General features: G+C 62.8%; 874 protein-coding genes, 5 tRNA genes, 17 pseudogenes and 2 riboswitches (2 of these 898 only partly in view). Of the genes and pseudogenes, 489 read left to right on the plus strand and 407 right to left on the minus strand.

Annotation, left to right across the window (positions count from 1 at the left end):
- The 3 genes in view from AC3CB8_RS12835 to AC3CB8_RS12845 are tightly spaced (at most 14 nt apart) and all read right to left on the minus strand, a layout consistent with a single transcriptional unit that may run on beyond the window.
- A protein-coding gene (locus tag AC3CB8_RS12835; protein WP_023782377.1) for a CgeB family protein crosses the window boundary here: on the minus strand, positions 1-959 show its 5' portion. The gene continues 142 nt to the left of window position 1, outside the view; only the first 959 of its 1101 coding nucleotides appear in the window; its start codon is at positions 957-959; its stop codon lies off the left edge, out of view.
- Positions 960-973: 14 nt separating this feature from the next.
- Positions 974-1570: a histidine phosphatase family protein gene (locus AC3CB8_RS12840; protein ID WP_023782376.1), complete on the minus strand. Its 597-nt coding sequence runs from the start codon at positions 1568-1570 to the stop codon at positions 974-976.
- Positions 1567-2670, minus strand: a complete 1104-nt coding sequence (locus AC3CB8_RS12845) for an inositol-3-phosphate synthase (protein WP_352595111.1) — start codon at positions 2668-2670, stop codon at positions 1567-1569. Before AC3CB8_RS12845 ends, AC3CB8_RS12840 begins: the two co-directional genes overlap by 4 nt.
- Before the next feature lie 156 nt (positions 2671-2826).
- On the opposite strand from AC3CB8_RS12845, the gene AC3CB8_RS12850 reads away from it, so the two are divergent.
- Entirely contained in the window at positions 2827-4572 is a 1746-nt protein-coding gene (locus AC3CB8_RS12850) for a hypothetical protein (RefSeq protein ID WP_352595114.1), read from the plus strand.
- Positions 4573-4578: 6 nt separating this feature from the next.
- Here AC3CB8_RS12850 and AC3CB8_RS12855 read toward each other — a convergent pair whose 3' ends face one another.
- The 9 genes from AC3CB8_RS12855 to AC3CB8_RS12895 all read right to left on the minus strand — a co-directional run bounded on the left by AC3CB8_RS12855 (position 4579) and on the right by AC3CB8_RS12895 (position 13809).
- Positions 4579-4779 carry a hypothetical protein gene (locus AC3CB8_RS12855; protein ID WP_015319152.1) on the minus strand — a complete coding sequence of 67 codons (201 nt, stop codon included), beginning with the start codon at positions 4777-4779 and terminating at the stop codon, positions 4579-4581.
- A gap of 79 nt (positions 4780-4858) precedes the next feature.
- On the minus strand, positions 4859-5905 hold the full coding sequence (locus AC3CB8_RS12860; RefSeq protein ID WP_023782373.1) for a UDP-glucuronic acid decarboxylase family protein: 1047 nt from the start codon (positions 5903-5905) through the stop codon (positions 4859-4861).
- A 23-nt stretch (positions 5906-5928) separates the two neighbouring features.
- Positions 5929-7032, minus strand: coding sequence for a CgeB family protein (locus AC3CB8_RS12865; RefSeq protein ID WP_023782372.1), 1104 nt, complete (start codon positions 7030-7032; stop codon positions 5929-5931).
- A complete protein-coding gene (locus AC3CB8_RS12870; protein ID WP_352595117.1) occupies positions 7029-8123 on the minus strand; it encodes a CgeB family protein in 1095 nt (364 codons plus the stop codon). Before AC3CB8_RS12870 ends, AC3CB8_RS12865 begins: the two co-directional genes overlap by 4 nt.
- Positions 8120-9250 (minus strand): CgeB family protein, encoded by a 1131-nt coding sequence (locus tag AC3CB8_RS12875; protein ID WP_023771271.1) that lies wholly within the window; start codon positions 9248-9250, stop codon positions 8120-8122. The genes AC3CB8_RS12870 and AC3CB8_RS12875 overlap by 4 nt, the downstream gene beginning before the upstream one ends.
- A 2-nt stretch (positions 9251-9252) precedes the next feature.
- Complete coding sequence (locus tag AC3CB8_RS12880; protein WP_352595122.1) at positions 9253-10353, minus strand: glycosyltransferase family 4 protein; 1101 nt, start codon at positions 10351-10353, stop codon at positions 9253-9255.
- Complete coding sequence (locus tag AC3CB8_RS12885) at positions 10338-11630, minus strand: TIGR04295 family B12-binding domain-containing radical SAM protein (protein ID WP_352595124.1); 1293 nt, start codon at positions 11628-11630, stop codon at positions 10338-10340. Before AC3CB8_RS12885 ends, AC3CB8_RS12880 begins: the two co-directional genes overlap by 16 nt.
- Complete coding sequence (locus AC3CB8_RS12890; protein ID WP_352595127.1) at positions 11627-12706, minus strand: GDP-mannose 4,6-dehydratase; 1080 nt, start codon at positions 12704-12706, stop codon at positions 11627-11629. Before AC3CB8_RS12890 ends, AC3CB8_RS12885 begins: the two co-directional genes overlap by 4 nt.
- Complete coding sequence (locus AC3CB8_RS12895) at positions 12703-13809, minus strand: NAD-dependent epimerase/dehydratase family protein (protein ID WP_352595130.1); 1107 nt, start codon at positions 13807-13809, stop codon at positions 12703-12705. The genes AC3CB8_RS12890 and AC3CB8_RS12895 overlap by 4 nt, the downstream gene beginning before the upstream one ends.
- A 215-nt stretch (positions 13810-14024) precedes the next feature.
- Here AC3CB8_RS12895 and AC3CB8_RS12900 point away from each other — a divergent pair, with 215 nt between their 5' ends.
- Positions 14025-14297, plus strand: coding sequence for a hypothetical protein (locus AC3CB8_RS12900; protein ID WP_023771266.1), 273 nt, complete (start codon positions 14025-14027; stop codon positions 14295-14297).
- Between the two features lie 172 nt (positions 14298-14469).
- Here AC3CB8_RS12900 and AC3CB8_RS12905 read toward each other — a convergent pair whose 3' ends face one another.
- Entirely contained in the window at positions 14470-15066 is a 597-nt protein-coding gene (locus AC3CB8_RS12905; RefSeq protein ID WP_023782367.1) for a response regulator, read from the minus strand.
- A 4-nt stretch (positions 15067-15070) separates the two neighbouring features.
- Complete coding sequence (locus AC3CB8_RS12910) at positions 15071-15298, minus strand: hypothetical protein (protein WP_156939358.1); 228 nt, start codon at positions 15296-15298, stop codon at positions 15071-15073.
- Between the two features lie 69 nt (positions 15299-15367).
- Here AC3CB8_RS12910 and AC3CB8_RS12915 point away from each other — a divergent pair, with 69 nt between their 5' ends.
- Together AC3CB8_RS12915 and AC3CB8_RS12920 are read left to right on the plus strand one after the other, a co-directional pair.
- On the plus strand, positions 15368-18508 hold the full coding sequence (locus AC3CB8_RS12915) for a CheR family methyltransferase (RefSeq protein WP_352562922.1): 3141 nt from the start codon (positions 15368-15370) through the stop codon (positions 18506-18508).
- A complete protein-coding gene (locus AC3CB8_RS12920) occupies positions 18505-18879 on the plus strand; it encodes a response regulator (RefSeq protein ID WP_023782365.1) in 375 nt (124 codons plus the stop codon). The genes AC3CB8_RS12915 and AC3CB8_RS12920 overlap by 4 nt, the downstream gene beginning before the upstream one ends.
- 23 nt (positions 18880-18902) lie before the next feature.
- Here the strand turns inward: AC3CB8_RS12920 and AC3CB8_RS12925 are convergent, their stop codons facing one another.
- The 3 genes from AC3CB8_RS12925 to AC3CB8_RS12935 all read right to left on the minus strand — a co-directional run bounded on the left by AC3CB8_RS12925 (position 18903) and on the right by AC3CB8_RS12935 (position 21362).
- Positions 18903-19142, minus strand: a complete 240-nt coding sequence (locus AC3CB8_RS12925) for a hypothetical protein (protein WP_023771261.1) — start codon at positions 19140-19142, stop codon at positions 18903-18905.
- Positions 19143-19274: 132 nt separating this feature from the next.
- Entirely contained in the window at positions 19275-20453 is a 1179-nt protein-coding gene (locus AC3CB8_RS12930; protein ID WP_352562923.1) for a zinc-dependent alcohol dehydrogenase, read from the minus strand.
- 123 nt (positions 20454-20576) lie between these two features.
- Positions 20577-21362 (minus strand): SDR family NAD(P)-dependent oxidoreductase, encoded by a 786-nt coding sequence (locus tag AC3CB8_RS12935; RefSeq protein WP_031240530.1) that lies wholly within the window; start codon positions 21360-21362, stop codon positions 20577-20579.
- Positions 21363-21715: 353 nt separating this feature from the next.
- On the opposite strand from AC3CB8_RS12935, the gene AC3CB8_RS12940 reads away from it, so the two are divergent.
- The 4 genes from AC3CB8_RS12940 to AC3CB8_RS12955 all read left to right on the plus strand — a co-directional run bounded on the left by AC3CB8_RS12940 (position 21716) and on the right by AC3CB8_RS12955 (position 23230).
- On the plus strand, positions 21716-21982 hold the full coding sequence (locus AC3CB8_RS12940; RefSeq protein ID WP_023771258.1) for a hypothetical protein: 267 nt from the start codon (positions 21716-21718) through the stop codon (positions 21980-21982).
- Positions 21979-22203 (plus strand): hypothetical protein, encoded by a 225-nt coding sequence (locus AC3CB8_RS12945; RefSeq protein ID WP_023771257.1) that lies wholly within the window; start codon positions 21979-21981, stop codon positions 22201-22203. The genes AC3CB8_RS12940 and AC3CB8_RS12945 overlap by 4 nt, the downstream gene beginning before the upstream one ends.
- A gap of 322 nt (positions 22204-22525) precedes the next feature.
- Entirely contained in the window at positions 22526-22744 is a 219-nt protein-coding gene (locus AC3CB8_RS12950; RefSeq protein ID WP_352562924.1) for a hypothetical protein, read from the plus strand.
- A 258-nt stretch (positions 22745-23002) separates the two neighbouring features.
- Entirely contained in the window at positions 23003-23230 is a 228-nt protein-coding gene (locus AC3CB8_RS12955; protein WP_023771255.1) for a hypothetical protein, read from the plus strand.
- 1 nt (position 23231) lies between these two features.
- On the opposite strand, the gene AC3CB8_RS12960 is transcribed toward AC3CB8_RS12955, so the two are convergent.
- Positions 23232-23366, minus strand: a complete 135-nt coding sequence (locus AC3CB8_RS12960; protein ID WP_023771254.1) for a hypothetical protein — start codon at positions 23364-23366, stop codon at positions 23232-23234.
- A gap of 417 nt (positions 23367-23783) precedes the next feature.
- Here AC3CB8_RS12960 and AC3CB8_RS12965 point away from each other — a divergent pair, with 417 nt between their 5' ends.
- Genes AC3CB8_RS12965 through AC3CB8_RS12980 form a run of 4 tightly spaced genes read left to right on the plus strand, consistent with a single transcriptional unit; the run spans position 23784 to position 25997 of the window.
- Complete coding sequence (locus AC3CB8_RS12965; protein ID WP_352562925.1) at positions 23784-24086, plus strand: hypothetical protein; 303 nt, start codon at positions 23784-23786, stop codon at positions 24084-24086.
- Positions 24083-25303, plus strand: coding sequence for an NRAMP family divalent metal transporter (locus tag AC3CB8_RS12970; protein WP_023771252.1), 1221 nt, complete (start codon positions 24083-24085; stop codon positions 25301-25303). Before AC3CB8_RS12965 ends, AC3CB8_RS12970 begins: the two co-directional genes overlap by 4 nt.
- Entirely contained in the window at positions 25303-25662 is a 360-nt protein-coding gene (locus AC3CB8_RS12975) for a hypothetical protein (protein ID WP_015319130.1), read from the plus strand. The genes AC3CB8_RS12970 and AC3CB8_RS12975 overlap by 1 nt, the downstream gene beginning before the upstream one ends.
- Positions 25662-25997, plus strand: a complete 336-nt coding sequence (locus tag AC3CB8_RS12980) for a hypothetical protein (protein WP_352562926.1) — start codon at positions 25662-25664, stop codon at positions 25995-25997. The genes AC3CB8_RS12975 and AC3CB8_RS12980 overlap by 1 nt, the downstream gene beginning before the upstream one ends.
- 35 nt (positions 25998-26032) lie before the next feature.
- Here the strand turns inward: AC3CB8_RS12980 and AC3CB8_RS12985 are convergent, their stop codons facing one another.
- Positions 26033-26350: a hypothetical protein gene (locus AC3CB8_RS12985; protein WP_023771250.1), complete on the minus strand. Its 318-nt coding sequence runs from the start codon at positions 26348-26350 to the stop codon at positions 26033-26035.
- Positions 26351-26420: 70 nt separating this feature from the next.
- Complete coding sequence (locus AC3CB8_RS12990; RefSeq protein ID WP_352595139.1) at positions 26421-26675, minus strand: DUF982 domain-containing protein; 255 nt, start codon at positions 26673-26675, stop codon at positions 26421-26423.
- 251 nt (positions 26676-26926) lie between these two features.
- Between AC3CB8_RS12990 and AC3CB8_RS12995 the strand changes: the two genes are divergently transcribed.
- The 5 genes from AC3CB8_RS12995 (at position 26927) to AC3CB8_RS13015 (ending at position 30778) form a co-directional block, all read left to right on the plus strand.
- Positions 26927-27670: a DUF4142 domain-containing protein gene (locus AC3CB8_RS12995; RefSeq protein WP_023771248.1), complete on the plus strand. Its 744-nt coding sequence runs from the start codon at positions 26927-26929 to the stop codon at positions 27668-27670.
- Positions 27671-27691: 21 nt separating this feature from the next.
- Positions 27692-28294 carry a general stress protein gene (locus tag AC3CB8_RS13000; protein WP_023771247.1) on the plus strand — a complete coding sequence of 201 codons (603 nt, stop codon included), beginning with the start codon at positions 27692-27694 and terminating at the stop codon, positions 28292-28294.
- Positions 28295-28583: 289 nt separating this feature from the next.
- Complete coding sequence (locus AC3CB8_RS13005) at positions 28584-29393, plus strand: nucleotidyltransferase family protein (RefSeq protein WP_023771246.1); 810 nt, start codon at positions 28584-28586, stop codon at positions 29391-29393.
- Positions 29386-30135 (plus strand): metallophosphoesterase family protein, encoded by a 750-nt coding sequence (locus AC3CB8_RS13010; protein WP_023771245.1) that lies wholly within the window; start codon positions 29386-29388, stop codon positions 30133-30135. The genes AC3CB8_RS13005 and AC3CB8_RS13010 overlap by 8 nt, the downstream gene beginning before the upstream one ends.
- A 211-nt stretch (positions 30136-30346) precedes the next feature.
- Positions 30347-30778, plus strand: a complete 432-nt coding sequence (locus tag AC3CB8_RS13015) for a hypothetical protein (protein WP_023771244.1) — start codon at positions 30347-30349, stop codon at positions 30776-30778.
- 58 nt (positions 30779-30836) lie between these two features.
- Here AC3CB8_RS13015 and AC3CB8_RS13020 read toward each other — a convergent pair whose 3' ends face one another.
- From AC3CB8_RS13020 to AC3CB8_RS13030, 3 genes are all read right to left on the minus strand, one after another.
- Entirely contained in the window at positions 30837-31001 is a 165-nt protein-coding gene (locus tag AC3CB8_RS13020) for a hypothetical protein (protein WP_023771243.1), read from the minus strand.
- A 142-nt stretch (positions 31002-31143) separates the two neighbouring features.
- The gene (locus AC3CB8_RS13025) at positions 31144-31413 is read right to left on the minus strand and encodes a hypothetical protein (RefSeq protein WP_352562928.1); all 270 of its coding nucleotides are present in this window, start codon (positions 31411-31413) and stop codon (positions 31144-31146) included.
- A gap of 130 nt (positions 31414-31543) precedes the next feature.
- Entirely contained in the window at positions 31544-32614 is a 1071-nt protein-coding gene (locus tag AC3CB8_RS13030; RefSeq protein ID WP_352563026.1) for a YihY/virulence factor BrkB family protein, read from the minus strand.
- A 149-nt stretch (positions 32615-32763) separates the two neighbouring features.
- Here AC3CB8_RS13030 and AC3CB8_RS13035 point away from each other — a divergent pair, with 149 nt between their 5' ends.
- From AC3CB8_RS13035 to AC3CB8_RS13065, 7 genes are all read left to right on the plus strand, one after another.
- Positions 32764-33123 (plus strand): DUF768 domain-containing protein, encoded by a 360-nt coding sequence (locus AC3CB8_RS13035; protein ID WP_023771240.1) that lies wholly within the window; start codon positions 32764-32766, stop codon positions 33121-33123.
- The gene (locus AC3CB8_RS13040; protein WP_023794695.1) at positions 33120-33302 is read left to right on the plus strand and encodes an immunogenic protein (bcsp31-1); all 183 of its coding nucleotides are present in this window, start codon (positions 33120-33122) and stop codon (positions 33300-33302) included. The genes AC3CB8_RS13035 and AC3CB8_RS13040 overlap by 4 nt, the downstream gene beginning before the upstream one ends.
- Before the next feature lie 209 nt (positions 33303-33511).
- Entirely contained in the window at positions 33512-33922 is a 411-nt protein-coding gene (locus AC3CB8_RS13045; RefSeq protein WP_352562929.1) for a DUF427 domain-containing protein, read from the plus strand.
- Positions 33923-34192: 270 nt separating this feature from the next.
- Positions 34193-34813 carry a (2Fe-2S)-binding protein gene (locus tag AC3CB8_RS13050; protein WP_023782360.1) on the plus strand — a complete coding sequence of 207 codons (621 nt, stop codon included), beginning with the start codon at positions 34193-34195 and terminating at the stop codon, positions 34811-34813.
- 1 nt (position 34814) lies between these two features.
- The gene (locus AC3CB8_RS13055; protein ID WP_023782359.1) at positions 34815-35837 is read left to right on the plus strand and encodes an FAD binding domain-containing protein; all 1023 of its coding nucleotides are present in this window, start codon (positions 34815-34817) and stop codon (positions 35835-35837) included.
- 2 nt (positions 35838-35839) lie between these two features.
- The gene (locus tag AC3CB8_RS13060) at positions 35840-38119 is read left to right on the plus strand and encodes a xanthine dehydrogenase family protein molybdopterin-binding subunit (protein ID WP_023771236.1); all 2280 of its coding nucleotides are present in this window, start codon (positions 35840-35842) and stop codon (positions 38117-38119) included.
- A 402-nt stretch (positions 38120-38521) separates the two neighbouring features.
- Positions 38522-38686: a hypothetical protein gene (locus tag AC3CB8_RS13065; RefSeq protein ID WP_015319110.1), complete on the plus strand. Its 165-nt coding sequence runs from the start codon at positions 38522-38524 to the stop codon at positions 38684-38686.
- A gap of 22 nt (positions 38687-38708) precedes the next feature.
- On the opposite strand, the gene AC3CB8_RS13070 is transcribed toward AC3CB8_RS13065, so the two are convergent.
- From AC3CB8_RS13070 to AC3CB8_RS13100, 7 genes are all read right to left on the minus strand, one after another.
- Positions 38709-38984 carry a hypothetical protein gene (locus AC3CB8_RS13070; protein WP_023782357.1) on the minus strand — a complete coding sequence of 92 codons (276 nt, stop codon included), beginning with the start codon at positions 38982-38984 and terminating at the stop codon, positions 38709-38711.
- A 67-nt stretch (positions 38985-39051) separates the two neighbouring features.
- On the minus strand, positions 39052-39570 hold the full coding sequence (locus tag AC3CB8_RS13075; RefSeq protein WP_015319108.1) for a YciE/YciF ferroxidase family protein: 519 nt from the start codon (positions 39568-39570) through the stop codon (positions 39052-39054).
- 122 nt (positions 39571-39692) lie between these two features.
- Positions 39693-40694: an ATP-dependent DNA ligase gene (locus AC3CB8_RS13080; protein WP_352726320.1), complete on the minus strand. Its 1002-nt coding sequence runs from the start codon at positions 40692-40694 to the stop codon at positions 39693-39695.
- A gap of 56 nt (positions 40695-40750) precedes the next feature.
- The gene (locus AC3CB8_RS13085; RefSeq protein WP_023771231.1) at positions 40751-41194 is read right to left on the minus strand and encodes a PPC domain-containing DNA-binding protein; all 444 of its coding nucleotides are present in this window, start codon (positions 41192-41194) and stop codon (positions 40751-40753) included.
- A gap of 26 nt (positions 41195-41220) precedes the next feature.
- Positions 41221-41538, minus strand: a complete 318-nt coding sequence (locus AC3CB8_RS13090; protein WP_023771230.1) for a hypothetical protein — start codon at positions 41536-41538, stop codon at positions 41221-41223.
- A 308-nt stretch (positions 41539-41846) separates the two neighbouring features.
- Positions 41847-43559: an HAD family hydrolase gene (locus AC3CB8_RS13095; RefSeq protein ID WP_352595145.1), complete on the minus strand. Its 1713-nt coding sequence runs from the start codon at positions 43557-43559 to the stop codon at positions 41847-41849.
- 10 nt (positions 43560-43569) lie between these two features.
- The gene (locus tag AC3CB8_RS13100; protein WP_352546886.1) at positions 43570-44541 is read right to left on the minus strand and encodes an SDR family oxidoreductase; all 972 of its coding nucleotides are present in this window, start codon (positions 44539-44541) and stop codon (positions 43570-43572) included.
- Positions 44542-45297: 756 nt separating this feature from the next.
- On the opposite strand from AC3CB8_RS13100, the gene msuE reads away from it, so the two are divergent.
- Positions 45298-45858, plus strand: coding sequence for an FMN reductase (gene msuE / locus AC3CB8_RS13105; RefSeq protein ID WP_023794687.1), 561 nt, complete (start codon positions 45298-45300; stop codon positions 45856-45858).
- Positions 45859-46074: 216 nt separating this feature from the next.
- Here the strand turns inward: msuE and AC3CB8_RS13110 are convergent, their stop codons facing one another.
- A complete protein-coding gene (locus tag AC3CB8_RS13110; protein ID WP_352562931.1) occupies positions 46075-47358 on the minus strand; it encodes an NAD(P)/FAD-dependent oxidoreductase in 1284 nt (427 codons plus the stop codon).
- Positions 47359-47661: 303 nt separating this feature from the next.
- Between AC3CB8_RS13110 and AC3CB8_RS13115 the strand changes: the two genes are divergently transcribed.
- From AC3CB8_RS13115 to AC3CB8_RS13145, 7 genes are all read left to right on the plus strand, one after another.
- Positions 47662-48435, plus strand: a complete 774-nt coding sequence (locus AC3CB8_RS13115; protein ID WP_352562932.1) for an SDR family NAD(P)-dependent oxidoreductase — start codon at positions 47662-47664, stop codon at positions 48433-48435.
- A 79-nt stretch (positions 48436-48514) separates the two neighbouring features.
- Positions 48515-49837 carry a histidinol dehydrogenase gene (gene hisD / locus AC3CB8_RS13120; protein WP_023771223.1) on the plus strand — a complete coding sequence of 441 codons (1323 nt, stop codon included), beginning with the start codon at positions 48515-48517 and terminating at the stop codon, positions 49835-49837.
- A 15-nt stretch (positions 49838-49852) separates the two neighbouring features.
- Complete coding sequence (locus tag AC3CB8_RS13125; RefSeq protein ID WP_352562933.1) at positions 49853-50881, plus strand: zinc-dependent alcohol dehydrogenase; 1029 nt, start codon at positions 49853-49855, stop codon at positions 50879-50881.
- Position 50882: 1 nt separating this feature from the next.
- Positions 50883-51614: a histidine utilization transcriptional repressor HutC gene (gene hutC / locus AC3CB8_RS13130; RefSeq protein WP_023771221.1), complete on the plus strand. Its 732-nt coding sequence runs from the start codon at positions 50883-50885 to the stop codon at positions 51612-51614.
- A gap of 245 nt (positions 51615-51859) precedes the next feature.
- Positions 51860-52870, plus strand: a complete 1011-nt coding sequence (locus AC3CB8_RS13135) for an ABC transporter substrate-binding protein (protein ID WP_023782347.1) — start codon at positions 51860-51862, stop codon at positions 52868-52870.
- A gap of 28 nt (positions 52871-52898) precedes the next feature.
- Entirely contained in the window at positions 52899-53762 is an 864-nt protein-coding gene (locus tag AC3CB8_RS13140; protein WP_023771219.1) for an ABC transporter permease, read from the plus strand.
- Positions 53763-53772: 10 nt separating this feature from the next.
- Positions 53773-54555 (plus strand): ABC transporter ATP-binding protein, encoded by a 783-nt coding sequence (locus AC3CB8_RS13145; protein WP_015319092.1) that lies wholly within the window; start codon positions 53773-53775, stop codon positions 54553-54555.
- Between the two features lie 219 nt (positions 54556-54774).
- Here the strand turns inward: AC3CB8_RS13145 and AC3CB8_RS13150 are convergent, their stop codons facing one another.
- Both AC3CB8_RS13150 and AC3CB8_RS13155 read right to left on the minus strand, forming a co-directional pair.
- Positions 54775-56664 carry an ABC transporter ATP-binding protein gene (locus AC3CB8_RS13150; protein ID WP_352562934.1) on the minus strand — a complete coding sequence of 630 codons (1890 nt, stop codon included), beginning with the start codon at positions 56662-56664 and terminating at the stop codon, positions 54775-54777.
- Positions 56664-58517, minus strand: a complete 1854-nt coding sequence (locus AC3CB8_RS13155) for an ABC transporter ATP-binding protein (RefSeq protein ID WP_352562935.1) — start codon at positions 58515-58517, stop codon at positions 56664-56666. Before AC3CB8_RS13155 ends, AC3CB8_RS13150 begins: the two co-directional genes overlap by 1 nt.
- 245 nt (positions 58518-58762) lie before the next feature.
- On the opposite strand from AC3CB8_RS13155, the gene AC3CB8_RS13160 reads away from it, so the two are divergent.
- Positions 58763-60220 (plus strand): NAD(P)-dependent oxidoreductase, encoded by a 1458-nt coding sequence (locus AC3CB8_RS13160; protein WP_245276075.1) that lies wholly within the window; start codon positions 58763-58765, stop codon positions 60218-60220.
- An 8-nt stretch (positions 60221-60228) separates the two neighbouring features.
- Here the strand turns inward: AC3CB8_RS13160 and AC3CB8_RS13165 are convergent, their stop codons facing one another.
- The 5 genes from AC3CB8_RS13165 to AC3CB8_RS13185 all read right to left on the minus strand — a co-directional run bounded on the left by AC3CB8_RS13165 (position 60229) and on the right by AC3CB8_RS13185 (position 66503).
- Positions 60229-61725 (minus strand): HAL/PAL/TAL family ammonia-lyase, encoded by a 1497-nt coding sequence (locus AC3CB8_RS13165; RefSeq protein ID WP_023771214.1) that lies wholly within the window; start codon positions 61723-61725, stop codon positions 60229-60231.
- 148 nt (positions 61726-61873) lie between these two features.
- Complete coding sequence (locus AC3CB8_RS13170; RefSeq protein WP_023782344.1) at positions 61874-62968, minus strand: alcohol dehydrogenase family protein; 1095 nt, start codon at positions 62966-62968, stop codon at positions 61874-61876.
- 9 nt (positions 62969-62977) lie between these two features.
- A complete protein-coding gene (locus tag AC3CB8_RS13175) occupies positions 62978-64357 on the minus strand; it encodes an aspartate aminotransferase family protein (protein WP_023771212.1) in 1380 nt (459 codons plus the stop codon).
- Positions 64358-64391: 34 nt separating this feature from the next.
- Positions 64392-65882, minus strand: a complete 1491-nt coding sequence (locus AC3CB8_RS13180; RefSeq protein ID WP_023771211.1) for an NAD-dependent succinate-semialdehyde dehydrogenase — start codon at positions 65880-65882, stop codon at positions 64392-64394.
- 129 nt (positions 65883-66011) lie between these two features.
- A complete protein-coding gene (locus AC3CB8_RS13185) occupies positions 66012-66503 on the minus strand; it encodes an Lrp/AsnC family transcriptional regulator (RefSeq protein WP_023782343.1) in 492 nt (163 codons plus the stop codon).
- 83 nt (positions 66504-66586) lie between these two features.
- On the opposite strand from AC3CB8_RS13185, the gene ehuR reads away from it, so the two are divergent.
- The 11 genes from ehuR to AC3CB8_RS13240 all read left to right on the plus strand — a co-directional run bounded on the left by ehuR (position 66587) and on the right by AC3CB8_RS13240 (position 77206).
- Positions 66587-67972, plus strand: coding sequence for a MocR-like ectoine utilization transcription factor EhuR (ehuR, locus tag AC3CB8_RS13190; RefSeq protein ID WP_023782342.1), 1386 nt, complete (start codon positions 66587-66589; stop codon positions 67970-67972).
- A 181-nt stretch (positions 67973-68153) separates the two neighbouring features.
- Positions 68154-68945, plus strand: a complete 792-nt coding sequence (gene ehuA / locus AC3CB8_RS13195; RefSeq protein WP_023782341.1) for an ectoine/hydroxyectoine ABC transporter ATP-binding protein EhuA — start codon at positions 68154-68156, stop codon at positions 68943-68945.
- A 91-nt stretch (positions 68946-69036) separates the two neighbouring features.
- Positions 69037-69888 carry an ectoine/hydroxyectoine ABC transporter substrate-binding protein EhuB gene (gene ehuB / locus AC3CB8_RS13200; RefSeq protein WP_352562937.1) on the plus strand — a complete coding sequence of 284 codons (852 nt, stop codon included), beginning with the start codon at positions 69037-69039 and terminating at the stop codon, positions 69886-69888.
- A gap of 202 nt (positions 69889-70090) precedes the next feature.
- Complete coding sequence (ehuC, locus tag AC3CB8_RS13205) at positions 70091-70750, plus strand: ectoine/hydroxyectoine ABC transporter permease subunit EhuC (RefSeq protein WP_352550275.1); 660 nt, start codon at positions 70091-70093, stop codon at positions 70748-70750.
- Positions 70751-70784: 34 nt separating this feature from the next.
- Complete coding sequence (gene ehuD, locus AC3CB8_RS13210) at positions 70785-71444, plus strand: ectoine/hydroxyectoine ABC transporter permease subunit EhuD (RefSeq protein WP_015319077.1); 660 nt, start codon at positions 70785-70787, stop codon at positions 71442-71444.
- A 3-nt stretch (positions 71445-71447) separates the two neighbouring features.
- Entirely contained in the window at positions 71448-72227 is a 780-nt protein-coding gene (eutA, locus tag AC3CB8_RS13215) for an ectoine utilization protein EutA (protein WP_352562938.1), read from the plus strand.
- A gap of 5 nt (positions 72228-72232) precedes the next feature.
- Complete coding sequence (eutB, locus tag AC3CB8_RS13220; protein WP_352595149.1) at positions 72233-73225, plus strand: hydroxyectoine utilization dehydratase EutB; 993 nt, start codon at positions 72233-72235, stop codon at positions 73223-73225.
- Positions 73222-74214, plus strand: coding sequence for an ectoine utilization protein EutC (eutC, locus tag AC3CB8_RS13225; RefSeq protein ID WP_352550273.1), 993 nt, complete (start codon positions 73222-73224; stop codon positions 74212-74214). The genes eutB and eutC overlap by 4 nt, the downstream gene beginning before the upstream one ends.
- Positions 74215-74350: 136 nt before the next feature.
- Positions 74351-75529, plus strand: coding sequence for an ectoine hydrolase DoeA (doeA, locus tag AC3CB8_RS13230; protein ID WP_352550272.1), 1179 nt, complete (start codon positions 74351-74353; stop codon positions 75527-75529).
- A 5-nt stretch (positions 75530-75534) separates the two neighbouring features.
- Positions 75535-76536 (plus strand): N(2)-acetyl-L-2,4-diaminobutanoate deacetylase DoeB, encoded by a 1002-nt coding sequence (gene doeB / locus AC3CB8_RS13235; protein WP_352562940.1) that lies wholly within the window; start codon positions 75535-75537, stop codon positions 76534-76536.
- 376 nt (positions 76537-76912) lie between these two features.
- Positions 76913-77206 carry a hypothetical protein gene (locus AC3CB8_RS13240; protein ID WP_352562941.1) on the plus strand — a complete coding sequence of 98 codons (294 nt, stop codon included), beginning with the start codon at positions 76913-76915 and terminating at the stop codon, positions 77204-77206.
- On the opposite strand, the gene AC3CB8_RS13245 is transcribed toward AC3CB8_RS13240, so the two are convergent.
- The 8 genes from AC3CB8_RS13245 to AC3CB8_RS13280 form a co-directional block, all read right to left on the minus strand.
- On the minus strand, positions 77179-77628 hold the full coding sequence (locus tag AC3CB8_RS13245; protein ID WP_031240523.1) for a MaoC/PaaZ C-terminal domain-containing protein: 450 nt from the start codon (positions 77626-77628) through the stop codon (positions 77179-77181). The two genes, AC3CB8_RS13240 and AC3CB8_RS13245, sit on opposite strands and share 28 nt — an antisense overlap.
- Positions 77625-78701 (minus strand): Gfo/Idh/MocA family protein, encoded by a 1077-nt coding sequence (locus tag AC3CB8_RS13250; protein WP_023794673.1) that lies wholly within the window; start codon positions 78699-78701, stop codon positions 77625-77627. The genes AC3CB8_RS13245 and AC3CB8_RS13250 overlap by 4 nt, the downstream gene beginning before the upstream one ends.
- Positions 78694-79023: an L-rhamnose mutarotase gene (locus AC3CB8_RS13255; protein WP_023782331.1), complete on the minus strand. Its 330-nt coding sequence runs from the start codon at positions 79021-79023 to the stop codon at positions 78694-78696. Before AC3CB8_RS13255 ends, AC3CB8_RS13250 begins: the two co-directional genes overlap by 8 nt.
- Before the next feature lie 9 nt (positions 79024-79032).
- Entirely contained in the window at positions 79033-80145 is a 1113-nt protein-coding gene (locus AC3CB8_RS13260) for a mandelate racemase/muconate lactonizing enzyme family protein (RefSeq protein ID WP_023771198.1), read from the minus strand.
- A 5-nt stretch (positions 80146-80150) separates the two neighbouring features.
- Positions 80151-81248, minus strand: coding sequence for an ABC transporter ATP-binding protein (locus AC3CB8_RS13265; protein WP_023771197.1), 1098 nt, complete (start codon positions 81246-81248; stop codon positions 80151-80153).
- 4 nt (positions 81249-81252) lie between these two features.
- On the minus strand, positions 81253-82119 hold the full coding sequence (locus AC3CB8_RS13270) for a carbohydrate ABC transporter permease (protein ID WP_023782328.1): 867 nt from the start codon (positions 82117-82119) through the stop codon (positions 81253-81255).
- A gap of 2 nt (positions 82120-82121) precedes the next feature.
- Positions 82122-83018: a carbohydrate ABC transporter permease gene (locus tag AC3CB8_RS13275; RefSeq protein ID WP_023771195.1), complete on the minus strand. Its 897-nt coding sequence runs from the start codon at positions 83016-83018 to the stop codon at positions 82122-82124.
- Positions 83019-83144: 126 nt separating this feature from the next.
- The gene (locus AC3CB8_RS13280; RefSeq protein WP_023771194.1) at positions 83145-84464 is read right to left on the minus strand and encodes an ABC transporter substrate-binding protein; all 1320 of its coding nucleotides are present in this window, start codon (positions 84462-84464) and stop codon (positions 83145-83147) included.
- A 157-nt stretch (positions 84465-84621) separates the two neighbouring features.
- Between AC3CB8_RS13280 and AC3CB8_RS13285 the strand changes: the two genes are divergently transcribed.
- Both AC3CB8_RS13285 and AC3CB8_RS13290 read left to right on the plus strand, forming a co-directional pair.
- Positions 84622-85407, plus strand: coding sequence for an IclR family transcriptional regulator (locus tag AC3CB8_RS13285; RefSeq protein ID WP_023771193.1), 786 nt, complete (start codon positions 84622-84624; stop codon positions 85405-85407).
- Positions 85408-85471: 64 nt separating this feature from the next.
- A complete protein-coding gene (locus tag AC3CB8_RS13290) occupies positions 85472-86311 on the plus strand; it encodes an amidohydrolase family protein (RefSeq protein ID WP_023771192.1) in 840 nt (279 codons plus the stop codon).
- 9 nt (positions 86312-86320) lie between these two features.
- Here AC3CB8_RS13290 and AC3CB8_RS13295 read toward each other — a convergent pair whose 3' ends face one another.
- From AC3CB8_RS13295 to AC3CB8_RS13305, 3 genes are read right to left on the minus strand one after another with little or no spacing between them, the layout of a single operon-like run.
- Positions 86321-87448, minus strand: coding sequence for an extracellular solute-binding protein (locus tag AC3CB8_RS13295; protein ID WP_352563027.1), 1128 nt, complete (start codon positions 87446-87448; stop codon positions 86321-86323).
- Between the two features lie 32 nt (positions 87449-87480).
- Entirely contained in the window at positions 87481-88641 is a 1161-nt protein-coding gene (locus AC3CB8_RS13300) for a CaiB/BaiF CoA transferase family protein (RefSeq protein WP_352595152.1), read from the minus strand.
- Between the two features lie 2 nt (positions 88642-88643).
- A complete protein-coding gene (locus AC3CB8_RS13305) occupies positions 88644-89195 on the minus strand; it encodes a MaoC family dehydratase (protein ID WP_023771189.1) in 552 nt (183 codons plus the stop codon).
- A gap of 65 nt (positions 89196-89260) precedes the next feature.
- On the opposite strand from AC3CB8_RS13305, the gene AC3CB8_RS13310 reads away from it, so the two are divergent.
- Positions 89261-89800, plus strand: coding sequence for a lactonase family protein (locus AC3CB8_RS13310; protein WP_352562943.1), 540 nt, complete (start codon positions 89261-89263; stop codon positions 89798-89800).
- Between the two features lie 25 nt (positions 89801-89825).
- On the opposite strand, the gene AC3CB8_RS13315 is transcribed toward AC3CB8_RS13310, so the two are convergent.
- The 3 genes from AC3CB8_RS13315 to AC3CB8_RS13325 all read right to left on the minus strand — a co-directional run bounded on the left by AC3CB8_RS13315 (position 89826) and on the right by AC3CB8_RS13325 (position 92361).
- The gene (locus tag AC3CB8_RS13315) at positions 89826-90812 is read right to left on the minus strand and encodes a Tim44 domain-containing protein (RefSeq protein ID WP_488377312.1); all 987 of its coding nucleotides are present in this window, start codon (positions 90810-90812) and stop codon (positions 89826-89828) included.
- A 74-nt stretch (positions 90813-90886) separates the two neighbouring features.
- Positions 90887-91186 carry a TFIIB-type zinc ribbon-containing protein gene (locus AC3CB8_RS13320; RefSeq protein ID WP_023771186.1) on the minus strand — a complete coding sequence of 100 codons (300 nt, stop codon included), beginning with the start codon at positions 91184-91186 and terminating at the stop codon, positions 90887-90889.
- A gap of 185 nt (positions 91187-91371) precedes the next feature.
- A complete protein-coding gene (locus tag AC3CB8_RS13325) occupies positions 91372-92361 on the minus strand; it encodes a zinc-dependent alcohol dehydrogenase family protein (RefSeq protein WP_352562945.1) in 990 nt (329 codons plus the stop codon).
- Positions 92362-92464: 103 nt separating this feature from the next.
- Between AC3CB8_RS13325 and AC3CB8_RS13330 the strand changes: the two genes are divergently transcribed.
- The gene (locus tag AC3CB8_RS13330; RefSeq protein ID WP_023771184.1) at positions 92465-93367 is read left to right on the plus strand and encodes a LysR family transcriptional regulator; all 903 of its coding nucleotides are present in this window, start codon (positions 92465-92467) and stop codon (positions 93365-93367) included.
- Between the two features lie 94 nt (positions 93368-93461).
- A complete protein-coding gene (locus tag AC3CB8_RS13335) occupies positions 93462-95108 on the plus strand; it encodes an acetolactate synthase large subunit (protein ID WP_352595158.1) in 1647 nt (548 codons plus the stop codon).
- Between the two features lie 37 nt (positions 95109-95145).
- Here AC3CB8_RS13335 and AC3CB8_RS13340 read toward each other — a convergent pair whose 3' ends face one another.
- The 8 genes from AC3CB8_RS13340 to AC3CB8_RS13375 all read right to left on the minus strand — a co-directional run bounded on the left by AC3CB8_RS13340 (position 95146) and on the right by AC3CB8_RS13375 (position 104203).
- A complete protein-coding gene (locus AC3CB8_RS13340; protein WP_352595161.1) occupies positions 95146-96315 on the minus strand; it encodes a substrate-binding protein in 1170 nt (389 codons plus the stop codon).
- A gap of 78 nt (positions 96316-96393) precedes the next feature.
- On the minus strand, positions 96394-97095 hold the full coding sequence (locus AC3CB8_RS13345) for an ABC transporter ATP-binding protein (protein WP_023771181.1): 702 nt from the start codon (positions 97093-97095) through the stop codon (positions 96394-96396).
- A gap of 2 nt (positions 97096-97097) precedes the next feature.
- On the minus strand, positions 97098-97802 hold the full coding sequence (locus AC3CB8_RS13350) for an ATP-binding cassette domain-containing protein (protein WP_352572487.1): 705 nt from the start codon (positions 97800-97802) through the stop codon (positions 97098-97100).
- Positions 97802-98785, minus strand: coding sequence for a branched-chain amino acid ABC transporter permease (locus AC3CB8_RS13355; protein ID WP_352572485.1), 984 nt, complete (start codon positions 98783-98785; stop codon positions 97802-97804). Before AC3CB8_RS13355 ends, AC3CB8_RS13350 begins: the two co-directional genes overlap by 1 nt.
- Entirely contained in the window at positions 98782-99699 is a 918-nt protein-coding gene (gene urtB / locus AC3CB8_RS13360; protein ID WP_352595164.1) for an urea ABC transporter permease subunit UrtB, read from the minus strand. Before urtB ends, AC3CB8_RS13355 begins: the two co-directional genes overlap by 4 nt.
- On the minus strand, positions 99644-100765 hold the full coding sequence (locus AC3CB8_RS13365; RefSeq protein ID WP_352562949.1) for a class II histone deacetylase: 1122 nt from the start codon (positions 100763-100765) through the stop codon (positions 99644-99646). The genes urtB and AC3CB8_RS13365 overlap by 56 nt, the downstream gene beginning before the upstream one ends.
- 76 nt (positions 100766-100841) lie before the next feature.
- A complete protein-coding gene (locus tag AC3CB8_RS13370) occupies positions 100842-103487 on the minus strand; it encodes a winged helix-turn-helix domain-containing protein (protein ID WP_352595166.1) in 2646 nt (881 codons plus the stop codon).
- Positions 103488-103555: 68 nt separating this feature from the next.
- On the minus strand, positions 103556-104203 hold the full coding sequence (locus AC3CB8_RS13375; RefSeq protein WP_023771175.1) for a GNAT family N-acetyltransferase: 648 nt from the start codon (positions 104201-104203) through the stop codon (positions 103556-103558).
- Positions 104204-104381: 178 nt separating this feature from the next.
- On the opposite strand from AC3CB8_RS13375, the gene AC3CB8_RS13380 reads away from it, so the two are divergent.
- From AC3CB8_RS13380 to AC3CB8_RS13395, 4 genes are read left to right on the plus strand one after another with little or no spacing between them, the layout of a single operon-like run.
- Entirely contained in the window at positions 104382-105683 is a 1302-nt protein-coding gene (locus AC3CB8_RS13380; RefSeq protein ID WP_352595169.1) for an ArgE/DapE family deacylase, read from the plus strand.
- Positions 105680-106738 (plus strand): phosphotransferase, encoded by a 1059-nt coding sequence (locus AC3CB8_RS13385; RefSeq protein ID WP_352595172.1) that lies wholly within the window; start codon positions 105680-105682, stop codon positions 106736-106738. Before AC3CB8_RS13380 ends, AC3CB8_RS13385 begins: the two co-directional genes overlap by 4 nt.
- On the plus strand, positions 106739-108043 hold the full coding sequence (locus tag AC3CB8_RS13390; protein WP_352562953.1) for an aspartate aminotransferase family protein: 1305 nt from the start codon (positions 106739-106741) through the stop codon (positions 108041-108043).
- 15 nt (positions 108044-108058) lie between these two features.
- Complete coding sequence (locus tag AC3CB8_RS13395) at positions 108059-108715, plus strand: GntR family transcriptional regulator (protein WP_352562954.1); 657 nt, start codon at positions 108059-108061, stop codon at positions 108713-108715.
- Between the two features lie 22 nt (positions 108716-108737).
- Here AC3CB8_RS13395 and AC3CB8_RS13400 read toward each other — a convergent pair whose 3' ends face one another.
- The 5 genes and pseudogenes from AC3CB8_RS13400 to AC3CB8_RS13420 form a co-directional block, all read right to left on the minus strand.
- Positions 108738-110042, minus strand: coding sequence for an NAD(P)/FAD-dependent oxidoreductase (locus tag AC3CB8_RS13400; protein WP_488377313.1), 1305 nt, complete (start codon positions 110040-110042; stop codon positions 108738-108740).
- A pseudogene (locus AC3CB8_RS13405) lies at positions 110039-111021 on the minus strand (branched-chain amino acid ABC transporter permease). Before AC3CB8_RS13405 ends, AC3CB8_RS13400 begins: the two are co-directional and overlap by 4 nt.
- Positions 111018-111926 (minus strand): branched-chain amino acid ABC transporter permease, encoded by a 909-nt coding sequence (locus tag AC3CB8_RS13410; protein ID WP_023771168.1) that lies wholly within the window; start codon positions 111924-111926, stop codon positions 111018-111020. Before AC3CB8_RS13410 ends, AC3CB8_RS13405 begins: the two are co-directional and overlap by 4 nt.
- Positions 111923-112672: an ABC transporter ATP-binding protein gene (locus AC3CB8_RS13415; protein ID WP_352553531.1), complete on the minus strand. Its 750-nt coding sequence runs from the start codon at positions 112670-112672 to the stop codon at positions 111923-111925. Before AC3CB8_RS13415 ends, AC3CB8_RS13410 begins: the two co-directional genes overlap by 4 nt.
- A complete protein-coding gene (locus AC3CB8_RS13420; RefSeq protein WP_352562955.1) occupies positions 112669-113469 on the minus strand; it encodes an ABC transporter ATP-binding protein in 801 nt (266 codons plus the stop codon). The genes AC3CB8_RS13415 and AC3CB8_RS13420 overlap by 4 nt, the downstream gene beginning before the upstream one ends.
- A gap of 126 nt (positions 113470-113595) precedes the next feature.
- Between AC3CB8_RS13420 and AC3CB8_RS13425 the strand changes: the two genes are divergently transcribed.
- From AC3CB8_RS13425 to AC3CB8_RS13455, 7 genes are all read left to right on the plus strand, one after another.
- Positions 113596-114330, plus strand: coding sequence for a GntR family transcriptional regulator (locus tag AC3CB8_RS13425; RefSeq protein ID WP_023771164.1), 735 nt, complete (start codon positions 113596-113598; stop codon positions 114328-114330).
- Positions 114327-114809 (plus strand): DUF3830 family protein, encoded by a 483-nt coding sequence (locus AC3CB8_RS13430; protein ID WP_352562956.1) that lies wholly within the window; start codon positions 114327-114329, stop codon positions 114807-114809. Before AC3CB8_RS13425 ends, AC3CB8_RS13430 begins: the two co-directional genes overlap by 4 nt.
- A 1-nt stretch (position 114810) precedes the next feature.
- Positions 114811-115164: a TIGR04076 family protein gene (locus AC3CB8_RS13435; RefSeq protein WP_023782304.1), complete on the plus strand. Its 354-nt coding sequence runs from the start codon at positions 114811-114813 to the stop codon at positions 115162-115164.
- Complete coding sequence (locus AC3CB8_RS13440; protein ID WP_352562957.1) at positions 115161-116216, plus strand: aldo/keto reductase; 1056 nt, start codon at positions 115161-115163, stop codon at positions 116214-116216. Before AC3CB8_RS13435 ends, AC3CB8_RS13440 begins: the two co-directional genes overlap by 4 nt.
- A gap of 5 nt (positions 116217-116221) precedes the next feature.
- Positions 116222-116644, plus strand: a complete 423-nt coding sequence (locus tag AC3CB8_RS13445; protein WP_156939356.1) for a DUF4440 domain-containing protein — start codon at positions 116222-116224, stop codon at positions 116642-116644.
- A 47-nt stretch (positions 116645-116691) separates the two neighbouring features.
- Positions 116692-117951 carry an ABC transporter substrate-binding protein gene (locus AC3CB8_RS13450; protein ID WP_352562958.1) on the plus strand — a complete coding sequence of 420 codons (1260 nt, stop codon included), beginning with the start codon at positions 116692-116694 and terminating at the stop codon, positions 117949-117951.
- 214 nt (positions 117952-118165) lie between these two features.
- Entirely contained in the window at positions 118166-119560 is a 1395-nt protein-coding gene (locus tag AC3CB8_RS13455; protein ID WP_352562959.1) for an FAD-binding oxidoreductase, read from the plus strand.
- Between the two features lie 3 nt (positions 119561-119563).
- Here AC3CB8_RS13455 and AC3CB8_RS13460 read toward each other — a convergent pair whose 3' ends face one another.
- The 8 genes from AC3CB8_RS13460 to AC3CB8_RS13495 form a co-directional block, all read right to left on the minus strand.
- Positions 119564-120364: an ABC transporter permease gene (locus tag AC3CB8_RS13460; RefSeq protein ID WP_023771157.1), complete on the minus strand. Its 801-nt coding sequence runs from the start codon at positions 120362-120364 to the stop codon at positions 119564-119566.
- Positions 120361-121194: an ABC transporter permease gene (locus AC3CB8_RS13465; protein WP_245273840.1), complete on the minus strand. Its 834-nt coding sequence runs from the start codon at positions 121192-121194 to the stop codon at positions 120361-120363. The genes AC3CB8_RS13460 and AC3CB8_RS13465 overlap by 4 nt, the downstream gene beginning before the upstream one ends.
- Positions 121195-121229: 35 nt before the next feature.
- Positions 121230-122339, minus strand: coding sequence for an ABC transporter ATP-binding protein (locus AC3CB8_RS13470; protein ID WP_023771156.1), 1110 nt, complete (start codon positions 122337-122339; stop codon positions 121230-121232).
- A gap of 76 nt (positions 122340-122415) precedes the next feature.
- A complete protein-coding gene (locus tag AC3CB8_RS13475) occupies positions 122416-123441 on the minus strand; it encodes an ABC transporter substrate-binding protein (protein ID WP_023782299.1) in 1026 nt (341 codons plus the stop codon).
- A gap of 53 nt (positions 123442-123494) precedes the next feature.
- On the minus strand, positions 123495-124493 hold the full coding sequence (araD1, locus tag AC3CB8_RS13480) for an AraD1 family protein (protein ID WP_023771154.1): 999 nt from the start codon (positions 124491-124493) through the stop codon (positions 123495-123497).
- 33 nt (positions 124494-124526) lie between these two features.
- Positions 124527-125306 (minus strand): SDR family NAD(P)-dependent oxidoreductase, encoded by a 780-nt coding sequence (locus AC3CB8_RS13485; RefSeq protein WP_023782297.1) that lies wholly within the window; start codon positions 125304-125306, stop codon positions 124527-124529.
- 11 nt (positions 125307-125317) lie between these two features.
- Positions 125318-127045: an IlvD/Edd family dehydratase gene (locus AC3CB8_RS13490; protein ID WP_023771152.1), complete on the minus strand. Its 1728-nt coding sequence runs from the start codon at positions 127043-127045 to the stop codon at positions 125318-125320.
- The gene (locus AC3CB8_RS13495; RefSeq protein WP_352562960.1) at positions 127042-127842 is read right to left on the minus strand and encodes a FadR/GntR family transcriptional regulator; all 801 of its coding nucleotides are present in this window, start codon (positions 127840-127842) and stop codon (positions 127042-127044) included. Before AC3CB8_RS13495 ends, AC3CB8_RS13490 begins: the two co-directional genes overlap by 4 nt.
- Positions 127843-127894: 52 nt before the next feature.
- On the opposite strand from AC3CB8_RS13495, the gene AC3CB8_RS13500 reads away from it, so the two are divergent.
- Positions 127895-128824: an aldose 1-epimerase gene (locus AC3CB8_RS13500; RefSeq protein WP_352562961.1), complete on the plus strand. Its 930-nt coding sequence runs from the start codon at positions 127895-127897 to the stop codon at positions 128822-128824.
- A gap of 179 nt (positions 128825-129003) precedes the next feature.
- On the opposite strand, the gene AC3CB8_RS13505 is transcribed toward AC3CB8_RS13500, so the two are convergent.
- Both AC3CB8_RS13505 and AC3CB8_RS13510 read right to left on the minus strand, forming a co-directional pair.
- On the minus strand, positions 129004-130287 hold the full coding sequence (locus AC3CB8_RS13505; protein ID WP_023771149.1) for a D-tagatose-bisphosphate aldolase, class II, non-catalytic subunit: 1284 nt from the start codon (positions 130285-130287) through the stop codon (positions 129004-129006).
- Entirely contained in the window at positions 130284-131237 is a 954-nt protein-coding gene (locus tag AC3CB8_RS13510) for a tagatose kinase (RefSeq protein ID WP_352562962.1), read from the minus strand. Before AC3CB8_RS13510 ends, AC3CB8_RS13505 begins: the two co-directional genes overlap by 4 nt.
- Positions 131238-131496: 259 nt before the next feature.
- On the opposite strand from AC3CB8_RS13510, the gene AC3CB8_RS13515 reads away from it, so the two are divergent.
- Entirely contained in the window at positions 131497-132531 is a 1035-nt protein-coding gene (locus AC3CB8_RS13515; protein WP_023771147.1) for a LacI family DNA-binding transcriptional regulator, read from the plus strand.
- Here AC3CB8_RS13515 and AC3CB8_RS13520 read toward each other — a convergent pair.
- The 3 genes from AC3CB8_RS13520 to AC3CB8_RS13530 form a co-directional block, all read right to left on the minus strand.
- A complete protein-coding gene (locus AC3CB8_RS13520) occupies positions 132519-133472 on the minus strand; it encodes an alpha/beta hydrolase (RefSeq protein WP_352562963.1) in 954 nt (317 codons plus the stop codon). The genes AC3CB8_RS13515 and AC3CB8_RS13520 overlap by 13 nt on opposite strands.
- A gap of 77 nt (positions 133473-133549) precedes the next feature.
- A complete protein-coding gene (locus AC3CB8_RS13525; protein ID WP_352562964.1) occupies positions 133550-134698 on the minus strand; it encodes a Gfo/Idh/MocA family protein in 1149 nt (382 codons plus the stop codon).
- Positions 134699-134962: 264 nt separating this feature from the next.
- Entirely contained in the window at positions 134963-135724 is a 762-nt protein-coding gene (locus AC3CB8_RS13530; RefSeq protein ID WP_352562965.1) for a DeoR/GlpR family DNA-binding transcription regulator, read from the minus strand.
- A gap of 162 nt (positions 135725-135886) precedes the next feature.
- Here AC3CB8_RS13530 and AC3CB8_RS13535 point away from each other — a divergent pair, with 162 nt between their 5' ends.
- From AC3CB8_RS13535 to AC3CB8_RS13590, 12 genes are all read left to right on the plus strand, one after another.
- A complete protein-coding gene (locus tag AC3CB8_RS13535) occupies positions 135887-136687 on the plus strand; it encodes a beta/alpha barrel domain-containing protein (protein ID WP_023771143.1) in 801 nt (266 codons plus the stop codon).
- Between the two features lie 3 nt (positions 136688-136690).
- The gene (locus AC3CB8_RS13540; protein WP_352562966.1) at positions 136691-137641 is read left to right on the plus strand and encodes a PfkB family carbohydrate kinase; all 951 of its coding nucleotides are present in this window, start codon (positions 136691-136693) and stop codon (positions 137639-137641) included.
- Positions 137642-137729: 88 nt separating this feature from the next.
- Entirely contained in the window at positions 137730-138875 is a 1146-nt protein-coding gene (locus AC3CB8_RS13545) for an ABC transporter ATP-binding protein (RefSeq protein WP_023771141.1), read from the plus strand.
- Between the two features lie 110 nt (positions 138876-138985).
- Complete coding sequence (locus AC3CB8_RS13550) at positions 138986-140233, plus strand: ABC transporter substrate-binding protein (protein WP_023771140.1); 1248 nt, start codon at positions 138986-138988, stop codon at positions 140231-140233.
- Positions 140234-140352: 119 nt separating this feature from the next.
- The gene (locus AC3CB8_RS13555; protein WP_023771139.1) at positions 140353-141249 is read left to right on the plus strand and encodes a carbohydrate ABC transporter permease; all 897 of its coding nucleotides are present in this window, start codon (positions 140353-140355) and stop codon (positions 141247-141249) included.
- 6 nt (positions 141250-141255) lie between these two features.
- Positions 141256-142098, plus strand: coding sequence for a carbohydrate ABC transporter permease (locus AC3CB8_RS13560; RefSeq protein ID WP_023782289.1), 843 nt, complete (start codon positions 141256-141258; stop codon positions 142096-142098).
- A gap of 50 nt (positions 142099-142148) precedes the next feature.
- Positions 142149-142970 carry a sugar phosphate isomerase/epimerase family protein gene (locus AC3CB8_RS13565; RefSeq protein WP_023771137.1) on the plus strand — a complete coding sequence of 274 codons (822 nt, stop codon included), beginning with the start codon at positions 142149-142151 and terminating at the stop codon, positions 142968-142970.
- A 4-nt stretch (positions 142971-142974) separates the two neighbouring features.
- On the plus strand, positions 142975-144051 hold the full coding sequence (locus AC3CB8_RS13570; protein WP_352726311.1) for a Gfo/Idh/MocA family protein: 1077 nt from the start codon (positions 142975-142977) through the stop codon (positions 144049-144051).
- The gene (locus AC3CB8_RS13575; RefSeq protein ID WP_352562967.1) at positions 144051-144869 is read left to right on the plus strand and encodes a sugar phosphate isomerase/epimerase family protein; all 819 of its coding nucleotides are present in this window, start codon (positions 144051-144053) and stop codon (positions 144867-144869) included. The genes AC3CB8_RS13570 and AC3CB8_RS13575 overlap by 1 nt, the downstream gene beginning before the upstream one ends.
- Positions 144869-145699 carry an alpha/beta fold hydrolase gene (locus tag AC3CB8_RS13580; protein ID WP_352562968.1) on the plus strand — a complete coding sequence of 277 codons (831 nt, stop codon included), beginning with the start codon at positions 144869-144871 and terminating at the stop codon, positions 145697-145699. Before AC3CB8_RS13575 ends, AC3CB8_RS13580 begins: the two co-directional genes overlap by 1 nt.
- Complete coding sequence (locus tag AC3CB8_RS13585) at positions 145696-146418, plus strand: ribulose-phosphate 3-epimerase (RefSeq protein WP_352562969.1); 723 nt, start codon at positions 145696-145698, stop codon at positions 146416-146418. Before AC3CB8_RS13580 ends, AC3CB8_RS13585 begins: the two co-directional genes overlap by 4 nt.
- Positions 146418-147440: an ROK family protein gene (locus AC3CB8_RS13590; protein ID WP_352562970.1), complete on the plus strand. Its 1023-nt coding sequence runs from the start codon at positions 146418-146420 to the stop codon at positions 147438-147440. Before AC3CB8_RS13585 ends, AC3CB8_RS13590 begins: the two co-directional genes overlap by 1 nt.
- Positions 147441-147592: 152 nt before the next feature.
- Here AC3CB8_RS13590 and AC3CB8_RS13595 read toward each other — a convergent pair whose 3' ends face one another.
- A complete protein-coding gene (locus tag AC3CB8_RS13595) occupies positions 147593-148921 on the minus strand; it encodes a dicarboxylate/amino acid:cation symporter (RefSeq protein ID WP_023771131.1) in 1329 nt (442 codons plus the stop codon).
- A gap of 303 nt (positions 148922-149224) precedes the next feature.
- Between AC3CB8_RS13595 and AC3CB8_RS13600 the strand changes: the two genes are divergently transcribed.
- Genes AC3CB8_RS13600 through AC3CB8_RS13610 form a run of 3 tightly spaced genes read left to right on the plus strand, consistent with a single transcriptional unit; the run spans position 149225 to position 152848 of the window.
- Positions 149225-151042 (plus strand): sensor histidine kinase, encoded by a 1818-nt coding sequence (locus AC3CB8_RS13600; protein ID WP_435052988.1) that lies wholly within the window; start codon positions 149225-149227, stop codon positions 151040-151042.
- Positions 151039-152394, plus strand: coding sequence for a sigma-54-dependent transcriptional regulator (locus AC3CB8_RS13605; RefSeq protein ID WP_352562972.1), 1356 nt, complete (start codon positions 151039-151041; stop codon positions 152392-152394). Before AC3CB8_RS13600 ends, AC3CB8_RS13605 begins: the two co-directional genes overlap by 4 nt.
- A 28-nt stretch (positions 152395-152422) precedes the next feature.
- Positions 152423-152848 carry a GNAT family N-acetyltransferase gene (locus AC3CB8_RS13610; RefSeq protein ID WP_352562973.1) on the plus strand — a complete coding sequence of 142 codons (426 nt, stop codon included), beginning with the start codon at positions 152423-152425 and terminating at the stop codon, positions 152846-152848.
- Here the strand turns inward: AC3CB8_RS13610 and AC3CB8_RS13615 are convergent, their stop codons facing one another.
- From AC3CB8_RS13615 to murA, 9 genes are all read right to left on the minus strand, one after another.
- On the minus strand, positions 152849-153970 hold the full coding sequence (locus tag AC3CB8_RS13615; protein WP_352563028.1) for an anhydro-N-acetylmuramic acid kinase: 1122 nt from the start codon (positions 153968-153970) through the stop codon (positions 152849-152851).
- Entirely contained in the window at positions 153970-154929 is a 960-nt protein-coding gene (locus AC3CB8_RS13620; RefSeq protein ID WP_352563029.1) for a serine hydrolase domain-containing protein, read from the minus strand. Before AC3CB8_RS13620 ends, AC3CB8_RS13615 begins: the two co-directional genes overlap by 1 nt.
- Before the next feature lie 91 nt (positions 154930-155020).
- Positions 155021-156769, minus strand: coding sequence for an ABC transporter ATP-binding protein (locus AC3CB8_RS13625; protein ID WP_352562974.1), 1749 nt, complete (start codon positions 156767-156769; stop codon positions 155021-155023).
- Positions 156766-157605, minus strand: a complete 840-nt coding sequence (locus AC3CB8_RS13630; RefSeq protein ID WP_352546576.1) for an ABC transporter permease — start codon at positions 157603-157605, stop codon at positions 156766-156768. The genes AC3CB8_RS13625 and AC3CB8_RS13630 overlap by 4 nt, the downstream gene beginning before the upstream one ends.
- The gene (locus tag AC3CB8_RS13635) at positions 157605-158564 is read right to left on the minus strand and encodes an ABC transporter permease (RefSeq protein ID WP_352562975.1); all 960 of its coding nucleotides are present in this window, start codon (positions 158562-158564) and stop codon (positions 157605-157607) included. Before AC3CB8_RS13635 ends, AC3CB8_RS13630 begins: the two co-directional genes overlap by 1 nt.
- A 31-nt stretch (positions 158565-158595) precedes the next feature.
- On the minus strand, positions 158596-160107 hold the full coding sequence (locus AC3CB8_RS13640; RefSeq protein ID WP_352562976.1) for an ABC transporter substrate-binding protein: 1512 nt from the start codon (positions 160105-160107) through the stop codon (positions 158596-158598).
- A 120-nt stretch (positions 160108-160227) separates the two neighbouring features.
- On the minus strand, positions 160228-161151 hold the full coding sequence (murQ, locus tag AC3CB8_RS13645) for an N-acetylmuramic acid 6-phosphate etherase (RefSeq protein WP_023794640.1): 924 nt from the start codon (positions 161149-161151) through the stop codon (positions 160228-160230).
- A gap of 164 nt (positions 161152-161315) precedes the next feature.
- Positions 161316-162197: a glucosamine kinase nucleotide-binding domain-containing protein gene (locus AC3CB8_RS13650; protein ID WP_352562977.1), complete on the minus strand. Its 882-nt coding sequence runs from the start codon at positions 162195-162197 to the stop codon at positions 161316-161318.
- Positions 162194-163450, minus strand: a complete 1257-nt coding sequence (gene murA / locus AC3CB8_RS13655; RefSeq protein ID WP_352562978.1) for a UDP-N-acetylglucosamine 1-carboxyvinyltransferase — start codon at positions 163448-163450, stop codon at positions 162194-162196. Before murA ends, AC3CB8_RS13650 begins: the two co-directional genes overlap by 4 nt.
- Before the next feature lie 152 nt (positions 163451-163602).
- Here murA and AC3CB8_RS13660 point away from each other — a divergent pair, with 152 nt between their 5' ends.
- Positions 163603-164463, plus strand: coding sequence for a MurR/RpiR family transcriptional regulator (locus tag AC3CB8_RS13660; protein WP_023771118.1), 861 nt, complete (start codon positions 163603-163605; stop codon positions 164461-164463).
- Between the two features lie 5 nt (positions 164464-164468).
- On the opposite strand, the gene AC3CB8_RS13665 is transcribed toward AC3CB8_RS13660, so the two are convergent.
- The 3 genes from AC3CB8_RS13665 to AC3CB8_RS13675 all read right to left on the minus strand — a co-directional run bounded on the left by AC3CB8_RS13665 (position 164469) and on the right by AC3CB8_RS13675 (position 169009).
- Positions 164469-165824: a glutamine synthetase family protein gene (locus AC3CB8_RS13665; protein WP_352562979.1), complete on the minus strand. Its 1356-nt coding sequence runs from the start codon at positions 165822-165824 to the stop codon at positions 164469-164471.
- A gap of 240 nt (positions 165825-166064) precedes the next feature.
- Positions 166065-166763: a GntR family transcriptional regulator gene (locus AC3CB8_RS13670; RefSeq protein WP_023771116.1), complete on the minus strand. Its 699-nt coding sequence runs from the start codon at positions 166761-166763 to the stop codon at positions 166065-166067.
- 185 nt (positions 166764-166948) lie between these two features.
- Positions 166949-169009: a N,N-dimethylformamidase beta subunit family domain-containing protein gene (locus AC3CB8_RS13675; protein ID WP_352562980.1), complete on the minus strand. Its 2061-nt coding sequence runs from the start codon at positions 169007-169009 to the stop codon at positions 166949-166951.
- 436 nt (positions 169010-169445) lie between these two features.
- Here AC3CB8_RS13675 and ftsZ point away from each other — a divergent pair, with 436 nt between their 5' ends.
- A complete protein-coding gene (gene ftsZ, locus AC3CB8_RS13680; RefSeq protein ID WP_023771114.1) occupies positions 169446-170483 on the plus strand; it encodes a cell division protein FtsZ in 1038 nt (345 codons plus the stop codon).
- A 480-nt stretch (positions 170484-170963) separates the two neighbouring features.
- Here ftsZ and AC3CB8_RS13685 read toward each other — a convergent pair whose 3' ends face one another.
- On the minus strand, positions 170964-171284 hold the full coding sequence (locus AC3CB8_RS13685) for a hypothetical protein (RefSeq protein ID WP_245273867.1): 321 nt from the start codon (positions 171282-171284) through the stop codon (positions 170964-170966).
- Between AC3CB8_RS13685 and AC3CB8_RS13690 the strand changes: the two genes are divergently transcribed.
- The 10 genes from AC3CB8_RS13690 to AC3CB8_RS13735 all read left to right on the plus strand — a co-directional run bounded on the left by AC3CB8_RS13690 (position 171213) and on the right by AC3CB8_RS13735 (position 183023).
- Entirely contained in the window at positions 171213-172187 is a 975-nt protein-coding gene (locus tag AC3CB8_RS13690; protein ID WP_352562981.1) for a sugar-binding transcriptional regulator, read from the plus strand. The two genes, AC3CB8_RS13685 and AC3CB8_RS13690, sit on opposite strands and share 72 nt — an antisense overlap.
- 45 nt (positions 172188-172232) lie before the next feature.
- Complete coding sequence (locus tag AC3CB8_RS13695; protein WP_023771112.1) at positions 172233-173678, plus strand: ABC transporter substrate-binding protein; 1446 nt, start codon at positions 172233-172235, stop codon at positions 173676-173678.
- Between the two features lie 154 nt (positions 173679-173832).
- Positions 173833-174756, plus strand: coding sequence for a carbohydrate ABC transporter permease (locus AC3CB8_RS13700; protein WP_015318968.1), 924 nt, complete (start codon positions 173833-173835; stop codon positions 174754-174756).
- Positions 174757-174765: 9 nt separating this feature from the next.
- Positions 174766-175623 (plus strand): carbohydrate ABC transporter permease, encoded by an 858-nt coding sequence (locus tag AC3CB8_RS13705; protein WP_023771111.1) that lies wholly within the window; start codon positions 174766-174768, stop codon positions 175621-175623.
- 2 nt (positions 175624-175625) lie between these two features.
- Complete coding sequence (locus AC3CB8_RS13710; protein WP_023771110.1) at positions 175626-176744, plus strand: ABC transporter ATP-binding protein; 1119 nt, start codon at positions 175626-175628, stop codon at positions 176742-176744.
- Positions 176741-177865: an ABC transporter ATP-binding protein gene (locus AC3CB8_RS13715; RefSeq protein ID WP_023771109.1), complete on the plus strand. Its 1125-nt coding sequence runs from the start codon at positions 176741-176743 to the stop codon at positions 177863-177865. Before AC3CB8_RS13710 ends, AC3CB8_RS13715 begins: the two co-directional genes overlap by 4 nt.
- Positions 177865-179418 carry an FGGY-family carbohydrate kinase gene (locus tag AC3CB8_RS13720; protein WP_352562982.1) on the plus strand — a complete coding sequence of 518 codons (1554 nt, stop codon included), beginning with the start codon at positions 177865-177867 and terminating at the stop codon, positions 179416-179418. The genes AC3CB8_RS13715 and AC3CB8_RS13720 overlap by 1 nt, the downstream gene beginning before the upstream one ends.
- Before the next feature lie 10 nt (positions 179419-179428).
- On the plus strand, positions 179429-180469 hold the full coding sequence (locus AC3CB8_RS13725) for a 2-hydroxyacid dehydrogenase (protein ID WP_023771107.1): 1041 nt from the start codon (positions 179429-179431) through the stop codon (positions 180467-180469).
- Between the two features lie 46 nt (positions 180470-180515).
- A complete protein-coding gene (locus AC3CB8_RS13730; RefSeq protein ID WP_352562983.1) occupies positions 180516-182033 on the plus strand; it encodes a glycerol-3-phosphate dehydrogenase in 1518 nt (505 codons plus the stop codon).
- Between the two features lie 48 nt (positions 182034-182081).
- Positions 182082-183023, plus strand: a complete 942-nt coding sequence (locus AC3CB8_RS13735) for a sugar phosphate isomerase/epimerase family protein (protein ID WP_352572388.1) — start codon at positions 182082-182084, stop codon at positions 183021-183023.
- A 54-nt stretch (positions 183024-183077) separates the two neighbouring features.
- Here AC3CB8_RS13735 and fba read toward each other — a convergent pair whose 3' ends face one another.
- Positions 183078-184142, minus strand: a complete 1065-nt coding sequence (gene fba, locus AC3CB8_RS13740; protein WP_352546564.1) for a class II fructose-bisphosphate aldolase — start codon at positions 184140-184142, stop codon at positions 183078-183080.
- 273 nt (positions 184143-184415) lie between these two features.
- On the opposite strand from fba, the gene AC3CB8_RS13745 reads away from it, so the two are divergent.
- Genes AC3CB8_RS13745 through derI form a run of 3 tightly spaced genes read left to right on the plus strand, consistent with a single transcriptional unit; the run spans position 184416 to position 186429 of the window.
- Positions 184416-185186 (plus strand): DeoR/GlpR family DNA-binding transcription regulator, encoded by a 771-nt coding sequence (locus AC3CB8_RS13745; RefSeq protein ID WP_023782261.1) that lies wholly within the window; start codon positions 184416-184418, stop codon positions 185184-185186.
- Positions 185187-185204: 18 nt separating this feature from the next.
- Entirely contained in the window at positions 185205-185963 is a 759-nt protein-coding gene (locus tag AC3CB8_RS13750) for a triose-phosphate isomerase (protein WP_352546563.1), read from the plus strand.
- Positions 185964-185988: 25 nt separating this feature from the next.
- Entirely contained in the window at positions 185989-186429 is a 441-nt protein-coding gene (gene derI, locus AC3CB8_RS13755) for a D-erythrulose-4-phosphate isomerase (RefSeq protein ID WP_023771101.1), read from the plus strand.
- Here the strand turns inward: derI and dhaL are convergent.
- The 4 genes from dhaL to AC3CB8_RS13775 form a co-directional block, all read right to left on the minus strand.
- A complete protein-coding gene (dhaL, locus tag AC3CB8_RS13760; protein ID WP_352562985.1) occupies positions 186426-187061 on the minus strand; it encodes a dihydroxyacetone kinase subunit DhaL in 636 nt (211 codons plus the stop codon). The two genes, derI and dhaL, sit on opposite strands and share 4 nt — an antisense overlap.
- 10 nt (positions 187062-187071) lie before the next feature.
- Positions 187072-188085, minus strand: a complete 1014-nt coding sequence (locus tag AC3CB8_RS13765; RefSeq protein WP_198019187.1) for a dihydroxyacetone kinase subunit DhaK — start codon at positions 188083-188085, stop codon at positions 187072-187074.
- Positions 188086-188154: 69 nt separating this feature from the next.
- Positions 188155-188628: a 6,7-dimethyl-8-ribityllumazine synthase gene (locus AC3CB8_RS13770; RefSeq protein WP_023771098.1), complete on the minus strand. Its 474-nt coding sequence runs from the start codon at positions 188626-188628 to the stop codon at positions 188155-188157.
- A gap of 77 nt (positions 188629-188705) precedes the next feature.
- Positions 188706-188850: riboswitch (FMN riboswitch) on the minus strand.
- Between the two features lie 99 nt (positions 188851-188949).
- A complete protein-coding gene (locus AC3CB8_RS13775; RefSeq protein ID WP_352562986.1) occupies positions 188950-190125 on the minus strand; it encodes an MFS transporter in 1176 nt (391 codons plus the stop codon).
- Between the two features lie 48 nt (positions 190126-190173).
- Here AC3CB8_RS13775 and AC3CB8_RS13780 point away from each other — a divergent pair, with 48 nt between their 5' ends.
- Positions 190174-190713 carry an Lrp/AsnC family transcriptional regulator gene (locus tag AC3CB8_RS13780; protein WP_023782257.1) on the plus strand — a complete coding sequence of 180 codons (540 nt, stop codon included), beginning with the start codon at positions 190174-190176 and terminating at the stop codon, positions 190711-190713.
- 17 nt (positions 190714-190730) lie between these two features.
- Here the strand turns inward: AC3CB8_RS13780 and AC3CB8_RS13785 are convergent, their stop codons facing one another.
- Positions 190731-192053 carry a four-carbon acid sugar kinase family protein gene (locus AC3CB8_RS13785; protein WP_023782256.1) on the minus strand — a complete coding sequence of 441 codons (1323 nt, stop codon included), beginning with the start codon at positions 192051-192053 and terminating at the stop codon, positions 190731-190733.
- An 8-nt stretch (positions 192054-192061) separates the two neighbouring features.
- Positions 192062-193312: a 3-oxo-isoapionate-4-phosphate decarboxylase OiaX gene (gene oiaX / locus AC3CB8_RS13790; RefSeq protein WP_023782255.1), complete on the minus strand. Its 1251-nt coding sequence runs from the start codon at positions 193310-193312 to the stop codon at positions 192062-192064.
- A 209-nt stretch (positions 193313-193521) separates the two neighbouring features.
- On the opposite strand from oiaX, the gene AC3CB8_RS13795 reads away from it, so the two are divergent.
- On the plus strand, positions 193522-194235 hold the full coding sequence (locus AC3CB8_RS13795; RefSeq protein WP_023782254.1) for a transcriptional regulator NanR: 714 nt from the start codon (positions 193522-193524) through the stop codon (positions 194233-194235).
- Here AC3CB8_RS13795 and apnL read toward each other — a convergent pair.
- The 10 genes from apnL to AC3CB8_RS13845 form a co-directional block, all read right to left on the minus strand.
- A complete protein-coding gene (gene apnL, locus AC3CB8_RS13800) occupies positions 194211-196070 on the minus strand; it encodes a D-apionate lactonase (protein WP_352562987.1) in 1860 nt (619 codons plus the stop codon). The two genes, AC3CB8_RS13795 and apnL, sit on opposite strands and share 25 nt — an antisense overlap.
- Positions 196067-197101 carry a Gfo/Idh/MocA family protein gene (locus tag AC3CB8_RS13805; RefSeq protein WP_352562988.1) on the minus strand — a complete coding sequence of 345 codons (1035 nt, stop codon included), beginning with the start codon at positions 197099-197101 and terminating at the stop codon, positions 196067-196069. The genes apnL and AC3CB8_RS13805 overlap by 4 nt, the downstream gene beginning before the upstream one ends.
- A gap of 2 nt (positions 197102-197103) precedes the next feature.
- Positions 197104-198168 (minus strand): ABC transporter permease, encoded by a 1065-nt coding sequence (locus AC3CB8_RS13810; RefSeq protein WP_023771090.1) that lies wholly within the window; start codon positions 198166-198168, stop codon positions 197104-197106.
- Positions 198168-199709, minus strand: coding sequence for a sugar ABC transporter ATP-binding protein (locus tag AC3CB8_RS13815; RefSeq protein WP_023771089.1), 1542 nt, complete (start codon positions 199707-199709; stop codon positions 198168-198170). The genes AC3CB8_RS13810 and AC3CB8_RS13815 overlap by 1 nt, the downstream gene beginning before the upstream one ends.
- Positions 199706-200368, minus strand: coding sequence for a DUF2291 family protein (locus tag AC3CB8_RS13820; protein ID WP_352562989.1), 663 nt, complete (start codon positions 200366-200368; stop codon positions 199706-199708). The genes AC3CB8_RS13815 and AC3CB8_RS13820 overlap by 4 nt, the downstream gene beginning before the upstream one ends.
- A 138-nt stretch (positions 200369-200506) precedes the next feature.
- Positions 200507-201448 carry a D-ribose ABC transporter substrate-binding protein gene (locus tag AC3CB8_RS13825; protein WP_023771087.1) on the minus strand — a complete coding sequence of 314 codons (942 nt, stop codon included), beginning with the start codon at positions 201446-201448 and terminating at the stop codon, positions 200507-200509.
- A gap of 269 nt (positions 201449-201717) precedes the next feature.
- Positions 201718-202545 carry a phosphogluconate dehydrogenase C-terminal domain-containing protein gene (locus AC3CB8_RS13830; protein ID WP_352562990.1) on the minus strand — a complete coding sequence of 276 codons (828 nt, stop codon included), beginning with the start codon at positions 202543-202545 and terminating at the stop codon, positions 201718-201720.
- Between the two features lie 107 nt (positions 202546-202652).
- On the minus strand, positions 202653-203687 hold the full coding sequence (locus AC3CB8_RS13835) for an ABC transporter permease (protein WP_023771085.1): 1035 nt from the start codon (positions 203685-203687) through the stop codon (positions 202653-202655).
- Entirely contained in the window at positions 203684-206158 is a 2475-nt protein-coding gene (locus AC3CB8_RS13840) for an ATP-binding cassette domain-containing protein (RefSeq protein ID WP_352595187.1), read from the minus strand. Before AC3CB8_RS13840 ends, AC3CB8_RS13835 begins: the two co-directional genes overlap by 4 nt.
- Positions 206159-206232: 74 nt before the next feature.
- Positions 206233-207255, minus strand: a complete 1023-nt coding sequence (locus AC3CB8_RS13845) for an ABC transporter substrate-binding protein (protein WP_031240494.1) — start codon at positions 207253-207255, stop codon at positions 206233-206235.
- 348 nt (positions 207256-207603) lie between these two features.
- Here AC3CB8_RS13845 and nanR point away from each other — a divergent pair, with 348 nt between their 5' ends.
- From nanR to AC3CB8_RS13865, 4 genes are all read left to right on the plus strand, one after another.
- A complete protein-coding gene (gene nanR / locus AC3CB8_RS13850) occupies positions 207604-208320 on the plus strand; it encodes a transcriptional regulator NanR (protein WP_023771082.1) in 717 nt (238 codons plus the stop codon).
- Positions 208321-208392: 72 nt separating this feature from the next.
- Complete coding sequence (locus AC3CB8_RS13855) at positions 208393-209688, plus strand: ribulose-bisphosphate carboxylase large subunit family protein (RefSeq protein WP_435052985.1); 1296 nt, start codon at positions 208393-208395, stop codon at positions 209686-209688.
- Between the two features lie 45 nt (positions 209689-209733).
- The gene (locus AC3CB8_RS13860) at positions 209734-210579 is read left to right on the plus strand and encodes a phosphogluconate dehydrogenase C-terminal domain-containing protein (protein ID WP_023771080.1); all 846 of its coding nucleotides are present in this window, start codon (positions 209734-209736) and stop codon (positions 210577-210579) included.
- A gap of 141 nt (positions 210580-210720) precedes the next feature.
- Positions 210721-211422, plus strand: a complete 702-nt coding sequence (locus AC3CB8_RS13865) for a sugar phosphate isomerase/epimerase family protein (protein ID WP_245275500.1) — start codon at positions 210721-210723, stop codon at positions 211420-211422.
- Positions 211423-211433: 11 nt separating this feature from the next.
- Here the strand turns inward: AC3CB8_RS13865 and mtnA are convergent, their stop codons facing one another.
- Both mtnA and mtnK read right to left on the minus strand, forming a co-directional pair.
- Positions 211434-212528: an S-methyl-5-thioribose-1-phosphate isomerase gene (gene mtnA, locus AC3CB8_RS13870; RefSeq protein ID WP_023771078.1), complete on the minus strand. Its 1095-nt coding sequence runs from the start codon at positions 212526-212528 to the stop codon at positions 211434-211436.
- Positions 212525-213799, minus strand: a complete 1275-nt coding sequence (mtnK, locus tag AC3CB8_RS13875; RefSeq protein WP_352562993.1) for an S-methyl-5-thioribose kinase — start codon at positions 213797-213799, stop codon at positions 212525-212527. Before mtnK ends, mtnA begins: the two co-directional genes overlap by 4 nt.
- Positions 213800-213935: 136 nt before the next feature.
- Between mtnK and AC3CB8_RS13880 the strand changes: the two genes are divergently transcribed.
- The 3 genes from AC3CB8_RS13880 to AC3CB8_RS13890 all read left to right on the plus strand — a co-directional run bounded on the left by AC3CB8_RS13880 (position 213936) and on the right by AC3CB8_RS13890 (position 217624).
- Positions 213936-215447, plus strand: a complete 1512-nt coding sequence (locus AC3CB8_RS13880; RefSeq protein WP_023771076.1) for a sugar ABC transporter ATP-binding protein — start codon at positions 213936-213938, stop codon at positions 215445-215447.
- Positions 215448-215528: 81 nt separating this feature from the next.
- Positions 215529-216524, plus strand: a complete 996-nt coding sequence (locus AC3CB8_RS13885; RefSeq protein WP_023794630.1) for an ABC transporter permease — start codon at positions 215529-215531, stop codon at positions 216522-216524.
- A 50-nt stretch (positions 216525-216574) separates the two neighbouring features.
- Positions 216575-217624: a substrate-binding domain-containing protein gene (locus tag AC3CB8_RS13890; protein WP_023771075.1), complete on the plus strand. Its 1050-nt coding sequence runs from the start codon at positions 216575-216577 to the stop codon at positions 217622-217624.
- A gap of 160 nt (positions 217625-217784) precedes the next feature.
- On the opposite strand, the gene AC3CB8_RS13895 is transcribed toward AC3CB8_RS13890, so the two are convergent.
- A complete protein-coding gene (locus AC3CB8_RS13895; RefSeq protein ID WP_352562994.1) occupies positions 217785-219839 on the minus strand; it encodes a bifunctional aldolase/short-chain dehydrogenase in 2055 nt (684 codons plus the stop codon).
- Between the two features lie 86 nt (positions 219840-219925).
- On the minus strand, positions 219926-220891 hold the full coding sequence (locus AC3CB8_RS13900; RefSeq protein WP_023771073.1) for a sugar-binding transcriptional regulator: 966 nt from the start codon (positions 220889-220891) through the stop codon (positions 219926-219928).
- Positions 220892-221094: 203 nt separating this feature from the next.
- Here AC3CB8_RS13900 and AC3CB8_RS13905 point away from each other — a divergent pair, with 203 nt between their 5' ends.
- The 4 genes from AC3CB8_RS13905 to AC3CB8_RS13920 all read left to right on the plus strand — a co-directional run bounded on the left by AC3CB8_RS13905 (position 221095) and on the right by AC3CB8_RS13920 (position 228121).
- Positions 221095-222735 carry an acyl-CoA synthetase gene (locus tag AC3CB8_RS13905; protein WP_352546543.1) on the plus strand — a complete coding sequence of 547 codons (1641 nt, stop codon included), beginning with the start codon at positions 221095-221097 and terminating at the stop codon, positions 222733-222735.
- Positions 222736-222924: 189 nt separating this feature from the next.
- On the plus strand, positions 222925-223530 hold the full coding sequence (locus AC3CB8_RS13910) for a TetR/AcrR family transcriptional regulator (RefSeq protein ID WP_015318925.1): 606 nt from the start codon (positions 222925-222927) through the stop codon (positions 223528-223530).
- Positions 223531-223584: 54 nt separating this feature from the next.
- On the plus strand, positions 223585-224727 hold the full coding sequence (locus AC3CB8_RS13915; RefSeq protein WP_023771071.1) for an efflux RND transporter periplasmic adaptor subunit: 1143 nt from the start codon (positions 223585-223587) through the stop codon (positions 224725-224727).
- Positions 224728-224974: 247 nt separating this feature from the next.
- Positions 224975-228121: an efflux RND transporter permease subunit gene (locus AC3CB8_RS13920; protein WP_023794626.1), complete on the plus strand. Its 3147-nt coding sequence runs from the start codon at positions 224975-224977 to the stop codon at positions 228119-228121.
- Between the two features lie 68 nt (positions 228122-228189).
- On the opposite strand, the gene AC3CB8_RS13925 is transcribed toward AC3CB8_RS13920, so the two are convergent.
- The 16 genes from AC3CB8_RS13925 to AC3CB8_RS14000 all read right to left on the minus strand — a co-directional run bounded on the left by AC3CB8_RS13925 (position 228190) and on the right by AC3CB8_RS14000 (position 245755).
- A complete protein-coding gene (locus tag AC3CB8_RS13925; protein ID WP_023771069.1) occupies positions 228190-229899 on the minus strand; it encodes a trimethylamine N-oxide permease in 1710 nt (569 codons plus the stop codon).
- 252 nt (positions 229900-230151) lie between these two features.
- Positions 230152-232521 carry a trimethylamine N-oxide demethylase gene (locus AC3CB8_RS13930; RefSeq protein WP_352562995.1) on the minus strand — a complete coding sequence of 790 codons (2370 nt, stop codon included), beginning with the start codon at positions 232519-232521 and terminating at the stop codon, positions 230152-230154.
- A gap of 105 nt (positions 232522-232626) precedes the next feature.
- Complete coding sequence (locus AC3CB8_RS13935; protein WP_023771067.1) at positions 232627-233250, minus strand: sarcosine oxidase subunit gamma; 624 nt, start codon at positions 233248-233250, stop codon at positions 232627-232629.
- Entirely contained in the window at positions 233243-236224 is a 2982-nt protein-coding gene (locus AC3CB8_RS13940) for a sarcosine oxidase subunit alpha (protein ID WP_352562996.1), read from the minus strand. Before AC3CB8_RS13940 ends, AC3CB8_RS13935 begins: the two co-directional genes overlap by 8 nt.
- Positions 236225-236444: 220 nt before the next feature.
- Positions 236445-236720 carry a sarcosine oxidase subunit delta gene (locus tag AC3CB8_RS13945; protein WP_023771064.1) on the minus strand — a complete coding sequence of 92 codons (276 nt, stop codon included), beginning with the start codon at positions 236718-236720 and terminating at the stop codon, positions 236445-236447.
- A 15-nt stretch (positions 236721-236735) separates the two neighbouring features.
- Positions 236736-237989 (minus strand): sarcosine oxidase subunit beta family protein, encoded by a 1254-nt coding sequence (locus AC3CB8_RS13950; RefSeq protein ID WP_352562997.1) that lies wholly within the window; start codon positions 237987-237989, stop codon positions 236736-236738.
- A gap of 34 nt (positions 237990-238023) precedes the next feature.
- On the minus strand, positions 238024-239331 hold the full coding sequence (gene glnT, locus AC3CB8_RS13955; protein ID WP_023771062.1) for a type III glutamate--ammonia ligase: 1308 nt from the start codon (positions 239329-239331) through the stop codon (positions 238024-238026).
- A 32-nt stretch (positions 239332-239363) separates the two neighbouring features.
- Entirely contained in the window at positions 239364-240692 is a 1329-nt protein-coding gene (locus AC3CB8_RS13960; RefSeq protein WP_015318914.1) for an FMN-binding glutamate synthase family protein, read from the minus strand.
- A 6-nt stretch (positions 240693-240698) separates the two neighbouring features.
- Positions 240699-241421, minus strand: a complete 723-nt coding sequence (locus AC3CB8_RS13965; protein ID WP_023771061.1) for a GltB/FmdC/FwdC-like GXGXG domain-containing protein — start codon at positions 241419-241421, stop codon at positions 240699-240701.
- A 4-nt stretch (positions 241422-241425) separates the two neighbouring features.
- On the minus strand, positions 241426-242322 hold the full coding sequence (locus AC3CB8_RS13970; protein ID WP_352562998.1) for a class II glutamine amidotransferase: 897 nt from the start codon (positions 242320-242322) through the stop codon (positions 241426-241428).
- A gap of 83 nt (positions 242323-242405) precedes the next feature.
- Entirely contained in the window at positions 242406-242735 is a 330-nt protein-coding gene (locus AC3CB8_RS13975; protein ID WP_023771059.1) for a hypothetical protein, read from the minus strand.
- Positions 242732-243421 carry a hypothetical protein gene (locus tag AC3CB8_RS13980; RefSeq protein WP_352562999.1) on the minus strand — a complete coding sequence of 230 codons (690 nt, stop codon included), beginning with the start codon at positions 243419-243421 and terminating at the stop codon, positions 242732-242734. Before AC3CB8_RS13980 ends, AC3CB8_RS13975 begins: the two co-directional genes overlap by 4 nt.
- A gap of 45 nt (positions 243422-243466) precedes the next feature.
- Positions 243467-244870, minus strand: a complete 1404-nt coding sequence (locus tag AC3CB8_RS13985; protein ID WP_031240484.1) for an APC family permease — start codon at positions 244868-244870, stop codon at positions 243467-243469.
- Between the two features lie 14 nt (positions 244871-244884).
- Positions 244885-245046 (minus strand): hypothetical protein, encoded by a 162-nt coding sequence (locus tag AC3CB8_RS13990; RefSeq protein ID WP_015318908.1) that lies wholly within the window; start codon positions 245044-245046, stop codon positions 244885-244887.
- Between the two features lie 32 nt (positions 245047-245078).
- On the minus strand, positions 245079-245456 hold the full coding sequence (locus AC3CB8_RS13995; protein ID WP_352563000.1) for a hypothetical protein: 378 nt from the start codon (positions 245454-245456) through the stop codon (positions 245079-245081).
- Between the two features lie 11 nt (positions 245457-245467).
- Positions 245468-245755: a hypothetical protein gene (locus AC3CB8_RS14000; RefSeq protein ID WP_023771055.1), complete on the minus strand. Its 288-nt coding sequence runs from the start codon at positions 245753-245755 to the stop codon at positions 245468-245470.
- A gap of 285 nt (positions 245756-246040) precedes the next feature.
- Here AC3CB8_RS14000 and AC3CB8_RS14005 point away from each other — a divergent pair, with 285 nt between their 5' ends.
- Genes AC3CB8_RS14005 through AC3CB8_RS14020 form a run of 4 tightly spaced genes read left to right on the plus strand, consistent with a single transcriptional unit; the run spans position 246041 to position 249825 of the window.
- Positions 246041-247174, plus strand: coding sequence for an aminomethyl transferase family protein (locus AC3CB8_RS14005; RefSeq protein ID WP_023771054.1), 1134 nt, complete (start codon positions 246041-246043; stop codon positions 247172-247174).
- A 42-nt stretch (positions 247175-247216) separates the two neighbouring features.
- Positions 247217-247813: a dimethylamine monooxygenase subunit DmmA family protein gene (locus AC3CB8_RS14010; protein WP_352563001.1), complete on the plus strand. Its 597-nt coding sequence runs from the start codon at positions 247217-247219 to the stop codon at positions 247811-247813.
- Positions 247810-248775 (plus strand): PDR/VanB family oxidoreductase, encoded by a 966-nt coding sequence (locus tag AC3CB8_RS14015; protein ID WP_352563002.1) that lies wholly within the window; start codon positions 247810-247812, stop codon positions 248773-248775. Before AC3CB8_RS14010 ends, AC3CB8_RS14015 begins: the two co-directional genes overlap by 4 nt.
- A 9-nt stretch (positions 248776-248784) precedes the next feature.
- The gene (locus AC3CB8_RS14020) at positions 248785-249825 is read left to right on the plus strand and encodes a heme-dependent oxidative N-demethylase family protein (RefSeq protein WP_023771051.1); all 1041 of its coding nucleotides are present in this window, start codon (positions 248785-248787) and stop codon (positions 249823-249825) included.
- 124 nt (positions 249826-249949) lie between these two features.
- Here AC3CB8_RS14020 and AC3CB8_RS14025 read toward each other — a convergent pair whose 3' ends face one another.
- Positions 249950-250666 (minus strand): helix-turn-helix domain-containing protein, encoded by a 717-nt coding sequence (locus tag AC3CB8_RS14025; protein ID WP_023771050.1) that lies wholly within the window; start codon positions 250664-250666, stop codon positions 249950-249952.
- A gap of 48 nt (positions 250667-250714) precedes the next feature.
- Here AC3CB8_RS14025 and AC3CB8_RS14030 point away from each other — a divergent pair, with 48 nt between their 5' ends.
- Entirely contained in the window at positions 250715-250927 is a 213-nt protein-coding gene (locus AC3CB8_RS14030; protein WP_156939860.1) for a hypothetical protein, read from the plus strand.
- Positions 250924-252282, plus strand: coding sequence for a trimethylamine monooxygenase (locus tag AC3CB8_RS14035; RefSeq protein ID WP_352563003.1), 1359 nt, complete (start codon positions 250924-250926; stop codon positions 252280-252282). The genes AC3CB8_RS14030 and AC3CB8_RS14035 overlap by 4 nt, the downstream gene beginning before the upstream one ends.
- A gap of 10 nt (positions 252283-252292) precedes the next feature.
- Here AC3CB8_RS14035 and AC3CB8_RS14040 read toward each other — a convergent pair whose 3' ends face one another.
- The 6 genes from AC3CB8_RS14040 to AC3CB8_RS14065 form a co-directional block, all read right to left on the minus strand.
- The gene (locus AC3CB8_RS14040; RefSeq protein ID WP_352563004.1) at positions 252293-254272 is read right to left on the minus strand and encodes an ABC transporter permease; all 1980 of its coding nucleotides are present in this window, start codon (positions 254270-254272) and stop codon (positions 252293-252295) included.
- Entirely contained in the window at positions 254269-255336 is a 1068-nt protein-coding gene (locus tag AC3CB8_RS14045; protein WP_023794614.1) for a quaternary amine ABC transporter ATP-binding protein, read from the minus strand. The genes AC3CB8_RS14040 and AC3CB8_RS14045 overlap by 4 nt, the downstream gene beginning before the upstream one ends.
- A gap of 73 nt (positions 255337-255409) precedes the next feature.
- Entirely contained in the window at positions 255410-256384 is a 975-nt protein-coding gene (locus tag AC3CB8_RS14050; protein ID WP_352563005.1) for an ABC transporter substrate-binding protein, read from the minus strand.
- 473 nt (positions 256385-256857) lie between these two features.
- Positions 256858-257622 carry an SDR family oxidoreductase gene (locus AC3CB8_RS14055; protein ID WP_023771045.1) on the minus strand — a complete coding sequence of 255 codons (765 nt, stop codon included), beginning with the start codon at positions 257620-257622 and terminating at the stop codon, positions 256858-256860.
- Between the two features lie 74 nt (positions 257623-257696).
- The gene (locus AC3CB8_RS14060; protein ID WP_352563006.1) at positions 257697-258494 is read right to left on the minus strand and encodes a DUF427 domain-containing protein; all 798 of its coding nucleotides are present in this window, start codon (positions 258492-258494) and stop codon (positions 257697-257699) included.
- Between the two features lie 92 nt (positions 258495-258586).
- Complete coding sequence (locus tag AC3CB8_RS14065; protein WP_352563007.1) at positions 258587-260242, minus strand: ABC transporter substrate-binding protein; 1656 nt, start codon at positions 260240-260242, stop codon at positions 258587-258589.
- Between the two features lie 116 nt (positions 260243-260358).
- Here AC3CB8_RS14065 and AC3CB8_RS14070 point away from each other — a divergent pair, with 116 nt between their 5' ends.
- Positions 260359-261261 (plus strand): LysR family transcriptional regulator, encoded by a 903-nt coding sequence (locus tag AC3CB8_RS14070; protein ID WP_023771042.1) that lies wholly within the window; start codon positions 260359-260361, stop codon positions 261259-261261.
- A gap of 13 nt (positions 261262-261274) precedes the next feature.
- Here the strand turns inward: AC3CB8_RS14070 and AC3CB8_RS14075 are convergent, their stop codons facing one another.
- The 9 genes from AC3CB8_RS14075 to AC3CB8_RS14115 all read right to left on the minus strand — a co-directional run bounded on the left by AC3CB8_RS14075 (position 261275) and on the right by AC3CB8_RS14115 (position 274710).
- Positions 261275-263338, minus strand: a complete 2064-nt coding sequence (locus tag AC3CB8_RS14075) for a dipeptide ABC transporter ATP-binding protein (protein ID WP_352563008.1) — start codon at positions 263336-263338, stop codon at positions 261275-261277.
- A complete protein-coding gene (locus AC3CB8_RS14080; protein ID WP_023771040.1) occupies positions 263331-264209 on the minus strand; it encodes an ABC transporter permease in 879 nt (292 codons plus the stop codon). The genes AC3CB8_RS14075 and AC3CB8_RS14080 overlap by 8 nt, the downstream gene beginning before the upstream one ends.
- Positions 264206-265159: an ABC transporter permease gene (locus tag AC3CB8_RS14085; RefSeq protein ID WP_352563030.1), complete on the minus strand. Its 954-nt coding sequence runs from the start codon at positions 265157-265159 to the stop codon at positions 264206-264208. The genes AC3CB8_RS14080 and AC3CB8_RS14085 overlap by 4 nt, the downstream gene beginning before the upstream one ends.
- Before the next feature lie 70 nt (positions 265160-265229).
- A complete protein-coding gene (locus AC3CB8_RS14090) occupies positions 265230-266894 on the minus strand; it encodes an ABC transporter substrate-binding protein (RefSeq protein ID WP_023771038.1) in 1665 nt (554 codons plus the stop codon).
- Between the two features lie 265 nt (positions 266895-267159).
- A complete protein-coding gene (locus AC3CB8_RS14095) occupies positions 267160-268344 on the minus strand; it encodes a mandelate racemase/muconate lactonizing enzyme family protein (RefSeq protein ID WP_352563009.1) in 1185 nt (394 codons plus the stop codon).
- Between the two features lies 1 nt (position 268345).
- Complete coding sequence (locus AC3CB8_RS14100) at positions 268346-269452, minus strand: mandelate racemase/muconate lactonizing enzyme family protein (protein ID WP_023782218.1); 1107 nt, start codon at positions 269450-269452, stop codon at positions 268346-268348.
- Between the two features lie 33 nt (positions 269453-269485).
- The gene (locus AC3CB8_RS14105; protein ID WP_352563010.1) at positions 269486-270178 is read right to left on the minus strand and encodes a GntR family transcriptional regulator; all 693 of its coding nucleotides are present in this window, start codon (positions 270176-270178) and stop codon (positions 269486-269488) included.
- Between the two features lie 188 nt (positions 270179-270366).
- Positions 270367-271518 (minus strand): efflux RND transporter periplasmic adaptor subunit, encoded by a 1152-nt coding sequence (locus AC3CB8_RS14110; protein ID WP_023794610.1) that lies wholly within the window; start codon positions 271516-271518, stop codon positions 270367-270369.
- A 15-nt stretch (positions 271519-271533) separates the two neighbouring features.
- Positions 271534-274710, minus strand: a complete 3177-nt coding sequence (locus AC3CB8_RS14115) for an efflux RND transporter permease subunit (RefSeq protein WP_352563031.1) — start codon at positions 274708-274710, stop codon at positions 271534-271536.
- Positions 274711-275201: 491 nt separating this feature from the next.
- Here AC3CB8_RS14115 and AC3CB8_RS14120 point away from each other — a divergent pair, with 491 nt between their 5' ends.
- Positions 275202-275789: a TetR/AcrR family transcriptional regulator gene (locus AC3CB8_RS14120; protein WP_352563032.1), complete on the plus strand. Its 588-nt coding sequence runs from the start codon at positions 275202-275204 to the stop codon at positions 275787-275789.
- A 313-nt stretch (positions 275790-276102) separates the two neighbouring features.
- On the opposite strand, the gene AC3CB8_RS14125 is transcribed toward AC3CB8_RS14120, so the two are convergent.
- From AC3CB8_RS14125 to AC3CB8_RS14145, 5 genes are all read right to left on the minus strand, one after another.
- A complete protein-coding gene (locus AC3CB8_RS14125) occupies positions 276103-277125 on the minus strand; it encodes a LacI family DNA-binding transcriptional regulator (protein WP_352595190.1) in 1023 nt (340 codons plus the stop codon).
- A gap of 31 nt (positions 277126-277156) precedes the next feature.
- Positions 277157-277948, minus strand: a complete 792-nt coding sequence (locus tag AC3CB8_RS14130) for an ATP-binding cassette domain-containing protein (protein ID WP_015318877.1) — start codon at positions 277946-277948, stop codon at positions 277157-277159.
- 3 nt (positions 277949-277951) lie between these two features.
- A complete protein-coding gene (locus AC3CB8_RS14135) occupies positions 277952-278938 on the minus strand; it encodes an ABC transporter permease (RefSeq protein ID WP_023771030.1) in 987 nt (328 codons plus the stop codon).
- Between the two features lie 118 nt (positions 278939-279056).
- Positions 279057-279992, minus strand: a complete 936-nt coding sequence (locus tag AC3CB8_RS14140; protein WP_023794606.1) for a substrate-binding domain-containing protein — start codon at positions 279990-279992, stop codon at positions 279057-279059.
- Positions 279993-280285: 293 nt separating this feature from the next.
- The gene (locus AC3CB8_RS14145; RefSeq protein ID WP_023771029.1) at positions 280286-281437 is read right to left on the minus strand and encodes a fumarylacetoacetate hydrolase family protein; all 1152 of its coding nucleotides are present in this window, start codon (positions 281435-281437) and stop codon (positions 280286-280288) included.
- A gap of 346 nt (positions 281438-281783) precedes the next feature.
- Between AC3CB8_RS14145 and AC3CB8_RS14150 the strand changes: the two genes are divergently transcribed.
- From AC3CB8_RS14150 to AC3CB8_RS14180, 7 genes are all read left to right on the plus strand, one after another.
- Positions 281784-282668 carry an ABC transporter permease gene (locus AC3CB8_RS14150; protein ID WP_352595193.1) on the plus strand — a complete coding sequence of 295 codons (885 nt, stop codon included), beginning with the start codon at positions 281784-281786 and terminating at the stop codon, positions 282666-282668.
- A complete protein-coding gene (locus tag AC3CB8_RS14155; RefSeq protein ID WP_352595196.1) occupies positions 282665-283486 on the plus strand; it encodes an ABC transporter permease in 822 nt (273 codons plus the stop codon). Before AC3CB8_RS14150 ends, AC3CB8_RS14155 begins: the two co-directional genes overlap by 4 nt.
- Before the next feature lie 25 nt (positions 283487-283511).
- The gene (locus AC3CB8_RS14160) at positions 283512-284582 is read left to right on the plus strand and encodes an ABC transporter substrate-binding protein (protein ID WP_023771026.1); all 1071 of its coding nucleotides are present in this window, start codon (positions 283512-283514) and stop codon (positions 284580-284582) included.
- A gap of 281 nt (positions 284583-284863) precedes the next feature.
- A complete protein-coding gene (locus tag AC3CB8_RS14165; protein ID WP_352546522.1) occupies positions 284864-285472 on the plus strand; it encodes a cupin domain-containing protein in 609 nt (202 codons plus the stop codon).
- The gene (locus AC3CB8_RS14170; RefSeq protein WP_352563013.1) at positions 285462-286547 is read left to right on the plus strand and encodes an ABC transporter ATP-binding protein; all 1086 of its coding nucleotides are present in this window, start codon (positions 285462-285464) and stop codon (positions 286545-286547) included. The genes AC3CB8_RS14165 and AC3CB8_RS14170 overlap by 11 nt, the downstream gene beginning before the upstream one ends.
- A gap of 649 nt (positions 286548-287196) precedes the next feature.
- Positions 287197-287550, plus strand: coding sequence for a SnoaL-like domain-containing protein (locus tag AC3CB8_RS14175; RefSeq protein WP_023771022.1), 354 nt, complete (start codon positions 287197-287199; stop codon positions 287548-287550).
- Between the two features lie 338 nt (positions 287551-287888).
- The gene (locus AC3CB8_RS14180) at positions 287889-288242 is read left to right on the plus strand and encodes an ArsC family reductase (protein ID WP_023771021.1); all 354 of its coding nucleotides are present in this window, start codon (positions 287889-287891) and stop codon (positions 288240-288242) included.
- Positions 288243-288298: 56 nt separating this feature from the next.
- Here AC3CB8_RS14180 and AC3CB8_RS14185 read toward each other — a convergent pair whose 3' ends face one another.
- From AC3CB8_RS14185 to AC3CB8_RS14195, 3 genes are read right to left on the minus strand one after another with little or no spacing between them, the layout of a single operon-like run.
- Positions 288299-288655: a DUF488 domain-containing protein gene (locus tag AC3CB8_RS14185; RefSeq protein WP_023782206.1), complete on the minus strand. Its 357-nt coding sequence runs from the start codon at positions 288653-288655 to the stop codon at positions 288299-288301.
- 14 nt (positions 288656-288669) lie between these two features.
- Positions 288670-289935, minus strand: coding sequence for an aminopeptidase (locus AC3CB8_RS14190; protein WP_352563014.1), 1266 nt, complete (start codon positions 289933-289935; stop codon positions 288670-288672).
- Positions 289932-290924, minus strand: a complete 993-nt coding sequence (locus AC3CB8_RS14195; protein WP_352546518.1) for a LysR substrate-binding domain-containing protein — start codon at positions 290922-290924, stop codon at positions 289932-289934. The genes AC3CB8_RS14190 and AC3CB8_RS14195 overlap by 4 nt, the downstream gene beginning before the upstream one ends.
- Before the next feature lie 93 nt (positions 290925-291017).
- Between AC3CB8_RS14195 and AC3CB8_RS14200 the strand changes: the two genes are divergently transcribed.
- The 3 genes from AC3CB8_RS14200 (at position 291018) to sbmA (ending at position 293848) form a co-directional block, all read left to right on the plus strand.
- Positions 291018-291236 (plus strand): hypothetical protein, encoded by a 219-nt coding sequence (locus AC3CB8_RS14200; RefSeq protein WP_023782203.1) that lies wholly within the window; start codon positions 291018-291020, stop codon positions 291234-291236.
- A gap of 78 nt (positions 291237-291314) precedes the next feature.
- Positions 291315-292475 (plus strand): YbfB/YjiJ family MFS transporter, encoded by a 1161-nt coding sequence (locus AC3CB8_RS14205; protein ID WP_023782202.1) that lies wholly within the window; start codon positions 291315-291317, stop codon positions 292473-292475.
- Between the two features lie 113 nt (positions 292476-292588).
- A complete protein-coding gene (gene sbmA, locus AC3CB8_RS14210; RefSeq protein ID WP_023771015.1) occupies positions 292589-293848 on the plus strand; it encodes a peptide antibiotic transporter SbmA in 1260 nt (419 codons plus the stop codon).
- Positions 293849-293879: 31 nt separating this feature from the next.
- On the opposite strand, the gene AC3CB8_RS14215 is transcribed toward sbmA, so the two are convergent.
- Complete coding sequence (locus tag AC3CB8_RS14215) at positions 293880-294887, minus strand: polysaccharide deacetylase family protein (RefSeq protein ID WP_435052986.1); 1008 nt, start codon at positions 294885-294887, stop codon at positions 293880-293882.
- Between the two features lie 420 nt (positions 294888-295307).
- Here AC3CB8_RS14215 and AC3CB8_RS14220 point away from each other — a divergent pair, with 420 nt between their 5' ends.
- Both AC3CB8_RS14220 and der read left to right on the plus strand, forming a co-directional pair.
- Positions 295308-295973: a tetratricopeptide repeat protein gene (locus AC3CB8_RS14220; protein WP_023771013.1), complete on the plus strand. Its 666-nt coding sequence runs from the start codon at positions 295308-295310 to the stop codon at positions 295971-295973.
- Between the two features lie 61 nt (positions 295974-296034).
- On the plus strand, positions 296035-297465 hold the full coding sequence (der, locus tag AC3CB8_RS14225) for a ribosome biogenesis GTPase Der (protein ID WP_023782200.1): 1431 nt from the start codon (positions 296035-296037) through the stop codon (positions 297463-297465).
- Between the two features lie 37 nt (positions 297466-297502).
- On the opposite strand, the gene AC3CB8_RS14230 is transcribed toward der, so the two are convergent.
- The gene (locus tag AC3CB8_RS14230; RefSeq protein WP_023782199.1) at positions 297503-298423 is read right to left on the minus strand and encodes a LysR substrate-binding domain-containing protein; all 921 of its coding nucleotides are present in this window, start codon (positions 298421-298423) and stop codon (positions 297503-297505) included.
- Between the two features lie 116 nt (positions 298424-298539).
- On the opposite strand from AC3CB8_RS14230, the gene AC3CB8_RS14235 reads away from it, so the two are divergent.
- The 7 genes from AC3CB8_RS14235 to AC3CB8_RS14265 all read left to right on the plus strand — a co-directional run bounded on the left by AC3CB8_RS14235 (position 298540) and on the right by AC3CB8_RS14265 (position 304108).
- Positions 298540-299907 carry an MFS transporter gene (locus AC3CB8_RS14235; RefSeq protein WP_352563016.1) on the plus strand — a complete coding sequence of 456 codons (1368 nt, stop codon included), beginning with the start codon at positions 298540-298542 and terminating at the stop codon, positions 299905-299907.
- Positions 299908-299975: 68 nt separating this feature from the next.
- Complete coding sequence (locus tag AC3CB8_RS14240) at positions 299976-301157, plus strand: cell wall hydrolase (RefSeq protein ID WP_023771010.1); 1182 nt, start codon at positions 299976-299978, stop codon at positions 301155-301157.
- A gap of 256 nt (positions 301158-301413) precedes the next feature.
- A complete protein-coding gene (locus tag AC3CB8_RS14245; protein ID WP_023771009.1) occupies positions 301414-301815 on the plus strand; it encodes an AtpZ/AtpI family protein in 402 nt (133 codons plus the stop codon).
- Positions 301816-301872: 57 nt separating this feature from the next.
- Entirely contained in the window at positions 301873-302631 is a 759-nt protein-coding gene (locus tag AC3CB8_RS14250; protein ID WP_023771008.1) for a F0F1 ATP synthase subunit A, read from the plus strand.
- An 88-nt stretch (positions 302632-302719) separates the two neighbouring features.
- A complete protein-coding gene (locus AC3CB8_RS14255; RefSeq protein ID WP_013896722.1) occupies positions 302720-302944 on the plus strand; it encodes a F0F1 ATP synthase subunit C in 225 nt (74 codons plus the stop codon).
- Between the two features lie 62 nt (positions 302945-303006).
- The gene (locus AC3CB8_RS14260) at positions 303007-303606 is read left to right on the plus strand and encodes a F0F1 ATP synthase subunit B (protein WP_023771007.1); all 600 of its coding nucleotides are present in this window, start codon (positions 303007-303009) and stop codon (positions 303604-303606) included.
- A gap of 10 nt (positions 303607-303616) precedes the next feature.
- Positions 303617-304108, plus strand: coding sequence for a F0F1 ATP synthase subunit B (locus AC3CB8_RS14265; protein WP_023771006.1), 492 nt, complete (start codon positions 303617-303619; stop codon positions 304106-304108).
- A 129-nt stretch (positions 304109-304237) separates the two neighbouring features.
- Here the strand turns inward: AC3CB8_RS14265 and rnhB are convergent, their stop codons facing one another.
- Together rnhB and AC3CB8_RS14275 are read right to left on the minus strand one after the other, a co-directional pair.
- Positions 304238-304933: a ribonuclease HII gene (gene rnhB, locus AC3CB8_RS14270; protein WP_023771005.1), complete on the minus strand. Its 696-nt coding sequence runs from the start codon at positions 304931-304933 to the stop codon at positions 304238-304240.
- A gap of 152 nt (positions 304934-305085) precedes the next feature.
- Positions 305086-306240: a PA0069 family radical SAM protein gene (locus AC3CB8_RS14275; protein ID WP_488377372.1), complete on the minus strand. Its 1155-nt coding sequence runs from the start codon at positions 306238-306240 to the stop codon at positions 305086-305088.
- Positions 306241-306390: 150 nt separating this feature from the next.
- Between AC3CB8_RS14275 and AC3CB8_RS14280 the strand changes: the two genes are divergently transcribed.
- Complete coding sequence (locus tag AC3CB8_RS14280) at positions 306391-306912, plus strand: glycosyltransferase (RefSeq protein WP_023794600.1); 522 nt, start codon at positions 306391-306393, stop codon at positions 306910-306912.
- 93 nt (positions 306913-307005) lie between these two features.
- Positions 307006-307170 (plus strand): hypothetical protein, encoded by a 165-nt coding sequence (locus tag AC3CB8_RS14285; protein WP_352563037.1) that lies wholly within the window; start codon positions 307006-307008, stop codon positions 307168-307170.
- On the opposite strand, the gene moaB is transcribed toward AC3CB8_RS14285, so the two are convergent.
- From moaB to AC3CB8_RS14315, 6 genes are all read right to left on the minus strand, one after another.
- Complete coding sequence (gene moaB, locus AC3CB8_RS14290; RefSeq protein WP_023772967.1) at positions 307121-307675, minus strand: molybdenum cofactor biosynthesis protein B; 555 nt, start codon at positions 307673-307675, stop codon at positions 307121-307123. The two genes, AC3CB8_RS14285 and moaB, sit on opposite strands and share 50 nt — an antisense overlap.
- The gene (locus AC3CB8_RS14295; protein WP_198026142.1) at positions 307662-308585 is read right to left on the minus strand and encodes a 4-(cytidine 5'-diphospho)-2-C-methyl-D-erythritol kinase; all 924 of its coding nucleotides are present in this window, start codon (positions 308583-308585) and stop codon (positions 307662-307664) included. Before AC3CB8_RS14295 ends, moaB begins: the two co-directional genes overlap by 14 nt.
- A gap of 5 nt (positions 308586-308590) precedes the next feature.
- Complete coding sequence (locus tag AC3CB8_RS14300; RefSeq protein ID WP_023772965.1) at positions 308591-308776, minus strand: membrane protein; 186 nt, start codon at positions 308774-308776, stop codon at positions 308591-308593.
- An 82-nt stretch (positions 308777-308858) separates the two neighbouring features.
- The gene (locus AC3CB8_RS14305) at positions 308859-309722 is read right to left on the minus strand and encodes a S49 family peptidase (protein ID WP_352563034.1); all 864 of its coding nucleotides are present in this window, start codon (positions 309720-309722) and stop codon (positions 308859-308861) included.
- 78 nt (positions 309723-309800) lie between these two features.
- A complete protein-coding gene (locus AC3CB8_RS14310) occupies positions 309801-310601 on the minus strand; it encodes a tRNA1(Val) (adenine(37)-N6)-methyltransferase (RefSeq protein ID WP_023772963.1) in 801 nt (266 codons plus the stop codon).
- Complete coding sequence (locus tag AC3CB8_RS14315; protein ID WP_352563035.1) at positions 310601-310825, minus strand: putative signal transducing protein; 225 nt, start codon at positions 310823-310825, stop codon at positions 310601-310603. The genes AC3CB8_RS14310 and AC3CB8_RS14315 overlap by 1 nt, the downstream gene beginning before the upstream one ends.
- Positions 310826-311010: 185 nt before the next feature.
- Here AC3CB8_RS14315 and AC3CB8_RS14320 point away from each other — a divergent pair, with 185 nt between their 5' ends.
- The 5 genes from AC3CB8_RS14320 (at position 311011) to AC3CB8_RS14340 (ending at position 315857) form a co-directional block, all read left to right on the plus strand.
- Positions 311011-312027: a polyprenyl synthetase family protein gene (locus AC3CB8_RS14320; protein ID WP_023772962.1), complete on the plus strand. Its 1017-nt coding sequence runs from the start codon at positions 311011-311013 to the stop codon at positions 312025-312027.
- A gap of 97 nt (positions 312028-312124) precedes the next feature.
- Entirely contained in the window at positions 312125-312793 is a 669-nt protein-coding gene (locus AC3CB8_RS14325) for a GntR family transcriptional regulator (protein ID WP_023794595.1), read from the plus strand.
- Positions 312794-312899: 106 nt separating this feature from the next.
- On the plus strand, positions 312900-313493 hold the full coding sequence (locus AC3CB8_RS14330; RefSeq protein WP_023794594.1) for a biotin transporter BioY: 594 nt from the start codon (positions 312900-312902) through the stop codon (positions 313491-313493).
- Complete coding sequence (locus AC3CB8_RS14335) at positions 313490-313939, plus strand: DUF1284 domain-containing protein (RefSeq protein ID WP_352563017.1); 450 nt, start codon at positions 313490-313492, stop codon at positions 313937-313939. Before AC3CB8_RS14330 ends, AC3CB8_RS14335 begins: the two co-directional genes overlap by 4 nt.
- A gap of 142 nt (positions 313940-314081) precedes the next feature.
- The gene (locus tag AC3CB8_RS14340) at positions 314082-315857 is read left to right on the plus strand and encodes a tetratricopeptide repeat protein (RefSeq protein ID WP_352563036.1); all 1776 of its coding nucleotides are present in this window, start codon (positions 314082-314084) and stop codon (positions 315855-315857) included.
- 84 nt (positions 315858-315941) lie between these two features.
- On the opposite strand, the gene AC3CB8_RS14345 is transcribed toward AC3CB8_RS14340, so the two are convergent.
- Positions 315942-316403: a GNAT family N-acetyltransferase gene (locus AC3CB8_RS14345; protein ID WP_488377315.1), complete on the minus strand. Its 462-nt coding sequence runs from the start codon at positions 316401-316403 to the stop codon at positions 315942-315944.
- Positions 316404-316605: 202 nt separating this feature from the next.
- Between AC3CB8_RS14345 and AC3CB8_RS14350 the strand changes: the two genes are divergently transcribed.
- Complete coding sequence (locus tag AC3CB8_RS14350; protein ID WP_352563018.1) at positions 316606-317550, plus strand: glycine--tRNA ligase subunit alpha; 945 nt, start codon at positions 316606-316608, stop codon at positions 317548-317550.
- 3 nt (positions 317551-317553) lie between these two features.
- Here AC3CB8_RS14350 and AC3CB8_RS14355 read toward each other — a convergent pair whose 3' ends face one another.
- Positions 317554-317730: a hypothetical protein gene (locus tag AC3CB8_RS14355; RefSeq protein ID WP_023772957.1), complete on the minus strand. Its 177-nt coding sequence runs from the start codon at positions 317728-317730 to the stop codon at positions 317554-317556.
- 195 nt (positions 317731-317925) lie between these two features.
- Here AC3CB8_RS14355 and glyS point away from each other — a divergent pair, with 195 nt between their 5' ends.
- A complete protein-coding gene (gene glyS, locus AC3CB8_RS14360) occupies positions 317926-320157 on the plus strand; it encodes a glycine--tRNA ligase subunit beta (protein ID WP_352563019.1) in 2232 nt (743 codons plus the stop codon).
- 175 nt (positions 320158-320332) lie between these two features.
- Positions 320333-320629, plus strand: a complete 297-nt coding sequence (locus tag AC3CB8_RS14365; protein ID WP_023772955.1) for a hypothetical protein — start codon at positions 320333-320335, stop codon at positions 320627-320629.
- A 73-nt stretch (positions 320630-320702) separates the two neighbouring features.
- Here AC3CB8_RS14365 and AC3CB8_RS14370 read toward each other — a convergent pair whose 3' ends face one another.
- Together AC3CB8_RS14370 and AC3CB8_RS14375 are read right to left on the minus strand one after the other, a co-directional pair.
- Positions 320703-321089, minus strand: a complete 387-nt coding sequence (locus AC3CB8_RS14370) for a hypothetical protein (RefSeq protein WP_023772954.1) — start codon at positions 321087-321089, stop codon at positions 320703-320705.
- A gap of 175 nt (positions 321090-321264) precedes the next feature.
- A complete protein-coding gene (locus AC3CB8_RS14375) occupies positions 321265-321741 on the minus strand; it encodes a hypothetical protein (RefSeq protein ID WP_245273834.1) in 477 nt (158 codons plus the stop codon).
- 154 nt (positions 321742-321895) lie between these two features.
- On the opposite strand from AC3CB8_RS14375, the gene AC3CB8_RS14380 reads away from it, so the two are divergent.
- The 3 genes from AC3CB8_RS14380 to AC3CB8_RS14390 all read left to right on the plus strand — a co-directional run bounded on the left by AC3CB8_RS14380 (position 321896) and on the right by AC3CB8_RS14390 (position 325067).
- Positions 321896-322870: an L-threonylcarbamoyladenylate synthase gene (locus AC3CB8_RS14380; RefSeq protein WP_352566444.1), complete on the plus strand. Its 975-nt coding sequence runs from the start codon at positions 321896-321898 to the stop codon at positions 322868-322870.
- Positions 322871-322879: 9 nt separating this feature from the next.
- Positions 322880-324310 carry an FAD-binding oxidoreductase gene (locus tag AC3CB8_RS14385; RefSeq protein ID WP_352566446.1) on the plus strand — a complete coding sequence of 477 codons (1431 nt, stop codon included), beginning with the start codon at positions 322880-322882 and terminating at the stop codon, positions 324308-324310.
- 190 nt (positions 324311-324500) lie between these two features.
- Positions 324501-325067, plus strand: coding sequence for a DUF6101 family protein (locus tag AC3CB8_RS14390; protein ID WP_023772950.1), 567 nt, complete (start codon positions 324501-324503; stop codon positions 325065-325067).
- Between the two features lie 37 nt (positions 325068-325104).
- On the opposite strand, the gene ubiA is transcribed toward AC3CB8_RS14390, so the two are convergent.
- Both ubiA and AC3CB8_RS14400 read right to left on the minus strand, forming a co-directional pair.
- Positions 325105-326088: a 4-hydroxybenzoate octaprenyltransferase gene (gene ubiA / locus AC3CB8_RS14395; protein WP_023772949.1), complete on the minus strand. Its 984-nt coding sequence runs from the start codon at positions 326086-326088 to the stop codon at positions 325105-325107.
- 82 nt (positions 326089-326170) lie between these two features.
- The gene (locus AC3CB8_RS14400; protein WP_023772948.1) at positions 326171-327082 is read right to left on the minus strand and encodes a LysR family transcriptional regulator; all 912 of its coding nucleotides are present in this window, start codon (positions 327080-327082) and stop codon (positions 326171-326173) included.
- Positions 327083-327172: 90 nt separating this feature from the next.
- Between AC3CB8_RS14400 and AC3CB8_RS14405 the strand changes: the two genes are divergently transcribed.
- Both AC3CB8_RS14405 and purD read left to right on the plus strand, forming a co-directional pair.
- Positions 327173-327994, plus strand: a complete 822-nt coding sequence (locus AC3CB8_RS14405) for a phytanoyl-CoA dioxygenase family protein (protein WP_352566448.1) — start codon at positions 327173-327175, stop codon at positions 327992-327994.
- Positions 327995-328146: 152 nt separating this feature from the next.
- Entirely contained in the window at positions 328147-329424 is a 1278-nt protein-coding gene (gene purD / locus AC3CB8_RS14410) for a phosphoribosylamine--glycine ligase (protein ID WP_352566450.1), read from the plus strand.
- A gap of 19 nt (positions 329425-329443) precedes the next feature.
- Here the strand turns inward: purD and AC3CB8_RS14415 are convergent, their stop codons facing one another.
- Positions 329444-330556, minus strand: a complete 1113-nt coding sequence (locus tag AC3CB8_RS14415) for a glycoside hydrolase family 25 protein (protein WP_352566508.1) — start codon at positions 330554-330556, stop codon at positions 329444-329446.
- Positions 330557-330689: 133 nt separating this feature from the next.
- Positions 330690-330926 carry a hypothetical protein gene (locus AC3CB8_RS14420; protein WP_023783488.1) on the minus strand — a complete coding sequence of 79 codons (237 nt, stop codon included), beginning with the start codon at positions 330924-330926 and terminating at the stop codon, positions 330690-330692.
- Between the two features lie 210 nt (positions 330927-331136).
- Between AC3CB8_RS14420 and AC3CB8_RS14425 the strand changes: the two genes are divergently transcribed.
- Complete coding sequence (locus AC3CB8_RS14425) at positions 331137-332906, plus strand: acyl-CoA dehydrogenase family protein (protein WP_352566452.1); 1770 nt, start codon at positions 331137-331139, stop codon at positions 332904-332906.
- Between the two features lie 19 nt (positions 332907-332925).
- A complete protein-coding gene (locus tag AC3CB8_RS14430) occupies positions 332926-333678 on the plus strand; it encodes a crotonase/enoyl-CoA hydratase family protein (protein WP_023772943.1) in 753 nt (250 codons plus the stop codon).
- Between the two features lie 8 nt (positions 333679-333686).
- Here the strand turns inward: AC3CB8_RS14430 and pdxH are convergent, their stop codons facing one another.
- Positions 333687-334304: a pyridoxamine 5'-phosphate oxidase gene (gene pdxH, locus AC3CB8_RS14435; RefSeq protein ID WP_023772942.1), complete on the minus strand. Its 618-nt coding sequence runs from the start codon at positions 334302-334304 to the stop codon at positions 333687-333689.
- A gap of 40 nt (positions 334305-334344) precedes the next feature.
- Here pdxH and AC3CB8_RS14440 point away from each other — a divergent pair, with 40 nt between their 5' ends.
- The 4 genes from AC3CB8_RS14440 (at position 334345) to AC3CB8_RS14455 (ending at position 337403) form a co-directional block, all read left to right on the plus strand.
- Positions 334345-334806 carry an RT0821/Lpp0805 family surface protein gene (locus AC3CB8_RS14440; RefSeq protein ID WP_023772941.1) on the plus strand — a complete coding sequence of 154 codons (462 nt, stop codon included), beginning with the start codon at positions 334345-334347 and terminating at the stop codon, positions 334804-334806.
- 100 nt (positions 334807-334906) lie between these two features.
- Positions 334907-335839 (plus strand): DnaJ C-terminal domain-containing protein, encoded by a 933-nt coding sequence (locus AC3CB8_RS14445; RefSeq protein WP_023772940.1) that lies wholly within the window; start codon positions 334907-334909, stop codon positions 335837-335839.
- 105 nt (positions 335840-335944) lie between these two features.
- Complete coding sequence (gene fabI, locus AC3CB8_RS14450; RefSeq protein WP_023772939.1) at positions 335945-336763, plus strand: enoyl-ACP reductase FabI; 819 nt, start codon at positions 335945-335947, stop codon at positions 336761-336763.
- Positions 336764-336815: 52 nt separating this feature from the next.
- Positions 336816-337403: a histidine phosphatase family protein gene (locus tag AC3CB8_RS14455; protein ID WP_352566454.1), complete on the plus strand. Its 588-nt coding sequence runs from the start codon at positions 336816-336818 to the stop codon at positions 337401-337403.
- Between the two features lie 21 nt (positions 337404-337424).
- Here the strand turns inward: AC3CB8_RS14455 and AC3CB8_RS14460 are convergent, their stop codons facing one another.
- Positions 337425-337688: a DUF1344 domain-containing protein gene (locus tag AC3CB8_RS14460; RefSeq protein WP_023783490.1), complete on the minus strand. Its 264-nt coding sequence runs from the start codon at positions 337686-337688 to the stop codon at positions 337425-337427.
- 183 nt (positions 337689-337871) lie between these two features.
- On the opposite strand from AC3CB8_RS14460, the gene aroC reads away from it, so the two are divergent.
- A complete protein-coding gene (gene aroC / locus AC3CB8_RS14465; RefSeq protein ID WP_352726873.1) occupies positions 337872-338969 on the plus strand; it encodes a chorismate synthase in 1098 nt (365 codons plus the stop codon).
- A gap of 108 nt (positions 338970-339077) precedes the next feature.
- Positions 339078-340178, plus strand: coding sequence for a 3,4-dihydroxy-2-butanone-4-phosphate synthase (gene ribB, locus AC3CB8_RS14470; RefSeq protein WP_140661422.1), 1101 nt, complete (start codon positions 339078-339080; stop codon positions 340176-340178).
- A gap of 20 nt (positions 340179-340198) precedes the next feature.
- Here the strand turns inward: ribB and AC3CB8_RS14475 are convergent, their stop codons facing one another.
- The gene (locus tag AC3CB8_RS14475) at positions 340199-341419 is read right to left on the minus strand and encodes an MFS transporter (protein ID WP_023783492.1); all 1221 of its coding nucleotides are present in this window, start codon (positions 341417-341419) and stop codon (positions 340199-340201) included.
- A gap of 120 nt (positions 341420-341539) precedes the next feature.
- On the opposite strand from AC3CB8_RS14475, the gene AC3CB8_RS14480 reads away from it, so the two are divergent.
- Positions 341540-342148: a TetR/AcrR family transcriptional regulator gene (locus AC3CB8_RS14480; protein ID WP_352566458.1), complete on the plus strand. Its 609-nt coding sequence runs from the start codon at positions 341540-341542 to the stop codon at positions 342146-342148.
- An 89-nt stretch (positions 342149-342237) separates the two neighbouring features.
- Positions 342238-343221 carry a hypothetical protein gene (locus AC3CB8_RS14485; RefSeq protein WP_352566460.1) on the plus strand — a complete coding sequence of 328 codons (984 nt, stop codon included), beginning with the start codon at positions 342238-342240 and terminating at the stop codon, positions 343219-343221.
- A gap of 116 nt (positions 343222-343337) precedes the next feature.
- Here AC3CB8_RS14485 and bluB read toward each other — a convergent pair.
- Positions 343338-344012, minus strand: a pseudogene (gene bluB, locus AC3CB8_RS14490) (5,6-dimethylbenzimidazole synthase); the annotation flags it as partial.
- Positions 344013-344015: 3 nt separating this feature from the next.
- Positions 344016-344197, minus strand: a riboswitch (cobalamin riboswitch).
- Positions 344198-344375: 178 nt separating this feature from the next.
- On the opposite strand from bluB, the gene AC3CB8_RS14495 reads away from it, so the two are divergent.
- From AC3CB8_RS14495 to AC3CB8_RS14520, 6 genes are all read left to right on the plus strand, one after another.
- Positions 344376-345302 (plus strand): histone deacetylase family protein, encoded by a 927-nt coding sequence (locus AC3CB8_RS14495; protein WP_023772932.1) that lies wholly within the window; start codon positions 344376-344378, stop codon positions 345300-345302.
- Positions 345303-345305: 3 nt separating this feature from the next.
- Positions 345306-345557 (plus strand): exodeoxyribonuclease VII small subunit, encoded by a 252-nt coding sequence (locus tag AC3CB8_RS14500; RefSeq protein WP_015318808.1) that lies wholly within the window; start codon positions 345306-345308, stop codon positions 345555-345557.
- A 91-nt stretch (positions 345558-345648) separates the two neighbouring features.
- On the plus strand, positions 345649-345915 hold the full coding sequence (locus tag AC3CB8_RS14505) for a DUF2277 domain-containing protein (protein WP_352566462.1): 267 nt from the start codon (positions 345649-345651) through the stop codon (positions 345913-345915).
- A 39-nt stretch (positions 345916-345954) separates the two neighbouring features.
- Entirely contained in the window at positions 345955-346875 is a 921-nt protein-coding gene (locus AC3CB8_RS14510) for a pirin family protein (protein WP_488377316.1), read from the plus strand.
- A gap of 72 nt (positions 346876-346947) precedes the next feature.
- Positions 346948-348885, plus strand: a complete 1938-nt coding sequence (dxs, locus tag AC3CB8_RS14515; protein WP_352566466.1) for a 1-deoxy-D-xylulose-5-phosphate synthase — start codon at positions 346948-346950, stop codon at positions 348883-348885.
- 148 nt (positions 348886-349033) lie between these two features.
- Entirely contained in the window at positions 349034-349315 is a 282-nt protein-coding gene (locus tag AC3CB8_RS14520; RefSeq protein WP_352566468.1) for a hypothetical protein, read from the plus strand.
- On the opposite strand, the gene AC3CB8_RS14525 is transcribed toward AC3CB8_RS14520, so the two are convergent.
- Positions 349312-349713, minus strand: a complete 402-nt coding sequence (locus tag AC3CB8_RS14525) for a GFA family protein (RefSeq protein ID WP_023772927.1) — start codon at positions 349711-349713, stop codon at positions 349312-349314. The genes AC3CB8_RS14520 and AC3CB8_RS14525 overlap by 4 nt on opposite strands.
- 174 nt (positions 349714-349887) lie before the next feature.
- On the opposite strand from AC3CB8_RS14525, the gene AC3CB8_RS14530 reads away from it, so the two are divergent.
- On the plus strand, positions 349888-350652 hold the full coding sequence (locus AC3CB8_RS14530; protein WP_023783499.1) for a TlyA family RNA methyltransferase: 765 nt from the start codon (positions 349888-349890) through the stop codon (positions 350650-350652).
- Complete coding sequence (locus AC3CB8_RS14535; protein WP_352566470.1) at positions 350649-351890, plus strand: class I SAM-dependent RNA methyltransferase; 1242 nt, start codon at positions 350649-350651, stop codon at positions 351888-351890. Before AC3CB8_RS14530 ends, AC3CB8_RS14535 begins: the two co-directional genes overlap by 4 nt.
- A 93-nt stretch (positions 351891-351983) precedes the next feature.
- Here the strand turns inward: AC3CB8_RS14535 and AC3CB8_RS14540 are convergent, their stop codons facing one another.
- Both AC3CB8_RS14540 and AC3CB8_RS14545 read right to left on the minus strand, forming a co-directional pair.
- The gene (locus AC3CB8_RS14540; protein ID WP_023772924.1) at positions 351984-352373 is read right to left on the minus strand and encodes a type II toxin-antitoxin system VapC family toxin; all 390 of its coding nucleotides are present in this window, start codon (positions 352371-352373) and stop codon (positions 351984-351986) included.
- Entirely contained in the window at positions 352360-352635 is a 276-nt protein-coding gene (locus AC3CB8_RS14545) for an AbrB/MazE/SpoVT family DNA-binding domain-containing protein (protein ID WP_023772923.1), read from the minus strand. The genes AC3CB8_RS14540 and AC3CB8_RS14545 overlap by 14 nt, the downstream gene beginning before the upstream one ends.
- Positions 352636-352816: 181 nt before the next feature.
- Here AC3CB8_RS14545 and AC3CB8_RS14550 point away from each other — a divergent pair, with 181 nt between their 5' ends.
- Complete coding sequence (locus AC3CB8_RS14550) at positions 352817-353101, plus strand: hypothetical protein (RefSeq protein WP_031241070.1); 285 nt, start codon at positions 352817-352819, stop codon at positions 353099-353101.
- Positions 353102-353126: 25 nt separating this feature from the next.
- On the opposite strand, the gene tldD is transcribed toward AC3CB8_RS14550, so the two are convergent.
- Positions 353127-354539, minus strand: coding sequence for a metalloprotease TldD (tldD, locus tag AC3CB8_RS14555; protein WP_023772921.1), 1413 nt, complete (start codon positions 354537-354539; stop codon positions 353127-353129).
- A gap of 167 nt (positions 354540-354706) precedes the next feature.
- Positions 354707-355267, minus strand: a complete 561-nt coding sequence (locus tag AC3CB8_RS14560; protein WP_023772920.1) for an invasion associated locus B family protein — start codon at positions 355265-355267, stop codon at positions 354707-354709.
- Positions 355268-355645: 378 nt separating this feature from the next.
- On the opposite strand from AC3CB8_RS14560, the gene coxB reads away from it, so the two are divergent.
- The 13 genes and pseudogenes from coxB to AC3CB8_RS14625 all read left to right on the plus strand — a co-directional run.
- Positions 355646-356512, plus strand: a complete 867-nt coding sequence (coxB, locus tag AC3CB8_RS14565) for a cytochrome c oxidase subunit II (RefSeq protein ID WP_023794584.1) — start codon at positions 355646-355648, stop codon at positions 356510-356512.
- A 38-nt stretch (positions 356513-356550) separates the two neighbouring features.
- Complete coding sequence (ctaD, locus tag AC3CB8_RS14570) at positions 356551-358203, plus strand: cytochrome c oxidase subunit I (protein ID WP_352566472.1); 1653 nt, start codon at positions 356551-356553, stop codon at positions 358201-358203.
- 77 nt (positions 358204-358280) lie between these two features.
- Positions 358281-359225 carry a heme o synthase gene (locus tag AC3CB8_RS14575; protein WP_023772918.1) on the plus strand — a complete coding sequence of 315 codons (945 nt, stop codon included), beginning with the start codon at positions 358281-358283 and terminating at the stop codon, positions 359223-359225.
- Entirely contained in the window at positions 359222-359389 is a 168-nt protein-coding gene (locus AC3CB8_RS14580; RefSeq protein ID WP_023772917.1) for a hypothetical protein, read from the plus strand. The genes AC3CB8_RS14575 and AC3CB8_RS14580 overlap by 4 nt, the downstream gene beginning before the upstream one ends.
- Positions 359389-360021, plus strand: a complete 633-nt coding sequence (locus AC3CB8_RS14585; RefSeq protein ID WP_023772916.1) for a cytochrome c oxidase assembly protein — start codon at positions 359389-359391, stop codon at positions 360019-360021. Before AC3CB8_RS14580 ends, AC3CB8_RS14585 begins: the two co-directional genes overlap by 1 nt.
- Before the next feature lies 1 nt (position 360022).
- The gene (locus tag AC3CB8_RS14590) at positions 360023-360904 is read left to right on the plus strand and encodes a cytochrome c oxidase subunit 3 (RefSeq protein WP_015318792.1); all 882 of its coding nucleotides are present in this window, start codon (positions 360023-360025) and stop codon (positions 360902-360904) included.
- An 85-nt stretch (positions 360905-360989) separates the two neighbouring features.
- Positions 360990-361208, plus strand: coding sequence for a L,D-transpeptidase family protein (locus AC3CB8_RS14595; protein ID WP_023772915.1), 219 nt, complete (start codon positions 360990-360992; stop codon positions 361206-361208).
- A 21-nt stretch (positions 361209-361229) separates the two neighbouring features.
- Positions 361230-361616, plus strand: coding sequence for a DUF983 domain-containing protein (locus tag AC3CB8_RS14600; RefSeq protein WP_023783506.1), 387 nt, complete (start codon positions 361230-361232; stop codon positions 361614-361616).
- Positions 361613-362368 carry an SURF1 family protein gene (locus AC3CB8_RS14605; RefSeq protein WP_352566477.1) on the plus strand — a complete coding sequence of 252 codons (756 nt, stop codon included), beginning with the start codon at positions 361613-361615 and terminating at the stop codon, positions 362366-362368. Before AC3CB8_RS14600 ends, AC3CB8_RS14605 begins: the two co-directional genes overlap by 4 nt.
- Positions 362369-362456: 88 nt before the next feature.
- A complete protein-coding gene (gene ispH, locus AC3CB8_RS14610) occupies positions 362457-363467 on the plus strand; it encodes a 4-hydroxy-3-methylbut-2-enyl diphosphate reductase (RefSeq protein ID WP_015318789.1) in 1011 nt (336 codons plus the stop codon).
- Between the two features lie 6 nt (positions 363468-363473).
- A complete protein-coding gene (locus AC3CB8_RS14615; RefSeq protein WP_023772913.1) occupies positions 363474-364451 on the plus strand; it encodes a homoserine kinase in 978 nt (325 codons plus the stop codon).
- A complete protein-coding gene (gene rnhA, locus AC3CB8_RS14620; RefSeq protein ID WP_352566480.1) occupies positions 364448-364981 on the plus strand; it encodes a ribonuclease HI in 534 nt (177 codons plus the stop codon). Before AC3CB8_RS14615 ends, rnhA begins: the two co-directional genes overlap by 4 nt.
- A gap of 44 nt (positions 364982-365025) precedes the next feature.
- Positions 365026-365568 (plus strand): annotated as a pseudogene (locus tag AC3CB8_RS14625) (histidine phosphatase family protein); the annotation flags it as partial.
- Between the two features lie 325 nt (positions 365569-365893).
- Here the strand turns inward: AC3CB8_RS14625 and AC3CB8_RS14630 are convergent.
- From AC3CB8_RS14630 to AC3CB8_RS14640, 3 genes are all read right to left on the minus strand, one after another.
- Positions 365894-366370, minus strand: a complete 477-nt coding sequence (locus tag AC3CB8_RS14630; protein WP_023783510.1) for a DUF2938 domain-containing protein — start codon at positions 366368-366370, stop codon at positions 365894-365896.
- An 89-nt stretch (positions 366371-366459) separates the two neighbouring features.
- On the minus strand, positions 366460-366942 hold the full coding sequence (locus AC3CB8_RS14635) for a peroxiredoxin (RefSeq protein WP_015318782.1): 483 nt from the start codon (positions 366940-366942) through the stop codon (positions 366460-366462).
- Positions 366943-367114: 172 nt separating this feature from the next.
- Positions 367115-367921: a protein-disulfide reductase DsbD domain-containing protein gene (locus AC3CB8_RS14640; protein ID WP_352566484.1), complete on the minus strand. Its 807-nt coding sequence runs from the start codon at positions 367919-367921 to the stop codon at positions 367115-367117.
- Positions 367922-368093: 172 nt separating this feature from the next.
- Between AC3CB8_RS14640 and AC3CB8_RS14645 the strand changes: the two genes are divergently transcribed.
- Entirely contained in the window at positions 368094-368702 is a 609-nt protein-coding gene (locus AC3CB8_RS14645; RefSeq protein ID WP_015318780.1) for a YqgE/AlgH family protein, read from the plus strand.
- A 497-nt stretch (positions 368703-369199) separates the two neighbouring features.
- Positions 369200-369340 (plus strand): hypothetical protein, encoded by a 141-nt coding sequence (locus tag AC3CB8_RS14650; RefSeq protein ID WP_348524177.1) that lies wholly within the window; start codon positions 369200-369202, stop codon positions 369338-369340.
- Between the two features lie 179 nt (positions 369341-369519).
- Here the strand turns inward: AC3CB8_RS14650 and AC3CB8_RS14655 are convergent, their stop codons facing one another.
- Genes AC3CB8_RS14655 through thrC form a run of 4 tightly spaced genes read right to left on the minus strand, consistent with a single transcriptional unit; the run spans position 369520 to position 375725 of the window.
- A complete protein-coding gene (locus AC3CB8_RS14655; protein WP_023772909.1) occupies positions 369520-372408 on the minus strand; it encodes an EAL domain-containing protein in 2889 nt (962 codons plus the stop codon).
- 3 nt (positions 372409-372411) lie between these two features.
- Positions 372412-373008 carry a GNAT family N-acetyltransferase gene (locus tag AC3CB8_RS14660; protein WP_023783511.1) on the minus strand — a complete coding sequence of 199 codons (597 nt, stop codon included), beginning with the start codon at positions 373006-373008 and terminating at the stop codon, positions 372412-372414.
- A gap of 12 nt (positions 373009-373020) precedes the next feature.
- Positions 373021-374313, minus strand: coding sequence for a M16 family metallopeptidase (locus AC3CB8_RS14665; protein ID WP_023772907.1), 1293 nt, complete (start codon positions 374311-374313; stop codon positions 373021-373023).
- 14 nt (positions 374314-374327) lie between these two features.
- The gene (gene thrC, locus AC3CB8_RS14670) at positions 374328-375725 is read right to left on the minus strand and encodes a threonine synthase (protein ID WP_352548439.1); all 1398 of its coding nucleotides are present in this window, start codon (positions 375723-375725) and stop codon (positions 374328-374330) included.
- A 129-nt stretch (positions 375726-375854) separates the two neighbouring features.
- Here thrC and AC3CB8_RS14675 point away from each other — a divergent pair, with 129 nt between their 5' ends.
- Positions 375855-376586, plus strand: a complete 732-nt coding sequence (locus AC3CB8_RS14675; protein ID WP_352566488.1) for a hypothetical protein — start codon at positions 375855-375857, stop codon at positions 376584-376586.
- Positions 376587-376628: 42 nt separating this feature from the next.
- On the opposite strand, the gene AC3CB8_RS14680 is transcribed toward AC3CB8_RS14675, so the two are convergent.
- Positions 376629-377318 (minus strand): HAD family hydrolase, encoded by a 690-nt coding sequence (locus tag AC3CB8_RS14680; protein WP_023772904.1) that lies wholly within the window; start codon positions 377316-377318, stop codon positions 376629-376631.
- A 179-nt stretch (positions 377319-377497) separates the two neighbouring features.
- On the opposite strand from AC3CB8_RS14680, the gene AC3CB8_RS14685 reads away from it, so the two are divergent.
- Positions 377498-378631: a site-specific DNA-methyltransferase gene (locus tag AC3CB8_RS14685; RefSeq protein WP_023772903.1), complete on the plus strand. Its 1134-nt coding sequence runs from the start codon at positions 377498-377500 to the stop codon at positions 378629-378631.
- Positions 378632-378695: 64 nt separating this feature from the next.
- Here AC3CB8_RS14685 and AC3CB8_RS14690 read toward each other — a convergent pair whose 3' ends face one another.
- Positions 378696-379307 carry an HAD family hydrolase gene (locus tag AC3CB8_RS14690; protein ID WP_352596849.1) on the minus strand — a complete coding sequence of 204 codons (612 nt, stop codon included), beginning with the start codon at positions 379305-379307 and terminating at the stop codon, positions 378696-378698.
- On the minus strand, positions 379300-380454 hold the full coding sequence (gene mutY, locus AC3CB8_RS14695) for an A/G-specific adenine glycosylase (RefSeq protein WP_051407648.1): 1155 nt from the start codon (positions 380452-380454) through the stop codon (positions 379300-379302). The genes AC3CB8_RS14690 and mutY overlap by 8 nt, the downstream gene beginning before the upstream one ends.
- A gap of 54 nt (positions 380455-380508) precedes the next feature.
- Here mutY and AC3CB8_RS14700 point away from each other — a divergent pair, with 54 nt between their 5' ends.
- From AC3CB8_RS14700 to smc, 3 genes are all read left to right on the plus strand, one after another.
- Positions 380509-381009 carry a DUF721 domain-containing protein gene (locus tag AC3CB8_RS14700; RefSeq protein ID WP_352548447.1) on the plus strand — a complete coding sequence of 167 codons (501 nt, stop codon included), beginning with the start codon at positions 380509-380511 and terminating at the stop codon, positions 381007-381009.
- A gap of 266 nt (positions 381010-381275) precedes the next feature.
- Complete coding sequence (locus AC3CB8_RS14705) at positions 381276-382019, plus strand: DsbA family protein (protein ID WP_352596851.1); 744 nt, start codon at positions 381276-381278, stop codon at positions 382017-382019.
- Positions 382020-382142: 123 nt separating this feature from the next.
- Positions 382143-385601: a chromosome segregation protein SMC gene (smc, locus tag AC3CB8_RS14710; RefSeq protein WP_352596853.1), complete on the plus strand. Its 3459-nt coding sequence runs from the start codon at positions 382143-382145 to the stop codon at positions 385599-385601.
- A 205-nt stretch (positions 385602-385806) separates the two neighbouring features.
- Here smc and AC3CB8_RS14715 read toward each other — a convergent pair whose 3' ends face one another.
- From AC3CB8_RS14715 to AC3CB8_RS14740, 6 genes are all read right to left on the minus strand, one after another.
- Positions 385807-386175, minus strand: a complete 369-nt coding sequence (locus tag AC3CB8_RS14715) for a VanZ family protein (protein ID WP_023772897.1) — start codon at positions 386173-386175, stop codon at positions 385807-385809.
- Positions 386176-386410: 235 nt separating this feature from the next.
- On the minus strand, positions 386411-387190 hold the full coding sequence (locus AC3CB8_RS14720) for a GGDEF domain-containing protein (RefSeq protein WP_352596855.1): 780 nt from the start codon (positions 387188-387190) through the stop codon (positions 386411-386413).
- A gap of 120 nt (positions 387191-387310) precedes the next feature.
- Entirely contained in the window at positions 387311-387973 is a 663-nt protein-coding gene (locus AC3CB8_RS14725; protein ID WP_084056239.1) for a thermonuclease family protein, read from the minus strand.
- 46 nt (positions 387974-388019) lie between these two features.
- Positions 388020-389222 (minus strand): type 1 periplasmic-binding domain-containing protein, encoded by a 1203-nt coding sequence (locus AC3CB8_RS14730; RefSeq protein ID WP_023794577.1) that lies wholly within the window; start codon positions 389220-389222, stop codon positions 388020-388022.
- Positions 389223-389251: 29 nt separating this feature from the next.
- On the minus strand, positions 389252-389620 hold the full coding sequence (locus tag AC3CB8_RS14735) for a hypothetical protein (protein ID WP_023783518.1): 369 nt from the start codon (positions 389618-389620) through the stop codon (positions 389252-389254).
- 72 nt (positions 389621-389692) lie between these two features.
- Entirely contained in the window at positions 389693-398962 is a 9270-nt protein-coding gene (locus tag AC3CB8_RS14740; RefSeq protein ID WP_488377317.1) for a DUF5801 repeats-in-toxin domain-containing protein, read from the minus strand.
- Positions 398963-399285: 323 nt separating this feature from the next.
- Here AC3CB8_RS14740 and AC3CB8_RS14745 point away from each other — a divergent pair, with 323 nt between their 5' ends.
- Positions 399286-400239, plus strand: coding sequence for a transglutaminase-like cysteine peptidase (locus tag AC3CB8_RS14745; protein WP_023794574.1), 954 nt, complete (start codon positions 399286-399288; stop codon positions 400237-400239).
- A gap of 134 nt (positions 400240-400373) precedes the next feature.
- Here AC3CB8_RS14745 and AC3CB8_RS14750 read toward each other — a convergent pair whose 3' ends face one another.
- From AC3CB8_RS14750 to AC3CB8_RS14775, 6 genes and pseudogenes are all read right to left on the minus strand, one after another.
- Positions 400374-401015 (minus strand): ribbon-helix-helix domain-containing protein, encoded by a 642-nt coding sequence (locus AC3CB8_RS14750; protein WP_023772889.1) that lies wholly within the window; start codon positions 401013-401015, stop codon positions 400374-400376.
- Positions 401005-402294: an HlyD family type I secretion periplasmic adaptor subunit gene (locus tag AC3CB8_RS14755; protein WP_352596472.1), complete on the minus strand. Its 1290-nt coding sequence runs from the start codon at positions 402292-402294 to the stop codon at positions 401005-401007. The genes AC3CB8_RS14750 and AC3CB8_RS14755 overlap by 11 nt, the downstream gene beginning before the upstream one ends.
- Positions 402295-402344: 50 nt before the next feature.
- Positions 402345-404477, minus strand: coding sequence for a type I secretion system permease/ATPase (locus AC3CB8_RS14760; protein WP_023783522.1), 2133 nt, complete (start codon positions 404475-404477; stop codon positions 402345-402347).
- A 36-nt stretch (positions 404478-404513) separates the two neighbouring features.
- Entirely contained in the window at positions 404514-405962 is a 1449-nt protein-coding gene (locus AC3CB8_RS14765; RefSeq protein ID WP_023772887.1) for a TolC family protein, read from the minus strand.
- A gap of 511 nt (positions 405963-406473) precedes the next feature.
- A tRNA-Gln gene (locus AC3CB8_RS14770) sits at positions 406474-406548 on the minus strand.
- 126 nt (positions 406549-406674) lie between these two features.
- Positions 406675-407018: pseudogene (locus AC3CB8_RS14775) on the minus strand (VOC family protein).
- 222 nt (positions 407019-407240) lie between these two features.
- On the opposite strand from AC3CB8_RS14775, the gene ppdK reads away from it, so the two are divergent.
- The 3 genes from ppdK to AC3CB8_RS14790 all read left to right on the plus strand — a co-directional run bounded on the left by ppdK (position 407241) and on the right by AC3CB8_RS14790 (position 412041).
- Positions 407241-409919 carry a pyruvate, phosphate dikinase gene (ppdK, locus tag AC3CB8_RS14780; RefSeq protein ID WP_023772885.1) on the plus strand — a complete coding sequence of 893 codons (2679 nt, stop codon included), beginning with the start codon at positions 407241-407243 and terminating at the stop codon, positions 409917-409919.
- A gap of 91 nt (positions 409920-410010) precedes the next feature.
- A complete protein-coding gene (locus tag AC3CB8_RS14785) occupies positions 410011-411141 on the plus strand; it encodes a glycosyltransferase family 9 protein (RefSeq protein WP_352727039.1) in 1131 nt (376 codons plus the stop codon).
- 159 nt (positions 411142-411300) lie between these two features.
- Entirely contained in the window at positions 411301-412041 is a 741-nt protein-coding gene (locus tag AC3CB8_RS14790) for a polysaccharide deacetylase family protein (RefSeq protein WP_352596551.1), read from the plus strand.
- Between the two features lie 54 nt (positions 412042-412095).
- On the opposite strand, the gene AC3CB8_RS14795 is transcribed toward AC3CB8_RS14790, so the two are convergent.
- The 3 genes from AC3CB8_RS14795 to AC3CB8_RS14805 all read right to left on the minus strand — a co-directional run bounded on the left by AC3CB8_RS14795 (position 412096) and on the right by AC3CB8_RS14805 (position 413723).
- Positions 412096-412485, minus strand: coding sequence for a DUF427 domain-containing protein (locus AC3CB8_RS14795; RefSeq protein ID WP_023783523.1), 390 nt, complete (start codon positions 412483-412485; stop codon positions 412096-412098).
- 128 nt (positions 412486-412613) lie between these two features.
- Positions 412614-412967 (minus strand): hypothetical protein, encoded by a 354-nt coding sequence (locus AC3CB8_RS14800; protein ID WP_352552770.1) that lies wholly within the window; start codon positions 412965-412967, stop codon positions 412614-412616.
- Positions 412968-413132: 165 nt separating this feature from the next.
- Entirely contained in the window at positions 413133-413723 is a 591-nt protein-coding gene (locus tag AC3CB8_RS14805) for a biotin transporter BioY (RefSeq protein ID WP_352552768.1), read from the minus strand.
- 115 nt (positions 413724-413838) lie between these two features.
- On the opposite strand from AC3CB8_RS14805, the gene AC3CB8_RS14810 reads away from it, so the two are divergent.
- Positions 413839-414747 (plus strand): MBL fold metallo-hydrolase, encoded by a 909-nt coding sequence (locus tag AC3CB8_RS14810; RefSeq protein WP_023772880.1) that lies wholly within the window; start codon positions 413839-413841, stop codon positions 414745-414747.
- Between the two features lie 63 nt (positions 414748-414810).
- Here the strand turns inward: AC3CB8_RS14810 and AC3CB8_RS14815 are convergent, their stop codons facing one another.
- Both AC3CB8_RS14815 and AC3CB8_RS14820 read right to left on the minus strand, forming a co-directional pair.
- A complete protein-coding gene (locus AC3CB8_RS14815) occupies positions 414811-415596 on the minus strand; it encodes a DUF1499 domain-containing protein (protein WP_023772879.1) in 786 nt (261 codons plus the stop codon).
- Positions 415597-415662: 66 nt separating this feature from the next.
- A pseudogene (locus tag AC3CB8_RS14820) lies at positions 415663-417292 on the minus strand (fatty-acid--CoA ligase).
- 539 nt (positions 417293-417831) lie between these two features.
- Here AC3CB8_RS14820 and AC3CB8_RS14825 point away from each other — a divergent pair.
- The 24 genes from AC3CB8_RS14825 (at position 417832) to AC3CB8_RS14940 (ending at position 447756) form a co-directional block, all read left to right on the plus strand.
- The gene (locus AC3CB8_RS14825; protein WP_023783527.1) at positions 417832-419109 is read left to right on the plus strand and encodes a sugar transferase; all 1278 of its coding nucleotides are present in this window, start codon (positions 417832-417834) and stop codon (positions 419107-419109) included.
- 21 nt (positions 419110-419130) lie between these two features.
- On the plus strand, positions 419131-420405 hold the full coding sequence (locus AC3CB8_RS14830; protein WP_352618388.1) for a nucleotide sugar dehydrogenase: 1275 nt from the start codon (positions 419131-419133) through the stop codon (positions 420403-420405).
- Positions 420405-421430, plus strand: a complete 1026-nt coding sequence (locus tag AC3CB8_RS14835; protein ID WP_488377318.1) for an NAD-dependent epimerase — start codon at positions 420405-420407, stop codon at positions 421428-421430. Before AC3CB8_RS14830 ends, AC3CB8_RS14835 begins: the two co-directional genes overlap by 1 nt.
- An 84-nt stretch (positions 421431-421514) precedes the next feature.
- A complete protein-coding gene (locus AC3CB8_RS14840; RefSeq protein ID WP_198019193.1) occupies positions 421515-422210 on the plus strand; it encodes a methyltransferase domain-containing protein in 696 nt (231 codons plus the stop codon).
- On the plus strand, positions 422188-423492 hold the full coding sequence (locus AC3CB8_RS14845) for a glycosyltransferase (RefSeq protein ID WP_198030275.1): 1305 nt from the start codon (positions 422188-422190) through the stop codon (positions 423490-423492). Before AC3CB8_RS14840 ends, AC3CB8_RS14845 begins: the two co-directional genes overlap by 23 nt.
- 22 nt (positions 423493-423514) lie before the next feature.
- Positions 423515-424663, plus strand: coding sequence for a glycosyltransferase (locus AC3CB8_RS14850; protein WP_280790488.1), 1149 nt, complete (start codon positions 423515-423517; stop codon positions 424661-424663).
- Positions 424664-424698: 35 nt separating this feature from the next.
- Positions 424699-425511, plus strand: coding sequence for a class I SAM-dependent methyltransferase (locus AC3CB8_RS14855; protein ID WP_352617993.1), 813 nt, complete (start codon positions 424699-424701; stop codon positions 425509-425511).
- Positions 425512-425639: 128 nt separating this feature from the next.
- Positions 425640-426881, plus strand: coding sequence for a hypothetical protein (locus AC3CB8_RS14860; protein WP_352617990.1), 1242 nt, complete (start codon positions 425640-425642; stop codon positions 426879-426881).
- On the plus strand, positions 426874-428220 hold the full coding sequence (locus AC3CB8_RS14865; protein ID WP_352617987.1) for a lipopolysaccharide biosynthesis protein: 1347 nt from the start codon (positions 426874-426876) through the stop codon (positions 428218-428220). Before AC3CB8_RS14860 ends, AC3CB8_RS14865 begins: the two co-directional genes overlap by 8 nt.
- Before the next feature lie 176 nt (positions 428221-428396).
- Positions 428397-429347, plus strand: a complete 951-nt coding sequence (locus AC3CB8_RS14870; RefSeq protein ID WP_352617984.1) for a glycosyltransferase family 4 protein — start codon at positions 428397-428399, stop codon at positions 429345-429347.
- A 34-nt stretch (positions 429348-429381) separates the two neighbouring features.
- Entirely contained in the window at positions 429382-430509 is a 1128-nt protein-coding gene (locus AC3CB8_RS14875; protein ID WP_352617982.1) for a glycosyltransferase family 4 protein, read from the plus strand.
- Between the two features lie 437 nt (positions 430510-430946).
- Entirely contained in the window at positions 430947-431441 is a 495-nt protein-coding gene (locus AC3CB8_RS14880) for a hypothetical protein (protein ID WP_031247794.1), read from the plus strand.
- A 311-nt stretch (positions 431442-431752) separates the two neighbouring features.
- Entirely contained in the window at positions 431753-432073 is a 321-nt protein-coding gene (locus AC3CB8_RS14885; protein ID WP_023771474.1) for a hypothetical protein, read from the plus strand.
- A 125-nt stretch (positions 432074-432198) separates the two neighbouring features.
- Entirely contained in the window at positions 432199-433011 is an 813-nt protein-coding gene (locus tag AC3CB8_RS14890) for a tyrosine-protein phosphatase (protein WP_352617976.1), read from the plus strand.
- A gap of 32 nt (positions 433012-433043) precedes the next feature.
- Positions 433044-433781, plus strand: coding sequence for a polysaccharide biosynthesis/export family protein (locus AC3CB8_RS14895; protein ID WP_352617973.1), 738 nt, complete (start codon positions 433044-433046; stop codon positions 433779-433781).
- Positions 433782-433825: 44 nt separating this feature from the next.
- A complete protein-coding gene (locus AC3CB8_RS14900; protein WP_352617971.1) occupies positions 433826-436207 on the plus strand; it encodes a GumC family protein in 2382 nt (793 codons plus the stop codon).
- Positions 436092-437354 (plus strand): tetratricopeptide repeat protein, encoded by a 1263-nt coding sequence (locus AC3CB8_RS14905; RefSeq protein ID WP_352617968.1) that lies wholly within the window; start codon positions 436092-436094, stop codon positions 437352-437354. The genes AC3CB8_RS14900 and AC3CB8_RS14905 overlap by 116 nt, the downstream gene beginning before the upstream one ends.
- Positions 437351-438685, plus strand: a complete 1335-nt coding sequence (locus AC3CB8_RS14910; protein WP_352617965.1) for an O-antigen ligase family protein — start codon at positions 437351-437353, stop codon at positions 438683-438685. The genes AC3CB8_RS14905 and AC3CB8_RS14910 overlap by 4 nt, the downstream gene beginning before the upstream one ends.
- Before the next feature lie 151 nt (positions 438686-438836).
- On the plus strand, positions 438837-439718 hold the full coding sequence (gene rfbA / locus AC3CB8_RS14915; RefSeq protein ID WP_023784586.1) for a glucose-1-phosphate thymidylyltransferase RfbA: 882 nt from the start codon (positions 438837-438839) through the stop codon (positions 439716-439718).
- Positions 439719-440273, plus strand: a complete 555-nt coding sequence (gene rfbC, locus AC3CB8_RS14920) for a dTDP-4-dehydrorhamnose 3,5-epimerase (protein WP_023784587.1) — start codon at positions 439719-439721, stop codon at positions 440271-440273.
- 25 nt (positions 440274-440298) lie between these two features.
- Positions 440299-441369 carry a dTDP-glucose 4,6-dehydratase gene (rfbB, locus tag AC3CB8_RS14925; protein ID WP_352617962.1) on the plus strand — a complete coding sequence of 357 codons (1071 nt, stop codon included), beginning with the start codon at positions 440299-440301 and terminating at the stop codon, positions 441367-441369.
- A complete protein-coding gene (gene rfbD, locus AC3CB8_RS14930) occupies positions 441366-442274 on the plus strand; it encodes a dTDP-4-dehydrorhamnose reductase (RefSeq protein WP_352617959.1) in 909 nt (302 codons plus the stop codon). Before rfbB ends, rfbD begins: the two co-directional genes overlap by 4 nt.
- Positions 442271-446776, plus strand: coding sequence for a glycoside hydrolase family 99-like domain-containing protein (locus AC3CB8_RS14935; RefSeq protein WP_488377319.1), 4506 nt, complete (start codon positions 442271-442273; stop codon positions 446774-446776). Before rfbD ends, AC3CB8_RS14935 begins: the two co-directional genes overlap by 4 nt.
- Positions 446773-447756, plus strand: coding sequence for an NAD-dependent epimerase/dehydratase family protein (locus AC3CB8_RS14940; protein WP_352617952.1), 984 nt, complete (start codon positions 446773-446775; stop codon positions 447754-447756). The genes AC3CB8_RS14935 and AC3CB8_RS14940 overlap by 4 nt, the downstream gene beginning before the upstream one ends.
- Before the next feature lie 90 nt (positions 447757-447846).
- Here AC3CB8_RS14940 and AC3CB8_RS14945 read toward each other — a convergent pair whose 3' ends face one another.
- From AC3CB8_RS14945 to AC3CB8_RS14965, 5 genes are all read right to left on the minus strand, one after another.
- Positions 447847-448536: a glycosyltransferase 61 family protein gene (locus AC3CB8_RS14945; protein WP_352617949.1), complete on the minus strand. Its 690-nt coding sequence runs from the start codon at positions 448534-448536 to the stop codon at positions 447847-447849.
- Between the two features lie 556 nt (positions 448537-449092).
- Positions 449093-449491 carry a hypothetical protein gene (locus AC3CB8_RS14950; protein WP_352727026.1) on the minus strand — a complete coding sequence of 133 codons (399 nt, stop codon included), beginning with the start codon at positions 449489-449491 and terminating at the stop codon, positions 449093-449095.
- Between the two features lie 346 nt (positions 449492-449837).
- Positions 449838-450578, minus strand: coding sequence for a class I SAM-dependent methyltransferase (locus AC3CB8_RS14955; protein WP_352727028.1), 741 nt, complete (start codon positions 450576-450578; stop codon positions 449838-449840).
- Between the two features lie 58 nt (positions 450579-450636).
- Positions 450637-451377, minus strand: a complete 741-nt coding sequence (locus AC3CB8_RS14960) for an ABC transporter ATP-binding protein (RefSeq protein ID WP_352676587.1) — start codon at positions 451375-451377, stop codon at positions 450637-450639.
- Between the two features lie 7 nt (positions 451378-451384).
- The gene (locus AC3CB8_RS14965; RefSeq protein ID WP_352727030.1) at positions 451385-452272 is read right to left on the minus strand and encodes an ABC transporter permease; all 888 of its coding nucleotides are present in this window, start codon (positions 452270-452272) and stop codon (positions 451385-451387) included.
- A gap of 318 nt (positions 452273-452590) precedes the next feature.
- Here AC3CB8_RS14965 and AC3CB8_RS14970 point away from each other — a divergent pair, with 318 nt between their 5' ends.
- From AC3CB8_RS14970 to AC3CB8_RS14985, 4 genes are all read left to right on the plus strand, one after another.
- A complete protein-coding gene (locus tag AC3CB8_RS14970; protein ID WP_352617933.1) occupies positions 452591-454579 on the plus strand; it encodes a UDP-N-acetylglucosamine 4,6-dehydratase in 1989 nt (662 codons plus the stop codon).
- Between the two features lie 41 nt (positions 454580-454620).
- Complete coding sequence (locus tag AC3CB8_RS14975) at positions 454621-455052, plus strand: hypothetical protein (RefSeq protein ID WP_488377320.1); 432 nt, start codon at positions 454621-454623, stop codon at positions 455050-455052.
- A 5-nt stretch (positions 455053-455057) separates the two neighbouring features.
- Complete coding sequence (locus AC3CB8_RS14980; RefSeq protein WP_352616587.1) at positions 455058-455990, plus strand: glycosyltransferase family 2 protein; 933 nt, start codon at positions 455058-455060, stop codon at positions 455988-455990.
- Between the two features lie 118 nt (positions 455991-456108).
- Positions 456109-456648, plus strand: coding sequence for a sugar transferase (locus tag AC3CB8_RS14985; RefSeq protein WP_023771498.1), 540 nt, complete (start codon positions 456109-456111; stop codon positions 456646-456648).
- A 40-nt stretch (positions 456649-456688) separates the two neighbouring features.
- Here AC3CB8_RS14985 and AC3CB8_RS14990 read toward each other — a convergent pair whose 3' ends face one another.
- Positions 456689-457636: an NAD-dependent epimerase/dehydratase family protein gene (locus tag AC3CB8_RS14990; RefSeq protein WP_352616584.1), complete on the minus strand. Its 948-nt coding sequence runs from the start codon at positions 457634-457636 to the stop codon at positions 456689-456691.
- A 17-nt stretch (positions 457637-457653) separates the two neighbouring features.
- Positions 457654-459006: an O-antigen ligase family protein gene (locus AC3CB8_RS14995; RefSeq protein ID WP_352616581.1), complete on the minus strand. Its 1353-nt coding sequence runs from the start codon at positions 459004-459006 to the stop codon at positions 457654-457656.
- 470 nt (positions 459007-459476) lie between these two features.
- Here AC3CB8_RS14995 and cysD point away from each other — a divergent pair, with 470 nt between their 5' ends.
- Genes cysD through AC3CB8_RS15015 form a run of 4 tightly spaced genes read left to right on the plus strand, consistent with a single transcriptional unit; the run spans position 459477 to position 464455 of the window.
- Positions 459477-460382 carry a sulfate adenylyltransferase subunit CysD gene (gene cysD, locus AC3CB8_RS15000; protein WP_023771502.1) on the plus strand — a complete coding sequence of 302 codons (906 nt, stop codon included), beginning with the start codon at positions 459477-459479 and terminating at the stop codon, positions 460380-460382.
- Positions 460383-460384: 2 nt separating this feature from the next.
- Positions 460385-462322 carry a sulfate adenylyltransferase subunit CysN gene (cysN, locus tag AC3CB8_RS15005; protein ID WP_023784600.1) on the plus strand — a complete coding sequence of 646 codons (1938 nt, stop codon included), beginning with the start codon at positions 460385-460387 and terminating at the stop codon, positions 462320-462322.
- Positions 462323-462332: 10 nt separating this feature from the next.
- A complete protein-coding gene (gene cysQ / locus AC3CB8_RS15010; protein ID WP_032922624.1) occupies positions 462333-463133 on the plus strand; it encodes a 3'(2'),5'-bisphosphate nucleotidase CysQ in 801 nt (266 codons plus the stop codon).
- A 59-nt stretch (positions 463134-463192) separates the two neighbouring features.
- Complete coding sequence (locus tag AC3CB8_RS15015) at positions 463193-464455, plus strand: O-antigen ligase family protein (protein ID WP_352726738.1); 1263 nt, start codon at positions 463193-463195, stop codon at positions 464453-464455.
- Between the two features lie 81 nt (positions 464456-464536).
- Here the strand turns inward: AC3CB8_RS15015 and AC3CB8_RS15020 are convergent, their stop codons facing one another.
- The 4 genes from AC3CB8_RS15020 to AC3CB8_RS15035 form a co-directional block, all read right to left on the minus strand.
- A complete protein-coding gene (locus AC3CB8_RS15020; protein ID WP_352675690.1) occupies positions 464537-465679 on the minus strand; it encodes a DegT/DnrJ/EryC1/StrS family aminotransferase in 1143 nt (380 codons plus the stop codon).
- A 230-nt stretch (positions 465680-465909) separates the two neighbouring features.
- On the minus strand, positions 465910-466833 hold the full coding sequence (locus tag AC3CB8_RS15025; RefSeq protein WP_023771507.1) for a carbohydrate kinase family protein: 924 nt from the start codon (positions 466831-466833) through the stop codon (positions 465910-465912).
- Positions 466830-467276 (minus strand): RbsD/FucU family protein, encoded by a 447-nt coding sequence (locus AC3CB8_RS15030; RefSeq protein WP_023784605.1) that lies wholly within the window; start codon positions 467274-467276, stop codon positions 466830-466832. The genes AC3CB8_RS15025 and AC3CB8_RS15030 overlap by 4 nt, the downstream gene beginning before the upstream one ends.
- Position 467277: 1 nt before the next feature.
- Positions 467278-468504 (minus strand): ROK family transcriptional regulator, encoded by a 1227-nt coding sequence (locus tag AC3CB8_RS15035; RefSeq protein ID WP_023771509.1) that lies wholly within the window; start codon positions 468502-468504, stop codon positions 467278-467280.
- Positions 468505-468693: 189 nt separating this feature from the next.
- Between AC3CB8_RS15035 and AC3CB8_RS15040 the strand changes: the two genes are divergently transcribed.
- The 10 genes from AC3CB8_RS15040 to bglA all read left to right on the plus strand — a co-directional run bounded on the left by AC3CB8_RS15040 (position 468694) and on the right by bglA (position 484771).
- The gene (locus tag AC3CB8_RS15040) at positions 468694-469749 is read left to right on the plus strand and encodes a sugar ABC transporter substrate-binding protein (RefSeq protein ID WP_411908817.1); all 1056 of its coding nucleotides are present in this window, start codon (positions 468694-468696) and stop codon (positions 469747-469749) included.
- A 157-nt stretch (positions 469750-469906) separates the two neighbouring features.
- Positions 469907-470968, plus strand: coding sequence for an ABC transporter permease (locus AC3CB8_RS15045; RefSeq protein WP_023771511.1), 1062 nt, complete (start codon positions 469907-469909; stop codon positions 470966-470968).
- Positions 470965-471747, plus strand: a complete 783-nt coding sequence (locus AC3CB8_RS15050) for an ATP-binding cassette domain-containing protein (RefSeq protein WP_023771512.1) — start codon at positions 470965-470967, stop codon at positions 471745-471747. The genes AC3CB8_RS15045 and AC3CB8_RS15050 overlap by 4 nt, the downstream gene beginning before the upstream one ends.
- Positions 471748-471879: 132 nt before the next feature.
- Positions 471880-474342: a glycogen/starch/alpha-glucan phosphorylase gene (locus AC3CB8_RS15055; protein ID WP_023771513.1), complete on the plus strand. Its 2463-nt coding sequence runs from the start codon at positions 471880-471882 to the stop codon at positions 474340-474342.
- Positions 474343-474413: 71 nt separating this feature from the next.
- Positions 474414-476627, plus strand: a complete 2214-nt coding sequence (glgB, locus tag AC3CB8_RS15060) for a 1,4-alpha-glucan branching protein GlgB (protein WP_023784606.1) — start codon at positions 474414-474416, stop codon at positions 476625-476627.
- A 51-nt stretch (positions 476628-476678) separates the two neighbouring features.
- On the plus strand, positions 476679-477944 hold the full coding sequence (gene glgC, locus AC3CB8_RS15065) for a glucose-1-phosphate adenylyltransferase (protein ID WP_023771515.1): 1266 nt from the start codon (positions 476679-476681) through the stop codon (positions 477942-477944).
- 101 nt (positions 477945-478045) lie between these two features.
- Positions 478046-479491, plus strand: a complete 1446-nt coding sequence (gene glgA, locus AC3CB8_RS15070) for a glycogen synthase GlgA (RefSeq protein WP_023771516.1) — start codon at positions 478046-478048, stop codon at positions 479489-479491.
- A gap of 3 nt (positions 479492-479494) precedes the next feature.
- The gene (locus tag AC3CB8_RS15075; RefSeq protein ID WP_352564944.1) at positions 479495-481123 is read left to right on the plus strand and encodes an alpha-D-glucose phosphate-specific phosphoglucomutase; all 1629 of its coding nucleotides are present in this window, start codon (positions 479495-479497) and stop codon (positions 481121-481123) included.
- Between the two features lie 16 nt (positions 481124-481139).
- The gene (gene glgX / locus AC3CB8_RS15080; protein WP_023784608.1) at positions 481140-483140 is read left to right on the plus strand and encodes a glycogen debranching protein GlgX; all 2001 of its coding nucleotides are present in this window, start codon (positions 481140-481142) and stop codon (positions 483138-483140) included.
- Positions 483137-484771: a beta-galactosidase BglA gene (gene bglA / locus AC3CB8_RS15085; protein ID WP_023771519.1), complete on the plus strand. Its 1635-nt coding sequence runs from the start codon at positions 483137-483139 to the stop codon at positions 484769-484771. The genes glgX and bglA overlap by 4 nt, the downstream gene beginning before the upstream one ends.
- Positions 484772-484799: 28 nt before the next feature.
- Here the strand turns inward: bglA and AC3CB8_RS15090 are convergent, their stop codons facing one another.
- Together AC3CB8_RS15090 and AC3CB8_RS15095 are read right to left on the minus strand one after the other, a co-directional pair.
- Positions 484800-486569: a Tad domain-containing protein gene (locus AC3CB8_RS15090; RefSeq protein WP_352564947.1), complete on the minus strand. Its 1770-nt coding sequence runs from the start codon at positions 486567-486569 to the stop codon at positions 484800-484802.
- Positions 486570-487016 carry a TadE/TadG family type IV pilus assembly protein gene (locus AC3CB8_RS15095; protein WP_023771521.1) on the minus strand — a complete coding sequence of 149 codons (447 nt, stop codon included), beginning with the start codon at positions 487014-487016 and terminating at the stop codon, positions 486570-486572.
- A gap of 282 nt (positions 487017-487298) precedes the next feature.
- Here AC3CB8_RS15095 and AC3CB8_RS15100 point away from each other — a divergent pair, with 282 nt between their 5' ends.
- The 4 genes from AC3CB8_RS15100 to AC3CB8_RS15115 all read left to right on the plus strand — a co-directional run bounded on the left by AC3CB8_RS15100 (position 487299) and on the right by AC3CB8_RS15115 (position 492777).
- Positions 487299-488891 (plus strand): peptide ABC transporter substrate-binding protein, encoded by a 1593-nt coding sequence (locus tag AC3CB8_RS15100; protein WP_023796078.1) that lies wholly within the window; start codon positions 487299-487301, stop codon positions 488889-488891.
- 164 nt (positions 488892-489055) lie between these two features.
- Positions 489056-489979, plus strand: coding sequence for an ABC transporter permease subunit (locus AC3CB8_RS15105; protein ID WP_015318681.1), 924 nt, complete (start codon positions 489056-489058; stop codon positions 489977-489979).
- The gene (locus tag AC3CB8_RS15110; protein WP_023784610.1) at positions 489972-491093 is read left to right on the plus strand and encodes an ABC transporter permease; all 1122 of its coding nucleotides are present in this window, start codon (positions 489972-489974) and stop codon (positions 491091-491093) included. Before AC3CB8_RS15105 ends, AC3CB8_RS15110 begins: the two co-directional genes overlap by 8 nt.
- 64 nt (positions 491094-491157) lie before the next feature.
- Positions 491158-492777 (plus strand): ABC transporter ATP-binding protein, encoded by a 1620-nt coding sequence (locus AC3CB8_RS15115; protein ID WP_352564950.1) that lies wholly within the window; start codon positions 491158-491160, stop codon positions 492775-492777.
- A gap of 39 nt (positions 492778-492816) precedes the next feature.
- Here the strand turns inward: AC3CB8_RS15115 and AC3CB8_RS15120 are convergent, their stop codons facing one another.
- The 5 genes from AC3CB8_RS15120 to AC3CB8_RS15140 all read right to left on the minus strand — a co-directional run bounded on the left by AC3CB8_RS15120 (position 492817) and on the right by AC3CB8_RS15140 (position 495561).
- Positions 492817-493152: a hypothetical protein gene (locus AC3CB8_RS15120; RefSeq protein ID WP_023771525.1), complete on the minus strand. Its 336-nt coding sequence runs from the start codon at positions 493150-493152 to the stop codon at positions 492817-492819.
- 146 nt (positions 493153-493298) lie between these two features.
- On the minus strand, positions 493299-493736 hold the full coding sequence (locus AC3CB8_RS15125) for a hypothetical protein (RefSeq protein ID WP_023771526.1): 438 nt from the start codon (positions 493734-493736) through the stop codon (positions 493299-493301).
- Positions 493737-493738: 2 nt separating this feature from the next.
- The gene (locus AC3CB8_RS15130) at positions 493739-493954 is read right to left on the minus strand and encodes a hypothetical protein (RefSeq protein ID WP_023771527.1); all 216 of its coding nucleotides are present in this window, start codon (positions 493952-493954) and stop codon (positions 493739-493741) included.
- Between the two features lie 605 nt (positions 493955-494559).
- Positions 494560-494850, minus strand: coding sequence for a hypothetical protein (locus AC3CB8_RS15135; RefSeq protein ID WP_023784612.1), 291 nt, complete (start codon positions 494848-494850; stop codon positions 494560-494562).
- A 634-nt stretch (positions 494851-495484) separates the two neighbouring features.
- Positions 495485-495561, minus strand: a tRNA-Pro gene (locus AC3CB8_RS15140).
- Positions 495562-495760: 199 nt separating this feature from the next.
- On the opposite strand from AC3CB8_RS15140, the gene AC3CB8_RS15145 reads away from it, so the two are divergent.
- Positions 495761-497281, plus strand: coding sequence for a phosphomannomutase/phosphoglucomutase (locus tag AC3CB8_RS15145; RefSeq protein ID WP_352596543.1), 1521 nt, complete (start codon positions 495761-495763; stop codon positions 497279-497281).
- 10 nt (positions 497282-497291) lie between these two features.
- Positions 497292-499526, plus strand: coding sequence for a mannose-1-phosphate guanylyltransferase/mannose-6-phosphate isomerase (locus AC3CB8_RS15150; protein WP_488377321.1), 2235 nt, complete (start codon positions 497292-497294; stop codon positions 499524-499526).
- Between the two features lie 6 nt (positions 499527-499532).
- On the opposite strand, the gene betB is transcribed toward AC3CB8_RS15150, so the two are convergent.
- The 5 genes and pseudogenes from betB to betI all read right to left on the minus strand — a co-directional run bounded on the left by betB (position 499533) and on the right by betI (position 505843).
- Positions 499533-500996, minus strand: a complete 1464-nt coding sequence (betB, locus tag AC3CB8_RS15155; RefSeq protein WP_023771534.1) for a betaine-aldehyde dehydrogenase — start codon at positions 500994-500996, stop codon at positions 499533-499535.
- Positions 500997-501081: 85 nt separating this feature from the next.
- On the minus strand, positions 501082-502734 hold the full coding sequence (gene betA, locus AC3CB8_RS15160; protein ID WP_352564957.1) for a choline dehydrogenase: 1653 nt from the start codon (positions 502732-502734) through the stop codon (positions 501082-501084).
- Positions 502727-503730: pseudogene (locus AC3CB8_RS15165) on the minus strand (threonine/serine dehydratase family protein). The gene betA and the pseudogene AC3CB8_RS15165 overlap by 8 nt, the downstream one beginning before the upstream one ends.
- Entirely contained in the window at positions 503727-505256 is a 1530-nt protein-coding gene (betC, locus tag AC3CB8_RS15170) for a choline-sulfatase (RefSeq protein WP_023771537.1), read from the minus strand. The pseudogene AC3CB8_RS15165 and the gene betC overlap by 4 nt, the downstream one beginning before the upstream one ends.
- Positions 505253-505843: a choline-binding transcriptional repressor BetI gene (betI, locus tag AC3CB8_RS15175; RefSeq protein ID WP_023771538.1), complete on the minus strand. Its 591-nt coding sequence runs from the start codon at positions 505841-505843 to the stop codon at positions 505253-505255. The genes betC and betI overlap by 4 nt, the downstream gene beginning before the upstream one ends.
- Before the next feature lie 193 nt (positions 505844-506036).
- Between betI and AC3CB8_RS15180 the strand changes: the two genes are divergently transcribed.
- Together AC3CB8_RS15180 and AC3CB8_RS15185 are read left to right on the plus strand one after the other, a co-directional pair.
- The gene (locus tag AC3CB8_RS15180; RefSeq protein WP_352564960.1) at positions 506037-507203 is read left to right on the plus strand and encodes an acetyl-CoA acetyltransferase; all 1167 of its coding nucleotides are present in this window, start codon (positions 506037-506039) and stop codon (positions 507201-507203) included.
- 26 nt (positions 507204-507229) lie between these two features.
- A complete protein-coding gene (locus tag AC3CB8_RS15185) occupies positions 507230-508234 on the plus strand; it encodes an asparaginase (protein ID WP_352564962.1) in 1005 nt (334 codons plus the stop codon).
- Positions 508235-508243: 9 nt separating this feature from the next.
- Here AC3CB8_RS15185 and AC3CB8_RS15190 read toward each other — a convergent pair whose 3' ends face one another.
- Positions 508244-509620 (minus strand): TIGR03808 family TAT-translocated repetitive protein, encoded by a 1377-nt coding sequence (locus AC3CB8_RS15190; protein ID WP_352564964.1) that lies wholly within the window; start codon positions 509618-509620, stop codon positions 508244-508246.
- 117 nt (positions 509621-509737) lie between these two features.
- On the opposite strand from AC3CB8_RS15190, the pseudogene greA reads away from it, so the two are divergent.
- Positions 509738-510210 (plus strand): annotated as a pseudogene (gene greA / locus AC3CB8_RS15195) (transcription elongation factor GreA).
- Here greA and AC3CB8_RS15200 read toward each other — a convergent pair.
- The 4 genes and pseudogenes from AC3CB8_RS15200 to AC3CB8_RS15215 form a co-directional block, all read right to left on the minus strand.
- Positions 510207-510596, minus strand: coding sequence for a type II toxin-antitoxin system death-on-curing family toxin (locus AC3CB8_RS15200; RefSeq protein WP_352564966.1), 390 nt, complete (start codon positions 510594-510596; stop codon positions 510207-510209). The pseudogene greA and the gene AC3CB8_RS15200 sit on opposite strands and share 4 nt — an antisense overlap.
- Positions 510593-510739: pseudogene (locus AC3CB8_RS15205) on the minus strand (AbrB/MazE/SpoVT family DNA-binding domain-containing protein); the annotation flags it as partial. The gene AC3CB8_RS15200 and the pseudogene AC3CB8_RS15205, both read right to left, overlap by 4 nt.
- Before the next feature lie 37 nt (positions 510740-510776).
- Complete coding sequence (gene scpA / locus AC3CB8_RS15210) at positions 510777-512897, minus strand: methylmalonyl-CoA mutase (protein WP_352596545.1); 2121 nt, start codon at positions 512895-512897, stop codon at positions 510777-510779.
- Entirely contained in the window at positions 512894-514336 is a 1443-nt protein-coding gene (locus tag AC3CB8_RS15215; protein WP_023771546.1) for a methylmalonyl-CoA mutase subunit beta, read from the minus strand. Before AC3CB8_RS15215 ends, scpA begins: the two co-directional genes overlap by 4 nt.
- Before the next feature lie 343 nt (positions 514337-514679).
- Between AC3CB8_RS15215 and AC3CB8_RS15220 the strand changes: the two genes are divergently transcribed.
- Entirely contained in the window at positions 514680-516227 is a 1548-nt protein-coding gene (locus tag AC3CB8_RS15220; RefSeq protein WP_023771547.1) for a helicase HerA-like C-terminal domain-containing protein, read from the plus strand.
- A 35-nt stretch (positions 516228-516262) separates the two neighbouring features.
- On the opposite strand, the gene AC3CB8_RS15225 is transcribed toward AC3CB8_RS15220, so the two are convergent.
- Both AC3CB8_RS15225 and AC3CB8_RS15230 read right to left on the minus strand, forming a co-directional pair.
- Positions 516263-517087 (minus strand): L,D-transpeptidase, encoded by an 825-nt coding sequence (locus tag AC3CB8_RS15225; RefSeq protein ID WP_023771548.1) that lies wholly within the window; start codon positions 517085-517087, stop codon positions 516263-516265.
- A 171-nt stretch (positions 517088-517258) separates the two neighbouring features.
- Positions 517259-517921 (minus strand): haloacid dehalogenase type II, encoded by a 663-nt coding sequence (locus tag AC3CB8_RS15230; RefSeq protein WP_023771549.1) that lies wholly within the window; start codon positions 517919-517921, stop codon positions 517259-517261.
- A 155-nt stretch (positions 517922-518076) separates the two neighbouring features.
- On the opposite strand from AC3CB8_RS15230, the gene AC3CB8_RS15235 reads away from it, so the two are divergent.
- The 4 genes from AC3CB8_RS15235 to AC3CB8_RS15250 all read left to right on the plus strand — a co-directional run bounded on the left by AC3CB8_RS15235 (position 518077) and on the right by AC3CB8_RS15250 (position 521283).
- The gene (locus AC3CB8_RS15235) at positions 518077-518955 is read left to right on the plus strand and encodes a branched-chain amino acid aminotransferase (RefSeq protein WP_352548117.1); all 879 of its coding nucleotides are present in this window, start codon (positions 518077-518079) and stop codon (positions 518953-518955) included.
- A gap of 172 nt (positions 518956-519127) precedes the next feature.
- Positions 519128-519730: a superoxide dismutase gene (locus AC3CB8_RS15240; RefSeq protein ID WP_352564971.1), complete on the plus strand. Its 603-nt coding sequence runs from the start codon at positions 519128-519130 to the stop codon at positions 519728-519730.
- A gap of 155 nt (positions 519731-519885) precedes the next feature.
- Positions 519886-520323, plus strand: a complete 438-nt coding sequence (locus AC3CB8_RS15245) for a c-type cytochrome (protein ID WP_352564973.1) — start codon at positions 519886-519888, stop codon at positions 520321-520323.
- 9 nt (positions 520324-520332) lie between these two features.
- Positions 520333-521283, plus strand: coding sequence for a cytochrome c (locus AC3CB8_RS15250; RefSeq protein ID WP_352564975.1), 951 nt, complete (start codon positions 520333-520335; stop codon positions 521281-521283).
- Here the strand turns inward: AC3CB8_RS15250 and AC3CB8_RS15255 are convergent.
- From AC3CB8_RS15255 to AC3CB8_RS15265, 3 genes are all read right to left on the minus strand, one after another.
- Entirely contained in the window at positions 521280-521681 is a 402-nt protein-coding gene (locus AC3CB8_RS15255) for an SET domain-containing protein (protein ID WP_023771554.1), read from the minus strand. The genes AC3CB8_RS15250 and AC3CB8_RS15255 overlap by 4 nt on opposite strands.
- A gap of 139 nt (positions 521682-521820) precedes the next feature.
- Complete coding sequence (locus tag AC3CB8_RS15260) at positions 521821-522447, minus strand: LysE family translocator (RefSeq protein WP_352564977.1); 627 nt, start codon at positions 522445-522447, stop codon at positions 521821-521823.
- Positions 522448-522466: 19 nt separating this feature from the next.
- Positions 522467-524566 carry a S9 family peptidase gene (locus AC3CB8_RS15265; protein WP_352564979.1) on the minus strand — a complete coding sequence of 700 codons (2100 nt, stop codon included), beginning with the start codon at positions 524564-524566 and terminating at the stop codon, positions 522467-522469.
- A 114-nt stretch (positions 524567-524680) separates the two neighbouring features.
- Here AC3CB8_RS15265 and AC3CB8_RS15270 point away from each other — a divergent pair, with 114 nt between their 5' ends.
- Complete coding sequence (locus tag AC3CB8_RS15270; RefSeq protein ID WP_352564981.1) at positions 524681-525049, plus strand: SH3 domain-containing protein; 369 nt, start codon at positions 524681-524683, stop codon at positions 525047-525049.
- A 468-nt stretch (positions 525050-525517) separates the two neighbouring features.
- Positions 525518-525946, plus strand: coding sequence for a Ros/MucR family transcriptional regulator (locus AC3CB8_RS15275; protein WP_015318648.1), 429 nt, complete (start codon positions 525518-525520; stop codon positions 525944-525946).
- An 87-nt stretch (positions 525947-526033) separates the two neighbouring features.
- Here the strand turns inward: AC3CB8_RS15275 and AC3CB8_RS15280 are convergent, their stop codons facing one another.
- Positions 526034-526462, minus strand: coding sequence for a SufE family protein (locus AC3CB8_RS15280; RefSeq protein ID WP_023784298.1), 429 nt, complete (start codon positions 526460-526462; stop codon positions 526034-526036).
- Between the two features lie 100 nt (positions 526463-526562).
- Positions 526563-526910, minus strand: coding sequence for a DUF5330 domain-containing protein (locus AC3CB8_RS15285; RefSeq protein WP_023771560.1), 348 nt, complete (start codon positions 526908-526910; stop codon positions 526563-526565).
- 533 nt (positions 526911-527443) lie between these two features.
- Here AC3CB8_RS15285 and AC3CB8_RS15290 point away from each other — a divergent pair.
- The 3 genes from AC3CB8_RS15290 (at position 527444) to AC3CB8_RS15300 (ending at position 530373) form a co-directional block, all read left to right on the plus strand.
- Positions 527444-529195, plus strand: coding sequence for a sensor histidine kinase (locus tag AC3CB8_RS15290; RefSeq protein ID WP_352564983.1), 1752 nt, complete (start codon positions 527444-527446; stop codon positions 529193-529195).
- Positions 529170-529952 (plus strand): peptidoglycan-binding domain-containing protein, encoded by a 783-nt coding sequence (locus tag AC3CB8_RS15295; protein WP_023794930.1) that lies wholly within the window; start codon positions 529170-529172, stop codon positions 529950-529952. Before AC3CB8_RS15290 ends, AC3CB8_RS15295 begins: the two co-directional genes overlap by 26 nt.
- Positions 529953-530025: 73 nt before the next feature.
- A complete protein-coding gene (locus AC3CB8_RS15300; RefSeq protein WP_023771563.1) occupies positions 530026-530373 on the plus strand; it encodes a DUF1491 family protein in 348 nt (115 codons plus the stop codon).
- Here AC3CB8_RS15300 and AC3CB8_RS15305 read toward each other — a convergent pair.
- The 15 genes from AC3CB8_RS15305 to AC3CB8_RS15375 all read right to left on the minus strand — a co-directional run bounded on the left by AC3CB8_RS15305 (position 530351) and on the right by AC3CB8_RS15375 (position 546726).
- Positions 530351-531406, minus strand: coding sequence for a hypothetical protein (locus tag AC3CB8_RS15305; RefSeq protein WP_352564985.1), 1056 nt, complete (start codon positions 531404-531406; stop codon positions 530351-530353). The two genes, AC3CB8_RS15300 and AC3CB8_RS15305, sit on opposite strands and share 23 nt — an antisense overlap.
- Before the next feature lie 479 nt (positions 531407-531885).
- Positions 531886-532455, minus strand: coding sequence for a DUF1254 domain-containing protein (locus tag AC3CB8_RS15310; protein WP_352548139.1), 570 nt, complete (start codon positions 532453-532455; stop codon positions 531886-531888).
- Complete coding sequence (locus AC3CB8_RS15315) at positions 532448-533032, minus strand: DUF1214 domain-containing protein (RefSeq protein WP_023794927.1); 585 nt, start codon at positions 533030-533032, stop codon at positions 532448-532450. The genes AC3CB8_RS15310 and AC3CB8_RS15315 overlap by 8 nt, the downstream gene beginning before the upstream one ends.
- A 109-nt stretch (positions 533033-533141) precedes the next feature.
- Positions 533142-535295, minus strand: a complete 2154-nt coding sequence (locus AC3CB8_RS15320; protein WP_023794926.1) for a transglycosylase domain-containing protein — start codon at positions 535293-535295, stop codon at positions 533142-533144.
- A gap of 204 nt (positions 535296-535499) precedes the next feature.
- Complete coding sequence (locus AC3CB8_RS15325) at positions 535500-536756, minus strand: Zn-dependent hydrolase (RefSeq protein ID WP_023771569.1); 1257 nt, start codon at positions 536754-536756, stop codon at positions 535500-535502.
- Positions 536753-537601, minus strand: coding sequence for a BtpA/SgcQ family protein (locus AC3CB8_RS15330; RefSeq protein ID WP_023771570.1), 849 nt, complete (start codon positions 537599-537601; stop codon positions 536753-536755). Before AC3CB8_RS15330 ends, AC3CB8_RS15325 begins: the two co-directional genes overlap by 4 nt.
- Positions 537598-538509 carry a ribokinase gene (locus AC3CB8_RS15335; RefSeq protein ID WP_352564988.1) on the minus strand — a complete coding sequence of 304 codons (912 nt, stop codon included), beginning with the start codon at positions 538507-538509 and terminating at the stop codon, positions 537598-537600. Before AC3CB8_RS15335 ends, AC3CB8_RS15330 begins: the two co-directional genes overlap by 4 nt.
- 3 nt (positions 538510-538512) lie before the next feature.
- Entirely contained in the window at positions 538513-539283 is a 771-nt protein-coding gene (locus tag AC3CB8_RS15340; protein ID WP_023771572.1) for a glutamine amidotransferase, read from the minus strand.
- A gap of 30 nt (positions 539284-539313) precedes the next feature.
- Positions 539314-540402: a phosphotriesterase family protein gene (locus AC3CB8_RS15345; protein WP_352564990.1), complete on the minus strand. Its 1089-nt coding sequence runs from the start codon at positions 540400-540402 to the stop codon at positions 539314-539316.
- 1 nt (position 540403) lies between these two features.
- Positions 540404-541423: an ABC transporter permease gene (locus AC3CB8_RS15350; protein WP_352564992.1), complete on the minus strand. Its 1020-nt coding sequence runs from the start codon at positions 541421-541423 to the stop codon at positions 540404-540406.
- Positions 541420-542220 carry an ATP-binding cassette domain-containing protein gene (locus AC3CB8_RS15355; RefSeq protein ID WP_435053045.1) on the minus strand — a complete coding sequence of 267 codons (801 nt, stop codon included), beginning with the start codon at positions 542218-542220 and terminating at the stop codon, positions 541420-541422. The genes AC3CB8_RS15350 and AC3CB8_RS15355 overlap by 4 nt, the downstream gene beginning before the upstream one ends.
- Positions 542221-542312: 92 nt before the next feature.
- A complete protein-coding gene (locus AC3CB8_RS15360; RefSeq protein ID WP_023771576.1) occupies positions 542313-543254 on the minus strand; it encodes an ABC transporter substrate-binding protein in 942 nt (313 codons plus the stop codon).
- A 132-nt stretch (positions 543255-543386) separates the two neighbouring features.
- Complete coding sequence (locus tag AC3CB8_RS15365) at positions 543387-544004, minus strand: cupin domain-containing protein (RefSeq protein ID WP_352564994.1); 618 nt, start codon at positions 544002-544004, stop codon at positions 543387-543389.
- 161 nt (positions 544005-544165) lie between these two features.
- Positions 544166-545098 (minus strand): dimethylarginine dimethylaminohydrolase family protein, encoded by a 933-nt coding sequence (locus AC3CB8_RS15370; RefSeq protein WP_352564996.1) that lies wholly within the window; start codon positions 545096-545098, stop codon positions 544166-544168.
- A gap of 41 nt (positions 545099-545139) precedes the next feature.
- On the minus strand, positions 545140-546726 hold the full coding sequence (locus tag AC3CB8_RS15375; RefSeq protein ID WP_352564998.1) for a zinc-binding metallopeptidase family protein: 1587 nt from the start codon (positions 546724-546726) through the stop codon (positions 545140-545142).
- Positions 546727-546802: 76 nt separating this feature from the next.
- On the opposite strand from AC3CB8_RS15375, the gene AC3CB8_RS15380 reads away from it, so the two are divergent.
- The 5 genes from AC3CB8_RS15380 to AC3CB8_RS15400 all read left to right on the plus strand — a co-directional run bounded on the left by AC3CB8_RS15380 (position 546803) and on the right by AC3CB8_RS15400 (position 551770).
- Positions 546803-547699: a LysR substrate-binding domain-containing protein gene (locus AC3CB8_RS15380; RefSeq protein WP_023771579.1), complete on the plus strand. Its 897-nt coding sequence runs from the start codon at positions 546803-546805 to the stop codon at positions 547697-547699.
- A 122-nt stretch (positions 547700-547821) separates the two neighbouring features.
- Positions 547822-548916 carry an ABC transporter ATP-binding protein gene (locus AC3CB8_RS15385; protein WP_023784308.1) on the plus strand — a complete coding sequence of 365 codons (1095 nt, stop codon included), beginning with the start codon at positions 547822-547824 and terminating at the stop codon, positions 548914-548916.
- 70 nt (positions 548917-548986) lie between these two features.
- Positions 548987-550099, plus strand: coding sequence for an ABC transporter substrate-binding protein (locus AC3CB8_RS15390; RefSeq protein WP_023784309.1), 1113 nt, complete (start codon positions 548987-548989; stop codon positions 550097-550099).
- A 22-nt stretch (positions 550100-550121) separates the two neighbouring features.
- On the plus strand, positions 550122-550955 hold the full coding sequence (locus tag AC3CB8_RS15395; protein ID WP_023784310.1) for an ABC transporter permease: 834 nt from the start codon (positions 550122-550124) through the stop codon (positions 550953-550955).
- Positions 550955-551770 (plus strand): ABC transporter permease, encoded by an 816-nt coding sequence (locus AC3CB8_RS15400; protein ID WP_023784311.1) that lies wholly within the window; start codon positions 550955-550957, stop codon positions 551768-551770. Before AC3CB8_RS15395 ends, AC3CB8_RS15400 begins: the two co-directional genes overlap by 1 nt.
- Here AC3CB8_RS15400 and AC3CB8_RS15405 read toward each other — a convergent pair.
- On the minus strand, positions 551767-552555 hold the full coding sequence (locus AC3CB8_RS15405; protein ID WP_023784312.1) for a 2-keto-4-pentenoate hydratase: 789 nt from the start codon (positions 552553-552555) through the stop codon (positions 551767-551769). The genes AC3CB8_RS15400 and AC3CB8_RS15405 overlap by 4 nt on opposite strands.
- A gap of 321 nt (positions 552556-552876) precedes the next feature.
- On the opposite strand from AC3CB8_RS15405, the gene AC3CB8_RS15410 reads away from it, so the two are divergent.
- From AC3CB8_RS15410 to AC3CB8_RS15475, 14 genes are all read left to right on the plus strand, one after another.
- Positions 552877-553284: a DUF3168 domain-containing protein gene (locus AC3CB8_RS15410; RefSeq protein WP_023784313.1), complete on the plus strand. Its 408-nt coding sequence runs from the start codon at positions 552877-552879 to the stop codon at positions 553282-553284.
- A 171-nt stretch (positions 553285-553455) separates the two neighbouring features.
- Positions 553456-553755, plus strand: a complete 300-nt coding sequence (locus AC3CB8_RS15415) for a hypothetical protein (protein WP_023784314.1) — start codon at positions 553456-553458, stop codon at positions 553753-553755.
- A gap of 77 nt (positions 553756-553832) precedes the next feature.
- A complete protein-coding gene (locus AC3CB8_RS15420; RefSeq protein ID WP_015318627.1) occupies positions 553833-554498 on the plus strand; it encodes a response regulator transcription factor in 666 nt (221 codons plus the stop codon).
- Positions 554482-555915: an ATP-binding protein gene (locus AC3CB8_RS15425; protein ID WP_023784315.1), complete on the plus strand. Its 1434-nt coding sequence runs from the start codon at positions 554482-554484 to the stop codon at positions 555913-555915. The genes AC3CB8_RS15420 and AC3CB8_RS15425 overlap by 17 nt, the downstream gene beginning before the upstream one ends.
- 187 nt (positions 555916-556102) lie before the next feature.
- Positions 556103-556543: an RT0821/Lpp0805 family surface protein gene (locus AC3CB8_RS15430; protein ID WP_023784316.1), complete on the plus strand. Its 441-nt coding sequence runs from the start codon at positions 556103-556105 to the stop codon at positions 556541-556543.
- A 123-nt stretch (positions 556544-556666) separates the two neighbouring features.
- Positions 556667-557803 carry a c-type cytochrome biogenesis protein CcmI gene (ccmI, locus tag AC3CB8_RS15435; protein WP_023784317.1) on the plus strand — a complete coding sequence of 379 codons (1137 nt, stop codon included), beginning with the start codon at positions 556667-556669 and terminating at the stop codon, positions 557801-557803.
- An 8-nt stretch (positions 557804-557811) separates the two neighbouring features.
- On the plus strand, positions 557812-558255 hold the full coding sequence (gene ccmE / locus AC3CB8_RS15440; protein WP_015318623.1) for a cytochrome c maturation protein CcmE: 444 nt from the start codon (positions 557812-557814) through the stop codon (positions 558253-558255).
- A gap of 32 nt (positions 558256-558287) precedes the next feature.
- Positions 558288-560273: a heme lyase CcmF/NrfE family subunit gene (locus AC3CB8_RS15445; protein ID WP_352565004.1), complete on the plus strand. Its 1986-nt coding sequence runs from the start codon at positions 558288-558290 to the stop codon at positions 560271-560273.
- The gene (locus AC3CB8_RS15450; RefSeq protein ID WP_352548169.1) at positions 560270-560737 is read left to right on the plus strand and encodes a cytochrome c-type biogenesis protein; all 468 of its coding nucleotides are present in this window, start codon (positions 560270-560272) and stop codon (positions 560735-560737) included. Before AC3CB8_RS15445 ends, AC3CB8_RS15450 begins: the two co-directional genes overlap by 4 nt.
- Before the next feature lie 132 nt (positions 560738-560869).
- Positions 560870-562420, plus strand: coding sequence for a Do family serine endopeptidase (locus AC3CB8_RS15455; protein ID WP_352565006.1), 1551 nt, complete (start codon positions 560870-560872; stop codon positions 562418-562420).
- Between the two features lie 352 nt (positions 562421-562772).
- Positions 562773-563447, plus strand: coding sequence for a response regulator transcription factor (locus tag AC3CB8_RS15460; RefSeq protein WP_023771592.1), 675 nt, complete (start codon positions 562773-562775; stop codon positions 563445-563447).
- An 8-nt stretch (positions 563448-563455) separates the two neighbouring features.
- A complete protein-coding gene (locus tag AC3CB8_RS15465; protein WP_023784321.1) occupies positions 563456-564931 on the plus strand; it encodes an ATP-binding protein in 1476 nt (491 codons plus the stop codon).
- Positions 564931-567891, plus strand: a complete 2961-nt coding sequence (locus AC3CB8_RS15470) for a bifunctional [glutamine synthetase] adenylyltransferase/[glutamine synthetase]-adenylyl-L-tyrosine phosphorylase (RefSeq protein WP_352565009.1) — start codon at positions 564931-564933, stop codon at positions 567889-567891. Before AC3CB8_RS15465 ends, AC3CB8_RS15470 begins: the two co-directional genes overlap by 1 nt.
- A 50-nt stretch (positions 567892-567941) precedes the next feature.
- Positions 567942-568415 carry an EF-hand domain-containing protein gene (locus AC3CB8_RS15475; protein WP_023771594.1) on the plus strand — a complete coding sequence of 158 codons (474 nt, stop codon included), beginning with the start codon at positions 567942-567944 and terminating at the stop codon, positions 568413-568415.
- 45 nt (positions 568416-568460) lie between these two features.
- On the opposite strand, the gene AC3CB8_RS15480 is transcribed toward AC3CB8_RS15475, so the two are convergent.
- Entirely contained in the window at positions 568461-570782 is a 2322-nt protein-coding gene (locus tag AC3CB8_RS15480) for a PAS domain-containing sensor histidine kinase (RefSeq protein WP_352565011.1), read from the minus strand.
- 195 nt (positions 570783-570977) lie between these two features.
- Positions 570978-573623, minus strand: a complete 2646-nt coding sequence (pepN, locus tag AC3CB8_RS15485; protein WP_352565013.1) for an aminopeptidase N — start codon at positions 573621-573623, stop codon at positions 570978-570980.
- A 148-nt stretch (positions 573624-573771) separates the two neighbouring features.
- Between pepN and AC3CB8_RS15490 the strand changes: the two genes are divergently transcribed.
- Both AC3CB8_RS15490 and AC3CB8_RS15495 read left to right on the plus strand, forming a co-directional pair.
- Entirely contained in the window at positions 573772-573897 is a 126-nt protein-coding gene (locus tag AC3CB8_RS15490) for a hypothetical protein (protein ID WP_023784326.1), read from the plus strand.
- Positions 573894-574859 carry a DMT family transporter gene (locus AC3CB8_RS15495; RefSeq protein WP_023794916.1) on the plus strand — a complete coding sequence of 322 codons (966 nt, stop codon included), beginning with the start codon at positions 573894-573896 and terminating at the stop codon, positions 574857-574859. The genes AC3CB8_RS15490 and AC3CB8_RS15495 overlap by 4 nt, the downstream gene beginning before the upstream one ends.
- On the opposite strand, the gene AC3CB8_RS15500 is transcribed toward AC3CB8_RS15495, so the two are convergent.
- The 3 genes from AC3CB8_RS15500 to AC3CB8_RS15510 form a co-directional block, all read right to left on the minus strand.
- Positions 574860-575672, minus strand: coding sequence for a helix-turn-helix domain-containing protein (locus AC3CB8_RS15500; protein ID WP_352565016.1), 813 nt, complete (start codon positions 575670-575672; stop codon positions 574860-574862).
- 53 nt (positions 575673-575725) lie between these two features.
- Positions 575726-576592 (minus strand): uracil-DNA glycosylase, encoded by an 867-nt coding sequence (locus AC3CB8_RS15505; RefSeq protein WP_023784328.1) that lies wholly within the window; start codon positions 576590-576592, stop codon positions 575726-575728.
- Positions 576593-576682: 90 nt separating this feature from the next.
- Positions 576683-577327: a hypothetical protein gene (locus tag AC3CB8_RS15510; protein ID WP_023771602.1), complete on the minus strand. Its 645-nt coding sequence runs from the start codon at positions 577325-577327 to the stop codon at positions 576683-576685.
- A 220-nt stretch (positions 577328-577547) separates the two neighbouring features.
- Between AC3CB8_RS15510 and AC3CB8_RS15515 the strand changes: the two genes are divergently transcribed.
- Both AC3CB8_RS15515 and AC3CB8_RS15520 read left to right on the plus strand, forming a co-directional pair.
- Positions 577548-579227 (plus strand): electron transfer flavoprotein-ubiquinone oxidoreductase, encoded by a 1680-nt coding sequence (locus AC3CB8_RS15515; protein ID WP_352565018.1) that lies wholly within the window; start codon positions 577548-577550, stop codon positions 579225-579227.
- A gap of 137 nt (positions 579228-579364) precedes the next feature.
- Complete coding sequence (locus tag AC3CB8_RS15520) at positions 579365-579961, plus strand: DUF922 domain-containing Zn-dependent protease (protein ID WP_023771603.1); 597 nt, start codon at positions 579365-579367, stop codon at positions 579959-579961.
- A gap of 63 nt (positions 579962-580024) precedes the next feature.
- On the opposite strand, the gene AC3CB8_RS15525 is transcribed toward AC3CB8_RS15520, so the two are convergent.
- The 5 genes from AC3CB8_RS15525 to AC3CB8_RS15545 form a co-directional block, all read right to left on the minus strand.
- Positions 580025-581035 carry an endonuclease/exonuclease/phosphatase family protein gene (locus tag AC3CB8_RS15525; protein ID WP_352565042.1) on the minus strand — a complete coding sequence of 337 codons (1011 nt, stop codon included), beginning with the start codon at positions 581033-581035 and terminating at the stop codon, positions 580025-580027.
- 144 nt (positions 581036-581179) lie between these two features.
- Entirely contained in the window at positions 581180-582640 is a 1461-nt protein-coding gene (locus AC3CB8_RS15530; RefSeq protein WP_245273873.1) for an AMP nucleosidase, read from the minus strand.
- Between the two features lie 117 nt (positions 582641-582757).
- On the minus strand, positions 582758-582952 hold the full coding sequence (locus AC3CB8_RS15535; RefSeq protein ID WP_015318605.1) for a hypothetical protein: 195 nt from the start codon (positions 582950-582952) through the stop codon (positions 582758-582760).
- Positions 582953-582992: 40 nt separating this feature from the next.
- A complete protein-coding gene (locus tag AC3CB8_RS15540) occupies positions 582993-583148 on the minus strand; it encodes a hypothetical protein (protein ID WP_023794910.1) in 156 nt (51 codons plus the stop codon).
- Between the two features lie 208 nt (positions 583149-583356).
- Positions 583357-583698, minus strand: a complete 342-nt coding sequence (locus AC3CB8_RS15545; RefSeq protein WP_352565021.1) for a DUF2147 domain-containing protein — start codon at positions 583696-583698, stop codon at positions 583357-583359.
- Positions 583699-584137: 439 nt separating this feature from the next.
- Between AC3CB8_RS15545 and AC3CB8_RS15550 the strand changes: the two genes are divergently transcribed.
- Both AC3CB8_RS15550 and AC3CB8_RS15555 read left to right on the plus strand, forming a co-directional pair.
- The gene (locus tag AC3CB8_RS15550; RefSeq protein ID WP_010915070.1) at positions 584138-584404 is read left to right on the plus strand and encodes an SEL1-like repeat protein; all 267 of its coding nucleotides are present in this window, start codon (positions 584138-584140) and stop codon (positions 584402-584404) included.
- Positions 584405-584830: 426 nt separating this feature from the next.
- Positions 584831-585952, plus strand: coding sequence for a branched-chain amino acid ABC transporter substrate-binding protein (locus AC3CB8_RS15555; RefSeq protein WP_352565023.1), 1122 nt, complete (start codon positions 584831-584833; stop codon positions 585950-585952).
- A 77-nt stretch (positions 585953-586029) separates the two neighbouring features.
- Here AC3CB8_RS15555 and AC3CB8_RS15560 read toward each other — a convergent pair whose 3' ends face one another.
- The 8 genes from AC3CB8_RS15560 to AC3CB8_RS15595 all read right to left on the minus strand — a co-directional run bounded on the left by AC3CB8_RS15560 (position 586030) and on the right by AC3CB8_RS15595 (position 594490).
- Positions 586030-588015, minus strand: coding sequence for an acetyl/propionyl/methylcrotonyl-CoA carboxylase subunit alpha (locus tag AC3CB8_RS15560; protein ID WP_023771609.1), 1986 nt, complete (start codon positions 588013-588015; stop codon positions 586030-586032).
- A 49-nt stretch (positions 588016-588064) separates the two neighbouring features.
- On the minus strand, positions 588065-588439 hold the full coding sequence (locus AC3CB8_RS15565) for a hypothetical protein (RefSeq protein ID WP_023771610.1): 375 nt from the start codon (positions 588437-588439) through the stop codon (positions 588065-588067).
- Between the two features lie 120 nt (positions 588440-588559).
- On the minus strand, positions 588560-589090 hold the full coding sequence (locus tag AC3CB8_RS15570) for an O-acetyl-ADP-ribose deacetylase (RefSeq protein WP_023771611.1): 531 nt from the start codon (positions 589088-589090) through the stop codon (positions 588560-588562).
- Position 589091: 1 nt separating this feature from the next.
- Positions 589092-590699 (minus strand): carboxyl transferase domain-containing protein, encoded by a 1608-nt coding sequence (locus AC3CB8_RS15575; protein ID WP_352565026.1) that lies wholly within the window; start codon positions 590697-590699, stop codon positions 589092-589094.
- 1 nt (position 590700) lies between these two features.
- Positions 590701-591864, minus strand: a complete 1164-nt coding sequence (locus AC3CB8_RS15580) for an isovaleryl-CoA dehydrogenase (RefSeq protein WP_352565028.1) — start codon at positions 591862-591864, stop codon at positions 590701-590703.
- A 74-nt stretch (positions 591865-591938) separates the two neighbouring features.
- Positions 591939-592586 carry a TetR/AcrR family transcriptional regulator gene (locus AC3CB8_RS15585; protein ID WP_352565030.1) on the minus strand — a complete coding sequence of 216 codons (648 nt, stop codon included), beginning with the start codon at positions 592584-592586 and terminating at the stop codon, positions 591939-591941.
- Between the two features lie 62 nt (positions 592587-592648).
- Positions 592649-592933, minus strand: a complete 285-nt coding sequence (locus tag AC3CB8_RS15590; RefSeq protein ID WP_023771615.1) for an acylphosphatase — start codon at positions 592931-592933, stop codon at positions 592649-592651.
- Positions 592934-593377: 444 nt separating this feature from the next.
- Positions 593378-594490, minus strand: coding sequence for a pyridoxal phosphate-dependent aminotransferase (locus AC3CB8_RS15595; protein WP_352565032.1), 1113 nt, complete (start codon positions 594488-594490; stop codon positions 593378-593380).
- A gap of 597 nt (positions 594491-595087) precedes the next feature.
- On the opposite strand from AC3CB8_RS15595, the gene AC3CB8_RS15600 reads away from it, so the two are divergent.
- Positions 595088-595178 (plus strand) — tRNA-Ser (locus AC3CB8_RS15600).
- 312 nt (positions 595179-595490) lie between these two features.
- A pseudogene (locus AC3CB8_RS15605) lies at positions 595491-595820 on the plus strand (tyrosine-type recombinase/integrase); the annotation flags it as partial.
- Between the two features lie 61 nt (positions 595821-595881).
- Here AC3CB8_RS15605 and AC3CB8_RS15610 read toward each other — a convergent pair.
- Together AC3CB8_RS15610 and AC3CB8_RS15615 are read right to left on the minus strand one after the other, a co-directional pair.
- Positions 595882-596767, minus strand: a pseudogene (locus AC3CB8_RS15610) (alpha/beta fold hydrolase).
- A gap of 107 nt (positions 596768-596874) precedes the next feature.
- Complete coding sequence (locus tag AC3CB8_RS15615; RefSeq protein WP_488377322.1) at positions 596875-598905, minus strand: lytic transglycosylase domain-containing protein; 2031 nt, start codon at positions 598903-598905, stop codon at positions 596875-596877.
- Positions 598906-599315: 410 nt separating this feature from the next.
- Between AC3CB8_RS15615 and dapA the strand changes: the two genes are divergently transcribed.
- The 3 genes from dapA to AC3CB8_RS15630 all read left to right on the plus strand — a co-directional run bounded on the left by dapA (position 599316) and on the right by AC3CB8_RS15630 (position 601612).
- The gene (gene dapA, locus AC3CB8_RS15620; protein WP_023794885.1) at positions 599316-600197 is read left to right on the plus strand and encodes a 4-hydroxy-tetrahydrodipicolinate synthase; all 882 of its coding nucleotides are present in this window, start codon (positions 599316-599318) and stop codon (positions 600195-600197) included.
- Between the two features lie 151 nt (positions 600198-600348).
- Entirely contained in the window at positions 600349-600828 is a 480-nt protein-coding gene (gene smpB / locus AC3CB8_RS15625) for an SsrA-binding protein SmpB (protein WP_006202221.1), read from the plus strand.
- Positions 600829-600901: 73 nt separating this feature from the next.
- Complete coding sequence (locus tag AC3CB8_RS15630) at positions 600902-601612, plus strand: glycoside hydrolase family 25 protein (RefSeq protein ID WP_352565047.1); 711 nt, start codon at positions 600902-600904, stop codon at positions 601610-601612.
- Between the two features lie 61 nt (positions 601613-601673).
- On the opposite strand, the gene AC3CB8_RS15635 is transcribed toward AC3CB8_RS15630, so the two are convergent.
- Positions 601674-602597: a DMT family transporter gene (locus AC3CB8_RS15635; protein WP_352565049.1), complete on the minus strand. Its 924-nt coding sequence runs from the start codon at positions 602595-602597 to the stop codon at positions 601674-601676.
- A 145-nt stretch (positions 602598-602742) separates the two neighbouring features.
- On the opposite strand from AC3CB8_RS15635, the gene AC3CB8_RS15640 reads away from it, so the two are divergent.
- Positions 602743-603216, plus strand: coding sequence for an Lrp/AsnC family transcriptional regulator (locus tag AC3CB8_RS15640; protein WP_015318584.1), 474 nt, complete (start codon positions 602743-602745; stop codon positions 603214-603216).
- 33 nt (positions 603217-603249) lie between these two features.
- On the opposite strand, the gene AC3CB8_RS15645 is transcribed toward AC3CB8_RS15640, so the two are convergent.
- Together AC3CB8_RS15645 and AC3CB8_RS15650 are read right to left on the minus strand one after the other, a co-directional pair.
- The gene (locus AC3CB8_RS15645) at positions 603250-603906 is read right to left on the minus strand and encodes a uracil-DNA glycosylase (protein ID WP_023771625.1); all 657 of its coding nucleotides are present in this window, start codon (positions 603904-603906) and stop codon (positions 603250-603252) included.
- 11 nt (positions 603907-603917) lie between these two features.
- Complete coding sequence (locus AC3CB8_RS15650; RefSeq protein ID WP_015318582.1) at positions 603918-604499, minus strand: LabA-like NYN domain-containing protein; 582 nt, start codon at positions 604497-604499, stop codon at positions 603918-603920.
- 320 nt (positions 604500-604819) lie between these two features.
- Here AC3CB8_RS15650 and rpoZ point away from each other — a divergent pair, with 320 nt between their 5' ends.
- The 19 genes from rpoZ (at position 604820) to AC3CB8_RS15745 (ending at position 623068) form a co-directional block, all read left to right on the plus strand.
- Positions 604820-605221, plus strand: a complete 402-nt coding sequence (gene rpoZ / locus AC3CB8_RS15655) for a DNA-directed RNA polymerase subunit omega (RefSeq protein ID WP_023771626.1) — start codon at positions 604820-604822, stop codon at positions 605219-605221.
- A 129-nt stretch (positions 605222-605350) separates the two neighbouring features.
- Complete coding sequence (locus AC3CB8_RS15660; RefSeq protein WP_023771627.1) at positions 605351-607579, plus strand: RelA/SpoT family protein; 2229 nt, start codon at positions 605351-605353, stop codon at positions 607577-607579.
- A 24-nt stretch (positions 607580-607603) separates the two neighbouring features.
- Positions 607604-608182 (plus strand): orotate phosphoribosyltransferase, encoded by a 579-nt coding sequence (gene pyrE / locus AC3CB8_RS15665; RefSeq protein WP_352596392.1) that lies wholly within the window; start codon positions 607604-607606, stop codon positions 608180-608182.
- A 13-nt stretch (positions 608183-608195) separates the two neighbouring features.
- Positions 608196-608576 (plus strand): VOC family protein, encoded by a 381-nt coding sequence (locus tag AC3CB8_RS15670; protein ID WP_023771629.1) that lies wholly within the window; start codon positions 608196-608198, stop codon positions 608574-608576.
- Between the two features lie 334 nt (positions 608577-608910).
- Positions 608911-609510, plus strand: coding sequence for a DUF2062 domain-containing protein (locus AC3CB8_RS15675; protein ID WP_352565055.1), 600 nt, complete (start codon positions 608911-608913; stop codon positions 609508-609510).
- Positions 609507-609920: a holo-ACP synthase gene (gene acpS, locus AC3CB8_RS15680; protein ID WP_023771632.1), complete on the plus strand. Its 414-nt coding sequence runs from the start codon at positions 609507-609509 to the stop codon at positions 609918-609920. Before AC3CB8_RS15675 ends, acpS begins: the two co-directional genes overlap by 4 nt.
- Before the next feature lie 78 nt (positions 609921-609998).
- Positions 609999-610748 carry a signal peptidase I gene (gene lepB / locus AC3CB8_RS15685; protein ID WP_023794881.1) on the plus strand — a complete coding sequence of 250 codons (750 nt, stop codon included), beginning with the start codon at positions 609999-610001 and terminating at the stop codon, positions 610746-610748.
- Positions 610748-611464 carry a ribonuclease III gene (gene rnc, locus AC3CB8_RS15690; RefSeq protein ID WP_023771634.1) on the plus strand — a complete coding sequence of 239 codons (717 nt, stop codon included), beginning with the start codon at positions 610748-610750 and terminating at the stop codon, positions 611462-611464. Before lepB ends, rnc begins: the two co-directional genes overlap by 1 nt.
- Positions 611461-612381 (plus strand): GTPase Era, encoded by a 921-nt coding sequence (era, locus tag AC3CB8_RS15695; protein WP_023771635.1) that lies wholly within the window; start codon positions 611461-611463, stop codon positions 612379-612381. Before rnc ends, era begins: the two co-directional genes overlap by 4 nt.
- Before the next feature lie 749 nt (positions 612382-613130).
- The gene (locus AC3CB8_RS15700; RefSeq protein ID WP_352565057.1) at positions 613131-614294 is read left to right on the plus strand and encodes a porin; all 1164 of its coding nucleotides are present in this window, start codon (positions 613131-613133) and stop codon (positions 614292-614294) included.
- 131 nt (positions 614295-614425) lie between these two features.
- Positions 614426-615202: a DNA repair protein RecO gene (gene recO / locus AC3CB8_RS15705; protein ID WP_023771637.1), complete on the plus strand. Its 777-nt coding sequence runs from the start codon at positions 614426-614428 to the stop codon at positions 615200-615202.
- Between the two features lie 260 nt (positions 615203-615462).
- A complete protein-coding gene (locus tag AC3CB8_RS15710; protein ID WP_245276187.1) occupies positions 615463-615534 on the plus strand; it encodes a hypothetical protein in 72 nt (23 codons plus the stop codon).
- Positions 615535-615581: 47 nt separating this feature from the next.
- Positions 615582-615707, plus strand: a complete 126-nt coding sequence (locus AC3CB8_RS15715; RefSeq protein ID WP_352565059.1) for a hypothetical protein — start codon at positions 615582-615584, stop codon at positions 615705-615707.
- 82 nt (positions 615708-615789) lie between these two features.
- Positions 615790-618543, plus strand: a complete 2754-nt coding sequence (locus tag AC3CB8_RS15720) for a DUF2339 domain-containing protein (RefSeq protein ID WP_352565061.1) — start codon at positions 615790-615792, stop codon at positions 618541-618543.
- A gap of 162 nt (positions 618544-618705) precedes the next feature.
- Positions 618706-619224: a sigma-70 family RNA polymerase sigma factor gene (locus AC3CB8_RS15725; RefSeq protein WP_352565063.1), complete on the plus strand. Its 519-nt coding sequence runs from the start codon at positions 618706-618708 to the stop codon at positions 619222-619224.
- Positions 619221-620012, plus strand: a complete 792-nt coding sequence (locus tag AC3CB8_RS15730) for an anti-sigma factor family protein (RefSeq protein ID WP_352565065.1) — start codon at positions 619221-619223, stop codon at positions 620010-620012. Before AC3CB8_RS15725 ends, AC3CB8_RS15730 begins: the two co-directional genes overlap by 4 nt.
- Positions 620013-620220: 208 nt before the next feature.
- Positions 620221-621318, plus strand: coding sequence for a peptidase C39 family protein (locus tag AC3CB8_RS15735; protein WP_352565067.1), 1098 nt, complete (start codon positions 620221-620223; stop codon positions 621316-621318).
- Positions 621318-622781, plus strand: a complete 1464-nt coding sequence (locus tag AC3CB8_RS15740) for a RimK family ATP-grasp domain-containing protein (RefSeq protein WP_023771642.1) — start codon at positions 621318-621320, stop codon at positions 622779-622781. The genes AC3CB8_RS15735 and AC3CB8_RS15740 overlap by 1 nt, the downstream gene beginning before the upstream one ends.
- Positions 622745-623068: a DUF3303 domain-containing protein gene (locus tag AC3CB8_RS15745; protein ID WP_348626370.1), complete on the plus strand. Its 324-nt coding sequence runs from the start codon at positions 622745-622747 to the stop codon at positions 623066-623068. Before AC3CB8_RS15740 ends, AC3CB8_RS15745 begins: the two co-directional genes overlap by 37 nt.
- Positions 623069-623083: 15 nt before the next feature.
- Here AC3CB8_RS15745 and AC3CB8_RS15750 read toward each other — a convergent pair whose 3' ends face one another.
- A complete protein-coding gene (locus AC3CB8_RS15750) occupies positions 623084-624001 on the minus strand; it encodes a LysR substrate-binding domain-containing protein (RefSeq protein WP_352565070.1) in 918 nt (305 codons plus the stop codon).
- A 110-nt stretch (positions 624002-624111) separates the two neighbouring features.
- On the opposite strand from AC3CB8_RS15750, the gene AC3CB8_RS15755 reads away from it, so the two are divergent.
- Positions 624112-625002 carry a fatty acid desaturase family protein gene (locus AC3CB8_RS15755; protein ID WP_023771645.1) on the plus strand — a complete coding sequence of 297 codons (891 nt, stop codon included), beginning with the start codon at positions 624112-624114 and terminating at the stop codon, positions 625000-625002.
- 16 nt (positions 625003-625018) lie between these two features.
- Here AC3CB8_RS15755 and AC3CB8_RS15760 read toward each other — a convergent pair whose 3' ends face one another.
- The 3 genes from AC3CB8_RS15760 to ygfZ all read right to left on the minus strand — a co-directional run bounded on the left by AC3CB8_RS15760 (position 625019) and on the right by ygfZ (position 628721).
- Complete coding sequence (locus AC3CB8_RS15760; RefSeq protein WP_023771646.1) at positions 625019-627160, minus strand: putative bifunctional diguanylate cyclase/phosphodiesterase; 2142 nt, start codon at positions 627158-627160, stop codon at positions 625019-625021.
- A gap of 65 nt (positions 627161-627225) precedes the next feature.
- Positions 627226-627861 carry an HD domain-containing protein gene (locus AC3CB8_RS15765; RefSeq protein ID WP_023771647.1) on the minus strand — a complete coding sequence of 212 codons (636 nt, stop codon included), beginning with the start codon at positions 627859-627861 and terminating at the stop codon, positions 627226-627228.
- Entirely contained in the window at positions 627861-628721 is an 861-nt protein-coding gene (gene ygfZ / locus AC3CB8_RS15770) for a CAF17-like 4Fe-4S cluster assembly/insertion protein YgfZ (RefSeq protein ID WP_352546642.1), read from the minus strand. The genes AC3CB8_RS15765 and ygfZ overlap by 1 nt, the downstream gene beginning before the upstream one ends.
- Positions 628722-628803: 82 nt before the next feature.
- Here ygfZ and AC3CB8_RS15775 point away from each other — a divergent pair, with 82 nt between their 5' ends.
- From AC3CB8_RS15775 to AC3CB8_RS15785, 3 genes are all read left to right on the plus strand, one after another.
- Positions 628804-630129 carry a dihydroorotase gene (locus AC3CB8_RS15775; protein WP_435053046.1) on the plus strand — a complete coding sequence of 442 codons (1326 nt, stop codon included), beginning with the start codon at positions 628804-628806 and terminating at the stop codon, positions 630127-630129.
- 83 nt (positions 630130-630212) lie between these two features.
- On the plus strand, positions 630213-630419 hold the full coding sequence (locus AC3CB8_RS15780) for a hypothetical protein (protein ID WP_245273871.1): 207 nt from the start codon (positions 630213-630215) through the stop codon (positions 630417-630419).
- A gap of 69 nt (positions 630420-630488) precedes the next feature.
- Positions 630489-631226, plus strand: coding sequence for a nucleotidyl transferase AbiEii/AbiGii toxin family protein (locus tag AC3CB8_RS15785; RefSeq protein ID WP_352565073.1), 738 nt, complete (start codon positions 630489-630491; stop codon positions 631224-631226).
- Between the two features lie 53 nt (positions 631227-631279).
- On the opposite strand, the gene AC3CB8_RS15790 is transcribed toward AC3CB8_RS15785, so the two are convergent.
- The 4 genes from AC3CB8_RS15790 to AC3CB8_RS15805 all read right to left on the minus strand — a co-directional run bounded on the left by AC3CB8_RS15790 (position 631280) and on the right by AC3CB8_RS15805 (position 633673).
- Entirely contained in the window at positions 631280-632065 is a 786-nt protein-coding gene (locus AC3CB8_RS15790) for a hypothetical protein (RefSeq protein WP_352565075.1), read from the minus strand.
- A 70-nt stretch (positions 632066-632135) separates the two neighbouring features.
- Positions 632136-632393, minus strand: coding sequence for a hypothetical protein (locus AC3CB8_RS15795; RefSeq protein WP_015318556.1), 258 nt, complete (start codon positions 632391-632393; stop codon positions 632136-632138).
- A 350-nt stretch (positions 632394-632743) separates the two neighbouring features.
- Positions 632744-633121 carry a TIGR02301 family protein gene (locus AC3CB8_RS15800; protein WP_023771652.1) on the minus strand — a complete coding sequence of 126 codons (378 nt, stop codon included), beginning with the start codon at positions 633119-633121 and terminating at the stop codon, positions 632744-632746.
- A gap of 129 nt (positions 633122-633250) precedes the next feature.
- The gene (locus tag AC3CB8_RS15805; RefSeq protein WP_352565077.1) at positions 633251-633673 is read right to left on the minus strand and encodes an NUDIX hydrolase; all 423 of its coding nucleotides are present in this window, start codon (positions 633671-633673) and stop codon (positions 633251-633253) included.
- A gap of 128 nt (positions 633674-633801) precedes the next feature.
- Between AC3CB8_RS15805 and AC3CB8_RS15810 the strand changes: the two genes are divergently transcribed.
- Positions 633802-634563, plus strand: a complete 762-nt coding sequence (locus AC3CB8_RS15810) for an SOS response-associated peptidase (protein ID WP_023784354.1) — start codon at positions 633802-633804, stop codon at positions 634561-634563.
- A 75-nt stretch (positions 634564-634638) separates the two neighbouring features.
- Here the strand turns inward: AC3CB8_RS15810 and AC3CB8_RS15815 are convergent, their stop codons facing one another.
- A complete protein-coding gene (locus AC3CB8_RS15815; RefSeq protein WP_023771655.1) occupies positions 634639-634794 on the minus strand; it encodes a hypothetical protein in 156 nt (51 codons plus the stop codon).
- Positions 634795-635208: 414 nt separating this feature from the next.
- On the opposite strand from AC3CB8_RS15815, the gene cysS reads away from it, so the two are divergent.
- The 8 genes from cysS (at position 635209) to rarD (ending at position 642161) form a co-directional block, all read left to right on the plus strand.
- A complete protein-coding gene (cysS, locus tag AC3CB8_RS15820; RefSeq protein ID WP_352565080.1) occupies positions 635209-636660 on the plus strand; it encodes a cysteine--tRNA ligase in 1452 nt (483 codons plus the stop codon).
- 175 nt (positions 636661-636835) lie between these two features.
- Positions 636836-637231: an endonuclease domain-containing protein gene (locus AC3CB8_RS15825; protein WP_352565202.1), complete on the plus strand. Its 396-nt coding sequence runs from the start codon at positions 636836-636838 to the stop codon at positions 637229-637231.
- Positions 637228-637614 (plus strand): VOC family protein, encoded by a 387-nt coding sequence (locus AC3CB8_RS15830; protein WP_023771658.1) that lies wholly within the window; start codon positions 637228-637230, stop codon positions 637612-637614. Before AC3CB8_RS15825 ends, AC3CB8_RS15830 begins: the two co-directional genes overlap by 4 nt.
- Before the next feature lie 6 nt (positions 637615-637620).
- Complete coding sequence (locus AC3CB8_RS15835) at positions 637621-638112, plus strand: GFA family protein (protein WP_023771659.1); 492 nt, start codon at positions 637621-637623, stop codon at positions 638110-638112.
- Complete coding sequence (locus tag AC3CB8_RS15840) at positions 638109-638585, plus strand: GFA family protein (RefSeq protein ID WP_023784358.1); 477 nt, start codon at positions 638109-638111, stop codon at positions 638583-638585. Before AC3CB8_RS15835 ends, AC3CB8_RS15840 begins: the two co-directional genes overlap by 4 nt.
- On the plus strand, positions 638582-639532 hold the full coding sequence (gene pip, locus AC3CB8_RS15845) for a prolyl aminopeptidase (RefSeq protein ID WP_352565083.1): 951 nt from the start codon (positions 638582-638584) through the stop codon (positions 639530-639532). The genes AC3CB8_RS15840 and pip overlap by 4 nt, the downstream gene beginning before the upstream one ends.
- Entirely contained in the window at positions 639529-641151 is a 1623-nt protein-coding gene (gene cimA / locus AC3CB8_RS15850; RefSeq protein ID WP_198026146.1) for a citramalate synthase, read from the plus strand. The genes pip and cimA overlap by 4 nt, the downstream gene beginning before the upstream one ends.
- Positions 641152-641234: 83 nt before the next feature.
- Positions 641235-642161 carry an EamA family transporter RarD gene (rarD, locus tag AC3CB8_RS15855; protein WP_352565085.1) on the plus strand — a complete coding sequence of 309 codons (927 nt, stop codon included), beginning with the start codon at positions 641235-641237 and terminating at the stop codon, positions 642159-642161.
- On the opposite strand, the gene AC3CB8_RS15860 is transcribed toward rarD, so the two are convergent.
- From AC3CB8_RS15860 to AC3CB8_RS15875, 4 genes are all read right to left on the minus strand, one after another.
- On the minus strand, positions 642139-643137 hold the full coding sequence (locus AC3CB8_RS15860) for a transporter (protein ID WP_352565204.1): 999 nt from the start codon (positions 643135-643137) through the stop codon (positions 642139-642141). The genes rarD and AC3CB8_RS15860 overlap by 23 nt on opposite strands.
- A gap of 104 nt (positions 643138-643241) precedes the next feature.
- Positions 643242-643322 carry an SDR family oxidoreductase gene (locus AC3CB8_RS15865; protein WP_352565206.1) on the minus strand — a complete coding sequence of 27 codons (81 nt, stop codon included), beginning with the start codon at positions 643320-643322 and terminating at the stop codon, positions 643242-643244.
- Entirely contained in the window at positions 643289-644020 is a 732-nt protein-coding gene (locus tag AC3CB8_RS15870; RefSeq protein ID WP_352565087.1) for an SDR family NAD(P)-dependent oxidoreductase, read from the minus strand. Before AC3CB8_RS15870 ends, AC3CB8_RS15865 begins: the two co-directional genes overlap by 34 nt.
- Positions 644021-644178: 158 nt before the next feature.
- Positions 644179-644469, minus strand: coding sequence for a muconolactone Delta-isomerase family protein (locus tag AC3CB8_RS15875; protein ID WP_023771667.1), 291 nt, complete (start codon positions 644467-644469; stop codon positions 644179-644181).
- A gap of 117 nt (positions 644470-644586) precedes the next feature.
- On the opposite strand from AC3CB8_RS15875, the gene AC3CB8_RS15880 reads away from it, so the two are divergent.
- Positions 644587-645474, plus strand: coding sequence for a LysR family transcriptional regulator (locus AC3CB8_RS15880; protein WP_352726562.1), 888 nt, complete (start codon positions 644587-644589; stop codon positions 645472-645474).
- Positions 645475-645524: 50 nt separating this feature from the next.
- Here the strand turns inward: AC3CB8_RS15880 and AC3CB8_RS15885 are convergent, their stop codons facing one another.
- On the minus strand, positions 645525-646136 hold the full coding sequence (locus tag AC3CB8_RS15885) for an LOG family protein (RefSeq protein WP_023784364.1): 612 nt from the start codon (positions 646134-646136) through the stop codon (positions 645525-645527).
- A 127-nt stretch (positions 646137-646263) separates the two neighbouring features.
- Here AC3CB8_RS15885 and AC3CB8_RS15890 point away from each other — a divergent pair, with 127 nt between their 5' ends.
- The 4 genes from AC3CB8_RS15890 to AC3CB8_RS15905 all read left to right on the plus strand — a co-directional run bounded on the left by AC3CB8_RS15890 (position 646264) and on the right by AC3CB8_RS15905 (position 650531).
- A complete protein-coding gene (locus tag AC3CB8_RS15890; protein ID WP_352596397.1) occupies positions 646264-647754 on the plus strand; it encodes a LysM peptidoglycan-binding domain-containing protein in 1491 nt (496 codons plus the stop codon).
- A gap of 79 nt (positions 647755-647833) precedes the next feature.
- Entirely contained in the window at positions 647834-648181 is a 348-nt protein-coding gene (locus tag AC3CB8_RS15895; RefSeq protein WP_023773364.1) for an ArsR/SmtB family transcription factor, read from the plus strand.
- 24 nt (positions 648182-648205) lie between these two features.
- Complete coding sequence (locus tag AC3CB8_RS15900) at positions 648206-650089, plus strand: ABCB family ABC transporter ATP-binding protein/permease (protein WP_352565092.1); 1884 nt, start codon at positions 648206-648208, stop codon at positions 650087-650089.
- Positions 650090-650183: 94 nt separating this feature from the next.
- Positions 650184-650531, plus strand: a complete 348-nt coding sequence (locus AC3CB8_RS15905) for a hypothetical protein (RefSeq protein ID WP_023782871.1) — start codon at positions 650184-650186, stop codon at positions 650529-650531.
- Here the strand turns inward: AC3CB8_RS15905 and AC3CB8_RS15910 are convergent.
- The gene (locus AC3CB8_RS15910) at positions 650528-651394 is read right to left on the minus strand and encodes an SMP-30/gluconolactonase/LRE family protein (RefSeq protein ID WP_031248126.1); all 867 of its coding nucleotides are present in this window, start codon (positions 651392-651394) and stop codon (positions 650528-650530) included. The genes AC3CB8_RS15905 and AC3CB8_RS15910 overlap by 4 nt on opposite strands.
- A 404-nt stretch (positions 651395-651798) precedes the next feature.
- Between AC3CB8_RS15910 and AC3CB8_RS15915 the strand changes: the two genes are divergently transcribed.
- Complete coding sequence (locus tag AC3CB8_RS15915; protein ID WP_015318533.1) at positions 651799-652497, plus strand: phosphatidylserine decarboxylase; 699 nt, start codon at positions 651799-651801, stop codon at positions 652495-652497.
- Between the two features lie 2 nt (positions 652498-652499).
- Positions 652500-653318: a CDP-diacylglycerol--serine O-phosphatidyltransferase gene (gene pssA, locus AC3CB8_RS15920; RefSeq protein ID WP_023773368.1), complete on the plus strand. Its 819-nt coding sequence runs from the start codon at positions 652500-652502 to the stop codon at positions 653316-653318.
- Between the two features lie 27 nt (positions 653319-653345).
- Here pssA and AC3CB8_RS15925 read toward each other — a convergent pair whose 3' ends face one another.
- Positions 653346-655568, minus strand: coding sequence for an AMP-binding protein (locus AC3CB8_RS15925; RefSeq protein WP_023773369.1), 2223 nt, complete (start codon positions 655566-655568; stop codon positions 653346-653348).
- Positions 655569-655670: 102 nt separating this feature from the next.
- Positions 655671-656078 (minus strand): tautomerase family protein, encoded by a 408-nt coding sequence (locus tag AC3CB8_RS15930; RefSeq protein WP_023782873.1) that lies wholly within the window; start codon positions 656076-656078, stop codon positions 655671-655673.
- A gap of 112 nt (positions 656079-656190) precedes the next feature.
- Between AC3CB8_RS15930 and AC3CB8_RS15935 the strand changes: the two genes are divergently transcribed.
- Complete coding sequence (locus tag AC3CB8_RS15935; protein ID WP_352565096.1) at positions 656191-657054, plus strand: LysR substrate-binding domain-containing protein; 864 nt, start codon at positions 656191-656193, stop codon at positions 657052-657054.
- A gap of 214 nt (positions 657055-657268) precedes the next feature.
- Here the strand turns inward: AC3CB8_RS15935 and AC3CB8_RS15940 are convergent, their stop codons facing one another.
- Positions 657269-658174, minus strand: coding sequence for a DMT family transporter (locus tag AC3CB8_RS15940; RefSeq protein WP_352565098.1), 906 nt, complete (start codon positions 658172-658174; stop codon positions 657269-657271).
- 60 nt (positions 658175-658234) lie between these two features.
- Positions 658235-659122 carry a DMT family transporter gene (locus AC3CB8_RS15945; protein WP_352565100.1) on the minus strand — a complete coding sequence of 296 codons (888 nt, stop codon included), beginning with the start codon at positions 659120-659122 and terminating at the stop codon, positions 658235-658237.
- A 335-nt stretch (positions 659123-659457) separates the two neighbouring features.
- On the opposite strand from AC3CB8_RS15945, the gene AC3CB8_RS15950 reads away from it, so the two are divergent.
- The 3 genes from AC3CB8_RS15950 (at position 659458) to AC3CB8_RS15960 (ending at position 661776) form a co-directional block, all read left to right on the plus strand.
- Positions 659458-660039, plus strand: a complete 582-nt coding sequence (locus tag AC3CB8_RS15950) for a VOC family protein (protein WP_023773374.1) — start codon at positions 659458-659460, stop codon at positions 660037-660039.
- Positions 660040-660065: 26 nt separating this feature from the next.
- On the plus strand, positions 660066-660902 hold the full coding sequence (locus AC3CB8_RS15955) for a glutathione S-transferase family protein (protein WP_352565102.1): 837 nt from the start codon (positions 660066-660068) through the stop codon (positions 660900-660902).
- Between the two features lie 166 nt (positions 660903-661068).
- Positions 661069-661776, plus strand: coding sequence for a response regulator transcription factor (locus AC3CB8_RS15960; RefSeq protein ID WP_352565104.1), 708 nt, complete (start codon positions 661069-661071; stop codon positions 661774-661776).
- A gap of 13 nt (positions 661777-661789) precedes the next feature.
- Here AC3CB8_RS15960 and AC3CB8_RS15965 read toward each other — a convergent pair whose 3' ends face one another.
- The 3 genes from AC3CB8_RS15965 to AC3CB8_RS15975 all read right to left on the minus strand — a co-directional run bounded on the left by AC3CB8_RS15965 (position 661790) and on the right by AC3CB8_RS15975 (position 665746).
- Positions 661790-662893: a polyamine ABC transporter substrate-binding protein gene (locus AC3CB8_RS15965; RefSeq protein WP_352565106.1), complete on the minus strand. Its 1104-nt coding sequence runs from the start codon at positions 662891-662893 to the stop codon at positions 661790-661792.
- A gap of 69 nt (positions 662894-662962) precedes the next feature.
- Positions 662963-664069 (minus strand): agmatine deiminase, encoded by a 1107-nt coding sequence (gene aguA, locus AC3CB8_RS15970; RefSeq protein WP_352565108.1) that lies wholly within the window; start codon positions 664067-664069, stop codon positions 662963-662965.
- A 159-nt stretch (positions 664070-664228) separates the two neighbouring features.
- Positions 664229-665746, minus strand: coding sequence for a S10 family peptidase (locus tag AC3CB8_RS15975; protein ID WP_352565110.1), 1518 nt, complete (start codon positions 665744-665746; stop codon positions 664229-664231).
- 193 nt (positions 665747-665939) lie between these two features.
- On the opposite strand from AC3CB8_RS15975, the gene AC3CB8_RS15980 reads away from it, so the two are divergent.
- Entirely contained in the window at positions 665940-666446 is a 507-nt protein-coding gene (locus AC3CB8_RS15980; RefSeq protein ID WP_352565112.1) for an OsmC family protein, read from the plus strand.
- A gap of 48 nt (positions 666447-666494) precedes the next feature.
- On the opposite strand, the gene AC3CB8_RS15985 is transcribed toward AC3CB8_RS15980, so the two are convergent.
- The 13 genes from AC3CB8_RS15985 to rpsF all read right to left on the minus strand — a co-directional run bounded on the left by AC3CB8_RS15985 (position 666495) and on the right by rpsF (position 678335).
- Positions 666495-666713, minus strand: coding sequence for a hypothetical protein (locus tag AC3CB8_RS15985; RefSeq protein WP_015318519.1), 219 nt, complete (start codon positions 666711-666713; stop codon positions 666495-666497).
- A 171-nt stretch (positions 666714-666884) separates the two neighbouring features.
- On the minus strand, positions 666885-667526 hold the full coding sequence (locus tag AC3CB8_RS15990; RefSeq protein WP_488377323.1) for a hypothetical protein: 642 nt from the start codon (positions 667524-667526) through the stop codon (positions 666885-666887).
- A 77-nt stretch (positions 667527-667603) separates the two neighbouring features.
- Positions 667604-668344 (minus strand): SDR family NAD(P)-dependent oxidoreductase, encoded by a 741-nt coding sequence (locus AC3CB8_RS15995; protein WP_352565115.1) that lies wholly within the window; start codon positions 668342-668344, stop codon positions 667604-667606.
- A 48-nt stretch (positions 668345-668392) separates the two neighbouring features.
- Positions 668393-669862 (minus strand): amidophosphoribosyltransferase, encoded by a 1470-nt coding sequence (gene purF / locus AC3CB8_RS16000; RefSeq protein WP_023773383.1) that lies wholly within the window; start codon positions 669860-669862, stop codon positions 668393-668395.
- Between the two features lie 104 nt (positions 669863-669966).
- Positions 669967-670626 (minus strand): CvpA family protein, encoded by a 660-nt coding sequence (locus AC3CB8_RS16005; protein ID WP_023773384.1) that lies wholly within the window; start codon positions 670624-670626, stop codon positions 669967-669969.
- 47 nt (positions 670627-670673) lie between these two features.
- Positions 670674-672077 carry a DNA repair protein RadA gene (radA, locus tag AC3CB8_RS16010; protein ID WP_352565117.1) on the minus strand — a complete coding sequence of 468 codons (1404 nt, stop codon included), beginning with the start codon at positions 672075-672077 and terminating at the stop codon, positions 670674-670676.
- A gap of 136 nt (positions 672078-672213) precedes the next feature.
- Positions 672214-673704: a replicative DNA helicase gene (locus tag AC3CB8_RS16015; protein ID WP_023782882.1), complete on the minus strand. Its 1491-nt coding sequence runs from the start codon at positions 673702-673704 to the stop codon at positions 672214-672216.
- Between the two features lie 245 nt (positions 673705-673949).
- On the minus strand, positions 673950-674915 hold the full coding sequence (locus tag AC3CB8_RS16020) for a small ribosomal subunit Rsm22 family protein (RefSeq protein WP_352546615.1): 966 nt from the start codon (positions 674913-674915) through the stop codon (positions 673950-673952).
- 2 nt (positions 674916-674917) lie between these two features.
- On the minus strand, positions 674918-675241 hold the full coding sequence (locus tag AC3CB8_RS16025) for a YnfA family protein (protein WP_352565119.1): 324 nt from the start codon (positions 675239-675241) through the stop codon (positions 674918-674920).
- A gap of 89 nt (positions 675242-675330) precedes the next feature.
- The gene (locus AC3CB8_RS16030) at positions 675331-676623 is read right to left on the minus strand and encodes a cyclopropane fatty acid synthase (protein WP_023782885.1); all 1293 of its coding nucleotides are present in this window, start codon (positions 676621-676623) and stop codon (positions 675331-675333) included.
- A 177-nt stretch (positions 676624-676800) separates the two neighbouring features.
- A complete protein-coding gene (gene rplI, locus AC3CB8_RS16035) occupies positions 676801-677385 on the minus strand; it encodes a 50S ribosomal protein L9 (protein WP_023773390.1) in 585 nt (194 codons plus the stop codon).
- 213 nt (positions 677386-677598) lie between these two features.
- Positions 677599-677847 (minus strand): 30S ribosomal protein S18, encoded by a 249-nt coding sequence (rpsR, locus tag AC3CB8_RS16040; RefSeq protein ID WP_006203718.1) that lies wholly within the window; start codon positions 677845-677847, stop codon positions 677599-677601.
- Positions 677847-678335 (minus strand): 30S ribosomal protein S6, encoded by a 489-nt coding sequence (gene rpsF / locus AC3CB8_RS16045; RefSeq protein WP_015318508.1) that lies wholly within the window; start codon positions 678333-678335, stop codon positions 677847-677849. Before rpsF ends, rpsR begins: the two co-directional genes overlap by 1 nt.
- A gap of 459 nt (positions 678336-678794) precedes the next feature.
- On the opposite strand from rpsF, the gene AC3CB8_RS16050 reads away from it, so the two are divergent.
- Positions 678795-680441 carry a pilus assembly protein TadG-related protein gene (locus AC3CB8_RS16050; RefSeq protein ID WP_352565122.1) on the plus strand — a complete coding sequence of 549 codons (1647 nt, stop codon included), beginning with the start codon at positions 678795-678797 and terminating at the stop codon, positions 680439-680441.
- Between the two features lie 52 nt (positions 680442-680493).
- On the opposite strand, the gene AC3CB8_RS16055 is transcribed toward AC3CB8_RS16050, so the two are convergent.
- On the minus strand, positions 680494-682455 hold the full coding sequence (locus AC3CB8_RS16055) for an LTA synthase family protein (protein WP_352565124.1): 1962 nt from the start codon (positions 682453-682455) through the stop codon (positions 680494-680496).
- 243 nt (positions 682456-682698) lie between these two features.
- On the opposite strand from AC3CB8_RS16055, the gene fabD reads away from it, so the two are divergent.
- From fabD to gmk, 8 genes and pseudogenes are all read left to right on the plus strand, one after another.
- Complete coding sequence (fabD, locus tag AC3CB8_RS16060; RefSeq protein ID WP_023773393.1) at positions 682699-683649, plus strand: ACP S-malonyltransferase; 951 nt, start codon at positions 682699-682701, stop codon at positions 683647-683649.
- A 22-nt stretch (positions 683650-683671) separates the two neighbouring features.
- A pseudogene (locus AC3CB8_RS16065) lies at positions 683672-683794 on the plus strand (type II toxin-antitoxin system RelE family toxin); the annotation flags it as partial.
- 31 nt (positions 683795-683825) lie between these two features.
- Entirely contained in the window at positions 683826-684563 is a 738-nt protein-coding gene (gene fabG / locus AC3CB8_RS16070) for a 3-oxoacyl-[acyl-carrier-protein] reductase (RefSeq protein ID WP_023782888.1), read from the plus strand.
- 211 nt (positions 684564-684774) lie between these two features.
- Entirely contained in the window at positions 684775-685011 is a 237-nt protein-coding gene (locus AC3CB8_RS16075; protein WP_006203723.1) for an acyl carrier protein, read from the plus strand.
- A gap of 34 nt (positions 685012-685045) precedes the next feature.
- Positions 685046-686308 carry a beta-ketoacyl-ACP synthase II gene (fabF, locus tag AC3CB8_RS16080; RefSeq protein WP_023773396.1) on the plus strand — a complete coding sequence of 421 codons (1263 nt, stop codon included), beginning with the start codon at positions 685046-685048 and terminating at the stop codon, positions 686306-686308.
- A gap of 102 nt (positions 686309-686410) precedes the next feature.
- Complete coding sequence (gene mltG / locus AC3CB8_RS16085) at positions 686411-687691, plus strand: endolytic transglycosylase MltG (RefSeq protein ID WP_352565126.1); 1281 nt, start codon at positions 686411-686413, stop codon at positions 687689-687691.
- Between the two features lie 155 nt (positions 687692-687846).
- Positions 687847-688737 (plus strand): YicC/YloC family endoribonuclease, encoded by an 891-nt coding sequence (locus AC3CB8_RS16090; RefSeq protein WP_023773398.1) that lies wholly within the window; start codon positions 687847-687849, stop codon positions 688735-688737.
- 21 nt (positions 688738-688758) lie between these two features.
- Positions 688759-689415, plus strand: coding sequence for a guanylate kinase (gene gmk, locus AC3CB8_RS16095; RefSeq protein ID WP_352565208.1), 657 nt, complete (start codon positions 688759-688761; stop codon positions 689413-689415).
- A gap of 51 nt (positions 689416-689466) precedes the next feature.
- On the opposite strand, the gene rsmA is transcribed toward gmk, so the two are convergent.
- The 6 genes from rsmA to lptF form a co-directional block, all read right to left on the minus strand.
- Positions 689467-690303 carry a 16S rRNA (adenine(1518)-N(6)/adenine(1519)-N(6))-dimethyltransferase RsmA gene (rsmA, locus tag AC3CB8_RS16100; RefSeq protein ID WP_352565129.1) on the minus strand — a complete coding sequence of 279 codons (837 nt, stop codon included), beginning with the start codon at positions 690301-690303 and terminating at the stop codon, positions 689467-689469.
- The gene (gene pdxA / locus AC3CB8_RS16105) at positions 690303-691316 is read right to left on the minus strand and encodes a 4-hydroxythreonine-4-phosphate dehydrogenase PdxA (RefSeq protein WP_352565131.1); all 1014 of its coding nucleotides are present in this window, start codon (positions 691314-691316) and stop codon (positions 690303-690305) included. Before pdxA ends, rsmA begins: the two co-directional genes overlap by 1 nt.
- Before the next feature lie 13 nt (positions 691317-691329).
- Entirely contained in the window at positions 691330-692262 is a 933-nt protein-coding gene (locus tag AC3CB8_RS16110; protein ID WP_023773401.1) for a peptidylprolyl isomerase, read from the minus strand.
- Positions 692263-692350: 88 nt separating this feature from the next.
- On the minus strand, positions 692351-694795 hold the full coding sequence (locus tag AC3CB8_RS16115; protein ID WP_023773402.1) for an LPS-assembly protein LptD: 2445 nt from the start codon (positions 694793-694795) through the stop codon (positions 692351-692353).
- On the minus strand, positions 694795-695880 hold the full coding sequence (gene lptG / locus AC3CB8_RS16120) for an LPS export ABC transporter permease LptG (protein WP_352565210.1): 1086 nt from the start codon (positions 695878-695880) through the stop codon (positions 694795-694797). Before lptG ends, AC3CB8_RS16115 begins: the two co-directional genes overlap by 1 nt.
- Positions 695877-697079: an LPS export ABC transporter permease LptF gene (gene lptF / locus AC3CB8_RS16125; RefSeq protein ID WP_023773404.1), complete on the minus strand. Its 1203-nt coding sequence runs from the start codon at positions 697077-697079 to the stop codon at positions 695877-695879. Before lptF ends, lptG begins: the two co-directional genes overlap by 4 nt.
- A gap of 363 nt (positions 697080-697442) precedes the next feature.
- Here lptF and AC3CB8_RS16130 point away from each other — a divergent pair, with 363 nt between their 5' ends.
- Both AC3CB8_RS16130 and AC3CB8_RS16135 read left to right on the plus strand, forming a co-directional pair.
- Positions 697443-699002 carry a leucyl aminopeptidase gene (locus AC3CB8_RS16130; RefSeq protein ID WP_352565212.1) on the plus strand — a complete coding sequence of 520 codons (1560 nt, stop codon included), beginning with the start codon at positions 697443-697445 and terminating at the stop codon, positions 699000-699002.
- A gap of 9 nt (positions 699003-699011) precedes the next feature.
- Positions 699012-699461, plus strand: a complete 450-nt coding sequence (locus tag AC3CB8_RS16135) for a DNA polymerase III subunit chi (protein ID WP_023773406.1) — start codon at positions 699012-699014, stop codon at positions 699459-699461.
- A 231-nt stretch (positions 699462-699692) separates the two neighbouring features.
- Here AC3CB8_RS16135 and AC3CB8_RS16140 read toward each other — a convergent pair.
- The 4 genes and pseudogenes from AC3CB8_RS16140 to AC3CB8_RS16155 form a co-directional block, all read right to left on the minus strand.
- Positions 699693-700061, minus strand: a pseudogene (locus AC3CB8_RS16140) (hypothetical protein); the annotation flags it as partial.
- A 15-nt stretch (positions 700062-700076) separates the two neighbouring features.
- The gene (locus AC3CB8_RS16145) at positions 700077-701126 is read right to left on the minus strand and encodes a glycosyltransferase family 2 protein (protein WP_352565133.1); all 1050 of its coding nucleotides are present in this window, start codon (positions 701124-701126) and stop codon (positions 700077-700079) included.
- The gene (locus AC3CB8_RS16150) at positions 701123-702040 is read right to left on the minus strand and encodes a lysylphosphatidylglycerol synthase domain-containing protein (protein WP_245273910.1); all 918 of its coding nucleotides are present in this window, start codon (positions 702038-702040) and stop codon (positions 701123-701125) included. Before AC3CB8_RS16150 ends, AC3CB8_RS16145 begins: the two co-directional genes overlap by 4 nt.
- A 361-nt stretch (positions 702041-702401) precedes the next feature.
- Complete coding sequence (locus AC3CB8_RS16155) at positions 702402-702872, minus strand: carboxymuconolactone decarboxylase family protein (protein WP_352565135.1); 471 nt, start codon at positions 702870-702872, stop codon at positions 702402-702404.
- Positions 702873-702957: 85 nt separating this feature from the next.
- On the opposite strand from AC3CB8_RS16155, the gene AC3CB8_RS16160 reads away from it, so the two are divergent.
- From AC3CB8_RS16160 to AC3CB8_RS16180, 5 genes and pseudogenes are all read left to right on the plus strand, one after another.
- Complete coding sequence (locus tag AC3CB8_RS16160) at positions 702958-703635, plus strand: TetR/AcrR family transcriptional regulator (RefSeq protein ID WP_023782902.1); 678 nt, start codon at positions 702958-702960, stop codon at positions 703633-703635.
- Positions 703636-703654: 19 nt separating this feature from the next.
- On the plus strand, positions 703655-704266 hold the full coding sequence (locus tag AC3CB8_RS16165) for a hypothetical protein (RefSeq protein WP_023773411.1): 612 nt from the start codon (positions 703655-703657) through the stop codon (positions 704264-704266).
- A complete protein-coding gene (locus tag AC3CB8_RS16170) occupies positions 704263-705126 on the plus strand; it encodes a 23S rRNA (adenine(2030)-N(6))-methyltransferase RlmJ (protein WP_352565137.1) in 864 nt (287 codons plus the stop codon). Before AC3CB8_RS16165 ends, AC3CB8_RS16170 begins: the two co-directional genes overlap by 4 nt.
- A gap of 185 nt (positions 705127-705311) precedes the next feature.
- Entirely contained in the window at positions 705312-705764 is a 453-nt protein-coding gene (locus tag AC3CB8_RS16175; protein ID WP_352726565.1) for a hypothetical protein, read from the plus strand.
- Between the two features lie 148 nt (positions 705765-705912).
- A pseudogene (locus AC3CB8_RS16180) lies at positions 705913-706157 on the plus strand (EamA family transporter); the annotation flags it as partial.
- A 51-nt stretch (positions 706158-706208) separates the two neighbouring features.
- Here the strand turns inward: AC3CB8_RS16180 and AC3CB8_RS16185 are convergent.
- The gene (locus AC3CB8_RS16185) at positions 706209-706520 is read right to left on the minus strand and encodes a transcriptional regulator (protein ID WP_023773416.1); all 312 of its coding nucleotides are present in this window, start codon (positions 706518-706520) and stop codon (positions 706209-706211) included.
- A 543-nt stretch (positions 706521-707063) separates the two neighbouring features.
- Here AC3CB8_RS16185 and AC3CB8_RS16190 point away from each other — a divergent pair.
- Positions 707064-707534 (plus strand): hypothetical protein, encoded by a 471-nt coding sequence (locus AC3CB8_RS16190; protein WP_032924885.1) that lies wholly within the window; start codon positions 707064-707066, stop codon positions 707532-707534.
- 427 nt (positions 707535-707961) lie between these two features.
- A complete protein-coding gene (locus AC3CB8_RS16195) occupies positions 707962-708558 on the plus strand; it encodes a glutathione S-transferase family protein (protein WP_352565140.1) in 597 nt (198 codons plus the stop codon).
- Between the two features lie 60 nt (positions 708559-708618).
- Here AC3CB8_RS16195 and AC3CB8_RS16200 read toward each other — a convergent pair whose 3' ends face one another.
- Complete coding sequence (locus AC3CB8_RS16200) at positions 708619-709275, minus strand: outer membrane protein (RefSeq protein WP_023773420.1); 657 nt, start codon at positions 709273-709275, stop codon at positions 708619-708621.
- A 411-nt stretch (positions 709276-709686) separates the two neighbouring features.
- On the opposite strand from AC3CB8_RS16200, the gene AC3CB8_RS16205 reads away from it, so the two are divergent.
- From AC3CB8_RS16205 to AC3CB8_RS16225, 5 genes are all read left to right on the plus strand, one after another.
- Entirely contained in the window at positions 709687-710451 is a 765-nt protein-coding gene (locus AC3CB8_RS16205) for an SDR family oxidoreductase (protein WP_023773421.1), read from the plus strand.
- The gene (uvrC, locus tag AC3CB8_RS16210; protein WP_352565143.1) at positions 710448-712532 is read left to right on the plus strand and encodes an excinuclease ABC subunit UvrC; all 2085 of its coding nucleotides are present in this window, start codon (positions 710448-710450) and stop codon (positions 712530-712532) included. Before AC3CB8_RS16205 ends, uvrC begins: the two co-directional genes overlap by 4 nt.
- Positions 712533-712630: 98 nt before the next feature.
- Positions 712631-713227, plus strand: coding sequence for a CDP-diacylglycerol--glycerol-3-phosphate 3-phosphatidyltransferase (gene pgsA, locus AC3CB8_RS16215; protein ID WP_023773423.1), 597 nt, complete (start codon positions 712631-712633; stop codon positions 713225-713227).
- 1 nt (position 713228) lies between these two features.
- Positions 713229-713486 (plus strand): molybdopterin converting factor subunit 1, encoded by a 258-nt coding sequence (moaD, locus tag AC3CB8_RS16220; RefSeq protein WP_023773424.1) that lies wholly within the window; start codon positions 713229-713231, stop codon positions 713484-713486.
- A gap of 5 nt (positions 713487-713491) precedes the next feature.
- A complete protein-coding gene (locus tag AC3CB8_RS16225; RefSeq protein WP_023782909.1) occupies positions 713492-713974 on the plus strand; it encodes a molybdenum cofactor biosynthesis protein MoaE in 483 nt (160 codons plus the stop codon).
- A gap of 364 nt (positions 713975-714338) precedes the next feature.
- Here AC3CB8_RS16225 and ndk read toward each other — a convergent pair whose 3' ends face one another.
- Positions 714339-714761 carry a nucleoside-diphosphate kinase gene (gene ndk, locus AC3CB8_RS16230; RefSeq protein ID WP_023782911.1) on the minus strand — a complete coding sequence of 141 codons (423 nt, stop codon included), beginning with the start codon at positions 714759-714761 and terminating at the stop codon, positions 714339-714341.
- A 295-nt stretch (positions 714762-715056) separates the two neighbouring features.
- Here ndk and AC3CB8_RS16235 point away from each other — a divergent pair, with 295 nt between their 5' ends.
- The gene (locus AC3CB8_RS16235) at positions 715057-715317 is read left to right on the plus strand and encodes a DUF2934 domain-containing protein (RefSeq protein ID WP_352546600.1); all 261 of its coding nucleotides are present in this window, start codon (positions 715057-715059) and stop codon (positions 715315-715317) included.
- A 90-nt stretch (positions 715318-715407) separates the two neighbouring features.
- On the opposite strand, the gene AC3CB8_RS16240 is transcribed toward AC3CB8_RS16235, so the two are convergent.
- On the minus strand, positions 715408-716100 hold the full coding sequence (locus AC3CB8_RS16240; RefSeq protein WP_352565146.1) for a glutathione S-transferase family protein: 693 nt from the start codon (positions 716098-716100) through the stop codon (positions 715408-715410).
- Between the two features lie 65 nt (positions 716101-716165).
- On the opposite strand from AC3CB8_RS16240, the gene AC3CB8_RS16245 reads away from it, so the two are divergent.
- Positions 716166-716678, plus strand: a complete 513-nt coding sequence (locus AC3CB8_RS16245; RefSeq protein WP_023773430.1) for a DinB family protein — start codon at positions 716166-716168, stop codon at positions 716676-716678.
- A gap of 60 nt (positions 716679-716738) precedes the next feature.
- Here the strand turns inward: AC3CB8_RS16245 and AC3CB8_RS16250 are convergent, their stop codons facing one another.
- Entirely contained in the window at positions 716739-717698 is a 960-nt protein-coding gene (locus AC3CB8_RS16250; RefSeq protein ID WP_352565148.1) for a LysR substrate-binding domain-containing protein, read from the minus strand.
- Between the two features lie 110 nt (positions 717699-717808).
- On the opposite strand from AC3CB8_RS16250, the gene AC3CB8_RS16255 reads away from it, so the two are divergent.
- From AC3CB8_RS16255 to AC3CB8_RS16285, 7 genes are all read left to right on the plus strand, one after another.
- Positions 717809-718642 carry a hypothetical protein gene (locus AC3CB8_RS16255; RefSeq protein WP_023782915.1) on the plus strand — a complete coding sequence of 278 codons (834 nt, stop codon included), beginning with the start codon at positions 717809-717811 and terminating at the stop codon, positions 718640-718642.
- 45 nt (positions 718643-718687) lie between these two features.
- Positions 718688-719614 (plus strand): DMT family transporter, encoded by a 927-nt coding sequence (locus AC3CB8_RS16260; RefSeq protein WP_352565150.1) that lies wholly within the window; start codon positions 718688-718690, stop codon positions 719612-719614.
- Positions 719607-719810: a hypothetical protein gene (locus AC3CB8_RS16265; protein ID WP_023773434.1), complete on the plus strand. Its 204-nt coding sequence runs from the start codon at positions 719607-719609 to the stop codon at positions 719808-719810. Before AC3CB8_RS16260 ends, AC3CB8_RS16265 begins: the two co-directional genes overlap by 8 nt.
- Positions 719811-719970: 160 nt before the next feature.
- The gene (locus tag AC3CB8_RS16270) at positions 719971-720423 is read left to right on the plus strand and encodes a Ros/MucR family transcriptional regulator (RefSeq protein WP_023773435.1); all 453 of its coding nucleotides are present in this window, start codon (positions 719971-719973) and stop codon (positions 720421-720423) included.
- A 135-nt stretch (positions 720424-720558) separates the two neighbouring features.
- A complete protein-coding gene (locus AC3CB8_RS16275) occupies positions 720559-722436 on the plus strand; it encodes an ABC-F family ATP-binding cassette domain-containing protein (RefSeq protein WP_023773436.1) in 1878 nt (625 codons plus the stop codon).
- A gap of 212 nt (positions 722437-722648) precedes the next feature.
- Positions 722649-724769, plus strand: coding sequence for a molybdopterin-containing oxidoreductase family protein (locus AC3CB8_RS16280; RefSeq protein WP_352565153.1), 2121 nt, complete (start codon positions 722649-722651; stop codon positions 724767-724769).
- A 59-nt stretch (positions 724770-724828) separates the two neighbouring features.
- Positions 724829-724957 (plus strand): hypothetical protein, encoded by a 129-nt coding sequence (locus AC3CB8_RS16285; protein WP_352565155.1) that lies wholly within the window; start codon positions 724829-724831, stop codon positions 724955-724957.
- Here the strand turns inward: AC3CB8_RS16285 and AC3CB8_RS16290 are convergent.
- Complete coding sequence (locus AC3CB8_RS16290; protein ID WP_352565157.1) at positions 724946-725101, minus strand: hypothetical protein; 156 nt, start codon at positions 725099-725101, stop codon at positions 724946-724948. The two genes, AC3CB8_RS16285 and AC3CB8_RS16290, sit on opposite strands and share 12 nt — an antisense overlap.
- Between AC3CB8_RS16290 and AC3CB8_RS16295 the strand changes: the two genes are divergently transcribed.
- The gene (locus AC3CB8_RS16295; RefSeq protein WP_352565214.1) at positions 725036-725638 is read left to right on the plus strand and encodes an arginase family protein; all 603 of its coding nucleotides are present in this window, start codon (positions 725036-725038) and stop codon (positions 725636-725638) included. The genes AC3CB8_RS16290 and AC3CB8_RS16295 overlap by 66 nt on opposite strands.
- 15 nt (positions 725639-725653) lie before the next feature.
- On the opposite strand, the gene AC3CB8_RS16300 is transcribed toward AC3CB8_RS16295, so the two are convergent.
- Positions 725654-726796: a flavin-containing monooxygenase gene (locus AC3CB8_RS16300; protein WP_352565159.1), complete on the minus strand. Its 1143-nt coding sequence runs from the start codon at positions 726794-726796 to the stop codon at positions 725654-725656.
- A 60-nt stretch (positions 726797-726856) separates the two neighbouring features.
- Entirely contained in the window at positions 726857-727336 is a 480-nt protein-coding gene (locus AC3CB8_RS16305) for an Lrp/AsnC family transcriptional regulator (protein WP_352565161.1), read from the minus strand.
- Positions 727337-727441: 105 nt separating this feature from the next.
- Between AC3CB8_RS16305 and AC3CB8_RS16310 the strand changes: the two genes are divergently transcribed.
- The 4 genes from AC3CB8_RS16310 (at position 727442) to AC3CB8_RS16325 (ending at position 731559) form a co-directional block, all read left to right on the plus strand.
- Positions 727442-728650, plus strand: a complete 1209-nt coding sequence (locus AC3CB8_RS16310) for a diaminopropionate ammonia-lyase (RefSeq protein ID WP_488377324.1) — start codon at positions 727442-727444, stop codon at positions 728648-728650.
- 32 nt (positions 728651-728682) lie between these two features.
- The gene (locus tag AC3CB8_RS16315) at positions 728683-729930 is read left to right on the plus strand and encodes a Zn-dependent hydrolase (RefSeq protein WP_352546659.1); all 1248 of its coding nucleotides are present in this window, start codon (positions 728683-728685) and stop codon (positions 729928-729930) included.
- On the plus strand, positions 729923-731083 hold the full coding sequence (locus AC3CB8_RS16320; protein ID WP_352565165.1) for a M20 aminoacylase family protein: 1161 nt from the start codon (positions 729923-729925) through the stop codon (positions 731081-731083). Before AC3CB8_RS16315 ends, AC3CB8_RS16320 begins: the two co-directional genes overlap by 8 nt.
- 305 nt (positions 731084-731388) lie before the next feature.
- Complete coding sequence (locus AC3CB8_RS16325; protein WP_245276104.1) at positions 731389-731559, plus strand: hypothetical protein; 171 nt, start codon at positions 731389-731391, stop codon at positions 731557-731559.
- Positions 731560-731577: 18 nt separating this feature from the next.
- On the opposite strand, the gene AC3CB8_RS16330 is transcribed toward AC3CB8_RS16325, so the two are convergent.
- Positions 731578-731718, minus strand: coding sequence for a hypothetical protein (locus AC3CB8_RS16330; protein ID WP_023782926.1), 141 nt, complete (start codon positions 731716-731718; stop codon positions 731578-731580).
- 109 nt (positions 731719-731827) lie between these two features.
- Between AC3CB8_RS16330 and AC3CB8_RS16335 the strand changes: the two genes are divergently transcribed.
- From AC3CB8_RS16335 to AC3CB8_RS16360, 6 genes and pseudogenes are all read left to right on the plus strand, one after another.
- Positions 731828-732001: a hypothetical protein gene (locus AC3CB8_RS16335; RefSeq protein ID WP_015318449.1), complete on the plus strand. Its 174-nt coding sequence runs from the start codon at positions 731828-731830 to the stop codon at positions 731999-732001.
- 68 nt (positions 732002-732069) lie between these two features.
- Positions 732070-734163 (plus strand): annotated as a pseudogene (locus AC3CB8_RS16340) (ATP-dependent helicase).
- Between the two features lie 9 nt (positions 734164-734172).
- Positions 734173-734955: a 4-hydroxy-tetrahydrodipicolinate reductase gene (dapB, locus tag AC3CB8_RS16345; protein WP_352565169.1), complete on the plus strand. Its 783-nt coding sequence runs from the start codon at positions 734173-734175 to the stop codon at positions 734953-734955.
- A gap of 168 nt (positions 734956-735123) precedes the next feature.
- Entirely contained in the window at positions 735124-736128 is a 1005-nt protein-coding gene (locus tag AC3CB8_RS16350) for an ABC transporter substrate-binding protein (protein WP_435053048.1), read from the plus strand.
- A 107-nt stretch (positions 736129-736235) separates the two neighbouring features.
- Positions 736236-737045 (plus strand): ABC transporter ATP-binding protein, encoded by an 810-nt coding sequence (locus AC3CB8_RS16355; RefSeq protein WP_023773447.1) that lies wholly within the window; start codon positions 736236-736238, stop codon positions 737043-737045.
- An 11-nt stretch (positions 737046-737056) separates the two neighbouring features.
- Positions 737057-737935, plus strand: coding sequence for an ABC transporter permease (locus AC3CB8_RS16360; RefSeq protein WP_352565173.1), 879 nt, complete (start codon positions 737057-737059; stop codon positions 737933-737935).
- A gap of 19 nt (positions 737936-737954) precedes the next feature.
- Here the strand turns inward: AC3CB8_RS16360 and AC3CB8_RS16365 are convergent, their stop codons facing one another.
- From AC3CB8_RS16365 to purM, 5 genes are all read right to left on the minus strand, one after another.
- Positions 737955-739313: a sensor histidine kinase gene (locus AC3CB8_RS16365; protein WP_023773449.1), complete on the minus strand. Its 1359-nt coding sequence runs from the start codon at positions 739311-739313 to the stop codon at positions 737955-737957.
- Positions 739310-739987 carry a response regulator gene (locus AC3CB8_RS16370; RefSeq protein ID WP_023773450.1) on the minus strand — a complete coding sequence of 226 codons (678 nt, stop codon included), beginning with the start codon at positions 739985-739987 and terminating at the stop codon, positions 739310-739312. The genes AC3CB8_RS16365 and AC3CB8_RS16370 overlap by 4 nt, the downstream gene beginning before the upstream one ends.
- Before the next feature lie 299 nt (positions 739988-740286).
- Positions 740287-740796, minus strand: a complete 510-nt coding sequence (locus tag AC3CB8_RS16375; protein WP_352565175.1) for a SixA phosphatase family protein — start codon at positions 740794-740796, stop codon at positions 740287-740289.
- 15 nt (positions 740797-740811) lie between these two features.
- Complete coding sequence (gene purN / locus AC3CB8_RS16380) at positions 740812-741525, minus strand: phosphoribosylglycinamide formyltransferase (protein ID WP_023773452.1); 714 nt, start codon at positions 741523-741525, stop codon at positions 740812-740814.
- Positions 741522-742601, minus strand: coding sequence for a phosphoribosylformylglycinamidine cyclo-ligase (purM, locus tag AC3CB8_RS16385; protein WP_023773453.1), 1080 nt, complete (start codon positions 742599-742601; stop codon positions 741522-741524). The genes purN and purM overlap by 4 nt, the downstream gene beginning before the upstream one ends.
- Before the next feature lie 209 nt (positions 742602-742810).
- On the opposite strand from purM, the gene AC3CB8_RS16390 reads away from it, so the two are divergent.
- The 4 genes and pseudogenes from AC3CB8_RS16390 to AC3CB8_RS16405 all read left to right on the plus strand — a co-directional run.
- A complete protein-coding gene (locus AC3CB8_RS16390) occupies positions 742811-743365 on the plus strand; it encodes a CDP-alcohol phosphatidyltransferase family protein (RefSeq protein WP_352726568.1) in 555 nt (184 codons plus the stop codon).
- Positions 743340-744620, plus strand: coding sequence for an AI-2E family transporter (locus AC3CB8_RS16395; RefSeq protein ID WP_435053047.1), 1281 nt, complete (start codon positions 743340-743342; stop codon positions 744618-744620). The genes AC3CB8_RS16390 and AC3CB8_RS16395 overlap by 26 nt, the downstream gene beginning before the upstream one ends.
- 1 nt (position 744621) lies before the next feature.
- Positions 744622-745326: a DnaA regulatory inactivator HdaA gene (gene hdaA, locus AC3CB8_RS16400; protein WP_352551309.1), complete on the plus strand. Its 705-nt coding sequence runs from the start codon at positions 744622-744624 to the stop codon at positions 745324-745326.
- Positions 745327-745652: 326 nt separating this feature from the next.
- A pseudogene (locus tag AC3CB8_RS16405) lies at positions 745653-745718 on the plus strand (type II toxin-antitoxin system prevent-host-death family antitoxin); the annotation flags it as partial.
- A gap of 72 nt (positions 745719-745790) precedes the next feature.
- Here the strand turns inward: AC3CB8_RS16405 and AC3CB8_RS16410 are convergent.
- The 12 genes from AC3CB8_RS16410 to AC3CB8_RS16465 all read right to left on the minus strand — a co-directional run bounded on the left by AC3CB8_RS16410 (position 745791) and on the right by AC3CB8_RS16465 (position 751446).
- A complete protein-coding gene (locus AC3CB8_RS16410) occupies positions 745791-746126 on the minus strand; it encodes a hypothetical protein (RefSeq protein ID WP_051407658.1) in 336 nt (111 codons plus the stop codon).
- 68 nt (positions 746127-746194) lie between these two features.
- Positions 746195-746271: transfer RNA gene (locus tag AC3CB8_RS16415), tRNA-Pro, on the minus strand.
- Positions 746272-746392: 121 nt separating this feature from the next.
- A complete protein-coding gene (locus AC3CB8_RS16420; RefSeq protein WP_352679115.1) occupies positions 746393-747472 on the minus strand; it encodes a site-specific integrase in 1080 nt (359 codons plus the stop codon).
- Between the two features lie 200 nt (positions 747473-747672).
- A complete protein-coding gene (locus AC3CB8_RS16425) occupies positions 747673-748065 on the minus strand; it encodes a DUF968 domain-containing protein (RefSeq protein ID WP_352679111.1) in 393 nt (130 codons plus the stop codon).
- A complete protein-coding gene (locus tag AC3CB8_RS16430) occupies positions 748065-748379 on the minus strand; it encodes a hypothetical protein (protein ID WP_352679108.1) in 315 nt (104 codons plus the stop codon). Before AC3CB8_RS16430 ends, AC3CB8_RS16425 begins: the two co-directional genes overlap by 1 nt.
- Positions 748379-748588: a hypothetical protein gene (locus AC3CB8_RS16435; RefSeq protein ID WP_352679105.1), complete on the minus strand. Its 210-nt coding sequence runs from the start codon at positions 748586-748588 to the stop codon at positions 748379-748381. Before AC3CB8_RS16435 ends, AC3CB8_RS16430 begins: the two co-directional genes overlap by 1 nt.
- Positions 748585-749112 (minus strand): hypothetical protein, encoded by a 528-nt coding sequence (locus AC3CB8_RS16440; RefSeq protein WP_352726570.1) that lies wholly within the window; start codon positions 749110-749112, stop codon positions 748585-748587. The genes AC3CB8_RS16435 and AC3CB8_RS16440 overlap by 4 nt, the downstream gene beginning before the upstream one ends.
- A 50-nt stretch (positions 749113-749162) precedes the next feature.
- On the minus strand, positions 749163-749822 hold the full coding sequence (locus tag AC3CB8_RS16445) for a lambda exonuclease family protein (RefSeq protein WP_352679099.1): 660 nt from the start codon (positions 749820-749822) through the stop codon (positions 749163-749165).
- The gene (locus tag AC3CB8_RS16450) at positions 749819-750595 is read right to left on the minus strand and encodes an ERF family protein (protein WP_352679096.1); all 777 of its coding nucleotides are present in this window, start codon (positions 750593-750595) and stop codon (positions 749819-749821) included. The genes AC3CB8_RS16445 and AC3CB8_RS16450 overlap by 4 nt, the downstream gene beginning before the upstream one ends.
- Positions 750592-750822, minus strand: coding sequence for a hypothetical protein (locus AC3CB8_RS16455; RefSeq protein ID WP_352679093.1), 231 nt, complete (start codon positions 750820-750822; stop codon positions 750592-750594). The genes AC3CB8_RS16450 and AC3CB8_RS16455 overlap by 4 nt, the downstream gene beginning before the upstream one ends.
- Positions 750823-750934: 112 nt before the next feature.
- Entirely contained in the window at positions 750935-751150 is a 216-nt protein-coding gene (locus AC3CB8_RS16460; protein ID WP_352549114.1) for a hypothetical protein, read from the minus strand.
- Positions 751150-751446 (minus strand): hypothetical protein, encoded by a 297-nt coding sequence (locus AC3CB8_RS16465; RefSeq protein WP_352679090.1) that lies wholly within the window; start codon positions 751444-751446, stop codon positions 751150-751152. The genes AC3CB8_RS16460 and AC3CB8_RS16465 overlap by 1 nt, the downstream gene beginning before the upstream one ends.
- Positions 751447-751706: 260 nt before the next feature.
- Here AC3CB8_RS16465 and AC3CB8_RS16470 point away from each other — a divergent pair, with 260 nt between their 5' ends.
- Positions 751707-752462, plus strand: coding sequence for a DUF5131 family protein (locus tag AC3CB8_RS16470; protein WP_352679087.1), 756 nt, complete (start codon positions 751707-751709; stop codon positions 752460-752462).
- Here AC3CB8_RS16470 and AC3CB8_RS16475 read toward each other — a convergent pair.
- Both AC3CB8_RS16475 and AC3CB8_RS16480 read right to left on the minus strand, forming a co-directional pair.
- Positions 752446-753333 (minus strand): three-Cys-motif partner protein TcmP, encoded by an 888-nt coding sequence (locus tag AC3CB8_RS16475; protein ID WP_352679084.1) that lies wholly within the window; start codon positions 753331-753333, stop codon positions 752446-752448. The genes AC3CB8_RS16470 and AC3CB8_RS16475 overlap by 17 nt on opposite strands.
- 375 nt (positions 753334-753708) lie before the next feature.
- Positions 753709-754083 carry a helix-turn-helix domain-containing protein gene (locus tag AC3CB8_RS16480; RefSeq protein ID WP_352549122.1) on the minus strand — a complete coding sequence of 125 codons (375 nt, stop codon included), beginning with the start codon at positions 754081-754083 and terminating at the stop codon, positions 753709-753711.
- A gap of 71 nt (positions 754084-754154) precedes the next feature.
- Between AC3CB8_RS16480 and AC3CB8_RS16485 the strand changes: the two genes are divergently transcribed.
- The 14 genes from AC3CB8_RS16485 (at position 754155) to nusG (ending at position 761011) form a co-directional block, all read left to right on the plus strand.
- Positions 754155-754340, plus strand: a complete 186-nt coding sequence (locus tag AC3CB8_RS16485) for a helix-turn-helix domain-containing protein (RefSeq protein ID WP_352549124.1) — start codon at positions 754155-754157, stop codon at positions 754338-754340.
- On the plus strand, positions 754337-755179 hold the full coding sequence (locus AC3CB8_RS16490; protein ID WP_352679081.1) for a DUF2312 domain-containing protein: 843 nt from the start codon (positions 754337-754339) through the stop codon (positions 755177-755179). The genes AC3CB8_RS16485 and AC3CB8_RS16490 overlap by 4 nt, the downstream gene beginning before the upstream one ends.
- Positions 755176-755361, plus strand: a complete 186-nt coding sequence (locus AC3CB8_RS16495; RefSeq protein ID WP_352549128.1) for a hypothetical protein — start codon at positions 755176-755178, stop codon at positions 755359-755361. Before AC3CB8_RS16490 ends, AC3CB8_RS16495 begins: the two co-directional genes overlap by 4 nt.
- 377 nt (positions 755362-755738) lie before the next feature.
- Positions 755739-756059, plus strand: coding sequence for a hypothetical protein (locus AC3CB8_RS16500; protein ID WP_352549130.1), 321 nt, complete (start codon positions 755739-755741; stop codon positions 756057-756059).
- Positions 756060-756075: 16 nt separating this feature from the next.
- Positions 756076-756333, plus strand: a complete 258-nt coding sequence (locus AC3CB8_RS16505) for a hypothetical protein (RefSeq protein ID WP_352679078.1) — start codon at positions 756076-756078, stop codon at positions 756331-756333.
- Positions 756330-756935 (plus strand): GcrA family cell cycle regulator, encoded by a 606-nt coding sequence (locus tag AC3CB8_RS16510; RefSeq protein WP_352679075.1) that lies wholly within the window; start codon positions 756330-756332, stop codon positions 756933-756935. Before AC3CB8_RS16505 ends, AC3CB8_RS16510 begins: the two co-directional genes overlap by 4 nt.
- Positions 756932-757153: a hypothetical protein gene (locus AC3CB8_RS16515; RefSeq protein WP_352549135.1), complete on the plus strand. Its 222-nt coding sequence runs from the start codon at positions 756932-756934 to the stop codon at positions 757151-757153. The genes AC3CB8_RS16510 and AC3CB8_RS16515 overlap by 4 nt, the downstream gene beginning before the upstream one ends.
- A gap of 2 nt (positions 757154-757155) precedes the next feature.
- Positions 757156-757992: a DNA cytosine methyltransferase gene (locus tag AC3CB8_RS16520; RefSeq protein ID WP_352726585.1), complete on the plus strand. Its 837-nt coding sequence runs from the start codon at positions 757156-757158 to the stop codon at positions 757990-757992.
- Positions 757989-758525 (plus strand): hypothetical protein, encoded by a 537-nt coding sequence (locus AC3CB8_RS16525; protein ID WP_352679069.1) that lies wholly within the window; start codon positions 757989-757991, stop codon positions 758523-758525. The genes AC3CB8_RS16520 and AC3CB8_RS16525 overlap by 4 nt, the downstream gene beginning before the upstream one ends.
- A gap of 34 nt (positions 758526-758559) precedes the next feature.
- Positions 758560-758781, plus strand: a complete 222-nt coding sequence (locus tag AC3CB8_RS16530; RefSeq protein ID WP_352679066.1) for a hypothetical protein — start codon at positions 758560-758562, stop codon at positions 758779-758781.
- A 203-nt stretch (positions 758782-758984) separates the two neighbouring features.
- Complete coding sequence (locus AC3CB8_RS16535; protein WP_352726587.1) at positions 758985-759221, plus strand: HNH endonuclease; 237 nt, start codon at positions 758985-758987, stop codon at positions 759219-759221.
- Positions 759218-759745 (plus strand): hypothetical protein, encoded by a 528-nt coding sequence (locus AC3CB8_RS16540; protein ID WP_352679060.1) that lies wholly within the window; start codon positions 759218-759220, stop codon positions 759743-759745. Before AC3CB8_RS16535 ends, AC3CB8_RS16540 begins: the two co-directional genes overlap by 4 nt.
- Entirely contained in the window at positions 759705-760373 is a 669-nt protein-coding gene (locus AC3CB8_RS16545) for a hypothetical protein (protein WP_352679058.1), read from the plus strand. Before AC3CB8_RS16540 ends, AC3CB8_RS16545 begins: the two co-directional genes overlap by 41 nt.
- Positions 760370-761011, plus strand: a complete 642-nt coding sequence (nusG, locus tag AC3CB8_RS16550) for a transcription termination/antitermination protein NusG (RefSeq protein ID WP_352679055.1) — start codon at positions 760370-760372, stop codon at positions 761009-761011. Before AC3CB8_RS16545 ends, nusG begins: the two co-directional genes overlap by 4 nt.
- A gap of 5 nt (positions 761012-761016) precedes the next feature.
- Here the strand turns inward: nusG and AC3CB8_RS16555 are convergent, their stop codons facing one another.
- Both AC3CB8_RS16555 and AC3CB8_RS16560 read right to left on the minus strand, forming a co-directional pair.
- On the minus strand, positions 761017-761559 hold the full coding sequence (locus AC3CB8_RS16555; protein WP_352679052.1) for a hypothetical protein: 543 nt from the start codon (positions 761557-761559) through the stop codon (positions 761017-761019).
- A gap of 456 nt (positions 761560-762015) precedes the next feature.
- Complete coding sequence (locus AC3CB8_RS16560) at positions 762016-763209, minus strand: HWE histidine kinase domain-containing protein (RefSeq protein WP_352679049.1); 1194 nt, start codon at positions 763207-763209, stop codon at positions 762016-762018.
- Between the two features lie 201 nt (positions 763210-763410).
- Here AC3CB8_RS16560 and AC3CB8_RS16565 point away from each other — a divergent pair, with 201 nt between their 5' ends.
- The 8 genes from AC3CB8_RS16565 to AC3CB8_RS16600 all read left to right on the plus strand — a co-directional run bounded on the left by AC3CB8_RS16565 (position 763411) and on the right by AC3CB8_RS16600 (position 770684).
- Positions 763411-763875 (plus strand): DUF2280 domain-containing protein, encoded by a 465-nt coding sequence (locus AC3CB8_RS16565; protein ID WP_352679046.1) that lies wholly within the window; start codon positions 763411-763413, stop codon positions 763873-763875.
- On the plus strand, positions 763862-765250 hold the full coding sequence (gene terL / locus AC3CB8_RS16570; RefSeq protein WP_352679043.1) for a phage terminase large subunit: 1389 nt from the start codon (positions 763862-763864) through the stop codon (positions 765248-765250). The genes AC3CB8_RS16565 and terL overlap by 14 nt, the downstream gene beginning before the upstream one ends.
- An 8-nt stretch (positions 765251-765258) precedes the next feature.
- Positions 765259-767094, plus strand: a complete 1836-nt coding sequence (locus AC3CB8_RS16575; protein ID WP_352726573.1) for an anti-CBASS protein Acb1 family protein — start codon at positions 765259-765261, stop codon at positions 767092-767094.
- Positions 767095-767345: 251 nt separating this feature from the next.
- On the plus strand, positions 767346-768488 hold the full coding sequence (locus tag AC3CB8_RS16580; RefSeq protein ID WP_352679037.1) for a DUF2213 domain-containing protein: 1143 nt from the start codon (positions 767346-767348) through the stop codon (positions 768486-768488).
- Positions 768489-768491: 3 nt separating this feature from the next.
- Positions 768492-768929 (plus strand): structural cement protein Gp24, encoded by a 438-nt coding sequence (locus AC3CB8_RS16585; protein ID WP_352679034.1) that lies wholly within the window; start codon positions 768492-768494, stop codon positions 768927-768929.
- 14 nt (positions 768930-768943) lie between these two features.
- On the plus strand, positions 768944-769897 hold the full coding sequence (locus AC3CB8_RS16590; RefSeq protein WP_352679031.1) for a DUF2184 domain-containing protein: 954 nt from the start codon (positions 768944-768946) through the stop codon (positions 769895-769897).
- 10 nt (positions 769898-769907) lie between these two features.
- Positions 769908-770192, plus strand: a complete 285-nt coding sequence (locus tag AC3CB8_RS16595; RefSeq protein ID WP_352679028.1) for a hypothetical protein — start codon at positions 769908-769910, stop codon at positions 770190-770192.
- A gap of 6 nt (positions 770193-770198) precedes the next feature.
- On the plus strand, positions 770199-770684 hold the full coding sequence (locus tag AC3CB8_RS16600) for a DnaT-like ssDNA-binding protein (RefSeq protein ID WP_352679025.1): 486 nt from the start codon (positions 770199-770201) through the stop codon (positions 770682-770684).
- A gap of 12 nt (positions 770685-770696) precedes the next feature.
- Here the strand turns inward: AC3CB8_RS16600 and AC3CB8_RS16605 are convergent, their stop codons facing one another.
- A complete protein-coding gene (locus AC3CB8_RS16605) occupies positions 770697-771062 on the minus strand; it encodes a VanZ family protein (RefSeq protein ID WP_352679022.1) in 366 nt (121 codons plus the stop codon).
- Between the two features lie 49 nt (positions 771063-771111).
- On the opposite strand from AC3CB8_RS16605, the gene AC3CB8_RS16610 reads away from it, so the two are divergent.
- Positions 771112-771477 carry a hypothetical protein gene (locus AC3CB8_RS16610; RefSeq protein WP_352679019.1) on the plus strand — a complete coding sequence of 122 codons (366 nt, stop codon included), beginning with the start codon at positions 771112-771114 and terminating at the stop codon, positions 771475-771477.
- On the opposite strand, the gene AC3CB8_RS16615 is transcribed toward AC3CB8_RS16610, so the two are convergent.
- Both AC3CB8_RS16615 and AC3CB8_RS16620 read right to left on the minus strand, forming a co-directional pair.
- Positions 771474-771728, minus strand: a complete 255-nt coding sequence (locus AC3CB8_RS16615; protein WP_352679015.1) for a hypothetical protein — start codon at positions 771726-771728, stop codon at positions 771474-771476. The genes AC3CB8_RS16610 and AC3CB8_RS16615 overlap by 4 nt on opposite strands.
- 40 nt (positions 771729-771768) lie before the next feature.
- On the minus strand, positions 771769-772371 hold the full coding sequence (locus AC3CB8_RS16620) for a hypothetical protein (protein WP_352679006.1): 603 nt from the start codon (positions 772369-772371) through the stop codon (positions 771769-771771).
- 54 nt (positions 772372-772425) lie between these two features.
- On the opposite strand from AC3CB8_RS16620, the gene AC3CB8_RS16625 reads away from it, so the two are divergent.
- From AC3CB8_RS16625 to AC3CB8_RS16695, 15 genes are read left to right on the plus strand one after another with little or no spacing between them, the layout of a single operon-like run.
- Positions 772426-772833 (plus strand): hypothetical protein, encoded by a 408-nt coding sequence (locus AC3CB8_RS16625; protein ID WP_352679003.1) that lies wholly within the window; start codon positions 772426-772428, stop codon positions 772831-772833.
- A complete protein-coding gene (locus AC3CB8_RS16630; protein WP_352679000.1) occupies positions 772833-773144 on the plus strand; it encodes a hypothetical protein in 312 nt (103 codons plus the stop codon). Before AC3CB8_RS16625 ends, AC3CB8_RS16630 begins: the two co-directional genes overlap by 1 nt.
- 44 nt (positions 773145-773188) lie before the next feature.
- Positions 773189-773596, plus strand: a complete 408-nt coding sequence (locus AC3CB8_RS16635) for an HK97 gp10 family phage protein (protein WP_352678997.1) — start codon at positions 773189-773191, stop codon at positions 773594-773596.
- Between the two features lie 2 nt (positions 773597-773598).
- Entirely contained in the window at positions 773599-774012 is a 414-nt protein-coding gene (locus tag AC3CB8_RS16640; protein WP_352678994.1) for a DUF4128 domain-containing protein, read from the plus strand.
- Between the two features lie 60 nt (positions 774013-774072).
- On the plus strand, positions 774073-774807 hold the full coding sequence (locus AC3CB8_RS16645; protein ID WP_352678993.1) for a hypothetical protein: 735 nt from the start codon (positions 774073-774075) through the stop codon (positions 774805-774807).
- A 12-nt stretch (positions 774808-774819) separates the two neighbouring features.
- Entirely contained in the window at positions 774820-775008 is a 189-nt protein-coding gene (locus AC3CB8_RS16650) for a hypothetical protein (RefSeq protein WP_352678990.1), read from the plus strand.
- The gene (locus tag AC3CB8_RS16655) at positions 775005-775352 is read left to right on the plus strand and encodes a hypothetical protein (protein ID WP_352678987.1); all 348 of its coding nucleotides are present in this window, start codon (positions 775005-775007) and stop codon (positions 775350-775352) included. The genes AC3CB8_RS16650 and AC3CB8_RS16655 overlap by 4 nt, the downstream gene beginning before the upstream one ends.
- Before the next feature lie 38 nt (positions 775353-775390).
- Positions 775391-775588, plus strand: coding sequence for a hypothetical protein (locus AC3CB8_RS16660; protein WP_352678984.1), 198 nt, complete (start codon positions 775391-775393; stop codon positions 775586-775588).
- A gap of 9 nt (positions 775589-775597) precedes the next feature.
- A complete protein-coding gene (locus tag AC3CB8_RS16665; RefSeq protein WP_352678982.1) occupies positions 775598-778684 on the plus strand; it encodes a phage tail length tape measure family protein in 3087 nt (1028 codons plus the stop codon).
- 3 nt (positions 778685-778687) lie between these two features.
- Positions 778688-779446 (plus strand): hypothetical protein, encoded by a 759-nt coding sequence (locus tag AC3CB8_RS16670; RefSeq protein WP_352678979.1) that lies wholly within the window; start codon positions 778688-778690, stop codon positions 779444-779446.
- A gap of 3 nt (positions 779447-779449) precedes the next feature.
- Positions 779450-780082, plus strand: a complete 633-nt coding sequence (locus AC3CB8_RS16675) for a hypothetical protein (RefSeq protein ID WP_352678976.1) — start codon at positions 779450-779452, stop codon at positions 780080-780082.
- An 8-nt stretch (positions 780083-780090) separates the two neighbouring features.
- Positions 780091-780498 carry a DUF6950 family protein gene (locus AC3CB8_RS16680; RefSeq protein WP_352678973.1) on the plus strand — a complete coding sequence of 136 codons (408 nt, stop codon included), beginning with the start codon at positions 780091-780093 and terminating at the stop codon, positions 780496-780498.
- Positions 780483-782774 carry a phage tail protein gene (locus tag AC3CB8_RS16685; RefSeq protein WP_352726576.1) on the plus strand — a complete coding sequence of 764 codons (2292 nt, stop codon included), beginning with the start codon at positions 780483-780485 and terminating at the stop codon, positions 782772-782774. The genes AC3CB8_RS16680 and AC3CB8_RS16685 overlap by 16 nt, the downstream gene beginning before the upstream one ends.
- Before the next feature lie 52 nt (positions 782775-782826).
- On the plus strand, positions 782827-784704 hold the full coding sequence (locus tag AC3CB8_RS16690; RefSeq protein ID WP_352678967.1) for a hypothetical protein: 1878 nt from the start codon (positions 782827-782829) through the stop codon (positions 784702-784704).
- Positions 784705-784720: 16 nt separating this feature from the next.
- Entirely contained in the window at positions 784721-784996 is a 276-nt protein-coding gene (locus tag AC3CB8_RS16695) for a hypothetical protein (protein ID WP_352678964.1), read from the plus strand.
- Here AC3CB8_RS16695 and AC3CB8_RS16700 read toward each other — a convergent pair whose 3' ends face one another.
- Positions 784997-786070, minus strand: coding sequence for an acyltransferase family protein (locus AC3CB8_RS16700; RefSeq protein ID WP_352678961.1), 1074 nt, complete (start codon positions 786068-786070; stop codon positions 784997-784999).
- A 96-nt stretch (positions 786071-786166) separates the two neighbouring features.
- Between AC3CB8_RS16700 and AC3CB8_RS16705 the strand changes: the two genes are divergently transcribed.
- Complete coding sequence (locus AC3CB8_RS16705) at positions 786167-788047, plus strand: acyltransferase family protein (RefSeq protein WP_352678958.1); 1881 nt, start codon at positions 786167-786169, stop codon at positions 788045-788047.
- 104 nt (positions 788048-788151) lie between these two features.
- Here AC3CB8_RS16705 and AC3CB8_RS16710 read toward each other — a convergent pair whose 3' ends face one another.
- From AC3CB8_RS16710 to AC3CB8_RS16730, 5 genes are all read right to left on the minus strand, one after another.
- Positions 788152-788490 (minus strand): hypothetical protein, encoded by a 339-nt coding sequence (locus AC3CB8_RS16710; RefSeq protein ID WP_352678955.1) that lies wholly within the window; start codon positions 788488-788490, stop codon positions 788152-788154.
- A 150-nt stretch (positions 788491-788640) separates the two neighbouring features.
- Positions 788641-789669: a glycosyltransferase family 2 protein gene (locus AC3CB8_RS16715; RefSeq protein ID WP_352678952.1), complete on the minus strand. Its 1029-nt coding sequence runs from the start codon at positions 789667-789669 to the stop codon at positions 788641-788643.
- Complete coding sequence (locus tag AC3CB8_RS16720; protein ID WP_352678949.1) at positions 789666-790310, minus strand: hypothetical protein; 645 nt, start codon at positions 790308-790310, stop codon at positions 789666-789668. The genes AC3CB8_RS16715 and AC3CB8_RS16720 overlap by 4 nt, the downstream gene beginning before the upstream one ends.
- Before the next feature lie 17 nt (positions 790311-790327).
- Entirely contained in the window at positions 790328-791197 is an 870-nt protein-coding gene (locus AC3CB8_RS16725; RefSeq protein ID WP_352726578.1) for a methyltransferase domain-containing protein, read from the minus strand.
- Positions 791198-791392: 195 nt separating this feature from the next.
- Positions 791393-791749, minus strand: a complete 357-nt coding sequence (locus tag AC3CB8_RS16730; protein ID WP_352679479.1) for a hypothetical protein — start codon at positions 791747-791749, stop codon at positions 791393-791395.
- Between the two features lie 88 nt (positions 791750-791837).
- On the opposite strand from AC3CB8_RS16730, the gene AC3CB8_RS16735 reads away from it, so the two are divergent.
- The 3 genes from AC3CB8_RS16735 to AC3CB8_RS16745 all read left to right on the plus strand — a co-directional run bounded on the left by AC3CB8_RS16735 (position 791838) and on the right by AC3CB8_RS16745 (position 793514).
- Positions 791838-792653 carry a glycoside hydrolase family 108 protein gene (locus tag AC3CB8_RS16735; RefSeq protein ID WP_352726580.1) on the plus strand — a complete coding sequence of 272 codons (816 nt, stop codon included), beginning with the start codon at positions 791838-791840 and terminating at the stop codon, positions 792651-792653.
- The gene (locus AC3CB8_RS16740) at positions 792650-792943 is read left to right on the plus strand and encodes a hypothetical protein (RefSeq protein ID WP_352679473.1); all 294 of its coding nucleotides are present in this window, start codon (positions 792650-792652) and stop codon (positions 792941-792943) included. Before AC3CB8_RS16735 ends, AC3CB8_RS16740 begins: the two co-directional genes overlap by 4 nt.
- Positions 792944-793142: 199 nt before the next feature.
- Positions 793143-793514: a DUF1515 family protein gene (locus AC3CB8_RS16745; protein ID WP_352549227.1), complete on the plus strand. Its 372-nt coding sequence runs from the start codon at positions 793143-793145 to the stop codon at positions 793512-793514.
- Positions 793515-793527: 13 nt separating this feature from the next.
- On the opposite strand, the gene AC3CB8_RS16750 is transcribed toward AC3CB8_RS16745, so the two are convergent.
- On the minus strand, positions 793528-793830 hold the full coding sequence (locus tag AC3CB8_RS16750) for a hypothetical protein (protein WP_352679471.1): 303 nt from the start codon (positions 793828-793830) through the stop codon (positions 793528-793530).
- Between the two features lie 417 nt (positions 793831-794247).
- Here AC3CB8_RS16750 and AC3CB8_RS16755 point away from each other — a divergent pair, with 417 nt between their 5' ends.
- From AC3CB8_RS16755 to AC3CB8_RS16810, 12 genes are all read left to right on the plus strand, one after another.
- Positions 794248-795279 (plus strand): hypothetical protein, encoded by a 1032-nt coding sequence (locus AC3CB8_RS16755; protein ID WP_352679468.1) that lies wholly within the window; start codon positions 794248-794250, stop codon positions 795277-795279.
- Positions 795280-795486: 207 nt separating this feature from the next.
- Complete coding sequence (locus AC3CB8_RS16760) at positions 795487-795765, plus strand: hypothetical protein (RefSeq protein ID WP_352679465.1); 279 nt, start codon at positions 795487-795489, stop codon at positions 795763-795765.
- A 211-nt stretch (positions 795766-795976) separates the two neighbouring features.
- Entirely contained in the window at positions 795977-796897 is a 921-nt protein-coding gene (locus AC3CB8_RS16765) for a glycosyltransferase (RefSeq protein ID WP_488377326.1), read from the plus strand.
- A gap of 20 nt (positions 796898-796917) precedes the next feature.
- Positions 796918-797868, plus strand: coding sequence for a sulfotransferase (locus tag AC3CB8_RS16770; protein ID WP_352679460.1), 951 nt, complete (start codon positions 796918-796920; stop codon positions 797866-797868).
- A 152-nt stretch (positions 797869-798020) separates the two neighbouring features.
- Positions 798021-799016, plus strand: coding sequence for a DegT/DnrJ/EryC1/StrS family aminotransferase (locus AC3CB8_RS16775; RefSeq protein WP_352679457.1), 996 nt, complete (start codon positions 798021-798023; stop codon positions 799014-799016).
- Positions 799013-799651 (plus strand): NeuD/PglB/VioB family sugar acetyltransferase, encoded by a 639-nt coding sequence (locus tag AC3CB8_RS16780; protein ID WP_352679456.1) that lies wholly within the window; start codon positions 799013-799015, stop codon positions 799649-799651. Before AC3CB8_RS16775 ends, AC3CB8_RS16780 begins: the two co-directional genes overlap by 4 nt.
- Positions 799652-800059: 408 nt before the next feature.
- Positions 800060-800365, plus strand: coding sequence for an ETC complex I subunit (locus AC3CB8_RS16785; protein ID WP_015318428.1), 306 nt, complete (start codon positions 800060-800062; stop codon positions 800363-800365).
- Positions 800366-800408: 43 nt separating this feature from the next.
- A tRNA-Arg gene (locus tag AC3CB8_RS16790) sits at positions 800409-800485 on the plus strand.
- A 252-nt stretch (positions 800486-800737) separates the two neighbouring features.
- On the plus strand, positions 800738-800959 hold the full coding sequence (locus tag AC3CB8_RS16795) for a hypothetical protein (protein WP_023773459.1): 222 nt from the start codon (positions 800738-800740) through the stop codon (positions 800957-800959).
- A gap of 200 nt (positions 800960-801159) precedes the next feature.
- Positions 801160-801948 carry a GGDEF domain-containing protein gene (locus tag AC3CB8_RS16800; protein WP_023773460.1) on the plus strand — a complete coding sequence of 263 codons (789 nt, stop codon included), beginning with the start codon at positions 801160-801162 and terminating at the stop codon, positions 801946-801948.
- Positions 801949-802119: 171 nt separating this feature from the next.
- The gene (locus AC3CB8_RS16805; RefSeq protein ID WP_352565179.1) at positions 802120-803118 is read left to right on the plus strand and encodes a glycosyltransferase family 4 protein; all 999 of its coding nucleotides are present in this window, start codon (positions 802120-802122) and stop codon (positions 803116-803118) included.
- 153 nt (positions 803119-803271) lie between these two features.
- Positions 803272-804498, plus strand: a complete 1227-nt coding sequence (locus AC3CB8_RS16810; RefSeq protein ID WP_352565180.1) for an anion transporter — start codon at positions 803272-803274, stop codon at positions 804496-804498.
- Between the two features lie 2 nt (positions 804499-804500).
- On the opposite strand, the gene AC3CB8_RS16815 is transcribed toward AC3CB8_RS16810, so the two are convergent.
- The gene (locus AC3CB8_RS16815; RefSeq protein ID WP_352565182.1) at positions 804501-805088 is read right to left on the minus strand and encodes a TetR/AcrR family transcriptional regulator; all 588 of its coding nucleotides are present in this window, start codon (positions 805086-805088) and stop codon (positions 804501-804503) included.
- A gap of 82 nt (positions 805089-805170) precedes the next feature.
- Here AC3CB8_RS16815 and AC3CB8_RS16820 point away from each other — a divergent pair, with 82 nt between their 5' ends.
- Positions 805171-806067, plus strand: coding sequence for a crotonase/enoyl-CoA hydratase family protein (locus AC3CB8_RS16820; protein ID WP_352726582.1), 897 nt, complete (start codon positions 805171-805173; stop codon positions 806065-806067).
- On the opposite strand, the gene AC3CB8_RS16825 is transcribed toward AC3CB8_RS16820, so the two are convergent.
- From AC3CB8_RS16825 to AC3CB8_RS16845, 5 genes are all read right to left on the minus strand, one after another.
- Positions 806013-806333 (minus strand): cupredoxin domain-containing protein, encoded by a 321-nt coding sequence (locus AC3CB8_RS16825; RefSeq protein ID WP_352565184.1) that lies wholly within the window; start codon positions 806331-806333, stop codon positions 806013-806015. The genes AC3CB8_RS16820 and AC3CB8_RS16825 overlap by 55 nt on opposite strands.
- Complete coding sequence (locus tag AC3CB8_RS16830) at positions 806330-806854, minus strand: DUF4142 domain-containing protein (RefSeq protein ID WP_023782940.1); 525 nt, start codon at positions 806852-806854, stop codon at positions 806330-806332. Before AC3CB8_RS16830 ends, AC3CB8_RS16825 begins: the two co-directional genes overlap by 4 nt.
- A 106-nt stretch (positions 806855-806960) precedes the next feature.
- Positions 806961-807647 (minus strand): RNA polymerase sigma factor, encoded by a 687-nt coding sequence (locus AC3CB8_RS16835; RefSeq protein WP_031240863.1) that lies wholly within the window; start codon positions 807645-807647, stop codon positions 806961-806963.
- An 89-nt stretch (positions 807648-807736) separates the two neighbouring features.
- Complete coding sequence (locus tag AC3CB8_RS16840) at positions 807737-808816, minus strand: HPP family protein (RefSeq protein WP_023782942.1); 1080 nt, start codon at positions 808814-808816, stop codon at positions 807737-807739.
- A gap of 204 nt (positions 808817-809020) precedes the next feature.
- Positions 809021-810208, minus strand: coding sequence for a cystathionine beta-lyase (locus AC3CB8_RS16845; protein WP_488377327.1), 1188 nt, complete (start codon positions 810206-810208; stop codon positions 809021-809023).
- 343 nt (positions 810209-810551) lie between these two features.
- Between AC3CB8_RS16845 and AC3CB8_RS16850 the strand changes: the two genes are divergently transcribed.
- The 7 genes from AC3CB8_RS16850 to AC3CB8_RS16880 all read left to right on the plus strand — a co-directional run bounded on the left by AC3CB8_RS16850 (position 810552) and on the right by AC3CB8_RS16880 (position 817562).
- Complete coding sequence (locus AC3CB8_RS16850; RefSeq protein WP_023773469.1) at positions 810552-811187, plus strand: DUF1326 domain-containing protein; 636 nt, start codon at positions 810552-810554, stop codon at positions 811185-811187.
- A 9-nt stretch (positions 811188-811196) separates the two neighbouring features.
- A complete protein-coding gene (locus AC3CB8_RS16855) occupies positions 811197-812072 on the plus strand; it encodes a DUF2182 domain-containing protein (protein ID WP_023782944.1) in 876 nt (291 codons plus the stop codon).
- Positions 812073-812507: 435 nt separating this feature from the next.
- Positions 812508-813536, plus strand: coding sequence for an amino acid ABC transporter substrate-binding protein (locus tag AC3CB8_RS16860; protein WP_015318414.1), 1029 nt, complete (start codon positions 812508-812510; stop codon positions 813534-813536).
- Between the two features lie 62 nt (positions 813537-813598).
- Entirely contained in the window at positions 813599-814786 is a 1188-nt protein-coding gene (locus tag AC3CB8_RS16865) for an amino acid ABC transporter permease (protein WP_023773471.1), read from the plus strand.
- Between the two features lie 4 nt (positions 814787-814790).
- Positions 814791-815948, plus strand: a complete 1158-nt coding sequence (locus AC3CB8_RS16870) for an amino acid ABC transporter permease (protein WP_023782945.1) — start codon at positions 814791-814793, stop codon at positions 815946-815948.
- A 79-nt stretch (positions 815949-816027) separates the two neighbouring features.
- Positions 816028-816777, plus strand: coding sequence for an amino acid ABC transporter ATP-binding protein (locus AC3CB8_RS16875; protein WP_031240865.1), 750 nt, complete (start codon positions 816028-816030; stop codon positions 816775-816777).
- A gap of 119 nt (positions 816778-816896) precedes the next feature.
- Positions 816897-817562, plus strand: coding sequence for a TIGR02117 family protein (locus tag AC3CB8_RS16880; protein ID WP_352565188.1), 666 nt, complete (start codon positions 816897-816899; stop codon positions 817560-817562).
- 18 nt (positions 817563-817580) lie between these two features.
- Here the strand turns inward: AC3CB8_RS16880 and AC3CB8_RS16885 are convergent, their stop codons facing one another.
- Complete coding sequence (locus tag AC3CB8_RS16885) at positions 817581-818819, minus strand: FAD-dependent monooxygenase (protein WP_352565190.1); 1239 nt, start codon at positions 818817-818819, stop codon at positions 817581-817583.
- A 10-nt stretch (positions 818820-818829) separates the two neighbouring features.
- Positions 818830-819075, minus strand: coding sequence for a zinc-finger domain-containing protein (locus tag AC3CB8_RS16890; RefSeq protein ID WP_015318409.1), 246 nt, complete (start codon positions 819073-819075; stop codon positions 818830-818832).
- Between the two features lie 167 nt (positions 819076-819242).
- Here AC3CB8_RS16890 and AC3CB8_RS16895 point away from each other — a divergent pair, with 167 nt between their 5' ends.
- Positions 819243-821435: an RNA degradosome polyphosphate kinase gene (locus AC3CB8_RS16895; protein WP_023795269.1), complete on the plus strand. Its 2193-nt coding sequence runs from the start codon at positions 819243-819245 to the stop codon at positions 821433-821435.
- The gene (gene ppx, locus AC3CB8_RS16900; protein ID WP_023773475.1) at positions 821435-822970 is read left to right on the plus strand and encodes an exopolyphosphatase; all 1536 of its coding nucleotides are present in this window, start codon (positions 821435-821437) and stop codon (positions 822968-822970) included. The genes AC3CB8_RS16895 and ppx overlap by 1 nt, the downstream gene beginning before the upstream one ends.
- Here ppx and AC3CB8_RS16905 read toward each other — a convergent pair whose 3' ends face one another.
- From AC3CB8_RS16905 to AC3CB8_RS16925, 5 genes are all read right to left on the minus strand, one after another.
- A complete protein-coding gene (locus AC3CB8_RS16905; protein ID WP_352565192.1) occupies positions 822971-823393 on the minus strand; it encodes a DoxX family protein in 423 nt (140 codons plus the stop codon).
- Positions 823394-823609: 216 nt separating this feature from the next.
- Positions 823610-824032, minus strand: coding sequence for a DoxX family protein (locus tag AC3CB8_RS16910; protein WP_023795267.1), 423 nt, complete (start codon positions 824030-824032; stop codon positions 823610-823612).
- A 178-nt stretch (positions 824033-824210) separates the two neighbouring features.
- Positions 824211-825608: a class II fumarate hydratase gene (fumC, locus tag AC3CB8_RS16915; RefSeq protein WP_023773478.1), complete on the minus strand. Its 1398-nt coding sequence runs from the start codon at positions 825606-825608 to the stop codon at positions 824211-824213.
- A 134-nt stretch (positions 825609-825742) separates the two neighbouring features.
- Positions 825743-826516, minus strand: a complete 774-nt coding sequence (locus AC3CB8_RS16920) for an SDR family NAD(P)-dependent oxidoreductase (protein ID WP_023782950.1) — start codon at positions 826514-826516, stop codon at positions 825743-825745.
- Between the two features lie 225 nt (positions 826517-826741).
- Positions 826742-827515 (minus strand): NIPSNAP family protein, encoded by a 774-nt coding sequence (locus AC3CB8_RS16925; protein ID WP_023773480.1) that lies wholly within the window; start codon positions 827513-827515, stop codon positions 826742-826744.
- Between the two features lie 149 nt (positions 827516-827664).
- Between AC3CB8_RS16925 and AC3CB8_RS16930 the strand changes: the two genes are divergently transcribed.
- Both AC3CB8_RS16930 and AC3CB8_RS16935 read left to right on the plus strand, forming a co-directional pair.
- Positions 827665-828297, plus strand: a complete 633-nt coding sequence (locus AC3CB8_RS16930) for a TetR/AcrR family transcriptional regulator (protein WP_051407659.1) — start codon at positions 827665-827667, stop codon at positions 828295-828297.
- A 277-nt stretch (positions 828298-828574) separates the two neighbouring features.
- Positions 828575-828697: a hypothetical protein gene (locus AC3CB8_RS16935; RefSeq protein WP_023773482.1), complete on the plus strand. Its 123-nt coding sequence runs from the start codon at positions 828575-828577 to the stop codon at positions 828695-828697.
- Between the two features lie 28 nt (positions 828698-828725).
- Here the strand turns inward: AC3CB8_RS16935 and AC3CB8_RS16940 are convergent, their stop codons facing one another.
- The gene (locus AC3CB8_RS16940; protein ID WP_015318399.1) at positions 828726-828911 is read right to left on the minus strand and encodes a CsbD family protein; all 186 of its coding nucleotides are present in this window, start codon (positions 828909-828911) and stop codon (positions 828726-828728) included.
- 167 nt (positions 828912-829078) lie between these two features.
- Between AC3CB8_RS16940 and AC3CB8_RS16945 the strand changes: the two genes are divergently transcribed.
- The 8 genes and pseudogenes from AC3CB8_RS16945 to AC3CB8_RS16980 all read left to right on the plus strand — a co-directional run bounded on the left by AC3CB8_RS16945 (position 829079) and on the right by AC3CB8_RS16980 (position 833409).
- Complete coding sequence (locus AC3CB8_RS16945) at positions 829079-829747, plus strand: glutathione S-transferase family protein (RefSeq protein WP_023773484.1); 669 nt, start codon at positions 829079-829081, stop codon at positions 829745-829747.
- 83 nt (positions 829748-829830) lie between these two features.
- A complete protein-coding gene (locus AC3CB8_RS16950; RefSeq protein ID WP_352565196.1) occupies positions 829831-830583 on the plus strand; it encodes an SDR family NAD(P)-dependent oxidoreductase in 753 nt (250 codons plus the stop codon).
- Positions 830584-830859: 276 nt separating this feature from the next.
- The gene (locus tag AC3CB8_RS16955; protein WP_010915421.1) at positions 830860-831069 is read left to right on the plus strand and encodes a cold-shock protein; all 210 of its coding nucleotides are present in this window, start codon (positions 830860-830862) and stop codon (positions 831067-831069) included.
- 343 nt (positions 831070-831412) lie between these two features.
- The gene (locus AC3CB8_RS16960) at positions 831413-831640 is read left to right on the plus strand and encodes a hypothetical protein (RefSeq protein ID WP_023773486.1); all 228 of its coding nucleotides are present in this window, start codon (positions 831413-831415) and stop codon (positions 831638-831640) included.
- Complete coding sequence (locus tag AC3CB8_RS16965) at positions 831640-832047, plus strand: hypothetical protein (RefSeq protein ID WP_023773487.1); 408 nt, start codon at positions 831640-831642, stop codon at positions 832045-832047. The genes AC3CB8_RS16960 and AC3CB8_RS16965 overlap by 1 nt, the downstream gene beginning before the upstream one ends.
- A 1-nt stretch (position 832048) precedes the next feature.
- On the plus strand, positions 832049-832216 hold the full coding sequence (locus AC3CB8_RS16970) for a hypothetical protein (protein WP_023773488.1): 168 nt from the start codon (positions 832049-832051) through the stop codon (positions 832214-832216).
- A 100-nt stretch (positions 832217-832316) separates the two neighbouring features.
- The gene (locus tag AC3CB8_RS16975) at positions 832317-832604 is read left to right on the plus strand and encodes a YkgJ family cysteine cluster protein (RefSeq protein WP_352565218.1); all 288 of its coding nucleotides are present in this window, start codon (positions 832317-832319) and stop codon (positions 832602-832604) included.
- Positions 832605-832796: 192 nt separating this feature from the next.
- Positions 832797-833409, plus strand: a pseudogene (locus AC3CB8_RS16980) (LysE family translocator).
- Between the two features lie 14 nt (positions 833410-833423).
- Here AC3CB8_RS16980 and AC3CB8_RS16985 read toward each other — a convergent pair.
- Complete coding sequence (locus tag AC3CB8_RS16985) at positions 833424-833810, minus strand: nuclear transport factor 2 family protein (protein WP_023773491.1); 387 nt, start codon at positions 833808-833810, stop codon at positions 833424-833426.
- A 17-nt stretch (positions 833811-833827) separates the two neighbouring features.
- Positions 833828-834262 (minus strand): OsmC family protein, encoded by a 435-nt coding sequence (locus AC3CB8_RS16990; RefSeq protein WP_023773492.1) that lies wholly within the window; start codon positions 834260-834262, stop codon positions 833828-833830.
- Between the two features lie 184 nt (positions 834263-834446).
- On the opposite strand from AC3CB8_RS16990, the gene AC3CB8_RS16995 reads away from it, so the two are divergent.
- Positions 834447-835058, plus strand: a complete 612-nt coding sequence (locus AC3CB8_RS16995) for a TetR/AcrR family transcriptional regulator (protein ID WP_023773493.1) — start codon at positions 834447-834449, stop codon at positions 835056-835058.
- Between the two features lie 407 nt (positions 835059-835465).
- On the opposite strand, the gene groL is transcribed toward AC3CB8_RS16995, so the two are convergent.
- From groL to AC3CB8_RS17010, 3 genes are all read right to left on the minus strand, one after another.
- The gene (gene groL / locus AC3CB8_RS17000) at positions 835466-837121 is read right to left on the minus strand and encodes a chaperonin GroEL (RefSeq protein ID WP_352551260.1); all 1656 of its coding nucleotides are present in this window, start codon (positions 837119-837121) and stop codon (positions 835466-835468) included.
- 65 nt (positions 837122-837186) lie between these two features.
- A complete protein-coding gene (gene groES / locus AC3CB8_RS17005; RefSeq protein WP_006203049.1) occupies positions 837187-837483 on the minus strand; it encodes a co-chaperone GroES in 297 nt (98 codons plus the stop codon).
- 196 nt (positions 837484-837679) lie between these two features.
- Complete coding sequence (locus tag AC3CB8_RS17010; protein ID WP_352597235.1) at positions 837680-838594, minus strand: class I SAM-dependent methyltransferase; 915 nt, start codon at positions 838592-838594, stop codon at positions 837680-837682.
- A gap of 51 nt (positions 838595-838645) precedes the next feature.
- Between AC3CB8_RS17010 and AC3CB8_RS17015 the strand changes: the two genes are divergently transcribed.
- On the plus strand, positions 838646-839413 hold the full coding sequence (locus tag AC3CB8_RS17015) for an ATP-grasp domain-containing protein (RefSeq protein ID WP_245276107.1): 768 nt from the start codon (positions 838646-838648) through the stop codon (positions 839411-839413).
- 18 nt (positions 839414-839431) lie between these two features.
- Here AC3CB8_RS17015 and AC3CB8_RS17020 read toward each other — a convergent pair whose 3' ends face one another.
- On the minus strand, positions 839432-840058 hold the full coding sequence (locus tag AC3CB8_RS17020; RefSeq protein WP_023774570.1) for a TetR/AcrR family transcriptional regulator: 627 nt from the start codon (positions 840056-840058) through the stop codon (positions 839432-839434).
- 124 nt (positions 840059-840182) lie between these two features.
- Here AC3CB8_RS17020 and AC3CB8_RS17025 point away from each other — a divergent pair, with 124 nt between their 5' ends.
- The 4 genes from AC3CB8_RS17025 (at position 840183) to AC3CB8_RS17040 (ending at position 844846) form a co-directional block, all read left to right on the plus strand.
- The gene (locus AC3CB8_RS17025) at positions 840183-841370 is read left to right on the plus strand and encodes an MFS transporter (protein WP_023774569.1); all 1188 of its coding nucleotides are present in this window, start codon (positions 840183-840185) and stop codon (positions 841368-841370) included.
- Between the two features lie 5 nt (positions 841371-841375).
- Complete coding sequence (locus AC3CB8_RS17030; protein WP_023782963.1) at positions 841376-842677, plus strand: D-arabinono-1,4-lactone oxidase; 1302 nt, start codon at positions 841376-841378, stop codon at positions 842675-842677.
- A complete protein-coding gene (locus AC3CB8_RS17035) occupies positions 842674-843819 on the plus strand; it encodes an alanine racemase (protein ID WP_352563039.1) in 1146 nt (381 codons plus the stop codon). The genes AC3CB8_RS17030 and AC3CB8_RS17035 overlap by 4 nt, the downstream gene beginning before the upstream one ends.
- Positions 843820-843895: 76 nt before the next feature.
- Positions 843896-844846, plus strand: coding sequence for a bifunctional helix-turn-helix transcriptional regulator/GNAT family N-acetyltransferase (locus AC3CB8_RS17040; RefSeq protein ID WP_023782965.1), 951 nt, complete (start codon positions 843896-843898; stop codon positions 844844-844846).
- Between the two features lie 7 nt (positions 844847-844853).
- Here the strand turns inward: AC3CB8_RS17040 and AC3CB8_RS17045 are convergent, their stop codons facing one another.
- The 6 genes from AC3CB8_RS17045 to AC3CB8_RS17070 all read right to left on the minus strand — a co-directional run bounded on the left by AC3CB8_RS17045 (position 844854) and on the right by AC3CB8_RS17070 (position 850819).
- Positions 844854-845687 carry an AraC family transcriptional regulator gene (locus AC3CB8_RS17045; protein ID WP_023782966.1) on the minus strand — a complete coding sequence of 278 codons (834 nt, stop codon included), beginning with the start codon at positions 845685-845687 and terminating at the stop codon, positions 844854-844856.
- Between the two features lie 151 nt (positions 845688-845838).
- A complete protein-coding gene (locus AC3CB8_RS17050) occupies positions 845839-846891 on the minus strand; it encodes an ABC transporter permease (protein ID WP_023782967.1) in 1053 nt (350 codons plus the stop codon).
- The gene (locus AC3CB8_RS17055) at positions 846888-847685 is read right to left on the minus strand and encodes an ATP-binding cassette domain-containing protein (protein ID WP_352563040.1); all 798 of its coding nucleotides are present in this window, start codon (positions 847683-847685) and stop codon (positions 846888-846890) included. The genes AC3CB8_RS17050 and AC3CB8_RS17055 overlap by 4 nt, the downstream gene beginning before the upstream one ends.
- Before the next feature lie 85 nt (positions 847686-847770).
- Positions 847771-848784, minus strand: a complete 1014-nt coding sequence (locus AC3CB8_RS17060; protein WP_023774562.1) for a substrate-binding domain-containing protein — start codon at positions 848782-848784, stop codon at positions 847771-847773.
- A gap of 95 nt (positions 848785-848879) precedes the next feature.
- Positions 848880-849785, minus strand: a complete 906-nt coding sequence (locus AC3CB8_RS17065) for a sugar phosphate isomerase/epimerase family protein (protein WP_023782969.1) — start codon at positions 849783-849785, stop codon at positions 848880-848882.
- A 2-nt stretch (positions 849786-849787) separates the two neighbouring features.
- Positions 849788-850819, minus strand: a complete 1032-nt coding sequence (locus tag AC3CB8_RS17070; RefSeq protein ID WP_023782970.1) for a Gfo/Idh/MocA family protein — start codon at positions 850817-850819, stop codon at positions 849788-849790.
- 169 nt (positions 850820-850988) lie between these two features.
- On the opposite strand from AC3CB8_RS17070, the gene AC3CB8_RS17075 reads away from it, so the two are divergent.
- The 5 genes and pseudogenes from AC3CB8_RS17075 to AC3CB8_RS17095 all read left to right on the plus strand — a co-directional run bounded on the left by AC3CB8_RS17075 (position 850989) and on the right by AC3CB8_RS17095 (position 856068).
- A complete protein-coding gene (locus AC3CB8_RS17075) occupies positions 850989-852014 on the plus strand; it encodes a LacI family DNA-binding transcriptional regulator (protein ID WP_023782971.1) in 1026 nt (341 codons plus the stop codon).
- A 184-nt stretch (positions 852015-852198) separates the two neighbouring features.
- Positions 852199-852402 (plus strand): annotated as a pseudogene (locus AC3CB8_RS17080) (iron chelate uptake ABC transporter family permease subunit); the annotation flags it as partial.
- A 171-nt stretch (positions 852403-852573) separates the two neighbouring features.
- Positions 852574-853053: a MarR family winged helix-turn-helix transcriptional regulator gene (locus AC3CB8_RS17085; RefSeq protein ID WP_023795544.1), complete on the plus strand. Its 480-nt coding sequence runs from the start codon at positions 852574-852576 to the stop codon at positions 853051-853053.
- Complete coding sequence (locus AC3CB8_RS17090; protein WP_023774556.1) at positions 853050-854228, plus strand: HlyD family secretion protein; 1179 nt, start codon at positions 853050-853052, stop codon at positions 854226-854228. The genes AC3CB8_RS17085 and AC3CB8_RS17090 overlap by 4 nt, the downstream gene beginning before the upstream one ends.
- Positions 854229-854535: 307 nt before the next feature.
- A complete protein-coding gene (locus tag AC3CB8_RS17095; protein ID WP_015318371.1) occupies positions 854536-856068 on the plus strand; it encodes a DHA2 family efflux MFS transporter permease subunit in 1533 nt (510 codons plus the stop codon).
- A gap of 47 nt (positions 856069-856115) precedes the next feature.
- Here the strand turns inward: AC3CB8_RS17095 and AC3CB8_RS17100 are convergent, their stop codons facing one another.
- On the minus strand, positions 856116-856646 hold the full coding sequence (locus AC3CB8_RS17100; RefSeq protein WP_023795545.1) for a CAP domain-containing protein: 531 nt from the start codon (positions 856644-856646) through the stop codon (positions 856116-856118).
- Between the two features lie 77 nt (positions 856647-856723).
- Positions 856724-857947 (minus strand): TadE/TadG family type IV pilus assembly protein, encoded by a 1224-nt coding sequence (locus AC3CB8_RS17105; RefSeq protein WP_023774553.1) that lies wholly within the window; start codon positions 857945-857947, stop codon positions 856724-856726.
- Positions 857948-858187: 240 nt separating this feature from the next.
- Between AC3CB8_RS17105 and AC3CB8_RS17110 the strand changes: the two genes are divergently transcribed.
- A complete protein-coding gene (locus AC3CB8_RS17110; protein ID WP_023795546.1) occupies positions 858188-859012 on the plus strand; it encodes a DUF2189 domain-containing protein in 825 nt (274 codons plus the stop codon).
- A 4-nt stretch (positions 859013-859016) separates the two neighbouring features.
- Here the strand turns inward: AC3CB8_RS17110 and AC3CB8_RS17115 are convergent, their stop codons facing one another.
- A complete protein-coding gene (locus AC3CB8_RS17115; protein WP_023774551.1) occupies positions 859017-859649 on the minus strand; it encodes a LysE family translocator in 633 nt (210 codons plus the stop codon).
- A 123-nt stretch (positions 859650-859772) separates the two neighbouring features.
- Complete coding sequence (locus AC3CB8_RS17120) at positions 859773-861758, minus strand: pilus assembly protein TadG-related protein (RefSeq protein WP_352563042.1); 1986 nt, start codon at positions 861756-861758, stop codon at positions 859773-859775.
- A gap of 258 nt (positions 861759-862016) precedes the next feature.
- Between AC3CB8_RS17120 and AC3CB8_RS17125 the strand changes: the two genes are divergently transcribed.
- Positions 862017-862877: a TIGR01459 family HAD-type hydrolase gene (locus AC3CB8_RS17125; protein ID WP_352563043.1), complete on the plus strand. Its 861-nt coding sequence runs from the start codon at positions 862017-862019 to the stop codon at positions 862875-862877.
- 6 nt (positions 862878-862883) lie between these two features.
- Positions 862884-863864, plus strand: a complete 981-nt coding sequence (locus AC3CB8_RS17130) for a bifunctional riboflavin kinase/FAD synthetase (RefSeq protein ID WP_352563180.1) — start codon at positions 862884-862886, stop codon at positions 863862-863864.
- Positions 863865-863893: 29 nt separating this feature from the next.
- Here AC3CB8_RS17130 and AC3CB8_RS17135 read toward each other — a convergent pair whose 3' ends face one another.
- A complete protein-coding gene (locus tag AC3CB8_RS17135) occupies positions 863894-864448 on the minus strand; it encodes an HdeD family acid-resistance protein (protein ID WP_023795547.1) in 555 nt (184 codons plus the stop codon).
- Between the two features lie 187 nt (positions 864449-864635).
- Between AC3CB8_RS17135 and AC3CB8_RS17140 the strand changes: the two genes are divergently transcribed.
- The 3 genes from AC3CB8_RS17140 to AC3CB8_RS17150 all read left to right on the plus strand — a co-directional run bounded on the left by AC3CB8_RS17140 (position 864636) and on the right by AC3CB8_RS17150 (position 869601).
- Positions 864636-865448: a MipA/OmpV family protein gene (locus AC3CB8_RS17140; RefSeq protein WP_031248393.1), complete on the plus strand. Its 813-nt coding sequence runs from the start codon at positions 864636-864638 to the stop codon at positions 865446-865448.
- Between the two features lie 285 nt (positions 865449-865733).
- On the plus strand, positions 865734-868718 hold the full coding sequence (gene ileS / locus AC3CB8_RS17145) for an isoleucine--tRNA ligase (RefSeq protein WP_352563044.1): 2985 nt from the start codon (positions 865734-865736) through the stop codon (positions 868716-868718).
- Between the two features lie 205 nt (positions 868719-868923).
- A complete protein-coding gene (locus tag AC3CB8_RS17150) occupies positions 868924-869601 on the plus strand; it encodes a metal ABC transporter substrate-binding protein (RefSeq protein WP_352563045.1) in 678 nt (225 codons plus the stop codon).
- 36 nt (positions 869602-869637) lie between these two features.
- Here AC3CB8_RS17150 and AC3CB8_RS17155 read toward each other — a convergent pair whose 3' ends face one another.
- Positions 869638-870087, minus strand: a complete 450-nt coding sequence (locus AC3CB8_RS17155) for a nucleoside deaminase (protein ID WP_023795549.1) — start codon at positions 870085-870087, stop codon at positions 869638-869640.
- A 181-nt stretch (positions 870088-870268) separates the two neighbouring features.
- Between AC3CB8_RS17155 and AC3CB8_RS17160 the strand changes: the two genes are divergently transcribed.
- The 5 genes from AC3CB8_RS17160 (at position 870269) to AC3CB8_RS17180 (ending at position 876609) form a co-directional block, all read left to right on the plus strand.
- The gene (locus AC3CB8_RS17160; protein ID WP_352563046.1) at positions 870269-872281 is read left to right on the plus strand and encodes a pseudouridine synthase; all 2013 of its coding nucleotides are present in this window, start codon (positions 870269-870271) and stop codon (positions 872279-872281) included.
- The gene (rsmD, locus tag AC3CB8_RS17165) at positions 872278-872832 is read left to right on the plus strand and encodes a 16S rRNA (guanine(966)-N(2))-methyltransferase RsmD (RefSeq protein WP_352563047.1); all 555 of its coding nucleotides are present in this window, start codon (positions 872278-872280) and stop codon (positions 872830-872832) included. Before AC3CB8_RS17160 ends, rsmD begins: the two co-directional genes overlap by 4 nt.
- Before the next feature lie 119 nt (positions 872833-872951).
- A complete protein-coding gene (locus tag AC3CB8_RS17170; RefSeq protein WP_023782981.1) occupies positions 872952-874340 on the plus strand; it encodes a M16 family metallopeptidase in 1389 nt (462 codons plus the stop codon).
- 2 nt (positions 874341-874342) lie between these two features.
- Positions 874343-875740 (plus strand): M16 family metallopeptidase, encoded by a 1398-nt coding sequence (locus AC3CB8_RS17175; RefSeq protein WP_023782982.1) that lies wholly within the window; start codon positions 874343-874345, stop codon positions 875738-875740.
- Positions 875737-876609, plus strand: coding sequence for a patatin-like phospholipase family protein (locus AC3CB8_RS17180; RefSeq protein ID WP_352563048.1), 873 nt, complete (start codon positions 875737-875739; stop codon positions 876607-876609). Before AC3CB8_RS17175 ends, AC3CB8_RS17180 begins: the two co-directional genes overlap by 4 nt.
- An 82-nt stretch (positions 876610-876691) precedes the next feature.
- Here AC3CB8_RS17180 and efp read toward each other — a convergent pair whose 3' ends face one another.
- Positions 876692-877261, minus strand: coding sequence for an elongation factor P (gene efp, locus AC3CB8_RS17185; protein ID WP_023782984.1), 570 nt, complete (start codon positions 877259-877261; stop codon positions 876692-876694).
- Positions 877262-877375: 114 nt separating this feature from the next.
- On the opposite strand from efp, the gene epmA reads away from it, so the two are divergent.
- Positions 877376-878422 carry an EF-P lysine aminoacylase EpmA gene (epmA, locus tag AC3CB8_RS17190; RefSeq protein WP_352563049.1) on the plus strand — a complete coding sequence of 349 codons (1047 nt, stop codon included), beginning with the start codon at positions 877376-877378 and terminating at the stop codon, positions 878420-878422.
- Positions 878423-878444: 22 nt separating this feature from the next.
- On the opposite strand, the gene AC3CB8_RS17195 is transcribed toward epmA, so the two are convergent.
- The gene (locus tag AC3CB8_RS17195; protein ID WP_023782986.1) at positions 878445-878861 is read right to left on the minus strand and encodes a VOC family protein; all 417 of its coding nucleotides are present in this window, start codon (positions 878859-878861) and stop codon (positions 878445-878447) included.
- A 173-nt stretch (positions 878862-879034) separates the two neighbouring features.
- On the opposite strand from AC3CB8_RS17195, the gene AC3CB8_RS17200 reads away from it, so the two are divergent.
- The 6 genes from AC3CB8_RS17200 (at position 879035) to lpxK (ending at position 884627) form a co-directional block, all read left to right on the plus strand.
- On the plus strand, positions 879035-880378 hold the full coding sequence (locus AC3CB8_RS17200) for a TldD/PmbA family protein (RefSeq protein WP_352563050.1): 1344 nt from the start codon (positions 879035-879037) through the stop codon (positions 880376-880378).
- Positions 880365-881168: a 3'(2'),5'-bisphosphate nucleotidase CysQ gene (locus tag AC3CB8_RS17205; RefSeq protein ID WP_023774533.1), complete on the plus strand. Its 804-nt coding sequence runs from the start codon at positions 880365-880367 to the stop codon at positions 881166-881168. Before AC3CB8_RS17200 ends, AC3CB8_RS17205 begins: the two co-directional genes overlap by 14 nt.
- 76 nt (positions 881169-881244) lie before the next feature.
- Entirely contained in the window at positions 881245-881490 is a 246-nt protein-coding gene (locus AC3CB8_RS17210) for a DUF4170 domain-containing protein (RefSeq protein ID WP_015318348.1), read from the plus strand.
- A 5-nt stretch (positions 881491-881495) separates the two neighbouring features.
- The gene (locus tag AC3CB8_RS17215; RefSeq protein WP_023774532.1) at positions 881496-882287 is read left to right on the plus strand and encodes a lysophospholipid acyltransferase family protein; all 792 of its coding nucleotides are present in this window, start codon (positions 881496-881498) and stop codon (positions 882285-882287) included.
- A complete protein-coding gene (gene waaA / locus AC3CB8_RS17220) occupies positions 882284-883600 on the plus strand; it encodes a lipid IV(A) 3-deoxy-D-manno-octulosonic acid transferase (protein ID WP_023774531.1) in 1317 nt (438 codons plus the stop codon). The genes AC3CB8_RS17215 and waaA overlap by 4 nt, the downstream gene beginning before the upstream one ends.
- 1 nt (position 883601) lies before the next feature.
- A complete protein-coding gene (lpxK, locus tag AC3CB8_RS17225) occupies positions 883602-884627 on the plus strand; it encodes a tetraacyldisaccharide 4'-kinase (RefSeq protein ID WP_352550394.1) in 1026 nt (341 codons plus the stop codon).
- Between the two features lie 93 nt (positions 884628-884720).
- On the opposite strand, the gene AC3CB8_RS17230 is transcribed toward lpxK, so the two are convergent.
- Positions 884721-884954 (minus strand): DUF2093 domain-containing protein, encoded by a 234-nt coding sequence (locus AC3CB8_RS17230; RefSeq protein WP_023774529.1) that lies wholly within the window; start codon positions 884952-884954, stop codon positions 884721-884723.
- A 114-nt stretch (positions 884955-885068) separates the two neighbouring features.
- On the opposite strand from AC3CB8_RS17230, the gene AC3CB8_RS17235 reads away from it, so the two are divergent.
- Positions 885069-885668, plus strand: coding sequence for a hypothetical protein (locus AC3CB8_RS17235; RefSeq protein ID WP_023795559.1), 600 nt, complete (start codon positions 885069-885071; stop codon positions 885666-885668).
- A gap of 61 nt (positions 885669-885729) precedes the next feature.
- On the opposite strand, the gene AC3CB8_RS17240 is transcribed toward AC3CB8_RS17235, so the two are convergent.
- Entirely contained in the window at positions 885730-886656 is a 927-nt protein-coding gene (locus AC3CB8_RS17240; protein WP_023795560.1) for a LysR substrate-binding domain-containing protein, read from the minus strand.
- 90 nt (positions 886657-886746) lie between these two features.
- On the opposite strand from AC3CB8_RS17240, the gene AC3CB8_RS17245 reads away from it, so the two are divergent.
- A complete protein-coding gene (locus tag AC3CB8_RS17245) occupies positions 886747-887640 on the plus strand; it encodes a DMT family transporter (protein ID WP_023795561.1) in 894 nt (297 codons plus the stop codon).
- Positions 887641-887744: 104 nt separating this feature from the next.
- The gene (locus AC3CB8_RS17250; protein WP_023774525.1) at positions 887745-888536 is read left to right on the plus strand and encodes a hypothetical protein; all 792 of its coding nucleotides are present in this window, start codon (positions 887745-887747) and stop codon (positions 888534-888536) included.
- A gap of 22 nt (positions 888537-888558) precedes the next feature.
- On the opposite strand, the gene mutL is transcribed toward AC3CB8_RS17250, so the two are convergent.
- Together mutL and AC3CB8_RS17260 are read right to left on the minus strand one after the other, a co-directional pair.
- Entirely contained in the window at positions 888559-890448 is a 1890-nt protein-coding gene (gene mutL, locus AC3CB8_RS17255) for a DNA mismatch repair endonuclease MutL (protein WP_023774524.1), read from the minus strand.
- A gap of 55 nt (positions 890449-890503) precedes the next feature.
- Complete coding sequence (locus AC3CB8_RS17260) at positions 890504-891466, minus strand: GlxA family transcriptional regulator (RefSeq protein ID WP_352726510.1); 963 nt, start codon at positions 891464-891466, stop codon at positions 890504-890506.
- 113 nt (positions 891467-891579) lie between these two features.
- Between AC3CB8_RS17260 and AC3CB8_RS17265 the strand changes: the two genes are divergently transcribed.
- On the plus strand, positions 891580-891888 hold the full coding sequence (locus tag AC3CB8_RS17265) for a putative quinol monooxygenase (protein WP_352563051.1): 309 nt from the start codon (positions 891580-891582) through the stop codon (positions 891886-891888).
- Between the two features lie 54 nt (positions 891889-891942).
- Here the strand turns inward: AC3CB8_RS17265 and AC3CB8_RS17270 are convergent, their stop codons facing one another.
- Positions 891943-892845, minus strand: coding sequence for a LysR substrate-binding domain-containing protein (locus AC3CB8_RS17270; protein WP_023774521.1), 903 nt, complete (start codon positions 892843-892845; stop codon positions 891943-891945).
- A gap of 92 nt (positions 892846-892937) precedes the next feature.
- Between AC3CB8_RS17270 and AC3CB8_RS17275 the strand changes: the two genes are divergently transcribed.
- The 6 genes from AC3CB8_RS17275 (at position 892938) to AC3CB8_RS17300 (ending at position 900610) form a co-directional block, all read left to right on the plus strand.
- Entirely contained in the window at positions 892938-894488 is a 1551-nt protein-coding gene (locus tag AC3CB8_RS17275; RefSeq protein WP_352726508.1) for a trimethylamine methyltransferase family protein, read from the plus strand.
- Between the two features lie 45 nt (positions 894489-894533).
- Positions 894534-896180: an ABC transporter substrate-binding protein gene (locus tag AC3CB8_RS17280; RefSeq protein ID WP_352563052.1), complete on the plus strand. Its 1647-nt coding sequence runs from the start codon at positions 894534-894536 to the stop codon at positions 896178-896180.
- A 74-nt stretch (positions 896181-896254) separates the two neighbouring features.
- On the plus strand, positions 896255-898237 hold the full coding sequence (locus AC3CB8_RS17285; protein ID WP_352563053.1) for an oxidoreductase: 1983 nt from the start codon (positions 896255-896257) through the stop codon (positions 898235-898237).
- A 52-nt stretch (positions 898238-898289) separates the two neighbouring features.
- The gene (locus tag AC3CB8_RS17290) at positions 898290-899399 is read left to right on the plus strand and encodes a mandelate racemase/muconate lactonizing enzyme family protein (protein WP_352563054.1); all 1110 of its coding nucleotides are present in this window, start codon (positions 898290-898292) and stop codon (positions 899397-899399) included.
- Positions 899400-899523: 124 nt separating this feature from the next.
- Complete coding sequence (locus AC3CB8_RS17295; protein ID WP_023774516.1) at positions 899524-900000, plus strand: DUF3828 domain-containing protein; 477 nt, start codon at positions 899524-899526, stop codon at positions 899998-900000.
- Between the two features lie 4 nt (positions 900001-900004).
- Positions 900005-900610 (plus strand): hypothetical protein, encoded by a 606-nt coding sequence (locus AC3CB8_RS17300; RefSeq protein WP_352550403.1) that lies wholly within the window; start codon positions 900005-900007, stop codon positions 900608-900610.
- Between the two features lie 8 nt (positions 900611-900618).
- Here AC3CB8_RS17300 and queF read toward each other — a convergent pair whose 3' ends face one another.
- Positions 900619-901080, minus strand: coding sequence for a preQ(1) synthase (gene queF, locus AC3CB8_RS17305; RefSeq protein WP_023773362.1), 462 nt, complete (start codon positions 901078-901080; stop codon positions 900619-900621).
- A 57-nt stretch (positions 901081-901137) separates the two neighbouring features.
- Here queF and AC3CB8_RS17310 point away from each other — a divergent pair, with 57 nt between their 5' ends.
- Positions 901138-901310 carry the 5' portion of an oxidoreductase gene (locus AC3CB8_RS17310; RefSeq protein WP_352550404.1) on the plus strand. It continues 1873 nt past the right edge of the window, so only the first 173 of its 2046 coding nucleotides appear in the window; it begins with the start codon at positions 901138-901140; the stop codon falls past the right edge of the window.

Raw genomic sequence — 901310 nt, forward strand, 5'->3', positions numbered from 1 at the left:
AACTCCGGCAATTGCAGTGCCGCGACAACATCATCCGTGTCGCGCGCCAACAGCACTTCGCGGCCGGGTTCGAAGAATTCCACAAGCCCTGGCCATGCGTCGGTGATGATGGCAGCTCCGCACGCGGCCGCTTCGAAGAGCCGTCCCGACGGGCACCAGCCCTTTTGCGCCATCGCTTCGCGGGTGACGTTCAGTGTAAGTCGCGACGAGGAGAAGAACGCCGGATGGTCGGCGGGCGGCAGATGTCTGACAAAGAAGATGTTGTCGCTCCATGGGAATTCCTGCGGATATTGGGCGCCGCCGATGATGAAGCGCTGGTCGGGCAGGCGCGCGGCCGGGCGGACCAGGAGCTCTTCGACGCCGGCCTGGCGATCCGCCGCGTAGGTCCCGAGATAGGACAGATCACCGGCGAATTCGGCCCGCTTCTCTGCCGGCCGGTGCTGGTCCGGATCGACATGCCCGTAGAGCGGCATCACGCGGCGCGCCCCCAGCACCGTCTTCAGCGCCTCGATTGCCGGGCCGCCGGTGTAGCTCAGGACGAGGTCGTAGTCGGCAAGGCCTTCAGGTCCGAAATAGGGCGGACGCTCACCTTGTTCGACGCGGGCAAGCGTGACTGGAGTATCGAGATCGTAAAAGACACGCAGTCCGCGGCTTGCCTGCTGCGCGAGGCGCGAAGCCTCGACGGCGTCGGGACAGTAAGAGGTGACGACCACGACATCCGCTTGCTTCATCGCCCGTTCCGCGACGCGGCGGATGTCCTCCCAGTCCGGATAGATGACGACGTTGCCTCCGTCGAGCTGATCCAGATCGCGGGTCCCGGCATAATAAGGAGTGTCGCGTTCGAAAAAGGTGATCGACCAGCCCAGCCGGGCGAGGGCGCGGATCAGCCCACGCCACAACGTGGCATGGCCGTTTCCCCATGAAGACGTGACGGTGAGACCAAAAATGACCATCCGCATCGGGAATTTCCTCGTCAGGCAGCTTCGTTCAATCGCAGAAGCTTCGAGCCCCAGTCGCCCGATACGATCGTCGTGATCGAGGCGGGATCGATGTCGAAGCGAAAGCAGTCGCCCACCGGCAAGCCAAGCACCTTGCAGACGGCGGCCTTGATCACATCGGCGTGGCTGATCAGGGCGACACATTGGTTCTGATGCAGCTCGCGGACGCCGTTCATCAGCGAGACGATGCGCTGCTGGACATCCAGCATGGTTTCGCCGCTCGGAGTCCTGGCCTCCTGCCGCTGATCGTTCCACGCGCGCCAACTGGCATCGCCGTTCAATTCGTCGAAAGTCTTCCCCGACCAGTCGCCGAAGTCGATCTCATCGAGTTCGGCGCAGATCGCGATTTCGCCGACACCGCAAGCGAGAGCGATCGGCACTGCCGTCTCCTGCGTGCGCTCGCGCGGGCTGCATAGAATGGCTGCAATCGTCTCACGAGCCATGCGGCCGCCAAGCTGCTCGGCTTGAGCCTTGCCGGCCTCGCCGAGACATACGCCGGCCATGCGCCCCGCGAGGTAGGAGCCGACATTGTCGTGCGCCGCATGGCGGATCAAGAAGAAGGTCGTCGTCATTCCGCGGCATCCAGCAATGGCTCGTCCTTGCCAGCGATGAAAGCGAGCGTGCGCTGGCGCGCTTCGGCGTCGGTGAACTGTTCGGGAGGCGATTTCATGAAATAGCTGCAAGGACCCGTCAGCGCCCCGGCAATGCCGCGATCGAGCGCAAGCTTGGCGCAGCGCACCGCATCGATCACCACGCCGGCTGAATTGGGCGAATCCCACACCTCCAGCTTGAGCTCGGCATTCAGCGGCACGCCGCCGAAGGTTGTCCCTTCGACGCGGATGTAGGCCCATTTGCGATCGGTGAGCCAAGGCACATGATCGCTGGGTCCGACATGGATGTTCCCCGGTTCCAGGGGAACATCCAGCTGGCTGGTTACCGATTGCGTCTTGGAGATTTTCTTCGATTCCAGCCGCTCGCGTTCGAGCATGTTGAGAAAATCGGTGTTGCCGCCGAAATTCAGCTGATAGGTGCGATCGATGCGCACGCCGCGCTCGCGAAAGAGATTGGCCAGCAACCGGTGCACGATGGTGGCGCCGACCTGGCTCTTGATGTCGTCGCCGACCAGCGGCAGCCCGCGTTGCTCGAAGCGCCGTCGCCATTCCGGACGCGAGGCGATGAAAACCGGTATGCAATTGACGAAGGCACAGCCGGCCTCGAGCGCGCATTCAGCATAGAACTGCGTCGCCTCCTCCGAACCCACCGGCAGGTAGGAGACCAGCACATCGGCTCCGCTGTCGCGCAGGATCTCGCTGACATTGGCAACCGGTTCGGACGCTTCTTCGATTTCGTCGCGCAGATATTTGCCGATCCCGTCAAGCGTCGGCCCGCGTTCGACGCGAACGCCGGTCGTTGGCGCGTCGGCAAAGCGGAACGTGTTGTTGGGGGGAGCGTAGATCGCATCCGCGACGTCACGGCCGACCTTGCTTCTTGCGACATCGAACGCACAGACAATTTCGATGTCGTCGACGTGATAGCCACCGAGATCGGCATGCATCAGCCCCGGGATCGGTTCGTTGCTTTTAGCATGACGATAATAGGAAAGGCCCTGCACCAGGGAGGATGCGCAATTGCCCACTCCAACGATGCCAACACGAACTTTTTTCGATCCCACGAAACTGCCGCCCTATGCTGTTCAAAGGTAAGTTCCTTGCGCCGAACCGCCACCGTGCCGGAATGTTCCTTGGCTTGGTTAAAAATTGCGCGAAGCAGCATGGATCGAAGCTGCACGCGCCGCGTTGCCCGCACGGCAAGCATCGGAAATCGACCAATGATCGTCTACGGCGACCACAAGCGCCCCAAGAACGCACGACAGCTTCAGGAGGCGGCGATCGAAATGGCGCAAGGCCTCGATCGCTTGCCTTGCGGCATCCGGCGCCATGCCGCATTGGTCGGGCTGTTCGTCAGCGTGTCGGAACTGGTCCAGGGGCTCGCCGATGCCGACTTCAAGGCCCGGGGTGTCGACACCAATTCGCCTTCGCAACGGCAAGGCGCCAGGCTACTGGTCGGGCTTGCGGCAGAGGTGGCGAGGTCGTGGCGAAACGGGTTCGCCGTGGATGGTGGCATCGACCCGCGACTTCTCCAAATGCTGGCCGGGCTCGATTGCAAGGCAGAGGTTTTGACCGGTTCGGCCGAGGGCTACGCGCACTATGCGCTTTATCCAGAGAGTTATCTCGGCGCGGCGCGGATATCAGGTCTCGATGCGAACACATGCGTGATCGGCATCCGCAGCATCGGCCTGGGGCTCGCGGCCGTGGTGGCGGCCGCGATCGGTGCGCCGGCGCCCATTAGCGTGCGCCCGATTGGGCATCCTTTCGATCGGTGCCTCAATGCCGATCCGCGTTTGGTCGCGGCCTGGAGGAACGAGCCGTCGGCTCGCTTCGCCGTCGTCGACGAAGGTCCTGGCCTGTCGGGAAGTTCGGTCCATGCCGTCGTCGCGTGGCTGAGAAGACAGGGCATCGGTACGGACCGCATTCACCTGTTCCCCAGCCATTCGGGCGATCCGGGCGCCGAAGCGTCGCCGGAGGTTCGGGAGACATGGGTGCGCTGCCGCAAGCATGTGGCGATGACGTTCGAACGCACCTTTCCCGAAAGCTCGCAAAGTCCAACACTGCGCGATTGGGTAGCCGAGGCGGTCGGCAGTCCGAAATTGCGCTTGACCGAAATATCCGGCGGCGCGTGGCGACCCCTTCACTATACCGACGAAAAGTGCTGGCCACCGAGCACACGTGGCACCGAACGGCGAAAGTTCCTGGCCTCCGCGGGTCAAGATCGCTGGCTTGTCAAATTCGTCGGCCTCGGCGAAACCGGGCTGCGCAAGACGCAAGCCGCCAAGATGTTGCATCAAGCCGGATTCGGGCCGCACGTCATCGGGTTCTGCCACGGTTTTCTGGTCGAACGGTGGGCCGATGGCACGACGATGGATCAGCTACCGCTGTCCAGGCAGGGACTTATCACGGCGTTCACACGCTATCTAGTCTGGCGCGCGACCAATCTGCGAACCCGCGAAGCCGGTGCATCATTGCTCGCCCTCGCGGAAATGGCCGTTCACAATGCTTCCGAAGCTTTGGGCGAAAGCCGGGCGGCGAGACTGCGGACCTGGTTCTCGAAGCACACGCCCACAGAGGTGTTGGAACGGGCCGAGATCGACGGCAGGCTGCATCCCTGGGAGTTTCTGGTCGGTTCCGATGGCACGCTGATCAAGACGGATGCTGTCGACCATTGCCGAGGACACGATCTGATCGGCTGCCAACCGATAGAATGGGATATTGCAGGCGCCTGCGTAGAATATGACTTGTCCGAAGCCGAGGCGGCGACGTTGATCGGCGGCATGGGTAGCCGCATCGAGACCGGGCTCATCGATTATTTCAAACCTTGCTATTTGGCGTTTCAGCTCGGGCTGTGGAGCATGGCCGCTCAATCCGAGAATGGCCGGGAAAAAGCAAGGCTCGAGGAGACGGCAAACCGATATGCGGCAGGACTGACACGGTTCCTGGGCAAGGCCAGGGGGGGATAGCCGCCGTCAGTCCAGCCTTCGCAACATGTCTGCTTCCTGCTCGAGAATACTGGCCACCTCCTCCCGCTGCAGATGCGTCATCATCAGGCTGACACAGCATTCCAGATAGGTGATAGAGGCTCGCCGCAAATACGCGGCCGTCTCTCGTTCCGCCATCTTGTCGATATCGGTCCGAGATCGCTTGGGGTGCATGAGGAGGTCCTCCATATCTGGTCTTCTCGTCAAACCACAAGCTTGCGCCGATGTTCCGCGCGAATCCGTGCGAAGATGTGGCTGCGGTCCGGCATCAGGCAGGGAGGTTCTGCAGCCCACCTGACGTGGGTCTCGCTCTTGTGGAGCGTTCTGCCATTTGATCCCCGATCGAGCCGCCTTCAAGCGCGACGAAATAGCTGATCGTTCGGGCGAGCCCCTCGTTGAGAGGCACTCTTGGCGTCCAGCCGAGCAGCGCTTTCGCGCGCGAGATGTCGGGCTGCCGGCGTCGAGGATCATCCTGCGGCAGCGGCAGGAACGTCATATCCGATTTGGTGCCGGTCATAGCCTTGATCATTGCCGCCAGTCGCACAATGGTGAATTCGCCGGGATTGCCCAAATTGACCGGCTTGCCCGGATTAGGATTGATATCCATAAGACCCATCAACCCGTCGATCAGATCGGAGACGTAGCAGAAAGATCGCGTCTGCATGCCGTCGCCGAAAATCGTCAACGGGCGCTTCTCGAGCGCCTGCATGATCAGGTTCGAGACGATGCGGCCGTCCGCCGGATCCATTCTCGGCCCGTAGGTGTTGAAGATACGCGCGACACGAACATCGGCCTTGCCGGCTCGCAGATAATCGAAGCAAAGTGTCTCGGCCGTGCGCTTACCCTCGTCGTAACAGGCGCGTGGGCCGGTGCAGTTCACATGGCCGACATAATCCTCCCTCTGCGGATGTTGCTCCGGATCGCCATACACTTCACTGGTGGAGGCCTGCAGCAATCGCGCGTCGTTGCGGGCCGCGAGTTCGAGCAGGTTCAACGTTCCGATGACACAGGTTCGCGTGGTGTGGATCGGATCGGCCTGGTAACGCGGCGGTGAGGCGGCGCATGCCAGGTTGAAAATGCGATCCACCGGCTCGCCAAGCTCTAATGGACGGCAGATATCCTGCTCGATCAACCGGAAACCCGGCTGGTCCATGATCGCGTTGATGTTCTCCATGCGACCGGTAAGAAAATTGTCGGCGCAGATCACACGCCAGCCATCGCGTAACAATGCTTCGCAAAGATGCGAACCGAGGAAGCCCGCGCCACCGGCGACGAGCACCGTCTTTGCCCTTTGCGCTTTTTTTGTTTGTCGCATCGCGATTTTCTCCTGTCTGCCAGTCATGCTGCACTTCCGATATCGAGATCGAGGACCACCGCCCCCTTTTGCGTAAGCGCCGTGAGGAATTCGCGAGCCCTGGCCACACCCGTGTGGGAGGCAAGAACGAGTTCGCGTGCCCGGTCGGCCATGGCGAGACGTGTACGAGTCGATTCCCGGGACAGGATCGCGACGATCTCGTCCGCCTTCTTGGCTGTGTGGATCGTCGATGCGGGGAAGAAGCTGTCGAGGCCTGGCCAGCGGTCGCTGATGATCGGCGTGCCGCAAGCAGCGGCTTCGAAAAGCCGCACGCTGGGCGACCATCCCGCGGCGATCATGGAACTGCGTGTGACGTTTAGCGTGTAGCGTTGACGGCTGTAGAATGCGGCATGATCGGCCGGCGGCAAGTGTTCGATGCGCTCGACGTTGTCGGGCCAGTCGATATCGGACGGATATTGCGAGCCGGCCACGACGAAACGCCGATCCGGCATGCGCCGTGCAGGCTCCAGCAGAAGCGCATTGAGCGTGGCTTGCCGGTCGGCGCTGTAGGTGCCGAGATAACCGAGGTCCCAGCCGATCGGATCGGCGGTGCGGTGATGTCGTTCCGGGTCGACCGAACAGTAGAGCGGCTCGGCGCGGCGTGCGCCGAAGGTCTGTGTCAGATCGGCAAGCATCGGCCCGCCGGCAAAAGAGAAATAGATGTCGAAGTAGGGGATCTGGCGCCAGCTCAGATAGTCGCAATCGTCCGCCGACAGCTTCGCCAGGGTCACCGGAGTGTCGATGTCGTAAAAGCAGAGTTGTCCTTTGCTAAGAGAAGCGACGGTGTCGATCACCGCGCGCCCTTCCGGCACGAAGGAGCCGATCACCACGACATCGGCCTGTTGCAGACACCGTGCGTAGTCGCTTTGCAGTTCGTGCACGGTTTCGTAGTAGCGCAAGGCGCAGAAATCCGGATCGCGCAAATCGCGGTGATTGGCGTACCACGGCACATCGCGCTCCAGAAAAGTCACGCGATGGCCGAGTTGGTGGAGACCTTTCAGCAGACCTCGAAAAGTGGTGGCATGGCCGTTTCCCCAGGACGAGGAAAGCGACAGGCCGAGAAAGACGATGTCCAACTGCCTGGTCATTCGGCCGCCTCCACGGTCCCCTGCGTCAAATGCCGTTTGAAGACCGCATCAGCCACGGCCGCTCGCAATGCGTAGCTATGATCGGCGAGAACGCGCCGAAGTGCGGCCTGGCCGATCGCCTTTGCCCGGGCGGGGGTCAGCGCCTCCATGATTTCGGCGACATCGCTGCCGTCGCGCGCCACAAGGATCTCCTCGTCGGGTTTCAGGAACAGCTCGACGCCGAGCCAAGCATCGGTGATCAGGCAAGCGCCGGCGCCAGCCGCCTCGAAGACACGCGTGGCGGGTGAAAAACCGTTCGCGGCCATGCTGTCGCGGCTGATGTTCAGCACCGCCTTTGGCGTGACATTGAAGGCGTTGTGATCGCGGGTGCCGACATGGCCGAGCCAGCCGACATTGGCGGGGAGCGGCTTGTCGCCCCACCCAGATCCGCCGAGCAGAAACCGTTGTTGCGGCAGCTGGCTTGCCGGATCGAGGAAGAACGATCCCACACGCGCTTCACGGTCCGGCAGCCTGTTTCCGAGGAACGCCAGATCGCAGGCAAAACGCGCATTGCTGGCGACCGGGTGGTGCGTTTCGGGATCGAGCGCATTGTAGATGGGCACGCACTCATTCGCGCCCATGGCACGGTAGGCCCAGACCACGGGATCGCCACCGCCATAGGTCAACACAAGGTCGATTTCTTGCAGCGCACGATGCAGCGGGTGGTCCGGCTCGTCGCGCAGCTGGGCGAGCGTCGCCGGCGCGTCGACGTCCCAGAATACGATGAGCGCGTCGCTGCGGGCGTGGTCGAGCACGGCGCGCAGCAGCGCCTCGTCCTCGAAGCCGACGCCACTCGCCTTGACGACGATATCGGCCTCGGCGGCACGCGCCGCCACCTGCATCAGGGCATGGTGGGTTGCCTCGTAGACGACGACCGAGCACCAGTCAGGCGCCTCGATGTCGCGGTTCTTTTGCCGGTCATATACGTCAGGCTCATAGAAGGTGATTTCGTAGCCCAGTTGCGAAAGCGCCTTCAGCAAACCTCGGTAATAGGTCGCGGCGCCGTTCCAGTAGGACGACAAAAGGCTCGATCCATAGAATGCGATCTTCATGCTGCGGCTTCCTTTGCGGAGGTCAGCTCGGCGGTGTGCAGGGTCGTGCATTGCCTGAGCACGTCGACCAACTCGTCGACGCGGTGGCGGCAGGTGTGCCGTGAGCGGATGGTCTCAAGACCCGAGGTCACCAGGGAGGCCGCAAAATCCGGATCGGCCAAAACCGCCTGGAGGTGTTGCCGCATTTGCGATCCATCCTCGGCAAACAGGAAGTCGACGCCGGGCCTGAAAAGCTGCTCGACATCGGACCAAGGCGCTGAAATCAGCGGGATGCCGCAGGCAAGTGCCTCGAACATGCGGATTGTCGGAATTCCAGGCAAGCCTTCACGATAAGGACGCCGCGGGATGTGCACGGTGACACGATGCGCGGCGAACGCCTTCGGCACGTCGGCATTGGCGATCCACCCTTCATAACGCAGACCGGCGGCGGCCAGATCGGCAAGTGCCGGCTCGGGATAGCGGACACCGTGAACAGTGGCCCGAAGACCGAGATCGCGCACTGGTTCGATTAGGAACTCCTGGATCTCGGCCGTCCGCTCGTCGTCGCCCCAGTTTCCGATCCAGACCAGGTCGGACGTCGCGTGGATTTCCGGGTGCGGCTTGAATAGGCGATCGTCCGCCGCTTCATGCCAGGTGAAGACACGCTTGCCCCAGCCGGCGCGCAGATAGCTCTCGCGCAGCGCTTCGCCAAACGCGAGAACGCCATCATAATGTTCCAGGCGGAGCGCCGAGATTGCCTCGGTGGCCGACACGGCGCGGTGATGGGTGTCGTGAAACAGCAAGGTGAATTCGCCGCCATCGGCCCGGGCACGGCCGATGCGAGCGACAAGCTTCGGGTCGGTCCATTCGTGGACGATCACCACGTCGGCCTCGGCGATCCAGGCTTCATGGTCGAACCCGGCATCATAGGTCACCGGCATCAGTTCGGGGAAATCCTTGCGAAAACGTTCGATCGCGAAGGATCCCTTCTCGGCCAGCAGGTTCGATCGGCTCCAGCCGTCCGCCGGCTCCAGAGCGATGGCCTGATGCCGGCGCGCCACCAGTTCGCGCATGACGCCTCGAAGGAAATGGGCATTGCCGTGGTTCCAGTCGGAGACGAGCGAGTGGGTGTAGAACAAGAAGCGCATGATCAGCGCTCCGCAACGGCCAGCGCCGCCTTTTCGTAGACATCGCGCATGGCCGCTGCCTGCCTCGCCAGCGTGTACCCGCGGCTTCGGCGGAGGGCGGCGTGGCCGAGCTCTCGCCTATGCCCGGCATCGCTGGAAAGACGATTGATGCAGGCAGCGAGATCATGCGGGTCGCGCCCGTCAAAGAACATCGCGGCCCCATCCCATAACTCGCGATAGGTCGGGATGTCCGAGAGCACCAGGGGCGTCGCCGACATGGCCGCTTCCAGCGCCGCCAGGCCGAACGGTTCGTAGAGCGACGGAGACACGAAAATACCGGCGCGGGCCATCAAGGAGCGCACCTCGTCATGCGGCAGTGCTCCGAGAGGAACGGCATGCTTGACGATGGCGCGCTCGCCGTTCGGGCCGTGAAGCGAACCGGCTGTAAAGAGAGGCCATTGCGTCAACGAGGCGGCCTGGTCGACCACCGCCACATTCTTTCCCTCGTCCCACCAGCGGGCGGCGGCGAAGACGAGCGGCTGGCGGGCTTCTGCTGTCGGGACCGGGTGTGCGGCATTTCCGACGACGTGAACGCGTGCGATCGGGCCATAGCAGGTCTCGAGCATCTCGGCATGGCTGCGGCTTGGGGCGATGACTGCGTCGGCCCTGTCGAAGCCGCGCCTGTTGCGCTCTTTCTGCCAGCTCCATGCGCCATCCAACGCCTGGCCCTTGACGGAATGGAACCATGTCGTCACGCATGAATGCGAGACCGCTATAACTGGGCAAGGCGCGTCCAACCCCACGGCCTGCGTCGGTCCGTTGAGATGGACAAGGTCTATGGCGTAGTCGCGTATGGGCGCACGCAATTCCAGCGGCAGACCGTCGAGGTCGCCGGCGCTGCGGGTCATCCAGTCCAGAGGCGTATTCAGCCAGGTGAGCGTCGCGAAAGACCGTGCCTCTTCGGCCTGTTGCTTGGATGGTTGCGGCCCCAGACCGGCGAACACAACGCTGTCGCCGCCATTGACCAGTTCCCGGCCGAGATCAAGCGCATAGCGCCATACTCCGCCCATGGCGTCGACGGTCATCAGGATGCGGCGCTTGCGTGGCGTCAGTGTCCGCAACATGCCGCCTCCAGTTCCGCCAGCGGGCGCGGGCGCTTTTCCTGGATGTCGCTGAACTTCTGGAACGATGCGAGGTAATGGTCATGGGCGCGCTCCCAGGCAAGGTCGTCGGGTTCGCCCCAAAGCTCGCGATAGCTGGGCGAACTCGGATATGGATAAAGCGGTACGGGTTCATTGGCCCACACGCCATTGTCGATCAGGTGGGCGCGCCAGTGATCGACAAGGGCAGGATCGTCCTCGACGACGCCGATCAGATTGGCCTGGACGAAGGGAACGTGGCGTCTGGCCTTGACCAGTAGCGCGGCAAGCTCCTCGGTGCCCAGCCGGCAACGCTTCGCCAGCATGGCCCGCCCTTCCACCGTCAGGCTTTCGAGGCCGGCTTCGATGGACACGCAGCCTGCCGCGCCCAGCAGTTCCAGCAGCTCGGGTTTCCACAGATCGATGCGGGTCTGGACGCCGAATTTCACATCGCGGCCGACCAACGCCTCCAGCAACGCTTTTTGCGGAAGGAAGATTTCGTCGATGAAGTAGATGTAGCCGACACCTTGGGCGATCAGCCGATCGATTTCAGTTACCACCGCTTCGTGGTTGCGGCGGCGATAGGCATCGCGGAAATCGATCTTGGCGCAGAAGCTGCAATTGTAGGGACAGCCGCGCGAGGCCTCGACCTCGGCGCCGAATCCAAGCTGTTGGTTATCGAACCGGTGATGGTGGTGTGAATGGGCCCCAATCCAGTCGGATGGCCATTCCAGCGGCGGGTGATCGACAAACGAACTGGCATGGACGCCTCCGTTGGACACCAGCTTGGCGTCCCGCAGATAGGCGGTCGACGGTACCGCGCTCCAATCGTCGCGTCGTGCAAGTTCCGCGACGACTTCCTCGCATTCGCCGCGCACGACAATGTCGACGCCCAGCTTGCGCAAGGCCGGCGCCGGCGTCGCCGAACCATGTGGGCCGACCGCGACCGTGCGTCCGCCACGCCCGGCCAGACGATTGAGGAAGTCGGCCGGCACCCGCAATTCGGGCGGTGCGCAGCGCCAGAACAGATAGGTCGGCGCGGTGCTGACGACCGTCATTGCCGGTGCGAAATCAACCACGCGTTCGCAGAGCCCGGAATTATCGAGCTTCTGCAATTGCCCGTCCAGCATCAGCACCTCATGGCCGGCCGCTTCGAGCAGGGCTTTCGAATAGCCTAGTTCCAGCGGCAGATGCGGTTGGCGGCAGCCGAAATAGATGCTGTCGTCATATGTCCAGGACGGGTTGACCAGGGCTATTCTCATGCGACGTACCTCACGGCTTCGGGGCGGGGCTCGAGCCGGTGGCGCTGCAGCCAGTCGGCGAGATCGCGAATGCCCTCGCGCCACCCAACCTGGGCCTTCCAGCCAAGCGCGGTCTCGATCTTGCGGGTATCGGCGACGAAGAAGGGCTGGTCGCCGGTCCGTTCCCCATCGTGGCGGACCGAGAGTTCGCGGCCGGTCAGGCTGCCGATCTCGCTCAACAGCATACGCAGGCTGAGCGCATTTTCTGGTCCGCCGCCAAGATTGAATGCCTGGCCCGTGGTGATCTCGATCCGGTCCAGCACGGCCTTGTAGGCGGCGACCGCATCGGAAACGTGCAGGATGTCGCGCACCTGCCTGCCGTCGCCATAGATGGTGATTTCCCGTCCCCTCAGGGCGCTGAGCAGAAAGTGCGCTACCCAACCCTGGTCCTCGGTTCCAAACTGGCGCGGTCCGTAGATGCAGCTCATCCGCAGCACCGCCGTGGGCATGCCGTAGGATTTGGCATAGTCGAGCACATACTGGTCCGCCGCGCCCTTGGAGCAGCCATAGGGTGTGCAGAAATCCAGACCGCGGGCCTCATTGATGCCGCCAGCCTGGATCGCGCTATCGCAAGGTATGTAGCGGTCGTCGTCCGCGCGAACCGCGATGTCGGGGAGGCTGCCGTAAACCTTGTTGGTGCTGGCGAAAATCACCGGGATGGGCTCGCCGCTCAGCCGCGCCGCTTCCAGCACGTTGAACGTGCCGCGAAGGTTGATGTCGAAATCCTCGTCCGGCCGGACCAGGCTCGTGGTGACGGCTGTCTGCGCGGCCAGATGGAAAATCGCCTTGGATCTCATCAGAACTGGCGCCAAGGCATTGGCGTCCCGCACATCGGTGGTCTCGACTGTTAGGCGGCCACCGTGTTTCTGGGCAAGCCATTGCAGGTTCTGTTCGACGCCGGGACGGCTGAGATTATCGACCACCAGCACCGGCTCGCCATCCGACAACAGGCTGTCGGCCAGGTTTGATCCTATGAAGCCGCTGCCGCCGATGATGGCGACGGGCGCTTCGCGTCGGTTGCGTGCGCCCGGGCTCATGACACCAACCCGCGCTCTTCGAGTTCGCGCTTCATTTCGGCGCCGCGGTCGACGGCGGCCGTGTTGCGCACCCAGGAAACGAAATCCCCGAGAGAGTTCTCCAATCGCAGGCCGGGTTCGAAACCGAGCAACTCACGTGCCTTGGAGATATCGGCAAAGCAGTTGCGAATGTCACCGGAGCGCGCCTTGCCGAGCAGGTCGGGCGAACGGTTCGGGGTTCCCATGGCTTCGGCCAGCAATCGCGCGACTTCGCTGATCGCATAGGCGCGGCCGCTGCCGATGTTGATGACGTGGCCCTTTGCCTGACGTTGCTGCAGCGCAAGGCAAAAGGCGCGGGCGACGTCATGCACATGAACGAAATCGCGCTTCTGTTCGCCATCCTCGAAGATCATCGGCCGTTGGCCATTGGCGAGACGTGAAGCGAAATTGGCCAGCACGCCGGTATAGGGATTTGATAGCGCCTGGCCGGCACCGAAGACATTGAACAGGCGCAACGCGACCGCATCGATGCCGTAGGCTTCGCCGAAGATCAGCACGGCGCGTTCCTGGGCGTATTTCGTCAGCGCGTAGATCGAGGCGAGGTCGACCGGTTTTTCTTCATCCGTAGGCAGCGGCGAAAGGGGTTCGCCTTCCGGCGACAGCGGATTCCACTGTCCGCTTTTGATGTCGCTCGTCTTGCGCCTTGCGTTGTCGATGCGCTGGCCCTCGGGCGTGGCATAGAGGCCCTCGCCATAGACGCTCATCGAGGAGGCGACGACAATCCTTTCGACCGGATGCTTGATCAGCGCTTCAAGCAGTGTCGCCGTGCCCAAATCGTTGGTGCCGACATAGCGCGCGATCTCGTACATTGATTGTCCGACGCCGACTTCCGACGCCAGATGAATGACAGCGTCGACGCCTTCCAGCGCCTCGGCAACGGCCTCGCGGTCGCGAATGTCGCCCTTGATCAGTTCGGCACCGGCGGGAAGCGCGACTGCTTCGCCTGCATGCACCTGCTCCAGCAGGGCGTCGAGAATACGAACTGAATAATCCTGAGCGATGAGTTCTTGTGTGACGTGGCGGCCGATGAAGCCGCAGCCTCCTGTAACCAATATGCGTTTCACGACGACTCCTCGGACAAGTGACCTCGGCGCCCCGAACTTTTCGGCAAAAGGTTTGTTCCCTGTGCTTCAACAAAGTTCCCTTCGCGGGCTTCGTCTGAAAGCAAGCGCAACGCCATCGGGCCGCAATGCGGGAACATTGCCGCCGGTATGCTGTTAGGGCGCTCGACAGCCGCCGTGGCGCCGAAAGGCGAAGCCGATGATCAAGGGAGATTTCAATGTCGCAGTCCCAGACGACCACCAATCACGACGAAATTCGCAAATGGGCCGAGGAGCGACAAGGTCGTCCGGCGGTGGTCCGCACCAAGGGGGAGGGCGGCATCTTGCGGATCGACTTTGGCGAGCCCGAGGAAGCATTCGACCCTATCGATTGGGACGAGTTCTTCCGGATATTCGACGAGAATGATCTGGCCTTCCTCTATCAGGCCAAGACCAGCGACGGAAAATCCAGCCGTTTCAACAAATTCGTCGAGCGTGATCGCAAGAGTTGAGAAAGGCTGGCCTACGGCCGGTGCCGCGGGCCCTAGAAAATCTCGAAATTCGCTGGAACAATCGACGGCCCCATTGCTTCGGGCCCTGAGCCAGAAAATGCTTCGGGCCCTGAGCCAGAAAAGCGATCCAGCAATCCCCCAGGGAAGCGCCTTGGCTTCGGCCCAGGAGAATTCAATGCATCAGCTTTGCGCCGCGGGCTTTTGCCACTTCTCGCATGACGTCGTTGAGCCAGTTTTCGGTGGACTGGCCAAGCTGCCGGTGGTCCACGTCCCGGATCGCTTGCTCGAGTGTCCTCTCGACCAGCCGGTCCGATGCGTTGACGTCCCCCAGCAGAAGACGCGCCGCGAGGCGCAGTTTGGGCAAAAGCGTGAAAACGTCGTCTGGCGGGGAGGGCACGGAGATGTCCGCTTGTTCGGACCCCTGCGGCGGAAAAAGGGCATTGAACACAGCCTTGCTGCCCGAGGATTTCCGCAAATTGCTGGCGTAACGGAGATGCTCGGGGATGGCGATGTCGTTGTCGCCGCTAAAGAATACGAACGGGATACCGCGGCGCATCAACTTGTCGGCGATCGGAAACACGCGTCGGCCGTTAAGATTGACGTCCAGGATCGCAGCTTCGGCTTGATCGGTATGTTCAGACGCTTGCTCGACGGTAGCCGCGGGCCCGAGGATGATAGCACCCATGTTGCTGAAAAACCTCGCAAGATCTCCCGCCATCGACCATTCGTCTTCAACAATCAGAATATGCAACCCCCGCAGATCGCGCACGTCGTCATCCTTTCTTCGAACGGAGTTTAGGATGCAAAGAAGCCACTTCCGCTTTCCTGTCATCCAGCGCCGCCTGCAATCGTTTCGCAAGCGCCAGCATGCGATCCGGGACGGGCCCATCGAGACCTTCGATTAATTCAGGCGCCCCCGGCACCATTGGCGCCAGGAGTTTCAGGCCAGCAGAGCGTTTTGTCATTGAACCACCATGGATATCGGGTTCAACGTCATGCATGCTGACTTGTTCCATCCTCCCTGCGCGCTATATGGTTGTGTCCTGTCCGATCCGACCTTGAGAGACTTCATGTCGGTCGGGCGAAAGGGGGGACATGCCGTGACAACCCGATCAATCAAGTTCCCCATCGTCGGCATTGGTGCGTCCGCGGGTGGCATTCCCGCAATGGAAGGGTTTTTCAAGGGCATCACCGATCGGCCCGGCATGGCGTTCGTGATCATCACGCATCTCAGTCCCAAGCGCAACAGCCTGCTGCACGAGGTCATCGACCGCTACACCGAGATGCCTGTCGTGGTGGTCGAGGACGGCGTGGCTGTTGAACCCGACCATGTCTATGTGATGCCGGAAAACGTCACTCTGGTCATCGAGAATGGCGTGCTGCACCTGCGGCGGCCCAATGGGCTTACCCAGGAGCGCAAACCTATCGACATCTTCTTCAGCGCACTCGCCGAAGACCAGGGAGAATACGCGGTCGGCGTCGTACTGTCGGGAGGTGATTCCGATGGAACCTTGGGTGCGAAGGCCATCAAGGAGCGGGGCGGGCTCACCGTGGCGCAAGCGCCGGACGGCTACGGTCCGCGCAATCCCGACATGCCGCAGAGCGCTATTGCCAGCGGGCTCATCGATGTTGCCGTGCCCGCCGAGGAGATTGGGGCGAAGCTCGAGGCTTACGCCCGCGGCTTCGACACGCTGGACGGGCTGACGAACGAAGAAGACGACCATACGGCCGACATAGATAAAGTCCGCGAACAGATATACGGCATTCTACGCAGCCACTCCGGCCACGACTTTTCAGGCTATAAAACCAAGACGTTCCTACGCCGGATCAAGCGGCGCATGCAGATCGCCCAGATTCAGTCCATCAGCGCCTATATCGACTGGCTGAAGAAGGACCCTCGCGAGGTGATGAACCTGTTTCGCGATCTGCTGATCAATGTCACTAACTTCTTTCGCGATCCCGATGCCTTCGAATTGCTGGAACAAAAGATCATCCCGAGGCTGTTCGAGGGCAAGACCGCGACCGACACGGTTAGGGTCTGGGTTCCCGGCTGCGCCACCGGCGAGGAGGTGTTCTCCATCGGCATCCTGCTGCGTGAACACATGGAAACGCTTTCTGCCGTTCCGCGCGTCCAGATATTCGCCACCGACATAGACGAGCCGGCCCTGGCGGTGGCGCGCGCGGCACGCTATCCCGAAGCCTTGATGCAGGGTCTTTCCCCGGAGCGCAAACAGCGGTTTTTCAACGGCGATGGCGAGAGCTACGTCATCAGCAACGAGATCCGGGAACTGTGCATCTTCTCGCCGCATAGCGTCATCCGCGATCCGCCCTTTTCGCGCATGGATCTGGTTTCGTGCCGCAACCTGCTGATCTATTTCGGCCCGGCCATTCAAAGCCGCGTTCTTCCTGTCTTCCACTATTCGCTGAAGCCGGGTGGCTATCTTTTCCTCGGCACGTCCGAAAGCGTCGGGCAGCACGAAAATCTGTTTGCCACCGTCGACAAGAAACATCGCCTCTTCCAGGCACGGGAGCATGCCTCGCCACATATCAGGCTGCCGGCCCTTATTGGGGATGTCCCTTCCGGCGTCTTTCCCGCCGAAACCGCTGGCTTGAAGAAGGGCACGATCGGATATCCGCTGCGCCAAGCTGTCGAGGCGCAGGTGCTGGAGCGGTTCGCGCCGCCGCATGTCCTCGTCAACGCCGAAGGCGACGTCGTCTACTATTCGGCGAGGACCGGCAGATACCTCGAAGCGCCGCAAGGCATCCCCAGCCGGCAGTTGCTGACGATGGCGCGCCGCGGGCTTCGGTTGGACCTGCGCGCCGCATTGAGGGAGGCGACGACGACACGCCGCACTGTTGTGCGGGACAACCTCGCCGTCGAGGAAGACGACGAACGCGTCCAACCGATCAGGCTGACGATCGAACCGCTCGCCGAGAGGGGCAATGGTGAGCCGCTTTACCTTGTCCTCTTCGAGCCGTCTGGCCCGACCATGGCCCGGTCCGATGAGGACGATGGCAGCCGTGACAGCGACAGCACCGCCGATCTCGAGCGGGAACTGCGAGACACAAGAGAGCGTCTTCAATCCACCATAGAGGAATACGAGACGGCCCTCGAAGAGGTGAAATCGTCGAACGAGGAACTCGTCTCCGTCAACGAAGAGGCGCAATCCACCAACGAGGAGCTTGAAGCGTCCAAGGAAGAGATGCAGTCGCTGAACGAAGAACTCAACACGATCAACGCGGAGTTGACCAGCAAGATAGAAGAGCTCGATCACGCCAACAGCGATCTGCGCAATCTGTTCGAAAGCACCGACATCGCGACCATTTTTCTCGATCGCAGTCTTGTGGTGCGGACCTTCACGCCGGCGGCCTCATCCTTCTTCAGTCTGCGCCCCTCCGACGTCGGCCGGCCGCTGACGGATCTGTCGAGCCAACTCGACTATCCTGAGTTGAAGCAGCACATCGACAAGGTTTTCGAGACAGGCGAGATCCTGAACCACCATCTTGCGCGCGATTCCAGGGGTCTGTTTCACATGGTCCGAATCAATCCCTATCGGGACAAGGGCAACAGGATACAGGGCGTCGTGGTGACACTTGTCGACGTTACCACCCTGGCGCGGGCGGAAGAGCATCAGCAGGTGCTCATCTCGGAGCTCAACCATCGCGTCAAGAACATGCTGGCGGTGATCGCCAGCATCGCCAACCGGACGCGGGACAGTTCGGATACAAAGGAAGAGTTCGCGGAGGCCTTGATCGGCCGGCTGCATGCCATGTCCCGGGCCTACGGACTGCTGACCCGCGAGAGGTGGAAAGAAGCTTCGGTCAAGGAACTGCTCCACCAGGAACTCGAGCCGTTCGGCATCGAACGGATCGAACTCGATGGCGACGACGTAAGACTCGGCCCGCAACAGGGACTTTCCCTCAGCATGGCCATCCATGAACTGGCAACCAATGCGGCCAAGTATGGCGCCCTGTCCAAGCCTCGAGGCAGGATCGGCGTCAGATGGGCGATGGATGGCGATAATTTCACGCTTGGCTGGCGCGAAAAGGACGGCCCTCCAGTCAAGGAGCCGTTGAACAACGGCTTCGGCCTGAACCTGTTGAAGGGGGAAATCGGCTACAGGCTCGGCGGCCAGGTCGACACCTCCTTCCGCAAGGACGGCCTCGATGTCCAGATCGCTTTTTCGGCAAACCACAAGGACGCGCCGTGAGCGACAGACCTCGCGTTCTTGTGGTGGAGGACGAGTGGCTGATCGCGGAGGACGTCGCGTCTGACTTGCGTGCAGCGGGCTATCCTGTGGTCGGGCCTGTTTCGTCCGTTGCCGCCGCACTTCGGCTGGTCGAGGCCGACAAGGTCGACATGGCATTGCTGGACGTTCAACTTAACGCCGAAACGAGCCTGCCGATCGCGGAGATATTGCTGGCTCGCGGCACTCCTTTCGCGTTCGTAACGGGATATGGGCAGGGCGATCTTCCCGCCCGGTTCCGAAACTGCAAATTCGTGGCAAAACCCGCAAGCGAAGCGGCTATCCTCACTGCCGTGGCCGACCTGGCGTCGCTTCGCGCCAAGAAGTCGTCATGATCTAAAGAGCCAGCCCGTCGCGATCAATCCAGCGGCTTGTCGGTGGGCCGGGGCGTGGTGCTCGCCTGGCGCGGCCGACCGGCATTTCGGTTGGCGACCGGATTGTCCAATGGAACGCTCGACGGACGCGACGCGCCCGAGGTCCTTGGCGTCAGCGGTTTTGCACCGGCATCCGTGTCGCTGGCATCCCTCCTTGGGTGCGGCAGGCCCTCGGCGTTCGGTGACCGGACGGCGGGTTTCGAGGCAGAATCTTCCTTGGCCATGATGGTTCCTTTCCTTGCACGAAACGATCTCAATCATCGGCAAGATTGAAAGTTCCGCGACCGCGACGGCACCGACGCCGTCAACGGGAGAGCACGAGCGAAGACGAAACGGTTCTCGTGCCGATGAACGGCTCACCCATGCGGCCGCATGACCACCTTGATGCAGCCGTCCTGCTTGTCGCGAAAGGTCTTGTAGAGATCAGGCCCGGCTTCGAGGCCGGCCCTGTGCGTGATCACGAAGGACGGGTCGATCTCGCCGGTCTGGACCTTGGCCAAAAGCGGTTCGAGATACCGTTGCGTATGGGTCTGGCCCATACGGAACGTCAGGCCTTTGTTCATCGCGGCGCCGAAGGGGATATGATCGACGAGGCCGATATACACGCCGGGGATCGAAATGGTGCCGCCCTTGCGGCAACAGTAGATTGCTTCGCGCAGCACATGTGGCCTGTCGGTGCCGAGGAAGGCAGCCGCCTTGACCTTGTCGAGCATGGAGTCGGCACTGGCGCCGGCGTCGGCTTCGGTGCCCACGCAATCGATACAGCGATCCGGCCCGCGGCCATCGGTCATCGCCATCAGGGCGTCGTAGATATTTGAATTGCTGAAATCGAGTGTCTCGGCCTTGCCATGCTCGCGAGCCATGGCCAGTCGTTCCGAAACCTTGTCGATCGCGATTACGCGACCGGCGCCGAGCATCCATGCGCTCTGGATGGCGAACTGGCCGACCGGACCGCAGCCCCAGATCGCGACCGTGTCGCCGGGCTCGATGCCGGCGTTCTCCGCTGCCATGTAGCCGGTCGGAAAGATGTCGGAAAGAAACAGCACCTGCTCGTCATCCATGCCTTCCGGCACCTTGATCGGGCCGACATCGGCGAATGGAACGCGCAGATATTCGGCCTGGCCGCCCCAATAGCCGCCGACCAGATGCGAATAGCCGAACAGGCCGGCCGGCGATTGTCCCATCACCTCCGCCGCTTGCTTGGCATTGGGATTGGACCGATCGCAAAGCGAGAACAGCCCCTTCTGGCAAAACCAGCACTCGCCGCACGAAATGTTGAACGGCACCACGATGCGGTCGCCCTTCTTGAACTTGGAATGGCCACGGCCGACCTCCACGACCTCTCCCATGGTCTCGTGTCCAAGCACGTCGCCCGATTCCATGGTCGGCATGTAGCCGTCCATCAGATGCAGGTCCGAGCCGCAAATGGCGCAGCAGGTGACCTTGATGATGACGTCACGGTCATCCTCGATGGACGGATCCTGCACCTGATCGCAGCGTATATCGCCTTTGCCGTGCCATGTGAGGGCTTTCATCGTGTTGCTCCTGCGTTGACTATTTTGAGGTGTCGGCAAATTCATCGTTCAGCCGAAGTGGGCTGCCACCGACGATTATCTTGCGATACTCACAAAGGGCCTGCGTTCGCGGACAGGAAGAGATCAGTCTCTGGACGCCGAACCCGGCTCGGCCATTTTGCGGTGCTGTTCGGCCAGCGTGCCTGCCGGGGTGATATGCGCGGCGGCGACCTGCAACTTGTTCTTCCAGCCGCTGATCACTTGTTCCTCTCCCGCCATCATCGCCTCATAGCCGGTTTTGGCGACGTCGGCCGGATTGTCCTTCTCATCGGTGCCGACCTTTGTATCCATCATTTCGGCGCGTTCGAAGAACCGCGTCTGCGTCGCCCCGGGCATCAGCACCGTGACTGTGACGCCGGTGTCCTGCATCTCATGGCGCAGTGCGATCGAGAAGGAATCGATGAACGCCTTGGTGCCGTTGTAGACCGCCTGGAAAGTGCCGGGCATGAAGCCGGCAATCGATCCGGTGAACAGAATTCGGCCACGGCCGCGGCGAGCCATCCTGGCGCCGAGTTCATGCGCGAGGTAGACCGTGCCGGTAATGTTGGTGTCGATAACCCGGCGAACTTTCTGCCAATCCTGGTCGAGAAAGCCGTCGCCGAGTCCGCGTCCGGCGTTCAGGAACAGAAGGTCGACGTCGCGATCGCCGATCTGCATGATGAGTTGATCGACGCCCTCGACGGATGCCAGATCTGCCTCGATGGCTTCAACAGTCACATTATGCGAAGCCAGAGCCTCGGCCGCCTGTTGGACCGCGGGCTCGTCGGCGGCTATGATCAGGTTATAGCCGTCCTTGGCGCATAGTTTGGCAAGTTCCTTGCCGATGCCGCTCGATGCGCCCGTCACCACGGCCAGCTTTGCATTGGTCATCATGTCCTCCGAAAACCGTTCTGGCCGAACCAGCGGGGTCCCTGATTGTTCCGCGTGGACCAGATCGAAATGCTGGCTGCCGGAGGACCATGCCAGTCGACTCCCTTGGCGCGTTCAGGCGCGAACGACTCGGGGACGGCGAAGTGGAACAACTGAGGTCGATCCATGTTCGGTGTCGTGCGGCGTCGTCGCTCCCCTTGTTTGACGCCGCGCGATCGGGTTCCCCTCAGCCTGATCAGCCCGCGCGCTCCCCTGCCGGGAGGCGCGGGCTTTCTCACGAGCTTGGCGGTCATGTCTTGAGTTCATCTGGGAACAACCCACACACTCGGCAGTTCGGCCGCAGGAGAAACGAAATGCGATATGCCGATGAAATCGCGCTCAGGCGCGTGAAGATGCTGGTCGAACAATATGTATCCGCCAGAAGCAGGAGATATGATTTCGTCTCGACCGAGCTGGCGTGCAAGGCCATTCGTCAGGTGGTTCGCAGCCCCATCGACGATAGCGAGCTGGATCATTTGCTGGCTAAAAGTGCCGTCAAACAAGGGCTTTCCATCCGGTTCGACCGGATAGGATCCTTGCAGGCTGCTTCACCCGAACTCATCCAGGAAAAGTCAGTATGAAAGCGATGTGGTTGATTTGGTCGGCGTCGGCGTTGCTCGTTTTGGCGGCGTGCAACAACAATGCCGACCCCGTCAAATCCAAGACGGATACGATGAACAGCCAGCCGGTCGACAAGAATCCAACCACGGATACCAATCCGACACCGCAGTCCAGTACCGGCGGGGACCAGCAAGGCACGCAGCCGAGGCAACCGGCATTACCGAAGCCGTCTGGTGGTTAGGGGCAGCGTTGTTGCTTGTCGGGTTGTAACGCCGGCGAGAGTCGTAAGTCGCGCATGAGCCGACAGCAAAGCGACGCCGCGTCTGGTTTCGACAGATCGGCAACGGCAGATTTCATGACGCTCTTGCGAATGCGAATTTCAAACCTCGCGCCTCCTTGACCTTCCGGAGCCCGCGAAGCGCGCGGCGCTGGCGCGACCCGGCCGCGCTCGATCCCTTAAGTTGCCACGCTGCTGGGGCGACGGCCGGTGCCCGGCCTCGGTGCCACCTGGCTGTGGAACTATTTTCGTCATTGGCTGTTCGGCAGGCTAAGGGAGCCGCAGGATGGAACGACGCAACGCACTACTCTCGCTGGTGATAGCCGGGGTCATAATTGTCGGTTTCCTGATCGGCTTTCTCTACGTCGATATGGGGTGGCGCACCTCGCCCCTGAAACGAGCGCCTGAACAGAACCAGGGCGGCAACGCTCCGGCCGACACCTCACCGGCCGCGGGAGTCAAGAAAGAGCCCAAGGAAAATACCGAGATGCCGGGGCAGCAGTGATTCACCGCTCGCCAACAGCCGCAACTTGGTCAACAGTCCCGCCGTCCTTCATATCACAGCCGAGGGCGTTGTCTGTCATCCACCGTGTTGTGTCTGACGCTTCTTCTGCTCCCGGTCTGGTTGGCCGCTGGTTTTTCCCACTGGCTCTGGCTCGCGCTTCGCATATCGGACCGACGACAGGAGCTTGCGTGCTTCTCGGAACATCTCCGCTGGACTGACCTTTATCAGGATGGAGAGCAAAAGCTATGGAGCTTGGTGATGGGTATACTTTCCGATCTGGACAAGAAGCTGACGGACAACATGTATGAACATGGCAGCGAGCTCACCGACGCAGTTGCGGACCTGCCGCGGCCCGTCGTTGAAACCGTCGACCAGCTGATGGTTTTCATTCAGCCCGAAGCGCGCGAGACAGTGAGAAAACAGGTTCTTGGCCTGGTCCACGAATACAGGATCGAGAACCCTACAGACCCAACAGAGCAGGATTGAACTAGCCGTTCTGGTCGATCGCGTGGGGCGCGGGCTGGCTGCCGCCATCGTTGCTCGGTCTATGGCTGCCGAACCACAACCAAGCCGCAATGACGACGACTGCCACGATGGCTATCCAGACTATCAGACGAGGCATTGCGGAATCCTCTGTGCCAGCAGCCCATCACGTCGACGATCAGGACGGGTCGCCACTTTCCCCCCTGTTCCAATCCCACAATCGATGCTTTGTTCCGCTTGAATTGGTTCTGTCGTGGCCTGCGGGCCACTGTCGCTGGTCCTCATGTCCCGCGGTCGGCGCCTGTCCGAGCGGTGGCGTTTGATTGACGGGCAAACCGGGCGCTCTAGATCAATTCACGCCGACCGCGACTTCCATCGGCTCGGGGAGACCAGTCTCGTGGCGCATCAAACGCGGGCTTTGACCTTTAGTGGCCCTTATCCCAGGCTGAGTTGTTTGTGCGTGCTGTTGCTCACGGGCGTCTTGGCGGGATGCTCGTCTTCCGACCAGATCAAGCAGCAATCACAAACGGTGGCCTCCGCGGCACAGACCGTATCGATGGTGCTCGATGCCTGGATGGATGGGGCGGCGCCGTTCGCATACACATCCGGCACGCTGCGGTCGACCGGCAAGACCCTGGCCGACGCCGAGGCACAAATCCGATCGGCCGGGACGGCCGAACCCGCCGAGCAATCTGCTTTGGCGGCAGCGGTCAAGGATCTGTCGGCCGCGGTGGCTCGCGCCGAGGCGGGATTGCAGGCGGACAGTCGAGCGGAGGTCCAAAACGCAAGGCAGGATCTTCGGCAGGGCTCGCGCACGCTTGCCACCGCCTATGCCAGATATTTCGCGCCGAAGCCATGAAGAAGCTCGTGGAAATATCGCTCGGCGTGGTTACCAGCGTTGGCGGCTTCCTCGAAGTCGGATCGATGGCGACGGCGGCCCAAGCGGGCGCAACCTTCGGTTTCCAGTTGATCTGGGCCGTGGTCCTCGGCACCATCTGCATCATCTTTCTGGTGGAAATGGCCGGCCGGTTCGCCGCGGTGAGCCATCACACGATCTGCGACGGCATTCGCGAGAGATTTGGTTTCAACGTCTTTGTGTGGCCGTTGCTTGCCACCTTGCTGCTCAGTCTCATGGTGCTCTCCGCCGAGATCGGCGGCGTTGCCATCGCACTCGAACTTGCCTCGGGCATAGGCTTCCAGTGGTGGGCTCTGCCGGTGGCTTTTCTGGCATGGCTGCTGCTCTGGAAAGGCACGTTCGGTTTCATCGAGAAAGGCGTGTCGATGCTGGGCCTGGTGACGTTGTGTTTCGTGGTCGCGGCCGTGATGCTGAAACCCGATTGGACGGCGGTCGCGGCTGGCGCGGTGCCTTCGCTGCCAGCCCACGATACCGCCAATTACTGGTTCATGGCGGTCAGCATTCTCGGCGCCTCGATATCGCCCTACCTGTTCATGTTCTATTCCTCGGGGGCTATCGAGGACCAGTGGGACAAGAGCTATCTCGGCGCCAATCGGGCCATAGCGGGACTGGGGATGACCTTCGGCGGCACCATTTCGATCGGCGTGTTGATCGTGGCCGCTCTCGTGCTGGCGACGCACGGCATCAACCAGGTCGACGACTATCACCAAATGCCGTTGATGCTGATCCCGGTATTCGGCTTCTGGGGTTTCATCCTGTTCGTAGCCTCTCTCGCCATTGCCTGCTTTGGCGCTGCACTCGAAGTCGCGCTGCAACAGGCTTACCTCGTGGCGCAAGGTTTCGGCTGGACCTGGGGCGAGGACCGCAAGCCGCGCGACGATCCAGGCTTCAGCGCCGTGTATACGGTATCCCTGTTGCTTGCGGCCCTCCCGATCATGCTTGGTGTCGATCCGTTGAGGCTCACCATATTTTCCATGGCGCTGACGGCAGCCAGCCTGCCGTTGACGGTGGTTCCATTCCTGTTTCTGTTGAACGACGAACGCTACGTCGGCGAGCATCGCAACGGCATTCTCTCGAATGCCGCGGTCATCTTCATCATCGCGCTCGGCTTTGTGCTGGCCGTGGTGACGATCCCGCTGCAGATATTCGGAGGCACCTGATGGAGTTGCTGCGTGATCTCCTGGACAAGCAGGTGGTCGACCGCCGCCAGGTCAAAATCGGCAAGGTCGACGGGTTGGTGGCCGAATTGCGCCAGGGCAAGCCCCCAAGGATCGTCGCGATCGAACTCGGCTCCATCACTTTGGCGCGTCGCCTTGGCACATGGCCGGGACGATGGATGGCGCAACTCGCGGCAAAGCTGGGTGGTAAGCGCCATGGCGAGCCGCATCGGATCGCCTGGCACAAGGTGAAGGATATCGGCGTCGACATCGAGTTCGATATCGATGTGCGTCGGACGACGATCTTCGCCTGGCAGGACTGGTTGCGCGATCATGTCATCGGACGCATTCCGGGAGCTTGATGATGACCATCGTCAATCTCGAACATCTGGCTGGGCGACGCGTGCTTTCGCAGCGGGGCAAGAGCATCGGCTATATCGAGGAAATCCGCGCCGAACCGGATGGCGACGATTTCGTCGTTACCGAATTCCATGTCGGCGTCTACGCTGCTTTCGAGCGTCTTTCGGCCTCGGCCATAGGCGTGGCCGTGCTCGATCTTTTTGGGCTCCGCCGTCGCGGTGGCCTATACCGCATCCCCTGGGACAAGCTCGACATCTCTAATCCTGCGCGGCCGCGCCTGCTGTGCCCGATGACCGAACTTCCCGGTATGAAGAGCGCACCCGATCTTCCCGAATAGGCCGTCGCCGCGCTTCCTCGCAGACCTTGTCACCGTCACCGTAGCATGCTCGCCGCCAGAAAAACCGCGGCCGCTACCAAAACGACGGCTGCAACGACCAACAGCGGCCAGTTGCTGCGAGGCCGCGGTTCCGGCTCGCCTTCGACCGGCCGCATCGCGTTGGCGAAGCTCGCTTCATTTTCGAATTTCGGCCGGCGGGAACGTGGCGGCTCTGTTGGGGGCGGATTTTGTGTGTCCGCCGCCTCGGCATCGGTCTCCATCGGAGCAACGGCAGGATCGAAGCCCGGCGTTTTGTCCTGCGTCTCTCCCGACTGGATCTCGCCTCTGGCAGAGACCGGTGTAGGAATTGACATCTTGGCACTGACCTCTCGTTCGAACCAGGCTCTACCAAATCAGCGGCTGCGGTGCACATGGGCCCAAGGGCTAAATTTGATCGCCGAGCAGAATCCTGACGTCCTTGGCCGCGACGATGAACGCCTGCCGTGCAACCCTTGGAGGCTTTTCGCCACGCATGACCGCAAGGCAGGCCTTGATGGCCGCAAGACGCCTTTCCGAGGTCGGCTTCGGCCAGTCCCGCAGCAGCACTTCGGCGGCATCGGACACAGAGACCACAACCCTGTCGCGGTCTATGCGGCCAGGTTGAATGACGATCGGCTTTCTGAAATGGCCTGTGCGCACCCGCCCCTCCAAGACCTTCCCCTGTTGCTCCACGAAGCCCTTCCGCGGACGGCCTCTAACGCCGCGACGGTCGATTTGTTCCAGTGCACCTGGCGTTGGAATTTGGAATAAACGACGCCTGAGCCACTCGTCTCCACCATGGTTTTCTGGCTCTGCCGGGGTCTGGTGCATGGGGCTTGGAGAGCGGAACAAAGCGCATCTTGGCTTGTTAGGACGCAGCGCAAATTCGCTCACTGACAAGGACAAAGCCAATGAAAACACGACACCTTCTCGCATCCCTCGCGGTTGCTTCCACGGTTCTCGCAATGCCTGCCTTCGCGGCCGACAGCGCCCAGGATTTTGTCGACAGGGCTGCCGTCGGCGGCAAGTTTGAAGTGGACTCGAGTCAGATTGCCTTGGGCAAGGCCCAGGACCAGCGCGTCAAGGATTTTGCCCAGATGATGATCCGGGACCACGGCGCCGCCAACACCAAGCTGCAAGCGGTCGCCGGTGAACAAAAACTGAAGGTGCCCTCAGCGCTCGATGCTCAGCATCAGGGCGATCTGGATAAGCTCAAGAACGGGCAGGGGCCGATTGATCCGGCCTATGTCGACGCGCAGCGCAAGGCGCATGACGAAGCCGTCAAGCTGTTCGAGGATTATGCAAGCGGGGGTGACAACGCCGCGCTCAAGACTTTTGCCCAGCAAACGGTCGGCACGCTGAAGATGCACCAGCAGGCGATCGAAAAGATCGCCGCCGGGCAAGATTCCATTACGGGAGCGACAACGCCGGCGGTGAAGACCGACAACACTGCCAACGCCGCCGCTCTTGTCCCCGGCGCAAACAGCTTCACCGAATCCCAGGCCAAGAGCCGGATCGAGAATGCGGGATATTCGAACGTATCGAAGCTGACCAAGGACGATCAGGGCATCTGGCGTGGCCAAGCGGCCAAGGGAGGCGAAAACCTAAACGTCGGGCTCGACTACCAGGGCAACATCGTTGCCGCAAGCAAGTGAGCGTGGATCAGGAGAAATCACATGAAGACGGTAACTGGACTGTTCGACAATTATGACGACGCGGCCGATGCGGTCGGCGAGCTTGAGGCGACGGGAGTCCCACATTCCAATATCAGCATCGTCGCCAACAACTCGGATGACTGGTACGACACAAATCGTTCGGAGGCCGCTGAAGACGCTGGCAGCGGTGCCGGAATCGGAGCCGTGATCGGCGGCGCCGGGGGCTTGCTCACGGGACTGGGCGTCATGGCCATTCCGGGTGTTGGCCCGGTGGTCGCGGCCGGATGGCTCGCCGCCACCGCCGCCGGCGCGGTTGCCGGTGCCGTGGCCGGTGGAGCGGCCGGCGGCATCATCGGCGGTCTGACGGAGTCGGGTGTGCCCGAGCGCGATGCACACGTCTATGCGGAAGGTGTACGCCGCGGCGGTACCTTGGTGACGGCTAGGGTTGAGGACCAACTTGTGCCGAATGCCGAGGAGATTTTGGGGCAATCCCGATCGGTGGACCTGGCCGAACGCCGCAGATCGTACGAGGCCGATGGCTGGACCGGCTTCGATGCCAATGCTGGCGAATACGTGCCGGGCGAGATCGATCGCGACGGCGGACGCGCAATCAATCGACCCTGAAAGCGCTCACGTTCCTCTGACTGGCACGCAGCGACGAGATCGCGGAAATCGATCTTGCCGCGCTATGCCGGGGCGCTTTGCGGCGTTTAAGCACCATCGAACCCATCTCGAGGGTATCGGGTTGGGTTCGATCTCATTTGAGGCCATATTCCCTGCGGAATCTCCGCCGCTCAGAACGGATCGCTCCGTGACCAACCGGGCACCCCGCCCGCAAGGCGGAACCATGGAGGGGTCGACGTTGTTGTCCCAGCGGCCGACTTGTCGGTTGGCGGGCTAGGAGCAATCATTGATGACCACGGATCGATCACGCGAAAACGTCCTGGTTTCGCTCCCGTTGATCAATGCAAAGGCGGCGCCGACCCTTAAGCACGCCGGGGCGGAAGTTTTCTACATGGAAGCGATCCGCGAACTCACCGCCACGGACATTCCCTTTCTGGTTGCTGGAACCTATGCGGTAAGCGCCTATACCGGCGTCACTCGCCAGACCAAGGATCTCGATATCTTCTGCAAGGCCGGTGACTACGCGCGGATCCTCGCCCATTTCAAGGAGCTTGGATATGCCGTCGAAATCGAGGACGACCGGTGGCTTGGCAAGGTGTTCAAGGGCAGGCATTTCTTCGACGTCATCTTCGGATCGGCCAACGGCATGATGCCTGTCGGCGATCGATGGCTGGAACATGCCCGACAGATCGAGTTGCTGGGCAGCCGTGTGCGGATCATCGGACCGACCGAACTCATCTGGTCCAAATGCTTCATTCAAGACAGGGGCCGGCACGACGGCGCCGATATCGCCCACACGATCCTCAAGGCACACGACCAGATAGATTGGCACCGGCTGCTTTCCTATCTGGAGGTTCATTGGGAGGTCCTGCTGATGCAGCTCATCAACTTCAGATGGATTTACCCAAGCGAGCGCGATCACATCCCGGCATGGCTCCTCGATGAACTGCTCGACCGCCTCGCAAAGCAACGGCAATTGCCGTCCCCCAGGATGAAGATCTGCCGCGGGCGGCTGCTGTCGCAATCCGACTACGAGATTGATGTCAAGGAATGGGGCTTCGCCGGCGTCGGAGGTGTGGGGGATTTTCGTGATGCCTGACCGCCTGGAGAACGTCGCGCCGAAGGATAGCGCACGGACACTTAAAGTTGCCGCCATGGGGGATCTGCATGTCAGGGAAGATCCCCGAACCTCGTATCGCGATCTCTTCGGCGAGATATCCAGGGAAGCCGAGATTCTCGTCCTGACGGGAGATCTCACCAATCTCGGCAAGCCTCGTGAGGCGGAGATGCTCGCCGAGGACCTGCGTAACTGCTCGATCCCGGTAGTGGCGGTGCTCGGCAATCACGACTACGAATCCGGCGCGGTGGACGACGTCGCAAACATCCTGCGCCAGGCGCATGTTCACCTTCTCGACGGCCATGCGGTCGAAATCGAGGAGGTCGGCTTCGTCGGCGTGAAAGGGTTCGTTGGCGGCTTCGGATCGCGCATGCTCGGCTCCTTCGGCGAACCCACGATCAAGGCGATGGTCTCGGAAAGTGTCAACGAGGCGATGCGCCTCGAAAACGCGATGCGCCAGGTACGGGCGAAGCGGACGCTCGTGGTCCTCCACTACGCGCCGATCGCTGAAACCGTCGAGGGTGAACCGCTGGAGATATTTCCGTTTCTTGGCTCTTCACGCCTTGCCGAGACGATCGATCGGTTCAAGGTCAGCGCGGTCGTGCACGGTCACGCGCATCGCGGCTCCTACGAAGGCCACACGCCTGGGGGCGCCAAGGTCTACAACGTCGCCATGCACGTGGCCAAACCGAACGGTCGCCCCTATGCCTTGCTGGAACTCTGACGCCACGGCATCGTGCGAGCATTCAGTTTGAAGGCTCCGCCAGGAAGTGGCGGCGCAGTAGTGCGAGCTGACCACGGTTGTTTGCCGGCGATATCATTTTGGAGTTCGTCGCCAGTGGCGAATTCGTCAAACCTCCGTCTTGTCGAAGCTCCGCCGGGCGATAATTCTTCAGAAGGCGTGGGTGCTTCTCCCTCTCAGACAGGAGCCGACCATGAAACATCAGACACTCGACCAGCTCCAAACCGTCGCCAGGATTGAGCCGCTGGCGCCGTTTTCGGTAATGACACGTAATGAACGCATCGCGCGTTGGGCTGAACTTCTCGAGCAAAATCCCGAACGATGCCTCGGTGCGCTAACCGGCACGGAACATTTGCGTCCCGAAGCACGCGCCATCGCACGTGGGGAAGGATCGGCACTCGCGGTTGCCTTCGAAGACCCGATCTTGCGTGCATCGGGTCTGGGGGACGACACATATGGCGAGGCAAAGCGCTTCTTCGAATTGAGCGACTGGCAACTCCACGACATTGTCTGTGATTGCCACGTCGGTGCCACCATGAAAGCACGATGGGCCGCGGCTCGGGTCCGTGCAACGATCAGCGGGAACAGGCTCTTTGCATTCTTGAGGCGGTGCTTGATGCGGTGAGACCAGCGGGAGGTCGTTGCATGTCCGCGACGACCTCCTACACCGCCCAATGCGCAAGCTATCGCCGATCGTCCTCGCGGTAGAGCTGGTCGGTAGCGCGGTCGCTTTCCCTGCGTTCAACCGGACCACGGTTACGGCGGGTTACCAGGACATAGGCAATCAGTATGATCAGCAGCGCTGGCCCGCCGGCGACGACGATTAGCCACATGATACCGTCAGACATTGGAAATCTCCTTTCCTCCACAACCGGCAAGGAGACGATCCGTTCCGCTTGGATCGCGGCGCTGACCGGCGATCGGTTCCCGTCATCCAGGGGGTCCAGACGCCCAGCTATTGCCACAGGCCGATCGCCACCACCGCCATGATCAGGTATCTTGGCTGGACGATGCGACATCGGGGTAGGGAAGATATTGGATCTGGCAAGCCAGCGAGCCGAGGGAAATTCCATCGGCTTCGGCAAGGAAGGTCGCCAGTTCGTTGTTTTGGCGGCCCGATTGTATGAAATCCGCGGTCACCGCCTCGGCGTCGCCTTTGATATTGGCCGCATCGACACCATGGCTTTCCCACAGTGCTCTATAGTGGCGGATCAAGGTCGAGTCATCGGCTGGAGAGCCCGCGCGAATAGTGTAGATCATGGCCTTGCAACGCCCACGGATCTGGGCCGTTCCCACGCCGACACAACGGGCCAATATTTGAGGCTCGACTGAGCGGGAGAGCCTTGGCGCTCGTGCGGGTGGCGATGGCGCAATCTACCTGAAAGTTCCGTCAGTCCGCAGTCTTGCCCAAAGTGTCGGCGACGACCGCGCCGCGCTCACCCATGGGAACCGCAGGGCCTGTGGTCGAGTCACAGGCTGTCTGATGTTCCATTTCCGCGTTGATGGCGGCGCCGGCGATCAGGATGATGACTGAAATCCATGTCCACATCATCAGGCCGACCACGGCACCGAGCGAGCCGTATGTCGCGTTATAGTTGGCAAAATGCTGGAGATAGAACGAGAACAGCCACGACGCGATGATCCATGCCGCGGTTGCCGCAAGCGCTCCCCAGCTCAACCATCGCCATTTCGCATGTTCCCGACTTGGCCCGAAACGGTAGAGCAAGGAAATGCCGGTCAGGATCGACACCACCAGGATGGGCCATCGGGATACCGCAACCACGGTTTCTGTCCAGGCATCAAGGTAGAAAAAGCGCAACAGCGACGGAACAACACCCACCGTAAGCAGCAGCACGATGCCGATGAGCAGGGCTCCGGCCGTGAACAGGATCGACATCAGATTGAGGACAAGGAACGAGCGTTTCTCACGCTCTTCGTAGGCGATGTTCATCGCGTCGAAGAGTGCCTTCATGCCGCTATTGGCGCTCCAGAGGGCGATTGTCAGCCCAATGAAAAAGCCTGTGCCGAGAGCGCCTGCTTTCTGGCGGGCCAAGGCCTGCAGCTGATCGCGGATGAGATCGAGCCCACCCTGCGGTAACAATCCCTCGAGGTAAGCGACATCGTCGGCGACCGTGACCGGGTCCGCGACGAAGCCATAGATCGAGATGAAGGCCGCCAGGGCGGGAAACAAGGCGAGCAGGAGATAGAAGGTCGCGCCGGCAGCCACCAGCAGAACCCGGTCCTTGTTGAACTCTTCCCAAAGTCGCCAGAAGATGTCCTTCCACCCCAGCCCAGTGATTTGAGATGGCCATGTGGCGTCGCGCCCCCGGCTTCCTGGCTCCCGCCCTGCTGGGGCATTGCCGTCCTTGGTTGTCGAGGCCGCGCGGCTGGCTGCTTCCTCATCGATCAGCGAGGGCTGCTTGTCGTTCGGCGGAGAACCTCGTTGTGGTTTCAAAGCCATTACCGGGTTCGAGGATGTCCAAAGCGTGGCTGACAACGCGGGACAAAGACACCCGTTCCCGCCGTGCGGCCGATCATGATTTTCCTCCTTACCTGCATCTTTTGCGGCCGAGCGGCGTTTGAAATTGGTCAAGTGAACGGGTGTGTCCGATGAGAACGACAACCAGGGATAAGCTCAGGCGCGAAGCGGCGTTGTCCGAGGACGCCGACCTGATCGTCAATCGAACAGCCCACTTCATTGGGGATTGGATCGAAGAACATGTCGTTGACAAGTCTATCCCTATGTCCGGCATCGATGTCGCGGAGGAACTCGCAAGTCAGTGCGTCGCGGATGCGCAAGACGAGGGGATCGCGGCGCAGGACATCCAGGATGAGGTGGGCGATCTTACTGAATACATCGCGGAAACAATCGATGAAGGGAACGGCTCCCCCTTGGAAGGCGTGGCCACGGTGGCAACCAGAATCGCGGAACCTCGTTTGTCGAGTGTCAGCCCGAGGAGATGGCGATGACGAGGTTCCTGTCCTTTCTGGTCCTGGCAACGGGTCTTGCGCTCACCGCATGTGACAACAGCACCGAGCCGACGAAGGCCAACACCGACACCGTCACCAAGAACCCGCCGGTCGACCAGGACGCCAGACCGAAGTCGACGACCGGTGGCGATCAGCCAACTGCCCCGGCGACCAAATGAACCCGATTTCCTATTGCGATACGCCGCTGCTGCGTGCGTGGCCTGAACGATGAGGCTCCGGTGATTTCCCCGGCGCGGCTAGGCTGATGACTGCACAAGCCAGGATTTACGGAGGGACCGGAACCTCAATCCACTGCTGCGCATTTCGACTTCACGCTTGGAAGACAAAATGTCATCCAACATCAAGACGCTGGCCAAGGAGAATTCAGATGCAAGGTTCAGAAGCGATTTCCAGGCGCCCTACCGGCGGCATGAGCATAGAACCATTCCTCGGCACGGTGACGGTCCGGTTCTCCGACGCGATAGTCGCCGCAAGCGACCGTGCGAAAATTCTTCGGGAGGAGGGCCATGAGCCGGTATTCTATATCCCCTTCGAGGATATCTATTTCGACCTCTTCGAGAAGACCAACACCACCAGCGAATGCCCGTTGAAGGGAACAGCGAGCTATTGGCGCGTTCATGCTGTCGGCGGCTCGGCCGATGACTTCATGTGGGCATATGAGACGCCGGATACCGCGGCCCTGGCCATCGCGCGTCATGGCGCCTTCGATCCGAAAAAGGCACGTATTGACGTCGATCCCAAGGAGGACAAGCGGCACACTCCACATGTCATGGAGTAGGATGCCGCCTCGACCTTCGTTCTTCTTGCTTGTCGCCATGCCGGCAAGTCGCCGCCGCCGGATCAGCGGCAGCGGTGCGAGTCCGAGCCTTCCCCACATCGATCCACTCTCTAGAAGCCTCGTTGCGGCCGCTTCGATCGGTTTTAGCCGCGCCTCACCGACCCGCGGGAGCAAATCACCCTTTCGCGATCAGGCAGGGTTTTGTCGCGCTGCATTCGGAACAATGCCCGGAGTAAAAGGTTAGCGGCGAAACCAGTCAGGAGCGGAGCCATGTCCGAAACCCTCGTCTCAAAGCCAATTGGCCTCAGCCGGAGACGTTTCATGACGGGCACGGTTTCGGCCGCTGCGGTCGCACCGCTCCTGCCTCCTAAGGCCAAGGCGGATGAAGTGGCCGCGCCCCGTTCCAAGCTCCGGGAGCCGGTCGTCACCTCGCTTCGTATCAACAGGCAGGCTTACGAGCTTTCGCTCGACACTAGGACCAGCCTGCTCGACGCCTTGCGTGACCACGTTGGGCTGACCGGGACGAAAAAAGGCTGCGACCATGGGCAATGCGGCGCATGCACCGTGCTCGTCGACGGAAAACGGGTCCTCTCCTGCCTGAGCTTCGCGGTGATGATGCAGGGCAAGGATGTGACGACCGTGGAGGGGCTCGCCTCGCGCGACGGCGCCCTGCATCCGATGCAGCAGGCCTTTATCGACCATGACGCCTTCCAGTGCGGCTATTGCACGCCGGGCCAGATTCTGTCGGCCATAGGCTGCGTCAACGAAGGCCACGCCGGTTCCGAGGCCGATATCCGGGAATATATGAGCGGCAACATCTGCCGGTGCGCCGCATACCCCAACATCGTGGCGGCGATCGTGCAGGCTCGCGACGAAACCGGGAGAGCCTGACATGCGTCCTTTCGTTCTCGAGCAACCGGCCAACATCCCGGCGGCTGTCGCCCTCGCTTCGAATTTTGCCGCGCCGGATCGGCCGCCGACCCAGTCAGACATGCAATTCATCGCTGGCGGCACCAATCTAGCCGACTACATGAAGCTCGACGTTGCCCAACCGAGCCGCCTCCTCGATCTCAATCGTCTCTCCGAGCCGGCGCTTCGGCAAATCCGCGTCACCGCCGAAGGGGTTCGTTTCGGGGCGCTGGTGCGGATGGGCGAGGCGGCTGACGATAAAGACGTCAGGCTTTATTATCCGGTCATTGCCGACAGCCTCAGGCTGGCAGCCAGCGGTCAACTCCGCAACATGGCCAGCCTTGCCGGCAACGTGCTGCAACGGACGCGGTGCGAGTATTTCAGGGAGATCTCATGGGCCTGCAACAAGCGCCAGCCGGGTTCGGGCTGCGCGGCAATGGACGGTTTCAATAGGCAACACGCGGTGCTGGGCGTCAGTGACGCCTGCATCGCCACCTATCATGGTGATTTCGCCCAGGCACTGATTGCCCTTGACGCCAACCTCCATGTCGAGGGTTCGCGTGGCGCGCGCGAAATCCGGTTCGCCGACCTGCATCGCTTGCCCGGCGATACCCCTCATGTCGAGACCGGTCTCGCTGCTGACGAGATCATCACTGCCATCGACGTGCCCGCGGGTCCTTGGACCCGGCGTTCCCGCTACCTTAAGGTCCGTGACCGCGAATCCTATGCCTTCGCTCTGGCTTCCGCGGCGGTCGCTCTCGACCTCGACGGCAACAACGTTCGCGAGGCACGCATAGCACTTGGCGGCGTCGCCACGGTGCCGTGGCGGGCGAGGGAAGCGGAAGCGGTCCTGCACGGCAAGATACTGGATGAGGCAACGGCGCGGGCGGCCGCGGAGACGGCTTTCGCCGATGCCAGGCCGCGCGACCACAACGCGTTCAAGATCGAGCTTGGCAAAAGGACGCTGGTGCGGGCGCTCCTCGAAACCCGTGACATGAAGGTGTGATCATGAACGCAGCCGCTCCGCAGCCCAAGGAGAACATGGGTGCCCCGCTGCCGCGCATCGACGGGCGGCTGAAGGTGACCGGTCAGGCGACTTATCCGGCGGACCTCCCGGCGGCCAACGTCGCCTATGGCGCGCTGGCCACCAGCAGTATCGCCAGGGGCAGGGTGACGGCACTTCACCTGGACAATGCCCGAGCGGTGCCGGGCGTGCTCGACATCGTGACCTATGGCGACATGGACGCGGTGGACAAGCCGAAATTCGGCAACACCGCCGCCGCCTCGATCGCGCCCCTGCATGACCGGAAGGTCTTCCACGACGGGCAGATCATTGCCTTGGTGGTCGCCGAGACCTTCGAGGCGGCGGAGGAAGCTGCGCTGCTGATCCGCGCCGACTACGCCGAGGAGAAACCGAGTGCGGGCTTCGACAGCCCTGGAGCAACGACCGTTGCCGCCGCGGGCAAAAGCCCGATGTTCAAGGAAGACGTCAAGTCTGGCGATTTCGACGCCGCCTATGCCGCTGCTCCGGTCAGGATCGATGCACGCTATTCGACACCGACGCAGCACCACAACCCGATCGAACTGTTTTCGACGACGGCAATGTGGCAGGGCGATCAACTCACCATCCATGAGCCTTCCCAGAACGTCACCGGCTGGAAGGCCGAACTTGCCAGGCAGTTGAAGATCGATCCGGCAAAGGTGCGCATCGTCAGCCCATACATCGGCGGCGCATTCGGCTCGAAGGGGCCGATGACGGCCCGCACGGCGATCGTCGCGGTCGCTGCAAGGCGTCTCGGCCGGCCGGTGCGTTGCGTGGTCAGCCGCATGCAGGCGTTTGGTACCCAGACCTATCGCGCCGAGACCAGACACCGGATCCGAATGGGCGCCGACAAGGACGGCCGCATAACAGCTTTCGCGCATGAGGGCTGGGAGGTGACATCGCGACCCGATCCCTATGTGGTCGGGGGAACGTCGGCGACCGGCCGTATGTATGATTACGGCGCGGTGCTTACGCAGGTGTCGCTGGTCCAGGCGGACCGCAACACGCCCGGCTACATGCGTTCGCCTCCCGAAACGCCTTACGTCTATGCGCTGGAGAATGCCATGGACGAGATGGCGGTGGCGCTGGCCATGGACCCGGTGGAGTTCCGAAGGGTGAACGAGCCAAAAGCCGAACCGATCGGGAGAAAGCCGTTCTCGAGCCGCTCGCTGATGCAATGCTACGACCAGGCGGCGGACGCATTCGGCTGGGCGAAGCGGGACGCCAAGGTCGGATCGATGCACGACGGCGACTGGTTGATCGGCATGGGTTGCGCGACGGCGATCTATCCGACCTCATCGGCTCCCTGCGCTGCGCGCGTGTGGCTGACCGTCGACGGCGATGTACGTGTCCAGAGCGGCTCGCATGAAATCGGCACCGGGGTGCGCACGGTCGCCGGCCAGATGGCAGCAGAGCGCCTCGGTGTCGCCATGGACAGGGTCAGCGTCGAGATGGGCGACAGCACCTTGCCTCCGGCGCCCGTGTCGGGAGGGTCTATCTCCACCGCAAGCGTCTGTTCGGCGGTACTCAAGGCCTGCGACGCGATCAGGACGAAGCTGTTTGCCGCGGCGATCGGCGAAGGTGGTCCGCTTGCCGGCGCCCACAATGAGGAACTGGATATCCTCGATGGCAAAATCATTGCCAAGGGCGGCGCTTCGGCAAAGGTCGAGGACGTCTTGAAAACCCTGCGGGTGGGGGCGATCGAGGAGTATGCCGAGTATGCGCCCAAGGGGGCGAGCCCCGAAGCGCTCAAGAAGCTCTATGCCGGCCAGCCGGAGTTTCACGGCGGCGAGCAGGACGAGGATTCGGTGAAATATGCATTCGGCGCGGAATTCGTCGAAGTTCGCATCAATCGCCTTACCAGGGAAATCCGCGTGCCGCGCATTGTCGGGGCCTTTGCCGCCGGCCGCATCATGAACACGCGCACGGCGCGCAGCCAACTGATGGGCGGAATGATCTGGGGCATCGGCCAGGCGCTGCATGAGGCGACCGAGGTAGACAGCCGCTATGCGCGATACGTCAATCGAGATCTGCAGGACTACCTCGTGCCGGTCAACGCCGACATCAAGGATCTCCAAGTGATCCTGGTTCCGGAGATTGACCGAGAGGTCAATCCGGCAGGCGTGAAGGGCCTCGGAGAACTGGGCAATGTCGGCACGGCGGCCGCCGTTGCGAGCGCGGTATACCATGCGACTGGCAAACGAATCCGCGATCTTCCCATCAGGATCGAGCAGCTTATCGCCTGATCGGGCTTACCCATGGGCGGTCTGATTCACGAATTATTACGTGAGGGAACGTCCGGGCCGCCAGCGTCTTTCGTCCCGTAGGCGGGTGGTCGTCTCGCACAACTCAATGGAGATGAAGATGCCCAATCAAGGCGGTAGCCACGAACAACACGTGAAAGCAGGCCAGCAAAGCCATAAGAAACATGGACGATAAGAACCGACGTCAGCGGCAGGAAGCCGGTGACAATCAGCGCCAACAAGGCGGCGACAGCGTCGGCACGACGCGTGGCGGAACCCATGAACAGATGTGAGAGCTGGCGAGCAAGCTCCGTGCCCGTCCCGAGCGCTGGGGACGGGCTCCGGAGTGATAGTGCTGCGCCAGAGTCGACGCCGCATGCTTAAGCCGAAAGAGAGACAGATTTGATGCCCGATCCGAGAGAACCCGACCCTAACCGCGACGTACCCATGCCGGCTCCCAATTGGAAGCCCAAGCCGATCGGCGAACCGGAGCCGGAAGGATTGCCCGACGAGGCGCCGTTGCCCAATCCTGACGAGAACGAAGAGCCCCCGATGCATGCGGTCGGCTGAGCGGAATCCGCCCTTCGTTTGGTCACTCCTCGTCGAAGCGGCCGCCTTCCCTTGAAGGATCGCGTGAGAGCACCGCTTCCTCGACATCGTCGGGCAATGCCTCGTCGCTTTCCTGGTAGGGGTTGTCGTCATCTTCCTCGGGCAATTCGCCGTCGGCCTCGTCTTCCACCTCGACGTCATCCGGAAGGATTCTCGCGCCTGCGAGCGCGTCCCAATCCTGCTGCTCTACCGTGGGACCTTCAGTCTCCGTCGGGTCTTCGTTCTGAACTGCGGGTTGCTCTCTTTTGCGGGGGGCCATCGTCGTTCTCCGAAATCCGGGGAGTTTGCCCCGGATCGCCTGAAGCGCCGGGGCAACAGCTCGCCAGCTAGGCGGCCTGTTCCAGGGCACGTTCGTTGACACCGCCCTCGCCAAGGCTGGAAAGTGCCTCGTCGGTCGCCGTCTCCTCCTCGAGGGTCTCGTTAAGGAGTTTGACCACGTCGCTCTTGCCGAGCTGTTCGGCCCAGGCGATCAGCGTCCCGTAGCGCGCGATCTCGTAGTGTTCGACGGCCTGCGCCGCCCCGACCAGCCCAGCATCCAGCGCCGGGTCGCCCTTATATTCCTGGAGGATTTCCGAACCCTCCTCGATGATGCCGTCGATGGCCGGACAGGTTTTGCCCCGGGCCGGCTTGTCGAGCAGTTCGAAGATTTGTTCGAGGCGGTCGACCTGGCCCTCGGTCTCCTGCAGGTGTTTCTCGAATGCTGCCGAAACATCTTCGGATTCGGCGCCTTTTGCCATTTTCGGCAGTGCCTTCAGGATTTTCTTCTCGGCGTAGTAGATGTCCTTCAGCCCGTCGAGGAACAGGGCTTCAAGGCCTTTCGTTGCCGCTTTCTTCGCAGTCGCCATGATTTTTATCTCCAATTGTCGTGAAGCCCACCAGCGGTGTAGCTGGAGCACAACTTGCTGTGAGGACGGTTGTTCCAGCCATCTCGCAATGACGCGCAAGCGTGTCCGCGGCGCGAACTCCGTCACTGGATCTGTTGCATGGTGCATTGACGCGGCGCCTTGTCCGGCCGCCAGCGCAACAGTTTGGTGCCATGCCGGAACCTGTCGCCGGTGACATGGTCGAAGCGGACCTCCACCACCAGTTCCGGCCGCAGGGGCTCCCATTCGCCGCTGCGCTGCGTGCTCCAGCGGCTAGGCCCACCCGGCGCCTTGCCGGTGAAGCCGGGCCCGCCACGCAGCTTTTCCAGCTTTCGGGTGACGCCAGCCCGGTCATCCCTGCCAATGGTCGAGGTAAAACCGACATGGTCGAGTTTGCCGCTCTCATCATAAAGGCCGAGCAGGAGCGAGCCGACCTCCTTGCCGCCGGTCAGATAGCGGAATCCTCCAACCACGCAGTCGGCCGTACGCAGCCGTTTGACCTTGACCATCGCGCGTTCCCCCGGCCGGTAGGGGGCGGCCAGCAATTTGGCGACCACGCCGTCGGTGGAACCATGGCCGGCTTCCTCAAGCCAGCGTCTGGCGGTCGCCGGATCGGTCGTGCGGGGCGAGAGCCGCAACCCAGGCTTGGCGCAGTCCTGAACGAAGCCCTCGACTGCCAGGCGTCGTTGCGTCAACGACTCGCCGAGCAGGATCGTGTCGCCTGGCGCGACCGGCATGTCGAACAGGATCAGCCGGGCAGGCGTTTGCGCGCTCAGCTTGCGGATGCGGCTTTCGGCTGGGTGAAGCCGCATCTGTAGCGCGTCGAAAGAAAGCTGGCCTTCGAGCTCGATGACGATCTCGCCATCGACGACGAAATTGCGGGCCTCGACCTGCCGCAGCATGGCGACGAGCTCCGGGAAGTAACGGCCGAGAGGTTTGCCGGATTTGGCGCGCAAGTAGACATCCGTGTCGCCTTTGAAGGCGAGGCAGCGAAACCCGTCCCATTTGGGCTCGTATTGCCAAAGGCCTTCCCCATCCGGCAGGATGTCGGCTGCCTTGGCCTCCATGGGGGGCGTGTCCAGGGGTAGGGCAAACCTGTCCGTCATTGCCTTTACTTTCTGGGGCACGGCGCCAGCGGCGAAGCCCGCCAGCCGCAGGAGCTTCAGGCACCGAGATCGATCAAAGCCACACCGAATTCAGCTCGCTTGCGGCGGCGCAGGTGACCCGGCGCTTCCACCACGGTGATTTCCAATGTCGGCCGAACGGTGCCTTCGAGCAGGTGGCCGCCTTTGGTCGCGCCGTCGCTCAAACCAAGCACCGCGTGGACATGAAGGCTTGGCTTGCCATCATCGCCCGTCGCGACATCACCGATCGCGCTCAGGACCTCGCATTGTTCGTCGACCGGGATTTTTCGATAGGTCTTCGCCTCCAGGTCGAACCAACCGACGGTGGCCCGTTGGAACGCGCCGATCGCCGTCAGGGAGGCGCTACCGATCTTCTGCTCGACCGCGAAGCTGGTCAGCGCCGCGAACGCTTCCTCGCCGGGGTCGAGCACCACGACAAATGTCCGTTGGCCATTGGCCTCGTTGACGAGTCGCGATTTCATGCCGGCGTTCCAATCCTCGCGGTCGGTCAGTGGGCGTGGTGTTCGGCGTTCCTCTTGCGGGTCGCCGCCGCCTTCTTTGCCGATTCGGACCGGCTGGCGGCCGATCGGGAAGCGGACGCCTTTCCGCCGCTTTTGCCGCCCTTGTGCGCCGCTGGGTGCCCCGTGTGCTTGCCACGCCCGGAGCCGCCTTCCTTCTTGCCGCCACCATCGTCCTTGTTGACCGTCGCCCATGCGCGTCGCTCGGCTTCCTTGTCGGAGACGCCACGCTTCTCGTAGCCTTCGGCAATATGATCGGCCTTGCGTTCCTGCTTGTCGGTGTATTTGGATTTCTCGCCTCGGGGCATGATCGTTTCTCCTTCTCGATGGAGGTTGAACGCCAAGCCGGCGCCCGGGTTCCAAGCGCGGTCAGCCTTGCCCGATACGCCCTATCGCGGCGGCTGTTGCAGCCAAGTAGGTTCAACCGATCGCGAACCTGACCACCGCCGCCAGGGTCAGGATGCCGACCAGTCCTGCCACGAAGATGATCCGGCGCGTGCGGGTTCGCAGGATGATCTCGCCTTGGCGCGCTGGGAAGACAGTCCATTTTCGCCGCGTCCGTCTTTATCGTCTTTGCCATGCCGGTCATCGCTCATGACCGCCTCCTGTCGGGCTGTTACGCCTCGGGCGCAGTCGCGGGTGCCGTGTAGCGCCGCCGAACGGCATCGAGCACCCGTTTGCGGCTCTCGTCCGCCGAAAGCTTGCTGTCCTTTTCCGCCTCGGCGGTTTCGCGGGCGAGGTCCTTGTCCCTGATCTGGTGGCGGAACCATTTCGAATAGTCGCCCGCGCGCAAATGGAACTCCCAGGTCTTGTCGTCTATGCCTTCGGCCATCTGAGCAAAGATCATCAGATTATGGGCCCTGAGGTTCATCGCATCGTCGGGATCGCGGAAATAGAAGCTGCCGGTCTCATCGAGTTGACCCTCGGCGTATTTGCGGCTGTGGCGCTTGAGAGACTGGCGAGGTTCTATGACCTTGACCGTCGTGATTTTTTTGCGCGCCCCCGGCCGCCAGAACAGAACCCGATCGCCCTTGGGCGTGGGAATGTCCTTCGGCGGCTCGATGCCGGTCTCATGGCAGAAGGTCTTCACCACGTCCTTAGCCTTCGGGCCAAGGGCGATGACGGCCGTCATCAGACGCAGGGCGTCGGTCGAAATCGCCTCGGGATGGACGGTGATCAGGATCGTGGCCGGCAATTCCAGGGAGAGCACGGCGCGGGTGTCGTCGCGCCGCTTCGGAAGAAGATGGTGCGCTTCGTCGATGACCAGCCAATGCGGCCTTGCGGTGCGGCGACGGAAACTGCCAAGGCCAGGCAGCAGGTCGGCAAAGAAGTCAGGCCGTTCGTTGACACGCAGCGCCAGCCCGTTGACGACGACATTGCTGTCGGCCTTGGCGATCAGGTCGAGCACCTGTGCCTTTGTCGGCGCGCTCGATGCATCCCCCAGCCGAACGGCGCCCTCGAGGCCGTCATAGTCACCCTCCGGGTCGAAGACGCAAAACTGAAATCGGCTGTCGACGAAGCGTTCTGTCAGCGCGGTGGCCAAAGTGGATTTGCCGATGCCCGAACTGCCGGCGATGAGCACGCTTTCGGTCGGCGACAGATAGATGTCGTCGCCACCGGACGATCCCAGGACAATCCCGTCGTGACGTTTCGGCACGATCCCGTGGTCGCTTTTGATCAGCTTGACGATCAGTTCCTCGACGCCTTTGCCGCGTGCACCGCGCGTGACCAGGTCCGCGGTGCTTTTGACCGCGGGAATGGCATTGTCTACCGCAACGCTGCAGCCGCAGGCTTTCAGGAAGGCGTGATCGTTCTCGGCGTCGCCGATACCCACAACATTGTGCGGCGACAGGCGAAGGTCCTCGAGTGCTGCCGCCAGCCCGGTGGCCTTGTTGACGCCGCTCGGCAGGATCATTACCGCGCCCTTGTTGAAGATGATCTCGAGTTCGAGCCCCATCTGCTTGATGACCTCGAGCACGGTCGCCTGATGCGGTTCCCAGGTGGCGACGATTGACCGTCCCACCGAAAGCGGCTTCACCCCCTGCTTTTTCAGCCTGGCGACGAATTCGGGCTCCGGCGATGGTGAGATCGCCCGCTCTTCCTCGCTGGCCGGTGTGTAGATCAGGGCGCCGTTTTCGGCGACGACCTTGTCGAACAGGCCGACATCGGGAAACACGCGCTTAAGGTCGGGCAACTCGCGGCCGGTGACCAGAAGCAGTTTGCGGCCACTTTTCTTGAACCGCTCCAGCGCGGCGAGCGTCTTGTTGGAGACCGTCCCGTCATGTGCGAGGGTCCCATCATAGTCGGTCGCCAAGGCAATGAAATACATTGCGATGACCTCAGTAGCCGCCGACGATCGGCAGGATCTCGCCGGTGATGTAACTTGAGCAGTGCGGGGAGGCGAGGAACACATAGGCTGGAGCCAGTTCCTCCGGTTGGGCCGGCCGTTTCATCGGCGTGTCGGCGCCAAATTTCGAGACGTCGTCGGCTTCCTTGTCGGACGGATTGAGCGGCGTCCACACCGGGCCAGGCGCGACCGCGTTCACCCTGATGCCCTTGGCGATGAGGTTGCCCGAAAGCGCTCGCGTGAAGGCATGGATGCCGCCCTTGGTCATCGAATAGTCGACCAGCTGCTTCGAGCCTTCTATGCCGGTTACCGAACCAGTGTTGACGATCGCCGAGCCCGGCTTCATATGCGGCACGGCTTCCTGCGCCATATGGAAATAGCCGTAGAGATTGGTCTTCAGCGTCGTGTCGAAATGTTCTTCGGTCAGGTCGCTGAAGTCGCTGGAATGGATCTGGAAGGCGGCGTTGTTGACCAGCACGTCGATGCGGCCGAATGCTTCGACCGTGGTCGCCACGGCATCGTGGCAGTCCTGGCGTTCACTGACGTCGGCCTTCAACAGGATGCAGCGCCGGCCTTCTTTTTCAACAGCGGATTTTGTGTCTTCGGCGTCTCTGTCCTCGGCCAGGTAGACGACCGCGATGTCGGCGCCTTCGCGGGCGAACAACACCGCCACCGCGCGTCCGATGCCCGAGTCGCCACCAGTGATGAGAGCCACCTTCCCTTCGAGTTTCTTTGATCCGACATAGTAGGGTGCATCGTAGAGCGGAGCGGGCTCGATCGCCGCTTCATGCCCGGGTTTCGCCTGATGTTGCTTGGGGAAGGGCGGCTCGGGATAGGTCCGGGCGCCTGCCTGCATGGCGTGCTCCGCCTTTCCGTTGCGCTTCGATTTGTCCTTGGCATCGATGCCGCGCTGGATATGGCGCTGCTTGGCGGCTTCACCGGCCGTTTGTGACTTCGTCTGCATGATCGTCTCCTCGGCTGAAGAAAGTTCAACGCGCGGCAGACCGGCGGGTCTGCGCGACGCATAGGCTTGTCAGAAGGTATCGTCGCCCGTCCGTGTCAGTCCTTGACGTAGGCGCCGGGTTGGCGGCCCGACCTTGGAGCCTTCGCGTCCTTCGAGTGCTCGGAGATCGCCGGACCCGCGCCGGATGTCTTCTGTGTCGCGGGGCTGGGCGTCGCCTTGCGAGGCGGGTTCTGTCCTTCTGACTGATGTGTCTCTTCATTTGTCTGATCCGCCGGTCGCGTAAGCCCCATTCCACCTGCCGGCGGCTTGTTGCCCGCTGCGTCAGACGAGAAATCATCGTTCGGATCCGGGCCGGTCCTAGCGGGATACTTCCGTGCGCCGGTTTCATATTCGGTTCTGTCGCGTGCCATGGCGTCCTCCATGTTTGACTGAACGGAAAACAGCCGCCGGGCGATCAGGTTCCGAACAAACGGTAATGGTCACCCCTTTTCGCCAACGGTCGCATCGCCCTCCGCGTGCGACAGTTGCCAAGTACATTGGATCGGGTGACGTCATCATCCGGCATGCAGACGGGCGATCGCGAACGACGTTTGCGCGCTGCCAACCTCGCGGCTTTTTCAAAGGCGGCTCCGCGGGAGAAAAAATCTTTCCCGATTTCGGCACACGGCGACCGTGAATTCCTTTTGTTCGGCAGCAATGTCTATAAAAACTATGGACATTGGCGAACTGGTTCGAAAAGATCACAGGGCATCCATCATGACCAATCCGGCCATTGTCGGCTTCTCCGGCAACTTCACGCGGCCCTCCAAGACCCGTGGCTTCGTGGACCATATCGTGACGGAGATCGCCGGACGATACGGCCTCGCCGCCAATACCCACGACATCGTCGATCTCGGTCCCAGCCTTGGCAATGCCAAAGCCACGCGCGACTTGGACGTACAGGCTCGCGCCATCCTCGAGCGGATCCTGGCCGCCGACGTCCTGGTGGTCGGCTCGCCTACCTACAAGGGCAGCTATACCGGTCTGTTCAAGCATTTCTTCGATCTCGTCGATCCGGCGGCCCTCCGGGGCAAGCCGGTGCTGTTGGCGGCGACCGGCGGCGGCGATCGCCATGCATTGATCGTCGAGCATCAGCTGCGGCCGCTCTTCGGCTTTTTCGAAGCCTTTGCGCTGCCGACGGCCGTATACGCCTCGGAGAAGGATTTCGCTGATGGCGTGCTGGCATCCGAAGCGATCCGGGCCCGCATTGGCCTCGCCGTGGACGATGTCGGTGTGGCGCTGTTCGGCCGGCAGCACGCCAGGATAGCCGCCGAGTAGCGTGCTCGGAACATATCCAGCTCCGACCCCTGGCGCGCGCTGGAGCGCTTGTCTGAAGCCCCGCCGTTGAACGCGCCTGTGCGCCGCAGGGTGACTTCCATTGCACCGCCTGGCCGCCCGGTCGCAATCAGCGGACGCTGATGCTCCGCATGCACGGACGACCACGCCCGAAGATTATCCGCTGCTAAGACCGGAGCATAGCGGCGTGCTCTTCCGTCAGAGGCCGAACCGGTCCTTCACCCGGCCCGAAATGATCGCCGCCCTGACGCCAAGCGGCCAGAAGCGGTGGAGCCGGATTGGCTTCAGTCCCGATATCGGCATCGGGAAGGGAGTGGTCTCGTCGCCGCGCAGGCGGTTTGGCAGCGCATTGCCCATCGCCGAGGCCATGGCAACACCGCGGCCATTGTAGCCAAGGCAGATCAGCACGCCGTCTTCCGGCTCATGAACGTGCAGAAGATGGTCTTTAGTGATCGCAACCCGGCCGTTCCAGCCATGTGTCCACCCCGTTCCAGCAAGCGCCGGCCAGAGCCGTAGCGCATAATCGGTGAGATAGCGGATGGCGGAAGCATCGCCGATGGGCCTCATCGGTCCCCGTCCGCCCATGAGGAGCCGGTTCTGGGCGTCGATGCGGTAGTAGACGGTGATGTTGCCGGCTTCGTAGACGACCGGTCTTTCGGGAAGAATTGCATCCGCGACCGTGGGCGACAGCGGTTCGGTCGCCGCGATGGCGCTGAACACTGGAACCAGCGACTGCTCTAGGCCCGGCCACAAGTTTCCCGTATAGCCGTTTGTCGCGACAAGGACCTTCTCGGCGCTGACGGATCCGTTTGCGGTCTCGAGGACCCAGCGCCCGGCCTGCCTGCTCAGCGAGAGAACCTCGCTGCCGCCAAATATCCGCGCGCCGGCCTTCCGCGTGGCGGCCGCCAGGCCAAGCGCGTATTTCGAGGGATGGAGGTCGCCGCCCCGAGCATCGAACATGCCGAACATGTATCTGTCCGTGCCGGTTCGCGCCGCCATCGCCTTTGCGTCAAGCAAGCCGACCGGCATCCCACGCCGCTCGCATTGGTTGGCCGTGGCCCGCACCGCGGCCGCCGGCTTCGGCCGGATGGCCGCGCGTATGGTGCCGTTCTGCCGGACCTCGCAATCGATCGACAGGCGCTTGATTAGGTTGAAGGTGAAATCCGGAGCACCGTAGGAGAAGTCGATCATCCGCGCCCCGAGCTCGGGGCCGAACATCGCTTCAATCGTGTCGGGATCGTATTTGAGGCCCGGATTGACCTGGCCGCCATTCCGGCCCGACGCTCCCCATCCCGGCTGATAGGCATCGAGCACGCAGACGTCGTCGCCGGCTTCCGCCAGATGCAGGGCGGTCGACAGGCCGGTGAAGCCAGCACCGACGATGGCGACCCTCGCCCGCCGCGCGCCGGCAAGGGAGGGGTAATTGCCGATGCTGCCAGCCGTATCGCGATAGAGGCTCCGGGGCGGGCTGCTTTCGTTCATGGACGGAGGCTTTCACGACAAGGCGGCCGGCTTGAGGGCACGATAGCTCTCAATGGCCGATATCCTGCACGCGCGGCAGACCCAGACTTTCGTGTTGGATACGCCAGCAATCCTGCATGCTTTCGGGAGGTCTCGACATTTACAACAGGCCTGCCGCCCGTGGCATGTCGTATGAGGAGCCAATTATGTGATCGCGCGTGCGACGGATGACGTCCTGCTATCGCAATCAAGTTGTTTGTACATGCTTGTACATGTAAATCGATCTGATAGTCTCTGCGCCAAGGAGCGGCCAAGGAGGATCACATGCGCAACGCTTCTCTTTTCGACCTCTCCGGCAGGAAGGCGCTTATCACCGGCGCCAGCCGTGGCATTGGCCGCAGCATCGCCGAGGCGCTGAGCGCGGCCGGCGCCGACGTCGCGGTCACGGCCCGTAGCCTGGACTCGCTTGACGGGACGACGGCGGCCATCCGCGCGGCCGGCGGGGTTGCGCACGCCATTGCGCTTGACGTAACCGATGTCGGCCACTGCCGAACGGCTGCTGCCGAGGCAGATCGCCTGCTTGGCGGCCTCGACATTCTCGTCAACAATGCCGGACTGGAAGAGGTCCGGCCCTCGCTCGACGTTGACGAGCCGCTGTGGGACCGGATCGTCGACACCAATCTCAAAGGCGCGTTCTTCTGCGCTCAGGCGGCGGCACGGCAGATGCGGGACGCCGGGCGGCCCGGCGCCATCATCAATCTCTGCTCGTTGACTTCAGAAGTCGGCATTCCGACGGCGGTGCCATACGGCTCGTCCAAGTCGGGCCTGCTCGGCATGACCCGGGCGCTGGCAGCGGAATGGGCGCAGCTTGGCATCAGGGTCAACGCCATCGCCCCAGGTTATTTCAGGACAGCGATGACAGAGGTGTTCTACGCCAACGAGGCGTGGCGGCAATCCATGCTCGGCAAGATCCCGCAGCATCGTTTCGGCGATCTGCGCGACTTGCACGGCGTCGCCGTGTTCCTTGCTTCGGACGCCTCAGCCTACATTACCGGCCAGTCCATTCCGGTGGATGGCGGTTTCCTCGCATCGATCTGAGGCGGCTCGCCCAGTTCGGGAACAAAGTCTTCCGCAATGTGACCGGCCGGCGCATTGCTCTGAACAGAAGGAGCACCCCATGTCCGACATCAGCTTCCACGATCTGTCATCCCTAGATACCGCGCAACGGGCCGGTCTGCTGAAACGCGCCGAGGGCGATCTGTCGGCCTTCGTCGAAAAGGTCCGCCCGATCATCCAGGCCGTCAGGGAAGAGGGTGACGCCGCCCTGATCCGCTTCGCCAGGGAGTTCGACAAGGCCAATGTGGCGGAAGGCGGACTGAAAGTGTCGGAAGCGGAGTTCGACGCGGCCTTCGACAAGGTCGAGAAGGATGTCGTGGAGAGCATCAGGTTCGGCATCGAGAATATCAGGCATTTTCATGAGGAGCAGAAGCCGGAAACCATGTGGCTCAAGGAGATCCGGCCAGGCGCCTATGCCGGCGACAGGTACACGCCGATCGCATCGGTCGCGCTCTACGTGCCGCGCGGCAAGGGCGCCTTTCCGTCGGTGACGATGATGACGTCGGTTCCGGCTGTGATTGCCGGCGTGCCGCGGATCGCGATCGTGACGCCGCCAACCCCGGATGGGTCGGTGGACGCGGCCACGCTGGTCGCCGCTCGCCTTGCCGGCGTCGGGACCGTCTACAAGTGCGGCGGCGCTCAAGCCGTTGCCGCCGTCGCCTACGGCACCGAGACGGTGAAGCCGGCACTCAAGATCGTCGGCCCGGGCAGCCCCTGGGTGGTGGCGGCCAAGAGCGTGCTGTCCTCGATCATCAATACGGGCCTGCCTGCCGGACCGTCGGAAGCCATCATCTTTGCCGACGACAGTGTCGACGGAGGCCTTGCCGCGCTCGATCTGCTGATCGAAGCCGAGCACGGGCCGGATTCTTCAGCCTATCTGGTGACGCACAGCCGCAAGGTCGCCGAGGCAGCACTTGCTGCACTTCCCGACCACTGGTCGCGGATGACCGAACAGCGTGTGGAATTCTCGCGGGCGGTGCTGACCGGAAAGCGCGGCGGCATCGTGCTGACGGCGTCGCTGCAGGAAAGCTATCGCTTCATCAACGACTACGCGCCCGAACATCTGGAAATCCTGTCGAAGGAGCCGTTCGCGCATCTCGGCCCCATCACCGAGGCGGCCGAAATCCTCATGGGCCCGCATACGCCGGTCACTCTTGCCAACTTCGTCCTGGGGCCGAATGCGGTGCTGCCGACCAGCCGCTGGGCGCGAACCTATGGGCCGCTTTCGGTGACGGATTTCGTCAAGCGCTCCTCGGTCGGCTATGTCACCTCGGCCGCCTATCCGGAACTGGCGCAGCATGCTCGCCGGCTCGCCCGCTACGAGGGGTTCAGCTCGCACGAAAACGCGGTCTCGGAGATCCGCGACCGCTATCTCGCCGGTTGAGCGGAGACGATCGCGATGAAGGCGGCACGACTTTATGGACAGGGCGATCTGCGCGTCGAGGACATCGCCGCGCCAGGCATTCCCGATGGCGGCTGGGTAAAGCTCAGGGTCGATGCCGCCGGCATCTGCGGTTCGGACCTGCACAATTTCCGCACCGGTCAATGGATAAGCCGGTCGCCCTCGACGGCCGGCCATGAGTTGACCGGCACGGTGATCGCCCTGGGCGAGGGGGTCGATACCATCGCCGTCGGCGACAGGGTCGTCGCCGATTCCCGTTTCTGGTGCGGAGACTGCGCGCAATGCCGTGCCGGCAAGCGGCAACTCTGCGTCACGCTGGGCTTCGTTGGTGAAATCTGCGACGGGGGTTTTGCCGAACAGGCGGTATTGCCCGCACGTCTGCTGCATGTAATCGACGCCAGCCTTGACGAGCGTGTCGCGGCGATGGCCGAGCCGCTTGCCGTCGCGCTGCACGCGGTGCGGCGTCTGCCGAAGACGGCAGGTTCGGTTCTGGTCGTCGGCTGCGGGCCGATCGGCGGTCTTGCCGCGCTGTTGCTTTCGCGAACCTTCGCCGGCACGGTGCTTGTCGCCGACCGCAACCAGGCGCGCTGCGCCCGCGTGGCGCGGGTGACGGGCGCCACGATTGTCGGTCTCGACCGCGATGCCCTTGCAGCCGCTACCGCCAGCGTCCCGCTGCTGGCGGCCGTCGAGGCGACCGGCAGCGTCGCGGCGTTCGGCCAGCTACTCGGCGTTCTCGATCCTGGTGGCGCGATAGCGATGGTCGGCATCTTCCATGGCCGCCTCGACATCGACCCCAATGTTCTTGTCGAACGCGAGATCGCGTTGCTCGGCTGCCATGCTTTCGCGGACGAATTGCCCGACGCTGTGCGGATGCTGGGTGAACTGAGTGAACCGCTGCTGGCCCTTGTCGATTGCGAGATCGGTCTGGACGACATTCCAGCCGCCTATGAGCGGCTGTTGGCGGGAAGCAGCGATGGCTTGAAAACAATCATCCGCATGCGGCAACCTGCCGGAAAGGGTTTTTGAAATGATCGATTTGCCCGACACGGCAAGCCCCCTCTACGAGAAGGTGAAGGACTACATCCTGACCAACATCGGGACGGGCCGGTGGGGCAAGGACCGCAAGCTGCCGTCCGAGAATGAGCTGGTGGCCTCACTGGGCGTGTCGCGGATGACGGTTCACCGGGCCCTGCGGGAGCTGACCTCGGCGGGATTCCTGATCCGGCTGCAAGGTGTGGGAACATTCATCGCGCCGCCCCGGCCGCAGTCGACGCTGATCGAGATCAACAATATCGCGGCGGAGATCGTCGAGCGCGGCAACAGCCATCGTTCCGAAGTTCTCGTTCTCGAAGCGATGATGCCGACCAAGGAACTGGCACTGTCGTTCGAGTTTGCGAAGCGGGTTTCGATCTATCACTCCGTCGTTGTCAATTTCGAGAACGACTTGCCGGTGCAACTGGAAGAGCGTTTCGTCAATCCGGACCTGATCCCCGACTACGACAAGCAGGACTTCACCAAGACCGCGACCTATGACTACCTGATGCAGAAGACGCCGGTGACCGAGGTCGAGCATATCATCTCCGCGATCCCGGCTGACAAGGAGACGGCACAGCATCTCGGCATCGATGTCGGCAGTTGCTGCCTTCTCCTGCATCGCAGGACATGGACGGGGGCAGTCGTGGCCACGATCAGCAAGCTGACCTATGCCGGCAGCCGCTACTCGCTCGGCAGCCGCTACTCGCCTTCCAAAGCGAGCTGAAGGCGACGAGCCAATGCAAGCCGCCGAGCTGGATCAACCTGAAATTTGAGTCCCTCCAACTTGTATATGCATGTATGTATTTCAGCCTTGACATCCGCTGCCGCTGCCGCTGAAATATGTTAGCGCTTCAACCATGAAGTGGCGGGCAAGACGCCGAGGCACAGTGCCGCAAGAGCAGAACCCCGCAGTCTCACCAGACCGGATGCCTGGGTAAAAAGCGGTCTGATCATCAAGGGGAACGAAAGATGACGCTTAACCTAGCAGGACAATTTCGCGCGCTCGTGATGGCCGCCGCGATCGGGCTCGCCACCGCCCCGGTGGCCCACGCAGCCGATGCTGCCATCCCGACGACACCTGAAGCTGGATCGTTCAAGATAGGCATCGAGCCGTGGCTTGGATATGGCCAGTGGCACGTCGCCGAGGCCAAGGGACTGTTCAAGACAAACGGTCTGTCGGACGTCCAGATCGTCAATTTTGCCGAGGACAAGGATATCAACGCGGCGCTCGCAAGCGGCCAGCTCGACGCCGCCAACATCGCCACCCACACGGCGATGGGCATGGTTGCGGCCGGTCTGCCGGTGAAGATCGTGCTGCTGCTCGATGTCTCCATGACCGCCGACGCCATCGTCGCTGGCAAGGATGTCACCTCCATCGCCGATCTCAAGGGCAAGCAGGTCGCTTTCGAGGAAGGCACGACGAGCGACATCCTGCTCAAATACGCGCTGGCCAGGAACGGCATGTCGGTCGCCGATATCCAGCCGGTTCCGATGCCGGCCGCCGACGCCGGCGGCGCCCTGATCGCGGGCCAGGTGCCGGTCGCGGTCACCTACGAGCCGTACCTCACTGTCGCCATGGCGCAGAACAAGGACGTCAAGCTGCTGTTCACCGCCGGCGAGGATCCCGGCCTGATCAGCGACGTGCTGGTGGTGCGCGATGAGGTGATTAAATCGCGACCCGGCCAGGTGCTGGCCATGATCAAGAGCTGGGACGCCGCGCTCAAGGACTATAACGCCGACACCCCCGGCGGCCGCGCCATCATCGCCAAGGCGGTCGGTTCCGACGTCAAGGACCTCAACACCGCTTTCGACGGGGTGCGCTACTATTCGCTCGCCGAAAACAAGACGGCGCTCACCGGAGAGTTTACCACCAAGACATTCGCCGATGTCGAAGCGGCCGCCAAGAACGCCAAGCTTCTGCAGGCCGATGTGACGCCGGAGCAGATGATCGATCCGTCCTTCGTCAAGGCGGCGCGGTGACGAGATCCGGATCGCGGTGGTAACGCGGATGTCCGGAGAGCCTCCCGCGAAAACCGGCTTGGCCCGCCCGGCACGAGCGCCCGCCGCAAAACAGGCAAGGCGACGCCGGTCCTCCGGGATCGGCGTGCCCATCGCCCGGTCGCGTTTCCTGGCGATAGCGGTGGCCGTCTTTGTCGGCCTTGGCCTCGCCTGGTGGGCGGCGACCGGGCTGGGATGGGTGAAACCCATCTTCCTGCCGTCGCCGGGCAGCGTTGCGACCCAGATCGCCAAGCTCGCCGCCGACGGCACCTTGTGGCTCGACCTCAGGGCCTCGATGTACCGCATTTCCATCGGCTTCCTCCTCGCCTCGGCACTGTCCATACCGATCGGGGTGCTGATCGGCAGTTTCCGCTCCTGGGAGGCGGCCATCGAGCCGCTGGTGGATTTCATCCGCTACATGCCGGTTGTCGCCTTCGTGCCGCTCTCCATCCTGTGGGCTGGTACCGGCGATACCCAGAAATTCCTGATCATCTTCATCGGCACTTTTTTCCAGCAGGTGCTGATGATCATGGACAATGTGAAACGGGTTCCCACCGACTTCATCGGCCTTGGGCGCACGCTCGGGCTGCCGGACCGCAAGATCCTGACGCGCATCGTCGTTCCCAGCGCCTTGCCGGGCATCTGGGACACGCTGCGCATCAGCCTCGGCTGGGCATGGACCTGGCTGGTGCTGGCCGAACTCGTCGCGGCGACATCCGGCCTTGGCTATCGCATTACCGTGTCGCAGCGCTATTTCCAGACAAACACCATCATCGGTTACATCCTGCTGCTTGGCGTGCTCGGCCTCATCACCGACCAGGCCATGAAGGCCCTGGAGAAGGTGCTGTTCCGACAGGAAGGCCACCCGCAATGAGGAACCGCCGGTGACTGTTCCCAAATTGCGCATCGCCGGTCTCGACAAGAGCTTCGGCACCGGAGAGCGGCGCACGCAAGTGCTGCGGGACATCAATCTCGACCTCGCCGACAACGAGTTCGTCTCCCTCGTCGGCACGTCGGGCTGCGGCAAGAGCACGCTGCTGTCGATCGTCGCGGGACTGCAGGATTTCGACGCCGGCGATCTCAGCATCGATGGCGCGCCGATCCTGCAGCCGGGCCTCGACCGTGGTGTTGTCTTCCAGTCCTATACGTTGCTCCCCTGGCTGACGGCGCGGCAGAATATCGAGTTTGCCCTGAAGGCCGCCGGCTATGATCGCGCCGCCTGCCGCGAGATCGCGCTCGAGCATCTCGACCTCGTCAAGCTCACGCAAAGCGCCGATCGCTTCCCGTCCGAACTGTCGGGCGGCATGAAGCAGCGCGTCGCTATCGCCCGCGCTCTCTCCTATCGCCCCAAAATGCTGCTGATGGACGAGCCCTTCGGCGCGCTCGATGCCTTGACCCGACACCAGATGCAGGAACTGCTGACCCAGATCTGGGAGGAGCACCGGCTCACGGTGCTGTTCGTCACGCATGACGTGGAGGAGGCCGTTTATCTGTCGGACCGCATCGTCGTCATGGGGATCGGCCCGGGACGCATCATGCAGACCTTCAACGTCGATATCGAACGCCCGCGCCGGGAAGAGGTCATGGAGACCCCGGCCTTCATGGATTTGCAACGCGGCGTGCACAAGGCGATCCGCGAGGCGTCGAGACGTCCCGAAATGGCGTGACGCCAGCAACCTTCGTCGGCCCCGCGCCAGCCTTGGCGGCGTGCTGCAACAGCGCAGCGGGTCGCTCGGCGTGTTGATCGCCGCGATGCTGCTGGGCCTGATAGCGGCAAAGCCACGTCCTGACGCAGGAACTCGTTGGCGGCCACGTCCTGGGATCTCGCAAATAGGTCTTGTCGGAGGCATCAGGCAATCCGTCGGCTCGCACCCTGCCGGCACCGGTCACGTCGCTTTGCCGACCGAAGCGTCCGTTCCCATTTCTTCCTCGGAAATGTCGTCGAAGGAAGCGTAGTTCATGTTGTAGAGGCGGGCGTAAAGACCTTTTCTCTTCATCAACTGTTCATGGTTGCCGCTTTCGACGATCTCGCCATTCTGCAGCACGATGATGCGGTCGGCGCCCCGTATGGTCGCCAGCCGGTGCGCGATGACCAACCCTGTGCGCCCTTCGAGCAGCTTGATCAATGCCTTCTGGATCAGCATCTCGGTGTAGGAATCGATGCTGGCGGTGGCTTCGTCGAGCACCAGGATCTTGGCGTCGGCCACCAGCGCCCGTGCGAAGCTGATCAGTTGGCGCTGGCCGAGCGAGAGATTGCCGCCGCGCTGCTCGAGTTCGGTGTCGTAGCCGTCAGGCAGTTGCTCGATGAAGTCATGCGCGCCGACGGCCTGTGCGGCGCGCACCACCTCTTCGCGGCTGGCGCCGGTCTTGTGATAGCGGATGTTCTCCAGCACCGTGCCGGAGAACAGGAACGGCTCCTGCAGCACCATGGCAACCTGATCGCCGAGCGAATCCTGCGTCAGGTCGCGCACGTCATGGCCGCCGACCAGGACCTCACCCGACCAGACATCGTAGAAGCGGTGCACCAGCGCCATCGAACTCGACTTGCCTGATCCGGTCGGTCCGACAAGCGCGACCGTCTCGCCTGGACTGACGCGGAAGGAGATGTTCTTCAGCACCGGCTGGTTAGGCCGGTAGCCGAAGGTGACATTCCGGAACTCGACCGAACCGTCCATGTCGCGCGACAGCGCCACCGCATCTTCCTTGTCGCTGACCTCCACGGGCACGTCGAGCACTTCTGAGATGCGCTGGCCCGACGCCATGGCGCGCTGCATGACGCTGTATTGCATGGTGAGCGAGCGGATCGGGTCGAAGAAGCGCTGGATGTAGAACAGGAACGCCACCATCACGCCGATGTCGAGACTGTGCGACAGCACCATCGACCCGCCGACGACGATCACGGTCGCCATGGCGATGCCGGTCAGTGTGTCTACGATCGGCACCATCACCTGCGCGTATCGCGCCGACCGCAGATGGGCGTTGAGATTGGCCAGCACCTTCTCGTCATAGAGATCGAAATTGACGTGCTGGCGCTCCAGGCTCTGCACCGTACGCACGCCGTGGATGCCTTCGGCCAGCGCCCCGTTGGCGATGGAGTTGGTCTCGTGCGCGGCCATGAAGGCGACCTTGGCGCGCGGCAGCCAGAACAGGCGCACGATGAACAGCGCCGGCATGGTCGACAGCGTCAGCAGCCCGAGCCGGAAGTCGAGCCACAACAGGACGGTGACGATGCCGAAAAGAAGCACGATGTCGCCAACCGACATCACGGACGTCTCGAGGAATTCCTGCATCGAATTGACGTCGCCCTGCAGGCGCGACATCAGCCGGCCGACCTCGGTCTTGTCCATGAAGCCCAGAGAGACCCGCTGCAGGTGGCTGAACATGGCGCGGCGCAGGTCGGACAGCACGTTCTCCGCCACCTTGCCGACGACGCTCTCCTGGACATGGCTGGCGGCATAGTTGATGAGGATGATCGCGGCAAAAACGGCGATCGCGGTGATCATCACTGAACGGTCGAGCCTGCCTGGCGCCATGCCGTGATCGATGGCGTAGCGGATGACCAGCGGAATCGCCAACTGCGTCAGCGTGAACACCAGCACCGCCGCGACCGAGATGAAGATCCGGCCCCCATATGGTCTGACGAAGCTCCAGATGCGCCTGACGATGCGCGGATCGTAGGCCTTGCCGAAGACCTCTTCCTCATCGCGGTGCGAGCCGACGACGGCCTTGGTCGGGCGTCGGCTTGTGTCTTCCTTCTCGTCGTCCTGTGTCGACATCAGGCGGCTCCCTCGAGCCGATCGTCGTCCGGCCGCAACTGCAGGTCGTAAAGCGCGCGGTAACGACCGTCGAGCGCCAGCAATTGCTCATGCGTGCCGCGTTCCGCGATCCGGCCGCCCTCGACGAACAGGATCTGGTCGGCATGCATCAGCGAACTCAGCCGATGCGAAATGATGAGCGTCACGCGATCCCTGGCGAAGCGCTTCATCGCCACCCGGATCCGCTGCTCGGTGCCGGCGTCGACCGCGGCCGTGGAATCGTCGAAGACCAGCACCGATGGTCTTAGCATCAGGCTGCGCGCGATGGTCAGGCGCTGCCGCTGGCCGCCGGAAAGCGAGGCGCCGCGTTCGCCTACGACCGTGGTGTAGCCGGCCGGAAGCCCGATGATGTAATTGTGCAGCTGGGCATATTCGGCGGCCTGGCCGATGCGGGTCTCGCGCGCCCAGGGATTGCCGTAGGCGATGTTGTTCTCGATCGAGGTGGTAAACAGGAACGCATCCTGCTGCACGACGCCGACCGCCTTGCGCAGCGATTGCAGCGTGACCTTGCGGATGTCTTGTCCGTCGATGGTGATCGCGCCCGAGGTCACGTCGTAGAAGCGCGGGATCAGATGCGCGATGGTCGATTTGCCGCTGCCTGGCGGCCCGACGATGCCGGCGGTTTCGCCGGGCCTGGCTTCGAAGGAAACGCCGGAAAGCGTCGGACGCTCGCCCGCGCCCTCATAGCGGAAACCGACATTGTCGAAGCGCAGCACGCCCTCGGTGATGACGAGCTCCCTTGCGTCGGGCGCGTCCTCGATGTCGAGCTCCGCGTCGAGCAGTTCGAACAGCCGCGTGCCGCAGGTCGAGGCGCGCGCGAAGGAGTTGACCATCAGGCCGAGCTGGCGCACCGGCATCTGCAATATCGTCATGAAGGTGAGGAACTGGGCCAGCGTGCCGACGCTGATCTGACCCGCGATCACCTTCTGGCCGCCGAACCAGAGCACCAGGCCCATGGCGGCAAGGAAGGAAAAATTCATGGCGCTGGTGTTCGAGACGCGGATCTCGACGCGCTCATTGGCGAGGTCCAGTGCGTCCCGTTTGGCACGGTCGAATTTTGCCAGTTCATGCCTTTGAGCCGCGAAGGCGCGCACGACACGGATGCCGCCGAGATTCTCGTCCATCACTCGGCTCAGCACCGACAGCCGCTCCTGCAGCGTCAGCCAGGTGCTGCGCAGTCGGAGCTGCGTCACCGATGAGCGCCAGGCAACAAACGGCACGAAGCTGAGGCTCAACAACCCGAGCACGAGATCGGTGCTGATCAACAGATAGGCGCCGACACCGATCAGCACGCCAAGCAGCACCACGCGCAGGATACCGGTCGAAAAGAACATGCGCACGCCGTCGAGGTCGAGCAGCCCGAGGGTGATGAGATCGCCGGTATGGACCTTGTCGTGGAAGGAAAAGCTCAGCCGCTGGATCTTCTCGTAGAAAGCGAGCCGCAGCTCATAGCCTGTCCGGTGGCCGACGGCCTCGCCATAGTAATTCTGCGCCATGGTGAAGAGGCCGCGCAGGATGCTGACGACCAACAGCGTCAGCGCCGTATTCCACAGCGCCTGCTCGGCCGCGGTGCCGGCACCGGCCGCCATCACTCCTTGCGCCTGGTCTATGGCGCGCCCCAGGAGACGCGGAATGAAGAGCTGCAGCGTCGCCGCGATAAAGGTCGAGATGAGGGTGATGGCAACCTGCCAGGGATGGCGCAGCGTCATGCGCACGATGCGCAGCAAGGTGCTGAGGCCCTTGCCCCAGGAGGCTTCCGCCACATGGGCAAATGATTTGCCGCGCCTGGCCGCGCTGGTCGCATCCGTGTGCAAGGAAATACCCAGACCGATCCGGGCATTAGCCCGAACGAATGTAGCAGACTCAATCAGATAGCGCGATTTTACGCGCGTCCGACCTGCCCGTTCAAGGGCCAATGGCGGCATCGCACTGTACCTGAACGGCGAGATCGTGTCGCAACTCGCCGCTGGTCTGCCGCCGGTGATCGATCTCGCGCCGTTCCGGGCGGATAGGTTCTGATTGTTCAAAGCCTGCCGGACCAGCAGGAATCCGTTCTCGCATGAGGGAAACCGACGTGATCGCAAATACCGACACCCGCGCCGTTGAACCGGTCGATCCCCAACGCGCCTACGCCGTGCTGGTCTGCGATCTGATCGGGCTGCGTTTCGATGCCGACGGAAAGCCCGACCCTTCGGAGGTGCGTGCGCATATCGAAGCCAAGGGCGGCCGCTTTCATGCGGCTGTGCTTGGCGACAAAGCAGGGCTTGAGCGTGGCCGCGTGCATTTCTTCTATCAGCCGGACCTCAGTACCCGCGAAGAGCTGATCGAAGTCGCCGGCGATGGACGCTATGATGCCGTCATCGCCGCCGCGACCTTCCTGCCCGCCGAAACCGTCTTTCCGCTCGCCGGCGTGCGCATCGGCGCCGGCACCGGCAATATGGGCTCGCATTCCTGGGGCGGCGGCAGCGGCGAGGGCGGTACGGCCGTGCTGATGAATACGCCCGGCATCAACAGCCGCGCCACGGCGCAGATGGTGATGAAGGCGATCCTGAAAGTGCTGCCGGATCTCCCGGTGGACTTGCTTCACAACCGGGTGGCGCACGGCGCCTTCGACACCGGCAGGGAGCTGCGCGATTTCCCGACCGAAAAGCTCGAAGGCAAGACGATCGCGATCGTCGGCTACGGCAATATCGGCCGCGAGGTCGCCAAACTGGCCCGGGCCTTCGGTATGCGCGTGGTGATCCACGCACGGCCCCGGCATCGGGACTGGATTGAGGCCGAAGGCTTTGTCTATGTGGCGGACCTCGTCGATGCGGCTGATGGTGCCGATGTGTTGAGTGTTCATGTCGGCCTGGGTAAGCAGGATGCACAGACCGGCCGCTACGCCAATGCCGGGCTCATCGGCGCGGATGTCCTGTCGCGCATGAACAGAGGCGCGGTGCTGATCAACTACGATCGCGGCGAGCTTGTCGACGTTGCGGCCCTCGGCGAAGCCTTGTCCTCGGGCAGGGTGCGTCATGCCGCCATCGATGCCGACCTGTTCAAGGATGCCGCGACCGGACGCCTTTCCGGGCCGATGCTGCCCTATCTCGGCCTCGTCGAGAAGCATGGCGCCAGGCTTGAGCTCCTCCCGCATGCGGCAGCCGATACGGATCATCCCTCGCGCGTCGCCGGCGCCAAGCAGGCCGTCGACCAGATCTTCGATGTCATCAGCCGAAAGTCGGTGACGAACGCAAAAGGCAGCGTGCCGCCGGCCTATCTTTCCCTTGGAGCAACCACGCCTCCAGGCATTGGACCGGTGACCTCCGGCCAGCTCGTGAAACTGACCGCTAGCCAATGTTCCGAGCTGGCGGATCTCTGCGATCGCCAAGGCCGGTTGTGGAAGGCTCTCTCCGATACCTCGCCTGCCGAGCGAGGCGCCGTTGTCGCCGAGCAGGGCGAAGACCTTGTCCGGTTGATCGACCGCTTCTGTCTTCTGGCCGAGAACCTCAACCTCAGAGGACCTTTCCAGCGATAAGCCGGAACTCAGTCTCGGGGACCCGCCACCATCCGGGCGACCCGCGTCATGTCCGCGCTCATCTCGCGGTCGTCGTCGAGCGGGCTGACGAGCGCACGCACGGCGGCATAGGTGCGCCGTGGTCCTTCGCCCATGCTGGCGACGACGCCGCGCAACTCCACGCCCGTCGCCGCGAAGATCAGCTCCATCGCCACGAGATAGCGCAGGCGTTCGACAATCTCGGCTGTCTTGGCAACCACCCGTGGTGCCATCGACGACTGATCCTCGATCCCATCCGATACGGCAAGCGGGCTGAGCGAAATCGGATTGGCCAGATGCCGGATCTCGGCTTCCAGCGCGGCAAGCGGTTTCTGCAATTCGGCGTAGCCCTGGCGGCTGCCGCCCCTGGCCGACAGGAAGCGCGGCAGTTCCGCCACGGTCGGCGACATCAGCTTCATGCAGCGATTGGCCGTGCCCACGGCGCAATGCGCAAGCGCCTGGCCGAGTTGCTCCCAGGCTAGCGTCATCGCGGTGAGGTCGAAATTGCCGTTCGAGACGACGCGTCCGTCCTCAGGTAGGATCACCGGGTTGTCGCCGGAATGGGTCAGTTCGATCTCCGTTGCCAGCTTTGCCTGTTCGAACGCATGCAACAGGCCGCCCCATGCCTGCGGCACGCAGCGATAGCTGAGCGGATCCTGAAGCCGCCGCGCGGCGTTCTCCTTCCACAGCCCGCTTCCTGCGAGTTCCGCCCGCAGCCGTGCCCCGATCTCCCGCTGGCCGAACGCTGGTCGCGCCGACAGCGCAGCTTCATCGATGGCGGTGAGTGACGAGCGGAACGCTTCGTGGTTGAGCGCCACCGCGGCCAGCGACCAGTCGATGAGGTGGGCGACATCCTCCAGGCAGAGGCACGCCGTGCCGGTCGACAGGCTGTTGGCGACGATGATGGCATGGCCGTCCTTCTCGCGCAGGTCGAGCGGTTCGAGCCCGGCCAGCGCGAGCGCCTCGGCCGACGGCATGATCCTGCCCTGGAACTCCGTCTCGCCGTCGCCGCGCAGCGCTCGCGCCATGTGGCCGAGATGGGCGAGGTCCGCAGCTCCGATCGATCCCCAGGTCGGGATCACCGGATGAACGCCGGCGTTGAGTGCCGCCACAAGGCCTATCACCACGCGTTCGGAAGTACCGGTGCCGCCGGCGGCCATGCCCGAAATGCGCGCGGCCATCAGCGCGCGGACCGCCTCGGTCGGAAGGGCCGGGCCGACGCCCATGCTGTGGCTGAGCGGCACGCTGTGCTGGAAGGCGATCAGATCGGCCTGCGCGAGCGGGGTGTCGACACAGGCGCCAAGGCCTGTGGTGACGCCGTACATCGGCTTGCCGAGTTGCGTCAGCTGCTCGATGAGCGCGCGGCTCGTCCGGATCCGGCGTATCGCCTGCTCGCCCAACATCAGCCGCGCATTGCGCCGCGCGATCTCGGCGACATCCTCGACGCCAAGCGGCTTGGCGTCGAGGAGTATCATTCGGGCTGTCATGTCTCGCCTGTATCCCGTGACCGTCTGCCCGGGCCGACGGCGCGGCGGGCGTCACCGTTTGTGGCGGCTTACCGGCTGGTCCGCAAGCCATTGCGGTTGTGACAGCAGCGGCGAGGGGAGCTTCAGGTGAAATGCAGGTTTCGACAGGTCACCTCGCGAGGGCGTCGGGCACCACCACCAGCTTGCCGACGAAATCCTTGGCGATGAAATCGGCTTGCGCGCGGTGGAAATCGGAGAGTTTGTAGACGCCGCCGACAAGCGGCCGGATCTTGCCCTCTTCGATGTAGCGAACGATACGGCGGAAATCGGCGCGCGTGCCCTGGCTCGAGCCGTGCAGCTGCAACTGTTTCAGATACATGGTCCTGAGATCGAGCTGGACGACCGGACCTGCGATCGCGCCGGCCGTGGTGTAGCGGCCCTCGGGCCTCAGGATGCGCAGCAGATCGTTGAAGATGGCGCCGCCAACGAGGTCGGCGACCACATCGATCGGCTGGCCGCCGGTCGCCTCGGTCACGGCTTGCGGCAGGTCAGCGACACCACGGGTGATGACCGCCTCTGCGCCGATGTCGCGCACCGCCTTTTCCTTGCCTTTGCCCACGACAGCAAAAGGAATGGCTCCGCGAGCCCGCGCCAGTTGCACGATGCCGGAGCCGACGCCGCCCGACGCGCCGGTGACCAGCACGCGCTCGCCCGCCTTGAGGTTGGCCCGCTCCAGCATCTGTTCGCCGGTGAGATAGGCGCAGCAGAAGGTGGCGAGTTCGACGTCGCTCAAAATGGTGTCGACAACATGGGCGTTGTCGGCCGGCACGGTCTGATACTCGGCATAACCACCGTCGCGGCCATGGCCCATATAGTCGATGTCGGCCAGTGAATCGTCGTCGTGGTTGTAGATGGAGAAATCGACCATCACCCGTTCGCCGATTCGATCGGGCGAAACGCCTTCGCCGACGGCAACGATGGTGCCGACAGTGTCGGTGCCCTGGATGCGCGGGAAGGTCAGCGTGTTGCCCTGGCGGCGCCATGTCGAAACGGCGGCCGCGTCCTCTTCCGTGCCATAGGCGCCCTGGCGCACCCAGACATCGGTATTATTCATGCCGCAAGCGGTGACTTTCACCAGCACTTCACCTGGCGCGGGCGCAGGCACTTTCACGTCGGTTCGGTAGACGAGCTTTTCCGGTCCGCCGTGCCCGGTGAGCAGCACGGCGGCCATGGTGGCGGGGAGGGTTTTGGTCATGGCATTCATGGGTCGGTCTCAGAGATTGGCAAATACGCTGTTCACGGCATCGGCGGTCTTGGCCACCACGATGTCGGCTTCGTCGCGGGTCAGGCACAGCGGCGGCGCAAAGCCGAGGATGTCGCCCTGCGGCATGGCGCGGCCGATGACGCCGCTCGCGGCAAGGGCCGTGGCAATTTGCGGTCCGATCTTCAGCGAAGCATCGAAGAAGACGCGGTCGTCGCGGTCTTTGACGAATTCCACCGCCGCCAGCATGCCGTCGCCACGCACCTCGCCGACATGTTTGTGACCTCCAACGGCCTTGGCCAGTTCGGCACGGAAATAAGCGCCGGTCTCGCCGGCATTCCGCACCAGGTCCATCTCATCGATCAGTTCAAGATTGGCGACGCCGGCGGCAACGCAGATCGGATGCGCCGAATAGGTCCAGCCATGGCCGAGCGAGCCGAGCTTGTCGGAGCCTTGCACCAGCACCTGCCACATCTTGTCGGCGACGATGACGCCCGACAGCGGCGCATAGGCCGAGGTCAGGCCCTTGGCGATGGTGATCAGGTCGGGCTTGATGCCATAATGGTCGGAGCCGAACATGGTGCCCAGTCGGCCGAAGCCGGTCACCACCTCGTCGGCGACCAGGAGCACGTCGTACTTCTTCAGCACCGCCTGGATCTTTTCCCAGTAGCCTGCGGGGGGCGGCACGATGCCGCCGGTGCCGAGAATCGGCTCGCCGATGAAGGCGGCCACGGTTTCAGGTCCTTCGGCGAGGATCATCTCCTCGAGCTTGTCGGCGCAATGCCGCGAGAACTGCTCCTCGCTCATCGAGCGGTCGGCGCGACGGAAATAGTAGGGCGCCTCGGTGTGCAGGATCGGCGCGCGCGGCAGGTCGAAGGCATTGTGAAACAGGTCCAGCCCGGTCAGCGAGCCCGTCATCACACCCGAGCCGTGATAGCCGCGCCAGCGTGAGATGATCTTCTTCTTCTCCGGCCGCCCCAGCACATTGTTATAGTACCAGATCAGCTTGATGTTGGTTTCGTTGGCATCTGAACCGGAGAGGCCGAAATAGACCCTCGACATGCCCTTCGGCGCGCGGTCGATGATCATCTTGGCGAGCGTGATCGAGGCCTCGGTGCCGTGCCCGACATAGGCGTGGTAATAGGCGAGGTTCTTCGCCTGGGTCGCGATGGCATCTGATATCTTCTGGCGGCCATAGCCAACATTGACGCAATAGAGGCCGGCGAACGCATCGATGCTCTTCCTGCCATTGTTGTCCCAGACGGTGACGCCTTCACCGCCGGCCATGATCCGCGTCGGCGATTCTCCGCGTGCGTGGGTGCCCATATGCGTTGAGGGATGAAAGAAATGGTCGCGATCCCATGCGGCGAGTTCGTTGGATTGGTCGAGCATTTTTTAACTCCTTGAAAGAGATCCGGGTGCGAGCCTACGCCACATCGAGGCAGAGGTATTTGAGGTCGGTGAAAGCTTCCAGCCCGTGGCGCGAACCTTCGCGGCCGATGCCGGACTGCTTGACGCCACCGAACGGGATCGGCGCGCCGGTGATCTTCACACGGTTGATGGCGACCATGCCGTAGTCGAGCGCGCGGCCCATGCGCTGCTGGCGCGCGCCGTTCTCGGTCACCAGATAGGCGACCAGGCCATATTCGGTCGCATTGGCGCGTGCGATGACTTCGTCCTCGCTGTCGAAAGGCGTGACGGCGGCGACCGGACCAAAGGTCTCTTCGCGCATGATCAGCGCGTCCTCGGCGACATCGGCCAGCAGCGTCGGCTGGTAGAAGAGCGGTCCGGCCTGATGGCGCTTTCCGCCGGCGAGGCAACGCGCGCCGAGGGCCACGGCGTCGGCGACCTGTTCCTCGACCTTCTTGACGGCGCGCTCATGCATCAGCGGCCCGATGTCGACGTCATCGAGGCCATTGCCGGCCCGCAGCGCCTCGATGCGCTTGGCGAAAGCGGCGCAGAAGCGGTCATAGAGCGGACGCTGGACATAAATGCGGTTGGCCGCAAGGCAGTCCTGGCCTGATGTGGCGAATTTAGCGTCGATGGCGATGGTCACCGCTTTGTCGAGATCTGCATCGGCAAAGACGATCAGCGGCGCGTGACCACCAAGCTCCATCACCAGCCGCTTCATCGTCGGCGCACTTTGGGCGGCGATCAGCCGGCCGATCTCGGTGGAGCCGGTAAAACTCAGGGCGCGCACGCGCGCATCTTCGCAAATGCGTCCAACGATCGTCGCGGCCTTGCCGGTGACGATGTTGAAAACGCCTGCCGGCAGTCCGGCGCGTTCGCCGAGTTCGGCCAGCGCCAGCGCCGAAAGTGGCGTCTCAGAAGACGGATGCGCAACGATGGTGCAGCCGGCGGCAAGCGCGGCGGCTGCCTTGCGGGTCAGCATCGCCGAAGGAAAATTCCACGGCGTGACCACGCCGACGACGCCGATTGGTTCGCGCCGCACCATCATTTCCGCGTTCGGCAGATGGCTGGTGACGTTCTCAGCGTTCAGGCGTTTTGCTTCCTCGGCATACCACTCCACGAAAGAGGCGGCATAGTCGATTTCGCCGAGCGACTCCTTGAGCGGCTTGCCCTGCTCGAGCGTCATCAGCAGAGCGAGGTCGTTTTTCGCTGCGATGATCAGCTCGAACCATTTTCGCAGGATTTTCGAGCGCTCCTGCGGCAGCAGCGCCCGCCAGCCCGGAAAGGCGCGCGTCGCGGCGTCGATGGCTTTTGCCGTCTGGCCGGCATCGAGCGCTGCGACGAAGGCCACCGTGGTGCCGGTCGCCGGATCGGTGACCTCGAAACTCTCGGCTGCCTCGCTTGCCGTCCAATGGCCGTCGACATAGGCAAGCTCGCGCAGCAGCCGGCGGTCGGCCAGCCGGTCGAGCGCTTCGTGGCGATGCGAGCGGGCGAAATGCGCGGACATGGTCGAAGCCTCCCGGTTCGGTTTGATGCGGGGAGACTACCTATTACCGGCAGACAAAGAGGCTGTTTGGACGCTTGGCCGTAGAGAGAGTCTCTCTATTGCGACGAGGGGGTAGTCGATCTCTCCGGCCTACGTCGACGCCGGCAGCAGGTCCGCTATCGGCAGCGCGATATCATCCTTCACCGTCTTGATGACGATGTAGGTGAAGTAGCGGTCGATGCCGATCTCGCGATCGAGCAAGCCGTCGACCAGCCGCTGATAGGCGTCGATGTCGCGCGCCATCACCTTCAGCACATAGTCGACGCCGCCGCCCACCGACCAGCAGGCGACGATTTCGGGAACATCGCGGACGGCGCGCTCGAATCGGTCGAAATCGGCCTGGCGGTGACTGGCCAGCGTCACCTCCATCAGCACGGTGGCGACTGGCGCCACAACGCGCATGGCGATCCGGGCATGATAGCCCGAGACAATCCCGGCCTTTTCCAGCTTGCGCAGCCGCATCCAGCACGGCGTTGGCGACAGCCCGACCTGCTCGGCCAACGCCAACTTGGTGATGCGTCCATCACGCTGAATCGCGTCGAGGATTTTGAGGTCGATCGCGTCGAGTTTCGCGGCAGTCATCGGTATCCACTTTTTAGTACAGACTACCATGATTACCCATTATTTCGATTGTCAATTGCACTGATTTCGATCTCTAATAAGTCATGACATTGTGGCAACCCGATCCCGCGCTCATCCGGCGGCCTGCCTATCAATCGTTGGCCGACCAGTTCGCGCGCGCTATCCACGACGGCCGCCTCGCCAACGGCGCGCGGCTGCCAACCCATCGCCGCTTGGCCGACGACCTCAAGCTTTCAGTGCAGACGGTAAGCCGTGCCTATGAGGAACTGATCCGGCGCGGCTTGATTTCGGGCGAGATCGGCCGCGGCAGCTTTGTGCAGACGCAGCGCCGCGAACCGGAGCCGCCTTATCTGCCGGAGCGCCTGGGCGAAGTCATCGACCTGTCGATCCTGAAGCCGGTCTGCGAGCCGATGCACCTGGAACGGATGAAGCAGGCGCTGGGCTGGCTCGCCGAAAACCTGCCGTCGAGTTCGGCACTGTCGTTCCGGCCAAACATGGTGTTCCCGCGCCACCGTGCCGTGGCTGTCGAATGGCTGAAGCTGTGCGGGCTGGACGCCTCCGCGCAGAACATCAGCCTCACCAATGGCGCCACCGCCGGCATGACGGTGGCGCTGATGAGCGTGGCGCCGCCCGGCTCCACCGTTGCCACCGAGGCGATCGGCCATCACACGCTGGTGCCGCTGGCGCGCTATCTCGGTTTCAACCTTCAAGGCCTGCCGATCGACGGCAATGGCCTGATCCCGGAGGCGCTGGACGAAGCCTGCCGGCAGTCCGACATCCGCGCCGTCTTCGTGCAGCCTTCCGTCATAAATCCCACGGCAACGCTCATGGATGCGGTGCGCCGCGAGCAGATCGCGGCGGTGGCGCGCAAGCACGACATCGCCATCATCGAGAACGACGTGCTGGGTCCGTTGGTCGAGGATCGGCCGCCGCCGGTCGCCGCTTTCGCGCCCGAACGGACGCTTTACGTCACCTCCTTCACCAAGATCACCGTGCCCGGCTTGCGCATCGGCTATCTCGCCGCGCCCGATCGCTACGTTGCCGCCGTCGCCAACCGGCATCTCGTCTCGAACTGGATGGCGACACCGCTGGTGGCCGAGATCGCCACCAAATGGGTGACCGACGGCACCGCGATGGAGCTGGTGCGGTGGCAGCGCGCGGCGTTGCGGCGGCGGCAGGACATCGCTGGCGAGGTGCTGGCCGGCGTCGACTACCGTGCCCGTCGCGACGGGTTGCATATCTGGCTGCAACTGCCGGCCGACCGTTCCGAGGAAAGCTTTGTCGCCCAGGCCCGGCTGCAAGGCGTGGCCATTGCACCGGGCACCTCCTTCCGTATTTCGGACACCCCCTGGCATCCGGCGGTGCGCATCTCGCTGGGTTCGACCACCGAGGGGGAACTGCGCGCAGGTCTCGGCGTTGTCACCAAGCTCTTGCTTGGCGATCCGGAGCATCTGCTGCTTGCAATCTGAGCATGCCGCTCAACTACACCAAGGCATCCTAAGACAAAGGCATGTCTAAAAAGCGGGCTGTGACTGACCGGAAATGTGCGCAATCAGAATAATTGTCATGATATTATTTTCTCAATTGACATGATTTGACGCGTTCCGCATCGTTAGGGGCACCAGGCTTCTCCAGCACGGGGAAATTCATTTGTCCGCAACCGCGCCCATCATCAAAGTCGACAGCATCTCGAAGAGCTTTGGCAGCTTCAAGGTTTTGGACGGCCTGTCGATGCAGGTCATGCCGCGTGAGAAGCTGGCGCTGATCGGCCCCTCCGGCTCGGGCAAGACGACGATCCTGCGTATCCTGATGACGCTGGAGCGCATCGACGGCGGTCACATCCAGATCGACGGCGAGCAACTCTACCACATGGAGCGCAACGGTCAGCTGCTGCCGGCCGACGAGCGCCATCTGGCGCGGATGCGCCAGAAGACCGGCATGGTCTTCCAGCTGTTCAACCTGTTTCCGCACAAGAGCGTCATCGACAATGTGACCCTGGCGCCGATGCTGACCAAGGGCACCCCGCGCGCCGCCGCGCAGAAGCGGGCGATGGAACTGCTCGAGATGGTCGGCATGGCCGACAAGGCGAAGGCGATGCCGGCGCAACTGTCAGGCGGTCAGAAGCAGCGCGTGGCGATCGCCCGTGCGCTCGCTTTGCAGCCGAAGATCATGCTGTTCGACGAGGTGACGTCGGCGCTCGACCCGGAACTGGTCGAGGAGGTGCTCAACGTTTTGTGGCGGCTCTGCGCCGAGACCGACATGACCATGCTGCTGGTCACCCATGAGATGGGTTTCGCCCACGACTTCGCCGACCGGGTGCTGTTCTTCGACCGCGGCAGAATAGTCGAGGAAGGCAAACCCGACGAGATTTTCCGCAATCCCAAGCAGGAGCGCACGCAAGGGTTCCTGAAGAAGATCATCGCGGCCGGACACCGTGTCTGACCGCATGCCAAAGGCCGCAATGCCGTCCCCATGGGCGGTTGAGCCGTCCTAAGATCACGCAAACCAAGACAAGAACAAGGAGTTGGGAACAATGAAGAAACTGGGCACTCTGGCCGGCGTTGCCGGTTTCGCGCTTTCGGCGGTTCTGGCCGCCTCGATCCCGGGTTCGGCCGACGACAGCAAGCTCGAACAGCTGAAGTCGCAAGGCTTCGCACGCTTGGCGATCGCCAATGAGCCGCCCTATACGGCTGTCGCCGCCGACGGCAAGGTTTCGGGTGCCGCGCCCGACGTCGCGCGCGAGATATTCAAGCGACTGGGCGTCGCCGATGTCGCTGCCTCGATCTCGGAATATGGCGCCATGATTCCCGGCCTGCAAGCCGGCCGCTTCGACGTCGTCACCGCGGGCCTGTTCATGAAGCCGGAGCGTTGCGCTGCGGTTGCCTATTCCGAGCCGGTTCTATGCGACGCCGAGGCGATGCTGGTGAAGAAGGGCAATCCGAAAGGCTTCAAGAGCTACGAGGATGTCGCCAAGGACACGTCCGCCACCATCGGCGCGCCGGGCGGCGGCACCGAGGAGAAGCTTGCGCTCAATGCCGGCGTGCCACGCGAACGCGTCATCGTCGTGCCGGACGGCCAGAGCGGCCTGAAGATGGTGCAGGACGGCCGCATCGACGCCTATTCGCTGCCTGTGCTTTCGATCAACGACCTGATGAAGAAGGCCGCCGATCCGAACCTCGAAGTCATCGCCCCGGTGCAGGGCGCGCCGGTCTATTGTGACGGCGCCGCCTTCAAGAAGGGCGACGAGGCGTTGCGTGACGCCTTCGACGTCGAACTCGCCAAGATGAAGAAGTCAGGTGAGTTCGCAAAGATCATCGAGCCCTACGGCTTCTCGGCGGCGGCGGCTATGTCGACCACGCGCGACAAGCTCTGCGCTGCGAAATAGGGGCTCTCTTTTCCTTCTCCCCGTTCACGGGGGTGAGGCGTGGTCCGCTCAGCGGACGAAAAGCCAATTGCTTGGCTTTTTCGAATAACGAACGCCCGAAGCGACAGCGAAGGGCTGTCGTCATGGCACTAGGAGGGGCTGCGCCGAGAATTGGCTCCGCCCCTCGTCCGCCTGGCGATCAATGTAGGGAAACTTCTAATCCATGACCCAGTGGTCCGGCTATTTCGGCCTGATATTGCAGGGAGCGCTTGTCACCATCGAGCTGACGCTGATGGGGTCGGTGCTCGCCCTGATCATGGCCTTTCTCGCCGGCATGGGGCGCCTGTCGCGCTTCTTCGTGCTACGGGCCCTGGCCACGGCCTATATCGAGTTTTTCCGCGGCACCTCGATCTTCGTGCAGCTGTTCTTCGCCTATTTCGTGTTGCCGCTGGTGGGCTTCGAACTGACTCCACTGCAGGCCGGTGTGTTGGCGCTGGGCTTGAATGTGGGCGCCTATGCAGCCGAGGTGGTGCGCGGCGCCGTGCAGTCGATCGGCCGCGAACAGCATGAGGCCTGCATCGCGCTCAATCTCGGCCGTTGGCAAGGCATGCGCCACGTCATCCTGCCGCAGGCGTTTCTGGTGATGCTGCCGACCTTCGGCAACAATGCCATCGAGCTGCTCAAGGCGACATCGGTGGTCTCGCTGATCTCGCTCGCCGACCTGACGTTCCAGGCGCAGGTGGTGCGTGCCCAGACCGGCAACACCATGGTGCCGTTCACCACCATTCTCATCCTCTATTTCATCCTGGCGCTGCTCATCTCATGGGGTGTCCGCTCGCTGGAACGCCGCATGGCCCGCGGCCTCGACGGAGTGCGCGTCTGATGGCCAGAGCATTCCTGATGAATTGGGTCCGCTGATGGATTGGGACTGGGACTTTGTCCGGCAGATCCTGCCGACGCTGATCCAGGGGGTGAAGATCACCATCCTGGCGACGCTGCTCGGCTCGGTGCTGGCCGCGATCGTCGGTCTGGGCATCGCGCTGGCGCGCCGCTCGCCCAACAAGGCGCTGTCGCGCACCGTCGGTTGGGTGGCCGAATTCATCCGCGGCACACCGCTCCTGGTGCAGCTCTATTTCATCTTCTACGTCTTGCCCGACATCGGCATTCTATTGCCGCCCCTGGTCGCTGGCGTCATCGGACTTGGCCTGCACTACGGCACCTACACCGCGGAGGTCTACCGCGCCGGCATCGACAATGTGCCGCGTGGTCAGTGGGAGGCCGCCAAGGCGTGCAACCTCAGCGCGCGGCAGACCTGGTCCCACATCATCATCCCGCAGGCTATTCCGCCGATGATCCCGGCGCTGGCCAACTACTTCATCGCCATGTTCAAGGAGACGCCGCTGCTCTCGGCGATCACAGTGCTGGAACTGATGAACCAGGCGAAAAGCGTCGCCAACACCTACTATCGCTACCTTGAGCCGATCACGCTGGTCGGCGCCTTCTTCCTCGCCATCAGCCTGATTTCGGTCGTGCTGCTGCGCTGGCTGGAACGCCGCTACGGCAAGATCGAAAGATAAAAGATGAAGCCCTTGTCCGAGATCAAGCTTGTGCCCGGCCGGCCAGCGCTCGATGAGCGTCCGCTGGAGCGGCGTGTCGGGCTGATCATCCTGGCCACCGACCACACGACCGAGCCGGATTTTCGCCGCATGGTGGCGAGCGAACGCATCGGCGTCTATGTCGCGCGCATTCCCTACGCCAACCCGACGACGCCTGAGAACCTGCGCAAGATGCAGCCGGCGCTGACGGCGGGCGCTGCCTTGATCCTGCCAGACGAGCCGCTCGACGCCATCTGCTACTCCTGCACGTCGGCCTCGGTGGTGATTGGCGATGCCGAGATCGAGACGGCGATCCAGGCCGCCAAACCCGGTATACCCGTTGTCACTCCTCCGATGGCTGGCATGCGCGGGCTGAACGCCTTCGGCGTGCGCCGGATCAGCATCCTCACGCCCTATACCGTCGAAACCTCCAGGCCGATGGCGACCTATTTCGCCGAACGTGGCTTCGAAGTCCTAAGCTTCACCTGTCTCGGCTTCGAGGACGACCGCGAGATGGCGCGCATTTCCCCGGCAGCCCTCGTCGATCTCGCGCGTCAGGCGACGCATCCGCAAGCCGACGCGCTGTTCGTGTCGTGCACGGCGCTGCGCGGCGCGCTCGCGGTCACCGGCATGGAACAGGCGATCGGCCGCCCGGTGGTAACTAGCAACCAGGCGACCGCCTGGAACTGTCTGCGCCTTTCCGGTGATGAAACAGCCCATCCCGAATTCGGCCGTCTGATGACGCTGCCCTTGCCGGGCGGTTGACGACCATGGCGACCGTGACCCTTGGCGATATCCGTGCCGCGCGCGAGCGAATTGCCGGCAAGATCGAGCGCACCTCGATCGTGCTTTCTGCAAGTCTCTCCGAAGGGCTGGGCGTTCCGGTTCAACTCAAGCTCGAGCACCGCCAGACCACCGGCAGCTTCAAGCTGCGCGGCGCTTCCAACGCCGTCGCTTCGCTTGATGCCGAGGAGAAGGCGCGCGGCGTCGTCGCGGCATCGACCGGCAATCATGGCCGTGCGCTTGCGCATGCGGCAAAGCTCGAGGGCATGCGTGCTGTGATCTGCATGTCTCGACTGGTACCCAAGAACAAGCTGGACGAAATCCGCCGCCTCGGCGCGGAAATCCGTATCGTCGGCAACAGCCAGGACGATGCCCAGCAGGAGGTCGAGCGGCTGGTGACGGAGGAGGGGCTTGTCATGCTGCCACCCTTCGATCATCCGGCCATCATTGCCGGTCAAGGCACGCTCGGGCTGGAGGTGATGGAGCAGGTCCCGGATGCCGCTCTGGTGCTGGTGCAACTGTCCGGAGGTGGGTTGGCCTCGGGTGTGGCGGCCGCCGTCAAGGGCATCCGTCCCGGAACAAGAGTCGTCGGCGTGTCGATGGCGCGCGGGGCGGCAATGAAGGCCAGCCTCGATGCGGGCCGCCCCGTGCTGGTCGAGGAACTGCCGACGCTGGCGGATTCGCTCGGCGGCGGCATCGGCCTCGACACCCGGCTGACTTTCGCCATGTGCCGTAACCTGCTCGACGATGTCGTCCTGCTCAGCGAGGACGAAATCGCTGCCGGCATTCGCCACGCCTATGAACAGGAACGCGAGATCGTCGAGGGGGCCGGTGCGGTAGGCATCGCGGCGCTGCTCGCCGGCAAGGTCAAGGCGGAGGGGCCGGTAGTGGTTGTGCTTTCCGGCCGCAACATCGACATGCAACTGCACAGGAAAATCGTCTGCGGGGAAATGCCAGCGATTTCGGAGCGCGCCGCATGAGCAGGATGACCATCCTCACCGAAGCTCAACTGCGCACAATCGTGACGCTCGATCTCGACGCCGTCGCCTGCATCGAGAACGCTTTTCGCGCGCTCGCCACGCTGCCGGTGGCGATGCCGCCGATCCTGCGGCTCGATATCCCGCAGCATCGCGGCGAGGTTGATGTCAAGACCGCCTATGTGCCTGGTATCGATGGCTTCGCCATCAAGATCAGCCCCGGCTTCTTCGACAATCCCAAACTTGGCCTGCCCAGCGTCAACGGGATGATGGTGCTGCTGTCGTCGAAGACAGGGTTGGTCGAGGCCTTGCTGCTCGACAACGGCTATCTCACCGATGTTCGCACCGCTGCTGCGGGAGCCGTCGCGGCCAAGCATCTGTCGCGGCCGGACTCGTCGGTCGCCTCGATCTTCGGCGCCGGCGTCCAGGCCGGGCTGCAACTGCAAGCGCTGATGCTGGTGCGGCCGATCACGCAGGCCCGCATCTGGGCGCGCGATGGCGCCAAGGCCGAAGTGACCGCGGTCGCCTTACGCGAAAGGCTTGGCATCGACGTACGCGCCGAGACTGACGCAGCCGACGCTGTTGCCGGTGCCGACATCATCGTCACGACCACACCGTCGACCGAACCGCTGATCAAGGCAGGGTTTGTCTCGGCCGGCCAGCACATCACCGCCATGGGTTCGGACGCCGAGCACAAGAACGAGATAGCGCCGGCGATACTACGCATGGCCGATCTCTATGTCGCCGATAGCGCGAGACAGACGCGGCGCCTGGGCGAATTGCACCATGCCATCGCGGCGGGCGTGATGGCTGGAGACGTGGAGGTGACCGAGCTCGGCCAGATCATCGCCGGCGCGAGGCACGGCCGGCGCTCGGCCGGCGACATTACCATTGCCGATCTGACCGGCACGGGCGTGCAGGATACAGCGATCGCCACGCTCGCCCGCGACCGTGCACTGGCCGCGAAAGCCGGAACGATCTTCGAAAGCTGACGCCGGCCGCGGGAGCATGATCCGGAAAATGGCAACCGGTTTTCCCCGCAGATCATGCTCAATCAACAAAATTCCTTGGAGCCAGATTCAACGGAGTTGAAACGGGCTCCAGCCCCAACAAACGAGGACCAACAAAATGCAGCCGAACCTGAAATTCTCGCGAAGCGAATATGCGGAACGCCTCGCCAAGACGCGGAAAGCCATGGAGGCAAAAGGCGTCGATCTTTTGATCGTCAGCGATCCCTCCAACATGGCCTGGCTGACCGGCTATGACGGCTGGTCCTTCTACGTCCACCAGGCGGTCATCGTGCCGCCATCGGGCGAGCCGGTCTGGTATGGCCGTGGACAGGACGCCAACGGCGCCAAGCGCACCGCCTACCTCGCCGATGGCAACATCGTCGGCTATGCCGACCACTATGTGCAGTCGACCGAGCGCCACCCGATGGATTTCCTGTCGAGTGTGCTGACCGATCGCGGCTGGGGCAAGCTCACCGTCGGCGTCGAGATGGACAATTACTGGTTCTCCGCCGCCGCCTTCGCCTCGCTGCAGAAGCATCTGCCCAACGCCCGCTTTGTCGATGCCACCGCGCTGGTCAACTGGCAGCGCGCGGTGAAGAGCCCAACCGAGATCGACTACATGCGCAAGGCCGCTCGCATCGTCGAGGCGATGCACCAGCGCATCGTCGACAAGATCGAAGTTGGCATGCGCAAGAACGATCTCGTCGCCGAGATCTACGATGCCGGTACGCGCGGCGTCGACGGCATTGGCGGTGACTACCCCGCGATCGTGCCCCTGCTGCCCTCGGGCGCCGACGCCTCCGCGCCGCACCTGACCTGGGACGATAAACCGATGAAGTCGGGCGAGGGCACTTTCTTCGAGATCGCCGGCTGCTACAACAGGTACCATTGCCCATTGTCGCGCACCGTCTTCCTCGGCAAGCCGACGCAGGAATTCCTCGATGCCGAGAACGCAACGCTGGAAGGCATGGAAGCCGGCCTTGCCGCCGCAAAGCCGGGTAACGCCTGCGAGGACATCGCCAATGCCTTCTTCGCCGTGTTGAAGAAATACGGGATCGTCAAGGACAACCGCACCGGCTATTCGATCGGGCTTTCCTATCCGCCGGACTGGGGCGAGCGCACGATGAGCCTGCGCCCCGGCGATCGCACCGAACTCAAGCCCGGCATGACCTTCCATTTCATGACCGGCCTGTGGCTGGAGACGATGGGGCTGGAGATCACCGAATCCATCCTGATCACCGAAACCGGTGTGGAGTGCCTGGCCAATGTGCCGCGCAAGCTGGTGGTGAAGGATTGAGCCCGATGTCAAGTCTTCGCCCGTCGCCGGTCGCGCCGACCGTCGATTTCGATCGTGACGGCGTCCAGCATGGTTTCCTGCGCTTGCCCTACAGCCGTGACGATTCGGCCTGGGGCTCGGTGATGATCCCGATCTGTGTCATCCGCAACGGCACAGGGCCGGCGGCGCTGCTGACCGGCGGCAATCATGGCGACGAGTATGAAGGGCCGCTGGCGCTATACGAGCTCGCCCGCACGCTCGATCCCAGCCAGGTCAGCGGCACCGTGATCATCGTGCCGGCGATGAACTATCCCGCTTTTCGAGCCGGCACGCGCACCTCGCCGATCGACAAGGGCAACATGAACCGCAGCTTTCCCGGTCGGCCCGACGGCACGGTGACGCAGAAGATCGCGGATTATTTCCAGCGCGAACTGCTCCCCCGCGCCGACATCGTCTTCGACTTCCATTCCGGTGGCAGGACGCTCGACTTCGTGCCGTTCTGCGCCGCACACACCTTGCCCGACAAGGCGCTGGAACAGAAAGCCTTCGATGCGGTGGCGGCATTCTCGGCACCATTCTCGATGCGCATGATCGAGATCGACTCGGTCGGCATGTACGACACGACGGCCGAGGAAATGGGCAAGGTCTTCGTCAGCACGGAACTGGGCGGCGGCGGCACCTCGCGGGCGCAAACCGTGCGGATCGCACGGCGCGGCATCCTCAATGTTCTGCGTCATGCCGGCATTGTCGATGGTGCGGTCGAGACGGGCAGAACACAGTGGCTCGACATGCCGTCGGGCGATTGCTTCTCCTTCGCCGAGGACGACGGCATGATCGAAACCATGGTCGATCTCGGCGAACCTGTCGAAGAAGGCGCGGTGCTGGCCCGCATCCATTCCACCGGCCGCACCGGCGTTGCGCCGCGGGAAATCCGGGCCAAAATGTCGGGGATGCTGGCGGCGCGGCATTTTCCAGGCTTGGTCAAGGCTGGCGACTGCGCCGCTGTGGTCGCCGTGAAGGTCGATTGACTAATATGATTTCCTGCCCGGGACCATGCCGGGCGGGCCCACTCTTCTGCTCGAGATCAAACCGTTCTCGCACACGGGATACTTATATCCTCGATGGTTTTCCATTAGGCCGAGGCTCACCGATACAGGAGCTTCGATTGCGCGGATTCACGGAAGGCCTGATCGAGAAACCGCATGCTGTGGCGGAACAGGTCGCCAATGTCCTGCGAGAGGCCATTGCCAGCCTGGATCTCTGAGGGACGGCACCACATTGCGCCAGGATGACCCGGCCGGGCAGTTTGGTTTCAGCCGCATGCCCATCCGGGACGCGCTTCGCCAATTGTAGGTGGAAGGCATTCTTTCCATTTATCCCACGAAGGTCGCGCATGCTGCTGGGATGGACGGCGCCGAAATCGCCGAAATCTACGCGGTCCGCGAACTGCTTGAATGCGAGGCCCTCCGGCGGTCTGTTCCCGCACTGTCCAGTGGCAAGCTTAAAGAGGCCGAGCAGGCGCTGCCGGTGTCGATTTTCTCGCTGACCGATCGCGGCGACATCTTTGCCGGGGCGGCACTCACCAAGATCCTGGTGGCGGCAATGCTGGTCCTGCTGCTCGGTCTGGAGCGCATCACCAAGCGCGCTACCGGCGCATGGCGGACATTGCGTCAGGCCGGCTGGCGTTCGACGATGTAGATGTGGTCGGCCGCCAGCACCACCTCGCCGCGCTGGTTGATCACTTCGCAGCGCTCGATCACGCGTCCGGAACCCGGTCGCTTGGGGTCGTCCTCCTTGGCCGCGATGGTTGTGCGTGTGCGGATCGTGTCGCCTATGAACACGGGCTTGATAAACCGCAGCCGGTCGTAGCCATAGGAAAAAGCGACGGGATTGATGACCGTTGCCGTCAGCCCGATGCCGACCGAGAACACCAGCGTGCCATGCGCGATGCGCTGGCCGAACGGTGTTGTCTTCATGAACTCGGCGTCCATGTGGTGCGGGAAGAAATCGCCGGTGTGACCGGCATGGACGATGAAGTCGGTCTCGGTAATCGTGCGGCCGCTGGTCAGCCGCGTCGAGCCGATCTCGTAGTCCTCGAAATACTTGATCTGTTCCATCAGGGCCTTTCCGCGATCGGCGTCGCCGGCGCCGCACTCGAACGATAGGCGGCTTCCACCAGCGCCATTGTGTTCCATGCGTCCTCGACCGAACTGATCAGTTCGGCGTCTTCGCCGGATGCAAAGCGCTGGACATTTGCCATGCGCCCGACAAAGGCGTCGGGAAACCACTCGCCGGTCAAGGGCACCGCGATCCAGTCCGACCCGCCTTTCGGATAGATTTCCAGAATGTCCGCCTCGCCCCGGGGATAATCGAGATTGAGACCGAGCTTGAGATAGGCGGCGCCCTCGGTGCCGCAGATGCGGAACTCGCAGGCCTGATGCCGGCGCCCGAACTTGTGGTCGTGGTTGATCGACAGGGCGCACCGCACCGTGTCGCCATAGTCGAGAATGGCGCTGGTGCGCGTCTGCGCCACGGAATGACTGGGATGGCCGAGCGTCTTGGCATGCACGCCCTTGGGGTCGCCGAGCAACTGCCGGATCAGGTCGAGATAGTGGATCGAGTGCATGGCGATCTCGACACGCGGCGCCTTGAGCAGGAATTCCCACAACTGCCAAGGCGTCGCCAGCGCCAGCCAGGCATCGAAGTCGACGACCTCGCCGAGCCAGCCCTTGGCGATGGCGTCCTTCAGCGCCAGCATCATCGGCGCGAAACGGAGCTGGAAATTCACCGCCGCCTTGAGCTTCTTGGCGCGGCAGATTCCGAGGATTTCGCTTGCCTCGCCGAGATAGTTGCCCATTGGCTTCTGGATCAGGGCGACCGCATCGTCGGGCAGAGCCTTCAGGATATCGGCGTGCCGCCCCGGTGGCGTTGCCAGATCGAAGATCGCGTCCTTAATTCCAGCGGCTTCTTCCATCGAGCGGAACGCCGTCACGTCCCATTTATCGGCCAGGGCCTGCGCCTTGGCCTGGTGCGGATCGTAAAGACCGGCGATCGGAAACCCCGCTTTTCGGTAGGCGGGGAAATGCGCGTCGCCGACAATCGACCCTGCACCGAAAGTGACGATCGGTCGGGGTTGTGAGGGTTTGGCCCAGGCCTGGACGAGTGAGGCAGGGTCGAAACCGGCATCAGTCATGGTGGAAGACCTCGTCCATCGAAGCCCACCATTCACCCTCTTTGCGGGTCGCCAGCGGCTCCTGGCAAGGTATGCAGACGGCCCACCATTCCTGCGTCCTCGGATCGGCCGCCATCTTGGCCATGTCAGCCTCGTAGTCGGCGCCGTGGTATTCGAAGGTGCTGAACAGCAGGTTTTCCGGCCGCTTCAGGTAAATGGAATAGTTCTTGATGTTGCATGCCGAAATCATGGTCAGCACGTCAGGCCAGACGGCGGCATGGAGACGAACATAGTCCTCGACCTTCTCCGGCTTCAGCCCGAGTACAAATCCCATCCGCTGCATATCAGCTCCTTATGTCGTGATCGCCGTGGTGAATTCGGCGATGCTCATGGCCTTGACCGCGTCCCAGTCCCAATCGATGCCGATACCGGGCTCGTCGGGCGCCAGCGCATGCCCATCCTCGATGCGCATGCGCTTGCCGGTCAATTGGTCGAGTTGCGGAATGTACTCGACATACCTGCCGTTCTGAACAGCGCAGGTCAGGCTGACATGCAATTCCATCAGGAAATGCGGGCAGACCGGAATGTCGAAGGCCTCCGCCGCATGGGCGATCTTGAGCCAGGGCGTGATGCCGCCGATGCGGCCGACATCGACCTGCACGATCGAGCAGGCCCCTTTCTGCATGTATTCGCGAAAGTGCCTGACGGAATAGAGCGACTCGCCGATGGCGATCGGCGTCGGCGTCGAATTCGACAGCCTGACATGCCCGTCCATGTCGTCGGCCGGCAGCGGCTCCTCGATCCAGGCGAGATCGAGTTCTCGAAGCCTCGCCGCACGCCGGATCGCCTCGTCGACGGAGAAACCCTGATTGGCGTCAGTCATGATCTCGTAGCCGTCGCCCACTGCCTTGCGCACCGCCGAGAGCCGCGCGAGGTCCTCAGAGCCATGCGGCCTGCCGATCTTCACCTTCGAGCCGCGAAACCCCTTGGCCTTGGCGGCCACCGCATCGTCGACCAGCGCCTGCGTCTCGATGTGCAGCCAGCCGCCTTCGGTCGTGTAGAGCGGGCAGCGGTCCTTGGCGCCGCCGGCGAGCTTCCATAGCGGCAGGTTCTGTTTCTTCGCCCTGAGGTCCCAGAGCGCAGTGTCGATCGCCGCGATGGCGATTGCCGTGATGGCGCCGATAGTGGTGGCGTGGGAGGCGAATTCGAGATCGTGCCAGATCGCCTCGATCATATCAGGATCCCGGCTGATCAGGCGCGGTGCCAGATGGTCGGACAGGAGCCGCATCACCGACGAGCCGCCGGTGCCGATCGTGTAGCTGTAACCGGTTCCGACCGCGCCGTCGGAATCGGTGATGGTGACGATTGGCGTCTCTTGGCTGACGAAGCTCTGGATCGCGTCGGTGCGCTTGACCTTGGGCACAAGGTCGACCATGCGCAATTCTATCTTTTCGATCTTGGCCATGTCGGTCAGCTCCGCAATGTCTTTCCGGTCTCAGCGGCAAACAGATGTGCCTGCGACAGGTCGAGGCTCATGGCGACGCGCTCGCCTGGCTTCAGCGACCTGGGGTTCAGCATGCGAGACACCCAGTCACTACCGTTGAACTCGACGAACACCAACGTCTCGTTGCCGAGCGGTTCGGTGACGGTGATCGGCAGTTCGATCTGATGCACGTCGGCCGCGCCGCCGGAACTGATACCATGGCCGGTCGGATAGATGTCGTCTGGCCGCAGCCCGAACGCGACCTTGTCGCCGACAGCGACATTGGCCTTGAACTGACCGGGCAGGGGCAGCTTGGCGCCGCTGGCGAAAACCAGCTGGCCGTCGTCGACCGTCGCCTCGTGCAAATTCATCGGCGGTGAGCCGATGAAGCCGGCAACGAAGCGCGTCGCCGGCCGGCGGAACACTTCATCTGGGGTGCCAACCTGTTCGATATGGCCGTCGCGCATGATGACGATACGGTCGGCAAGCGTCATCGCCTCGACCTGATCGTGGGTGACGTAGATCACCGTCGATTGCACCTTGGCATGCAGCTTCTTGATCTCGGTGCGCATCTGCGTGCGCAACTTGGCATCGAGGTTGGAGAGCGGCTCGTCGAACAGGAAGACATCGGGGTCGCGCACGATGGCACGACCCATGGCGACGCGTTGGCGCTGGCCGCCGGACAGTTGCGATGGCCGACGGTCGAGCAAAGCATCCAGCCCGAGGATGGCCGAGGCCTCGGCGACGCGGCGATCCATGTCGTCCTTGGCGGCGCCGGCGATCTTCAAGGAGAAGCCAAGATTTTCGCGCACGGTCATATGCGGGTAGAGCGCGTAGGACTGGAACACCATCGAGATGTTGCGCGAACGCGGCGGCAAATCGTTGACGACGCGCCCGCCAATCTCGATCGAACCGGCGCTGATCTCTTCCAGCCCGGCGATCATGCGCAGGGTTGTCGACTTGCCGCAGCCGGAAGGGCCGACCAGCGCGATGAATTCGCGGTCGGTGATATCGAGGTCGATGCCATGCACGATCTCCATATTGCCGTAGCGCTTGGTCAGCTCTTTGAGGGAAACCGTTGCCATGAGATCAGCCTTTCACCGCGCCGGAGGTCAGGCCGCCGACAAGGTGCTTCTGGACGATGAAAGTGAGGGTGAGCGCCGGAATGATCATCACCACGGCGAGCGCGCACATGCCGCGCCAGTCGATGGTGAACTCGGCCGTGTAGTCGAGCAGGCCGACCGGCAGCGTCTTGGCGCTGACCGAGCGGGTCAGTTGGGAGGCCAGCGCGAACTCGTTCCAACAAGTCAGGAAGGCGAAGATCGCGGCCGATGCGATACCTGGTCCGGCGAGCGGGAACTCGACCTGCCAAAAGGCCTGCCAGCGCGTGCAGCCGTCGATTTGTGCCGCCTCCGCGAGATCCTTCGGCACTTGGCGGAAGAAGCCGTCGATCAGCCAGATGGTGAACGGCACGTTGAGCGCGACATAGGCGAGGATGAGCCCGAAATGCGTGTCGATTATGCCGAGCCGCACATAGAGGAAGAACAGTGGCAGCGACAGCGCGATGCCAGGCACCGTGCGCGTCAGCATCAGGCCGAGGAAGACGCTCGACTTGCCGCGAAAACGGTAGCGCGCGAAGGCATAGCCGCCCGCCATGCCGATGGCGACCGCGATAACCGTCGAAGTCACAGAGATGATCAGCGAATTGCGGAAATATTCGATGACAGGGATGCCGCCCTTGCCGATGCCTGAGAACATCGCGACATAGGCGTCGAACGAAATGTCCTGCGGGATCCACACCGGCGGCTTGGCCATGATCTCGACGGTCGGCCGCAGCGACGATAGCACGATCCACAGGCCCGGCAGGCAGATGGTCAGCATCGCCAGGAGCAGGCCGATGCGATAGACGATATCAAGCAGCCTGCGCTTTAGGCGGGCGGAAGAATTCTCGTCCATCTTCACCACTCCGCGCCGATTTGCGTGCGCGCCGCCGCGAGCTTGTTAAAGAAATAGACGGTGAAGGCGATCGACAGCAGGATCGAGAAGTAGGCCATGGCGTTGGCCATGCCCATGCGCCCGTCGCTGTAGGCGGTGCGGGCCACCAGAGTCCACAAAAGCTCGGTGCGGCCGGCCGGCCCGCCATCGGTCATGATCTTGACGATGTCATAGGCACGCGCCACGTCGAGCGAGCGGATGGTCATGGCGATGTAGGCGAAGGGCATGACGAACGGCCAGGTCACATAGCGGAATGTCTGCCACGGCGTGCAGCCATCGACGCGCGCCGCCTCGATCGGCTCCTTGGGCATGGCGAGCAGCCCGGCGAGGATCAGGATGGCGAAGATCGCCGTCGACGACCAGATCTCGGCAATCGAGATGGCGATGAAGGCGAGGTGGCCCTCGATCAGCCACGGGATGGCGTCGCTGGTGATGCCAAGCGACTGCAGCGCATTGTTCACCAGGCCGATATTGTCGTTGAACATGAACTTGAACTGGAAGCCGACGAGGATCGGCGAGAACATCATCGGAAACATCATCAGCGTGCGCAGGATGCGCTGGCCGCGCGTCGCCTTCTCAACCAGCATGGCGAGACCAAGGCCAAGCAGCATTTCAAGATTGAGCGCGATCGTCAGCAACAGAACGGTACGGCCGAATGCCCACCAGAAATCGGTGTTGGCCAGGATCGACAGGTAATTCCTGAGGCCGATGAAGACGAAGAACGTCTCGGGCTTGGTCAGGCGGAACGGGGTGAAGCTTGAATAGAGCGACAGAAGCAGTGGCACCACGACGACCGCCGCCAGAACGACGATGGCCGGAAGCAGCAGCAGTAACGGCGCGGATGGCTTGCGGCCCTTCATCGGGCTCCTCTGGTATCTGGCATTCAGATTTTGGGCCGAGGCCCGACATGATGAAACGGGCAACGCCGGCAAAAGGCGATCGCCTCCCTCATTTCACGATGGGGGAGGCAATCTTGTGAGCAATGCTTACAGTTTGCCGGCGTCCTGCAGGATCTGCTTCGCCTTGGCGGCGGCTTCGTCCAGTGCCTGCTTGGAGGTCTTGTCGCCGAGGATCGCGGCCTGCAACTCGGGATAGACGGCGTTCGAGATCTCGATCCACTCAGGCGTCTGCGGCACGGCAAAGGCGTGCTTGGCTTCCTCCTGGAAAGCCGACAGAACCTCCTTCTTGTAAGGGTCGTTGGCGGCTTGCTGCAGGTCCCAATCCCAGACCGCGGTGCGCGTCGGCAGCGGCCCGGCGGTGGCCTCGAGCTTCTGGCTGTCCTCGTTGGTCAGCCACCATACGAGCGATGCCGCTGCCTCCTTGTTCGGGCAGTTCTCGGTCACCGAAAAGCCATGGAATCCCGACCAGCCGGTGCGCACTCCGGCGGAGCCTTTCGGCGCGACCTTGACGCCGACATTGCCCGCGACCTTGGACGATTTCGGATCGTTGAAGAAGCCGGCCCAGCCCGGCCAGTCCAGATTGATGGCGACGGTGCCCGAGGCAAAGCCTTGGCCGAGATCGTCCCAGAGGTAGTTGGTGGTTCCGGCCGGCACGGCCTTGGCCTTGTAGAGGTTGACGAACCAGTCGAGCGCCCGGATGCCGGCTTCGGAATTGAAGACCGGCTTGCCGTCCTTGTCGAGATATTCGCCGCCCTCGGCGACGACCATTTCGTAGAAGCGGCCGTTGATCGCCTCTTCCTTGCCGGCAAACTGCGTGCCGTAGAAATTCGGCGGGTTGGCGAAGAACTCAGCCTGGTCGGTGACTTCCTTCCAGGTGTCCGGCGGCACCAGATCATAGCCGTATTTGGCCTTGAACTTGGTCTTATTGTCGGCGTTCTCGTACAGGCTCTTCTGGTAGTAAAGCGCCGATACGTCGAACTGCGCACGCGGCAGCATTTCCAGCTTGCCGTCGATGGTTGCCGCCTTGATCGTCGACGGCACGAAGGCGTCGATCTCCGACTTCGGCAGGAGCTTGCTGAGGTCGGTGTAGAGGCCGGTGTATTGCGGCGCGAAGGAGGAATGATTCCAGCCGACGCACCAGCTGGTGCTGCCCGAGGCGATGTCGGACTTCAATTCCTTGTCGATGTCGAAGCCGTTCTTCTTGGTCAGGATGTTGACCTTGGCGCCTGTCGCCTTCTCCCATTCGGGAATGCGCTCGTAGAGCTTTTCATATTGCTGGCCGCCGATCAGCTTCACGTCGACGGTAACGCCGTCGAACTTGCCGGGCAGGTCGCCGGCAAGGGCGGTGCCTGCGCCTGACGCAAGCATCAATGCGCCGGCGCATACGCCGGAAAGCAGTCTGTTCATTGGTATCCTCCCTGGGTGCGCCCGCAACTCGTCACGTGACAAGAAGTGCTACATTCATATACAAACAAAACATTCACCCGTACGTCAAGGCGAAATTTATTTCCATAGGCTGTGTTCCTGCGTATATGAAGAGACGAATTCACTGGAGGGACGAGCCATGGACGACAGTGAAGATGAGCGTTATCGCGCACCGGCGCTCGACAAGGGGCTTGACATCCTTGAGCTTCTAGCGGGCGTGGACGGTGGCCTGACCCAGGCGGAAATCGCCAAGAAGCTCGACCGCAGCCCCAATGAATTCTACCGCATGCTCGACCGGCTGGTGCGGCGCGGCTACGTCACGCGGCTCGATGGCGACCGCTATTCGCTGACGCTCAAGCTGTTTGGCCTGGCACAATTGCACGCGCCGGTGCGGCGGCTGGTTTCCTATGCGACGCCGCTGATGCGGGAGCTGGCCGAGACCTCGCAGCAGGCCAACCAACTCGTTGTTTTTGATCGCGGTTCCGCCGTGGTGATAGGCCAGCAGGAGGCGCCGAACTACTGGGGGATTTCGATCCGGGTCGGGTCCCACATCAGCCTGTTCGACACCGGTTCAGGCCATGTCCTGCTCGCCTTCCGTTCACCGGAAGAGCGGCAGATGATGATCTCGGAGCACGTCCGCAGCACCGACAAGACCGCGCAGCCGGCCGAGTTCTTCGCCCGTCTCGACCAGATCCGCGACCGCGGCTACGAGATGATGGCTTCCATGCAGACCGCGGGTGTCTTCAACCTTTCCGCTCCGGTGCGCGGGTCCGACGGCAAGGCCATAGCGGCGCTGTCGATCCCCTACATAACCGTCGTCAACGCGCCCTCGGCACCCGACATCACACGGACCATCGAGTTGCTGCTGGCAACCTGCGAGAAGCTGTCTCACCTGGCTGGGTCGGCCGTCGGATCATCGGCATAAATTCTTATTTGAATGAAGAATTCCTCCGTGAGAGGATCGAAAAAAGCTGCAGGAGGAGCCCGCCATGATCATCGACACCCATTTGCATCTCATCGATCGCTCGGCGCTTCAGTACCCCTGGCTTGCCGGCGTACCGGCACTGAACCGCGATTTCTCCTATGAGGAATACGCCACGGAGGCAAAGCGCGCCGGTATCGAACGCGTGCTGCACATGGAGGTCGATGTCGACCCGGCCGACATCGAGGCGGAAACCGCCCGTATCGAGGGCCTGTCGCGGCAAGCGGGCAGCATGCTCTCTGGGGCGATAGCATCCTGCCGTCCCGAAGGCGCTGACTTTGCCGCTTATCTCGCACGCCAGCGGACAAACCCCTTCGTCAAAGGGTTCCGCCGCGTCCTTCACGTCGTCCCGGACGAGCTATCCGAAGGCGCACTGTTCCGTGACAACATCAAGCGGCTTGGTGGCACCGGCCTGACCTTCGATCTCGTGGTGCTGCCGCACCAGATTCCGAAAGCGATCGCGCTCGCCGACCTTGCGCCCGACGTCCAGTTCGTCCTCGACCACTGCGGCGTTCCCGACATCAAGGGCGGAGCCGAGCACCCCTGGCGCGAACACATGAGCGAGATCGCACGGCGCCCGAACGTGATGGCCAAGATTTCCGGCGTGGTCGCCTATGCCGACCCCGCCAATTGGACTGTCGATACGCTGCGGCCTTACGTCGAACACACCATCAATTCATTCGGCTGGGACCGTGTCGTCTGGGGCAGCGACTGGCCGGTCTGCACACTTGGAGGCGGTCTCTCGACCTGGGTGGCGGCGACCCATGCGCTGCTTTCGGGTTGCAGCGTTTCGGAGCGTGACGGGCTGTTGTCGGATAATGCCCGCAGGCTATGGCGGTTGAAATAGCGACCTCCCTCAGCTCTCGCCAAGCGAGGGGGAACTGGCCCGGAACAGGCCAATGAGATCGGCGACGACCTGGCTGGCACGATGGCCCGAGGTCAGGCCGGAATTGATGCGGTCGGACGCCGCCTGCTGGAACGCCATGTAGCCGTCATGGCGCGGCCGCACCCAGGCGCTCTCCAGCGTCGCGCGCGTGCCCCGATAGAAGTTGCCGGCCAGTTCATTGATAGTCTGGTCTTCCCAGGCAGCCGCATGGCCCGGCTGCCCGCCGGCGGCGGCATAGATGCCACGCTGGACATCGCCGCTGGCGACCCAATAGGCAAAATCGATCGCTGCCTCTTTGGCCTTGGAGAAGGCTGATACGGCTATGCCTGTGCCGCCGAGCGCCGAGCCGATCGGACCATTGGAACCGACGACCGGGATGTCGGCGAAAGCCAACCTGTTGGCGCGAAAACCCGACGCCGCATAAGACGCGTAGCCATAGATCAGCGGCGCGCAGACGATGCGCGAACCAGCCTCGGCCATGAGTTCCGAAACGGCAATCGGGTCCATGTCGAAGCAGGTCGGGTCGACCGACGCCGCGATCTCACGCATCATCTCGAAGACTTCACAGCCCGTCTCGACATCGATGAGATCGCCCGACGGATCGGTCGCGCAGGCATGCCCGAGATTACCGGCCAGCGTGTAGAAGGTCATCAGGCAATGCGGCGGCCGCAACGGCAGAAGCACGCGGCCCTGCCGAGCGAGATCGAGCACTTCGCTCCATCGCGATGGCGGTTGGTCGAGCGCATCGGGTCGCCAGGCCTGAACCTGCGTTGCCGCATCGATGGGAAACGCCCACTGCCGTCCTTGCCATGTGTAACTCGGATAGGACTGGCCGACGCTGCCTGAGGCGAGGGCGACGCGTTCCGCCTCGCGGCCGACGAGATCAAGCGGCTCAAGGCAGCGCTCCGCGGTAATCTGGCCGACATGCGGATGATCGATGACGATCAGGTCATAGGCGCGCGCCAGCTCCTCGACCGGGAAGGACTCGAAATCCTGCAGCGAGCGCTTGTCCCATTCGACGGCAATGCCCGTCTTCTGCTTCCACACCGACGAGCAGGCGACCATCGGATCGAAGCCGCGCGGATGGTTCCAGGTCATGCCCCTGAGCGTGGGCTTGAGGGAGCGCGTGGTCACAGGCCGAACTCCTCGCGGATTGCGGCGCTATGCTCGCCAATCCGCGGTGCTGCCCGGTCGACCTTGGCCCTGACGCCATCGACCCGCAGCGGTGAACTGGTGGTGAGGATCGAGACATCGTCCTCGCGCGTCACCGTCTGCAGCATGCCGAGCGATTGGAAGCCCTCGCTTGCCAGCATCTCCGGCCAGGTCAGCACCTTGGCGCACCAGATGTCGGCAGGCTCGAGAATGGCCAGCCAGTCGTCGATGGTCTTGGTCGCGATCCTCTGGGCGATGATCGCCTTGATATCGTCGCGCGCGGTGAACCAGGATGCCGGCCTGTCACGATAGGGAGCCAGTTCATCGAGCGACAAAAGGTCGGCCAACTTGGGGATCGGCGTCATGGCGATGGCGAGATAGCCGTCCCTGGCCGGATAGACTCCGTAAGGCGCCGAGAGATAGGCATGCGCGCTGCGGAAGCTCGAGCGCCTGGGCAGGCGGCGCCCGTCATTGAGATGCGTGGTCAGCACCTCGAACTGGAAGTCGACCAGCGCTTCCAGAAGGCTGGTCTCGATATGGCTGCCCTGGCCGGTGATGCCGCGCCGCACAAGTGCTGCGAGAATGCCTTGCGCGCAGGCCGCACCCGCCAGCATGTCGCCGATGGCGAGGCCGAACGGCACCGGCCCCTGGTCTTCGTCGCCGTTCAGCCACATCACCCCGGAGCGCGCCTGCGCCAACAGATCCTGGCCGGGCCGCTTGAACCATGGGCCGTCCTCGCCATAGCCGCTGATCGAGGCATAGACCAGGCGCGGATTGATCTGGCGGACGGCCTCGTAGTCGAGGCCAAGGCGCTCGATGACACCCGGCCGGAAATTCTGGATCAGCACATCGGCCTTGGCCAGCAGCCCGCGCAATGTAATGAGGTCCGCCTCGTTCTTCAGATCGATGGCGAGGCTTTCCTTGGCCCGGTTGATGGCATGGAAGATGGTGGAATCGCCGCCGATCTCGGTGTCGCTGAGATAGAGCCGGCGCGACAGGTCGCCGCCGTCTGGACGCTCTATCTTGATGACGCGGGCGCCGAGATCGAGCAGCCTAAGCGAGCAGTAGGGCCCGGACAGGAACTGGCTCATGTCGACGACGATGACACCGGCAAGCGGCAATTCGGCTGCTGCCGGCATCTCTATTTCTCCGTCTTGCCGAGGAAATCGGCCGGGTTGCGGTACTTCACCGTCTGCAGATGCTCGCAATAGAGAACGAGCTCGCCTTCTCCCTTGAACACCTCGTAGCTGGCGCGGATCAGGCCCATCTCCTTGTAGCGGGGCTTCTTGTCGAGGTTGGAACGGATCGAATAGATCGTATCCCCGATGAAGACAGGCTTTATGAACCGTAGCTTGTCATAGCCATAGGAAAAAGCGTTGACGCAGTTGGTGGCGACCAGCCCTAGGCCGGCCGAGAAGACGAACGCGCCGGCAATCAGCCGCTTGCCGAAAATGCCGTCGCTCTCGGCAAACATCTGGTCCTGCACGTAAGGATGGATGTCGAGCACCAGCGTGTTGAAAAGGTGGCTGTCGCCCTCGGCCATGGTGCGGCGCAGCGAGCGGATCTTTTGGCCGACCGGCCAGTCCTCATAGAACCAGTTCTCGGCGTTCCACACCGGCAGGGCGGCATGATCGGCGGGCATATTCCTAGGGTGCGTCGAGACAACTCCAACGGTTGGCGCGAAATCGCTCATGGCGTAGTCCAGCGGGCTCGAGAAAGCGCCCATCCAGCCATTCGAGCACGCTTCAAAGCGCCTGAGTGCACGACGTCCTCCTCCCATCAATCTTCTTTTGTAAATACTATTTTCACATATGGGTTTGCGTTGCAAGCGAGGACAAGCGAAATTTTGGCGGTCCCACGCGCCGCTTTGTCTTTGTCATGAACGAGCTGGATTCGACTGTCGCGTCGATGGCGCTCGACAATGCGACTGGCAGGTTATCGATCATCGACACGAAGCCGGCGGTGCCGGCCGAGGCCCGCGACAGCAATCACAGCGCCGATATCCAGATCTCGCCGGACGGCTGTTTCGTCTATGGCGGCAACCGTGGCCACGACAGCGTCGTCATCATGGCGGTCGACCAGGAGACCGGCAGCTTAAGTCTTGTCGGCTATATCCCTTGCGGAGGCGCCACGCCGCGCAATCTGGCGCTGACGCCTTCGGGCGGCCATCTGTTCTCCGCCAACCAGAATGCCGACCGCATTTCGATCTTCGTCCGCGACGCCCGCAAGGGCATGCTGACCGATACCGGGCGCGGCATCGAGATCGGCACGCCGATGTGTGTCAAGATCGTCGCATGACCACCGGCCAGCAGACTAGCCGGGCTCAAGCCTCTAGGATGGCCGAGAGTTTCCAGCTCGAGCCATTCTGGCGCGTGAACGTCCACAACTCGGTCGTCTCGGTCGGCTGCTCCTCATCGCCCTCGACGACCTTGCCGCTCGCCCGTTCGCGCATCACGTCACGGGACTCGTAGCGCAACGCCGCCGTGGCGTAGTCGCGGTCATCCTCGCGCCAGCTTTCCGCGATGTCGGCCTGCAGCAGCGTGACGTCGGATACTTCGTTCCTGAGACCTTTCTGGGCATTGTCTGCCAGCTCCTCCGACAGATAGGACACCATCTCGGGCGTCACCGACCGGCGCAATGCCGCATGGTCTTCGCGGCCGAATGCTTCCTGAATCTCGGTCAGCAACTGCTGGAACGCGTCGAGGTCGGCTTGGGCCAGCGTGATCTCTTCGGATCGGGTGGTCTCGTAGCCTCCGCCCGATCCGCCGCCAAACCCCGGAATTGTGAAGGAGCCAGCGCTTCCCGTCTCCTGTTGTGCGCGGTTCTCGAACCGTGAAGCCTGGGTATTGCCTATGCCGGCGAGCGCGGGCGCGGGGCCACGCGCGGATTGCGATCGGAAGAACCTGATGGCCAGCATGATCGCGCCACCGAAGAGCAGGGCTTGGAGCAGGAATCCGAACATGCCGGCAAGGCCGCCGAAACCTTGGCCAAGGAGCAGTCCGATCAGGCCGCCGATCAGCAGGCCGCGCATCATCGTTCCACCGAAGCCGCTCATGAAGCCGGGCCTCTGCAGTCCGGCCGGCGGCTGCCGGGCAGCATTGTTCACGCCGGTATTGGGTGTCATCGAACGCTCGACCGGCGCGGTCGGCGCCGGCGCGGTCCGGGTCGGCGGGGCCGATTGGAACGTGCGCGTGCCGCGACTGCCGAAACTGCCGCCGCGCCGCGCCTCGGCATGATCGATCGCAACCATGGAGAATGCAAGGAACAGGCCGGCAAAGAGTGTGGCGAATTGGCTTGTGCGGGAAATCATCGGGTGACCTTTATCGCTGTGGTTTGGGGCGTTTTCGGCAAAGGGCCGGCCTTGGAAAGACCGGCCTCATATGGTCAATCGAACAGCTCTTCGAAAAATGATTTCTTCCGCTTCGGATAGCGGTGGCCATGCGAGCGGGAATAGTCGTCATCGCGGTCCCGGCCACGGGGCGGCGGGGAGAACGCTGCCGGCTGTGGCTGCGGCGCGGGCGATGTGTCCCTGCCGGACCGTTCGATGATCTTGTCGAGTTCGCCACGATCAAGCCAGACGCCGCGGCACTGCGGACAGTAGTCGATCTCGATCCCCTGGCGTTCGCTCATCACGAGGGCGACGCGGCAGGAGGGGCAAACCATGCCAAGGAGGGAAGATGTCATGTGGGGCTCCTAACCAGAAAGGAATGAGCCCGCTTAACCGAAAGGAATGGAAACGGGCCCGTTGAAGCGGTCCGACATCACGGTCGCCAAAGCGACAGTCAGAGGGGCCCGGCCCGCACACGGGAGTTAGGAATGCGGAGCGAAGCCTTCAAGGGGCAATGTTGCCGGCGAGAGCGATTTGCTGCTTAAACCGTCACCACGATCTTGCCGAACTGCTCGTTCGATTCGAGATAGCGATGCGCCTCGACGATCCGGTCGAAGGGAAAGATCCTGTCGATGATCGGCCTGAGCGTGCCGTCCGCCAGGCCTTCGAGGATGAATGCCTTGGCCGCCTCCAACTTCTCCGGGTTGCCGGTGATCTCGTGCACGAGATAGCCGCGCAATGTCAGCGTCTTGCCCAGTATCGCAGGTAAGGGGAAAGGGGTCGGCTCGCTGCTGAGGCCGCCATACTCGATCAGAATGCCGCCTCGCGACATCGCCGCCGTCAACGGCTCGAAGATCGGCCCGCCGATCGCGTCCAGCACCACACGCACGCCTTGCGGTCCGGCGATCTGGCTCAGTCTTTCCGCAAGTTCCTCTTCCTCGAGGACCACGACATGTGCTGCGCCGGCGTCGAGCAGAGCCTGCTTCTTCACCGATGTCCGCGTCACCGCGATCGCTATCGCACGAACGCTGTTGGCGATCTGGATCGCCGCAAGCCCGACGCTGCTCGAAGCCGCCGTGATGACGACGACTTCTCCGGGGCGCAGCCTGGCGATGTCGATCAGCGCGCCGTAGGCGGTGAGGTACGGCATCCAGGCCGCCGCCGCGGTTTGCCAGTCGAGGGACGCCGGATGCTTGACGATGAGCCCCGCGGGAAAGGTGACAAGCTCACCGTAAGCCGGCCAGCGAACCATCGATTGCGGCGGGATGACACTGACGGCATCACCAGCCGCCAGCCTCGTCACGCCTTCGCCGATTGCCTCGATGACGCCCGCCGCTTCCAGCCCGAGCCCGGAGGGGAGCCCAGGCGTCTCGATATAGCTGCCCGCGCGCAGCAGCGCCTCGGCGCGGTTGAGGCCGAGCGCCTTGACGCGGATTTGAACCTCGCCCGGGCCGGGTGGCGCTAGGTCGACCTCCTCGATGCGCAGGACCTCGGGACCACCATGCTGGTGGAAGCGAATGATACGGGCCATTCGGTTCACTCCAAATTATCTGACACCTAATGAGCTATGACGCGAAAGCTTTGTGCGATAAACGGCTGTTCGGATTATGCAGTAGAAACCCGGAGTTTCGAATATGGATAGGCTCGAGAGCATGGCCGTGTTCGTCAGGGCGGTCGATCTCGGCTCGTTCGCGGCAGCGGCCACTGCGCTCGATCTATCCGCACCGATGGTCGGCAAGCATGTCCGGTTTCTCGAGGAGCGGCTTGGCATGCGTCTCATCAACCGGACCACGCGCCGCCAGAGCCTGACCGATTTCGGCCGCGCCTATTATGAGCGGTGCCGCCTAGTGCTGGCCGAGGCCGAAGCGGCCGATGCGCTCGCCGCCGACCAGCTCTCGGAGCCGCGCGGAAAACTGCGCGTCACCATGCCGGCGCATTTCGGGCGCCACTGCGTCACCCCCGTGCTGCTGAAGCTGGCAGGGCAATATCCGATGCTGGAACTCGACCTGTCGCTGAGCGACCGTTTCGCCGATCTCGCCGAGGACGGTTTTGACCTCGCCATCCGAACCGGCGGTCTGGACGACAAGGCCGGTGTGATCGCCCGTCGCGTTGCACGCCAGGACATGGTCGTCTGTGCCGCGCCTTCCTATCTGGAAATTCATGGCGAGCCGCGGCGGATCGACGACCTCGCCGATCACCAGGCGATTGTCTACCGCCGGCCCGGCATGATCGTTCAGCCGTGGCTATTTCCGCGCGAGGCGCAGACTGCGCTCGAGCTTATCCCAAACGGCCGGCTGCGGCTCGACGATCTCGATGCTATCGCCGATGCCGCCGTCGACGGCATGGGGCTGGCGTGGTTGCCTTACTGGCTGGCTCGTGAGCGCATTCAGGCCGGCACGCTGGTCGAGCTGTTGCCGGACCAGCCACGATATCCCTACGATTGTCATGCGCTCTGGCTGCGGACGCCGCATCTGTCGCTCAAGGTCAGGCTGGCCGTCGACGCATTGGCGGCCGCCTTACCGAAAATGATGGCGTGATCGCCAACTGACGACTTGCGCTCTTTGAGGCGTGGCGTTCGGGTGCCATATGAAGGTGGCTTATGGAATGCGCGCATCGCAGGAGAGACGGTTCATGACCAAGGGTTCGGATCTGTTCGTGGCGGCCCTCGAAAATGAAGGGGTCGAACGAATTTTCGGCATTCCGGGCGAAGAAAATCTCGACATCGTCGAATCCATCCGCCACTCGTCGATCCAGCTGATCCTGACGCGCCACGAGCAGGCGGCGGCCTTCATGGCCGCCACCTATGGCAGGCTCACCGGCAAGCCGGGTGTGTGCATCACAACGCTTGGCCCCGGCGCCCTCAATCTGACGACCGGCTCTGCCTATGCGCTGCTTGGCGCAATGCCGATGATCATGATCACCGGCCAGAAGGGCATCCTGTCGTCCCGGCAGGCGCGCTTCCAGATCGTCGACATTATCGCGGCGATGAAGCCGCTGACCAAGCTGTCGCGCCAGATCGTCTCGCCCAGGATGATCCCGTCGCTGGTGCGTGAAGCCTTCCGCGTCGCCCAGGAAGAGCGCCCCGGCCCCGTGCATCTCGAACTGCCGGAAGACATAGCGGCGGCGGAATGCGAGCCGATCGCCCTGGTGCCGACGCATCCGGTCGAATTGCCCCTGGCCAGCGCTGGCGCGCTCGATCGCGCCGCCCGCATGATCATCGAGGCCAAGCGTCCGCTGCTGATGTTCGGGGCCGCGGCGTCGCGCCCGCGCGTCACTCCCGATGTCGCCCAGTTCGTGCTGCGCACGCAAATTCCCTATTTCACCACGCAGATGGGCAAGGGCACGGTGCCCGGCGGTACCGAACTCTATATGGGAACGGCGGCCCTTTCGGAACGCGACTACGTGCACGAGGCCATCGAACAGGCCGATCTGATCATCACCATCGGCCACGACACGGTCGAGAAGCCGCCCTTCATCATGGGGGCGAAGGGGCCGAGGGTTATACATGTCGGCTACCAGACGGCTGATGTCGAGCAGGTCTATTTCCCGCAAGCCGAGATTGTCGGCGACCTCGGCCCATCGCTGGCGCTGCTGGCGGACCGCATTGAGGGCAAGATTCCCAACGCGCAGGCCCTGCTGCCGCTGCGCGAAGGCATTTTGAGCCGCATCGCCGCGCGCGCCACCGAAGACCGTTTCACGCCGCAACGCATCGTGCATGACGTGCGCGCCGTGATGCCGGCGGACGGGATCCTCGCGCTGGACAACGGCATGTACAAGATCTGGTTCGCGCGCAACTACCGCACGCGCATGGCCAACACGCTGCTGCTCGACAATGCGCTGGCGACCATGGGCGCCGGGTTGCCGTCGGCGATGATGGCGGCACTGCTCTATCCCCAGCGTCGCGTCATGGCCATTTGCGGCGACGGTGGCTTCATGATGAACAGCCAGGAACTGGAGACTGCTGTCCGGCTCAAGCTCAACCTCGTCATCCTGCTGCTGGAAGACCATGCCTATGGCATGATCCGCTGGAAGCAGGCTGTCGACGAATTCCCGGATTTCGGCATGACCTTCGGCAATCCCGACTTCGTCAAATACGCCGAAGCCTATGGCGCCAAGGGGACCAGGGTTGGCGAAGTTGCCGACCTGCTGCCGGCACTGGAACAGGCCTTCGCCGGCGGCGGCGTGCATCTCGTCGTCGTGCCCATGGACTATTCCGAAAACACCAGGGTGCTTGTCGACGAATTGCGCGAGCGCTTGCCCGCGCCAAAGGCACCCTGACGGCAGCGGCAAAGCCGCCGTCAGGATCGGTTGATGCCTACAGCTTGCAGTAAGGCGTTACCGGCGCGATCGTTCCGAAATCCTTGACGATCTCGTAGCCGATGCCGTCCGCCGCCGCCTTGCCGACATAGGAATGGCAGAGCGTGTGGTTGTTGCTGGCATCGACCCGGATCTTGCCTTGTGGCGCATCGAACTCGATCGTCGGCAGCGCCTTGAGCACATCGTCGTCCTTCAGCGAGCCGGCCTTCTCGGCCGCCAGCGCGTAGAGATGCAGGCCGTCATAGCCGGCCTCGCCGATGCCATTGACCATCTTCTCCTGGCCGAATTTCTCGCGGAAGTTCGCGATGAACTTCTTGTTGACCGGGTTGTCGAGCGCCATCCAGTAGGGCTGCGGCGCGTAGGTGCCGGCGGCGACGCCAGGCGGCAGCGCGTCCTTGTTGAAGACCTCGTCGAGCGGTGCGATCAGAGGCTGCTTGATGTCGAAGCTACGATACTGCTTGAGCTGAGTGACGGCGTCGTTGCCGACCACCATCGACCACACGACATCAGGCTTCAACGACTTGATCTTCTGGAAGGCCGGGCCGAAATCCGTGGTGCCGAACGGATAATAGTCGGCGCCGACGATCTTGCCGCCGGCCATTTCATAGGCCGCTGTGATCGCCTCGGTCATCTTCTGCGGCCAGGCATAGTCGGACGCCATGATGTAGATGGTCTTGCCGAGGTTTTCGGCCACCCACGGCATCATCGGGTCTACCTGCTGCATCGGGATAGGTCCGGTGGCGACGAAGTAGCGATTGCATTCGCCGCCCTCGAAATTGGTCGGGTAGAAGAACAGCTTCTTGGCCTTCGAGGTGACGGAAAGCGTGGCGCTGCGCTCGGGCGAAATGATCGTTCCCATGATCACGTCGACCTTGTCCTCGTTGAGGAGCTTGCGGGCCTTGTCGATGGACCCCTTGGTCGTGGTCTGGTTGTCCTCGATGAAGAGCTCGACCTGGCGCCCGCCAATGCCATTGGCGGCGTTGAGCTCGGCGGCGGCGAGCTTGTAGCAATTGAGCAGCGTCTCGCCCAGGATCGCCTGCAGCCCTGTGATCGGGATCGATAGCCCGACCTTGACCGTATCTGCAGCGCGCAGGATTCCAGGCGCGCCGACCATTGCGAAGGCGGCCGCGGCGCCGCCGGATTTCAGAACAGTTCTTCTGTTTATCATTGTTGTGTTCCCTTCCAGTCCAGGCGCGCCCCATGCACGCCTTACAAGTCAACAAGCTCCCAGGCGCTTCAGGCGCCCCTATAGGGCCAACAGGTCCTTCAGTAGGGTCTCGTCGGCGAATGCTTCCGGCGTGCCCTCATGCACGATCCTGCCCTTCTCCATCACCAGGCAGCGATCCGCCGCCTTGAGAACGAGATCGAGATTCTGCTCGACCAGAACGATGGCGATGCTACGCTCACGCGCGATGCGCGGCACCAGCTCGGCAATCGATTGCACGACGTTCGGCTGGATGCCTTCCGAAGGCTCGTCGAGCAGCAGCACCGACGGCAGGCCGCACAGCGCGCGGCCTATCGCCAGCATCTGCTGCTGGCCCCCCGAGAGCGTACCGGCGATCTGCGCCTCGCGCTCGCGAAGGATGGGAAAATAGCCAAAAATATCGGCTGGAATGTCGCCGTCGCCACGATCCTTGGCGGCGCGCGTGCCGACTTCCAGATTCTGTCGCACGGTCAGCTGATTGAAGATGCCTCGGCCCTGCGGCACATGGGCGATGCCCACGCGTGCGCGGCGGAAGGCCGGCGCGTTGGTGAGATCCTGGTCGCCGAGAACCACCGCGCCGCCGCTCGCCTTCAGGCCGCCAGCGATGACGCGCAGCAGCGTTGTCTTGCCGGCACCGTTGCGGCCGAGCAGGCCGACCACTTCGCCCGCCGCGACGCCGAGGTCGATGCCGTTCAGCACTGGGAGCGGGCCGTAGCCGGCCGAAACGGCAAGTGTCCGCAGCATGCTCAGCGCCTCCCTAGGTAGACGTCGCGGACCATCTCGTCGGCCTCGATGTCGCGGAAGGGACCGCTGCGAAGCAGGCGCCCCTGGTGCAGCACGAGCGTCTCGCAATTCAGCGCCCGCACGAAGCGTATGTCATGCTCGACCGCGACAATCGAGAACTCGCCCTTCAACCGCAGCAGCATTTCGGCCGTCGCCAGCGTCTCCTGCGGCGTCATGCCGGCGGTTGGCTCGTCGAGCAAAAGTAGCCGTGGCTCGATGGCCAGCGCCATACCGATCTCCAGCCATTGCTTCTGGCCGTGCGCCAGTTCGCCGGCTAATGTGGCGGCACGATTGGTCAGCGCGACCAGTTCCATCAATTCACCGATTGTCCGGGCCGGGGAGGGGGCGCCCCATCGTGCGACCTTGAGGTTGTCCTCAACCGAGAGGCTCGGGAAGACGGACGGGATCTGGAACTTGCGGGCAATGCCGAGCCGGGCGATGCGATGCAGCGGCAGGCCGGCAATGTCTCGGCCGAGGAAATGGACGCTGCCGCTGGTCGGGCGCAGCGTGCCGGTCAGAACGTTGAGGAACGTGCTCTTGCCGGCGCCGTTCGGCCCGATGATGCAGCAGAGCTCCTTGTCGCGGACCGTCAGGTTCAATCCTTCGAGGGCCTGCAGCCCTCCGAAGCGGATGCCGACATTTTCGGCCTGGAGCAGGACGTCGCTCATCAGGCCTGCCTCCTGCCTTTGAACAGGCTCCTCAGCCGCGCATAGATCGACAGGATGCCGTCCGGCAGGACAAAGACGATGATGACGAAGACGCAGCCCAGCAGCAGCGGCCACAGGCTCGGATTGAAGCTGCTGATCGTCTGCTGCGCGCGCTGGATGAAGATTGCGCCCAGCACTGGGCCAAGCAGCGTGCCGCGCCCGCCGACCGCCACCCAGACAATGACCTCCGTCGACAGAAGCAGTCCGGACAGATCGGGGGCAACCAGCCCGGCCATGCAGACATAGAGCGCGCCGGCAAGCCCGGCGATGGCTGCCGAAAGGATGAAGGTGACGAGCAGCCGTAACGGCGCATTATGGCCGAGTGCCGCCGCCCGGACCTCATTGTCCTGAATGGCGGTCAGCACCGTGCCCCAGCGGCCACGGCTGATCGACCACAGCGCCAGCACGACCACGGCGACGACAGCCGAGACGAAGATATAGCTCGGCAGGTCCTGGCTGAGGTCGACATTCCGGCCACCAACATCGAATTCGATCGGCGGAATGCCGATCAGGCCGCTGTCGCCACCGGTGACCGAACTCCACGAGACCGCGGCCTGCTGGCAGATGACGCCCATGGCGAGCGTGACAATGGTGAAGTAGCTGCCGCGTATGCCGCCGAAGAACAGGAAGTAACCGATGATGGCGGCGACGAAGGCAGCACCCGCAATGGCGCCCACGATGCCGAGCAAGCCGCCGAAAGGATTGGCGTCGTTGAGGGTGACCAACGCCATGACGTAGCCGCCTATACCGAAGAACGCGGCGTGGCCGAAGCACAATATGCCGGTGCGGCCCCAGAAGAAGTCGAGGCTCGCCGCGAACAGGCCGAAGATCAGCGCGTCGCGGATCACCGTCAGTTGGTAGCCGTCGGCGAGGAAGGGATATAGGATCGCGAGCGCCACGCAGACGACGAAGATCAGCAGCCAGTTGCGGTCCCGGGCGATCATCGCGAAGCCCCGTTGAACAGGCCGTTGGGCCGCAGCCGCACGGCGACGATGGCCGCCAGCAGCACGATCGCCTGCGCCAGCGATGGCGAGATCTGGTAGTTGAGGATGCTTGTCAGCCCGCCGACGAAGACGCTGCCGGCGACGAGGCCGGCAATCGAGCCGACCCCGCCGACGATCACGACGAAGAAGGCGTTGGCGAGATAGTTCACCCCCATCTGCGGCAGCACGATCGCCAGCGGCGCGACCAGCCCACCCGCAAGGCCCGCGATGGCCGCGCCGAAGGTGAAGGCGATGGCGTAGGTGCGGCGCGTGTTGATACCGACGCCCTCCGCCATTTCGCGGTTCTGGATGACGGTGCGGATGTCGAGGCCGAAGGATGTGCGGCTGATCAGCAGGATGACGCCGAGCAAGGTCGCCATGGCGATGCCGATCAGGATCAGCCGATAGGCCGGATAGACGGTGAAGAAGAGGTCGAGCGTGCCCTCGATCGGCGGCGTCACCGGCTTGGCGCCGAGCCCAAAGGTCAGTTCCAGCCCCTGCTGGAGGATGAGGCTGACGCCCCAGGTGGCAAGCACCGTCGACACCGGCCGCGAATAGAGGTGGCGAATGATGGCGAACTCCAAGATGCAGCCGACCACGGCGCCGGCGATCGGCGCCGCCGCCAGGCCCAGCCAGAACGAGCCGCCCATGCTCTGGATGAAGTATACCGCGAAGGCGCCGACGGTGACGAACTCGCCATGCGCCAGATTGGTCACGTTCATCAGGCCGAAGCTGATCGCCAGCCCGAGCCCGACCAGCATCAGGATGCTGATCAGCGTCAGCGCATTGAGCAATGTCGTGATGGCGAAATCCATCGCTTCAGGCCGCGCTGGCGAGGCGTTGGCGCAAGCCCGCGAGCAGGCCTTCAGCGGCATCGATCACCGCCGCCTGATGCGGCTGCAGGTCCTGCCCCGCCCACTCGTCGATATGGTCCGACAGCGGGTCGACCACCTCGGTGCGGTGATTGGCCAGCGTCTCGATGACGGCGTGGCCGCAAAATGGCACATAGCCCTCGGAATAGCCGCCTTCATGGCTCATCATCAGCCGTCCGTTCGAGACTTCGGCCGCGAGCGCCACCATGCGCGCGGCAAGGCGGCGAAAACATTCGCTGTTGAGCATCATGCGGCCGAGCGGATCGAAGCCGGACGCGTCGAAACCGGAAGCGACGATGACGAGGTCGGGCTTGAACGCGCGCAAGGCAGGGCCGATGACGCGGTCGAACGTGGCTTCATAGGCGCCTGTGCCGCTGCCGGCCGGCAGTGGGATGTTGATGTTGTAGCCTTCGCCTTCGCCCTTGCCATTGTCGGCCAGCGCGCCGCGTCCGGTCGGGTAGAGATTGTCCTGGTGGAGCGAAATCGTCAGCACCGACGGATCGGAATAAAACACCGTCTCTGTGCCATTGCCGTGATGCACGTCCCAGTCCACCACGGCGGCACGGCCGAGCAGGCCCTCGTGCTGCAGCCGCCGCACGGCGACGCCGATGTTGGAAAACAGGCAATTGCCCATGGCCTGGTCGGGTTCGGCATGGTGCCCGGGCGGCCGCGCCAGCGCATAGGCGTTGTCGACGCGGCCGGTCAGCACCGCACGCATCGCGGCATAGGTGGTGCCGGCGGACAACAGCGCGATGTCGAAACTGTTGAGGCCGATCGGTGCCTGAGGCCCGGCGAAACCGGATCCGCCTTCGCTCAGCATCCTGATATCATCGACGTGGCGCTGCGTGTGGACGCGCAGCAGGTCTTCCGCCGTTACCGGTTCGGCAATGATCGGAACCAGATGGCGTGCCAGGCCGCTGACCTGGATGAGATTGTTGAGCCGTCGCTTCGATCCAGGCGATTCCAGGTGGCGTCCGGGTTCCACGAAACGGCCGGGAGGCATCATGTCGGCGCTGGAGCCGGTATCATGCCACATCAGCTGTTCGTGAAAAACGTAGCCTGTCGCCATCCGCGGCATCCTCTAAAAACCAGACGCTAGCAGGCTAACAATCGCCCGGCCCGACCCTAAAGAGGGGCCACGTCTGTTATCTATGCCCCTCCTTTCGGAGGGTACGGAGGTTTGCGGCGACCTGCGCCGCGCGCACCGCCTGGACGCGGTTCGATACCGAGAGCTTGCCGAAGATGTTTTTCAAATGCCACTTCACCGTCGTTTCGCTTACCGACAGTGCAACGGCGATATCGCGATTGGACATGCCTTCCGAAAGAAAGTGCAGCAACTCGGACTCGCGCTGGGTGAGCTGTTCTTTCTCGACCGTCGGGGCGGCTGGTTTGCGCGTCGTCACGGGCATCGTCTGCGCTGCATCGATGATGCGCTTCGCATAGGCCGACAGTGACGGGTCGGCCTTTGCCTGGGCCGCCCGCAGTCGCATCAAACCTTCGACGACAGACCTGCCCTCGTCGACGAAGGAGCGGATGAAGCCCGAGGGTTGCGCAAGGCGCAATGCTTCGTGCAGATGGCGGTCTGCCTCCCGCTGGTCATGGCCGGCGCTCTTGGCGCGCAGGATCAGCGCCAGTATGTGCCGGCGCATGCGCCCGCTGCTTTTCGTTCGCTCCAGCAGCGCGTCGAAAATTGCCGCCGCCGCCGCGTAGGATTTTTCCGCCGTAAGCAGCCGGCCTTCGGCGAAGAACTCGAATTCGTTGGCGACGGTAGAGGCGGTTTCAGCGCTTTCGCGGCGATGCTCGTCGAGCAACACGCGGGCTTCGGGGATGCGGTTCTGGTCAAGAAGCAGCCGGATACGATCGTGCACCAGCACCGAAGCGAGGCGGCGGTAGACGGAGCCGCGCGCGCGCTGGTAGACGCGCTCCAGCATGTCGAGGGCGGCTTGGCCGCGACCGGTCAGCTGCAGCGCCCGGGCATAGGTCGGCACGCTGGCGAGGGGATAGACAATGACCGCGGCGCCCTCGATCAGCGGCCCGAGATTCTCCACCAGCGCCAGTGCCTCGCCGGATGCGTTGGTCTCATAGGCGAGTTCGGCAAGCAGCGTTCCGGCGAGGGCCTCGGCATAGGAGTTGGCGCCGATCCGCGTCCTGGCCTCGATGATCGCGTTGCGCAGCAGCCGTTCGGCCGCGGGCAGGCGGCCGGCCGAGCGCTCGATGACGGCCATGTAGCAGTTGGCGATGGTGACGCCGAGCAGGCTGCCGCTTCGCTCATGGGCCTTGCGCGCCGCGTCCACGGCAGCGCGAGCGCCCTCAAGGTCGCCAAGCGCGTAGAGATTGTAGCCGATGACGTTTGCGGTCGCGCCTTCCATGAACCACGCATCGGGGGCGATGATGCGCAGGGCCGCCAGTGCGGTGTCGCGCGCGTCCTCGAACTGTTCCAGCGTGCTGTGCACGGCCGCTGCAAGGACCTCGAGTTCAGCCTCGATGGTCGTGCCGGTCAGCGTGCCCGGGTCCTTTCTATCGGTCGGCCCGGTTTCGACGAGCTGGCGCGCGTTGGCGAGGGTCTGCTGGGCAATCTCGGGCTGGCTGCTGTGCACCGCAAGCCATAGCACGACGAGTTGCAGCCGGATGCGCTGGTCGATCAGTTTCCTTGGCAGCAGCGCCAGCAGTTGGCGCACATAGAGAAGCTGGCATTGAGCGATGAGTTCTAGCGCGTTGTTCTCGATGAACACCGCGGCGCGGGCTTCGTCGCCGGCGGCAAGCGCATGGCCGATGGCCTCGGTCAGCATCTTGCGTTCGCCGAACCATTCCGAAGCCGCCAAGTGCAGCGGTGCGATCATCTCCGGCTCCCGCCGTTCCATTTCACGGCTGAGGAAGTCGTGGAAAAGGTGATGATAGCGGAACCAGCGCCGTTCCTCGTCGAGCGGCACCAGGAACAGGTTGCGGGTTTCGATCTCGGTGATGGCAACCTCGGCGTCCGCCTCCCGAATCACCGCCCGGCAGGCCTCGGCGCTGAAGCGCTCGAAAATCGAGGAATAGAGCAGGAACTTCGCCAGCACCGGCGGCAGTTCCAGGAACACTTCTCCCATCAGGAAGTCGGCGACGTTGCGGTTGGCGCCGGTGAAATTGCCGATGACGGTTTCGGGCGCATGGGCCGCACCGAGCGACAGCGAGGCGAGCTGCAGGCCGGCGGCCCAGCCTTCGGTGCGCGAGCACAGTGTTTCCACCGTGCCGCTGCTGACAGAGAGGCCCAGCTTGTCGTTGAAGAAGGCTTCGGCTTCCGACGAGGCGAAACGCAGATCGTCCGGGCCGATTTCAAAGATATCGCCGAGCACCCTGAGCTTGCCGAGCTGCAGCTCGGGCAGGTTGCGCGAACCGATGACGAAGACGACGTTGGTTGGTGCCTGCCGGGTCAGCCGTTCCATGAACCGCTTCACCGCCGGTGCATCGATGGCGTGATAGTCGTCGAAGAACAGGGTGATGTCGGCGTGGCGTGCCGCGAAACCCGACACGAGTGCCGCAAGCACCACGTCGAGCTGCGGGATGGGGCTCGACTGGAAGGCGAGGTCGAGCTCGGCCGGGTTCTGGACGAGATGGCGCAACGCCCCCACCAGATGCGACAGGAAGGCGCCTTCGTCATTGTCCGTCGCCTCGCAGGACAGCCAGGCCGTCAGCCGGCCGTGGCGCGCGACCTCGGCCGCCCATTGCGCCATCGTCGTCGATTTGCCGAAGCCGGCGGGCGCGGCGAACAGCACGATGCGCGTGTCGACATTCCGCTCCAGCCTCGACAAGATGCTCTCGCGCCGTACCCACCGGCGGTGGTGAGGCGATGCCAGGCTGGTGGGTTGCGACGATGGTCTCATCTGGCGCCGGGCACCCATTCCGTTTCGATCAGCGGAATTTGCGGCGCGCAATCGCGCGGCAGGGTTCCCTTGATCCTGGGATCATCGGTGATTTCGAAACCGGTTGCATAGGGTTCAAATCCGCAAGCCCTGTAAAAACCGATGACGCTGTGATGATCGAAGCTGCTGGTGTGCAGCCAGATGCGGATGGGACCTAGGCGCCATGCCTGGTCGAGCGCGCCCGCCATCAGCCGTTTGCCGAAGCCTTGGCCAGTCAAGGAGGGAAACAGGCCGAAATAGGTGATCTCGATCTCGTTGCTGTCGGCGAGAGAGAATTCGACCATGCCGACCTGGCCCCCACTCTCATCATGGCCGTAGTAGAGATGCTGACGTGGGTCGGCGAAATGCGCCGCGATGTCGGCGTCCGACATTTCGGCGGCGCGGTCCCAGAGCCAGGGAGCGCCGATCTCGAGGAAGACTGCGCGGTAGACGGCGGGATCGGGCTTGGTGACGCGGCTCATCGTCAGCGGATGCACGAGACCGGGCACCGGGGCACGCGCCTCCATCCACGTCACCGCATTGATGATTTTGCCTGCCGGCACGCGCCGGTAGCCCGGCGCGAGATCGGTGGTTTCATCCGGCAATGAGCCTTCAGTGACTTGCATCTGTCCTCGGTCTTCCGCCGCGCAGCCTGGGCGGCATGTCAAGAAGCTGATGCCAACTCTGCGACCGCCTGCCAAGTGGCTCCAGAGGTGGGCCATCATTTTGGCCCGCCTGTCGCCTTGCCTTTTTGGAGAATGGCATATGAGATATGATACACCATCCATGGAGAAGCGGAATATCATGCCTGAGCGAATTGCGGACGAGGCCATCTTGCGGGCGGTCGACGATGGCTTCGACCGCCAGCTCGCCTTCCTGGCGGACCTCGTACGCTTTCCCTCGCAGCGCGGTGAGGAACACGCCGCGCAATCCTTCATGGCGGCTGCCTATGAAGCCAATGGCTATGCGGTCGATATGTGGCGTGTCGACGTCAATGCGATCCGCGACCTGCCCGGATTCTCGCCCGTAGCCGTTTCGTACGATGACGCGTTCAACGTCGTCGCCACCCACACGCCGAAAAACGTCACCGGTCGCTCGCTGATCCTAAACGGCCATGTCGATGTGGTGCCGACCGGACCGCTCGACCGCTGGGTGCGCGATCCCTACGATCCGGCGATCGAGGATGGCTGGATGCACGGCCGTGGCGCCGGCGACATGAAGGCCGGCCTGTCGGCCTGTCTCTATGCGCTCGCCGCCTTGCGCGGCCTCGGCTATCAGCCGGCGGCGAACGTGTTCCTGCAGTCGGTGGTCGAGGAGGAGTGCACCGGCAATGGCGCGCTCGCTTGCCTGCAGCGCGGTTATCGCGCCGACGCCGCCTTCATTCCCGAACCGCTGGAACCAAGACTGATGCGGGCCCAGGTTGGGCCGATCTGGTTCAGGGTCGAGGTCGACGGCGATCCGCAGCACGCGTCGGGCGCCTTTTCCGCCGGCGCCAATGCCATCGAAAAGGCCTTCCTCATCGTCCAGGCGCTGAAGAAACTCGAAATCGTCTGGAATGCCAGAAAGGTTGACGACAGGCATTTCTGTAGTCACCCGCACCCGATCCGATTCAACCTCGGCAAGATCGAAGGCGGCGAATGGACATCGAGCGTTCCCGCGCGCTGTGTCTTCGAGATGCGGGTCGCGACCTATCCCGGCCAGAAGCTCGAGGACGCCAGGGCCGAACTGGAGGCCTGCATCGCCGATGCCGCCCGCGCCGATCCGTTCCTCGCCAATCGCCCGCCCAGGATGACCTATAACGGCTTCATGGCCGAGGGCTATGTGCTGGAAGGCGCCGACGAGATGGAAGCCGTGCTGCGCCGCAGCCATACCGCCGTGTGGGGTGAGCCGTTGACGGAACATGTCACCTCGGCCACCACCGATGCGCGCTTCTTCGGCCTCTATGCCGACACGCCGGCAATCGTCTACGGCCCGATCTGCCGCATGCCGCATGGCTATGACGAAGCCGTCGATCTCGACTCGGTGCGCAAGGTCACCCAGACCATCGCGTTGTTCATCGCCGACTGGTGCGGCCTCGAGCCGATCGATCCCGAGGTCAGGCCATGAACGCGGCCATATCGGATGCTTTCGGCGAGACGCTCGCGGACGATGCGCCCGATGTCTCGATCGCCGAGGCGCTTGCCCTGTTGCGCCGGCACTATGGGCTCACTGGCAGCGCGCGCACGCTGCCAGGCGAACGCGACCACAATTTTCACGTCCAGGCGGAAGGCGAGGGCGAATTTGTCCTGAAGATCTCGCATCCGGCGGAAGAGGCTGATTTCACCGATTTCCAGAACAAGGCGCTCGACCACATACTGACGGTCGACCCGGCTTTGCCGGTTCCTTCGGTGCGCAAGAGCCTCGAAGGCGAAGCGCAGTTCATGGTCGGCATCGGCGGATCGGCGCCGCGCATCGTGCGGCTCGTGACCTATCTGCCGGGACAGCTGCTTTCGCGCTCGCCCACCTCATCGGCACAGGATCGCAATCTCGGCATCTTCCTCGCCAGGCTTGGCCGGGCGCTGCGCGGGTTCTTCCATCCGGCCGCCGGCAGCGACCTTTTGTGGGACATCCGCAAGGTCGCCAAGACGCGGCCCATGCTGGCGCATATCGCTGATGCCGGCCAGCGCGCCATGGTCGAGCGCGTCATCGACGCCTACGAGGAGCACGCGGCACCGGTTATTCCGGGGCTGCGCGCCCAGATCGTCCACAACGACATGAACTCCTACAATGTGGTGATGGACGCTTCGCGACCCGAAATGGTCAACGGCATCCTCGATTTCGGCGACATGATCCATTCGCCGCTGATCTGCGATCTCGCCATCGGGGCCGTCTATCGCTGGCCGGCCGAAGGTCATCCGCTGGCGCCCGCCGCGCGCTTCGTCGCCGGCTATCAGTCCGTGCAGCCGCTCGAGATCGAAGAACTTCGCATCCTCTTTCACCTCATTCGTGCCCGCCTCGCACTCATCGCCAACATCGCCAGCTGGCAGGCCGAGCGTTTTCCGGCCAAACGCGACTATGTCCTGCGCCTCATCACCGAGGTCTGGGCCTCGCTTGAGCGGCTGGACGGACTGTCGTCCGCGGACGCCCGCCACTATTTTCTCGACCATTCCAAGCCGGAGTAGATGCCCGTGTCCCTGTCCTCGCCATACCCTGCAAATGTCGATCCGGCGGCATCCGAGCAAGCGCTGCTCGAACGCCGTGCCAGATTACTCGGGCCGACCTATCGCGCCTTCTACCGCAGCCCCATCCATCTGGTGCGTGGCAGCGGTGTCTGGCTCTACGATGCCCAAGGCCGAAAATACCTCGATGCCTATAACAACGTCGCCTCCGTCGGACACTGCCACCCGCGCGTCGTAGAGGCGCTGTCTGTGCAGGCCGCCACGCTCAACACGCACACGCGCTATCTCAGCGAGATCATCCTCGACTACGCGGAAAGGCTGCTCGGCACGCTTCCTTCCCATCTCGGCCATGCGATGTTCACCTGCACCGGCAGCGAGGCCAACGATCTCGCCATCCGGATCGCCCAGCACTCGACGGGCAACACCGGCGTGATCATCACCGACTTCGCCTATCACGGCGCCACCATCGCGACAGCACAGCTGTCGCCGGCGGCGGTCGGGGCAGCGGGCGTGCCCGCGCGGCATCGAGCCGTGGCGGCGCCGGACACGTTCCGCGACGGCGGCCGCGCCGCGCATGATTTCGCCAGAAATGTCGCCGCCGCCATCGAGGATATGCGCGCGCAAAACATCCGCCCGGCGGCGTTGCTGCTCGATTCCGCCTTTTCCAGCGACGGCATTTTCTTTCCCAACGCGTCCGTCATGCGCGAGGCCGCCGATCACGTCAGGAAAGCAGGCGGCATCGTCATCGCCGATGAGGTCCAGTCCGGCTTCGGCCGGCTTGGCCAGGGCATGTGGGGCTTCGCCAACTATGGCCTCGCGCCTGACATCGTCACCATGGGCAAGCCGATCGGCGACGGGCATCCGATGGGCGCGGTAATCGTGCGGCCGCAACTGGTGAGCTCGTTCGGTTCGAACACCGGCTACTTCAACACTTTCGGCGGCAATCCAGTGGCGGCCGCCGTCGGCATCGCCGTGCTCGATGTGATCGAGGGCGAGGGGCTGATCGAGAACGCGCGGACGGTTGGCGCCTACACCGGGGAATTGCTGCGCGCCTTGCAAGGCCGGCACGGCATGGTCGCCGATGTCAGGCAGAACGGCCTCTATTTCGGCGTCGAGCTGACGGAGGATGGGGCCACTGCTGCTGCCAAGACTTCATCGGTCGTTGAAGCCATGCGCGAGGACGGCGTGCTGATCTCGTCGTGCGGTCCGCGCGGCAATGTGCTGAAGATCAGGCCGCCACTGCCCTTTGCCAGGGACAATGCCGAGCAGCTGGCCGAGGCGCTCGATCGCGCACTGTCGAACTGGTGAGCCGAGCAGACACGCATGCTGAAGCTCGAGCATCAAACCCTCAATGACCGCGCCTACGGTGCGCTCAAGCAGGAATTGATCTCGGGCGGCTTCAGCCCGGGCCAGACGCTGGTCATTCGCAAGCTCGCCGAAACTTTTGGCATTTCGACCACACCGATCCGCGAGGCGCTGCAAAGACTGGTCGCCGAGCGGCTTCTGGAAATGCAGAACAACCGCTCGATCATCGTGCCCTTGCTCTCCGCGCCCGCTTTCGCGGAACTGACGCGCATCCGCATCGCCGTCGAGGGACTGGCGGGCGAGATGGCCACGTCACGGATGACTGAAAGCGGGCTGGTCGACATCCAAGCCGCGCTCGCCGGCATGCAGCGGACCATCGAGACGCAGGACCCCACGGCCTATCTTTCCCTGAACGAAGCCTTCCATTTTGCTATTTACGAGCACGCCGGCGCGCCGATCCTCTTGAACATGATCCGCGATCTCTGGGGGCGCGTCGGACCCTATCTCAAGCTGCTGATGCGGGCCGATTGCTACATTCCGCAGTCCAATGACGCACACGGCAGGATCGTCGCCGCATTGGAACAGGGCAACGGTCCGGCCGTTCGGGCTTCCCTTGAAGAGGATATCTCCGTGGCGGCCGCGGTCCTCTCCGACAATCTTCACATGGCGCACTGATCGCAGGGCAGGCTCGGTCGGCCTATGCCGTCTCGTCCATCCGGTCGCGCAGGATGCTCCAGCCGAGCAGCATGTTGGGCGCGTGCCGCAGCAGGGCATGGAACGGAATTGGCGCCGGCGGTGCGAAGGGCACCGGCAAATCACGCGCTTCGGCTCCAGCGGCCCAGTCGGCCAGCACCTTGCCCATCGCCGTGGTCATGGCAATGCCGCGTCCATTGCAGGCGCGACCGGCGATCAGCCCCGGTCCGAGGTCCAGGAGATGCGGCAGGAAATCCAATTCGACCGCCGCCATCCCCGACCAGCCATAGGCAAGGGGGGGCAGATCAGGCAGGTCGAGGTGCCGGCCGAGCCGTCGCCAGATTGTTTGGGGCACGCGCGTATCGGCGCCGGCGCCAAGAATATGCATGCCGCCGCTGATCAGCCGGTTGTCGGCGTCGAAGCGGAAGGTGAAGAGATTGCGCCTGGTGTCGCCGACGCCTTGTCCCCCAGGCAGCAGACGCGTGCGGATTTCATGCGGCAGGGGCGCGGTCGCGATCTGGAAGACCTTCAGGGGAATATAAGTTCGCCCCAGCAACGGATCGAGGGAGCCGCCATAGGCGTTGGTAGCGACCAGCACCTTGGCCGCGCGTACCAAGCCCAACCGTGTTTGAAGTGCCCAACCATCGGCGACGCGATCGATCGAGGCGACCGGCGTGTGCTCGAAAATCTTCGCGCCGGCCTTCTCCGCCCCATCGGCCAGCCCCAGCGCATAGGCGACTGGATTGAGGACGCCGCCGGAACGATCCGTCCAGCCACCGACATAGCCGCGCGCGCCGGTCAGCGCTTCGACTTCTTGCCGATCCAGGGTGACGACAGGCCGGCCGCGCCGCGCCCATTGGTCCGCGCGGGATCTGACCTTCTCCAGGGCCGCCGGCGAGTGCGCCGGCTGGATCCATCCGTTCTGCACCGCGTCGCAGTCGATGCCGTGCCGCCGGATCAAGTCGAAGACGTGATCGGCACTGCCGGCGGCAAAATCGATGAGGCGTTCGCCGCGCTCGGCGCCGAGATGCGCGAGGATGCTGTCTGGATCCATCCTGGCGAAGTTCGGCACCACGAAACCGGCATTCCTGCCGGTCGCGCCCCAGGCGATGATCTCGGCTTCGAGCACAGCGACCGAGATGCCTTTTTCGGCGGCGTGCAGCGCGGTCGACAGACCGGAAAATCCACCGCCCACAATGGCGAGGTCGACGTCGAGCCTGCCTTGCAGCACCGGCCGCTTGCGGCGCTCGCGGCTGATGGCATGCCAGAGCGAAATGCCGTTCGCACCCTGCCGGACCGAGGCATTCATGAACCGGAACTGCTCTTGTCCGTGGCGATCCGCCTGCGCTTGCCAAAGCGCGTCCGCGGGGGCCTGTCGCCGAACAATCCGTTCGGCCGCATCAGCAGGATCACGCAGAGCATCACGCCGATGGCGACGATCTGCAGCGAGGCTGCGCGCGCCTGCTGCTCGGGCGGGAAGAACACGCTGGTCAGCGTGCCCGATCCGGCCCAAATCCCCCAGACCAGGACACTGCCGATGACCGCGCCGAGATTGCTGCCCGAGCCCCCGACGATCAGCATCACCCAGACCTGAAAGGTGAGGATCGGCAGGTAATTGTCCGGCGCGATGAAGCCGGTGAAATGCGCTTGCAGCGCGCCGGCCAGCGCCATGATCGCGCCGCCGACGGCAAACGCCTGGACGCGGTAGAAGCGCGCGCTCTTGCCGAGAGAAATCGCGGCCCGCTCGTCCTCCCGCAGCGCTTTCAGCACACGGCCCCACGGACTGCGCGACAGGTGCTCCAAGGCGAGATAGGCAATCAGCGTCACAGCGCAGACGACCGCAAGGTTCGCAGGTTGAACAGCAGCGGCGTCTCCGCAAGGCCGCCGAAGGGGCGCGGGATGAAGCCGATGCCGAAGGGGCCGCCGGTCAGTTTCTGCGCGTTGAGTGCGACCAATTGCACGACGACGGCCACGCCGAAGGTGGTGATCGCCAGATAGTCGGATCTAAGACGCAATGTCGCCATGCCGGTAAGCGCGGCCGCAATGCCGCCAACGACCATGGCACCCACCCAGCCGGCGAGGATGGGCAGGCCGAAGCCGCCGAGCCGCGCGGGATCGTCCGGTGTCGTCAGCAGCGCCGAGGTGTAGGCGCCGATGGCGACGAAGCCCGCCAGGCCGACATTGAACAGGCCGGTCAGGCCCCATTGCAGGTTAAGCCCCAGCGTGACCAGCGAGAAGATCAGCGCCGTGGTCAGGAAGAAGGCGCCGTAGCCGACCAGATCGATCATCTTTCCCGAACTCCGAAAAGGCCGATCGGCCGCACGAACAGCACAGCCATCAGGATGACGAAGGACACGGCGGCGCGCCATTCGGCGCCGATCAACTGCACCGCGCCGGCTTCGGCGAGACCGATGATCAGGCCGCCGAGCACCGCGCCCGGGATGCTGCCGATGCCGCCGAGGATGGCGGCGGCGAACATCGGCAGCAGCATGTCGAAGCCCATGAACGGGCGGATCTGCACCAGGATGCCGATCATCACGCCAGCCACGCAGGCGAGCGCGCCGCCGATGATCCACGTCACCCGCACCACGCTGGCGACGTCGATCCCAACGACGCGGGCCAGTGCCGCGTTCTGGCTCAAGGCCTGCATTGCGCGGCCAGTCTGCGTGCGCGTCATCAACAGATGCACGCCGAGCACGAGTATGGCGGTCAACACGAGCAACGCGATCTGGTCGGGCGTGATGCGGATGCCGAAGCCGACCGGCATGGCGATCTGGATCGCCCGGCTGAAGTAGGTCGGCCGTGAGGTGAAGGTGAATTCGAGCAGGCTGCGTAGCGCCATCGAGGCGCCGAAGCTCGCCATCACCACGATGATCGCCTGGCCTTGCGAGCGCAGCCGCGAAAACAGGATCTTGTCGAGCAGCAGTGCGAGCAAGGCGGTGAATGCCATGCCGACGATCAGGGCGACTAGAAGCGGCCAGCCGAAGGACAGCGGTCCGATCGGCGCCACCTTGCCGAACATCGCACCGATGGCACTGACCACGGCCAGCGTCGCATAGGTGCCCCAGGCCATGAAGTCGCCATGGGCGAAGTTGGAGAAGCGCAGGATCGAATAGGTGAGCGTCACGCCGATGGCGCCGAGGCCGATCATCGAGCCCGTCAGCAATCCGTCGACGATGAATTGCAGGCTCATCCCGCGCCTCCCTTGCCTGTGTGAGAAGGGCGCTGGCCAAGATAGAGTTCGGCGACGACAGGGTCGTTCCACAATTCGGAGGCTATGCCCTCGTGCCGGTCCTTGCCTTCAGCCAGCACATAGGCGCGGTCGCCGATGGCAAGCGCTGCCTTGGCGTTCTGCTCGACCAAAAGGATGGTGACTCCGGACTTGCGGATGCCGGCCAGCATCTCGAATACCATCGCGACGAACTTCGGCGACAGGCCGGCGGACGGCTCGTCCAGCACCAGCACCTTGGGATGGACGATCAACGCCCGCGCCACGGCAAGCATCTGCCGCTGGCCTCCCGACAGATTGCCGGCGGCGGTGCGGCGCTGGCGGACAAGGTCGGGGAAGGCGGCATACATTTCCTCGATGCGGGCCGGGATGTCGCGCCGCTCGAGGATGCCGCAGGACACCTTGAGATTGTCCTCCACCGACATCAGCGGAAAGATGTTCTCGGTCTGCGGTACGAAGGCGAGGCCAAGCCGCACCATGGTGTGGGCCGGCGCCGCGGTGATGTCCCTGCCGTCCAGCAGCACCGTGCCGCCGGTGATCGGCACGAGGCCGGCGATCGCCTTGATCAGGCTCGACTTGCCAGCGCCGTTGGGGCCGAGTACGACGACGATCTCGCCTCTGTCGACGGTGATCGAGGCGCCGCGCACGATCGGCACGCCGGGCTCATAGCCGGCTTCGAGGTCGCGTACATCGAGGACGGTCTCGCTCATGCGGTGCCTCCGAGATAGGCATCGATGACGCGCGGGTCGCGCGCGACCTCTTCTGCCGTGCCTTCGCTCAGCAGTTGGCCGCTCGCCATGACAAGGACGCGGTGACAGAGCCGCGTCACCATGTCGATGTTGTGCTCGATCAGCAGGAAGGTGATGCCGCGCACGTTGATGTCGCGGATGCGGTCGATGATGACTTCGAGCAGCGTCGCGTTGACGCCGGCGGCAGGTTCGTCAAGCAGGATGATCGCCGGGTCGGCCATCATGACCCGGGCGAGTTCGAGCAGCTTGCGCTGGCCGCCGGACAGCACGCGCGCCGGCTCATGGGCGAGATGGCTGAGGGTGACGAGTTCCAGCAGGTCGAGGGCTTTCGTCCGGGCGGCTTTTTCCTGTGCGGCCACTCGCCACGGCGTGAGGAAGTTAGCCAGCAGCTTTTCGCCGGCCTGGCCCTGTGCCGCGAGCATGATGTTTTCGATCAGCGTCAGATTGGGCAGCGGGCGCGGGATCTGAAAGGTGCGGCCAAGGCCACGGCCGATGCGCAGGTGAGCGGCTTCGCCGGAGACGCGCGTGCCGTTGAGAAGGATGTCGCCGCTGGTGGGCAGGATGCTGCCAGCCAGCAGGTCGAACATGGTCGTCTTGCCCGCGCCGTTGGGTCCGATCAGGCCAAGGATTTCGCCCGGTTTGACATGAAACGAGACATCGTTGACGGCGACAAGGCCGCCGAACCGCCTGACGACGTTGCTTGCCGTCAGAACCGGGACACGGGTCTCCTTCCCCTGCCTTTCCGCTGCCTCGCTCATCAAACCCTCTGGCCGAAGACGGTCGTTGCCGTCTTCTGATTATGATTTGTGATCACACTTGCTTTGATCACGCTATTCGGCTTTAATTTCATCCGCAAGCCGAAAACCCGCCGAGTACGGAATTCCATGCAAAAGGCTGCCATCGAAAAAAACAACGAGGCGATCGCGGCCCAGCTCGCGCCGGTGGGCCGCGAGACGGTGCAGGATCGCGTCTATTCCGAGCTGCGTCGGGCCTTGATAGGCGGCCTGTTCGAGCCAAGCCAGGTGCTGACCATCCGCGGTCTGGCCGATGCGCTGGTCACTTCGACCATGCCGGTGCGTGAGGCGCTTGGCCGGCTGATCACGGAAAAGGCGCTGGAGGCGCTGCCCAACCGTTCGGTGCGGGTGCCGCCAATCACGCTGGAGCGCCTCGACGATCTCTTGCGAGCCCGTATCCTGATCGAGGGCGAGGCGATCGCGCTGGCCGCCGTCCGCATGGGGCCGCGCCAGATCACCACCATCGAAACCATTCTCGGCGAATGGGACGAGATGCGGGCGCTGAAACACAAGAAGGATGTCGACCGCGAAGTGACGCTCAACCAGAGCTTTCACTTCGAGATCTATCGCTCCTGCGGCTCGGCCGTTTTGATCCCGATGATCGAGAGCCTGTGGCTGCAATCAGGTCCATGCATCCGCGTCGCCATCTACGCCTTCTCGGAAGCCGGCGAGGTCGACACCGCCCAGTATCACCGCCGCATTGTCGAGGCGCTGGCCAAGCAGGATGCTCGGGCGGCGCGCGAAGCGCTGGTCGCCGACATCAGCCGGCCCTTCACCTTCCTGCGCAGCAAGCTGCAATCCGCCGCCGCGAAAGGCCAGATATGACCTCCATCAGGATCAGCGAGCCGCGCTCCAAGCTTTCCGTCACTGCGCTGCTGCTGCCGGAAAGGGCGCCGGAGAACGCGGCCTTTCTCACAGCCTATCTCGCCACGCCACGTGTCGTCCCCGCCATTCACGCCATGTGGACGGGACCTGAGATCTCCTGTCCGGTTCCATCAGCCGATCTCGAGGGGCAGGCCTATGCCCGGCCGCTGTCGGCGGAGAACGCGACCCTGACGCCGCAGCCGGGCGACATCGTGTTGTCTTACGTGCCGCCGCGCATGTGGGGCGGCAATCCCAACGCGATCTTCGACGTCGGCCTGTTCTACGGACAGGGCGCGCGTCTGCTGTTCCCGATCGGCTGGCTGGCCGGCAGCGTCGTCGCGCAGGTGCGCGCCGATCAGCGCGATCAATTCGCGGCTGCCTGCGGCATTATCCGCCGCAACGGCGCCTGCGACATCACCTTCAGCCTGGTGGAGGCCTGAAATGGCTGACGACAGTTTCGAACTCTTCGATCTCCGCGTCGAGGCGGTCATTCCGCAGGGCAAGCCGATCTATTGCGGCGCCAGGGCCGGCGACTATTTCGAACTCAAGGGCGAGATGCTGTCGATGCCGGCGGGGCAGGGCTTTTCGATCTATTCGATCTCGGCGGTGCTGCCGCTGCTGGCGGCGAAGCAGCGTCCGACCCACCCGAATGACTGGATGACCTCCGACGCCGAGATCGCCTGTCCCGATCCCAACTGCGCCAGTCGGCTAAGGATCGTCAGGCTGGCCAAGCGGCGGTTCAGCCATGCCGAAACCACGGCCGTGCCGCTGCCGAAGGGGAATGACCTGACATGACCGCCAAGACATTCGAGCTCAGTCCGGGCTACGCGATTTCGCGCGTCATACGCGGTGGCTGGCAACTGGCCGGCGGCCATGGCGCTATCGATCGCAGCCAGGCCGTGAGCGACCTGATCGTCACTTTCGATGCCGGCATCTGGACTTATGACTGCGCCGATATCTACACCGGCGTCGAGGAATTGATCGGCGCCGCGCGCTTGCGGCTGGCCAATGAGCGCGGTCTCGCTGCAGCGGCCAAAATGAAGGTGCACACCAAGCTCGTGCCCGACCTTGAACGGCTCGCTACGATCAGCCGCGACTATATCAGGGGCATCGTCGACCAGTCGCTGCGCAGGCTTAAGACCGAGCGGCTCGACCTCGTGCAGTTTCACTGGTGGGATTATGCGCAGCCGCGCTATGTCGAGGCGATGGGTTGGCTCAACGAGCTTCGGCGCGAGGGCAAGCTGCGCAATCTCGGCACCACCAATTTCGATACGCCCCGGCTTGCCGAAATCCTGTCAGCTGGCATCCCGCTGGTCAGCCAGCAACTGCAATATTCGGTGCTCGACCAGCGTCCGGCGAACAGCCTCGCCGCGCTTGCGGAGGAAAACGGCGTCAGCTTCCTCTGCTACGGTTCTGTGGCCGGTGGCTTTCTCAGCGACAAATGGCTTGATGTCGCCGAACCCGGCACGCCGCTCGAAAACCGCTCGCTGGTCAAATACAAGCTGATCATCGACGATTTCGGCGGCTGGGACCTGTTCCAGCAACTGCTTCGCGCACTGAAGGCGGTGGGCGACCGCCACGCCGTCGACATCGCCACCATCGCCAGCGCCTGGGTGCTGGAGCAGCCGCGAGTCGCCGCGGTCATCGTCGGTGCCCGCAACCAGGCGCACGCGCTGGCCAACGCCAAAATCATGGATGTCGTACTCGACGCTGATGACCGTGCGCGGATTGCAGCCGTGATAGCCAGGGGCAACGGCCTTGAGGGAGACGTCTACACGCTGGAGCGTGACCGCCACGGCCGCCACGGCTCTATCATGCACTACAATCTCAACGCGGGCCGGATATGAAAACCATGGACGATAGGTTGTTTTCGCAGGCCAGCACCGAAGTCGTCGCCCTGCATCGCTTTTTCGTCGACTGGTTCGTCGCCTCGCGCGCCGACAAGGTGGATTTCGGCCGCTTCGAAGCCGTCATGGGCGAAGGCCTGACCATGATCGCACCAGGCGGCCAGATCCTCGACCGCGATGCCGTGATCGACCATGTGCGCTCCAGCCGCGCCACTTGCGACGACGGCTTTGCCATTTCGATCGAGGACATCAAGCCCGGCTGGCAGGATGGCGATACCATCGTCGTCCTCTATGTCGAGGCGCAGCTGCGCGCGGGCAAGCACAGCCGCCGCCGGTCGAGCGCGGTCTTCACCACCAGTTCATCGGCGCCCAACGGCGTCCAATGGCGGCATCTGCATGAAACCTGGCTGCAGGTGCCGGAACACTGAGACTTTCCAGACGTCAAATCAGTTCGTGTAACTCAAGGGGAACAACAATGAGAAAGACGATACTCCAGCTCACCACGGCACTTGCTCTCGCGACGATGGCGGGTGCCGCTCAGGCCGCCGACTGCAAGATCACCGTCGGTCTCGTCATGGAACTGACCGGTCCGGCCGGTGAATACGGGCAGGCCGGCGCCAAATCGGTCGAAATGGCCTTCGGCGACATCAACGAAGCCGGCGGCGTGCGCGGCTGCGATCTCATCACCGATACTCGCGACAGCCAAAGCCAGGGCAACATCGCGGTCGATGCCGCCACCCAGCTGGTACAGGTCAAGAAAGTGCCTGTGATCATCGGCGGCATCATTTCCTCGGTGTCGATCCCGATCCTGACCTCGGTGACCGCGCCGGCCAAGATCGTCCAGGTCTCGCCGGCGTCGTCCTCGCCGACGCTGACGACACTCGGCCGCGACGGCAAGACCAACGGCATCTTCTTCCGCACCATTACCTCGGACGCGCTGCAGGGCGTGGCCGCCGCCAAATATGCGGTCGACAAGGGTTTCAAGAAGCTGGCGATCATCCACGTCAACAACGACTTCGGCGTCAACATGGTGGCCGAATTCTCGCGTGCCTACAAAGCGCTCGGCGGCACCATCGTCTCCGACACGCCCTACAACGAGAAGCAGTCGAGCTACGCCTCGGAAGTCACCGCGGCGATGGGTGGCGAACCGGATGGACTTTACCTGGTCAGCACGCCCGTCGACGGCGCCACCATCGCCCGCACCTGGATCTCGCAGGGCGGCGTGCAGAAATTCCTGCTCAATGACGGCATGAACAGCCCTGATTTCATAGAGTCCGTCGGGGCCGATTATCTGAAGGACGCCTATGGCACGTCTTCAGGCACCAGCCCGACCGCCTCGACGGAGTATTTCACCAAGAACTACAAGGCGTTTTCCGGTATCGAACCGTCAAATCCCGCGGCAGACCGCTCCTATGATGCCGGAGCCATTGTCGGGCTCGCCATCGCGATTGCCGGCTCCGAGGACCCGGCCAAGATCAAGGACGCCATGTACAAGGCGGTCGATCCCGCCGGCACGCCGATTTATGCGGGCAAGGAAGAATTCGCCAAGGCGCTCGGCCTGATCAAGGACGGCAAGCCGATCCGCTATGAAGGCGTCATCGGCCCCGTCGCCTTCGACAAGTTTGGCGACATCACCGGCCCGTTCCGGCTGTGGAAGATCGCCGACGGCAAGGTGACGACCGATGGTGAAATGACCACCGACGACGTCAACGCGCTGCAGGCCAAGCTTCAGTAAGCCGGCGCTGTACTTCCGGCATCGATCTCGCCCATCGCGATCGATGCCGGCGTCACCTGAGGCGGGTCGATATCGCTTGCACGACAAGCGGGCGCGAATAGGATCGGCCGGCTGCAATTCAAGGGATGGCGAGCGTGCTGGACAAGGATACTCATCGGGCCATCCGGTTGTTGGACGCTGACGATGCGCCTTGTCACGCAGGCGGCTGATCCGGATGTCGCCTGAAACACAACGGCTGCTGTCCGCGCTTGGCAACAGGCTGGGCTCGGGCGGCATGCTCGCCGGCTCCGACGTGGACCAGCGCTACCGCGATGATCCCGACGGCAAGCTCGGCGCGCTTACCGAAGCAGTGCTGCGCCCGCCCGATACCGAGGGTGTCGCGGCGGCACTCGCCATATGCAACGCTCTTGGCCAGCCGGTCGTCGTCCAGGGCGGTCGCACCGGGCTGGCCGGTGGCGCGCGCGTCCAGCCGGGCGAGATCGTGCTGTCGCTGGAGCGCATGACCGGCCTTGCCGCCCCGGACCGTCAAGCCGCCACCATCGTCGCCGAAGCTGGCGCGACGCTGCAATCGGTGCAGGAAGCGGCAGACGGCGCCGGGCTGATGTTCGGCGTCGATATCGGCGCGCGCGGCTCCGCCACGGTCGGCGGCAACATCGCCACCAATGCCGGCGGCATCCGCGTGCTGCGTTACGGCATGTACCGGGCACAGGTGCTGGGGCTGGAGGCGGTACTTGCCGATGGCACGGTGCTGACGTCGCTCAAAGGCCTGCCCAAGGACAATTCCGGCTACGACCTCGGCCAACTCTTCATAGGCGCGGAAGGGACGCTTGGCGTCGTCACCCGCGCCGCGCTCCGGCTGCATCACAAGCCCGCATCGGAGGTGAACGCCTTCTGCGCGCTGCCTTCGCTCGATGCCGCGATCGTCCTGCTCGGGCTGCTGCGGCAAAAGCTCGGCCCGCTTTTGTCCGCCTATGAGGTCAATATCGCGCCGCTCTATGACGTCATGGTCGCCAGCATGGCCATGCCGGCGCCGCTTCCGGCTGGCTCACCCGTCTACGTGCTGGCCGAAATCCAGGGCAGCGAGCCAGAACGCGACGGCGAGCGATTCGCCGAGGTCTTGATGCAGGCGGTCGAGGACGGCATCGTCGACGATGTTGTCGTCTCCCAATCGCCGCGCGAATTCCGCGCGCTGTGGGATGTGCGGGAGGACGCCAACCGCGTTCTGTTTTCGATGAAAGGCCTGATCGGCGTCGACATCAGCATCCCGTTGGCGCGAATGGGAGCGTTCCTGCAAGAAGCGGATGCCGCCATCCGCGCGGTCGATCCCGGAGCCGACATCTATGTCTTCGGCCATCTCGGCGACGGCAACCTGCACTATCAGGTGCTGACGGTGGATCCGGCGGCGGCCTACGGTATCATCTATCGCGGCGTGGCGGCGGCCGGAGGCGGCGTGTCGGCCGAGCACGGCATCGGCCTCGACAAGAAGCAGTGGCTGAATCTGGTGCGCAGCGACGCCGAGGTCGCCACGATGCGGCGGCTGAAAACGGCGCTCGATCCGAAGAACATCCTCAATCCCGGACGAGTCTTCGACCTTGACCCAACCGCCTGAAACTCAGCTACGTTCCGTCGCCATTTGCCTGGGAATGAGAAAACGGGCGGCGAGCACGCAGAGCAGGACGGTGAACATCAAGATCAGCGCCACCAGCGCGTTGATGTCGGGCGAGAAGCCAAGCCGCATCATCGCCCACAGCCTGACCGGCAGCGTGCTTTGCGTGCCGGTGACCAGGATGGTGATCATCGTCTCGTCGAACGACAGGGCGAAAGCCAGGATGGCGCCGCCGACCATGGCGCTCGACAGGTTCGGCAGTATGATGCGCCAGAAGGTCTGCCAGCCGCTGGCGCCGAGATCGTAGGAGGCTTCGACCAGCGTGCGGCTCATCGACTGCAGCCGCATCAGCACGGTGCGGTAGACGATCGCCAGCACGAACACGGTGTGGCCGATGACGACCGTCAGCAGCGAGCGTTCGAGGCCGATCTCGCGGAAGAAGATCAGCAGCGCCAGGCCGCTTATGATAGGCGGCATCAGGAATGGCAGGAAAATGATGAACTGCAGAACCGAACGTCCTGAGCGGCGGCTGTGATAGTAGAGCGCCAGCAGCGTCCCGCTGACCACCGACAGGATTACGGTACAGACGCCGACGATCAGCGTGGTGCGCAGCGCGGCCAGAATCTCATGGTTTCCAGCCAGCGCCACATAGGTCGAAAGGGTCGGCGACGACCAGTCGACATTGCCATGTGAAATGGTGAAGAACGACGACACGATCGGCACGAACAGTGGGCTGTAAAGCAGCACAGCGACCAGCGTCGTAATCGAGGCCAGGAAGATGGTGGAAGGCCGGGGCAGCGCGCTCATACCGACGTCCCCCGGCTGCGCCCGAACCGTTCGCCAATGAGAATGGCGGCGATCACCACGATCGCAAGCGCCACCGATAGCGCGGCGCCGAACGGCCAGTTATAGGCCGTGCCGAACTGGCTGTAGAGGATGCGGCCGAAGGTGAAGCCGCTGATCCCGCCGACCATCTGGGGCGTCAGGAAATCGCCGATCGCCAGTACGAAGACGAAGCTCGCCGCCGAGGCGACGCCGGGCAGGCTGAGCGGCAACGTGATGCGCAGGAATGTCTGCAGGCTGCTGGCGCCCAGGTCATCCGAGGCGCGCAGCAAGGTTTGCGGAATCCGCTCCAGCGACAGGAAGATCGGCAGGATGGCGAACGGGATCAAAAGCAGGCTCAGCGTCAAAAGGATGGCGTTCATGTTGAAGACGAAAAGCGTCGATGGCTGATCCAGGATGCCGAGCGCCACCAGCGCCTTGTTGAGGAAGCCGTTGAGTCCGAGGATGCTGCGGATCGCGTAGATCTTGATGACGTAGCTCATCAGCAGCGGCACCAGCAGCAACATCAGCAGGGCGTACCGCCACCGCCCTTTCAGCGTCGTCAGGAAATAGGCAGCTGGATAGGCGAGAAGGATACAGATGACGGCCACCGATACGCACAGCACGATGGTGTTCCAGAACACCGGCAGAAAGATCGGATCGGTGAAGAACCTGATATAGTTGCCGAGGGTCGGTGCATGGACGATCGTACCCTGGTCGACGCTGAAGAAACTGTAGACCAGGAAGATCGCCAGTGGCACGAGGACGAAGATAACCGGCAAGACGAATGCCAGCGCCGTGACCAGCTGCGACAAGCGCCGCTCCTCGGAAGATGTCGAGCCAGCCGCGCTCATGCCAGCACCAGATGGCCTTCATGCGGTGCAAAGCAAAGCGAGACCGTTTCGCCTGACTTGAGAGCACTGCCGTCGATCCGGCTCGGCATGCGCAGCCGCAGGCGCAGGCGCAGCGCGGCATTGTCCGCACCTGCCGTGATCGTGGCGACGGTCGATGAACCGGCAAAGGCCAGATCGGCGATGGTGCCGGAAAAGCGGTTGCCGCCGTCCTTGGTGTCCGCGAGATGCAAGGCTTCGGGGCGGAACGCCGCGAAAGCCTCGGCGCCATCCGGCGCGATCTTCAGATGCGGCTGGTCGCTGATCGAGCAGACCAGCCGTCCGAGTGCCGTCTCGATCGGTCGTTGCTCGCCTTGCACCGGACCGAGTTTTCCAGCCACCAGATTGTTCTCGCCGAAGAAGCGCGCCACGAATTCGCAATTCGGCTTGTAGTAGAGCTCATGCGGCGTGCCGAGCTGGCGGATATGTCCGGCCTGCATGACGCAGATCCTGTCGGCCATGCCGATCGCTTCTTCCTGGTCGTGGGTGACGAACAGGAAGGTGGTCTTGATTTCGCGCTGGATGGATTTTAGGAACTCCTGCATCTGCCGGCGCAATTCGAGATCGAGTGCCGCCAGGGGCTCGTCGAGCAAGATCAGGCGCGGCTGGCAGATCAGCGCCCGGGCGAGCGCGACACGCTGGCGCTGGCCGCCGGAAAGCTGTGCCGGAAAGCGCTCGGCGAAACGTCCGAGCTGGACCAGATCGAGGGCTTGCGCCACGCGGCTGGCGATCTCCTTGCGCTTGATATGGCGCACCGAGAGCCCATAGCCGACATTGCCGGAGACGGTCATATGCGGGAACAGCGCATAATCCTGGAACACCGTGTTGAACGGCCGCTTGTTGATCGGCATGCGGCTGATGTCCTGGCCGTCGAGCCGGATCTCGCCTGACGTCAGTGGCTCAAGCCCGCCGATCAGCCGCAGGACCGTGGTCTTGCCCGAGCCTGATGGCCCAAGAACGGTCAGGAACTCACCGTCCCGGATCGACAGGTCGATGTCGTGCAGCACGGGAACCGTGCCGTAGGATTTCGAGACGGACCGCAGCGTCAACAGGTCGGTGTTCTGGCTCATGGGATATTCTCGCATACGCTTCGGCGGTCCGGAACGTCCGGACCGCCGGGTCCTTCGAAGTCAGGCTTGGAAGGGATCAGGGCGTCGCCTTGACCTCGTTCCACAAGTCCGAACGCTTGAGCGGATCCTCGACATTGTTGAGCCAGACCAGCTTGTCGTTGCCGCCGGCGCTGCTCGACTCGACCACCGTGTTGCCGAATCCGGTGCGCTCGGAAAGCGCGCCGCTGACCTTCTTCGTCAGCATGAAGTCGATCCACTTCTCGGCCGCGGCATTGTCGCGGACGCCCTTGGAAATGACCCAGTTGTCGAGCCAGGCAAGCGCGCCTTCGCTCGGATTGACGTAGGCGACATGGGCGCCGATCTTCTGCAGTGCCTTGACCTGCTGCTGGCCATAATTGGCCCAGATCAGCGCAACGTCATTGTTCTGGTAGATCTGCTGCGCCTCGTCGGCGGTGGTGTAGAAGCTCAGCACATTGCGCTTGAGCTCGACCAGCTTGGCCTTGACCGCCGCCATTTGTTTTTCGTCGAGGTTGAACGGATCCTTGTAGCCGAGCGTCAGCGCGGTGAACGAGAAATTGTGCTCGCCATTGTCGTAGGCGAGGATCTTGCCCTTGTAAGCCGGATCCCACAGGACGGACATCGAGGTCGGCGCCGGCTTGACCTTGTCGGTGTCGTAGATCAGCCCGATGGAATCGAAGCAGAACGGAATACCGTAGACCTTGCCGTCCTTGGTGTCGCCGCTGACCTGAGACAGATCACGGAAGCGCGGCAGCACGTCCTTCTGGTTCGGCAGCTTGGTGATGTCGATCGGCGACACCAGATCGGCCTTGATGTAGCGCTGCAACTGGGCGGTATTGACCGCGAAGACGTCGAAGTCCTGCCCTTCGCTGCCCTTGATCTTGGCCCAGATTTCGTCATCGCTGCCGATGAAGACTACATCGACACCGATGCCGGTGGCGGCGGTGAAGTCCTTCACCCAATCCGGGTCGGCATAACCGTCCCAGGCCAGCACGCGAAGGTTCGCGGCCAGCGCCGCCGACGTCATCAGGCCGATGCCGAGCCCGATGGTCGCTAGTCTCAGAAACGCTTTCTTCAGTCCCATTTTTAATCTCCCATTGTCATTCTGGTGGACCGTAATTTCCGGGGCTATCGCCGTCACAGCTGGGTGACGGCAACCAGTCCCTCGTCCGGCACCGACACCATCCGGTTGCGCAGCGGCTTGCCGAATGTCTGTGCCTGGATTTCATACTCGTCCCCGGAAGCCGTCTTGACGCCGGAGGCGTAGCTCATCACCGCCGCTCCGAAGAAATAGGCGTGCAGGTCGCCCGCCCTGCGGTGCATCGGGTAGCGGAAATGGAAGTGTTCGAGATTGGCGATCGAGTGCGACATGTGCGCTTCGCCCGACAGGAATTCCTGTTCCCAGATAACAGTGCCGTCGCGCAGTATGCGGGAATGGCCGCGCACTTCTTCGGGCAGGTCTCCGATCAAAAGCTCCGGTCCGATCGAGCAGGAGCGGAGTTTCGAGTGGGCGAGATAGAGGTAGTTCTCGGCCTCCGTCACATGGTCGGAATATTCGTTGCCCAACGCATAGCCGATGCGATAGGGGCGGCCATCCGGCCCATTGAGGTAAAGGCCGACGATCTCGGCCTCTTCCGCGCCGGCTTTCGCGAATGCAGGCATCGGCAGATCGGCGCCAGGCGGCACGACACAGGTGCCGACGCCCTTGAAGAACCATTCTGGTTGAATGCCGATCTTGCCGGCACCGGGCTTGCCGCCTTCCAGGCCCATGCGGAAGATCTTCAGCGAATCCGACTCCTCGGCGTCCTCGCCATGGGTCAGCACATGCATCTTGTCGCGCGCGGCGGCACTTCCGGTGTGAGTGAGGCCGGTGCCGGTGACCAGGAACCGCGCCGGTTCCGGATGGTCGACGGGAGCGAGCACGCGGCCATCGCGCAGCAGTTCGCCATAGTCGATCGTGGCCGCGCCCGTCCGCTTCTCGACCAGCGCCGCGATCGACGCACCCTGCGCGATCGCCGCTTCGGCGAGCTCCAGCACGGTGCTTGTCTTGTCGAGTGGATGCAGGCGATCGCCGTCATCGGAAACGAGGCCGACCCGCCTGCCGCCGTCGATCGTTATGTACTGAACAAGACGCATGAAATACCCTTCTTCCCTAGAGGCCGTACGGGGTCACACCCAGCCGGCGTCAACGATGAACTGCTGGCTCGTGCACATCAGGCTGTCGTCGGCGGCGAGGAACAGCGCCATGCGCGCAATGTCGGATGGCTGCAGCCGGTCGGGCAGGCACTGCCGCTCCGCGATCTGGCGTTCGCCAGCGGGGTTCAGCCACAGCCGCATCTGGCGCTCGGTCATCACCCAGCCCGGCACCATGCAGTTGACGCGGATGCGCTCGGGGCCGAGTTCGCGGGCCAGCGCCCGCGTCATGCCATACACCGCCGCCTTTGCGGTCACATAGGCAGGGCAGTCGGGATCGCCGACCATCCAGGTGATGGAGCCGAAATTGATGATCGAGCCACCGCCATGCGCACTCATCTGTGGACGCACCGCCTGGGCGGCGAAGAACTGGTGGCGCAGATTGACCGCCATGCGGTCGTCCCAATAGGCCACCGTGACGTCTGTGGTCTGGTGGCGGTCGTCATTGCCGGCATTGTTGCACAGCGCCTGGATCGGGCCGTTGTGCCGCATCGCCTCGACGGTCGCCGTCTGCAACTGCTCTACATTGCGCAGGTCGCAGGGAATGAACAGCGGCGCGGCACGCCCTTCGGCCGCGATCGCATCGACCAGGCGCCGTGAAGGCTCCTCGGCCAGATCGACGAAGGCGACGCGGCTGCCTTGCGCGCAGAAATGGCGCACCAGGCTTTCGCCGATGCCGCTGCCGCCACCGGTTATGAACACGCTGCGGCCCTTGAGGCTGGGGTAGGTCGCGTAGCTGCCGATCTGATCAGTCATCGCGCGCCTCTCTAGTGGGAATGCCGGGGTATGCCGGCATCGCGCCGGCCGACGAGAAAGTCGAAGTCGCAGCCCTTGTCGGCCTGCAGCACGCGCTCGACATAGAGGCTCTGGTAGCCACCCTGCGGCGGCTCCGGCGGCTTCCAGTCACGGCGGCGGATCGCCAGCTCTTCATCCGAAACCAAAAGCTCGAGACGGCGGCCGGCGACGTCGAGCTCGATGAGATCGCCGTCGCGCACCAGGGCCAGCACACCACCGGCCGCGGCCTCCGGCGCAACATGCAGCACCACCGTGCCGTAGGCGGTACCGCTCATGCGCGCGTCCGAAATGCGCACCATGTCGGAGACGCCTTCTCTGAGCAGCTTGGCCGGCAGCGGCATGTTGCCGACCTCTGCCATCCCGGGATAACCGCGCGGTCCGCAATTCTTCAGCACCATCACCGAGGAGGCGTCGATATCCAGCTCCGGATCGTCGATGCGGGCATGGTAATGCTCGATGTTCTCGAAGACGACGGCCTTGCCACGATGCTGCATCAGTTCGGGCGTTGCCGCGGACGGCTTGATGACCGCGCCGTTGGGAGCCAGGTTGCCACGCAGGATCGAGATGCCGCCCTCCTTGGTCAGCGGCTCGCGCAGCGGCCGAATGACCTCACGGTTGTAGTTGGGCGCGCCGTCGATCAGTTCACCGATGGTCTTGGCGCTGACGGTCATGGCGTCGCGATGAAGAAGCCCCGCTTCATCAAGCGCCGCCATGACCGCAGCTAGCCCCCCGGCATAGTAGAAATCTTCCATCAGGAACCGACCCGACGGCATCAGGTCGACAATGGTTGGCACGCCGCGGCCAAGGCGGTCCCAGTCATCGAGGCCGAGATCGACACCGACCCGGTTGGCGATGGCGATCAGATGCAGCACCGCGTTGGTCGAGCCGCCGATCGCGCCATTGACGCGAATGGCATTCTCGAAGGCTTGCCTGGTAAGGATCCTTGCAATCGTCACGTCGCGGTGGACAAGATCGACGATCTGCCGTCCGGCCAACTGGGCAAGCACGCCTCGGCGCGAATCCACCGCCGGGATCGCGGCGTTGTCCGGCATGCCGATGCCGAGCGCTTCCACCATGCTGGCCATGGTCGAGGCGGTGCCCATCGTCATGCAGCTGCCGGCCGACCGGCTCTGGCCCTGTTCGGCGGCGAGGAAGTCGGCGACCAGCATGCGGCCGGCCTTGACCTCCTCGGCGAATTTCCAGACATGCGTGCCCGAGCCGATATCCTGTCCGCGGAACTTGCCGTTCAGCATCGGTCCACCGGAGACGGCGATGGTTGGCAGGTTGCACGAGGCAGCCCCCATCAAGAGCGCCGGCGTGGTCTTGTCGCAGCCAACAAGCAGGATGACGCCGTCGATCGGATTGCCGCGGATGGATTCCTCGACATCCATGCTGGCCAGGTTGCGAAACAGCATGGCGGTGGGGCGCATGTTGCTCTCGCCGAGCGACATGACAGGGAATTCCAGCGGCAGGCCGCCAGCCTCGTAGACGCCGCGCTTGACGTGATCGGCCAGCGCCCGCAGATGCGCATTGCACGGCGTCAGTTCCGACCAGGTGTTGCAGATGCCGATCACCGGCCGGCCGTCGAAAGCGTCGGCGGGAATGCCCTGGTTTTTCATCCAGCTGCGGTGCATGAAGGCGTTCTTGCCTTCACCGCCGAACCAGGCTTCGGACCGCAATTTGCGTTTGGTCTCGGTCACGATTGCAGGCCCCGCTCGTTGCGGTGTTTGTTGCGGTTCTCGACGCTGCGGCGCACGTCATCCTCGGCATTGTCGATGAGCACCAGCAATGCCTTTTGCGCGCCGGCGGCGTCGCCGGCGGCGATCTTCTCGGCGACTTCCCGGTGCAGCGGCAAGGAATGGCGCTGCCCTTCCGGATTGTCGTTGGAGAGGCGAAAGCTCATTACCAACGCGGTCTCGACCAGTGCGGCCAGCGAGCCGATCAGCTCGTTGCCGGTCATGCGCAATATGGTCTGGTGGAACACCAGATCGGGCTTGGCGAAGCGGTCGCCGTCGTCGCTCAGTGCTTCCATTTCGGCCAGCGCTGCGTGGATCTCGGCGATCTGCGCCGGCGTCGCGCGCTGCGCGGCAAGGGCCGCCGCCATCGGTTCGATGGCGCGGCGCAGTTCAAACAGCGCTCGCACATCCTCGGCACTGACCCCGCCGGCATAGCGCCAGGACAGGACGTCGGGGTCGAGGAAATTCCAGTCGGCGCGAGGACGCACCCGCGTGCCGGTCTTCGGCCGCGATTCGACCAGCCCCTTGCCCGCCAGCACCTTGATCGCCTCGCGCAGCACTGTGCGGCTGACCCCCAGCATCTCGCTGGAATCGTCGGCATTGGGCAGCGCCTCGCCGGGCTGGAAGTCGCCCTGCACGATGCGCAGCCCGATCTGCTCGACGACGGTGGCGTGCAGCGCGGTGGAACCGCTGGAAACCGCGACCGCGGCCCGTGACGTGCGGACCGTAATGAACGATTTTCTATTCTTCATACTATTCATATGATATGTCTTATAACCGTGGCGATTGGAGTCAAGGGATTGGGGAGTGCCGATGACAGAAAATTCCTTTGTGGCCGTCCCTCCGCACACGGAACTGGTCTCGATCAGTGATGGCATCGCGACCGTCGAAGTTGCTTCCGCCGCTGGTGGAGCGCTGGCTTCGTATCGATGGTGGCGGGATGGCTCCGCCGTGGATTGGCTGCGTCCGGCCGAGCCAACGGCGATCGGTCGCCGCGATCCCGGCGCCATGGCCTGCTTTCCGCTCGTGCCCTATTCCAACCGCATAAGGAATGGCCGCTTCGATTTCGCGGGACGCCCCATTCAATTGCCGACGGCCTCGGACGATCCACACCATGAGCACGGCCATGGCTGGCGTCACCCATGGACGGTCGTGAGCCATGAAGCGCGCATGATCGTCCTGCGCTATCGCCACGCCGCCGATTCCTGGCCGTGGAGCTATGAGGCAGAGCAAGCGATCTCCCTGGCCGACGGCAGGCTTTGCTTGACCATTGCCGTGCGCAACCTGTCGGACGCACCGATGCCGGTCGGCCTCGGTTTCCATCCTTATTTCCCGTCGACACAGTGGACGCATGTCCAGGCACGGGTATCAGGCATGTGGGAAAACGATGCGGAGGTGCTTCCCATCCGCCATGTCCCGCCGCCCGTGGGGGCCCATCCATCCATCGGCTTTGACGTATCGGAAGTGGACTTCGATACGGTCTTCACCGGATGGACGCGCCGCGCCCGGATTACGTGGCCCGAACACGGACGGCAGCTGGACATCGAGGCCGAGGCGCCGATGGACTTCCTCGTCCTCTACACGCCGCCGGGCGAACCGTTCTTTTGCGCCGAGCCGGTCAGCAACATCACCGATGCTTTCAACCGGATGGGCGACAAGGAGATCGACACCGGCTGCATTGTGCTGGCCCCTGGCCAGAAACAATCCGCCAGCGTCCGCTTCATACCGTCGCTGGCTGTTTGATCTTCCGCGAGCGAGGCCTCAATCGTCACCCAGCGCAAATCGGTGCATTCGGCGATCGGGCCTTGCCGCCGAAGCGACCATAGCCGGAGCCCTTGACGCCGCCGCTGACGCGCAGCGCGGTCTGGAGTTGCGCCGTACCAACGGGCGCCCTGCTCCTGGTGCCGCAGCCATGACGGGGATCAGCCGGTAGCGCTGGCATAGATGTCGAGAACGTCCGTCACGCCTGCGATGAGGAGTTCCCTGGCCTTTGGCGTGACGGATCCGCTCGCCACCGCGCTATCGAGGCGGCCGAGATACTGGCTGATCAGGGGTGAGGGGATGTCACGCTCGCCCAGCGCCTGCATCAGCGCGTTCACGGCCTGCCGCGCCGCCGACGCGGGCCAGTAATAGCGGATGCGGTCGCTGTAGGAAAAATGCCGCTCGATCCGCTGCTCGGCCTCGGCGCCGTGATAGTAACTCTTCCAATTGCCGGGCGCCGCCAGCATGACGCGCTCCATGGCCGCCGGCAGACTTTCCCTCGATGGGTCGGGAACCAGAATGTCGGCGATGTGGCCCAAGCCGTAGAGGGCTTCGCGCAGCGCGAAGGTCAGCCATGGCCCGACCTTGAGTATGGCAAAACCGTCGTCGACCAGTGCGCTCAACGCCGCAGTGGGCTGGTAGTCGGTCGAGTGGGCCTCGAAGACGAATTGCGGCAGGTCTCGCAGCGTGCCAGCAAGCGCCCGGGCGCGTTCCGGCCGGTAGGCGATGACCTCGGCATTGCCGAACTCGACGCCCGGCTGCACGACGACGCCGATCGCCCGCGAGAAGGCTTGGTCGAGGCGGCGCCGGCTGAAGGCATCGCGGTGGATGCGAACCGTCTCACCCGCGGCCTCCGGTGTCGTCACCGCCAGATGGTCCATCGCCTCCTGTGCGCCGCCCGGCACCGGCACTTCCGTGCCGATGACATAGACAGGCCTGGTGCCGCCTGTTCGTTCAACCGCGGCCTCCGCCACCTCGGCCAGTTCGGCGGCGCGCGCGGCGATGGTGGCGTCGGGCGGTGCCGCACCTTCGCCGGCGCAGCCCATGCTGGCGTCCAGGTGGATCTTGGTGAAGCCGGCCTCGGCATAGGCATCCACCATGCGTGCGGCCTTTTCCATCGCCTCCGGCGCCGGCAGGTGCTTCCAAGGATTGGGGCCCAGATGGTCGCCGCCGAGCACCAGCCTGTCCAGGGGAAAGCCGGCCTTGCCGGCGATCGTCTCGACGAAGCGGCGGAACTCGCCCGGTGTCATGCCGGTATAGCCGCCCTCGTGGTTGACCTGGTTGCAGGTGGCCTCGATCAGCACGTCGGCGCCGCGCGCCTTGCCGTGGCGCAGCGCCGCTTCGACGACCAGCGGATGGGCCGAGCAGATCGAGGCGATGCCACAGCGTTCGCCGGCCGCACGGCGCGTGGCGATGCTAGCCAGTCGACCGGTCGCCTGGCTCATGCCGGTGCTCCGGTCCGGGCGGTCTCGATGAACGCCTCGACGGTGGCGAGCGACGCGATGCCTTCCATTGGTCCCTTCTTCGTCACCGCCAGCGCGCCGCAGCCATTGGCTATTCGCAGCGCCTTCTCCGGTGCCTCTCCACGCAGCCAGAAGGAGACGAAGGCTGCGGCAAAGCAGTCTCCGGCGCCGGTCGGATCGATTTCCTCGACGACGAAGCCGGGTAAAGCCGTGCGCCCCGACTGGTCGTAGTGAACGGCGCCCTGCGCGCCCTTCTTGACGACGATAGTGGAGATGCCGCGGTCCAGCATTTCGCGTACCGCGCTTTCCTCGTCGGTTGCCTCGGCGAAGGTGAAGAGTTCCGCCCCGCTCGGCAGGAACACGTCGGTCTTTGACAACACGAAGTGCAAGGCGTCGCGCATGCCCGGTAGATCGAGCATCTCCTTGCGGATGTTGGGGTCGAAAGAGACGGTGCCGCCGCGCGTTTTGACGGCTTCGATGCCGTTGCGGGCAATTTCGATCACCTCGGGCGAGAACAGCGATGTACCCATGACGTGAAAATGGTCGGCGCCGGCCAGCAGCTCGCGCGCCTCCGCGCCCATCTCGATCAGGCCGGCGGCACTCTGCTTGATGTTGTAGACGAAGTGTCGGCTGCCATCGCTCTCATAGGTGACGAAGGCGGTTCCGGTCGCGGCGCCCTGATGGACGGTGATGGCCGAGATGTCGGCGCCGTCGGCACGCAGGCGCTCGATGTTCAGATGGCCGAAATCGTCGTCGCCCACTGCCGCGATCAGCCCCGCCGGCTGGCCGAGCCGCGCCGCCTGATCGATGAAGATGGCGGGAGCGCCTGACGGAAACGGGCCGACCAGCGGGCCGGGAGCGCGAAAACTCTGGCCGATCCGCTCGGCCATGATCTCGACCAGGATCTCGCCGGCACAAACCAGTTTCTTCATGTCCTCACCATCTGCCGGACGGACGGCCTCCCCTTTGGCCAGAACTTTCTTTGCCCGTGCATGTTCAAAACCTAAATTGTCGTTTTCGGAGCGTCAATAAACAATTTGACGTGCGCAATGCTTCTGCGTTGTACTGGAAACATGAAAATTTGACTGAATAAGTTCGCTCAAGCAATGCTGCCTCACCGCGACGATCGCAAGACTGATTCTGGCCAGAGCGTTAAGGCTGGCATCGAGGATAAGGGGGCCTGAAACATAGATGGCGGAAAAGACCCACCGGACGATGGATGATTTCGCCAGGGCGTCCGGCGTTTCGCGACCGACCCTGTCGAAGTATTTCGACGATCCGGCCAGCGTGAAGCCGGCGACACGGGCGCGCATCGAGGCGGCGCTTAGTTCGTCCGACTATCAGCCGAATGTTTTTGCCCGGAATCTCAACCGCAAGCGCACCCGTAATGTCGGCATCGTCGTACCGGCGATCACCGATCCCTTCTACGCCGAGATGGTCAGCCGCATCGAACGGCGCTGTCGCGACGAAGGGTTTTGGCCGATCGTCATCTCCTCGCACGGTTCGCCGAAGCTGGAGGCGGAATCGGTCAGGACGCTGATGTCGCTGAAAGTAGCCGGCGCCATCGTCGCGCCCTTGGGCTTAGTCTCCGAACCCGGCGTCTTCGAACGAATGAGCGAGGACATCCCGATCGTCTATTTCGACACCTATATCGAAGGCGACACACCATTCGTCGGCAATGACAACCACCAGAGCACCTCGACCATCGTCGATTATCTCTGCCGGTCCGGCGAACCGCCTGTCTATGTCGACATCCCGCACGTCAACCACAATTCGGGCGAACGCCTGCAGAGCTATATCGACACGATGCAGGCCGCGGGCCTGGAGCCCACCGTTCTCAAGGCGGCGGGCGACTATAGCTGGGACTTCGAGCGCATCGGCCACGAATGGATGGACAGGACGCTCGAGAAAGGCGGTCTGCCGGCCCGCACGCTGCTCTGCGCCAATGACCGTCTCGCCTTCGGTGTGATGGCGGCCGCCTTTTCGCGCGGGCTGAAGATCGGCCGCCGTGCCGATTGTGATTTTCGGGTCGCCGCCCACGACGATCATCCGCTGAGCCGCTACACCTGTCCCGCGCTGACCACCATGGCACAGGACTTCGCCGCCATGGCCGGCCGCAGCGTCGAGATCCTGCTGGCGTTGCTGGACGAGGCCGATCCACCCGGCCATGATCTGGCGCGCAACGTCAAGCTTGGCGCGACCCTTGTGATGCGTCAGTCGGCCTGAGTGATCGGCTCCGGCGTCTGCAGGCGGAGCCAGGCCGCCGCCTCGCTTGCCGTTTGCCGCGCGGCCAGGATGTGGCGGCCCATCGAGACGAAGCCGTGGATCTGACCCGGCCAGTGTCGCAACACCAGCGGCACTCCGTCGGCGCGCAGGCGCTCGGCATAGGCCGTGCCTTCGTCGGCAAGGATGTCGTGGCCGGCGATCACGACGAAGGCCGGCGGTGCACCGGCGAGGCTGGAGGCCAGCAGCGGCGATACGCGCCAATCCGCGATATCCTCGGGCGTTCGCACATAATGATCGCGGAACCAGGCCATGGTGGCGGCGGTGAGTCCGAAGCCGTCGCCGAAACGCCGGTAGCTGTCCGCCGTCTGGCGGGCATCGGTGTTGGGATAGATCAGGATCTGGGCGGCGAGCGGCGGCGCCAGCCTGTCGCGGGCAAGCAATGCCAGCACGGCGGCAACGTTGCCGCCGGCACTGTCGCCGCCGACGGCAATGCGGGTCGGGTCGATTCCGAGTCCTCCAGCAGCCGTGAAGCGCAGCGCTGTCGCGCAATCGTCTAGCCCGGCGGGAAACTTGTGCTCCGGCGCCAGCCTGTAGTCCGGGCAGATGACGACGGCGTTGCCGAGATTGGCCAGCCAGCGGCAGATCTCGTCATGCGAGGAGAGATTGCCGATCACCCAGCCGCCACCGTGGAGATAGAGCACCGCGCGCGCCCCGGTCCGCGGCGTGCCGATACCGCGATGGATGCGGATCGTCACCGGGCCGTTCGGCCCGTCGATCTGCCGCTGCTCGGTTGCCGCGACTGGCTCGTGCTCGCCCTGCAGCGTCGGGAACGAAGCGTTGTACGTGGCCCGCGCCGCCGCGACACTGCCGTTCTCGAAGGGTTCGCCGCCGGCGGCACGGCCGATTTCCAGGGCACGCAGCGCATCTGGGTCGAGCGTCATCGTTATCTCCGTCAAAGCAATTCCAGGAAAAGTGTGCAGCGGTTTTCCGTCCGGAATTGCGTGAAAACATGGAACGCTTAGGCGAGCAGGCCGCGCGCTTCGTCTTCGCCGAGCAGGGCCGGCTGGACGACGTCACCTGTTATGGCGACCGAACTTTTCGTCTCGCCCGAATGCAGGATCGCTTCCATGATCTCCAGCACATGCAGCGCCAGATTGCCGGAAGCGCGGGGCGTCGCGCCTGTCTGTAGCGAACGCACCAGGTCGGCGACGCCGAGCATGCGGTAGTTGGCGCGGTCGGGCGCCGCGTAAGGCCAGTTGCGGGCGCCGTAGAGTTCGCCTTCGCTGGCGAAATCCTTCCAGTCGGCGCCGCGTTCCGACAGCGACACCGTGCCGCCGAACGTATCCGGGTCGGGCAACCGCAGCGAGCCTTCCGTGCCGTGCAGTTCGATCGGATGGTTGGAATGCCTGAAGACATCCCATGACGCGCCGAAAGTGACGGTCGCGCCGGAACGGAATTCGAGCAGCGACAGCACATTGGTCGGCGTGCCGACCTTGAATGTGGTGTTCTTGAACGGCCCTTCGGCCGATATCAGCCGTTCCTCCTGGCCCCTCGTCGCCATCGCCATGACGCGCGCGACCGGGCCCAGCAGGTTGACCAGCATCGTCAGATAGTAGGGACCCATGTCGAACACCGGGCCGCCGCCCGGCTGGTAGTAGAATTGCGGATTGGGATGCCAGTGTTCCATGCCGCGCCCCATCATGAAGGCGGTGCCGGTGACAGGGCTGCCGATGGCGCCCTCATCCATCAGGCGGCGCGCTTTGCGGCCCGCTGCGCCAAGGAAAGTGTCCGGAGCCGAGCCGAGCAGCAGGCCGCGTTTGGCCGCCTCCGCCACCAGACGGCGGCCATCGCTGGCCGAGGTTGCGAGCGGTTTTTCAGTGAAGACATGCTTTCCCGCCGAAAGGGCGGAGAATGAAATGTCGAAATGCGCCGCCGGAATGGTCAGGTTGAGGACGAGGTCGATCTGTGGATCGGCCAGCAGCGCATCGACTCCAAGGGGCCGGATGCCGTATTCCTTGGCCCGCAGCGCCGCCATCTCGGCTGAAATATCGGCGCAGGCGCGCAATTCGATGCCGCCGAAAAGCGCGGCATTGCGCAGGTAGGTCATCGAGATGTTGCCGCATCCGATGACACCGATGCCGAGTTTGGCTTCTGATTTTGCCTGCATTTTCCGTCTTACCTCCCAATGCGATCATCTGCCTGATCTCTCGCGACGGTGCCGGATCGCGCTCGAAATGGCTATACAACATTTTAAATATTGACGCGCGTAAAATTTTTATGGAACATGCGTAAATGCTGCCGGAGCATCGGGAGGCTGCTGGCCTTGGGAGGAGAAAATGACGGACATGAAAAACGGCCGATCGCGGGCGCCAAAGCCGGTGGGTCATTCGCGCGTCGGATATTTCGAGGGCGCCCAGCTACCGCGACGGGTTCAGGCATAGATCACCGTGGCCCCGATCCTATCAAGCTCGCTGCGTATTGTACCGGGCAGGCCATCGTCGGTGATCACCACATCGACGCCCGACAGCGAAAAGGCCTTGGAGGTCCCGCTGACGCCAAATTTGCTCGAATCCGCCAGGAGGACGACGCGCCGGGCCATGCGCACTAGGATTCGCTTCGTTCGCGCCATGTCTTCGTTCACGTCGACCACATCCAGTGACGAGTCGATCGCGTGCGCTCCGACAAAGACCTGATGCGCTACCAAGCCGCCGAGAGCCGTGTCGGCATCGGTAATCAGCGTGCTCACCGTGTCTGGATAGACCCGGCCACCGATCATGTGAACGTCAAGCCCAGGCCGATGCATCAGATGCTGAACGATATTCATCGCCGTGGCCGCGACCACGACGTTGTTGAGCGGCGGTAACTGCATGGCAACCTGCATCAATGTCGAGCCGCCGTCGAAGATGACCGACTGGTTGTCCTCGAACAGCTCTACCGCTGCCCGGGCGATGCGTTTCTTCGCATCGAGGTTGGTTTGCATCCGGCGGGCGAACGCGGCCGTGGTCGAATCCGTGGTCCGGGTCACCGCCCCTCCACGGGTCTTGGTCAGCAGTCCCTTGCGGTCCAGTATCTCGAGGTCGGAGCGCACCGTGACTTCCGACACGCCAAAATCGTCTGACAGGTCCTTGATGCGAACCTGTCCGCTGCGTTGCACCTCACTCAGGATCGATTGGCGTCTCTGCTCTGACAACATTGCCTTGTCCTTGCCTCCATCTGCCAAGCAACCGCCCTGGCCTCGGCTCACTCTACCGAAAATACGCGAATTCGAAAGATTTCGAAAGATTGCATTTATTCTTTCTTTCGAAAACACTGGGTCCAGCATTTGGAAATCAATCGACTGGAGAATTTTGCACTCATGAGCCTCGGAACCCAGGTGCGCCTTGCGCGCCTCTTCTCGCATCCATCGGGCAATCTTTTCGGCGGCGCGGTCGACCACTTTGTCGGCTATGGCGACGTGCGCAAAGGAGGTCTTGCCGATCTGCCGGGCGCCCTGGCTCGCGTCATGGTGGGCAAACCCGACTATGTCAGCATCCAGCCTGGCACAGCGCGCCATCTATGGCCGCAATACGCGGGCAAGGCCTGCCTGGTGATCCAGGCCGGCTGCTTCACCCCGGACGATCGCATCAGTGAGCTGATCGCAACGCCCGAGGATGCCGTGCGCGCCGGCGCCGATGCCTTGGCCGTGGCCATTCCGGTACGCGGCGCGACCGAGGGCAAATACATACGCTGGCTGACCGATTCGGTGAATGCAGCGGCCCGCTACGGCATGCCGGTAGTCGCGCATATCTACCCTCGCGATTTCACCGACGGGGCAAAAATCGTCTTCACCCCCGACGAGATCGCCTATGCGGCGCGCATCGGCTACGAGTCCGGCGTCGACGTGATCAAGATCGGTTACACGGGCGATTTCGAATCGTTCCGAGAGACCGTTCGGACCTGCCCGGTGCCGGTTGTGATCGCGGGTGGCCCGAAGACAGATACGCTGCTCGGCGCCCTCCAGCAGACGGCGGACGCCATCCGTGCCGGTGCGCGCGGTGCCGTGGTGGGCCGCAATCTCTGGGGGCATGGCGATCCGGAGAAGGCAGCGATTGCCTTTCGGGGCGTCATCCATGACGGCCTTTCGGCGCAAGACGCCCTGGCAAGGGCGGGTGCCTGAACGATGCCCGCCGTCTCTTCAATCCTCGGCTTCGGAGCTATTGCGATCGACGACATCGTCTATGTCGATCAGCCGTTGTCGGCGGGCAAGGGGAAGGTTCTGCAAAGCGCCCGGGCTTTCGGCGGAAATGTCGCGACGGCCCTTGCCGCCGTCGCGCGGCTCGGCGGCACCGCCGGGTTCGTCGGATGGCTGGGCAGTGCCGCGGACGATGCCGTGCTGTGCGATCTCGTAGCGAGCGGCGTTGAAACTGCATTCGCGCCGCGCCACCCGCACGCCCGCCCGGTGCGCTCGCGGATCACCGTCGGCTCGGATGGCGAGCGGTTCATCGCCTATGACGACGAAGCGATGCTGGGCACCGCTCCGGACTTTCCGGACGAGGTCCTCAGCCGCGCGACAGTCCTGATCATCGATAGTTACGCGATCCGGTCGCTGGATGTCGTGGCACGGGCTCGCGATCTCGGCCTTGCGATCCTCGGTGATATCGAATGGAGCGCCGGCCCGGCCACCGAGAGGCTGATCGCGCTCTGCGACCATCTCATTCTTCCCCTGGGCTTTGCACAGACCGCTACGGGCTGCAGATCGCCGGCCGAGATGCTCGATGCATTGTGGTTGCCGTCGCGGTCCGCCGTGGTTCTGACGGATGGCGGCAGGGGCGTCTACTACCGCGGACGCAACGAGGCAGGGCTTTGGCACTTGCCTCCGCACCGGGTTGCCGTCGTCGATTCGACCGGCGCCGGCGACTGCTTTCATGGCGCCTATGCGCATGCACTGGCGCGCGGAGCCGACACCGCGGGCCGGGTCGCGTTCGCGGCCGCGGCGGCGGCGCTGTCGATAACGGGTCGGGGCGGGCGCGAGGCGCTTCCGACCGGCGCCCAGGTCACGGAATTATTGGCATCGGCGAACGCTCCGTCGGCGGTCGGGCTGAAATATGCGCGGCACGAGACCGGAACATAGGCTGGAAAGATCCGAGGAGACGTTTCGCAGGCAAAAAATGGCCACGAATAATCAAAAATCAGTGGCTTGGACTTGTGGAGGGAGGAAGATGGCAGAAGTCGTTCTTGAGAATATCTGCAAGACCTACGGGAACAATTTTCGAGCGATCGATCAATTGAACCTGGCGGTCGAGGACGGCGAGTTCTTGATTCTCGTCGGGCCGTCGGGCTGCGGCAAATCCACCGCGTTGCGAATGATCGCGGGATTGGAGGACATCACCAGCGGCAGCCTGCGGATCGGCGGCGTCGACGTCGTCGATATGCCGCCAAAGGACCGCGACATCGCGATGGTCTTCCAGAGCTACGCGCTCTACCCGCATATGACGGTATTTGAAAACATCGCCTTTTCGATGCGTCTGGCAGGCAAGCCGAAGGCCGAGCGCAAGAAGCGCGTCGACGAGATCGCCAAAACCCTTCAGCTAACGTCGCTGCTGGACAGCAAACCCGCGAACCTTTCAGGCGGACAGCGTCAAAGGGTTGCCATGGGCCGTGCCATGGTGCGCGAGCCGGCGGCCTTTCTCATGGACGAGCCGCTTTCCAATCTGGACGCGAAGCTGCGTGTTCAAATGCGCGCCGAAATCACCAGCCTGCAAAAGCAGCTCGGCGTCACGACCATATACGTGACCCACGACCAAATCGAAGCGATGACGATGGGGGACAGGGTCGCGGTGTTGAAAGGCGGTGTGCTGCAGCAGGTCGACACACCCAAGAGGCTCTATGAATCACCGGTGAACGCCTTCGTTGCCGGCTTCATCGGCTCTCCTTCGATGAACCTTTTCGAGGCCACGCTGAAGGGCGACGAACTGACGTCCGCCGCCTTCGCCATCCGGCTGCAGGAGGCAGCCTTCGTGCGCAGGCCGGGCTTGCGGTCTTATGCCGGGCGCAAGGTCGTGTTCGGGATCCGGCCGGAGGATCTCTATGACAGCAGTCTCGACTCCGGGCGCAAGTATCAGACGATACCGGCAAAGGTGACCTCGATCGAGGAACTCGGCTCCGAACAGATTGTCCACCTGAACATCGACGCGGTCCGGGTGGACTCCGGCGATCCGGACGCGGTGGACGATTTTGGCCTGGCATCGAACGCGGTGGCGAGGTTCGAGCCAATCAGCGCCGTCCGCTCAGGCTCGGAAATCCGGTTGGCGGTGGATGATGCCAAGTTCCATTTCTTCGATCCCGAGACGCATCTGGCGATCTGAAGAACCCCGGCAAGGCCCGCAGGCGAGGGCGAGGCGCCTGCGTAAGAAGACTTCTGAATAACCAGACGATCGGCAGCATTGTGCGGTCGATCCCAGAGAAGGAGGAGAAAATGATGTTTCGTATAAAACCCGCGATGCTGAAGATGGCCGCGGCCGCATGGTTGCTTGGTGCGACCGGCGCCATGGCCGACACGACGCTGGAATTCACCCAATGGTGGGAGCCCGAACTGCCGGCCGGCTCGCTCAGGGCAATCATGAATGACTTCGAGGCCGCAAACCCCGGCATCAAGGTGACACTGGTCAGCGGCCCCTATGCGACGACGCGAGACCAAATCTCGGTTGGTGCCGCAACCGGAACGCTGAGCGACGTCGTCGGTCTTGACGGCGCCTGGGTGAACAATCTGAATGCGCAGGGTGCGCTGGCCGACATGAACCCGCTGATGGATGCGAGCAAGTTCGACAAAGCCCAGGTCGCGGATATCATCAAGGTGGACGGCAAGGCGGTGATGTTCCCGGTCGCTTCGTTCGTCTATCCGGTCTTCGTGAATTTGGACCTCGCCGCCCAGGCAGGCGTGACCAAGCTGCCGTCGACGCGCGCGGAATTTCTCGAAGCCGCCAAGAAGATGACGCACGCCGACAAGAACCAGTATGGCTGGGTGCTGCCTCTGTCGCTGCAAACGCCGTCCGGTGTCCAGAACGACATGATGTCGTGGGTCTGGGCTTCGGGCCAATCGATGATGGCGAACGGCAAGCCCGACCTCGAGGGCAAACCGGTGGTGGATATGCTCACCTTCGTCAAATCGCTCAACGACGCCGGCACCATCTCGCCCGGCATTGCCACCAAGACCGAACAGGAAAAGGTCGAGGAATTCGTCAACGACCGCGTCGGGATGATGATCGACTCGCTCGCCCATGTGAACCTCATCCGCAAGCGTAATCCCAAGCTGAACTTCGACCTAATCCCGGTCCCGGTTGTGGAGAACTATACCGGAAAGCGCGGCCTTCCCTATGCCTCCTGGGGTATCGGCATCTCGGCGGCCTCGAAACATCAGGAGGAGGCCTGGAAACTCGTCCAGTATTTAATGAGCGAAAAGGTCAACGCCAAGCTCGTTTCGCTTGCCAACGCCTTCCCGGGCAACGTCAACGCCAAACCCGACTTCGTGACATCAGACAAGGCTTTCGGCAAGGCTTTCGAGATCTTCAAGACCGGCTACCTCGCCAACGAGTTCACGGGCCTGCCGGTGGCTGAAGACCTGATGACCCAGTTCGACGTGCAGGCTCAAAAGATGCTTGCCGGCGAGCAAACGCCGGAAGAAGCGGCCGCTGCCGCGCAAAAGGGCTGGATGGCGAAATTCTGATCGTCGTCCTCCGCTCTTGCGGCCCATTTATCGGTTGGCCTGCCATTAGGCGGGCCAGCCGGCAAATGACGACTCTGAATGGTATTTGAAGCTCATTTCTCTGTCGCGAGGTTGGCACCATGACCCAGCGGAAGCGCTCCCATCACAAGCTCAAACGAGCTGTGGCGCCCTATCTCTACCTGTCGCCCTCGCTGCTCATAATCGGCCTTTTGATGCTGTTGCCGATGGCGACGGTGATTGCCTACTCGTTCCAGAACAGCGCGGTGCTGCGTCGTGATCCATCCTTTGCCGGGCTAAAGCACTACCAGGCGATCTTCGACGATCCTGTGTTTTGGGCTTCGCTGTGGCATACGCTCTATTTCACCTGCATGAGTGTCGTTTTCCACATGACCATCGGCATGGTCTTCGCGCTCATGCTGAACAGCGACCGCATCAATCCGACGTTGCGCAATGTCTTGCGCGTGCTCTACATTCTGCCCTGGCTGTTCACGGCGGTGATCATCGCGGTGATCTGGCGCCTGCTGCTCGAGCCGAATGGTGTCGTGAACAGCATTCTCATGCAGTTGGGCTTCATTGGTTCCAAGGTCGAGTGGTTTTCCTCGCCGCAGACCGCGCTGCACGCCGTCACTTTCGCCAATATCTGGGCGGGCTATCCGCTTTTCATGGTCAGCCTGCTCGCAGGCTTGCAGGGCATTCCCAAGGATTTCTACGAGGCCGCCGATATCGACGGGGCGAAGGCCTACCAGAAGCTGATCTTCATCACCATTCCGCAGCTGATGCCGATCATCATCAGCATCTCGCTGCTCGACTTCATCTGGACCATGCAGGTCTTCCCGTTGATCTGGATAACGACGGGCGGTGGTCCGATCTACTCGACCGAGGTGCTCAGCACCTACACCTACAAGCTGGCGTTTTCGAGCTACAACCTGTCTCAAGCGTCGGCGAGTGCCGTAGTCATCCTGTTGATCTCTCTGGGCCTGACGCTGTTCTATATTCGCTATCAGCGGGCTAGGTAGGACGCCATGAGAAGACGAAACACCGGCAAAGACAAGCTGATCACCGTCGCGCTGCATATTGCTCTTGCGGCAGGGCTGTTCTTCGCGGCCTTCCCGATCTATTGGATGCTCAGCAGCTCATTCAAGTCGAATACCGAAATCTTCGCTTTGCCGCCAACCATCCTGCCGAAGGCCTTCACCCTGGAAGCCTACGCGGCCATCCTTGGCGACCCGGTAAAGCTGCGCTTCTTCTTCAACAGCTACTTCGTCGCGGGAGCGGTGACCGTGCTCACGGTGCTGATCGCCTTGCTGGCGGCCTATGGGTTCAGCCGCTTCAATTTCCGTGGCAAGGGCAGCCTGAACACGCTCATCATCAGCACGCAGACGATACCGCCGATCACGCTGCTGATCCCCTTCTTCGGGCTTGTCGTCTCATACGGTATCTTCGACACCTATGTCGCATTGATCCTGACTTACCTGGTGTTTACGCTGCCCTACGCGATCCTGCTGATGACGGGATATCTGAACACCTTGCCCCGCGATCTCGATGAAGCGGTGGCTGTCGATGGCGGCACCAGTTGGACAGCGCTTTGGCGGGTCATCGTCCCGATTTCACTGCCTGGTATCGTGGCGACATCGGTCTACACATTCCTGTTGTGCTGGAACGAATTTCTTTTTGCGCTGACGCTGACCAAGTCGACGTCCATGCGCACCGTGCCGATCGGCATCCAGCTGCTGATGGGGCAGCACGCCTTCGAATGGAACCAGATGATGGCAATGAGCGTGCTCGGCTCGCTACCCTTGTTGCTCATCTACCTCGTTGCCCAGAGGTACTTCCTCGCCGGCATGACCGCGGGTTCGGTCAAGTAGGATGTCGCACGGACAACTGATGGAACAGATCGGTATCAAGGAATGAAAGGATGAACGTGAAAGACCTCAAAGTCGGCTGCCAGACCTTCACCTGGGAAATGCTCGGAGACCGGTTCACCGGCGGCCCCGACGACCTGTTGAAGGCGATCGGCGATGGCGGCTATGCCGGCATCGAGATCACCGACACCATGATCGGCCACTATGGCGGCAAACCCATCGAGTTCGCCGCCGCGCTGAAGTCGTCCGGTCTGGCGCTCGTATCGTTCGCCTTCGGCTCCAGGAGCGGCTTCACGCTCAAGGACGGGATCGGCACCGATCTCGAAACCGCCAGGCGCTGGATCGATTTCGCCGCCGCCTTTCCGGGCGCACTGGTGTCGATGGGCTCGGCCACCGTCGTCTCCGACGGGCCGCGCGACGGCAAGTTCGCCATCGCCGCGGAGGTCTACAACAAGGCCGGCGAGATCGGCCGCAAGGCGGGTGTCCAGGTGGCGGTGCATCCGAGTTCGCACCACAACACGCTGCTGTTCGACCGTGCCGACTATGACGCGATGTTTGCCTTGCTCGATCCCGGTCTGGTCGGCTGGGTGCCGGACACCGGCCACATCCTGCGCGGCCACAAGGACATGGCCGACACGCTCTCCACCTATCGCGACCGCATCCGCTACATCCATTTGAAGGACGTCGACGCCAACGGCTCCTGGGCGATGCTTGGCCAGGGCGTCTGCGACACACCTCAAGTGATCGAGATCGCCGGTACCGCGCCGAACTTCAACGGCTGGCTGGTGCTGGAAGAAGAATCCGACACCGCCGCCGCCGATCCGGCCGGCGCGGTCAAGACCAACCGCCAGACCATGCGCGGCTACGGGGCCTGAGACGATGATCAAGAAACAGGACAGACGCCTCAGGGTCGGTGTGCTCGGCTGCGGCCCGATCGCCCAGTTCGCGCATCTGGAATCCTGCGTCAAGGCCGGCAATGCCGACCTCTACGCCATTTGCGATGCGGCACCCGATTTGCTCGCCCGCATGGGCGCCTCCTATGAACCTGGGAAGATGTATGCCGACTATGATGCCATGCTCGCCGATCCCGAGCTCGAAGCAGTCATCGTCGCCACGTCGGATGCCTATCACGTGCCGATGTCGATCAAGGCGCTCGATGCCGGCAAGCATGTTCTCTGCGAAAAGCCGATCGGTACCTCGGTCGAGGAAGGCGAAGCGCTGGCCGAGGCGGTGAAGCGCTCCGGCAAGGTGCTGCAGGTCGGCCACATGAAGCGCTTCGATCCGGCGCTGGAGGCCGCCCGCGACTTCGTCCGCGACGAGATGGGCGAGGTTCTGGCACTGAAGGCCTGGTATTGCGATTCCACCCACCGCTACACCAACACAGATGCCGTGCAGCCGCTGCCCGTCACCAGTAAGCTCGCGAAAAAGCCCGGCGGGAATCCCAAGGCTGATCTCAGGCAATATTTCATGCTGGCGCACGGATCGCATCTGGTTGACACCGCCCGCTTCCTCTGTGGCGACATCGTTGCCGTGCGCGCCCGCCTCAACGAGCGCTTCGGCGCCTATTGCTGGTTCGTCGAAACCGAATTCGCCAGCGGCGCGCTTGGCCATCTCGACCTCACCGTCGCCGTGCGCATGGACTGGCACGAAGGGTTTCAGCTCTACGGCGAGAACGGTTCCGTCATCGCCAAGACCTTCAATCCCTGGTACTTCCGCGCCAGCGAGGTCGACATCTTCCATGAGAAGGACGCGACCTCGCGAAAACCGCTTGGCGCCGACGGCCACTTCTTCCGCCGCCAGCTCGAGGGCCTTGCCGATACCGTGCTCACCGGCGCGCCGATGCGCGGCGCCAATGTCGGGGACGGCATCGCGTCGATCCGCGCCATGGTGGCGATTGCGCGCTCTGTCGAGACTGGCGAGCGGATCGAGCTTGCCTCGGTTTCGGGTGCGGTCTGATGTATCTAGGCATCTTCGCCAAGACATTTGCGGGTACCGACCCGGCCGCCGTGCTGGCTGCCGTGAAGCAGGCCGGCTATGAGACGACGCAGTTCAATCTCGCCTGCGCCGGCCTGCCGTCGATGCCGGATGCGGTGCCAGCGAATGCCGTCGCCGCCATTGGTGCCGCCGCGCGATCGTCAGGCGTTTCCCTGGCCGCGCTGTCGGGAACCTACAACATGGCGCATCCCGACAAGGCTGCGCGCGACGACGGGCTGAGGCGCCTGGCGGGGGTCATCTACACTGCGGCCACACTCGACATCCCACTGGTGACGCTCTGCACCGGCTCGCGCAACGCAGCCGACCAATGGGCATACCATCCCGACAATGCTGATCCGTCCGCCTGGTCCGACATGGCCGTCGAAATGGCGAAGGCACTGGCGCTGGCCGAGGAGGCCGGCGTCGATCTCGGCATCGAGCCCGAGCAGGCCAACGTCGTGACCTCGGCCATGGATGCGACCCGGCTGATCGCCGAGATGGGTTCGAAGCATCTGAAGATCGTGCTCGACCCCGCCAACCTGTTCGAGCATGCAAAGCCCGATGAAGCGAGAGCCGTCGTCGCCGCCGCGATCGATGAGGCCGCTGGCCACATCGCCATGGCGCACGCCAAGGATCGTTTTGCCGACGGCCGCTTCGCCACATCAGGCCAGGGCGTCGTCGACTTCCCGGATTTCGTCGCGCGGCTGAAGGGGGTGGATTTCGATGGCGCGCTGGTCACGCACGGCTTGCCCGCCGTCGAAGCCCCTGGCGTCGCTATCTTCCTGCGAGGGCTACTCTGATGGGTGCCGCGCCGACGATCATGCTGCGCGACGACGCTGCGCTCCACGTCTTGGACACAGGGCAGGGGCTTCCCATCGCCTTCCAGCATGGTCTCGGCGGCGATGCCGCGCAGGTGGCGCTGAACTTTCCCGACAGTCCGTCGCGCCGCCGGCTGACCATTGAATGCCGTGCGCAAGGCGGTTCCGGCGCCGGCGGCAAGCGTCCCTTCTCGATCGCGATGTTCGCCGACGACGTGCTGGCCGCCGCCGATGCGGTTGGAATGGAGCGCTTCGTCGCCGGCGGTATCTCGATGGGCGCCGCCATTGCACTGCACCTGGCGGCCCACCACCCGGATCGCGTCACAGGTCTTGTGCTGGTGCGCCCGGCCTGGACCTTCGGTGCGGCGCCGCGAAACATGCGCCCTTACGTCGAAGTGGCGGAACTCATCAGCCGGCTGCCGCTGGACGAGGCGCGCGACGCCTTCGCTTCCTCCGCGACTGCAACCCGCTTTCGCAGCGAGGCGCCGGACAATCTCGCCTCGTTGCTCGGCTTCTTCGCGCGTGACAACGCGACCGTTTTTGCCGAGGTGATGCAAGCGATCGCAAATGATGGGCCTAGCGTGACGCGGGCCACGGCGACCGGCCTCGCAATCCCGACGCTCGTCATCGGCAGCGGCATCGACCTCGTCCATCCCTTGGCGACCGCCCGCGAACTGGCTGAGACCATCCCCGGCGCCGTCTTCGCCGAGGTGACGCCGAAAGCCGTCGACAAGGATCGCCATTTCACCGAAATCCGCGCTGCCATCGGCGGCTTTCTCGATAGAAATTTCAACAACCAGGACCAATCATGATCTCGAAACCTTTGTCAGGCCCGGCCGCCATCGCCGCATTGCCGCGCGACCGTCTGATCGCCGAATTCTCATCGTGGTCGGCCAATCTCGCCAATTTCGAGAGCGACTTGCAGCGCATCGAACCCTATGTCGATATGCACCACATCGACGTCGCGGACGGCCATTTCGCGCCGTCCTTCCTGTTCTTCCCCGATCTCGTCGCCCGTATCGCCAAGCTGACGGCCAGGCCGATCCACGTCCATCTGATGATCGACCAAGCAATCGTCGAAGAACAGACGCGCCAGTTCATCGAGGCCGGCGCCGACATGGTCAGCGTCCATGCCGAGAACGGCGAAGCGGGTCTGCGCGCGGTGCGGCTGGCGCATGAACTCGGCGCCGAGGCCGGCGTCGTGCTGAGGCTGGAGACCCCGGTAGAGGCGGTGAAGCCCTTCGTCCAAGAGGTGGCGTTCGTCACGCTTCTTGGAACCGCGATCGGCGTCAAGGGCCAAGGCCTGTCGGAGAAGGCCTGTGACAGGCTGGGCGAAGCCCGCGTCGTCCTGAGGAACGCCGGTCGCGAGTCGGCCGTGGTGCTCGCCGCCGATGGCGGCATCCGCCAGGAAACCGTGCCGTTGCTGCGCGCCGCCGGCGCCGAGACCGTGGTGCTCGGTTCGCTCGCTTTCGGCGACAAGGATCTCGCCGGCCGCATCGGCTGGCTGCATGGTTTGAAGGTCGCGGCCTGATGAGCATTGAAGTCGCCCTCGCGATCGATCTTGGCGGCACCGAGCTTCGTGCCGCCCTGGTCGACCGTGACGGCAAGATCCTGGCCTTCGCTGCTGTGCCGACGCAGGCGCAGGCCGGCCCCGAAGTGGTGATCGGCCAGATCGAGGCGCTGGCCGCGACCGTTCATGCCGAAGCGCCGGGGCTGTCGATCCTCGGCGTCGGCATCGGCGCGCCGGGGCCGCTCGATCCGCTGGCCGGCATCGCCGTCGGACCGCCGACGCTGGCCGGCTGGCACGATGTGCCGCTGGCCGACATCCTCGGGCGGCGGCTCGGCCTGCCGGTGCGGCTGGAGAACGACGCCAATGCGGCAGCGCTCGGCGAATGGCGCTTCGGCGCCGGACACGGTGTGCGCTCCCTGGTCTTCGTCACCGTCTCGACCGGGATCGGCGGCGGTGTGGTTGCCGACGGACGCATCCTGCACGGCCGCCGCGGCCTTGCCGCCGAGATCGGCCACATGACCATCACCAACGAAGGCGAGCGCTGCGTGTGCGGAGTCGTCGGCTGCTTCGAGGCCATCGCTTCGGGAACCGCGCTCGGCCGCCGCGCCAATGCCGCAACGTCTCCTCTGGACGGTTCGACGCTGCGCCGCCTCTCGGCCAACGCCGAGGTCACGGGTCGCCACGTGGTCGAAGCCGCGCGGCTGCAGGACGACCTCGCTCTGGCTCTGCTCGAGGAGGAGGCGCGGTGGCTGGGGCTTGGCTTCACCAACCTTTTGCACCTCTATTCGCCCGACGTGCTGGTCGTTGGCGGCGGCATCGCCAATGGCCTCGACCTGATGGCGCCCGTCATCGGCGCGACCATCCGCCAGCGCGCCATGCGCGCCTATCGCGACGTGCCGGTCGTCCAGGCCCAGCTCGGCCGCCATGCCGGGCTGGTCGGCGTGGCCAGCCTCGTCCTGTTCGATGATTTGGGCACGTTGGCGGCTCCCATGCCTGTCGGCCCAAGCACATGTCTGGACGCGAGGAGGGACTTCAAGGGCTGAGCTCAAGCTTGCGCGGCCCTGTCTCTGCCATCTCTTCGCGGCCGATGGCAAGGCCCTGCCGCCGCTGCGCAAAGCCGCCTGATAGCGATGACACATGACCATGGCCGCAAGCGGCGTGCTTGCGGCCATGGTCCGTGGCATGAAGCCGTGGATCACTCGGCGGGAACGATGTCCGCCGGGAGGCTGTCGTCGGCGCTCCCAGCCAGCGCTCTCGCCAGCTTGGCTTCGTCGAGTTCGCCTTCCCAGCGCGCCACGACCAGCGTCGCCACCGCATTGCCGACGAAGTTGGTCAGCGCCCGGCATTCCGACATGAAGCGGTCGACGCCGAGGATCAGCGCCATGCCGGCGACCGGCACCGAGGGAACCACCGAAAGCGTGGCGGCCAAGGTGATGAAGCCTGCCCCGGTGATGCCAGCGGCACCCTTCGACGACAGCATCGCCACCAGCAGCAGCAGGATCTGGTCTGATATCGACAGATGGATGTTCGTCGCCTGGGCAATGAACAGGGCGGCAAGCGTCATGTAGATGTTGGTGCCGTCGAGATTGAAGGAATAGCCGGTAGGGATGACCAATCCGACCACCGAGCGCTTGGCGCCGGCCTTCTCCATTTTCTCCATCAGCGAGGGCAATGCCGCCTCCGACGACGAGGTGCCCAGCACCAGCAGCAGCTCTTCCTTGATGTAGCGGATCAGGGACAGGATCGAGAAGCCGTTGTAGCGGCAGACGGCACCGAGCACGACGAACACGAACAGGAACGAGGTCGCGTAGAAGGTTCCGACCAGCATGGCGAGGTTTATGACCGAGCCGATGCCGTATTTGCCGATGGTGAAGGCCATCGCACCGAACGCACCGATCGGGGCTGCCTTCATCAGCACGCTGACCAGCTTGAACATCGGCGCCATCAGCGCCTGCAGGAAATTGAGCACCGGCGTGCCCTTGTCGCCGACCAGCGCCAGCGCGATGCCGAACAGCACCGAGAAGAACAGCACCTGCAGGATGTCGCCGTCGGCGAAGGCGCCGACGATCGTGCCGGGAATGATGTTCATCAGGAAGCCGGTGACCGACTGGTCATGTGCCTTGGCAGCGTAAGTGTTCACGGTCGAGGCGTCGAGCGTCGCCGGGTCGATGTTGAAGCCGGCGCCCGGCTGCACGACATTGGCCACGACAAGGCCGATGATCAGTGCCAGCGTCGAGAAGGTGAGGAAGTAGAGCATCGCCTTGCCGGCGACGCGGCCGACCTTCTGCAGGTCGCTCATGCCGGCGATGCCGGTTGCGACCGTCAGGAAGATGACCGGGGCGATGATCATCTTGACCAGCTTGATGAAGGCGTCGCCCAACGGCTTCATGCTCTCGCCGATCGATGGATAGTAGTGGCCGAGCAGGATGCCGACGGTGATCGCCGCCAGCACCTGCACGTAGAGCTGGGCATAGAGGGGCTTGCGCTGCGCCGCGGGCGCGGCGGATTGGTCTGCGATATGCATCGAACTCTCTCCCTGGCCGGATAGGCGGAACCCGCCCTGCGTGACTTCTCCCATCGCGGCGTTCCGGTCGCCCGCCGCTGCAAGAACTTTGCAAGCGCTGTGCCAGATGCCGGATAGGCCGGAATCCCTGGGTTCAGCCGTTTCTGTCCTGCCTGCGACGGGGAGTTGTGCGGATTTCCGCACAGGTCTTGTTTGCCCTGGCGGAATTTCGCATTAGACTGGGCAAAGCCGGGGAGCAAAGGGAGAGAGCCGACGCCACGACAGCGCATCGATAGCGGATCTCCGGGGTCTGCAGGCCGCGACCTGCTGCGCGAAGCGGTAGCGCGCCTGCGCGGCCGTTGGCTGTTTGCGGCAATAGCGCTCGCTGTGCTTGCCGGCGCGGTTGCCACCGCCGGGCGCATCGCCGAGGGTCAGGCCGCCGATGACCTGCGCAATGGGGCATTGGCCGCCTTGCCGCTGGCGGCCGGAACCTTGACCGGCGAAATCGAAAAGCAACGTCTCGTGCCGCTGGTGCTGGCGCGCGACGATGCGGTGCGTGATGCGCTGCGCCGCGCCGGGAAAGTCGAGGAAACAGCGCTCGACGCCAAGCTGAAGGCCATAGCCAGCGATGCGTCGGCCTCGGCCATCTATGTCATCGATACAGCGGGCATGGCGATATCGGCCAGCAATGCCGGCCAGCCGGACAGCTTTGTCGGCAGCGATTATAATTTTCGCCACTATTTCACCGATGCGATGGCCAAGGGCGCAGCCAGTCAATATGGCCTCGGCACGATCAGCGGCAAGCCGGGACTCTACCTTGCCGGCCGTGTCGACGATGGTGGCAAACCGCTTGGCGTCGCGGTTCTGAAGGTCGAACTCGGCGGCGTCGAAGCCAATTGGCGGGCGAGCGGCTTTCTCGTTTTCGTCACCGACGAGCGCGGCGTCGTTCTGGCCACCAGCCAGCCCGACTGGCGGTTCCATGCGCTGGCGCCGCTCTCCGCCGCGGATGCCGCCGCGGCGCATGACCAGCTTCAACTGGTCGAAGCCGCCTTCGATCCGCTGCCGATCCGGCGTGGCGCCGGTGACGGTCTGGCGACAATAGACGAAGCCGGAAAATCGCGCCGGTTCGTCGAAGTGGTGCAGGGCCTGCCCGGTGCCGTCCCCGGCTGGCGCCTGTGGTTGCTGACGCCCGCCGATGCCACCTTGGCCGCCGCCGCCAACACGGCGCGCCTGACGACACTGCTCGGGCTGCTGCTGATGGGGTTGCTTGCCTATGTGTTCACCCGGCGCCGGCGCACACGCCGGCTGCGGCAGGAGGCGCTGGGGCGCATGAATGCCGAACTCGAAAGCCGGGTCAGCACGCGGACCGCCGAGTTGACGCGCTCGAACACGGCTCTTGCCGGCGAAATCGCCGAGCGCGAAAACGCCGAGGCCAAGGTCCGCCGGCTGCGCGACGATCTCGCTCAGGCCAACCGGCTCTCCATCCTCGGGCAGATCGCCGCCGGCGTGGCGCATGAGATCAACCAGCCGGTCGCCGCGATCCGCACTTATGCCGAGAATGCCGGCCGTTTTCTCGAGGCCGGCAGGACCGAACCGGCGAACGGCAATCTGACCTCGATCGTGTCGATGACTGAACGCATCGGCGCGATCACCAGCACGCTGCGCACCTTTGCGCGACGACCTGGCGTCGCTGCCTCGCCGTTGCCGGTAGGCGAGGCGATCGACGGCGCGCTGTCGCTTCTATCCGGCCGCATCCGCGATTCCGGCGTCACCATCGTCAAGCCGCGCGGCACCACATCGCCCGTGGTCATGGCCAGCCGCATCCGGCTGGAGCAGATCCTCGTGAACCTGTTGCAGAACGCGCTGGACGTCATGAAGGACCGACCCGATCCCCGCATTGAGATCGACCTCGCCGAACGCGGCGACCGCGTGCTGATTTCCGTGCGCGACAACGGTCCCGGCCTCGGCCCGGACGCGGCTACCAATCTGTTCATGCCGTTCCAGACCACCAAGGAGAAGGGGCTTGGCCTCGGCCTGGTGATCTCGCAGGAGATCGCCCAGGAATTGGGCGGCACGCTGCGGCTCGACCCCGGCACGGCCAGCGGTGCATCCTTCACCATCGACTTGAGGCGGATCGAATGACGCAGGGATCAGGGCTGGTCGCGCTTGTCGACGACGATGCGGATCTGCTGCATGCCACCACGCAACTGCTCGAACTTGCCGGCTTCACGGTGATCGGGTTCGACAACGCCGAGGCAGCGCTTGGTGTCGTCGACCGGAACTTCGAGGGTGTGGTCGTCAGCGACATCCGCATGCCCGGCATGAATGGGCTGCAACTCTTCGACCGCGTCAAGGCTGTTGATCCCGACTTGCCGGTGATCCTGGTCACCGGGCATGGCGATGTCGATCTTGCGGTCGCCGCGCTCAAGGATGGCGTCTATGATTTCATCCCGAAACCATATGCGGGGGAGCGTCTGGTGGAGGCGCTGAAGCGTGCATCGGAGAAGCGGCGGCTGGTGATGGAAAACCGGCGGCTGCGCGAAGCCGCCGCACTTGCCGCGGACGGCATGCCGTTGATCGGCGAAGCGCTCGCCATAAGGCGGTTGCGCGAGACCTTGCGCCAGATTGCCGACATGGACGTCGACGTGCTGGTGGAAGGCGAGACCGGAACCGGCAAGGAAGTGGTGGCCGACCTCCTGCACCGGTGGGGCCGACGGCGTGCAAAGCCGCTCGTCGCACTGAACTGCGGCGCTCTGCCCGAGACCGTCATCGAAAGCGAGCTGTTCGGCCACGAGGCCGGCGCGTTTACCGGGGCGCAGCGACGGCGGATCGGCAGCATCGAGCATTCCAGCGGCGGCACGCTGTTCCTCGACGAGATCGAATCCATGCCGCCGGCCCTGCAGGTCAAGCTGTTGCGGGTGCTGGAGACGCGCAGCCTCACCCCGCTCGGCTCGAACGAAACAAGGCGCCTCGATCTCCGGGTCGTCGCGGCGACCAAGGTCGATCTCGGCCGCCAGGACCAGCGCGGCGATTTTCGCGAGGATCTCTATTTCCGCCTCAACGTGGTGACGCTGCGCATTCCGCCGCTGCGCGAGCGGCCCGGCGATATCGAGATGCTGTTCGGCCATTTCTTAGGCAAGGCGGCGGAACGGTTTGGCCGGCCTATCGCCAAGGTGAACGCCGCCGTGAGCCATCATCTCCAGTCGCACGACTGGCCGGGCAATGTGCGCGAGCTCGCCCATTTCGCCGATCGCGTCGCGCTCGGTCTTGGTCCCGATGACGAAACCAGGTCCTCGCCCCCACGATCGCCAGCGCCTGCAGCCGCACTGCCGGAGCGGGTCGGGCATTACGAGGCACAGCTCATCCGTGACGCGTTGCGCGACCATGCCGGCGACGTGCGCGGCGCCATCGACGCGCTCGGCGTGCCGCGCAAGACGTTCTACGACAAGCTCAAGCGCTATGGCATCGCCGCATCTGATTTTCGTCCCTCTTGACGTTTCCAAGCGAGTATCCGGAAAAGCCATGAACACGACATTTGAAACGACCGCCGATCCCCTGCCGGAAGAACTCGCTTTTCTCAGTGAACGGCTGACGGCGTTCAACGACGGCGATGTCGGCGCGTCCGAAAGGAAGGCGCTGGCCGTGTTCGTGCGCGACGAGATCGGGGCGATCGTCGCCGGCATTTCAGGCTACACCGCCTGGGGTTGGCTCTACGTACAGTGGCTGTGGGTCGACGAAAGGCTGCGCGGCCAGCACATGGCAGGCCGGATACTCGACGCGGCTGAACGCGAAGCCGTGGCGCGCGGCTGCCAAAACGCCTGGATCGATACATTCAATCCTAACGCCGCCAAGGTCTATCAGAGGCAAGGCTATCAGCCGTTCGGGACGCTGGCCGATTTCCCTGTCGGCCGCAGCCGCATCTTCCTGCGGAAGAAACTGGTCGACTGATCAGCCAGCCAGCTTTCCGCCACGCATCGGCTGCGGCGCGCCCGTCGTGCTCGGGAAACTGATCGGCAGGCCGCGCAGCACGCGAACCGCGAGGAAGGCAAAACACTCCGCCTCCACAGCGTCGCCGCTCCAGCCGAGGCTTTCGGCCAGCACCACCTCGACGCCGGCGCGGCTGGCGAGCATCGCCATCATCGTCGGGTTGTGGCGGCCGCCCCCGCTGACCACCAGCTTCTTCGGCCGGCTTGGCAGAAGGTCGAGCGCCTTGCCGACAGCCGACGCGGTGAAGGCGGTGAGCAGGGCCGCGCCATCCTCGGCGCTCAGGCCATCGGCCATGGCCGCGCCGAAGTCGAAACGGTCGAGTGACTTTGGGTACGGCTTGGTCAGATAAGGATGCTGCAACAGCTTGGCGAGCCGGGCTTCGTCCACCTTTCCCGCGCGGCCAAGCGCGCCGTCGCGGTCCATATCGCCGAGCCCTTTCGACTTGATGAAATCGTTGAGCGGGGCATTGGCGGGGCCGGTGTCGAAGGCGATGACATTGTCGGCGCCGTCCCACCAGGTGATGTTGGCGACGCCGCCGAGATTGAGCACTGCCACCTCGCCACCGGCGCCGGCGCCGGCGCCGCGCATCAGCGCGGTGTGATAGGCAGCGGCCAAAGGCGCGCCTTGTCCGCCGGCGCGCATGTCGGCCGAGCGGAAATCATAGGCGACCTTGGTGCCGAGGATGGCATGCATCAGCTCGCCGTCGCCGAGCTGCCGGGTCTGGCCGAGCCGTCCGACCCGCGGCGCGCGATGCAGCACGGTCTGGCCGTGAAAGCCGACGACCCCGATCTCGGCCATCGTCATGCCGTAACCTTCCACGAGTTCCTTCACCGCCGCCGACTGCGCGCGCGTCAGCGCCTCTTCGGCCCCGCGGAAAATCGCGGGTTCCGGCCCGGTGAAATTCCAGGCTCGCGCCGCCGCCAGCGTCTCTTCCAGCAGCGAACGGATCGACGCGGGATAAGGCATCAGCCGGTAAGTGCCGAAATCGTCTATCCGCTCGCCATCGGTCTTGATCAGGGCGACATCGATGTTGCCGTCAAGCACCGTGCCGGTCATCAGGCCGACGGCCCAGATAGCTTCCATCATTGAGCTCCATTTATTAGGTCGCCGACCGCTTGCCGAAGCTGAACGATCCCGCTGTCGAAATGACGTGTCGGATGGATCCGGTTGGTGAGCAAGGTCCAAGCCTTGCCCCGGTGGAAGTCGATCCACAGCCCGGTGCCGGTAAAGCCGGTGTGGCCGATCGTTCCCGGACTGCACAGCGCACCGCCGGACCAGCCTTCGTAAGGGCGCTCCCAGCCATGGGTGCGGGTGGCCGACAGGGGCTCGCGCATCAGCGCGATCGATTGTTCGGATGCGCCCGTTCCGTCCAGCAATCCCCGGGCGAAATCGAGCACCGAAGCTGCCGTGCCGAACAGGCCGGCATGGCCGGCACCATGCAGCGCCGAGCAATTGTCGTCGTGAACCTCGCCGGACAGCACGCGATGGCGCCAGGTGCAGTCCTCGGTCGCCGCGGCGGTATCGGGTTCCGCGAACCAGGCAAAGCCTGGGCCGGGCTCCATGGCGCGGATGCTCTTGCCCGACAGTCGCTCCATCGCGAAGCCGAGCAGGATGAAATTGATGTCGGAATAGACAGGGTCACGCGCCCGCCATTCCCGCTGCAGGATGAAGGCGCGGAGCAGTTCAGGGTCGCGCCCATAAGTGTAGATCGGCTCGACGGCGGGGAACGGCGTCTGGTGGCCAAGGCACTGGCGAAAGGTCACCTTCCGCTCCCATGCGTTCGCGTCATACTGGCGAAGGTCGGGAAGCAGGGAGATCAGCGGCGCGTCGAGATCGATGATACCGTCCTGCGCCAGCGCCAGGATACGCGGCGTGGCGAAGATCACCTTGGTCAGCGACGCCAGGTCGAACCAGGTGTTTTCCCGCATCGGGCGCGGCTTCGGCACGAGCTGCGCTGAGCCGGTCGCGCGGATGATACGTTCCCCGTTTTTGTCGACAATTCCGAGCACGCCGCCGGGGATTCGCTTGGCGGCTACTGCCATTGCAAGGGGCTGGAATGCGCTATCGAAAATCTCGGGGAGGTCGCTCAATGCCGGCCACCCTCGGAGAGATGGCGCTGTCCCGCAAACATCTCTAAGCCTCCGCCCTCGCCACATGATCCACCCCAAACCGCTCCCATTTCGCCGGCGCCGGCTCGAATCCTGGCGGGCGCACCAGCGAGGGCACCTGGCGCGTGTCGATCTCGAAATGCTCGCGCCGACGGTCGATGGCCGGAACGGCTGATATCAGCTTCTTCGTATAGGAATGCCTCGGCTTCGACAGCACGGATTGTGCGTCGCCGATCTCGACGATCTGGCCGGCATAGATGACCGCGATGCGGTGCGCTATCCGCTCGACCACCGCCATGTCATGCGAGATGAACAGATAGGCCAGCCTAAACTCGCGCTGCAGGTCGACCAGCAGCTCCAACACCTTGGCCTGCACCGACACATCGAGCGCCGACACTGCTTCATCGAGGACCACGACGGACGGGTTGAGCATCAGCGCTCGGGCGATGCACAGCCTTTGTCGTTGGCCGCCGGAGAATTCATGCGGATAGCGCTCAAGGCTGTTCTTGGGCAGGCCGACGCGTTCCAGCAGGCACGCCATTCTGGCCCGCGTTTCGGCATCCACCCGGCCGCCGGTGGCGATCACGGGTTCCGCCAGAATGCTCTCGATCGTCAGCCTCGGATTGAGAGAGGCGTAAGGGTTCTGGAACACCATCTGAATGGGCTTGGCGCTGCGCCTCGGCGAGGCCGCTCGGGCGCTGACCGAGAAGCTGCCGCGCGTCGACCGCACAAGCCCTAGCATCGCCTTGGCCGCAGTGGATTTGCCCGAACCGCTCTCGCCGACTATGGCCAGCGTCTCGCCGTGCATCAGGTCGAAATCGACGCCATCGACGGCATGCACCGCGCCGGTGGCGCGGCTGAAGAAACTGCTTTTGAGGGGAAACCGCACCACCAGGCCATCGACCTTCAAGGCCGGTTCGGCGCTCGCGCCGTTGTCACGTTGCCCATCCGAGCGCGTCGCGCGACCGCTGGCGAAATGTGGCACGGCATGCAGCAGATGCTGGGTGTAGGGATGCTGGGGGCTGTCGAGGACACGGTTGAGCTCACCCTGTTCCACGGCCTGCCCGTTCTGCATCACCATCACCTTGTCGGCGATGCCGGCAACCAGGCCGATATCGTGGGTGATGAAGATAACGGACATGCCGCTTTCGCGCTTCAGCTCGGCAAGCAGCGCCATGATTTGCGCCTGCACGGTAACATCGAGCGCCGTCGTCGGCTCGTCGGCGATCAGCAGGCGCGGGTTGCAGGCGAGGGCAATGGCGATCATCACCCGCTGCAGCATGCCGCCGGACAGCTGGTTGGGCGTGTATTTCAGCCGGCGCGCGGCATCGGGAATGCGCACGCGGTCGAGCGCGTCCCTCGCTGCCGCCGTGGCCTGCCGGCCGGTCAAGCCGCGATGCAGGCGGAACGATTCCTCGATCTGGGTGCCGATGGTCAGCACAGGGTTGAGCGAGGTCATCGGTTCCTGAAAGATCATGCCGATCTCGGCGCCGCGAATGCCGGTCAGTTGCGGTTCGGTCGCGGTCGTCAACTCGAAGATGGTCCCATCGGTCCGCTTGAGCTTCATCGAGCCACCAGTGATGCGGCCGCCACCGAAATCGACGAGCCGGTTGATCGACAGCGCCGTCACCGACTTGCCCGAGCCGCTTTCGCCCACAATGGCCAGCGTCTCGCCGTCGGCGATATCGAAACTGACGCCGCGCACCACCTCGTTGGCCCAGGGATTGCGGCTGAAGCCGACGCGCAGGTCCGAGACTGACAAGAGCGCGGTCATGCGAACGCGCTCCGCGTCCTCGGGTCGAGTATGTCGCGCAAGGCGTCGCCCAGAAGGTTGAAGCCGAGAATGCTGATCATGATCGCCAGGCCCGGGAAGATCATCAGCCAGGGTGCCGTCTCCATCAGATTGCGGCTGTCGCTCAGCATAAGTCCGAGCGACGCGGCGGGCGGCTGCGTGCCGAGGCCGAGAAAACTCAAGCCGGCTTCGGTCAGCAGCGCCCAGGCGAGTGCCAGCGTCACTTGCACGGTCAGCGGCGCCACCAGGTTGAGCAGCAGGTGGCGCGTGACGATGTAGCTTGAACTGCTGCCGAAGGTACGCGCGGCATCGACGAATTCGCGTGTCTTGAGCGACAGCGCGGGGCCGCGCACCACGCGGGTGAAGATCGGCGTGTAGACGATGCCGATGGCAACGACGCTGGTCCAGGTGCCGGGTCCGGCGACGGTGACGATGAGCAGTGCCAGAAGGATCGCCGGGAAGGCCAGCAGCACGTCCATGATCCGCATAACGACGCTGTCCCAGCGGCGCCCGAGCCAGGCGGCGGCCAACCCCAGGATCGTTCCGGCAAGCGCCGCGAAGGCCACCGAGAAGAAGGCGACGGTAAAAGACTGGCCGATGCCCGCCATCAGGCGGCTGGCGACGTCGCGGCCGAACAGGTCGGTGCCCATCCAGTAGGCGGCGCTGGGCGCATGTAGCCGGTCGATACGGTACTGCGTGATCGGATTGTGCGGCGTCAACCCGAGCAGGCCGAGGATGGCAAGCAGCAGATAGACGCACACGATGACGCCACCGATGCGGCCGCTGCCATGGCCGAAGATGGCACGCAGGATGCGCATCACTGTTCCCCCAGTCGGATGCGCGGATCGAGCGCGACATAGGCGAGGTCGACCAGGAGATTGACGATCATGAAGTTGAAGGCGATGAACAGCACGCTGCCCTGCACCAGCGCGTAATCGCGTTGCAGGATGGCGTCGAGCACCATGCGTCCGAGGCCGGGCAGGGCGTAGATCTGCTCGACGATGACGGCGCCGCCCAGGAGATAGCCGAATTCCATGCCGCTCAGCGTCACCACCGGAATCAGCGCATTGGGAAGCGCGTGCCGCCAGATGACGCTGCGCGCCGAAGCGCCCTTGCTGCGCGCGGTGCGCACATAATCGTCGCTCAACACGTCGAGCATTGCCGATCGCGCAATGCGGGTGACCGATGCCGCGAAGGCGAAGCCGAGCGTGATGGCTGGCAGGATCAACTGGCTGAGATTGCGCAAGGGATCCTGCCAGAGCGGCACGAATTCGCCCATCGCCGGCAGCACGCCGAAGCCCGCCGACAGCGTGTAGATGATCAACAAGCCAAGCACGAAGCTCGGCGTCGATTGGCCGATCATGGCGGCGACGCGCACACCGAGATCCGACAGCTTCTCATTGTGCGTGGCGGCGTGGATGCCGGCCGGCATACCGACCAGGAGCGCGATGATCATTGACAGCACGGCCAGTTCCAGCGTCAGCGGAAAGCGCTCGAGGATGACGTCGAGAACCGGCCTGCCATAGGTGACGGATATGCCGAAATTGCCGTGCAGGATGCCGCCGATCCAGTGCCAGTACTGGACGAACCAGGGCTGGTCGATGCCGAAATAGGCGGCGAGCGAATCCCGTTGCGCCGGCGTCAGCAGGCCGGCCTCGGTGCCCAGCATTGCCGTGATCGAATCGCCAGGCACCATCCGGATCGCCACGAAGACCAGGATGGACACGCCAAGCAGGACGAGAGGAAACGTCGCCAGCCGTCGCAAGAGATAGTTCACGCCAGGAAGACCTCTCGTCCCGTTGCCGAAGCTACTGGATCGTCACCTTGCTCAGGCTGAACAGCGTGCCGGTCGGCGTCGGCACGAATCCGGATATGTTCTTCTGCTGGGCCGTGTAGCTGTACGAGGTGTAGAGCCAGATCCACGGCGACATTTCGGCGAGATGCTTCTCGAATTCGGCGAAGATCGCTTTGCGTTTGGCCGGATCGGTTTCTGCACGGCCCTGCTGCATCAGGCTGTCGAGCGTATCGTCGATGTAGTTCGCCACCTTCTGCAGATTGCCTGATTTGGTCCAGTAACGGTTGTACATGGTATAGGGGTCGGCCCGGCCGCCATTGAGCGCGATCGCCATGTCGAAATCGCCCTTCAGCCAGGCGTCGACATAGACGTTGAGCTCCATCATCTTGATATCGAGTTTGACGCCGATTTCGGCGAGCTGCGACTGGATGACCTGCGCTTCGGCCACTGCCGTCGGCGGCTCGCCTGTGGCGCCGATCACCGTCGCCGAAAAGCCGTCGGCAAAGCCGGCCTCGGCCATCAGCTTCTTGGCCTTTTCGACATCGCGCTTGTAGCAGAACAACTGGTTCGGATCGGTCGCCAGCGCCGGGATGGTCAGCGGTCCGGTGACCTTGCCTTCGCCGAGCGAAGCGGTGTCCAGCACCTCCTGCCGGTCGATGGCGCAGGAGATCGCCTGGCGCACCTTGAGCTCGGTCATCGGTTTACGCGACGGGTTGAGCTGCAGCACGTGATAGGCCAGCACCGGCACGCGGTTGAGTTGCAGGCTGGCTTCCTTCGGCACCAGCGTGGCGACGAGCGGGTCATTCAGCAGCGCGAAATCGATCTGCTTGGTGCGCATGGCGGCGAGGATCGCCGCCTCATCCGGCAGCACGCTGATCTCGATGCCGTCGACGCCGGTCGCGCCGCCGGCCCAGTTCTTGTTAGCGCTCAAGACTTCCTTGGCATTGGGATCCCATTTGTCGAGCTTGAACGGGCCCGAACCGACCGTCTTGGTGCCGATCGAGCCGGCCTTGATCTCGGACGCCGGAACGATGGCCGCGTTGACGTCGCTCATCGCCGTCAGGATCGGCACGTCGGGTTGCGACAGGTGGAACACGACGGTCGCCGGATCGGGTGTATCGATGCTGGCGATGGACAGGAAGTTGGCGCGGGCGGCGGCGCCGGTCTTCTCGTCGAGAATGCGCTCGAACGACGCCTTGACGTCGGCCGGGGTCACGGCCGTGCCGTCCTGGAATTTCGCCTTGGGATCGAGCTTGAAGGTCAGCTCCTTGCCGTCCTTCGAAAACTCCCAGGAGGAGGCGATGGCGGGGATGATCCGCAGGCTGGCGTCGACGCGCACCAGCGGCTCATAGATCAGCTCCAAGAGCCGCAGCGACGAAAAGGCCGTCTGCTTGTGCGGATCAAGCCCGGTGGCGTCTTGGGACCAGGCCATATGCAGCGTCGCCGCCTGCGCCGAAACCGTCGCGATGCCGAGCATCGCGGCAAGGGTGATGCCCGAAAGCAGCCTTCTTGTAAGATGAACCATTCTCGTCTCCCATTATTGAACTCGATGCCTTGCAGTTTCCGAGGACCGCTTCCAAGGCACACATGCTATGGAGTGTCGGCCCAGTCTATGCGGCTTGACGCCGTCTTGTCTAAAGCGGCTTCAGGTCGCTTCGTCACCGATCGCCTTTCGCAGGAACCCTCCGGCCCTGGTCAAAGCAGCCCGCGCCGCGTCCACGTCGAGGCCGGTGATGGTCACCAGGATCGCCAGCTTGACGTCATTGCCGGTCCGGTCGAGCGACTCTCGTGCCTGTTGCGGAGTACAGCCGGTGGTCTGCATGATGATCCTGATCGCCCGGGCCACCAGCTTCCTGTTCGACGGGTTCAGGTCGACCATCAGATTCTGGTAGCTCTTGCCGATCCGGATCATCGAGGCCGTGGTCAGCATGTTGAGCACCAGCTTCTGCGCGGTTCCCGATTTCAGCCGCGTCGAGCCGGTCAGCACTTCGGGGCCGACGACGGGCGAGATGGCGATGTCGGCGATGCCGGCAATGGCCGATGCCGGATTGCAGGAGAGGGCGACCGTTGTCGCGCCCACCCGCTTGGCATAGTTCAGCCCGCCGATGACGTAGGGCGTGCGTCCGCTGACCGCGATGCCGACCACCACGTCGTCGGGTGTGAGTCCGATCCCTTGCAAGGCCTTGGTGGCCATCTTCGGGTCATCCTCGGCGCCTTCGAGCGAGCGCACCAGCGCGTCGGGCCCGCCGGCAATCAGGCCGACCACCATGCGTTCGGGCACGCCGAATGTCGGCGGGCATTCCGAAGCGTCGAGCACGCCAAGCCGGCCGCTGGTGCCGGCGCCCATGTAGATGAGGCGCGCGCCCCTCTGGAAGGCAAGCACGATCCGATCCACCGCGGCGGCAATTTCGGGCAGCACCTTTTCGACGGCCGCAGGGACGATCTTGTCCTCGTCATTGATCCTGCGCAGCACGTCGATGGTCGGCAGCAGATCGATGTCGACGGTCCTTGGGTTCCGACCCTCGGAAACCAAGCGATCCAGCTCGGACATCAACCCTTGCTCGGTCATCCCAGCGCTTTCAAAAATTCTGCCGCACGGCGCCCGGCAACACTCGTCTGGCAACCAGTGCGGACGGTCCTTGGTCCGTCATCGCAGTCTCTATGTTAACTTTTTAGAATTTGATATTCACATCGTCAACAGAGGTTTGGAATATTTTATTCCTGTCCCTGTGGCTATCCCTTGCAAACCGAACGCTTGGCAAGAATGATCGCGCCGGATACGGCGTCGCCGTCGGCGGGCTTCAGGCGGCGCCGCACATCGGGCGAAAGCCATGGTTCGAGCGGGCTGGCGAGGCCGCCCAGCAACGTCACGCGCGGCGCGCCCTTCTCGAACAGCACTCGCACCAGCGTGTCGATCTGTTCGGCGGCACCTTGCACGATGCGGCGCCCAACGGGATCGCCCTGGTCGGCATGGCGCATCACCATGGGTGCAAGCGCGGCATAGTCCGTGGCGCTGGCGCGGTCCATCCAGGCGACGGCCTCCATTGGGTCGCCCGCGAAGCGCTGCATGACCTCCGCCAGCAGCGCCGTGCGCTCGTGGCGGCCGTCATGGGCGCGCAATGCCAGTTGCACGGCTTTCAATCCAAGGTCGGCGCCGCTGCCCTCGTCGGAGATCGGAAACCCGTAGCCGCCGGCGCGCAGGTCGCGGCCCTCGACGAAGCCGAGGCCGATCGAGCCGGTCCCGGCGATGACGATGGCGCCGTCCTGGCCGGAATGCGCGCCAAGGCAGGCACCGATGCCGTCGCTGACGAAGTCGATGCCGGCAAAGGGGTGCGCGATTGCCCGCAACGCCTCAAGCGCGCCTTTGCGACCGATGCCGGCAAGGCCGACGCCGGCATGGATCTTGGCGGTTTCGGCTGGCGCGAAACCTGCGTCCTCGATCGCCGCGCCGAAAGCTTTGGCGATGGAGGCCCAGGCTGCCTCGATGCCGAGCCGCGTCGTCGCCGGCCCCGACAGGCTCTGTCCCAGCACCTTGCCTTGCGCGTCCTCGACACGGGCGCGGCAACCGGTGCCGCCGCCATCGACGCCGAGAAAATAATCCGCTTCGGTATTCATGCGCCCAGCCGCTCGATGTCGGCGCCGCATAGGCGCAGCTTGCGGTCCAGTTGCTCGTAGCCGCGGTCGAGGTGATAGACGCGGTTGATTGTCGTCTCGCCTTCACAGACCAGCGCGGCCAGCACCAGAGACACCGAAGCGCGCAGATCGGTGGCCATCACCTGCGCGCCGTGCAATTTCTCGCCGCCGCGCACCAGCGCCATGGTGCCTTGCAGCTTGATGTTGGCGCCGAGCCGCATCAGTTCGGGCACATGCATGAAGCGGTTCTCGAAGATGGTTTCGCGCAGCAGCGACGCACCCTGCGCGCAGCACATCAGCGCCATGAACTGCGCCTGCAGGTCGGTCGGAAAGCCCGGATAAGGTTCCGTCGTCAGATCCGCGGCCTTGAGCGGTCGGTCGCGCGAGACGATCAGACCGCGATCGCCTGGCCAGACGCTGACGCCGGTAGCCTCCAGCAATTGCACGACAGAGGCCATGTGCTCGAGCCGGGCATGCGTCAGTTCGAGCTGGCCGCCGGTGATTGCGGCCGCGATGGCATAGGTGCCGGCCTCGATGCGGTCGGGGATGATGTCATGCCTGGCGGCATGCCAGCTGGTGTCGCCCGCGATCAGGATACGGTGCGTGCCGGCGCCCTCGATGCGCGCGCCCATGGCAACGAGGCAAGCGGCGAGATCGGCTACTTCCGGCTCGCGCGCCGCGTTCAGGATCTCGCTTTCGCCCTTGGCCGCGGTCGCCGCCATCATCGCGGTTTCCGTCGCCCCGACCGATGGCGAGGGGAGCACGATGCGCGTGCCGGTCAGCCCGTTCGGGGCCGCGGCGACGATCAGGCCGTTCTCGACGGCGATCCTGGCGCCGAGCGCGGCGAGTGCGGCGACATGCATGTCGAGCGGCCGCGCGCCGATCGCGCAGCCGCCCGGCAGCGAAACCCGGGCATGGCCGAACCGCGCCAGCAACGGCGCCAGGACAAGCACCGTCGCCCGCATTTTCCGAACCGTGTCGTAGGACGTCTCCTTGGAAACGGCGGTACTTGTGTCGATGGTGGCGGCATGGGCGGACCGGGTGATTTCGGCGCCGTGAAGTCGCACCACGCCGAGCATGTTTTCGACGTCGGTCACATCGGGCAGATTGGTCAATTCCAGCGGATAGGGGCTGAGCAGCGCAGCCGCGATCTGCGGCAAAGCGGCATTCTTGGCGCCCGAAATGGTGACCGCGCCCTGCAGTCTCTGTCCGCCGACGATCCGCAATCTGTCCATGGCTGGAACCTTGACGGCCACATCCGGTGACCTGCCCGGGAATCCCGAGCGACGACCCCGGGCCAAGTCGAGAATTAATTCTGCGTTCTTGGCTGTCAATCAAAATTGGAATAATTTATTCCTCTTCTTGCAAGGAAGAGCGAGGGATTTCCGTGTCCGTCTTAAGCAGGATCAGTGCCGAGCTCGACGGCATGGCGCCCGGCGATCGCGAGATAGGCCGTTACATCATCGGAAATCCCGACCAGATGCTGCGGCTGTCGACGGCCGCACTCGCGGCCGAGATCGGCCGCAGCCAGTCTAGCGTCGTCAAGTTCAGCCAGAAGCTCGGCTATGCCAGCTACCAGGAGCTCAAGCTCGCCGTCAGCGAGGCCAAGGCGCAGGATTGGCAGGTGCCGGCCGGCGTCATCCACGGCTCGATCGAGGTGGGTGACGGTTTTCCGGTCATCCTGAAGAAGCTGATCGGCAGCAAGCTGCTGTCGATGCAGCAGACCGTCGCCGCCAACAGCGAGCGCATTCTCTCCCGGACGCTGGACCTGCTGGATGGCGCGCGGCGCATCCATCTGGTCGGCGTCGGCGCTTCCTCGCTAGTGGCACGTGATTTTTCCTACAAGCTGATGAAGCTCGGCCGCAATGTGCTGCATGACAGCGACAGCCACATCCAGATGGCCAACGCCTCGACGCTCGGGCCTGACGATGTGCTGTTCGCGCTGTCCTATTCCGGCGCCAGTATCGAAACCTTGCGCATCGCCGAACTTGCCAGCAAGCGTGGCACGACGGTGATCGCCGTCACCGGCCTGCACGACAATCCGCTGAGCCGCGTCGCCGACATCCGCCTCTACACCCTCGCTGACGAGGAACGTGCGCGCTCTTCCTCCATCACCGCGCGCGACGCCCAGCTGACGCTGACCGACCTTCTGTTCATCTTGCTGGTTCAGAAGCAGCCCGACGCCAACGACTACGTTCACAACAGCGAGGCCGCGGTCACGGTGCTGAAGGCCGAGCGCTCGTCGTAGAGGCCTCAGACGCTTTCGAGATAGGTCTCGATCTCGAAATCGCTCACGTTGAGGGCAAACGTATTCAATTCCTGGCGTTTGCAGGCGACGAAGGAGTCGCGCAGGATCGACGGGAAGATCTCCGCCACATGCGTCCCGCCTTCAAAGGTTGCGATCGCCGACGCCCAGTCCGGCGGCAGTTTGGCCGGGGCGACGCCTTGCCCGTCATTCCCCGCCGGGTCGCCTGGCGACATCTGCTTCTCGATGCCGATCAGCGCGGCGCCCAGTATGGCGGCAAGCACGAGGTAGGGGTTGGCGTCGGCTCCCGAGACGCGATGTTCGATGCGGCGCGCGCCGGTCGGGCCGCCGGGGATGCGGATCGCGACCATGCGGTTCTCGTAACCCCAGGCGACCGCGGTCGGCGCGTAGGATCTCGGGCGCAGCCTGCGGTAGGAATTGAAATGCGGCGCGAACACCAGCGTGCTTTCGGCCATCGCCGCCAGCAGCCCGCCGACCGCGTGTCGCATGATGTCGGAACCCTGGTCGGTGCCGTCGTCGAACACGTTGCGCCCATCGGCATCGACCAGGCTGAAATGGACATGGAAGCCGTTGCCGGCGCGGTCGCCATAGGGCTTGGCCATGAAGCAGGCGGCAAAGCCGTGCTTGCGGGCAATGCCCTTCACCGTGCGCTTGAACAACACCGCATCGTCGGCCGCCCGCAACGCGTCGGCGACATGGTTCAGGTTGATCTCGAACTGGCCGACGCCGTTTTCGGCGATGGCCGTATCGACGGGAATGCCTTGCGCGCGGCAGGCTTCATAGATGTCGTGGATGAAGGCTTCGAAATCGTCGATTTCGTCGATCGACAGCGCCGCGTCGGAATCGAGACGCCGCCCGGTGACCGGGGACACGGGCCCGACCGGCCGCTGTGATTGCGGATCGACCAGGTAGAATTCCAGTTCGGTTGCCGCGACAGGAGTGAGGCCGAGCGCCTTGTAGCGATCGAGGATGCGGGCGAGTGCCCGCCGGGGGTCGCCGAGATAGGGCGCTCCGCTCTCATCGGCTAGCCAGAGCGGGACGAGCGCCGTCGGATGCGCCGTCCATTCCACCGGCAGAATGCCGCGACCCGTCCATTGGCAAAGACCGTCGGCATCGCCGGTCGAGAAGACCAGGCTGTTGCCTTCGATGTCCTCGCCCCAGACATCGAGCCCGATCAGCGAGTAGGGCATGCGCAGCTTGCCCTCCAGCGCCTTGCGGGCCTGCTCGACGGGGATGCGTTTTCCCCGCATGATGCCGTTGAGGTCGCACACCGCGGCCCTCAGGCTCAGGATGTCGCTTCGGCTTTCAAGCCAGTTCAAAACGTCCGTAATTGCATCGCTCAATTTCAAACCTCTGGTTCCCTGCGGTGTCGCGTCTGAGGCGAGCACCCTATTTTCTACGACAAAGCAGCTGACGAGTTCATGAAGGCATCTCCGACATAGGTCGGAAATTTTCCTTCATCTTTTCAAGTCATTAGCCGGTATGTCGGGAGGCATTTCAGGAACCAATTGCGCGATCTGCGATCGCAACATAGCGACAAGGCAAGGGAAAGCCAAGTGGTCTGGGGTGCAGGAGACATCGGCCTAGCTCCTCGCTTCCGGGAATCTGACCTGCCGCAGGATGTGGGCAGCACCCTCGTCGATGTCGCGAACGATGGCCGCCCGCGCTCGCCCACCGTCCTGCGCCTCGATCGCGGCAACGACTTCCTCGTGATAGTCGATATCCAGAATGGAGGAGAGGTCGTCCTCGAATCCCATGGCGAGGTTTCTGAGAAACGGGCCGACCTGCATCCACACCGTCTCGATCAGGAAAATCATCTGCTCGTTGCCGCAATGGCGATAGATCGAGAATTTAAAATCGTGGTTCTTCCTGAGATAGTCGCCAATATCGCCTTTGCTGGCCGTCAGGGTCAGTTCTGTGCAATGGCGTCGGATCGTCCGCAGATTGTTGCCGTTGATCAGTTTCGTCGCAAGTTCGGTTGCCGGGCCTTCGAGCAGTGTGCGCACGGCGGTCAATTGCGAGAACCGCTCGGCCGAGATCACCGGCACCTCGACGCTGCCATTCGGCATCGGGCTCAGTGCCCGCAATGCCTGCAGCCGCATGAAGGCACTGCGCACCGGCATGTCGCTGGTGCCGAGTTCCTTGGCGAGTTTGCGCGAGGTCAGCTTCTGGCCGGGCAGGAATTGCCCCGACATCAGGGCTCGCACAAGCTCCAGATAGACCTTCTCGTGCAAGGGCACGGTGTCTACGGCGGTCAAACCGAAATGTGTTCTGCCGGCCATTGGCGGGGCGCACCTTCATCCGTTCTGAAAATGACCTGACGACACGCGCCGCGGACAAAGCTTAGGCCTGGCACGGCGGGAACACCCAAGCCGCCGATTGATCGAGCATGATAGACGCTTCGATCGTTGCGCGGCAAGCCAACCGCAGGAGCCGGCTCGGTGCGGCGGGCTGCCTTCCTTTCCGCCTATCGATCCGGAACCGGCCCGCTCTTCTCCAATGCCATATGCGTCAGCAAATTCCTGGTGATCCGGCCGACGTCGTTCATGGCATCGCTGACAGGCAAGGCGCCGCACCAAGCGACCGAACTCGCGCAGAAGATCAGGCCGCCCGAGGGCAGATGGCGCAGCGTCATCTCCGCGCAACGGCGCCCGTCGCGCTCTCTGTCACCTCCCTCGTACCATCGCGTGGCGTCATGGACGAAGCTGTCCGGGAACCCGGTCGCGCGCGCAATGACCATGGTGTCGGGGGATGTGCCCAGATGCGGGTCGGTGGCATCCACCTCGTAGCCGGCGGCGCCTCCAAGCACGATGCCCTCGTCGCCGAAGGTCTCGTTGGCGACGCCGTCGAACAGCCATGCAGCGGAAGCTTCATGGCTTTGAGGCGTGCGTGTGAAGGGCCGCGCGCCGTCGAACCCCATCAGCGAGATGGCGACGCCGGTCAGCGAGAACTCGCCGCGCCCGCTGGCGCGCAGGTACCCTCCCGGCTGGTTGGTAATCGACAGTGACTGTTCGGCGATAGAGCCGTCCCAGGTCCGGCCCGCCTCGAGCGGCGAGCGGCGCAATTCCATCAGATCGTCCTGGAACGCCACCTTGCCGGCAAGACCATTGCCGCCGAGATAGGCGATGCTGCCACCCGCCGCCGCGAATTGGCGCAGCGCATGCTCCATCTCGACCGACATGTATTCGGGATGGCTGCCGGTGATGACCGCCTCGTAGCCCTGCAGGCAGGCAAGACCCAGTTCGTGCAGGTCGCGGTCGGTGATGAGATCGAAGCCGATATCATTCTTGTGGCAGAAGCGCAGAAAATGCAGGTCGACGGGCAGGTTGTGCGGGCAGCCGCAGAGCGGATAATTGTAGTCGTCGCGCAGCGTCGCCTTGGGCTTCCTCGTGGAACAGATCGACACGCCGCTGAGATCGCTGTGATAGTCGTAGAGCGACTTCAGATTGTTATCGATCGCGAAGCGATGGCCGCGATCCTCGCACATCCATTCGTAGAGATGCGCCGGCAGGAATTCATCGGCATAGGCGAGATAGGTGGCCGTCGGCACCAGGAACAGCAGCGGTGCCCGGCGTGCCGTCGAGGTGATGAAGAAGACGATGCGCTCCGATCCACCGTCATGGCTGACTTCGAAGGCATAGACGCCGGCAGAGGCATCGGCAGGGATCTGCAGATGATAAGAGGGGGGCCAGCCCAACGCGCCCATGTCGTCGTCATGGCAATGCACGGCGTCGTAATGCGATGGCACCAAGCGGGGATCAAAGCTCGACCCATCCCAACGGCGTGAGGTCATGCAGAAGGCGGGCTGGTTGATCGTCTCCAGCAAGAGGACGCGATCGGTGCCTGTCGAGGCGAGCGGGCCGCTCGGCAGCAGGGTCGGAAAAATCCAGGCGATACGACCGGCCGCGGTTCGCAGCGAGATCGCCGAGAACTTGGCGTTCAGCGACCTTACATCGTTTGCCGTGCTGGTGCCGAAGACCATGTCACCGGTCAGGGGCCGCCACGGCAGGTCGAATCGATGATCCACGCGAAACGGCGACAGGAGATCGTCCGAGTCGATCCGCAGCACGGTCGCGCCGTCGTTCGACGAAATCTCGACCTTGAGCCAGGTGTTTGCCGGCAAGACCACGCCGCTATCGAGCGAGTTGCCGTCGGCGGCTGACATCAGCCGCCCGTCCTGCAAGCCGAGGCGCAGGTTCCCGCTTTCGAACAGCACGCGGGCGCCATCGTTGCGGGTCAAGTATACTTCGAAGGCGACGCCTTCGATCTCGGTGGCCTTGGCAAGTTCCGCCGCCGCGATCTTCAGGAAGGATCCGTGATCGAAATCGCGGTGAGACACGGCATTTCCCGTCGGCTCGACGCGCCAGCCCATCGGCTCGGCCGCGGGCGTGTCGAGCCGCACGACGTGCACGTGGCATACCTGCCGCGACGCCGAGACATGAAGGGCGACCGGTGTTCCGGCCGCTGTATGCCAGGGAACGGTATAGCCTGAGACGGCCATGGCGCCGTGGTCGACGGGGCGCTTCATCGCCGCGAAAATCCGCGTCGCGATCCCGGCTGTCGCAATCTCATCGATGGCAAACTGGACAATGCTTTCAAACCTTTGGGTCTGGAGGTCGTATATACCCCACGGCCTTGATTGCTGACGAAGTCCGTAGGAATCTCGCTCAGCCATCGATGGCCATCGGCAATGCGAGTTCTACGCATCCATCGCAGGCATCCGCTTGGTGCCTGATCGACGACGACATTATCGCGATCGTGCGAAACCGGACAGTCGTCCTCGCAGCTCGGCCTCTTCATCACAAAACTTGACCTTCACGCACTTGCACGTCCGGCCGCTCTCTGGCTTTTTGGGGCACCCATCCGAACGGACTGATTCGCGTCATGCCGCTCGATTGCAATGTCTTGTAGGCAGTCTGCTTGTGGGTCGTGAAGCGCACGCAATTGGCGAAGGAGAAGCAGGCATGGCCGAGTTCAAGAAGCCGGAAATCTCCGAGATGAGACCCAAGATCACCGTGATCGGCGTCGGCGGCGGCGGCGGCAACGCGATCAACAACATGATCGTGGAACAGCTTCAGGGAACCGAGTTCATTGCCGCCAACACCGATGCCCAGGCGCTTACCATGTCGAAGGCGACGCGGCTGATCCAGCTTGGCGCCCACGTCACGGAAGGCCTTGGCGCCGGCTCGTTGCCCGAGATCGGCCGTGCCGCGGCCGAAGAATCGCTAGACGAGATCATGGATCATCTGGCCGGCACCCACATGTGTTTCGTCACTGCCGGCATGGGCGGCGGCACCGGAACCGGTGCGGCCCCGATCATCGCCCAGGCGGCGCGCAAGGCCGGCATCCTGACGGTCGGCGTCGTCACCAAACCGTTTACCTTCGAGGGCAGGCGCCGCATGCAGATGGCGGAAGAAGGCATCGAGCGGCTGCGCGAAGCCGCCGACACCGTCATCGTGATCCCCAACCAGAACCTGTTCCGCATCGCCGATGCCAAGACCACCTTTGCCGATGCATTCGTCATCGCCGACAGGGTGCTTTATTCCGGCGTCAGCTGCATCACCGACCTCATCGTCAAGGAAGGCCTGATCAATCTCGACTTCGCCGACGTCAAATCGGTGATGCGCGGCATGGGCCGCGCCATGATGGGAACGGGCGAGGCCTCCGGCGACGGCCGGGCGATGAAGGCGGCGGAAGCCGCGATCGCCAATCCGCTGCTCGACGAAATGTCGATGAAGGGCGCCAAGGGCGTGCTGGTGTCGATTTCGGGCGGCCGGGACATGACCCTGTTCGAGGTCGACGAGGCGGCCACGCGCATCCGTGAAGAGGTCTATGAGGACGCCGACATCATCGTCGGCGCCATCTTCGACAAGAGCATGGAAGGCCGCTTCAGGGTCTCGGTGGTGGCGACGGGCCTCGATCGTTCGCTCGGCGAGGGTGATGCCGATGCCGGCATGGCACATGGCCATTCCATGCCGTCCGCCGCACGGACCTTGCAGTAGCCTTCCGTTCGAATTAACACTCCCGGGCAGGCGACCCGCGGTATCTGTCGCGTGCCAGGGCCGGAAACGGTGCTCTTCAGGACGCCTTCTCGCCGATGAGCTCGAATCGCTCGATCTCGCATTCGCGGGCGACCAGTGCCAGGATTGCCGTCTAGGGTTCGGGTCGCATCGGGCTGTCTCCATTCGAGATTGAACGAGTACACGAAGCGGTCGCGGCTGGAGTGATTCTCGACCTTGGCAAGGCGCGCGCCATAGCCGAGCGGCCGCACCCTCTTGGGAAGGTCAGGTGGGGATCCTTTTGCCCAGGAAACCGACAGGACCGCATAGTGGTCGCGCGGCAACTTGAGGTCGACCCATTTCAACACCTGAAGTGTCAGTAGCGTCAGCACGGTTGCAATTGCCGCAAGACCAAACTGGCCCCGCCAAAGGCAAGTCCGATCATCGTCATGATCCACATGGTGGCCGCAGTGGTGATCCCAGTCAGAGATCGCCGCGCCGAAGGATGGCGTCGCCGCCGATGAAGCCGACGCCGGTCAGCACGCCAAGCGGCAGACGAAGCACGTCCACGCTGGCGAAGAAGTAAGAACCTCTTGCCCTCCTGAGGTGCCCGGCCGAACCGTCGCGCGGCAGCCGACCAGACGCGACGCCATTTGAAGGTGGCGCTTGACTTCGGCCAAGCCATGTGAAAAATTTTGCAGCAACTGATAAAAATATCATCGGGACGGAAACGTGGTTGGTTTTGGAAACGGCCTTTTTCGGGACGACGATGCCAGCATGGCGGCGCGGGCCGCGTGGCTTCATTACGCCGGCGGCCTGACCCAGTCCGAGGTTGCCAAGCGGCTGGGGCTGACCAGTCTCAAGGCGCACCGCCTCATCACCAAGGCCAACCAGGAAGGGCTGGTGAAGGTCTATATCGACGGCGAAGTGTCGGAATGCGTCGAGCTCGAGGACGAATTGTCCCGCCGCTACGGCCTCGACTATTGCGAGGTGGTCCCGGATTTCGATTCCGAGGATCTGCCGCTCAAGGCGCTCGGCATCGCCGGCGCGCAGTTCCTCAAGCGCGAGATCGAGCGCGGCGAGCAGGCGCTGATCGGCGTCGGCCATGGCCGCACGCTCGCGGCCTGCGTGGAATATCTGCCGCGCACCACCACCGACCGCATCCGTTTCGTGTCGCTGCTTGGTGGCCTGACCCGGAAATTCTCGGCCAACCCGCATGATGTCATCCACCGTCTCGCCGAACGCACCGGTGCCGAAGCCTATGTGATGCCGGTGCCGATGTTCGCCAACACGGCGGAGGACCGCATCGTGCTGCTGGGCCAGAAGGGGATCAGCGAGGTCTTCGATCTCGCCAGATCGGCCGACCTGCTGTTTGCTGGGATCGGCACCGCCGAACGCGAGGCTTCGCTTGTCGCCACCGGCATGATCGAGAAGGGCGAGATGGAGGAGATCCGTCGCAATGGCGGTGTCGGCGAATTGCTCGGCCATTTCTTCGACGAGGCCGGCAAGGCAGTGGCGACAACCGTTTCCAACCGGGCGCTGGCCCTGGCGCGCGAGGATATCGCCAGCCGCCGGATTGTCGCCGTCGCCGGCGGCAGGATCAAGGTTCGCGCCATCAAGTCGGTGCTGGAGGGGCGCTATCTCGAGGGCCTGATAACGGACGAGCGCACGGCGCGATCGCTCGTGGAAGAGACGCCGGTCGGGTAGCCGGCAACAGTCCAGTTGAAACTACCCTGTGGAGGAGAAGACGAAATGCATGAGAAAGAGAAAGACCTGATAGACGCCTTCCTGCGCGGACAAGTCGACCGTCGTGGACTGATCAAGGGCCTGGGTGCCATGGGCCTCGCCGCCGGCACCGCCGGCACGCTGCTCAACCTGGGCCAGACCCGCGCGCTCGCCGCGGACTTCGACTGGCAGGCGCATAAGGGCAAGACCATCAAGCTCTTGCTCAACAAGCATCCATATGCCGACGCCATGATCGCCAATCTTGAGAACTTCAAGAAGCTGACCGGCATGAACGTCGTCTACGACGTATTCCCCGAAGACGTCTATTTCGACAAGGTGACGGCCGCATTGTCGGCGAGCTCGCCCGAATACGACGCCTTCATGACCGGCGCGTACATGACCTGGACCTATGGCCCAGCCGGCTGGATCACCGACCTCAACGAATGGATCAAGGATCCGGCCAAGACCAACCCGAACTATGCTTGGGACGACTTCCTGCCAGGCGTCAAGAATTCCTGCGCATGGAACGGCAAGCCGGGCGGAGCTTTGGGATCGGAAGACGCCAAGCAGTGGTGCATTCCGTGGGGGTTCGAGCAGAACAACATCACCTACAACAAGGCGATGTTCGACAAGGCGGGCGTCAAGGTTCCCGGCAACATGGACGAGATGGTGGCCGCTGCCGCCAAGCTCACCAAGGATGTCGGTGGCGGCGTCTACGGCATTGGTGTGCGCGGCTCACGCTCCTGGGCGACCATTCACCCGGGGTTCCTGTCGGCCTACGCCAATTTCGACCAGAAGGACCTGAATGTGTCGGCCGACGGCAAATTGTCGGCCGCCATGAACACCGCCCAATCCAAGGCTTTCCACAAGCAGTGGGTGCAGATGATCCAGCAGAGCGGCCCGAAGGACTGGTCGACCTATACGTGGTACCAGGTCGGAACCGATCTCGGCGCCGGCGCCTCGGCGATGATCTTCGACGCCGATATCCTCGGCTACTTCATGAATGGCGGCGACAACAAGATGGCCGGCAAGCTTGCCTTCGCCGCCTTCAAGGCGAATCCGGAGGCCAAGGCACCAACGCCGAACATCTGGATCTGGTCGCTGTCGATGTCCAACTTCTCCAAGGACAAGGACGCCACATGGTACTTCATGCAATGGGCCTCCGGACCCGAGCATGCGCTGTTCGGCGCCACCAAGATGGATTTCGTCAACCCAGTCCGCCAGTCGGTCTGGAAGGATGAGGTCTTCCGCGAGAAGCTGAACAAGAGCTATCCGGGCTATGTCGAGATGTTCGACGCCTCGGCACCCGGCGCCTCGATCAAGTTCACGGCGCAGCCGCTTTTCTTCGATCTCACCACCGAATGGGCGGCGACGCTGCAGAAGATGGTGTCCAAGGAAGTGCCGGTCGACGAGGGCCTCGACAAGCTCGCCGAGAGCATCAACGGCCAGCTCAAGGAAGCCGGCCTCGGTTAAGTCGCAACGAGGGCCGGCCTGCTTGGCGGTTCGGCCCTCGCCACATCTTTCATGTTTGCGATGCGGTGCCGAAAGGTGCCATTTCGCCCCACCGGCCGCCTTGCTCCCTTGGGCGGCCAGCAGGGCGAAGCGACAGCAACAACGGAGCAGCTCGATGACTGCGGTGGTATCGCAAAGGCTCAAGCCATCCGGCTTCAGGATCAGCAAGCGGGTGCTGCCCTATGTTCTCAGCCTGCCGGCCTTGCTGGTCTGCATAGGCATCCTGATCCCGTTCCTGACCTCGGTGGTCTATTCGTTCCAACGCTATCGTCTGAGCCAGCCCTGGGCGCGCCAGTTCAACTGGGGCGACAACTATATCTCCTTCTTCACCGATCCGAAGTTCTGGAACACGTTGAAAGTGTCGCTGCTCTATGCCGGCACCACGGTCGTGCTGGAACTGCTTCTCGGTCTCGCCATCGCGCTGCTGCTGCAGAAGCGCTCGACACTCAACAACTTCATCTCGATCATGCTGTTGATGCCGCTGATGACGGCACCCGCGCTGGCGGCACTGATGTGGAAGCTGATGACCAATCCGGGCTTCGGCGTGCTGAGCTATCTCGCCAGCCTCATCGGGCTGCAGGATTTTCGCTGGGCGTCGTCGCCGTCGACGGCGCTGTTCACCGTCGTGCTGGTCGACATCTGGGTCTACACTCCATTCATCATGATCCTGCTGCTCGCTGGGCTGCGCAGCCTGCCGACGCAGCCCTTCGAGGCCGCCGCGCTTGACGGCGTGCCGAGGAGCTTCGTCTTCTTCCGCATCACGCTGCCGATGCTGACGCCCTACATCCTGACAGCGACGCTGTTCCGGCTGCTCGATTCCATTCAGCAGTTCGACATCATCTACGCGATGACCCAAGGCGGGCCGGGCGACACGCTGACCGTGTTCCAGGTCGAGGCCTATCTCAACTTCTTCCAGTCGACCAATGTCGGCCGCTCGGCGGCGCTCATGATCATCCTGTGGGCGATCACCTATTTCCTCTCCAACATCTTCATCAAGAACTGGCTCAGGCTGCGCGAACGCGCCCGCGGCCAGGCATAGGAGGCGGCGATGGAACATACCTCGCTTCTCGAACGCATCCTGCGCGGCGCGGCACTGACGCTGGTCGTGATCTTCTTCATGTTCCCGATCCTGTGGATATTCATGATGTCGTTCCAGACCAACGAGACCATTCTGCGCATCCCGCCGCAGCTCATCTTCGATCCGACGCTCGCCAACTACACGGCGTTGATCACCGGCAAGCTGATGACCGCCGCCGGCACGCTCGACATCGCCTTCATGCGCAATCTCTGGAATTCGGTGTTCCTGTCGGTGACCTCGGTCGCCGTTTCGCTGCTGCTCGGCGTGCCGGCGGCTTACGCCTTCGCGCGTCACAAATTCCGCGGTTCGGAGGACATCGCCTTCACGCTGCTGTCGTTCAAGTTCGCGCCGGCACTTCTGGTCCTGCTGCCGCTGACCCTCTATTTCCAGAAGCTCGGCCTTGCCAACACCTATATCGGCCTGATCTGGGTCTACCAGTTGATATGCCTGCCGCTGATCCTGTGGATCGTGCGCGGCTATTTCGAGGACATTCCGGCCGACATCGAATATGCCTACCGCATCGGCGGCCATTCCTGGTTCGCCACCTTCCGCAAGATCGCGCTGCCGCTCGCCGGCCCCGGCATCGCGGCGGCAGGCCTGCTCGCCTTCATCTTCGCCTGGAACAATTTCGTCTTCGCGCTGGTGTTGGCTTCGGCCGACAAGCAGCCGGTGACGGTCGGCGCGCTGGCCTTCATCACTTCATCGGGCATCCAGTACGGCCAGATTTCGGCGGCCATCGTCTTGTCGATCACGCCGACGCTGGCGCTCGCCCTTTACGCACAGCGCTATCTGGTCGAGGGCTTGTCGCTCGGCGCGGTGAAAGGATAGAAATGGCCAGCCTCGAACTCAGAAACGTCGTCAAGCGCTACAAGAGCCAGACCGTCCTCGACAATCTGTCGCTGACGGTCGCCGATGGCGAGACGCTGGTGCTGTTTGGTCCCTCGGGCGCCGGCAAGACGGTGCTTTTGCGGCTGGTCGCCGGCGTCATCGATCCGGACGAAGGCAAGATCCTTATCGGCGGCGAGGACATGACCGATGTCGACGCGGAATTCCGCGGCGTCGGCATGGCGTTCCAGAATTTCGCGCTGTTTCCGCATATGAGCGCTTTCGACAATATCGCGACGCCGCTGGCGGCCAAGCGCTCGTCGCAGAGCGCGATCAAGGCCGGGGTCGAGAGCGTCGCCAAATTGTTGAAGATCGGCCATGTGCTGAGCCACAAGCCGCGCGCTCTCTCCAATGGCCAGAAGCAGCGCACGGCCCTTGCCCGCGCTTTGGTCGGTTCGCCGCCGCTCCTTCTGCTCGACGATCCCTTGCGCAATGTCGACGCCAAGCTGCGTTTCGAGATGCGGCTCGAACTGCCGCGGCTGCTCGCCGATCGCGGCGCCACCGTCGTTTACGTTACTCAGGACTACAAGGAAGCCATGGCGCTCGGCGACCGCATCGCGGTGATGTCGCAAGGCGTCATCAGGCAGCTTGGTACGCCCGAGCAGATCTATCGTGAGCCGGCCAACGTCGAGATCGCGCGGCTGTTCGGCGATCCGACCATCAATCTGCTCGACGTCAAGCCCGCGCGCGATGCCCGGGGGGTCTATGTCGGCCTGTCCAATGTACAGGTCCATCTCACCGATGCTCCGGAGGCCGCCATCGGCCGCGACTGCATCATCGGGCTGAGACCCGAGGCCCTGCATTTCGTTGGCGAGAACGAACCCGGCGCCATTCCGGTGACCGTCGAGGCGGAGACGCCGCTCAACGAAAAGATCGTCACGCTGGTGCGCACCGTGCGCGGCCGTGAAATTTTGGTCTCGCGCCCGGCCGGAACGCCGGGGCGCAGCGAAGGCAAGGCGCATATCGCCGTCGACGGCAGGAGCGCCCTGCTGTTCGATCGGGCGAGCGGCGAGCGCATCGGCGCCAGGAATGTCGTCAAACTGCGCAACGGAGAAGCGGCATGAGCCCGAGCGCGCTCACCATATCAGGCGTCGACAAATTCTATGGCCCGATCGACAGGGGCGTTCACGCCGTCAAGAACCTGACGATGGAGATCGGCAAGGGCGAGATCGTGGCGCTGCTCGGCTCTTCGGGCTGCGGCAAGACCTCGACCTTGCGCATGATTGCCGGCTTCGAGGAGGTGTCGCGCGGCGCGATCGCGGTCGCGGGCCGCAAGGTACACACCTTGCCGCCGGTCAAACGCAATGTGGCGATGGCCTTCGAGGGCTATTCGCTCTATCCGCCGCTCACCGTGCGCGAGAACATGGCCTTCGCGCTCAAGGCCGCCCGGCTGCCCAGGAGCGAGGTCGACGCCAAGGTCGCCAGCATCGCCAAGCTGCTGGAGATCGAGGACATATTGGAGCGCTATCCCAGCTCCATTTCCGGCGGCCAGCAGCAGCGCGCCAGCCTCGGCCGGGCGCTGATCCGCGAGGCCGACCTGCATCTGCTCGACGAGCCGATGGGCCAGCTCGAACCGCAGCTTCGCGCCGTGCTGCGCGGCCGCATCAAGCACTTCATCAAGGAGCGTGGCCTGACCGCGATCCTGGTCACCCACGACCAGACCGAGGCCAATGCGCTGGCCGACCGCATCGCGGTGATGGAGGGTGGCGTGCTGCAGCAGTTCGACACGCCGGACCGGATCAAGGAGCGCCCGGCGAACCTGTTCACCGGCACCTTCGTCGGCGAGCCACCGATGAACGTCTTCGAGGCCTTTGTCGGCACGGCCGCCGGCCGCATCAATCTCAGGCTGCCCGACGGGCTGTCGCTCGACTACGACAAGGACGCCTTCAGCGCTCCGGTTCGCGACCAGCTGCTCAGCCGTGAGCGGGTGGTTATCGGCATCAGGCCCTACGCGGTCCGGCGCTCGAAGGAGGGTGTTCCGGCCAGGGTCTCGGCCAACCAATGGCTCGGCGACCAGACCCACATCGCCGCCGACTTCGCCGGCGGCTCGCTGGTACTGGTGGAGCATGACCGCACCCGGCTCGACCTCGGCGCGCCGATCAATGTCAGCATAGATCCCAAAAACCTGCACGTCTTCGACCAAGCGAGCGGCATTGCGATCTCGCACGGCATGGAGCTCGCGTGATGCGCGACGTACTGATCGGCATAGATGCCGGCACCTCTGTCATCAAGTCCATCGCTTTCGATACGAAGGGCCGCCAGATCGCGGCCGCGGCAACGCCGAACCACTATGAGACGCTGCCGGGCGGCGGCGCCGAACAGGATCTGTCCCGCACATGGGCCGATGCCGCCACGACCCTGCGCCAGCTTGCCGACAAGGTGCCCGATCTCGCCAGCCGGACCGTCGCCATCGCGGTGACCGGGCAGGGCGACGGGACCTGGCTGATCGACGGCAAGGGCGAGCCGGTGGCCAAGGGTTGGCTCTGGCTCGACGCGCGCGCCGCCGGCATCGTCGAAGAAATCCGTGCGCGGCCCGATGACCGGCTGCGCTTCGAAAAGACCGGCAGCGGTCTTGCCGCCTGCCAGCAAGGCTCGCAGTTCGCCTTCATGAAGCGCACCATGCCCGAAATGCTCGGCAAGGCGGCGACCGCGTTCCATTGCAAGGACTGGCTTTATTTCAAGCTGACCGGCGAACGCGCCACCGATCCGTCCGAAGGGACCTTCACTTTCGGCGACTTCCGCACCCGTGACTACAGTGGGGAGGTGCTCGACGTCCTCGGCGTCGCCGATCTCAGGCACCTGCTGCCGCCGATCATCGACGGCACGAGGCACAGCGCCGGACTGTCGCCGGCCGCCGCCGACGTCACCGGCATGTTTGCCGGCACACCCGTCGTGCTCGGTTATGTCGACGTCGTCTGCACCGCGCTCGGCGCCGGCCTCCTCGACCGTGAACGCAAGCCCGGCTGCTCGATCATCGGTTCCACCGGCATGCACATGCGGCTGGCCGAGACCCCGGATGATGTGCAGCTCAACGAAGCGGCGACCGGTTACACGATGGCGATGCCGGCGCCGGGCGTCTTCGCGCAGATGCAGTCCAACATGGCGGCGACGCTCAACATCGACTGGGTGCTTGGCCTCGCTTCGGGCATCCTCGCCTCGCAAGGCATAACCCGCAGCAATGGCGAGATGATCGCGCTGGTCGATGCCTGGATCGCGGCCACGCGGCCAGCTTCGCTGCTCTACCAGCCCTACGTGTCGGAAGCCGGCGAGCGGGGACCGTTCGTCGATGCCAACGCCAGGGCAGGCTTCGTCGGCATTTCGTCGCGCCACGGCTACGCCGATCTGGTGCGCGCCGTCTTCGAAGGCTTGGCCTTCGCGGCGCGCGACTGCTACGCCGCCATGGGCCCGCTGCCTCGCGAAATTCGCCTGACCGGCGGCGCCGCCAGAAGCCCGGCGCTGCGCAGGATCCTGGGGGCCGCCATTGGTGCCGACACGCGCACCAGCGCGCGAGAGGAGGCCGGTGCGGCGGGTGCCGCAATGATCGCCGCCGTCTGCGTCGGTCAATACGCCTCCATGGACGAATGCGTCGGCGAATGGGTGACGCCGCTGCTCGGCGAGGCCGAGCCAAGCGACCCGGGCCTCGCCGCGATCTACGACAGGATGACCCCGTCCTACATGCTGGCGCACCAGGCCCTGCGGCCGGTCTGGCGTTCCATGGCGACATCGCAGGAAAATTGAGAAGTCGAGTATGCTGAGGAAAATAGCGATCATTGGCGACAACTTCATGCTGCCGGAGGTGTTTCGCGCCAAAGTCGAGAAGGTCGCCGGTGGCGACCTCGATATCAGGACATTGCAGACGGCCTGGCCCGACGAGCCGATGGAGTTCGGCAACGCCGCGCTCGGCCTCGACAAGGTCAAGGAATATTTTGGCCAGCCCGACGAGGTCGTCGATTTCATCGGCGATGCCGAAATCCTCGTCACGCAGCTAGCGCCCCTGTCGGAAGGCATGATGCGGCGTCTGCCGGGGCTCAAGCTGGTCGCGGTGTCGCGCGGCGGCCCGATCAACATCGACATGGAAGCGGCTAGGGCGCATGGCATCACCGTGGTCAATGTGCCCGGCCGCAACGCCACGGCCGTGGCCGAGTTCACCATCGGCGCCATCCTTGCCGAGACGCGGCTGATCCGGGTCGGCCACGAGGCCTTGCGCAAGGGGGAATGGCGCGGCGATCTCTACCGCGCCGACCGCACCGGCCGCGAACTCGGCGAAATGACCGTCGGCGTGGTCGGCTACGGCAATATCGGCACGAAGGTGGTGCGCCTGCTGCGCGCCTTCGGCTGCCACGTCCTGGTCAGCGATCCCTATGTGCAACTGAGCGCCGAGGATCGCAACGCTGGCGTCGAACTGGTTGCGCTCGACGACCTCCTGTCGCGCTCCGATGTGGTCACGCTGCATTCGCGGGTGACGCAGGAGACACGCGGTCTGATCGGCAAGGACACCATCGCGCGGATGAAGCCGGGCGTGATCTTCGTCAATACGGCGCGTGGCCCGCTGGTAGACTACGACGCACTTTACGAGGCGCTGGTTTCAGGGCAGATCGCCAGCGCCATGCTGGAAACCTTCGCGGTCGAACCGGTGCCCTCGGACTGGCCCTTGCTGCAGCTGCCAAACGTGACGCTGACGCCGCATATCGCCGGCGCTTCGGTGCGCACCGTGACCTATGCCGCCGAGCAGGCCGCCGAGGAAGTGCGCCGCTACCTGGCTGGCCTGCCTCCGGTCAATCCGTGCTGAGAGCGATGGCCATGATGCGAGAATTCGGCAGCGGGGTGACGGCAAGATGAGCGTCGGCCCTGACATCGTCGACCTCTTCGTCATCGGCGGCGGCGTCAACGGCGCCGGCATCGCGCGCGACGCCGCCGGCCGCGGGCTTTCCGTCATCCTGTGCGAAAAGGACGATCTCGCCGAAGGCACCAGCTCGCGCTCGGGCAAGCTCGTCCATGGCGGTCTGCGCTACCTCGAATATTACGAATTCCGCCTGGTGCGCGAGGCGCTGATCGAGCGCGAGGTGCTGCTGGAATCGGCGCCGCACATCATCTGGCCCATGCGCTTCGTGCTGCCGCACAGCCCGGACGACCGGCCGGCATGGCTGGTGCGGCTCGGCCTCTTCCTCTACGACCATCTCGGCGGCCGCAAGCGGCTGCCCGCCACCCGGACGCTCGATCTGCGCACAGCGCCCGAGGGGGCGCCGATCAAGGACGGCTTCAAGCGCGGTTTTGAATATTCGGACTGCTGGGTCGACGATGCCCGCCTCGTCGTCATCAATGCGCTCGACGCCGCCGAACGGGGAGCGAAGGTCCTCACCCGCACCGCCTGCACCGCGGCCCGCCGCGAGGGCGGCCTCTGGGTTGTCGAGATGCGCGACGTCAGGACCGGCATCAAAACCAGTGTACGGGCCCGCGCGCTGATCAATGCCGCCGGCCCTTGGGTCAACGACATCGTCAACCGCGTTGCTGGCCAGAACTCCAGGCGCAATGTCCGCCTCGTCAAGGGCAGCCATATCGTCGTACCCAAATTTTGGGATGGAAGGCAGGCTTATCTCGTCCAGAACAACGACAAGCGCGTCATTTTCATCAATCCGTACCAGAACGATCTGGCCTTGATCGGAACCACCGATATCCCCTACGAGGGCCGGCCCGAGGATGTGAGAGCGGATGAGAGCGAGATCGATTACCTCATCAAAGTGGTCAACCGCTATTTCAAGCGCGGCCTTGCGCGGGGCGACGTGGTCCATTCGTTCTCCGGTGTCCGGCCGCTCTATGACGACAATGCCGACAATCCGAGCGCGGTGACGCGCGACTATATTTTCGAACTCGACGCGCCGGACGCGCAGGCGCCGCTGCTCTCCGTCTTCGGCGGCAAGATCACCACCTTCCGCAAACTCGCCGAGCATGCGCTGGACAGGATCGCACCGTTCTTTCCCCGCATGGGCAAAGCCTGGACCGCGAAGGCGCATCTGCCGGGCGGCGACATCGCCAATGCCGACTTCGAACAGTTTCTTGGCAGCCTCGCAAACGAGTATCCATGGATGCCGGCATCGCTGCTCAAGCATTACGGCCGGCTCTACGGCACCAGGACGCGGTCCGTGGTCGGCGGCGCCCGATCGCTCGCCGCACTTGGGCGGTGCTTCGGCAAGGATTTCTTCGAGCGCGAGGCGAACTACCTCTTCGAACAGGAATGGGCTGAAGACGCGGCCGACATTCTCGAACGGCGCACCAAGCATGGCCTGCATTTGTCCGCCGAGGAGAAGGCGGCCTTCGAGCATTGGTGCGCGAGCCGGCAGGCGAGGGCAGGCTGATGGCGCTCATTGCCCCTGTTCCGCGCCAGCGTTGAAGGGATCGCGACCTTGCCTTTCACGCTCTCCCTCAACACCAATCCGCTGGTCAACCGCTTCGCCGAGCCGGACGATCTGATCGATACCGTCGCCTATGAGATCGGCATTCGCGACGTTCAGCTCACGCATGAATTCGTCAACCCAGGCTGGCCGGCGGCGACGATCGTCAAGTTCGTCCGCCTGTTCCGCAACGCCTTGAATCGCACCGGCGTGCGCGTCACCTCTGGCATGACCGGCCCCTATGGCCGGCTGAACCATTTCGGCCATCCGGATGCCGATGTGCGCCGCTACTATGTCGACTGGTTCAAGACCTTCGCCGATATCTCGGCCGAGCTTGGCGCCGACGGCATGGGCACGCAGTTCGCCATCTTCACGCATCGGGACTATGACGACCCCGCCCGTCGCGCCAGGCTGTTCGACATCGCGCTGGACTGCTGGCGCGAGGTCGCCGAGCACGCCCGGGCGGCAGGCCTGACTTATCTATTCTGGGAGCCGATGTCGGTCGGTCGCGAATTCGGCCACACCATCGAGAATTGCCGGATGCTGCAGGAGGCGATCGACGCGGCCGGCATGGCCATTCCGCTGGAGATGATGGTCGACATCGACCATGGCGACGTCACTTCCTCCAATCCGGCCGACATCGATCCCTATGCCTGGGCCGAAGCTTTCCCTCTGAAGTCGCCGATCATCCACATCAAGCAATCGTCGATGAACAAGGGCGGCCATTGGCCATTCACCGCGGCCTACAACAAGGACGGCCGCATCACGCCTGAGAAGCTGCTGGAGACGGTGCGACGCGGCGGCGGCACCGACAACGAAATCTGCCTCGAACTATCCTTCCGCGAGCGCGAGCCGGTCGACCATCAGGTGGTCGCCATGATCCGCGAGTCGGTCGACTTCTGGGCACCGTTCATCGAGACCGGCAGGCCTGGCCTGCTGCCGAAAGCCGGATAGAGATCGGACAGGAGCCCACGTGGCTCCTGTCCATGAAATGCAACCCGATCGAACTCAGGCGAATTTCGGATCGAGGCTGCCCGACTTGTAGCGCTTGGCCATGTCCGAAACCGGCAGCGGCTTGATCTTCGGCGCATTGCCGGCGGTGCCGAACTGCTCGAAGCGCTCCTTGCAGAGCTTCCTCATCGCCGCCATCGCCGGCGTCAGATATTTGCGCGGATCGAACTCGCTGGGATTTTCGGTCAGCACCTTGCGGATAGCGCCGGTCAGCGCCATGCGGTTGTCGGTGTCGATGTTGATCTTGCGCACGCCATGCTTGATGCCGCGCTGGATCTCCTCCACCGGGACACCCCAGGTCGGCTTCATCTGGCCGCCATATTTGTTGATGATCTCCTGCAGATCCTCCGGCACCGAGGATGAGCCGTGCATGACCAGATGCATGTTCGGCAAGCGGCGATGGATCTCCTCGATCACGTTCATCGCCAGCACCGCGCCGTCGGGCTTGCGCGAGAATTTATAGGCGCCGTGGCTGGTGCCCATGGCCACCGCCAGCGCATCGACATGGGTGTCGCGCACGAACTGTTCGGCCTGCACCGGATCGGTCAGGAGCTGGTCGTGGCTGATCGCGCCTTCGACGCCGTGGCCGTCTTCCTGCTCGCCGCCGCCGCTCTCGAGCGAGCCCAGCACGCCGATCTCGCCTTCCACCGACACGCCGCCCCAATGCGCCATGTCGACGACGCGCCGTGTGATGCCGGAATTATAGGCATAGTCGGCCGGCGACTTGCCGTCTTCCTTGAGCGAGCCGTCCATCATCACCGAGGTAAAGCCGTGCTGGATCGCGGTGACGCAGGTGGCTTCGTTGTTGCCATGGTCGAGATGCATGCAGACCGGGATGTCGGGATGGATCTCGACCAGCGCGTCGATCAGCTTGGCCAGCACCACGTCATTGGCATAGGCACGGGCGCCGCGGCTCGCCTGCAGGATGACCGGGGACTTAGTCTCCTCGGCAGCCTCCATGATGGCGAGGCCCTGTTCCATGTTGTTCATGTTGAAGGCCGGCACGCCATAGCCGTATTCGGCGGCGTGATCGAGCAATTGTCTCAGTGTGATGCGAGCCAACGATTAGTCTCCCGTATCTGGTTTCGAACCTGTGGTTGCGGGCCGCCCGCGCATCGTTCAGCCCACCGATGCTTCTGGCCGGAATCCTGCGCAACCGCAACCGTGACAGACCGTCCCGGCAGCAATTCTTGTTACAGCGGCGTGATAAAAGCCGGCGAAATATCCCACGGAAATATCTCATTATCACAAAAACTATGATACTTACGCGATCATATCTGTTATATCTTCGCTCGATCAAGGAGCCAGGGGTTCTGCGTTGGCGGGTCGGCGAGAATGAAGAGCGACAACAGACGCCAAGGGATCATGGACTTCCTGGTGGACGCCGGCGCGGCGAGCGTCGACGATCTTGCCTCCCGCTTTGGCGTATCCAGGATGACCGTGCATCGCGACCTCGACGAGCTCGAGGAGAGCGGTTTGCTGCGCAAGGTGCGCGGCGGCGCGTCGATTCAGCCGAGCAGTCTGTTTGAAAGCGATTTTCGCTACCGGCAGAAGCAGGCGATCGGGGAAAAACAGCGCCTTGCGGCGGCGGCCGTGACCATGATCGAACCCGGCCAGACGGTCATCATCGACGACGGCTCGACCGCGGGCGGTATCGCGCGGTATCTCGCCGATTTCAGGCCACTGACGGTGATCACCAACAACCTCGCCGTCATCCAAGATCTGGCCGGTGCCGCAGGCATCAACATGATCGCGCTGGGCGGCCAGTACTCGAAGAAATTCCACGGCTTCTTCGGGCTGCTCGCCGAGGCTTCGCTGCGGTCGCTGCGCGCCGACGTCGCCTTCCTGTCGTCGTCCGCCATCCATGGCGCCTCCGCCTTCCATCAGGACCAGGAAGTGGTGCAGGCCAAGCGACTGATGATGGCCGCCGCGACACGCAAATATCTGCTTGTCGATCACGGCAAGTTTGGCCGCAGCGCTCTGCATTTCCTGACCGATCTCAAGGCATTCGACGCCGTCTTCACCGGGCGCGAGCCGGGGCCCGGAATGCAAGACACACTGGATGCGGCCGGCGTCTCGCTCACGGTGGTCGCCGACAAGGATTGAGGATCAAGGAGTGTACGCGTGGTTTACTGGGTCGGTACAAGCTGGAAGATGAACAAGACGCTCGCCGAGGCGCTTGATTTTGCGGGCGCACTGGCCGGCTTCGTGGCGGGTTTCGACGATCGCATCCAGCCTTTCGTCGTCCCGCCTTTCACGGCGGTACGCGAGGTCGGGCAGGCGCTGTCGGCGACGCGCATCAAGGTCGGCGCGCAGAACATGCATTGGGCCGACGCCGGCGCCTGGACCGGCGAGATCTCGCCGGTGATGCTGAACGATTGCGGCCTAGACCTGGTCGAACTCGGCCACAGCGAAAGGCGCGAGCACTTCGGCGAGACCGACCGCACGGTCGGGCTGAAGACGGCGGCAGCGGTCAAGCACGGACTGATACCGCTGATCTGCGTCGGCGAGACGCTGGCCGAGCGCGAAAGCGGCAAGGCCGATGAGGTACTGACCAGCCAGGTCGAGGGCGCACTGCGATTCATCGAGGGCGGGGCCAGGGAAGCAAAAATCCTGTTCGCCTACGAGCCGGTCTGGGCGATCGGCGACAAGGGCATTCCGGCCAGTTCCGACTATGCCGACAAGCAGCAGGCGCTGATCAAGAAGGTCGCCGGCGGTCTGCTGCCGACCGTGCCGCCGGTGCTCTATGGCGGGAGCGTCAATCCGGGCAATGCCGCGGAACTGATCGCCCAGCCCAACATCGACGGCCTGTTCATCGGCCGCTCGGCCTGGCAGGCCGAAGGCTACATCGACATCCTGCGCCGCGCGTCGGCCGCCATCTGAATCATCGAACCGGAAAGGACAAAAGATGAAAATAGCCATTGGAGCCGACAGCGCTGGCAAGCCGCTGCTCGACGTCATATCAGCGCATCTGGCGACCAAGCCGGGGCTCACCGTCAGCGACCTCAGCCAGGCCGGCTTTTATGCCGACCTGTCACGGAAACTTGCCCAGACGATCGTCGACGGCGAGAACGATCGTGGCATCCTGTTCTGCGGCACCGGCATCGGCGTCTCGATCTCGGCCAACAAGGTGCCGGGCATCCGCGCCGCACTCACCCACGACACCTATTCGGCCGAACGCGCGGCGAAATCCAATAATGCCCAGATTATCACCATGGGCGCCCGCGTCATCGGCCCGGAACTGGCCAAGGCCATTGTCGATACCTGGCTGGCCTCGGAGTTCGACGAGAAGGGACCGTCGGCCGGCAACGTTGAGGCGATCAACAAGCTCGACACGGCGAAGAGCTAAGCGAGACTGTCGCGCATCGCGCCGATGACGGTGACGGCCGAAGCCGCACCGGGATCGATATGGCCGAGCGAGCGCTCGCCGAGCCGCGACGAGCGGCCCTTGGCGGCAATCATGTCCTTGGTCGATTCCGCGCCGCGCTCGGCGGCGGCAAAAGCTGCCTGGAGGCTTTCGGCAAGGTTCTTTCCTGCTGCATTGCTGGCGCCGGCTGCTTCCGCCGCCGGTTGCCAGGCGTCGACCATTGTCTTTTCGCCGGTTTCGGCCTTGCCGCGATCCTTGATGCCTTGCGCCATGGCCTGCAGCAGCGCGACGACATCGGCATCCGCCAGCGTCGCCTTGCCCTTGACGGTGGCGGCGGCGCGCATGAAGGCGGTGGCATAGAGCGGGCCGCAGGACGCGCCGACCGCATTGAGGAATGATTTCGCCGCGGTGTTGAGGAGCGCGGTCGGCTCGGCCGCCGCAAGGTCGAGCGACGCCAGCGCATCGCGCACGGCGTTGAACCCAAGCGCCATGGCAATGCCATGGTCGGCGTCGCCGATGACGCCGTCGAGCTGGCAAAGCCGGTCCCTGTCGGCTTCCATCGCCACCGCGATCGCATCGAACATTCTTTTCAGGTCGAACGCAGCGATGGTCATGGAGCGGTCCTCAGCCGGCACGGAACATGGCGCAGTCGCAGGGGTGGTCGAGCATCGCCTGCAATTCTTCGTCGAGATGGAAAAGCGTCACCGAAGCGCCGGCCATTTCCAGCGACGTGCAGTAATTGCCGACCCAGGTCGCGTGGATGGAAACGCCGATGGCGTCGAGCCTCTGCTTGACCCGGCGGTTCATGATGTAGAGCTCCATCAGCGGCGTCGATCCCAGCGAATTGATCAGCACCGCGACCTTGTCGCCGCGCTTCGGCGCCATCTCGGCGAAAATCTTGTCGAGCATCTCGTCGGTGATTTCGTCGGCGGTCCCGAGCTTGCCGCGGGCGATGCCGGGTTCGCCATGAATGCCCATGCCGATTTCCATCTCGTCGGCGCCGATCTCGAAATTCGGCCGCCGGGTCTGCGGCAGCGAGCAGGGCGACAGCGCCACGCCCATGGTGAAGGTGTGGTCGTTGGCCTTGCGCGCGACGCGCTCGACCTCGTCGAGGGAGAGCATCAGGTCGCAGGCGGCACCGGCCGCCTTGAAGATGAAGAAATTACCGGCGACTCCACGGCGCTTCCGCCGCTCGTCACGCGGCGCGGAGGCGACGTCGTCGGTGGTCAGCACCGTGCGCACCTCGATGTCGTCCATGGCGGCCATTTCGGCGGCCATGTCGAAATTCATCACGTCGCCGGCATAGTTGCCGTACATGAAGAGCACGCCGGCGCCGCCGCTGACCGCCTTGGCGCATGCCAGGATCGGATCGGGCGGCGGCGAGGCAAAGACGTTGCCGACAGCCGCCGCGTCCGCCAGCCCCTTGCCTACAAAGCCGAGAAAGGTCGGCTCGTGGCCGGAGCCGCCGCCGATCACCAGCCCGACCTTGCCGGGCCGTGGTCCGTCGCGGGCGATGATCGAGCGCGGGCTGCCGTCCACGCTTGTGAGATGGCGAGGATGCGCGGCGAGGATCCCTTCGAGCATTTCGTCGACGGCACGGTTGCCGTCATTGATGATCTTCTTGGTCTGCACCGGCATCCTCCCGAACTCGGTATTTTCCGGGATACTACAGCCCGTTACCGGGATTTCCACCCCGGCAGCGGCGCTTCAGGCCGCGATCTTTTCCCGCGCGGCGAGTATCTGCACACAGGCGTTGGCCGCTTCCTTGCCCTTGACCGTGAAATGCTCGAAGAAGAAGCGATGATGCTCGGCGCTGTCGTGAAAATTGTGCGGCGTCAGCACCGCCGAAAGCACGGGCACGCCGGTCGAGAGCTGCACGTTCATTATGCCGTCGATAACGGCGTTGGCGACGAAGTCGTGCCGGTAGATGCCGCCATTGACGACGAATGCCGTGCCGAGGATCGCGGCGTAGCGGCCGGTGCCGGCGAGCGTCTTGGCATGGAGCGGAATCTCGTAGGCGCCAGGCACGTCGAAGATGTCGACGGCAAAGCGTCCGCCGCCAATCTCGGCCAGTTCCGCCCCAAAGGCTTGCACACACTGGTCGACGATGTCGGCATGCCAGCGCGCCCTGATGACGGCAATGCGGGTTGTTTCATAGTCTTTGTGGGAATGCTGATTCATGGGTCCATCCTTCCGTTTCGAACCAGAATCAGGACGCACGATACGAAATCCGGCCCGCCGGGGCGGTCCGTCTCCCGTTTCGTTCTCTTTCATCCGGACTCTAACCGTCGGCTCCGGAATCACACCGGATCTGCTGACCTCTCCGATACCGGAAAGCGCTCGCGGGCTTCGGCCGAGACCGTTACCGCCGGTGGGGACTTTCACCCCGCCCTGAGAACATTGACGCGCTTTGTATGGAAGGCAGGGGTGCCGGTGTCAACTACGCGAAAGTCCGCTGGCCAATCACGTTGTACCGGCTGGAGCAATGCCAGGAGGAAGGTTCTATCGGGTGCGCCATGCCGCCGCGCCAGCGGCAATCAGCATCAGCAAGGCCGCGACCGCCGCGCATGTGGCGAAGCCGAAGCCGGAATAGAGCGGCCCGAAGCCGGTGGTGCCGACGAACACCGCGAGGTAGGTCACCGCGCTGTTCAGCCCCATGATCGTGCCCCGCCGCGACGGATCGAGCGCCGACAGGCGCATCACCAGCACGTTCAGCCCGAAATGATTGGCAAGTCCCCAGGCCGCGACCATGGCGAGCGTCAAGCCATAGCTGTCGCTGGTCGAGGCGATCGCCACGTGGATCATGGCGACCAGAAGATAAGCGAAGGGCATGACGCGCCGGGCGCCCAGCCGGTCGATGATGCCGTCGAAGAGCGCCGCGGTGCCAAATCCCGCGCCATAGGCGAGGGCGGCCAGGCCATTGGCGCTGACCGGCTGCCCCAGCCCGCTGTGAAGGTGATCGCCGAGATAGCCATAGACGCCGTAAAAGGCGGTCATGAAAGCGCCGCAGGCAACCAGGAGGGGCACAATGCCGGGAATGTTCAACGCGGCCAGCGGGGCGGGTGCCGGTCCGGCCTTCCTGACATCCGGGAGCGACGATGCGCTCAAGCCGCCGAGCGCCAGGGCGGCCAGCACGGCCACGGCGACAAAGACGGCGCGCCAGTGCACGAGATCGGCGAGCACCGCCGACAGCGAAACGCCGGCCACCATGCTGAGCGTCCATCCGGTCAGCACCACGCCGATCGTGCCGCTTTCCCGCCCGGGCGGGGCGATGGCCGCGGCACTGGCATAGATTGCCGGCATGGCGACGCCGGCGGCGATCCCAGCGACAAGCTGCGCGGCAACCAGCGCGCTCACCGTCGGCGCGGCCGCGCTGGCGACCAAGGCCAATGCCAGCAGCAGCAAGGCCGCCTGCAACATCCGCCGCGCGCCGAGCCGGTCGATATGGCGTGCCAGGAACAGGGCGCTCGCCGATGTGCCGAGGCCGAACGCGGCCGCCGCCATCATCACCATGGGAACGCTGGTCGAGAACGACACGGCAACTGCCGGAGCGATCGGGCCCAGCACCAGCGAATTCGAGCCGATCACGGCGATGCACCCGGTCAAGAGATAGGCGAGGGCCGGGATAGGCGGCCTGGTGTCCGCGCCCAAGGCTGTAGCTTGATCGTTGTTCGACATATCATCATAATGGCCGTATTAAATTCGGTGACAATCGGGAATACCGCTATGGATGAAGAAACAGATGGCATTCCGCGGAACAGGCCGGCGCCCCGGGATGTCGACGCGACCGACCGAAAAATATTAGGCGTTCTGGTCGACGACGCGACCGTCAGCTATGCCGAGCTCGGCGATCGCGTCGGCCTGTCGCCGCCGGCCGCGCATGAGCGCGTCAAGCGGCTTCGGCGCAGCGGCGCCATTCGCAACACGGCCGCCATCATCGATCCCAACGCGGTGCGAAAGCCTCTACTCACCTTCGTCCACATCGACACCAGCGGCTGGGGCAAGACCCCTGAACTGATGGCGATCTCGGAATATCCCGAAGTCGAGGAGATCCACACCGTCGCCGGCGATACATGCGTATTGCTCAAGGTGCGCACCGAGGACACCAAGGCGCTCGAAGGCCTGTTGTTGCGTCTCTACGAGACACCCGGCGTCACCTCGACGCGCAGCTACGTGGTTCTGGCGACCTATCTCGAACGGCCGGTGCAACCCGGCATCACGGCGCAGTGGCCGACGCCGAAGCACATGGGCAAGCCGCTTTATTGAACGACCTGGGTCGTCGCCTAGCTTCCCAGCCGGATCGTCTCGAAATAGGCGTCGGTGCCAACCTGGCCGCCTTTCAGCGCGATCTCAAGACCGTCGATTTCACCGCCGCCATGGGCCACACAGAGCGGTGATCCCGGCGATTGCGGCAGCGGCATGCGCACGGTCAGCGCGTCGATGGCCAATTGTCCGAGTGCGTGGCTGGACGTATCGCCACCGGCGATCACCGCGCGCTTGAGTTTCTGCTCGGCGATCAGACGGCGCAGGATGGTCCCCAGCGCCCGCCCGAGCGTGTTCCGGGCGCCCTCGATTCGGTCGATCTCGGCGCCGCGATCGGCCTGCGGACCAAGCGCGGTGTAGAGGACGACGCTGTGGCCCTTGGCAAGGCTGGCCAGCCCGGCCGCGACCGCCTGCTCGATCGCTTCGCCGGCGCCTTCGCGGACCAGTCGCATCGCATCCATCTCAATACCCTCGAACCCGTGGGCGAGTGCGTGGCGGATTTGCTTTTCCGTGGTTGGGGAGACGCTGCCCGACACAACGGCGAGCCGATCCACCGGACCGGGCGATGGGAATGCCGCATGCCCCGACACGATGCCTTTGGCGGCCCACGCGGCAAGCAAGGCATATTCGGCGCCGGATGATCCGACGACAAAACCATGGCCCTTTTCATGGATGCGCCAGAGTTGCTCGCCGACTCGCTGCTGAGTCCGGAGGCTATCGACGTCGAACAGCACGATGTCCTTGTCTCGCAGGATCTGATCGACCGTTTGCGAGAGATTGTCCGCCTGCAACGTCGCCAGGTTGACCAAGCCGGAACCGAGGCTGGTCTGGCGCGAAAGGTGGACGAGCAGGTCGGCCTCGTCCATCGGCGTCACCGGATGCCTGCTCATCACCGGATGCCGGTCGATGCGGAAAAACGCGCCGCGGAATGCCGCGAAGAGATTGCCGAAGGCCGTGTAGCGCTTGAGCTGCGGCGCCCCGACCACCATCGGCACGCTCGCCTCGCCGAAAATGCGCCTGCCGATCTCGGTGGCGCGGCCGATGCTGCCGACCGCCGGGCTGGAATCGAAGGTAGAGCAGATCTTGTAGTGGCAGATCGCCGCCCCGAGGGCTTTGAGCCATTCGAAGGCCGGCGTCAGGTTTTCCTCCATCCATTGCGGCGTTTCGCTTCGGCTGGTGCCCGCTAATCCAACCGCGCGGCAATGCGAAAATCGCGCCAGCAAGGACGGGTCGGGCTGGCGCATGAACAGCACCGTCGGCACGCCGCCGAGCTCAAGCGCCTCCATGACATCAGTTGAACCGGTGAGGTCGTCGCCATAATAACTGAGGAGCAGGTTTTGCACGGCCATGCTCATGCTGTCTTGCCGTCGCCGAACTTTTCGATCGATCGGGCCAGTTCGATGTGATCGCGGGCATAATCCGCCAGCGCAATGCCCTCGACCGCGGCCTGCCAGGCTTGCAGCACGGCCCGCACGCCGGCGCCGGGCCCGTCCGGATGGCTGACGATGCCGCCGCCGCAGAGGTAGAGGAGGTCGACCGTGCGGCCGGTTCGCTCATAGGTTTCGGGTGCCTGGCCGCCCCATTGGCCGGAGCAGGCCACGGGCAGCGCGCAATCGTCTGATGAAAACAGCGGCGTGGTCACCGCCTCGAAAGAGCGGATGAAAGAATCGTCCGGCTCCCAATATTTCGAGCCGATGCCGTTGATCTGGAACTGGTCGACGCCCAGCAGCCGCCAGAATTGCTGCCAGACCTTGAAGTCCATGCCGAGGCCGGGGTGGCGAGTGAGGATGTCCCAGCCATTGCGGTGGGCATGCAGCACCAGGCCGGAGCGCTTCCTCAGATAAGCCATGCCGCCGAAGCCAATGGAGTTGATGTTGACGACCGCGCAATTGCCGCCGGCTTCGAGCACGAGATCGTGGTTGCGCATCATCTCGTCGGGATCGGCATGCGAGATGCCGAAGGCATACATCACCTTCTTGCCGGTCTTCTGCTCATTGTCGAGAATTCTTGGCATGATCGCCTTCACCCGCTCCGCCAGGGGCGAATAGGCCGGGCTCATCAGCTTCTCGTCGTCCTTGATGAAATCGACGCCGGCCTCGATCAGTTCTCCCACCATAGCTGCTGTCTCGTGTGGCCTGAGACCCAGCGCCGGTTTGACGATGGTGCCGATGATCGGGCGGCCCTCGACACCGGTTAGCCCGCGGCTGCCCGCAACGCCGAATTGTGGACCCGGATGGGCGCCCCGATACTGTTCCGGCAGCTTCATGTCGATGACGCGGATGCCGGACAGGCCCCTGATCGAAAAGGTGCCGCCGATGGCGATGGTCATCAGTGCCGACAGGTCGGTGCCGATGGCGTCAAAGGGGAAGCCGATATCGACATCGGCGCGCCGGAAAGGGCCGCTGCCGGATCCCGGGAGAGAGGGTTGCGCGGCATCCGGCAGGTGCCGGATCGCCAGAACGCGCGCCGCCACGCGCGCCTTCAGCTCCTCGGTCTCGCCCGGCAGCGCGACGAAGGTGCCGGTCGACTGGTCGCTGGCGATCTTGGCGGCTAGCGCCTCGATGCTGCCAGGGGTTTCGATGCGATAGGTAAGCGTGATCATGGTCGGTCGGCCGCTCGAAAAGGTTCGAAAAAAGTTTCGTCGCGCAGGAAGTCTGGTATAATGAGTACATAAGCATTGCAAGAGATATCCGAGCTCGGCAGGACTGGTGGGCTGCGGCAAAGCTGGAGCGAACCGCTCCAGGCGCGGGCATTCCGGTAATCCTGCCGGGAATGCTAAACAGGAACCGGGCCAGGGAGTGATTCGTCACGATGAACCGTTCGGAGCCGATCGTCCGGCGCAAACTTTCCGACGAAGTCTTTGCAAGACTGAAGCGGCTGATCACCAGCGGCGAACTGCAGCCGGGCAACGACATGCCGTCCGAGCGCGAGTTGATGGAGCGCTTCGAGGTCGGCCGGCCGGCGATCCGCGAGGCCATGCAGGCGCTGAGCAACATGGGGCTCGTCGCCATCTCGCATGGCGAGCGCGCCAAGGTGCTGCAACTCACCGCCAAGTCGATCATCAAGCAGGTCGACGGCGCGGCCAAGATCATCCTGTCCTCGTCCAGGGACACGCTGGAGCACCTGAAGACCGCGCGCATCTTCTTCGAGCGCGGCATGGTCAGGGAAGCCGCGGAAAAGGCCAAATCAGAGGATGTGCAATTGCTGAAGGCGACCGTGGCCGAGCAGCGCGCCGCGCGCGGCGATTCCGAAGCCTTCATCTCCGCCGACATGAAATTCCATACCCAGATCGCGTCCATTTCAGGCAATCCGATCTATGTCGCCGTCAGCGAAGCCACGCTGGGGTGGCTGAAGGAATACCATACCGAAATGCTGATCTGGACCGGCAAGGAAAAATACACGCTGACCGAGCACGAAGAGATCATCGACCGCATCGAGCACGGGGATGCCGACGGCGCCGAGAAGGCGATGATCAAGCACCTCGAGCGCTCGCGTGCGCTCTATGTGATGAATTCCGAGAAGTAACCGATCCTGGTGATCGCATAGGGCGGCATTACGAGATCGCCTTGGCCAAGCGCGGAAGCGTCGACCCGCATGTCGTTCGGTGTCAGGTTCGCCAGCCAGACGATGGTCTCGCCCGACGCCGAGCGGCCGGCCAGTCCCAGGACCCGCGTCTCGTCGCTCGTCGTGGCGGAAACATGCGTCAGCCCGGCCAACTCACAAAGCCCTTTGATGGCCTGGAAAATCGGCCGCGGCGATCCCTCTGCGACGGGTTCGCCCGATCCCGCGACCACGCCGAACGGTCCGGCGAAACTGGACAGTGTCAGCATCTCCAGTACCGCCGGCGCGACGCGCGCGGCATAGCCGATCGTCCATGCGGCGGCGAACTGCGCAGCGTGGCGCGGGTCGCGGTTCGCCATGGCGATGCGCTGCCCCTGAGGATTGTCCTTGGTCGCGCCGCCATACGGGTTCTGGCGCATGGCAATCGTCGATGGGCCGATCCGGTACGGCTTTGTCCCGAAGATCGCCCGCGTGGACCGGGTGATAAAGGGCAACGCCTCCAGAGACTGCATCACGCTGAGATCGTCGGCGGCGTGCACGATCGGGTTGGTGCAGTGGGTGATGAAGTCGAGCTGGCCGGCTGGAACGCGCTTGCGGTTGAGCTCGGTGAAATAGCTGAACATCCCGCCGCCGAGGCGGAGGCCGGGAAAGGCGCGGCGGGCGGCCGCGTAGACGTCCTCGAGCGGTGGGCATGCCGGCCAGGCACTGCCGGGCGGCGTCGACTGGCGGTCGACGGCAGGCGACACCGCGATGGCGTCGAGCCGCAGGCCTGCCAGGCGCACCATGTCGGCGACCTCGGAAAGTTCGGCGTCCAGATCGCCGGCACAAGCGACCACGCATTCCAGCGTCGTCGAAACAGGATAAGCGGCGGCGAGTCGGGCGTGGGCGCGTAGCGCATCGATGCCGTGGCCGCGCGTCGGGTCGAAGTGGAAAAGCAGTTGCCGGGGACCGAACCCTCGCAGCAACGGCAGATCGGCAAGTGTGGCCTCGACATCCTCGGGATAGACCATGATGCCGATATCAGGCAGCTGCGCGCCGGCTTGCCCAAGCTCGACGCGGACCGGTTCGGCCGGCGCCGCCGAGGCAGGCACACTGGCATCGCCGGTGATGCGCAGGCTGATCGTCTGGCGCAACGCCTGCCTTGCCGGCAGCACATAGGGCCATGGCAGCGCCAGCGGCCGCACATAGGTTTTGTAGGAGGCGTCGGACCAGTTGCGCTGGTCTTCCATCTCGAATGTGTCGCCTTTCATCCGGCATTCGGCGAAAACGCCGGGCCGTACCTGATGCGTGATGGCGCGCAAATCCTTGAACGGCTGCCAGGGGTCGATCAGATCGGGGAGTTCCGTCTCGACCACGCTGCCGTCGGTGTGCTCGACCGTCACCGGGCTGCCGGCGAGGCCGGCGATCGGGTGCAGGATGCAGAAGCCGCAGCGATTGGTTTCGAAATCCCTCTCCGGCAATGCGGTCACATCGAAAACCAGCCTGCCGTCGGCGGAGCCTTCGATCGTGGCGTGGAAGCCGAGCCGGCTGCCGTCCGGACCAAGGCAGCTTGCCGCGTAGGTGACGGAGAAGCGGTCGCCCTGCTGGTCGATGGTAAGGTCCGTCAGGTCAGGCTCATAGGTGCCCCAGTCGCGGTCGCGCACGATGTAAGCTATGGCACGCAGTACTTCGGTGCCGCCGTGGCGGATGTTGCGCAAATTGCCGTTGTCCAGTTCCGCGCTCAATGCACCCGCACGCAGCGTGACCGGCTTTGGCTCGGCCGCGCGCGTGCCGTAGAGCTGGAAAGCGTCCGCCTTCATCTGAGCAGCGCGTCGATCTGCACCGGTTCTCGACTGGCGGCACCGGCATAGGCGGCCTCGACCAGGGCGAATGTCTTGAGATTGTCCGCGCCTGAAGTCGCCGGTTCCTGGCCTGATGCAAGGCAGTCGACCCAGTGCTGCTGGATGGCGGCGACGCTTTCCTGGATATTGTGCCAAGGCCGCGAGGCCCAGGGCAGCAGCGGCGGCGAGACGTCGCTCACCTTGGTTCCGCTCTTGCCGGTGACGGTCAGCCGGTAGCCTTGCGCCAGCCGGATCGTGCCGTCGCTGCCGTCGAGTTCGATGAGCGTCTCCGGGAACGGCTCCACGGCAAGCTTGGTCGCATAACTGCAATCGACCACCGAGGTGGCGCCGCCAGCGTGGTCCATGAGGATCGTGGCGACATCCTCGCCGGCGATGGCCGGGTTGATGCGTTTGGTCCGCGCGGTCAGGCTCGACACGTCGCCGAGCAGGAAGCGGGCGATATCGAGGATATGGATGCCGAGGTCCTCGATGATGAAGCGCTTGCCCGTCGCGAGATAGGGCTGGCCGGAGAACACGTCGTAGCCGGAGCGGAAGGAGATGCGGCCGAAGAAAGGCGTGCCGATCTCGCCGCTGTCGAGCACGGCGCGCACCGCCTGGATCGGCGACTGCCAGCGAAAGTTTTCGTGGACCATCAGCGGGACGCCGGCATCCGCGCAAGCCTTCACCATCGCCTTGGCGTCGGCCAGCGTTGGCGCGAACGGTTTCTGGCAAATCACCGGAACGCGGTTCTCCGCAGCCATCTCGACCAGCGCCCGATGGCTGCCGACCGTCGTGGCGACGTCGACGAAGTCGAGTTTCTCCGCTGCAAACATCGCTGCAGCGTCCGTGTAGCGCCGGGCCACGCCGAACTGGTCGCCGACGAGCCTGAGCCGCTCCGGGTCCCGGTCGCAGATGGCGACGATCGAGACGCCTTCGATGTCACGCCAGGCATGCATCTGGTTGACGGCGAAGAAGCCGCAGCCGATAAGCGCTCCACTTAAACCCGCCATGCTCAACCCGCCTTGGCCATCTGCATCAGGGTAACGCGCTGCTGGAGCCGGCGCTGCGCCTGGTCCACCACGACGGCGACGATGATGACCAGCCCCTTGATCACCATCTGCCAGAACGAACTCACGCCCATCATCACCAGCCCGTCCGACAGGATGCCGATGACGAAGGCGCCGACGATGGTGCCGCCGATCGTGCCGCGCCCGCCCGACATCGAGGTGCCACCGAGCACCGCCGCGGCGATGGCGTTCAATTCGAAACTCTCGCCCGTTGCCGGATGCGAGGCCATCAGCTCCGACGAGATGATCAGCCCGACGATCGCTGCGCAGAAGCCGGAGAACATGTAAACGAACATCTTGACCATGTTGACGCGCACGCCCGAGATGCGCGCGGCGCGCTCATTGCCGCCGACGGCGAAGATGTGGCGGCCGAGCGGGGTGTAGCGGGCGAGATAGGCAGCCCCCAGCGCCACCACGACCAGAATCCAGATCGACACCGGCAGGCCGAGCAGCCGGCCGGCACCGAGGAAGCCGAAGCCGGTGGTGCCAAGTTCCGGCTTGCCGACCAGGTTGGGGAAGGTGCGGCCGTCGGACGACAGCAGCGCGAAACCGCGCGCGACGTAGAGCACGCCGAGCGTGGCGATGAAGGGCGCGACGTTGAGCCTGGTGATCAGCAGCCCGTTGACGGCGCCAATCGCGATGCCGACCAGAAGCGTGATCAGGGCGATCTCGACGACGTTGAAATAGATGGTGTAGCCGATCTGCAGGTCGATGCCGTTGAGCACGAGATAGCCGGCCACCATGCCGCACAGGCCGACGATCGATCCGACCGAGAGGTCGATGCCGCCGGTGATGATGACGAAGGTCATCCCCATGGCCAGGAAGGCGTTGAGCGCCACGTGCTTGGCCATCAGGATGAGGTTCGCCGCCGACAGGAAGTTCGGCGCCGCGATCGAGAAGAACACCAGCACCGCGATCAACGCGATAAAGGTCCTGAGCTTCATCAGCGTCAGCAGCGCGGAGCCGCTGGAGGCGGAAGGAGCGGCCGCCTTGGCCGGAATGTCAGTCATCAGCGTTGCTCCCCATGTGCGGCCGGTCCGTGGCCCAGCGCCGACGCGGCGACGATCGCCGCCTCCGTCGCTTCGGCGCGGTCGAACATGCCGGTCAGTCTGCCATTGCTCATCACCGCGATGCGGTCGGACAGCGCCATCACCTCGTCGAGGTCTGAGGTGGCGAACAGGATTCCCAGCCCGTCGCGCGAAAGCTTGCGCATGGTGCGGAAGACATCGGCCTTGGCGCCGACATCGATTCCGCGGCTGGGCTCGTCCATCAGGAGCACTTTCGGACCGGTGAGCAGCGCCTTGCCGATCACCACCTTCTGCTGGTTGCCGCCTGACAGCGACGAGACTTCCTGCGCCGGGTCGGCGACCTTGATCGCCAATTCCCCCACCATTTGCATCACGGCCTGCCGCTCGGCGCCGCCTCGGATATGGAACAGGCGCACGAAACGCGACAGGCTCGCCAGCGTCAGGTTGCTGGCCACCGAGAGGATCGACACCAGGCCTTCGCGCTGGCGATCCTCGGGGATCAGTGCAAGCCCGCGCTGGATACGGCGCGTCGTGTCGCGCTCCTTCACTTGCCTGCCGGCGATGAAGATCTTGCCGCTGGCATGGCCGTGACGGCCCATGATGCAGTCGAACAATTCGCTGCGCCCGGCGCCCATCAGCCCGTATATGCCGAGGATTTCGCCGGAGCGCAGCGACAGCGAGACATGGTCGACCGCCAGTCCGCCGGTGACGCGCGGCAGGCAGATCTCCTCGGCGCGGAAGATTTCCTCGCCTGGCTGGTGACCGTCGGCCTTGGCGAAATCCTTGGCATCCGAGCCGATCATCTGCCGCACGATCCACTGCGTGTCGACGTTCTTCATTTCCTCCTGGCCGGTGATGCGGCCGTCGCGCAGCACGGTGACCGTGTCGCCGATACGGATCAGTTCCTCAAGCCGGTGCGAGATGTAGACGATGGCGACGCCGCGCGCCTTGAGGTCGGCGATCACCTTGAACAGGATTTCGACTTCCGTAGCACTCAGCGCCGAGGTCGGCTCATCCATGATCAGGATCTTGGCGTCGAGCGAAACCGCCTTGGCGATCTCGACCAGCTGCTGCTGGCCGATGCGTAAATCCTCGACCAGCATGTCGGGTCGGATGCCGGCTTCTAGCCGGTCGAGGAATTCGCCCGCCCGCTCTTCCTGTGCCTTGCGATCGATCTTACCCAGGCGGTTGGTGATCTCGCGTGTGGCGAAGATGTTCTCGGCGACGGTCATGTTGCCGAACAGGTTCAGCTCCTGGAACACCATGCCGATGCCGCGCGCCACCGCGTCTCCCGACGAGGAGAAGGAAACCTCTTCGCCTTCGAGCAGGATACGGCCGAGGGTCGGCTGCTCGACGCCGGCGATGATCTTCATCAGCGTCGACTTGCCGGCGCCGTTTTCACCGACCAGCACGTTGACGGCCCCCTTGCGCACCTCGAAATTCGCCTGCTTGACCGCGACCGTGCCTGCATAGACCTTCGAGACGTCCTCCAGCTTGAGGATGACCTCGTGAGCGGGGCTCATGGCTTCGGCCCGATCTCGGCCTCCGCCGGGGTCACCAGCGGCAGGTCCTGGCCGCCTTCGATCGTATAGGCGCCGAGCACCTTGGCGGTGCGGCCTTCAAGGGCCTCGCGCGGCAGCTTGGACAGCACGGTCTTGCCGGCATAGGCGTTGAAGGCCTTGCCGAACTGGGCGAAGTCGATCTGGTTGGTGAAGTCGTTGAACTGGACGAAATCGAGGCTGTCTCTAAGTGCAGTGCCGCGCATCGCCGGCCCCATCTGGACGCGCGCATCGGCCTTGCCGTCGCCGTCCACGTCGATGTCCATCGTGCCCGCGCGCGACTGCGTGTTGGCGGCGACGATCTTGCCCTCGACGCGGACCGCGAAGGTCCATGGCGAATTCGCCTGCTTCCTTGGATTGCCGTATTTGGTGCCGGCCGCCGCCGGATCGGTTTTCGCCAAGGCATGGACCTCGGCGAACGGCCCAGCCTTCTGCCTGAGGTAGGGGATGACCTTCGAGGCCCAGATGTCCTCGACCATCTTGTCCGGATTAAAGGCAGACGCGCTGTTTTCACTCCGCGCCACCGGCGTCGGCAGGATTTTGCAACCGCCGAGGCCAAGGCCCGCGAGCGCGACAAGCGTCAGCCAACTAAAAGGGGTTAGCCAGGTCAATGTCTTCGGCATGGCGGTCAAAAGCACCCGGAACGTGAAATTAGAGCAATTCCAGGAAAACTGTGAAACGGTTTCCCGTCCGGAATTGCATCAAAATAAAGCACTGAGGGGCGAACGCGTGTCCGCCCCTCGCAATTATATCGCGCCGGCTCAGTTCTTCAGCGCGAAGGTTTCCAGCTTGGCGGCATTTTCGCCATTGATGAGCACGCAGTCCATCAGCTGCTTTTCCTTCTCGGGCGACTTCTTGTTCTTGATGAAGTCGTTGGCCTGTTCGACCGCCATCTGCGCCTGGGCGTAGGCCGGCTGCAGCACCGTCGCCTTGATGCCGCCCGAGGTGATGGAATCACGCACGTCGTTCGAACCGTCGAAGCCGACGACGATGACATCCTTGCGGTTAGCCGCCGCGAGCGCCGCATAGGCGCCCATCGCCATCGTGTCGTTGCCGGAGATGACGCCCTTGATGTCGGGGTTGGCCTGCAGGATCGATTCCATCTTGGAATAGGCCTCGGTCTGGCTCCAGTTGGCCGACTGCTGCGCGACCATCTTCAGGTCGGGGTAATCGTCGATGACGTCATGGTAGCCCTTCGAGCGGATGCCGGCATTGGTGTCGGATTCCTTGCCGACCAGTTCGACGAAATTGCCCTTCTCGCCCATCAGCTTGACGAACTCCTGCGCGCCGAGCTGGGCGCCCTGGTAGTTGTTGGAGACGATCTGCGCCACGGCAACGCCTGTGGCGTTGATCTCGCGGTCGATCAGGAAGGAGGGAATGCCGGCGTCCTTAGCCTTCTGCACGGCGGCGACGGTCGCGTCGGCGCCGGCATTGTCGAGGATGATCGCCTTGGCGCCGCGGCCGATCGCGGTATCGATCAGCTCGGATTGCTTGTTGGCGTCGTCGTCATGCACCAGCACCAGCGCCTCGTAGCCGAGTTCCTTGGCCTTGGCTTCGGCGCCGACGGCTTCCGCCTTGAAGAACGGATTGTCGTGCGATGGCGTGATGATGGCGATGAGGTCCGCCGCGTAGGCGGGCATCGCCGTGCCGAGCGCCAGCACGCCGGCGAAGGCGGCAAGCGTCATTCTGCGTGTTAGTTTCATGAAGTCCTCCCGTTTGAAAAGCCTGTGTCTCGATCGTTCGAGGCACTTGTCTGCGTTTGAATTCGTCAGCGTGTGAAGGGTCCGGACCGCCTGGGGCTCAAGCCGCCGGCTCCGCCAAGGCAAGTTCCTGTCCCCATCCTCTATTCGTCTCAGCATCGAACTCCCGGCGAAGCGTGATCCGAGCGAACATTAGCTTAGCTAACTGGTATGATGAGTCAACCACTAATTCAGGTGATCTGTACCTAAAGGCAGATCTGTACCGAAGGCTCTCAAGTGATCCGCTGGATGCTGGCCGCGATCTCTTCGGGCTCGAAGACGCGCTTCCAGTCGTCGCGCATCAGCACCGGCTTGCCAAACTCGATCGCCTTGTTGCAGGCATCCGAGAACACGCCCTTGGTTTCGCCGAAGATGACTGCGCCGAGCACGTTCATGTGGCCAAGCAGGAAGTCGAGCGCCGCCTGCTGGTCGACGCCGCGCGCCACCACCTCGTCGACGGCTTCCTTCATGACCACCAGCAGCGAGGCGCACACCGTTTCCGAAAGGCCTGGCTCAAGCAGCGCCATCTGTTCGACGGAAACGCGGTGCGAGCGCATTACCGGCGCCCAGATGATCTTGGCGATGGCCTCGCCTTTGGCGTAATCCGCTTCTGGTCCCTGCATCAGCGCGCTGACCATGTGCTGCTTGGCCTTGACGCCGCCGAAATAGTCTTTCTTGGCCGCCATGTCGGTTTCGTCGTTGAAGATCGGGGGATGACAGGGATGGGTGACGAAGTAGGTCAGGTCGGGACGATTAGGCAGATGGCCGGCAAACGGTGCGGCGGCATCCAGCACGATGACCATCGTGCCCGACGCAAGCTTGCTCTCGATGCCGGCCGCGACCTTGCCGATATGGGTGTCCGGCACGGCCAGGATCACCACGTCGACGCCTTCCAGCGCCTCCTCGGCGCTGACCGTGTCGAAGCCCAGTCCGTTCTTCAGCCGCTCGCGCCCGGCCTCGCTGACCTCGACATGGCGGATCGTATAGGGCGAACCGCGGAAATTGGTCGAAAGGCGGTAGCCCATTTTGCCGCCGGCACCGAACAGCGCAATCGTCGTCATCTAGCCCTTGCTCCCTAGTCGCGGACGCCGGCATTGCCGATCGTCATCTTGCCTACTGGTATGATCACTCTACCACAGCTTGGCAAGAGAAATCATCATCCCGAGTGTTATTCCGGCCGGATCGCCGCCGCACCTGACTCGGATTTCAGCGTGTCCTCGTCGCCTGCGCGGTCGACGGCGGCTCGCCGCGACAGCACCTGCCGGCCGGCCAGCGCCAGAACGAAGATCACGACGATGCCTTGCACGATGTCCTGTGCACCTGGCGGCAAGCCGACGATCTGCATGGTGGTGACGATGAGGATCAAAAGGATGCTGGCGAACAGCGTGCCGACGGCGCTGGCCGAGCCGCCGAAGATCAGCGTTCCGCCCAGAACCACCGCGGCGATCGACTGCAGGAGATAGGGCTGGCCCATCTCCAGGAAAGCGCCGCCTATATAGGCGCCGAGCAGCAGCCCGTTGAGCGAAGCCAGCACCGACGAGATGATGAACGCCGACGCGATGATCCGGTTGTTGCGGATCGCCGCCAATCGCGCGGCGGTGCGATTCTGGCCGACCGCCGACAGCAACTGTCCGAACACCGTGTAGCGCAGCACGAACGCGGTCGCCGCGACGCCGATAATGGCGATGACGGCCATGATCGGCACGCCGGAGACGCGGCCCGTCGCCAGCGTCTTCAAGAGCGGACTGACGGCGAAACCCGATATGGCGCGGTTCGACAGCAGCGTTGCCGTCGCCAGCACATAACCTGTCGCCAGCGTGGCGATGATAGCTGGTATGTTCAGCCCGACGACGAGCAGCGAATTCAAGCCGCCGACCGCGAGGCCGAGCAGGATCGCCGCACCCACGCCGATGGCGAGGTTAGCATCCTGGCCCTTGATGGTGAGCAGCGCCACGAAGGCGCTGAGCGTGATCACCGAGGCCACCGAAAGGTCGATATTGCCGCGCCCGGTGGTGACGACGAACATCTGGCCAATGCCAACCACGGTCAGGAACGACGCTGATAGAATGATGCCCGACAAGCTGGAGAGGCTGAACCGGTTGGTGACGATGGACAGCACCAGCCAAAGCACGAGCACGCCGATCGCCGACCAGACCCAGCGGTTTTTCTGCGCCCAGAGGCTGAAGGCGGCAAGGCCGTTCATTGTTCGCTCCTGCGATCGGCGGTCAGGCTGCGCAGCGTCAGCAGGGCAATGAGGATCAGCCCCTGCGTTGCCGCGTTGAAGTCGCTGCTCACGTTCAGCGTGCCGAGCAAGGCGCCGATCAAGGCCAACGTGACCGCGCCGGCGACCGCGCCGACTGGCGAGATGACGCCGCCCAACAGCGAGCAGCCGCCCATCACCACGGCGGCGACGCTGAGCAGCGTGAACGAATTGCCGGAATTGATGTCGCTTGCCGTGTTGATCGCGGTCAGCGACAGGCCGGCGGCAGCCGCGAACAGTCCGGCGACGAGGTAGCGCACCAGCGCGTAGCGCGTCGGCGACCAGCCGGAGCGGACCATGGCGGTTGGATTATTGCCGAAGCCGCGCAGCACCACACCGAGCGGCAGCCGGTCGATCAACAGCACCACAAGCGCGACCGCGGCGATGAGGATGATGGAGGTGGGCAGGAAACCCAGAGACCAGCTGAACATCGCCGACAGCCATTCGGGGCTGGCGCCGCCCGGCGTCGGCTGCAGCGCGTAGCCTAGTCCCATCCAGATGAAGGAGGCGCCAAGCGTGACGACGATGGCTGGGATCTTACGTGCCTGGATCAGGCCGCCAAGCCCGGCATAGGCGGCGACCGCCGCCACCAGCGCCAGCGCTCCGAGCCATGGCTGATCGTAGAGCAGCGTGGCGGAAAGCACGCTGACCAGGCCGGCAAAGGCGCCGACGCCGAGATCGATCTCGCTGCCGCCGACGATGAACATCTGCGCCGCCGTCACCAGCACCAGCGACAGCGCCGGCATCAGGAGCAGGTCGAGCCCGAAGATCGAGGCGACCGCCGGGTTGGCCGAGATCATCACCGCCAGCACTGCGGCGAGGCCGATGAAGGGAGCCGCGTTCACCAGCCGCCGGGCAAGCCCGGTGCCGGCGGTGCTGTGTCGCGGGCGGGCGCGCGTGTCCGCCTGCTGGGCGAAGGATGCGCCGACGACGGCCGATTCCGTGATCGCCTCTCCGCTCAATTCCTTGACGATGTGCCCACCCGAAAACACCAGCACGCGGTCGCAGGCCAAAAGCTCGGCATCTTCGGTCGTGTGCCAGACCAGCGTGCGCCCGCTGCGCGCGATCTCGTTGCAGAGCCTGTAGAAGTCCTGCTTGGTGGCGATGTCGACGCCGCGAGTCGGATCATCGAGCAGCAGGATCGGAGTGTCGGCGACGAGCGCGCGCGCAACCAGCGCCTTCTGCTGGTTGCCGCCGCTGAGTTCCAGGATGTTGGAGGCGAAGCGCTTGTCGTCGAGCCGCAGCCGGCCGGCCGCTTCGGCCGCCGCCTCCCGGTTGGCACGCTCCGAAACCAGCCCCAGTGCCGGACGGCGGGCAAGGCTGCCGATGCTGATGTTTCCAAGCACGCTCCACAGCGGGAACACGCCTTCCTTCTGGCGGTCGCCGGCAATGAAACCGGCATCGCCGCTCCTGGTCACCGCGGCCCACCTGGTGGAATCCGGCTCGAAAATGGCGTGCAGCAACTCCTTCTGGCCGCTGCCCTCGAGCCCTGCCAGTCCGATGATCTCGCCGCGGCCGATCTCGATGTCGCGGCCGAGCCCGGCGGTCAGGAAGCCGGACAATTTGACCAGCGCCTCGCCGCTGCTGGCTGCGGCGGCGCTGTGCTGGTGGATCGAATTGGCGTCGCCGCCCATGAGCTGCACAAGTTGGCCGATCGAAGTGCCGGCGACATCGCCGCGCCAGGCGGTGCGCCCGTTGCGCAGCACCATCACCTGCGTGGCGATGTCGATGATTTCCTGCAGCTTGTGGCTGATGAAGATGAAGGCAAGGCCGGATTTGGCCCGCTCGCGGATGAAGGCCCGCAACTGCCTCGAGCGGTCGAGGTCGAGCGAGGAGGTCGGCTCGTCGAGCACGATCAGCTTGACACCGGGCGTGGCGGCGGCGCGCGCGATCTCGACCATCTGCCGCTCGGCGATGGAGAGATGGCCGACTTCGGCGTTCACATCGATGCCGTTGGCGGGAAAGACGGCGTCCAGCGCCGCCCGGGCGCGGGCTCGATAGAGCGCTCGCCATCCCGGCCGGTTGGCCGCTTCGCCTGGCGTCTCCAGGAAGAAGTTCTCGGCGACGGAAAGGTTGGCGCACAGCGACAGTTCCTGGTGCACCATGCGGATGCCGCGCCTTTGCGCCGCCGCCGTGTCGTAGTCGGCGAAGCCCACATCCTGGCCGGTGAATGAAATCGAGCCGAGGGTCGGTGACGTCGCCCCGCACAAGATACGCATCAGCGTCGATTTGCCGGCGCCGTTGCCACCGACCAGGCCGATGATTTCGCCGGCCGAGACGGCGAGGTCGATCTGCGCATTCGCCAGCGTCGGGCCGAAGCTCTTGGTGATCCGCGACAGCGAAACGACGTTTGGCCTGGTGTCGGGCACCGTAGTGGCTGCGCCCTCCGGATCGGTCACGGCAAGATGGGACATTCGTCCTCCGATTCTTACGGGCAGGGACCGGGCGCGGCCGTCTGGCGCGCGCCCGGTCCCTGGCAATGGCGATCTTACTTGCTGAGCAGGTTCTGCTTGACCCAGTCGAGCGAATAGCTGGGGCTGATGATCTGGCCGCCCGGCAGCTTGGCATATTCCTTGAGGTTGCCGGCATCGACGGTAGCCACCGGCATGATCATCATCTTCGGCGCCTTGGCGCCCTTGAGCAGCGACAGGCCGAGCCAGAAGGCGGCGCCGCCGATGCCGGGCGTGGTGTTCATCGAGACCGTCTGGTAGCCGTTCTTGGCGTTCTCCTCGGCCCACCATTTTACGAAGTCGGTGCCGCCGCCCCCTTCGATGACGGGCATCTTGCCCGCATAATCGCCGCCATACTGGACGAAGGCCTGGGCGATGCCGACATCGTCGCTGCCGCCTTGAGCGAGCACTGCGTCGACATGTGGCAGCGAGGGCAGGACGTTGGCGATCGCCGCCTGCGCGACCGAGGCGGTCGCCTGGCCGTAGACGGTCGCGACAACCTTGACGTCGGGATATTTCGCCAGCACCGACTGCTGCGCGTTGAACATGTCGTTGTCGGGCGCAGAGCCCTTCACGCCGCGCACCTGGATGACGTTGCCCTTGCCGCCGATCATCTTGAAGACGGCTTCGGCCTGGGCCGCTTTGTAGCCCTTGAAGTCGAAGTTGAGCTGGTAGTTGCAGGGCGCCGAAGCAACCGAATCGAAGGAAACGACGATGATGCCGGCCTTGCAGGCCTTTTCGATGATGCCGTTGACCGCGGTCTCTGAGGCGGCGTCGACGGCGAGTACATCGACCTTCTTGAGGATCAGCTCGGCGATCTGGCTGTTCTGCTGCGCCACCGAGCCGTCACCGTTCATGATGATGTAATCGGCGATTTGGCCACCCGCCTTGGCTTCCTTGGCCGAGGCCTCGAACGCCTCCACCATCTGGTGGCGCCAGGTGTTGCCGTAATAGGCGTTGGCGAGCGCGATCACCGGTTTGTCCGACGATGCCATCGCCGGTAAAACAGAAACACTGGCCAGCGCGGCGCCGACAAGCGCCGCCACAATTGAAAACTTCATGATTTCTCCTCCCAAAAACCGGCCGACCTGGATCGGCTCGTCTGTCACTCCGTAATGCTGTCTCTTCCGAAAGACACCATACCAGCTACATGTTATACCAGCATACCAAATAGGCAAGCCGCTCGGAACTTCATTTGATTGCGTCGACAGGGCAACGCGCGCCCGCCGGGTTTTCTTTCTCATCCCTGGCAGCCGGTCGGGGCGACCATGTTGCCATCATGCGCCGCGTTGAGACTGGCCACACTGGACGCTAGGTCATCATATATGTAATGTCAATCACAGCGGGGACCTTGCCTGTCCGTGCGACTCGGGGTCGATTGCCTCGAGAAACGATCAGGAGAGATGCGGATGGAACCGGTCCAGAAGAAGAAATTGTATGTCGAGGTTCTCGATCGGCTGATGGCGGCGATCTCGACGTCCGAATTTCCGCCTGGTTCCCAATTGCCGTCGGAAAAGGAATTGATGACGATGATCGGCGTCGGACGGCCGTCGATCCGGGAGGCGATGCTGACGCTGCAACAGATGGGGCTCATCAGGATTTCGCACGGCGAACGCGCGCGCGTCATCAACCCGACGCCGGAGGTGATCGTCGATCAGGTCTCAGCGGCTATGGTCATGATGCTGGCGACGAACTCTCGCGGGCTTGAAGACCTAAAGGAAGTCAGGCTCTTGCTGGAAACTGGCCTGGTCCGGATCGCCACCCGACGTGCAACGGCCAAGAGCCTGGAACGGCTTGCCGAGACCTTGCGCCATCTGCGCGAGGCAAAGGGCGACCAGGCTCGGTTTGTAACCGCCGACATGGAATTCCACGCCGTCATCGCTGAAATGAGCGGCAATTCGATGATCGCGGCCGTGGCCAAGGGCATGCTCGAATGGCTGTCGCGCTTCAAGCGCGATCTCGTGGCGGTGAAAGGCGCCGAGCGTCTGACGGTCGAGGAGCACGAACGCATCTACAAGGCGATCGCCGGCGGCGACGCCGAAGGCGCCAGCGCCGCCATGGCGGACCATATAGGCCGCGCCAATGAACTCTATTCGAAACTGGCCGGCAGCGACGGCGGGAGCTGACAGCCGCAAAATTTTTTGATCGAGAAAACTCATGTGATGACATGATATCTTTTTGATGCTATCGCTCCCGCCATGAAGTTCATTCCAGCCGGGAAGCCTGCATTGACCGGTCGCCTTAACGCCACCTACCTGATCGAAACCCGCTATCCCATGGAGGTCGCCGCGGCCGCGATGGCGGGTGAGCAATCGAGCGGGACATTCCGTCCCATCCCTGGGGAGACGCCGGAACTGCTGCTCAGATTCGGCGCGCGCGTCGAATTAATCGAGGATCTTGGCGAGGTCGATGGCGAGGCGTTGCCGTTTTCGCGCGCGCCCCGAGATACGGCGGCCGTCAGGCCGCGCCGGGCCAAAGTGGGTCTTTCCTGGAACGTCGAGAACATGGGCACCGTGCTGGCTTCGGTCTGGTCGACGGTTCTCGGCAATCTGTTCGAGCTGCATCATTTCTCGGCCATGCGTCTGCTCGACGTCAGCTTTCCCGATGTCTTCGCTAATGCCTATCCGGGGCCGGCTTTCGCTGTCGAAGGCACGCGTCGTCTGACCGGCGTCGCGGGACGGCCGCTGGTCGGCACCATCGTCAAACCGAGCGTCGGTCTTACGCCAGCGGATACCGCGACCCTGGCCGATACGCTGATCTCATCTGGCCTCGACTTCATCAAGGACGACGAACTGATGGGAGATCCCCCGCATTCGCCGTTCGAACAGCGGTTCGAGGCGGTCATGGCTGTCATCGACCGGCACGCCGACAGGACCGGGCGCAAGGTCATGTACGCGGCCAACATTTCCGGGGACATCGACGCCATGCGCCGCCAGCTTGATCTGATCGAGCGCCGTGGCGGCACCTGCGCCATGCTGGTCCTGAATTCCGTCGGCCTGTCGGGTGTCGTCGAGATGCGCCGGCATTCCGCCGTTGCGCTTCACGGCCATCGGGCGGGCTGGGGCCTCTTCAGCCGTTCTCCTGATCTCGGCATGAGCTATCTCGCCTACCAGAAATTCTGGCGCCTGGCCGGCATCGACCACATGCACGTCAACGGGTTGTCCAACAAATTCTGCGAGCTCGACGGTTCGGTGATGGCATCCGCCCACGCCTGCCTCACTCCGATGTTCGGCCGGGCCGACCGTCCCGATACGGTGATGCCGGTGTTTTCGTCTGGACAGACCGCGGTGCAGGCGGGCGAGACCTATGAAAGGCTCGGCTCGAACGATTTCATCTATTGCTGCGGCGGCGGGATCATGGCGCATCCGGGCGGTCCGGCCGCCGGTGTTCAAAGCCTGCACGATGCTTTCGAAGCCGCGGCGGCAGGCATTCCCGCGCGCGACTACGCCGCCACGCGTCCGGAGCTCGAGGCCGCGCTGCAAGCGTTCGGCTGAATCTGCGTCATCGGCGCGCCATCAAGATAAAATGGGAGAAGAGATATGAGGATATCCGTAGCGGTGCTTGGAGCAGGCGGGAAGATGGGCTTCCGCGTGACACGTAAGCTGATCGAAGCGGGCTACGATGTCCGCGCCGTGGAGATCGGAGAGGCCGGCCGCAAGCGGCTGGGAGAAGCTGATATCGCCGCCGTCGCCATGGAGGAAGGCATTCCCGGAGCCAAAGTGGTGGTCATGGCCCTGCCGGACAACATCATCGGCCAGGTGACGCGGCAGGTCTCGCCGATGCTTGCCAAGGGCACCATGATCCTCGTTCTGGATGCCGCGGCGCCCTATGCCGGCGACCTGCCCGGCGATCGACCGGATCTCACCTATTTCGTCGGTCATCCCTGCCATCCGCCCTTGTTCGGCGACGAGACGGAGTGGGCCGCGCGTCGCGACTATCATGGCGGCATCGCCAGGCAGTCGATCGTCTGCGCCCTGATGCAGGGACCCGAAGAGGACTACGCGCTTGGCGAGGAGGTGTGTAAGGCAATGTGGTCGCCGATCATCGACAGCCACCGGGTGACGGTCGAACAGCTGGCAATCCTGGAGCCCGGCCTGTCCGAAATGGTCGCCATGCCTTTCGTCGACACGATGGTCGAGGCCGTCGAGGAGTGCGAGCGCAAATACGGCATTCCAAGGCAGGCCGCGCTCGACTTCCTGATCGGTCATCTAAATGTCGAGATCGCCATGTGGTTCGGCTTCTCGCCGAAAGTGCCGTCCGACGCCGCTCTGCGCCTGATGCGCTTCGCCAAGGGCGTCGTGGTCCGTGACGATTGGCGCGAGGCACTCTCGCCGGCCAAGGTGAAGGAAGCCTCGGAACTGATCGTCTACGGCAAGGGAGCCTGAGCCCTGCCTTCGCGGATCGTATCGGTATCGACCGCTCTCTTCGACGGCTATTCCATCGATTTCGCCATCGAGGAGATTGCCGCTGTGGGTGTCCATGTCGAGCCGGCCTTTATCAGCGGCTATGTCGATTTCGACGAGGATATGTTTGCCGAGGCGCAGGCATTGAAGCTGCGCCGGACGGCGCAAAATGCCGGGCTTGGCATCAACGCCGTGTCGGCTCATCTCGACCTGTCGGGGCCCGATGCGATCGAAGCGTTGTCCCGGCGGATCGGCTTTGCCGCCGGGCTTGGCGCTTCGTTCCTGATCACCAATACCGGTTCGGCGAGAAACAGCGCGGCTATCCGCGCGACGATCGATGCCGTTCTGCCGCGGCTGGAACAGGCTGATGTTGTTATGGCGCTCGAGAACCCCGGGCATGGGAGCGGCGATCTGCTCGGCAGCGCTCAATCAGGGGCAAGCTTCGTCCGCGATATCGGATCGCCGTACGTCCGCCTGAACCACGATGCCGGCAACGTCTTCACCTACAGCGGCGAGACGATGCAGCCGGCTCAAGATATCGCTGATGCCATCGATACGGTTGGACATGCTCATCTGAAGGATGTCGTCAGCACCGGGGCGGGGTGGGCGTTCTGCGCCATCGGCGACGGCTCTGTCGACTATGCATCCTACTGGGCCGTGTTGCCCGCCACGCTGCCAGTCAGCATCGAACTGCCGTTGCGGCTGCAGCGCCCGCGGCGCAGTGATCCCCAGCGGCGAAGCACGCCGGTGGATATCGGCACCATTCGCGGCGCCTTGCGGCGCTCGCTGGAATTCGTGAACGCGCTGGACAACGCCGAGTTCTGAGCGCGGCCCGACTACCCCCGCTCGGGGAACATCGCCTTCAGCCCTTCGCGCGACGCCTTGGCGACGCCGCGTTCGGTGATCAACCCGGTGACCAGCCGCGCCGGCGTCACGTCGAAGGCGGGGTTTGCCGCAGGCGTTGCTTCGGGCGAGACGCGTACCTGGGCGATCTCGCCGCTCGCTGTCTTGCCCCACACCAGCGAAACCTCGTCGCCGGAGCGTTCCTCGATCGGGATTTCGGCAAGTCCGTCGCCCACCGTCCAGTCGATGGTCGGCGAAGGCAGCGCGACGTAGAACGGCACGTCGTTGTCCGCGGCGGCGAGTGCCTTCAGATAGGTGCCGATCTTGTTGCAGACGTCGCCGTCGGCGGTGGTGCGGTCGGTGCCGACGATGACCATGTCGATTGCGCCGCGTTGCATCAGATGGCCGCCGGCATTGTCGACGATCAGCGTGTGCGGCACGCCGTGGCCGGCCATCTCCCAGGCGGTGAGTTGGGCGCCCTGGTTGCGTGGGCGTGTTTCATCGACATAGACATGGACCGGAATGCCGGCTTCGACAGCGAGGTAGATCGGTGAAGTGGCTGTCCCGTAGTCGACCGTCGCCAGCCAGCCGGCATTGCAGTGGGTGAGGATATTGACCGTCTCGCCCGGCTGCTTGCGCGCCGCGATATCCTTGATGATGGCGAGACCGTTCTCGCCGATGGCGCGGTTGAGCCCGACATCCTCGTCGGCGATCTCGTTGGCACGCCGGTAGGCGGCCGCGGCGCGTTCACCAAGCGGCAACGGCCGCAGGAAACGGCGCATCTCGTCAAGCGCCCAGCGCAGGTTGATTGCCGTTGGCCTGGTATCGTGCAGTACCTCCCACACAGTGTCGAGCGCTTCGTCGGATGCATCATCCGTCATCTGCATGGCGACGCCATAGGCCGCGGTGACCCCGATCAGAGGTGCGCCACGCACCCACATGTCGCGGATCGCGGTGGCGACGCCGGCGACAGTGACGAGCTTCTCGATGCGGAATTCATGTGGCAGCCAGCGTTGGTCGATGATCTCCACCGAGCGGCCGTCCTCGCTGAGCCAGATGGTCCGGTAGTGGCGGTCGCCGACGTTCAAATGCTGTTCTCCTGTTCGATAAGCGCGGCCAGATTATTGATCTCGTCGATGCTGTGGATCTGGCGCCGGTTGACGGCGATGTGGCGGCCGAATTTCAGTGCCTTCGCCTCACAACTGGCGCGCAGATCTTCATCGGCAATGGTCTCGAAGTCGGCATTGTGGGCGAGGCCAAGGATGCGCCTGTGCACCTCGATGCCGGCAAAACCGAGCAGATCGTCCCAGATCTGGTGCAGGACGTTGTCGAGCGCCTGCTCGGCGCCCAGCCGGTCGCCCTGATCCTCGAACAGGCTTTTTTGATAGAGCATGCCGGTGCGCTCGGTGTGCCATAACAGCGAGAACTCGGCGCGGAACACCGCCCAGGTTTCAGCCGTGACGCCGAGCAGATAGGCGCGCATGGCGTCGCGCTTCCCGTTCTGCTCATGCCCGCGCTGCGAGAAGAACGACATCCAGAAATTGGCGAGCAGCATGCCGACATCGAAGGCCATCGGACCGTAGAAGGCGAACTCCGGATCGATCATCCGCGTTTCCTGATCGGTGACCATGATCGAGCCGGAATGCAGGTCGCCATGCAGCAGCGTCTCGGCATTGGCGGCGAACATATGCTTCAGCCGCTGCGCCTCCACCTTGAGGTCGCGGTCGGCGCGCAGTTCGGCGACCAGCCCGTCGAGCTGCGGACTGGTGTGGCGGTTCATCTTGGCGTCGAAATAGGGGTCGGAAAACACCAGGTTCTCGGTGATGTCGCAAAGCTCGACATTGTCGGCGAACAGCGCCAAATCCGCCTTGCGGTCCTTGGTCACCATCGACAGGTCGGAACCGCGAAACAGCGTGCGGGCCATGAACAGACCGATATCCCTGGCAATGTTCGGCAACTGGCGCCCGTCGATCAGGGCGCGCCTGAGAATGATGTGTGGCGGCGCCAGATACTCCATGATGATCAGCGCCTGGACCTCGTCGAAGTAGTAGATCGCCGGCACCGAGCCCGGCGCGCGCGCCTCTTGCCGGGTCAGTGCATGGTATTCGAAGAAAGAACGTTTGAGCGGCAGCGGCCAGCTGTCGCCGACGAGGCGGACATAGGGCAGGGCCTGCTTGACGATGGCGCCGCCACTGGCGCCTTCGACGATGAACACCAGGTTGAGATTGCCGTCGCCGACCTCGCGAACTTTCCAGGCGCTGGTGTCCTTCCCGATCCTGGCACACAAGGCCTCGTTCGCGCCCAGACGTGTTGCGAGCGTCTCCACCGACAATGCTTCGAACGGCAAGTTCCCAGTCATTCTTGTCCCTCCCGCCTATGTGCTCCGATCATAGGGAGCCCTAGCGGCGGGGCCAAGCTAGGAAGCTGTCTGGCAATTGTCAATCGTGTTGACAATTGCCGACATTGACCATAGCGTCATCACCAGGGAGGAACGCATGGTCGGTAATGCCGTGTTCCGCGTAGAGGGACTGAGGAAATCCTTTGGCCGTAACGAGGTGCTTGGCGGCATCGCGCTGGACCTCCATGCCGGTGAAGTGACCGTGCTGATGGGCGCCAACGGCGCCGGCAAATCCACCCTCGTCAAGATCGTCAGCGGCGTTTACGAGCGTGGCGGCGGCGCCATGACGCTCGCCGGGGAGGACTTCGCGCCGAACACTCCGGCGGAAGCTATCCGCGCCGGCGTCGTCACCGTGCACCAGAACATCAATGACGGCGTCGTCGCCGACCTTGATGTCGCCACCAATCTCACGCTCGACAGGCTGAGCGGCCGGGGCGTGCCGACCCTGTTCAATCCCGCTCGCGTGCGCCGTGAGGCCAGGGCGGTCGCCGACCGCATGGGGCTGGCCATCGATTTGAAGGCGCGCGTCAGCGATCTTTCGCTGGCCGACCGCCAGATGGTGGCGATTGCCCGGGCGCTGGCGCACCAGCCGAAAGTGCTGATCCTCGATGAGCCGACCTCGTCGCTCTCCAGTGCCGAGGCCGACAGGCTGTTCGCGCTGGTCGACCGGCTGCGCGAGCAGGGCGTGGCGATCCTCTACATCTCGCACCGCATGTCGGACATCAGGCGGCTCGCGGATCGCATCGTCTCGATGCGCGACGGTGTCGTCTCCGGCGCCTTCGATACCAAGCCGCTCGACTATGAAGGCGCGGTCAACGCCATGCTCGGCCGCAAGATCCATCTCGACCGGATCGTGGCCAGGAGTTCCGCCAGGGCGGTCCTGAGCGTCGAAGGCCTGCGCATCGCGCAGGGCGCCAAGCCGATGTCGCTGACACTCGGCGATGGCGAGGTCGTCGCCATCACCGGCCTCGTCGGCGTCGGCAAGACCGCTCTTGCCGAAACGCTGTTCGGTGTGCGCCGGCCGCTCGCCGGCACCATGACGATGAACGGCAAGCCTTACGCGCCGCGCTCGGCTGGCGACGCGATCGCAGCCGGCGTGTTCCTCGTCGCCAAGGATCGTGCGACCAGCGGCATCGTCGACGGCTTCAACATCGAGCGCAATGTCAGCCTGCCCTTTCTGAAGCGCATGTCCAGTCTGAGTGTGCTCAGGGGCCGCCTCGAACGCGCCACCGCACGCAGGCAGATCGAGCAACTAGGCATCGTCTGCCGCTCCGAAAAGGACGAGATGTCGGCGCTGTCGGGCGGCAACCAGCAGAAGGTGATGGTCGCCCGCTGGATGGCGCAGAATGCCGCGCTGTTCATCCTCGACGAGCCGTTCCAGGGCGTCGACATTTCGGCCCGGCGCGATATCGCCGCCAAGCTGAGGGCAAGCGCCAATGGCCGCGCCACGCTTCTGTTCGTCACCGAACTCGACGAAGCGCTGGAGACGGCCGACCGCATCCTGGTGATGTCGGAGCACACGATCGTCGGCGAACACCGCAATGCCGATGTCGACCTCGACCGCCTGTTGGCCGAGGTTGCCGGTGGACCGCTGCACAGCGCTGCCTGAGCGTGGCGGCCGATGGAATTGGAATGGAGAGACCATGGCTTCGAGTTGGGTAAAAACGGCAGCGGCGCCGGGGTGCGCCGAATGACGCTGCGCGACTACGCCATCCGCTATGGGTTCATCGTGCTGCTGTTCGGATTGGTTGCCTATTTCGCGATCGCCGCCGACGGGTTCGTCTCGCCGCAAAGTGCCGTCTTCATCTTCCAGTCTGTCGCCATCACCGGCGTGCTGGCGCTCGGTGTCACCGCCACGCTTGTCGTCGGCGGCTTCGACCTGTCGATCGGTTCGGTCGCAACCTCGGCCATGATGGCGGCGGCCTACGTGATGGTGGTGCTGGAGCAGAATGCATTCGTGGCGGTCATCGTCTGCCTGTCGATCGGCGCCATTGTCGGCCTGATCAATGGCTGGCTGATCGTCTACATGCGCGTACCCGATCTCCTGGCGACGCTCGGCATGATGTTCCTGCTGGTCGGTCTGCAGCGCATCCCAACGGAAGGCCGCTCCATCGCCACCGGCATGACCATGCCCGATGGCTCGGTCGCCGGGGGCAAGTTCTCCGATGCCTTCCTGGCGCTTGGCCGCCACCGCTTCGACTTCTTCATCCCCAACCTCATCCCGGTCTCGGTCGTCGTGCTTCTGGTGCTGGCGGTGCTCATCTGGTTCTTCCTCGAATACACCCGCTTCGGCCGCATGATGTATGCGGTCGGCAGCAATGAGCGCGCCGCCGAACTCGCCGGCGCGCCTGTCAAGGCATACAAGATCTGGGCCTACGTTATTTCAGGCGTTTTTGCCTCGATCGGTGGCATTTTGCTCGCCGCCCGGCTTGGACGTGGCGACATCGCCTCGGGTAATAATCTGCTGCTCGATGCGGTTGCCGCGGCGCTGATCGGCTACGCGGTGCTCGGCGCCGCCAAGCCAAACGCTTTCGGAACCGCCATCGGCGCGCTGTTCGTCGGCATCTTGCTGCAAGGCCTGACAATGATGAACGCGCCCTACTACACGCAGGATTTCGTCAAGGGCGTGGTTCTGGTCGTCGCCCTTGTCTTCACCTTTGCCCTTTCGGGCAGGGGCAGGAACTAGCATTCGGCCGGACAGGATTTTGGGTTCAACAAAAAGTGGAGGAAAACAAGGTGAACATCACAAGAAGACTTCTGGGGAAAGTGGCGCTCGGGCTCGCCGGCGCAACCATGCTGATGCAGGGGGCATTTGCCGCCGACAAGCCGGCGCCGTTCGACAAACCTGGCGTGAAGATCGCGCTGGTCCGCTATCTCTCGACCGGCGACTTCTTCCAGGCCTATCTGTCGGGCGTCGAGGCGCAGTCGAAGGCGCTCGGTATCGACCTGCGCGTGCTCGACAGCCGCCAGGACGCCGCCCTTCAGTCCGACATGGTCGATCAGGCCATCGCGCTCGGCGTGCAGGGCATCATCATCCAGCACGGCCTGACGGAATCTATGAAGGACGCCGCCCAGCGCGCCGTCGACGCGGGCATCAAGGTGGTGGCATTCGACGTCAATGTCGAAAACCCCAAGATCCCGCAAATCGAACAGTCGGACAAAGACCTGGCACGGCTGGCGCTTGAACAGGCAGTCAAGGACAATGGCGAGAGCTGGAATGCCGGCTATGTCTATGTCGCCGGCATCGCGCCGCTCGACCGCCGCAACGAGACCTGGGTAGACGTCAAGAAAAAGCATGCCGGCATCAAGGAAGCCGCCATGTTCGGCACGCTCGACAATCCGATCGCCAACTCCGTCGCCAACCAGGCGCGCTCGGTCCTGTCGGCACACCCCGACATCAACGTGATGTTCGCGCCCTATGACGAGTTCGCCAAGGGCGTGAAGATCGCCGTCGACGAAGCCGGCCTGAACAAAAAGATCAAGATCTATTCGGCCGACATTTCGACGTCCGACATCGCGGCGATGCGCGAGCCCGACAGTGCCTGGGCGGCAACCGCCGCCACCAACCCGGCCGTCGTCGGGCAGGTCTCGGTGCGCGCCCTGGCGCAACTGCTCGCCGGCGAAGATCCCGGCCACAACGTGATCGTGCCGCCGACGCTGATCACCCAACAGGAGCTGATCGACAAGGACATCAAGAACATGGAAGACTTGTCGGCCAAGCTGCCGCAGTTCGCCCATGCCGACGTCGCCATGCCGGCCTGGATGCCGAACCCGAACGCGAAGTAGGTTTCGCTGCAAGCGATAAGGCTAACAACTGAGAGCCGCCTGCAGCAATTGTTGCAGGCGGCTTTTCTATCGAAGACTGTCTTCACTCACGGAACAGGTCGGAATGCGAACCGGTACCAGCAAGCTGCAATTCGTCGCCGACAACGCGGTTCTTGCAAACCTACCGTAGCGCCGCCGCTATGTTGCCGCCGTCGACCGTCGTCACATCAGCGGTCGTCCGGTCGGCCAATGCATGGTGCAGGAAGGCCTGCGCCACATCCTGCGCCGTTACTTCCTGGCCGAGCAGATTGCCGGACATGTATTCCTTCTCCGACACGCCGCGCGCGCCGGAGCGGCTGGCGATCATGGCGTCGGTCAACAGGCCCGAGCGGATGCGGTCGGCGTTGACGGCGTTGGAGCGGATGCCATGGGCGCCGTAGTCGAGCGCGTATTGCCTTGACAGGAACAGCGTCGCCGCTTTCGGCACGCCATAGGCGCCGAATTTTGGACCCGGATTGACCGCCTGCTTGGAGGTGTTGAACAGGAGTGCGCCTCCGGTGCCCTGTTCCAGCATGATCCGCACGGCGTTCTGCGCTGCCGACTGGTGGGCGAAGAAATTGAGCTCGAAGCTCTTGCGCAGCAGCGTATCGTCAAGCTCGCCGATGCGGCCTTCCCAGGCAGCACCCGCATTGGACACCAATATGTCGACGCCGCCGAAGACGGCGACCGCCTTGTCGAAGGCGGCACGCATCTGGTCCGGGTCGGTGATGTCGGCGCCGACGCCAATCGAATTGTTGCCGGCTTTCTTGGCGGCATCAGCGGCCTTTTCGGCGTCGAGATCGACGACGACGGCATGAGCGCCATTGTCGGCGAACAGTTTTGCGGTCGCCGCACCAATTGCACCGGCGCCGCCGGTGATCAGCATCACTTGGCCGGTCAGCGGCTTCGGCTTGTTGGAGGCAAGCTTGGCCTGTTCCAGCGACCAGTATTCGAGCGGGAACAGGTCGGCCTTGGATAGCGGGTGGAAACGGCCGACGGCCTCGGCGCCGCGCACGGCCTCGATCCACATCTCGCCAACGTCCGAGGCGATCCTTGCGTCCTTCAGCGTGCGGCCGTGGCCGAACATGCCGAGCCCCGGCACCAGCGTCAGCCGGGGCATCGGATCGAGCATGGTGCGCTTGACGTCGTCGAGCGCGTCATTGGTCTCGAAATAGGCGCGGTAATCCTTGGCGAAAGCGTCGACATGGTTCTGGATTACGGCCTTGTAGTCGCCGATCTTGTCGGCGTCGGGCGCTGGCACGGCCATCGGCCCGGTCTTGATGCGGATCGACAGATCCGGCGTCGACACGCCGCGTCCTGCATAGTCGGCGATCTCTGCAGAACTGATGAAATCGACGATCGCGTCCGAGGTGCGGAAGTCAGAGATCATGCGGTCGAAGCGACCTTCGCCGCGTGGCGCCGCTACAGCGCCGCGCAGCATGGGCGCGATCGCCGCCGGTGACGATAGCCTTGCCGGCAATGCCGCCTTTGCAGCCTTCGGCTTGGCATGCTCGGCCACATAAGCCTCGGCTACGTTCACATAGTGGATCATCCGATCATAGGCCTGCCTGGCATCCTCGCCGAAAGTGAAGATGCCGTGCTTGTCGAGGATCAGGCCTTCTACCGTCGGGTCGGCGTCGAACACATCGGCGGCCGCCTTGGCGAGATCGAAGCCTGGCATGATGTAGGGCACATAGCCCATTTGTGCTCCGAACACCTTTGCCACCAGCGGCTTGCTGTCTTCCTGGTCGACGATGGCCAGGATGGCGGTGGAGTGGGTGTGGTCGACGAATTTATGCGGCAGGAAGGCATGTAGCAGGGTCTCGACCGAAGGGTTGGGCGAGGCGGGGTCGATCAGGTTGGCCCGCTGCAACGCGACCATGTCCTCGTCGGAAAGCCTGTCCAGCTTGCGCGCCTTGAGCAGGGCGCCCATCTTGACGGCGGGCAGGCCCTGCGGCTCGATGACGGCCATGTCCCAGCCGCTGCCCTTGACGCACAGCACGTCCCATTCGTCGCCGACGAGGTCGGTCGCCTTGATTTTGCAGGAGGTGTTGCCGCCGCCATGCAGGACCAGTTGTGGCACACCGCCCAGAAGCCGCGTCGTGTAGACGCGCAAGGCGAGGTCGCGGCCGACGCCCTTCTTCGCATAATCGGCAACGAGTTTTTCGGCCGCGTCGTCGTTCCACAGATTCTTCATGTTCGTTTCGTCCAGTTGCTATCTTTGATGGTGAACAGGAATGCCGCAACGCCTTGATGACAAATGCGTCGGCAAAGCGTTGGTTTTCAGGATGCCTTTTCTGCTGACATTCCGGCATGATCGAGCAGCCGCTGCGCCATATGCGCGCCGACCACCAGATGCGTGCAGAGGCCGCCGGCGATCGCCGCGAGCAGCGGCTCGAACTTGCTGTCTTCCTGCACGACCATCAGCCGCTTCCCGATAACGCGCAGTGAAGCAAGCCCCGCCGAGATGACCCGCCGGTTGTAGCTGCAGTCGAGCAACTCGCCACCGGCATCGATGATCTGCCCGGCAATAACACCCGCGGCACCTTCCCTGCGCAGCGCCGCCATCTCGGCCGCCGTCAGCGCGCCGCACTTCACCAGATGGCTGTCGGCATCGACCGCGCCGATGGAGTAGAGCGCAAGATCGCAGTCGCTGATCCCGGCAAGCTGGTCGCGGATCACAGGTTCGGCGCGCAGGCCTTGCGCCAGTTCCTCGGTCGACAGCACCAGGGGCGCGTAGAAGTTGAGGCCCTTGGCATTGAGCCGTCGCGCGATTTCCATCGTGCATTGATCGGGACGGTAGGAATACGGCGCGCCGAGATTGCCGCAGAGCTGCACCACGGTGACGTCCTGCAGGTCGGCATAGGACATGATGTCGGCGATGGTGTAGACGGTGCGGCCCCAGGCGACGCCGATGCGGTCGCCTTTCCCGACGAGTTCCAGGAAAACGCTTGCCGCCAGCACCGCGATATCGGTCGAGGGGTCGGCGAGATAGGCGTTCTCAGGCGCGATCCAGACGGCGTCGAGCTTCAGGGCGTCTTCCAGCCTGCGCGCCATGACGTCGTCCGTGAAGAGTTGCGTCGAGGTCGAGATGTTGACGATGCCTGTCTCACGCGCCTTGCGCAGATACATGGCGACGGAAGCGCGCGAAATGTTGAGTTGATTGGCCACTTCGTCCTGGCGAAGCCCATGGGCATAGTAAAGCCAGGCCGCCTTGTGGATGAGCTGTTCTGCCGGTCGGATCGCCATGCCGCCTCCTTGGCTGACATTAGTCACGGCTCTCGACAAAAGTCAAATTTGGACAAACATGAAGAGATCTCATGCTGGCGCGGCACAATCGAGATTCCCATTCTAGCAAGTCGGTGCAGGATAGCATTCTCAGCCCTTCAGGGGGGATAGCGTGACGACGAGTGTAAGGTTAGAAAGCTCGAAAAGAGTTTGGGGAGAATGGGATGGCCAATCCCTACGAACAGGATCTCGACAGGAACGCCGCCAACCACCAGCCACTGACGCCGCTCACCTATCTGGAGCGCGCGGCAAGAACCTATCCCGACCATGTCGCCATCATCCATGGCAGTCAGCGCATCAGTTACCGCGGTTTCTGGCGCCGTTCGTTGAAGCTCGCCTCTGCCCTGCACAAGCATGGCATCGGCAAGGGCGACACGGTGACGGTCATGCTGTCGAACACGCCGCCGATGCTGGAGGCGCATTTCGGCGTGCCGATGACCAAGGCGGTGCTGCACTCGCTCAACACGCGTCTCGACGCCGCCGTCATCGCCTTCCAGCTCGACCATGCCGAGACCAAGGTGCTGATCGTCGATCGCGAGTTTTCCAGCGTGGTGCGGGAAGCGCTCGGTCTGGCCGGGGTCAAACCGCTGGTCATCGACTACGACGATCCCGAATACGCCACCGACGCGCCCTATCCGAAAGGCGAGCGGGTCGGCACGGTGGACTATGAGGCCTTTGTCGCCAATGGCGACGAGGCGTTCGCCTGGTCGATGCCCGACGACGAATGGGATGCGATCTCGCTCAATTATACGTCGGGCACCACAGGCAATCCCAAGGGCGTCGTCTACCATCACCGAGGTGCTGCGTTGATGGCCTACACCAACACCATCCATGCCGGCATGGCCAAGCACGCGGTCTATCTCTGGACCCTGCCGATGTTCCACTGCAATGGTTGGTGTTTTCCCTGGACGCTCGCCGTCCAGGCCGGCACCCATGTCTGCCTGCGCTGGGTGCGACCGAAGCCCATCTTTGACGCTATCGCCGATCATGGCGTCACCCATCTGTGCGGGGCGCCGGTGGTCATGTCGGTGCTGGTCAACGCCAGGGACGAGGACAAGCGCGCGTTTGCGCAAACCGTAACCTTCAACACGGCCGCCGCCCCGCCGCCCGAAGCCGTGCTGTCGGGCATGGCCGATGCCGGCTTTGCCGTCACTCATCTCTACGGCCTGACAGAGACGTATGGTCCCGCAGTCGTCAACGAATGGCATAATGGCTGGGACGCACTCGACAAAGGGGCGAGGGCGGGCAAGAAGGCACGACAGGGCGTGCGCTATGCCGCGCTCGAAGGCCTGACGGTAATGGATCCGGAGACCATGGCCGAGACGCCCGCCGATGGCAAGACCATGGGCGAGGTGATGTTTCGTGGCAACATCGTCATGAAGGGTTATCTGAAGAACCGCAGGGCGACTGACGAGGCTTTCGGCGGCGGCTGGTTCCACTCTGGCGATCTCGGCGTCATGCACCCGGATGGCTATATCCAGCTCAAGGACCGCTCCAAGGACATCATCATCTCCGGGGGCGAGAACATTTCCTCGATCGAGGTCGAGGAAGCGCTCTACAAGCATCCTGCCGTCGCCTCCTGCGGCGTCGTGGCGCGCCGTGACGACAAATGGGGCGAGGTGCCTGTCGCGTATGTGGAACTGAAGCCGGGCAAGGAGGCGAGCGAGGCCGAGATCATCGAGCACTGCCGGACGCTGCTCGCCCGCTTCAAAGTGCCGAAAGCGGTGATCTTCGCTGAGATACCGAAGACCTCGACCGGCAAGATCCAGAAGTTCCGGCTGCGGGAAATGGCCAAGGTCGGCTGAAGCCCCCCGGCGGTCTTCGAGAGAATATTTTCAATGGCCCGCATCCTGAGCGCGCCTTGTGACATCTACTAGATGTCACCATTTGTCACCTATCGTACGCGTACATCGAATCGGTGTTGACACCCTGCTCATTTGGATTTACGAGTGATGAAAATCGAAATTCGTCACTCGTTATTTGACAGAGAGCTAATGTCCGAAGCCGCCAACATCGTCGCCGACGTCGCCCGACAGGAAAATGTAACGCGCATTCTCGATTGCGCCGAGCGCCTGTTCCGGCACTATGGCTACGGCAAGACCAATGTCGCCGACATCGCCCGTGAACTCGGCATGTCGCCGGCGAACATCTATAGGTTCTTCGCTTCCAAGGTCGAAATCCACCAGGCCGTATGTGGCCGGATGCTCGGCGCCAGCTACAAGATGGCGTACGAGATCATGCACCTGCCGATCAGCGCCGAGGAGCGGCTGCGTCGTTATGTGCATGCACAGTACAAGCTGACGATGGAGGTCATGCTCGACGACCAGAAGGTCCACGAGATGGTCATCGTCGCGCTCGAGCGGGACTGGGGCGTGATCGACAAGCATGTCGACAGCATTCACGATCTCTTCGCCGAGGTGATCGGCGAGGGCATCGAGGCCGGCGAGTTCAGAAAGCAGGACCCGGTTACCGCATCGCGGTGCTTCGGTGCCGCCACCGTCATCCTGTGCCATCCGCAGATGGTGGCGCAGTGCCTCGCCAAGACCAATCGGGCAATGCCCGACGACCTCATCGATTACGCCATCAGAGCCTTGAAATAGCCGCCGCCAGCCGGTGCCGGTGTCGACAGTCCGTCTCCAGTCGGGAGTACCAAGATGTTTTTGCCCAGTTCCATCCTTCGCAAGCTGCCGGCTGCCGGCCTGATCGTCGCGTCGCTTGCGCTCGCCGCCTGCTCGCAGGAAAAAGCCGAGGTGACGGACATCGTCCGCCCGGTCAAGGTCGTCGAGATCGCCCAGGCGCATGACACCCGCACGCTGTCCTATTCCGGATCGGTGCGCGCCCGCACCGAGAGCACGCTGGGTTTCCGGGTCAATGGCAAGATCACCGAGCGTCTCGTCGACATCGGCCAGCACGTGGCGCCTGGCGACGTGCTCGCCCGCATCGATCCCTCCGACTATGACCTGTCGGTCAAGAGCGCGCAGGCAGCACTCGATGCCTCCGAACGGCAGGTCGAGACGGTCGAACTCGCCCGCAAGCGCGCCGAACAGCTTTTCGCCAAGAATTTCGCGCCGAAATCGCAGCTCGAACAGGCGACACTGACCTACGACCAGGCAGTCGCCACGCGCGACTCCGCCCGCTCGACGCTTGCCCAGGCCAGGAACCAGGTCGGCTATACCGACCTCAAGGCCGACAGGGATGGCATCGTCACGGCGGTAAACGCCGATGTCGGCCAGGTGGTCGGCTCGGGCACGCCCGTGGTCACCGTCGCGGTCGACGGTGAAAAGGAAGTGCTGATCGCGGTTCCGGAAATGGAGATCGCCGAGTTCAAGCCGGGCAAGGACGTCAAGGCGGGCTTCTGGTCGGACGATCGGCTGAAGCTCGGTGGCAAGGTTCGTGAGGTCGCCGGCAGCGCCGATCCGCAGTCGCGCACCTTTGCCGTCCGCGTCAGCCTGCCCAACGACCCACGCGTGCTGCTCGGCATGACCGCCAATATCGAAGCGTCGGCGGCTAACGAAAAGCAGCTCGTGTCCATCCCGCTCAGTGCGCTGGCCGAGAAAGACAGCCAGTCAATCGTCTGGACGGTCGATCGTGACGCCGACACCGTCCATGCCCGTTCGGTCAAGGTCGCAGAGTTCGCCCCCGACGGCGTGCGTGTCGCGGAGGGATTGAAACCGGGTGACGTCGTGGTCGCCGCCGGTACGCAGTTCATGACCGAGAACCTGAAGGTGAAACTCCCTGGCGGCACCGCACAGCAGTCCGCCTCGGCCGAGGGCGACGAAGCCAGCCAGTTGCGCTGACGACAGACAGGTCGGCCGCGCGTTCCCGCGGCCGCGGGTTTCCGGGCGGCGTGCCCGAAGGTCGAGACGTCAAGGCCGATGTACCCCCCGCATCGATCCTCGCGTCCCACCGCGATGAGTGTCTCTCCGCTCGAGAGCAACGCCGCCCGGAAGCCAGTATCGAACGCAGATGATTCGTTCCGTGCGCCGCGCTTCCTAGAAGCCCCTTTTCGAAGCGCCGGCACCCAAGCAAAGTGGACCACCACCGATGACGACCCCCACTGAAGAAAAGCGGCCCTTCAACCTGTCGCGTTGGGCCATCGGCCATCCCTCCATCGCACGGTTCCTGTTCGGGCTGATCATCATCGCCGGCGCGCTCGGCTTGATGCGCATGGGCCAGAAGGAGGATCCCGACTTCACCTTCCGCGTCATGGTCGTGCAGGCGATCTGGCCGGGCTCCTCGATCCAGGAGATGGAGGACCAGGTCGTCAACAAGATCGAGCGCAAATTGCAGGAGACGCCGCATCTCGATTTCGTGCGTTCCTTCACCCGCGCCGGCAGCGCCATCATCACCGTCCAGATCAAGGGTGACACCAACGCCGCCGAAGTGACGGATGCTTTCTACCAGGTGCGCAAGAAGGTCGGCGATATCCAGGGGGATCTGCCGCAGGGCCTGCTCGGCCCGTATTTCAACGACGAGTTCGGCGACACGTTTATCACCCTGCATTCGATCAGCGGGGACGGCTTCTCCTTTCCCGAATTGAAGAAGTTCGCCATCCAGGCGCGCGATATGCTTTTGACGACGCCCGGCGTCGAAAAGGCCGTCATCATCGGCGACCAACCGGAAAAGCTCTATATCGATGTCTCGTCCAAGGCGCTGGCCGAACGCGGCCTGACGCTGACCGACCTGCAGAACGCGATCAAGGGCCAGAACAATGTCGACCCCTCGGGTTCAGTCGATACCGGCGTCAATTCGGTGCGCATCTCGGTTGAAGGCGACGTCGCCAAGGCGGCCGACATCCGCGAACTGCGCCTGCGCGCCGGCGGCCAGGTTACCCGGCTGGGTGACATCGCCACCGTCACTTCGGGCCTGGAGGACCCCTTCCAGCGCAAATACCGCTTCAATGGCCACGACAGCGTGCAGCTTGGCGTGGTCATGGCCAAGGGTTTTAAAGTCACCGATGTCGGCAAGGATGTCGAGGCGACCTACAAGCGCTTCGAGGAGGCGCTGCCCTATGGCGTTTCGGTCGACCAGATTTCCGACCAGCCGGGCGTCGTCACGGACGCCGTCAGCGAATTCATGCATGCGCTCGGCGAAGCGCTGCTGATCGTGCTCGTCGTCTCGTTCCTGTCGATCGGCTGGCGCTCGGGGCTGGTCATCGCCATCGCCATACCGCTGGTGCTCGCCGCCACCTTCGCCATCATGTACGAGATCGGCATCGACCTGCAGCGCATTTCGCTGGGCGCTCTGATCATCGCGCTCGGCCTGCTTGTCGACGATGCCATGATCGTCGTCGAGATGATGGAGCGCAAGCTCGAGGAGGGGCTGGTCAAGATCGAGGCGGCGAGCTTCGCCTATTCATCGACCGCCTTCCCGATGTTGACCGGCACACTGATCACCACCGCCGGCTTCATACCGGTCGGGTTCGCTGCTTCGACGGCTGGCGAATATGTGCGCACCTTGTTCTATGTCGTCGGCATCGCGCTGATCGTGTCGTGGTTCGTGGCGGTCTATTTCACGCCCTGGCTCGGCTATATGATCCTGAAGCAGCGCAAGCATGCCGGCAGCCATCACGACGCCTTCGATACAGGCTTCTATCGTCGGCTGCGCGCCACGGTCAGCTGGGCCGTGCGCCATCGCATCATCGTTTTGGTGATGACGCTGGCGACCTTCGGCACCAGCCTTTGGGCGTTCCAGTTCATCCCGCAGAATTTCTTCCCGCAATCGTCGCGGCCCGAAATTCTCGTCGACCTCTGGCTGCCGGAAGGCACCAGCATCAAGGAGGTCGAGGCGCAGGCCAAGGCCCTGGAAGCCAAGATGATGGACGACAAGGACAAGCGTTTCATCGCCACCTATATCGGCGAGGGCGCCCCGCGCTTCTTCCTGCCGCTCGACCAGCAACTGCGCAACCCGAACTTCGCCCAGATGCTAGTCATGGCCAATGACGAGCCGGCGCGCGAGCGGCTGATCGTCAAGCTGCGCACGGTTCTGGCTCAGGACTTCCCCTCGATCCGTGCCAAGGTCGACCGCCTGTTCCTCGGACCGCCGACCGGCTGGCCCGTGCAGATGCGCGTCATGGGTCCGGACCGCCAGGAGGTGCGCCGCATCGCCGACCAAGTGAAGGCGAAGTTCCGGCAGGATCCCCTGCTCGGCGCCGTCCATGACGACTGGCTGGAGCCCGTTCCGGCGATGAAGCTGGTCATCGATCAGGACCGCGCCCGTGCGCTCGGCGTCACCTCGCAGCGCATCCGCCAGATGCTGCAGGCGACGATGTCCGGCGCGCCGCTCGACGATTTCCGCGACGGCGAGGAGACGGTGTCGATCGTCGCCCGCGAGCCGGATGCCAGCCGCAGCCTGCTGTCCTCGGTGGACTCGGTCTATATCCCGACCGATTTCGGCGGCTTCGTGCCGCTGTCGCAGGTGGCCAAGGTGGTGCCTGTGCTGGAGCAAGGCATCGAGTGGCGCCGCGACCGCCTGCCGACGATCAGCGTGCGCGCCACCTTGCCAGACGGCGTGCAGTCAAACGATGTCGTCACCAAGATGTACAAGGACATGCAGGGCCTGCGTGATGGCCTGGCGCCCGGGTACAAGATCGAGATCCAAGGCGGGGCCGAGGATTCGGCCGAAAGCCAGGCTTCGATCGCCGCCAAGGCGCCGATCATGCTGGCCGTCATCGTCGTGCTCCTGATGATCCAGCTGCAGAATTTCGGCAAGGCGATGCTGGTGCTGGCTACCGGCCCGCTCGGCATCATCGGTGCGGCCGCGGCTCTGCTGATCAGCGGTGCACCGTTCGGCTTCGTCGCCATCCTCGGTGTCATCGCCCTGCTTGGCATCATCATGCGTAACTCGATCATCTTGGTCGACCAGATCGACCAGGACATTGCCAAGGGCATGGACCGTTCCGAAGCGATCGTCGGCTCGGCCGTGCGCCGCTTCAGGCCGATCGTGCTGACGGCGATGACGGCGGTGCTGGCACTGATCCCGATCTCGCGCGGCGTGTTCTGGGGACCGCTCGCCTATGCCATGATGGGCGGCATTCTGGTCGCCACCGTGCTCACCATCCTGGTGCTGCCGGCGGGCTATGCGCTCTTCTTCGGCCGCGAGCCGAAGAAGGCGAAGACCGACGAGCAGGCGCCGGATCAAGGAGAGATCGAACGCATCGAACGGCCGCAACTGCCGTTGGCGGCGGAATAAAAACCGGCCGGTCGATTTGCGACCGGCCGGTTTCCCTTGCTGCGGTGGCTTGGGCCGCGGTCAGACCATCAGATGACGAATACCCAATTGGCGATGAGCATGACCGCCACGCCGGCAACCAGCGTCAGATAGGGCAGCATGCCCGCCTTCTTGACCGAAAGGTCGGCTCCCGTCATGCCGAGATCGGCCAGCATATGGTCGGGGAACTTTCCGCCATCCTGGATGTAGTGGCGGAAGCAGAACACCGGGATGATCAGCGCCGCCGTGATCAGTCCAGCCCACAGCGCCATCGGGTTCCACACCTTGGCGCCTGCGCCCATGAAGATCGCGTTGACGTAGGCGAAGATCGCTCCGATCCCCAAGAGCCAGCTCGGTGCTTTCCATGGCCGTGCGATATGGCCGTTGTCGATGCGGTGGATCCAGCCGGCATTGAGGTTGAGGAAGTTGAAGATGATGTAACCGCAGTTCGACACGGCGAGGATGAAGAAGAAGCTCGTCGCGTCGGCCGAGGCGATCGCCAGCACGACCAGATTGAAGCACAGATCGGTCCACATGGCCCGCGTCGGCGCGCCGTGCTCGTTGACGTGGCTGAGATAACGGGGCAGCCAGCCGTCGACCGAGCCCTGGTAGAGCGTGCGCGACGAGCCGGCCATCGCCGTCATGATGCACAGCACCAGCGCCAGGATCATCAGCATCACCAGCAGGCTGTGGATAAGCCTGCCGCCGCCGACCATGCCGGCCAGCGCATCGGCCACGCCGGAGCCGTCGACGATCGGTGTTGCCAACATGCCGTTCAAGCCCAGCACGCCCTGGAAGGTGAAGGGCACCAGGATGAACAAAAGCATGCAGAGCAGGCCGGAATAGAAGATGGCCTTGAACGTGTCGGTACCCGGGTTCTTGAACTCCGACGTGTAGCAGACGGCGGTTTCGAACCCATAGGTCGACCATGCGGCGATGAACATGCCGCCGAGCGCCAATGTCCAGCCGGCGATGTTCCAGGAGCCGGGCTCAGGTGCATAGGCGGCGGCGAGCGGCACCAGCGGCGAAAAGTTCGACCAGTCGATCTGGCCGGTGAAGATCGGCACCACGCCGACGATCAGCATCGGGATGATGACCAGCAGTCCGATATATTTCTGCACGCTGGCAGTGCCCAGGATGCCGCGGTGCTGGATCGAGAAGATGATAAGCATCAGCACCGCGCCGATGAAGAAGGTCGCATTGAGCGTGAATGACACCGGGCCTAGCGTGTGGCTCCACAGCGTCCAGTTGCGGATCGCCGGCGTCGCGGCGGCGGTTACCGCGGTAATGGCGTCGGCAGGCGCCGTTCCGGCATGCGCGGCGATGTAGGCGACGACATCGGGCGAGGCCTCGGTGAACAGCGGCACCGGCGCCAGCGCATTGAGGATATAGGCGGCGGCGATCGAGCAGCCCAGCGACAGCACCGGCGACCAGGCGAACCAGTTGCACCACACCGACAGCGGCGCGATGAACTTGGAGTAGCGCAGCCAGGCGGTGGCGCCGTAGATCGAGGCACCGCCGGACTTGTTCGGGAACAGGCCGGCGATCTCGGCATAGGTGAAGGATTGCAGGAAGCCCATGATCATGGACACCGTCCAGATCAGGAACGCCAGCTTTCCCGTCGTGCCGGCAATGCCGCCGATCGAGAACAGGACCAGCGCCGGAACGCCGCTCGCCACCCAGAAGGCGCCGCGCCAGTCGATATGCCTGAGCAGCTTGCTTTCGGCAGGCTGGTCCAGGACCGTACTTATTGTGCTCATGTGGATAAGTTCCCCTTTTTCGATGTTCCCCGCCAGTGGTGCCTCGGCTACGCGAAACTTACTCCCCGGCAAATGATCGTTCCGGCCGCGGTGTTTCCACTCAGTCGTATTTTTTTCTTAAGAGTGAAGATTGATCCGGCGCGCTGTCACGTCAAGCGATTTGTGAAACCATGCACATCACGCTTGCGCGCGGGAACGGCAAAGCGTCCGGAGGTGCGGCCGGCGGGCGCTTTGCTAGCCCAAAAGGGCAGGTCAGGAACGTGGTTTGGTTTTTTGCGGATCGTAGTGGGCAAGGGCCACGACCCGAGCCGGCAGCCGCTTGGCATGGCCGTCGAGTTTGCCGATCTCGACCTCCGCGCCGATAGCGGCATGAGTGACGTCGAGCCGCGCCAGCGCGATGTTCTTGCTCAGCACCGGCGAACGCATGCCCGACGTGACGACGCCGATCTGGGCGCGGCCGACATGGACGCAGTCGCCGTGGCCGACGGCGACATTGCTGTCGACGTCGAGGCCGACCAGTTTCGTCTGCGGATGATCCTTGCGCCCGATCAGCGCCTCGCGGCCGATGAAATCGTCGGTCTTGCTCTTCAGCGGCACGGTGAAGCCGATACCGGCCTCGAAGGGGTCGGTCTGGTCGGAAAATTCGTAACCGGCGAAGATCAGTCCCGCCTCGATGCGCACCATGTCGAGCGCCTGCAAGCCCATCGGCTTCAGCCCATGCGGCTGTCCGGCCTCCCAGATCGCGTCGAAAACCTTTTGCGCGTCGCGCGGATGGCACCAGATCTCGTAGCCGAGTTCGCCGGTATAGCCGGTGCGTGAAACGACGACGGGGATGCCGTTGCCGCCGCCGATCCTGGCGACGGCGAAGCGAAACCATTCGAGTTCCTCCATCGACGGCTGCAGCGGCGAGGTCCAGATCACCTCCTTCAGGATGGCGCGGCTCTTTGGCCCTTGCACGGCGATGTTGTGCATCTGATCGGTGGACGAGCGCACCAGCACATTGAGGCCGAGCTTTGTCGCCGTCTCGCGCAGCCATTCGCCGGACAGATCGTCGCCGCCAATCCAGCGGAAATTGTCCTTGCCTAGCCGCAGAAGCGTGCCGTCGTCGATCATGCCGCCATGCTCGTAGCACATGGCGGAGTAGACGACCTGGCCGACGCCGAGCTTCTTGACGTCACGCGTCAGCGTATATTGCAGCAGCGCTTCGGCATCCGGGCCGGTCACTTCGAACTTGCGCAGCGGCGACAGGTCCATGATCACGGCATCCTGCCGGCAGGCCCAGTATTCGGCGATGGCGCCTCCCCGGGCGAACGAATTGGCCAGCCAATAGCCCCTGTACTCGACGAAGTCGCGCGTGTGTTTGGCAAAGCTCGAATGGAAAGCTGTCTCGCGGGTCATTTTCGGTTCCGAATCGGGCGTCATGCGTCTGGCGATCGCTCGCGAGAATTTGTGCTGGCCGGAATAGGTCCGCACGTGGATGTCGGTCAGGTCCCAGCCATTGGCCGGCGTCGTGTCGTCGGGGCAGGCGGACGAGACGCAGACGATGTCGGTCAGCGCTCTGAGCAGAACATAGTCGCCGGCCCGCGACCATGGCTCGTCCGACACCATGACACCATGGGCGTCGATCGCCGTGTTGAAGAAGAAGTTGATCGCCATCCAGCCGGCGCGGGGATTGACGCCCTTGCCGTCCAGCGCGCGATTAAAGTTCTCCGAGCAGTTGATGTGGCCGGGATAGCCGATGTCGTCGTAATATTTCGCCGCGCAGGCGAGCGCGAAGGCATCGTGCCGGCCGCATGTGTCCTGCACCACCTCAACCAGCGGTTCCATGTCCTGATCGTAATATTTCGAATGCAGGCCAGGCATCGGATAGCTCGCGCCCATCAGCGTGCGTGTCGTCGTGACGTCGAGCGGATGGTCGAGCCCCTTGTCAAGCTTGCGCGCCGAGAAACACTGGAAGTCGGTGCACTGGCGCCCGTCGACATCGATGATCTGCAGATAGTCGCCCGCCTTGACGAAATACGATCCCGCCGTCGCCGAATGGACGCGCAGGTCGAGCACCGGATCGGCCAATGGATCGGCAAGCCGGGACTTTGTTTTCAGGCGGATCGTGTTGCGCCGCACGACGACGCTGAGCGGCGTCGCTGTGTCGTGCCCATCGACCAGCATCGGACCGCCGGGTGCGGCGATCAGCATCGCACCGTCGCGCGCGACGGTGAATGCCTGCTCGGTACCGGCTGGTGTGGTGCCGCCAAACACGCGCACCGCCTCGGCCTGCCCAAGCTGAACCTGGCGACGTTCGAGGCCGCGGCGCACAGCCGAAAGACTGTCGTCGCCCTCGGTGAGCAGCGCCTTGATGCCGGCGGCATTGCTGTTGGATTTTTCACCGAGAATGCCGGGATCACTGGCGCCTGACCTGTCCCAGGCCAGCAACTCGCAGGCCTGGCCACCCTCGGCGTTGCGAACGGTGATCGTATCGCCGGCCTCGACCTCGATCAGCACCGCGCCGTTCCCCTGTACGGTATAGCGCTCCATGCCGGCCGGCAGCGAGATCTGGCCGGGCCGCAGGATCAGGCTTGGCCTGGGCGGTCCGGCTGTCACGGTGGGGTAGGGCGACTGGCTCATCTCAGCCTTGCGGTTCGAGAAACAAGTTTGCCTGTGCGTGAAATTATTTTAGCAGCAAGAATAGCAGCGGAGCGGAGTTTGGCAAGGCGGGGAAGAAGCGCAGTGCTACGCCAAGTCCTCCGAATGCCCGATCTCGACACCATACTCGGCAGCCGAGTCCAGCATCGTGTGCCACAGGCTTTCGGCGAAGGTCGAAAACACCAGAGCGGTGAAAACAGCCTGTCCGTCCGGCGCATCATTGCCGCGCCACAGCGTGACGCTGGTGTGATCCATCGAGGTGGTTGCCGCGGCTCCGACCGGGAACGCCGCCGGATACAGATCGATCGACGACAGCTTGGCGAGCAGGGCGCGCGCCTTGTTGCCGGAAATGCTGATCAACACCCGCGCATGTGACTGGTCCGATAGCGAAGCCGAGGTCGCGAAAACCAGGGCCAGCGACTCCACTGTGTGCCTGCCCTTCGACAGCACGAAGAACTGATCCGGTCCCGACCAGATGAGCGTTGCTTCGACTGCTGCAGCCGTCTTCGGCGTTTCCGGGACCGCCACGCCGAAATGCGCGTTCGCGGCGCTCGCCATCTCGGCCGTCTTGCCGCGCCGCGCCATCACCTGGACGAGGTCGAAATTGCGGATCTCGCTCAGGGTCACGCCGGCGTCGCCCCGCGCGCCATGTGGACCGGCGACGAGTGCGCGGTGGAGAGGGCTGCGGGTTTCCCAGGCAAACTCAGCCACGCTGGCGCCCTCCATCCGGGTCATAGAAGACGGGGTTGCACAGTTCCAAATCGTAATCCTCGCCGCGTAGAGGATCGTGCGCATGCACGATCTCGCCGAACCGCTCGCGGCCGCGTTCGACAAGTGCAAGCCCGATCCATTGGTCTGATGTCGGCGAGAAGCAGACCGAGGTGACGTAGCCCTGGTCGTTGTCGGGCCCGGGTGTCTGCCCCTTCGGAATGATGTGCGCGCCGGAACGCAGGCGCCGGGCCTTGTCGGTCGGCTTGATGCCGACGACGACCTGACGATCCGCTGCGATCAGCGCCTCGCGTCCGGCCATGACGCGGCCGATGAAATCCTTCTTGGTCGACATCATCTTGCCGAGGCCGAGGTCGGCCGCGGTGGTCGTGCCGCTGAGTTCCGGACCCGCGACGTGACCCTTTTCGATGCGCATGACGCCGAGTGCCTCGGTGCCGTAAGGCGTCACGCCGAACGGCTTGCCCGCAATCATCAGATTGCGCGCCATCGCCTCGCCGTAGCGCGCCGGCACCGAAATCTCGAACGCCATTTCGCCCGAGAACGAAATGCGGAACAGCCGCGCCCTGACGCTGCCGCGCAACGCGACTTCGCGCGCGCCCATGAAGGGAAACCCTCCGTTGGAAAGGTCTTCCGAAGGATCGACGATCTCTTTCAACAGGTCGCGGGTTTTGGGGCCGGCAATCGAAAATTGCGCCCACTGGTCAGAGACCGAGGTTAACTGCACATCGAGTTCCGGAAACAGCACCTGCCGGCAGAATTCGAGATGCTGCATCACCAGGCCGGCCTTGGCCGTGGTGGTGGTGAGGAAATAGTGGTCCTCGGCCAGCCGCGACGTGGTGCCGTCGTCATAGACGATGCCGTCCTCGCGCAGCATCAGCCCGTAGCGCGCTTTTCCCACCGCAAGACTGGAGAAGGTGTTGATGTAGACACGGTCGAGGAAGGTGCCGGCGTCCGCGCCATGCACGTCGATCTTGCCCAGCGTCGAGACATCGCAGAAGCCGACGCCTGAGCGCACCGCCTTGACCTCGCGGGTCACCGATTCCAGCCAGTCCTTCTCGCCGGCGCGCGGATACCATTGCGCGCGCTTCCACAGGCCGGTGTCGACGAAGATCGCGCCCTGTTCGGCGGCCCAGTGATGCGACGGCGTCAGCCGCGTGGCGTGAAAATTCTCGTCACGATGATGGCCGGCGAAGGCGCCGATGGCGACCGGCACATAGGGAGGCCGGTAGATTGTCGTGCCGGTCTCGGGAATGGATTTGCCCGTGACCGCCGCCATGATGGCAAGGCCGGCGACGTTCGAGGTCTTGCCCTGGTCGGTCGCCATGCCGAGCGTGGTGTAGCGCTTTAGGTGCTCGACCGATTCGAAACCTTCGCGCTGTGCCAGCTCGATATCCGATGCGGTGACATCATGCTGCTGGTCGACGAAAGCCTTGCCCTTGCCGGCGACGTGCCAAAGCGGCGTCAGCGAAAAGGCTTCGTCGTCGGCCACCGGCGTGGAGCCTGAACCTTTGCCGTGTCCAGCATCACGTGCCGCGGCCTCGCCCGCCGCAAATCCATCGCGCAAGCAGGCGCCAAGCCCGAAGGCGCCGTCGGCGGCACCAGCCGCGACCATTCCCGGAGGCGCGCCGTCGGGCACGAAGGCGGCGATATCGTCGCGCCATTTCGGCCGGCCGCGATGATAGGAGGTGAGCCCGACCGCCGGGTTCCAGCCGCCGGAAACGGCAAGCCCGTCGGCTTCCACTTCGGCCCGCGCGCCGCCGGTGAGTGAGACGGAAATCTTGCGCACGCCATTCTTGCCGCCATCGATGCCGCTGACGGAGCCATGCAGAACCGCAAAGCCGCCCTTGCTGGCAAGCGAGCGGTGCTCGGACGAGATTTCCGCGCGCGCGTCGATCACGGCGGCGACCTGCAGTCCGGCCCCGAGCGCTGCCTCGACGGTGCGCCAGCCGTCCTCATTGTTGGTGAACAGCGCGATGCGCCTGGCCGGTGCCGCGGCATAACGTGCGATATAGCTGCGCACGGCGGACGCCATCATCACGCCCGGCGTGTCGTTGCCGGCAAAGACGATTGGCCGTTCGAGCGCGCCTGCCGCGACGACGCAGCGCTTGGCCACGATCCGCCATAGTCGCTGGCGCACCTGGTGCTCCGGCGGCGAGGGTAGATGGTCGCTGACGCGCTCGATCGCGCCATAGGTGCCGCCATCATAGACGCCGAACAGCGTAGTGCGCGTCATGATGCGGACAGCAGGCATGGCGGCAAGCTCACTGAGCGTGCGCGCGATCCATTCGTCGGCAGCCATGCCGTCGATCGTGCCGCCATCGGCAAGCAGACGTCCGCCGGGAACAAAATCCTCTTCGCACAGGATGACGCGAGCGCCGCCGCGGCCTGCCGCGAGGGCGGCTGCGAGGCCCGTCGGGCCAGACCCGGCGATCAGCACGTCGCAATGCGCCCAGGCCTTGTCGTAATGATCCGGGTCGGCAATGCCGGCTGCACGGCCGAGACCCGCGGCGCGGCGGATCGCCGGCTCATAGATCGCTTCCCAGAACTTCGCCGGCCACATGAAGGTCTTGTAGTAGAAGCCGGCGACGAAGATCGGCGCGAACAGCTGGTTGACCGACATCACGTCGAAGGCGAGCGACGGCCAGCGGTTCTGGCTGGCGGCGTCGAGCCCTTCATAGAGCTCCGCTGTCGTCGCCTTGGTGTTCGGCTCGCGCCGTGCACCGCTGCGCAGTTCCACCAGCGCGTTAGGTTCTTCCGATCCCGCGGTCAGGATGCCGCGCGGGCGATGGTACTTGAACGAGCGGCCAACCAGCTTCACGCCGTTGGCAACCAGTGCCGAGGCAAGCGTGTCGCCCTGGAAGCCTGAGAAAGTCTTGCCGTCGAAGCGGAAGCTGAGCGGCGCCGAGCGGTCGATCAGGCCGCCTGATGTCAGGCGATGGGATTGGAAGGAAGTCACGATGCTTGACCCTCATGCGGGAGCGTCGCGCCGCCCCTCATCGCCCTGCCGGGCACTTCTCCCCGTATAGTGACGGGGAGAAGGAAGCTGTCGTCGAAGATTTCGCCGATCATCGACGTTCCCAAAAGGGCGCGGAGGTCGCGGCCAGCCCCCCTCTCCCCGTCTCTACACGGGGAGAGGACAGGCAGGTGAGGGGCGGCGCTGACCTGGCGAAAATAATTCATTTCACAACCTGCCTCGCGCCGGCACCCGCCGCCGGTTCAACCGCCGAAATCTCGTGCGTCAGCGTGTTGCGGGTGACCTTCAGCCAGGCCCGGCAGCCGCCGCCATGATACCAGTTCTCATCCATTACGCCGGCGATGTTGTCGCGCAGATAGACGTAATCGTAGACCTCGTCTTCCGATGCCCCAGGTGCTGGCCGCACCGGCCTGGCGTCGCCGAGATAGGTGAACTCGCCGAGCTCGCGTTCACCGCAGAAGGGACAGACAATACGCATGTTTTTCGACTGTCCTCAGTGCAGGTTCGGTTGGGCGCCCTGGCCCTTCTCGTCGATGACAGCACCAGACCGGAACCGGTCGAGCCGGAAGCGCGCGGCCTCGGCATGCGATTCGTCCCGAGCAAGCAGATGGGCGAAGACGAAGCCTGAGCCGGGTGTCGCCTTGAAGCCGCCATAGCACCAGCCGGCATTGAGGTAGAGCCCGTCGACCGGTGTCTTGTCGATGATCGGCGAGCCGTCCATCGACATATCCATGATGCCGCCCCATTGGCGCAACAGGCGCACGCGGCCTATCATCGGCATCAGCGCCATGCCGCCTTCGCAGACATCTTCCATGACAGGCATGTTGCCGCGCTGGGCATAGGAATTGTAGCCGTCGATGTCGCCGCCGAAGACCAGCCCGCCCTTGTCGGACTGGCTGACATAGAAATGGCCGGCGCCAAACGTCATGACGCCGGGAATGAGCGGCTTGATCGCCTCCGAGACGAAGGCCTGCAGCACATGACTTTCGATCGGTAGCCGCAGGCCAGCCATCGCCGCGACGCGCGATGAGGATCCGGCCACCGCCATGCCGACCTTGCCGGCGCCGATCCTGCCGCGCGAGGTCTCGACGCCAGTCACCTTGCCGTTGGTGTCCCTGACAAAGCCCGTGACTTCGCAATTCTGGATGATGTCGACGCCGAGTTCGCTGGCAGCGTGGGCGTAGCCCCAAACCACCGCGTCGTGCCGCGCCGTGCCGCCGCGCCGCTGCAAGAGCCCGCCTTGCACCGGGAAACGCGCATGGTCGAAATTCAGGAACGGCAGCATCTTCTTCAGTGCTGCCTGGTCGAGCAGTTCGGCATCGATGCCGTTGATGCGCATGGTGTTGCCGCGTCGCGCATAGGCGTCGCGCTGCGCGTCGGAATGATAGAGATTGAGAACGCCGCGCTGGCTGACCATGGCGTTGTAGTTGAGGTCCTGCTCCATCCGTTCCCAAAGCTTCATCGACAATTCGTAGAAGCCGGTATTGCCGGGCAGGCCGTAATTGGATCGGATGATGGTGGTGTTGCGGCCGGCATTGCCGGAGCCGATCCAGCCCTTTTCCAGCACGGCGACGTTTCTGACGCCGTACTCGCTGGCAAGAAACCAGGCGGTGGCAAGCCCATGGCCGCCGCCGCCGATGATCACCACGTCGTAGTGGTCTTTCGGGCTGGCGTCGCGCCAGGTGCGCCGCCAGTTCTTGTGGCCGGATAGAGCCGCACGTGCGAGCGAGAAGATCGAATATTTCATCAGGTCATTCCGAGGTCGCTCGCACTGCTGGTGCTCAGATGTCCAGCGTGTGGTCGCGCTCCCATTGCGTGAAGTGGGAAGCATAGGAATTCCATTCCTGGTGCTTCAGCTTTAGATAAGCCGACGAGAATTCCTCACCCAGCGCCGCCTTGAGCGATTTGTCCTTGTCGAACTCGCGCAACGCATCGAGCAGGTTGAGCGGCAGCTTAGGCGCGCCCTTCACCGTGTGGCCGTGCTGGTACATGTCGATGTCGTAGCGCTTGCCCGGATCGGCCTTCGAACGGATGCCGTCGAGGCCGGCGGCGATGATGACCGCCTGCAGGAGATAGGGGTTGGCAGCGCCATCCGGCAGGCGCAATTCGAAGCGGCCGGGGCCGGGCACGCGCACCATGTGGGTGCGGTTGTTGCCGGTCCAGGTCACCGTGTTCGGCGCCCAGGTCGCGCCCGAAATGGTGCGCGGCGCGTTGATGCGCTTATAGGAATTGACCGTCGGGTTGGTGATCGCGGCGAGCGCCGAAGCGTGCTTCATGATGCCGCCAAGGAAGTTCTTGCCCTTGGCGGAAAGACCGAGTTCCATCGAATTGTCGGCGAAGACATTGGTCTTGCCCGACTTGTCCCAGACAGAGATGTGGGCATGGCAGCCATTGCCGGTCAGGCCCTGGAACGGTTTGGGCATGAAGGTGGCGCGCAGCCCATGTTTTTCCGCGATCGACTTGACCATGAACTTGAAGAAGGAATGCTTGTCCGCGGTCGGCAACGCATCGTCGAACGCCCAGTTCATCTCGAATTGGCCGTTGGCGTCCTCGTGGTCGTTCTGGTAAGCGCCCCAGCCGAGCGCCAGCATGTGGTCGCAGATCTCGGCGATGACGTCGTAACGGCGCATCACCGCCTGCTGGTCGTAGCAAGGCTTCGATGCCGTGTCGTATTCATCAGAGATCGTCTTGCCGTCCGGCGAGATCAGGAAGAACTCGGCCTCGACGCCGGTCTTGACATGCATGCCGTCGGCGGCTGCCTCCGCGATCAGCCGCTTCAGTGTGTTGCGCGGCGCCTGGTCGACCTCCTTGTCGTCCATGATGCAGTTGGCGGCGACCCAGGCGACTTCCGGTTTCCATGGCAACTGGATGACCGAGTCCGGATCCGGCACCGCCAGCATGTCGGGATGCGCCGGCGTGAGATCGAGCCAGGTGGCGAACCCGGCAAAGCCGGCACCGTCCTTCTGCATGTCGGCGATGGCTTGCGCCGGTACCAGCTTGGCACGCTGGCCACTGAACAGGTCAGTGTAGGAAATCATGAAATATTTGACGCCGTTCTTCTTGGCGAAATCGGCGAGATCGTTCCCCATTATATTTCCTCGCTTATGTCTTTGGATGTGTTCTAGAAGCCGTTCTTCCCCGGTATCCAGTTGGTGCCGGCCAGCGGCACGCCGGCCATGGCGGCAGCCTCGATCGTCAATGCGACGAGGTCCTCGGGTTCGAGATTGTGCAGGCTGTTCTTGCCGCAGGCGCGGGCGATGGTCTGCGCCTCCAGCGTCATCACCTTCAAGTAGTTCGCCAACCGGCGCCCGGCGGCCACGGGGTCGACCCGCTTCATCAGTTCGGGGTCCTGCGTGGTGATGCCGGCAGGGTCCTTGCCCTCATGCCAGTCGTCATAGGCGCCCGATGTGGTGCCGAGTTCGTTGTACTCCGCCTCCCAGCGGGGATCGTTGTCACCGAGCGCCACGAGTGCCGCGGTGCCGATCGACACGGCGTCGACGCCGAGCGCCAGCGCCTTGGCCACATCGGCGCCGTTGCGGATGCCGCCTGAGACGATGAGCTGCACCTTGCGGTGCATGCCGAGATCCTGCAGCGCCTGCACCGCCGGCCTGATGCAGGCGAGCGTCGGCTGGCCGACATTCTCGATGAACACTTCCTGCGTCGCCGCCGTTCCGCCCTGCATGCCGTCGACCACGACGACGTCGGCGCCGGCCTTCACCGCAAGCGCTGTGTCGTAGTAGGGCCGGGCGCCGCCGACCTTGACGTAGATCGGTTTTTCCCAGTCGGTGATTTCGCGCAGTTCGAGGATCTTGATCTCGAGATCGTCCGGACCGGTCCAGTCGGGGTGGCGCGAGGCCGAGCGCTGGTCGATGCCTTTGGGCAGCGTGCGCATTTCGGCGACACGGTCGGAAATCTTCTGGCCGAGCAGCATGCCGCCACCGCCGGGCTTGGCGCCCTGGCCGACGACCACTTCGATCGCATCGGCGCGGCGCAGGTCGCGCAGGTTCATGCCGTAACGCGAGGGCAAGTACTGATAGACCAGTTGCTTGGAATGGCCGCGCTCTTCCTCTGTCATGCCGCCATCGCCGGTCGTGGTCGAGGTGCCCGACAGCGTCGCGCCGCGCCCGAGCGCTTCCTTGGCGGGACCGGACAGCGAGCCGAAGCTCATGCCGGCAATGGTGATCGGGATCTTCAGTTCGATAGGCTTCTTGGCGTGGCGCGAACCGAGCACCACGGATGTGTCGCAGCGCTCGCGGTAGCCTTCCAGCGGGTAGCGCGAGATCGAAGCGCCGAGGAACAGAAGGTCATCGAAATGCGGCAGCTTGCGCTTGGCGCCGGCACCTCTGATGTCGTAGATGCCGGTCGCCGCGGCGCGGCGGATTTCGGAGAGCGTGTAGTCGTCGAAGGTCGCGGATTTGCGCGGCGTCGTCGGCGGGTTGCGATAGGTCATGCTGCCTCAATACGCGTCGGCGTTGTCGATATTGAAATTGTAGAGCGTGCGCGCCGAGCCGTAGCGCTTGAACTCCGACGGCTTGACGCCGGTCACGCCGGCGCGGTCGAGCAGATCCTGCAGCAGTTCCAGATGCTCGGGCCGCATCTCCTTGGCGATACAGTCTGCACCAAGACTATCGACCTTGCCGCGCACGAAGAGCCGCGCCTCGTAGATGGAATCGCCCAGTGCATCGCCGGCATCGCCCAGAACAACGAGGTTGCCGGATTGCGCCATGAAGGCCGACATATGGCCGATATTGCCATGCACGACGATGTCGATGCCCTTCATCGAGATGCCGCAGCGCGACGAGGCATTGCCTTCGATGACCAGCAGCCCGCCCTTGCCGGTGGCGCCTGCATACTGGCTGGCATCGCCCTTGATGACGATGGAACCCGACATCATGTTCTCGCCAACGCCCGGGCCGGCCGAGCCGTGCACGGTGATGGCGCTGCCGGAGTTCATGCCGCCGCAGTAATAGCCGACGCTGCCGCGCACATCGATGCTGACAGGGTGGTCGACACCGACGGCGACCGAATGGCTCCCTTTCGGGTTGAGCACTTCCCACGCCGTCTCGTTCGAACCCGGAGCCAGATTGTGGAGCGCTTGATTGAGTTCGCGCAGCGACAGGATGTCGAGGTCGAAGACGCGCGCATGGCTGTCGCGCGTTGCCTTGGAGGTTGCCGGCATGAACTCAATGCTCCCAGAAATACACGGTTGCGGGCTCCGGTTCCCAGACCCTCGCATTGTCTATACCGGGCAGTTTGGTCAGCGCGCGATATTCCGAGCCGAAGGCGACATACTGGTCGGTCTCGGCCATCACGGCAGGCTTGCAGGCAATCGGATCGCGCACCACGCCAAAACCATTCTTGGTGCCGACGACGAAGGTGAAGAAGCCGTCGAGGTCGGACAGCGTGCCTTCCAGTGCCTCGCCGAGGTTCTTGCCATGCGCCATTTGCGAGGAAAGGTAAGCGGCCGCCACTTCGGTATCGTTCTCGGTCTCGAATTTCATGCCTTCGCGGATCAATTCGCGGCGGACATTGTTGTGGTTCGACAATGAACCATTGTGCACAAGACATTGGTCGGCACCGGTCGAGAAAGGATGCGCACCCATCGTCGTCACTGCCGATTCCGTCGCCATGCGGGTATGACCGATGCCATGCGTGCCGGTCATCTTGCGCACGTCGAAGCGATCGACGACGGCTTCGGGCAGGCCGACTTCCTTGTAGATTTCCACCGCTTCGCCGGCGCCCATGATGCGGATGTCGGGCCTGAGCGACTGGAGGGCTTCACGCGCCACGTCGACCTTGTCCGGCGTGGTCCTGACCACTGCGTGGGTCGATTTCACCGCAATGCTCACCGGCGCTCCGACGGCCTTCGCGAGTTCGGCGTCCAGGCCGCGGAAATCGCGCTCCGGCTTCGGCGACTGGATGGTGATCTTGGCCTCGTTGCCGGATGTCGCGCCATAGATGGCGATGCCGGCACTGTCAGGGCCGCGATCGCTGAGCGATACCAGCATCTCCGACAGCATCGCGCCGAGCTTCGGCTCCAGCGCCTTGTCCTTCAGGAAAAGTCCAACGATTCCGCACATGTCAGCCTCCCGACGTTTGTGACTAAGATGATGTATCGAATGAAATCCTCGAATTCAATGGCATGAAAGAAATTTTCCTCTGGTTACGTATGCGGCTCAATGCCGCTCTGTGTATCGTTTCCTTCCGGCCGGGCATTGTGAGCCCACTTGGCGGTACGGATGCGGGCGATCTTGTAGGCGTCGAGGATCGACAGCGCATAGATCAGGAAGCCGCCGGCGTGACGGCCGACGAAGCTGGCGTCCGGCGGCGAAATCTTGGCGGTCACCCAGGCCAGGATGACCATGAAGAAAAGAAATTGCAGTCCGCGCACAGGGACGCCCAGAATGACATGACCGCTTGCCGGCAGCACGATTGCGGCGCCGAGGACGAGATAGGGGCTCACCGGCGGCGGCGAAGTGTTTGAAGTGCTCATGCGGCCTGCCGTTCGCTTCCGTTGATGGCGTCGCGCAGATCCGAGAGTGATACGAGCAACCGCTCGATCAGCGCAGAATCGATCCGTGTGTCTCCGAACGCGGCTTGCCGGAAGACACCGTAGCGTGCCCGCTCGGCCTCGGCCAGCAGCCACACGATGCGCACTCCGTTCGGCGTGATCAGCAGCTCCTTGGCGCGGCCTTCTGAAAACGGCTCCATATGGTCGGCGATGATGCCCTGCGGGAACCGTGTGCCCCTGCGGTCTGTCCGCAGCACCGCCTCGGCCGGAAAACCGGGCGCCTTCGGCAACGTATGCTGGAGATGGTCGAAATTGGAGAACGTGGTCGGCGAGCCCGGCCGCATCATCATATCGAAGATGGCGGGTACCGAGACCTTCTCGGTGATCGATACGCTAAGCCAGCGCGCCGGCAGTTTCCGCGTCGCCAGCGTGTCGACGATGGTGCGCACCTGCACACGTTGGCCGTTCCACGATCCTTCCCAGGTGATGACGCCGGCGGTGCCGTCCGAGACATTCTCTGCATCCGCGACAATCGCGCGAATGCCCGCCTCGTCGGCCGCGAGCGATGCCGAGGCCCTGTCGCGGCTGCGGCGTGCCTGCCACGCAAGGTGAAGGACGAGAGCCAGGACAATTGCCCCGGCAAGCAGTGCTGATGTCACGTCGGACATTTTATCGTGCAAGGCCCGTCCAGATCCAGGACGGGCCTACTCCCATCAATAGCCCTGCGGTTTCGGCCACGGCATGGTGAACTGGTCCCCACGCCGCACGAATTTGTAGCGATAGAAATGGAACCACAGCGAAATCAGGAAATAGAAGGCGACCATGGCGATCAACTGAGAGCCGAAGCCGAGGAAGATGGCGAAGAAGGTCACCACGCACAGGCAGAACAGGACGATTGCCGGCAGCGGATGGAAGGGATGCGTGTAGCCGCGGCGGATCGAGCCCAGCGGCCACTTCTTCCTGAACATCATGATGTTGATGCTCATGAAGGTGTACTGCAGCACGCCCGACAGGATAGAGAAGGTGATCGCCTGGTTGAGATCGGCGATGAAGGCGAAGGCCAGCGCGATCGGCAGCAGGAACAGGATCGAGCGATAGGGCGTGCGGTATTTCGGATGCACCGCCGAAAACCAGCTCGGCAGATAGCGGTCGCGGCCGAGCGAGAACCAGGCGCGCGCCGCGTCGTTGATGCAACCATTGGCCGAGGCAAGCGCGGCGAGCAGCGTCGCTATGAACAGGAGGTTCTCGAGCAGCGGGCTGCCGGTCAGTTTGCCGGCGTCCCACAGCGGATAATAGGTGATGCCGAGATATTCCCAAGGCATAAGCGAGGCGCAGACATACCAGGTCATGGCGGCGGCGATCAGAAGCGTGATCATGCCGGCCATGGTGCCGTAGGGCAGGGAGCGTGCCGGCGAGCGCACTTCCTCGGCGGCCTGGGTGGTTCCTTCGATGCCGAGATAATACCAGATGCCGAACTGGAAGGCGGCGATGACGCCGATCCAGCCATAGGGCAGCGCGTTGCCTGGGGTGACCAGTTCGTTGAGCTTCAGCACCGCGCCTTGCGTCCACGGGCTGACCGAGAAGAACAGGACGACGATCGAGACATAGGCGATGGCCGTGATGACGAAGTTGACGTTGAGCGTCATCAGCACGCCGCGATAGTTGAGCCAGGCCAGCACCACGATGGTGGCGGCGATGAAGGAATTGTGGGTTAGCCCTTCTACACCTGCCTTGGCGACGATGGTGTCGCCGAGCAGGATGGCGTCGGACACTTCCAGCATCGTATAGGCAAAGACCAGGAACAGCGCGACGTTGAACGCCATCAGCGGCCCGACAATGTGCTTGGCCTGCGCATACTGGCCGCCGGCGGCGGCCACTGTCGACGTTACCTCGGAATCGATCATGGCCACCGAGGTGTAGAGCAGCCCGACGACCCAGCACACGATCAGGGCAGCCAGCGCGCCGCCCTTGTCGGCCGAGAAATTCCAGCCGGTGAACTCGCCGACCAGAACGATGCCGACGCCGAGTGCCCAGACATGGGCCGGGCCAAGCACCCGAAGCAGCGACACCCGGTCGCCGTGAATTGTGGTGGTGGTGTTTTCAATCGCGACCGTCATCGATCAATCCCCACTCAGATCCGGTGTTTTTCGGAAGCGGCTTCAAGCTCGCCTTCACGCGACGAGGTCAAAACGTCCTCGGAGTAGTTCGTATCGACCTTGAACCAGTCGTAGAGCATCCACAGCGCGAGCACGATCGAGATGCCCCAGCATGCGTAAGAGAGTGCCACCCACATGATCGTGTCCCCAAAATCTTCGTCGTCAAACTTTACTTATCGTCGAACTTCTCGTTGATGACATCGCGATATTCGCGGTCGGATGCCCGGAACAGGAACACGAAATAACCGATCAGGACGGCCGCCATGATGATCAGCGTCGGCCAGTCGATGATGTAGTGGAACCGGTTCTGGATGACGTCGTGCGCGGTCTCGGGCGTATAGCCGAGCTTTTCCCAGATCGACGCCATGGTTGGATTCTGCCCGAGCGCTTCCCAGGTCTTGGCCTCGAGCGCGTCGATCGATTTTGCGGCACCGGCAAGACCAAGCTTCAGCGGCAGCCACAGCGCCACGAAGATGGCGACCACGACAACGGCGATGTCGAAGACTTGCCCGGCCTTGCTCTGCTCCGGCGGCGTATAGCGGGACATTGTTTCTCCCCTCAGGACTTGCGGTTGCGGGATGCGTCGGCGTTCTTGATGTCGAGCCCGTAGATGAACTCCTTGTCTTCCTTGTAGTGTTTGACCATCGCCAGGATGGCTGCCGTGTTGAAGATGAGCACGGCGGCGGCGGCAATGGCGACGACGGCCTTGATGCTGCCCTGAGGAATGTATGGCCATGTCATGAAGAGGACGAAGAGGATCGTCGCCCACAGGCAGATGATCAGGATCGCGGATCCACGCAAGTCGGAGCGGTACAGCGCCTCGATGCGCTGCTGCAGGTCTGCCATCGGTTTTTCCCCTTTTTTGCCGACGCCCGGTTCCGAATCCACCGCCCGCCGCTCTCTTTCAAGAGAGTGAAATTTTTTTCATAAATTCAGGCCGAATTCCGCAATTGTCAAGATGAATTTACGCTGAGTTAACCGCTTGCTTCGACCTGCCGATTTTGCCTGACAATGAAATTATTTGCTTTAGGGGGATTGCGGGCCTCTCGCGTTTGCGATCAATATTCGACCAGGCTCCCGGCCTTGCGCACGGGAGCAGGGAACAGCAGCATTTTCGATGGAGACGAGCGGATGACGGCATCCTGGAGATTTTCGACCCTGGCGGATCGCCATCGTGCGCTGGGTTCGAAACTCGAAGACTGGAGCGGTATGGGTACCGCCTGGACCTACGACAAGGATGCCGACGAGGAATATATCGCCATCCGCACCAAGGCCGGGCTTATGGATGTTTCCGGCCTGAAGAAGGTTCACATCACAGGGCCACACGCCTCGCATCTGATCGACCTCGCCACCACGCGTGACGTCGAAAAGATCTATCCCGGCAAGTCGGCCTATGCCTGCATGCTGAACGAAGCGGGCAAATTCACCGACGACTGCATCCTCTACCGCACGGGACCGAATTCCTGGATGGTGGTGCACGGCTCGGGCACCGGCCATGAGGAACTGCAGCGGGCGGCGATGGGACGGGACGTGTCGTTGCGCTTCGACGACAATCTGCACGATTTGTCGCTGCAGGGGCCAACAGCGGTCGACTATCTGGCCAAGCACGTGCCCGGCATCCGCGACCTCAACTACTTCCATCACATGCAGACGCAACTGTTCGGCTTCCCCGTCATGATCTCGCGCACCGGCTATACCGGCGAACGCGGCTACGAAATCTTCTGCCGTGGCCAGGATGCGGGCACGATCTGGGACAGGATTCTCGACGAGGGCAAGAGCGCCGGCATCATTCCGTGCCGCTTCACCACGCTCGACATGCTGCGGGTCGAAAGCTACCTGCTGTTCTACCCCTACGACAATTCCCAAAAGTATCCGTTCGAGAATGAAGGACCCGGCGATACGCTTTGGGAGCTCGGCCTCGACTTCACCGTCAGTCCCGGCAAGACCGGCTTTCGCGGTGCCGAGGAGCACTATCGCCTGAAAGGCAAGGAGCGCTTCAAGATCTATGGCGTCCTGCTCGACGGCAGAGAGCCGGCGGACGAGGGCGCTCCGGTCTATCGCGACGGCAAAAAGGTCGGCGTTGTCACCTGCGCCATGTATTCGCCGCTGGTCGAGAAATCGATGGGCATCGCCCGGCTCGACGTCGACTGCGCGGTCAAGGACACCACGCTCGAAATCCGCAACAAGAGAGGATCGATCCAGGCGACGGCGCAGCCCTTGCCGTTCGACGATCCCAAGAAGACCAAGCGCACGGCGAAAGGCTGAGGTATAATCGACAGCGAGGGGTTTCGAGGCACGAAGACTTAAATGGCAGTCAAGACCATCATCAGCCGGCCCATCTACGGGACCCTGTCTCCGCAACCCGGCAAGCATCATCTTTTCGTGGCGGATGCGGAAGGCGCGCTCGCGATAAGAGACATGGCCGCCAGGGCTCTGGCCAGGTTCTTCGATGCAGCCGAAATCGTCTTCATTCCCGGTCCTGACGGCAAATATGTTGCCGCTCTCGAAGCATTGAAGCCGGCGCGGCTTCATCTGGCGCCGTCCTTCGCCAGCCTGCTGCCGCGTCTGAAGCAGACGCTGACCAACGCGCATATGGGTCTGCGCCTTTATCTCGCCGGCACCGAAGGGCTGATCGGCCAGGCCATGCAGGTGGCGCTCGAAGCCGGCGTCGACCACACCTCGGTGCAGACCGAGCATCGCGGCTCGCTGGCGCGCCGCATGCAATGTGTCCACTGCAAGGGCATCACCGAGAATGTGACGACACAGCCGGCGACCTGCTCGCATTGTGGCCTGCTGCTTCTCGTGCGCGATCACTATTCCCGACGCCTTGCCGCGTTCCAGGGCGTCTGCATCAATGCCGAAGATCGCAGTGAAATTCCTCCGATGGAGGAGATATTTCGATGAGCACCGGCACCACCAAGCTCGACGTCGTCGTCAGCGACGTCGTCCCGGTCAATGAGTTGGTCACCCGGTTCCATTTTCGCCGACGTGATGGCGAGCTGTTGCCGACCTTTTCCGGCGGCGCCCATGTCGTGGTCGAGATGCGCGATGGCGAGCGCACAAGGCTCAATCCCTATTCGCTGATGGGCTCGCCGCTAGACACGCGCGAATACACCATCTCGGTGCGCCGCGACGATGTCGGTCGCGGCGGCTCGCTGTTCATGCACAGGTCGGTCAAGCCGGGCCTGGAGATGGTGATCAGCTATCCTGTCAATCTTTTTTCGCTCGATCTGCGCGCCAAAAAACACCTGATGCTGGCCGGCGGCATCGGAATCACCCCGTTCATGGCCCAGACCGCGCAACTGGCGGGGGAGGGCGGCAATTTCGAACTGCACTACACCTGCCGCACCGCTTCGCTTGGCACCTATGCCGACGTGCTGCGGGAACGCTACGGCCGTCGCGTTCGGCTCTACCATGATGACCTTGAGGAGCGGATCGAACTCGACCGGTTGCTATCCTCGCAGCCGCTCGGGACGCACCTCTATGTCTGCGGCCCCGCAGGCATGATCAACTGGGTGCGCGACCGCGCAGCTAGCCTGGGCTGGCCGCCGGAGACCGTCCACTACGAGCATTTCGCGGCGCCGCAGCCCGGCCTGCCATTCGACGTGACGCTTGCCATCAGCGGCAAGACCATCCGCGTCGGCGAGCAGCAGAGCCTGCTGGAAGCCATCGAAGCCGCTGGCGTCGATCCGCCCTATCTCTGCCGTGGCGGCGTCTGCGGCCAGTGCGAGACCAACGTTATCTCGTGTGACGGCAAATTCATCCACAACGACCATTGGCTGAGCGAGGAAGAGCACCGTTCGGGCAATAAGATCATGCCGTGCGTGTCGCGCTTCGAGGGCAGGTCTCTGGTCCTGGAAAGATAGGAGGCGAGAATGGGCATCACCTTTCGCAAGGAAACGTTCCGCGACGACTTCACCTTCAAGAACAGCCCGGAGCATATCAGGCGGTTTCCGTTCCCCTTCCACGAGGATGCCTACATGTATGCGGTCAACATCGAGCCGCATGTCGTCGGGCCCAAGGGCTCGGTGCTCGAAAACCTGATCGACGTCGACGAACACTATGTCGCCGAGATGCAGGACCGCGCGATGGTGCTGGCCGAGGATCCCCTGCGCTGCCAGTCGCTGCCGCACATGACGCTCGCCGGCTGGGACCTGCTGGAACTTTTGATGGAGCAGCAGGCGCTGGGCTATCCCGAGCATTTCACGCTGACGCGCGACGGCGACCGCTGGCGCTGGATCAATCGGCCGCTCGGCATCGACGACACCTTCACCTTCGGTGACACCTCGACGCTGCCCTACGGGCCGATGGAGTATATCACCCGGCAAAGCCAAGGCGATTTCTGCATCCTCGATCAGCGCGACGGCAATCTGTGGATGGACGCCGGCATGGTCACCACCCAGGCCGACTGGTCGCTCGATTTCGACATCGGCATGAATTTCTTCGAATGGCACGCGCCGGTGCCGCTGGCGCATGAGAAGGGTATTTTCACGCGCGCCCTGAAGTTCCTCACCAACATCCAACAGGGCAAGCCGGCACGGCGCCTGAACTGGACGATGACCATCAATCCGCGGCTGGACACCAGCCCTGAGAATTATCACAAATGGGGTCCGGACCGCGCGACGGTCACGTCGGAGAATGTCGGCGACAAGGTGCATCTGCGTGTCGAACTGCAGAGTTTCTGGCGGCTGCCGCGCTCCAATGGCATCGTCTTTCCGATCCGCTGCTACCTGATCAAGATGGACGAACTGGTGACGCAGCCGAAATGGGCACGGCGCCTGCACCGCGTCATCCGCGACCTGCCCGAGGAACTCGCCAGCTACAAAGGCCTCACGCGCTTTCGCCCGACACTGGTCGAGTGGCTGTCGAAGCTGGACGATGGGAGCCCGACGAGCCCGGGGTTCGGGCCGGATTGAAAGGCCTCCCACATCCGGCCGCTTCGCGGCCACTTTCTCCCCGAGGGGAGAAGAGATCGCCAATGCTGGCGTCAGGCTCCTCTTCCCTTGGGGCAATCCAGGTGAGGAGGCTGCGGCGGCCCGCCTACCCAGCACTGCCCTGCGGGTAGCATATAATCGACAAATAACGCATCGGCAGTTTCGTCAGTCGCTCCGGTCCATGCGGTGCGTCGGCGTCGAAGAACAGGCTGTCGCCTGGCTTCATCGGATAGAGATTGCTACCGTGCCGGTAAACGACCTCGCCCTCGAGCATGTAGAGAAACTCCATGCCTTCGTGCTGGAAGGTCGGGAACACGTCGGAATCCTCGGTCAGCGTGATCAGATAGGGCTCGACGACGACGCCACTGGTGTTGGAACCGATATGGCCAAGCAGATTGTACTGGTGACCAGCGCGCGTGCCGCGGCGCTCGACGTCGAGGCCTTGGCCCGCCTTGACGAACACGGCGCTGCGTTCTTCCTCGAAGCGCCGGAAGAAGGCGGTGACGGGAACGCCGAGCGCCCGCGACAGTGCCTGCAAGGTGGTCAGCGACGGCGAGGTGATGCCGTTCTCGATCTTCGACAACATGCCCAGCGAAATATCGGTGGCGACCGCGAGATCCGCCACGGTGATGCCGAGCTTCTTGCGGAAGGCCCGCACCTCGCGGCCGATCGCGACCTCAAGCACTTTTTCGCGGGTATCGCGAATGGCGTGGGGGTTTTGTGTCAGCGGCGCGCGTATGGTCCTGCCGTCCGCCGACACTTTCGGCGACGGCTTTGCCTTTGCGCTCGCGGGAGCCTTGGAATCCGAATTCGCCTTTGCCATGTCGCCCCCAATCGTCAGGATTTATTTCACTCAAGGTGAACATGTCAGGTGCCGATACAGGAGCGCAACCGCAACGGCAAGCCATCTTATGTCGCGCGCGGCAGTGCGACCATCGCGGCGCCCGTGGGTTTTCCGCCAGGAATCCTCTGCGCGCAAACGCCGTTCCAGCAGATGTCTGTTGACAGCACCAAGAGGCCAATTACTGTCACTGCCAGTGAAATTTGTTTCGCTGGGGAAATCAAAAAAGGAGGCCCGGAATGAACAATCGCGTTGCCGTCATCGGAGCCGGACCGTCCGGTCTGGCTCAACTCAGGGCTTTCAAGTCGGCGGCCGACAAGGGCGCCGAGATTCCCGAGATCGTCTGCTTCGAAAAGCAGTCCGACTGGGGTGGTCTGTGGAACTACACCTGGCGTACCGGCCTCGACGAACATGGCGATCCCGTGCACGGCTCGATGTACCGCTATCTCTGGTCGAACGGGCCGAAGGAATGCCTGGAATTCGCCGACTACACATTCGAGGAGCATTTCGGTCGGCCGATCGGCTCCTACCCGCCGCGTGCGGTGCTGTGGGACTACATCAAGGGCCGCGTCGAGAAGTCGGGTCTGCGCAAATGGGTGCGCTTCAACAGCCCGGTGCGGATGGTCACCTTCTCGGACGAGACGAAGAAATTCACCGTCACCGCGCATGACCGCACCAACGACGTGACTTACTCCGAGGAGTTCGACAATGTCGTCGTCGCCTCCGGGCATTTTTCTGTGCCCAACGTTCCCTATTTCGAGGGCTTCTCGACCTTCAACGGCCGCATCCTGCACAGCCACGATTTCCGCGACGCGATGGAGTTCAAGGGCAAGGACATCCTGATTATCGGCCGCTCCTACTCGGCCGAGGACATCGGTTCGCAGTGCTACAAATATGGCGCCAAGTCGATCACCTCCAGCTATCGTTCCAAACCGATGGGCTTCAAATGGCCCGAGAATTGGAAGGAAGTGCCGCTGCTGCAAAAGGTCGTCGGCAAGACCGCCCATTTCAAGGACGGCACGACCAAGGATGTCGACGCCATCATCTTGTGCACCGGCTATCTCCATTCCTTCCCGTTCCTGACCGACGATCTCAAGCTCAAGACCGCCAACCGCATGTGGCCGTTGGACCTCTATGAGGGCGTGGTCTGGGAGAAGAACCCGAAGCTGTCCTATATCGGCATGCAGGACCAGTTCTACACCTTCAACATGTTCGACGCGCAGGCCTGGTACGCCCGCGACGTCATCATGGGCCGCATCAAGCTGCCGTCCGCCGAGGCGATGGCGGCGCATGGTGCCAAATGGCGCGCCCGCGAGGAGACGCTGGAGGATGCCGAGCAGATGATTTGGTTCCAGGGCGACTACACCAAGGAACTCATGGACCAGACCGACTATCCCGGCTTCGACGTCGAGGCGGTCAACCAGACCTTCATGGCGTGGGAGCACCACAAGGCCGAAGACATTATGAGCTTCCGTGACCATTCCTACCGCTCACTGATGACCGGCACCATGGCTCCGCTGCATCACACGCCGTGGCTGCAGGCACTGGACGATTCCATGGAAAGCTATCTCGAGGTGAAAGGAGTGGCGGCCGAGTAGGCCGCCGCCGCTATCCAAGCCTCGCCCGCGCCTTGGCCGTCCAAGCATTGAACAGCCGGTCGGCGACGATGCCGATGAAGGCGATGGCGAGGCCGGCGACGATGCCGCGGCCGGAATCGGCCTTCGACAGCGCGATGAACACTTCCTGGCCGAGATCGCGCGTGCCGACCATGGCGCAGATGATGATCATCGCCAACGCCATCAGGATGGTCTGGTTGACGCCCAGCATGATTTCCGGCAACGCCAGCGGCAGTTGCACACGAAAGAAGGTCTGGCGCGGGGTGCAGCCCGACACTTTCGCTGCCTCGATCAGTGCCGACGGCACCTGCCTTATGCCGTGATTGGTGTAACGGATCGCCGGCACCACGGCGAAGGCTATCGTTGCAATCATCGCCGTCACGTCGCCGACCCTGAACAGCATCACGACCGGGATTATGAAACAGAAGGACGGCAGCACCTGCAGGGTGTCGATGACGGGTGTGACGATCTTTTCGAAGCGGTCGCTACGGGCAGCCATCAGGCCGACGGGAATGCCGATCAGGCAGGCGAGGAAGGCGGAGATGCCGCAGAGATAGACCGTCGCCATGGTCTTTTCCCACAGGCCGGTGACCGCGCAGAAAGCGGTCAGCATTGCCACCAGGACGGCCAGCCGCGGGCCGGAAAGCTGGTAGCCGGCAAGACCGAGCAGGAACGCCGCGCCCAGCCAAGGGAAGCCTTCGCAGAAGGCGCGCACCGGATTGAGCACATTGAGGATCAGCGCCACGCGGAAGGCTTCGATGACATCGAAGAAGTTTATCGTCACCCAGTTCACCGCCGCTTTCCACAGTGGCGCGGTGGTGAAGGTGATCGCCTTCGGCACGGTCGCGAGGGCGGGAACGAACAGGCCGAGCAGAGTGGTGACAGCAAGGATGGCGATGGCGAGCGTCAGATTGGGATGGCGGCGCCAGAAACCCGGGCTGCCGGACCGGTGGACATTGCCCTTCGCCTGCTTGCGGGCGATGGCCTGGCTCAGCCGGTCGAGCGCGATGGCCAGTGCCACGATGGCAAGCCCGGCTTCCATGGCCTCGCCGACCTTGAGCGCGCGAAGCGCCAAAAGCACGTCGTAGCCTAGGCCGCCGGCGCCGATCATCGAGGCGATGATCACCATGTTGAGTGCCAGCATGATCACCTGGTTGACGCCGACCATCAGCGTCGGCCGCGCCGATGGCAGCAGCACACGCCACAATTTCTGCCGCGCCGTGCAGCCTGCCATCTCGCTGAAATCGTCGATCTCGGACGGCACCCGAGACAGGCCCAGCATCGTTGCCCGAACCATCGGGGGCGTGGCGAAGATGGCGGTGGCGATCATCGCCGAGACCGGGCTGTTGCCGAACAGCAGCAGCATCGGGATGAGATAGGCGAAGGTGGGGATCGTCTGCATCAGGTCAAGTGCTGGGGAAACCACAAGCCGCTCGGCCCACGGCGTGCGCCAAGCCCAGATGCCGGCGAACAGCCCGGTGAGAATGCAGAACGGCACCGCGATCGAGATCAGCGCCAGGGTCAGCATGGCGCTCGTCCATTGGCCGAACAGCGCGATGTAGAGGAAACATCCACCAACCAGCAGGCTGAGCTTCCTGCCTCCTGCCGCATGGCCGGCGAGGAAGGCGACGGCGCAGACGCCAACCCAGGACAAACGCGGCAGCACGAAAGCGTCGGCGCCATGGCCGAACTTGAAATTCTTGGCCAAGAGATTGAGCGCGAAGTCGAGCGGCACGCCGAGCACCGCGGTGACCGAGCGCGTCAGCCAGGACAGGTTCGACTTGATCCAGCCCATCAGCGCGCTGACCCAGTCGGCGACGGGGACGACCGCCTCGACCGGGTAGTTGACGGCCCATGGCAGCCTGTCCTGCAGCAGGAACATCACCAGCACGGCGGCAAGCGCGAGCACCCAGATCACCAGCCACCGTTGGATCGGCGGCCTTGTCTGGCTGGCGTTTGCCGTTACCGTCATGCGCCGCCTCGCTCGATGCCGGCCAGAAGATCGATCACCGCTTGCGGCGTCACTTCGCCGATGGGCGTGCCGGTGCCGTTGATCACGGCGAAGGGTTTGCCGGCGGCAACGATGCTGGCCGAAAAACTCGATATCTTGGCCTCGGGCGCCACCGTGCCGCCGTGCTCGGCGCTAGCGCAGGTACGCATCAGGCTGCGCGCTGAGATCACCTTGGCGCGGTCGACGTCGCGGGTGAACTCGGCGACATAGTCGGTCGCCGGATTGACCACCAGTTCCTCCGGCGTGCCGATCTGGATGACTTGGCCGTCCTTCATGATGGCGATGCGGTCGGCCAGCCTGATGGCCTCGTCGAAATCATGGGTGATGAAGACAATGGTCTTGTGCAGCATGGTCTGCAGCCGCATCAACTCGTCCTGCATCTCGCGGCGGATCAGCGGATCGAGCGCGGAGAACGGCTCGTCGAGAAACCAGATCTCCGGCTTGGTGGCGAGGCTGCGGGCGATGCCGACGCGCTGCTGCTGGCCGCCCGACAGTTCGCGCGGATAGAAGTGCTCGCGGCCGCGCAGACCGACAAGTTCGATGACTTCCCGGGCGCGCGCCTCGCGTGTCGGCCGATCCTGCCCCTGGATACTCAGAGGAAAGGCGATGTTCTCGAGCACGTTGAGATGCGGCAACAGCGCGAAATTCTGGAACACCATGCCCATGCGATGGCGCCTGAGTTCGATCAGGGCGGCATCGGAAATCTTGAGCAGGTCCTTGCCTTCGAATTCGACCTTGCCGTGTGTCGGCTCGACTAGCCGCGACATGCAGCGCACCAGCGTCGACTTGCCGGAGCCGGACAGGCCCATGATGATGAAGATCTCGCCCTGGCGGATTTCGAGGTCGACGGCGCGCACCGCACCCACAAGGCCTGCCGCCGAGACCTCCGCCATGCTGGCCTTGCCGTCACGCTCGCGAATGAAATTGGCGGCGTTCGAGCCGAACAGTTTCCAGACGTTGCGGCAAGCAAGTTTTATCGGGCGGGCATCCGTCTCGTCGCATGCCTGTTCAATCGCTTCCGTCATTCAGTCGTCCTTCTGGAACATCAGGAATTGAGGCCGGCCGGTCAACAGCCGGGCCCCCCTTTCCAGTCGGAGGTCACTGCGCCCAGGCTTTCCAGTCCGCCTCGTGAGCCGCGATCCAGGCGGCGGCGACGTCTTCCGGCGTCTTGCCGTCAAGATCGATCTCGCCGCTCATCTTGTTCAACTCGTCGGTGTCGATCGTGTAGGCCTTGGCCACTTTGTAGGCGACCGGCCATTTGTCTTTCATCCCGTTCCAGGAGTACTTCCAGATCTCGCCATGCGGCTTGCCGCAATCGTATTTGGCGTCCGGGTTCACGCCCCATTTCGGGTCGCTGTAGCATTCGGGCGTGTATTCGGGAAACTGCACCCATTCGCCCTTGTATTTTGCAGGCGCCCAATGCGGCGAATAGATCCACAGCATGATCGGCGCCTTGCGCTGATAGGCGGAGTCCAACTCGGCGAACATCGCGGCATCAGTGCCGGCATGGATCACGGTGAAGGGCAGCTTCAGCGCCGCGACACGCTCGTCGTCAAAGCCTTCCCAGGTCACCGGGCCGCCGAGATAGCGCCCCTTTGGCGCCGTCTCGGCGGTCGAGAACGATGCCGCGCAGGTGGCGTCGAGCAGAGCGTGCCAGTCCGGCAAGGAGGGACATTTCTCCTTCATGTATTCGGGAAACCACCACTCTTCCTTGGCCTTCGGGCCGAGCTTGCCGAGCCTTTCGGTCTGGCCGGTGGCGTCCGAGGCCTTCATCGCTTCGCCAGCCGTCGTATCCCAGAATTCCAGGCCGACATCGATATCGCCATTGGTGAGGCCGGTTGTCAGGCTGGAGAGATAATCGGCGGTCGGGTATTCGACGGCATAGCCGAGCTTTTCCAGGATGCCGCCGAGGATCTTGGCGTTGAGATTGACGCTGGTCCAGTCGAACAGCGCGATCTTGATCGGGTCGTTCGATTCCGGCGCCGCTGCCTGCGCTGTCGGCGTCAGGACACTTGCCGCGGCAAGTGCAAAAGCTCCCATTGAGAATTTCGATATCACACTGCGAAATGACATGCTTGGTTCTCCTTCAAGCTGTGACGGTTATTGGTCGTTCCATTGTTGCGTCTTTTCTTGATTGTGTTGGAAAGGCAGGCTGTTGCGCAAGACCGTTCTCGCCATGCCGGAGCCAAAGCCGGCACAGGCGCGATGATGCTCGATTTCGGTGATGACGGACGCTGCCGAGACAGCCAGTCTCATGGCCGATCGATCGCCGCGAGAGCGATCATCCGCGGATCAATAGCGATCATCCGCCGATCAACTGCCAGTCCTGCGGCGCCCTGCAGGGTGCGAGCCATCAAGGTCCATGATCCCGAGCATTTCCGGCGGATTTGCTCTCGGCTATCGCCTGGCAAGTCCCATCTCGCCAGCGCGGTTTCATAGGATGAAAATATATATACCAACGTTCATGCAGCGCAACGATTAACGCCGCGAAGAAGCAGAATTCCGGACTGCATGCGCAGCCGGCGGGACACGGGTCCACGCCGTGTTTACCAGCAGACGTAGCCGCCATCGACGATCAGGTCGAGCCCGGTGACGAAGCTCGACGCGCGGCTGGCCAGGAAAACCGTCGGCCCGACCATTTCCTCCGGCGCCGCCATGCGCCCCATCGGCGTGTCGCGTTTGAAGATCTTCACCTCTTCGGCCACCTCCGGCCTTTTGTTCATCGGCGTCAGCGTATAGCCTGGGCTGACGACGTTGACACGCAGCCCACGATCGGCCCACTCCATGGCGAGGCTCTTCGACATGTGGATGACGGCGGCCTTCGAGGAATTGTAATGCGCCTGCGTCAATCCGCGATTGACGATGGTGCCCGACATCGAGGCGATGTTGATGATCGAGCCCTTGCCTCGCGCCAGCATCTTGCGCGCTTCTGCCTGGCAGGACAGGAACACGCCGGCGACATTGACCTCGTGCACCTTTCGCCATTTATCCAGCGCCAGTGTCTCCGCTGGTTCGGAACCGGCAATGCCGGCATTGTTGACGGCGACCGTCAACGGGCCGAGTTCGGCTTCGACGCGATCCATGGCCGCGGCCAGGTCGCCCTCCGACGTCACCGTGCCCGTCAGCACCAGCGCCCTGCGGCCGAGTGCCGTGATCCGGTGAGCGGTTTCGTCCAGCCCACCCTTCGACGCATGGCCAAAACAAGCGACATCGGCGCCTGCCTCGGCCAGTCCGATCGCGATTGCCTGGCCAATGCCGCTGCCAGCGCCGGTGACCAGCGCAACATCGCCGTCCAGTTTGAAAAGATCCATCGATAGCCCTCCCTGCTCAAGGAAGGTATGCGCTGACCTATATCTCGATCAAGCCTCAGCGGGCTGCGGCGTGCCTAGAAATATCCGTCGGACGCGGCCGTGGCTTCCTTCGAGATTTCGACGCCATCGACCAGGATCTTGTCGACCAGTTCGTGGTGGAAGCAGACCAGTCCCTTGATGCGTTCTGCCTCGTGCACCGGCTCCGGATAATACCAGACCATGTTCTCGTGCCGTTTCTTGGGCGTGGTCACGTGATAATAGTTGGAAATGCCCTTATAGGGGCAGCGTGATATGTAACGGCTGGGCGCGAACATATCGAGCCGCGTGTCGGAGATCGGCAGATAGTGGCGCACCGGGTGGCCGGTTTCGAACAGGAACACGCCGCGCCGTGAATCGGCGACTTGCTCGCCATCGAGGATGACCTGGACGCGCCGCGACGACGGCAGGCAGTCGACGCGGCGGAACGGGTCGCGGGCATGCACGAAGATCTCCTCGTCTTCCTCGAACCAGTGGCCCATCTTGCCCCACACGAACGACATGTAGCCCGAGATCGGCGGACAACCCTTGACGGGATCGAGATAGCGCCATGCACCATCTTCGACCAAGGTGATGCCTGTATTGAGCGAGTAGTGCGTGGCGATGCCCTTGTACGGATCTTCCGTCGTCGTCTTTGAGGGCAGCAGGAATTCCTCGCGCACGTCCTCGATCGGGAAATAGTAGACCGGCAGATGGTCGGATTCGTACAAAACCAATGCCCTGGTGGTGTCGGCAACGGTCATCGAACCGACCTGGACCCGGAGCCGCTTCAGCGACGGCATTGTGAAGGCGACATAGCCCGGCTCGAACTCGTACTGCTCGATAGTGTCGAGCACGGGGAAATGCGGTCCGCGACCGCGCAGATGAGGCTTGCGAATGGTAGTCTCCCGTTTCTGTCTGTCGTGGCCGAACGTTGGCGCGGCAGCCTCTATCCCAGCGACACTCGATCGAGCAGCAGCCCGGCGGCGATCGGCGGCAAGCCGCTGACATTCTTGCGCACCGGCACCAGGAGATCGGGGAAGTAGCTGAAGATGACGGGTGTCTCGTCGAGCAGCAGTTTCTGGATGTCGGAGGCTGCCGCGCGCTGCGCGCCGATATCCAGCGCCTTGAGATAGCTGGTGACCGTGTCGTCATAGGCAGGGTTCTTGAAATGCGCCGCGTTCCACGGACCGTCGCTGACCAGCGGGCTCTTGAGGAACACATTCGGCACGCTGCGATGAGCGTAGTCGGTGATGCCGAGCGGGCTGTCCAGCCAGTCTGATTGGCCGAATACAGCCTTGCCGTAATATTTGTCCTGATCTTCGATGTTGAGCGAGATGCGGGCGCCGATCTCCTTGGCGAAGTTCTGGAACAACTGCGCGTAGCCGGGGATATCGGAGTAGCGCAACGTCGTCAGTGTGATGTCGAAACCATCGGCAAGCCCCGCCGCCTCCATGAGTTGCTTGGCCTTGGCGATATCCTGCGTGCGTTGCGGCACCGATTTGTCGGTGGCCGGGAAGGCCGGCGCGAACGGGCTGTCATTGCCGGTCGCCGCCATGCCGCGGCACAGTCCGTCGACCAGCTTGGACCGATCGATGCTGAGCGCCAGCGCCTGGCGCACGCGCTTGTCGGTGAAGGGCGCCATGTCGCAGCGCATGTGCAACTGGCGATGCGCGGTCGAGGCGACGCGCAGCACCGTGATGTCGGGGCTGTTCAGCACCACCTGGCTGACGTCGAGCGGCACCGCGTCGAGAATGTCGACCTCGGCGGCCTGCAGCGCCAGGATGCGCGGCTGCACGTCGTTGTAGAACTTGAATTCGAGCCGGTCGGGCAATGCCTTCTCGCCCCAATAGTCGGGATTGCGCACGAAGGTCGCGCCGACCTTCGGCGTGTAGGTCTCCATCCGGAACGGCCCAGTTCCCTCAAAGGTCTTTTCATAATCGCCTTTGTAGCTCGCCGGCAGGATGACGGCGTTGTAATTGTCGATCGACACCGAATAGGGAAAGCTGCCGTTCGGCGCATCGAGATGGAAGGCGACGGTGTGATCGTCGACCTTCCGGGTTCCACCCTTCGACAACAGGCCCTTGAACACCGACAGCGCGTTGGAGGCGCCGTTCGGATCGGCCAGCCGATCGAACGTTGCGACGACGTCGTCGGCTTTGAACTCCTCACCATTGTGGAATTTCACGCCCTTGCGCAGCTTGAAGGTCCAGACGCTGCCGTCGGCATTGGGCGACCAGCTTTCCGCCAGAACCGGCTTCAAGGTCAGATCCGGCTGGGTGATGCAAAGGAATTCGGCGGTCTGGAAAACCAGCTGATAGCTGCCACTGTCATAGAAGGTAACAGGATCGATGGCACCGCCGGGCGTGGCCACGCCGGCGCGCACCGTGCCGCCCGGCTTGCCCTCGGCGCGGGCCTTCCGCGTGCCGAAACCGGCCGCTCCCAAAATGCCGCCAAGCAACGGCAGCGATAGGCCAAGCATGCTGCCGTGGCGGAGAAAATCACGCCGGTCGAGCCTGCCTGCCATGAACTCGTCGACAGCGGAATTTTCGATTTCCGTGAGGCTTTCGCGGGCGGCGTCGATCGTCACGAAATGCCTTGGCATGGCTGCATTCCTCGCTTGCCCTCGGGAGAGTGGCCATTTAGGTCATTGTTGACCGCGACCGGAAAGCGATATTTTTTGATGGGGTCCATCGAAATTTTCGATGCTGGAGAGATGGCATGGATACCGAAAATCTGCGCAGCTTCCTGGAGGTCGCCGAGCATGGCAGTTTCACCGTCGCGGCCAGCCGGCTCAATCTCGCGCAGTCAACCGTCAGCGCCCGGATAAGGGGGTTGGAGGAGCAGTTGGGGCGCCGGCTCTTTGTCCGTGACCGCGACGGCGTCACGCTGACGCCGGCTGGCCGGCAGTTCCTCCCGCACGCCTCCTCGATCACCCGCACTTGGGAGCAATCGCGGCAGGACATCGCCGTTCCCGACGGCTACGAGTCGCTGTTGCGCTTCACCGCGCCCGCCTATCTCTGGGATCGCGTCACCTCGCCATGGATCGCGTGGATGCGAGCCCAGCGGCCGAACGTGGCGCTGCGGCTCGAAGGAAGCTTTCCCGACCTGGCGATCGACCAGTTGGCCCAAGGGCTGCTCGACATCTGCATTCTCTATCTGCCGCGGCCGCATCCCGGCATCGTCTACGAGACGCTGGCCGTCGATCAGGTCGTGCTTGTCCAGCATTCCGCGCAGGCAGGACCGTGGACGCAGAACTATATCCTGATGGATTGGGGGCTCGAATTCCGCATCGAGCACGATCGCGCCTTCGCCGGGATGGTGCAGCCGGCAATCTCGGCCGGGCTGGTATTCATCGGCCTGCAGCACGTGCTGTCGCAAAAAGCCGCGGCCTATCTGCCGCTCAGTGCCGTCAGCGGCTACATCGAGAACGGTGAGATGAAACGCATAGAGGATGCGCCTGTGTTTCAGCGGCCGATCTATCTCGCCTATCCCAGCAATCCCGCATCGTCGGATGTGCTCGACGTCGCGTTGACCGGATTGCGGACGCTGGCAAGGGACTGGACCGGTGAGCAGGGCTTTGCCGAGGGCGACCGCTCCTTCAGCATGAGCGGCCAGGCCTAATGGATACGGGCCGCTACGCCGGCAGGGCCGCGACCGCCGCCGGTTTCTGCAGCCGCCTCAACTCGGCATAGGGAATGTGGCAACGGATCGAATGCCCCGGCTGGGCCTCGGCGAGCGGCGGCTCCTGTTGTTCGCAGATCGGCCCGATCTTGCGTGGGCAGCGCGTGTGGAAGACGCAGCCCGATGGCGGGTTGCTGGCGCTGGGGATTTCGCCATCGAGCCGGATGCGCGCTGTCTCGGCCTGATCGAGCTTGGGTACGGCCGATAGCAGCGCCTCGGTGTAGGGGTGATGCGGTCCGGAAAAAACGTCTTCCGATGGCCCGATCTCCAGGATGCGGCCGAGATAGAGCACGGCGATCTTGTCGGATAGATAACGCACCACGCCAAGGTCATGCGAAATAAAGATGTAGCTGACGTCCTCCTTTGCCTGCAGGTCGGCGAGCAGGTTGAGGATCGCCGCCTGGACGGAAACGTCGAGCGCCGAGGTCGGCTCGTCGCAGACGACGATGCGCGGATCGCCGGCGAAGGCACGCGCAATGGCGACTCGCTGCTTCAGCCCGCCCGAAAGCTGGCGCGGCTTGACCGCCAGATGCCGGTCGGTGAGCCGCACCGAGCGGACGAGATCGTTGAGGCGTGCCTCCAGTGCGGCACCCCTCAAGCCTGCCAGCCGCTTCAGCGCACGGCCGATCAGATGGCGGATCGAATGCGAGCGGTTGAGGGCGGAGTCCGGGTTCTGGAACACGATCTGCATCGCCTTGACCTGGTCGTCGCCGCGGTTCTCCAGCTTCGGCGCCAGCGCCTTGCCCTCGAGCTCGATGGTGCCGCCCTCATCGGGAGGCACCAGCCCGAGCAGCAGCCTGGCGAAGGTGGTCTTGCCCGAGCCGGATTCGCCGACGAGCCCGAGCGTCTCACCGGGCCTGAGATCGAGCGAAACGTCCTTGACGGCGCGCAGTGCATGGCCGTGGCTGGCGTAGGTCTTGTTCAGCCCGGCGACGCGCAGCACCGGCGCCGTTGTGGGTTTCGGTGCGGGCACCACGTTGGCGGGCGTGGCGCGTGGCAGGGCCTGCGCCTGGTCGTGGTAGTGGCAGCGCGACAGCCGCCTCCCGCGCTCGTCGGTCAGATCATAGAGCGGCGGCAATTCGGTGCGGCAGCGGTCGGTGGCCAGCGCGCAGCGGTCGGCGAAGGCGCAGCCCTTGATGTCAGCGCCGATGCCGGGCAGGAAGCCGGGGATGGTGTCGAGCCGGCCCTGGTCCTTGCGCTGGCCGCCGCGCGGCAGGCAACGCAGCAACGCCACCGTGTAAGGGTGGCGCGGATCGTTGAAGACGACGTCTGTCGGTCCTTCCTCCACCAGCATGCCGGCATAGAGCACGCCGACCCGGTCGCACATGTTGGAGACGACCGCGAGGTTGTGGCTGATGAACAGGATCGAGGCCGAGAGCTCTTGCCTGAGCTGCGCGATGAGGTCGAGCACCTCGGCCTCGACCGTCGCATCGAGCCCGGTGGTCGGCTCGTCGAGGATCAGCATCGAGGGATCGTTGGCCAGCGCCATGGCGATCGCCACGCGCTGCTGCATGCCGCCCGACAGCTGGTGCGGATAGCGCTGCATGACGCTTGGCGGATCGGAGATGCGCACGCGGTTCAGCATGGCGATGGCGCGATCGGTGGCCGCTTGGCCCGTGATGCCGCCAAGCTCGAAAATTTCGGTCAATTGCCGGCCGATGCGGATCGACGGGTTTAGCGCCTTTCCCGGATCCTGATAAACCATGGAGACGCTTTCGGCACGCGCGCGCCGAAGCGCCTCCGCGTCGAGCTTCATCACGTCCTGGCCGTCGAGTGAGATGGCGCCACCCGATATCGAGCCGTTGCGCGGGAGATAGCGCACCACGGTGAGGGCTACCGTCGACTTGCCGCAGCCGGATTCGCCGACCAGTCCATAGGCCTCGCCCTGGCCGATGGTGAGGCTGAGATCGCGCAGCACCGCGCGATTGCGGCCGGCGACCCGGTAGGCGACCGACAGATTCTTGATTGCGAGCGCGTCCTTTGCTTTCCCAATCGATGCATTGGCGGGTTCAGTCATTGAAGGCCCCATGCACGCCGTCGGCGGCCAGGTTGACGCCGATCACCAGCGAGGCGATGGCGAGCGCGTCGAACAGCACCGTCCACCAGAAGCCGCCGCCGATCATGCCGTAATTGCTGGAGATGGAGAGCCCCCAGTCGGGTGACGGCGGCTGAATGCCAAAGCCCATGAAGGAGAGGGTAGCGACCGCGAAGATGGCGTAGCCCAACCGCACCGTGGTCTCGACCAGGATCGGCGGGATGACGTTGGGCAGGATCTCGATGAACATCGTATGCAGAGCGCTCTCATGCCTGAGCTGTGCGGCGGCGACATAGTCGAGCTCGCGCTCGGCCAGCACCGCCGAACGCACGGTGCGCGCGATGATCGGCGCGAAGCTCAGGCCGATGACGATGATGACGGTGGTCTTGGACGTGCCCAGCGCGACGATCGCAAGCAGCGCCACGATCACCACGGGGACCGCCATGAAGGCTTCAAGGATGCGGCTGACGACGTCGTCGACGATGCCGCGGAAGTAGCCGGTGAGCAGGCCGAGCGCGGTGCCGGCGACCGTCGCCAGCAAGGTCGCCAGCGGCGCGACCGTCAGGATATCGCGCGAGCCGACGATGACGCGCGAGAACACGTCGCGGCCGATCTGGTCGGTGCCGAACCAGTGTTCGCGCGAAGGCGGCGCCAGGGCGTTGATGATGTCGTCGGCGAGCGGATCGTAGGGGACAAAATGTTCGCCAAACAGCGCGCAGGCAACCCAGAACAGCACGATGGCGATGCCGACCAGGAACGTTCGCGAGCGCAGCAGGGAGAAGAAGACTTCGGCCAGCGGGCCGCGGCGCCGCATGTCGTCCTGTGCGGGGGAGGGGGTCTGGACGGCGCTCATTGGTCTGACCCCAGGCGGATGCGCGGATTGAGCACGGAGTAGAGGAAGTCGGCGATCAACGTGGCCACCGCATAGACGATGCCGATGGTGAGGATGCCGGATTCCAGCATCGGAAAATCCTTGCCGCGCGCGGCGGTGAAGATCAGCGAGCCGATGCCCTGGTAGCGGAACAGCGTCTCGATCACGACCAGGCCTCCGATGAGATAGCCGGTCTGGGTGGCAATCACCGTGATGGTCGGCAGCAGCGCATTGCGCAGCACGTGGCGCCAGATCACCGTGCGCCACGGCAGGCCCTTGAGCACCGCCGTTCGCGTATAGTCGGAATCGAGCGCCTCGATCATGCCGGAACGCGCCATGCGCGCGATATAGCCGAACAGCACCAGGAATAGTGGCAGCGATGGCAGGATCAGGTAATAGAGTTGGGTGAAGACGCCGGCATCCCTGGGCCATGCGGCAGAGATCGGCAGCCAGCGCAGCCACACGCCGAAGATCAGGATCAGGATGATGCCGGTGACGAATTCCGGCAGCACCGTCACCGACAGGCCGCCGAGGCTGATGATACGATCAAGCGTGCGGTTGAGGTTGAGTGCGGCAATGACGCCGCCGAGGATGCCGATCGGCACCACCAGCACGAAGGCGACCGCCGCTAGTTTCATCGAATTGCCAAGCGCGCCGATGACGAAGGGCGCTACCGGCGAGCGGAATATGTAGGAGGTGCCCATATCGCCCTGGACGAAGTTCGAGATCCAGCTCCAGTACTGGATGAGCAGCGGGCGATCGACGCCGAGCGTGTGATTGAGCGCGTCGACCGCGCGTTGGTCGGCGAACGGGCCGAGGATCGCGCGCCCGACATTGCCAGGCAGGACCTGGCCACCCAAGAACACCATGATGCTGAGCAGGAACAGCGTCACCAGCGACAGGGACACACGCCGCGCAAAGAAGGAGAGAATGGCTAAGACTCCTTGCAAAGCCAGTCCCCCGCGGGAGCTGGCTGTTAGAGGACTGGCTTTCCCTTTTCGCTTACGCCTTCGATGCCTTTTCGAGGAACAGCTGCGACATGGCTGTCGGTTGCACGCCGGCCACGCCTTTCGCCGTCGCCGTCAGGTAGTCGTAGAAATAGCCGAAGATGACAGGCGTTTCCTCGAGCAGAAGCTTCTGGATCTTCCCGGCGTCGGCCTTCTGTGCCTCGAGGTCGAGCGCCGCGATATAGCTGGTCGCCAACGCATCGTAATCCTTGTTCTTGAAGTGCGCGGCATTCCAGGTGCCGTCGCTCTTCAGGGGAGCGGCAAGATAGACATTCGGCACGCCGCGATGGCCGTAGTCGGTGATGCCCATCACCGAATCCAGCCAGTTCGATTTGCCGAACACCGCGTCGCCATAATAGGCGCTCTGGTCGAGGATGTTGAGTTCGAGCTCGATGCCGATCTCCTTGACCCAGTTCTGGATGAGCTGGGCATATTCGGGGATTTCGAGATAGCGCTCGGTGGTCAGCGTGATCTTGAAGCCCTTGCCGGCACCGGCTGCTTCCATGAGCTGCTTGGCCTGCGCGATGTCCTGCTTGCGCTGCGGTATGCTCGTATCGGTCGAGGGGTAGACCGCGGCGAATGGGCTGTCATTGCCCAGCGACGAGCGTCCCTTCATCAGACCGGCGGCGAGCTTGTCGCGATCGAGGCAGAGCGCGATGGCGCGGCGCACACGTGCATCCTTCAGCGGACCGTCGTCGCAGCGCAGATGCAGTTGCTGGTGAGCCGACGACTTCAGGCTGATGATTTCGAAGCCCGGATCGTTGAGCAGGGCCACGCCGGCCAGCACCGGCATCTGGTTGATGACGTCGACCTGCCCACCCTGCAGCGCCAGGATCATCGGCTGCACGTCGGTAAAGAAGGTGAACTCGGTACGGTCAGGCAGCGCCTTCGCTCCCCAGTAGTTCTCGTTGCGGACGAAGGAAGCGCCGACCTTCGCTGTGTATTTCTCCACCTTGAACGGGCCGGTGCCGTCGAAGCTCTTCTCGTAGTCGCCCTTGTAGTCCGCCGGGATGATGACGGCGTTGTAATTGTCCGACGAGACCATGTAGGGAAAATTGCCGTTCGGCGCGTCGAGGTGGAATTCCACCGTGTAGTCGTCGACCTTCTTGCTGGCTCCTTTCGACAGGATACCGGTGAACACCGACAGCGCGTTGGACGAGTTTGCCGGATCGGCCAGGCGGTCGATGCTCGCCACCACGTCCTCGGCCTTCATCTCGCCGCCGCTGTGGAATTTGACGCCCTTGCGCAATTTGAAGGTCCAAACCGAGCCGTTGTCGTTCGGCTTCCAGCTCTCGGCCAATGCAGGCTGCAGCACCAGGTCGGGGCCGTCGACGCAGAGGAATTCCGCAACCTGCTGCATGATCAGCAGGCCGCCGGCGTCGGCGATCGTGACGGGATCGATGGCTGCCGCCGGCACGCTGCTGGCGACACGGATGGTGGCACCGGGCGCGCCCTGGGCGCGGGCCAGAGACGGCATGCCGCCAAGGCCGGCAGCCGTGGTGATGCCTCCAAGCAGCGGCAGCGACAGGCCAAGCAGGCTGCCATGGCGGATAAAATCGCGGCGGCTGACACGGCCGTCGACGAGACCGTCGATCAGGTGATTTTCAAGCGGCGAGCGATTGCGCCGGATCAGGTCGAGAATGCGGTAGTTCTTGATCATGGGTTTAACCCTTCCCCTGTTTCTTATGGTTTGATGAACGCGTCTCTCAGTTGAGGAAGTCCGTGGAATTCTCCTGTCCCCGGCCATCAACGATGTCAGTCGACCGGGACTGTAGCATGCGGTTTTCCCTGGTCCATCCGATCCCTGCGGCGCGGGGGTCAGATTTTCTTGAGCAATGCTTCCACCCGTCCGGTCCTGCCGTCGCCATCGATCGCCGCGGCGGACTCTTGTTCTTGAATTATGTTTCCTTTCCCGTGTCGTTCTCCTAGTTCAGCGGCAAACGGCGATATGTCCCGGGCTTGGCCGGGTCATGATATTTGTTGCAAGGGCCGTTCTCGGCAAAGTCGCGATGGCAGGCGGCGAGATTTTTCCGCGACAAGGTGACACCAAGACCGGGACCTTCCGGGACACGCACCGTATTGTTCCTGGGGTAAAACGGCCCCTCCTCGGTGATGTCCATGGGTTGCATACGAAACAGCGACTGGTTCGGCTCCCGGATCCAGCCCAGGGCCGCGCACAGATGCAGGTAGGCCGCGCTGCCGATGCCGCTGTCGCCGCTGTAGCACCAGAAATCGATGCCCGCGTGCTCGCAGGCGCCGACAAAGCGCAGCATCCGGCCGATGCCGCCATGCGCGGTGGGATTGCCGACGAATGCATCCGGCACCTTGAGGTCCATGGCGCGCGCGATGTCGATATTGTGGGTCGAGAAAGGGATCGAGCAATGCTTTCGCAACTGCCGCATCTCCTCGATCGTGGCCACCGGATCCTCCCAGTTGCGCACGCCGAGCTCTTCCAGCGGCCGCGCCAGCCGCCGCGCCGTGCTGAGCGAATAGGCCTGGTTGGAATCGATGCGTATCATCGCATCGTCGCCGAGTTGTTCGCGGATCAATTCGACCATTCTCAGCGAGATTTTTGGGTCGTCGGTCGAGAACTTACCTTCGAAGAAGGTCGTGCCATGTCTCTCGTGCAGTTCCACGCAATAGTCGGCGACTTCTTCCGGCGTCGTCTCGCCCTTGACACCATCCCCATCGCCGCGCAGCGAGAAATAGTCGGTGAACGGGATGTCCTTGCGCACGGCCCCGCCGAGCAACTGATAGAGCGGCTGGTTCCAGGCCTTGCCGCGCAGGTCCCAAAGCGCCATCTCGATGGCGCCGAAGGCCATGATGCGGGTGCGGTCGTTGATCGACTGCACGCCGGTCCAAAACGGCAGGCAGACATGTTCGGCGCCGGCAATGTCGAAGGCATCGCGGCCGACCAGCCGCTGGGCAAGAACATCATTGATGATGGCGGCCGCTGCCGGCGTTGGCGCTTCGCCCAGCCCGACAAGGCCTTCCTCGGTCTCGACTTCGACGATAACAGGGGAAAAACCGTCGAGTTCGCCGAACACCCAGGCATAGGGCGCTTCGAGGCGAAGATTGATCGGCGTGGCCTTGATGCCGCGGATCTTCATCTCAGCGTCCAACTTCGAAGAAGGGTTTGCCGAGCAGGTCGGGAACGACGTCGATGCCAAGGCCTGGACCGGCGGGAATACCCATGCGGCTGCCGGTGACCAGCGGTGCGTTCGACGCGGTGCGCACCGTCACCCATTCATGGAAGGCGATCGCGTGCAGCCGGCGCTCCTCCGGCGTCGAAAGCGACAGATGCGCCATGGCGGATGTGTCGATCTCGGCGCCGCCGGTGTCCTCGACCGTGATCATGAAGCCGAGATCGACGGCGACGTCACGGATCAGCCGGGTTTTGGTGACGCCGCCGAGCCGCGAGATCTTCAATGTCAGCCCGTCCGCCGCGCCGAGGCGATGGATTTCCAGCATAGCCTCCAGCGAGGTGACGGATTCGTCGAGCACCATCGGCTTGTCGAGCATGCGCCGCACCGACATGTTTTCGTCGATCGTCGTGCAGGGCTGCTCGAACGTATAGTCGATCGCCCGCGTCGCATCGGCGAACTGCCGCGCCTGGTATGGCGTCCACCCGGCATTGGCGTCGCAGAAAATGACAGTGCCTTTCGGCACCGAGGCGGCGACCGCCGTGACGCGCTCGACGTCGTCATGGACATTGCCGCCGACCTTGACCTGAAGCCGGCGGAAACCGTCCTCGACGATGCGCTTGGCAAGTGCGGCCATTTGATCGACCGTGCCATGGGTGACGACTTTGTAGAGTTCGGCCGTGTCGCTTTCCCTGCCGCCGAGCAGCGTCACCAGCGGCACGCCGGCGGCACGCGCCGCCAGATCCCAGCAGGCCATGTCGAGCGCCGATTTGATATAGGGATGGTCCTTGAATACCGTGTCCATCAGTCGGCCGATGCTGGCCAGCCCGCGCGGGTCCCGGCCGATAAGATGCGGTGCGATCTCCGGCACGCCGGCCCGGGTGCCGGCCGGGAAGGCGGCCGAGTAGAAATTGCCGAGCGGCGCCATCTCACCCCAACCGGTGATGCCGCTGTCGGAGGTGATGGAGACGATCACAGCGTCGAAGCAGTCGGCCATACGCCCCTTGGACATACGATAGGGGCCGTCCACGAAAGGCTGCACGACGTGATAGGCTTTGATGGTTTCGATCTGCACGTGGGGTATCCATTATCCGCGATGAGGGGAGGGTCAGGCGCCTTTCGACGAACGCTTTTCGAGGCCGCGCGCATAGGCAAGAAGCTCTTCGAAATCGTGGTCGATATGCTCTCGTGCGTGGCGCTGGGCGGCACGCATGTCGTCGCCCTTGAGCAGCGCCACATAGGTTTCATGAACGTGTTCGGCGGGCACGGCTTCCTTGCGCGCCTGCTGGTGCATGGCGAAGTACATCTGCAAACGGCTGGTCAGCCTTTGCCAGGTTTCCAAGAGCACTGAATTGTCGGCCCATTCATGGATCAGGCCATGCAGTTGCAGCGCGGTCTCGATCTGCCTTGTGGTGTCGCGGTCGCGCGTCGCCTGCTTGACCGCCTCGTGGCGCCCGTCGAGCTCATCGAAAAAGCGCTGGTCGCGCAGTTCCCACGTCCGCTCGATGGCGAATTCGTCGAGCACCTTGTTGAGTGAATAGGCGTCGTGGATGTCCTTGGCGGTGACATTGATGACGAAGGTGCCGGCATAGGGAATGCTGGTCAGGATGCCTTCCTGGACCAGCTCGCGCATCGCTTCGCGCAACGGCGCGCGGCTGACCCGCATCTGTTCGGAAATCCTGAGCTCGTTGAGCTTCTGGCCCGGCTCGAGCTGACCGGTCAGGATCGCGCGTCTGAGCAGTGCCACGATCTCGGCACGGCGTGTCGTGTCGGCAATCGGACTGAATTCCGTCGTCACCATCCGGCCCACTCCCGCGAGAACAGAAGCAGAGACAATCAGATTGTCGACAATCTGACAAGAGCCAACAATCGGGGTTTTCCACTTCCCAGCGCCGACGTCGCCGCTCTGGTCGGTCTGCTCGTGAAAACGGCGCCCGCGACCGGAGAAAAGGTCGGGGGCGCCGCGCGGAAACCGGGCCTGCGGGGGATTCAGGTAGCCGGTTTCTGTGGCAGGGGCGAAATCGGCATTCCGGGGCCGATCTTCTGCAGATTGCCTGTGATCACCTGGTCGCCTTCAGCGACGCCGCTGAGGATGGCGATCATGTCGCCGCTGGTCGGCCCCAGCGAAACCAGCCGCTGGTCGACCGTATTGCCCTTGCCGACGACATAGAGATACTTGCCGAGCTGGCTTGATCCCAATGCGACCTGCGGCACCATCAGCGCATCGGGCTGTTGCTTGACGTGCAGCCGCACGCGAACATACTGGCCAGGCAAGAGTGTGAACTTGGCGTTGCCGATGGTGGCGCGTGCGGTGATCGTGCCGGTCGAGTGATCGATCGTGTTGTCGATAAAGGTGAGCTCGCCCTTCTGGTGGGCCTCCGTCTCACCGGGAAGCAGGACCTCGACCTCGATCGGGCCGGCGGCACGCGCTTCCTCGATCTGCGCCAGATCCGTCTCGCTCGGATTGAAGGTGACGTAGATCGGATCGAGCTGCACCAGCGTGTTGAGAACGGTGCCGGCAACGCTGACCAGCGTTCCCACGGAAGCCTGGTTGCGGCCCAGACGTCCAGCGAACGGTGCGTGGATTTCAGCGTAGCTCAAATTGAGCTCGGCCGTGCGCACAGCCGCCTGGTTCAGCGCCAGCGACGCCTGCGCCTCGCGCAAGGTGCTGGTGCGCTGGTCGAAGCTGTCCTTGTCCAGGTAGCCGCTCTTGGCCAGCTCGGTACCGCGGCCGAGATTGGAACGTGCATAATCGAGGGTCGCCGTGTCACGCTCAACCTGTGCCTTCGCCTGGTCGAGCGAGGCCTGGAAGTCATCGGGCGATATCCTGTAGAGTAGGTCGCCCTGCCGCACGTCGGCGCCGTCTTGCGCCGTCTGTTCCTGCAAATAGCCGGGCACGCGTGCCTGCAGCGTGATGCTGCGGATCGGCTCGGTCCGCGCGGCATAGTCAAGATAGATCGGGATCGTCTTCTTGACCACGTTCGCTACCGGCACCGGCATGACGAACGCTGCTGGAGCCGGCGCGGCTCCGGCCGTGCCGGCATTCAGGCTGAGATTGCCCATGTCCAGCAGGTGGACACTCGCCACCGAGATCGCACCCAGCGCGACAGCCGTTCCCAACGCGATTTTCCATTTACGCATAATGATTCTCCAATATTATTCGGCCGCTTCCGCCAAGGGGGGGAAGGCGGGTTTGGCCGTTGGTTCAGTGTGTTGAGAAGCGGGCTCGTCGCCGCCGCGCCGTTCGCGCAGCTGTTCGATGACCGCGTAGAAGACCGGCACGAACACCAGCGACAGGATGGTCGCGGCGACCATGCCGCCGAACACGGTGGTGCCGATGGACTGGCGGCTGGCGGCACCCGCACCGGTGGCGATCATCAGCGGCACCACGCCTAGGATGAAGGCAAACGCGGTCATCAGGATCGGCCGCAGTCTCAGCCGGGCGGCCTCCATTGAAGCCTCGACGATGCTGAGGCCTTCCTCGCGCCGCCGTCTTGCGAACTCGACGATCAGGATCGCATTCTTGGCCGCAAGGCCGATCAGCATGACGAAGCCGATCTGCGAATAGACGTCGATCTGCATGCCGCGCACCCAAAGTGCGGCGAACGCGCCGAACAGGGCGAGCGGCACCGCCAGCAGCACCATGAACGGCATTGCCCAGCTCTCGTACTGCGCCGCCAGGATCAGGAAGACGAAGACGATGGCGAGGGCAAAGACCACCGACGCGATCGACCCCGCCTTGAGCTCCTGGAAAGTGATTCCGGTCCATTCGAAACCGAAATCCCTGGGCAGCGCGGTTGCCGCGGCCCGTTCCATGGCGGCGACCGCCTGGCCCGACGAGAAGCCGGGAGCGGCGCCGCCATTGATGGTGGCCGAGGCGTTGTTGTTGTAATGCGGCACGGTTTCCGGGCCGACGAACGGCACCAGCTTACCCAGCGTGCTGAGCGGCACCATGCCGCCGGAAGCATTGCGCACATAGAGCCGTGAAATGTCGGCTGCACCGGCACGTGAATCCTTGTCGGCCTGGATGGTCACCCGGAAGGTGCGGCCAAACAGGTTGAAGTCGTTCACGTAGAGCGAGCCGAGATAGATCTGCAGCGTGTTGAAGACGTCGGGCAGGTTGAGACCGAGCAGCTTCGCCTTGGGGCGGTCGAGATCGTAGTTGAACTGTGGCGTCGAGGTCGAGAACGGCGAAAACAGTTGCTGCGGATTGATTTCAGGCTGCTTGCGGGCCTCGGCGATCACCGCTTGCGTGGCGTCGTTGAGGGCCGTGCTGCCGCGGCCGGTGAGGTCCTCGACGACGAATTCGAAGCCGCCCGTGGTGCCGATGCCGGGGATCGAGGGCGGATCGAAGGAGAGCGCGAAAGCTTCAGGAATCTGCATCAGCTTGCCACGCACGTCGCCGACGAGCTTCGAGGCGCTCTGGTCGGGGCCACGCTCCTCCCACGGCTTGAGGATGGCGAACTCGACCGCCGAGTTCGACTGCGCCGCGCTGGTGAGGAAGTTCAGGCCGCTGATCGAGCCGACGATGTCGACGCCTGGCGTCGCCTGCAGGATGTCGCGCGCCTTCTGGGCCACCGCATCGGTACGCTCCAGCGAAGCGCCGTCGGGCAGCTGGATGACGACGAAGAAATAACCCTGGTCCTCAACCGGAAGGAAGGTCGAGGGCAGCTTTTGCCAGACGAAGTAGGTGGCGACCAGGCCGGCCGCGAACAGGCCAAGCATGATCCAGCGCAGCCGGATAAGGATGCGCACGCCATGGGCATACGCATGCGACAGTCTGTCGAAGCCCGTATTGAACCAGCGGAACAGGAAGAATTGCGTTTCGCCGCGATGGCGCAGGAAGGCTGCACTGAGCGCCGGGCTAAGCGTCAGCGAGTTGAAGGCGGAGATGCCGACAGAGATCGCCACCGTCAGCGCGAACTGGTTGTATAGCTTGCCGGAAACACCGGGAATGAAGGCAACCGGCACGAACACCGCCATCAGCACGGCGGTGGTCGCAATGATCGGGCCGGTGACCTCGGCCATGGCGGCCTTTGTCGCCGCCAGTGGTTTCAGTCCGGCCTCGAGCTGTCGTTCGACATTCTCGACCACGACGATGGCATCGTCGACGACAAGGCCGATCGCCAGCACCATGCCGAGCAGCGAGAGCATGTTGAGCGAGAAACCCATCATCTCCATGATGACAAGCGTCGCCACCAGCGACACCGGAATGGCAATGGTCGGAATGATGGTCGTTCGCCAGCTCTGCAGGAAGATGAACACCACGGCGACGACGAGCACCAGGGCTTCGCCGAGCGTGATCAGCACGTCATGCATCGAGGCCGAGACGAAGCGCGTCGTATCGTAGTGCATCGCATAGTCGACGCCCTTGGGAAAACGGGCCGAAAGTTCCTGCATCTTGTCCTTGACGCGCTGCTGCAGATCGAGCGCGTTGGAGCCGGGCATCTGATAGACGGCGAGCACCACGGTCGGGTCCTTGCCGAAAAAGGCCGAGGACGAATATTGCAGCGCGCCAAGCTCGATACGGGCGACGTCGCGCAGCCGCACCAGCGAACCGGTATCAGTGTTGGCACGCACGACGATGTCGCCGAATTCCTTCGGGTCGCTCAACCGGCCGACGGCGTTGACCTGCATCTCGAATGCGGTGCCGGCGGGCGCCGGCGACTGGCCGATCTTGCCGGCCGCCACCTGGACGTTCTGTTCGGCGATGGCATTTTGCACATCGACGGCGGTGATGCCGAGATTGGCGAGCTTGTCCGGATCGAGCCAGACGCGCATCGAATAGCGCCGTTCGCCGAAAATCTGCACGTCGCCGACACCAGGCAGCCGCTTCAGCGGGTCCACCACCTGCAGATAGGCAAGGTTGGAGAGCGCCACCGGATCGACCGAATGGTCGGGCGAGGTCAGGTTGACGATGAGCACGAAGTTCGGGTTCTGCTTCTTGATCGTCACGCCGCCCTGGTTGACGATCGCCGGCAGCGACGAGGCTGCCTGCGAGACGCGGTTCTGGACGTCGACGGCGGCCGTGCTCAGGGAATAGCCGACATCGAAGGTGATGGTGATGGTCGATGAGCCGTCATTGGAGCTCGTCGAGGACATGTAGGTCATGCCTTGCACGCCGTTGATCTGCTGCTCCAGCGGCGTCGTCACCGTGTCTGCCACCACTTGCGCGCTGGCGCCCGGATAGTGGGCGCTGACCACGACTTGCGGCGGTGTGATGTCGGGGAACTGCGAGACGGGCAGCAGGAAATAACAAATCGTGCCGGCGAGCACCATGATGATGGCGATCGCCGAGGCGAAGATCGGACGATGGATGAAAAAGTTTACCACGACACGCACGCCTCTCCGGCCGCTCTTGCCCGCCCGAAGGCGCTGGCGACCCTGGATAACTGGCCGCGCCCGTCCCGGGACCCTTCCTGTGAACGCAGCAACGGCACCTCGCGACGCTGCCCATCGGCAAGCGAGCGCAACATGTTCTCGAACGCGCGGGGGTCGACCCCATCTGCTTTCATGACCAGCCGGATCATCGGATCCCGGACGGCCTCATCTATGGTAAGATCGCGGCGCTGTGGCATTGGCCGGCTCCTTGTCTGTCGATTCGCAGCCCATGCTCGCGAACCGTTTTTTCATCTCTTCACCGGCCGAGGCCGCATGATTGGCAATCTTTTTGTCCATCTGATCTGGTAGGACCAGTTCACGACCTTGTTATTGACGACGGACGCTATAGGTGTTACCAGTAAGTAACATTCTGGAAGTTACAGACCGGTAACACCCTAGTCAAGAGGTGGCCGAGGGTTTTTTGGAAACGAAAGGAGATCATGATGACAGATGGCGTCGTGGAGCGCTCTCGTCCCCGGGATCGGATTCTGGAGACGGCGCGTGACATGTTCCACAAGCACGGCATCAAGGGCGTCGGCGTCGACGCCATCACCGAGGCTGCCGGCACGAACAAGATGACGCTCTATCGTCACTTCGAATCCAAGGACGAACTGATCGTCGAATGCCTGCGCGCCAACGCACTGAAAGCCGGCGCGATGTGGGAAACGTTCGAGGCCGAGCATCCGGGCGACAAACTCGCTCAACTTCATGCCTGGGTTCGCAAGGCCGCCGCCATGCTCAACACCGACGGCCGTGGCTGCGACATGGCCAACGCCGCCGCCGAGCTGACCGAACCCGATCATCCGGCAAGGCGCGTCATCAAGGAACTCAAGGAAGCCCAGCGCGAACGCCTGGTCGGGCTCTGCCGGGATGCCGGCATCGGCCAGGCCGAGCTTCTCGCCGATACGCTGTCGCTGCTGTTTGAAGGCGCGCGGGTCAGCGTGCAGACCGTCGGTGCCGAGGGCCCGAGCACGCAGTTCGTGCGGATGGCTGAAGGACTGATCGTTTCCTTCCGGGGCACCGCCGGTTAAGTATTGCCGTGGCTGGTGATTTGCGGTCGCGTGACCGACGATGCTTGGCTGCACGGTATCTCACCAGACCGCACCGTATCTCCCATTGACCGAACGAAAAAAGCCCGCTGCCGGGAGGAGGTGGCAGCGGGCTCGATTTCGAATGTGGCGCGGGAGGAGGTGCACCCCATTCAGCGTCGGCATCGCATCTGGGAGGAGTAGATGGCCGACAACCAGAACCTACGAGTTGCCCAATGATTCGGCAACAATGAATTGTGCATAGCTGCTGTGCAGATTTGCCGGGGCGGTCAGGTTCACCAGGAGATGCGGGATATCACTGCACGGGCACGTTTTCCCGGAAGATCAGTCGCGGCTCGATGAATTTGCGGGTGAGATAGGGCGCCGATGATGCGATCGAGCCGAGCAGTTGGATGACCGACTGCTCCGCGATCAGCCTGGCGTTCTGGTCGATGACGACGTCGGCGAGGTCGTCGACGAGGTAGCCGCGTGTCTCCCTTGTCAGGTCGTGGCAGATGAACACCGGCTTGCGGTTGGGCCTGGTTTCCCGGATCGCCTTGGCAATGCCGGAGCGCCCGGCGCCGACGCAATAGATGCCGAGCAGTTCCGGCTCGTTGCGCAACGCTTTCATGGTTGCCGCATAGCTGGCATCGGGCTCGTCATTGATCTCGACGGCGCTGCTGACGGTGAGGTTGGGAAACTCCTCGCCAAGCACGGAGCGGAAGCCCATTTCGCGCTCTTCATGGCCGCGATAGGAACGCGAGCCGACGACCATCGCCAGCTGCCCCTCGCGGCCGCCGAGGAAGCGTCCCATCAAAAGTGCCGCGGTCCGTCCCGCCACGCGGTTGTCGATGCCGACATAGGCCGAGCGAGGTGCGGCCGGAATATCGGACACCAGCGTCACCAGGCGGATGCCGGCCTCCACCATGTCGCGCAGGATGTTACGTGTCCTGGGATGATCGACCGCGATGACACCGACGCCGTTGGCGCGCAGCGACAGCTTTTCGACCGCGTTCTGCAAGGCATTGGGCGAGATACCGGCGAGATTGTGAATCCGGCAGGACGCCACCAATGGCAGGCGCGATGCGTAGTCCTCGATGTGCTTTGCCAGCTCGTGCATGAAGTCGTTCGAGCCGATCGGCAGGAAGAATTCGAGGTTTGCCGGCTTCGAGGGAAGCGTCACCTGGTCGGCGACCGGCAGATAGCCGAGCTGCTTGGCGGCCTCCATGACGCGTTGCCGGTTGGCGGCACTCGCTCCGGGCCGGTTGTTGAGCACCCTGTCGACCGTGGCGGTCGACAGCCCGCAGTTCCTGGCGATGTCGGAGACGGTAGCCTTCATGCCGCAGCCCTACACGTCGATCCGTACGTCCTCAGTGCGCCGGCTTGCCGTCGGCGAGGGCGTCGCGGATGTCCTTGTCCGACATGCCGGTGATGATGCGCTCGACTTCAGTCACGGTTGTCGTCTTCGGATCGATGTCGTCGGCGACAACCTTGCCCCTGCGCATGACGACGATGCGGTCGACCACCTGGAAGACATGGTGGATATTGTGCGCGATGAAGATGCAGGAGTGGCCGGAATCGCGGGCGTTGCGCACGAAGCTGAGCACGCCTTGGGTCTCGGCCACGCCGAGATTGTTGGTCGGTTCGTCGAGGATGATCAGGTCGCTGTCGAAATGCATGGCGCGCGCGATCGCCACCGCCTGCCGCTCGCCGCCGGAGAGCGAACCGATCGGCGTCGTTGGCGGGATGTTCTTGGAGATGCCGACCTGTTTGAGCAGATCGCGGGCCACGGTGTTCATGGCGTCCTGGTCCATGCGGTTGAGGAAGCGCGGCGGTTTGATCGGTTCTCGACCCAGGAACAGGTTGCGCGCGATCGACAGTTGCGTGACCAGGGCGGAGTCCTGGTAGATGGTCTCGATGCCGTGGGCGATGGCGTCGCTGGTATCGCGCAAGGTGACCTTCTTGCCGCGGATGAAGATATCGCCGCTGGTCAGCGGCACCGCGCCGGAGAGAACCTTGATCAGCGTCGATTTGCCGGCGCCATTGTCGCCGAGCAGGCCGACGATCTCACGCTCGTTGACATGGAAATTGGCGTCCACCAGCGCCTGGACGCGGCCGTAGGACTTGCGGATGTTGTGCATGCGGATCAATGGCTCGGCCATGATTTAAGTCCCCGCCTGGTGCCGGCGTTCCAGCCATGAATGCAACGCCATCATGCCAAGGATGATCGCGCCGATGAAGATGTTGTAGGCAAGGCCGGGCACGCCGACCAGCACGATGCCGTTGCGCATCACGCGCAGGATCAGGATACCGAGCACGGTGCCGATGATGGTGCCGCGCCCGCCGGTGAGTGCGGTGCCGCCGATCACCACCATGGCGATTACCTCGAGCTCGTAGCCGGTACCGCTGTTGGGGTTGGCGGCGGATGTGCGCAGCGAGGAGATGACGCCGGCAAGCGAGGCCATGACCGACGACAGGACGAACAGGCCGACCTTGACACGATTGACATTGACGCCGCGGGCACGCGCCGCGTTGGGATTGCCGCCCGCCGCCTGGATCCAGTTGCCGGTCCGGCTTTGCGTCAGGACATAGCCGAGCGCGATCGCCGCGGCGATGAACCAGAACAGCGACATGTAGATGCGGAACGGCCCGATGAAGAAGTCGCCGACCAGAGCCTCCGCCAGCCAGCTGCCTTCGGCACTCCAGGTGCGCTGCGGAAACCCGTCGGTGATAAAAAGCGCGCTGCCGCGCACCACGAGCAGCATGCCGAGCGTCACCAGGAAGGACGGGATCTTGAGCTGCGTGACGAACCAGCCATTGACCAGGCCGATCAAGGCGGCAACCACCAGTGCGACAAGGAAGCCCATTTCCAGCGAGGTGACGCCGGCATTGAACAGCGTCCACATCAGCACCGGCGAGAAGCCGAACAGGGACCCGACGGAAAGGTCGAATTCGCCCGACGTCATCAGCAGCGTCATCGCCAGCGCGATCAGGCCGAGCTCGACCGTGAAGGCCAGCGTATTGGAAATGTTCTGCGGCGACAGGAAGTCGTGGTTGAAACCCCAGAAAACGGCAATCTCCACGATGAGCAGAATGAAGGGTCCGAATTCCGGCCGCGCGATCAGGCGTTGGATGAGCGAATGATTTTCCACTGGGAACCCGCGACATGGTTGGGACGGGCCGCGGGCTCCACCGCATCGGGTGGATGAGCCACGGCGCAGGAAGATATCTGGCGCCGTGCGAAAACGCGCGGCGCCAGGGGATCGCGGATTATTTGCCGGACAGGATCTTGTCGTAGACCGCCGCGGTGTCCTTCTCATAGAGGGCGCCGGTTATGACGTTGAAGCCCGGAGGAATGCCGCTGGCCGCCATGTTGGCGAGCGACAGCGCCACATAGCTGGTCGCCTGCGGATCCTGCCACTGGCCGGCATTGACATAGCCGTTCAGCACTTCCTGGGTGGTGTCGAGCGAGTTGCCCCAGCCGACCACCGGGATTTCGCCCGGCTTGACGCCGACCTGGTCGAACACGCGCTTGATCGAACCGGTTACGAGGTCGCCCAGGCCGATGATGGCTTTGACCTTGCCCTTGTGGGCGGTGAGGTAGTCGACCATGCGGTTGATCACCTCGGCCTGGTCGAGCGTCGCTTCGGTCACTTCATAGGTGATGCCGAGTGGGCCGAAGACGCTCTTGATGCCTTCCTCTTCCTGCACGCCGTAGGTGGCGCCGGGGATCTCGACCGGCATCCAGACGAAGTCGCCCTTCTTCACCAGGCCCTTGTCGACCAGATACTGCGCCCAGTGCTTGCCGAAAGTGACGTTGTCGCCGCCGACATAGGCGTTGAAATTGGCCTTGGGATCGGGCGTGTTGAAGTTGATGATCGGGACGTTGGCAGCGCGCGCTTCCTTGACGATCTCGACCAGGCTGCCCGGATCGGGGCTGGTGGTGACGATGCCGTCGGCCTTGGCCGAGAGGGCGGCGCGGACAGCCTCCTGCTGCGAGGCGACGTCGCCATTGTGGAACGAGGTGTTGACGGTGTTGCCGGTGTCCTTGGCCCATTGCTTGGCGCCTGCGAGGAAGTAGGTCCAGACCGGGTCGGCCGGCCCGCCATGTGAAATCCAGTAGAACGTCTTGGCCTGCGCGGCTGCCGGAATGACCGTCAGCGCGATCAGCAGGCCGTAGAGCACAAGTCTTAGTCTCGTCAGCATTTGATTTCCTCCCGGTTGAAGATGATCCGTCCTTTGTTCCGGCTTCAGCCGGATTGCGTCTTTTTGCCAGCGCCGCTCGGATGCCTAAGAGCATTCCCTTTTTCGGCGAATGGCAAGCCTCCATCTGCAGATGTAGTTGGCGCCTGACGCGGCGCCATCAGCGACCCCATCAGATCGCATCAGTCGGGATGATTTTTTCCGGGCAGTCGGATGATTGTCGCCGAGAGCTCAACCGGGCGGACTGTCCCGATCATGTCTGGGCGGTCACTTGGGGCGAGAACCCCAAGAGCCGCCTAGAGCAGGCCGGCCTTGGCCAGGTCGCGCATCAAATGGCTGGCGCCATAGGTCCAGTGCGGACAATCGGGCGACAGCCGCACGCGGTTAACCAGCGCGCCGAATTTTTCCGACGAGATGGTAACGATGTCGCCGACCTTGTGCGTAAAACCCTTGCCCTTTTCGCCGCGATCCTTCGACGGCACGAACATCGTGCCGAGATAGAGCGCCAACCCGTCGGGATACTGGTGGTGCGGCCCCATCGCCGCGGCAACAAGCTCCTCCGGCGAGCGGCTGATCTCGGCCATCGAGCTTGCCCCCTCCAGCGAAAACCCGTCCTCGCCCTCCACCTTGAGGCGCACGACGGCCTGCTTCACGTCGGCGATAGAGAACACGTCGTCGAACAACCGGATGAAGGGGCCAAGCGAGGCCGAGGCGTTGTTGTCCTTGGCCTTGCCGAGCAGCAGCGCCGAACGCCCCTCGACGTCGCGCAGATTGACGTCGTTGCCGATGGTGGCGCCGACGATGCTGCCGCTCGAGCCGGCGATCATGGCGATCTCCGGCTCCGGATTGTTCCAGGTCGACACCGGGTGGAGGCCGACATCGGCGCCGAAGCCGACCGAGGCCATCGGCTGGCACTTGGTGAAGATCTCGGCATCCGGGCCGATGCCCACTTCCAGATATTGCGACCAGGCGCCGCGCGAAATCAGCTTGGCCTTGATCTCCATCGCTTCGGGCGAACCGGGCTTGAGCTTCGACAGGTCGTGGCCGATCAGCCCGGCAATGTCGGCGCGGATGGCGTCCGCCTTGTCAGCCGAACCGCGCGCCTGTTCCTCGATCACCCGCTCGAGCAGGCTGACGACGAACGTCACGCCCGATGCCTTGACCGCCTGCAGGTCGACCGGGGAGAGGAGATAGGGTTTTGCCGGATCGCGTTTGGCCGCAAAACTGTTGGCCGCGATGTCGTCGAGCGAGCCGATCGGCTTGCCCCTGGCTGAGCGCACGTGGCCGGCCGGGTCGGCCAGTTCGCAGACGTCGCGCACGGTGGGCGCCGCGCTCGATGTGATGTCGAAGACGGTGCCGTCGCGCACGGTGACCACCAGGGGGTGCGAGGCGCTTTTGGCGCGGCCGACAAAAAGGCCTTCAGCGGGCAGATGTGTCGGGTTGGTCATGTGTGCGCTCCTTTGATCATCGAAAGATACGGCCGTGCCGGGTCGGCGCGGCACTTTCACCGGAATCCTTGCAAAGGTCTATCCCATCGATGGTGATCAAAGGTGCTGTGTTTTTGGTTGCGAAATCCCGGATTCGCGGCGACCGGTCTGTCATGTGCAGGAGAGAAGTGGAGGGATTTTTCAAGAGCATGAAACCTCGATGGATTTGCTTGCGGTGTATTCAACCTCTGTCGCGACGGCCTCGGTGAGACGTTGAGCACAACCATCCCCTCATCGGGATTCCGCTTGACAGATTTCATGAATATGAAAAAGTCTTGGACAATTTCAAATCTCGGTGAGCAGGTCGATGGCGACCGTCGTTGCAACACAAGCGCAGGAGGCTCGCTCTTCATCGGGCTTCCGGCTCGCCATGCTGCTGCCGGGCGCGTTGGTCACTTTCCTGCTGATCCTGTTTGCGCTTGGCCTGGTGCTGTTTCTCGCCTTCCGCGGCAATGACGGCTCGCTGCTCGGCGTTGGGTTGACCATCGCAAACTTCGTCGCCGTGGCCACCGATCCGCTTTACTGGACGGTGACGCTGCGCTCGCTGGTCATCGCCAGCCTGGTGACGCTGGCAACAGTCGTCACGGCCTATCCCGTCGCATACTATCTCGCTTTCCACGCCGGGCGGCGGCGCGGCCTGCTCTTGTTCCTGGTGACGCTGCCGTTCTGGACCAGCTACCTGCTGCGCGTCTTCGCCTGGAAGATCGTGCTTGCCTATAATGGCGTGCTGAACTCGGCGCTGATCGAAAGCGGCATCTGGTCCCAGCCGACATTGGCCTTTCTGAATACGCCGGCGGCGGTGGTCGTCACGCTTGCCCATGCTTATGCGCCTTTCGCCATCCTGCCGATCTATGTGGCGCTGGACACCATCCCGAAATCGCTGCTCGAAGCCGCTTCCGACCTCGGCGCGCGGCCATTCACCGCTTTCCGCCGCGTCGTGCTGCCCAATTCAATGCCAGGCGTGCTGGCCGCGGCGCTCGTCGTCTTCGTACCGACGGTCGGCGACTATGTCACTCCCGCTATGGTCGGCGGCCCGGCCAGCACCATGATCGGCACGCTGATCCAGTCGCAGTTCGGCAAGGCCAATGACTGGCCGTTCGGCGCGGCGCTTTCGGTCTGCGTCATGCTGGTCATCCTGGTCGTGGTGCTGGTCGCACGCGGCGCCGACCGCAGATTTGGCAGCCGCACATGAAAGCCGAACGCGCAGGTACGAAACGGGATGGCCGCTGGCTCGCCCTGTACGTCCTTGCCTATCTCGTCTTCCTCTATCTGCCGGTCCTGCTGATCCCGCTGTTTTCCTTGAACGATTCCATCCAGGCGGCGTTCCCGCTGCAGGGGTTTACGCTGCAATGGTACAAGACGCTTTATGGGAACCCGGCGCTGTCGGGCGCGCTGTTGAACAGCCTCGTCATCGGCGTCATCGCGGCTTCCGGCGCCACGCTGTGCGGCATCACCGTTTCCTACATGGACCTCTACGGCCGCTCGCCATTGGCAACCACCATCAGCGCCATCGCCCGGCTGCCGATCCTCATCCCCGGCGTCATCGTCGGCATATCGCTGCTGATCCTGGTCAACCTCATCGGTCTCGGGCCATCACGCGTCGCCATCGTCCTCGGCCATATCCTCGTGGCCCTGCCGACCACGGTGGTGATCATGCGCAGCCGTTTCGCCGCCATCCCGAAAACCATTCGCGAGGCGGCGCTCGACCTCGGCGCCACCGACTGGACGACGTTCCGGCGGGTGATGCTGCCGCTCAGCCTGCCTGCCGTGCTGTCGGCCTTCATGCTCGCCTTCCTGATCTCCTTCGACGAATTCATCGTCGTCTTCTTCCTTGCCGGCACCGAGCCGACCCTGCCGCTCTATATCTGGAGCCAGCTACGCTTCCCCCGCTCGCTGCCGACCGTCATGGCGCTCGGAACGGTGATTCTGGCCGTATCCTTCATCATCGCCGGCACCGCCGAGATCCTGCGCCATCGCGGGCTCGGAGCCGCGCGCCGCAATCCAGCCTGACCACAACAATGAGAGGAGAACGAAAATGGCATTCCACCTGAAATCCATATCAGGGCACAAGGCCCGGGCCGGCCTTGCCGCACTGGCGCTCGCACTGTCGTCAACCGTGGCGCTGGCCGCCGAAAAGCTGCAATATTTCACCTGGTCGGGCTACGAACTGCCCGATTTCAACAAGAGTTTTCTTGCCGCCCACCCGGACGGCGTCGAGGCCTCTATCTTCGGTGACGACGACGACGCCTTCACCAAGGTCAAGGCCGGCTTCCGTCCCGACATTGCCCATCCCTGCTACGACAAGGTGGCGCGCTGGAACAAGGAAGGCCTGCTGCAGCCGATCGACACCAAGCGCATCAAAAACTGGGATTCGATCTTCCCGGTATTCAAGAACCTGCCTGATCTGCAGGCGGGCGACGGCAAGGTGTGGATGGTGCCATGGGACTGGGGCAACACCTCGATCCTCTACCGCACCGATCTGGTGAAGAACCCCGAGGCCAGCTGGAACCTTCTGTGGGACAAGCAATATGCCGGCCGCATGGCGACCATCGACGCCGTGCACGATACGCCGATTGTTGCCGCGCTTCTGGCTGGCGTCAATCCGTTCGACATGACGCCTGCTCAGATGGACAAGGTCGCGGCAAAACTGCGCGAACAGCGTCCGCTGCTCTCCAACTACACCACCGACATGACCTCGGTCGAACAGGCGCTGGCCAGCGGCCAGCTGGTCGCCGCCATGACCTGGAACGCGTCGGCCACCTCGCTGAAGAAACAGGGCGTGCCGGTCGAATTCATGAAGCCGAAAGAAGGCATGCTGACCTGGGCCTGCGGCTTCGTCATGCTGAAGGACGCCAAGAATGTCGATCTCGCCTATGACTTCATCAACAGCCGGCTCGACGCCGATTCGGGCAAGTTCCTGATCCAGTCCTACGGCTATGGCAGTTCGCTGAGCACTGCTTTCGCCGGCGTGTCGAAGGAGGAACTGGAGAAGCTGCAGCTGCCGGCCGACCCGGATGTCATGCTGAAGAGCACGATCTTCACCGGACCGATGAAACAGAATGACGATATGGCGAAGATGTTCGAGAAGGTGAAAGCGGGGGGCTGAGGGCCAATCGCCGATGCTGGTGCTGCCCCTCACCTGCCTACCGGCATCCTCTCCCCGTATAGGGACGGGGAGAGGGACGCTGTCATCGCAGATTTCGCCAATCGCCAGCGTTGCAGGAAGAAAGACGACGCGGGGGCAGCCACTTCTCCCCGTCACTATACGGGGAGAAGTGCCCGGCAGGGCGATGAGGGGCGGCGCCGGCTTCCGGCAAGATACGATCCTACTCTGATGCCGGCCTTCTCAGCCGTCGGCGCAGATGACTGCAATCGAAGGACCAACGGATGGATATAGTCGATGAAGCCGCCGAGAAACCCAAGGACGATGCCGACGTTCGCGTCGGCCGGCGCGTGCGGGCGCTGCGGCTTGAGCGCCGCCTGTCGCTGGCCGAACTGGCGGCAAAAGCCGGCGTGTCAATCGGTGCGCTGAGCCAGATCGAGCGCGGCATGTCCTCGCTGCGGGTCAAGGTGATCTGGCCGCTGGCCGCCGCACTCGATATCGAGCCGTCGGCGCTGATCGGCGACGGCAACGATGCCGTCAACGATCTCTATTGCGTGCGCGCCAACAGCCGCCGCGCGATTCCCGTAAAATCGGAAGGCATCGCCAAGGCGCTGCTGTCGCCGCCCGGTGCGACGCTCACCGGCATGCTGGTGACCGTGGAAGCCGGCGGCGGCACGGCGGAAGCCTACGCCCATGCCGGCCATGAATTCGGCTATGTGCTTTCGGGCGAGGTCGAACTGGTGGTGGATTCGACGACATACGGGCTGAAGACCGGCGACAGTTTTGCCTTCAAGAGCACGCTGTTGCACGCTTTCCGCAATCCCGGCGCCGAGCAATGCCAGATCCTCTGGGTCAACACCACGAAGCCCTCCGAGGTTCGCGATGGCGCCTGATCCACTCGTCAGGCTTGAGGCCGTCTCGAAGGTTTTCCCAGGCGGCATCGTCGGGCTCGATGCTGTCGACCTCGACATTATCAGCGGCGAATTCATCACGCTGCTCGGGCCGTCGGGCTGCGGCAAGACCACCAGCCTGCGCGTCATCGCCGGCTTTGAAAGCCCGTCGAGCGGCAAAGTCTTGCTCGACGGCCGAGACATCACGGCCCTTAGGCCGTTCGACCGGCCGGTCAACACCGTGTTTCAGGACTACGCGCTGTTTCCGCATATGAACGTCGCCGAAAATGTTGGCTTCGGCTTGTCCCTGCGAAAACTCACCAGTGCCGAGCAGGCAAAGCGCGTCGGTGAAGCCCTCGACATGGTCGGTCTCGGCGACAAGCTTCGCGCCCGCGTTTTGGAACTCTCGGGCGGCCAGCGCCAGCGCGTCGCGCTCGCCCGCGCCATCGTCTGCGAACCGCGCGTGCTGCTGCTCGATGAGCCGCTGTCGGCGCTCGACGCGCATTTGCGCGAACAGATGCAGATTGAGCTGAAGCGGCTGCAGTCGCGGCTCGGCACCACCTTCGTCATGGTCACCCACGACCAGACCGAGGCGCTATCGATTTCCGACCGCATCGTCGTCATGAACAAGGGCCGCATCGAGCAGATCGCGCCGCCGGCAACACTCTATGACCGGCCCGCGACCAAGTTCGTTGCCAGCTTCATCGGCACGATGAATCTCCTGCAGTCGCGCTTTCTCGGCCGAGATGGCGAGCGTTTGCGCTTTGCCGCCGGTGACCTGCCGCTGGAGGCTACCTCCGACAATGGCGAGACGCCGGCCGCGGGCGATACACGTACCATCGGCGTGCGCCCGGAGGATTTGCTGGCGGCCGCCAAAGCAGCCGACGGCACCGCGCCGGCGCGGGTGAGCGGGGTTGTCTTCCACGGTCGCACGTTGCGCCTTCATGCCCAGATCGGTCAGGGAACCTCCGTCGTCATCGATGCCCCGCGCCAGGCCGAAGGCTTTCAATTCAACGTCGGCGACGTGGCGCATATCAGCCTGCGCCGTGGTGCCAACTGCCCGATGCTCTCCGCATAGTTCGGCGGCTACAAGCAGTCGGCAACGGCCGCGAATATGCCGACTGGGGCGATCTTACGATTTTCTGAAGGTCACGGGCATCATCGCTACGGCGCGTGGGGTATGCGGATGTACCAAGGCGAGTTCGATTTCGGAATCATCTTTGCTGCCGCCCAATCGGGGCGGCGCATCGCGATGTCTGAGTTTGAGGTCACCCTTTCGTCATTCGGGAGCTTTCCCGGTTGCCCGGCAACGAGGGGCCCTTGGCCAAGCCTCCTTTCGTGCTTCTCGCCGATGACGGACCGGTTTGTGAATTGAGCAGGAAACCCGGCGCTGAAATGTTGCGCGAGGGCCTCAAAGCTTCGGACGGTTTCGTTCCACATTTGACGCTGGCCTATGACCAGAAACTTATTCCGCAACGGCCTATCGGCCCAATCAGCTTTGTCGCCCGGCAGTTCGTTCTTGTGCACAGTTTGCGCGGACTGAGGAGGTACGTTTTCCCGGGATGTCGGCCGCTGAGTGCGATTTGATGCCCCGATCCTCAAATCGTCGTCACATAGCCGCGCTATATCTATCGTGCTGACAAGCCTTGTCAGCTGTCGTGCGGGCAGGGGTGGCAGGCCAGCAAGTGCTTCCCTACTTCGAATGCGTCTGAACAGGAGGAACACCCATGACTATTACGGAAATTGCCAAGGATTTCACCGAGCTCCTCAAGCAGGGAGACAACAATGGTGCTGCCGAAAAATACAACGCCGACGATATCGCCAGCTATGAAGCCATGGAAGGGCCAATGGCCGTCAGCCATGGCAAGGAAGCCCTCAGGCAGAAAAGCCAGTGGTGGCAAGAGAACCACGAAGTGCATGGCGGCTCGGTAGAGGGCCCTTATGTCAATGGCGACCAGTTCGCGGTGCGCTTCACCTTTGACATAACGCCCAAGGCCACGGGCGAGCGTGTCACCATGGATGAGGTTGGCCTGTACACGGTCAAGAACGGCAAGATCACCGAAGAGCGCTTTTATTACTGAGGCCGGAACAGGCCTACCTAACTTGCTCTCTTTGCGGCAAGGTTGAAAATGAGCACGGCGGCCAGAGCGATCCTCTGGCCGCTGGGGGCGCTCAAATTGTCTTTCACATACTGCGCAAGTTCATCGCCACGGTGCCCCAGCCGTCGAAGAACCCATTTTTCATGGTTGTCGCGGGTGGAGGCGGGTCATCGAAAGTCCCGGGTCGTCAAAAAGCCGTTAGCGACAATTAGGTAATTTCCTTAGTGTTTCCGGTAATGCTGGCCAAGCTGCTGGCCAAGCGGAAAGGGCGGTTTTAGGCTGCGAAAAAGATTCGACTGTCAGCCTAGGGAAAGCGCGTCTTGACGACCACCATGTACGGCATCACCAATTGCGACACGATCAAGAAGGCGCGCGTCTGGCTGGAGGGCCATGGGGTTCCCTATCGTTTCCACGACTATCGGGCCGAAGGGATCGAGGCGGGCAAGCTGGATAGCTGGGTCGGCAAGGTCGGTTGGGAAAAGCTGCTCAACAAGGGCAGCACGACGTTTCGCGAACTGCCGGAGGCGGACAAGCAAGGCCTCGACGAGAAGAAGGCGAAAGCGCTGATGCTGGCCAAGCCGACAATGATCAAGCGGCCGGTGCTGGAGGTCGGCGACACAATTCTGGTCGGTTTCAAGCCGGATGTTTATGAAGGGGCGGTGGGCGGGAAATAGAACCGACTCTCACCGCGCTCCTTTGCACCCCCCGCTGTCCCGCCGGCGTCGCGATATTACGTGTGGGCTCGCAAATACCCCGTCAAAGCGACGGCGTTGTTATGCGCTTCGTCATGGGCGCCATAGAGCAGCGTCACCTTGCCGCGGCCGAGCATCGCGCGCAGTTGCGCCACGGTCTTTTCATTCGCATCCAACTCGCCACGGTACCGCTTCTGAAACTCCGCCCAGCGCGCCGGCTCGTGGCCGAACCATTTGCGCAACGCGTCGCTCGGCGCGATCTCCTTCAGCCACAGGGTCAACGCGGCATCCTTCTTGGCGACGCCGCGCGGCCATATTCGATCCACCAGCACCCGCTGGCCATCGGCCTGCCCGGGTGTCTCGTAGACGCGCTTGACTGCGATATCGAAGGCCATCACACCTCCGCTGGCTAGACCCGTTGGGCCCACTCGCCCTTGCGCATCACCGGCACGCGGCCGCCATCCTTGGCGACGCCGTCAATGTCGATCTTGTCCGACCCGATCATCCAGTCGATATGGATGAAGCTCTTGTTGCCGCCGCGCGCCGCGATTTCGTCCTGGCTGAGCGAGGCGCCCTCGACAAAGCATTTCGAATAGCATTGGCCGAGCGCGATGTGGCATGCGGCGTTTTCGTCGAACAGCGTGTTGAAAAACAGCAGGCCGCTGGCCGAGATCGGCGAGGAATGCGGCACCAGCGCCACTTCGCCCAGGCGGCGCGCGCCCTCGTCGGTGTCGAGCACCTTCCTCAGGACGTCCTCACCTTTCGACGCCTTGGCCTCGACGATCCTGCCGCCCTCGAAGCGCACCGAGATGTCATCGATCAGCGTGCCCTGGTAGGACAGCGGCTTGGTCGAGGAGACATGGCCCTCGACGCGCCGCGCATGGGGGGTGGTGAAAACTTCCTCGGTCGGGATGTTGGGATTGCAGGTGATGCCGTTCTTGGCGGTAGAGGCGCCGCCCATCCACTCATGGCCGTCCGCCAGCCCGACCGTCAGGTCGGTGCCCGGTCCGGTGAAATGCAGGGCATGAAAATTATGGCCGTTGAGCCATTCGGTGCGGCCGCGCAGCGCCGCATTGTGCGCCGTCCAGTTGCCGATCGGGTCTTCCACATCCACCCGCGAGGCGGCGAAGATGGCGTCGGCGAGCTTCGCAACCGCCACGTCGTCGGCATCGCCGGGGAAAACCTGCCTTGCCCAAGCGAGATCAGGATAGGCGACGATGTTCCAGTTGATGTCGAAGCCGGTGATCTTCTCCAGCGCCGGCTGGTAGGCCATCGAATTGGCCTTGTTGGCGCGCGCCACCTTCGCCGGATCCTGCGCCGACAGGAGCGACGGATCCTCGCCGCGCACGGCAAGCCGGGCTGCGTTGTTGGAGAAGGCCTTCGCCATGCCTTCGTAGAGCCAGCCGGCGGCGTGGTCGAAGCCAGCATCGGCGCCGAAGCGGTAGCGCGCCAGCGTCATCTCGTCATCGTTGAAGATCGGCGTCACCAGCCCGGCACCGGCCCTGTAAGCGTGTTCGACGATGCGCCTGGTCAGCGGCAGGGCCGCGATCGACGATGTCAGCACCAGGTCCTGTCCGGGCTGCAATTGCAGCCCCACCTTGATGGCGACTTCCGCCAGCCTGTCGAGCTTCACCGGGTCGATCGTTGCGGAAACGCCGCGCGAATGTGTGGTCATGATCCTGCCTGTCGTCTTGGGATGTCTGATTGAACATAGACCGGTGCCGCGGTGCTTTCCACCGCGATCGTGCCGCTGGGCTCGGCGACCGACGATCCGAACCGCGCCATCGTCGCCGCGATCTCCTCCTTGATCCAGGCCTTGAAGTCCCGGACCTTGCGGCTTTCGGCCTTTGTGGTGGAGGTCACCAGCCAGTAGCCGAGGCCGCTCTGGGCGCGGATTCCGAACGGCGCCACCAGGCGCCCGTCGGCCAGCGCATCGGCCGCAAGCAATTGCCAGCCTAGCATCACGCCATGGCCGGCGATCGCCGATTCCAGGCACAGCATCGGATCGGTGAAGCGGGCGCCTTTCTGGAAGGTGACGGGTTCAACCCCGGCGGCCGCGAACCAGCTTTCCCAGTTGATCATCGCCCGCTCGTCCGTGATGGCGCAGGTCTGGGCGAGGTCACCGATCGACGTCAGTTTTCTGGCAATCCCGGGCGCGCAGACCGGGAAGACTTCCTGCGCCAAGAGCAACTCCGCCCTTCCACCCGGCCATTTGCCGTCGCCAAGCCGGATGGCAATGTCGACGTCCGAGTGATCGAGATTGGCCAGCCGCACCGAAGCGTCGATACGCAGCAGCACGTTGGGATGCCTGTCGAAGTGCCGCGACAGCCGTGGCAGTAGCCATTTGGAGGCAAAGGCCGGTGCCGCCGAAACAACCAATGTGCATTGGCTGGCTTCGTCGGCCAGTGCCACGGCCTGGGCAAGCTCGCGAAATCCGGCGCCAAGGCGGGCCGCGAAGACGGCGCCGAATTCGGTCAGCACGAGGCCGCTTGTCGTGCGCTCGAAGAGTGCCTGGCCGAGCTGTTTTTCGGTGCGGCTGATCTGCTGGCTTACGGCGCTGACGGAAACATTGAGTTCGCCGGCGGCGGTCGCGAGCGAGCCGAGACGGGCGACGGTTTCCACGGCGCGAAGGCCGTTGAGATGAACGCGGTTGAGCATGGCCATTTGAGATTTTCTAAACCGATCCGGCCGAAATCTCAATTGAAAGAATATCGAAACGGCAGACTTTACGGGTCGAAACAGGCACACGGAGCCGGAATGCTGAGCATGTTGCTGAAGGCCCTGGTCGCGGCCAATTCGCCGGGTGACACGCGCTGCGACTTCGATACGCTGAGCTGGCTCACCGATCCGCTTGCCCATCCCGCGCTGGATGTGATGTCGGAGCGCGAACTCGGTGATGTGCCGTTCCGGCTGACAGCGCGCCGGACCGTGCATGAGACTGTTTCACCGAGCGCCGGTTTCGGCGAGCGCTGCTGAGCGCGCGATTACGAACAAGGCCCTGGCCCAACACGAGGCGGATTGTTTCACCCGCTCGCACATCTATTGTGCACTGCAATGACTTCGCCCCAATCGACAGCGCTGCGTTACGCCTTCGCCGGCATGATCGCCATGGCCGTCGCCATGGGCATAGGCCGCTTCGTCTACACGCCAATCCTGCCTGGCATGATGGAGGAACTGCATCTGTCGCCGGCCGATGCCGGCTGGATCGCCTCGGCAAATTATCTGGGCTATCTCGTTGGCGCGTTGGTGGCGGCGGGCAGCTGGGCGCATCGACGCGAGCGTTTGCTGATGCTGGGCGCCCTCGGCGCCAGCGCCGTGCTGGCCGCCTCGATGGGGCTGACCGACGCCATGGCCGCCTTCGTCGCCATCCGTTTTCTAGCCGGTCTAGCGAGCGCTTTCGTCATGGTGTTCATGGCCAGCATCGTTTTCAGCCATATCGCGGCGGTGGGGCGCGGCGACCTGCAGGCCTGGCATTTCGGCGGTGTCGGCCTTGGCATAGCGATATCGGCGGCGATGATGGCGGTGCTGGTCACCGAACATGCCGGCTGGGCGCAGGGCTGGCTGTGGTCGGGGGCGATTTCGGCTTGCGGCTTCGTCGCCGTGGGGCTGCTGGTGAACCAGGGTCCGCTCACCAACGGCGAGGTCCGCCGTGAACCGGCGCTGCCGAAAGATCGGTCGCTGATGAAGGTGATCGTCGCCTATGGCCTGTTCGGTTTCGGCTATGTGGTGACGGCAACCTTCCTCGTCGCCATCGTCCGCCAAGCCGGCGGCAGCCGCGTCTTCGAGGCCGTGGTGTGGATGGTTGCCGGTCTTGCCGGTTTCCCTTCGGTCTGGCTGTGGCAGAAGATAGCGGCGCGGATCGGCCTTTATGCCGCCTATGCCTTGGGATGCTTCGTCGAAGTTGTCGGCGTGACCGCGAGCGTCGCCGCCGGCGGGCGCATAGGGCCGCTGCTTGGCGGCGTGCTGCTCGGCGGCACGTTCATAGCCATCACCGCACTTGGCCTGCAGGCCGCCAGGCAGCAGGCCCCAGCGTCGCCCCGGCGTATCTTTGCCCTAATGACCGCCTCGTTCGGTCTTGGCCAGATCATCGGCCCGATCGCGGCCGGATTATTGGCCCAGGCGTCGGGCGATTTCTTCCTCGCCTCGATCGTCGCCGCGGCCGTCCTGGTCGTCTCCGGCGCCGTCACATGGTCGGCTGCGCCAAAATCGCCATGATTTGTGGTCTTGCTCTGCACCGGCATCGGGCAGGCATTTTCTTTCCTCCTAATGTGTGACCTTATGCCCGCCGAACCCACCTGATTTGCGCATAGATCGAGGAATTCGCCACAGTGTTCGTATCCTTCTTCCCGCAGCCGAAGCTGTTCTTCTCTTCGGCCGCCATCTGGAGCCTTGCGGCAATCCTGTTCTGGTTTTTCGGCGGAGAGCAATTGGGGGCGGTTTTCGGCATGCCTCCCGCTGCTCCCGGCGCGCCACCCATCATCGGCATCGCCATTCTGGTATCGAAGCCATTCCTCTGGTTCTACATCTACTTCGTGCTGTGCGTGGCCATCTTCTATGCGTTCTGGAGCTGGTATTCGCCGCACCCATGGCAGCGCTGGTCGATCCTGATGACGGCGGTCATCCTGTTCTTCATCTATTTCAACGTGCAGGTCAGTGTCGCCGTCAACGCCTGGTACGGCCCGTTCTTCGACTATGTACAGGGGCTGATGTCGGGCACCGGAAAGTCGACGGACGCCGAGTTCTATACCGGATTGGCCGACTTCTCATGGCTGGCCCTGGTCGGCATGAACGTGCAAGTGGTCAACGCCTTCGTCGTCAGCCATTGGATCTTCCGCTGGCGCACAGCCATGAACAATTATTTTATCGAGAACTGGAGCAGGCTGCGCCATATCGAGGGCGCTTCGCAGCGCATACAGGAAGATACGATGCGGTTCTCGCAGATCATGGAGGATCTCGGTTCCAGCTTTGTCCAGTCGATCATGACCCTGATCGCCTTCCTGCCGGTGATGATCCAGTTGCAGGCCCATATCAGCGAACTGCCGATCATCGGCGCGATCCCGCAGCCATTGGTGGTCGCGGCACTTGCCTGGTGTCTGTTCGGCACGATCTCTGTGATGATTGCCGGCATGAAGCTTCCCGGCCTGCAGTTCCGCAACCAGCGCGTCGAAGCCGCTTACCGCAAGGAGCTGGTCTATGGCGAGGATCATGCGGACAGGGCGCAACCCGCCACCACCGCCGAGCTGTTCGCCAATGTCCGGCACAATTATTTCCGGCTCTATTTCCACTACATCTATTTCAACGTCGTCCGGTACACCTACCTGCAGGCCGACAACATTTTCTCGCTGCTGATCCTGGGTCCGTCGCTGGTCGCGCACAAGATAACGTTCGGCGCGCTGAACCAGATATCGAACGCGTTCGGCAAGGTGACGGGTTCGCTGCAGTTCCTGCTTACCTCGTGGTCGACCATCGTCGAGCTGCAATCGGTGCACAAACGCCTGCGCGCCTTCGAGGCGACGCTGCAGGGCGAGCCCCTGCCTGACATTGATCAGCGCTATCTGGCAAGGCAGGGCGCCGAGGATCCGGCTTGACGACAATCTGAACGAAACGCCGGTTGGCGGGTCAGCCGCCGACTGTCGCCTGCTTCTGGCCGCCATCCTGCCGCGAGACGTAATCGTGAAAACTGATGCACTCGACATCTGATTTGACGCAGACCTCGCCCGCAAAACGTTCCAGCGCGTTCCAGTAGGCGCCGTCATTCATCAGCGTGAAGTGGAAGCCGAGTTCCAGCGGAATGCGCTTGCCCCGATATTGCGCGTCGAAGGCGGCGTGAAACGCCTGGTAGGTCCGGTCCGCGAACTCGCCGGCGTTGCTCGGCCGCTCGAAGCCGCCGGAATGGCGGACGTACAGATTGTAGTCCATGGCGATCACCGGCCGTGATTTTGGCCCTTCCGGTATCTGCGGCAGGGAAAAGTTGGTGATGCCGCCAACGGTCAGCGGCAGGGCAGGCCCCATTGAAACGCCGCTGGCGTCGAACCGATAGCCGGCTGCCGGGAGTGCCTCGTAAAGCGCTTTGCCGGTCGACAGATACGGCGCCCGGAAACCCGCCACCGCATGCCGCGCGAATTCCCGCCAGCCCTCGGGTTCGGGCGCAATGCCGTTGATGGCATAGGCGTTCTCGAAAATGTGCTCGAAGGAGGCGAACTCCTTCAGCCAGTCGGCCTTGCTCCAATCCTTGCCGTCGAAATGGCCGCAGGCGTGGCTGGCAATGTCGTGACCCTCATGGGCGGCGAGGCCGATCTGTTCCAGCCGCTCGGCCACGTCCTGCCTTGATGCGGCAAAGCCGATGTTGGATTTGCCCGCCGTCTTCCCAGGCGCGGTGTATTGGCCGCGTGTCTCGGGCGACAACAGGAAGACACAGGACAGGAAATAGGTGAAATGCGCGCCGGTGCGCTGGGCCAGCGCCCGGCTGCGCTTCCACTGCGAGATGTCGCGCGCGCTGTCGAAGGAGATGATCACGATCTGCTTCGGCCTTGCCGGTGCTGGTGGCGCGGGCGGATCGGCCAGGGCCGCGCCGGCGGTGGCGAGCGAGGCAAGCGAGAACAAAACAACGCGGGACAAACAAGGCACTGGCAAATTCACGGGCTCCGGGTGGTCGGCAAGCCGGCTATCGCGCAAATGTGGCGCCGGTGCGATTGGGTTTTCGTGGGTTTGCCCTGGGACAAACATTGGTTTGCCCCTGGGACAAACATTGGTTTGCCCCTGGGACAAACATTGGTTTGCCCCTGGGACAAACATTGGTTTGCCCCTGGGACAAACATTGGTTTGCCCCGGGGACAAACATTGGTTTGCCCCGGGGACAAACATTGGTTTGCCCCGGGGACAAACATTGGTTTGCCCCGGGGACAAACATTGGTTTGCCCCGGGGACAAACATTGGTTTGCCCCGGGAATAGCCGATTTTCCGGCCGAACCCCTTCCATGCCGACAAAATTTCGCTAAAACGCGGGCTCATGAACCGCCCCGGCCCGGGGCAGGAATGGTTTGATTGATGTCCGACGACAGTTTTATTCGCGAAGTCAATGATGAGATGCGTCGCGAGCAGGCGCAGAAGCTGTGGGACCGTTTTGGCCCGGCCTTGCTTGTCATTGCGGTGCTTGTGGTGCTCGGCACCGCGGCCTTCGTCGGCTATCGCTATTGGGACGAGACGCGCGCCAATCGCTCCGGCGATGCCTTCTCGCAGGCGCTGAAGCTTGCCAATGATGGGAAGAACGATGACGCGCTGGCCGCGCTCGATCAGCTGGAAAAGGATGGTTACGGCGCCTATCCGCTACTCGCCCGCATGCGCGCCGCGACCGTCAAGGCCAACAAGGGCGACGTCGATGCCGCCGTCAAGGACTTCGACGATGTCGCCGCCGACACCGCCATTCCCCAGGGCCTGCGCGACATGGCGCGGCTGAGGGCGGCGCTCCTGCTCGTCGATCATGGCTCCTTCGCCGACGTGTCGAGCCGCGTCGAGGCGCTGACATCGGACACTAACACCCTGCGCCACAGCGCGCGCGAGGCGCTTGGCCTTGCCGCCTGGAAGGAAGGCAAGACCCAGGATGCGCTGAAACTGTTCGATCAGATCGCCTCCGATGATGGCGCCCCACGCAACACGCGCGAGCGGGCGACCTTGATGTCCGAGCTGATCCGCGGGTCGGGCAGTGCATCGTGACCTCTTGCCCAAAGCGCGCGGCGGTTTGGGACCACGACGTGCATGGAAGATGTAGGGTCGGATGACATTCAAAGTCGCCATCATCGGCAGACCTAACGTCGGCAAATCGACGCTTTTCAATCGGCTGGTGGGAAGAAAGCTGGCGCTCGTCGACGACACGCCGGGCGTCACCCGCGACCGCCGCGTCCACGCCGCCAAGCTTTACGATCTGCATTTCGATGTCATCGATACCGCGGGCTTCGAGGACGCCGGCGCTTCGACCTTGCCGGGCCGCATGCGCGCGCAGACCGAAATCGCCATCCGCGAGGCGGATCTGATCTTTTTCACCATCGACGCCAAGTCCGGCCTGCTGCCGGATGACAGGACCTTTGCCGAGATCGTGCGAAAATCCGGCAAGCCGGTCGTGCTGGTCGCCAACAAGGCCGAGGCGAAGGGTGCCCAGGGCGGCATGCTGGAGGCCTGGGAACTTGGCCTTGGCGAACCGATCCCGGTTTCTGCCGAGCACGGCCAGGGCATGCCCGACCTGCGCGACGCCGTGATCGAAGCGCTCGGCGAGGCGCGCGCCTTCGGTGAAGACGAGGATACAGACGACGAAGAGGCCGCCGCCAGCGAGGTGCTGATCGGCGAGGACATCGCCGATCCGGACGCCGAGCCATCCTATGACGACACCAAGCCGATGCGCATCGCCGTCGTCGGGCGGCCGAACGCCGGCAAATCGACGCTGATCAACGCGCTGATCGGCGAGGAGCGGCTGCTGACCGGACCGGAAGCCGGCATCACCCGCGATTCCATTTCGGTCGACTGGGACTGGCGCGGCCGCCGTATCAAATTGTTCGACACAGCCGGCATGCGCCGCAAGGCCAGGATCCACGAAAAGCTGGAAGTGATGTCGGTGCAGGATGGCCTGCGCGCCATCCGTTTCGCCGAGATCGTCATCATCGTACTCGACGCCACCATTCCCTTCGAGAAGCAGGACCTGCAGATCGCCGATCTGATCATCCGCGAGGGCCGGGCACCGGTGATCGCGTTCAACAAATGGGACCTGATCGACAACCCGCAGGAACTGTTGGCCGAATTGCGCGAGAAGACCGAGCGGCTGTTGCCTCAGGCGCGCGGCATCCAGGCTGTGCCGGTCTCGGCCGAGACCGGACGCGGCCTCGACAAGCTGATGGATGCGGTGTTGAGGACGCACAAGGTCTGGAACAGCCGTGTTTCGACCGGCAAGCTCAACCGCTGGCTTGAAGCCATCCTGACGCATCACCCGCCGCCCGCCGTTGCCGGGCGCCGGCTGAAGGTCAAATACGTCACCCAGGCCAAGACCCGGCCGCCGGGCTTCGTGGTCCAGTGTTCGCGGCCGGACGCGATGCCGCAAAGCTATGTCCGCTATCTCTCCAACAGCCTGCGCGAAGCCTTCGACATGCCGGGCGTGCCGATCCGCATCGCGCTGCGCACTTCGGACAATCCGTTCGCCGGCCGCGCGAAGAAGCGTTGAGGATGCGGGTGGCAACCCCCCTCCGTCGGGAGCTGCACTAAGCGACTTTTAGCGGGGTCTCTTTCATCTCGGCGCCCTCGGGCAACGCCTCGAACGCCGATTGGAGCAGGATGTCGGCCAGCCGCGCCGCGACCGGCTCGAGCTCGGCGTCCTTCTGATGCAGGTGCAGCGCCATCTTCGGCAGCGACGGCAGCCCGAGCATTCCGGGCGCGAGCGCCCGGACATTCGCGGGCAGGCCGATGTCGGTGCGGATCGTCAGCCCGAGGCCAGCCGCCACCGCCGCCCATATGCCGCCAAGGCTGGGGCTGGAGAACGCCATCCGCCAGGGCCGCCCGGCACGATCCAGCGTCTCGGTCGCCACGGTGCGCAGCAGGCAAGGCGCCTCGAACACAACCAGTTGCAGCGCCTCGCCATTGTGGGGGCCTGCCTCCATCGGTTTCGCCGGCCCGATCCAGCGCGCCTGCACGTCGGCGACATGCCGGCTATACGGCAGCGTCGTGCCATCATGCCAGGCGAGCGCAATGTCGAGGTTGCCGGAAAGGACACGCTCGGCCAATTCGTGGCTGCGTCCAATCCGTGCTTCGATCCGAACCTTGGGGTGGGCGCGAGCGAAGCGACCGAGCACCTCCGGCAACACGGCCTCGCCGAAATCCTCCTGCAAGCCGAGCCGCACCCAGCCCTCTAGTTCGACCTCGCGGATCGCCAGGGCTGCCTCGTCATTGAGCTCGATCAGGCGCCGCGCATAGCCGAGCATCGTCTCGCCGGCTTCGGTCAGTGACAGGCCGCGCCCCGCCTTGCGGAAGATCGGTGTATCGGCCTGCTCTTCCAGTTTCTTCAGCTGCGCGCTGACGGCGGAGGTCGAGCGGCCAAGCCGCTCAGCTGCCCTGGCAAAACTTCCCAGTTCCATCCCGGTGACGAAAGTCCTGAGCACGTCGAGATCGAATGTGACGCGGCGCATGAGATCATCCTTATTTTCAGGATTATCGATCAAAATATTCCTGATTTTATGGATGAAGCTATGGCGCTACATGCCTCCCGTCAAGGCCGCTCGACCGGCGTCACGGGAATGGAATCATGTCTGCCACCGTCATTCGCAACGATTGCCAGCTATCCGGGCGAGGCACCATCACGACCGCGGCCGGCCGGACCTTCGGCCCCAACCACCGCTGGAAGGTCTTGGGCATCGGAGTTGCCGCGAATGCCGGTTTCTCGGCTACTTTCTCCGGCATACCGGCAACGGCGGTCGTGCTTCGTCAGGGCTATCACTTGAGCAATGCCGAGCTTGGCCTGGTGCTCGGTCTTCTTGGACTGGGGGTTGCGCTCAGTGAACTGCCATGGGGCCTGCTCACCGACCGCTGGGGGGATCGCCGCGTGCTTCTGATCGGCCTCGGTGCAACGGCGGCCTGGCTGCTCGCGATAGCGATGCTCGTCGTGCCGACAAGGTCAAGCATTCCCGATGTCACGTTGCTGGCGGCAAGCCTGCTCGTCACGGGATTGCTCGGCGGAAGCGTCAATGGCTCGAGCGGCCGCGCCATCATGGCCTGGTTCCGGGAGAATGAGCGCGGTTTTGCCATGAGCATCAGGCAGACGGCGGTGCCGCTTGGCGGCGGCCTCGGCGCACTCGTCCTGCCTTCCCTTGCCCTGGCTTTCGGGTTCGCCGCGGTGTTCGGGCTTTTGGCGGCGGCATCCGCTCTCTCCGCCCTGTTCGCCTGGCGTTGGCTGCACGAACCGCCGATGGCGGGTGGCGGCCACGCCGCTTCATCTGAAGCGGCAGGCCCGGCGCCGTTGCGCAACATCGAGGTCTGGCGCATCTCGACCGCCATCGGCCTGCTCTGCTTTCCGCAGGTGGCGGTCCTCACTTTCGCGTCGGTGTTCCTGCACGACTTCGCCGGGCTTGGCACGACGGCGATCAGCGCCAGCCTCGCCGCTGTACAGGTCGGCGCCATGGTCATGCGCGTCTGGAGTGGCTGCTTTACCGACCGCCACGGTAACCGTCGTCAATTTCTCCGCTTGTGCAGTGCGCAGAGCGCGCTGGCCTTCGTGGTGCTCTGGTTGCTGGTTCTGGCCGCTCCCGCAATGCCTGCCAGCCAATCCTTCCTGATCGCTGTCCTGCCCCTGGTGCTTGTCGTTGCCGGCATCTCGGTCTCCGCCTGGCACGGCGTTGCCTATACCGAGCTTGCCACGCTTGCCGGTGCCGGCCATGTCGGAACCGCGCTCAGCCTTGCCAACAGCTTTGTCTTTGTCGGCTTCTTCCTGGTTCCGGTGGCCATCCCAGGGCTGCTGCACCTCTGGTCATGGCCTGGCGTGTGGCTGTCGGCAGCCGCCTGCGCCCTGGTCGCTTGGCCGATCTTCCTGCCGCGGACTGAGCCTCCCGCCGCAAAATCGCCAGACTTCGAAACCACGACCTCCAGCCGACCGAGAAAACCTGACCGACCTCGTTAACGTCCCATCAAGGTTAATGCATCATTTTGCTCTCCAGTGGGGTCAGTTGCGTTCCTGGAGAGAGTTCCGTGCATCGACGTGTCTTGAAGCGGCTGATGGCCGCCGCCGGTGAGAAACGCAGCCTTGTGTCTCCGTTCATCATCGGTCTCGGTATCTGGATCGGCTTTCCGACCGTCGCTGCCTACCAGGACATGACCAGCCTCGTTTCCGGCCTTGAATCGCCGACCACGCGCTGGAATTCCTATGTCGAGAAATCCGTCGCCGGTTCGGTCCATGCCGCCGAGATGCCGTTCGTCGATTCCGACGTCACCAGTTCGATCTCGGGTTCCGGCGTTCGCCTTCCCGGTGTCGGCGCGGTCTCGTTTCGCGGCAAGGGCGGCAAGGTCAGCGGGTCGCCCGACGAGGATCGCGTCGTGCGCGCCGACAAGAAGGGCCGCATCGTCCAGGTCTCTCCCGTGGCACCACCGAAGAACTTCAATGCCGGCTCGATCTTCCAGCGGACCTCCTCGCTGATGCGGCCGAGCATGGACGGCGACCTGAAAATGGCCTTCGCCAAACCGCGGATCAAAGGCAAGGAAATCCAGATCGCCGCGGCATTTCATGCGCGTGAGGACAAGAAGCCGGATCCCGGCGTGCCGGCCATGCTTGCCGCCCTGGTCAACAACGACCATCCCGATGTGCTGGCGACCGCCTATGCGCAATCCGCGCCCGACTATGCCAAGGCCTCACCCTTTGAGGCCCTGCTTCAGGATGAAGAGCCCAACAGCGGCCGCTTCATTCCGCCGATGGCCAAGGGCGACCACGCCTGGATCCAGAATCCGCTTCCGGCCAGCGTCTTCTCCAAGCCGGAGCAGAAGTGCCTGGCCAACGGCATCTATTTCGAGGCCCGCGGCGAAGCCGTGCGCGGTCAGGCCGCCGTTGCCCAGGTGATCCTCAACCGGGTCCGCAATCCTGCCTATCCCAATTCGATCTGCGGCGTCGTCTACCAGAACGACAGCTGGTTCAACCGCTGCCAGTTCTCCTTCGCCTGCGACGGCAGGAAGAAGCGCATCGACAATCCGGTCGCCTACAAGACCGCTCAGGATGTCGGCATGGCCGTCACCGCCGGCAAGATCTTCATTCCGGAAGTGGGATCGTCGACCCACTACTATGCCAATTACGTCCATCCTGGCTGGGCGCGCACGATGCAGAAGATGACCAAGATCGGCCTGCATATCTTCTACCGGACCTATGGTGGTGGCTGGAGCTGAGCGGTCCGCCGCCGCCCGTGTTTTCGCGCGGTCGCACGGTCGATCGGAGAGCCATTGTCGGGGGGATTCGCGCGGCGCATCCCGCCGATCGCAAAGGGCACGATGTCGCACCTTTCTAATTATCTGATTTTACTAGGTAAAATACACAGCGCGGAACTTCCCTCCGTGGCTTGACGGGCGCAAACCCTCTAACTATGTTGCCGGCGACTTTAGAAACGGACGGACGGTGACGGTCTGCCCGGGCAGGGGGGTTGCGATGGCCGAGAAAAACAGGCCAGACGGAACCGGAGAAACCGGCCGCGGCAAGCAGCATGACCCTGAAATCCGCGACGACGATCTTGAGCGACGTCGGCGTGAACTTGGAGCATCGCTTGCGACAAGGCTGCCGAACCGGCTCGAGGGGAAAGACGACGCGAGACCAGTGACCGGATACGGTCAGGCGATCAAACTATCCAGCGAGTTTATCGCCGGGGTGGTGGTAGGCGCCGGCATCGGCTGGATCATCGACCGTATGGCGGGGACATCGCCGTGGGGTCTGATCGTTTTCCTGCTGCTTGGCTTTGGCGCCGGCGTGCTCAATGTCATGCGTTCAGCTGGCGTTGTGGCGGAATTCGGACAGGGCAACAAATCGCGCCCTGACCGGGACAACAGCAAATAGCCGCTCTCGCGCGGCAATGATAAATTTGGCCGTACGCGGCATTGACGGGGTTAGAACGTGGCAGCTGACAAGGTCGATCCGATCCACCAGTTCCATATCATCAAGCTGGTTCCGATTAATATCGGCGGCTACGACCTGTCTTTCACGAATTCCGCACTGTTCATGGTCGCGACCGTGGTCGTTGCGGCGGCCTTCCTGCTGCTGACGACGTCGAGCCGCAGCCTGGTCCCCGGCCGGCTGCAGTCGGTCTCCGAGATGGCCTATGAGTTCGTCGGCAACATGCTGCGCGACGCCGCCGGCACGCAGGGCATGAAGTTCTTCCCCTTCGTGTTCTCGCTGTTCATGTTCGTGCTGGTCGCCAATCTGCTCGGCCTGTTCCCCTATTTCTTCACCGTCACCAGCCACATCATCGTCACTTTCGGTCTCGCCGCATTGGTGATCGGAACCGTGGTGGTCTACGGGTTCATGAAGCATGGTTTCGGTTTCCTGAAACTGTTCGTGCCGCATGGCGTGCCGGTGTTCCTGCTGCCGCTGGTTGTGTTGATCGAAGTCATTTCCTTCGTGTCGCGCCCGGTCAGCCTCTCGGTTCGTCTGTTCGCCAACATGTTGGCGGGCCACATCACGCTCAAGGTGTTCTCCGGCTTCGTCGTCAGCCTCTCCGCACTCGGCGCGGTCGGCGTCGCGGGCTCGGTCCTGCCGCTGGCCATGGCGGTGGCGCTGACGGCGCTTGAATTGCTGGTCGCCTTCCTGCAGGCCTACGTCTTCGCGGTATTGACCTGCATGTATCTCAACGACGCCCTGCATCCCGGGCACTAAGGCCCCAAGAGTTTCCGGCCCAAGGGTTTCCAACACTGGCGCCGGATGGAAATCGCAACGGAATTTCAGATCCAAAGGAGTTGAACAAATGGACGCAGAAGCAGCAAAGTACATCGGCGCCGGCATCGCTTGCCTGGGCATGGGTGGCGCGGGCATTGGCCTGGGCAACATCTTCGGCAGCTACCTCTCGGGCGCGCTGCGCAATCCGTCGGCTGCCGACGGCCAGTTCGGCCGCCTGATCTTCGGCTTCGCCGTGACCGAAGCTCTGGGCATCTTCTCGCTTCTCATCGCACTTCTGGCCCTGTTCGGCTGAGTACTGAGAAGATTGGACAGGCCGGCCGCGCAAGCGGCGGGCCTGATATCTGGGGATAGTCCATGTTCGTGACATCTGCCTTCGCGCAAGAGTCCGCGCCATCAGCTGACACCAGCCACGCTGCGACCGGAGGCGACACGCATTCCGGCACCAGCGTGCCTGCCGAAGCGCACGGCACGTTTCCGCCATTCAATCCGGAGACGTTTCCGTCGCAGCTTCTGTGGCTGGCGATCACGTTCGGGCTGTTCTACCTCTTCCTGAAGCGGGTCGTGATGCCGCGCGTCGGGGGCATCATCGATGTCCGCAACGACCGCATCAGCCAGGATCTCGACCAGGCAGCCAAGTTGAAGGGCGAGGCCGACGCCGCCGTTGCCGCTTACGAGCAGGAACTGGCGGAAGCCAAGAAGAACGCGAACTCGATCGGCCAGCAGGCCAACGATGCGGCCAAGGCGGAAGCCGACACCGCGCGCAAGAAAATCGAGGCCGCGCTCGATGAGAAGCTTGGCGAGGCCGAGGCACGCATTTCTTCCATCAAGGCCAATGCCATGAAGGAAGTCGGCAGCATCGCCGAGGATACCGCTTCGGCGATCGTCGAGGCACTCGTTGGCGGCAAGGCCAGCAAGGCCGAGATCGCGGCCGCGGTCAAATCCGTGGCCCGGTGAGGAGCGCATCATGGACGCTACATCTCTCGCAACGCTCTGGGCCACGATTGCCCTGATCATCTTCCTGGCCATCGCCGTCTACATCAAGGTGCCCGGCATGATCGCCAAGGCGCTCGACGCCCGCGCCGCCAGGATCAGCAGTGAGCTCGACGAGGCCCGCAAGCTGCGCGACGAAGCCCAGCAACTGCTCGGCCAATACAAGAAGAAGCGCAAGGAAGCCGAGCAGGAGGCCGCCGACATTGTAGCGGCCGCCAAGCGCGAGGCCGAATTGCTGGCCGCTGACGCCCACAAGAAGACCGAGGATTACGTTGCCAGGCGCACCGCGCTTGCCGAGCAGAAGATCGGCCAAGCCGAGCGTGACGCGGTTGCCGAAGTGCGCGCCAGCGCCGTCGACATAGCCGTCGAGGCGGCTCGCGCATTGCTCGCCGCCAAGGTTGACGCCAAGGCCGGAGCCGACCTGTTCAGGTCCGCGCTGCAGGACGTGAAGGCCAAGCTGAACTGAGCGTTCTTCAGTCGCTGACATGAAGCCGCCCGGGCAACCTGGCGGCTTTTTTTGTTGGGAGAAAGCGGCGCGTCAAAGCGGCCAATCTCCGCCCTCGTGGGCAAGATCGGCATTACCACTGCCGTCGCCTTACTCCAGCCCGGCCAAGCTCTCTTCCTCAACCACATCCGTCCCGCCCAGTCGGAACGGCGCAAACGAGGAGCGATGCAGTCGAGCCACTGGCCCATGCGCCTCGATCGCCGTGCGGTGCCGGACCGTGGCGTAGCCCATATGGACTTCGAAGCCGTAGCGGTCGTGATGATTGCCGCAGCCGCGCATCATGCGGTCGCGCATGACCTTGGCGACGATCGAGGCCGCGGCGATCGACTGGGAGCGCTGGTCGCCCTTGATCAGCGCGCGCCCCTCGCAGGGCAACCCCGGCGGCACGTCGCGCCCATCCGCGAGCGCGAGCTTAGCCTGCACCGGCAGCCCGACCAGTGCGCGGCGCATCGCTTCGAGGCTCGCCTTGAGGATGTTGCTGCCATCGATGCCCTCGGCGCTGATCGACGCCATCGAGACGCCGAGAGCGGAGCCGATGATGTGCAGGAACAGCGCTTCGCGCTGCAAGTGGCTAAGCCGCTTGGAATCGTCGAGACCCTCGGGAATATTGGCGGGGTCGAGCACCACTGCCGCCGCGACCACAGGACCCGCGAGCGGGCCGCGGCCGGCTTCGTCCATCCCCGCGACCGGCCACAAACCATCGGCCATCGCCTTCGTCTCGAAGGAGAAATCGGGTTTCTCGACGATTTCGAAGAGAGGCGGAGAATCAGAACGCGCGCGAGCCATGTTGCGGCGAGGTTCGCATCGGCTCCGATTCTCCGCAAGTCCCTCCGGGTCGGGTGGGGCGCCGGACCGGGAGGGCACCGTCTGCAGGCCGGGGCAGGCCGGACGGGATTTCTTTGCCACGGCGGCAATGAACAGCCGAGGCGATTTTCGGTTCAGAGCAGCATCAACTGCTCCTGGTCCTTGCCGGCAGCGACGAACTGGTCGGTCCGCAGCGTACGCCGCTCGGCATTGAGGCCGAGCCGCTTGGCGGTGATTTCGAAGCGCCGGCCGATCTGCCAGGCATAGGGTCCGGCGCCCTTCATGCGCTTGCCCCATTCCGAATCGTAGTCCTTGCCGTCGCGCATCGAACGGATCAGCGACATGACGTGGCGGTAGCGGTCGGGATAGTGGCGCAGCAGCCAGTCCTTGAAGATCGGGCTGACCTCCAGCGGCAGGCGCAGCACCACGTAGCCAGCCTCGCGCGCCCCGGCATGGTGCGCCGAATCGAGGACGCGTTCCATCTCCTGGTCGGTCAGGCCCGGAATGATCGGCGCCACCATCACCGAGGCGGGGATACCGGCATCCGAAAGCTGCCTGATCGCCTCCAGCCGCTTGGTCGGCGTCGATGCGCGAGGCTCCATCGTCCTGGCCAGCATGCGGTCAAGCGTCGTCACCGACAGCGCCACTTTGGCCAAGCCCCGCTCCGCCATGCGCGACAGAATGTCGATGTCGCGCACGACCAGGGCTGATTTGGTGACGATGCCGACCGGGTGGCCGCGCGCCTCCAGCACTTCGAGGATTTCGCGCATGATCCGGTACTGCTTCTCGATCGGCTGATAGGGATCGGTGTTGGTGCCGATGGCGATGGTGCGCGGCTGGTAGCCATCCTTTGACAATTCCTTGTCGAGCAGGCGTGCCGCGTCGGGCTTGGCGAACAACTTGGATTCGAAGTCCAGGCCCGGCGACAGGCCCATGAACGAGTGCGTCGGCCGCGCGAAGCAATAGACGCAACCGTGTTCGCAGCCGCGATAGGGATTGATCGACCGGTCGAAGGAGATGTCGGGCAATTCGTTGCGGGTGATGATGGTGCGCGGCTTTTCCACCTGCACCTCGGTCTTGAAGGGAGGAAGTTCCTCCAGCGAACTCCAGCCGTCGTCGAAGACATGCCGGCTGACAGGTTCGAACCGGCCGGACGGATTGATGCCTGCCGACCGGCCGCGGTTGCGGTCCGGACGGACCCGCATGCCGCTCTGCTCGATCATTGCATTGGCCATTTCGGCTCGTCCTGCTCCGAAGGCTGCAATGTCGGCGCGCATGATCGGTTCCATCTTCGCCCGCTCCCAAGGACTGTTCATGTTGTGTCGAATCGCTCTGCTCATGAAATTATTCCTATTTCGTCGATGAGAACAAATCAAGAACTTTCTATGGTGCGCCGCGAAAACTGGCGCCGATCGACGCTTTCCGGTATTCGGCTAATCATGCTCAGTGTTCTGATTGAAACGCACAATGACGAGGAGGGGCTCGCCCGTACGCTGTCGACGCTGATTGGCGGCGCGGTCGAGGGCGTGGTGCGCGAGGTCGTCGTCTGCGACACCGGCTCCAGCGACCAGACGCATCGCGTCGCCGAGCATGCCGGCTGCCACTATGTGGGGAGCGGCGGCATCGCCGCCGGCATCCGCCAGGCAAAGGGTGACTGGCTGCTGTTTCTCGAGCCGGGTGCGAGGCTGGTGGAGGGCTGGATCGACGCCGTCCTCGCCCATACGGCTAGGCAGACAATGGCGGCCCGGTTCTCGCGGGCGCGGGGCAGCCGTCCACCGTTCCTGGCCCGGGTCTTTTCCGCGAACCGCGCGCTCGCCGACGGACTGGTAATCAGCAAGCGACAGGCGGCATCTCTGTCCAAGAATGCCGGCAGCGCCGAGGCGTTGGCACGAGGTCTGGCGACAAAGAAACTCGACGCCGAGATCTGGGCGGCGCCGCCCAGGTACAAGCGCCGCCGGTAGTGTGCTGAGAGTTCTGCAAATTCGCTGAGAGAGGGCGTTCATGGCAGGCTGGTGATGTTCAACGTCACCTGATTCCCGCGAAGGAACGCCACCATGACCAAGACCGAAGATAAATCCGCCATCGCTGCCGTCAAAGACATTCTGCTTTCGAACCCGGATGGGCTGCACGAAGTGATCCGCGCGGTGATGCAGGAGGTGCTGGAGGCTTTTACGGGGCCGATTTGCCGCGCCGCAGATGTTCGTCCAGGCGCGGCATGATCTCGACGAAGTTACAGGGCATGTGCCGGTAGTCGAGCTGTGGCTCGAGGATGCCGTCCCAGGCGTCCTTGCAGGCGCCGGGCGAGCCCGGCAGCACAAAGACGAAGGTGGCGTTGACGACACCGCCGGTCGCCCGGCTCTGGATCGTCGAGGTGCCGATCTTGTCATAGGAAATGCGGTGGAACACTTCCGAAAAGCCGTCCATGCGCTTTTCGAAGATCGGCTCCAGCGCCTCGGGCGTCACATCGCGTCCGGTAAAACCGGTTCCGCCAGTGGTGATCACGACGTCGATGGCCTTGTCCCGCGACCATGCCAGAACGGTGTCGCGGATTCTTTCGCGGTCGTCGGTGACGATATCGCGGGTGGCCAGGATGTGGCCGGCCTTGGTGATGCGATCGACCAGTGTCTGGCCGGATTTGTCGTCGGCAAGGCTGCGTGTGTCGGAAACAGTCAGCACCGCGATGCGCACCGGAATGAAGGCACGGCTCTCGTCAATTCTGGCCATCTCGCCCAGCCTCCGACGCCATGCTGCGCGTTGCCGCGACGAACCAGTCGGGCTGGCGGCTGCGGATCTCGGCCGCCGCGCGCTTGGCGACATTGCCGGTCTCGAACAGGCCGAAGCACGTCCCACCCGATCCGGACATTCGTGAAAAGCCCGATCCGGCCTTATCAAGCCATGAAAGCGCCCTGCCTATGGCGGGCTGCATCGTAAGGGCTGGCTGCTCGAGATCGTTGCGGGTGATTTCCAGCCAGTTGCGCAGGCTGTGAAAATCGATACTGCGCGGCAGCGGCGGCAGCGGCTCACTATCGCGATGGGAAAGCGCGGCGAAGATTTCCGACGTCGAGACCGGAACGCCCGGATTGACCAGCACGAGACCCAGTGCCGAAAAATCCGGCACTATCGACAGTTCCTCGCCGATGCCGCGCGCGATCAGCGGCTTTGCCGCCAGGCACATCGGCACATCGGCGCCGAGCGAAAGACCGATCCGCGCCAGCTCAACGCTATCGAGCTCTAGCCCCCAGCTCTCGGTCAGCCCGCGCAGCACGGCTGCCGCATCGCTCGAACCTCCGCCCACGCCGGATGCGACCGGAAGGTTCTTTTCGAGCCTGATGCATACGGGCGGCGTGCTCCGAACGCCGGCGGCCTGCCGCAAGGCGTCGCGAGCCTTCAGCACCAGATTGCCGCCATCGAGCGGCACGTCCGCCGCAAAGCGTCCGGACACGCTGAACTCATCGGCGTCGGCCGGCGCGATCTCGATCCTGTCGCCAAAGCGCGTGAACACAGCCAGGCTGTCGATGAGATGATAGCCATCGGCGCGCCTGCCGGTGACGTGCAAAGCTAGGTTTATCTTGGCGGGTGCGGCCCATGTCCGGACACGCTGACCGGATTCCGCGGTCTCGATTGCGAGTAAAATGAGGGTCAGTCCTTGGCCAGCCGGTATTCGCCGGTCCGCGGATCCTTGACCAGCGTTCCCATCGCGCCGTTGGCCGCCTGTTTTTCGGTACGCCGCACCTTGGCCGTCACGCGTTCAGCCTCGCGCACGAAGGTGCGGTAGCCGAAATAGGCGGCGACGCCGACGACGGCGAAGAAAATGATCTGCGGCATGTCAAGCTCCTACCACGCTGGGCCGGTAAGACCGGCCGGTCGGGTCTTTCGGGCAACCATGCTAGACGCTTTCATGGCTTTTTCAAAGCCCGAAGCGCGCCCACGATGCGCGCTCTTCCGCCGCATCGATGACGCCGCTGGCGGCAGCCGCGGCGATATCGGGCGCCGAAAAGCCCTTGCTCGAGCCGAACAGGCCGAAGCGGCCGAACAAACCGCGCGGCGCCGCCACCAGCCTGAGCTGGGTCTTCGGCCCGAAGCGGGTCTTCAGCACCGTGCGCATGTCGCCCAGCGCATCGACGAGGCCGAGCTCCAGGCCTCGCTTGCCGGTCCAGAACAGCCCGGTGAACAGATCCGGATCGTCCGCCAGCTTCGTACCGCGGCGCTCCTTGACCAGATCGATGAAGGTCTCGTGCACTTCGAGCTGCAGCACCTTGAGCCGCTGGACGTCTTCCTTCTTCTCGGGCTTGAATGGATCGAGCACCGCCTTGTTCTGGCCGGCGGTGTGGACACGGCGCTCAACGCCGATCTTCTTCATCAGTTCCGGGAAGCCGAAGGAAGCCGATACCACGCCGATTGAGCCGACGATGGAGGAGGGATCGGCGAAGATCTCATCGCCTGCGACCGCGATCATGTAGCCGCCGGACGCCGCGACATCCTCGACGAAGACCAGGACCTTTTTATTCTTCTCGACCGCAAGGTCGCGGATGCGCTTGAAAATCAGCCGCGACTGCACCGGCGAGCCGCCCGGCGAATTGATCGAGATCGCGACCGCCGGCGCCTCGAAGGAAAACGCTTTTTCGATCAGTCCGGCGGTGGAAGCAAGCGACAGGCTCGGCCGGAACTGCCCCCCGCCGGCCATGATGGTGCCGTGCAGTCGGATGACCGGAACCGTAACGACGGTGGAGCGCCAGGACTTCGGCAGCAGGCGGTTGAAAAGACGTTTCACGATGGCGTGGTCTCCGGCGATGGTTGCAGGCATGTAGGGATTTCCGGGCCAACGGCAATGTGCGGGCCAGGCAACAGTTCAGTCTCCGAACAGCGAGGCGAGCCCGTTGGTGATCATTTCGCTGCGCTCGTCGGGGCCGTTGCCCGATCGCGCGTGAAGCATCAGGGGCGGACGGATGGCGAGCTTTCCTCGTGCCCCAAGGGCCGCCCGCACGATAATGCGGATTGCGGCCGCGTCCGGGCGAGGGTGCACGGCGAGCATCTCGGCTTCGCCGAAGCGGCCTGAAATCGCGTCGAGAATGGCGCCGAGCTGTTCGGGCCGGGCGATGACGGCAAGCCCGCCGCGCGGCCTGACAACCGCCGCCGCACTGCGGATCCAGCTTTCGAACAGCCCATCCTCCATGACGTGCGCTTCCTTTCTTAGCGGCTCGGGAGTGGCGCGGTCCCGTGCGGCGTTGAAAGGCGGGTTCATGATGACGAAGTCGAAATCATTGTCGGCAAGGCCGGTGGCGGCCCGTGCGCGGCCCGACACGGTGACATCGGCGACGAGCACGGCAGCGCGATCGCTGAGGTGCGCATTGCCCGGATGGGCAAGCGTGGCTGCCGCGAAAGACGCCATCTCAGGCGCGCGTTCGACCAGCACAGCCTGGGCACCCGGACAGCGCGACAGCACCGCAAGACCGGCAGCACCGGCGCCGGCCCCGAAATCGGCGAGCCGTCCGCCAAACGAGGATGGTACGGATGCGGCCAGCATCATTGCATCCATCCCGGCGCGATGGCCGCCATGCTTGGGCTGCACGAGCCAGAACCGGCCGCGGTGGAACGCATCGACCGTATGAGCCGGCGTATCCGGGACAAGGGCGGCTGGCGCGGCCGACATTATTTCCCCCGGATCTCGTTGGCGATGCCGGCATCGGTCAGGATGCGGCGCGCGGCGTCGGCCTGGTCGGCATCGACCATGAGGCGTCGCGGCAGGATACCAAGCGAGCCGTCGAGCACGCTCATGTTCTGGTCGGCCACGAAGCAGCCGATCCCGGCATCGCGCATCAGCGATTCGACAAAGGAGATGATGACGGCGTCGTTGGTGCGGATGAGCTCTATCATCGCAAGAAACTCGCAGGTTGCGGCGTGCATGTAAACGTGCGGCCGCATTCCCGCATTTCCCGGCGTTGACACGCTGTCGCCGCCGCGCCAATTCGCCACTTGCCGTGGCCGTGCCAGCGGCCCTAGAGTCTTGTCGGGACTAAGGGTGCCGTCGCACGCGTTATACCAAGACGGGAGTGATTGTCGTGGGTGTCGTTCTCAACATCGAAAACGGGAAGCGGGAGCCCGCCTCCATCAAGGATCTCATCGATCTGACTGCTGCCGATATGGGACGTGTCAACGAGCTGATCCTGTCCAAGGCCGGCTCCGACGTCGAGATGATCCCCGAGGTCGCCAACCACCTGATCTCGTCCGGCGGCAAGCGGCTCAGGCCAATGCTGACGCTAGCTGCGGCGCAGATGTTCGGCTATGCCGGCGAGGGCCACGTCAAGCTCGCCACTTCGGTCGAATTCATGCATACGGCCACGCTTCTGCATGACGACGTGGTCGATGAAAGCGGCATGCGGCGCGGCAAGAAGACCGCCCGCATGATCTGGGGCAACCAGGCCAGCGTGCTGGTCGGCGACTTCCTGCTTGGCCAGGCCTTCCGCATGATGGTCGATGTCGGCTCGCTCGAAGCGCTCGACATCCTGTCTAGTGCAGCCTCGATCATCGCCGAGGGCGAAGTCATGCAGCTGGCCGCCGCCAAGAACCTCGAAACCACCGAGGACGAGCATTTTGCCGTCATCAAGGCCAAGACCGCCGCGTTGTTTTCGGCCGCCGCCGAGGTTGGCCCGGTCATCGCCCAGGCGACCCGCAACGACCGTGCGGCGCTGCGTTCCTACGGCATGAATCTCGGCCTTGCCTTCCAGCTGATCGATGATGCGCTGGACTATGGCGGCACCAGCAAGGATCTCGGCAAGAATGTCGGCGACGATTTCCGCGAGGGCAAGGTGACCTTGCCGGTCATCCTCGCCTACCGGCGCGGCAGCAAGGCCGAACGCACCTTCTGGAAGCGCGCCATCGAGGACAATGTCACCGACGACGCCGGGCTGGAAAAGGCGATCGGCCTCATGACCCGCCACGGCGCCATTGCCGATACGATAGGGCGCGCCCGCCATTTCGGCGAAATCGCCCGCGACGCCTTGGCGCCGCTTGAAGAGACGTCGCAGAAATCGGCGCTGATCGACGTCATCGATTTCTGCATCAGCCGGGTGAACTGAGCGCCTGAAGGTTCCTAAGGGGCCGTCAGTAAAAAGACGCCTGTGAATCCGCCCTGCCGTCTCGACAAGCCGCACCACCGCAAATTATCTATAAATCATGGCAAAAGGCACGGACGACACCATAGCGGTGCGCATCGGCAAGGCGTTGGCGGACCGCATCATCTCCGGCGCGATCGAGCCGGGGGCGAGGTTGCGGCAGGATCATGTCGCCGAGGAATTCAACACCAGCCACGTTCCCGTGCGCGAGGCCTTTCGCCGCCTCGAGGCGCAGGGCCTCGCCGTCAGCGAGCCGCGCCGTGGCGTGCGTGTCGCGGCCTTCGATCTGGGCGAGGTCAAGGAGGTCGCCGAAATGCGGGCCGCGCTCGAAGTGCTGGCACTGCGCCACGCCGCGCCGCATCTGACCTCGGCCATTCTGGACCAGGCCGAGGAGGCGACAAAGGCCGGCGACAAATCCCGTGACGTCAGGTCGTGGGAGGAGGCCAATCGCGCCTTTCACCGGCTGATCCTGGCGCCCTGCGGCATGCCGCGCCTGCTTGCCACCATAGACGACCTGCACGCGGCAAGCGCGCGCTTCCTGTTCGCGGCCTGGCGCTCGGAGTGGGAGACGCGCACCGACCAGGACCACCGGGCGATCCTCACCGCCTTGCGGCAGGGAAATACCGAATCGGCCGCGGCAACATTGGGACGGCATGTCCAATGGATTGGCCGCAAGCCGGTCAGGACAGCCTCCGGCGCCACGCGCGAAGCTTTCGCCATCGTGGGTTAAGGTGCCTTTTTCCAAGCCCGGGCTTGCTATCACTCAAGAAATGTGGATTCGATAATAGATCGAAAGCAAAAATTATCTATAATTTGGATCGACCGAAGGGAAGCTTATGACCAACCTCGCATTCTCGTCCGCCAGACCGTCCTTCAGCCCGTTGCGCCTGCAGCAGCGATCGCTCGGCTGGCAGGCCGGCGCCGTCGTGCTCGGCACGCTGTTCCTGGCGCTGTGCTCCTACATCGAGGTGCCGATGGTGCCGGTTCCGGTGACCATGCAGACCTTCGCCGTGACGATGATCGGTGCGCTCTATGGCTGGCGGCTTGGCGCGGTGACGATCGCCGCATGGCTGGTCGAAGGTGCTGTCGGCTTTCCGGTCCTGGCCGGCGGTGCTGCCGGCATTCAGCATTTCGTCGGCCCGACGGGTGGCTATCTCTTCGCCTTTCCTGTCACCGGCGCGCTGGTCGGCTGGATGGCCGAGCGCGGCTGGAACGGCAACAGGGTTTTGCTTGCCTTCGCCGCCATGCTGCTCGGCAATCTTGCCTGTCTAGCGCTCGGCACAGCCTGGCTTGCCGTCATGATCGGCGCCGAAAAGGCCATCGCCTTCGGCTTCGTGCCGTTCATCGTCGGCGGGTTGCTGAAATCGGCGCTTGGCGCCGCGACGCTGATGGCGCTCCCGCGCGCCAAGATGAACTTGCCGAAGCCGTGACGATCAGGTTGCGCGCCCACCATCTCCTTTGCCTGCTCACCTATGTGGGCAAGGGCTACAGCCCCGTTTTCACCGCCAATTATGACGGGATCGCGGAGCGTCTGAGCCGGGGCGAGGACATCGTCCTCGTCGCCGGCTCGGACGACATCTGCGCACCGTTGCTTTATGAGCCGGAACCGCACTGCCTGCGAGAGGGCGCGGCCGAGCGGGACCGGCAGGCCGCGGAAGACGTGGAAGCGCTGCTGGCTCGGCCCATCCGGGACGGCGCACGCCTCGATGTCGATGCGCCCACCCTGATACGGCTGCGGCAGGCGTTTTCGGCCGGCCACGTGCGCAAGGCCTGCGGCGGCTGCGACTGGAGCGTGCTGTGCGGCGCGGTGGCAAGCGGCGGCTATCGCGATACGCGGCTGCAGCGGCCTGTTGACGCGCAAAACCGTCCCATTTAGCCATGGTTTGTTAATCGGGTGACCCGATTGTGAATTTCAGGCGGATTGAAGCGCGACCCCAAAAAGGCCATGCTTTGCCCGGAAAGATCGAGTCTGGGTCGATCCGCTGACGCGGAGATGGCGCCTGGCTGAAAGGGATATGATGCAGCAAGGACGTGCGCGCTGGCTGACAAGGCTGGCAATTGTGACGGGCGTGGCGATTTCCGCATTGCCGGCCTATGCCAAGCAATCCACCGAACCGGTCAAGATCTCGTCATTTTCGGGCGCCTATCTGGCTGCCAGGATCGCCGAGGGCGACAACGACCTCGACAGCGCCATCGCCTATTACAAGCAGGCCCTGGCCTTCAATCCTGGTGACACAGCCCTGCAGCAGAGCTTGATGCTGTCGCTGATCGCTCAAGGCCGCTTCGATGAATCGCTGGTCTATGCCGACAAGCTCAAGGAAGTGCCGGATGTCGAGCGCTTCTCGCGCTTGGCGCTTGCGGTCGATACCTTCCACAAGAAGGATTTCACGAAGGCGCAGTACTGGCTCAAGCTGTCGCTGGAATCCGATCTCGACCGGCTGATCTCCGGCGTCATGTCCGGCTGGGCCGAACAAGGTGCCGGCCAGGCCAGCGAAGCGATGGCTTCGATCGACAAGCTGCAGGGGCCGGACTGGTTCGGCCTGTTCAAATCCTTCCACCGCGCCTTGATCGCCGATGCGTCTGGTATGCCTGAAAAGGCCGAGGCTATTTATGCCGCGACGATGCAGGACACCACCGCCGGCGGTGCGGCGCCTGAAACCTGGATGCGCAATGCGCAGGCCTATGCCTCGTTTCTGGCCCGCAAGGGCGACAAGGCCAAAGCGATGTCGGTTCTCGACCAGGCCGAGGCGTTCTCGCCGGGCAAGCTGGAAATCGTCGCCTTGCGCGACAGGATCAGCAAGGGCGACAAGATCGCGCCCTTCGTGTCCGGTCCGTCCGACGGTGCTTCCGAGATCCTGCTCGATCTTGCCACCGCGCTCAACCGTGGCGGCGGCGAGCCATTCGTGCGCCTCTATTTGCAATATGCCTTGGCCCTGAAGCCCGACAGCGACGCTGCCCTCGTGCAACTCGCCGCCGTAGCCGAACAGCTGAAGAACGGCGAAGGCGCCATCGCGCTCTATCGGCGCATCCCCGACACTTCGCCGCTGAAGGAGATTTCGGACCTGCAGCTTGGCCTCAACCTTGCCGATCTCGACCGCCATGACGAGGCGATCACGCATCTGAAGGCCTTTGTCGAAGCTCATCCCAACGACATGCGCGCCTATCTGGCGCTCGGCGGTGTCTACTCCTCGAAGGACGATTTCCGCTCCGCCGCCAATCTCTACGACAAGGCCGTCGAGGTGCTGAAGACACCGACCGCCGCCAACTGGAACATCTTCTATCAGCGCGGCATCGCCTATGAACGGCTGAAGGAATGGCCGAAGGCCGAGCCGAATTTCCGCAAGGCGCTGGAATTGCAGCCAGACCAGCCGCAGGTTCTGAACTATCTCGGCTATTCCTGGGTCGACATGAACACCAACCTGAAGGAAGGCCTGGAGATGATCCAGAAGGCCGTCGATCTCAGGCCGAGCGACGGCTATATCGTCGATTCCCTGGGTTGGGCTTATTTCCGCCTCGGCCGGTTCGATGACGCGGTGCGCGAGATGGAACGCGCTGTCTCGCTGAAGCCGGAAGATCCGGTTCTGAACGACCATCTCGGCGACGCCTACTGGCGCGTCGGTCGCAAGCTGGAAGCCACCTTCCAGTGGAACCAGGCCCGCGACTTGAAGCCTGATCCGGATGTGCTGGCCACCCTGCAGCAGAAGCTGATGAAGGGCCTGCCGCCGATCGAGTCCAACACGGCGCAGGAAACCCCAAAGGTCAAGCCGGAGCCGGTTCCCGCCCCGAAGGGGTGAAACCGCCTTTTTGGAATGCGAACGGGGCTCTCGGAGCCCCGTTTTCGTTTGATATCCGTCCGCTTAAAACGCCTGCCGACGCGCTCAGAACATCTTTCGATAGACGACGAAGCCAGAGCGTTCGCCGACCTTGTCATAAAGCTTCATCGCCGTGTGATTGGTTTCATGCGTCAGCCAGTATACTCGGCCGGAACCGGCCGCCTGGGCGCGCTCGTAGACGCCTTCGATCAGCGCACGGCCGACGCCTTTGCCGCGCGACAATTCGTTGGTGAAAAGATCCTGCAGATAGCAGTTCGGGGCGATCGCCGTCGTGCTGCGGTGGAACAGGTAGTGGACGAGGCCAAGCAACTCGCCTTCGTTTTCCGCGACCAGCGCATGGACAGGCTCGTAGGCGTCGAAGAAGCGCGACCACGTCATTGCGGTGATCTCGCTTGCCAGCGCCGTCTCGCCCGAACGGCCGTAGAACGCGTTGTAGCCGTCCCACAGCGGCAGCCATCGGTCGAAATCCAGGGGCGTGAGGGGGCGGATGCTGATCGGGCTGGACATGGCTGAACCTGCTGTGCTTGGAAGGGACGCTTCGTCGAATTGGATCGCGGACCGTGGCGGCGGGCAATGGGCCAGTCGCTCGCAAAATCTTCAACATCGCCCGGCATGCTCACGGCGGGCCGCATCGGACGCGCTTGCTTGACGCTTTGCCGCCGTGTCTCTAGGACGTGGCCGCAAGCTAGCCTGTGTCGCCGAGGCCACCGTGACGATTGAAATCCCAGCCCATATGCATCCCAGCCGCTCGTTCCAGGGGCTGATCCTCACTTTGCACAATTACTGGGCGGCATATGGCTGCGTCATTCTCCAGCCTTATGACATGGAGGTCGGCGCCGGCACTTTTCACCCGGCAACGACGTTGCGCGCGCTAGGGCCCAAGGTCTGGAACGCCGCCTACGTCCAGCCTTCGCGCCGTCCCAAGGACGGCCGCTATGGCGAGAATCCCAACCGGCTGCAGCACTACTACCAGTACCAGGTGATCCTGAAGCCCAATCCACCGAACCTGCAGGAGCTTTATCTCGGCTCGCTTGCGACGATCGGCGTCGATCCTCTGTTGCACGACATACGCTTCGTCGAGGACGACTGGGAAAGCCCGACGTTGGGCGCCTGGGGCCTTGGCTGGGAATGCTGGTGCGACGGCATGGAAGTCTCGCAGTTTACCTATTTCCAACAGGTCTGCGGCATCGAATGCGCGCCGGTGGCGGGTGAACTCACCTACGGCCTGGAGCGCTTGGCCATGTATGTGCAGGGCGTCGACAATGTCTACGATCTCAACTTCAACGGCCGCGAGGGCGCCGACAAGGTAACCTATGGCGATGTTTTCCTGCAGGCCGAGCAGGAATATTCGCGCCACAATTTCGAATACGCTAACACGGCGATGCTGCTCAGGCATTTCGAGGACGCCGAGGCCGAGTGCAAGGCGCTGCTCGAGGCCGGCGCGCCGGCGTCGAACGACAATCTGCCGATGCACAAGATGGTCTTCCCGGCCTATGACCAGTGCATCAAGGCCAGCCATGTCTTCAATTTGCTGGACGCGCGTGGCGTGATCTCCGTCACCGAGCGCCAGAGCTACATCCTGCGAGTGCGCAATTTGGCGAAGGCCTGCGGCGAGGCGTTCTTGAAGACGCAGGCGGGTGGGTTGGCGGCCTGAGCCTCAAGCGTCCTCGATCATTTCGAGGGAAGCACTGATCGGCGGCAGGATCTGGCCGCTCGGACCAGCCATTGTCCTTAGCGCCTGCCGCACGCCCGGCATCGAGAAGGCGCCGTGGGCCTGCGCGGTGAAGCAGGCGCTGAGCGCAAGGATCTGAAGAAGTCTGGATGCCGTTTTCATCGTCGTTCAGCCAATAGTCCCCTGCCTGAGCGTGGGTCGCTTCAGCGCAGCCTTCGGTTCATGGAAATCTTTGATCCAAGGACGGGCGGGTTCGGCTCGTCCCGACAGGCCTATTGAAATTTATGGAAAGGGTGACAGCGGCCAGCCGAGTTGCTATGCCCCGCGCGGACCACTCTCCCGCATGAGCTGACCCCGATGCCTGACCTGCTTCTTGAACTTCGTTCCGAGGAAATTCCTGCCCGCATGCAGCGCAAGGCGGCGGGTGATTTGAAGAAGATGCTGACCGACGGTCTGGTCGAGGCGGGTCTCACCTATGAGGCCGCGCGTGAGTATTGGACGCCGCGGCGCCTGACGCTGGATATACGCGGACTCAACGCACGCTCGAAAGACATTCACGAGGATATCAAGGGGCCGTCGACATCGGCGCCAGAACAGGCCGTCCAAGGCTTCCTGCGCAAGGCCGGCCTGTCTTCGATCGCCGAGGCGCACGTCCATTCCGACCCGAAGAAAGGCGACTTCTACGTCGCCCATATTTCCAAGCCGGGCAGGGCGGCCGAAGAGATCATCGCCGGACTGGTGCCTGACATCATTCGGAATTTTCCGTGGCCGAAATCGATGCGCTGGGGACCAGCTTCGGCCAAGCCGGGCTCGCTGCGCTGGGTGCGGCCGCTGCAATCGATTCTATGCACCTTCGGCCCCGAGACCGAGGAGCCGGTGGTGGTCGATTTCGAGATCGACGGCATCCGTTCGGGCAACATCACCTACGGCCACCGTTTCCTCGCGCCCGGCGAAATCACCGTGCGCCGCTTCGATGATTATGTGGGCAAGCTCGAGGCGGGCAAGGTCGTGCTCGACGCCGACCGTCGCAAGGAGATCATCCTCGCCGACGCCCGCAACCTCGCCTTCGCCAACGGGCTCGACCTGGTCGAGGACGAGGGCTTGGTTGAGGAAGTGTCGGGACTGGTCGAATGGCCCGTCGTGCTGATGGGCGAGTTCGAAGAGGCATTCCTTGCCATTCCAGCCGAGGTGATCCGCCTGACGATCCGCGCCAACCAGAAATGCTTTGTCACGCGGCCGCAGGGGGAAAGCGAGGCGCTCTCCAACCGCTTCATCCTCACCGCCAACATCGAGGCGAAGGACGGCGGCAAGGAGATCGCCCACGGCAACGGCAAGGTGGTGCGCGCCCGCCTGTCCGACGCGCTTTATTTCTGGACGACCGACCAGGGCGACCTGCCCGATCTCGACCAGCTCCGGGCATCCGCCGAAAAATTCGGCCTCGATCTGAAGAAGCCGCTAGACCAGCGCATGGCCCGCCTCGACCATCTCAATGTGACCTTCCACGCCAAGCTTGGCACGCAGGGCGAGCGGGTGGAGCGCATCAAGCGATTGGCGGAGGAATTGGCGGCGGTCGTTGGCGCGGACCCCACGCTCGCGGGCCGTGCGGCGGTTCTCGCCAAGGCCGATCTCACCACTGAAGTCGTCGGCGAGTTTCCCGAATTGCAGGGCGCGATGGGCCGCAAATATGCGCTGCTGCAGGGCGAGCATCCATCCGTGGCCGCGGCCGTCGAGGAGCACTACAAGCCGCAAGGGCCGTCCGATTATGTGCCGAGCGATCCAGTGTCGGTCGCCGTGGCGCTCGCCGACAAGCTTGATACGCTGGTTGGTTTCTGGATCAGCGATGAAAAGCCGACTGGGTCGAAGGACCCCTACGCATTGCGCAGAGCCGCGCTGGGGATGGTGAGGCTGGCTCTGGAGAATGGAACGCGGCTATCGCTTCTTTCCACCATGGCCAACCATCGAAAGACCACTATTGACCAGATTGATAAAAGGCAAGCCAGGGAGCAAGCCGAGTCAGGCGGCGACCATGCGCACGGGGGCGGGCAAGTCGGCGACGGGAAGTCCGTGGATCGAGACCTCCTCGCCTTCTTCCACGACCGCCTGAAAGTCTACCTCCGCGACCAGGGCGCGCGCCATGACCTCATCGACGCGGTGATCACGTCTCAGTCCGACGACCTCCTGCAGATCGTTCGCCGCGTCGAGGCGCTTGGCTCTTTCCTTGACACCGAGGACGGCAAAAACCTGCTCGCCGGCACCAAGCGTGCTGCCAACATTCTGGCGGCCGAGGAGAAGAAGAAAACGGCGGTCGCCGAAGCCGTTGAGCCGGCGTTGTTCCGGCAAGATGCGGAGAAGTCGCTGTTTGCCGCGGTGAATCAGGCCGAGAAGCAAGCCGGCGAAGCGATTCAAAACCAAGACTTTTCGGCTGCCATGCTGGCGCTTAGCGTGCTGCGTGAACCCGTTGATTCATTCTTTGAGCATGTTCTCGTGAATGATGAGGACCTGTCCGTGCGTGCCAACCGACTGGCGCTGCTCGCGCGCATTCGCACGGCTACCGGTCAGGTCGCGGATTTCTCGAAAATCGCTGGTTAAGAAGCACTTTGCCGAAAAGTCGGCACCGATTTTCGGACAAGATCATGCCGGGATAAAGGGGCCGCGGGCCGCTGGAAAATATGTTCCGGCCGGCCCCTCGAGCCGGCTTACAGTCATATGACGATGATCTCTCCGTGGCAAAAGGGGCGTGTTCCCTACCCCAACGGAGGCTTCCATGAATTCCGATCACGAAATCGAAGTGACAGAAGAAACCTCGGCTCCTGCCGAGCCGCTTGAATTCGCTTCCGAAACCGCCCTCGATCATGCCGCTGCTGCCACCACGGTCGAGGCCGCTGATCTGTCTGACGAAGATGGAGATGGCGATGACGAGGAAGGCGACGACGAAGACGGCGAAGAGTCTGACGAAGACGACGCCGATGATACCGTGAAGGCCGAAGGCGATGACGCTGAAGAAGAATCCGACGACGGCGAGTCCGAAGACGACGACGACGACAAGGAAGAAGCAGCCTGATTTTTCAGGTAACAGGTTCTCGAGGGCGGCGCTTTCGCGCCGCCCTTCCGCCGTCTTCCCCAAATTGATTTAATCAGTTTTCCAGAATGCTGACGCGCACGCTGTTTTCATAGACGTCGACCTGGATCAGCGGCTCGCCATTGACGATGGCGCGCTTGGTCGAGGAACTCATCGCGCCGGGGCGCTCCAACATGCGCTGCAGGTCGGCGCGCTGGTCGTTGGTCCTGAACCAGGCGTCGCTCTCGTCGTCGCCGTCGCGGCGATGGAATTTGTGCCAGTTGGCGCGGTCCTGCCGCACCATCTGCGCGGCCCCATTTAGCGCATAGCCGTCGCTCGCCTGGTGATCGCGATCGGAAATGCGCGCGACATAGGATCCCAGCATGTCCTCCGCTTGGGCCACGCCCCCAAGCAATGACGCCAGCAGAAACCCAGCCACCGTAACGGTCTTCGAATTTTTCATGAGCAACCCCCTTTGCCTTGAACAATGCAATTGCGTCCGCCGGAGCCGCTTGGTGAAATTGAGGCGCAGAGCCGCCAGCGAGATACTCTAGACGAAATTCGCCGGACAATCGTGCGCAGGGCGCCAGACCGCCGTCAAGCCGCCGAGCATTTTGCCCGCCCGGTTGGCGAGATCGCTATTTGACCTTGCCGGCTCCCGAAGCAGGCTGGTGGGCTGGCGGTGGCTGCACGGCTGCCGCCGGTGCCGCTGCTTTCCCGTGCGCTGCCGGCGCGGGGGCTGCCGAGGCTGTCGCCGTCGCAGGGGCGGTTGGGGTGGCTGGGGCCGTTGCCGCGGCCGGCGCTTTGGCCTGCACGGGTGTCGAGAAAGCGCCGCCGACGACGCCACCCCTGATGATCATCGGGCTCTGCGCGAAGGAGTGCGTCGCCTCGGTCTTGTCCGGGATTGCCGCGACTTTCTCGTAGGTGACGTCAGGCTCGCCAAGCGCAATGACGGACACAACGTCGCTCGCCTTGCCGTCGGCCGCCTTCAGCGCAAGGATGGAGGGTGTCGAGGCCGGCGCACCGGGAAAGACCAGCGACGAGGCCTGAGCCCCGCCACCCATTGAGGCCAGAGTGATGGCAAGCGCTCCCCAAATACGAACAGACACCGACATAGCTCCCCGTTGCCCAGAAGCCGCATGATAGTACTTGGCGATTGATGCCGGCTTTCGTGGAAAGATAGCATTTTAGGGATTGGTGAATTGCCGATGCCCGCTTGCCCCGGCGGCCCCGTCGTATTACGCAGCCGGCATCCGCGAGGTGACGAGAGTGGCTGAGATACTTGCCGTCGGCGAAGCGATGGAACCGGCGTTGGCGCTGCTCCTGGGCGGCGATGTCGTCGCCATCCCGACGGAAACCGTCTACGGGCTGGCCGGCGATGCCACCAACGGCATTGGCGTGGCGCGCATTTTCGAAGCCAAGGGGCGGCCGCGTTTCAATCCGCTGATCGCCCATGTCGCCGACATGGCGATGGCCGAGCGCATCGCCTCGTTCGATCCGCTGTCTAGGACGCTCGCGCTTGCCTTCTGGCCGGGTCCGCTGACGCTGGTGCTGCCGCAGCGCCCCGGCAATGGCATTCATCCGCTGGTCACGGCCGGGCTCGACACGATCGCCGTGCGCATGCCGAGGGGTTTTGGCGGCGACCTGATCGCCAGGCTTGGCCGACCGCTTGCCGCGCCCAGCGCCAACTCATCCGGCAAGATCAGCGCGACGACAGCGCAAGCGGTGGCTGCGGATTTAGGCGCGCGCATCAAACTGGTGGTCGATGGCGGCGCCACGCCGGTCGGCCTGGAATCGACCATCGTCAAGGCCGAAGGCGAAAGATTGCGCCTGCTTCGGCCCGGCGGCATTGCCGCCGACGAGATCGAGGCGGCCATCCGCATGGAGCTGCAGCGCGGCGGCATTGCCGGCATCGAGGCGCCGGGCATGCTTGCCTCGCACTACGCACCGGGCGCGGCTGTTCGGCTCAATGCCGGCACGGTTGGTGAAGGAGAAGCGTTGCTTGCCTTCGGCGACCAGCGCGCGGAAGGCTGGCGCGGCGCAACCGCTTTCCTCAACCTCTCCCTGTCAGCTGACCTGCGTGAAGCGGCAAGCAATCTCTTTGCCTACATGCAGGATCTCGATCGCAGCGGCGCGCGGATTATCGCCGTCGAGCCAATTCCCTTTGACGGGCTCGGCGAGGCCATCAACGACCGGCTCTCCCGTGCCGCCGCTCCTCGTGACAACGCGCGGCCCACAACGTAGTTTTCCCAGATGACCGAAACCGCAAAGACACTCGATCCCGCTCTCGTCGATCGTTTCGCGGCGATCGTCGGCGACAAATATGCGCTGCGCGACCAGCAGGATATCGCGCCTTATCTGATCGAGCGGCGCGGCCTCTGGCATGGCGCGACGTCCCTGGTGCTGCGGCCGGGCAGCGTCGACGAGGTCAGCCGGATCATGCGGCTGGCGACAGAGACCGGAACGCCGATCGTGCCGCAAAGCGGCAACACCGGGCTGGTCGGCGCGCAGGTGCCGGACAGATCCGGCCGCGAGATCGTCCTGTCGCTGTCGCGACTGAACCGCATCCGCGAGATCGATGTACTGTCCAATACGGTCACGGTCGAGGCGGGTGTCATCCTGCAGACCTTGCAGGAAGCGGCCGATGCCGCCGACCGGCTGTTTCCGCTGTCGCTCGCCGCGCAAGGCTCCTGCCAGATCGGCGGCAACCTGTCGTCCAATGCCGGCGGCACCGGCGTGCTGGCCTATGGCAATGCGCGCGAACTGTGCCTCGGCGTCGAGGTGGTGCTGCCGACCGGCGAGGTGTTCGATGATTTGCGCAAACTGAAGAAGGACAACACCGGCTACGACCTGAAGAACCTATTCGTCGGCGCCGAAGGCACGCTCGGTGTCATCACCGCCGCCGTGCTCAAACTGTTCCCGAAGCCGAAGGGAAGGGATGTCGCCTTCGTCGGCCTATCGTCGCCCGACGCCGCCCTTTCCCTGTTCAGCCTGGCCATGGACCGCGCCGGAGCCGCACTCACGGCCTTCGAACTGATCGGCAAGCGCCCGTATGACTTTACCCTTGCGCACGCCCGGGGCGTCGTGCGGCCGCTGGCCGGAGACTGGCCCTGGTACGTGCTGATGCAGATATCGTCCGGCCGCTCAGCGGAGGATTCTCGGGCGCTGATCGAGGATGTGCTTTCGGCGGGTCTCGAGCAGGAATTCGTCGGCGATGCGGTCATCGCCGCCAGCCTCGGGCAGGGCGATGCCTTCTGGGATTTTCGCGAGCTGTTGCCCGAGGCACAGAAGCCGGAAGGCGCTTCGATCAAGCACGACATTTCAGTGCCGATCGCATCGATACCACGCTTCATCGTGGAGGCCGCCGGCGCGGTGGCGTCAGTGAGCGCCGGTGCCCGCGTGGTCTGCTTCGGCCATATGGGAGACGGCAATCTCCATTATAACATTTCACGGCCCGTCGACGGCGACGACGAAGCGTTCCTGGCGCTCTACCATGCCATGAACAAGGCCGTGCATGACGTGGTGCGCAGCCTGCACGGTTCGATCTCGGCCGAGCACGGCATCGGTCAGTTGAAGCGCGACGAACTGATCGCCACCGCGCCGCCCATGGCCATTGATCTGATGCGCCGGGTCAAGGCTGCCTTCGATCCGGCCGGCATCATGAATCCTGGTAAGGTTATCTGATCCTTTCAGCATCTTGTTGCTGGTGGCATTCCGATAACCATCCCTGAGATCAGCAAAATTTAACCGACTTTCTTAAGCGCGGCGGTAAGGAGCCGGCGCTACTGTTTCCCCATAACGAGGCCGGGAAAACTGGCCCGGAGAGAACCGGACACCGGCTCTCAGGAGACAGACAGGAAGGCGCTCTATGAACGTGAACACTGGACTGAAGCCAGTCTGGGCGGGACGCAACATGCGTCTCGACCCATTCCGCCTGCCGCAGGTGGTGAGCTATGCCACACGCGACGATTATGGCGACGTAACCTTCACGATCGACCAGCGCGGCGCCGTGATCCGCCGCCTGCTCGAGATGAGCGGGCTGCCGGCGATCATCGTGCTGCCCGCCAATGCATTTCGCGGCGTCGCCGCCCGTGCGATGGAGGATCCGGAAGGCAATGTCACGGTGACCCTGGAACTCCTGCACAACGATCCGATGCTGTCGGTGCCGCTGCTGGTGGCCGACGATCTCGAAGACGTCGCCGCCGACTGGCGCGCCTGGGCCGACGCCTACCGTCTGCCGATGCTGCTCATCGAATCCGATGGCGTCGCCCGCACCCTGGAAGAATCGCTGGGCGCCGCGATCAAGACGCTGCCGCCGCAGGGGCGCCGCAAGGGCCGCGTTTCCAATATGCGCCGCCCCCGTTTCCTTGCCCGCCGCAGAGCCGGTGACCTCGGTCTCAGGCTGGTGATCGGCGGCGAGGAGATCATTTCCAGAGACTAGCCTTCTTCTCCCCGTATAGAGACGGGGAGAAGGAAGACTACACCAGCGGCTTCAGCGCCACCCACAATGCGCCGCCGATCAGGCCGAGGAAGATTAGCCAGCCGACCTGGTTATTCGACCGAAACAGCCGCAGGCACTGGTCTGGATCGTCGATATCCAGAACCGCGATCTGCCGGGCCATGTGGGCGCCGGCGGCGATCAATCCCGCCAGTGCCACCACCGGCGCCTGTGCCGAGGCGAAGGCGATGGCGAAGCAGATCAGCGTACCGCCATAAAGGCCTGCGAGCCATGTCTTGGTGTTGTCGCCGAACAGCCGCGCGGTCGAACGCACGCCGACAATGGCGTCGTCTTCCTTGTCCTGGTGGGCATAGATCGTGTCGTAGCCGATCACCCACAGGATCGAACCGATATAGAGCATGATGGCGGGTCCATCGAGATCACCGAACTCGACCGCCCACCCCATCAGCGCGCCCCAGGAAAAGGCGAGGCCTAGAAACAGTTGCGGCCAGTTGCTTATCCGCTTCATGAATGGATAGACGGCGACGATCCCCAGCGAACAGACGCCGAGCAGAATGGCAAAGCTGTTGAACTGTAAGAGAACCGCCAGGCCGACCAGGGCCTGCAGGACAAGAAACAGCCAAGCCCGCCGGCGCGTGGTCTGGCCGGACGGCAGCGGGCGTGAGCGGGTGCGTTCGACCTGGCTATCGATGTCCTGGTCGACAATGTCGTTATAGCTGCACCCGGCGCCACGCATGGCGATGGCTCCAATCAGGAAGAGCACAAGGTACAAGGGCGCCGGCAGTAGCGAGAGCAGCGGGTCGCCTGGGCGCGGATAGGCGCTCGCCGCCAGTGCGGCCGACCACCAGCATGGCCACAAAAGCAACTGCCAGCCGATCGGCCTGTCCCACCGCGCCAGCTGCGCATAGGGCCAGATGGCGCGCGGCAGCACGCGATAGACCCAATGGCGGTTCGGCGCATCGGCGACGCGACCCTGGGCCGCTTTCGACTGGACAGGTTCCATTGGCATGGAGTGGCAGCAGCGGCGGAAACCGTCAAGCGGCAAGCGGAGGAGCGGCAAGCGGAGGAGCGGCGGCGGCCAACGGTCACGACACGAAGATGTCGCGTGTGGAAAACCAGACTTTCGCCACCGCGATGAAAGCCAGCGCCGCATTCGACACGCGCTGATGCGTGTCGTGGGTGAGAATGATGCGCTGCATGGGCAGCGGATCCGACAGCGGTTTGCAGACGAGGCGCAAGCCGTCATAGCTGTAGTCGCCATGCGGGCGAGTATAGCTGACCGCGACGCCGAAGCCGTTGGCCACCATGCTGCGCTGGAGTTCGAACGAACTTGTGCGCATGTCGGCCACCGGCGACAGGCCACGGCCGCGGAACAGGTCGAGCATATGCTGCCAGCTATGCGGCTGGTCGGTCGTGATCAGCGGATAGCCGGCCAGATCCGCCAGGCTGACCTCCGGGCGGCCCGCCAGTGCATGGCCCGCCGGCAGCAGCGCATGCGGCCGAAGCTCGTGCAACAGGATGCGGGCGAAATGCGACGGCAGGCCGAGATCGTAGCTGAGGCCGAGATCGACGGCGGCGTCCGCCAGGCGTCGCCCGAGCGTCTCGAACGTCTCGTCACGGACGACGACCGCGACCGCTGGATGGCGTTCGGAGAAGGCGCGGATGAGGCCCGGCGCGAAATAGGGCGCCAGATCCTCGAAGCAGCCGAGCACCAGCTCGCCACCGATGGCTGAATTGCCCGAACCCAGGCTCATCAGTTCGTCGGTCTCGGCAAGAACCTGCTTTGCCTTCGCTACCGCGACACGGCCAAAGGAGGTCAGCGAGACGCCGCTTCCCCGCTGGCGTACGAACAGCTTCTGGCCGAAATCCCTTTCGATGGCGTCGATGGCCACTGAAATCGACGGCTGTGAAATGTTGATCGCCCGCGCCGCGCCGGTGACGCTGCCATGGCGTGCGACGGCGATGAGATAGCGGAGTTGCGTGAGGGTAAGGCTCATAGCCAGAACCTATGTGTCAGATGAGAAGTTATTATTTTACTGAATGAGAGGAGATTGCGATAGTGCCCTCGATCCTGAGAGGAGGACACCATGGCTCCCCAAACCGCCGCACAGCCAATCGACTCCGAAATCATCGATGCGCGGACAATTGCCGACTATCAGCGTGACGGTGCGGTCTGTATCCGCGGAGCCTTCAAGGGCTGGGTCGACGCGATTGCCGCCGGCATCGAGCGCAACATGCGGAGCCGCAGCGCCACCGCGTCCGACATCGCTGGCGGCAAGGGCAGCTTCTTCGACGACTACTGCAACTGGGAGCGCATCCCTGAATTCGTCGATGTCGTGCGCAATTCGCCGGCGGCGCGACTGGCGGCCGCGGTGATGCAGTCGCGCACCGCGCAGTTCTTCCACGACCATGTCCTGGTAAAGGAGCCCGGTACGCAGAAGCCGACGCCGTGGCACCAGGACATCCCCTATTATTTCGTCGACGGCCAGCAGACGGTGAGCTTCTGGATCCCCATCGATCCGGTGAAGGAAGCGACGCTGCGCCTGATCGCCGGCTCGCACAAATGGGACAAGATGATCCTGCCGGTACGCTGGCTGGACGATGGCAATTTTTACGCCGCCGAGGGCGATTACCGCCCGGTGCCCGATCCCGACATCGATCCGTTGATGAAAGTTATCGAATGGGAGATGGAGCCGGGTGACGCCATCCTGTTCGACTTCAGGACGGCACACGGCGCGCGCGGCAATATGACCGCGGCCCGGCGCCGGGCGTTGTCGCTGCGCTGGGTCGGCGATGATGCCCATTATGTCGAGCGACCGGGCCGCACCTCGCCGCCCTATCCCGGCCATGGCATGCAGCCGGGACAGAAGTTGCGCGAGGATTGGTTTCCGGTGGTCTTTCAGGGCTGAACCAGCGCCGGAATAGGGGCGGCGGTGGCCGGCGCCCCTATTCGACAGGGATAACGTTCCCGTGCGCAATCCACCTTGATGCCTTGACCCGTCGCCCAGAGAGCAATAGCGGGTTGTTCTCTCTATGGGATAGGCGGCATCAAGAGGTGGCCATGAACGTTCTTCTTCTCGGCTCCGGCGGCCGCGAACATGCGCTGGCCTGGAAGATCGCCGCTTCGCCGCTGCTGACCAAGCTCTACGCGACCCCCGGCAATCCGGGCATCGGCAGCGAGGCCGAACTGACTAAGCTTGATATCACCGATCACGCCGCGGTCGTTGCCTTCTGCCGGGAGACAAAAATCGATCTCGTCGTGGTCGGCCCGGAAGGCCCGCTCGTCGCCGGCATCACCGATGATCTGCGCGCCGAAAACATCCGCGTCTTCGGGCCTTCGAAGGCCGCCGCGCGGCTCGAAGGCTCGAAGGGCTTCACCAAGGACCTCTGCGCCCGGTACAACATTCCGACCGCCGCCTATGGCCGGTTCGGCGACCTGGCCTCGGCTAAGGCCTATGTCGAGAAGACAGGCGCGCCGATCGTCATCAAGGCCGACGGGCTCGCAGCCGGCAAGGGTGTCACCGTCGCCATGACGATGGAGGAGGCACAGGCGGCCCTCGCGTCCTGCTTCGACGGGTCCTTCGGCGCCGCCGGCGCGGAGGTGGTGATCGAGGAATTCATGACCGGCGAGGAGGCGAGTTTCTTCTGTCTCTGCGACGGCACCACGGCGCTTCCCTTCGGCACCGCGCAAGACCACAAGCGCGTCGGTGACGGCGACGTCGGTCCCAACACCGGCGGCATGGGCGCCTATTCGCCGGCCCCGGTAATGACGCCTGACATGATCGAGCGCACCATGCGCGAGATCATCGAGCCGACGATGCGCGGCATGGCCGAGCTTGGCGCGCCTTTCGCCGGCATTCTGTTCGCCGGACTGATGATTACGGAAAGCGGGCCGAAGCTGATCGAATACAACACCCGCTTCGGCGATCCCGAATGCCAGGTGCTGGTGATGCGGCTCAGGGATGATCTGCTGGTGCTGCTCAATGCCGCGACCGATGGCCAGCTCGCGCATATGTCGGTACGCTGGCGCGACGAGGCGGCGCTGACCGTTGTGATGGCGGCCAGGGGCTATCCCGGCACACCGGAGAAGGGCTCCGTCATCCGTGGCGTCGACGCCGCCGCCGGTGAAGGCGTTCAGATTTTCCACGCCGGCACCGCAATCAATGGCGGCGCGCTGGTCGCCAATGGCGGCCGTGTGCTCAACGTCACGGCGACCGGCGCCACGGTCGGAGAGGCGCAGGCGCGGGCCTATGCCGCGCTCGACCGCATCGATTGGCCGGATGGGTTCTGCCGCCGCGACATCGGCTGGCAGGCTGTGGCGCGCGAACAGGCCGGCTGAAGCTCTGACCGGATGGCGGCTACCGCTGACCTCGGTCGAGGGTTGTCGAAGCGGTGCTGAGCGGGTCGGCCGCGGCAAAGGCGGCGTCGAGTTGTTCTGGGGAGCGCTGTTCGGTTCGCTTCCAGGCGACATATTGCACAATGCCGAACTCCGGCCGTCGCGGTACCGTCTTCACGACTGGCATGCGGAACCCGTCACGAAATTTTGACCAACGCGAACCAAGCACCGCGACCATTTCCTCGAATGTCGGCGGTGTTGCCACATCCGCATAGATGAGGGTGGCCTTGCCGGCGAGCGCGGCTTCGCGCGAGAGCGGCACCGGTACGCTGGCAAGATAGTCGGATGGCACGTCGATCAGCCCGCCAAAGGGCCATTGCTGGCGCAGCGTGGTGGCATCCGTCGGCGCGACGTTGACGTCGATATTGTCAGGCGTGCCGGCCACCCTGTAGGGGCAACGGAAGCGGCCGCAATTGGCTTGTGCCGAGAATTGCCAGAGCGCATAGCCCTGCCAGTTACCCATCGGAAAATGCACGTCGATATCAGGCTTGTAGCGTGCGTACCAAAGCGGCAGCCGCGACAGCAGCCGATACTTGTAGCGGTTGTCGGCGATGTATTGCGCCGTCTTGCCGTTGGTGTAGAGCACCGGGAAGCGACCGATGCGCCGATGCACCTGGCGCACGAACTCCTCGGCATCGTCGAGCGACATCCATTGCGACGGATCGATGCCCTCGATATCGAGAGCCATCAGATCGTCCGGCGCGGGATCGGCGAAATCGAGGAAATTATTAGCCTGCTCGACCGGATTGCCGGGGCGGGCGAGATGATAGGCACCCCATTTCATGCCGAGTGCTTTGGCCACGACCCGGCGCGTCTGAAACAGTTCGCGCGTCACCGCATGGCGCTTCCACAATGCCTTGCAGAGCTTCACCTCGGTGTCGCCGCCGAAGCAGAAATAAGGCGGCGGCATGCCGTCGGACGCCTTGTTGATGAAGGCGGTGATGCGCTTGTCGGTGGCAAGCCGCGCCCAGTCGATGGAATTGTATTCGTAGGCGTCGACCACCAGCGCGCGGTCGGCGTTCTTCCACGGCTCGGAAAAATCCGAGGCCTTTGCCGCTGATATCAGCACCATCATCGCCGCAAGAGCGATCGCTGAGCGGCGAAGAGGATGCGCCGGCGTTTTCAAACAGGGAATCCCCGCTGACCAAACACCGATGGTGAGCCGGTATGGTTAAGAAATGCTTCCCGATGCTGAGGCCGCGGTGAAGTCAGCGCTGGCTGAATGGTTGAAATTCGAACGGATCCGGCGCGGGCTCTTGCCGCAGCGTGCCTTCGGCGGCGCGCTTGCGGTGGTGGGCGAGCGAACATTGCGGCGAACACAATATGCCACGATCCGACCAGTAGGCAGCACCGTTTCCCAGGTCGCCGTGATAATAGGAAAACCCCGTTGCCCGATAGGGCAAGCCGCATTCGATGCAGCGATAGGCGTCAGGTCTGGCAAGCATGGGATTGTTCCGGTCGCTGGTTTTCGGTCGCCGGTCGATTTGTCCGGCATCTGTCGAATTTAATACAGCCCCGCCTGATTGCAAAATCAGCGTGACAAAGTTTGACGTTTACGTAAAAAGACGATGGGAGACCGCCAAAGGCGGGTGGTTTTGCGGCGGCGCTGGCTCTAGGGTCGGCGAGGCCGATGCATTAAGGGAGGATCGAGCGGCATGTATCGGGCACCGGTCGAGGATATCGCGTTCACCCTGAAGCATGTGGCAGGCATGAAATCCGCCATCGATAAGGGGGCGTTCGGAGACCTCAGCGAGGATCTGGTCGACGCCGTCCTTGGCGAGGCGGGCCGTTTCGCTTCCGAGGAGGTGGCCCCCCTTTATAAAATCGGCGACGAGCATGGCGCCGTGCTCAGGGATGCCGCGGTCACCACCCCGCCGGGTTGGAAGGAGCTCTATCGCCGCTGGATCGACGGTGGCTGGAATGCGCTTTCCGGGCCGGAAGAGTATGGCGGCCAGGCGCTGCCGACCATGCTTGGTGTCGCCGCACTCGAAATGTGGAACTCCGCCGCCATGGCGTTCGGCATCGGCCCGACGCTGACCATGGGCGCGGTCGAAGCGCTCGACAAGCACGCCTCCGAGGAGCTCAAGGCGACATATCTGGCAAAGCTCGTCTCCGGCGAATGGATGGGCACGATGAACCTGACCGAGCCGCAGGCCGGATCGGACCTTGCCGCCCTGCGCGCCCGCGCCGAGCCCGCCGGCGACGGCACCTACCGCCTCTTCGGCCAGAAGATATTCATCACCTATGGCGAGCATGATTTCACCGACAACATCATTCATCTGGTGCTGGCGCGGCTTCCCGATGCGCCGGCTGGAACGCGTGGCATCTCGCTGTTCCTGGTGCCGAAATTCCTGGTCGGCGACGATGGCTCGCTCGGCGCGCGCAACGACGTCTTCTGTTCCGGCCTCGAGCACAAGCTCGGCATCCATGCCTCGCCGACCTGCACCATGATCTATGGCGACGGTTTTCAAGGCACCAGGCCTGGCGCCATCGGCTGGTTGATCGGCGAGGAGAACAAAGGCCTCGCCTGCATGTTCACCATGATGAACAATGCCCGCCTCGCCGTTGGGATGCAGGGCGTGGCGGTCGCGGAAGCCGCGACCCAGAAGTCGATTGCCTATGCCAATGAGCGCCGCCAGGGCAAGGCGAGCGATTATTTTGGCGCCGGCATGGCGCCGATCGTCCATCACCCGGACGTGCAGCGCAATCTCCTGACCATGAAAGCGCTGACCCAGATCGCGCGGGCGATCAGCTATTCCTGTGCCCACGCTATCGACATGGCGCGTGCGTCGTCTGGCGACCAGGCGGCGCATTGGCGCGACCGTGCTAATTTGCTGACTCCGCTCGCCAAGGCGTTTTCGACCGATGTCGGCGTGGAAGTCGCTTCGCTTGGCGTCCAGGTGCATGGCGGCATGGGCTTCATCGAGGAAACGGGTGCGGCCGCGTACTATCGCGACGCGCGCATCGCGCCGATCTATGAGGGCACCAACGGCATCCAGGCGATCGATCTGGTGACCCGAAAACTGCCGCTCGGTGGCGGTGAGCATGTGCATGGCTACATCGACGAACTGGCTGGTATCGCCAATGCTGTGCGAACGTCGACCCTCGACGGTTTTGGCCGCGCCGCCGATGCTCTCGATCAGGCGCTGTCCGATTTGACGCAAGCGACGCGTTTCCTGCTGAAATTGTCGGCCGAGGGCCGGACGGAGGAGGCGCTGGCCGGTGCGACGCCGTATCTCCGGCTGATCTCGCTTGCCGCCGGCGGCGCCTATCTGGCGCGGGCCGCTCTTGCCGACCAGGGCCGCATCGCGCTTTGCCGCTTCTTCGCCGAGAACCTGCTTGGCGAAGCCAGTGCTTTGAAGGGGCGCGTCATCGATGGCGCCGGCAGCCTGGCTGCTGCCGCCGAGGCACTGATTTCCGCCTGACCTTCACAAGGAAAACACCGTGACAGACCACATCCTCGTCGAGCGCCAGGGCGCCATCCAGATAATCCGCATGAACCGGCCGGACAAGAAGAACGCGCTGACGCGTGCCATGTATGCGAAAATGTCGGCGGCCCTTGCCGAAGGCGACACCGATCCGGCGGTCCGCGTTCATGTCTTTCTCGGCGTGCCGGGCGCCTTTTCCTCCGGCAACGACCTTGCCGATTTCATGGTCGTGGCCACCGGTGGCGATGGCGGCACCGAAGTCTGGGATTTCCTGATCGCCCTGGCCGGGGTCGAAAAGCCCATCGTCTCCGGCGTCGACGGCATCGCGGTCGGCATCGGCACCACGATCAACCTCCACTGCGACCTGACTTTCGCCACGCCGCGCACCGTGTTTCGGACCCCCTTCGTCGATCTCGGCCTCGTGCCCGAGGCAGGATCGAGCCTTTTGGCACCCCGCATCCTGGGCCAGCAAGGTGCTTTCGCCCTGCTCGGTCTCGGTGAGGGCTTTTCGGCCGAGCGCGCGAAGGCCGCCGGGCTGATCTACGAGGTAGTCGAGGAAGGTGGGCTGGAGGCTTCGGTGCTTGCAGCGGCTGGCCAGATCGCGGCCAAGCCACCGGAAGCGCTCAAGATCGCGCGCGACCTGATGCGTGGCTCACGCGACGACCTGGTTGCCCGCATCGAGATAGAGAGCGAGCATTTTCGCGAGCGGCTGAAATCCGACGAGGCGCGCGCGGCCCTGACGGCATTCATGACCAGGAAAAAAGGCTGAAGGTTTTTTCAGGGATAGAGCCTGGCCTTGTCCCAACCGCCTGCCGCGTTTCGTGAAAAGACGACGCGGTCATGCAGCCGGAACGGCCGGTCGTGCCAGAATTCGATCGTCTTCGGCACGATCCGGAAGCCCGACCAATGTTTCGGTCGCGGGATGTCGCCGATGGCATAACGCGCCGTGTATTCGGCGACCGCCTTTTCCAGCGCGAAGCGGCTTTCCAACGGCCGCGATTGCTTCGATGCCCAGGCGCCGATGCGGCTGCCGCGTGGCCGCGTCGCGTAATAGCTGTCGGCTTCGGCATCGCTAACGAGCTCCACCGGACCGCGAATGCGCACCTGGCGGCGCAGCGATTTCCAATGGAAACACATCGCCGCCTTCATGCTGCCAAGAATCTCCTGGCCCTTGGCGCTCTCGAAATTCGTGTAGAACACAAAGCCGCTTTCATCGAACCCCTTGAGCAGCACCATCCTTACGTCCGGCATGCCCTCGGCATCGACGGTCGCCAATGCCACGCCATTGGCATCGTTGATTTCGCTTTTGACAGCGTCGTCCAACCATGCGGCAAAGAGGCGAAACGGCTCGGCCGCCTCGGTAAAGTCACTGCTTGTTAACTCTGTGTCACTCATAGTTTTTCTCAAATTGTCACGAGACCAGGGAGGTTGCCGATTGTCGCGTATCGCGCAAGCTTTTGACAGCAGGCAATGGGGCGTTATCGCTTCAGCCAGCACGAAAGTGGCGATCGTGGCAGTCGCCCTGCCGCTCGCGGCCTGCGGGGCAGGTGGCTTCAGCCTGCAGAAGGCCGAAGTCGACCGCTCGATGCTGACCAGCAGCACATCGGCTTCGCTCAAGCCGGCTGACTCGGATCGCGACTCCGACCAGACGACGATCGGCAATGCGGTATCGTCCGCCGATATCGAGCAACTCGGCGGCCAGGCGGTGCCGTGGGCGAACACCGGCACCGGCTCGCGCGGCTCCATCACAGAACTGGCGGAATTGAAGGACGGGGGCCAGACCTGCCGCCGCTTCAAGGCTTCGCGCGAAAGCTTTGACGGCGTTGCCATGTTCCAGGGTGAACTCTGTCTTGCCAGTGCCGGCGGCTGGCGCATGCAGGGCTTCAAGGCACTCTGATTTTCCGCCGTCGATATGAAGGTCCGCTACTGGAATTTCTTCCTATGCGAGCGCATATAGGGGGCAAGTATGGACTCAACTCATTTCCAGGGCAGGAAGCATGCGCGACCCCTATGAGGTGCTGGGCGTTGCAAAGAACGCATCGGCCAAGGACATAAAATCGGCGTACCGGAAACTCGCCAAGAAGCATCATCCGGACCAAAATCCGAATGATCCCAAGGCGAAGGACCGTTTTGCGGCGGCCAATCAGGCCTATGAGGTCATCGGCGACGAGAAGAACCGTGCGGCTTTCGATCGCGGCGAGATCGACGCCGACGGCAAGCCGCGTTTCCAGGGTTTTGAAGGTGCCGCGGGCGGTGGCGACCCCTTTGCCGGGTTCCGCCGCCAGCAACAGGGCGCAGGAGGCTCGCGATTCGAGTTCCGCTCGGGCCGTCCGGGCGGCGATCCGTTCGACGGCAACAGCGATATCTTCAGCCAGATCTTCGGCGATGCCTTTTCAGGCGCGCGCGGGCCAGGCGCGGGCGACCGCCGCCAGGCGGCGACAGCAGCCGACCTGAACGTCACGCTCGACGTCACCATCGAGGAAGCGGCCAATGCCGAGAAGGTGACGGCGATGTTCCCGGATGGCCGCAAGGTTGCGGTCAAGCTGCCGGCCTATGTCGAGGATGGCCAGACCATCCGGCTGAAAGGCCAGGGCGAGCAGGGACCGGGCCAACCCGGCGACGCACTGGTCAAGATCCATATCCGCCGCCATCCTCGTTACCGTATCGAAGGCCGTGACCTGCACGCCGACCTGCCGGTTTCGCTGGTCGATGCGGTGCTGGGCGCCAAGGTGCCGGTCGAGACGCCGACCGGCAGGCTCGCGGTCAACGTTCCCGCCTGGTCGAGCTCGGACAAGGTCCTGCGGCTCAAGGGCAGGGGCTTGCCGGAGAAAGCCGGCGGCCATGGCGATCTCTATGCCCATGTGCGCATCATGCTGCCGGAAGGCGGCGATAGCGCGCTGGAATCGCTGTTGCGCGGCCAAAAAGGCTGATCGAGAGCTTTTGTCCCCCGAACTGTCCGGTTTGAACGCTTGAAGGGCCTGTGTGCCTGTGCGATAGGCACTCCACAAAGCAGATATCTTGCGGAGAACACGCATATGGCGGGTGGACAGGGCCTGATGGCCGGCAAGCGCGGCCTGATTCTTGGCGTCGCCAACAACAGGTCGATCGCTTATGGCATTGCCAAAGCCTGCGTCGATCACGGCGCCGAGATAGCACTGACCTATCAGGGCGAAGCCTTCAAGAAGCGCGTCGAGCCGCTGGCGGCGGAACTGGGCGCCTTTGTCGCCGGCCATTGCGACGTAACCGATCCGGCGAGCCTGGACCAGGTCTTCGCCAATGTCGCCAGTCATTGGGGCAAGCTCGACTTCCTCGTGCACGCCATCGCCTTTTCCGATAAGGACGAGCTGACCGGCCGCTATGTCGAGACGACGCGCGACAATTTCCTGCGCACCATGGACATTTCGGTCTATTCCTTCACCACCATCGCCAAGCGCGCCGAAGCGCTGATGACCGAGGGCGGTTCGCTGCTGACGCTGACCTATTACGGCGCCGAGAAGGTCATGCCGCACTATAACGTCATGGGCGTCGCCAAGGCGGCACTGGAGGCCAGCGTGCGTTATCTCGCCGTCGACCTTGGCGCCAAGAAGATCCGTGTCAACGCCATTTCGGCCGGCCCGATCAAGACGCTTGCCGCCTCCGGCATCGGCGACTTCCGCTACATCCTGAAGTGGAACGAATACAATTCGCCACTGAAGCAGACGGTCACGCAGGAAGAGGTCGGCGATTCCGGCGTCTATTTCCTGTCCGACCTGTCGCGTGGCGTCACCGGCGAAGTGCACCATGTCGATTCCGGCTACCACGTCGTCGGCATGAAAGCGGTCGACGCGCCGGATATTTCGACAGTCAAGGATTAGGTCTCCCCGCCTTTCCTCCGTCCAGGCACTGGCCCGATCTCCGGAAGAGCTGATGTACCCGCTGGTTTATATCGTGCGCCACGGCCAGACCGCGTGGAACGCCGAGTTCCGGCTTCAAGGCCAGGCCGATACCGATCTCAATGCTCTTGGCCGCGAGCAGGCGAGCGCAAATGGGGGTCGGCTGGCCGCACTCGTCGGTGCTCCCCAGGAATTCGACTTCGTCGCCAGTCCGATGAGACGCACGCGCGAAACAATGGAACGCATCCGCGCCGCCATGAGGCTCGATCCGCTCGCCTATCGAACCGATATCAGACTGATTGAAGTCAATTTCGGCGATTGGCAGAGTTTTACCTTCGCCGAGCTTGAGAGGCAGTCGCCCGGAGCGAGCCGATCCCGCGCACTGGACAAGTGGAATTTTCAGCCGCCAGGTGAAGGCGCGGAGAGTTACCAGATGCTGCTCGAACGGGTGAAGCCATGGTTCGATGAGCTTCGGGGGCAGACGATTTGCGTGACGCACGGGGGTGTCATGCGCACGCTGTTTCGCTTCGTGCTTGATATGGCCGAGGACGAGGCCGCGAACCTGGAGATACCGCAGGATCGCGTGCTAAAGCTTGAGGGCAGGAGCCTGGAGTGGCTTTAGGACGCCCGGTGACGCCAACTCCTAGTTCGTGTCGCTGTCACCCGGCAGCTGCATGTCGGTGACGACGTTTTCGCCATCGGTCACATCATAAGCAATGACGATGTCCATCCCCGGCTTCAGCGCATCGAGATCGGTTTCGGCGTTCAGCTTGTAGGATTTGCCGTCGTCCAGCGTCAGCGTCAGCGCGTCCTTGTCGACCTTCTTGATCAGGCCTTCGGTCTGCCCGGCAAAGGCGGCGGTGGAGAGCAGCAGCGTGGCGGCAACAGCGCCAATCAGGGTACGCATCATCGTCCTCTTTGGTCATTGCGCCGGCCTGGGTGGCGGCGGATCCTCAACGGCGAATGGAGGAGAGCAGAAACCAACCGAATGTGTCAAAACTAAATCCGTCGGATCACAGTTTGACCACCGTGGAAAACGCCAATAGAAGGCTGGCTTCAGCCGGTTTCGATGCCGGGCAGGGCACTTTCCATGTCTCACAACACGTTCGGCCATCTTTTTCGCGTCACCACCTGGGGCGAGAGCCATGGCGCGGCACTCGGCTGCGTGGTCGATGGTTGTCCGCCGGGCGTCCGTTTCACGCGCGATGAAATCCAGGCCGAACTCGACAAGCGCCGCCCGGGCCAGTCGCGCTTCGTCACGCAGCGTCGCGAGCCGGACGAAGTGAAGATCCTTTCAGGCTTCGTCCTCGACGAGGACGGCGCGACGATGGTCACCACCGGCACGCCCGTGTCGATGCTGATCGAGAATGTCGATCAACGCTCGAAGGACTATGGAGAGATCGCCCGCCAGTTCCGGCCGGGCCATGCCGACTACACCTACGACGTCAAATACGGCATACGCGACTATCGCGGCGGCGGCCGCTCCTCGGCGCGCGAGACCGCTGCCAGGGTCGCTGCCGGCGCGCTCGCCCGCAAAGTGGTGCCGGGCATGGTGGTGCGCGGCGCGCTCGTGTCGATGGGCGAAAAGTCCATCGACCGCGCGAACTGGAACTGGAATTTCATCGGCGATGCCGAGAACCCGTTCTTCACGCCTGACCCGGCTTCGGTTCCTGTTTTTACGCAGTATCTCGACGGCATCCGCAAGGCCGGTTCCTCGGTCGGCGCGGTGATCGAGATCGTCGCCGACGGTGTGCCTGCCGGCCTCGGCGCGCCGATCTACGCCAAGCTCGACCAGGACATCGCCTCCGGCCTGATGTCGATCAACGCCGTCAAGGGTGTCGAGATCGGCAATGGTTTCGAGGCCGCCCGCATCACCGGCGAACAGAATGCAGACGAGATGCGCATGGGCAATGACGGCAAGCCGGTGTTCCTGTCCAACAACGCCGGCGGCATCCTGGGCGGCATCTCGACCGGCCAGGCGATCGTCGCCCGTTTTGCCGTGAAGCCGACTTCGTCGATCCTGACGCCGCGCAAATCGATCGACAAGGACGGCAGGGATGTCGAAGTGATGACGAAGGGTCGCCATGACCCCTGCGTCGGCATCCGAGCCGTGCCGATCGGCGAGGCCATGGTCGCCTGTGCCATTGCCGACCACTATCTGCGGCATCGAGGACAGACAGGTAGGTGAGTAGGGAGTAAGCTGCCCGGTCCGCCGACGCGTCGTTTTTTTCTTTTCGCTATTCCCCTACTGCCTTACTCCCTTACTCCCTGTTCCATCGAGTGAAACGAGCGCTTTATGCCTTACGACCAGAAGAAGATCGTGGAAGCCATTCGGGCCTTCGAACGTGGCGAGATCGTCGTCGTCATGGACGATGACGGGCGCGAGAACGAGGGCGACCTGATCGTCGCGGCCGTCCATTGCACGCCGGAGAAGATGGCCTTCATCGTCCGCAACACGTCGGGCATCGTCTGCACGCCGATGCCGCGCGAGGAGGCCAAGCGGCTGAACCTCGCGCCGATGGTGGCCGACAATGATTCGGCCCACACCACCGCCTTTACAGTCAGCGTCGACTTCAAGCATGGCACGACGACAGGCATTTCGGCCGACGACCGCACGCTGACCGTGCGCAACCTCGCCAACGGCAATGTCGGCGCCTCCGATTTTGTCCGCCCTGGCCACATCTTCCCGCTCATCGCGCGCGAGGGCGGCGTCTTGATGCGCTCGGGTCATACCGAGGCGGCGGTCGATTTGTGCAAGCTCGCCGGCCTGCCGCCGATCGGCGTGATCTCGGAACTGGTCAACGATGATGGCACCGTCAAGCGCGGCCCGCAGGTCGCGGCCTTCGCCGAGGAGCATGGCCTCAAGCAGGTATCGGTCGCCGACCTGATCGCTTACCGGCAACGCAAGGAAACGCTGGTCGAGCGCGTCGCCTGCTCCGACATCGAGACGCTGGGTGGCAAGGCGCAGGTCTTCACCTACACGCTGCCCTGGGACACGATGCATCACGTCGCCATCGTCTTCGGCGACATCCGCGACGGCGAGGAGGTGCCGGTGCGGCTGCATTCGGAGGATGTGGTGACCGACGTGTTCGGCACCAGCCACCGGCTCGACGGCATCATGAAGGCGATGGGTGAACGCAAGCGCGGCGTCATCGTCTATCTCAGGGAAGGCTCGGTCGGCGTCGCCCATCAGGAGCGCAACCGGCCGGCGCCAGGCGACCGCGAGGACCATGAAGAGGCGCGCCGGCGCGAGAGCGAATGGCGCGAGATCGGTCTCGGGGCCCAGATCCTGAAGGACCTCGGCATTTCCTCGATCAATCTGATTGCCTCACGCGAACGCCACTATGTCGGCCTCGAGGGTTTTGGCATTCACATCGCCAAGACCGAGATCATCTGAGCTCGACAAACCCTGCCCTGTCATTCGGCCGGGATTGCCGCCTCGCATCCTTCCAACTCGCATTCGTGGGTGGCGAGGCTGCGCTGGCCGAGCAGCACAGTGATCAGTGCGATAGCACCTGACGTCACCGAAACCCAGAACCCGTTCTGGGCGCCGAAGGCATCCACCACCGCGCCGGCGGCGAACGAACCCAGCGCCATGCCGATGCCGATGCCTGTAGTCACCCAGGTGATGCCTTCGGTCAGCATCGTTTCAGGAACATGCCGTTCGATCAGGCCGAAGGCGGTGATGAAGGTCGGCGAGATCGCCACGCCGCTGATGAAGACAGTCAGCGCGAGCGCTGGCACGGTGCTGGCGGTAAGCGGCAGCAGTGTGCCGAGCCCTACCAAGGCAACCGCCATGGCGAGCTGGCGCTGCAGCGGTGCTTTCAGGTTGAGCGCGCCGATGATGATGCCGAGCACGAAGGAGCCCAGCGCATAGACGCCGATGACGAGACTGGCAGTGCCCGGCTGGCCGAGTTCCTTGGTGATCGCCACCGTGCTCACCTCCGTCGTCGCGAAGGTCGCGCCGATGAAGATCATGGCGAAGGTGATGATTTGAACCGGCCCCAGACGGATTGCCGAGCCGCTGGAGCCATGGTCCACCGGCCGCACTTGCGGCTCGGTCGAACGCTGCAGGATGAAAGCTGTCGAGCCCAAGGCGAGGAACAGCGTGCTGACGAGCACGCCCGCTTCCGGGAACAGCGCGGCGCTGAGGCCCACTGACAGCGATGCGCCGGCGATATAGACCAGTTCGTCCGCCGCCGACTCGAAGGCGAAGGCGGTGTTCATCTCGGACCGGCCCCGGAAAATCTCGGTCCAGCGCGCCCGCACCATGGCCGGCATGCTTGGCATTGCCGCGGCCAGCAGCGCCGACGCGAACAGCGTCCATACCGGCCAGTCCTGATTGGCCGATGCGATCAGGGCCGCGAAAGCAAGCACGGAGATAATGGTGGTGGGTACGACGACCCGCGTCTGGCCGAGGCGGTCGACCAACCTCGATATTTGCGGCGCCAGGAAGGCATTGGCCAAGGCGAAAGTCGCCGAAACCGCGCCCGCCAGCCAGTATTCGCCACGCGTCTGCGACAGCATCGCCACGATGCCGATTGGCGCCATGGCGATCGGCAGGCGCGCCATGAAGCCGGCGGCGGCAAAGCCCCTGGCTCCGGGAGCGCGAAAGATTTCCGAATAGGGGTTTTGCATGGTTCTGTTCCTCGACGAGGGGCGATTCCACAATTACATACGAGACGTATAAGTGTTAAATAGAGCATACGCCGCGTATGTCAATTGGCATACGACGCGTATGTAGATAAGGCCGGAAGCATGCATCGACCGCGCAAGGAGATGATCGCCGAGACACGCGCCAAGCTGATTGCCGCGGCGCGCCAGGCTTTCGGCACCATCGGCTATGCCGAAGCGTCGATGGATGATTTCACCGCGTCGGCCGGGCTGACGCGCGGCGCCCTTTATCATCACTTCGGCGACAAGAAGGGGCTGCTTGAGGCGGTTATCGCCGAAATCGACGCGGAAATGGCGGGCCGGGTGAATGAGGTCGCGTCGCGGGCGCCGACCCGCTGGCAGCATTTCGTCGACGAATGCACTACCTATATCGAAATGGCGCTGGAGCCGGAAATCCAGCGCATCATGTTCCGGGATGGTCCGGCTGTGCTGGGCGATCCGGCACAGTGGTCGAATGCCAATGCCTGCGTCGGTTCAATGACCGATCATCTGACCGCGCTGCAAGGGGAGGGGGTGGTCGTCCCCGGCGTCGATCCGGAGTCGGCAGCGCGGCTGATCAATGGGGCGAGCAGCCAGGCTGCGCAGCGGATCGCCAATTCGCCAGATCCCGAAGGGACCTCGAAAATGGTGGTGGCCGCGTTCAAGCAATTGCTCGAAGGCCTGCTGAAAAAGCCGGAAGCGCTTTCAAGATGAACCTCCATGGCAGTCCCGCCACCACCTGCAATTGACAATAGCCGGTTTGAGCGCATCCTCGGCAGCCATCTCTGAGGGGAGATTCGGGCATGTGGGATTTTGATATCGGCAGGTCGGTGTCCATCATGATGCGGACCTGGCCTTTCATTGTCTTTCGCATGATCGTCTATTTCGGCATCACGCTGGCCTACATCATGGCAACCGGCACCGGCGCATCCGTCGGCTATGGCGTCGGCCATATTTCCACCGATCCCGACGGACCATTGTCTTTTGCGATGTGGGGCGGCGTGGTCGGTTTCGGCATCGTCTCGATCGCCGTCTACTGGATCCGCGAATACATCCTCTACGTCGTCAAAGCGGGCCATATAGCCGTCATGGTGCATCTGATCGACGGCCATGATGTTCCCGACGGCCAGCACCAGATCGCCTACGCAAAAGAGATCGTGACCGAGCGTTTTGCCGAGGCCAACATCCTTTTCGTTGTCGACCAATTGGTCAAGGGCGCCATCCGCGCCATCACCGGCCTGCTCGGCGGCATCGCGGCCTTCCTGCCTATTCCTGGCCTGAGCGGACTGGTTTCGTTCCTCAACACTGTGATTCGCCTGTCGCTGACCTATGTCGACGAGATCATTCTTGGCTACAACATCCGCATCAATTCGTCCTCGCCGTTCGAAACCGCGCGCCAAGGCGTCGTGCTCTACGCCCAGAACGGTAAGACCATGGTCAAGAACGCCGTCTGGCTGGCGGTCATCATGTGGGCCGTGTCGTTCGTGATTTTCCTGCTGATGCTCGCTCCGGCAGCCGCTATTCTTTACGTCATGCCCGGGCAGCTCGCCGGCTGGGCTTTCGTGCTGGCAATCGTCTTTGCCTGGGCTTTCAAGGCGGCCTTCATCGAGCCCTTCGCCATTGCCTGCCTGATGCAGGTCTATTTCAAGACCATCGAGGGTCAGGTGCCCGATGCCGCCTGGGACGCCAGGCTGGCCGAAGCTTCGTCGAAGTTCAGGGAACTCAAGGACAAGGCGCTCTCCACTTTCGGCGGTTCGCGCTGGGGCACGGCCGGCGCGACGAGCTGATCGGCCGGGCTCGCGGGCGCACCGGCGACGGTGCCGAGGCGCGCCACTGCTGATTTGAGCGGCGCTTCGCCTTGCCCGCGAAAAGTCTCGCTCATGATCAGCTCGGGCAGCGGCAGCCGCCGGCCCCAGCCATGCGTTTCGAGGTCCGGCTTCGGTGCGAACTCGGAAACGCGGCCGACGCAGAGATAGGCGATCGGCGTCACGTGATCGGGAATCGCCAGCAGGCTTTTCAGCGCTTGCGCCTCGATGATGCTGACCCAGCCGACCCCAACGCCCTCGGCACGCGCGGCCAGCCAGAAATTCTGCACCGCGCAGACCGTGCTGTAGAGATCCATCTCCGGATTGTGCCAGCGTCCCAGCGGCGAGCCTTTCGAGCGCTCGCGGTCGCAGGTGATGCAGATGTTTAGCGCGCTTTCGCAAACGCCTTCGAGCTTGAGCTTGCGGTAGAGCGCCTGCCGTTCCGCCTCTATTTCAGGCAGTTCCCGTTCTCGCGCGGCCAGGAACAGGTCGCGCACCTCCGCCCGCCGCGCGGCATCGCGGATGACGATGAAGTTCCAGGGTTGCATGAAGCCGACCGATGGCGCGTGGTGGGCGGCAAGCAGCAGCCGCGCCAGCACCTCGTCGTCGATCGCCTCCGATGTAAAATGGCTGCGGACGTCGCGCCGCGTAAACATGGCACGGTAAACCGCGTCGCGCGCACTCTGGTCAAATCCATCGCCCATTTGAGCGGTCATGGCTTCCCGCATCGCGTGTCCCCTTGCGATTGCAATCGATGCCATCCGCCTGACCATGCGGATGACGATGCCTGCCAGGCCGGTCTTCTGGCTCGGGATCAACCCGCGTCCGGTGCCTTCCCGTCATCGACAGTGGCATCTACCGGCGCGGTCCCCCTCACAGCGTTGGGCACGCCACGGAGTTCAACCGTGTTCCCGATTCTCCCGCCAGGGCATTTGTAGCCAAGTGCAAACACTTGGCGTCGCGGAATGCGGCTAAAACAAACAGACCGGCAGGCACCAGGCAGTAGCGGCAGTCTTACTCCGAAGGGCCGACGACTCCAATGCCGGCAGCGACATGAATGGACGCAGGTTCGATTTTCCCCAGCGATCAAGCCGCAACGCATGGCCATCACGGCGCCGGGGCACTAGATAGGGGGCATGGCCACCCGTCTTTACACGCACCCGATCTTTCTCGAACACATCACCCCGCCCGGTCACCCCGAGCGGCCCGACCGCCTGCGCGCCATCGAGCGCGTGCTCGACGACGAAGCTTTTGCCGCGCTTGACCGCGTCGAGGCACCGCAAGGCGACGAAGCGACCATCCTCTACGCGCATCCCGCCGATTTCGTCGCGCGTGTCCGCGCCGCCATCCCCGACGAAGGCATTGCCCGCATCGACGCAGACACCACCGCCAGCCCGAAAAGCTGGCAGGCGGTGATTACGGCGATCGGTGCCGCCAATGCCGCCGTCGACGACGTCTTTGCGGGCCGCGCCGACAACGTCTTCGTCGCCGCCCGTCCGCCCGGCCACCACGCCGAAAAGACCACTGCCATGGGCTTCTGCTTCTTCAACACGGCGGCAATCGCGGCCCGCTACGCGCAGAAGAAGCACGGCGCCGAGCGCGTCGCCGTCGTCGACTGGGACGTGCATCACGGCAATGGCACGCAAGATATTTTTTGGGACGATCCCTCGGTGCTTTATTGCTCGACGCACCAGATGCCGCTTTATCCCGGCACGGGCGCGAAGAGCGAGACCGGCGCGGGCAACATCGTCAATGCGCCGCTGGCGCCTCGGACCGGCAGCGAGGTGTTTCGCGATGCGTTCCTGTCGCGCGTGCTGCCGGCACTCGACAATTTCGCGCCGGATCTGATTGTCATTTCGGCCGGCTTCGACGCGCACCATCGCGACCCGCTGGCGGAAATCAATCTGACCGAGGACGATTTCGACTGGGCGACCGGCCAGCTGATGCAGCGCGCCGCAATCCACGGCGGCAACCGGCTCGTCAGCCTGCTCGAGGGCGGCTACGATCTGCAGGGATTGGCATTTTCGGTCGCCGCCCATGTCGGGCGACTGATGAAAGGATGAATGATGACCGGTGAGATCAACGAAGACGTCAAGGCGATGAGCTTTGAACAGGCACTCGACGCACTGGAGAAGATCGTCGATGATCTGGAGCGGGGCGACGTGCCGCTCGACCAGTCGATCCGGATTTACGAGCGGGGCGAGGCGCTGAAGGTCCATTGCGACCGGCTGCTGAAGGCCGCCGAGGACAAGGTCGAGAAGATCAGGCTGTCGCGGGACGGCAAGCCGGTTGGAACCGAGCCGCTCGACGCGGACTGAGTCCGGAGCAGCCTTACCGATTTTTGGACACGATCATCATTGAGGATACAGTTCGTCCCGATTGAAACGGACAAGAGGAGATACGGAAGCGATGTGCAGAAACATCAAGACCCTGTTCAATTTTGATCCGCCGGCAACTAACGACGAAGTCCGTGACGCGGCACTGCAGTTTGTCCGCAAGCTGAGCGGCACGACGCGGCCCTCTGCCAAGAACCAGCATGCGTTCGATCATGCGGTCGAAGCCATCGCCGCATCCGCACGCGAATTGCTCGAATCCCTCGAAACCCACCAGCATCCGCGCAATCGCGAAGAGGTGGCGGCCAAATTAAAAGCAAAAGCGGCGATCCGGTTCGCCTGATATGCCCACGCGCCCGCTGACCGCTGACGAGGAGAGTTCATGAGCTTCTTCCCCGGCAAAGACCCTGAGGCCGGCGATGCCTTCGCCAGCGACCAGATCGAGCTGATGGTCATCCCCAACGCCAAGGACATTGGCGGTTTCGAGGTGCGTCGCGCCTTGCCGACCGCCAAACGGCGCCTGGTCGGGCCGTTCATCTTCTTCGATCGAATGGGTCCCGCGATCATGCGCGCCGGCCAGGCGCTCGATGTCCGTCCGCACCCGCATATCGGCCTGTCGACCGTGACCTATCTGTTCGACGGCAAGATCAGGCATCGCAATTCGCTGGGCACCGAGATGGTCATCGAGCCCGGCGACGTGAACCTGATGACGGCTGGTCGCGGCATCGTCCACTCCGAGCGCACGCCGCAGGAATTGCGCGGCGCGCCGATGTCGATCTCCGGCCTGCAGACCTGGTTGGCTCTGCCGGACGGCAAGGAAGAGGTGGCACCGGTGTTCGAGAACACCGCGGCGCTGCGGCTTCCCGAAATCGACGCCGAAGGCGTCAGCGGCCGCGTCGTCATCGGTGAGTTCCAGGGCTTGCGGTCTCCGGTGCGGGCCGATACCGAAACACTCTATGCAGATTTGCGGGTGGCGCCCGGCGCCAGCGTCAAAATCTCGGCCGATGCCGAGGAGCGCGCCATCTACACGCTGGAGGGCGAGGTCTCGATTTCGGGTGATGTCTTTCCGGCGGAACGGCTGCTGGTGTTCCGGCCCGGCGACGAGATCGTCATATGGTCATCGACCGGGGCGCATTTCATGCTGTTCGGCGGCGCCTCGCTTGGCTCAAAGCGCTACATCTGGTGGAATTTCGTTTCCTCGTCCAAGGAGCGCATCGAGCAGGCCAAGCAGGAATGGAAGACCGGCCGCTTCGATATCGTTCCTGGTGATGAGAAAGAATTCATCCCGCTGCCGGAAGGTTGAGCGGATCGAAGGGTTGAGCGTCCGCGTCAGCGACACGCATTTACTTTCGCCTGCCGGCGGCCTATCCCGCAGATGAACAGAAAGTCTGGGCCCAACGTGAACGCAACGCCGCATACGCCGCTTCTCGATAGGGTTCGCGTCCCGGCCGATCTGCGCAGGCTGGCCGAGAGCGACTTGCCACAACTGGCATTTGAGCTTCGCGCCGAACTGGTCGATGCCGTTTCCCGCACCGGCGGCCATCTCGGTGCCGGCCTTGGCGTGGTCGAACTGACGGTGGCACTGCATTATGTCTTCAACACACCCGATGACCGGCTGATCTGGGATGTCGGCCACCAGGCCTATCCGCACAAGATCCTGACCGGCCGTCGCGACCGCATCCGCACCTTGCGCCAGGAAGGCGGTTTGTCGGGCTTCACCCGCCGAGCCGAGAGCGAATATGACCCGTTCGGCGCCGCCCATTCCTCGACATCGATATCGGCCGGCCTCGGCATGGCCGCCGCCCGCGACCTCTCAGGCGGCCGCAACAATGTCATTTCCGTCATCGGCGACGGCGCCATGTCGGCTGGCATGGCTTATGAGGCGATGAACAATGCCGGCGCGCTCGATGCGCGCCTCATCGTCATCCTCAACGACAATGATATGTCGATCGCCCCGCCAACCGGCGCCATGAGCGCCTATCTGGCGCGCCTGGCTTCCGGCAAGGCCTATGTCGGCCTGCGCGACTTTGGCAAGAAGCTGACCTCCTATCTCGGCAAGCGGGCCGATCGAGCCATCACCCGCGCGGTCGAGCATGCGCGCGGTTACGTCACCGGCGGCACCTTGTTCGAGGAACTCGGCTTCTATCACATCGGCCCGATTGACGGTCACAATCTGGAGCATCTCATCCCGGTCCTGAAAAATGTCCGTGACAACGGCAAGGGTCCGGTGCTGATCCATGTCGTCACCCAGAAGGGCAAGGGCTACGCGCCGGCGGAAGCGGCCGCCGACAAGTATCATGGCGTCAACAAATTCGATGTCATCACCGGCGCACAGGCCAAGGCGCCGGCCAATGCACCGGCCTACACCAAGGTGTTTGCCGAAAGCCTGATCCAGGAGGGCCGCGAGGACGACCGCATCGTCGCCGTCACCGCAGCCATGCCGAGCGGCACCGGCCTCGACCTGTTCGGCGAGGTGTTTCCGTCAAGGACTTTCGACGTCGGCATTGCCGAACAGCATGCGGTGACCTTCGCCGCCGGCCTGGCGACGGAAGGCTACAAGCCCTTCGCGGCGATCTATTCGACCTTCCTGCAGCGTGCCTATGATCAGGTCGTCCATGACGTCGCGATCCAGAAACTGCCGGTGCGTTTCCCCATCGATCGCGCTGGCTTTGTCGGCGCCGACGGTGCCACCCATTGCGGCGCGTTCGATACCACCTTCCTGGCAAGCCTGCCGGGCTTTGTCGTAATGGCCGCGGCCGACGAGGCGGAATTGCGTCACATGGTTCGCACCGCCGCCAGCTACGACGACGGGCCGATCGCCTTCCGCTATCCGCGCGGCAACGGCGTCGGCGTCGACATGCCCGAGCGCGGCTCGGTTCTGGAGATCGGCAAAGGCCGCATCGTCCGGGAAGGCAGCAAGGTTGCCCTCCTGTCCTTCGGCACAAGGCTGCAGGATTGCGTTGCCGCAGCCGAGGAACTCGGCGCGGCCGGGCTTTCCACCACGGTCGCCGATGCCCGTTTCGCCAAGCCGCTCGACCAGGATCTGATCCGGCGGCTGGCCCGCTCCCATGAGGTTCTGGTAACGGTGGAGGAGGGCGCCATTGGCGGCTTCGCCAGCCATGTGCTACAATTCCTCGCCCATGAAGGACTGCTCGAAAGCGGCCTGAAGGTACGCCCGCTGGTGCTGCCCGATGCCTTCACCGACCACGCCAAGCTAGAGAAGATGTATGCCGATGCTGGTCTCGACGTCGCCGGAATCGTGCGCACCGTATTCACCGCGCTCGGTCATACGGTCCGCGCCCAGCGCGCCTGAATCAAAACCTCAACAGCTTGAAGCAGTTTGCCGTCTCGATTTCGTAATGTGTTGTTAACGCTGCCGTTTGGCGTTTTGCTTACCCTGTCCCTTGGCCGTTTTTCAACGCCGCCCTGCTAGATCACAGGCAGGCAGGGAGACAACGAGAATGAAGACGCTTCTGTGCGGCGCGGCCTTGGCGGTGATGGTCGTACCGGCTGCCGCCGAAACGCCCTACGACCGCAATCTCGAAAAGGCGGCGGTAGGCATTGTCGCCAGCAAGATGGGCGATATCCGCGGTGCCTTTTCCTACAAGCAAATTCCGCAGCTTGTGGTGTCGCCGGATCCTTCGCCTGTTGCGACAGAGCATGCGCGTGAGCAGGCTTCAGGGGGTCGAGACGACGGATTGTCTCCAGCCATCGAGCGCCAGGCACCCCGAACCATCTTCTAAAACCACATGTCGCGTACGCAGCGGCCGTCGCGCGGCAGATCATCGTACGTGTCGAGGCCATCGAAATGGTCGATCGGCAGATCGGCGACGGCCTCGGGGGGCGCCAGCCGGACATTGACGGCCATGCGTCTTCGACCCGAGGCGCTGGCGCGCAGTCCGCGCCAGCCGAGCACGCAGGCGCAACGCGGGCAGAACAGGATCTCGAGCGACGGGTCTTCCTTTCCGGCGCGCGTATAGCTAGCCGTCGGCCCCGAAACGCGGATGCGTTCGTCGACATAATCATAGGCCCAGAGCGTGCCATAGCGGCGGCAAAGCGTGCAGTTGCAGGCCGTCACCGGGCCGGGGTCGCCCTCCAGCGTCCAGTGGGCGGCGCCACAGTGGCAGGTTCCCGTCAGCATTCGTTCTCCTTCGAGTTGCGACAAACAGTGGACTCTTTGTGACCAATATTCTGCCGGACCCGGCATGATGGGCGCAAGCCGCGGCCTGGTTCGATGCACCAGCCGCTCCCGTAGGAGCACTTCGGTCCATCTAATGTCCTTGCCTTCACCGCGGGCTTTCGTCAGAGAAGGCCGATGAACTCGCCTCTGCCAGCCAGCACACGCCAGCGGCTCGACGACCTGCTCGTACAGCGCGGGCTGTTTGCCAGCCGCTCGCGCGCTCGCGACGCGGTGGAGCGCGGCACGGTGATGGTCGACGGCGCCATGGCCCGCAAGGCCGGCCAGAACGTTTCGCCGCAATGCGTTGTTGCCATCGACGATCCGGCGCAAGCCTATGTCTCGCGCGGCGCGCTCAAGCTGATCGCCGGACTCGACCATTTCAGCCTCGACCCGGCCGGTCGCGAGGCCCTCGACATCGGCGCCTCGACCGGCGGTTTCACCCAGGTGCTGCTCGAACGCGGCGCGTCCCATGTCACGGCAATCGATGTCGGGCATGGCCAGATGCATCCTGATGTCGGTGGTGATCCGCGCGTGACAGTGATCGAGGGCCTGAACGCGCGCGATCTCACCGCTGCCGATCTTGCCGGCCGCAGTCCGGATTTCATCGTTTCCGACGTCAGTTTCATCTCATTGAAATTGGCGCTGCCCCCGGCACTCGCCATTGCCAAGCCCGGCGCCGGTGCGATCTTTCTGGTCAAGCCGCAATTCGAGGCCGGTCGCGAGGCGATCGGCAAGGGCGGTTTGTTGAAGGATCCCTTCGATGCCGCCCGTGTCGCGGGCTTGCTGCAGGATTGGCTGGATGCCGTTCCCGGCTGGCGCTCGCTTGGCCTGCATCTGTCGCCGATCGAAGGTGGCGACGGCAATCGCGAATTCCTGCTCGGTGGGATCAAGGATCGATGAGCGTACGCTTCACAATACGAAAGCTCGGATCGCAGGGCGACGGCATCGCCGAAACCGAGAGCGGCGATCTGTTCATTCCCTTCACGCTGCCGGGCGAAATCGTCACCGCCGCGCGCGAGCGGGATCGCGCCACGCTGATGGCGGTGCTGGAAGCCTCTCCGCTGCGCGTCGAACCCGCCTGCCGCCATTTCACCGAATGCGGCGGCTGTGCCCTCCAGCATTTGGAGATCGGAGCCTATCGCCGATGGAAACGCGAAAAGGTGGTGCATGCATTGAAGGGCAAGGGCATCGAGTGCGAGATCGGCGAACTGGTCACCTGCGCGCCGCAGTCGCGCCGCCGCGTCGTGCTTGCCGCCCGGCGCACGGACACAGGCATGCTGCTCGGCTTCAATCGCCATCTGTCGCCCGAGATCATCTCCATATCCGAATGCCCGATCTCACTGCCCGAGATCGTCGCGGCACTCGGCCAACTGAGGGCGCTGGCCGAATTGATATGCGCCACCACCAAATCGTTCCGGATGGCGGTCACCGTTACGGGTTCCGGCCTAGACATCGCGGTGCACGAGTCAGGCAAGCTCGGCGAACACCAACGCCATATCGCCTCCAACTTCGTCATTGCGCAAGGCTTTGCCAGGCTGTCCATCGATGACGAGATCGTCATCGAGCCAAGGAAGCCCGTGGTCATGTTCGGCAGTGTTGCGGTCGCCGTGCCGCCCGGCGCCTTTCTGCAGGCGACGGAGGCCGCGGAACGGACCATGGCCGAGATTGTCGGCGGACATCTAAAGCGTGCAAAAAAGGTCGCCGATCTCTTTGCCGGTTGCGGCAGCTTTGCCTTGCGGTTGGCGGCGAGATCGGAAGTCCATGCGGTCGAAGGCGATGCGGCCGCGCTTTCGGCGCTCGACCGGGGATCACGTTTCGCGACCGGCCTCAAGCGGGTGACGGGCGAACGACGCGACCTGTTTCGCCGGCCACTGACCTTTAAGGAGTTGAACGCCTTCGACGGCCTTGTCTTCGATCCGCCGCGCGCCGGCGCCGAAGACCAGTCGAAGCAGATCGCCCGCTCGGACGTTCCGTACATTGCCGCGGTGTCTTGCAACCCGGTGACGCTGGCCCGCGACCTGCGCATTCTCATCGACGGCGGCTATACCCTGAACAGCGTGACGCCAATCGATCAGTTCCTGTGGTCGCCACATGTCGAAGCGGTCGCCTTGCTGGAGAAGCCGAGGAGAAAGCGGTAGGGCGCCTGGCGTTCAGCGTATCTCCGACGGCAAGGATTCGTACGAACGGCATCTGCAAGAGGAATCGAGCCTATGGCGGGCAGCGTACCACCGTCAGGCCTCTAGGACGTTGTCATGTCCAGCGGTTTGCGCGACCTGGATGAGCTTTCGGTCGAAGGTCACGAAGCCGTCGCAGTGGGTGGACTTTCCCAGATGCAGCGCGTCGGCGAAATCCATTCCCCTTTCAGCCAGATCGAGTGCCGCCGCAACGATCACCGCATCCTCGATTTCTACCGTGGTAAGCCCGCCGAACGCCCTTAGTGTCCGGGCGATTTCGGGAGGCATATAGCCGTAGGCACTGCGCAGCACCCACTCGACCTCCAAAATCACGGTGGTGGCGACGAAAACCCTTCCCCCATCGATCAGCCGTCGGGCGCGCGAGGATTGCTCGGGATGGTCGCCCGTTAGATAACGAACGACAAGATTAGTATCAATCGCGAGCATGGCGTCGCCGTGCCTCGGCGAGCACGCCTGCATCCATTTCTTCCAGCGTCTTCGGCTTGCCGCTGTACGGCAAGGACGCAAACACGTCCTCAGGCCGCGTCTCGGTGAAAACCGGCGTCCGCTTTAGAAGGACACCCTCAGCGGTCTCCTCGACCACAAGGCGTGTGCCGGCTACCCATTCCCTGCGTTTCCGGATCGCGCTGGGCAGGATGACCTGTCCCTTGGTCGAGACGGTGGTTATGAGCTTTTCAGAAGCGGCCATAGGATACTCCCTTCGTAAGACAAAGGTAAGATATTGGAGCGGCCAGCAAAATTCAAGCCGCTAGGTGTCGGCCCGTGTCTGAAACCGTGCGTTCGAAGGCTGCAAACGATGTCCAATCGGCGCCATTGAATTCGCTTTGCGAAACAGGCACATTCCGCGGCGGGAAAAGGGAGTGAAAAAGATGATTTCACCGGGGTTTGTGGCCGAGATATTGGGTGCGGCTTTGATTATGGCGCTCACCGGAGCGCTGGTCGCTTGGCTTTTGAGAAAGATCGCCCGCATAGGATTGGTGCCGTCCTATGCTCTTGGCATCTCGGTCATGACCTTTGTCGGCGCGGCGCTGTACGTCTCCAGCCAGAACGGCGCAGTCGATTATCTGAATGCCTGGATCAAATATGCGATTGGTGGTGTCGTCGGCTTCCTAATCCTCTATTCGACGTCGAGGCGGTCCACCAGCAAGACGTAACCGGCCGCCTCGATCAGGTTGTCATTCAAACCCGCGTGCCGCCGACCGTCATCTGGTTCATCCTGAGATGCGGCTGGCCGACGCCGACGGGTACGCCCTGGCCGGCCTTGCCGCACATGCCGATGCCATTGTCGAGCTTCATGTCGTTGCCGACCATCGATACGCGGTGCATGGCATCAGGCCCGTTGCCGATCAGCATTGCGCCTTTGATCGGCTGCGTCACCTTGCCGTTCTCGATCATGTAGGCCTCGGTGCAGCCGAACACGAATTTGCCCGACGTTATGTCGACCTGGCCACCGCCGAAGGAGACGGCGTAGATGCCGTTCTTGACGGAGGCGATGATTTCGTCCGGCTCCATGTCGCCTGACGTCATGTAAGTGTTGGTCATGCGCGGCATCGGCTGGTGCGCATAGCCTTCTCGCCGGCCATTGCCGGTGGCTTTCATGCCCATCAGCCGGGCATTCTGCCGGTCCTGCATGTAGCCGACCAGTTTGCCGTCGTCGATCAAGACGTTGCGGGCCGAAGGCGTGCCTTCGTCGTCGACGGTGAGTGAGCCGCGCCGCTCTGGGATGGTGCCGTCGTCGACGACCGTCACCCCCTTGGCGGCCACCTGCTGCCCCATCAGGCCGGCGAACGCCGACGTTTTCTTGCGGTTGAAATCGCCTTCAAGACCATGGCCGACGGCTTCGTGCAGCATCACGCCCGGCCAGCCATTGGATAGCACGATGTCGAAAGTGCCTGCCGGGGCCGGGATTGCCTCCAGGTTGACCACCGCTTGCCGGAGCGCCTCCCTGGCGGCGTGCCTCCAACTATCCTCGATCAGGAATTCGCCGAATGCCTTGCGCCCGCCCATGCCGTAGGAGCCGCTTTCCTGGCGGTCGCCGTCGCCGACGACGACCGAGACGTTGACGCGGACCATCGGCCTGATATCGCGCACTATCTGGCCGTCGGCACGAACGATCTCGACATGCTGCCAGGACGCGGCGATCGAGGCCGTCACCTGGCGCACGCGTGGATCCTCGGCGCGCAGCCAGGCATCGATTTCTTGCAGCAGCTTCGCCTTGGCCTCGAAGGAAGGAGAGGGGATCGGGTTCTCGTCGCCGTAGAGATGGCGGTTGGTACGGGCGGGGGCTGCGGCAAGCGTGCCTGAATAGCCACCCTTGACGGTCGAGACAGCTTCGGCCGCGCGCAGCAGCGACGCCTCGGACAGGTCGCTGGAATGAGCGTAGCCGCTGGCCTCGCCGGCGACGGCCCGCAGGCCAAACCCCTGGTCGGTGTTGAAATTGGCGGTCTTCAGCTTGCCATTGTCGAACATCAGCGCTTCGCTCTCGCTGTATTCGAGGAAAAGCTCGCCGTCATCGGCGCCCTTGATGGTGTCAGCGACGATCTGCTTGATGCGGTCGTCTGAAATGTCGAATTGGCCGATCAGGCTGTTCATGGCGCGTCCGTCCGTGGGATGATTGCTTTCCCCCGATGTAGGCGTGAAGCCGCGCCCGCACAATCGGCAATGAGGAATCGGCGCCGACGAATGACTTCGTTCGCTGCAGGGCATGCGTCTGGGTCGGCAAAAGCCGCGTCCATGCCTGGTTCAGCGCGAAGCCGCGATCAGGGCAGAGCGGCGAAGCCTTCGGCGAAACCCTTGAGCTCGACGGGAATGCCGATACCCTCTTCCGGGGTCTGGAAAACGATGAATGTCGCCGATGTGCCGGTCTTCAGTGTGTCGAGCAGCGGCTTTTCGAGAATGACCTCGGCATAACAGCCGTCCTGGAAGCAGCGCACGAAGTAGGCGCGGCCAATGTCCTTGCCGTCGACGTTGAGGCCGAGGCCGTTCGGCAACAGCACGCCGAGCGGCGCCAGCACGCGCAGGATCTCGGCCTTGTTGTCGGCGGTGCGCAGCACGACGACCGAGAGCCCCATTTCCGGACGATCCTCGGCGACGACGTTCTGCATCATCACGCATTGTTCCGAGGTGGCGCCGGCCGGCGTGTCGCAGATGATCGACCATGCGCCATGCGTCGAGCGCACCGTGCCGCTTGGCTGGGCAGCATTGGCCTTGCCGGCGACGAACAGACCGGCCGCGCAAAGGACCCCTAGAAACACTGCGTTTGCCAGGGTTCTCGAAAGGCCTAGTCGCGTATGCCTCAGTCTCGAAAGCCAAGAGTTCATGACTGCTCCATTGCGAATCACGGCACTTTAAGCCGCGCCAATGCCAAGTAAAGGACGAGACCGTGGCCGGACTGTCCCTAAAAAGGCAATGCGGCGCTTTTCCTTGCCAAATTCGCCTGAATTACGACGCTTTGCGGGTGCCGCCGGCACAAGGCGTGCACCCCGCCGAACATACGCGATTCGCCATTACGGCCATTGCCCCGGAAGAGCCACGTCGGCTTGCGCGCAAAAATGCCGCACGGTTTCGACCGCTCCTTTCTTGCGGAGGGAAAAAGAGTATGGTTTGAACCAGCTTGAAACTGTCCGGGATTCCCGTCCCGGCATTGTTCGTTATTCTCGCGGGCACAGCCGGTGAGAGACTGGGAGACGAAGAGGGCGATGAGAAAATTCCTAGCGAGCACCGGTGCTGCTGCCACGTTCCTCGCCTGCGGATCCGCTTATGCGGACCAGCCCAGGCCGTGGGAGACCGGCTTCCAGGCGCCCGCGACCGACATGATGCGGCAGATCGAGTGGTTCGGAAACTACACGATGTGGTTTATCATCCCGGTCACGGTCCTGGTGCTGTTTCTGCTGATCTACTGCATCATCAAATTCCGCGCGAGCGCCAACCCGACCCCGTCCAAGACCAGCCACAACACGCTGATCGAGGTGATCTGGACTGTCGGTCCTGTCGTTATCCTGCTTTGCCTCGCCATCCCCTCGTTCACGCTCCTGACCGCCCAGTATACGCCACCGGAAGAGGCCAAGCTGACCGTTAAGGCGACCGGCAACCAGTGGAACTGGGATTACGAATACCAGACCGACAACACGCTCGCCTTCAATTCGGCCATCCTTCAGGATGGCGATCGCGCCAAGGCCGGCAAGGAGGATCGCGCCGTCTATCCGCGCCTGCTCGCCGTCGACAACGAACTGGTCGTGCCGGTCAACACGATGACCCGCGTGCTTGTCACCGCGACCGACGTGATCCATTCCTTTGCCATGCCGTCCTTCGGCATCAAGATCGACGCCATTCCCGGCCGCACCAACGAGACCTGGTTCAAGGCGGATAAAGAAGGCCTCTATTACGGCCAGTGCTCGCAGCTCTGCGGTAAGGACCACGCCTTCATGCCGATCGCCATTCGTGTTGTGTCGGACACGCAGTTCAAGACCTGGCTGGCCGCGGCCAAGACCGACCTGCCTGGTGCCAACAAGACGCTCATGGCCGAGGTCGATGGCCAGAACAAGGTAGCGGCCGCCGGCAACTGATGCCGCGGGTCAGCAAGATTTAGGGAACGGAGCGGAACATGGCAGACGCTGCAGCTCACGAGGGGCACGATCACAAGCCGTATCATGGCTGGGTGCGCTGGGTTTATTCGACCAACCACAAGGATATCGGTACGCTCTACCTGATCTTCGCGATCATGGCCGGCATTATCGGCGGCGCGCTTTCGGTCGCTATCCGCATGGAGCTGCAGGAGCCTGGCATCCAGATCTTCAGCGGCCTTGCGCAGATGGTCTATGGCATGAACGGCGATGCCGCGATCGACGGTGGCAAGAGCATGTACAATGCGTTTGCCACCGCGCACGCGCTGATCATGATCTTCTTCATGGTCATGCCGGCCCTGATCGGCGGTTTCGCCAACTGGATGGTGCCGATCATGATCGGTGCTCCCGACATGGCATTCCCGCGCATGAACAACATCTCGTTCTGGCTGCTGCCGCCGGCCTTCATCCTGTTGCTCACCTCGATGTTCGTGCCGAGTGCGCCCGGAGCCTTTGGCGTGGGCGGCGGCTGGACGCTCTATCCGCCGCTTTCGACTTCGGGCCAGCCCGGACCGGCCATGGATCTGGCGATCCTGTCGATCCACATCGCCGGCGCGTCCTCGATTCTCGGTGCCATCAACTTCATCACCACCATCTTCAACATGCGCGCGCCAGGCATGACCCTGCACAAGATGCCGCTGTTTGCATGGTCGGTGCTGGTCACCGCCTTCCTGCTCTTGCTGTCGCTGCCGGTTCTGGCCGGCGGCATCACCATGCTGCTCACCGACCGCAATTTCGGCACGACGTTCTTCGCGCCTGACGGTGGTGGTGACCCGATCCTCTTCCAGCACCTGTTCTGGTTCTTCGGTCACCCGGAAGTCTACATCCTGATCTTGCCGGGGTTCGGCATCATCAGCCATATTGTCTCGACCTTCTCGAGAAAGCCGGTATTCGGCTATCTCGGCATGGCCTACGCCATGGTTGCGATCGGCGCGGTCGGCTTCATCGTCTGGGCGCACCATATGTATACGACCGGTCTGTCGCTCGACACGCAGCGCTACTTCGTCTTCGCCACCATGGTCATCGCGGTGCCGACAGGCGTGAAGATCTTCTCCTGGATCGCAACCATGTGGGGCGGATCGATCTCGTTCAAACCGCCGATGCTGTGGGCGCTGGGCTTCATCTTCCTGTTCACCATCGGTGGAGTCACCGGTGTCCAGCTGGCCAATGCCGGCCTCGACCGGTCGCTGCATGACACCTATTTCGTCATTGCCCACTTCCACTACGTGCTGTCGTTGGGCGCGGTGTTCGCCATCTTCGCCGGCTGGTACTACTGGTTCCCGAAGATGACCGGCTACATGTACTCGCCCGTCATCGCCAACACCCATTTTTGGGTCATGTTCGTCGGCGTGAACCTGGTCTTTTTTCCGCAGCACTTCCTCGGCCTCGCCGGCATGCCGCGCCGCACCATCGACTATCCTGACGCGTTTGCGGGCTGGAACATGGTTTCGTCCTACGGCTCGTATATTTCGGCCGTCGGGGTGGTGATCTTCCTCTATGGCGTGTTCGAAGCCTTCCAGAAAAAGCGTATCGCCGGCGCCAACCCGTGGGGTGAGGGTGCTACCACACTCGAATGGCAGCTGCCTTCGCCGCCGCCGTTCCACCAATGGGAGCAGCTGCCGAAGATCAAGTGAAGGCGGCTCCCCGCTCGAATACGAAACCGCCGGCCCGCCGGCGGTTTTGGCCAACGGAATGATGGACTTGAGTACGCATGGCCCTAGTCGACAAAACCAGCATTGACGAAGCGGGCTTCCGTATGTCGGAAGCCACGGCGGGCGATTTCTTCGCCCTGTTGAAGCCGCGCGTCATGTCGCTGGTGGTGTTCACCGCCTTTGTCGGACTGGTCGCGGCACCGGTGACCATCAATCCGCTGCTGGCGGTGATCGCCATCCTGGCCATTGCGATTGGGGCCGGCGCCTCTGGCGCGCTCAACATGTGGTACGACGCCGACATCGACGCGGTGATGACCAGGACCGCCAGCCGCCCGGTGCCTTCCGGCCGGATCCAGCCGCACGAGGCGCTGAGCTTCGGCTTGGTGTTGTCGGTGCTGTCGGTGATGACGCTCGGCGTGTTGGTCAACTGGTTGTCGGCGACGCTGCTGGCCTTCACCATCTTCTTCTATGCCGTGGTCTACACGATGTGGCTGAAACGCTCGACGCCGCAGAATATCGTCATTGGCGGTGCAGCGGGCGCCATCCCACCGGTTATCGGCTGGGCCGCGGTGACCGGGTCGGTCAGCCTCGAAAGCATCATCCTGTTCCTGATCATTTTCCTGTGGACGCCGCCGCATTTCTGGGCGCTCGCGCTGTTCAAGTCCGAGGACTATGGCCGCGCCGGCATCCCGATGATGCCCAACGTCGCCGGCCATGCATCGACCCGCCGTCAGATTTTCGCCTACGCACTGGTGCTGGCTCCGGTCGGCGTGCTGCCCTGGCTGCTCGGCTACACGACGCCGTTCTATGGCGTGGCTGCCTTGCTGCTGGGGGCTGGTTTCGTCTGGTATGCCTGGAAAGTGCTTGGCATGGCCGACGATGACCGCGCCATGAAGCCGGCAAAGGCCCTGTTCGCCTATTCGCTGCTCTATCTCTTCGCGATCTTCGCCGTTTATCTGGCTGACAGTGTCGTCGAACGCGCGCTTGCCATGGGTGGGGCATGACCATGGTCGAGAAAGAACTCGAAACGGTCACCTTGACCGATCGCCAGAAGAAGGCCCAGCGCAGCCGTTCTATCGCCATTGGCGTGGCGCTGGCGGTGCTGGTCGTGATCTTCTACATCGCGACAATCGTGAAGTTCGGCCACAATTTGTCGGGCTCGATGTGATGAGCGCCGAGACGTCCAAGAAGACGGTAGGCAAGACCGGCAACCGCGTTGTCGCGGCTGTCTGCCTTGCCTTCTTCACCGGCATGATCGGCATGGCCTATGCCGCCGTGCCGCTCTACAAGATGTTTTGCCAGGCGACCGGCTATGGCGGCACGACGCAACGTGTCGAGAAGCAATATGCCGGCCGCGTGCTCGACCGCGAGATCACCGTCCGCTTCGACGCCAACATCGCCGGCGTGCCATGGGAGTTCCAGCCGGTCCAACGCTCGATGACCATGAAGATCGGGCAGACCGTGCAGGCGCATTATCAGGCGACCAACAAGTTCGATCGCCCCGTCACCGGCCGCGCAACCTTCAATGTGCAGCCGGAACTGGCGGGCCCGTATTTCAACAAGGTCGAATGCTTCTGCTTCACCGATACGACGCTAAAGCCGGGCGAGACGCTGGACATGCCGGTCCTGTTCTATGTGGACCCCGACATCGTGAATGTGCCGGAACTGAAGGACGTGAAGACGATCACCCTGTCCTATACGATGTTCCCGGTCGAGAAGACCAAGCCGGTGGCGTCGTCCGGGCCGGCCCAGGGCAATAGCAAGACAGTTTCAGATACCGAAGGAAATCTCGGGGGTTGATATGGCAGACGCGCACGCAAAACCACACCATGACTACCATCTCGTCGACCCGAGCCCGTGGCCCTTCCTGGGATCGGTCGGGGCGCTTGTCACCGCTTTTGGCGGTGTCTGCCTCATGGAATACCTGAAAGGCGGCTCCTTCCCGATCTTCGGCGTCAACATCGCCAATCCGTGGCTGTTCTTCATCGGCATTGTGATCGTGCTGTACACCATGTTCGCCTGGTGGTCGGACACGATCAAGGAAGCGCATGAGGGCCACCATACGCGCGTCGTGTCGCTGCACCTGCGCTATGGCATGATCATGTTCATCGCCTCGGAGGTGATGTTCTTCGTTGCCTGGTTCTGGGCCTATTTCGATGCCAGTCTTTTTGCCGGTGAGGTGCAAAACTACGCGCGTCACACGTTTACCGGTGGTGTCTGGCCGCCGAAGGGCATGGAGGTTCTCGATCCCTTCCATTTGCCGCTCTACAACACCATCATCCTGCTGCTGTCGGGCACCACGGTTACCTGGGCGCACCACTCGCTCATCCATGGCGACCGCAAGGGCCTGATCAACGGCCTGGTGCTGACCGTCGGGCTCGGCATGCTGTTCACCATGGTGCAGGCTTACGAGTACATGCACGCGCCGTTCGGCTTTAAGGATTCCATCTACGGCGCCACCTTCTTCATGGCGACCGGCTTCCATGGCTTCCATGTCATCATCGGCACCATCTTCCTGCTGGTCTGCCTGATCAGGGCGATGAAGGGCGACTTCACCCCCAAGCAGCATTTCGGCTTCGAGGCGGCCGCCTGGTATTGGCACTTCGTTGACGTGGTTTGGCTGTTCCTGTTCGCCTCGATCTACGTCTGGGGATCGGTCGGCGCGGTGATCGAAGGCCACTGATCCAGCCTTTTGGATGTCGATTTCGGGAAGGCGGTCGCGGCGACGTGGCCGCCTTTCTTCTTTTCGGCGCAAGGACAGCCGATCAATGAAAGATGCGGCTGACTTCGATTTGCGCATTGGCATTCCGGCTCTTGCCGCTGAGAAGGTCTGGTGCGCGTCGACCGGGCGAAGCGGCTTCGGCTGGTCGGGCTGGCTGCTTCAATTGGTCGACTGGACCGATGGCTGCATTGGGGTTACGGAGTCCGACATGGACCAAGTCTGGGCGATGGTGGCCGATGGGGCGCCGATCGAGATCGAGCAATAGCCATGAATGACGGCACTACGCATGAGTGAGGACAAGGCGATCTGGCCTCCGATCGATCCGATTTCGGCCGGCCTGCACGGCCGCTGCCCGCGTTGCGGCGAGGGGCGGCTGTTTTCCGGCTTTCTCGCCGTCGGCAAGCGCTGCGTCAATTGCGGCCTCGACTATTCCTACGCCGATGCCGGCGATGGACCGGCGGTGTTCGTCATCCTGATCATCGGCTTCATCATCGTCGGTCTGGCGCTCTGGGTGGAAGTGACGCTGAGCCCGCCGCTCTGGCTGCATCTGCTGATATGGATCCCACTGGCACTGGTGCTGTGTCTGACGGCGCTTCGGTTGATCAAGGGAGTGCTGCTCACCCTGCAATACAGCAACAAAGCAGCCGAGGGGCGGCTGGATCGCGGCGAATGAGCGAAGCATCCTTCAAAGATCGCGGCCATTCGCGGCCACGATCGGCACTGTTGTTCGTCCTTGGCCTTGTGCTGTTCTTGATTCTGCTGGCGCTGGGCACCTGGCAGGTCCAGCGCCTGCACTGGAAGGAAGGCCTGCTGCAGACCATCGACCATCGCACCCATTCGGCGCCACGACCGCTTTCCGAGGTCGAGAAGGAATTCGCCTCGACCGGTGACGTCGACTACACGCCGGTCACGGTCACCGGCACTTTCCTGCATTCCGGCGAGCGGCATTTCTACGCGACCTGGGAAGGGGAGGCCGGCTTCAATGTGTATACGCCGCTGGCCCTCGACGACGGCCGTTTCGTCCTGATCAACCGCGGCTTTGTTCCCTACGACCTCAAGGACGCGGCGAAGCGCGCCAAGGGACAGGTAACAGGCAGGGTCGCGGTCACCGGGCTGGCCCGCAACCCGCTGCCGACAAAGCCCTCCATGATGCTTCCCGACAATGATGTGGGGAAGAACATCTTCTACTGGAAGGACCGCGACGTCATGGCCGCGAGCGCCGGCCTGCCGGCTGGGTTCAACTTGGTGCCGGTCTTCATCGATGCCGACAAGACGCCAAATCCCGGCGGCCTTCCGATCGGGGGCGTCACCATCATCGACCTGCCGAACAGTCATCTGCAATATGCCGTCACCTGGTACGGGCTTGCCGCGGCACTCGCCGCGGTGCTTGTCCTCCGGCTTCGCCGGCCCGCGAAAGAGGAATGAACGCAGGCTACGCCTCCCTTTCCACCGATACCCTTGACAGGGCAGGGGTAGGCACCTCATTTCGGCGCTGACCAACCGGCAGGATTTGATGCTTCACACAATCGCCAAGCCTCCTCTGACGATCCGGCTCTGCCAGCCGCGCGGTTTTTGCGCGGGCGTGGACCGTGCCATCCAGATCGTCGTGCTGGCGCTGAAGAAATATGGCGCCCCGGTCTACGTCCGCCACGAGATCGTCCACAACCGCTATGTCGTCGAGGGGCTGCAGAGCCTTGGAGCCGTTTTCATAGAGGAACTTTCCGAAATCCCGGCCGAACATCGGCAGTCGCCGGTCGTCTTCTCCGCGCACGGTGTGCCCAAGTCCGTGCCGGCGGACGCGCAGGCGCGCAACCTGTTCTATCTCGACGCAACCTGTCCGCTGGTCTCCAAGGTCCACAAGCAGGCGATGCGTCACCAGCGGCTTGGCCGCCATGTGCTGTTGATCGGTCATGCCGGGCACCCCGAGGTGATCGGCACCATGGGGCAGTTACCGGAAGGCGCGGTAACGCTGATCGAGACCGAGGCCGACGCCGCCCGGCTTGTGCCCGCCGATCCAAAAGCACTTGGTTTCGTCACCCAGACCACGCTCTCGGTCGAGGATACCGCCGGCATCATCCGCGCATTGCAGGAGCGCTTTCCGGACCTGCAGGCGCCGGCGGCGGAATCGATTTGTTACGCCACCACCAACCGCCAGGAAGCGGTCAAGGACACGGCGCCCGGTGCTGATCTCTATCTGATCGTCGGCGCCCCCAATTCCTCGAATTCGCGCCGCCTTGTCGAAGTTGCGGAACGGGCAGGTGCCTCGATGTCGCTTCTCGTGCAGCGCGCCGCCGAAATTCCGTGGAATGACATCGGCACCATTTCGACGCTCGGCCTGTCGGCGGGAGCATCGGCGCCGGAGATCATCGTCGATGAGATCATCGACGCGTTCCGCCAGCGTTTCGACGTCACCATCGACCTGGCCGTCACGGCCACCGAAACAGAGGATTTTCCGGTCATGCGGGTATTGCGCGATGTCGAACTGACGCCGGCCGACATGGCCTTTGTCAACGGGACCGCGTGAACGGCCATGGCGGTCTACACCGACGTTGCGGAGGGCGAACTCGGCGCTTTCCTGAAGCACTATCCGGTCGGCGATCTCCTATCCTACAAGGGCATCGCCGAAGGCACCGAGAATTCGAACTTCCTGCTGCACACATCGAGCGGCTCCTACATCCTGACGCTCTATGAAAAGCGAGTCGAGAAGGCGGATTTGCCGTTCTTCCTCGGGCTGATGGGCCATCTCGCCAGCAAGGGCGTGTCCTGCCCGCTGCCGGTGACCGCGCATGACGGCAGCGTCATCGGCACGCTGGCCGGCCGGCCGGCCGTCATCATCACCTTCCTCGAAGGACTTTCGCTGCGGCGACCGGCCGCAACGCATTGCGCCGAGGTCGGCAAGGCGCTGGCGGCGCTGCACCTGGCCGGCGCCGATTTTTCGATGACGCGTCCGAACGCGCTCGCCCTCGACGGCTGGCGCAAGCTTTGGGATGCATCTCGCGGCCGCGCCGACGAGGTCGAGCCGGGCCTTGCGGCCGAGGTCGATGCCGACTTTGCCGATTTCGAGCAGAACTGGCCCAAAGGCCTCCCCAAGGGCATCATCCATGCCGACCTTTTCCCGGACAATGTATTTTTCCTAGGCGAGAAGCTTTCGGGGCTGATCGATTTCTATTTTGCCTGTGACGATCTCTATGCCTATGATGTCGCCACCTGCCTCAACGCCTGGTGTTTCGAGAAGGATTTTTCCTTCAACCTTACCAAGGGCAAGGCACTGCTTGCCGGTTATCAAAGCGTGCGCCCCCTGAGCCATGACGAGAAGGCGGCGCTGCCGATGCTGGCGCGCGGTTCGGCGCTACGCTTCATGCTGACCCGACTTTACGACTGGCTGACCGTCCCAGATGGCGGACTGGTGATGAAACGCGACCCGACCGAATACATCCGAAGGATGCGGTTCCACCGGGCGATCAGATTTCCTTCGGAATATGGACTGGCCGAAAACGGGGTGTCATGAGCAAGCAGGTTGAAATCTTTACCGATGGCGCCTGTTCGGGCAATCCCGGCCCCGGCGGCTGGGGCGCCATCCTGCGCTTCAACGGCACCACCAAGGAACTCTTCGGCGGCGAGGCCGAAACCACCAACAACCGCATGGAATTGCTGGCGGCCATTTCGGCGCTGAATGCGTTGAAGGAGCCTTGCACGGTCGTGCTTCATACCGACAGCAAATACGTCATGGACGGAATTTCCAAATGGATCCATGGCTGGAAGAAGAATGGCTGGAAGACCGCCGACAAGAAGCCGGTAAAGAACGGTGAACTCTGGCAGGCGCTGGACGAGGCCAACCGGCGCCACAAGGTCACCTGGAACTGGGTCAAGGGTCACGCCGGCCACGTCGAGAACGAGCGCGCCGACGAACTGGCAAGGGAAGGCATGGCCCCGTTCAAGAAAGGGCCTTTCAGGCCGGTGGCGTCGGCGCCAAAGCCGGATGTCCAGGCAAAGCGGCCGCTGGCTTCGAAGGCGCGTCGTTCGACCCAGAGCTATTGAGCTTCTGGCATTCCCGGCGCCCGGCCGACAGGAGAATTTCTGTTGTGCCGATCGCCTATTATATCACCCATCCTCAGGTTCAGATCGACGCCAGCGTGCCCGTGCCGGATTGGGGTCTGTCCGACATCGGTCGTGCCAGGGCGCATGCAATGCTGAACCAGCCGTGGATTGGATCGATCGGGCGCGTGGTGTCGTCGGGCGAACGCAAGGCAGTTGAAACCGCCGAGGTGCTCGGGCGGCACCTCGACCTTGCGGTGCAGGTGAGCGAACGGATGCATGAGAACGACCCGATGCATGAGAACGACCGGTCGGCGACGGGTTTCCTGCCGCCTCCGGCATTCGAGGCGGTCGCCGACCGGTTCTTCGCCAATCCGCACGAAAGCATTCGTGGCTGGGAGCGGGCCATCGACGCACAGCAGCGCATCATGAGTGAGGTCGAGGCCGTGCTCGGTGCCGGCGGCGCCTGCAACATCGCCCTTGTCGGCCATGGCGGTGTCGGCACGCTCCTTCTGCTGTCGCTCAGCGGCAGGCAGATCAGCCGCGAAGCCGATCAGCTGGCGGGCGGCGGCAACTATTTCGCCTTCGATCGCTATGAGTACGGCTGCGGTACCCCGATCAAGACAGCCGTCGATCGGCCGCCATCCATGCATAATTCGGCGCGTGTTTGTAGCGAAAACATACGGCCGGCCGATCGTTACTACGATCGATTAGAAGCGCGGGCCATGCAGCTGGCAGAGCCGCGCATGGGTGTCAGTCGACCCGATATCAGGCCTTCTGCACGAATGCTGGTGGAGGCGCCGTTTGTAATGCTCTACGAAACGATTCCAGACACGGACGATGGCCCGGTGGAGTGGGTTGAAATCGTCCGTGTGGTCGATGGGCGGCGGGATCTGAACCGTCTGTGCTAGCTGTCTAACGGATCAGCAGCGCCGTGCCCCAAAGCCCGAGCGCGAACACCGTGTGCGAGACCAGATTGAGCGCCCGGACCCGCATCGGATTGGGCCGCTTCGAGGCGGCCCAGCCGGCGCCCATGCCTGGCGCCAGCAGGAACCAGCCGGCGCCGACCGTGACGATGCCGAGGATGAAGGCCGGCAGGAAGGTCGGCGCGACCAGCCAGCCCGCACCCGCCAGCACGACCAGGATGATGCCGTAGACGATACCGACGAAGTAATGGAAAGCCCAGCCCAGCGCCTGTTCATACGCGTAGGGCGCCGCATCGCCGATATTGTCGTGAAACACCTGGTCGCGGAGGTGCCAGACCCAGCGCCCGACCGGGCCCCAGTTCGGGCGTGGCTGGCCGAATGCCTTGTGCAGGAAAAAGGCCCAGACATCCATCAGGACGGTCGCACCGACGCCGATCGCGATAGCGCGCCAGAAGACGTCAAACATCGTAGAATCCCCCCGAAAGCCGGCAATTCTGGAGCGCCGCCATTTGTCAGGCGAGGCCATTGCGGCCTCGCGTGATTGGCCGTCGAAGTTCAGAGCTGACCGAGAATATGAGCCGCGCCGGACTCGTCGACGCCGGGTTTGGTCTCGACATTGAGGGCGGTGACCTTGCCGTCGTCGATGATCATCGAAAACCGCTTCGAACGCAGGCCCATGCCGCCACCGGAGTAGTCCGCGTCAAGACCGACCGCCTTGGCGAAATCGCCATTGCCGTCGGCGAGGAACAGGATCTTGCCTTCGCCGCCGGTGAAGCGCGCCCAGGCGCCCATGACGTGGACGTCGTTGACCGAAACGACGGCGATGGTGTCGACGCCGCGCGCCAGGATCGCGTCGTGGTTCTCGAGATAGCCGGGCAGATGGTTGTTGCTGCAGGTCGGCGTGAAGGCGCCGGGAACGCCGAACAGCACCACTTTCTTGCCCGGAAAAATCTCGGCCGACGTGATCGGCTTGGCGCCGTCGGCGGTCATTGTCTTGAAGGTCGCCTCGGGCAGCTTGTCGCCAACGGAGATGGTCATGAGTTCCTCGCTCGGGATGGGGGAAGACGCGTGCTTGCGTAGCGAACTCGGCGGCTTCCTGCAACTATCGCGGCAGCGGCATCAGTACATGCCGCGGTTTTGGGATAACGACACGTACAAGAAGATGACCTTGCAGCGCATCGTATGGGATTCGTTTTCAATACGACGCGCTTCAAGGGAAAGGCAGCAACCCTTCGACCGCGCCCGCCGAACTCGTCAACGTGTAGTGAAGCCCGCCGTCGGTCGGCGTCGTCGAGGGGCGATCGAGGATCGGCACAGTGAAGATCAGCTTGCCGTCCTTTTCCGAGCGGGAAGGTGTTCCGAACATATAGTCGCGCTCGCCGGCAACGAAGAAATCCGCTGCCTGCGGATCGCCAGGAAAACTCGCCTCGACAACCAGCGTCTCGTGATCGCCGGACAGCACCTTGATGCCGAAGTCAGGCTTTGCAGCCGCCGGTAGTGCGGTGAAACCAGCCTTCACCAACGCCGCGTCGTCAGCATTATCGGGATCGGAAGCGGGGTCGACGCTCAGCCGTGTCTGCACGGGAATGCAGATGGATTCACAAATGCCGAGAAAGACGTCGGCATCGATGACCGCCGGCTGGTTCGGCGTCGCCAGCGTGAAAGTCACCGGCAGGGAAACCGGATAATTGTAACCGGCCCATTTGCCATAGCCATCGGCATGACGCTGCGGCGCTGGAAAAGACAGCGTCGCATCGGCTATATTGGTGCTGGCCGAAACGTCGAGCTGCGGCGGCACACCTGCGTCGCCCGGGTCGCGCCAATAAGTCTTCCAGCCGGGTTTGAGGGCGATATCGAGAACACCCTGGATGCGGCCGGCGTCGTCCGGCTTGCCTGATGTCACCAGCCGCACCTTGCCGCCTTCGCTGTTGTACCAGGCGGATGAGGAGGCGCTGGCAGGGAGGGCGGCCGCCAATCCAATGGCGGCGCCGAGCAACAGGATTTTCAAGCTTTGCATGACGGTGATTTGATCGTCCCTTCGTGGCCGCGCAATGATTTCATGGCCGTGCTGATATCATATTTGCGTGACCTTTGCGGGCAAGCCAACGCCGGACCCGCAATATGAGCTTTGGTCGAATCCGCTACGGCGCATCTTTTCGGCGCCGGGGAAACGCGTTACCTTCCCTGGCATGGATTTGTTGCGCCACAAAAAGACAGCCGCCGGCCGCGGCTTTCTCGACGATCAGTTCCTGATTGCCATGCCTGGTATGAAGGACGACCGTTTCACGCGCTCGGTCATCTACATCTGCGCCCATAGCGATGAAGGCGCGATGGGCCTGATCATCAACCAGACGCAGCAGATGCTGTTCCCGGACCTTCTGGTACAACTTGGCATCATGAACGAGCAGGAGGCGATCCGCCTGCCGGCACAGGCGCGCGATTTCGTCGTGCGCAATGGCGGGCCTGTCGACCGCAGCCGGGGCTTCGTCCTGCATTCGGGCGACTACCGTGTGGATTCCTCGCTCACCGTTTCCGACGACATCTGCCTCACCGCGACCGTCGACATACTGCGGGCGATATCGTCAGGGCGTGGGCCGCGGCGCGCGCTCATGGCGCTCGGTTATTCCGGCTGGGGCGCCGGTCAGTTGGAAACCGAGATCGCCGAGAATGGCTGGCTGACCTGCCCGGCGACGCCGGAATTGCTGTTCGACGCCGACATCGAACGCAAATACGACCGGATTCTCGCCTCGATCGGCATCGATCTCGCTCATCTCAGCCTCGCCGCCGGACATGCTTGAGCCTCGTCTTTGCCGGCCAGGACTCCTTCGCTAGGTTAGGCGCAGCCGGAACGCTGCGGCGTTAGCGCAATCTCATCCCATGGCGGTGCGCGAGAACTGTTCAGGCTTGGAATTGCGCAAACAGGCGAAACCGCCTGTCCGCGCGTTATCCGCTATGCCGGCTCATGGCCGTACGCTTTGTCCTCATGCATCACGCGGCCGACGCCCGGCCAGCCAAGGTGCGCTCCAGCGATCCATGTTCCAGCCTCGGCCGCGTCGCGGAAAATCTTCCGGCGTGTCGCACGTGCGATCCGTTGATCGAGGGATCTCAAGGATCACCAGTGCATAGCCCTGCGTCTTCCAGGCGGTCCATCTCGGTGGGAGTTCGAGCGTGCGAGAAAGTCGGTCACGATCAACGCCAGCGGCTCGCTCATAATCGACGATACTCACTTGGTGATTGAGGCGGCGCTGGCCGCGTTGGTCTCGGTCTCGCCTATGATGAGCAAGTCGCGGAGTATATCGCGGAGCGACGGCTTGTCCGTGTCCTGGAGGAATGGACGCCGTCAATCCCAGGCTTTTTCCTGTATTATCCCAGTCGTCGGCTTCAGCCAGCGGCGCTGTCAGCATTGGTCAATGCGCTGCGACTCTCGCAACAATAGTCCGAGCGCGACGCGTTAGGTGTCGAGACCCTCCGTCGCTTGCGTGGAAGCGGCCGGCGGCACGACGCGATCGGCATCTACGGCATGTCGCGGCCAATAGGATTGGCCCGACCTGCTGCAAGCTTCTGGTTTACGCATGTCATTGGTCCAGAACCGAGGACACGTCCGGGCGACATGCATTAGGCCTGCGTGAGCGGATACTGCTCCTTCAGCGTCTTCAGCACCTGGTCGCCCGGCATCGGCGCGCCGAACATGAAGCTCTGGACATATTCGCATCCCATCTGGCGCAGCTCCAGCGCATCGCGCTCGTCTGATATGCCCTCGGCGACTACCGAAAGGCCGAGCTCATGCGCCATGTTGACCATGGATTTGAGCAGCACCGTGCGTTTTGGCGTGCTGTCGTCGACGAAGCTCTTGTCGATCTTGATGGTATCGAACGGGAACCGCGTCAGATAGGCGAGCGATGAATAGCCGGTGCCGAAATCGTCCAGCGACAGGCCGATGCCGAGCTGCTTGAGCTTGGTCAGCACATGGGCCGTCTGCTCGGGATTGTCCATGACCAGCGACTCGGTCAGTTCGAGCCGGAAGCAGCGGGGCTTCAGATTGGCGCGCGCGATCACGGAACGCACGTCGCTGACCAGGTCGCGGCGGATGAGCTGGCGGCTTGACAGGTTGACCGACACCGACAGCGGCGCGTCGCCGATCTGCTTTTGCCATCCTGCCAGATCCTCGGCCGCCTGCTGCATGGCAAACAGCCCAAGCTGCACGATCAGCCCGCAGCTTTCCGCGACCGGGATGAAATCGGCCGGCGGGATCATGCCGCGGCGCGGATGGTCCCAGCGCAGCAGGGCCTCGAAGCCGGCGACGCTGCCATCCTCGAGCCGCACGATCGGCTGGTAGGCCAGGGTGAATTCGCGCCGCTCAATGGCGCGCCGCAGATCGGATTCGAACTGCAGGCGATCGGTGCCGACTGTGCGGAACGCCGGGCGGAACGGCTCGATCCTGTCGCCGCCGAAGCGCTTGGCCTGGTGCATGGCGAGCTCGGCGTCCTTGACCATGTCCTCGGCCGAGGTCTGCGCCGAGGTCCAGGTAATCAGGCCGATCGAGGCGGTCAGCACGATTTCGCGCTTGGCAAAGGTGATCGGATTGTTGATCGCATGCTTGATCGCATCGGCCACCCCGGCGATGCGGGCAGGGTCCTGCTCGGACAGCAGCATCAGGGCAAACTGGTCGCCGGCGAAGCGCGACAGCGAATCCTTCGGCTTCAACAGCCGATGCAGGCGGCGCGCTATAGTGAGCAGGATGGTGTCGCCGGCTGAAATGCCGAGCCCGTCATTGACCTGCTTGAAGCGGTCGATATCGATGACGAAGACGGTCGGCCGCACCTTCTCTTCGGTGCGAGCGATCGAAATGATTGCCTCCAGCCGGTTCATGAACAATTCGCGGTTCGGCAGGCCGGTCAGATTGTCGTGCACGGCGTCGTGCAGCAGCCGTTCCTCGGATTTCTTCTGTTCGGTGACATCGACCATGGTGCCAACGCAGCGGATCACCTCGCCGTCCGAACCGATGACGGGTCGCGCGCGCAGGGCAAACCAGTGATAGTGCCCGTCGGCGCCGCGCAGGCGGAAATTCTGTGCTACCCGGCCACGACGGTGTTCGAGAACCACGTCGAGCGTCGTGCGGAATGTGTCGCGGTCGTCGGCATGCAACACCGGCAGCCAGTTGCGCGCGGCACCGCCCAGGCTGTTGGGGGCGAGGCCGAGCTGGATGCTGACGTCGGGTTTGGTCACAACGCGGTCGCGCAGCACGTCCCAGTCCCACACCGTATCGCCCGATCCCGCGACGGCCAGCGCCTGCCGCTCGAGGTCGGAGAATAGCCCCTGATGCAGCGCACCGCCAGCAAAGGCGTGCTGCATGACGGTGAAGCCGATCAACAGGATGATCAGGATCAGCCCGCCGCCAAGTGCCGGCTGGGCGATGTCGTTGTCGAGCATGCCGGTGATTGCCATCCACGATCCGCATAGCCATAACAGCACCATGACCCAGCTGGGCACCAGCATGATCGCTCGGTCATAACCACGAATACCGAGGAAGATGATCAAGCCCAGCCCGGTCAGTGCGGTCGCGGCGAACGAGATGCGGGCGATGCCGGCGGCGACCGCCGGATCGACGATGGCGACACCGGCGATCAAGAGCAGCCCCAGAATCCAGACCAGGGCGCCATAGCTGAAATGGCCGTGCCATCGGTTGAGGTTGAGATAGGCAAACAGGAACACCACGAAAGTCGCCGCCAGCGCCACCTCGGTGCCGGCTCGCCACATCTGCTCGTTGCCGGGCGAGATCTCGATGACCTTGTTGAGGAAGCCGAAATCGACACAGATATAGGCAAGCACCGCCCAGGCGAGGGCCGCCGTCGCCGGGAACATCGACGTCCCTTTGACCACGAACAGGATGGTCAGGAACAGCGCCAAAAGGCCGGCGATACCGATGACGATGCCGCGAAACAGCGTGTAGGAATTGACCGAATCCTTGTAGGATTCAGGATCCCAGAGGTAGACCTGCGGCAGCTTCGGCGAGGCGAGTTCGGCAATGAAGGTGATCACCGTGCCGGGGTTCAGCGTCACCCGGAACACGTCGGCGTCGGGGCTGGTCTGGCGGTCGAGCGCGAAGCCTTCGCTGGGCGTAATGGCGGCGATGCGCGTAGAACCCAGATCCGGCCAGAAGATGCCGGAATTGACCAGCCGGAAGTGCGGCGCCACGATCAGCCGATCGAGTTGCTGGTCGGTGGTGTTGGCGAGCGCGAAGACAGCCCAGTCGCCGGTCGAGCGGGCATCGTTGGCTTCGACCTCGATCCGCCGCACGATGCCGTCCGGCCCGGGCGCGGTCGACACCTGGAAGTTCTCACCCTGGTTGCGGTAGATTTCGACGGCGCGCGAAAGATCGAGCGCGACATCGTCGCGGGCGATCTTGATGGGTTCCACGGCAAAGGCCGACGAAGCCGCGCACAGCGTCAGCATCGTCGCCAGCAGAAAGGCGAACAGCGGCCCGTTTCGCAGGGAATTCGTCAAAAATCAGTCCTTCGTTCCAGCGCCCGGCGGATCGTCGGCGATCCGGGCGTAGAGGTAGTGGTCCTGCCAGATGCCGTTGATCCTGAGATAGGATCGCAGAAGTCCTTCGCGCCGGAATCCGGCTTTTTCAAGCACGCGGATCGACCTGATATTGTCGGGGATACAGGCGGCTTCGATCCGGTGCAACCTCAGCGTATCGAAGGCGAAGCGGGCCACCACCTTGACCGCGTCTGTCATCAGGCCGCGGCCGCCGAAGCGCTCGCCGATCCAGTAGCCGACATGGCCGCTTTGCGAGACGCCGTGGCGTATGTTGCCGAGCGTGATGCCGCCCGCGAGTTTGCCGCTCGATTTCTCGAAGATGAAGAAGGCGATCGCGCTTCCCTGTGCGTAGTCCTCGCGATAGCGGCTGATGCGCAGGCGCCATGCCGTGCGGTCGAGTTCGTCGGGGGTCCAGCGCGGCTCCCACGGTTCCAGGAACGCCCGGCTTTCGCCGCGCACCGCCGACCACTCGCGGTAGTCATTGGTGAGCGGCACGCGCAGCGTGACGAGGTTGCCCTTCAGTGCCGGCAGGTCACGGCGAAAGAAAGGGAGCGCGAACACGGCGCTTGGGACTTAGACGGCGAGCCTGCGGGCCGTGGTCTGCGTGCCCGGAAGCGAATCGAGGATCGCCTCGTATGGTGCCAGCGTACCCACGGGCCCGACAGCGGTAAGCGTCGGCTTGGTCGAGAACATCCGTGACGACAGGTCGGTCAGGCGCTCGATCGTCAGCGCCGCCAGGCGCTCCATCAGCTCTTCCTTCGCGATCGGCCTGCCGAAAAGGAGTAGCTGCCGCGCGATCTGCGAGGCGCGGCTGGCCGGGCTCTCGGCCGACATGATCAGCCCGGCGCGATATTGTGCGCGCGCGCGGTCGAGTTCTTCCTGCAGGATGCTCTCGCCGGCCTTCTGCAACTCGTCGATGATGACAGGCACCAGCTTGGCGATATCGCTTTGGCCCGTCGCGGCATGAACGCCGAATATGCCCGTATCGGAAAAGCCCCAGTGGAAGGCATAAACCGAGTAGCAGAGGCCGCGTTTTTCGCGGACCTCCTGGAACAGACGCGATGACATGCCGCCGCCGAGGATCATAGACAGCACCTGCGAGGCGTAGAAATCGCGCACATGGTAGGCGCGGCCCTCGAAGCCCAGCACGATCTGCGCATCCATCAGGTCGCGGTCCTCGCGGAAGTCGCCGCCGACATATTGCGCGTATTGCGGAATGGTGCTGTCGGCCTTGCTGCGGAAACCGCCGAGCCGGTTTTCGACCTCGCGCACGAACTTGTCGTGCTTGATGTCGCCTGCGGCCACGATCACCATCCGTTCGGCGCCATACTGGCGTTCGATGAAATCGTGCAACTGCTTGGAGGTGAAGGATTTTACCGTTTCGGGCGTACCCAGGATCGAGCGGCCGATGGTCTGGTGGCGAAAGGCCGTCTCGGTGAAACGGTCGAAGACGATGTCGTCGGGCGTGTCGTGCGCGGCGCCGATCTCCTGCAAGATGACGTGCTGCTCGCGCTCAAGTTCCTGCGGGTCGAATTCGGACTCCTGCAGGATGTCGGACAGGATATCGACGGCCAGCGGCATATCGTCGGAGAGCACCCTGGCGTAGTAGGATGTGGTCTCGACGCTGGTGGCCGCATTGATCTCGCCGCCGACGTCCTCGATTTCCGAGGCGATCTCGAAGGCGCTTCGCCGCTTCGTCCCCTTGAACGCCATGTGCTCGAGCAGATGGGCCATGCCGTGCTCGTCTTCGCGTTCATTGCGGGCACCCGATTTGACCCAGGCACCCAAGGCAACCGATTCGATACTTGGAAGGGTTTCGGTGGCGACTGTCAGGCCGTTCGACAGACGGCTTACCTCAACACCCATATGGCTCGTACTCCCTAACGCGCCGCCCGCGCGCGGCGACTGACGTAATCTTCCACCATTTTGAGGTCGGATGGAAGTACCGTGTATTTTTCCTCGAATGTCATCAATCCCCCTAACCATGCGGGCAGGGCGGGCGAGACACCGCTGGCGGCTTCCACGGCGGCCGGGAATTTCGCCGGATGGGCGGTGCCGAGCACCACCATCGGCACGGCGCCGGCAGCCCTGGCCGTCGCCACATGCATGGCTGCCGCCGTATGTGGATCGAGCAGGTAGTTGCTGTTTGCCAGCGTCGAGCGGATGGTGGCGGCGACCTCGTCCATATCGGCGCGGCCGGCGTCGAATTCGGTTCGCATACCGGCGATTTCCGCGGCTTCGATGGTGAAGGCGCCCGATTGTTTGAGGCCGGCCATGTAGCGCCGCACCGTTGCGGCGTCGCGGTTTGACGCCTCGAAAAGCAGGCGTTCGAAGTTCGACGAAACCTGGATGTCCATCGACGGCGAGGTGGTCGCAAAGACCCCTTTGGTCCGGTATTCGCCGGTCGCGAAGGTGCGTGCCAATATGTCGTTATCGTTGGTGGCGATGACCAGCCGGTCGATCGGCAGGCCCATCTTCTTGGCGGCGTAGCCGGCGAAGATATCGCCGAAATTGCCGGTCGGCACGGTGAAGGACACCGGCCTGTCCGGTGCGCCGAGCGACAATGCCGAGGAGAAATAATAGACGATCTGGGCCATGATGCGCGCCCAGTTGATCGAATTGACCCCCGATAGCGACACCTGGTCGCGGAAGCCGTGATCGTTGAACATGTCCTTCAGCAGGCCCTGACAGTCGTCGAAATTGCCTTCGATCGCCAGCGCATGGACATTTTCAGCCTTCGACGTCGTCATCTGCCGCTGCTGCACCGGCGAGACGCGGCCATGCGGAAAAAGGATGAAGATGTCGGTGCGGCTGCGCCTGGCAAAGGCGTCTATGGCTGCGCCACCGGTATCGCCCGAGGTGGCGCCGACGATGGTGGCGTGCTGGTCGCGTTCGGCAAGCACATGGTCCATCAGCCGGGCAAGCAACTGCATCGCCACGTCCTTGAACGCCAATGTCGGTCCGTGAAAGAGTTCGAGGACAAAAGTGTTGGCACCGGTCTGCACCAGCGGGCAGACGGCCTCATGGCGGAAGGTGGCATAGGCTTCGCGGACCAGGCGCTCGAAGACCGGCGCGGCGATCTCGCCGCCGAGGAACGGCGTCAGCACGCGCATTGCGAGGTCTGGATACGCTAGGCCGCGCATGGCTCGAATCTCGGATGGAGAGAAATGCGGCCATTCGCGCGGTACATAGAGCCCGCCATCGCGCGCCAGGCCGGCCAGGACGGCGTCGGAAAATCCAAGCGCGGGCGCTTCGCCGCGGGTACTCACATAATGCATGTCACAGATCCGTTTGCCGCCTGTTTGTCCGTTCACCACAAGTTGGTTAATTTCTGCACCGGCTCTAGTCGCATTTTTGCCGCGCGGTTGATATACGTCACCAGCTTTGCGAGAGGGAAGTGCGGTTTCATGGCGTTTCGTATATCAAGTGGTCGCTTTTTGGCGGGTCTTGCGCTCACGGGCTTTATGCTTGCCGCCGCGGGCTGCCAATCAGGCGACAATGGCATCCTGAACCTCGGTTTCGGCAAGAAGGATCCGACGGCGCCACCGCCGCCCCAGGACCCCAAGGTGTTGGCCAGCCAGCTGAACGCCTATTGCCCAAGGGTGACGGTGCGCGACGGCACGGCCTTCTTCAATACCTATGTCAACGAGGTCAAGAAGCCCAAGCCGAAGCTTAAGAAGACCGGCGATGCCGCTGCGGATGCCGCGGCTCAGGCCGCCGCCGAAGCTGCTGCTTCTACGCCGCCCGACGATTCGGCGAGGATCATTTATCAGGCGTCGATCAGCGACGTGACCCGCGATTGCAGCCGTGCCGACGGACAACTGACGATGAAGATCGCGGTGGCCGGCAAGATCGTCCCAGGACCGAAGTTCACGCCCGGCACCATCACCATGCCGATCCGCACCGCGGTCATGCACGGCACCGACGTGCTTTATTCGCAGATCCACCAGTATCAGGTTCAGGTAACCGATCCCTCGGTCGCGACCCAGTTTGTCTTCACCGATTCCAACGTCGTCGTCCCGGCGCCGACGGCGCCCGACTACCAGGCCTATGCCGGTTACGACGAAACCGCGCCGAAGGCCACGACCGACAAGCCGAGGAAGAAGACCCACAGGAAGAAGACGGTCGCGACGAACTAGGCGGCTGTCGACCTAGCGTGCGTCCGGTCGGACGCATGCATCTCAGGCATCCGCCGACCACTCCGATAGAGCGGCAATGACGCTCTTCAGTTCCGCCCAGCGGCGGATCACCGTCTCGGCGCCGGCCTCTGTCAAGGCATCGGCATGGCCGGGATAGCTGTGGCTGGCGCCCGTAAAACCGATCACGCGCATGCCGGCGGCCTTGGCGCCGGTGACGCCGTGCACGGAATCCTCGATGACGAAGGTGTTCGCTGGGTTGGCGTCGAGCTTTTCGGCGGCATGTAGGAACACGTCTGGAGACGGCTTGGTCTTTCCGGTCGGCGTTTCCATCGCCGAGAAGATGCGGCCGGCGAAGAACGGCAACAGATGCACTTTCTCTAGCATGAACTCGATCCGCTCCGAACGTGAGTTGGAGCAGATGCAGCGTTGCGACGTGACCGAGGCGACCGCTTCGCGAACGCCTTCGATGGCGCGCACGTCGCTGCGCAGTTTGCGGTCGACCAGTTCCTCGGCGCGATCGATCAGCGACACCTGGAACGGGATTTTGGACTTCTCCTCGATTCGTATCAGTATGTCCTTGAAGGTCAGGCCGGCATAGGTCTCGGCAATCTCCTCCGCCGAGATTTCGTATCCGGCCAGGGTTATCAGTTCCGCTTCGACCCGCGCGGCGATGATTTCGGAATCGACGAGCACGCCGTCGCAATCGAAGATGACAAGGTCTGGCTGGGGCATGGTGATCCGGACGAGGGAGGGTGGAGGAATGGCCGCTCAGGGCCCAAGCGGCGCGGCATACACCAATGGACACGGCTTCGCAAACTCCTCCACGGCATCGATAAAGCTTCACCGAATATTTACGCTGATCGGTAACCATAACGGGCAGTAAACAGTAACGCGTGCCTTGGGTGTAAAAAATGTCAGCCGTGCGTCTTCTCGACGAGCTCTCCCACGCTCCCCAGCAATCCGAATGGCTGGACACGATCCTGAAAGGCGACTGCGTCGCGGCGCTCGACCGCCTGCCGGAAAAGTCGATCGACACTATCTTCGCCGATCCGCCCTACAATCTTCAGCTCGACGGCGACCTGCACCGTCCCGACCAGTCCAAGGTCGATGCGGTCGACGACGACTGGGACCAGTTCGAGAGCTTCGAAGCCTATGACGCCTTCACCCGCGCCTGGCTGCTGGCGGCACGCCGCGTGCTGAAGCCCCACGGCACCATCTGGGTCATTGGCTCCTATCACAACATCTTCCGCGTCGGCGCCAAGATGCAGGATCTCGGCTTCTGGATTCTCAACGACGTGGTCTGGCGCAAGACCAATCCGATGCCGAATTTTCGTGGCCGCCGCTTCCAGAACGCGCATGAGACGATGATCTGGGCTTCGCGTGACCAGAAGGGCAAGGGCTATACCTTCAACTACGAAGCGCTGAAGGCGTCGAACGATGACATCCAGATGCGCTCCGACTGGCTGTTCCCGATCTGCACCGGCGGCGAGCGCCTGAAGAACGAAAATGGCGACAAGCTGCATCCGACCCAAAAGCCCGAGGCGCTGCTTGCCCGCATCATGATGGCCTCGACCAAGCCGGGGGACGTCGTGCTCGACCCGTTCTTCGGCTCCGGCACGACAGGCGCGGTTGCCAAGCGCCTCGGTCGTCACTTCGTCGGCATCGAGCGCGAGCAGGCCTATATCGACGCCGCCAATGAGCGCATCGATGCCGTGCGGCCACTCGACGAAGCGGATCTCACCGTGCTTACCGGCAAGCGAGCCGAGCCGCGCGTCGCCTTCGTCAGCCTGATCGACACCGGGCTGATGACGCCCGGCGCCACGCTCTATGACGCCAAGAAGCGCTGGGCCGCCAGGGTTCGCGCCGATGGGACCGTCGCGATCGGCGACAGCGCCGGCTCGATCCACAAGATCGGCGCCGAGGTGCAGGGACTGGACGCCTGCAACGGCTGGACCTTCTGGCATTATGAGCGCAGTGGCGGGCTTACCCCCATCGACGAACTGCGCCGCATCGCTCGGCTCGGCATGGAAAGGGCAGGTGGCTGAGCCCTGCAGCCTGCCTCATATTTGCTGATTCAAGGTCTCAACGGGTCGCCGCAAGCGATGGAGATCACGCCCTGATCCCCAATCGCTCAAGGTCTGCTTTAAGCGTGCTGGCATCGGTGAACAGCACCGCTTGCCAGCCCGCGGCCTTGGCGCCGTCGACATTTTTCTGGCTGTCGTCGATGAACAGCGTCGCCGACGGGTCGAGGCCGAACGCGGCCACGTGGTGATCGTAAATGCCACGATCCGGTTTGATCTTGCCGATCTCGCCCGAGATGGTGATGCCGCGCGGACGGCCGAGAAAATCGAAACGTTCGCGCGCTTCGGCCAGCGTGTCGGAAGCAAAGTTGGTCAGCATCGTCACATCGTGGCCGCTGTCGATCAGGCCGAGCATGATGGCGACACTGTCGTCATGGGCATGCGGCACCATCTCGTGCCAGTGGCGGCGGAAATTGCGGATGTTTTCGGCGTGCTCGGGGTGCGCAGCGATCAACAGCGCTTCGGCCTCTTCCCACGTCCGGCCGCGATCCTGCTCTATGTTCCAGTCATGCGTGCAGATATTGTCGAAGAACCACTTTCTCTCTTCGTCGTCGGGAATGAGGCGGCTGAACGGAATGGTCGGATCGTAATGGATCAGCACCTTGCCGATGTCGAACACGATGTGGCGGATTTCAGTCATGGGGCCTCTTCGCACTCAATGGCGACGGTTTTTTCGTCGCGCCGGGTATCGCAGCCTCGATTGCCTTTTTCATGACGGTGGGCAGCGCCTCGCCTGAAATCTCATGGGCGGGCGACCAGAAATGTCCTGCCGGGGCATCACCTTCGATGTGAGCGCGAAAGACTTCGAGTTCGAGCGTGAAATGGGTGAACACATGCGCGACTGTCCCGGCGCGCCGCCAGTCCCCGGGAAAGGGCGCTGCCGCCTCTGTGGTCGCTCCGTCCACCCGAGCTGTCCAGGCGGTGGTCGGCACTTCCGTCATGCCGCCGAGCAGCCCTTTCTCAGGCCGCTTGCGCAAAAGAATGGCACCGTCGTCACCCATGGCAACGAAAGCAGCGCCGCGCCGCAACGGCTTTTCGGCCTTTGGCGGCCGCACAGGGAAATTCTCGGGATCTCCTGAAACAACGGCGCTGCAGTCCTCGCGCAACGGGCACAGCATGCAGCGCGGCCGGCGCGGCGTGCAGATCGTGGCGCCGAGATCCATCATGGCCTGGGCGAAGTCGCCGGGCCTTGTCGCCGGCACCATGCGCTCGACATGAACCCGTATCTCGGCCTTGGCTTCGCTGAGCGGCGTCGTGATCGAAAACAGCCGTGAGATTACGCGTTCGACATTGCCGTCGACAACGGCGGCGTGGCGGTCGAAGGCGATGGCCGTTATTGCCGCCGATGTATAGGCGCCGATCCCCGGCAATTCTCGAAGTCCGGTTTCGGTGTCTGGAAACCGGCCGCCGCGCGCCGCCACCAGATCGGCGCAGGCCTTGAGGTTGCGGGCGCGGGAGTAGTAGCCGAGCCCCGCCCAGGCTTTCATTACATCCTCCGTCGGCGCCGCGGCCAGCGCTTCGACATCGGGCCATTTCTCGATAAAGGCAAGGAAATACGATTTCACCGCCTCGACGGTGGTCTGCTGCAGCATCACCTCGGACAACCAGATACGGTAGGGGTCGGGCCGCACACCGCGCGCATGCTCGCGCGGTGTCACGCGCCACGGCAAATCGCGATGATGCGAGTCATACCAGGCGAGCAGGCGCAACGCCGTATCATTCGAGATGGCCTTGCTGGTCTGGGCCTTGCTGGTATGGGCCTTGCGGGTCTGGTCTGCTGGTGCCATTGATCTTTGCGTTGGCCTGGCCGGTATCTGCTGGGTCGTGGCTGGAGAACGCACATGGCAGGGAAAAGGCGCTTCGGCAATCCCGTTCCGGTGAGCGATCTCGCCACCGACATCCTCGACCCGGTGCTGCGCAAGCGGGCAGGCATCTCGATCGGTCTGGTCCAGTCATGGGAAGAGATTGCCGGACCGCGCCTGGCCATCCACTCGCGGCCCGAAAAAATCCAGTGGCCGCGCCGCCTGCACGAGGATGATCCGTTCGAGCCGGCCGTACTGGTCATCGCCTGCGAAGGCATGGCCGCGCTTCATCTGCAGCACGAGACCGGCGAGATCATAAACCGGGTGAACGCCTTCCTGGGTTTCAGGGCGATAGGTCGCATCAGGATCGTGCAGAAGCCGATAAGCTCGGGAAGAGCCCGGCCCAAACCCGCCCTCAGGGCGTTAAGCGCGGCCGAAAAGGCGAAATTGTCCGATACTGTCGGGCTGATCGAGGATGACGGGCTGCGCGCCTCGTTGGAACGGCTGGGCGCGACCATTCTGGGCGCAAGGAAAGCCTAGACGGCTGCAATGACACTGGGGACGATCCCAGGGCCGTCTGGCCAAGGGCGAAGTGGAACGGTTACAGCCGCCCCGGTCGGCCCAAATGGAGACAACCCTTGGTTCTAACTGGAAACGGTCATAGGTTTGTCGTTAATCTCGCGCATTCGTGATCGCGCTTGTCAGGTTTCGCGATTGGATTGGGGACAGGTATGCCTTAATTCGCGCCAACTCTCGCCTTTTCGTGCCTTTGCATTGCAAAATCCAACCCTAATCAGGTGATTCGTATGAGCCGTCCCCCGTTTGGCCAAAGCTTCTCTCGCAGAAACGTCCTGACGTCGCTGGCCGCGATCCCGGCGGTGGCCCTGCTCGCCGCCTGCAGTGATTCCGGCGAAGAGGCGAAGGCTGCGGACGTCAAACCCGCGAACCCCGCAACGCCCGCAAAGCCGGCCACGCCCGCCGCGATCCAGGTGCCGGAAGCGCAGGGCAACGTCGACATGACCGAACTGATGAAGCCGGGCGCGCTGCCCGACAAGCAGCTCGGCAAGGATGACGCCAAGGTCACCATCGTCGAATACGCCTCGATGACTTGCCCGCACTGCGCGCATTTCGCCGAGACCACCTTTCCGGATTTGAAGACTAAGTACATCGATACCGGCAAGGCGCGCTACATCCTGCGCGAATTCCCATTCGATCCGAGCGCCGAAGCCGGTTTCATGCTGGCGCGTTGCGCCAAGGATAATTATTTCCCGATGGTCGACGTGCTGTTCAGGCAGCAGGCGAACTGGGTCGGCGTGTCGAACACCAAGGAAGCGCTCCTGCAAATTTCCAAGCTTGCCGGTTTTACACAGGAGTCCTTCGAGGCCTGCTTGACGGACCAGAAACTTCTGGACGATGTGAGATCGGTCCAGAAGCGTGGCGCCAATGAATTCAAGGTCGACTCGACGCCGACCTTCTTCATCAACGGTAAGACCTACAAAGGGGCGATGTCGATTGAGGAAATGTCGGCCATCATCGACCCTCTGCTCTGACATCGGCTCAGTGCTGAAGCGGCAGCGCTCCGGCGCTGCTTGCCTCTTTATCCGTTCGCACGCTCCGCGCCGTATCGCAAAACCTCGGTACACTCTTGCCGAACCGGTGTATGAGGCGCGCGAATGAAGTTTTCGCGCCTCCGCCTCCTTGGTTTCAAGTCCTTCGTCGAACCCGGCGAGTTCGTCATCGAACGCGGCCTGACCGGCATTGTCGGGCCGAACGGCTGCGGCAAGTCGAACCTGGTCGAGGCGCTACGCTGGGTGATGGGCGAAAGCTCCTACAAGAACATGCGCGCGTCCGGCATGGACGACGTCATCTTTTCCGGCTCGGGAACCCGTCCCGCCCGCAACACCGCCGAAGTCACGCTTTTCCTTGACAACAGCGACCGCTCGGCTCCATCCGCCTTCAACGATGCCGACGAACTGCAGGTGTCGCGCCGCATCGAGCGCGAGGCGGGCTCGCTCTACCGCATCAACGGCAAGGAAGCGCGCGCCAAGGACGTGCAGCTTCTGTTCGCGGACCAGTCGACCGGCGCGCGCTCGCCCTCGATGGTCGGGCAAGGCCGTATCGGCGAGCTGATCCAGGCCAAGCCGCAGGCCCGTCGCGCCTTGCTCGAAGAAGCCGCCGGTATTTCCGGCCTGCACACCCGTCGCCACGAGGCGGAACTGCGGCTTAAGGCGGCCGAGCAGAACCTCGAACGGCTGGACGATGTCGTAGGCGAGCTGGAAAGCCAGATCGAAAGCCTCAAGCGCCAGGCGCGCCAGGCGTCGCGCTTCAAGAACCTGTCGGCCGACATCCGCAAGGCGGAAGCAACGCTCTTGCACCTGCGCTGGACGCTGGCCAAGACACAGGAAGGCGAGGCGCGTTCGGCGCTGGCTACGGCCACGGCGCTCGTCGGCGAGCGCGCCGCCACGCAGATGAACGCGGCCAAGGAGCAAGGCATCTCCGCCCATCGCTTGCCTGACCTGCGCGACGCGGAAGCCGCGGCTGCCGCGGCTTTCCAGCGCCTGTCGATCGCCAGGTCGCAGATCGAGGAAGAAGCTGGCCGTATCCGCAACCGGCAGGCCGAACTCGAACGCCGGCTGCAGCAGCTCGACGGCGACATTGCCCGCGAAGAACGGATGGTGCGCGACAATGCCGACGTTCTCGAGCGCCTGCGTGCGGAAGAGGCCGCGCTGAATTCCGAAAACGCCGGCGCCGCCGAGCGCGAGGCCACCACCCGCGCGGTGTTCGAACAGGCCGCCTCGACGCTTGCTCAAAGCGAGGCCAAGCTTGCCGCGCTGACCGCCGAGCGCGCCGAGGCCGCCGCCTCGCGCCACCAGATCGAACGGACTTTGCGCGAAACCGCGGAGCGGCGTGACCGGTTCTCCCGCCAACTCGGTGACGTCGACCGCGAATTATCGGACATCCTCTCCAAGGTCGCCGGCTTACCGGATCCGGCCGAGAAGCAGGTTCTGGTCGAGCAGGCGATGGCGTTGCTGGAGGAGTCCGAGGCAGCGGTGGAGCAGGCTGAACAGTCGGTCACCGACGGCCGTGGCGCTGAAAGCGCTGCCCGCCCGCCGCTTCAGGACGCCAAGGCCGAGCTCGCGCGGATCGAGACCGAAGCGCGCACGCTGGCCAAGATCCTGAACGCGGCCAGTGGCGACCTCTTCCCTTCGGTGCTGGAGCAGATCAGCGTCGAGCGTGGCTTCGAGACGGCGCTGGGGGCCGCCCTTGGTGAAGACCTTGACGTGCCGCTCGACCGCAGCGCACCGGCGCATTGGGGCGAAAGCGAAATCCAGCCCGGCGATGCCGCGCTTCCGGAAGGGATCAAGAGCCTTGCCAGCGTGGTTAGCGCGCCGGCGCAACTAGCCCGACGTCTTGCGCAGATTGGCATCGTCGAGGCCACTGACGGTCGCCGGTTGCAGGGGCTTCTGGCTCCAGGCCAGCGCCTGGTCAGCCGCCAGGGTGCGCTGTGGCGCTGGGACGGACTGACCGCCAGCGCCGATGCACCGACCGCCGCGGCACAAAGGCTGGCACAGAAGAACCGGCTTGCCGAACTCGATGCCGAAGCGGTGCAGGCGACGCTTGTGCTGCGCCAAGCCGAGGAAGCGCTAGCGCAAGCCGAGCAGGCGCTCCGCCAGGCAAGCGAAGCCGAACGGAACACGCGCCAGGCGGGACGTGAGGCCCAGCATCGGCTGGACGCCGCTCGCAATGTGCTGGCCGACGCCGAAAGGGCCGGCGGTGAACTATCGAGTCGGCGTGCCGCGCTGGACGAGGCGCGCGCCCGCATCGTCGACAGCCATGAGGAGACGTCAGCGGCTTTCGTCGAGGCTAAGATGCTGCTGCAGGACGCGCCCGATCTCGGCGACCTGCAATTCCAGCTCGAACAGTCCTCGGCCAATGTCTCGCGCGACCGCGCCGCGCTTGCCGATGCGCGCGCCGTCCATGAGGGCTTGCGGCGAGAAGCCGAGGCACGCACACGCCGGCTTGATGCCATAGGTGCCGAACGCAGCAACTGGCTGGTGCGCGCCGAAAACGCCTCGACGCAGATCGCATCGCTCGCCGAACGCAAGGCAGAGGCCGAGGCCGAGCGCGAACGGCTGGCCGATGCGCCTGACGAGATCGACGCCAAGCGGCGTGCGCTGCTGTCGCAGCTCACCGAGGCCGAAACCTTGCGCAAGGCGGCAGCGGACCGGTTGCAGGAGGCGGAGAACAGGCAGGCCGAACTGGACAAGGCGGCCACATCAGCCATCCAGTCGCTGGCCGAAGCGCGCGAAACCCGCGCCCGCGCCGAGGAACGGCTGACGGCGGCCGACGAACGCCGGCTGGAGATCGAGGCGCGCATCCAGGAAACGTTGAACACGCCGCCGCATCTGGTCATCCGCCACACCGGCCTGGAAGCCGACGATCCGATGCCCGAAATGCCCGAGATCGAGCGCCAGTTGGATCGGCTGAAGGTCGAGCGCGAGCGGCTCGGCGCCGTCAATCTGCGCGCCGAGGAAGAGCAGAGGGAGCTTTCCGAGCGCCTGGAGGCGATCGTTTCCGAGCGCGAGGACATTATCGAAGCGATCCGCAAGCTCAGGCAAGCGATCCAGAACCTCAATCGTGAGGGCCGCGAACGGCTGCTGGCCGCCTTCGATGTCGTCAACGGCCACTTTCAGCGACTGTTCTCGCATCTGTTCGGTGGCGGCACGGCGGAATTGCAGCTGATCGAATCCGAGGATCCGCTGGAGGCGGGCTTGGAGATTCTTGCCCGACCGCCCGGCAAGAAGCCGCAGACAATGACGCTGCTGTCGGGCGGAGAGCAGGCGCTGACGGCGATGTCGCTGATCTTCGCCGTCTTCCTGACCAACCCGGCACCGATCTGCGTGCTCGACGAAGTAGATGCGCCGCTCGATGATCACAATGTCGAGCGCTTCTGCAACCTCATGGACGAGATGGCCAAGACCACCGAGACGCGTTTCGTCATCATCACCCACAATCCCATCACCATGGCCCGCATGGACCGGCTGTTCGGCGTGACCATGGCCGAGCAGGGCGTCAGCCAGCTTGTCTCTGTCGATTTGCAGGCGGCAGAGGCGATGCGCGAGGCGAGTTGACGCGTCCGACCGCTATCGCGAGTTGAAGCTTCCGGCCGTCATCGGCGGACCGCTTAGTTTTCTGATCGCGTCTGTGGGAATGGTGTTTGGCCGAGGCCCAGACGAAATAGAGCAGACTCATCTTCAGCACAGGCACGCGACGATCCCGCTCGCGATCATACAGTTCGCGCTAGACCTTTACCTTCAGCGCCAACTTGTTGATTTGCTAATACATGCGTCGCGTAATCCAGTTCGCGCAGATCGCCGCCAGCAGTCCGCAAGCCACGCCGACGCAGTCGGCGATCCAGTCGAACACGTCGAAATCACGCTCTATCAGCGACGTGCCCTGGAGGATTTCGATCGCGGCTCCAACCAGGGCGAGGAAGATGATCAGCCTCGTCTTGCGGCCGGGCCAGCCCAGACTTCCCAGAAATGCCAGGATCGCGAAGGCGCTCGCGTGGTTGGCCTTGTCGTAGTGGAAGCCGATGTCGATGCCGAATTCGTCGAGGCGAGATATCGGCAGCAACGCGAGCACCAAGACCGCAATGAGCGTGGCGATAAAGGCAATGCGCTCGGCGGCCGAGTAAAATTTCATTCTGCTCCAACAGTATTCCGTCGATACACAGCCATCGAGGTCGGGTCCGGAGATATTGGTCAGGTGCCAATGTCGGGTGTCAGTGGCAGGCTGGCGTCCACGGCCACGATTGCATAAGCCGGCTTTGAAAAGCAACGAGCCCGTCTCCCGATAACTAGGGATCCCAAGGCGTGCCCGCCCGTTTGCCGGGCATGGCACGCCTTTCCGCCTATTGGGACGGAATGGTGCGGGGTCGTCACATTGAAGCGCGTTGGATACGCGACAGTCCAAAACCGCCTTTGCCCGACAAGCTCTCTTCGGCCGGCCGGAACATATCCTCGAAGTCCAGGTCCTGCTCGAAAACCACGCCCCCGACGGACACGGCCAGAATCTCCTCGGCTCCCTGAGGGGCGAAATAAACCTGCGAGACAGTGGCACGGATACGCTCGCCCACCGTCCTGGCGTCGGCCTCATCCGTTCCGGGAAGGAACACACCGAACATGGAGGCGCCTATGCGACCGACGACGTCTTGCGAACGCACGCAAGACCGGATGGTTGAAGCGATCAGACGCAAGGCCTCGTCGCCCCAGTTCAGGCCGAAGCGCAAGTTGATGGCGTTCAGGTGTTCAGGATGAATGACCAGGAAGGCGCCCGATCTCTCGCCTTGTGGGGAAGACCTGATCGCCCGTCTCTCGATCAGCGACGTGAAGACCCTCCCATTCAGGCAACCGGTCAGCGTGTCGAAGGTCGCGGCCCGGTTGAGTTCCCGCCGATAACGACGGATCTCGGCCAGTTTCAGGCCTATGAACACAAACAGCGGCAGGCAGATCACCACAGGCAAAAGCGTTGCGGTGATCATGCCGCGCCCGAAAGGCGTCAGCGTCTCGCTGAACAACAGCAGATAGTTCAGGATCAGGGACACGCACAGGCTGCCGACGGTTCCAAGAATTGCCAGCCAGGCAATGGTCTTCCATTCGTGATGGGCCGGGACATCAGCTGCTGCATTGCTCATCGTCGATCTCCGTTCGAGCGCCAAGCATAAGACCGGCAAGTTACGATTTCGGTTTCGAAGAACAATACAATTTGACACGTCGGGTAGATAGCCAAGGTTCTGAACGGAGGATGCGGCCCCTTGCGGCGAATCCGGTGCTGTCGCCTATGGTGGGCCGAAGATTCCCATCTCCGCCGCCCTCGCTGTTGCTTCGGCCTTGCCATAGATGCCGTTCGGCAAGGCCAACGCCCAGCCATTCGATACCAGCCAGGCGCCGACATCCTGTTTGCCCAGCTTGCATGTCGCCGCGACAGGGAAGCGGTCGACCACCGGAGGCACGAAACAGTTCAGCGCTCGCCCGCGCATCCAGTTGCTGAAAGCCGCGTAGGCCCGCTGTCCGCAAGGCCACGCGCTCTCGTGAAACAGGCAGACCCTGTCGGTCTGGACGCCCCGGGTTCCGCTGATGAACAGTTTACGCCCCATGGAGTCGAAACCAGCCGACGACGTAGCCACTGGATGGTACAGCAGTGTTTCCCGCCAGTCCCTGGGCATCGATGACTTGGGGCGCGTTGCGAGGCCGAGATCGCCAAGCGGCAAACGAGGTTCCACCCGCTCCATCTCAGATCCCTCGATCTGCGGAGGTGCGATGAGATCCTCGGCAATCTTGCGGGCTGAGTTGACGATCGTTCGAGCCGGACGTCGCGCGACGTCATCGCCGACATCAGGGGCTGGGTCGGTGAGGCTTCGGTCGACGGGGAACAGGGTCGCTGCCTTGACCAGCAGCAGGATGCCGACGAGAAGTTCGAGGCCAGCGAGCCCGATCATCATGCGGACGCGCCCCCGATGACCCATCGGGCCGCCCGCGCCCAATGCGCTAGAAGCTGGACGTCGATTTGGCAACCAGTTTGAGCGCACCTTTTTCAATCCGGTAAAACGGCATCGAGCGTTCGCTGGATCCATCCGCGCGGAACCTGAACAAGCCGGTCGATCCGCGAAAGCCATTCGGGTTCTCGAAGACCTGCCTGTTGAAACCGTTGGGTCCGGCAGCGCTTGCGATGCCCGCGGTCAGCGCGACCATATCATAGGCATAAGCGACATTGACGTCGGCCTGGTAGTTGAAGCTTGCCTTGAAACGTTCCGAAATGGGGCCTGTTTCATGTTGGTCGATCGTCGCGATATAGGCGCCTTCGAAAAGCGGACTGGTCGGGTGCTCCAGCCAGCGGTTCGTGCCAACCACGGAGGTTGATTTTCCAGGAATGCCCTTTGCCTTCAGGGCGATCAGGATTGGCGATGGATTGCTGTCGCCACTGGCGACGATCACGGTGTCGGGGGCGTCCACGAGCGAGCCCATGTCCGCGACCGCCTTTGCCGCGCCGTCGGCGCTGGTATAGGGGATGGTGATCGCAAGTGCGGCGCCGTACACGCTGAGGCTGTTGGCGACCCGTTTTTCGACGATATCGGCACCCGCGCCCGCCGGCACCAGCAGGACGAATTTCTTGCCGCCCTTGGCCGCGATTGCGCCGGCGCCTGCCGCGGCGCTGTCCGCCTCGCCAAGGCATACCGCATAGACGCCGGGGCCGCCGGCAAAATTGTCCGCGAGAGCCAGAACCACCGGCCGGTTTGAGCCCGACAGTTTCGCGACATGCTGCGCCGCTGGCAGTTCGGTCGGACCGATGACCACTTTCGCTCCCGAAGTTATGGCCTTTACCGCCAGTTGCTGGGAGTAAGCCGCGTCTCCCCTTGTGTCCTCGACGGTAAGCGTCAGCAGCGGGTTACCGAGGTCCGTCATGGCGAGCTTGGCGGCGTCGAGCATCTTTCTGCCGTTTTCGCCCGCGGATCCGGAAGCGGACAGCGGCAGCAGCATGGCGACTTTCGTGGGTCCAGTGCCGAGGGACTGCGTCGCCTGGCTTGCGTTTGCCACGGCAACAACAGCAGCCGGCTGGTCGGCGACCTGGATGGCAGCGGGGTCGAGCGCGTCCGACACCGAGCCTTTGGATTGGCAGCCGAGCAACGATAGCGCCAGTGCGGAAGCGACCACCCATGTCCGCGGGCGGCGAACCTGTCGGTCAGATTCCATTTTCTGCCTGCGCGCTTTCGCTCCTGCGGTCAGTTCATGTACTCGACCATACGGTCGTGAAAACACTCGCACTTGTTGAGCGTGTCTTCGTCCTTGTAGTTCGTCTTCAGGTAGCCGTAAGCCATGCCACAGGCGACCTTGGCTTCCGATGCCCAGACGAAGACCGGCCGGGATGAATGGATCCATTCCGGGCTGTTGGCGACGGCGACCGACTCGTCCATCAGCTTGACGACCTGTCTCGTGAGGTCGACCGTGTTGTCGGTCAGCACGAGGTTGGAGGTTCCAACGGTGCGACAATAGTCGGCCACGGGTCCCTCGATGATGTCGGCGGCAAAGCCGGTCGATCCAGCCAACAGCAGCGCCGTGGCCGAAATCAGCAATCTTGAACCAATCTTCATGTAAGCCCCTCTCCAAATTACCGTTTTATGTTTCGCTAATATGTAGCACGAGAGAACGGCCACGTATAAGTGCTAAATCGTTGCCGTGTGCTGTGTGTGGGCCGTGTCGTCGTAAATCAGATTGATGGTGCCGGCGACAGGTGCGTTCTGCAAGACGGCGACGTCGACGAAATTGGCGCCGCCGGTTGTACCATTGGCGTCGACGCTGAGCGTGTGTGATGCCGAATCGTATTTCACGAAGTCCCCGATATTTGCCCCTGGTCCTGTTTCAAACAGGGATGACAGGTCGATCTTGTCGCCTTGCGCACCACTGTAGTCCGCGATCAGGTCCTTGATGTCCAACCCGTCGAGCTTGAATGTGTCGGCGCCCGTGCCGCCGGTCATGGTGTCCTGGCCGGCGCCGCCGATCAGAAGGTCGTTGCCGGCATTGCCGTTGATCGAATCGTTGCCGGCGCCGCCATAGAGCACGTTGTTGGCGCCGTCGCCGTTCAGCGTGTCGTTGAAATCCGACCCGATGATATGAGGCGCCGCCAGCGTCGAAGTATACAAGTGAGAGTCACCGGCCAGATCTGATGAGTGATTCTGGATGGTTTGTCCCGTCGGGCTCAACGTGATGCCGATGGTGCCCGCAGCTGTGTCGTTATCGCCATCGACAACACTAACCGGAAGAGCGAAGCTCACCGGACTGTTTGTCGACGCTGCTGCGCCAAAATCTCCGAGTTTGAACGTGTCACCCGACTCGTAGCCAATCTGGAGACTGTTGTACCCATTTGCCGTGTACGTAGCTATTGAGGTGTTCTGCAGGATTGATCCGACGACTGCCTCGTATTGAAGTCCAGGAGCGGCACCGTCGACGAAATGCACGGTAAATACGTGACCGCCAACCGTGACGTTCGTCGTCGTGGTGCTGATGTCGGCGAACGTCACCAGCTTGGTCTCGCCGTTGTAGCTCAATGCAACCGCGGTAACGGAATCCTGGACGCCGTCGCCAACCGTTACGTTCCCGACACCATCCGGATCGTCGAAGGCGGCGAAGCGAGCCGCGGACTGAGATGAGATACCGGTGAACTTCGCCGACGCGCCGTTCGTAGTATAATGTCCTTCGAAGAGATGGGTCGAGGGCGACGAGTAGCTGCCGTTCGGAGGGTTGCCGGTCAAGTCTACGACGAAGTCAAGGCGCATTTTCTCACCTGACCCAACCGAATTGCCGCCGCTGACACCGCCCTCATTCGCATTAGTGTTCAAAGTTCCGGAGCTGACACCGCTTTCTATCGGCGTAAGCAGCAGATCCTTGCTGTCGTCGTTGGCCGCCGTATTGAAGCCTGCCCAGGCCCCGTTGCCGCCAACGAAATCATAGCCACCTCCGTTGAAATCGACAGTGGTTATGCTGTCCACAGTTCCGTTCATATCGACGGAGTAGGAAGCGGTCGCCGGGTTGAGCGTAATGACAAACACGGATGTGGCGCCGGCCAGACCCGTGAGTGTGTGGCCGTCTGCTGAGACGTCATACACAATCGAAATGCCGTTGGAGGTCAGTCCGCTTGCCGTGCCCTCGAGCGACGTCGGGAAGATGACTGTTCCGCCATCAGCGCCGTAGTTGTTGGTAAGTATCCCGTCGATATCGAGGTCGAACGAGACAGGCGCTCCTGCTCCGTTTGCCACAACCGCGGAGGCCGGGACTATCGCCGTCGGACCGTCATCGAGGAAGGTCAGGTTCTGGCCGATGTTGAGTAGGGCCGAGGAGCTGTCGCCGTCCTTGTCGGTGATGGTTGCCGTCAGCGTCACGAGATTGTCCGCCGACAGGCTGACCGGCTCGTTCGGGTCCGTCGTCGGATGGACGACCGCCCGCACCTGGTCGAGCGTCACATTGCCCGCCGCGTCGGTGGTGACCGTGAACACGATCACACCGCCGATGCCCGCACGGCCGACCACCTGGCCAGCCTCGAGGCTCAGCACCACCGCCTGGCCGCTTGCCGTGTCGACCAGCCCCGTTGCGCCGGCAGTGAAGCCCAGCGCGTAGGTGATGGTGCCGGCGCCATCGGCGCCGTAGCTGGAGGTGAAGGCACTGGCGAAGCTCGCCGTCGCATTCGTGGCCAGGATGGTCTCGTCGACCGTCAGCGAGGCGCTGGCGCCCGGCGCCGAGATCGTCGGACCGTCATCGAGGAAGGTCAGGTTCTGGCCGATGTTGAGTAGGGCCGAGGAGCTGTCGCCGTCCTTGTCGGTGATGGTTGCCGTCAGCGTCACGAGATTGTCCGCCGACAGGCTGACCGGCTCGTTCGGGTCCGTCGTCGGATGGACGACCGCCCGCACCTGGTCGAGCGTCACATTGCCCGCCGCGTCGGTGGTGACCGTGAACACGATCACACCGCCGATGCCCGCACGGCCGACCACCTGGCCAGCCTCGAGGCTCAGCACCACCGCCTGGCCGCTTGCCGTGTCGACCAGCCCCGTTGCGCCGGCAGTGAAGCCCAGCGCGTAGGTGATGGTGCCGGCGCCATCGGCGCCGTAGCTGGAGGTGAAGGCACTGGCGAAGCTCGCCGTCGCATTCGTGGCCAGGATGGTCTCGTCGACCGTCAGCGAGGCGCTGGCGCCCGGCGCCGAGATCGTCGGACCGTCATCGAGGAAGGTCAGGTTCTGGCCGATGTTGAGTAGGGCCGAGGAGCTGTCGCCGTCCTTGTCGGTGATGGTTGCCGTCAGCGTCACGAGATTGTCCGCCGACAGGCTGACCGGCTCGTTCGGGTCCGTCGTCGGATGGACGACCGCCCGCACCTGGTCGAGCGTCACATTGCCCGCCGCGTCGGTGGTGACCGTGAACACGATCACACCGCCGATGCCCGCACGGCCGACCACCTGGCCAGCCTCGAGGCTCAGCACCACCGCCTGGCCGCTTGCCGTGTCGACCAGCCCCGTTGCGCCGGCAGTGAAGCCCAGCGCGTAGGTGATGGTGCCGGCGCCATCGGCGCCGTAGCTGGAGGTGAAGGCACTGGCGAAGCTCGCCGTCGCATTCGTGGCCAGGATGGTCTCGTCGACCGTCAGCGAGGCGCTGGCGCCCGGCGCCGAGATCGTCGGACCGTCATCGAGGAAGGTCAGGTTCTGGCCGATGTTGAGTAGGGCCGAGGAGCTGTCGCCGTCCTTGTCGGTGATGGTTGCCGTCAGCGTCACGAGATTGTCCGCCGACAGGCTGACCGGCTCGTTCGGGTCCGTCGTCGGATGGACGACCGCCCGCACCTGGTCGAGCGTCACATTGCCCGCCGCGTCGGTGGTGACCGTGAACACGATCACACCGCCGATGCCCGCACGGCCGACCACCTGGCCAGCCTCGAGGCTCAGCACCACCGCCTGGCCGCTTGCCGTGTCGACCAGCCCCGTTGCGCCGGCAGTGAAGCCCAGCGCGTAGGTGATGGTGCCGGCGCCATCGGCGCCGTAGCTGGAGGTGAAGGCACTGGCGAAGCTCGCCGTCGCATTCGTGGCCAGGATGGTCTCGTCGACCGTCAGCGAGGCGCTGGCGCCCGGCGCCGAGATCGTCGGACCGTCATCGAGGAAGGTCAGGTTCTGGCCGATGTTGAGTAGGGCCGAGGAGCTGTCGCCGTCCTTGTCGGTGATGGTTGCCGTCAGCGTCACGAGATTGTCCGCCGACAGGCTGACCGGCTCGTTCGGGTCCGTCGTCGGATGGACGACCGCCCGCACCTGGTCGAGCGTCACATTGCCCGCCGCGTCGGTGGTGACCGTGAACACGATCACACCGCCGATGCCCGCACGGCCGACCACCTGGCCAGCCTCGAGGCTCAGCACCACCGCCTGGCCGCTTGCCGTGTCGACCAGCCCCGTTGCGCCGGCAGTGAAGCCCAGCGCGTAGGTGATGGTGCCGGCGCCATCGGCGCCGTAGCTGGAGGTGAAGGCACTGGCGAAGCTCGCCGTCGCATTCGTGGCCAGGATGGTCTCGTCGACCGTCAGCGAGGCGCTGGCGCCCGGCGCCGAGATCGTCGGACCGTCATCGAGGAAGGTCAGGTTCTGGCCGATGTTGAGTAGGGCCGAGGAGCTGTCGCCGTCCTTGTCGGTGATGGTTGCCGTCAGCGTCACGAGATTGTCCGCCGACAGGCTGACCGGCTCGTTCGGGTCCGTCGTCGGATGGACGACCGCCCGCACCTGGTCGAGCGTCACATTGCCCGCCGCGTCGGTGGTGACCGTGAACACGATCACACCGCCGATGCCCGCACGGCCGACCACCTGGCCAGCCTCGAGGCTCAGCACCACCGCCTGGCCGCTTGCCGTGTCGACCAGCCCCGTTGCGCCGGCAGTGAAGCCCAGCGCGTAGGTGATGGTGCCGGCGCCATCGGCGCCGTAGCTGGAGGTGAAGGCACTGGCGAAGCTCGCCGTCGCATTCGTGGCCAGGATGGTCTCGTCGACCGTCAGCGAGGCGCTGGCGCCCGGCGCCGAGATCGTCGGACCGTCATCGAGGAAGGTCAGGTTCTGGCCGATGTTGAGTAGGGCCGAGGAGCTGTCGCCGTCCTTGTCGGTGATGGTTGCCGTCAGCGTCACGAGATTGTCCGCCGACAGGCTGACCGGCTCGTTCGGGTCCGTCGTCGGATGGACGACCGCCCGCACCTGGTCGAGCGTCACATTGCCCGCCGCGTCGGTGGTGACCGTGAACACGATCACACCGCCGATGCCCGCACGGCCGACCACCTGGCCAGCCTCGAGGCTCAGCACCACCGCCTGGCCGCTTGCCGTGTCGACCAGCCCCGTTGCGCCGGCAGTGAAGCCCAGCGCGTAGGTGATGGTGCCGGCGCCATCGGCGCCGTAGCTGGAGGTGAAGGCACTGGCGAAGCTCGCCGTCGCATTCGTGGCCAGGATGGTCTCGTCGACCGTCAGCGAGGCGCTGGCGCCCGGCGCCGAGATCGTCGGACCGTCATCGAGGAAGGTCAGGTTCTGGCCGATGTTGAGTAGGGCCGAGGAGCTGTCGCCGTCCTTGTCGGTGATGGTTGCCGTCAGCGTCACGAGATTGTCCGCCGACAGGCTGACCGGCTCGTTCGGGTCCGTCGTCGGATGGACGACCGCCCGCACCTGGTCGAGCGTCACATTGCCCGCCGCGTCGGTGGTGACCGTGAACACGATCACACCGCCGATGCCCGCACGGCCGACCACCTGGCCAGCCTCGAGGCTCAGCACCACCGCCTGGCCGCTTGCCGTGTCGACCAGCCCCGTTGCGCCGGCAGTGAAGCCCAGCGCGTAGGTGATGGTGCCGGCGCCATCGGCGCCATAGCTGGAGGTGAAGGCACTGGCGAAGCTCGCCGTCGCATTCGTGGCCAGGATGGTCTCGTCGACCGTCAGCGAGGCGCTGGCGCCCGGCGCCGAGATCGTCGGACCGTCATCGAGGAAGGTCAGGTTCTGGCCGATGTTGAGTAGGGCCGAGGAGCTGTCGCCGTCCTTGTCGGTGATGGTTGCCGTCAGCGTCACGAGATTGTCCGCCGACAGGCTGACCGGCTCGTTCGGGTCCGTCGTCGGATGGACGACCGCCCGCACCTGGTCGAGCGTCACATTGCCCGCCGCGTCGGTGGTGACCGTGAACACGATCACACCGCCGATGCCCGCACGGCCGACCACCTGGCCAGCCTCGAGGCTCAGCACCACCGCCTGGCCGCTTGCCGTGTCGACCAGCCCCGTTGCGCCGGCAGTGAAGCCCAGCGCGTAGGTGATGGTGCCGGCGCCATCGGCGCCGTAGCTGGAGGTGAAGGCACTGGCGAAGCTCGCCGTCGCATTCGTGGCCAGGATGGTCTCGTCGACCGTCAGCGAGGCGCTGGCGCCCGGCGCCGAGATCGTCGGACCGTCATCGAGGAAGGTCAGGTTCTGGCCGATGTTGAGTAGGGCCGAGGAGCTGTCGCCGTCCTTGTCGGTGATGGTTGCCGTCAGCGTCACGAGATTGTCCGCCGACAGGCTGACCGGCTCGTTCGGGTCCGTCGTCGGATGGACGACCGCCCGCACCTGGTCGAGCGTCACATTGCCCGCCGCGTCGGTGGTGACCGTGAACACGATCACACCGCCGATGCCCGCACGGCCGACCACCTGGCCAGCCTCGAGGCTCAGCACCACCGCCTGGCCGCTTGCCGTGTCGACCAGCCCCGTTGCGCCGGCAGTGAAGCCCAGCGCGTAGGTGATGGTGCCGGCGCCATCGGCGCCGTAGCTGGAGGTGAAGGCACTGGCGAAGCTCGCCGTCGCATTCGTGGCCAGGATGGTCTCGTCGACCGTCAGCGAGGCGCTGGCGCCCGGCGCCGAGATCGTCGGACCGTCATCGAGGAAGGTCAGGTTCTGGCCGATGTTGAGTAGGGCCGAGGAGCTGTCGCCGTCCTTGTCGGTGATGGTTGCCGTCAGCGTCACGAGATTGTCCGCCGACAGGCTGACCGGCTCGTTCGGGTCCGTCGTCGGATGGACGACCGCCCGCACCTGGTCGAGCGTCACATTGCCCGCCGCGTCGGTGGTGACCGTGAACACGATCACACCGCCGATGCCCGCACGGCCGACCACCTGGCCAGCCTCGAGGCTCAGCACCACCGCCTGGCCGCTTGCCGTGTCGACCAGCCCCGTTGCGCCGGCAGTGAAGCCCAGCGCGTAGGTGATGGTGCCGGCGCCATCGGCGCCGTAGCTGGAGGTGAAGGCACTGGCGAAGCTCGCCGTCGCATTCGTGGCCAGGATGGTCTCGTCGACCGTCAGCGAGGCGCTGGCGCCCGGCGCCGAGATCGTCGGCACATCGTCAACGATGTCAATAGTGATGGTTGAGGTCGAGCTGTTGCCGAAGCTGTCGGTCACTGTGTAGGTGAACACGTCCTTGCCGAATTCCGTCTCGGCGCCGTTGTCGGTGGCCGGCGTCGTCGTGAAGGGCGTCGTCAGCGTGTAGGTATAGTGGCCGTCTTGGTCGATCTGCAGCACGCCATAGGTGCCCTGCACGGTCACCGGGCTGCCGTCGACCGCCGATGAGGTGGCGCCGGTGACGTTGGTCACATGCGGGCTATCGGGATCGCCGAGCGTCAGCGCCCCCGTCACTGTCTCGGCCGTGCTCGACGGATTCGAGCCTGTCACCGTGCCGTGGTTGATGTCGTCGCCGGTCGTGCTGGTGTCCAGCGCCGCCTCGTTGACCGTCTGCGTTGCCGCTACCGGTTGCGGCTCGCCGCTCGCCACTGTGATCGTCAGCGTCGAGGGCGAGGTGTCGCCATCGCCGTCGGTGACCGTGTAGTTGAATACGTCGATGCCCGACACGTTCGGATTGGCATGATAGCTATAGGCGCCGTCCGTGCCGACCGTTAGCACGCCATACGTGCCCGTCACCGTGCTGCCCGCCGCACCCGCCCAGGCGATCGAGGCAATACCGTCGGCACCCGCAGTGTCCGCGCCATTGTCGCCGTTGGCTTCAGCATCCGTAATCACGTTGCCGGCCACCGTCTGGCCCGACTGCGCCGCATCCGTATCAGCGTGCGCCGTTGGCACGTCGTCGACCACGGTGATGGTCAGCGTGCCTGTAGCGGATTCGGGGTTGCTGGGGTCGGTGTCCGTCACGCCGATCGAGACAGGGATCGTGGTGTTGCTGGTGTCGCCGGTATCGTCCAGCAGCGCGTAAGTGTAGTGAATGTGTCCCGCAGTCGGAGTCGTGGCCTCGTACCACGCCGTGAGCGTCCCCGTGGAGTTGGAGATGACCGTCGTTGCGGTGGCTGCACTGGTGCCCGTAATCGTAACGCCCTGCAGGGAGACCGCCGACACTCCGTCCGGCGAGCTGATGTCAATGGCGCCCGAAACCGTTGTGGGATATGGCGCTTCGCCCGCATGCGAGCCCGCCGGCTCGCCGGGGCGTGCCGTAAGGCCCGCCTCGTAGACCGTCGTGTCGGCGTCACCGGTTGCGGGGACCGTATCGATGTGCGGGGCGGAATCGCCGATGCCGATGGTCAGAGTGGTCTGCGAGGTGTCGCCGTCGCCGTCCTTAATGGTGTAGGTGAAGACGTCGTTGACGCCGCCGGGCGTGCCGGCATCGCGAACGTAGCTGTAGGTGCCGTCGGCGGCCAGCGTCAGCTTTCCGTAGGCGCCCTGAATTTCGACGCCGAGCGTGGCTGCATTGTCGACAGCGGCATTGGTGTTACCAGCCTGGACGCCAACCACTGTCGCGCCGTCGGCGCCCTTGGTGTCGGCAACACCGTCCGTGGTGTTCGCGTCGACAGCGTCCGTACCGCCGACAAGGACATTGCCCGTCGCCGGGCCAAACTGGCCTGAGGCGACGCTGTCGGTGTCGGCAACCGCCGTCGGCACGTCGTCGACGATGGCGACGGCAAAGTTGGTGCTGGCCGTATCGCCGTCGACGTCCGTGACGGTGATGCTGAAATTGTCCGGAACCGTGTCGTTGGGATTGAAACCGTCCCCCTGTAGGGGATGAGTGACCGATTCAGTCACTGTGTAATTATATTCGATAGCACCCGTGCTCGGATTGTAGGAGACGATCGTCAGGTAGCCGAAATCGCCCGGAATCTGCTGGCCGACGCCGGTAACGGTGACGCCGTTGATAACGATCGACCCGATACCATCCGGCGCGTCGACGGTGATCGTTCCTTTGCCGGAGGTTTCCGCGTTACTCGGCGCGTCGCTACCCGGCGATTGTGACGGACCACCGTTAAGACCGGTTTCGCTGGCCGCCTCGTCCGGGGCAAGCAAGGACGTGGCCACCACTGAAACCGGCCGGTCGACGACAGACGGGAAAAGTTCGCGCCGGTCCAGAAGCCCAAATTGGAGAGCCGTCGGCGGCAACAGTGCCGACAGGCCGAACCCGTCACCAATACCGCCGGGGGGAACCGAGAAATTCCCGCCGGCGCTCGAGGTCGTGCTGCCGCCGGCCGATATCGAGCCGTCCGCGCCGAAGGCGACATCGACATGGCTCGCTTCCAGCGCTGCGATCAGGGCCACGCGCGGTACTTCGACTTCGCCTATGATGAAGGTCGGCACATGCAGGGCACCGTCCTTGATGACGATGACCGAGCCGTCCGCCTGCTCGAGCACGAGGTTGTGGCCGTCGACCTTGATGTTGTCGATCGAGACATTGGCGGGAAGTTTGACGACGTTGCTTGCGTCCGCGACATATTCGTGCGGGGCGTTTGCCGCTGGCGGAGCTGCCGCTGGCGCGCCGCCACCGACATCGACCGGCACAGGCTCGGCCGCGGCCGGCGCTGTTTGAGCCGGTGCCGCCGCTTGCTCGGCGGGCGCGGCTTGCGCCACCACCTGGGTCAGCGCTGTCAGGTCGTGATGATCGTTGGAGACGGAATGCTCGTCCCACGAGTTCGAAAGGTTGTCCAATTCAATACTGTTCGTCATAGCTTAAACCCCTCCGGCATTTCCCGGATAGAGACAGGCGGCGGCGTGAATTTGCAACGGTCCGCCAATCCATTCTATATATTTGGATATGCCTTCGATGACTTTTTTTACGCTTGGTAAACTGTGAACATATAATCAGTTATATGTTATCTGGTAAGCATAACGCTTCGCCACCGGCGGCGCAGAAAACTTGGTAAATAGAAGTATAAATACACGTAAAATTTTACTAAAATAAGCAACGTGAATTCGTGGGAAACTTATCCATCTTCCTTTCCAGTAATTTGAGACAAAATTGGTAGCGTCCACAGTCAAAGGTGGGCGTCATGAAAAAACAAAAGAATGCTCCGGGGAAGAGCAAGCTCAAGCTGCTTCTGCTGGCGGTGGGGATAGCCGGCTCGGCGCAGCCAGCCCTTGCCGGGCCCGTCATCAGGAATTTCATGCCCGAAACAGCACTGCTTGGAGTGGTCCAGGCGCCGCTTGGCCTCGGCGGCATTTCGCTGCAAAGATACCAGCCCTGGCAGCCGGCCACCCCCCACCGGATCAGCCTTGTCCTCAATGGCTACAGTCCCGTTTTCGCGCAAGACGGGTCCAGCACCTCGATGGCTCACGAAGGCGGGGGTATCGACCCGATTAAGACTGCGTCGATCATTCCGGGCGTTTTCGGGTCGGTTGCGCTGTCCATGCGCAATTTTCCCGTTTCGGCGCGTTGGGCACCGGTCTACCGAGCCATAACCGCTTGCACCGCGGGCAGCCCCTGTGACCACGAGAGCCCAGCTTTCACGGCCATGGTCTCGGCCGCCCAAGGCAAGGGGTTCGTCGAAAAACTATCGTTCATCGACAGCGGCATCAACCACCTGATCGCCTATAAGAAGGACAGCGTCGTTTACGGCAAGCTCGACTACTGGGCGAAGCCTTCGGAGATCCTCGCCAATCGTGCCGGCGACTGCGAGGACTTCGCCATCCTCAAGATGACGGCGTTGCTGAGGGCCGGCATTCCGGCACGCAGCATGTCGCTCGTCGTTCTGCAGGACCGCAAGCGAGGCTTCTTCCACGCCGTGCTTTCGGTCAGCACCGCAAGCGGCGCTTACATTCTCGACAGTCTCAACGATACGGTGCTCAAGGACAGCGCCCTTCCGAATTATCAGCCACTGTACTCGTTCAGCACCGACCGGGCCTGGATTCACGGCTCCAAGTCGGGGGACGCCCAGATGGCCGATGTCAAGGGCGGTTTCGCAACCGTCGCCCCTGGGGAAGGCGTCCAGACGGAAGTCAAGTAAGGGGCCCGCTCACCGGCTTTCTTGTGCTGGTTGAATGGCGGAAGAATTGCGGGAAAGGTCCCTTGGTGGTTTTCCGGCGGAATTGCGTCAAGCACATAGGGCCGTTCGGCGTTTGCGCGAACCGATGAATGGCGCTAGCCGTTGAAGACAAAGGCCATCAGCAATTCGAGATCCAGCACCGGCGCACGCACCACGTTCAGCTGGCCCCGATAACGGCGTTCGCCGGCTCCGATCACAAATCCGCTCGCAACGGCAACGTCGCCATTGGTGTCGAGGCGGGCGAATATATCGGCCACGTTGAGATCCAGCGCCAGCTTCAGGTCCTGGCGCGTGTCTTCGTCGAATGCCGCCGGCAATTGTCGTTTGACCAATTGCTGGAACGGCGCATTGAACGTCACGATCTTCTTCGTCGAGGCCAAGGCGAAGGCCGGCGACGGGCAGGCAAGTAGAATGGCGTTTATCGTCCTGATAGATGCAAGCCTGCGCAAATTCAAATTCTCGCGCCCCAACTCGCGGATGCAGGCCACGCGGATTGCCGAGGTCAGGTTTCCTTTCTCCGCGTGACCTTCGGCGATCTCGTCGACCAGCATGCCGATCGTGCATTTGCGGCTCTCAGCCATCTGTTTCAGCGAAACCCAGAAAGCCCGTTCCAGCCGAATGCCGCGCCTGATACCGCCGCGCGCCACGACGCGGAACTCGAGTTCGAAATCTTCTGTCGGGAGGGGCAGAAGCAAGAGGTCGCTACCGGTCGCGGGAGAGGTGGCGCTAGCGCTCACTCATTGCCTCCTGGCGGGCTTTGTTGATCGGCTTCAGCAGGTAGCTCAGGATCGTCTTGCGACCGGTCTTGATATCCACGGAACAGATCATGCCGGGGATGATCGAATATACCTTTCCGTCTCGCTCCAGTGTCGATCTATCGGTTGAAACACGCACCTGATAGTAGGGCTCGCCCGTCTTCTGATCGACCAGGCTGTCGGCGGTTATGTTTGAAACCTTGCCTTCGATGCCGCCAAAGATCGAGAAATCGTAAGCCGTGACTTTGATCAAGGCATCCTGGTCTGGGCGGATAAAGGCGACATCGCGGGGCGAAACACGCGCTTCGACCAGCAATGTCTCGGAAGTGGGCACGATGCCGGCCACGACAGTACCCGGCTGGACGAAGGCGCCGACGGTGTTCAGTTCCATCGTGTTGACGATACCGTCCACCGGCGAGCGGATATCCGTTCGCGCGACCTTGTCGGTCGCGCCGCGAATGGTTTCGTCCACCACTGAAAGATCGGCCAGGGCCTGCGTCAGGTCATCGAGCGCTTCCTGCTTCAACTGCAGCCCGAGTTCCTCGACCTGGAGCTGCGCCTCGGTGATCGCCGACTTGCCCTTCTTTATCGTCTCGCCGGCCAGGTTCAATTGGCCGTTGAGTTCGGTCTGTTCCTGCTCGACCTTAAGCTGCTCGGTCCTTGCCATCAGACCTTTCTTGACCATCCCCTCGACCAGCTTCGCTTGCTGGTCGCTCACCGCCAGGTTTTTTGTCAGGCGGTCGAGATTGGCGTCCGCCTCGTCCAGTTCCTTTTCGCGCTGGTCGAGTCGCGACTTGAGCACCGACAGCTTGTTGTCGAAGTTTTCGCGCCGGGCAACGAGGAGATTTTGCTCGTTGTCACAGATTTCCGGCGCCACGGATTGGATGTCCTGCGGACAGGGAAACGATCCGGTGATGCTGCCGCTCTGTTCGTATTTGAGCCTGGCGATGCGTGTTTGCAGGGCCCGCGCCTTGGCTTGCTGTTCGCCGAGGCTGGACGTGTTCAAGGTATTGTCGAGACGGATAATGAGGTCGTTCTTCCTGACGACCTGCCCCACCTTCACGGCGATTTCCTGAACGACGCCCGGCTCGCTGGCTTGAATGACCTGGGTCTTGGAGGCCGGTATGACCTTGCCGTCGCCACGCGCGATCTCGTCGACCTCGGCGAAGGACGACCAAGCGACAAAGGCGACGAAGAGCGCCCCTATGATGAATATGGACGCCGTCGCAAAAAGCGGCGGGCGGTCTTCCCTGGCAAGCATTTCCCACGTCCCGTTATTATATCGGTTTCAGCCCGATATAATTTGTTCATTCAGGAATTCGTTCTCTGCAGCGCCTGAATGACTTGTTCTTTTGGCCCGTCAGCAACAATCTTTCCTTGTTCGACAACAATAAGGCGATCAGCCAATTCGAGCATGCTGAAGCGATGCGTCGAGACGATCAGCGTCGTGTTGTGGTCGAAAGCGGTCTTGAGTTGCTTTATCAGTTGCCGTTCCGACGCCAGATCCATCGAGCCGGACGGTTCATCCAGAAAGACGATCTTCGGCTTGGTCAAAAGCAGCCGGGCGATCGCCACCGTCTGTCTCTGCCCACCGGAAAGATTGGTGCCCCGCTCACCGACATTCATGTCGTAGCCACGCGGGTGGCGAGACACGAACTCATCGACGCCGGCGGCTTTCGCGGCTTCGATGATTTGCTCGTCGGTCGCCTCCGGAGACGCCATCAGCAGGTTCTCCTTGATGGTGCCCGAAAACAGATCGCCGGCTTGCGCGACGATGCCGACGGCGGCGCGCACCTCTGACGGGTGATACTGGCGGATGTCGATGCCATCCACCAGCAATTCGCCGGAGCTTGGCAGAAAAAGCCTGCCGATCAGGCGTCCCATCGTCGTCTTGCCTGACCCGATGCGGCCGATGATGCCGATCCGCTCTCCCGGCTTCACCGAAAAGTTCAGGCCAGACAGAACCTCGTTTTCCGATCCGGGGTAGACGAAGCCGACATTCTTGAACGTCATCGCTCCATTGCGAATCGGGCGATTGACGAAGCCCACCGTATCCGGCCGGTCCTCCGGCTGGGCCATGATGGAATTCACCATTCTCAAGGAGAGCATGGCCTGGCGAAATCTCGACAGGGTGATCGCGATCTGGCCGAGCGGAGCCACGGCCCGGCTCGCCAGCATCACCGTTCCGATGATGGCTCCTGTCGAAACATGCCCTTCCGAAAAGGCGTAGGCTCCAGCCACGACCAGGGCGACCGTCACAAGCTGCTGGATGGCCTGGGTGATGTTGCCGGCCGCCGCCGAGAGCTGCTTGATCTTCTCGGAGGTGTTGGCCGCATTCTTCGAATGCTCGCCCCACTTCCTCAGCAAATAGGCTTCGGCGCGCAGCGACTTGATCGTTTCCAGCGTGGAGATTGACTCGACCAGCAGAGCCTGGCGCTGGGAGGCTTCATTCATGGAGGCTGCGACCCGTTTGCCGATGCGGCGTTGCGTGACCAGGCCAACGACTACCGACGCCACGAATGCGAGGGCCGGGATGACGACCAGCCAGCCGCCGATCGCGTAGATGACGAGCAGGAAGATGAAGACGAAAGCCGTATCGATGAACACGCTGATCGTGTTGGAGGTGAAAAATTCCCTGACGAACTCATATTGGGTGATGCGGTTGGCATATTCGCCTGTCGAGCCCGGGCGCGCGGATAGGGATGAATTCAGCACCTTCTCGAACAGCAGATACGATATCCGCAAATCCGCCTTGCGCCCGGCATAGTCGATGAGCGAAGCTCGGGCCGTTTTCAAAAGCAGATCGAAGAGAATGACGGCGCCGATGCCGATCGCCAGCACCCAAAGCGTCGATATCGCCTTGTTCGGCAATATGCGGTCATAGACATTCATGGTGAAGATCGGCGAGGCGATGGCCAAAAGGTTGATGAAGATCGCCGACAGCACGACCTTGGAATAGGTGCGCCAGAAAGCGCCCATTGTCCCCGTCAGCCAATGGCGCCGCTCGATCTGCTGCGCCGAGCCGACCTTCATGCCCTCGGTGGCGTTGGCATAGGTGATGGAGAAGGATACACCGCCACTGATGTAACTTGCGGCCAACTCGGATTTGCCGACAGTAGTGCGCCCGTCTTCCTGCGGGGCCGTGAGATACCCGTCGCCGTCGGTTTCCGCCAGCAGGGCGATCGGCAACTGACTGACGCGGAAGAGAATTGCCGGGAGATCCACGCGACCGCGCAGGAAGTCGCGATGGTTGAATTCCTGGGTCTCGAGACCGATACGCTCGGCAAGATGTCGGATCTCGGTGACCTCGATTCGCGTGTCCGAAATCGGCACTCCGGCAAACAGCACGGTCTCGGCGCTCGGCCTGCCGAGATAGGCGGCCACCGCCGAAAAGCAGGCCTTGAACGCCTCCTTGGGCGACAGAATATGTGGCTGCTGATTCACGACCCGCCCGCCAGAACCCCTAACACTCCTTAAGGCTCACTTCTTCCTGACAGGGGCGAGGATGTCGAAGGGCAGATCGTTCTTCTGTTCCGACGGGGTCCGTGCATAGGTTTCGGTGTCCGGGATCTCCGGAACCGCGAATTCCTCCTTGGCATAGGCCGCGGCCTGCTTCGGCGGCTGGATGTCCATCGTTTTCAGCAACTGCCCGGTTGCCGCCAGAAGCCGGTATTGGGCAAAGAGGGATGCGTAGGACGCGGTGTCCGCCAGCGTTGCTGTGTTGAACCGCGTATTCTGCGCATCCAGCACATCCAGCAGCGAGCGCTGTCCGACCTTGAACTGCTCGCGATAAGAGGCAACCAGCTTCTCGTTGGAAGCGGCTTGCAGCTTCAGGGTCTTTGCCAGGTCGGCTTGCCGGAAGCGGCGATCCCAAGACGTGCGAACGGCTTCTTCGATCTCCCGCAGAACCTGATGCAGCCCAAGCCGCTGTTCGCTGGCGCGGCGGATCTGCTCCTGTTCATTCGCTTTGTCGATGCCGCCCCGATACAGGTTCCACCGCAGCACCACCCGTGCCTGCAGATCGGACGTGTCTCCATTGTCGCCGTCAATGTCGTATCCGGCGCGGGCAACGCCTTCGGCGACGACCGACGGGCCGTATTTCGCCCGAGCGGCGTCAACCTGCGAGCCCGCGGCGGCGATATCGCTATTGGCCATGTGGACGCGCGGGTTGTTCTCCCGCGCAATGCCCAGCGCGTCGTCCAGGGACCTTGGCAGCGCAGAGGAAACATCGCCTGGCCGCGATGCATTGGTCAGAGGTTTCCCGACGGTCTTGAAGAAGCGTATCCTCGAGGCCTCGAGTTCCTCGGAAGCCTCCTGCATGCGGGCCTTGGCCGCAAACAAGCGCTCCTCGGCCTGTTGCCGGTCTGCTTCGTTCAACCCGCCGCCTGCTATGCCTTCCCTGATGTCGTGGAGAATCGCTTGGTGGAAGCCCAGATTCTTCTTTGCCTCGGTCACGATCGAGGCCTGAAGCATGTATTCCAGGTAATCCTGGACGACAGACAGCCCGATGAACTCGGATCGCTCCAGCACGCGGAATGAGGCGCCATCGACTCGCGAGGCTTGACGGTTGAGTTCGGCTCGCCTTGCGCCACTATCATAAAGCGTTTGCGAAACCGTCAGATCGGTCTCCGCGGGATAAAGCGCATCGTGCTCGATGGAGAGCGCGCGGCGGGAGGAGTTGTCCAGACGGCGAGCACCAGCGGATGCCTCCAGGTCGACGCTTGGAAGATAGAGCCCTTTTGCTTGCCGCAGTTCGAACTCGATGGCCTCGCGGTTTTCGATGGCTTGGCCGATTTCCGGGTTGGATTCCACCGCGACCGCCATGGCTTCCTTGAGTGTCAGTGCATGCGCCCCCCAGCAGCTCAGCATGGTAGCCGTCATCAAGAGACCAACGCCCATGACCTTGGTCGACAGACCTGTCGTCTTCATTTTCCCACCCACGTTTCCCCGCGCTTTTTAAGAGCGCCCCAGCCAGGCTTGGCGCCTGGCCTTGCCACTATCTTGCAAATTAATGTCCGCGTTTCATTATTAAGCTGTGACTTAATCATAGAATCTAAGCAGACGGCCAAAAAATGTAGCAAAAATAGCACACATTTGAGACGCTGACGGGACCAAGTGCCGGTATGGTAGCTGAAGCCCGAGACAAGATATGGAAGATGGACAACAGCAAGCTTGTTCTCGCATATGCCGACGAGTACGCATGTCCGCAAACAAAGTTGCTCTTGCGGACGCAACAAGGCGCCTTCAACGGTTCGGGGCAGGAGGATTTGCTCCGGCCCCACCCAGATTGACAACATGTTCTGGTCGCGCTTTCACCCGGTGTGGTTGGTGCATCGCCGAGGCACGGCCGAGCGTGACACTTCTTGGTCAAGTCTGGGCTCAGGGTATTGGGAGCAGGGCCTGTTCGGCGCGTGCTTCGGTCTCGAATGGAGTCTGCGTTTGGCTGGGGCGCCAGGATTCGAACCTGGGAATGTCGGTACCAAAAACCGATGCCTTACCACTTGGCGACGCCCCAATAGCCGTCAGAGTCGCTGTGCGGCGCGTTATTAGCAGAGCAGCCGAAAAGCACAATGCTATGAATGACTGCGAAGACGCTCGGCTGACCAGCGATGCAATCGGCGCCAGGTGATCCACAAACGGACTAGTGGGACCACACAGCCAGCTCGTTGCCGGCTGGATCGACGAAGTGGAAGCGTCGGCCGCCAGGGAATGAGATATCGGCCTGACGATCGTTCCGCCGGCACTTTCGACGGCGCGAAGGGTTTCCTCCAGATTGTCGCTGTAAAGCACGGGCAACGGCTTGGCCGGTGCTTCCGCGGCATCGGCCTGAAAACCGCCATCCAGGCCCTCGGCGAAGGCCGAATAGGTCGGCCCATAATCCGTGAAGGACCAGGCGAAGGCGGCGCTGTAGAAGGCCTTCAACCGATCCAGTGTGCCGGCGGTCGCCGGCATCTCCAGATAGTCGAGCTTTCCAGGCTGTTTCATGGCGCACCTCTTGTTCCCTTTATGTTCTAGAGGTCGCGCCGTGAGGTGGCAAGTCTTTTTGCCACAGGCCCAGGGGGAGTTTTTTCTTAATCGATTGTAGCGGCCGAACGGCTTGCCGACGCCTTGCCTTTCGCACTGCAGCATCATATCGCTCCAAAGTCGGGCACGATGGAACTTTGCGTTTCGCCAATCTTTCCAATCTCCTGCAACCGGAGAGCAAGCATGACCAAATGGGTTTTCACCTTTGGCGATGGTGCGGCGGAAGGCCGTGCCAGCGACAAGAATCTGCTGGGCGGGAAGGGCGCCAACCTGGCCGAGATGTGCAGCCTGGGGCTGCCAGTGCCGCCGGGCTTTACGATCACCACCGAGGTCTGCAATGCCTATTATGCCAACGGTCGCACCCACCCGGCGGGATTGGAGGCTGATGTCGCGGTCGCCCTCGACCATATCGGCCGGCTGACCGGTCGCCGGTTCGGCGACCCGTCGAAGCTGCTCCTGGTTTCGGTGCGTTCCGGCGCCCGGGCGTCGATGCCCGGCATGATGGATACCGTGCTCAATCTCGGATTGAACGACGAGACAGTCGAGGCGCTGGCCGCCGATTCCGGCGATGCGCGCTTTGCCTATGACAGCTACCGCCGTTTCATCCAGATGTATTCCGACGTCGTCATGGGCCTCGATCACGAGGTGTTCGAGGAAATCCTGGAAGACCAGAAAGCCGGCCTCGGCCACGAGCTCGACACCGAACTGACGGCGACCGAATGGCAAGGCGTCATCGCGCTCTACAAGGCCAAGGTCGAGGAGGAACTCGGCAGGCCGTTCCCGCAGGATCCGCACGAGCAACTCTGGGGAGCGATCGGCGCGGTGTTTTCAAGCTGGATGAACAACCGGGCCATCACCTACCGGCGTCTGCACGATATCCCAGAAAGCTGGGGCACGGCGGTCAATGTCCAGGCCATGGTGTTTGGCAATATGGGCGAGACCTCGGCCACCGGCGTTGCCTTCACCCGCAACCCCTCGACCGGTGAAAAAATGCTTTATGGCGAGTTCCTGGTGAATGCGCAGGGCGAGGATGTCGTCGCCGGCATCCGCACGCCGCAGAACATCACCGAGGCTGCGCGCATCGCGGCCGGTTCCGACAAGCCGTCGCTGCAGAAGCTGATGCCGGATGCCTTCCAGTCCTTCGTCACCATCTCCGACAGCCTGGAAAAGCACTACCGCGACATGCAGGATCTCGAATTCACCATCGAGCGCGGCAAGTTGTGGATGCTGCAGACCCGGTCCGGCAAGCGGACCGCCAAGGCGGCGCTCAGGATCGCGGTTGAAATGGCAAGGGACAGCCTGATCACGAAGCAAGAAGCCGTCGCACGCATCGATCCGGCATCTCTTGACCAATTGCTCCACCCGACCATCGACCCGAAGGCCGCGCGAGACGTCATCGGCGTCGGGCTGCCGGCGTCTCCGGGGGCTGCCACCGGCGAGATCGTCTTTTCCTCCGGCGATGCCGAGGATCTGAAGACACAGGGGCGCAAGGCGATCCTGGTGCGTATCGAGACCAGTCCGGAAGATATTCATGGCATGCATGCGGCCGAAGGCATCCTGACCACGCGCGGCGGCATGACCAGCCACGCCGCGGTCGTCGCGCGCGGCATGGGCAAGCCTTGCGTGTCCGGAGCCGGCTCGCTGCGCGTCGACTACAAGGCAGGCACACTGATCTCGATGGGGCAGACCTTCCGCAAAGGTGACATCATCACCATCGACGGCGGCAACGGCCAGGTGCTCAAGGGCGCCGTGGCGATGCTGCAGCCGGAATTGTCCGGCGATTTCGCCGCCATCATGGAATGGGCGGACGCGGTGCGCCGCATGAAGGTGCGCACCAATGCCGAAACGCCGCTCGATGCCCGCATGGCGCGCTCCTTCGGCGCCGAGGGCATTGGGCTATGCCGCACTGAGCACATGTTCTTCGACGGCGCCCGGATCGTCGCGATGCGCGAGATGATCCTGGCCGACAGCGAGAAGGACCGCCGCGCGGCGCTGGCCAAGCTTCTGCCCATGCAGCGCTCGGATTTCCTGGAACTGTTCGAGATCATGGCCGGCCTGCCGGTGACGATCCGCCTGCTCGATCCGCCGCTGCACGAATTCCTGCCCAAGACCGAAGCGGAAGTCGCCGAAGTCGCGGCCGCCATGAACGTGTCGGCAGACAAGCTCAGGCAGCGCACCGAGGCCTTGCACGAATTCAACCCGATGCTAGGCCATCGCGGCTGCCGGCTCGCCGTCTCCTACCCCGAGATCGCCGAGATGCAGGCGCGCGCCATTTTCGAGGCGGCGGTCGAGGCCGGCAAGAAAGCCGGCGCGCTGGTCGTCCCCGAGATCATGGTGCCGCTGGTCGGTCTGGCGAAGGAACTCGATTTTGTGAAGGCGCGCATCGACGCCGTCGCCAAGAGCGTCATGGACGAGAGCGGCGTCAACATCGATTACTTGACTGGGACCATGATTGAACTCCCCCGCGCGGCGATCCGCGCCCATGTCATTGCCGAGTCGGCCGAATTCTTCTCCTTCGGCACCAACGATCTCACCCAGACCACCTTCGGCATCTCGCGCGACGATGCCGCCTCCTTCCTGGAGACGTATCGCCAGAAGGGCATTATCGAGCAGGATCCGTTCGTCTCGCTCGACATTGAGGGCGTCGGCGAACTGGTGCGCATGGCGGCGCAGAAGGGCAGGGCGACGCGACCCGACATCAAGCTTGGCATCTGCGGCGAACATGGCGGCGATCCCTCGTCGATCCGCTTCTGCGAGGAGGTCGGGCTCGACTACGTCTCCTGCTCGCCTTACCGCGTGCCGATCGCCAGGCTGGCAGCGGCGCAGGCCGCAGTGCAGACAACGACGACGGCTCGTGGATAGACCGGTCCGAGCTTACGGTTTTGTATGAAAACTCACGCGAACGTGCTAGAGGTATCGCGCAATCTCGCCATTGTTTCTGACCAATTTCGTGATGATCGCCAAACGTCTCCGGAAACATATGTTGCAGATTTCACCCGCTCCGTTCCGCTCGATCCTGATCATTCAAACGAAGTTTATAGGCGATATCGTCCTCGCCTCGACGCTCGCTAGGAACCTTCGGCTCGAATTCCCCGGTGCCAGCATTGTGTTCCTCTGCGAAGCGCACTTGGAGAGCTTCGTGGTTGCGCATGGCCTCGCTTCCGAGGTGGTTCCGTTCAGGCGGGCTCGCGCGCGGGGCACCCCGCTGGAGCGCGGAAAAGAGCTCTACGCAACGGTGAAGGCACTGCGCGGCTTCCGCTTCGATTTGACGATCGACTTGACCGATTCAAAGACCTCTCGGCTTCTCAGCGGCTTGGTCAACGCAAAGACGCGAGTCGGCTACAATCCCCCGGAAAGGCCGCTGAAGCTGCTGGAGGGGCAGCCCGCCAATGTGTTCGCCAAACCATTCGGGTTTGGCGGCCAGCATTTTGTTTATCGCTATCTCTCCCCTCTTGAAGCGCTCGGCATCGATCTGCGGGTGACGGTACCGAGCCTCCAGCCGCCGCCAATCGAGGCCGCGAAAGCCTTGGCGCTTCTGGGCACGCACCACATCCGTCCGAACGCCTTCGTCGCTGTCCACGCAGGCGCGAGTTTCAAGGGCCGGCAGTGGCAGCCGGAACGGTTCGCCGAGGCCATTGACCAGATTGCGGCCGAAACCGGACTGGGCATCGTCCTGGTGGGAGGGCCGGGCGAAGGTGAAACCGCCGCGCGGATCGTTGCCGAGACGGCGACGCCGGTGGTCGACCTGGTCGGAGCGCTGTCGCTCGAGACCCTGCTGGCCGTTCTGGAACAGGCTCGGCTGTTTCTGGGCAATGAAAGCGGGCCGATGCATATGGCCGCTGCCGCCGGCACCCCGGTTGTCGGCCTTTTCGGCCTGACGCATCCGTCGCGCTGGGGACCTGTCGGCGTGCCCAGCATCGCGCTTCGGCCGTCAATGCCATGTGACTGCGTGGCCAAGGATTTGTGTCGCCGAACCGATCCCAGCAAGGCGTGCTGCGTTTGGCGCCTGGAGGTGAAGCCGGTTGTCGAAGCGGCGCGCGAAATTCTCGCGCGCACTGAGCTGAAAAATGAACGCTCTGGCTGAGGGCGATGGAACGGCAAGACTGTCGCTGAACGGCTCGTCGACCAAGTGGGAGGTCAAATTGCCGCGCCAGGCGTTTTTCTGCTATCCCCCGTCCGATTTCCGCCTTCATGCGGGTCTTGGGATATCGGCTTGAAACCGACCGGTCGGGAACTTGGTTCGATGCATTTGCCGCAAAAACATCTCTGCGTGATTGCCATGTCGGTGGCGCTGATATCCAGCGCTCATGGCGCGCCGCTGGTCGAACCCACGCTGCACATCAAGCCGGCTGAAAGCGGAACCGGTCGCGTTGCACTCACGCTCGATGCCTGCGGCGGCAAGACTGACACGCGCATTCTCTCGGCGTTGGTGGACAACAAGATACCGGCCACCATTTTCGTCACCGGCGTCTGGCTGAAGCGCAACGCCGAGGCCGTGGCGATCATGCGGGCTCATCCCGACCTGTTCGAACTGGAAAATCACGGTGGCCGTCATATTCCGGCTGTCGACACGCCCCGGAAGATTTATGGCATACGCAGTGCCGGCAGCCCGGAAGCAGTCCTTGCCGAAGTCGAGTCGGGGGCCGCGGCTCTGGCCACGACCGGCGAACCGGCGCCGAAATGGTTCCGTGGCGCAACAGCCGAATACAGTCCCTCGGCGATTGCGATGATCCGCAAGCTCGGCTTCAAGATTGCCGGCTTCTCGATCAATGGCGACGGCGGCTCGCTGCTCGGCGCCAAGGAGACGGCCAGGCGCATTGCCGCCGCCAAGGACGGTGATGTCATCATCTCCCACATCAATCAGCCGACCCATGCTGCCGGCGAGGGCGTGGTTCAGGGCCTGCTGGCGCTCAAGGACAGGGGCATGACCTTCGTACGCCTCGACGATGCCGACGGAACTGGCAACCACGGCACCACGGACTAGAGGCCGGCATCACCTGAATATCGATGCCTCCTGAGTGTCTTCAAGCCGAAGCGTTCAGTCCGGCTTGGCCTCGATGCTGACCTTGCTGGCGTAGAACGCGCCGTGGTCGCGGATGGCGGTCATCTCGTCGAAGGGCTGCCGATAGGCCCACATCGCGTCCTTGCCCGCTTCGCCCGCCGGCAGCACGCTCCAATAACTGGCATCACCCTTGTAGGGGCAGTGCGTCGCGTGATCCGTTCGGCTGAGCTTGTCGAAATCGATGTCGGCGAACGGAATATAGAACGCGGCGGGGTAGGGGGCCTCCGTCAGCACCTTCGCCTTGGCGGAAGAAGCAATGACCGTACTGCCGGCGCGGATTGTGACCGTCCCGGAATAGGGCTCTATCGTGATGATCTTGTCGGGATTGCGCTGGAAGCCGGGTGCCGGGTTGGCGATCTTGTCCATGCTGGTTCTCCTTGCCCCGACCTTAGGTGTGGTGGGCGGCCGGATAGAACAAGGCCCCCGGTAACAAACAAACAGACGCCAAGCGCCCGTGCGTGGCGCAAGACTGACCTTCGCGTGGCAGCGGAAAATCAGGCAGCGGTTTTGAAGGCGTCCATCAGCCCGGCATAGGCGGCCGCGATGCCCGCCACCGGGTTGCTGCTTCTCGAGATGGTCTCGACTTTCAGCGACCCTCCGACGGTTGGCAAGGTGAGCAGCAGGAACTGGCGATTGCCGCCATCGCCGACGGATGCCGCCGCGACGTGCTGGCCTTCGCCTTCGTTCTGGACGCACATCTTGAACAGCAGTGTGCCGCCGACCGCTTCTAGGGCGCCCCCGACAACTTCGACGAACTCGTCTTCGGAAACAGTCTTTTCGTCCGGCACCAGATCGGCCAGGCTTTCGGCAAGCGTACTCTCGAGAACCTTATCGTCGAGCGCGTCCATGCGAACCTCTTTCAGTCGCCAATCGCACCCCTTTGCCCGTTAACGAAGCTTAACACCGACGATGGCCGGATTATGGCACTTTCTGCGGTTGGTCCGACCACGAGGAGTTTGCGCCGATGGAATCTATTTTAAGCTCCTGCAATTCGACCGGCGGGCGGCCAAATTTCAGGAGCGCTTCAGCAGCGACCAGACGGCCGGCACGAGGCTGGCCGCGAGCGCGACTTTGATGAGATCGCCGACGATGAACGGCACGACGCCGAACTGCCAGGATTTTTCCGGACCGATGAGCAGCGCCAGCCAGGCGAAACCCATCACCATCATCACCACTTCGGCAACCAGCATGGCGTTGAAAAGCTTGATCGGATGACGGTCCCAGCCACGGTCGGCGGCCCAGCCGACAATCGCCGCCATGACCACGAAGCCGGCGAGATAGCCGCCGGTCGAGCCAAGCATGTAGGCAATGCCGATGCCTTTTTCCGGCGTGCCCTGGAAGACCGGGAAGCCCATAGCCCCTTCCGCCATGTAGAGCAGCAGGGTGGCGACGCCGAGCCGCATGCCGAAGGCGGCGGCGATCAGCAGGACGGCAAGCGTCTGCATCGAGATGTCGACAGGCCCGAGCATCACCTTGGTCTTGGCCGAAAGAGTTAGGAGCAGCGTCCCGGCGATCGCCAGCAAAAACTGCGTTGCAAGTCGCGCGGCACCTTCCTGCGGCAAGGCCAGGAAAACAAGCGGGCGCGTCGTCGTTGCGGTTGTCATGGTCTTCCCCAATCCAATCTTGCCGCGAACCAGAAATCGCGGTCTTGCATTTTCCTATATTGGCTTGCGTGCTATGCGGCAATCTGTTTTGCCGTTCCGGGAACAAAGCGCCGACATGGCTCTCAAATTCGATACCAGCTTCGACCCCGCTTACGGCCGAGGTGTAAGCGTGGCCCCCGACGTGCAACGACTCACGGCCCCCAATCCCAGTCCCTTCACTTTCCACGGCACCAACAGCTACGTCGTGGGCCACGATACGCTGGCGGTGATCGATCCGGGACCCGATGACGAGGCGCATCTTCAGACCTTGCTCGACCTGATAGCGGGCCGGCCGGTGAGCCACATTTTCGTCAGCCACACGCATCGCGACCATTCTCCGCTGGCGGCCCGGTTGAAGGAGCGCACCGGCGCCCAAGTGCTGGCGGAGGGACGGCACCGGCCGGCGAGGCCCTTGCACATTGGCGAAACCAATGCGCTCGACGCCAGCGCCGACACCGCCTTCGTTCCCGATATCGCCTTGCCGGACGGCGAACTGGTCAGCGGCGACGGCTGGGCGATCCGGACCGTCCTGACGCCCGGCCACACCGCCAACCATGCGGCATTCGCGCTGGAAGGCACCGGCATCCTGTTTTCAGCCGATCACGTCATGGGCTGGGCAACGTCGATCGTCGCGCCGCCGGACGGGGCAATGGCCGACTACATGGCATCGCTGGACCGCCTGATCGAGCGCGGCGACCGGCTGCTGCTGCCTGGCCATGGGGGACCGGTGACGGCGCCGCGCGCTTTCATGCGCGGGCTGAAGACCCATCGCAAAATGCGTGAACGAGCCATATTGGAACGGATCAGGGCCGGCGACAGGACAATCCCCGACATGGTCAAGGCGATCTACAGGGATACCGATCCCCGGCTGCACGGCGCTGCCGGCCTGTCGGTGCTTGCCCATCTGGAGGACCTGGTGGCGCGCGGCGTGGTGGCGACGGACGTCGCTCCCGCAATAGATGGCATTTTCACGCCAGGCCGATAGCCCTGCCTGCACCCACCCGTTCACCCAACCATGGTCGCGGGCGCGCGATTTGCCCGAAAAATGCTATTGTGCCGGCGCCGCGCCGATCTGGCCGGCGACTTCCTGATCCAGTTCCGCGAGGAATTCAGTGATGCGCGCGGCATTGTCGCCAAGGTCGTGGCGGCCGTAACGCGAGGCGGAGCGCATGTCGACGATGACCGTGTCGCCGTCATCCGTGACGCGAATGGCGACGTCCGCAGGAAGGCCAAGAACGAAACTCGAGGCGACGGCGGTGATGGTCACCTCCGTCTGTCCGGCGAGTTCGGGATAAGGCTCCGAAAGGTCCCAGCCGCGCCGGTCGAGCACCGTTTCAACGGCATTGACGACGGTCTCGAACGGCAGGTCGTAGCTGCGTGCGGTGACCAATGGATAGCTGTCCGTCTGCAACGTCTGCTCACCTGGCGTTGATGGGGACACTGCGTTCATGTCCTTGGTCCGGTCGCTGACATCGAGCAGGGGCGGTTCATCGAAATCGGTCGAAATGTCCCGCAGCGGCGGATATATCGTCGCCCAGTAGGCGGCAACGCCGTAGGGGGTGAGCACCAGCAGCGCCAGCAAGGCGCCGACGGTGAGATCACGGCCACCACGGTCACCAAAATTCCACAGCCTCGCAAAGGCCAGGCCGGCAAACAGCAGCGCCAGCGCCGCCAGCAGGGCGGCAATGCCCAGCACCCACAGGAAGACCGGCGTTTGGACGAGGCCGAAGCGATGGCCGACAAAGTTCGTCAGCAAAAGCACCGCCGAAAAGGCGCCCGTGCGCCGCGACCAGCCGGCAGCCTTCGACGTTTGCCGTTCGGGAATGCTAACCATTATTCTCTGCGCTGCCCCAACCCGGATGAGGTTTAGTGCCTTTTTGCGGAAACACGCAACATCCTCTCAATCCGTCGGCAAGCGATAGTCCCTGAACTGCTGACGCAAGGTGATCTTCTGGATCTTGCCTGTGGCGGTGTGCGGTATCTCGCCGACGAAAGCGACGTCGTCCGGCATCCACCATTTGGCCACCTTGCCATCCATGAAATCGAGAATCCCGGCCTTGGTGGGTTCCTTGCCCGGCTTGGCAACGACGACCAGCAGGGGCCGCTCGCCCCATTTCGAATGCTTGACGCCGATGGCCGCCGCTTCCGCCACATCGGGGTGGCCGACGGCCAGATTCTCCAGGTCGATGGTCGAAATCCATTCGCCGCCGGACTTGATGACGTCCTTGGCACGGTCGGTGATCTGCATGTAGCCGCCGGCATCGATATGGGCGACGTCTCCAGTGTCGAACCAGCCGTCCACGTCGAATTGCTCCGCGCCCGCACCGCCATAATAGGCGCGGGCGACGGCGGGGCCGCGCACCTTCAGCCGGCCGAACGTTTTGCCGTCCCATGGCTGCGGATTGTTCTCGTCGTCGGTTACCTTCATTTCGACGCCGAAGGGCGGGTAACCCTGCTTGCTTTGGACGTCGAGCCGAGCCTCGCCCTCGAGGCCGGCATAGTCCGGCTTCAAGGTGCACAGCGTGCCGAGCGGCGACATTTCGGTCATGCCCCAGGCATGGATGACCTGCACACCGTAGCTGTCCTGGAATTTCGTCATGATCGCACGCGGGCACGACGAGCCGCCGATTACGACCTTGCCCAGATGGGGAAGCGTCTTGCCAGTCTCCTCCAGATATTGCAGCAGCATCATCCACACGGTCGGCACGGCGGCGCTGAATGTCACCTTTTCCTGATCGAGCAATTCATAGATCGAGGCGCCGTCCATTTTGCAGCCGGGCATGACCAGCTTGGCGCCGATCATCGGGCCGCTCTGGCCAAGGCCCCAGGCATTGGCGTGGAACATCGGCACCACCGGCAGGATCGTGTCGCGTGACGACAGCCCCATCGCGTCGGGCATGGACGCGATCATGGCGTGCAGCACGTTCGAGCGGTGACTGTAGACGACGCCCTTGGGATCGCCTGTCGTGCCCGATGTGTAACACATGCCGGCGGCGGTGCCTTCGTCGAAGGTCTTCCAGGCGAAATCGCCATCGACCTCATCAAGCCAGTCCTCATAGGCGACGGCATTGGGGCAAGGTCGTCTGCGGCATGTGTGCCTTGTCGGTGAGCACGATCACCTTTTTCAGCGATTTGACGGCACCGGCGATTTTTTCCAGCAAAGGTATAAAGGTCAGGTCGACGAAGACGGCCTTGTCTTCGGCATGGTTCATGATCCAGACGATCTGCTCGGGAAACAGGCGCGGATTGAGCGTGTGATAGATCGCGCCGATGCCCATGATGCCGTACCACGCCTCGATATGGCGCGCGGTGTTCCAGGCCAGCGTGGCGATGCGGTCGCCCAACCCATAGCCGTCTCGCTCCAGCCGCTGGGCGACCTTGAGAGAACGGCGGTGGATGTCGGCATAGGTCGTGCGTACGATCGGCCCCTCGATCGAGCGCGACACGATCTCGCGCACGCCATGTTGCCGTTCAGCGTTGTCGATCAGCTTGTGGCACAGCAGCGGCCATTCCTGCATCAGTCCCAGCATGCCGGGTTCCTCCCTCACGCTTTTGGCGGTGCGCTTTTGATCGCATTGTGAAGCGAACCGGGGAATTGTCCAGCGTCCACAAGCGCAGCGGACGAAAGTCGGAGTTCGACCTGTATTGGCAAACGGTTGAATCCGGACGGCTTTTTGATTTCGCTCGGCTGCATCGGGCCCGGACCGGCCGTCGATGGTGGTCTGGCCAGGCGGTTGGCCGAATTGGCAGGGGCAATTGGTCGGCACCAAAGATATCGCCTTTATATCGGCTCGGGGTTCGCCCGTTTTCTTAACGAGTGGAGAATAATCCGGAATATTAGCCGCAGCTTTTAAATTACGATGCAGCAATGCTGCCGATAATAACTTCTGCCGACTAGTCCCGTTAAATAGATGCTTGCTGGTGAGGTCGCACTGGCGTAGCTCTTGATCTTGGACTGAGTCGAATCGCCAATGGTGAGCGGTCCGGTTCGATTTGCGAACTAACAGCCTGCCAAGTGTAGTGGCGATCGCCGACACGGGCACCTTTCGGGGAAGGAAAGGGGAAGAAGTTGAATGTCGCAACATCAACGATTGTCGGAAGCCGGCACTTCCTGTTCAGAATTCGTTTCCAACTCGTCGGCGGACTGACATTCGCGATCATCGCTCCAGCACTGATCCGGATAGCATCCTATGCGGATGCGATCTATTCGGCCAATCTGCAGATAACGGTTGCGGCTGCCATCATTGCGCATGTTACCGGCTTTCTTGCCTATCGCCGCATTGGCAATTTTCCGGGCGTGGCCGCGGCCAGCTACATCCTGCCGACATTCCTCCTGTCCTACGGTCTAGTTTTCCTGACGATTTTCTTTTTCCGCTTCGAGTATAGCCGGTTTCAGGCCGCCGCCAGCTTCACGCAGTCCACGCTGTGGTATTTCGGCCTGAGCCTCATGACCCGGCGTCTTGAGCCGTACCGGCTGGCCGTCATTCCCGGCGGCAACGTCGAGCGCCTCAGGGCGTTGCCGGGCGTGCACTGGTTCTGGCTAAAGTCGCCCGGCATCGTTATCGAAAGGGTTAACGGTGTGGTCGTCGATTTGCGTGCGGACCTCGGCGCCGAATGGGAACGCTACATCGCCGACCGGGCGCTGTCGGGCACGCCCGTCTATCACGTCAAGCAGGTCAGCGAATCGCTGACGGGTCGCGTCGAGATCGAACATCTGTCGGAGAACACGCTCGGCTCGCTCAATCCGAACCAGGCTTATCTCAAGATCAAGCAAGCCATCGACTGGACCTCCGCGCTTGTCCTCGTCGTGATTCTTTGTCCCGTTCTGCTGCTGGTCGCCCTGTCGATCCGGCTGGACTCGGAAGGTCCCGTGCTGTTTCGCCAACCCCGCATGGGCTACCGAGGCAGGATCTGCACCGTCTACAAATTTCGTTCGATGAGGCAGCAGGTCGGCTCCGGCAGCGACAAGGACAAGGCGATCACGAAACCGGATGACGATCGCATCACGCGGGTCGGGAGCTTCCTGCGCAAGTTCAGGATCGACGAGCTGCCGCAGGCCATCAACATCCTGCGCGGTGAGATGAGCTGGATCGGGCCACGGCCGGAAGCCGTCGTGCTGTCGCAATGGTACGAGGCGGAACTGCCGTTCTACCGGTACCGGCACATCGTCAGGCCGGGCGTGAGCGGGTGGGCACAAGTAAATCAGGGCCATGTCGCGGCGGTCGGTGATGTCATGGAAAAATTGCACTATGATTTTTACTACATAAAGAACTTCTCACCTTGGTTGGACGTGCTGATCGTTCTCAGGACCATAAAAACGATGTTCACCGGTTTTGGTGCGCGATAGCGATCATACGTGCAGGAAGCAATGGATCTCGCCTCAAGGAAAATAGCTGTCATCGGACTTGGCTATGTCGGTCTGCCGCTGGCCGTTGCCTTCGGGGCGACCAGGAATGTGATCGGTTTCGACATCAACCCGTCGCGCGTGGAGGCGCTGAAGCGCGGCGAGGACCACACGTTAGAAGCCAGCGAGGAGGAAATCGCCGCCGCCAGAGGGCTGAAGTTCACCAGCGAGAAGGCCGATCTGCGCGACTGCGGAATTTTCATCGTTACCGTGCCCACGCCGATCGACCGGGCCAACAGGCCGGACCTGAAACCTCTCGTCATGGGGTCGACAACGGTCGGCGAGGTCATATCCCCGGGCGCGGTGGTGATCTTTGAATCCAGCGTCTATCCCGGCTGCACGCAGGAAGTCTGCGCACCGCTGATCGAGAAACATTCCGGGCTGCGCTACAACAGCGATTTCTTCCTCGGCTACAGTCCCGAGCGCATCAACCCCGGCGATCGCGAGCACCGGTTGCAGACGATCGTGAAGGTCACCAGCGGTTCCACGCCGGAGGCGGCGGAGGCCATCGACGCGCTCTATGCCTCGATCGTGCCGGCGGGTACGCATCGTGCCTCCAGCATTGCCGTGGCCGAGGCCGCCAAGGTCATCGAGAACACGCAGCGCGACTTGAACATCGCCCTGGTGAACGAGCTGTCGCTGATCTTCGGCAAGCTGGGCATCGACACATCGGAAGTGCTGGAGGCAGCCGGCACGAAACGGAATTTCCTGCGCTTCACACCCGGTCTCGTCGGCGGGCACTGCATCGGCGTCGACCCTTATTATCTCACTCACAAAGCCCAGGAACTCGGCTATCATCCCGAGGTGATTCTTGCCGGCCGCCGTATCAACGACGGCATGGGCCAGCACGCGGCGGACCAGACGGCCCGCCTGATGATGCGCAAGGGCATACCTGTCGTGGGCAGCCGAATCCTGGTCATGGGTGCCGCCTTCAAGGAGAACTGTCCCGATCTGAGGAATTCCAAGGTGGCCGATATCGTTGCACAGCTCCGGCAGTACAATGCCAGCATCGACATCTGGGATCCTTGGGTTGGCGCGCAAGAGTGCGCGCGCGCCTTTGGCGTAGCCAGCGTGAAGGAAAAGCCCGCGGAGCGCTATGACGGCGTCATCGTCGCTGTCGGACACGCGCAGTTCCGCAGCTTGGGCGTTGCGGGCCTGAAGGCACTTTGCAAGGACCCCAGCGTAATCTACGACATCAAGGGGCTGTTCCCGAGGGACGTTACGGACGGGCGCTTCTGATGAAGGTATTGGTCACCGGCGCTGCCGGCTTCATAGGCTATCATGTCGCCAGGCGGCTCCTGGAGCGCGGTGACGAGGTTGTCGGCATCGACAGCATCAACGATTACTACGACCCGCAAATCAAGCGGGCGCGGCTGCGGCTCCTGGACGAGGCGAGCCGCAAGACCAATGCCGGCTATCATTTCATCCACGGCGATCTCGCCGACAGGGGCGTGGTCGACGGCTGCTTTACCGACCATGCCTTCGACCGGGTGATCCATCTCGCCGCCCAGGCCGGTGTGCGCTACAGCCTGGAAAACCCGCGCGCCTATGTCGAGAGCAACATTATCGCCTATACCAACATGCTCGAGGCCTGCCGCGGCAGCCGTGTCGGGCACCTGACCTATGCCAGCACCTCGAGCGTCTACGGCGCCAACACCGACATGCCGTTTTCCGAGCATCGGCCGGCCGACCATCCGCTGCAGTTCTACGCCGCCACCAAGCGCGCCAACGAACTGATGGCGCACAGCTACAGCCACCTGTTCGGCCTGCCGACCACGGGGCTGCGCTTCTTCACCGTGTACGGCCCCTGGGGACGCCCTGACATGGCGCTGTTCCTGTTCACCAGGAGCATCCTGGCCGGTGAGCCGATCAAGCTGTTCAACAACGGCAACCACACGCGCGACTTCACCTATGTCGAGGACATCGCCGAGGGCGTGATCCGTGCCAGCGACAGCCCCGCCGCGGCCAACCCGGCCTGGGATTCCGGCCGTCCGGATCCGGCGACCAGCAGCGCGCCCTGGCGCATCTTCAACATCGGCAACAACAATCCGGTGAAGCTGACCGCCTATGTCGAGGCACTGGAAAACGCGCTCGGCCGCAAGGCCGTGATCGAGCTGCTGCCGCTGCAGGCCGGCGACGTGCCCGACACCTTCGCCGACACTTCGGCGCTGCAGGCGGCCGTCGGCTATCGCCCCCGCACCTCCGTCACCGACGGGGTAGGGCGGTTCGTCGAGTGGTACCAGGATTATTTTGGGCGGGGATAGCGCGAAGCGATAAGGGAGGCAGTGTCGTTGCTGAGGGTGTTTGTACGCGCGAACGTGGCGGTCTCTGAATATCTTGACAGGGCCTTGCCGCCACGCCTTCGCGCGGACGGCAATCACACGTTCGCAACCGAAATCGCGCCGGCGCTGCTGTCTCCGGACGCATTGGTCTACGATCTGGGTGGAGGCGCAAGACCGCTCGTCAGCCTGCCGCAGAAGCGGCGCCTCGGGCTCGTCCTGGTAGGGCTTGATCTCGCCGCCGAGGAACTGTCCAAGGCTCCCGATGGACTCTATGACGAGCAGATCGAGGCAGACCTTACCGTGTTCAAGGGAAGGCAGGATGCTGATCTGGTCATATGCCAGGCGACCCTGGAACATGTTCGCGATGGAGAGGGCGCGCTTCGCGGCATCGCCAGTTGCGTCAAGCCGGGCGGTTTGGTTGCCATTTTCTCGCCATCACGCAATGCCGTTTTCGCCAGGTTGAACCTGATTTTGCCTGAGAGGATCAAGCGGCGGCTGCTGTTTGCCATCTATCCCGACAAAGGCAGGGGTCACGACGGATTTCCGGTTTTCTACGACAAATGCCTGCCAAGCGAGGTGGAAAGGATCGCGGCGCAAAATGGGTTGGAGCTTGTCCAGCGGCGCCTGTTCTGGAGAAGTTCATACTTCTATTCCTTCGTGCCGGCTTTCGTCGCCTGGCGCCTCTGGCTTGGCATCACCGCTCTCTTGCTCGGCAAGGATGCGGCGGAGACCTATGCCTATGTCTTTCGGCGAAAACAGTGATCCGTCGAAGATATTCTCCGCCGGTCCTGGCGCGTTTCCGGTTGCGCCTGCTCTCCAACGGGGGAGCAAGAGCCGAACGAGGCGGTATGGCGGCGGCCGGACTTTGAATCGGATGAAGCGAACGGGGAAAGATAGAAAGTCGTCGGGCGATCCGGATGCCCGGATCGCCGTCTTCATCCCCTCGCTGCGGGCAGGTGGCACCGAGCGCGCGATGCTTACCCTGGCCCGGGAATTCGACCGGCGCGGGTTGGTAACGGATCTCGTACTTGGATGTGCGACAGGGGAATATCTTCCACTGGTTCCAGACAGTATAAGGATAGTGGATCTGCAAGCGTCTCGCATGCTGTTTTCCCTGTTCGGCCTGATTCGCTACGTCAAGGCGGAGCAGCCGCGGGTGATGCTGTCGGCGCTGCCTCACGCGAACATCCTGGCAATAGTGTCGTCCTTCCTGTCACGGCAAGGGGTGCGTACGGTCATATCCGAGAGAAGCAACCTGTCCAGGACCCTTGCGGATACGAAATTGGTCCGTGAGAGATTTCTGCCGTTCCTCATGCGAATGACATATGGTTACGCCGACAGGATAATAGCCGTCTCACATGGCGTTGCGGACGATCTGATCAGGGGCATCGGGCTCGACCCGAATTCTGTCGAAGCAATCCACAACCCATTGGATGTCGAACACATTCGGGCACAGGCCAGCGCGCCCATTGATCATCCGTTCGCGGACGAGGACGGCAGGTCCCTGCTGGTCGCCGTCGGTCGCCTCGATTTCGCAAAGGACCATGCCACTCTGATTAGCAGCTTTTCACGGGTCGTAAGGAAACGACCGGTCAAACTGGCGATTGTGGGGGAAGGGCCGCTGCGGGCGTCGCTGCAGACGATGATCGATGAACTCGAGTTGCGTTCCTCGGTCGCCCTGATCGGCTTTTCGAAAAATCCGTATCCGTGGATGCGCCGCGCCGCGCTGTTTCTCCATTCGTCGCGAAGGGAGGGCTTTCCCAATACGATTATCGAAGCGATGGCCTGCGGAGCTAGGGTGGTGAGCACGAATTGCGAAAGCGGCCCAGCGGAAATCCTGGAGGACGGCAAGTGGGGGCGGCTTGTCGCGGTGGGCGACGTGCAAGCCTTCGCGGCCGCGATATTGGCCGGGCTGGATGATGCCAACCCACCCGATGTCAGACGTCGGGCCCAGGATTTCAGTGTCGAAATAGTGGCTGACGCGTATCTGCTCGCGATGGGTATGGGCCTGGCGAGCGCCACCCGAAAGGAGTTCCAGGATTAAAGTCCTGCATGTCATCACCGGGCTGCACAATGGCGGTGCTGAGGCGGCTTTGTTCCGTCTGTGCATGGCCGAGCACACTCATTCGCACGCAGTGGTCTCGCTTTCCGACGAAGGAAAATATGGCCCGCTGCTTCGGGAGGCGGGGGTGCCCCTGGCCTGTCTGTCGATGCCGAAGGGAAGGCTAAGCCTCGGCGGGCTCGCGGCATTTCGGCGTGTCTTGTCAGCCCATCGGCCTGATATAGTCCAGTGCTGGATGTACCATGCAAATCTGGTTGGTGGCGTCCTGTCGCGGCTTGTGGGTATCCGGCTGGTGGTTTGGGGAATGCACAATTCCGGTCTGGATCCGCTTGTCGCCCCCTTGGCCACGCGGATGGCGGACCGGGCCTGCGCGCTCATGTCCCGGGTGGTCCCGACCCAGATCGTGAGCTGTTCGCAACAAGCGTCACGGCGCCATATCAGTGCGGGTTACTCGGCTTCGAACTGGACGATAATTCCGAACGGTTATGATCTGGCTGTCTTCGAGCCGGATGCGAGGGCGCGCAGTCGGCTGCGTCGGGCTTGGTCGATAGATGAAGGCCAATTCGTCATCGGAAGCGTCGCCCGCTGGCATCCCGACAAGGATCACAGGAATCTCGCCGCTGCCTTGTCCAAGCTGTCGGCGCGCGCCGAGTTCCCTTTCAAATGTATTCTCGCCGGCCCCGGAATCTCTCCTGAAAATAACGACCTTGCCGGACTGCTCGACCGTTACGGCGTTCGCGACAAGGTGATGCTGCTTGGTCCGAGCGACGGTGTCGCCGCTCTCATGAGTGCGTTCGACATCCATGTGCTTGCCTCGAGGCGCGAGGCATTCCCTAACGTGGTCGCCGAAGCCATGGCGTGCGGTACGCCTTGCGTGGCGACGGACGTCGGCGATATCGGCGTGATTGTCGGCAACACTGGATGTGTTGTTCCGAGCCAGGATCCCGACGCGCTTTCTCGCGCCATTACAAACATGGCTGTGGAAAACCGCAACTCGCCATCCTGGGAGACCAGACAGCAGGCATGCCGCAACCGCGTCGCCTCCGATTTTTCACTTGAGCGGATGGCAAGGGCATACAGCGCGCTATGGGAGAGATTGTCCGCCAAGGACTTGCGCACGGAAAACGACCAGGAACAGACAATTATATGGTAACCTCGCGAGTCATCAGGCAGACGGTGGGGATTGCCGTGTTGGAAACCGACAAGCTGTTCGCAGGCTCGATTCCGGAAAACTACGACCGCTACATGGTGCCTTTGATCTTTGAGCCGTTCGCCGCGGAGATCGCACGACGAGCCGCGGCTCTATCGCCCGCTGCGGTCCTGGAAATCGCCGCGGGCACCGGGGTCGTCACCCGCGTATTGGCGCCAAGACTGTCGCCCGACGCAAGCTATGTCGTGACCGACCTAAACCAGCCGATGCTCGACTACGCGGCTTCGCGACAAACTCCTGACAGCCGCATCGAGTGGCGCCAAGCGGATGCCATGGCGCTGCCATTTGAAGATGGGGCCTTCGATCTTGTCTGTTGTCAGTTCGGTGCGATGTTCTTTCCGAACCGCACGTCTGCCTATCGCGAAGCCAGGCGGGTCCTGAAGCCCGGCGGACGGTTTTTGTTCAACGTGTGGGATCGCATCGAGGAGAATGTGTTCGCCGATGACGTGACCAACGCTCTCGCACGGATCTTTCCCGACGATCCCCCGCGCTTCCTGGCACGCACGCCGCACGGCTATCACGACAAGGTGCTGATCCGTCGCGACCTGGAGGATGCAGGTTTCTCCCGTGTTGTGATCGAGACGAGAGCCGAACAGAGCCGCGCATCCTCGGCACGTCTTCCGGCCGTTGCCTACTGTCAAGGCACTGTTCTTCGCACCGAAATCGAGGCCAGGGGCGCTGGAAAACTGGACGCCGCAACCGATTACGCGGCATCCGCCATCGCAGAAAGACACGGCGGCGGCGAAGTCGCCGCTAAAATTCAGGCCCATGTAATCATGGCCGAGGTCTAGGTGTCGGCGGGCCCGTTCCGCACGACATGTTGCCCGCCGTACCGCACTTGCAAGGCATTCGCAGCGCCACACCAGCCGGATTTGTGAGCCGCAGGGCGCGAGGATATTGGGAGCTAGGCACGAGGGTGATGGTGCGGGACGTCAGAAGAGATTACCTGGTCTCGTCCTTTGTGCTTACACCGCAAATGCTTTTGCTTATATCGAGCCTGCTTTATTTCTTTCCATTTCTTGCCGGCGGCTTTCAGTATGTTGACGTTGGCGGAAGGAAGTATGATTTCACATATGATTTGGGCACGGGGTATGCCATCGCCGTTTCCATGGCTTGCATCGTCGCGGCGATGGCTGGCTTCGTTCCGAGACGCCAGAGTTTCGAAATTGAAGGAGATAGCCAAGGAGAGTCGTTGGTAATAATCGCGATGATCATTATTTTCGGCGGAATTTCAATTGCGAACCCGGGACTTTTCTCCGCTTCTAAGGTTGATGTTTTATCGTCAACTGGTCGATTACAGTATATATTTTACAATGCTTGTGTCATCGGCGTGGTCTTTGGGGCTCTGGCCGGGTGGAGGAAATCCAAGCTTGTTATTGCCCTGAGCTGCCTTGGGCTAATCTTGACGCTCTATATTGGGCATCGATCCCCAGCTGCGATAACTATTCTATCTCTACTGTATATAAGATACAGGAATGTTCCGTTGATAATGATAAGCAAACGGAATGTAATCGGCGGGCTTTCAGCATTCTTTTTTCTGGCGATGTACAAGTCTGTCTACTCTGCGGTGAAGGCGGGGAATTTCGAGCTTGTCGGCCAGAAAATGAAATTCGACCAGCTGTCAGATTCCACCCTTGTCGGGTTGGAGCAGTTCGTGACATTGGCTCATTTGGATCTTATCGTAAAATATAACTACACATTGCCTTGTTCCAATCTGTGGTTGGTGCCGCTTTCTTTCATTCCATTTTCGGATGCGGTCTTCGGCAAGGATGGCTGCACTTACAACGAGCAGGTCCAGCCGCTGCTCTTTCCAGGCTACAGTGGCGGTGTTGCGGCAAATATCTGGGCGGAGTTCTATGCAAATTTCGGATACGCCGGATTTCCGCTGCTCGTCATTATTCTTTCCCTGGTCTGTGTCGCCATCGAAGCAATAATCCGCAACGTCCGCAGCGCGACGCTCAAGTCTGGTCTGATCGTGGCGATCATCCACCTTACATTCTACATCCAGCGCAAGGAACTGCTCGCCGCGTTCATCTCCGCCAAGCGGGTCATCCTTGTGTCGCTTTTCGTATTCGGGCTGGTGTATCTCCATCGAAAGTGCTTCCCGCAAGCGCCTGCGATGGAAGTGGGAGTGCGGGGCCTGCGCCGGGACCATGGCTGACGACATGACGGCGATAGCCAAACCTTCTGGATGGATACGCGCACGCAGGGTCGCCCGGGACGTCACCGTGACCACATCCTCAAGTGGGGTGGCGGCTTTGTGTTCCATCATCGCGTTGGCGCTCAATGCACGCTCGCTCGGCCCCGGAGATTTTGGCACCCTCGCCGTAATCCAGGCCTATGTCACGTTCATCTCCGGCCTCGCTACGTTCGAGAGTTGGCAGCCTGTCATCAGGCTGTCCGCCAGGTCGCGCTCGCGTCTTGGCCGGGCAGCATCATGCGGGATCGCGCTCGACGTTTCGGCGGCCGTTGTCGCCACTGCGATGGCGGCCGGTGGGGTCCTGCTGTTTGGAGAGTCGATCGGCGTGTCCCACCAGGATCGGCTTCTGGCGCTGATCTACAGTCTCACCTTGCTGGCCAGCCTCGCGGGCACACCCAAGGGGGTGCTTCGCCTGAATGGGCGGTACGACGTCATTGCCGGCAATCAACTCGCCCAGGGGGCTGCCGTGGTTGTTGCCGCGCTCGTCCTCTGGGCCATCGAAGCGCCTCTGATCGCCTATGTGGCTGTGTTGGCGGCGATCGGTGCGCTCTACAATCTGACGCTGTTCGTCCGGCTGCTTGTCTATGCCCGACGCGAGAACATCAAACTATTCAATCCGCTTCGTTCCCGTTCCAGGCGGCGTTTCTTTTGGACATTCCTTGTCATGGCTACTGGGACCGGTGTGCTGTCGACACTGGTGAGTGCTAGACGACATGTAGCCTTGTTCCTTGTCGCCGGTCTTTTAGGAGATGTTGCCGCCGGCGCCTATTCCGTAGCGTCGCGTCTGGCGACGATGATGTCCCGGCTGACCGGCCCCTTGAACCAGGTGATCTTTCCCGAAATGGCGAAAGTGTCCAACGAAGAATCTCCTTCCCGCCTAAACAGGTTGAACGCTCGCATCACGATGATTTCGGCATGTGTCGCCGCGGGCATGGCGGCTGGCGGTATCGTGCTGCAAAAATTCATCGTGGTTCTGGCCGCCGGCTCGGCCTATGCCGATGCCTCGCTGCTTTTCGCTATCTTGTTCGCGGCCGAGTGCCTCGGCCTGGCCGGAATGCATTTCAATCCTTTGATCCAGGTTCTGGCCGGAACAAAACCGCTTCTCAAGATCATGGCGTCGTCATTCATCGTCTACCTGCCGCTTTCGTTCGTCCTGTCGGGCTGGATCGGAATTCCGGGTATTGCATGGGCAGGTCTGATCGCATCGGCGCTGGTCTACACGGCAATGATGCTGGTTTCGCAATTGTTGCTGAAAAAGCAGATCCGAATCACGGAAAATATCCCAGGTCTGACAGTTTGAGATACTTGTTTTGCCTACCAAGATATCACACCAATGTTGTGCCTTGGGTGCGCATACTGACCTCGGCCGGGCATCATGTTGCAGTCGACGTCGTCGACACAGGGGCGACGGAGAACCACATACTTGTTTCTCCCAATGTGGTGGCACCATCGGCGCTGTCACGAAGAGTTATGCACATGGATCCGAGCGGTATCCCAAACTCGCCCTTTTCCTTTCCTGGTCTTGTTTCCTACTGGAGACATCTTCGGGTCGAGAATCCCGATGTGGTGATCGTGCGCGGCGTGACGCGATGGTTCTGCAGGATCGCCGCGTTGTGCGCGATTTTGCAAGGCCGCAAGCTGGTTATCTACGATCAGGAGGATGTCAGGCCTCAGGCATGGAGCGGCACATGGTTACGCAGAGCTGTCTTTCGGCAACTCGGGATTGCGCACTTCACGTCACGGCTTCCGTCCAATCCTGGCCCTATCGGTGCGGGAGGCGCCATGCCCCTGCCATTCGGAAATCCCTTCGAGCCGATCCAGATCGGAGGGCTGCGAGGCAGGCCGTTGCATTCGCCGCCCCGAATCTTGATGGTGGCAAAATACCGGGAGCGAAAGGGGCACAGTTTGCTTCTGAGGGCACTGGCGGTGATCTCGGCGTCCACACCATTCTCCATAACGTTGTGCGGCGAGGAGGCGACGCATTCCGATACGGCTTTTTGTGAGGCCTTGCGGCAAGAGGCCCAAGCGCTTGGTCTGGCGGACAGACTTCGGTTTCAAAACAACGTAGCTCATGACAGAATGATCTCGATCTATGCCATTCATGATCTCTTGATATTGCCCTCGCGTACCGAGCCTGCCGCGGTATCTCCCGTCGAGGCCGCCTGGGCGGGATGTGCCGTATTGATGTCGCGTGACAGCGGCACGAGGCATTACCTCCCTCCGGGTTCCGGGTTCGACTTCGATCCAGACGACCCGCAAGACATCGCCCGCGCGGTTGCCGGGCTTATTGCCCGGCCCGAGGACCTCAGGCTTGCAAGAGACGCATGCTTCACGCGCATTTCTTCAGTTGCCGATGACGATGTGATCTTGCGGCTGTTCGAGACTTTGCGGCCGCACGCCGTGCGGCTGTGCGAGACGATGGGCTGATGCATATCCGGAGGGGCGGGGAGTGGGGTCCGAAGTGGGAAGGAAGATTGTCATCTCGATCAACACGTCCTGGAACGTCGTCAATTTCCGCAAGGGCCTGATCGAGGGGTTGCGGCGGCGCGGCTATGATGTCGTCATCGTCGCGCCGAGGGACGAGTATTCATCCTTGATCCCAGGGATGGGTTGCCGCCACGTCGACATCGAAATCGACAATTCCGGCACCTCGCCTTTTCGCGACCTTGCGCTTCTGTGGCGCTACTGGCTTATCCTGCGCCGCGAGAAGCCGCTGGCGTTCGTAGGCTTCACCATCAAGCCCAACGTGTTCGGCTCTATGGCTGCAAACCTGAATGGCATTCCGGTCATAAACAATATTTCGGGGCTCGGCACTGTCTTCGTCCAGGGCGGCCTTCTCCAGGGAATCGCCAAAGCCCTTTATCGCCTGGCGCTGGCCCGTTCGAAGGTGGTCTTCTTTCAGAACGGCGACGACCGGATGCTGTTCGTCGGCGCGCGCATCGTGCGCAAGGAACGGACCGCGATGCTGCCCGGCTCAGGCGTCGATCTCGCGCGCTTCTCGCCGTCGCCGTGCCAGCGCGCGCCGTCCGATGCCGTCGTATTTCTGCTGGTGGCCAGGCTACTATGGGACAAGGGTGTCGGTGAGTTCATCGAAGCTGCCCGCCTCGTCCGTCGCCAAGCGCCTGCGGTGCGCTTCCAACTCCTTGGCTTTCTCGATGTCGAGAACCGAACCGCGATCAGCCGCGCTGAAATCGAGCAATGGGTCGACGAGGGTTTGGTCGAGTATCTCGGTGCCACCGACGACGTTCGCCCTTTCCTGGGTGCCGCCGATTGCGTCGTCCTGCCTTCCTACAGGGAGGGCACGCCGCGCTCGCTGCTGGAGGCGGCCGCGATGGGCAAACCTCTGATCGCCGCGGACGTGCCCGGCTGCAAGGAGGTGGTGGACCATGCCGTCAACGGTTTCCTCTGCAAGGTCAGGGATGCCAGCGACCTGTCGGCACGGATGATCGATTTCGTGACGATGGACGGTCACTCCAGGGACGCGATGGGGAACGAGAGCCGGAAAAAGGTTGAACGGCAGTTTTCGGAAACGATCGTCGTCGAGAGTTACATGCATCAGATAGAGAAGCTCACGGCTGCCGCCATGTGATGAGCGGCTATCGCCTTCCGCTTCTCGGCAGTGATCCGGCCGACACCGGATCTGTTCCGTCTTAGCGGCCGATCGCCGGGGCTTCATTGAGCCCCTGCCAGTCCACGATTGTCCGACCAGGCGCAAGCTGCCGTGGCTTCATCGGTGATGGTGAACCACCGTCCCCGTCCGCCAAGTCTGATCAGGAGCGCTCGCGCGCAGTTACGGGGAAAATGAAACCTCAATTGTTTGTCGGGTAATCTGAAATTCGTCGGCGATAGTCAGAACTGTTCATGCGCAATTGCTAAAGTGGTGAGATCCCAAAGGCACGAGCAAGTCAAAATTCTAGCGCCAGCGCGAAACAGGTTGGAATCGTGGCAAGAAACTGTTACGCGCTGATGTCATGAACTTTTGATTTGGCAAATTCCAAGGAGCGGCTTCGAGAGAAGGGAAAACGAATGAATCTCATCGTCAGAACTGTGGTGGTTGGATTTGTTGTTTCAGTCGGTTTCGGTTTCGGTTCCGTTTCCGCGTCTGCTCAGAAAGCATCTTGCAGTTGCGCGACTGCCTATCATGGTGCGTCAAATCCGGTTGGATCCATTGTTTCCGCCAAGGGCGATGTGATGGTGTCGCAGGCCGCCGGCTACAGCCCGGCCAAGGCAGGAAATACGCTTGATTCCGGCGGTCGTGTGGTGGTCGGCGCCAAGGGGTCGGCGTCCGTGGCCCTGGGCGGCTGCAACCTGGATGTGCCGGCGAATTCGAGCCTGGATATCTCTCTTGTCGAGGGCAACATCTGCCTCAAGCTGATTGGCTCCGAGCAGACCGCCGCCATCCAGCAGTCTGGCGGAGCGGTCGGCGGTTCCGGTCCGCCCGAGGGAATTTTTGCTGGTGGGCTTCTTGCGACCGGCGTGCTTGCGGCCACGCAGGACGACGACAGCGCTGTCAGCTGTTGAAGGCTGTGGCCCACTGCCGTGATTGGCCGCGGCGCGCCGATAGTGTCTTTAGACGGGTTCGTTAAACCATATTGCATTAGTACTTGTTGAAATAGTGTGGGCGATTCCTGGCAGGGAATAGCTGTTTCGGTGGGGCGGAAATGACGGGTCGAGTTGGAGTTGTTATTGCTTTTGTAGCGCTCGCAGCGGGAAATGCCTTGTTTGCCGGGTCCGCGGCTTTCGCACAGGCAGCGCAGTGTTCCTGCCTTGCAGCCATACCGGTTTCGGGAAGTGTGGTCGGCCAGTTGACCAATGTCCAAGGTGACGTGCGGATGTCACAGGCTGGCGGTTATGCCGGTGTGAATGGCGAGGCGTCGGTCTATTCGGGCGCACGCATCATGACAGGGGCGCAGGCTTCGGCTTCCCTGGTTGTGGGCACCAATTGCGCGTTCAACGTTCCGGCGAATGTGACCGTCCAGATCGACCCTGTCGAGGGCGGTATGTGCGTGTCGTTCGATGCACCGCAAGCCGCTGTCGTGCCGGCCGGTTCCGAGCCCGGCGTTTTGCCGGTTCTCCTCGGTGCCGGTGCGACTGGCGGTGGCGCGGCCCTTATTCTCGGCCTGCAGGATGACGATGACGCCGTCAGCCGCTAGTCGGCCCCCAGCGTTCCTGTTCTGAGTAAGCTTGTGAAATGCGTCATTCGCCGCCATGCGGGTGATGCGTTTGTATTTTGTCGAGGCTGTGGCGTCGCTTTGCCTCCATGCAGACAGAAACGCCAATGATCGACCTGCATTCCCATATTCTGCCTGGTCTCGACGATGGCTCTTCCAGTCTGGCTGAATCGCTCGAAATGGCGCGGCTGGCAGTGGCTGATGGGACAACGCATATGGTGTGCACCCCGCACGTCATGCCTGGCGTCCATGAGAACGGCACGACAAACATTCCCCAGGCAGTCGAGGCGCTGGTCAGGGAACTTGCTCGCGCCGGCATCCCGCTTGTCCTCTACGTCGGCGCCGACGTTCATGTTTCGCCTGATCTTCCCGACCGGCTAAAGCTCGGCAAAGTGCCGACGTTGAACGGGTCGCGCTATTTCCTCTTCGAGCCACCGCATCACATCTTGCCGCCGCGGCTCGAGGAACTCGCTTCCCGCCTCGTTGGCGCTGGCTATATTCCGATCCTAACCCATCCTGAACGGTTGACCTGGATCAAATCGAACTATGGCGTAGTCGAGCGATTGAACACATTGGGCTGCCTTATCCAGCTCACGGCGGATTCGGTCGTGGGAGCCTTTGGCCGGACCGCTCTCTACTACTCGGAAAAGCTGCTCGACGAAGGCAGGGTGGACATCATCGCATCCGATGCGCATGGCCTGTCGAGGCGTCGGCCGGGGCTTTCCCAGGCCGTGGTCGCTATAGCAAATCGGTGGGGCGAAGATGAAGCCTACAATATGGCGGTAAAACGGCCGGTCGCGATATTGCAGAATCGGCTGCTCGCGCCCATCGGAAAAGTGAGCACCAAGAAATTGTATGCCGGCAGCGCGGGCCGTTTCGGCGGATTGGGTCGGCTGTTCAAGAGCGGGTCTCTGGGATGAACATTTTCGATCTTGCCAGAAACAATGCAGGTATGCCGACGCTGGCCGCGTTGCTTGCACTCTCTGCTTGCGCGAGCTCTTCTTCGACATCATCAACGGCCTCGGTCGAAGCGTTGCAACCGACATCGTCTTTGAGGGCCCTTGCCGGCGGTGGTGCGCTGCAGGTGGTGAAAGACCTGCCGGCGCCGCAAAACACGCAAAATGGCAGCGAGCAGCCGCTGTCAGCCAACGACGTGCTCGAAGTCAGCGTCTTCCAGGTCGATAATTTGAACAGGACCGTTCAGGTCGATGCCAGCGGCCAGATTTCCCTTCCGCTCATTGGCGCGACGATCGCCGCCGGCAAGACCGTTCGTCAGCTCGAGAAGGAAATCGAGACCGCGTACGGCGCAAAATATCTGCAATCGCCTGACGTGACGATTTTCGTGAAGGAATCGGTAGGCCAGCGCATTACGGTCGACGGCGAAGTCAACAGGGCAGGTATCTATCCGGTGTCCAGCAGCGCTTCCTTGCTGGATGCGATCGCGCTCGCCGGAGGATTCAATGCTGTCGGCGACGGCGGCAAGGTGTTCGTCTATCGCAATTTTGGCCAGAGCAGGCTGGTCGCCAACTACAATGTCGAGGAAATTCGCGCAGGCAAGAATCGCAACCCGCGCATCTACGGCGGCGACGTGATCGTCGTTTTCGCTTCGAAGTCGAAAATCGCGATGAACAATCTCAAGGACGCCTTGGGTCTCGCCTCGAGCGCGGCCCGCATCGCGGTCATTCCATAAGACAGGCAAGGCCGGCCACGGACAAACCAGGATGACTTTGCGCCATGCTCGATCGCAACAGGCAGCCCCAAATTGCCGGCTCCGGACATGGCCAAGGCCTGTCCGCGGATCTTTATTACGATGCGGCGCAAAATTATAGCCCGTATGGTCGTGACTATGCCGCCCAGCACGAGGGCTTCAATCCGCTCCGTTTGCTGTTCTATGTCATCCAGTATCGCTGGCTGATCGTCATGATGGCAGTGGCGGGCCTCGTCGCCGGTGTCATTGTGACGATGATGCAGACACCCAAATATCAAGCGACGACGCAGTTGGAGGTTCTGGTCCCTTCGGCAAAGGTCTTCCAGGACATAGAAGTGGTTTCCGAAAACAGTGACGTCCGGGCTTTTCTAACCGCCCGGGAGAAATTGAAGAGCAGGGCCTTGGCACAGCGCGTGGTCTTTCAATTGGGCCTAGCCGAAAAGCCGGACTTCCTGTTTCCGACTCCGAGTTTTTCAATCGGCAACATCTTCTACCGCGCCTTCGGAATTTCCAAATCGCCCTCGATCCAGGAAAAGACCCCCGAAGAGCGGGAAGGCATGGCGATCAAGCGCGTCCTCGATGACCTCACGGTCAATCTGGTGACGAACACCAGCCTGTTGTCGATCACCTTTGTCGACCAAAAGCCGAAATATGCGAGCGATGTCGCCAATCAGGTCGCCCAGAGCTTCATCGATCAGCGTCTCGACCAGACCAGCGAGACGTCGGATCTGGCAAGGCAGTTCATTCAGGAGCAGGTCCTGCAGGTCAAACAGAAGCTGCAGAAGTCCGAGGAGGAACTGGTCGCCTATGCCAAGGATGCCGGCATAACCGTCACCGGCGGCGACAAATCGCTGATCGGGTCAAACATCGAGGCCCTCAACACGGCACTCGCGACCGCAATCCAGGAGCGTCTCGATGCCGGGCGGATGGTGGGCCAGATAGACAAGGGGCGTGGCGCCAGTCTCGGTCCGGTTCTGGAAAGCGAAGGCCTGCAGAAGCTCAGTGAAAAGCTCGCGGACCTCACAAGTCAATACCAGCAGAAATTAGGCGTCCTGAAACCTGGCTTTCCGGAGATGCAGCAGTTGCAGTCGCAGATCAAGGAGCTGCAGCGGCTCTACAACAATGGCGTGCTGGCGATAACCGACTCGCTAAGATTGAAATTTCAGGAAGCGCAGAACAAGGAAGCCGACCTCAAGGCCAAGCTTATGGAACTGGAAAAGCAGCAGATCGTCTTCAACGACAAGAACATCAAATACACCATCCTCAAGCGCGAGGTCGATTCCAACCGGTCGCAGTATGACGGCCTGATCGCCAAGCTGAACGAAGTCGGCGTGAGTTCTGAACTCAAGACGCAAAGCGCTGCCATTGTCGATTTCGCGAACCGGCCCTTGAGCCCTTATTCTCCTCGCCTCAGCATCAATCTTGCAATATCCCTGGCGCTCTTCATGGCCTTGAGTGCGTCGATCATCTACATCGTCGAATTGCTCAACAACACCTTCACAAATCCGGAGCAGATCGAAAAAGAGCTCGGATTGGCCATGCTCGGCATCTTGCCGCACGTCGACGACCGGGAACTCATAGCCAGCATAGCCGATCAGAAATCGGGGCTTTCGGAGGCCTATCGTTCGTTGCGGACGTCGCTGCAATTCTCAGGAGCGCAAGGGGCGCCGCGTTCGCTGCTGGTGACCAGCTCCGAACCGTCGGAGGGTAAATCGACCACATCGTTCAAGCTTAGCCAAGATTTTGCCGCTCTCGGCGCAAAGATTCTACTTGTCGACGGTGATTTGCGCAAACCCAATCTGCATCGACTGTTCGGCCTCGACAACGCGATCGGCTTGAGCAATCTCCTGACAAACACCGTTCGCAAGGAAGATCTGGCCGGTATCTTCAGAGCGACGAAATATCCCAATGTGACTGTTCTGACATCGGGGACGATACCGCCGAACCCGGCTGACCTGCTCTCTTCGCCCAAGATGGCGCTGATCATCACCAATCTCGGCAAGCGCTTCGATCTGGTCATCATCGATGCGCCGCCGGTCGTTGGCCTTTCGGATGCGCCGATCCTCGGCCGGCTTGCCGAAGGCACGCTGATGGTGATTTCCACCAACCAGGTAACCCGCAAATCCGCCAAAACGGCTCTGAAGCGTCTACGAGCAGCCGGAGCGAATGTCATCGGGGCAGCGATGTCGAAATTCCAAGTGAACAAGTTCGACTACAACTACGCCTACAAATATATGAATTACCAGTATTACGAATACGGCACGAATACCCCGAAAATCGAGGGCAAAGTCGATGGTGGAGCAGCAGACCAGCCCGCGCATGCAAAGTCTCCTGCGTTCAGGCGTTTGGTTCGTCGCCTCCGTTCTGGTGTTGATAGCTTCGTCGATCGGGCTAAGTCGTCTTCTTGAGACTGGAACGCCGAGCGTCTCTCTCTCGCTGGATCCGTTGAACGTAGATGCTTTGATAGGCGAGATCGCCGGCAAACTGATCCAGACGAACGACGGTGCCGACCTCGATGGATTAGCCATAAAGGCTCGAAATGCGCTTCGTTTCAATGTCGCGGATGCACGCCTCTATAGCCTGATCGGTGAGATCAAGTATCGTCAGGGCGAGAAGGACCAGGCGTTCGAACTCTTTGATCGGGCTCGAATGCTGTCCAAGACCGAAATACACGCATTGCAGAGATCCATCGATCGCTCCGTCGAGACGGGCAACCTGGTAAGGGCTGTAGCCGAAATCGATATCTTGCTGCGTCGGTGGCCTGATCAATTTTCAACCGTGGCCGTCGGTTGGCCGGCCATTCTCGCCAATCCCGACGGGTACGGGGCCGTGCTCGCCGCCATCCGGACGAAGGCGCCATGGCGGGGCAAGCTTTTTTCGACCCTTGGCCAGAACCACCAGGGCTTGGCGGCCGCAAACCAACTGCTGCTCGATCTCGCGGGGTCCTCGACGCCTCCAACGTCCAACGAATTGTCGGCCGTGATCGATGGCCACATCAAGCAAAGGCAATATGACCCGGCCTATCGGCTCTTTCTCTTCAGCCTGTCCGACGAGGAACGGAAACTGGGCGGCTACATTTTCAACGGCGGCTTCGAACCGGTCCAGAGCGGCAAACCATTCGACTGGGTGATACACGACCGGTCGGGTATGGAGATCACCTTCGCCGGGTCGCGGGATGCAGGTGAAAGCGACCGCGGAGCGACGATTCGATTTCTGAACACGCCGGTCAAGAACGCGGCGCTTCAGCAATTTATCAAACTTCCTCCTGGCTCCTACAGGATTTCCCTGAACGCTTCGGCCACGAATCTCAAACTGCCGAGGGATTTGTTCTGGTCTCTCAGGTGCGTCGCTCCCTCACGCGAGATAGCGCGCTTCAACATACCGGAAGGCACCTACAACAGGCGAAGCCTGACCCTGGACTTCACGGTTGAGCCGGCGGCGTGCCCGATGCAGTTGCTGAGACTGGAAACGGACGCGATCGCACAGAGTTGGCGGTTTCGGTATGTCGGGACGTTGGTCATGCACAAATTGAGCATTGAAAGAGTATCGTCGTGAGAGAACGGTCGCGACAGCCCACGCACTGGGACAAATATCTGCTTGGCTCGGTGCTCTTTCTATCCCTGCTGATTGGTGGCGGCACCGCGAGCGGTCTGTACACCGAGACGCTGATCGAGATTGCGGCGCTCATCTCCGCCGCGGCGATCCTCTCGAGGCCGTCGCAACAGGCAATTCCCCGCGTCGTCTTGTGGTTGCTTGCTCTCGTGGTTGCGGTGTTCTGTTTTCAGGTCGTGCCGCTGCCAGCGACCCTGCTCGAAGGGGTGCGGCCCGGGGTGCTGCTTGCGGACCCATGGCTGGATGGCGGAAGCCGGCTGCGCTTCGTCAGCGTCGGAGTGGGGCGCACTGTCGAGTGCATGCTCTATTTTGTCGCGGCCGCGGTATTCTTCCTCGCCGTCCTGCGCCTGCGCGCCGAGCAGGTCTACGGTCTTCTGCCGTTCTTTTTCATGGGGGTGATCTGCAACAGCCTGGCGGCGGCGATCCAGTATTCGCTCTCCGATACCGTTGCCATTGAGGGACTGCTGCCGTTTACCATCAACGCGGGTCTCTTTGCCAACCAGAACCATTTCTCGGCCTTGCTCTTCGTCTCGATCCCGTTCGTGGTTTATTATGGCTTGTTCCGCGGCCATCTTCTTTCAGGAGCGCTCGGCCTGGTAACCCTCCTGCTGCTTCTTCTCGCCGCCGGTTCGCGGGCTGGCATTTTGATCGGGCTGGTGATCACCGCCATCTCCGTTGTCTTCCTGTCCGCGCGTTCGAGGATTGGTGGTTATGGCATCCTCGCGGTTTTCATCGGTCTTTCGATCTACACGATCGGCGCGTGGGCAAAGATCGATGCCAAAGTGGTCGACCCGGCCTTCGGACGAGCCGAATTCGCACGGACCACGATTGAGGGAATTGAACAGAATTGGACCACCGGTGTCGGATTTGGTGCTTTTCAGAAGGTTTACCAGATCCATGAAAAAGGCAGCATGATCTTCAAGTCTTATGTCAATCATGCGCACAACGATTATCTGGAATTGGCGTTGGAGGGCGGTTTGCCAGTTATCTTGCTGATGGTTGCCTATGCAGTGCTGCTGTCCGCATCGTCCGCCGTAATTCGCGGAGAGCCGTTGCAGAAGGCGGCTTTTCTGTCGCTAGCTTTTCTGCTCGTTCATTCCCTCGTCGATTATCCCCTGCGAACCGCCGCCCTTGCGATGACGTTTGCCTGTTTGAACGGTATTGTCTTTCACCGCGGTTTTGCCGATCGGCTCAACCTGAGGGATGAACAGGGTAAGGCCAGCAGCCGTGACGAGGACAATCTGCTTGTCCCGGTCAGGGCATCGGCCACGTAGGACCAGGTAGGTTCGGCCGAAGCGGGAGGCGCCAGCCGATTGCCCGTGCGTGGCCAATGCGTTTGTTGTGTGCCGCATTGACAAGCCAATGCATGAAACCTAAGCACAGGCACTCAGGGCCGGGGGGCTTTGGCATGTCGAGGAGAGCTTCTTGAAAGGAATTATCCTTGCTGGAGGCAGTGGAACGCGTCTTTATCCACTAACATTAGCAGTCTCTAAGCAAATTCTTCCCATTTACGACAAGCCGATGATCTATTATCCGCTGAGCGTTTTGATGCTCGCGGGAATAAGAGAGATTTTGATCATTTCGACGCCGCGTGATCTGCCGGCTTTCCGTGGCTTGCTCGGCGACGGATCGGACTTCGGGCTGGCGCTGTCTTACGCTGAGCAGCCTCAGCCCAATGGCCTTGCCGAAGCCTTCATCATCGGCCGCGATTTCATCGGCAAGGACAGCGTGTCGATGATCCTGGGCGACAACATCTATTTTGGTGACGGGCTATCGCAGCTTTGCCGCGCCGCTGCATCGCGCCAGACAGGCGCTTCGGTGTTCGCCTACCATGTCGAGGATCCCGAACGCTATGGCGTGGTGTCTTTCGACAAGGCGACCGGGACCGCGCTGACGATCGAGGAAAAGCCACAAAGCCCGAAGTCCAACTGGGCCGTCACGGGTCTCTATTTCTACGACAATGACGTCGTCGACATCGCCCCGACCATCCGACCTTCGGTGCGGGGCGAGATCGAGATCACGGCGGTCAACAATGTCTATCTCGAGCGCGGCCAGCTTCATGTTCACCGATTGGGACGCGGCTATGCCTGGCTCGACACCGGCACGCATGACAGCCTGCATGAAGCCTCTTCCTTCGTGCGCACGATCGAACACCGCCAGGGCATCAAGGTCGCTTGTCCGGAGGAAATCGCCTTTGAGCAGGGCTGGCTGACGGCGGACATGGTGCTGGATCGTGCAACTCGCCTGGGAAAGAACGAGTATGCCAGCTATCTGCGCCGGCGAGTCGCCGACCTGTTGGAGGGGTAGATGCTCGAGGTGAGACCGCTTGGCCTCGACGGCGTGCTGGAGATCGTGCCGAAGCGACATGGCGACGCGCGCGGTTTCTTCATGGAAACCTACAATGCCGAGCGCTTTTCGCAGGCCGGCATCGACCTGGTTTTCGTGCAGGACAACCACTCCTATTCCGCCGCCGCGGGCGTGCTACGCGGGCTCCATTACCAGCTAGCGCCGCGTGCCCAGGACAAGCTGCTGCGGGTGATCCGCGGCAGCATTCTCGATGTCGCGGTCGATATCCGCCGCACCTCGAAAACCTTCGGAAAATGGGTCGCCCTCGAAGTGTCGGCGCAAAAAGGCAACCAGATCCTGGTGCCAAAGGGCTTCGCGCACGGCTTCGTCACGCTCGTGCCCGACACCGAGGTGCTGTACAAGGTGACCGACACCTATTCGCCCGAGCACGATCGGTCGATCCGTTTCGACGATCCAGCCATCGGCATCGAGTGGCCGTCGCTGACCGGCGGCTTCCAGCTTTCTGACAAGGACCTCAAGGCGCCGCTGCTCGCCGTCGCCGAGGTATTCGCCTGATGGATGTTTGCGTGAGGACCGCGGTATGAATTTTCTGGTGACGGGCGGTGCCGGCTTCATCGGCTCGGCGGTATGCAGGCATTTGTGCGCCAACCCGGCATACCGGGTTACCAATCTCGACAAGCTGACCTATGCGGGCAATCTGGCGTCGCTGCGGCCGATCGAGAACGCCCATAATTACAGCTTCGCTCAGGCCGACATCTGTGACGAGAGGGCGGTGCTCGACCTTCTGCGCCGGCACGACATCGATATCGTCATGAACCTGGCCGCCGAAAGCCATGTCGACCGCTCGATTGACGGACCGGGCGCCTTCATCGAGACCAACATCGTCGGCACCTACAAGATACTCAACGCCGCGCTGGAATACTGGCGTGGCCTGTCCAACGACAGGAAAAGCCGCTTCCGCTTCCATCACGTCTCCACCGACGAGGTGTTCGGCGACCTGCCTTTCGACGGCGGCATGTTCGTCGAGGAGACGCCCTACGCGCCGTCTTCGCCCTATTCCGCCTCGAAGGCGGCCTCGGACCATCTGGTGCGCGCCTGGCACGAGACCTACGGCCTGCCTGTCGTGCTTTCCAACTGTTCGAACAATTACGGCCCCTATCATTTTCCCGAGAAGCTGATCCCGCTCGTCATCCTCAACGCGCTCGACGAAAAGCCGCTGCCGGTCTATGGCGCCGGCGCCAATGTGCGCGACTGGCTGTTCGTCGAGGATCACGCGCGCGCCCTGGAGCTCGTCGCCACGAAAGGGCATCCGGGCGAGAGCTACAATGTCGGCGGCAATTCGGAACGTACGAACCTTGCCGTCGTCGAGACGATCTGCGATCTGCTTGACGCCAGGCGTCCGCGCGCCGGCGGCAGGCGCTATCGCGAGCTGATCTCCTTCGTGACCGACCGTCCCGGCCACGACCGCCGCTACGCCATCGATGCCGCCAAGATAAGCCGCGAGCTCGGCTGGACGCCCAGGGAGAATTTCGACAGCGGCCTGGCACGCACCGTGGACTGGTTCCTCGACAACGAATGGTGGTGGGGGCCGATCCGCGAACAGCGCTATGCCGGCGAGAGACTGGGCGAAGCCCGCAAGGTGGGCGCGTGAGGCTCCTCGTCACCGGACGCGACGGCCAGGTCGCGGCAAGCTTGCTCGCGGCCGGCCAGGCGCGCGCGGGCGTGGAGGTCGCCGCCATCGGCCGCCCGGAGCTTGACCTGGCACGGCCCGACGCCATCATCGACGTCATCGCGGGTGCCAAGCCCGATATCGTCGTGTCGGCCGCCGCCTACACGGCCGTCGACCAGGCCGAGGACGAGCCCGATCTGGCCTTTACGGTCAACGCGACCGGGGCCGGCAAGGTGGCGGAGACCGCGGCGCGGCTCGGCGTTCCCGTCATCCATCTTTCGACCGACTATGTCTTCGACGGCAGTAAGGCCGGCGCCTATGTCGAGGCGGATCCGACGGCGCCGCTCGGCGTCTATGGCGCCTCCAAGCTTGCCGGCGAGCAGGCGGTGGCCGCCGCCAATCCGCGCCACCTGATCCTGCGCACCGCCTGGGTCTACAGTCCGTTCGGCAAGAATTTCGTCAAGACCATGCTGCGGCTGGCCGCCGGCCGCGACGAGATATCGGTGGTATCGGATCAATGGGGAAATCCCACATCCGCACTTGACATCGCCGACGCGATCCTGCATGCGGCTGCGGTGCTGCATGGCGACAAGAGCTTCGCCCGGTTCGGCACTTATCATCTGGCCGGCAGTGGCGAGACCAGCTGGAGCGGCTTTGCCCGCCATATCCTCGACACAAGCCTGAAGTTTGGTGGTCCCTGGGCGCGGGTACGGGATATCACAACGATGGACTACCCAACCAAAGCGCGCCGCCCCGCCAATTCAAGACTATCAAGCGCGAAATTCGCGGACGCGTTCGGATGGACGGCGCCGGACTGGCGGATGTCAGCGGGGGAGGTGGTGCAGCGGCTTCTGGTTGGCAATACGAGACAGGCATTGACTCCATGAACAAGCACCCTTTGCCGGAGCGGCAGACTGCTGGTGAGGCCGGACCTAAAGTGCGCGCCATGAGGAAAGCCAAGCAACCTGGAGCACAAGGCGGCTCACTTCGTGACCTATACCAGGCCCATAGCGGCAAAGTGTCGGACAAATGGTCGATTTATCTTGAAACATATGATCGAATTTTCGCGCAATATCGAAACAAGCCGGTTAGAATTCTGGAAATCGGGGTCCAGAACGGTGGTTCACTTGAGATCTGGCGGCAATATTTTACCGAAGCAGAGCTCGTTCTCGGCTGTGACATCAACGTGGCGTGCGCGAATCTGATTTTCGATGACAAGAAAATCGGAGTTGTTGTCGGCGACGCAAATACGGATGAGGTAGAAAGAAATATTACTGCGATTTCCAAGGAATTTGATATTGTCATAGACGACGGATCGCATACGTCATCCGATATAATACGCTCCTTTGCTCGCTACTTCCCTCACCTTTCAGAGGGCGGAATGTATATAGCGGAAGATTTGCATTGCAGCTATTGGCAAGAGTTCGAAGGCGGTCTCTACGACCCTCTTTCCTCGATGTCATTTTTCAAACGCCTTCTTGATGTAGTCAACCATGAGCATTGGGGGCTGAACCGTGGTCGAGTGGAGGCTTTGGCCACCTTCACCGAAAAGCATAAGGTCGCCTTCGATGACGCTGCTCTGGCGTCGATCCATTCCGTCGAATTCCTCAACTCGCTCTGCATCGTAACGAAGCGATCGATCCAGGAAAACGTCCTGGGGTCTCGCAGCGTACAAGGCAGGATCGCTATCGCCGACGGGAGCATGATTGCCCTTGACGGCACCGAGAACAAGGCGATCGATCAGGTCGGGAATCCGTGGTCGCTGAACTCGATGACCATGGAAGAAGAAATTGAGACCAACAGAGAGTTGGCGGAAGGGCAGGGGGCGCAGATCGAGGCTTTATCCAGCAAGCTGATCGATGCGCGCACGCGTGTCAGGGATCGCGAGGACGAGATCGCGCAGGTGAGGGCCCAAACCATCGCCAAAGCTGAAGAGATCCAGATCTTGCAAGAAGAATTGTCGGCTGCACAGGAGATAACTGGCAGCTTGCTCGCTGACCGCGACAATGCGCGCTCCGAGGAAGCCCGGTTACATGGTGTTCTGGATGCCGTTTATGCCAGCACGTCCTGGCAACTCACAGGGCCATTTCGACGGCTTGGGAACCGCGCCCGCGCCATCGGCAAGGCGCCCGGCAGAGCTCGGCGCATCATGGCGCGCGGCGCTTACCGCTGTTGGCACAATCTGCCGCTACCCATGGGCGCGAAGAGAAAGTTGAAGAACACGGTTTTCTCGCACTTTCCGTCACTGTTTGGCGTGACGAACGCCTATCGTACCTGGAGAAGCTTGGAGGCGCCAGATGCCCCGCTGGGCGCAGACTCACAGGCGGTTCTGTTCAGGTCTGGCCCGAGTCTTGTGCCAGAACCGGTCTACGTGCCGCGTCTCGACGCGCCGCCATTGCTCCAGAAGCCGGTGCGGGTGATCGCATTCTATCTACCTCAGTTCCACCCGATTCCCGAAAATGATGAATGGTGGGGGCAGGGCTTCACCGAATGGACCAATGTCAGGCCCGCTCAGCCGCAGTTTGTCGGCCACCATCAGCCGCGTGTGCCGGAGGGGCTCGGTTACTATGATTTGCGCGATACCGCCGTGCAGCATCAGCAGGTCGAATTGGCAAAGCTCTATGGTGTGGAAGGCTTCTGTTTTTACTTCTATTGGTTTGGTGGCAAGCGGCTGCTGGAAACGCCGCTCGAAAACTGGCTTGAGGACAAGAGCCTCGATATGCCGTTTTGCCTTTGCTGGGCCAACGAGAACTGGTCACGCCGCTGGGATGGCATGGATCAGGAAATACTTGTCGCTCAGGATCATTCTCCCGAGGACGATCTCGCCTTTATCGCCGAGGTGGCTCCTTACCTTCGCGACTCTCGCTACATCCGCATCGACGGGAAGCCAGTGCTGCTTGTCTATCGCCCAAGCCTGCTTCCGGCGGCAGCGGAGACTGCCCGGCGCTGGCGGACATGGTGCCGGCAGAACGGTATTGGAGAGATTTTCCTCGCCTATACCCAATCCTTCGAATCTGTGTCTCCCGACCGCTACGGGTTCGATGGTGCGGCCGAATTTCCGCCGAACAATTCAGCACCACCAAACGTCACACACACCGTGACGCCGTTGCGCGGGGACTTTGCCACGACCGTCTATGATTGGTCGGTCTTCCCGCAACGCAGCGAGAACTATCCGGCCCGCAAATACAAACTCTTCCGTTCGGTTTGCCCGGGCTGGGACAACACGGCGCGCCGCAAGCGCGGCGGCACCGTATTCGTCAACAACACCCCCGCGCTCTACCGCAAATGGCTCGACAACGCCATCGAGGACACACTGGCTCAGGTCAAAGAGCCGTCCGAGCGGCTAGTCTTCGTCAATGCCTGGAACGAGTGGGCGGAAGGCGCCCACCTGGAGCCCGACAGTGCAAACGGCTATGCCTATCTGCAGGCGACCCGGGACGCTTTGGAGGCGGCGGGCGGAAAGGGCAAACCCCGGATCGTGATCGTATCCCACGACGCCCACCCGCATGGCGCGCAAGTGCTCGCGCTGGCAATGGCTCGCGAATTTGGAGAGTTGCGATACGATGTGGACATGATCGTCCTTGGCGACGGGCCCATGATGCCGCGCTTTGCCGAAGTTGCCTCCCTGCATCGCATCGCTCTCGACAGAGAACCGTCAGAATCGGTGCGTCGGAAGGTGGAGGCGATACGGACCGCCGGTGCCGATATCGCCATTGTCAACACCACGGTATCTGGCCTGATTGTCCCCATCTTGAAGAAAGCTGGCTTCCATACCGTCTCGCTGGTTCACGAACTGCCGGGAGTGCTGGAGTCCTACAGCCTGAACAGGCATGCCGCCGCGATCGCCGAACACGCTGACAAAATCGTTTTTGCAGCGCCCGTCGTCCAATCTGGATTCGAGCGCTTCCTGGGCGAACCGCTCAGGCAGGCGTTGATCCGTCCTCAGGGCCTTGTCCGGAAAAACCCGTTCAAGGGCCGGTCCGAGGAAGCGCGTCGTCTCGTTTGCAGCCAGCACGGCCTTGCACGGGACACCCGGTACGTTCTTGCCGTGGCCTTTGTGGACCACCGGAAAGGGCCGGACCTCTTCATCGAAGTGGCAGAGGAAGTTCTTCGCTCGCATCCCTGTACGGCATTCATCTGGATTGGTCATTTCGATCAGGGGATGAAGGAAACGATCGAGACGCTTCTCGCCCAGAAGGGGTTGACGGATAGCGTCAAGTTCGTCGGGTTTGTCCAGGACCCGATGGCGTACTATGCGGGAGCGTCCATATACGCACTGACGTCCCGCGAGGATCCGTTTCCGAATGTCGTGTTGGAGTCCGCGGAAGTCGGTGTCCCGGTCGTGGCCTTTCAGGAAGCTACCGGCGCGGCCGATTTCATCGTCGAGAACGGAGGAAGGCTCGCGGGAAAGCTCGACGTCGAAGATTTTGCCATCCAGCTAAGGGAAATCTTGGACAGGCCTGGCCAGCAGGACCTCGCTGCCGTCGGATCAATGCGGCACTATCTGATGGATCTCTTGCACTACGCGACGGGGTTCCAGCGCGTATCGGTGGTCGTTCCTAATTACAACTACGCGGCCCACTTGCCGCAACGGCTCAGGAGTATCGCGAACCAGACTTATCCGATTTATGAACTTATCGTGCTGGACGACGCCTCGACGGATCGAAGTGTCGAGACCATCAACGCCTTCCGCGCCGAGCACGACGCATTGGGTGCGGAACTGTTCATCAACAGCCAGAACTCGGGATCGGCCTTTCATCAGTGGGCGAAGGGCGTGGACCGTAGCCGTGGCGATCTGGTCTGGATTGCGGAAGCGGACGATTTCGCCGAGGCCGGCTTTCTCGAAGAGCTTGTGCCGGCATTCGCGGATCCGTCGCTCGTGCTTGCCTATAGCCAGTCCGGGCAATTGGACGGCAAGGGACGCGTGCTCGCGCAAGACTACATCGACTACACACGCGACATCTCTGATGATTGGTCGTCCGACTATACCAGGAATGGCCAAGCCGAGATTCGCGAGGCGATGAGCATCAAGAATACAATTCCGAATGTCAGTGCGGTCCTCTTCCGGCGCCTTGCCATCAGCAGGGCGATCACCGAAATCGGCGACGAGTTGTTCAGCTATCGCATAGCAGGAGATTGGCTCGTCTACCTCAGGGTATTGCTGCAGGGAAAGATACGATTCAGCGCGAAGCAGCTCAACTGGCACCGGCGTCACGCCCAAGGCGTGACGCAGTCCGAAGTGGCGGAAAAACATCTGGACGAGGTGCGGCGGGTGCAGGAGGCAGCGCGCTCGCTTGTGTCAGTTTCCGCCGAAACGCGTCGGAAGGCTGATGCCTGGCTGCGGCACGTTCGCACCTATCTCGGTGTCAAAGGTTCGGATGCGGCATGACGCAGGAGCGCCCACCGCCCGCCGGCAAGCACAGGAAGGCGGTGATCCTTGGAGCCTCCGGTTTCATAGGGATAAACCTCGCACGGACCCTGGCACAGCAGGGCTTTGAGATTGTATGCTTTGCCCGCAATGCGTGCGAACACTGGCCTGCCGGGAGCAGCGTCATTCTCGGTGACCTGGCCGCTCCCCCGCGCCAGCTCTTCGCAGCGATGGAAGACTCCATGGTCTTTCACCTGGCCAGTTCCACGCGCCCCACGGCGGCAACCGACATGGCCGTTGCGGAGATCGAGGCCAATCTGATTGCCACGGTGGGGTTGCTTGAGGCGACCAAGGGATCGGGCTGCCGATGGGTTTTTTCTTCGTCGGGCGGCACTGTCTACGGCCAGACCGACGATTTGCGGGTATCCGAGGAACACCGGAACGTCCCGATATCATCCTACGGCACGGTCAAACTCGCCATCGAGCGATATTACAGTCTCTACCGGGCGCTGCATGGTGTCGACAGCGTGATAGCGCGGATTTCGAACCCTTTTGGTCCGCATCAGTCGGCCGCGAAGGGGCAAGGATTGATCGCGGCCCTGTTCGACAGGATCGCAGGCCGAACCCCGGTGACCATATGGGGCGATGGCGAGAATGTGCGCGACTATGTCTATATCGACGACGTCGTGGAGGCGCTGGTATTGCTGGGCCTTGGTGGACGAGCCGGCGAAATCTACAATGTCGGCTCCGGCGCAGGTACGAGCGTGATCGAACTGGTGACGAAGATATCCGCCATTCTCCGCGTTCCGGCAAAACTTGTTTATGCCCCCGCCCGTGGGGTCGATGTCCGCCGGAACGTTCTCGATATACAGAAGATCGAACGCGAACTCGACTGGCGCCCGTCCCATACGCTCGATGAAGGCGTCGCTCTCACCTACCGCTGGCGACAGGGCCAAAGCTCAGCGGGGCAATTTCGCGATCACGGCCAAAGGCTGGCTTAGTCAGTGGATTCGCCACATTGCTATTGGGGTTAACAGAGCCCATGCGGTGCATCGAAATGCAGGGACAACGAACGATCATGATCCTCATCGCTATAAGCTAGCTAAATCGAGAATAGAGGATGAGAGATCATTTGCAGAGCGCGGCGTCCCTGTAAATCCAGGGACAAAAAAAAGGTCTTGTCCACAAATCCCGCAAAGCTCAGACTGAATTCTGTCAGCAACACTCTTTTCTGGCTGATCCCCAATCTCAATTACCTGCGTTTCTCTCCCCATGAAGACTGAATTGTGCAATACGCTGCCAGTAAACCCGATCAAGGTCTTTGCCCGCGAGATAGCTCGAACTTGCGCCTCCGCAGTCATACTTTGAGGAAGAATGGCTTGGACCCCTAGGTTGGCGAGCGTCTCATAGACCGCTCTTTCTGAAGGATGCCACCGTCTATGATCTTCCGACCTCATGACCAGCACTGTCTCGTCGTGTCGATCCTGCTCAAAGGCGGAGCGAATTCTCTCGTATACGCTGGATATCGCTGGGTGAATTGACGGGCTCGCAGTACCAAATGAAGTCAAACGCTGGGGTACGTAAAGGGACTTAGCCAAGACAGGCTTGGCTGTGACTATTATTCGGCGCCTACCCCATCCCGCAGCGTTCAGTATCGGCGCGACGTGTCTTTCATAGCCGTTCGTCCATTCGTTCTGCGCGGTAATCTCCCATGGCGAGAAGACGACCGGAACCTTTGGAAGTTCATCGGTGACCGCTGCGCTAGACAGCGTTTCGATCAAGAAATGACCCCAAGAGTAAAAGAAGTGCCCGCCATAAATGGCCTCCTCGAGTTTTAAGGGCTCGGCTGTCGGCTCAACACTTCGGGAAACCGGGATATCGGGTCTGTAGGTATACAGAGGCGACGCCGGTCGTAGGGAATGAAAAACGAGAGCCCCGGCACTATCATAGACCGCTCCCTTGTACGTCATCGAGGCTTTGTCAAAAACCGTCTCGGTCACTGTAGCGTAGGCAATCGCACGATAGTTGGGCACCAGATCATGACGAAACGCCGACTGGACGGATGTCGATTCGTCAAAAACGGCGGGCTCACTGGGCGTGGCTGGGAGGTAACGGCGTCGCCGAATAAACTGCAATATTCTATGCACAGACGTCCTTTTTCCAGCCAACTGGGTGGACTTAACAATCAGGCCGTAGTGGCCTCAAGTTCCAAATTTCCATAAGTCTCAGTCTCGCAAATACGAATAAAAAACCTGCTGGACGGTGCGCAGCGGACACATCGCGTTCGGTCCAAGGCGTGGCATCGGTTGTGCTAAGCCATCCGTTGTTCAGTCATATTCATCGCAATAGTGGATCGACCAAACCCCGCAGCAAAGAGGCTGGAGGGTGGCCGCCGTACACCCTGTCTTCGACCGAAGCCCAGAGCGGATTGTTGGCATAGAGGGTACCAAGATCCTCGTCTGTAAACCAGAACTCAGTGTTTCTGACATAGGGTGGCGTAACATTTGACCTGCACCGTGACAGAGCGTCGGCAACGTCGGCTTGTTGGAGATCGAACGCGTTCGCTACGTCGGCAGCTAGATGCTCCGTACGAAGCCAATGGTGAACGTCTATGTTGAAGAGGTCCAAGTAATCGTCGGCGCGATTAACGCAATTTCCATCGAAACATTTCCCGCGGACAATCATTTCGCGAGTAGCAACTAAGTGTTCGTTACGCGTCGCCTCGAAGATCACCATGCTCATAATCCATGACGGTAAGCGGCGAATACAAGCAAACACCCGCTTGCCAGACGGGTCGAAGTTGGGGTCGGCCGCTTGGCGCTCGGCTATAGTGTGGTGCCATCGACCAGTTACATCGTCGATTTCGTCGAACTCGATCGCCTATCTGCCCTGTAAGAGATCGCGCAACGCCAACTCCAAGGCAGTTCCAGCGCATTTGGGGAAATGAAGCCAGATAAAGTCTGGGCCTATGATCATATCCGCTCCCTGCGCCGCCTTTATCACTCGATTCTTGGTATCGGCAATTTGTTAAGCGATCAAGCGGATGAGGCATCATTCACAAGTTTCCGCTCTTGCTCATCCTCTATAGCCAAAACAGCTTCGTGATCTCTTCGTGAGATTGAAGGTCCGCGCTCTTTGTTAGGGCAATTCGGGAGTAAAACTCCTTAAGCGGTTTGTCGTCAACCCCCATGAACTCCCTTGCGATGGAGAAGTAGCCATCGGAGATGGTTAACGAATTTGGGTCCAGGTTCGTGATTGCCACCAAGCCGGTCGGAGGACAATCCAAATACGTAATGTGCAGGTCGGGTCTGTACTTTCGCAACGCAGGGAGGACCTTCCAGACATCCCCGGCCCAAGCGCCATGGGTGTGAACACGACTGATCATCTCGATTGTGGTCGGGAGGCAGTCATGGAGTAGGATAACAGAATTCCTCCCGCAATATCTCTCCGTATTGGCGAAATCTCTAAGTAGATACTCGAACCGATGCATTCCATCGAGGAATGCGAGTTCGATGGGACGCTTCAAATAGTCGATCGGCGAGTGATCGCGAAAGAAATCATCACTCGGTATCTGGAACATATGCAGAGAGGGTTTAGAGCCAATTACGTTTTCGGTAAGCTGGAATTGAGGGTCGACAGCGAGACTGGCGCATTTCATGGCCTTGAGAGACACTCCGGCATCGGTCCCAATCTCGAAATACGCCTTGGGATTGAGAGACGTTCCGATAATTTCTATCATCTTTGTATAAAATACACCGCCATGCTTAATGAGAGTGCCATTATTATTTAGGCCAAATGGGCTCATAGCAGTATATTCCTTCATAGGCGGGTTTCAGATTACACCGTCGAATGACTATGTCAGGTGATCCCGCAAGCAGGGATTACGGCCTAGCCACAGTTCCAGCACGCTTAACCGGCTCTGTCGTGAACGATTCGATTCGACCGCTCCTGAGCGTCATTTTTTTCGTGCACACACTTTGTATGAGCGCCTCACTGTGGCTCGCCAGGACGATGATGCCAGCCTTTTCCGCCAGTTCATCCATGCGCCTTTTCGCCTTGTCCTGGAAGGAGGCGTCGCCGGCGCCGATCCACTCATCCATCAACAGGATTTCGGGATCGAGCGCGGTTGCAGCCGAGAAGGCCAGCCGCGCAGCCATGCCTTGGCTATAGGCCTTGAACGGCAGGTCGATGAAGTCCCCGAGTTCGCTGAAGGCAATGATGTCCTCCATCTTCTCTTCGATCTCGGCTTCCGTCCATCCGCTGATCAACCCGCGCAAGACGATGTTCCTGCGCCCGGTGGCCTCGCGACGAAAGCCTATGTTGATGTTGAAAAGAGCGTCGACCTTGCCTTGGATCGCGACGCTTCCCCCGGTTGGCTCGTAGATGCCGTAGAGCACCTTGAGAAGAGTGGTCTTGCCTGCTCCATTCGGGCCGACAAGGCCCAATCGGTCGCCCGACTTGAGCTCGAAGCTCACGCCATTGAGCGCCTGCACAAACTGCTTTCTGCCCGAGCCGTCAATTCGGCCTCCAGGGCCACCCACGCGCTTGTCAGGCGCGGAAAGCGTTAGCTTCTCGTGCAGCTTGTAAAAAAGGCTAACGTTGTCCAGCTTTATAGAGACCATCGAGAACTCAGATCAGGAAGACGACTTGTTTGCGATACCGACCAAGCAGCAGCAACGCAATCACCCATGTAAATAACGATGCGATGATCGTTACAGTGAAGGCGTGAGCCGGAAACTCTGCGTTTATGATCGGCAAACGGACGATTTCCAGAAAATAGGTGAATGGGTTCCACTCGTAGGCGTATTTTTGGATGGGATCTTGGCTGTTGCTCATCCAGAAGACGGGCGTGAAAAACATGCCGACCCGCAACAAATTGCCGACGATAAACTGGCTGTCGGGAAAGAAAGCCCCAAGAAACGCGAACACGGTGATAAGGGCTGGCGTGGCCAACAAAATCAACAGCAACCCTGCCAACGACCACAGCCATGGAATGGCGATCGGGGAGCCGCTAAAGACCAGAATGACAACGCAACCTACGATCGCATAGCCGGCTCTGATGACGGACTGCAAACCCAGTCGCATCACGTACACGAACAAGGGCAGTGTCGTGCCTTCGATGAAGCTCTCCTCGCGTTGAAAAAGCGAGACGCTCATGGACATCACCTCCATCAGGTAGAACCATACCAGAAGGCCGATCGCGACGTAGGCGGAATACCCCGCCGCGCCCCTGCCGGCTGGCTGGAAGACGAAGACGAACGTTCCTACGAACGCCACGTAATTGACCAACAGCCAAAGCGGGCCGAGCGTCGTGCGCCTATGCTGGTCGCCGATGTCCTCGTTGGCGAGCGCGATCCAGACCTGGTGTAATCTCATGGCTTTCGAGATGTCGTCAAAAGCGCCGTTTAGTGCCGCAATCATAGCTGGGAGTGTCGCAATCTGTTGTTTCGGCGCATTATCCTTCGCTGGCCACAGCGAACCACCAAGCACCTCTCTAATAGTCATTTCGATGGGCATATGGCAACACATTGCGTCATAACGAGGTCTAGAACAGAGTCAACTGCGGCAAAGCTGGACGCATGCTGATGACGTGCGGCTGTCTGTAAGCAATGTCTAATGCCGACTTCGCAGCAATTTTCCGCGAACTGGGCTCCATGCTTCCCATTGACCATTCCACTCCCAAAAAACCGCTAGCTATGCCTCTCAACCCGCAGTATGCGATACAGCGCGGCGGGGGCCGGAAATGGTGATTTGACGGAGCGGTCGGCCACGAGTGATCTCGTGTTCGTACTTTGCCTTTGCCATCTCCGACAGCCTGGAGTTAAGTACTGCCTAATGAATACTTCCCAGGAAGCTGTGTTCGGGCTCAGGCCACAGATTCGGCGCGCCTTCATCATGGTCCAGGACGTGGTCATGGTCCTGGTCGCCGTTGCGCTCAGCCTCGTCCTGTCGCGGTCGGATCTTTCCTTCGGGGCGTTCTCCAGGCAGGGCCTTGTCACCTGGGCCGGCATCGTGGTCATCAGCCATCTGCTGTTCAGATATTGCGGCCTCTACACCACGGTCTGGCGCTTCGCCTCGACACCTGATTTCTTCAACATTCTGAAGAGCTGCGCGATCCTGACGTTCGTGCTCTACGCCGTTTCGCTGGTCGTACGTTCCTTTCAGCCTGTCGCGGGGCTCAACGAGCGCCAGTTCATCGTCTTCCTGCTCGTCTCCTTCACCATCATCTCGGCGCCCCGGCTGTTCTACCGCTTCCTGCGTGACGGCGCGAGCTGGGGTGTTCTCAGCGGAAAGGCCGACACGGCGCGCACCAAGCAGGCCCTGTTCGTCGGCCGGCTCGGCGAGGCCGACCTGATCATTCGTTTCACGCGCACGGCGCAACCCGCCGACCATACCATCGCCGGCATCATGGCTACCGAGCATGGCGCACCGCTGGGCACGCGCATTCAAGGAGTTCCGGTGGTGGCGACCCGGCCGCGTCTGATCGATGTCCTGGAAGACTATGCGACCGGCACCAAGAGCCTCGATCTCCTGATCTTCGGCAGCGGCGCCGAGCATGAGATCGAGGAATATTCGGAGCTGGTCCGCGTCGCGCGTCACGGCGACATTGCGGTCGTGCAGTTCGCTGGCCTTTCGCAGCTGGGCCAGGAAGGAAAGCTCGTTCTCGATGCCGTCGAGATGGAAACCATCCTGCGCCGCCCGACTGTGCCGTCCGACATCGAGCGCATCGGCGCCTTCGTCGGTGGCAAGCGCGTCCTTGTCACGGGAGGCGCCGGCTCCATCGGGCGAACGCTGGTCAAACGGTCGCTGGAGCTTGGAGCCGAGGCCGTGCTGGTCGCCGACAATTCCGAATTCGGCATCTTCCAGTTGAGCCAGTATGTCGACGAGAAGCACCATGAGCGCCTCAAGGTCCGCATCGTCGATGTCGCGGACCGGCGCCAGATGACGCGCGTCGTCACCGAGTTCAAGCCCGACATCATATACCATGCCGCGGCGCTGAAGCACGTTCCGCTGCTGGAGGAGAACTGGGAATCGGCCATCCAGACCAATGTCTTCGGCACGCTTGTCTGCGCCGAGGTCGCCGCCAAATGCGGGGTGGCGCAATTCGTAATGGTATCGAGCGACAAGGCCGTCGATCCGACCTCCGTGCTCGGCATGACCAAGCGGGCCGCCGAACAGATCGTCAGCGCCTTGCACGGCACGCCGGCCGGGGAACCGGGCCGCCGCCGCGCCGCCACCAAGTTCATCGCGGTGCGCTTCGGCAACGTCTTCGGCAGCAATGGCTCGGTGGCGACCATATTCCAGGCGCAGATCGAGGCCGGCGGGCCGGTGACCATAACCGACCGGCGCATGACGCGCTATTTCATGACTGTCGCCGAAGCCGTCGATCTCGTCATCATGTCGGCGGCCGATGCCGCCTCGCGGCCGGCCGGCCAGGACTACGCCGTCTACATGCTCGACATGGGCAAGCCCGTGCCGATCGTCGAAGTGGCCGAAACGATGATCCGCATGGCGGGAAAAATCCCCTATACGGACATTCCAATCCGCTTCACAGGCATCCGCCCGGGCGAAAAGCTCCACGAGACCCTGCACGGCGAAGACGAGGAACTGGTGGAACTCAGCATTGCCAAGATCTTCGGCCTGAGCACCGATGTCGCACTGTGGTCGGATGTCCAGGCAGCACTTGCGGCGCTGCAGCAATCCATGAAGGCAGAAGACAAGGCAGCCTCGCTCACCATCCTGGCCGATCTCGACCGCGCGACGAAGACAAGGGCGAACGCGCGGCAGGGCGCGGTCCCGAAAACGGCCGGGCAGGCGAGCTAAAGCAATTCCAGGAAAAGTGCGCAGCGGTTTTCCGTCCGGAATTGCGTGAAGGCAAAGTTGAGCAATTCCAGGAAAAGTGCGCAGCGGTTTTCCGTCCGGAATTGCGTGAAGGCAAAGTTGAGCAATTCCAGGAAAAGTGCGCAGCGGTTTTCCGTCCGGAATTGCGTGAAGGCAAAGTTGAGCAATTCCAGGAAAAGTGCGCAGCGGTTTTCCGTCCGGAATTGCGTGAAGGCAAAGTTGAGCAATTCCAGGAAAAGTGCGCAGCGGTGTTCCGTCCGGAATTGCGTGAAGGCAAAGTTGAGCAATTCCAGGAAAAGTGCACAGCGGTTTTCCGTCCGGAATTGCGTGAAGGCAAAGATGAGCAATTCCAGGAAAAGTGCACAGCGGTTTTCCGTCCGGAATTGCGTGAAGGCAAAGATGAGCAATTCCAGGAAAAGTGCACAGCGGTTTTCCTCGCGCGGCAAGGCGTTTGACATCAGTGGGTAAGACAGATCTGCGCATTGCGGTCCTGATGGGCACGAAGGATGGCGCCGCCTTTGTCGACGAGCAGATCCAGTCGCTGCTCGCGCAGTCCCATCTCCTGATCGACCTTTGGATATCCGACGACGGCTCCGCCGATGGCACGGTTGCCGTCATAGAAGCCTGGAAGCCCCGCTGGACAAAAGGTCGGATAACTTTGCTGGAAGGGCCGCGGCAAGGCTTTGCCGCCAATTTCCGGTCGATGATCCTGGACTCGGGCATCGACGCGGATTGTTACGCCTTCTGCGATCAGGACGATGTCTGGGAGCCCGACAGGCTTGAAAGCGCCCTTGGCTGGATGCAGGCATTTGATGCGGGGATCCCGCTGATGTCCTGCTCGCGAACCGCGACCATGACCGAAACTGGACGCCTGGTCGGCCATTCGCCGCTGTTTAGCCGTCCGCCGTCGTTCCGCAATGCGCTGGTGCAGAGTATCGCCGGCGGCAACACCATGCTGCTCAACCGCGCGGCGCGCGATCTGTTGGCCAAGGCCTCCGCGCGCACCGGTTTCGTCAGCCACGATTGGTGGGCCTATTTGATCGTCACCGGTGCCGGCGGGGTCGTCCGCTACGATCCGCGGCCATTGGTACGCTACCGCCAGCATGCGGCAAATCTGGTCGGCGCCAATGCATCGTGGCAGGCGCGGATCTCGCGGCTGGGCCGCCTCTTCAAGGGTCAGTTCGCGGACTGGACCGATCTCAATCTTGCCGGCCTTGCCGTCAATCGCGATCTCCTTACGAAGGATGCGGTGGCGTGCCTCGACCTGTTCGCGAACAGTCGGCGAGGTTCTCTTTTCCAACGCTTGGGCGCCCTGCGCAAAAGCGGCGTCTATCGACAGACTTTTGCCGGCACCCTTGGGCTCTATCTCGCCTTTGTCCTGGGTCGTATCTGAAAATGGCGAACCGCGCGGCGCGCTTGGTTGGGAAGGCGACCTCATGCTACGCCGGCCGGATTGACGGGCCTCGCTCGCGGTTATCGCGTCGAGCCTGGCAGGGAGTCCTATCGGCCACATGAAGACAGCCAAGAAGATCTTCGATCTCGCCGGTGCGGCTGTGCTGCTGGTGGCAACCTCTCCCATTCTATTGCTGGCCATTGTTGCCGTCCGGGTATCCTCGCCCGGTCCGGTGATTTTTTCACAAACGCGGATTGGCCGCGAAGGTGTGCTTTTTCGCTGCCACAAGTTGCGGACGATGTACCAGGGAACGCCATCCTTGCCCTCGCATGAGACCCCGGTGAGCGCCGTGACATCGGTTGGAAGGGGCTTGCGGAAATTCAAGCTCGACGAGTTGCCGCAGCTGTGGAATGTCCTGCGTGGCGAAATGAGCCTGGTCGGGCCGCGTCCTTGCCTGCCGAGCCAGACGGAACTGATCGAATGCCGCAGGCAGCTGGGCGTTTTGCAGGCTTTGCCCGGGATGACAGGCTTGGCCCAGATCCGGGGCATCGACATGTCGAACCCGCAACTTCTCGCCGAAACCGATGCCACCTATCTCAGGACCGCGTCGTTCTGGCTCGATCTTCGGATCCTGTTTGGAACACTTTATCGCGGCTGAGCAGCCCCGCTCCAGAAGCGGAAACTGTCTTTGGCAGGGATCAAACAGAGCGTCGGGGGTCTCGGAGCCGCGCTATCTCGGTCAGCCGCTCCAGCGTGCTGGTTTCCGGCGCCCAGCCTTCCGAGGCAAGCAGCGAAGGGTCGCATATTTGCGTCGCCGTTAGGCTGTCCCAGAACATCCGCTTGCCCAGCAGTGTGGCGACCGTCCGCATTGGGCCAGCCGGCACGGTCATCAGGCGCGTTGGCCTCCCCAAGCCACGGCGAAAGGCACCGATGACGGCAGCGACGGACACCGGCGGCTCGTCGCTGGCGAGATAGATCGGACGAAGTGGCTGGGAATGGCAAAGCAGATGCCACACCGCCCGTGCGGCGGATTGCGATGACAGCAGCGAACGGTTCGCCGTCAATGCGCCTGTCGGCATCGGCAGAGCCGTATCGGCGAGCCGCATCAGCGTCGCCAGGTTTCCTTTCATGCCGATCCCGTAGACTGGCGGCAGCCGCAATATGGCCGCGTCGGCACGGCCATGCGAGGCATAGGCGCCCAACACGGCAATTTCTGCTTCGCGTTTCGAGCGCCCGTAGGCGTCTTGTGGGTCGGGGATCGTGTTTTCGTCGATCGTTGCGCTGGCACGCGCGCCGATCACGGCCCGGATCGAGGAAAGATGGATGAACCGTCCGCTTGCCTGCGTGGCGGCGGCATGCGCCAGACGTGCGCTCAATTGCGCATTGGCTGCCCGAAAATCGGCTTCGGCGGCATTGCCCTGATCATTGTTCAGACCCGCGCAATGGACGACATCCGTAACATCCCTGGTCAGCGCCAGGAAAGCCTCGGCAGGTGCATCGTACCCCGGCATCCGCATCGTGTCGGGCCCCGTATCAAGTCTCTCCGGCTGGCGGGAGGCAAGGCGAAGTTCGACACCGGCCTCACGAAGCCGATGGACCACCTGGCGGCCAATGAAACCCGTCGTGCCCGTAACCAGGATTTTCATTGTCTTGCCCGGACCGGCTATCGGGCGGCCGGCGGAGGTGCCAGGTCTGATGGAGTGGCTTCCGTCACTAGTGGAGCGGCTTGGCTTTTCGGTAGTGACACCACTGGCGGAAGGGCCTGCCTTTCCACCAACGCGGCCTGGCGCCCACAAGCAAGATATGTTCCCGACACCAGGAAGACCATAAAGACCGAGTCCAGAATGTCATGGCCGATCAGGATGCCTGTCATGCCGGCAGTCAGATAGGTGATCACGACCGCGACGATCATGGTGGCGCCGAACCGTTCGATCGGATCGTTGCTGTCGCGAAGGACCAGGGCTGCATTTCTGGCGGCAGCCACAAAGATCGCCGCCAGCGTCACCGCACCCAGGATTCCCGCTTGCACCAAGGCGGTCAGGAAGCCGTTGTGGAAGTGACTGAAACCTGCATCCATCCCGAACTGATCCTGAAAGCCCTGCTTGATCAAGAGCCTGGTGGCACCCACCCCATGTCCAAACAATGGCATCTCATGAAACGCCTTCAGGCCGATATCCCAAAGCGCGACACGTAGTCCCAAAGCAGTCGTGTGGTCACCATGGGCCGCCAGCGCATCCCAGTCGGAGTGCAGAAATGCGACACGCCCCGCTATCGTCTGGAACCCGAAAAACGCGATCGCGACCGCAATCGCGGCCAGCAGCAAAAGCACGCGAACGGCATCTCTCCCTCTTAGCTTCTGCTGGTTGATCAACAGAACGGCGACGCCGGCAATCAGCAATGCCAGCCAGACGATGCGCGTACCGGAGTAGATGACGGCGATCGTTCCGCCGAGTGCGGCGCAGGCGAGGGCGATCCTGTATTTCTCTATACCGGATAGGGCAGCGGCCACGCAGATCACCACGGCAAGGCAGAGGACCTCAGCAAAAACGATCGCATTCCCCGCCCCGCCCTCGGCGCGCATACCAAGTCGATATTGCTGATAGATCGCCAGCAGCAGCGCTCCGAAACAAGCCGCCATGCTGGCCAACACAATGATGCGGACGAGCGTTTTTTTTTGCGTAGTGCTCCAGGTCGAATAAGAGATGGGAAAAAACAGAAAGGTGATCAGCGGGACAAGATGCCGTGCGTCCTTCACGATCGCGTGGTTGACGATGGACGCCAGGACATTGCTCGCGCAATAGGCGTAGATCGCGATCGTCAGCGCCATCATCGCGCGGTCGACATTGAAGTGCCTTCTCCTCAAGGCGATCAACAGGACGGACCATAGTCCGCCGCCATTGAACACGAAGCTGACCGCCGATCCGAGGATCGGTGGACAAAAGAAGCAGAGAATGGAGAAATAGACATTGATCCGCGAAGGCGTGATTTGCTGCCTTATGAATGAAAGCCGGTTCAATTTTCGGACCCGCTATTCTCGAGAAACTTTATGCGGCACATTTGGTCAAACCGAATGCGCTCGCCTCGAAACCGCCCATGCTTCATCATGCACTTGCCCGCTCTCACAAAGCGTATAGCGGCTGGGCCGCTGTTTCGATAGTGCGCCCTGATCGATTGCCGCTTAAACGCGCGGTCGGCACCGGTTGACCCTGCAGCATCCCAGGCGCTCTCTCGGGCAATATTTTTCCAGCCCTTTCCCGGCTGGAGGCTTTCCGAGCAGAAATTTCCGGGTGTTGGGGCAAGCGTGGAAAATTCATTCCCGAACGAATGGCTGACCGGCTCGTCTTGCATTGTTCTGGGCCGCGACGATCTGCTAGAACGCCCGCACGAAACACTTGTCCAGAAGCGAAGCTTTGAACCGGGCGCAAAAGGCTCGATGATTTGACGCAGGATCTTCTGTTGCAAGGCATGAGAGAACGCCCACGGACCATGATACCAGCTCTTACGCATCTGCAGCGGCTTGAAGCCGAGTCCATCCACATATTCCGCGAGGTCGCGGCAGCCTTCACCAAGCCGGTCATGCTCTATTCCGTCGGCAAGGATTCGTCGGTGCTGATGCATCTGGCGATGAAGGCGTTCTATCCGGCCAAGCCGCCATTCCCGTTTCTTCACGTCGACACCACCTGGAAATTTCGCGAGATGATCGCATTTCGCGATCAGATGGCGCAGAAGCTGGGTTTCGACCTTCTGGTTCATGTCAACGAAGACGGGGTACGCGACAACATCAATCCGTTCGATCACGGCTCGAACACCCACACCCATGTGATGAAGACCGTGGCGCTGCGCCAGGCGCTCGACAAATACGGCTTCGACGCTGCCTTTGGTGGCGCCCGTCGCGACGAGGAAAAGTCGCGCGCCAAGGAGCGCATTTTCTCTTTCCGCAATGCCCAGCATGTGTGGGATCCGAAGAACCAGCGGCCTGAAATGTGGAAGATCTTCAACACACGTATCGCGCAGGGTGAATCGATACGAGTCTTCCCGCTGTCGAACTGGACCGAGCTCGACATCTGGCAGTACATTCTGCAGGAAAACATCCCGATCGTGCCGCTCTATTTCGCCAAGCGGCGCCCGGTTGTCGAACGCGATGGCATGCTGATTCTCAAGGACGATGATCGCATGAAGCTACTGCCCGGCGAGGTCGTGCAGGACAGGTTGGTGCGATTCCGTACGCTCGGCTGCTATCCGCTGACCGGCGCCATCGAATCCGACGCCGACACACTCGAAGCCATCGTTGGCGAGATGCTGACGGCACGCACCTCCGAACGGCAGGGTCGGTTGATCGACCGCGATGAAGCCGGTTCGATGGAAAAGAAGAAGCGCGAGGGGTATTTCTGACCATGCGCCACATCATGGCAAAGAGCCTGGCTCCAACCGACGGCGTTCGCGATTATCTGGCCGCGCAGGAGAAGAAGTCGCTGCTGCGCTTCCTGACCTGCGGTTCGGTGGATGATGGCAAGTCGACGTTGATCGGACGCCTGCTCTCCGACACCAAGCAGATTTTCGAGGACCAGCTCGCCGCGCTCGAACGCGATTCGCGCAAGCACGGCACGACGGGCGACGACGTCGACTTCGCGCTGTTGGTCGACGGCCTCGAGGCGGAGCGCGAGCAAGGCATCACCATCGACGTCGCCTACCGCTTCTTTGCCACGCCCAAGCGCAAGTTCATCGTCGCCGACACGCCCGGCCACGAGCAATATACCCGCAACATGGCGACAGGTGCTTCGACGGCCGACCTGGCGATCGTGCTGATCGATGCCCGGCAGGGGGTGTTGCGCCAGACGCGGCGCCATTCGATCATCGCCTCGCTGCTCGGCATCCGCCACATCGTGCTGGCGGTCAACAAGATCGATCTCGTCGGTTTTGACCAGGCGGTCTTCAACAGGATCGTCGAGGACTACCGGCAGTTCTCACGCGACCTTGGCTTCCAGACCATCGCGCCGATTCCGATGTCAGCCCGCTACGGCGACAATGTCAGCGGCCGCTCCGAAAACACGCATTGGTATTCCGGCCCGACATTGATCGAGCATCTCGAAACCGTCGCCGTCGAGGAAGCCACGGCCGAGCTGCCATTCCGCTTTCCGGTTCAGTACGTCAATCGCCCCAATCTCGATTTTCGCGGTTTTGCCGGCACCATTGCGTCCGGTATTATTGCGCAAGGCGACGAGGTCGTGGTCGCCAAATCGGGCAAGTCCTCGCATGTCAAACGCATCGTCGCCTATGGCGGCGATCTCGAACAGGCGGTGGCCGGCCAGGCCATAACGCTCGTTCTCGACGACGAGGTCGAGGTTTCCAGGGGCAACATGCTGGTTTCCCCGTCCGCACGGCCGCAGGTCGCCGACCAGTTCGCCGCCAACATCGTCTGGTTCGACGAGCATGCGCTACTGCCGGGCCGTTCCTATATCCTGCGCACCGAGACCGATCAGACCAGCGCCACCGTCACCGACCTGAAGTACCGCATCAATGTCAACGACTTTGCCCATGAGGCGGCCAAGTCGCTTGAAATGAACGAGGTCGGTATCTGTAACATTTCGACCCGGGCGCCGATCGCCTTCGATCCGTTTGGCGAGAACCGGACCACTGGCGCCTTTATTCTGATCGATCGCATCAGTAACGCCACGGTTGGCGCAGGCATGATCGTACACTCGCTGCGCCGCGCCGAAAACATCCATTGGCAATCGCTCGATGTCGGCAAGCGCGTGCGTGCCGACATGAAGAACCAGCGGCCCGCCGTGTTCTGGTTCACGGGGCTTTCGGGCTCCGGCAAGTCGACCATCGCCAACCTGTTCGAGAAGAAGCTTTTCGCCACCGGGCGTCATACCTACATTCTCGATGGCGACAATGTCCGCCACGGTCTCAACCGGGATCTCGGATTCACCGATGCCGATCGCGTCGAGAACATTCGCCGCGTCGCCGAAGTGGCCAAGCTGATGGCCGACGCCGGGCTGATCGTCATTGTCTCCTTCATTTCCCCGTTCAGCGCCGAGCGGCGGATGGCCAGGGAATTGATGGCCGATGGCGAGTTCATCGAGGTGTTTGTCGATACGCCTTTCGAGGAATGCGCAAGGCGCGATCCGAAGGGCCTCTATGCCCGCGCGCTGAATGGCGAGATCAAGAATTTCACCGGTGTCGATTCGCCGTACGAAGCACCGGAGAAACCGGAGATCCATCTGAAGACGCTCGGCAGATCGGCTGAAGAGATGGTAGATGCCTTGGAACACTGGCTGAACGAGCGTGACATTGCCGAAGACCAATATGACAATGGCGGCGGCATCTGACGACACGTCGATGCTTGAAATCTTCGAGCGGCTAGCGCTGGCGGCCGGGCGCGAGGTGATGCGCGTATTCCACGCTGGCTGCGCGGTCGACCGCAAGTCGGACGCCTCGCCGGTGACCGAGGCGGACCGCGAGAGCGAGAAGATCATTCTTGCAGGCCTGCGCGCCGCATTCCCGGATATTCCGTGCGTGGCCGAGGAGGAAGCGGCGGCCGGCGTCATGCCGGGCCAACTTGGCGAGACCTTCTTCCTCGTTGATCCGCTTGATGGCACCAAGGAATTCGTCAACCGGCGCACCGACTTTACCGTCAACATCGCGCTTGTCCGCCATGGCGTGCCGGAAGTCGGCGTGGTCTTCGCGCCCTGCAGCGGCCGGTTTTTTTCCGGCCGGCCGGGCAGGGCGGAAGCACTCGAAGTCGATGACGACTACCGGATCGTTTCCCGCCGGCCGATTTCGGTGAGAACGGCCGCGACGCCGCTGGCCGTGGTTGCCAGCCGCTCGCACAACACGCCGGAAACCGAAGCCTATATTCGCGACCTTGGTGCCGCCGAGATCGTCTCGGTAGGTTCGTCACTGAAATTCTGCCTCCTCGCCAATGCCGAGGCGGATGTTTATCCGCGCTTTGGTCGCACCATGGAATGGGACACCGCGGCGGGTGACGCGGTGCTACGTGCCGCCGGCGGCACGACCCGGACGCTGGACGGCAAGCCCTTGACCTATGGCAAGCGCAACCAGGCCGATGACGCGGATTTCGCCAACCCCCATTTCATCGCCAGCGGCAAGGCTGCAAGCCGAGGACGCATCGATTGTTGAGGTGAAAAATCCTCGTCGATGGCTTATCCTTTATCGACGTCCCCTGAGTCGGTAAGTGAATGTCGTTGTTTCAGAAATGCCATGCCGTCATTTTGGGCGGCTTTCCCGCATGGACCAGCAATCGTGATGAAATAGTCTTCAGGATGTTGCTGGGCCTCTACGCCCTCTCTCCCGCCCTTTTCGCCTTCGTTGAAATGTCTCCAACGGTCTTGGCGCTTGTGGGGGCACTCATGGGCGCTCTCGCCCTTTTGACGAAGCGTGCGCGTTTTGGCAGAGGCACGACAGGCCTCGCAGTTGCTCTCGCTCTCTTGTCAGGCTTTGTCCTTTCGAGCGCCCTGTGGTCGGTCGATGTGAGCCGCTCTCTCATGGCGGCGAGGGACGTGTTTGGCTACTCGATCGCCGCTGTCATGCTGTTTCAGGGCATCCTCGCGCTTGCGAGCGCTCAACGCGAGCGGCTCGCGCGGGTGTCATTGGCCGGCATGTTGATCGGCGTCGTATCGGTGATGGGCTGGGAACTGTATTTTGCGTTTTTGACCGAAGATCCACGCTTTGTGGAGAACGTTTTCACCCTCCACAAGATCACGGTTTCCGGGGTTTTTTTTGCCGTCATATTTCTCGCCCAGCCGAGGCTGGTCTGGAAAGGGCTTGCGGCTCTCTTCGCCGTGCTGACATTGCTCCACGGCCAATCGACCGGCGTCAATCTGGCGATTGTCTTCGTGGCGGTGATGTTTGTCATGCCCGCGAAATACCGCCAACACGTTTTGGTTGGATTTTTCGCCGTCTATTTGTCTCTTGCCCTGATCGCCCCCTTCGTCGTCGCGCCGCTGTTCGCCTACCTCAAAACAACGAGTTGGCTGGTTTTTTATCCAGGAACCTTCGCAGCGCGGCTTGATCTATGGCAGATGATTTCGCCCCACATCGCGGAGCAGCCGATCCTCGGCCATGGCGCCAATACGATGAGAAACGCGGCCGGAGTTGTCGTGAGTCCCACATATTATGCGCAGGCGGATCTCCCAAGCGCACATAATATTGTATTCGATTTGTGGTACGAACTGGGAGCGCTGGGCATCATCGTGTATGGGGTGCTCCTGGCGGCGATCATAAGAATGATCGGCGGTTTGAGCGGCCCCTGCCATTTCATAGCCAGCTGCTACCTGATGATAGCTGTCGTCGAACTCTCGGTAGACCATCGGATCTGGTTGTCATGGGTGTTGGGCACTTTGGTCTTCGCGGCGGGCATCTGCATAGTGCAGTGCCGTTCCGTGACCCGATCGGAAATGAAGGACCGGATCACAAGACACGCGGCGGCCTTCTCAAGCTAGTCTAACGGGCGAAGCGAACCGCCTGCGGCCGTCGGCGCCCTATGCCAAGGAGGTGTTGGTCAGCTATCCCGTGCCCGACGCCTATTCGGCCGCGGCCTGCGCCGAGTTCGAGCCGATATAATTGCGGATCGTTTCGATGATCCGGTCCTGGTCGGCCTCGCCGAGATAGGGGTGCATCGGCAGGCACAGGATGCGTTTCGGCAGGTCCTCCGAAACGGCAAGACCAGTCGGCGTGCGCGGGTAGTCGCGATAGGCGATCTGCTCATGCAGCGGCTTGACGTAGTAGATGACGGACGGAATGCCCTTTTCGCTCAAATGCGCTTTAAGCCCGTCGCGTTTCGGCGTCTCGATCGCGTATTGCGCCCAGGCCGAGCGGCTGCCATCCAGGTTGCGGGCTGCGGTGACGATGTCGCCGAGACCTTCAGCGTAGCGTTGGGCCACCACCTGCCGCGCCACCATCTCTTCCTCGAGGATGGCGAGCTTCTCGAGCAGGATCGCCGCCTGCAGCGTATCGAGCCGTGAATTGATGCCGACGCGGATGTTGTCGTACTGCGTCTCGCCCTTGCCGTGGAAGGCGAACGATCTGAGCGCGTCGGCCAGAGCGTCATCATTGGTGAACATCGCGCCGCCGTCGCCATAGCAGCCGAGCGGCTTGGCCGGATAGAAGCTGGTCGAGCCGACATGGCCGAACGCGCCGCACATCCTGCCTTCCAGCGAGCCACCCATGGACTGGGCTGCGTCCTCGATCACCAATAAGTCTTCGCGATTGGCAATAGTCATGAGCGCCTCATAGTCGGCGGCAAGACCGAACAGGTCGACAGGGATGATCGCCTTCGGCTTCAATCGACCTTCCTTCTTGATGGCCGCGATCGCCGCCTCGAGGCTGGCTATGTCGATGTTGTAGGTTGTCGGATCGACATCGACGAAAACCGGCTCGGCCTTGGCCAGCGCCACCACTTCCGCCGTGGCGGCGAAGGTGAAGCTCGGCACGAACACCGCGTCACCCGGGCCGATGCCGGCGGCGAACAGCGGCAAAAGCAGTGCGTCGGTGCCGTTGGCGCAGGCAATCACGTGCTTGACGCCGACATAGGCGGCGAGCTTCTTCTCGAATTCAGCAACCTGGGGACCAAGGATGTAGCGGCCATCCTCGACCACGTGATCGATCGCGGCTTTCAGCCGGTCGCGGATTCGTTCGCGCTGCGCGCTAAGATCGATGAATTGCATGTCGGCCTCAATACCTGCCAATAACCGGCCTGCTGGTACCAGACTTGGCGCGGCTGAAAAAGCCGGCTGCGGATTCGGGGACTTGGTGCAAGTGTCGCAGCCCGTTACCACATTTTGCCGGCATATTGTCCCACAAAGCCGGCAATCCGGGGTTGGCGGTACAATTCAGCTCATTCTTATCGAGGTTTTCCGGCGCCTGGAAACATAAAGTGATCGCGCTGGAGAGCCGATCAGCCGATCTCGTGCCGCCAGGGGGGATTGGCGCCGGCTCGTGATACCGTCACTGCCGCCGCCTTGGCGCCGAGCGCCAATGCTTTGCGAATAGCGTCCTCGGACAGGCTGGAAATCGCTGCCTTCGTCAACAGGCCTTGCTCATGCAGGGAGGCAAGGATGCCGGCGTTGAACGTGTCTCCGGCGCCGACGGTGTCCACCACCTTCACTGTGTCTGGCATGACGGTGACACGATGCTGTTTGCTGTAGCCAACGGCACCCTCGCTGCCATGCGTGACGACGATCAGCTTCGGGCCGCGGTCGAGCCAATTGCGCACGACATCCTCGTGCGAGCCGGCTTCGCCGAACCAGTCGAGGTCTTCGTCCGACAGTTTGACGATGTCGGCCATCGCCATCATCTCCCGGATGCGCCTGAGGTGTTTGGCCTTGTCGGGAATGAAGTTCGGCCGGATGTTGGGATCGAGCATCATCACGCGGGCCCCATGCTCGCGCTGCATGAATTCCTCATAGGCCGACCCAGCCGGCTCCGAGATCAGGCTGATGGCGCCGAACAGCATCGCCTCGATCTCGCTGCCGAGTTGCGGCAGGTCTTCGATGGTCAGCATGCGCCCGGCCGTGTTCTCGTCATAGAAGGTGTAGGTCGCCTGGCCATTGTTCAGCCGCACGAACGCCAGGGTCGTCGGTCGGGGCGAGGTGTGTGCGTAGGTGGAACTGACCTTGCTCGCCCCCAACGCGTCCCTGAATTGACCGCCGAACAGGTCCGACGACAGGCCCGAGAAGAAGCCGGCCGGCGCGCCCAAGCGGCCGAGCGCTATCGCTGTGTTGAAGACAGCGCCGCCGACATAGGGGGCAAAAGCCGGCTCATTCTCCGTGGTGGTGCGCGGCAGCATGTCGATCAAGGCTTCACCGCAGCAGAGGATCATGGCTTCTCGGTCTCCGGCGGATAGATCACGCCCTTGCGGATGATGATGTTGGCGTAAAGCCGCGGCTCGCTTGTCGCGACGATGGCATGCGCCGATTTGACCCGTGCATAGAAGTCGGCGCCGGCCAGCGCAACCACCTTACGGCCCGGCGCGCGTTTGGCGCAGATCGCTTCCATTTCACGATGGACAGGGTCGGCAAGCGACGGATCGCCTTTCACCGAGGCGCGAAACAGCGCCTCCGGCACGACATCGTCGACCGGAAGCAGCGTCAGTATCGCGTCGAGTACGGGCATGAGGGCATGGCCATCGGTCCTGATGAGGCGCCTTGCCTGCTCCTGTGCCGGATAGTTCCCGTCGACCAGGGCAATCTCGTCACCATGGCCCATGGCGCGCAACGTCGCCAGAAGCTCCGGACCAAGCAGCGCCGGAATCCCGATCAGCATTTCAAGCGCCCCTGGAGATCGTCGTCGAACCGATCAGGAAGCGTTCGGAAAGCGGCAGGCTGGCGCCCCCGAGCGCCCGGGCATGGATACCCACGCTTCCCTCGCGGACGGCCGGGAGTTTCAGCCCTTCGCCGTCGATGGCGCCGATTGCCGTCACGACCGCCTCGACCAGCCTCTGGCGCACGGCCTTCGGCATCCAGCCGTCGATCACCGCGGCTTCGAAATCGATGACCGAGGACGCTGCCACGATGGCGTAAGCGAGCGCCTGCGAGGCGCTGGCGATCCACTCGTCGAGCGCGGCGCCGATCTCCCCCCAATCCTCGGGTGAGGTCCACAGATAGGATGCCTCGACGCCACGCGCATTGAGTTTTTTTTCGAGCATGGCGATCGAGGCCACGTCGATCAGCTGGGTCGGTTTTCCATCCGGCCCCGGCACAGGCATGGAGCCGAGTGCGCCGGCATTGCCGGTCGGCCCGCCAAACAGCCGGCCGTTGAGCACGATGCCGCCGCCGGCAAAGGCGCCGATGTAGAAATAGACGAAATCCCGCGCCGCGCCCGTCTGGCCAAAGACCAGTTCGGCGCCGCAGGCAGAGGTGGCATCGTTCTGCAGATAGACCGGAAAGTCGCACTGCGCCTGGATGTCGGTCCTGATGTCACGATGGCGCCATTCGTCCATCACGTCGCGCGGGGCGCCGGCGGTGTCGGCCCAGTTCCAGAGCTCGAACGGCATGGCGATGCCAAGTCCGGCGATGCGCTTGTCCTGTGCCGGCGTCAGCTCGCCACGCATCGTCTTCATGCCTGAAGTGACGAACTCGACCGTCTCGCGTGGGGCAGGGTAGCGGTAGGAATGCTGCAGCATCGCGCGCACCTGTCCGAGGAAATCGATCAGCACGAGTTCGGCGCTGCGGCGGCCGATCTTGAGGCCGATGAAGAAGGCGCCTTCGGGGTTGAGCGCCATGGGGATCGAGGGCTGGCCGATCTTGCCGCGCAACGGCGCTTGGCGCACGAGCAGGCTTTCTTCCTCCAACTCGCGCATGATGACCGAGACCGTCTGCGCCGAAAGTCCGGTCATGCGGGCAATGTCGGACTTCGCCAGACTGCCGTGCTGGCGCACCAGCGAAAGCACCAGGCGCTCGTTGTGGTCGCGCATGCCGCTCTGGTTGGTGCCGCGGTGAATGAGGCTCTCGTTCGCTTCGGGCGAACCATGCCTCGCAGTGGCCGTCTCCACCCTGTTCCTCCCGTCGTTTCCCCACAATGCTTTTGGGTCAGAATGAGTGAACGACGCAACGCTGTCAATAATAAATAAGAGTGATTTAATTATTGACAGATGCCCTGGCGTGGTGTTCCTTGAGGGGGCATCCGCGCTGGGAGAAGTCGCCTGGATGCCGTGCGGGTGCCGGTTGGCCGGCATTCGAAAATGTTCCACTGGGAGGAAATCGTGACCAATACAAAACTGTTGAAGTCCACCGTTTTCGCGGCGGCCGCGCTGGGTCTGATGGCGTTCGCTTCGTCTGCGTCCGCTGCGGGCGTCGGCGCCTGCCTGATCACCAAGACCGACACCAATCCGTTCTTCGTCAAGATGAAGGAGGGCGCGACCGCCAAGGCCAAGGAACTTGGAGTCGATCTCAAAACCTATGCGGGCAAGATCGACGGTGACAGCGAGAGCCAGGTGGCGGCGATCGAAAGCTGCATCGCCGACGGCGCCAAGGGCATTTTGATAACCGCGTCCGACACCAAGGGCATCGTGCCGACGGTGAAGAAGGCGCGCGATGCGGGCCTCCTGGTGATTGCGCTGGACACGCCGCTCGATCCGATCGACGCCGCCGACGCGACCTTCGCCACCGACAATCTGGAGGCCGGCAAGCTGATCGGCGCCTGGGCGGCCGCCACGCTAGGCGACAAGGCAAAGGACGCCAAGATCGGCTTCCTCGACCTGACACCCTCGCAGCCGACGGTGGACGTTCTGCGCGACCAGGGCTTCATGATGGGCTACGGCATCGACGTGAAGGACCCCAACAAGATCGGCGATGAGACCGATCCGCGCATCGTCGGCCATGATGTGACGAACGGTAACGAGGAAGGCGGCCGCAAGGCGATGGAAAACCTTCTGCAAAAGGACAACACCATTACCGTCATCCACACTATCAACGAGCCGGCCGCGGTCGGCGCCTATCAGGCGCTCAAGGCTGTCGGCCTCGAAAGCCAGGTGCTGATCGTCTCGGTCGACGGTGGTTGCCCCGGTGTGAAGTCGGTCGCCGAAGGCGTGATCGGCGCCACCTCGCAGCAATATCCGCTGCAGATGGCCGCACTCGGCATCGAGGCGATCGCCGCTTTCGCCAAGGACGGCACCAAGCCGAAGCCGACCGAGGGCAAGAACTTCTTCGACACCGGCGTCAACCTCGTCACCGACAAGCCGGCGACGGGCGTCAAGTCCATCGACACCAAGGAAGGCCTCGCCAAGTGCTGGGGCTGATACTGGCCTGACCGGCAACGGAACCGACGCGGCCGGGGGACTTGATCCCCGGCCGCATCGGGTGGACGATGCATCACTGTAAACGCAGATAATCCCGGCGACAGACCGGAGGCGTGGACGGCGTCAGCGCGTGGCTGAAGCTCTACGGGGAGGAAACATGGCTCAAGCTCAGGAATTCGAGAAGGTTCTCTCGGCCAGCGATACAAGTGTAGCCGCTTTTGACGAGCACAAATCAGCCGTCAAGCGCATCCAGCATTTTCTGCATTCGACGCCCGCGGCGGTGCCGCTGATCGTGCTGCTTCTGTCGATCGTCATCTTCGGCATCACTATCGGAGGGCGGTTCTTCTCGTCCTACACGCTGACGCTGATCCTGCAGCAGATTGCCATCGTCGGCATTCTCGGGGCCGCGCAGACACTGGTCATCCTGACCGCCGGCATCGACCTTTCGATAGGGGTGATCATGGTGATTTCGGCGGTGATCATGGGCAATTGCGCGGTCAGCTACGGCATGCCGAGCGTGCTCGCCGTGGCGATCGGGCTTGCCGCCGGTGCGGCTTGCGGGCTGCTGAACGGGCTGCTGGTCGCCTATATGAAGCTGCCGCCCTTCATCGTGACGCTTGGCACCTGGAACATCGTCATGGCCACGAACTTCATCTATTCGGCCAATGAGACGATCCGCGACACCGACGTCGACAACCAGGCACCGCTGCTGCACCTGTTTGCCCTGAGCTTCAAGGTCGGCACGGCGGTGCTGACGCTCGGCGTCATCGCCACGGTCGTGCTCGTGATGGTTCTTTGGTACGTGCTCAACCATACGGCATGGGGCCGTCATGTCTACGCCGTCGGCGACGACCAGGAGGCGGCGAAGCTGTCGGGTATCCAGACCAAGAAGGTGCTGATGACGGTCTACACCCTTGCCGGGCTGATCGCCGCTTTCGCGGCCTGGGTCTCCATCGGCCGCAACGGCTCGATCTCGCCGTCCGCCGCTGTGACCGACTACAATCTGCAGGCGATCACCGCGACGGTGATCGGCGGTATTTCTCTCTTCGGCGGCCGCGGCTCCATCCTCGGCACGCTGTTCGGCGCGATGATCGTCGGCGTCGTCTCGATGGGGCTCAATATGCTGGGCGCCGATCCGCAATGGAAAGTACTGCTCACCGGCGTGCTGATCATCGGCGCCGTCGCCATCGACCAATGGATCAGAAAGGTTTCGGCATGACCCAGGAACCCATCCTCACCGCACGCGGTCTGGTCAAGCGGTATGGCCGCGTCACCGCTCTCGACAATGCCGATTTCGACCTTTACCCCGGCGAAATCCTTGCCGTCATCGGCGACAACGGCGCCGGCAAGTCGTCGCTCATCAAGGCGATTTCCGGCGCGGCCGTGCCGGACGAAGGCGAAATCCGGCTTGAAGGCAAACCCGTGTCCTTCAAGTCGCCGATGGAAGCTCGCGAAGCCGGCATCGAAACCGTATACCAGAACCTGGCCTTGTCGCCGGCGCTGTCGATCGCCGACAACATGTTCCTTGGCCGCGAGATCCGCAAACCCGGCTTCGTCGGCCAGTGGCTTCGCATGCTGGACCGTCCGGCAATGGAAAAGCGTGCCCGCGACAAGCTCACCGAACTCGGCTTGATGACCATCCAGAATATCAGCCAGGCGGTGGAGACCCTGTCGGGCGGCCAACGCCAGGGCGTGGCGGTGGCCCGCGCCGCCGCCTTCGGGTCGAAGATGGTCATCATGGACGAGCCGACGGCGGCGCTCGGTGTCAAGGAGAGCCGCCGCGTGCTCGAACTGATCCTCGACGTGAAGAAGCGCGGCCTGCCGATCGTGCTTATCTCGCACAACATGCCGCACGTCTTCGAGGTGGCGGACCGCATCCACATCCACCGTCTGGGCCGTCGACTGTGCGTCATCGACCCCAAGCAATATACCATGTCCGACGCCGTTGCCTTCATGACCGGGGCAAAAGCACCCCCGGAGGCGGCTTTGGCGGCCTGACTGCCAACTTGCCGCGGCGTAAGCAGACGGGGCGTTCTCTAAATCGATTGAAAACATGTTGCAATGCACTAGGATGGGCTGGGAGAAACGGCGAAAGCCGGTATGATCAGGCCAAACCGAACGAGAGGCGATATGACATCCGCCATGACGATCGAAGCCCCCGCTCTCGACAATCCCGATCCCAAGACGCTTGCTGAAGAAGTCTTGATGTCGCTCAAGTACCGGGTCGGCAAGGACACCACCGTCGCGACCCAGTACGACTGGCTGACCGCCACGATCAAGGTCGTGCGCGACCGCGTCGTCGACCATTGGATGCAGGCGACCAAGGAAGCTTACGACCAACAGGAAAAGCGCGTTTACTACCTGTCGCTCGAATTCCTGATTGGGCGTCTGATGCGCGACGCCTTTTCCAATCTCGGCCTGATGGAGAACATGCGTGAGGCGCTGTCGTCGCTCGGCGTCGATCTCGACCTGATCGCGGCGCTGGAACCGGACGCGGCCCTCGGCAATGGCGGCCTTGGCCGGCTCGCCGCCTGCTTCATGGAAAGCATGGCCACCGTCGACATCCCCGCGCATGGCTACGGCATCCGCTATGCCAACGGCATGTTCCGCCAGGAAATCCACGATGGCTGGCAGGTCGAGTTACCCGAGACCTGGCTTGACCACGGCAACCCCTGGGAATTCGAGCGGCGCGAGCGCTCCTTCGAAGTCGGTTTCGGTGGTTCGGTCGAATCGATCACCTCGAAGGACGGCCGCCTCGAACGCCATGTCTGGAAGCCGAGGGAGCATGTGCTTGCGGTCGCCTATGACACGCCCGTGGCTGGCTGGCGGGCCAAGCGCGTCAACACGCTGCGCCTGTGGTCCGGCATGCCGATCGACCCGATCCGGCTCGACAAGTTCAACGCCGGCGACCACATCGGGGCGCTGGCCGAAAGCAACAAGGCCGATGCGCTGTCGCGGGTGCTCTATCCAGCCGATTCCCACATGGCCGGGCAGGAGCTCAGGCTTCGCCAGGAATACTTCTTCTCCACCGCTTCGCTGCAGGACATCCTGCAGCGCCATCTCAGCCAATATGGCGATCTCAAGTCTCTGCCGGACAAGGCGGCGATCCACCTCAACGACACCCATCCGGCGATCGCCGTGCCCGAGCTGATGCGGCTCTTGATGGATGTCCATGGCATGGATTTCGATCTCGCCTGGGATGTCACCAAGCGCACCTTCGGCTACACCAACCACACGCTGTTGCCAGAGGCACTGGAAAGCTGGCCGGTGCCGCTGTTCGAGCGGCTTTTGCCGCGCCACATGCAGATCGTCTACGCCATCAACGCGCAGGTGCTGCTCGAAGCCCGCGCCACCGATCAGTTCTCGGACGAGCAGATCAGCCGTATCTCGCTTATCCAGGAGAATGGCGACCGCCGGGTGCGCATGGGCAATTTGGCCTTCGTCGGCTCGCATTCGATCAACGGCGTGTCGGCGCTGCACACCGAGTTGATGAAGGAGACGGTCTTCGCCGACCTCCACAAACTTTATCCCGATCGCATCAACAACAAGACCAACGGCATCACGCCGCGGCGCTGGCTCATCCAGTGCAATCCAGGCCTCACCGCGCTTGCCCGCGAGGCGATCGGCGACCGCTTCATGGATGACATCGAAGCGATCAAGGGGCTCGATCCTCTCGCCGACGACACCGCATTTCGCGAGAAATTCGCCGCCGTGAAACGCCAGAACAAGGTGAGGCTTGCCAATCTGGTCGCCGATCGCCTCGGCATCAAGCTCGATCCTTCGGCGCTCTTCGACATTCAGGTCAAGCGTATCCACGAATACAAGCGCCAGCTGCTCAACATCCTCGAAGCGATCGCGCTCTATGACCAGATCCGTTCGCATCCCGAACGCGACTGGATGCCACGCGTGAAATTCTTCGGCGGCAAGGCCGCGCCCAGCTACCACAACGCCAAGCTGATCATCAAACTGGCCAACGACGTCGCCAAAGTGATCAACAGCGACCCTTCGGTGCGTGGGCTGCTGAAGGTCGTGTTCGTGCCGAATTACAATGTCAGCCTGGCCGAGGTACTGATGCCAGCCGCCGATCTTTCGGAGCAAATCTCGACCGCCGGCATGGAAGCCTCTGGCACGGGCAACATGAAGTTCGCGCTGAACGGCGCGCTGACCATCGGCACGCTCGACGGCGCCAATGTCGAGATCAAGGAGCATGTTGGCGACGACAACATCTTCATCTTCGGCCTCACCACCGAAGAAGTCGCCGAGCGGCGCAACAATGGCTACAATCCGCGCGGCGTCATCGAGGCATCCCCCGAACTGGCGCAGGCGGTTGCGGCCGTTTCGTCGGGCGTCTTCTCGCCCGATGATCCCAATCGCTACCGCGACCTCATCAATGGCCTCTATGACAGCGACTGGTTCATGGTCGCGGCGGATTTCGACGCCTATGCCGCCTGCCAGCGCGAGGTGGACGCCGTCTGGCGCAACAGCCCCGAATGGTACGCGCGCGCCATCCGCAACGTCGCGCGGGTCGGCTGGTTCTCCTCCGATCGCACGATCCGCCAATATGCGAAAGAAATCTGGAACGTACCCGTCTGATATGATTGCATAAGGCCACGAACGATGGCCGCAAAAACAAACACTTGGTGCCCGGGGAGGGCGACCGCCTGATGAGGAAGCCGCGCGCGACCGCTGCGACAAGCGGGCCGGACGGACTGGCGCCAGCCAACGATGTCGAGGCGATTGTCGCCGGTACGCACGGCAACCCCTTTGCGGTTCTCGGTGTCCAGGAGGCCGGCAAGAGCCTGTTCGCACGCTGCTTCGTTCCGCACGCGCAGTCTGTTACCGCCTATACTCTGAGTGGCATCGAGGCCGGCGAATTGACCAGGCGCGACGAGGCCGGTTTCTTCGAAGGCAAGCTGTCGATCAAGAAGCGCCAGCCGCTGCGCTACCACGCCCGCAATGCCGGCGGCGACTGGTGGCTGACCGATCCCTATTCGTTCGGTCCGGTACTCGGGCCGATGGACGATTATTACATCGCCGAGGGTTCGCATCTCAGGCTGTTCGACAAGCTCGGCGCGCATGTCATCGAGCACGAAGGCGCTTCCGGCGTGCATTTCGCTGTGTGGGCCCCGAATGCCAGGCGCGTTTCGGTGGTCGGTGACTTCAACGACTGGGACGGCCGCCAGCACACGATGCGCGACCGTCGCGACACCGGCATCTGGGAGCTGTTCATTCCCGATATCGGTGCCGGCCGGCCCTATAAATATGAAATTATCGGTCCCGATGGCGTGAGGTTGCCGCTGAAGGCCGATCCGTTCGCCTTCAAATCAGAGCTGCGCCCGGCAACCGCCTCGGTGACCGCGGTGCCGCCGGCGCATGCATGGGGTGACGAGGCTCATCGCAGTTTCTGGCGCAACGCCGACCCTCGCCGCGAGGCCATTTCGATCTACGAGGTGCACGCCGGGTCCTGGCAGCTTGGCGATGACGGCACCTTCCTGTCATGGGATGAGCTGGCCGACCGGCTGATCCCCTATGTAATCGAGACCGGTTTTACCCATATCGAATTCCTGCCGATCTCCGAGCATCCCTATGACCCGTCCTGGGGTTATCAGACAACCGGGCTCTACGCGCCGTCGGCTCGCTTCGGCGACCCGGACGGCTTTGCCCGCTTTGTCGACGGCGCCCACCGTGCCGGCGTCGGCGTCATCCTCGACTGGGTGCCGGCGCATTTTCCTGTCGACGAGCACGGTCTGGTCCATTTCGACGGCACCGCGCTCTACGAGCATGCCGACCCGCGCAAGGGCTTCCATCCGGACTGGAACACCGCGATCTACAATTTCGGCCGTCGCGAGGTGGTGTCGTTCCTGGTCAACAACGCGCTGTTCTGGGCCGAAAAATACCATGTCGACGGTCTTCGCGTCGACGCGGTCGCCTCGATGCTCTACCTCGACTATTCGCGCAGGGCCGGCGAATGGATCCCCAATGAGAAGGGTGGGCGCGAAAACCTCGAGGCGGTCAGCTTCCTGCAGAAGATGAACAAGGAGGTGTACGGCCACCATCCGGGCGTCATGACCATCGCCGAGGAATCGACGTCATGGCCAAAGGTCTCGGCGCCTGTCCATGAAGGCGGGCTGGGCTTCGGCTTCAAATGGAACATGGGCTTCATGCACGACACGCTGGAGTATTTTTCCAAGGAGCCGATTTTCCGCAAGCATCACCACAACGAGCTGACCTTCGGCCTGACCTACGCCTTCTCGGAGAATTTCGTACTGCCGCTCTCGCATGACGAGGTCGTGCACGGCAAAGGCACGCTGCTGGGCAAGATGGCCGGCGACGACTGGCAGAAATTCGCGACCTTGCGTGCCTATTACGGCTTCATGTGGGGTTATCCCGGCAAGAAGCTGCTGTTCATGGGCCAGGAATTCGCGCAGCGACGCGAATGGAGCGAAGCGCGCGCGCTTGATTGGGACCTGCTCGATTTCCGCACGCATCGCGGCGTCTGGCAGACGGTGCGCGACCTCAACTATCTCTATCGTTCACGCCCGGCCCTGCATGGCCGCGACTGCGAGCCGGAAGGGTTTTCCTGGCTGATCGTCGACGACAGCCAGAATTCGGTTTTCGCCTGGGTGCGCAGCGCTCCCGGCGGCAATCCCGTCGCCGTCATCTCCAATTTCACACCGGTGCCGCGCGACAATTATCGTGTGCCGCTGCCGAAGGCCGGCAAGTGGCGCGAGATCATCAACACCGACGCTTCCGAATATGGCGGCTCCGGCATGGGCAATGGCGGGATGGTCGAGGCAAGGGCGGAGGGCAAGAGCATCTCGGCAACAATGCTTTTGCCTCCGCTGTCGACGATCATGCTTGAACTCGCTGCCGACTGAACTCGTTAAGGCTGGTTAGCGCATCGATACGAGTAACTTGGGAGGGTATAAATGGCAGACTTGAAAAGAACCCAGCCGCTGGCCCGCGACGCCATGGCCTACGTGTTGGCCGGCGGGCGCGGCAGCCGCCTCAAGGAACTGACCGACCGACGGGCCAAGCCTGCGGTCTATTTCGGCGGCAAAACGCGCATCATTGATTTCGCGCTCTCCAATGCGCTCAACTCCGGCATCCGCCGCCTCGGCGTCGCCACCCAATACAAGGCGCATTCGCTGATCCGCCACCTGCAGCGGGGCTGGAACTTCCTGCGGCCCGAACGAAACGAGAGTTTCGACATCCTGCCGGCCAGCCAGCGTGTGTCGGAAACGCAGTGGTATGAGGGGACGGCGGACGCCGTCTACCAGAACATCGATATCATCGAGGCCTATGGCCCGGAATACATGGTTATTCTGGCCGGCGATCACATCTACAAGATGGATTACGAGTTGATGCTGCGCCAGCATGTCGATGCCGGCGCCGATGTCACGGTTGGCTGCCTCGAAGTGCCGCGCATGGAGGCGACCGGCTTCGGCGTCATGCATGTCGATGCCAAGGACAACATCATCGCCTTTGTCGAAAAGCCCGCCGACCCGCCCGGCATTCCGGGTAACCCGGAATTGGCCCTGGCCTCGATGGGCATCTACGTTTTCAAGACCAAGTTCCTGATGGAACAACTGCGCCGCGACGCCGCCGAGCCGGGCTCCAGCCGCGACTTCGGCAAGGACATCATCCCCTATATCGTCACGCACGGTAAGGCGATCGCGCACCGCTTCACCAAGTCCTGCGTGCGTTCGACCGCTGAGAACGAGGCCTACTGGCGCGATGTCGGCACGGTCGACGCTTATTGGGAGGCCAACATCGACCTGACCGACGTGACGCCTGAACTCGACCTCTACGACCGCGACTGGCCGATCTGGACCTATGCCGAACTGAAGCCGCCGGCAAAGTTCGTGCATGACGAGGACGGCAGGCGCGGTTCCGCGATCTCGTCGCTGGTGTCGGGCGATTGCATCGTCTCGGGCGCTTCGCTGAAGAAAAGCCTGATCTTCACCGGCGCGCGCATCAATTCCTATTCAACGCTGGAAGAGGTTGTCATGCTGCCCGACGTTCATGTCGGCCGGAACGCAAAGTTGAAGCGCGTCGTCATCGACCACGGTGTAAGGATACCCGAAGGGCTGGTGGTCGGCGAGGATCCCGTCCTCGATGCCAAGCGCTTCCGGGTTTCGGAAAAGGGTATCTGCCTGATCACACAGGACATGATCAACAAGTTGTCGACCTGAACAGGTTGATCAACAAGCTGTCACTTTAGGGTGTTGTGCATGTCGTGGTCCAAACCGCACACGGTTTGGGCGGCATGGATGGGAAGCGGATCGTTAAGCGCATGCAGGTTCTGTCGGTCACGCCCGAAATCTTCCCGCTGATCAAGACAGGCGGGCTTGCCGACGTAGCCGGCGCGCTGCCCATTGCGCTCGCGGCCAAGGGCGTCACCATGCGCACGCTCGTTCCTGGCTTTCCCGTGGTGATGGGCGCCTTCAAGAAAAAGAAGGCCGTCTATCAGTATCCCTTGCTGCAGGGCGGCAAGGCCGCGGTCCATGCTGTCCAGGTCGCCGGGCTCGATTTGTTCGTGCTCGACGCACCGCATCTGTTTGACCGCCCCGGCGGCCCCTATGGCAACGCCTCGGGCGCGGACTGGCCGGACAATTGGCGGCGCTTCGCGGCGCTGAGCCAGGCCGGTGCCGATATCGCCGGGGGCGCCATCTCAGGCTACCTGCCAGACATCGTGCACGCCCATGACTGGCAGTCGGCGATGACGCTAGCCTATATGCGCTATGGCAAGGCGGTCGGCACACCATCGATGATGACCGTCCACAATCTCGCCTTCCAGGGCCAGTTCGGGGCTGGCATCTTCGGCGAGCTCGGCCTGCCGGCCGCGGCGATGGCGCTTGACGGGGTCGAATATTATGGCGGCGTCGGCTTCCTCAAGGCTGGCCTGCAGGCCGCCTGGGCGATCACCACGGTGAGCCCGACCTATGCGCAGGAGATCCGTTCACCGGAATTCGGCATGGGGCTCGACGGTCTCATCAACATGCGTTCCAGCGATCTCCACGGCATCGTCAACGGCATCGACACCTCCATCTGGGATCCGGCAACCGACAAGCATCTGGTATCGACCTATACGGCAGAAACGTTGAAGGCCCGCGCGCCGAACAGGGCCGCCGTCGAGGACCGTTTCGGCCTTGACCGTGACGGCAGTCCCATTGTCTGCGTCGTCAGCCGGCTGACCTGGCAGAAGGGCATGGACATATTGGCGACGGTGGTCGACGGCATCGTCGCGACAGGCGCAAGGCTGGCCATCCTTGGCTCGGGCGACGCCGGCCTCGAAGGCGCGCTGCTGGCCGCGGCCGCACGCCATCGTGGCCGCATCGGCGTGGTCGTCGGCTATGACGAGGGGCTGTCGCACACCATGCAGGGCGGCTGCGACGCCATCGTCATCCCGTCGCGCTTCGAGCCTTGCGGGCTGACGCAGCTTTACGGCCTGCGCTATGGCTGCGTGCCGATCGTCGCCCGCACCGGCGGCCTGGCCGACACCATCATTGACGCCAATGAAGCAGCGTTTGCCGCCGGCGTGGCGACCGGCTTTCAGTTTGCCCCCAGCAATGGCGGCGCGCTGCTGCACGCGATCCGACGCCTGGCCGACGCCCACGCCAGTCCCGCAATCTTCGAAACCATCCAGCGCCAGGGCATGAAGACCGATGTGTCGTGGGATCGAAGCGCCGAAAAATACGTCGAACTCTATCGCCTGCTGCTTTCGAAAAGGGTTGCCTGAACCATGACACGCACCGTTCCCACCAAGCCCTATTCCGACCAGAAGCCCGGCACGTCGGGCCTGCGCAAGAAGGTGCCCGTGTTCCAGCAGGAGCACTATGCCGAGAACTTCATCCAGTCGATTTTTGATGCGCTCGACGGGTTCAAGGGCAAGACCCTGGTGATCGGCGGCGACGGCCGTTTCTATAACCGGGAGGTCATTCAGAAGGCCATCGCCATGGCGGCCGCCAATGGCTTCGGCAAGGTGATGGTCGGGCAGGGCGGCATCCTGTCGACGCCGGCGGCCTCGCATGTCATCCGCAAATACAAGACCTTCGGCGGCATCATCCTCTCGGCCAGCCACAATCCCGGCGGCCCGCACGAGGACTTCGGCATCAAGTACAATGCCGGCAATGGCGGCCCGGCGCCGGAAAAGCTGACCGACGCCATCTTTGCCAAGACCAAGACGATTTCGAGCTTCAAGATCGCCGACATCGACCCGATCGACATCGATACGGTCGGAGCAGTCGAGGCTGCCGGCATGACCGTCGAGATCATCGATCCGGTTACCGACTATGCCGAGTTGATGGAGAGCCTGTTCGATTTCGACGCGCTGCGCAAACTGTTCAAGTCGGGCTTCCGGATGCGCTTCGACGCCATGCATGCGGTGACCGGGCCTTACGCCAAGGAAATCCTCGAACACCGCCTCGGCGCACCGAACGGCACCTGCCGCAATTTCAAGCCGCTGCCCGATTTCGGAGGTCATCACCCGGACCCCAACCTGGTCCATGCCAAGCACCTTTATGACGAGATGATGGGTCCGGACGCGCCGGATTTCGGCGCCGCCTCCGATGGCGACGGCGACCGCAACCTGATCATCGGCAAGGGCATTTTCGTCACCCCTTCGGATTCGGTCGCCATGCTCGCCGCCAATGCCCGCCTGGCGCCGGGCTACAAGGATGGGCTGAAAGGCATCGCCCGTTCGATGCCGACCAGTGGCGCGGCCGACCGCGTCGCTCACAAGCTAGGTGTCGGGATTTACGAGACGCCGACCGGCTGGAAGTTCTTCGGCAATCTGCTCGACGCCGGCATGGCGACGATCTGCGGTGAGGAAAGTGCCGGCACCGGCTCGAACCATGTCCGCGAAAAGGACGGTCTGTGGGCGGTGCTCTTGTGGCTCAACATCCTCGCCGCGCGCGGCGAAAGCTGCAAGCAGATCGTCACCGAGCATTGGGAGACCTATGGCCGCAACTACTACTCGCGCCACGATTATGAGGAGGTTGAGAGCGACCGGGCCAATGCGCTGGTCGACGAACTCAGGGCCAAGCTCGGCTCGCTGCCGGGCACCAGCGTGCGCGGCCTGAAGATCGCCAATGCCGATGATTTCGCCTATCACGACCCGGTTGACGGCTCGACCAGCGAGCACCAGGGCATAAGGGTGCTGTTCGAAGGCGGCTCGCGCGTGGTCTTTCGGCTTTCGGGCACCGGTACGTCTGGCGCGACCTTGCGCGTCTATATCGAGCGCTACGAGCCCGACAAGTCCAGGCACGACCTCGACACGCAGGAGGCGCTCGCCGACCTGATTTCGGCGGCCGACGACATTGCCGGGATCAAGAGCCACACCGGGCGCAACAAGCCGAGCGTCATAACTTGAGGGCGATGGAGCGCTCTTGACCCAGCTCGGCGCCACCATCACCAGCGAAGGCATCCGCTTCACCGCATGGTCCTCGTCGGCGAGACGGCTCTGGGTTTCGATCTTTGACGAGCAGGGAAACCGCGAACTCGATCGTCTCGAGCTGGCGTCGGAAGGCAACGGCGTGCATTCACTCTTTGTCTCCGGCTTGGCCGCGGGCGCCCGCTATGGCCTGCGCGCCGATGGCGACTATGCGCCCGAGCGGGGGCTGTGGTTCGATCCCGACAAGTTGCTCACCGATCCCTACGCCGTCGAAATCGACCGGGCCTACGCCTATCACTGGCGGCTCGCCGCGCGGCGCAATGAGGGCGCCGACACCGCGTCTCTGATGCCCAAGACCGTGACCAGGGCCTTGCCCACGGCTCCACCGACCCTGCCGCCGCTGTTTCGCCCGGGCGGCCTGATCTACGAACTGAACGTCCGCGCCTTCACCAAGCTGCATCCGGATGTACCGCAAGAAAAGCGCGGTACGATCGCTGCTCTTGCCCATCCAGCCATCATCGAGCATCTGCAAAGGCTCGGCGTCTCCGCCGTGGAACTGATGCCGATCACGGCCTCCATCGACGAGCGGCATCTGCCGCCGCTCGGGCTGAGCAACGCCTGGGGCTATAATCCCGTGACCTTCATGGCGCTCGACCCGCGCCTCGCGCCCGGCGGCCTGACGGAATTGCAGGGCACTGTCGCCGCGTTGCGCCGGGCCGGCATCGGCACCATTCTCGACCTCGTCTTCAACCACACCGGCGAAAGCGACAGGCTGGGGCCGACGCTCTCGCTGCGCGGCCTCGACAATAACGCCTACTATCGGCACCGGCCGGATGGCGGGCTGGTCAATGACACGGGCACCGGCAATACGATCGCTTGCGACCATCCGGCGATGCGGGAAATGGTGCTCGACACACTTCGTCACTTCGTTCGCCAGGCCGGCGTCGACGGCTTCCGTTTCGATCTGGCTCCGGTGTTGGGTCGGGTCGACGGTGCCTTCGATCCGGAAGCGCCGCTGCTCCAGGCCATCACCCATGATCCGGTGCTTTACGACCGCGTGCTGATCGCCGAGCCTTGGGACATCGGGGCAAACGGCTATCAACTCGGCAATTTCCGGCCGCCATTCCTTGAGTGGAACGACCGCTATCGCGACGACGTCAGACGCTTCTGGCGCGGCGATGCCGGCATGGTCGGTGCTCTCGCAACGCGCCTTGCCGGTTCGTCCGACGTGTTCAACAGGGCAGGGGAGCCGGCAAGCCGCGGCGTGAATTTTATCGCAGCCCATGACGGCATGACGCTGGCTGACATCGTCGCTTATGAGCGCAAGCACAACGCGGCCAATGGCGAGCAGGACCGCGACGGCCATAACGAGAACCTGTCCTGGAACAACGGCGTCGAAGGCGAGACGGACGACGCGGCGATCGTCACGGCCCGTTTCGAAGACCAGCGCGCTCTGCTCGCCACGTTGTTCGCCTCGCACGGCACCATCATGCTGACCGCAGGCGATGAATTCGGTCGCACCCAGAAGGGCAATAACAACGCCTACGCACAAGACAACCTCACTACCTGGCTTGACTGGGCAGGCCGCGATCAGGCGCTGGAGCGTTACGCATGGGCGCTCGGAGCCCTTCGCCAGGCGGTGCCCGCATTGTCGGACACGCGTTTCCTGACCGGAGAACCGATTGAGGCTTCAGGCGTTCCCGACGTCGCTTGGCTGACCGAGACCGGTGAGCTGCTCGACGCGACCGATTGGAACGACACGAGCCGGCATCGCCTCGTCATGCTGTTTGGCGGCGAGGACAACCGGCTTGCCGTTCTGATCAATGGCGACCGTCGCCAATGCGTCTTCACCTTACCGGCGCGGGAAGGTTTTCGATGGCATCCGGCGATCGAAACGCAGGCAACCGACCTTGCGCGCCCACTGCCGGGGCGTAGCGTCAATTTCATGATCGAGAGCCGAGCCGGAGACGGTGGTGCCAGGAAGGGTTCGCGATGACCGGCGAGAGTTTGGGACAGGGAGCCGAATGGTGGCGCGGCTGCGTCATCTATCAGGTCTATCCGCGCTCTTTTCAGGATACTACCGGTGATGGCAGCGGCGATCTCGGCGGCATTACGTCGAGGCTCGCCTATATCGCCTCGCTCGGCGTCGACGCTGTCTGGCTGTCGCCCTTTTTCAAGTCGCCGATGGCCGACATGGGCTATGATGTGTCGGATTATCGCGACGTCGACCCGATGTTTGGAACATTGGCCGATTTTGATGCGCTGATGGCCGAAGCCCACCGGCTCGGCCTGAAAATCATCATCGACCAGGTGCTGTCGCATTCATCCGACAAGCATGACTGGTTCATCGAAAGCCGCGCCAGCCGCGATAATGCCAAGGCCGACTGGTACGTCTGGGCCGATGCGAAGCCCGACGGCGGCGCGCCCAACAATTGGCTATCGGTCTTCGGGGGACCGTCCTGGGAATGGGACGCGACCCGCCGCCAATATTACATGCACAATTTCCTCGCCTCGCAGCCAGACCTCAATTTCCACAACCCGGAAGTCCAGGATGCGTTGCTGGACACAGTGCGGTTCTGGCTCGATCGCGGTGTCGACGGCTTCCGGCTCGACACGGTCAATTACTATGTCCACGACCGCTGGCTGCGCGGCAATCCGCCCTTGGCGTCGAGCGTCGCCGGCACCAACACAGAGACCAACACATACCTCTATCAGGAGCATCTGTTCGACAAGACGCAGCCCGAAAACCTGGCGTTCCTACGGCGCTTCCGCGCGTTGCTCGACGAATATGGCGACCGCGCCGCCGTCGGCGAAATCGGCGACGAGGGTCGCTCGCTGCAGACGCTTGCCGCCTACACCTCCGGCGGCGACAAGCTTCAGATGAGCTACACTTTCGACCTGCTGGGTTCGCGGTTTTCGGCGGCGCATGTGCGCGGCTGCGTCAAGGCCTTCGAAAGCGCGGTGGCCGACGGCTGGGTTTGCTGGGCGTTTTCCAACCATGACGTGGTGCGCCATGTCAGCCGCTGGATGCGGCCTGGTGGCGATCCCGATCTTGTGGCCAAATTCTCGATCATGCTGCTCGCCTGCCTCCGCGGCTCGATCTGCCTCTATCAGGGCGAGGAACTCGGCCTTGAAGAGGCGGAGCTTGCCTACAAGGATCTGCGCGATCCGGTCGGCATCCGCTTCTGGCCAGGCGTGAAGGGCAGGGATGGTTGCCGCACGCCGATGGTCTGGGAGGCCGAGGCCGACAATGCGGGCTTCTCCATAGCAAAACCCTGGCTGCCTGTGCCGGCAAGCCATCGCGCCCGCGCGGTCGATATGCAGAACGGCGAAGAGCAATCGGTGCTGTCGGCCTACCGCTCGGCGCTTGCCTTGCGCAAACAGCATCCGGCGCTGGTCGGCGGCTCGATCCGCTTTCTCGATACCGAGGGCGACGTGCTCGCCTTCATTCGCGAAGGTGGCGAGGAGCGGTTGCTCTGTGTCTTCAATTTCGCTGAGGAGCCGGCGACCTGGCCGTTGGTGGTTGATATCGGACCCGTCACGGCTGTCTTCGGCGGGACCGCTTCTATCGAGGGAAACACCCTCTCGCTGCCAACTCTCGGCTGCTTTCTCGGTCGGCTCGACTGATTGGCACTTCGGTCGTGGCTAGGCCGTCCTACTGAACGAGCACCGCTCGGCCGCAGGTCGCGCCGGTGACGCGCACGTCGGCCTGGCCGACGCCCACGCCCAAGGCCGACAGCACATTGTAGAGCAGGTCGTCGACGGGCGCCGTTACAGTGTTGAGCAGTGCCACCACTGCTGGTTTGACAGTTCCGAGCAGGGCGGTCACATCGATCCCAAGGCCAAGCAGATTGGCCGAAAGCGACAGATTGTTGACCAGTGACGTGGTGAGCGACTGCGAGATGTTTCGTGTCGAAACCGTCTTCACCGTCTTGTTGGAGATGTCGGTCGCGTTGAAGGTCAGGGTCTGCGGACTGTTGTTGGTGATTGCCGTCGCGGCCGAACCCATCACCTGGATCAACGGGATATTGATCAGCAGGAGCCTGAGGCTCACATCGGCGATGTCTGCATCCGTGAAGGTCTGCGGCTGGCTGAAGTCGGCGAAGCCGGAGGAATTGTTGCTGTTGGCCAGGTTTAGCTGGGCAACGCCCGGATGCGCGGCGATGGAAACGCTGATGCTGGAAGGCCCTGTCGGACAGGTTATGTCGGTCAGTTTGGCCTCGGCATAGGCGACTTCCACATTGAGCGGCAGGTTAACAGCGAGCAGGCTGATGCCGCCGGCGAGGCCCGGCGTGCCGATACCGACGGAGGCCGTCAGTTTGATGCGCGTCTGAGCGGTCCGCACGACGGTGCCGATACCATCGATCGCCAGCCAGGGCGAGGACTGCATCGGCTCGCCGATGGCGATGCTGAGTTTGGTGGAGAGCAGCCCCGGGATGGTGGCGCCGAGATCGATCGCGGCCTGGTTGGTACCGTTGGCGAGCACGGCGGCTGCCGTCAGCATGCCCATGGCGCTTGCGTCTACCCCGAGCCCGGACGGCTGTTGCCCGAGGCCCAGGCTGCCGACCGAACCAAGGTCGACAAGGCTGCTGAGCGGGATCTTGGCGGTGCTGGTCGATTTGGAGGCGATGGTCTGCAGGGCGACCTTGGCCGTATTGCCGAGGCCGGGAACATTGGCCATGGCGGTAGCGATCTGGCCGACCGTCGCCTTCGATGCCAGAACGTCGGAATAGGTTCCGGCCGTGATGTTCAGTTGCGTGGCGAGCGCACTGATGAAGGAAAGCACGCTCACATCCGCCGAGACCAGCCCGTTGTAATCCATGACGCTGAGCGAGATGTTGCCGCCGAGAAGTCCGCTCAAAAGTGCGTTGAGGATGCCGCCGTTGACGCTGAGCAACCGCGATCCGACCGAGAACGTCGCCAGCGGCGTCATGCTGGCCGTGGCCTGGGTGCCGATGACGGGAGTGGGGATCAACGAACTTGCGAAATAGCGGTTCGGAATCTTTGCCAAAGTGACGCGGACGGCGTTGTAAGGCGTCACACCCGCCTGGAAGCGCTGGGTGACATTGGTGGTCGATGAGGCATATCGGCCCTGCGTGACCGTCACCACCGTTTTGCCGGCGGCCGGGGCAATGGTCTGGCCCGAAGCTTGAACGACGACGCCCGGCATGCCGTTGTCGGTTAGCGTGGTGACGACCGCGGTGTTGACGTTGTTGATGTTCGAGGCGGCGGTAATCGCCGCCAGATCGACCATCGCCTGGGCTTCCCGGCGCTCGGTGTAGATGGACGCTTCGTCAATGGCCACCGCTGCCAGCGCCAATGCAACCGGCGCGCTCAATGCGGTCATGACGGCGAAGTTCGCCTTCCTGTCTCCCATCATCGACCGTGCAAGCCGACCGATACCCTTGCCCGCCCGCCGCAGCATTCAGATACCCCCGACCCTGATCGTCGACTGACGCTTGATGGTCGTCCCTGGCATCGCTATGCCAGGGAACAGATTCCAGATCGGCAGGTTGCGGGCATCGTAGGAGATGGACACCACGAACTGGCTCCCGTCGGCGACGCTGTCATTGGCCTGGTAGGTCAGTTTGCTGGCGTCCACGAAGGGGTAGCCGCCGGCATTGTTGGTGAGATAGCTGGCCACGAGCGTCCGCCGCTCGGTCTGGTTCACCCCGGCGATGGCCGTCCGGGCAGCGTCGGCTGCAATTTGCTGGATCGAATTGGCGGCGCCAAAATAGATGCCGTATGCAACCATTCCGAGCAGAAGAAGGATGAAAAGCGGTGACAGCAAGGCGAACTCGACCGCTGATGTTGCCGAATTGTCTGATCGGAACTGGCGCCTTCGAGCCTTGGAAATGAGGTTGTGGACCATAGCACCAGCATGCCCAAGTTCGCATGCAGAAAGCGAAAACTCTGGGCACAACCAAAGGGTGCGGTCGATTGAAAACGAATCTCTAATTTAGCCGTTGCTTTCTCGGCAATGGGATTGACTTAGGGTCAATCAGTACTCGGTTGAAAAGAGCTTACCTCCTGTCTAGTCTCCTGCCACCAGCCGCCGGAGGGAACCGACGGCACGCCCGAAGGAGCCAGACATCGGCTCCGGGGCGTCAACACGTAAAGGCGCGCCGATGGCAGCGCCGACAGGGAGAACTTCATGCTGAAAAATATGCTGAAGGCGACGGTATTCGCCACCACCATGGCTGTAACCGCCGGCGCATTCTACACGCCGGCTTTCGCGGAGACCGTCTATAACAGGGGCACCGCCGCTGAATCGGAATCGGTCGATCCGCACAAGACCTCTACGGTCTACGAAGCCAATGTGCTGCGTGATCTGTTCCAGGGATTGGTCATGCAGGACGAGAAGGCGAAGCTTATTCCGGGCGCCGCCGAAAGCTGGACGGTATCGGATGACGGCACCGTCTACACCTTCAAGCTGCGCAAGGACGGCATGTGGTCGGACGGCAGCCCGGTGACGGCGGACGACTTCGTCTATGCCTTCCACAGGCTGGAAGATCCGGCGACCGGGGCCGAATACGCCTCGATGCTGTATCCGGTGAAGGGCGCGGAGGACGTCAACACCAAGAAGGGCAAGCCCGAGGACATGGGTGTCAAGGCGATCGACGCCGGCACCCTGGAGGTGACGCTGAAGGCGCCGACGCCCTACTTCCTGGAGATGCTGACCCATCAGGCGACCTATCCGGTGAGCAAGGCCTCGATTGAAAAGCTTGGCGCCGACTGGATCAAGCCGGGCAATCTGGTTTCGAACGGCGCCTATACGCTGGCCGAATGGGTTCCCAACGACCACATGAAACTGGTCAAGAATCCCAAATTCTGGGACGCCGGGTCCGTCAAGTTCGACGTCGTCAACTACATTCCGACCGAGGATCGTTCATCGGCGATGAAGCGCTTCGAGGCCGGCGAACTCGACAGCTATGACGATCTGCCGACCGAACAGCTCGCCGACCTCAAGACCAAGTTCGGCGACCAGATCCATGTCGGGCCGTATCTCGGCACCTACTATTATGCCATCAAGACCGACAAGGCGCCGTGGAACAACCCTGAACTGCGCAATGCCATCTCGATGGCGATCGACCGTGATTTCATCGCCGAAAAGGTCTGGCAGAATTCGATGCTGCCCGGCTATTCGATGGTGCCCCCCGGCATCGAGGGCTACACGCCCGCAATGGCCAAATATGCCGACATGCCGCAGATCGACCGCGAGGACGCGGCCAAGAAGATCCTCGAGAAGCTTGGCTACACCCCCGAACATCCGCTGAAGATGGAAATCCGCTACAACACCTCGGAAAACCACAAGAACACGGCAGTGGCGATCCAGGAACAATTGAAGCCGCTTGGCGTCGACGTCACGCTGCTCAACACCGACACCAAGACCCACTACTCCTTCCTCGAGCAGAAGGGCGACTATGACGTGGCGCGTGCCGCCTGGATTGCCGACTACAAGGATCCAGAGACCTTCCTCGGCATCACACGCAAGGCCAGCGGCAACAACTATTCCAACTACAACAGCCCGCAATACGAAGCGGCAATGGACAAGGCCGCGGCCGCCGGCGGCAAGCCCGAAGAGCGCATGAAGGACCTCTCAGCGGCCGAGCGCATCCTCATCGACGATGTCGGCCAGATCCCGCTTCTCTACTACAGCTACCACGACATCGTTTCCTCGAAGCTGCATGGCTTCGTCGACAATGTGATGGACGTGCATCCGTCGCGCTTCGTCAGCAAGGACTGATCCCTGGCCAAGCCGCCGCGCAACTGATGCGCGGCGGCGCTGGTTTGCCATCGCATCGGCCCGGGAAGCGGAAATCGATTTTCAGAACATCCGGTGCGAAGATTTGAAGGCTGGAGCGCAATCGCCCGAGTGGACGAGCATGCTCCGGATCAAGCGGGGCACCGATGCTGCGATACGTATTCCGGCGGCTTTTGACCGCCATCCCGACGCTGTTCGTCATCGTGACGATGGCGTTCTTCCTGATGCGCGTCGCGCCAGGCGGTCCATTCAACCAGGAGCGGGGGCTGAGCCCTGAGATCAAGGCCAACTTGGAAGCCCAGTTCGGCCTCAACGACCCGCTCTGGCTGCAATATGTCCATTATCTCGGCAATCTGCTGCGGGGCAATTTCGGCCCGAGCTACAACATGCCGGATTTCACAGTCACCGAACTGTTTGCCAAGGGCCTGCCCATTTCCGTTCAGCTCGGCGCCTCGGCGCTGATCCTGGCGCTGCTGCTCGGCAGCGTGCTCGGCACCATTGCCGCGCTCAACCAGAACAAGCTTGGCGACTATACCGTGATCGCCTTGGCGACAGCCGGCAGCACCATCCCGACCTTCGTCATCGCGCCGGTGATCCAGCTTGTCTTCGGGCTGACCTGGAGGCTGTTGCCGATCGGCGGCTGGGGCGACGGCGCCTTCATCAACAAGGTCGGCCCGGTGCTGACACTTGCCTTGCCTCAAATCGCCATCGTTGCCCGGCTGATGCGCGGCTCGATGATCGAGTCGCTGCGATCCCATCATATCCGAACGGCGCGCGCGCTCGGCCTTTCCGACTGGTCGGTGGTGGTTAAGCACGCGCTGCGCGGCGCTATCCTGCCGATCGTCTCGTTCACCGGCCCGGCGGCGGCGGCACTGCTGACCGGCTCGGTCATCGTCGAGACGATCTTCTCTATTCCCGGCGTCGGCCGCTATTTCGTCGATGCCGCGCTCAACCGCGATTATACGCTGGTGATGGGAACGGTGGTGGTGATCGCCATTTTTACCATCGTCTTCAACCTGATCGTCGACGTCATGTACGCGGTCGTCGACCCGAGGGTGCGCTATGACTGACATCGCAGCCACGGCCCCCGCAATCGTTGGTCGCTCGCTTTGGGGCGATGCCTGGGCGCGCCTCAAGGCAAACCGCGCCGCCATGTTCAGCCTCTACTACCTCGCCCTAATTGGGGTCATCAGCGTCTTTGGCCCGTGGTTCGTGCCGCACCAATACACGACCATCTACGCCGATTATGTGCGCATGCCGCCAAGCCTCTCGGCCTATCCGAAACCCGATATGATCGAGACGGCACTTACCGAAGCGATCAAACGCATGCGGGTCGAAATCAAGGACTGGCACCAGGAGGGGAGCCAGGTCTTCGTCACGGTCAAGTCGACCAAGCCGATCGACGACCGCAACATCCGCTACCTCGATCGCTCCGATGCCTTCGACGACACCAAGATCGAAAACAAGTCGTCCGACGGCCTCGAAGTGACGATGAGCGCGTCGGTCAAGCAGCAGTATTTCCTGTTCGGCACCGACAATACCGGCCGCGATCTTCTCTCCCGCACGCTGATGGCGGGGCGCATATCGCTGGCCATCGGTCTGCTTGCCGGTGTCGTGGCGGTGGTGATCGGCGTGATCTACGGCGCCGCCGCCGGCTTTTCCGGCGGCAAGGTCGATGAAGTGATGATGCGCATCGTCGACGTGCTCTATTCCTTGCCGTTCATCTTCTTCGTCATCATGCTGGTGGTGTTCTTCGGCCGCAACTTCGTGCTGATGTTCCTGGCGGTCGGTGCCGTGCTGTGGCTCGACATGGCGCGCATCGTGCGCGGCCAGGCGCTGTCGATTCGCCGGCAGGAATATGTCCAGGCGGCGGAAGCCATGGGCATTGGCCAGGGTGGCATCCTGATCCGCCATGTCATCCCGAACCTGCTTGGCCCGGTGGTGATCTACATGACGCTGCTGGTGCCGCAGGTCATCATCCTGGAGAGCTTCCTGTCGTTCCTCGGGCTCGGCATCCAGGAGCCGATGACCAGCTGGGGCGTGCTGATCTCGGTCGGCGCCAAGAACATCGGCACCGCCAACTGGCTGCTCCTGTTTCCCGCCTTCTTTCTGGTCTCGACGCTGTTCGCCTTGAATTTCGTCGGCGACGGCCTGCGCGACGCGCTCGACCCAAGGGATCGATAAAGATGGGGATCGATAAAGATGGGATCGATAAAGATGGGGATCGATAAAGATGGGGACCGCTGAAATGGCTGCTTCCGAAACGATCCTCAGCGTCAAGGACCTGCGCGTCCGCTTCCGCACGCTCGACGGTGCGGTCGAAGCGGTCAAGGGCATCAACATCCACGTCAACGCGGGCGAAACGGTTGCCGTGGTCGGCGAGTCCGGCTCCGGCAAGAGCCAGACGATGATGGCGGCGATGAGCCTGCTGGCCTCCAATGGCGAAGCGTCAGGCCAAGTCGACTATCGCGGCCGCAACCTGCTGACCCTGAGCAAGTCCGAGCTGAACAAGGTCCGCGGCCGCAAGATCAGCATGATCTTCCAGGAGCCGATGACTTCGCTCGATCCGCTCTATTCGATCGGCAACCAGCTGATCGAGCCGATCCGGCGGCATCGTGGCCTGAGTGCCGCCGCAGCGCATGAAGAGGCGCTCAAGCTGCTGCGGCTCGTGCATATTCCCGATCCGGAACGGCGGATGAAATCCTATCCGCACGAAATGTCCGGCGGCCAGCGCCAGCGCGTGATGATCGCGATGGCGCTTGCCAATGACCCCGACATCCTGATCGCCGACGAGCCGACGACGGCGCTTGACGTGACCATCCAGGCGCAGATCCTGATGCTTTTGGCCGAACTGCAGCGCAAGCTCGGCATGGCGATCGTCTTCATCACCCATGACCTCGGTATCGTCCGGCGCTTTGCCGACCGTGTCTATGTCATGCGCCAGGGCGAGGTGGTCGAGGAAGGCGAGGCGGAAGCCATTTTTGCCAATCCACGGCACGCCTATACCAAAATGCTGCTGGCGGCTGAGCCGACGGGAACCAAGTCGCCGCCGCCAGCCGATGCGCCGGTGGTGCTCGAAGGTAGGAATGTCGAAGTCACATTCAGGATCGGCGGTGGGTTTCTGGCCGGCGAACCGCTGATGCTGCGGGCCGTCGATCACATCTCGATCCGGCTGCAGCGCAACCAGACCATCGGCATTGTCGGCGAATCCGGCTCGGGCAAGTCGACGCTCGGCCGCGCCTTGCTGCGGTTGCTGCCAAGCGATGGGCTCATTCGGTTCGGCGATCGCGATATCTCCACTGCCGACCGGCGGCAGATGCGGCCGCTGCGGCGCCAGATGCAACTCGTCTTCCAGGACCCGTTCGGCTCGCTGTCGCCGCGCATGACCGTCGGTCAGGTCGTCACCGAAGGGCTACTGGTGCATGAGCCCAACCTTTCAGGAAAGCAGCGCGACCAGCGCGCGGTCGAGGCCCTGCGCGAGGTCGGCCTCGACCCCAATGCACGCAACCGGTACCCGCACGAATTTTCCGGCGGACAAAGGCAGCGCATCGCCATTGCCCGCGCCATGATTCTGAAGCCGAAGATGGTCGTGCTGGACGAGCCGACATCGGCGCTTGACCGCTCGGTGCAGAAACAGATCGTCGAACTGCTGCGCAAGCTGCAGGCCGACCACGAACTGTCCTATCTCTTCATCAGCCACGATCTGTCGGTCGTGCGCGCCTTGGCCGACTACATCATCGTCATGAAGCAAGGCAAGATCGTCGAAGAGGGGCCGACGGAAGAGATATTCAGGAATCCACGGGCGCCTTATACGCAGACGCTGATGAACGCCGCGATCGACGTCACTCGGTTTCGACTGAGCGCGTAAAGCGCCGGTAGGGGCAATTATCGCGGCGTCTTCTGTCGCTCAGCTCGCGCACTTGCGTGCGCGCACAGCGACAATGGCATCCTGCTGTTGCTTCAGCCGGTCGATCCTGGCCGTTTCACGGTTGGCGACCGCGGTCTTGACGCGCGATCCGCCCAGCAGCCAACGCGGCACGCTGGTGTTGGCGACCTTGCCTCGGGTGATCGCCGTCTGCGAGATGTCGCGCGCGCTACTTCCCAGCGCACTGTTCAGCTCGCTACAGCTTAGGCTCTCGTATTTGGCCGGATCGGCCGTCCTGCCGATCGATGAGCATCCGGCAGCCAGGAAGGCCACAGCCAGAAGAGCGGGTGCCGACCTTGTCCTTGAAATCAAACTCATGCGCGCGTCCGGCCCGGCCGTTTTGCCGCCTCCCTGATCTTCATCGATCAACCTCGCGCTGATACCCATTTCGTCAAAGTTTCACCGGCCGGCCAGTGCTCGCGTTCTGCACTTGGCTATCGGCCCGCTTATCGCTGTCGGAATTTTTACGCTGCTTGGGCGGCCAATTCGGTCATGGAGCAACCACCGCCGAGCACAATCTGGGCAATGTCGGCCGCATTGTCGTCTACATGCGCCGTCACCAGCACAATCCCCTCGCCGATACTTAGCCGCTCGGGTGTTCTGGTGGCCGCGACCATGGCTCCGAGTAATCCGCCGAGGCCGCCGCAGAACACGCTGACCAGGGCTATTGCCGACAGGCCGGTCGAGAAAAGGTTGATGTCGTAAACAGCGACGGCGCCGAGCCACGCCAACAGCCCGGCGGCAGCGGCCAGCATGACACCCGGGGACCTCAGGACATCGATTTCGTCACGATAGGGCCCGATAATGGCGATCTGTACGCGCGGGACCCCGGCCGCCAACAGGTCCCCGGCGATCCGCGCCGCTTCGGCATGGGATTCGAAAAGCTTACTGATTGTTGGCATGGTCACTCGGACGTTGCGTCCGTCAGCGTGTCGGTAACGAACGATGCGGCGATCAGATCGTCCCCGTCGATGCGGCCTCGGCCGCCTTCGATCACGGCCGCTACTTTTTGGAAGGTCTTCATTTCACCCTCGGTGATCTGAGCGTGTTGCATTCTGGTTTTGAGGCTATCTATGCGCATCCCCAATACATGGGATGTTACAGTCTCATGGTTGGACATTGTGGTGCTCATCCGTTCCCGCTTCGCTTGGTTTTCCGCGCCCGAACTCGAACTTGGGCCGAGTGGAAACGTTCCCGGCGCAGGGCTTCGGTCGGGTGGATGTCGGACCTAAGTCTGAGCCTAGAACGCATTGGTCTTGCCAAGCCGGCCGGCCGGAACAGCCGCTCTTTATCACCGTTGTCTGATTGCAAATTACGGGAGAAGTTTGATGGAAAAGAGTGTTGGTCAGGCGCGCTGGTTGCTCGCACCGATTTTCGCGGTGGCCATCACGTTCATGGTGGCTGGAATAGTCCTCAGCTAATCCCTTAGCACATTGGCTCAGCCAAGTTCCTTCGTAGGTCGATAGGCTTCGTCCGTCGCATGCAAGTGCAAGCGAGCATGGATTCGGCGAACCCTCAAGTCTTGGTGGCCAGTTCACTTCACCGAGCAGAATTCTCGCGACTTGCTTCCGAGTGGTGTGAGATATTCGGGGTTGAAACGATCCGCTTCGCATGGCTGTATTTCAGGCGAGAACTCGAAGCAATTTGCATGAAACGCGCCGCGCAGCGTGCTGGGCAAAGTCACCTGGTGGCCGGGCTCGCGAGAGCCGGGCCACCAGTCAGGCATCAGTAACCGCCGTTTTCCATCACCACCGGATGATGGTGACGGTGGTGGGTGGAGACGGAGCCGGTGACGACGACTGTATTCCGATGGTGATGCCAATGCCGACGGCCATGGTCATAGAACGCTACCCTCCCGTGGTGTCGGTAATGCAGGCGCTGGCCTTCCTCGTTGATGATCCTGACGTTGTGGTGGTGCCGATGGTGGGTCCTGATGACGACGTCAGCCTCGGCTGCCGAAGCCAAAGCGGGCAATCCCATCGAAAGCGCCAAAGCGCACATGATCATTGTTTTCATTGCAAGTTCTCCAACTGCTTTGATTAGCCCTTCGTTGGATACAACTGCTGCTGATCCCTTTGGTTCCGGTTCCCCGGGACAGCCGGACGCAAGCATCGAAGGGCTGGCTATCGCGTCGCCACGATTTGAAAATGAGGGGCTTGCTTCCGGCCATCTGCGCAGGCGGTGGCAAACACCACTCGCGTTCTGTCACTGCTAGGGAGGAACGCTCTGCCGCAGATGTGAAGACAATTCGCCCACCTGGCGCCAGATCCCGTCAGGCGACGGAACATTAGGCCGGCCTAACAGTTCTTCCCGCAGCAGACATCACGGTTTGGTGTCCGCTGAAGATCAGCAGGCAAAGGCTGATCGGCCCGCGTCCTCCGCCAGAGGCGCGGGCTTCACCGGGCAACAGGAGTGAGATTATGAACAACATTATTTGGCTCGTGGGAGCGGTGGTCGTCGTCATAGCGGTATTGAGCTTTTTCGGCCTCCGCTAGACGCCTGCACACGGTGGCAGGGACTTCGGGGCCCATGCCCCTAAGGGGAACGAATCTCGCGTCCGTTCCCAAGGTGCAGATCTTGGGCAAGGCTCTATCTCTGGTGAATCTCGGGTGGGGCGCCAAGGTCGGGATGCGCTAACATACTGAATTTCTGGTCGGAGTGGCAGGATTTGAACCTGCGACCCCCTCGTCCCGAACGAGGTGCGCTACCAGGCTGCGCTACACTCCGTGACCAGATCGCGGGCTTATAGCCGCCACACTTCGTTCCTGCAAGCGGCAATGGCAGCCCTTCTGTCGCATTTCGTACGCTTTCCGCGGGCATTGCCGGATGGCCCGAATTTCGGTCGGGGATAAACGCGGTTTAAAGCCTTGTGTGCTAAGCCGCTGCATTGATGCATCGTATTTCTGCCGCTTGGAGCCCTGCCGTCTTGCCCCTAAAAATCGTCGGCGAAGCTTGGCCAAACAGCTTCGAATTCGAAACCGCGGCGCTGATCAAGGCATCCGGTTTTCGTGAATATGACGCGCGCTGGTGGTTCGGCCATCCCGGTTCGACAGTGCCGCCAGAACTCAATCTGATCGGCGTCCAGGCGCTTGGCATGGGGCTCGTCACGATGATCCGGCGTCTCGGCGTCGGGCCCGACATCGTCACCGGGCATGATTTCCGTTCCTATTCGCTTGGCATCAAGCTGGCGTTGGTTTCGGGGCTGATGGCGGCCGGCGCGCGGGTGAAGGATATCGGTCTGGCGCTGTCGCCGATGGCCTATTTCGCGCAGTTCGCGCTCGATACGCGGTCGGTGGCCATGGTCACGGCCTCGCACAACGAAAATGGCTGGACCGGCGTCAAGATGGGAGCGGCGCGGCCGCTGACCTTCGGCCCCGAGGAGATGAGCGCGCTGAAGGCGATCGTGCTGGCCGGCGATTTCGACCTTGTTGGCGGCGGTTCCTATGATCTCGTTTCCGACTTTCGAGAGACCTATCTCGACGATCTGACCCGTGACAAGCGCATCACACGAAAGCTCAAAGTGGTTGCCGCCTGCGGCAATGGCACTGCTGGCGCCTTTGCCCCTGAAGCGCTGGAACGGATCGGCTGCGAAGTGATCCCGCTCGATGTCGAGCTTGATCATACGTTTCCAAACTACAATCCCAATCCGGAAGACATGCAGATGCTGCATGCCATCCGAGACAAGGTGCTGGAGACCGGCGCCGATGTCGGGTTGGGATTCGATGGCGACGGCGACCGCTGCGGTGTCGTCGACAATGAAGGCAACGAGATCTTTGCCGACAAGGTTGGCGTCATGCTTGCGCGGGATATCTCGCGGCTCCATCCGGGTTCGACCTTCGTCGTCGACGTCAAGTCGACCGGACTGTTCAACACCGACGCGGTGCTGCGCGCCAACGGCGCTGTCACCGACTATTGGAAGACCGGCCATTCCTACATCAAGCGCCGGGTTGCCGAACTCGGCGCGGTCGCCGGCTTCGAAAAATCAGGCCACTTCTTCTTCAACCCTCCGATCGGGCGCGGCTATGACGACGGACTGGTCACGGCAATCGCCATCTGTCAGATGTTGGAGCGTAACCCGGCCAGCTCGATGGCCGATCTCTACCGGGGCCTGCCGCTGACCTTCGGCTCCCCCACAATGTCCCCGCACTGCGCGGACGAAGTGAAGTATGGCGTCGTCGAACGGGTGGTCTCCGACTTTCAGGCCATGATGCGCGACGGCGCCACCTTCGCCGGCCAGAAGATATCGGACCTGATCACCGTCAACGGCGTGCGCGTCGTCGCCGAGGACGGCACCTGGGGTCTGGTGCGCGCTTCGTCGAACAAGCCGGAACTGGTCGTGGTCGTCGAAAGTCCGGTCTCGTCCGAGCGTCGCCGGCAGATGTTCGATGCCGTCGACGCCGTGCTGCGCCGCAGTCCGGAAGTCGGCGCTTACAACCAGACTTTTTGACAGGGCATCCATGGGCCAGCGCATCGTCAGTTTTGTCATGAGCGGCGGCGTCGGCTCTCGGCTATGGCCGCTGTCACGCGAGGACAATCCCAAGCAGTTCCACGATCTGTCGGGCGACGGTTCCATGCTCGTCAAGACCTTGCGCCGCCTGACGGCGAGACCGGCTGGCGAAACGCCGATCTTCCTGATCGCTTCGGAGCGTCATGCCGATCGTGTCCATGCCGACTTGGCCGGTCTCGATCTTGCCGGCGGCGGCCCCCTGTTCGAGCCGGCGGGACGCAACACGGCCGCCGCCGTCGCACTGGCGACCCTGCGCACGCTGTCGGAATTCGGCGACAGTCTGGTTCTGGTGGTGCCCTCGGATCATGAAATAGCGACAGCAGGGCAATTCTGGCAAAGTATCGAGGCGGGATCGCAGGCGGCGCGCGCCGGCCGTCTGGTGGTGTTCGGCATCAAACCGACCCAGCCGGAAACCGGCTACGGCTATATCGAGGTATCGGCCGAGAGGGGCGGGGTGTTCGACGTTTCGCGTTTCGTCGAGAAGCCCGACCTTGCGAAGGCCAACGACTATCTCAAGGCGGGAAATTTCTACTGGAATACCGGCATCTTCCTGTTTCGGGCCGGTGCCATGCGCGACACCTTCAAGACATTCCAGCCCGACATCTGGCACGCTACCGAAGCGGCTTACGAGGCGGCCACAACGGACCTGTCCGGCCTCTATATGCCGCTGGAACTCTACGCGGCGATCCCGTCGAACTCGATCGACTATGCCATCATGGAGCGGGCAAAAGACATAGCCATGGTGCCGGCCGGCTTCCGCTGGAACGATCTCGGCTCCTGGCAATCGCTCCTCGATGTCGGTCCCGCCGACGACCGGGGCAACGTCGTTGTCGGCGATGTCGTCGCCATCGATTGCGAGAATTCCTATATCCGCAGCGATGGCCGCCTGCTGTCGGCGATCGGCATGAAGGACGTTGCCATCGTCTCGACGGCGGATGCCACTTTCGTTGCCCCGGTGAGCCACAGCCAGCACGTCAAGAAGATCGTCGAACAACTCGAAAAATCAGGACGGCTGGAAACCAAATTCACGCCGGCGCATGACCGCGTCATCGAAAGTGGCGCCTGGCGGCGGCGCGTGCATCACTGGCTCTTCCAGGAGACCTTGCCGTTGTGGTCGACATCAGGCGTCGACGAGCGGCACGGTGGCTTTCACGAGGCGCTGGGTTTCGACACCAAGCCGCTTGTCAAGCCCAAGCGCATGCGCACCCAGGCCAGGCAGGTCTATGCCTTCGCGGTTGCCAAGGAGCGCGGTTGGACCGGGCCGGCCGACCGGCTGATCGCGCATGGCATCGACTTCATGGCGGGGCAGGGCCGCACCGAACGAGGCGGTTGGGTGCGCACGCTGAATGTCGATGGCTCCGTCGCCGATCCGGTCGAGGACGCCTACGATCATTCCTGCATTCTGCTGGCGTTGGCGCATGCGCATATGTCGGGCAATGCCGACGCCTTGCGGCTCGGCGAAGAGACCTTCGCCTTCCTTGACGCGCATCTGGAGGACAGCCGCATGACCGGCTTCCTCGACACCTCGGACGGAGCGGGCGAGCGACGCTCCAACCCGCACATGCATCTGCTCGAAGCTTTCCTGGCCTGGCACCAGGCAACCGGTGAGCGTGCGCATCTGCGTCGCGCGGCGCGCATCATCGAGCTCTTCCGCAGCCATTTCTTCGACGCTGAGAGCTGGACACTCGGCGAGTATTTCGATGCAGAATGGAAACCGGTACCGGGAGAGAAGGGGACCTGGACCGAACCTGGCCATCACTTCGAATGGGCATCGCTGCTGGTCGATTTCGCCGGCCGCAGCGGCCAGGCCGAACTGAGCGTCTTTGCCCGAAAACTCTACGCCTCGGCAGTCGCCAATGGCCTCAACCGGGCCACTGGCCTTGCTTATGGCGCAGTCTCGCGGCAAGGACTGCCGCTCGACCTGATCTCGCGCAGCTGGCCGCAGGCCGAGGCGCTCAAGGCGGCGATCGCGCTGGATGGCTCGGGCGGTCCCGATCTGAAGCCGGAGATCGAGGCGAGGGTCGGCCGGCTGTTCCGCTGGCACGTCGACCCGGCGCCGCTCGGCCTGTGGATCGATCGCATCGACGAACGCGGCCGCTCGCTGGCAACCGACGTGCCGGCGAGCATCTTCTACCATTTGGTCTGTGCGCTGACGCAGTATCTGGATGGAACGGCGGAGAAGTAGGCGGGATCAGTACGGACTGGCGACGTCCCCGGTTTCCACATAGATCGACTTCAGCTGCGAATAGAGCGCCAGCGCCGCCAGCGAATTCTCACGCCCGATGCCGGATTGCTTGACGCCGCCGAAGGGGATTTCCACCGGCGTCAGATTGTAGGCGTTGATCCAGCAGGTTCCGGCCTGCAACTCGGCGATGACGCGATGGGCGCGCGGCAGGTCGCGTGTGAAAACGCCGGCGGCAAGACCGAACTCGGTGTCGTTGGCGCGGTCGATCACCTCATCCTCGCTGTCGAATTTCAGCACGCTCATGACCGGGCCGAAAATCTCCTCGCGGGCGATCCGCATCGTGTCGGTGACGCCGGTGAACACGGTCGGCTCGACGAAGAAGCCGCCCTGGAAGCCCTGCAGCGACGGCACATTGCCGCCGCAGGCCAGCGTCGCCCCATCCAGCTTGCCGGCCTCGATATGGCCGACGACCTTGTCTTGCTGTGCCTTGGAGACCAGCGGGCCCATCTGCGTTTCCGGGTCGAGCGGATCGCCGATGCGGATTTTCTTGGTCCGCTCGACCAGCCGCTCGACAAAGCGGTCGTGAATACCGCTCTGGACGAAGACGCGCGTGCCGTTGGAACAGATCTGGCCGGTCGAATAGAAGTTGCCGAGCATGGCGCCGCCAATGGAATTTTCTAGATCGGCATCGTCGAAGACGATCAACGGCGACTTGCCGCCGAGTTCCATCGTCGCGTGCTTCATCCTGGAGCCCGCCAGCGACAGCACCTTGCGCCCGGTCGGCACCGAGCCGGTCACTGAGACCTTGGCGACGACATCATGGCCAACAAGGCCGGCGCCGACGTCGCCATAGCCTTGCACGACGTTGAACAGCCCGTCGGGCAGGCCGGCTTCCGAGTAGATCTCGGCCAGCGCCAGCGCCGAAAGCGGCGTGTTTTCCGATGGCTTGAACACCATGGCGTTGCCCATGGCGAGTGCGGGTGCGGATTTCCAGCCGGCGATCTGGATCGGATAGTTCCAGGCGCCGATCCCGACGCAGACGCCGAGCGCCTCGCGGCGCGTATAGGCGAATGGCCCGCCGAGGTCGACCGCTTCGCCGTTGAAGACAGCGACCGCGCCGGCGAAATATTCAAGGCAGTCCGCGGCGGAAGGTGCATCCGCCACCAGCGTCTCCTGGATCGCCTTCCCGGTGTCGAGCGTCTCGATGCGGGCAAGATCGGCGTTGCGGGCGCGCAAAATGTCGGCGGCTCGGCGCAGGATGCGGCCGCGCTCGACCGGCTTGAGGCGCGCCCAGGCCGGCTGTGCGGCGCGGGCGGCCTCGACCGCCAGTTCCAGCACGTTCGGCGTCGCCGAACGCAGCATGGCGATGGTCTCACCCGTAGCCGGATAGATCACCGGCAGCGGCGCGCCGCCTTCGTCCTCGATATAGCGTCCGTTGACATAGTGCGAAGCCGTGGGCTGGGCGCGCATGGGAAGTCTCCAAATCGTTTTGGCCCAAGCGACGGCTATTGGGCGGGCGCCTGTCGGGCGGCTCACTCTATCGGCGGATCATGGCCTATCTGTCGGACGCCTGCCAGCGCGGATTGATCCATGGTTCCTGGTTGGACGGCGCGAGCGGTGTGCGGCCAAGGATGTGATCGGACGCTTTTTCGCCGGTCATGATCGATGGCGCGTTGAGGTTGCCGTTGGTGACCCGCGGGAAGATCGAGGAGTCGGCGACCCGCAATCCGTCGACGCCGATAACCCGGCATTCCGGATCGACCACGCTCGATTGATCATCGACGTGGCCCATTCGGCAGGTGCCGCAGGGGTGGTAGGCGCTTTCGGCATGATCGCGAATGAACACGTCGAGATCGTCGTCCGACTGGACATGGCTGCCCGGAGAGAGTTCCTGTCCGCGATAGGCATCGAAGGCCGACTGGCCGAAGATTTCGCGGGTCAGGCGGATGCAGTGGCGGAACTCCGCCCAGTCGTCTGGATGCGACATGTAGTTGAAGCGGATGACCGGCTTCGCTTTCGGATCCGGCGAGCGTAGCGTCACCGAGCCGCGCGACTTCGAGCGCATCGGTCCGACATGCGCCTGGAAGCCGTGCGACTTCGCCGCCGCCTTGCCGTCATAACGCACCGCCGCCGGGATGAAGTGGTACTGGATGTCGGGATAGTCGACGCCTGCCTGCGAGCGCACGAAGGCGGCCGCCTCGAAATGATTGGTGGCGCCAAGGCCCGATTTGAAGAACAGCCACCGCGCCCCGATCATCGCCTTGGAGAACGGGTTCAGCACTGAATTCAGCGTGATCGGTTTGGTCGATTCCTGCTGTATGTAGAGCTCCAGATGGTCCTGCAGGTTGCCGCCGACTCCAGGCCGGTCGGCCACGACGGCAATGCCGTTTTCGCGCAAATGCCCGGCCGGGCCGATACCGGACAGCATCAGGATCTTTGGCGAGTTGATCGACGACGCCGCGACGATCACTTCACGTCGCGCCTTAACGACCTGAATCTGTTTGTGAGCTTCGATCTCGACGCCGATGGCGCGTTGATTCTCGATGATCACCCGGCGCGCGAAGCCTTTGACCAGTCTGACGTTTTTGCGCCGGAGGGCCGGCTTCATATAGGCTGATGCCGCCGACCAGCGGCGGCCGCCCAGAATGGTCTGCTCCATCGGGCCGAAGCCTTCCTGCTTGGCGCCATTGTAGTCGTCGGTCAGTTCAAACCCTGCCTGGCGGCCCGCTTCGACGAAGGCGCCATAGAGCGGATTGCGCCGCGAGCCGCGCTGCACATGCAGCGGGCCGCCGTGCCCGCGCCAGCCGTCCTCGCCGCCGTCTGAGTCCTCCATGCGCTTGAAGTAGGGCAGCACGTCGGCGAAGCCCCAGCCGGTCGCGCCCTGTTCGGCCCAATGGTCGAAGTCGCGGGCGTGGCCGCGCACATAGACCATGCCGTTGATCGAGGACGAGCCGCCGATCACCTTGCCGCGCGGTGTCGCCAGCACGCGGCCACCCAGATGCGGTTCCGGTTCACTGGCGAAGCCCCAGTCGTAGAGGCTCATGTTGAGCGGTATCGACAGCGCCGAAGGCATCTGGATTAACGGCCCGATATCGGTGCCGCCGAATTCGATGACGATGACCGAATGCTTGCCATCTTCCGACAGGCGGTAGGCCATGGCCGAACCGGCGGACCCGGAGCCGATGATGATGAAATCCGCTTCAAGCATGGTTCATATGCGCCATAAAATCGGCGAGCGAAACGTTGCCGCCGGTAGCCACCACCAGGACGGTCTTTTCCGCCACATCCACCTTGCCACCAGCAATGCCGCCAGCGACGCCGCACCTGACGGTTCGAGCACCAGCTTCATACGCTCGAAAGCGATCCGCATCGCGCGCCGCACCGACTGATCGTCGACCGTGATGCCGCGCACGCCAGCGGTCTTGACCGCGGCGAACGGCGCGTCGCCGGGCCGGCGCGACATCAGTCCGTCGCAGATCGATTTAGGACCGATCGGCATGGTCTCGATGCTGCCATGCGCCAGCGACGAGCCCATGCCGTCGAACCCTTCGGGCTCGACGCCGACGATCTCGGTCGCCGGCGACAGATAGTGGAAGGCGAGCGAAACGCCGCCGATCAGCCCACCGCCACCGACCGAGCAGAACAGGAGATCGGCACTGGCATCCCTAGCCGACAGCTGGTCGAGCGCCTCGAGGCCGGCACCTGCCTGACCCGCGACGATCTCGGGATCGTCGAATGGATGCAGGAGCGCTAGCCCTTCTGTTTCAGCGATTTCGCGCGCCTTGGCCGCCGCGACCTCTTCACGCGCGCGATCGCCATGGTCTGTCAGCACAACGCGCGCGCCATAGCCTGCGGTAGCATCGCGCTTGGCGGCCGGCGCGTCGATCGGCATGACGATGGTCACCGGAATGCCAAGCGCCTGGCCGGCCGCAGCCAGCCCTTGCGCGAAATTGCCGGAGGAATAGGCGACGACGCCCTTCTTCGCCTCGTCGGGCGAAAGCCGCTTCAGCCGCCAATAAGCGCCGCGGACCTTGAAGGATCCGGCCCATTGCAGCGATTCCGGCTTGATGAAGACGCGAGACGCGCCGGTCTCCCTGGCGAGCGCCGCCGATTCCAGCAGCGGCGTGACCTGTGTCGCCCGTGACGTTACCGCATAGGCCTGCCTGAGATGGTCGAGAGTGGGAACGAGAAGGTCTGCCATCATTCGCCTCGCGGATACCTTTTGCTCTCTTCGAGATTGTCCAGGTTCATGTGATTGCGCATGTACCGCTCTGACGCCTTCTGCAAGGGCTGGAAATCCCAGGGGTAGTAGGCGCCGTTGCGCAGCGCCGGATAGACGACCCAGCGGCGTGCCTGGTTTTCGCGCACGGCGGCATCGAAGCCGGCCATGTCCCAACGCGCCCGGACCTTTTCCAGGAATGCCGCCACAAGACCCGCATTGGCGGGGTCGTCGGCCAGGTTGTCCCGCTCGAGCGGATCGGCTTCGAGATCGAACAATTGCGGCGGATCGAGTTCGCAATGGACGAATTTGTATCTGCCTTCGCGGATTGCCACCAAGGGCGCATAGGACCCCTCCGCCGCGTACTCGATCAGCACCGGTGCCGTGCGCTGCCCGCCCTTGGTGAGCGGCAGCAGCGACTGGCCGTCGGTCCACGGCGCGATCGCCCCGATGTCGATGCCGGCAAGGTCGCAAAGTGTTGGTGCCACGTCGAGATTGGAGACCGGCGCCTCGATCAGCCCGGCACGAATGCCCTTGCCGGCGATCATCAACGGCACCCGCGCCGAGCCTTCGAAGAAGCTCATTTTGAACCACAGGCCTCGCTCGCCGAGCATGTCGCCGTGATCCGAACAGAACAGGATGATCGTGTCGTCGGACATACGCGTCCGCGTGAGAACGTCGAGGAGCTCGCCGACCTTGTCGTCGACATAGGAGATGTTGGCGAAATAGCCGCGGCGCGAACGACGCACCTCTTCGGGCGTGATCTCGAAAGAGGGATAGTCGCTGGCATGGTACAGTCGCCGAGAATGCGGATCCTGCTCGTCTTCAGCGATGTACCCGGTTTCCGGATCCAGCACCTGGCAATGCTCATAGAGATCCCAGTACTGCTTGCGCGCGACATAGGGATCGTGTGGGTGCGAGAGCGAGACGGTCAGGCACCAGGGCCGATGGCTCGCATCGTCCTGTTCGCGCGAAAGCTGATAGAGCTTCTGAGACGCGAGGAACACGACCTCGTCGTCATACTCCATCTGGTTGGTTGTTTCCGCAACGCCGGCGCCGGTCACCGAACCCAGATTATGATACCACCACTCAATGCGCTCGCCGGGTTTGCGGTAGTCCGGCGTCCAGCCGAAATCCGCCGGATAGATGTCGGTGGTCAGCCGTTCCTCGAAGCCGTGCAGCTGATCCGGTCCGACGAAATGCATCTTGCCCGACAGGCAGGTGTAGTAGCCGGCCGCACGCAAATGATGGGCGAAGGTGGGGATCGACGAGGCGAACTCGGCGGCATTGTCATAGACACCGGTGCGCGACGGCAACTGGCCGCTCATGAAGGAGGCGCGGCCCGGCGCGCAGAGTGGCGAGGCGGTGTAGTTGTTGGCAAAGCGCGCCGAACGCGCGGCCAGCCCCTTCAGATGCGGCGTGTGCAGAAATTCCGCCGGCCCATCCGGGAACAAGGTCCCATTGAGCTGGTCGACCATGACGATCAGGAAATTGGGTCGCTTCGCTGTCACTGCTTGTGCCGTCCGCCAAGTTTGGTTTCGAGATAATCCTCGACCAGCGCGATCGCTGTCGCGGCGTCAGGCACGCCATCCTTCAGCGCGCGCCTGATGTAGAGCCCGTCGATCATCGCCGCCGTCGCTTCCGCGGCGCGATCGGCTTCTGTCCTCGGCAGGATGCCGGTCAATCCACTCATCAGGTTGGAATGCAGCCGCCGGGCATAGATTCTGAGCAGCCGGCGCAGCGAAGACGATTGCTGCGCCTCGACATAAAAAGCGAGCCATGCGGCGATGGTTTCGGCCCGGAACTGGACATCGGAGAAGTTGACGGCGACCACGACCGAGACGCGCTCGCGCGCGGTGCCGGCGCACTGCAGGGCGCGGCGCATATCGATGGTCAGTTCGGCCAGGATGTGCCGCATCGTCGCGAACAGCAGCTCGTCCTTGGCGCCGAAATAGTGGTGGGCAAGCGCAGAAGACACACCGGCGCGTCCGGCGATCTCCGACATGGTCACGTCAAGCGAGCCACGCTCGCCGATCGCCGAGATCGTCGCGTCGATGAGCGCCCTGCGGCGCAATGGCTCCATTCCGACTTTTGGCATGCCGTTCCCGATTTTTGCGGGAGATTATTTTTTATTGACGCGTCAATCAATAAAAAATCGACCTCGACGCGACCTGTACCAAGCGATTTTCGCGTTGCGGCCCTTCACGGCTCCGGTGAGAATGTTTATATTTGAACAATAAAGGCGAAGTGCGTCACGAGCCGTGGGCGGTGGCGCCAAGATGGAGACCGCCATGACCGCATGCATCGTTGGCTGGGCGCATTCGCGCTTTGGCAAGCTTGAGGGCGAGACGCTCGAAAACCTGATCGTCAAGGTCGCGACGGACGCGCTCGACCATGCCGGCATCGGCCCGGACGAGGTCGACGAGATCGTGCTTGGCCATTTCAATGCCGGCTTTTCGGCGCAGGATTTCACGGCAAGTCTGGTTCTCCAGGCGGACGACCGGCTGCGCTTCAAGCCGGCGACACGCGTCGAGAATGCTTGCGCCACCGGTTCGGCCGCCGTCAGGCAAGGTGTCCGCGCCATTGATGCGAACGCCGCCCGAATCGTGCTGGTGGTTGGCGCCGAGCAGATGACGACGACGCCCGGGCCCGAAATCGGCAAGAATTTGCTTAAGGCTTCCTATCTGCCCGAGGACGGCGAGACGCCAGCCGGCTTCGCCGGCGTCTTCGGCAAGATCTCGCAGGCCTATTTCCAGCGCTATGGCGACCAGTCGGATGCGCTAGCCATGATCGCTGCCAAGAACCACAAGAATGGCGTCGACAATCCCTATGCGCAGATGCGCAAGGATTTCGGCTATGACTTCTGCCGGCAGGAAAGCGAGAAAAACCCGTTCGTCGCCGGTCCTCTCAAACGTACCGACTGCTCGTTGGTCTCCGACGGCGCCGCTGCCCTTGTCCTTGCCGACACGGCAACGGCGCTGAAGATGCGCCGCGCGGTCGCCTTCCGCGCTAACGAGCATGTGCAGGATTTCCTGCCGATGTCGAAGCGCGACATCCTGACGTTCGAGGGGTGCGAGCAGGCCTGGACCCGCGCTTTGAAGAATGCCGGCGTAACGCTCGACGATCTCTCCTTCGTCGAGACGCATGACTGCTTCACCATCGCCGAGTTGATCGAGTATGAAGCGATGGGACTGGCCAAGCCCGGTGAGGGCGCAAAACTGGCGCTGGATGGCACAACGGCAAAAAACGGCCGCCTGCCGGTCAATCCCTCCGGCGGGCTGAAGGCCAAGGGCCATCCAATCGGCGCCACCGGCGTCTCCATGCATGTCTTGACCGCCATGCAGCTTGTCGGCGAAGCCGGCGGCATCCAGGTGCCGGGCGCGAAACTCGGCGGCATCTTCAATATGGGCGGCGCGGCGGTCGCCAACTACGTTTCCATTCTCGACCGGATCAGGTAAACCGCCCGGCATTCGTGGGAGGTAGCATGGCAAATCCGGTTCTGATCGAAGTTTTGCGCGGCGCCATTGTCGAGAGCGCCCATCGCGGCGCCGTTGCCGTCTTCGATGCCGACGGCAAGCCGGTGCTGGAGATCGGCGATACGTCCAAGCCGGTCTTTCCGCGTTCCGCCGTAAAGGCGATCCAGGCCCTGCCGCTTGTCGAAACGGGTGCCGCGGATGCCTATGACTTCGGCAATCGCGAACTGGCGCTGGCCTGCGCCTCCCACTCCGGCGAACCGGCGCATGCCGAACTGGCGCGGTCCATGCTGGCCAGGGCCGGGCTGAACGGGTCGGCGCTCGAATGCGGGGTCCACTGGCCCTCGAACCATGACGCCGAGATTGCGCTCGCGCGTGCCGGTGGTTTACCGAATGCGTTGCACAACAACTGTTCCGGCAAGCACTCCGGTTTCCTCTGTACCTGCGTCCATGCGGGCATCGCGCATCGCGGCTATGTCAGACCGGATCACGCCATGCAGGAAATGGTGCGCGACGCCATGGAGGCAGTCACCGGCGCTGTGCACGGCCCCGAGGAACGCGCGACCGACGGTTGCTCGATCCCGACCTATGCGGTGCCGCTCAGGAGTTTCGCGCTCGGCTTTGCCCGCATGGCCGCGGCCCACGGCTTTGGCCCGGAGCGGGCGAAGGCCGCGAAGCGGCTGCTTTCGGCCTGCATGGCGGAGCCGTTCTTCGTCGCCGGCACCGGCCGCGCCGATCTGTTGCTGATGCAAGCCGCTCCCGGACGAATTTTCGCCAAAGGCGGGGCCGAGGGCGTCCACTGTGCCGCAATTCCCGAACTCGGCCTCGGCATCGCCGTGAAATGCGATGACGGTGCCGGGCGCGCCGGCGATGCAATCGCCGCCGCCGTGCTTGCCAGGTTGTTGCATGCGGACGAGAGCCTGTCCGCGAGACTGCTCCAATTGGCGAATCCGCCCATCGAAAGCCGGATTGGCGCCAAGGTCGGGGCGCTGACGCCGACGCCGGCCTTGAACTGAAAGCAACAATCAGCTGACGCGGTTGCGCTCGACGGTCAGGTGCGCATAGCCGCTGCTGCTGGTCTGGGTGAGGTCTGATGTCACCGGCTCGGCCCAGCGCTGGCCGACAACCGCTCCGTTCGACGCGCCGTCGATGACGTTGTCGGAGATGACGGCCGTGCCGGCACCTTCGACTACGCTGACGACGATGCCGGTGCCTGCCTTGCGAATGATGTTGCCGGTGGCCACGACGTTGCGCAGATACGGCCCCCAGCCGATCGACATGCCGTAGAGCGGCGCGTTCTCGATGACGTTGTTGGAAGCGACGGTGTCGGCCTCGACGGCGATCCCAACGCCGAAACCGGGTGGATCCGCGGTATAGGGGCCTGATGTCGACAGATTGCGCACCATGTTGCCGGAGCAGACACCCATGCGGCCGCCTTCGTTGAAGTTGACCATCGAGATGCCGTTGGCGGCGCCGTCGACGATGTTGTTGGAGATGACGGCACCCTCGAACGAGAACTCGGAATAGACCGCGGTCTCGCCCGAGCGCGAGCAGGTATTGCCCGATATCTGCAAATTGCTGGAACTGTTGGCCCGGATCGCCGAGAAGGCACAGTCCGAAACCACATTGCCCGAGATGACGACATTGCCGGCGCGGAAGGCATTGATGCCGTTGCCGTTCTGGCCTGTACCGCCGCTGCGCGCGCCAATGCGTTCGACGCGGTTGCCGGTGACCATGGTGTCGTCTTCCGCCGCTTGCCAACGGTGCACCAGAATGCCGCCATTGGCGCAATCGGAGACGGTATTGCCGGTGATTGCCAGCCCTGCGGCCTCCACCGAATAGATGCCGGCGTCCGCCGCCCCGGATATGTCCGAACGCTCGATCCGGCCCGCGGCATGTTCCAGCGCCAGCCCGTTCTTGCCGCTGCCCGTGATCTGGCAGTTGTCCACCACGAGGTGCGCCACCCGGCGCAGATCGAGCAGCCCCTGCGCATAGTTGCCCATAGAGCGGTTCGCGCCGTCGAAAACCAGTCCGCTGAGTTCGATATGGTCGGCCTGTTCGGCCATAAACAAATGGCCGTCGCCACCATAGACGATCCGCGTCGCGCCCGGCACGCCGGAAAGACGCACGCGCTCAGGCAGCGAGAGATTGGACACCACATAGGTGCCGGGCGGCAGGAAGACCGGCATGTCACGGCCATTCGCGTCGCGCAGCAGCTTGGCGAAAGCCTTGCTCTGGTCGTCAAACGTGCCGGGCTGGACGCCAAGTTCGGTGGCGTTGATCGAGCCGCGCATCGAGGCTTTCTCGATACCGGTCAGGCTGGCGGCCGCCGCCTTGCCGAGCGCGAGGCCCATGACCGCAAAGCCGGCGGTCTGCTTCAGCAGCGTTCGTCTGTTCAACATCGGCACAGAATCCCAGTGTTCAGCCCCGGCGCCGCAGGAATCATGCCAGACGTTCAACACGCCTCTTCTCGGCGGCAATGACTTGTCGGGCAGCCACTCGGCGCCTAAGTTCAGGGGATGAGCCGAGCTTTCACCCGCGAAGAAGACAGCGAAAACGCCATCGCCGGTGTTGGCGAGCGGCCGATCAGCACGCACCGCAACCTAGTGACGGAGCGCGGCATGGCGCAGATCGAGGACAATCTGGCCGATCTGCGCGATACATGGCGAAAGCGGAGCGGAAAGCCGACCGCGAGCGCATTGCGGTCGTGTCGCGCGACCTGCGCTACTGGACCGCGCGGCGCGAGAGTGCCGAGCTTTCCGTGCCGGAGCCCGGCAGTGATGTCGTCCGCTTCGGCATGGGTGTCACGCTGCAAAGTGACGACGGCAAGAAGGTGCACTGGAAGATCGTCGGCGAGGACGAAGCCGACCCGGCCAAGGGCAGCATTTCGCATGTCTCGCCAATGGCGGTTGCGCTATTCGGCAAGAAGGTTGGCGACGTGGCCAGCGTCAACGGCAAGGAGTGGGAGATCGTCAAGCTCTCGGAGAGCTAGTCTTCAAGCTTGACGACATGGTCGCGGAAAAGCGCGGCCTCACCCGCTTCGTCGATCTCGCCGGCCGCGACGGCCATGACGAATTCGTAGAGCGTGCCGTTGTCGGCCACCAGGACATGGCCGTTCACGATCAAAAATGCGCCGGCGGCGACGATCGATGTCCGTTTGTTGCCGTCGACAAAGGCATGGTTCCTGGCAATGCCGAAGACATAGGCGGCTGCAAGGTCCTCGACCGAAGGCTCCCCGTAGTTTGCCTTGTTTTCGGCGCGGGGAAGCGCCGGTTCAAGAGCATTTTCATCTCTCAGACCTTGTGCTCCGCCGTGCCTGCGCAATTGCTCTGCATGCATCGCTTCGACTGTGCGCCGGGTCAGGGACTCCCAACTCATTCGGCGAGCTTCTGAAGCGCGACCTTGTACTTGTCCATGACCTTGCGAGCAGCTTCCATCTGCCGTTCGAAACTGTCATCCACCGGCTCAAGGGCAATGCCCTTATCCGTTTCGACGATCTGGAGTTGATCACCGGTCTTCAGTGCGCTGGATGTTGCAACAGATATTATAACAGTTTCGTCAAGACGATAGCAGCCGATCCAGCAGCCGCTCAGCCGCTTCCGGAATGACCGTGCCCGGCGGGAAGATTTCCGCTGCGCCTGCTTGCAGCACCGCATCGTAATCCTGCGGCGGGATGACGCCGCCGGCCACGATCAGCATGTCGCCGCGGCCGAGCTTCTTCAGCGTGTCGCGCAATTCGGGGATCAGCGTCAGGTGACCCGCTGCCAGCGATGAGCCGCCGATGATGTGGACGTCGTTCTGGACAGCCAGTTTCGCGATCTCTTCCGGCGTCTGGAACATGGCGCCGACGGTAACGTCGAAGCCGAGATCGGCGAAGGCCGTGGCGATCACCTTCTGCCCGCGGTCGTGGCCGTCCTGTCCCATCTTGGCCACCAGGATGCGCGGCTTGCCGCCGTTTTTCTTTTCGAACGCATCAAGCTTGTCCTGCAGGCGGTCGACCACCGGATTGTCGCCAAGCGCTTTGCCGTAGACACCGGAAATGGTCTGCACCGTGGCCACATGGCGGCCATAGGCTCTTTCCAGGGCGAACGAGATTTCGCCGACAGTGGCATTGGCGCGCGCGGCGCGGATTGCGAACTCCAGGAGGTTGTCCTCGCTCTGTGCGGCACGAGTCAGTGCATCGAGCGCGCTTTCCACTGCGGAGACCTCACGCGTGCCTTTCAGCCGTTGCAGCTTCGAGAGTTGCCGGGCCCTGACCTCGGCATTGTCGATCTTCAGCACGTCGACCGCGATATCGGTCCCGGGGCGATGCGCATTGACGCCGACCAGCATCTGCTCGCCGGAATCGATGCGCGCCTGCGTGCGGGCCGCTGCTTCCTCGATGCGCAGCTTGGGTATGCCCTTTTCGATGGCCGCCGCCATGCCGCCGAGAGCCTCCACCTCCTCGATATGGGCGAGTGCACGCGCCGCCAGATCGTGTGTCAGCCGCTCGAGATAGGCCGAACCGCCCCAAGGATCGATGATGCGTGTGGTGCCGGATTCCTTCTGCAAGATGAGTTGCGTGTTGCGGGCGATGCGCGCCGAATGGTCGGTCGGCAGCGCCATTGCTTCATCGAAGGAGTTGGTGTGCAGCGACTGGGTATGCCCTTGGGTCGCGGCCATCGCCTCGATCATGGTGCGGATGATGTTGTTGTAGGGATCCTGCGCCGTCAGCGACCAGCCGGAGGTCTGGCAATGGGTGCGCAGGGACAGCGACCGCTCGTCCTTTGGCGCGAAGTTCTTTTTCATCAGCGTTGCCCACAACAGGCGTGCGGCCCTGAGCTTGGCCACTTCCATGAAGAAGTTCATGCCGATCGCCCAGAAGAACGACAGGCGCGGCGCGAAACGGTCGATGTCGAGCCCCGCCGCGACGCCGGCGCGGGCATATTCGATGCCGTCGGCGATCGTATAGGCGAGCTCCAGGTCGGCGGTCGCGCCGGCCTCCTGCATGTGATAGCCGGAGATCGAAATTGAATTGAACTTCGGCATGTTCTTCGAGGTGTAGGAGAAGATGTCCGAGACGATCCGCATCGAGGGCTTCGGCGGATAGATGTAGGTGTTGCGGACCATGAATTCCTTCAGAATATCGTTCTGAATGGTCCCGGCCAAATCCTTCTGCGCGACGCCTTGCTCTTCCGCCGCCACGATGTAGAGCGCCATGATCGGCAGCACCGCGCCGTTCATCGTCATCGACACGGTCATCTCGCCGAGCGGAATGCCGTCGAACAATTGCCGCATGTCGAGGATGGAATCGATGGCCACGCCGGCCATGCCGACATCGCCGGCGACGCGCGGATGGTCTGAGTCATAGCCGCGGTGCGTGGCGAGATCGAAGGCAACCGACAAGCCCTTCTGGCCGGCGGCAAGGTTGCGCCGGTAGAAGGCGTTGGATTCTTCGGCGGTCGAAAAGCCGGCATATTGCCGGATGGTCCAGGGCTGCTGGACATACATGGTCGGGTAGGGGCCGCGCACGAAGGGCGGCAGGCCCGGATAGGTGTCGAGATGCGACAATCCCTTGAGGTCGCCCTGACTGTACAGCTGCTTGACAACAAGGCCTTCCGGCGTTGTTCGCTGTCCCTTGACCTCGACAGGCGCGCGGCGCGGCGGCACCCAGCCGATCTGCCTGAAATCCGGAATCAAGAAGCAGCCCCGATGGATTGATCGATGCGGACCGGAGACAACGCTTCGCACAGGACGACGCCCTCGGTGAAGGCAGGCCGCTTCTCTGCGTCCAGCGTCTCGACCGGCCGCTCGCTTTTCAACGGATAAAGCGTGCAGCCGACAATGGCCCGCTCGCCTGACTTGAAGGCTATGGCGCGATGGGCGGCGGCGTTGCGGACGCGCTGCTGGATATGTCCGTCCCGAAGGCTGGACAGCACGCCACCTTCAGCCTCGATGGCCTGTAATTCGGCCCACGCGGCTTCGCAAAGGTCTGAGGTGAGCGCTTCGACGGCGCCGGAGCCATGGGCGGGATCGGCAACATGATCGACATGGCTTTCATTGGCCATGATCAACTGCGCGTTGCGCGCGACGCGGCGGGCAAACGCCGCCGGCAGGCCGTGCGCCATCGTATGCGGCAGGATTGAGATTGAATCGGCGCCTCCCGCCGCCGCGGCGAAGCAGCCGATCGTCGTGCGCAGGATGTTGGTTTCGGGATCCAATGCCGTCATCATGCGAAAAGATGTCTCGGCATGGATGTTGGCCGTGGAATTAGGGATCGAGCAGGCCTCCTGCACGCGTGCCCACAGCCTGCGCAGGGCTCGCACCTTGGCCATCGACAGGAACTGGTCCTGGTCGACGCTGAGCGCGAAACCGATATGAGGCGCGGCATAGACGAGCGGTTGCCGTGCCTTCTCGAACATTCTCAGATACGAGACCGCCGAGGCCAGCATAATGCCGAGTTCCTGCGATTCCGTGGCGCCGGCATTGTGGAAGACGCGACCGTCCGCCTCCAGAAGCACACCCGGAACGCCCATCGCGAAGAAATGCGCCAGCGATTGCGGCATGGATTCCTGCAGCGCCTCGATCGACATGCGCAGCCGGCCGGTGCCGGCGAGGATAGCAGCCGGATCGATGCCGAAGGACAGGTTGAGCTTTGCCGGATCCGAACGGCGCTTGCTCAGGAACGCCACCAGCCAGTCGGCCATGGGGCGGCTCCAGGGGTGGGTGTCGATACGGATCTGGACCCGGTTGAGTGGCACGCCCTCCAGCACCGTCTCGAGCGCCTGCGCCGTCCTCGGCAGGCCGTAGCCGAACGCGTTCGGGGCACCCTCGAAGACGAGCGACAATCCCGTCGCGCCCTGAGCGATATCTTCCAGGACCTGGCTCTTGGCGCGTTCGACATCGGGGTCGTCGACGCGCTGGCTGACGATCCACGGCAATTGAGGATTGGCGCGCACGATCGGTTCCGTTCCGGTCGCGCGTTCATAGAGCGGCTCGACGCGGATACTGTCGTCGGTATGCGAGACCAGCTTTTCCTCGAAGGTTGCGCCGGCCAATGCTTTTTCCGCCAGGGTCAGCCATCGCTGACGCTCCGCATTCGTTGGCTCAACATCCCTGGTCAAGGCTCCGGCGCCCATTCATCGTCCTCGTTCTATATGGCCGCACCAGCCCGGGCAGCTCAATCTACGGTTCCCGGCAAGTTATCGCAATGCACGCCCAGGGCTTGAATTCGACCCACCTGATATTCGATCCACCTGATATAGGTCGCTTGCCTGGACGGACCATGAACGATTGCCAAACACCATCGAAATCCGCAAGTTCTAAAATCCGATTTTGGCGACTGGTCCGATTTGGACGATAGCCCTGATTGGCTGATTGGCCCCGCCTTGGACAATTGTCATTGTCGCTGTGCGGCGGCCTCACTATACCTTCGGGCAAAGGCTGGCTTTGGACCACATCAGTTTTGCGGAGACCCGACCTATGGCTGACGACATTAGTATTTTCATCGGCGCCAGCCGCAAACCCGACGACAGCTATCAGCGCGCCGAAAACCTGCTGCTGCAATACGGAAATCGCCACGGCCTGGTGACCGGCGCCACCGGTACCGGCAAGACCGTCACCTTGCAGATCCTGGCGGAGGGATTTTCCAACGCCGGCGTGCCGGTCTTCTGCGCCGACATCAAGGGCGACCTTTCCGGCATCGCCATGATGGGCACCGCCCAGGATTTCCTGGTCAAGCGGGCAGAACAGGTCAAGCTCGACCCGTACGACTTCCAGGAATTTCCCGTCATCTTCTGGGACCTGTTCGGCGAGCAGGGCCACCCCATCCGCGCGACCATTTCGGAAATGGGACCGCTGCTTCTGTCGCGGCTGATGAACCTGACCGACGCGCAAGAAGGCATCATGAACATTGCCTTCCGCATTGCCGATGAAGAGGGCCTTCTTCTCCTCGACCTCAAGGACCTGCAGGCGCTGCTCGCCAACATCGCGGAGCGAGCCGAAGAAATCAGCGCCCGTTATGGCAACGTCACCAAGCCGTCGGTGGGGGCGATTCAGCGCACGCTTCTGGTCCTTGAGCAGCAGGGCGCGGCGAACTTTTTCGGCGAGCCGGCTTTGCGCATTGCCGACATCATGCGCACCACCCGGGACGGGCGCGGCGCCATCAGCGTGCTGGCCGCCGACAAGCTGATGATGAATCCGCGCCTCTACGCGACGTTCTTGCTCTGGCTGATGTCGGAGCTGTTCGAGGAACTGCCCGAGGTTGGCGACCCCGACAAGCCGAAGCTGGTGTTCTTCTTCGACGAGGCGCACCTCTTGTTCGACGAGGCGCCGAAGGTGCTGATCGACCGGGTCGAGCAGGTGGTCCGCCTGATCCGCTCGAAAGGCGTCGGCGTCTATTTCGTGACGCAGAACCCCTTGGATATCCCCGAAAAGGTCCTGGCCCAGCTCGGCAACCGCGTGCAGCACGCGTTACGCGCCTACACGCCCCGCGAGCAGCAGGCGGTGAGGACGGCGGCCGAAACTTTCCGGCCCAATCCCGATTTCGACTGCGGCACCGCCATCACCCAACTCGCCACCGGCGAAGCGCTGGTGTCGACCCTGGAGGCCAAGGGCATTCCGTCCATGGTCCAGCGCACGCTGATCCGCCCGCCGTCATCGCGGCTTGGACCCATCACCCCGGCCGAGCGGCAGAAGCTGATCGGGGAAAGCCCGGTCACCGGCCAGTATGACCAGGTTATCGACCGCGAATCGGCTTTCGAAATGCTGCAGAAGAAGGCCAAGCAGGCGCAGGACGCCGAGGCGCAGGCGCAGCAGACCGGCACCGGCGGCTCGCGCTGGACCATTCCAGGCTTCGGCAATGACGATCCGGCGCCGCGGTCCGGTGGCCGGCGCGCGCCGGCGCCGCGCCCCTCCAATCGCCAGACAGTGGCCGAGGCGGCGATCAAGTCGGTGGTTCGCTCGGTCGGCTCGTCGGTCGGACGTGCCATTGTGCGCGGAATATTGGGCAGCCTGTCGCGGGGGCGGTAGATCGGGGCAGCGGCAACGCCGCTGTCCCCTGAAACTCAGAAGATCGCGTTCGTGACCGCTTTGACTGGGCCGAGCAGCACCGATCCATCCGGCACGCCGGCATCGATCGGGATCGCCTTGTGGTTGGCCGTCGCCACCATCGGCTGGCGAGCGTCGCTGGTCACGATGACCGGCGTTTTCGAGGGCACGCGGTCATAAAGGTCGATAATGTCCTGGTTCATCAGGCGCACGCAGCCCGACGACACCGATTTGCCGATCGAGCGCCATTCCGGCGAGCCGTGCAGGCGATAGAGCGTGTCCACATTGCCCTGGAAGAGATAGAGCGCACGTGCGCCGAGCGGGTTCTTCAAGCCGCCAGGCATGCCGCCATTGTCGGCGCTGTACTGCTTCAATTCCGGCTGGCGGGCGATCATCTCATCCGGCGGCGTCCATTTCGGCCATTTCTGCTTCCACTGGACGACGGCGTCGCCCGACCATTCGAAGCCGGCGCGACCAAGGCCGACCCCATAGCGAATGGCCTGGCCGCCCGGGCGAACCAGATAGAGGAAGTGGCCTGTCGTATCGACGACGATGGTCCCCGGCTTCTGCCCGGTCGGGTCGGGGACGATCTGGCGCAGGAACTGCGGATCGATCCTGTCGACGGGGATGGCCGGCAGATCGAAGCCGCCATCGTTGACCGCCGCGTACATCGACGCATAGTCGGCGAGCGGAGGCTCGACATAGGTTGGTGGCGGCGGCTCGGCTGGCCCCGGTCCGGTAGTGGCGCATGCGGAAACCGCGATCGAGGCGGCGCCCAGGGCTGCGGCGTTGAGGAAGCCGCGACGGCTCAGGCGATAGGATTCGATTTCGGTTATGGACATGGCTGCCTTCTTCAAGACTCAAATAGCAACAAAGCGTCAACACGCCGACGTTCGCTGCGGGTGCCTGACAACACCTGAGGCGATAGGCGGTTCCGATTCTGGCCCGAACGTGGACAAACAAAGGCGAAGCTGTGACTGCGCCGCCACTGTGGCGCTGGGGCCACAGGCCAGCTAGGCGCCCGATACGAGGGCCTCCAGCGATGGCAGGATCAGGGCCGGTGGCAAGTCCTGGTATTCCTCCGGCTGGTTGGAGCGGTTGATCCAGACCGTGCGGAAGCCGAATTTGGTGGCGCCCGCAATGTCCCAGCGGTTGGAGGACTGGAAGGAGACCGCGCCGGGGTAGAGGCGCCATCCGGTGGCGACCACGTCGTAGACAACAGGATCGGTCTTGAAGCGACGCACCGCATCGACCGAATAGATGTCGTCCAGGACCTGGTCGAGTGCCGCCGACTTGACCGCTGCCTCCAGCATTTCGGGCGAACCGTTGGAGAGGATCGCCAGCCTGGCGCCCGAAGCCTTGAGCGCTTTCAGGACGGCGGGCACTTCGGGATAACAGTCCAGTCGCCAATAGGCTTCCAGCAGTTTCGCCTTAAGGCTCGGATCGGCCGAAGGGACCTTGCGCAAGGCGAAGTCCAGCGCCTGTTCGGTCAGCTGCCAGAAATCGACATAGGCGCCCATCAGCGTGCGAACCCAGGAATACTCGAGCTGTTTGGCGCGCCAGATTTCGGACAGGAGTTGGCCGTCCGGGCCGATCGCGTCCGCATGGCGGCGCACGGCGGCGTGCACGTCGAACAGCGTGCCATAGGCATCGAACACGTAGGCGGCGTATTGCATGGCAACAGTTTTGAGGCGAGGCGGGACAAGGTGCAAGCCTTGATTGCAGCGCACCCGTCGCTGGCCTCAACAAAACTCCCCAATGCTGGTTGACGGCGGCGGTCAAAGCATCATCCAATGTTGTCACACAAGATTGACCGGAACGGGAAAACGCGATGACACTGGCGGCGGCGGCGCAATCCGCGACATGGACTTTCGTCGATGGCGATTGGTACGAAGGCAATGTCGCCATTCTCGGGCCGCGCAGCCATGCCATGTGGCTCGGCACCAGCGTGTTCGACGGGGCGCGCTGGTTCGAAGGCGTGGCGCCCGATCTCGAACTTCATGCCGCACGCGTCAATGCCTCGGCGATCGCGCTTGGGCTGGCGCCGAACATGACGCCCGAGCAGATCGTCGGGCTGACCTGGGACGGGTTGAAGAGATTCGATGGTAAGACGGCGGTCTACATCAGGCCGATGTACTGGGCCGAGCATGGCGGCTACATGGGCGTGCCGGCCGATCCCGCCTCGACCCGTTTCTGCCTTTGCCTCTATGAATCGCCGATGATCTCGCCGACCGGCTTTTCGGTGACCGTGTCGCCATTCCGGCGCCCGACCATCGAAACCATGCCGACCAACGCCAAGGCCGGCTGCCTCTATCCCAACAACGGTCGCGCCATCCTAGAGGCCAAGGCGCGCGGCTTCGACAACGCGCTTGTGCTCGACATGCTGGGCAATGTCGCGGAGACGGGAAGCTCGAACATCTTCCTGGTCAAGGACGGCCATGTGCTGACGCCGGCGCCGAACGGAACCTTCCTGTCCGGCATTACCCGCGCGCGCACGATGACGCTGCTCGGCGACTATGGGTTCACGACGACTGAAAAGACGCTGTCGGTGCGGGATTTCCTCGAAGCGGACGAAATCTTCTCGACCGGCAACCACTCCAAGGTGGTGCCGGTCACCCGCATGGAGAGCCGCGATCTGCAACCCGGCCCGGTGGCCAAGAAAGCACGTGAACTCTATTGGGAGTGGGCGCATTCGACCTCGGCTGGCTGAGATAGCCGGCCTTTTTGTCGCCGCGCGGCTGGTCGCAGGAAAAGCGTGTGACAGTTCCCGGGAACCCGCTTAGAAAGGGAACCGGCGCTTCACTTCCGGAGTTGCTCCAGCTCAATCCCGACCTATCTTACTCCGGTATCCACACCGGATTTTCCACGAGGGAGTACTACCCATGGCTTTCGAATTGCCCGCTCTGCCCTACGACTATGAGGCCCTGCAGCCCTATATGTCCAAAGAGACGCTGGAGTATCACCACGACAAGCATCACAAGGCCTATGTCGACAACGGCAACAAGCTCGCCGCCGAAGCCGGCCTTGGGGATCTTTCGGTCGAAGAGGTGGTGAAGCAATCGTTCGGCAAGAATGCCGGTCTCTTCAACAACGCCGCCCAGCACTACAATCACATCCATTTCTGGAAATGGATGAAGAAGGGCGGCGGCGGCAACAAGCTCCCTGGCGCGCTGCAGAAGGCTTTCGACAGCGATCTCGGCGGCTACGACAAGTTCAAGGCTGATTTCATTGCCGCCGGCACCACGCAGTTCGGTTCGGGCTGGGCCTGGGTTTCGGCCAAGGACGGAAAGCTGGCGATCTCGAAGACACCGAACGGCGAGAACCCGCTGGTTCATGGCGCATCGCCGATCCTCGGCGTCGACGTCTGGGAGCACTCCTACTACATCGATTATCGCAACGCCCGGCCGAAATACCTCGAGGCCTTCGTAGATAGCCTTATCAACTGGGATCACGTGCTCGAACTCTACGAAAAGGCGAATTCCTGATCAGTCTTCCGAAAGGCCCGGCACCCCCGGGCCTTTTCTTTTCGTTTCGAACCCCACGGCAAGGGTCGTGCAATTTCATGCGGGAGAATGGGAATATTCCACCTCCGCATCCGTTAACGTCGTGTCCTGAAATGCCTCACCACGGAGCCAAATGAATGAGAAAGCTTGTCATCGCCATCTCCATGCTCGCACTCGCCGCATCGGCGGCCTTTGCCGATCCGATCCTCGACCGGCAGGCTCTGATGAAGGAACGCGGAAAGATCGTCGGCGGCCTGTCGAAAGTGGTCAAGGGCGAGGAGCCCTTTGATGCCGCCGCGGTGCTGACCCAGTTGCAGGCACTGCAGGCAAATGCCGAGAAGTTCGATGTAGAGGCCTTGTTCCCGAAGGGCACCGACCGCGGCGACACCACGGCGTCGCCAAAAATCTGGGAAGACATGGCTGGCTTCAAGGCGGCCGAGGATAAGTATCTCGCCGATGTCAAGGCTGCGGTCGCGGCGGCTCCGGCCGACGTCGATGCACTGAAGACGCAGATCGGCACCATCGGCTCGGACTGTGGTACCTGCCACCAGGGCTACAGGGTCAAAAAGGGCTGATCGCCAGCCATGGCATGGCTGAAGAAACTCGTCGTCGCGGCCCTCGTCCTGGGCGTCGCCGGCGCGTCGGCGGGGTGGCTGCTGTCGGCACCGGTCACGCTTGATGCGGCGACCCTGGCGCAACTCGGCCCAGGCGATGTTGCCCGGGGCAAGCGTATCTTCTATGCCGGCGGCTGCACCTCCTGCCATGCCAAGCCCGGGTCGCAGGGCGACGCACGCCTTCAGCTCGTAGGCGGGCTTGAACTCAAGACGCCATTCGGCACCTTTGTTCCGCCCAATATTTCGCAAGATCCCAAGGACGGCATCGGCGCATGGTCGGTCGGGGATCTCGCTAACGCCCTGCTGAAAGGTGTGTCGCCTTCGGGCGAGCATTTCTATCCGGCATTCCCCTATGCCTCCTATGCTCGCATGAAACCGTCAGATGTCGCCGACCTCTATGCTTTCTTGAAGACGCTTCCCGCCGTCGCCGGCAAGGCGCCAGGCAATTCGCTGGCGTTCCCGTTCAGCATCCGGCGCGGCATTGGTTTGTGGAAGCGGCTCTATCTCAGTGACAAGCCTGTCGTGCCCCTGCCTGATGGCGCGTCAGACCCTGTGATGTCAGGCCGCTACCTGGTCGAAGGGCCGGGTCATTGCGGCGAATGCCATACGCCGCGCGACTTGGCTGGCGGCACCAGGAAAAGCGAATGGCTGGCCGGTGCGGTGGCCGCCGAGGGCTCGGGCGTCGTGCCGAACATCACTTCGGGCGAGGGAGGTATCGGCAGCTGGTCCGCGTCCGACATCGCAAATTACCTCGAAACCGGATTCACGCCGGATTTCGATTCCGTCGGCGGCGCCATGGTGGACGTTCAGCGCAACATGGCCGAGCTGACGGCGGAGGACCGTGCGGCGATTGCTGCCTATCTCAAGGCGGTGCCGCCGCATCCCAACGGCTATCCGGCGCGCAAGAAAAGTACGAACTAATCCTCGGACTGCAGGTGGCGATCGCCGAGGAAATCGAAGCCCGTTTCGAAGAAAAGGTTGTAGTTGCAGGTCATTTCCTCGCCAGGCGCGATGTCGCGCAAGGCGTAGGTCTCCTCGGGCGACGAGACATCGCAATTCGGCTCGTCGTCATGGTTCATGTAGCGGGCGTCGTCGGCTTCGAAGACGATATAGGCCGGATCGCGACGGTCGGGATAGGAATAGCGGTCGAGATAGTTCTTCACCGGCCCGGTTTCGCCCTCATAGGTCTCGACGTCGATGATCCGATCGAACCGAGGGTCGAGCTTCCACACCAGCGTGCCCTTGGCAATATGGTTCTTGGCAAACACACCGATGCCCTGGATCGGCGATTTGTCGAGATAGACGTCGACGAGCAGCATAGTGGACCCTTGTGCAAGTGCGGGCGTCGTGCCCGGGAAAATCGTGCTTTGGGTAGCGCGCGACCGTCGCAATTGCGAGCGGAAATGAGCCGCGCGGAATTCAAAAAGTGATGATCATGCCGACGTGGGTCGCCTGACCTCAGCGCTGTTGCAAGGCGAGGCGGACACCCAGGGCGCAGTAGATGCCGCCGACAACCTTGCCTTGCCATTTCAGCACTGTCGGATTTCGGCGCAGGAAACCGCCGAGCCGCCCTGCGCTCACGGCAAACACGACCGTGCTGAAAAGCCCCAGCATGACGAAGATGATCCCCAATACGGCCAATTGAACCATCACTGATCCGTTTTCGGGCCGCACGAACTGAGGCAGGAACGCCAGGAAGAAAAGCGCGGTCTTGGGGTTGAGCACCTCGGTCAGGACAGCCTGTCGAAACGCCTTGCCGGCGGAGGTTGCAAGCGCGCCGGCGGTCGGATCGGTTGGCACTTTCTCGATGATGGCCCGAATGCCGAGGTAAACGAGGTAGGCCGCGCCGATATACTTTACGATGCTGAACAGCGTCGCCGATGTGGCGATGATCGCCGAGATCCCGACCATCGCCATGACGGTATGAAACACATCGCCGGCCGCGATCCCACCGCCGGTGGCTATCCCGACCCTCGTCCCCGAACTCGTTGCGCGGGCGATCGTCAACAGCGTGGCCGGGCCCGGAATGAAGACAAAGCCGAACACAACCGCCATGTAGGCTATCGCTGTGGACAGATCGATCATCGCGGCGTTCCTCCGTGAGCTATGCCTTGTCCGTAACCTTCAGCGTGAAGGCATAAGTATAGGCGATCTCCTCCAGGCGTGAAAACCGGCCGGAGGCACCAGCATGGCCGGAATCCATGTTGATCTTGAACAGTACCGGATTGTCGCCGATCTTGCGGTCGCGCAGCCGCACAACCCATTTGGCCGGCTCCCAATAGGTGACGCGCGGATCGGTGAGACCGGCGAGCGCCAGGATCGGGGGATAGTCGAGCGCGGCGACATTGTCGTATGGCGAATAGGCGGCGATCGTAAGGTAATCGTCGGCCGACGCGATTGGATTGCCCCATTCCGGCCATTCCGGCGGGGTCAGCGGCAGGGTTGCGTCGAGCATGGTGGTGAGTACATCGACGAAGGGAACCTCGGCTACGATGCCGCCGAAGCAATCCGGCGCCATGTTGGCGATGGCGCCCATCAGCATACCGCCGGCCGAGCCGCCTTGCGCGACGATCCGGTCATGCACGGTATAGCGCTCGGCAACGAGGTGGCGGGCGCAGGCGATGAAATCGGTGAAGGTGTTCATCTTGTGCGCCCGCTTGCCGTCGTCGTACCAGCCATATCCCTTGTCCTTGCCGCCGCGCACGTGGGCAATGGCAAAGACGAACCCGCGGTCCACCAGCGAGAACCAGTTGGTGTTGAAGGCCGCCGGCACGGTGATACCGTAGGAGCCGTAACCGTAGAGCAGACATGGCGCGGAGCCATCCAGCGGCGTGTCGCGGTGATGCAGAAGCGAGATCGGCACCAGTTCGCCGTCGGCCGCTGGCGCCATCAGCCGCCTCGTAACGTAGAGATGCGGGTCGTGGCCGGACGGCACTTCCTGGGTCTTGAGCAGCACACGCTCACGAGTGCGCATGTTGTAGTCGAACATCTGCGACGGTGTCGTCATCGACGAGTAGGAAAAACGCATCATCTCGGTGTCGTATTCCAGCGACCCTGAAAGGCCGAGCGAGAAGGCTTCCTCATCGAAGGAAATCAGATGCTCTTCGCCGCTGGCCCGATCCCGCACGACGATGCGTGGCAGGCCTTCCTTGCGCTCGAGCCGGACCATGTGGTCCTTGAAGCCGATCACCGACAGGATCAGCCGGCCCGGTTCATGCGGCACCAGTTCCTGCCAGTTGGCGCGGACCGGGTCGCTCGCCGGCGCCGTCATGATCTTGAAGTCCTTGGCACCGTCCGCGTTCGTCAGCACGAAGAAAATGTCGCCGCCTTCCTCAAGTTCATATTGAAGGCCGGTCTCGCGCGCCGAAACCAGCTTCGGCTCGGCAAATGGATCGCTGGCGCTCAACAGGCGGCATTCCGAAGTCTCGTGATCGTTGATGCCGATCATGATCCATTGATTGTTGCGGGTCCCGTCGACGTTCATGAAGAAGCCGGGGTCGGTTTCCTCATAGATCAGCCGGTCGTTTTCAGGGGTCTGCCCCAGTGCGTGGAACAGCACCTTCGACGGCCGGTGGTTGGGGTCGAGACGCGTGTAGAAGAACCCGTCATTGCCCGCGTCCCAGACCCCCGAACCGCCGGTGGCCTTTATCTGGTCCGCCAGTTCCTTGCCGTCGGCAAGGTCGCGCACACGCAGCGTGTAGAATTCCGAACCCTTGTCGTCGAAGGCCCACAGGAGCTTGCTATGATCGGCCGAATGATCGACGCCGCCAAGCCGGAAATAGGCCTTGCCCTCGGCCTCGGCGTCGCCGTCAAGCAGGATCTGCTCGGGTCCGCCGCCGCGCGGCGTTCGGAAATAGCGCGGCTGCTCGCCGCCGAGCTTGAAGGAAGAGCCGTAGGCATAAGGCCCGTCCTTCATGGGAACGGAAGAATCATCTTCCTTGATGCGGCCCTTCATCTCCTTGAAAAGCTGCTTTTGCAGATCTGACGTGTCGGCCATCAGCGTCGACTGATAGGTATTCTCGGCTTCGAGTTCGGCGCGGATCCGAGGATCGAGCAAGGAAGGATCCCTGAACATTTCTTGCCAGTTATCCGCTCGCAGCCAGGCATATTCATCGGTTCGCGTTTTGCCGTGATGCGTGTCCGAGACGGGCCTTTTCTCGGGGGCAGGGGCGCTGGCGATTGGAAATCGGGAAGTCCTGGTCATTGCGTCTCGCTCTGGAAATATCTTGAATGACGAATGAACACGCCGATCAGGGCAGGTTCAAGAGCCGTGGCGTAGAGGTGGTGTCGGCCCATGTGACGGCCGGGAGGAGAGAAGATGAGCATTCGGTCTCGTATTGCTGCGGTTTTCGCCGTCGCTTCGCTAGGTCTGGCCTTTGCCGGCCAGTCTCATGCGACCGTATTTTCGGCTTGGCAAGTGGCCAATGTGCCGTTCGGCGACACGCTGAATGTGCGCAAATATCCGTCGGGAACATCCCAGAAGCAGGCCGCCTATCCGAACGGGACCGTCCTACAGATGACCGGACGATGCACCGGCGGCATAAACCTGCTCGATATCGCCAATCAACCGGCATGGAAACAGCAGCAGACGGTTCGCTATCGCTGGTGCGAAATCTGGCATGAGCCGGCCAAGAACGGCACCTTAGTGACCGGCTGGGCATATGGCAGATACATTATCCCGTATTGAACACCATATCCCGTATTGAACACCATCGATTTTGGCCCCCACGGGTTCGGCCGGCGGGCATGTCGCCTGGTTGCCCGCCCGACAGAGATGAGCGGCAACCTGTGGTTTTGAGGACAGATGAGAACAACCAAGTTTGCCGAAGCGACGGCAAAGCAAACGAGAGCATTGAAACCTGATTTGTGAGTTATCCCGAATGTAATGGTGGGCTGACGTTACGTCAGGCTTTGTCGGTTTGGCGGGCGAAATATCGAAAAATTACATGATGCACGAAAGATTGAAGCTGATCGCGCAATAGTTGACCAACATTCACAAATATAATGCACACAGCGAATTGACTTACTTGACCTGCGGCCGCATTGATGTCCCCGTAACACGAATCGCAGCAGCTCTATGTGCGCAAATTCGTGCGATGCCCTGCCTGTAAAAAGGGGCACAGACCGACGTAACTCTTGTTGGGGCCTGAAGACCATGGATATTGTCGAAACACCTTCCAGAAACAATGACGCGCTGATCGAGCTCACCGCCGATGTGGTGGCAGCCTATGTCAGCAACAATCCCGTGCCGGTCGGCGAACTGCCGAACCTGATATCCGATGTCCATGCCGCCCTCGGGCGTGTGGGCGGAACCGTCGAACAGGCGCCTGCGGACAAGCAGAAGCCGGCTGTCAACCCGAAGCGTTCGGTTCATGACGATTACATTGTCTGTCTTGAAGACGGCAAGAAGTTCAAGTCGCTCAAGCGTCACCTGATGACCCACTACGATCTGACGCCCGATCAGTATCGTGAAAAGTGGAACCTGGACCCAAGCTATCCGATGGTTGCCCCGAACTACGCGGCGGCCCGCTCGCAGCTTGCCAAGAAGATGGGTCTCGGCCGCAAGCGCAAGGCGGCGCGGTAGTCGCTACTTGCCAGATTGGATTGAAATCAAACGGCGCCTTCGGGCGCCGTTTGATTTCAGGGGGTGGGTGGAAGATCGACCGGTCGGTCAGGCAGTCTGGGCGAGCGCCATCTCGGCATCGCGTTTGATGCGCTTGACCATCGAGCGAAGGCCGTTGGCACGCTGGGGCGACAGGTGCTCGTCGAGGCCGAGTGCCTTCAGCGTCGCTTCCGCATCGGTTTTCTGGATTTCGCTGGCCGTCTTTCCGGAAAACAGCGCCAGCATGATCGCAACCAATCCGCGCACGATATGGGCGTCCGAATCGCCGGTAAAGGTGATGACGGGGTCGGGGCCCGGACCCCGTCCGGTGGTCAACCAGACCTGGCTGACGCAACCTGGCACCTTGTTAGCGGCGTTGCGCTCCGCATCGGGAAAGGGCGGCAGCGCTTCGCCGAGTTCGATGACGTAACGATAACGATCCTCCCATTCGTCAAGGAACGAGAAGTCGTCGCGGATGGTCTGGATCGTGGTCGTCATGACCCGGATATAGTCACGGGGCGGCGCCGCGTCACGGAAAAAACAAGGACACCGCGGGCGTCGAGAGGGCAGACTGCCCGCGGTGCGCCGTCGAGACGGCTTAATTGTCTATCCGCAGGTTGACCGTTTCAGGCAGGACCACTTCCGGTACGCTGCCCGTCATTGTCGAGGTGTCGGGACCGGCGGATTTGTCGTCCAGCATGGCAGCCGCGATCTTGGCGGTTTCCTTGGCGCGTGCGGTGATGGTGTGCATCGCCGACTTACCCGTCTCGCAGACATCGGGCTTGCGTTCGCAGATACCGGCGATGTCGCCGACTGCGTCTCGCGCCGCGAACAGAGCCTGGATCGGCCCGACGCTTTCCTGGCCCGTTTCATCGGACCCGACACCCAGCGGCAGCGCCAGCAACACCAGTGAAAACCAGAAAGCCATTCTTATCAGGAAGAACATGCCTTGCCTCTCGTCGTGACCGGATCATGCATCATATGGCATGACCTCTTTTATGGGCAGGATGTTGGCACAGAGGCACGAAGGACGGCTTGCATGATCGCCGAGAATTTTCCTCAAATTTTAGGCAAATTCGAAACGAAACGTTTTGCTGCGGATTTGTTTCATATCGGGACGATTCTCCTCACCATTCGATAACCATCTATCCCGTTGAATGAATTGTGTCTTTGATGAAACAAAGCGGCTTCGGTGACTTGGCCGGCGGTCCCATGACAGGCCTGCCGGGATAACCCTCCGTTTACTATGGCTGCATTTGACCGGGTTTTCGGCCGCCGCCATCCCGATATTTGCCGCAGGGCGGGCCTTGGTCGGCCCTGCCTTATCCATTCCTTAAACGCTGGATGCGAGTTTCAAAGCCAATCAAGACAATCTGCAAAAGCAGAGCTGTTCACGACGAGTGCGAGTGCGTTGAATTGATGCCGATCGAGGCCAGATACGCTGAATTGCCTGGTGCAATGGCGGCCGGTTGTGAGCGCATGGTTCATCCCAGCGTTCTCGAACGGAGCGACCGCGAGCGCCAGCGCCGTTTCATCGGGGTGATGCTGGCCGCGCCGTTCTTTGCCGCGGGTGCTGCGGTCACGCTGGTTACATCGGGGATGGGCGCCGCGGTTACCATGGCCGCCATTTTCGCGGCCTTCGGCCTGTGCTGGTTCGTCGCCCTGCTGGTAGCCGCGACCGGCAAGATGGCTGCCGCGGGGCCGGTCGCCCTGGCGATGGCGGCGATTGCCCTTGCCGGTCTCATCGGTGCCGCCGGCGGATTGAGTTCACCTGTCGCCATGCTTGCCCTGGCGCTGCCATTCGAAGCCTGGTGGATCGGCGCGTCACGGCGTTCGGCATTATGGGGGGGCGCGACAGCCGTCATCGCCATCGCCCTTCCGTCGTTGTCGGCTGCCTTCCTTCCATTCGCGGACGCGCACATCGCCGCCTGGCACTGGCTGGTGCCATTGGCCTGGGCGCTGGCCCTCATCCCGCGCGCATCGGCCTTTCGCGGCACTTCCGGCGCGGCCGATACGCTCCATTCGGGTGACCGACTGGAAGACATCATCGACGCGGTGGTCTTGCGGGTCGCCCGCCACGGCGAAGTCGTGGATGCATCTGCCAAGGCGCGTACGCTTCTGAAATTGCCGCCTGAGCTGTTATCTGGAACGGGCCTCTTCGACCGGGTCCACCTGTCGGACCGTGTCTCCTATCTCAGCGCCCTGGCCGACATGCGTGACGGTGCACGGTCGCGCCGCCTCGAATTGCGCATCAGGCTGCCCCAGAGTGGCAACGGCGCCCACAACGGAAACGGCTTTGTGGCCGACAATTACCAGCCATTCGCGCTCGAACTGGTGCGTGGCGAGAAACAAGGCGACGTCTTCACGCTTGTCCTGCGCCAGAATGACGAGATGGCGCGACTGCGCGAAGAACTGGCGCAAGCCAATGAGACGGCGGCCGCCGCCGAAGTGGCCAAGGGCCGGTTCCTGGCAGTCGTGAGCCATGAACTGCGCACGCCGTTGAACGCCATCATCGGCTTCTCCGACATGCTGCTGCACGAGATGTTCGGCGCCTTCAAGGATCCGCGCCAGAAGGAATATGTCGGTCTGGTACGGGATTCGGGCCAGCATCTGCTGGCAGTGGTGACATCCATACTCGACGTATCGAGGATCGAATCGGGCGTCTACGCCACCGAGCCGGAGCCGTTCCGTTTCGTGGAAGCCGTGGACATGTGCCAGTCGATGATGCGGCTGCAGGCTCAGGCCAAGAATATCGACCTGCAGACGCAGATCGCCCCTGACGCCGGCGATATCAATGCCGATCGCCGTGCCGTACAGCAGATGCTCATCAACCTCGTTTCCAACGCGATCAAGTTCACCCCTGACGGTGGCGATGTCGTCGTCGGCGCCAAGCGGATCGGCTCACGTCTGCATTTCTGGGTGAGGGACACCGGTATCGGCATTGCCGAGGAGGATTTCGCCAATCTCGGCAAACCCTTCACGCAGATCCAGAACGATTATACCCGCCGTTTCGAGGGCACGGGTCTTGGCCTTTCCCTGGTGAAGGGGCTGGTGGCCTTGCATGAAGGGACCATGTCGATCGAAAGCATGCCGGGCGAGGGCACCACGGTGACCATTAGCCTGCCGGTCGGCGGGCCGAAGGGGCGCCCCGCCAACCCGACCGGAGTGCTGACAATGCCGGTGACGAGGGCGAAAGGGGACGGAAATGGCTCGCTCCGCAAAACAGGCTAAGGCGGTCAAACGCCGCGGCAATGCCTTTCAAGACGGCGCCATCGCCGTCGGCGGCATGATTTCGCGCAATCCTGTCCTGGTGGGAGGATCGACCGCATTCCTGGTGACGCTATTCTACGTCTCGGCGAATGCGCTATGGTATCAGCCTTTCCCGCACGCCGGGGCGTTTTTCGCCACACGCAATTTCCAGGGCTTTCCGCACGCTGGCGCCGACGAGCCCGAGACGACAATCAACATCGTGAGGTCCAATGCCGCGCCCGCCCCGATAAAGGGCGACCCGGTGGTCGAGCAGGTGCAAGGCATATTGAAGGACCTTGATTTCTACTCCGGCACCGTCGACGGCATCTCCGGCCCGAACACGCGCAAGGCCATACAGGCCTATCAACAGAAGGTCGGACTGAACGCCTCGGGCGAGATCGACGCGCTGCTCCTGGATCAACTGGGTGCAACGCCGAAGACGGCTGCCGTGCCGAAACCGCAACCCCGTCCTGACATGCCGCCAGCCGCCGTTCCCGTGTCCCTGCAGACCAACGAGGCACAGGCGAATGCCGCTTTGCAGGGGCCTGACCCCCGCATCGTCAAGATCCAGGCCGGGCTGAAGGCCTTCGGCAATGACGACATGCAACTGGATGGCGTCGTCGGCGCACGCACCAAGGCGGCGATCAAGGAGTTCCAGTCGCTGTTCGGCTTGCCGCAGACCGGCGAGCCCGACGAGATCGTCTATGTCAAGATGCGCGAGATCGGCCTCACCAACTGACGGCCGAAAACGACGCCTCGCCCTCCACGGGAAATTTCGGTAGAGAGGGCCCGCATGTCCTCGGGAGTCCTCCATGCGTGTAACCGCTGATCTGTGGGTCTCGGCCCTGTTGCGCCGGGTTTTCAGCGCAGGCGGATTTGCTGCCGTGGTCAATCGCGGTGCGACGGAGGCCGGGGCCGTGTTCATCCTGGCGCGGGGCAGGCTGGGTGAAACGGCTCTCTACGGGCCGGCACCGCAGACAAGCTACGATTCGGCCAAGCCCGAAGACCGTTTTTTCAGCCTTCTCGCCGCCAGCGAGGATGCCGCCGTACTCGATGCGAGACTGGAACGCGAGAAAAAATTCGATCCCGACATCTGGGTGGTCGAGATCGAGGCCGGGAGCGTTCCCGTCGAGCAGCTTATTTCCGTGAAGACGCCCTGAGGTCGGGAGCGTCGGCTTCGTCGCTGTTGGAGGCCTTGCGGCTGTCGCCGTTTGCCGGTGGTTTGCCGCGAACCGCCTTGGACAGGGTTACGGCCTTCCACTCCCGCACTTTATCCAGGGCAGCGTCGCGATGCAGCAGGCGGTAGCGGTCGAGATAGGTGCGGATGGCCTGGGGATGCGGGAACAGGCCGGGATAGACGGCGACCGTGACCAGGAATGCCCGGTCCTCGCTGAAGTCGAGCGAGCGCAGCGCCGCAAGCAGCGGCGCATAATTCTGGTGGGCGGTCAGCGATTGCGCGATCGCAAAATCGATGTCGAGAGCGTCCGCTAGCGCGGTGTGGAACAACGCGGCGTTTCCCGTCAGTGCCGTCTCGCGCAGTTTGACAAAGGTGTCCGCACCGGGAAACGCCTCGACCTTCGCCGCCAAGGCCTGGTCGCCAGTGCGCATCATGGAGCGCAGCTTGCGCCGCGCGCTCTCGGCGGCAACGCCGGGCGTTTGCTGGCCGGGCGTTTGCTGGCGGGGCGTTTGCTGGCTTGTCGCGCTGTCCGGTGTCGCTTGCGCCTGCACGACAAGGCTCTGCGCCGGGGCTGCGTCCGGATCCCGCCTCCGCACCAGGGTCGGCCTTTCGAGCGCTCTGATCAGATCGGCGATGGTCGGGTTCAGGTCCTTGCGCCGCGCTATGGCGCGCGCATGCGGCAACCCATGCCGGCCAATCAGCGCGATCAGGTCGATATCGCTGATGGCGCGCGAGCGGATGAGCAGTGGAGCGGCAATGTCGACCGGTTCCTCGCAGAGGCGCCGCACCAGGGCCGCGGGTGCGTATTCGCATTCGGAAAGGGCGGCTGCCACGTAGCGCCGCGATTCGACGGATACATCGTCGAACAGAGGCAGCGTCAGGTCTTCGAGCTGGCCGATCTCCCGGCGCGACGGTCGCGTCAGCGAGCAGAACGCGGAAACGGCGGCGCGGAACAGCCTTTCGGCTTTTCCCGATTGCGTCCTTATCGCGATTTGCCTGAAATCCGAAGATGACACGAAGGATACGCCTGACACCAGATACACACTCGACCTCGCGGCACCGGGACTATGCCGGTTTCGCGATTGCCTCGGTCAGAACTCTCTGACCCCGGGAACAAAGATCAATTTAGCGGCGATCCGTTAGCGCTCCGTTAACCCTCTGCCGGCCTTAATGATATTTGGAGGCGTGGCGTTGTGCTCCGGGGAAACCGAGAGGAATGCGCGAATCATGGGCATGGTACTGTCTTTCGTGCCGCGTGCGGCACCGGCCAATCGAGCCAAGCAAACCACCGAAATACCGGCGGCTGTGATCATATTTCCCGGCATCCGTTATGAGCGGTCCAGCACCGGCGAAGCCCGGCCTGCAGGGCCAGACAAGCCGGGGTCGCCACGGACGCCAGTCCCCCATCACTGAGCAGTCCCCCACTGAGCTTTGCTGAAGCCATGGTGTGGTCCGTCAGGCCCTCTGCTCCGGATCCGCGATCGAGGATCGCGGCTTAGAAATCCTGCAACTCGCAGGAACTCTGATCGAGAAAGCGCGACACGATCGGCTTCCAGCTCTCGTCGGGTACGAAGCTGCGGATGACGAAGATGCCTTCATCGACGGGCGCCTCGACGAAGATCGCTCCCTGAAGATCCTCGGGCAGGTCCTTGCGCACGTCGATCATCTGCGCCGGCGTCAGCACGACGGCATCCAGCTTGCCGCCCGCCGCCGTGTGGTCGTTGAAGGAATAGATGTTGTGACCGCTGCGGTCATAGACCGACACCGACCAGAACGGGACGTCTCCCGGCGCCTTGATCCGGACCATTCCTTCCTCGAGGTCGAAGCGGCAGGCCGTTGCGTAGAACAGCGGGTCGACCGATTTCACCACCGGTGCGCCGCCCGCTTCGGCATCGAGCCGGTTCATCTTGTAGAGATCCGAAGCCATGGAGAGACGCGACCAGGCGTCGCGTTCCGAAAATTCCGGCACCAGAAGCAGGACGACAATGTGGACGATGCCGGCGCCGACGAGGCCGAGCAGGATGGCGTGCAGAAGCCTGCGCAACGCGGAACGCAATCTACGCATCGCAGCCCGCCTTGACGATCCTGGGCAGCGAAACGTCTGACAGGCCGGTGCTGCTGGCGATCGGCGTGTCGTAGAGGGTCAGGACGAAATACATCCGTCCAGAACCGTCGGTCAGCAGCCAGTTGCCCGGCATGGGTTGATGGCCTACGGAAATAATCACGGAATTGTCCGGTTGGCGCAGCACCTCGTAGGACTGAAGAGCCGCAAGCCGCGATTTGCCGGTCTCGACGACGCCGAGCGATTGATCGGCGGCATAAAGCGTCCAGAACCGCGCTGTCGGAAACCCGCCCTCGATCCTGTAGGCGCATTCCCGCTTGAGCTGGTCGCCGGCGGCATCCTTTTCAGCCACGAAGGACAGCCCCTCGGCGCGACCGAGCGCCAGCACGCCCTCACGGGCCACGCGGGCCTTGGAATAGGGGTCCGCGGCCGGTGTGCCGATGTCGGGGAAGGCAGTCCACTGGCCGATCCTGATCGCGCCGACACCGTCCTGGATCTTCAGCGCATACCAGACGCTGGCGCCGCCCCCGCCAATGGCTATGGCAAGCGAAATCAGCATCAGGAAGGCGTTCTTGAGCATGAAGGGCCAGGTGCGCGCGGAATTGCCGTTCGGGGATATCGCGGTGCGGGGCCTTGTGGCAAGCAGGCGTGATGGATTTCCCTGTCGGTCTTGTCTCAGCGGGCGGATATCACAGCGCCGACAACCTTTCGGGTGGAGCGGGGGCGTCGAGTTTGGGGGCCGCCTGGAACATCTGGCTCATGTCCCGCAACGTCTGTGTGGTCCGACTGGACAGCACCGGCGGCCGCTCGGCGGCGGCATCGGCCGCTGCCTGCTCCTCGCTCTTCTTCTGTGCCTCGGCGGCCTTGGCCGCGACCTCCTCGTCGACGAAGGGCTTGTCGATCCCCGGGATCGGCTTCAGGTCGATGTTCTGGTGCGCGTAGACCATCAACCGCTGCCACACCATCGCCGGCAGCGAGCCGCCGGTCATGTTCTTGGTCGGGGTGAAATCGTCATTGCCCAGCCACACGGCCGCCGTGTAGTTGCCGGTGAAGCCGACGAACCAGGCATCGCGGTAGGATTGCGTGGTGCCGGTCTTGCCGGCAACGACGATGTTGGGAATTTGCGCCCGCCGCGCCGTGCCCATCACCGGCACGGCCGCCAGCATGGTGTTCATCGACTTCAGGGCCTGCTCGGACAGGACGCGATGCGGCGGCGGCGCGTCCTTGGTCCAGTCATACACCACGTCGCCGGTGCGGGTTACGAGCTGGGTGATGCCGTGCCGGGAACCGACGAAGCCGTTCTGAGCGAACACGCTGTAGCCCGTCGCTTGGTCCATCACCGTCATGCCCGAGGTGCCGAGCACCATCGTCTTGTGCCCTTCGAGCGGCGATTCCACCCCAAACGATTCCGCCAATGCCTTGATCGGCGCGATGCCGAGATGGTCCTTGGCCAGCCGCACAGGCACGGTGTTGATCGACTTGGCCATCGCCATGATCAGCGTGATGTTGCCCGCCGACTCGCCGCTGTAATTGTGCGGCGACCAGTTGCCCCAGCTGATCGGCCCGCCAGAAATGATCGAGTTCGGCGTGAAGCCGTGTTCCATCGCCGTGGCGTAGACATAGGGCTTGAACGACGAGCCGGTCTGGCGCAGTGCCTTGGTGGCGCGGTTGAACTGGCTGGCGCCGTAATCGCGGCCGCCGACGATCGCCCGCACCGCGCCATTGGTCTCGATGACCACCACGGCCCCTTCGGTGACGTTGTACTCCTTGCCGAACTGGCGCAGGTGGAACTCGACGGACTCCTCCGCCGCCTTCTGGATGTTGGCGTCGAAGGTGGTGTGGGCAACCAGCGAGTGCTGGCCGGGCTTGGCGATCTTCTTGACCTCGTCGAAGGCCCAATCGAGGTAGTAGTCGGGGCTCTTCTGTTCGCCGCGGTCGACGACGTCGGCCGGGTGCAGTCTGGCCTGCAGCACCTGGCCTTCGGTCATGAAGCCGGAATCGACGAGGTTGGACAGCACTACGTTGGCGCGCGCGCGCGCCGCCGGCAGGTTGATATGCGGCGCGTATTTGGTCGGGGCCTTGAACAGGCCGGCCAGCATCGCCGCCTCGGCAAGGTTCAGGTCCTTGACGCTCTTGCCGAAATAGAAGTCCGCCGCCGCCTCTATGCCGAACGTGCCACCGCCCATATAGGCGCGGTCGAGATAGAGCTGCAGGATTTCCTTCTTCGACAGATTGGCCTCCAGCCACAGCGACAGGAACGCCTCCTTGATCTTGCGCTCGAACGTGCGCTCATTGGTCAGGAACAGGTTCTTGGCCAGCTGCTGGGTGATGCTCGAGCCACCCTGGACGACCGAATTCGCCCGCACGTTCTCGAAGATCGCGCGCGACAGGCCGAGCACGTCGATACCGTAATGGTCGAAAAACCGGCGGTCCTCGGTGGCGAGCACCGCCTTGATGACATGGTCCGGCATCTCGTCGACCGGCACGGAATCGCGCTGGATGATGCCGCGCTGGCCGATCTCGTTGCCATAGCGGTCCAGGAAGGTGACGGCGAAGTCGCCCTGGGCGCGCCAGTCGCCGGTGGTATCCTGGAAAGCGGGTATTGCCAGCGCCAGCATCACCACCATGCCGCCGGCGCCGAGTGTAAAACCTTCGCTCAAAAGTTCGATGAAGCCGCGGCGCCAGCCCTTGAGACGGAAGCGCCGCGAGAAGATCGTCGCGGCCTCCCAGAACAGGCGCGCCTTGAACCCGATTTCATAGAGCGAGGAATCGAGCCACGCGTCCAGCGCCAGCAACCAGGCGGCGATCGGACCTCTTCTTCTGCGTGGTTCAGGGCTGACCATTCAAAAAACCCGGCTCGGTTCTGGCGCGACCTGAAAACCGCAAGCGGGCAATTTCAGGGCGGCACCCTGTCCGACTATTCATCCATTTACGGACACTCACAAGGGCGGCGAGGACACAGGGGCACGGTTTGTTGATGCGAAGGGGCAGGGGAGGCCGCCGCGACTTCTAAAACAATGCGCCTGGCCGGTTTCAGGTCGCCGAGATCACCTTGTCCGGGTGGGGCGCGAGGCGGCTGCGATTGTTGCCTGCAGCAGGACCCGTGCGCCGATGATCGCGTCCGCCGGCTCCACATATTCCGCCTCATTGTGGCTCAGCCCGTCACGGCACGGCACGAAGATCATCGCCGCAGGCGCCACACGGGCGATGAACAACGCGTCGTGGAACGCGCCCGATATCATCCGTTTGTAGGTTAATTCCAGGGACTCGGCGGCATCCTCTATGATTTTGATCATATCGGGACAGAACGCTGCACCCGGCATGTCGAACGACCGCCTGATCGTTGCGGAGCAATGCTGGCCGTCCACCTCCGCGGCGCAGACCGCGCGCACCTCAGCCTCGATAGCATCGAGCCGCTCCAGCTGTGGATGCCGCAGATCCACTGTGAAGGTCACGGACTGCGGTATGGCATTGATCGATCCCGGCTGTGCCGATATCCGGCCGACCGTCAGTCGTGCGCTCGCGTCGAGCGGCATGATCGTCGTCTGCAGCCTGTGTATCGCGGCAATCGCGGCGACCATGGGGTCTCTGCGATAGGAAAGGCCAGTCGTGCCGGCGTGACCGGCACTGCCCTCGATGCAAACTTCCAGCCAGCGCGTGCCCTGAACGGCGGTGACGACACCGATCGGCGTCAGCTCTTTTTCGAGCGACGGCCCCTGTTCGATGTGCAATTCGATATAGCCGGATACAGGCATGCCGGTCGGGCGCAGCCTCGCTTCCGGCAAGGCCGCGATCGTCGCTTCGAGTTCCGTTGCGAGGGACGCTCCGTCGACACCGACGATCGATTTCCATGCAGCCGTATCGGTACCGGTGAAGGCCATGGAGCCCATGACGCCCGGCGCGAAGCGGCTGCCTTCTTCATTGGCCCATGCGACCACCTCGATCGGCCGCCTGGCTTCAATCATCGCGTCCTCCAACGCTTCAAGCACCTCGAAGGCGCAAAGCGTGCCGAGCGCGCCGTCGAAGCGTCCGCCGGTCGGCTGGCTGTCGAGATGGCTGCCGATCATGAGGGGCGGCAGCGCGGCATCCGAACCTTCGCGGCGGATGAAGAGGTTCGCGATGCCGTCCTGAAATATCGTGAAGCCGCGCATCAGTGCCAGTTGCGCAAGCAGGCGCCGGGCGCTGCGATCCTCAATGCTGAACGCCTGCCGGTTGACGCCTCCGGCCGGTGTCGCGCCGATGCGGGCGAAGGCGTCGAGCCGTCCGAGCAGCCGCTCGCCATTGATCTCCGGCACCAAAGTCACCGCTTGAGGCCGCCTATGAAGGCTTTCACCCGTTGCGGATCGACCTCATTCCACCAGACTCCGTCATATTTCAGGGAACTGGCGACGATGACGCCATCGACGATGTCGAGGATGTCGTTGGCATTTTCAGGCGTGACTCCGCTGCCAACCAGCGTCGGCAATCCGGCCGCTTCCTTGATCATCCTGATATAGCCGAGGTCAGCGGCGTGGCCGGTGCGCTGGCCGGTGGCGATCACAGCATCGGCATCGAAGAACACCAGATCCTTGACCTGTTCCTCGACCGGCCGGTCGCCAACGATGGCATGGGCGCCATGCTTGACATGGGCATCGGCGAAGATGCGGATGCCATTGGCCCGAAGCTTGGCGCGAAAGCGCATGGCGCGCGCCGCTTCGCCTTCGATGAACCCCTCATTGGCAACATAGGCGTTGGCCCATTGATTGACGCGCACGAAGGCCGCGCCCGAGGCGCTGGCGATCGACAGCGCTGGAATGGAAGCATTGGCGAGCACGTTGATGCCAATCGGCCGGCCCAATTCCCCGCGAATACGGTCGGACACGACGGACATATAGGCGGAAGTTTCCGGCCCGATGTCATCCGGTTTGGCAAACGGCACGTCGCCGTGGTTTTCAACAATCACGCCATCGCAGCCGCCATCGAGATAAGCTTTGGCGTCGTCCAGGCCGCGCTGGTAGATGGCCTCCACCGCCTCGCCATCGTAGCGCGGCGCGCCCGGCAGGGGGGCGAGGTGAACGACGCCGATCACCACCTTGCTCCTGCCGAAGATCGACCGCAGCGCGTCGTCCGTGACTTGTTTGGATCCGATGGCTTTGGGGGATTTTATCATGCGGTTTCCGCTTCCGTCGTTTCCATGAGCGTTTTCATCTCCCGCCTGTCGGGGCAGGATTGGAGAGTGCCGGCGCGTCCGACCGAGATGGCCGCGGCGCGTACCGCGATCCGCGCCGCTTTGGCGAGGTCGATGCCTGCCGCAAGACAACCGGCGAGGCAGCCGCAAAAGACGTCGCCGGCGCCGCTGGTGTCTATCACGGCCACTTTGGGCGCCGCGATCCGTTGGATTTGTCCGCTACCGTAGGCCACCATGCAGCCCTGTGCGCCAAGGGTCACGATCGCAGCACCAGCCCCTTGTTGGATCAAAACGCGGGCCGCCTCGGCAGGCTCCGCGGCTTCGGTCAAAACTGCTGCCTCGCCGGCGTTGGCGATGACCAGGCCGACGTTACACAAATCCGGTGGATGACCGGCCGCCAGTGGGCTTGGATTGAAGATCGTCATGGCTCCCGCGGCGCGCGTGGTCCGCAGGCAAGCGACCGTCACATCCGGATCCAAATTGCCTTGCATCACCACGATGTCACCGCGTTCGATCGATGGCAGGAGATCGCTATTTGCCAGCGGATCGAAAGCCTTTGCGCAACTGGCGCCGGTAACGATGAGGTTCTCGCCACGCCCATCGACCATGACAGTCGATCTGTCGCTGGGCAGTGGCAGCATCGTCAGATGGCTGATGTCGAGCTCTCGGCTGAGTTGTTCTCTTATCCATGCTCCGGCGGCATCGTTGCCGATCGCCGCATGGAAGCGGACATCGGCACCGGTGCGGGCGGTGGCCACCGCCTGGTTCGCTCCCTTGCCGCCAAGTCCGTCGGCGTGTTCGGCAGCGTTCAACGTTTCGCCAGGATGCGGAAACCGGTCCAGCCGAAACGTCGTGTCGACGCAGACATTGCCGACGATATGGAGGTGCATAGCCTAATCCCTGGATGTCGCCCAGCCGAGCATCTGTTCGAACAGCGTCTTGTAGCCGTTCCAGGCGATGAAGCCCGGCGGCAGCCAGTGCGGGCCGACATCCGACGTCCAGGCCAACGTACGGCCCTTGCCGAATTTGCCCGTCACCAGCAGCGGCAGCGAACGGTAGTCGGAAGAAACGGTGGCCAGAACTTCAGCATCGTCTTTGACCGTGACCTCATTGAAGCCGAGCAGGATCGGCCAATCCTTGCCCAGACCTTGGAGGATCGGATGGCTCTGCGGGCCGACAACGACCGGCGCATAGCCCTCCGGAACCTCGATGCGGTCGTCCACCGGCAGGCAGGTGACCGGCAGAACATCCTCCACAGGCGTCTTGTGATAGCGCGCGCCGCCATTGATACCCTGGAAGCTGTAATAGCCGCCGAACATCAAGAGGCCGCCGCCATTGCCAACATAGTCACGCAGCAGGCGCAGCCGGTTCGGCGTCGGCTTGGAGTGGACCCAGGTGTCGGGATGAAGCAGAAGCGTGTTGGCGCCAATATCGGAAAGCACGACCGCGTCGTAGGCCGAAAGCGTCTCCATGGTCTGGGGAAAATTCCGCTGCGCCTCATGCGCTGGCATGAAGGTGACGTCGAATGGACCGTCCTTCAATGCGGCCAACAATTCGTCGGCGCCTGTGTGATAGGTCACGGTTGGAAACTGGTCGAAGCCCTTGATGTGGGTCGCGGTCGAAACCCAGGACTCGCCTGCGAGAAGAACCTTCTTCCTGGACATGCATACTCCTTTATTGCTTAGGGCCGTGGCTCAGAGGCTCGCGGCGAACACGGTCTTTGGATTGTCGATGAGCATGCGGTCGATCGCCGTCTGCTCGACGCCATGGCGTTTCAACCTCGGCACAAAATGCTTGAGGATGAAACCGTAGCCGAAGCCGCCGAAGCGGGTCAGCATGATCTTCAGGAAAACGTCCTGCGACAGCAGGATACGGTCTCCCAGCCCCATCTCGATCAGCGAGCGGATCGCCTGCGCATTCTGCTCGTCGGACGGCGATTGCGCGTCCTGGTCGGCATAATAGAAATCCATGCCGATCATATCGTATTCCAGGAAGGCACCACGCACGGCCAGGCTTTTCTGGTAGGCGAGATCGTTGTGGCTCGGGTTCATATGGCAAAGCACCGTATGCCGGAGATTCGCGCCTTCCGCCTCGACGACATCGAGCACGTCATGCGCCAGCCGCTCCCAGCCGGGCAGATGGATCGTCAGCGGCACGCCGGTGATCCTGGCCGCGCGCGCCGAAGCCCGCAGCGACTTGCGCTCCTCGTCGGTAAAATCCTTGCTGACGCCGACCTCGCCGATGATGCCGGCCATGATTTCGGGCTGCGTCTTCGCGCCGCCGACATCGTTGACCAGGAATTCGGTGACGTCATCGACGTCCATCGCCTTCAGCCAATCGGGGTGGGTGTGCTGCAGGTAGAAGCCTGTTCCCATGACAATACGCAAGCCGGAAGAGCGGGCGATGCGCGCCAGCTTCACCGCATCGCGGCCAATGCCGATATTGGTGGCATCGACCACGGTGTGGCCGCCGAGCGCACGGTATTTCGCCAGTTCCGACAGGGCCAGGTCGCTGTCGTCGAGCGAGACGTTGTCGCGGTTCATGTAGGGGTTCATCCGCAGTTCGCCGATGATCTCCATGCTGACCGGCTGCTCGGCGATCTTCTTCTCGTCGGGATGGCAGGGGCATTTCCAGGATGTCGCGCCGTCGAGCAGGATATGCTCATGCATCAGCGTCACGCCCATATCGGCGATCGCGACCGGGCCGGTAACGGTCATCACCGTGCCGGAATGGACCCCGATCGGCGCCCGTTCCCTCGGCTTGTCGTCGAAAAGGTGATCCATGTCAGCGGCTCCGCACCGCGCCCTTGAACAGGCGGAAATTCAGCCAGATGGCAATGAGGATGATCGTACCGGTGACGATCGGGGTGAGGAACGGCGACATATGCGCCAGGATTAGGCCGTTGCCGATGACCGCGACGGTCAGTGCCCCGAGTACGGTGCCGATGATCGTGCCGCGCCCGCCGAACAGGCTGGTGCCGCCAAGCACCACGGCGGCGATGACGTCGAGTTCGAAGCCCTGGCCGGAGTTCGATGAGCCCGAACCGAGCCGGGCCGCGAGAATGATGCCGGCCGACGCCGCCGCCATGCCCGACAGTACATAGACGAACAGCGTGATGAAGCGCGTGTCGACACCGGCGCGGCGCACCGCCTCGGTGTTGGCTCCGATACCGGTCACATAGCGGCCGAACGGCGTCTGGTTGAAGGCGAGGTAGGCGACAATCAGCACGACAAGGGCGAGCAGCGCCGGCACCGGCACTCCGAGGAACCACGCCCGGCCGATGCTGACGAAAAAGCTCGTCGGCTCGACCGGGATCGAATAGCCACCCGTGATCAGCAGCGCCACGCCGCGGATGACGGAAAGACCGGCCAGCGTGACGATGAAGGCCGGAATGCGCTCATAGGCGATGAAGAAGCCCTGCAAGGCGCCGATCGCCGCGCCCAGCGCCAGCATGGCGACGACGACGAGCGGCCACGGCAGGCCAGCCTGCAGCAGGACGGCTGACAGCGTCGCCGCGAGCGCCAGCACGGAGCCGACCGACAGATCGATGCCGCCGGTGGTGATAACAAAGGTCATGGCTGCCGCGACGATCAACAGCGGGGCCGACTGGCGGACGATGTTGAGCAGATTGGGCGTCGTCAGGAAGGTGCCGGTGATCATCGAAAACACCACGCACACTACGATGAAGAACAGCGCGATGGAGACGACACTGCCATTGGCCAGCGCGACATCCTTCCAGCCGTTCTTGCGGGCGCGTTTGGACGACGGGGCCGCAATATCGGCCGACGGGGAGGTGGCGTTCATGGCTGTACCGCCTCATCACGGCTGGCGCGCGCCGAACGCGCGTTGAATTTCCGGCCGACGATCAGGTTGACGACCTCCTCGATGCTGGTGTCGCCGATTTTTCGTTCGGCGACGTTGCGGCCCTCATACATGACCTGGATACGGTCGCAGACCAGGAACAAATCCTGAAGCCGATGGGTAATCAGGATGACACTGACGCCGCGAGCGCTGACCGTGCGGATAAGCTCCAGCACCGCTTCGACTTCCGCCACGGCAAGAGCCGCGGTCGGTTCGTCCATGATCAGCACCGACGGATCGAAGGAGGCGGCGCGGCCGATGGCGATCGACTGGCGCTGCCCACCGGAGAGGTTCTCGACCTTGAGCCTTGTGTCCGCGATGACGATGCCGAGCCGGTCGAGCATGGTGCGCGTTTGGTCATGCATGCGCCTGTTGTCGAGAAACGGGACGCCGAGGACGTGGCGGCGCGGTTCGCGGCCGAGAAAGAGATTGCCCGCCACATCCACGGTGTCGCAGAGCGAAAGGTCCTGGTAGACCATCTCCACCCGTGAGGCGCGGGCATCCGCCGGCGACGAGAAAGAGACAGCTTTGCCGTCGATCTCGATGGACCCGGAATCCGGAATGACGGCGCCGGACAGGACTTTGCTTAGGGTCGATTTGCCCGCGCCATTGTCGCCGACAAGGCCGAGCACCTCGCCGGGCTTCAGCTGCAGCGAAACATCGTCCAGCGTCTGGATGGGGCCGTATCGTTTGGAAATACCGGTCATCCTGACGCGGTAGGTCTCGCCATCGCTCATCATGGTTCCAGTTCTTAAAGCGCGACATGTTCAATCGGTCGCCGGGCTGCGCAAGCAACCGTCAGGTCGATGCGCGGCCCGGCGGTCTTGGGATACTACTTGAACATGCCCTTGAACTGGCTGACATTTTCCTTGGTCACGATGGTGACCGGAACATTGATGATCGGATCGATCTTCTCGCCCTTCTTGAGCTTGCCGAAGGCCTCGATGGCAGCCTTGCCTTCGCCGGCCGGATCCTGCTGGACGACGGCGATGACCCAGCCCTCTTCTAGACCCTGTACCGCCGACTTGGTCAGATCCCAGCCGAATACCTTTACGTCGCCTGTACGGCCCTGGCTGGTGACGGCGGAAACCGCGCCGAGCAAGGCCGGCTCGCCAGTCGCATAAAGGGTCGTCATGTCGGCATTGGCCGTCATTAGGTTCTCGGAGGCTGACAGCGCCACGTCCTGTACGTTCTGGCCATCGACCGTATCTAGGAAGGTGACTTTCTGGCCGCTATCGGTGACGGCCTTCTTGAAGCCGTCGAGGCGCTGGTTCTGGATGAACGAATTGAGCGCGCCGACGACGCCGATCTTGGCGGTGCCGTTCAGCTTGGTCTTGACGTAGTCGGCATAGAATTTTCCGATATCTTCGCCGGCCTTGGTGTTGTCGACGCCGACGAAGGCGACGTTGTCGCCGTTCGGGATCTGCGCGTCGATGGCGATGACCGGAATGCCGGCGGCTTTTGCCGCTGTGATCGCCGGCTTCACGCCGTTGACATCGATGGCGACGAGGATGATGCCGTCGACCTTCTGGGTGATGTAGTTCTCGATCGCGTCGTTCTGCGCGCTCGGCACATTGTTGGCGTTGAAAATGACGAGGTCGACTCCGGCGGCCTTTGCCGCGGCCGTAGCACCGTCATTGATCTGGTTGAAGAACAGGGCCTGCTGGTTGATGGTGACGAGCGCATAGGTCTCGGCCATGGCGGAAGCAGAGCCGAGGGCGAGGGTCATGGCGATGGCTGCGGCGCAGCCTGAAAGAATCTTGGTAAGACGCATTTCGGTTCCCCTTGATGTTGCAAAAAGGCCCTTGATCGGGCTCACTTGGCACTGAGCGCAAACGGATAATTCAAGATACTTGATTTCTTGTCAAGTCACTTGAATTAGCAGCTTGAACGAAAGAAATGGGGATCAGAATGTCGCCGGCGTGTTGACCCAGAAAATGCTGGCGCGTTCATCGCCGACATTGCGATACCAGTGCGGCAGTTCGGAGTTGAAAACGAAGGAATCTCCGGCCGTCAGGCGAAACGTCTTTTCGCCGACCATCAGTTCGATAGCGCCCTCCAGGAGATAGCCGACTTCCTCGCCAGCATGCTGGATGGGGCCGGCACTTTCACCGCCCGCTTCGATGTGATGGATGTTGCACTGCAGGAGATGGCCCGGCGAATAGGGAATGACGCGCTCGAGCGAAATGCCTTCGCCGCGCCGCAGCGGATCGAGAGCGATCAGCGGTCGCGACCCGGCCCGAAAGACGATGCCTTCCTCGCCGTCGGACTCCTCGAACATCCAGCCGATATTGGTGCCGAGCACCTCGACCAGCCGGTGAAGCATGGGCAGTGAGGGCGAGACCTTGCCGTTTTCGACCTTGGAAAGCAGGCTCTCGGAGCAGTTGGCGGAGGCAGCCAGCGCCTTCAGGGTCAGGCCGTGCGTCTGCCGGGAGAGTTTCAAGCGTGTGCCGAGCCGCAAGAGGCTGGTCGCGGTCGAGCGCTCGTCGCCGTGCTTGCTGTTATGGGTATCGATCTTGTTCATTGGGGTGCGCGAACATCTCCGCTGGTAGGGCTGACTCGTAAAACCGATCCCGGTCGTTGTCCATCCTGCGAAAAACGGACAGCGCGTCGTCGGATAAGGTCAAAGACCAATCCAGGGCCGCCGCCGCGCGCCTCTCCAATGCTCGTGAGAGCGGCGGTCCTCTATGCCGCCTCACGTTTCAGCGCCTGTGCCATGCAATGGATACCGCCGCCGGTCTTGGAGATTTCGCTCATGTCGACTGCCGCGACCTCGAAGCCGCGCGCCTTGAGTTTTTCGATCAGCGTCTTGCTGGACGTCGGCGCGATCACCCGGTCCTTGCCCAGCGACATGAAGTTGCAGCCGAGCGCCATCGTGTCCTGGAAGGGAACGTCGATGATCTCGTGACCCTTGCCCTTCAGCCAGTCGACGATGCCGGGCTCGGTGCAGGCGAGGCAGACGGCGGTGAGCTTTTCGGCGATTGGCACCACCATCAGGTCGATATGGACGTAATATTCGTCGATGAAGGCAATGCGTGTCTCCCAGCCTTCCTTCTCGAACCAGGCCTGCACCTGGCGGGCGCCTTCCTCCTGCGTGCGGGCGCCGCCGCAGCCGATCAGCACCACGCCGTCCTCGATGACATTGAAGTCGCCGCCCTCGAAAGTGCCGGCTGTCACCATGTCATAGATCGGGATGCCGAGCTTTTCAAAGGTGCGGATGGCGGCGTAGTTCTCGCCGCGCCGCCACCAGTTGGCCATGGCGGTGATGATCGCGCCATAAGGCGTCATGACGCTGGAATCGCGGGAATAGACCTGCATCGGCAATTCCGGCGTCGGCTCGTGCCAGTGGATGTTGACGCCGAAATGCTCGTAGGCCGCGACAAGATCCTTGTGCTGCGCCTGCGCGATCTGGACGTTGCAGGGGGCTTCGCGCAGGTGCTTGCGCGACAGCGAGCTGGTCGACAGGTGGCGCAGGAAATTCGGCGATCCGAGCAGCACGTCGGTCAACACATCGGTTTCGTTGGCGAAGCCCCAGACGGTCAGCGGCTTGGTGCCGCCGGCCGGGTTGCGGCGTTGAAGCGAAAACGGCTCGGCGATGATGCGGTCATGGACGGTCATGCGGGTTCTCCTCGTGGGCTCGTTCTAAAGGGTTGCTCAGGTCATGCGTTGCTTGGGATCCACCAGTCGCGGCCGCGCGCGGTGGTGACATATTCCGGCCAGCGGAAGTTGATGGGCGGGTCGTAGTCGCAGAGTGGCGCGATCCAGTTGGAGCCGCCGACGCCACCGCCGGTACGGGTGGTGAACTCGTCCTTTGCCGCGTCGCGGGCGGTCTGGTCCTCGAGCAGGCGCAGCGCCGTCAGCGCGACCGTCTTGGCGGCGCAGATGACCATCGGGTCGATCGTCGCGGGAATGCCACCCAGCGCATTCATCACCCAAGAGGGATATGCGCTGCCATTCGCGGAGCGGAGCGCTGGGCGGGCGACATAGAAGCGGGCGGTCGGCGCGTGCCAGCTCATGTCGGTGTAGTCGTCGGAGGTCGAGTTCACCTGAGAGGGCGGCAGGTCGCGGCGCAGGACTGCCTCGGCCTCTTGTGGCGAAATCAGCCGCTCAAGCTCCTCGATAAAGGGGTTTTCGGTAGCAGTGCCGCCGGCATTGACCTGGATTTCCCGCGCGATCGTTCTGGCGACTTGGTCCCAGCGTGGCGGCCCGACAGTCGACAGGGCTTCATAGGCAATCCCGGCCATGGCGTGGTTCGCGAGCCCAGGCCGCGACTTCGACACCCAGTGCCGCTCGTAGCGGCAGCCGCTGATCGCGGCCGCGGCCGCGGCATTGCGGTCGAGCACCGCCGTTACCTGCTCGGCCATGCCGATGGTGGGCACGCGGATCATGTACTGGATCTCCGCCAGTCCCGCCGGCAGATTGTCGGCCGTGGCCTGGCCGGCCGTCAGGATCGCCTCGCTGATCGACCAGCCGCCCTGGTGCGGCAGCATGGAATCGCGCAACGCCTTGGAGGCCATGTACATGGTCATCAGTGCGTCGTTGGCGCCCGGTGCCCTGACGGCCGAATGCGCCTGCGGGATCGGTGCGCCGTCGCTTGCGCGAACCCAATTTTCGGGTTCGTCGCAGACGAATCGATAGATCATCGCGTAGGCCGCGCCGCAATGCGTGTCCCAGCGCGCGGTATTGCAGAGCGGCAGCATGTAGAAGGGATGGAAGGAGATCATGCCGGCAAGGCCGTCATAGTAGCCTTTTGCCGCATGGATCGGCTTCGAACCGCGCACTTTCTCAGCCGGCTCGCCGGTAAAGCGCAGCGTGCCTTGAATGTCGTGGCGCTGCATGGCGGCTTTGGTGGCGAGCAGGCCGCCGAGACTTGCTATGCCGAGCCCCGAATGCGGGTCGGTATGGCCGCCGGCCTCGGCGCCAAGGCCAGGTCGCGGCTGCCTCACAGTCACGGCGTCCTGGCAATTGCCGGGCACGGCATCATATTCGGCATACATGCCCACTGTCGGTCCGGCACCGTTCGTCCAATGGGCGCAAAAGGCGGTCGGCATGCCGCCCGAGCCTTCCTCGACCGAAAATCCCTCGCGCTTGAGCCGATCGACATACCAGGCGGCCGACTGGTACTCGCGCCAGGCGGTCTCGCCGAAATCGAAGATGGTGCGTGTCCATGCCGACAGCAGGGGCTGGATGCCGTCGAGGCAGGCAAGCGCGGTCTCTTGCGCCGATGTCGTCACCGGTTTGTCCATGCTCTAGAAGAAAGCAGTGAAGCGGCTCGCCAAAAAGTGATATGTTTTCCTGGTTCATGCAAATTCGGTTCACCTCTTGAGAATTCCATCGACACAGGCGCTACGCGCGCTCGACAGTTTTGCCAGGCATGGCAGCGTCTGGCGCGCCGCCGACGAACTGCACCTGACCCGCAGCGCGGTGAGCCACCAATTGCGGCTGCTCGAGCGCGATCTCGGCTTCGATCTGCTGGAGCGCATCGGCAAGGGGGTGGCGCTCACCCCGCGTGGGCAGCGCTATGCCAGCGACGTGCGCAAGGCGCTGACCGTGCTGGGTGACGCGGTGACGCGCGATGCCGGCACTGGCGTCGGCGGCTCGTTCGCCGTCTCTTGTACACCGGGCTTCGCCTCGCTGTTCCTGTGCACCCATATCGGCGAGTTCCGGCAGATGTACCCCGATGTCGCGCTGCGCATCCTGACGCCCCGGCGGCTCGACGATGTCAGCAATGCCGAGGCAGACGCCTTCATCGCATTTGGCGTGGGCAATTGGCCGAACCGTATGGCCGAGCTGTTGTGCGAAATCTCGTTCACCCCGCTCTGCAGCCCGACGCTGCTCAACAAGGTCGGCGGCTTTTCCCGGCCGGCGGACGTGCTGCGCGCCAATCTGCTCCATCTCGACGACACCGAGGATTGGGCACGCTGGCTGGCGCTGTCCAAGGTCGAGAACCCGGACACCGAAGGCGGCATCGTCTTTTCCGACATGAACCTCGTCTTCTCGGCGGCGATTGCCGGGCAGGGGATCGCCATGGGTGACGAACTGACCAGCCGCCGTGCGCTGAGCGAAGGCCGTCTGGTCAGGCCTTTCGACATCGCGATCAATTCGCCGCGCTCCTATTTTCTGGTCTCCGAACACGCCAAGGCCTCGCACCCGGTCCTGCAAGCGTTCGCGGGATGGCTGAGGTCGACTCTCTCCGAGAACCGCATTCAGCCTTATTGAGAGGCAGGGTGGCGCCAGCCCGCCATAGATGAATGAAATTTGCCGATGAGGCGAAAACTATTTGGTTGCGGTGAGCTTCGGCCCTGCCTACGATTTGGCTCAACGGTAAGGATAGAGGCAGGATGCAGCAACCCGGCCGGGCCGCAGAGATCAAGGCAATCGGGATCGGCAAGAGCTTCGGCTCGTTCCGTGCGCTGGACAATCTGACGCTCGACATAGGCCGCGGCGAATTCCTGACGCTGCTTGGGCCCTCCGGCTCCGGCAAGACCACCTTCCTGATGATCCTGGCCGGCTTCGTGCAGCCGACCGAGGGCAGGCTTTTCAGCGACGGCGCCGATATCACCGGCCGCCCGGCCGAGCAGCGTGCCGCCGGCATGGTGTTCCAGGGCTATGCGCTCTTTCCGCATATGAGCGTCGAGGCCAACATCGCCTTCCCGCTCAAGGTCCGCAAGAAATCGGCCGCCGAGATCAAAAAGCGTGTCGGCGAGATGATCGAGCGCGTCGGTCTGGTGGGCCACGAGAAGAAATTGCCCTCGCAGCTTTCCGGTGGCCAGCAGCAGCGCGTCGCGCTGGCCCGGGCGCTGGTGTTCGAGCCGGGCGTGCTCCTGCTCGACGAGCCGTTTTCGGCGCTGGACAAGAGCCTGCGCGGCCAGATGCAGGCAGAGATGAAGCGCCTGCACCAGGAGACTGGCACCACCTTCGTCTTCGTTACCCACGACCAGAGCGAGGCGCTGGCGCTGTCTTCGCGCGTCGCCATCTTCAATCATGGCAAACTGCTGCAGGTCGGCGCGCCGGACGAGGTCTATGACCGGCCGGACAATCGCTTCGTCGCCGAGTTCCTCGGCGAGATCAACATGCTGCCGCTGAAAGGGGTTAAGCCCCTCGACAACGGCTCGACCGGCCTCTGTGAGGACCGCGCGGTCAGCATGCACTGCAAGGCTGAGAAGGTCCGTGGCGACGCCATCCTGGCGATCCGGCCCGAACACATGTCGATAGCGCGCGAGGCCGCCGCGGGAGAGAACGGCATTGCCGCGACGGCAATCGCCTCGACCTACCTGGGGGCGGCGACCAAGCTCGACCTCACCACGCGCCAGGGTGCCAAAGTCACCGTCTCGGTGCCCAACGAGGTCGCGGCGGCGGCGCTCAGCAAGGGCAACTCCGTGTGGCTGACATGGCCGGCGGAAAAGGGTTTCCTCCTTCCGGACGGAGGACAATGAGCGCCGGCGCGGCCTGATCCGCCGCACCGGCTTCCGGAATTAAAATCAACGAAAACAAAGGGGAACTGACATGAACGACACCAAGAAACAGACCATCGAAACGCTGTCCGAAAGGACGAGGCGCGGCGAGATCTCGCGTCGTCAATTCACGCAACTCGCTGCCCTCGTGCTCGCCGGCACGCCGATGCTGCTGCGCTCGACCGGCGCCTTTGCCGCAGCGAAGGAACTTGTGCTGGTCAACTGGGGCGGCGATGCCATCACGGCCTACGACGCGGCCTATGGCCAGGCCTTCACCAAGGACACCGGCATCACCGTCAAGATGGACGGCTCGGGCCCGACCGAAGGCGCTATCGCCGCGCAATCCAAGAGCGGCGCCCCGACCTGGGACCTGGTCGACGTCGACCCGTTCTCGGCCATTACACTCGGCGCCCAAGGCATGCTCGAGCCGATCGACTACAACATAGTCGACAAGAAGAAGATGCGGCCGGGCTTCGGCTGGGACTATGCCGCCTCGACCTATTTCTTCTCCTATGTCATCGCCTACGATTCCGAGAAATACGGCAAGGATGCACCGACCGGCATGGCCGATTTCTTCGATGTGAAGAAATTCCCGGGCAAGCGTTCGCTCTACAAATGGGGCGTGTCGAGCTGGGAAGCGGCCCTTTTGGCCGACGGCGTCGCGCCGGCTTCGCTCTACCCGCTCGACCTAAAACGTGCGCATGACAAGATATCGGCCTTCAAGGAAAACGTCGTCGCCTATTGGGGCGGCGGCGCCGAGAGCCAGAGCGTGCTGCTCAATGGCGAAGCCTCGATGGCGATCGTCTGGTCGACGCGCGCCTCGCTGATCGAGCAGGATTCCGGCGGCAAGATAAAGTTCATCTGGGACCAGGGCCTGATCTCGCCCGGCGCGCTGGCCGTGCTCAAGAACAACCCAGGCGGCAAGGATGCGGCGATGAAGTTCATCGCCAGCGCCCAGGATCCGGAAAAGCAGCTCGTCATGTTCGACAAGCTCGGCCAGGGCCCGGCCAATCCGGCGACTGACGCGCTGATCCCCGCCGACAAGAAGCGCATCAACCCCGTCGATCCCGAGAACATGAAGAAGCAGATCGCGCTCGACATGGACTGGTACGCCAAGAACTATGGGCCGGCGCTCGACGAATACACCAAGATCATCTCCGCCTGAGCGGCGGCGATGCTGATCTGACATGAGAGGCGTTCTCTCCGACAGGATGGGCGCGGCGCTGTTGATGGCGCCGCTGCTCCTTTTTCTCGGCCTTGCCTATGCCTGGCCATTTCTCGGCGTGGTGAAATGGAGTTTCACCTTGCCGACGCCCGGGCTTGGCCAGTACCAGGCATTGCTCACCGACGATCTGGTCCAGTCGGTGTTCATCCGCACGCTACGCATCGCCGCGATTGTCACTATTGTGTCGGTCGCCGCCGCCTATGCCATCACGCTCGTCTGGGTTCGCGGCAGCCCGGCGCAACGTCTCATCGCCGAATTCTGCATCTTGGTGCCGTTCTGGATCTCGGTGCTGACACGCGCCTTCGGCTGGGTGGCGCTTCTGTCCAATCGCGGCCTGATCAACACCTGGCTGCAGTCGATCGGTTTTATCTCCGAACCGCTGACTTTGGTGCGCAACGAATTCGGCGTCATTGTCGGCATGACGCATTTCCTCATTCCTTTCGCCGTCTTTCCGCTGGCCTCGGCCATGCGCAGCCTTGACGACCGTGTGCTGCTCGCCGCGCGCGGCCTCGGCTCCAGCCGCATGCGCACCTTCTGGACGGTGTTCGTGCCGATGACGCGCTCCGGCATTATCGGCTCCGCGATGATCGTGTTTGTCTTCTCGCTCGGTTTCTTCGTCACGCCGGCGATTCTCGGTGGCGGGCGCAGCGTGATGATCGCCGAACTGATCTATCTCAGGATATTCCAGAGCCCGGACTGGGGGCTGGGGGCTGCGATCAGCGTCGTGCTGGTATTGTTCGTCGGCGCGCTGATGGCGCTCTTGTTCCGTTATGTCAGACCGAAGCAGCTGATCTGATGCCGACTTATCGCCCCGGTCCTGTCTCGCTGGTTGTCGCCGCCCTGGTGGCGTTGTTCCTGCTGTTGCCGCTGCTGGCCGTCATTCCCGTGTCGCTAACGCCGAGCCGCATGCTGGCTATGCCGACCGGGGAATTGTCGTTGCGCCACTACCGATCGCTGATCGAGGATCCGCGCTGGCTCCAGTCGATCCTGCTTTCGATCCGGATCGGCATCGTCAGCAGCGCCATTTCAACTGTGCTGGCGCTCTGCTTCAGCCTCGGCGTCTGGATGTTCCAGCCGCGCTTCACCGCGACCCTGGTCGGCTTCGTGCTGTTGCCGATGGTGGTGCCGCCGGTGGTTTCGGCGGTCACGCTGTATTTCCTGCTCACCTCGATCTCGGGCGTCAGTTCCTTCTTTGGCTACGACACCTGGCTTGGCGTTGCGATGGCGCATTCGGTGATGACGGTGCCGTTCGCGACGGTGCTGATCCTGGTCTCGCTTAGCCAGCTAGACCGACGCATCGACCTTGCCGCGCGGGGGCTTGGCGCAAGTGTCTGGGAGCGCGCCACGCGCGTCATCATGCCCAACATCAAGTTCGGCATCGTCACCGCGGCACTGCTGTCTTTCGTGCTGTCCTGGGAAGAGATCGGCGTCACCTTGTTCATCACCTCGGTCAACGCCATCACGCTGCCGCGCCTGATGTGGATGGGACTACGCGACAACATCGACCCGGCGATCGCTGCACTGTCCGTGATTTTGATCATCATCACCGTGCTGGTTCTGGCGGTGAGGAGCGTCGTGGTCAGGCTGAACCGGGGGAGCAAGCCGCTCTAGACGAACCGCACCGAGACTTTGCCAAACCTGCCCAAATCGCCAATGACTTCGTCACCGGCGGCGACGCTGATCGGTGTCACGCAAGTTCCGGTGATCACCACCTGTCCCGGCTGGAGCGCTATGCCAAGCCCCGACAGCTCATTGACGATCCATGTGAGCGCGATACGCGGGTCTCCCAATACAGCCGCGCCCGTTCCATCGTGCCGCGACTTACCCGAAACGAGACCGGTCACGGGGTGCTCCGCGAGGTTCACGTCGCGCCAATCACCTTCCGCGGGCTGGCCGATGACAAACAGATTGGCGCAGGCATTGTCCGCGATCAACTGCGGCGCGCCGACAGCGCGGAAATCATCATATCGTGAGTCCGGTATTTCGATCGCCGGATGCAAGGTCGCCACGGCGTCCATGACTTGAGCGATTTCATAAGGTGCCGCGCGAGGTGGGATCTGGCGGCTGAAACGGAACGCGAATTCGACCTCGGCGACCCGCATCTTGCTGGTCGCGAGCGAGACGATCCCGCCGATCTCGACCGCTTTTTCGGCAAGCAGACGCCCGGCCATCGGGCCATCGACATTGATATGCCTTTGACCGGCGAGGCTGGTTGCCGCGATCTTCCAGCCGAAAAGCGGGGCCGCCGAACGCTCCATGACATGCGACTGGATGGCGTAACCTTCGGTGCGCGTTTTCGGCCGCAGTTCCTCGGGTATGGCGTCGAGATGGGTGCCATTGTCCCAATGGCCTACCAGCAGACGTGACGCGGCCCTGGCCTTTTCTGTATCGAGCATGGTCAGCTCCGGAAACCGGGAAATGCCCTCTGTCCGGCCAAGCCGGCAAGGAACATTCCGTCGCATGGACCAGCCTATATGGGGCAAGATCGCGTGACCAGACAATCGGAGGCAAGCTCATGGTCAATCTGCCAGGCTCTACCGCGCCGGCTGACGAGATTGTCGGCAAGTCGTATTTTCGAGATCATCGGCGTTCACAATTCCGATGACGAATCGCCATCGTCTTCGCGTGGCGAACCGCTATATCTGAGAAGGGATGCGAACATGGGCAGGCTTTACGAAAAGCATTGTCGATGGCGCAACGGCTTAAGGAAATGGACGATGACCGCGCCCGGCGATTTGCAGCAGGCCCTGTTTCTGAGACTGAAAAGCGATGCGTCGCTATCGGCGCTGCTGGGCGGCGCCGGACTGCTCGAGCGGGCAACCGACAACGTAGCCTTTCCTTATGTGACTTCAGGCCAGACGTCTGCCTTCGAATGGGACACCGGCGCCGAGAACAACGACGACCAGCTGATCACGCTGCATGTCTGGTCGAAGGCGCATGGCGAGGCCGAGACGCGGGCGATCATGGATGCCATCAAGGCGCGGCTTGCCGGAGCGGTGTTGGTTATAGGCCCGCGTGGCCAGACGCGGCTGTCGCTGGAATTCAGCGAGGCGCGCTATGATGAGGAACTCCTTGTCCACCATGGGCTGCTGCGATTCCGTGCGCTGACGCAGGAAAACGCGTGACGCACTTTCAATATCACCGAAACGGAGTCTAGATTGAGCTTTCGCGGGTCTCACTGGCGGGGCGGTGAAATCCAAGGTGTCTGTCTCGCGTTGCAGAGGGGTGGCGAGCATGGTTTCAGCGCGGTTCACTGTTCATTTCACGTTCAGCACCGATGCGTTACAACGCGGGTCATGAAAACGCTTCGCTTCCATTTCCGAACCGCGACCCTGGCGCTTAGTGCCGCCGGGCTGTTTGCGTGGCAGGCAATGGCGATACCGGTCATCGAGCCCGATCAGGCCAGCCCGATCGTCCTGACTGCATCCGACTGCTATGCGATCGGTCAGCAGGTGGCTCAGCAGAATGGCGGAACGCTCGCCAAGGCCTCGGCATCGACGCGTGGCGGTCAGCCGGTCTGCGTCATCGTCGTGCTCGTGCCCGGCAAGGACGGACAACGTCCGCGCCGCTCCGAAATCGTCGTTCCACAGAACTGACCGGTCTCCCTCCGTTTCCCAGGCCGGCGGAATCGGCCTATACCTGAAATCTTCAATCAACAGGCATTGGTCCCCGTATGCGCGTACTCGTCGTCGAGGATGACAAGGATCTCAACCGGCAGATCTCGGATGCGCTGGTCGATGCCGGCTATGTCGTCGATCGTGCCTTCGACGGCGAGGAGGGCCATTTCCTCGGCGACACAGAGCCTTACGATGCCGTTGTGCTCGACATCGGCCTGCCGCAGATGGACGGCATCAGCGTGGTCGAGCGCTGGCGTCGCGGCGGCCGCAAAATGCCGGTGCTGATCCTGACCGCTCGTGACCGCTGGAGCGACAAGGTCTCCGGCATCGACGCGGGCGCCGACGACTACGTCACCAAGCCGTTCCACATCGAGGAGGTGCTGGCGCGCGTCAGGGCCCTGATCCGCCGCGCGGCCGGCCACGCCTCGTCGGAACTGACCTGCGGGCCGCTGCGTCTCGACACCAAGGCTTCGAAAGCCGATGTCAACGGCGTGCCGCTGAAATTGACGTCGCACGAATTCCGGCTGCTTGCCTATCTGATGCACCACATGGGCGAGGTCGTTTCGCGCACCGAACTGGTCGAGCATCTCTACGACCAGGACTTCGACCGTGATTCCAACACCATCGAGGTCTTTGTCGGGCGGTTGCGCAAGAAGATGGGCATCGACATGATCGAAACGGTACGCGGCATGGGCTACCGCATGCGTGAGCCGGAGGCGTAAGGCGGAACCGCTCCCCACCAACCTGACCGTGGACGGACGGCTCTCGCTGCGCGCGTGGCCGCGCTCGCTGACGTTCCGCGTCATCGCCTTCTCCACGGTGTGGGCGATCCTGACCCTGGTCGTTATCTTCACCCTGATCACCACCCTCTACCGGCAGGCCAGCGAGCGGGGCTTCGACAGCCTGTTGTCGGCGCATCTGTTCAACCTGATCGGCTCCATCGGCATCTCCGACAGCGGCGCGTTGACGGGCTCCCCCGATCTTGGCGATCTCCGTTTCTCGGAACCGAATTCGGGCTGGTACTGGTCCGTCGAGCCCGCCTCGGAAGGCGTTCACGGCGATCTTCACTCGTCGTCGATGACCCGGACCATCCCGTCGCCGGACGTGGCGGATGTTCCCTTCAACGCCAATTTCCAGCGCAGCTATGCCGCGCAAGGCATCAATGGCGAGGAACTGGTGGTATTCGAAAGCGAATTCGTTCTCGACGCGAAGAACCGCGCCGCGCGCTTCCGCGTCATGGGCAACAAGACCGAGTTGGAGCAGGAAATAGGAACGTTCCAACGCCGCTTGCTGACCTATCTCAGCCTGTTCGGCATCGGCATGATCGCCATCAACGCCATTGCCATCCTGCTCGGGCTGCAGCCGCTGCGCCGGGTCCGGAACGCGCTTGCCATGGTGCGGGAGGGCACCGCACAGAAGCTCGACGGCCGCTTCCCGGCCGAGATCGAACCGCTAGCCAACGAAACCAACGCGCTGATTGAAAACAACAAACGCATCGTGGAGCGCTCTCGGACCCAGGTCGGCAACCTCGCCCATTCCCTGAAGACACCGCTCGCCGTTCTGCTCAACGAGGGCCGGGCGCTTGGCGGCGCCAAGGGACAGTTGATCGCCGAGCAGGCCGCCTCCATGCAAAAGCAGATCGACCATTACCTGCAGCGTGCCCGCGTCGCGGCGCAGCGCGACAGCGTCGTCTATCGCACGCCGGTGGCACCGCTGGTGCAGCGCATGGTGCGCGTTTTGCAGAAGCTGAACCCGCAGACCAGCCTTTCGCTGTCGCTGCCGGCCACCGAGATCGTCTTTGCCGGCGAACGCGAGGACCTCGAGGAACTGCTTGGCAATCTTCTCGAAAATGCGGTGAAATGGGCAAGGAGTGCTGTCGCGGTCTCGGTCGTGCCCTTGGCCGGCAAGGATGAGAGCCTGTTCGAGATCAGCATCGAGGATGACGGACCGGGTATTCCCGAGGACAGGGCCCGTGAAGCGCTGAAGCGGGGGCGGCGCCTCGATGAGACCAAGCCTGGGACAGGCCTGGGCCTTGCCATTGTCGCCGATCTCGTCAACGAGTATGGAGGCGCCCTGGCGCTCGATCGGTCCGGCATGGGCGGACTGAAGGCGGCGGTGCGATTGCGGAGCCTGCAGTAATGCTACCCAAGCCAATCGGCAGCAATGGAAGGCGCATGTTGTGGCGGCATATCGATTGAGCCCGGAGCAGCCGCCAGCGGCCAAATTTCCGACAAATATCAACACTATCGCCACGCCTACTTTCTCCGATGACGCGGCCCCCGGCGCATCCATGGCAGGCTCCAACTCAAGAAAACCGGTTGTTGGCATGAAGATTCGCGTCGCGCTTGTTTCCGCATTGCTGGCCGTGTCGGGCTGCACCACCTTCAGCGGCAAGGGCCCGACCGTGGCGGCGACAGCGGCCTCGACGCCTCCGGCCGGCGGCAAGGTCGTCACCAAGTCGATCATTTCCGCCATGGGCGGCGGCCTCATTGGCGGGTCGATCGGCAACGGTCTGAGCGACACGGAGAAGCGCAGCGCGCTCGAGGCCGAATACAAGGCGCTCGAATACAACACCAGCGGCCAGAAGGTGACCTGGAAGGGCGATCAGGCCTCGCGCTATGGAGAGGTCGTCCCAGCCCAGCCTTACCGCGTCGGTTCGCAGGATTGCCGCCAATACACGCAGACGGTGTTCGCGGGCGGCGCCAGCGTCACGGCGCACGGAACAGCCTGTCGCAATGCCGACGGCAGTTGGACGCCATTGACCTAGCCAACCGGGTCCCGTTGCGATCCGGCCGGTGGATTTCGATCGCGACATTCGGCGCGCGTGCCGTCAAAGCGTCGCAGGATGCCTGTGTTGGCAGGGCAGGGCTCTGCCGTTATTGGAAGAACCATGCTGTTCTGGGTCATAGCCGCAATTCTCACGCTGGGCGCCAGCCTGGCGGTGCTTTTGCCGTTGGCCGGTGCCTCCGAAAGCGCATCATCGAGCGGCGATCACGATCTGGAAGTTTATCGCGATCAACTGTCCGAACTCGACCGCGATGCCGCGCGTGGCTTGATAGGGCCCGCCGAAGCCGCGGAGGCGCGCGCCGAGATCGCGCGCCGCATCCTTCGCCTGGGCAACGCGGACATGGCGGCCAAGACGTCCGGCAGGCCATCGGGCAGCGTGCGGCTTCTCGCGACCGTTGCGGTGCTGGCGGTTCCGTTGGTCAGTTGGGGCCTGTACAGTCAGATCGGCTCGCCTGACCTGCCATCGCAGCCGCTCAGCGAGCGGTTGGCCAAGAACCCCGCCGACAGTTCGGTCGATGAGCTGGTGGCGCGAGCCGAGGCCCATCTTGCCGCCAATCCTTCCGACGGCAGGGGCTGGGACGTGTTGGCGCCGGTCTATCTGCGTATGCAGCGCTTTGCCGACGCCGCGGCGGCCTACCGCAACGCCATTCGCCTCGACGGCGACAGCGCTGTCCGTCAGGCCGGTCTCGGCGAGGCGATCGCCGGTGCGGCGGGCGGCATTGTTTCGGCCGATGCCCAGGATGCCTTCGAGGCGGCCTTGAAGCTTGACCCGGCCAATGCGAAAGCCGGCTTCTATCTGGCCATGGCACTGGCGCAGGAGGGCCGTGCCAAGGAAGCGGGGGCGGCCTGGCAGGCAATGCTTGGTACGCTGCCGCCGGATTCGCCATGGCGCGGCGCTGTCGAACAGGCGCTGGCCAAATCCGGCGGCCCGGAAGTCGCCTCTGGCACGGCCGCGAAAGGCCCCGATGCCGCCGATGTCGACGCGGCGTCCTCCATGTCGCAGCAGGACAGGGAAGCCATGATCAACACCATGGTCGCCGGCCTGGACGACAAACTTCGTCAAAATCCGCGCGACCCGGAAGGATGGATGCGGCTGGTTCGTTCCTATGTCGTGCTGGGTAAGGCCGATCAGGCGCGCGATGCGCTGGGCCGCGCCATCGCGGTCTTTGGGGCCGATAGTGACGAAGCCAAGAAATTCACCGCCTTTGCCGCCTCGCTCGGCTTGACGGCGACGGAGTAGAATTGGGTATGACGCGCAAGCAGAAACGATTGTCGGTGATCGCGGGCGGATTGGTTTTTCTGGGTGCAGCCACCGGGCTGACCTTCTATGCGCTTGGCCAGAAGGCGTCCTATTTCTACATGCCGGCCGATCTGACCACGGCGAGCGTTCAGCCGGGCCAGCGCATCAGGCTCGGCGGTTTGGTCGAAAAAGGCACCATCCAGCGCGGCCAGGGCGCAACGGTTGCCTTTTCGGTCACCGACACCCACAAATCGGTCAAGGTGACCTATACCGGCATCTTGCCCGACCTTTTCCGCGAGGAGCAGGGTGTCATCACCGAGGGTACCTTCGGCCCTGACGGCGTCTTTGTCGCCGACAGCGTTCTGGCCAAGCACGACGAGCGCTATATGCCCAAGGAAGTAGCCGACGGCCTGAAGGCCAAGGGCGTCTGGCAGGAGAGCAAGAGTGAATAACTCTGGCAGAACAGCAAGCGTGAGTCGCGCGAATGGTTGAAACCGGACATTTCGCCCTGGTTCTGGCGTTCGCGCTTTCACTGGTGCAGACGATCGTGCCGCTGTTTGGCGCGCGGCTGAACAACCAGCGCCTGATGGCGGTTGGCGGTCCGGTAGCGGTCACCGGTTTCGCGATGACGGCGTTGTCCTTCGCGGCCCTTGCGAGCGCCTATGCAAGCTCTGATTTTTCCCTGGCGAACGTCTGGGAGAATTCGCATTCGCTGCAGCCGCTGATCTACAAGATCACCGGAACCTGGGGCAATCACGAAGGCTCGATGCTGCTCTGGGTGCTGATCCTGACCTTCTTCGGCGCGCTTGTCGCCGCTTTCGGCTCCAACTTGCCGGCGACGCTGCGCGCCAATGTGCTCGCCGTGCAGGGCTCTATTGGCGCTGCCTTCTTCCTGTTCATCCTGGTGACCTCCAATCCTTTCATCCGGCTCAATCCGGCGCCGATCGAAGGCCGCGATCTCAACCCGATCCTGCAGGATCTTGGCCTCGCCATTCATCCACCGATGCTCTATCTCGGTTATGTCGGCTTCTCGATCTGCTTTTCCTTCTCCGTCGCCGCCCTCATCGAGGGTCGCATCGATGCCTCCTGGGCGCGCTGGGTACGGCCATGGACGCTGGTCGCCTGGATGTTCTTGACCGGCGGCATCGCCATGGGATCGTACTGGGCCTATTACGAACTCGGCTGGGGCGGTTTCTGGTTCTGGGATCCGGTCGAGAACGCTTCCTTCATGCCGTGGCTGGCGGGCACCGCGCTGCTGCATTCGGCCATCGTCATGGAAAAGCGCTCGGCGTTGAAGATCTGGACGCTGCTGCTCGCCATTCTCACCTTCTCGCTGTCGCTGCTCGGCACCTTCCTGGTGCGTTCGGGCGTCCTGACTTCCGTCCACGCCTTTGCGACCGATCCGACGCGCGGCGTCTTTATCCTGTGCATCCTGACGCTGTTCATCGGCGGCTCGCTGGCGCTGTTTGCGCTGCGCGCCTCGAAGCTGACGGCAGGCGGCCTGTTTCACCCGGTTTCGCGCGAAGGCGCGCTCGTCCTCAACAATCTGTTCCTGACCACGGCGACCGCCACGGTGCTCGTCGGCACGCTCTATCCGCTGGCGATCGAGGCTTTTTCGGCCGACAAGATTTCGGTCGGAGCGCCGTTCTTCAACCTCACCTTCGCCCCGCTGATGGTGCCGCTGCTGGTGATGGTTCCCTTTGGGCCGCTGCTGGCCTGGAAGCGCGGCGATGTCTTCGGCGTCGCGCAGCGTCTGATGGCCGCGTTCGCGGCCGCGCTTCTTGCGACGCTGGTTACGGTCCTGTTCATCGACGGCGCTTCGGTGCTTGCCGCGGTTGGCGTCGGCCTCGGCGTCTGGCTGATCCTCGGCGCGCTGACCGACCTTGCTATCAAGGCGGGGATTGGCAGTGTCGCAACGCCGACAATGGTCAGGCGTCTGGTTGGTTTGCCACGCTCGGTTTTCGGGACCGCTTTGGCGCATCTTGGCCTCGGCCTGACCGTGCTCGGCATCGTTGGCACGCTCTGCTTCGGCACGGAGAAGATCCTGTCCATGCATGCCGGCGAAACCGTCGAAATCTCCGGCCGAATGGTGCGGTTCGTCGGGCTCTATCCTGCGCAGGGACCGAACTACAACGAAGATCGCGGGCGTTTCGAGCTGATCGGCGTCAGCGGCAGCCCTGTCAGCGAAGTCAGCTCCGCCAAGCGTTTCTATCCGGTGCGGCAGATGACGACGACGGAGTCCGGCATCAAGACCATTGGCCTTTCTCAGCTCTACATTTCGCTCGGCGACGAGGGCAAGGACGGCTCGGTCGTGGTGCGTCTGTGGTGGAAGCCGCTGGTGACACTGATCTGGGGTGGCGGCCTGGTGATGATGGCGGGTGCGGCGATGTCGCTGATGGACAGGCGCCTGCGGGTCGGCGCGCCATCGCGCCGTCGCAAGCAGGCGGTGGCGCCTGCAGGCCTGCCATGAGGGCAAGGCTTTCGTTGACGTCGATAGTCCTGTTGCTGGCGTTGTTCTTCGCCGGAACGGCAATGGCGGTGAAGCCCGACGAGATGCTGGCCGACCCGGCACTCGAGGCGCGGGCGCGGGCGCTGTCGGAGGGCCTGCGCTGCATGGTCTGCCAGAACCAGTCGATCGACGAATCCGATGCCGACCTTGCCAGGGACCTTCGTATCCTGGTGCGACAACGCCTTGTCGCGGGCGATACCGACCGCCAGGTGATGGATTATGTGGTTTCGCGTTATGGCGAGTTCGTGCTGCTGAAGCCACGCTTCGATCTGCGCAACGCGATGCTGTGGGGCACGCCGGTTCTCCTGCTTTTGGCCGGCGGCGTGTTCATAGTGCTCAGTGCACGGTCACGCCGGCTTCCAGCAACGGCAGCGCTTTCGGTCGAAGAGCAGGCGGCATTGGATGCGATCCTCCGCCGCGACTGACGGTTGCCGTCGCCCGCCAACATTACCAAAGTTTCATGTGCCGGAAATGGCGTCGTAATGTGCGCTTCCCTAATTGTTGTTCCTTGAGGATGCCGATCAAGGCGCGTCCGTTTGAAAGAGGATAAGAGATCCATGAATATTGCCCCCGATTCATATTTCCGCACCCGCAAGCGTCTTCTGGCTGCTGCCGCGTCTGTCGCGGTCGCCGGTGCGATCGGCGTTGGCGCGTTGACCAGCGGAACCAGCCCCGTTCTCGCTGACGCCGTGCGCGTCGAAGCCCCGCAGGTTCCGAGCTTCGCCGATGTCGTGGAGCGTGTGTCGCCGGCCGTGGTCAGCGTCAAGGTCAAGGCCAAGATTCAGCCGACCGCCGATGATGGCTCCGACGATCAGGACGGCCTCGACAATCTTCCCAACAATCCGCAGCTGCGTCGTTTCTTTAAGGAATTCCGTGGCTTTGGCGACCAGGGCGGCCAGAACGACGAAGGTCATCGTCGCTTCGGTCATCGCGATCGCAACAACGGCGATCCGCGCCCGGTAGCGCAGGGCTCCGGCTTCTTCATCTCCGAAGACGGTTACCTCGTCACCAACAACCACGTCGTCGAAGAGGGCACCGCCTTCACCGTTGTGACCAATGACGGCAAGGAACTCGACGCCAAGCTGGTCGGCACCGATCCGCGCACCGATCTCGCCGTGCTCAAGGTCGATGGTGGCGGCAAGTTCACCTATGTCGACTTCGCCGACGATTCCAAGGTTCGTGTCGGCGACTGGGTCGTGGCTGTCGGCAATCCGTTCGGTCTCGGTGGCACCGTCACCGCCGGCATCGTCTCGGCGCGCGGCCGCGATATCGGCGCCGGCCCCTATGACGATTTCCTCCAGATCGACGCCTCGGTCAACCGCGGCAATTCAGGCGGCCCGACCTTCAATCTCAACGGCCAGGTGGTCGGCATCAACACCGCCATCTTCTCGCCTTCGGGCGGCAGTGTCGGCATCGCCTTCGACATTCCGGCCTCGACCGCCAAGCAGGTCGTGGGCGACCTGATGAAGAGCGGTGCGGTGCAGCGCGGCTGGCTCGGCGTCGAAATCCAGCCGGTCACCTCCGACATAGCCGAATCGCTCAGCCTGAAGTCCAACAATGGCGCGTTGGTGTCCAGCGCCCAGGACGATGGCCCCGGCAAGAAGGCCGGCATATCAGCCGGCGACGTGATCACCCAGGTCGACGGCAAGGACGTTGCGTCCCCGAAGGAACTCGCCCGCCTGATCGGCGCCTATTCGCCGGGCAAGTCGGTTGATGTGACGGTTTGGCGCGACGGCAAGAGTCAGACGGTCAAGGTCGATCTCGGCAAACTGCCGGCGAGCGACAAGCAGGCCTCGAACGACCAGCAACAGCAGCCTGCCGCTCCGGCAAAGCCTGACACGCTGGCCGATCTTGGCCTCACCGTCACCAAGTCTGAAAACGGCAAGGGTCTGGTGGTGACGGACGTCGACCCCGACAGCGCCGCCGCCGATCGCGGCATCCAGCCGGGCGACGTCATCACCGCGGTCAACTCGGCGGAGGTCAACGGCACCGAAGACGTCACCAAGGCCATGGCCGATGCGGTCAAATCCGGACGCAAGGCGGTGCTGATGCAGATCACCCGTGACGACAACAACCGCTTCGTCGCGGTGCCGGTGGCCAAGGGCTGAGACGACTTTTCCAATGCGGCGGTTTCAACACCCCCGAGTCGCCGCATGGGAAAGTAGGAAGGAGAGCCCGTTAGTCAGTCATCGTGCTCTTCTTCAGCGGCAGCGGGCTTCCCATCGCCCGTTGCCGCGCCCGCATGTGGCTGCCCACTCAGGCCTCGTGCCCGATGCCGGTTGGTCCCGGGTTGCAGGTAACGACATGACCGGAAACTGGCATGTTCGGCCTAACGACGCCACGGAACAAAGATTTTATCGCGTACGCTCTCGATCGTCTTGATCGCGATGCGCTTTGGCTAAGGCTAAAATGCAGATGCCGGCTACTCAACCTTCAAGCGAAATCGCGTATAACGGCCCTATGAAGATTCTCGTCATAGAAGACGATCGCGAGGCTGCGGATTATCTGCAGAAAGCCTTCACCGAAGCCGGTCATACCGCGCATGTTGCGGGTGACGGCGAGACCGGCTTCGCGCTTGCCGATGCGGGTGACTACGATGTGATGGTCATCGATCGGATGATGCCGCGCCGCGACGGCCTGTCGGTCATTGCCGCTCTCCGCTCCAGGGGCAACACGACGCCGGTGCTCATCCTTTCGGCGCTGGGCGAAGTCGATGACCGGGTCACCGGCCTGCGCGCCGGCGGCGACGATTATCTGACCAAGCCTTATGCCTTTTCCGAACTTCTGGCTCGTGTCGAGGTGCTCAACCGACGCGCCAGCGCCAAGGAGGCCGAGACCGTCTACCGGGTTGGCGATCTTGAACTCGACAGGCTCTCGCATTCTGTCCGCCGGGCGGCGCGTGAGATCACGCTCCAACCACGCGAATTCCGCCTGCTCGAATATCTCATGCGCCATGCCGGCCAGGTTGTGACGCGCACGATGCTGCTCGAAAATGTGTGGGACTATCATTTCGATCCGCAGACCAACGTCATCGATGTCCACGTCTCCCGGCTGCGCGGCAAGATCGAAAAGGGCTTCGACAAGCCGATCCTGCATACCGTTCGCGGCGCCGGATACATGCTGAAGGGCGGCTAGGCGGCGGCATGGCGCTTTCCGTGCCCGCCATCATGAAGACGACGGCCGCGCGGCTTTCGGCGCTTTATCTCTTGCTCTTCGCGCTCTGCGCGGTGCTGCTCGTCCTCTATATGACTTCGCTTTCGGCGCGCATGCTGACCGGGCAGACGCAGGAGACCATCAACGACGAGGTGCTCGGCCTTGCCCGCGCCTATCAGCGCGGTGGCCTTCCGGTATTGGTCCGCGTGGTCGAGGCCCGCTCGCGGCAGCCCGGCGCCAATCTCTATCTGATCGCCGATGCCAACGGCCAGATCCTGACCGGTAACGTGCAGAGCCTCGAGCCGGGCGTTCTCGAAAACGAAGGCTGGACCACCAGCCCATTTTCCTATCAGCGCTTTGGCGAGGGAGAACTCGATCGTCTACGCAACTTGCCTGCCGACAAGGGGACCGCACAGCCCGACCAGAGCGACACGCAAGCGCAGGGCGAGAAGGGCCACAACGCCATTGCCCTGGTGCTGCGGCTGCCGAACCAGATGATCATGCTGGTCGGCCGCGATCTGGGGGAACCAGAGCGGTTCCGTGCCGTCATACGCCGTTCGCTGATGCTGGCGCTCGGCATGATGGCCCTGGGTGGCATCCTGATCTGGTTCTTTGTCGGCCGCGCGGCGCTGAAGCGTATCGATGGCGTGTCGGAGGCAAGCCGGCGCATCATGGGCGGGGATCTCTCCGGCCGGCTGCCGGTGACCGGCACAGGCGACGAGTTCGACCGGCTTTCGGAAAACCTCAACGCCATGCTGGCCAGGATCGCCACGCTCAACGAAGGCCTCAAGCAGGTTTCCGACAACATCGCGCATGACCTTAAGACGCCGCTGACCCGGCTGCGCAACCGGGCCGAAGCGACGCTTTCCGGCAAGCAGAAGACATCGGACTATAGGCAGGCGCTGGAAGGCACCATCGCCGAGTCCGACCAGCTGATAAAGACCTTCAACGCCATCCTGATGATCTCCCGGCTGGAGGCGGGCTATTCTTCCGAGCACACCCACCGCGTCGATCTGGCGGCGGCCGTACGTGATGTCGTCGAACTCTATGAGCCGGTGGCCGAGGAGGCTGGCGTTTCGCTGGACACCGACGTGAATGGTGTTTTTGTCGTCGACGGCAACCGCGAGCTGATCGGCCAGGCGCTCTCCAACATCGTCGACAATGCGATCAAGTACTCGACCGATTCGACGTCCAAGCCGGCGGTCCGTGTAAAGCTCGAACGCACGCACGGCGAGATCAGGCTTTCCGTCACGGACAACGGCCAGGGCATTCCAGACGACGCCGATCGCGCCCGGGCGACGGAGCGCTTCGTGCGGCTGGAGAAGAGCCGTTCGCAGCCTGGTTCTGGCCTTGGCCTCAGTCTCGCCAAGGCGGTCATGACATTCCATTACGGCCGGCTTGACCTGCTGCCTGGCAATCCAGGACTATCCGTGGTCATGAGTTTCCCGGCACGCGAGGATCACTGATGGCGGCCGTCGCCAAGCGGAGCAAGACAGACTGGCTGCTCAGCCTGGAAACCCCGCTTGTCCCGCTCGACGAGGCCCGGGCACGACAGGAGCTCACCGAAATCGCGGACGCAGCGCGCGAAGAGGGGCTGACACGGGTGGCCAAATTCCTGGCCGGCAAAGGCAAGGCGCAGGATCTCCTCGCCGCTGTCTTCGACCTTTCGCCATTCCTGCGCGATACGGCGCGCCGCCGGCCCCAAATCCTGGACGGGCTGTTCGACCTGCCGATAGAGGCCCGTCTGAAGGCGATCACCGCCGCGATCGACAAGGCGCCGTTGGCCGAAACAGTCTCGGAATCCGGCCTGATGATGGAGCTGCGCCGGCATAAGGCCGAGGCACATTTCCTGATCGCGCTCGCCGATCTTTCGGGCGAGGCCGAAACTTCGCTGACCGTAAGGCGGTTGAGCGATCTCGCCGACGCCTGCACCCGCGCGGCAGTCGATTTCCTGCTGCGTGACGCGCATGGCCTGGGCAAGCTCAAGCTGCCCGACCTCGACAACCCCTCGCATCGATCGGGCTGGATCCTGCTCGGCATGGGCAAGCTCGGCGCGCATGAGCTGAATTTCTCGTCCGACATCGACCTCGTCGTGTTCTTCGATCCGGAGGCACCCGCCGTGGTCGATCCTCTCGACGTCACCGACCTGTTCTCACGCCTGACGCGTCGGCTGGTTCGCATCCTGCAGGACCGCACCGAGCACGGCTATGTCTTCCGTACCGATCTGCGGTTGCGTCCCGATCCCAGCTCCACCCCGCTGGCTATCCCGGTTGAAGCCGCGCTTCGCTATTACGAAGCGCGTGGCCAGAACTGGGAACGCGCCGCGATGATCAAGGCGCGCCCGGTGGCCGGCGATCTCGCCGCGGGCGATGCATTCCTCAAGGAACTCCAGCCCTATATCTGGCGCAAATACATGGACTACGCGGCGATTGCCGACGTCCATTCGATCAAGCGCCAGATTCATGCCCACAAGGGCCATGGCGAGATCGCCGTGAAAGGGCACAACGTCAAGCTTGGGCGCGGCGGCATCCGCGAGATCGAGTTCTTCGTCCAGACCCAGCAGCTCATCGCCGGCGGCCGCTTTCCGGAGCTGCGCGGCCGCGAAACCGTGCCGATGCTCGGTCAGCTCGCGGCCCGAGGCTGGATCACATCGGACGCACGAGACGCACTCGCCCTCCAGTACTGGTTCCTGCGCCGGGTCGAACACGCCATCCAGATGGTGGCCGACGAGCAGACGCACACGCTGCCGGAGGACGATGAAGGGTTGGAGCGCATCGCCGGCATGCTGGGCTTTGCCGGTGCCGCCGAGTTCGCCGGGGCCTTCCGTGCCTCGCTGCAGCAGGTCGAGCGCCACTATGCGGCGCTGTTCGAAACCGCGCCCGAGCTTTCGGCCGGCATCGGCAACCTGGTCTTCACCGGTGACGTCGACGACCCGGACACGCTGCAGACCCTGCACGGCCTCGGCTTTCAGCGGCCGAGCGATATCTGCCGCGTCATCCGCGGCTGGCATTTCGGCCGCTATCGCGTCACCCAGTCGGCGGAGGCGCGCGAGCGGCTGACGGAACTGACGCCGGCACTGCTCAAGGCCTTTGGCCAGACGCGCCGGGCCGACGAGGCGCTGGTCCGTTTCGACGAGTTCCTCGCTGGCCTGCCGGCCGGCATCCAGCTGTTTTCGCTGCTGCAGTCGAATCCCGCACTGCTCAAGCTGATGGCGACGATCATGGGCGCGGCACCAAGGCTGGCGGCCATCATCACTCGCCGGCCGCATGTGTTCGACGGCTTGCTCGACCCGGCGTTGCTGACCGAGCTGCCAGACCGCGCCTATCTCTCGGGGCGGCTTTCCGCCTTCCTTGAGGGCGACAGGGCCTATGAGGACGTGCTCGACCGCTTACGCATATTTGCTTCCGAGCAGAAATTCCTGATCGGTGTGCGGCTGCTCGCGGGCTCGATCGATCCGGCCCGCGCCGGCCGTGCTTTTTCAGATCTTGCTGACCTGACCATTGCGGCGGCCTTGCAAGCGGTGATGGCCGAATTCGCGGTGCGCCACGGCACGATCGCCGGTGGCGTGGTTTCGCTGCTTGGGATGGGCAAGCTTGGCAGCCGCGAATTGACGGCCGGATCGGATGTCGATCTCATCCTGCTTTACGATCACGACGCGGACGCCGAGGACTCTGATGGTGAAAAACCGCTGGCGCCGTCGCATTACTACACCCGCTTGACGCAGCGGCTGATATCCGCGGTATCGGCACCGACGGCGGAAGGGGTGCTTTACGAGCTCGACCTGCGTTTGCGGCCGTCCGGCAACAAGGGACCGGTCGCCACCCATATCGATGCCTTCAAGAAATACCAGCGCAAGGAAGCCTGGACCTGGGAACACATGGCGCTGTCGCGGGCGCGCCCGATTGCTGGCGACGCGGGCCTCTGCGCCGAGGTTGAAGCGGAAGTCGCCGCGCTGCTCGGCCAGCCACGCGACGCGGCGAAGGTGAAAACCGAAGCTTCCGACATGCGGGCCATGATCGAGCAGGAAAAACCGCCCCGCGACCCGTGGGACATCAAGCTGATCCCGGGCGGTCTGATCGATCTCGAATTCATCGCCCAGGTGGCTGTCATCATTGGGCAGGTCGAGGCCGGGCCACGCGCCACCGGTACGGCCGAGATCCTGTCTCGTCTGACGCCCCGTTTCGCCAATGCCGTGATCAGTCAGGACCTCGGCGAGGCTTACACCCTTTATCTGGCACTGAACCAGATGACGCGGCTGTGCCTCACCGGACCGTTCGAACGTGACGACGTTCCGCCGGGGCTTTCGGATCTGCTTCTGGCGGTCGCCGACCTGCCGGATTTCGGTGTGCTGGAAGCACATCTCAAGGAGACGTCGCAAAAGGTCAGGAAGGATTTCGACCTTCTGCTTCGTACCGGAGGGTCGTGACCAACGACCGTTCGGCCGCATCGGGGGTGACGATGCAACAGGAGAAAACCATGAGAAAGACAACCAAGCTTGCACTTGCCTACATCGCCCTGGCCGGAGCCGTCGGCGGCGCGGCCTATGGCGAGAACCTCGACAGCGCCAACGTGCGTGAGCGCACCATGATGCGGCTCGACAAGGCAATGAAGGACAATGACGGCAAAATCACCTTCGAGCAGTTCTCCGATGTCATGGACGCGCGGCTCAAGAAGCTTGTCACTGACAATGGCGGCAAGCTGACTGTCGCTCAACTCGCCGACGCGCTGGAGAAGGCGCGCTTCGAACGCATGGCCAGACGCATCATCGCCCGTTACGACAGCAAGGGCGACGGCACGCTGACATCGGATGACATCACCGGCCGCGAAAAGAAGCTTTTCGCGATGCTCGACAAGAACAATGACGGCAAGATCGAGAAGGGCGAACTGCCGAAGGACGGGCGCCATGACCGTCAATGGGATGACGAAGGCAACGACGGGGGCGTGCAGTAAGATTTGGTTGAGGCGGGCTCCGAGTCGTCGACCGGAGCCTGTCGCTCAGGCCGCGGCCTTGACCGCCGTTGGCGCCTTCTTCACGGGAATGCGCACCGATACGATCGTGCCGACACTTTCGGTCGAGCGGATCTTCAGTGCACCGCCTTGCAACTCGGCCAGCGAGCGCGAAATGGCAAGGCCAAGGCCGGAGCCGGCATGGTTCTTGGAAAACTGGTTCTGCACCTGCTCGAAGGGGCGCCCCAGTTTGCCGAGGGCTTCCTTCGGGATACCGCAGCCATTGTCCTCGATCGTCAGCACCAGCGCGCCTGATGTGTTGCGGGCCCTGACCGATATGTGGCCGCCCTGGCCGGTGAATTTCACCGCGTTGGACAGGAGATTGATGACGATCTGCTTGATCGCCCGGCGATCGGCAAACAAAGTCAAGGCGTCGGCAATGCGCGTTTCCACGGTGATCGCCTTCTGCGCCGCCTGCAGCGAGACGACACGCACCGTCTCGCTGATCAGCGGACCGAGGTCGATCTGTTCCTGGTCCAGTGAGAACTGGCCGGCTTCGATCTTGGACATGTCGAGAATGTCGTTGATGACGCCGAGCAGATATTTGCCGCTGCTGTTGATGTCGGTGGCGTACTCCTCGTAGCGCTCCGAGCCTAACGGACCGAACAGCCCCTGTTCCATCAGCTCGGAGAACCCGATGATGGCGTTGAGCGGTGTGCGCAGCTCATGCGACATGTTGGCCAGGAATTCGGATTTGGCGCGGTTCGCCGCTTCGGCGCGCTCGGTTTCCTTCATGTATTTGCGGTTGAGGTCGACCAGTTCGCGCGCCCGTTCCTCTTCGGCCCGGCGGGCGAGGCTGAGATCATGGATCGTCGCCATCAGCCGGCGTTCGCTGTCGACGAGTTTCTCCTGGTGCAGTTTGATCTGGGTGATATCGGACCCGACCGAGACGATGCCGCCGTCCCTGGTCCTGAGCTCGTTGACCTGCAGCCAGCGGCCGTCGGACAGCTGCCGCTCGAACGTGGCGCCGCCCTGCGGACCGTTGGTATTGGCCAGCCGGCGTTCCGAAGCGAAGGCCAGCATCCGCTCTTCCAGGGAAGCGCGCGTCACACCCGGCATCACGTCGCGGTCCGAGAGCCCGTTGTCCTGCTGGTATTTGGAATTGCACATGATCAGGTTCTGAGCCGAATCCCACAGCACGAAGGATTCATTGATGTTCTCGATCGCGGTCCTCAGGCGAAGATCTGCCGCTTCGGAGCGCAGCGCCAGATGGCGCTGCTCGGTGACGTCGACGGCGATGCCGATGAGCTGGATCTCCGGCGCTTCCGGGTCCATGACCTGGGCGCGGGCGCGCATCCACACCCACTGGCCATCGGCATGCCGCATCCGGAACACCTGGTCGATGTGGTCGATCTCGCGCGCGACGATCCTGTTGGCGAGTTCGAACAGGTCGCCGTCCTCGGGATGGATGATCTCGTCGACCTCGCCGAAGGACAGCATCGCCTCGCAGGGCTCATAGCCCAGCATGTCGTACATCGAGCGTGACCAGTACATCTTGCCGCGCACCATGTCCCAATCCCACAGGCCGCACCGGCCGCGAACCAGCGCCATGTCGATACGCTGATGCGCTTCGACATAGATGCGGTCGGCTGCTTGCGCGCGCGCCGCCTGACCGAAATAGGCATAGAGAATGATGATCAGCACGCCGGCCGTCAGCACGAACAGGGTGACGTTGAGCGAGACGGTCTTGCGCCACGTGTCGAAGACCGCCTCTTGGGGGACGAGCGCCGCCGCGGCTCCCTTCCTGTCCTTGCTCAGGCTGACCGCCGCGTACCAGTCCTGCCCGCCAATGTTGACCTCCATGACGCCAGCCCGGTCGCCGAACATGAACAGAGGTTGGCCGCCCTGGACGAGGCCGTCGAGCGAATGGCCTTGCCAGGGCACCGAACGCGGCGTCACCGCGGTGATCCTGAAAGCGCTGTCGGTGACGACCAGCACATGGCTGCGGCCCATGGCGCCCTGGCGGCTGGTGGTCTCCAGCAGGTCCTGCGTGGCGCCCGGCAGCGTGTCTGATGTGGTGGCGAGCGAACTGGCGAGCTGCGCGGCGGCCAGCGTCAGGATAGCCTTGGCATCGCGCTCCACGTCGTCGCGCTCGTTCATCAGCGAGATTACACGCAGCGCCGCAATGACGAGCAGGAAGATGACGGTGAGGGCCGGTATCGACCGGCGCAGCAGCGGTTCGGCCGCCAGAAGCCGCTTGTAGGCCGGTTCGGCAATGAGCCGCGTATTCCCGGCAAGGCCGTCGCCGCGCGTCTCGCGACGCGCAAAAACCATCCCGCCGGGCGCGCCCCACGCGTCCGCCTTTGCCATAAATGGCACTCCCCGATTTCAGTATGCCGCATTTCTATGTGCTGGTGATCCGGCAACACCGCACTTCCGAATCGCCATTAAAGAATCAAAGGTGATTCGCCTTGTCCAGTGGTCCGGCGAAAAAAGATTAAAAATCGACTAAAATAGTGGGCTTTTGAACCCGGCCTTCTCCCGCGGGGAAGAAGGCGGGAGCGCCTAAGCCAGCGTGCGCTCGACGATGTCGCGCAGATCCGCCGACAGGTTTTCGGCATTGGCGATCGAAACCAGCACTTCTCGGGCCTTGGCTTGCCGGCCCGGTTCGAGCGAGCGCCATGACCTGAGCGCCGTCGCCAGCCTTGCCGCCACTTGCGGATTGCGCTTTTCAACCTCAAGCACCGTTCGTGCGAAGAAGCGGTAGCCTTCGCCGTCGGCGCGGTGAAAGCCGGTCTGGTTGGCGCTGGAGAATGTGCCGATCAACGAGCGCACCCGGTTCGGATTGCCCATTGAGAAGCCGGCATGAGCGGTCAGGGCGCGAACCGTGTCCACCGCCTGCGGCCCAGGCACGCTGGCCTGGATCTGGAACCATTTGTCCATCACCAGCGGGTCCGACGCATATGTCTGTTCGAAAGCCACCAGCGCCTCGCCTGCCTCCGGCGATCCGTGGTGACGATGCGCAAGCACGGCCAATGCGGCTGCCCGGTCGGTCATGTTGGTCGCGGAGTGGAAATGCCCGGCAGCCAATGCTGCTCCACCCGGCAGCAGCGAGAGATAGTCCAGCACAATGTTGCGCAAGGCGCGCCGTCCCGCACTCGCCGCATCCGGGCTGAAAGCGCTCTTGTCGGCAAGGCTGTCGTAGAGGCCGGAAAAGGCCTCGCCATTGGCCATGCCGATCGCCCGCGCAAGCGCCTGTCGGGCCGCATGGATGGCATCGGGATCGATGTTCTTGCCGATGTCGCGGGCGATGTCGGCATCCCCCGGCAGCGCCAGCGCCAGGGCCCGGTAGGCTGGCTCCAGCGTCTCGTCGCTGGCGATGCTGCCGGCAAGCTCGGTCAGCCGTGGGGCGAAGTCCGGCTGTTTGCCGCCGAGGATCTGGCGGAAGGCAGCGATCAGCGCATCGGTCAGCAACGTGTTGAAGGCCTGCCAGCGCGAGAAGGCGTCGCTGTCATGGCGGGCGAGGAAGTACTGGTCGGCCGCCTTCTGCTCGACCGACAGCGTCACCGGCGCCGAAAAGCCACGGTTGAGCGACACCGCCGGGCGCTCGGCCACGCCCGAGAAACGCACCACATGGCGACGCTTGCGGACGTGGATGACGCCGTCCTCGACGCTGGCGCCCTCGACGTCGCTATATGCGACAGGTTTGCCGCCGGCGCCGATCAGGCCGAAGGCGAGCGGGATATGCATCAGCCGCTTGCGGCTTTCGGAGGGTGTCGGCGGCACCGACTGCTCGATCTCGAGCGTGAATTCCTGTGCGGCCGGATTGTGGGTCGAACTGACCGTAAGGTTGGGTGTGCCAGCCTGATGATACCAGAGCGCGAATTGTGACAGGTCGCGGCCGGACGCGTCCTCGAACACCTTGATGAAGTCCTCGATGGTCGCGGCCTCGCCGTCGTGGCGTTCGAAATAGAGGTCCATGCCGGCGCGAAAGACTTCGGGTCCGAGAATGGTGCGGATCATGCGCACCACTTCGGAGCCTTTCTCGTAGACCGTCGCCGTATAGAAATTGTTGATCTCGCGGTAGCGGCGCGGCCGCACCGGATGCGCCAGCGGGCCTTGGTCCTCGGGAAACTGGTGGGCCCGCAGCGTGCGCACCTCGGCGATGCGCTTGACCGCGCGCGAGCGCTGGTCGGCGGAGAACTCATGATCGCGGAAGACCGTTAGCCCTTCCTTCAGGCAAAGCTGGAACCAGTCGCGGCAAGTGATTCTGTTGCCTGTCCAATTGTGGAAATATTCATGCGCGATGATCGCCTCGATATTGGCGAAATCGGCGTCCGTCGCCGTCTCCTGGTCGGCCAGCACGTATTTGTCGTTGAAGATGTTGAGGCCCTTGTTCTCCATCGCGCCCATGTTGAAGTCCGACACGGCGACGATGTTGAAGACGTCGAGGTCGTACTCGCGGCCAAACGCCTCCTCGTCCCATTGCATCGACCGCTTCAGCGCGTCCATCGCGTAGCCGGCGAGCGCCTCCTTGCCGAGCTCGACATAGATGCCGAGCTCGACCTTGCGGCCGGACATAGTGACGAAATTGTCGGCGACCTGGCCGAGATTGCCGGCCACCAGGGCGAACAAATAGGACGGTTTGGGGAAGGGGTCGTGCCATTTGGCGTAGTGCCAGCCTTCGGCGAGATCGCCGCTCTCGACCGGATTGCCATTCGACAGGAGCAGCGGCGCCTCGTCGCGTCGCGCCTCGATGCGCACCGTGTAGACCGACAGGATATCGGGGCGGTCGAGGAAATAGGTGATGCGGCGAAAACCCTCCGCCTCGCATTGCGTGCAGTACACGTTATTCGAGCGGTAAAGGCCCATCAGGGCCTCGTTGCCGGCTGGGGCCAGCTCGGTTTCGATCAGCAGTTGGAAACGAGTAGCCGCCGGCGGTTTGAGCAGGGTAAGTTGGTCGGGGCTCGCCAGCAGATCCGCCGGTCTCACCATCTTGCCGTCGACCTCGATGCGTTTGAGCGTCAAACCATCGCCGTCGAGCACCAGCGGAGCCGACGTGGATATGTCCTCGCGGCGTTCGACGATCAGTATCGCGGTGACGACCGTTGCCTGCGGCGAAAGACGGAATTCAAGGTGGGTTTCCGGAATGAGGTAGTCGCTGGGGCGATAGTCCTCGAGTTTGAAGACTTGGCCGGTATCGGTGCGCATTCCCTGGCTTTTCCTGTCTTGTCCGGGGACCGGACATGATCTGACTGGTCCAAAAATTCGAAGTCCGCGCTCTTTACACGAAACACTCCCTCGACAAAACTGTGGCGGGGCCTAATTCAGGTCATCCTTTCCTTGTCGCGAGGCAGTCATGACGGCCGTCACACCGAAATTCGGGATGGGCGCTTTCGTTCGGCGCGCCGACAATTTCTCGTTCTACCGTTTCGAGAGCCGCAACGTGCCCTCGACCGCGGGCAGAGACGCATTGCCAAAGTGACATCAGGAGCGGGGGCGCAACCAGAGACGACGGGCGGCCACGGTACGCTGAGAGGCATCGTGCTGAAGATCGTCTCCGTTGCGGTTTTTGTCGGCATGCAAACCTGTATCAAGGCGGCAGGCGATGTGCCTGCCGGGCAGATCGTCTTCTTCCGTTCCTTCTTCGCCATCTTCCCGATCATTGTCTTCCTGACGTTGAAGGGACATCTGGCCACGGCGTTCGTCACGAAACGCCCCTTCAACCACGTCGCGCGTGGCGTCGTCGGCGTCGGTGCCATGGGGCTCGGCTTTTTCGCGCTCACCAGGCTGCCTCTTCCCGAGGCGATCACCCTGAACTATGCCCAGCCGCTGTTGGTCGTGGTGTTCTCCTCGGTCTTCCTCGGCGAGACGATCCGCGTCTATCGCTGGAGCGCTGTCGCCATCGGCCTCATTGGCGTGCTCGTCATTTCCTGGCCGGAACTGACGCTGCTCAATTCGGATGAAGGTCTCGACGACCAGGAGGTCCTGGGCGTCATGGCCGCGCTGGCGGCCGCGGCAATCTCGGCTGTCGCCATGCTGCTCGTGCGCAATCTGGTGCAGACGGAGAAGACGGCGACCATCGTGCTGTGGTTCTCGTCGACGGCAAGCGTGCTCTCATTGCTGACGCTGCCCTTCGGCTGGCAGTCGCTGACGTCGATACAAGCCACGTTGCTCATCCTCGCCGGCTTTTGTGGCGGCCTCGGCCAGATTTTGATGACCGCGGCCTATCGTCATGCCGAAGCCTCGGTCGTGGCGCCTTTCGAATACACCTCGATGATCCTCGGCGTCGTCGTCGGCTATTTCGTTTTCGGCGACGTGACCTCACCCGGCACGCTGGTCGGTGGCATGATCGTGGTCGCCGCCGGCATCTTCATCATCTGGCGCGAACGGCAGCTGGGTCTGGAACGAACGCGCACCCGCAAGGCTGCGCTGCCGCAAGGGTGATCAGGACCGTTCCGACCGCTCGTTTGCCAAGCGTACCAGCACCACCCGTGTCTGCTCATCGGCCGGGAAAAAGGATTCGATCGCCAGTTCCGAAAGGGTGACATCCAGTGGCGTGCCAAACACGGTAATGGTGCTGATGAAGGAAAGCACCGTATCCCCATGGGCAAGCCGCAGCGGATGCACGATCGCATTCGGCTCGACCGGCTTCGGCCGGCTGCTCTGCAGGCCAGAGGGATAACCGCGAAGCTCTTGCTCCAATGCCACCAGCACCGGGTCACCGGCGGCATCGTTCTGATGTTTCAGCCGTTCGAGCAGGTGGGTGCGCCATTCCTGAAGGTTCACGATGCGCGGCGCGACACCACCTGGGTGCAGGCTGAGCCGCAGCACATTGACGGGTGGCTGGAGCAGCGAGTGTTCGGAAACATCGGCCAGGAATGGCCCGATCGCCGTGTTCGCCGCAACCAGGTTCCAGTGCCGGTCCACCGCCAATGCCGGAAACGGCTCATGCCCCTTGAGCACCATCTCGACCGCCGCCATTGCCGGTGCCAGCGTCGTATCGGTGAGCGGCCGTTCGCTGAAGCTCGGCGCGAAGCCCGCGGCCAGCAGCAATTGATTGCGCTGCCGCAGCGGGATCGCAAGCTGCTCGGCCAGATGCAGCACCATGTCGCGCGAGGGCGCGGCACGCCCGCTTTCGACAAAGGAGAGATGCCGTTGCGAAATCTCCGCTTCCATGGCGAGATCGAGCTGGCTCATGTGGCGGCGCGTGCGCCATTCGCGGATCAGGCTACCGGCGGAGGTTTGGGGCGTTGTCATGCAGGACGACTAGGCTGACGCTGAATGCATTTCAATTACCCGCGAGGTCATCGCTAGCTCACTTCCCGCAGCTTCGCCTTCACTTCGAGAAAATCCCGCCATGCCAGCTTCTTGTGCGCGGGCGTGCGCAAGAGATAGGCCGGGTGCAATGTCGGCATGGCCGGGATGGCAACCCCGGAACCCGTTGTGTGGACACGCCAGTTGCCGCGCAGCCGCAGGATTCCTTCCGAGGTGTTGAGCAAGGTCTTGGCCGACGGGCCGCCGAGATTGATCAGCACCTTGGGATTGACCAGTTCGATCTGGCGCTCGATGAAAGGCCGGCAGATCTCGGTCTCGTGCGGCGTCGGCGTGCGGTTGCCGGGTGGGCGCCAGGGAATGACATTGGCGATGTAGACCGAGCTGCGGTCGAGGCCGATCGCGGCCAGCATCCGGTCGAGCAGGCGGCCCGAGCGGCCGACGAAGGGCAGTCCTTCAATGTCCTCGTCACGGCCGGGGGCTTCACCGACCAGCATGACAGCGGCTTGCGGGTTGCCGTCGGCGAAAACGAGGTTCTTGGCGGTGGCCTTGAGATTGCAGCCCTCGAAAGCGGCCATGTGCTGGCGTAATTCGTCCAGCGACATTGCCGCGTTTGCCAGCTGGCGCGCCAGTGCCGCCTGCGCTTCGTCGGGCACGGCCGAGGTGGGCGGGCGCGGGGCCGGAGCATCTGGCACGGCGCGCCCATCGAGGCGGGGCGGAGCCGTGCGCGGCTCCGGTGCGCTGCTTTCGCGTGGCGCCGTCGGCATGCGCTCCGCCGGCTTCGGCACGGCCTCAGCGAACCGATTGACCGGCACATCCTCCAAAGCCTCGTCTACACCCGCGCTAGCGTAGAAGGCGAGCAGATCGGCCAAATCGACCGGATTGTTGGGAGAGGCGGCAGTCATGGCCGCACCATCGTCCGGGCCGGATCAATTTGCAACCTCGGCGAAGTCGGTGGCGGCAGCCAATCCCGCTTGCCAAGGCGAGGTCGCGGTCTAGCCAGTGGGTATGCGTGGATCCTGCACCAAATAGAAGGTCCATCGCGGCGTGTAGTCGGTCATCAGGAATTCGAAGCTGGCGGTCTTCAGCGGGTCCACCTTGCCGTTTTTGAACAGCAACCGGTCATAGGGCTCGAAATCGCGGTCGAAATCGGCGAAATTGCTCGACCAGATATTGTCGGGCGTCTTGTTGCGCTGGTCGAACGAAAGCCCGTCTCCGAACACGCTTGGCTGGTCCAGTATTTCCTGAAGCTCGAACTGGAACTCGATCCAAGCCTGGCCGCTGTTGTTGAGGACGTCAATGCGCATATACATGATGCCGTTGGCGAACTCGCCTGCTCTGCCGAATGCCTGGATCGGCTTTGTGGTGCGGATGGTCAGCGTCACGGGTGTCGCCGAATTCAGCTCTTCGGTGATGACCAGCGGATCGTCCTTGGTTCCGATGCCGGAGGCTCCGGTGATGCGGAAACCGCCAAGCTCGTCGGAGAACGAGTACGCGCCTGTCGCCCAGACCTTCACTTCATCCGCGACGGCATGATCCGGGCTCAACGCCAGAAGGGCCAAAATAAGCGCCCGGCAGGCCCGGCCGGGCGTTGATGGAAAGCGCGTCGAAGAGAAGCCGCCTGGCCCGGGAATGCGCATGGCGGGAAGTATGGCCGATAAGCAAGCCGTCGAACAATAAAAAACGCAAGCCTGGCGGGTCGCGCCGCGCGGAAATGGCTTCTCTGCCGCGCAAAGCGCGACTTTTTGGCCAATTCGGCATTGTCACGTATGCGCCGGTTTCCTGTCGCCAATTGATGCGCTATGCAGCGCAGGAGCCAGCAAGATACGCCAACGGCGGCAAGCCAGTGCGGAGGGGTTGATGAGCGATATCGAACGCGAGAGCATGGAATTCGACGTGGTCATCGTCGGCGCCGGACCGGCCGGCCTCGCCGCGGCCATCCGCCTCAAGCAGGTCAATCCCGAGCTCTCCGTCGTCGTGCTGGAAAAGGGCGGCGAAGTCGGCGCCCACATCCTGTCGGGTGCCGTCGTCGATCCGATCGGCATCGACCGGTTGCTGCCTGGCTGGCGCGAGGAGGATGGTCATCCCTTCAAGACGCCGGTCACGGCGGACCATTTCCTGGTGCTCGGCCCCGCCGGTTCGTTCCGCCTGCCCAAGATCTTCATGCCGCCGCTGATGAACAACCACGGCAACTATATCGTCTCGCTCGGCAATGTCTGCCGCTGGCTGGCTGGCAAGGCCGAGGCGCTCGGCGTCGAGATCTACCCGGGCTTTGCCGCGGCCGGCCTGCTCTACAATGAAGAAGGCGCCGTCACCGGCGTCGTCACCGGAGACATGGGCGTCGAGAAGGACGGCACGCATGGTCCGGGCTTCGCGCCGGGCATGGCGCTGATGGGCAAATATGTGCTGATCGGCGAAGGCGCGCGCGGTTCGCTGGCCAAGCAGTTGATCGCTAGATATAAACTCTCCGATGGCCGCGAGCCCGGCAAATACGGCATCGGCCTCAAGGAACTCTGGCAGGTCAACCCGGAGAACCATCGGCCGGGTCTGGTGCAGCATTCCTTCGGCTGGCCGCTGGACATGAAGACTGGCGGCGGTTCGTTCCTCTATCATCTGGAGGACAACCAGGTGGCGGTCGGCTTCGTCCTCCACCTCAATTACAAGAATCCCTATCTGTCGCCTTTCGAGGAATTCCAGCGCTTCAAGACCCATCCGGCGATCGCGGGCACGTTCGAGGGCGCCAAGCGCCTGGGCTACGGCGCGCGCGCCATAACCGAGGGCGGCTGGCAGTCGGTGCCGAAATTGTCGTTCCCGGGCGGTGCGCTGATGGGGTGCGCGGCGGGCTTCGTCAACGTGCCGCGCATCAAGGGCTCGCACAATGCGGTGCTGTCGGGGATGCTGGCGGCCGAGCATGTCGCCAAGGCGATCGGCGCCGGCCGTGCCAATGACGAGCTTTCAGCCTATGAGGATGCCTGGCGGGCGACCGACATCGGCAAGGACCTGAAGAAGGTGCGCAACGTCAAGCCGCTCTGGTCGCGGTTCGGCACCATCATCGGCGTCAGCCTGGGCGGCCTCGACATGTGGCTGAACACGCTGTTCGGCGTCTCGCCCTTCGGCACGCTAAAGCACGGCAAGGCCGACTACGCGACGCTCGAGCCTGCCGCCCAGCACAAGAAGATCGTCTATCCAAAGCCGGATGGCGTGCTGACCTTCGACCGCCTCTCCTCGGTGTTCCTGTCCAACACCAATCACGAGGAAAACGAGCCGGTCCATTTGCTGGTCGGCGACATGGACCTGCAGAAACGCTCGGAACATGATGTCTTTGCCGGACCTTCCACACGCTATTGCCCGGCCGGCGTCTACGAATGGGTCGACAAGGACGGCAACGCCGCCGCCGATCCGCGGGCGAAGGACGTGCGCTTCGTCATCAACGCGCAGAACTGCGTCCACTGCAAGACCTGTGACATCAAGGACCCGAACCAGAACATCAACTGGGTGCCCCCGCAAGGCGGTGAAGGCCCGGTCTACCAGGGTATGTGACCCCTGCGCGCCGGGCCGTCCAGGGCGTGGCAGCAAAATTGCAGCGGAGTTCTGGCTGCAAGAGCATGCAGCACAGCAGAACCGTTGAAACTATCACCGGCTTATGGTTCCCTTCTCCGGGGACAAGGAGAAGGCCGATGCGCCGCACAGTTCTGACATGCCTCATCGTCATCGGGACACTGTGCGCGCCGGAGGCCCTGGCCGGCACCAGGGCAATCGTCCAGACGCGGACCTACGACATCACGGGAAACTCGGGTACGGCCTTCATCGACGCGATGGACAGCAAGGGGCCCAAGCATGGCTTCATGACGCATGCCATCGCCACAACCGCCTATACGGTCGACTGGGATCTCGGCGGAGGCCAGGACAACGGCGTCTGCCGGCTGCGGCGGGTCAACGGCACGCTCAATCTGTTCTACACCTTCCCTCGCGTAGGGTCGCCCATGGCGCCGACGTTGAAGAGGCGTTGGAACAGATTTTCCGCGGGTGTTCGCGCCCATGAGGAAACACATGGGCGCATCGCCAGGGAGATGATGCGCGTGACAGAAAGGTCGATAACTGGCCTGCGGGTCGCCAACGACCCATCATGCAACAAGGCGCGCCGCGAGGCTCGGCTTCGCATCAAGACCGTTTATGCAGAATATGAGGCGAGACAAAACGCCTTCGATCGGCGCGAGCATAGCGATGGCGGCCATGTCGAACATTTGATCGCTGCCTTGATCGGGAAACCTTGAACGAGTGATCCGTTCGCCATCTCAACGCTTCGCCGCGGCGCGGGTGCTCCATTCGTTGACGCGTCAGCTGTGCGGCTCAGCAGGCAAATCGTGCGCCGCGAGCGCAGTGGCGTGCCCATCGTCAGGCTGCTTCTCATCGGACCGGACCGAAAATTCGACCAGCACCGGCAGGTGGTCGGAGCCGGTATCTTCCAGCCGCGTCGAAGACAGGATCGTCACGCCGCCTTTGCTGAACACCTGGTCGATCGGCAGGCCTGCATAGCGGCGCAGGAAGTCCGGCAGTGTCCGGTGGATCCAGGTCGGGCCGGCGGAAGGCATGAGTGTCAGACCGCCGAGAGCCGCGACCCGCCGCACCGCGGCACTCCACGGCACGGCGTTGCAATCGCCCGCCATGATCGCGGTCTCGGCGAGCGCGGCGAGTGGCTGCGCCAGTTCGCCGATCTGCCAGTATTGCTCCTTCGGCCAGGGCCAGCTCAAATGGATCGCGGCGACATCGACATCGGTGCCGCCGAAGTCGACCGTGGCGATAGCCATCGCGCCGCGCGGCTCGCAGCGCGGCGCGGCGTCGGCGGCAAAGGGCCGGCGCGACAGCAGCGCCACGCCGAACATGCCGTTTGGGTAGGGGCAGAGGATTCGGTAGGGGTAGGCGGTGGCGATGTAGCCAAGCTCGGTCGTCCACATCTGCGACACCTCGTCGAGCGTGATCACGTCCGCATTGGTGCGGCCGATCAGTGAGAGCACTTTCTTCGGTGTTGGGTTGTTGAAGCGAAGATTCATCTGCAGCAGGCTGTAAACGATCTGGCCGGTCGGCTTGGCGGCCGCCTGTTGTCGCCACCCTTTGGGCAGCGCACCCGTCGTTGTGGCCAGGCAGGAAATGGCAAAAAGCAGCCCAGCCGCCGCTTGCAGCCGAAACGGGCTGGCGAGCAGCGGCAGCGCCAGAAGTGCCATCAGCACGCTGAGATGAATACGGAAATGCGAGAAGGAATCGAACGCCGGGTGCAGCGCGCCGAGAAATCCGGCCAACAAAGCGGCGGACAATGCCGTCATCGCCAGGAATGCCAGCCCAGCCGTCATATTCAAGCGCGCGCCTGTTGTCATTGAGGTCGTGTCTGCGAGGTCGTATCCGCTGAAGTCGCCTGTCGGTCCGTTCGATCTGATATCGGCCAAATTGCGGCCTGAGCAAGACGACGAATTGCCTCGCCGAGGCGTCGCGGTGGCCTACTGGAATGCAGTTTCCGAAAAGCTCCGGAGCTTGCGCGAATGCAGCCGCTCCATCGGCATCTCCGCCAGCTTCTCCATCGCCCTGATACCGATAGTCAGGTGCTGCGCCACCTGCCGCTTGTAGAACTCGGTCGCCATCCCAGGCAACTTCAACTCGCCATGCAGCGGCTTGTCGGAAACGCATAGCAGCGTGCCGTAAGGGACGCGGAAGCGGAAGCCATTGGCGGCGATAGTCGCCGATTCCATGTCGAGCGCAATGGCGCGCGACTGCGACAGGCGCTGCACCGGTCCGCGCTGGTCGCGCAGTTCCCAGTTGCGGTTGTCGATGGTGGCGACGGTGCCGGTACGCATGATGCGCTTCAAATCATAGCCCGACAGGCCGGTGACCTCGGCGACGGCTTCCTGCAGCGCGACTTGGATCTCGGCCAGCGGCGGGATCGGCACCCAGACCGGGAGATCGTCGTCCAGTACATGGTCCTCGCGCACATAGGCATGCGCCAGCACATAATCACCCAGCGCCTGGGTGTTGCGCAGCCCGGCGCAGTGACCAAGCATCACCCAGGCATGTGGCCGAAGCACTGCGATATGGTCGGTGATGGTCTTGGCGTTGGAAGGACCCACGCCGATGTTGACCATGGTGATGCCGCCATGGTTCGGCTTCTTCATATGATAGGCCGGCATCTGCGGCAGGCGCTGTGGCGCTACGCCTTCGCTAGGCGCGCTCTGTCCGGCCCGGGTAATAACGTTGCCAGGTTCGACAAATTCCGTGTAGCCGTCACCACCCTTTTCCATCAGGTCGCGGGCGCGGGCGACGAACTCGTCGATATAGAACTGATAGTTGGTGAACAGCACGAAGTTTTGGAAATGCTGCGGGCTGGTTGCGGTGTAGTGCGTCATGCGGTGCAGTGAATAATCGATGCGCTGCGCCGTGAAAGGCGCCAGTGGCCGGGGCTCGCCGAAGGCCACTTCGAACGTGCCATTGGCGATCTGATCGTCGGTGCCGTCGAGATCCGGCACATCGAACAGGTCGCGGATCGGCCGCTTGATGCGTTCGGCGGCGGCGCCGTCGACATAGGTGCCTTCCAGAAAAGCGAAATGCAGCGGGATCGGCGTGGTCGATTCCGAGACGGTTACCGACACGCCATGATTGCGCATGATCAGCCGAAGCTGCTCGATGAGGTAGGTCTCGAACAGGTCCGGCTGGGTAACCGTGGTGGCGAAATGCCCTGGTGTTGGCATGTGGCCATAGGCCTGGCGCGAGTCGACCTGGGTGAACGAACTCGTGGTGACGCCGATCTCGGGGTAGAAGGCCCGGTAGCGCTTGCTGCTGTCGCCGCCGGCGGCTAGGGCCGCGAAGGAATCGCGCAGAAACTTGGTATTGCGTTCGTAGAGCACCTGCAGCGCGGCAACGGCCTTCTCGGCGTTATCGAAGCTTTGCCGGCCAAAAGGCTCGGGCATGACGACAGATTCGATGGCCTGGGGATAGATTCGCTTTTCCATGGCTCAATATAGAGACTTGGACGGGCGGTTGGGAGGGGGCTCGCCGCCGAAGGCGCTCAAAGCGCCCTTTTTTCTTCAACCCCGCTGCAGGCTGACCAGCAGTACGAACCCGACGCCGGACTTTCTGAGCGCCGGCGCCTCGATCGTCGAGCCGCTATCGGCGCGCATCATCGGCACCGCCAGGACCGGGGCGGCCAGCAGTATCAGGATGAGCGCCGCCCGCGGCAGGAGCCGGAGGGTCTTGGAGAGGTTGGCGGCGATGCGGTTCATGATCTCTGTGCTTTTCTTTTCGAGGTCCGGGTTCTCTGTTTCAGTGACGAAAATCGGTCGGGCAGGCGAGGTGGCACATTCTGTTGGCTTCGTCCCAGGAGCGCGGGGAACGGCCCGCTTCGGCGACGAGGATGGCGAAGAACATTCCAAACAGGCTCGTCAGCAGGCAGACAATGGTGAAGCGGCGAGCAAGCATTGGGTCCGTGTCTCCTTCAACACGTATGAGAATGCCCTGACGCCTCTGAACCGGCTCTGATGCCGGCGTTCATCTGCCGTTCAAATTGATTGAAGAGATGTTGACTGGGTTGCGGGCAACCAGAATGCCGACCGAGCGCTGCCTGCTCGTCGACAACACGAAAACGGGGCCCGCCGGGCCCCGTTGGAGTTCACAAGGAAATGGTCGCTTAGAGCTTGTGCCAGGTCTGGCTCTTGCAGATCAATCCGCCGAGCACGCAACCGCTCATCTTGAGCGACGCGCCCGACAAGGTTGCCTTGCCCGAATAGGTCTTGTCATTTGCCGGATCGGTGATGTTGCCGGTGTATTTGTTGTCCCCGGCCGCCTTGAGCGAGCCAATGGTCTTGCCGGCATATTTGCCTGACTTGAGCGTGATGGAGAACGAGCTGCTGCCGGAAATGGCAGCGGTGTCGCCGGCTTGCGTTTTCCAGTTGCCCTCGATTGGATCGGCGCACGCCCCTCCGCTCAGGATCAAAGCGGCCGCCAGTGCCAGGCTCACTTTTCGAAACATGTCTTACTCCCTTTGGATAGCCAGCCGGATGCTCCGCCTCGCCGGTCTGCCGCTTACGCAAACGTAAGCTAATCCAGCTTCCGTCAAAACGAAAGCGGTGCCGCGACGGAAGGCTTTGGCATTTCGAAAGCGCCTGAATTCGCCCTGTTGGCCCGGAAATGAAAACGACCGGCGCCTCGTGTTTGTTTTCTAGGGTTAGCAGAGTGTTGACCGCGCGCTCGAAAATTTTCCTCAAATTTGGCGAAAAACAGCTGAATTGCTGGCTTCGTATCCTTAACGAATTTACGCGTTTACCTCTTGTTTTAGCTTTGTTTTCCTCAAATTAAGCACGCCATTTAACGACGGATTCAAGCCTGAGCGGCATTCTCGAAAGCATCGAAAGAGCGGCCCGGACAAGACGAACGGAGGCAGCTCTCGGGAGCCAGACAGGGGACTAAAAATGGCACGTTTTGAAATGCTTGAAGCAGGCTTCGGCGCCATGGGGGCAACTGCCCAGGCCGACATTCTCTTCGAACTGGGCATGATGTATGCGACCGGCCGCGATTGCGAAACCGACGTCGTTGCCGCCCACAAATGGTTCAACATCGCCGCCATCAAGGGTTCGGCCCGCGCCGCCGAACTGCGCTCGGAACTCTCGGCGGCCATGTCGAAGGTCGAGATCGCCAAGGCGCTGCGCGAAGCCCGCGAATGGATGACCATGCACTGAGTTCCGCCAGACGGGGACGCTCCGGCCAAGACCGCAGAAGACGGTCGGGCCAACAGGGACAAGGCTGCGCAGACAGCCAGGCCACGGCCATCGACAACGAGAACGCGGCACGCCGACAGGTCCAAGCCGCGCAACGAACCATGATCCCGAACACTCCGGTTTCGCAACGATCATGGTCAACAGGAAGACAGGGAAGGTGGGTTGGGTTCACAGCGCGGGGGCGCTGGGGAAACAGCCTGACAGGCAAAAAAGCCATGACCAGCCGAAACAAGGCTGGGGTGGCTTTTTTGCGCGGATGAGGCCGCGCAGGCCCAATCGAGTGGCGCCAATGCGCCTAGACAGGTCCGATGAAGGATGAAATTGTCCCGCCTCTCTGGAAGAAGCGCGGCCGGGGCGGCCGCGCGCGAGTGGAGGAGTTCTATTATCATGAAAAATATGAGTGTTTTGAGCGCGGCCATTTTCGGCCTGATGATGAGCGCGCCGATCGCGTTCGCCGACGACATCACCATCTCGGTGGTCGGCCCGATGACGGGACAGCTCGCCACCATCGGCGATCAGTTCAAGCAGGGCGCACAGGCCGCCGCCGCCGCCATCAACGCGGCTGGCGGCGTCAACGGTTCCCAGATCAAGCTCGACATCGAGGACGACCAATGCGATCCCAAGCAGGCGGTGTCGGTCGCCAATCGCATCGTCGCCAACAGCGTCAAGTTCATCGACGGGCATGCCTGCTCGGGTTCGAGCATTCCGGCCTCGGCGGTCTATGCCGAGGCCGGCGCGCTGATGATGAGCCCGGCTTCCTCGAACCCGGTGCTGACCGATGCGGCCGCCAAGTCCGGCTGGTCCACGATTATGCGTCTCTATACGCGTGACGACGCACAGGGCGCCTTCATCGGCCCGTGGATCGCCAAGAAATACGCCGGCAAGAACGTCGTCATCCTGCACGACAAGAGCGCTTACGGTCAGGGCGTGGCTGATGCCGTCAAGGCAACCATGAATACCGGTGGCCTCAAGGAGGTCTATTATGACGCCATCAACCCGGGCGAGAAGGACTATTCGGCGCTTGTCACCAAGCTGAAGGATCTCAAGGCCGACGTCGTCTATTTCGGCGGCTACCACCCTGAGGCGGGTCTGATCCTGCGCCAGTCGGCCGAACAGAATTTCAAGTTCCAGCTGATCATGCCGGATTCCATCGCCTCGCCGGAGTTCTGGCAGGTTGCCGGCCCGGCCGGCGAGGGCACGATGTTCGTGTTCCCGTCGGATCCGCAGGCAAAGCCGGAAGCCAAGGCAGCCGTCGAGAAGATCAAGGCCGGCGGCTTCGTGCCGGAAGGCTTCACGCTGTTCTCCTATGCGGTGGTCCAGGCATTCGCCGAAGGCATCAAGCGTGCCGGCAGCGACGATCCGGCCAAGGTTGCCGAGGCGCTGAAGAATGGCACGGCGATCAGCACGGTTGTCGGCGACGTCACCTTCGACGAGAAGGGCGACCTCAAGAATGCCAGCTACGACATCAACCAGTGGCATGACGGCAAGTACGCGCCGATCGCGCAGTAATCGCCCTGGCAGTCGAGTAAACGGAATGGCCGGGTTCGTCCCGGCCATTTCCTTTTGCGATACGCGGTGCGTTCCTTCTATCCGCCGGCAGCCGCGGTGGATGCGCTCTGGTCCTCGACGAACCGCACCAGCACCGTGCCGTCGGTGACCTGCGCTCCTTCACCGGCGATCTCGGCGATCACCCCATCATGCGGGGCGGCGATGATGTGCTCCATCTTCATCGCCTCGAGGATCAGCAGAGGTTGCCCTTTGATCACAGCGTCGCCTTTCGCCACGCGCACAAGCTTGACCAGACCTGGCATCGGCGCGCGCAGGCTGCCGGTGGCGGCAGCCGCTTCATCGCTCCTGGCCAAGGGATCCGGCACCGCGAAAGTATAGCCGACGGCGCCTTCGAACACCGTGATATGGCCAGGCCAGCGGGCGAGGCGGGGAACGGCGCGAAGATCATGCGAATTGGTGCTGTCATAAGGCGCATCGAGCGCCACCTGGAAGCGCCCGTCCGATCGCACTGAAATCCTCGCCTGAATGGCTTCGTCACCGAACTTCAGCCGCATGCGCCGCGCCACGCCGTGGAAATGCGCATAGCCGGCGAGTGACGACCATGGGTCGTTCGACGACGGCAACGCTCCGGCACCCGAGGCCGCCATGGCGGCAGCCGAGATGATTTCGCCGGTCGGCGGCGCGACCGCCGTCAACGCCTCCCGGTGTCTGCCGATCAGGCCGGTATCGATGTCTTCAGCAACAAAATCCGGATCGGCGGCAAGAGCGGCAAGAAAAGCGGTGTTGGCGGTGGAGCCGGCAATCTCGGTTTGTGCGAGCGCGGTGCGGAGCGCTTCCAGCCCCGCCAGTCTGTCTCCGGCATGAACGACCAGCTTCGCGATCATCGGGTCGTAATAGGGCGAGATGGCATCGCCAGCCCGCACGCCGGTCTCGATGCGCATCGCGGCGCCTTCGGGGGCAACGTCCGGAAATTTAAGGTGGTGCAGCGTGCCTGTCGCCGGTAGAAACCCCTTGGCCGCATCCTCGGCATAGATGCGCGCCTCGAAAGCATGGCCGGAAAGCGTGATCTCGCTCTGTGTCTTCGGCAGTTTCTCGCCGCAGGCGACCCGTAACTGCCACTCGACGAGATCGGTGCCGGTGACCATCTCGGTGACCGGATGCTCGACCTGCAGCCGGGTGTTCATTTCCATGAACCAGAAGCGGTCGGCCTCGAGGCCTTGCGAGGCGTCGACGATGAACTCGATGGTGCCGGCGCCGGAATAGTTGATTGACTTGGCGGCTTTTACCGCCGCCTCGGTCATTGCCTTGCGCAAAGCCGGCGTCATACCGGGGGCGGGGGCCTCCTCGATTACCTTCTGGTGGCGGCGTTGCGCCGAACAGTCGCGCTCGTAGAGATGCACCGCATTGCCGAAATTGTCGCCGAACACCTGCACCTCGATATGCCGCGGCTTGTCGACATATTTCTCGACCAGCACGCGGTCGTCGCCGAAAGCGGCCTTTGCTTCGCGCCGGGCGCTGGAGAGTGCCTCGGAAAAGTCATCGGGGTGCTCGACGCGGCGCATGCCCTTGCCGCCGCCGCCAGCGCGCGCCTTGATCAGGACGGGATAGCCGATCTCGCGGGCCTTTGACGCAAGCAGCACGATTTCCTGCGCCTCGCCATGATAGCCGGGAACGACCGGAACGCCGGCTTTTTCCATCAGCCGCTTGGCGGCGTCCTTCAACCCCATGGCGCGGATCGAGGCCGCCGACGGGCCGATGAAAACGAGGCCGGCCGCCACCACCTGGTCGACGAAATCGGGGTTTTCCGACAGGAAGCCGTAACCGGGATGGATAGCCTGGGCACCCGTGGCCAGGGCCGCGGCGACAATCCTGTCACCACGCAGATAGCTCTCGCCGACAGGCGAAGGACCGATATGGACCGCCTCGTCGGCCATCTCGACATGCAGGGATCTCGCGTCGGCATCCGAATAGACGGCGACAGTGTGCACGCCGAGCTTGCGAGCCGTGCGGATGACGCGGCAAGCGATCTCGCCCCGATTGGCGATCAGGATTTTCGTGAACATGGAGCCTCCCGGGTCAGTATCGGGCGGCGCCGTTTTGGCAGGCACCGGCCTATTTCGAAGCGGCGATCTCGCAGGCGCCGCCGGTGGTTACCTTGTAGTGCGTGCGCGTGGCCAGACAGGATTTCATAGCCAGTTCTTCCGCTGCCTTCTGTGACGGCGCGTTCAGATGCCCGCCGCAGATTATGTATGATGACATGATCCGGGCATAGGGCGTGGTGGCGTAGGCCGAATGGCCGCCGGCCGCCACATACGCCTTGTAGGCCTTGGTACATGGATCTTTCGAGTTTCGTGGCAAATAGGGCGGGAAACGTTTGTCTCCCTCGCTTCCCGTCAGCGATCCGGCCACGCCCAAACCGTACGAGGCGGCTAGCAGCAATGCCGAAAGTGTTAAAGTAGACACATTCCGTGAATATTTCTGTTTCATTCTCACCCCATCCCAACTGCAAAGTGCAGGAGGAGCGATAGCGAATATTCTCCGGCGCCGCCAGAGCCGCGGGATGAGCTCGCGATTTCGTGAGCGAACGAAGGGCCGGGTCTATAAAATTCAATATTCACCCAATATCGCAAGATGCCGTCGGTATAGTTTTGCCATGGCTTCGTCGAAGCAGCAGAGCACAACGATTTCGGGAAGCATGTTGTGCTTGATGAAGTCATTGACCTCATAAACGGCGACTTTGGCCGCGTCATCTTTCGGATAGCGGTATACACCGGTCGAGATGGCTGGGAACGCAACCGAGCGGCAATCATTGGCGACGGCTAGTTCAAGCGAACGCCGGTAACAGGACGCCAGCAGCTCGGCTTCGCCCTTGCCACCGCCCTGCCAGACGGGCCCGACAGTATGGATGACATGTCGAGCCGGCAGCTTGTAACCCTTGGTTATCTTGGCATCGCCGACTTTGCAGCCATTCAGCATCCGGCATTCGAATTCAAGCTCGCGGCCTGCCGCGCGATGAATGGCGCCGTCGACGCCGCCGCCACCAAGAAGCGAAGTGTTCGCGGCATTGACGATGGCGTCTACGTCGAGCTTCGTGATGTCCCCGGTGTGGACTTGGATCCTGTCTTGGGCCTTGCTCATCTCACATCCTGAACACGCCGAAGCGTGTCTCCTCGATCTCGGCGTTGAGCGCGGCGGACAGGCTGAGCGCCAGCACCTCGCGTGTCCTGGCCGGATCGATGATGCCGTCATCCCAGAGCCTTGCCGAGGAATAGAGCGGATGGCCTTCATGCTCGTACTTCATCAGGATCGGCTTCTTGAATTTCGCCTCCTCCTCGGCGCTCCATTCCCCGCCCTTGCGCTCGATGCCTTCCCGCTTGACCATGGCCAGCACCGTCGCCGCCTGCTCGCCGCCCATCACCGAGATGCGCGCGTTCGGCCACATCCACAGGAAGCGCGGTGAGTAGGCGCGGCCGCACATGCCGTAATTGCCGGCGCCGAACGAACCGCCGATGATGACGGTCACCTTTGGCACCTTGGCGGTCGCCACTGCCATCACCAGCTTGGCGCCGTCCTTGGCGATGCCGCCCGCCTCGTATCTCCGGCCGACCATGAAGCCGGTGATGTTCTGCAGGAAAACCAGCGGAATCTTGCGCTGACAGCACAATTCGATGAAGTGCGCGCCCTTCAGCGCGCTTTCGGAAAACAGCACTCCATTGTTGGCTATGACGCCGACCGGCATGCCATGGAGGTGGGCGAAACCGGTGATCAGAGTGGCGCCGTAGTTCTGCTTGAACTCATCGAATTCGGAGCCGTCGACGATGCGCGCGATCACCTCGCGCACGTCATAGGGCTGGCGCAAGTCGGTCGGAACAATGCCGTAGAGTTCGTCCGCTGGATGAAGCGGCGGAATCGGTTTCTGCAAATTGAGGCTTACAGCCTTGTTCCGATTCAGGTTCCTGACGATGCGCCGGCAAATGGCGAGCGCATGCTCGTCGTCCAGCGCGTAGTGATCGGCGACGCCGGAAAACCTGGTGTGTACATCCGCGCCGCCCAATTCCTCGGCGCTGACGTCTTCGCCGGTGGCCGCCTTCACCAGCGGCGGTCCGCCGAGGAAGATGGTCGCCTGGTTGCGCACCATGATCGTCTCGTCCGACATCGCCGGCACATAGGCGCCGCCAGCGGTGCAGGAGCCCATGACGCAGGCGATCTGCGGAACGCCGGCAGCCGACATGTTGGCCTGGTTGTAGAAGATGCGGCCGAAATGCTCGCGATCGGGAAAAACCTCGTCCTGGTTGGGCAGATTGGCGCCGCCGCTGTCGACCAGATAGACGCATGGCAAATTGTTCTGCAGCGCGATCTCCTGCGCGCGCAAATGCTTCTTCACCGTCAGCGGATAGTAGGTGCCGCCCTTCACCGTGGCGTCGTTGACAACGACGATCACCTCGGTGCCCTCGACGCGGCCGATGCCGGCGATCAGGCCGGCCGACGCAATCTCCTCGCCATACATGGACCAGGCCGCGAACTGGCCGATCTCGAGGAAGGGCGAGCCGGTGTCCAGCAATTGCGCCAGGCGTTCGCGCGGCAGCAGCTTGCCACGCGAAACATGGCGCTCGCGCGCCTCTTCCGAACCGCCGCGCTCGACAGTCGTGGCCTTTTCGGCGATGTCGGCGACCAGAGCCCGCATGCGTTCGGCATTGGCGCGGAAGGTATCGGAGGAGGGCGAGATCTGGGTTTGGAGGACGGCCATGCTACACCCCCTCCGCCATGATCTCGCGCCCGATCAGCCAGCGACGGATCTCGCTGGTGCCGGCGCCGATCTCGTAGAGCTTTGCGTCGCGCAAAAGCCGGCCGGTCGGATAGTCGTTAATATAGCCGTTGCCGCCAAGCAGCTGGATGGCGTCGAGTGCCATCTGCGTCGCTTTCTCGGCGGCGAACAGCACGCAGCCGGCTGCATCCTTGCGGCTGGTCTGGCCGCGGTCGCAGGCGGCGGCGACGGCGTATACGTAGGCACGCGCGGCGTTCATCGCCGTATACATATCGGCAAGCTTGCCTTGCACCAGCTGGAATTCCCCGATCGGCTGGCCGAACTGCTTGCGCTCGTGAACATAGGGGATCGCTACGTCGAGGCAGGCCGCCATCAGACCGATCGGGCCGCCGGCAAGCACGGTGCGCTCATAGTCGAGGCCGGACATCAGCACCTCGACGCCGCGTCCTTCCTCGTGCAGCACATTGTCGAACGGCACCTCGACGTCCGAAAAGACCAGTTCGCCGGTGTTGGACCCCCGCATGCCGAGCTTGTCGAGTTTCTGCGCCACCGAAAACCCCGGCATCACCTTTTCGACGATGAAGGCGGTGATGCCGCGCGATTTCCGGTCCGGGTCGGTTTTGGCGTAGACGACCAGCGTTTCCGCATCCGGGCCGTTGGTGATCCACATCTTGGTGCCGTTGAGCACGTAGCGGTCATTGCGCTTTTCGGCGCTCAACTTGAGTGACACCACGTCGGAGCCGGCGCCGGGTTCCGACATGGCCAGCGCGCCGACGTGCTCGCCTGAACATAGCGGCGGCAGGTATTTTTCCTTCTGTGCCGGCGTTGCCCAGCGGTTGATCTGGTTGACGCAGAGATTCGAGTGGGCGCCGTAGGAAAGGCCGACCGATGCCGAGGCACGCGAAATCTCCTCGACGGCGATCACGTGGGCGAGATAGCCCATGCCGCTGCCGCCGAAATCGGGATCGGCGGTTATGCCGAGCAGGCCAAGAGCGCCGAGTTCTCCCCATAGATGCGCCGGGAATTCGTTCTCGCGATCGATGTCGGCGGCTATCGGCGCGATTCTGTCCTGGGCGAAGCGCCGCACAAGGTCGCGCAGCGCCTCGATGTCCTCGTCATGCCCGAAGCTGAGCGTGTTCGTGTACATGTCGTTCCTCCTGCCGCATGCCTCTCGAAAGCCGACTTCGATTTTCGGAAAGGATCCCGCGCGAAATCAAAATGCTACAGCATCCTTTGCACATCCGAAGGGACGCGCGACGCTGTAGTATCGGTAGCCATCTTCGCGCCGACCAGGCGCATTGTCATCGAAAGGTATGTCTGCGTGACCTCGGCGATCGACAATCGCTCGCCCGGCCGGAACCAGACGATGACGCCGGTCATCATCTGGATCAGAGCCATGGCCGTCAGGCCGGTGTCCTCGATGCTGAAAATACCCGCCTCGGCGCCATCGCGCAGGATCGAACGAAGTTCCTTTTCGTAGGCCGTGCGCATGCGCAGGATCTGTGTCAGCCTGTCGGGCGACAGGCTGCGCAATTCCATGTTCGACACATGCGTGGCATGGCGGCGCTCGATATGAAAGGCGATGTGGTTGCGCACATAGGCGGCAAGCAGCCGCGCCGGATCCGCGCCAGCCGGCCTGGAGTGCTCCCAGGCTTCGCGAAGCCCTTGCATATGTTCGCGCATCAGCGTGAACAGCAGGCCTTCCTTGGTCGGGAAGTAGCGGTAGAGCGCGGCGGCCTGCACGCCGACCTCGGCGGCCAGCTGGCGCATCGACATTGCTTCATAGCCGTAACGCGCAATCAGGGTGACCGCCGCTTCGCGGATAGCCGCCTCGGTTCGGCCGCCGTCTGATCCCGTGGTGCGTGCCATTGTCACCTCACTGGCAACGTAATAAAACGAACGTTCAATTAATTCAAGTGGCGGAAATCGGTCTATGCTATGATTCTGAAGTCTCCAGGGGTGGTCCAGGTCTCCAATTCGTCCACATCGATCCACGAGACAGATGCGCACGGCGGGCCTTGCCGCAGCCGTTCAATCATGGCCGCAATCGCCGCGTCGCCGCCGGTGAGCCATGCCGTCACCGAGCCGTCTCTTTCGTTGCGCACCCAGCCCAATAGCCCGAGCCTTGTCGCTTCACCGCGTGCCCACGCCCTGTAGCCGACCCCTTGGACCGTGCCGAATATGTGCGCCTGCACTGCCCTTTTCCGGTCATTCATGGCTCGCTCCGTTGCATTGAGTCTGGCGCGGCATCGAACGAAGGCAACGGCTTGACAGAGTGACCGCGATGAAATCGACCGGCTTCTGTCTATTTTTGGTCGAGGCGCGGGTGCTGTTCAAGCTCGGCCGTCGCTCCTGCCATGGCGCCAATCGCCCGGGACCTCCAGGTGGAAGCCGCCTATGTTGCGAGAATCATCCGCACATTTTCTGCCGCCGGCCTGACCGAGATGTGCACCGGTCCCGCGCCACTCCGGCCGCGCGTTCTTTCGCTCACCGCGCGCGGCCAGGCCGCGCTTGCGCCACTTGATCCGGCCACGGATCGTGATCTCGCCCGCCTGACCGCAGGCTTGAATGACAGGGAAGCCGCGGAATTTTCGGATGGTGCTGGCGCGTGCCGCGCATCTGCTCGGCGCCGTGACGGCTCCCGAGCGCCGCGGAGTGCCCTAGTTTCCGCGCGCCGCTGCCAAGGCGCCAGGCAATTCCTCGGCGAAGATGTCCAGTTCGTGGACGAGACCGACACTGACCCGGATGCAGCGGTCGAGCCGTGGCGCCATCGGCTTGCGGATGAAGACGTCGCGCGACAACAGCCCCTGCAGCACTTTCAGGGCGAAAGCACCGTCATGGCCGCAGTCGATGGTGACGAAATTGGTCGCCGAGGCCAGCGGCTTCAATCCGTTCTGTTCGGCGATATCAGCAATGCGCCGACGTCCGGCGGCGACCCGGGCCACCACCGTCTTGAGATAGGCTTGGTCGGCGAGCGCCTCGACGCCGGCGATCTGCGCCATGCGGCTGACACCATAGTGGTTGCGGATCTTCTCGAAGTCGCTGATCACTTGCGTCTCCGCGACGGCATAGCCGCAGCGTATGCCGGCAAGTCCATAGGCCTTCGAAAAGGTTCGCATGCGGATGACGTTCGGCCGCGAGATGTCGATCGGCGGCAGGGCCGAGGCTGGTCCCAATTCGCCATAAGCCTCGTCGAGCACCAGCATGGAGGTTTCCGGCAAGGCTTCGATGAAGCGGATGACCTCGTCGGCTTCCCACCAACTGCCCATCGGATTGTCCGGGTTGGACAGATAGACCAGCGGCGCCTTCTCCCTGACGACTGCCGCGAGCAGACTGTCCAGGCTTTCCCTGTCATTCTCGTAAGGGACGGTCACCAGCCGGCCGCCGACACCGGCAATGTGGAAGTTGAAGGTTGGATAGGCGCCGAGCGAGGTGATCACCGCATCGCCGGGCGCCACGTACATGCGCGCCACCAGGCTGAGCAGACCGTCAATGCCTTCGCCGACCACGACGTTCTCGACAGCCACATTGTGATGCTCGGCGACCGCGACCTTCAGATCGTAATTGTCCGGGTCGCAATACATCCACTGGTCGCGCGCGACACTCTCCATGCGGGCGATGACGCGCGGCGAAGGACCAAAACTGCTCTCATTGGCGCCGATGCGGGCACGGAAAGCGCGCCGGCGCTCACGCTCCTGCGCTTCGGGACCGACAAACGGCACGGTCGACGGAAGCGCGGCGATGAGTGGTGAGAGGGCAGGGCGTTGAGGCATGTCCGGAAGCTCGCTTGGAAGGGGGCTTCTTGCTAACGTGCGCCACCGGTCGGTGCAAGCTGCGCGATAGAGCATCGCTATAAATACAAAAAGCCCGGCGGTTGCCCGCCGGGTTTCGATTTCAACAAGCCGAAATGTCTTAGACGAGCACTGGAAGCGGAGAATGCCGCCGATATTGCTCTTCTTCTCGGCGCCGTCCCAGGCCCGCGTCAGATCATCGCTAACGACGTTCTGATAGTCGACCTCGGCCGTGACCGTAAAGCCGGGAACAACGTCATGAGCCGGTGGCGTTCAACCACGATGGTACCGGCGAAAGGGCTGTCAGGCTGCCATCCCCCAGCGTTGTTGCGCAAATGACACCAATTTGGCCTCACTCAGAAAGCTCTCGTTAACCATCGGACCCGCCGCAACCGGCTTTCCAACCGAATCCGACGAACCGGCCTGCGGAATCAAGAGAAGGTCGCCAGTCAGTCGCCAGCGATTTGCCGCATAACCGCCGCATAGGGGACGCCTCTGGGCCGGCGCGCTGTTATTTTTCCATATAATGGCGCAGGCTTGTTGATTGTGCCGGCGCTTTTCTTTATCCAGCGGCGCAACGGAGAGGTGGCCGAGTGGTCGAAGGCGCTCCCCTGCTAAGGGAGTAGAGGTCAAAAGCTTCTCGTGGGTTCGAATCCCATCCTCTCCGCCACCCTACGCCCTGCGGAGTTCTGCAGACCGAGCCTCGCTAACCGGCCCCCAGATCATCTGTCCGGAATAAAAAAGAAAACGGCTCGTCTGGCTGCTTTTCGTCGGCCTTCGCTCACGATTCTGACTGGAGGTCAGAAGATGAACATCAAGAGCCTTCTTCTCGGCTCCGCTGCGGCCCTGATCGCGGTTTCCGGTGCGCACCCGACGCAACGCGACCATCAATCGAAAGATGGCCGCTCTCAGCAAACTGCTGCGCAAGGCTTACAAGATGGGAGATATTCCACAGCCTGCCCGAGTTTCGCCGCCAGAAGGTGCCGACGACCAGGTCGTGCCGCACATCCTGGGCCACACCTGCGCTTCGCGTCTTGTCCAGGGCGGCATCGACATCCGCAGCGTGCAGATGTGGCTTGGCCACCAGCCCTTGTCGATGACCATGCGCTACGCGCATTCGGCCACCAATGATCTCGATGGCTGCGTTGTCGTGCTGGAGAAGCCTTGCGGCGAGCAAGCGGCCGGCAGCGCGGAAAGCTCGCTGTTTTCGTCGCCGGTGACGACGCCGTCGGCGAAGCGGAAGCAGACGGATGAGGGCGCTTCGGCGAAGGCGCAGCCAAAAGCGACCCGCAAAAGCTCTAAGGCCAAGTAGTTCCGACAGTTTGCCTTTGCTGCCGTAACAGCCCCGGGATCTGATCTGGTCTTGGGGCTTATTACCTCTCGGCGCGATCGAGAAAAGCAGCAACGGTGCTGGGCAGGCTGCCGGTCTCGAGGAAAGGCGCGTGGCCTTGGCCCTCGACCGTGATGGCTTCGAGGTTGGGGTGGCGCTTCTTCATTTCTTCAAGCGTCTCGACGGACAAAAGTCTGGAGTTGGCGCCGCGTATGACAAAGCATAGGCATGGCGGCCAGCGCCTCGAACTGCCTCCACAGATCCGGCAGTTTCTTGCTGAGGTCGAGGTCGGCCAGCGTTTCAACCAGCCTCGGGTCGAAATCCGGCATCAATCCCTGATCCGTCTCGCGATAGAGCGCTGACGCCATCCGCTCCCAATCCGCCGAAGCGAGGGCGGGAAAGTCGCCGCCATGCGTGTCGCGCTGGGCGTTGACAGTCTCGGCACGACTCTTCGGTTTTGGCGCGGGATCGAGATAGGTGCGGATGTGGGCAAGGCCGGCGGGTTCGATCACTGGCCCAATGTCGTTGAGCACGATGGCTTTCAGCGCCGCCGGCTGCATCGCGCCAAGCACATGGATGATCAGCCCGCCGCGCGAGGTGCCGATGAAGTCCGCCTGTTGGATGCCGAGCGCCGTCAGCCCGGCAAGGATGTCCCCCGCCTCGACGCCGACATTATAGTGACTGACATCGGGATCGTAGGCCGACTGCCCGCGTCCGCGGTAGTCGAAGGCGATGACCTTGCGCGCTAGGGCGGATCGCGTTGAGAGATAGAGCGCCAGCCCGTGAAAATCCCGCGCATTACGTGTCAGGCCAGGCAAGCAGACGACCGGCCAATGAGCGGAATTCGCTTCGCCATAGACGCGCGCGTGAAGTCTCAGCCCATCTGGCGCGGCATAGAAGAAGTCGGAGAAACCTGGGTTGCTCGACACGGGACGGACTCCTTAGCCGAAGGATCGTCCACGTCTGCTATAGGCGGAGCGCGGGAGGGTCAAATGGGAAAGGCTCCTCCTTGTCGTCACGAGGAAGAGAAAGAGCCTCAGCTGCGCCCGTTCACGAGATCGCCGACGATGTCGTACTTGCCGGAGATACGCATCTTGTAGACCTCGTAGTTCTCCATTACGCGCTGCACGTAACTTCTTGTTTCCGTGTAGGGAATCCGTTCGATCCAGTCCACCACCGCATCGATGTCCTTGCCGCGCGGGTCACCATATTTCGCCACCCACTGGCCGGCCCGGCTCGGGCCGGCATTGTAGCCCGCGAAGGTCAATACGTACGAGCCGTTGAAGCGATCAAGCTGTTCGCCGAGGAAGGCCGAACCAAGCGTTGCATTATAGGCGGCGTCGGTTGTCAGCCTGTTCTGCGAAAACTGCAATCCAGCCTTCTTCGCCAATTGCCTGGCGGTTGCCGGCATCAGCTGCAGCAGCCCGCGCGCGCCGGCACTGGATATGGCGCCAATATTGAATTCGCTTTCCTGGCGGGCGATCGCGTAGGCCAGCGCCTTGCCGGAACCGGAAATATTGGCCGAATCAGGGATGACACCGAGCGGATGCGACAGCGCTCCGACGTCGATGCCCCGCGCCCCGGCGATCTTGCCGATCTTCAGCGCCATGAAATGGTTGTCCTGCTTTTCCGCCAGGACGGCGAGCAGTGCCAGTTCACCCGGGCTGGTCAACTGCCCGGCAAGGTCGCGGTAGAGCGTTTCGGCATAGCGGTCGTAGCCCGCCTCCTGCAGGCGCTTGATGGCGGAGACGGCTTCGCGGCCGGCAAAGCTCTGCCGGTCGGCGGCACTTGGCTGGGGATAGACGATGTTGAGTGCCTGCCGGCCGACACGTTCGGCGGCGAGCTGGCCGTAAAACGTGGTGCCGTAGGTCGCCGCACGTCCAAAATAGTCCTTGGCATAGCCGGGGCCCCCGACTTCCGCGGCGCGGCCGAGCCAGTAGTAGGCGCGCGACAGGGTCATCGGTCCCTGGGCAAGGTCGGCGATGCGCGTGAAATGCATCGCCGCGAGCTTGGGATCGTTCAGGCCGCGCAGCGCGTACCAGCCGGCATGGAACTCGGCTTCCGCGGCATTGGCCGCGCTTTCGGCGGCATGCGTGGCGACTATCTTGTATGCCGTCTTCATATCGCCCTGGTCGACCAGTTCGCGCGAGAGCACCCGGCGTTCGACCCACCAGGCATCCGGATCGACCAGGGAGTCACGGTCCGCCGGCGCCTTCATGACAACCGCCGCGGCGCCCGCAAAATCCTGCTGCTTGCGCAGATACTCGGCCTGCGCGAAGAAATAGCCGGCCGAATGCTGCGCGGCCCGCACGGCCTTCAGCAGTTTGGCGGCATTCTTGTCGCCCCTGTCGGCCGCCGCCCAGGCGTCGGCAAGCTGCTGGGCGCCGGCGAGCCCGGCGACACGCAAGGCGGAATTCACCCGGTCGGCATAGAACATGCGCTCCATGCGAAAACGGTGATCGGCGGCAGGAACAACGCTGCCGAACTCCTTGATCAGAGCCGTCTCGTCCTTGGCTTCCAGGATCGCGGTGCGCCAGAACGGCGACAGCACCGATCGCGCCGCCTTGGCGTTGCCGGACGACAGATAGGCGCGCGCGAGAACCATCACGCCTTCGAATGTCTGCGGCTGGCTGCCGTCGAATGCCTTGACGACGACGTCCGCCGCCGGGTTTTCGCGGTAGAGCGCGCGCTCGCTGTTCTTGCGCAAGGCAACGGTGCCAGGCCAGTTGGGCAGCATCTTCGCGGCCGCCGCGATGTCGCCGCTCGGAACCTTGTCTCCGCCGTAAAGCGCGATCGCCCACGCCAATATGTGCTGGTCGAGCGATTGTGCGGGCAGTGCATCACGCACACCGCGCGCGCCGGCAATATCGCCTGCCGCCAGCGCATCCAGCCCACTTTTCAACAGCGCGACGCTGGGTGAGGGGGCCTGTTGCGCCTTGTCCTGTACACCAGGCACCGGGATGGCCGAGGTGACCCGCACATCGACGCTGCCGCTGATCGCCACGCCGGGCATCAGCGCGGCCATGGCGCCAAGCAGCGCGAACAGATGAGGCCGACTGGTCGGCATGATGACGTGTCTTTCCTTAATCCAGCATCTTACCGGCGGGCGAAGAAGCCTTGAAGCCTAAACTTAGGTCGTGAAGGGCTCGTAAACAAAGGGTTATCGAGGCCGTTGGAATTACGCTTGCTGGCACCATGGCAATGCTTGCCGCGCAACAATGTCGAGACTATGGTGCGCGGCTTCGCTTTCGGTTAGAAGGCGCGCACCACGAAACGCCGATGCATGGCGCCCAAAAGTGGATACCGGTTTTGGGCTAACGACATGCATAACCAACAAAGTGCATGGCGCCCAAAAGTGGATACCGGTTTTGGGGTAACGACATTGCATTACCAACAAAGTGCATGGCGCCCAAAAGTGGATACCGGCTTTGGGACAACGACATGCGTGAACCAAGAAGTCCCAAGGAGTTGGACGACATGCTGAGAGGCTCGCTTACCGCGCTCGTGACACCGTTCGAGAAGAGCGGGCGTTTCGACGAGAAAGCCTTTCGCGTGTTCGTCGACTGGCAGCTTGGCGAGGGCACGACGGGCTTGGTTCCTGTCGGCACGACCGGCGAATCCCCGACGCTGTCGCATGACGAGCACCGCCATGTCGTCAAGGTCTGCGTCGAGGTGGCCAAGGGCCGCGCCCCGGTGGTTGCCGGCGCCGGTTCCAACAACACCGAGGAAGCCGTCGGGCTCGTGCAGTATGCCGAAAAGGCCGGCGCCGATGCCGCCCTGGTCGTCACGCCCTATTACAACAAGCCGACACAGCGCGGCCTCTACGAGCATTTCGCCGCCGTCGCCAGGGCGACCAAGCTGCCGATCATCATCTACAACATCCCGCCGCGCTCGGTCATCGACATGACGCCGGAGACGATGGGCCGGCTGGTACACGACTTCAAGAACATCGTCGGCGTCAAGGACGCTACCGGCAAGGTCGAGCGAGTGTCCGAGCAACGGATGACCTGCGGCAAGGATTTTATCCAGCTTTCGGGCGAGGACGCTTCCGCGCTGGGTTTCAACGCGCATGGTGGCGTCGGCTGCATCTCGGTGACCTCGAACGTCGCGCCACGGCTCTGCGCCGAATTCCAGGCAGCAACGCTTTCGGGCGACAGTGCGAAGGCGTTGGAGCTGCAGGACCGTCTATTGCCGCTGCACAAGGCAATCTTCATCGAGCCCGGTGTATCCGGCGCGAAATATGCACTGTCGAAGCTTGGCAAGGTCGAGAACGTGCTGCGTTCGCCGCTGGTGACTGTCGAGCCGGCAACGGCCGAGAGGATCGATGCGGCCATGAAGCACGCCGGCTTGATCAATTAGCGAGCCCGTTTGGGAAGTCTGCTCCCACGGTGATCTGAAGGCGCCACCTGCGCTTCCGGTGCTCCCGTACTATATGTACGCTCCGCTCCGGTTCTCGGTAGCGCCACCATCTGGCTCGCGGGAGCGAGTTTCGAAACGGACTCTAGGCCTCATGAACCAAGTCAGAAAAGCCGATCCCAACAACAAGACCGTTGCCGAAAACCGCAAGGCGCGGTTTTCGTATGAGGTGCTCGACACGATCGAGGCCGGCCTTGTGCTGACCGGAACCGAGGTCAAGTCGCTGCGTCAGGGCCAGGCCAACATCCAGGACAGCTATGCCTCGGTCGAAGGCGGCGAGATCTGGCTGATCAATTCCTATCTGCCGGAATATCTGCAGGCCAACCGTTTCAACCACGAGCCGCGCCGCCGCCGCAAACTGCTGCTCAACAAGCGCGAAATGGCCAAGCTGTCGCAGAGCGTGGACCGCGAAGGCATGACGCTGGTGCCGCTGAAAATCTATTTCAACGATCAGGGACGCGCCAAGCTGCTGCTTGCCGTCGGCCGCGGCAAGAAACTGCACGACAAGCGTGAGACCGAAAAGCAACGCGACTGGTCGCGCGAAAAAGGCCGGCTGCTGAAGGAACGCGGGTGATCGGGAGATAGCCTGGAAAGCCAACGATCGGGTTTTCAACCTCGAACACCGGCAAGTCCAACAGGGGATGGTCTTGAAGAAGCGGATTGTTCTCTGGGGCGTGGCCACTCTTGCCTTGGCATGTGTCATTGCTTTGGGGGGAGTGGCCTATTTCCGCACCTACTCTCCCGACCGCGACCGATATCCGCTCAGAGGCATCGACGTCTCCCATCATCAAGGCCGGATCGACTGGCGGCGTGTTGCCGCGGATGATGTGGCTTTCGTCGTCATCAAGGCGACTGAAGGCGGCGACCATGTCGACGACGCCTTCGGCGGCAATCTGCGCGAGGCCCGCGCCGCCGGCCTCGCCGTCGGCGCCTATCATTTCTTCACCTTCTGCCGGCCGGGCGCCGACCAGGCGAGGAATTTCATCTCGGTGGTGCCGCACGATCAGCCGCTGCTGCCGCCCGTGGTCGACATCGAGTTCGGCGGCAACTGTCCGCGGCGACCGTCGCCCGAACAGTTGAATGCCGAACTTCAGGCCTTCCTCGGACCTGTCGAGGCGGCATTCGGCAAGCCGGTGATCGTCTATCTGACGGATGAAGCCGAGGCCGCTTATGCCGGGCAAATCGCCGCTCGCCCACTCTGGCTACGCTCACTGCTCATGGAACCGGACCGCCGTGACTGGATCTACTGGCAGTACCACAACAGGGGGCGCGTGAACGGCATCGAGGGGGACGTCGATCTGAACGTTTTGCAGGGCGGGCCGGAGAAGTTGGCGGCGCTGCTCGCCTCCACACCTTGATGAACAGGCCCGATCTGATGCCGGTCCGGTTCTTCGGCAGCCTGCCATGCCCTGAAACCATTCACGATCCAGCTGATGTCGAGACGGCCAGATTTTCCCTGGTGCTGCGTCGACCCATCGCCGAATAGCCCATCCCGGCGGCCATGATGGCGATGGCCACGCATTGGATAGCCAGCGGGGTCTCGCCAAGCACGACCATGCCGACCATCACGGTGGCCACCGGCACACCTGGGAGGAATAGCGATGCGGCTTGTGAGCCCAATCGGTCGACAATGTAAGTGTAGAGGAACATTGCGGCAGCGCCCGCGAGAAGACCTTGAATGACGATCTGGCTGGCGATTTCGGCGCCTGCGGCGGCATGGAGGCCGCTTGGCGCAAAGACATAGAGAAGTGGCAGCGGTAGGCAGGACAAAAGCACGACGCTCGCGGTCGCCGTGACCGGGTCGACACGCCATCGCTGCACAAGGACGGCGTATGTGGAAAACATCGCGCCCGATCCGATAAACAGCAGGTCCCCGAACAGGACATCGCTGGCGCCGGTGCGCGCCGGCGCTATGAACAGCAACAAGCCGGCGATGATCGTGACGACACCAATGATTCGCCGACGCGACGCGCTTTCCCTGAACAGCGACAATAGGAACGAGAAGAACACGATCGAGGCCGGGCAGAGCGCCGCGGCATGGGCGGCGGGCGCGTGGGTCAGGCCCCAGTTGATGATCAGCGGATAGGGCAATCCGGCCAGTGCCGCCAACGTCAGTCCACGCCGCCAGCCCAGCGCCTTCATGGTCGCCAGCCCGCGCCTCCAGACGATCGGCAGGAACACCGCGCCGGCACCGGCAAAGCGCAGGCCGGCCATGTCGGTGGCCGTCAGATGCTCCCTGAGGCTGAAGCGGGCGGCGACGAACTGCGCTGCATAGATGGCGATCATGACAAGACCGGCGATCACCGCCAGTCTTGTGTCTCCGATGTCTCGTCCGTCGGCCATGTCAGTTCCGCCGCATGTTCATGCCGCCAGGACGAGACAGCCCCGACCTTGCGATGAAGCGGAGCCTATTGTCGAAAGGGCCGCGACAAAATACGCTGTTTTTCACAATTTGAAGTGTAATTCACGCAAATAGGATGGCTTGAACGTGAATCCTGAACCAGTCGACCTAGACGCCGTCGACCGCAGTCTTCTGCGACTGTTGCAGGAAGATGGACGCCGCACCACGCTCGACCTGGCAGCGCGCGTCGGCCTGTCACCGACCGGTGCCAGCCAGCGCGTGAAACGCCTGTTTCGCGACGGCTTCATCACCGCCGTCAGGGCGGTGCTCAATCCGGCAAAGATTGGCCGCGGCATGCTTGTCTTCATCGAGGTGCGGCTCGATCACGCGGCCCCGCATATCTTTGACCGCTTCGCCGAGGCGGTGGCAAAGGCGCCCGAGGTACTGGAATGCCACATGGTCGTCGGCGGCTTCGACTATCTCGTGAAGGCCCGCATTGCCGAGATGGCCGACTATCAGGACTTTCTCAAACGCGTCATCCTGCCGCTGCCGGGGGTGAAGGAGACACATACCTATGCCTCGATCGGCGACGTGAAGCCGGATGCCTTGCTGCCGGTGTGAGCAGGCACCGCGGACCGCACGGTACCCGAGAGCTCAGTTCTTCAGGAATGCCGCGATCTCGCCAAACACCCTGACGAACATGTCTTCGGTCAACACACCCGTATTGGTGTTGTAACGCGAGCAATGGTAGCTCGAAAACAGCATGATGCCGCCGGCTTCCAACTGGCCACCATGTTTGAACGGATAGGCGGCGACGCGCCCGCCCAGTGCCCGCACGGTCGACTGGTGCGCGATCGATCCCAGCGCCAGCACGGCGCGCAGGTTGGGAAAGCGAGCGATGGTCGGCACCAGGAATGTCCGGCAGGTGGCGATCTCGGCACCGACCGGCTTGTTCTCCGGCGGCACGCAGCGCACCGCGTTGGTGATCGCCGTGCCGACGAGCTCCAGCCCGTCATCGGGCCGCGCCTTGAACTCGCCGCGTGCGAAGTCGTGGGCAATCAGTGTCGAATAGAGCAGGTCGCCGGCATAGTCGCCGGTGAAGGGGCGCCCGGTGCGGTTGGCGCCCCGCAGGCCAGGCGCCAGACCGACGATCAGAAGCTGGACGGTATCTTCGCCGCCCAGTGGCAGGAAGGTCGGCACCGGGGCGTTGAACCATGACGGCTCGCGCTGCCGCCATTCGGCGATGAAATCATGCAGCCGCGGGCAGAGCGGGCAATCGCGGCTGGGTTCGGAAAGCGAGAGGGCGGTCAAGTCGACCGGCCTCAGTAGTCGTCCTCGTCGACTTCAGCCGGTTCGGGCCGCCGTGCCGGCCGTTCGGAGGGGTCGCGGCCAACTTCGTTCTTCAGCGTCGCCAGGTCGATGAAATGGTCGGCCTGCCGGCGCAGGTCGTCTGAGATCATCGGAGGCTGCGAGGCCATGGTCGAGACGATCGACACCTTGCGGCCACGCCGTTGCAGCGCTTCGACCAGCGTTCGGAAATCACCGTCTCCGGAGAATATGACATAGTGGTCGACGACATCGGCGAGTTCCAGCGCATCGACGGTGAGCTCGATGTCCATGTTGCCCTTGATCTTGCGGCGGCCGGTCGAGTCGGTGAATTCCTTGGCGGGCTTGGTGACCACCTTGAAGCCGTTATAGTCGAGCCAGTCGATCAGCGGCCGGATCGAGGAGTATTCCTGGTCCTCGACCAGCGCGGTGTAATAATAGGCGCGCAACAGGTAACCGCGCTTGTGGAAGCTCGCCAGGAGCTTGCGATAGTCGATGTCGAACCCGAGCGCGCGCGATGTGGCGTAGAGATTGGCGCCGTCGATGAACAGGGCGATTTTTTCACGAGGGTCGAACATGGAAATAGTCCTTTTCGAAAAAACGGCCGTCTAAACGAAATGCGGTAGCGACTTTCGGTCAGGCTCATAATAAACCGGCCGACCTTGGACCCACCGAGATAACGCCAGTTTGGTGGCAATCCAAGGGCATGTGGCGCACTGCAAGCAATTGTGATCGTGGCGCCGAACCCTGGACCCGGCTGGCTTTGCCAGATCGGGAGTTCGATGTTGAGATTGAGTGCCCTGTGGGCCCGCATCGCCATGATGCTTGTATTTTGGCCGCGTTCGGGTTAAGGACCGCGCCTGTTTTCCATCAAATCCAGGCATGAAAGGGGCAGTCCATGGCCCGCGTAACCGTTGAAGATTGCATCGACAAGGTCGATAACCGCTTCGAGCTGGTGCTTCTGGCCGGCCACCGCGCCCGTCAGATCAGCCAGGGCGCGCAGATCACCGTCCCGCGCGACAACGACAAGAACCCGGTCATCGCACTGCGCGAGATCGCCGACGAGACGCTGTCGCCCGACGATCTCAAGGAAGATCTGATCCATTCGCTGCAGAAGCATGTCGAGGTCGACGAGCCTGAAGTCGATGGCGAAGTGATCGCCGATCAGACCGGCGGCGCCGTTGCGGCCGCCGAAACCGACGACGCCGAGGAGAACGTCACCTTCGACCGGATGACCGAGGAAGATCTCCTGGCTGGCATCGAAGGCCTGGTGCCCCCGGAAAAGAGCGACGACTACTAAGTCGGCCGTCCGTTCCGGCGGTCGCTGAATCTTCCGGCACTTCCGTCCCGGCGGTTTCGTGGCTATCTATGACATGCGCCGTACAACAGTGCGGCGCATGATTCATTTCATCGCCGAGAGATTTAGCCCATGATGCGTCAGTATGAGCTTGTCGAGCGCGTCCAGCGCTACAAGCCTGACGTCAACGAGGCGTTGCTCAACAAGGCCTATGTCTACGCCATGCAGAAGCATGGCCACCAGAAGCGCGCTTCCGGCGATCCCTATTTCTCGCATCCGCTCGAAGTCGCCGCCATCCTCACCGAGATGCACATGGACGAGGCGACCATCGCCGTCGCCCTGCTGCACGACACCATCGAGGACACGACGGCGACGCGGGCCGAGATCGACGATCTGTTCGGTCCCGAAATGGGCAAGCTGGTCGAGGGCCTGACCAAGCTCAAGAAGCTCGACCTCGTCTCGAAGAAAGCCGAGCAGGCGGAGAACCTGCGCAAGCTTTTGCTGGCGATCTCGGAAGATGTTCGCGTGCTGCTGGTCAAGCTCGCCGACCGTTTGCACAACATGCGCACCCTTGATCACATGCCCGAGGCCAAACGCCTGCGCATCGCCGAGGAGACGATGGATATCTACGCGCCGCTGGCCGGGCGCATGGGCATGCAAGGCATGCGCGAGGAGCTGGAAGAGATCGCCTTCCGCTTCATCAATCCGGAAGCCTACCGGGCCGTCACCGCCCGGCTCGCCGAGATATTCGAGCGCAACAAGGGCGTTCTGACCGACATTGAAAAGGCGCTGTCGGCCTTGTTCGAGAAGCACGCCATCAACGCCGGCGTGAAGAGCCGGCAGAAGAAGCCATGGTCGGTGTTCCGAAAGATGGAGGCCAAGGCGCTGTCCTTCGAGCAACTGTCCGACATCTTCGGCTTCCGTGTTGTCGTCGACAGCGTCGAGGACTGCTATCGCGCGCTGGGTGCCATCCACACCACTTGGTCGATGGTGCCCGGCCGTTTCAAGGACTACATCTCGACCCCGAAGCAGAACGACTACCGTTCGATCCACACCACCATCGTCGGCCCTTCGCGCCAGCGCGTCGAGCTGCAGATCCGCACCCGCGAGATGAACAAGATCGCCGAATACGGCGTCGCCGCCCATTCAATCTACAAGGACACCGGCGGCAAGACGAACGGCGCCGGCCATGCGATCTCGAAGGAGACCAACGCGTACGCTTGGCTGCGTCGTACCATCGAGCAGTTGGCCGAGGGCGACAATCCCGAGGATTTTCTCGAGAACACCAAGCTTGAGCTGTTCCAGGACCAGGTGTTCTGCTTCACGCCGAAAGGCATGCTGATTGCCTTGCCGCGGGGCGCCACGCCGATCGATTTCGCCTATGCGGTCCACACCGATGTCGGCGACACCTGCGTCGGCGCCAAGGTCAATGGCCGCATCATGCCGCTGATGACGGAGCTGAAGAATGGCGACGAGGTCGAGATCATCCGCTCCAAGGCGCAGGTGCCGCCAGCCGCATGGGAATCGGTCGTCGTCACCGGCAAGGCGCGCGCCGCCATCCGCCGCGCCACCAAGAATGCGATCCGCAAGCAGTATTCTGGCCTTGGCGCGCGTATTCTGGAGCGTGCCTTCGAACGAGCCGGCAAGACCTTCACCAGGGAAAGCCTCAAGCCCGTGCTGCACAGGCTCGCACGCAAGGACATCGAGGATGTGCTGGCATCCGTGGGCCGCGGCGAACTGGCCTCGACCGATGTCATGAAGGCCGTGTTCCCCGACTACAAGGACGAGCGCGTCACGCCGGCGGCGCCCAAGCAGCGCGAGGAAGGCTGGTCGAAGATCCGCAATGCCGCAGGCATGCTGTTCCAGATACCTGGCCGGGCCGCGCGCAAGGACAAGGACCAACCAGGCGCCGGCGCCGTGCCGATCCGCGGCGTGCGCGGCGACCTGCCGGTGCGCTTCGCGCCGGAAGGCGCGGTCCCTGGCGATCGTATCGTCGGCATCGTCCAGCCGGGCACCGGCATCACCATCTACCCGATCCAGTCTCCGGCGCTGCAGGCCTTCGACGATCAACCGGAGCGCTGGATCGACGTGCGCTGGGACATCGACGAGCGCACCAAGGAGCGGTTCCCCGCGCGCGTCTCGGTCACCGCCATCAACGCGCCGGGTTCGCTTGCCGATATCGCCCAGGTCGTCGCCTCCAACGACGCCAACATCCATACGCTGTCGATGGTGCGCACCGCGCCCGATTTCACCGAAATGCTGATCGATCTCGAAGTCTGGGACCTGAAGCATCTCAACCGGCTGCTGTCGCAGCTCAAGGACAATTCGAGCGTCAGCGATGCGCGGCGCGTCAATGGCTAGCGATAGCCGACCATGGGGGACGAGATGAAGACCGACGAAGTGCTGGACATATTCCGTGAGGCTGGCGCTGTTCTGGAGGGTCATTTTATCCTGACGTCGGGCCTGCGCAGTCCAGTCTTCCTGCAGAAGGCACGCGTCTTCATGCATGCCGACAAGACCGAGCGGCTTTGCAAGGCGCTGGCCAAGAAGATTCGCGCCGCCGTGCCAGGCAAGATCGACTATGTCGTCGGGCCGGCGATCGGCGGCCTGATCCCTGCCTACGAAACCTCGCGCCACCTTGGCGTGCCAGCGATCTGGGTGGAGCGGGAGGGGGGCGAGTTCCGCCTGCGCCGCTTCGAGATCGATCGAGGCGCCCGCGTCGTCATCGTCGAGGACATCGTCACCACCGGTCTGTCGATCCGCGAAACCATCGATTGCCTGCGCGACGTTGGCGCAGAGGTGGTCGCGGCCGCCTGCATCATCGACCGTTCGGCCGGCAAGACCCATGTCGGCGTGCCGTTGATCGCGCTTGCCGAATATGAAGTTCCAGCCTATCCGCCGGACAGGTTGCCGCCGGAGCTTGCCGCCATCCCGGCCATCAAGCCGGGCAGCCGCAACATCTGACGAGGAGGTCGAAATGATCGCCGGCATCGACCATTTCGTGCTGACGGTCCGCTCGGTTGAAGCGACCTGCGACTTCTACCGGCGCGTGCTTGGCATGCGGCGCCTGGATCAGCCGAACCGGCCGACAGCGCTTCTGTTCGGTTCGCAGAAGATCAACCTGCACGAAGTCGGCCGCACTTTCGAGCCAAAGGCAAGGACGCCGACGCCGGGTTCTGGCGATTTCTGCCTCGTGTCGGCGGTGCCTCTCGCCGAAATCCAGGCCGGCCTCGCGGCCGAAGGCGTTGCCGTCGAAGTCGGTCCGGTCGAGCGCGTCGGCGCGCAAGGAGCTATGATGTCGGTCTATTTCCGCGATCCCGACGACAATCTGGTCGAGGTCAGCGAATATCTGAAGTAGGCGCCGTGCCGGAAGGCTATCGTCTGGCCCCTGATGGCGACCTTGTCGAAGTCGGTCGGAACCCCTGGCCGCATATCGGTCATCCGGCTGCGACAATTAGCCGAAACCACTTCTCAAATTCGCCGCGATTATCCGATGTGGAGGAGATGGATCCGAGCAAAAACCTGGCGCTGCGGACGCTGAGCGTAAGGCCTTCGGTTGTCGTTGGGCTTGCGGATGGCTATATCAAAGTCGCGATTGCCTTCTGGCGACCGTAAAGCGCAAGATGTGGCAGTCGAAACCTGGCTGGAAACAGCCGGCGTGTAAGCTGTGAATTGTCTGGAATAGGAATAGAGTGCTTTTTCGTCGCCGCAAGCCTGATGGCCTTTTCGAGCGGGTGCGTACCTATCTGTGGCCGCGCCGTTCGTTTTCGCGCTCGCTTCAATATTTCTCCAAGCGCATTCTGCGGCTGAAGGCCACCCCGCATGCGGTGGCCGCGGGTGTCGCGGCGGGTGTCTTTGCTTCGTTCTTCCCCGTCGGTTTCCACTTCATCATTGCCGCCGTTCTGTGTTGGGTGATCGCCGGCAATCTGGTGGCCGCCGCTCTCGGAGCCGTATTCTTCGGCAATCCGCTTACTTTTCCGCTCTTGTGGGGCGCATCCTGGGAAACCGGCAAGCTCATCCTGCACGATCGCTTGCCGACACACGGTCCGCCGGCGCATCTGGGCGAGATGCTGCACACGCTTTCCTTTGCCAAACTATGGCATCCCGTACTGGAGCCGATGCTGATCGGCGCGGTGCCGCTCGGGCTGGTGTTCGGCCTGGTGTTCTACGGCATCACGCGCTGGGGCATGAATGTCTTCCGCGAACAGAGGCGCAAGCGGCTGGCCGAGCGCGCGAGACGCCGTGAGCATTCGCCTCATTCCGCCGGAAGCGTCGGTTCTGCCGCCCAATGATCATCGGCATCGGCAGCGACCTGATCGACATCACACGCATCGAGAAATCGCTTGAGCGTCACGGCCAGCGCTTCATCCAGAGGATCTACACCGAGGTGGAACAGGCGCGTTCGGAGAACCGGCGCGCCCGCGCGGCTTCCTACGCCAAGCGCTTTGCCGCCAAGGAGGCATGCGCCAAGGCACTGGGCACTGGTCTGGCACAAGGGGTCTTCTGGCGTGACATGGGTGTCGTCAACCTGCCAAGCGGTGCGCCGACGATGGCGCTGACCGGCGGGGCGCTGGCGCGGCTGGAAGAGATCGTGCCCCGAGGTCATCGGGCAGCGATCCACCTCACCATCACGGATGATTTCCCGCTCGCTCAAGCCTTTGTGATCATAGAGGCGCTACCGGTCGAAGAAGCGCCACATTGATTGCATCTGACGACCGGCATGGACGTTGCCCAGCGCGCGCCGAGACTCTATACCATCCAACGCACAATCGAGGACGACATGAGCGTGGCTGAAAAATCTCAGAAGAAATCCGGCGGGCTTGGCGAAACCGTCAGCGTCATCGTCCAGGCGCTTTTGCTCGCCCTGGTCATTCGCACGCTGCTGTTCCAGCCGTTCTCGATCCCGTCGGGCTCGATGCGGCCGACGCTTCTGGAAGGCGACTATCTGTTCGTGACCAAATGGTCCTACGGCTATTCACGCTATTCGCTGCCTTTTGGACCGGACATTTTCTCGGGCCGCATCTGGGGCTCAGTGCCCAAGCGTGGCGACGTGGTGGTGTTCAAGTTCCCACCGGATCCATCCGTCGACTATATCAAGCGCGTCATCGGCCTGCCCGGCGACAAGATCCAGATGAAGGATGGCCAAGTCTTCATCAATGGCGTCGGCGTGCCGCGCGTCAAGACCGGCCAGATCGACAATCCCGACATCACGGAAAAGGATTATCCGATCGACGTCTATCGCGAGACGCTGCCCGATGGTGTCAGCTACGACACGCTCGACCTGTCGCCGAACTCGATTGGCGACAACACCCGCGAATTCGACGTGCCCCCCGGCCACTATTTCATGATGGGCGACAACAGGGACAATTCCGCCGACAGCCGCTTCACCGTCGGTTATGTTCCAGCCGAGAACCTGGTCGGCCGCGCCAACCTTGTCTTCTTCTCGATCGCCGGCAAGGCAAGCCCGCTCGAAATCTGGAAATGGCCGTCGCTGATGCGCGCTTCGCGCCTGTTCCACTTCGTCAACTGATGGCGTTGAAGCGCCCGACAGGCGAGACTCTGGCCGGTTTGGTGATGGCCAAGACCGGGCATGTTTTCAGGGATATCCGCTTACTTGAGACGGCCTTGACGCATTCCAGCGCGGTCAAGGCGACAAGCAACAATCAGCGTCTTGAATTCCTTGGCGACCGCGTGCTTGGTCTTGTCGTCGCCGATATGCTTTTCGAGAAATTCCCCGATGCACCGGAAGGCGAAATCGCGCCCCGTTTCAATGCGCTGGTCGATGCAAAAACATGCTCGGAAGTCGGCATCGAGATGCAGCTGGAGAATCTGGTTCGGGCCGACGCCGCCTTGAAGACGCGATCGCGCGGCTACGGCGGAAACTATCTGGCTGATGCCGTCGAAGCCCTAATCGCGGCAGTTTATATCGATGGTGGTATCGACGCCGCGCGGCGGTTCGTTCTGCGTTATTGGGAGCCACGTTCGAGCACGGTTGTGACGAAGCCACTTAATCCGAAATCCGATTTGCAGGAATGGATTGCCAAGTCGAGTGACGCGCGACCCGAATATGTGATCGAAAAACGCGAAGGGCCCGACCATCAGCCGGTCTTCACTATTTCTTTGCAGGTTAGCGGCTTTGCACCTTCCATCGGTACCGGCGGCTCCCGCAGAGCGGCCGAAGAAGCGGCGGCTTCGGCATTTCTCGTGCGCGAAGGCGTGTGGGCCAATAAAGGGAGCGCGGCATGACCGCAGAAGATACTGCAGCCGCTCCCGTCACGCACTCCGGCTTCGTTGCGCTGATCGGCGCGCCCAATGCGGGCAAGTCGACGCTGGTCAACCAGCTGGTCGGCGCCAAGGTCTCGATCGTCACCCATAAGGTGCAGACGACACGTGCCATCGTGCGCGGCATCGCCACGCACGACAACGCGCAGATCGTCTTTGTCGACACACCGGGCATCTTCAAACCCAAGCGGCGGCTCGACACCGCGATGGTGACCACCGCGTGGGGAGGCGCCAAGGACGCCGACATCGTGCTGCTGCTGATCGACGCCGAGCGCGGCATCAGGGGCGATGCAGACGCCATCCTCGAACGGCTGAAGGACGTGCGCCAACCGATGGTGCTGATTCTCAACAAGGTCGATCGGGTCAAGCACGAGGCGCTGCTGGCCCTGTCCGCGGCAGCGAACGAGAAAGTGCCGTTCCAGCGCACCTTCATGGTCTCCGCGCTGACCGGTTCCGGCTGCAAGGACCTCCTCGACTATCTGGCGCAGGCGCTGCCGGCCGGTCCCTGGTACTATCCGGAAGACCAGATTTCGGACCTGCCGATGCGCCAGCTGGCAGCCGAGATCACCCGCGAAAAACTCTATCTCAGGCTGCATCAGGAACTGCCCTATTCGTCGCACATCGAAACCGAGAAATGGGAAGAGAAACAGGACGGCTCGGTGCGCATCGACCAGACCATCTTTGTCGAGCGCGACAGCCAGAAGAAGATCGTGCTTGGCCACAAGGGCGAGACCATCCGCGCCATCGGCCAGGCCGCGCGGATGGAAATATCAGGCATACTGGAACAGAAGGTCCACCTGTTCCTGTTCGTGAAAGTGCGCGAGAACTGGGGCGATGACCCCGAGCGCTACCGCGAGATGGGGCTGGAGTTCCCCCGCTAAGGCCGAAAAATCCTGGCACGTCATCGGCGCGGTGCTGGCCGACCACAAGCATTGGGCGTGAGGCCAACGCATGTCGCCCGGAAGTGTCCTCGGTTCCGGGACAACGACATGCATAAAATCGGAAGCTTACAGCAGGTCGGCGAATCCGATTCGCCGCTACGAGCTGTAGAGCACGCCGCGGCTTTACGGGAACCGCTCCCCGGGTGCCGGAAAGCAGCTAAGGCGAAGCGCCGGTTCCTCCACGCGGCCCGCCATGGCGCCAGACCAACTCAGATTCTTGGCAAGCCGCCAACGAAGCGGCGACGCGCCATGAGGCCGGCTTTCAGCGCGGTGATCTGGAGCCGCTGATGGTGTTGTTTTCGCGCCGACAGCGATACGAGGACAGAAATCGCAGATTTATCGAGCCATCTTAGATTTATATTTTTAAAAGACTGTAATCCACAGAATTGACCGGCAAATGTAGAAGGATAAATCTAATTTTTACAAAAATATGACGACGTTCCATTTGTGCCATTTAAAAAACTCAAGCCAGCATCGCCTAGTGTTATTTGTGCAACACGGATTTAATCTGTGGCGAGAATCCAGCGCATTTATGGAATTGTCATTGAAGGTGGACGATTGGTGGGTATGTTCGCCGCGAAAAGGGGACGCGGTGCGGGCCTTTTTCATTGTGGGGGTGAGGCGGGAAAACATATCCGCCAGCCACAATTCAGAAGCCATTTTTCAAACTTGACTGGAGAGGTCAGAAAATGAACATCAAGAGCCTCCTTCTCGGCTCAGCCGCGGCTTTGATCGCGGTGTCCGGCGCGCGCGCCGCGGACGCGGTTGTCGTCGCCGAACCGGAACCGGCCGAATACGTCAAGATCTGCGACGTCTACGGCGCCGGCTACTTCTACATCCCGGGCACCGAGACCTGCCTGCGCATCGGCGGGTATGTCCGTTACGACATCGGCGTCGGCGATGCCGGTTCGTTCGATGGCGTCAACCACGTTCCGGATCACCAGGACGGCAGTACACATTCGACCTACTACAAGAACACCCGCTTCACACTGAAGACCTGGACGGGGCAGGAAACCGAACTCGGTACCCTGAAAACCTACACGGAGACCCGCTTCAACTACGGCAACAGCTCCGGCGACTACATTAATCAAGGCGCCTCCAACGCCGACGATTGGCAGGGCCGTAACAAGTCTCTCTCGCTGCGCTTCGCCTGGATTCAGCTCGGCGGTCTGCGCGTCGGTAAGGACGATACGGCTTTCGATACGTTCATCGGCTATGCCGGCAACGTCATCCAAGATACGATCGTCCCCTATGGCGGACAGGAGAGCAATGTCGTTCAATACTACTTCGACGCGGGCAACGGCTTCTCGGGGCTGGTGTCGCTCGAAGAAGGCGCTGGCAAAACCGGCACCATCGACAGCTATGTCCCGCATGTCGTCGGCGGCTTGAAGTACAAGGCCGACTGGGGCGCGATCACCGGTGTTGTCGCCTATGACAGCAATTATGAGGAAGTGGCCGGCAAGGTTCGTCTGGACGTCAACGTCACCAAGGAACTGTCGCTGTTCGTCATGGGCGGCTACGGCACCGATGACAACCTCACCGATCCAACCAACTTCATCAACGCCAAAGGTCGCGGCTTCTACAAGCAGTGGGGCGGCAACTGGGCAGTCTGGGGCGGCGGCACCTACAAGTTCAACGCCAAGACTTCGTTCAACGCCCAGGTCTCTTATGACGACTGGAAGAACCTCGGCATCGCCGCCAACATCGCTTATACTGTTGTGCCCGGATTCACGGTCACGGCCGAAGTCGATTACCAGAACGTCGGCAATGACACCCCGGCCAACTCCGTTTGGGCTGGCGCGGCTAAGAAAAGCAACGTTGGCGGCATCCTCCGCTTCCAGCGCTCCTTCTAAGGCTTGGACTGACCTCAGCAACCGCCCGCGGCACATCGCTGCGGGCGGCTTTTTTGCCTCGTTGCGAGAGCCGGCACAGGCGCCAGACCCATACCTTGATTTCGCCACCCGTTCGGTGAAAAGCTTCTAGTATGGAATGGCGCGACGAGGGAATCATTCTCGGCACCCGCAGGCATGGCGAAACCAGCGCCATTCTCGAGGTGATGACGCGCGCCCATGGCCGCCATCTCGGCCTCGTGCGCGGCGGCCGCTCCCGCAAGCAGCAGCCCGTTCTCCAGCCAGGCAATCGTGTCGATCTCTTGTGGCGCGCGCGCCTTGACGAGCACCTGGGCACCTTCCAGGCCGAAGCGATCGAGATGAACGCCGCCCGGCTGATGGACAGTGCCATTGCCGTCTACGGCCTGCAGACGATGGCGGCGCATCTGCGCCTGCTGCCCGAGCGCGATGCCCATGGCGGCCTCTACGAGGCGCTTTCGGTGATGATCGTGCACCTCGACGACGCGGATGCCGCCGGCGAACTGGTGGCGCGTTTCGAGCTTCTGATTCTCGATGAACTCGGCTTTGGCCTCGATCTCAGCCAATGCGCCGCCACCGGCACAAGGCAGGATCTGGCCTATGTCTCGCCTAAGTCCGGGCGCGCGGTGTCGCGTGAAGCCGGGGCGCCATGGCACGACAAGATGCTGGTGCTGCCCGCCTTCCTGCAGCGTGGCTCCGGCCAGCGCGCCAATCAGGCGGCGATCGCGGACGCCTTCCGCCTGACCGGCTTCTTCTTCACCCGCCACGTCTACGAGCCGCGCGGCATCGATCAGCCCGACGCGCGCGCCGGCTTTCTGGCCGCACTGCGCAAGCACCACGCAACGCAGAGGCCCATCGCCGGAGAGAGCGCGGCCAGAGAAATCATCCGGTGAGCGAAGTCGAACTCTATCCGGGCCGCCGCTCGGCCTCGGCACCATTCCTCATGCCGACGTCCTGAAATACCCCGGCCTGGAATTGCCGCAGCGAATCGTCGACGGCAAATACCCGGCCCCCCCGATCTCCCTCCGGCTCAGCTCGCGTTGACCGAGGTATCGGAAGGTCGCGCCGTGTTCCGCGGCGGCCGAATGAACGCCACCTCAACCCGCTGGGCGGCGTTCACGGCGGCTGGGCGGCGACGCTGCTCGATTCAGCGTTGGCTTGCGGGGTGCAGACCCTGCTAGAGAAGGGCGAGGCCTACACGACTGCAGAGTTCAAGGTGACTTAACGCGGCCGATCACGCCCAGGACCGGTGAGGTTGTCTGCGAAGGCAAGGTGGTTCACAAAGGCCGCACGCTTGCCGTTTCGGAAGCGACGCTGAAGGATGCCGACGGCAAGCTGCTGGCTTTCGGTACCGAGACATGTTCGATATTTCCAGCCGCCAATCTGCCGGCACGTTGAATTTTCAGCCGTTTAGCCGCCGTAATTGAATGTCAGTGAGATGAAGCGTCAGTGAAAACTGGCCTGGTTTGGGGGAACCGCCATGTTTGAGAGCCTGATCGGCCTCGTCGCCATCATTGCCTTGTTCGTCATCATTTCGCGTCAGCAGGGCCGCATCGGCCTGATCGAGCGCGAGCTTGGCGCACTGCGCAGCCTCGTGCTTTCGGGCGCGGTATCGCCCACGGTCAAGCCATCGGAACTGGAAGTGGCGCAGGGCACGGCCGACACGGCTCCGGTGGCCGCGCCTGCCGACATCGCCCCGGCAGCAATCGGCGAGCCGGCACCCGCACTACAGGCCACGGAGTCGGAAATTCCGGCAGGAGAGAGTGTGCCCGGCCCTTGGAGCGCGCCCGAGATCACACCGAAAAGGCCAGAGGTCGCGCCGGCCGCGGTCGCCAAAGCCGCTCGCCAGTCCGACGTCGAGACCGCGCTCGGCACGCGTTGGGCGGTCTGGGTCGGCGGCATTGCGCTGGCTCTGGGCGGCTTGTTCCTGATCCGCTACACCATCGAGGCCGGCATTTTCGGGCCCGGCGTGCGGCTCACCATGGCGGCGGTGCTCGGGTTGGTGCTGGTCGCCGGCGGCGAGTTCATTCGCCGCACCGGCTTCAAGGTACCGGTGCAAGGTATTGCCGGCGCCTATATTCCGGCGATCCTGACCGCGGCCGGCGCCTTCATCCTGTTCGGCACCGTCTATGCCGCCCATGGCGTTTACGGTTTTATCGGCCCGGCGCTTGCCTTTACGCTGCTCGGTGCGATCGGCATTGCCACCATCGCCGCCGCTCTCGTCCATGGCCAGGCGCTGGCCGGCATCGGTCTCGTCGGCGCCATGGTGACGCCGGTGCTGATCGCTTCGCAGGCGCCCAATCCGTGGGCGTTGTTCGGCTATCTCGCCATCGTGCTCGCCGCCACTGGCGTGATCGCCCGCATGCGCGACTGGAATGCCCTGATGGCGGCCGCTTTTTTCGGCACAGGCGTCTGGACCATCCTCTACATGACCGACGCACCGGGCGCGAACCTCTCCGCCATCTTGCTCATCGACGCCGTGACGCTGGCTGTGCTCGCCCTTGTCTGGCTGAGCAGTCGTGGCGGCCAGACCGGACAAGCAGGGACTTTCGACTGGCCATCCATCGTGCCTGGACTGTTCGTCGCCTTCTCGGCGCTTGGCCTCTCGGTTGACCCGGTCTTCGCCGCTGCCGGTGATGCTTTGCCGGGCGCGGTGCTGCTTATCGTGATGGTAACGGTCGCCCTCTACCGCCCACTGGCGCTGCCACTACTTTACGCCGCTGGACTGGTGACGGTGCTTATCTATCTCGGCATCATCCCGCCAACGTCTATCGCTTCCGACTTTTCGGGCGGCGCTTTGGGTGTTGATGGAGCGCCCGTGGCCAGCGCCAACGCCCTAAGCTTGCGTATCGGTATTGGCCTCGGTCTGGTTTTCGTCGCCGCTGGTTTGTGGGCCGCGCGCCGCTTCGTCGCCACGGCGCAGATCCGAGCAGCCTCTTGGGCTGCATGGGGTGTCATCGTGCCGCTGGTCATCCTGCTGGCGCTCTGGTTCACCTTCGGCAATCTCGACCGCGACTTTGTCTATGCCGCCGTCGCGGCCCTGCTGGTCCTGGCCTTCGCCGCCGGCGGGGAGTGGATCGCGCGGGCTGAGGAACCGTCGCTCAAGGGCGGAGCCGCAGTGTCGTTTGTTTTGGGCGGCGCGGCAGTCGCCGGCCTCCTGATGCTGCATATGGCTTTTGATTCCGGTTGGACCACCATCCTGCTTGGTGCCGCCGCGATCGTGCCGGCGCTCGCCACGCGCTGGCGCTCCTATCCTGTGCTCGGCTGGATTTCGGTCGCCGCTGTCATCGTGGTGCTTGGCCGCGCCGCCTTCGATCCGACGATCGTCGGCGCCGAATTCCTGTCGACGACACCGGTCTTCAACTGGTTGCTGCCGGGCTACGGCGTGCCGGCGCTCGCCTTCGGCTTCGCGGCCTGGCAACTCGCCCGAACCACCGATGGCCGTCCACGCCTGGCCATGGAAGCGGCGGCGGCACTGTTTGCGCTGCTGACGCTCGCCATGCTGGTGCGTCACGCAATGCATGGCGGCGCCATCAACAGCGATGCGCCGACGCTCGCCGAACAGGCGATCTACACGCTGATCGCCATCGGTGCCGGCGCCATCCTGATCGCCATCGACAGGCGCTCGCCAAGCTCGGTGCTGCGTTATGGTTCGATGGCGGTGGGCGTGCTTTCGGCCGCCTTCATCGTCATCCAGCATTTCCTGGTGCTCAATCCGTTGTTCACTGACGAATCGACCGGCCGGATCCCGGTCTTCAACCTCTTGTTCCTCGCCTATCTCCTGCCGGCCGTCGCCGCCGGTGGTCTGGCGCTCTATAGCAGGGGCAAGCGGCCGAAATGGTATTCGGCCATGCTGGCGCTGATGGCGGCGCTGCTTGCCTTCGCCTATGCCACGCTTTCGGTCAGGCGCCTGTTCAAGGGCGAGTTCATCGGCATGTGGAGCGGCCTTGGGCAGTTGGAGACCTATACCTATTCGGCGCTCTGGCTGGTTATCGGCGTGGCGCTGCTCACGGCTGGCGTCTGGCTGAAATCGCAGGTGCTGCGCATCGCCTCCGCCGCGCTGATCGCGGTGGCCGTCCTGAAGGTCTTCCTGTTCGACATGTCGGAACTGGAAGGGGTGCTCAGGGCGCTTTCCTTCATCGGGCTCGGCGCCGTTCTGATCGGCATCGGTCTGTTCTACCAGCGGCTGCTGACGCGGGCGGCAAAGGAGAAATTGCTGGCCGGCGAACAATAATAGCCCGAATTCAACGCTGTGCGGGAATAAACCGCCATCCGCCGGCGTTATCTCAGTGCTTGGGTGACCGGAGCGGTGGACCGCTTCGCGCTGGCTGCTTGCGCCGTGCCGGGAAGGCGCGTTCTATCGGGATCAACAAGGGCGACCTCAGAACCAGCGGTCATGGACGAAAAAAAGGCAGCAATCCTTGGCGAAATACCGCGCCTGCGCCGCTACGCACGCTCGCTTCTGCGCGGCCGTGATGCTGCCGACGACCTCGTTCAGGACTGCCTCGAGCGTGCGCTGTTGCGGCTCGACAACTGGCAGACGGGAGAAAGCCCCAGGAGGTGGCTGTTTACGATCATGCATCATTTGTTCATCGACCAGATGCGCAAGGTGAACCGCCGCGGCGAAGCGGCGATGCTGCCGCTGGAGGCGGGCGAGGCGGTTGCCCAGCCGCCCGAACAGTTGGATTGCATCGCTTCGCGCGAGATCATGGACGCGTTGCAGGCGCTCAGCCCCGATCGCCGCGCGGCCATTATCATGGTTGCCATAGAAGGCTTTTCCTATGCCGAGGCTGCCAACATTCTGGGCGTTCCCGCCGGCACGCTGATGTCGCGCATCGCGCGGGGGCGTGAGGAATTGCGCGGGCTGCTGGACGACACAGCGCGCCGCCGCGCCATAAGGATCGTCGAGAAATGATCCGCCGCGATTTTTCCGAACGGGACATCCATATGGCGCTCGACGGCGAACTGCCGGCCGATGAGCGCGCCGCCTACGATGCCTGGCTCGACGCCAATCCCGAGATGAAGGCCAGGAGCGCCCGCTTCACCGCCGACCGGGAGGCGTTGCGCTCGGCCTTTGCCGGCGTGCTGGACGAGGTGGTGCCAGTGCGCTTGCGCAAGGTGGTCCTCGGTGAAGCGCCTGTTAAGCTTGCTGCGCCACGCTCACGCTGGTGGCTTGCCGCCGCCGCGGCCGTCCTTCTCGCCACGGGCGGATTTGGCGGCTACTTTGCGGGTATCGGAGGGATCGGGCAGGAGGATCCGGCGGAGGATCAGCTCGCCGAACAGGCGATCGCCGCCCATGTCATCTATGCCGCCGAGAAGCGGCACGCGGTGGAAGTGCCGGCCAGCGACAAGGATCATCTGCAGACTTGGCTCTCCAACCGGGTCGGCCTGAAACTGGTGGCACCGGACCTGAGCGCGAACGGCTTTCAGCTGGTTGGCGGCCGGTTGTTGCCGGCGGGGGAAAGCAAGGCCGCGATGCTGCTCTACGAAGACGATAAGGGCGAGCGCATATCCCTCTTCGTGACGGCGGAATCGACCGAGAATGCCAAGGGCACCTATGCTTCGGCGCAGGACGGTCCGCGGGCCGTCTACTGGCTAGATAAGGGCTATGGCTGTGCCGTCGTTGGTTCGCTGCCGCGCGAGCAGTTGGCGGCCGTGGCCAAGAGCGCGTATGGCCAGCTTCTGGCCGGTCTGTCCAGCTGAGCCGGCTGCGATCTTGCGCGGTCGGCTGGCATGAAAACAGCGGTTCCGTTCAAAGCTTGCCGGCTTCCCTGCCGTCGCGGAAGCTGTCACAATTCGGCCCTAATCAAGGAGCGATAGCGCTTGGTGAATACCGGCGCTTCGGCCGGTGTCTGCGACGCTTTTCGACCGGGGCCGTTGCCGCAACGCAATCGAGGTTTTCTCAAGCCGCATGCCTGCCGAGATCCGCACGGCCCGCGCGTCTGACGTCGATGACCTCGCCGCCATCGAGAAAGCTGTATTCTCGAGCGACCGCATTTCCCGCCGCTCCTTCCGCCTGTTCATCGAGCGCGAGACCGCCGAGACGCTGGTCGCCGAAATCGATGGCCGCGTCGGCGGTTATGCGATCGTGCTGTTTCGCAAGGGCAGTGGGGTGGCACGGCTCTATTCGATCGCCGTTGGACCGTTTTTCGGCGGGCTCGGCATAGGTCGTCAATTGCTGGCCGCGGCCGAAGAGACAGCCTTCGAACACGGCCGCATGATGCTGCGTCTCGAAGTGCGCGAGGACAATGGCCGTGCCATCAGCATCTATGAACAGGCCGGCTACCGCAAGATTGGCCGCGAGCCCGGTTACTACGAGGACGGCGCGACGGCACTGCGCTATGAAAAAACCCTGCGCGGCGACCTTCCGGTCGCCACCAGGGTGCCATTCTATCAGCAGACCTGCGAGTTCACCTGCGGCCCATGCTGCCTGATGATGGCCATGGCCAATTTCGATCGTGGCTTCGTGCCCGATCCAGTGATGGAAATCCGACTCTGGCGCGAGGCGACGACCGTCTTCATGATGTCAGGACCGGGCGGCTGCGAACCATTCGGCCTGGCTGTCTCGGGCTACGAAAGCGGGCTTGCGGCGGAGATTTTCGTTTCCTTCTACGGCGCATTGTTCCTGCAGTCGGTGCGCAGCGAGGACAAGCGCCGGGTCATGGAACTGGCACAGGTCGACTTTCGCCGCCGCGCGGAACTTTACGGCATCCCGGTGAATTACCGTCCATTCACCATCGACGATATCAGGGCGGCTCTCGCCGGGGGCAAACTGGTGCTGGTGCTGATCAGCGGCTTCCTGATGTTCGGCAAGAAGGTGCCGCACTGGGTGCTGGCCATCGGCGATGATGGCGATCATATTCTGATCCACGATCCGTGGGTCGAGGATGAAAGGCAGGAAACCATCCTTGATGCCGCCAACATTCCCGTGCCTTACGGCATCTTCATGAACATGGCGCAGTTCGGCCGCGACGGACTGCGTGCCGCCATCACTTTGGGAAAGAGATAATGACCTGGGTCATTCTTACCGGCAGGCAGAGCGATCTCGACCAGGTGGCGACGCCGCACAAGATCATCACCAATCGCGACTATCTCGCGCATCCCTCGCTGTTTCGCGGTCAGCGGCCTAAGGTCATCAACCTGTCGAACAACTACGGCTATCAGAGCCGCGGCTACTATGCCTCGCTGCTGGCGAGTTCGCGCGGCCACAAGGTCATCCCGACGGTCGAGACTATGATCGACCTGTCGGAGCGCAAGCTCTACGAGCACGCCTTGCCGGAACTGGAACTGGCGCTCAACAAATGCCGCAAGGATCTCGGCGGCGTATTTCCGGCGAAGGTCTGCATCTTCTTCGGCATCGGCCCGTCCAAGGTCTGGGACCGTTTCGCCAAGCTGTTGTTCGACTGGTTCCGGGCGCCGGCGCTCGAAGTCCATATCAAGGACAGCGCCGAATGGGCTTCGATCCGCAAGATCGGCTTCCACCCCCTGGCTCGGATGACGGAGGACGAGGAAAAAAGCTTCATCCAGTGCCTGGAGACCTATACCAACCGCGAGTGGCGCGACACCAAGGGCCGCACGCCGGCGCGTTACACCTTCGCCACGTTGGTCGATCCGCATGAGGAATTGCCGCCCTCGGAAATCTCTTCGCTGCGCTACTGGGCCAAGATCGCCGAAAAGATGGGGGTCGAAATCGAGCCGATCACCAGAAAGGATCTGGCCAAGCTCGCGAATTACGATGCACTGTTCATCCGCGAGACCACCTCGATCTCCAACCACACTTACCGCTTCGCTCGCCGCGCCCAGCAGGAAGGCATGCCGGTCATCGACGACCCGCTGTCCATGATCCGCTGCACCAACAAGGTCTATCTCAACGAACTGATGGCCTACAACAAGGTGCCGGTGCCGCCGACGGTGATGATCGCCGGCACCTCTGACCTCGAACTAGCCGCACAGACGCTGGGTTTTCCTCTCGTGTTGAAGATCCCGGATTCGTCCTTTTCTCGCGGCGTCAAGAAATGCGAGAACCTGGAGGAGCTGACGCGGCTCGCGACCGAATGGCTGGAGGAATCCGACCTTCTCATCGCGCAGAAATTCATCCCGACCGAATATGACTGGCGTGTCGGCGTGCTCGGTGGCCAGCCGCTGTTTGCCGTGCACTATCTGATGGCCAAGAAACATTGGCAGATCGTCAACCACAAGGCCAATGGCAAGCCCGACCAGGGCGGCATCAAGACCTTCACGCTGAAGGAGACGCCGGCCCATGTCGTCGAGACCGCCGTCAAGGCGGCGCGCTGCATCGGCGACGGCCTCTACGGCGTCGACCTCAAGGAGACCAAGGACGGTGTCTTCGTCATCGAGGTCAACGACAATCCAAACCTCGATCACGGCTGGGAGGATTCCGGCGAGAAGGACGAGGTCTGGGTGCGGCTGACGCAGTGGTTCCTGGAGCGGCTCGACAGGCCTGGGCGGTAATTCATCCGAGGGGAATATGCAGTTCATCGTCATCGAGGATCACCGGCTGCGACCGCAATGAAATCTACCGCCGGTTCCGCGACCGCGGCCGGCTGAAGCCGGAGGAGCTTGTCGTGCATCACAGCTGGATCGCGGCTGATATGAGCCGCTGTTTCCTGCTGGTGGAGAGCGATGACGTCACGTCGCTGCAGCGCTGGGTCATCGAATGGGCTGATCTGGTCGAGTTCGAGATCGTGCCCGTGGCGACCAGCAAGGATATGGTGGCGGCCTTGAGCGGGCACCTCTGACCATAACCCTCCCGGTCAGCGCAGCGCCGGCGAGCCAACCGCGTGCTGGCATTCGTTGACCAGCCAATCGCGGAACGCGGCCACGACATCGCGCCTTGCGCTTCGCTCTGGAACCGTCAGGCAATAGGGCTGGCGCAATGCAATCGCGCCGACGGCCGGCCGGACCAGCCTGCCATCCTCCACCGCTTCGGCACAATAAATCCCTTGCGCCAGCGCCACGCCCAACCCCGAAATGGCGAGGTCTAGGGCCGCGCGCGACGAATTGGCCGAAAGGCCGCGCCGTGCCGCTCGGCCAGGGTGAGCACCCGCGACCTCGAACCAGTTGGGCCAGGACGGAAACGATGCGCCTGTCGGCCCCCAGTCGGTGTGGATGAGCGGCAGCCCGGCGAGCGGCTCGCCACCCGCCTTGGTGATGCCGGCAAGCCCTGGCGCGCAGACGGGATAGACGGCGTCCCGGGCGATCTCCTCGGTCGGGTGCTCGCGATAATGCGGACCATAGGAAAGCCTGATGTCGATCAACTCGCGGTCGAACGACACCGGGTCGTCATCGCCCCGGAGCGATATGTCAGCGGCGCCGTGGCTTGCGACAAAGCCGGCGAGGCGGCGCGAGAGCCAGCCCATGGCCATGGATGGCGGCACCGACACCACCAGGCGCGGGCGGAATGCATCGGCGCCCAGTTCGCGCGAGACACTGCCGATCTCCTGGAAGGCCACCGTCAGCCGAGGCAGCATTTCCACGCCGGCCTCGGTGAGGACAACGCGGCGGTTGACCCGATGAAACAGCTTGCGCCCCATCTGCTCCTCCACGGTGCGGATAAGCTGGCTGACGGCGGCGGCCGAAACCGAAAGCTCTTCCGCCGCCGCGGCAAAGCTGCCGGTGCGCGCCGCGGCCTCGAAAGCCTGAAGTCCTTTCAGGGATGGGGATGTGACCATGATCGCTGATAGCTAAGGTAAGCTTATCCAAATCGCAGGAATCGTCGTTTCTGGAAAGCTTTTTCGTCGACTAGAATGGCTTCATCAATCTTCAGCCTGGATCGAAGCCAATGGACCATCGCGACATCATTGCGTCATTAACACCGGAAGAGCGCAACCGCCTGACGGCCAAGTCCGATGTTGCGGGCATGGTCCAGCTCTGCGCTCACTTGGGTGCGATTATCTTCATTGGATCTTTGATCGCGGCCGAGGTCCCATTCTGGCCGTTGCTGATGCTGCCGCAAGGCATCCTGATAGTGTTCCTGTTCACGCTGCTGCACGAGACGGCGCACCGGACGGCTTTCGAAACACAGTGGCTGAACGACGGCGTGGCGCGGCTGTGCAGCCTGGCGATCGCGCTGCCGGCCGATTGGTTCCGCTACTTCCATTTCGCCCACCACCGGTACACGCAGGATCCCGAAAACGACCCCGAGCTTGCCTTCCCGAAGCCCGAGACCCTGCGGCAATACATTGTCCACGTCTCGGGGCTTCCGGTGTGGTGGGGCCATCTCAAGACACTCTACGCCAATGCGATTGGCGGTAGTCAGGAGAACTATGTACCGCCGAAAGGCCGACGCAAGGTGCGGACCGAGGCGCGCGCCATGATTGCCTTCTACGCTGTCCTCATTCTGCTCGCCGTGTATTTCCGGCTCACCGTGCTTTTCTATGTCTGGATCGTTCCCGCTCTGCTCGGACAGCCATTCCTGCGCCTCTATCTGCTGGCCGAGCACGGCCGTTGTCCGTTCGTGGCCAACATGCTGGAAAACACCAGGACGACGCTGACCAGCTGGGCGGTGCGCAAGCTCGCCTGGAACATGCCGTTCCATGCCGAGCATCATGCCTATCCCGGCGTTCCGTTTCACCAATTGCCGCTGTTTCATGCGCTGATCGAGCGGCATCTCAAGGTGGTCGAGCCCGGCTATGTCAGCTTCCATGAGAAATACCTGGAAACGCTGCGCTGACCTTGCGCTGACGCCATCAGCCGGTCTGACTGCGTGTCGCACGCGACTTCAGCAGGCGCTGGATGTCGGCCGGCTTAGACGGCACGCCGATCAAATAGCCTTGCGCCTCGATACAGCCATTGTCGCGCAGCATGTCGAGTTGCGCCTCGGTCTCGACGCCTTCGGCCGTGACGACGATGCCAAGCTCGGCACCCAACCCGATGATGGTCCGAACGATCGCCGCCGTGTCGCGGTTGCCCATGTCGCGAATGAATGATCGGTCGATCTTGATCTTGTCGACCGGAAAACGCCTGAGGTAGCCGAGCGAGGAATAGCCGGTGCCGAAATCGTCCAGGGCGATGCGGATGCCGAGCTCACGCAACTGGCGCAGCGTTTTCAGCACGGCCCTGCTTTCGTCCATCAGCACGGTTTCGGTGATCTCCAGCTCCAGCCGTCCAGCCGGAACGCCGGAAAATGCCAGCGCCGAGATCACGCCGCGGGCAAACCCGTTGCTTTTGAGCTGCACGGCCGAGACATTGACCGCAATACGCAAGCCGGGTGGCCAGCTTGCGGCCTCTGCGCAGGCTTTCCTCAGCGCCCACTCGCCGAGCGGCACGATCAGCCCGGTCTCTTCGGCGACCGGAATGAAATCGTCCGGCGCGACAGTGCCACGCCCTGGCGAATGCCAGCGCATCAAGGCTTCCGCGCCGGTGATCTCGCCGGAAGCGATGTTCATGATGGGCTGGAAATGCAGATCGAACTCCTGGCGCGGCAGTGCTGCCTCGAGGTCTACTTCAAGCGCCCTGCGGGCTTGCACGACAGCATCCATTCCGGGCTCGAAGAAGCGATAGAGGTTGCGTCCTTCGCTCTTCGCCCGGTAGAGCGCCGTATCCGCGTTTTTCAGCAGCGTGTCGGCGTCCTTGCCGTCGCCGGGGAAAACGGCAATGCCCATGCTAATGCCGACATGCATGTCCCGGCTCTTGTCTCTAAATGGTTTTGCGATTGCGTCGACGATGCGCTTCGCCAGTTTTTCGGTATCGCCAATGCCCTTGAAATGGAACTGCATGACGACGAATTCGTCGCCGCCGAAGCGGGCGACGATGTCTGTTTCGTTGCGGACGCAATGCCGCAGTCTCTCGGCGACGCTTCTCAGCAGCCAGTCGCCCGCGGGGTGTCCCCAGGTGTCGTTGACCGCCTTGAAGCGGTCGAGATCGAGCGAGAAGATCGCCAACGGCTTGGCTGCCGCGTCCTCCAGCGCAAGATCCAGCCGTTCGCGAAACATCGAGCGGTTCGGCAGTCCGGTCAGCGTGTCGTGATGCGCAAGATGGGTCATGCGCTCTTCGGTCCGGCGGCGCTCGGTCACGTCGTCGAAAGTCACCACCCAGCCGCCGCCGCTCATCGGCCTGCGTGTGACCAGAACCGTCCTGCCGTCGGTCAGATGCCGGTAGGCCGAATGCGTCTTTGCCGCCGCCAGACAGGCTTCGGTTTTGGCGACTTCGCTGTCGACGTCGATCTTCATGTAGATGCCGAGTTCCAGCAATCGTTCGAGCGCGTTGCGGTGCGTCGTTCCAAGCGGGAAGTCCTCCGCGGAGACGTTATAGAGCTCCAGAAAACGTCTGTTGCGCACAATCATCTTGCCGTCGGCGTCGTACATCAGCAGGCCTTGCGACATGTTGGCGAGTGCCGCGTCGAAACGGCGATGCTGCTCCTTGAGATCCTGCTCGGCGCGCCGTTGTTCGGTTATGTCCTCGTAGATCGAGACCCATCCACCCAGGGCCAACGGACGGTGCGAGATGTTGATGATGCGGCCATCCGACAGAGTCTCTTCATAAGTCGAAGGTTTTGCCTGGTCGATATAGGGCTTGCGGATGGCGTAGAGTTCTTCGGCGCTTTGCGAGGCAACGCCGATATCGACGCTGTGCCGCAGGATGTCGACGAAGCAGATGCCCGGCCGTACCACTTTGGCGTCGAGGCGGAAGATGTTGAGATAGTTGCCGTTGCAGATGATCATGCGTTCGTCGGCATCGAACATGCACAGGCCATGCGACATATTTTCGACAGCAGCTGAAAAGCGTTCGTTCTGCTCGCGCAGCTCATCTTGCATGCGGCGCTGATGTTCCATGCCTCCGGCCGCCCGTTCCGGGACGACCGAACCACCTTTGACATCCAAGACGGGCATGAGGCGCCCCTGCGATGCTTGATCGAACACCACACTGTTGACGCTTCCGGTTAATTTAGCGTTTTCTACCCAAGCGCGGATGTCGGAACGTGATGCCGCGACTTCTCGATCACCGAAAACCGCTTCAGGAACGCATTCTGCGCTGAGGTCACCGAGCGTGGCGCGAAGTCGAAGCGCTCGGCGGAAAAACCGCGCGGCCGGCCGAAGAACTCGGTCGCCTCGGCGGTCGAAAACCCGGCAAGCAGCGTCGCCTCGAAATAGGCGGCGATCTGGTCGGCGCGCTTGATCTCCTTGCGCAGGATGGCAGCCGGCTCCGGCGGCAGCGAGAAGCGCAGATGGATGGCGCGCTGCAGGCGCACTTCGCAGTCCCTGTAGCTGCCGCCCATCACCGACTTGAATGGCGAGATCATGTCGCCGATGACATATTCGGGCGCATCGTGCAGCAGCGCAGCCAATTGGTCGTCGGCCGAAGCCCGGGGCGCCAGCTCGTTGAACAGTGCCTCGACCAGCAGTGAATGCTGGGCAACCGAAAAAGCGTGCTCGCCGCTGGTCTGGCCGTTCCAGCGGGCGACGCGGGCAAGCCCATGGGCGATGTCCGAGATCTCGATATCGAGCGGCGAAGGGTCGAGCAGGTCGAGCCGGCGGCCGGACAGCATACGCTGCCAGGCCCGTGGCGGCGCACCGGCGCGGTCTGCCGCCATTAGGCTTCCTCCACGCCGGGCGTTTCTTGCGGAAAGCCGAATTTGGCCCAACTGGGGATGGTGAGCGTCACCGGTATGTCACCCGCCAGGATCGGCTGGCCAGCATCAAGCGCCGCCTTCACCCTGTCGATGCGGGCGATGGCGAGCCCTGTCACGGTAGCACTCGAGCCGAGCGTGCCGACCGGCCGCCCACCGACAGTTAGCTCGGCACCCGCAGCGGGCAGGGGAAGCCCAGCCTCGACAATCAGCACGCGCCGCCGGGCGGTGCCTCGATGCTGCATGCGCGAGACGACCTCTTGGCCGACATAGCAGCCCTTCTTGAAACCGACACCGCCCATTTCGTCGAGCAGAACGTCATGCGGGAACGCATCGCCAAGTGCATAATCCGCCCCGCTCTCGGCGACGCCGTGGCCAATGCGGAAGGCCTGCCACGCGCCAATGTCGCCAGCGTCTGGGGCGCCGGCATCGAAGCGCGTGACGCCTTCGTCGCCAAAGCGCCTGTCGGCAAGCGCGGTTGAATCGCTTTCTGAGGCGATTGACTCTTTTCCCCAGGCAACTGTGACAACTGCCTGCCCCAACTTGGCAATCTCAACCTTGGCGCGAAGTTTGTAGAGCATCAGCCGGCGAATGAAATCGTCTGAAATGTCGGCACGGCATTCGATGCGGAAGGCGTTTTCGCCTGCCCGCGAGATCAGGAAGTCGAACAGGATCTTGCCTTGCGGCGTCAAAAGCGCGCCCGGCTTTGCCTCGCCATTGCCAAGCGTATCGAGATCGGTAGTCAGGATGTTCTGCAGAAAATGCTCGGCATCCGGGCCGGAGACGGTGATGAGCGCGCGATCTTTCAGCAGGGCAAAGGGCATGGGGCGGATTAAAAGCCTGATCTTGCAAAACGGTTGGCCATTACGTAAGCCGCTGACACTCCCCCCGCAAGAGAGCATCACCATGACCTACGACCTCATCCTGACAGGCGGCACAGTGGTCAATCATGACGGCGAAGGACTGCGCGACATTGGTGTGAGGGGCGGGCGCATCGCCGCGATCGGCGATCTGCGCCAAGCATCGGCTGGCGAGACGATCGACTGCCGGGGCCTGCATATCCTGCCCGGTGTCGTCGACAGCCAGGTGCATTTCCGTGAGCCGGGACTGGAACACAAGGAAGACCTGGAAACGGGATCGCGGGCCGCGGTGCTGGGCGGTGTCACCGCCGTGTTCGAAATGCCCAACACCAATCCGCTGACTACCAGCGAGGCAACGCTTGCCGACAAGGTCCGGCGCGGCAGCGGCCGCATGCATTGCGACTTCGCCTTCTGGGTTGGCGGTACCCGCGACAACGCCAGGGACGTTGGCGAGCTCGAACGTTTGCCGGGGGCCGCGGGAATAAAGGTCTTCATGGGATCGTCCACCGGTGACCTGTTGGTCGAGGATGATGAAGGCGTCGCCTCCATCCTGCGAAACACGCGCCGCCGCGCCGCTTTTCATTCGGAGGACGAGTTCCGGCTGCGCGAGCGCGTTGGCGAGCGCATCGAGGGCGATCCGTCATCGCATCCGGTCTGGCGTGATGAGATCGCGGCTTTGCGCTGCACCGAGCGGCTGGTGCGCATCGCGCGCGACGTTCGTGCCCGCATCCACGTCCTGCACATCTCGACCGCCGAGGAGATCTTGCTCCTCGAACAGCACAAGGATGTTGCGACCTGTGAAGCCACGCCGCATCATCTGACGCTGAGCGCCGACGACTATGCGCGGCTTGGCACGCTGATCCAGATGAACCCGCCGGTGCGGGACAAACGCCATCGCGACGGCGTCTGGCATGGCATAGCGCAAGGCATCGTAGACGTGCTCGGCTCCGACCACGCGCCGCACACGCTGGCCGAGAAGGCAAAGCCCTATCCGGCCTCGCCCTCGGGCATGACCGGCGTGCAGACGCTGGTGCCGATCATGCTCGACCATGTCAACGCCGGCCGGCTGACCCTGCAGCGCTTCGTCGATCTCTCCAGCCATGGCCCGCAGCGCATCTTCGGCATGGCCAGAAAAGGCCGCATCGCCGCCGGCTATGACGCCGACTTCACCATTGTCGACATGAAGCGGCGCGAGATCATCACCAACGCGCAAGCCGGCTCGAAAGCCGGTTGGACCCCCTATGACGGCAAGCAGGTCACTGGCTGGCCGGTCGGCACGGTCATTCGCGGTCAGCGCATTATGTGGGACGGTGAAATCGCGACGCCAGGCCTGGGCACGGCGGTGGAGTTTTCCGAGGCGTTGCCGGGTTAGCCACCTGTGGCTGTGCGTCACGTCTTTGATTTTTAAGCGTTCCGCACTATGTTCAACGCATAATGCAGACACATGTCGCGCCTATGATTGACCCCGCCGAGTTTCCAGAGCTGCAAGCGCTCTTGTGGAATCGCGATGTCGCGCGACTGATCCCGGCCAACGAAGCATTTGCGTTGTACGAGCGCAATTGGCGCTTTGTCGATCAGACACGGCTTACGACGCGCGAGAAATTGCTTATCCAGAATCTCGCCAGGGAATTCGGTCACGGTATCCTTCTGACTGCCGGCTGAATTGTCCTCCCGTGCTGTTTTTCGCCTCGTATCTGCAACATTAAACCGGACACGTCGCGAGCGAAGGCCATGAAGGAAGTCAGAAAGCCTGAGCACAGGATTATCTCTGAAGCCCTCGCGCTTATGGACCGCGATTTCCTGACCGCGGCCCAATGCTGGTTCGGTGGCGGGACAGCGATAGTGTTGAAACTGGGCGAGTATCGTCGGTCGTTGGATGTCGATTTCCTGTGCGCGGATGCCGACGGGTATCGGCAATTGCGAACGTCAGCAGTCGAACGCGGGGTGAGGGCATTCTTTCCTGAACCAGTTGAGGCCATGCGAGATTTTCGCATTGATCAGTATGGCTTGAGGACCGTGGTGCGGTTGAAGGGGCAATTGATCAAGTTCGAAATTGTTCGTGAAGCCCGCATCTCGTTGCAAGGTCATTTCGATGACGATCTAAATGTACCTTCTTTGCTTCTCTCGGACATGTTCGCCGAGAAGTTATTGGCGAATGCCGACCGATGCCAAGACCGTGCTGTCGGCTATCGCGACGCTATTGATCTCGGAATGTTGGTCGGTGCCTATGGGCAGATCCCGAGTGACGCCTTAGCGAAAGCCCAGACTGCATATGGACAGGATATCCAACGCAAGGTTGCGTGGGTGGTCAACAAGCTTCGGGATGGAGAAGAGTTGAGTTACGCAGCCGAGATTCTGCAGATGGACGCTGATAAAGCTAGCGGTGCTATTTCGATTCTTCGAAACGAAAGCATTCGCATTTGGCCGGATGCCGCCATCAGTGCAAAACCTGCCGACCCGCTCAAATAGCAACATCGTCTACGATGCTGGTCGCATCCTGGCGCAAACCAGGCAGGGCACCTTCAGTCGCCGGCGACGAAAAAGGTCCACTGCCCGGCTGGCGTGATGCCGACGCGATAGAAGATGTAGGCTCCGAACTGCTTCATGTCGTCGAAATCGCCGGCGGTGACGATCTTGAACAGCTCGACCCGTTGCTTGGAGTCGAGTTTGTCCAGCGGCAGCGCGAAGAAATACGGCCAGACATAGAGGTCCTGTGGCGTGCCCGCATCCACATGGACGTAGCCTGCGGAAAGCACCTCCTCCAGAATGGCCAGGATCTCCTGACCGTCAGGGTCGCCGGACATCCCCTTGAGGAAGGTGATGGCGTCGCCTTCGATGTCGGCCAGCGACAGCTGGGTCATGCTATCGCCCTTGCCGATCAAGGGCCTGAGCTTCTCGATGTCGCCGCTCTTGCAGGCCTCGATGATCAGGTCATGCATGCGCCGCACGGGCTCGGGCAGCTTGCCAAGATCATAGACGACTTCCGGCGGAGGCGCCTCGGGATCGACGCGCGGCCTGTTACTGCCGCCATCCGATGGGCTGTCCGGCTCAGCGGCGTCGGGAGCGGCCGGCTGGCTGGCCGAAGGCGGCGTTCCCACCGGGTCAGGCATGGGAATCGCGCTTCCGGGCGGCGAAACATCGTCGTCCGACGGTGTGGCTGGCGCGGGGAGCTCTTCGCGTTTAATCTCGCTCAGTGCATGGGCCGGACTGCTAGCCAGGCAAGTCGTGAAGGCAACCGCGGCACAGCAAGCAGCGAGGCGGATGTAGAGGACCAAGCCCTTCGGCTTGCCTGACACCGGAAAATTCACTGCCCGTATCTCCCTACTTCCGGGCATGACGCCCGAACGGCATTCGATCGTCAGAGAACCTGATATCGGTTCAGTGCCGCAGCCGCTCAGGTTCGAAGGCGCCTGCGATCACCTTCTCGCGCATGCGGTCGAGCAGGGCAAGGGCCGAGGTTTCGCCGTTGGCGCGCAACATTTCACCGAATGCCGTCTCAAGGGCGGCCTCGGCGATGATTTCTGGCTCGATGCCGGCCGAGAGGCCTTCCGCCCAGGCTTCGCTGTGGCTCTCAACCGCCGTCAGGCGCTTCTCTTCCCTGACCAGCGCGTCGATGTCGTTGGCAGCATGTTCCATAAGCGATGTCCACCCTTCCAAGCGGCAACCCATCAGTGTGGATCAGGCTTGATCTGTTCCATTCATACGCAGCTGCAACTAAGTAACTGTAAATACGACATTTTTTTGATCATTATTTACAGGGACCAACTGTATTTGGCGAAGCTGCGTTTCAACCCGGATCGAACTTAGCCGATTAGGCTGGCCTGCGGGGCGAAAACCTTCAGTTTGAGTTAATTGCGCATTCGCGCGATAACGTTTGATTAACGCTGTGGCAAAAGTGCAACATCAGAATTGCACCAAGGTAAGGCGGGCACAAGCCGGATATATCGAGATCCCTGGCGACGGGCCGGATATCTGTTGATGAATGCTCAGTTGCCATACCGCGAGGCGATATCGCGCGACAGCGTCTCGCCTTCTTTCATGTAACGGCTGATGGCTTCAGTGGCCGAAGCGGTGCACTGGGTGTAAGTGCCGCCGAAAGAACGGTAGCCGCGATTGAAGCTGGCGATGAAGCGGGCGCGGCGCTCTGGGTCCGGGTTTTCCGAATCGAGCAGTTTTTCCATCTCACCACGCCACTGGTCGCCCTTCTCCCCGCACAGATTGCGCAGGAAATGCAGCGACCCAAGAACTTCCGCCAATCGCATCAGCCCCGGCTCGAACGGCGACTCGGCACTGAAGGCAGTCCGCGCCGGGACGACCGCGCTGACGGCAAGGCAAATGGCAAGGAGCATTGACGGACGGTTCATAAACCTTCTCTGCCCGACGGCTTAGGCCTTGTGGTCTGCCTGATGGCCTGAGACGTCGTGGCTGGCGAGACAACATAAGCCTTGTGACGAAACAATTTGTCGCCTGCAAGGCGGTTTTTCAGTGCTGCGTCAGCGGGCTTGAACGGGACCGAGGAGTTCCTGGGCGACCGCGAACACCGAGCCGGCGAGCGGCAGCAGCGTCATCTCCTTGAGTGTATAGAAGGCGGCTGTCTCGGCGTCGTCGCTGGCCTCGGCCTCGCCACCGGCATAGGCGGCGCCGAAGACCGTGAGGAGATAATCGACCGGGTGGCTGTCTAGCCTGCCGTCGATGTGGATTTCCCGAAGCGGGCGAAAGCCGTCGGCGAGCAAACCGGTCTCTTCCATCAGTTCACGCCGTGCCGCGTCCTCCAGCGTCTCACCGGCTTCGACCTTACCACCGGGAAAGGCGTAGAGCCCTTGCGAGGGCGGACGCGCCCGCTTGACCAAGAGTACGGTGTCGCCGCGCACGACGGCTACCGAGACGGCCGGAAGTACCTTGCGTGCTGTGTTCATCGATCCCTGATCAACTCATTCGAGACAGGTCTTTTGTGGATCGACAGCATGGGCAAGCTTTAGCGGTTGCGCAACGCCGGTTCGATCGCCACTTTCAACACCGAGCTATTCGAAAGACACAATCGATCATGTGCGGACGTTTTGCCTTGACCGCCACGCCGGAGCAGACCGCTGCCTCGCTGGGCCTTGCGGAACTGGAGGATTTCCCGGCACGCTACAACATCGCACCGACACAGCCGGTCCTGATGGTGACCGCTGGCGTGCCTCGAGCCCCCGGCTCCAATCTGCCGGACAGGCAACCGATGCTGGTGCGCTGGGGCCTGATTCCAGCTTGGGTGAAGGACACCAGGGAGTTTCCGCTGCTGTTCAACGCGCGCTCCGAGGGTGCGATCGAGAAGGCCTCGTTCAAGGCCGCCATGCGCCATCGCCGCGCGCTGGTGCCGGCATCCGGTTTTTACGAATGGCGGCAGACCGGAGGCAAGAAGGGACAACCCTATTGGATCCGGCCCAGGCATGGCGGGTTGATCGCCTTTGCAGGCCTTATCGAAACCTATTCCGAGCCCGGTGGCTCGGAGATGGATACCGGCGTTATCCTGACCGTCAACGCCAACGCCGATATCGCCCATATCCATGACCGCATGCCGGTGGTGGTCGATATTTCTGACTTTGCCCGTTGGCTGGATTGCCGCACGCTCGAACCGCGCGATGTCGTCAATTTGCTGCGGCCGGCGCGGTCCGATTTCTTCGAGGCGATTCCTGTCTCCGACCTCGTCAACAAGGTTGCCAACACCGGACCAGAGATTCAAGAGAGGGGCGAAATCGGGCCGGAACTCGAGAAGGTGAGGCGCCAGAAACCTGGCGCGGACGACAGTCAGATGACGCTGCTCTAGCGAAACCTATCTAGGTCTGTGTTCAGGACGCCTGTTCGCGCGCCCATCGCCGGCGATTGCGCCAGTCGCGTCATTTCAGGCGGCGCGGGGCGATACGATCTTCTGCGCCGGCTTGTTCTTCTTCGCGGTGTGGAGAAGGGCGGCGACGATGGCGGCCGGGCCGATCGCGCGATAGTGGTTGGCCAGCGCCGGTTGCTTGGCGCGGTTGGCTTCCTGCTTGCTTCGAGGCATGTTTCTCTTCCCTGGTAACGTTTCCGTGTCTGCGTTTGCTGGTTGATTCCGACCAAATCGTGACGCGTGGTGATCTAGCCGGCGAATGTTTCATGACTGTGCCGACATGTTTAATAAAATGTTTCACTGACTGATTCCGTCTGATCGGGCGATGCTTTTGCTAGCCCTCGCTACCTTTTTCCCGGGATCAGCGACTTGACGGCAACACTGCTCAGGGCGATAAAGCCGCCGATGAAAACGTCTATCGCCATTTGTGGCATTTGCATTATTGGCTAGCCTCGCGCTGGTCCGGACGTTTTCGCCTCATCTTCCCCAGATTGGACAAACGCCCCGGCCAGCAGGCTGGAACCTGATTGGCGCCTCGGCGCTGGGCTGGCTCCATCCAGACAAGAAGTTCTGAACGGGAAGCATGGAATGTCTGACGCATCAAAGGGCCTGCGCCTCCACAACACGCTGACGCGCATGAAAGAGGGTTTCGTGCCGATCGATCCGCTTGACGTGCGCATGTATGTCTGCGGCCCGACCGTTTACGACTTCGCCCATATCGGCAACGCCAGGCCGGTGATCGTGTTCGACGTGCTGTTTCGCTTACTGCGCCATCTCTACGGCGAGACGCACGTCACCTATGTGCGCAACATCACCGACGTCGACGACAAGATCAACGCGCGGGCGCTCCGCGATTTCGGCGGCGAGATCGCTTCGGGAACCCTTTCGCTCAATGAAGCGATCCGACGGGTGACCGAAAAAACGGCCGGCCAGTTCCACAGGGATGTCGCCACGCTTGGCTGCCTTGAGCCGACGGTCGAACCGCGCGCCACCGAATTCGTCGAACCCCGCGCCGACGGCAAGGCTGATATGATCACCTTGATCAAAAGCCTGATCGGACGCGGCCATGCCTATGTCGCGGCAGGCGAAGTTCTGTTCGATACGGCGTCGATGCCGGACTATGGTCAATTGTCGAAGCGCAATCTCGACGAGCAGCAGGCCGGTGCCCGCATCGCCGTCGACGCCCACAAGAAGAACCCCGGCGATTTCGTGCTGTGGAAACTGTCATCGCCGGAAGAGCCCGGTTGGCAAAGTCCATGGGGCAGGGGCCGCCCCGGCTGGCATATCGAATGCTCGGCCATGTCGGCCGCCTATCTCGGCGAGGTCTTCGACATCCATGGCGGCGGCCTCGATCTGATCTTCCCGCATCATGAGAACGAGATCGCCCAGTCGCGCTGCGCCCACGGGACCGATGTCATGGCCAATGTGTGGATGCACAATGGCTTCCTGCAGGTCGAGGGCCAAAAAATGTCGAAGAGCCTCGGCAATTTCTATTCGATCCATGAGTTGCTCGAGACCGAGACCTTCGGCGGCCGCAAATGGCCTGGCGAGGTGCTGCGGTTGGCTATGCTGATGACGCACTACCGCGAGCCGATCGATTTTTCCGTGCGCAAGCTTGAGGAGGCGGAGAATACGCTTCGCAAATGGAAACGGGCGTCGGACCTGGCGCCGGCTGCGGGAGGCCAGGTGCCGGCGGAGGTCGTGGAGGCGCTGTCGGATGATCTTGCGACATACGCGGCCTTCCAGCAACTGACCGAGCTTGCCGGCGAGGCGACCGACTTCAGCGGCGCTGGCGAGAATGGCGCTGCGGCTTCCTTGAAAACCTCGCTCGCGTTCCTCGGTTTCGACGTCGGCGCGGCCAAGGTCGACGAGGCCGCGATTGCGGGAACCATCGCCAGGCGCCTGCAGTTCATCGCCGCCAAGAACTGGGCCGAGGCCGACCGCATCCGCGACGAACTCCTGTCGCAAGGCGTGCAGTTGAAAGACGGCAAGGATCCGGCGACCGGAGAACGCGTGACGACGTGGGAGGTAAAGCGGTGAGGGTGGCGCCAGGCACCCCCCTCTGCCCTGCCGGGCATCTCCCCCTCATGGGGGGAGATTGGCCGGCATTTGGGCTTTCGCCAATCGCCAATGTCACAGATTGTGCGCGACCGGCAAAGCTGCTGATCTACCCCATGAGGGGGAGATGCCCGGCAGGGCAGAGAGGGGGCTCGCGATGACCCATCATCGGGTATCTCCCTTCAATCGCAGCAACACGCGCAAGATGCGCAAGTCAATGACCGAAGCCGAGCTAAAGCTCTTGAAAGAGATCAGGGCCCATCGTCTCATGGGATTGGCTTTCAGACGTCAGATGCCAATCGCCGGCTGCATCGTCGATTTCGCCTGCCCGAATAAAAAGCTGGTGGTCGAATTGGACGGGTCTCAGCATGCCCAAGTCGCAGTCTCGGAATGGGATGCAAGAACAGCGAGGCTCGAAGCACTCGGCTGGACCATTCTGCGCTTCTGGAACGACGACGTGATCCGCGATATCGACAATGTCTGCCAGCACATCGTCAACTCGGCCGGCACGGCCAACGTGCCGCAACCAGCAACGGAGGAGCTCGTTCCATGATCGACCATCTCGGCATCACCGTTTCAGATTTCGATGCCTCCAAGGCCTTCTATGACAAGGCGATGGCGCCGCTGGGTGGCTCGTTGCTTTATATGGTGCCGCAGGAATACACCGGCGGCGCCAAGGTCGGCGGCTATGGCCGCGACCGGCCGGTGTTCTGGTTGAGCGCGGCCGGGGAAAAGCCCCGAGATCATCAGCACGTCGCCTTCACCGCGCGCAACCGCGCCGAGGTCGACGCCTTCCATGCCGCCGCCCTTGCAGCCGGCGGCAAGGACAATGGCGGACCGGGCCTGCGCCCGCACTATCACCCCAACTATTACGGCGCTTTCGTCCTCGACCCCGACGGCAACAATGTCGAGGCGGTCTGCCATGATCCGGAGTGAAAACCGATGAGCCTCGACAACCGGCCGGTCTACACAGGCGGCTGCCAGTGCGGTGCGGTGCGCTTCCGCGTCGAAGGTGCGCTCGGCGACGCCTCGGTCTGCCACTGCCGCATGTGCCAGAAGGCCAGCGGCAATTTCTACCTGCCGCTGGTTTCGGTGCGCGGCGCCAAGGTCGAGTGGACGCGCGGCGAACCGAAGCGGTTCCGTTCCTCCAATGCCGTATGGCGCGGCTTCTGCGCCGAATGCGGCACGCCGCTGACCTTCGAGGCGCCCGACGGCATGGCTCTGGCGATCGCCGCCTTCGATGATCCGGCTGGCATCGCGCCGACCATCCAGTGGGGCACGGAAGCGAAACTGCCCTATGTGGATTCCATTCCGCGATTGCCGGGCGAGGACACGATGGCGGATATCGGCTCCGCTCCTTATCTCGCCGAACTCATCTCCTATCAGCATCCCGACCACGACACCGACCAATGGCCGCCGGAGGAAAGACCATGACCGAAACTGTCCGAACCGGCGGCTGCCAATGCGGCGCCGTGCGCTTCCGCATCAAGGGGGTGCTGGGACGCGCATCCATCTGCCATTGTCGCATGTGCCAGAAACAGTTCGGCTCCTTCTTCGGCGCGCTTGTGACGGTACCCAAGGATGGCGTCGAATGGACCCATGAAGAACCAAGTTATTTCCAATCTTCGGTCAACATCGATCGCGGCTTCTGCGCCCGTTGCGGCACGCCGCTGACCTATCGGCAGCCAGGCGGGCTCGAGATCGCCATCGGCGCCTTCGACGACCGCTCGGATCTGGCGCCGAGGATCCAGGTCAACTATGCGGCACGGCTGCCTTGGGTCGAGACGATCTTCGACCAACCTGTCCACCAGGATCCCGATTATTACGCGCGGCAGGAGCAGATCATCTCCTTCCAACACCCCGATCACGAAACGGCCAACTGGCCGCAACAGGGTCTGAAAATATGAGCTTGCGCACCCTCTACCCGGAAATCGAACCGTTCGACTCGGGGATGCTCGATGTCGGCGACGGCCATATGGTCTATTGGGAGCGGTCGGGCACCAAGGGCGCCAAGCCGGCCGTGTTCCTGCATGGTGGACCGGGCGGCACCATCTCGCCAAAACACCGGCGCCTGTTTGACCCCAAGCTTTACGATGTCATCCTGTTCGATCAGCGCGGCTGCGGAAAATCGACGCCGAACGCTTCGCTGGAGGCCAACACGACATGGCATCTCGTTGCCGACATCGAGCGACTGCGCGAAATGGCCGGCTTCGAAGATTGGCTGGTGTTCGGCGGTTCCTGGGGCTCGACGCTGGCGCTCGCCTATGCAGAGACACACCCTGATCGAGCCAGCGAACTGGTGGTGCGCGGCATCTACACGCTGACCCGCGCCGAGCTCGAATGGTATTATCAATTCGGCGTCTCGGAGATGTTCCCCGACAAATGGGAGCGTTTCCTGGCACCGATCCCGCAGGCCGAGCGCGGCGACATGATGGCCGCCTACCGCAAGCGGCTGGTCGGGTCCGACCGAAAGGCGCGGATCGAGGCCGCCCGCGCGTGGAGCCTGTGGGAAGGCGAGACGATCACCCTGCTTCCTGAACCCGAAACGAGCGGTCCGTTTGGCGAGGACGACTATGCGGTAGCCTTCGCCCGCATCGAAAACCACTACTTCGTCCATGCCGGCTGGCTCGAGGAGGGACAGTTGCTGCGCGATGCCGGGAAGCTCAAGGACATCCCCGGCACCATCGTCCACGGCCGCTACGACATGCCGTGCCCGGCGCGCTACGCCTGGGCGCTGCACAAGGCGTGGCCGAAGGCGGACTTTCATCTGATCGAAGGCGCCGGTCATGCCTATTCGGAGCCCGGCATTCTCGACCGGCTGATCCGCGCGACGGACAAGTTTGCGGGCAAATGACGATGAACCGCGAGCGCCTCTATCTCTTCGACACCACGCTCCGCGACGGCCAGCAGACGCCGGGCATCGACTTTTCGGTCGAGGACAAGATCGCGATTGCCAAACTGCTCGACGAGTTCGGCTTCGACTATGTCGAAGGTGGTTATCCCGGCGCCAATCCGACCGACACTGCATTCTTCCAGCAGAAGCGCACGGCACGCGCAAAATTCGTTGCGTTCGGCATGACCAAGCGGGCTGGGGTCTCAGCCTCTAACGATCCGGGGCTGGCGGCGCTTGTCCAATCGAAATCGGACGCCATCTGCTTCGTCGCCAAGAGCTGGGACTACCATGTTCGCGTGGCGCTCGGTTGCACCAACGAGGAGAACCTCGACTCCATAAAAGTTTCCGTCGAGGCGTCGGTCGCTTCGGACAAGGAAGCGATGGTCGATTGCGAGCATTTCTTCGACGGCTTCAAGGCCAATCCGGACTATGCGCTCGCTTGTGCGAAAACGGCCTACGATGCCGGCGCGCGCTGGGTGGTGCTTTGCGACACGAATGGCGGCACGCAGCCCTCGGAAGTCCGGGCAATCGTCGAGAAGGTCATCGCCGCGGGCATTCCGGGCAAGCATCTCGGCATTCATGCCCATGACGACACCGGCCAGGCGGTGGCCAATTCCCTTGCCGCAGTCGAGGCCGGCGTGCGCCAGATCCAGGGCACGCTGAATGGCATCGGCGAACGTTGCGGCAACGCCAATCTGATCTCGATCGTACCCACACTGGCGCTGAAGCCGGCTTTCGCCGACCGCTTCGAGACGGGAATTTCAGCCGAAGCACTGACCGGCATTTCGCGCCTGTCGCGCGCCTTCGACGAATTGTTGAACCGCGCCCCGGAAGCGCAGGCGCCCTATGTCGGCTCGTCCGCCTTTGCCACCAAGGCGGGTATCCACGCTTCGGCGCTGGCCAAGGAGCCGGCGACCTATGAGCATGTGGAACCGCAAGCCGTGGGCAACCGCCGCCGCGTCATGGTCTCCGACCAGGGCGGCAAGGCCAATTTCCTCGCCGAGTTGAAGCGGCGCGGCATCGATGTGCCGAAGGAGGACCATCGGCTCGACGCCCTGATATCGGTGGTCAAGGAGCGCGAGGCCTCGGGCTATGCGTACGAGGGCGCCGACGCCTCCTTCGAACTCCTGGCGCGCAAGATGCTGCACGGCCTGCCGGAATTCTTCCACGTCACCTCGTTCCGCTGCATGATCGAACGCCGCTTCGATGCCAATGGGCAGTTGAAGACGGTGTCGGAAGCGGTGGTCAAGGTGCTGGTCGAGGGCGAGGAGAAGATGTCGGTGGCCGAGGGCCATGGTCCCGTCAACGCGCTCGACATTGCGCTCCGCAAGGATCTCGGCAGATACCAGAACGAGATCGCGGATCTCGAACTTGCCGACTTTAAGGTGCGCATCCTCAATGGCGGCACCGAGGCCATTACCCGCGTGCTCATCGAATCGCATGACTCGACCGGCGCGCGCTGGTGGACCGTCGGGGTCTCGGAAAACATCATCGATGCCTCGTTTCAGGCGCTAATGGATTCGATCGTCTACAAGCTGATGAAGAATCGCGAGATGGCGGGGTTGGTGGCGGCCGAGTAAGTTTGAACCATCAGCGAAAGTCCATTGATCCATCAGAACTTTGCGATGGTCTTGCCAAGATTACTGGGTCATAGCGTTGGGCCATGGCCGCTGAAGCAATTACCCCCGATGCAGATGGAAAGGCCCGCCGCGGCTTCCTCCTGGCGCTTGGTGCTTATCTCTTGTGGGGGTTGCTGCCCTTCTACATGAAGGCGGTGGCGCATCTGCCGCTTGCCGAGGTGATTGCACACCGCATCGTCTGGTCGGTGCCGATTGCCGCGGCGGTCCTGGTCTGGGCCGGCCGCACAACCGACTTCAAGGTGGCGATCCGCTCGCCCCGCACCATCGCCATGGCGGCGCTGACGGCGGCACTGATCTCGGTCAACTGGGGCATCTATGTCTGGGCGATCGCCGTCGACCGCACCGTCGAGACAGCGCTCGGCTATTATATCAACCCACTGGTAAACGTCGTGGTCGGCGCGCTGCTGCTCGGCGAGCGGCTCGACCGGTTGCAGATCGCGGCGGTGGTGCTTGCGGCGGTCGCCGTCGCCGTGCTGACAGTCGACGGCGGCAAGCTGCCCTGGGTGTCGCTGGCATTGGCGTTTTCCTTCGCCGCCTACGGCTTCTTCCGCAAGACGTTGCCGATCGGCCCCAGCCAGGGTTTCCTGCTCGAAGTGCTTTTGCTGTCGGTACCGGCGCTGGGCTATATCGTCTTCCTGATTGCCACCGGACAGGACCATTTCGTCTCCAGCAATGGCACCGACACCGCGCTGCTCATCGGCTGCGGGCCGGTGACGGCCGTGCCGCTGCTGCTGTTCGCCTTCGGCGCCAAGCTGCTGCGCCTCTCGACCATCGGCATCATGCAGTACATAGCGCCGACCATGGTGTTTCTGATTGCCGTGCTGATCTTCGACGAGCCGTTCGGCACTACGCAGGCCGCCGCCTTTGCCCTTATCTGGGCGGCCCTTGCGGTCTATTCCTGGTCCATGCTGGCGACGGCGCGCCGGGCTACATCTGTCCGAGCCGCCTGACGAAAAGATAGGTCACGCCCGCGATCAGCAGCGACACGGCCGTGACCACCCAAAAACCCAATGGGGTGTTGACCAGCGGCAAACCACCGACATTCATGCCGAACAGGCCTGAGATGATGGTCATCGGCAACAGCACCGCCGTCATCACCGAGAGCACATAAAGCAGCCTGTTAGACTGCGTCGTCAGCTTGGCCATCAGTTCGTCCTGCAGCAGCCGCGTGCGCGCCTGCAACTGATCGCCGTCATAGTGCAGCGTCTGGGCGCGATGCGAAAGCCGCGCCGCCATGTCGTTGATCGAATCCGGCAGGTCGTTGCGGTGCGAATGGTCGAGATGGCGAAACAGATTGGTCAGCGTCGCCATCTGTCGGTGGATGACCACCAAGTGCCGTCGTGCATCGACCAACGCCTGCCGCTCATTGTGCCATGCGTCGCAGACGATACGGTCCTCGATGCCGTCGAGACTGTCGCTGAGTGCCGCGAGTTCCGCCGCCATTCCGTCGAACGATTGGCCGACGACAGCTTCGATCAACTCGGCCGGCGAGCGGAACTTGCGCGATCCGTTTTCGATCGCCTTGCGGATGTTGTCGACCGATTGCAGCGGTTGCTTGCGGGCGCCGACAAGCATCGTGTCGTTGAGGGCGAAGCGGAAATGACCAAGCCCGCCGGCTTCCGCCGAATAGTCATGGCGCAGGTCCGGCAGATCGCCATAGAGCCAGTCATCCTCGAGGTCGATGTGGCAGCCATGGCTGGCGGTCAGGAAGGCTTCGCGCACCGGCGCCGGCAAGGCCTGATCGGCGCCGATCTCGTGGCGGGCGCGCATGTCGGAAAGCTGGTAGCTGCGCCATGTCCAATGCGCGGCGGCGGCATCCCTGGTGCGCACCCCTTCGGTGGTAAAGTGATAGATGAAGAACAGCCCGTGCTCATCGGGCAGGTAAGGCGACAGGTCAATGCCTTCGGAGGGGATGGCGATGTTCATGGCGGCTTCGCCGGTCTCTGATGCGGTCGGGGTCGCGGGGGCGGTCAAATGCTATTTCTAGCATGGCATCCCGGATTTAGTGTGACTGTTTCGTGACGGCGTGCCTAAAGGACGCTGGTGATCCCGCCATCCACCAGCAGCGTCTGTCCGCTCACGAAACTGGCGGCGTCGGACGCCAGGAACACAGCAGCGCCCGCCCCCTCACTTCGCCCCAGCGCCGCATCGGCGTTCGGCCGGTCAGCCAGGCGGAGAATGTCTCGTCGGCGACCAGCGCGGCGTTGAGCTCGGTCTTGAAATAGCCCGGCGCGATGGCGTTGACGCGCACGCCGTACTGGCCCCATTCGCCGGCCATCGACTTGGTCAGCATGGTGATGGCGCCCTTGCTCGCCGCGTAGGGCGCGATCGAGGGGCGTGCGAGCACGCTCTGCACCGAGGAGACATTGATGATCGACCCCCTTTGGCGCGCGATCATGCCCTTTACGACGGCCCGGCTCACCTTGAACGCGCCGTCCAGGTTGGTGGCCATCAGCGCGTCCCAGTCGGCGTCGCTGAAGGTCTCCAACGGCGCCCGTCGCTGGATGCCGGCATTGTTGACCAGGATGTCGATCGGTGCGGTGCCGGTTTCCGCCGCTGCGATCGCCAAGTCGACCGACTGCGTGTCGGTCACGTCGATCACCGCTTCCGTGATCGAGTGGCCCGCGGCGCGCAGCTTGTCCGCGGCCGCTTTCAGATCGTCGGCCTTGCGGCCGCCGATCGTGACGCGCGCGCCGGCGCTCGCAAGCGCCTCCGCGAAGGCGAGGCCCAGGCCACGGCTGGCGCCGGTGATGAAGGCATGCTTGCCTTCGAGGCCGAACAGTTGGCCGAGATAGTCGGTCGAATGCAATTTGCACCTTCATCGATTGCGATTTATCGCCGTCAGTCGAAGGCTCGTTCGGCCCTTGGCAAGCGGCAGCGCCAGCGTGCCGCGTGGCTTGATGAGATGGAAGGCGCTTGTCGGCCTGGCGGTCTGGCTCACGACCACGATTGTCGCGGTCGTCGGCCTCAGCGCTTCGGCCCAAACCCCGGATAGGGATTGAGTGGTACGATCGCGGCAATGTCCATCATGCCGGCCTTGACCAGGGGCAAGGTGGCGAGATGGCCGCGCACATCGGCATCGCTGCCGACTTCGAACATGATGCCGCTGCCGGGAATGTCGCCGCGGTTCCAGATCTGGCGCACCGCGCCTTCGGCATAGAGGGTGCGACGCTGCTCGGCCTCGCCAGGCAGAAGGGGTGCGAAATCGGCATCGGTGAACTTTTCGGTGTTGCGGGTGAGAAGGGCAAGGAATTGCATTTCGATCTCCTGTTTGTCGGCGGTTGACCACAGGAGATATCGCGCCGGATAGTCAGACTGTCCAAGACTGATTAGGCTAAAGTTGAGACCCAAAAGGGCTTAACGTCGGAGGCAAAAATGTTCGACCTGCGCCAGATCAGATATTTCGTCACCGTCGCCGAAACCGGCAATGTGGGTCGAGCCGCCGAGCTGCTGCATATTTCGCAATCGCCGCTCAGTCGGCAGATCATGCAGCTGGAACAACAGCTTGGCGTCACTCTGTTCGAGCGGGCAAAGCAACGGGTTCATCTCAATGCCGAGGGCCGCGCCTTCCTGACCGAAGCCCGTGCGTTGCTGTCGAACGCGCGGCGGCTGGAGGAGCTTGGCCGCAACCTGGCCAGCGGTTCTGTCGGGCGCCTTGCCATCGGCTATGTCGAGGGTGCGGTCCATGCTGGGCTTGTCGCCGGCATGCTGCGTCAGTTCCGCCGCGACCGGCCGCATTTTCATCTGCAGTTGAGAAGCCTTCGCTCGGCGGCGCAGATGGAGGGACTTCGGCAACGGTCGCTCGATCTTGGTTTGACGTATGCCCCAGCAGCGGCCGACGATCCCGATATCGTCAGCGTGCCGCTGCGCCACGAGCCGCTGGTGCTTGCCATTCCTGAGGACGATCCGCTCGCCGATGTGGCTGATATCCAGCCGCGCCATCTCGACGGCCGCGTCTGGATCACCGTCGTGCGGCAGCCCGACGACACCAATCGTGGCCAGTTCCTCGCCGCTTGCGCCGAGGCTGGCTTCGTGCCCGACATTGCCTATGAAACAGCGGACCCGCTGACCTCGCTCGGGCTTGTCGGCGCCGGCCTTGGTCTCGCCACCGTGCAGGCGAGCCTGCGCACGGCCGCGCCGCCCTCCATCGTGTTCCGCGACATGCCATGGTTCGGCCGCATGGTTTCCATCCACCTCGCCTGGCGGCGGCAGGACCAGCGTGCGGTGATCGCCGATCTGCGGCAGGCTGCTCGTAGGGAGTAGGGGAAAGTGTACGCTCCGACACTGCAAACCTACTACTCTATTCCCGTACTTTACATCTTGTCGATCACCGACTGGACGCCCTCGGTCGGCGCGTCGACCGAGGAGCCGGCGACCATGATGGCGGCGACGATTGCCTCGGGGTCGTTGACGACCAGCGGCTTCACACGCTGCGCGGTATGAATGAAGCCTTCCGCCGCCATGTGATCAAGCAGCGCCGTCATCGGATCCCAGAATCCGTTGACATTGCCGAAGACGATCGGTTTGCGGTGATGGCCAAGCTGCGCCCAGGTCATGATCTCGACGATCTCCTCGACTGTGCCGATGCCACCAGGCAGCGCCACAAAGGCGTCGGATTTCTCGAACATCTTGTGTTTGCGCTCGTGCATGTTGTCGGTGATCGACAACTCGTCGAGCCGGTCAAGCGCGGTTTCGGTTGCTTCCTTGTTGATGAGGAAGCGCGGAATGATGCCCGTCACCTTGCCGCCGGCCTTGAGCGCGCCTTCGGCGACGGCGCCCATAACGCCTTTGGTGCCGCCGCCATAGACCAGCCGCAGGCCTGCCTTTGCAATTGAGCGTCCAAGCAGATGGCCGGCCTTGACATAGATTTCATCGTGGCCCGGAGATGAGCCGCAATAGACGCAAACGGATCGAATCGTGTTCATGCCGATGATTGGTGATTGGGTCTGAAAGCGCGGTCAAGCCCTAGGGTTGAGAAGGCCGGGCTTTTTCTTGTCGGTCATGGCAAAACACGCTAGACCGGCGTTAGGTGGCTAAGGGGCAGGGAAATACATGGCAATCAATCCATTGAAGGCGTTCTTGTTCGCGGCGGGTGGGACCGTCGCGGCCGCGGGAACCGCCTATGTATCGGGCGCACTCGACCCGTATCTTCATCGCACACCGCCGCCGGAAGTCGCGGCGTTGACGCCGCCCGCGGCGCCGAAGCCGGCCGATCCTGGCACGGAAGCGCGCCTGCCGGCTCCGGCGGTGCCGGCCGCGCCGGGCGCGGCACCTCAGGCGACGGCCCCGGCAGCACCTGCAACGGACGCTGCGGCTCCGCCCGCAACCGATGCGGCGGCGCCTGCGGCGCCCGCGACGGCGGGTCCGATCGCGCCGACTTTCGATGTCGTGCGGGTCGAGAGCAACGGCTCGATCGTCGTTGCCGGCAACGCGGCGCCCAACTCGAAGGTCGAAATTCTCAACGGCGCGACGGTGATCGGCTCCACGGTTGCTGGTCCCGATGGTGCCTTTGTCATCGTGCTCGAAGATCCGCTGAAGCCCGGCGACTATACAATCGCCCTGCGTTCGACGGTCGGCGCGGTGGTGACCGCCTCGGCGCAGACCGCTGTCGTCTCGGTGCCGGCGAATGCGGCTGGCCAGGTGCTGGCCATGGTCGAGGAGCCGGGCAAGCCGGCCGAACTGCTCACCGTTCCGGCATCTGAGCCAAAGCCAGCGCCGGCAACCGGCGACCAGGCTGCCGCTCCTGCTGCTGAAGCGCCCGCCGCGCCGGCGACGGCCACGCCAGCCGTGGCTGCAGCAAAACCTGCTCCGGCGGCACCGGCCGCGCCCGCGGCAGCCGCGGCCGAACCAAAGATCGTGGTCGAGGCAGTCGAGATCGATGGCAACAAGATCTTTGTCGCCGGCCTCGCAGATCCAGGCCGCAAGGTGCGCGCCTACGCCAACGACATCCTGCTCGGCGCCGCGCAGACCTCGTCGGACGGCCATTTCCTGGTTGAGGCGACGCGCGATATTCCGGTCGGCAGCTATACCATCCATGTTGACGGCCTCGACGCCGACGGCGTGAAGGTGGTGGCCCGCGCCGCAGTGCCCTTCGAGCGCGAGCCGGGCGAGGCGGTCGCCGCCGTTGCCCCCGCCGAGACCAAGCCCGCCGAGGCCAAGGCCGCGGCGCCCGCTGTTGCCGCCGCTGCTCCGGGCGAGACCGCGCCGGCTCCCGCCGCGCCAGCCACCGAGGCCCCGGCTAAGGTCGCGGCAGCCACGCCGCCGAGCGACGTGCCCGAAATCGTGTCGCCCAAGCTCGAACATGCCGACAGCGCGGTCATCATTCGGCGCAACGATACACTGTGGCGGATCTCGCGGCGCGTCTATGGTCACGGCATGCGCTACTCCACCATATACCTCGCCAACCAGGACCAGATCAGGAATCCGAACCGCATCTGGCCGGGGCAGGTGTTCAAGGTTCCGGAAAAGTCGAAGGAAGGCGAAGCCGCCGACCTCAAGGCCATGGGCGAGCAGGCGACGAGCGCGCCGATGAAGACGGAATAGGGATAGACCGGCAATTCCGGCAATCTACCCATCGGCCTAGCTTGCCCTGTCATCGTTCATCGTCTATCGCCGATGAACGATGACAGAATGCGTTCCCTTACCAGACCATGCCGCCTCGGCACTGCCTGGCTGCATGCCGGACAGCCGCGCTGTCGCGGCGCGGTTCGCAGCACTTTCGCATCCGGCGCGGATCGAGATACTGAGGCATCTGTCGGCCAGCAATTCCTGCTGCTGCCGTGAGGTCGTCGACCGTTTCGCTCTGGCCCAGTCGACGATCTCCCAGCATCTGAAAATACTGGTCGAGGCGGGCCTTGTCCGGTTCGAGCCCGACCGTCAGCGATCGCGCTATGCGGTCGATCGCGCGGCACTGGCCGACGTGTCGGCATCGCTGGCCGCGCTCATCAATTCCTGCTGCTCCGGCCGCTGACCCTCTCACCTAAAGGCAAGAAAAGTGGCCGAAAAAACCGTCTCCGCCGACACATCCACACTCACGACACTGCGCAATCTCTGGCCCTATATGTGGCCGGCCGACCGCGCCGATCTCAGGGCACGGGTGACGTGGGCGACGCTGCTGCTGGTCGTCGCCAAGGTGACGCTGGTCGCCGGTCCCTATTTCTTCAAATGGGCGACCGATGCGCTGGCGGGCGGCTTCAAAACGCCACCGCCGCTGCCATCGTTCATGCTTGCCCCGGTGATGCTGGTCATTGCCTATAATGTGCTGAGGCTCGTCCAGCTCGGCTTCAACCAGCTCCGCGATGCGCTGTTTGCCCGGGTCGGCCAGCATGCGGTTCGCCAGCTTGCCTTCCGCACCTTCGTGCACATGCATCAGCTGTCGCTACGCTTCCACCTGGAGCGCCGCACCGGCGGCCTGTCGCGCATCATCGAGCGCGGCACCAAGGGCATCGAGACGATCGTCCGCTTCATCATGCTCAACACCGCGCCGACGATCCTCGAATTCGGGCTGACCGCCGGCATATTCGGCTTCACCTATGGCTGGAAATATGTGGCCGTGGTGGCGGTCACCGTCTGCCTCTACGTCTGGTTCACGGTAAAGGCCAGCGATTGGCGCATCTCGATCCGCCGCGACATGAATGACAGCGACACCGACGCCAATACCAAGGCGATCGACTCGTTGCTCAACTTCGAGACGGTCAAGTATTTCACCAATGAGCGCATGGAGGCCGAGCGCTTCGACCGTTCGATGGCGCGTTACGAGGTCGCCGCAACCAAAACCTGGACCTCGCTCGGCTGGCTGAACTTCGGCCAGGGCTTCATCTTCGGCATCGGCACCGTCGTCGTCATGTGCATGTCGGCGCTGGAGGTGCAGGCCGGCACCCAGAGCGTCGGCGATTTCGTTTTCATCAATGCCATGCTGGTACAGCTTTCCGTGCCGCTCAATTTCATCGGCTTTATCTATCGCGAAATCCGCCAGGGCCTCACCGACATCGAGCACATGTTCGACCTCCTCGACGTGCCGCAGGAGATCGTCGACAAGCCCAACGCCAAGCCGCTGGCCGTCAGCGCCGGCAAGGTCGAGTTCCGCGACGTCCACTTTTCCTATGATCCGAACCGCAAGATCCTGAAGGGCGTCTCCTTCGAGGTGCCGGCCGGCAAGACCGTTGCCATTGTCGGGCCGTCGGGTGCGGGCAAGTCGACCATCTCGCGGTTGCTGTTCCGCTTCTACGACGTGCAGGGTGGCCAGGTTCTGATCGACGGCCAGGACGTGAGGGACGTGACGCAGGACAGCCTGCGCGCGGTGCTCGGCATGGTGCCGCAGGACACGGTGCTGTTCAACGACACCATCGCCTACAACATCCGCTACGGCCGTGTCGGCGCGGGCGAGGAAGAGGTGCGCAAGGCCGCCGAACTCGCCCAGATCGGGCCGTTTATCGAGAAGCTGCCCGACGGCTACAAGTCGATGGTCGGCGAGCGCGGGCTGAAACTTTCCGGCGGCGAGAAGCAGCGCGTGGCGATCGCCCGCACCATCCTGAAGGCACCGCCGATCCTGATGCTCGACGAAGCGACTTCCGCACTGGACAGTCATACAGAGCAGGAGATCCAGGCCGCGCTCGACCTCGTCAGCAAGGGCCGCACCACCATCGTCATCGCTCACCGCCTGTCGACGGTGATTGCCGCCGACGAAATCATCGTGCTGAAGGACGGTCAGATAGCCGAGCGCGGCACCCATGTCGACCTGATGCGAAAGCACGGCCTCTATGCCTCGATGTGGGACCGCCAGCGCGAGGCGACCGAAGCCGAGGAGCGGCTGCGCATTGCCCGCGAAAGTGACGAACTGGGTGTCGTCGTGCGCCGGCGCACATCGGAGATGTCGTAGCTCAAAAAACCTCTTGACCTCAACTTGGGTTGAGATTGTAGACCGTCGCCCGAGAGCCGCAAAACAGCATCGTCGAGGACGGAATCAAATGGATATGAGCACTACGAATCAGGATGTTAGCGGCGGCAGCGTGTTCAGGGTCGACAAGTTCGTGGTGCCTGCCAATGCCCGCGACGAGATCCTCGCAAAGGTGAAGATGACGCATGAGTTGCTGCGTCTGCAGCAAGGCTTCGTCCAGGACTTTCTGCTCGAGCAATTCTCAGGACCGGGCGAGTTCAACCTCGTCACGATCGTCGAATGGGAAAGCCAGGCTGCCGTCGACAATGTGGTGCCGATCGTCAGGGCGGCGCACGAGCGCATGGCCTTCAACCCGCAGGAGACGATCGCCCGGCTCGGAGTGCGAGCTGATATCGCCAATTATCAGCGCGTGGCCGGACTCTAGCCAGGCCAGCCCACGCCCGGCGCCGGCGCTTCGATGCCGAGCACCTGGCCGGTGCGGGCGTCGCTTGTCATATGCTCGAAGCCGCGCCACTCGGCGGCGGTGATGAACAGCGTTTTCCTGTTCGCACCGCCCAGCATGCAGGCAAAGCAGCCGCGATCGGCGGTGACGGTCTGCAAGACGTCACCGCCTTCGCGCACCCGCACGCAGTGCTTGTTGGGAACATCGGCATACCAGACCGCCCCGTCGGCATCGAGGCAGATGCCGTCGGGATATCCGTCGAGCTCGGCCCAAATGCGTCTGTTGGACAAGGAACCGTCGGCGGCAATGTCAAACGCGGTCAGCCGGCTGGCATGGGATTCGGCAATGATCAGCGTCTCGTTGTCCGGTGTCAACGCCATGCCGTTGGCGAAGGCGATAGTGTCCGCCACTTGCCTGATCGCGCCATCCGGTGTGACCAGCACGATGGTGCCGGGACCGAAATGCTGGCCGGCCGCCGGCGCCGGCCCGCCGCCATTGACGTAGATGTTGCCGCGCCCATCGACGACGATCTCGTTCCATGGGCTTTTCGACAAGCCACCCAGATCGGCGTGGGTGACCAGCGAGCCATCGGCATCCTGCCGCAAGAGCAAGCCCTCGCGGCCTGAGACAACCAGCAGACGACCATCCGGCAGCCAGTCGATGGAGTAGGGCAGGACAGCCGAAACCGTGAGCATGACCTCGCTGCCCCCGTGCGCATTGACGGCAATAATCTCGCCGGTTCCCCAATTGCAGACCCACAGGCGCCCGTCATGCCAGCGCGGCGATTCGCCGAAGGCGAGGCCTTCCGTGACGATATGCGGTTTGTTGGCGGATGGTGTTCGCATGATCAGGAGCCTCCGTTGCGCGCGTCATCGGCCCTTGGCGATGAGGCGCTTCTCCCCAAGGACGGGCGAGATGAAAGTCTCCCGACAGCGGGCCGGTGTATTTTCGTGCGGGAAGAGCGCTCCATCGGCTCACGTTGACGCCGAAGGTGCCGGTCTGCGCGAGGGCGGCGTCGGCGCAGATAGGTTTCTCGGCCTTTCTGGCGGCCCGGCGCAGTCAAAGGACAGCTTCGGCAGCTATGGCACAGGCATGCAATTCGGTCTCGACTTCACGAACACCGAGCATCCGGCCATCCCCGGTCATAGGCGATCCGTGCCTGTTCATCCGCGCCGGCGATTGTCGCGTTGCGGGCAGGGGGTGTTTCGGCTATTGAGGCCGGACCTGAAACAGGGACCGCCCCCAGCCCATGAGCCTTGTCGACACGGTCAAGAACGCGTTCGTACCGATCCATCGCGAAGGCTACCCCTTCATCGCGGCGTTTGGCGCGGCGACGCTTTTCCTCGGCTATTTCTCCTCGATCCTGTTCTGGATCGGCCTGATCCTGACCGCCTGGTGCGTTTATTTCTTCCGTGACCCCGAGCGCGTCACGCCTGTTGACGACCGCCTGGTGGTAAGCCCCGCCGATGGCATCGTCTCGGCGGTGGGACCTGCCGTGCCACCGCGCGAGCTTGGCCTCGGCAATGTCGAGATGACCCGCATCTCCGTGTTCATGAACGTCTTTTCCTGCCACGTGAACCGCTCTCCGGTGCGCGGCCGCATCGCCAGGATCGAACATCGGCCGGGAAAATTTCTCAATGCAGAACTGGACAAGGCGAGCACGGAAAACGAGCGCAACGGCCTTGTCATAGAGAGCCCCAACGGCACGGTGGCCGCAGTCCAGATCGCCGGCCTGGTGGCGCGCCGCATTGTCTGCTGGACCGAGGCCGGCGCTTCGATCGGCACCGGCGAGCGTTTCGGCCTGATCCGTTTCGGCTCGCGCGTCGACGTGTTCCTGCCCTTGACAGCCACGCCGCGCGTTGCCGTTGGCCAGACGGCGGTCGGCGGCGAAACCGTGCTCGCCGAATTCGGCGGTGTCGCCGGCACGCCCCTCGTGCGGATTTCCTGACGGTGGGCACGCAGTATAAAAAATTCGAGGCCCATGCCAGCGGCGGTCCGCGTATCCGCGAGATACCGATGCGCATGGTGCTGCCCAACCTGGTCACCGTGCTTGCCATCTGCGCCGGCCTGTCCGGCATCCGCTTCGCCTTCGAAAACCGTTTTGAGACCGCGGTGGTGATGGTGCTGCTCGCCGCCTTCCTCGACGGAATAGACGGGCGCCTTGCGCGCATGCTGAAGGCGACGTCCAAATTCGGCGCGCAGATGGATTCGCTGGCCGACATCGTCAATTTCGGCGTCGCGCCGGCATTGGTGCTCTATGCCTTCCTGCTCGATAGAGCCGGCTCGCCGGGCTGGATCGCGGCGCTTCTGTTCGCCATCGCTTGCGGGCTCAGGCTTGCCCGCTTCAACGTGCTCGACGACGAGAAGGCCGAACGTCCCATATGGCAGAGTGAATATTTCGTCGGTGTGCCGGCGCCTGCAGGCGCCGTGCTGGTCATGCTGCCGCTTTATCTCTATTTCCTGCGGCTTGGGCTGGAGCCTAGCCGTCCGGCCGCCTTCGTCGCAACCGGCTTCACCATCCTGGTGGCCTTCCTGCTGGTAAGCCGCTTGCCGGTCTATTCAGGCAAGAGCGTCAAGATTCCCGGGGACAGGGTGCTGCCGATCATCCTCGCCGTCGTCCTCTACATTCTCTTGCTGATGACCTATCCCTGGTACACGCTGACGGCATCGGTCGCGGGCTACCTGGTCTTTCTCCCATTCAGCGTGCGCGCCTACTCCAAGCGTGCCAAGCTGGAAGGCGAGAAGGTGCCGCCTTCGGACATAGGTTAGAAAGTCGGCCGAAGTCCCTGATCCGACTTAGGCAGCCACGCCAAGCCCAAGCCGGTCGATCGCCAGCTTGCGCGTCGAGACATAGTCGGTCTTGCCGGAGCCGAGTACCGGGATCTCCTCGACCTTGACGATGTCGTTGGGCACCATCAGTTCGGCCGCGCCAGCCTTTTTGCCGAACTGTCGCAACTCCTCGGCACTGGCATCGTCGGCGGTGGTGACCAGCACGATGCGCTCGCCCCGCCTCTTGTCCGGCACCGCCACCGCCGCATGGCGTTCTTCCGGCCAAAGCGACTGCACCAGCATCTCGACCGCGCCCAGCGACACCATCTCGCCAGCGATCTTGGCGAAGCGCTTGGCGCGACCGCGAATGCTGATGAAGCCTTCGCGGTCGACGGCGACGATATCGCCGGTGTCGTGCCAGCCGGTCAGCGGCTGTAGCTCGCCGGGGCGGTCCGCGGTCATGTAGCCCATCATCATGTTAGGCCCGTCGAGCCACAACTGGCCGGCATCGTTGATCCCTTCGACCGGCTCCAGTTTCATGCGAATGGCCGGCAGAAGCCGGCCGACCGTGCCGTCGCGGCCGTGGATCGCGGTGTTGACGGCAACCACGGGCGCCGCCTCGGTCAGTCCGAAGCCCTCGATGATCTCGGCCTGGAAGCGTTCGCGATAGACGCGGCGAGTATCCGGCTTCACCGCCTCGGCGCCGGCGACGACGAAGCGCAGACTGGAGAAATCCCCGTCCTTGGCGGTGCGCGCATAGTTGGCGAGGAACGTGTCGGTGCCGAACATGATGGTCGGTTTCACCTTGCGCGCGATCTCGGGGATGAGCTTGTAGTGGAGAGGCGAGGGATAGAGGAACAGCTTTACCCCGGTGACAAGCGGCAGGATGGTGCCGCCTGTCAGGCCGAACGAATGGAACACCGGCAGCACGTTGAGCAGGATGTCCGCCGGCGAAATGGTGATCCGCGCCTCGGCCTGCATGGCATTGGCGAGGAGGTTCTTTTGAGACAGAACAACGGCCTTCGGCGTACCTTCGGAGCCGGAGGTGAACAGGATCACGCCGGGCTTGGCCGCGTCCTGCCGCTGCAGCGCCAGGCGCCACAGCAAGGCGGCTGCAAGCTTGTCCAGCGTGGTGACGCTTTCGCGTACATCTTCCAACCACAGCAGCCTGGCGCCGCCCTTTTCGACCGCGGCGACGATATCGGCGAGATCGGCCTTCTCGACGAAGGCACGTGAAGAGACAACGGTGCGGATGACAGCGGTGCGGACAGCCGCGGTGACGCTTGCCGGCCCGGCCGTGTAGTTGATCATCGCCGCCACACGGCCCGCCGAGAGCAGGCCGACGAGCGACAGCACGACGCCGTTGGCGTTGGGCAGCATCACCCCCACAGCTTCGCCCGGCGCCGTCACCGCCTCGAAGCGCCTGCCCAGCACCCGCGCGCCGATGAACATCTTGCGGTAGCTCAGCGCCCCGGAAATGACGTCCTCGATGATCGGACGCGAAGCGCCGACTCTGGTTGCGGCGTCGCGCATGGCCAGGAACAGGCCGCGGTCGAGGTCGGTGCCAAAAAGCCGGGCCTCCGCGACGCGGTCGAACAGCGCATTGGTGTTGGAAGCCTGGTCCGGATTGCGCGCCACCAGTTCGGCGATCGTCATCGGCTCCAGGACACTGACCGACAGCCGTGGAAACCAGTGACGCGGTGCCTTGTCCGCCGGCGTCAGCGACACCGGCAGGTTGCGGGCGCCGGCGACGAAGATCGGCACGATGCGGGCGTCGGCCTGCATGGCGATGCGGGTGACCGCGCGAAACAGCCGAAACGTCTTGACGTCGGGCTCGACCGCGTCCGGCAGATAAACGGCCAGCCGGCCCTTGCCCTTCAGCACGCGCACCAGTCGGCGGCTGACGAAGACATGTTCGGCGTTGAAGGCAATGGTGCGGCCGAGTTCGCGCCAGGGTTCGAGCCAAGGCGAACGGGCCGAGACCCCGTCGAGTATATGCAGCGTGTCGTCGGGCAGCAGCGACAGCATCATCGCCGGCTCGAAGCGCGACTGGTGCGAGATGACATAGATGACCGGCACCTGCGCCTTGCGAGCGATCTTGATGCGATTGTCGCTGGTCCGGTAGGCGAGCTTGAACGGTGCGTAGAGCAGCGCCTGGGTGAAGCGCAGGCCCAGGCGGAATTTTTCTATCACGCCGATCAGCAACCAGGCCACAACCAGACCCGCAAGCAGCGCCAGTGTCAGGATCATGCCGCGTCTCTCCCAACGATTTTGTCATTGCGGCTCTTGTGCGACCGCTTCGGGGCAGAGCCTAGCGGAAGTCGAGGCAAGGTCAATGCGGAAGGGGCGCCCTTACGCCGCGTTCAGCCGCCCGCTGATGAAACGGAACTCCTGCGTCTTGCCGCCGTAGCCATAGGCCGCTGCCGGAACCTCATGCACGAAAGCATAGCTCTCCTGGTGCACGCCGCCTAGCAGGCGGCCAAAGGCGTCGAAGATCGCCTTGAGATAGGCCTCCAGTTCGAGCTTTGTGTTAGTGCCGTCGACCACCTTGATGTCGAGCCAGAACGTGTTGGTGCCGTGCTCGGCGAGCGACTTGCCGCCGGCGAACCAGTGCTGCGGATCGAGATAGGACACGGCAACGGCGGTGATCGTCGGATCCTTGCGCAACTGCGTGGCGGTGATCTCGGTTATTTCCTTAGCGATGCTGGCTGACAAGGTGGCGTCAGGCTTGCCGGTGACCCTGACATTGATGATTGGCATTTTTCTTCTCCTTGGTTTGTAGCGGCGTGGTCGCCGTTGAAAAGACCATGCCACCATCTGTTGATCAAAAAAACTGAATTGTTTTCAACTGATGATTCGATAAAGTCGAATTATGGAAACGCTCGATCCCGACCTGCTTAGAACCTTCCTTGCTTTCGTCGACAGCGGTTCGCTGGCGCAGGCGGCGGCCAATGTCGGCCGCTCACCCTCGGCGGTGACGGCGCAGATGCAGCGCTTGGAAGAGGTGGTCGGTGAGCCACTTCTGGCGCCGCGGGGCAGGGGGCGCGGCCTGACGCCGGCGGGCGAGGATCTTGTCGGGCACGCCAGGCGTATTCTTGCCGTGCATCGCGAGGCTTGGCTGGCGCTGAAGGGAGCACGGGCTGCCGGGCGCGTCGCCATCGGCACGACACAGGATTTCGCCGATAGCGGCCTGCCGGACCTGCTGCGTGCCTTCGCCTCCAGCCATCCCCGCGTCAGGACCGAACTGCGTGTCGGCCGCTCCGCCGAACTGGCGCAGGCGTTACAAGCTGGCAGCCTCGATCTGGCGATCGTCATGCGCCAGGCTGCCGTGCCGGACGAGGTCGGCGTGTTGCGCGAGCCGATGATATGGCTCTGTTCCAACAAGGGACTGGCCTCGCGGCAGGAAGAAGTGCCGCTGGCGCTGCTCGACCCCTATTGCGGGTTTCGCGAGGCGGCGCTCGCCGCGCTCGACGCCGCCGGCCGCCCCTATCGCATCGCTGCCGGCAGCGCCAGCCTGGCCGGGCTGCGCACTGCGGTAAATGCCGGTGTTGCGCTGACCTTGCGAACCCCGCGCTTTGCCCATTCCGGCATCGTCGAAGCGCCCCGCGAACTTGGCTTGCCGCCGGCTCCGACGGCTGAGTTCGCGATCCGGCTGCGCGCCGGTGCCGATGCGTCCGCGGGCGATCTGGCGACATTGCTCGGCGGAAGCCTCGCTTTGTCCGGACCGCTTGGTTAATTGACGAGGCGTGAAGCTCCGCCGCCGGTCTAGGGCGCGGAAACCGACTTGCGGTCGGCCGGTCTATGCGAACAAAAAGCCGTTGCAAAGAAAAAGCCGACCTTGCGGTCGGCTTGGAGTAGGACGGGCCGAGGGGTTTGGGGGACTTGGGGGGGTGGCCCGTCGCATCAACAATGTCTGAGCAGGGTGATGGTTCCGTGACTTGGAAAATTTTTTACGAAATATTTGAAGACGCTTGCCGGGAGCGTGCCTTCAGCCAGTCGCGGCCGGCATGGGCAAAGACGGCGCCGAGCACGATGGCACCGCCGACCATGCTGGCCATAGGCGGGATTTCGGCCAGGAACAGAAATGCAAACAGGATCGCGAACGGCACTTCCGCCGAACCGAGCAGGCCGGATTCAGGCGCCGGGATCAGCCGCGAGCCTTCCGTCCACAGGATGGAAGCCAGCGCGAAGGACGCGCCGAAGGTGGCAAGCAGGATAGCGTCCCTTGATGAGACCGCCAGGGGATCGGTGACGAACCATCCGAGTATAAACAGCAGGAACGCCGAAACCGCGCCGGCCCACACCACGGGCGTGTCACGGAATGCGCGAACCATGATCATGTACAGCGCGCTGCCGGCCGTCATCAGCAGCGCCAGCCCGTCGCCGAACAAATTGCCAGTGGCAAAACCCGACCACACCATGATGGCGACCCCGCACAGCGACACCGCCGCCGCCACCATCGTCTGCAGCCGGAACGGCTCGCGCACCAGCATCCAGGCCAGTACGGCGGCAATGAAGGGCGACGTCGCGTAGATGACCGCGACATTGGCGACAAAAGTGAACTTGAAAGCGGAAATGAAGGCGATGCTGGCCAGTGCGCCTTCGACGGCCAGCAGCCAGCCGCGCCAGCCAAGCCGAAGCGGTTCACGGTTGCCGGCACGGCGGCGGCGCCACAATACGTAGAGGCTGATCAGGATCGCGCCGACAAAGCCACGCCAGCAGGTGATAGTCAGCGGATCGGCATGGATCGACTTGGTCAGCACGCCGGTCAGCCCGAATACAGCTGCCGAGGATGAGACCAGCAGGATACCCAGCGTGCGTTCGATGGTTTCCGCGCTGGCCGTGATCTCAGTCATGTTGGCAGCCTACCTTGCCTCGTCCTGACATCGTGGTGTCGTGAGTAATGGCCATCCACGTCAAAGCCGCTTGCGGAAATGTTCACCGCCGACGATCAGCAGGCCAGCGGCGACAATAAGCGCGGCACCCAGAAAGACCTCGCGGCGCGGCACGTCGCCCGAGATCGCGAAGCCGAGCGCGAACGCCCACAATAGTGAGGTGTATTCGAGTGGCGCCAGGATCGATGCCGGCGTGCGCTTCATGCCCTCGAAGAGAAGGTATTGCGCGAGGCCGCCGAGCGCACCGACGCTGGCAAGAAGCAGCAATTGTGCCGGGTCCGGCGTATGCCACCACAACAGCGCCGGCACCGCCGAAAAAACCAGGAAATAGAAATTGTTGAGGAGGAGCTGGATCGTCGAGCGCTCGGCAAGCGCCGTCTTGCGCAGAAGCACGATGGCGATGCCCCACAGGAAAGCCGCCGTCAGTACCAGCAACACGGGCGCGGACAGGCCAAGATGGGTGGGATCGCAGGCGACAAAGACGCCGGCAAAGCCGACCAGAACGGCCAGCCAGCGCAGAAGGGGCACCTTTTCGCCGAGCAGGACCACCGATAGCACAGTGACGATGATCGGAGCCGCGTAATAGACGGTGGTCAGTTCGGCGAGTTGCAGGCTGCGCGCGGCATTGTAGTAACAGAGCCAGGCGGCGAGCGTGAAGGCGCTGCGCACCAGCATCGGCCGCACGATCGGCGAACGCACCGTGTCGGCGAACAGCGGCCGCCCGCCGATCACCGCGCAGGCGCCAAGAATGGTGATGCTGCGGAAGAACATGATCTGCCAGACGGTCATGCTGGTGACCAGCAGTTTGATCGAGGCGTCCTGTGTCGAAAACAGCAAATAGGCGGCGCCCGTCAGCAGGATTCCGGCGAAGACCCTTTCGCGTGTATCGAGAATGGCGATATCGGCCATAGGCGTGCGCCTGCTTGAGTGAAGGCGGCCCCAGCCCCTGTCGGCTCCGCACCTGCCAGCTATACGGGCGAAATCCCGCACGGCGCTGCTCCAGCACCGCGCTTGCTTTTGGGGCAGGCGGCAGTGGCGCGAAATGCAGCTTGTCCCGGATGCGGCTTCTGGCGCGGCACGGCCGATTGGTTTAGCATCATCTCATAAAGCCGAAGACGAAGGCAGGCGCGCAGAACGCCGGGGGACGGACAGCGAATTGGCGCTCAGCTCATGCCAGATGTAGCATGTACAGGCGCGGCTTGACGGCCGCCTCTGCCAGAGCGGATATTGCGGGGAGAAGGCTGATGCAGAAACTGCAGTCGCAAGGCGTCCATCACATCACGCTGGTGGGTGCCGGTCGCCAGACCTCGATCGATTTCTGGGAAGGTGTGCTGGGCATGCCTTTCATCTTCGAGCAGCCCAATCTCGACAAGCCGAGCGAAAGCCATCTTTATTTCGATCCGGGCGACGGCCGGCTGATCACCATCTTCACCGACGAGACCCGCACGGCCGTGCAGCGCCGAACCCCGACCGACCCGGGCTGCGTGCATCACATCGCCTTTGCGGTGTCCCGCGTCACTTTCCTGCAGGCTGTCGCCCGGCTCGACGAGCGCGCCATCAAGCACAGTGGCGTCAAGGATCGCGGCTTCATGGATTCAATCTATTTCGAGGATCCGCTCGGCCTTCTGATCGAGCTTGCCTCTTATCGTTTCGAGCCGCCTGCAGGGTTCACCCATGCCGATGTTCTGATGGAGGCGCATAAGCTTCGCGTCACGCGTGGCGACTACAACATCGCCGAGGTGCACCTGGCTGATGCGATCCAGGCGCTGGTGGAACGCGCGCGCGCGACATTGTCGGCGGACCGGGCGCCCAAAAATCCATACTGAAGGCTGAACAGGCAAGGGAGGAACACGTGGCAAAAGCAGTGACGAAGAGCGCAGGGAAACCGGCCGCCAAACCAGCGGCAAAAGCGACCGCAAAACCGGCGACCAAGATGGCGTCAAAGCCAGCCGCCGGCAAGGCCGCGGCCAAGGCCAAGGCGAAACCGGCAAGGAAATCGGCGCTGACCATCAGCATGCTGAAGCCGAGCGTCAACAACATGACCGTTCGCGTCTTTGCCCGCGCCGCCGGACTCGACCATGCGGAGACCGATGCGTGGGGGCACACGCGCTCGCCCGAATACATGGCGCGCAATCCGGCCCACCTGACGCCGATGATCGAGGACAAGGGCCTGCCGCGCGGCGTGCTGTGGGAGAGCTGCGCCATCATGCAATATCTATCCAACAAGCATGGGCTGGAGAAATTCTACCCCAAGGCGCCAGCCAAGCGGGCGATGATAGACAGCGCCATGTTCTATCTGATCGGCACGCTCTATCCCTATGTCGCGCGCGCCACCTATCCCGCGCTCGGCTTCCCGCAATATGCCGGCGAAGTCGGTCATAGCGACGCCCACCCCGACAGGAAATCGGAAGCGCAGAAGGCCGCGGTCGCCGCCATTGCCGAACCGCTCGAGGTCTTCCACTCCTTCTTCCGCGACGGCAAGCCGTTCATCGGCGGCAAGAACCCGTCGATCGCCGACATCCGTCTTGCGGCGACGCTCGAATTCCTCGCTGTCATCGACTACGCCCTGCCCAAATGGGCGAAGGAATACGTGGCGGCGATGGAGAAGAAGCTCGGCAAGGCCTATGCTGGTCCGGCCGGCGACGTGCGCGGCTACATCGCCCATGTGAGATCGCAGGCTAAGGCGTGAGTTCAACCAGTCGATGGGGCGATGAGCTGCGGAAGCGGCCGCGGGACTGATCTCACCGGCGACGTCGCGGTTCCCCGCCAGCTTGAAGTTGGCGGGGCTTGCGTTAGTCTGGACGCGGATGCAGTCGAATTTTTCTCTCGACCGGCTTGAACGCTGGAGTGGTGGCGTGGCCGCCGCGGCCCTGGCGGCAACGCCCGAAGACTTGTCGGCCCGCTTCAGCGCGGCGGCAAGGGTGCTGCTTGGCTCGGATCGTGTCTATGTTGGCTTCTATCGTCGCGACATAACATCCCTGACCATCGACGATGCCGGACCCGATCGCTGGAACCGCGACTATGATGCGCGCGTCTATCGCCAGGATCCGTTCTTTCAGAGGTTCGCCAGCACCAGACGGGATTTCCTGCTGCCGTTGTCGGCTCTCAGCCAAGGCGACTTCGAGCGCACGCCGTATTATCGCGAATTCTACGGGCCCTCCGGCAGCTTCGATGAAATAACCGGTGTGTTCAACCTTGACGGACTGACCGCCGGCTATGTGACCTTTTTGCGCCGCGACGGCGCGCCGCGTTTTTGCGAGCATGATCTGGCTGTGGCCGGCGCTGCTTGCAGCGCGACAAAGCTCATTCTGCAAAGGCTGCTTCATTTGTGCCGTCTTCGGGACAAGGCTTCCGCAATCGAAGCCACGGGGTCGCAACTCAGCGCCCGGGAAAGGCAGATCGCGCGGCTCCTGATCGAGGGTGGCAGCGCCAAGACGATTTCGCGAAACCTGTCGATTTCACCCGGCACCGTGCGCAACCACATCAAGCAGGTCTACCGCAAGCTCGGTGTGCACTCCCAAGTCGAGTTGCTGGCCGCCGGCTGGAAGGCCTCGCCCAACTGACGGTTCGCCAGCCTCACTGTCCCGTCACGACGCGTGTCCACATACGGTTTTGCAGTCGCAGCAGCTTTGCGTCGTTGTTCTCGACCACGAACAGCTTGGCCTTTACATCATCGGACGGGAAAACGCCGGGATCCTTTGCGACGGCCTGATCCATCAGCGGCAGGGATTCCGGGATGGCATTGGCATAGGAAACATAACTGGAATTGGCCGCTGCGATATCGGGCCGCAAGTTGAAATCGATCCAGGCCTGGGCATTCTCCGGATGCGGCGCATCCTTCGGCACGGCCATCGTATCGAAGTTTATCAGCGTGCCTTCCCTTGGAATGGAATAGGCAATCTCCAGCTTCTTCGCGGATTCCGCCGCACGGGTCTTGGCCTGCAATATGTCGCCCGACCAGCCCAGCACGACACAGATGTCGCCATTCGCCAGGTCGTTGATGTATTTCGACGAGTGGAAGTAACGGATATAGGGCCGCACCTTGCCCATCAGCTCTTCGACCTTGGCGAGGTCGTCCGGACTGGTCGACCTGGGATCGATGTGGAGATAGTTCATAGCCATAGGAATGATCTCCGCCGGAGCATCGATCATGGCGACGCCGCAATCGGAGAATTTCTTGACGACGTCGACGTCGAAGACCATGGCGAAGGATCCTGTCGGCGCATCCGGCATGCGTTGTTTGACGGCAGCGACATTGTAGCCGATCCCATCTGTGACGGCCATGTAAGGCACGGCGTACAGGCTCTGCGGATCCGCGCCCGCGATCAGCGACAAGGCTTGCGGATCGATTTTCGAGTGGTTTGAAAGCTTCGATCTGTCGAGCCTCAGGAAAGCGCCTGCCTTCACCTGGTTCTTCAGGAACGGAAAGGCCGAGGGATAGACCACGTCATATCCCGAGCCGCCGGTGAGCAGTTTCGTCTCAAGGACCTCGTTGCCGTCATAGACATCGTAGCGGACCTTGATACCTGTCTCCTTCTCGAATTTCTCAGCCGTGTCCGGCGCGATGTAGTCGGACCAGTTGTAGACGTTGACCACCTTCTCATCGTCCGCCCGGGCGACGCCGAAGCAGATAACGCAGGCAAGCGCGGCGGTCACGATTGGGAAGAGCAGAGCGCGCATGGGTATCTCCTTTTGCCGGGCGGGCCGATGCGGCGCACCGTTCTGATTTCGCTTCGGCACCCTTGCCGCTCAACGCCGTTGCGGCGCATAAACGGGTAAGGTGATACAGGCGACATTGCCGCCTCCGAGCAGAATTTCGCGGGAGTTCTCGATGCCGACGATCTTGTGGTCGGGAAACAGCGTGGCGAGCTGTTGCTTTGCCTTCCGGTCGAGATCGCAGCCGAACTCTGGCACGACCACGACGCTGTTGCCCGGATAATAGTTGATGTAACTCGCCGCGATCCGGTTGCCGGTCGGCCGCGCCCACGTCGAATCGACCCGGTCCACGCTCTCGCTTTCTTCCATCGTTATCTCGATCGGCAGGGGATGGTGCAGCCGATGAACCTCCAGGCGACGGCCACGCGCGTCACGGGTCGAACGCAGCACCTCTTCGGCTTCGCGTACGATCTCATATTGCGGATCATCCCGCTCGTCGGTCCAGCTCAGCGCCACAACGCCCGGACGAACGAAGCAGCAGAGGTCGTCGACATGGCCATCCGTCTCGTCGAAAGCAAAACCGCGCGGCAGCCAGATGATTTTGTCGACGCCGAGATACTCGCCCAGCTGTTCTTCCACCTTCGCCTTTCCGAGATGGCCATTACGATTGCGATTGAGCAGGCACTGCTCGGTCGTGATGAGCGTACCTTGGCCATCGCATTGCAGTCCGCCGCCTTCGGCGATCAGCGGTGCGCGATAACGGTCCATCCTCTCGATATCGAGGATCTTTCGCGCCACGAGGTCGTCGAGATCCCAAGGCGAGTAGAGGCCGCCGTCGAAACCGCCATAGGCGTTGAAGATCCAATCGACGCCGCGCACTTCGCCTCGATCACTGACGACGAAATTAGGGCCACTGTCGCGCAGCCAGGAATCATTGGTGGACATTTCGACGACGCGCACCTGGCTGGGCAACCGCGCTCTTGCGTTTTGCCACTGGCGGCTGGACGCCGCCACCGTCACCGGCTCGCTTTGCGCGATCGCCGCAGCGACATTGGCGAACAGCTTCTGCGCGGGCTTGGCGCCCAGCCGCCAGGTGTCCGGTCGTTCAGGCCAGATCAGCCAACAGGCCGATTTGGGCTCGAATTCGCCAGGTGCGCGAAACCCATCCTGCCTCGGTGTGGTCGAGAGCGTATGTGACATTGTGGACCGCCGGAAATGGAATGACGAAGCCTTGCCCGATCAGACGGTTTTGGGGCCTTGTCCGTCAATGTCCCATTTGGGACAGCTTGATCACCGCGCCCGCCACCGGGCCTGCACCGGCGCCAGGCCCTGGTTGCCGGAGGCTCGATGTCCTGTCGTTTACTGGGTTGCCTGGTAAAGCTCCGAAGCGGCCTGCTTCAGCGCGCGCCGTCCGTCGGGTTCGAGATACATCATGTGCCCACCTTCGACGACGTCGAGGCGGATCGGCCTGGCGCCGGCGAGCGACGGGATCTGGCTGACCAGATAACGCGATGCCAGATAGGGAGTGACGAGATCGGTGTAGCCGTTGACGATGACGACGCCCAGCGCGGGATTCAAGGACCGCGCCCGTTGCAGATCATCCATCACGCCGGCATAGCCCTGGCGCGAGGCGCTCGTCCCATAGTCCCAGTTGTGGCTGATGTCGCCGTTCAGCAAGCGGTAGCTGGCATCGGTGCGAAAGTTCAGCTCGTCGCGCGCGTAAGCGACAAAGGCCGAGGTCAGCGCCGGCACACTACGGTCCAGCACCGGATCGGGGCCAGCGATACGGGCGCTCTCGGGAGCGATGTCCGCCGTCGCGATCATGCCGTCATAAGGGCTGAGCACCTTGCCCGTGGCACGGCCAAACTCCCGTGCGAAGAGCGAGGTCGGAACGCGGGCGAAGTTGCGGTGAACGAGGTCGAGAGGCAGGCCGGTGATCTCGGCCACGCGATCGCCCGCCAGCCGTCCGCCTTGCTCCAGCCCACTGGTGAGCGCACTGAGGTACTCGCCAAGTGCATAATGCTCGACCTCGGCGAGCTTTTTCCGCAATGTGTCGCCGTTGACGCCTTCACTGCGCAGGCGAACCGCGGCGAGGGAGGGTAGTTCGAGAGCCCAATGCAGCGGCTCGAATTCGTCGGGCTGCACCAGGGTGAATTCCAGCGCTGGCGAGATCAGCACGATGCCGCTCGGGCTGATGCCGATGTCTTCCTGCAGCGTCCTGGCAAGCAGTGCCGCCCGGAATCCGCCATAGCTCTCACCGGCGAGGAACAGCGGAGATCCCATGCGGCCGTTTTGGGCGAGATAGAGCCTGATGAAGGCGCCGATCGAACTGGCGTCCTGGCTGACGCCCCAGAAGTCGTGCGTATCCTGGCCGGGCGCCTCGCGGCTGTAGCCGGTTCCCACCGGGTCGACGAAGACGAGGTCGGTCATGTCGAGCCAACTGTCGGGATTGTCGATGAGCTTTTGCGGCGCGGGGAGGAATTCCCCGCCGGCTCCGGTCGCCACGATGCGCGGTCCGAGCGCGCCGAGATGCAGATAGGCTGAAGCGGCGCCCGGGCCGCCGTTGAACACGAAGGTGATTGGCCGCGGTGCTTCCGTTGCCACGCTCTCCCGTGGCTTCAGCGTATAGGCAACATAGAAGATCTCCGCCGTGACCTCGCCCTTGCCGGAGAGCAGCGGAAGCGTGCCGGCCTTTGCTTGATACTGGAGGCTGCGTCCGCCAATCGTGATCGAATGGTCGGTGATCTCAGGTGACGGCAGCAGTGAAAGCACGCCGCCCGCGGGTGCCGGCCGCTCCGTCGTTTCGGCCAGGAGAGGCTGCGCGAAGCCGGCAAGCATGAAGAGGACAAGGGAGACGAGTTTCAGCTTGGAACGCATGAGACCTCCGCGGAAAGGACTCCCGCATAGCTATGGCCGAGGCGAATGAAGTCAAAGGGAACAGACGATGACGCGCCCAGTGCTGTTCCGCCGAAACCAGTTCCTGACAGCCGGGGTCGTCATGTTCGGATTGCCTCACACGTCTCGCAGGACCATGCTATCACAGCAGAAAGCCGTTCTCGGAGGAACGAAAATGGACGCAACCGAGCTCAAGGCCATGCAGGCGCCGCTGAAGCAGGCCTACCGCGACGACGCCGCGCAAGCACTGATCACGCTAAGGGCAAAGGGCTCGATCGACGAACAGTCGGTGGCCTGCAAGGTGGAGACGGGCAGGGCGTTGGCAATCGCCGGCCTTCATCCGGCAACAGGCGGCTCGGGGCTCGAACTGTGCTCCGGTGACATGCTGCTCGAGGCGCTGGTGGCGTGCGCCGGGGTGACGCTGAAGGCGGTGGCGACGGCGCTCGAATTCAAGCTCGGCGCCGCTACCGTTGAAGCCGAAGGCGACCTTGATTTTCGCGGCACGCTTGGTGTCGCCAAGGATGCGCCGGTTGGCTTTCGCGCCATTCGGCTCAATTTCAATCTCGACACGGCGGAGCCACGGGAGCGCATCGATTCGCTGCTGAAGCTGACCGAGCGCTATTGCGTGGTGTTCCAGACCATCAACCAGAAGCCGGAACTGACGGTGAGCGCGCGGGGATGAATCACAAGGCCCGCGGCAGCGGTCGCGGGCCTTGTGAATACCTGATGCTTACTGAGCTGCCGGCTCTTCGGCGTCGCCTTCGTCGGTGAAGGGCGAGGCGCTCGGCACGCACTGCACGGACCAGCCGGCGGGTGTCGGCTGCTTCTGATACTCGGTGATGGCGGCGGTGCACTGTTCGCGCTTGTCGAAGGTGCTGGGCAGCACGACCATGCCGCCCTGCGGGCCGGCGATTACCAGATACCAGACCAATGCTGCGGTCGTAGCCATGGAGTTTTCCTTGTTCTGCCCAGCTCGGGCTCTCGTTGCAGGAGTCGTTCGATCCTAACAACTCCTCGGAAATGACGAAAGCATGACCGCCCAGCGGCCTTCTCGCCTCAGATCACAGCCGCGTGATGATGCGTCGGGTTTTCTAGCCGGCGTGTTGCCCTCCACTATGGTTCAGTTCGTCGCAAAACAATAGAACAGGCCGTCGCCGCCTGTGCCTTTCAGCGCCTCCTGGCTGCAGCCGCCACGCGAGGCATGCGAGGAATTCCACGACTTCGCCGCCGCCGAATTGTCGAGACCGGTGCGGTCGTGATGGCCCATCATCGCCGCCCCTTCGGAGCCGCTCATCGTCCAGTCGCCGCAGGTCTGGTCGGCGATCCTGGTGCCGTCGGGCTTGGAGCCGGTCAGCATGTCGTGCCGGTTGGGCGTATCGCCGCGGCCGTTGACCGTTTCACCCTTCTCGTTCAGCGCGGTCTGCTTGGTGATGCCGTTGGCGTCGCCGTGCAGCGAGGCGATATCATCGGCGATCTTGGTGCCCTTGGCGTTGAACCAGGGACCCTTGCCGATGCGATCGCGCGCATCCTCCGCGCTGGTCGAGAGATAGGCGTGCCATGTCTTGCCGGTGACGCCGGCGGCTTCCGCCAGCGACGCGCAATAGGCATCCGCGCCCTTCAGCCCGCCGAGATCGGCCCCCTTGCCGGAGCCGACGCTGGTGACGAAGAAACTCATCTTGGCATCTTGGGAAACGGCCACACCGACCGTAGCTCCAAGAGCGGTGGTAAGGGCGGTGGCGGCAACGATGGCGAGTCTTGGCATGTCGGTCCTCCGGTTTCGAATGTCCTACGTCGGAAGAACGTAGCCGAAGGCTGTTTTAATCCGTTTCGAACCGGCTTTTATTCCGGTTGCCGGTAGGCGACGAAGCGGTTGTGCTTGGCCTGGAAGATCAGCCCGGTCTCTTTGAGGTCCGGGCTGGCCAGCGGCACGATGCGTTTGGCGATCTCGGAGGGGTGCGGCAATGTCTCGGGATCCTCACCGGGCACGGCTTGCGCGCGCATCGCGGTGCGGGTGGCGCCGGGATCGGCTGCATTGACGCGCAGCGGCAGGCTTTGCGTCTCATGCGCCCAGGAGCGCATCATGGTCTCCACCGCCGCCTTCGATGCCGCGTAAGGCGCCCAGAAGGCGCGCGCCGAATGCGCCACGTTGGACGACAGGATAATCGCCCGGCCGGCATCCGAAAGCCGCAGCAGCGGGTCGACCGAGCGGATCAGCCGCCAGGTCGAGGTGACGTTCATGGTCATCACCTTTTCGAAGGTCTTGGCCTCGACATGGCCGATCGGCGAGATGACGCCAAGCACGCCGGCATTGGCGACGAGGATGTCGAGCTTGCCCCAGCGCTCGTGGATGGCGCCGCCCAGCCGGTCGATGCCGGCCATGTCGGCGAGATCAAGCGGCACCAATGTCGCCTGGCCGCCGGCCGCCTTGATCTGGTCGTCGAGTTCTTCCAGCCCGCCGACGGTGCGGGCAACCGCGATGACATGCGCGCCGGCGGCAGCCAATTCCCTGGCGATGAAATAGCCAATGCCGCGCGAGGCGCCGGTGACGACCGCAACGCGGCCGGTAAGGTCGAGGGTCATGCGATGGCTTCCGGAACTCTGGCTAAGGCTGATGACAGTCCGGCAATTCTACGCCCCGCTTGTCGCCAGCAGCGACAGCGTGCGCACATTGTCGTGGCCTTCGAAGTCGAGCAGGCGGGTCGGATACTGGCCGGTGAAGCACGCGTCGCAGAACTGCGGCTGCTCATCGTCGCGGCTCGCCTCGCCGACGGCGCGGTAGAGCCCGTTGATCGACAGGAAACCGAGCGAATCGACCCGAATGAACTCGGCCATCTCTTCCACCGACATGCGCGAAGCCAGCAGCTTCGACTTCTCCGGCGTGTCGACGCCATAGAAGCATGATGCGCTGGTCGGCGGCGAGGCGATGCGCATGTGCACTTCCTTGGCGCCGGCGTCCCGCACCATCTGCACGATCTTCTGGCTGGTGGTGCCGCGCACGATGCTGTCGTCGACCAGCACCACGCGCTTGCCCTCGATCATGCGGCGATTGGCGTTGTGCTTGAGCTTGACGCCCATATGGCGGATCGAATCGCCGGGCTGGATGAAGGTGCGGCCGACATAGTGGTTGCGGATGATGCCGAGTTCGAAGGGAATGCCCGCCGCCTGGCTGAATCCGATTGCCGCCGGCGTGCCCGAGTCCGGCACCGGTACGACGATATCGGCGTCGACCGGATTTTCCTGCGCCAGTTCCGCGCCGATGCGCTTGCGCACCTCATAGACATTGCGGCCCTCGACCGAGGAGTCGGGTCGGGCGAAATAGACATATTCGAAGATGCAGAAGCGAGTCTTCTGCGGTTCGAACGGGAACAGGCTCTCAATGCCCTTGGAGGTGACGACGACCATCTCGCCGGGCTTCAGGTCGCGCACGAAACGCGCGCCGATGATGTCGAGCGCACAGGTCTCGGAGGCCAGGATCCAGGCGCCGTCGAGATCGCCCAGCACCAGCGGGCGGATGCCGAGCGGATCGCGGCAGCCGATCATCTTCTTGGCCGTCATCGCCACCAGCGAGAAGGCGCCCTCGACCTGGCGCACCGCGTCGATGAAGCGCGAGTTGAGGTCGCGCTCCTTGCTGGTCGCGACCAGATGCAAAAGCGTCTCGGTGTCGGAGGTGGAGGAGAAGATCGCGCCTTGTTTCTGCAGCGCGCGCTGTACCGTCATGGCGTTGGTGAGGTTGCCGTTATGGGCGACGGCAAAGCCGCCATCGGCCAATTCGGCGAAGAAGGGTTGGATGTTGCGCATGCCGGCGCCGCCGGTGGTCGCGTAGCGCGTATGGCCGATGGCGCGGTTGCCTTGCAGGCTGTCGATGACGCGCTGCTTGGTGAAGGTGTCGCCGATCAGGCCGACATGGCGTTCGACATGGAATTGGGTGCCGTCATAGGAGACGATGCCGGCCGCTTCCTGACCTCGATGCTGCAGCGCATGCAGGCCGAGTGTGACGATGGCTGCCGCGTCCTGCCGGCCAAAGATGCCGAACACGCCGCACTCGTCATGGAAATGATCGTCAGCCTCGGCGGAAAGCACGTCGTCTGCGTCTGCCATCTTAAGCTCCGCTAAAATCGCCATATAAGGCGGTCGCGCGTCGAAAGCAACGCACTGCATGCGATCGTTCACATGGATCGATCGTCAGACGCCGCGTTCGGACCTCAGTTGGCGGGCGCTGGCGCCGGCTTGGCGGTGTTGTCGGCAGGACCGGCGTCGTTGTCATCGGGCGCTGGCGCATTGGCGTCGTCGCCGCCGGCTGGTGCATCCGCCGCCGGTGCGTCGGGCGCGACGGGCGTCTCGACGGCCGGCTGATTCGGATTGAGCTTCTTGAGGATGGCGTTTTCCGGGTCCTCTGGCAGCAGGCTCTCGAGCTTGGCGCCGATCTGTTCCAGCAGCGGCCGCGACTTGGCTTCCGTGACCCAGGCCGGGGCCTTGGCGCCGGCCAGCCAGTTGAAGAACAGCAACGCCACCGCGACGACCAGGACGCCGCGCGCGGCGCCGTAGAGGAAGCCGAGCGTGCGGTCGAGGGCGCCGATGCGCGAATCGATGATCCAGTCGGCAAGCTTCATGGTGATGACTGAAACCACGATCAGCGCGATGATGAAGACCACGCCTGCGGCCGCCGCCATGGCGATCTTCTCATTGTCGACATAGGGCTTCAGGTAGGGCAGGACCGGTTTGTAGAAGAAGAAGGCCGCCGCCGCCGCCGCCGCCCAGGAGACGACCGAAAGCACCTCGCGCGAAAAGCCGCGAACCATGGCGAGCATCGCCGAGACCAGGGTGAAGCCGACGAGAATTCCGTCAAGCAGCGTAATCGGCATGTCTTTGGCCCCACTCCGATCTCTTGTTCACGACTCGACGAGCCGCGTCATTCTTCATCGTCGGCACGGCCCCGCCGTGAGCCGGCTATGCGCGCCACGAGGTCGGCAAGCTCGGCCGGTTGGAAAGCGCCGGCCCCGATCCCCCCAGCAAGTTCCTCGCTGCCCAAGGGCAGAACCGCGCTACCAAAACCCAGCTTTTCGGCTTCCTTGAGACGCTGCTGCGCATGCGCCACCGGCCTCACCGCGCCCGAAAGGCTGATTTCGCCGAAATAGACGCAATCGGCGGGGAGGGCAAGACCAGTGAGCGAGGAAACCAGTGCGGCTGCGACCGCGAGATCGGCTGCCGGCTCGCTGATGCGGTAGCCGCCGGCGACGTTGAGGTAGACGTCATGCTGCCCGAAACGGACACCGCAATGCGCTTCCAGCACTGCCAGGATCATCGACAGCCGCGCGCCGTCCCAGCCGACCACCGCCCGGCGCGGCGTGCCAAGCGAGGAGGCCGCGACCAGTGCCTGGATTTCGACCAGAACCGGCCTGGTGCCTTCCATGCCGGCGAAAACCGCTGCTCCCGGCGATTTCGCGTGCCGTTCGCCAAGGAAAAGCTCGGATGGATTGGAGACCTCGCGCAGACCTTTGTCCGACATTTCGAAGACCCCGATCTCGTCGGTCGGTCCGAAGCGGTTCTTCACCGTGCGCAGGATGCGGAAGTGGTGGCCGCCTTCGCCCTCGAAATAGAGCACGCCGTCAACCATGTGCTCGACCACGCGCGGACCCGCGATCTGGCCTTCCTTGGTGACATGGCCGACCAGCACGATGGCGGCACCCGTGGATTTCGCGTAGCGGATCATCGCCTGGGCGGCGGCGCGCACCTGTGTGACGGTGCCTGGCGCCGAATCGGCCAAGTCGGTCCACAGCGTCTGGATCGAATCGAGGATGACCAGATCGGGCCGCTTGCCGTCGGCGATCGTGGCAAGGATATCCTCGACATTGGTCTCGGCCGCGAGTTCAACCGGGGCCGAGGCGACGCCGAGCCTCTGCGCACGCAGCCTGATCTGGGCAACTGCCTCTTCGCCCGAGACATAGACGATGCGATGGCCCTTGGAGGCAAGGGCGGCCGCGGCCTGGGTGAGCAGCGTCGATTTGCCGATACCGGGATCGCCGCCGACCAGAAGTGCCGAGCCCCGAACGAAACCGCCACCAGTGGCGCGGTCGAGTTCACCGATGCCTGAGATGATACGCGGCGCGTCCTCGATATCGCCCGAAAGCGTTGTCAGCACCACCGCGCGGCCCTTGCGGGCGTTGCGCGAGTTGGCAGGGCCCGAGCCGATGCCGCCAGATGTGCCTTCCTCGACCAGCGTGTTCCACTCGCCGCAGGCATCGCATTTGCCGGCCCAGCGCTGATGCACCGAACCGCAATTCTGGCAGATGAACTGGACGCGGGATTTGACCACGCTTTACCTTCCCGCCCGCCGGCGGGCGCCGCGCGCGACAGCCAATCTCCCCCCGTGTAGAGGAGATGTCCGGCAGGACAGAGGGCGGCGCAGAGCGTCGAGAGCCGTTGCTATTGGCGAGGTCGCTGGCAAGAGGCTACTCAAACCTTTCAGCGATATGGTGCTCTTCCGCGAGATCGGAGAAGCGGGTGAATTCGCCGTGGAAGGCGAGCGTGACAGAGCCAGTCGGCCCATGGCGCTGCTTGGCCACGATCACCTCGGCCTTGCCGCGCATCTCGTTCATGTCGTTTTCCCACTTGACGTATTCCTCGGTGCCGAGCTTCGGCTCGCGGTTCTTGAGGTAATATTCCTCGCGATAGACGAACATGACGACGTCGGCGTCCTGCTCGATCGAACCGGATTCGCGCAGGTCGGAGAGCTGCGGGCGCTTGTCGTCGCGGCTTTCGACCTGACGCGAGAGCTGCGACAGCGCGATGATCGGCACGGCCAACTCCTTGGCCAGCGCCTTCAGGCCCGTGGTGATCTCGGTGATTTCCTGCACGCGGTTCTGGGAAGACTTGGCGGATGAGCCCTGCATCAGCTGAATATAGTCGATGACGATCAGGTCTAGGCCGCGCTGGCGCTTCAGACGACGCGCACGGGCAGACAACTGGGCAATGGAAATACCGCCGGTCTGGTCGATGAACAGCGGGATCTTCTGCATGGTCTGAGAACAGGCGACCAGCTTTTCGAAGTCCATTTCGCTGATTTCGCCGCGGCGGATCTTGGAGGACGAGATTTCCGTCTGTTCGGAAATGATGCGGGTTGCGAGCTGTTCGGACGACATTTCGAGCGAGAAAAAACCGACCACGCCGCCATTGGCCGCCTTGAATGAGCCATCGGCCTGCTGCGCCGGCTCATACATCTCGGCGATGTTGAAGGCGATGTTGGTGGCGAGTGATGTCTTGCCCATGCCTGGACGGCCGGCGATGATGATCAGATCGGACGACTGCAGGCCGCCCATGCGGCGGTCGAGATCGCGCATGCCGGTGGCGAGGCCCGATAGACCGCCGTCACGCATATAGGCGGCGTTGGCCATGTCGACCGCGGTCTTGACCGCGTCGGTGAAGCTCTCGAAGCCGCCGTCATAGCGCCCGGTCTCGGCCAGCTCGAACAGGCGGCGCTCCGCGTCCTCGATCTGTTCGGAAGGCGACATGTCGACAGGGGCGTCATAAGCGATGTTGACCATGTCCTCGCCGACGGTGATCAGCGCCCGGCGCGTCGCCAGATCATAAATGGCGCGGCCGTAGTCGGTGGCGTTGACGACGGTGACGGCTTCCACCGCCAGCCGCACCACATACTGCGCCACCGTCATGTCGCCGACCTTTTCGTCGGCGGGCAGGAAGGTCTTGAGCGTGATCGGCGTCGCCGCCTTGCCCATCCGGATCAGCTCGGCCGCGACATCGAAGATCTTGCGGTGCAGGGGTTCGTAGAAATGGCCGGACTTCAGGAAGTCGGACACCCGGTAGAAGGCGTCGTTGTTGACGAGTATAGCGCCAAGCAGCGCCTGCTCGGCCTCGATGTTGTTGGGCGATTCGCGATAGAGCGGTTGCTCCGCCACGCTGAATTTTCGTGCTGCCTCTGCCATGATGTCCCCGATTTCAATCCCCGTCTGTCGATATCAGAACTGGACAAGTCAGTGCTGACTTATCTGCAACAGCCCGTGAAGAAGCGGCTTTGGTACGCGCGATTCACAGCCAAAATTTTTCGGTGGAAAGAATCGCAATTGACTCGAATCGAGAGTTGCGAGCTTAGCGTTTTTCGCAGGAGAACAAAACAGGAAAGTGAGCGCTGCTGACACCGCATTGCAAGGCTGTCGCGTCTCTTTCATCCTCATGCCATTGCATCGCCCCAATCCGCCCGCCGCGCCACCTTGAACGCGTCACCGTCGCGCTTGGTGAAGAGCCTTTCGCTGGCGCTGCCGTTTGCCTCGCAAAGCTTGAGCACGACCTTGCCGGAACCGGATTTCGGCGGCGCGACGACCCGCGCGGCGCGGAAGGCAGCCGGCTGGCGCGAAGCGGCGACATAGATGAATTTCTCATCTTCCCACGGTACTTCCGCCTCTTTGGCCAGGCGGTGCAGGCGCGAGCGGGCGACGCGGCGGGAAAAGTGGCACCAGTCCGGCGGTTTGAGCGGGCAGGGCGCCTCGTGCGGACAGGGCGCCAGCACATGCGCGCCGGCCGCGATCAATTGTGCGCGTACAGCTAGAATGCGCAGCCAGCCCGCCGGCGTGCCCGGCTCGACGATCAACAGCGTGTCCCTGGTGAGTTGCCATAGCCGGTCGACCATTTTGGGCAGGGACGCCGGCGCGATCTCGTCCAGCACATAGGCGCATGTGACGAGGTCGGCGGACTGGAGGTCGGCAATGTCCGTCGTGACATCGCCGGCCCGCCAGACGGTCCGCGCCGTGATCGCATCGGCGGCAAGCGTCTCACCGACCTTGCGTACCGCGGCACTCGCCTCAAGCAGCGTGGCCAGTTCCAGTTCAGGCCAGAGATCACTGGTGGCCCAAAGCACGGTGCCGGGGCCGGCGCCGACGTCGAGCAAGGTCGCGGGTGCGAAATCCGGCCGGGCTTCGGCGAGCGCATCGAGGCTGGCGCGGACCGCGGCGTAGGTCGCCGGCATCCGCGTCGCCAGATAGGCCTTGACCGCCATGTCCTGCGCCATATGCAGCCGACCGTCGCGCAATTCGGCGCGGTAGCGGTCGGACAGGGTTTTCGCCGCCTGTTTCAGGTCCGGCAGCGGCACCTTTTCCAAAAGGCGATCGACAGCCTGCCGAAGAGCGGCCGGCAGCTCCACGGCTATGCCCCTCTCGGTGCAAGCAGGATGATCGAGGCGCCAGCCATGCAGAGCGCCGCGCCGGCAAGGTCCCATCGATCGGGCCGCACGCCCTCGGCCAGCCACAACCAGGCGAGCGAGGCAGCGATGTAGATACCGCCATACGCGGCAAAGGCGCGGCCGGCCGCATTGGTGCCGACCAACGCCACAAGCCAGGCGAACACAATCAGAGAGGCAAAGCCAGGCAGCAGCCAGAGCGGCGACTTCTCCAGCCGCCACCACGCCCACACCGAAAAGCAGCCGGCGATCTCGGCAAGCGCCGCGGCTGTGTAGAGGAGATAGGTCATGAAAAAGGCCTCGCGACGATCACGAGGCCCTTTTCGGGGCAGGAGCCTGCAATGGCAAGCGCCAATAATGCGTCCCGTCAGCGCTGTCCCTATTCCGCCACCTTGCGTCGGCGGGCGGGCTTGGCGGACTTCTCGACAGGAGCCGCCTCGCGGCGGCCCATGTCACGCAACTCCAGCGCCTTCTCGCATTTGCCCATATAGTCGCGCGTCATCGGCAGCGTGTCGTTCTTCTTGGTGATCTGGAACTGGAAAATCACCAAGTCCTGCCAACGGAAGGCAGCTTCCGAGGCGGCCAGATAGAACTCCCACATGCGGCAGAAACGTTCGTCATAGATCGCCTTTGCCGTGTCCCGGTTGGCGGCGAAGCGCTGGCCCCAATGCTTCAGCGTGTCGGCATAATGGAGCCGCAGGATCTCGACGTCGGTGACCACGAGGCCGGACTTTTCGATCGCCGGCAGCACCTCGGACATTGCCGGGATGTAGCCGCCCGGGAAAATATACTTGCGGATGAAGGCGCTGGTCGCCCAAGGCACGCCGGAGCGGCCGATCGTGTGCAAAAGCATGACGCCATCAGGCTTCAGCAATGTTGCCGCCTTGTCGAAGAAGGTGCGGTAATGGTTGACCCCGACATGCTCGAACATGCCGACCGAGACAATGCGGTCGAAGCGTTCGTTGAGCTCGCGATAGTCCTTCAATTCGAAATGGACGTGGTTTTCCAGCCCTTGCGCATGGGCCCGGTCGGTGGCGACGCCATGCTGTTCCGTCGACAGCGTCACGCCCTGCACGTCGACATCGAAGGCCTTGGCCAGATAGAGGCCGAGCCCGCCCCAGCCAGAGCCGATGTCGAGCACCGTCTGGCCGGCCTTCAGCCTGAGCTTGGCGGCGATATGACGTTTCTTTGCGGCCTGCGCCTCGTCGAGCGTCATGTCCGGCTGCTCGAAATAGGCACAGGAATACTGCATGTCCTCATCGAGGAAGAGCCGGTAAAGCTCGCCCGACAGATCGTAGTGGCGTTGCACGTTGCGGCGCGAGCGCGCGGCGGTGTTGATCTGCTGTAGGCGGCGGAAGGCGTGGCGAAGGCCCTCAATGGCTTTCGACCATGTCGCGTCGATGCCGCCGCTGCCCATGTTCTGGAAGGCAATCCGCATCAGTCCGAGCACGCCGCCTTCCAGAATGTCCAGCTCGCCGTCCATGTAGGATTCAGGCACCGCCAGCATCGGATCGAAGGTGATGGCGCGCTCGGCATGGCGGGTCTTGATGTGCATGTGCACCAACTCGCCGCTGCCGTCGCCGAAGATGAATGTCGTGCCTTTCGGCCCGGTTACCTTGAGACTGCCCGTGCGCACAAGGCGGTCGAGAACGCGCTTCAACAGAATATTCATGGTCCGGTGTCCCCTCACGGTCAGACAGGCTGTCCTACTCTGCATCAATATATAGGGTTTCGAAAAGTTCCTTTTGGCACAAAAATGCCCGGGCGAGAGGCCCGGGCATTGGTCCAGAAATAACTGGAAATCGACAGCATGATCGGAGCGCCGGTCCGGCGCTCGGAGCGCATGTGATCAGGCGTTTTCTTCGCCGCCTTCGAACTCGGCATTCGGATCGAAGAAGTTTTCCGGCCGCGCATTGTCGTTGATGTCGTCGCCATAAATGGCTTCGGCGGTGGTCAGCGTCTCGCCCTTGGACTGGCGCTCGGCTTCGTCAGCCGTGCGGGCGATGTTGAGGGTGATGGTGACTTCGACTTCCGGATGCAGCGCGATCGCCACATTGGTGACACCGATGGTCTTGATTGGCTGGTTGAGCTGGATCTGGTTGCGGTTGACCGTGAAGCCTTCCGCGATCAGCAGGTCGGCGATGTCGCGCGTCGACACCGAACCGTAGAGCTGACCGGTTTCACCAGCCGAGCGAACGGCGATGAAGCTCTTGCCGTCGAGCTTTTCGGCAACCTCTGCGGCTTCCGACTTGCGCTCGAGGTTGCGGGCTTCGAGCTGGGCGCGCTGGCCTTCGAACTTCTTTTTGTTGGCTTCGTTGGCGCGCAACGCCTTGCCCTGCGGCAGCAGGAAGTTGCGGGCAAAACCGTCCTTGACCTTGACGGTATCGCCCATCTGGCCGAGGCGGGAGACGCGTTCGAGAAGGATGACGTCCATGATTATGTTCCTTTTGGTTGGGCGTCCGCCCACAAGGCCGACGCCGAATTCTCTGGAACAGGTCAGGAAGCAAAAGGGCGTTGCCGCCGGTGTCGCTGTCCTGCCTGTCGCGGCAGTTAGAGGTATTGACCTCAACTCGGGATTTGACGCTAACCGGTCATGCCCGTCATGGCCGGTGACAGGAACGGGCGGCGAACCGCCCGTTCGGAAGACTTAGCGAACCACGTAGGGCAGCAGGCCGAGGAAACGGGCGCGCTTGATCGCCTTGGCGAGCTCGCGCTGCTTCTTCTGGCTGACGGCGGTGATGCGCGACGGCACGATCTTGCCGCGCTCGGAAATGTAGCGCTGCAAAAGACGCACGTCCTTGTAGTCGATCTTCGGGGCGTTGGCGCCGGAGAACGGGCAGGTCTTGCGGCGGCGATGGAAAGGGCGCCGGGTCGGGATCTGGTTGATGTCGACCATTATTCTGCACCCCCTTCAAAACCTTCGCGCGGACGGCGCGGACCACGGTCGCCGCCTTCGCGATCGCCGAACGAACGCGGGCCACGATCGCCGCGGTCGCCGAAGCTGCGGGCCGGCCGATCGCCACGGTCGCGATCGCCGAAGCCACCGCGCTCGGAGCGCTCTTCGCGCTTCTGCATCATGGCCGAAGGGCCTTCCTCATGCGCCTCGACCTTGATGGTCAGGAAACGCAGCACGTCCTCGGACAGACCCATCTGGCGCTCCATCTCGTTGAGCGCTGCCGGCGGGCAGGTGAGGTCCATCAGCGTGTAGTATGCCTTCCGGTTCTTGTTGACCCGGTAGGTGAGGGACTTCAGTCCCCAGTTCTCGACCCGGCCGACGGACCCGCCATTCGCTGAGATGACACCCTTGTACTGTTCGACAAGCGCATCGACCTGCTGCTGCGAGAGGTCCTGCCGGGCAAGAAACACATGTTCGTAAAGAGCCATTATGGTTCAGTGCCTTTCTTCGTTTCTCTCCCGGTTCCCGGCGGCAAAAGCCTCTGCAACTTCTCTGACCCGCATGTGCCTCAAAGGCGCGGGGAAGAAAGGAGCATGACGAGACGGTCGAGAGCGGAGACACGGGAGGCGGAAGCGCTTCTGGCTTCACACGAAGGTTTTCAAAAAACCTCCGGCCCTCCGTTCAGCCCCCAGCTGGGACCGGCAGATTGGCGGCGTCTATAAACCAATCCGCTGATAAAGCAAGGCCAAGCGCCATTCCCTGATGTCGCAGGCCGCAAGGACGAGGTGGCAGCGCCGGCAAGGCCTGGCGATTTCCCGGCAACCGGCCCTTAACCACAATGTCAGGTTGTGCAGGGTTGAGCCACGCCGTCAACGGTCGATTCATCATGCAAGGCGCAAAAGCCCGATAACCGCGCATATCGAGCGGCAAGCATTTGCGGGGTAAGGATGCTTCTCAACAGATTCTGGCGCTCGAAGAGCGGCAATTTCGCGCTTCTGATGGGATTGGGGCTGCCGGCCATTCTGTCGGCCGTGGCCTTCGCGACCGACGTCTCGACCATGATGCGGGCAAAGAGCAACCTGCAGAATGCACTCGATGCGGCAAATCTTGCCTCTTCCCATCTTGGCGATCTGGACATTACCCGCACCGATGCTTTCGACCGCTATTTCCAGGCCAACATCGCCGGGCATGGTGAACTCGTCAACGCCAAGGCGACCCTGGCCGTCGACCGGGGCGTCAATTTCATCAAGACCAAGGCGGTGGCCTCGGCCGACGTCGGCTTGAATTTCGCTTTCCTGTTTGGTCAGAGCAAGCACATCGTGGTCGATGCCTCGGCGGTCGAATCGAACAATCAGCTCGAAGTCGTGCTGGTGCTGGACAATACCGGTTCTATGGCAGGCGTCCGCATTGCCGCGCTGAGAACAGCGACGAAATCGTTGCTGGACACGCTTGAAGCGACAAAGTCGCCGACGCGCGAGGTCCGCGCCTCGCTGGTTCCTTTCGTCACGGCCGTCAACGTCAATGGCGACGAATTCGATCCGTCATGGGTCGACATGGACGGTAAATCCTCAACCAATGGCGTCAATTTCCCAGTCGTAGATGGCAAGCGGCCCAATCATATGGCGCTGTTCAAGCAGCTCAAGGAGAATGGATGGACCGAGCCCGGATGGAACGGCACAGGATGGAAGGGCTGCGTCGAGGCGCGACCGGGCGCTTACAATATTTCGGACACCCCACCCGATCCGGCCAAACCCGACTCTCTGTTCGTTCCGTATTTTGCACCGGACGACCCGGAAGATGCCCAGATGCCGTCAGCGTCCTATGGCAATTCGGCTAAATATTACAATAACTCCTATCTGGACGACGTCAGCGACAAGGCCAAGCTCGCCAAGCAGAAAGGCAACCTCCTGCGTATCGATTTCAGTGATCTTCTTGGCGATGTGTTGGCGCCTGGAAATTCCGCCAAGGAAAAGATCGCCAAATATGTCGCGCCCGCCAGGGAACTCATCACCGAGACCGGCTCCGCCATCACCGTAGGCCCGAACCGTGCGTGTCCGACACCGGTGGTTCCCCTGACCGGCGATTTCGACAAACTGCGCAAGGCAGCCAGTCAGATGACTGAGTGGAACGGCTCCGGGACCAATGTTTCCGAGGGCCTGTCATGGGGCATGCGCGTGCTCTCGCCTGGCGCGCCGTACACTGACGGCGCGCCATGGAAAACACCAGGCGTTAGCAAGATCGTGCTGCTGCTCACCGACGGCGAGAATGTCGTTTATGGCGCCAGCGAACAGCCAACCAAATCCGACTACACATCTTATGGCTATCTCGCGGGTGGCCGTTTCGGATCGGACAACCAGACGGCAGCGGCGCGCAACGTCGACGGGTGGACCAAGAGCGTCTGCACTCAATTGAAGGATGAGGGCGTGCAAATCTACACCATGGTGCTACAATCCGACACCGCCGCCAACCGCACCCTTTACAGCGCCTGCGCCTCGGCCCCCAGCGACTATTGTGCCGTCAACGATCCGACCAAGCTGCCGAACGTGTTTCTGCAGATCGCCAACAAATTTTCGAAGCTGCAACTGACGAACTGAGTTGGCTGATCCGAAGGCGCGCGGCAGGGAAATCAATCGCCCGCCGATCGGTTCAACTCGTATGGGGGACGACCTTGTCGACCGTTTCGGGGAAGAAGTCGGGCGCGGCATGGCGCTTGCCGAACATCATGTCATACTGGATCAGCTGGAAATCGCGGATCGCCGGGTCGATCTCCTTCTGACGCGACCAGTCGGGCGTGGCCGCGCCGGCCGGGGTGAGCAGCAGGTTGCGGTCGACAACGCGATAGCGCTCCCGCATCTCGCCCAGGAAGCCGGTGTAGTAAGGATGGGTGATGCCGGCGGCGGTGAGGATATGATAGGGCAGGAACGCGGGGCTGACCGTGCCCAGGTTCTCGACCGGGCCCGAGCGGTTCGACCAGATGATCAGCGGTGTCGCGTGATGTTCGAGGGCGGCTTCCGGCGTCGCTTCCTTGCGCGGTGCGACGTTGTCCTTCAGGAAGCCGGTCTCGACATAGACCGGTCCGAGCGGCGGCAGGTGGTCACCGAAAAACGCGACAATCGTCGGCCGCTCGCGCGTCTTGGCCCATTCGATCAGCCGTTCAAGGCCGCGATCCGCGTCGGCTGAACCTTCGGCGTAAGAGAGCAGCGAGTCGCGCGCCCACTGGCTGATCGGCGCTTGCACCGAATGGGTCGGGTTCGAATAACGGTTCGGTTCATAGGGGCCGTGGTTCTGCAGGCTGACGGCGAAGAAGAACACCGGGTCCTCGCTGGCGTCCGCTTCGCGTATGATCTCGTCGGTCATCGCCGCGTCGGATGCCAGCGGTCCGCGCTTTTCCATGGGCGCCAGCGTCTCTTCCGATTTGAAGTCGTTGAAACCGAAATCGGCATAGACCGCCCCGCGGTTCCAGAACCAGTTCGTGCCTGGATGGATGGCGCGTGCCCTATAGCCTTCGCTCTTCAGGAAGGTCGCCATCGACGGCGTCGGGGTGCGGACATATTGCTGGTAGGGGATGCTGCCGGCCGGCAGGAAAGCATTGGAAAAGCCGGTCAGCGCTTCGAATTCGATGTTGGCGGTCATGCCGCCGAATTCGGGCGAGAACATCGAGCCCGAGCGGAGCGCCCGCACATTGGGCATCGGATCGGGGTTAATGGTGACTCCGGGCAGCTTGGTTGGATCCCAGAAGGATTCGCTCATGACGATGATGATGTCCGGCTTCTGGGCCGGCACCGAGGCGGTCACCTCGGGCCGCTCGATCGCCGCGATCGCCTTGTCGGAATAGCCCGGCGGTGCCGAGACATGCGCCATCGGCACGTTGAGCGCGAAGGCGAGCGCGAAGCCGTTGGAGGCGTAGTTTTCCTTCTGGTCCCACATGATCGGGATGATCTGCAGCCGGTCCCGGGTCCACGAGAAGGTGGCGTAATCCATGATCGAGACGAAGAAGGCGAGCAGCGGCACCGCCAACGTCAGCCGGGCAAGGCGGCCCTTGCGGCTGAGGGCCGGAATCTTGCGGCGCCATAGCCGCCAGCCATAGACGAGCAGGGACAGGCCGGCGACGATGCCCGCGACCATGGCCAGCGCCGTCACTGGCCGCTCACGCACCAAGAGCGGCAACAGGGCGAAGATCTGGCGGGCGTAGAGGAAGTCCGTCGGGTAGAGGGGATCGCCGAGATAATGCGACTTCTGGTGGCCGACAAAGGCCAGCGACAGGGTCAGCGGCGCAACGATCATCAGGCTCTGATGACTGCGGCCGAGGACCGCGTCGAGACCGATCAGGACCAGCGCGAAGACGACGATGGTTGTCCAGCCCGGCTTGAACGGCTGCAGGAAGAAGGAAACGGTGCCGGCGATATCACCGCGCACGATCAATTCGATGGCGAACACTAGGACGGCCGAGATCGCTAGGCTGATCAGCCCGTAGCGGACAACAGGCCATCTACGACCCGGCAGATAGCCGGTGGACGGATCGTCTTCCAGGAACTGCGGCGCCGCGTTGCCGGCGCGTTTGAAACTCTTTGCCACTTTAACTTCCCGCCCGAAGACAACCCACGTCATTCGATTGTCATATAATTGTCACGCAAAGCTAGCGCCTGTGGCGGAAATAAGAAGAGCCAGCGAACGATTCGTGAGCGGTTTTCATCAGGTGTGATCGCCAAAAAGCCTTTCGGAACAGGCACTCACACAGGGATGGGCCCATTGCCATGGGCTGAAGTGGCTTGACTTGGCGGCCTGCCTTGCGTCACAGGCAGGAAAAATTCGTAGTATCAGGCAAGCAAAACCAGTCAGGGGAGCCCTCGCATGGCCGTTGCATTCACCTTTCCGGGACAGGGTAGCCAGGCTGTAGGGATGGGCAAGGATCTTGCCGATGCCTTTCCCGAGGCACGCAGGATTTTCCAGGAAGTCGATGACGCGCTCGGTGAAAACCTGTCGAAGCTGATCTGGGAAGGTCCCGAAGAGACGTTGACGCTGACGGCCAATGCGCAGCCGGCGCTGATGGCGGTGTCGCTGGCGGCGATCAGGGCGCTGGAAACGCGCGGTTTCTCGCTGAAGGACAAGATCGCTTATGTCGCCGGCCATTCGCTGGGCGAATATTCGGCACTCGCCGCCGCCGGCTTCGTTTCCGTTGCCGATGCCGCCCGTCTGCTGCGCATCCGCGGCAACGCCATGCAGGCAGCGGTGCCGGCCGGCGAGGGCGCCATGGCGGCGATCATCGGGTTGGAGCAGGCCGATGTCGAAGCCGCCTGCGTTGAGGCCGCCCTGGGGGCTGGCAAGGGGGCCGTCTGCCAGGTGGCGAACGACAATGGCGGCGGCCAACTGGTCATATCGGGGGCGAAGGCGGCGGTTGAACTGGCAGCGAAACTGTGCACCGCAAAAGGCGCCAAACGGGCGCTGATGCTGCAGGTTTCGGCGCCCTTCCATTCCGCGCTGATGACGCCGGCGGCCAATGTCATGCGTGAGGCACTTGCCGGCGTGACAACGACCGCGCCCATCGTTCCCGTGGTGTCCAACGTATCGGTGCAGCCGTCCACCGATCCTGACGGGATCGCCGGGCGCCTGGTCGAGCAGGTGACCGGTCGCGTCCGCTGGCGCGAAACGGTGGAATGGTTCGGCGCCAACGGCGTCACCACGCTTTACGAGATCGGTGCCGGCAAGGTGCTTTCAGGATTGGCTCGTCGCATCAACCGCGACATCGCCACCGCCTCCGTGGGTTCCGCAGCCGAGGTGGAGGCGGCTGTGGCTGCGCTGTGACTTGAATTCTTCGCCGCCGACATCTTCTTTGACGACTTTTTGGAGATATCGGATTGGGGATTACCGCGTAATCTGCGATGTACAGGACAGGCGGCTGGTCATTCTGGTGGTAACGATTGGCCATCGGGGTGATGTTTATCGATAACCGTCCGTACGATTTGAGAAGAGGACAAGAGATGTTCGAACTGACCGGCCGCAAGGCGCTTGTTACCGGCGCATCGGGGGGCATCGGCGAGGCCATCGCCAGGGTGTTGCATGCGCAAGGCGCGACCGTCGGCCTGCACGGCACGCGCGTCGAGAAACTGGAGACGCTGGCCTCCGAACTGGGCGACCGGGTCAAGCTGTTCCCGGCCAACCTGTCGAACCGCGACGAGGTCAAGGCACTCGGCCAGAAGGCGGAGGCCGATCTGGAGGGCGTCGACATCCTGGTCAACAATGCCGGCATCACCAAGGACGGCCTGTTCGTGCGCATGTCGGACGCCGACTGGGATACGGTGCTGGAGGTCAATCTCACCGCCGTTTTCCGGCTGACCCGTGAACTCACTCACCCGATGATGCGCCGCCGCCATGGGCGCATCATCAACATCACTTCGGTGGTCGGGGTGACCGGCAATCCCGGCCAGGCGAATTACTGCGCCTCCAAGGCCGGCATGATCGGCTTGTCCAAATCGCTGGCGCAGGAGATCGCCACCCGCAACATCACCGTCAACTGCGTCGCGCCGGGCTTCATCGAATCGGCAATGACCGACAAGCTCAATGACAAGCAGAAAGAGGCGATCATGGCGGCCATCCCCACCAGGCGCATGGGCACCAGTGCCGAAGTCGCATCCGCCGTTGCCTATCTGGCTTCGAATGAGGCAGCCTACGTAACCGGGCAGACCATTCATGTGAATGGCGGTATGGCGATGATCTGAGCGAGGTCCGAGAGCAACACCGACGGGCTGTGAAAACCCACCATTTCGGCTTGGACCTCGGCTATTTTTCGTGTAATGCGGCCCGCAACCCGGCGGTTCGGGCAAAACCGGTCCGTGGCCGTTGCGTTTCCGGCAGGACCATCTTTCAGCTTGATTAGCGGCATTCCGCCCGCTAACGAAGACAGACAAACAAAAGACGAGGATGCCCCAAATGAGTGACACCGCAGAGCGCGTCAAGAAGATCGTCATCGAGCACCTTGGCGTCGATGCCGACAAAGTGACGGAGCAGGCGAGCTTCATCGATGATCTGGGCGCTGACAGCCTCGACACAGTTGAACTCGTCATGGCGTTCGAAGAAGAATTCGGCGTCGAGATCCCCGATGACGCGGCCGAGACCATCCTGACGGTCGGCGATGCGGTGAAGTACATCGACAAGGCTTCGGCCTGACGCTTTTCGCAGTGGTCACCGGGGAGGACCTGCGATGAGGCGTGTCGTCGTCACGGGCCTTGGCCTGGTTTCGCCGTTCGGTATGGGCTTCGAGCACGGCTGGAAGGAACTGCTGACCGGCCGCAGCGCTGCCAAGCGCGTCACCGAGTTCGAGGTGGACGATCTTGCCTGCAAGATCGCCCACGTCATTCCGCGCGGCGACGGCTCCAACGGCACGCTCAATCCCGAAGCCATTCTTGAGCCGAAGGAACTTCGCAAGATCGGCGACTTCATCCTGTACGGGATCGCGGCCGCCGATGAAGCGCTGAAGGATTCGGGCTGGCAGCCTTCAACCGAGGAGGAGCGTTGCGCCACCGGTGTGCTGATCGGCTCCGGTATCGGCGGTCTTGAGGGCATCGCCGAGAACGCGATCATCCTCAAGGAACGCGGCCCGCGCCGCATCAGCCCGTTCTTCATTCCCGGAAACATCATCAATCTCGTTTCGGGCCAGGTTTCGATCCGGCACGGGTTGAAAGGCCCCAACCACGCAGTCGTCACCGCTTGCTCGACCGGTGCGCACGCCATTGGAGACGCCGCCCGGCTGATCATCTTCGGCGATGCCGACATCATGCTGGCTGGCGGCGCCGAATCGCCGGTGACCCGGCTGTCGCTCGCCGGCTTCGCCGCGTGCCGGGCGCTGTCGACCGAGCGCAACGATACCCCGCAAACGGCCTCGCGGCCCTATGACCGCGACCGTGACGGCTTCGTCATGGGCGAGGGCGCCGGCGTCCTCGTGCTGGAGGAGCTCGAGCATGCCAAGGCGCGCGGCGCCAAGATCTATGCCGAGGTGACCGGCTACGGCCTGACCGGCGACGCCTATCACATCACCGCACCGGCTGAAGATGGCGACGGCGCTTTCCGTTGCATGACGGCGGCATTGAACCGGGCAAAGCTTACGCCGGCCGATGTCGACTACATCAATGCGCACGGCACCTCGACCATGGCCGATACGATCGAACTCGGCGCTGTCGAGCGGCTGGTCGGCGATGCGGCGTCGAAGATCTCGATGTCGTCGACCAAATCGTCGATCGGCCATTTGCTGGGAGCGGCAGGCGCGGCCGAGGCGATCTTTTCGATCCTCGCCATCCGCGACAATATCGCACCGGCGACCATCAACCTCGACAATCCAGAACGCGAAACCGCGATCGACCTGGTGCCGAACAAGCCACGCGCCCGCCAGATCGACGTGGCACTGTCCAATTCCTTCGGCTTTGGCGGCACCAACGCCTCGCTCGTCTTCCAGCGGTATAATGGCTGACGGTCCGGTTGCCGGACAATGCTTTGGCGTGTCGTGAATTTTGCCATATTCACCCCTACTCTGCCGCAGGGGATTCGTTGAGAGATCGAACGGTAGGGCGACATGAACACTAATCCGTCGGGCAACGGAGAATTCGGGCAAAGGCCGGCGAACACCGGGCCAATCGTGCCGAAGACGGCCAGCGAAGCCTTGCGGCCGGAAGCCGGAACACCGCCGCCGAAACGCTCGCGCGCTTCGCGCAGCCAGGTCGTCGTGTTCATGAACTTCGTCCTCTCCGCGGTGATGCTGATGGTTCTGGCGGCGGGCGTGGCCCTCTATTTCGGCAAGCAGGAATTTACCGAACCCGGCCCATCCGCTAATGGCGACACTTTCCTTGTCAAGCCCAGCACCGGGGTCCAGGACATTGCCGACCAGCTCGAGCGCCGCGGACTGATCAGCGACGCCCGCGTGTTCCGCCTCGGCGTGCGTGCCTTCGGCAACGATTCCGCGCTCAAGGCCGGTGAGTACGAGATCAAGCCCAGGGCATCCATGCGCGACATCATGGAACTGCTGAAGAGCGGCAAGTCGGTGATGTATTCGCTGACTATTCCCGAGGGGCTGACGGTCGAGCAGGCCTTGCAGCGCATCGCCGACGAACCCGCTTTGAGCGGCGATATGCCGGCGAAGACGCCCCCCGAGGGCAGCCTTGCCACCGACACGCTACGCTTCACGCGTGGCGCAACGCGTCAGCAGATGGTCGACAAGCTGCTCGCCGATCAGAAGAAACTGGTCGATGAGGTGTGGCAGCGGCGCGCGCCGGATCTGCCCCTGGCCAGTGTCGAGGACTTTGTCACCCTGGCCTCGATCGTCGAGAAGGAAACCGGCAAGGGCGATGAACGCTCACGCGTGGCCGCCGTCTTCCTGAACCGGTTGGCCAAGGGCATGCGTCTACAGTCCGATCCGACCATCATCTACGGTCTGTTTGGCGGCAAGGGCAAGCCGGCGGATCGCCCGATCTATCAGTCCGACATCCAGAAGCAGACGCCTTACAACACCTATGTGATCAGCGGCTTGCCGCCGACACCGATCGCCAATCCGGGCCGCGCGGCCCTTGAGGCCGTGGCCAATCCGTCGAAGACCGAAGATCTCTATTTTGTCGCCGACGGCACGGGCGGTCATGTCTTTGCCTCGACACTGAACGAGCATAATGAAAACGTCGCCCGCTATCGCGCGCTGCAGAAGAAGCAGGCCGATGAGGCAGCCAAGGCTGCTGCTGCCGCCGGTACCGGCGGCAGTGCCGACACGCCTGCTGACGACAAGCCTGCTGACGACAGGCCTGCCATTGACAGCGGCACCGATGGCGACAATGGCGATGCGGGCGGTGATGCGGGCGCGGCCCAGTAAGGCGAAGAAAAGCGTTGCCTGGAAGGCGGCGGCCTGACATTTGAAGGAACGCCAGGCGTCCGATTTCGACGTATTCGCGGAGTGATCATTTTAAGCCGCACTTGTCCCTCCGGAAAACCGGTTTCGGGGTGAGGCGCCAGGGATGTGCAGGCGACATGAATTTGCAGAGCATGACCGGTTTTGCGCGCGCCGTCGCCGAGCATGACGGCACCTCCATTGCCTGGGAAGTCAAATCCGTCAACGGCAAGAGCGTTGAGGTGCGGTTGCGGCTGCCTCAGGGGTTCGAGCGGTTGGAGCCTGTGCTTCGGCAAACGCTGCAGAAGCGTTTCGCGCGCGGCAACTTCCAGGCGACGCTGACCATCGGCCGTGCCGCCGGCGCCCAGGCGCAACCAGTGGTCAACGAGGTGTTTCTGAAAGATCTCGCCGGCCTGGCCAAGCGATTGCAGGAACAGTTCGGCGTTGCGCCCGCGACGGCTGACGGATTGCTGTCGCTGCGTGGTGTGCTCGACGTTCCCGAAACCATCGAAACCGACGAGGCGCGGGCCGCGCTCGACACCGCCATCATGGCCGCGCTCGACGTGGCGCTGAACGGCCTGGAACAGGCCCGGCAGGGCGAAGGTGCCGCACTGGCCCTGCTCTTGTCAGGTCATATCGACACCATCGAGACACTGACGCTGCGCGCGGAAGCGGACCCGTCGCGCGAGACGGTGGCGATCCGCGAACGCATCGCCGAGCAGGTCAGGCTGTTGATGGACGCATCCGCCAATCTGGATGCAAGCCGATTGCACATGGAGGCGGCGTTTCTTGCCACCAAGGCCGATATTCGCGAAGAAATCGACCGGCTGAAAACGCACGTCGCGTCTGGCCGGGCCTTGCTCGAGGGCGGCGGCGCCGTTGGCCGCAAGCTCGATTTTCTGGCACAAGAATTTAACCGTGAATCGAATACGCTGTGTTCGAAGTCGAATGCCGCCGCCGTCACCGCGATCGGGCTGGAACTGAAGGCGGTCGTCGACCAGTTTCGTGAACAGGTCCAGAATCTGGAGTAGCCGATGGTTGCCAAGGAACCGATGGTTGCCAGGGATTTGGGATCCCGCATCCGCCGCCGGGGCTTGATGCTCGTCCTGTCGTCACCATCGGGTGCCGGCAAGTCGACGATCGCGCGCAACCTTCTGGAGAGCGATTCCAGCCTCGAACTGTCGGTCTCGGTCACCACAAGGCCTCGCCGCGGCTCGGAAATCGAGGGCGTTCACTACCATTTCAGCACGATGCGCGAATTCGAGCGGCTGCGGGATTCCGACGCGCTGCTCGAGTGGGCCGAAGTGCATGGGAATTGCTATGCGACGCCGCGCGAGCCTGCCGAACTGGCGCTGGCGCAGGGACGCGACATGCTGTTCGACATCGACTGGCAGGGCGCCCAGCAGCTCAAGGAGAAGATGCGCGCCGACATCGTCTCGATCTTCATCCTGCCTCCGTCGATGAAGGAATTGAAGGCTCGGCTGAAGCGCCGCGCCGAGGATCAGGAAGCAGTGATCGAGACGCGGCTCAAGAACGCCCGCAACGAGATCGAGCACTGGAAGGAATATGACTTCGTCATCGTCAACGACGATCTAGACCGTGCTTTCGCTGAAGTGCGCGGCATCGTCGTGGCCGAGCGGCTGCGCCGCGACCGCCGGCCGGGTCTTTTCGATTTCGTATCGGGCTTGCTGGACGAGAAGACGGATTGACCGCTTTTTTCCTTCTCTCCAGACAGCCCTGCGTGAGCGGGGAGGAGAGAGCTAAACCGCATTGGTCAACCGCACGAACTCCTCGACGCTAAGCGTTTCGGCGCGTCGTGTCGGGTCGATCCCCACTCGTTCGAGCAAGGCCTCGCCGCCAAGGCTTTTCACGCTTTGCCGCAACATCTTTCGGCGTTGGCCGAAGGCGGCTTCCGTGACTCGACCGAGTTTCTTCACATCGGCCGGCAGGGGTGTCGTGCGGGGTTCGAGATGCACCACCGAAGAGGTGACCTTGGGCGGTGGCGTGAAGGCCTGAGGCGGCACGTCGAAGGCGATCCTGGCCTGCGTGCGCCAGCCGGCGAGCACACTCAGCCTGCCATAGGCGTCGCTGTCGGGCGCTGCGACGATGCGCTGGGCGACCTCGCGCTGGAACATCAAAGTCATCGAGGCATAGAACGGCGGCCAGTCCGTGACCGTCAGCCATCGGACCAGCAGTTCCGTGCCAATGTTGTAGGGCAGATTGGCCACGATCCGCACTTGCCCATTGTCTCCAGCCGCCGCGGCGAGGGCGGCGAAGTCGGTCTTCAGCGCGTCGCCCGAAATCACCTCCAGCCGGCCGGGGTAATGAGCCGAGATTTCGGCAAGCGCTGCCAGGCAGCGTTCGTCGCGTTCTATGGCGACGACCCGGCGGGCGCCGTTGGAAAGCAGCGCCCTCGTCAGCCCTCCGGGCCCAGGCCCGACCTCGATCACCGTGGCATTTGTCAGGTCGCCGGCGCTGCGCGCGATCTTGCCTGTCAAATTGAGGTCGAGCAGGAAGTTCTGCCCAAGCGCCTTTTTCGCCTGCAGTCCATGACGCTCGATGACGTCGCGCAGCGGTGTCAGCCCATCGATGCTCATCAGGCCCCGGCCTTCGCGTGGGTGTCGGCGAGTTTTCTGGCGAGCTTCAGCGCCGCGATCAGGCTGTCGGGCCGCGCGATGCCCTTGCCGGCGATGTCGAAGGCGGTGCCGTGGTCCGGCGAGGTGCGGATGAAGGGCAGCCCCAGCGTGACATTGACCGCGTCGTCGAAGGCCAGCGCCTTGGCCGGGATCAAGGCCTGATCGTGATACATGCAAAGTGCTGCGTCGTAGCCTGCTCGCGCACGGGCATGGAACAGCGTGTCGGCGGGCAGGGGGCCGAAAGCATCGATGCCTTCGGCGCGCAGGATGTCGACCGCCGGGCGCACGACATGCTCGTCTTCCGTGCCCATGGAGCCGCCTTCGCCGGCATGCGGATTGAGGCCGGCAATGGCGAGCCGCGGCTTGGCGATACCGAAGCGGCTGGCAAGGTCGGCCGCGGTGATGCGCGCGGTTGCAACGATCAATTCGGTGCTCAGGGCCTTCGGCACCTCGGCCAGGGCGATGTGGATGGTGACGGGAACCGTGCGCAGGTCCGGGCCTGCCAGCATCATCACCGGCATCGCCTCGACGCCGCTGTGCCGAGCCGCGAGATGCGCCAGATATTCGGTGTGGCCGGGAAAAAGGAAGCCCGCATCGTAGAGCGGCTTCTTGGCAATCGGGCAGGTCACGATGGCGGCGGCCTCACCGGCAAGGCAGGCGGCGACCGCTCGGTCGATCGCTTCGACGATGCCGGCCGCATTGGCCGGGTCCGGCCGGCCGGGGCTGTCGATGAAGCGGGCCGTCAGCGGAACGACCGGCAAGGCGTGGCCAAAGACCTCGGTCGCCTGCACCGGCGTCACCTCCTCGACGGGCAGCAAAACGCCGAGGTGCCGCGCGCGTGTGGCGACCGCAGCCGGGTCGGCCAGCAGATAGAAGGGGGGCAAGCCGACATCGTCACGCGCAAGGAAGGCGGCGATGGCTATTTCAGGGCCGATACCGGATGGGTCGCCGACACTCAACGCCAGCGCGGTCATCGCGCTACCCACGTCAGCGCTTGACGATGCGGGCTTTGGCCTTCAGCTCGTCGACATATTTCTTGCTGAGATCGTCTGCGGCCTTGTCGTTGGAACCTTCGCTCTGGAACACCATCTGGGCGGTCTTGTCGTCGGACACTTCGCGCGAAGAGCAAATGCCGATGAATTCGACGCCGCGTTCGGTCTCGCGCGTAACGGTGGCGCCGCCGACCTTGGTCGCTTTGATCTGCTCGGCCCAGTCTGGCGGCAGTTGCGGTGCCAGAATCCGGCCGAGATCACGAACCGTGACGTCGATCAGGCCCTTGGCGAACTCGCGCGTCGTGTTGCAGCCGTTGAAGCGAGCGCGCATGGCGTCGGCCTCGCGCTTGCGCTTGGCCAGCGTCGCGCTGCGTTCGGCCGCGGGCACGACGAAGATGACCTGCTGCAGCATGTATTCCATGGCGCTCGGCTTGGCGCCGCCCTTGTCGAGCATGCGTCGCACCGCGTCCTGTTCGGTCACGCTGCCGCCTTCGCCGGAACGGTAGCGCGCGCTCAGGGCCTGATTCCAGGCCATCTGGGCGCGGATGAACTCCTTGAAATGATCCTTGCCGACACCGGATTTTTCCATGACGCCGTCGAGTTGGCCGAGCTGCATTTTGTTGTTGGTGGCAAAGCGCTGATAAGCGGCCTCGACCTGGGCATCGTTGATGCGGATGCCAAGCCGCCTGGCCTCGGCGAGGCGCAGCGTTTGGTCGATCATTTCCTGGCCAGCATCACCCTTTTTGCGCTGCAGCTTCAGGAAGGCGGCACGATGGGCGATATCACCGGTGGTGATCGGTATGTCGTTGACGACGTATTTGATCTCGCTGGCGAAAGCCGGCGGCGTCATGACGGTCATCGACACGGATGTCGCCGCCACAAGCAACGCGAACCCTGCTGAAAAGAGGTATTTCCTCATCCTTGGCATCCCAATTCTATTCCCGGCTCCGCCCGTTCCGTCCCCTTCCGGATGCGCGAATCCGTGCCAGCCCTATGCGGCGAAACGATGTCGCCGCCTATTGGATGGTGTCGACTCCGTTGCTCGACGAGCCGAAGTCGCCGAGGGTACGGAACGAGAGGTTGAATCCGATGCTCTGCGTCACTTCCCTGGTGTTCAGGTCACGCGACTGCGCGTACGTCATCAGATAGGTGAAGCAGGAATCGTTGTAGGCGAAGCCCACCCCGTCCTTGACCAGCAGGCCCTCCTGCAAATCGTAGGTTCCTGTCCCGAACACGCGCCAGTTCTCGGCAAGATGCGTGGATGCGCCGAGCGTGACCTCGTGACGGTCGCTGGTGAAACCGTAGAGCGGCTGGGCCTGGATGAAGGCATACTTGGCGCTCAACGACACCGGCAGGCCGGAATAGGCCGCTTTCAGCTCGGCGCGGCGGATCTCGAAGCTCTGTTCGTCGAACCGGCCGCTCACCGATGCCGCGAATCCATTGGGGCTGGTTATGCCAAACAGGCCGACATAGTCGGACTTGGTGGTCTCAAGGCCTGAATTTGCTCCGACATTGACGAGGTCGGGTGCCGCGAAGGAGTTCTCGCCGCCAATCTGATAGGATTGGCCGAAGATGGCATTGGTGCCCCAGCCATTGATGTAGGAGCCGGAATAGCGCAGCCCGACATTGGCACGCGAGCCACCCTCGATACGGTCATAACCGGAGAACTTGTCGCGCTCGAACAGCGTGGTCGCATCGAAAACCATGCTCTGCGCGTCTTCGTTCGGAACGGAGAGGCCGCCGACATACTGTTCGTTCGGACGCAGGAACACCTGCGCCATCGGCTCGACAACGTGGCTCGACCCGCTGGCCAGCGAGAACAACAGGGGCCAGCTCATCTCGAGCCCGGCAGTCGCCATGTAGCGGGCAAAGGACGAGCGCATGTCTTCGCTGGTATTTATCACAGGGTTGGCGGCCATCTCCTGAATGGCCGCGAGCGAAGCTGATGAAGCTCGGACGTAGTCAACGTCGCCCTGGAATGCCAGCAGCGGTGTCAACACCAGCCCGTCATCGGTGACGAAGCTCCGTTTCCACTCCGCCTCAGCGGTGAGGCGGCCGGACTCGCCTTCGATACCGCGCACGCGCTGCGCAAACGTAGAAGAGTCGTATGGCGTGTTGAAAGCCTCGTCGAGATCTTCGCGGCGGATGACGCGCGTATTGACGTTGAGCGACAACTGGCCGCCGGCGACCGATGTGTCGGGGATATAGGCATAGTCGAGCGAGGGCAGCACCCAGGGCTGCTGACCGCTTCGCGCGGCGGGATTGTCGTTGGGCGTATCTTCCTGGACCTCGAAATGCATGGCGCGCACGTCGAAATAATTTCGGTCATTGAGGCCCGTGAGGTAGACCGAGGACTGATGGACGTACGAATTGTACTTGGCGATGTTGTAGGTATTCGAGAAGTTCTTGTCGGTCTGCAGCAACACGTCCCAGCCGAAATTCCAGCGTTCGTTGATGGCGAACTGCCCTTGCGTGCCCATCATGCCGCGGAACTTGTTCGGATCGCCCACCGCACCGGAATCGATATTGTGGCCAGCGGTCGAGGGGAACGCGGCGCCGTCGAGGAAGTCGTCCGGATTCTGCTGCTGGATCCCGGCGACCTTAAATGTGTATTCGCCGTTGTTGAAGCGCTGGCGCCATTCGGCTTCGCCAAGGAAGCCCTGCTTGGTGTAACCGCTTCCGGTCACAGTCAGATCATATGTCGGCGAAAGGGCGAAATAATAGGGAACCTTGACGCTGTACCCCAGATGGCTGTTGTAGCCGATGCTGGGGATCAGGAAGCCGCTCTTGCGCTTCACTGTGGGATCGGCGATCTCGAACGCCGGCAGGTAGGCCAGCGGAAAGCCGAAGAACTCGAAATTCGCGTTCTCGAAGCGAACCGTCTTCTTCTCACCGTTCCAGATGATCTTCCTGGCTTTGACGCGCCATGTCGGCGCCTTGTCGGGCTTGTCCTCGCAAGGTTCGCAGGCGGTGTAGACGCCATTGTGGAAGGTGGTCAGCACACCGCCCATGCGTTCGGCGCTTTCGGCGGCGAAATAGGCCTTGTCGACCGTTTCAACGCGCAGCGCGTTGACGAAACCGTCGGCGAAATCGTCGGTGATGTCGATGTGCTGCGAATTGATCTTGGTGCCGTCGCTGTTGACGATCTCGACATTGCCGCTGGCAACCATCCGCTTGGTGTTGCGGTTGTAGACGACCTTCTGGGCGACGAGGCGGTTGCCGCCGTAGTCGATCTGCACGCCGCCGACGGCGGTCACGGTCTGGTTGTCGTTGTTGTATTCCAGCGTGTCGGCGGCCAGCAGCATCTGCGAACCGGATGGAACGGTGGTCGCCAAGTTGCCGACCTCCTGCGCGAAGGCCGGCAGCGGGACGCCGCAGGCAAGCAGGCACGCCAGGGCGCTCGCCGCATAAAGGCGCGCCAAATGGGCCTGCCTGTCGCTGGGCAAAAACGCCTCCCTCACTAGCCGTCTTCCTTGTATAGCAGGAAAGTCACCCCGAAGAACATAGCTACCACGACCGGCACCCAGGCGGCTATGGCTGTCGGCACGAACCCCGCCACGCCGAACGCCTTCACCAGCACCGAAACGACATAAAGCAGAAACCCGGCAACGACGCCACCCAGAATCATCGTTGCCGATTGTCCCATCCTCGCAAACCGCATTGAAACTGTTGCAGCAATCAGCGTCATGGCGACGAGCAGGAACGGCAACGCCACCAGCGAATCAAACTGCATGGCAAAGGCATTTGCCTTGAGGCCGAAGGAACGGGCAACCTCGATTTTTCCGGGCAGGTCATAGAAGGGAATTGTCTCCGGGCGCGCCAGCCGCTCCTGCACGAATTCCGGCTTCAGATTGGTCGGCACACGATCGCTCGCGACGGGCTGGATGGTGCCGTTCCTGAAGGTCTTTACATCCTGCAATTCCCAATAGCCGTCGCGCAGGTAGGCTTGTGCGGCGTCCTTGCGCTCGACGATGTTGCCTTGCTGGTCGAGGATGAAAAACACGGCATCGGCCATCTCCAGGCCCTGGTCGAGGATGGCCCGCGCGCCGATGATCGTGTCGCCGGAACTGGTTTTCTGGCGAATCCAGGGCGCGGCATCGGCTGAAACGGTATTGGATTTGCCGGAGCGCAGCTCGGTCTCGATCTGTTCGGACAAGGAGAAAGCGTGGGCGGCAAGCGGGTTGATGATCCCGACCGACACGACGCCGAACAGCAATGCGCCGATGCAGCACGGCAAAAGGAACTGCCAGGCGGAAACGCCCGCGGACCGCGCGATGACGAGTTCGTAACGTCGGTTGAGCGAAACCAGCGTCGCCATCGCCGAGAACAAGCCAACAAACGGCACCGTCTGCAGCATGATCATGGGCATTCGAAGGCCTGAAATGGCCATCGCCGTCCCATAGGTGAAGCCCGGCAGGCCAGTGGTGCGGCCCGACAATTCCGTGAAATCGATCAGGAATACCAGCGCGAGAAGGCCGATGAAGAACCAGATCGTGATCGCCACGTAACGGAAGAAGAAGTAACGGCCCAGCGTCCAGCCCATCAGCCGACTCCCTGGCCCGAGGTGTCGCGCCTGGACAAACGCGCCTTGAGGGCATTCCACCCTTCACCGATGCGGCCGGCCAGGTTTGTCATCCAGTCCGCCCAGGCAACCGGCAGTTCCATGGTCCTGTTCGACACGATGAACCAGATCGCCACCGCGGAAGCCGCGATCGGTATGCCATAGACCACATAGGAATATTGCGGGACCTCGTCGGCCTTGCTCGCGGCGAAGAATCCCAGCCAGCGTACGAACAGCGATATCGCGATAGCGGTGATCAGCGGATTGACGCGCGCCTCGCGATGCGAACGCGCGTCTCCCGCGACCGCGAGCGCGATCAGTGCGAAAACCATGGAGTATGTCCATTCCGAAAACCGCTGGTCGACCTCCGCCCGGTACTCCTGCGGACTTTGCTGGTAGTTCTTGTCGTTGGGGCTTGGATTGAGCAGGTACTGGGTGGTCTGGTCCTTTGGCAGGAGCGTTACCTGGTTGGCCGCCGACATAAAGGCCGACATGTCGAAGGCATAGGACGTGAACCGGATGACACTGAGGTCGCCTGTCAGCGTCTTGCGATGGATGACGCCGTCATTCATCATCAACACCTTTTCGCCGCCCCGCTCGATGATGCTGCCGGTCTTGGCATAATAGACGAGATTGACGCCTTCCTCACGGGAATCGGCGACGAAGATGCCACCCAGCCGGTTGTCGGGAAGCCGCTCGCCAATCTGCAGGAACAGTCCTTCCTCGATCTTGCGGAAGGTGCCTTCCTGAATGATCAGCGACAAAAGGTCGGCGCGCGACTCCGCCACCAGGGCGCGGTTCTTTTGTCGTGCATAGGGGTCGATCCCGTTGTCCACGGCGAACGAAAAGACGCTGGCGGCCAGCGCCAGCAGCATGATCGGCCGCACGATGAGCCAGCGCGAGGCACCCGATGCATTGACCACCGCGAGTTCCGAATCCGAATTCATCACGCTGAGTGTCTGCGCGACCGCCACCACGAGCGCGAAAGGTACGACGATCGGAACGATGGACGGGAGAATGAGAGACGCGACCTCGAAGAAAGTCAAAGCCGACTGGCCGCTGTCGGTGACCAGATTGATCTTGGCCAGCACCTGCGTCGTCCACACGATGGCCAGCGTCCAGACCAGCGCTGCGATGAAGACAACGAAAGTGCGGCGCATGATGTAGCGTTCAATGACCTTCATGAAGGCTTTACTCGATTTTCTCGAACGGCATCATGCCACCACGCTAAGGGTAGCTGTCCGGCCACGCCCGCACAACTGGCTCCGTTGGGCTGCATCAGGCAGGCGATCCGGTTCCCGTCCCACGTCGCGTGCCGCAGCGGGTCGGAGTGTCGGCGGCAATGGATAAGAAAGGACGAACATCGATGGTTAACAACAGGTTGCGGCATGAAGCGGGGCCGTGCCGCGACGAATCGCCTCGATTCCACGTCACATATGGGTAGCCATTTTGGCAAAGTCTTGCCAAATGCAGGAAAACGACCAAATGTCGCGGATCGCTTCAAACCGCTTCGCGCAAAGTCGCCCAATCCCCGAAAGCAGGACATGATGAACCCGAGACCGTCGATCGCCTTTGCGAAATTCGCCGCGCCCCAGGCGGCGGCGAGCAGGAAGGGCACGGTCTTCGTGCTGTCGGCGGATAATGGCGGCCTGAGCGATTCGGCCAGGGCTTACGATCCGGGCAAGACGCTGGATCGGGCTTTCCCGATCGCCGAGTTTACCGGCAAGCTCGCCGGCATCGTCGAAATCCTGGCGCCGCAAACAACGTCGCTCGACAGGTTGGTCGCGATCGGCGCCGGCAAGGTCGCTGGGCTCGACGAATATGCCTGGCTGAAGCTCGGCGGCACCGTTGCGGCATCGCTGCGCAAGGCAACCGACGTGGCCGTGGTGCTCGACCTGGCCGGCGCCTCGCCCGATGGCAAGGACGCCGCGAACCTCGCGGCGGGCATTCTTTTGCGCAGCTATTCCTTCGACAAGTACAAGACCAGGAAGGATAAGGACGACGGACAGGGGGGCGGCCAAGGGAGCGGCCAAGGGAGCGGCCAAGGGAGCGGTAAGGCCGACCCGAAAAGGCCGGTCAAGGTGACCATTCATACCGCCGATCCTGCAGGCGCCAAGAAAGCTTTCGCCGATGCCGAGGCGGTGATCGACGGTGTGCTTCTGGCGCGCGATCTCGTCAACGAACCGGCAAACGTGCTGGGACCTGTCGAGTTCGCCGCCCGCGCCAAGGAACTCGAGGCGCTCGGCGTCAGCGTCGAGATCCTGACCGAGAAGGAGATGAAGAAGCTCGGCATGGGCTCGCTGCTGGGCGTCGCGCAAGGCTCGCCCCGAGGCGCCCGCATGGCTGTCATGCAATGGAACGGTGGCAAGCCCAAGGACAGGCCTGTCGCCTTCGTCGGGAAGGGTGTCACATTCGACACCGGAGGCAATTCGATCAAGCCGGCCTCGGGCATGGAGGATATGAAGGGCGACATGGGCGGGGCTGCCGCCGTGACCGGGTTGATGCATGCGCTCGCCGCGCGCAGGGCCAAGGCCAATGTCGTCGGCATCATCGGTCTTGTCGAAAACGCCGTCGACGGTCATGCCCAGCGCCCCGGCGATATCGTCACCTCCATGTCGGGACAGACCATCGAGGTGCTCAACACCGACGCGGAGGGGCGCCTCGTTCTGGCCGACGCGCTGTGGTACTGCAACGACCGCTTCCAGCCAAAATTCATGGTCAACCTGGCAACGCTGACCGGCGCCATCATGGTTGCGCTCGGCCTGCATTATGCCGGCCTGTTCTCCAATGACGACGAACTGGCGCAAAGGCTGACCGCGGCCGGACACTCAACGCAGGAACGGCTGTGGCGCATGCCGCTCGGCGCCGAATACGACAAGCTGATCGATTCCAAGAACGCCGACATGAAGAACATCGGCGGCCGCTACGGCGGCGCGATCATTGCCGCGCAGTTCCTGCAGCGCTTTGTCAAGGACACGCCCTGGGCGCATCTCGATATTGCCGGGACCGCGATGGGCTCGCCGTTGAACGAGATCAACCAGTCCTGGGGTTCGGGTTTCGGTGTTCGGCTGCTGGACCGGCTGGTGCGTGATCACTACGAGAGCTGACGTTCATCCATGGCCGATGTGCTGTTCTACCATCTGACCGAATCGACGTTGGAGGATGCGCTGCCGGGCCTGCTCGAGCGCAGTGTCGATCGCGGCTGGCGCGCCGTGGTGCAGACCGGCACCGAGGAGCGGCGCGACGCGCTCGACCAGCATCTGTGGACTTTCCGCGACGATTCCTTCCTGGCGCACGCGACCGATCGCGAAGCTTACCCCGGTGAACAGCCAATCCTGTTGACCACCGGCGACGGCAATCCCAACCAAGCCAAGATCAGGTTCCTCATAGACGGCGCGGCGCCGCCCGACCTCGGCGGCTATGAGCGTGCGGTGTTCCTGTTCGACGGCCATGACGCGGCCCAGGTCGAGATGGCCCGGGCGCATTGGAAGACGATGAAGGACGCGGGCCACGCCGTGACCTACTGGCAGCAAACCGCGGACCGCCGCTGGGAGCGCAAGGCGTAGGGCAACCCACGGAAAGTGTGGACCTATCCCGGGAAAAGCGCGCAGCGCTTCGCGTGGCGAATTGCACAAGAACGAAGCGAGAAACGAACAACAGCTCCAGCCCGGCGGCTTTCGCATGACAGTTCTAAAGCCTTGCCCTGATCCGGTTCTGTTTCCGGGTGACGTAGTCGCCGTATTCAACTTCATGGACTCGTCCGACCGGTTCCGATGCGAGCTCCTGAAAACGTGCCACTCGCCATCAGGCGACTTGCGCTTGTGGATCGCCTTGCCGGTCTGGCGATGCAAAAACAAGAACGGAGCAGGCGAAGGGGCAACCAGCCTTGCGGCAGACATCGACTTCGCGCTTGTAAGCGAAATCCAGTCCTTGGGTGCCCAGTTGGCCCAGGTGAATCCACCGTTCTTGTCTACCATTTCCTGCACCCAACTCGGGGCGGGGTGATGCGGCCAGTCCTTCGACCAGGTCCACGGCTCGATCGTGATTAACAGCGAGCGCCCGCGCTGCTGGGCATAGGCCAGAGGCAGCGTCGATAGGTGGGCGCAGAGTTGCGCCCTATCTCTTGCCCTTCGATCGCCATGGGCTCGGGGCCATGGAATATCCATGGCGTTCCGATCTCCTCATGAAGGTCGGCTCGGGCGGAGCCAGCCGTCATCGTCGCCGGGCGTCGGCCGTGGACGCGCGACATAGGCCGATGATCCGTTGGCCTCGTGATAGACGCGGGCCAGCATTTCCGCCAGCACGCCCGACGTCACCATCTGCACTCCAGCTATCAGCAGAAAGAAGCCAGTGAACAGCATCGGCCGTGTTCCGATGTCTTGCGCGAAAAACAGCTTCAGGCAAAGCAGATAGGCAAGTATGAGCGAACCCAGCGCGCCGAGCGCGATGCCGATGCCGCCGAAGAAATGTCCGGGCCTTGTGCGATAGCGCATGAAGAAATACATGAACACCAGATCGAGCACGACCCTGAAGGTGCGCGAAATGCCGTATTTGGACTGGCCGTGGATGCGGGCATGATGCGTCACAACCTCCTGCGCGATGCGTCTGGGGGTGGTCACGGTAGCCAGCCATGCCGGGATGAAGCGGTGCATCTCGCCATAGAGTTTGACGCTGCGGATGACGCTGCCGCGATAGACCTTGAGGCTGCAGCCATAGTCCTTGAGGCGCACGCCGGTGACGCGCGCAATCAGCGCATTGGCGATACGTGAAGGGAGTCTGCGCATCAAAAGCCCCTCCTGGCGGTCCTTGCGCCAGCCGACCACCAAATCGAGATCCTCGCTCAGCAGGCGGTAGACCATGCGCGGGATGTCGAAGGGATCATTTTGCAGGTCGCCGTCGATGGTGGCGATGACATCGCCGCGCGCCGCGTCGATGCCGGCCTGCATCGCGGCGGTCTGCCTGTAATTGCGCACGAGTTCGACCGCATGCACATGCGGGTCGTAATGCGCAGCCAGGCGCCTGATCTCGCTCACCGTCGCGTCTGTGCTGCCGTCATCGACCAGCACGACCTCCCACGGCTGCTCGTAGCGTTCCATCGCTTGGTGTATCCGTGTCAGCAGCGGCTCAACGTTTTCGGCCTCGTTGTACATGGGCACGACGATGGACAGCGTATGGTCCGGCATCACCGCGCCGTCCGGCAGCCCCGAAGCAGGGATGGGCAATATGTTCATTGGGATGGCTTCCTTGCAGGTCCGACGGCCGGAGTCCCTGGCAGCGTCGATTTCGAGGGAAACAGCCAGGCTATAGCGCCGGTAGCGATAGCCGAGCAGAAGATGAACAGGTGCAGCGCCAGTGCCGCCTGCAGACCACTCTTCATCGCGATTCCGGACGTGAGCAGCGCTGCCGCCGCTCCCGCTTCATAAGTGCCGAAGCCGGCGACGCCTTGCACCGGCAATATCGCGGCGCCTTCGGCCCCGACGACGCCTGGAAAGGCCGTCGTGAAGGATGTTCCCAGTATCAGGGCCAGCAGCCATCCCTGCACGGCGAGCTTTAGCGACCAGTTGGCGATCGTCCACCACCAGCCGTAACGCGAGCGCCCGGTCGCCTCGGTGAAGGTGTCGCGAAGCAGGCCTAGCTTCGACACGATCCTGCCGCGCCCGGCCCAGTCATGCGGCGCGCGCGCCCAGCGCGGCAGGTACCAAGCGCCAGCGATCAAGGCGGCGATTCCAGCGATCCTTATCGCCGCATGCAGGCCCGGCCACACCGCCAGGGCCAGCACGCCGACGACGAAAGCGTCCTGCAGCCTGAACCACAGCAGCGAGGCGCTGGCGCGCATGATCGGCACGCCGAAGACCTGGCGCAGGAGCAAGGGAAAGGCCGTCTCGCCGCCCCGGAAGGGTACGACGTTGATCATCGCATTGTGGATCAGAATGACGCGCAGGCAGGCTCCGAAACGGCCATTCACCTCGTCGCGGAATTCATCGCAGACGCGCAGCGCCCGCAAGACATAGGTAACGAACAGAGCGAGCGTGACAGTCACGAACGAACCCGGCGTGATGCTGCTGAAGGCATCGCCGACCATCTTCCAGCGGGAGTCGCTGACGAGCCAGGCCAGCAGCGCCAGTGTCACGACTATGGAGATCACTCTTTTCAACCAATTCTCCGTTGGCTTTCACCGCCGCGTTCCGCGGCAGCGTCCGCGTGGTGCGCGAGTATTCACGGCGTCATGCGGCCCGCTGCCTTGCCGTCGGGCGAATGCGGCCGTCGACCGTTGGCGCCACCTGTCCAGGACCCGCCGGCCTGAGACGGTCGCGGATCTCTCGGTGGGTGATCCTATAGATCAGCAAATCATCCGAATCCACAAGCTTGACCCCATCATGGTGCTCGACGAGCAGCCGCCAGAGTGGCCGGGGTAAAATGGCTGGTGCCAGGGGACGGCTCGCGGCTGCCGGCGGTCCCTGGCAGGACAATGACAAAACGGTCGCTCGTTCGGGACCGTAAGCGGCTTACTGCCCGCCCATTTCCTTCTTGAATGTGTCGAAATCGACCTGCATGCCGTTGAAGATAGTGCTCCAGTGGCGAGTCAGCGCCGCCATCGCCACGGCTTCCTGGATCTCCTCGTTGGTAGCGCCGGCGCGCTTGGCGTCCTGTGTGTCCGACCAGATGCAGTAGGTGCAAGGAATCTGCGCCGCCACGGCCAAGGAGATCAACGATTTGACCTTGGGCGGCAGCGCCGTCTTGTCGCTGAGCTCGATGGCCTTGACCTCGGCCCAGGCACCGGGCAGACCGGTTTTGGGAAACTGTTTTACAAAGCTTGGTACGCCGCCCATGGTCGACTGTATGTCCTTGAGGGTTGCATCATAGTCGTCGGCATGGGCAGGCGCGGAGCCAAGCGACAGGACACAGGCCGCGGCGGCGGACAGGAACACATGCTGGGACGAAGACTGCACGGATTTGACGATGCGATGGTACGACATGGTTTTCTCCTCTGGTCTTTGTTAGCCTTACGATGTAAGGTGACGGCGAAAATGAACCTTACACTGTAAGTTGTCAAGCGGCGCTATGGATCAATCAATCACGAAACAGAGAGCGCGCGGGCGTCTGTCGCGCGAAATGATCGAGGACGCGGCCTTCGAGGTGATCGAGAGGGAGGGCCTTTCCGGCTTTTCGATGCGCAAGCTCGCCGCCGCGCTCGGCTGCGAGGCCATGAGCATCTACCATCACTTCCCCTCGGTGGCGCATCTGCACGAGGCGCTGATCGACCGGCTGATCGGCGCCCTTGAAGTGCCCGACGCCAGCCTTCCCTGGCGGCAAAGAATGCGTGTTGCCGCCGACGATTTCCGCCGCATCGGCCGCGAGCATCCCGCCTATTCCACTTTTATTGTTACCTACCGGATGAATTCCCCGACTTGCCTTGCCTGGTTGAACGGCATTATCGGCTTGTTCAAGGATGGCGGCTTCGATGCGGAACGCGGTGCGCGGCTCTTCCGCGCCGTGGGTTATTATCTGATGGGCGCGGTGCTGGACGAGAACGCGGGCTATTCCAGAGGCCCGTCCGCGGTGAACACGGTCAGCGACGATCAACTTGCCAGGGACTATCCAAACGTCGTGGAGGCCGGGCGTTTTTTTGGCGCCGCCGAATTCGACAAGACCTTCGAACTCGGCCTCGACATGCTGCTGGACGAAATGGAACGCCTGCGCGACGGTGCCGATATAAGCCGACCGTCCGGCAAGGTTTGATTGCAAGGTGACCGCCTGAATGCGCTTTCTCTTCGTCCTGATCCTGTTGGCCGGCACCGGCATCGGTCTCATGTATCCCTGGGCAATGGCAAATTTTTCCGGCCGGGAAATCGGCACCTGGCGGGTCTACGAGCAGGGCCGATTCAAGCCGCTGACCGTATCGCTTAGGGGTCGCGATGCGCCGGTGCGGGTGCTGGTGGACCTGACCGCGAGGGCCGAACGCATCGTTTCGCAGCAGCGCACGGTGTTGACGCTGACCGCGGCCACCAATGGCCACACGGTGCTTGCGTCGACGCTGCAGTTCAACCACGTGGACAATCCGCGTCAGGCCAGCCCGCAACTGCCCGACAAGATCTTCCGCGACGAGGCTGGCCTGATCGCCACCGTCAGCCCTGGCGCTTACGTCTTCACGGTCGGCCCAGGCGATGCGGAGGACATACCGATGCGAGCGGTCGACCTTGTCTTGCGCTCCGGTGCCGGGGAAATCGACGGCCGCGCGCGGCCGATAGGCTTCTCGCTGATGGCGGTCGGCCTGATCGGTTTCTTGCTGTCCTTGCGTTCTGCTGGCGGGCGACCGGAAAATCCGAATTCGCAGCCGCCGCCGCCACGTTGGGGCAGGGGGCCCACGTGAACTACCGCCACGCCTACCACGCCGGCAATTTTGCCGATGTCGTCAAGCATGTCGTGCTGACGCGCCTGCTCGACTATCTGAAGCAGAAGGACAAGGCGTTTCGCGTCATCGACACGCATGCCGGAATTGGCCGCTACGATCTGTCGTCACTCGAAGCGCACAAGACCGGCGAGTGGCAGGGTGGCATAGGCAGGCTGGTCGATGCCTCTTTCGACGCGAAGGCGGCGGCGTTGCTGGCGCCTTATCTGGCGGCGGTGCGCTCGCTCAATCCCGAGGGCGGCGTGAGGAAATATCCGGGCTCGCCGCTGCTCGCGCGCAATCTCCTGCGCAAACAGGACCGGTTGTCGGCGATCGAACTGCACCCGAAAGACGCCGCCAGGCTGAAGACGGAGTTCGCCGGCGATTTCCAGACAAAGGTGATGGAGCTGGACGGCTGGCTTGCGCTCGGAGCGCACCTGCCGCCGAAAGAAAAGCGCGGTCTGGTGCTCATCGATCCGCCCTTCGAGGAAGAGGGTGAGTTCGGCCGCGTCGTCGACGGGCTGGTGAAGGCGCACAGGCGCTGGCCCAGCGGCATCTACGCGCTGTGGTATCCAATCAAGGACCGCAAGGCGGTGATCGCCTTCAGGAAAGCGCTGAAGCAATCCGGCATCTCGAAAATCCTCGACATAGAATTCGAGATCAGGCCGGCTTCTTCCGATCCCAGCCTCGATGGAACCGGCATGGTGGTGGTCAATCCGCCCTTCACGCTGGAAGGCGAACTGCAAACCATACTGCCGGCACTGCACAAATTGCTCGCCGTGGGCAAGCCGGCCCATTGGTCGCTGGAATGGTTGGCCGGCGAGCAGGTCCCGCCGGGATAGTCAGTTTCCATCGCCGCGTTCCATCCGACCGCACGATCAGTCCGCGGGGAACCTAGCCGTTACCCGCGGGTTGCTGCTTACAGCAACTGCCCGGCGCCGGTTTCTGGAAACCATTGTTTCAGCAACCGCTTGACCGCCGCCGAGCGAATCCGCACAGTGCACGCAATCGACATCGAGAGGCTGCCATGACTCGCTTCGCCAAATCCACACTTGCTGCCCTGATTTCGCTCTGCACGCCCCTTGCCGCGCCTCTCGGTATCACCCGGGTGGTCCAGGCGGCCGACCTCGGCGTCTATACTGAGGACGATGGCAGCGTCTGTGGCGAGACATGGGTGCTGAGCAAGATCACGCATCGGTTCTCCTACCAGGTGCATCACGTGCCTCATCTGCCTGACGTCGCCATCACCGATTTTCGCGACATTCGCCAGCACCGCTATCAGCAGGCGAGCGAGGAATGGCCGATCGGCCGTCACTATTGCCGGGCAACCGTCAGCCTGTCGGATGGCCGGGACCGGTCGATCTTCTATCTGATCGAGGAAGGCCAGGGCTTTGCCTCGATCGGCGACAATGTCGAGTTCTGCGTCTCTGGCTTCGATCGCTGGATGGTCTATAACGGCCTTTGCCGCGTCCTGCGCTGAGGGTTCTCTCAACCTGATCCAGCTAAACCGGAATGGACATCCGTCCCAGTTTCGTGATGGTGCGTTCGATCCAGTCGATCACCGTCGCGTTGCGTGCGAGGTGGCGAAGGTCGGGATGTATCGTCAACCAGATTTCACGTTCGGGCAATCGACCGCCGTCGCGATCGGCGTTCGTGCGGCGGGCAATGTCGGCGCCTATACCGCCTGGGTCCTGCTGGCTATGGCGCATTGCTGCCGGCGATCTTCATCGCCTTTCGCTGCAACCTTGTTGTCGATGCTCGGGCACCGGAAACCTGGAAGGCGCTGGGCGGCGGCCTGTTTGCGCTTCTGGCGTATGGCGTCGTGGTGGCCGCCTTCGCGCTCGGGCCTGCCGGTCCGATCGCCGCGATCCGCGCACGGGCGGCTCACCGTATCGTGAGGCGGTGAGCCAAGGCTCGTCGCTTGTTATTTTCTACGACGCGTTGCCTCTGCCTGATCGATGATCTTGCGAAGATAGGCAATGTGACCGCGAAAGGCCCGCCGCCCGGCCGTCGTGGCCTTGATCCGTGTCTGCGGTCGACGTCCGACGAAAAGCTTTTCAATGTCGACATAGCCAGCCCTGGCCAGCGTATCGAGATGTGCTCCGAGATTGCCGTCGGTGACTTCGATCATGGCTTTCAACTGGATGAACTCCAGGGCCTCGCGCCTTTCCAGCGTGTTCAGGACGGCCATGATCCTGAGCCGTGTACTCTGGTGGATAATGTCGTCGGCGCTCATCAATAGGCTCCAATGCGGCAAAGCCTTCGGTTGTGGCAATATGGCTTGGCGACTTTGCGGTGTCACTTGCTTCTGTATGGCCGAAACCGAAGGCGATCATATCTCGTTGACAGAATATTCTGTACCACAGAGTATTCTGTCAGTCGGAAAGCCGATGCTCGGAACATGCTTGACAAGGTGATCTTCAGGTCGAGCGTCGCATCGCGCTCGTGATCCGCGCGAACCGCGCACCTGCAAAAGATGATCACCTCGAAGACGCGGCGGGTCATGATGTTCACCCCCAAAGATCATGCGTGAAGCGGCTCGCTAATCTTCGGATCTTGATGGCGAGATCGCATCGGGAACGCCGGCATCGATTTGCTGGCGACGTCGGAAGATCAGCAGCGGATTTTGCGATGATGAGTGTGATTGTGTATGGATCGCAACCAAAATTTAAGTTGAGAAAATCATACCATTGCTTCGCTGGCTAGCGAGACGCGAGTCAGATATGCATTGCGCGCCGGGGTCATTCACGGCCATCGGCATAACGTGAAGGGGCATGACATGGCTAAGCAGTCATCTAAAGCGCCGGCATCCAAGGCACCGGCAAAGAAAGCACCCGCAAAGGCGGTCGCGGCGAAGGCCGCGGCTGCAGTGAAGAAAGCAGCGCCTGCCAAGGCGGCGGCAAAGCCGGCAGCGAAGGCAGCACCGGCTAAGAAGCCGGCGGCAGCCAAGGCTGTCGCGAAGCCGGCAGTGAAGAAGGCAGCGCCAGCGAAAGCCGCGGCGAAGCCGGCGCCGGCCAAGAAGCCTGCAGCCAAGGCGGCGGCCAAACCCGCAGCCAAACCCGCTGCTAAGAAGGCGGCTCCCGCGAAAACTTCGGCGAGGCCGGCAGCAAAAGCGGCACCGGCCAAGAAGCCGGCGGCCAAGCCAGCTGCGAAAGCAGCCGCCGCCGCGACCAAGCCGGCGGTGAAGAAAGCCGCGGCGCCGAAGGCAAAGGCAGCGCCTGCGAAGGCGAAGGCTCCGACCAAGAAGTAGACGGATCGTTGGGGCGTCGCGTGTCCTTCGGGATCCGGCAAGGACGCTCTGACGCTCAGTATGTTCGGCAACGGGTTCAGCCCTCTGGGCTGAGCGTCGGGAAGGGGCCGAGGGGCAAGCAAAGCGAGGCGCCGGTTGGCTGCCTCGCTCGCCCAACTCCTTTCGCTCCTCGCGGCGGTTGGCGAAGGTATCGGCGTGACGCTTAGCGCCTGCGAAGCATGGGTGCCAGGGAAGTGTGGGCGCACGTTCGAATCGGCGGCTTGTTGTCGTGGCCTGCTGATACTTTCCACAGTACCGGTATCAAGCTTGTCGTGATGCCACGGCGGAAACCGCAGCCGGTTTCTGGCCGCTGTTTTTTTTGCAGTCTGGCAATTGATCGCGACAGTCCTGCGGTCAACACTGTATGCTTGCAAACAGGAAACGGATCATGCCGAAGCTGCTCTACGCGTCCAGCTCTCCCTACAGCTCCAAGGTAAGAATGGCCGCGGCCTATGCCGGGATCACCCTCGATGAGGTGCCGGTCAAGACCGAGGACAGGCCGGCCGAACTGATCGGCGCCAATCCGCTGGGCAAGATCCCGGTGCTGGTGCTCGACGATGGCCGTTCGGTTCACGACAGCCGCGCCATCACCCAGCACCTCAACCGGCTTTCGAAGAACGCGTTGTTTCCGCGCAATCCCGACAAGCGTCTGGAAGCGGAAGTGCTGGAGGCGCTGGCCGACGGTATCTGCGATTGCGCGCTGTCGATGGTCTACGAACGCCGCACCCGGCCTGAAGAGATGGTCTATCAGCCCTGGCTCGATCGCCAGTGGGCGAAGATCACGGCAGCACTCGATCTGCTCAATGCCAATCCGCCAAAGCTGCCGAAGAAGATCACGGCCGGTCAGTTGGCATTGCGTGCCTGCCTCGGCTATCTCTCGCTGCGCTTTGGCGGTCGGTGGGAGAAGGGGCGCGGCCGGTTAAGCCGCTGGGCGGCGCGTTTCGACGAAAAATTCCCGGAGCTGAAGTCCGCCGTTCCGGCCTGAGCGACCGGCATAAAAAAGCCGGGCGCGAAGCCCGGCTTTTCGTGTCGTGGCTTGAACGACTTAGAACTTCATACCGAGGCCGAAGGTGACGCGGTTGTCCGTCGCCTTGACCTTGCCGATACCGTCGAAGCTCTTGCTGCCGAAGTCGGTGTAGCGATACTCGACGCGGCCGAAGACATTGTCGGTCAGCTTGATGTCGGTGCCGACGCCAGCGGTCCAGCCGAGCATGGTGGCGGTGTCGCTGGCAGGAATGACCGAGTCTTCCACCTTCAGGCTTCTGCCGGCGAGACCGCCGGTGCCGTAGAGCAGGATTTCCGGGGTCACGGCGTAGCCGAGACGGGCACGCAGCGAGCCTTCGATGCCGCCCTTGGAGTGGATGCCGTTATCGTCACCCTTGACGCCGTTGTAGCCGAGTTCGGCTTCACCGCCGTAAACGAAGTTCTCCTGCTGCCACTGATAGCCGCCGAAGACACTGCCGACAAAACCCTTGGTATCGGTCGAAACGCCGAAATCCTTTTCCTTGGTCTTGCCGCCGAAGCCGTAGCCAAGGTTGATACCGGCATAGGGACCGGCCCACGAGGCGACCGGAAGTTCGACAACCGGAGCGGGTGCCGGCGGCTCTTCCGAAACGACGTCCGCGGCATAAGCGGTACCGCCGAGGGCGAAGAGCCCGAGCGCAACAGCCAGCGGCCGTGCGAATTTGAGATTGGCTTGCATTGTTCTTTACTCCTTAAGCCACAGGACACAGGCTTGTTTCTCACGATCGCCATCGACCCGTCCGGGGGGTGAAACGGATCTGGCGTTCGTCGGTTCCAAATGTCGTGTCAAAATGCGGCTGAACCGAACCTGAACTTGGGTCATTCCCCGGCGCGAATGAGGCAGAACCTTGACGTTGCATCTTCGCAACAGCGAAATGTCAGCAGCAAGTTCGTGCTGCGCTGCACGCGGCTTGGTGCAAGGACTCCAGCGACCTATATTGCGGTCTTGCGGTTCCGAGTCCAACACGACCCGGCACCTCGAACTGGGCACTTCGCCACAATGTTGCCCCAGGTGCGAACGCCGTTTAACGCATGGCGGGCCATATTTCGTCGGCGTCGCGTTTTCGGCCGAAATTGAGGATTGACACATATGAGCAAAGCCACTGCCGTGGCGCTGGTGACCGGTGGGGCGAAACGGATCGGCAAGGCGATTGTCGAGGACCTCGCCAGCCATGGCTTTGCGGTCGCCGTCCATTCCAATCGCTCGCACGATGCGGCGGATGCGCTGGCGGCGGGGATCAACCGGTCGGGCGGCCGCGCCGCCGTGGTTGCGGCCGACCTGACCGACATGGATGCCGTCGGCGACCTCGTCGGCCAGGCGGAGGCCGCTCTGGGCCCAATCTCGCTGTTGGTCAACAATGCTTCGCTCTTCGTCGATGATTCCGTCGAGGATTTCGACTGGCGCGCCTGGGACCGCCATTTTGCCATTCACCTGAAAAGCCCGGCGCTGTTGGCCCAGAACTTCGCCCGCTCCTTGCCGGAAGGGCAGGAGGGGCTGATCGTCAACATCATCGACCAGCGCGTCTGGCGGCCGACGCCGCGCTATTTCTCCTATGCGCTATCGAAATCGGCATTGTGGACGCAGACGCAGATGTTGGCCCAGGCGCTCGGGCCGCGCATCCGCGTCAATGCGATTGGGCCAGGCCCGACGCTGAAGAACGTGCGCCAGGACGATTCGGATTTTGACGCGCAGGTCGCTGGCCTCATTCTGAGGCGCGGCCCGGAATTGCCGGAATTCGGCGCCACCATCCGCTATCTCTGGCAGGCGCGCTCGGTCACCGGTCAGATGATCGCGCTCGACGGCGGCCAGCATCTTGCATGGCAGACGCCCGATGTGACAGGCATGGCGGAATGAGTCATTTGGATCACAAGAACAAGGCGCGCGGCGGCGCCGATGATCTTCCACCCGAAATCGACCTTGAGGACGAGGCGCTGGAGGAGATCCTCGAACCGGTTGGCCCGGATGTCGCCTTCACGGCCATCGACTGGACGCCGCATGCAGGCGACGCCGAAGGCATGGTCGGCGCCGAGGTGATCCAGACGCTGGTCAAGCGGCTGCCCAATGCGCCCGGCGTCTACCGGATGATGAACGCCGCCGGCGACGTGCTCTACGTCGGCAAGGCGCGCAGCCTGAAGAAGCGTGTCACCAACTACGCACAAGGCAGATTCCACACCAGCCGCATCGGCCGCATGGTGCGCGAGACGTCGACGATGGAGTTCGTCGTCACCCGCACCGAGATCGAGGCGCTGCTGCTCGAAGCCAATCTCATCAAGCGTTTGCGGCCGCGATTCAATGTGCTGATGCGGGACGACAAGTCGTTCCCGTATATCCTTTTGACCGGCGACCATGTCTCGCCCGGCATTTACAAGCATCGCGGCGCGCGGTCGCGCAAGGGCGACTATTTCGGCCCCTTTGCCTCGGCCGGTGCCGTCGGCCGCACCATCAATTCCCTGCAGCGCGCCTTCCTCCTCAGAAGCTGCACCAATTCTTTCTACGAGAACCGCACGCGGCCATGCTTGCTCTACCAGATCAAGCGCTGCGCGGGTCCGTGCACCGGCGAAATTTCGCATGAGGGCTATGCCGAGTTGGTCGCCGAAGCGAAGGACTTTTTGTCCGGCCGCAGCCAGAAGGTGAAGACCGAGATTTCGGCTGCCATGCAGCAGGCTTCGCAAGACCTCGATTTCGAGCGCGCCGCCATCTATCGCGACCGTCTGGCGGCCCTGTCGCACGTCCAGAGCCATCAGGGCATCAACCCGGCGACCGTCGACGAGGCCGATGTGTTCGCCATCCACCAGGAAGGCGGCCAGGTCTGCATCCAGGTGTTTTTCTTCCGCACTGGCCAGAACTGGGGCAACCGCGCCTATTTCCCGAAGGCCGATCCGGCGCTGGAGGGATCGGAAGTGCTGGGCTCGTTCCTGGCGCAGTTCTATGACGACAAGCCGACACCACGTGCCATTCTCTTGTCGCGGCCCGTCGATGACCAGGACCTGCTGGCCGAGGCGCTCTCGACCCGCGCCGGCCGCAAGGTGGGGATTTCCGTACCACAGCGCGGCGAGAAGAAGGACCTGACCGACAACGCCCTGCAGAATGCGCGTGAGGCCCTCGGCCGTCGGCTGGCCGAAACCTCGACGCAAGCGCGGTTGCTTGCCGGTTTCGCCGAGACCTTCGGCCTCGCCAAGCCGCCGGTGCGCATCGAGGTTTACGACAATTCGCACATCATGGGCACCAACGCCGTCGGCGCCATGGTCGTCGCCGGGCCGGAAGGCTTTGTGAAAAACCAGTACAGAAAATTCAACATCCGCTCGACCGAGATCACGCCGGGCGACGATTTCGGCATGATGCGCGAAGTGATGGAGCGGCGTTTTTCGCGGCTGCTCAAGGAGCATGGCGATGTCGCCATGGCTGAGGATGCGGCAGCGGGCGAGCCGAGGGCGGCCGAGGCGGGCGATGATATCGAGGACGACATTTCCGGCAGCTTCCCGGCATGGCCGGACGTCATCCTGATCGATGGCGGTCAGGGCCAGATGACGGCGGTGCGCAAGATCCTGTCGGATCTCGGCATCGAGGACCGGGTCGTCGCCATCGGCATCGCCAAGGGCCAGGACCGCGACGCCGGCCGCGAGCGTTTCTTCGTCAGGGGCAGGGACTCGTTTTCATTGCCGGTGCGCGACCCCGTGCTCTATTTCGTCCAGCGGTTGCGCGACGAAGTCCACCGCTTCGCCATCGGCTCGCACCGGGCCCGCCGCAAGAAGGAGATGGTCAAGAGCCCGCTCGATGAAATCGCCGGCATCGGTCCCGGCCGCAAGCGCGCCCTGCTGCTGGCATTCGGAACCGCCAAGGCGGTCAGCCGCGCCGCCATCGAGGATCTGAGGAAAGTCGACGGCATTTCCGAGCAGGTTGCCAAATTGGTCTACAATCATTTCCACGATAGTTGAAAAAATTCGCCACTTTCATCTGGCCAGTCGAATCTGGCCTGTTGACCCCCTACAACAGCTTCTGATTTGAGTACGCAGGCAGAAAGAGTCCACCAGACATGGCCCAGCGCGCGTTCAACCTGCCTAATATACTGACCTACGCCCGTATCGTCGCGGTGCCGCTGGTCGTGTTGTGCTTTTTTCTCGAAGGCCATCTGAAATCGAGCGACTTCGCTCGCTGGTCAGCGCTGGTCATTTTCCTGCTGGCGTCCGTTACCGATTATTTCGACGGCTATTTTGCGCGTGCCTGGCAGCAGACCTCCAACATCGGCAAGATGCTCGACCCGATCGCCGACAAGCTGCTGGTCGCCACGTGCCTCTTGCTGCTTGCGGCCGACACCGACCGCCATGCCGGCATCGCCGGCTGGTCGTTGTGGGCGGCCATCATCATCCTGTGCCGCGAAATCCTGGTTTCTGGCCTGCGCGAATATCTGGCGGCACTCAAGGTCTCGGTGCCGGTGACGCAGCTCGCCAAGTGGAAGACCACCATTCAGATGGTCGCAATCGCTTTCCTGCTGGCGGGGCCGGCGGGCGACAAGGTCTTCCCGCTGACAACGCAGACCGGTCTCGTGCTGCTGTGGATCGCGGCCCTCGTGACGCTCTACACCGGCTACGACTATTTCCGCGCCGGCCTCAAGCACATCATGGACGAGTGAGATGACGACCCGTCTCATCTACTTTGCCTGGGTTCGCGAACGGATCGGCATGCCGGAAGAAGATGTTGAACTGCCGGCCGGCATAGAGACGGTCGCCGACCTCTTGCGCTGGCTGCGGTCGCGCGGCGAAGGCTACGAACACGCACTGCAATATCCCGACGTGATCCGCGTTGCCATCAACCAGGAACATGTCGACCACCGCGAGAAGATATCGGGCGCGCGCGAAATCGCGCTGTTCCCGCCGATGACCGGGGGCTGACACTCATGTCGGCCGTCCTGGTAGCGACCGTGCGCATTCAGCGCCAGGATTTCGACGTCGCCGCCGAGATCGCCGCACTGACCCAAGGGCGCGTCGACATTGGCGCGGTGGTCACCTTCTCAGGCCTGTGCCGCGACGAGCAGGGCGCGCTCTCGGCACTTGAACTTGAGCACTATCCGGGCATGGCTGAAGCCGAGATCGGCCGCATCGCGACCGAAGCTGGCGAACGCTGGCCGCTGCAAGGCCTCACCGTCATCCATCGCCATGGCAAGATCGCGCCGGGGGAGAACATCGTGCTGGTGGTGGCCGCTTCGGCGCACCGCCAGGCGGCGTTCGAGGCGGCGGACTTCCTTATGGACTACCTCAAGTCGCGTGCACCCTTCTGGAAGAAGGAACATCGCACCGACGGCTCCGAAGGCGGCTGGGTCGAGGCCAAGGAAACCGATACGCAGGCAGCCCGGCGCTGGAAGCGGCCGCCATCCGAATAATACCGTGCTGGCGTCACGGTACGACAGCAATCCTTCCCCCAACTGGCCACGTGACTGATCTGGGCAAGGGAAACGGTCATGCTGGACAGGATCGCCGACTTCTTCGTCTTCGGCTTGGTGCCCGACCTTGTTGGTCCATGGCAACCGCGATCGCTCGGCGCCCATCGAATTGACGGGCATTCCGTCGGCCCGGCTCATTCCGGACTGCCGTTCCTCGTTCATGAGGCCGCCGCATGGCCTCATGTCCACGCATATGGATCGGCTGCATGCCGATATGCTGCGATTCGTGCGCGAGAATTGACCGCCAGCAAAGAAAAAGGCCGGCGAAACACCGGCCTTCTCGCATGCAACGTGCAGTGTCGGCTCAGCCGACGATCTCGGTATCGGAGAACCAGTACTTGATCTCCTGCGCGGCCGTTTCCGGCGCATCCGAGCCGTGCACCGAGTTCTCACCGATCGAGAGTGCATGCACCTTGCGGATGGTGTCTTCGGCGGCACTGGCCGGATTGGTGGCGCCCATCACTTCGCGGTTCCTGGCGATGGCGTTCTCACCTTCCAGCACCTGCACGATGGTCGGGCCCGAGGACATGGACTCCACCAGCTCGCCGAAGAACGGGCGCTCCTTGTGGACGGCGTAGAAGCCCTCCGCCTCTCGGCGGCTCATCCACACCCGGCGCGAGGCGATAACGCGTAGGCCGGCCTCTTCCAGCATCCTGGTGATGGCGCCGGTGAGATTGCGCCGCGTTGCATCCGGCTTGATCATGGAAAAAGTGCGTTCGAGCGCCATGGGTCGTCCTTGTCTGAATTCGAATTGAGAGTGGCGGGCTCTATACAAGCCGCCCGGCTGATTGCCAAGAGGGGGTGAGGAGCGGGGGTGAGGAGTGGTCCGGCAGGCATCCGGAAAGCCAATTGCTTGGCTTACCGGACGACAAACGCCCGGAGCGACAGCGCAGCGCCGGAATGGTCGGTGCTTCCGTGGCTGATCCCGTCGGCCGGTGGGATCAGACGGCTGCACAGCAACAGTTTGCTTGCTATAGTCGCCAGGTCGGCGCCGCGCTGAAGTCGGCCCGAATGGAGACAACATGACCATGACAGACGATCGTCAGGAGCGCATTCGCAACCGTGCACATCAGATCTGGCAGGAAGAAGGGCACCCGCCCGGTCAGCACGAACGCCATTGGCACCAGGCGGCAGCCGACGTCGACCGGGAGGACGCGGGGAAGCCGACGGTGGGCAAGAAGCCGGCCAAGAAGGCATCTGGCGCCGGCAAGGCAAAAGCCCCGCCCAAGCAAGAAAAGCTCATCGCCAAAGCCAGCAAGCCGAAAGCCAGCAAGCCAAAGTAGGCTGCGAAGTAAGGTCAGCTGTTCGGCCCCTGATTTCGCAACAGGTTGACGGTGCTCGAGCTGCCCTGCGGATAGAAGGCCGTTGCGGCGTCACGCCGCCGCCGAAACCTTTCGTCCAACCCCGCCATGCAGGTCGAGGCAGCGGGTGAACCACTGCGCCACCACGTCGCTGTCTTCGAGCAACTTGTAAGGCGATGCGATGCGCGCCCATTGCAGTGCGCCGAAGACGATATAGTCGGCGAACAGCGGCGAGGCGCCGCCGATGAACGGCTGGTAGCTCAACATGGAGCGCAGCGGCTCCAGCGCCGCCCGGAAGGTTGCCAGGCCGGCGTCGCGTACGGCGACGACGTCCTCCAGCCGCTTGCCGAAGCGCTGCTCCCGGCTCTTGCGGAAATACGAGCCATTCTGTTCGTCTTGCATGGCATGAAGGTCGACGAGCGCCGCTGTGGTGACGTAAGGGTGGATGGTCGATTGCGACCAGCGCTCGATGAAGCGCGCCATCGCCTTGCCGCCTTCGCCGCCAAACAGGCTAGGCCGATCGGGATAGGCCTCTTCGAGATAGAGCGCGATGGCAAAGGAATCGGTGACGACCTTGTCGCCGTCGCGGATCACCGGAACGGTTTTCGAAACGCCGCCCTCGACGGCGGGCACTTCGAGAAAACGCGTCGGCGCGGTCGAGATATCGAGCCCCTTGTGGGCCAGCGCCATTGTTGCCTTCCAGCAGTGCGGACTGAACGGACGGCCCTCGTCACGCCCGACGAGATCATAAAGCAGAATGGTCATTGGCGCGGGTTCCTTTGCAGTCTAGGTATCGCTCCCGACACCCGAAACAGGCCCGGCGGGAAAAAATGAAACAGCACTTCACGATGTTTGCGGCATACAATCAATGGGCCAACGGCCGCATCTACGATGCCGCCGACGATCTCAACGACGAGGAGTTCAATCGCGACGTCGGCGCCTTCTTCGGCTCGCTGATGGGCACGCTCAACCACCTGCTCGCCGCCGATCGCATCTGGATGAAGCGCTTCACCGGCGAAGGCGCCGCGCCGACGACATTGGACGCTGTATTGTTCCGGGCCTTGCCTGTCCTGAGGACAGCGCGCGAGGCCGAGGACCGGCGGATTATCGACTGGCTCGGCGGGTTGGGCGACAAGGCGCTGTCGGGTCGTTTCACCTATATGACCGTATCGGACATGCGCACCGTCTCGCAACGCCTGGCGCCCGCGCTGGCTCATGTCTTCAATCACCAGACCCATCACCGCGGCCAGGCGCATATGATCCTGACGGTCCTGGGCCGCCCCTCAGTGCCGCTCGATCTGGCGCATTTCCAGCGCACCGAAGAGGGCAGGGCTTTCGCCTGATCCAGATGGTTTCGTTCTAAATTCGACAGCGAACGGTTGGAGCGGACTATCGCAGCATTTTCAGACAGCCGCCGAAGCCAGGCCGGAGACTTCGCCATCCAATTGGCTCTGTGTCTGAGCCGCTTCCGCCATCACCCATTGCTTGAACCGCAGCACCTTGCGCGTGGCAAGGCTCTTGTGGGGCGAGACGAAATACCAGCCGGCCGTGTTCGGATGATGGACCGCAAAGGGCGCGACCAGCCTCTCGGCGCGGATGTCGCTGGCCATATAGGCACGGTTGGCGACGGCAAAACCCATTCCGGCATTGGCCGCCTCGTAGGACATCATGCACGAGTCGAAATAGATGCTTTTGGTCTCGCTGAGCACAAAACTGGCCCCGGCGAAACCAAGCCAGGATTGCCAGTTCTGGGTGCAGGTGTCGGAATGCAGCAGCGTGAAGTGCTTGAGGTCGTCCGGCGTCACCTTCGACACCGGCTTGTCGCCGAGAACCTCATGGAACAATTTGCGGCTGCACACCGGGGTCAGGTCTTCCCGAAACAGCAGGTCGGACGGCAGTCCGTTGAAATGGCCGTCGCCATAGCGGATTTCCAGATCGAATTCGGAAGTCGTGAACTCATGCGTCGCGTACGAGGTCGAAACCCGCATCACGATATCGGGATGTTGCTGCTGGAACAGCGGCAGGCGCGGAAACAGCCAGCGCGCGGCAAATGTCGGCAGCACGGATATTTTCAGCACATGTTCCTGTGATTGCCCGGTCGCTTCCATGCTGGCGGCGACGATACGCTCCAGCGCCTCGCGAACGCGCGAGACATAGGTCTCGCCCTCCGGCGTCAGCGACACCGCATTGCCGCCTCGCTGGAAAATCTTGAAACGCAGCTGGTCCTCCAGGCTCTTGACGCGCTGGCTGACCGCCGAAGCGGTGATGAACTGTTCTTCTCCGGCACGCGTGAAATTGCCGTGCCTCGCAGCACTCTCCACGATTTTCAACGAATTGAGGTTGACCTGACTGAGCAGACGCACGGTTTCGACCTTAAGCTTGGCTTACGGTAGCACTAGCATTCCTAATTTTACAGGGGGTGCTAATTTAATTGACTGTTAACCAAGTGTTTGCCCCCACTTGGAGAAGTACAATGAACGCCCATACGATACCCGAATTGCGCTATGCGATGAGCCGCGAGGCCATTATCGGCCACGAAACCGCCTGGAAGGTGTCGAGCTTCGGCGTTGCGCAGTATCTGCACGGCTATGATCCGGCACTGCTTGCCGCGATCGAGGAGGCCGCCCTGAAGCTCAAGGCCAGCCATGCCGTGCACAAGCACCTCGATCTGACCTTCATCACCGGCGCCGACCGTTTCATACCTGAAATCAAGGAGTTGCTGAACGACAAGTTGCGCTTGGAGAGCCTGTCCGACATGATGGGCACGAAGCTGGAACCCTATCCGCTGTCGATCGTGGGTTCGACCGTCACCTTCATGAATCCCAGGGATGGCGCCGTCGAATGGCATTGCGACGGCGTTCCGGTCACCGAACTCATTCCGCTGTCGATCAGCGATCCGCTGGTCGGCGGCCATCTCGAAATCTATTGCGACGATTCCGAGACCGGCCGCGCCATTCTCGAATCCGGCCGCGAGATTCCGCGCAACCGCATCATGCGCATCGATCACAAGATGCGATATGCGACGCTCGGGCAGTTCCTCGGCGTCCTGCACCGCACGGCGCCGATCCAGTTCGGCGAACGCGTCACCCTGGTGCTCAACCAGCGCTCCGTGGCCAAGCCCTATGTCGACGACAACAGGATGTTTTACCTTGCCGCCGACAACGATCACGACCGCGAATGGGTCAATGAGCTGGCCGAGGACGTGTGGACCAATCAGCTGCCGGCCTATCGCCGGTTCGAGGCGGAACATCCGACGCCGGCCCCAGCCGAAGGACCGGTTCCGGGTGGGGCTAGGGAATCATGGTGACAGTCCATGATCCGGAAAAAAGGGAGCCGGTTTTCGGAAAGGATCATGGCCGAGCGCAGAGATAGAGCCCCATGGCGCTTTTTTCGGCATGGATCAGGCTCGATGTCCGCGCTGGTCTTCGCCACCGGCGCGGTAGCGTTGTGGTCGACAAATGCGCTGGTCGGCAAATCCCTGCTGGCCAGTCACCCGGTGTCGCAGGTGCAGTTCCTGCAATTTGTTGGGGCCGCACTGGTCTTCGCGGCCATCCGGTTGATGAGCCGGGAGAAAGCCACGGCAATCACGGCGAGCACCGCGCTGGTGCCGCTCGCGGTCGGCTTCATCGGTCTGGTCGGCACCATGGTGCTGCAATATATCGCCTTCGCCTCGATGCCGGTGATCGAAGCCAATCTCGTGGCCTACACCTGGCCCTTGATGGTTGCCGCGGCAGTGATCGCCTTCGAAAATCCCCGGCGTCCGGCTTTGCTGGGCCTTGCAGCGGCCCTTGGGTTCGTCGGCGTCGCACTGGTGATTTCGGGAGGCCGCGACCGCACCTGGTTTCAGGGTGATCTCGCCGGCTATTTATGCGCATTCGGGTCCGCGCTGTGCATGGCTTTCTATTCGGTGATGGTGGGACGGCTCGCCACTTCGCCGGACCGCCTGTTGCTGCCATCGTCGCTGGTTGGCGTCGCGTTGACGCTTATATGGTCCGCTCGCGAAGGCATCGCCTGGCCCACCGGAGTGGATCTGGCCCTCGGGCTCTATCTCGGTGCCGGCCCTATGGGGCTTGGTTATTACTTCTGGTCGCGGGCCCTGAAACTTGGAGGCAGCGGGAAGGTGGCTGTCATCGCCTATCTCACGCCGATCGCTTCGACACTGCTGCTGACCTTGTCCGGCGAACGGCTGACGACGACAGCCATTGCCGGAGCCGTCCTTGTCGTCGGCAGTTGCATCGCTGTTGGACTGGAGCGTTCGGAGGCGGAAAATTATGTTTGACGACAATGAACGTCTCGCCAGGCAGGAAGCGCATTGGCTCATCGAGGAATTTGGCGCCGAGGCACCACTTTACGCCGCGATGAGGGCCGAAAAGGCGATCGAGCAGAAGGATTTCGGGCGTTGTGCCCGCTGGAAGCGTATTCTTGAGATATTGGCTGACAGCCGTTCAACCAAGTCTGCCGTATACAAGTATTAGATTTTCTAATTTGCACGACGTCGATTTCGCATAAAAGTAGTTGACGCCAAGTCTTGATTCGTTTTGGGACTTGGCGGGCCCGTTGGGGGCGCGGTTAAAGAGATACATCGACAGAAGTCTTCACTGGGTAGACGACTTTGTCGCAAATAGGGTGAAAGAATTGTCAAATATCGAGGATAAGATCGTTATCGAGCTAACCGCCGATATTGTCTCGGCTTATGTAGGCAACAATCCGCTACCGGCTTCGGGCCTGCCTGACTTGATTGCCAGCGTCAGCGCCTCGGTCCGAAAGCTGGCTGGTGCGGCTGTCGTGGAAAGCCCGAGCCTTGTTCCGGCCGTAAATCCGAAAAGGTCGGTGTTTCCCGACTACATCATCTGCCTGGAGGACGGGAAGAAGTTCAAGTCGCTCAAGCGACACCTCAGGACGGACTACGGTTTGAGCCCTGACGACTATCGCGCCAAATGGGGCTTGCCGCCGGACTACCCGATGGTCGCGCCGAATTACTCCGCGACCCGGTCGGCCTTGGCGAAGTCGACGGGACTTGGCCGCAAGCCGGCCGCTGCGCCGGCAGTCGTGGCCAAGGCGACAAAGCGCGGCAAGGCTGCTGCCTGAAGCCTTGTCGGCTGGCACGGCAGGCCGCTGTCGCGGCTCTGACGGCGCGGTTGTGGGCGCCGTTTCCAGGCCTTGTGCGGCCAACTGGCCCGCAAGGTCTTGCGAAGCGTTGATGTCCAGTGCAAAAGCGCGGCCATGCTTATCATCAACGACCTCTCGCTCCGCATGGCGGGGCGCCTGCTACTCGACCACGCCTCGCTCACCCTGCCGGCCGGCACCAAGGCCGGTCTTGTCGGCCGCAACGGGACCGGCAAGACGACGCTGTTCAGGGCCATAACAGGCGATTTCCCCTCCGAGACGGGTTCGATCAGCCTGCCGAAGAATACGCGGATCGGTCAGGTGGCGCAGGAAGCGCCCGGCACCGAGGACCCGCTGATCGAGATCGTGCTCAAGGCCGACCTCGAACGTTCCGCGCTCCTCGACGAGGAAAAGACCGCCACCGATCCGCACCGCATCGCCGACATCCACATGCGGCTGGCCGATATCGACGCCCATTCAGCCGAGTCTCGCGCGGCCACCATCCTGGCCGGCCTAGGCTTCGACGACGCCGCGCAGCGCCGTCCGGCCTCCTCCTTCTCAGGCGGCTGGCGCATGCGCGTTGCACTGGCCGCCGTGCTGTTTTCAGAGCCCGACCTTCTGCTGCTCGACGAACCGACCAACTATCTCGACCTTGAAGGGACGTTGTGGCTTGAGAACTATGTTTCAAAGTATCCGCACACGGTGCTTCTGATTTCGCACGACCGAGATTTGCTCAACCGTGCCGTCAATTCGATCGTTCATCTCGACCAGAAGAAGCTAACGTTCTGGCGCGGCGGCTACGACCAGTTCGAACGCCAGTATACCGAGCAGAAGGAATTGCAGGAAAAGGGCCGGGTCAAGCAGGAAGCCGCCCGCAAGCACATGGAATCCTTCGTCGAGCGTTTTCGCGCAAAGGCATCCAAGGCAAGGCAGGCACAGTCGCGCATCAAGGCGCTGGAAAAGATGAAGCCGATCTCGGCCATCGTCAACGACACGGTACGGCCATTCTCTTTCCCCGAGCCTGTGAAGACCGTGGCCTCGCCGATCGTGGCGCTGAACAACGTCAATGTCGGCTATACCGAGGGTCAGCCTATCCTGAAGAAGATGACGTTGCGCATCGATGCCGACGACCGCATCGCGCTGCTCGGCGCCAATGGCAACGGCAAGTCGACCTTCGCCAAACTTCTGTCGGGTCGTCTGAAGCAGGAGACCGGCACCATGACGGTGGCGCCGGGTTTGAAGGTGGCGATCTTCGCCCAGCACCAGCTCGACGATCTGCGTCCTGAGGAAAATGCCTATGAGCACGTCCGCCGGCTGATGCCGGAGGCGCCCGAATCGAAAGTGCGCGGCCGCGTCGCCCAGTTCGGTCTCACGACCGAGAAAATGAATACGCCCGCCAAGGATCTGTCCGGTGGCGAGAAGGCGCGCCTTCTGATGGGTTTGTCTGCCTTCGAGGGGCCGAACCTGTTCATCCTCGACGAGCCGACCAACCATCTCGACATCGATAGCCGCGAATCGCTGATCCATGCGCTGAACGAATTCCCCGGCGCCGTTATCCTGATCTCGCACGACCGCCATCTGCTGGAAGCGACCGCCGACAGGCTGTGGCTGGTCAAGGACGGTGCGGTCAATCCCTATGACGGCGACCTGGAGGACTACAAGACGCTGGTCACCGGCGTCTCCGGCGACCGCCGTGGCAAGCGCGAAGCGGACAAGGCGTCAAAAGCCGACCGACGCCGCGACGCGGCCGCACGCCGCGCCGCCTTTGAGCCGCTGGCCAAGGAAATCCGCGCCACCGAAGCGCTGATGGATCGCATCCGCAAACGCATCGATGGCATCGAGGACGAGCTGTCCAATCCGGCGGTCTACGAAAAGGATCCCTCGACCGCGACGCGGCTCGCCAAGGAGCGCTCGCAGCTTGCGCAGACGCTGGCAGGCCACGAGGAAAAATGGCTGACCATGTCGGCCGAATATGAGCAAGGCACGGCGGAGTAGGATGAGCGCTTCTCCTCCTCCCATTGGGGGAGAAGGTGGCCTCGCGAAGCGAGGTCGGATGAAGGGTATGCCAGGGAACGCCAGCGTCTCATCCGCTAAGACGCCCTCAACATCTCGGCGCTATCACGCCGATCCACCTTTCTCCGCAAGGGGAGGAGGGAAGGTGCTATCTGGCCCTACACCTGACCGTCATAAACGGGTAGTTTGCTCCCATGAACCAGCACGCCAACCTCCGCATCGGCCATTCGGCCTGTCCGCATGATTGCCCGTCGACCTGTGCTCTCGAGGTCGAACTGCTCGACGGCAACCGCATCGGCCGGGTCCATGGCGCGAAGGCCAACAGCTACACGTCGGGCGTCGTCTGCGCCAAGGTCGCCCGCTATGCCGACCGCGTCCATCATCCCGGTCGGCTGCTGAAGCCGCTGGTGCGCAAGGGCGCCAAGGGCGAGGGCGTCTGGCAGGAAGCGAGCTGGGAGGCCGCACTCGACCTCATCGCCGAGAAATTCGACGCGGCCGAAGCGAAGTACGGCTCGGAGACGGTCTGGCCCTATTACTATGCCGGCACAATGGGGCTGGTGCAGCGCGACGGCATCGAGAGGTTGCGCCACGCGAAAAAGTACTCGGGCTTCTTCGGCTCGATCTGCACCAATCTCGCCTGGACCGGCTGGATGATGGGGGCAGGCGCGCTGCGAGGACCGGACCCGCGCGAGATGGCGAAATCCGATTGCGTGGTGATTTGGGGCACCAACGCCGTGGTCACGCAGGTCAATGTGATGACCCACGCCATCAAGGCGCGCAAGGAACGCGGCGCGAAGATCGTGGTCATCGACGTTTATGAGAATGCGACGATGAAGCAGGCCGACATCGGTCTGGTCCTGAAGCCCGGCACCGACGGCGCGCTCGCTTGTGCCGTCATGCATGTCCTGTTTCGCGAAGGCCTGGCCGACCGCGCCTATCTGCAGAAATACACGGACGATCCGAAGGGCCTGGAGGCGCATCTCGTTACCCGCACGCCGGAATGGGCGGCTGATATCACTGGTTTGACGGTCGCCGAGATCGAGACCTTCGCGCGCCTCGTCGGCACGACGAAAAAGACCTATTTTCGCCTCGGCTACGGCTTTGCCCGCCAGCGCAACGGCGCCGTCAACATGCATGCCGCGTCCTGCATCGCCGCCGTCACCGGCGCCTGGCAGTATGAGGGTGGCGGCGCCTTCCATTCCAATTCCGGCATCTTCAAGCTCAACCAGGAGGTGCTGGAGGGCACGCGCATGCGCGATCCCTCGATCCGCTATCTCGACCATTCCCGCATCGGCCCGGTGCTGACCAGCGCCAGTGACGCGCTCTATGGCGGACCGCCGGTGACGGCGATGCTGATCCAGAACACCAATCCGGTGAATGTCGCGCCCGAGCAGCGGCTGGTGAAGCAGGGCTTCCTGCGAGACGATTTGTTCACCTGCGTGCACGAGCAGTTCATGACGGACACGGCCAAGCTGGCCGACGTCTTGCTGCCGGCGACTATGTTTGTCGAGCATGACGATATCTACAAGGGTGGCGGCAACCAGCACATCACCTGCGGCCCCAAGCTGATCGAACCGCCGGAAGGGCCGCGCACCAACCATTTCGTCATCGAGCAACTGGCCGGGCGCCTTGGTGTCGCCGACAGGCCGGGCTTCGGGCTGACCGAGCAGCAGCATATCGACATCATCCTCGGCAAGCGCGGCTTGGGCAGCTTCGCCAGCTTGGAAGAGCAGAAGTGGATTGATCTGCAGCCGGATTTCGACACGGCCCATTTCATCCGGGGCTTTGGCCATGCGGATGGCAAATTCCGTTTTCGCGCCGACTGGACCGGCCAGGCGGCTCCCAACCGGCCGCCGAAGAGCATGGGCCTGTTCGGCCCGGTGGTGCGATTGCCCGAATTTCCCGATCATGTCGACCTGATCGAGGTGGCTGACGAAGCCCATCCGTTCCGGCTGACGACCTCGCCGGCGCGCAACTTCCTCAACTCGACCTTTTCCGAAACACCGGTGTCGAAGGCCAAGGAGGGCCGCCCGGAAGTCCTGCTGCATCCCGATGACGCGGCGGCTCTAGGGCTGGCCGAGGGCGACCGTGTCGAAATCGGCAACACGCGCGGCGAGGTGGTGCTGCACGCCAGATTGTTCGGCGGCGTCAAGCGCGGTGTCGTGATCGCCGAAGGTATCTGGCCGAACAGCGCGCATGAGCGCGGCGAGGGCATCAATGTGCTGACCGGCGCCGACGCCCCGGCACCCTACGGCGGCGCTGCCTTTCACGACAACAAGGTCTGGCTGCGCCGGGCGCAAGAGCTGAGTCCATAGCGACCGCGATTATCGATTGCGCCTGATGTCAATTTGTCCATCGTAATGGGAGAGTGTCGATGGCAGGCGCGATTTCGCTTCTGGGAATACCGCATGACGAGAATTCGTCCTACCTCCAGGGTGCGGCCAAGGCGCCGCCGCTCATCAGGCGCGAACTCACCAGCGATGCTTACTCCTCATGGAGCTAGACCGGCTTCGACCTGACCGGCCGCTTCGTCGATCATGGCGACATCGGCTTCGACAAACCTGGCGATCCCTGGCAGCGCATCGAAAGCGAAGTCGGTCGCGCCCTGGACGCTGGCCACCCGCTGATCAGCCTTGGGGGCGACCATGCGATCTCCTGGCCGGTGCTGCGCGCGGTGCTCCGTCGCCACCCGAGCCTGACGATCGTGCATATCGATGCTCACCCCGACATTTATCATACCTACGGTGACAATCCGCGTTCGCACACCTCGCCATTCGCGCGCATCATGGAGGAACGGCTAGCCGACCGACTGATCCAGATCGGCCTGCGCACCGTGAACGACCATCACCGTGATCAGTTCAAGCGCTTCGGCGTCGAGGTCGTGGAGGCCGCTCATTTCGGCGAAAGCCCGTCGCTTGATCTCAAGACGCCGGTCTATATCTCGATGGATCTCGACGGGCTCGATCCAGCCTTTGCGCCCGGCGTCTCCCACCGCGAGTCTGGCGGCCTGTCGACGCGGCAGGTCATCAACCTGATTCAAGGCATCAACCAGCCGATCGTTGCCGCTGATATCGTTGAATACAATCCGAGCCAAGACCTCTCCAACATGACGGCGCTTGTCGCCGCCAAACTGACGAAGGAGATCGCCGGCATGATGCTCAGGACATCGCCCGCGGTGGATTGAGGGCGCGGTCTGGGATCACACCGGCAGGGTTTCGGCCACCTTTTTCCTGTTTTGCCGCTGGCGGATGTCGTCGGCGACCGCCTGGGCTTCGATGCCGATTTCGCGCAACAGCCCGGTGACCGCATTGTGAAAGCCGACCAGATAGAGGCCGAGATCCGAAGCTCGGGCATTGACGCCGCTGGGGGCAGGCTCCACGCCGGGTTCGAGGAACCTGGCATAGCCTGGCCGGTAGCCGGTGGCGAAGAGGATGGCGTCGAATTCGCCGTGCTTGCCGTCCGCAAAACGGGCACCGCTTTCCGAGATTTCGGCGATGTCGGGCGCCACCTTGATCGCACCTTCCCGGATCTTGCCGATGGTGCCGACATCGATCACCGGAATGCGCGACGCAAGGGCGATCTGCTGCAGCAATCCCTGCTTCGGCCGTCTGAGCCCAAACTTCTCCAGCCTTCCCAGCACCAGATCGAGGATGACGGGGAACAGCGCGTCGTTGATGCGCCGCGGCCCGAGCCGCGTCGCCATACCGACCATCTGGATCGGCACGCCGAACAGTTCGCGCGGCACGATGTGAACGCCGCCGCGCACCGAGATCGTCGGTCGGGCGCCGCCTTCCACCAGATCGAGCGCAATCTCCGCGCCGGTATTGCCCATGCCGACCACCAGCACCTGCTGGCCGGCAAAAGGCGCGGCGTTGCGATAGTCGGCGCTGTGCAGCGTCATGCCCTTGAAGGCGTCGATACCGGCAAATCTGGGCAGCAAGGGTTCGGCATTGTAGCCGGACGCGATCACCACATGCGAAGCGCGTAAGGCGCCGGAGGTCGATTCCACCCGCCAACCGCGGCCCTCCCGGGCGACCGCCCGCACCGTTTCGCCGAAACGGGGCTCCAGGTCGAAGCGTTTTGCATAGGCGTCGAGATATTCGACCACGAGGTGGCGCGGCACATAGCGCGGATAATCCCTTGGGAAGGGAACGAAGGGCAGCGATGAGTAACGCTTCGTCGTATGCAGATGCACGCGGTCATAGTGACGCCGCCAGGCTGGCGCGGCCTGCTGCTCCTTTTCGAGCATGACGAAATCCTGCCCGGCCTGGCGAAGACACGCGGCAACCGCCAGGCCCGCCGGCCCGGCACCGATGATCGCGACTTTCGTGGTTTCGTCCATGCGCGCCTCCCTCCAATTGGCGATCCAGAATGTCAGAAACGTGGCAAGGGTGCCACCGGCTCATCCAGGCAGGGGCACCGTCAACCCGACCTTGGAGCGGTCCATGGCGACGAAGGTGCGGAACTTCCGCACATTGTTGCTGCCGAAGAACAGTTTTCGCGTCAGCGCCTCGTAGGCACCCATGTCGGCCACGGTGATGACGAGGATGAAGTCGGCCTCGCCGGTGACATAATAGCATTGCTGTACTTGCGGCTCCGCCGAGAATTGCCGCTTGGCCTCGTCGATCAGTTCGGTGCGTTCGCTCTCGAGCTCCACCTCGACGAAGATAGTGATTGGCTGGCCGACGGCCGCCGGCTCGACAATGGCGACATTGCCGGCAATGACGCCGGTCTGCTCCATGCGGTTGATGCGGCGCTGCACCGCCGGCGCCGACAGGTTCACCGCCTCGCCGATCAGCCGTTGCGGCGTCGTGTTGTCCCGCTGCAGGATGGCAAGGATGGCCAGATCGAAGCTGTCGAGTGAGGCTGGCCACCGAGACATTGTTATCCTGACGAAATAAACTTGCATTTCGAGAGCCAAAATACGGCGCTTTTTGCGCAAGGTTTGCAATATCTTCTCTTTGGACGACGCCAAGGAGAGCCGCCAATGTTCCTGCCCAATCGCCATGCCTTGCATCGCCAGCCGCTGGACGAGGCCGATGCCGAAACCGTCGGCATCGCCGGGGCGGATACTGTCGAGCGTTTCCTTGCCTGCCGTGACAATCATCTGACGACGCCGCTGCACGCCCTGCCGGCATTGGCTGGCGAACTCGGTCTCGGCACCTTGCATGTCAAGGATGAGGGCTTTCGCCTCGGCCTAGGCAGCTTCAAGGCGCTGGGCGGCGCCTATGCGGTCTTCCGTCTGGTCCTGGAGGAGGCAAGCAAGCGGCTCGGCCGATCCGTCGATGTCGGCGATCTCGATCGGCCCGAGGTCCGGTCGGTCGCGGCGACCATGACGGTTGCTTGCGCTACCGACGGCAATCATGGCCGCTCCGTCGCGCAAGGCGCCGAGCTTGTCGGCGCAAAGGCAGCGATCTTTGTCCATGCCGGTGTCAGCGACGGGCGCGTCGCGGCCATCGCCTGCTATGGGGCGGAGATGATCCGCGTCGACGGCAATTACGACAATTCGGTCAGGCAGGCGGCGCGCGTTGCCGCGGAGAAAGGCTGGACGGTGGTTTCCGACACGTCATGGCCGGGCTACGAACGCATTCCGGGCCTCGTCATGCAGGGCTACACGGCGATCGTGCGCGAGGCGCTGGGCCAGATCCCCGAACCGCCGACCCATGTCTTCGTGCAAGCCGGCGTCGGCGGCATCGCGGCGGCGGTCGCCGGCCATCTCGCCATAGTGCTTGGCGAAGCCAGGCCGGTTTTCACGGTGGTGGAACCCGCACGTGCCGCCTGCGTTTTCGGCGCCGCCAAGGCCGGGCATCCGATCAAGATCACGCATGGCGAGGCGACAGTCATGGCGATGCTCGAATGCTACGAGGCGTCGCCGGTCGCCTGGCGCGTGCTGGCACGCGTCGCCGATGCCTTCATGACCGTCGACGAGGACGAAGCCATCGCCGTGATGCGGCGGCTGGCACGCCCGGCCGGCAACGATCCGGCCATCGTCGCCGGTGAAAGCGGCGGCGTCGGCCTTGCCGGGCTGATCCGGGCGATGGCCGATCATAAGGCCGAGCTTGGCCTCGACGCCACTTCGCGCGTGCTGGTCGTCAACACCGAAGGCGCGACAGATCCCCACCGCTATGCCGAACTCGTCGGCACGAGTCCGGCGGATGTGCTTGCCGGTAATGTGCTTTCTGGAGCGACGCCATGACCTTGATGGATCCAATGACCTTGATCGATGCAATGACCTCGATCGACGCACAAAGGCTGCTTGGCCGCATCCTCGAGCTCGGCGGCATCGGTCGTGATGGCGAGGGCCGATTGGTGCGGCTGGCCGCCTCCGACGCCGACAGGCTGGGTCGCGACCGCTTCGTCGGCTGGCTGCGCGAGGCCGGTCTCGAAATCGCCATCGATCGCATGGGAAATATCTTCGGCGTCTGGCAGGTGCCGGAGAATGCCGGCCATGCGCCGATCCTCATCGGCTCGCATATCGATACCGTCATCGATGCCGGCATCTATGACGGCTCCTACGGCGTGCTCGCCGGGCTGGAGGTGATCGAGACTCTGAAGGCGTCGGCTCTTGTCCCGTCGCGCCCGCTCGCGGTCGCCGCCTTCACCAACGAGGAAGGGGTTCGCTTTTCCCCCGACATGATGGGTTCACTGGTCCATGCCGGCGGCGTCGGTATCGACGAGGCGCTGGCGGCCGTCGGCACCGACGGCAGCGTGCTGGGAGAGGAACTGGCCCGCATCGGCTATGCCGGCGACGAGGAGCCGGGCTTCCTCAAGCCGCATGTCTATCTCGAATTGCATATCGAGCAGGGCCCGGTTCTGGAACGCGAAGGCGTGCCGATCGGTGCTGTGGAAAACCTGCAAGGCATCTCCTGGCAGCGCATCACCATAGACGGCGTCGCCAACCACGCCGGCACCACGCCGATGTCGATGCGCAATGACGCCGGGCATGCGGCTGCGCGTGTCGTCACGTTCCTGCACGACCGCGCCAAGGCCTCGAACACACCGACCGTTGCAACGGTCGGCACGATGCGTTTCGAGCCAAACGCCATCAATGTCATTCCCTCCCGCGCCGTCTTCACCGTCGACCTGCGCGACCCTTTCGAGCATCGCCTGCAAGCCGAGGAAGCCGCACTCGCCGCGTTTCTTGAGGACCTCGCGGCCGACGATGGCGTCACTATCTCGATCGAGCGGCTGGCCCGCTTCGAGCCGGTGATCTTCGATGTCAGCATTGTCGAATTGATCGAGACTGCCGCGAAAAAGCGCGGGTACGCATCGAAGCGCATGACCTCAGGCGCCGGCCACGATGCGCAGATGATGGCGCGGCTCGCGCCCGCGGCGATGATTTTCGTGCCGAGCGCCGGCGGCATCAGCCACAATCCGCGCGAACATACCGCCGATGCCGAGCTTGTCGCCGGCGCCAACATCCTGCTTGATATCGTCGCCCACCTTGCGGATCCGGAGGTATCAGGCAATGGCTGAAATCGATCGTGATGTGCTGAAGCTGGAGATGACAGGGTGGCGGCATGATCTGCACGCGCACCCTGAATTTGGCTTCGAGGTGGAGCGCACCGCGGCCTTCGTTGCCGCCAAGCTGCGCGAATTCGGCCTGGACGATGTCGCCGAGGGTGTCGGCGGCACCGGCGTCGTCGGGACTTTGAAGCGCGGCAGCGGCAACCGCGCGATCGCGTTGCGGGCCGACATGGATGCTCTGCGCATATCAGAGCAATCGGCCGCGCCATACCGCTCCGGCAATCCCGGAATCATGCATGCCTGCGGCCATGACGGCCACACGGCGATGCTGCTCGGTGCGGCCAAGCTCCTGGCCGAGGAGGGCGGTTTCGACGGCATCGTGCGCTTCATCTTCCAGCCGGCGGAGGAATGGGGAAAGGGCGCGTTGGCGATGCTCGACGATGGCCTGATGCAGCGCTTTCCCTTCGACGAGATATTTGGCCTGCACAACATGCCGGGCTTGCCGATCGGACATTTCGAGACCCGCGTCGGCCCGGTCATGTCGGCCGAAGACATCTTCGAGATCGTGCTCAGGGGATTGGGCGGCCACGCTGCGCGGCCGCATTCGGGCCATGAAACGCTGGTCGCTGCCTGTGCGCTGGTTACCAACCTGCAGACCATCGTCTCGCGCCGGCTGAGTCCGGCCGACATTTCAGTGGTTTCGGTGACCGAACTGATCACCGACGGCACCCGCAACGCACTGCCGGGCCTTGCCCGCATCCTTGGCGACGCGCGCAGCTTCCGCTCCGAGGTCAGCGCCGAGATCGAATGCCAGATGCGCATCATCGCCGAAGGCATCGCTACCGCCTACAACGTTGCCGCCGAGGTCAACTACACCAGGGAATTCGTGCCTTTGCGCAACGATGCCGAGCTGGTCGACGCGGCCTTTGCCGCCGCCGGGACTGTTTTCGAACGCCGCAATATCGCGGTCGCCCGCGAGCCGATGACGGCGTCGGAGGATTTCGCCCGCTTCCTCGACCACGTGCCGGGCTGCTTCGTCTTCCTCGGCAACGGCGAGGCCTCGGCACCGCTTCACAATTCCAGCTACGACTTCAACGATGACGGGCTGTTGTTCGGCGCCAATTTCCATGTCGCCATCGCCAGGCAGCGGCTTGCGACTTGAAATCCGCGGGCGCTTTTCGCGGCATTTACCGGGGGAAAAACGCCCGGGAAGGCCGAAATACTTGATCTCGCATGACGCTGCGGCAAGACTCAGCTAGCCTCGCTCACGCGGCGGACCTGATATCCGCCTGGCCGGCGCTATCAGATTACCTCCCAAGCGGCGCCGGCCTTCTCCCCTCTGCGCTAAATTAGATTTTAAAGTTGGAGCGCTCGCGCTTGGCGGAAGTTAGGGTTTTGCTGTCATGGCTGTGGCACGTTTTTGGGTGCTGCGGGTTCAGGATGCGCGGGCGGAGCTGGATAAAGGCGGTGCGTGAGGATGAAGCACGGCGGGTGCGCGCCCGCATCGCTCAACTCGAACAAGATTTGACCGCCGCCTCGGCGCGGACACGACAGCTGCGCCAGGACGCAGGCCCCGAGTTGCGCAATGCCAAGTTCCGCCTCGACCGTATCGATGAATGCATCGGGGCAATGCGTTGAAGATCCCGCCATCGTTTTTCACTGGCTGGCAATGGCATTGTTCACGACAGGAATGGCGAGATCTTGATCGGCCCCAGTTGCCTTTGTCGGCGGCAATTTGTTGTCGCAGGCCGAGAAAGCCAAAGTCACCAGCGCGAGGATCAGTCCCAGCTTTTTCATGGCTCCTTCCTCCACCCGCGGAACGAGGTGGTGTCGGTTTGGTTGCACGATTGCGCCGAGGGAACAAAATCCCCCGCCTCAGGTTGACCCAGCGAAGGAGGACCGCCGCATGATCCGTTTGCTTCTGGTGGGCACGCTGGCCTTTGTCACTTACCGTCTCGCCCGCAAGATGATCGACGAGGTTCCCGACAGTGTCGATCCGCTCTTGCTGCCGGCGCCCGCAAACGACCGCGAGGCGCTGCGCCGGCAGTCGGCGTCGATGGGCGTTGACCCGAAGCGCTGATTGCTCCCGCTATATCGGCGGAGTTGCTTCTCTGTTGCGAACAAAGCGGAAACGATGCTTGATGGGCGATGAACCTCGCCGCCCATGATTCGACGTTTGTGGAACAGACCGTTCAGCCGGCCTATCTCGCCCGGCTGAACGACGCCCAACGGCAGGCGGTCGAACATGGCGACGGCAAGATTGCCGGCCCGCTGCTGGTTATCGCCGGCGCCGGCTCCGGCAAGACCAACACGCTGGCGCACCGTGTCGCCCATCTGATCGTCAAGGGAGCCGACCCGCGCCGCATCCTGCTGATGACCTTTTCGAGGCGCGCCGCTTCCGAAATGGCGCGACGTGTTGAGCGCATCGCCGGCGAAGTGCTCGGCCGCGACGCCGCGGTGATCACGGACGCGCTGACCTGGGCCGGCACTTTTCATGGCATCGGCGCGCGGCTGCTGCGGGATTATGCGCTGGAGATCGGCCTCGATCCGGCCTTCACCATCCATGATCGCGAGGATTCCGCCGATCTGATGAATCTCGTGCGCCACGAACTCGGTTTCTCCAGGACGGAAGCGCGCTTTCCGACCAAGGGCACCTGCCTTGCCATCTATTCGCGCGCCGTCAACGCGCAGGCGCCGCTGGGTGAGGTACTAGGGTCTGCCTTCCCCTGGTGCGCCGGCTGGGCCGAGCAGCTCAAGCAATTGTTTGCCGGTTACGTCGACGCCAAGCAGGCGCAGAATGTGCTCGATTACGACGATTTGCTGCTCTACTGGCCGCAGATGACGGCCGAGCCTGAAATCGCCACGCATCTGGGCGGACGGTTCGACCATGTGCTGGTCGACGAGTATCAGGACACCAACCGGCTACAGGCCTCGATCCTGATGGCGCTGAAACCCGACGGTGCCGGGCTGACGGTCGTCGGTGACGACGCGCAGTCGATCTAATCGTTCCGGGCCGCCGAAGTGCGCAACATTCTCGACTTCCCCAGACAGTTCGCGCGGACCGCCGATGTGGTGATGCTGGAGCGCAACTATCGCTCGACCGAGACCATTCTGGCGGCTGCCAATGCGGTCATCGGCGAAGCCTCGGAGCGCTTCACCAAGAACCTGTGGTCGGAACGCAAATCCGCCGATAAGCCAAGACTAGTGACCGTGCGCGACGAGGTCGAGCAAGCGAACTTCGTCTGCGACACCATCCTTGCCGAGCGCGAGGTCGGTACCGCGCTGAAGTCACAGGCGGTGCTGTTTCGCGCCTCGCACCACAGCGGGCCGCTGGAGATCGAGCTGACGCGGCGCAACATTCCCTTCGTCAAGTTCGGCGGCCTGAAATTCCTCGATGCCGCGCATGTCAAGGACGTGCTGGCGGTGCTGCGTTTTGCCGAAAATCCGCGCGATCGTGTCGCCGGCTTTCGCGTGCTGCAGCTTCTTCCCGGCATCGGCCCTTCCGCCGCCGCGCAGATCGTCGAGGCCATGACGTCGGCGCTGGACGAGGCGATGGGCCTGGCCGGCTGGCGTCCGCCGCAGCGTGCCGCGGACGACTGGCCCGGCTTCGTCTCGCTCTATTCCGGCTTGCGCGCCGGCGCCAAATGGCCGGCCGATCTCGAACAGATCAGGCTGTGGTACGAACCGCATCTGGAGCGCATCCACGAGGACGCGATCACGCGCCGCGCCGACCTGCTGCAACTCGAGCAAATCGGCTCGGGCTATGCTTCGCGCGAACGCTTCCTGACCGAGCTGACGCTCGATCCGCCGGATGCAACCAGCGACCAGGCCGGCCCTCCGCACCGCGACGAGGACTATTTGATCCTGTCGACCATCCACTCGGCCAAAGGCCAGGAGTGGAAGAACGTCTTCGTGCTGAACACGGTCGACGGCTGCATTCCGGCCGATCTCGGTGTCGGGACCAAGGAAGATATCGAGGAGGAGCGACGGCTGCTCTACGTGGCGATGACACGGGCCAAGGACAGTCTCAACCTCGTCATGCCACAGCGCTTCTTTCCGCATGGCCAGGCGGCACGCGGCGACCGCCATGTCTACGCCTCGCGCACCCGTTTCATTCCGGCCTCCATCCTCGCCGCGTTCCAGCAGCTTTCGTGGCCGGCCGCGCAAGCGGCGCAGGGCAGGGCGCCTCGGCCGGAGGTGCGCGTCGACATCGGCGCGCGCATGCGCGGCATGTGGAAATAGCAGGAGCCGATGCCGCAGCCGCCGATCAGGATCGCCATTTCTGGCGCTCTCGGCCGCATGGGTCGCCAGATGGCGGATGCGGTGCGGGCCGATGCGCGTCTGGCGCTCGCCGGCTGCTTTCACCCTCCGGGCAGTGTCGGCGATGGGCTGGTGAGCCGCGACGAGGCTATTGCCATGGCCGACGTGGTCGTCGACTTCACTACGCCGGCCGCCTCCGCGGAACTGGCCAGATTGTGTGCCGAAAGGGGCGGGCCAGCCTTGGTGATTGGCTCGACGGGTTTCGAGGCCGCCGAGATAGCCACCATCGCCGATGCCGCGAAAGCCATTGCCATCGTGCGCTCCGGCAGCTTCTCGCTCGGGCTCAACATGCTGGTCGGATTGGTCGAACAGGCGGCGCGGGCGCTCGACCCCGACGACTGGGATGCGGAGATTTTCGAGGCGCATCATCGCCACAAGATCGACGCGCCTTCGGGCACGGCGCTGATGCTGGGGCAGGCGGTTGCCGGCGGACGCGACGTCCGGCTGGACACGGTTGCGAGGCACGTCCGCGATGGTGTCACCGGCGCGCGGCCGGCGGGCGAGATAGGCTTCGCGGTGGCGCGCGGGGGCGGCATCGTCGGTGAGCACAGCGTCAGCTTCCGCGCCGAGGGCGAGACCGTCACCGTGTCGCATTCGGCTGGCGACCGCATCATGTTTGCACGCGGCGCCATCGCCGCGGCACTCTGGGTGGCGGGCCGCGCTCCCGGCGAATACGACATGCGCGACGTGCTGGGGCAGAGCGCTCGGGCGTGACGCTGCGAACGTTTTTGCCTCGCGGCTGAAAGCCAGCTGAAAGCTTGGGCATGTCATGACGGTTTTGCGGTGTCACCGCATGTCCGACCCGCGACGGTCGGCGAGGGAGGAATGCGGCGCGGCTTCACAGCCCGCCGCCCAAATGGAGGAAGTTTTGTGACCGGTTTCATCTCGAAGCGTGCCTTGCGCACCGCTGCCTTGACGCTTGCCATCACCGCCACGGGCGCCACAGTGGCATTGGCGGCCGACGAAAAGATTTCCATCATGGTGGGTGGCTACGAAAAGCAGATCTATCTGCCCGCCAAGCTCACCGAGGCCCTGGGCTATTTCAAGGACGAGGGTCTCGACATCGAGTTGCTGAACGAACCGGCCGGCGTCGATGCCGAAAACGAGATGCTGGCCGGCGCGGTGCAAGGCGTTGTCGGCTTCTACGACCATTGCATCGACCTCCAGGCCAAGGGCAAATTCGTCGAGTCCATTGTCCAGTTCAGCCAGGCGCCCGGCGAGGTCGAACTGGTTTCGACAAAGCATCCCGAAATCAAGTCACCGGCCGATTTCAAGGGCATGAGCCTTGGTGTCACCGGCCTCGGCTCCTCGACGAACTTCCTCACTGAATACCTCGCCGTGAAGAACGGCTTGAAGCTAGGTGAATTCACCTCAATCCCCGTCGGCGCCGGCGATACGTTCATCGCCGCGATGCAACAGGACAAGATCCAGGCGGGTATGACGACTGAACCGACCATCACCCGGCTCCTCAAGACGGGTGAAGCGAAAGTCCTTGTCGACATGCGTACGATAGAAGGCACCAAAGCCGCGCTCGGCGGCACATATCCGGCCGCCTCTCTCTACATGCAGACGGACTGGGTCGAGGCCCACAAGGATGTGGTGCAGAAGCTGACCAATGCTTTCGTCAAGACGCAGAAATTCATCAATACCCATAGCGGCGCTGAAATCGCCGACAAGATGCCGAAGGACTACTATGTCGGTGACAAGGCAGGCTATGTGAAGGCTCTTGATGACGGCAAGGCGATGTTTACCGCCGACGGTATAATGCCCGAGGGCGGCCCCGAGACGGTGCTGACTGTGCTGTCCGCCTTCAAGAAGGAACTGCAAGGCAAGCAGATCGACCTGTCGAAGACCTATACGACGGAATTCGTCAAAAACGCGAAGTGACCCGTCTGCCGGCGCGATGCACCGCCTCGCGCCGGCATCGTCTGGTTTTCACGCCCGGAGGCCTTGGCCGACGGCGGTCCTTCGTTCGAACCGGGAGTTAGCCCAGCATGACACAAGAAAACAGCGCACCGGCAATTGAGCTGATCAATGTCAGCCGCCGCTTCCTGTCCCCCACCGGCAAGTCGCTGACCGCGATCCGTGATTTCACCATGACCGTCGAGCGCGGCGAATTCGTCGCCGTCGTCGGCCCGACCGGCTGCGGAAAGTCCACCACCCTCAACCTCGTCACCGGATTGGCGAGCCCAAGCGCGGGCGAGGTCCGGGTCATGGGTGCACCCGTCAAGGGCATCGATCCCCGCATCGGTTTCGTCTTTCAAAGTGATGCGCTGTTTCCATGGCGCACGGTGATCGAGAACGTCATGGCCGGGCCGCTCTTCCGTGGCAGGGCCAAGTCGGAAGCGACCGCCGCGGCGCGCGACTGGCTGGCGCGCGTCGGCTTGGCGCGCTTCGAGCATCACTATCCGCACCAACTCTCCGGCGGCATGCGCAAGCGAGTCGCCTTGGCGCAGACCTTTATCAACGGGCCCGAGATTCTGCTGATGGACGAGCCGTTTTCCGCCCTCGACGTGCAGACACGTGTTCTCATGCACGAGGAACTGCTCCGTCTGTGGTCCGAAGCCAGGGCCTCGGTCGTCTTCGTCACCCATGATCTGGAGGAAGCAATAGCGCTGGCCGACAAAGTCTACGTGCTGACCGCCGGGCCGGCGACGGTGAAATCGGTCTACACCATCGACCTGCCGCGCCCGCGCGTCGTCGCCGACATCCGTTACGAGCAAAGCTTCATCGACTATTCGCGCACCATCTGGGCCGATCTCAAGGAAGAGGTCGAGACCAGCTACGCCCGCGCTGCCGCGTGAGGGAGGACACAATGACCGATGCCACCATCGACATCAGGGCAGGAAGTTTCAGGCCGGGAACCTCGGACGCCGAAATAGAAGCCGCCGCCGCCAAGGCCGCGCAGCATCGCCGCCGCACGGTGATCTTCTGGCGGTATGCCATCCTCATCGTCTTCCTCGCCGCCTGGGAAATCGCCGGGCGCAAGGCCTGGATCGATCCGTTCTTCTACGCCACGCCAAGTGCGATCGCGCAGAGGCTCTATGAGTGGATGACGGAAGGTACGTCCGAAGGGCCGCTCTGGTACCATCTCTATGTGACGATGGAGGAGTCCGTCCTCGGCTTCGTCACGGGCTCGGTTGCCGGCATCATCATCGGCGTCGCGCTTGGCCGCAACCGCATGGCCGCCGACATTTTTTCCATCTACATCAAGGTTATCAACTCCATCCCTCGCGTGGTGCTGGCGCCGATCTTCATCATGATCCTCGGCCTTGGCCTTGCTTCGAAAGTGGCGCTGGCCTTCATCATGGTGTTCTTCGTCGTCTTCCACAACGCCTTCCAGGGCGTGCGCGAGGCCGACCGGGCGATGATCGCCAATGCCCGCATCCTCGGCGCCTCCGACTGGCAGCTGACCCGCTCGGTGATCGTGCCGTCGGCGATGAGCTGGATCTTCGCCAGCCTGCATGTCAGCTTCGGCTTCGCCATCATCGGCGCCATCGTCGGCGAGTTCGTCGGCTCACGCTACGGTATCGGGCTCTTGATCAACATCGCCAAGGGTTCCTTCGATGCCGCGGGCATGTACGCCGCGATCGTCATCATCATGGTAGTGGCGCTGGGCGCGGAATATCTGATGACGATGGTCGAGAACCGGCTGGCGAAATGGCGTCCGCAGCCGCTGCACGAGACGCAGTAAGCAGATCCGAGTGGGCAGCCTAGCCGCTGGCCAACGGCAGGCGCACCTCGACCACCAGGCCGCCGGTCGCGCCATCCGCTAGGGTGATGCGACCGCTCGCATTTTCGACCACCTCGCGCACGATGGCGAGCCCGAGGCCGCTGCCTTCGTCGGTCTCGCCGGTCAGCCGATAGAAGCGCTCGAAGACATGGTCGCGCTCGTCGGCAGGTATGCCGGGCCCGTCGTCGGTAACGGTCAGCACGGCCTCGCCGCCGGCGGCGGCGAGCTTGACGGTGACGGTGCCGCCTGCCGGTGTGTAGCGCAGGGCGTTGTCGACGAGATTGACGATCATCTCCCGCAGCATAGTGCCGTCCCCGATGACCGGTACGGCGCCAGTCTCATCGAGACCAAGATCGACGTTGCGATCAATGGCCCTCGGCGCATGCGTTTCCAGCACTTGGCGCGCGGCTTGCGTCAGGTCGATGCGATCGGCGCGCGGTCGCCGGCTGCCCGGTTCCGCGCGGGACAAGGTCAAGAGCTGTTCGGCCAGCCTCGCCAACCGGGCGGAGCTTGCCTGCAGTGCGATGAGCGCTTCCCGGCGCGCATCGACAGCGTTTTCGCGCAGCGCGTAGCTCGCTTGCGTCGACAACAGCGCCAGCGGCGTGCGCAATTGATGCGCGGCATTGGCGATGAAACGGCGCTGCGCCGCCATCTGCGCCCGCACCCGTTCCATATAGGCGTTGAGCGCATCGACCAGCGGCCGGATTTCGCTCTGCGCACCGGCGACTTCGATGGGGTCGAGTTCGCTGCGTTTCGGTGAGCGCACCGCATCGCGCAGCCGGATGAGCGGCGTCAACCCTCGCCGCAGGCCGAGCAGCACGAAGACGCCGGCTATCGCCACCAGCGCCAGTTGCTGGGTGAAGGCGCTGAACCAGAGATGCCGCACCATCGCGTCGTGCCCGAAAAGCGTGACCCCGACGGTGACGGATATCGGCGAGTCTTCGCCGGCGCCGACCACCGCATGCGTAATTGTCAGCAGCCGCAGCGTCTGGTCGCGATAGGTCGCTTCCATGCTGGGGCGTCCGGGTGTCCTGGGCAGCCCGGGATAGCCTGTCAACAGCCGCCCTCCAGCTGCCTCGACACCGTAGTAGACCCTGTCGCGGTCGCCCGTGTCGAACATCTCGAGCGCTGCCGGCGGCACTGTGGCGTTGATCACCCCGTCGGTCATTGCGACCTGCTCGGCAATCATTCGTGCCGATCCGACCAACATGCGATCGGTGATCAGATCGGCGGTCGCCAATGCGTTGCGCTGGCTGGTCCACAGATTGATGGCCGCAAGCCCGGCGAGAGGGAGCACGACCCAGGCCAGCAATTGCAGGCGCAGGCTGCGCGTTCTCATGGCACGCGATCGTCATGGCGCAGGAGATAGCCGAGGCCGCGTAACGTGGTGATCTGGACCCGCGACCCTTCGAGCTTCTTGCGCACACGGTGCACATAGATCTCGATGGCGCTTGGATCGGCGTCGGTCTCGAAATCGTAGATCGCCGCCGATAGTGCTGCTTTGCTCACCGTGCGTCCCGCCTTGATCATCAATTGTTCAAGCACGGCATGTTCGCGCGGTGTCAGGGCCAGTGTTTCGCCGCCGAGCGAGAACAGCCTAGTGTTGGTGTCGAAGACGAGGTCTCCGCAGGCAACGACCGGTGCCGTCCGGTCATTGGCGCGGCGCAGTTGCACGCGGATGCGCGCTTCGAGCTCCTCTACCTGGAAGGGCTTCGGCAGATAGTCGTCGGCGCCTTCGTTCAGGCCTTTGACCCGGCCATCGAGACTGGCATTGGCGGTCAGTATGATCACCGGCACCCGGTTGCCGCGGGCTCGCAGCATGCGCAGCACTTCCAGTCCGCCCATGCGGGGCAACGCAAGGTCGAGAATGACAAGCGCGTGGTCGCCGGCGGCAAGCGCGTGCTCGACATCCTCGCCGTCATGGACGACGTCGACGACATAGTTCGCCTGGCGCAAGGTCTTGCCCAGCCAGTCCGCCAGTTCGCGATTGTCCTCCACAAGCAGCAATCGCATGTCTATTGCCGTTCCAGCATCGCCCACTTTCGGTCTCAACGGCCACCAAGGCTCGATCGACGATCCCATTCGGCAATCGGACCCGGATGATCGATAGTATCGGATCGCAACGCAAGGCAAATGCGGCTTGGCTGCGGCCGGCGATGTTTTTCGCGGGCTAGATGCCCCTGTTTTGAAAGTTAAACACGAGACCGCCGACAAGCCCGCCACCGACTGGCCCGAGCCTGGCCAGGGCATCTGGGGTAACTGATGTCGCGGGTGCGGCGGGTCTGATCTTCCGCACCCGCGACATCAGACTTCTAGCTCAGATCCTTCGGCCGCAGGCTATGTGTCAGTCTGGCGGCCGACAGACCGGACCAATCGTCTTCAAGGACGAAGCGCGCGAGGGCTGCTGTCGGAAACTTTTTCTCGAGCCTCTTGCGCGCCTTCGCCTCCGATCCCGGTCCGGCAAGCTGTTTTGCCAGCTCCTCAAGGCCCGGATTGTGGCCGAGAACCAGCAGGCAGCCGCTCGACGGGTCCGCTTTGCGTAGCTGACTCAGAATATCCGCCGCTGCAGCATCGTAGAGCGCCTCGGCAAACGCGACCCGGGGATGCACTGGCAGTTCCGCCGCCACCAGCCGCCAGGTATCGCGTGTGCGCAGCGCCGGCGAGACCAGCACCTGATCCGGCAGCCAGTCGCGCGCGGCAAGCTCGCGGCCGATCAGCCGGGCCGCCTTCAACCCGCGTTCCGCCAGCGGTCGGTCGAAATCGTCGAGGTCAGGGTCGTCCCAACTCGATTTGGCGTGACGCAGCAGGAGCAGCTGTTTCATCGCTGCGCTCTTCGCTCAGGGCGTGATCCGCGCCAGATGCTCGAGGTCGGCTTCCTCGCGCAGCGGATCGGGCGCCATCACCACCGAGGTGCCGTTGTCGGCATCGTCGGCGAAGTGGGCAAGAACCGTATGCCCGGCCTCCATGCGTGCCTTGCCATCGGCGACCAGGCCAAGCGCCAGAGGGTAGAGCCGGTGCTCAGCCTTGAGCACGCGGGCGGCCAGCGTATCGGCATTGTCTCCGACCATCACCGGCACGGCCGCTTGCGCGATGATCGGGCCATCATCCATCTCGGATGTGACGAAATGCACCGTGCAGCCATGGATGCGGATGCCGGCGGCCAATGCGCGCGCATGGGTGTCGAGCCCCTTGAAGGCCGGCAGCAGGGCAGGGTGGATGTTGATCATGCGGCCCTGCCATTTCTGGACAAAGCCGGGAGTCAGGATGCGCATATAGCCGGCCAGCGCCACGATGTCGGCGTTGAAGGCCGCAAGTGCCGCGTCGATCGCCGCGTCATGCGCCTGCTTGCTGCCATGGTCGGCGCGGGAAATGACCTGGGTGGCGATGCCGCGTGCCTTGGCGATGCCGAGGCCGGCGGCGTCCGCCTTGTCGGAAATGACGCCGGCAATCTCGGCCGGGAAGGCCGGATCGTTGGCTGCCGCGATCAGCGCGGTCATGTTGGAGCCGCGCCCCGAAATCAGGACAACAGTGCGTTTTCTCTGCGTGCTCATAGGCCGATCGAACCCCGATAGATGACGCCGGCGTCGCGCCGCGGCACGATGCGGCCGATCGGCGTCACCGTCTCGCCGGCTTCCTGCAACACGGCCGCGACCTGCGCCGCCTGACCGGAAGCGACAGCCAAAATCATGCCGATGCCGCAATTGAAGGTGCGCATCATCTCCTCCGGCGCCACGCCGCCTGTCTTGGCCAGCCAGGAAAACACCGGCGGCACGTCGATGGCTTCGAGATCGAGCTCGGCCGAGAAATCCTTGGGCAGCACGCGCGGAATGTTTTCCGGAAAGCCGCCGCCGGTGATGTGCGCCAGCGCCTTGATGCCATGCGTGTTGCGGATCGCCTTGAGGATCGACTTGACGTAGATGCGGGTGGGTTCGAGCAGTGCCTCGGCAAGCGTCGCCTCGTCGTTGAACGGTGCCGGATCGTTCCACGCCAGACCGCTGGCGGCGACGATGCGGCGCACCAGCGAGAAACCATTCGAATGCAAGCCGGAAGAGGCCAGCCCGAGCAGCACGTCGCCCTCGACGATGTCGTCGGTGGGCAGGAGTTGGCCACGTTCGGCCGCGCCCACGGCAAAGCCAGCAAGGTCATAATCCTTGCCGTGATACATGCCCGGCATTTCCGCCGTCTCGCCGCCGATCAGCGCGCAGCCGGCCTGGCGGCAGCCTTGCGCGATGCCGCCGACGATCGCGGCACCCTGATCGGGATCGAGTTTGCCGGTGGCGAAATAGTCGAGGAAGAACAGCGGTTCGGCGCCCTGCACGACGATGTCGTTGACGCACATGGCGACAAGGTCGATGCCGATCGTGTCGTGTTTCCCCGACTCGATGGCAATCTTGAGCTTGGTGCCGACGCCGTCATTGGCTGCTACCAGCACCGGATCGGTGAAACCGGCCGCCTTCAGGTCGAACAGGCCGCCGAAGCCGCCGATCTCGCCATCCGCCCCCGGCCGGCGCGTGGCGCGCACCAGCGGCTTGATCTTCTCCACCATGAGATTGCCGGCATCGATGTCGACACCGGCCTGCGCATAGGTGAGCCCGTTTCCGCGCTTTGATGCGTCGCGCTTGCTCATCGCATTTTCCCTGCTCGTTTGCGGGCTCTTCGCATGAATGGTTTCGGGGGGCAAGGATAACGGCCGAACCGGGTTCCGTTTGGCCCGACAAAAGCGTGGATAGCCGGGGCATCGCACTCAGTGCTTGCGGCTGGCCCAGCCGGCTCTCCCTTGCCTCGGCCCTCCATCTCCCTCATCTATCTCAACGCATAATACGGCGGGACAATGCGTTGACCATCCCCAACCTGATCACCATGCTGCGCGTTGTCCTGGTGCCTGCCGTGGTGATGGCCATGCTGCAGGCTCGTTGGGACTGGGCCTTTGCCTGCTTCGTCGTTGCCGGCATTTCCGACGGCGTCGACGGCTTCATAGCCCGCCGGTTCAACCAGCAGTCCAGGTTCGGCGCCTATCTCGATCCGATCGCGGACAAGCTGCTGCTGGTTTCGGTGTTCGTCGTCATGGGCATCATCGGGCAGTTGCCGCTCTGGCTGGTCGTCACCATGGTGTCGCGCGACGCGTTGATCGTCTGCGCGGTCCTGTTGTCCACGGCGATGGCCCATCCGGTCGAGATGAAACCGCTTTTGGTGTCGAAGGCGAATACCGCCGTCCAGATCGTGCTGGCGGCGGTTGTGCTGGGCGAACTCGCCTTTGCCGTGCACCTCGACCCTCTGCGGCCAGGCCTCATATTGCTGTCCGGGGTCTTGACCGTGGCTTCGGCCGCGGCCTATCTCGTGGCTTGGCTGAGGCATATGAGCGGCTATGGCGAAGGCGGTAAATCAGGCTGACAAGCCCATCGACGGCAAGCCTGCCCGCAAGCCGGCCGCCCGCAAGGCGGCGGCGCTGGGCAAGGCCTACGACGGCCAGATGGTTGTGGTCGTGCCGGAAGGCGAGACGGCGGCAGAGGCAGAGGCGTCTTCCACGTTCCGCCGCCAGATATTCTTCTGGCTGGCGGGGGCCGCGATCCTGGCGCTCTTCCTTTATGTCTTCAGCGACATCCTGCTGCCCTTCGTCGCCGGCATGGTGCTTGCCTATTTCCTCGATCCGGTCGCCGACCGTCTGCAGCGGCTCGGCCTCAGCCGCTTCATGGCGACCGTGGTCATCCTCATCACCTTCCTGATCGTACTGGTGCTGGCTTTCGTCATCCTCATCCCGGTGCTGGCGACGCAGATGGCCGATTTCGCCAGCAAGCTGCCGGAATACCTGACCCGGCTGCAGAGCCTGATCACCTCCTTTGACCCGAAGTGGCTTGAACAGAAATTCGGCGTCAACGCCAATGGCTTGCGCGATGGGTTGAATTCGCTGCTGACCTCCGGTTTCGGCCTGCTCACCACGGTTTTCACTTCGATCTGGAGTTCGGGCGTGGCCCTGGTCTCGGTGGTCAGCCTGTTCGTGGTGACGCCGGTCGTGGCCTTCTACATGCTGCTCGACTGGGACCGCATGGTGGCGGTCATCGACAGCTGGGTGCCGCGCGACAACGTCGCCACGGTCCGCGCCATCGCGCGTGACGTCAACACCGCCACAGCCGGCTTCGTGCGCGGGCAGGGCACGCTCTGCCTGGTGCTGGGCGCCATGTACGCCACCGGCCTGACACTGACCGGGCTGAACTTCGCCATCCTCATCGGCCTGTTCGCCGGGCTGATCTCCTTCATTCCCTATGTCGGCTCATTGACCGGGCTGGTGCTGGCCGTCGGCGTCGCCTTCGTCCAGTTCTGGCCGGACTGGACGATGATCGTCGCGGTTGCGGTGGTCTTCTTCATCGGCCAGTTCATCGAAGGCAACATCCTGCAGCCAAGGCTGGTCGGCAAAAGCGTCGGCCTGCATCCTGTATGGCTGATGTTCGCGCTGTTCGCCTTCGGCGCGCTGTTCGGCTTCGTCGGCCTTTTGATTGCCGTGCCGGCTTCAGCGGCGGTTGCGGTGCTGGTGCGATTTGCCATCGCCCGTTATCTTGAGTCGCCGCTCTACAAAGGCCATGCCACAGAACCCGCGCCGCCACTGCCAGCCGATCGCGACGGCGGCCACCGCTCGCAACCGCGTCGCTGAAGTGACCGCGCAGCGAACCGACCCGCCACGCCAGTTGCCGCTCGATCTCGGCCATGGCACCGGTTACTCGCGTGATGAGCTGGTCGTCTCCGGCACCAACAACCAGGCGGCCGCACTGGTCGACCGCTGGCCGGATTGGCCAGCACCGGTGGTGGTGCTGGCAGGCCCAGCTGGCTCCGGCAAGACGCATCTGGCCTCGATCTGGGGTGCGCGCGCCAAGGCGGTGACTGTCGACGCCAGGCGCATTGGCGACAGCATCGCAAATCTCGGTGCCCGCCCGGCCCTGATCGATGACGTCGACGCACGCGCGGTCGACGAACTGGGCCTGTTCCATCTCATCAATGCGGTGCGTGGCGCCGGCTCGACGCTGCTTTTGACCGCACGCCGCTTTCCCTCGGCCTGGGGTGTATCGCTGCCCGATCTTGCATCGCGGCTCAAGGCGGCGGCGACAGTCGAGATCCATGAGCCCGATGATCTCCTGCTCGCCGGCGTCATCACCAAGCTGTTCGCCGACCGCCAGGTCGAGGTCGAGCCGCATGTCGTGCAGTATTTGGTGCGGCGCATCGAGCGTTCTCTGGCAACCGCGATGCGTGTGGTGGAGCGCCTGGATCGTACCGCGCTGGAGCGCAAGATGCCGATCACCAGGGCATTGGCCGCCGAAACCGTCAATGCCATGGACGAGGGGCAGGGCGAGTTCGCGATTTGATGACTTCAGGTTTCCAGAGGTCTCCGTCTCGACCAGAGTCCCATTTTGGGAAACAAAACTGGCACTCATCTTGCTGCGTGAGCTTGCCGGCTGACCCCGGTCCTGATTGCGTTCCAAATCAGGTTGTAGGCTCGCCGGGAATGAGGCGGTTGGGGTTCTCGCCCGGCGAGCTTGCGTTCAAAATGCGTCGAGCGGTTGCGCCGCAGCGGACATTCACCCCGACGACAGTGACCGCCCAGCATCGTCGAAACTCTTCAAGCGGACCACTCGACGGTCTATTTCTCAATTGAAACTTGGACCAGAGACTGGTCCATGCGCAGTAATCGATGCAGGTATCCGTTACCGATGCCAAGGGACAACTGACCGAACTGGTGCGCCGCGCGGAGGGCGGAGCCGATTTTTCGAAAACCGATATCGAGGGTGTGCTCTCAACGTAGCACTGTTGGCGGTGAGCTTGCGGCCAATCACAGCCACATTCTGACGAAATACCGGACCAACAGATAGACGGCTGAGTGCACGGCGATATAGCAGGCGGCGACCAGCACAAAAATTCCGATGCTGGCTGCCCACGAACGGGAGGCGACGACGCCAGGTGCGAGCCTGCCAAGCCTGCGGCTCTCGCGATTGTTCCACATCGCCAAGGCCGCACAGGCGATCGCCCATGCCACCATGAACGGAACCGTCACGCCCGCATAGGCAAAATAGGCCGGCCCGAACAGCGAGACCCAAGCATCGATCCCAAGCACCGCAAACCCCCGTTTGCCGCAGCTTAAGCCGGCAATGGCGATGGAAGCGAGCATGAAATAGCGACACGCGGATAGGGGCCAAAACCCCTTCGGTGCCATCGGTGTCGCATTTTAAAGAGAAATGGTCGGAGTGGAGAGATTCGAACTCCCGACCCTCTGGTCCCAAACCAGATGCGCTACCAGGCTGCGCTACACTCCGAACGTTGCGGGCTATAGGGTTTCGGCCTTTCCGTGGCAACCCCTGAAATGTAAAAACGGAACGAACGGCATACAACTCCCACGAGAGGCGCCAAAAGTCCCACCAAAAGTCCCACGGATGTTCAATTCTTGTTCTCCGCCGGCGCCGGCGCTGCCGCAACTTCGGGCGCGCGTGCCGCCTCGCTTGCCTCCATTGCAGCCCGCAGATCATCCTTGGTCACGTGGGAATAGCGCGACGTGGTAGCAAGCTCGGTATGGCCGAGAAGCTTTTGGGCCATCTTCAGGTTGCCGGTGGCGCGCACCAGGCGCGTGGCGGCTGTGTGCCGATTATCGTGGAAACGGTAATCCTCGACGCCGGCGCGGCCCTTGGTGCGGCGCCATTCGGTTTTGAAGCCCTCCATGGTGATAGGAACTCGACTGCCCTTGATTGCGCCAGGGCGAGGGCGCTTGACGACGTAGGTGAACACCGCCGTCTTGTGGTGGTCCTTTAGGCTCCACAGAAGCGTGAACATCGCCTCGGTCATTGGGATCGTGCGCGTCTTGTCGCCTTTGCCGGTCACGCGGAATTCCCGGTTGAAGAAATCGACGTGCGGCCATTCCATGCCGACAATCTCGGCCCGCCGGCACCCTGACAGAAGCGCGAACCGGAGAGCTGGCGCATAGTCGCCCCGGATCGAGGCCATGAACTTGGCTTCCTCGTCCGCAGTGGCCTCCCTGACGCGTTCCTGCGGCTCCTTGAGGAAATGGTCCTTCCATTCGATATCCGCGACGGACTGCTTCCATGTGCGCCGGGCGCGCCGCAACAGAGCCCTCAGCACCTCGCAGACACTTCGGTTGACGGTTGCGGGGGAAACATCCTCGCCGCGCCTCTTAGCCACCGCCTTGGCGACGGTGGCGTCGTTGATGGCCGATATCAAGGTCGAGGCGCCGATCTGCTCCTGAAGCCATTCCAGGGCGCGCAGCGTGTCAACGTGGTTGCGATGGAACTGGCCGACTTCATTCCAGTACTGGGCGGCGGCGGCTCTGAAGGAGAGCGGCTTGCTGGCGTCGAATTGCAGCCCTTTCAGGCGCGTTCGCTCGGCCTCTTCAACCTTTTCAGCTTCGCGCTTCGACGTGCATCCAGTCGGGCCTGAAAATCGCTGGCGTCGATAATGGAAGTCGTACGAGTATTCCGATTGGCCGGGGCGCTTGAAAACAGACATTTGCGGGCCTCTCGAAATTCTTCAAGGTCGGTCGGGTCGTACCGCCTGGTTTCTCTCTTCTCGCCCAGGCCGACATTGACGTAGCGAATTCGGCCGGCGCAAGTCAGGGCGCGCAACTGCTTCTCGGATATGCACAGTTCCCGCGCAGCCTGACCGGGCGACAGTAGCGCCCGCTCACCCATGATCGCCGCCATCGTCTGTCATGGCTTCCTCGCTGCACGGATGATGATTTCAGCGGCTTCATCGTCGCCAGATACGGCATAGAGGGCCAAGGCAACCCGGCAGGGGTCGATGCTGCGAGCTTCCCAAAAAGAGCGTTCTGACTGGCTGTGCTGCTCACGGTGGAGGGCTGAACTCAGCGGAACCGTCCAACGATCGTCAGGTTTCTCGGCACCGCCGACTTCCCGCTTTCCATAGGCAGGATCGGCGTAACGGATATGAGCGGCTTCAACGGGCCTGTCACCGGTGACGATGCAGGGAAGGGTGCGGATCCATTTCAGGTGCGCGTCATCTTCCTGGCGCGGCCGGCGGCGGCCTTTTGCTGGCGAGGTGGAGAACGCCGTCGGCGGGCGCTTGATCGCGAACCCGGCCATCAGCGCGCCGCCTGGTCGTGAGGGATCACCTGAAGATCCACGTCCACGCCGAGAGCACCGCGAAGAGCCTCGGAAGCAACGGAGAGGTCGACGGAATACCCACCGTTTGGGCCGGCCTGCACACCTATGCTCGCTCGCAAACTTGGGGTTTGCCACAGGCTGCGCGGTAGGTTTGCCTGGATGAACATGGCGCGCTCGGCCCGGTCAAGACTTGGTGACGTGCGAGCCAATCGAATGCCGCCGGCCTCCTCGAACACGAGCCAGAAACCATAGATGACTTCGGTGCTGGTAACGCGGCTGTTTCTCGGAGCCATCACTGCACCCGCTTCTCGGCGAGTGCCGCCGTCGTGATACGCTTGGCCTCCAGGTCGAGTGCCGCAGCACCGCGCCTATGGTGCCGCCGGCATTCAGTCCGGCGTTTGTCGATCGCTGCGAGCTGCGGGATCGCGCGACGGGTCTCGCGGTGCGAGCGCCACAAGCTCCACTGTACGATCGTGCGGCGGATGAGAGCGGAGAGCGTCATGCGGCCTCGCTTTTCGCGGTCGCGCCACGCTCAACGCCAAGCAGATCGTCCACAAAGTCGAGAACGGCTTGCTTGCTCTCCTGAAATGCATTGGCGCCCATGGCTGCAACCGACTGGCTTTTCGCCGTCCAGATGCGCACTACGTTTTCGCGCGCCTCGATGATGGCGTAGTCGTCTAGGGGGCGGATGGTCCGCACCAGGTCGAGCGCGGCGGTTTTCGATGCGCAGACATATTCCCGCTCGTCGCGATAGCCTTTGCGGATCAGCGCCTTTTTCCGCAGATGCTCGGCGGTCGGGTAGATCTCGCTCAGTTCGTCGGGAAGGTTCTGCCAAGCCGAATGGATGCAGGCGAAATAGTGCCGATGCGAGTTGGCCGAACGGTCGTGATGTTCAATGATCCGGTAGGTTTCGCCCACGACGAATACCTTGTCGGCGCGTGCGGCCCAAAACTGCGAGACCGGAATCATCGCCTCGCGGTCCCAGCGCATTGTGATCGGAGTTTCAGCCATCGTCTGTTCCTTCAAAGGGATTGCCGGCGCGGTACGGGGACACAGCCGCGCCGGATCGCCGGAGGTCAGCCAGCGAGAACGTTTTGCACGAGGGGATTGTTGAGAATGTCGGATCGCCGCCCGTAGTGCCGGACGCGGTCGACAAGCGCCGCCAGTTCCGCGTTGAACTGGTCGATTGCTTTCGAGATTTCCGCGATGTAGGCCTCTTCACGGAAGGCGCGCTTGATGAAAACCGGCATGCCGGGCCAGTAGACGACAATGTCGATCCACTCGCGTTCGGCAACCCAGAGGGCACCCTGACATTGCGCCTTGTGCTCGGGCGGAAAGTCGCGGCGCTCCCAGCACTCGATAACCAGATCCGGCAACTTGGTCTTGATCTCAAGCATGCCGTTGGCGCCCACGAGCGAATCCGGTGAGCAACCCTTCTGGCCGCTGCGGATGAAGCCGACCTGTTCCGGGGCCGTGTCGGTCGCGAAGGCGTAGAGCTCGCGTGCTTCCGGCTCCATGTCGTGCCCCCGCTCCATATGGGCGTTGGTGAAGCCGTCCATGGGCTTGCCGGTAATGACCTCGCCGGCCAGCTGCCGCATATATTTCGCGCGGGTCTTACTGTCCCCGCCACCGCGTCCCGATGCAATGACAGTCGCAAACATGCTGGCGGTGGGGATGCCGGCCCGGGCGAGGTGCCATTCTTCGGAATTTTGGGCGCAGTTGATGATGGTGATCATTGTGCCGATCCCTTCATGCGGATCTTGGTTTCGAGCCGCTGCTTTTCCCGCGCGAAGAATTTCGCCTGGAGGTGCGTCAGCGCGTCGATACCCAGCCAGGCGCAATAGTCCGGGACGTTCCAGCCGAGCTCGTCGACCAAGTTCTGCAACTCGTCGCGCTGTTGATTGGTGATGGTCGCATCATCATCGGTGCGATTGCCGTCCCTGTCGTCGCCGGTGCTGATGTTGAACAGCAAGCAGAGCAGGTATCGCCGACCATAGGTGGCGGTGCTTCCAAACGCTTGGGTTCCGGTCTTGTTGACCTTGCCCTGAGAGCCGGCCGCGTCGACTGGAATTCCAGCATCACCACTTCGAACGTGCCCGTCTTCGTGGGAAATCTCCCAGAGAATGCGCAGTTCGCCGAGTTCGTTGTAGCCATCCGGCTGAAACGAGACGGCGAAGCCATGCTTGTGGATGATCGGCATGGCCTGCTGCTCGATTGCGGCAAGATCGGCATAGGTCGACTTGGTGTGGTCGTTCTTCTGGTTTTTGACGACGACCGGCAATTCGGCCTGGCACTTCGACATGGCGGCGAAAAACGCCTTCTTCGCCAGGCGGTCGGCGGCTTCAAGGGCGCGGTCTTCCATGCGCTCCTTCATCGCCAGCATTTCCTTGAGCCGCTCGATCGGAACGGTCGGGTCCATGGCGACGCGTTCGATTGCCGCGACCATGCGATCATCAGACGATGGTACGAGGTGTGTTTCGTCCGTGCGGACGTCGAGTGACGTGCTCATGCAACCTTCCTTTCGTAAGACGGCAGGTTTTCCGCTGCCCATTGGTCGTAGAGGGTGAGCCAGCGGCGACGCGCCATGCGCAGATCGTCGACGGGCGGGCCGTAGCCGGCATCCTTGTTCTGCTGTGCTTCCTGGATGAGTGCTGCGAGCGCTGTCAGTTGTTCATCGAGCGGCTTCCCGGCCATGACCGCGTCGACGTGCTCGGAGAAGAATGCGGGCGCCCTCATGGGAGCACCAGATCGAGCCGACCGGCAGCGATGCAGACCGCGCAAAGGACGGCACATGCCGTCCATCGGTGATCGACGAGCCAGTTGCAGGCGTGGGTGAGGGTGGCGTCCATCACGCGACCTCCGCGCGGCGCGCTTCAATCAGGCCGACCAGCTTGTCGAGCCGCTCCATCGGAAGCTTGAGAATGAAGGTACCGATGTCGTTGTTGAACCTTCTCCAGTCCGAGCCGCCATTGGCGCCGGGGGTGATGACGCCTGCCTGTTCAAGGTCCGACAGGTCGAGCATGTGGATGATCGAAAACACTTCGCGGAAGCTGAGCGGGGCCATTACGCCACCGCCTTGAATTCGACACCGAAGGTGCCGGCGATCACTGCATCCAGATCCGCGAGAAAGGCGACGCGGCGGGCGTGCTGCACTTCGCTAATCCAGGTTTTCCGGTTCTTCACCCAACAGCGCATCGCCCAAGCGGCGCCTCCCACCGTTGCATTGATGTCCGAACCGAACTCGCGGCAGACCATCGTGAAATCCGCAATGTCCGTATCGCCGCGCTCGCGCTTCATCGCGATCACGTCGCGGAGGAATTCAGCCTTGGTCTGTGGAAGCAGGTTGGGCTTGGCGGTCAACGCTGAAATCAGGCCGTCGCGGGTAAGGTCGAGGGAGTGGGTGTTCATTGCCGTTCCTCATCTGATGTGATGAGAATGCTATGGGAAACTCATAATTACGTCAAGCATGAATTATGGAAAAGTCATAATCACTTTGGCGCGACCGCCTCGTCGCGCGAATCAATGGGATCGCCGCCTGGTCGGTTCAGAACTGGCATGGGGCTGACGGAGCGTCACGCCAGCTTCACAGTTTAAACACCAACGGAGAGGATAGTTCTGCCATGGCCGAGACTTCGATCGAGTGGACAGATGCAACTTGGAATCCAGTGGCGGGCTGCACGATCCTCACGGCTGGCTGCACGAACTGCTACGCGATGCGCATGGCTGCGCGCCTCGAAGCTATGGGCATGGAAAAGTACCGGGGGCTGACACGCAAAACCGGCAGCCGTGCGAAATGGACCGGCAAAGTTGTGACTGATCCGAATTCGCTCGCGATCCCATCGACATGGTCTAAGCCGCGCCGCGTCTTCGTAAACTCGATGTCGGATCTCTTCCATGTCGACGTGCCAGCGAACTTCATCCGCCAGGTCTGGTCCGTGATGGAAGCAACGCCGCGGCACACTTACCAGATCCTGACAAAGCGGCCGGAAGTAATGGCCGACGTCCTTGCGCGCGGCGATTTCCCGGTTCTCCAGAACGTGTGGCTTGGGACCAGTGTCGAGGACAGCCGCGTGCTTGATCGTCTCGATGACCTCCGCCGCGTGCCGGCCGCCATCCGCTTCGTCTCACTCGAGCCGCTGATCGGCTCTGTCGCCGGCGCTGACCTCACCGATATTCATTGGGCTATCGTCGGCGGCGAGTCAGGCCCGGGCGCTCGCGAGATGGATCCGATTTGGGTCGATGAAATTGAGACCAGGTGCCGACGGAGCGGAACGGCGTTCTTTTTCAAGCAATGGGGTGGTCGCAACAAAAAGGCGACGGGTCGCCTTTTGAATGGTCAGACATATGACGAGATGCCTCTCACGTCCGCGCTTTGAGGATGTGATTTCCAATCTTGGTAGCAAGACCAATGGCCTTCGGTTCCGGATTGGAGATCGCCAAAAATAGCGAGAAAGAAGGGACCCCTCGGTCGCTGCGTAAGCGGCGAGGGGGAAGGACGGCTGGGAACAGCGCCTTCAATCTCTTCCCCACGAACTGTTCCATCGCGTCGACGTCGGCAATCCTCAAATGCGTTTCGTCGATGGTGCTGATAAGGTCGGCGACGGGTGGCGTGAACCGATACCATTCACTCTCCCATTCGTCGCTGCCAAGCATTCTCGTAATTGCAGCGCGTTTCCTAGCCGTAAGATTCTTTGGGTCGTGAGAGGCCTGACGAAAAAGCCCGGCCAACGACACCAGATACCACACGTCGATAGCTTCGGTGCGCCTAATAGCCTCGAGCGTCGACCACGCGACATCCATTCCGTAGGGGTCGAGAAACATCACAGCACGTTTTCCAACCCAACGGGTTGACGACAACTCCGCCAGGATAGCGGCGTTAGCATCCCCTCTGACGATGTCAATTTCTCGAGCTGGGAATTCCGCCTTGAGTGTCTCTAGCGCAGCACAATGCTTTCGCTTCTTGTCCATGAAGACAATGCGATCAAAACAAGGACTAACATCAAGGGCGATTCGGGCCGACCCGCGCCGCCGCTCTATCTTTTCTTCAATTGCAGGCAAAAAGTTGAGGGCCGGCACAGCCTTGGTTTTCACCGTGCGCTCGCCAGTGCCCGCGAAGGCGTCGATGTACCAAAGCTCCGGGAATTTGCTGCGTAAGGCCGATGTGAAGGCCTTCAAATATCCCTCAACTAGCGAGAGTTTTAAGTCGGTTGAGAGGTTGCCAAACTCATGGTCGGCGCCGCTAGTCACGCGTTACTCTCCGACGATCTGTCGCCGAATTCGGTGCTTTCGCGGATGCCGACTCAAATTCGTCCCTCCCAAAGCTGCGTGTTCCCGCGATCTAAGCGGTTTGCCCTTCAAGTAACAAGCGAAACGCATTTTACAGCGAGCGGCACGCTCCTGAAGGTACTTGTCAGGAGCGTCGCCGAGCGAACCCCGCGACCGGCCATTGACTCTGCGCCATAGGAACAGTTTCCTAGGCCTAACTGGTGCCGAATAGGTGGGGAGAAATGATCAAGGTAGAGACACGGCCAAAGGCAACGAACGAGGAAACGCTGACCCAGCTGCGCTGCTTGGCGGACACGATGTCGCTTTGGGAAATGCGTCAGATCGTGGATCGAGACGCTACTTTGAAGCTGATTTTGCTTTTGCCGGAGGCTGTGCTTGATCAGGCTCTGGCTGTTGGAAAGGCTTTGCAAGATTGCGCAGAATCTCGGCGTAGTTCGCTTGCAGATCGGGAGGAAGGCTATCGAAGGTCGTGAGCAACTCACGATACTTGGATGCCAGGTCGACCATGGGGCCGGTTCCTCGCATCAACCATTCGAAACGCACCTTGTATTTCCTGGCGTAGATCTCGCCCTTGTCGGCCCGAAAGCCAGAGCTGCCATTTTCGTGGCCTGAATAGGTGCCGTACGGAACGCCAACCGCCTCGGCGCCCTCGACCGCGGTTTCGTATCCGGCCTGCTTTCTGGCGGCCACCAATCGCTCGTGCAATTCCATCCTCTGAGTTTGCCAGAAATAATTATGGGAAACTCATTGACAGAGAACTATGAGTTTTCCATAATATCAGCATGGAACATCCAATCGACGTGCGGGCAATCCGCGCCAAACTCGGACTCACACAGGCGCAACTGGGCGAAGCAGTAGGCGTCGACCAGAGCACCGTTTCCAACTGGGAAAACGGTATGCCGCCGCGCGGGCCAGCTCGGAAGGTTCTCCAGACCCTCGCCGCCAGCGCTTCGGAGCGCGCGGCATGACCGACATCACCGAAACCAGCCAGACTGTCGCTGCCGGCCAACTCCGTGCTTTCGTCGATCGCATCCTTCGCTTGAAGGAAGAGCAGGACACGATCGGCGATGACATCAAGGAAGTCTATGCCGAATTGAAGGGTTGCGGTTTCGACCGCACCGCCGTTGGCGCGCTCGTCACCGAGTTGCGCAAGAAGTCCAAGGACAGCGCTGCGTTCGAAGAGCGCAACACCATCCTCGACCTTTACCGCTCGGCCTACGAGGAGGCCACGAGGCCTCAGGCGCATGCCCGTGCGCGTACACGAGAAATCATTGAAGAATTTCCGCCGCACGACACTGAGACCGGCGAGATAATCGAACAGAATTCGTCCGATCTGACTTCCTCCCCAGAAACGACGGATACGGCCGGAGCGGAACTTCCTCCCTCCGCTCCGGCCACCAATTCCGACTCTGTTGCAGTGCCCGCACCCCAAGCCCAACCTGCAACAAAGGAGGCCGGCGCCGAACCACCCCTCGCGGCGGCGGCCGATAATCCCGAGATGCCAGGCCGCGCTTGCACAGTGGTTGCCGACGGCCAACCAAGCACACCAAGCCCCGAAGCGGTTCGCGCAAAGAATGATGGTCCTCAGACCGCCATCATCGGTCAGGGGGTACGTCAGAATAATTCGGGGCAAGCCGTCACGATTTCCGATGCCGATGTTCCGGCATTCCTCAAGAAGCCACCGTCGCCGGCGCCAAATCCCGATTGCCAGAAACCGCAGTCGTGCCGATGGACGCATAGCCAGGCTTCTTGCGCCAAATGCGCCAACGATGCTGCCGTCGCTCGGCAGAAGGGCAGGGCGGCATGACCATTCTGGCCCTCTATCTTTATGCGGCGGGTTCATTGCTAGCGGTCCACTACGCCCATGAGATCGGCGAGGGACGGTTGTCAATTGGCACCGTCGCGCTCGCCTTGTTCTGGCCTGTCACGATCCCCTTCGTTTGGTGCTGGGGCATCGTGGAGACGCTTGTCGACGCGGTGCGGTCATGAGCACGTCCTTCGTCATCACCTGCACCTGTGACGGCACCTGGACCGCTCGCGACCCCCAAACCGGGGCCTTCGCTACCGGTGCCACTCGTTGCAACGCTGAGGCGGAGTTGCGCCGCCTCATCGCAATGGCGAGGGAGGCAGCATGATTATCGTTCGCCCCCCTCGTTCCTACCCGCGCGTGCAGTTCTTCCAGGAGCCTACGCGCGGCCTGACCAATCGTTTCGAACTCACTGTTTGTATCGTGTCTGTGGGGCCTTTCCATGTTGTTCGATCCTCTCCGGAGCCGCCACCAGGCGGGCTCTCCGCTCTTCCGCGAAGTCGACCCGATGTCGACGCCCCGGCTAGCTGGACTTCAATCCAGCATGGGGTGTCACAGAATGTCTTCGACCTTCGACCACAAAACATTGCGGCTCGACATGGACGGGTTTTGCCGGTTTGCGCGGCGGGCTTTTCCGACATCGACCGCGGCACATCTCGCCAGCATCGTCGGCGCCACGATGTCGACCGCAGAGAAATGGCTCAGCGGCCACACACGACCGTCCGGCGAGCATCTTGCGGCGATGATCTCAGCCTTCGGCCCGGCCTTTCTCGCCGAAGCAGTTCCAACTACCCGCCAGTGGGCCGCGCCGATCATCGAGCGCGCAAGGCTGGCTGAAATCTCACGGCAGCTTTCCGAGATCCTGGAGGCTGCGGAATGATCTGAAGGAGGTCGCAATGCCAGCATTCCAGCACGCCGGGCAAATGACCGATGCCGCTACCGTGGCGCGGGGTGCGCTGAACCGCACCGTAGTCGGCATGGCGCATTTCGCGGGCTCAGGGCCGTCCGGCTCATCGTGCAGTGCGTGCGAACATTGGGTCACAAATCGAAACAAGATGATCTGTGACAAATATCGCCAGCTCACCGGCGACGACCGCAAAGAGATCCCGTCGGGGGCGCCTTGCTGCCGGTATTTTGTCGCGAGGCCAAAATGACCGGCTATACCCAATCTGAAATCGACAGCATTGCCGTTTGGCTCAAGGCAGGGGATTCAGCGTCTAAGGCCGCCGGCAAGCTGTCCGCAATGAGAGGCCGGGCGGTCTCGCGCAATGCCATCATCGGAATTGTTCATCGCCACAAGACGCTCAGCGGCATCGGCTTCGCAAACGCCAAAAAAGGGCGCACCCGGCCAAGTAAGCAAGGCTTGGCTCCAGCCGAAGTTCGGCCGATGCCTGGTCCTAAACCGAAGGCCAAGCCTGCTCGCGCGTCGACTAAGCACCCCGCGCCGTACCAGCTCCCCGGCAGATTGTTCATCGCGGCAATTGAGGAGATCGACCGGGAGGGCGAAACGTTCCGGTTTAAGTCCCCTGCGACCAGCAGGCCTCCGACGTTGCGGCAGGCCCATTTCGCCGCCATGCGCTTTGTCGATTGCTTACCCGACAGGTGCCGCGCGCCGCTTAGTTCTGACCTGGAAGAGAAGCCCGGTCCCGATATGCTCAGCTGCGGGTTCCTAGCGGAATCCGGCAAGCCGTACTGCGCGTACCACGAAGTGCGGCTGACGAACCGTGAGCACAATTTCCTGGCGGAGGCAGCATGATCGCCGCCGGCCAGCCCATCACGTATCACGTCAAGCTCTCGACGGTGCGCGCGCTCATCGCCGGCAAGCAGGATTGGCTTTCCCGGTTCGCGTTTGGGAAGGCCAAGCGGCCTGATCACGAGATCGACCAGAAGCGAACCGAACTCCTGGTGCTCGGCACCATCGCTGAGGACTACGAGCGCGCTGTTGAAGTCACGAACGCGAGGGCGGCCGGGTGAATGTGGCTCTATGTCCCGAACGCATCGACATCCTCAGCCTCTGCACCGGAGGGGCCGGCCTCGATCTCGGCGTCGAACTGGCAATTCCGAGCGCTCGAACAGTCTGCATGGTGGAGAGGGAAGCCTTCGCCGTCGCGCACTTGGTGGCAGCAATGCAAAAAGGTCTCCTGGCTCCAGCTCCTGTTTGGAGTGATGCCAGAACCTTCAACGGCAGAGCTTGGCGTGGGGCTGTGGACGGGGTCATTGGCGGCATCCCGTGCCAGCCATGGAGCCGAGCTGGAAAGCGAAACGGCAAGGCCGACGAACGCGATTTATGGCCGGCAGCGCGACGCATCGTTGTGCAGTCGCGAGCTTGGTTCGTCCTCATTGAGAACGTCCCCGGCATGGTCGACGAAGGCGGAGCCGAAAGAGTTTGGCGAAACCTTCAGCGACTTGGCTTTGCGCTGGAGGGTGGACTGTTCAGCGCGGCTGAAACGGGCGCAGCAATCCGGCGTGACCGGCTATTCATTCTGGCAGTCGCCGACGACGCGCGATGCCAAAGGACAATCGGGAAGAGGGAATCGGATCAAAAGGGGCAATGGAGATCGTCTCCACGTAGCCAATCTTTGCGACCAGTTGGAAGACATGGACCGCCCAGACCTGATCAGGTCAGTCTCATTCCGCGAGACCCTGATGGGCTGGCCGCCCGCATTCTGCGACATCGCCACGACGCCCTCCGTATGTGTGGCAACGGTGTTCACCCGTTGGCGGCTGGAAATGCGATCCGCACTCTCGCAACTCGCCTCGCCGACCGCGGCTCCCGCGGCGCAATTAAGCTTGTGGGGATGATGGACGAATGAACATCACCTGCGAAACGTGCCAGACCCCTATTGAGGCGAAGCGCCGGACGCAGCGCTTTTGCTCGGCGCTTTGCCAGCAGCGCAGCAAGAGGCCTGCACCACGCCAGATGACGTGCAAGTGGTGCGGTACGCCGTTCGAGGCGTCTGGCCGATCGGACTGCAATCGGCGCTATTGCAACAAGAAATGCGCCAAGAACTCCAACAACAAGCGGATACGCGGCTGGACCGTTGAACGCCAAGAACGCCGACGCGAACTGGTCGCAGCCGATCCGGCCTACCACAGGAAGCACGCTGACAAGCAACGCGACCGCATTCTCGACCTTCTCGGCGGCAAGTGCGTCGTCTGTGGAGCGATGAACCGGCACTGGCTTCATGTCGACTACATCCATGGCACGCGCGGCTCCCAGCATCGGCATCCCCGTCACTTCGCCTATGTGCGCGATCATGTGACCGACTTCCGAGTTCTCTGCGCCAAACACCACTATGAGTTGACGCTCACCGGCAAGATCGAGGGAACGGAGATCACGCAATGATCGGCGCAACTCGCCTTGTTCGGATGATGGCACAATGAAAACCTCGTGCCCCCACTGCCACGGCGTTTTCGAAGACGGCCGCGCCGACGGCGCCTATCTGCGTGATGAACAGGCGCTTGCTGCCATCATCCTGTGGGGCTCTGGCCAGTTCGATACTGTCGACATCGCCAAGGCCCTGCAATGCCGCGAGGACGCCGTCTATCGCACCCTGCAAATGGCCAAAGACGGTGCGCGCGCCGACAGGAGGGTCGGGTGAGCAAGAATCGCCTGCCATACATGCCGATCGACACGACCGTGTTTCTTTCGGCGACGCGACACCTTCGAACGCGCGAGGTGGTGGAATTCATGCTTGTGCTAATCACGGCATGGGGCCGAGCCGCCAAGCCAGTCCCCACGAGGCGCGAACTAATCAAGTTCTATATCTTGCCCGAGACCTGCGAACGTATCATTCGGTACGACATGCACCCGAGCGCTTGGCCGGACGGCAAATGGTCGGTAGTCCGTGAAGCCGTGATTATTCGTGACGGCCACAGGTGCACTTACTGCGGGAATGCCAGCGGTCCGTTCGATGTCGACCACATCAAACCGAGGTCGCGCGGAGGCAAAAACTCGGCCCAAAACCTCACGACATCCTGTGTACATTGCAACAGGCAGAAGGGCGCTCGCACGCCCGAAGAATGGATGGGGGCGCGATGAGCGGCACCATCTGGTCGAAGTTCTATTGGTCGGATTGGGAAACTGATCCCGCCGTTCGCCTTTGCTCCATGGCGGCGCAAGGGCTCTGGATGCGCATGCTCTGCATTGCGGCAGCACACGACCCGATCGGCTACGTCGCGGTAGCAGGCAGGGGCCTTGATGAAACCTCACTCGCTCGTTTGACCGGGTGTCAGGAATCCGAGGTCTCATCCCTGCTGGGCGAGCTAGACCGAAACGGCGTGTTCTCCCGCGATCGGCATGGCCGCATCTACTCCAGGCGAATGGTGAAGGACGCCAAGAAGTCCGCAATCGCTCGCAAAAACGGCAAGAACGGAGGCAACCCAACCCTTTCAAATCGTAGTGGAAATTGGCCGTCGGATAAGGGTGGGGATAAGGCACCCCTTAAGCCCCAAGAGCCAAGAGCCAGAGACCAGAACGAAAAACCAAATGGTTTTTCTCAGCGCGCCGAGGCGCGAAAAAAAAGTGCCGAAATCGAAATCATGGGGGAGTTCACCGATGTCTGACCTCGTTCCACTGGACCAGTTCGACCGTCTGCCCGAGAAATACCGGCAGCGGGCTCGGGAGATCAGCGCCAGGGTGGCGGCGATCGACGCGATGATGAAGCCGAGCAATCCCCTGTTTGTTGGGGAAACCGTGGTCCGCATGTTCCGGCAGTTCCGTGAGCAGCCAGGCGTGAACAACGTCGACATGGCCAGCGAGTACAGGGCTGCATGCGCCGACCTGCCCGAATGGGCGCTGTCGGAAGCCGCGAACGACTTCCTCGCCGGTCGCGTCGACAATCACACCGGCCAGTTCATGCCGACATGTGCTGAGTTCGCCAAGCGGGCGCGATCGATCATGCTGCCGTTCCTGTCCGAGCGCGCGGCGCTACGCACCGAAGCCTCGAAGCTGATCGAGCGCGCGGCCGACGACCACAAGCGCCATCTGATTGATATGGAACGGCAGGATCCAGCCGTTCGCAAGCGTGTCGCTGCCTTGGCTGAGGCCGTGAATGCCGGCGCCAGCAAGCGTCAGGGCTTACCGCACCTTGGGCTGAACGAGGCCGAGCAGAAGCGCATCAATGCGCTCAAACGGCCACGGCAGGAAGTTTCGAAGCTCGAGCAAACCAAAATCGTGAAAGGTCGGTCATGAGCAGCACAGCAAAGTGGTTCATTGCCAGGATCGGCATGGGTGGCGCCAAGACCGCGAAGGATCGCATTGGGACGCCAGAGGATCGGAAGGGCGAAATCGTCGCCGAGCGCTCGATCCGGGATGCCGGTTTCGAATGCTACTACCCACGCATGCGCAAGGAGATTGTCCACCATCGGACCAACGTGCGCATCGTGCGCCGCTTCCCTCTGTTCACCGGGTACATCTTCGTGGCGCTCCCGTCGGCCAATGGCGAGTACCTGAAGGATTGTGACGGGCTCGGCCGGCTGCTCAGCTACGACGGGGAGTTCGGGAAGCCCTGGCAAGTTCCCAGGGGCGCCGTGGAAGGTTACATGCGCGCGGAGTCCGATCTTGAATTCGACGACACCAAGGAATCGCGCATCAAGCGCAGGCTCGAAGGAAAGACCAAGCGCGAGACGATCGCCATGACGTTCCCAGAGGGCCAGACCATCCGCGTCAAACAGGACTGGCAGCATACCCACATGCTCGCCGGCTTCCATGGCGAGGTGGTTGGCGTGACCGGTCGTGGCACGGTCAAGAGCATGATCGAGCTGTTCGGCCGCCTCGTCGCGGCTGAGTTCGATGCCGACGATATTGAGCCATGCCCTAGAGCGGCCTGATTAACTCAAACCCCAGGTTTGAGGTAGAGACCTTCGTCCCAAACGCCGATCTTGGTGCCATCTGTTTCCAGGTCCTTCAGGACATCGACTGCGAATTCATCGCGCCTCGGCGGGATGGCATGCCCATGTTGGCCGTTAATAGCGTCATAAACTTCTTTCGGGGTGTTACGTACAAATTGAACGTTTTTCCCGATCACCAATGCTGAGTTTATTTTGCCGCTCCAATCCGGCGTCTGCTGCGCTTTCGAAACAAAAGTAGGCCCAGTTGCTTTCGCACCATCAAACCAAACCGGATCTCCACCTGGCTGGGTGAGGCTGATGAAACTGTTCACTTCTTTTGCGACCGCCGCAGCGACAGATGTTGCAAGGTCGTTATAAAGGTTGCTACCAGTTATGGCGTCATCAACGCGCGATTTCCCGTTTGGACCGTCAATGTATGCTGTCTGTCGCACCCTGACAACGTCGCCCGCGTTCATCTGGATTGGCTGATTGTCATCCCGTGTAAGATTTAGCACATGACTCTCCCTGTCTTTGCTTAATTCAGCCAATCAGAGAAACCCGTCTGCTTCAAGGGGCGGCAAATGATTTTTCGAACGGAACAGGAACATCGCTTGCGCTTCGGTCCAGATGATTTATCATCTGCATTCAGGTGATTTGGCTGTTCTGTAGCGGACCTCCATCGGAGGGAATACTCGCCGGGCCATAGGGGAGAGCGTCACCGCTCCCTGTCCGAACGGCGAGCGTCTAGGGTTTCGGTTTTTTGAGTGGGTTAGCCGGGCCACCAAGGAAGTATATTGGTATACCGCTTTTAGCAATTCTTTAGGGCGTGGACTCGCTATCCGTCGTACTGCAGACTTAAACTGGACATCGCCTCATGTCCGAAACGGGCCAAAGACGGACATCGGGCCCTACCAAGCCCGACAAGCTGTCTTAGTCGTGTGCGCACTGTCGAGCGAGACCCTCGATGAAACGCCACTGGAGCACCGCGCGGCGGCATCAGCGCTTCAGGTTGATAAGTTCTGGATCGGCACGTTGATATCGACTGATAGTCCGTCAGGCCGCCAATCGTAATCGAGCGTGCCACCGAGTTCGCGGACGATGGTGTTGTGGGTGAGCGTACTGCCGAAGCCCTTCCTGATCGGTGCAGCCATGATCTGCGGGCCGCCGTTTTCCTGCCAGTGCAACAGCAGATACTCGTCTTTGCGGGTCCATGACACGTTGATCCTGCCTGAGCCGAGCGTCAGCGCTCCGTGTTTGGCGGCGTTGGTCGCGAGTTCATGGAAGACCATCGCCACGCCATTCGTGGCACGATCACCGAGGTGGACCGGCGGCCCGTTGATTTCGAAGCGGCTAAAGGCCGAATCTTCGTGCGGCTTGAGGATCTTCCGGAGAAGCTGGTCGAGTTCAGTCCCTTCGCTCACCGTCTCGTCGCCGATCTGACGCCTGACGAGGTCGTGGGCCGCCGCCAGCGCATGGAGGCGGCCGGAGAGAAGTTCCGACATCTCGGCTGGTGAGGACGCAGCCTTGGCGCTGACCCGGATCATTCCATTGGTGACGGCGAAAAGGTTCTTTACCCGGTGGTTCATCTCGCGCGTCAGCGTTTGCTGATGCTCCAATGCCCGCTTCAAGTTCTGCTCAGTCTGTTGCACGTGAAGCGCGATGCCGACGAACGAGGCGAGCTCGGTCATCACCCGCGCATGGCCGCTGTCATAGTAGTCCTCGTCTTGCGAAACCAGCCACAACGTCCCGATTGGTTTCACGCTGCCAACATAGAGCGGCACGAGCAGCAATTCTGGCAGCGAAATCTCCGCATCCTGAAGCCACGTGTAGGTCCTCTCAGGACGCTTGCACAAAACCGGCAAGTTGCGGTCTAAGGTCACGCCGCAAGGCGAAAACATCCGGGGCGTCGTTTCACCGGTGAACTTCTCCAGACGGCCACGCAGGTGATGCCAGCGGAAAATGCCCGGCGCTGGGTCCGGTTCGAACAGACTGAGGCCGCCGGTGACACTCCCGGTCATCTCCAGCGCCAAGTCAACGAGGCGCGGCATGATCTCGCCGGGATTGTCAGCCATCCGCGCTGCGAGGTCCTGTATCGCCAACTTTTCCATGAGGTAGTCCGTTGTTTTGGGCGCGCGACGGCTTAACTCACCGGTGATGTATACATCGACCGAAGCCTCAACCTCCTGCAACATTGTCATGAGCGCCCCTCCTATGGAGGCCGATTTCACCCTGCGCTCCTTATCCCGAATAAGCGAATCGTTTGATTTAACGAGCTCACCGCATCATCGGCGGCGACGCAGCAAAGGCCGGACCTGAAATTGCCAATGTGAGCATTGCCCAGGCCTGCGGGACTTGTCGCCTCCGCGTCGCGTAACTCTTGATGGCGTCTTGAAAAGCCGATGGCCCGAGCAAAACTCAATCGCGATCAGCAAACGTACGTCGTTCAAGCGCTCGCATGCTTTGATAGCCCGTCTGTGGTGGCCGCTGCACTCAAGAGGGATTTCGCGGTCACGCTGACGCCGCAAGCGGTCGAATGCTACGATCCGACCAAGAAAGCGGGCTCTGGCCTTGCGGTAAGGTGGCGTGCGCTGTTCGAGGAAACACGCAAGACCTTCCTCGAAGACACCGCCACCATCGCCATCAGCCACCGCGCCGTACGTCTCCGCGCTCTTCAGCGCATGGCAGATAAAGCCGAGACGATGGGCAACATGAGCTTGGCCGCGCAGCTGCATAAACAGGCGGCCGAGGAAGTGGGCAATGCCTACACCAATCGCCGAGAATTGACCGGGAAGGATGGAAAAGACTTGCCGGCGCCAACCGCACCGGTGACGATCTTCCAGTTACCCGACAATGGCAGGAGTTGAGCAAGGGCAGGCCGCCCCAACCATCATCAGGCCGCAGCCTGGTCCGCAGACAACGTTTCTTGGCTCTTCGGCCGATATCGCGATCTACGGCGGCGCGGCTGGTGGTGGCAAGACATGGGCGCTGCTCATGGAGCCGCTTCGGCATGTCGCCAATCCAGCCTTCGGGGCGGTTTTCTTCCGCCGAAATCTGACGCAGGTTCGCAACGAAGGCGGCCTTTGGGATGAGAGCGAAAAGCTCTATCCGCACCTGAGCGCGCAACCCCGATCCGCACCGGACCTGAGTTGGACCTTTCCATCCGGTGCTGGTGTATCGTTCGCACACCTCGAGCACGAAAAGACAATCTACAACTGGCAGGGCTCGCAGATTCCGCTCATTTGTTTCGATGAGCTGACGCATTTCTCGGCCAAGCAGTTCTGGTACATGCTTAGCCGCAACCGCTCCATGTGCGGAGTGCGGCCCTACGTTCGAGCAACATGCAATCCCGACGCCGATAGCTGGGTTGCTGAGTTCATCGCCTGGTGGATCGATCAGGAAACCGGCTTTGCGATCCCCGAGCGTGCTGGCGTCATCCGCTGGTTCGTTCGTATCGGCGACACGATAATCTGGGCCGACAGCAAGGAAGAGCTTGCTCACCACGTCAACCCGATCGACGGCCAGCCTATCCCGCCGAAATCGGTGACGTTCATACCCGCCAAGCTGAGCGACAATGCTCTGCTGATGGCGGCAGACCCCGGCTACCTCGCCAACTTGATGGCGCAGCCAACGGTCGAGCGGGAGCGGCTTCTTGGCGGCAACTGGAAAATCCGGCCGGCGGCTGGACTGCTATTCCAGCGCGGCTGGTGCGAAGTGGTCGATGTTGTTCCGGCCGGTGTCACATGGATGCGGGGCTGGGATCTGGCCTCGACCCCCAAGGTCGAGGGGAACGACCCGGACGGCACCGCCGGAACGAAAATCGGCAAGCTGCCCGACGGCCGCTACATCGTCGGCCACCACGTCAAGGACTTTCTGTCGCCCGCCGGCGTCGAGCGGTTGATCAAGAACACCGCCGATGCGGACGGCATCGCAACGAAAATTTCGCTGCCACAGGATCCGGGTCAGGCGGGCAAGTCTCAGGTCACCAACCTCGTGAAATTACTCGTGGGGTTCGACGCCAGGGCAACGCCGGAATCCGGCGACAAGGTTACCCGGTTTAGTCCCTTCTCGGCGCAAGCGGAGGCCGGCAATGTCTTGATCCTGCGAGCGCCATGGAATGAAGCTTGGTTCTCCGCGCTCGAAGCGTTTCCCGAAGCGGCGCACGATGACGATGCGGATAGCACTAGTCGGGCATTCAATGCCCTGATCGATGCCAGCACCTACACCTTGGCAAATATCTAGGAGCCGGCATGGGCAACATCATCACTCTTGCCAGGGACAGCCTGACCAATCTCGTATCCCGCATGGGGACGGGCAGGGACAAGGCAGCCTCGAGCTATTACGCCTTCGCGCCTTTGACGGATGCCGAGCTGCTGGCCGCCTACCGCACTGCCTGGCTTCCTCGGAAGATCGTTGACATCCCGGCCTTCGATTCCGTCCGCGCTTGGCGCGACTGGCAAGCCGAGGGAGACATCATCGAGCTGATCGAGAACGAGGAGAACAGGCTTAACCTCCGCGGCAAGGTGTTCGAGGCCAAGGTGAAGGCGCGGCTCTGGGGTGGCGCCGCCATCCACATCGGGACTGGTGATGCCGATCTGGCATCGCCGCTTGAAATCGAGCGCATCGGCAAGGGTGGGGTGAAATACCTCACCGTTCTGTCGCGTCGCCAGTTGAACGCCGGTGAGCTCGACCGTGATCCTGCCTCTGAATTCTACGGTCAGCCCAAGTTCTACACCCTTACAGCGGGAACGACCGCGCAAGTTCAGATCCATCCGTCGCGCCTTGTCATCTGTCAGGGCAACGCCCAGCCTGACATCGATCTGGTCGACGGGCAGTTGTCCTGGGGCGATAGCGTGCTCCAATCCGTGATGGACGCGATCAAGCAGGCCGACGGCACCGCGGCGAACATCGCGAGCCTCGTGTTCGAAGCCAAGATCGACATCATCAAGGTGCCGAACTTCATGGCGAGCCTGGCCAACGAGGACTACAAGGCGAAGATCATCGAGCGCTACACCCTCGCCAACACCGCCAAGGGCATCAACGGCACGCTGCTTCTCGACAAGGAAGAGGAGTACGAGCAGAAATCCGCCTCCTTCGCCACGCTGCCAGACGTCCTCGACCGTTTCCTGCAGATCGTCTCCGGTGCGGCCGATATCCCGGCGACACGATTGCTCGGCCAGGCACCCGCCGGCATGAACGCGACCGGTGAATCTGACCTTCGGAACTATTACGACCGCCTCAGCGCCATGCAGCAGGTCGAGATGACGCCTGCGATGCATCGCCTGGATGAAGCGCTGATCAGGTCTGCGCTTGGTTCGCGCCCCGCTGACGTCTACTACGAATGGGCGCCGCTCTGGGGCATGTCGGAAAAGGAAAAGGCCGACGTCTTCAAGACGAAGTCGGACGCGGCGAGGGCCTTGGCTGGTGGCAATGGCCAATCGCCGCTGCTCCCGATCGATGCTCTCTCCGAAGCATTGGTCAATGCCTTCGTCGAGGACGGCTCGCTGCCTGGTCTGGAAGCGGCGATCGAGGAGTTCGGCACGCTAGCCGAGCAGGAGCCGAGCGAGGAAGATATCGCCGCTGCCGCCACCAATCAGAACGCAGCGGCGCCGCCACAGCGGAAGGCCACCAACGATGCCGAGCCGCGTACGCTGTATGTGCGCCGCGACGTCGTCAACGCCTCAGAGATCAAGGTCTGGGCCGAAGGGCAGGGCATTCCCGATCTGGTCTCAGATCTCCACGTCACCATCGTCTACAGCCGGACACCGATCGACTGGATCAAGGCTGGCAATGCGAGCGAGTGGGGACCGGCGAACAATGGCCAGCTTCTCATCCCTCCTGGGGGGCCGCGTGTCGTGGAACCTCTCGGCAACATGACAGCTGTCCTAATGTTCGCCTCGTCGCAGATCTGTTGGCGGCATGAGGAGATCGTCAGGGCCGGTGCGAGCCACGATTTCGAGGGCTACCAGCCGCATATCAGCCTGACGAAGGCCAATGTCGATCTAGCCAAGATCGAGCCCTATCGTGGCAAGATCGTGCTTGGGCCGGAAGTGTTCGAGGAAGTGAACGACGGACGACAGATCTAAGGTTTGCAAAACCCGCACGGTTTCATGTCGTTCCGACCCAGTGATTTGGCTTTGGCGAATGCGATCTCGCGCTCGAAAGGGCCATGCCATTTCCCGTTCCGTCCGCTGTCATCGACGTCGCGCCCTTGGCCATGATTGCAAAATGAGCAAGTGGCGCGATGGATGCGCCCACGGTCCAGGGTCCAGTTTTCATACACGTAGAATTCCATTGAGCCCTCCACTCAGGGGGAGGATATCTGAAAGCCGAGCCTATGCAATTCACCGACAAAGTCTCTGTCGCGGGAACGCGCCGGACCGCCGACGGCTACCTTGTCGCTACGGCAAGGGCAGTCAGGACCGGCATTCAGCTCTACGCGGGCCATGAGGTCGGCATGCCGGATCAGGACGTCGTGCGCGTTTACCGCGCCGCAGATCAGGTGTTTTCGCAGGACAGCCTGCAATCCTTCAGCCATGCCCCGATCACCGTCGACCACCCTGACGAAGAGGTGACGGCCGACAATTGGAAGGCCCTGTCCGTTGGCGAAGTCTCGACCGCCGCCAAGCAGGACGGCCAATGGGTCATGCTCCCCGTGATCCTGAAGGACGCGGCCGCGATCAAGTCGGTGATGGACGGCAAGCGGGAGCTCTCCGCCGGCTACACCTGCGATCTCGACTTCACCCCCGGCATGACCGCCGACGGGGAAGCCTACGACGCGCAGCAGCGCGGCATCAAGATCAACCACCTGGCGCTCGTCGATCGAGCCCGGGCCGGTTCAAAAGCTCGCATCGGCGACGATGTCGGGAAGTGGGGCGCGAGCCCCGTCACCACCCAGACAGCAGATGAAAGGAACATCCAAATGGATCTGCGCAAAGTGCTGGTCGATGGGCTCACGGTCGAGACGACCGACGCGGGTGCCCAGGCCATTTCGAAACTGCTCGGCGATCTTGCATCGTCGGCAGCGAAAATCACCACCCTGACGTCTGATCATGCCACGGCCATCGCCGCCAAGGACAAGGATCTCGCCAAGAAGGACGCCGAGATCGATGGTCTGAAGGCCAAGGTGCTCTCGGACGCCGATCTCGACAAGCGTGTCGCGGCCCGCGCCGATCTCATCGGCAAGGCCAAGGCGATCGCCAAGGACGTCAAGACCGACGGCCTCAGCGATGCTGCCATTCGTAAGGCCGCTGTGGCCGCAAAGCTCGGTGACGCCGCAATAGCGGACAAGACCGACGCCTACATCGATGCGCGCTTCGACATCCTGGTCGAGGACTCCGTGAAGGATGCCGGCGGCGCCGACCAGTTCCGCACCGTGGTCGCTGGCGGCCTGAAGGCCGTCGACACGGCGCCCGTGGCAACCGCGCACAAGGCCATGACCGACCATTTGTCGGGCGCTTGGCAGAAGAAGGAGGCCTAATCCATGCCGGCCATTCAGACTACCTATAACGCCCAGCATGCGCGCTGGATTGAGGGCATGGTCCTCGACATGGAACCGTCCGTCATCGTCTCGCGCCTTTGCGAAGACGTCGAGGGCATCGGCTTCGGCAAGATCGCGGTTCAGGGCACGGCTGACAACCAGGTCGTGGACAGCGAAGCCACCGTCAAGTTCTGCGGTATCGCGATGCTCGACGAAACCCAGCCCACGGGCAAGTACGAGCAGTACGCCACGGCTGCAATCATGAAGAAGGGCGTCATCGTCGTCCAGGCTTCGGTCGCGGTCGCCGTCGGCGATCCCGTCTACTACGTGCCGGCTACGGGCGTTCTCACGAACGTTGCGACATCCAACACCTTCATCGCCAACGCTCAGTGGGACACCAGCACCGCCGGTGCCGGCCTCGCTGCGCTGCGGCTCGGCTAACAGGAGCGGCCACAATGAACGCACACATCATGCAGGACGCTCAGCAAGTCGCGATGAGCTTCCTTATCCGCCAGGCCTCGCTCATCGAGCCGACGGTCTACGCGATCCGGTATCAGGACATCCAGTATCCGTCCCTGATCCCCGTCGACACTTCGGCGCCCGAATGGATCCAGTCCGTCACTTACTTCTCGATGGATTCGGTCGGCCAGGCGCAGTGGTTCAACGGCAATGCGCACGACGTCCCGAAGGTCGAACTGACCCGCGAGAAGTTCGAGACCACTGTCTCCATGGCGGCGATCGGCTACGGATACAATCTCGAGGAACTGGGCACCGCCCAGCTGCTCGGCATGAACCTGAGCAATGACAAAGCCTCGACGGCGCGCCGCGTGGCCGAGGAGAAGATCGACCAGGTCGCCTTCATCGGCGATACGGGCAAGGGCTTCTCCGGCCTTGTCAACGCGTCGACGCCGACCGCAACCACGGCTCCGGCCGATGGTACCGGCTCGGCAACGACGTTCGTATCGAAGACGCCGGACCAGATCCTGCGCGACATCAACGGCCAGCTCACCGGTATCTTCACCGGCACGCTGGGCGCGGAAATCGCGGATACTCTGCTCCTGCCGTATTCGGTGCTGCTGGACCTGTCGACGCGCCGCATCGACGCCGTAAACCAGACCACCATTCTGGAATGGATCGAGCGGAATAACATCTACACCCGCACCACCGGTGGAGCGCTCACCATCCGCGGCGTCTTCGGCTACCTCGATACGGCCGGCGCTTCCGGCACCAAGCGCATGGTCGCGTATCGGCGCAGTCCGGAAGTGCTGAAAATGCATATGCCGATGCCGTTCCGGTTCCTGCCGGCGTGGCAGACCGGGCCGATCAAGTTCGACGTGCCCGGCATCTTCCGTCTCGGCGGTGTCGACATCCGCCGGCCGAAGTCGGTCCGCTATCTCGACGGCATTTAAGGAGGCGACGATGAAAGTCACCAACAACCAAGCAGGCCCGCGCGGCCTGAACACTCTCGGCAGTGCCGTTCTGGTCGATCCGGGCCAGTCGGTCGACGTCGAAATGGCTGATGCCGAGCTGAAGGTCGCCAAAGCGACCGGATGGTTCAGCTTCGGCGCAGCCAAGGCGGCGGATGACGGCTCACTCGACCGTGAGGACCTGAAGAAGCAGGCGGATGAACTCGGCATCGAGTATGCCCGGAACATCCCGACCGACAAGCTCAAGGAGCTCGTCGACGCCAAGCTGGCGGAGTAACAGCCAATGGCCGGCTACGGATCAGATGCCGCCCTCAAGGCATATTGGGACGCGGCCGGCTACACCTATGCAGCCGATGCCCCGTTTGCCGCACTTCGGCAGCGGGGCAGCGCCTATATCGACGGGACCTATGGCTTGCGCTTCCCTGGCCAGCCGACTGGTGGGATTGCACAGGAGAGGGAATGGCCGCAGACTGGCGCCACAGCCTATGGCTCGGCGCTCGCTTCTGACCTGATTCCCACAAGGGTTGAATGGGCCAGCTATGAGGCGGCCTACATTGAGTTGAAGAAGCCTGGATCGCTGTCGATCACCTTCGATCCGGCCAAGAAGGTGAAGCGCCAGAAGGTCGAAGGGATCGAGCGCGAGTTTTTCGAACCCGGCGACAACGGCAACATTTTCGCGCCAGACGCGCCGGTCTCAACGGTGATCGAGGGGCTGCTTGCCCCGCTGATCGGTCCTGTCTTTGGCCAGCCCGCTATTATGGTGGTGTGAGCCGGCTAGACGTTATTCCGCAGGCGATGTCGTTCTACGAGGCCAGTATCGGCGGGCCAACTGCAGGCCCACTTGGACAGCAACTATTCCGCAGATCCCGGCAAGAGCTTTTAGAGAGCCGTCCGAGATGCGGGCGTGCCGTCCGGGGTCGAATGCCTGCATGAACTCCAGTGTTGCCGCCACGAACACTACCGTCGCGGTAGTTCTTGCTACCCGGTTTGGAAAGCCGAGGCCGAGCGTCAAACCGAACAGAACATAGGCGAGGGCACGTTCGAAGTTCGGATCGCCCATATGGGGACGCATTTGGATCGGCGACAGCGTCGCAAAGACGATGATTGCTAGCAAAACGAGCGCGGCAATGCGGAAAATCGAAGTCATTCCCGCTGGTAATGCGAACAAGCCGGCGAAACAATGACGGGGACGTCCTATGGTCGACTTTTATGACGACATGCAGGCAATGGCTTCGGAGATGCTCGGCGAGTTCAACCAGGGCTCGGTCCAGTTGAAGCGCGAGACGCCGGGCGTTGTCGATCCTGACCAGCCTTGGGTTCCGGTTGAGCCGACGGTGGAAACCTGGCCGCTCGATGCCGCTGTTAAGCGCGTCGACCAGCGCTACGAAAACGGCATCCTGATCGTCCAGACCGGCGACGTCGTGACGTTCGCGGTGCCGGAGGTTGTGCCGCTGCTCACCGATGCTCTGATCATCGACGGGATCGAGCGCGTTATCACCAGCCTGCTGCCAACGCCTTCGGCTGGGGCGGTGGTGGCGTGGAAGGCCTTCTGCGCAGCCTAAGCCTTGAAAGCCGTGCCTTCCTTGGCGTTCATGATGTAGCGGACCGTCCCGCTGCCGCCACGGTACTCAATGCACGTGACTTCGAACTGGCCATCCAGTTCCAAAGGCCTGATGTCGACCACGTCCGCGCACAAGAGGCCGTTCATGTTTATCATCGCCGCTGTTACTTGCTTCAGCTCGTCTGGCGTCATCGCCGATGCATTGAAAGTCGACAGCAAAAATGTTGCTGCGATTAGTACTGACTTTTTCATTTCAAATGCTCCGCGTCATCTCTACCCCGCATATCCACGTTCAGAATAAGAATGCAACCACAAAATGCTCGTCCGTCTCACGCCGCGCCAACGCTTCGAGATCCTCGTCTCTCAGTTCGAGCCGGCCATCCGCGCAGCCTTCATCGAGGCGATCGACGATATCACCAGCAACATCGTGCTGCGTCGAATCGTGGAGCGGTTGGAGCGAGGCGACGTCAACGGCGCGATCAACGCCATGAACTTGGACCCGGCCGCTTTCAGGCCGCTTGATGAGGCGATTAGGGCGGCTTTCAACGGTGGTGGGGTCGATACTGTCGAGGGCATGCCAACGCTCCGCGATCCATCCGGTCATCGCATCGTGGTCCGCTGGGATGCCCGCAATCTCGCGGCAGAGCAGTGGCTGCAGGATCATTCGGCGAAGTTGGTGACGGGGATTGTCACCGATCAGAAGACCGCGATCAGGACGGCGTTCGAGATGGGCCTTGCTCGAGGCGACAATCCGACCAAGACGGCTGTCGCTGTCGTCGGCAGGGTCAGCACAGTCACCGGCCGACGGGAAGGCGGATTGATCGGGCTCACCACAGTTCAAGGCGACTATGTTGCCCGAGCCCGCCAGGAACTGCTTTCCGGCGAGCCCGACCATCTGAGAAAATACCTCTCTCGGGGTCGTCGAGACAAGCGTTTCGATAAGACTGTGTTGGCTGCCATCGAAGCGGGAAAGCCCGTTTCGGCCGCCTTGGTCGATCGGATCACCGGCAGGTACGCGGACAGCCTGTTGAAGCTCCGCGCCGACACGATCGGCCTGCATGAAACCTTCGCGGCCTTGGGCGCATCAAAGGACATCGTCTTTCGCCAGCAGATCGAAAAGGGAAGCCTTCGGGCGGATGTGGTCACGAAGGGCTGGAAGCACACGCCGCAGAAGCACGGCCGGGAACAGCACGAGGCGATGCAGGGGCAGGTGGTGCCGTTCCATCAGCCCTTCACCGCGCCGGATGGCACCGCCATCCCATATCCGCACGCGCCCGGCGTCCCGACCAGGCACACGCTCGGGTGCAAATGCCTGGCTGAATACAAGATCGATTTCGTTGCTCAATTGGTGCGGTGATGAAGCCTGCAAACAATGCTCCCGTCTATATCGGCGCGTACAAAGAGCTGACCGAAATTGCCCGGAAGCACGGCTACGCGATGGCGGTGCACGGCTCCGTCGCTCGCGATCTAGACCTGATCTGCATTCCGTGGATTGATGATGCCGATGACCCTCAAGCGGTGGTTGATGAAATCACGAGCAGGTTTGCGATCAAGGAAACCGACAAGCCGCCGCGCGTGCGCGAGCATGGCCGGATCGTCTATACGCTGCTGGTCTCCTTCGGGGATTGTTTCATTGACCTGTCGTTCACGCCGCGCGCGGCACGCTGATGGCTCAATCCTTCGCGGCGACTGTAGGTGCATGGGCGGCCGCAGTGCCGAATGCTCTCGAAGCCGTGTTCAAGGTATCGGCGCAAGAGCTAGTCAGCCAACTCGACCAACTTCTTGCTGACGAGGTTTACGCCAAGCCGCAGCCGCCGGGCTACAAGCGAACCGGGTTCCTCCGCGCCTCGCTGGTGGCGTCGACATCGGCCATGCCGACACTGAGCAGCGAAAATCCAGGCGTCGCGGTGCCGGCTGACCTCGGCGACGTCATCCTGGTCATCAATGGCGCCGACCTCGGCGATACGATCTACCTCGGCTACACGGCAAACTATGCGGCATTCGTCCACTATGGCGCGAACGGCACGACGCCCCGGCCTTGGGTGACGCTCGTTGCGCAACGCTGGGTCATGATTGTCGAGGCCAAGGCGGCCGAAGTGAAAGCAAGGCTGGGGCTCTGATCATGCCGTCCATCGAAACCCAGATCTGGCTTGCACTGAAGGGGAGGGTGCAGGGGCTGGTCCTAACCCCGGCGTTGCCGATCGCGTGGCCGAACGAGGATTTCACCAAGCCGACGACCGGCTATCTCCGCGTCACCCATGTTCCTAACGTCAATCGGCGGCTGTTCATCGGTTCAACCGAGCCTCACCAGCGCATCGGGCTCCTGCAGGTCGACGTGTTCGCCAAGAAGAACCAGGACGCATCCGTCGCGGCCGAGATCGCAGGGCAGGTGGCTGCGTGGTTTCCGACCGATCTGCGGGCGAACTATGGCACCATGATCGTCCGCATCACCAAGGCGCCCGACGTCGCCCAAGCCATCGCCGATGACACGCATTGGCAGACGCCGGTGTCGGTCGAATACGAGACCTACGCCTGATCCTTCCCGCCGCTTCGCCCTTCGGCAAGGCAAATCCTGAAACCCTGAAAGGAGGCAGCAATGCCTATCAAAGTGTCCCCCGTGGCGGGCAGCCGCTTCTATATTGGTTCGGCTCCTGTGGAAGTTCCTGACGTCGACGTCGTCGAGGCTGATTTCGCCGCGGTGACATGGATCGAGGTCGGCCAGTACGAAACCATGGGCAATTCGGGCGACTCTGCCCAGGGCAACACGGTCAACCTGCTCAACCGCCGCCGCACCTACAATTGGAAGGGTTCGCGGCAGGCTCCGCAGCGGTCCGACAATTTCGCCCTCAACACGAACGATCCGGGCCAGCTTGCCATGATCGCGGCCGAGCAGACGGATTACAACTATCCGTTCAAGGTCGAGCTCAATGGCGCCCCGACGCCGAAGTCGGCCGCCGCCACAATCACCATCGCGTCGCCTGGCGTCGTGACGTGGACCGGCCACGGGCTGGCCGTCAACACGGCCGTCAAGTTCGCCACCACGGGTGCGCTGCCGACCGGCCTGACCGCCGGCACCACTTACTACGTGAAGACGGTCCTCGACCCCGACACCTTCACGCTGTCCGCCACGAAGGGCGGCACGGTGATTGCCACGACTGGAACACAGTCGGGCGTCCATACCGCGACGACCGTGCCCGCCGGCCCGCAGCGGCTGTTCATGGGCCAGGTCGCCGGTGCCGAGGAAGGCATGGGCGGCGCCAACAATGCGCAGATGCTGAACTGCACTGTGCTGCCCAACACCAACTACGTCCGCGTCGCGGCACTCGGCTAACAGGAGGCGAAGATGAAGATAACGAACATCGGCAAAGAGGCGCACAAGCTGTCGCACAATGGGCAGGAGTACCTTCTGGCGCCCAGCAACTTCATCGAGCTCGACCTCACTAAGGCCGAAGCGTCGGCTATCCCGGCCCCGTTCGAAGCGACCGGCACCCCGGTCAAGGCGCCCAAGGTCGAAGTGGAGAAAAAGGCATGAGCAAGCCAGCACTGGGCGCCGGCAACGTCGAGATCGAGCTCGATGGCGAGACCGTCGTGCTTCGCCCGTCCTTGATGGCCGCGCAGGCCATTTCTCGCCAGAGCGGCGGCATTTCCAGTGCCGTCCGTTCCGTCGGCAATTACGACTTCGACGTGATCGTGTCCGTCGTGGCGCTCGGCCTCGGCGCCACAGGCCAGGATGCGAAGTCCATTCCCGATAAGGTGTGGCGGACGGGCCTGACCGATCTGGTCGGTCCTGTCTCAACCTACCTGACCATCATCGCCAATGGCGGGCGCCCGATGTCCGGAGGAGAGGGAGAAGGCGACCCTCCGAAGTCCGCATAAGCCTGGCTGAATATTACGAAGATCTGGCCGAGAAAGCCTTGGGCTGGCTCGGCTGGACTGAAGAGCAGACGTTGCGAGCCGACGTCAATGCCATCCTCGTTGGTCTCGATGGGCGTGGCGACATGATCAGTTCCGTCCTTCGAGCTGTGTTCGGCGAAGATCCAAAGCTTGCAATCGAGATCACCGCTCAACCGATAACCGAGGACTATTTCGATGCAATGTTCGCGGTGGAATGAGGTGGCGCAGTGACCGTTGCCAATCTCGGCCTTGCTGTCGATTCGTCTCAGACCGTCACGGCGAAGACGAACCTGGACAATATGTCGGCCGCTTCCGCTAAGGCTGAAGCGGCCCAGAAGCGGCTACAATCCGCCTCGGCTGGCTCAAATGCTGCGCTTGGCAAGATCGCGGCTGGCGTCGACCAGGCCAATGCCACGCTCCTCAAACTGGCCAGCATTGCGGAGGGAAGCAATGCGTCCCTGATCAAGCTCGTAGCCACTGCGGAGAAGACCCAAACGACGCTGGCCGGAATGGGTTCCGGCTCGGCCCAAGTGGTGTCGAACATTGGTCGTGTTGCGCCGGCGGCAGACAAGTCGACCAGGGCGCTCAACGACAACGCAAACGCGGCGCGGTTGACGTCGAACCAGATGCTCAACCTTTCAAGGCAGGGCAACGACGTCATTACCATGTTCGCCTTGGGCGCGTCCCCGGTGCAGATCTTCGCCTCGCAGATCGGCCAGGTCTATGACGCACTGGAAAGCGGACCGACAGGCTTGCGCGGCTCACTGTCAGCCATCGGCACGGCGGCCAAGTCAGCAGGGCAGGCGCTTCTCGCGTTCATGGTCACGCCTGCCGGTCTCGCGGCGGGCGCCGGGGTTGCCGCTGTCGCTGGGCTCGCCACGTACATCATATCGACGCGTAAGGAGGTGAAAGGGCTCGATGAGCTCCTGAAGGACCACGCCTCCGTTCTGCGCGGCATTGGCGATATCTACGGATTTATCGCGGGAAAGGCCAAGGACGCGTTTTCAGTTTCCAACCTGAACGGTCTCCAGCTGCTGTCTTCATCGACACAGGCCGGGTTGAAAATCCAGATCGCGAACCAGGCGAGAGGGTCGCTTGGTGACATCCTAATCGACCGAGGCGGTGGCGGCTCGGGCAACCAGTTCGGCCCGCAGAACATCGTTTCTTCGGAATTCAAACCGTTTACCGATGCCATCGACTATCTTCGCAAAACCGCGCGCGACGGAACGCCCGACATCATCGGATTCCGCAAGATGGTCGAGGACAAGTGGGCGCTTGACCCGAACAACGCCGCGCTGACTGCTTCGGCTGGGAAGCTCATGGATCTGACGCGGGACGCGGATGCTGCGGCGCGCGCGCTGAAGCAGTTGCAGCTCGCGCAAGATGCACTGGCGAAGAGTGTCGGGCCGGGCGGACTGCCGCTTCGTCGCGGCTCTCTCAGCACCGAAGATATGAGCTCGCTCGACCGGTACAACGCCGCCGGGGCCGTTTCCGCATCTCGAGCTCAACAGTCCTTCGACGCGCAGCGGCAGGATCTATACGCCCGCTCGCCGGCCGAGCTCGCCGCAGCGGCGCGTGCCCAGGCTGGCGCTCAGTACAATGACAATGAGAACCCGGCTGAGCGAGCCCGCCGCATCGACATGGCCGGCCAGCAAGCTTCCTTGGCGGCCCAGCATGCCTTAGATGAGGCACAGAACGAGCGCAAGCGCTCCCTCGACGCGACGCTCGCCTCGCAGCAATTCGACCTTGACCTTATCGGCAAGACGGCCGGCGCGGCCGAAGCCATGCGCATGCAGTTCCAGTTGACGCAGCAGCTTCGCGAGGAAGCGGCACGAAACAATATCCCGGTCGATCAACAGGAACTGGACCTGATCAAGCAGAAGGCGGAGGCCTACGGGAAGGTGGCGGATCAGATCGCGCGTGCCCAGTTGGGTAATGACCTGGCGTTCGAGCGCTCGCAGCAATTTCTGTCGGCAGGCGACCAGCAGATCGCGTCCCGCCTCCGCAATAGCGGCATCGGCATGGATTCGCATGAAGCCCAGCAGATGCGCGACGCAACCAAGTTCGCGGATGCGAAAGGGCTGGCGGTAGGGTTCCTATCCGGCTTCAAATCGGAACTGCTGAACAGCGGCGGGAATATCGGCAAGGCGCTGGGCACCTCGATCCTGAATGCTCTGACTAACTTCATGGATAAGGCCTGGAGCAACATTTTCGACCGTTTGGCGACCGCGTTCGCTTCTGCGCTGACGGGCCAAATGCCCGGCGGCGGTGGTGTTGCATCGGCGGGGGCTAGCGTGGTCGGCTCCCTGCTTGGTGGGGCGAACGACAACTATGCACCAGGTGCTGTCACGCGTGCCCCGCTGGCGGCGCTCGGCGGCAACATGTCGGCGTATGCGGCCGCAATCCGTTCGATCGAAAGCGCTGGCAGTGGCGGCTATTCGGCGCTCGGCCCAATGCTGAAGAACGGCAACCAAGCGCTCGGCGCCTACCAGGTGATGAAGAGCAACTTGCCTTCGTGGTCTCAAGATGCCCTCGGCAAGACGCTCTCACCGAGCCAGTTCCTGGCCGATCCCGGCGCCCAGGATGCCATTTTCGAGAAGCAGTTCGGCAAATACATTTCGAAGTACGGCAATCCGCAGGATGCCGCCTCCGCATGGTTCACGGGTGGTCCGCTCTCGACCGGGGCCGGCGCCAAGGATGTGCTGGGCACCACCGGCTCCGTTTACGTCGACAAGTTCAACGCTGCTGTAGCGAAGGCGTCTGACAGCCTTGGCGGCCTCGACAGCACCGTAACCAACACCGTCCAGAGCCTGGCCGGCGGCTTGGGCGGGAAGGGCGGCCTGGCTTCGATCCTCGACGGTCTCAAGCCCGAGAATTTCCAGGCGAACACTACCCTGTCGGACATCCTCGGATATTCCGGCGGGGGCGCCCCGTCGGGCTCTTCTGGTGGTGGTTTCCTCGGCACGCTGCTCGGCTTCCTTCCGAAGCTGTTCGGCTTCGCGGACGGGACCGAAAGTGCTCCGGCTGGATGGGCATGGGTCGGCGAACGCGGTCCCGAACTGCGCAAGTTGCGCGCCGGCGACGTCATCCGGAGCAACCCGCGCTCGATGCAGATGGCGGCCAACGGAAATGGCCAGTCGTCCGCACCGCCGAAGGTTGACCTGCATGTCCACGTCACGGGAGCCAGCGGCGATGAGCACGTTCGCATGCTGGCAAAGCAGGGCGCCCAGGAAGCAATCGGCGAGTATCACCAAGGGCAGATCAACGGCGGCTTTGGTGAGACCCAGCGGCGCTATACGTCACAGAAGGGATAAGCGATGGGGCGGTACACCAATCTCCCCACGCTGGACATTGACTTCCTGAAGCCCACGAAACTGTCATTCGACACCAAGGGCGGCGGGCTGGAGGGCGGCCGCAACGGTCTCGGTGAATCGGTGACGATCGAAACCAGCGGCGGCGGCGTCCTCGTCGGCTCTTATGAGGGCTGCGTGATCCAAGCGAGGGAAGAGCACGAATACATCAACTGGGTCGCGGCACGCATGAACAGCTCCATCCGGTTCATGAACGTGCCGATCCTGTCCGACTGGATGGGGCCGTTTGCTGTCGGGGGAGGGAACGTTCCGAGGCCCATCATCAAGGGCATTCCGCATTCAGACACGTCCCTTTTCTCCGATGGCGCCGGCTACAGCCAGGCGACGGTGTTCGGCACAATGGGTGCGGCGGCCGCGCTCAATGCCGGACAGATCACGCTCAACATGTATGGCGCGGATCGTAACCTACGCTGGTCCGACTGGTTTTCGATCTACCATCCAACCAAGGGCTGGCGGGCCTATCGTTACTGGGAAAGTTCTGACCCGGTTCCCGTCACCGAAATCGTGGAAGGGGTTGCAGTCACCGGATCGCAATTTGTGCTCTCGCTCGACAAGCCGTTGCGCGAGGCCGTCCCGGCCGGCACCCGGATCGAGTTCGCACGGCCGCGCTGCGTCATGAAATTTCCCTCAACCTTCACCTTGGCGTGGGAAGCGGAGGGCTGGTGGCAGTCGTCTCCGACGCTGCAATTCGTGGAGGGTTTCTAATCTATGGCTTGGCAGGATCTGATCGGCTCCTACAGCCTCGACTACGTGCTGCAGGATGTTCTCGACCGCATGGCATCGAGCCACATGCTCGGCATCTTCTTCCGGCTCGACACCGATCCCGGATTGCACATCTGGGCCGGCGTCAATGACATCCCGGCGGGCTTCGACAGCCTCGACGAGGATGGAACCGTGTATCTCGGCGGCGGCCGGCTGCTCAACATCCCGACGCTTGAGGTGCTGGTCAATGGGCAGAGCTCCAGCGTCGAGTTCGGGATTTCCGGCATCGACCCGGACACGGCCGCCAATGTGCTCGAGACCATGCCCGATGTGCGAGGCAAGGACCTGAAGATCGGCTTCGCCACACTGGACGACTATTACCAGCCGACCGGTCCGATCATAGCGCTCTGGACCGGAACTGCGTCGCACCCGACAGAATCGAGCCCGGCGGTCTCGGGTACCGAAAATCCGACGACGACAATCACGCTGGCGACGGTCTCCGGCACCAATACCAGGTCGCGCGCCTCCCTCGTCCTTTGGTCAGGGCCACACCAGAAAGCGATGTATCCGACCGACAAATTCTGCGACGGCACGGCGCGTCTGGCGCGCGGTGTTGCCCCGGCATGGCCAAATTACTGAGGCTCAGAATGACGCTGGAAGAGTACATCCGGCTGCCTCATCGCTGGCAGTGGGGGTTCAGCGACTGCACCCTCTTCACAGCAAACTGGGTTGTGGCGGCGACAGGCAAGGATCCGGGAGCTGAACTGCGCAGCACGTATTTGGATGCCGAGGGCGCGGCGGCCATCCTACGGGCATCGGGCGGAGCGGAACGCCTCGTCGGTTCAAAGCTTGGCGCCCTCGGTTTCCCAAGGACCAATGACCCCCGCGATGGCGACATCGGCATAGTCAACGCCATGAGTGGTTTCGAGGCCGCCGGCGCATCGGTCAAGGAAATTCCTGCCATCCGGTTCGGCCCGCTGTGGGCAGTGATGTCGGCGCGCGGTGCGATGGTCAAACATCTCGATTGGACCGGCTCGGCATGGCGCATAGCGTGAACCCCTTCGATGACGCCTTGCGCGAGGCGCTGAAAACGGCGTCGCTTCGGCAAACCTATAATCCAGGCATCGGCGCTTTCGAGACTGCGACGACGCAGGAGATCATGGCCGAAGGCTGGACCGGCGAATATCGCTGGCCGGTCCACAAGGATCCGATCTTCACGCCGATCTTCACCGCCATTCTCGGGACCGGCGGCTTCACCTTGTTCGGCACCACGATCTCCTATGCGGCTATCGCATCGGCAATTGCCACCACCGCTATCGTCGCCGGCGTCCAGTATCTGCTGACGCCCAAGCCGCCGAAGCCTGAGGACGGCCGCGCGCCGCTGACGCAGCCGATCCCCTATCGCTTCTGGGGCGTTGGCGAAGCTCGGCTGGCCGGCGCGATGATGCTTTGGGAAGCGGTAGACAATAAGATCTATTCGGTTCAGGCGATCGTCGCCCATCGAATCAATGCCTATACCGGCTACTACCTGAACGATGACAAGGTTCTTCTGGACGGAAACCGCGTCATGAGCCCCAGCGGCGTGCGCTATGGCAAGGGCACCTTCGAATGGGTCCTGATCTATCGTCGCCTGGGGCTGGTGCCGGAGACCCCGATTTCCGAGGTCGTTTCAGTGCTCGGATCTCAGGGGATCTGGACAAATGACCACCGGGGCGACGGACAGGCATACGCCGGCATGCGTTGCGTGGCGCCGAATGCGGAGAACTTCCAAGCCTTCTATCCCTATGGCAAGCCGGCTCTCTCCGTGGTCGCGCAGCTCGCGCTGGTTTGGGATTTCCGCGACCCCGCGCAAGATCCGGAAGACCCGTCGACGTGGAAGTTCTCGAAGAATTCGATCCTCGCACTTGCCTGGCATGAATGCTTCAATCCGTTCGGGACCAAGCGGGATTATCGCAAGGCTCTGCTTCCAGTTCTCGATATGTGGCAGGAAGAGGCTGATGTCTGCGACGAGGACGTGCCCAGGGCGACTGGCGGCACCGAAAAGCGCTACGAATGCGGCGGCTTTGACACCACCGATCACGATCCAAAGAGCGGTACCAATGCCCTTCTCGCCACATTTGACGGGTGGATGTGCGAGCGCGGCGATGGCGCCTTGCTCGTCGTCGCCGGCAAATTCCGGGAAAAGTATGTCGCCACTCTAACCGATGCCGACATCGTCGGTCACACCGTGCAGCATGACGTACTGCCGGAGGAGGAGGTCAACCAGTTCGTCCCGAAATTCACCTATCCGGCGACCGATTATACGACCACGGACACCGACTATTTCGAGGACGCTGACGCGCAGATCAAGGCCGGCCGGGTTCTGCCACAGGAAGGCAATTACATCTGGGTTCAGCAATGGCGCCAGGCCCGCAGGCTGGGGAAGCGTGAGTTCACACGAGCTCGGGCAAAGAAGCGCGGCACTCTCGATGTCCGGCTGACTGGCATCAATGCGATCTACGCCCCCTGGATCAGATTGAAGACGCCGCGCCGCTTGCCGTCCCTCAACGGAGCGGTGGTGTCAAATCGCAAGTCTGTCCTCTCGGTGCAGCGTGGCGGTTTCCAAATGACCTGGGTCAAGATGCCGGGAACTGGTCCGGAGATCGACGACTGGAACCCGGCGGACGATGAAGGTGCCGCACCACCGGTGCCGCCGAAGCCTGTTTCGGACGGCATTCCGAAGCCGATGATCGATACCGCGACGGCTGTTTCGGGCAGCGGGACGGTTTATGTCCGGGTGGTGTTAGTCGACCCGAACCGTGACGACGTGACGCCATCCATCCGCTACCGCATCACTGATGTTGGCGGCGGCACGCCCGGTGCCTGGGTCGAGCAGAAATTCCCCGATGCAACACCATCGGCGGGCTTGATCGTCGTCAACACAAACCCGGTGCCGGCCAACACCTCGATCGACATCCAGGCCGCTTATATCGGATCGAACAACTCCTACGGCGACTGGACCAGCAGCGTCACGCTGGTCTCGACGGTCGACGGCACGCCGCCTGCGGCGGTCTCAGGCATTGTCGCGACCGGCGGCGTTGGCCAGGTGGCGCTCACCTGGAACACGCCGAACTCGGCCAACTACGTCGCCACGAACGTCCGACGCAACACCGTCAACACCGAAGGCACGGCGACGGTCGTTCGCACCGAATATGGCGCGCCATCTTCGGCTGATGCTTGGACTAACACAGGCCTTGCGGCCGGGACCTACTACTACTGGCTGCGCTCGGTGAACGGCTCTGGTGTCGAGAGCACAACCGGCGTCGCCACCGGCGCCGTCCTCGTCACTTAGCCGGCGAAACCTTTGGCATCCGCCGTAACCACCATTCTGGGGAGCTTATTTTATGGTCGAGAAAGCCAATACCATTTGGGCTGACGGTCCCGGCGGGAATCCGATACACCCGCAGAAAAGCCAGATACGGGCATGGGGAACTTACCTTGAAGGCCTACGCTTCGGGTCCGCTCTTCTCTTCACGTTTGCTACGTCGACCGTTGATTCCGATCCGGGAGAGGGCGCCTTCAGGCTGGACAACGCAACCGTTTCAGGAGCAACCGCAGCTTACCTCGATAACGTCGACGCGTCAGGCGCCGATGTGCGCGGCATAATCGATTCTTGGGATGACAGCGCGAATCTGGTCCGGGGGAACCTCACCATTCGTGGCCTCGCTGCCGTTCCAGTTCTTCTTAGTTTCAATGTTACAGGAGGTGTTACGGATAGTGGAGGGTACCGCAAAATCATCATCGCCTATCTTGGCGGCTCCGGAGCGTTGGTGGCGGGCGATCAATATCTCCTGACTTTCGACCGCTCGGGCGACGCCGGCGGTATCGTACCAACGGCCGGCGTTAATGGTGATGGCGTCACTTCGAACGTGGCGGCATTTACTGCGGCTGGTGCGCTCAATAACCTGTCGTTTGTGCCGAAGCCTGCAAGCAAATACGCATTCGCGGCCCCGTTGAGCACCGCGACGGTCGGCGGCGCCTGGCTTCCAGACCCGTCCATGACGTGGGACCAGCTCACGGACGGCGGTAAGTTCAACCTGTGGAAAGGCCGGGCAACCGGCCTCTCGACGGGGGCAAACATCTGGCGGCTGTCCGACCGGGTGTTCGTCGGTGGCGCCGCGAGCAAGTTTGCCGGCAACAATCTCGGCCCTTCTGATAGCGGTACATCCTGGCTTTCCAACGCGGCCAACGCGCCAGCCTACCTCGCTCTCAATGCGGGGGTCCTGTTCACAAACGAGGGAGGATCGGCTGCGAATCTGAATTCGCCTTATGGCTTTGTATCCGGCATCAAAACCAGCAATACAAGTTCTGGAGGCATCGCGTTTGGCGCGGCTGTTGTGGCCGACCTAGCCTCTAATTCAGCTTGGGCCTTTATGGCTGAGCTCCAGCGCGAAGCCGGTGCCGGCCAAGTCTACGGCCTGGAAATCGCCGGCAAGAACAAAGGCAACAATACGACGATGACGCCAAACGCCCAAGTCGATGGGCTTTTCGGCTTCTGGGCGCAAGGCGGCGGAGACAATGCATTCGGCGGTGCGTCGGTCAATCCAAGTACGGCAGTTTTGGCGGTCGTAAAGGGGTCGAACACCTGGAACTCCGGCTTGGTGTTCATGAAGGATGCTTTGACCTCTGGCGAGGTCATGGCAATGTCCTCGGAAGGCGTTGGGGGTGCGCATGCACTCAATTGGTACAACGCTTCCGGCATGAATACCTTCAGCATCTTGGGGTCATCGAACGATTCCATCAATTGGTCTATCAACAGGTCTAACAGCGGTCTGGTTGTTTCGGCTGGCGGCCGCGTCAGTCTGGCGCTCGTTGATGCCGCGAGCGCGGTCAACTATCTTTCGGTCCAACCTCAAGCGGCCGGGACCGGCGTCCTGCTACTCGCCCAAGGGCCGGGAAACGACAGCGGTCTGCTACGCGGCAAGGGTACGGGTGGGTGGAAGCTGCAGGATGGCGCCGCCGCGACCAAGGTCGAGTTCAACACTACCGGCATCGGGTTCTTTGGCACAACGCCGGTTGCCGCAAAGACAGGGTGGGGCGTTCCTACTGGCACATTGCTCCGCACCACATTCGCTTCTTATGCCGGCCAGACGCATACCGCTTCCTATGTTCAGGCGACGGTGCAGGCGCTCGACGATGCCGTGAAGTCGGTCTCCCAGAGATTTGCCGCCTTCGTAACAGACTTCCATCAGACCGCCGGCTACGGCCTCATCAGAACCTAAACCAGGAGTAATCTCAATGAAGATCGACTTTTCCCAGCCTATCCTTGATCTGGAAAACGCCGAAACGGGCCTGACGCTGGGGACGGCTGCGATACAGGCAATGATGACGCCGACGAGGGAGGACGAAAACATGCAGGCTTCCGAGAAGCTGAGGCTCTATGAGCTGTCTCTTAAAATCAAAGCCAATGGCAACGTCGATATGGTCGTCGAGGACGTTGCGTTCATCAGGGCCAGAATTGGAAAGGTGTTTTCACCGCTAGTCGTTGGCCGCGCATTTGCGATGTTGGGCTGATCAGCTCAGCGCCGGCCTGCTTGGTACAAAAATGAGCCTCGCTAGAGTGCCCTTGGTGGCTATCGTCAAGGGCATCTCAATCCAGCGATGCACCGCTATAGCGATGATTGTCAATATGGCGACCATCGTGAAGGTCGCGACTTGCGGGCCAGATGAACGAATTAGTGGGGTGTCTAAAAATAGCGTGGCGGCCAGATTCGATCGACCGAAGATCGCGATATAGTGGATCAGATAGAGTGAATAGGACGCGTCGCCTACCGCCGTAAGAGGTCGCCAGCGCAGTAGGTTTGGTCGTCTGCTTTCCCAGCAGACGGCCCCTAGCATCGTTGCCGCAGATGGCAAGCCCCACGCAAAGAAAATTGACCAGCCGGACGCTGACCCGGGCAAGAACCAGAAGGCAGTCGAGAACAATGTGAGCAAACCCGATGCGAAAACGTAAGGTGCTACTCGCTGTAGAACCGCGCTTCTATAAACCTTGAAAATCAACATCCCAATGGCAAATTCCAGCACGATAGGTTGAGCCAGAACACCGAAAGTCCGCTCCCCGATCAGTGTATCTGCCGCTACGAAGCAGGCGAGCGCGGTTGCGGCGAATATGACCGAACGCCCGGCCAAGACCACAACCGTTCCAAATACGAGATAGAAAAACATCTCGTAGTTCAAGGTCCAGCCAACGCCGAGCACCGGTGGCGCCTCTCTTGGGATGAAAAGCAGCGATTTCACCAAGTCAGGCCAGATGGTTTCGAGACTGTATTGGCTTGCATGGTTCGGATCGAGAAACGTCCGCGCCGCGACGAAGGCAAAGGTGCATAGCCAGTACATCGGCACGATGCGAGACACCCTATTGACGCAGAATTTTAGAGCTCCGGTCACACTTTTTTCTATTCGCTGCGATGCAATCACGAACCCTGAGATTACAAAGAACAGATGGACGCCTGCAGCACCAAAAATATGCGTGTAGTACCATGGCATGAAGTCACCAGGAGGCACCCATGCCTCGTACCCATAGCCGCAGTGAACGGCCACCACCAACAGGGCCGCAAGCGCCCGCAGAGCTTGAATTGAATAGAACATTGACGGTGCTTTGGCACAGCGCCTGGTATTCCTCAACTATCGATTGCCGATTTCTTGACACATAAGATTGTGGCCTGTAGGGCAGCCTCCATAGTCATGGTGGGTAATCAGCACACGATACGGCGGGAAATTGAGGGCCTGCGCGCGGTAGCCGTGGTCGCAGTGATATTGTTCCATTTCGGGGTCTCATGGCTGCCCGGCGGATTTTTAGGGGTTGACGTATTCTTCGTCATCTCTGGCTTCCTGATCACCAGTAATGTCCTTCGGGACATGCACGGCGAACGCTTTTCATTTCGAGGATTCTACCTGCGGCGGTTTCTCCGTCTCTTCCCTGCATTGGCTACAACAGCACTCGCTACCCTCGCAGTCAGTTTCGCGCTTTTACCCCCAGACGAAGTGCTGGATCTGGCGCAGTCGGCGGTCGCCGCTATATTCGCTGTTTCCAACATCTATTTTTGGAGCAAGGTTGGATATTTCGACACAGCCGCGCATCTGAAGCCGCTACTGCATACTTGGTCACTTGGCGTCGAAGAGCAGTTCTATTTATTTTGGCCAGCGGCGTTGCTTTTCACGTTACGCTATTTCGGCGTGAAGGTTTCCGCATGGATCGTTGGCTTCGCCGGAGTTGCATCATTGGTCGCGGCGCAAACTGTGATCGGGAACAGCCCGAGCACAGTATTCTACTGGATGCCCTTTCGGATTTTCGAGTTTGCTCTGGGCATCATGATTGCAATCCCCTGGTTCAAGGTGCGATTGACAGGAGCACTCGCGAATATGGTCGGCTGGTTTGGGCTTGCCTCGATTGTGGGAGCGTTTCTATTATTGCGAGACAACGTGCCAATGCCATCAGCTTGGTCGCTCATCGCTTGCGCTGGTGCCGCGGTGGTTATCCTTGTCGGCAATGTCCCGCCGATAGCTCCGCTTCTGTCAAACGTAGCAATGACCTTCATCGGTCGGATATCTTACAGTCTTTATCTTGTCCATTGGCCGGTCGCAGTCTTCATGCCCCTCGGCACTTCGCTCGAAAAGGCATTGGCATTGGCAGTCTGCCTTGGGCTAGCGGCTCTGCAATTCTACGCCGTCGAGCATCCTCTACGTCGCGGTACAAGGTCGGTTGATCTGACGACAACTCCCAAGGCCCTAGGTGTCGCTGCATCGATCATCGGCGCTACCTTTGCCATGTCTGGTTATGCGGCCTATAGCGATGGTCTGAGGTTTCGGCTTCCTCCGGAGCTCCGCAACATCCAGTCTGCCAACACTATGTGGAACGAGCGAAACCCGACAGTTCGGGTCGGAACATGCTTCATCCTTCCCGATCAGACTTTCAAGGATTTTGACCAAGCCGAGTGCCTCGATCTGAAGCCCGGGAGAAAAAACGTTCTGCTCGTAGGGGATAGCATAGCAGCAGACATGTATTCTGTGCTGAAGCAAGCCTATCCGGACGTGAATTTCTTGGAGGCGACGTCAGGATCTTGCGTCCCATTAGCTGGGAATAAGATGGACACAAACTGTGAAGCGTTGATGCGCTTCATATTCGATGATTTTGCCGGCCGAGAAGGGCTCGATGCGGTTGTCCTTTCGGCATCGTGGCACCCAAGCGACGTCGATCCAGGCATCCGGGAATCGATCGATGCGCTCGCAGGCAAGGTTGACCGGATTGTGCTGCTGGGCCCGCCGATCAGGTTTACGGAGAACGTGCCCGATCTGATTTTCGCTTCCCGCGCGGTCACTATCGCCGCGGTTGAACAGTTCGTTTTTGCCCATCGTCACCCCGCAGACGAAATGACGAAGCCGATACTGGAGATGTACGCCAAGAGGGCAGAAACCATCAGCATCGAAGATGTAATGTGTAGGGGACGCTGCCGCTTGTTTGACGATGAGGGGAATCTCATTTTCCTGGATTTCGCGCACCTCACCAAGGCTGGCGCCACCTATTTGGCGGGGAACATGAAAGCCGCTTATCCAAACCTATTCTAACAGATAGAAGGCTGACGGCCGGTAAAGTGACGCTCTTCAGCGGCGCCTCGTTCCGCTTTGATTAACCTAGTCCCTACCGCCCCTTTGCCGAGAATTGCCCATCATCAAAGGAAGGAACTGCCGTGGACACTTCGTTCAAGGGCGCCGCCGCGCGCCTGCTCGACATCGACATTCCGCGCATCGGCGCCGAGATCAGCGTGGGCGAACTCCGTGCGAACGAACGTTCCGCTGTTGTCATAAGCGATCTGCACCGCAGCACCCTGCGAAGTGACGAACGTCTCGACCTGATCGAGCAGCCCCTCGGCAAGCAGCTGCAGTTTGAACTGGCGGGCCGACACAGACGCAGGCACGCGTACAAGCGGCCCCAGCAATCCGTAGGCCGCCAGGACGTCGGTCAATTCATCCTCGCTGGCGATGCGCGTAACTGCTTGGGTGATGGGCATCTATTCCTATCTCGATAGGAAACCCGCATGGCAAGGTCAAGACCGTCAAAACAACTATTGCAGGCTGAAGTCGAGCGCTTTTTGGTGGCGGCTACACTCCGACGCTCGCGGTGGAAAAACTCCTATTTCGAATGCCGAAACGGCAGGAACTTACATACTGACTAGACTCTTCCGCACCAGGGCGGCCAAGAACAAGGCGGCTTCATTCAAGAACCTTGACCTCGTACAGATAAGCCATGTCTGCACCGAGGTCTTCAATTTGGTTCTGCGTAGAGTAGCAGGATCGCGCAGAACCGCATCTTTGAAACCAGTGAGAATGGATATTAATTCGTCCCGGTGTGGCGCCAGGGCTTTCCCTCTGCGGGTATCGGGACGAATTGCTGCCTGGTACGCTTCCGCAATTATGATGTGCTGAAAACGAGGTACCAGACAATCGCGAAACACGAATCGCTTTCGAACAGTATCGTTAGGAAAATCTCTGTAAATCTTCTGGATAAACAGCCAGCGGCTTCTGCTCATCCGAATACCGAAGGATGTGCTTTCCTCATTAATGCACCACACCGTTACCGGCTGATCTACAAATATGTTTGAGAAGCCTGCTCGAAACATTCGCATAAAAAGATCGTCATCCTCATACCCCATGAATTGAACATCGAATCCACCAACGGCATCGAAGGCTGAGCGTTTTATTATCGAAGCAGACGGAAGGACGAACATATCTCCCGCGATCATTCGGAAGATGTCGCTCTTTGGATTGTGCGAGCAGTGGTGCTTTATCATTTCGCTCCGCACTATGTTGCCTTCACCGTCAGCCTCCATCAGGTCGGCGTACGCCCAACCGAAAAGGTCATCATCCTGAACGGCGTCGAGCAGGATTTCGATGTGCTTTGGGAGAAAATAGTCATCTTGGTCGAGCAGGCAGATGTACGGAGATACTGTTGCGGCGACACCAGCATTTCGAGCCGTCCCTTGACCGCCGTTCGTCTTATCGATAACTTTGAAATCCATTCCGTTCGCCAGGTCATGAAGAAAGGCGGCTTCTTCCTGGCTCGATCCATCGTTAACAACCACGAATTCAGCAGGCGAAACCGTTTGCTTTCGAACGCTTTCGACTGCGCGACGGATGTACTTTGAGCCATTGTAATAGGGAATGACGACGGCAACGTCGGATTTTTTCATGACGGCTTTCTCGGGAAACGAACCTGAGATTTCTCTAGGTAATCGGATGGACTTGCCTTGATGGACGCAGCCGCACTTCGAGCAACTCGCCAGCTAGGCGTTACCCCGATGTATCGCGCCAATTGCCAGATGAATGCTTGGGGATTCTGTAAGGCTTTTTCATAGGAAACCAGCATCGTAGGCACGGTCTGTTGAAGCGCAAAATCTGTCAGATTTAGCGACCATTCAGCAGCTCGACGCAACTGAATCCGAAAGTCGGAGACCATGGAAATTTCTTCCCGTTTCGCGATTGCCACTGGGTCGCGGAAGGTCAAAACCAGGCGAGGATTTCGAAATAGTCTTAGGTCAATGGTCTGATAGGCGGTCGGCCGTTTGAATCCCCACACGGAGTGAGCTCTGTTGTAGGCGGCGACGATGTCAGAAATCTCCTGGTTGTTTTGCTCTATCGCAGCCGAAAGGCGAAGGTCTTCCTGGACCGAGGCATCAATCTCATCGCCAAGAAAAACACCGAGGCTTTGCAGAGCTTTAGCCACCATGGTTGTGCCGGAGCGTGGAACGCCAGCGACGATGATTGTTAAAGTTCGCCCAATTGGTTGGTCATTAAACACTTCTATCCCACTATTATGCAATTCGTCTAACATTACAGTTTTCAACCCCCTCACAGAGTGCCATGCGAATACTTGAGATTGTGAATTTCTGCCGGATCAGCTGACCAGTCGTGTGTCGGAACACCGATCTTTCTCGCAAGACATGAACTAACCAGATAGGTTCTGTGGTCTTCGAATGTCTGCAAGGCCCCGCCACTGGCGTTGGCGGGAACGATGGATGCTTCTAATGCGTAGCCCGCGTCTATGATTTCAAACCCCGTGAACGGGCTGAAGATCGAGGACCATGCGTCTTTCGAAAAACGGAAGAAATCCCATGGCTCCTCATGTAGGGGCCACGAAGGATGTGACTGTATGAATACTAAAGCGCCGCTGTTGAGAACTCGGTTGAGTGCATGAGCCGCTACCCAAGGCATCATCAGGTGTTCGAAGACAGAGACCGAAAAGGCAAAGTCAAACTGCTTCGTAACACCTTTCATGGTGTGGGCGTCAGTCACCAGGTCAACATTCGGCCCGTCAGCCACGTCAATGCCGAAATATTCGCAATTGGGGAAAAGATGACGATAGGTACTGCCTGATCTGGCGCGCGAACCTATCTCAATGAGAGGGACACCAGATTTTCGATTTGCGGCTGTTAAGAACGCGCTCAGTACCGCAGGATGTGTGTCTGGCTGACTGGGAGAGCGGCGAAGCTCATTGCCATTGTCGAAACGGACAAAAACCTTCTCGTTGTCGATATTGCGGTTGACAAGAGGTGCGGCTATTCGAAAGCCATGCTTGTCCGCGAGAAACCGTTCTTTGCGCCCGTATCTGACGCACAATTGGTGGTCAACAGGGCTGCCATCATAGAGAATGATCGGATCGTCGCCGGTGGTCCATCCAGTGGCAATCAAAACACCGTCGAGAAAGGACAAGCGTTCCACTGCGTCTTCAGACGTGGGCCTATTCGTCCCTCTCGCGCGCTTCCTGGATAGAAACTTCACCACTCCATACCTCCGCTACAATCGGAGGAGCGTAGACGAGTTCAGGGATGCGTACAAATAAGAGTGGTCTAAACCAACAGTGGCGCTAAGCATCATCCCGTCGAAACCATTTCGTCCTACCGCTGCCAACCTGCGTCACCCTGATCCACTCTCCTGACGCCGGTTCCCGGCCCAGCCCGGTGTTGATTGGCCCGAGCGTTGCCGCCGCCTCATCATGGCTTCGGCCTGAACCTCGCGGCGCGTCACGGCCACGCCGTCGCGCATCAACTCGACTGTGAAAATCATTCCATCCCGCTTCTCCGTCTCAAACCAAGTGGTGGTGCAGCCGTCCGGATGCGTTACCCTGATCCACTCGCCGAATTGGGGCTCTTCGGCAAACGGGATCGTTACCGCACCCCACGTCTTCGCGGCCTCGACAGCGTTGTCAGCCTGGACCTCGGCACGCTGCACGGCCGTACCATCGCGTATCCACTCGACCTTGTAGACCTCCATCGGCTCGCTCCCGGCGCCGACCATAGCCAATCATCACCCGAAAGGAAGACCCATGGCTGTTTCCCGTGAGAAGGAATCGCTTGCCCGCGTGCTCTCGCATGAGGGCGGCTATTCGAACAACCCGAAAGACCCGGGTGGCGCCACGATGAAGGGCGTCACCCAGCGGGTCTATGACGCGTACCGGAAGAGCAAGGGCCTATCCACGCGCTCCGTAAAGGGCATTCAGACCGCTGAGTTGAACGAGATCTATGACCGGCAATACTGGGATGCGGTAATGGGCGACCAGCTACCGGCCGGCGTCGATTATGTAGTGTTTGACGGCGGCGTGAATTCCGGCCCCGGTCGGTCGATCATGTGGCTGCAACAGGCGCTGCGTCCCTCCTACAAGGGGCCGATCGACGGCGTGATGGGCGTGGGCACGCTTGCCGCGCTCCAAGCAAACACAAACAACGATGCGCTGATTGATCGGATCTGCGACACGCGCATGAATTTCCTGCGCCACCTCGGGACCTTCCCGACCTTCGGCAAGGGCTGGACGGCGCGCGTTTCCGAAGTCCGCGCGATCGGCAAGGCATGGGCGAGCGGCGAAAACCCGATGGCGGCAAACTTCGTCGATGGCGGCCACGCCAAGGCAATGGTTGAGGACGCAGCGGCCGCGCCGTCGACTGCGCCGGCGGACGCCGCGATCGGTGCGGGCGGTGGCGGTCTCGGCGTGTCTGGCACATTGCAGGGCCTTCAGGAGCAACTGTCGCCCCTGTCCTATGCCAGCGAGTGGATCACGAAGATTATCGTCATCCTTGCCCTAGTGAGCGCGCTGCTGCTCTGCGGGGGCGCTGCCTATCGCTGGTATGCCAATCGGAAGGCCCAGCGCCTCGCCGCGGCGCTGGGAGCGGTGCCGGCATGACTTGGCTGATCACATTGGTTGCCGGCGCTGTCGGCCTCCCTCGGCCCGCTGCTGGCATCCTGGCATGGGCGGCCATCGCCCTGGCCGTCTCGGGCGCCGCGCTCGGCGGCTACGAACTCATCAAACATTGGGGCGCCGACGAGGTCCGCGCCAAGATCGAAAAGGAGAATACCGATGCGATCAAAAAAGGCACCGACGCTCGCATGTCTCTTGACCAGTGCATTGACGCTGGCGGCGTGTACGACTTCGGGCGTCAGCGGTGTACCGCCGCTACGCTCGGCCATCGGTAGCAGCCTTCCTGGCGCTCAGGGCAAGACGGTTGCCGATCAGAACAAGATCGACAGGACGGTGGCGCCTGGCTGCGCGGTGAAGCTCTACACCCGCGCCGAATGCGATTTGCACACCAAGGCCAGCGCCGCGCGCCGGGCCGAACTGAAATCATAGCAGCAGGGCAGGGGCATGCCGACATCCGGAACGAAAAGCTTGGAAATGATGATCGGCGGCCTGCTTCAGGCCACGCAGGACATGCAGCGGGACATCACTGAGATCCGTCGCGACATCAAGGACAGCGATGCGCGCGCCGCACTCAGCTATGAGCAGTCCGAACAACGGGCCGCCTCGAGCCGCGCGAAAATGTATCAAAAAACCGACGAGCTGGTCGAGCGTGTGGGAGCTACCGAAACGGCCGTAACCAAGCTCAATGCTGATATGGCCAGCGTTAAGGAAGTCACGGCCGAGGTGACGCGCTGGAAGCTGATGGGGCTTGGCGCCCTTGGTGTGACGGGAATGGCAGCGGCCGCATTGGCTTCGCTGATCACTGCCTATTGGTCCGATATCTGGCGCGTTCTGCGAGGTGGCTAGTGACGCCCCGGCGCTAGGTGATCTCGTAATAGAAATCGCAGATCAAATCGGCGACTTTTACAGCTTCGAAATCGGTCATGTGCGCCGCATTCTTAACAGCCACCGTTTCCAAATCATCCTGATCGATCGCCAGGAGGTCCAGCAATTTTGCAAACTTGATTTTGAGTTCGCGGTCACCGTTGAATTCGTCGATCGTAACATTCACGATGTTTACGTTCGCTTCGATCAACCTCGCCTGAATGCTATCCGCAGAGGCTGAAAGCGCCCGGATCGCAGCGAAGAAGTGTTCACGGGCATTGGTATATTTGTCGTCCACTTTTTGGCACCTCTACCGGGAAAAGCGCGCCCTGGACGCGGGGTGCGAACCGCGACCTACGCCCTTCATGGAGCCGGAGTCAACGTCTTCGCGTCAACGGCACGCGCGACGTGATCCAGGACATGAAGGGGGAGATTGACGAGTTGCGGACAAGTAGGACGAAACCGACCCCACCGCCACCCGTTGTCCCATGCTGGTTGATCCCAGCACTTCCTGTGATTGCCCGCTGCCGAAAGGTGGCGGGCTTTTGTGTGCTGCGGAACATACTTCAGCGGCCAGGGTTCGGGAGCTGGCCGCACCGCTTCCGCGCGGTCTTCCCTGAGAGAGGATATCTCTGGCAACCAAAAAACTGCGGCTGTTGCCAACTGTCGCTAATCAAGTCATAAACGAATTGGGCACTCGCATATTGGGGGCAACATGCGTATCAAACCATCCATTCTAGTCACGGCTATTATTGGCTCATTCACGATTTCGTCCGCATTTGCTGCGGATCCACAGGTGGCGACTGTCGCAACGGGCGACGGAGTTTTCAATATCCGTTTGGGTGCTGCTTACGTGAACATGGACGTAGCCAATGGCTTTGGCACGGTTGTTGATGAATCGGATTTCACCTTTATTACGCAGCCGGACAACGGCGCGGGTATCTCTGCCGTCGGCGGCGAGCTTAGCGGAGACTATTGGGGTCCAGGCCTTGGTCTTGGCGGCATATATCTCGGCGCGAGTATCCTTAAGGTTTCCGACGATAATAACTCTGTTCTAGCGCTCCCCACCACAGGGCCCTTTCCGTTCCTTGACACACTACCGATCGACGGCAGCCCTTCACACGGAGCAATTACCGCCGGTCCCGGTGCGCAGGCGAATGTGTCCGTGGATGCCGACTTCCATCGCCTGGCGGCTTCTGCCGGCTACGCCCTTCCGACCCAGACGGCGGGAACAAATGTCGCTCTTGGCCTGTATGGCGCATACAGCCAATTGAACTTTGATGCGGCAACCAAGCCAGTTGGGGGCGGCGGCTTCGCCAATCTTTCGGAAGATGTGAACGTTGCTTCGGTTGGTCCGATGGTCGCCTTCCAGAAAACTGTCCCCTTGACCGAAACGGTTGAAGGTTTCATTGAAGGCCAAGTGGCATTGCTTTATGCGCGTGGCAACTTTGATGCCACTCAGTCCGCATCGAACATTTCCGGCATCTCTCTTAGCTCCCATGAAGGCGACATTGCGGGAATGGCCGAAGGGCGCGCGGGTGTCTCGGTACTGGCTTTCGGCGGCGGCAAGCTGAGCCTGTTCGGTGGCCTTGGGGTTCGCAACGACGTTTACAAAATCGTCAACCCACGTTCGGAGCCCGGTCTGGTTGCCAGCAATGCTGCGTCCTACCATCCAGGACCAGCCACCATTCAGCAGACGATCCAGTATTCCGTATCGGTCGGTGCGAAGTTCGCCATCCAGTTTTGAGGAGCGCCTACAGCCGCGTGTAGTGTCGTTCGGCTCTCAAGTGACCTGGCTAACCGCCACATCCTACGGCACGATAGCGCCTGACGTGGCCGCAAGCCGGTCTAGCAGCTTGCGGGATTTCTGGATTACGCGGCGCGTCTCGTCGATAGTCGAGCGAAGATCGGCAACCTGTGCCTCCGCCCGTCTCTGGTATAGGCGGGCTTGCTCATGAACAAGGTGGTCCAGTTCCCACGGTCCCATCTTCGATGGCAAGATGGCGGTCACCGCAGTCTGCAACGTGGCAGCTGTGGTCACTCCAAGACGCTCGACCTAGAATTGCTGCGCAACCGCTTCGGACCGGACGCGCCGGCCATGGAATGGGATCTCAGGCCTAAGCTGAAATGCGAAGTGTGTGGCTCGAAAGATGTCGGGCTGATCTATGCGCCCGACGCCAACAAGGTCTCGGGCATGGGCAAGAACCTATATCCCAAGGCGAAAGGCGGGTGACACCCCTTCATCCGGCGATGGCGCGCGCATATGGCAATCCCCAGGCCGATTGCCAAGGCCAAAGGCGGCATTGGCGAGCAGCGTGGTCGCGGACTTTCAGCATGTTAGTGGACCAATATCAACCCGGCTCGTTACAGCGCTGGCCAGCAACGGCCCTTCACTGGCTTTCCAAGGCGGCCCGCCACCTTTCACCTCAGTGCCGACTCCGTTAATGAGCACGAAAAAAGAGGCGGTGAGGACTACTGGGCCGATGACGCACGCTCTGCCGGCAGACAATGTTATCCGGGTTTCGGTACTCTGCCAGACCTTCAATCATGCTCGTTTCATCGGCCAAGCCTTGTCCTCCATTCTCATGCAGAAAACGAGCTTCCCGTTCGAGGTGATCGTTCATGACGATGCGTCCACCGACGGAACGACCGACATAGTCCGCGCGCATGTGGCGAAACATCCGGGAATGGTGCGCGCGATCACGCAGCAGACAAATCTCTATTCCTGCGGCGTCAGGGGGATGGTCGCGAAGTTTCTGCTTCCGCTGGCCAAGGGCCGATACTGGATTGTCTGCGACGGTGATGACTATTTCACCGACGAGCACAAGCTGGAGAAGCAAGCCCAATTCCTGGACGAGCGACCGGATTGTTCGGTGTGCTTTCATCCGGTTTTGTTCCATTTTGACGACGATAGGGAAAAAGCCTATCCGTTCCCTCCGGAGGGATTCGTCAGCAGGTTTGATCTGGACACCCTGTTGGCCCAGAACTTCATCCAGACCAATTCCGCAATGTTCCGGCGGCAACCCTACGACAATTTGTCCGTTTCAAACATGTTGCCGAACGACTGGTATTTGAACCTGTTCCACGCCTTGTCGGGCGGGATCGGATTCATTCCCGAGGTAATGGCAGCCTACAGACGCCACGAGGGCGGAATCTGGTGGCAGGGCTCCCAACATAGATACAGCCATCTGCGTGCTCACGGTCTCAGCATCCTTGTCATGCTGCACGAAGTCCTGAAACTGTGTACCAATCAGCCGTCGCGACAGCAAATCATCCACAGGCAAATCAAAGCGCTCGAGGAGGAAATCGTTCAGCATTTCGGGGTTCGTGGGCGTCTATGCATCGATGCGGTGCTGAGGTGGTAGTACAGCGCCTCGCAAGGCGGATGGCAGGACGTGCCAGACGGACGCTTCGTGCTGACCTGATCAGGGCGTCATTCCTGTTTAATGCTGAGTGGTACCTTGATCACTACCCTGATGTGCGCGATGCAGGGACCGATCCAGCCTTGCACTATCTCATTCATGGTGGGATCGAGTACCGTGATCCAAGCCCGAGCTTCAGCAGTTCTTGGTATTGGGATACCTACGAGGACGTTCGGACCGCGCGGATCAATCCGTTGTTGCATTTCTTGACGCACGGCAGATCTGAAGGTCGGCCGTTCGCCACCCGTCTGAAAGCCATCAATGACTTGTTAACCATCAACCAGAAGGTTTTCGTGATCGGCAACAAGACCGGGACAGCCTCGCTCGCCGCAGCATTAGAAGCGGCTGGTTACAGGATCGGCTCCCAGCATGAAGCGGAGGGGTTACTTGATGACTGGCAGCGGCGCGATTTTTGCGCTCTGCTCGACTATTGCCGGTCGGCAGACGCCTTCCAGGACGTTCCGTTCAGCCTGCCCCATACATACAAGGCATTGGATAACGCCTTCCCGAATGCAAAGTTCATTCTGACGATCCGGGATTCCGCTGAGCAGTGGTACAAGTCAGTGACGACGTTTCATGCCCATCTCATGGGCTTGAACCGCCGGCCGACAGCAGCCGACGTCAAGCAGTTCAGTTATCACGAACCGGGTTGGTTATGGCGCCAACAGCGCTACGTCTACGGTATCAATGAGGCGTCGCTATATGACCCTACGGTTTACAAAGCACACTATCTCCAGCACAACGCCGACGTGGTCGAGCATTTCAAGGGCCGGCCGCAAAGCCTGCTCGTACTCAATCTCTCCCATAAGACGGCTGCCGGAGACCTCGCGCGGTTCCTTGGCATTGGCCAGTTGGGGATGAACATTCCTCACCTGAATGCAATGTCTCGTGAATCGGACAGTAACAAGATATGAGAACGTCAAGCATCGAGGTTGATCGGTATCATGAATTGGCATTGGCTGGCGGGCTCCCACCGCGGTCTCATGCCGAGATAGACTCTGTTCACCCACTTGCGGGTGGGCGTGTCCGTTATGTCGAAGCCAAGACGCCAAATTGGCAACGCCTCATGGAATTGAGCGGTCTTTGTTTGGAGCAGAACCAGTGGACGAACAGTGGCCCACTGTCCTTGGCGCTTGGTCGCATGATCAGCCATGTTTCGCACCTGCCAGACGAATACCGCACAGTGATGGCGAGTTCAGGAACAGCAGCTCTTTATGCTGCGGCTGGGGTATTTGCCGCCAGGGCAGGCAAGCAGCTGCGTTGGGCTGTCTCGGCTTTCGGATTTTCGGCAACGCGGACAGGACCGTTCGCGGGAATGACCGTCGAGGTCGATAGTGACGAGCACGGGTTTCTTGATCTCTCCGCACTTGGTGAGATGGCAGACCACGAATGGGATGGATTACTGGTCACGCGACCATTTGGGCTCGAACGCGATATGTCGACCTATAGCCAATTCTGCTGCGAGCGGGGCAAGCCCTTGATTGTCGACGCGGCGCTGGCTTTTCCAGGGCTTCGCACTGTCGGTCCGAACGTCATCGAAATCGTCAGCTTCCATCACACCAAACCGTGGGGCTTCGGCGAGGGAGGATGTCTATTCGTGAGTGCGGCGGATGAGGCGCTGGCCCGCTCGGTTCTCAGTTTCGGTGGCGACGAGGCGGCGTGGGTCCTACCAAGCGTGTCTAACGGCAAGCTCTCGGATCTCGCGGCAGCGGCGATCATCGATCGCCTTGAGACAATGCCGATATGGTCGCCTCGCTGCCATGCTCAACGCAGGCGCATCTGCGAATTGGTCGAACGATCCGGCCTCGTGCGATTGGGAGCCTATGACGACGCTAACATCGCGGCTAGCGTGCCGGTTTTGGCACACGGGCCGATCGCGCTCGAAGACCTGCCAGACGTTGGTTTCGACTGCGGCAAATACTACGCGCCATTGTCAGCCTCGGCCAGGATGGCCGGTTCCATACATGACCGGATCATCAACATTCCTTGTCATGGCGACATGGCTGATATCAGCGATGCGCAGCTCGAAGCGCTGCTAGAGCGCATGGCGCACGACTCATGAAGGTGGTAATTTTCGGCGACGGACCGTTTGCCAGCCTGCTGTGGTATTGCCTGAAGCATGACAGCAGCCATCAGGTAGCAGCCTTCACGGTAGAGGGTGATTTCCTTTCGAAGGACCGGCACAACGATCTGCCGGTCCATGCCTTCGCGGACATCGAGGGTAGCTTCGATCCATCGAAGACAGCGGTTGCCGTCGCAATCGGCCCGCACGACAACAATCGTGTCAGAGCTAGGCTGCTTGCCCAGGTCAAGATGCGGGGATTCCAGACGATCAGCTACCTGGCGAGCCGCGCTATCGCCTGGCCCGATTTTAAGCTCGATGAGAACACCTTCATATTCGACGGCGCCGTGATCCAACCTTTCGCGACAATAGGCGGAAACTGCATCATCCGCAGCGCCGCTCATGTCTCGCATCATGTCCACATTGCCGATGACTGCTTTGTTGCTGCAGGAGCCTGCATCGGCGGGAGCACCAGGATCGGGGCGGGCGCGTCTATTGGACTGAATGCAACGATCCACGACAATATCGAGATAGCGCCGAATTGCGTGATTGCCGCCGGATCGGTCTTGACCCGCTCGACCGAACCCAGCGGCATCTATGCCGGAGTGCCGGCTCGTAGGTTGCGCCAATCTTAGCCGGCGTCGTTGTCTTGATTGGGCCGAACCGGGCCGCCGCTGCCGAAGGGTGAGGCCGTGTTCGGTGTTGAGCGCGCCTATGCCCGCAAGCTCGCCGGAGCGGATTTGCCCCGCAAGCCCCAGCCCATCGCCCCGCGATGGATGTTGCCTTCGCGCGGAAAGTCCCACGCAAAGTCCCACGGGCAATTCAGTGATGGGATTGAACTATCTGAAGGAGAGGGGGAATTCGCGCCAAGCGCCACTTTTCCCAAACCAGATGCGCTACCAGGCTGCGCTACACTCCGAACGGTCTGTTGCCTATTCATTTCGGTCGTACATGGCAAGTGCAAAAACCTTGCCGCCGCTGCCAATGCGCAGTAATGACGGCGAAGAGGGCGGCGATGCCGCCTTGCCAACAAAGAGGTGGCCATGTCCGCGCGCATTTTCAGTCCAGCCAAAACCGCGATGCAGTCCGGCAAGGCCAAGACCGGCCATTGGGTGCTGGAGTTCGACCCCGAGATGCGCAAGAAGATCGATCCCCTGATGGGCTACACCACGTCGGGTGACATGAGAAGCCAGATCCGGCTCACCTTCGACACGCGCGAAGAAGCGGTCGCCTACGCCGAAAAGGAAGGGCTTGCCTTCCGTGTCGAGGAACCGAAAGAGACCAAGCGCCGCCAGATTTCCTATGCGGAGAATTTCCGCTATGACCGCAGGACGCCCTGGACGCACTGAAGGGCGCAGGCGCCAAGCATCCAGCCGGCCGTGGCCGGCCGACGGTCCCGTAGCTCAGCTGGATAGAGCACCGGCCTTCTAAGCCGATGGTCACAGGTTCGAATCCTGTCGGGATCGCCATAATTTCAATGGCTTATATTGCATGACCTCACGCGGTCACTTGCCAGTGCTGCCACGCCGTCTACCGGAAGGCGAACAGAGGTCCGGTCCGCGCAGGGCTCTGGAATTATTTCGTGATCCGACCCTGTTGGAACCTTGGCCAAAACTACGCGTTCGGGGCCTTGTATTCGTGGAGCCTCATAAAAGGCAGCATGCGGGCAAGCGAACGGGTGGGGCAAAACAAGCGCGGGTTGGTGGAGGAGAAACAAGGCTATGTCGAAACGTGAAATTGGAACGTCCCCAGCCTTGGGGCGGCGTATCGCCGATCTCAGGGCCCGAATGCAAGACGCCGAAATATCCGGCCATGAAATGCAAACCTTTCACAAAGTCGCCGCCATCATGGGATCTGGCGACGGTTCCTTGCAACTGGATGCCGACGACCTGATCGCGGCATCCTTCGTCGCCGAGGCGGTCGGGCCGGCGCCTAGCCGCTGACTTCGGAATTTCCATGTCCGAAATCCGGTGAGCAAGTTGCGTCCAACCATCGGGGCACGGCCGCCTATTGGCGATCGTGCTCCATCTCCCGGCCCCCTGATCTCGTCTCGTCGCCACCTGAACTCGAATTGAAAGGAAAGTCTTATCATTTTGTTTGCGTTGGCACGTCATAGTAGGGACGGCTAACGGAGTAAAAAGGGATGAAGCTGGACCTGTCGCCCACCAGCTGGGGCAGGGTGATGGCCGTCACCGCCGCCGGCACGGCATTCTTCATTGCCGTGGCGTTTTTCGTCGATTCGTTCAATTTCCCCTATCTTTCGCCCGAGTCTGTCTGGCGCGCCAAGCTGACCGACCTCCTGCTGCCCTTGGTGCTCGGCGGCTCGTTTCTGTTTTTCCTGATGTGGAAGATCCGCCAACTGGCGATAGCCCAGCGCGACCTCAGCGTCATTGCCGCGACGGACAGCCTGACGGCGGTGCTGAACCGCGGCGCCTTCTCGATGCTGGTCGAGGCCTATCTCGAACAAACCCGCAAGCAGGAAGAGACCCGTACCGGCGCGCTGCTGATCATCGATGCCGACCACTTCAAGTCGATCAACGACCGCCTCGGCCATGATTGTGGCGACCAGGCGCTCAAACTGATCGCGCAGGCGATCAAGGGCCAACTGCGTGGCACCGATATCGTCGGCCGGATCGGCGGCGAGGAGTTCGGCGTGTTCCTTCCCGGCGTCGACCCCTCGCAATCCTGGCTGGTTGCCGAAGGCATCCGCCGACGGATACGCGAAATGGACTTTTCGCCCGATGGCCGGTCCTGTCCGCTTTCCGTCAGCATCGGCGGCACCAGCTTCAGCGGGCCGACGACCTACGAGGCAATATTCTCCGCCGCCGACAGACGGCTTTATGCCGCCAAGTCGAATGGACGCGATCAGGTCAGCTTCGATCCGGCGGAAGCCGCTCTAGCGTCTCCGCTCAGCGCCGCCACCGTTCATTGAAAGCAGCCTCGCAGCCGGGCTGGCACCGACCGCTTCCTTGACGCATACCTGTCTGTGTGCTTCCTCCGCGCAAGTGATGTATGGAGCATCGCCAGAAACAGTCCTGCTTTCTCGAGTCCCTCGATCGTGCGGTCCGCGGGCACGGCACGGCCCCCGGATGCAGGGAATTGAATGGCCAAACGCCCGGGCCCGATAAGCACCGCGATCATGATCCACTTATTCAACGGCTTTCAGAACCCGTTTGGCGGCAGTGAGCGCGAAACCCTGGAGTTGTATCGGCTGTTGAGCGCCGACTCGCAGGTGCGCCTCTGGGCAACCTCGTCGCGCGTATCCGAAGACCTGATGCAGGAATTTCCGATACGCCGCGTCTCGCCGGCAACACGCAATGTGCCGGCTGGCGGCACCTATGTCTTTCTCGGTGCGCACTGGCGCAACAAGACGTGGCCTTATCTGATCCCGCGACCGCGCCGGCTGATCTATGTCTTCAACACCTTTCATCCCAAGATCATCGCGCTGACGACACGCAGACCGCGCCTGCTGGGTTGGCCCGGTGCCGAACTGGTGCTGATCTCCGACTTTCAGAAGCGCATGCTGCGGGTTGAGGGCGTCGTGCATCCGTCACCCATCGATATCGAGCGCTTCTCGCCACGGCAGGCAAGGCCAAACGGTCCGTTCACGGTGGGGCGGCTGAGCCGCGATACGGCGGACAAGCATCATCCTGACGATGTGGCGCTCTATGAGGCATTGCTGGCCGACGGCGATGCGGTGCGGATTCAGGGCGGCATGGCGCTCAAGGACAGGCTCGCGCCGCATACGCAACTCGAGCTCCTGTTGCAGGGTGAATTTGCCGCCGAACAGTTTTTGCCGACGCTCGACGTCTTCTATTATCGCACCGGCTCGCATGTGGAGACGTTCGGCCGTGTGGTGTTCGAGGCGATGGCCTGCGGCCTGCCGGTCGTTTGCCATTCGCATGGCGGCTACGCCGATCATATCAGGCATGGCGAAAACGGTTTCCTGTTCGAAACGACGCAACAGGCAGCACGGATCCTGGCCGAGCTTAAAGCCGACCCGGCACTGCGGTCGGCCGTGGGTCAGAAGGCGCGGCAAACCGTCGAGCAGCTGTTTTCGCCACAGGCGGTGCAACGGCGGTTGGACTTCTATCGGCGTTAGCGGCGCCACGCCGTCCGGCTTTCCAAACACCCTCGGCCAGCAATCCACGTACCCCGTTTGGCATCGATGCCGACATCGCGCTAAAGCTGGCATCACGTGAATCGCGGGGCGGCCGGCATCGGCGCGCGGACAGATCGAGCAGGGCTTCTACCGATGACATTGACCGGCGCCGCGGCACTGCTGATCCTGATCTTGACTTATGCCGGCGTCGCAATCGGCCGCATACCTGGCTTGCGGCTCGACCGGGCAGGCATCGCGCTGCTTGGCGGCGCGGCGATGATCGCCATCGGCGCGCTCAGCATGGAGGATGCTTACCGGGCCATAAATTTCGACACCATCACGCTTCTGCTCGGCATGATGATAGTCGTGGCGCATCTGAAGGTGTCGGGTGCCTTTCGCGGTCTTGGCGCCATCGCGATCGAGCACGCACATGCACCGTTCATGCTGCTGGTGATGGTGACGCTCCTCACCGGCGTGCTGTCGGCCTTCCTGGTCAACGATGCCATCTGCCTGGTCATGGCGCCGATCGTCGTCCACGTTACCCGCGTTATCAACCGCAATCCGATTCCCTATCTGATCGCCACCGCCACCGCTTCGAACTGCGGCAGCGTCGCCACCATCACGGGCAATCCGCAGAACATGGTCATCGGCGCGCTGTCGGGCATTTCCTATCCGGCCTTTTCGGCGGCACTCGCGCCGGTCGCCTTGTTCGGCCTTGTCGCGGTCATCGCCATCGTGCGCATCGTCTACCGCGCCGAATTTACCCGCAACGGCGAACTGACCCCACACATCTCGCGCGGCCGCATGCATCGCGGCCAGGTGCTGAAGGCGGTGGTAGTCTGCATCGGGCTGGCGATCGCCTTCTTCGCCGGTGTTCCCGTAGCCAAGGCGGCGCTCATCGGCGGCGCCATTCTGCTGCTGACCCGCGCCATCAAGCCATCGCGCATCTACCGCGAGATCGACGGACCGCTGCTGTTCATGTTCGCGGGCCTGTTCGTGGTGGTTGCCGGCGCCGAAAAGACGCTGCTGACACCTGACATGATCGCCTCGGCCAAGACCATCGGGCTCGACGATGTCTGGAGGCTGTCGGGTTTCACCGCCGTGTTGTCCAACATCATGAGCAATGTTCCGGCCGTGCTGGCACTCAGGCCTTTCATACCCGGCCTGGAAAACCCCGAGCGCGCCTGGCTGGTCGTGGCCATGAGCTCGACGCTCGCCGGTAATTTCACGCTGCTCGGCTCGGTCGCCAATCTGATCGTCGCCGAGCAGTCCAAGGCCGCAGGCACGCCGTTGTCTTTTGGCGCCTTCTTCAAGGTCGGCCTGCCGCTGACGTTGATCACGCTGTTGGCCGGTACGGGGTGGCTGGCGTTCGGCGGATAGCCCTAGGCCTGGCTGCCCGACATTCGCGCCCTGACCAGCGTGGCCGCGGCTCGTCCGGCTGCTTCGACGTAGTCGGGGTTGCGATGGATGAGCATGATCGAAAAGCAGCCATCCATCAGCAGCACGATCTCGCGCGCCAGCGCCTGCGGCCCCTCGATATGGTGGCCGGACAATTCTGCCGCCAGCCATGTCTCGAAATTGCTTTTGTGCCGCGCCCCGACCTTGACCGCCGGGTGCCCTGGCATCGAGGCAAGCTCCGCAGCGGTGCGCAGGAAGCCGCATCCCTTCCATTTCGGATGGCGCGTGGCCCGGGCCAGGTTGGCGAAGATGGCTTCGACCTTGCTGTCCACGCCACCTTGCTCAGCCTCGAACCAGCCGGCCATCCGTTTCAGATTGGGCTGATCGCGGCCGTCGAGATAGGCTGCGATGAGGTCGTCCTTGCTCTTGAAGTGGTAATAGAGCGTCCGCTTCGTAAGACCCGCTTCCTCGGCGACGGCATCGACGCTGACACGGCCGATCCCCTCCGCGTAGAACAATCTGGTTGCTGCGTCGACAATGCGCTTGCGGGTAGGACTTTGTGCTTCGGGCATGGGTCTAGGTATACCGACTAGTGAATATACACAAGCCGCGAATGGCGTAACCTCCCATCTCGTCACCATGCTGGAGGAAGCCATGACCGATCTTGTCCTGAACGAAAACAGGGAAGGCATTGCCGTCCTTTCTCTCAACCGCCCGGAAAAGCTGAACGCGTTGAACTATGCGCTGATCGATCGCCTGCTCGCGACACTCGACGACATTGAAGTCGACGACCGCATCCGCGCGGTCATTCTGACCGGGGCCGGCGAGCGGGCCTTCTCGGCGGGCGCCGACATAGAGGAGTTCTCGGCCAGCGTGGCGCTGGGCGCCGAGATAGCGCTGCGAGACTTCGTCATGCGGGGACAGCGGCTGACGGCGAGGCTAGAAGCCTTTCGCAAGCCTGTCATCGCAGCCGTCAACGGCCTCGCCTTCGGCGGCGGCTGCGAAATCACGGAAGCCGTGCCGCTTGCAATTGCCAGCGACCGCGCGCTGTTCGCCAAGCCGGAGATCACTCTGGCAATGCCGCCGACTTTCGGCGGAACGCAGCGCCTGCCCAGGCTCGCAGGCCGCAAGCGCGCGCTCGAACTGCTTTTGACCGGCGACTGGTTCCCGCCACAGCGGGCTCTTGACCTTGGCCTCGTCAATCAGGTGGTTCCGCACGACGATCTGATGCCGGCTGCGTTCCATCTGGCCAGGCGTATCCTTCGGCCCTCCGGACTGGCGGTCGCGGGCATCCTTACGGCGGTGACGAGAGGGCTCAATCTGAGCATTGCCGAAGGCTTGCTGGCCGAGGCCGAGCAGTTCGCCCGTATGGCCCCGTCAGCCGATTTGCGCGAGGCGCTAGATGCCTGGATCAGCAGGCACAGGCCCGGACACGACGGATCGTGGACGCATGTCGCGAGACCCGATGAGGCAAGACGGGCCTCCTCGGCCTTGGATCACGGCGCCACCAGCAAGCGTCCCTTCATGTTGGGGTGGAAGCGGCAGAAATAGTCGACCGTTTGCGACGTCTTCAGCGTCATGCTTGCCGACCTCTTCGGCGGGATTACCACCTCCCAGCCGCCCTTCACGGTGGCCGTGTGGGCGATCACGTCCTTGTTCACCCACTCGATCGTGTCGCCGACCTTGGCATCGACGCTAGCCGGCGAAAAAACGAGCTTGTCGACGGTGACCTGGATGGTTGCCGCCGCTGCCGGCGCTGTGGATACCAACGCCAGCACGACCAGCCGCGCCAGATGATCCAAGGCGCCCGCTTTCATTTCAGCATGCCGGCGACGTGTTCGGCATGCTGCTCATGGCCTTGGAAGATCTTAAGACCGGTCTCGAGCAGGCTCTTCAGCTCGGCATTGCTGGCCGAGGGAATGAGCAGGGTTTCGAGCGCGCCATTGACCTGTTTGTGATAGGCGACCTCGTTTTCGATATAGGCCTTGTCGAAGGCAGCGCCTTTCAGCTTGGCGAGCTTGGCACGTTCCTCCTTCGCCGCCTTCGTCAGCGCCTGGCTGGTGGCGTTGTCCTCGGGCTTCACCTTGAGCTTCTTGACGAGATCGAGCGCCTGCTTGTTCACCGCTTCATGGTCGCGCTCCATGTCCTTGGCGAAATCGACGACCTCCTTGCTTTTTGACTTCTTGATCGCCTGCTTGGCCGCCTCGATGTCGAGGACGCCTGCCGTATAGGCGATATGGGCGATCTGCGGGTCGGTCGGCTTGTCGGCGGCTTTCGAGACCGGGGCAGCGCCGACGAGAAGCAGGGCTGCAAGGGCAACGGTATATCGGGTGAACATGGCATCCTCCTTGGCCCGGCCTCGCGGAGGCGCCGGGCTCGAATTTGCAGTTGACGCTCATTGGATGCGGGGCGGAGAGAAACGTTCCCGGAAAATCGGGACGGCATCATTCAAAACCCAGCCGTCCCATCACCGCTTGGGTCAGTCGATCGCAGCGCCGACCCGCGAAGGGGAAGGCATCCAGCAGCACAGGGCCGATTTCATCGTCCAGCGCCTTGCGCAACAGGGCGCGCGCCCGATGCAGTCTCGTCTTGACGGTTTCTGGCCGCACGCCGAGCAAATCGGCGGTTTCCTCCATGCTCAGGCCCTCGATGACGCGGGCGACGAAGACCATGCGGTAGATGTCGGGCAGGCTGTCGGTCGCCCGTTCGACAAGTGCGAGAATCTGCCGCTGCGCCATCGTCCGCTCCGGATCGTCGTTGGATTTGAGGGGAAACCTGATTATCCGCGCTTCCGGATCGGCAGGCATCTCCACCGTGCGACGTCTCTTGCGCAGGCGGCCGAGCGCTTCGTTGATGACGATGCGCGATAGCCAGGTGGCGAGCGTGGATTGGCCGCGAAACGCCGCCAGGCTCGCGAAGGCGTTGACATAGGCCTCCTGGACGACGTCCTCGGCTTCGGCGTCGTTGCGCAGAATGCCGCGCGCGATGCGGTAGAGCCGCTGGTTGTGTACCTTCATGATGACGCGAAAAGCATCCGGCTCGCGCGCCAGCGCGCGGTGGACAAGCAGCATGTCGCCGGAAGGCCTTTCGGCAATCGCCGGCACCGTGGCGGGCATTGGCTGCTTGCTCATCGCGACCGGATCTCCTCGTGCAAATGCTGCGCATTGGATGCGCCTGCCGGCAAAAGGTTCCCGGACCAGAGGGATCCGGGTTCGGTATTCTAGGCTGCCGCCAATCCCTTGTCTGCCCTCTGCACGCGTGCGGCCGCCGCCAAGAGGTCGGTCTGCGTGATCAGGCCGAGAATATGCCGCTCGCCGTCGACGATGACCACGGCATGGCTGCGCCCGTCGGTCAGCACCGGGAGCAAGCTCATCGCCGGTGTCTCGGGCCAGGCGGTGCCGGCTTTTGCCATGACGCTCTTCACTGTGTCGGTGGCTTTCGTCAGCTCGCGCAGGCCAACGGCGCCAACCAGCCGGGCATCCGCGTCGACCACGGGCAAGGTACGGATATTATGATCGAGCAGTTGCTGGCGCGCCTCGTCGGCGGTGGCTTGCTCGGACACCGAAACCACGTCGCGCGACATGATGTCCTCGCACAGCAGCGTGCGGTGTGAGCGCACCATGGCCTGCAGTTCGACTTGTCTCAGCAACCGTTCGAGGTCGTCGCGGTCGATGTCGAAGGTCTCGTCAAGTGTGGTCAGCGCCGCGTCGATATCCTCGGGCCGGAAGCCGACGCGCTGCTGAGCCGGCGCATCGGCGGTGCCGTGGCTGTTGGCGGCTGGTGTCGCGACATGCGGGTAATTGCGCCGCGCCAGCTTGTGGAAAAGGAAGCCCAGCGCCACCAGGATGGTCGAATTCAAGGCCACCGGCACGAACGGGAACATGAAGCCCGCGCTGATGACGGCCGGGCCGCCGAGCACCGCCGTCAGCGCGGCGGCACCGCCTGGCGGATGCAGGCAGCGCGTGAACGACATCGCGGCGATGGCGAGCGCCACCGCGAGCCCCGAGGCCATCACCGGATCATGGATGAAATGTGCCACGGTCACCCCGACCAGCGCCGATATGGAATTGCCGCCGATGATGGACCAGGGTTGCGCCAACGGGCTGGCCGGTACGGCGAACAGAAGCACTGCGGATGCGCCCATCGGCGCCACCAGCAGGGCCACATGCGGGCCGCCGCCCATCGCCAGCCCGCTGATCGCGCCCGTCAGCGCGATGCCGATCGTAGCGCCGATACACGCCAGGATGCGTTCACGCAGCGTGGCGCCGGCGAGGATGGGGACAAAAAGACGAAAGGCCATTGGAGAACTTTGCGAGGACTGGATCTGTCGAGATGAGCGGCACGCATGCAGGCGAATTCGCCGATTTGAAAGTCAAACAAATCCGTAAAGTCATGATGTAAGAGAATAATATTGCGCACCGGCCTTCGCCGGAGTGCTGGCAGCGCCTCGCGTTTTGTCATCAGCGACAAGGGCTTGCGGCCCCTTTGCTGACTTTGTTTGAGGTCAGCCCGCGCGCGCCGCTGCCGCAAGCCCGCTCCGAATGTCGGCTTTCAAGTCGTCGACATCCTCTAGGCCGATCTGCAGTCGTATCAGTGGACCTTCATAAGGGCCTTTCGCAACGACGCGGTCGCCAAGCCAGACCGGCACCGCGAGGCTCTCATAGCCTCCCCAGGAGTAGCCGAGACCGAAGATCCGCAGTGCGTCGAGGAAAGCGTGCTGCTCGTGCTGGCCCCCACCGGCCAGCACGATGGAAAAGATGCCGCTCGAACCGCGGAAGTCGCGCTTCCAAAGATCGTGGTCCGGATGGCTTGGAAGGGCAGGGTGGAGCACGCGCGCCACGCCTTCTTCGCCTTCGAGCCACGAGGCGATGGCTAGCGCGCTGCGCTGGTGACGGTCGAGCCGAACACCCATCGTGCGCAGGCCGCGCAACACTTGGTAGACGTCGTCGGGTCCAGCACAGCAGCCAAGCGTGCAAAAGCTCTCGTAGAGCTGCCCCCAGCAGGCCTCATTGGCCGAGACCGTGCCGAGCAGCACGTCCGAATGGCCTGCAGGATATTTCGTCGCCGCATGGATCGAGATGTCGACGCCATGGTCTAGCGGCCGGAAATAGAGCGGCGTCGCCCATGTATTGTCCATCATCACGATGGCGCCGGCCGCATGCGCCGCCTTGGCGATCGCCGGGATGTCCTGCACCTCGAACGTGTTGGAGGCTGGCAATTCGGTGAACACCACTTTGGTGTTCGGCTTGATCAACGTCGCGATGCCGGCGCCGATATTGGGAGCATAATATTCGACCTCGACGCCGAGCCGCTTCAGCATCGTGTCGGCGAAGTTTCTCGTGGGATGATAGACGGAATCGACGATCAGCAGATGATCGCCCGCCGATACGAAGGCGAGCAGCGGCACGGTCACAGCCGCAAGGCCCGACGGCACCGCGATCGTGCCGGCCGAGCCTTCCAGCGCGTCAATGGCATGCGCAAGAGCGTCCGTCGTCGGTGTGCCACGCGTGCCGTAAGTGTACTTCTGGCTGCGTGCGGCCATCACGGAGGCATTTGGGAACAGCACGGTCGAGGCATGCACGACCGGCGGGTTGACGAAGCCGAAATAGTCATGCGGGTTGTTACCCGAATGGGCGAGCCGCGTGTTGATGCCCATCGTGCCGGAACCCTGCTCGCTGCCGTCTTTCGCCATTCTTGGTCGCCTTGTTTGACAAGGCGCTAGCCATAATGCGGCGTCGTGGACCGTGCAACAGCCCACCGTTCGCCAGGAATGGACTTCGAATATGCCAATTCCTGGTCCCGAAGACAGCCCGCGATCTGATCCGGATTCGGACCAGCGACGCGCGGCGGCGCCCTGTCGAAAGCTTGCTCGCCAGCTGGTGAACCTATTGTAGCCGGCTGTGAAAGGTATATGATAAATTTCTAATGATAATCGCCGGATGCTTCGATCAGATGCTGCCGGATGGTTCTTGCCGGCTACCTCCTGGTCCCGATCCGGGTATCCCGCTCCAGCGAGCGGAAAGGGGAGGAATGTCATGCCTGACGTCAAATGGACGATGAAGGCGCGCGAATTCATCAACTGCAATTGTGCCTATGGCTGCCCATGCCAGTTCAATGCCATGCCGACATACGGATTCTGCCAAGCCGTCGCCGGCATGGAGATCGAGACCGGCCATCACGGCGACACCAAGCTCGACGGGTTGCGCTTCGTCGGCATCTTCAGCTGGCCCGGCGCGATACACCAGGGCAGGGGGGAGGCCGCGGTGGTTATCGACGAGAGGGCCAGCGAAGCCCAGCGTGAAGCCCTTCTCCGCATACTGGGCGGTCAGGACACCGAACCGGGCGCGACAATATTCCAGGTCTTTTCGACCACCTTGGAGAAGTTCCACGATCCGATTTTCGCCGCGATCGATTTCGAGGTCGACGTCGATGGGCGAACGGGCCGGCTGCACGTCAAGGGCGTAACCGACGGCCGCGGTGAGCCGATCAAGAACCCGGTCACCGGCGCCGAGCATCGGGCGCGCATCGACCTGCCGCACGGCTTCGAATACGCCATCGCCGAGGTCGGGCGCGGCTGGACCAAGACGACGAGCCCGATCAAATTCGAGGTGGCGGACACGCATAGCCATTTCGCCAACCTGCATCTCACGCAGAGCGGCATCGTGCATTGATCTGATCCGATGGGCGACACGGCTCTCGAGGCGGTGCTGCGGCGCGACCGCGCGGTCGTGACGGCCGCGCTCGCCGTAATTGCCGTGTTCGCCTGGGCCTATGTTCTTTGGCTCGCCGCCGACATGGCCATGCCTGGTAGCCCCATGTCGGGCGGCGAGGCAGGCGACATGGCCGGGATGGACATGGCCGGGATGGACATGGCCGGGATGGACATGGCGAGCATGGATATGGGCGCTGCCGTGGCGCCGGGTTTCCGGGCCTGGGCATCGGTCGATTTCGTCTTCACCTTCACGATGTGGGCCGTGATGATGGTCGGCATGATGACGCCGTCGGTCGCGCCGATGTTGCTGCTCTATGCCGGCGTCGCCCGCAAGGCGCTGGCGGACAGCCGGCCTATCGCTTCGACTGCATGGTTTTTTACCGGCTATCTCGTCGTCTGGGTCGTCTTCAGCATCGTGGCGACGGGTGCGCAATGGCTGCTCGCCCGTTTCGGGATGCTTGATCCCTTGATGGCGGCGCACAGCGCGGTCCTCGGCGGTATCATCCTGATCGCCGCCGGCCTCTACCAGTGGACGCCGATCAAGGGCGTCTGCCTGCGCCAATGCCAGGCGCCGGTCGCGTTCCTGGCGAGCCATGGCGGATTCCGCACCACCGCGCCCGGCGCACTTCGGCTTGGCATGGATCACGGCGCCTATTGTCTCGGCTGCTGCTGGGCGCTGATGACCCTGCTGTTCGTCGGCGGTGTCATGAACGTGCTGTGGATCGCCGGCATCGCCGTCCTTGTTCTTCTGGAGAAGGTGGTTCCGGCCGGGCAATTGATCCCGCGCATCTCCGGTGCATCGATGGTTGCGGTCGGCATCTGGCTGGGCTTTCCCGCGCTTTGAGACCGCGCGCCACTTTGTCCACAAGCAATATCGACCGGCAATCATGGGGTAATCGTCGGCCGAAAGTATTCCGTTACGTCAACGTATTTCGTGCCGGGGGCAGTAACGCCGAGGTATTGCCCGGAACGGATTCTACAGCGCCGGCTCACATCTGCGTCAAATGAGCTTTGCCGATTCAAGTCGCGCTTCTGACCAGATCGCATGCACGTTTGTCTGCAATTTAGCCATTTCAGGCAATCGATTTTCAAACCCGGTCGGATTCGGTCATTTTCCTTGACCTCACGGGAATTATCGCCTTCGATGCTGTTCGTGAATGGAAAGGCGGCGCGTCGGTTTGCGATGCGGGGTTTCGGGAATGGGACGGGATGGGAGCTGCGTTCACAAGGGAAAAAAGATCAGGGTTTGCCTGAAAAAACAGAAAAGGGTCTGTGGGTTATGAAACACATTGCTATCGGCATTCTTGGCGCCGCCACGCTCGGATTGATGGCGTCAGCCGCGTCGGCGGGCACGCTTGACACCGTCAAGGCGAAGGGCTTCATCCAGTGCGGCGTCTCGACCGGTCTGGCCGGCTTCTCCGCGCCGGACGACAAGGGTGACTGGCAGGGCATCGACGCCGATTTCTGTCGCGCGGTTGCCGCCGCCGTCTTCGGTGATGGCACCAAGGTCAAGTTCACGCCGCTCAGCGCCAAGGAACGCTTCACCGCGCTGCAGTCCGGCGAGGTCGACATCCTCTCGCGCAACACCACTTGGACGATCAACCGCGATACCGCGCTCGGCCTGAATTTCATCGGCACGACCTACTATGACGGTCAGGGCTTCATGATCAACGCCAAGAAGCTGCCCGGCGTCAATTCGGCGCTGCAGCTTTCGGGCGCCGCCGTCTGCGTGCAGAGCGGCACGACCACCGAGCTCAACCTCGCCGACTACTTCAAGGCGAACAAGATGGAGTACAATCCGGTCGTCTTCGAGAAGCTCGAAGAGGTCAATGCCGCTTATGATGCCGGCCGCTGCGACGTCTACACCACCGACCAGTCGGGCCTTTACGGCATTCGCTTGACGCTCGGCTCGCCGGCCGATCACGTCGTGCTGCCCGAGATCATCTCGAAAGAGCCGCTCGGACCTGCCGTTCGCCAGGGCGACGACCAGTGGTACCACATCGTCAAGTGGACCTATTTCGCTCTGCTCGACGCCGAGGAGCTCGGCATCACCAAGGCCAATGTCGACGAGATGAAAAACTCCGCCAGCCCGGAGATCAAGCGTGTGCTCGGCCAGGAAGCAGACACCAAGATCGGCACCGACCTTGGCGTCTCCAACGACTGGGTCGTCAACATCGTCAAGGCCACCGGCAATTACGGCGAAATGTTCGACCGCAATGTCGGCTCGGGCAGCCCGCTCAAGATTGCCCGTGGCATCAATGCGCTATGGACCAAGGGCGGCCTGCAATACGCGCCGCCGATCCGCTGATCGAAACGTGATCCGGAAGGCAGGCTCCTGCCTTCCGGTTTCTCTTTCACAGGGGACGTGACATGGCATCGCAGGAAATCCTACGCGAGGAGCCGAGCCGCGGCTCCTTCGTCAATGACCCGAGAATTCGCGGTCTCTTCTTTCAGACGCTGGTCGTCATCGTTCTGTTCGGCTCCATCTGGTGGATCGTGCAGAACGTCATCGACAATCTGCAGCGCCTGCACATCGCCTCCGGCTTCGGCTTCCTCAAGGGGCGCGCCGGCTTCGACATCTCGGACACGCCGATCGCCTATACGTCGGACTCGACCTATGGCCGCGCCATTGTCGTCGGCCTGATCAACACCATCATCGTTGCCGTCGCCGGCATCATCACCGCCACCATCATCGGCTTCGTCATCGGCATCGGCCGGCTGTCGCAGAACTGGCTGGTCCAGAAGATCTGCACGGTCTATGTCGAGATCTTCCGCAACATCCCGCCGCTGCTGGTCATCTTCTTCTGGTATTCCGGCGTGCTCGCCGTGCTGCCGGCGCCGCGCGATTCCTATCATCTCCCCTTCGGCTCCTTCCTCAACCAGCGCGGCTTCTATTTTCCGCGCCCGGTCTGGGGCGACGGCTCCTGGCTGATCCTGGTCGCCCTTGTCGTGGGCATCGCGATGTCGTGGTTCGTCGCCCGCAGGGCGCGTCAGCGGCAGATGGCGACGGGCCAGCAATTTCCGGTGTTCTGGACCTCCGCCGCGCTGATCGTCGGCCTGCCGCTGCTGGCTTACGTGCTGAGCGGCTTTCCGCTGAGCTTTGATTTGCCCAAGCAGTCGACCTTCAATCTGACCGGCGGCTTCCAGGTCAAACCGGAGTTCCTTTCGCTCTATCTGGCGCTGTCCTGCTACACGGCGGCGTTCATCGCCGAAATCGTGCGCGCCGGCATCAGGGGCGTCAGCAAGGGCCAGACCGAGGCGGCGGCCGCACTTGGGCTGCGATCCGGTTCGATCCTGCGGCTGGTCGTGGTGCCGCAGGCCATGCGCATCGTCATCCCGCCGCTGACCAGCCAGTATCTCAACCTGACCAAGAACTCCTCGCTGGCGATCGCCATCGGTTATCCCGACCTGACGGCAACGGCCGGCACCGTTCTGAACCAGACCGGACAAGCGGTCGAGGGCGTGCTGATCATGATGATCGCCTATCTCATACTCAGCCTGGTGACGTCGGCCGTGATGAACGTGGTCAACGCCAGGATGGCGCTGGTGGAGAGGTAGGACGATGCAGGAACACGATCTGTCCTGGGTGCGCACCGAAATGGCGCTGGCGCAGCCCGCGCCGGCGAGCGTCAGCGGCCCCATCGCCTGGGTGCGCAAGAACCTGATCGGCTCGGTCGGCGACACCATCCTCACCATCCTCGGCATCGTCATCGTCGCCTGGGTTCTGCCGCAGGTCATCAACTGGGCGTTCATCAACGCACAGTGGACCGGACCGGACCGCACGGTCTGCGCCACCGTCGCGCAAGGCGGCATTCAGCCCGATGGCTGGAGCGGAGCCTGCTGGGCTTTCGTCAACGCCAAGTTCGGCCAGTTCATGTTCGGCACCTATCCGGTCGAGGAGCGCTGGCGGCCAATCCTGGTCGCCATCCTGTTCGTGGCGCTGCTGGTGCCGATGCTGATGCCGCGTGTGCCGCGCAAGGGGCTGAACGCGATCTTGCTTTTCCTCGTGCTGCCGATCGTTTCCTTCTTCCTGCTGGTCGGCGGCGTATTCGGCCTGCCGCATGTCGAAACCTCGCGCTGGGGCGGGCTGCTGATCACGCTGAGCCTGTCCTTCGTCGGCATCGCCGTATCGCTGCCGCTGGGCACCGTGTTGGCGCTCGGGCGGCGCTCGAAGATGCCGATCGTCAAGATGCTGTGCATTATCTTCATCGAAGCCGTGCGCGGCATACCGCTGATCACCGTCCTGTTTTTCGTCAGCGTCATGCTGCCGCTGTTCCTGCCGGCCGGCGTCAGCTTCGATAAGTATCTGAGGGCGCTGATCGGCGTGTCGCTGTTTGCCGCGGCCTATATGGCCGAAGTGGTGCGCGGCGGCCTGCAGGCGATCCCCAAGGGCCAGTATGAAGGCGCCGATTCGCTCGGTCTCGGCTACTGGCAGAAGATGAGCTTGATCGTGTTGCCGCAGGCGCTGAAGCTGGTCATACCCGGCATCGTCAACACCTTCATCGGCATGTTCAAGGACACCAGCCTGGTCCTCATCATCTCGATGTTCGACCTGCTCGGCATCGTCAAGCAGAACTTCTCCGACGCCAACTGGGCTACGGCGCAGACCGCGAAATCCGGTCTTGTGTTCGCCGCCTTCGTCTTCTGGCTGTTCTGCTTCGGCATGTCGCGCTATTCAATGTACACGGAACGCCGGCTCGACACCGGCTACAAACGCTAAACAAAAGAACAAGGGGACCCCAGCCATGGCCACCGAAAATGCCGTCAGCGCGGAGGAGATCAAGGTCAACGCGGCCAAGATGCATATCTCGACCACCGATGTCGCCATCGACATCATCGCCATGCATAAATGGTACGGCGAGTTCCATGTGCTGAAGGACATCAATCTGAAGGTGATGCGCGGCGAGCGTATCGTCATTTGCGGACCGTCCGGGTCGGGCAAGTCGACCATGATCCGCTGCATCAACCGGCTGGAAGAGCACCAGAAGGGCAAGATCATCGTCGATGGCAAGGAACTCACCAACGATCTGAAGAAGATCGACGAGGTGCGCCGAGAGGTCGGCATGGTGTTTCAGCACTTCAACCTGTTCCCGCATCTGACCATCCTCGAGAACTGCACGCTGGCGCCGATCTGGGTGCGCAAGACGCCGAAGAAGCAGGCCGAGGAAATCGCCATGCATTTCCTCAAGCGCGTCAAAATCCCCGAGCAGGCCAACAAATATCCGGGTCAGCTTTCCGGCGGCCAGCAGCAACGCGTGGCGATCGCCCGCTCGCTGTGCATGAACCCGCGCATCATGCTGTTCGACGAGCCGACCTCGGCGCTGGACCCGGAAATGATCAAGGAAGTGCTGGAAACCATGGTGGGTCTGGCCGAGGAAGGCATGACCATGCTGTGCGTCACCCACGAGATGGGCTTTGCGCGGAAAGTCGCCAACCGGGTGATCTTCATGGATCAGGGCCAGATCGTGGAGCAGAACACGCCGGCCGAGTTCTTCGACCATCCGCGCCACGAACGCACGAAGCTGTTCCTGTCGCAGATCCTGCACTGAGCGGACTGACGCCAACTCGAGAAAGCCCGGTCGCGCCGCGGCCGGGCTTTTTTTGCCTCTGGCCGATCGAATAATGATCTTCTTCATTGAGCCGCGAATGGACACGCGAAGCCGCGCCGATGAGAAAACTCCTGCGTTTCCTGGCCATGCTGGTTGCAGCACTGGTGCTCGCCGTGTCGCTCGGCACGCTGGTGCCGCGCCCGCTCTGGCCGGCAGCCGCAGCGGGCGAGGGCATCATGCACATATTGGTGCTGAAAAATCCGATCCACACCGACATCGCCATTCCGGTGGATGACGAGGTGCGCCGGCGCTTCCATTTTCTGGCCGATGCCGGCCTGCCTTCAGATGCGCCCGATGTGCGCTACCTCGTCTTCGGCTGGGGCGGGCGCGCCTTCTACCTGGAAACGCCGACATGGTCGCAATTGAAGGCGCTGCCCGCATTCAAGGCTTTGACGCTCGATGCGTCGGTGATCCATGTCGACGTCGCCGGCAATATTCCCGAGCCGCACCCCGATGTCGCAGGCTTCGACGTGGGCGAAGACCGTTTTGCCGCATTGCTCGATTTCATCGAAGCGAGCTTTCAGCAGGGGCCGAACGGCCCGATCGTCGTCGACAATGCCGGCTACTCCAATTTTGACCGCTTGTATGAGGCGAATGGCCATTTCAACGCGCTGATCGGTTGCAACACCTGGACGGCGGCTGCACTGCGCACTGCCGGCCTGCGCACCGGCTGGTGGAACCCGCTGCCGGTTTCGCTTGGGCTGTCGATGCGGCTGTATAATTAGCTTTGCCGCTGGCTCCTTTCACCGAGGGATGATCCGCTGCTGCTCCCACCCGTAAAGCCAGTCCAGATCGGCTGCGAGCTTCTCTCCCGGTCGCGCCGCCAGAAACAGATTGCGGGCCAACGCCACCGGGCCATGGGCATGCCAGGCAAGCCGGTTGAGCGCGCCGCGACGGATGACCTTGGCGATGCGCGACCGCCGCAGGTTCTCCCAGATGATGAGGCTTTGCGTCAGGTCGCCGGGGATGTCGGCGACGAGGTTGGCCAGCGTCGCGGCGTCCTCGATCGCCATGGCAGCACCTTGCGCCGCGAACGGCGTCATCGCGTGCGCGGCGTCGCCGATCAGCGCGATGCCTTCCGGCACAGTCCAGCGTCGCTGCTCGACCGTGTGGATGGGGAAGGCGGTCCACGGGCCAGCGAATTCCACTAATTGCGCCAGCGCCGGCGCGGTGCGGCGCATGGCGCCCGAAAGGATGGCGGGGTCGGCACTGCGTGACCACCCCTCGGCGATGCGCTCGCCCCGGGTGAAGGCGGCAAGGTTGAAGGCGCTACCCCTGCTGACGGGGTAGGCGACCATGTGGAATCCCGGGTGCAGGAAGGTGGTGACGCAGTCGGTGGCGCCGATCGCGGCGAAGGCTCGCCCCGCCTCGTTGTCCGCGCTCACCGTCGCCCGCCAGGCCAGTTCGCCGGAGAAATGGCTGTTCGCGAAGCCGGCTCCGCTGCCTGGACTGGCAAACCTCCGCACCGCTGACCAGACGCCATCGGCGCCGACCAGCAGAGATCCTTGGATATCGATGACCTTGCGGCCGACCCCGTCTGTCCTGGTGATAACGAGTGAACCGGAGGCCACGCTGCTGACCTGCGCACCGGTGGTGAGATGGATGTCGGGCAGTTGCGCAACGCGCCCCATCAGGGCGTCTTGCAGATCCGCCCGGTGCGCCAGGAGATAGGGCGCGCGCCAGCGTTCCTCGCCGGCTCCGCCAAGCGGCACGCGTGCCAGTTGGCGCAGGCTCGCGGCGTCCTTCAGCACCACGGCTTCCGGCCGGACGGCATTGGCAAGAAGCGTGTCGAGTACGCCAAGCTGGCGCAGTATGCGCGTCGCGTTAGGAGAGAGCTGGATGCCGGCGCCCGCCGCTTCGAGGCGCTGCGCCTGTTCGAACACCCTCACGGAATAGCCGCGTTCGGCAAAGGCAATCGCTGCTGTCAGCCCGGCGATGCCAGCCCCGGCGATCACGACCTGCCGGGACTGCGTCTCGCTCATGATCGGAAGGTCAGGCGGCCTGGTCGATGTAGAGACAACCCGCCGGCAGCGTTTCGGTCGCCTTCAGCTTCGGCGAATAGCGATAGAGGGTCGAGCAGTAAGGGCAGACTTTCTCATTGTCGTCGCCCATGTCGAGAAAAACATGCGGATGGTCGAAAGGCGGGTTGGCGCCCGTGCACATGAATTCCTTGACCCCGATGTCGATCGCCGGGTGGCCCGCATCGTTCTGGAAATGGGGAATGGAACCGCCTGCCATCGTCGTCTCCTTAACGCAGTCGCTCTGCATCTGGATCATATCAAGTCTGTTTGCAAGTTCGATGAAATCAAACTGTCGCAAAAGCCTGTCAGAGAACTGTCGCAAAAGCCTGCCACAGGATAAGTTAAGCCGGTTAACCGGCTGAGGCGGGCGGAAGAGCAGGAATCATGAACGAACTGAAGCCGGTACAGAGCGAATTCAACAATGTCGCGGCAGCGAGCCCGGAAGGCAATCCGGACCGCTTCGTCAATCGCGAATTCTCCTGGCTGCAGTTCAATCGCCGCGTTCTCGAGGAATCGCTGAACACCCATCACCCGCTGCTGGAGCGCGTCCGCTTCCTGTCGATCTCGGCCGCCAATCTCGACGAATTCTTCATGGTGCGCGTCGCCGGCCTTGCCGGCCAGGTGCGCGAAGGCATCGTGCTGAAGAGCCCGGACGGACGCACTCCCGAACAGCAGCTCGAACAATTGCTGCGTGAGGTCGAGCGGCTGCAGGAGGACCAGCAGAAGAGCCTGTCGGCCCTCACGGTGCTGCTCAACAAGGAAGGCATCGAAACCATCACCCGCGACGCGCTGACCAAGGACGAGAAGGTCTGGCTGGAAGACCATTTCCAGGAGCAGGTGTTTCCCGTGCTGACCCCGCTCTCGATCGACCCGGCGCATCCGTTCCCGTTCATTCCCAATCTCGGCTTCTCGATGGCGTTGCAGCTTCGCCATCGCAAGAATGGCGAGGAGATGAGCGCGCTCTTGCGCCTGCCGGTGGCGCTGAAGCGCTTCATCCGCCTGCCGGACCGCAAGCACCATGTCCGCTTCATCCCGCTGGAGGAGGCGGTCGGCCTTTACATCGGCAAGCTCTTCCCCGGCTACGAGGTCAAGGGTTCCGGCACGTTCCGCATCATTCGTGACAGCGACATCGAGGTCGAAGAGGAATCGGAAGATCTCGTGCGTCTGTTCGAAACGGCGCTGAAGCGCCGCCGCCGCGGTTCGGTCATCCGAATCGAATTCGACAAGCTGATGCCCGGGGAATTGCGCGATTTTGTCGCCGGCGAGCTTGGCGTCTCGTCGAGCCGCATCAGTGTGCTCACCGGGCCGCTGGCGCTCAGCCAGATCTCCGAGATCGTCTCCGTTCCCCGCGACGACCTGAAATTCATCCCCTACAACCCACGTTTTCCCGAGCGTATCCGCGAGCATGGCGGCGACTGTTTCGCCGCCATTCGCGAGAAGGACATCGTCGTCCATCACCCCTATGAGTCGTTCGACGTGGTGGTGCAGTTCCTGCGCCAGGCAATGGCCGATCCCGAAGTGGTGGCGATCAAGCAGACGCTCTATCGCACCTCCAACGACAGCCCGATCGTGCGTGCTCTGGTTGATGCGGCCGAAGCCGGCAAGTCGGTGACGGCGCTGGTCGAGCTCAAGGCGCGTTTCGACGAGGAGGCCAACATCCGCTGGGCGCGCGATCTCGAACGTGCCGGCGTCCAGGTCGTGTTCGGGTTCCTCGAACTCAAGACCCACGCCAAGATGTCGCTGGTGGTGCGGCGCGAGGACGGCAAGCTGCGCAATTACGTCCATCTCGGCACCGGCAACTACCACCCGGTCACCGCGCGCATCTACACCGACCTGTCCTTCTTCACCACCGACCCGACGATCGCCCGCGATGTCGCCCAATTGTTCAATTTCATCACCGGCTATGCCGAGCCGACCGCCGAGATGCGGCTGGCGATCTCGCCGTTCACGCTGAGGAACCGCATCCTCCAGCACATTTCGGACGAGGTCACCCATGCGTTGGAGGGACGGCCGGCGCGTATCTGGATGAAGATGAACGCGCTCGTCGATCCCATCATCATCGATGCGCTCTACGATGCAAGCCGCGCCGGAGTGGAGATCGACCTCGTCGTGCGCGGCATCTGCTGCCTGCGGCCGCAGGTGCCGGGCCTGTCGGAAAACATCAGGGTCAAGTCGATCGTCGGCCGGTTCCTCGAGCACAGCCGCATCTACTGCTTCGGCAACGGCCACGGCCTCCCGTCGGACGAGGCGATCGTCTACATCTCCTCGGCCGACCTCATGCCGCGCAATCTCGACCGCCGCGTCGAGACCATGGTGCCGATCACCAATCCAACTGTGCATGAACAGATTCTGGGCCAGATCATGCTGGGCAACATCATGGACAATCAGCAAAGTTTCGACGTATTGGCTGATGGAACCTCCCGGCGCGTGGTGCTGGAGGAGGGCGAGGAACAGTTCAACGCGCAGGAATATTTCATGACCAATCCGAGCCTGTCGGGACGGGGTGACGCGCTGAAATCGCATGCGCCCAAGCGAATAGCCCAGTTCAAGCGCCGCAAGAAGAACGCCACCACCTGATGCTGTCCAATTCCCAGGGCCGGCTGCAGGACCGCCGACCGCTGTCCATCATCGACATCGGCTCCAATTCGATCCGTCTCGTCGTCTATGAGGGGCTGGCGCGCTCGCCGACCATGCTGTTCAACGAAAAGATGCTGGCCGGCCTCGGCCGCGGCATCGTGTCGACGGGGAAGCTAGACCCGGAGGGGGTGGCGCGCTCGATGGAGGAGTTTCGCCGTTTCCGCGCGCTCTCCGACCAGGCTGGCGCCGAACACATGTACGTGCTGGCAACCGCCGCCGCCCGCGAGGCGATCAACGGTCCTGATTTCATCCATCGCGCCGAGGATGTGCTCAAGACCGAAATCCGTGTGCTCTCCGGCCGCCAGGAAGCGCATTATTCCGCGCTCGGCGTCATCTCCGGCTTCCACCCGGCCAACGGCATTGCCGGCGACCTTGGCGGCGGCAGCCTCGAACTCATAGACATTGATGGCGAGGCGATCGGCGACGGTATCACGCTGCCGCTCGGCGGCCTGCGCCTGCAGGACATGGCGAAGAACTCGCTCGTCCAGGCACAGAAGATCGCGCGCCAGGAACTGGCCCGGGCCAAGCTCTTGAAGGGCGGACAAGGCAGGACTTTCTACGCTGTTGGCGGCACTTGGCGAAACCTCGCCAGGCTGCATATGGAGATGAACAACTACCCGCTCGGCGTCATGCACCACTACGAAATATCGGCCGAGAGCGCTCAGAACTTCCTCAAGCAGGTGACCAGGGGCGAAGTCGAAAAGGTGAGGGGTATCGAGGGTGTCTCCAAGAACCGCCGCTCGCTGCTGCCCTATGGCGCTCTCGTGCTGCAGGAGATCATGACGGCGATGCAGCCGTCCAGGATCATCGTTTCGGCGCAAGGCGTGCGTGAGGGTTTCCTCTATTCGCTCCTCGATGAGGCCGAGCAGAAGGCCGATCCGCTGATCTCGGCCGCCGAGGAGCTTGCGCTTCTGCGCTCGCGTTCGGTCCATCACGCGCATGACCTGGTCGAATGGACCGGCAAGGCTTTCAAGGCGTTCGGCATCGACGAGACGGAAGACGAAGCGCGCTATCGCCATGCCGCCTGCCTGCTCGCCGATATCGGCTGGCGCGCTCATCCGGAATATCGCGGCAAGCAGTCGCTCAACATCATCGCGCATGCCTCGTTCATCGGTGTCGATCACCCCGGCCGCGCCTACCTGGCGCTGACCAACGCCTACCGTCATGATGGCGTCTTCAATGAATTGGTGGCGCCCGAAATCAAGGCGCTGGCGCCGCCGCGCCTGCTGGAGCGCGCCCGCGTGCTGGCAGCGATGATGCGCGTCGTCTATCTGCTGACGGCCGCCATGCCCGGCATCATGCCGAGGCTGAAATGGGAAAGCCGCCCGAACGGCGCGCTGGCGCTAGTACTACCGGCTTCGCTCTCCAACCTGTACGGCGAGCGCCCGGCCGGCCGGCTGGCGCAACTGGCGCGCATCACCAACCGGCGTCTGGTGCTGGCGGTCGAGGGCGGGCAGAGCGTGTCGGCGAAATAGTCAAGTCGCGTCGGCGCCGATGCCGAAGCCGCGACTGTCGGCCGACCATGCGCCGGCGCCGGCCATGGCAAGCGCCAGGAACCCACCCGATATCGCGATATCCTTCATCAGCATCTGCTGGTGCAGGAAGGCGAGCGTCGCATCCTCGGCGCCTTGGCCGTAATGGCCGATATAGCCGGCCGCGACGCAGAAGCCGGCCAGCAGGAGTGCCACGATCCGCGCCTGCAAACCAACGAGGATCAGCAGCCCCGCGATCAACTCGAAAAGGCCAGTGCCCCAGGCGGCGAGCGCTGGCAACGGCAGGCCGAGACCGGCGAAATAGCTGGTGGTGCCGGCAATGTTGGCGAGCGCCTGGAAGCCGGACGGCACGAACAGCACGGCAAACAACAGCCGCGAAACCAGAAGCAATGCACTGCGACCCATGGCTCCCTCCCTTGCCGGCACGGTCGCCGGCGCCGTTGCAATCTAATGCATGTTGCCCGGGAGTGTCCTCGCTTCCGGGACAATGACATGCATAAAATCACAAGCTTACAGCAGGGTGGGCGAATTGCCGCGACATGCTGTAGGCCTGTGATCCCATAACGAAAAAGCGGCGCGGACAATTCCGCGCCGCTCATTTCAGGTCCTTGGAGGAAAACCTCAGCCGCGCTTGGCGTCGATCGAATATGCGCCGGCACCCGAGGAGGCCAGCAGCAGGAAACCGCCGGTGATGGCGACATTCTTGAGGAACTGGATCATCTGCATCTGGTCGGCCCAGCCGGTGTGGGCGACCAGCCCGGTCGCGATCGTGAAGATCGCGAGCACCCAGGCGGCGACCCTGGTCTGGAAACCGACGAGGACGGCAAGGCCGCCAAGCAGCTCGATCAATCCGACGATGACGGCCGTCGCCGTTGGTACCGGCAGGCCGAGGCCGCCGAAATAGGCGGCGGTGCCGGAAATGGCTGTGAGCTTGCCGAATCCGGAAAGCAGAAAAATGACCGCGAGCAGGATACGGCCGATGAGGATGGTGACGGAGCTGTTGGATGCGGTGCCGCTGCCGGCGAAGGAGGTGTTTGTGGACATGGTGGCTCTCCGAAAGAGGTTGATGCCCCATCAGATAGACCATGCCGACTGTTCACCAAAGCCGCCTGTCCGGCGACACATTGTTCACAGGGCATACGTTTCTGTGAGCCGGTAAAAAACGGAAATTCGTGTCAATCGATGCGCTGGAGTGAGGACATTCTCCCGCCGAAAAATGCCTTCACCCCGGATGCGTCATGTCCTGCGGCCGCACCAGGCGGTCATAGTCGGCCTCGCTGACCAGTCCGGTTGCCAACGCTTCCTCGCGCAACGTCGTCCCTTTCTTGTGCGCGGTCTTGGCGATCTTGGCGGCGTTGTCGTAGCCGATGGTGGGCGCAAGCGCAGTCACCAGCATCAGCGAACGGTCGAGCGCCGCCTTGATGTTGTCCTCTCGCGCCTCGATGCCGACGACGCAATTGTCGGTGAAGGAGACCGAAGCGTCGGCGAGCAACTGCACCGACTGCAGGAAATTGTAGGCCATTAGCGGATTGTAGACGTTGAGCTCGAAATGGCCCTGGCTGCCGGCGAAGGTCAGCGCCGCATTGTTGCCGAACACCTGCACGCAGACCTGCGTCATCGCCTCGCACTGGGTAGGATTGACCTTGCCCGGCATGATCGAGGAGCCCGGTTCATTTTCCGGCAGCGACAATTCGCCGAGGCCCGAGCGCGGGCCGGAGCCGAGGAAACGGATGTCGTTGGCGATCTTGAACAGTGCCGCGGCCGCGGCGTTGATGGCACCGTGCGAGAACACCATGGAATCATGGGCGGCGAGCGCCTCGAACTTGTTCGGCGCGGTGACGAAGGCGACGCCGGTAATGGCGGCGATGCGATCGGCCACCCGCTCGGCGAAACCGACCGGCGCATTGAGGCCGGTGCCGACGGCGGTGCCGCCCTGCGCCAGTTCCTGCAAGCCGGGCAGCGTCTGCTCGATGCGCTTGATCGAGGAGGCGACCTGCGCCGCATAGCCGGAGAATTCCTGGCCCAGCGTCAGCGGCGTGGCATCCTGCGTGTGGGTGCGGCCGATCTTGATGATGTGGTTGAAATCCCGGCTCTTGGCGGCGAGCGCCTTGTGCAGGTGGTGCAGCGCGGGGATCAGGTCATGTATGATCCGTTCGGCGCAGGCGATGTGCATGGCCGTCGGATAGGTGTCGTTGGAGGACTGGCTCATATTGACATGGTCGTTGGGGTGGACCGGCTTTTTCGAGCCCATGACGCCGCCCAGCATCTCGATCGCGCGGTTCGAGATCACCTCGTTGGCGTTCATGTTGGACTGCGTGCCCGAGCCGGTCTGCCAAACCACCAGCGGAAAGTGGTCGTTGAGCTTGCCGTCGATGACCTCCTGCGCGGCCTCGATGATCGGTTTGCCGATAACCGGATCGAGCCGCTTGAGTTCCATGTTGGCTTCCGCCGCCGCCCGCTTGACGATGCCCAGCGCGCGCACGATCGAAGCCGGCTGCTTCTCCCAACCGATCTTGAAATTGCCGAGGGAACGCTGCGCCTGCGCGCCCCAATAACGGTCGGCGGCGACCTCGATGGGGCCGAACGTATCGGTTTCGGTTCTCGTCTTTTGCGTGCTCACGGCAAGGCTCCGGTCTGTCGATTTGGGCAACGGCGTATCGCGTTGCACAAATGGCTTCAAGCGGAGAATGCGAACGGTAAGGATGCAAATCGGTTGAAGCTATAGCCGGTCTCCCCTATCGCGGCGGAGATGACTCACCCCGCCGTATACCCCCCGTCAATCGCAAAGATGCCGCCGCTGGTCCAGGCGGCATCATCGCTGGCGAGATGGACCGCCATCCCGGCGAGGTCGTCAGGGCGGCCGATGCGGCCGAGGGGATAGCTGCGCTCGACATAGGCTTTCAGTTCCGCCTGTGCCTCGGCCGGCAGGTTGTCGACAGTCTTGCGCCGCATTGCCGTGTCCACCGTACCGGGTGCGATTGCGTTGACGCGGATGCCGCGCGGGCCGAGTTCGAAGGCCAGCGATTTGGTCAGCGAGTTCAACGCGCCTTTCGACAGGGAGTAGAGGCTTGATGGCCGCTTCGGGATCATCTTGTTGGCGAAATAGGAGGAGATGTTGATGACGGATGCACCTGCACCGAGATGCGGCAGCAGCCCCTGGGTGAGGAAGAAGGCCGCCGTCACATTGAGCGCGAAAGAGTGCTGGAACTGTGCCTCGCTGACACTCTCGAACGGCACGAGATAGGCGACACCGGCATTGTTGACGAGAACGTCGAGTGGCCGGCCGGATTCTTTCACCTGCTCGACGACCGCTGCGAGGCCGGGGCTGGTGGCGAGATCGGCCGACAATATCGCCACCATGCCATTCGAGCCGAGGGCCGTCAGCTTATGGCGAGCGGTGTCGAGTTTGCCCGCGTCGCGGCCGACGATCAGGACATCGGCGCCCTCGTGCAGGAATGCCTCGGCGATCGCCAGGCCGATGCCGTCCGATCCGCCGGTGACCACCGCCCGCTTGCCGCGAAGCCTCATCACGCACCTCACCATGCGTTTGCCCTCAAACAGAGGGATCGCACCGCAAGTCCGTGACGGGGTCAAGCCATCAGGCTATCCAAGGGTATGAACTTCGGCCGGCGTTCGGCGCAAGCGCCCGACCTGATCCCGTCTCGTCTGGGCGCAAAATTGCGGTCGCGATCCCATTGGGAGGACCCGGCCTTTGTCGCCTCGGCGATGACGGGACAATTGACCGGCCGCTGATCACCGCAACAGCGACCGGGCCGTGGGCGCCAGCCGCAATGTCTCGACCGGCTTTATGCTGATGGCCTGCATGTTTTGGCCAAGCGCCTGCCACACCGGCGAAGTGGCGAGGCGATGGCTGGCATGGGCATCGCCGTCGGGGAAGCCGATAACGGTCATGAAGACGTTTTCGCCGGCGCGCACGGGAAGTCGCGGGAAGGTGTTTGCGGCTGGCTCCGTCAGGAAGGCGCCCAGCAGACGCGCGGCGGTCTGGGCAAGCCGCGCAACCATCTCCGCCCGGAAGCGCCCGGCGAGGTCGGCGCCGATGCCCGACCGCAAATGATGAATCGAAATCTCAACCAGGCTGGGCAACCCGCTCCGTTCGCTTGTGCTTTTGGCCGTGTCGGCCGTTGGCCGGTGCAATCCTGACAGATCGAAACCGGCATCCGGCCACGCCGGCCGCAGCAGCAACACATCGTCGGAATCGATCATCGTCGCGTTTGCGGCGTCGCGGTGCGCCGCCCATACCGGGCCGTCATAGAACGCACTCAGAGCGTCCTTGCGCGCATCCATGCTCTCGAAACCGCGCATCCAGACGAACATATCGGGGCGGTCTAGATCGCGGAACTGGCCGATGATGGTCATCCCCGCGTCTTCCTGGCTTTCGATGAACTGCGTGTCGAAGATATCGATCAACGTTTCGCGCCGGCCCGGCTTCAACGTGTACTGCCGCAATTCGACGATCGGCGAGGTGAGTACCGCCGGCTTAGGCGTGGCATTCGGGATCGGGTTCATCCGCGGAGTCTCCAAAACAGGTTGATCATCCTGTTTATAAACAGACCGGTTGCCCTGTTTTGTCAACATGCTATCCTTCGACAATGTCAGCAGAGCTCAACATCCGGCCGCGGCGAGTCCGAGGTAAACGCATCAATGACCCCGAAGGCATGCGCCGCAAAGTGCTCGATGTCGCCGAGGCGGCGTTTCAGGCACGCGGCTACCATGCTTCCAGCCTCGGCGACCTGATGGCGGCGGCAGGCGTCAGCGGTGGCGCCTTGCATCATCATTTCCCGACCAAGAAGGCGCTGGCGCTGGCGGTCATCGACGAGCGCGTGGCGGCGGCGGTCGAGGAGACGTGGATCGCGCCGGTGCGGCAGGCGGTTTCGGCTCGCGAGGGCGTGCGTCAAGTGTTCGACGCCGTGGCGGCGGAACTGGAACGGCAAGGTTTCGTGCGCGGTTGCCCTCTCAACAATCTGGCGCATGAACTGTCGCTCGCCGATCCCGAATTTCGGAATGCTCTTGCCGGCGTCTTTTCGGCCTGGCGCCAGGCGATCGCCGACAAGATCAGGGCCGACCAGCGGGAGGGCAGGGAGCAAGGCACGGATCCCGAGCATTTTGCGGTGTTTGCGGTCGCCGCCTATTCCGGCGCCATGTCGATGGCCAAGACAGCGCAGGACGCCGGCCCCTTGCGCGATTGCGTTGCGGCGCTGGAGCGGAGCGCCTCGCTCGCCGCATCACCGCAGGGCGAGCCGGTGGCGAGGCGACGTCGCAGGGTGCTGCGCCGGCACGGCGCTACTTGAGGCAGGTGGATCGCTAGGGCCCGGCTATGTGGCCGATGTCTCGACCAACTGGACGGACAGACGCCGCTTGTGCTGAATTCCCCGATGATGAATCGACTTCCGTCCCTATTGTTTTCACGACGTGGTTTTCTGGTGTGCAGCGATGCGGACCGCCAGGCCTTGCTGCCCGCCCTGAAGGGCTAGAACGTCGTTGCCGTCTTTCCACGGTCACCAGCACGAGGTGCCGATGATCTATCAACGCGCCGGCCTCGATCTCTTCAAGCCGAAAGCCGCCTAGATGGGCGGCTTCGCCTTGGCACGTGTCACCAGCAACAGCCTGGATGTCGTGCTGGGCGAAGCCGGCGACGATCATGGCGACGTGATTTTCACCAACGCTTTCAGCAAATCGCTGAAGACGTGAAAAGGGCCGCTCGACGCGGCCCCTTTCCTCAGCGGTCAAGCGATTTCTTGACCTTGTCCTTCGCGTCGCCATAGGCCTTCTGCACCTTGCCGGTGGCCTTGTCTGCCATGCCTTCTGCCTGCGTCTGCCTATCGCCGGTCACTTTGCCGGCGGCTTGCTTGACCGAGCCTTTTACCTGCTTGGCCGCACCGGCGACCTGATCCTTGTTCACCATTTTCTCATCTCCCGGGTTTGGTTCGCCTTGGCAAACGAGCCGGCACGGTTTCGGTTCCAACAGCCGCCGCTTATGTCGGCGAAACAGGGTGTCTTTCGGGCGCCGCGCCGGCAGGCTAGGGTGCCGGCCAGCGCACTCCGCAAGGAGCAAACCGCCAAGGGGGACAAATGTCGGAATTCACGCTCTATATCGGCAACAAGTGCTTCTCGTCCTGGTCGCTCAGGCCCTGGGTGGCGATGCGGCACCTGGAGATACCGTTCGAAGAGGTCTTGGTGCGGCTGCGCACCCCCGAGACCGCCGCCAACCTGGCGAAAGTGTCGCCGACAGGTCAGGTCCCTGTCTTGGTTCACAAGTCCTCGAATCACACTGGCGGAATGGTCTGGGAAACCCTTGCCATCCTTGAATACCTCGCCGATCTCTTTCCGGAGAAAAAGCTCTGGCCGGCCGATATCGGCGCCCGGGCGCTAGCGCGTTCGGCGGCGACCGAGATGCATTCCGGTTTTCGCGAAGTCCGCTATGGCTGGCCGATGAACTTGCGCCGACCGAGGGCCCACAAGCCACTCGACGCCGAGGGCGAGGCGCAACGCACCCGCATCGAAGCGCTGTGGCGCGAGTGCCGCGAGAAACACGGCAAGGGCGGCCCGTTTCTGTTCGGCCATTTCACCGCGGCCGACGCCATGTATGCGCCTGTCGTCACCCGCTTCGACACCTATGGCGGGGATCTGGCGCCCGATACCAGGGCCTATGTCGACGCGATCCTCGCGCTGCCGGCGATGCGCCAGTGGTATGCGGAAGCGGCGAAGGAGCCGTGGCCGGAGCCGGGGCCGGACGAATAGGACCTCTCTGCGAAGCGGCCTTCCCCGTTTATCGGGACGGCCTATCTAGGAGCATTGGCGCGGCGCCTTTTGGAGATGTTGCAATGAGCGTTTCTTACATGCTTGCCGGCAAGGTTGCTCTCGTCACCGGCGCCTCCTCGGGCATTGGCGAGGCGACGGCTGCGGCATTGGCCGCTGCCGGGGCAAGGGTGGCGGTCGCCGCCCGTCGGGTCGAGAGGCTCGAAGCTCTGGCCGCCCGCATCGAAAAAATCGGCGGAACGGCTTTGCGCATCGAGGCCGACGTCACCAGCAGCGACGATGTCGCGGCCATGGTCGGGAAGGTCGTGGCCGAATGGGGTCAGCTAGACATCCTCGTCAACAATGCCGGCGTGATGCTGCTCTCGCCGGCAGCGGAGGCAACGCTCGACGACTGGCGTCATATGGTGGAACTCAACCTGTTGGCGCTCATGGGCGTCACGAAGGCGGCGCTGCCGCATCTCAAGGTTGCCAAGGGCCATATCGTCAATGTCTCGTCGGTCGCCGGCCGCGTCGCCAATCCCGGCGCCAGCGGTTACGCGGCGACGAAATTTGGTGTCGTCGGTTTTTCGGAATCACTGCGGCGCGAAGTTTATGCCGACAAGGTTCGCGTCACCGTGATCGAGCCCGGCCTCGTGCGCACGGAGCTTGGCGACCATATCACCAACGCTGCCTCGAAGGCGGGGCTGGACCAGCGCCTCGCCACGATGGAAGCGCTGACCGCCGAGGATGTCGCCGCCGCCATCCTCTATGCCGTCGGTCAGCCGGCGCGCGTCAACGTCAACGAGATCGTCATCAGACCGACCGACCAGGAACGCTGAGCGGCCGCCGGCAACGCTCAGGTGCGGGCGCTTGTTCACCATGGATGTTGGCCAGATGACGCGCTTTCAGCCGTCGAATTCTCGGATCGATGGCGCAACATTTGACAGGCGTCTGAAACACGCGTAGAAGAAAGTTGTCGATATTTGTTTGACTGACTTTTGTTATCCGCGCTTCCGAGCGCGCCTTTGACGAACTTCCCACATCAAAAATCGAGACAAACGACGTTGTGCATCCGCATAACGGCGAACGAATATTTGCCATGGAAAGGGTTCGTCATGAGCACCGGCACAGTTAAGTGGTTCAACGCCACCAAGGGTTTTGGTTTTATTCAGCCTGACGACGGCTCCGCCGACGTTTTTGTTCACATCTCGGCCGTGGAACGCGCCGGCATGCGCGACATCGTCGAAGGCCAGAAGCTCGGCTACGAGATGGTCCGCGACAACAAGTCGGGCAAGATGTCCGCCGACCAGTTGAAGGCGGCCTGAAGAAAGAATTCAGCCGTCCCGGTGACCACGGATGTACTGGCACCGGTGAACGGCGAATTCGGGCGCATGGCCACGGGAACCTGAGTTTCCACGGCCTGTGCTGCCCATCAGGAGCTAGCCATGTGCATCCAGTTGGATGCGCGGCGCTCCCAGGGAAGGTCAGGCGGTGCCTGGCCTTTTTCATTTTACGCTTGTTGCCGCCGAAAATGCGCTGCGCATTGGGCCGAACGTGCTAAGGGACGCTCCAGCATCTTGAATCCGCTGCCGCATCGCTTTGTGCATGGTCCGGACCGAAGACCCGGTCTCGTCCTATCGGCACCAGGCTCCTGACAGGAGAAAGATTTTGACCGCCCATTCGAAGACAGCCGTCGATCCGGCCGTGTCGCTGTTCAGCAAAACGCAAACCCAGTCGATGTCGCTTAACCGCATCATTTCCGAACGCGACGCCGTCAGCGAAGCGCGGGAAGCCAAGACCGCGCGCCTGCGCGAGTTGCGGCTGGAGAAGGAGGCCGACGCGATGGCGGCCGCCGCGGCACTCGCGGCGCTGCCGAAACGAGCCGGAAAACGCTGATGGCCACCAAGCGCGTACCGCAAACGCCAATCGCGGCCGATGTGACCATCGCCGATATGGTCGAGACCTTGGACAAGCCGGTCGAATATGTCCGGCGCGTGCTGGAAAAGCTCGAACGCTGCAAGCGCGCCCATGGCGATGCCCAGGTGCGCGTCGGCGTGCGCGGCCGGGCCGAGTGCCCGAACTACCTCATCGAGTATGTCCGCGAAGACGCCAAGACCCGTGAGCGGGTCACCTATCAGGATGCCGCCTATAGCGGCAGCACGCATCGTGAGCTGGCGGCGCACCACATCGCGGAAGCCAGGAATTGGTCGCCCGAGGAAATGAACATCACGGCGGTTTCGGCGTTGATCGGCCGCTTGCGCAATCCGCGCGCACCATCATCGCGTTTCGCCGACGAGGATTGAAATGGCCATAAAATTCTCCGCCAAGGACCAGCCGGCAGCACCGGCTCCCGCCGCAAAGCCGGCCAAGCCGGTTGTCGCGCCGAAGGCCGCCGAGGCCGACCAGGCAGCGACCGATCTTTTCAAGTCGCCAGCGGACGCACCGAAGGGCAAGACCGGCAAGAAGAAGTAGCGCCTTGCCGCGGGACACCGATCGCAATCTTGCGAAGCCGGGGCTGATTGCCCAGCCAGCCACGACCAGCCTGCCGTCGGCTCAACCAGGCATCGCTCCCATGTTCGATTGCCAGAGCTGCGGCGCGTGCTGTTCCTATTCAGCCGAGTGGCCGCGCTTTTCGACCGAGGACGATGCGCAGCTCGACCGTATTCCGGAGAAATACGTGGCGGCCGACCTGTCGGGCATGCGCTGTGACGGCGTGCGCTGTTCGGCCCTGTCTGGCGAAGTCGGCAAGTCGACCGCTTGCACGATCTATGACCTGCGCCCGGATGTCTGCCGCGCCTGCATGCCTGGCGACGACGAGTGCCTGATGGCGCGCCGGGCGCTCGGATTTTCCGCCTCTTAGCGGCGGCTTCCTGGCGGCGAATGCATGTCGCCCGAAGCGTCCTCGGTTCCGGGACAGCGACATGCAGAAAATCGGAAGCTTACAGCAGGTCGGCGAATCCTGTCGCCGCGACATGCTGTAATTACTGGTCGCTTGTGCACACCCCGCTTGCTGGCTAGGCTGCGTCAGGGTAGGGCGCCGGAGGAAATCATCGTGAGCATCGAATTTCTGTTGACGTCGCTGATCGTCGTGGCTTCGCCGGGAACCGGCGTACTCTATACGCTGAGCGCCGGGCTTTCGCGTGGTGCGCGGGCCTCGATCATTGCCGCCTTCGGCTGCACGCTCGGCATCATCCCGCATATGGCGGCCGCCATCACCGGCCTGGCGGCGCTGCTGCACACCAGTGCTGTCGCCTTCGAGACGCTGAAATATCTGGGCGTCGCCTATCTGCTCTACATGGCCTGGAACACGCTGAAGGAAAAAGGCGGCCTGAGCGTCGACGACAATGTCGCGCCGCGCTCGGCTGGCAAGGTGATCGCCACCGGCATCCTCGTCAACGTGCTCAATCCGAAACTGTCGATCTTCTTCTTCGCCTTCCTGCCGCAATTCGTCAGCACCACCGAAACCCAACGCACTGTCGAAGATGCTGGAGCTCAGCTCGGTCTTCATGTTTTTGACCTTCGTGGTTTTTGTCGGCTACGGCATCTTCGCGGCGTCGATCCGCAGCCATGTCGTGTCGCGGCCAATGGTGCTGACCTGGATGCGCCGGACTTTTGCCGGCGCCTTCGTCATGCTCGGCGCCAAGCTGGCGCTGGCGGATAGGTGACCGAGGCGCTTGGTCTAGCCCTTGACATAACCCATCGCCTCGACGATCCGCCCGTCCGCGACGCGCATCAGGTTGACGCCGCGCAGCGAATTGCCGTCGGCCATCCAGTAGCGCCAGCGGACCGTGGCGCGGTCGCCGGCCACGAAAGTCTCTTCGAGGTCGAAGCGCGTACCGGGTGCGGCGGCGATCGCCGACCACAGCTCGACGCATGCTGCCTTGCCGGCGCGGCGCGCGCCGTCCGGTGCCGGCGTGGTGTTCTCGATCACGCAGTCCTGCGCCACCAGATCGTCGAGAGCCGAGGGATCGTGACGCTGGAACACATCGTTATAGCGCCGCATGATTTCAGCCGTTTCGCCGGAGCGGCTGGCCGTGGTGATGTCGATGATCAATTCCTGGGTCATGCGATTTCTCCTTCCGTTCAGTGACTTATGAGCTTCGCTTTCAGCGTGATCGTGGCGACGCCGGCCAGCGCCCGCGAGACGAGGCATCGCGCCTTGGCCGACTGCGCCAGCCGCTCGAAGTCGGCGGCGGCGAGCCCGGGGACGTTCGCCTCCGTCTCCAATTCAACGCGGGTAATGGTCGGCCCGGCCGCGGTGGCGCCCAGATGCACCTTGGCGATCGTGTGGATGTCGCTTGCGATGTGACCTTCGCTGCCGAGGATGGCGGTGAGCGCCATCGAGAAGCAGCCGGCATGGGCGGCCGCGATCAGTTCCTCCGGATTGGTGCCGGGCCCGTTTTCGAAGCGGGACGGGAATGAGTAGGGACCCTCGAACGCGCCGCTGCCCAGCCGGAGCCGTCCGGAACCTTCCTTAAGCGGGCCGTGCCATTCGGCCGATGCTTCGCGAATTGTCATTGCTACGTCTCCTCTGCTTGATGAAATGAAGGCTCCGCGACCGCTTCGCGAGCCAGGACGCCGTCTTGCCCTTCCCGCCAATACATCTATCTCTGTCACATATATAGACCGATTTACATATTATGTAGACCGATTGTCATATTGCGGGCAAGGGCTATAATGCGCACTCCTGACAGAGGTTGACATGGCGACGCACACACGCACGCGGATGATCGAGGCGACGGCACTGCTATTGCGGCGGCGCGGCTATCACGGCACGTCGCTCAACGATATCTTGAGCGCCAGCGGCGCGCCGCGCGGCTCGCTTTACTTCCACTTTCCCGGCGGCAAGGATCAGCTGGTCGTCGAGGTGACGCGCGCCAGCGTCGCCGAGGTAACCGAGCGTCTGGGCGAGGCTTTGGCCGCCGAACGCGACCCTGCGGTCGCCGTCCACCACATCTATCAATCGGTGGGACGCATGCTGGAAGACAATGAGTTCTCACTGGGCTGCCCGGTCGCGCCGGTCGTGCTGGACTCGCCAGGCGATGTGCCCGACCTTGTCGAACTGTGCCGCTCTGCATTCGAACAGTGGATCGGCTTGCTGCGTGAGGCTTTCGTCAGGGCAGGAGTGCCCGAGCGTCGCGCGCAGGCACTGGCGCTGCTGGTCGAGTCTTCGCTGGAAGGCTTGATGGTGATTGCCCGCGCCACCCGCGACCGCTCATCGCTCAACGCCGTTGCCGATGAGGTGGCCGTCCTTATCGAGCAGGCCGTGCTCGCCGGCAAGGCGCCCCAGCAAGCGGAGACTGCCGCTGTCTGACCGGTAGTCCCAACTACCGCGGTGGAGCACCAGCCTCAAGACGCAAAGAAAAGGGCGACCACTCGGCCGCCCCTTCAATAATTGTCGAGGATGGACTTCTTAGAAGTCCATGCCGCCACTCAAGCCCGCTTGCGGGCTTGAGCAACTTGGATTCATGGGCGCGCTTTATGGACTTCTTAGAAGTCCATACCGCCACTCAAGCCCGCTTGCGGGCTTGAGCAACTTGGATTCATGGGCGTGCTTTATGGACTTCTTAGAAGTCCATACCGCCACTCAAGCCCGCTTGCGGGCTTGAGCAACTTGGATTCATGGGCGTGCTTTATGGACTTCTTAGAAGTCCATACCGCCACTCAAGCCCGCTTGCGGGCTTGAGCAACTTGGATTCATGGGCGTGCTTTATGGACTTCTTAGAAGTCCATACCGCCCATGCCGCCCATGCCGCCGCCGCCCATGCCGCCAGGCATGCCGCCGGCGCCAGAGTCCTTCTTCGGAGCTTCGGCGATCATGGCTTCGGTGGTGACGAGCAGGCCGGCGACCGAGGCCGCGTCCTGGAGGGCCGTGCGCACGACCTTGACCGGATCGACGATACCCATGACGATCATGTCGCCATATTCGCCGGTCTGGGCGTTGTAGCCGAAGGTCGCGCCCTTGTTCTCAAGGATCTTGCCGGCAACGATCGAGGCTTCCGCACCAGCGTTGGCCGCGATCTGGCGGGCCGGAGCCTGCAGCGCACGACGCACGATGTTGATGCCGGCGGCCTGGTCGGCGTTGACGCCGGTCACCTTGATGTTGGCCGAAGCGCGCAGCAGGGCAACGCCACCGCCAGCAACGATGCCTTCTTCCACGGCCGCGCGGGTCGCGTTGAGGGCGTCATCGACGCGGTCCTTCTTTTCCTTGACTTCGACTTCCGTCGCACCGCCGACGCGGATCACCGCAACGCCGCCGGCGAGCTTCGCCAGACGTTCCTGCAGCTTCTCCTTGTCGTAGTCCGAGGTGGTCTCCTCGATCTGCTGCTTGATCTGGGCGACGCGGCCCTGGATCTCGGCTTTCTTGCCGGCGCCGTCGACGATGGTGGTGTTCTCCTTGGAGATCGACACCTTCTTGGCGCGGCCGAGCATGTTGAGGCCGACATTCTCGAGCTTGATGCCGAGGTCTTCCGAAATGACCTGGCCACCGGTCAGGATGGCGATGTCTTCCAGCATGGCCTTGCGGCGATCACCGAAGCCCGGCGCCTTGACGGCGGCGATCTTCAGGCCACCACGCAGCTTGTTGACGACCAGCGTGGCGAGCGCCTCGCCTTCGACGTCTTCCGAGATGATGAGCAGCGGCTTCGAGGTCTGCACGACGGCTTCGAGGACCGGCAGCATCGCCTGCAGGTTGGAGAGCTTCTTCTCGTGCAGGAGGATGTAGACGTCCTCCAGCTCGGCAACCATCTTGTCGGCGTTGGTCACGAAGTAGGGCGAGAGATAGCCGCGGTCGAACTGCATGCCTTCGACGACTTCGAGTTCGGTCTCGGCGGTCTTGGCTTCCTCAACCGTGATGACCCCTTCGTTGCCGACCTTCTGCATCGCTTCAGCGATCATCTTGCCGACCGACTCGTCGCCATTGGCCGAGATCGTGCCGACCTGGGCGACTTCCTCGGAAGTCTTGATCTTCTTGGCGGCCTTGCCGAGAGCAGCGACCACTTCGGTGACGGCGAGATCGATGCCGCGCTTCAGGTCCATCGGGTTCATGCCGGCGGCAACCGATTTGTGGCCTTCCTGGACGATCGACTGCGCCAGAACGGTCGCGGTCGTGGTGCCGTCGCCGGCGATGTCGTTGGTCTTCGAAGCAACTTCGCGGACCATCTGCGCGCCCATGTTCTCGAACTTGTCTTCAAGTTCGATTTCCTTGGCGACGGTGACGCCGTCCTTGGTGATGCGCGGGGCGCCGAACGACTTGTCGATGACGACGTTGCGGCCCTTGGGACCGAGCGTGACCTTCACCGCGTCGGCGAGGATGTTGACGCCGCGCAGCATGCGCTCACGGGCATCGCGGGAGAATTTTACGTCTTTGGCAGCCATGTTTTAGCTCCTGGCAGGGGCTCGGATAGAGCCCGAAAAATTCGAGTTGAGGGTGAGGCCGATAATCAGCCGATGATGCCCATGATGTCGGATTCCTTCATGATCAGAAGGTCTTCGCCATTGAGCTTGACTTCGGTGCCCGACCACTTGCCGAACAGGATGCGGTCGCCGGCCTTGACGTCCAGCGGGACCAGCTTGCCAGCTTCGTCACGAGCGCCGGAGCCGACGGCGATGATCTCGCCTTCCTGCGGCTTTTCCTTCGCCGTGTCCGGGATGATGATCCCGCCGGCGGTCTTGGATTCGGATTCGACCCGGCGAACGACCACGCGGTCATGAAGCGGGCGGAACTTCGACTTTGCCATTTTTTCTTCCTCGAATGAGAACGGTGAGAAACAGTTCCTCCGTCCGGCGAAGCCGGACAACCTACAACATCCGGCGGCGCCGGAGCTGTGGTTAGCACTCACCAAAGGCGAGTGCTAACGTGGCGCTGAAATAGGCCGCCGGCCTGCCAGAGTCAAGGCGCGTGAATCGCCTCTTGATAGGATGGCGATGAACTTATCAAAGCTTGGCACAACCGAGCACCAGGAGCGGGCAACGTTCCGCCAGGGGATAGCTGCCGCTTGGCACGACGCGCACCTGGTCGAACCAACCTCGCGCCTCGTCCACGAGCATGGCCAGCGTCGCGAAGCTGTACCTCGTTTCGGAGCCCGCATAGACATCGATCGTGTTGATGGATGCCATGCTCCATCCCGTGTCTGCCGCAAGAGCCTCCCGATCCGGAAACAGCTTGTCGAATGCCGCACGGACTGCCTGCACATCGACGCTGCTGTCGCAATCGACGGTCGTGCACGCCATGGCGATCCGCCATTTGAGCGCGTGGAAATTCTCGATTCCGCCGGCTCGGACCAGAGCTTCGATGCCGCGCAGGCCGTCCACGGTTTCCGGCCGAGCGAACACGCGGATCGCCGCGTGCCCGCCAGGCTTCAGTACCCTCGCGATTTCACCGAACAGCGAACCGCGCGCGGCCTTGGTATGGACCGCCGACAGGCAGCCGTCACCGATGACCGCGTCGAAACTTTTCTGCGCGACCGGGAGGTCAAGCCAGTTGCCGGCCATAGCCCTTCGCGATGTGTTGTCGCCGGCCCATACGCCAGAAATCATGGTGGCCGATTGATCGATCGCCAACATCGATCTGCCTAGAACAGCCAGTTCAGGTGTCACCCCAAGCAGAAGGACATCGGCATTTCCGAGATCGAGTTCGCGCTCGAATATGCCAACGGTTTCCGGCGTCGGCCGGAGGGGGGCGTCCAGGAGCTTCCAGTGCCGATGATAATTATCCCAATGATTCGTCATGCAGACCCGTTGGAGTCCAGGAAAGTCTGGCATTGATTGATTAGAGCCGCTTAATGGAAGTGGGGATGGAAGCCAAGGGGCTAGCTGGTGGCGCGCATCATTGTCATAACGCATGAGCATGACCGGTTCCTGGGTCACCGCGGCCTTCTGCTGCGCCGGAATAGCCGTTACATGCTTTTCGATGTTCTGGAGGACCTGAAAAGGAGGGGCCATTCGGTCCGGATTCAGCCTGGCCTCTCCGGACAATCCAGCGCCGATGTCGCGGTTCTGCACGTCGATGCGACAACGACGCCGGCAGATTATCTCGACTATGCGCGGAGTTTTCCCTTATGCCTCAATGTCGGGGCCGCCGATATATCGAAACGGCGGGTAAGCGGAGCGCTTCTGGCCAAGGGCAACAGCTGGCTGGGCCCGGTCATCGTCAAAAGCAATCTCAACAACCAGGGCATTCCGGAGACACGGCTCAATCGGCGGTCGAGGCGTGCCGGCCAACCGGCACCTTTTGCGCACGTGCCGGCCATGCCGTCCTACGAGGTCTACCAATCCCGGGACGACGTTCCCGATGGCGTCCTTGATCGCGATGATCTGGTCGTGGAAAAGTTCATCCCGGAAAAAGAACCTGACGGCTTTGCGGTGCGCTTCTGGGTGTTTTGCGGAGAGCGCGAGCGCTGCACCCGCTACGTCTCGCCAAACAGCATGGTCAAGGCATCGGAAACGATCCGGCGCGAGCCCGCCGCTGTTCCCGACGAACTGCGCGAACGGCGGCGTGAACTCGGCTTCGACTATGGGAAATTCGATTTCGTTATGCATGAGGGCAGGGCCATCCTCCTCGATGCCAACAAGACGCCCGGCCGCCCGCAGAACCTGGTGAAGATGTTCGCGGCCGGCGCTTCCGACCTGGCCGATGGTTTCGAAGGCCTCATCCGCCGGGCGAGATAGGTCCCCAATTGCCGGTCGCTAAAGAAACAGCCGCAACTGAGTGTGGATGATCGATCGGTAATCCTCGATGGTCCGGCGACCTTCCGCTTCGCCCTGCGCAAGCGCCAGGCGCACAACGCCGCCGGCGAGCTGGAAGATCAGCAGAACCATGCGTTCGAATTGCTCGTGCTTTTCCGGCTCGAGCAAGGCGATGACGTGGTCGCAGAACATTCTTGCTTGATGCCGGGTTTCGGCGATGTCGAGATTCTTCAGCGCCTTGTCAGCCTGGATGGCGTTCTGGAGATCCTGGATGGCCGGATCCCCGGCGACCCGGCCGAGGTAGTCGTCAAGCAACCGGTCGGACGCGGTGATGACGTCGGGCGCTTCGCGGACATCGGCGACGATCGCGGTCAATCGCGCGCGGCTGGCTTCGGAAAACCGCTCATAAAGCATTGCCAGGATCGCCGACTTGTTGGGAAAGTAGTGGTAGACGGTGGCGATCGGCCCGCCCGCATGCATGCCGACCTCCTTCATGGTGACGGCGTCGATGCCCTTCTCGCCGATCAGCCGCATGGTGGTCGACAGGATGGCGTCGATGCGCTCGCGGCTGCGCTCCTGCTTGGGCCTGCGCCTGGGCTCGGTGATCGTTCGACTTGCTTGGTTCATGCACCGATCTTTCGCACGAGTTCCCAAATTCCGGTTGACAAGAAATATGATCAAGTATCAGTTTCTGGAATGCTGACAGACTGTCAGCTTTTTTGGCGTGCGGCAAGGACGTTGGGAGGCGCCTTTGACTTCGACAAGCGCTGGTCTTCAGGGCGAAGGCGACTGGCTGGTCGGCAATCCCAGCGGCGGGCAGCTCGCCTCGGCCCTGTGGATCGGGTCGGTCGGCCTGCTCATTCTCGGTCTGCAGCCCGTCCTGCTCGGCGCCCTCTATACCGAGGGCCATGTCAGCGGCGACGAACTGGCGCTGGTCGCCACCGCCGAGATGATCGCCATCGCGATCGGTTCGGCGATCGTAGCGATGCTGCTTTCCGTCCACAACATGCGCTGGAAAAGTGCCGTCCTCCTGCTGCTCTTGGCGCTGGCCAATGTGTGGACCGCCTATGCCGCCGGCCCCAACACGCTGATGGCGGCCCGCGCGCTGGGCGGCCTTGCCGAAGGCGGCCTTGTCGCGGTCGCCACCGAATTGATTGCCCGTTCGCGGCGCGCCGAACGCATCGGCGGCTATTTCGTCACCATGCAGACCCTGGCGCAATGCGCTGTTGCCCTGGTGCTGGCGCTCTATGTCATTCCAGCCGCCGGGTCGGCGGGCGGCTTCCTCGTTCTTGCCGTCGTCTGCGTCGCGTCGCTGGTGGTCGCCTTTGCTGTCCCCGCCGAATATGCCGATCTGCCGAAGGACGAAAACCTCGCCAATGTGCTGACGGTTCCCTCGATCACCGCGCTGTTGTCGGTCTTCTGCTACTTCATGTTCTTCGGCGCCGTATGGGCTTTTCTGGAGCCGCTTGGCGTCCAATTCGGCATCGATGGCCGCACGGTGGGGCTGATCGTCTCGGCCAGCCTCGCGGCGCAGGTCCTGGGCGCAATGACGGCGACCGTGTTCGAGGCGCGGATCGACTATCGCCTTGCCATCGCGGCGATCGGCATCGTCGCGCTTGTCGCCTCGCTCGTGCTTGCCAGCGGACCTGGCCTCACGACATTCTGGGGCGTCGCCCTGGTCATGGGTTTTATCCTGCTGTTCATCGTGCCCTACCAGATCCGCCTGGCGATCACCGCCGACGAGACCCGCACCGCCGTGCTGCTGGTGCCGGCTGCCCAGCTTTTCGGCCTGGCGATCGGACCGGTCGCGGCGTCGCTGCTCATCGACGGCAAGGAGTTTCGCCCGGTTCCCGAGTTCGCCGCCGCAAGCGCTGTCGCCAGCGTGGCGTTGCTCGGCCTGTTTGTCCTGGTGGCGCGGCGTCGCCGCGCGATTGCGTGAGCACCATGTCGAACGGCTGGAGCAACTGGTCCGGCTTTGTCACCGCCGAGCCGCGGCTGCTTGCCAGTCCGGCCGACGCCGGCGAACTCGGCGATCTCATTCGCACCGCACCCGGCCCGGTCCGCGTCGTCGGCGCCGGTCACTCCTTCACGCCACTGGTGAAGTCCCAAGGCACCATCCTGTCCCTGGAGAAGCTTGAAGGGCTGGTTGCTCATGACGCGAAAAAAAACCAGGCGCGCGTGCGGGCCGGGACGCGGCTTGGTCCGCTCATGCACATGCTGCAAGGCATCGGCCAGGGCCTGCCCAATATGGGCGACATCGACCGCCAGGCGATAGGCGGCGCGCTGGGCACGGCCACCCATGGCTCGGGCCCGACGCTGGGTGCCTATCACACACAGCTGGAAACGGTGCAGATCGTCGACGGGCTTGGCAAGGTCCGCGACTTCAAGCGGGAAGGGGATCAGGAAACGATCCATGCGATCGGCGTTGCGCTTGGCGCCTTCGGTGTGCTCAGCGAAGTGACGTTGAACAACATCGCGACCTACCGGCTGCGGCGCCGCAAATGGGTGCTGCCGATAGCCGACATGCTGCGCGATTTCGAAACGATGATGAACGAGCACCGGTCGGCCGAATTTTACTACATCCCATTTTCAGGCTACGCGCAGTTCATCGCCAGCGACTTCAGCACCGAGGCGACCACCCCGCGCCCGACCGACGATGACGAGGGCTCCCTGCGCACGCTGCGCCGCTTGCGCACCGGGCTTGCCTGGCTGCCGTCGCTGCGCCGCGGGCTGATCCTGGGCGCGGTCGCCAAGGTGCCGGCCGAGGATTACGTGCAGGACTGGCTCAACGTCTATGCCAGCGACCGGCAGACCAGGTTCAACGAGATGGAATATCACCTTCCGTTCGAGGAGGGGCCGAAGGCGCTGGCCGAGATCATCCAACTGACCGAGAAGCATTTCCCGGAAGTCTATTTCCCGATGGAAGTGCGGTCGGTGGCATCGGACGAATTCTGGCTCTCGCCTTTCCACAAAAGGCTCACCTGTTCCATCGCCATCCACCATGACGCAGCGAACGATCCGTTGCCGTTCATGCGCGCGTCCGAGCCGATCTTCCGCAGATATGGCGGCAGGCCCCATTGGGGCAAGATGCACAGCCTGAAAGCGGCCGACCTGAAAAAGCTCTATCCGCGCTGGGACGATGCGATGGCGGCGCGCCGCGACATAGATCCGCAGAACCGCTTCGTCTCGCCCTACATGGCCGACCTGTTCGGCATCGAACCCAGTTCTTTCGGCATCCAGCCATGAAGGCGTATTTCGCCACGCTTTCGGATGCGCTGAAAGAGGCGGGCATTTTCCAACCCTGCCTGCTGCTCGACCTCGATCGGCTGGATGGCAACATTGCCCTGGTGAAGCAGAGGCTTGACCCCAGCCTTGCCGTGAGGGTGGTCGACAAGTCGCTCGCTTGCCTGCCGCTGCTCTCCCATATCGGCAAGGCGCTTGGAACCCACCGCCTCATGACCTTCCATCCGCCGATCACCGAGGCGGTGCTGAGGGCGTTCCCGGATGCGGATCTGCTGTATGGCAAACCGATGCCGGTTGGCGCGGCAAGGGCGGTGCTTTCCAGAGGCGGTTTAGCCTGGTCGCGGGTCTGTTGGCTGATCGATACACAGGAGAGGCTGGCGGAATATGGCGCGCTCGCCGACGAACTCGGCGTCGAATTGCGCGTCGCATTCGAAATCGATGTCGGACTGCATCGCGGCGGCTTTGCCGAACCGGCGGCCCTGTCGCGGGCGCTGAATGCCCTGCCCACCCACAAAGCGCTGCGCTGCGAAGGCGTCATGGCCTATGAGGCGCATGCGCCGCACATACCCGGCCTGTTTGGTGGACCGGCCAAGGCGTTGGCGCGAGCCTCCGAACAGGCCGCCGCTTTCGTCGCACGCCTTGGCGCGGACCAGCGCCATATCCTGAACATCGGCGGCAGCAAGACCGCGCTGCTTCATCATGGCGGCATTGCCAATGAAGTGTCGATGGGCTCGGCCTTCGTCCTACCCGTCGATTTCGATACGCCCGGCCTTGATGGCTTCCAGCCGGCGGCCTTCATCGCGACGCCAATCCTGAAAGTGGTCGAGCCGATGCTGCCTGGCCCGCCGGCGGTCTCACGTCTGCTGCAGGCGCTCGGCCGGTTGCCGCGCAAGGGCTGCTATGTCTATGGCGGCAAGTGGATGGCCGAACCGTTGTTTCCCGAAGGCATGAGGACAAACGGCCTGATTGGCCTATCTTCCAACCAGCAGTTCATGGGTCTGCTCGCCCAGGCCGTCGTCAGCCCCGGCGACTATGCGTTCCTGCGGCCGACGCAGAGCGAGGCCGTGCTGCAGCAGTTCGGACCGATCGCGGTGCTTTCCGGTGGCAGGATCGTCGACCGCTGGCCGGTGTTGCCGATGATGTAGGCATCTCGGGCACCTTCCTTGATAGTTGACTCCGTCAAGTAAATGATCGATCCTGTGCCGGCAGGAGATGACTCGAATGACAATCCACCATCAGCCAGACAAGGCTGCGCCGAACAAGGACCTGATCGATGCGGTGCGGGCGTTCAACCGCTTCTACACCCGCCAGATCGGACTGCTTGATGAAGGGCTGCTGAAGAGCGCCTTCTCGCTGACCGAGGCACGCGTGCTCTACGAACTGGCGCATCGTGACGGACTGACCGCGACCGATCTCGGGCGCGATCTCGGTCTCGACGCCGGCTATGTCAGCCGTTTGCTGAAGAAGTTCGAGCGCCTTCACCTCATCTCCAGGGCCACCCTGGCTTCGGACGCTCGGCAATCGTCGATCGCGCTGACGCCGGCGGGCAGGAACGCCTTCGCGCCGCTTAACAAGGGTTCGCACGATCAGGTCGCGGCGCTGCTCGATCGTCTGCCTGCGTCGGAGCAGGACCGGCTGGTCAAGTCTATGCGGACCGTGCAGCGTCTGCTGGATGTCGATGCCGAGCTCAAAATCCCTTATCTGCTGCGGCCGCTGCAGGTCGGCGACATTGGCTGGATCATCCGCCGGCAAGGCATGCTCTACGCGCAGGATTATGGCTGGGATGCAACCTATGAGGCGCTGGTCGCCGAAATCCTCGCGGCGTTCGTAAAATCCTACGATCCGAAATGGGAGCGCGGCTGGGTCGCCGAGCGGGAAGGCGAGGTCGTCGGCTCGGTCTTCGTCGTGCGCAAGTCGGATCAGGTGGCCAAGCTGCGGCTGCTCTATGTCGAACCTTCGGCGCGGGGTCTCGGCATCGGCAAGCGCCTGGTCGAGGAATGCATCGGCTTTGCCCGCGCCAGGGGGTACAGAACGCTGACCCTATGGACCAACGACATTCTGACCGCCGCCCGGCACATTTACCAGGCGGTCGGTTTCAAGCTGATCGAGGAAGAGCCTCACCATTCCTTCGGCAACGATCTGATCGGCCAGAACTGGGAACTGGAGCTGTAGCGGCGCGTCATGCCTTGACCGGCACCCAGATCTCCAGCCCGCCATTGCCGGTGCGGGCATCGAATTCAGGCCCGTAGCGCTCGAATTCCGGCGCATCGGCAACCTCATGGCCGGATGCGGGCAGCCAGCTGTTCCAGATGGTGTTGATCGTGCGCCGGATGGTCGAGATGTGTTCGCGATGCGTGAAAACGGCGTATTTCCGCGCCGGCACCCGCACCCGTTGGAATTCCTTCGGCAGATCGGCGAAGTCGCGCACCTCGACGCCGACGACATAATCGAAATTGCCGGCATCGTCGCCGTTGAGGCAGACGCCGTAGAAAACGCCGGCCACTTGCCCGGGGATGTGGCCGATATAGGGAGCGAAGCGCTGCCATTGCATTGGAATGCCGGCACTGGACTCACAACTGTAGCGCTCGCCCAGTCCGGCTATGAGGAATGGTCGGCTGGTCTCGAACCGCGGTGGTTCAAGTGTGGTCAAAAGCGAATTGTCCATCAGGATGGGCTCCACAAGGTCGAGGGTCTCAGTCGAACCTTGCGCGCGCACCAACTCCGGCGTGGTGCCGAACTGGTCGCGGAAGGCCCGGGTGAATGCCTCATGCGAGTTGTAGCCGGCGTCGAGCGCGACGCACAGGATGTCGGGCGCGCCGCCGGCCAGCCTTCGCGCCGCCTCGGTCAGCCGGCGCGAGCGCATGTAACCCATGACGGAGCGGCCGGTGGCGGCGCCGAAGGCGCGCGTCACATGAAAGCGCGACGCGCCGCTGCTTTGGGCGACGTCGTCGAGCGTAACAGCCTCCGGCAGGTGGCTTTCCACAAACCATAGCGCCTTCTCGGTCGGGTTCATGTGTTCCTCGCATGTGGCGTCCTCACTCTGGCGCCTCGTTGCCCGGCCAGCTTGATCGAAATTGCGCATCGCGCAAATAGGCGATCGGGCCGCGCGGTGTCGTCCGAGCGGCCTGTCGTCTATCGTTGGCTCGGATCGCCAGCCGGCTGGTTCAGCGGTAGCGCGCCTGGTTCCATTTGTGGCCAAGCAGGGAGAGGATGATGATCAGCCCGTTGAAGAACTGGACGTAGAAGCCGCTGAGGCCAGCCGCCACGACGCCGGTTTGGATAAACGACACCGTGACGGCGCCGATCGCGCCGCCGGCCACGGTGCCGATGCCACCCCAGGTCGGCGTGCCGCCGACGAACACCGAGGCCAGCACCGGCAAGAGATAACCGTCGCCGGCGGTTGGCCACCAGGTGAAGTTGATCATCACCGAGAAGGTGCCGGCGATCGCGGCCCCGATGCCGACGAAGACGAACACTTTCACCCGCACGAGCTTGACGTCGATGCCCATCTGCTGGGCACTGTCGGGATTGTCACCGACCACCTTCACCTGCGCGCCGAAGCGGTGGCGGTTGTAGAGCATCGCCGAAAAGACGACGAAGGCGATGGCCCAGAAAATTTGCACCGGAATGCCCAGGACCTGGCTGGAGAAGATCCTGTAGGCCCAGCTGTCGGCAAGGCTGGTCAGCGAAGTCGATCTGCCCTCATTGATGATCTGAATCAGGCCGCGCAGCAGGAAATTCATGCCGAGCGTGGCGATCAGCGACGACAGCCCGCCATAGACCACCAGCGACCCGACGAGGAAGCCGAGCAGCGTGCCGGTGACCAGCGCCGCCGCGATGCCGAGGAACGGATCGTAGCCCGCCTGCACCACCAGCGCGAAGACCCAGGAGGCAAACCCCATCGTCGCGGGAAACGACAGGTCGATCTCGCCGCAGGTGACGACGAAGACCAGCGGCACGACCACGAACAGCGCCACCGGAAGCGTGGTGAGCACGGCGCTGTAGAGATACCAGGTTGTGAAGACCGTCGGGTTGGCGATCATGAAGACCGCCATCATGACGACGAACACGCCGAGCGTGCCAAGCGAGGCGCGGTTGTCAAGGATGAAGCCGCGCATCCAGTGATCGGACGGGTGCTTCCACTCGTTCTGAGAACTGCCTTGGCGGGAAATGCCGGCCGACGGCTCGTGCAGATCGGGCTGCATGGTCTTGCTCATCGTGCTCTCTGCTCCGCGTCGCCGGTGTCGTGCAGCCCAGCCAACCCGCCCGGATGCGCAACGTCTTCCATGAAGTTGATGAGGTCTTCGGCCGACTTGACCTCGCCGCGGTCGGCGGTGAGCGCGACCTTGCCGCGATCCAGCACCACGAAGCGATCGGCGATGTCGAAGACATGATGGATGTTATGGCCGATGAACAGGATGGAGCGGCCGCTCGCCCGCACCTGGCGCACGAAATGGAAGACCTTGGCGGTCTCGGTCAGAGACAGCGCCGTCGTCGGCTCGTCGAGGACGATCAGTTCCGCCTGCTTGTAGATGGCGCGCGCGATCGCCACGCCCTGGCGTTCACCGCCCGAAAGCTGGCCGACGATCGAATGCGGCGTGAACACTTTCGAGGTGAAGCCGATCTCGCGCATCAGCCGGCTCGCTTCCTCGATTTCCTTGCCGACCTTCAGCCAGCCCAAAGGGCCGGTGAGTTCGCGGCCCATGAAGATGTTGCGGACGATCGTCTGCTGCACGGCCAGCGCCCGGTCCTGGAACACCGTTTCGATGCCGGCCTCGCGCGAACGTGCCGCATTCCATCCGGTCACCGGCTTGCCGCGGATGAGGATATCGCCGCTGGTCGGCTTGACCACACCGGAGAGGATCTTGATCAGCGTCGACTTGCCGGCGCCGTTGTCGCCGATGAGGCCGACCACCTCGCCGCGATCCACGCTGAGGTTGACCCCGCCAAGTGCGTAGACATGGCCGTAGGACTTGGCGATATCGCGCAGTTCTATGAGACGTTCGGCCATCGCATCCTCGCTTGATTGTCTGGCACCAGCCTTCTCGCCAGCGGCCCCGCCGGCCGGGCCTGATCCCGGCCGGCGGCTTGGGAGGTCAGCGCAGCGCCTGCTTGGCGAGTTCTGCGACGATCTCGTAATTTTCGGGCGTGACGAAACCGGCGCCGGTGTCGACATTCATCGGCGCCAGACCCAGCACCACCTGCTGGCACAGGCTGAGGATCGGCAGATAGCCCTGCAGGAATGGCTGCTGGTCGGCCGTCAATTGCACCCAGCCCCCCTTGAAGCCCTCGACGATCTGCGGGCTGGTGTCGAAGCCGAAATTGAAGATGTCGCCAGGCTTTCTGCCAGCTGCCTGCATGTAGGTGGCGACATTGCCGAGCATCTGTCCGCCGGGATAGCCGACGGCCTTGACATCAGGATTGTTGAGCAGCGCTGCCGTAAGCACCGGTATCGCCAGATTGGGGTCGGAAGCCCATTCGCCGCTCGGCGGCGACGACAGCTGGATGACTTCGACGCCCGCCTCCTTCAAGGCCGCCACCGTGCCGCGCTCGCGTGCTCCGCGGCTCTCGTTCTCGAACGGGCCGATCATGATCGCCTTGTCGCCTGCCTTCAGCTTGCCGAGCTTGAACGCTTCGGCGCCGAGTGCGCGGCCCTGCTGTTCCTGCTGCGCGCCGATATAGCCGCCACCGAATGCCGCCGTCACCTTCGGCACCGGGACGTTCTGGTACATCATCTTGATGCCCTCCTTATGCGCCTCGTCGGCGAGCGGCATGATCGCGGCGTCGCCCGGATGGCCCATCATGGCGATGCCCTGGGGCTTGACCGCGACCGCTTCGCGCAATTGCTGCACCATCTTCTCCGCGTCCCACTGGGAGAAGATGTAGTCGACCTTGGGCCCGAGATCGGCCGCTGCCTGCTTGGCGCCATTGTAGACGATGGTGCCGAAGGCGTCGCCCTCGGCGCCGCCGACGAAGAAGCGGATGTGGACGTCCTTGCACCATTGGGCGTCGAGCGCCTGCGCCGGCAAGGTGAAGATTGCGGCGGTAAGCGCCGTGGCTGCTGCCACGACGGTCGTGCGCAGAAGTGTCGTCCTGATCGCGATGCTCATGCACGTTCCTCCCATGTTTTCCTCGTCAGCCGAGGGCCTTTGAACGATTGCTTTGGCAATGCCACTTGCGGCCGGCTCCTCCCGCCGACCGATCCTCACGCCGGATTTGGCAGGTAGCTCGCACCTCCCCGGCATAGTTTGAGATACTCCAGGGCGCGTGCCTGCCCCGTGATCTCGAGGTCGCCGCGATAGACCGGGTCGTGCCAGCCTTCGATGTCGATGGCGCCCTTGTACCCGGCCAGCCTGAGTTCACTGATCACCCGGGTCCAGTCGCTGTCGCCGAAGCCGGGCGTGCGCATCTGCACGAAGGGCAGGCGGCCGAACACGCCGTGCTCGCGGATGACGTCCCAGCGCACCGTGGCGTCCTTGCCGTGGACATGAAAGATGCGATGCGCCCATTTGCGGATCTGCGGCATCGGATCGATCAGGTAGACCAGTTGGTGGCAGGGCTCCCATTCGAGACCGAGATTGTCATTGGGCAATTCGTTGAACATCAGCTCCCAGGCATCCGGATTGTGGGCGATATTCCAGTCTCCGCCGGCCCAATTGCCGTCCATGGCGCAATTCTCGAAGGCGATGCGCACGCCCTTGTCGGCGGCGCGTCTGGCCAGTTCGCCCCATACCTCGCGATAGCGCGGTAGGCTGTCGGTCAGCGGTTTCCCGCGGATGCGGCCGGTGAAGCCGCTGACCAGCGTGGTGCCGAACAGATGGGCGTTGTCGATGACCGTTTTCCAGGCATCGAGCACGCCGCGGTCGGTGTCGCCGCTCTCGAGCGGATTGCCGAACATGCCGATCGAACTGACGGTGACGTCGGCATTGCCGATCGCCTCTTCAATCTCTCCGGCGAGCCGCGCCAGATCCTTGCCGCCGAGCGTCTGCCAGAAGAAGGGCTGGATGCTCTCGAAGCCGAGCGGCAGGATTTGCCTGACATAGGCGGCCGGGTCTTCGAGATTGGCCCGCACCATGGTGCCGATCCTGATGTCGAGAAGCGGGTTCGGCATGGTCATCCTTCCTGCGATGCGATGTTCACGCGACGACCGGTCTCGGCGCTCTCGATCGCCGCGAAGACCATGGCCAGGCTCTTGATGTTGTCCGAGCCCCGCGTCTCCGGCTCGGTGCCGGTTTTCACGGCTTGCACGAAGTCGGCAATGACCCCGAGATGCCCGCCGATACGGTCGGACGGATCGAGGGGAGGCACCGTCACCGGCCCGACCTTGTCGATCAGGCCTTCGCGCTCCGGCAGCACGACTTCCGCCTTCACCTCGTCATGGCCGTCCCAGATCAGGCTGCCGCGCTCACCGACGATACGCCAGCTGCCCTCCCAACTGGTGCGAAAGCCGTCGGCGCACCAGCTGCCCCGATAGGTGAACATCCTGTTTCGGCCGAGCTCGAAAGTGGCGCTTGCCGACGACCCTTGCCGATACCAGGAATTGGCCGGCTCCCATTCCTGGCAATAGACGTCGGCCGGTTCGCCGTTGACCATGTAGCGAGCGGCATCGAAGGTGTGGATCGCCATGTCGAGCAACAGCACGTGACGCATCTCTTCCCGAAAGCCGCCAAAATGCGGCGCCACGAAAAAATCCGCGTGGATGCTGGTCGGCGCGCCGATGGCGCCGGAATCGAGAAAGCGACGGATGCGCCGGACATTGGCGACATAGCGGCGGTTCTGGACGACGGCGTGGACGCGGCCGGCGCGCCGCGCGGCGTCGACGATGGCGCGGGCGTTGGCCGGACTGTCGGCGAGGGGCTTTTCCGTCAGCAGGTGACAGTGATGGGCAAAGGCCGAATTGGCCACCTGGCGGCGGGCGGCCGGAACGACCACGTCGAACACCGCATCGGCTTTGGTCTGATCCAGAATGACGTCGAGATCGGTGCCGATCGCGGCCCCTGCAAGTTCGTATTCGCGGGCTCGCTGGCGTGCCCTGTCGGCGTCGAGGTCGACGAGACCGGCAATCCTGATTTCAGGGGACTGACGGGCGGCCTCGAGCCACGTTTTGCTCATGGCTCCGCACCCGACCAGGACGACGTGCAGCATCCGGCGCTCCTCCGCCAACCCCTCCCGGTTGGCATTCACGGCCTTTCCGTAAACGTTTACGATGACACACCCGAAGGCGTAGAATGTCAACCGGATTTGTGGGCCGTTCGTCTGTGTGGCCTTGGCCGCAAGGTCCGCTAATGTTAGCGGGAACGGAAGGGGATTGGTCTTGGCATCCAGCATTCACGATCTTGCGCGTCATTTGAATATTTCGATCGGCACGGTGTCCCGCGCGCTCAATGGGCGCGCCGATGTCAATGCCGAGACGCGGCAGCGCGTGCTCGATGCGGCGCGCCTACTCAACTATTCACCCAACCAGTCGGGCAGGAACCTGCGCCGAGGCACCACCCATGCCGTTGCTTTCATGCTGCAGCCCCACCCGGGCGATCAGCAATATGGCGAGCCGTTTTTCATTCCGTTCCTGAGCGGGCTGCAAGCGGCACTGGCCGAGCACGGGCTCGACCTGATCATCGTCATGGGCGCGCCCGCCGATTATCAGCAGGAGCGCCTGCGACGGGTCGTCGAGACACGCCGCGCCGATGCCGTGCTGCTGGCCTGGACCCGGCGTGAGGACGATCGCATCGACTATCTCAGCAGCGCCGGCTTTCCCTTTGCGACGCTTGGCCGAAGCCAGTCGGGTGACGAGACCTATCCCTCGCTCGACCTCGATTTCGAGAAGGCGGGCGCCGACGCAGTCGACCGCCTGGTTGCACGCGGCCACCGCCGCATCGCCGCCATCCGGCCGTCGCTCGACCTAAACTTCGGCTATTTGTTTCTTGATGGCTATCGCAAGGCGCTGCGGCGGCACGGCATCGACATCGATCCCGAGCTGATAGCCGACGGCTTCATCAACGAAGCCGGCGGGTACGCGGTGACGCCGCAAGTCATGCGCTCGAAGGATCCGCCCACAGCGATCATCTTCAACAATGACGCGATGGCGCTCGGCGGCTGCAAGGCGCTTGCCGAGATGGGGATCATGCCCGGCCAGGGCATCGCGGTGATCGTCATTGTCGATACGCCGCTTTGCCGCTATTTCTCCCCGGCGCTGACCGCTTTCCGTCCGGCATTGGAGCCGATGGGACGGCGGCTCGGCGAAATCCTGCTCGCCTCGCTGCCGGCTTTCGCCGGCAGCGAGGGGCCGCAGACCATCCGGGAAGTCTGGCCGCTGGAACTGGTCGCGCGTGACAGTGACTGACCACATGCCTGTATTGTTACAACATGACAAAGACCGCCGCCTTGGCTCGCCGCCGCGCGCGGCCTAGGCTGCGGCTCGTGATGGTCCCAGGCCGAAAGGCGAGGGGCGAAAAAGGGAACGCGGTTAGACCGTCGGCAAGATCGTCGTCGACCTGCGGCTGCCGCGCACGATCCTGGCGATCTGTGTCGGACCGATGATCCCGCATCTGTCGCGGCGGCTGGCCGGTCCCTTGCACCAGCGCCTGATCGCAAGCAGCGCGCTGTTCCGGGCGGTGCTCCTTTTGGCAAGCGATCTTCTGGCTCGGACCTTGCTGCCGCCGCAGGAACCGCCGATCGGCATCATCACCAGCTCGTTCGGCGCGTTCTTCGTCGTTATCATGATTGTCTGAAACCGCCTTTGACAAAGGCATCTTCCGTGGCTTTCAGGCGTTGTCGCGGACGGGTACGGCGTTCACGCGGCGCCAACCAGGATCGAGTTGCAGGTCCGCCATACGTGTTTGCCGGCTTTCATCGCGAAATGCCATCTTGAATAGTAAGCACGCTTATTATATATATCGCTCATGGTTTCGGATGGCGTCGATAGATTGGGATTTTTGATCCACGACGTGCAACGCCTGATGCGCAAGCGCTTTGAGGCGCGTGCCAGCGGGCTCGGCCTGTCTTCGGCGCAATGGCGGCTTCTGGTCCGCGTTGCCAAGGAGGCGGGCGTTGCACAGGCGCGGCTCGCCGAACTGCTGGAAATCGAGCCGATCAGCGTTTCACGCCTGGTGGACCGGATGGAGGAGGGCGGCTGGATCGAACGCCGCTCCGACGCGGCCGACCGGCGCGTGCGCATGATCTTCCCGACCGAGAAGGCGAATGCGGCCTATGCGGAGGTCAAGAGCCTTGCTGGCGAGGTCTATGAGGAATCGCTCAGCGGCGTTTCGCCGGAAGACCGGCGCGTCCTGATCCGGGCGCTGGATGTAATCGTGCAAAATCTGACGGAAAGCGAAGCTTCGTCGCTTGAAAAGATCAAGAGTGCGGAAGGTGCGACAGCATGAACGCGGTAGCCAAGGTAGAAGAAAACGCTCCCAAGGTGGAGATGGAAAAGCCGGTCCAACCGGCATCAACCCCGGTCGCGGTCGCTCCTCCCGTGCAACCCGCACCGGCGCCGAAGAAGAAGCGCCGCATCGGCCGCTTCTTCTTGATGTTCGCCTTGCCGGCGGCATTGATCATCGGCGGCGGCTATGTCTGGGTGACGGGCGGGCGCTACCAGGAAACGGAAAACGCCAATCTGCAGCAGGCCAAGGTGTCGATCGCCTCTGATACGGCCGGTCGCATCGTCCAGGTCGCCATATCGGACAACCAGACGGTCAAGCACGGCGAGCTCCTGTTCGCCATCGATCCCGAGCCCTACCGGATCGCGCTCGCCCAGGCGGACGCCGCGGTCGCTACCGCGCGCCTCAATGTCGAGCAGTTGCGCGCGGCCTATAGCCAGGCGCTGTCGCAGCAGAAGTCCGCTGCCAGCGAGGTCGACTATGCGCAGTCGCAATTCGATCGCGCCGCCGATCTTGCCCAGAAGGGCATCAACGCCAAGTCGTCGCTGGATCAGGCCAAGAACGATCTCGACAAAGCCAGGCAGCAACTGGCTGTTGCCGAGCAAGGCATCGTCAGCGCCAAGGCGGCACTCGGCGGCAACCCCGACATCGAAACCGACAAGCATCCGACGGTGATGTCGGCGCTGGCGGCGCGCGACAAGGCTGCCTATGATCTGGAGCAAACGACGGTGAAGGCGCCTGCCGATGGTGTCGTCTATCAAGCCGCGTCCTTCAAGGTCGGCCAGTATGTCGGCTCCGGCACGCCATTGTTTGCGCTGGTCGAGACCGGCGACACCTGGGTCGACGCCAATTTCAAGGAAACCCAACTGACCAACATGAAGCCGGGCCAGAAGGCGGAGATCGTGGTCGACACCTATCCGGGCAGGACCTTCGAGGCGACGGTCAGGGCTATCGGTGCCGGTACCGGCGCGGACTTCTCGCTGCTGCCCGCCCAGAACGCCACCGGCAACTGGGTCAAGGTCACCCAGCGCATCCCGGTGCGCCTGGAACTGACCGACCCCGACGCCAAGATGGCGCTGCGCACCGGCATGAGCGCCTCTGTTACAGTCGATACGGGCGTCGCGCGTGGCTGGCCGTCGATCTTCGGTCACGCTACGGCCGGCGAGCCCGCGAAGTAGTCGGGCGGAAGCCCGCGGGCACCAGGCGGGTTAAAGCGAGTTGGAGGATTGGTCTGACGGGAGGGGTGGGAAGGATCAGCGTTTGGGCCGAGCCGCGTGGCAGGCGTCCAAAATCTGAAATCTTCGACACGGACCTGTCGGTCCTCAGGTTTCCGGGCGGCAGGCATCCGCTCATCAGAGACTTTCAGTCGATGTAACCCCCACATCGACAATCGCGTCCCACCGCGACGAAGGTCTCTCGACGGAAGGCTTCGCCGCCCGGAAACCCGTTGTACACGTTTCTGTTACCTTCTGGAAGTTCTGCCCCATGAGCACGTCCGAACCATTCAAAGAAGTGCCGCATCGTGGCCTGATCACGGTCGCGCTCATGCTGGCGACGATCATGCAGGCGCTTGACACCACCATCGCCAACGTCGCGCTGCCGACCATGACCGGCGATCTCGGCGCCTCGCCCGACAACATCAACTGGGTGCTGACCTCCTACATCGTCGCCGCCGCCATCATGACCCCTGTCACCGGCTGGCTCGCCGACCGTTTCGGCCGCAAGGAACTGTTCCTGACGGCGGTGGTCGGCTTCACAATCTTCTCGATGTTATGCGGCCTGGCGTGGAGCCTGGAAACCATCGTGCTTTTCCGGCTGATGCAAGGTGTGTTCGGCGCCGCGATCGTGCCGCTGTCGCAGACCTTCCTGCTCGACATCAACCCCAAGGAGCGCCATGGTCAGGCGATGGCCATATGGGGCGCCGGCATCATGCTGGGACCGATCCTCGGCCCCACGCTCGGCGGCTGGCTGACCGAGAATTTCAACTGGCGCTGGGTGTTCTTCATCAACCTGCCGGTCGGCATCGTCGCCTTTCTTGGCATGGCGGCCTATCTGCCGGCGGTCGCCAGGCGGGTGCGCAGCTTCGATTTCTTCGGCTTTGCCATGATATCGCTCGGCGTCGGCGCCCTGCAGCTGATGCTCGATCGCGGTGGCGAGGTCGACTGGTTTTCCTCGGTCGAGATCTGGATCGAGCTTGGTCTTTCGCTCACCGGCTTCTGGGTGTTCATCATCCACACGATGACATCGGAACATCCCTTCATCGATCCGAAGATTTTCCTCGATCGCAACTTTGTCACCGGGCTGGCATTCATCTTCGTCATGGGCGTGCTGATCCTGGCCTCGATGTCGCTGCTGCCGCCGATGCTGTCGACCATCTTCGGCTATCCGACGGTCACCATCGGCATCGTCATTGGGCCGCGCGGTGTCGGCACCATGATTTCCATGCTCGTCGTCGGGCGCATCATGGGCAAGGTCGATGCCAGGATTCTCGTCGTCATCGGTTTCCTCCTGACCGCGCAGTCGCTCTACACCATGGCCAGCTTCACCCCGCAGATGGACAACTGGCTGATCCTCAGCTCCGGCGTGATCCAGGGCCTGGGCATGGGCATGGTGTTCGTGCCGCTGTCGACGGTTGCCTTCGCCACGCTCGACGCCCGCTACCGCACCGATGCAACCTCATTGTTCAGCCTAGTGCGAAATCTTGGCTCGTCGATCGGCGTGTCGGTCGTGACCGTGCTGCTGGTGCGCAACACGCAGATCAACCATGCCGAGCTTTCAACCTTCATCAACCCGTTCAATCCCAATCTCTGGGCGGTTTCGCCGGCGGCCGCCGGCGGCGATCCGACGGCACTGTCGCAGGTCGACCGCATGGTCAATCTGCAGGCCATGATGATCTCTTACGTCAACGACTTCAAAATTCTGATGATCATGACGCTGGCCGCCATCCCGTTCGTCTTCCTGCTGCGCAAGCCGAAAACGGCGCCGGCCGGCGGCGCGCCTGCCGCCCATATGGACTGATGTAGCGGCTGTTCGTCAGTGGATGGCCGCTGCCGGCGATGTCTTTGCTACCTGCCGAGCACCAGCGACCAGTAGCGCAGGTTGGGGTCGCGGCCGTCACGAACGTAGGCAAGTCCAAAGCGGCTGAAGTCCGGATCGAGTATGTTGCGCCGGTGCCCCTGCGAATGCATCCAGATATCGAACAGCTTCTGTTGGTCGAAGCGGCCGGCCGCGATGTTCTCGGCCGCGGCGCCGTGCACGCCATTGTCCCTCATGCGCGAGGCGAAATCCTTGCCCCAGCCGGTGGTGTGGCTCATGTTTTCACGCTTCGCCATGTAGCCGGCCTGCTGCAATGCTGCTTGCTCCAACTGCGCGTCGGGGGTCAGCGGGCCGCGCCCGGCCGTGGCGCGCAGGCTTGCCAGCGTGCCGGTTGCCGAGGAGGAAACCCCGGCGCCTTGCCCTGTCGGCAGCGAGACGGTGCTGCAGGCGGCAAGCCCAAGCAAGGCCGCCAGGCCAGCCGCCTTGAGCCCAGCCGTCTTGAGCCAGGTGCGCCTGTTCAAGTTCGCGATCCGATCGCAATCGATTTTCGAAGTGGTCATGCGTGCCTGACTCGGTCGCGATCATGGCTTTTGCCGGGCAGGCGGTGAAAAATCTCGATCGAAGCGGCCATTGGCCGCTAGTTCACAAGCGTGATGAGGCGGCTGGAGTACATCTCTCGATTTCCGAACACCGCCGTGCAGTCGGTCTTGATGGAAGAGTTGCCTGTCATCTGCACGGTCAAGCCAACAAGCCTCAGGCAGTCCCCCTGACCACTCATATCCGAGTTGCCGGCAAACGAAACGGCCGCGTCAGGCGCATAGACGAATCCGCTGATCACCGAATTTGCGCCGCCATTCAGGGTCAAGGCCGAAATGTTCCCGCGGCTCTGGAAGATCGTGATGCCGGCGTAAGGCCCGCTGGTCGGCGGGGAAAGGTTCACCTTTTCATTTGCGTTTATGGTGATCTGTGCCCCTTCCGTGAGGAATATGGTTACGCCCTGGCCGGTCAGGCTGCCATTCCCGCCCGGCTTCAGGGTGACGCCGCGCAAGATGTAGACGCCCGGGTTGAGCGTGATGTTTCCTGACAATGTCTTGTCGCAATAGGTGCCGGGCGACAGCGTGTAGGTTTTGCCGTTCGGCACCGGCAGGCAAAGTGTGTAGGGGGGAGGGACGATATCGGCGAGGGGATCGAAGGACGCATATTGATGTTCGAGCGGCGCGCCGCAGGTGAGATCGGCAGCGGGCGGAGAAAGCCCGGAAGTGCCGCCGACGGCCGATACGCAGCCCGCCGAAACCTGCGCGGAACCGCCCCTGCTGACGGCGTCGGATGCGTCCGAGTTTGCCGCGATCACGCAGTTGCTCATGGCGACATCGGTCGAGCCTTGCAGGCTCACCGCCGCCGACGCATGCGGATCGAGCGCCAGCACGCAGGCCTGCGCGCCCGGGTGCATCTTGACCGTCGCCGACCGTTGAGCTGGCCAGGGGGCAGCGCCATTGATGAAGCTCGGACGGTTGATGCCGGACGACAGCGAGATGTAATAGGCGCTCGGATCGCCGCTGGCGGTGGCCGAAAAGGCGGAAACGCTGTCTGAATATTCCTGCTGGTCGGCAATGCTCAAATTGGCTGCGAAGAATGTCAGCCCAAGCCCCTGGACATCGCTCGCGCTCATGCTGGGCAGGTATTTGGTACCGACGGCAAGGCCAGCCGCGTCGAGCGAGTTCTGCAGTTGCGCGGCGTCATCGCTCGTCCCCGTCAGGTCGAGGGTGCCGGCGACGACAGCCATTATCGGCAGCAAGGCTACGGCGGTCGCCATGGCGAAATTGCCCCGTTCGCAAGACCAGAAGCCCTTCAATGTGAACATCGCCCCACGCCAACGTTTGTAAAGCTCAGGTGATACGCTGTGGGTCTCTACGAGTAATTTAAGCAATAGCTAAAATGCATGGATTCTAAAATGAACTCAGTGGTTCGCCAGACGAGTGAACCTTATGAGGCGCGGCGACAATCCCGGGAAGATCGGCTATTATGCGAGCGTTCTTGAAGTGGCAGCTACGGGCAGCCACCCTAGGCGGTGACCGCCCCCCGAGAAAAACGGAGGAAGGTTATGGCCGGCTTTCATGTCATGGCGGACGCGTACGGGATGCATGTGCAACCTGCGATCCGCAGAATTTCCACGGCGGACCTCAGGGACGCGCTCAGGCTTGGCGCCGAGGACTTCTGGGCCAAGCCCTCGCATTACGTGTTCCTGTGCCTGATCTATCCGGTCGCCGGCCTGATCCTGACGCAGTGGACGTCCGGCTCCAACGCCATCCAGCTCGTCTATCCCTTGATGTCGGGCTTTGCCCTGGTCGGACCGTTCGCCGCGATCGGGCTCTATGAGATCAGCCGCCGGCGCGAGCTCGGCATGAACACCAACTGGCGGCATGCGCTCGATGTTCGTCATTCATCGGCGCTGCCCTCGATAGCGGTTATCGGCATCATGCTGTTCGCGCTGTTCCTGTTGTGGCTGTTCACGGCGCAGTCGATCTACACCAGCCTCTTCGGCGGCGAGCCGCCGGCCTCGGTCGGGGCCTTCCTGCGGGATGTGTCGACGACCAGCAAGGGCTGGAGGCTGATCCTTCTCGGCAACGCGGCCGGCCTGGTCTTCGCGGTGGTCGTGCTGGCGACCACGGTCGTTGCCTTCCCGCTCTTGCTCGATCGGGATGTCGGCGCCGTTTCGGCGATAGAGACCTCGGCGCGCGCGGTCATGGCAAATCCGCTGCAGATGGCGCTATGGGGCCTCATCGTCGCGGTGCTGCTGGTGATCGGCTCGATCCCGCTGTTTGCCGGTCTGGCCGTCGTCATGCCGATCCTCGGCCACGCGACCTGGCATCTCTACCGCAAGGTGGTCGAGCCGGCGCAGATCCGGCCGCCGCGCCGGCCGATGTGACGCTTCAGCGCTGCGCGTCGGTCGCCATCTTCAGCGCCAGCGCCGTCAGCACGGTTCCCATCAACCAGCGCTGGATGACCAGCCATAGCGGTCGTCCGGCGAGGAATGTGGCGATCGAGCCGGCCGTCAGCGCGATGACGGCGTTGACGCTGAGGCTGATCGATATCTGCGTCGCGCCCAGCACCAGAAGCTGCGACAGGACATGGCCCTTGCCGGGGCTGATGAACTGCGGCAGCAGCGACAGATAGAGAACGGCCACCTTGGGATTGAGCAGATTGGTCATCAATCCCATGGCGAACAGCTTGCGCGGCCGGTCTTTCGGCAGGTCGCGCACTTGGAATGGCGAGCGTCCGCCCGGTTTCACGGCCTGCCAAGCCAGCCACAAGAGGTAGAGTACGCCGGCAAAGCGCAGCACATCATAGGCATAGGGCACCGCGATCAGCAGCGCCGTGATGCCGAACGCTGCCGACAGCACGTAGAACAGGAAACCGACCGCAACCCCGCCAAGCGAGATCAGTCCTGCCTTGGGCCCTTGCGACAGTGAGCGCGAGATCAGATAGATCATGTTCGGACCCGGCGTCAGCACCATGCCGAGGCAGACCAGCGCGAAGGCAAGATGGTTGCCGGTGTCGGGCATTGTTCGTTCCCCAGCCTGCCGCGATGATGAGAGACCATGCGAGCGGCCAATCTGTGCCTGTCACGGCAGGCGCCCGCAAGGGCTTGACGGCGTCGGGCGTTGCGCCAGGGGAAGGAACTCGGGTTAGCCGACCACGCGCAGGTTGGACAGCTCGTTGCCGATTTCCTTGAAATCGTTTGCGAGGCTGGCGCCGGTCGCATTCCAGAACAGCTTCGCCGGTTTGCTCGGATCCGTCGCATCCTTGCGGAAGCGCGAATTCGACGAGCAGGATTTAAGCGCATCGATCGCCAGCTTGTCGCTGGTCTTGGTCGTCGACAGGTCGAGCGCCACCGTCATCACCATGATGTTGGCTGCCTTGGCGTTGTTGCAGAGCGTGGCCATCTGCTCGTTGAGGGCATTGGTGTAGTTGCCGTTCGAATAGTCGAACTGACCGATGGCGCTCGATGTGCCCATGAACAGGCGTCCGATTGGGGTGCCGTTGTATCCGGGGTTGAGGTAGCCGAAGGACGCGTAGGTCGATTTCGAATTGGCGGGGTCGGAGTAGCCCAGCGAGGATGGCGTATAATAGGTGTTGGCGCCGTCGGTCAGCACGATCACCACCTTGTCGTTGCCTCTTTCGGTTTCCGGGCGCCCTTGCGTGAACGGCTCTCCGCTCGAGACCACCCGCCAGCCCCAGGCCATACCCTCGGGAACATTGGTGCCGCCATTCGGCTGCATCAGGTCGATCGCCGCCTTGATCGAGGTGAGCCCGTCGGCGACGCTGACGTCGGTCAGCGGCGTGATCGGGTTGGTGGTGCAGCTGTAATTCGGCCCGTTGCCGGCGGGCAGCGCCGGCGCATCGATCGGCCGCGGTTGGAAATATTTGGCGATGTTGCGCAGCCGAGATTGGCCGCTGCTGCTCGATGGATCGTCGTTCCACCAGCTGTTGATGGCTCCATAAGTTACCGGTGCGGCCTCGTCGGGGTCCTGGGTGAGCTTCCAGTGATTGCCGGGTTCGTCGGGGGCGAACATCGGCACGAACATCGTTGCCGGATCGCCGACGGCGATGCCGGTATTGGCCGAGCCACCGGACGGCGTGGCGTCGTTGATATTGTAAGGGTAGGGCCGCGCCTCGACGCAGCCCTGCCAGCTGGCGAACGGTCCGTAGGAATCGACATAGTCGTATTCGTTGTGGCTGCTTTTGCAGGTGTTGTTCGAATTGTATTCGTCGCAGACCACGCGCTTGCTATTGACGACACGCTCGTGGTTGGTGACGACCTTCATGTCGCGGTAGAGCGAAAACCGGGTCAGCATCTGGCCTTCCTCGGTTCCCCAGCCGGTGCCGCGCTTGTACCAGATGCCGTTGGTCTGCTGGGCGTATTTGTTGGCCGTGTTCAGCGTCGACCAGTCGAAATTCTCGTTCGATACCGGCGATAGACCCTCGGTGTCCATCCACGAGGCGTTGCCGTTGCCGGGGCCGACATTGACGGAGGCGGCAAAGGGCACGAGGCCGAATTGCACCGGCCTGTCGACCTGCTTGATCATCGCGGCCTGCTGGGCAAGCGTGTCGACCAGTTGCTTGGCCGCTGTCTTGAGCAGATCGATGCGCATCTGTCCTGAGCCGGTGCCGGGCATGACCATCGATCCGGAATTGTCGAGCACCAGGGCAACCTCCAGCGTGTTCTTCAGCCGTACTTGCGAGGTAACGTTGACGCTGAGCCTCTGGTTGGCATCGGTCGCCGATTTGCCGACGAACTGGGCGAAGGCGGGGTAGAAATACGGTTTGTAATTGAGTTGGGCGGTCATGGTCAGCAGGCCGCCGCCGCTGGTGTTGCTCGGCAAGGTGACGTTGAGCGTCGCGCTGGCGGGATCGATGTCGTTCAAATTGGCGTTGAAAAAGTCGAGCGCGTAGGCTCTCAACTGGTCGTCGGTGGCGCCTTCCGTCAGCCGGCGGGCCGTGGCGAAGTTGGCGGCGTCGAGCGCGTTCATCACCATCTGCTTTTCACGGTTCATTTCCGTGAAATCGACCGCGATCGCCAGGCCGCCCATCAGCGGCACCATCGCCACAGCCGTCATGAGAGCATAGTTGCCGCGCCTGTCGCGGCGGAACTGACGCCAGATTTCAAACATGCTTGCAGCGGCCCCCGCCGACGGATTCTCGGCCGGCGCCAGCTTTCCACGAAACGCTGAAGGACGGGTTTGGGAAACCGCTCTATTGCTTGGTCGGCGCTTCACCAACCGCTAACCAATCAAGGCCGCGGCTTGCGCCGCAATTCGCGCCGATCAAGGCGAAAGCTGGTGACAGCATGGGCCGGTTCGGATAATTCGAACCGGCCGCGGAGAACCGTCGGCCGCTGTAACCGCAACGATCATACTGAAGGAAACGGCATGGCGGATTCGCCTCAAATCGTGGGCTCGCTCGAAGACGTCTCGAAAGCCTATTCGGCAATTCTCTGCGATGTCTGGGGCGTGGTGCACAATGGCGAATGGCATTTTCCGGCTGCCGCGGCTGCGCTGGCGGCGGCAAGGGCGGACGGCACTCCTGTCGTTCTGATCACCAATTCGCCGCGCCGCAGCGCCGATGTCGTGGCGCAGATGAGCGTGATCGGCGTCCCACCATCAGCCTATGACCGTGTGGTGACCTCGGGCGACGTGACCCGTGATCTGATCGCGGAGGGCCCGCGCAAGGTCTTCCACATCGGCGCCGACCGCGATCTGACCCTGTATGACGGCCTCGATGTCGAACTCGTCGAGGAGTTCGAGGCTGCCGGCGTCGTGTGCACCGGGCTGTTCGACGACGAGGTCGAGAAACCCGACGACTATACGGAACTGCTGCGCCGGTTGCGCGCCAGGAACCTGCCGTTCATCTGCGCCAATCCCGATATCATGGTGGAACGCGGCGAACGGATCATCTGGTGCGCCGGCGCGCTCGCGCGCGACTACGCGCAGCTCGGCGGTCGCACGCTGATCGCCGGAAAACCCTACGCGCCGATTTACGAGGTCGCGATGAAGGAGGTGGCCGAGATCCTTGGCCGGTCGGTTGAGCGTTCGCGAATACTGGCAATCGGCGACGGCATGATGACCGACGTCAAGGGCGCTGCCGACAATGGTTTCGACGTCCTCTATGTCTCTGGCGGCATTCATGCCCGCGACTATGGCGATCCATCCCGGCCGGATCCGGCAAAGCTCGGGCTCTTCCTGGAGCGGCACGGCTTTCGTCCGGTGGCAGTGATCGCAAGACTGCAGTAGGTGGCAATGGTCGCGTTCCAGCATCTTACGACAACCGCGCCGCTACCCGCAGATCTGCGAGGGGGCGTGGTCGCGATCGGCAATTTCGATGGCGTCCACCGCGGCCATCAAGCCGTGCTCGAACGGGCATTGGCGGAGGCCGTGCGGCGTGGCGTACCGGCCCTGGTGCTGACCTTCGAACCGCACCCGCGAACGGTTTTCAGGCCTGATCTGCCGCTTTTCGTGCTGACGCAGCCGCCGATGAAGGCGCGCCTCCTGTCGCTGCTGGGCTTTGCCGCGCTCGTCGAGCAGCCCTTCACGCGCGACTTCGCCTCGCTGTCGGCGGAAGCCTTCGTCACCGATGTGCTGGAGAGGGCGCTGGGCATCACCCACGCCGTGACCGGTTTCGATTTCCATTTCGGCAAGGACCGCCAGGGCGGGCCGGCTTATCTGATGGCCGCCGGCGAGCGCCACGGCTTCGGTGTTACCCTCGTCGACGCCTTTCGCGACGAAGGCGCCGAGGTGGTTTCGTCGAGCCGCATCCGTGCCTTGCTTTGCAAGGGCGAGGTGGCCGAGGCCGCCGGTCTGCTCGGCTATCGCTTCACGGTGGAAAGCGAGGTTGTCGGCGGCCAGCAGCTCGGGCGAACGCTTGGCTTTCCCACAGCCAATATGAGGCTTCCGGCGGAAGCCACGCTCAAGGAAGGAATCTACGCCGTCCGCTTCCGTCGCGCGGACGGTACGCTGCACGACGGCGTCGCCAGCTTTGGCCGCCGGCCGACCGTCGACGACAATGGCGCGCCGCTCCTGGAAACCTTCGTCTTCGATTTTTCCGGCGATCTCTATGGCGAGATTTGCGAGGTGTCGTTCTTCGGCTTCCTGCGCAGCGAGATCAAGTTCGACGGGCTCGACGCACTGGTCGTGCAGATGAAGCGCGATGAAGCCGAGGCCCGCGCGCTGCTTGGCGGCGTCAAGCCGCTCTCCGGCCTGGACGCCGCGGTGGCGTTCTGAAGCATGATCCTGAAAGGGGAAACGAGTTCCTATTTCCTCAACGCAAGACCGACGGCTATGAAAGTCCAGCCCTGGAAGATCAGGTCGATCGCCAGGAACAGTCCGAGCACCCACAGGCTGTTGACCGGCCAGCCCATGGCGATGATCAGGCCCGCGAGCACGCTGATGACGCCTGCCGCGACAATCCAGCCCCAGCCGCGCTCCGGACGGTGGCTGTAGCCGACCCAGGCCCGCAGCGCGCCGGAAGCGACGAGCGCGATGGCCAGCAGGAAGGTCAGCACCGCCGAGGCGAGCAGCGGATTGTCGAAAGCGAAGAACCCTGCGACGGCATAAAGCAGTCCGCTGAGCAGCCAGTAGAAGAAGCGTCCCCAGGTCTTGACCCCGAAGGCATGCATGATCTCGATTATGCCGGCCACCAGCATCAGCCATCCGACAACGTAGACGGAAGCCACCGTGGCTATGAACAGATTGCCGAAGGCAATGCCGCCGAGGATCAGCAGCACCACGCCTAGACCGACGAACCAGCCCCATTTGTCGCGCGTCTGGCCGATCGCGTTCTTCAGAGTATCGCCGTGCAAGGTCATGTCGCCACCTCCATGGAGGACCGCCAGCATGCAGGAGGTTACCCTCGGCGCCGACCCGCGTCCAGCCGATGGCGGGCGCGATGGCGCATGCAACACGCGCCGGATGTCTCGCTCTTAAATCAAATTTTACCAAAGCCTCGTCAAAGCTGTCGCCGCAGGACAGTTGTATCGTGTTAGTGGAGTGACCATGAGTCAGGTCGGGAAGATTTCTGTAGCCCTAGCCACTGTCGTGCTCGCTATGTCAGGCGCGGCCGAAGCCGGTGATGGCGCTTTCGGCTGGTTGTCCGGCGACTGGTATCTGACGGTCGGCGCGACCGGCTTGGTGGCGCCCAATTTCGAGGGCGGCAAGAAATATATGCTGAGCGCTCAGCCTATCATTTCGCTAGGCAAGGCCGGCCCTGCTGCTCGCTTCACCTCGCGCAACGACAATATCTCGCTGGCGCTCGTCGACGATGGCGGTGTCCGCGCCGGTCTGACCGGCAAGTTCCTGTTCTCGCGCGACGACGGCGATGCCGACGAACTCAGGGGGCTCGACCCGGTCCGCTGGGGCGGCGAGGTCGGCGGCTTCTTCGAAATTTATCCGACGGACTGGATGCGCGCGCGTGCCGAATTGCGGCATGGCATCCGAGCCCATAACGGCTTTGTCGCCGACATCGCCGCCGATGCTTTCTACGATGTGACGCCAACCGTCAGGATCTCGGGTGGCCCGCGCGTGTCGTTTGCCTCGGCGAACTATTTCGATGCCTATTACGGTGTCAACGCGCAGGAAGCCGTGGCCTCGGGCCTGAGCCAGTACAATCCCGGCGGCGGCCTGAAATCCGTTGGCCTCGGTGGCGCGGTGACCTGGAAGGTGACCGAGCCAGTGACCGCCAGCCTGTTTGGCGAATATTCGCGCCTCAAGGGTCCGGCCGCCGATTCCAGCCTGGTCAGGGAGCGTGGTGACCGCAACCAGTTCATGGTCGGCGTGTCGACCACCTACCGCTTCGACTTCAACATGTAAGCGAATCGAACGAGACGCTTTATTCCTGCGCTCTTCTCCGCTAAAAGCCCAGCAATGACGAGCTTTTTGCGCCTTGACGCGCCGACGATACGAATTACCAGCCCGGTGTTCCCAGCAGCCTGAAGGCTGTAGGAGCCGCCGGGAATATTGCGCGCGGCCTCTCGCGCTTTTCCAGATCATCAAAGCATGTCGCCCCCGAGTGGGCCCCGTTTTTGGGAACGGCATGCGTTTAAAATAGAATTTCACGCCGCAAGCCACGTGGCCCGGCATGCACATGGCAGACCAATGACCGACGAAACCCAATCGACCATCGACTATTCGAAGACCCTTTATCTGCCGCGGACGGAGTTTCCGATGCGCGCCGGCTTGCCCGAGAAGGAGCCGGTGCTGGTCAAGCGCTGGCAGGACATGGACCTCTACCGGAAGCTGCGCGAGAGCGCGGCGGGCCGCACAAAATACGTGCTGCATGACGGTCCGCCCTACGCCAACGGCAACATCCATATCGGCCACGCGCTGAACAAGATCCTCAAGGACGTCATCACCCGCTCATTCCAGATGCGCGGCTATGACTCGAACTATGTGCCCGGCTGGGACTGTCACGGCCTGCCGATCGAATGGAAGATCGAGGAACAATACCGCGCCAAGGGCAAGAACAAGGACGAGGTGCCGGTCAACGAATTCCGCCAGGAATGCCGTGAATTCGCCGCGCACTGGATCTCGGTGCAGGGTGGAGAGTTCCAGCGTCTCGGCGTCGTCGGCGACTTCAAGAACCCTTATACGACCATGGCCTTCCACGCCGAGTCGCGCATCGCCGGCGAATTGTTGAAATTCGCCATGTCCGGCCAGCTCTACCGTGGTTCGAAGCCGGTGATGTGGAGCGTCGTCGAGCGGACTGCGCTCGCCGAGGCCGAGATCGAGTACCAGGACTACGAGTCCGACACGATCTGGGCAAAGTTTCCGGTGGCCAATCTCGTCGTCGCCAGTGTCGTGGACGGGCAGCCGGCGGAGCTCGATCCGGACCTGAGTGGTCGGTCGCTTGACCTGCTGGATGCTCATGTCGTCATCTGGACGACGACGCCCTGGACCATCCCGGGCAACCGCGCCGTCAGCTATTCGCCGCGTGTGTCCTATGGCCTCTACGAGGTGGAGGCGGCCGAGAATGCGTTTGGCCCGCAGCCAGGCGAGAAGCTGATCTTTGCCGATGCGCTGGCCGAGGAAAGCCAGACCAAGGCCAAGGTCACCTTGAAGCGTCTTCACGGCATCAGCGCCGAACAGCTTGGAAATCTTGTGCTTTCGCATCCCTTCAAGGGCCTCGGTGGTGGCTATGAATTCCCGGTTGCGATGATTGCCGGCGACCACGTCACCGACGATGCCGGCACAGGCTTCGTGCACACCGCTCCCGGTCATGGCCGGGAGGATTTTGATGCCTGGATGGACGCCGCGCCCGCGCTGCGCCAACGTGGCATCGACACCGAAATCCCGTTCACCGTCGACGATGCCGGCTTCTTTACCAAGGATGCGCCGGGCTTCGGCCCGGACCGCGAAGGCGGACCCGCGCGCGTCATCGACGACAATGGCAAGAAGGGCAACGCCAACCAAGCAGTCATCGACGAGTTGATCAAGCGCAATGCGCTGTTCGCGCGCGGCCGGCTGAAGCACAGCTACCCGCACTCATGGCGTTCGAAGAAGCCGGTCATCTTCCGCAACACGCCGCAATGGTTCGTCTACATGGACAAGGACCTCGGCGACGGCAGCACGCTGCGCGGCCGCGCGCTGAAGGCGATCGACGAGACGCGCTTTGTCCCGGCCGCCGGCCAGAACCGCATCCGCGCCATGATCGAGGAGCGCCCGGACTGGGTGCTGTCGCGCCAGCGCGCCTGGGGCGTGCCGATCGCCGTCTTCGCCGACGAGGATGGCAATGTGCTGAAGGACGAGGCCGTCAACCGACGCATCATGGACGCCTTCGAGGCGGAAGGCGCCGACGCCTGGTTCGCGCCCGGCGCCAAGGAGCGCTTCCTCGGCAATCACGATGCCTCCAAATGGAAGCAGGTGATGGACATTCTCGACGTCTGGTTCGATTCGGGCTCGACACATGTCTTCACCCTGGAAGACCGGCCCGACCTGAAGTGGCCGGCCGACGTCTATCTCGAAGGGTCCGACCAGCATCGCGGGTGGTTCCACTCCTCGCTGCTCGAAAGTTGCGGCACCAGGGGCAGGGCGCCTTACGACACCGTCGTCACCCATGGCTTCACCATGGACGAGGATGGGCGCAAGATGTCGAAATCACTCGGCAACACGGTCGTGCCGCAAGATGTGATCAAGCAGTCCGGCGCCGATATCCTGCGGCTCTGGGTGGTGACGACCGACTATTGGGAAGACCAGCGGCTCGGCAAGAACGTGCTGCAGACCAACATCGACGCCTATCGCAAGCTGCGCAACACCATACGCTGGATGCTGGGCACGCTCGCCCATGACGATGGTGAGGTCGTTCCACTGGAGACGATGCCGGAGCTTGAGCGGCTGATGCTGCACCGGCTGGCCGAACTCGACGAGGTGGTGCGCCAGGGCTACGACGCCTTCGAGTTCAAGCGCATCACGCGCGCACTGCTCGATTTCATGGTGGTCGAGCTGTCGGCCTTCTATTTCGATATCCGCAAGGACGCGCTCTACTGCGACGGCCCGTCGAGCGTGAAGCGCAAGGCCTCGGTCCAGGTGGTGCGCCATCTCTTCGACTGCCTGGTGAAATGGCTGGCGCCGATGCTGCCCTTCACCACAGAGGAGGCGTGGCTCGAGCGTCATCCCGATGCGATGTCGGTGCATCTCGACCAGTTCCCGCAAATCCCGGCGAATTGGAGGAACGAGGCGCTGGCGGAGAAATGGCGCAACGTCAGGCAGGTGCGCCGCGTCGTCACCGGCGCCCTCGAGATTGCGCGTGCCCGGAAGGTGATCGGCTCGTCGCTGGAGGCCGTCCCCGTGGTCACGATCAACGACGCGACGCTCGAGGCGGCGATATCGGACGTCGACATGGCTGAAATGGCGATCACCAGCGATCTCGTCATTGCCCATGGCCAGGCGCCGCGAACCGCCTTCGCCCTCGACGATGTCAAGGGTGTTGCCGTGGTCGTCGAGAAAGCGGAGGATCGCGGCCTGGTCAAATGCGCGCGTTCGTGGCGCTACACCGCCGATGTCGGGCAGGATCCCGAGTTCCCGGATGTTTCGGCACGGGATGCCGCGGTGCTGCACGAACTGAAAGCGCTGGGAAGGCTCTAGTGCCTGTCGCCCAAAGAAGTGCACAAACGCCACGCCGCGCGGGTGCAAACCCGCCGGTGCGTTGCCCTTAACGAGTGGTTGAGGTAAACACGCGAAACTCCGGAAGACAAATTGTCGCCGGATTTCCGTCGCAAGTGCTTGCACGATGGGGACCGGACACAAGGCCGGTGCGATCGAGAGGTTGTCTAGAGTGGGACTTTTTGGCATGACCGAAAGATATAACGCGCGCCTTGCGCTGCTGGCGCCGCTTGTCGCATCGGGCCTTGCTTTGTCCGGCTGCATGGGCTCTCCGACCTATGGCACCGACAAGACGGCCGCCGAACAGTTGGCCGGCGATCTTACAGGCGCCGTTTCCTTCGCGCCGAAGCGCAAGGACCCGATCGACTACAAGCCCCGTCCCACCCTGGTGAAGCCGGCACCTGGCCAGAAGGGAGCGCTGCCTGCCCCGCAGGAAAGCATCCAGACGGCAAACGCCGGTTGGCCCGAATCGCCCGAGCAGCGTCGCGCGCGCCTGCGCGCCGACGCCACCGCGCACCAGAATGATCCGGCCTACCAGTCGGAGATCGTCGATGACGTGCAGACGGATCCGGCATCGGTGAAAAGGGCGATGGAGGATTCAGGATCCAGCCACCCGCCGGCGTGGAAACCCGCCGATTCCGACAAGGGCCGCGCCGCCGAGATCCAGCGCCGCCTTGCCGACAGCAAACAGGGCGACCCGAACACGCGCAAGTATCTCAGCGAACCGCCCTTGGCCTACCGCACCGCCTCCGGTGCCGCACCGCAGAACGAACTCGGCGAAGACGAGTACAAGAAGGAACGCCGCCTCAAGGCCAAGGCCGAGGGCAAGAAGGGCGGCTGGTTCGACTGGTTGCCGTCGCTGTAGGAACAGTGGCGCCGCTGATCTTGCAGCGTCCTTGGCTCAATCTCGACGTCCCCTGAAAAAATCCTTCAGCAGCAGGCCCGCTTCGGTCTCGGCCATGCCCGGATAGATGTCGGGCGTGTGGTGGCAGGTCGGAGAGGCGAAGAAGCGCACGCCGTTGACGACGGCGCCGCCCTTTTCGTCGGCCGCACCAAAATAGAGACGGCGCAGCCTGGCGAAGGAGATTGCCCCGGCGCACATGGCGCAGGGCTCCAGCGTGACATAGAGATCATGGCTGGTGAGCCGCTCGCTCGAGAGTTTGCCGCAGGCTTCACGGATCACCAGCATCTCGGCATGGGCTGTCGGGTCCGCAAGCTCGCGCGTGCGGTTACCGGCACTGGCAATAACCGCGCCGCCATTGGCGATGACCGCGCCGACCGGCACTTCGCCACGCAAGGCTGCCGCTTCGGCCTCTTTTAGCGCCAAGGCCATGAAATCCGGCCTCTTCAAGGGGTTTGTCTTCCCATTATGTCCTCGCCACCCGGCGGTGATCCTGTTATGGAGCGCATCAACCCGAAAAATCGGACTCGATTTTCGGAAATGATCATGCGCCAAATCAAAAGTGCTACAGCGTTCGTTGCGCGCCGAACGGATGCGCCACGCTGTAGCAGCGCAAACGGACAAAGGCCACATGGACGACAACGACAAGAAATCTCCGCGCAAAGCCGGCCCGGGCAGGAGTGGCCCGAAATCGGCAGGTGCACGTGGCCGCGATGCCGGCAAGGGCGGGAAGTCCTCCTTTGCTGCGAAAAAACCTTATGCGCCACGTGGCGATCGGCCGATGGCCGCCGACGGCGACCGGCCGAAGCGGGACTTCAAGGGCGGCGACAGGCCGTTCAGCAAGGGACCCCGCCCCGAAGGCAAGCCTTATGAAAAGCGCGAAGGCCCGCGCAAGCCAAATGCGCCGCGCGGCGACCGCCCGATGGCGGCCGAAGGCGAGCGCAAGCCTTATGAAAAGCGCGAGGGACCACGCAAGCCCTACGCGCCGCGCGGCGACCGCCCGATGGCGGCCGAAGGCGAGCGCAAGTCCTATGAAAAGCGCGAGGGACCACGCAAGCCCTACGCGCCGCGCGGCGACCGTCCGGTTTCTACTTCGGCGGAGGGCGGTGAAAAGCGCTTCGACCGTCCCAAGCGTGATTTCGGAGATCGTCCGAAGCGGGATTTCGCTGACAGTCCAAAGCGTGACTTTGGCGGCGACAGACCCAAGCGTGATTTCGGAGATCGGCCGCAAGGCGCGTCTGGCGGCGGCTTCAAGCCGCGCCCTCGGCCTGCCGAAGCAACGGAAGAAGCCGGCGAGCGCATCGCCAAGCGCCTGGCGCGTGCCGGACTCGCCTCGCGCCGCGACGCCGAGGAGTTGATCGCCGCCGGCCGCGTCAAGGTCAATGGCAAGGTGCTGGCCTCGCCGGCGTTCAACGTCATGCCCAATGACATCATCCATCTCGACGGCATGGAAATCCCGCCGATCGAACGCACACGCCTGTTCCTGTTCCACAAGCCGGCCGGCGTGGTCACCACCAACCGCGATCCGGAAGGCCGCAAGACCGTCTTCGACGTACTGCCGGCCGAACTGCCGCGGCTGATGACCATCGGCCGCCTCGATATCAACACCGAAGGCCTGCTGCTGCTGACTAATGATGGCGGCCTGTCGCGCGTACTCGAGCTGCCGGCCACTGGCTGGCTGCGCCGCTACCGCGTGCGCGTTCATGGCAAGGTCGAGGAAAGCGCGCTCGCCGGCCTGCGCGAAGGAATTGCCGTCGACGGCGTTTTCTACGGCGCCATCGAAGCCAGCTTGGATCGCGAGCAGGGCTCCAACGCCTGGCTGACGATCGGTCTGCGCGAGGGCAAGAACCGTGAGGTCAAGAACATCCTCGGCGCGCTCGGCCTGGACGTCACGCGGCTGATCCGCATCTCCTACGGTCCGTTCCAGCTCGAGGATCTCGCCGAGGGCCATGTTCTGGAGATCAAGGGCCGGGTGCTGCGCGACCAGCTTGGCGAGCGCCTAGTCGAGGAATCCGGCGCCAATTTCGACGCTGAGATAACAAAACCGTTTTCCAACCAGCCGGTGCGGCGTACCGAAGTGCGTGAGGTCGAGCCCGAACGGCCGAAGTTTACGCGAGACGGCGAGCGCCGGCCGATCGGCGAGGGCGGACTGATCAAGAACCGCAAACGCCGGGAAGGCAGCCGCGACGAGGCGCTCGGCAAACTGTCGACGAGCCCCGACAGGGGCGAGAGACCAGAAAAGAGCTTCGGCGATCGCGGCCCGCGACCGGAGCGCGGCGGCTTTGGCGATAAGCCGCGTGGAAGTTTTGGCGACAAGCCGCGCGGCGGATTCGGTGACAAGCCTCGTGGCGGCGGCAAGAAATCCGAACGCGAGCAACGGCCGATCGAGCCGCCCGGCCAGCGCAAGGCCAATGTCTGGATGGCGCCGGGAGCCCGGCCGATCGGCAAGGGCAGGGCGGAGGCCGATGCGGCCAAGGCGGCCGAGAACAAGGCACGCAAGGCGTCGTTCAAGCCATCTTATGGCAAGCCCGCCGGCAAACCAGGTGGCGCAAAGCCATTCGGCAAGCCGCGTGGCGAGCGTCCAGGAGGCGCCGGTGGCGGCGAGCGGCCGCGCGGCGGCCCCAAGGGCCCCCGGACAAGATGAGAATCGTCGGCGGTGAGTTTCGCGGGCGGCCGCTGGCGACGCCCCGTGACAGCGCCATCCGCCCGACGACCGACCGCACCCGCGAGGCCGTCTTCAACGTTCTGGCGCATCGCTTTGCCGGGCAACTGGACGGCGCGCGCGTGCTCGACCTGTTCGCCGGCACCGGTGCGCTTGGCCTGGAAGCCCTGTCGCGCGGGGCATCCTATGGCGTCTTTATCGAGGAATCGGCCGAGGGCCGTGGTCTGATCCGCGACAATGTCGAAGCCTTCGGCCTGACCGGACGCACCAAGATCTTCCGCCGTGATGCAACCGGGCTTGGCGAGGCGGGCACGCTGGCGCCGTTCGGCCTGGTCTTTGCCGATCCGCCCTATGGCAGGGGCCTTGGCGAGCAAGCCCTGCGGTCGGCCCAGGCCGGCGGCTGGCTGCGGCCAGGCGCACTCTGTGTGGTCGAGGAGACGGCGGTGGTTCCCTTCGAGCCGGGCCCGGGCTTTTCCGTCCTTGATGAGCGCAACTACGGCGAGACCGTGATCCGCTTCATCGAGGCTGCCTGACAGGCCTGCTTTCAGCAGTGGCCTCTTTGCCGCCGCCTTTGCCGGCAACATGACCAACAATTCACTTTGCTTGTCGCCAGCGCCTTGCCTATCGTCGCTGCATGAAACCGGAGCCATCGATGACATCCAGGACTAAATGGCTGCGGGCCACGTTGCTGGCGACGTCGCTGGCTTTGTTCATGACCGACCCCGTCCTGGCGGACGGCCCCGTATTGCCGAGCACCGTGCCGGCCGAGTTCAAGGTCACGGACTTCCTGCTCGACAACGGCATGGAAGTGGTCGTCATTCCCGATCACCGCGCGCCGATCGTCACCCACATGGTCTGGTACAAGATCGGCAGCGCCGACGAGCCGCCGGGCAAATCCGGCATCGCCCATTTCTTCGAGCATCTGATGTTCAAGGCCACGGCCCACCACGCGGCCGGCGAGTTCGACCGCGCCGTCTCCGACATTGGCGGCTCCAACAACGCCTTCACATCCTACGACTACACCGCTTTCCATGAGACGGTGGCGCCGTCGGCGCTCGAACTGATGATGAGCTTCGAAGCCGACCGCATGCGCAACCTCATCCTCACCGATGACGTCATCAAGACCGAGCGCGATGTTATCCTGGAGGAGCGCCGCTCGCGCATCGACAACAATCCGCAGGCCGTGCTCGACGAAGAGGTCGATGCCACGCTATGGCAGAACCAGCCCTATCGCATCCCGGTCATCGGCTGGATGCAGGAGATGGAGCAACTGAACCGCACTGACGCGGTCGCGTTCTACAACAAATACTATCGGCCCAACAACGTCGTGCTGATCGTGACCGGCGATGTCGAACCGGACACGGTGAAGGCGCTGGCCGAAAAGACCTATGGCAAGGTGGCCCGCGGGCCGGACCTGCCGCCGCGCGTCCGCCCGGTCGAGCCGGAGCAGAATACCAGGCGCACGGTCACGCTCTCCGACGCTCGCGTCAGCGTGCCGAGTTTCTCGACACAATGGGTCGTGCCCTCCTATCACACTGCGAAGCCCGGCGAGGCCGAAGCGCTCGATCTGCTGGCCGAGATCCTCGGCGGCGGCAACCGCAGCCGGCTTTACCAGGCGCTTGTCGTCAAGCAGGGCATAGCTTCCGGCGCCGGTGCGTACTTTCAGGGCACCATGCTCGACGACACCAATTTCACTGTCTACGGCGCGCCGCGCGGTGACGCCAAGCTGGCCGACGTCGAAGCCGCGGTCGATGCGGAAGTGGCGCGCATCGCCAGCGACGGCGTCACCCCGGATGAGCTCGAGAAAGCCAAGGACCGCTATGTCAGGTCGATGATCTTTGCTCGCGACAAGCAGGATTCCATGGCCAACATCTATGGCTCGACGCTCGCCACCGGCGGCAACGTCCAAGACGTGCAGCAATGGCCGGACCGCATCCGCAAGGTCACCACTGACGAGGTCAAGGCCGTTGCCGCGCGCTATCTGTTATTGGCCCGCTCGACGACCGGCTATCTCTTGCCGCAGCAACAGGCGGGGAATTGATAATGACGAACCAGTTTAGCGGCGCGTTGACGTCTCCCCGCCAGGCTCCCCCTTCTCCCCTCGCGCGAGAAGGGAAGGCCCTCCACGCCCTTGCAACCTTCTTCCTCTCCGTCCTCTTCCTTGTTCTGCCGGCGCTTGCCGCCCGCGCGATGGAGATCCAGTCCGTTACCTCTCCGAAAGGCGTCACGGCCTGGTTGGTCGAGGACTATTCGGTACCGGTGGTCGCCGTCCGCTTCGTCTTCGGCGGCGGCTCGACGCAGGATCCGGTGGGGAAGGAGGGTCTTGCAAATCTGATGACCGGCCTGTTCGACGAGGGTGCCGGCCCGCTCGACTCGGAAGCCTTCCAGATCAAGCTTGACGACGCCGGCGCCGAAATGAGCTTCGACGAGACCCGCGATGGCATCTACGGTTCCATGCGCATGCTGGCGGAACAGCGCGACGAAGCCTTCGACCTGTTGCGTTTGGCGGTCAATGAGCCGCGCTTCGACCAGGCGCCGATCGACCGCATCCGCGCGCAGGTCCTGTCCGGCATCATCGCCAACGAGAATGACCCCGACACGGTGGCGCAGAACCGGTGGGCGCGCGCCGTCTATGGCGACCACCCTTATTCGCGTTCCGACCAGGGCACCAGGCAGAGCATCGCCGCCGTCACGCAGGCCGATCTCGAGACTCTGCACAAAGCGGTGTTCGCGCGCGGCGGCTTGCATGTCGCCGTGGTCGGGGCCATCGACCCCGAGACCCTGAAGAAGAAACTCGACATGGTGTTCGGCGACTTGCCGCGGGACCAGACGCTCGCTCCTGTAGCCGATGTCGAGCCCAAGCTGGCGCAGCATATCGAGGTCAATTACGACCTGCCGCAGACATCGCTGCAGCTCGCCTGGCCGGGCGTGAAGCGCAAGGCGACGGATTTCTTCCCGGCGGTGCTGATGAACGAGATCCTCGGCGGTGGAACTTTCACCTCGCGCCTGTTCCAGGAGGTGCGCGAAAAGCGCGGGCTCGCCTACAGCGTCAATTCCTCGCTGGTCAACCAGGACCATGCCAATGCGCTGATCGTCACCACTGGGACGCGCTCGGACCGTGCGGCCGAGACGCTCGCCATCGTGCGCGACGTCGCCAAGCGCCTGGCCGAGGATGGCCCGACAGAGGCCGAACTGGCGGCGACCAAGAAATATCTCATCGGCGCCTATGCGATCAGCAATCTGGATTCCTCGAGTTCCATCGCCGCCACGCTTGTCGAGCTGCAGATCGACGATCTCGGCATCGACTACATGCAGCGCCGGGCCGGCTATATCAACGCGGTGACGATCGATCAGGTCAAGGCGGCGGCGAAGAAGCTGCTGACGACCGAGCCAACCATCATGGTGGTCGGGCCGCCGCTGGCGGGAGCCGGCAAGGGATGAGCCCCACTTTCGGCATAGCGTTCGGCGGTGGCGGCGCGCGCGGTCTGGCGCATATCCATGTCATCGAGGCGCTGGACGAGCTCGGCATCAAGCCGGTGGCGATAGCCGGCTCGTCGATCGGCGCCATCATGGGCGCCGGCATGGCCTCGGGCATGACCGGCAAGGATATCCACGACTATGCCCGCTCGATCCTCGGCCGCCGCGCCGAGGTCGCGAGCCGCATGTGGCGGGCGCGGCCTGGCACGATCGCGGAGGCCATGCAAAATGGCATCCGCGTCAGCCAGTTCAATGTCGAGCGCATACTGAAGGCGTTTCTGCCGGAGGCCATTCCCGAAAGCTTCGCCGAACTAAAAATCCCGCTGAAGGTCACGGCAACCGACTATTTCGGCCACAAGCTCGCTGTGTTCGACGACGGCGACCTGCATTCCGCACTTGCGGCCTCAACCGCCATTCCTGCCGTCTTCCGTCCGGTGACGCGCGATGGCAGGCTGCTGATCGACGGCGGCATCTATAACCCCGTGCCCTTCGACCTGATCGAGAAGGATGCCGATATCATCATCGGCGTCGACGTGGTCGGCGCGCCGGAAGAGGCCGACCGCAAGCAGCCGACCTCCGTCGACCTGATGTTCGGCGCCACGCAGCTGATGATGCAGTCGATCATCGCAAACAAGTTGAAACAGTGCCAGCCCGACATACTGGTCCGCCCGGCGGTGTCGAAATACCGCGTCCTCGATTTCCTGAAGATCGAGGCCCTGATGAGCGAGACAGTTGAAATCAAGGATCGGTTGAAGCGGGAGGTGGAGGTCGCAATTGAACGGCGTTCCGCCAAGGTCGAAGCAAAAAGGACAAAAACACCAGCCAAGTCGTGATCGCGGTCAGCGAGACTGCGAGCTTACTTTGTGCCGTGTCGGCGGGGCATCAATGCCGAGATGGCAACAATGCCCGCTTCGCTCAGTCCTTCGCCCGCTCCACATAAGCGCCATCCGCCGTCATCACCACGACGCGGGTGCCGGGCGCGATGTGCGGAGGCACGGTGGTGCGCACGCCATTGGAAAGCACGGCCGGCTTGTAGGACGACGATGCCGTCTGACCCTTGGTCGTCGGCTCGGTCTCGACCACTTCGAAGGTGGCGCGCTGCGGCAGCACCAGGGCGATCGCGATGCCGTTGAACTGTGACACCTGCACCGGCATGCCCTCCTTCAGATAGGGCGCCGCGTCGCCGACCACGGCTTCCGACACCGCCACCTGGTCGTAGGTTTCCGGGTTCATGAAGTGATAGCCTTCGCCGTCGGCGTAAAGGAAGGTGTGCTCGCGCTCCTCGACATAGGCGCGCTCCACCTGTTCGGTGGTGCGATAGCGCTCGGATACCTTCACCCCGTCGCCGATGCGGCGCATGTCGAGCTGCGTCACCGGCGTGCCCTTGCCTGGGTGGATGTTTTCGGCAAAGAGGATCACATAAAGCTTGCCGTCCTTGTCGACGACATTGCCTTTGCGGAGCGAACTGGCGATGACTTTCACCACGGTTTTAAATCCTGCGAGAGTTGACTGGCGTTTGCCGGCTTGTGCGGCGCTGGATGGGGGCCTAGCGCATCTTGGCGCGAACCGCCAGCCCCCTCGGCGAACCGAAGCGCGCTGATGACCGCCGCGTCGCCCTGGTGGACGCCGCATGTCCATGCCGACCGCCGTCCGCGCCTGATGCTGCGCAATGGGCTGACGGCTGCCTTTCGCGACTGGTTCGCCCGCCACGACTTCATCGAGGTTGAGACCGCGGCGCTGCAGGTCTCGCCCGGCAACGAGGCTCATCTGGCGGCCTTCGCTACCGAAGCGGTCGGGCCGGATGGCGCCCCCTCGCCGCTTTATCTCCACACCTCCCCCGAATTCGCCTGCAAGAAACTGCTCGCTGCCGGCGAGCGGCGCATTTTCAGTCTGGGTTCGGTTTACCGCAACCGTGAGCGCGGTCCCTTGCATCATCCCGAATTCACCATGCTCGAATGGTATCGGGTGGGCGAGACGTATGAGAGCCTGATGCGCGACTGCGCCGATCTGCTGGCGATGGCCGCGACACGGGCAGGGGCCACGCACTTCTCTTTCAGGGGCCGCGAGTGCGATCCGTTTTCCGAACCGGAGCGGCTGACCGTGGCGGACGCCTTCAGCCGGCACGCCGGGATCCGTCTGCTGGCAACGGTCGCGCCTGACGGCGGCACGGACCGGGACGCGCTGCATGCCGCTCTGATCCAGGCCGGCCTGCGCACCGCGCCTGACGACAGCTGGGCGGATTTGTTCAGCCGCGTGATGGTGGAAAAGATCGAGCCCAATCTCGGCCTCGGCCGCGCGACCATTCTTTGCGAATACCCGGTCGTCGAGGCGGCGCTGGCGCGGCCGAGCCCGAGGGATCCGCGCGTCGCCGAACGCTTCGAGCTCTACTGCTGCGGCGTCGAGCTCGCCAACGGCTTTGGCGAACTGACCGACGCGGCCGAGCAGCGCCGGCGCTTCGTCGTCGAGATGGACGAGAAAGAGCGCGTATATGGTGAGCGCTACCCGCTGGACGAGGACTTCCTCGCCGCGTTGGCCATCATGCCGCAGGCCAGCGGCATCGCGCTCGGCTTCGATCGGCTGGTGATGCTGGCGACCGGCGCGCGGAAGATCGAGGACGTGATCTGGACTCCGGTCGCCGCATCTTGAATGTGCTGCCGCCCCTCTGATCTCAATGCGCGAAAACCTGCTCAAGAGAGCGAAAACCCTTGAATTCCAAGGCATTGCCAGAGGGATCGCGGATAAACAATGTCGCTTGTTCGCCGGGCTCGCCCTTGAAGCGGACCATCGGCCGCTCCAGCCAGTCTATGTCGTCGCGCGCTTCCAGCCGCGTCGCCAGGCGCTGCCAGTCGTCCATCAAGAGCACAGCGCCGAAATGCGGGATCGGCACCAAAATGCCGTCGACCTTGCCGTCGCTTGCAGCTTGCGCGGCCTGCGGCCGCAAATGTGCCGACATCTGGTGGCCGTACAGGTCGAAATCGACCCAGGTCGCCGACGAGCGGCCGATCGCACAGCCCAGTACGTCGCCATAGAAAGTTCGGGTTTGATCGAGATCACGGACTGGAAAAGCAAGATGGAAAGGCGTCATGGCGAGGCTCCAGATAGGCAAAAACTGCGACGTCCGCTCTTTGCGGGCGCTTCGATGGCGATTTGGTCGCGACATCCTGATTGGCCTTCTGCCATTGCACAAGCGGCAGTGGAACAATAGATGGTGCGGCAGCACCTGCCTTCCGGACAGGCTGAAGAAATAGGATCAAGTGCATGACCGACAAGCTCGACGCCGCGAAATTGACGGACCGCGTCGCGGCCCTGGTCGAGGCCGCCAAACGCGCTGGCGCCGATGCCGCGGACGCCGTCGCGGTGCGTGGCCGCTCGACCGGTGTTTCGGTGCGGCTTGGCAAGGTCGAAAACACAGAGGCGTCCGAGGGCGACGACGTTTCGCTGCGGGTCTTCGTCGGCCAGCGTGTGGCCAGTGTATCGGCCACCGCCGCGTCCGATCCGAAGGCCCTTGCCGAGCGCGCCGTCGCCATGGCCAAAGTGTCTCCCGAGGATCCCTACCAGGGTCTTGCCGACCCCGCGCTGCTCGCCAGACAGACGCGCGATCTGGACCTGTTCGATGCAACCGAAGTGTCGGCAGACCAATTGAAGGAGGCGGCCCTCGCGGCCGAGGCGGCGGCTCTCGCCGTCAAGGGCGTAACCAATTCGGCCGGCAGCAATGCCAGCGCCGGCCTGGGCGGGCTGGTTCTGGCCACCTCGCACGGTTTTCTCGGCCAGTATGTCGCCTCGCGCTTTTCGCGCTCGGCCAGCGTGATTGCCGGCGAGGGCACGGGCATGGAACGCGACTATGAATTCTCCTCGCGCCAGCATTTTGCCGATCTCGACGCGGCCGAGGATATCGGCCGTCAGGCCGGCAAACGGGCCGTGCGTCGCCTTGGCGCGCGCAAGGCGGCGACCGGATCGGTCGACGTGGTGTTCGACCCACGCGTCGCGCGCGGCATTGCCGGCCATATCGCCGGAGCCATCAACGGCGCTTCCGTCGCGCGAAAAACCTCGTTCCTGCGCGACATGATGGGCAAGCAGGTGGCGGCTTCCGCCATCACCGTCACCGACGAGCCGCTGCGGCGCCGTGGCCAGGCCTCGCGCCCATTCGATGGCGAAGGCGTCGAGGGCGAGAAGCTCCTGATGATCGAAAAGGGCGTCCTGAATCACTGGTTCCTATCGACATCGGCGGCCCGGGAGCTCGGCCTCGTCACCAACGGGCGCGGCGCGCGCGGCGGCTCTTCCGTCTCGCCGTCTTCCACCAATCTTGCCATCGAGCCAGGCGAACGGTCGCCGGAAGACCTGATCGGCTCGCTCAAGAGCGGCTTCTACGTCACCGAAGTGTTTGGCCAGGGCGTCGACATGCTCACCGGCGAATACAGCCGCGGCGCCTCCGGCTTCTGGATCGAAAACGGAGCGCTTGCCTATCCGGTCGCCGAAGTCACCATCGCCTCGAACCTGAAGACGATGTTCCTCAACATGGTGCCCGCGAATGACCTTGATCGCAATTTCGGCACCGCCGCCCCGACGCTCCTGATCGAAGGCATGACCCTTGCCGGAGCATGAGCTGACCACCGCCGGTGCCGATCTGGACCTGCCGCTGCTGCGCGACGCCGCCCGCGAGGCGGGTCTTATCGCGATGCGCTACTTCGGCAACAATCCGCAGGTCTGGATGAAGGGCGGCACCTCGCCGGTCAGCGAAGCCGATCATGCCGCCGATGCGTATCTGCGCCAGACGTTGCTTGCGGCACGGCCGGATTATGGCTGGCTGTCGGAAGAGACGGCCGACGACCCGGCGCGGCTTTCGGCGCGCCGCACCTTCGTTGTCGACCCGATCGACGGCACGCGCGGCTTCCTTGAAGGCCAGCGCGCCTGGTGCGTCAGCGTCGCCGTCGTCGAGAATGGCCGCACGCTTGCCGGCGTGCTCGAATGCCCGGCGATGGACGAGACCTATTCCGCGCTGCCAGGCCAGGGCGCATTCCGCAACGGCAAGCGCATTGCGGTGCGCAAGCCAGGCGACAAGCCCGAGATTTCCGGCCTGAAGCAGTTGATCGACCTGATGCCGGCCGGCTGGCAGGAGCGGCTGCAACGGGCGCCCTACAGCCCTTCGCTTGCCTACCGCCTGGCGATGATCGCCAACGGCACGCTCGACGGCACCTTCGTCAAGCCGAACGCGCATGACTGGGACATTGCCGCCGCCGACCTCATCCTGCGCGAGGCAGGTGGCCAACTGCTCGACCCGCACGGCCACGCGCCGCTCTATGCCGGCGAGGTGACCCGCCACGGCGCGCTCGCGGCCGGCAGCGGCGATCTGCTGGCGGTGCTGGTCGACGTCATTGCCGGGCTGGATGGCTGAAAGCGTTTTCGAAGGTTTCAAAGTCGGCGGCTTTGGTCTAGACCTGTCACAAACTCACGATATGTGAAGGATCGACATGGCCGCGGAAGACGGAAAGAAACAGCTTTTGCATCTGGTGTTCGGCGGCGAACTGAAGAAGCTTGGCGGCACCGAGTTCCGCGATCTCGATGCGCTCGACATCGTCGGCGTCTATCCGGATTATCAATCCGCGCACACGGCGTGGAAAGCCAAGGCGCAGGCCAGTGTGGACAATGCCCATATGCGTTATTTCGTCGTTCATCTGCACCGTTTGCTGGATCCCGATAGCAAGGCCGCCGGTTGACTTCGATGGAGCATGATCTGGCGAAAGAGCCAGCCGGCGAGGCCGCGCCCACGGGCAGGGGCCGCAGCCGCACGACCAAGGCCTTCTGGCGCAGGATTCGCGAACCGCTCGCGCAGTCGCGATTCGTCAAGAACGCCATTGCCAGCCTGCTCGCGCAGTTCGTGCGGCTGGTTCGCCTGACCAGCCCCCTGGTCGCCGGATCGGCGCGCTTTTCGGGCGGCGCCTATGCCGAGTTCGAGCCGGGGATCATTGCTCTATGGCATGGCCAGCACCTTTTGACGCCGGCCTATTATCCCAAGCGCAAGCCGCTGGTTGCCATGGTGTCGCGCAGCGCCGATGCCGAGCTCAACGCCCTGATGCTGGAGAAATTCGGCATCGAGGCGGTGCGCGGTTCGGGTGGGCGCGACAATGCCAGGCATCTCGACAAGGGCGGGGCCAAGGCGCTCATCGCCCTCAAAAAGTCGCTCACATCAGGCAAGAACGTCGCCATGATCGCAGACATTCCCCATGGTACCCCGCGCGATGCAGGGCTCGGTATCGTTCTCCTGGCTCGCCTCTCCGGCCGGCCGCTGCTGCCCGTCGCCATCGCCACCAGCCGCCGCAAGGTGCTGGAAAAGAGCTGGGACAAGACCACCATCAACCTGCCCTTCGGCCGCTCCGCCGTGACCATCGGTGCGCCGATCTTCGTGGCGGCGGATGCCGATGACGCCGAAATGGAGCGCAAGCGCCAGGAAATCACCACGGCCCTCAATGCCGCGACCGCCGAGGCCTACCGCCTCGTGGACGGTCCGCGATGAGCGGCCGCTGGGCCCGCACGATGTTGTCGGCATACCGCTTTGCCGGCGCTGCCGCCTATCCGCTGGTCGGGCCTTACGTCGCCTGGCGCACCTCGCGCGGCAAGGAAGACCGCAATCGCCGCCGCGAGCGCTACGGCGTCGCCGGCCGGCCGCGCCCCGAGGGCCCGGTGATCTGGATCCACGCCGCGAGCGTCGGCGAGACCTTGGCCGTCGTGCCGCTTGTCGAAAGCATCCTCGACTATGGCGTCAACATCGTGCTGACGACCGGTACGGTCACCTCGGCCCAGGTCGTCGACGAGCGGCTCGGCGATCGCATCATCCACCAATATGTGCCACTCGATCTGAAGCCGGCGGTCAGCCGCTTCCTCGATCACTGGAAACCCGATCTGGCGATCATCGCCGAATCCGAGATATGGCCGATGACCATCCTCGAACTCGGTGCCCGCCACGTGCCGCAGGTGCTGGTCAATGGCCGGCTCTCCGATCGCTCCTTCACGTCTTGGAAGAAGCGGGCCAACATCGCCGAGGCCCTGTTCGAGAATCTGGCCCATGTAGTTGCCCAGTCCGACGTCGATGGCGAGCGTTTTCGGGCGCTCGGCGCCCGGCCGGTCACTGTGTCGGGCAATCTCAAGGTCGACACCAACCCGCCGCCGGTCGACTTGCGAGCGCTTGGCACATTGCAGCGGCAGATCGGCGATCGCCCGACCTGGGCGGCGATCTCGACCCATGATGGCGAGGAAGTGGTCGCCGCGGAAGTTCACGCGACGCTGCACAGGCGTCACCACGGGCTTTTGACGATCGTCGTTCCGCGCCATCCCGATCGGGCCGAAGCCCTTGCCCTGCAGATTTCCGGCATGGGCCTTAAAGTCGCCCGGCGCAGCAAGGGCGACCGTATCGGAGGCGATACCGATGTCCTGCTTGGCGATACGATCGGCGAAATGGGCTTGTATCTCCGGTTGACCGAAATCGCTTTCGTCGGCCGCTCGCTGACCTCCGAAGGCGGCCAGAATCCGCTTGAGCCGGCCATGCTCGACACCGCCGTTCTCGCCGGGCGCAACGTGCAGAATTTTCGCGAAGCCTATCAGCGCCTGCTCGACAGCGGCGGCGCCAAGCTGGTGCGCGACCGCGACATGCTGGCCGGCGCCGTCAATTTCCTCCTGACCAACGAAGTGGCGCGCCACGAGATGATGGCGGCGGGGATCGCGACTGTCGATGAGATGCGCGGCGCACTGGCACGCACGCTCAAATCGCTCGAACCCTATATCCAGCCGCTGGTGGTCAAGGCGCGCCTAAAGGGCGCCAACGGGCGTTAAAATGGCCTCCGAAGCACCGCCATTCTGGTGGGAAGAGCCGGACTGGAAGGTCCTAGCGCTGTCGCCGTTATCGGCTGTCTACGCGCTGGTCGCCGGTCGCGGCATGCGGCGGGCCCGGCGCGAGAAGATCCAGGCGCCGGTTCTGTGCGTCGGCAATTTCACCGTCGGCGGCACCGGCAAGACACCGGTGGCGATCGCACTCGCCCAACAGGCCAAGCGCATGCATCTGAAGCCCGGGTTCCTGTCGCGCGGCCACGGCGGTTCCTTCGCCGAGCCGCATGTCGTCAATGCCAGCCATGACAGCGCCAGGCATGTCGGCGACGAACCGCTGCTGCTGGCCGAACATGCCCCGGTGGCGGTGACGCCGAACCGTGCCGCCGGCGCCCGGCTGCTGCTGGAAAAACACGGTTGCGATTTCCTGATCATGGACGACGGCTTCCAGAGCGCGCGCATCCACATCGATTATGCGCTGGTCGTGGTCGATGCCCGCTACGGGATCGGCAATGGCCGCGTCATCCCGGGCGGTCCGCTCAGGGCCAAGATCGTCGACCAGTTGGTCTTCACCAGCGGGCTGCTGAAGATGGGCGAGGGCACGGCCGCCGACGCCGTGGTCCGCCGAGCCGCGCGTGCCGGCCGGCCGATCTTCGAGGCCCACACGGAGCCGAGAAGCACGGCCGGGCTTGCCGGCAAGCAGTTCCTGGCCTTTGCCGGCATCGGGCATCCCGAAAAGTTCTTCGACACGGTGCGTGACGCCGGGGGCGAAGTGGTGCTGCCCAGGCCCTTTCCGGACCATCACTTCTACGCCGAGGACGAGCTTACCGAACTGGCCGCGACGGCACGCGCCGAAGGCCTTGGCCTGATCACCACCGCCAAGGACGCCGTCCGGCTGCGTCACAACGCTCCGCAGGACTTTCTCGACCGTCTCGACGTGCTGGAAATCGACACGGTGTTCGAGCTTGATCACATGCCCGAACGGATCATCGGGGAAACGCTCGATGCCTGGCGGCAGCGCAAGCTGAGAAACTAAAGCTATTCCAGGAAGAGTGCGTAGCGGTTTTCCGTCCGGAATTGCATAAACAAAGAAGGAGAGCGGTCAAATTCTATCAAACGCCGAGCCGCTCTAACTCCGTTTGCGCAACTCCGGATGCACCTCGATTTCGCGGCGCAGCGATGCGGTGGCGTTCACGTAGGGCTCCTGCCTGGCGACGCTCCAGTATTTCAGCTCGTCCAACGGGATGCTTTCGCCCGTCACGGCGCAGCGCACGAACGAGCCCGGGCTGGTGACCTGGAAATCGCCATCGAGATAGCGGATGCGGGCTTCCTTGCTGCCCGGGCCTTCGAAACGGTTCATCATGCAACGGCACTTGAGTTCATCGGGATTCAATCGCCATAAATCGTGGGCAAGGTCAAGCTTGGCGCAATGCTCATATACTATTGCGGTTCGGCACAATGGTTGTCAGGAAGCGCCATGGACATCGCCAATGCCAGTATGACGTCTTTGCTGAAAGAAGCGCTCATTCCCGAGCCGGTGCCTTCGCCCAAGGCCGATCCCGCGACCGCGGCTCTGGTCAAGGCGCTCGTCCAGCCGCAGGCGCCCGCGATCGTGCAATCGGCGCAGTTCGCCGCCCAGGCGCTGCAAGGCTCGCTACCGCGGTCGGCCGGTCAAACGTCGCAACGCCTGTCTTCCCCCGAGATCGAGGATGCCTACCGGGCCGTCATGGAACCTGACGCCACCCACCATGCATTGGCACAAGCCTCGACGGGTGGGGCAGGGCCGGACGCCGATCAGGCTTCGCGCGGCCTGGCCCCGCCGCGGATAACGGCCAACGACAGTACCCCGAAACTGGCGGCGGCGCCGGCCCCGACCACATTCTCGCCGGTCGTCTCTGCCGCCGCGGTGTTGGTCGCGGCCAACGCCAACGCGCCGCAACCGCGCGGCGCCTCCATCCGTCCGGCGGGCCATGCTCCCCGATCCGAGCCAGTTCCTTCGTCGCTGTGGACGATATCGATCGTAACGGCCATCGTCTCCGCCGCAACCACCACGATCGTGCTTTTGCTGTTCCGTTAGTCTAGGCGAGTATCACGATCCGACAGCGGCCGTCACGCATGTCTCCGAGATACGTCAGCGCCTAATCGTCATCCTGCAGGAAAGCTTCCAGCCTTGCCGAAGCAAGCCCGGCCTGTTCGGCAATGCGCCTGGCGAGATCCGCGGCGGCCGCGCGCGGCCGGCCAATCGGACGATCCAGCCAGTAGGAAACGGGATTGAGCGCGGTGCGACCGTCAACCGCGACGAGGCGGCCGGACTGTATCTGGTGCTCGGTGAGCGGCGGCCGCGCCAGCGCGATGCCGAGGCCATGAGCCGCTGCATCGAGCACCAGATTGTAATCCTCGAAACGCCGATCTTGCGGGCGCGGCCGGTAGTCCATGTCCTGCGCGGCCAACCATGCGCGCCAGCCCGAAGCGTCGGAATCGTTGATCAGCGGGAATTTGAGCAACCGGGCCGGATCGCCGCTGCCGATCTCCCGTGCGAGGCCCGGCGAGGCGATCGGGAAGAGATATTCTTCGAACAGTTGCACCGAGACCCGGCCCGGGATGCGGCCGCGACCGCAGCGCACCGACAGGTCGATGCCTTCGTCGGCCAGATCGGCCTGGCGGTTGTCGACATCGAGCACGATGCGCAGGCGGGTGGGGTCGTTCTCCAGCGCCGCCATGCGCGGCATCAGCCACAGGCCGCTCACCGAAGGAATGGAGGCCAGGCGCACCACAGCGGTGCCGCGCGGCTCCACCCACCGGTCGGAATTGACCGAGATCAGCGCGAAGGCTTCGGTGGTCCTGAGATGCAGGCGATTGCCTTCGTTGGTCAGCGTAACGCCACGCGCGCCGCGCTCGAAAACCTTCAGGCCAAGCCAGTCCTCGAGTTTGGCGACCTGCCGGCTGACCGCGCCATGCGTGAGGTTGAGTTTTTCGGCGGCGGCCGAGAAGCTCCCCGTGCGCGCCGCCGCGTCGAAAGCGCGCAACGTCTCCAAAGGCAGCATGCTGTTCGAGCTGTGATCCATGCTCACAGGTGACCCTCGATTTGGTCGTTTGTCAATTAACCTGGAAAGGCGTTTCCTGCTCCCGAGACCTGAAGAATCCGAGGCACTGGGATGAGCACGACGACAGGCACATTGAATTCGACACAGCGGATGGACACCACGGCCGCCATCGCAGTGGCGCTGACCGTGATCGGCTGGGCCTCGGCCTTCCCCGCAATCCGGGCCGGGCTCGCCGCCTTTCAGCCGCTGGAGCTTGGCGCCCTGCGCTTTGCCATAGCCGCCGTGCCGGCTGCGATCTTCCTAGCCGTCAAGCGTCCGGCATTGCCCAGGATCGGCGATCTCTGGCGCTTCGCCTTTGGCGGCGCCATTTTCGTCGCGCTCTACACGGCGATGCTCAATTTCGGCGAACTGACCGTATCGGCCGGAGCCGCCGGCTTCATCATCAATGTCAGTCCCATCTTTACCGCCATCATGGCAATGGCGCTGCTCGGCGAGCGCTTCTCGGGCCTGGCCTGGATCGGTACGGTCATCTCCTTCGGCGGCATCGGCATCATCGCCGTCGCCGACGGGCACGGGCTTCATTTCAATGCCGGGGCGCTGCTGGTGCTTGGCTCGGCCCTCTGCTCGGCCGTCAACACCATCGTCCAGAAGCCGCTGTTTGCCCGTCATCATCCGCTGACGATCGCGGCGTCCAACATGGTGCTCGGCGCGCTCTGCCTGGCGCCCTTCCTGCCCGCCGCTCTCCAGCAGGCCGCTGTCGCCGACACCGCCGGCCTCGGCGCAGTCATCTATCTCGGCATCGTGCCGAGCCTGATCGCCTATGCGGCCTGGGCAACGGCCCTGTCGCGCCTGCCGGCGGCGCGTGCCTCGAACTTCCTCTATCTGGTCTCGCCGATGTCGGCCCTGATCGGCTTCTTCTGGCTGGGCGAGGTGCCGACGCTGCTCGGCATCCTCGGCGGCGCGCTGGCGCTGGGCGGTGTCATCGTGGTGAATTTGAAACGCTGATTCAAAAGCTTGCGATGTTTCCCTGACTCGTACCGGGAACCACTGATCTCATCGCCAGTTGACGGCTGCCGCAAGGCAAGGCAACTGTCACGCAGTCTTGGCGGATGGTCGACGCGGGGCGCTGCGAGGTCGGGATGGGAAGACGTTTTATCTCAACGGTCGTTTGCTTGTTGCTGCTTAACGCGAAAGCCGTCGCGGGTTGGTACCACGTGGAAAACTACGAGGGTTTCCTCGGCCCGTCTCCCATCCATTTCTCCATACAGACATATGATAGCTTGGGCAGCGCGCCAAAGGTCGATGGAAGCTACTTCTACGACGCGAAGCAAAGCCCGATTGCGCTGTATGGCACGGTCAGCGGCACCAAGTTCGTGCTTTGCGAGATCTCGGACGACAACGAATTCTATCGGATAATGGTGCAGGGGCCGAGACCCGCTGTCGATACCACAAGCTGCCCATTCTCCCTCGACCTCAATGGAAACGCTGTGACCGGAAGCTGGAGCAAGGGCACGGACAGATATCCCGTCACCCTCACGAAAGTAGCGAGCCTGGATGACACCGGCGATGCGAAGACCGATGGCACTGTCGAGATTTCCTTCTGGGCGCAGACAGCCACCGACAGGTTTTCGGGAATTTACACAGATACCAGCGCCGGCCTTTGCATGGAAAAAATGCGTGTCATCAAAAAGAGCAGCCGCAGGGTTGTCCAGGAAATTACCTTCCCCGATGACGACGTGTGCAGTGCCGGCATGCTGATGACGACCATCTACATGAACGTCGAGAGATGGGTGGAGCGAGGCAAGGACGTCATTTCCGTGAATTTTCGAGGCGGTGGCGCCGGAACCGCGGTCGATTACGTCTTCAATGGACGGACGGGGAAATATCAATGCAGGAAATGAGGGCTGGCCGCCGGGCAGCGCTTCAGCGCCGCCCGAACAGCCTTTCGATATCGGCCAGCTTGAGCTCGATATAGGTCGGGCGGCCATGGTTGCAGGTGCCGGATCCCGGCGTTGCTTCCATCTGGCGCAGCAGCGCGTTCATCTCCTCGGCCTTGAGCAGCCGCCCGGAGCGCACCGAGCCATGGCAGGCCATGGTGGCGGCGATCTTGTCCAGCCGTTGCTTGAGCGTCTCGACCGTGTCGTTGTCGGCAATCTCGTCGGCAAGGTCGCGGACCAATTGCTGGACGTTGGTCTCGCCGAGCATCGACGGCGTCTCGCGCACGGCAACCGCACCCGGTCCGAAACGCTCGATGCCGAGGCCGAAGCGGGCGAGCGTTTCGGAATGCATGGCCAGCCGTTCGGCGTCCTCCTCCGGCAGATCGATAATCTCGGGCAGGAGCAGCATCTGTGACGGCACCGGCCGCGCGTGCAGCGCGTTCTTCAGCGCCTCATAAACCAGCCGCTCATGGGCTGCGTGCTGGTCGACGATGATGAGCGAATCGTTGGTCTGGGCGACGATATAGTTCTCATGCACCTGCGCGCGCGCGGCCCCCAGCACCGCGCCGAGCAGCGTCTCCGCTGCCTCGCTCTGCCCGGCGCGCGCATCGGCGGTGGCAAGCGAGCCGGCATCGAACGCGGCTTGCTCATTTTCGCGAAATCCGCCCTGTCTGGCGCCGGTGCGTTCAAAGCCCGGGCTGTCGAATTGCATGTCGAGCGGACGCTGCGGCGAGCGCCTGGGATCGAAGCCGGCGGCGCCTGAAGCGCGATAGGCCGCGTCGTAGCTGCGATGGCCGTTGGCCGGGCCGGGATGCGCATAGGACGGGCTGCCCGGCCGGAACGCTGCCATCATCCCAGCGGCACCGGTGGTGGCCGAGCGGATGCCGGCATCGGCCAATGCTTGCCGGATCGCGCCGACGATCAGCCCGCGCACGAGGCCCGGATCGCGGAAGCGGACATCGGCCTTGGCCGGATGGACGTTGACGTCGACGATGGCCGGATCGAGCGAAACAAACAGTACCGTCACCGCATGGCGGTCGCGCGGCAGGACGTCGGCGAAGGCGCCGCGGATCGCTCCGGCGATCAGCTTGTCGCGCACCGGGCGGCCATTGACATAGGCATATTGCTGCAATGCGTTGGCGCGGGTGAAGGAGGGGATCGACACATGGCCGGTCAGGTGCACGCCTTCGCGCATCGCGTCGATGGCAATGGAATTGTCGGGAAAGTCGGCGCCCATCACCTGCGCGACCCGGCGCAGGCTGCCGTCCGCGCTATCCTCGGTGGCCGGCAGTTCCAGCGTCGTGCGGTCGGAACCGGCCATCGTGAAACGCACCGTGGGAAAGGCGATGGCGATGCGCTTGACGATGTCGCTGATGGCCGAGCTTTCGGCGCGTTCGCCCTTCATGAATTTCAGCCGTGCCGGTGTGGCGAAGAACAGGTCGCGCACCTCGACGGTCGTGCCGCGATTGGCCGCCGCCGGCCTGACGGGCAGGATGCGGCCGCCCTCGATGCCGATCTCGGCCGCGCTGTCGCCCGAGGCCGTGCGCGAGCGGATCGACAGCCGCGACACCGAGCCGATCGATGGCAACGCTTCGCCGCGAAAGCCGAGCGAGCGGATGTCGTTGATGTCCTCGGTGAGCTTGGAGGTGCAGTGACGTGCAATGGCCAGCGCCAGTTCCTGTTCGGGAATGCCAAGGCCGTCATCGGTGACGCGGATCAGGTTCAGCCCGCCACCCGATGTGACGACTTCTACCTTGCTGGCCCCGGCATCTAGCGCATTCTCGACCAGTTCCTTGACCACGCTCGCCGGACGCTCGATGACTTCGCCGGCGGCGATCTGGTTGATCATCGTTTCGGAAAGCTGGCGGATGGGCATGGGGGTACTATAGGCGGATTCGTCTCGTGCGGGAGGGGAGAATTGCCAGGGTGGATCAGTTTGCAGCGCGGATTTCGCGCACGCCCTTGCGAAGCCGCCGACGCAACAGATTGCGCAACGTCACCCCGTCGCCGTAGCCGACCTTGGCGGCAATCTCATCGACACTATCGGATGTGGTCTTCAACAAATGCACAGCCTGCTCGACGCGCAGATCCTGGAAATAGGATAGCGGCGTCTTGCCAAGTACGTCGTTGACCCGCCGCGACAGCGTCCGCTTGCTGGCACCCAGCGCCGCCGCCGCTTCGTCGAGATTGAAACCGGCGGCGAGATGGCCGCGCGCCCAGCGCTCGAAACGTTCTACCAGCGGGTTCGAATGGGCGAGGTGGTCGGAGATTGCATAGGCCGATTGCAACGGCCGGCTGTCGACGATGAGGTATTTCGCAGTCAGCGCGGCGAGCTCGGGACTGGTCTGGCGGATCACCATCAAAGCGAGATCGATATGGCCGAGCGCCGCACCCGCGGTTGCTAACTGCCCATCATTGATCAGCATTCGCGAAGCATCGAGCCGCACTTGCGGGTAACGTTGCCGGAACATCGGCGCCAGCCACCAGGTTGTGGTCGACGGCCGCCCATCGAGCAGGCCGGTCTCTGCCAGCACAAACGTACCGATGCAGGCAGCACCAATGCGCGCGCCGGCTTTGGCCGCGTCACGCAAGGCCACGACCGCCTCCGCGACATCCGGCCTGAGCAGCGCCTTGCCGAGCGGATCAGGCATCTTCTGGCCGAGTGCCGGAATGAGAAGCCAGTCCGGCGCCGGCTCACTGCCGATTGCCGACATCGGAACCTGCAGGCCTTGCGCCGTCAGCACCCTGTCCCTGACGCCGACAATGGTTGTGCTGAAGCGGGCGGGCGGCTCCGGCAGCAGGCCCGCCAGTTCGTTGGCGGTGCCGAAAACGTCGAGCACCGTAGCGAGGCCGGTGTCAAAGGCGCCATCGAGAACAAGCACGGAAATGTTCATGGCAAGAATTATATCAAAGATGTCATTTTTGCCAATACGATTTTCACGCCATTCCTGCGAGGCTTGAAATCGACGGCCGGTTCGGCCGCACGAATACCAACAGGAGGATTGAGATGATCAAGCTCGCGCTGTTCGCACGTTTCGAGGCCAAGCCCGGCAAGGAGAAGGACGTCGCCGCATTCCTGAGCGAGGGATTGCGGATGGCCAACCAGGAGGCGAAGACGCCGATCTGGTTCGCCCTTCGGCTTTCGCCAAGCGTCTTTGGCGTCTTCGATGCCTTTCATGATGAGACAGGACGCCAGGCGCATCTCACCGGCGAGATTGCCAAGGCACTGATGGCCAACGCCGAAGCGCTGTTCGTCGGCCTCCCGACTATCGACAAAATCGACGTGCTCGGGCTGAAGAACGACGGCTCGGTCTGATCTCTTTCAGCACGCGAACGCAATCCGGTCATGCGCCGGATTGCGCCGACGCATTTACGCTTGCGCCAGCAGCCAATCCCTTACCTTGCGCGCATTGTCGCTGAGCTCGCGGTTCTTCGGCCAGACGACGTAGAAAGCGGTGCCCGTCTTCATGACGTGATCCGTCACCGGCACCAGCAGTCCGGTCGACAGCAGCCGTTCGACAAGGTGGCGCCAGCCGAGCGCGATGCCTTGCCCTTCCATGACCGCCTGGATCACGATCGCATAGTCATTGATGCGCAAGCCACGCTCCGCATTGCGGAGGCTGGTTCCGGCCGACCGGAACCATTCGTCCCAGTTCGGGGCCTCGCGATAGGGCTCCTCAAGATGAATGAGGCGGTGTGTCGCCAATTGCTCCACGGTCTCCGGCTGGCCGAATTTCGTCAGATAGCTGGGACCCGCGACCGGAAAGATCTCTTCGTCGGAGAGCGATAGCGAGTGGTAGTCCGGCCAGTCGCGTGGCACGCCTCCGCGCACGGCGAGCGGAATGCCTTCCGCGATGATGTCGAGATCTCGGTCGCCGGTCTGGATGCGCAGATCGATGCCCGGCAGTTCGTCGCGGAACCGCTGCAGGCGCGGCATCATCCAGAACGAGCCGAAGGCCGTCGAGGCGGCGAGCGTCACATGGCCGCCAGTCGCCTGCAGACGCAGGTCCTCCGCCGACTTCCGGATGTGGGAAAGGCCGAGCGAGACGTCGGCATGGAAGCGCTCGCCGGCCTCGGTCAGGCTGACCTGGCGGTGGCGGCGCTGGAATAGCGTGGCGCCAAGCTGTTCTTCCAACCCGCGCACGGCATAGGAGACCGCGGCCTGCGTCATGCCGAGCTCGCGCCCGGCGGCGGTGAAACTCGACAACCGGCCGGCGGCTTCGAAGACGACAAGGCTGCCGGCGGAGGGCAAGAGATGGCGCAGGCTTCGCATAAGCTCAGCTTATACAAGAGATCAGGATTTTCCAGCGTCACAGTCGAATTTCACCTCGCTAAGTTGACCGGGATCGAAGGGATGGAGGCTCCATGAACGCGCCGGCCGCTGAATTGACCGAGCAAACCCATCGCCGTGGTGGTGGCCGTCTCGGGCGCAAGGCGATGAGGAGCGCGCCGATTGCCTCGTTCCCGACCCTGGTGCGCCAGATTCCGGTCTATGAGATCGTTCCCGATGAGGCGGTGGAACTGATCCACGAGGAATCGCTCAAGATACTCGAAGAAGTGGGGTGCGAATTCCGCGACGACGGAGCCATCGAGCTCTGGAATGCGGCTGGCGCCGATGTCAGGGAAACGCGCGTGCGCATCGACCGCGCGCTTCTGATGGAGCTCGTCTCGAAAGTTCCATCGGAATTCACGCTCAATGCACGCAATCCCGAGCGCACGGTCCGCGTTGGCGGCAAGAACTCGATCTTCGTGCCCATGTATGGCGCGCCGTACATACGCGACCTCGACAACAACAGGCGCTACGGCACGCTTGCCGACCTCAACAATTTCCACAAGCTTGCCTATATGGCGCCGGCGCTGCATTCCTCGAGTTCGGTCATCTGCGAGCCGATGGAAATCGCCGTGCCGAAGCGGCATCTGCACATCATCCATTCGGCGCTGAAACATTCCGACAAGCCGTTCATGGGCATCGTGACCTCGAAGGAGCGCGCCGAGGACACGATGGCGATGGCTGCAATCGTCTTCGGCGAGGAGTTCGTCCGTGAGAACCCGGTGCTGGTGGCGATCACCAACTGCAATTCGCCGCTGGTCTGGGACGCCACCATGATCGATGCGATGCGGGTCTATGCAAGCCACAACCAGCCGCTGATCCTGGCGCCGTTCGCGCTCTGCGGCGCCTCGACCGCGGCGTCGGCCGTCGGCGCGGTGGCCCAAGTCAATGCCGAGGCGCTCGCGGGCGTGGCCCTGACCCAGCTCATCCGTCCCGGTTCGCCCCAGATCTACGGCCAGTTCATGGTCACGGTCGACATGAAGACCGGCGCTCCCATGGGCGGCACGCCGGAGGCCGCCCAGATGATGTACTTGATGGGTGCGCTGGCGCGGAAATACAAACTGCCGTGGCGCACGTCGGGCTTTCATGTCGGCTCGAAGCTCAACGATGCCCAGGCTGGCTACGAGGCGAACATGCTGATGCATGCGGCCATCCTCGCCGGCGCCAACTACATCTGGCATTCGGCCGGATGGCTGGAAGCGGGTCTCACCTGCGGTTACTCGAAATTCGCCACCGACTGCGAACAGCTTGTCGGCTGGTACAAATATGCCGGCGGCCTGCCTTTCGACGATTTCAAGGAAGCGATGGCGGCGATCCGCGAGGTCGGGCCGCAGGGCCATTTCCTCGGCACCCAGCACACGCTAGAGCATTTCGAGAAGGCTTTCTTCATGCCTAGCATCATGGATTTCAACTCCTACGAACAATGGAAGGCGGAAGGGGCGAAGGACCATGACACGCGCGGCCGCGAGAAGGCGCGCAACATGCTCGCCGACTATGAGGAGCCGAAACTCGACGAGGGCATCGCCGACGGTCTCAAGGATCTGATCGCGCGGCGCGAGGAACAACTGCCTGACAGCGTCAGTTGAAAAAAGCAGGCAAAGACCTCACGGGAACAACAAGGGGAGAATGACATGACGATTTTCAGAAGCAACGGCGACCGTGTGCCGCCCGCAATCGAAGCGATGGCAGCGGAAGCGAAGGCGGGTCGCATGGACCGGCGCGAGTTCCTGGCGCTGGCCAGCGCGCTTGGTGCGTCAACGGCATTTGCCTATGGCATGATCGGCCTCGCGCCGACGCAAGCTGTGGCCGAGGAACCGAAGAAGGGCGGGACGCTGCACATCTCGATGGCGGTGAAAGCGCAGAAGGATCCGCGCACTTACGACTGGGTGGAACTGGCCAACATCTCGCGCAGCTGGCTGGAGCCTCTGGTGCGCTACACCAAGCAATTCACCTTCGAGCCGGTGCTGCTCGAAAGCTGGGACATCAACGACGACGCCACCGAATACACGCTGCATGTGCGCAAGGGCGTCACCTGGAACAATGGCGATGCCTTCGGCGCCGATGACGTGGTCCACAATGTGACGCGCTGGTGCGAGAAGGGCGTCGCCGGCAACTCGATGGCGGCCCGCGTCGGTGCGCTGATCGATGCCAAGACCGGCAAGGCCAGGGACGGCGCCATCACCAAGGTCGACGACAACACGGTCAAGCTGAAGCTCAGCGAGCCCGATATTTCGCTCATTCCCAATTTCACCGATTATCCGGCGCTCGTCGTGCACCGCAATTTCGACGCCGATGGCGCCGATCCGATCAAGAAGCCGATCGGCACGGGAGCGTTCGAACTGGTCTCTTACGACGTCGGCCAGAAGGCGGTGGTCAAGCGCCGCGAGAACGGCAAATGGTGGGGCGGCGAGGCGCCGCTCGACGGCATCGAATTCATCGACTACGGCACCGATTTCAACGCCACTGTGAACGCGTTCGATTCCGGTGAAATCGACCTCAACTTCGAGTCGCCCGCCGACTTCATCGACATTCTCGACAAGATGGGGCTGCAGAAGTCGGAGGTCGCGACCGCCACCACGCTGGTTGCCCGCACCAACATCACGCACAAGCCCTACGACGATCAGCGGGTTCGCAATGCGCTGCAGATGGCGGTCGACAACAACGCGGTGCTGCAGCTCGGCTACAACGGCCGCGGCACGGTCGGCGAGAACCACCATGTCAGCCCGATCCATCCCGAATATTATGCCCTGCCCAAGAAGGAGCGCGACGCCGCCGGCGCCAAGAAGCTGATGGCGGACGCCGGGCAGGCCGACTTCGAGCACGAGCTGATCACCATCGAGGACGACTGGCAGAAGAACACCGGCGACGCGATCGCCGGCCAGCTGCGTGACGCCGGCATCAAGGTCAAGCGCACGGTGCTGCCGGGCTCGACCTTCTGGAACGACTGGACCAAATATCCCTATTCGATGACCATCTGGTACATGCGCCCGCTCGGTGTCCAGGTGCTGGCGCTGGGATATCGCACCGGCGAGGCCTGGAACGAAACGGCCTATTCCAATCCCGATTTCGACGCCAAGCTCAAGCAGGCGCTGTCGCTGATCGACGTCGCCAAGCGCAAGGAGGTGATGAAGGATGTCGAGCAGATCCTGCAGGACTCCGGCGTCATCATCCAGCCGTTCTGGCAGAAGCTCTACAGTCACACGAACAAGAGGGTAAAGAACTACGGCGTCCACCAGACCTTCGAAATGGACCTCCAGAACGTCTGGCTGGACGCCTGACGCCAGAGGTTCAGCCACACAGCGCCGGCGTTCCCTTGCGCCGGCGCAATGCAGCCGATGGGGAGAGAATTTGCATGCCCGGCCGGGTCTTCAAACGTTTGTTCGAGCCGGCCACCTTGCGTGGCAAAACATTGCGCAACAGGATCGTGTTTGGAGCCCATACGGCGAACATGGCCGAGAACGGGCTGCCGACCGAACGCCATGTCGGCTACTACGCGGAACGCGCCATCGGCGGCGCCGGCATGATCGTGGTCGAGCCGATGCCCGTGCATCAGGCCGCCGTGCTTACCCGTGGCAATTTCAGCCCTTCCGATGACCGCGTCATCCCGCATTTTCGCAAGGTGACGGAGGCGATCCGCGGTAACGGCGCCGTCGCCATCCAGCAGCTCTATCATGTCGGTCAGCACGCGGACGCGGACAACTCGTTTCACCCCGGTTGGTCGCCGTCGGGCCTGCCGAGCTACCACGATTCCGACGGTTCGCATCGGATGTCCGAAGCCGAGATCGAAGAAACGATCGACGGCTTTGTCCAGGCCGCGCGCCGTTGCCACGAGGCCGGCTTCGACGGCGTCGAGGTCTGGGCGGCGTACCATTCGATGCTGGACCAGTTCTGGACACCCTGGTCGAACCGCCGGGACGACCGATGGGGCGGCAGCCTCGAAAATCGCACCCGGATGAGCCGTGAGGTGATGACCAGGATTCGCCGGGAATGCGGCGATGATTTCATCATCGGTCTGGCAATCACTGATGAGCCCGAAGTCGAAGTGGCGCTGAAGCGCGAAGCGCTGGCCGAGATCATCGACCTCCACGACCGCGACGCCTTGATGGACTATGTCACTTGCGGGACGGGTTCCTACTTCGATTTCTACAAGATCATGCCGACCTTTGTTTATCCGGAAAAGCTCGGTGCCGACCTGGCGTCCGTGCTGAAATCCACCGTGCGCCACGCGTTGATCACCGCCGAGAGCCATATCCGCACGCCCGAGAACGCCGAGAGCGTGCTGAGCGAAGGCCACGCCGATCTCGTTTCCATCGTGCGTGGGCAGATCGCCGATCCGCATCTGGCTGCAAAGGCTGCCGCCGGCCGGCCGCAGGACATTCGAGGCTGCCTGTCCTGCAACCAGATGTGCTGGGGCCGGCGCAGCCGTGACTACTGGATCAGCTGCGTCATCAATCCTTCCGCGGGGCGGGAATGGGAGTGGGGCGGCGACCGCTTTGCTCCGGCCGGCCAGCCGAAGCGCGTACTGGTCGTCGGTGGCGGCGCGGCCGGTCTCGAAGCGGCGCGCGCCGCCGCCGAGCGCGGCCATCGCGTCACGCTAGCCGAGGCATCCGACCGCCTTGGGGGGCAGTTCCGTCTTGCCGGACTGCAGCCGCGCCGTGCCCAGATTCTGGACCTGATCGACTGGTACGAGCGCCAGCTCGGCCAGCTCCAGGTCGACATCCGCTACGGGCAGTATGTCGAAGCTGACGATGTCGAGCGCGAAGGCGCCGATCACGTGATCGTCGCGACCGGGTCGATGCCGCCGGACGGCGCTTTCCAGCGGGCCTTGCCGCACTGGGAGAGCATTCCGGGCGGCGGTCCGGTGCTCTCGGCCGAAGCGGTGATGGCGCGCGAGGCGAGGCCGGGAAAAAATGTTCTCTTGCTGGACGATGGCGGCAATTGGAAGGGCTGCGGCACCGCCTGGAAACTCGCCGAGGATGGTCACAATGTGACGCTTGTGACACCGGACGCCCTGGTCGGCAAAGAGCTTCAGCGAATGGCCGTCGATGCGCCGCTGCGACGGGCACTCGCCAAGCTGAAGGTGCGGTTTGTGACCGAGAGCGCCGTCGTTCATTGGGACGGCAGGGCGGCCAGGATCGCTTCGCTGCTCGACGGGACCGAGCAGCAGGTCGAGGCCGACGCTTTGGTCTTCGCCGCAACCAGCATGGCGCGGGACAGCCTCTCCATCGAGCTCGAAAGGCGCGGAATTGCGCATACCTCCATCGGCGATTGCACCGCCTCCAGACAGGCGGCCTTTGCCATTCATGACGGGCGCAAGGTGGCGCTTGGTCTTTGACCATCGCGAAAGGTGCCATACCAGGCAAGGCATGAACGGGGCTAATGTCTGAATGCGTATCAGGGCGATCAAGGTCTATCAGGTGCTTCTGCCTGTTAAAGGCGGCGCCTACCGGATGGCCAGCGACACCGTGCAGAATTTGGACAGCACGCTGGTTGAAGTCACCACTGAGGATGGACTGTCAGGGTGGGGTGAGACTTGCCCGATCGGCCCTGTTTATCAACCTCAGCATGCTCTGGGCGCGAGAGCGGCAATTGCTGAAATAGCGCCGGGACTCATGGGCGAGGACACAGCGTCCATGCGCCGCCTCGCCAAACGAATGGACGAACGGCTGAACGGTCACAACTATGCCAAGGCGGCCTTGGACATAGCTCTCCTCGACCTCGCCGGCCAGCGGCTGGGCGTCCCTGTTTCAACACTTCTCGGCGGTGCGCTCACCGATCGCGTGCCGTCATACTACTCGACGACCGTCGGTGCTCCGGACGAGACCGCGCGTATTGCCGCCGACAAGGTCAATGCCGGATATCCACGGCTTCAGATCAAGATCGGCGGGCGGGATCTCGAACAAGATGTCGCCACTGTGCACAAAGTATGGGAGGCGGTTGGCTTCAAGGCTCGGATAGCCGTCGACGCCAATCGCGGTCTGACCGCTGCCGCGGCGCTGCACATCGATCGGCTTTGCCAGGCAATCCCGTTCGCGTTCGAACAGCCTTGCAACACCATGGAGGAAGTCGCTGGTCTCAAAGGACGCGTTACGCATCCGATCTATCTCGATGAGAGTACCGAGGATTTGAATGCCGTGCTTCGGGCAGTTTCGTCAGGGATCGCGGACGGATTCGGATTGAAGGTCACTCGTCTTGGTGGTCTCACCAAAATGGCCACGGTCCGCGACCTGTGTGCGATACGATCTCTTCCGCACAGCTGCGACGATGCCTGGGGCGGAGACGTCATCGCCGCGGCATGCGTCCACCTCGCCGCTACCGTCGAGCCGAGACGTTTTGAGGGAGCCTGGATCGCCCAGGAGTACATCGAAGGGCATACAGATCCCGCAAACCCGATCGTGATCGAGAACGGGCATATACGCGTCCCGCAGATCCCAGGGCTCGGTGTCAAGCCTGAGCGCTCCCAACTCAACGCGCCGATCGCCACTTTCGGAGACTAAGGATCGTTGGATTTGATCTATGCAAGCAGACGCGCCGCCCGGAGGCTTCATGGGCCGCAAAAAAGCCGATATGCACGATGCGTGATATTGATTGCTTTCCGCAGCCAAACATTCGGGGAAATCCATGAAACTGCTGCTCGCTGCCATCCTGTCGATTGCCGCACCAGCCGCGGCATTGGCCGGCCCGGCGTCCGACGCCGTGAAGTTCTTCTATGTCCCGCAGGTCAAGTTCGAGGCCGACGCGCAATACCGCGATCGCTTCACCGAGCCGGTGACGAAACTGTTCGACCTCAACGACCAGGCGACCAAGAAGAATCCGGACCAGGTCGCCTGTATCGACTTCGACCCCGGCCTCGACGCGCAGGATTTCGACCAGAAGGCCCTTTCCAGGACATTGAAGCTGTCCGAAACGGTGGAGGGCGACACGGCGCAGGTGATTGCGAGTTTCAGTCTTTTTCCGGAAGGAGACGATTCGCAGCGCGAAATGCACTGGTCGCTGAAGAAGGTCGACGGCAAGTGGAAGATATCGGACATTGCATCGAAGACCAGCGACTGGACGCTGAGCCAGCTCGAGTGCATGGCGGGCCAAGATCCGGAGTGATGGGATGGCCGGTCGCACGCTTCTTTTGTTCTCGGCCATGTGCCTGCTGGCGGCGGGCTTGAACGGCGCAGCTGCTCAGGGGCTGTTGGGCGCGCCGCCGGCAAAAGCTCCGGCCGGGACCGCGCCCGACAGCGTGACGCCGCAGGCAACCACGCCTGGCGGCGCCGCGGGGCCGCCGACGCCACCCGTCGCATGGCCGCCGAGCGAGCCTGCCGCTCCAATCCAGCCGGGGTCGCCGACAGCGGTGGTGCGGCCGTTCTACGATCAGGTCGGCCTGGAGGTCGATCCGGCTCAGCGCGGCCATTTCATCGATCCGGCGAAAACCGTGCTCGACAAAAGCGACGCCTTGCGCAAATCCGGGCAAGGCGAGTGCCTGGATCCCAACATGGCGCTCGACAATGCGGACTACGACAAGGCCGAGATCGACAAGAGCCTGAAGACGCTCGAAGCGATCAACGGCGACCAGGCCAAGGTGATCGTCGCCTTCGTCGTCGCCGGTAACCCGCACCGCCTCGAATGGAAGTTCAAGAAGGTCGATGGCGAATGGAAGATATCGGACCTTTTGTCGGTGACCGGCGAATGGGCGCTCAGCCAGTACCAGTGCGAATGATGGCCGAACTAGCCGCGCCCGCGATAGGGAGCCACGCCGGTATCCGGCAGCCAGGCGCCTTCGGGCGGAGCGCCGGTCTGCCAGAACACGTCGATCGGAATGCCGCCGCGCGGATACCAATAGCCGCCTATGCGCAACCAGAGCGGCTTGGTCGCGGCCACGATGCGACGTCCGATCATCACCGTGCAGTCTTCATGGAAGGCGCCATGGTTGCGAAACGAGGTCATGAACAGCTTGAGCGACTTCGATTCCACCAGGGCGGCATCAGGTGCGTAGTCGATGACGATATGGGCGAAATCCGGCTGTCCGGTCACCGGGCAGAGCGAGGTGAATTCCGGGCAGGTAAAGCGCACAATCGCCGGTGGTCCGTCGCCGCGCGAAAACGGCACGGTTTCCAGGACCGCGGCTTCGGGGCTCTGTGGCGTCTCGACCTGCGTGCCGAGCTGGGTGAGATTTTTGGTATCGATCATGTGCGGTTTCCCTTGGATTTGCCGCTCATTAGCACAAATTAAAACGGCAGGAAGACGATGACCAGCAACGACCCGCTTCTCCAACCCTACCAGCTCAAGCATTTGACGCTGAAGAACCGGGTGATGTCGACCAGTCACGAGCCGGCTTACTCGGAGGACGGCATGCCGAAGGAGCGCTACCGGCTCTACCATGCCGAAAAGGCCAAGGGCGGCATGGCGCTGACCATGAC

The organism is Mesorhizobium sp. P160927, from assembly GCF_057766385.1.

Excerpts from the sequence above, each read along its gene's own strand:
- AC3CB8_RS12840 (WP_023782376.1), bottom strand. The coding sequence starts at position 1,570 with ATGACGACGACCTTCTTCTTGATCCGCCATGCGGCGCACGACAATGTC.
- AC3CB8_RS12850 (WP_352595114.1), top strand. The coding sequence starts at position 2,827 with ATGATCGTCTACGGCGACCACAAGCGCCCCAAGAACGCACGACAGCTT.
- AC3CB8_RS12855 (WP_015319152.1), bottom strand. The coding sequence starts at position 4,779 with ATGGAGGACCTCCTCATGCACCCCAAGCGATCTCGGACCGATATCGAC.
- AC3CB8_RS12860 (WP_023782373.1), bottom strand. The coding sequence starts at position 5,905 with ATGCGACAAACAAAAAAAGCGCAAAGGGCAAAGACGGTGCTCGTCGCC.
- AC3CB8_RS12865 (WP_023782372.1), bottom strand. The coding sequence starts at position 7,032 with ATGACCAGGCAGTTGGACATCGTCTTTCTCGGCCTGTCGCTTTCCTCG.
- AC3CB8_RS12870 (WP_352595117.1), bottom strand. The coding sequence starts at position 8,123 with ATGAAGATCGCATTCTATGGATCGAGCCTTTTGTCGTCCTACTGGAAC.
- AC3CB8_RS12875 (WP_023771271.1), bottom strand. The coding sequence starts at position 9,250 with ATGCGCTTCTTGTTCTACACCCACTCGCTCGTCTCCGACTGGAACCAC.
- AC3CB8_RS12880 (WP_352595122.1), bottom strand. The coding sequence starts at position 10,353 with ATGTTGCGGACACTGACGCCACGCAAGCGCCGCATCCTGATGACCGTC.
- AC3CB8_RS12885 (WP_352595124.1), bottom strand. The coding sequence starts at position 11,630 with ATGAGAATAGCCCTGGTCAACCCGTCCTGGACATATGACGACAGCATC.
- AC3CB8_RS12890 (WP_352595127.1), bottom strand. The coding sequence starts at position 12,706 with ATGAGCCCGGGCGCACGCAACCGACGCGAAGCGCCCGTCGCCATCATC.
- AC3CB8_RS12900 (WP_023771266.1), top strand. The coding sequence starts at position 14,025 with ATGTCGCAGTCCCAGACGACCACCAATCACGACGAAATTCGCAAATGG.
- AC3CB8_RS12910 (WP_156939358.1), bottom strand. The coding sequence starts at position 15,298 with ATGCATGACGTTGAACCCGATATCCATGGTGGTTCAATGACAAAACGC.
- AC3CB8_RS12915 (WP_352562922.1), top strand. The coding sequence starts at position 15,368 with ATGTCGGTCGGGCGAAAGGGGGGACATGCCGTGACAACCCGATCAATC.
- AC3CB8_RS12925 (WP_023771261.1), bottom strand. The coding sequence starts at position 19,142 with ATGGCCAAGGAAGATTCTGCCTCGAAACCCGCCGTCCGGTCACCGAAC.
- AC3CB8_RS12930 (WP_352562923.1), bottom strand. The coding sequence starts at position 20,453 with ATGAAAGCCCTCACATGGCACGGCAAAGGCGATATACGCTGCGATCAG.
- AC3CB8_RS12935 (WP_031240530.1), bottom strand. The coding sequence starts at position 21,362 with ATGACCAATGCAAAGCTGGCCGTGGTGACGGGCGCATCGAGCGGCATC.
- AC3CB8_RS12940 (WP_023771258.1), top strand. The coding sequence starts at position 21,716 with ATGCGATATGCCGATGAAATCGCGCTCAGGCGCGTGAAGATGCTGGTC.
- AC3CB8_RS12945 (WP_023771257.1), top strand. The coding sequence starts at position 21,979 with ATGAAAGCGATGTGGTTGATTTGGTCGGCGTCGGCGTTGCTCGTTTTG.
- AC3CB8_RS12950 (WP_352562924.1), top strand. The coding sequence starts at position 22,526 with ATGGAACGACGCAACGCACTACTCTCGCTGGTGATAGCCGGGGTCATA.
- AC3CB8_RS12955 (WP_023771255.1), top strand. The coding sequence starts at position 23,003 with ATGGGTATACTTTCCGATCTGGACAAGAAGCTGACGGACAACATGTAT.
- AC3CB8_RS12960 (WP_023771254.1), bottom strand. The coding sequence starts at position 23,366 with ATGCCTCGTCTGATAGTCTGGATAGCCATCGTGGCAGTCGTCGTCATT.
- AC3CB8_RS12965 (WP_352562925.1), top strand. The coding sequence starts at position 23,784 with ATGGTGCTCGATGCCTGGATGGATGGGGCGGCGCCGTTCGCATACACA.
- AC3CB8_RS12970 (WP_023771252.1), top strand. The coding sequence starts at position 24,083 with ATGAAGAAGCTCGTGGAAATATCGCTCGGCGTGGTTACCAGCGTTGGC.
- AC3CB8_RS12975 (WP_015319130.1), top strand. The coding sequence starts at position 25,303 with ATGGAGTTGCTGCGTGATCTCCTGGACAAGCAGGTGGTCGACCGCCGC.
- AC3CB8_RS12980 (WP_352562926.1), top strand. The coding sequence starts at position 25,662 with ATGATGACCATCGTCAATCTCGAACATCTGGCTGGGCGACGCGTGCTT.
- AC3CB8_RS12985 (WP_023771250.1), bottom strand. The coding sequence starts at position 26,350 with ATGTCAATTCCTACACCGGTCTCTGCCAGAGGCGAGATCCAGTCGGGA.
- AC3CB8_RS12995 (WP_023771248.1), top strand. The coding sequence starts at position 26,927 with ATGAAAACACGACACCTTCTCGCATCCCTCGCGGTTGCTTCCACGGTT.
- AC3CB8_RS13000 (WP_023771247.1), top strand. The coding sequence starts at position 27,692 with ATGAAGACGGTAACTGGACTGTTCGACAATTATGACGACGCGGCCGAT.
- AC3CB8_RS13005 (WP_023771246.1), top strand. The coding sequence starts at position 28,584 with ATGACCACGGATCGATCACGCGAAAACGTCCTGGTTTCGCTCCCGTTG.
- AC3CB8_RS13010 (WP_023771245.1), top strand. The coding sequence starts at position 29,386 with ATGCCTGACCGCCTGGAGAACGTCGCGCCGAAGGATAGCGCACGGACA.
- AC3CB8_RS13015 (WP_023771244.1), top strand. The coding sequence starts at position 30,347 with ATGAAACATCAGACACTCGACCAGCTCCAAACCGTCGCCAGGATTGAG.
- AC3CB8_RS13020 (WP_023771243.1), bottom strand. The coding sequence starts at position 31,001 with ATGTCTGACGGTATCATGTGGCTAATCGTCGTCGCCGGCGGGCCAGCG.
- AC3CB8_RS13025 (WP_352562928.1), bottom strand. The coding sequence starts at position 31,413 with ATGATCTACACTATTCGCGCGGGCTCTCCAGCCGATGACTCGACCTTG.
- AC3CB8_RS13030 (WP_352563026.1), bottom strand. The coding sequence starts at position 32,614 with ATGGCTTTGAAACCACAACGAGGTTCTCCGCCGAACGACAAGCAGCCC.
- AC3CB8_RS13035 (WP_023771240.1), top strand. The coding sequence starts at position 32,764 with ATGAGAACGACAACCAGGGATAAGCTCAGGCGCGAAGCGGCGTTGTCC.
- AC3CB8_RS13040 (WP_023794695.1), top strand. The coding sequence starts at position 33,120 with ATGACGAGGTTCCTGTCCTTTCTGGTCCTGGCAACGGGTCTTGCGCTC.
- AC3CB8_RS13045 (WP_352562929.1), top strand. The coding sequence starts at position 33,512 with ATGCAAGGTTCAGAAGCGATTTCCAGGCGCCCTACCGGCGGCATGAGC.
- AC3CB8_RS13050 (WP_023782360.1), top strand. The coding sequence starts at position 34,193 with ATGTCCGAAACCCTCGTCTCAAAGCCAATTGGCCTCAGCCGGAGACGT.
- AC3CB8_RS13055 (WP_023782359.1), top strand. The coding sequence starts at position 34,815 with ATGCGTCCTTTCGTTCTCGAGCAACCGGCCAACATCCCGGCGGCTGTC.
- AC3CB8_RS13060 (WP_023771236.1), top strand. The coding sequence starts at position 35,840 with ATGAACGCAGCCGCTCCGCAGCCCAAGGAGAACATGGGTGCCCCGCTG.
- AC3CB8_RS13065 (WP_015319110.1), top strand. The coding sequence starts at position 38,522 with ATGCCCGATCCGAGAGAACCCGACCCTAACCGCGACGTACCCATGCCG.
- AC3CB8_RS13070 (WP_023782357.1), bottom strand. The coding sequence starts at position 38,984 with ATGGCCCCCCGCAAAAGAGAGCAACCCGCAGTTCAGAACGAAGACCCG.
- AC3CB8_RS13075 (WP_015319108.1), bottom strand. The coding sequence starts at position 39,570 with ATGGCGACTGCGAAGAAAGCGGCAACGAAAGGCCTTGAAGCCCTGTTC.
- AC3CB8_RS13080 (WP_352726320.1), bottom strand. The coding sequence starts at position 40,694 with ATGACGGACAGGTTTGCCCTACCCCTGGACACGCCCCCCATGGAGGCC.
- AC3CB8_RS13085 (WP_023771231.1), bottom strand. The coding sequence starts at position 41,194 with ATGAAATCGCGACTCGTCAACGAGGCCAATGGCCAACGGACATTTGTC.
- AC3CB8_RS13090 (WP_023771230.1), bottom strand. The coding sequence starts at position 41,538 with ATGCCCCGAGGCGAGAAATCCAAATACACCGACAAGCAGGAACGCAAG.
- AC3CB8_RS13095 (WP_352595145.1), bottom strand. The coding sequence starts at position 43,559 with ATGTATTTCATTGCCTTGGCGACCGACTATGATGGGACCCTCGCACAT.
- AC3CB8_RS13100 (WP_352546886.1), bottom strand. The coding sequence starts at position 44,541 with ATGCAGACGAAGTCACAAACGGCCGGTGAAGCCGCCAAGCAGCGCCAT.
- msuE (WP_023794687.1), top strand. The coding sequence starts at position 45,298 with ATGACCAATCCGGCCATTGTCGGCTTCTCCGGCAACTTCACGCGGCCC.
- AC3CB8_RS13110 (WP_352562931.1), bottom strand. The coding sequence starts at position 47,358 with ATGAACGAAAGCAGCCCGCCCCGGAGCCTCTATCGCGATACGGCTGGC.
- AC3CB8_RS13115 (WP_352562932.1), top strand. The coding sequence starts at position 47,662 with ATGCGCAACGCTTCTCTTTTCGACCTCTCCGGCAGGAAGGCGCTTATC.
- hisD (WP_023771223.1), top strand. The coding sequence starts at position 48,515 with ATGTCCGACATCAGCTTCCACGATCTGTCATCCCTAGATACCGCGCAA.
- AC3CB8_RS13125 (WP_352562933.1), top strand. The coding sequence starts at position 49,853 with ATGAAGGCGGCACGACTTTATGGACAGGGCGATCTGCGCGTCGAGGAC.
- hutC (WP_023771221.1), top strand. The coding sequence starts at position 50,883 with ATGATCGATTTGCCCGACACGGCAAGCCCCCTCTACGAGAAGGTGAAG.
- AC3CB8_RS13135 (WP_023782347.1), top strand. The coding sequence starts at position 51,860 with ATGACGCTTAACCTAGCAGGACAATTTCGCGCGCTCGTGATGGCCGCC.
- AC3CB8_RS13140 (WP_023771219.1), top strand. The coding sequence starts at position 52,899 with ATGTCCGGAGAGCCTCCCGCGAAAACCGGCTTGGCCCGCCCGGCACGA.
- AC3CB8_RS13150 (WP_352562934.1), bottom strand. The coding sequence starts at position 56,664 with ATGTCGACACAGGACGACGAGAAGGAAGACACAAGCCGACGCCCGACC.
- AC3CB8_RS13160 (WP_245276075.1), top strand. The coding sequence starts at position 58,763 with ATGAGGGAAACCGACGTGATCGCAAATACCGACACCCGCGCCGTTGAA.
- AC3CB8_RS13165 (WP_023771214.1), bottom strand. The coding sequence starts at position 61,725 with ATGACAGCCCGAATGATACTCCTCGACGCCAAGCCGCTTGGCGTCGAG.
- AC3CB8_RS13170 (WP_023782344.1), bottom strand. The coding sequence starts at position 62,968 with ATGAATGCCATGACCAAAACCCTCCCCGCCACCATGGCCGCCGTGCTG.
- AC3CB8_RS13175 (WP_023771212.1), bottom strand. The coding sequence starts at position 64,357 with ATGCTCGACCAATCCAACGAACTCGCCGCATGGGATCGCGACCATTTC.
- AC3CB8_RS13180 (WP_023771211.1), bottom strand. The coding sequence starts at position 65,882 with ATGTCCGCGCATTTCGCCCGCTCGCATCGCCACGAAGCGCTCGACCGG.
- AC3CB8_RS13185 (WP_023782343.1), bottom strand. The coding sequence starts at position 66,503 with ATGACTGCCGCGAAACTCGACGCGATCGACCTCAAAATCCTCGACGCG.
- ehuR (WP_023782342.1), top strand. The coding sequence starts at position 66,587 with ATGACATTGTGGCAACCCGATCCCGCGCTCATCCGGCGGCCTGCCTAT.
- ehuB (WP_352562937.1), top strand. The coding sequence starts at position 69,037 with ATGAAGAAACTGGGCACTCTGGCCGGCGTTGCCGGTTTCGCGCTTTCG.
- ehuC (WP_352550275.1), top strand. The coding sequence starts at position 70,091 with ATGACCCAGTGGTCCGGCTATTTCGGCCTGATATTGCAGGGAGCGCTT.
- ehuD (WP_015319077.1), top strand. The coding sequence starts at position 70,785 with ATGGATTGGGACTGGGACTTTGTCCGGCAGATCCTGCCGACGCTGATC.
- eutA (WP_352562938.1), top strand. The coding sequence starts at position 71,448 with ATGAAGCCCTTGTCCGAGATCAAGCTTGTGCCCGGCCGGCCAGCGCTC.
- eutB (WP_352595149.1), top strand. The coding sequence starts at position 72,233 with ATGGCGACCGTGACCCTTGGCGATATCCGTGCCGCGCGCGAGCGAATT.
- eutC (WP_352550273.1), top strand. The coding sequence starts at position 73,222 with ATGAGCAGGATGACCATCCTCACCGAAGCTCAACTGCGCACAATCGTG.
- doeA (WP_352550272.1), top strand. The coding sequence starts at position 74,351 with ATGCAGCCGAACCTGAAATTCTCGCGAAGCGAATATGCGGAACGCCTC.
- doeB (WP_352562940.1), top strand. The coding sequence starts at position 75,535 with ATGTCAAGTCTTCGCCCGTCGCCGGTCGCGCCGACCGTCGATTTCGAT.
- AC3CB8_RS13240 (WP_352562941.1), top strand. The coding sequence starts at position 76,913 with ATGGACGGCGCCGAAATCGCCGAAATCTACGCGGTCCGCGAACTGCTT.
- AC3CB8_RS13250 (WP_023794673.1), bottom strand. The coding sequence starts at position 78,701 with ATGACTGATGCCGGTTTCGACCCTGCCTCACTCGTCCAGGCCTGGGCC.
- AC3CB8_RS13255 (WP_023782331.1), bottom strand. The coding sequence starts at position 79,023 with ATGCAGCGGATGGGATTTGTACTCGGGCTGAAGCCGGAGAAGGTCGAG.
- AC3CB8_RS13260 (WP_023771198.1), bottom strand. The coding sequence starts at position 80,145 with ATGGCCAAGATCGAAAAGATAGAATTGCGCATGGTCGACCTTGTGCCC.
- AC3CB8_RS13265 (WP_023771197.1), bottom strand. The coding sequence starts at position 81,248 with ATGGCAACGGTTTCCCTCAAAGAGCTGACCAAGCGCTACGGCAATATG.
- AC3CB8_RS13270 (WP_023782328.1), bottom strand. The coding sequence starts at position 82,119 with ATGGACGAGAATTCTTCCGCCCGCCTAAAGCGCAGGCTGCTTGATATC.
- AC3CB8_RS13275 (WP_023771195.1), bottom strand. The coding sequence starts at position 83,018 with ATGAAGGGCCGCAAGCCATCCGCGCCGTTACTGCTGCTGCTTCCGGCC.
- AC3CB8_RS13280 (WP_023771194.1), bottom strand. The coding sequence starts at position 84,464 with ATGAACAGACTGCTTTCCGGCGTATGCGCCGGCGCATTGATGCTTGCG.
- AC3CB8_RS13285 (WP_023771193.1), top strand. The coding sequence starts at position 84,622 with ATGGACGACAGTGAAGATGAGCGTTATCGCGCACCGGCGCTCGACAAG.
- AC3CB8_RS13290 (WP_023771192.1), top strand. The coding sequence starts at position 85,472 with ATGATCATCGACACCCATTTGCATCTCATCGATCGCTCGGCGCTTCAG.
- AC3CB8_RS13295 (WP_352563027.1), bottom strand. The coding sequence starts at position 87,448 with ATGACCTGGAACCATCCGCGCGGCTTCGATCCGATGGTCGCCTGCTCG.
- AC3CB8_RS13300 (WP_352595152.1), bottom strand. The coding sequence starts at position 88,641 with ATGCCGGCAGCAGCCGAATTGCCGCTTGCCGGTGTCATCGTCGTCGAC.
- AC3CB8_RS13305 (WP_023771189.1), bottom strand. The coding sequence starts at position 89,195 with ATGAGCGATTTCGCGCCAACCGTTGGAGTTGTCTCGACGCACCCTAGG.
- AC3CB8_RS13315 (WP_488377312.1), bottom strand. The coding sequence starts at position 90,812 with ATGATTTCCCGCACAAGCCAATTCGCCACACTCTTTGCCGGCCTGTTC.
- AC3CB8_RS13320 (WP_023771186.1), bottom strand. The coding sequence starts at position 91,186 with ATGACATCTTCCCTCCTTGGCATGGTTTGCCCCTCCTGCCGCGTCGCC.
- AC3CB8_RS13325 (WP_352562945.1), bottom strand. The coding sequence starts at position 92,361 with ATGGCCCGTATCATTCGCTTCCACCAGCATGGTGGTCCCGAGGTCCTG.
- AC3CB8_RS13330 (WP_023771184.1), top strand. The coding sequence starts at position 92,465 with ATGGATAGGCTCGAGAGCATGGCCGTGTTCGTCAGGGCGGTCGATCTC.
- AC3CB8_RS13335 (WP_352595158.1), top strand. The coding sequence starts at position 93,462 with ATGACCAAGGGTTCGGATCTGTTCGTGGCGGCCCTCGAAAATGAAGGG.
- AC3CB8_RS13340 (WP_352595161.1), bottom strand. The coding sequence starts at position 96,315 with ATGATAAACAGAAGAACTGTTCTGAAATCCGGCGGCGCCGCGGCCGCC.
- AC3CB8_RS13345 (WP_023771181.1), bottom strand. The coding sequence starts at position 97,095 with ATGCTGCGGACACTTGCCGTTTCGGCCGGCTACGGCCCGCTCCCAGTG.
- AC3CB8_RS13350 (WP_352572487.1), bottom strand. The coding sequence starts at position 97,802 with ATGAGCGACGTCCTGCTCCAGGCCGAAAATGTCGGCATCCGCTTCGGA.
- AC3CB8_RS13355 (WP_352572485.1), bottom strand. The coding sequence starts at position 98,785 with ATGATCGCCCGGGACCGCAACTGGCTGCTGATCTTCGTCGTCTGCGTG.
- urtB (WP_352595164.1), bottom strand. The coding sequence starts at position 99,699 with ATGCCGCTGAAGGCCTGCTCGCGGGCTTGCGCCAACGCCTCGCCAGCG.
- AC3CB8_RS13365 (WP_352562949.1), bottom strand. The coding sequence starts at position 100,765 with ATGGCGACAGGCTACGTTTTTCACGAACAGCTGATGTGGCATGATACC.
- AC3CB8_RS13375 (WP_023771175.1), bottom strand. The coding sequence starts at position 104,203 with ATGCAAGTCACTGAAGGCTCATTGCCGGATGAAACCACCGATCTCGCG.
- AC3CB8_RS13380 (WP_352595169.1), top strand. The coding sequence starts at position 104,382 with ATGCCTGAGCGAATTGCGGACGAGGCCATCTTGCGGGCGGTCGACGAT.
- AC3CB8_RS13385 (WP_352595172.1), top strand. The coding sequence starts at position 105,680 with ATGAACGCGGCCATATCGGATGCTTTCGGCGAGACGCTCGCGGACGAT.
- AC3CB8_RS13390 (WP_352562953.1), top strand. The coding sequence starts at position 106,739 with ATGCCCGTGTCCCTGTCCTCGCCATACCCTGCAAATGTCGATCCGGCG.
- AC3CB8_RS13395 (WP_352562954.1), top strand. The coding sequence starts at position 108,059 with ATGCTGAAGCTCGAGCATCAAACCCTCAATGACCGCGCCTACGGTGCG.
- AC3CB8_RS13400 (WP_488377313.1), bottom strand. The coding sequence starts at position 110,042 with ATGAATGCCTCGGTCCGGCAGGGTGCGAACGGCATTTCGCTCTGGCAT.
- AC3CB8_RS13410 (WP_023771168.1), bottom strand. The coding sequence starts at position 111,926 with ATGAGCCTGCAATTCATCGTCGACGGATTGCTGACGGGCTCGATGATC.
- AC3CB8_RS13415 (WP_352553531.1), bottom strand. The coding sequence starts at position 112,672 with ATGAGCGAGACCGTCCTCGATGTACGCGACCTCGAAGCCGGCTATGAG.
- AC3CB8_RS13420 (WP_352562955.1), bottom strand. The coding sequence starts at position 113,469 with ATGAGCGAGGCAGCGGAAAGGCAGGGGAAGGAGACCCGTGTCCCGGTT.
- AC3CB8_RS13425 (WP_023771164.1), top strand. The coding sequence starts at position 113,596 with ATGCAAAAGGCTGCCATCGAAAAAAACAACGAGGCGATCGCGGCCCAG.
- AC3CB8_RS13430 (WP_352562956.1), top strand. The coding sequence starts at position 114,327 with ATGACCTCCATCAGGATCAGCGAGCCGCGCTCCAAGCTTTCCGTCACT.
- AC3CB8_RS13435 (WP_023782304.1), top strand. The coding sequence starts at position 114,811 with ATGGCTGACGACAGTTTCGAACTCTTCGATCTCCGCGTCGAGGCGGTC.
- AC3CB8_RS13440 (WP_352562957.1), top strand. The coding sequence starts at position 115,161 with ATGACCGCCAAGACATTCGAGCTCAGTCCGGGCTACGCGATTTCGCGC.
- AC3CB8_RS13445 (WP_156939356.1), top strand. The coding sequence starts at position 116,222 with ATGGACGATAGGTTGTTTTCGCAGGCCAGCACCGAAGTCGTCGCCCTG.
- AC3CB8_RS13450 (WP_352562958.1), top strand. The coding sequence starts at position 116,692 with ATGAGAAAGACGATACTCCAGCTCACCACGGCACTTGCTCTCGCGACG.
- AC3CB8_RS13455 (WP_352562959.1), top strand. The coding sequence starts at position 118,166 with ATGTCGCCTGAAACACAACGGCTGCTGTCCGCGCTTGGCAACAGGCTG.
- AC3CB8_RS13460 (WP_023771157.1), bottom strand. The coding sequence starts at position 120,364 with ATGAGCGCGCTGCCCCGGCCTTCCACCATCTTCCTGGCCTCGATTACG.
- AC3CB8_RS13470 (WP_023771156.1), bottom strand. The coding sequence starts at position 122,339 with ATGAGCCAGAACACCGACCTGTTGACGCTGCGGTCCGTCTCGAAATCC.
- AC3CB8_RS13475 (WP_023782299.1), bottom strand. The coding sequence starts at position 123,441 with ATGGGACTGAAGAAAGCGTTTCTGAGACTAGCGACCATCGGGCTCGGC.
- araD1 (WP_023771154.1), bottom strand. The coding sequence starts at position 124,493 with ATGCGTCTTGTTCAGTACATAACGATCGACGGCGGCAGGCGGGTCGGC.
- AC3CB8_RS13485 (WP_023782297.1), bottom strand. The coding sequence starts at position 125,306 with ATGACTGATCAGATCGGCAGCTACGCGACCTACCCCAGCCTCAAGGGC.
- AC3CB8_RS13495 (WP_352562960.1), bottom strand. The coding sequence starts at position 127,842 with ATGAATAGTATGAAGAATAGAAAATCGTTCATTACGGTCCGCACGTCA.
- AC3CB8_RS13500 (WP_352562961.1), top strand. The coding sequence starts at position 127,895 with ATGACAGAAAATTCCTTTGTGGCCGTCCCTCCGCACACGGAACTGGTC.
- AC3CB8_RS13505 (WP_023771149.1), bottom strand. The coding sequence starts at position 130,287 with ATGAGCCAGGCGACCGGTCGACTGGCTAGCATCGCCACGCGCCGTGCG.
- AC3CB8_RS13510 (WP_352562962.1), bottom strand. The coding sequence starts at position 131,237 with ATGAAGAAACTGGTTTGTGCCGGCGAGATCCTGGTCGAGATCATGGCC.
- AC3CB8_RS13515 (WP_023771147.1), top strand. The coding sequence starts at position 131,497 with ATGGCGGAAAAGACCCACCGGACGATGGATGATTTCGCCAGGGCGTCC.
- AC3CB8_RS13520 (WP_352562963.1), bottom strand. The coding sequence starts at position 133,472 with ATGACGCTCGACCCAGATGCGCTGCGTGCCCTGGAAATCGGCCGTGCC.
- AC3CB8_RS13525 (WP_352562964.1), bottom strand. The coding sequence starts at position 134,698 with ATGCAGGCAAAATCAGAAGCCAAACTCGGCATCGGTGTCATCGGATGC.
- AC3CB8_RS13530 (WP_352562965.1), bottom strand. The coding sequence starts at position 135,724 with ATGTTGTCAGAGCAGAGACGCCAATCGATCCTGAGTGAGGTGCAACGC.
- AC3CB8_RS13535 (WP_023771143.1), top strand. The coding sequence starts at position 135,887 with ATGAGCCTCGGAACCCAGGTGCGCCTTGCGCGCCTCTTCTCGCATCCA.
- AC3CB8_RS13540 (WP_352562966.1), top strand. The coding sequence starts at position 136,691 with ATGCCCGCCGTCTCTTCAATCCTCGGCTTCGGAGCTATTGCGATCGAC.
- AC3CB8_RS13545 (WP_023771141.1), top strand. The coding sequence starts at position 137,730 with ATGGCAGAAGTCGTTCTTGAGAATATCTGCAAGACCTACGGGAACAAT.
- AC3CB8_RS13550 (WP_023771140.1), top strand. The coding sequence starts at position 138,986 with ATGATGTTTCGTATAAAACCCGCGATGCTGAAGATGGCCGCGGCCGCA.
- AC3CB8_RS13555 (WP_023771139.1), top strand. The coding sequence starts at position 140,353 with ATGACCCAGCGGAAGCGCTCCCATCACAAGCTCAAACGAGCTGTGGCG.
- AC3CB8_RS13560 (WP_023782289.1), top strand. The coding sequence starts at position 141,256 with ATGAGAAGACGAAACACCGGCAAAGACAAGCTGATCACCGTCGCGCTG.
- AC3CB8_RS13565 (WP_023771137.1), top strand. The coding sequence starts at position 142,149 with ATGAACGTGAAAGACCTCAAAGTCGGCTGCCAGACCTTCACCTGGGAA.
- AC3CB8_RS13570 (WP_352726311.1), top strand. The coding sequence starts at position 142,975 with ATGATCAAGAAACAGGACAGACGCCTCAGGGTCGGTGTGCTCGGCTGC.
- AC3CB8_RS13575 (WP_352562967.1), top strand. The coding sequence starts at position 144,051 with ATGTATCTAGGCATCTTCGCCAAGACATTTGCGGGTACCGACCCGGCC.
- AC3CB8_RS13580 (WP_352562968.1), top strand. The coding sequence starts at position 144,869 with ATGGGTGCCGCGCCGACGATCATGCTGCGCGACGACGCTGCGCTCCAC.
- AC3CB8_RS13585 (WP_352562969.1), top strand. The coding sequence starts at position 145,696 with ATGATCTCGAAACCTTTGTCAGGCCCGGCCGCCATCGCCGCATTGCCG.
- AC3CB8_RS13590 (WP_352562970.1), top strand. The coding sequence starts at position 146,418 with ATGAGCATTGAAGTCGCCCTCGCGATCGATCTTGGCGGCACCGAGCTT.
- AC3CB8_RS13595 (WP_023771131.1), bottom strand. The coding sequence starts at position 148,921 with ATGCATATCGCAGACCAATCCGCCGCGCCCGCGGCGCAGCGCAAGCCC.
- AC3CB8_RS13605 (WP_352562972.1), top strand. The coding sequence starts at position 151,039 with ATGACGCAGGGATCAGGGCTGGTCGCGCTTGTCGACGACGATGCGGAT.
- AC3CB8_RS13610 (WP_352562973.1), top strand. The coding sequence starts at position 152,423 with ATGAACACGACATTTGAAACGACCGCCGATCCCCTGCCGGAAGAACTC.
- AC3CB8_RS13615 (WP_352563028.1), bottom strand. The coding sequence starts at position 153,970 with ATGGAAGCTATCTGGGCCGTCGGCCTGATGACCGGCACGGTGCTTGAC.
- AC3CB8_RS13620 (WP_352563029.1), bottom strand. The coding sequence starts at position 154,929 with ATGGCAGTAGCCGCCAAGCGAATCCCCGGCGGCGTGCTCGGAATTGTC.
- AC3CB8_RS13625 (WP_352562974.1), bottom strand. The coding sequence starts at position 156,769 with ATGACCGCGCTCTTGTCAGTCTCGGACCTGCGCGTCGGCTTCAGCCGC.
- AC3CB8_RS13630 (WP_352546576.1), bottom strand. The coding sequence starts at position 157,605 with ATGCGCATCCTGCGTGCCATCTTCGGCCATGGCAGCGGCCGCATCGGT.
- AC3CB8_RS13640 (WP_352562976.1), bottom strand. The coding sequence starts at position 160,107 with ATGGTTCATCTTACAAGAAGGCTGCTTTCGGGCATCACCCTTGCCGCG.
- murQ (WP_023794640.1), bottom strand. The coding sequence starts at position 161,151 with ATGACCGAGCAAGGGTTGATGTCCGAGCTGGATCGCTTGGTTTCCGAG.
- AC3CB8_RS13650 (WP_352562977.1), bottom strand. The coding sequence starts at position 162,197 with ATGAATACCGAAGCGGATTATTTTCTCGGCGTCGATGGCGGCGGCACC.
- murA (WP_352562978.1), bottom strand. The coding sequence starts at position 163,450 with ATGGACAGATTGCGGATCGTCGGCGGACAGAGACTGCAGGGCGCGGTC.
- AC3CB8_RS13670 (WP_023771116.1), bottom strand. The coding sequence starts at position 166,763 with ATGGCCGGCAGAACACATTTCGGTTTGACCGCCGTAGACACCGTGCCC.
- AC3CB8_RS13675 (WP_352562980.1), bottom strand. The coding sequence starts at position 169,009 with ATGAAGCGCCCCGTCGACCACGGCGCCATGGCCGTCTCAGGCTATACC.
- ftsZ (WP_023771114.1), top strand. The coding sequence starts at position 169,446 with ATGGCCGAGTTCAAGAAGCCGGAAATCTCCGAGATGAGACCCAAGATC.
- AC3CB8_RS13685 (WP_245273867.1), bottom strand. The coding sequence starts at position 171,284 with ATGAAGCCACGCGGCCCGCGCCGCCATGCTGGCATCGTCGTCCCGAAA.
- AC3CB8_RS13695 (WP_023771112.1), top strand. The coding sequence starts at position 172,233 with ATGCATGAGAAAGAGAAAGACCTGATAGACGCCTTCCTGCGCGGACAA.
- AC3CB8_RS13700 (WP_015318968.1), top strand. The coding sequence starts at position 173,833 with ATGACTGCGGTGGTATCGCAAAGGCTCAAGCCATCCGGCTTCAGGATC.
- AC3CB8_RS13705 (WP_023771111.1), top strand. The coding sequence starts at position 174,766 with ATGGAACATACCTCGCTTCTCGAACGCATCCTGCGCGGCGCGGCACTG.
- AC3CB8_RS13710 (WP_023771110.1), top strand. The coding sequence starts at position 175,626 with ATGGCCAGCCTCGAACTCAGAAACGTCGTCAAGCGCTACAAGAGCCAG.
- AC3CB8_RS13715 (WP_023771109.1), top strand. The coding sequence starts at position 176,741 with ATGAGCCCGAGCGCGCTCACCATATCAGGCGTCGACAAATTCTATGGC.
- AC3CB8_RS13720 (WP_352562982.1), top strand. The coding sequence starts at position 177,865 with ATGCGCGACGTACTGATCGGCATAGATGCCGGCACCTCTGTCATCAAG.
- AC3CB8_RS13725 (WP_023771107.1), top strand. The coding sequence starts at position 179,429 with ATGCTGAGGAAAATAGCGATCATTGGCGACAACTTCATGCTGCCGGAG.
- AC3CB8_RS13730 (WP_352562983.1), top strand. The coding sequence starts at position 180,516 with ATGAGCGTCGGCCCTGACATCGTCGACCTCTTCGTCATCGGCGGCGGC.
- AC3CB8_RS13745 (WP_023782261.1), top strand. The coding sequence starts at position 184,416 with ATGAAGAGCGACAACAGACGCCAAGGGATCATGGACTTCCTGGTGGAC.
- derI (WP_023771101.1), top strand. The coding sequence starts at position 185,989 with ATGAAAATAGCCATTGGAGCCGACAGCGCTGGCAAGCCGCTGCTCGAC.
- dhaL (WP_352562985.1), bottom strand. The coding sequence starts at position 187,061 with ATGACCATCGCTGCGTTCGACCTGAAAAGAATGTTCGATGCGATCGCG.
- AC3CB8_RS13765 (WP_198019187.1), bottom strand. The coding sequence starts at position 188,085 with ATGCCGGTGCAGACCAAGAAGATCATCAATGACGGCAACCGTGCCGTC.
- AC3CB8_RS13770 (WP_023771098.1), bottom strand. The coding sequence starts at position 188,628 with ATGAATCAGCATTCCCACAAAGACTATGAAACAACCCGCATTGCCGTC.
- AC3CB8_RS13775 (WP_352562986.1), bottom strand. The coding sequence starts at position 190,125 with ATGTCGAACAACGATCAAGCTACAGCCTTGGGCGCGGACACCAGGCCG.
- AC3CB8_RS13780 (WP_023782257.1), top strand. The coding sequence starts at position 190,174 with ATGGATGAAGAAACAGATGGCATTCCGCGGAACAGGCCGGCGCCCCGG.
- oiaX (WP_023782255.1), bottom strand. The coding sequence starts at position 193,312 with ATGATCACGCTTACCTATCGCATCGAAACCCCTGGCAGCATCGAGGCG.
- AC3CB8_RS13795 (WP_023782254.1), top strand. The coding sequence starts at position 193,522 with ATGAACCGTTCGGAGCCGATCGTCCGGCGCAAACTTTCCGACGAAGTC.
- apnL (WP_352562987.1), bottom strand. The coding sequence starts at position 196,070 with ATGAAGGCGGACGCTTTCCAGCTCTACGGCACGCGCGCGGCCGAGCCA.
- AC3CB8_RS13805 (WP_352562988.1), bottom strand. The coding sequence starts at position 197,101 with ATGGCGGGTTTAAGTGGAGCGCTTATCGGCTGCGGCTTCTTCGCCGTC.
- AC3CB8_RS13810 (WP_023771090.1), bottom strand. The coding sequence starts at position 198,168 with ATGACTGACATTCCGGCCAAGGCGGCCGCTCCTTCCGCCTCCAGCGGC.
- AC3CB8_RS13815 (WP_023771089.1), bottom strand. The coding sequence starts at position 199,709 with ATGAGCCCCGCTCACGAGGTCATCCTCAAGCTGGAGGACGTCTCGAAG.
- AC3CB8_RS13820 (WP_352562989.1), bottom strand. The coding sequence starts at position 200,368 with ATGCCGAAGACATTGACCTGGCTAACCCCTTTTAGTTGGCTGACGCTT.
- AC3CB8_RS13825 (WP_023771087.1), bottom strand. The coding sequence starts at position 201,448 with ATGAAACTAACACGCAGAATGACGCTTGCCGCCTTCGCCGGCGTGCTG.
- AC3CB8_RS13830 (WP_352562990.1), bottom strand. The coding sequence starts at position 202,545 with ATGACGACGATTGCGCTGTTCGGTGCCGGCGGCAAAATGGGCTACCGC.
- AC3CB8_RS13835 (WP_023771085.1), bottom strand. The coding sequence starts at position 203,687 with ATGAACGGCCTTGCCGCCTTCAGCCTCTGGGCGCAGAAAAACCGCTGG.
- AC3CB8_RS13840 (WP_352595187.1), bottom strand. The coding sequence starts at position 206,158 with ATGTCCCATCTTGCCGTGACCGATCCGGAGGGCGCAGCCACTACGGTG.
- AC3CB8_RS13845 (WP_031240494.1), bottom strand. The coding sequence starts at position 207,255 with ATGAAGTTTTCAATTGTGGCGGCGCTTGTCGGCGCCGCGCTGGCCAGT.
- nanR (WP_023771082.1), top strand. The coding sequence starts at position 207,604 with ATGGAACCGGTCCAGAAGAAGAAATTGTATGTCGAGGTTCTCGATCGG.
- AC3CB8_RS13855 (WP_435052985.1), top strand. The coding sequence starts at position 208,393 with ATGAAGTTCATTCCAGCCGGGAAGCCTGCATTGACCGGTCGCCTTAAC.
- AC3CB8_RS13860 (WP_023771080.1), top strand. The coding sequence starts at position 209,734 with ATGAGGATATCCGTAGCGGTGCTTGGAGCAGGCGGGAAGATGGGCTTC.
- AC3CB8_RS13865 (WP_245275500.1), top strand. The coding sequence starts at position 210,721 with ATGTTTGCCGAGGCGCAGGCATTGAAGCTGCGCCGGACGGCGCAAAAT.
- mtnK (WP_352562993.1), bottom strand. The coding sequence starts at position 213,799 with ATGACTGGGAACTTGCCGTTCGAAGCATTGTCGGTGGAGACGCTCGCA.
- AC3CB8_RS13880 (WP_023771076.1), top strand. The coding sequence starts at position 213,936 with ATGGTCGGTAATGCCGTGTTCCGCGTAGAGGGACTGAGGAAATCCTTT.
- AC3CB8_RS13885 (WP_023794630.1), top strand. The coding sequence starts at position 215,529 with ATGACGCTGCGCGACTACGCCATCCGCTATGGGTTCATCGTGCTGCTG.
- AC3CB8_RS13895 (WP_352562994.1), bottom strand. The coding sequence starts at position 219,839 with ATGAAGAATCTGTGGAACGACGACGCGGCCGAAAAACTCGTTGCCGAT.
- AC3CB8_RS13900 (WP_023771073.1), bottom strand. The coding sequence starts at position 220,891 with ATGGCGATCCGACCGGCAGAACAGCTCATCCACAAGGCGGCCTGGCTT.
- AC3CB8_RS13905 (WP_352546543.1), top strand. The coding sequence starts at position 221,095 with ATGGCCAATCCCTACGAACAGGATCTCGACAGGAACGCCGCCAACCAC.
- AC3CB8_RS13910 (WP_015318925.1), top strand. The coding sequence starts at position 222,925 with ATGTCCGAAGCCGCCAACATCGTCGCCGACGTCGCCCGACAGGAAAAT.
- AC3CB8_RS13915 (WP_023771071.1), top strand. The coding sequence starts at position 223,585 with ATGTTTTTGCCCAGTTCCATCCTTCGCAAGCTGCCGGCTGCCGGCCTG.
- AC3CB8_RS13920 (WP_023794626.1), top strand. The coding sequence starts at position 224,975 with ATGACGACCCCCACTGAAGAAAAGCGGCCCTTCAACCTGTCGCGTTGG.
- AC3CB8_RS13925 (WP_023771069.1), bottom strand. The coding sequence starts at position 229,899 with ATGAGCACAATAAGTACGGTCCTGGACCAGCCTGCCGAAAGCAAGCTG.
- AC3CB8_RS13930 (WP_352562995.1), bottom strand. The coding sequence starts at position 232,521 with ATGAGCCAGTCGCCCTACCCCACCGTGACAGCCGGACCGCCCAGGCCA.
- AC3CB8_RS13945 (WP_023771064.1), bottom strand. The coding sequence starts at position 236,720 with ATGCGTATTGTCTGTCCCTTCTGCGGTGAACGCGAGCTCGGCGAGTTC.
- AC3CB8_RS13950 (WP_352562997.1), bottom strand. The coding sequence starts at position 237,989 with ATGAAATATTCGATCTTCTCGCTCGCACGTGCGGCTCTATCCGGCCAC.
- glnT (WP_023771062.1), bottom strand. The coding sequence starts at position 239,331 with ATGGGGAACGATCTCGCCGATTTCGCCAAGAAGAACGGCGTCAAATAT.
- AC3CB8_RS13960 (WP_015318914.1), bottom strand. The coding sequence starts at position 240,692 with ATGACCTATCGCAACCCGCCGACGACGCCGCGCAAATCCGCGACCTTC.
- AC3CB8_RS13965 (WP_023771061.1), bottom strand. The coding sequence starts at position 241,421 with ATGCCGGCAACCTCCAAGGCAACGCGCGACAGCCATGCGCGCGTCTTC.
- AC3CB8_RS13970 (WP_352562998.1), bottom strand. The coding sequence starts at position 242,322 with ATGTGCGGAATCGTTGGACTTTTCCTGAAGGACAAGGCGCTGGAGCCG.
- AC3CB8_RS13975 (WP_023771059.1), bottom strand. The coding sequence starts at position 242,735 with ATGAGCACTTCAAACACTTCGCCGCCGCCGGTGAGCCCCTATCTCGTC.
- AC3CB8_RS13980 (WP_352562999.1), bottom strand. The coding sequence starts at position 243,421 with ATGTCCGACGTGACATCAGCACTGCTTGCCGGGGCAATTGTCCTGGCT.
- AC3CB8_RS13985 (WP_031240484.1), bottom strand. The coding sequence starts at position 244,870 with ATGACGGTCGCGATTGAAAACACCACCACCACAATTCACGGCGACCGG.
- AC3CB8_RS13990 (WP_015318908.1), bottom strand. The coding sequence starts at position 245,046 with ATGTGGGTGGCACTCTCTTACGCATGCTGGGGCATCTCGATCGTGCTC.
- AC3CB8_RS13995 (WP_352563000.1), bottom strand. The coding sequence starts at position 245,456 with ATGTCCCGCTATACGCCGCCGGAGCAGAGCAAGGCCGGGCAAGTCTTC.
- AC3CB8_RS14000 (WP_023771055.1), bottom strand. The coding sequence starts at position 245,755 with ATGGCAGACCTGCAGCAGCGCATCGAGGCGCTGTACCGCTCCGACTTG.
- AC3CB8_RS14005 (WP_023771054.1), top strand. The coding sequence starts at position 246,041 with ATGACGGCATCCTGGAGATTTTCGACCCTGGCGGATCGCCATCGTGCG.
- AC3CB8_RS14010 (WP_352563001.1), top strand. The coding sequence starts at position 247,217 with ATGGCAGTCAAGACCATCATCAGCCGGCCCATCTACGGGACCCTGTCT.
- AC3CB8_RS14015 (WP_352563002.1), top strand. The coding sequence starts at position 247,810 with ATGAGCACCGGCACCACCAAGCTCGACGTCGTCGTCAGCGACGTCGTC.
- AC3CB8_RS14020 (WP_023771051.1), top strand. The coding sequence starts at position 248,785 with ATGGGCATCACCTTTCGCAAGGAAACGTTCCGCGACGACTTCACCTTC.
- AC3CB8_RS14025 (WP_023771050.1), bottom strand. The coding sequence starts at position 250,666 with ATGGCAAAGGCGAATTCGGATTCCAAGGCTCCCGCGAGCGCAAAGGCA.
- AC3CB8_RS14035 (WP_352563003.1), top strand. The coding sequence starts at position 250,924 with ATGAACAATCGCGTTGCCGTCATCGGAGCCGGACCGTCCGGTCTGGCT.
- AC3CB8_RS14040 (WP_352563004.1), bottom strand. The coding sequence starts at position 254,272 with ATGACGGTAACGGCAAACGCCAGCCAGACAAGGCCGCCGATCCAACGG.
- AC3CB8_RS14045 (WP_023794614.1), bottom strand. The coding sequence starts at position 255,336 with ATGACGGAAGCGATTGAACAGGCATGCGACGAGACGGATGCCCGCCCG.
- AC3CB8_RS14050 (WP_352563005.1), bottom strand. The coding sequence starts at position 256,384 with ATGTCATTTCGCAGTGTGATATCGAAATTCTCAATGGGAGCTTTTGCA.
- AC3CB8_RS14055 (WP_023771045.1), bottom strand. The coding sequence starts at position 257,622 with ATGGATCTTTTCAAACTGGACGGCGATGTTGCGCTGGTCACCGGCGCT.
- AC3CB8_RS14065 (WP_352563007.1), bottom strand. The coding sequence starts at position 260,242 with ATGCCAAGGCATTTCGTGACGATCGACGCCGCCCGCGAAAGCCTCACG.
- AC3CB8_RS14070 (WP_023771042.1), top strand. The coding sequence starts at position 260,359 with ATGGATACCGAAAATCTGCGCAGCTTCCTGGAGGTCGCCGAGCATGGC.
- AC3CB8_RS14075 (WP_352563008.1), bottom strand. The coding sequence starts at position 263,338 with ATGACTGAACCCGCCAATGCATCGATTGGGAAAGCAAAGGACGCGCTC.
- AC3CB8_RS14080 (WP_023771040.1), bottom strand. The coding sequence starts at position 264,209 with ATGAGCGCCGTCCAGACCCCCTCCCCCGCACAGGACGACATGCGGCGC.
- AC3CB8_RS14090 (WP_023771038.1), bottom strand. The coding sequence starts at position 266,894 with ATGATCAAGAACTACCGCATTCTCGACCTGATCCGGCGCAATCGCTCG.
- AC3CB8_RS14095 (WP_352563009.1), bottom strand. The coding sequence starts at position 268,344 with ATGAAGATCCGCGGCATCAAGGCCACGCCGATCAATCTTCGCCTCGAA.
- AC3CB8_RS14105 (WP_352563010.1), bottom strand. The coding sequence starts at position 270,178 with ATGGTGACGACGGAATTCAGTCCGATTGCCGACACGACACGCCGTGCC.
- AC3CB8_RS14110 (WP_023794610.1), bottom strand. The coding sequence starts at position 271,518 with ATGCGTAAATGGAAAATCGCGTTGGGAACGGCTGTCGCGCTGGGTGCG.
- AC3CB8_RS14120 (WP_352563032.1), top strand. The coding sequence starts at position 275,202 with ATGACAGATGGCGTCGTGGAGCGCTCTCGTCCCCGGGATCGGATTCTG.
- AC3CB8_RS14125 (WP_352595190.1), bottom strand. The coding sequence starts at position 277,125 with ATGAAGGCTACCGTCTCCGACATCGCCAGGAACTGCGGGCTGTCGACC.
- AC3CB8_RS14130 (WP_015318877.1), bottom strand. The coding sequence starts at position 277,948 with ATGGCCGAGCCATTGATCCGCATGCACAACATCCGCAAGTCCTACGGC.
- AC3CB8_RS14140 (WP_023794606.1), bottom strand. The coding sequence starts at position 279,992 with ATGCTGACGAGACTAAGACTTGTGCTCTACGGCCTGCTGATCGCGCTG.
- AC3CB8_RS14145 (WP_023771029.1), bottom strand. The coding sequence starts at position 281,437 with ATGACCAACCCGACACATCTGCCCGCTGAAGGCCTTTTTGTCGGCCGC.
- AC3CB8_RS14150 (WP_352595193.1), top strand. The coding sequence starts at position 281,784 with ATGGCGACCGTCGTTGCAACACAAGCGCAGGAGGCTCGCTCTTCATCG.
- AC3CB8_RS14155 (WP_352595196.1), top strand. The coding sequence starts at position 282,665 with ATGAAAGCCGAACGCGCAGGTACGAAACGGGATGGCCGCTGGCTCGCC.
- AC3CB8_RS14160 (WP_023771026.1), top strand. The coding sequence starts at position 283,512 with ATGGCATTCCACCTGAAATCCATATCAGGGCACAAGGCCCGGGCCGGC.
- AC3CB8_RS14165 (WP_352546522.1), top strand. The coding sequence starts at position 284,864 with ATGGATATAGTCGATGAAGCCGCCGAGAAACCCAAGGACGATGCCGAC.
- AC3CB8_RS14170 (WP_352563013.1), top strand. The coding sequence starts at position 285,462 with ATGGCGCCTGATCCACTCGTCAGGCTTGAGGCCGTCTCGAAGGTTTTC.
- AC3CB8_RS14175 (WP_023771022.1), top strand. The coding sequence starts at position 287,197 with ATGACTATTACGGAAATTGCCAAGGATTTCACCGAGCTCCTCAAGCAG.
- AC3CB8_RS14185 (WP_023782206.1), bottom strand. The coding sequence starts at position 288,655 with ATGGCCTTCGATATCGCAGTCAAGCGCGTCTACGAGACACCCGGGCAG.
- AC3CB8_RS14190 (WP_352563014.1), bottom strand. The coding sequence starts at position 289,935 with ATGACCACACATTCGCGCGGCGTTTCCGCAACGATCGACCCGGTGAAG.
- AC3CB8_RS14195 (WP_352546518.1), bottom strand. The coding sequence starts at position 290,924 with ATGGCCATGCTCAACCGCGTTCATCTCAACGGCCTTCGCGCCGTGGAA.
- AC3CB8_RS14200 (WP_023782203.1), top strand. The coding sequence starts at position 291,018 with ATGCTGAGCATGTTGCTGAAGGCCCTGGTCGCGGCCAATTCGCCGGGT.
- AC3CB8_RS14205 (WP_023782202.1), top strand. The coding sequence starts at position 291,315 with ATGACTTCGCCCCAATCGACAGCGCTGCGTTACGCCTTCGCCGGCATG.
- AC3CB8_RS14220 (WP_023771013.1), top strand. The coding sequence starts at position 295,308 with ATGTCCGACGACAGTTTTATTCGCGAAGTCAATGATGAGATGCGTCGC.
- der (WP_023782200.1), top strand. The coding sequence starts at position 296,035 with ATGACATTCAAAGTCGCCATCATCGGCAGACCTAACGTCGGCAAATCG.
- AC3CB8_RS14230 (WP_023782199.1), bottom strand. The coding sequence starts at position 298,423 with ATGCGCCGCGTCACATTCGATCTCGACGTGCTCAGGACTTTCGTCACC.
- AC3CB8_RS14235 (WP_352563016.1), top strand. The coding sequence starts at position 298,540 with ATGTCTGCCACCGTCATTCGCAACGATTGCCAGCTATCCGGGCGAGGC.
- AC3CB8_RS14245 (WP_023771009.1), top strand. The coding sequence starts at position 301,414 with ATGGCCGAGAAAAACAGGCCAGACGGAACCGGAGAAACCGGCCGCGGC.
- AC3CB8_RS14255 (WP_013896722.1), top strand. The coding sequence starts at position 302,720 with ATGGACGCAGAAGCAGCAAAGTACATCGGCGCCGGCATCGCTTGCCTG.
- AC3CB8_RS14260 (WP_023771007.1), top strand. The coding sequence starts at position 303,007 with ATGTTCGTGACATCTGCCTTCGCGCAAGAGTCCGCGCCATCAGCTGAC.
- AC3CB8_RS14265 (WP_023771006.1), top strand. The coding sequence starts at position 303,617 with ATGGACGCTACATCTCTCGCAACGCTCTGGGCCACGATTGCCCTGATC.
- rnhB (WP_023771005.1), bottom strand. The coding sequence starts at position 304,933 with ATGGCTCGCGCGCGTTCTGATTCTCCGCCTCTCTTCGAAATCGTCGAG.
- AC3CB8_RS14275 (WP_488377372.1), bottom strand. The coding sequence starts at position 306,240 with ATGGAACCGATCATGCGCGCCGACATTGCAGCCTTCGGAGCAGGACGA.
- AC3CB8_RS14280 (WP_023794600.1), top strand. The coding sequence starts at position 306,391 with ATGCTCAGTGTTCTGATTGAAACGCACAATGACGAGGAGGGGCTCGCC.
- AC3CB8_RS14285 (WP_352563037.1), top strand. The coding sequence starts at position 307,006 with ATGACCAAGACCGAAGATAAATCCGCCATCGCTGCCGTCAAAGACATT.
- moaB (WP_023772967.1), bottom strand. The coding sequence starts at position 307,675 with ATGGCCAGAATTGACGAGAGCCGTGCCTTCATTCCGGTGCGCATCGCG.
- AC3CB8_RS14300 (WP_023772965.1), bottom strand. The coding sequence starts at position 308,776 with ATGCCGCAGATCATTTTCTTCGCCGTCGTCGGCGTCGCCGCCTATTTC.
- AC3CB8_RS14310 (WP_023772963.1), bottom strand. The coding sequence starts at position 310,601 with ATGTCGGCCGCGCCAGCCGCCCTTGTCCCGGATACGCCGGCTCATACG.
- AC3CB8_RS14315 (WP_352563035.1), bottom strand. The coding sequence starts at position 310,825 with ATGATAGAGCTCATCCGCACCAACGACGCCGTCATCATCTCCTTTGTC.
- AC3CB8_RS14325 (WP_023794595.1), top strand. The coding sequence starts at position 312,125 with ATGGCAAAAGGCACGGACGACACCATAGCGGTGCGCATCGGCAAGGCG.
- AC3CB8_RS14330 (WP_023794594.1), top strand. The coding sequence starts at position 312,900 with ATGACCAACCTCGCATTCTCGTCCGCCAGACCGTCCTTCAGCCCGTTG.
- AC3CB8_RS14340 (WP_352563036.1), top strand. The coding sequence starts at position 314,082 with ATGCAGCAAGGACGTGCGCGCTGGCTGACAAGGCTGGCAATTGTGACG.
- AC3CB8_RS14345 (WP_488377315.1), bottom strand. The coding sequence starts at position 316,403 with ATGTCCAGCCCGATCAGCATCCGCCCCCTCACGCCCCTGGATTTCGAC.
- AC3CB8_RS14355 (WP_023772957.1), bottom strand. The coding sequence starts at position 317,730 with ATGAAAACGGCATCCAGACTTCTTCAGATCCTTGCGCTCAGCGCCTGC.
- glyS (WP_352563019.1), top strand. The coding sequence starts at position 317,926 with ATGCCTGACCTGCTTCTTGAACTTCGTTCCGAGGAAATTCCTGCCCGC.
- AC3CB8_RS14365 (WP_023772955.1), top strand. The coding sequence starts at position 320,333 with ATGAATTCCGATCACGAAATCGAAGTGACAGAAGAAACCTCGGCTCCT.
- AC3CB8_RS14370 (WP_023772954.1), bottom strand. The coding sequence starts at position 321,089 with ATGAAAAATTCGAAGACCGTTACGGTGGCTGGGTTTCTGCTGGCGTCA.
- AC3CB8_RS14375 (WP_245273834.1), bottom strand. The coding sequence starts at position 321,741 with ATGTCGGTGTCTGTTCGTATTTGGGGAGCGCTTGCCATCACTCTGGCC.
- AC3CB8_RS14385 (WP_352566446.1), top strand. The coding sequence starts at position 322,880 with ATGACCGAAACCGCAAAGACACTCGATCCCGCTCTCGTCGATCGTTTC.
- ubiA (WP_023772949.1), bottom strand. The coding sequence starts at position 326,088 with ATGGAACCTGTCCAGTCGAAAGCGGCCCAGGGTCGCGTCGCCGATGCG.
- AC3CB8_RS14400 (WP_023772948.1), bottom strand. The coding sequence starts at position 327,082 with ATGAGCCTTACCCTCACGCAACTCCGCTATCTCATCGCCGTCGCACGC.
- AC3CB8_RS14405 (WP_352566448.1), top strand. The coding sequence starts at position 327,173 with ATGGCTCCCCAAACCGCCGCACAGCCAATCGACTCCGAAATCATCGAT.
- purD (WP_352566450.1), top strand. The coding sequence starts at position 328,147 with ATGAACGTTCTTCTTCTCGGCTCCGGCGGCCGCGAACATGCGCTGGCC.
- AC3CB8_RS14415 (WP_352566508.1), bottom strand. The coding sequence starts at position 330,556 with ATGATGGTGCTGATATCAGCGGCAAAGGCCTCGGATTTTTCCGAGCCG.
- AC3CB8_RS14420 (WP_023783488.1), bottom strand. The coding sequence starts at position 330,926 with ATGCTTGCCAGACCTGACGCCTATCGCTGCATCGAATGCGGCTTGCCC.
- AC3CB8_RS14425 (WP_352566452.1), top strand. The coding sequence starts at position 331,137 with ATGTATCGGGCACCGGTCGAGGATATCGCGTTCACCCTGAAGCATGTG.
- pdxH (WP_023772942.1), bottom strand. The coding sequence starts at position 334,304 with ATGAGTGACACAGAGTTAACAAGCAGTGACTTTACCGAGGCGGCCGAG.
- AC3CB8_RS14445 (WP_023772940.1), top strand. The coding sequence starts at position 334,907 with ATGCGCGACCCCTATGAGGTGCTGGGCGTTGCAAAGAACGCATCGGCC.
- fabI (WP_023772939.1), top strand. The coding sequence starts at position 335,945 with ATGGCGGGTGGACAGGGCCTGATGGCCGGCAAGCGCGGCCTGATTCTT.
- AC3CB8_RS14455 (WP_352566454.1), top strand. The coding sequence starts at position 336,816 with ATGTACCCGCTGGTTTATATCGTGCGCCACGGCCAGACCGCGTGGAAC.
- AC3CB8_RS14460 (WP_023783490.1), bottom strand. The coding sequence starts at position 337,688 with ATGCGTACCCTGATTGGCGCTGTTGCCGCCACGCTGCTGCTCTCCACC.
- aroC (WP_352726873.1), top strand. The coding sequence starts at position 337,872 with ATGTCTCACAACACGTTCGGCCATCTTTTTCGCGTCACCACCTGGGGC.
- ribB (WP_140661422.1), top strand. The coding sequence starts at position 339,078 with ATGCCTTACGACCAGAAGAAGATCGTGGAAGCCATTCGGGCCTTCGAA.
- AC3CB8_RS14475 (WP_023783492.1), bottom strand. The coding sequence starts at position 341,419 with ATGCAAAACCCCTATTCGGAAATCTTTCGCGCTCCCGGAGCCAGGGGC.
- AC3CB8_RS14480 (WP_352566458.1), top strand. The coding sequence starts at position 341,540 with ATGCATCGACCGCGCAAGGAGATGATCGCCGAGACACGCGCCAAGCTG.
- AC3CB8_RS14485 (WP_352566460.1), top strand. The coding sequence starts at position 342,238 with ATGTGGGATTTTGATATCGGCAGGTCGGTGTCCATCATGATGCGGACC.
- AC3CB8_RS14495 (WP_023772932.1), top strand. The coding sequence starts at position 344,376 with ATGGCCACCCGTCTTTACACGCACCCGATCTTTCTCGAACACATCACC.
- AC3CB8_RS14500 (WP_015318808.1), top strand. The coding sequence starts at position 345,306 with ATGACCGGTGAGATCAACGAAGACGTCAAGGCGATGAGCTTTGAACAG.
- AC3CB8_RS14505 (WP_352566462.1), top strand. The coding sequence starts at position 345,649 with ATGTGCAGAAACATCAAGACCCTGTTCAATTTTGATCCGCCGGCAACT.
- AC3CB8_RS14510 (WP_488377316.1), top strand. The coding sequence starts at position 345,955 with ATGAGCTTCTTCCCCGGCAAAGACCCTGAGGCCGGCGATGCCTTCGCC.
- dxs (WP_352566466.1), top strand. The coding sequence starts at position 346,948 with ATGAACAGAAAGTCTGGGCCCAACGTGAACGCAACGCCGCATACGCCG.
- AC3CB8_RS14520 (WP_352566468.1), top strand. The coding sequence starts at position 349,034 with ATGAAGACGCTTCTGTGCGGCGCGGCCTTGGCGGTGATGGTCGTACCG.
- AC3CB8_RS14525 (WP_023772927.1), bottom strand. The coding sequence starts at position 349,713 with ATGCTGACGGGAACCTGCCACTGTGGCGCCGCCCACTGGACGCTGGAG.
- AC3CB8_RS14530 (WP_023783499.1), top strand. The coding sequence starts at position 349,888 with ATGAACTCGCCTCTGCCAGCCAGCACACGCCAGCGGCTCGACGACCTG.
- AC3CB8_RS14535 (WP_352566470.1), top strand. The coding sequence starts at position 350,649 with ATGAGCGTACGCTTCACAATACGAAAGCTCGGATCGCAGGGCGACGGC.
- AC3CB8_RS14540 (WP_023772924.1), bottom strand. The coding sequence starts at position 352,373 with ATGCTCGCGATTGATACTAATCTTGTCGTTCGTTATCTAACGGGCGAC.
- AC3CB8_RS14545 (WP_023772923.1), bottom strand. The coding sequence starts at position 352,635 with ATGGCCGCTTCTGAAAAGCTCATAACCACCGTCTCGACCAAGGGACAG.
- AC3CB8_RS14550 (WP_031241070.1), top strand. The coding sequence starts at position 352,817 with ATGATTTCACCGGGGTTTGTGGCCGAGATATTGGGTGCGGCTTTGATT.
- tldD (WP_023772921.1), bottom strand. The coding sequence starts at position 354,539 with ATGAACAGCCTGATCGGCCAATTCGACATTTCAGACGACCGCATCAAG.
- AC3CB8_RS14560 (WP_023772920.1), bottom strand. The coding sequence starts at position 355,267 with ATGAACTCTTGGCTTTCGAGACTGAGGCATACGCGACTAGGCCTTTCG.
- coxB (WP_023794584.1), top strand. The coding sequence starts at position 355,646 with ATGAGAAAATTCCTAGCGAGCACCGGTGCTGCTGCCACGTTCCTCGCC.
- ctaD (WP_352566472.1), top strand. The coding sequence starts at position 356,551 with ATGGCAGACGCTGCAGCTCACGAGGGGCACGATCACAAGCCGTATCAT.
- AC3CB8_RS14575 (WP_023772918.1), top strand. The coding sequence starts at position 358,281 with ATGGCCCTAGTCGACAAAACCAGCATTGACGAAGCGGGCTTCCGTATG.
- AC3CB8_RS14580 (WP_023772917.1), top strand. The coding sequence starts at position 359,222 with ATGACCATGGTCGAGAAAGAACTCGAAACGGTCACCTTGACCGATCGC.
- AC3CB8_RS14585 (WP_023772916.1), top strand. The coding sequence starts at position 359,389 with ATGAGCGCCGAGACGTCCAAGAAGACGGTAGGCAAGACCGGCAACCGC.
- AC3CB8_RS14590 (WP_015318792.1), top strand. The coding sequence starts at position 360,023 with ATGGCAGACGCGCACGCAAAACCACACCATGACTACCATCTCGTCGAC.
- AC3CB8_RS14595 (WP_023772915.1), top strand. The coding sequence starts at position 360,990 with ATGAAAGATGCGGCTGACTTCGATTTGCGCATTGGCATTCCGGCTCTT.
- AC3CB8_RS14600 (WP_023783506.1), top strand. The coding sequence starts at position 361,230 with ATGAGTGAGGACAAGGCGATCTGGCCTCCGATCGATCCGATTTCGGCC.
- AC3CB8_RS14605 (WP_352566477.1), top strand. The coding sequence starts at position 361,613 with ATGAGCGAAGCATCCTTCAAAGATCGCGGCCATTCGCGGCCACGATCG.
- ispH (WP_015318789.1), top strand. The coding sequence starts at position 362,457 with ATGCTTCACACAATCGCCAAGCCTCCTCTGACGATCCGGCTCTGCCAG.
- AC3CB8_RS14615 (WP_023772913.1), top strand. The coding sequence starts at position 363,474 with ATGGCGGTCTACACCGACGTTGCGGAGGGCGAACTCGGCGCTTTCCTG.
- rnhA (WP_352566480.1), top strand. The coding sequence starts at position 364,448 with ATGAGCAAGCAGGTTGAAATCTTTACCGATGGCGCCTGTTCGGGCAAT.
- AC3CB8_RS14630 (WP_023783510.1), bottom strand. The coding sequence starts at position 366,370 with ATGTTTGACGTCTTCTGGCGCGCTATCGCGATCGGCGTCGGTGCGACC.
- AC3CB8_RS14635 (WP_015318782.1), bottom strand. The coding sequence starts at position 366,942 with ATGACCATCTCCGTTGGCGACAAGCTGCCCGAGGCGACCTTCAAGACA.
- AC3CB8_RS14640 (WP_352566484.1), bottom strand. The coding sequence starts at position 367,921 with ATGCAAAGCTTGAAAATCCTGTTGCTCGGCGCCGCCATTGGATTGGCG.
- AC3CB8_RS14645 (WP_015318780.1), top strand. The coding sequence starts at position 368,094 with ATGGATTTGTTGCGCCACAAAAAGACAGCCGCCGGCCGCGGCTTTCTC.
- AC3CB8_RS14665 (WP_023772907.1), bottom strand. The coding sequence starts at position 374,313 with ATGGGTGTTGAGGTAAGCCGTCTGTCGAACGGCCTGACAGTCGCCACC.
- thrC (WP_352548439.1), bottom strand. The coding sequence starts at position 375,725 with ATGCATTATGTGAGTACCCGCGGCGAAGCGCCCGCGCTTGGATTTTCC.
- AC3CB8_RS14675 (WP_352566488.1), top strand. The coding sequence starts at position 375,855 with ATGGCGTTTCGTATATCAAGTGGTCGCTTTTTGGCGGGTCTTGCGCTC.
- AC3CB8_RS14680 (WP_023772904.1), bottom strand. The coding sequence starts at position 377,318 with ATGCCCCAGCCAGACCTTGTCATCTTCGATTGCGACGGCGTGCTCGTC.
- AC3CB8_RS14685 (WP_023772903.1), top strand. The coding sequence starts at position 377,498 with ATGTCAGCCGTGCGTCTTCTCGACGAGCTCTCCCACGCTCCCCAGCAA.
- AC3CB8_RS14690 (WP_352596849.1), bottom strand. The coding sequence starts at position 379,307 with ATGACTGAAATCCGCCACATCGTGTTCGACATCGGCAAGGTGCTGATC.
- mutY (WP_051407648.1), bottom strand. The coding sequence starts at position 380,454 with ATGGCACCAGCAGACCAGACCCGCAAGGCCCATACCAGCAAGGCCCAG.
- AC3CB8_RS14700 (WP_352548447.1), top strand. The coding sequence starts at position 380,509 with ATGGCAGGGAAAAGGCGCTTCGGCAATCCCGTTCCGGTGAGCGATCTC.
- AC3CB8_RS14705 (WP_352596851.1), top strand. The coding sequence starts at position 381,276 with ATGAGCCGTCCCCCGTTTGGCCAAAGCTTCTCTCGCAGAAACGTCCTG.
- smc (WP_352596853.1), top strand. The coding sequence starts at position 382,143 with ATGAAGTTTTCGCGCCTCCGCCTCCTTGGTTTCAAGTCCTTCGTCGAA.
- AC3CB8_RS14715 (WP_023772897.1), bottom strand. The coding sequence starts at position 386,175 with ATGAAATTTTACTCGGCCGCCGAGCGCATTGCCTTTATCGCCACGCTC.
- AC3CB8_RS14725 (WP_084056239.1), bottom strand. The coding sequence starts at position 387,973 with ATGATGATCGGGCTCGCTGGCCTCGAACTTCTCGTCGGCATCCTGCTG.
- AC3CB8_RS14730 (WP_023794577.1), bottom strand. The coding sequence starts at position 389,222 with ATGGAATCTGACCGACAGGTTCGCCGCCCGCGGACATGGGTGGTCGCT.
- AC3CB8_RS14735 (WP_023783518.1), bottom strand. The coding sequence starts at position 389,620 with ATGAAGATTGGTTCAAGATTGCTGATTTCGGCCACGGCGCTGCTGTTG.
- AC3CB8_RS14740 (WP_488377317.1), bottom strand. The coding sequence starts at position 398,962 with ATGACGAACAGTATTGAATTGGACAACCTTTCGAACTCGTGGGACGAG.
- AC3CB8_RS14745 (WP_023794574.1), top strand. The coding sequence starts at position 399,286 with ATGAAAAAACAAAAGAATGCTCCGGGGAAGAGCAAGCTCAAGCTGCTT.
- AC3CB8_RS14755 (WP_352596472.1), bottom strand. The coding sequence starts at position 402,294 with ATGCTTGCCAGGGAAGACCGCCCGCCGCTTTTTGCGACGGCGTCCATA.
- AC3CB8_RS14765 (WP_023772887.1), bottom strand. The coding sequence starts at position 405,962 with ATGAAGACGACAGGTCTGTCGACCAAGGTCATGGGCGTTGGTCTCTTG.
- ppdK (WP_023772885.1), top strand. The coding sequence starts at position 407,241 with ATGACCAAATGGGTTTTCACCTTTGGCGATGGTGCGGCGGAAGGCCGT.
- AC3CB8_RS14785 (WP_352727039.1), top strand. The coding sequence starts at position 410,011 with ATGATCGCCAAACGTCTCCGGAAACATATGTTGCAGATTTCACCCGCT.
- AC3CB8_RS14790 (WP_352596551.1), top strand. The coding sequence starts at position 411,301 with ATGCATTTGCCGCAAAAACATCTCTGCGTGATTGCCATGTCGGTGGCG.
- AC3CB8_RS14795 (WP_023783523.1), bottom strand. The coding sequence starts at position 412,485 with ATGGACAAGATCGCCAACCCGGCACCCGGCTTCCAGCGCAATCCCGAC.
- AC3CB8_RS14800 (WP_352552770.1), bottom strand. The coding sequence starts at position 412,967 with ATGGACGCGCTCGACGATAAGGTTCTCGAGAGTACGCTTGCCGAAAGC.
- AC3CB8_RS14805 (WP_352552768.1), bottom strand. The coding sequence starts at position 413,723 with ATGACAACCGCAACGACGACGCGCCCGCTTGTTTTCCTGGCCTTGCCG.
- AC3CB8_RS14810 (WP_023772880.1), top strand. The coding sequence starts at position 413,839 with ATGGCTCTCAAATTCGATACCAGCTTCGACCCCGCTTACGGCCGAGGT.
- AC3CB8_RS14815 (WP_023772879.1), bottom strand. The coding sequence starts at position 415,596 with ATGGTTAGCATTCCCGAACGGCAAACGTCGAAGGCTGCCGGCTGGTCG.
- AC3CB8_RS14830 (WP_352618388.1), top strand. The coding sequence starts at position 419,131 with ATGGATCTCGCCTCAAGGAAAATAGCTGTCATCGGACTTGGCTATGTC.
- AC3CB8_RS14835 (WP_488377318.1), top strand. The coding sequence starts at position 420,405 with ATGAAGGTATTGGTCACCGGCGCTGCCGGCTTCATAGGCTATCATGTC.
- AC3CB8_RS14845 (WP_198030275.1), top strand. The coding sequence starts at position 422,188 with ATGTCTTTCGGCGAAAACAGTGATCCGTCGAAGATATTCTCCGCCGGT.
- AC3CB8_RS14860 (WP_352617990.1), top strand. The coding sequence starts at position 425,640 with ATGGTGCGGGACGTCAGAAGAGATTACCTGGTCTCGTCCTTTGTGCTT.
- AC3CB8_RS14865 (WP_352617987.1), top strand. The coding sequence starts at position 426,874 with ATGGCTGACGACATGACGGCGATAGCCAAACCTTCTGGATGGATACGC.
- AC3CB8_RS14870 (WP_352617984.1), top strand. The coding sequence starts at position 428,397 with ATGGATCCGAGCGGTATCCCAAACTCGCCCTTTTCCTTTCCTGGTCTT.
- AC3CB8_RS14880 (WP_031247794.1), top strand. The coding sequence starts at position 430,947 with ATGAATCTCATCGTCAGAACTGTGGTGGTTGGATTTGTTGTTTCAGTC.
- AC3CB8_RS14885 (WP_023771474.1), top strand. The coding sequence starts at position 431,753 with ATGTCACAGGCTGGCGGTTATGCCGGTGTGAATGGCGAGGCGTCGGTC.
- AC3CB8_RS14890 (WP_352617976.1), top strand. The coding sequence starts at position 432,199 with ATGATCGACCTGCATTCCCATATTCTGCCTGGTCTCGACGATGGCTCT.
- AC3CB8_RS14895 (WP_352617973.1), top strand. The coding sequence starts at position 433,044 with ATGCCGACGCTGGCCGCGTTGCTTGCACTCTCTGCTTGCGCGAGCTCT.
- AC3CB8_RS14900 (WP_352617971.1), top strand. The coding sequence starts at position 433,826 with ATGCTCGATCGCAACAGGCAGCCCCAAATTGCCGGCTCCGGACATGGC.
- AC3CB8_RS14905 (WP_352617968.1), top strand. The coding sequence starts at position 436,092 with ATGGTGGAGCAGCAGACCAGCCCGCGCATGCAAAGTCTCCTGCGTTCA.
- rfbC (WP_023784587.1), top strand. The coding sequence starts at position 439,719 with ATGCTCGAGGTGAGACCGCTTGGCCTCGACGGCGTGCTGGAGATCGTG.
- rfbB (WP_352617962.1), top strand. The coding sequence starts at position 440,299 with ATGAATTTTCTGGTGACGGGCGGTGCCGGCTTCATCGGCTCGGCGGTA.
- AC3CB8_RS14935 (WP_488377319.1), top strand. The coding sequence starts at position 442,271 with ATGAACAAGCACCCTTTGCCGGAGCGGCAGACTGCTGGTGAGGCCGGA.
- AC3CB8_RS14940 (WP_352617952.1), top strand. The coding sequence starts at position 446,773 with ATGACGCAGGAGCGCCCACCGCCCGCCGGCAAGCACAGGAAGGCGGTG.
- AC3CB8_RS14950 (WP_352727026.1), bottom strand. The coding sequence starts at position 449,491 with ATGGTGATCTTCGAGGCGACGCGTAACGAACACTTAGTTGCTACTCGC.
- AC3CB8_RS14955 (WP_352727028.1), bottom strand. The coding sequence starts at position 450,578 with ATGAAGGAATATACTGCTATGAGCCCATTTGGCCTAAATAATAATGGC.
- AC3CB8_RS14960 (WP_352676587.1), bottom strand. The coding sequence starts at position 451,377 with ATGGTCTCTATAAAGCTGGACAACGTTAGCCTTTTTTACAAGCTGCAC.
- AC3CB8_RS14965 (WP_352727030.1), bottom strand. The coding sequence starts at position 452,272 with ATGCCCATCGAAATGACTATTAGAGAGGTGCTTGGTGGTTCGCTGTGG.
- AC3CB8_RS14970 (WP_352617933.1), top strand. The coding sequence starts at position 452,591 with ATGAATACTTCCCAGGAAGCTGTGTTCGGGCTCAGGCCACAGATTCGG.
- AC3CB8_RS14985 (WP_023771498.1), top strand. The coding sequence starts at position 456,109 with ATGAAGACAGCCAAGAAGATCTTCGATCTCGCCGGTGCGGCTGTGCTG.
- AC3CB8_RS14990 (WP_352616584.1), bottom strand. The coding sequence starts at position 457,636 with ATGAAAATCCTGGTTACGGGCACGACGGGTTTCATTGGCCGCCAGGTG.
- cysD (WP_023771502.1), top strand. The coding sequence starts at position 459,477 with ATGATACCAGCTCTTACGCATCTGCAGCGGCTTGAAGCCGAGTCCATC.
- cysN (WP_023784600.1), top strand. The coding sequence starts at position 460,385 with ATGCGCCACATCATGGCAAAGAGCCTGGCTCCAACCGACGGCGTTCGC.
- cysQ (WP_032922624.1), top strand. The coding sequence starts at position 462,333 with ATGCTTGAAATCTTCGAGCGGCTAGCGCTGGCGGCCGGGCGCGAGGTG.
- AC3CB8_RS15015 (WP_352726738.1), top strand. The coding sequence starts at position 463,193 with ATGTCGTTGTTTCAGAAATGCCATGCCGTCATTTTGGGCGGCTTTCCC.
- AC3CB8_RS15020 (WP_352675690.1), bottom strand. The coding sequence starts at position 465,679 with ATGCAATTCATCGATCTTAGCGCGCAGCGCGAACGAATCCGCGACCGG.
- AC3CB8_RS15025 (WP_023771507.1), bottom strand. The coding sequence starts at position 466,833 with ATGATCCTCTGCTGCGGTGAAGCCTTGATCGACATGCTGCCGCGCACC.
- AC3CB8_RS15030 (WP_023784605.1), bottom strand. The coding sequence starts at position 467,276 with ATGCTGATCGGGATTCCGGCGCTGCTTGGTCCGGAGCTTCTGGCGACG.
- AC3CB8_RS15040 (WP_411908817.1), top strand. The coding sequence starts at position 468,694 with ATGTTCCACTGGGAGGAAATCGTGACCAATACAAAACTGTTGAAGTCC.
- AC3CB8_RS15045 (WP_023771511.1), top strand. The coding sequence starts at position 469,907 with ATGGCTCAAGCTCAGGAATTCGAGAAGGTTCTCTCGGCCAGCGATACA.
- AC3CB8_RS15050 (WP_023771512.1), top strand. The coding sequence starts at position 470,965 with ATGACCCAGGAACCCATCCTCACCGCACGCGGTCTGGTCAAGCGGTAT.
- AC3CB8_RS15055 (WP_023771513.1), top strand. The coding sequence starts at position 471,880 with ATGACATCCGCCATGACGATCGAAGCCCCCGCTCTCGACAATCCCGAT.
- glgB (WP_023784606.1), top strand. The coding sequence starts at position 474,414 with ATGAGGAAGCCGCGCGCGACCGCTGCGACAAGCGGGCCGGACGGACTG.
- glgC (WP_023771515.1), top strand. The coding sequence starts at position 476,679 with ATGGCAGACTTGAAAAGAACCCAGCCGCTGGCCCGCGACGCCATGGCC.
- glgA (WP_023771516.1), top strand. The coding sequence starts at position 478,046 with ATGCAGGTTCTGTCGGTCACGCCCGAAATCTTCCCGCTGATCAAGACA.
- AC3CB8_RS15075 (WP_352564944.1), top strand. The coding sequence starts at position 479,495 with ATGACACGCACCGTTCCCACCAAGCCCTATTCCGACCAGAAGCCCGGC.
- bglA (WP_023771519.1), top strand. The coding sequence starts at position 483,137 with ATGACCGGCGAGAGTTTGGGACAGGGAGCCGAATGGTGGCGCGGCTGC.
- AC3CB8_RS15090 (WP_352564947.1), bottom strand. The coding sequence starts at position 486,569 with ATGCTGCGGCGGGCGGGCAAGGGTATCGGTCGGCTTGCACGGTCGATG.
- AC3CB8_RS15095 (WP_023771521.1), bottom strand. The coding sequence starts at position 487,016 with ATGGTCCACAACCTCATTTCCAAGGCTCGAAGGCGCCAGTTCCGATCA.
- AC3CB8_RS15100 (WP_023796078.1), top strand. The coding sequence starts at position 487,299 with ATGCTGAAAAATATGCTGAAGGCGACGGTATTCGCCACCACCATGGCT.
- AC3CB8_RS15105 (WP_015318681.1), top strand. The coding sequence starts at position 489,056 with ATGCTGCGATACGTATTCCGGCGGCTTTTGACCGCCATCCCGACGCTG.
- AC3CB8_RS15110 (WP_023784610.1), top strand. The coding sequence starts at position 489,972 with ATGACTGACATCGCAGCCACGGCCCCCGCAATCGTTGGTCGCTCGCTT.
- AC3CB8_RS15115 (WP_352564950.1), top strand. The coding sequence starts at position 491,158 with ATGGCTGCTTCCGAAACGATCCTCAGCGTCAAGGACCTGCGCGTCCGC.
- AC3CB8_RS15120 (WP_023771525.1), bottom strand. The coding sequence starts at position 493,152 with ATGAGTTTGATTTCAAGGACAAGGTCGGCACCCGCTCTTCTGGCTGTG.
- AC3CB8_RS15125 (WP_023771526.1), bottom strand. The coding sequence starts at position 493,736 with ATGCCAACAATCAGTAAGCTTTTCGAATCCCATGCCGAAGCGGCGCGG.
- AC3CB8_RS15130 (WP_023771527.1), bottom strand. The coding sequence starts at position 493,954 with ATGTCCAACCATGAGACTGTAACATCCCATGTATTGGGGATGCGCATA.
- AC3CB8_RS15135 (WP_023784612.1), bottom strand. The coding sequence starts at position 494,850 with ATGAAAACAATGATCATGTGCGCTTTGGCGCTTTCGATGGGATTGCCC.
- AC3CB8_RS15150 (WP_488377321.1), top strand. The coding sequence starts at position 497,292 with ATGGGCCAGCGCATCGTCAGTTTTGTCATGAGCGGCGGCGTCGGCTCT.
- betB (WP_023771534.1), bottom strand. The coding sequence starts at position 500,996 with ATGCGCGCCCAGCCCACGGCTTCGCACTATGTCAACGGACGCTATATC.
- betA (WP_352564957.1), bottom strand. The coding sequence starts at position 502,734 with ATGCTTGAAGCGGATTTCATCATCATCGGCTCCGGGTCCGCCGGTTCG.
- betI (WP_023771538.1), bottom strand. The coding sequence starts at position 505,843 with ATGCCAAAAGTCGGAATGGAGCCATTGCGCCGCAGGGCGCTCATCGAC.
- AC3CB8_RS15180 (WP_352564960.1), top strand. The coding sequence starts at position 506,037 with ATGACCGCATGCATCGTTGGCTGGGCGCATTCGCGCTTTGGCAAGCTT.
- AC3CB8_RS15185 (WP_352564962.1), top strand. The coding sequence starts at position 507,230 with ATGGCAAATCCGGTTCTGATCGAAGTTTTGCGCGGCGCCATTGTCGAG.
- AC3CB8_RS15190 (WP_352564964.1), bottom strand. The coding sequence starts at position 509,620 with ATGTTGAACAGACGAACGCTGCTGAAGCAGACCGCCGGCTTTGCGGTC.
- AC3CB8_RS15200 (WP_352564966.1), bottom strand. The coding sequence starts at position 510,596 with ATGAGTTGGGAGTCCCTGACCCGGCGCACAGTCGAAGCGATGCATGCA.
- AC3CB8_RS15215 (WP_023771546.1), bottom strand. The coding sequence starts at position 514,336 with ATGGGCGCCGGAGCCTTGACCAGGGATGTTGAGCCAACGAATGCGGAG.
- AC3CB8_RS15220 (WP_023771547.1), top strand. The coding sequence starts at position 514,680 with ATGGCTGACGACATTAGTATTTTCATCGGCGCCAGCCGCAAACCCGAC.
- AC3CB8_RS15225 (WP_023771548.1), bottom strand. The coding sequence starts at position 517,087 with ATGTCCATAACCGAAATCGAATCCTATCGCCTGAGCCGTCGCGGCTTC.
- AC3CB8_RS15230 (WP_023771549.1), bottom strand. The coding sequence starts at position 517,921 with ATGCAATACGCCGCCTACGTGTTCGATGCCTATGGCACGCTGTTCGAC.
- AC3CB8_RS15235 (WP_352548117.1), top strand. The coding sequence starts at position 518,077 with ATGACACTGGCGGCGGCGGCGCAATCCGCGACATGGACTTTCGTCGAT.
- AC3CB8_RS15240 (WP_352564971.1), top strand. The coding sequence starts at position 519,128 with ATGGCTTTCGAATTGCCCGCTCTGCCCTACGACTATGAGGCCCTGCAG.
- AC3CB8_RS15245 (WP_352564973.1), top strand. The coding sequence starts at position 519,886 with ATGAGAAAGCTTGTCATCGCCATCTCCATGCTCGCACTCGCCGCATCG.
- AC3CB8_RS15250 (WP_352564975.1), top strand. The coding sequence starts at position 520,333 with ATGGCATGGCTGAAGAAACTCGTCGTCGCGGCCCTCGTCCTGGGCGTC.
- AC3CB8_RS15255 (WP_023771554.1), bottom strand. The coding sequence starts at position 521,681 with ATGCTGCTCGTCGACGTCTATCTCGACAAATCGCCGATCCAGGGCATC.
- AC3CB8_RS15260 (WP_352564977.1), bottom strand. The coding sequence starts at position 522,447 with ATGATCGATCTGTCCACAGCGATAGCCTACATGGCGGTTGTGTTCGGC.
- AC3CB8_RS15265 (WP_352564979.1), bottom strand. The coding sequence starts at position 524,566 with ATGACCAGGACTTCCCGATTTCCAATCGCCAGCGCCCCTGCCCCCGAG.
- AC3CB8_RS15270 (WP_352564981.1), top strand. The coding sequence starts at position 524,681 with ATGAGCATTCGGTCTCGTATTGCTGCGGTTTTCGCCGTCGCTTCGCTA.
- AC3CB8_RS15275 (WP_015318648.1), top strand. The coding sequence starts at position 525,518 with ATGGATATTGTCGAAACACCTTCCAGAAACAATGACGCGCTGATCGAG.
- AC3CB8_RS15280 (WP_023784298.1), bottom strand. The coding sequence starts at position 526,462 with ATGACGACCACGATCCAGACCATCCGCGACGACTTCTCGTTCCTTGAC.
- AC3CB8_RS15285 (WP_023771560.1), bottom strand. The coding sequence starts at position 526,910 with ATGTTCTTCCTGATAAGAATGGCTTTCTGGTTTTCACTGGTGTTGCTG.
- AC3CB8_RS15290 (WP_352564983.1), top strand. The coding sequence starts at position 527,444 with ATGGTTCATCCCAGCGTTCTCGAACGGAGCGACCGCGAGCGCCAGCGC.
- AC3CB8_RS15295 (WP_023794930.1), top strand. The coding sequence starts at position 529,170 with ATGGCTCGCTCCGCAAAACAGGCTAAGGCGGTCAAACGCCGCGGCAAT.
- AC3CB8_RS15300 (WP_023771563.1), top strand. The coding sequence starts at position 530,026 with ATGCGTGTAACCGCTGATCTGTGGGTCTCGGCCCTGTTGCGCCGGGTT.
- AC3CB8_RS15310 (WP_352548139.1), bottom strand. The coding sequence starts at position 532,455 with ATGCGTAGATTGCGTTCCGCGTTGCGCAGGCTTCTGCACGCCATCCTG.
- AC3CB8_RS15315 (WP_023794927.1), bottom strand. The coding sequence starts at position 533,032 with ATGCTCAAGAACGCCTTCCTGATGCTGATTTCGCTTGCCATAGCCATT.
- AC3CB8_RS15320 (WP_023794926.1), bottom strand. The coding sequence starts at position 535,295 with ATGGTCAGCCCTGAACCACGCAGAAGAAGAGGTCCGATCGCCGCCTGG.
- AC3CB8_RS15330 (WP_023771570.1), bottom strand. The coding sequence starts at position 537,601 with ATGATAAAATCCCCCAAAGCCATCGGATCCAAACAAGTCACGGACGAC.
- AC3CB8_RS15335 (WP_352564988.1), bottom strand. The coding sequence starts at position 538,509 with ATGCACCTCCATATCGTCGGCAATGTCTGCGTCGACACGACGTTTCGG.
- AC3CB8_RS15340 (WP_023771572.1), bottom strand. The coding sequence starts at position 539,283 with ATGTCCAGGAAGAAGGTTCTTCTCGCAGGCGAGTCCTGGGTTTCGACC.
- AC3CB8_RS15345 (WP_352564990.1), bottom strand. The coding sequence starts at position 540,402 with ATGGATCACCTTTTCGACGACAAGCCGAGGGAACGGGCGCCGATCGGG.
- AC3CB8_RS15350 (WP_352564992.1), bottom strand. The coding sequence starts at position 541,423 with ATGAACGCCACCTCCCCGTCGGCCGATATTGCGGCCCCGTCGTCCAAA.
- AC3CB8_RS15355 (WP_435053045.1), bottom strand. The coding sequence starts at position 542,220 with ATGATGAGCGATGGCGAGACCTACCGCGTCAGGATGACCGGTATTTCC.
- AC3CB8_RS15360 (WP_023771576.1), bottom strand. The coding sequence starts at position 543,254 with ATGCGTCTTACCAAGATTCTTTCAGGCTGCGCCGCAGCCATCGCCATG.
- AC3CB8_RS15365 (WP_352564994.1), bottom strand. The coding sequence starts at position 544,004 with ATGAACAAGATCGATACCCATAACAGCAAGCACGGCGACGAGCGCTCG.
- AC3CB8_RS15370 (WP_352564996.1), bottom strand. The coding sequence starts at position 545,098 with ATGACCGTCCATGACCGCATCATCGCCGAGCCGTTTTCGCTTCAACGC.
- AC3CB8_RS15375 (WP_352564998.1), bottom strand. The coding sequence starts at position 546,726 with ATGGACAAACCGGTGACGACATCGGCGCAAGAGACCGCGCTTGCCTGC.
- AC3CB8_RS15385 (WP_023784308.1), top strand. The coding sequence starts at position 547,822 with ATGCAGCAACCCGGCCGGGCCGCAGAGATCAAGGCAATCGGGATCGGC.
- AC3CB8_RS15390 (WP_023784309.1), top strand. The coding sequence starts at position 548,987 with ATGAACGACACCAAGAAACAGACCATCGAAACGCTGTCCGAAAGGACG.
- AC3CB8_RS15395 (WP_023784310.1), top strand. The coding sequence starts at position 550,122 with ATGAGAGGCGTTCTCTCCGACAGGATGGGCGCGGCGCTGTTGATGGCG.
- AC3CB8_RS15400 (WP_023784311.1), top strand. The coding sequence starts at position 550,955 with ATGCCGACTTATCGCCCCGGTCCTGTCTCGCTGGTTGTCGCCGCCCTG.
- AC3CB8_RS15405 (WP_023784312.1), bottom strand. The coding sequence starts at position 552,555 with ATGCTCGATACAGAAAAGGCCAGGGCCGCGTCACGTCTGCTGGTAGGC.
- AC3CB8_RS15410 (WP_023784313.1), top strand. The coding sequence starts at position 552,877 with ATGACCGCGCCCGGCGATTTGCAGCAGGCCCTGTTTCTGAGACTGAAA.
- AC3CB8_RS15415 (WP_023784314.1), top strand. The coding sequence starts at position 553,456 with ATGAAAACGCTTCGCTTCCATTTCCGAACCGCGACCCTGGCGCTTAGT.
- AC3CB8_RS15420 (WP_015318627.1), top strand. The coding sequence starts at position 553,833 with ATGCGCGTACTCGTCGTCGAGGATGACAAGGATCTCAACCGGCAGATC.
- AC3CB8_RS15430 (WP_023784316.1), top strand. The coding sequence starts at position 556,103 with ATGAAGATTCGCGTCGCGCTTGTTTCCGCATTGCTGGCCGTGTCGGGC.
- ccmI (WP_023784317.1), top strand. The coding sequence starts at position 556,667 with ATGCTGTTCTGGGTCATAGCCGCAATTCTCACGCTGGGCGCCAGCCTG.
- ccmE (WP_015318623.1), top strand. The coding sequence starts at position 557,812 with ATGACGCGCAAGCAGAAACGATTGTCGGTGATCGCGGGCGGATTGGTT.
- AC3CB8_RS15445 (WP_352565004.1), top strand. The coding sequence starts at position 558,288 with ATGGTTGAAACCGGACATTTCGCCCTGGTTCTGGCGTTCGCGCTTTCA.
- AC3CB8_RS15450 (WP_352548169.1), top strand. The coding sequence starts at position 560,270 with ATGAGGGCAAGGCTTTCGTTGACGTCGATAGTCCTGTTGCTGGCGTTG.
- AC3CB8_RS15455 (WP_352565006.1), top strand. The coding sequence starts at position 560,870 with ATGAATATTGCCCCCGATTCATATTTCCGCACCCGCAAGCGTCTTCTG.
- AC3CB8_RS15460 (WP_023771592.1), top strand. The coding sequence starts at position 562,773 with ATGAAGATTCTCGTCATAGAAGACGATCGCGAGGCTGCGGATTATCTG.
- AC3CB8_RS15465 (WP_023784321.1), top strand. The coding sequence starts at position 563,456 with ATGGCGCTTTCCGTGCCCGCCATCATGAAGACGACGGCCGCGCGGCTT.
- AC3CB8_RS15470 (WP_352565009.1), top strand. The coding sequence starts at position 564,931 with ATGGCGGCCGTCGCCAAGCGGAGCAAGACAGACTGGCTGCTCAGCCTG.
- AC3CB8_RS15475 (WP_023771594.1), top strand. The coding sequence starts at position 567,942 with ATGAGAAAGACAACCAAGCTTGCACTTGCCTACATCGCCCTGGCCGGA.
- AC3CB8_RS15480 (WP_352565011.1), bottom strand. The coding sequence starts at position 570,782 with ATGGCAAAGGCGGACGCGTGGGGCGCGCCCGGCGGGATGGTTTTTGCG.
- pepN (WP_352565013.1), bottom strand. The coding sequence starts at position 573,623 with ATGCGCACCGATACCGGCCAAGTCTTCAAACTCGAGGACTATCGCCCC.
- AC3CB8_RS15490 (WP_023784326.1), top strand. The coding sequence starts at position 573,772 with ATGACGGCCGTCACACCGAAATTCGGGATGGGCGCTTTCGTTCGGCGC.
- AC3CB8_RS15500 (WP_352565016.1), bottom strand. The coding sequence starts at position 575,672 with ATGACAACGCCCCAAACCTCCGCCGGTAGCCTGATCCGCGAATGGCGC.
- AC3CB8_RS15505 (WP_023784328.1), bottom strand. The coding sequence starts at position 576,592 with ATGACTGCCGCCTCTCCCAACAATCCGGTCGATTTGGCCGATCTGCTC.
- AC3CB8_RS15510 (WP_023771602.1), bottom strand. The coding sequence starts at position 577,327 with ATGCGCATTCCCGGGCCAGGCGGCTTCTCTTCGACGCGCTTTCCATCA.
- AC3CB8_RS15515 (WP_352565018.1), top strand. The coding sequence starts at position 577,548 with ATGAGCGATATCGAACGCGAGAGCATGGAATTCGACGTGGTCATCGTC.
- AC3CB8_RS15520 (WP_023771603.1), top strand. The coding sequence starts at position 579,365 with ATGCGCCGCACAGTTCTGACATGCCTCATCGTCATCGGGACACTGTGC.
- AC3CB8_RS15525 (WP_352565042.1), bottom strand. The coding sequence starts at position 581,035 with ATGACGGCTGGGCTGGCATTCCTGGCGATGACGGCATTGTCCGCCGCT.
- AC3CB8_RS15530 (WP_245273873.1), bottom strand. The coding sequence starts at position 582,640 with ATGCCCGAGCCTTTTGGCCGGCAAAGCTTCGATAACGCCGAGAAGGCC.
- AC3CB8_RS15535 (WP_015318605.1), bottom strand. The coding sequence starts at position 582,952 with ATGAACCGCATCGCCGCCAACCTCTCCAAGACCCTCCGGCTCCTGCCG.
- AC3CB8_RS15540 (WP_023794910.1), bottom strand. The coding sequence starts at position 583,148 with ATGCTTGCTCGCCGCTTCACCATTGTCTGCCTGCTGACGAGCCTGTTT.
- AC3CB8_RS15545 (WP_352565021.1), bottom strand. The coding sequence starts at position 583,698 with ATGTTTCGAAAAGTGAGCCTGGCACTGGCGGCCGCTTTGATCCTGAGC.
- AC3CB8_RS15550 (WP_010915070.1), top strand. The coding sequence starts at position 584,138 with ATGGCACGTTTTGAAATGCTTGAAGCAGGCTTCGGCGCCATGGGGGCA.
- AC3CB8_RS15555 (WP_352565023.1), top strand. The coding sequence starts at position 584,831 with ATGAAAAATATGAGTGTTTTGAGCGCGGCCATTTTCGGCCTGATGATG.
- AC3CB8_RS15560 (WP_023771609.1), bottom strand. The coding sequence starts at position 588,015 with ATGTTCACGAAAATCCTGATCGCCAATCGGGGCGAGATCGCTTGCCGC.
- AC3CB8_RS15565 (WP_023771610.1), bottom strand. The coding sequence starts at position 588,439 with ATGAAACAGAAATATTCACGGAATGTGTCTACTTTAACACTTTCGGCA.
- AC3CB8_RS15570 (WP_023771611.1), bottom strand. The coding sequence starts at position 589,090 with ATGAGCAAGGCCCAAGACAGGATCCAAGTCCACACCGGGGACATCACG.
- AC3CB8_RS15575 (WP_352565026.1), bottom strand. The coding sequence starts at position 590,699 with ATGGCCGTCCTCCAAACCCAGATCTCGCCCTCCTCCGATACCTTCCGC.
- AC3CB8_RS15580 (WP_352565028.1), bottom strand. The coding sequence starts at position 591,864 with ATGTACACGAACACGCTCAGCTTCGGGCATGACGAGGACATCGAGGCG.
- AC3CB8_RS15585 (WP_352565030.1), bottom strand. The coding sequence starts at position 592,586 with ATGGCACGCACCACGGGATCAGACGGCGGCCGAACCGAGGCGGCTATC.
- AC3CB8_RS15590 (WP_023771615.1), bottom strand. The coding sequence starts at position 592,933 with ATGAATGACCGGAAAAGGGCAGTGCAGGCGCACATATTCGGCACGGTC.
- AC3CB8_RS15595 (WP_352565032.1), bottom strand. The coding sequence starts at position 594,490 with ATGCCTCAACGCCCTGCCCTCTCACCACTCATCGCCGCGCTTCCGTCG.
- AC3CB8_RS15615 (WP_488377322.1), bottom strand. The coding sequence starts at position 598,905 with ATGCCGACCAGTCGGCCTCATCTGTTCGCGCTGCTTGGCGCCATGGCC.
- dapA (WP_023794885.1), top strand. The coding sequence starts at position 599,316 with ATGCTGAGAGGCTCGCTTACCGCGCTCGTGACACCGTTCGAGAAGAGC.
- smpB (WP_006202221.1), top strand. The coding sequence starts at position 600,349 with ATGAACCAAGTCAGAAAAGCCGATCCCAACAACAAGACCGTTGCCGAA.
- AC3CB8_RS15635 (WP_352565049.1), bottom strand. The coding sequence starts at position 602,597 with ATGGCCGACGGACGAGACATCGGAGACACAAGACTGGCGGTGATCGCC.
- AC3CB8_RS15650 (WP_015318582.1), bottom strand. The coding sequence starts at position 604,499 with ATGTTCGACCCTCGTGAAAAAATCGCCCTGTTCATCGACGGCGCCAAT.
- rpoZ (WP_023771626.1), top strand. The coding sequence starts at position 604,820 with ATGGCCCGCGTAACCGTTGAAGATTGCATCGACAAGGTCGATAACCGC.
- AC3CB8_RS15660 (WP_023771627.1), top strand. The coding sequence starts at position 605,351 with ATGATGCGTCAGTATGAGCTTGTCGAGCGCGTCCAGCGCTACAAGCCT.
- pyrE (WP_352596392.1), top strand. The coding sequence starts at position 607,604 with ATGAAGACCGACGAAGTGCTGGACATATTCCGTGAGGCTGGCGCTGTT.
- AC3CB8_RS15670 (WP_023771629.1), top strand. The coding sequence starts at position 608,196 with ATGATCGCCGGCATCGACCATTTCGTGCTGACGGTCCGCTCGGTTGAA.
- acpS (WP_023771632.1), top strand. The coding sequence starts at position 609,507 with ATGATCATCGGCATCGGCAGCGACCTGATCGACATCACACGCATCGAG.
- lepB (WP_023794881.1), top strand. The coding sequence starts at position 609,999 with ATGAGCGTGGCTGAAAAATCTCAGAAGAAATCCGGCGGGCTTGGCGAA.
- rnc (WP_023771634.1), top strand. The coding sequence starts at position 610,748 with ATGGCGTTGAAGCGCCCGACAGGCGAGACTCTGGCCGGTTTGGTGATG.
- era (WP_023771635.1), top strand. The coding sequence starts at position 611,461 with ATGACCGCAGAAGATACTGCAGCCGCTCCCGTCACGCACTCCGGCTTC.
- AC3CB8_RS15700 (WP_352565057.1), top strand. The coding sequence starts at position 613,131 with ATGAACATCAAGAGCCTCCTTCTCGGCTCAGCCGCGGCTTTGATCGCG.
- recO (WP_023771637.1), top strand. The coding sequence starts at position 614,426 with ATGGAATGGCGCGACGAGGGAATCATTCTCGGCACCCGCAGGCATGGC.
- AC3CB8_RS15720 (WP_352565061.1), top strand. The coding sequence starts at position 615,790 with ATGTTTGAGAGCCTGATCGGCCTCGTCGCCATCATTGCCTTGTTCGTC.
- AC3CB8_RS15725 (WP_352565063.1), top strand. The coding sequence starts at position 618,706 with ATGGACGAAAAAAAGGCAGCAATCCTTGGCGAAATACCGCGCCTGCGC.
- AC3CB8_RS15730 (WP_352565065.1), top strand. The coding sequence starts at position 619,221 with ATGATCCGCCGCGATTTTTCCGAACGGGACATCCATATGGCGCTCGAC.
- AC3CB8_RS15735 (WP_352565067.1), top strand. The coding sequence starts at position 620,221 with ATGCCTGCCGAGATCCGCACGGCCCGCGCGTCTGACGTCGATGACCTC.
- AC3CB8_RS15740 (WP_023771642.1), top strand. The coding sequence starts at position 621,318 with ATGACCTGGGTCATTCTTACCGGCAGGCAGAGCGATCTCGACCAGGTG.
- AC3CB8_RS15750 (WP_352565070.1), bottom strand. The coding sequence starts at position 624,001 with ATGGTCACATCCCCATCCCTGAAAGGACTTCAGGCTTTCGAGGCCGCG.
- AC3CB8_RS15755 (WP_023771645.1), top strand. The coding sequence starts at position 624,112 with ATGGACCATCGCGACATCATTGCGTCATTAACACCGGAAGAGCGCAAC.
- AC3CB8_RS15760 (WP_023771646.1), bottom strand. The coding sequence starts at position 627,160 with ATGCCCGTCTTGGATGTCAAAGGTGGTTCGGTCGTCCCGGAACGGGCG.
- AC3CB8_RS15765 (WP_023771647.1), bottom strand. The coding sequence starts at position 627,861 with ATGGCGGCAGACCGCGCCGGTGCGCCGCCACGGGCCTGGCAGCGTATG.
- ygfZ (WP_352546642.1), bottom strand. The coding sequence starts at position 628,721 with ATGCCCTTTGCCCTGCTGAAAGATCGCGCGCTCATCACCGTCTCCGGC.
- AC3CB8_RS15775 (WP_435053046.1), top strand. The coding sequence starts at position 628,804 with ATGACCTACGACCTCATCCTGACAGGCGGCACAGTGGTCAATCATGAC.
- AC3CB8_RS15780 (WP_245273871.1), top strand. The coding sequence starts at position 630,213 with ATGATTGACCCCGCCGAGTTTCCAGAGCTGCAAGCGCTCTTGTGGAAT.
- AC3CB8_RS15785 (WP_352565073.1), top strand. The coding sequence starts at position 630,489 with ATGAAGGAAGTCAGAAAGCCTGAGCACAGGATTATCTCTGAAGCCCTC.
- AC3CB8_RS15795 (WP_015318556.1), bottom strand. The coding sequence starts at position 632,393 with ATGGAACATGCTGCCAACGACATCGACGCGCTGGTCAGGGAAGAGAAG.
- AC3CB8_RS15800 (WP_023771652.1), bottom strand. The coding sequence starts at position 633,121 with ATGAACCGTCCGTCAATGCTCCTTGCCATTTGCCTTGCCGTCAGCGCG.
- AC3CB8_RS15805 (WP_352565077.1), bottom strand. The coding sequence starts at position 633,673 with ATGAACACAGCACGCAAGGTACTTCCGGCCGTCTCGGTAGCCGTCGTG.
- AC3CB8_RS15810 (WP_023784354.1), top strand. The coding sequence starts at position 633,802 with ATGTGCGGACGTTTTGCCTTGACCGCCACGCCGGAGCAGACCGCTGCC.
- AC3CB8_RS15815 (WP_023771655.1), bottom strand. The coding sequence starts at position 634,794 with ATGCCTCGAAGCAAGCAGGAAGCCAACCGCGCCAAGCAACCGGCGCTG.
- cysS (WP_352565080.1), top strand. The coding sequence starts at position 635,209 with ATGTCTGACGCATCAAAGGGCCTGCGCCTCCACAACACGCTGACGCGC.
- AC3CB8_RS15825 (WP_352565202.1), top strand. The coding sequence starts at position 636,836 with ATGACCCATCATCGGGTATCTCCCTTCAATCGCAGCAACACGCGCAAG.
- AC3CB8_RS15830 (WP_023771658.1), top strand. The coding sequence starts at position 637,228 with ATGATCGACCATCTCGGCATCACCGTTTCAGATTTCGATGCCTCCAAG.
- AC3CB8_RS15835 (WP_023771659.1), top strand. The coding sequence starts at position 637,621 with ATGAGCCTCGACAACCGGCCGGTCTACACAGGCGGCTGCCAGTGCGGT.
- AC3CB8_RS15840 (WP_023784358.1), top strand. The coding sequence starts at position 638,109 with ATGACCGAAACTGTCCGAACCGGCGGCTGCCAATGCGGCGCCGTGCGC.
- pip (WP_352565083.1), top strand. The coding sequence starts at position 638,582 with ATGAGCTTGCGCACCCTCTACCCGGAAATCGAACCGTTCGACTCGGGG.
- cimA (WP_198026146.1), top strand. The coding sequence starts at position 639,529 with ATGACGATGAACCGCGAGCGCCTCTATCTCTTCGACACCACGCTCCGC.
- rarD (WP_352565085.1), top strand. The coding sequence starts at position 641,235 with ATGGCCGCTGAAGCAATTACCCCCGATGCAGATGGAAAGGCCCGCCGC.
- AC3CB8_RS15860 (WP_352565204.1), bottom strand. The coding sequence starts at position 643,137 with ATGAACATCGCCATCCCCTCCGAAGGCATTGACCTGTCGCCTTACCTG.
- AC3CB8_RS15875 (WP_023771667.1), bottom strand. The coding sequence starts at position 644,469 with ATGCAATTCCTTGCCCTTCTCACCCGCAACACCGAAAAGTTCACCGAT.
- AC3CB8_RS15880 (WP_352726562.1), top strand. The coding sequence starts at position 644,587 with ATGTTCGACCTGCGCCAGATCAGATATTTCGTCACCGTCGCCGAAACC.
- AC3CB8_RS15885 (WP_023784364.1), bottom strand. The coding sequence starts at position 646,136 with ATGAACACGATTCGATCCGTTTGCGTCTATTGCGGCTCATCTCCGGGC.
- AC3CB8_RS15890 (WP_352596397.1), top strand. The coding sequence starts at position 646,264 with ATGGCAATCAATCCATTGAAGGCGTTCTTGTTCGCGGCGGGTGGGACC.
- AC3CB8_RS15895 (WP_023773364.1), top strand. The coding sequence starts at position 647,834 with ATGACAGAATGCGTTCCCTTACCAGACCATGCCGCCTCGGCACTGCCT.
- AC3CB8_RS15905 (WP_023782871.1), top strand. The coding sequence starts at position 650,184 with ATGAGCACTACGAATCAGGATGTTAGCGGCGGCAGCGTGTTCAGGGTC.
- AC3CB8_RS15910 (WP_031248126.1), bottom strand. The coding sequence starts at position 651,394 with ATGCGAACACCATCCGCCAACAAACCGCATATCGTCACGGAAGGCCTC.
- AC3CB8_RS15915 (WP_015318533.1), top strand. The coding sequence starts at position 651,799 with ATGAGCCTTGTCGACACGGTCAAGAACGCGTTCGTACCGATCCATCGC.
- AC3CB8_RS15925 (WP_023773369.1), bottom strand. The coding sequence starts at position 655,568 with ATGATCCTGACACTGGCGCTGCTTGCGGGTCTGGTTGTGGCCTGGTTG.
- AC3CB8_RS15930 (WP_023782873.1), bottom strand. The coding sequence starts at position 656,078 with ATGCCAATCATCAATGTCAGGGTCACCGGCAAGCCTGACGCCACCTTG.
- AC3CB8_RS15935 (WP_352565096.1), top strand. The coding sequence starts at position 656,191 with ATGGAAACGCTCGATCCCGACCTGCTTAGAACCTTCCTTGCTTTCGTC.
- AC3CB8_RS15940 (WP_352565098.1), bottom strand. The coding sequence starts at position 658,174 with ATGACTGAGATCACGGCCAGCGCGGAAACCATCGAACGCACGCTGGGT.
- AC3CB8_RS15945 (WP_352565100.1), bottom strand. The coding sequence starts at position 659,122 with ATGGCCGATATCGCCATTCTCGATACACGCGAAAGGGTCTTCGCCGGA.
- AC3CB8_RS15950 (WP_023773374.1), top strand. The coding sequence starts at position 659,458 with ATGCAGAAACTGCAGTCGCAAGGCGTCCATCACATCACGCTGGTGGGT.
- AC3CB8_RS15965 (WP_352565106.1), bottom strand. The coding sequence starts at position 662,893 with ATGCGCGCTCTGCTCTTCCCAATCGTGACCGCCGCGCTTGCCTGCGTT.
- aguA (WP_352565108.1), bottom strand. The coding sequence starts at position 664,069 with ATGTCACATACGCTCTCGACCACACCGAGGCAGGATGGGTTTCGCGCA.
- AC3CB8_RS15975 (WP_352565110.1), bottom strand. The coding sequence starts at position 665,746 with ATGCGTTCCAAGCTGAAACTCGTCTCCCTTGTCCTCTTCATGCTTGCC.
- AC3CB8_RS15980 (WP_352565112.1), top strand. The coding sequence starts at position 665,940 with ATGGACGCAACCGAGCTCAAGGCCATGCAGGCGCCGCTGAAGCAGGCC.
- AC3CB8_RS15985 (WP_015318519.1), bottom strand. The coding sequence starts at position 666,713 with ATGGCTACGACCGCAGCATTGGTCTGGTATCTGGTAATCGCCGGCCCG.
- AC3CB8_RS15990 (WP_488377323.1), bottom strand. The coding sequence starts at position 667,526 with ATGCCAAGACTCGCCATCGTTGCCGCCACCGCCCTTACCACCGCTCTT.
- AC3CB8_RS15995 (WP_352565115.1), bottom strand. The coding sequence starts at position 668,344 with ATGACCCTCGACCTTACCGGCCGCGTTGCGGTCGTCACCGGCGCCTCG.
- purF (WP_023773383.1), bottom strand. The coding sequence starts at position 669,862 with ATGGCAGACGCAGACGACGTGCTTTCCGCCGAGGCTGACGATCATTTC.
- AC3CB8_RS16005 (WP_023773384.1), bottom strand. The coding sequence starts at position 670,626 with ATGCCGATTACGCTGCTTGACGGAATTCTCGTCGGCTTCACCCTGGTC.
- AC3CB8_RS16015 (WP_023782882.1), bottom strand. The coding sequence starts at position 673,704 with ATGGCAGAGGCAGCACGAAAATTCAGCGTGGCGGAGCAACCGCTCTAT.
- AC3CB8_RS16025 (WP_352565119.1), bottom strand. The coding sequence starts at position 675,241 with ATGACCTATCTCCTCTACACAGCCGCGGCGCTTGCCGAGATCGCCGGC.
- AC3CB8_RS16030 (WP_023782885.1), bottom strand. The coding sequence starts at position 676,623 with ATGAATATTCTGTTGAAGCGCGTTCTCGACCGCCTTGTGCGCACGGGC.
- rplI (WP_023773390.1), bottom strand. The coding sequence starts at position 677,385 with ATGGACGTCATCCTTCTCGAACGCGTCTCCCGCCTCGGCCAGATGGGC.
- rpsR (WP_006203718.1), bottom strand. The coding sequence starts at position 677,847 with ATGGTCGACATCAACCAGATCCCGACCCGGCGCCCTTTCCATCGCCGC.
- rpsF (WP_015318508.1), bottom strand. The coding sequence starts at position 678,335 with ATGGCTCTTTACGAACATGTGTTTCTTGCCCGGCAGGACCTCTCGCAG.
- AC3CB8_RS16050 (WP_352565122.1), top strand. The coding sequence starts at position 678,795 with ATGCTTCTCAACAGATTCTGGCGCTCGAAGAGCGGCAATTTCGCGCTT.
- AC3CB8_RS16055 (WP_352565124.1), bottom strand. The coding sequence starts at position 682,455 with ATGACGTGGGTTGTCTTCGGGCGGGAAGTTAAAGTGGCAAAGAGTTTC.
- fabD (WP_023773393.1), top strand. The coding sequence starts at position 682,699 with ATGGCCGTTGCATTCACCTTTCCGGGACAGGGTAGCCAGGCTGTAGGG.
- fabG (WP_023782888.1), top strand. The coding sequence starts at position 683,826 with ATGTTCGAACTGACCGGCCGCAAGGCGCTTGTTACCGGCGCATCGGGG.
- AC3CB8_RS16075 (WP_006203723.1), top strand. The coding sequence starts at position 684,775 with ATGAGTGACACCGCAGAGCGCGTCAAGAAGATCGTCATCGAGCACCTT.
- fabF (WP_023773396.1), top strand. The coding sequence starts at position 685,046 with ATGAGGCGTGTCGTCGTCACGGGCCTTGGCCTGGTTTCGCCGTTCGGT.
- mltG (WP_352565126.1), top strand. The coding sequence starts at position 686,411 with ATGAACACTAATCCGTCGGGCAACGGAGAATTCGGGCAAAGGCCGGCG.
- AC3CB8_RS16090 (WP_023773398.1), top strand. The coding sequence starts at position 687,847 with ATGAATTTGCAGAGCATGACCGGTTTTGCGCGCGCCGTCGCCGAGCAT.
- gmk (WP_352565208.1), top strand. The coding sequence starts at position 688,759 with ATGGTTGCCAGGGATTTGGGATCCCGCATCCGCCGCCGGGGCTTGATG.
- rsmA (WP_352565129.1), bottom strand. The coding sequence starts at position 690,303 with ATGAGCATCGATGGGCTGACACCGCTGCGCGACGTCATCGAGCGTCAT.
- pdxA (WP_352565131.1), bottom strand. The coding sequence starts at position 691,316 with ATGACCGCGCTGGCGTTGAGTGTCGGCGACCCATCCGGTATCGGCCCT.
- AC3CB8_RS16110 (WP_023773401.1), bottom strand. The coding sequence starts at position 692,262 with ATGCCAAGGATGAGGAAATACCTCTTTTCAGCAGGGTTCGCGTTGCTT.
- lptF (WP_023773404.1), bottom strand. The coding sequence starts at position 697,079 with ATGAAGGTCATTGAACGCTACATCATGCGCCGCACTTTCGTTGTCTTC.
- AC3CB8_RS16130 (WP_352565212.1), top strand. The coding sequence starts at position 697,443 with ATGAACCCGAGACCGTCGATCGCCTTTGCGAAATTCGCCGCGCCCCAG.
- AC3CB8_RS16135 (WP_023773406.1), top strand. The coding sequence starts at position 699,012 with ATGGCCGATGTGCTGTTCTACCATCTGACCGAATCGACGTTGGAGGAT.
- AC3CB8_RS16145 (WP_352565133.1), bottom strand. The coding sequence starts at position 701,126 with ATGAACATATTGCCCATCCCTGCTTCGGGGCTGCCGGACGGCGCGGTG.
- AC3CB8_RS16155 (WP_352565135.1), bottom strand. The coding sequence starts at position 702,872 with ATGTCGTACCATCGCATCGTCAAATCCGTGCAGTCTTCGTCCCAGCAT.
- AC3CB8_RS16160 (WP_023782902.1), top strand. The coding sequence starts at position 702,958 with ATGGATCAATCAATCACGAAACAGAGAGCGCGCGGGCGTCTGTCGCGC.
- AC3CB8_RS16165 (WP_023773411.1), top strand. The coding sequence starts at position 703,655 with ATGCGCTTTCTCTTCGTCCTGATCCTGTTGGCCGGCACCGGCATCGGT.
- AC3CB8_RS16175 (WP_352726565.1), top strand. The coding sequence starts at position 705,312 with ATGACTCGCTTCGCCAAATCCACACTTGCTGCCCTGATTTCGCTCTGC.
- AC3CB8_RS16185 (WP_023773416.1), bottom strand. The coding sequence starts at position 706,520 with ATGAGCGCCGACGACATTATCCACCAGAGTACACGGCTCAGGATCATG.
- AC3CB8_RS16190 (WP_032924885.1), top strand. The coding sequence starts at position 707,064 with ATGGCTAAGCAGTCATCTAAAGCGCCGGCATCCAAGGCACCGGCAAAG.
- AC3CB8_RS16195 (WP_352565140.1), top strand. The coding sequence starts at position 707,962 with ATGCCGAAGCTGCTCTACGCGTCCAGCTCTCCCTACAGCTCCAAGGTA.
- AC3CB8_RS16200 (WP_023773420.1), bottom strand. The coding sequence starts at position 709,275 with ATGCAAGCCAATCTCAAATTCGCACGGCCGCTGGCTGTTGCGCTCGGG.
- AC3CB8_RS16205 (WP_023773421.1), top strand. The coding sequence starts at position 709,687 with ATGAGCAAAGCCACTGCCGTGGCGCTGGTGACCGGTGGGGCGAAACGG.
- uvrC (WP_352565143.1), top strand. The coding sequence starts at position 710,448 with ATGAGTCATTTGGATCACAAGAACAAGGCGCGCGGCGGCGCCGATGAT.
- pgsA (WP_023773423.1), top strand. The coding sequence starts at position 712,631 with ATGGCCCAGCGCGCGTTCAACCTGCCTAATATACTGACCTACGCCCGT.
- moaD (WP_023773424.1), top strand. The coding sequence starts at position 713,229 with ATGACGACCCGTCTCATCTACTTTGCCTGGGTTCGCGAACGGATCGGC.
- AC3CB8_RS16225 (WP_023782909.1), top strand. The coding sequence starts at position 713,492 with ATGTCGGCCGTCCTGGTAGCGACCGTGCGCATTCAGCGCCAGGATTTC.
- ndk (WP_023782911.1), bottom strand. The coding sequence starts at position 714,761 with ATGGCGCTCGAACGCACTTTTTCCATGATCAAGCCGGATGCAACGCGG.
- AC3CB8_RS16235 (WP_352546600.1), top strand. The coding sequence starts at position 715,057 with ATGACCATGACAGACGATCGTCAGGAGCGCATTCGCAACCGTGCACAT.
- AC3CB8_RS16240 (WP_352565146.1), bottom strand. The coding sequence starts at position 716,100 with ATGACCATTCTGCTTTATGATCTCGTCGGGCGTGACGAGGGCCGTCCG.
- AC3CB8_RS16245 (WP_023773430.1), top strand. The coding sequence starts at position 716,166 with ATGAAACAGCACTTCACGATGTTTGCGGCATACAATCAATGGGCCAAC.
- AC3CB8_RS16255 (WP_023782915.1), top strand. The coding sequence starts at position 717,809 with ATGAACGCCCATACGATACCCGAATTGCGCTATGCGATGAGCCGCGAG.
- AC3CB8_RS16260 (WP_352565150.1), top strand. The coding sequence starts at position 718,688 with ATGGCCGAGCGCAGAGATAGAGCCCCATGGCGCTTTTTTCGGCATGGA.
- AC3CB8_RS16265 (WP_023773434.1), top strand. The coding sequence starts at position 719,607 with ATGTTTGACGACAATGAACGTCTCGCCAGGCAGGAAGCGCATTGGCTC.
- AC3CB8_RS16275 (WP_023773436.1), top strand. The coding sequence starts at position 720,559 with ATGCTTATCATCAACGACCTCTCGCTCCGCATGGCGGGGCGCCTGCTA.
- AC3CB8_RS16280 (WP_352565153.1), top strand. The coding sequence starts at position 722,649 with ATGAACCAGCACGCCAACCTCCGCATCGGCCATTCGGCCTGTCCGCAT.
- AC3CB8_RS16285 (WP_352565155.1), top strand. The coding sequence starts at position 724,829 with ATGGCAGGCGCGATTTCGCTTCTGGGAATACCGCATGACGAGAATTCG.
- AC3CB8_RS16290 (WP_352565157.1), bottom strand. The coding sequence starts at position 725,101 with ATGGTCGCCCCCAAGGCTGATCAGCGGGTGGCCAGCGTCCAGGGCGCG.
- AC3CB8_RS16300 (WP_352565159.1), bottom strand. The coding sequence starts at position 726,796 with ATGGACGAAACCACGAAAGTCGCGATCATCGGTGCCGGGCCGGCGGGC.
- AC3CB8_RS16305 (WP_352565161.1), bottom strand. The coding sequence starts at position 727,336 with ATGTCTCGGTGGCCAGCCTCACTCGACAGCTTCGATCTGGCCATCCTT.
- AC3CB8_RS16310 (WP_488377324.1), top strand. The coding sequence starts at position 727,442 with ATGTTCCTGCCCAATCGCCATGCCTTGCATCGCCAGCCGCTGGACGAG.
- AC3CB8_RS16315 (WP_352546659.1), top strand. The coding sequence starts at position 728,683 with ATGACCTCGATCGACGCACAAAGGCTGCTTGGCCGCATCCTCGAGCTC.
- AC3CB8_RS16320 (WP_352565165.1), top strand. The coding sequence starts at position 729,923 with ATGGCTGAAATCGATCGTGATGTGCTGAAGCTGGAGATGACAGGGTGG.
- AC3CB8_RS16330 (WP_023782926.1), bottom strand. The coding sequence starts at position 731,718 with ATGAAAAAGCTGGGACTGATCCTCGCGCTGGTGACTTTGGCTTTCTCG.
- AC3CB8_RS16335 (WP_015318449.1), top strand. The coding sequence starts at position 731,828 with ATGATCCGTTTGCTTCTGGTGGGCACGCTGGCCTTTGTCACTTACCGT.
- dapB (WP_352565169.1), top strand. The coding sequence starts at position 734,173 with ATGCCGCAGCCGCCGATCAGGATCGCCATTTCTGGCGCTCTCGGCCGC.
- AC3CB8_RS16355 (WP_023773447.1), top strand. The coding sequence starts at position 736,236 with ATGACACAAGAAAACAGCGCACCGGCAATTGAGCTGATCAATGTCAGC.
- AC3CB8_RS16360 (WP_352565173.1), top strand. The coding sequence starts at position 737,057 with ATGACCGATGCCACCATCGACATCAGGGCAGGAAGTTTCAGGCCGGGA.
- AC3CB8_RS16365 (WP_023773449.1), bottom strand. The coding sequence starts at position 739,313 with ATGAGAACGCGCAGCCTGCGCCTGCAATTGCTGGCCTGGGTCGTGCTC.
- AC3CB8_RS16370 (WP_023773450.1), bottom strand. The coding sequence starts at position 739,987 with ATGCGATTGCTGCTTGTGGAGGACAATCGCGAACTGGCGGACTGGCTG.
- AC3CB8_RS16375 (WP_352565175.1), bottom strand. The coding sequence starts at position 740,796 with ATGAAACAGCTGCTCCTGCTGCGTCACGCCAAATCGAGTTGGGACGAC.
- purN (WP_023773452.1), bottom strand. The coding sequence starts at position 741,525 with ATGAGCACGCAGAGAAAACGCACTGTTGTCCTGATTTCGGGGCGCGGC.
- purM (WP_023773453.1), bottom strand. The coding sequence starts at position 742,601 with ATGAGCAAGCGCGACGCATCAAAGCGCGGAAACGGGCTCACCTATGCG.
- AC3CB8_RS16395 (WP_435053047.1), top strand. The coding sequence starts at position 743,340 with ATGGCGAAGGCGGTAAATCAGGCTGACAAGCCCATCGACGGCAAGCCT.
- AC3CB8_RS16410 (WP_051407658.1), bottom strand. The coding sequence starts at position 746,126 with ATGCTCGCTTCCATCGCCATTGCCGGCTTAAGCTGCGGCAAACGGGGG.
- AC3CB8_RS16420 (WP_352679115.1), bottom strand. The coding sequence starts at position 747,472 with ATGTCTGTTTTCAAGCGCCCCGGCCAATCGGAATACTCGTACGACTTC.
- AC3CB8_RS16425 (WP_352679111.1), bottom strand. The coding sequence starts at position 748,065 with ATGGCCGGGTTCGCGATCAAGCGCCCGCCGACGGCGTTCTCCACCTCG.
- AC3CB8_RS16430 (WP_352679108.1), bottom strand. The coding sequence starts at position 748,379 with ATGGCTCCGAGAAACAGCCGCGTTACCAGCACCGAAGTCATCTATGGT.
- AC3CB8_RS16435 (WP_352679105.1), bottom strand. The coding sequence starts at position 748,588 with ATGACGCTCTCCGCTCTCATCCGCCGCACGATCGTACAGTGGAGCTTG.
- AC3CB8_RS16445 (WP_352679099.1), bottom strand. The coding sequence starts at position 749,822 with ATGATCACCATCATCAACTGCGCCCAAAATTCCGAAGAATGGCACCTC.
- AC3CB8_RS16450 (WP_352679096.1), bottom strand. The coding sequence starts at position 750,595 with ATGAGCACGTCACTCGACGTCCGCACGGACGAAACACACCTCGTACCA.
- AC3CB8_RS16455 (WP_352679093.1), bottom strand. The coding sequence starts at position 750,822 with ATGAGGGCGCCCGCATTCTTCTCCGAGCACGTCGACGCGGTCATGGCC.
- AC3CB8_RS16460 (WP_352549114.1), bottom strand. The coding sequence starts at position 751,150 with ATGGCCCCGCTCAGCTTCCGCGAAGTGTTTTCGATCATCCACATGCTC.
- AC3CB8_RS16470 (WP_352679087.1), top strand. The coding sequence starts at position 751,707 with ATGGCCGAGACTTCGATCGAGTGGACAGATGCAACTTGGAATCCAGTG.
- AC3CB8_RS16480 (WP_352549122.1), bottom strand. The coding sequence starts at position 754,083 with ATGGAATTGCACGAGCGATTGGTGGCCGCCAGAAAGCAGGCCGGATAC.
- AC3CB8_RS16485 (WP_352549124.1), top strand. The coding sequence starts at position 754,155 with ATGGAACATCCAATCGACGTGCGGGCAATCCGCGCCAAACTCGGACTC.
- AC3CB8_RS16490 (WP_352679081.1), top strand. The coding sequence starts at position 754,337 with ATGACCGACATCACCGAAACCAGCCAGACTGTCGCTGCCGGCCAACTC.
- AC3CB8_RS16495 (WP_352549128.1), top strand. The coding sequence starts at position 755,176 with ATGACCATTCTGGCCCTCTATCTTTATGCGGCGGGTTCATTGCTAGCG.
- AC3CB8_RS16500 (WP_352549130.1), top strand. The coding sequence starts at position 755,739 with ATGTCTTCGACCTTCGACCACAAAACATTGCGGCTCGACATGGACGGG.
- AC3CB8_RS16505 (WP_352679078.1), top strand. The coding sequence starts at position 756,076 with ATGCCAGCATTCCAGCACGCCGGGCAAATGACCGATGCCGCTACCGTG.
- AC3CB8_RS16510 (WP_352679075.1), top strand. The coding sequence starts at position 756,330 with ATGACCGGCTATACCCAATCTGAAATCGACAGCATTGCCGTTTGGCTC.
- AC3CB8_RS16515 (WP_352549135.1), top strand. The coding sequence starts at position 756,932 with ATGATCGCCGCCGGCCAGCCCATCACGTATCACGTCAAGCTCTCGACG.
- AC3CB8_RS16525 (WP_352679069.1), top strand. The coding sequence starts at position 757,989 with ATGAACATCACCTGCGAAACGTGCCAGACCCCTATTGAGGCGAAGCGC.
- AC3CB8_RS16530 (WP_352679066.1), top strand. The coding sequence starts at position 758,560 with ATGAAAACCTCGTGCCCCCACTGCCACGGCGTTTTCGAAGACGGCCGC.
- AC3CB8_RS16535 (WP_352726587.1), top strand. The coding sequence starts at position 758,985 with ATGCACCCGAGCGCTTGGCCGGACGGCAAATGGTCGGTAGTCCGTGAA.
- AC3CB8_RS16540 (WP_352679060.1), top strand. The coding sequence starts at position 759,218 with ATGAGCGGCACCATCTGGTCGAAGTTCTATTGGTCGGATTGGGAAACT.
- nusG (WP_352679055.1), top strand. The coding sequence starts at position 760,370 with ATGAGCAGCACAGCAAAGTGGTTCATTGCCAGGATCGGCATGGGTGGC.
- AC3CB8_RS16560 (WP_352679049.1), bottom strand. The coding sequence starts at position 763,209 with ATGACAATGTTGCAGGAGGTTGAGGCTTCGGTCGATGTATACATCACC.
- AC3CB8_RS16565 (WP_352679046.1), top strand. The coding sequence starts at position 763,411 with ATGGCCCGAGCAAAACTCAATCGCGATCAGCAAACGTACGTCGTTCAA.
- terL (WP_352679043.1), top strand. The coding sequence starts at position 763,862 with ATGGCAGGAGTTGAGCAAGGGCAGGCCGCCCCAACCATCATCAGGCCG.
- AC3CB8_RS16575 (WP_352726573.1), top strand. The coding sequence starts at position 765,259 with ATGGGCAACATCATCACTCTTGCCAGGGACAGCCTGACCAATCTCGTA.
- AC3CB8_RS16580 (WP_352679037.1), top strand. The coding sequence starts at position 767,346 with ATGCAATTCACCGACAAAGTCTCTGTCGCGGGAACGCGCCGGACCGCC.
- AC3CB8_RS16585 (WP_352679034.1), top strand. The coding sequence starts at position 768,492 with ATGCCGGCCATTCAGACTACCTATAACGCCCAGCATGCGCGCTGGATT.
- AC3CB8_RS16590 (WP_352679031.1), top strand. The coding sequence starts at position 768,944 with ATGAACGCACACATCATGCAGGACGCTCAGCAAGTCGCGATGAGCTTC.
- AC3CB8_RS16595 (WP_352679028.1), top strand. The coding sequence starts at position 769,908 with ATGAAAGTCACCAACAACCAAGCAGGCCCGCGCGGCCTGAACACTCTC.
- AC3CB8_RS16600 (WP_352679025.1), top strand. The coding sequence starts at position 770,199 with ATGGCCGGCTACGGATCAGATGCCGCCCTCAAGGCATATTGGGACGCG.
- AC3CB8_RS16605 (WP_352679022.1), bottom strand. The coding sequence starts at position 771,062 with ATGACTTCGATTTTCCGCATTGCCGCGCTCGTTTTGCTAGCAATCATC.
- AC3CB8_RS16610 (WP_352679019.1), top strand. The coding sequence starts at position 771,112 with ATGGTCGACTTTTATGACGACATGCAGGCAATGGCTTCGGAGATGCTC.
- AC3CB8_RS16615 (WP_352679015.1), bottom strand. The coding sequence starts at position 771,728 with ATGAAAAAGTCAGTACTAATCGCAGCAACATTTTTGCTGTCGACTTTC.
- AC3CB8_RS16620 (WP_352679006.1), bottom strand. The coding sequence starts at position 772,371 with ATGGTCGGGCTCGCCGGAAAGCAGTTCCTGGCGGGCTCGGGCAACATA.
- AC3CB8_RS16630 (WP_352679000.1), top strand. The coding sequence starts at position 772,833 with ATGAAGCCTGCAAACAATGCTCCCGTCTATATCGGCGCGTACAAAGAG.
- AC3CB8_RS16640 (WP_352678994.1), top strand. The coding sequence starts at position 773,599 with ATGCCGTCCATCGAAACCCAGATCTGGCTTGCACTGAAGGGGAGGGTG.
- AC3CB8_RS16645 (WP_352678993.1), top strand. The coding sequence starts at position 774,073 with ATGCCTATCAAAGTGTCCCCCGTGGCGGGCAGCCGCTTCTATATTGGT.
- AC3CB8_RS16650 (WP_352678990.1), top strand. The coding sequence starts at position 774,820 with ATGAAGATAACGAACATCGGCAAAGAGGCGCACAAGCTGTCGCACAAT.
- AC3CB8_RS16655 (WP_352678987.1), top strand. The coding sequence starts at position 775,005 with ATGAGCAAGCCAGCACTGGGCGCCGGCAACGTCGAGATCGAGCTCGAT.
- AC3CB8_RS16670 (WP_352678979.1), top strand. The coding sequence starts at position 778,688 with ATGGGGCGGTACACCAATCTCCCCACGCTGGACATTGACTTCCTGAAG.
- AC3CB8_RS16675 (WP_352678976.1), top strand. The coding sequence starts at position 779,450 with ATGGCTTGGCAGGATCTGATCGGCTCCTACAGCCTCGACTACGTGCTG.
- AC3CB8_RS16680 (WP_352678973.1), top strand. The coding sequence starts at position 780,091 with ATGACGCTGGAAGAGTACATCCGGCTGCCTCATCGCTGGCAGTGGGGG.
- AC3CB8_RS16685 (WP_352726576.1), top strand. The coding sequence starts at position 780,483 with ATGGCGCATAGCGTGAACCCCTTCGATGACGCCTTGCGCGAGGCGCTG.
- AC3CB8_RS16690 (WP_352678967.1), top strand. The coding sequence starts at position 782,827 with ATGGTCGAGAAAGCCAATACCATTTGGGCTGACGGTCCCGGCGGGAAT.
- AC3CB8_RS16695 (WP_352678964.1), top strand. The coding sequence starts at position 784,721 with ATGAAGATCGACTTTTCCCAGCCTATCCTTGATCTGGAAAACGCCGAA.
- AC3CB8_RS16700 (WP_352678961.1), bottom strand. The coding sequence starts at position 786,070 with ATGTTCTATTCAATTCAAGCTCTGCGGGCGCTTGCGGCCCTGTTGGTG.
- AC3CB8_RS16705 (WP_352678958.1), top strand. The coding sequence starts at position 786,167 with ATGGTGGGTAATCAGCACACGATACGGCGGGAAATTGAGGGCCTGCGC.
- AC3CB8_RS16710 (WP_352678955.1), bottom strand. The coding sequence starts at position 788,490 with ATGCCCATCACCCAAGCAGTTACGCGCATCGCCAGCGAGGATGAATTG.
- AC3CB8_RS16715 (WP_352678952.1), bottom strand. The coding sequence starts at position 789,669 with ATGAAAAAATCCGACGTTGCCGTCGTCATTCCCTATTACAATGGCTCA.
- AC3CB8_RS16720 (WP_352678949.1), bottom strand. The coding sequence starts at position 790,310 with ATGTTAGACGAATTGCATAATAGTGGGATAGAAGTGTTTAATGACCAA.
- AC3CB8_RS16730 (WP_352679479.1), bottom strand. The coding sequence starts at position 791,749 with ATGGAGGTCTACAAGGTCGAGTGGATACGCGATGGTACGGCCGTGCAG.
- AC3CB8_RS16740 (WP_352679473.1), top strand. The coding sequence starts at position 792,650 with ATGACTTGGCTGATCACATTGGTTGCCGGCGCTGTCGGCCTCCCTCGG.
- AC3CB8_RS16745 (WP_352549227.1), top strand. The coding sequence starts at position 793,143 with ATGATGATCGGCGGCCTGCTTCAGGCCACGCAGGACATGCAGCGGGAC.
- AC3CB8_RS16755 (WP_352679468.1), top strand. The coding sequence starts at position 794,248 with ATGCGTATCAAACCATCCATTCTAGTCACGGCTATTATTGGCTCATTC.
- AC3CB8_RS16760 (WP_352679465.1), top strand. The coding sequence starts at position 795,487 with ATGAACAAGGTGGTCCAGTTCCCACGGTCCCATCTTCGATGGCAAGAT.
- AC3CB8_RS16765 (WP_488377326.1), top strand. The coding sequence starts at position 795,977 with ATGAGCACGAAAAAAGAGGCGGTGAGGACTACTGGGCCGATGACGCAC.
- AC3CB8_RS16770 (WP_352679460.1), top strand. The coding sequence starts at position 796,918 with ATGGCAGGACGTGCCAGACGGACGCTTCGTGCTGACCTGATCAGGGCG.
- AC3CB8_RS16775 (WP_352679457.1), top strand. The coding sequence starts at position 798,021 with ATGGAATTGAGCGGTCTTTGTTTGGAGCAGAACCAGTGGACGAACAGT.
- AC3CB8_RS16780 (WP_352679456.1), top strand. The coding sequence starts at position 799,013 with ATGAAGGTGGTAATTTTCGGCGACGGACCGTTTGCCAGCCTGCTGTGG.
- AC3CB8_RS16785 (WP_015318428.1), top strand. The coding sequence starts at position 800,060 with ATGTCCGCGCGCATTTTCAGTCCAGCCAAAACCGCGATGCAGTCCGGC.
- AC3CB8_RS16795 (WP_023773459.1), top strand. The coding sequence starts at position 800,738 with ATGTCGAAACGTGAAATTGGAACGTCCCCAGCCTTGGGGCGGCGTATC.
- AC3CB8_RS16800 (WP_023773460.1), top strand. The coding sequence starts at position 801,160 with ATGAAGCTGGACCTGTCGCCCACCAGCTGGGGCAGGGTGATGGCCGTC.
- AC3CB8_RS16805 (WP_352565179.1), top strand. The coding sequence starts at position 802,120 with ATGGCCAAACGCCCGGGCCCGATAAGCACCGCGATCATGATCCACTTA.
- AC3CB8_RS16810 (WP_352565180.1), top strand. The coding sequence starts at position 803,272 with ATGACATTGACCGGCGCCGCGGCACTGCTGATCCTGATCTTGACTTAT.
- AC3CB8_RS16815 (WP_352565182.1), bottom strand. The coding sequence starts at position 805,088 with ATGCCCGAAGCACAAAGTCCTACCCGCAAGCGCATTGTCGACGCAGCA.
- AC3CB8_RS16820 (WP_352726582.1), top strand. The coding sequence starts at position 805,171 with ATGACCGATCTTGTCCTGAACGAAAACAGGGAAGGCATTGCCGTCCTT.
- AC3CB8_RS16825 (WP_352565184.1), bottom strand. The coding sequence starts at position 806,333 with ATGAAAGCGGGCGCCTTGGATCATCTGGCGCGGCTGGTCGTGCTGGCG.
- AC3CB8_RS16830 (WP_023782940.1), bottom strand. The coding sequence starts at position 806,854 with ATGTTCACCCGATATACCGTTGCCCTTGCAGCCCTGCTTCTCGTCGGC.
- AC3CB8_RS16835 (WP_031240863.1), bottom strand. The coding sequence starts at position 807,647 with ATGAGCAAGCAGCCAATGCCCGCCACGGTGCCGGCGATTGCCGAAAGG.
- AC3CB8_RS16840 (WP_023782942.1), bottom strand. The coding sequence starts at position 808,816 with ATGGCCTTTCGTCTTTTTGTCCCCATCCTCGCCGGCGCCACGCTGCGT.
- AC3CB8_RS16845 (WP_488377327.1), bottom strand. The coding sequence starts at position 810,208 with ATGGCGAAAGACGGCAGCGAGCAGGGTTCCGGCACGATGGGCATCAAC.
- AC3CB8_RS16850 (WP_023773469.1), top strand. The coding sequence starts at position 810,552 with ATGCCTGACGTCAAATGGACGATGAAGGCGCGCGAATTCATCAACTGC.
- AC3CB8_RS16855 (WP_023782944.1), top strand. The coding sequence starts at position 811,197 with ATGGGCGACACGGCTCTCGAGGCGGTGCTGCGGCGCGACCGCGCGGTC.
- AC3CB8_RS16860 (WP_015318414.1), top strand. The coding sequence starts at position 812,508 with ATGAAACACATTGCTATCGGCATTCTTGGCGCCGCCACGCTCGGATTG.
- AC3CB8_RS16865 (WP_023773471.1), top strand. The coding sequence starts at position 813,599 with ATGGCATCGCAGGAAATCCTACGCGAGGAGCCGAGCCGCGGCTCCTTC.
- AC3CB8_RS16870 (WP_023782945.1), top strand. The coding sequence starts at position 814,791 with ATGCAGGAACACGATCTGTCCTGGGTGCGCACCGAAATGGCGCTGGCG.
- AC3CB8_RS16875 (WP_031240865.1), top strand. The coding sequence starts at position 816,028 with ATGCATATCTCGACCACCGATGTCGCCATCGACATCATCGCCATGCAT.
- AC3CB8_RS16880 (WP_352565188.1), top strand. The coding sequence starts at position 816,897 with ATGAGAAAACTCCTGCGTTTCCTGGCCATGCTGGTTGCAGCACTGGTG.
- AC3CB8_RS16885 (WP_352565190.1), bottom strand. The coding sequence starts at position 818,819 with ATGAGCGAGACGCAGTCCCGGCAGGTCGTGATCGCCGGGGCTGGCATC.
- AC3CB8_RS16890 (WP_015318409.1), bottom strand. The coding sequence starts at position 819,075 with ATGGCAGGCGGTTCCATTCCCCATTTCCAGAACGATGCGGGCCACCCG.
- AC3CB8_RS16895 (WP_023795269.1), top strand. The coding sequence starts at position 819,243 with ATGAACGAACTGAAGCCGGTACAGAGCGAATTCAACAATGTCGCGGCA.
- ppx (WP_023773475.1), top strand. The coding sequence starts at position 821,435 with ATGCTGTCCAATTCCCAGGGCCGGCTGCAGGACCGCCGACCGCTGTCC.
- AC3CB8_RS16905 (WP_352565192.1), bottom strand. The coding sequence starts at position 823,393 with ATGGGTCGCAGTGCATTGCTTCTGGTTTCGCGGCTGTTGTTTGCCGTG.
- AC3CB8_RS16910 (WP_023795267.1), bottom strand. The coding sequence starts at position 824,032 with ATGTCCACAAACACCTCCTTCGCCGGCAGCGGCACCGCATCCAACAGC.
- AC3CB8_RS16920 (WP_023782950.1), bottom strand. The coding sequence starts at position 826,516 with ATGAGGCTTCGCGGCAAGCGGGCGGTGGTCACCGGCGGATCGGACGGC.
- AC3CB8_RS16925 (WP_023773480.1), bottom strand. The coding sequence starts at position 827,515 with ATGAACCCGATCCCGAATGCCACGCCTAAGCCGGCGGTACTCACCTCG.
- AC3CB8_RS16930 (WP_051407659.1), top strand. The coding sequence starts at position 827,665 with ATGCGCCGCAAAGTGCTCGATGTCGCCGAGGCGGCGTTTCAGGCACGC.
- AC3CB8_RS16935 (WP_023773482.1), top strand. The coding sequence starts at position 828,575 with ATGGGCGGCTTCGCCTTGGCACGTGTCACCAGCAACAGCCTGGATGTC.
- AC3CB8_RS16940 (WP_015318399.1), bottom strand. The coding sequence starts at position 828,911 with ATGGTGAACAAGGATCAGGTCGCCGGTGCGGCCAAGCAGGTAAAAGGC.
- AC3CB8_RS16945 (WP_023773484.1), top strand. The coding sequence starts at position 829,079 with ATGTCGGAATTCACGCTCTATATCGGCAACAAGTGCTTCTCGTCCTGG.
- AC3CB8_RS16950 (WP_352565196.1), top strand. The coding sequence starts at position 829,831 with ATGAGCGTTTCTTACATGCTTGCCGGCAAGGTTGCTCTCGTCACCGGC.
- AC3CB8_RS16955 (WP_010915421.1), top strand. The coding sequence starts at position 830,860 with ATGAGCACCGGCACAGTTAAGTGGTTCAACGCCACCAAGGGTTTTGGT.
- AC3CB8_RS16965 (WP_023773487.1), top strand. The coding sequence starts at position 831,640 with ATGGCCACCAAGCGCGTACCGCAAACGCCAATCGCGGCCGATGTGACC.
- AC3CB8_RS16970 (WP_023773488.1), top strand. The coding sequence starts at position 832,049 with ATGGCCATAAAATTCTCCGCCAAGGACCAGCCGGCAGCACCGGCTCCC.
- AC3CB8_RS16975 (WP_352565218.1), top strand. The coding sequence starts at position 832,317 with ATGTTCGATTGCCAGAGCTGCGGCGCGTGCTGTTCCTATTCAGCCGAG.
- AC3CB8_RS16985 (WP_023773491.1), bottom strand. The coding sequence starts at position 833,810 with ATGACCCAGGAATTGATCATCGACATCACCACGGCCAGCCGCTCCGGC.
- AC3CB8_RS16990 (WP_023773492.1), bottom strand. The coding sequence starts at position 834,262 with ATGACAATTCGCGAAGCATCGGCCGAATGGCACGGCCCGCTTAAGGAA.
- AC3CB8_RS16995 (WP_023773493.1), top strand. The coding sequence starts at position 834,447 with ATGGCGACGCACACACGCACGCGGATGATCGAGGCGACGGCACTGCTA.
- groL (WP_352551260.1), bottom strand. The coding sequence starts at position 837,121 with ATGGCTGCCAAAGACGTAAAATTCTCCCGCGATGCCCGTGAGCGCATG.
- groES (WP_006203049.1), bottom strand. The coding sequence starts at position 837,483 with ATGGCAAAGTCGAAGTTCCGCCCGCTTCATGACCGCGTGGTCGTTCGC.
- AC3CB8_RS17010 (WP_352597235.1), bottom strand. The coding sequence starts at position 838,594 with ATGCTCATGCGTTATGACAATGATGCGCGCCACCAGCTAGCCCCTTGG.
- AC3CB8_RS17015 (WP_245276107.1), top strand. The coding sequence starts at position 838,646 with ATGCTTTTCGATGTTCTGGAGGACCTGAAAAGGAGGGGCCATTCGGTC.
- AC3CB8_RS17020 (WP_023774570.1), bottom strand. The coding sequence starts at position 840,058 with ATGAACCAAGCAAGTCGAACGATCACCGAGCCCAGGCGCAGGCCCAAG.
- AC3CB8_RS17030 (WP_023782963.1), top strand. The coding sequence starts at position 841,376 with ATGTCGAACGGCTGGAGCAACTGGTCCGGCTTTGTCACCGCCGAGCCG.
- AC3CB8_RS17035 (WP_352563039.1), top strand. The coding sequence starts at position 842,674 with ATGAAGGCGTATTTCGCCACGCTTTCGGATGCGCTGAAAGAGGCGGGC.
- AC3CB8_RS17040 (WP_023782965.1), top strand. The coding sequence starts at position 843,896 with ATGACAATCCACCATCAGCCAGACAAGGCTGCGCCGAACAAGGACCTG.
- AC3CB8_RS17045 (WP_023782966.1), bottom strand. The coding sequence starts at position 845,687 with ATGAACCCGACCGAGAAGGCGCTATGGTTTGTGGAAAGCCACCTGCCG.
- AC3CB8_RS17050 (WP_023782967.1), bottom strand. The coding sequence starts at position 846,891 with ATGAGCAAGACCATGCAGCCCGATCTGCACGAGCCGTCGGCCGGCATT.
- AC3CB8_RS17055 (WP_352563040.1), bottom strand. The coding sequence starts at position 847,685 with ATGGCCGAACGTCTCATAGAACTGCGCGATATCGCCAAGTCCTACGGC.
- AC3CB8_RS17060 (WP_023774562.1), bottom strand. The coding sequence starts at position 848,784 with ATGAGCATCGCGATCAGGACGACACTTCTGCGCACGACCGTCGTGGCA.
- AC3CB8_RS17065 (WP_023782969.1), bottom strand. The coding sequence starts at position 849,785 with ATGCCGAACCCGCTTCTCGACATCAGGATCGGCACCATGGTGCGGGCC.
- AC3CB8_RS17070 (WP_023782970.1), bottom strand. The coding sequence starts at position 850,819 with ATGCTGCACGTCGTCCTGGTCGGGTGCGGAGCCATGAGCAAAACGTGG.
- AC3CB8_RS17085 (WP_023795544.1), top strand. The coding sequence starts at position 852,574 with ATGGTTTCGGATGGCGTCGATAGATTGGGATTTTTGATCCACGACGTG.
- AC3CB8_RS17090 (WP_023774556.1), top strand. The coding sequence starts at position 853,050 with ATGAACGCGGTAGCCAAGGTAGAAGAAAACGCTCCCAAGGTGGAGATG.
- AC3CB8_RS17095 (WP_015318371.1), top strand. The coding sequence starts at position 854,536 with ATGAGCACGTCCGAACCATTCAAAGAAGTGCCGCATCGTGGCCTGATC.
- AC3CB8_RS17100 (WP_023795545.1), bottom strand. The coding sequence starts at position 856,646 with ATGACCACTTCGAAAATCGATTGCGATCGGATCGCGAACTTGAACAGG.
- AC3CB8_RS17105 (WP_023774553.1), bottom strand. The coding sequence starts at position 857,947 with ATGTTCACATTGAAGGGCTTCTGGTCTTGCGAACGGGGCAATTTCGCC.
- AC3CB8_RS17110 (WP_023795546.1), top strand. The coding sequence starts at position 858,188 with ATGGCCGGCTTTCATGTCATGGCGGACGCGTACGGGATGCATGTGCAA.
- AC3CB8_RS17115 (WP_023774551.1), bottom strand. The coding sequence starts at position 859,649 with ATGCCCGACACCGGCAACCATCTTGCCTTCGCGCTGGTCTGCCTCGGC.
- AC3CB8_RS17120 (WP_352563042.1), bottom strand. The coding sequence starts at position 861,758 with ATGTTTGAAATCTGGCGTCAGTTCCGCCGCGACAGGCGCGGCAACTAT.
- AC3CB8_RS17125 (WP_352563043.1), top strand. The coding sequence starts at position 862,017 with ATGGCGGATTCGCCTCAAATCGTGGGCTCGCTCGAAGACGTCTCGAAA.
- AC3CB8_RS17130 (WP_352563180.1), top strand. The coding sequence starts at position 862,884 with ATGGTCGCGTTCCAGCATCTTACGACAACCGCGCCGCTACCCGCAGAT.
- AC3CB8_RS17135 (WP_023795547.1), bottom strand. The coding sequence starts at position 864,448 with ATGACCTTGCACGGCGATACTCTGAAGAACGCGATCGGCCAGACGCGC.
- AC3CB8_RS17140 (WP_031248393.1), top strand. The coding sequence starts at position 864,636 with ATGAGTCAGGTCGGGAAGATTTCTGTAGCCCTAGCCACTGTCGTGCTC.
- ileS (WP_352563044.1), top strand. The coding sequence starts at position 865,734 with ATGACCGACGAAACCCAATCGACCATCGACTATTCGAAGACCCTTTAT.
- AC3CB8_RS17150 (WP_352563045.1), top strand. The coding sequence starts at position 868,924 with ATGACCGAAAGATATAACGCGCGCCTTGCGCTGCTGGCGCCGCTTGTC.
- AC3CB8_RS17160 (WP_352563046.1), top strand. The coding sequence starts at position 870,269 with ATGGACGACAACGACAAGAAATCTCCGCGCAAAGCCGGCCCGGGCAGG.
- rsmD (WP_352563047.1), top strand. The coding sequence starts at position 872,278 with ATGAGAATCGTCGGCGGTGAGTTTCGCGGGCGGCCGCTGGCGACGCCC.
- AC3CB8_RS17170 (WP_023782981.1), top strand. The coding sequence starts at position 872,952 with ATGACATCCAGGACTAAATGGCTGCGGGCCACGTTGCTGGCGACGTCG.
- AC3CB8_RS17175 (WP_023782982.1), top strand. The coding sequence starts at position 874,343 with ATGACGAACCAGTTTAGCGGCGCGTTGACGTCTCCCCGCCAGGCTCCC.
- AC3CB8_RS17180 (WP_352563048.1), top strand. The coding sequence starts at position 875,737 with ATGAGCCCCACTTTCGGCATAGCGTTCGGCGGTGGCGGCGCGCGCGGT.
- epmA (WP_352563049.1), top strand. The coding sequence starts at position 877,376 with ATGACCGCCGCGTCGCCCTGGTGGACGCCGCATGTCCATGCCGACCGC.
- AC3CB8_RS17195 (WP_023782986.1), bottom strand. The coding sequence starts at position 878,861 with ATGACGCCTTTCCATCTTGCTTTTCCAGTCCGTGATCTCGATCAAACC.
- AC3CB8_RS17200 (WP_352563050.1), top strand. The coding sequence starts at position 879,035 with ATGACCGACAAGCTCGACGCCGCGAAATTGACGGACCGCGTCGCGGCC.
- AC3CB8_RS17210 (WP_015318348.1), top strand. The coding sequence starts at position 881,245 with ATGGCCGCGGAAGACGGAAAGAAACAGCTTTTGCATCTGGTGTTCGGC.
- AC3CB8_RS17215 (WP_023774532.1), top strand. The coding sequence starts at position 881,496 with ATGGAGCATGATCTGGCGAAAGAGCCAGCCGGCGAGGCCGCGCCCACG.
- waaA (WP_023774531.1), top strand. The coding sequence starts at position 882,284 with ATGAGCGGCCGCTGGGCCCGCACGATGTTGTCGGCATACCGCTTTGCC.
- lpxK (WP_352550394.1), top strand. The coding sequence starts at position 883,602 with ATGGCCTCCGAAGCACCGCCATTCTGGTGGGAAGAGCCGGACTGGAAG.
- AC3CB8_RS17230 (WP_023774529.1), bottom strand. The coding sequence starts at position 884,954 with ATGATGAACCGTTTCGAAGGCCCGGGCAGCAAGGAAGCCCGCATCCGC.
- AC3CB8_RS17235 (WP_023795559.1), top strand. The coding sequence starts at position 885,069 with ATGGACATCGCCAATGCCAGTATGACGTCTTTGCTGAAAGAAGCGCTC.
- AC3CB8_RS17240 (WP_023795560.1), bottom strand. The coding sequence starts at position 886,656 with ATGGATCACAGCTCGAACAGCATGCTGCCTTTGGAGACGTTGCGCGCT.
- AC3CB8_RS17245 (WP_023795561.1), top strand. The coding sequence starts at position 886,747 with ATGAGCACGACGACAGGCACATTGAATTCGACACAGCGGATGGACACC.
- AC3CB8_RS17250 (WP_023774525.1), top strand. The coding sequence starts at position 887,745 with ATGGTCGACGCGGGGCGCTGCGAGGTCGGGATGGGAAGACGTTTTATC.
- mutL (WP_023774524.1), bottom strand. The coding sequence starts at position 890,448 with ATGCCCATCCGCCAGCTTTCCGAAACGATGATCAACCAGATCGCCGCC.
- AC3CB8_RS17260 (WP_352726510.1), bottom strand. The coding sequence starts at position 891,466 with ATGAACATTTCCGTGCTTGTTCTCGATGGCGCCTTTGACACCGGCCTC.
- AC3CB8_RS17265 (WP_352563051.1), top strand. The coding sequence starts at position 891,580 with ATGATCAAGCTCGCGCTGTTCGCACGTTTCGAGGCCAAGCCCGGCAAG.
- AC3CB8_RS17270 (WP_023774521.1), bottom strand. The coding sequence starts at position 892,845 with ATGCGAAGCCTGCGCCATCTCTTGCCCTCCGCCGGCAGCCTTGTCGTC.
- AC3CB8_RS17275 (WP_352726508.1), top strand. The coding sequence starts at position 892,938 with ATGAACGCGCCGGCCGCTGAATTGACCGAGCAAACCCATCGCCGTGGT.
- AC3CB8_RS17280 (WP_352563052.1), top strand. The coding sequence starts at position 894,534 with ATGACGATTTTCAGAAGCAACGGCGACCGTGTGCCGCCCGCAATCGAA.
- AC3CB8_RS17285 (WP_352563053.1), top strand. The coding sequence starts at position 896,255 with ATGCCCGGCCGGGTCTTCAAACGTTTGTTCGAGCCGGCCACCTTGCGT.
- AC3CB8_RS17290 (WP_352563054.1), top strand. The coding sequence starts at position 898,290 with ATGCGTATCAGGGCGATCAAGGTCTATCAGGTGCTTCTGCCTGTTAAA.
- AC3CB8_RS17295 (WP_023774516.1), top strand. The coding sequence starts at position 899,524 with ATGAAACTGCTGCTCGCTGCCATCCTGTCGATTGCCGCACCAGCCGCG.
- AC3CB8_RS17300 (WP_352550403.1), top strand. The coding sequence starts at position 900,005 with ATGGCCGGTCGCACGCTTCTTTTGTTCTCGGCCATGTGCCTGCTGGCG.
- queF (WP_023773362.1), bottom strand. The coding sequence starts at position 901,080 with ATGATCGATACCAAAAATCTCACCCAGCTCGGCACGCAGGTCGAGACG.